This window comes from Enterobacter cloacae complex sp. 402C9 (assembly GCF_050030745.1).
Lineage (GTDB): Bacteria > Pseudomonadota > Gammaproteobacteria > Enterobacterales > Enterobacteriaceae > Enterobacter > Enterobacter intestinihominis.
This window is the reverse complement of sequence record NZ_JBLGUW010000001.1, coordinates 3,149,767-4,068,968: the sequence shown is the minus strand read 5'-3', so window position 1 is coordinate 4,068,968 and position 919,202 is coordinate 3,149,767. Positions and strand designations below refer to the sequence as shown.

The window sequence follows — 919,202 nt, the reverse complement described above, 5'->3', positions numbered from 1 at the left end:
GTTCAGTAGTTGGGTCAAAAGTTCCATTCAGTGTTCCTGGAAATCGGTTAACGTCACGCCTGTCATACGGGAAAACAGCACGGCGACATCGTTATGATTTCATTATGGTCGCTCGCGGACACAATGATGTGTGGCCAACACTGTTCCCTGTTAATTGGCTGGTTAGCAAGCACTAACTTACAAAATAACGAAGTGAATCCAATTGTAACAAAGCCCGACGTTCTGCGTCACAGAATTTGAGGGGAAACACGATTTTGGCGTAAGCCACGGAGGGGAGCGAGAGATTTTACAAAGGCTGACACTATAGAGGTTTTCTTACCCTGTCTGGCCGGAAGGCGCGGCGGTGCGCCTGCCAGCAGTTCAGGAGGTTATTTTGCGACATTGGTCGCGGTATCGAGGTGAACCACCGGATTATCAGCAAAAAGATAGCGGTCAGCGTTAAATTCAAAGTCATCACTCGTTTCATTAAAAAGCATCTGTTTAGTGTTCTCCAGATGCTGCCACATTGCCAGTTTCGCCGCATGCGGATCTTTACGAATCAGGGCCTTAAGAATCTGGTCGTGGTCGTCACACCAGTTGTCTACCGTGCGGGAATCAATGTGATCGTGCAGTTTCTTCCAGTACGGGTTGTGAACGCGCTGAGTCCACATTTTTTCAACGATTGCCGCCAGCGCCGTGTTTTGAGTCGCAAGGGCGACCTGGACGTGGAATTGCAGGTCCCATTCGGAATCGCGGAAACATTTTTCTTTACGCGCATGATCCTGGATTTCCATCAGCTTCATGATGTCCTGCTTGGTGACCTGCGTCGCTGCGAATTCTGCGATATTGCTTTCAATCAGCTGGCGAGCCTGGAGAAGCTCAAACGGACCGTAGCTGGCAAATTCCAGACTTTCGTCCGGCGTGGGGGAGTGTTTCGCCTGGCTGGAAATCACGTGAATACCGGAACCTTTGCGTACCTCAACATACCCTTCAACTTCCAGCATGATGATGGCTTCGCGGACCACCGTACGGCTGACGCTTTTTTCATCCGCAATAAAACGCTCAGCGGGAAGTTTATCACCGACAAGATAGACCCCTTGCTCGATGCGATCTTTCAGCTCGGCGGCAAGTTGTTGATATAAACGACGTGATTCGGTGATTTCCATATGCGCTCCAGGCAGGGTACGGCGAATGATTTGTTATACCACTTTTGCTTGCCACTCTCCAGATTTCGCCATTAAAAAAGCCGCCCGGAGGCGGCTTTTGCGACGTTTTTGCCGGGTGGCGCTACGCTTACCCGGCCTACGGTTTTATCGGGTGTTGTAGGCCGGGTAAGGCGAAGCCGCCACCCGCCACAACAAGCTAACTCTGCGTCGCCGGTCCCCCAAGGGACTCTTTCGCCAGTTCCTCGGCGGATTTACTCTTCAGCACCGTCCAGATTACCACCGCGCCCAGCAGGTCGAAGATGGCCAGTACCGCGAACAGCGGGCTGAAGCCGATGGTGTCTGCCAGCGCGCCGACCACGAGGGCGAACAGGGTACTTGCGGTCCAGGCGGCCATCCCGGTCAGACCGTTGGCGGTGGCAACTTCGTTACGACCAAACACGTCGGACGAGAGCGTAATCAGTGCGCCAGACAGAGACTGGTGAGCAAAGCCCCCGATACACAGCAGGGCGATAGCCACGTAAGGACTGGTGAACAGGCCAATCATGCCAGGGCCAATCATCAGCAGGGCGCCCATGGTGACCACCATCTTACGGGACACAATCAGGTTCACGCCAAACCAGCGCTGGAACAGCGGTGGCAGGTAGCCGCCGACGATACAGCCCAGGTCTGCAAACAGCATTGGCATCCAGGCGAACATCGCGATCTCTTTCAGGTTAAAGCCGTAGACTTTGAACATGAACAGCGGGATCCAGGCGTTGAACGTACCCCAGGCCGGTTCCGCCAGGAAGCGTGGCAGGGCGATACCCCAGAACTGACGGGTACCCAGGATCTGCCAGACGGACATTTTCTTGCCGTTGTCGGTCTGATGATGAGATTCCTGACCATTAATAATGTAGTCACGTTCTTCGGTAGACAGCTTTTTCTGATCGCGCGGGTGTTTATAGAAGATCAGCCACGCCATGGCCCAGGCAAAACTCAGCACACCGGAGATGATGAACGCCATTTGCCAGCTGTGCATCACAATCGCCCACACCACCAGTGGCGGAGCAATCATCGCCCCGATGGAGGAACCCACGTTGAAGTAACCGACAGCGATTGAACGTTCTTTTGCCGGGAACCATTCAGAGCTGGCTTTCAGACCCGCAGGGATCATCGCCGCTTCGGCAGCACCTACCGCACCACGCGCCAGCGCCAGCCCGCCCCAGCTGCCAGCCAGCGCCGTCGCCCCGCAGAAGACGGCCCATGCTACAGCGAAGAAGGCATAACCAATTTTTGTACCCAGAATATCAAGAACATAACCTGCAACAGGCTGCATTACGGTGTAAGCGGCAGAATACGCCGCAATGATGTAAGAGTATTGTTGTGTGGAGATATGTAACTCTTCCATCAACGTTGGCGCCGCTGCTGCCACGGTGTTACGTGTCAGGTAGCCCAGCACGGTGCCGAGCGTCACCAGTGCGATCATGTACCAACGTAACCCTTTAATTTTACGCATGTAAAACCTCATCGTTATGTTATTTCCGTGTCGGGACACGGCAACAACTCAACCGTTGCCGGGAGCTGTTCTGTAACGGGAGGGGCGTAACCGGGAACCTGTCCCGGAACGGCCCGAACCTTGCCATAAGTCATCGTGCTAAGTCGGCTTCCGTACCGTTAAATCCGATGTAACAAACACCGGTAATGCATTCCGTCGGCTTATAGTTTGCGACGGCGAAAAGATAACTTGTCATACAACTTTAAAAGGTGAGTGACATCACAAAAGAGTGAATCTTTGTAGGGATATTATGCGGCGTGCGCAAAGCCAGATCTGGCGCGGCCTGCAAGAAGGTTTACCCCTTTGAGGGTAATTTATTTGTCGACGTTTATTGATCTAACTCACGAAAAAAACGTCGGACTCTGGAAATTGGTGTGATAACTTTGCAGCATCTGAACATAAGCTTTCTGACGCTCCCGTAATGAGGAAGACGATAATGACACCGTTTATGACCGAAGATTTCCTGTTAGATACCGAATTTGCTCGCCGCCTGTACCACGACTACGCAAAAGACCAGCCGATTTTCGACTACCACTGCCATTTACCGCCGCAGCAGGTTGCCGAAAATTACCGTTTCAAAAACCTGTATGATATCTGGCTGAAGGGTGACCACTATAAGTGGCGCGCAATGCGCACCAACGGCGTGGCCGAGCGCCTGTGTACCGGCGACGCGACCGATCGCGAGAAGTTTGACGCCTGGGCCGCTACCGTTCCTCACACCATCGGTAACCCGTTATACCACTGGACGCACCTCGAACTGCGTCGTCCGTTTGGTATCACCGGCAAGCTGCTCTCTCCCGCCACGGCGGATGAAATCTGGGATCAGTGCAACGAACTGCTGGCGCAGGATAGCTTCTCGGCGCGCGGCATCATGCAGCAGATGAACGTGAAGATGGTGGGCACCACCGACGATCCGGTCGACTCTCTGGAACATCACGCGGTTGTCGCGAAGGACAGCACCTTTGACATCAAAGTGCTGCCAAGCTGGCGCCCGGATAAAGCCTTCAACATCGAGTTGCCGACCTTTAACGACTACATGGCGAAGCTGGCGGAAGTTTCGGATACCGACATTCGTCGCTTTGACGATCTGCAAACCGCGCTGACCAAACGTCTGGATCACTTTGCCGCACACGGCTGTAAAGTGTCTGACCACGCGCTGGACGTGGTGCTGTTCGCGGATTCCAGCGAAGCCGAGCTGGACAGCATCCTGGCGCGTCGTCTCTCCGGCGAAGCCCTGAGCGAGCGTGAAGTCGCCCAGTTTAAAACCGCGGTGCTGGTGTTCCTCGGTGCGGAATATGCCCGTCGCGGCTGGGTTCAGCAGTACCATATCGGCGCGCTGCGTAATAACAACCAGCGTCAGTTCAAACTGCTGGGCGCGGACGTGGGCTTCGACTCCATCAACGACCGCCCTCTGGCGGAAGAGCTGTCAAAACTGCTGAGCAAACAGAACGAGCAAAACCTGCTGCCAAAAACCATTCTCTACTGCCTGAACCCGCGCGATAACGAAGTACTGGGCACCATGATCGGCAACTTCCAGGGCGAAGGGATGCCGGGCAAGATGCAGTTCGGTTCCGGCTGGTGGTTTAACGATCAAAAAGACGGCATGGAGCGTCAGATGACACAGCTGGCGCAGCTCGGCCTGTTGAGCCGCTTCGTTGGCATGCTGACCGACAGCCGCAGTTTCCTCTCCTATACCCGCCATGAATATTTCCGCCGCATTCTGTGCCAGATGATTGGCCGCTGGGTGCACGCGGGCGAAGCGCCAGCGGATATCCAGCTGCTGGGCGAAATGGTGAGAAACATCTGTTTTAACAATGCGCGTGACTACTTCGCCATTGAACTGAACTAAGGCCGTTTGAGGTTGATATGCAATACATCAAAATCCATTCGCTGGATAACGTTGCCGTCGCGCTGGCAGATTTAGCCGAAGGGATGGAAGTGACCTTCGACAACCAGTCGGTGACGTTACGCCAGGCCATTGGACGTGGACATAAGTTTGCCCTGATCCCCATCGCGAAAGGGGAGAACGTGGTGAAGTACGGTTTGCCCATCGGTCATGCGCTGGCGGATATTGCGCCGGGTGAATACATTCATTCCCACAATACCCGCACCAATCTCAGCGATCTGGACGAGTACAGCTATCAACCTGACTTCCAGCCAGAAGAAGGACAGGCGGCCGATCGTGAGGTACAGATTTACCGCCGCGCCAGCGGCGAGGTGGGGATCCGCAATGAGCTGTGGATCCTCCCGACTGTCGGCTGCGTGAACGGGATCGCGCGTCAAATTCAGACGCGTTTCCTGAAAGAGACTAATGATGCTGAAGGCACCGACGGCGTGCATCTGTTCAGTCACACCTATGGATGCTCCCAGCTGGGTGACGACCACATCAATACCCGTACCATGCTGCAAAACATGGTGCGCCACCCGAACGCGGGCGCGGTGCTGGTGATCGGCCTCGGCTGCGAGAACAATCAGGTCGACGCCTTCCGCGACACGCTGGGCGAATTTGACCCTGAGCGCGTGCACTTTATGGTGTGTCAGCACCAGGACGACGAAGTGGAAGCGGGCGTTGAACAGCTGCATCAGCTGTACGAGGTGATGCGTCACGACAAGCGCGAGCCGGGCAAGCTGAGCGAACTGAAGTTTGGCCTGGAGTGCGGCGGATCTGATGGCCTTTCCGGTATTACCGCTAACCCAATGCTGGGTCGCTTCTCGGATTACGTGATTGCCAACGGCGGCACTACGGTGCTGACCGAAGTGCCGGAGATGTTCGGCGCAGAGCGCATTCTGATGAGCCACTGCCGCGACGAAGAGACCTTTGAGAAGACCGTCACCATGGTGAACGACTTCAAACAGTACTTCATCGCTCATAACCAGCCGATATACGAGAACCCCTCGCCGGGGAACAAGGCGGGCGGGATCACCACGCTTGAAGAGAAATCCCTCGGCTGCACCCAGAAAGCGGGCGCCAGCCAGGTGGTAGACGTGCTGCGCTACGGTGAGCGGCTGAAAAAGCACGGCCTGAACCTGCTCAGCGCACCGGGCAACGATGCGGTCGCCACCAGCGCGCTGGCGGGAGCGGGCTGTCATATGGTGCTGTTCAGTACCGGGCGCGGTACGCCGTACGGCGGGTTTGTGCCGACGGTGAAAATCGCCACTAACAGCGAACTGGCGGCGAAGAAAAAGCACTGGATCGACTTTGACGCGGGCCAGCTGATCCACGGCAAAGCGATGCCGCAGCTGCTGAGCGAATTCGTGGACACGATTGTGGAATTTGCCAGCGGCAGGCAGACCTGCAACGAGAAGAACGACTTCCGCGAGCTGGCGATCTTTAAGAGTGGTGTGACGCTTTAAGTCGGGTGCGGGCTGGTGCCCTCACCCCGGCCCTCTCCCACAGGGAGAGGGTGCAAACACTAAAAACGGCAACACATGTTGCCGTTTTGCATTTACCTTGTAGGCCCGGTAAGGCGTAGCCGCCACCGGGCTTTTCTTTTTAACTGCGCAGGGCGTTCTTCGCTAAACGCGCATCTTCCGCCTGACAGGCTGCGGCGGTAAACAGCACGTCGGTAGAGGAGTTCAGCGCGGTTTCGCAGGAATCCTGCAATACGCCGATAATGAAACCGACCGCGACAACCTGCATGGCAATCTCGTTCGGAATACCGAACATGTTACAGGCCAGCGGGATCAGCAGCAGAGAGCCGCCCGCCACGCCGGATGCGCCACAGGCACACAGCGATGCAACGACGCTCAGCAGCAGCGCGGTTGGCAGATCTACCGGAATACCCAGCGTATGCACCGCCGCCAGCGTCAGCACGGTGATGGTAATCGCCGCACCGGCCATGTTCACGGTTGCACCCAGGGGAATCGATACCGAATAGGTATCGCGGTCCAGGTTCAGCTTCTCCGCCAGCGCCATGTTCACCGGTATGTTCGCCGCTGAGCTGCGGGTGAAGAAGGCATACACGCCGCTCTCGCGCAGGCAGGTCAGCACCAGCGGATACGGGTTGCGGCGGATCTGCCAGAACACCAGCAGCGGGTTGATCACCAGCGCCACCAGCAGCATACAGCCGACCAGGACGACCAGCAGCTGCGCGTAGCCCCACAGTGCGTCGAAACCGGTGGTGGCCAGCGTCGAAGAAACCAGACCAAAGATACCGACTGGTGCAAAGCGAATCACCAGCTTCACCATGAAGGTCACTGCATTGGACAAATCGTTAACCAGGTTTTTCGTGGTCTCGTTGCCATGACGCAGCGCGAAGCCCAGACCAATCGCCCAGACCAGGATGCCAATGTAGTTTCCGTTCATCAGTGCGGTGATGGGGTTAGAGACCATGCTCATCAGCAGGCCGCGAAGGACTTCCACAATCCCGGACGGCGGGGTGATATCACCGGCCGCGCTGGTCAGGTGCAGCGTGGACGGGAACAGGAAGCTAAACACAACGGCCGTTAAGGCAGCAGAGAAGGTTCCCAGCAGATACAGGAACAGAATAGGGCGAATGTTGGTTTTTTGTCCGTGCTGGTGGTTGGCAATCGACGCCATCACCAGCATCAGCACCAGTACCGGGGCGACGGCCTTCAGTGCGCCAACGAAAAGGGTGCCGAGCAGTCCCGTCGCTTCCGCCGCAGGTTTTGACACCATCGCCAGCAGAATACCCAGTACCAACCCGACCAGAATTTGTTTTACAAGACTGCCCTGCGCCAGGCGCGCAAGCATGCCCTTAGATTGTGTGCTCATACGTTATTCCTGAGTGAAATTGCGTTCCATCCTGGATGTGCTCTAAGTCACATTTGTATCCGGATGTAAGTATTTGTTTGCCTGGTTGAGTATCAGGGAAAGCAGCGAAAGGCGGAAGCGTAAAATGCTGGATTTTACGTGTTGCGTCATGTTTTTTAACTATTGGTTAACGAAAGTGCCGGGTGGCGCTGCGCTTACCCGGCCTGCATTGCATTTCCCCCTCTCCCCGTGGGAGAGGGGTGGGGTGAGGGCATCAGCCCGCACCGAACGTTGCACTAAGCCTGCTGCTTCTTATCGTGCTGGCGGTTAACCCAGGTATTGATAATCAGCGTCACCAGCAGAATGCCAAACACCACGCCGAGCGAAATGGCGATCGGGATATGGTAGAAATCAACAATCAGCATCTTGATACCGATAAAGACCAGAATCACCGACAGACCGTACTTCAGCATTGAGAAGCGCTCTGCCGCGCCCGCCAGCAGGAAGTACATCGCACGCAGGCCGAGGATCGCGAACAGGTTCGAGGTCAGGACGATGAACGGGTCGGTAGTGACCGCGAAGATAGCCGGGATACTGTCCACCGCGAAAATCACGTCGCTCAGCTCGACCAGAATCAGCACCAGCAGCAGCGGGGTGGCGAACAGCAGGCCGTTCTTACGCACGAAGAAATGCTCGCTCTCGATCTTGTCCGTCATGCGCAGATGACCCCGGATCCACTTCACCAGCGGCTTATCACCGATACCGGTATCGTCTTCTTTCGCCAGCGCCATTTTGACCCCGGTGAACAGCAGGAACGCACCAAACACGTACAGCAGCCATTCGAACTGGGTAATCAGCCAGCTACCGGCGAAGATCATGATGGTACGCAGGATGATGGCGCCCAGCACGCCGTATACCAGCACGCGGCGTTGCAGGGCCGCAGGCACGGCGAAGTAACTGAACAGCATCAGCCAGACGAAGACGTTATCAACCGCCAGCGCTTTTTCAATCAGATAGCCGGTGAGGAAGGCGAGTGCCTGAGGATCGGCCACCGCGCGACCTTCGGTTGAGGCCAGATACCACCAGAAGGCGGCGCAGAAAAGAAGTGAGAGGGTAACCCATACCAGCGACCAGACGGCGGCTTGCTTAACGCTCATGCCGTGTTCGCCGCGACGACCCTGCAAAAAGAGGTCGATCGCCAGCATGATGAGCACGACAACCGCGAATCCGCCCCACAGCATTGGAGTGCCGACAGAATGCATACTATTTTCCTTACACATAAAAAAACAAAAACGGCTATGGTCAGAAGACGATAGCCGTTAGCTTTTTATGCATAGACCTCGCCTTCCGGCAAGGTCTCACTTACAACCACGAAGGTTGCCCGGCGACCGGATGCGGTTTTGCACGCATCGTAATGACGATCAACCGGCGAAGAAGTTACTCCCCTTTGCAGGTAACAAATTATGTCAGACCATCGATTTCGTCAATGGTCTGCACGATTTCATTACACAGCTTTACGCGACGGCTTCCACATTCACGCCGTCTGCGGGGAAGATTACGCCGGTCTGTCGGCGGATCTCCGTTTGCAGCTTCGCCGTGGTGCGGCTGATCGCCAGTCCCGGGTGGTTCACTTCGTTGTCTTCTACCAGACGGGCGAAGACCTCTGCCTCATAAAGCATAGTGTTAATATGCTGAGGCTGCGTCAGCTCCTGCGCTTTTCCGCCGCGCGGGACGATGCTGAGCTTCTGGCATTCGGAGATTTTTTCGATCACCAGCGAGCCGTCTTCGCCCTGAATTTCGCTTGGCAGCACGGAGTCGCTGACCTTCGAGTGCTGCAACGTCACGCTGAAATCACCGTAGTCCAGCACCACAACGCCGTGTGCATCCACGCCGCTCTCCAGCAGGCTGGCGGTGGCCGTCACGCCGTGTGGTTCCCCCCACAGCGCAACCGCAGAGGCCAGGCAGTAAAAACCGATATCCATAATCGAGCCATTCGAGAAGGCCGGGTTAAAGGTGTTCGGGTTTTCGCCGTCCAGATAGCGCTGGTAGCGCGAGGAATACTGGCAGTAGTTGATAAAGGCTTTACGCACTTTGCCAATTTTCGGCAGGGACTGCTGCAACAGCAGGAAGTTGGGCAGGCTGGCGGTTTTGAACGCTTCAAACAGCACCACCTGGTTTTCGCGGGCAAGCGCAATGGCGGCTTCCACTTCGTGGATATTCGACGCCAGCGGCTTCTCGCAGATCACATGCTTTTTATGGCTGAGGAACAGCTTCGTTTGCGGGAAGTGCAGAGCATTCGGGCTGGCGATATAGACCGCGTCAATGGCGTCGCTTTGCGCCATCTCATCGAGTGAGGTGAACAGATGTTCAACCAGGTAGTCATTCGCAAAACTTTGCGCCTGCTCAAGGCTGCGGGAATAGACTGCGGTGAGCTTATATTTGCCGGTTTCGTGGGCGGCGTCGACGAACTGGCGCGTGATCCAGTTCGTACCGATGACTGCGAAACGTATCATAAACGTTTACGTACTCCGTAGCAGGGAACCTAAAGCCACTGTAGCACGTCCTCATGACATTTCGCGTGCGCTACTGCGCATTACTCTTTAACGATAAATGCGTCAGCCACAAACGGGTATCAAACTCCAGCTGGTGGTACTGCGGCTCCATATGGCAGCACAGGGAATAGAACGCTTTGTCGTGATCTTTCTCTTTCAGGTGCGCCAGCTCGTGCACCACGATCATCCGCAGAAAGGCTTCCGGCGCATTGCGAAAGACGGTCGCGACGCGGATCTCCGCCTTAGCCTTCAGCTTGCCGCCCTGCACGCGGGAGATGGCGGTATGCAGGCCGAGCGCGTTTTTCAGCACGTGGATCTTGTTGTCGTACATCACCTTGTTGATAGGCGGGGCGCTCTTCAGATACTGGCTTTTCAGATCCTGCGTATACTGCCAGAGGGCTTTGTCAGTCGCGAAATCATGCGTGCCCGGGTAGCGTTTTTCCAGCACCGCGCCGAGCTTTCCCCCGGCGATCAGGTCGCGAACCTGGGTTAGTAAATGCTCCGGATAGCCCTGGAGATAAGTCAGCTGGTTCATCAAAACCCCAAAATAGTGTGAAAACGGGTATACTCACGCACCCTTTTCAGGGATACGCCAAATTTTACCATTCAGGAGGGCCGATGAGCCACTTAGACAACGGTTTCCGTTCACTCAACCTTAAACGTTTCCCGGAAACGGACGACGTGAACCCGCTTCAGGCGTGGGAAGCGGCGGATGAATATCTGCTGCAGCAGTTGGATGAGACTGAAATCCGCGGCCCGGTACTGATCCTGAATGACGCGTTTGGCGCGCTGGGCTGTGCGCTGGCGGAACATGCGCCTTACAGTATCGGCGATTCTTACTTAAGCGAGCTGGCGACGCGTGAAAACCTGCGTCACAACGATATCGACGAATCCAGCGTGAAGTTCCTCGACAGCACCGCGGACTACCCGCAGGCGCCAGGGGTGGTGCTGATTAAAGTGCCCAAAACCATGGCGCTGCTGGAGCAGCAACTGCGCGCGCTGCGTAAAGTCGTGACGCCAGAAACGCGCATCATCGCGGGCGCCAAGGCGCGTGATATTCACACCTCGACGCTGGAACTGTTCGAGAAAGTGCTCGGCCCGACCACTACGACGCTGGCCTGGAAAAAAGCGCGCCTGATCAACTGTACCTTCAGCGCGCCGGAACTGGCCGACGCGCCAGAGACCCTGAGCTGGAAGCTGGAAGGGACCGACTGGACCATCCACAACCACGCGAACGTCTTCTCCCGTACCGGTCTGGATATCGGCGCACGCTTCTTTATGGAACATCTCCCGGAAAACCTGGAAGGGGAGATTGTCGATCTCGGCTGCGGTAACGGCGTGATTGGCCTGACGCTGCTGGCGAAGAACCCGGAGGCCTGCGTGGTGTTCAGCGACGAATCGCCAATGGCGGTGGCTTCAAGCCGTCTGAACGTGGAAACCAATCTGCCGGAGGCGCTGGATCGCTGCGAGTTTATGATCAATAACGCGCTGTCCGGCGTAGAGCCTTTCCGCTTCAACGCGGTGTTTTGCAATCCTCCGTTCCACCAGAAGCACGCCCTGACGGATAACGTCGCGTGGGAGATGTTCCACCACGCGCGCCGCTGCCTGAAAATCAACGGCGAGCTGTACATCGTGGCGAACCGCCATCTGGACTACTTCCACAAGCTGAAGAAGATTTTCGGTAACTGCGTCACCATTGCGACAAACAACAAGTTTGTGGTGCTGAAGTCGGTGAAGCTGGGGCGTCGTCGATAAGATCGTTTTGCCTGGCGGCGTTTCGCTTGTACAGGCCTACGGTTTCAAATGCCCGGTGGCGCTTCGCTTACCGGGCCTACAATGGCCTCGGACCCGTAGGCCCGGTAAGCGAAGCGCCACCGGGCGATGCCGTTAAATACTCAGCGCCAGTTTTGTCCCCTGCGCAATCGCGCGCCGCGCATCCAGCTCCATCGCCACGTCGCACCCGCCAATCAAATGCACCGTTTTACCCGCTTCGCGCAGCGGATCGGCCAGATCGCGCTTTGGCTCCTGTCCGGCGCACAAAATCACATGATCCACGCGCAGCAGCTGCGGTTCACCACCGATCAGCACATGCAGCCCGTCGTCGTCGATCTTCTGGTAGTTCACCCCCGGGATCATCTTTACCCCGCGCGAGAGCAGGGTGGCGCGGTGGATCCAGCCTGTGGTTTTCCCCAGCCCTTCACCCGGCTTGCTGGCTTTACGCTGGAGCATCACGATCTGACGCGGGCTTTTCGGCAGTTGCGGACCTTCCGGGCGTAAACCGCCGGACTGACTGAGACTGGTATCAATGCCCCATTCCACGCAGAACTCAGCGATGTTCTGGCTGGTGGCTTCGCCCGGCTGGCTTAAATACATCGCGGTATCAAAACCGATCCCGCCGCAGCCGATGATCGCCACCTTCTCGCCAACTGGCGCTTTGTCGCGCAGCACGTCCAGATAGCTCAATACCTTCGGATGATCGATACCCTCGATCGCAGGGGTGCGCGGGGCGATCCCACTCGCGAGGATCACCTCGTCGAAACCAATCAGATCCGCCGCGCTGACAACCTGATTGAGCCGCAGATCGACGCCCGTCACCTCGATCATCCGGCGGTAATAGCGCAGCGTTTCATAGAACTCCTCTTTGCCGGGGATCTGTCTGGCGATAGTAAACTGCCCGCCGATTTCCGCCAGCGCATCAAACAGCGTCACGCTGTGCCCGCGGGAAGCGGCGTTCACCGCGAATGCCAGCCCCGCCGGACCAGCCCCCACTACGGCCAGACGCTTCTTGTTGACCGCCGGAACGATCGGCATTTTGGTTTCATGGCAGGCGCGGGGGTTCACCAGGCAGGAGGTGACCTTGCCGACGAAGATCTGATCCAGACACGCCTGGTTACAGCCGATACAGGTGTTGATCTCATCCGCACGGCCGCTTTGCGCTTTGGAGAGCAGTTCGGCATCCGCGAGGAACGGACGCGCCATCGACACCATATCGGCGTCGCCGCGGGAGATCACATCGTCCGCCACCTGCGGATCGTTAATGCGGTTAGTGGTCACCAGCGGAACGGAGACTTTGCCTTTCAGCTTGCGCGTTACCCAGCTGAACGCCGCACGCGGCACCGGCGTGGCGATGGTGGGGATGCGCGCTTCGTGCCAGCCAATCCCGGTGTTGATAATGGTGGCACCAGCGGCTTCAATCGCCTGCGCCAGCTGCACGGTTTCGTCGAAGGTGCCGCCGCCTTCCACCAGGTCGAGCATCGACAGGCGGAAGATGATAATAAAATCCGCACCGGCACGTTCACGCACCGCGCGCACCACCTCCACGGCAAAACGCATGCGGCGGGCATAGTCACCACCCCATTCGTCGTCGCGCTGGTTGGTACGTGCGGCGAGGAATTCGTTGATCAGGTAGCCTTCTGAGCCCATCACCTCCACCCCGTCGTAGCCCGCTTCCCGCGCCAGCGCGGCGCAGCGGGCGAAGTCCTCTATCAGCGCCAGGATCTCGTCATGGCTGAGGGCATGGGGAGTAAAGCGGTTAATCGGCGCCTGAATAGCCGAGGGGGCAACCAGGTTCGGCTGATAGCTGTAGCGCCCGGTATGCAGAATTTGCAGGGCGATTTTGCCGCCCTCGTTGTGAACCGCGTCGGTCACAATGCGGTGGTGCGGCAACTGTGTCGCATCGTTCAACACCGCGCCGCCCTCCATCGTCACCCCGGAAGGGGCAGGGGCTACGCCGCCGGTGACAATCAGCGCCACCCCGTGGCGCGCGCGCTCGGCATAGAAGGCTGCCAGACGTTCAGCCCCGTCCGGACGCTCCTCAAGCCCGGTGTGCATTGAGCCCATTAACACGCGGTTTTTGAGGGTAGTGAACCCCAGATCGAGAGGGGCGAATAACGACGGGTAGCGGCTCATAGTCTCTTCCAGTGTAAAATTATTGTTATGTGGTCGGATGAGTTACTAATTTAGCCAGCGGCGGCAGAAAGGTAAAAGCGGGATCGAATGATTGTGATAGATCTCAAAGAACTTCACCCCTCACCCCGGCCCTCTCGAGAGGGTGAAAGGCCGCACGGAGCAGTCCCCTCTCCCCTCTGGGGAGAGGGTTAGGGTGAGGGGCGTGTGTCGCGCATCAGGCCCGGCGCCTGCCACATCGAGGTTGTCAGCCCGCTGTCCACCAGCCCGAGCTGGTCCGCGTACACCGCCTGCCATTTCTGCATCATGCCGTCGTACAGCTCGCGGTGCGCCGGGTTTGGCGTGAACTCGCGGCTCCACTTCACCAGCCGCTCGCCCGTCGAGGCCATATCCGCGAACAGCCCCGCGCCAGCTCCTGCGGCAATGGCGCAGCCGAGCGCCGTTGCCTCTTTGACTTCTGGCACGCGCACCGGCAGGCCGGTGACGTCGCTTAAAATCTGGCTCCACAGGGCGCCCTTTGCGCCGCCGCCGGCAAACACCAGGCTCTCAAACGTCACGCCGGAAAAGTGAGAAATCTGCGCCAGGTTGCAGGCCGAGACGATCGCCGCGTTCTCTTCCAGCGCGCGGAACAGCGTCGCTTTGTTGCACTTTTCCGGGTCAATGGAGAGGTTAATAAACGACGGCGCGGCGTGGTACCACTGTTTGAAATGCATCGCGTCGGAGAAGATAGGCATCACCCCGTGGGAGCCCGGCGGGACGCGGCTCGCCATCTCTTCGAGCAGGGAGTAGGGGTCCATTCCCATGCGTTCGGCAATCAGCTTCTCTTCGGCGCAGAAGGCGTCGCGGAACCAGCGCATGGTCAGCCCGGTAAAGAAGCTGATCGACTCTGCCTGCGCCATGCCGGGGATAACGTGCGGGTTTACGCGGATGTTCATCTCAGGGTCGGTGCGCACCTGCGGCAGGTTCACCACCTGTTGCCAGAAGGTGCCGCCCAGCACCGCCGTTTGTCCGGCGCGCACCACGCCCAGCCCCAGACAGCCCAGCTGCACGTCGCCGCCGCCCATCACCACCGGGGTGCCCTCGCGCAGACCGCTCTGTTGTGCGGCTGCTTTGGTGATGGCCCCCAGTACGGTGCCGGTCTCTTTTACCGGGGAGAGGATATCGGCGCGCAGCCCGGCCATGTCGAGCAGCGCCGGACGCCAGTCGCGGGAGAAGAGATCCAGCATGCCCGTCGTGCCCGCATTGGACGGGTCCACCGCCAGCTCGCCGGAGAGCTTCGCCGCCAGCCAGTCGCTGATCATGGTGATGGTGGCGGCTTTACGATAAATATCCGGACGATGGTGCGCCAGCCACAGCAGGCGCGGCATGGCGCTGAGGGCAAGCGTCTGGCCGGAAACGTCATACACTTCGGATTCAAACCGGTAGTCGTGGATCTCTTTGAGTTCAGCTACCTCTCGGCTGGCGCGGGCGTCGACGTTGGCGCAGGCCCAGATAGCCTCGCCGTTGCGGTCGTACAGCACAATCCCTTCGCGCATCGAACAGCAGGCGACGGACTGAATATCCGCCGCGCTCAGGCGCGCGCGCTCCAGCGCCTGATGAATACACCGGCAGGCCAGCTGCCAGTTGGTGTCGAGGTCGAACTCCATCGAGCCCGGCACGTTCTCGACGCTCAGGTGTTTCCACTCGGCCTGGCCAACGGCAATCTGGTTGCCCTGCAAATCGAAAATAACGGCGCGAACGCTGCCTGTCCCTGCATCTAACGCTAAAAGGTAACTCATGAGCATGCCTCATTGTTAGCGCAGGGAGGGCTCTTAAATGGCCAGAGCCAGCACCGCGCGGGCTGTCGTCTCTTCCGTCACCAGGCCATTAATACGGCGGCCCTTCAGTGCGGCATAAATCGCATCGGCTTTCTCTTCCCCCCCGGCCACGCCTACGATGGTGGGCAGCTGTGCCAGTTCATCGAGCGTGACGCCCAGTAGTTCTTTGTGGATCTCCAGCTCCTCGACGCATTCCCCTTCGGCATTGAGGAAATAGCCAAGGATATCGCCGACCGCGCCCTTGCGGGCGTACATCAACTGTTCACCTTCGCTGATATAGCCGGAGCGCAGTATCGTCGCGTCACGGCGCTGGTTCACCGAGCCAATGCCGACCACCGCCACGTCAGCGGCGGTGGCGGCGAGGATCACGTCCCGCACGCTGGTTTCGCGCTTTAAGATCCCGGCGACTTCAGCGGATGACACGCGAAGCGGGGCAGGGATCATGCTGACGCTACAGGCCGCATCCAGCTGGCCGATACCGGTCATATACGGCCCCACGCCGCCGGAGAGCGTCACCAGGCGGATCTGCTGTGAGCTAATAAAGCCGCTCAGGTGTTGCAGGCTGCTCATGGTGGTTTCACCGAAGCCCACCGCTAACAGCTGGCCGGGCTCCAGCACGCCCATCAGCGACTGGGCCGCGCCAATGCCTAACCGCACGTTCATCGGCGGCGTATTCAGGGCGGGCATCACGCGCACCAGCTTCAGGCCAAATCGTTGTTGCAACTCGGTTTCCAGCGCCAGGCAGCCCTCGTAGCGGGAGTTTATCTGCACGCGGATCACCCCGGACTGACGGCCTTTCTCCAGCAGGCGGGAGATCTTCAGGCGCGGCAGCCCGAGCCGCTCGCCGATGTCGTTCTGGGTCAGCCCGTCGTGGTAGTAGCACCAGGCCACGCGCGCCACCAGCTCCTCTTCCGCCAGTGCCAGCCCGGCAAACCGTCCTTCTTCCGCAGTGCGTTTATCGCTCATAGTTGAACTCTTATAAAAATTTAGATCATATGTTCGTGATGGTGCGGCGTGAAAATGTGAGCCACGCGACAAAACGGATCTTTTCGATCCTTCCCGGTTTATCTGAATCTCAATCGATAAAACTGTGATCCCTGCACGGTTGTAAATATAGTTCACCGTCTACGCTTTTGAACATTATTAAATCTAAAAATCATTTGTTCAATAGCGGAGCGATGATGACACCACTTCTCGAGGCACGTGACATCTGCAAACAGTTCTCTGGCGTGCCTGTGTTAAAAGGCATTGATTTCACGCTGCTTGCTGGGCAGGTGCATGCGCTGATGGGCGGTAACGGCGCGGGAAAATCGACGTTGATGAAAATCATCGCCGGGGTTGAAACGCCGGATCGCGGTGAGCTTTCGGTTGCGGGCGAGTCTTTTGCACGGCTTACCCCGTCGCAGGCGCACCGGTTAGGCATTTATCTGGTGCCACAGGAGCCGCTGCTTTTCCCCAACCTGACGGTGCGGGAAAACATCCTGTTTCGTCTGCCGCGCGAACGAGATCGGGAAAAGCGGCTGGCGGAGAAACTCCAGCAGCTGCAATGTCAGCTTAATCTCGATGCCGCTGCCAGCACTCTGGAAGTCGCGGATCAGCAGATGGTGGAGATCCTGCGCGGGCTGATGCGCAACGCCAGAATTCTGATCCTCGACGAACCCACGGCATCGCTCACGCCGGGCGAGACCGAACGCCTGTTTCGCCAGATCCGCGCGCTGCAGGATCTCGGCGTTGGCATTGTTTTTATCTCGCACAAGCTGCCGGAAATTCGCATGCTTTCGAGCCACGTCTCGGTGATGCGCGACGGCGCGGTGGTGCTGAGCGGCGAAACCGCGCACTTTGACGATAACGCCCTGATCGCCGCCATGACGCCGGTCAGCCGGGAAAAGTCGCTAAGCGATACGCAAAAGCTGTGGCTGGCGCTGCCGGGTAACCGCCGAACCCAGGCGCAGGATTTCCCGGTGCTGCGGGTGGAGGATCTCACCGGGGAAGGGTTTATTGATCTCAGCCTTGAGATTTATGCCGGGGAGATTGTCGGTCTGGCCGGGCTGGTGGGGTCCGGGCGTACCGAGTTTGCCGAAACGCTTTACGGCCTGCGTCCGGTACGCGGCGGGCGAGTGTGGCTGGAGAACCAGGAGATCACCGCCGATCCGGTCAGTTCCCGTCTGGAAAAAGGGCTGGTTTATCTGCCGGAAGACAGGCAGGTGTCCGGCCTGTTTCTCGACGCGCCTGTCCGCTGGAACACGGTGGCGCTGAACGAGCCGTCGCTCTGGCAGCAGCGAAAGCGGGAGTCTGCGGTAGTGGAGCGTTACCACCGGGCGCTGGGGATCAAGCTCAACCATGCGGATCAAACCGTGCGCACGCTCTCCGGTGGTAATCAGCAGAAGGTGCTGCTGGCGCGCTGTCTTGAGGCCAATCCGCTGCTGCTGATCGTCGATGAACCGACGCGCGGCGTGGACGTATCGGCGCGCGCCGATATCTACCAGCTGCTGAAAAGCGTGGCGGCGCAGAACGTGGCAGTGCTGATGATCTCAAGCGATCTTGATGAGTTTCCCGGCCTCGCGGATCGGGTGCTGGTAATGCATCAGGGCGTGCTCAGCGGCGAACTGCCGCGCCAGGCCGTCAGTCTCGACCGGATGATGGCGCTGGCGTTTGGAGGGCAATCATGAAGATCTTACTGAAAAACCGCGAGCTGAGCGCGTTTCTCGCCATTCTGGCCCTGTTCGCCGTGCTGGTGGCGCTGAACCCGTCCTACCTTAGCTTACAGACCCTGGGGATGATCTTCGCCAGCTCGCAGATCCTGATCCTGCTGGCCATCGGCGCGGCGCTGGTGATGCTGACCCGTAATATCGACGTCTCCGTCGGCTCCACCGTCGGGCTGTCCGCCATTGCCGTCGGCGTGGCTCTCAACAGCGGCTACAGCCTGCCCGTTTCCATTCTCTTCGCGCTGACGATTGGCGCGCTGGCGGGGGCGTTCAACGGTTTTCTGGTGGTGGGGCTGCGCATTCCAGCGATTGTCGCCACCCTCGGCACGCTGGGGCTGTATCGCGGGGCGATGCTGCTCTGGACCGGCGGGAAGTGGATAGAAGGGCTGCCGCCGGGGCTGAAATCCCTCTCTGAGCCTGCCGCCGTCGGCATTTCGCCGCTCGGCATGCTGGTGTTGATTATTGCGGCCACAGGCGCGTGGACGCTGTCGCGCACCGCCTTTGGACGTAATTTTTACGCCGTGGGGGATAACCTCACCGCCGCGCGCCAGCTGGGCGTGGCGGTGAACCGCACCCGCATGATCGCCTTTACCCTCAACGGCATGCTGGCGGCCTGCGCCGGGATCGTCTTTGCCGCGCAGATAGGCTTTGTGCCCAACCAGACCGGCAGCGGGCTGGAGATGAAAGCCATCGCTGCCTGCGTGCTGGGGGGCATCTCGCTGCTGGGCGGCACCGGCACGCTGGTCGGTGCGTTCCTCGGCGCGTTCTTCCTCACCCAAATCGATACCGTGCTGGTGCTGTTCAGGCTCCCGGCGTGGTGGAATGACTTTATCGCCGGGTTGGTGCTGCTGGGCGTGCTGGTGCTCGACGGGCGTCTGCGTCAGGCACTGGCGCGGCATCAGCGGGCGCTGAAATACAGCCGTTTCCAGCCCGGTAACAAAGGGGGAAAGCACGTCACCCCGTTTCCCAAACGCAAAAAAGAGGTGGCGTGAATGAGGCTTAACTGGGAAAGCGCGCTGCTGATTTTACTGGTGCTGGAGATCCTGCTCTTCGGCGCCATCAACCCGCGCATGCTCGACATCAATATGCTGCTGTTCAGCACCAGCGACTTTATCTGCATTGGTATCGTGGCGCTACCGCTCACGCTGGTGATTATCAGCGGCGGGATCGACATCTCCCTCGGCTCAACCATCGGCCTGTGCGCTATCGCGCTGGGGGTGATGATGCAGGCAGGGTGGCCGATGGCGGTCGCCATCCCGCTGACGCTGCTGCTCGGCCTGCTGTGCGGACTGTTGAATGCGGCGCTGATCCACTACACCGGTATCAGCCCTTTAGTGATCACCCTCGGCACGCTCTACCTCTACGGCGGCGGGGCGCTGCTGCTCTCCGGCATGGCGGGCGCGACGGGCTACGAGGGGATCGGCGGCTTCCCGGACAGCTTCACGGCGTTCGCTAACCTGACGGTGTTGGGCCTGCCGATCCCGCTGGTGCTGTTCGCGGTGATTACCGCTTTCTTCTGGCTGATTACCCATCGCGGGCGCTTTGGTCGGCATCTGTTTTTAATTGGCCAGAATCCGCGCGCGGCGCGCTATGCGGCGCTGTCGGTGAACGGTATGCCGTATGCGCTGTACGGCCTGGTGGGCGTGGCCTCGGCGATTGCCGCGCTGGTGATGGTCTCCTATTTCGGCTCCGCGCGTTCGGATCTGGGGCGCGATTTACTGATGCCTGCGCTCACCGCCGCCGTGCTCGGCGGAGCGAATATCTACGGCGGCTCAGGTTCGGTTGTCGGTACGGCGCTGGCGGCGCTGCTGGTGGGGTACCTGCAACAGGGTTTACAGATGGTTGGTATCCCCAACCAGGTGTCGAGCGCGCTGTCAGGGGCGCTGCTGGTTGTGGTGGTGATGGGGCGTTCGCTGAGTCTGCACCGTGAATGGGTGCGTTCTCTCTTCAGAAAACTATCCGGAGCGTAAGATGAAAACAAAACTGCTCGTCCTGGCAATGGCCCTCAGCTTCGCTTCGGCGAAGGCGGCGGACCGCATTGCCTTTATCCCAAAACTGGTGGGTGTGGGATTCTTCACCAGCGGCGGCAACGGCGCGAAAGAGGCGGGGAAAGAACTTGGCGTGGACGTGACTTACGACGGCCCGACCGAGCCGAGCGTCTCCGGCCAGGTGCAACTGATCAATAACTTCGTCAACCAGGGCTATAACGCCATCATCGTCTCTGCCGTGTCGCCGGACGGTCTCTGCCCGGCGCTGAAGCGCGCGATGCAGCGCGGCGTGAAGGTCCTGACCTGGGATTCCGACACCAAACCGGAGTGCCGCAGCATTTACATCAACCAGGGCACGCCGGAACAGCTGGGCGGCCTGCTGGTGGAGATGGCAGGCAAGCAGGTCACCAAACCGAACGCGAAAGTGGCGTTCTTCTACTCCAGCCCCACCGTCACCGACCAGAACCAGTGGGTGAAAGAGGCGAAGGCCAAAATCGAGAAAGACCATCCCCAGTGGCAGGTCGTCACCACGCAGTTTGGCTATAACGACGCCACTAAATCCCTGCAAACCGCCGAGGGGATCTTAAAAGCCTATCCGGATCTGGATGCGATCATCGCCCCGGACGCCAACGCCCTGCCGGCGGCGGCACAGGCGGCGGAAAACCTGAAGCGGGAAGGGGTGGCGATTGTCGGCTTCAGCACGCCAAACGTGATGCGTCCGTACGTTGAGCGCGGCACGGTGAAAGCCTTCGGCCTGTGGGACGTGGTGCAGCAGGGCAAAATTGCAGTCAATGTCGCCGATCGTTTGCTGAAAAAAGGCGATCTTAACCCTGGCGACAGCGTGGAGGTGAAAGATATCGGGACGCTGAAGGTCGAGCCGAACAGCGTGCAGGGCTACCAGTATGAGGCGAAGGGCAACGGCATCGTGCTGCTGCCGGAGCGGGTGGTGTTCACCAAAGAGAACATCAACAAATACGATTTCTGACGGGGGAGCAAATGGCTGATTTAGACGACATCAAAGACGGCAAGGATTTTGGCATCGGTACGCCGCAGCAGAATGTGCCGTACACCCTGAAGGGCTGCGGTTCGCTCGACTGGGGCATGCAGTCCCGGCTTTCGCGCATTTTCAACCCGCAGAGCAACCGCACGGTGATGCTGGCCTTTGACCACGGTTACTTTCAGGGACCGACCACCGGCCTTGAGCGTATCGATCTCTCCATCGCGCCGCTGTTTGGCGAAACCGACGTGCTGATGTGTACCCGCGGCATCCTCAGGAGCCAGGTACCTGCCGCGACGAACAAACCGGTGGTGCTGCGCGCCTCCGGCGGTAACTCGATTCTGGGCGAGCTGTCTAACGAGTGCGTGGCGGTGGCGATGGAAGACGCGCTGCGCCTGAACGTCTGCGCGGTGGCGGCGCAGGTCTATATCGGAAGCCCGTTTGAACATCAGTCAATCAACAACATCATCAAGCTGGTGGATGCGGGGGCGCGTTACGGCATGCCGACGCTGGCGGTGACGGGCGTGGGTAAAGAGATGGCGCGCGACGCGCGCTATTTCTCGCTCGCCAGCCGCATCGCTGCCGAAATGGGGGCCCAGTTCGTCAAAACCTACTACGTGGACGAGGGCTTTGAAAAAGTGACCGCCAGCTGTCCGGTGCCGATTGTTATCGCGGGCGGCAAAAAGCTGCCGGAGCATGAGGCGCTTGAGATGTGCTGGCGGGCGATTGACCAGGGCGCGTCCGGCGTGGATATGGGGCGCAACATCTTCCAGTCCAGCGCGCCGCTCGCCATGCTGAAGGCGGTGAAGAAAGTGGTTCACGAGAACATGAGCGCCCGGGAGGCGTTCCAGTTCTGGCAGGAAGAGAAACAGGGAGAAGCAAAATGAACGTGACGCTGGTGGAAATCAACATCAAACCCGAGCGGGTGGATGAGTTTCTGGAGGTATTTCGCGCCAACCACGAGGGGGCGATCCAGGAGCCGGGAAACCTGCGCTTTGACGTCTTGCAGGACCCGAGGGTGAAAACCCGGTTCTTTATCTATGAGGCCTATAAAGACGAAGAGGCGGTGTTGGCGCATAAGCAAACGCCACACTATCTGGCGTGCGTGGACAAGCTCGAAGAGTTGATGTCAGAGCCGCGCAAAAAACGCTGCTTTGTGGGGTTGTTGCCGGAGTAGCGTTTTGCCCGGTGGCGCTGCGCTTACCGGGCATACGGGGGGATGGTGCGGTGTTTGCCCGGTGGCGCTGCGCTTACCGGGCCGACATCTGCAGTATGTTGTAGGCCGGGTAAGCGTAGCGCCACCCGGCGTTTTTTACGCCTCTTCCACGCTCATCCGCAGCGCCGCCAGCGCCTTACGCGCCGCCTTCAGCACCTGCTCACACTGCTCAATGGTGAGCGTCAACGGTGGCTCAATGCGGATGGTTTTCGAGTTGTTAAGCGTTCCCGCCACCAGTACCCGCTGGCGGAACATCTCGCTTGCAAAGCTATAACCGGTTTCGTTATCAACGAACTCAATCGCCATCAGCATCCCTTTCCCGCGTGCATCCTGTACCAAATCCGGGTATTCCCGGCCCAACTGACGGAAGCCGTCCAGCAGCATGTCGCCTTTCTGCTCCGCCTGCGCAGGCAGGTTTTGCTCCAGCAGCACGTTGATGGTGGCCAGCGCTGCCGCACAGGCCAGCGGGTTACCGCCAAAGGTGGTGGTATGTAAGAACGGGTTGTCGAATAGCACCGAGAAGACCTCCTCAGTGGCGGCCGTTGCGCCAATCGGCATCACGCCGCCGCCGAGCGCTTTCGCCAGGCATAAAATGTCTGGCTGAACGTTCTCATGCTCGCAGGCGAACATCCTGCCGGTACGCCCCATCCCGGTCTGCACTTCGTCGAAGATCAGCAGCGCGCCAAACTCATCGCACAGCTGACGCACGGCGGGCAGATAGCCCTGCGGCGGGAGGATCACGCCTCCTTCGCCCTGAATCGGCTCCAGGATCACCGCCGCCACGTCGTCGCCGGTTTTACGGCATTCACTCAGCATGGTGCGCATGGCGTTGATGTCGCCGAACGGTACGTGGCGGAAGCCCGGCAGCAGCGGCATAAACGGTTTGCGGAAGGTGGATTTGGCGGTCGCCGACAGTGCGCCCAGGGATTTCCCGTGGAACGCGCCGCTGGTGGCGATAAAGGTGAATTTCCCGCGCGGCGACTGGTACGCTTTGGCGAGTTTAATCGCCGCTTCGACCGATTCGGTGCCGCTGTTGCTGAAGAAGCTGTATTTCAGCTTACCGGGCGTTAAGGCTGCCAGCGTTTTCGCGAGCATGGCGCGAAGCGGATCGAGCAGTTCCTGGCTATGGAGAGGTTGTTTCGCAAGTTGATTCTGTACGGCGGAAACCACAACTGGATTACGGTGCCCCACGTTGAAAATACCAAAACCACCCAGGCAATCGATAAACTCCTGTCCCTGGGTATCGACAAGCGTATTCAGACTCCCCGCTTGCCACTCTACGGCTCCGTAATCCCCGCCGGCGGTAACAGATTTGCGATACTCCAGAAAACCAGGATTCACATGCTCTTTAAAGTAATCAATGACCTCACGGTTAAGTTGTTTCATCTCCTCATGATCAAGCGTTCGCTTTTCAATGAGATTCAGTGCGTGCGCGGTACAGGCAAGAGCCGAGGCGCTGGAAGGTAACCTGTTCAAAATATGCTCCCGGGGATCGCGTATCACATGATACTGAGTTAAGTATTGCAGGGATTACGCCACCTCAGATGCCTTAACAAAAATCGGGATAAACGCCAGGTGAAATCAGAGTTGCACAATATTTAATCATGCCATCGCGCGCCGCACGGGATAAGGGATAACGAGCCGGGGATGGGGTTTCGTCAATTGCACTGCTCCAGGGCAGGAAATGCGCCTTAAGTGTGCGCCGGGGGATCATGCTTTGTAGGTAGTTTCGTGTCGAAAGTATTTTAAATCAATTAATTAGAAAAGCGTACGAAAAGTGCGGTTTAACCGAGATTTGCGATCTCAATCATATTTAACAACTAAAGATAAATTTTTTATCGCCGAAAAAACATAAGCCACAAAATTAACATTCAAATAACCTGCAAGGGATGCTCACTATGTCCTCTCCTGACTATGTCACCCAGAATGAATATCCGCTGGACGATGACACCACGCTTATGTCGACCACCGACCTCCACAGCTACATGACCCACACTAACGACACCTTTGTGCAAGTGAGTGGCTTTACGCTTCAGGAGTTGCTCGGGCAGCCGCACAACATTGTGCGCCACCCCGATATGCCGAAAGCGGCTTTTGCCGACATGTGGTACACGCTGCAAAAGGGCGAGCCCTGGAGCGGGATTGTCAAAAACCGACGTAAAAATGGCGATCACTATTGGGTACGCGCCAATGCGGTACCAATGGTGCGTAACGGCCAGATGACGGGCTATATGTCCATTCGTACCCGCGCCACCGAGGACGAGATCGCCGCGGTGGAGCCGCTTTATAAGGCGCTCAATGAAGGACGTAGCAAAAAACGCATTCATAAAGGGCTGGTGGTGCGCAAAGGCTGGCTCGGCAAATTACCGGCGATGCCGCTGCGCTGGCGCGTGCGTAGCGTAATGGCGGTACTTTTTGCGGTGATGGCCGCAACGCTGGTTGCCAGTGCCGCAGGCTGGGCTTCGCTGGTGGCGGCAGCCGTGGTGATGCTGCTTGGCACCCTGGTGTTTGAGCAACAGATTGTCCGCCCGGTGGAAAACGTCGCAAGGCAGGCGCTCAGGGTCGCTACCGGCGAGCGTAACAGCGTGCAGCATCTTAACCGCAGCGATGAACTGGGGCTGATGCTGCGGGCCGTCGGACAACTGGGGCTGATGTGCCGCTGGCTTATCAACGACGTCTCCAGCCAGGTGGTGAGCGTGCGCGACGGCAGCGACAGGCTGGCGCAGGGCAATGAAGATCTCAACGACCGCACGCGCCAGACCGTGGCTAACGTGCAGCAGACTGTGGCAACAATGAACCAGATGGCGGCGTCGGTACAAAGTAACTCCGAGACCGCAGCCGAAGTCGACAAGCTGTCGATGGCTGCCAGCAGCGCGGCCACGCAGGGCGGCACCGTGATGCAGACCGTGGTGAAAACCATGGATGACATTGCCGACAGTACCCAGCGCATTGGCTCTATTACCTCGCTTATCAATGACATCGCCTTCCAGACCAATATTCTGGCGCTGAACGCCGCGGTTGAGGCGGCACGCGCGGGCGAACAGGGGAAAGGCTTTGCGGTGGTGGCGGGCGAAGTGCGTCATCTTGCCAGCCGCAGCGCGAACGCGGCTAACGATATTCGCAAGCTGATCGACGCCAGCGCCAGCAAAGTGCAGTCGGGCGCCGATCAGGTCCACGCCGCGGGACGTACCATGGATGATATTGTCGAGCAGGTGAAAAACGTCACGCAGCTTATCGCGCAGATCAGCCACTCCACCTCCGAGCAGGCGACAGGCCTGACAGAGCTGACCCGTGCCGTGGCAGAACTGGACAGCATTACGCAGAAAAATGCTGACCTGGTCGAAGAGAGCGCGCAGATTTCCGCGATGGTTAAGCACCGGGCCGGACGTCTTGAAGATGCGGTTACCGTGCTGCATTAAGAAATGCATGCTTCGATAAAGCCGTTTATTCCTCCGGGGTAAACGGCTTTTTTGTTTTTCAGAATAAGTTATGTTGTTAATGAAATATTAAGTAACTAAAAAAAGTACCCAATTTTTAATTGCTACGCCCCGGATTCATTGAAAGTGAGAAATAAAAAAACGATCAAAGTCATAAAGTTAGCGCGTTTCCTACCGATAACAGCGATCGTCTGAGAAATAATCACATCGATGGGGTAAATATGTTCATACATGACGTAAAGATCGGCACGAAATTATTTCTGGCGTTTGGATTATTTATTGTCCTGATGGTCGTCAGCGCAAGCTTGTCTCTGATGAGCCTGAATCGGGCAAACAATGGAATGCAAACCATTCTTACCAGCGACTATCCAACTACGGTAAAAGCGAACCAGTTAATCGACAACTTCCAGGAATTTATCAGCACGCAGCAGCTCATGCTGCTGGACGAACAGGGAACGTACACGACGCAATCAGAACAGCGTCTGAAGGCGATAAGCGAGCGCATCACCGCAATCCTGAGCGAGCTGGACAACGCTCTCAGGGATAAAAAATCCCAACAGGTGCTGGCGGACATCCACGGCGTACGCCAGCAATATCTTGACTCGCGCTACCGCATTTTGCAGTCCGTGCAGAATAACGACCGTGCGGGCGCGATAAACGAGATGATGACCAACACCCTGGACCTGCAACAGTCTTATAAAGCGAAAGTGCAGGCGCTGATTGCGATCCAGGATCATGAAATGCAGAGTGCGGGCGAGCAGGTGGAAGGCGATTTCCGCACTAATCGTCTGCTGCTGATCCTGATTACGCTTTTCAGCGTCGCGGCAGCCAGCCTGACTGGCTGGTTCATTGTGCGATCCATTACCCGCCCGCTGAACGACGCGGTGAATTTTGCGGAGGCCATCGCCGATGGCGATCTCACCGGCAGCATTACCTCGCACGGTAAAGATGAAACCGGACTGCTCCTCACCGCATTGATGGAGATGAAAACGCGCCTGCTGGAGATTGTGCAGCAGGTGCAAACCGGATCGGAAAACATCTCCAGCGCCGCCGCACAGATTGTCGCGGGCAACCAGGATCTGGCTGCCCGCACGGAGGAGCAGGCCAGTTCCGTTGAACAGACGGCCGCGTCGATGGAGCAGATTACCGCCACGGTGAAGAACACCGCGTCCCACACCGGAGAAGCGACGAACCTGTCTGCCGATGCGGCTGCCGTGGTCAAAAACAACGGCGAGATGATGAAGCAGGTCACCAGCAAGATGCGCCTGATTAACGAAACATCGAACAGGATGTCCGACATCATCGACCTGATCGACGCCATTGCCTTCCAGACCAACATTCTGGCGCTGAACGCGGCGGTCGAAGCGGCGCGCGCAGGTGAGCATGGTCGCGGCTTTGCGGTGGTGGCGGGCGAGGTACGCCAGCTCGCGCAGAAAAGTGCAACATCTGCGAGTGAGATCCGCCAGCTGATTGAAAGCTCCACAAGCCAGACGCAGGACGGCATGAACCTTGTGGAGAAAGCCAGCGGGCTTATCAACGGCATGGTCGGCAACGTGGAAGAGATGGACGTCATCCTGCGTGAAATTCGCCAGGCCAGCCATGAACAGACGGAAGGTATCTCGCAGATCAACAGCGCGATTGGCCTGATAGACGCCACCACCCAGCAGAACTCCGCGCTGGTGGAGGAGTCCGTTGCGGCGGCGGCATCCCTTAACGAACAGGCGATGCACCTGAAAGAGTTGGTCCGCGTGTTCCGCGTGAGCGACGGCGTGCTGGCTTAATCCAGCTGGGAGATCTCCAGTGCCGCGCGGTCAATCACGCCGATAATCTGTTTTAACTGCGCGTCGCTGAGTTCTCCCTGATTAACCTTCAGATCCAGAACCGCTTTGAAGTTATCCAGCGCCCGCTTCATCTGTGGGTTTTTGCGCAGCTGGAACCCGACGGAGCGCGCCTTGATACGCGTCTGGATCTGCTCCAGCTGTTCCCGATTGTCATCCAGCCATTGCTGCCCGGCGGCGTTAATCGCAATCCGCTTACGGCCGTTCTCTTCTTCGGTAATGGTGATCAGCGCCTGATCCTGCAAGTAATCCAGCGTCGGGTAGATCACGCCAGGGCTTGGCGTGTAATGTCCCTGCGTCAGGTTCTCGATCTCTTTAATCAGCTCATAACCATGGCTCGCGTTGCGGGTCAGGATATCCAGGATCACCAGCCGCAAATCACCATGGCCAAAAAATCGTGGCCGGCGTCCGCCGCCGTCGTGTTCGTGTCGCATGTTTCTTCCTCAATTTGATATATCTAAACTATATCTAAGATATATTCAGATGCAATCTAAAAGATCTTGATTTCTGAGTTAATAGCAATCATTATCATTAAAAATTCATTCCGATATATCGTATTCACCTGAGAAGGGCATCAACATGGCATCTACCCGTTACCCTCAACGTGTCCGCAATGACCTGCGTTTTCGTGAGCTGAACGTGATGCGCACTGAGCGAGTCAGCGCAGGATTTCAGCGCATTGTACTAGGCGGCGAGGCGCTGGAGGGCTTTAGCTCTCGCGGCTTTGACGACCATACCAAAGTCTTTTTCCCGGCACCGGGCACCCCTTTCGTGCCGCCTGTGGTGACCGATGAAGGCATCGACTGGGGCGACGGGGTGCGTCCGCAGGCGCGTGACTACACCCCGCTGTACGATGACGAAAAACACGAGCTGGCGCTCGATTTTTTCGTGCATGATGGCGGCATTGCCAGCAACTGGGCGGTAGAGGCGAAGGTGGGCGACAAGCTGACCATCGGCGGTCCGCGTGGTTCGCTGGTGGTGCCGGAAGATTACGCCTGGCAGTTGTACGTGTGCGACGAGTCGGGTATGCCCGCGCTGCGCCGCCGTTTAGAAAGCATCGCAAAACTGCCTGTTCCCCCGGCGATCCACGCCATCGTCACCGTGGGCGATGCGGCGTACCAGGACTATCTGGCGCACCTGAGCGGGTTCAACATCACCTGGGTTATCGGCCACAACGAGCAGGCGGTAGCCGACCATCTTGCAGCGCTGGCCGTGCCGGAAGAGGATTACTTTATCTGGCTGACCGGAGAGGGGAAGGTGGTGAAACGCCTGAGCCGTCAGTTTGAAACCGACGCAATTGACCCACAGCTGGTACGTGCCAGTGCGTACTGGCACGCCAAATAATCAGGCTGCGGGATCCAGCTGCGCTTCGCTCACCTGATGTTCGAGCGAGGCGCATACCTCTCTCAGCGCTTTCTCCTGCTGGGCAAAGTAGGCTTCCATATTGCTGAGCGACGAGACGAGCAGCCAGGACTCTTCCTTCTCCAGCTCTGCCAGCTCGTTCACCAGGATGTCGATTTGCTCACGCACCTGCGCCATTTTTTTGCGAATACGTTCCAGGTCGTTCAGCCTGTCGCTCGCCATCATCGGTTCAAACCCTTGTTGCAGACGGGCGACCAGCGAGCGAATGGCCTTCACGTCGCCGCGCTGTTTGGCCTGGTTGAGTTGCACCATCATCCTGTTGGCTTCCTCTTTTAAATCATCGGCAACCAGATCCGGGTGGCATAGCTTGCTCGCCTGACGCCAGAGCCGCTTCAGCTCGTTCCGATCCTCTTCAGAGAGATCCTTGCCTTTACGCAGGCGCACCTCGGCATCATGATGCTGTTCTCGATACTTTTTGTACTCTTCGTTGGCCTCATCGCGCGCCTGACGTGCTGGCTCTTCTTCACGCGTTAAACCGGTCTCCAGCTCCATCGCTTCGGCCAGTAGGTTGGCAATCAGATTACTTTGCTGCTGAAGATGCTTGCGCGCCTCTGCCGCCTGAACGGAATCCGCAGGCAGATCTCGCCAGCGCCGGGTGAGCGTTGTCAGAACCTCTACGGCCTGCGCCATATAGCCCTGGCAGCGGCGGTAATCCTCTTCCCGACGACGCGTCTCCGCCTGCTGACGACGCAGGTTAAGCTCCGCCAGCGTTTTACGCAGGGCGAGGATCTGCTGCATCAACGGCCCGAGGCGGGAGAGATAGAGATCGTTGAATTCATCAAGCTGCTGTACCCGGGCGTTACGGCGATCAATCAGATCGCGCAAGCGCTCTTCCAGAGCTTTCAGCTCCAGCTTGCTGGCCGCCAGCTGCGGGTCACGCCACGGGGTAACGGCGCGCTGGCTTTGCAGCCAGGCGGTGATAGCGCGAAGGGCTGCGGTGTAATTTTTCTGCTCAAGCGCCGCGACGATGGACAGGAGATTATCGTCAAAGGCTTCCTCTTTGAGACGTTTCAACTGGCTCCGGATGATGTCGTCATCTTCCAGCTCAATGGCATTTTTAATGATTTCTAGCCGTTTGATCGGTGTGCTCATGATGCCTTTCGCTCTGGCGCTTAAGTATTTGAGTTAAGGTTAGTTGTTGTAAAAGCTACTGGAAATAATACACACGGATGATGATCGGCGCGATGGGGGATTTCTTTAGAATTGTAGAGTGTGAAGATGGGCGCGTAACAGATGAAATGAGCAGGTTGCTTTTGATGATAAGCGCTAATCCGTTGAAATAAATAGCAATCGCTTTAAAACCAAGACCAGTCCCTACTTAAAATTACCAGGTAAAACGCGTATTCCTCCGAATAGTTTGCCCTTTCGGGAGTGCTTACGCTTCGTGTCACTGACTTTTCCTGACACTGGCAGACGATGGTTCGCCGTGCGGAATGCTTTTCCAAAGGAGTGTAGATGAAGATGAAAGCTATTGTAGTCGCCCTGCCGATCGCGATGATCCCGGCTACCGTTCTGGCGGCAAACAGAAAGAGCACTTAAGCGGTGAGCGTCTGTATGTCGACCGGGGCACTATTTCGATATGGGTAAGATCGACAGTGGATATAACAACTATGCGAACATGCGTGGCTTAAAGGATGAGCAGATGAAGGCGCATATTGTCTCTAACGAATTTACGCTGGGCATGCGTTACGTGTTTTAACCTGTTGTGAATATCACTGCTTTAAAGCAAGGCCAACACCGTGGGAGTGTGGGGCTGGCTTTTTTCTTGTGCGCATGTGGCATGTGGGGTTCCTGATTTCCATCAAAACCAACGATTATGTTTTACATAAAAATAGGTAACGATGATGATCCATGTCAGGGTAAGAATACCAAAATAGTCAGGGATTAAACGCGCAAAAAGATAAGCACCAGCAACGATGAGCGCTATAGGGATATAATAAATATATGATTGCAAAAACCATAATATTGCTCGTTTCATCTTTTTAATAACTCATATAAAGCATCGCCGATTATTTCCTCATTGTTGCCACCTGATTCAATTTGATAAATTATTTTTGTCATTTGCGGTTCAATAAGAAAGTAAAGCATCTCCAGATTCTGTTGGTACAATGCCTGGTAATATGCAGGGTCCTGAAATTTGAGCTTATTAGCTGCTAGCGCCGCCACCTGTGCTTTCGAATAGATTATAGCACCGTTAACATACATTGATGATAATGAATTAACCATTCTGATATGCGACTCGTGAAAATCGCCGCTACTGATTATCAGCTTTGCAATAGTTAAGGACAGCGCTAGTTTGCTAGATTTCTCAGCGTACTCATAAGCCTTATCGCCTAATTCCTTTTTAAGAAATGCAGCGAGATTGTTACTTTTTTGCTCTCCCAGTCTTTTGAGAGTTTTCTGAAAGTAAATCTCAACCATATCAAGAGCAACATCGTTTCGGTTATAGATTTCGGCAAGTGCTAATGTGAGACGGCGGTCTTCATTTATTAGCTCGCGACAGGTATTGCGGTAGTAATCGTCTGGTATCAGGCACGAACCATAGTTAATTATACGTTGTGTACCAAGCTTTAGATTTTCGATAGCACTCAAATTGGTAGCTTGTATTTCTCGCAATGCTTTGGTTAGCGCCAGGGCTAGATTCCTTTCTGATTGCAACTTCATTTTTGCATAGCCGTCTGCCATTGTAATTTCCCTTGTTGTAACATTACCCTGTCAATAATTGATCATCATTGTCATAAGGGGCAAGGAAGAAAATGAAAAAAAGCGGTAGAGTGGCAATTTATGTTCTAGTGGTGATTATTTTCTTTCTAACTATTCCAGAGATCGTCGTTCGTGTACTCACTCCGGAGCAGTTTGCTCGATTGGGTGATTTTACAAGCTTAGGTGGCTTGTTTAGTCATATCCTTTCTTTATTGATTTTCCTTGGCTTAGCTTCAATTCTGCTGGGCATACTCGCCATTTTTGTAACGAAAAAAATTTACCGCCATGTCACTCGATACAAAAGCTAATCTTCAAAACTGATCCACAAGGCGGCAGGTGAGGGGGGAGTTAAGTGTGTTCTGATCTGCGTCATACAATTGGGGTCTGGATCGAGATCGGGTTCAGTTAAGATGCCATGTAACGATAATGGAACACTGTCAGTTACATAGAAAAAGCCACTCGTTAGAGTGGCTTAATTATATGATTCTAAAGCTAAAATTTGGTGGCCCCTGCTGGACTTGAACCAGCGACCAAGCGATTATGAGTCGCCTGCTCTAACCACTGAGCTAAGGGGCCGTGGCGGTGAATTATAAAGTAACTCACCTCAGCAATCCAGCCATTCACACCTGCCTGCTGTTTTTATAAACAACGCATAATCAATCCTTTATACTTATCTTAAGATGCATAGACAGGAGTAGAGATGATCAATGATATTCTGGCCCCTGGCCTGCGGGTGGTGTTCTGCGGAATCAACCCGGGCAAGTCCTCGGCGCACACCGGTTTTCACTTTGCTCATCCGGGAAATCGCTTCTGGAAGGTGATCCACCAGGCCGGTTTTACCGACAAACAGCTTAAGCCGGAAGAAGAGCAGCAGCTGCTGGATACGCGCTGTGGCATCACCATGCTGGTCGAGCGTCCAACGGTGCAGGCGAGCGAAGTAAATCTGCATGAGCTGCGTACTGGCGGGCGGGAACTGGTGAAGAAGATTGAAGACTACCAGCCCGCGGCGCTGGCGATCCTCGGCAAGCAGGCCTACGAGCAGGCGTTCAGCCAGCGCGGTGCGAAGTGGGGTAAGCAGAACATTACCATTGGCGTAACGCAGGTTTGGGTGTTGCCGAATCCGAGCGGGCTGAACAGGGCGACGCTGGACAAGCTGGTGGAGGCGTATCGGGAACTTGATGAGGCGCTGGTGGTGAGGGGGCTTTAGCTCCTCTGCGGCCTGATGCCCTCACCCTGGTCCTCTCCCACAGGGAGAGGGAATAAACAAAAAAAAAGCTCCCGATTGGGAGCTTTTTGCTGTTTACATGGGTTAGTCGTCCAGGAAGCTACGCAGCACTTCAGAGCGGCTCGGATGGCGCAGCTTACGCAGCGCCTTCGCTTCGATCTGACGGATACGTTCGCGGGTCACGTCAAACTGTTTACCCACTTCTTCCAGCGTGTGGTCGGTGTTCATATCGATACCGAAACGCATACGCAGCACTTTCGCTTCACGGGCGGTCAGGCCAGCCAGCACGTCGTGCGTAGCGGCACGCAGGCTCTCGGTGGTGGCAGAGTCCAGCGGCAGCTCGAGGGTAGTATCCTCGATGAAATCACCCAGATGCGAATCTTCATCATCACCAATTGGTGTTTCCATGGAGATTGGCTCTTTAGCGATTTTCAGCACTTTACGGATCTTGTCTTCCGGCATCAGCATGCGTTCAGCCAGCTCTTCCGGCGTCGGCTCGCGACCCATCTCCTGCAACATCTGGCGAGAAATACGGTTGAGCTTGTTGATGGTCTCAATCATATGCACCGGAATACGGATGGTGCGCGCCTGGTCTGCGATAGAGCGGGTGATCGCCTGACGGATCCACCAGGTAGCATAGGTGGAGAACTTGTAACCACGACGGTATTCAAACTTATCTACCGCTTTCATCAGACCGATGTTGCCTTCCTGAATCAGATCCAGGAACTGCAGGCCACGGTTGGTGTATTTCTTGGCGATAGAGATAACCAGACGTAAGTTCGCTTCAACCATCTCTTTCTTCGCACGGCGGGCTTTTGCTTCACCGATGGACATACGACGGTTGATGTCTTTCACCTGCTCGATGGTCAGGCCGGTCTCTTCTTCAATCTGATGCAGCTTTTGCAGGCCGCGCTGTACGTCTTCTTTCACGTCGTGCAGCTTTTCAGACCACGGCTTGTTCATCGCGATAGCGGCGTTGAACCAGGTTTCGCTGGTTTCATTGCCGGTGAAGAGGGTGATGAAATTCTTCTTCGGCATTTTGCACTGTTCAACACACAGCTTCATGATGATACGTTCCTGGGTACGTACGCGATCCATCATCACGCGCATGCTGTTCACCAGGTAGTCGAACTGTTTTGGCACCAGGCGGAACTGTTTGAACACTTCCGACAGCTTCAGGATCTCTTCCTGAGCGGCAGCATGGCTGCGGCCTTTCGCTTTGATGGTGTCACGCGTCACTTCGTACTGAGTACGCAGCTCGGCAAACTTCTCGCGCGCCAGTTCAGGGTCGATGCTGTTGTCGTCGTCGCTGCTGTCGTCGTCTTCTTCTTCATCTTCGTCTTCGTCGTCATCCATCTCTTCCTGAGACAGCTCAGAACCGACGTGAGTGGCGGTTGGCGCCATATCTTCTTCAGCGTTCGGGTCGACAAAGCCAGTGATCAGATCGGACAGACGCGCTTCTTCCGCTTCAACGCGATCGTACTGCTCCAGCAGATAGGTAATCGCTTCCGGGTATTCGGCAACAGAGCACTGAACCTGGTTGATCCCGTCTTCGATGCGTTTTGCGATGTCAATTTCGCCTTCGCGGGTCAACAGTTCAACGGTACCCATTTCACGCATGTACATGCGGACCGGGTCAGTGGTACGCCCGATTTCAGATTCCACGCTGGACAGTACCTGTGCAGCAGCTTCTTCCGCATCTTCGTCAGTGTTGTTGGAGGTTTCAGCCAGCAACAGATCATCGGCATCCGGTGCTTCTTCCATCACCTGAATGCCCATGTCATTGATCATTTGGATGATATCTTCGATCTGATCTGAATCGACGATATCTTCCGGCAGATGGTCATTGACCTCGGCATAGGTCAGATAGCCTTGCTCCTTACCGCGTTGGACAAGAAGTTTCAGCTGTGACTGCGGGTTTTGCTCCATAAGACGGTATCCACACTTAATTCGTTTGATTGGTGTCGGCGATAGGGCTGCCAACCTTTAAAGCGAGGGCGTACTTATATTTTTGCCGCTGCCTCTCAGTGCGGCTGCCGGGGGCTTCCCGATCGATATTCGGCACTTAAGCCGTTAAATTTTTTATTTCTTCGCCAGTTCCTGGTTAATCATCCAGAGCTCCCGGCGTTCTTCGCTGCTTAAGCCATGGGTGCGCTCGCGAGCTATCAACTCTTCCTGGCGCAACTCAAGCATCGAATCAAACATATGGTTGAGTGAGTCGGTGAACGTTTTTTCTGCGATATCCTTATCTGCTATATCGTCCCACATCGACAGTTTTTCAAGGGTAGCGGCCTCTTTTGTGCCGCGATAATGCTCTAAAAGTTGTCCGGTGGTCAGACCTGGCTGCGACAAACAAGTGTTGACCAATTCTGAAAATAAGCCAAGTCCGGGCAATTTTTCGTGGTTCAAACCCGCCAGTGACGGCACTTGCGGAGCAAGTTCGGGGTTTTGCACCAGCAACCCTATCAGTATACGCATGGTTGTGCGTTTTAGCTGAGGCGCGGGGCGTACCGTGCCGTTTTCAGCCTGTTTAGGCATTAAACGTTCAAGCTGGCTGTCATCCAGAATGCCGAGCTTGTTGCCTAACTCCTGACGCAGATAGATGCGCAGCGTTTCGCCGGGCACCTGGCTGATTAACGGCAACGCCAGCGTGCTGAGCTGCGCGCGCCCGTCAGGGGTACTCAAATCCACCTGCGGCATCAGGCTGTTAAACAGAAACGTGGAGAGCGGCTGTGCCTGCTCCATCCGCGCTTCAAATGCCGCTTTGCCCTCTTTACGCACCAGCGTATCCGGGTCTTCACCGTCGGGCAGGAACATAAAGCGTAGCTGACGCCCGTCGGTCATATACGGCAACGCGGTTTCCAGCGCTCGCCAGGCGGCGTCGCGTCCTGCGCGGTCACCGTCGTAACAGCAAATCACGTTGTTGGTGACGCGGAACAGCAACTGGATATGGTCCGCCGTGGTGGACGTTCCCAGCGACGCAACGGCATAATTAATGTCGTACTGCGCCAGCGCAACAACATCCATATAGCCTTCGACGACCAGAAGACGCGGAGGTTCCGCATTATCCTGCTGTGCCTCATAAAGACCGTAAAGCTGGCGGCCCTTATGGAAAATATCGGTTTCCGGGGAGTTAAGGTATTTCGGCAGGGCATCACCCAGCACGCGACCACCAAAACCTATCACCCGGCCACGCTTGTCGCGGATCGGGAACATCACCCGTTCACGGAAGCGGTCGTAGCTTCGTCCCTGGTCGTTGGTGACCAGCATGCCTGCGTCGATGAGGGATTTACGATCTTCGCTATTGCCGCCAAAACGCTTTAACACGTTGTCCCAGCCGGGCGGGGCGTAACCAATAGCGAAACGCGCAATCACATCGTCACTCAGTCCGCGCTTGTTCAGATACTGACGCGCAGGCTCAGCCGCAGAGTGCTTAAGAGACTGTTGGTAAAACGAATTCAGGCCATCCATCAGTTGGTACAGCGTTTGCCGCTGATGGCGCTCGATCTGACTTGGCCCACTGCCCGCTTCATACGGCACTTCAAGGTTATGCATCGCCGCCAGCTCTTCGACGGTTTCAACGAACTCGAGCTTGTCGTAGTTCATCAAAAAATCGACGGCATTACCGTGTGCGCCACAGCCGAAGCAATGGTAGAACTGCTTTTCACCGTTTACGGTGAAAGAGGGGGTTTTTTCGTTATGGAACGGACAGCACGCATGGTAGTTCTTGCCCTGCTTTTTTAGCTTCACCCGCGCGTCGATGAGATCGACGATGTCGGTTCTGGCAAGCAGGTCATTGATGAAAACGCGTGGGATTCTTCCGGCCATATGCCCCAAAAATTTAAGCGACTTATAAACGAAAACAAGCCGCGCATTCCTTCCGGAAGCACGGCCTTACGACTACAACTCTGTCTGTCAATTGAGGGCTGTGGCCCTCAACAGATTAGTACAGACGAGTACGGCGTGCGTTTTCGCGAGCCAGTTTCTTCGCGTGACGTTTCACAGCGGAAGCTTTAGCGCGCTTACGTTCGGTCGTTGGTTTTTCATAAAACTCACGACGACGAACTTCAGCCAGAACACCTGCTTTCTCGCATGAACGTTTGAAGCGACGCAGTGCTACGTCGAACGGCTCGTTTTCACGTACTTTAATTACCGGCATGTAACTCTCACCTTTAATAAATTCGGTTTGCCGCTGGCATCAACGCCAGCTTATTTCAAAATGGTGCGGAATTTTACTGCAAATGCTGCTGCTTTGTAAAGCACCGATGCGATTTTGAAAGGGACTTTTATAAGGGGGAAGAGTATACACGAGGCTTCTTCCTGGGGCGAACAAAGTTTTACATCAACCCGCCCAGGCTCTACACTGCGCGGTATTGAAACGAGGTAAAACAAGTCATGCGTGTACTGGGTATTGAAACATCCTGCGATGAAACCGGCATCGCGATTTACGACGACGAAAAAGGGCTTCTGGCCAACCAACTGTATAGTCAGGTGAAATTGCACGCTGACTACGGCGGCGTCGTGCCTGAACTGGCCTCTCGTGACCACGTGCGTAAAACGGTTCCCCTGATTAAGGCGGCACTGAAAGAGGCCGGGTTAAGTGCAAAAGATATTGATGCCGTGGCCTATACTGCAGGACCGGGCCTGGTTGGCGCGCTGCTGGTCGGCGCAACGGTAGGGCGTTCGCTGGCCTTCGCGTGGGACGTTCCGGCCATTCCGGTTCACCATATGGAAGGACATCTTCTGGCTCCGATGCTGGAAGCCAATCCGCCAGCGTTCCCGTTTGTGGCGCTGCTGGTCTCCGGCGGTCATACGCAGCTGATTAGCGTAACGGGCATTGGCAAGTATGAGCTGCTGGGCGAATCGATCGACGACGCGGCCGGTGAAGCCTTCGACAAAACCGCCAAGCTGCTGGGCCTGGATTATCCTGGCGGCCCGATGCTGTCGAAAATGGCCGCGCAGGGAACGGAAGGGCGCTTTGTCTTCCCGCGTCCGATGACCGATCGTCCGGGGCTGGATTTTAGTTTCTCCGGTCTGAAAACCTTCGCGGCGAACACCATTCGCAATAACGACGACAGCGAGCAGACGCGTGCCGACATCGCCCGCGCGTTCGAAGATGCGGTGGTGGATACGCTGATGATCAAGTGCAAGCGTGCGCTGGATCAGACGGGCTTTAAGCGCCTGGTGATGGCCGGTGGCGTGAGCGCCAACCGTACGCTGCGCGCGAAGCTTGCCGAAATGATGCAAAAGCGTCGTGGGGAAGTGTTCTACGCGCGTCCGGAATTTTGTACCGATAACGGGGCGATGATCGCCTACGCCGGGATGGTGCGCCTGAACGCTAGCGCCACGGCTGACCTGAGCGTGTCCGTGCGTCCGCGCTGGCCGCTGGCGGAGCTGCCTGAGGCGTAAGTCTTTTGCCCGGTGGCGCTGCGCTTACCGGGTCTGCAAAAATCGTAGGCCGGGTCAGGCGAAGCCGCCACCCGGCAATAAACCGCACTACATCCGCAGCATCCCTTTCTCTTCCAGAAACGCAATGATCGTCGCCAGCCCGTCACCCGCTTTCAGGTTGGTAAAGGTCCACGGACGCTCGCCGCGCATGCGATTAGTGTCGCGCTCCATTACCTCCAGCGACGCCCCCACGTACGGCGCGAGGTCGGTTTTATTGATCACCAGAAAATCGGATTTGGTGATCCCCGGCCCGCCCTTGCGCGGGATTTTTTCCCCTTCGGCCACGTCGATCACGTAGATGGTGAGGTCCGCCAGCTCCGGGCTGAAGGTCGCGCTCAGGTTATCCCCGCCGCTTTCGACGAAGATCAGATCCAGATTGCCGAACTTCTCGCTCAAGGCTTCCACCGCCGCCAGGTTCATTGAGGCATCTTCGCGGATGGCGGTGTGCGGACAGCCGCCCGTTTCCACCCCTACGATGCGCTCTGGCTCAAGCGCACCCGCCTCGGTCAGGATGCGCTGATCCTCTTTGGTGTAGATATCGTTAGTCACCACCGCAAGATGATAGGTGTCGCGCATCGCCTTGCAGAGCGCTTCCAGCAGGGCGGTTTTGCCCGACCCTACCGGGCCGCCCACGCCAACGCGCAGGGGATGTTTGTAATCAGCCATATTGACTCCTCAGGAACGGAATAGTCGTGAATATTGGGTTTCGTGGCGTGCGGAGGCGATGGCGGACAGCGGCGTAGCTGCCCCCAGCGCGTCGTCGCCACGTAAAAATGCCTGTTCAAACCCGGCGGCAAAATGGTCGCTCAGGTCGATAATCAGCTGTTGTGCGGCCTGCTGCCCAAACGGCACCAGCTTGACGCCCGCCATCACCGCGCTCTCAATCCAGCTGTAGCCGAGGCTCAGCGCCAGCTCGCGCGCGCTAATGCCCCAGCGCACGCCGAGCCACGCCATACCGCCGAGCTGGCTCTGCATCAACAGCGGCAGCCATTCTGCCGGGCAGGCGGGTTCCCAGCTTTTAACCAGGCGCGTAAAGGCCGCGCCGCGGTTGCGTTCTTCCTCGCGCAGTTCGCGCGTTTCCCGACAGGCGAGCAGGTATGCCGTCCAGCGTTTTGCTGTCGCGACCTCCTGCTTCTCGCAGGCATGATACAGGCGGATAAACAGCGGCAGGTCGACGCAGAAAAAGCTCTGCTCCATCTGCTGGATCTGCCAGCGCCTGAAGGCCTCAGCGTCCGTGATCCACCCGGCCTCGACAGCCCACTCCAGCCCCTGTGACCAGGTAAACGAACCGACCGGCAGGCTACTGCTGGAGAGCTGCATCAGGCGCAGCCGCTGGCGGGCGTGCTCCATCAGCTCATCAGCGCCAGCAGGGCAGAGACGATCAGCCCGCCGCCGAAGGTTTTACGCAGGCCGTCGTGACGGCGCAGCAGCAGCCCTGCCGCGAAGCTGGCGCACAGCACCGTGGCACTGGCTAACATAAATCCGCTGGTAAAGAGCCAGAAGCTGTGGCCGGACATCTCCACGCCGTGCGCCCAGCCATGGAACATCGCCAGGGCTGGCACTGCCAGCAGCAGGCGATTTTCAGTCTTAAACATCATCACGCCGCAGACCGCCAGCGAGGCGATAATCAGCATCTCCATGCCGCTAAAGCCGCCGAGCAGGCTGCCCGCAACGGCGCCAGCCAGCATCATGCCGAGCGTTGCTAACGGCAGCAGCAGCTTGCGGCCGCTCAGGGCGGACAGCACGCCAGCCCCCGTCAGCATCAGCAGGTGATCCAGCCCGGTCAGCGGATGGAGAAAACCTGCCTGAAAGCTGTCGGTCCCGTGACCGGGATGGGCAAGCGCCGGAACGGAAAAGGCCAGCAGAAACAACGGCAAATACTTACGCATGATGAGTCCTTAATGTGAATGAGCGTGGGAGTGGCCATGGCTGTGGGCATCGCTGGTGTAAGCGCCCGCTTCCGGTTCAAAGGGCAGGCTGGCGAAGGTCACCTCCAGCCCGAACTGACGTAGCATGTCGTCGAGAACGTGATCGTGGTGGTAGCGCAGTTCGCCGGGCATGATTTGCAGCGGTACGTGGCGGTTGCCCAGGTGATAACAGGCGCGGGCGAGCAGGAACGGGTCGGCGCAGCGCACCACGGAAACCGACTCCGGGGCGGCGATCACTTCGATCACTTCGCTGCCGTCGTCGGTAGTCAGCAGGTCGCCCCCACGCAGCAGCAGGCCGCGCGGCAGCATTAGCCCGGCTTCGCGGCCGTCGTTCAGCGCCACGCGGGCGCGGCTTTTTACCCGCACGTCAATCGGCAGCGTAACGCTGGCGGTGACGGGGTGCGCGTGGTCCAGGCGTTGGGTTAAATAAATCATCATCACTCCTCAAAACAGAAAATAGCGTTGCGCCATCGGCAAAACTTCTGCCGGTTCGCTGGTGATCAATTCGCCGTCGACGCGAACCTCATAGGTTTGCGAGTCAACGGTGATATTCGGCTGTAAATCGTTGTGGATCATGTCGGCCTTTTTCACCGTCCGGCAGCCTTTCACCACCGCAGTGGCGCTTTGCAATCCGAGCCGCTGCGGAATGCCGCTGGCATCAGCGGCCTGCGAGACAAACGTCAGCCGCGTGGCGTGGCGTGCGGCACCAAGTGCACCAAACATCGGGCGGTAATGCACCGGCTGCGGCGTGGGGATCGAGGCGTTGATGTCGCCCATCGGCGCGCAGGCGATCATCCCGCCTTTGACGATGGTGGCCGGTTTGACGCCAAAGAAAGCGGGGGACCAGACCACCAGATCCGCCAGCTTGCCCGCCTCAATAGAACCGACCTCATGGGCGATGCCGTGGGTAAGAGCCGGATTAATGGTGTATTTGGCGACATAGCGCTTCACGCGGAAGTTGTCGTTCTCGCCTGTCTCTTCCGGCAGTGCGCCGCGCTGCACCTTCATGCGGTGCGCCACCTGCCAGGTGCGGATAATCACTTCCCCCACGCGGCCCATGGCCTGTGAATCTGACGAGGTGAGCGAGAACGCGCCGATATCGTGCAGCACGTCTTCGGCGGCGATGGTTTCCCGACGAATACGGGATTCCGCAAACGCCACGTCCTCGGCGATATCCGGGTCGAGATGGTGACAGACCATCAGCATGTCCAGGTGCTCGTCGATGGTATTCACCGTGTAGGGCAGCGTCGGGTTGGTGGAGGAGGGCAAAATATTCGGGTGCGCGCAGGCGGTGATGATATCCGGCGCATGGCCGCCGCCCGCCCCTTCGGTGTGGAAGGTGTGGATGGTGCGCCCGGCGATGGCGGCCAGCGTGTCTTCGACAAAACCGGACTCGTTCAGTGTGTCGCTGTGCAGCGCCACCTGAATATCCATCTCTTTAGCGACCTCCAGCGAGCAGTTGATTGCCGCAGGCGTCGCGCCCCAGTCTTCGTGGATCTTAAGCCCGATGGCGCCAGCCGCGATCTGCTCGCGCAGCGCGTCCGGGTTTGAACCGTTCCCTTTGCCCAGCAGGCCAATATTCACCGGCAGCGTATCGGCGGCCTGCAACATGCGGGCGATATACCACGGCCCCGGCGTGCAGGTGGTGGCATTTGTACCTGCCGCAGGGCCGGTGCCGCCGCCGATCATGGTGGTGACGCCGGAGACCAGCGCCTCTTCCGCCTGCTGCGGACAGATCCAGTGGATGTGGGTGTCGATCCCGCCAGCGGTGACGATCTTCCCTTCGGCGGCGATCACCTCCGTTGCCGCGCCAATCGGGATCGTCACGCCGGGCTGAATGTCCGGGTTTCCGGCTTTGCCGACGGCGAAGATCCGCCCATCTTTTATGCCAATATCCGCTTTCACAATCCCCCAGTGATCGACGATCAGCGCGTTGGTGAGCACCATATCCACGCAGTCGTCGGCGGTCATCTGCCCCTGTCCCATGCCGTCGCGGATCACTTTTCCGCCGCCGAATTTAACCTCTTCGCCGTAGATCGTGAGATCGTCCTCCACTTCGATCCACAGCTCGCTGTCGGCCAGCCGCACTTTATCCCCGGTAGTGGGGCCGAACATATCGGCATACGCCTGGCGTGAAATCTCAGCCATGTTTCACCTCGCCCATGACCTCGCCGCGAAAACCAAAAATGCGCTGCGCGCCCGTCACCTGCACCAGCGCCACTTCCCGCTTCTGGCCGGGCTCGAAGCGCACGGCAGTACCGGCCGGGATGTTGAGTCGGTAGCCTCGAGTGGCTTCGCGATCGAATTTCAACGCCGGGTTGACCTCGTAAAAGTGGTAATGCGAGCCGACCTGGATCGGCCTGTCGCCGTGGTTTTCCACGATCACACTTCGGGTTTCGCGCCCGACGTTGAGCGCAATGTTGCCGGACTGGATCCGGTATTCGCCTGGGATCATCACGCGCTCCTTACACGATCGGATTGTGGACGGTGACGAGCTTGGATCCATCCGGGAAGGTGGCTTCCACCTGGATATCCGTGATCATCTCCGGCACGCCCTCCATCACCTGATCGCGCGTCAGGACGTGGCGGCCGGCTTCCATCAGCGAGGCGACGGTTTCGCCATCGCGCGCGCCTTCCATAATAAAGGCGCTGATCAGCGCGACCGATTCCGGGTAGTTGAGCTTTACCCCGCGCGCGAGGCGGCGTTCGGCAACCAGCGCGGCGGTGAACAGCAACAGCTTGTCTTTTTCTCTGGGAGTCAGTTCCATAGCGTTTCTCTTATGTCTGCCAGATACGCGGCGAACAGGCGGTTTTGGGGGTTAAAAGCGGGCGAAGCGACTGCCAGATATCGCGCATCACCCGCTGGCAAATGAGGTTGTCGTGGGAGAGAAAACGCACCGACAGCAGGTCGTCGGTGAGCGTCGCCCCGCCAAAGTTTTCCAGCGGGGCGAGCCGCTCGCGCACTGTATCAAGATGTGCTTCCCGGGCCGGGTAGAACAGCAGCGTGCCGACCCACGAATGGTCTGCGACGGGCGACAGATCGCCATCGTTAAGATGCAGTCGCTCAATCAAACGCGGCTCGCCATCCACCCACACCTCAAGGCGGCTCTCCAGCGTGCCGTGGCTGAAGGATTCGTTTATCACCGGACGGCCCAGACAGTACAGCTCCCACGCCAGCAGCGTGCTGGTGGCCTTAAGGTGGAAGACGGAACGCAGCGCGGCGTTAGCGCCGGGGAAAATTATGGTGTCCTGCGGCAGCCACTCCAGCGTGGCCTCTTCGTCGAGGTAAAAATGCTGATTCAGACAGGCCTGCGGGCCGCTGCTGCGATAGAACTTGCTGGCGCCGGGCATGGTGATGAGGGCATGGCTTTTGGCGTCGAGCCGTACGGAAATATCCAGCGTATCCCCGCCCACAATCCCGCCTGGCGGATGCAGCAGGTAAAGGTGACAGGTTTCCCCTTCAGGATAAAACGGGCGCTGAACGGTGAGCGGCCCGGTGTGACGCGCGGAATGGAGGAGGGTTTTCTCAGGGGTATAACAAAACTGGAGGGCAAGCGTGGCCTGCCAGCCTTTGTATGAATTATCAGTGACCTGAGTTGCTAACATGGTGCTTCCATTTCCACACTATCGGGGTACGTTTCAGTATGCCCTGGCGGAAATGAAGGCTGTCATATGAGTCGCTTATGGATAAAAAAACCGGTTCATGTGAGCCGGTTTCAGTAATGTAGGCCGGGTAAGCGCAGCGTCACCCGGCAAGAAAGGCTAGCGATAATCCTCTGCATCCACATCATACCCCGACGGCTCCCAGCGGATCGCCAGCAGCGATACCAGGCCGATAAACGGCGCCAGCGCAATCACCCAGAACACAGCGGTATCCAGCGACGCGACCAGTAGCGGGAACAGAAACAGTGACAGCGTTGAACTGCTGCGCATCAGCGTCTGGTTAAGCCCCACGCCCACGCCGCGCAGCGAGGTCGGGTAGCTCAGAGAGGCAAACGTCATGGTATGCGCACCCGGACCAAAACCCTGGCCAAACAGGAACAGCGCCAGCATCGCGACGGCGACCACGCCTTCCGTGGCCCCGTCAGGGCGGCCAATCAGCGCCAGACCGAGCAGCGCCACCAGCTGGCAGGCGTAACCCGCCAGTGACATTCGCCACGCGCCGAAGCGCGGAACATAGCGCACTGCCAGCAGCCCGCCGACAAACGCAAACAGCAGGTTAAGCGCCAGCGAGATCAGAATGGTGGTCAGCATCGACTGCACAAAGAAGCTGGAAATGATCACCGGCAGGCCAAAGGCTACGGCGTTATAGGCGAACGAGGAGACAACCGATAGCAGCGTGGCGAGCGTGGTACGCCGCAGGTAGATACCGCTGAACAGATTCAGGTAGTTCGACCATTTTGCCTTATTGACCACCGGCGCGGGCTGGTCAAGCGCATTCTGCGGCACGTGGGCATTAATGTTGTACGACTGCCGCAGGATGGACGCCGCCTCTTTCAGATTGCCCTGATTCGCCGCCCAGACCGGGGATTCGCTCATATAGCGGCTGCGGATGGCGATAATCACCAGCGCGGGCACCGCGCCGAAGCCAAGGATCAGACGCCAGAGCCAGTCGCTGTGGCCTTCCGGCAGCACGGCGTAGAAGAAGAGCACCAGAAGATAAGAGATGCTGATGGCCGCATACCAGGTGGGGCACCACATTGCCACGCTGGAGGCTTTATTCCCCGGGCCTTTCAGCCTGGCGAACTCGCTGAGAAACGCCATCGCCACGGGAAGGTCGATCCCGACGCCAAGACCCATCACAAAGCGCGCGCCCGCCAGCACATATTCGTTCGGAGCCAGCGCACAGGCGATAGCGGCGACGACAAAGAACACCATGTCGGCCATAAAGACGCGGTAGCGCCCGATTTTATCCGTAAGATAGCCGCCAAGCAGCGCCCCGACAATGGCACCAAAGGTAATGGCTGAAGCCACCATGCCGGTACCAGCGGGCGTCAGGTTAAATTCGCGGGTGATGTCTTTGATGCCAAATGCCAGCGCGCCGAGATCGTAGGCATCGAGAAAAATTCCCCCGAGCGCGATACCGACCACGATGCGGGCATTGGCCCGGCCCTGAGAGCCGTCATTAACGAGACGTGAAACGTCCGATGCGCTGCGTACCCACTTGATGTCGCCATCCGGGGTGTTTCCTGCCGTTGGGAGGGGAGTTGTGTCTGTGATTTCTGCCATTTTCTTTTATGTGGTTGTGTTGTGTACCTAACAGTTACCACAGGCAGAAGGGGACAAAAATCACATTTGGTTATAAGGCATAACGAACGGTTTACTGAGCGTCTTTCTTTTTACGCTTGAGCTTCGTCCAGATTTTGGTTTCCTGGCGACGCCACAGGCGCTGAATGTTGTCATGATGACGCAGCAGGATCAGGCACGAGAGCATCGATACCGGGAAGGTAAACTGCGGTTTGAACCACCAGACATAAAACGGAGCGATCAGCGCGCTGACGATGGCGCCCAGCGATGAATAGCCGCTCAGCAGGATGGTCAGCAGCCAGGTGCCCGCCATCACGCCAGTGAGATCCCAGCCGATCGGCGCAATCGCGCCAAACGCGGTTGCAACGCCTTTACCGCCTTTAAAACCAAAGAAAACGGGCCAGATATGGCCGACGCAGGCGGCGATAGCAATCAGCCCCAGCCAGAAGGGTGTGACGCCCAGCGCATACGCACCCCAGACGGGGAGCATTCCTTTCAGAACATCAAAAATCAAAACCGCTACGGCTGCTCCCTTGCCGCCAATTCGTAGTACATTGGTCGCCCCCGGATTCCCGGAACCACTTTCACGCGGGTCAGGCAACCCGGCGATGCGGCAGACCAGAATGGCGCTGGAGATTGAGCCGCAAAGGTAGGCGAGGATAATCATTCCAGGCGCGATTGCACTCATAACGCTGTTCCGTTTTGAAAATGTATCTGTATTCTCAGCATCTGTGGATAATACGCATAATTCGCCGGAAGTGGTATCCGGTTTAGCCAAAAAGCAGGCAGGTCGTGATGGATATTGTATTTATAGAGCAACTTTCGGTAATCACCACAATTGGTGTTTACGACTGGGAACAGACCATCGAGCAGAAACTGGTGTTCGATATCGAAATGGGCTGGGATAACCGCAAGTCAGCAAAAAGCGATGATGTGAATGACTGTCTGAGCTACGCCGACATCAGTGAAGCGGTCATCGGCCACGTGGAAGGACAACGTTTTGCGCTGGTGGAACGCGTGGCGGAAGAGGTAGCGGACCTGCTACTGAGCAAATTTAACTCCCCGTGGGTGCGCATCAAACTAAGCAAGCCGGGCGCGGTGGCGCGCGCCGCCAACGTGGGCGTGATTATCGAGCGTGGCACAAATCTGAAAGGAAAAGATTTAACGTCATAATAGCTAAACCAATTTAGGTTATATCGGTCTTAAAGCTGTATCTTTCACGGTTGTCCGCGTGGGACACCGTTTTTTTATATCTTTTTAGGGGTTTATAGATGAGCGATATGCACTCGCTGCTGGTAGCGGCAATTCTGGGTGTGGTCGAAGGATTGACGGAGTTTTTGCCGGTGTCCAGTACGGGCCATATGATTATCGTTGGCCATCTCCTGGGCTTTGAAGGCGATACCGCAAAGACGTTTGAGGTGGTGATTCAGCTGGGCTCTATTCTGGCGGTGGTCGTCATGTTCTGGCGTCGTCTGTTTGGTCTGATCGGCATCCACTTCGGGCGTTTACCGCAGCGTGAAGGAGAGGGCAAGGGGCGCCTGACGCTGATTCATATTCTGCTGGGGATGATCCCGGCGGTGGTGCTGGGGCTGGTGTTCCACGACACCATAAAATCGCTTTTCAACCCGATTAACGTGATGTACGCGCTGGTTGTCGGCGGCTTCCTGCTGATTGCCGCCGAAGTGCTGAAGCCAAAAACTCCGCGTGCAGAAGGTCTGGACGATATGACGTATCGCCAGGCGTTTATGATTGGCTGCTTCCAGTGTCTGGCGCTGTGGCCGGGCTTCTCCCGTTCAGGGGCAACCATTTCCGGCGGGATGCTGATGGGCGTGAGCCGTTACGCGGCGTCTGAGTTCTCGTTCCTGCTGGCGGTACCGATGATGATGGGCGCCACCGCACTGGATCTCTACAAAAGCATCGGCTTCCTGACCGTAGGCGACATTCCGATGTTCGCCGTGGGCTTTATCACCGCCTTTATCGTGGCGCTGATTGCCATCAAAACCTTCCTGCAACTGATTAAGCGTATCTCGTTTATTCCGTTCGCGATCTACCGCTTTATCGTCGCGGCTGCCGTGTACGTGGTCTTCTTCTGATGACCGACCGCCCTCAGTCTTTCGGCTGAGGGCAACGTTTTTCCTTCCACGCCGCAACCGCATCAATCCGCCGTTTCGTCAGCTCTTCGCGGATCTCCGGGCCTTTAAACCCTGCCTCCACCACCTCTTTCGTTGGCACCGCGTTTGCGATTTCCCACGCCTCGCGCAGCAAACGACCCTGCGGATAATCGGACGCTTCAAACCCGGTACGGCCGCGCACGTCCGCTTCGCTGGTCAGCGCAATTTGCTCCACGCGCTGCGGCTTGCGCCAGGCGTCGATGTTATCGAACAGCCTGACGATGGTGGCGGGTTTCAGGATCGGAAAGGTGTGGATCAGGTCGTGGAACTCGGCGACCAGTTTTGCCAGATCGCGAATGTCATTCGGCACGCGCAGGCGCTGGCAAAGCCCTTCAACCAGCTTTACGCCAGCCGGACCGTGCCCGTGGTGGCGTGGCCACAACTCCTTTGGCGTTAAACCTTTGCCGAGGTCATGGCAGAGGGTGGAAAAGCGCACGTCCACTTCAGGGCTGAGCATAGCGGCCATGCTCAGCGTCATCAGGGTGTGAATGCCGGTATCAATTTCCGGGTGCCATTTCGCCGGGGCGGGCACGCCAAACAGCGCGTCTATTTCCGGGAACAGCACTTTCAGCGCCCCGCAGTCGCGCAGAACCTGGAAAAAGACCTGTGGGTTGCGGGTGGTCAGGGCGTTTTCGGTCTCTTTCCAGACGCGTTCTGGCGTCAGGTGTTCCAGCTCGCCCGCGTCGGTCATGGCCGTCATCAGCGCCATCGTCTCGTCGGCGATACGGAAGCTCAGATGGGCATAACGGGCGGCAAAACGCGCCACGCGCAGTACGCGAAGCGGATCTTCAGAAAAGGCGGGGGAAATATGGCGTAAAAGACGATCGCGCAGATCGTTCTGGCCGCCGTAGGCGTCGATGATATGTCCGTTTTCGTCCTGCGCCAGGGCGTTAATGGTGAGATCGCGGCGCATTAAGTCCTGCTCCAGCGTGACATCTGGCGCGGCATAGCAGGTGAAGCCGGTATAACCGGAACCCGATTTCCGTTCGGTACGCGCCAGGGCGTACTCTTCGCGGCTTTTCGGATGGAGGAACACAGGAAAATCGCGGCCTACCTGCTGGTAGCCCGCGTCAATCATCGCTTCGGGCGTGGCACCGACCACGACCCAATCTTTATCTTTGACCGGCAGACCTAATAACGCATCACGTACCGCACCACCGACCAGATAACTCTTCACGCCAACACTCCCGTTTTCTCTTTTCGCAAGATGATACGTAAGTGTGGCAGAGAAGACGAGTTAGTTCATCCAGCGGTCTTTACGTTTACGGCTTGGGATAAGGTGAGGAAGCACCAGACCCAGCACCAGACCGACACCCAGTACGCCGCCGCCATACATAAACCACTGCATGATGATGGTGCGTTGTTTGTCATCCAGCTGTAGATTAGCGGCGTTTACTTTCTTCTGTGCGACGATCAGCTCATTTTTCAGCTTCTGATTTTCGTCTTTCAGGCCGGCGATCACGCTGTCGCTTTGCGCCACTTTCTGCTGCATCTCTGCGGTGCGCTGGTTCCAGGTGCCGTCGATGTTGTTCAGCTTGTCAGTCAGGGTTTTCACCTGATTTTCCAGATCCGGCACGCGGGTGCGCAGGCTTGGCACCGTGCTCAGCTCTTTCAGCGGGATCCATGAGGTGCGACCAGAGCTGTCACGAACCTGACCGTAATTGGTGTCTGCATTGGTTTGCAGCAGAGTCACTTCCTCGCCGGCATTTACCGTACCCACGAGGCGATAATTGTCTCCAGGGCCGCTGCGTACCCAGGTATTCAGTTCATCAGAAACGTAACGTTTCTCTTCAGCGTGGACCGCGGTTGCGGCGCTAAAAGCGAGTAAAGTAAGTCCAATCAGGCGTAATTTAAGCATATCAGTCGTTATTTTCATAAAAAGTGGAACGATAGTAGTGGTATCAGTGTCGCTACGCAAAGGATTCATCATCAATCGGAATCATCTGTGTCATGATTTCCACCGCTTTAAACTTTTACGCCCGTCAAATTGCTCATTGCGTGGCAATTTGGCGCAAAATACTATGTACTGACAAACAAATGGCGAGGAAGTTCGCCTTCATCGACGCGTCTGTGACGCACGCAAAAGTACAAGGCTATGGCACAAGAGATCGAATTAAAGTTTATCGTCGAAAAAGACAGCGCTGACGCGCTCCGCCAGCATCTGAATACGCTGTCCGGCGAGCACCATGAACCCGTACAGCTGCTCAACATCTATTACGAAACGCCGGACAACTGGCTGCGCAACCATGATATGGGCCTGCGCATCCGGGGTGCGAACGGGCGCTACGAGATGACGATGAAAATCGCCGGTCGCGTGGTGGGCGGTTTACACCAGCGTCCGGAATACAATATCGACATCAGTAAGCCAGAACTTGAGCTGGATCGTTTTCCGGCGGAAGTGTGGCCGGAAGGGATGCTGCCCGCAACGCTGTCGGCAGAGGCGCAACCGCTGTTCAGCACCGATTTCTGGCGCGAGAAATGGCTGGTGACGGAAGGCAAGAGCCGCATTGAGATCGCGTTTGATCGGGGTGAAATTAAGGCTGATGAAGAGCAGGAGCCGATCTGCGAGCTGGAGCTTGAACTGCTGGAAGGCGAGGCGAGTGATGTGCTGAAGCTGGCGCACAAGCTGGTGAACCAGCCTGGCCTGCGTCAGGGCAGCCTGAGTAAAGCGGCACGCGGCTATCACCTGGCCGCCGGGAATGCGCCGCGCGTGCTGCGAGAAACCCCGATTCTGCGCGTTGTGCCGAAAGCCTCCGTTGAGCAGGGCATGGAAGCGGCGCTGGAGCTGGCGCTCTCTCAGTGGCAGTACCACGAGGAGCTGTGGGCGCGTAACGTGAAAAATGCCAAAAAACAGGTGCTGGCCGCTATGGGGCTGGTGCGTCATACCCTGACGCTCTTTGGCGGCATTGTACCGCGTAAAGCCAGCGCTCACTTACGTGATCTGCTCACTCAAACCGAAACGCTGATGCTTTCTGACGTGTCGGCACAAACGGCGATCTACAGCTCGCAAAACGCCAGCGCGAAACTGGCGTTGACCGAATTTCTGGTGACGCGCGGCTGGCGCATTTTCCTCGATGCGAAAGGGCAGACTAAAATCGCGGAAAACTTCAAACGTTTTGCGGATATCCACCTCTCCCGTCACGCGGCCGAGCTGCGAACCACCTTCGCGCATCCGCTGGGCGACCAGTATGGCGATCAGCTTCCCCGCCTGGCGCGTAACATCGACAGCATGTTGCTGCTGTCAGGTGCGTATGAGGGCGTGAAGGCGCAGGCCTGGCTGGAGAACTGGCAGGGGCTTAAGCATGCCATCGAGACCCGTCAGCAGATTGAGATCGAGCATTTCCGCAACGAGGCCATTTCGCAGGATCCGTACTGGCTGCACAGCGGAAAACGTTAATTCTGGCAAGGAACCCCTGATATGCCGCTTTCTTCGCAGTTACAGCAGCACTGGCAGACCGTTTGTGAACGCCTGCCTGAGTCGTTACCCGCGTCATCGTTAAGCGAGCAGGCGAAAAGCGTGCTCACGTTCAGTGATTTTGTGCAGGAGAGCGTCAGCGCTAACCCGGACTGGCTGGCAGCGCTGGAAAGCGCGCCGCCGCAGGCTGACGAGTGGCGGCATTATGCTGGCTGGCTGCAAACCGCGCTGGCAGAGGTGGCAGATGAACCCACGCTGATGCGCGTTCTGCGTCAGTTCCGCCGCCGGGTGATGGTACGCATTGCCTGGGCGCAGGCGCTGGAGCTGGTGAGTGAAGAGAGCACCTTGCAGCAGTTGAGCGAGCTGGCGCAGACGCTGATCGTCGCCGCGCGGGATTGGCTCTACGCCGCCTGCTGTAAAGAGTGGGGCACGCCGTGCAGCGAAGACGGGGTTCCGCAACCGCTGTTGATACTGGGGATGGGCAAGCTGGGCGGCTGCGAGCTCAATTTTTCCTCAGACATCGACCTGATTTTTGCCTGGCCGGAGAACGGCACCACGCGCGGCGGTCGTCGCGAGCTGGACAACGCCCAGTTCTTTACCCGCCTCGGCCAGCGGCTGATTAAGGCGCTGGATCAGCCCACCCAGGATGGTTTTGTCTACCGCGTGGACATGCGTCTGCGTCCGTTTGGCGACAGCGGGCCACTGGTGCTGAGCTTTGCCGCGCTGGAAGATTATTACCAGGAGCAGGGGCGCGACTGGGAGCGTTACGCGATGGTCAAAGCGCGGATCATGGGCGACAGCGACGATGCCTACGCCAACGAGCTGCGCGCCATGCTGCGCCCGTTCGTGTTCCGCCGCTACATTGACTTCAGCGTTATCCAGTCCCTGCGAAATATGAAAGGGATGATTGCCCGCGAGGTGCGTCGCCGTGGCCTGAAGGACAACATCAAGCTCGGCGCGGGCGGTATTCGTGAGATCGAATTTATCGTCCAGGTCTTCCAGCTGATACGCGGCGGGCGTGAACCTTCTCTGCAATCCCGCTCGCTGTTGCCGACGCTCAGCGCTATCGATCAGCTGCATCTGCTGCCGGAAGGCGACGCGCAAACGCTGCGTGACGCTTATCTCTTCCTGCGTCGTCTGGAAAATCTGCTGCAAAGTATCAACGACGAACAGACCCAGACGTTACCGGGCGATGAGCTGAACCGGGCGCGTCTGGCCTGGGGGATGCGGGTGGATGACTGGGCAGCGCTGACGGAACGGCTGGAAGCGCATATGGCGGGCGTGCGCCGCATCTTTAACGATCTGATCGGCGACGACGAAAGTGAATCGCAGGACGATGCGCTCTCCGAGCACTGGCGCGAACTGTGGCAGGACGCGCTTCAGGAAGATGACACCACGCCGGTGCTGGCGCACTTAAGCGACGATGCCCGCCATCGCGTGGTGGCGTTGATTGCTGATTTCCGTCTCGAACTGAACAAACGCGCCATTGGCCCGCGCGGTCGGCAGGTGCTGGATCATCTGATGCCGCATCTGCTGAGCGATGTCTGCTCCCGCGAGGATGCGCCGGTGCCGCTGTCGCGCATGATGCCGCTCCTGAGCGGGATCGTCACGCGTACCACCTACCTTGAACTGTTAAGTGAGTTTCCCGCCGCGCTGAAGCATCTGATTTCCCTTTGCGCCGCCTCCCCGATGGTGGCGAACAAGCTGGCGCGTTATCCGCTGCTGCTCGACGAACTGCTCGACCCGAATACGCTCTATCAGCCGACGGCGACGGATGCTTACCGCGACGAGCTGCGTCAGTATCTGCTGCGCGTGCCGGAAGAGGACGAAGAGCAACAGCTTGAGGCGCTGCGTCAGTTTAAGCAGGCACAGATGTTGCGCGTGGCGGCGGCAGATATCGCCGGTACCCTGCCGGTAATGAAAGTGAGCGATCACTTAACCTGGCTGGCGGAAGCGATCATCGACGCGGTGGTCCACCAGGCGTGGGTGCAGATGGTGGCCCGCTACGGGCAGCCGAAGCACCTAGCTGACCGTGAAGGCCGCGGTTTTGCGGTGGTGGGGTACGGCAAGCTGGGCGGCTGGGAGCTGGGCTACAGCTCCGATCTGGATCTGATTTTCCTCCACGACTGTCCGGTTGACGTGATGACCGACGGTGAGCGTGAAATCGACGGGCGGCAGTTCTACCTGCGCCTGGCCCAGCGCATCATGCACCTGTTCAGCACTCGCACCTCATCCGGCATTCTGTATGAAGTGGATGCGCGTCTGCGCCCGTCCGGCGCGGCAGGCATGCTGGTTACCTCCACGGAGGCTTTTGCCGACTATCAGAAGAACGAAGCCTGGACGTGGGAGCATCAGGCGCTGGTGCGCGCCCGCGTGGTGTACGGCGATCCGCAGCTCAAAACGCAGTTCGATGCGATCCGCAAGGCGGTCATGACGACCCCGCGCGATGGCTGTACGCTGCAAACCGAAGTGCGGGAAATGCGTGAGAAAATGCGCGCGCACCTTGGCAACAAACATCGCGATCGCTTTGATATCAAAGCTGATGAGGGCGGGATTACCGATATTGAGTTTATCACTCAGTATCTGGTGCTGTTGCACGCGCACGATAAGCCGAAGCTGACCCGCTGGTCGGATAACGTGCGCATACTGGAACTGCTGGCGCAGAACGACATTATGGATGAGCAGGAGGCGCAGGCATTAACCCGCGCCTACACCACGCTGCGTGATGAGTTGCACCATCTGGCCTTACAGGAACAGCCGGGCCATGTGGCGCTGGACGGTTTCACCGATGAACGCGCGCAGGTGACCACAAGCTGGCAGAAGTGGCTGGTGGAACCGTGCGTAACAAAACAAGTGTGATATTATCGCGCGCAAATTGTGAATCTTTCTGGAGTCAGGAATGAAAGTAACACTGCCAGAGTTTGAACGTGCTGGAGTTATGGTTGTCGGTGATGTGATGCTGGATCGCTACTGGTATGGGCCGACCAGCCGTATCTCTCCGGAAGCGCCGGTGCCGGTAGTTAAGGTCGACACCATTGAAGAGCGTCCAGGCGGCGCGGCAAACGTGGCGATGAACATAGCCTCGCTGGGCGCGCATTCGCGTCTGGTGGGCCTGACCGGCATTGACGATGCGGCGCGTGCCCTGAGTCAGTCGCTGGCGGACGTGAACGTGAAGTGCGACTTCGTTTCTGTTCCGACCCACCCAACCATCACCAAGCTTCGCATCCTGTCGCGTAACCAGCAGCTGATCCGCCTCGATTTCGAAGAAGGATTCGAAGGCGTTGATCCTGAGCCGCTACACGAGCGTATTAGCCAGGCGCTGGGTAATATCGGCGCGCTGGTGCTGTCTGATTATGCCAAAGGTGCGCTGGCGAGCGTGCAGACCATGATCCAGCTGGCGCGCAAAGCCAGCGTTCCGGTGCTGATCGACCCGAAAGGCACCGATTTCGAGCGCTATCGCGGCGCAACCCTGCTGACGCCCAACCTCTCTGAGTTCGAAGCGGTGGCGGGCAAGTGCAAAACTGAAGAAGAGCTGGTTGAGCGCGGCATGAAAATCATCGCTGATTTCGAGCTGTCTGCGCTGCTGGTGACCCGTTCCGAACAGGGCATGACGCTGCTGCAACCGGGCAAGGCGCCGCTGCATATGCCAACCCAGGCGCAGGAAGTGTACGACGTGACCGGTGCCGGTGATACGGTGATTGGCGTGCTGGCGGCGACGCTGGCGGCGGGGAACTCCCTGGAAGAAGCGTGCTACTTCGCGAATGCCGCGGCGGGCGTGGTCGTCGGTAAACTCGGAACCTCCACCGTTTCGCCAATCGAGCTGGAAAATGCGGTGCGTGGGCGTGCGGATACCGGCTTTGGCGTCATGACCGAAGACGAGCTGAAAGTGGCCGTTGCCGCCGCGCGCAAACGCGGTGAAAAAGTGGTGATGACGAACGGCGTGTTCGACATCCTGCATGCGGGTCATGTCTCGTATCTGGCGAATGCGCGCAAGCTGGGCGACCGCCTGATTGTGGCGGTCAACAGCGATGCCTCAACCAAACGACTGAAGGGTGAAACGCGTCCGGTGAACCCGCTGGAGCAGCGCATGATAGTGCTCGGCGCGCTGGAAGCGGTGGACTGGGTGGTCTCATTTGAAGAAGACACCCCGCAGCGCCTGATTGCCGGAATTCTGCCTGACCTGCTGGTGAAGGGCGGTGATTACAAACCAGAGCAAATCGCAGGTAGCGAAGAGGTCTGGGCGAATGGCGGTGAAGTGATGGTGCTCAACTTTGAGGACGGGTGTTCAACCACCAACATCATTAAGAAGATCCAGAAAGACAGTCAGTAAAAAACGGGCCAGTTGGCCCGTTTTTTTATGTCGGGTGGCGGCTGCGCCTTACCCGACCTACGCGTTCATGTAGGCCCGGTAAGGCGTAGCCGCCACCGGGCACAACAGGCCGCACTATGCCTGGTCGTCCACCGGTGGAATAGCTGGCGCTGGCTTCACCTCTTCCGGCGCATTGCGGCTCTCCAGCTCGCTCAGACGCTGTTCCAGCAGCGCCAGCTTCTCGCGGGTGCGCAGCAGCACCTGCGTCTGCACGTCAAACTCTTCGCGGCTGACTAAATCAAGGCGAACCAACTGTGCCTGCAACGTCTGGCGAATTTTCTTCTCAACGTCATCACCAAACTCACGAATACCTTTCGGCATGGACTCATGAACCTGACGCGCGATCTGCTCAATTTTCTTTGGGTCAATCATTGTCGTTTCCCTTGATGAAAAGGTGTTAGTGCCTATTGTAGCGCGTCATGCCGCGGGTTAAACAAAATTGTTTGAAGCTTATGCATTGCCCAGGGTAATCAATAGCGTTATAGTTATCTCGCTTATTCTCAGGGCGGGGCGAAATTCCCCACCGGCGGTAAATCAGCTTAACGCTGAAAGCCCGCGAGCGCTTTGGGTGAATTCTCAAAGGTCAGCAGATCCGGTGTAATTCCGGGGCCGACGGTTAGAGTCCGGATGGGAGAGAGTAACGATCCAGTCGGGCAAGGCCCGCTCACGTTATTTTTTTGCCGCTTGTACGGCGCTCCTAAGACTGCCCTGATTCTGGTAACCATAAAGTTAATGAGGTTTTTTTACCATGAATCAGACGCTACTTTCCTCTTTTGGCACTTCAACTCAACGTGTTGAACATGCACTGGATGCACTGCGCGAAGGCCGCGGTGTGATGGTGCTTGACGATGAAAACCGTGAAAACGAAGGCGACATGATTTTTGCCGCCGAGAACATGACCGTTGAGCAGATGGCGCTGACCATCCGTCACGGTAGCGGCATCGTATGCCTGTGCATCACCGAAGACCGTCGCCAGCAGCTTGATCTGCCGATGATGGTTGAAAACAACACAAGCGCCTTTGGTACCGGCTTCACCGTGACCATTGAAGCGGCACATGGCGTCACCACCGGGGTGTCGGCGGCTGACCGCCTGACTACCGTGCGTGCAGCGATTGCTGATGGTGCAAAACCCTCCGATCTGCACCGCCCTGGTCATGTCTTCCCGCTGCGCGCGCAGCCGGGCGGCGTGCTGACCCGTGGTGGTCATACCGAAGCGATCATCGATCTGGTGACGCTGGCTGGCTTCAAACCCGCAGGCGTGCTGTGCGAACTGACCAACGATGATGGCACCATGGCGCGCGCGCCGGAGTGCATCACCTTTGCGCGTCTGCACAATATGCCAGTGGTGACGATTGAAGATCTGGTTGAATACCGCCGGGCGCATGAGCGTAAAGCCAGCTGAACATGCTGATGTGAAAAAGCCGGGGAAACCCGGCTTTTTTGTTTCTAGTGGTAGTTAATTTTGAACAGTACCACGGTTTCAAACGGCCCGGACTGAATCGCTTTTCCTTCATCCCGCGAAAGTTCAGCCGTGTAGTTTTGCTCAAGATTCATCATATCGCCCGTAAAATCGGCGTATTCCTTGTACTGGTTGAATGTGTAAGGCTCCGTTCCGTTAAGAATACGCAGCTTTAACCCATTCCCTATCAGTACCGCGGTGTCGTCTGCGCTGAGCGTTTCGGTTGTGTAAAATGACGAGTCCATCTTAAATCCGTCCGAGCACTGGGCATCCTGCACTTTGGTGGTTCGAATTGAAAACGTGCGAATACGCTTCTGCTGATTCACAATGTCGCGCGCACTGAAGGTGCCGAAGTCGATCTCCTGATTCTCAGGGTAAATGCTAAACGTCGCCCCGCAATCCAGTACCGTAATGTTTTGCAGCCCGTTGATGTGATACTTCAGGTTCTTCGCGTCGGCCATCTGATTAACGCCACCCTTACCGTCAAATTGCACAACGATGTAATCGCTGAGCGAACTGACATAGCCATGCGGCGGCACAGCCTTTATTCTCACGAAAAGTCGTAATCGGGCGACGAACGTGCGCGAAATATGGATATCATCCGGATTACCAGAGCAAATGCGATTCTCCCAACCCATCTGGCGGATTTGAGCAGGGGTGTAAATAGTGATGTTATTGTTGTCCAGACACTGGCGGGTATCCACGCCGTTGGGCTGACCTGTAGCATCGTAATCTATACCTTCATAGGTGACGCCCAGCTCATAATAGGGATCAGTTGCGGTAGGATAAGGATTTACCCAGGCAAAGACATCTTCCGGCTTAAAATTGCTCGAGACGTTGTTGTCACACGTCACCGGAATCCTAATGTCATCAGACTCCCATATTTTTTGGCCAATTTGGGCGTTGCTGGGTATGGCAAAGGGGGAGATCGTTTTTGTCTCCTCGACGGAACCGCCAGAGCCACCCAGATAACAGTTAAGCGCCATCGCATCTTCCAAAGGCAGCGCTGAAAGCAGCAATGTAAGCAGGACACTAGCGAGCTTTCGCATCTTTATCGATTTTCCGTTCGGTAAGTTTACATTGCGCCGTTCCGGTGCACTGCACGTCGACTTTTTTCAGTGCACCGTAATCGTCGATATAGCCGATGCTGTAATAACTACCATGGTAATCGCCGGTAGACGCGGTTGCCGTGGCGAAAGGCGCAATCATCAGACTGTCAAAACCCGGCAGCATGGTTTTAGCATTTTTGCTCAGCCACGCCAGCGTGATGTAGTACGGCGTAGGGTTGTGGACCGTGAGCCCTTTCGCGTTGGCGGAAATTTCCATTCGCATTTCAGTCAGTTCGCCGGATTTTTTGCTAATCGCTTCTGGACGCCAGAACAGCTTAATTCGGCTCTGCATTGCTACCTGCATCACGCTGCGCTCCTCGCTGGCGCTGGTGTTTTTTGGCGGTACTTCACGCAGGTTGAAATAAAACAGCGATTCCCTGTCTCCTGGCAGCTGGCGAGTAGCGGCTTGTTTAACAATCCTTATCTGCGACGAGGTGCCCGCTTCGATACGTTGAATAAGGGGAAGCGCCATAAAGTGCGTATCTTCTTTTTGTCCCTTTTCATCTTCAATCCAGGAGAGCGCCAGATAAGGCAGCACCTTGCTCTGGTTGTCCACTTTCAGGCTGCTGGCCTTGTCGCTTTCTGGAAAAACAATGCGCGTGCGGTCCAGATTAATGGCTGCGTGGGTAGCAAATGCTGTGCTGGTTAGCATCAGGCACAGGCTTTTAAACGGCGTTAATTTCATGATGATTTCTTACTGACACGGCAGTATCAACTGCATACTGTTTTCTAAGTGAGAAGGTAACGAGAAGCGACACTGTTGGTTGTCGCCCCATGTCACGCGAAACTGCTGTTCTGGCTCAACGGCGGCCAGCCAGACGCGGCCTTCATCGGCCACCATCCCAACCTGCAAATTGCTTGCTTCCAGGCGAACAATCGCCCCGAGAGGTGGCGCTCCTGATGACATTCGCAGAACGCCTGTCACGTCCTTACCTGCGCGCGTGGCAATCTGACGATAACCAATGGCTCCCTCAGTCCAGGTTGAGGTCACGACGCGGTTGTCTACGTCCACGCCATCAGGGAGGTTGTTCAGATTGACCTGCACGCTGGAGGGAGAATAGCTGGAGAATGACGGTAAAACGCCGATGCCAAAACGGTTGGTCTCATCTCGCGACATGTTCAGCGGGATATTGCCTACCCCGTCGGTGCTGACCATCACACGAGGTTCATTACCGTAGCTTCGCCGGTGCAGCGCGGCGCCTTTCGCCGTTGAGGTGAAGGAACCACTCCAGCTCGCGCTGAGGGAGTTATATTCGTCAGCTTTATAGCTGCCTGAGAGATTGAGATCGCCGTACGTAGAATAATGCTGATAATTCCCGCTGACCTGCGCGCCGGAATCTGGCTTTCCGCTCTCCGCGCCTGCGGAAACGCCCCAGGTATTATTGCGATCCGACGTGTCATACCACGACACGTTATGACTCAGCGTGTCGCTGTTACGCAGGTCATAGTTAAGACGATGGTCGGGATCGAGCGGTACGCTGAGCGAGAGATAGAACTGAGTATCGTCACTTTCGTCTTCCTCATCGTAATGCGTTTTACTCCAGGACAGGGTTACGCCGAGGTTCTTCCAGCGGCCCATATCAAAGTTGTAGCCCGCCGTGATGCTGCCGGTCGTGGAAGGTGAATCATTCCACCATGTCTGACGCAGCATGTTGACGTACAGGTTCAGGGATAACGCTGAAATGTACTGGCTTGCCGTCACGCTCAGGGTTTGTTTCTCCGACTGGCGGTCACCGTCGTCATAATCAAGGTAGCGGGCGTAGCTCAAAAACTGGGGGTCTGAGTAGCGGTAGCTGGCAAGCGTAAGCTGACTGCCGGTGGTATCGAAACGCTTGCTGTAGTTAATGCGATAGCTGTAACCCGTCTGACTGCTCTGGTGTGGCAGCTGGCTGGTGGCCTGCGTGACGTCAAAAGAGAGCGCCCCCAGCCAGGCCATATTCTGGCCGATCCCGGCAGCGACGGAACGATAACCGTCGCCATCGGTCAGCGTGCCGCCATACAGGGAGGTGTGTGACAGCACGCCCCAGGAAAATTCGCCGCTCATGAAGGCGTTATCTTCGACGTCATGGGAGGCACCCTGGCGCGCTTTACCCGCCGCGAACTTGTAGCGAACCTGACCCTTGCGCGTTAAAAACGGCACGGACTCGGCAGAGACCTGGAAGGTGCTGACGCGGCCGTCCTCTTCCGTGACTTTGACGTCCAGCGTGCCCTGAACCGACTGGTTAAGATCCTGAATAACAAACGGGCCTGGTGGCACTTTACTTTGGTAAATCACGCGATCGGCAAGGCTTACGGTCACCGTGGCGTTGGTTTGCGCTATCCCGGTAATCTGCGGGGCATAGCCGCGCAGCGACCATGGCAGCATACGTTCTTCGCTGATTAGCGATGCGCCGGTATAGGTAAAGGCGTCAAAAATTGCGGACTGGAAATCCGTTTCACCCAGCGTCAGTTTCGCTCCGATTGAGGGCAGAGGGCGGAACATATATACGCGTGAAAAACGGCCATCCTGCTCTGAGCCTGCTTCAGTATCGCTTCGCGTGTACTGGTAATCGCTTCGCAGGCGCCACGCGCCCATGTTCGCACCGACGGTGCCATAGGTATTGGTGTTATTATTGCTGCTGCCGCTATTGGGCTGATAATGGCTGGCAAAAAGATTGTAATCCAGCAGTACGCCCGGCACGCCGTTGTCCCAGGTGGATGGCGGCATCCAGTCCACCGCACGGTATTGCAGCCATGCCTGGGGGATCGTCACATTCAGGGATTGGCTATCTTGCTCAAACGTAAATCTGATGTCTGGTCTGGCGGCGAAATCAACGCATCCCTCTTTTTCTGGCAAAGCGTGACGAACCTCATCCTGTAACGCAAATGTATCGGCCAGTTCGGGAGGAATACACACCTGAACCGCGTTATTTATTTCTCTCCAGCGAAGGAGCCAGCCATTTGCCAGCGGAATATCATTAACTGAAACCGTAACGAAATAGCTTCCCGGCGTAACCGATATTTGATCTTTAAAACGTGATAAATCGACGCTGCCGCGCTGATCTTTATCGATGGCGTTTATATTAAATTCAGTGGCAGAGGTAAGTCTCGTCATTAACAGGGATGCAATGATGATTATCCATTGTAATTTGTATGTCATCATCCTGTTACTCGAATATATAAAGGATGCCGACCGGCATGAATTACCAGTCGGCTAAAACTGTTACGTAACAGAATTATTTGTACAACAGGACGTAGTTAGCCGTGGCTTCAACCTGGCCTGCCGTCGCAGTTTTACCCGTGGGGACTTCCATAACCGCTTTGAAATGCAGCGTCTGGGTGGTTGATCCTGCCAGCAACTCAACCTCGTTGGATTCTCCCAGCGTGATAGCAGCCTCCGCATTATCCAGCAGACGTACACCCACGTTCTGCGCACCACTTGCATAGGTGTTACTCATCAGGCTGGTGTCTGTCGCGTCTGTCGCTGCGCTGGTGAAGGTCACATCCACTTTGGTAATTGGCGTGTCGGTTTCGTCTGCCGGATCGTCAAGCTGGCAGTTTTCCAGATTAATATCGACCGGAACCGGCGTGGATTTTTTGTTGGCGTTGATAACGGCCGTAGTCACTTCACCCAGATCGACTTCTTTATCAACGCTGTCTGGTGCGATGCTGCACGGTGCGTCAATAACAACACCTTTGAATTTGATTTTGCCAGAGCCTTGATCTTCAGCAAAAGCAGAACCCGACACAATGCCAGCCATAGCCGCTGCTAACAGTAATTTCTTACCCATATACATGGAAATATCCTTTTTCAGAGTGATTCATAATGTGAATATTAATTTCAGAATACTTGCAAAGTATACGGATTGGGGTGGGAATACGCGATTAACGTGACTTAAATATATTTGTAGGTGCTTTTAATTAATATTTTCAGGCTATCTTAAGAGACGCCTTTTTTTGAAATTCTAATGGGTTTATATTTGGTGAGTTATTATAGGGTAAATATATAGGATTGTTATTTTGAATAGTATAATGCCTCCGTATGAAACGGAGGCATTAATTCTTAACCAATACCTGCCGTTTGTAGCAGAACCAGACTCATCCCCATCACTGACATTCCACACAGCACGCCGTAGCTTGGGTTATTGTTGGGATCGATCTCTTTTGCCAGCGGCATCAGCTCATCGACAGAGAGCGCGACCATAATCCCGGCCACGGCAGCCATAATTGCAGCCATTACAACCGGGGATACGAGGCTACCGAGGATCAGCCACGCCAGCACGCCGCCGAGAATTTCAGCCATCCCGGAGATACCCGCCCAAAAGACAGCTGTACGTTTTGAACCCGTGGCGGCATAAACGGGCCCGGCAACGGCAAGTCCTTCAGGAATATTGTGCAAAGCAACGGCCAGCGCGACACCAAAACCCATTTCCAGGTTGCTGCTGGCCGTGACATAGGTGGCGATACCTTCCGGAAAGTTATGCAGGCTGATACCCAGCGTCAGCAGAATGGCCGTGCGTTTGATATTGCCAGGGATGGGGGCAACGCTTTTTTGCATTAGATCCTGCGGGTGCGCGTGAGGAAGGATACGGTCGAGTGCAAAATAACCCAGCAGGCCAATGATAAACATGCCATAGCCCAGAACAGGCGACATCCCTTCGGCGTGAAGCGCGGCGGGCAGCATCTCCATCAGCGAGATAAGCAGCATAATCCCGGCGGCGAAACCCAGCGAGAAGGCCAGCAGGCGATTAGAGGGTTTTTGACCGAGTACCCCAAGGAACGCACCGATAAAGGTCGCGGCGCCCGCAAGTAAGGTCAAAATCAAAGGTACTGACATGCATTCTCCTTAAGCGATATCTGGCATTCAAATTTCCTGATGATGATCTTCACGGTTATCTACGTTCATCTTCACCTGAATGCGCGTAATGTAGGCCCATCACTTTGTCACTTCCTCTAAGGATATCACCATGTCTCCTTCTCGTATGCCTGCACTGTTTTTAGGCCATGGCAGCCCCATGAACGTTCTGGAAGATAACGTCTATACCCGCGCCTGGTGTCAACTGGGTAAGACGTTACCGCGTCCGAAGGCAATTGTGGTGGTCTCTGCGCACTGGTTTACCCGGGGTACCGGCGTGACGGCCATGGAAGCGCCAAAAACGATCCATGATTTTGGCGGTTTTCCGCAGGCGCTATACGATACGCATTATCCGGCCCCCGGTTCGCCTGAGCTGGCGCAGCGGCTGGTGGATTTGGTGGCACCTTTCCCGGTCACCCTGGATAAAGAGGCCTGGGGCTTTGACCATGGCTCGTGGGGCGTGCTGATTAAGATGTATCCTGATGCGGATATCCCGATGGTGCAACTGAGTATCGACAGCACCAAACCGGCTGCCTGGCACATGGAGATGGGGCGTAAGCTGGCTTCGCTTCGTGATGAGGACATCATGCTGATTGCCAGTGGCAACGTGGTGCATAACCTGCGTACGGTACGCTGGCACGGTGAAAATACGCCGTACCCCTGGGCAGCGGCCTTTAATGACTATGTAAAAGACAACCTGACCTGGCAAGGGCCGGTCGAACGGCACCCTTTGGTGAACTATCTGGATCACGACGGCGGTTCGCTCTCTAACCCGACGCCGGAACACTTCTTGCCATTGCTGTATGTATTAGGCGCATGGGACGGTCAGGAGGTTATTACAACACCGGTCGACGGTATTGAGATGGGGAGCTTGAGTATGCTGTCGGTGCAGGTGGGGTAAAACATGCCCGGTGGCGCTGCGCTTACCGGGCCTGCGCTCAACATGTAGGCCGGGTAAGGCGAAGCCGCCACCCGGCAAGTCTTATTCAATAAAAATATGCGGGTAGAAACGCGACAGATCCTGCGTAATCAGCGCGCGATCTTCGCGAATACCAATCCCGGCAGGCTGATCGTTAATAAGCCAGCTGCCGATCAGCGTATAGCTGTCGCCAAACTTCGGCAGTTGATAAAACGCCTGGACGATCATCCCTTCCTCACCGTACGGCCCTTCAACCGCTTCCAGCGTTTTACCGTTTTCGATAATCGAGACGTTCGCGCCTTCACGAGAGAAGATTGGCTTAACGACGTATTTCTCCATTGGCGGGAAATCATCTTCGGCAAAGTAAGCAGGCAGCAGGTTCGGGTGGTTCGGGAACATCTCCCACAGCATCGGCAGCAGGGCTTTATTGGAGATAATGCTCTTCCAGGCTGGTTCCAGCCAGCGCACACCGGCGTCTTCCAGCTTGGTAGAAAACATTTCGCGCAGCATGTATTCCCACGGGTAGAGCTTGAACAGGTTGCTGATCACCTGATCCTGCGTGTCCGTAAACTGACCTTTTTCACCTAAACCGATCTCTTCGATATAGAGGAATTCCGTCGCCACTTCCGCTTCGGCTGCGCAGTCCTGCAAATACTGAACCGTACCGCGATCTTCTTCGGTATCGCGACAGCAGGCGAGGTGCAACAGGTTGAAACCGTGCTGTTCTCGCAGTTCGGCGAAACGCTCAATTAGTTTTTCCTGAAGGCTGTTGAACTGGTCGCTGCCTTCCGGCAAGTTTCCGGCATTCGCCTGATCTTCCAGCCAGATCCACTGGAAGAACGCGGCTTCGTACAGGGAGGTTGGCGTATCTGCGTTGTTTTCTAAAAGCTTCGGTTCACCCACGCCATCCCATGCCAAATCGAGGCGAGAGTAGAGCGAAGGCTGGTTCGTTTTCCAGGACTGACGAACAAAGCTCCAGGTGTGCTTCGGAATGCGGAATTTTGTCATCAGCTCATCGCTGTCGATGACTTTCTCTACCACCTTCAGGCACATCTGGTGCAGTTCTGCGGTCACCTCTTCAAGCTTTTCGACCTGCGCGAGCGTGAGCTTATAGTAAGCGTCTTCACACCAGTACGGCTCGCCGTACATGGTGTGAAAGTTGAAACCGTATTCGGTGGCTTTTTCGCGCCAGTCCGGGCGCTCGACAATACTGACTCGTTCCATGATCAGCCGCCCATTGAGCGAGTCGAAGAGCCGGTCGCACTACGCTGCATGGTGGTTTGTTTCGCCACAGACTCACCGAAGCCGCCACGGGTAATGGTGCTGGTAGTGGCTGGTTTCGGTGCCATCGCGGTTTTCGGTACGGTCATCGTACGGCCAGGCGTTGCCGCACCGTAACCCTTGCCGGTGGCATCGGTGTATTTACCGTACGCCGGGCTGTTTGGGTTTTTAGAACTAAACAGCGGTTGCTGCTGGTAGCCCGCGCCGCCGCTCATCAGACGGCCCATCATATAACCCGCCATCAGAGGCATCCAGAAGCTACCGCTGGACTGTGCCTGCGCCTGGTTTTCCGGCGCCATACCTGCCTGAGCAGGAGCCTGCTGGCACTGGCCTTCGCCGAATTCGGCTACACAGTCTTCGCGTGAGGCATATTTCGGCGCGGTACGTTCTGCCTCTTTCAGGGCGTTGTTATAGGCCGTCGTACACTCGGCGGCTTTACCGGTTGCGCTCGCACAATCGTCAGCGTTTTGATATAGCGACACCGTTTCGTCGCTTTGCTCGCAGCCTGCCAGCATAAAGACGGCGGTGACCGCCAGCGCGACAGGTGTCAGGTGGCGTGCGTTCCAGCTTTTGCGGAACGACGCGTGATTCATCGTTTTTGTCCGTTTCATATTTGTCTTCCAGGACCCAGGGGTATTAACGCTCAGGATAGAGGATGAGTGGTTGAAAATGAAGCGAAGAGGGGCGAAATCCGGGGGATCTTTACGTTGGCTTACGTTCGGGGGGGATTAATGTGCTCCCTCTCCCTGTGGGAGAGGGCTGGGGTGAGGGCATCAGGCCGCATTGGGCCTGATGACACACTTAGTTACGGAACGGATTCGTGCCGCTGCTCGCAGGTGAGGTGCTGCGCGCTGCCGCTGGCTGTGCAACCGGGGCGCTGCCGTTAGCGTTGAAGTTATCAACCGCGGCATCCTGCTCTGGATTTTCCGGCGCCACGCTGTCAGGCGACGTGGATACCGGTTTACCCAGCGTACTGTTCAGCATTTGCAGATCCTGCTCGTTCAGCGTACCCAGCGCCTGCTTGATGTTCAGCTGGTTAATCAGGTACTGGTAACGTGCGCTGGAGAGCTGCTGTTTCGCGTTATACAGTGTGGTCGTTGCGTCTAACACGTCAACGATGGTACGCGTACCGACGGAGTAGCCTGCTTCCATCGCGTCCAGAGAGCTTTGCGCAGAGACAACGGCCTGTTTGTAAGCGTTGATGCTACTGATAGAGGCATTGACGTTGTTAAAGGAAGAACGTACGGTCTGCACCACGTTGCGGTGCGCGCTTTCCAGCTGCTCGCTGGCACCCACAAAGTTGTATTGCGCCTGTTTCACCTGAGAGTTAACCATCCCGCCCTGGTACAGCGGCAGAGAGAAGCTAAGGCCCACTTTGTTCTGGCCAACGTTGCTGTCGTCATAGGCCTGAGACGTCGTTTTAGACCCGCTGTAGCTGGTATCCGATACGCCGGTAGAGGCGCTCAGGCTCAGGGTTGGCAGGTGACCATCCTGTGCAAGGCGGATCTGCTCGCGTGCCAGATCCTGGCTCAGGCGCGCCTGCAATAAGGTCAGGTTACGGTTTTCCGCTTCTTTCAGCAGAGCATTAACCGCCTGCGGTTTGTCCGTTTTGAAACTGTCCACGTTCAGAGAGGCCAGCTCAGGATAGTAGTTACCGGTGACCTGACGCAGTGCTTCCAGTGCGTTGTCGAGGTTGTTACGTGCGGTCACTTCGTTAGCCAGTACGGTATCGTACTGTGAACGGGCGTTCTGCACGTCCGTGATCGCGACCAGGCCTACGTTAAAACGCTGGGTGGTTTGATCTAACTGGCGGTAAATCGCCTGTTTCTGCGCTTCGGTATAGGAGAGCGCGTCAATCGCGCTCAGTACCTGGAAATAGGCGGTCGCGGTATTCAGGATCAGCGTCTGCTGATCGGTCTGATAGGTGACATCCTGAATGCCTGCGCTCTTTTCCTGCAAACTCAGTTCACGCCATTTGGACATGTCGAACAGGGTCTGTGTAAGCTGTAAAGAGGCGCTGGTGGCATTCGAGTCGATGCCATTGTTATCGCGAAAACCGTTAGTGTAGGTATAATCTGCACCTAAGCCTAACTGCGGCAGCAGTGGACTACGTGCTTCGTTAATCTTTTCAAACGCAGCATCACGATCGGCCGCTGATTTACGTAAATCAGGGTTGCCCAGACGTGCCTGCTGGTAGACCTGTAACAGGTTCTCTGCCTGGCTCATTGCACTGAAGCCCGTCAGGCTCAGGCCGATAAGGATGGGGAGCAATTTCTTCATTTGCATTCCTTGTTGTGAAGCAGTATTAGCGCTGATCTAATTAAAAATAATTGCCGATTCTAACAGAATCATCCACACCAAAAGGTTGGCGTAACGTGCCATCTGGCGGTAATTTGCTCCAATCTACCATATAGCCATACAAACGGCAGCCAAACAGCCTTGAAATTCACAATTTCATCACCATTGCTACCAGGACTCGACCGATGCAAAAACCAGAAAACGTGCCTGTCACCTTCGCCAAAAACGATGTAGAAATTATTGCACGAGAAACGCTTTATAGCGGTTTTTTTTCAATGGAACTTTACCGTTTCAGGCATCGCCTGTTTAACGGTGAAATGAGCGGTGAAATCGAACGCGAAATTTTTGAGCGCGGGCATGCGGCAGTCTTGCTACCCTTTGACCCAGTGCGTGATGAAGTCGTGCTGGTCGAGCAGGTCCGTATTGCGGCGTATGATACCAGCGAAACGCCGTGGTTGCTGGAGATGGTGGCCGGGATGATCGAGGAGGGTGAGTCGGTCGAAGACGTCGCTCGCCGCGAGGCGCTGGAAGAGGCAGGCCTGGCGATCGGTCGGACGAAACCGGTGTTGAGCTACCTGGCAAGTCCGGGGGGAACAACGGAACGCTCATCTATTATGGTGGGCGAAGTGGACGCCACGACAGCGAAAGGGATCCACGGTCTGGCAGATGAAAACGAAGATATTCGGGTTCATGTGGTGAGTCGGGAGCAGGCTTACCAATGGGTAGAAGAGGGTTTAATCGACAACGCAGCGTCTGTCATCGCCTTGCAATGGCTGCAACTGCATCATCAGAATTTACGAAACGAGTGGAAAAAATGAAGCGCTATACACCTGACTTCCCAGAAATGATGCGCCTGTGCGAAACCAATTTCGCCCAGCTGCGCCGCCTGCTGCCGCGAAACGACGCGCCCGGCGAAACGGTAAGCTATCAGGTGAGCAACGCGCAGTATCGGTTAACGATAACAGAATCAACGCGCTACACTACGCTGGTGGAGATTGAGCAAACGGCGCCGAGCATCAGCTACTGGAGCCTGCCGTCAATGACGGTACGTCTTTATCATGATGCGATGGTCGCTGAAGTGTGTTCAAGCCAGCAGATCTTTCGCTTCAAAGCGCGGTATGATTATCCGAATAAAAAGTTGCATCAACGCGACGAAAAGCATCAAATTAACCAGTTTTTAGCCGACTGGCTAAGATATTGTTTAGCACATGGAGCAATGGCGATTCCGGTTTGTTAGCGTCATAAACCTACCTAAGGACACCATTTGGAAAGCCTGTTGAACCTGACTGTTGCTGGTGGGGCGCCAGTCAGGATATTACAAATCACCGACACCCACCTTTTTGCCGAAAAGCATGAGACGCTTCTGGGCGTGAACACCTGGGAGAGTTATCAGGCGGTTCTTGACGCGATCCAAGCTGAAAAGCGGCCATGCGATCTGATCGTCGCGACAGGCGATCTGGCGCAGGATCAATCCTCCGCAGCCTATCAGCATTTCGCCGAAGGAATTGCGAGCTTTAGTGTGCCTTGCGTCTGGCTACCGGGCAATCACGATTTTCAGCCCGCCATGTACAGTTCGCTTCAGGAGGCGGGGATTTCGCCGGCAAAATGTGTCTTTACGGGGGACCAGTGGCAAATTCTGCTCCTCGACAGTCAGGTGTTTGGCGTTCCGCACGGTGAGTTGAGCGACTATCAGCTTGACTGGCTGGAGACAAAACTGGCCGCCGAACCGAATCGTAATACGCTGCTGTTACTGCATCATCATCCGCTGCCGGCGGGCTGTAGCTGGCTTGATCAGCACAGCTTACGCAACTCTGCGGCGCTGGATAGCGTGCTGGCGAAATTCCCGCGCGTGAAAAATTTGCTGTGTGGGCACATTCACCAGGAACAGGATCTCGACTGGAACGGTCGCCGCCTGCTCGCGACGCCGTCCACCTGCGTGCAGTTCAAGCCCCATTGCGCTAACTTCACGCTGGACACCATCGCACCGGGCTGGCGCTGGCTGGACCTGCATGCCGACGGCTCGCTGACCACCGAAGTGTGCCGTCTGACTGGCGCGCAGTTCCGCCCGGATACCGCTTCAGAAGGCTATTGATGTCGACGCTCCTCTATCTGCACGGGTTCAACAGTTCTCCGCGTTCCGCAAAGGCGACGCAGTTTCGCCAGTGGCTGAGCGAACATCATCCGCACGTGGAGATGATTATTCCGCAGCTGCCCCCTTATCCGGCGGATGCGGCAGAAATGCTGGAATCGATTGTGCTTGAACACGGCGGCGAATCGTTTGGCGTTGTCGGCTCGTCCCTCGGCGGCTACTACGCCACCTGGCTGTCGCAATGCTTTATGTTGCCCGCTGTCGTCGTTAACCCGGCGGTCCGGCCATTTGAGCTGTTAAGGGACTTTCTTGGCGAAAACGAGAACCCCTACACCGGCCAACAATATGTGCTAGAGTCACGCCATATTTACGATCTCAAAGTTATGCAGGTCGACCCGCTTGAAGCGCCCGATCTTATCTGGCTGCTGCAACAGACGGGGGATGAAGTGCTGGATTACCGCCAGGCAGTGGCGTATTACGCATCCTGCCGCCAGACTGTAGAAGAGGGCGGAAACCATGCTTTCACGGGCTTTGAAGATCATTTCACCCAGATTGTCGATTTTCTTGGACTGCACAGCCACTGACAATCAATGCGAATTGCTAGCTTAAATCATGACGCAAACCTATAACGCTGATGCCATTGAGGTACTCACCGGGCTTGAGCCGGTTCGCCGCCGCCCGGGGATGTACACCGATACGACGCGCCCAAACCACCTGGGCCAGGAAGTAATTGATAACAGTGTGGACGAAGCGCTGGCAGGTCATGCCAAACGCGTGGACGTTATCCTGCACGCCGATCAGTCGCTGGAAGTCATCGACGATGGCCGCGGCATGCCGGTGGATATTCACCCGGAAGAGGGGGTTCCTGCCGTTGAGCTGATCCTCTGCCGTCTGCATGCGGGCGGTAAGTTCTCCAACAAAAACTACCAGTTCTCTGGCGGCTTGCACGGCGTGGGGATCTCCGTGGTTAACGCCCTGTCAAAGCGCGTGGAAGTGAACGTCCGTCGCGACGGCCAGGTGTATAACATCGCGTTTGAAAACGGCGAAAAAGTGCAGGATTTGCAGGTCGTCGGGACGTGCGGTAAACGCAACACCGGCACCAGCGTCCATTTCTGGCCTGACGAAAGCTTCTTCGACAGCCCACGCTTTTCTGTTTCCCGCCTGACGCACCTGCTGAAAGCCAAAGCGGTGCTGTGCCCAGGCGTAGAAATCACCTTTAAAGATCACGTTAACAACACCGAACAGAGCTGGCGCTACGAAAAGGGTCTGAACGACTACCTGTGCGAAGCGGTTAACGGCCTGCCGACCCTGCCGGAAAAACCGTTCGTCGGGAATTTCGAAGGTGATACCGAGGCGGTGGACTGGGCGCTGCTGTGGCTACCTGAAGGCGGTGAGCTGCTGACGGAAAGCTACGTCAACCTGATCCCAACGCTGCTCGGTGGGACGCACGTCAACGGCCTGCGTCAGGGTCTGCTGGATGCGATGCGCGAGTTCTGCGAATACCGCAACATTCTGCCGCGCGGCGTGAAGCTTTCCGCAGAAGATATCTGGGACCGCTGCGCCTACGTGCTTTCCGTGAAAATGCAGGATCCGCAGTTTGCCGGTCAGACTAAAGAGCGCCTGTCGTCACGCCAGTGTGCGGCGTTTGTTTCCGGCGTGGTGAAAGATGCGTTTACCCTGTGGCTGAACCAGAACGTTCAGGCCGCAGAAATGCTGGCTGAAATGGCGATCTCCAGCGCCCAGCGTCGTCTGCGCGCGGCGAAGAAAGTGGTGCGTAAAAAACTGACCAGCGGCCCCGCGCTGCCGGGCAAGCTGGCGGACTGTACCGCCCAGGATCTCAACCGCACCGAGCTTTTCCTGGTGGAAGGGGACTCGGCGGGCGGATCGGCCAAGCAGGCGCGCGATCGTGAATATCAGGCGATCATGCCGCTCAAGGGTAAGATCCTGAATACCTGGGAGGTCTCTTCTGATGAAGTGCTGGCCTCGCAGGAAGTACACGATATCTCGGTGGCGATCGGCATCGATCCGGACAGCGACGATCTGAGCCAGCTGCGCTACGGCAAGATCTGCATTCTCGCGGATGCGGACTCCGATGGTCTGCACATCGCCACGCTGCTGTGCGCGCTGTTCGTGAAGCACTTCCGCGCGCTGGTGAAAAACGGTCACGTCCACGTGGCGCTGCCGCCGCTGTACCGTATCGACCTTGGCAAAGAAGTCTACTATGCGCTGACGGAAGAAGAGAAAGCGGGCGTGCTGGAACAGCTGAAGCGCAAGAAGGGCAAACCGAACGTGCAGCGCTTTAAAGGGCTGGGCGAGATGAACCCGATGCAGCTTCGCGAAACGACGTTGGATCCGAACACGCGCCGTCTGGTGCAGCTGACGATCAGCGACGAAGACGAACAGCAAACCAACGCCATGATGGATATGCTCCTTGCCAAGAAACGTTCGGAAGACCGACGTAACTGGCTGCAGGAGAAAGGCGATATGGCGGATATTGAGGCCTGATGCTGAAAAAGCCCTGCGATGCAGGGCTTTTTTTTGCCCGGTGGCGCTGCGCTTACCGGGCCTACGATCGATCCCCTCGCCCCTCTGGGGAGAGGGTTAGGGTGAGGGGAACGCCTCGCACTGACGTCAAAACTCCATCTTCACCGTAAACTGCACTTCACGCGGGTCGCCAATCTGGTTGCCCAGGTTGTTGGTCGCAATCGACGACGTGTAGTAGGTCTTATCAAACAGATTCTTCACGTTCACCTGTAGCGTCACCGGATATTGCAGCTTCATTTTGTACGCCGCAAATGCATCCGCCACGAAATAGCCCGGCAGATAATAATCCGCACCGTTAGTCGCTGAACGACGGCTCACGCCGTGCCCGCCGCCGCCAATTGTCAGCGTATTCCCGGCAAACGCATTGTGAATATCGTACGTCAGGAACAGGGAGCCGGTATGGCGCGGCACGTTCGGCAGCGGTTTGCCCGCGTAGTCCGGGTCTTCCAGCACCTTCGCATCGGTATAGCCGTAGCTGGCGATAATGTTGGTGTTCTCGGTCAGCGATCCGGCGAGATCCACTTCGACACCCTGCGAGCGCACGCGGCCCGCGGTTTTGGCGACGGTTTCATCACCGATGCTCTCGGTGTACAGCACGTTGCGCTTGTGGATATCAAACAGCGCGATGTTGGCGGTAATGCCGTCGAACAGGTCGAATTTAGCACCTATTTCATACGCGTTCGACGTTTCCGGCGGCAGGTCGCCGATGTAGCTCGCAATGGACGACTGCGGCATAAACGTCTGGGAATAGTTAGCAAACAGGGAGACTGCCGGCGTGAGCTTGTATACCAGGCCCAGCTTCGGCGTCCACTGGTCGTCGCGGCTGTCGGTGTTGACGTTAAACGGACGGCCTTTGCCCGCGTACTGTGTGTAATACTGGTAGCGCAGTCCGGCAACGGCGATCCATTTATCGGTCAGGTACAGCGCGTCCTGCGCGTAAGCGGAGTAGCTCTCCTGCTTGATGGTTTGATCGCTGTCGGATGCCGAGACGGTGGTGCACTTGCCGAGGCTGCCGTAGCTCGGGTTGTAAATATTGAAATCCTTAACGTTCTTACAACGGATCATGTCCGTACGCAGCAGATCGTAATTCTCATACGACACGCCGGTCAGGATCTCATTGTAAAAGCCCGCGATGTCCACGTTCCCCTGCAAATCTGCCCGCGTTGTGTGCATACGCTGGGTCGAACCCTGGGTCGCATCCACGCGGCGGGTCAGGTTGCCGGTTTTTGAATCGTAGGCCATCACGCGAGCCTGGTTATCGCTGTACTTATCCTGGCTGTAGCTGTAGTCGAACTTCGCGGTCCACTGGCTGTTAAGGCGATACTCCGCGTTAAGCTGAGCGAGGTCGGACTGACCGTCGGTCACGTTAAATGGCTCATCAAAGCGGGTTTTGCGATCGACGTCGACGGCCTTTTTGGTGTTGAGATCGAAGATCGTTCCGCGATCGAACGGCGTTTTATAGTCGCGATGCGAATAGAGCACGGTCACGGTGGCATCATCGCCGAACCAGGTCAAAGACGGGGCGATAAAGGTGCTGCGTTCGGTGCCGTAATTACGCCAGTAATCCTCGTCCTGATACTCCCCCGTCAGGCGATAGGCCAGACGCGTACCTTCAATCGGACCGGTGACGTCAAACTGTCCGGTACCGCCGCCAAAGCTGGTTGATGTGGCAGAAATCGAGCCGCCGAAGGTTTTCTCCGGGCGTTTGGTCACTACGTTAATCAGGCCGCCGGGGTCGAGAATACCGTAAAGGGTCGAGGCCGGGCCTTTTAGCACCTCCACGCGCTCGGTTGCGGCATTGAAGCTGCGCGGCAGCACGGTGCGCAGGCCGTTGGTCATGATCGAGCCGTCGCGGTTTGCGCCGAAGCCACGGCGCACGAAAGCATCCTGCGTGCCGCCCAGGGTGTTGGTCTGCACCACGTTGCTGACGTTATACAGCGCCTCGTCGAGCGTGGTCGCGTTTTGGTCTTCCAGCACTTCATCGCTGACGGTATTGACCACCTGCGGGATGTCCAGCATCGGCATGTTGGTAAGCGTGGCGGTGGAGGTGTTCAGGGGCTGATAGCCGCTGGTGGCGTCGGTGGAAGCGTAAGGGTCGGCAGTGACGGTAAGCGTCTCACCGTCTTTTGCTGCTGCGTGCACCAGAGGTGCCATGAACAGGAGTGAAAAGAGCGCGCGCCCTTTTACCCCGGCGAATGAAGGTGTGAACTTAGCCATTACATCTGTTTTCCCAAAATATCCTGCGATGAAATGCTCGCGGAAGAATGTGTGAGTCATTGCCCTTACGGTCTGTCCGTTAGCCTCTACGGCATCGGACTTGTAATTGAGAATCATTCAAGCATGAGGGAATGTAGTAGTAAATGGAATAAATAAAAATTTCGCTACAGAGGTTTCTCTCTGGCTAATACGCGTTGGTTTCTTGTTTAAGGCATTGAAAATAGTTGATAAAAATGAATTTTAATTTGTGCAGCGATGCTCAGTTATCCCTGGGGTTTACAGGGTGTATCTTCGCTTGACTACTACATGGCGCGGCGGCAAACTCACAAAAAAGAATGAGTTTTATTTTTATTTGTTGGTTTTTTTTCTTACGTTGGCGTTCACGTGGCTCACTACATCAAAAAGCCGGGACTGGTTCTTGAGAACCTCTCCGCGGGTTACCAGAAAAAAATCATCGTTGATGATATCTCCCTTGCGATCCCCCAGCAGAAAATGACTGTTCTGGTGGGCGCAAACGGCTGCGGAAAATCGACGCTGTTAAGTACCCTCGCGCGGCTGCTTCAGCCGCTCGGCGGCAGCGCGGTGCTGGACGGCAAAGCCATCCACTCGCAGCCAACCAAAGCGGTCGCCCGCCAGCTCGGGATCCTCCCGCAGTCTCCGCTGCTTCCAGAAGGGTTAACCGTATTTGAGCTGGTCTCGCGCGGACGTTTCCCCTGGCAGAACGTGATGCGCCAGTGGAGCGAAGAAGACGAGCGGGCCGTGGAGGAGGCGTTACGCCTGACCGGAACGGCAGAGTTTGCCCATCATCTGGTTGAAAGCCTGTCCGGCGGCCAGCGCCAGCGCTGCTGGATCGCCATGGTGCTGGCGCAGCAAACGCCCTACATCCTGCTGGATGAACCCACGACGTACCTCGATCTTCGCTACCAGGTGGAGATCCTCGAACTGCTGCACACGCTGACGCGCCGGCACGGGCGCACCGTGGTGGTGGTTCTGCACGATCTCAACTTCGCCGTGAACTACGGTGATTCGCTGGTCTTTTTACGTCAGGGAAAGGTTGAGGGGGTACTGCATGAGGGCGACGCCTGCACGCCGGAGCTGATCAAAGCGGTGTTTGATGTCGACGTGCATATGTCGGTTAACCCGCTGACCGGCAAGCCGTTCTTTATGCCGTTCCGTCAGGCTGACGACAAACCATGATGCGCACGTCTGTGGCCTTTATTCTCTTTACGCTGCTGCTTCTGGCAGGCGCGATTGCGCACCTGAGCATCGGGGCGCGCGTTATCGCCCCCCGGACGGTAGTAGACGCATTTTTCCACTTCGACCCGCGCAATTTTGAGCATAGCGTGATCGTCAGGCTGCGCTTGATGCGACTGTGCGCCGCCCTGGTGACGGGCGCGGCGCTCGGCGTCGCGGGCGTGCTGCTGCAGTCAGTGATCCGCAACCCGCTCGGCGAGCCGCATATCCTGGGGCTAAATGCAGGGGCGGCGCTGGCGGTGGTGCTGACGAGTGCCCTCGGGCTGTCGCTGCCGTTTGGCCGCCCTCTGATAGCCGCAGCTGGCGCCGCCGCGCTCTTTTTGCTGGTGCTAACGTTCTCCTCATCCGGGCGTACCGGTCTCACGCCGATGAAGGTCACGCTGTGCGGCGTGGCGATGTCGGCATTTGCCTCATCGATAACCGCCACGGTGTTGATTCTGGATGAACAGACGCTGCTGGCCATGCGGACCTGGCTTGCGGGGGATGTGGCGGGAGTCATCGGCGAGACGACCGCTAGCGCCGCGGGGGCCGCTGCCGTGGGTTTTGCGCTGGCGCTCTGGCTGTCGCCGTCGCTGAACATGCTGGCGCTGGGGGACAGAATGGCGCAGGGGCTTGGCGTGTCGCTGCTGAAAACGCGCCTGCTCGCGCTGCTGGCCATCGCCCTGCTGTGCGGCGCGGCGGTTTCAGTTGCCGGGCCGATCGGGTTTATCGGACTCGTGGTGCCGCAGCTGATTCGCCGTCTGGTATCGGTGGACCTGCGCGTGATGGTGCCGCTCTCAGCCCTCTGCGGGGCGCTGGTTCTGCTGATGGCGGATATCGCCGCCCGCACGCTGTTTACGCCGTATGAGCTGGCAACCGGCGTGATGACTGCGCTGGTCGGCGCGCCGGTCTTTATCCTTATGGCGTCAAGGATGTTCAAATGAACCGGGCTGGATTGAGGGCAGTACGATTTTCCTCCTTCTCGGCGCTGGTTCGCCCGAGGGCGCTGCTGTATCTGACCGTTTTAACCCTTGCCGTTTTACTGCTGCTAAGTTTTGGCCTGACGCACGGCTCGCTGCCCATTCCTGCTTCCGCCATCGGACGTGCGCTGTTTTATCCTGAACGTCTGACGGCGGATGCGCATTACATTGTGATGGATATCCGCCTGCCGCGCCTGCTGATGGCGGTGCTGTGCGGCGCGATGCTCGGCATGGCGGGGGCGGCCATGCAGTCCATTACCCGCAACGGCCTTGCTGACCCCGGTCTTATCGGCGTGAAAGAGGGCTGTAGCGCGGCGGTGCTGCTGCTGATTTTTCAGTTTCCGGGATTGGGGCCGTACTGGCGTCCACTTATCGGCATGGCCGGTGGGCTGCTGACCGCGCTGCTGGTAGTGGCGCTGGCGCGTGATATCTCGCGCCCGCGATTCATCCTGATCGGCATCGGCGTGTCATGGGCGTTTGCCGCCGCGATGGGGGTCTTTATGACGACCGCCGACGTGCGCGACGTCCAGACGGCGATGCTGTGGCTGGCGGGGAGTCTGCATGCGGCAAGCTGGACGCTGGTCAGCATCGCTGCTGCCTGGACAGTGCCGGCGTTTGCGCTGCTGCTCTTTACCGCGCGCGCCGCAGACGTAGCCTTGCTCGGCAACCACACTGCGACGGGGCTGGGCGTGCGGACTTCACGCCTCGCGCTGCTGCGCGTGTTTGCCCCCGTGGTGCTCACCGCGGCCTGCGTCTCCTGCGTGGGGAGTATCGGCTTTGTCGGGCTGATTGCCCCGCACATGGCGCGCCTGCTGCTGCGCGGAGGGCAAACGGCACTGCTGACGGGAAGTGCCGTACTGGGCGCGCTGCTGGTGCTGCTGGCGGATAACGTCGGGCGGCTGGCATTTCTCCCGTTGCAGCTGCCGGCGGGAATTGTCATTTCACTGATTGGCGGACCGTTTTTCCTGCTGCTGCTCTGGCAGCGTCGGGATCGATTTTAGGGGATAGAAATGCGCGTATTTTTTGCAATGCTGGTGCTGGTGGGATTTGCTGCAGGAGCCGCAGAGCCAACGCAGACGTTTACTGACGACCTGAACCGCAAAGTGGTGGTGCCGGTTAACCCGAAGCGGATTGTGTCCCTGCACGACCTGGATATCACCATTCCGCTGATCGAGCTTGGCGTACCGCCGGTTGCCAGCCATGGCCGTACCCGACCGGACGGCAGCCATTTTCTGCGCTCCAGCGGCATGCTGACGGGCATCGATTTTGATAATTCCGACATCACATTCATCGGCACCGCCGATATCGATATTGAAGCCATCGCCGCGGCGAAGCCGGATCTTATCATCACCGAGCCGACCCGCAACACGCCGGTCGAACAGCTGGAAAAAATTGCCCCGACGGTGAGTATCGATCACCTCGACGGCGGCGCGCCGGAGATCTACCGCAAGCTGGCGCAGCTTACCGGGACAGAGGCGCGGCTGAAGATTCTGGAGCGTCGCTATCAGGAGCAGATCGAGGCGCTAAAGGCGACCATCGATACGAGCAAACTGACCGTCTCGGTGATTCAGGCCAATCAGGGCAAAATCAACGCCATGCACAGCTACCACTCGCTTGGGCGCGTGCTGCGCGACGCAGGGTTCAGGTTCCCGCCGCTGATTGAGAGCATCCCGGAGGGCGGGCGCATCGACGTCAGCGCCGAGCGCCTGCCGGAGCTGGATGCTGATTTTGTCTTTGCAACCTGGCGCGGGGACACCGGCGGAAAACCGCAGGACGAGCTGGCGGCGATGGATGCGGTGATGCCGGGCTGGTGTCAGTTTCTCAACGCCTGCCGAACCGGGCATTACGTGCTCATCTCCCGCGAGGAAGCGATCTCAAATTCATTTGCCTCGCTGGGGCTGATGGCCGCGCAGGTGCAGTCGCAGATAGCGGGCCGTCCGCTGCCGGAGGCCGCACGATGATCCGAAAAATTGATGTCTACGGCGACCGCCTCCGCTCGCGGGCGCACCAGCTGACGCCGCGCCTGCTGCAGGTGGCGAGCTATATCAATGAAAATCGTGAAGCGGTTATGGAGCAGACGGCAATGGAGATTGCCGCTGTGCTACACACCTCGGACGCCACCGTGGTGCGTGCCATTCAGGCGCTTGGGTTTGGCGGGCTGCGGGATCTCAAGCAGACCCTGGAGCAGTGGTTTGGCCCGGTGGTCACCTCCAGCGAGAAGATGTCCACGACGGTAAACACGCTTACCAGCGACGTCGACGCGAGCATCGATTTTGTGCTGGAAGGCCATCAACACACCTGCGCGGTGTTGTCCGAACCGGGCAACCGCTACGCGATGGCGCAGGCGGTGTCGCTGCTGGCGCAGGCGAGACAGGTCGCTATTTTTGGCATTGGCGCATCCGGCATTCTGGCTGAGTACACCTCGCGACTGTTTAGCCGTATAGGCCTGCCTGCGATCCCGCTCAACCGCACCGGTATTGGCCTCGCCGAACAGCTGATTGCCCTACAGCGCGGTGACGTGCTGGTAATGATGGCGCAAAAATCCGCGCACCGGGAGGGACAGACCACGCTGCGCGAAGCGAAGCGCCTGGGTATTCCCACCATTTTGCTGACCAACGCCACGGACTCGCGCTTTAGCAAAGAGGCAAGCGTAGTGATCCACGTCCCGCGCGGCGGCGAGAAGGGCAAAATCCCGCTGCACGGCACGGTGCTGCTGTGCCTGGAGATGATTATTCTGTCCGTCGCCTCCACCGAGCCGCAGCGCACCATCAAGTCGATGAAGCGCATCAACGAGTTACACCGCGGATTAAAGCCGGGCAAGAAGAGCGGTTGATTTTCCCCCTCTCCCCGTGGGCTGAGGGATCCCCAGTAATTTTTTTATGCAGAAGCAATAAAGTTGCTTTCTAAATGACTGAGGGCTGTCAGCGATGCCCTGGTCCGGCTGTAAATCGCTGAGGCGTTTCCTGCAGGCCGGGGCGAGGCGCAGGGATGCGCCGAGAGGGCGGCTTTACAGGGACGTTGCCTCCGCCCGTACCCGATAAGCCGGAAGGAATAAGCCGAGGGCACCGCGAAGCGGCGATTTACCGCCGGGAGCCCGGGTCGCCAGGGTGGTGGCGACTGAGCCACCCTGGCACGTTCACCGGTCATGTCGTTACAGAGTAGCAAGGAACATAAAGTGAACGGAATGACCACCACCGCCGTATGTTCCCCTCACCCTAACCCTCTCCCCGGAGGGGCGAGGGGATTGCTCAGTGCTCGCATTAATTTGTGGGGAACCCTCAGCCCCGTGGGTGCGGGCGTCAAACCGCACGATGGTTCTTCCTGTACTGCAGCGGCGTCTCGCCAATCCCTTTTTTAAACGCGCTGATAAACCACGTCACGTCGGAAAAACCCGTCTGTGCGGCAATGTCACGCACGCTCGAATCAGTGTGGAGTAAACACTCACACGCCTTACGCAACCTTAGCGTATTCAGGTAGTCGTGAATTTTTTCGCCCGTTTCCGCATGGAATTTTCGCGATACGTAGCTGCGGGATTTTCCCAGCTCATTGGCCAGCGCATCCAGACGAAATTTCTCCTGATAATGCTCGTCGAGCCAAAACATCACCTGGCTGGCGATCCCCTGGCTGTTTCCCGGCTCGCCGTCGCGATCGTCGGGCAGCATCGCGAACAGGCCTATCAGCAGGCTGGCGATGCTCTCGCCGTTCATCGGCGGTTTATAGCAGCTAAACAGATGGTCGATATGGTGATGGAAGTGGGCTAAATCGGCGACCCACGCTTCGCCGCCACGGCGTGACAGCCGCTCCAGACGCTGCCGGGTCTGGGGAAAATCCCGCAGGATCTTCAGCACCGCGTGCTGGTCGAGATGAATAATGGTGCGGCGGTAAATTGCCTCCGCCTGTTCGTCCACCATGACCTTGTGCAGCGTAAAAGGCGGGAAGAAAAACAGCCGTCCGGGGCGCATGGTGTAGTGACGATTATCGACAATCGCCACCCCAAAGCCCTCTTCCACATAGAGGATCTCCAGACACTGGTGCCAGTGATGGTAGCGCACGGTATTGGCAAACAGGCGGCTGAACGAGGCCACGGTATCGTTCAGGGCGATCAGTTCCAGAAGATCGGATGTCGGCGTGTCGCGCATAGTGCAATAAAACTCAACTTTTTCCCGTCTGACCGTCTTTATAAACCACCTTTTTAAATTTTCTCAACTGGAGGTTTATTCATCGTTCATGCCTGTGACACGGCTAACATTTCTGCCCCTTGCGTATTCACTATGCTTTGCCGCAGTTGATTACGAGGGCGAACCGATGTGGGCGGCAAACAAAGAAAAATCAAATCCGTTGTCTTCACGCCAGGAGGTAGTGGCGTCGTTGAATGCACTTTTACAGGCGCTGGACACGCAATTTCCGGCGAACCGTTCACGATTCTCGCTGGGTGATACCTGCGCCCATTACACAGCGGATATTGCGCAGATGGAGGGACTTTCCCGCGCGCTGTGGGGGCTGTTTCCGCTGATGGCGTCCGGCGAAAGCACGCCGTTCAGCGAGAAGTACCTTACCGCCATCAAGATAGGTACCGACCCGCAAAGCACAGGCTACTGGGGCGAAACCGGCCCGTACGATCAGCGTCTGGTGGAGATGGCGGCCTACGGTCTGGGACTTGCTCTGCTGGGGGAGACGCTCACCGCGCGCTTTACCGGACGCGAGGTGATGAACCTGCACGCGTGGCTCAACCAAATCACCGACGCGCAGATGCCGGACAGCAACTGGAACTATTTTGCCATTATGGTTCAGCTCGGCTTTAAGCGCGCCGGGCTGCCGTACGACCAGGCCGCCATTGACCGTCGCTTTACGCTGATGGACGCCTACTACCTCGGCGACGGCTGGTACTCCGACGGTCCCGGCCGCCCGAAAGACTATTACATCTCCATGGCTTTCCATTTTTACGGCCTGATTTACGCTACCCTGAGTGACGACGAGGCGAGGGCAAAGGTGCTGCGCGAGCGCTCGCGTCTGTTCGCGGAAGACTTTATCTACTGGTCCGCCGCCGATGGTGCCTCGGTGCCGTTTGGCCGCAGCCTGACCTACCGCTTTGCCATGGTTGCCTTCTGGAGCGCGGTGGCTTTTTCTCAGCTGGACGTCTTCACCCCGGGTATCGTGAAGGGCATTGTGCTGCGGCATCTGCGCTGGTGGCAGCAGCAGTCGATTGTCGATCGCGACGGTATTCTTACCCTGGGGTTTGCGTATCCGAACCTGGCGATGTGCGAGGATTACAACTCCCCCGGTTCACCGTACTGGGCGCTGAAAACCTACCTGATCCTGGCGCTGCCGGAGGCGCATCCGTTCTGGCAGGCCGACGAGCAGCCGCTGCCCGCGCTTGCTGAAAAACATGTGATCCCGCATGCGCAGCAGATCCTGATGCATTCGAAAGCTTCGCAGCACGTCGTCATGCTCACCGCTGGTCAGCTGGAGCTGAATAACTACGTCAACACCGAAGCGAAATACACCAAATTTGCCTACTCCAGCCGCTTCGGATTCACCATTGAGCGCGGGCGTTTTGGCCTGAAGCATGCCGCCTGCGATTCCATGCTGCTGCTGGCGGACGAAGATGACTATTTCCGCGGTCGTCGCGAGTGCGAAGAGGTTCGGGTGGATGAACATTACATTTTCTCGCGCTGGTCGCCGTGGCGCGACGTGCAGATTGCGACCTGGCAGATCCCGTTCGGGGAGTGGCACCTGCGCCTGCACCGTATCAACAGCGCGCGCACTCTGCAAACCGTCGAGGGCGGCTTTGCGGTGATGAAAACCGCCCACCAGGTGCGCGATCGCGGTTGTTATCTGATGGCTGAAAACGGCAGCAGCGTCATTGTCGATCTTTCGCCGGTCATTCACCGCCAGCCAGACAGCATCGTCACGCCGCCGAACAGCAGCATTATGTTTGCGGAGTGCGCTTCCATTCCGTTGTTAAAGGCCGACCTCCCGCAAGGGGAAAGCTGGCTCTGTTGCGCCGTTCTGGCTGGCGGAAAACAGCCCGTTGCGGCGACGCCGCAGCTGAATATAACCCATAGCCGGGTCGTCATTAGCGAACCCGGAAGCGAACGTAAGCTGTCGTTCACATTATAAAAATCTGGCCCTACACGTCGGCGAGGATGATATGAAAAGCACATCGACAACTAACAGAACTGAATATTACAAAATCAGTAGCTTTATCTTTCTCTATTTCTTTACCTGGTCTGCCAGTATTGGACTGCTGGCGATCTGGCTTGGCCAGAAAGCCAATCTCAGCGGCTCGGTGATTGGAACCGTTTTTGCGGTGAACGGGATATTCTCCGTTATTCTTAAACCGATCTACGGCTATATTCTCGATAAGATCGGCATGAGCAAATACCTGCTCTATTTTGTGGTGATCATGTCGGCCCTGATGGCGCCGTTCTTTATTTACGTATACCAGCCGCTGTTAATGTCTAATACCTTGCTGGGGATTATTATCGGCGCGCTCTATTTAAGCTTTGCCTGGTACGCGGGTGTGGCGGCGTGCGAATCGTATTCCGACCGCTTTAGCCGTTTGAACGGCATGGAATTCGGGCAAATTCGCATGTGGGGTTCGCTCGGCTGGGCGGTGGCATCGTCCTTCTCCGGCCTGCTGTTTAACCTCTCACCGGCGTATAACTTTATTCTCGGCAGCGTGGCGTCGGTGGTGATGCTGATCGTCCTGCTGAGCCTGAAAGTGAACACTAACTCCATTCACGCGGGCGAGGTGCTGACGAAAGAGAAAATCGCCCCGTCAGACGTTTACGCCCTGCTGCGAAACCGTAAATTCTGGGCCTTCTGCCTGTACGTGGCGGGCGTGGCGTGGATGATGTTTATCGCCGAGCAGCAGTTCTCGCGCTATTTCGTCACCTTCTTCGATGATATTCATGAGGGCAACGCGGTATTCGGTTATCTCGGGACCGTGCAGTCGGGCATGGAATTTGTCATGTATATGGTGGTCCCGCTGTTTGTGAACTTTATTGGCGCCAAACGCGGGCTATTAATTGTCGGGCTGGTGGTCGGGGCGCGTCTGATTATTTCCGGCATGTGTGATTCTCACCTGTTAATTTCAGTGCTTAAGCCGCTGTACGGTCTGGAAATTTGTCTTCTGCTGGTGTCGGTATTTAAATATATCGCCGAGCATTTCGACAAGCGCGTCAATGCCACCATGTATTTACTCGGCTATCAGGCGATGCTCTACGTTGGCAACGTGGTGGTCTCTTCCCCTGCCGGCTATATGTATGACCGTATTGGCTTTGAGCACACCTATATCATCATGGGCGCAACGGCGCTGACCTTTACCCTTATTTCTGCTTTTACGTTATCCGCCTGTCAGAGCAAATGGCGCGGGGCTCGTGCGCTGAACGTAGCAGAAACGTCAACACGTTAAATTACGCCGTCAAAGAAGGAACCGAAATATGTTAAGTCGTATCAAAGAAGAACGTCTGCCTGTTATCGCTGCGCCCGTTGACTCCCGCGCATTCAGCGATGAACTGAATTCGGCGCGCAGCCACGTTCTGGACCTGATTAGCCGTCATTTAACGGAGTTCGGCGACAAATTCCCGGCGGAAACCTGCCAGAACGGTTTTTATCCGCTGACTGACAACGTGGAGTGGACCACCAGCTTCTGGACCGGGCAGCTGTGGCTGGCGTGGGAGATGAGCGGCGAGGAAAAATTCCGTGCGATGGCGGAAAAACACGTGCGCTCGTTTGGCCTGCGCATCGCCGGGCGCAACGACACCAACACCCACGATTTAGGCTTCCTTTACACGCTCTCCTGCGTAGCCGCGTGGCGGCTGACCGGAAACCGCGAGGCGCGCGGCTTCTCGCTGCTGGCGGCGGAAGCCCTGCTGGAACGCTTCCACGAGAAGGCGAAGATCATCCAGGCGTGGGGCGATCTCTCCGATCCGGACCAGGCCGGGCGGATGATCATCGACTGCAACATGAACCTGCCGCTGCTCTACTGGGCAACGGAGCAGACGGGCGATCCGCGCTTTGCCGACGCCGCAAAAGCGCACGTCATGCAGGCGGCGACGTACCTCATTCGTGACGATGCCTCCACCTTCCACACCTACTATATGGATGTAACAACCGGCGCACCGCGCTACGGCAACACCCAGCAGGGCTACGCCGACGACTCCTGCTGGTCACGCGGGCAGGCGTGGGGAATTTACGGCTTCCTGCTGAGCTATATCTATACCGGCGACGAGACGATGATCGCCCTGTCAAAACGGCTGGCGAACTACTTCCTCAATCGCCTGCCCGACGACTACGTCTGCCACTGGGATCTGGCGTTGGTGGGCACCGACGCGCTGCGTGATTCTTCCTCGGCGGCGATTGCGGTATGTGGGCTGCTGGAGCTGGTGAAACACCTGCCGGTCACGGATCCGGATCGCGAGCGCTATATGGAATGGGCTAAAGGCATTATGTCGTCACTGACGAAACACTATCTGATGGGGAGAGAAGAAAAGGGCAACGGGCTGCTTAAACACTCGGTTTACCACCTCGGGAGCAACAAAGGCGTGGATGAGTGCGCAAGCTGGGGAGATTACTTCTACGTTGAGGCGCTGGTGCGTTTCACCCGGAGCTGGAAACTGTACTGGTAACTGGCCGGGGGATTACCATCCAAGCACGTCTTTAATGACGCGCCGGTAGGGCGTATCAAGCTGGGCAGGCACGCGGCAAATATAGTCCCGCGCATGGCTGCGGGTCTCTCCGCTGAGGCCGTCGAGATAAGCGATGGCTTCGTCCACGGCAGGAACCCTGCCTTCCTGTGACGCGCTTCTCGGCGGGAGCCCGGTCCAGATGATCGCTTCAATACCTTTCTCCCTGGCCCATGTTGTCAGGATACCCGTGTCGCGTCCGGTGATTAGCAGCGAGCCAATACCATCGCAGCGATCCTCGGGAATGGCTTCGCGCTTACGCAAAGCGCGGCAGGCCACGCTCAACGTTGTGGCCTCCAGCCATGCCCAAAGCACCGGCACGGCAGGGGCATTCATACAGATGGCGGTCGCCAGTTCACCGCCATCGCTGACCCGACAGAACTCGACGGGCAAAGAAGGCCCGTCGGTCTGCCACTCACCGGCTACCGGTAACGCGCCGCTTTTCCAGATTAACGAACCCCAGCCAAGACAAGCTATTTTCATTCTGTTCCTCTGCGCGACGTGAACCGACTGTTTTAGACGTTATGCTTTAGGAATACGCAGCGTCTGGCCGGGATAGATTTTATCGGGGCTGGAGAGCATAGGGCGGTTAGCCTCAAAAATCTTGTTGTACTGGTTAGCATCGCCGTACACGGTTTTAGAGATCGCGCTCAGGGTATCGCCGGATTTCACCGTATAGTAAGTAGCTTCATCTTTGGCATCTGTCGCGGTGATGTTGTTCTCCACCTCGCTGACGCCTGCGATGTTGCCGACGGCGACCTGGATTTTTTCTTTCTGCTCCTGCGTCAGCCCGTCGCCCGTCACGCTGGCTTTGCCGTCGGTGACGTCAACCTGAACCTTATCGGAACCGGGAATGTTGAGTTTCTTGAGGTGCTCGGTGATTTTGTCGCTCTGACCCTTATGATCGGTCAGATTGTCCCACAGCTTTTCGCCTGCTTCTTTTACGAAATTAAAAAGACCCATTCCATCCTCCTGTTTAACATGAAGTCAGAATAAGCATAGCAGTTGAGTGTTAAGGTGATAAAAAAAGCCCGGTGGCGTTAACGCTTACCGGGCCTGGGAGGGAAGTTGTAGGCCGGGTAAACGCAGTGCTACCCGGCAAATTTCACAGAACTTAGACCCCTTGCTCCAGAATACGAATATGGGTTTCCAGAACGTCCCCTTTCACCGCGTCGCTCCACGCTTTCATATGCGCGGTCTGCAAATGCGCTTCAAGGTGCGCGACGGTTTCCCACTGCTCAACCATGATGATCGAGTCTGGCGCGGTCGCCTGGAAGCTTGCGCTGGTGGCGGCGTCCACCATTGGCGCGTAGCCGTGGCAGCCTTCTTCTTTCAGTACGGTCGGGATGATCTTTGCGAACTCATCCAGCACCGCCTGGCGGTGATGTTGGCCAGGACGCGTACGGATTTCAGCAATAACGGTAAGCATAATTAACTCCTTCTAATTCCAGGCTACCAGTTAAGCAAAAATTTCCGCGAGATGCTTGCGATATTCTGCGATATAGCGTGGGACGTCCGGCATTTTAATTACGTCATTGACGATAAAGGTCGGCAGCGGCTCCATAGCCAGGAACTGATTCGCCTTGTGGAATGGCAGATACGCGCCGTCTACGCCTACGCCTTCAAAGAACTGATCTTGCTCGGTGAACGCTTCAAGCGGGGCATTCCAGGTCAGGGAGAGCATGTATTTCTTGCCCTGCAACAGGCCGCCGGAACCGTATTTTTTAGACGCGTCTGAGCGGGTGCGGCCGTCGCTGGCATACAGCGAACCGTGACCTTCGGTAAACACATCGTCCATGTATTTTTTCACGGTCCACGGTGCGCCCATCCACCAGCCCGGCATCTGCCAGATAACCACGTCGGCCCACAGGAAGTTCTGCACTTCGGCCTTCACGTCGTAATCGCTGTCCGCGCGCACAACCTTAACATCATGTCCGGCGTCGCGCAGGAAACCATCCGCGACCTCGGTCAGGGTGTCATTGAGCTGGCCTTTAGAGTGCGCAAATTCTTTCGCGCCGTTGATAATCAGAATGTTGCTCATTATTTGTCCTCGATGCTGAGAGTATGCCAGGTATTCTACGCGCGAGGACGGAGCGGAAAAATAAGCAAAATGTGCAAAGTCTTTTGCGCTCAGCGCAATAATGGCTACCAGCTGACGGTCACCTCAAAGCCCCCTTCAGGCGCATTGCCCAGCGAGACGCGCATCCCGTGTAACGCCGCGATGCGCTTCACGATAGACAACCCCAGACCGCTGCCGGTGGCGTCCTGGCCCGGTGGACGATAAAAGCGCTCGCCGAGACGCGCCAGCGCATCGGTTGAAATGCCCGGGCCGTTGTCGCGCACGGTAAAGCTTTGGGTGTTCAGCGTCACGTCCACCACGCTGCCGCGCGGGCTGTAACGAACGGCGTTGTCCAGCAGGTTACGCGCCAGCAGGCTCAGCAATAGCGGCTGTCCGTGACGCATCACCTCGGGCGCGTTGACGTTGAGCCGAATATCAATGCCCGCCTGCTGCGCCGGATGCCAGATATCCAGCACCGCGGATTGCAGCAAATCGGCCATCATCACGGGTTCGACGTCATCAAGATTATCCAGTGAATCCAGGCGCGACAGGGTGAGAAGCTGATCCACCAGTCGGGAGGCGCGGTCGATGCCCGCATGCAATTGCCCCAGCGCTTTAGACTGCGCCCCGGGATCGTCAAGGGAAAGCTGCGCCACGTCGGTTTGCACCTTCAGCGCGGCCAGCGGGCTGCGCAACTCATGAGCGGCATCCGAGGTGAAGCGGCGCTCGCGGGCCATCATCTCCTGCGTACGGGCGAAAAGATGGTTAAGCGCATCAAGCAGCGGGCGAACCTCCGTCGGCACGCCGTGGGTGGGCAGCGTATCGGTCGCATCCGGCGAGCGTGAACGCAGGGTCTGCGCCAGGTTTTTCAGCGGTTTCAGTTCCCGGCTCAGCAGGACAATCAGCAACAGAAGCATTACGGGCAGCGCCACCAGCCACGGCGTCAGCTGTGAGCTGACCACATCCAGCGCCATATCCTGTCGGTACTCCCACTCCTGGCCAACCACCACGCGGTATTTCCCGTCCGGGGAGGTCAGCCACAGGAAACGCCATTCGTCGTTGTCATCCTGCAACCGACCGTCATCAAATCCGTCCCGGCGGTAGTGATAAGGTATGTCGCGCCCGTTCTCACCGTCGTTAAGCACCATGCTGCCGTCTGCGGTGAAGATTGCGAAGGCCAGCGCATCGTCGTCAAGATGGCCGTGTTTGGCTTTTTTCGGCACCTCGCGCATGCGTTCCGGGGCGCGGAGTTCGTCCACGTCCATCGTCAGCAGCCGTTTGGCAAACAGCATCTGCTGGGTATCGAACAGCTTATCGAGCTTGTCGGTCGTCTGGTGCCAGGCCACCACGCTTGCGGCAAACCAGGCCGCCAGGGACAGCAGCAAAAAGAGGAGCGTCAGGCGCAGCTTCAGGCTCAGGCGTTGGGTCAGTTTCATGCGTCACCCAGGGTATAACCGATGCCGTGCACGGTGCGGATAAATTCGCTGCCGAGCTTGCGGCGTAAATGATGAACGTGGACTTCGACGGCGTTGCTGGAGACGTCATCATCCCAGTTGTAGAGTTTCTCTTCGATGGCCTTGCGCGGCAGCACGCGGCCCGCGTTGCGCATCAGCAGTTCCAGCAGGGCGAACTCTTTGGGTTTGAGCACCAGCGTTTCGCCCGCCAGCGTGGCGACAAGACTTGCCGGATCGAGCGTGACCTTGCCGTGACGCAGCTCGCTGCGCGCCTGCCCGTGGCTGCGGCGCACCAGCGCTTCGAGGCGGGCTGCCACTTCAATCAGCGCGAACGGCTTACACAGGTAATCATCCGCCCCCAGGCGTAACCCTTCGACGCGCTGATTCAGCGCATCCCGCGCGGTGAGGATCAGCACCGGTTCGCTCTTACCGCTTTCGCGCCAGGCGCGCAGGATCTCAAGCCCGTCGATTTCCGGCAGCGTCAGGTCCAGCACCACGGCATCGTACGGCGCGGTGTACAGGGCCGCCTGCCCGGTTTTACCGTCGGTAAACCAGTCCACGTTAAAGCCCATTTTGCTTAAGCCCGCTTTGATGCCATCGCCGATGAGCTTGTCGTCTTCTACCAGTAAAATGCGCATATTTCCTCCTTGATGCCGTCAGTAAACCTTCTGCAAGCGCCTGCTGTACAGTAAAAATAAATAAATTTTCCCCTTAAGAAGTTGTTAAGGTTTACCCTGTTTAATGGATTGTGAAACGACATTAAAGGGAGAGATTAAGATGAAAAAATACGCTGCAATTGCTGCCATTATGATGATGACCACTGCCCCTGTTTTTGCTGCACAGGGTGGCTTCTCTGGCCCATCTGCGACACAGACCCAGACGCAAACCCAGCAGGGTGGCTTTGTCGATAATAACGCCAACCTCACTACCGCGGCTAAAGTCAAAGATATGAAGGACGACAGCTGGGTGAAGCTGCGCGGTAATATTACCGAGCGCCTGTCCGATGACCGTTACACCTTCCGCGATGAAAGCGGCACGGTGGTGGTGGAGATCGACCACAAGCGCTGGAACGGCGTGACGGTGACGCCACAGGATAAAGTCGAACTCCAGGGTAAAATCGATAAAGACTGGAACGAGTTTGAAATCGACGTGAAGCAGGTTATCAAGCTGAACAAATAACCCGGAAAGGGCCGCATGAGCGGCCCTTTTTCTTTGTGACTCAACTCGCCAGATGAGGTAGTATCTGCGGCAATATTGCCTGAAACCCATCGGTTTCTGAGTTGAGGAATCACACGTAATGAGCGATATGGCAGAGCGCCTCGCGCTACATGAATTCACGGAAAACGCCTACCTGAACTACTCCATGTACGTCATCATGGACAGGGCGTTGCCGTTTATCGGGGATGGCCTGAAGCCCGTTCAGCGCCGCATCGTCTATGCGATGTCCGAACTGGGGCTGAATGCGACCGCCAAGTTCAAGAAATCCGCCCGTACCGTCGGTGACGTGCTGGGGAAATACCATCCGCACGGTGACAGCGCCTGCTATGAAGCGATGGTGCTGATGGCCCAGCCGTTCTCTTACCGCTATCCGCTGGTGGATGGCCAGGGGAACTGGGGGGCGCCGGACGATCCGAAATCCTTCGCGGCGATGCGTTATACCGAATCCCGCCTGTCTAAATATGCCGAAGTGCTGTTGGGCGAGCTGGGGCAGGGTACGGTCGACTGGGTGCCAAACTTCGACGGTACGATGCAGGAGCCGAAAATGCTGCCTGCGCGTCTGCCGAACATCCTGCTGAACGGCACGACCGGTATCGCCGTGGGCATGGCGACGGACATTCCGCCGCACAACCTGCGTGAAGTGGCGAAAGCCGCCATCACCCTGATTGAGCAGCCAAAAACCTCGCTGGACGATTTGCTGGATATCGTGCAGGGGCCGGACTATCCGACCGAAGCCGAGATCATCACCTCGCGTGCTGAAATCCGTAAAATCTACCAGAACGGCCGCGGCTCCGTGCGCATGCGCGCGGTATGGACCAAAGAGGATGGCGCCGTGGTGATCACCGCGCTTCCGCACCAGGTCTCCGGCGCGAAGGTGCTGGAGCAGATTGCCTCCCAGATGCGCAATAAAAAGCTGCCGATGGTGGACGACCTGCGCGACGAATCGGACCACGAAAACCCGACCCGTCTGGTGATTGTGCCGCGTTCTAACCGCGTGGATATGGAGCAGGTGATGAACCACCTGTTCGCCACTACCGATCTGGAAAAAAGCTACCGCATCAACCTGAACATGATTGGTCTGGACGGTCGTCCGGCGGTGAAAAACCTGCTGGAGATCCTCACCGAATGGCTGGCCTTCCGCCGCGATACGGTGCGCCGCCGTCTGAACCATCGGCTGGAGAAAGTGCTTAAGCGCCTGCATATCCTCGAAGGTTTGCTGGTGGCGTTCCTCAACATTGACGAAGTGATTGAGATCATTCGTACCGAGGACGAACCTAAGCCAGCCCTGATGTCGCGCTTTGGCATCAGCGAAACTCAGGCTGAAGCGATCCTCGAACTGAAGCTGCGCCATCTCGCTAAGCTGGAAGAGATGAAGATCCGCGGCGAGCAGAACGAGCTGGAAAAAGAGCGCGATCAGCTTCAGGCGATTCTGGCGTCCGAGCGCAAGATGAACACCCTGCTGAAGAAAGAGTTGCAGGCCGATGCCGACGCCTTTGGCGACGACCGTCGTTCTCCGCTGCATGAGCGCGAAGAAGCGAAGGCGATGAACGAGCACGACATGCTGCCGTCCGAGCCGGTGACCATCGTGCTTTCCCAGAGCGGCTGGGTGCGTAGCGCCAAAGGCCACGATATCGACGCGCCGGGTCTGAGCTACAAATCCGGTGACAGCTTCAAGGCGGCGGTGAAGGGCAAGAGCAACCAGCCGGTGGCGTTTATCGACTCCACGGGCCGCAGCTACGCCATTGATCCGATCACGCTGCCATCCGCGCGCGGGCAGGGCGAACCGCTGACCGGCAAGCTGACGCTGCCGCCGGGCGCCACGGTTGACCATATGCTGATGGAAGCCGACGATCAAAAACTGCTGATGGCGTCTGATGCTGGCTACGGCTTTATCTGCACCTTTAACGATCTGGTGTCGCGTAACCGCGCCGGTAAAGCGCTGATCAGCCTGCCGGATAACGCCCACGTCATGCCGCCGCTGATCATCGAGAACGAAAGCGATATGCTGCTGGCGATCACCGCTGCCGGACGCATGCTGATGTTCCCGGTCAGCGATCTGCCGGAGCTGTCGAAAGGGAAGGGCAACAAGATCATCAGTATCCCGTCAGCGGAAGCGGCAAAAGGCGAAGATAGCCTGGCGCATCTCTTCCTGCTGCCGCCGCAGAGCACGCTGACCATTCATGTCGGCAAACGTAAGATCAAACTGCGTCCGGAAGAGTTGCAGAAGGTGGTTGGCGAGCGCGGACGTCGCGGCTCACTGATGCGTGGCCTGCAGCGCATTGACCGCGTGGAGATCGACTCGCCGGCGCGCAGCAAAGCGGACGACAGCGAAGAGTAACCTGTTTCATCCCCCCCTCTTTCCGGAGGGGGATTACCATAAAATTTCCCGTAAAAACGTTGTTAATTCGTGCGTTGCGATTAACAATACGCGCTCGTAATAAAGTCCTTACCTGGCCACAGGTGAAGTATAATTGTCAGCTGTCAGGGCTTCAGAGGTCGCTATGCTATACATTGTTCGTCTTATTCTTACCGTTATTTACTGCATTCTGGTCTGTATTTTCGGATCGATTTATTGCCTGTTCAGCCCGCGTAACCCAAAACATGTCGCGACGTTCGGGCACATGTTTGGTCGCCTTGCGCCATTGTTCGGCCTGAAGGTTGAAAAGCGTCTGCCTGAAGGGGCGGAGAATTTCGGTAACGCCATCTATATCGCTAACCATCAGAACAACTACGATATGGTGACGGCCTCAAATATTGTTATTCCGCCGACCGTAACCGTCGGGAAAAAGAGCCTGCTGTGGATCCCGCTTTTCGGCCAACTGTACTGGCTCACCGGTAACTTGCTGATTGACCGCAACAACCGTGCGAAAGCGCATGGCACCATTGCGGAAGTGGTGGATCAGTTTAAAAAGCGCCGGATCTCAATCTGGATGTTCCCGGAAGGGACGCGCAGCCGCGGTCGCGGCCTGCTGCCGTTCAAGACCGGCGCGTTTCATGCTGCAATTGCGGCAGGCGTTCCAATTATTCCCGTGTGCGTTTCCAATACATCGAATAAGATTAATCTTAACCGTCTGAAAAACGGACTGGTCATTGTCGAAATGCTACCGCCGGTGGATACCTCCAAATACGGTAAAGACCAGGTGCGCGAGCTGGCCACGCACTGCCGCGAGCTGATGGCTCAGCACATTGCACAGCTCGATAAAGAAGTTGCAGAGCGAGAAGCCGCCGGTAAGATTTAACCCGGTTTCGTTCAAGGGAAAACGAATTCCCGCGTTGTTAGTCGTTTCAGATGGAGCTTATATGTCACTCAGTCGGCGTCAGTTTATTCAGGCTTCGGGTATCGCCCTTTGTGCGGGTGCGATGCCGCGGACAGCCAGCGCCGCCGGGCAGCAACAGCCGCTGCCTATTCCGCCGTTGATTGAATCCCGTCGCGGACAGCCGCTATTCCTCACGCTTCAGCGTAGCCACTGGTCCTTTACCCAGGGAACGCGCGCGCAGGTATGGGGCATTAACGGACGCTACCTCGGGCCGACCATTCGCGTGTGGAATGGGGATGACGTCAAGCTCATCTACAGTAACCGGACGACGGAAAATGTCGCAATGACCGTCAGTGGGTTGCAGGTGCCGGGGCCGCTGATGGGCGGCGCGGCGCGCATGATGTCGCCGAATGCCGACTGGGCGCCCGTCCTCCCGATTCGTCAGAGCGCGGCGACATTGTGGTATCACGCCAACACCCCGAACCGCACCGCCCAGCAGGTCTATAACGGCCTGGCCGGGATGTGGCTGATTGAAGATGAGGTCAGTAAAACGCTGCCGATCCCGAATCACTACGGTGTTGATGATTTCCCGATCATTATTCAGGACAAGCGTCTGGATAACTTCGGTACGCCGGAGTACAGCGAGCCGGGCAGCGGTGGCTTTGTGGGCGATACGCTGCTGGTTAACGGCGCGCAAAGCCCGTATGTCGAAGTGTCTCGAGGCTGGGTGCGCCTGCGTCTGTTGAATGCCTCTAACTCGCGCCGCTACCTGCTGCAAATGAGCGACGGCCGCGCCCTGCATGTGATTTCAGGCGATCAGGGGTTATTACCTGCGCCGGTGTCGGTCAAACAGCTGGCGCTGGCGCCGGGCGAACGTCGTGAAATCCTCGTGGATATGACCAACGGGGATGAAGTGTCCGTGACCTGCGGCGAAGCGGCAAGCATTGTTGACCGCATTCGCGGCTTCTTTGAACCGTCGAGCGTTCTGGTCTCCACGCTGGTGCTGACGCTGCGCCCGACCGGCCTGTTGCCGCTGGTGACCGACAGTCTGCCGATGCGCCTGCTGCCGCAGGAAATTGTGACCGGCCCTGCAGTACGCAGTCGCGATATCAGCCTTGGCGACGATCCGGGCATCAACGGCGCGCTGTGGGACGTAAACCGTATTGATATCACCGCCCAGCAGGGAACCTGGGAGCGCTGGACCGTCCGCTCGGAGATGCCGCAGTCGTTCCATATTGAAGGGGTGTCATTCCTGATCCGCAACGTCAACGGGGCGATGCCGTTCCCGGAAGACAGGGGCTGGAAAGATACCGTTTGGGTGGATGGGCAGGTAGAACTGCTCGTCTACTATGGACAGCCGTCATGGCCGCACTTCCCGTTCCTGTTCCACAGCCAGACGCTGGAGATGATGGACAGGGGGTCGGTAGGGCAGATGCTGGTGAATCCGGCACCGTAAAACGAGTCGGGTGGCGGCTTCGCCTTACCCGACCTACAGGCCCGTAGGCCCGGTAAGCGTAGCGTCACCGGGCAATAAATACCCCTTCATTTCCCCCGATAAACCAGCGTATAATCCCGCTCCTTTTGTCTATTTTTTCTTCGGAAGCATTATGAGCGCAATTTCCCTGATCCAGCCGGATCGCGACCTCTTCTCCTGGCCCCAGTACTGGGCAGCCTGCTTTGGACCGGCGCCGTTCCTGCCGATGTCCCGGGAAGAGATGGATCAACTGGGCTGGGACAGCTGCGATATCATTCTGGTGACGGGTGATGCGTATGTCGATCACCCGAGCTTTGGCATGGCGATCTGCGGCCGTATGCTGGAAGCTCAGGGTTTCCGCGTGGGGATTATTTCTCAGCCTGACTGGAACAGCAAAGACGACTTTATGCGTCTGGGTAAACCTAACCTGTTCTTTGGCGTGACCGCGGGCAACATGGACTCGATGATCAACCGCTATACCGCGGACCGTAAGCTGCGTCATGACGACGCTTATACGGCAGATAACGTGGCGGGTAAACGTCCCGATCGCGCGACCCTCGTCTACACCCAGCGATGCAAAGAAGCATGGAAAGACGTGCCGGTGATCCTGGGCGGCATCGAGGCGAGCCTGCGCCGCACCGCGCACTACGACTACTGGTCTGACACCGTGCGCCGTTCGGTGCTGGTGGATTCGAAAGCCGACATGCTGATCTTCGGCAACGGCGAGCGTCCGCTGGTGGAAGTGGCGCATCGCCTGGCGCAGGGTGAAGCGGTCAGCGAGATCCGCGACGTGCGCAACACCGCGATCATGGTGAAAGAGGCGCTGCCGGGCTGGAGCGGGGTGGATTCCCGCATTATCGATATGCCGGGCAAAATCGACCCTATCCCGCATCCGTACGGTGACGATCTGCCGTGCGCGGATAACAAACCAGTTGAGCCGAAGAAAGCGGAAGCAAAGGCCGTGGTGGTGCAGCCGCCGCGTCCGAAGCCGTGGGAAAAGACCTATGTGCTACTGCCGTCATATGAGAAGGTCAAAGCTGACAAGGTGCTCTACGCACACGCCTCCCGTATTCTGCACCATGAAACCAACCCGGGCTGTGCCCGCGCGTTGATGCAAAAGCACGGCGAGCGTTATATCTGGGTTAACCCACCGGCGATCCCGCTCTCTACCGAAGAGATGGACAGCGTTTTTGCCCTGCCGTACAAGCGTGTGCCGCATCCGTCATATGGCAACAGCCGTATTCCGGCGTACGAGATGATCCGCTTCTCGGTCAACATCATGCGCGGCTGCTTCGGCGGGTGCTCCTTTACTCTTGTTTTTATGTATTTAGAGTTAAACTCTACTTTTCTATTTTTAGAATTCAAGCTATTCATCGTAATTGAGAGATATCCTTTTAATGTTCAGCAAGCCTGTTAAAAGCACTTTATCTGAACCGCGTTTTGCCTAAATCCTGCTCAATATATACTCTCCCTGAGTTCTGAAATCCTCAAATTCCCCAATCTTAAAGCATTGATACATAGATGATGTCAGATAATGCGCAATCATCTCACCGCCAATATGGATCCGTTCCGGGTGTGGGTATGTCGCCTGTATAGCCCTTTGTTCATTCATCATTACAGGAATTGTCTGCAACAAATCCCCATCCAAGATTTGGCACTCAGGTTTTACTCCTGTTCCGTATTGTAATTGCTCTGATTCGAAATCATGGACTGAGCGATAGGCGAACGAAACGATATTTCCTGTTTCCTCGCAAATTGCGAACTGATAAACACTGGTTGTCACCGTTGAAGAAGAGGGAATTGCATGGTCATGCTTGTATTGTTTCCACAGCCTCCTTAGACAGGCCGATGTATGATAATTGAGATTTTGTATACCTGATACGACCATTCTGGTTGATGCTTCAAGCAACCAGGTGTTAGAAAATCCACCTGCCCCCGTACCTGCTATGATGGTTCTTAGCTGGGGGATGTAACCTGCTTTGGAAACAAAAGATAACGGCTCCCCATTATCGGTGACGGCAAGGGTATCTGTTACAATCAGTGCTTGTGCTTCGTCTGTATAAAATATCAGTGATGACATATTTTCCTCATCCAGAAAAGACATTACATGAATCACAGAACAGGTCACTACAACCACGTGAAAGGGAGTCAGACCATTTTCCAGAGGTAAATATATTCTTGTGTTTGGACGCGTTGCGGTTCTCTGTAAAAAATATATAGCACAAACAAAAGTCCCCGCAGGGATAAATATAGTTATATGCGCTTTTTCTGCTGGCTTTTACAATTGAAAGTGACAGGTAAACGAAATGTGTTACAGGTTTCTTTTGCTTTTCGTTGGGTTCTGTATATGCGAATTTACCCTGTGTGTTATTTTTGCAATGGACTCAGGCTGTATTCAATCAATTAAGGTTTACTTCTGGCATTAAGATGTATCCGTTGCCTGTTTTTTAAGGGCACGGTTTGTGCCGGGAAATGAAAATCACATCTTAAGTTCTTCACTCAAAGGATTTGTGATGTTTATCACGTATGGTCCGGGTAACGTGTTGAGGTCAATGTATTGCATCGTGATGGTGTCGTTACATCTTTTACTTTCCTCCTGATTTGCATATTCACTCCCGGCAACCTGGTTGTTTGTTTTTTCTTCTTCCGGATTTATAGTGTAGGCATGAGGTGGCGTTTCAGGGCGACAGACTGTGAGGATAATCACTAACATTCATGCGCGTTATGGGCGTGTCAGCAAACTGGATGCAACAGAGCCGAAACTGAAATTTGAACCCGGATTTCTGTATGCTGAAATACCTTATATTAGCGGCATCCAGAATCGAAAACTGAGCCGATATGTACACTTTTATCTTATGGATAAAGCTATCCTGCAGGCCAGGGATTTAAAGCCTTTAGCCCGGGCATTTTTACGCTGGATAAGGTGGCTGGAGGATAACGGACTTGACCCTTTCACCCCGGGAACGTTGAAATACCAAAGCCCTACATATGGCTTCAGGGAGTATCTTCTGGGGGCCGTAAGGCAGGGGCGCATCGCCTCATCCACCGCGGCGGTGTACATCAGCGTTATCCGACGGTTTTACGTATTTCTGGGCAAGTGTGGTGAGCTGGCTGCCAGCTCATTTTTTACGTTGGTCGAAAAAGTCGTTGACGGGCGACGCAAGGTGATAAGTTCGGATCTTGCCATCAGGATAACCAGCACAACAAAAAGGACAATCAACCCACTGAATGATGCAGAGGTTCATATCCTGGATGAGGCACTGAAATCTGAGTCCGGGTTGTTCAGTTTAATGATTGTGCTGATGAAAAATTGTGGGCTACGGCTGGATGAAATGCTGACCCTGCCGTCGTCACTCTTTACTGAAGAGTACCTTGCCAGTGTCCCTGTATCTGAGTTGACCATCAGGGGGCTTCATATTGGTCCGAGATGCGGAGTTCATACGAAGTTTGGGATGACGCGAGAACTCTTCATCACCAGACGATTGTACGAGCAGGTTCTGGATTATCTGGCGGATGAGGAGTATGAAAAGAAGATCCAAAAATGGCGTGCACGACAGGGTGGGGAAGGGCGGCACGAGCCTTTATTTTTAATGGCAAACGGGAAACGGATGTCTGAAAAAGCCTTTTACTCCCGCTGGTACAGTTTTCGCCATCGCCTGGCCCGGTCTGCTCCGGGAAATGTGTTCAGACATAAACCCCATGATTTGCGGGCAACGTTTGCGACCCATTTTTTACGCTCGGCACTGAGTTGCTATCCCGATCAGGCCGCAAATGCGCTGGGTACAGTAAAATACTGGATGGGCCATAAAAGCGAAAATACGACGATGAAATACATCGTCTTTCTTCAGCAAAACCAGATTTCTGATGCAGTCGCCGGGGTCATGGACGCATTGATTGACGGTGCTGCAGGTCGCGATGGAGCCATATATGAGCCGGAGTGAAACGCAGATAACGTGGATGGCCGAAAATGTGCTGTCATGGGAGACGGTCAGCGGACACATCACTCAGCGGGATCTGAACCGATATTATTTACTTGACGTTTATCTTCAGGCTCATTTTTCAGATTATGTGTTGCTCCCCGGATGGTTTAGTGAACATTCGCATCTTGCCCGCCCTGAAAAACGCGATTTTATTGCCTCTCTGAAACGATTTCTTCTGTCTTACCGTCCCGCCGGAAGGTTAACCATTTTCCGTTATCTCAATATGTTTTTTATATGGCAGTCAGTCAATCAGTATGACTATGGCACGGCTGAAGGCGTTGAAATGTATATTAAACATCTCATGAACGATATTCGTCGGCGAAAAATTTCAGTCAGGATGGCAAGACACTACTTGTCCGTGGTCAACCGGTTTTTGCTTACGGGCGGGCAGATTCAGAGGCGGTATGAATATGAATTCTTACCGAAAGGAACGTATCAGCAGCAGGGAAGGGATAGCTATACCAGGAATGAACTTTCCGAGATCCTGAGGCAGTTGTCATCCATGAATGAGTTCCTTGCGGGATGTATCCGGGAGCATATCGCTAAATCGGAAAAAGGGGTGCGGCATTTCTCACCGTCTTTGCTGGCACCTGTTTATGAAGCGTATTTCCGGTATCCGGGAGAGAACGGGGTCAGCAGGGCAGAGATCATCATCAGGGACGTTCTGGAAAATTACTTTCTTACTTCTTTTTTTCTGTTCTGTTACCACACATGGGGAAACACCTCTCAGGTTCTGGGTCTGACGCGGGATGATATACATCTGGATGAAAAGGGTATCAGCACTGATTATGTTTATAAGGGGAGAGCGAATAAGTATATACGTCTGACGATAGGTAAATCGGAGTATGTGACCAAACGTGCGGGCTATTACTGGTTTCTGTCTTTTATCAGGCTCAGGGACGACATCGTTAACTATCTGGTTTCCGCAGATAACTTCCCTCCGGTACAGGCGCTGTTTCTGAGTGAGCCGCAGGTGAAATTCCGTAAGCTTTATTCTCTTAATCCCAGTCATCTGACTAAATTTTCTAACTCTGAGGGGGCGTGGGCCACGATGCGGCAGCTTAATCCCTCGCTTCCATCAATTACCGTTTCTGGCTTGCGCAAAACGTCTGAGCAGTATACGGACAGAACATTAAAGAATGGTCTGATTACGGCGGAAAAAGCACAGCATAACTGGGGCACTTACAGGCGGAATTATGCTGCAGGTAACCCACAGGGGGCGAAGGAAAACTTCAGTGCTGCACTTGATACGCTTATGAATCAGGGGATTGCGACACGTGCGTTATCCGAGCGGGTAAAAGTTGCTGATGAGCTGGGGATCGATCTGCGTGGAAGCGATGAGGGTGTGGATCTTTTATTGAATGGCCTGGGATGTCGATCGCAGGAGCCGCCTACAGATATTGAATTGCGCTTTATAAAAAAGCAAAAACGATTTGGCCGGACACCAAAGGCTTGTGCGGATTTTTCTCATTGTGTCGAATGTTCAAAAAGTTGCGTTGTGGAAACGCTGGAGTCTGTATGGCTCCTGCTGTCATTCAGGCATGCTATCGAGTATGGAAAACCGTTGTACATCGGTTCGGTCAATGCTGTGGAGCGTTATGAAACGTTACTCCTGAAGATTGATTTACGGCTTGGGCTGGTAGATGAGGCGATCCTGAAAAAAGCGCGCGTTAAACTTCAGCGAGAAGGTGTGGCTCCGGTATGGCAGATTTGAAGAAAAAAGAGGTAAGCCGTAGTCGAATGGCGGAGTTTCCTGCCGGAACGCCGCTTCGTTCAGGGGATGAGTTTCCGACTGAGGATATCATCTGTGAGGCACTAGAAAACAAAAGCTTTGAACGTCTGAATAACTGCCTGGTTATCGCCAGCTCAGATGAACATGATATGCGTTTTATCAATGAGGAGACGCTGAATATTTATTTCAGGGATGATGTCTGGACCAATCGCTATGTCAGAACCCATATTGGTGAAACGTTAAGAACCGTTAATTTTTCAGGCATACGGGATCCTGAACTGCGTCTTGAAGCCAAAATCATCTCAGCCAGCCTGCTCTGGATTGTCGGCAGGACCGCGAAGACGCAGTCCCTGATCCGGAAATGTGCAAACATTGTGGCGGGAGCCCGTATTATTGAGTCTATGGGGTATCGCAGTCTGTTTCAGCTTCGTTTTCCGCTTGTCCGGAATGCTTTCATTGTAAAGATGAAGGAGGAGGATGAGCACGGCAGGAAGCGTTCTGAAAGAACATTACGTAATTACTTTATGGACCTGGCGGATATCTCGCTGACAGGTCATACCCGTCTTCGAAAATACGGTTACTTTCCTGATATTAGCTTCGACAGTTACAACAGTGTGGATGATTCAAACCAGACATATTGTATGCCTTTCAGTCTTATGATGTCTGTCTGGGAAGGGCTGATTACTGAACTGGATGCTGAAATCAGTGATTTCGATTTTGACGGGTTTTCCCGGCTGTGCGCTATCATAAACGGTTTTTATGATTCGCCTTACTATACGTCGATGCTGGAAGCCCGTAAAAGAGGGACAGCAAAAAGCATACCGGATTACCGGGCCGCGTATTACTACAATATTGTTGCCGGGGAAATTCGGGCGCTTTTCGCGACACTTGGCCCCGGGATGCAGGGCTGGTTCTCGGTACATAAAAATAAGCGCTGGAGATCTGATTTTATTGGCGTTGATCACATAAAGCTGAACACCTGGCATTTTGAGCTGACGTTAAAAGTCATGAATGTGATACAGGCCATGTCGGGGATGAGACACAGCGAAGTGCTTGGCGTGATGCACGGTTCACTGATTTATGATGGTGATATCCTGGGACTTCGTTCGGTGTTGCATAAGTTCGCCCCGGAAGGTGGAAGTCACGAAGACTGGGTTGTTTGTCGCTATGTGGAAAAGCCTTTTCAGCATTTACGCAGAATTAATCAAATCATGACAGGCCTGGACGGGAAGACGCTGGACAATGTTCCATTGTCTTTAAATATCAGGTCGTGGTTCTCGGAGCAAAAACTCTCTTTTATGGGGACGCAGCGCCAGACTGAGTGGGCAAAGAAATTTGTGAAAAGACACCATCTGTTCATCCGACGTGACCATATTGATGAGTTCAGGCTTTTAAATCCAAACATACGTGATGATGAACGCGTTGCGATGGAGATTCGGGAGGGGGCTTTCTGGCCATTGCGAACCCATCAGTTTCGCCGTTCACTTGCTGTACACCTCAGGCGTCTTGATCTGATTTCTACTAATGATCTTATCCGGCAGTTTAAGCACTTAATCAGAGGCATGACGGAGTGGTATATGTCCGGTGCACTCAACGCTTCGCATTTTAGCCGGGCGATCCCTCAGGCATTCGCTGCCGAGATTGAAAGGGTTGATACCGAACTCTCAGCTTCCAGGGCTGTTTCTTATCAGCATGAAGGCCTGCTTTATGGCGAAGGCGGGAAGTTACTGATGTCCCAGAGAGGTGGGCACTTACATCAGATGACGTTTCCTACACTGAAAAAAGCGATGAGCATGGCTAAACGAGGCGGGCAAAAACTGGTATCTCTTGGAAACGGTTTTTATTGCATGAATGGCCATGACTGCGAGTTTAAGGCGGTTGTTCAGTCAGCGTCCTGCAATCCGGGATGTGAGAACATGCTGGCCGGAGCTGATTCTGTTCCCGTGTGGAAACGCAGGATGGCTCATTATGACAACCTTCTGGAGATTGCCGTGCGAAATAATGCTCCTCAGGCTGACAGGGATTTTCTGATGCTTGAGAGAGATTTTTATGCAGATGCTGTCCGCTTTTTTGAAAAGGATGAATAGAGCATGACGAACGAACAGTCGGGGGTTAAAAAAACACAGGCAAGAGCAGAGCAGGCCCTGAGGGAACTGATGTTATCAGGGGAGCGTATCAGCCAGTATGCTGTGGAAAAACGAGCGGGGCTGGCAAACGGCACCCTGAATTATAACTGTCCTGAGTACAGGCAGGTCAGGGAGGCTATCCGCAGTCTGAAAAAAACGTGCCAGGGCACCGCGCCGGTTGATGAGCAGGGCATTGAGCAGCAGATCAAGCTGAAAGAAAAGTATCGCCGTCAGAGAAATGAGCTGAGGGAAGAAATCAAAAAGATGATGGCTGAAAATGTAGAGCTGTTACATAACCTTATACTTTTACAGCAGTATGTCAGGGAGCTTGAACGCAACACCGGGAGGGAGAAAGGGGACGTCATTCCGTTCTCGGGTGGTGTCAGGGACTGAGGCTATACTGAACGGAAGGACGCGAGGTGAATCGCCACAGGTTTAACAGACACCTCAGAGTCATTTAAGATGACTTAAAGAGAGGTGCCCATGAGCGGTAAGCGTTATCCTGAAGAGTTTAAAATTGAAGCAGTCAAACAGGTTGTTGATCGCGGTTATTCTGTTGCCAGCGTTGCAACGCGTCTCGATATCACCACCCACAGCCTTTACGCCTGGATAAAGAACTACGGTCCGGATTCTTCCACTAATAAAGAACAGTCAGATGCTCAGGCCGAGATCCGCCGTCTTCAGAAAGAGCTGAAGCGGGTTACCGACGAACGGGACATATTAAAAAAAGCCGCGGCGTACTTCGCAAAGCTGTCCGACTGAGGTACGCCTTTATTCGTGACAACACCTATTGCTGGCCTGTTCGCCTGCTCTGTCGGGTGCTGGATGAACATCCCAGTGGTTTTTACGCCTGGCTTCAGCAGCCGCATTCACAACGCCATCAGGCAGACCTGAGACTGACAGGACAGATTAAACAGTTCTGGCTGGAATCGGGATGCGTCTATGGTTATCGCAAAATCCATCTGGATCTGCGGGACAGCGGGCAACAGTGCGGAGTGAACAGAGTCTGGCGACTGATGAAACGTGTCGGGATAAAGGCTCAGGTCGGATACCGGAGCCCGAGGGCATGTAAAGGCGAGGCCAGTATCGTGTCGCCCAACAAGCTCCAGCGACAGTTCAATCCGGATGCTCCGGATGAGCGTTGGGTAATCACAGCGTGGTTTCCTCAAACCCTCGCTGTGAATTAACTGAAATACTTCATTGAAGCTGTAACCAAACAGTTAACTGAAAGAATGAGCCCGCAGAGCATTGCACAGCGATGACACCATTTGTTGAGCTTCACCGTTTTCGCATACAACCGTCCGGAATTTGGAAAAGCACTGTCTTTTTGTACTGACCGATCATGATTAAGTGACACCTCTTCGAAAAAGAGAGCGCGATGAGCGATTAATATATGGCTCGAAAGACAATTATGTTGGGCTTTTATGACCGCTGTCAGAGGTATTATCTTACCCGGACGGCAACAGGGTCGGAATGTCATCAGCGGCACTGTAACAAGCTATCCGCCATCTTAAATATCTGCAGGTCCTTTCACCGAGTATGCACACCAACCGACAGAGTGATTTGACCCAAACTGGTGGATATTTTGCAAAACTATTAGCCTCTTATGACCGGTCTGCAGCCTGATATTGAGGAATTAGTGCGCTTTCATGGAATGCCTGCCGGGATCGCAAGTACGAACCCCCGGTACTGTTACACTGAATGTGCTCAGTCCTGTATCAGATTGTATTTTTCAGCAACTCAAGAACAACCCTTATTTTATCATTGTCACGTTTGTAGTACGTCCAGGGACCGATGCGCTGAGAAGTAACAAGTTGTGCCCGTTGAAGAGCTGAGAGGTAAAGAGAAACGGTAGACTGTGAGAGCCCGACCTTTTCCTGAATGATACTGACACACACACCGAACTCGTCCGCATCAGCATAAGGCTGATGGAAGTGTATTTTCGGTTCCTTGAGCATATGCAGAATTTTTCTTCTAACAGGGTTTCCCAGCGCCTTAATCACGTCATTCAAATCAATATCAGGCATAAACTCTGTCACTTGTCGCATTGAGGAATTGCAATGTTACGATACTTCTCTACGTTAAGCATCAGCTTTTGAAAAGCTGATGCTCATAAGAATGGTTAGCCAAAGGCGGGATAATCTGTGTAGCCTTTTGCCGTTCCACCATACATGGTTGTTGGATCGACCGGATTCAGTGGCCATTCATGATAAAGGCGCTGCGGTAAATCCGGATTAGCTATGAACGGGCGGCCAAATCCGATAATGTCTCCCCAGCCAGCACCGATAATCCGTTCGGCTTTTTCTTGCGTATATCGCCCGGCATACATAATTACACCGCTGAATAACTTACGGACTTCAGCTCTGAATGCTTCAGGCAATTCGGGAGCATCATCCCAGTCGGCTTCAGCAAGAGAAATATAGGCTATTCCGATTTCTTCAAGAATTTTAACGGCTTCGGTATAGGTTTCATGGGGATCATCTTCCACCAGGCCAAGATAGACCCTTACTTCATCCGTGGTCTGAAAGAGCGGAGCAAAACGGACTCCCACACGGTCTTTACCGACCACATCAGCGACAGCCTGCGTCACTTCGCGCAGAAACCGCAGCCGGTTATGTAATGAGCCACCATATTCATCCTCTCTTTTGTTGCTATGGGATGACATGAACTGGTTAACCAGGTATCCATTTGCACAGTGAATTTCCACACCGTCAAAACCGGCATCAAGGGCGTTCTGAGCTGCCCCGGCGTACATCCTGACAATCTCACTAATTTCCTCTTTTTCCAGTGCGCGGGGGCAGGAAGCGGTAGCCAGCGCCCCCTCTCCCGGCCCGGTTTCGATGAATACCTTAACGTTTTCCCCTGCCGGTATCGCCGACGGAGCGACAGGCGAGGCGTTACCTGGCTGCAGGGAGTTATGGGATACTCTTCCGACATGCCAGAGCTGGGCAAAAATGATGCCTTCTTTTTCATGCACTGCCCGCGTCACTTTCTTCCAGCCTTCCACTTGCCGTGAGCTGTAGATCCCCGGGGTCCACGCATAACCCTGCCCACGAGGTTCGATTTGTGTTCCTTCGGTCACCATAAACCCGGCACTGCTGCGCTGTGCGTAATATTCAGCCATCAGTTCGTTCGGAATATCACCCGGTTGTGAGCTCCGTGAGCGGGTTAAAGGCGGAAGTACAACACGATTCTTCAGGGTGTAGGGACCTAGTCTGGTGGGAGAGAACAGGTTTTTCGTCTTCATTACATATCCTGATATAGCGAATTTTCAATATCACTGAAACGCCATGTCTCAGCATTTACGACCTGGCATGTCGTCGTTCGGCCGATGTAGCCGCAGAACCACGACACTTTATTCCACATATTGAGATTTACCAATATCTAGATTTATAAAAATTATGATCGGATGAGCGGAACGGGGGGGTTGCCTGATGGCTCACAGAATCGGCATCATGAACCTAAATGGTTCTGATAATGTTATCGGAGATCCTGAACGGGAACGGTATGCGTCACGATTTTAATGACTATGTTGCATTCATGGCAGTAGCACAGGAGTGCAGTTTTTCACGGGCTGCTGTCCGCCTCGGGATCTCGGCATCCACGCTTTCACACACGATACGTCGTCTCGAGGAGCGCGTTGGCATGCCGTTACTTATGCGTACAACCAGGCGGGTGGCTGTCACCGAAGCCGGTAAACAATTATTACTGACGCTTGAACCCGGTCTTGCGCGCATTGAAGCGGGCGTGACAGCTCTTCAGAGACTGCGCCATACACCGGCTGGGCTGGTCAGACTTACGGTATCAGATCACATGATTCATGAATGTCTCTGGCCACGATTGTCACCGTTACTAAAAAAATATTCGGATATCAAGGTGGAAATGTCGCAGCAGAACGGTTTTGTCGACATTGTTGAGGGCAATTTTGATGCCGGAGTCCGAATTGGTGATGACATATTAAAGGATATGGTGGCCGTCCGAATCGCACCGGACATACGGTTTGTCGTCATTGGATCGTCCACCTATCTTGCAGAAAGAGGTCTGCCGCTACATCCCTCTCAGCTGGAAAAACATGACTGCATCAATATACGTCTGTCACCCACAGGCCCGCTGTATGGCTGGGAATTTGTCAGGCAGGGGGATATTGTGAAAAAAGTGGACGGGCAGCTTACTTTTTCAAGCATTTATCCAATGCTTCAGGCAGTAAAAGATGGCTACGGCCTGGCCTACCTGCCGGAGTCTTCTGCCCTGGCGGGGATTGAGGCGGGACACTATTGTCGGGTGCTTGAGGACTGGTCAGAGGCTTTTCCCGCCGACATGATAATTCCAATAATGTCCATTACAGGCTCCGGTAAAGATAATACCGACACCTTACATGAGAAAGGCAAAAGCAATATAACCTGCTGTGCTCCGGATTTTAAGAATGAGCGGTTTACGTAGCAGGATGAGCAGTTCGAACCAGAAATTTCGTTACTATTGCTAAAGTAAAACCTGATGACCTCTAATCGTAACGGAGACCAATATGACTTCACAACTGAACTGGCAGGCCCCGGCTATCAATCGCAAAAAAGTAGGTGACATGACTGTGACCATGCTGAGTGATGGCTATCTGGACGTATCTTTTGAGCTGCTGTCTGGTATTGACGGCTCACGTGCCGAGGATTTACTGCAGAAGCGCGGTGTGCCAGCAGTACCCCGTATTAATATCAACGTCTACGTTATCCAGACGCCTGAGCGAACCATCCTGATTGACAGTGGTGCCGGAGGTATCAATGGCTGGGGCGGTCGGCTTCAGGTAGCCCTGGCCGCGGCAGGCATTGACCCGCTTCAGATTGATACCCTTCTCCTGACTCACGCGCATCCTGACCATATCGGCGGGCTTGCAGGCCCCCTGCAGACTCCCGTTTTCCGCAATGTTCAGCAGTTGTTTGTGCATGAGAAAGAACTCGCTTTCTGGCGTGATGAAACCATTTCCGCTGGCGCGCCTGACGCATTCAAGCCGTTCTTTGAAGTAGCAAGGAACGCCTTCAGCGCTTATGACGACAAACTGGTGCCATTCCGCGAGGAAGCGATTTTACCAGGTATTCAGACTGTACCGCTGTTCGGCCATACGCCAGGACATACCGGTTATCTGCTGGGTGATGAAAAAGAGTCGCTGCTCATCTGGGGTGATATTGTTCACTTCCCGCACATTCAGGTTGCTCAGCCTGACGTTACTATCGCGTTCGACAGCGATCCTGCGGCGGCGGCGGCCATCCGTAGCAAAGTGCTTGACCGCGCAGCGAGCGATAACCTGGCTGTCAGTGGTATGCACTTCAACCTGCCTACTACCGGTAAGGTTATCCGTGAAGGTAACAGCTTCGCACTGAATTACGACCTGTGGTCACCCGCAGTCTGATCACCTTCCTTCCCGGTGCACACAATAGTGACCGGGAAGATCCCCTTTCATATCGCCCGACAAGAACCCACCTGCAATACTATGAATATCACTGCCTCACAAAAAAAATGGCTCATTACTCTTGCGCCCTGGCTTTTTGTATTCCTCTGGAGTCAGGGTTTGTCGCAGCCAAATTTACCGTGCAGTACAGCGCGCCGTTTCATCTTTTATTCCTGCGTGGCGCATTTTCCTGTCTGGTCCTTCTGCTGCTTACACTGGGGTTCAGGGCCCGTTTTCCGTCCGGCAGAGGAATGGTTCGCAACCTGATTGTCGGACTTTTCCTGCAGAGCTTCTTTCTGGGCGGATGCTTTTATGCCATCCATCGTGGCATGCCGTCAGGCATTGCGGCGCTCATCACCGGCCTGCAGCCGGTACTGACTGCAATACTGGTTTCACTCATGCACCGTCAGTCCCTGCATCCCCGGAAATGGCTGGGTATTGCGATTGGCTTTGCGGGCGTTTTCCTGGTGCTATCGCCAGGGCAGCATAGTTTTGCACTGGATCCTGTGGCTTTTGGGTCGGTCATGCTGGGGTTATTTGGCGTAACGATCGGAGCGCTTTATCAGCGCCGTGCTCAGGGAGATGGACATATCTTTGCGAACACGTTTTTACAGTACGTCACTTTGACAATATCGATGGGTGCAATTAGCCTGATGTTCGAATCTGCTCCGACGCAGTGGAGCTTATCATTTGCGCTGGGTCTGGGCTGGCTGGTTATTGGCGTATCGGTTCTGGCGATTATGTTGCTGATTTTTATGATACGAAGCGGTGAAGCAACCAAAGTCGCTACTTACTTTTACCTGGTTCCCATTCTCACGGCAGCTGAAGCGTGGTTGCTGTTTGGAGAGGCCATTACATTGCCTATGCTTGTGGGTATGGCAGTAACTATAATCGGCCTGATTTTTGTCATCCGGGAATAGACAACCGCACGCGTCGCTGTATGCTTTTGTATATGGCGACGTATAATAGCGGTCAAAGTCAAATTCCGGATGAATATGCAAACAGTCAGCTTTTCCGATTCTCCCGTTGATGATCTCCTCGCTGAGCTTCTTACCCTGGCACGCTCCCGTTTTCCACTTCCCTGCGATTGCCTTCGCGCAGAACAGACGCATCAGGTAAAGAAGTTCGAGGTGGAAGGTGCGACCCTTTCCTTCCCGCTGGAAGGAGAATTCCGGTATCGTGAAAATGAGAAATGGCACCGGGTGATCCCGGGCGAGATTATGGTCGTCCCGAATGCCCGTAGCATCGATATAGAATATGCCCCTTCAGAACAAAGTGGTGAGTTTGTCGCCCTGAGCGTGGTGCTCGCGGAGGAACAGCTTGAAGCAGCCAGGCTGTTACTTGCCGCACCACCACCACAGGACACCGGCAGCATCGCAGCCATTTCCGTATCAGCTCTTCTTTCACCCCTTAACCGCTGGACAGCCGCAATGCGGGAAGGGAAGCGTCCGCTTTCCCTGCACGCCATGGTTGAAGTGGTGCTCTGGCTTTATGGCATGGGATACCATGCTTTGCTGCGAGCCCGGCAGCCAAGTCTGGCCATGAAAATCCGTCAGATGGTAGCGGACAAACCGGCTCATCCCTGGAGTGCTGCTGAAATTGAAGATCTGACGGGACTCAGTGGCCCCACGCTTCGGCGCCACCTGGCCAGTGAGTCAACCAGCTTACGCTCAGTTATCGCCGATGCACGTATCGCGGAGGCTCTCCGCCTGCTGATGACATCGACGCTGCCGGTAAAAACGGTCGCGGGGCGGGTGGGTTACAATTCAGTATCGAGCTTCAGCAGGCAGTTTTCTGAACGCTATGGAATCGAACCTTCAGGGTTCCGCTGACTTCAGTTCGTTCAAGGTACACATTGCGTCCCTCGCACTTCAGTAACTTGCGTGGATCTTTCGAATATAACGGAAGATATTGGCCGGCATTGCGTGTAACCGGTTCAGGAGTTCTCATCGTGACGGGAGAGCTAAATCGGTACGGCTGTTGTTCTCAGCTATAAGAACAACTGAGTATCTGACCAGCTGTCTGGTGCTGGCAGCAGCATGCAGTGCAATCGGTCAGGCTCAAAGGAACTGACCTGATGTCAGGTTATAATTTCGGACACATCATAACCCCAGAAGGAGACAACTGTGGTTCATGTTTTCATTATCGGTGGTGCAGGCAAAATCGGCCAGCGTCTGTGCAGGATCCTTTCAGGAAGGGGGCATGCTGTTCGTGCCCTCTACCGTAAGCCAGAGCAGCAGGCATTGCTAGGCGAGCTGGGTGCTGAGCCCGTCAGTGGGAGCCTGACAGAGCTGGATGCAGCTGCGCTGGCGATGCACTTTGCAGGTAGTGATACAGTGGTGTTTACTGCCGGTGCCGGCGGTAAGGGGGGACAGGAGATGACCAATGCGGTCGACGGCGAAGGGCTGAAAAAGTCGGTAGCTGCCGCCCTCAGTGCCGGTGTGTCTCGCTTTCTGCTCGTTTCTGCATTCCCGGAGTCCGCACGGGGAGAAACCACTTCTGAATCATTCGAAAATTATATGCGTGTTAAAAAAATGGCCGATGTGGAACTAGCACAAAGCGAGCTTGACTGGGTGATCCTGCGCCCCGGCGCGCTGCAGGATAAGACTGGTACGGGTTATGTACGTGCCGGCCTGGCCATCCCGTATGGTAACGTGCCCCGTGATGACGTGGCGGCTACGCTGGCTGAACTCATTGAGCAACCTGCCGTCAGCCGCGTCATCATTGAGCTGACGTCTGGCGATGCTCCTGTCCGTGAAGCCATACAGAAGCTGGCGGGCCGATAAAAGGCAGCGCACGTACCAGCAGGCTGCAGGCCCCCAGGCGTTTACAATAAACTTTCCAGCCAGTCGGTAAACGCCCGTACTTTTCGGGAGAGATGGCGGTGCGGATACAGAAGTTACAGTTTGCGATTCGGGGACGGATTATCTGGCAGAACCTCTACCAACAGCCCGCGATCGAGATAAGGCTGCAAAAAAATATTCATGCCCTGTAGTATTCCCAGCCCCGCCAGGCCTGCTGCAATGTAGGCTTCTGAGTTATCCACGACAAGCCTGCCTGGAAGTTCAATTTCGGTGGAGCCCTCTGACGTCCCGAATGTCCAGGGCATAACTTGTCTGTTGCTGCTGTTAATCCAGTTGACGGCCTGATGCTGCTGCAACTCGTCCATTGTTTCCGGGGTGCCGTGTTGATCAAGATACGCAGGTCTGGCGCAGGTCGTCATTTTAACGGTTCCCACCTTCTTTGCGATATAGTCGCCATCGTCCAGCTCCCCTACCCTCAGTATGCAGTCCAGGCCATCATGCAGCATATTCCGTCGGCGGTCTGAGCTGCTCAGGATAATTTCAATTCCGGGATGCTGGCGATAAAAATCAGGCAGGTTGGGTATAACAAGTAAAGCCGCAAACGCGACAGGCATATCTATGAGCGAATAGCGGACGTCAAAATGATAGCGACAGGAAAGTTCTGCCATATTAAACATAACAACCCTTGGGCGCGCCGCCGCAGGCGCCCTCAGCACGTTTCTGCGGCCTCCCGCCTGTTTCCGGCACTTTCCTGCCCCAACCCCTGAAAAACGCCCCTGATGATTTCTGCGCGTCTGCATGGCTATGCAGTGAGATCTGCTCTCCACCGATTAGTGCATGCAGATTTTGGAAACGTCCAATTCTGGCACGAAGCGGTCACCCCGGCGGGGTGCAGTCCGCTGTCAGCGAAAACGGACATTGAGCCAATCAAATAATCTGTGCCAGAATTTGTCATTGAGGCTAGTACTTTCGAGTAGATCTATTTCCCGCCCGTACTCTTAAACTCATCTATCTCATCCTTCTACGACTTATTACCGGGAATATAAAACCCCGCCGAAGCGGGTTTGGTAATTTGAGTTTTTCTCAGGCGGCCATCTTTCTGCATTGTTCGGCGCAGTGATGACAAGCGCTTGAGCAATCCTGACAATGGTCATGTTCATGCTTTCCACACTCGTCACCGCACTTCTGACAAACATCAGCGCAAAGACGGCAAAGATCCTGGGCAGACCCGCTATTTAGTGTCATGAATTGAGCTGCAAGACGGCAGATATTTGCACACTGCATATCCAGTTTTATGCACTCGCGCATCATCTCCAGATTCTCTTCGTCGAGACACGAAGCCGCACAGTTATCACATGCCGTTGCACATAGATAACAGGCTTCGATGCATTTTTTGTATTCGTCTAACATAATTTCTCCTTAGCTAAGGTTACGTATTAAGCATGGAAGAGATAACTGATTATTCAAATTTTGAATTAGTTAATTACCTTTTCAGCATTTCATATCATTGATTCAAAGTGCATCTCTAGGGTTACCTAATTCACCTATGTCTACTTCTGGCACAATGCAGAAATGAGATAGATTTACTTTATCCGCTTCTCGCTCAAAGCTGTCCGTAATCCCTTGCCTGCTTAAAAAAACCGGATTAACGTGTGATGTTTTTACGTTTTCCAGGCAGCCTTCATCGGTAAGTACCTGTCTTACAGACTTCAATGCACTTAGTTAAGAAACATCCTAATCGTCCTTTCGCCGATCGCGAGATCTGTTATGGCAGCTAAACTCGATTGATACCCCAATCCGCGGGGCAGCATTTCCTTTCCGCACGCAAGAAGGAGAAGATCATGAAAGCAGTAATTTACAACGGTCCTTATGATGTAAAAGTAAAAGACGTACCGGATGCGAAAATTGTCCGCCCCACGGATGTACTCGTCCGCATCACCACCACCAACATTTGTGGGTCGGACTTGCACATGTATGAGGGCCGGACCAGCTTTGAACAGGGACGGATTCTGGGTCACGAAAACCTGGGTGAAGTGGTCGAAATTGGCTCAGGCGTTGAACGTATTAAGGTGGGCGACTATGTTTGTCTGCCGTTTAACGTGGGATGTGGTTTTTGCGAAAACTGTGAAAAAGGTCTGACCGGCTTTTGTCTCACTACCAATCCGGGTTCGGCAGGCGCAGCTTATGGTTTTGCTGAAATGGGTCCCTGGGAGGGGGGGCAGGCGGAACTGCTTCGGGTGCCATTTGCCGACTTTAACTGCCTTGTTCTTCCCCCTGATGCGGCAGAAAAAGAAGATGATTATGTGATGCTCTCTGACATTTTTCCTACCGGCTGGCATGCAACAGAACTTGCCGGATTGAAGCCTGGTGAAAGCGTGGCCATTTATGGCGCGGGGCCGGTCGGTTTGATGGCAGCTCATTCGGCGATCATTAAAGGTGCTTCACAGGTGTTTGTGGTTGATACGCACACAGACCGGTTGGCTCTGGCTGAAAAAATGGGGGCGACGGGCATCAATGCTACTGGCGATGAAGCTGTACAAAAAATTCTCGACCTGACGGATGGACGCGGTACGGATTGTGGCTGCGAATGTGTTGGCTATCAGTGCTGTAACAAACATGGCCATGAAGATAACTCTGTCACCATGAACAGTCTTGTTGCGTCGACGAAAGCAACCGGGGGAATTGGTGTGGTTGGCGTCTTTATTCCTCAGGATCCGGGGGCTGAATCGGAGCTTGCCAGAGAGGGTAAGATGCCATTTGATTTTGGGAGTTTCTGGTTTAAAGGACAGGCAATCCGTACCGGCCAGGCGAACGTTAAGGCCTATAACCGTCAGCTGTCTCGCCTCATCCATCACGATAAAGCCAGTCCGGGCAAAATAATTTCTCATCGTCTTTCGCTTGAAGAGGCTCCTGCCGGATATAAGCACTTCGATGAGCGGGATGAAGGATGGACGAAGGTTATCCTTAAGCCTTAAATAGAGTTATCCGGTATGAGAAAGCAAAAACCGGGAAAGAATGTATGACTTTTGACAGGGTGCAATAAAATATCCTGTCAGGGCGTTATTATTCATACTTTCAGCTGCCAGGCGCTTCCATATCCAGACTTGTTCCCTGATTTTGCCGACGAGATAGCAAAATTAATACATTCAGGAGGAGGCATCTGCGGTTGATCTGTTCCGTATTTATTAACGCCCTGTGCTGTAAGTATTGTCTGCCTCTACCACATAGCAGACATGTGCGCAGGAACGGTCCGCTATGAGCGAAAAGCGGACTTCCGGTCCTTGCGCAAACTCCCGTTCCGAGAAGTTGCAGTTCACAAATCACCTGTTAAAGAAGGTATGGTAGCCCACAGCATTAATTTTGCTTCCATCTTCAGTCAGACTGGCCGGTACCGGCTTCCGATAAGTTTCGTCGGCTGAGGCCCGCTAAAGTAGAGAGGTCAAAAAATAACCTTGACGTACAATAATTTTCGATATCCAAACTGACCCCTAATTAGGTGGACACCTGATGACTGACTTAAAATTTCTATCACGCCAGCGTTACACATCCGCAGTCGCATCTTGCGGGGTTCAGCGGGGTGTTGCAGGCGGACGTGCACGTGCGGACGCCCTCTGACACCACGACCGAAGCGCTGTGCCGTATCGGCGAGCTGTATGGCATCGAGGCGGGCATCCGGGGCAAAAGCGCGGCGGAACGGCTGGCCATTCGGCAGGAAAAAGCGGTACCGCTGCTGACCGCGCTGGAGGGCTGGCTGCGTGAAAAGCAGAAAACGCTGTCACGGCACTCGGAGCTGTCGAAGGCGTTCGCGTACGCGCTGAACCAGTGGGATGCGCTGAAATTATACCTGCGGGAGATTACTGATACAGAACACGCCGGGAATGTGCCGCCATTGACGCAATGACGACACAGCCCTTTTTAACCGTTCCGTGAGAGTTCCCTGGCAATATACTGTGCGGTACGGCTTTCTTTGACCTGCGATACCTGTTCGGGAGTTCCTGCGGCAACCAGGCGTCCTCCCTCATGTCCCGCTCCAGGACCGATGTCGATAACCTGGTCTGCCTGAGTAACCGCCCGCATATCGTGTTCAATCATTATCACCGTATTTTCTGCATCAACAAGCCGCTGCAGCTGCACAAGGAGGCGGTCGGCGTCTGAAGCATGCAGGCCGGTTGTCGGTTCATCTAGGATATACAACGTGTGGCCACGTTGGCTACGTTGTAGTTCGGTTGCCAGCTTGATCCTTTGCGCCTCCCCTCCGGATAACTCGGTTGCTGGTTGTCCCAGACGCAGGTAGCCCAGACCAATTTCACTCAGCAGACGGAGGGGACGAGCCACTGGTTCTTCAGTCGCAAAGAACTGACTGGCTTCATCCACCGTCATATGCAGGACCTCCGCGATATTTTTGTCCTGCCAGCAGATCCTGAGAGTATCCCGGTTATACCGCGCGCCATGGCAGGTCGGGCACGGTGCATACACGCTCGGCATAAACAACAGCTCCACGCTGACGAATCCTTCACCTTCACAGGTTGCACAGCGGCCTTTTGCCACATTGAAAGAGAATTGACCCGCATCGTAATGATGGAGTTTGGCGTCAGTCGTTCCGGCAAAGAGCTTACGAACAGGATCAAACAACCCGGTATATGTCGCCAGGTTTGAACGGGGGGTCCTGCCTATCGGTTTCTGGTCAACCTGAACCAGACGCTTTACCAGTCCGGTATCACCGGTCAGGGTACCGTACGTTTTCTCCGTTACGGATGGCCCCTCAGCGTCGCTGGCTTCGGAAAGCACGTCTTCTGGCTCACCGCCAAGTGAAGAAAGCACCAGTTCCGGTAAGGCCTGGGCAATCAGACTGGATTTACCGGAGCCAGAGACTCCCGTCACGGCTGTCAGCACACCCAGAGGAATATCAACATCGATCCACTTAAGATTGTGGCGATGGATCCCCTGCAGTTTCAGCCACCCGGATGGGATACGGGCAAAAGATTGTGGTGGCCGGACTTCATCAAATAAATAACGCGCGGTACGAGATTGGGTGACGGCTTTCAGATCTTCAGGAATACCACTGTAGAGAACATGTCCTCCCTGTTCACCAGCCGACGGTCCCACATCAACAAGCCATTGCGCCCGTCGCATCAGGTTAAGATCATGTTCAACGACAAACACCGAGTTGCCGGCATCACGAAGGTTCTCAAGCGCATCGTAAAGCGCTTTACTGTCTGAGGGGTGCAGACCCGCAGACGGTTCATCAAGAACATAGACCACACCAAACAGCATCGAACTGAGTTGCGTGGCAAGACGCAGTCGCTGAAGCTCTCCTGCAGATAGAGTTGGGGTTGCTCTGTCCAGCGTAAGATAACCCAGCCCCAGCTTCTGCAACTGATACAACCGGGCCATGACACCACCGGTCAGCCGTTGTGCCGCCAGTCGTTTCTCTTCCGATAACGCCGATGTCCGGCAGACATCGGCGTTATCGGAATGGACCGCTTTTCCGGATGCAGCACGCTCTGTCAGATCCCGACGGGTGATATCCCTGTCGGCATCTGCGCCGGCGTGGTGGGCACTGAAATCCCCCCGGGAGATTGGAAGGAGCAATTCCGCCAGCTGGTCTAAGGGCATCTGCATAAATTCACCAATGTCCACACCGGCAAAGGTGACGGACAATGATTCTGACTTCAGTCTTTTCCCGTGACAGACCGGACACAGCTTGCCTTCCATAAAACGGGAGACTCGTTTTCTCATCAACGCGCTTTGCGTGCTGGCGAAGGTATGTAGCACATAACGACGTGCCCCGGTGAAGGTCCCCATATAACCCGGCGTCATTTTTTTCCTGACGGCTTCGCGCGTATCTTCCGGACTCAGTCCCGGGAAAACCGGTACAGTGGGGGTGTCTTCGGTAAAAAGGATCCACTGACGGTCTTCCGCTGGCAGATTTTTCCAGGGAGTGTCGATGTCATACCCCAGCGTCACCAGAATATCCCGCAGATTCTGTCCGTGCCAGGCCGGGGGCCAGGAAGCAATAGCCTTTTCACGGATACTAAGTGAGGGATCGGGCACCATCAGTGTTTCAGTTACCTCATAGATATGGCCCAGACCATGGCAAGAAGGGCATGCCCCCTGCGGCGTGTTGGGAGAAAAATCCTCGGCATACAGCATCGGTTGTCCGGCAGGATAAGCGCCCGCCCGTGAGTACATCATTCGCACCAGACTGGATAAGGTGGTCACGCTGCCGACAGAGGAGCGCGCGTTACTGGCACCGCGTTGTTGCTGAAGCGCAACGGCTGGCGGCAGTCCGTCAATGGCATCCACATCCGGAACCCCGACCTGATCAATGAGGCGACGAGCGTAGGGGGCAACCGATTCAAAGTAGCGCCGTTGCGCCTCAGCATAAATGGTGCCAAAGGCCAGTGAAGACTTACCCGAGCCTGACACACCCGAAAAAACAACCAATGCGTTGCGCGGAATGGAAACATCCACCTCTTTAAGGTTGTTCTCGCGAGCACCGCGAATCACAACTGAATTGTTGTCGTCAGTCAGGATGGGATGATAACCGAAAAGTTTCTTTGCCATAGAATTTCCTGTGCTAGGTGTGTCCGCTCTTAATAAGGCCACCTCTTGTGACGGTATCTGGTGTGCCGGACCGCTCGATCAGAAAGCCCGTCGAAAAAAGCGTTTGTGTGACTGGAAACAGATTGCTGAAGCTGGGCCCGGTGGTACCATGTGGGACACCGCTGAAGTTTCAGCGGTACCCTGCGGATCCGCCTTCTGTATGAGAACTGGCTGGCGGCGTACCCGGGACCGGAGATTTGGCTCCCGTGATAATGCGGGCTCCCCGGTACGCGACGCTGTGGTTCCAGACCCAGCTGATGGCGACACTCAGGCGGTTTCGGGTACCAATTAAAAAATACAGATGAATAATGCACGTGATTTCATATGTCATTTCCTTTCATTACAGTTTTAGACCCCATCAGACATCTGCCTGGCAGAGTTAACGGAGATAGGAGCGGACTATCGAAATGGTGTCGTCGATTGACCTCTTCTGCGACTCATTTCGTTTGCCCGTATCGGGGAATTCCTCCCGAAGATAGCTTTCCAGAACAACCGCCATCAGGTCGTTAACGGCTCCCTGGACTGACCCCGCCCCGGTAGACGATCCTGCCCTATAGTTTGAGTATAGGAGGAGCGTATGGGCACACCACGATTTACACCTGAATTTAAGGAAGAAGCCGTCCGTCAGATAACGGAACGCGGTTATTCCGTCGCCTAAGTATCTGAGCGTCTGGGCGTCTCTGCACACCGCCTCTACAAGTGGCTACGGGCTATCAAACCTGATAACAGCGAGCAGCATGCCCGGGATTTACTGGAAGCTAAAAGCGAGATCCTGAAACTCCGGGCGCAGCTAAAACGCACCGAAGAAGAACGGGATATCCTGAAAAAGGCCGCGCGGTACTTTGCAAAGGAGCCCGACTGAAGTACCGCTTTATCAATGAGCACCGAACTGTATGGGGTGTGATGACGATGTGTCGGGTACTGAATGTCGCCCGGGCCGGGTTCTATGCGTGGCTGCATAACCCTGTCTCGGCGCGTGATAAAGATAACCAGCGCCTGCTGATGCTTATCCGCGACTCATATTCCCTGAGCGGAGGCGTATACGGTTACCGGCGGGTTCATGGCGATCTGAACGAAATCGGGGAAACCTGTGGTAGAAACCGGGTGGGTCGGATCATGCAACTGGACCGGATTAAAGCTGTGCGCGGCTATAAAGCGCCACGTCGTATCGCTGGCAGGCCTTCAGTCGTTGCTCCTAATCGCGTGCAGCGGCAGTTCACCGTTGTCCGGGCCACCCAGGTCTGGGTCACCGATATTACTTATAGTGTGCCCGGAGTTCAGGGCGGGCATGGATGCTTAAATGAACCGCGAGTCTGTCTGGAATATTGAACCGGTAACTCACGATGAGAAACCCAACAATCCCACCGGGTGTGACGGTGGAGAACCTGAGCGGCAGTGACCTGCGGCATGCCCGCAGGGTGATGTAACCCGCTGACAACGGGGATTGAGGCGAGATCACTAAGCCGAGATGATCCTCAAGGTTAAGTACTGAAAGGCTGAAGAACATGAACCCGTTAATCCGCCTCTGTGGGTTGAAAACGTCACCACGGCCTACGTGATCTGACAGGCCGTGCAGGAGGAACTGGCAGTGATACGTAAGCACTGCCGGTCGAAGGTGTTTTGACATGTATGCGAAACACCGGGGCAGCAGCGTCTATCACGCTTGCGATGCTGACTTCTGCCAACTTGCGGCAAGCAAGGATAAAGAGTGCGACGGGCAGCCTCCTCAGTATGCCTGAGTCCAGGCAGGTAAACCGGGGAAGGTCAGCGACGGATGTTAAGGGGGCATGGCTCCGATGACGCGCTGGCTGGCGGAGCTTCCGTAGTAGTCCGCGATGGGGAAAGCCCATTACATGGCGAAGGGAAGCAGTTTGAATGTGTTTGCGACGTGAATTAACTGACCTAACGAGGTGAAGACCTTTGATAATCAGCGAAATGCAACGCAAGCTTGCCACATGGGCAGCCACCGATCCGTCCCTACGGATTCAACGGCTGCTGCGTCTGATAACACAACCAGAATGGCTGGCTGAAGCGGCGCGGATCACGCTTTCATCAAAGGGGGCCCATACCCCCGGCGTTGATGGCGTGAACAAAACAATGCTACAGGCCAGACTGGCTGTTGAGCTGCAAATCCTCAGGGATGAATTACTCTCAGGCCACTACCAGCCCTTGCCCGCCAGACGGGTTTACATCCCTAAAAGCAACGGCAAACTGCGACCACTGGGTATCCCCGCGTTGCGGGATCGTATTGTTCAGCGGGCCATGCTGATGGCGATGGAGCCGATATGGGAGAGTGATTTTCATACGCTCTCATATGGCTTCCGGCCTGAGCGCAGTGTCCACCACGCGATCCGCACGGTGAAATTACAGCTCACAGACTGTGGTGAAACCCGGGGACGCTGGGTGATTGAAGGCGACCTGTCCAGTTACTTCGACACCGTACATCATCGACTGCTGATGAAGGCTGTACGCCGCAGGATCAGTGACGCACGTTTCATGACTCTGCTGTGGAAAACCATCAAGGCGGGACATATCGATGTCGGTCTCTTTCGGGCGGCCAGTGAAGGTGTACCACAGGGCGGTGTTATATCGCCGCTATTATCGAACATCATGCTGAATGAGTTCGATCAATACCTGCATGAGCGCTACCTGAGCGGGAAAGCCAGAAAAGATCGGTGGTACTGGAATAACAGTATCCAACGGGGCCGAAGTACGGCGGTCAGAGAAAACTGGCAGTGGAAACCCGCGGTGGCGTACTGCCGCTATGCCGATGATTTTGTCCTCATCGTCAAAGGCACCAAAGCACAGGCGGAAGCCATCAGGGAGGAGTGTCGGGGTGTGCTCGAAGGCAGTCTGAAACTCAGGCTGAACATGGATAAGACTAAAATCACCCATGTTAATGACGGCTTTATCTTTCTGGGGCACAGGATCATTCGCAAACGCAGTCGTTATGGCGAGATGCGAGTGGTCTCAACGATCCCGCAGGAGAAAGCCAGAAACTTCGCCGCATCGCTGACAGCACTGTTATCAGGCAACTACAGTGAAAGCAAAGTCGATATGGCTGAACAACTCAACCGAAAACTGAAAGGCTGGGCCATGTTCTATCAGTTCGTTGATTTTAAGGCCAAAGTCTTCAGTTATATCGACCGTGTCGTGTTCTGGAAGCTGGCTCACTGGCTGGCCCGCAAATACCGTACAGGTATCGCTTCCCTGATGAGGTGGTGGTGTAAATCACCGAAACCGGGTCAGAGCAAAACGTGGGTTTTATTTGGTAAAACCAATCACGGCAAGCTCAGCGGCGAAATACTGTACCGGTTGGTGGGGCAAGGCAAGAAGCTGTTCCGCTGGCGGCTACCCGAAGGTAATCCCTATCTGAGGACGGAGACCAGAAACACGTATACATCGCGCTTTACAGAAGTGGCAATGGCGTTCGCCAGCATTTAAATGGAGAGCCGGATGCGCTGAAAGGTGCACGTCCGGTTCGGGGAGGAGAGGCAGGGAAATAGTCCGACTACGCCCTGCCTCTTACTCTACTCCGCACCTGGCAGGGCTGGCTGTATCTGGCGGTGGTTATCGATCTCTTCGCCCGTAATGTGGTCGGCTGGTCGATGAAACCCACTCTCTCACGCGAACTGGCGCTCGACGCGCTGATGATGGCGGTCTGGCGCCGAAAACCAGACAGCGAGGTTATCGTACATAGCGATCAGGGCAGCCAGTACGGCAGTGACGACTGGCAGCGCTTCTACCGGGCCAATAACCTGGCGCCGAGCATGAGCCGGCGTGGCAACTGCTGGGATAATGCGGTGGCCGAATCGTTCTTCAGTTCGCTGAAAAAAGAACGGATCAGAAAACGCATATATAAAACCAGGGATCTGGCCCGGGCGGATCTTCGATTACATTGAAGTCTTCTATAACCGGTCCCGGCGCCACAGCCACCTCGGCGACGTCAGTCCGGAGGCCTTCGAACAGGCCTCGTCGTGAGGACAGGATTTGTCTACAGGCGTGGGGTCAGTCCAAACTATAGGGCAGGATCGTCTACCGGGGCGGGGTCAGTCCATCAACGGCTCGGAAGTGTCTAGATTATCCGTGGCGATTCAGGGGTGACTTTTGGGTATACCCGGTCAGATTTGGCTGCTTAGGGTTACCACTCTAGAATTTTCATCAAAAATGTCCGCGAAAAGCGGACATGTAAAATTTACAGCCTTCTATGTGCGCTATGAGATGTGAGCTGAACTCATAACGTACCGAATTAAATACCTTTTGCCGCAATCAAAACCGCAGGATGAATGTGTGGCTCTTCTGCCAGCAGAGCGGGTACGGTAGCGAATATTTGTTTAGCTGCTTCACCGGACATATGGAGTTCCCTTGAGTCTGTACTACTGAACAGATCTACAAGGAAAACCGTTTCAGGACTCGTTTCTGAGCGGATCACCAGCCAGTGAGTGGTGCCCTCTTCTGCATTAACATGAGGCAAAGCAGCGGCTATGCGCTCTGCTACTTCAGCGCCTTTTCCTTCTCTCGCTTTAAATGAAATCAGTCCTGCTGTTGTACTCATTGTTTCTTTCTCCAGTTGTAATAATCATGGCTTTCTTACGAGAATTATTGTATCAGGGTTAGGCAACATGGCACTGTGGCGAATCTGCCATTAAACCGGCATTTTTGGCCAATTACAGGACTGAGATGAAAAAGATAGTCATTATTGCTTCCCCGGGATGCCTTGCTTCAGGCTATACCGGGCTGGCTGATATGTTCTCTCTTGCCGGAAGAGCCATATCAGCTGCTCGCAAGGAGCCGTCACCCTTTAATATCATGACAGCAAGTCCGGACGGGCGGCCTGTGACCGACGGAAGCGGGCGGTTACTGACCGCCGATGCGGCACTGGCAGATATCAAATCATGCGATGCGGTTCTGATCCCCGGGTTTGTACCCGATGCATCAAACACACCGCCACAGCTCGGTAAGCTGGGCAGCATAGCGTCATGGATACGGCAACAGTACGTGCATGGCGCGCTGGCTTGTGGCTCGTGCAGCGGAGTGTTTATGCTGGGCGAGGCGGGGCTGCTCAACGGCAGAAAATGTACGACAACCTGGTGGCTGTACGATGAGCTCAAGCGCCGTTATCCCCGGGCAAACGCCATCTGGGGCAATGCTTTGACTGAGGATAACCGTATAGTTACGGCTGGCGGGCCGCTTTCATGGATTGATGTGGCCTTACACGTTGTGCGTCAGCTTGAGGGGACGGAGGCTGCGCGCATTGCAGCAGAATTTGCTGTAGTGGATACAACGCCTCTCGCAAGGGCTGTTTATATGCCCACCGCGCACCTCAGCCGGCCGGACAGTATTCTGCCCGGTGCAGAATTTTTTATAAGGCAGGAAGCATCAACGCTGCTTACCACAAGAGAGCTGTGCCGGCGCCTTGCCATTTCGGAGCGAACCTTTCACAGGCGTATAAAGGCGGAAACAGGCGAGTCACCGAAACAGTTTATCGACAGGATCAGGTGTGAAATGGCAAGGCTGGCACTTGAAACATCCGCTAAAACCATAAAGCAGATCGCAGCTGATGCAGGTTACGCGGATGAGGGCAGTTTCAGGAGGGTCTTCAGCCGGATGACCGGTATGAATCCGGCATTATACCGCCGTTGGGTGAAAGACCGTACCCGGGAATAATGCACAGTTGGACCGGGAGGTGTCCGCGCGGAATTGTGGGACGCCCTGACAGCACAGTGCTGCCTGGGCCGTGCTGTGTTAACTACTGAGGTCTTTTCCGTTCGTGGCGATGACTTTTTTATACCAGTGGAAGCTTTTCTTACGGGAGCGTTTTAGTGTTCCGTTCCCCATATCATCCTGGTCAACATGTATAAATCCGTACCGTTTGGACATCTGAGACGTGCTTGCGCTGATCATGTCTATAGGTGTAGCGACCTGCATTTGAAATAGGTACGACCTGCATTTACCGCTGATTATCAGCTCACATTAGCTGCAACCAGCGCAGCTCTCAAACCCACAATACCTGCAAATGAGCCTGCATTTATCCCTGTCGACCTGCATTCCATTTTCACAAACCCACATTAACTGAAAACACGTCAGGCATCCCAACGATATATCTGATTGGTGTTAATTTTGGAATTATATAATCCACACTATGCCATTAAATGGATGACTAGTTCCTGTTATCTTCTGTCCGTCCCCAATTACATAACAGGAATACACATGAACCAGACAATGACTGCTCTCGTACTCGAAAATTTCGGTGATGATAAATTTGCCCGTAAAGAACTCCCGGTGCCACAACCACAGGCTGGTCAGGTTCTGGTGCGTGTTCATGCCAGCGGTGTAAACCCGATTGATTATAAAATTCGTCTTGGAGAGGCTCCGTACGCCATGCCTCAGCTCCCTGCTGTGCAGGGTACTGATATGGCAGGGGAAGTGGTTGCTGTCGGTGAAGGCGTAACCCAGTTCCGTGTTGGAGATGAAGTCTACGGCCTGACCGATGGCGTTCGCGGCCTTCAGGGTTCACTGGCTGAGTTCATTGCTGCAGATGCAGACCTGCTTGCCATCAAACCACGTAACCTTTCCATGCGTGAAGCCGCAGCTCTGCCGTTAACGTTCCTCACGGCATGGTCTGGCCTTGTTGATAATGCCAATGTACAGGCTGGTCAACATGTGCTGGTACAGGGTGGCGCCGGTGGCGTAGGTAACATGGTTGTCCAGCTGGCAAATGCACTCGGTGCAAAAGTTGCTGCAACCGGATGTACGGCAAATCAGGAGCTGATTACAACGCTGGGCGCATTCCCGCTGGATTACACAAAGGTTTCCACGCAGGACATCATTGAGCAATGCACCGATGGTGAAGGCTTTGATATCGTTTACGATACGGTTGGTGGCCCTGTCCTCGACGCCTCACTTTCCATGACGCGCTATTACGGCCATATCACCAGCTGTGCTGCATTTGGTGACCATAACCTGGCTACGTCATCGCTGCGTTGTGCAACCCTGTCGGGTGTCTTTATTCTGCTGCCAATGCTCACAGGTGAACGTCGTGCTCATCACGGTGAAGTTCTGAAAACCGCCACCCGTCTGGTTGAAGAAGGCAAAATTCGTCCGGTCGTTGATGCTCGTCATTTCTCACTAGACCAGGCCATTGATGCCCACCACGCAGTTCAGGATGGTTCAGCTTCCATCAAGGTTGTGATTGATGTCATTTAACGGCCTGATGGCGAGAACCTGGCGCTTTAACTGCACCGGAGAAGCCGACGTCCTTGAACTCGAAAACCTGCCTGTTGCCTTACCGGCAGCAGGTGAGGTGCTGATTCAGATGAAAGCTATCGGTCTTAACCGGGCAGACACCATGTTCAGACGGGGTACTTATATCGAGAAGGCCGTATTTCCCTCTCGCCTTGGTTACGAAGGTGCTGGCGTGGTGCTGGCTACGGGCGAAGGTGTTAAGCAGTTCTCTCCTGGAGATAATGTTTCAGTGTTGCCTTCTGACAGCCTGGCGCGTTTTGGCACTTGCGCAGATAAGCTGCTGATCCCTGAAAGCTATCTGGTGCATAAACCTGACAGTCTGAGCTGGGAAGAAGCCTCATCAGTATGGATGCAATACCTTACCGCCTGGGGTGGGATCGTGCATGCCGGGGAATTGACAAAGGGTGCGTCCGTACTGGTCACTGCTGCATCAAGCAGTGTTGGCCTGGCTGCGGTTCAGATTGCAGAAGCTGCCGGAGCCAGAGTGATTGCCAGCACCCTGACGGTGGAGAAAAAGGAACGTCTGCTTGCCTTAGGTGTGAAAGATGTCATTGCCAGTGAAGATGAACCTGACCTCTATCAGGCGATTGTTTCGCGGTTGGGGGGTGAGCATCTTGATATCGTGTTTGATGCTGTTGGTGGACCTCAGATTGAACATATCGCACAGGCCATGTCCGCAAAAGGACGTATGGTCATGCATGGTGCGCTGAGTCCTGATGTAACGCCTTTTCCTCTGCGACTGGCATTACGCAAGAGTCTCACTATGCGGGGCTTCCTCTTTTTGGAAGTGTTGAATGATCCAGCCATTCGGGAAAAAGCAAAGCGTTTTATCCTGAGCTGCATGGGGGCCGGTTTTCTGAAGCCACAGATAGATAAATGCTTTAAATTTGAAGAGCTGCGGGAAGCACACCAGTATCTCGAATCAAATCAACAAATCGGAAAGATCATTGTCAGGGTTGATCCTGTCTGAATAAACCTGACCCCTTTTCGGGTCAGGTTTCCAGTTCACCCAGCACGTCTACAAGATAGTCAAACAGCGCTCTGATCCTCAATGGCGTTGGCCCACGCTGAGGGCGGTAAAGGTACAACCGCCAGACGGGTGACGTCTCCTCGGTGAGTATCTGAATAAGCTTGCCACTTTTAAGCCACGGCAGAACTAAAAATCCCGGCATATGCCCAAATCCAACACCGGCCAGAATAGCCTGGAACTCAGCCTCAAGATCATCGGCAATAAAGCGAGGTTTCGACGGGATGAAGCTGCGGCTTTCGGTAAATGTCCAGGGCCAATAGCGACCCGTCTTATGATCAAACAATGCCGTCAGAGGATAGGAATCCAGCTCAGCGATGCTGGCAGGCATTCCAACCTTATCAATCAGCTCAGGTGTACCGACAGGGTAAAAATGAATCTTTGCCAGTTCGCGCGCCACATACCGGTTGTCAGGCAAAAATCCAAAACGGATACCTATATCGATACGTTCATCGATAACATCGCTGTGCGAGTCGGTCAGCACACAGTCCACCACGATATCCGGGTACTGACGCGCAAATTCAGCCAGTGCAGGAACAACCAGTTTTCGGCCTAATACCGAAGACACAGTTAATCTCACCGTTCCCCCCATTTCATCAGTTTTATCCTTAACGCCTTTTGCTAACAGCAAATCAAGAGAGTCAACCGCCTGGCGCGCCTGTTTTGCAAGACGTTCTCCATCTGCAGTTATCTTTATTTGTCGGGTACTCCGGTAAAATAAAATTTCTCCTCGCTGCTCTTCAAGTTCCTTTACTGCCCGGGTTACTGCCTGGGGTGATATCCCCAGTAGCATCGCCGCTTCCTTAAAATTTCGTGATTCGGCAGCCATGCAAAAAATACGCAGCATCTCCAGCTTGTTTTGCATCGTAGCAGCTCCTTGAAGTTTCATGGTTCCATATTTAGGAATTCTGAAAGGTATTAATTTCCATTTATTATGCCACTTTGCGCTGCGATACTTAACCCCGTTCAGAAAGTAATCATTCATTTCAGAGGCTAATACGATGAATAATATCGATAAAAAGGTTGTCGTCATTACAGGTGCGAGCAGTGGACTGGGTGAAGCTACAGCCCTGAACCTGGCAAAAAAAGGCGCTATTCTGGTGTTGTCTGCTCGCCGCAAGGAGCGTCTCGACCAGCTGGCTGCCCGGATTATTGCTGATGGTGGCCAGGCTATTGCTGTTGAAGCTGATGTGACGCGTAAAGCAGATGTCCAGAATATTATCGACAAAGCCATTGAAGCTTTTGGCCGTGTTGACGTGATGGTGAATAACGCGGGTCTGATGTCGATAGCTCCACTCAGTCTTGCCAAAACCGACGAGTGGGATCGCATGATTGATATCAACATCAAAGGCGTTCTTTATGGTATTGCGGCAGCCCTTCCTGTTTTTGAAAAGCAGCAATCCGGTCATTTCATTAATCTGGCGTCGGTTGCAGGTATCAAGGTATTCAGCCCTGGCGGCACGGTGTATAGCGGAACCAAATTCGCGGTGAAGGCTATCTCTGAGGGTCTGCGTCATGAAGTGGGTGCGCATATTCGCACGACCACTATCTGTCCCGGAGCCATCGACAGTGAGCTGAAGCTGGGGAGTTCTGACCAGGATAGTTCAAACTTCGTCATCGACTTCTATAAACAAGCTATTCCTGCCGATTCGGTAGCAAGAGCGATTGCCTATGCCATCGAGCAACCTGCCGATGTTGATATCAACGAAATTGTTTTGCGCCCAACTAGTCAGGAATTCTAATTCCCCAAATCTGTAGCCACTCAGTGGTCATTTCCTGAATATTTATGTCATACCAGCCACTTCCGTGGATGAGCGGAAGTGGTCTGGTATGCATGTCATCATGATGTAACGAGTTTATTCCATGTTTTCAGCTAAACGTATTGTGTTAATTTCTGTTCTGGCTTTTATGAGTGCAAATGCCTTTGCTAAAACGGTCAGCGTGACTGATTCGCCGCTTGAAGGTGCAGAGGCAAAAGTGGCTCAACAGGCAGTCAGTGAAAATGCATCCTATAAAATCGTCAGTGCCTTGTATAAAAACCGCGTATACATGACAGCAGAACTCAGCAAGTAAATTCCTGAACTGAATCGCCACAGGTTTAACAGACACCTCAGAGTCATTTAAGATGACTTAAAGAGAGGTGCCCATGAGCGGTAAGCGTTATCCTGAAGAGTTTAAAATTGAAGCAGTCAAACAGGTTGTTGATCGTGGTTATTCTGTTTCCAGCGTTGCAACACGTCTCGATATCACCACCCACAGCCTTTACGCCTGGATAAAGAAGTACGGTCCGGATTCCTCCACTCATAAAGAACAGTCAGATGCTCAGGCCGAGATCCGCCGTCTCCAGAAAGAGCTGAAGCGGGTTACTGACGAACGGGACATATTAAAAAAAGCCGCGGCGTATTTCGCAAAACTGTCCGACTGAGGTACGCCTTTATCCGTGACAACGCCCGTTGCTGGCCTGCTCGCCTGCTCTGTCGGGTGCTGGATGTTCATCCCAGTGGCTTTTACGCATGGCTTCAGCAGCCGCATTCACAACGCCATCGGGCAGACCTGAGACTGACAGGACAGATTAAACAGTTCTGGCTGGAATCGGGATGCGTCTATGGTTATCGCAAGATCCATCTGGATCTGCGGGACAGCGGGCAACAGTGCGGAGTCAACAGAGTCTGGCGACTGATGAAACGTGTCGGGATAAAGGCTCAGGTCGGATACCGGAGCCCGCGGGCACGTAAAGGCGAGGCCAGTATTGTGTCGCCCAACAGGCTCCAGCGACAGTTCAATCCGGATGCTCCGGATGAGCGTTGGGTAACCGACATAACCTATATCAGGACCCACGAAGGCTGGCTGTATCTTGCTGTGGTTGTTGATCTGTTCTCACGCAAAATTATCGGCTGGCCCATGCAATCCCGGATGACAAAGGACATTGTCCCGAACGCACTGCTGATGGCTGTATAGCGGCGTAATCCCCAAAAACAGGTGCTGGTTCATTCGGATCAGTGCAGTCAGTACACAAGCCATGAGTGGCAGTCGTTCCTGAAATCACACGGACTGGAGGGCAGCATGAGCCGTCGCGGTAACTGCCACGATAATGCGGTTGCAGAAAGCTGTTTCCAGTTGTTGAAACGCGAACGGATAAAGAAAAAGATCTACGGAACGCGGGAGGAAGCCCGCAGCGATATTTTTGATTACATCGAAATGTTTTATAACAGTAAGCGTCGGCATGGTTCTAGCGATCAGATGTGACCGACAGAATATGAAAACCAGTATTATCAACGGCTCGGAAGTGTCTAGATTATCCGTGGCTATTCACCGGGGCAAACAGGCCGATCAGGAACGACATAAGAAAGTTCTGTATTACCGACAGGTCAAGAAACTGAGCATAAGAGAAACTGCTGAAGCCACCAGTTACAGTACATCTCAGGTCTGCAGGGTTCAGGCCCTGTTCAGGCCTGAAAATTAAGCACATTTTCTGAGGCTGGAAATCAACTCATGCTGACAGCCTGAGCCTGTTGGCATGGTAAGCAATGTGCTCACCAATAAAGCTGGAAATGAAATAATAGCTGTGGTCGTATCCAGTATGATATCGGAACGACGCATTGAGGTTCATCTCATTGCATACTCTCTCAAGGATTTTGGTGCGCAGTTGCTCTTCATAAAAGGCGTCACTCAGCCCCTGATCAATGAAGATTTCTGGTAATTTTTCACCCTGTAAAATGAGGCTGACTGGATCGTAGGCTTCCCACGTTTTTCTGTTTTCACCCAGGTAAGCGCTAAATGCCTGTTGCCCCCATGGCACCTGAGAAGGCGATACTATCGGGGAAAATGCTGATACGCTCACATATTCACCAGGATTTCGCAGAGCCAGCACCAGAGCACCCAGCCCTCCCATAGAATGACCGGATATAGATTTTCTTGCCGTTGCAGGAAAATGATTCATGACGACATCCGGAAGCTCTCTGAGAATATAGTCATACATCCTGTAATGAACATTCCACGGCTGTTCCGTCGCGTTCAGATAAAAACCGGCCCCCTGGCCAAGATCGTAACTGTCGGCATCCGGGACATTATTACCCCGGGGACTGGTATCCGGGACAACAACGATGACGTTATGCCGGGCTGCATAATGCTGCATACCTGATTTGGTGATGAAATTCTGCTCAGTACAGGTCAGGCCCGACAACCAGTATAGTACCGGCAGTTTTTCTGTTACTGCTTTGGGAGGAAGATACACACCGAAATTCATTTCACAATTAAGGGATTGTGAATAATGCCGGTACACGTTTTGCCAGCCGCCAGAGCTGGCATGCTGCTCAATGAGTTCCATCAGCCGTTATCTCATGGTTATTTCCCCTGACCGAAGCCAGGGGAAGTATCTTTAAATCCGGACGTCAGATAAACGTATACGCCGTGATTTTGTTACCCGCCGGATCCCGCAGGTAGGCAGCATAGGCCCCGGGAAGGTGACCACGCGGGCCAGGTTGACCTTCATCAGCTCCACCGGCGGCAAGGCCGGCAGCATGGAAAGCATCAACCTCTTCCGGGGTGGCAGCAGCGAAGCCGACAGTCACCCCGTTAGCGGAAGGTGCTTCACCGTTGCCCGGACGGGCAATGATAAATGCCGGCTTTTCGCGGCCATAGAGTACCCAGCCGTTGCCAAACGGGCCGAGGTTATTGATACCAAGCGTGCCCAGGACGACATCGTAAAATGCGGAGGATTTCTCGACATCGGCTGCGCCAATGAACACATGAGAAAAGATGCCGTCACCAGAAATTACCGGAGTTGTCATTTTCCACTTCCTTCAGTTTGAGTTGATTAAAATTCTGATGGGATCAGTAATGAATCACTGTCCGGATAGATTTGCCTTCATGCATAAGCTCGAAGGCGTCATTGATTTCATCCAGTGTCATCGTATGGGTTACAAATGGCTCAAGGTCAATATCCCCCTTCATGGCATCCTCGACCATACCGGGGAGCTGAGTGCGGCCTTTTACTCCGCCAAACGCGGAACCTTTCCATACGCGCCCGGTGACCAGCTGGAAAGGACGGGTGGAAATCTCCTGTCCGGCCCCTGCGACACCAATGACAACGGACTGCCCCCACCCACGGTGAGCACTTTCCAGCGCTGCACGCATGACGTTAACGTTACCGATACATTCAAAGGTATGGTCAATACCCCACTTGTTGATATCCAGCAGAACATCTTTAATCGGTTTGTCATAATCATTCGGGTTAATGCAGTCAGTGGCCCCGAACTGACGGGCCAGGTCAAATTTTGTCGGATTAGTATCGATAGCGATAATACGTCCCGCTTTTGCCTGACGGGCCCCCTGTACCGCAGCCAGACCAATTGCCCCCAGACCAAAAATGGCAACTGAATCGCCCGGCTGCACTTTAGCCGTGTTATGGACGGCGCCAATACCGGTAGTCACGCCACAACCCAACAGGCAGACGTGTTCATGGTTCGCCTCCGGGTTAATTTTTGCCAGAGAAACCTCGGCCACAACGGTGTATTCACTGAATGTGGAACATCCCATGTAGTGGTAAAGAGGCTGACCGTTGTATGAAAAGCGAGTGGTCCCGTCAGGCATCAGTCCTTTGCCCTGAGTCTCGCGAACCGATACACAGAGGTTCGTTTTACCGGACTGGCAGAATTCACACTCCCCGCATTCAGCGGTGTAGAGCGGAATAACATGGTCACCCGGCTTCACACTGGTGACGCCTTCACCAACTTCAACGACGATACCGGCTCCCTCGTGGCCGAGAACCACCGGGAAAACGCCCTCAGGGTCATTCCCTGAGAGGGTAAAGGCATCGGTATGGCAGACACCTGTGTGGGTGTTTTTAATCAGCACCTCGCCTTTTTTAGGCGGAGCAACATCAATTTCAACAATCTCCAGGGGCTTCCCTGGTGCAAATGCAACAGCGGCACGTGATTTCATACGTAATATATCCTCAATGTAATAATGGCCTCACCTATTTAAGATAGGCACGAACCAGCTCAATCGTATCGTCAACTGATTTACTGACTTCATGACTGTAGCTGTCATTCTGGTCAAAGGTTTCCCGTATGTGGCTCTCCAGCACCTCTGCCATCAGTCCGTTAGCGGCGCCCCGGACGGCGGCGATTTGCTGGAGAACGGAACGGCATTCAGCGCCACTTTCAAGTGCTCTTTCCAGAGCATCAATCTGACCCCGGATACGGCGAACCCGGGTTAGGACCTTTTTTTTCTCTTCAGGAGTACTGGGCATTGCTTACCTCACTGCTCTGTATTTCTTATACTATAGGGGAGTATTACATTAAGATCAACACATACCCCACTATAGTATAATAAATATATCAGAGCACCGGTAATGACTCCAACTTACTGATAGTGTTTTATGTTCAGATAATGCCCGATGACTTTGTCATGCAGCTCCACCGATTTTGAGAACGACAGTGACTTCCTGCCCAGCCTTGCCAGATGCTGCCTCAGATTCAGGTTATGCCGCTCAATGCGCTGCGTATATCGCTTGCTGATAACGTGCAGTTCTCCCTTCAGGCGTGATTCATAAAGCGGCCAGCCATCCGTCATCCATACCACGACCTCAAAGGCCGACAGCAGGCCCAGAAGACGCTCCAGCGTGACCAACGTGCGTTCACCGAATACGTGCGCCACAACCGTCCTCCGTATCCTGTCATACGCGTAAAACAACCAGCGCTGGCGTGATTTAGCGCCGACGTAACCCCACTGTTCGTCCATTTCCGCGCAAACAATGACGTCACTGCCCGGTTGTATGCGTGAGTTTACCGACTGCGGCCTGAGTTTTTTAAGTGTCGTAAAATCGTGTTGAGGCCAACGCCCATAATGCGTGCACTGGCGCGACATCCGACGCCATTCATGGCCATATCAATAATTTTCTGGTGTGTACCGGGCTGAGAGACGGTGTAAGTGAACTGTAGCTGCCATGTTTTACGGCAGTGAGAGCAGAGATAGCGCTGATGTCCGGCAGTACTTTTACCGTTACGCACCACGCCTTCAGTAGCTGAACAGGAGGGACAGCTGATAGAAACAGAAGCCACTGGAGCACCTCAAAAACACCATCATACACTAAATCAGTAAGTTGGCACCCTTACCCTGTATAGGTACTCTCTGTTTTTCGTGGCCTGCCTCGCCCACGAATTTCGCCAGTCATGACTTTGCTCCTGCATTTTATTAACGGAAAAGAATAAGTGATTTTGCGCGGAGGCTTCAATCAGTTTATCCCCGGCGGTGACGAGGTGGCCACCTATGCCGACTGGACAGGGGACTGACTATTGCCATAACGCCATCGCAGGTTGCTTCAGTAAACCTGCTAATCCCGTACAATGGCGAATTCGCTATATCCGCTTCTCGCACTTAGCTGCCATAAATCGGCCAGGCAATCACAGGTCATTTCTGTCTCGCAAAGAAGGTGCCGTTTCTGCTTTGCGTTGACACCCCTAAATATTAGAATTAAAAGGAGAGAGTTACTGGAAAAAGGCAGCGGAGGCAGTGACAATCGTGGCTTGAAGCCACTACTCGATGGATGCGGACATGTAGTTGGCGTCATTCGACAAAACTAGCAAACTTCTAATAGTCACCATTTCTCCCGTCTGGCGGGAGTGCTGTCAAATGCCCCCCTCATCTCTGTGTGGGAAATGAAGGGTGAAGGGGAAATAGATGACAGCGTTATTTCTACGCCCAGAATACTGAATACCTTGTACAGACGATCAATACTGGCGCTAGCAGGGTTTGCTTCCAGGCGGGCATAGGTTTGCTGCGTTACGCCAAGCCTCTCAGACACATCTTTTTGCGTGAAGCCCTTGATTTTGCGAAACCCGATTAGCACAGGTCTGAGCTGGTTCAGCGTTTTTATCGGGAACTGATTATTCATAAGTGACCTGCCTCGCAGACTGAGTAGGGAGTACCGCCCTGTAATACAGCAGGTAAGGTGTATTTTGTGTTATACAGACTATAGGCTGTAAAACCTTTATTGAAAAGATGCTGATGTTCCAGGGGCATGCCGAGCATGGACGATTTTCTGCGGGGCGGTATTTCGCTACGGGGGAGATTGCGTTCGGGCAATGTACCGGTGTAAAAAACGTCAATTTTTCAAAACCGCTGTTATCGGGATAAGCTGAAAACTCCGAAGGCAGACACAGCCACGAATAATGTCAGACTTAAACTCTGTAGCTGTCTTCTTTTGCCTGTAAATAACGTCTAGTTTGACTCTGATGAAGGCTGTACCAGGCAGAGAACATGTCACTCTCGGGGCCGGATGATAAAATGTGTTCAACTGGCTGGGCAGGGTAATAGCGAAGAACGTTCTCTGAAATTCGATTCAGCTCAGCGTAACGTGCGCTGTAGGTATGTATAATCCATTGCATCAATTTTGCATCCGTATTATTCGCAGATTACACACAAGAAGCTTAACAATGGCTGAAAGAGTGAGCAGGGATATGTAACAAAAACAAGGGCTTCAAGATGAACTGGATAAAACCGGAGCAGAGCAAGCCCTGTTCCGGTTTGTCAGGCTTTGGAATTTCTTCCAGGCCCCTGCAGCTAGTCACAACAAACACATTAATGTTTTCATTGCTTCAATTCAATATTATTGTGTGAAAGGGATTCCATCGAAATCGGCTTATGCATGCTTAAAACTAAACTGCCCCGGCTGCAGTCATTTGGTTGCTGTGGGCTCTGTACTGTGTCTAATAGTGAAAGAATCTTACGTTATAACGAAGGAAATTGCTGAATGACTCTACGATTGCAGACGGAATCACCCGCTGACCAGGATATGTTTAGAGGCAGCAGTCATGAAAAAGTTGCAGAGAATGTGGCTCAGATCATCAGGACACCTGATGTCAATATTATTGGTCTGGAAGGTGAGCTGGGTTCAGGTAAGTCAACAATATTGAAGTTCCTGCAGAAAAAGCTTAAAGATGATTTTACGTTCATTAACTTTGATGCAGAACGTTACCATCATGGCTCAACTAAAAAAGCGCTTATCGATGTCATCCACCACGGGGTCAGCCTACAATGTCCGGGCTCCCGGGATGTGTTGGATAAGTATAAAAATCTGGCTCTGGGTAACATCGTTGAATACGACAAGAGGGTCAGCAGCAGGCTAAGCTGGTTGACCGTCGTTTTTATTTTACTGTCATTGCTTTCCGTGCAGATGCTTCGTTATGTGCTAACAGACCTTAATCAATATTTTACTAACAAGGAGTCATTATTAGGGTGGCTTTTTTATGTTGAGGTGGCCGCGTTTCTTTCTCCTGCCATTATGGTCGCAGGACTGGCATGCCTGCAGAACATGGAATGGTACAGAAAGAAAGGGTATTCGAGTATTGGTGATTTGTTCAAACGCAACAGTACTGACAGGATTGAAGAGACTTGGCTAGTTAATAAGGAGGTCGGAGCTATTGAGCTGGCTGAAGCTCTGCAGGGATTTACCTCCAAAGAGGTCATTTCCCATGGAGATCGCTTCATCCTTATCATTGATAATCTGGACCGAATCAGTGCAGACAAAGTGAAAGAGCTCTGGAGTGATATGGAGCTTATTGCCGGAGCCACTCATGAACACTTCAGGATAGTGGTGCCCTATTCGGCAAGACAGGTTTCAGCCTCACTTTCTGTGGCGGGTTTCAGCGGGCGTGAGTTTATTGCAAAGCGGATTCCTGTAAGTTTTCAGGTTCCTCCTCTTATTTCGGCAGGATGGCAGGAAGCGTTAAGGCAGTACTGGAAAGAAACAGTAAATGAGGATGCAGGGATAGCGTGCCGGGAAGCAACGGTGTTGCTTGAGCGCTGGAAACCCTCTGAGTATCCTCGTATCACACCGCGATTAATGAAGAAGTTTGTTAATGATATTCATATTCTGAACCTTACCGTTCCTGCAACAGAAGATCATCGCCATATTCTTATTGCTCTCTACTTACTGGTGGTCAGATACGGGGAGCGAGATATTAAAGTATTACTTCGCGATCCCAAAGCTAGTCAGACCGAACCCGGTATTGCTCCGGATGATTTTGACGAGATGCTCTCGCTAACTTATCAACAAATATCCCGAATTTTTAATAACGATACAGAAAGATGGAGCGAATTTCTGATGAGCATCCACTATCAGTCCACGGTGGAGCTTGCCAGGAGCGAGTTGCTTGATACGCCTCTTAAAGACGCGATTGGTGCTATAAATATCCCACGGCTTGAAGAACTGACGGCCTTGTGGGGTTTCGCTGAAGCATGGCAGCGAGTGGCACCACATATTCAGATGCGAGACTGGCTGGTTTCTTATAGCCGGATGGATGAGAAGTGTCAGGCTCTCGCCGAACCGCAACTCAAAGTCGCAGTGCAAATGCTGAATCAGAGTTATGCTGTTTCACTCAGAGAAAAGAATGATGAAGGTTTCGTATTAAGTCTGCAGAAACTGATGGCTGACGGGCGGATAAGCCTAGAGCCTTTCGTCGAAAGGCAAATATCGTTTATTGTGAGTAAACTTGATGAAATTCAGGATTCAGAAAAATTGGAGGCTGAATCCACGCAGACGTTGCTGCAGGAAGCTGATTCATACTCTGTTCTGGCCGGTGAATCACTACTGAATAAAATGGAGAATTTTGTAGATGGCGTATTTTATGTGGAATACCTTGTCAATAATGAAGAGACCTTGTCAAACCTGAAAATTGGCACACTAGATATCGGAAATCACGGTCGGGAGGAGATGTTACGCTATGGAGCTGAGCAACCTCAGATAGACCTTTTTAATCCGGGAATTATCCGGCATATCAATATTGCATCGAAGGCGGTACAGAACGTAATTGGAAAGAATGATGGTACAGGTGGGGCTCAGGTTAGCTCTGCAATAATGACGCTTAAAAATCGTCAGGTTGTTGAGGACGTTATCCATTTCAGAAAAATTGTTCTGAGCCCGGACTGGAATAATAATGTTTTAAATCAATATTATCTTAATAATACGGCGACGAGGAATCTCTTCCCTGCGGAATTTGCTGCACAGGCTGTTGCTCACATGGTGCTCCATGGTAACTATGCCGGTATCGAGTCGTACAGTGAACATATTGGTGAGGAACGGTTTGACCTGGCTTTGGCTGCATATCTTCGTTATCTACGTACTGCCGAGAGTATCTTTATAGCACTTAAGGATAAAAATGTTCTGCCGTACATCAAAAATGCTGTTGGCAGGATTGTTGATTTAGGTCTTCTGGTGAATATACCTGTCCTGAGCTTTGTTAAAGGTCAGTATGACGTCATCAAAGAAGCTACAAATGCAACCTCTCTTTTAATATTTGTGCGAGAGCGTCAAAAAGCACTGTCAGAGAAAATAATTGAGTCTGATGTGAATGCTATGGGTCCAGTATTTCTCCATGACGTATATCAGTCAGGTGAGCAGTTTGATATTTTGAAGAAAAAGCTGAACGCCCTGGCATGTGGAGTATTTAGTTCTTCTGAAAGGCTTATTGAGTGTTTTACGGTTCTTCCTGTGAACATGCGCTTTATCCTTGAACAAATGCAACTTCAGGGGCAGCATATCCGGATGGAAGGTAGTGTGGGTATCTTTGCATCATGGTTCCGTGATGCAGAGCCAGACGTTGTCACAAATGCCGAGAACATTCATTTCCTGTGGTCTTGCCTCGACGATACCCAGAGAGAGACTGTACTTGATGAGTTGCACGATGTCTTACTTGAAAGACATATTCGTATTGACAGCCGTATTGCGATTATTACCCGTTTTCATAATGAGTTGTCGTTTATTGAACCTGAGAAGGCCGTTGAACGCAGGGCTATTGCGGCGCTGTTTAGCGCTTCTGTTGATAATGTATTATTGTCTCAATGGCTTGACCGTCAGACGTTTTCATTTTCATCATGGTCTCCGGAGGACGCCCGTACGGCAACGAGTTGTATAATGAATAACTCGGAGATTTTTCCTCTCATCTGCAGGAATTCACAGTATATTAAAAACAGAATGTTACCAGAGAAAGCGGACGTTACAGAAGATAGTGATACGTTTCCGGACTGAGTTCGTTCTTTAAATCCTATACCTGAAGACCACAGCGGTGGTCTTTGGGAGTTTTTTTATTGCCTGATATACATTAAGCATGTTATATCTTGCTAAGAAATAATCATTCAGAGATTAATCATAACTACTGAAGTTATGTTGTGTTCTTTTCTTTTAAAAATAAATTATTCAGATTTATTTTCTATTGATTTAATGAGGTAGGGAATGACAGAAAGTGCTTTGCTTTTGCGAGAGGCATTTAATGAATCGGTTAACTATATGACATGGTCTTTTTATTCACTGATAACTGCTTACGTTTCGATGGCTTTTTATGATAGAGTTGAGGTTAAGACCCGAATAAATAATTATCTGAATAAGTTACTTTTCGTGATTGCTATGTCCGTTTTTATCCCAAATATGTACTTTGTTTCAATGGTGTTCAGTCAGAAGTTAGGCACCGCAGCTGGCGTTGCGTCATTCATTATTGGGCTACTTTTCATGATGTTAAACTCGGCACCTGTAATTACTGGTATCGTACAGCAGCGCAAAGATTGAGTTTTATGAGTATAGTCAGTTGGGTTTTCATCTGTTTTATCAGACTTAGAAAAATGAAATCTTTCAATTCATTGATTTTAAACGCAAAAAAATTTCTAAATGATCAGAATTATAGGGTGCTCGCTCTGTTCGATCACCGAACACGAAGGTCGTATTATTCAGAGCCGTTCCGAAGAGTCGATTGTTAACGAGATCGAAGCGATTCGCGACACGGTCCCGGGCTTTACCGGCGTAATCTCCGATCTGGGTGGTCCAACGGCTAACATGTACATGCTGCGTTGCAAATCGCCGCGTGCTGAGCAGACCTGTCGTCGTCTCTCCTGCGTCTATCCGAGCATTTGCGAGCATATGGACACCAACCACGAGCCGACGATCAACCTTTACCGTCGCGCCCGTGACCTGAAAGGCATCAAGAAGATCCTGATCGCCTCCGGCGTGCGTTACGACATTGCGGTGGAAGATCCGCGCTACATCAAAGAGCTGGCGACGCACCACGTTGGCGGTTATCTGAAGATCGCCCCGGAGCACACCGAAGAGGGCCCGCTGTCCAAAATGATGAAGCCGGGCATGGGCAGCTATGACCGCTTTAAACAGCTGTTTGATACCTTTTCAAAACAGGCGGGGAAAGAGCAGTATCTGATCCCATACTTCATCTCCGCGCACCCCGGCACCCGTGATGAAGACATGGTGAACCTGGCGCTGTGGCTGAAGCAGCGTCGATTCCGTCTGGATCAGGTGCAGAACTTCTACCCGTCGCCGCTCGCTAACTCGACGACCATGTATTACACCGGCAAAAACCCGCTAAGTAAGATTGGCTATAAGAGTGAAGACGTGGTGGTGCCGAAAGGGGATAAACAGCGCCGTCTGCACAAAGCGCTGCTGCGCTATCACGACCCGAAAAACTGGCCGCTGATCCGTCAGGCGCTGGAAGAGATGGGGAAAAAGCACCTGATCGGCTCGCGTCGTGATTGCCTGGTGCCTGCGCCAACGCTGGAAGAGATGCGCGAAGCGCGCCGCCAGAACCGCAATACGCGCCCGGCGCTGACCAAGCACACGCCAATTGTGCATCAGCGTTCGAACGGTGGGGCTTCGGGGACGAAAAAAACGGGAAAACGTAAGATCGGATAACGATGATGCCCTCACCCCGGCCCTCTCCCACAGGGAGAGGGTGGAAAGCATTCCCTCTCCCTGTGGGAGAGGGTTAGGGTGAGGGGAAACTACCCGCCAAACTGATCCGGGTCCGGCCCAAGCCGCTTGCCCTGATCCAGCTTCGCAATCTCACCCAGCTCGTCTTTATCCAGGCGGAAATCCCAGACGTCGAAGTTCTCGGCGATACGCGATGGCGTGACCGATTTCGGGATCACCACCAGACCGCTATCCAAATGCCAGCGAATGACGATCTGCGCCGGCGTTTTGCCGTACTTATCCGCCAGTTCACGAATGATTTTCTGGTCAAACACCCCTTCGCCGCCCTGAGCCAGCGGGCTCCAGGATTCGGTCTGGATCTTGTGCGTGGCGTTCCACGAATGAAGCTGGCGCTGCTGCATCAGCGGGTGTAGCTCAATCTGGTTAATCACCGGCGCGACGCCCGTTTCATCAATCAGGCGTTGCAGGTGATGAACCTGGAAATTACAGACGCCGATGCTTTTAATCAGCCCCTCTTTTTGCAGCTCAATCATCCCTTTCCAGGCATCAACGTAATGGTCGATAGCCGGTACCGGCCAGTGCATGAGATAAAGATCGACGAAATCGAGCTGGAGTTTCTCCAGGCTCTCCTGCAACGCTTCGCGGGGACGCTTTTGATCGTCGTTCCACAGCTTGGTGGTGATGAATAACTCATCGCGGGGAATGCCAGCGCTGGCAAGCGCGGTCCCCACGCCGTCCTCGTTTTTATAGGCGGCGGCGGTATCGATGGATCGATAGCCGACTTCCAGGGCTTTATGAATGGCGGAGACGACCTCGTCGTTACCGGCTTTCCATACACCTAGCCCCAGCTGGGGCATCACGTTGCCGTCCTGTAGCTTGATTACGGTTTGGTTTGCCATTTTTCCTCCTTCAGGTGCTCATCGCCGGAGGGAACCTCCGACGATGTGATGTGCATTAAGTCTGGACGAAATGTCAAAAAACGAAAGTCAGGATCCTAAAAACGCTTAGCGTGCCGCTTCGTAAATACGACGGCTGACGTCCAGGGTGATGTCGCCGTGCTCGCCGATCTGCGTCATACCGTGTGCTTCCAGCTTCGCCAGCAGGGCAGGGATGGAGCTGCCGTCCAGGTCGTAGTCAGAGAGACGCGTTGGCACACCCAGGCTTTCAAAGAAGTGACGGGTGGCTTCAATCGCGGCATCAATACGCGCATCGTCGGAACCCTCGGTGATGTTCCAGACGCGTTCGGCGTACTGGAGCAGTTTGGCGCGTTTAGCGTCACGTTTTTCATTCCACAGCGCAGGCAGAACCACCGCCAGCGTCTGGGCGTGATCCAGGCCGTGCATCGCCGTCAGCTCGTGACCGAGCATATGGGTCGCCCAGTCCTGTGGCACGCCTGCACCGATAAGGCCATTCAGTGCCTGTGTTGCAGCCCACATCACGTTAGCACGCACGTCATAGTTTTCAGGTTCTTTCAGCGCTTTCGGACCTTCTTCAATCAGCGTCAGCAGAATGCCTTCCGCGAAACGATCCTGAATTTTGGCGTTCACCGGGTAAGTGACGTACTGCTCAACGGTGTGAACAAAGGCGTCGACCACGCCGTTCGCCACCTGACGCGCAGGCAGGGTATAGGTGTAAACCGGATCGAGGATCGCGAACACGGGCTGAACATGTTCGTTCATAAAGGCCTGCTTGTCACCGGTGGTTTTACGGGAGATGACCGCGCCTTTGTTGGACTCAGAGCCGGTGGCCGGCAGCGTCAGCACGGAGCCCATCGGGATCGCACTGCTGATGTCGCTGCCGCCCGTTTCCAGAATATGCCACGGGTCGATGCCGTCAGCGTAATGCGCTGCCGCCGCGATGAATTTGGTGCCGTCCAGCACGGAACCGCCGCCCACCGCCAGCAGGAAAGTGATCTGCTCCTCACGGGCGATTTTTACCGCGTTCATCAGCGTTTCATAAGACGGGTTAGGCTCGATACCGCCGAACTCGCGTACGTCCAGCCCTTCCAGAGCGCTGTAAACCTGATCCAGTACGCCGGTTTTTTTCACGCTGCCGCCGCCGTAGGTAATCAGGACGCGGGCGTCCGTCGGGATTTGCGCGCGCAGGTCAGCGATAGCGTCTTTACCAAACAGAATGCGGGTTGGGGTGTGAAGATTAAAGTTGTTCATGGCTTGTTCCCTGTAGTGGGTAAAAAATCGTGGTGGCGCAGAAGGCAACCTGATGCTGCACATTGTGGCGGGCAGGCGCTATCCTCTCAATGCACATTCCTGCCGATGTCTTGCCCATTTCTACAGCGCTCTGGAGAAACGGTAAGAAAATGCGCACACTGTCAGCGTCGGAAACCGTACCCGGAGTAACTGAAAATGAACCGTGATGCCATCTGCCGCCAGCTAACGTCGCAGATTAAAAGACTGATAGATAACGGAAATGATTCGGCTGAGCTGTTGCCGGATATCCGATTGCTCTACGGTACCCAGCCCGGAACGCGCACCCCGGTGATGTATCAGCCCGGCATCGTGTTTCTCTTTTCTGGCCATAAGATTGGCTATATCAATGAGCGCGTGTTCCGTTACGACACCAATGAATATCTGCTTCTGACTGTACCTTTACCCTTCGAATGTGAAACTTTCGCGACAGAGGAGGTACCGCTGGCCGGGATCCGCGTCAACGTCGACATTCTCCAGTTGCAGGAGTTGCTGATGGAGATTGGGGAGGACGAACTTTTCCGGCCGTCGATGGCGGCAAGCGGTATCAACTCCGCGACCCTATCGGAGGAAATTCTCTGCGCGATTGAACGCCTGTTAGACGTGATGGAAAGGCCTCTGGATGCGCGTATTCTCGGAAAGCAGATTATCCGAGAAATTCTTTACCATGTGCTGCTGGGACCGGGCGGCGGGGCGCTGCTGGCGCTGGTAAGCCGGCAAACGCACTTCAGCCTCATTAGTCGCGTGCTGAAGCGCATCGAGAGCCAGTACACGGAAAACCTCAGCGTTGATCAGCTGGCGGCGGAAGCCAATATGAGCGTCTCGGCGTTTCACCATAACTTTAAATCCGTCACCAGCACGTCGCCGTTGCAGTACCTCAAAACTTACCGTCTGCATAAGGCGCGGATGCTGATGATCCACGATGGCATGAAGGCCAGCGCCGCGGCGATGCGGGTCGGGTATGAAAGCGCGTCGCAGTTTAGTCGGGAGTTTAAGCGTTACTTCGGCGTCACGCCGGGGGAAGATGCGTCACGTATCAGAACCATGCAGGGAGCGTGAGGGGAAACGGAGGCCGGGTAAGCGGTAGCGCCACCCGGCTTTTATTTATGCGCTGCAATACTTTTTCTTGATCACCACCGCAATGGTCCCCACCAGCCCTGCAACCAGCAGGAAAATCGGCAGGATCATCAGGAAAGTCATTACCTGGTCTTCATGGCGCTTAACAAAGGGGATCATATTCAGCGCGTAGCCGAGCGTGGTGACCACGCCCACCCAGAGCAGAGCGCTCAGCCAGTTGAAGAACTGGAAGCGGCGGTTAGAGAGGCCTGAAATACCCGCCATGGTAGGCAACAGGGTGCGAACGAACGCCAGAAAACGCCCGGCAAGCAACGCCAGCAGGCCGTGACGGTCAAACATGCAGGTCGCGCGCTGATGATATTTATGCGGCAGCTGCGCCAGCCAGCCTTTCACCACGCGGGTGTTTCCAAGCCAGCGCCCTTGCAGGTAGCTCAGCCAACAGCCGAGACTGGCCGCAGAGGTGAGGATCACCATTGTTGGTGCGAAGTCCATCACGCCCTTGCCGATTAACGCCCCTGCGAGCAGGAGCAGGCTGTCACCGGGTAAAAATGAGGCTGGCAGTAATCCATTTTCCAGAAACAGCGTCGCGAACATCACGAAATAGACAATCCCGACGACATGTGGGTCCGCCAGCGCGGCAAAATCGTGTTGCCAGAGCGCCGTGATGATATTTTGAATAACAGCCATGGACTTTCCTGTGGAACAGCAGATATAACGCTATTGTACTCCCAATTTTGCCTGTCGGGGTTGATCGCAGGCGCATCTCATACAGACTTTTCTGCTTGCGGTGTTCAGAATAGCGTCCAGGGAGTACATGTCAGCCAGCACTTTACACGATGCGCTCAAATCCTGCCGATAAATCCGCAATTAAATCGTCCACATTTTCCAGCCCGATATGCAGGCGGATTAAGGTCCCCTCGAAGTCCACCTCGCCGCCCGGGCGCAGGGCCGCAATCTGCTCCGGCTGATTGGGCAGGATCAACGATTCAAACCCACCCCATGAATAGGCCATGCTGAAGAGGGTAAAGTTATCCAGATAGCTTGCCAGCTCGGCGTCATTCAGGCGCTTCTTAAGAACAAATGAGAACAACCCGCTGCTGCCCGTAAAGTCACGTTGCCAGTATTCGTGGCCCTTGCTGCCCGGCAGCGCCGGATGGTTAACGCGCTCCACCTGCGGATGCAGCGCCAGCCACTGTGCAATTTGCATGCTGCTTTCGTGATGCTGACGCAGACGCACGCCGAGCGTACGGATGCCCCGGCTGGTCATGTAGGCGGTATCGGCATCCACCATCTGGCCCATCAGGTAGGCGTTTTCACGCAATTGCTCCCAGCAGCGGGCATTAGATACCGCCGTACCGATCATGCCGTCTGAGTGGCCAATCAGGTATTTGGTCGCCGCCTGAATGGAGATATCGATGTCAAATTCCAGGGCTTTAAACAGCACACCTGCCGCCCAGGTGTTGTCGATCATGATGATCGCTTCCGGCGCTATGCTGCGCACCGCCTTCACGATGGCCGGGACATCATGCACTTCCATGGTGATGGAGCCGGGAGATTCCAGGAACACAACGCGCGTGTTGGGCTGAATAAGCCCGGCAATACCGGCCCCAATCAGCGGATCGAACCAGCTGGTAGTGACGCCGAGCTTGCTGAGTATTTTGGTGCAGAAGTCCTGGCTTGGCTCGTAGGCGGTATTGGTCATCAGGATGTGGTCACCCTGTTCAACAAACGCCAGAATGGTATTGGCGACCGCCGCCGCACCGCACGGGAACAGCGCGCAGCCCGCGCCGCCCTCCAGTTCGCACATGGCTTCCTGCAACGAGAAATGGGTTAACGTGCCACGGCGACCGTAAAACAGCCCGCCCTTCGCGCGATTACGCGTGGCGATTTTTTTATCTTCGACGGTATCAAACACCAGCGAGGAGGCACGCTGGATCACGCTGTTGACCGAGCCCTGGGTGTATTTTTTACTGCGTCCTGCCTGCACCAGCGTGGTCTCAAGCTGCTTTTTAGTCATGTTCGCTAACCCTAGTTTTATACGTCTGGACGTCCAGACTACCACGATTGTCAGGATGTGCATCCGGATGCTTATCGAATAAGCAGAAAATATTATCAAATATTCGCATAAGAAATTTTTACTGCGTAAGCGCAAGGAAAGTGAGCGAAAATTACGGCACTATGTAAATACTAATGAGAACTACTATCAATTCGACGACGTTTTGATATTATTACGTTCAGATTGTGTGATTTGCGTCCTGGAGATACAGAGTGGGTAATAATTTGATGCAGACGGATCTCTCCGTTTGGGGCATGTATCAACATGCTGACATCGTCGTTAAGGTTGTGATGATCGGCCTGATTCTGGCGTCCGTGATCACCTGGGCTATCTTCTTCAGCAAGAGCGCCGAACTTCTTTCACAAAAACGCCGCCTCAAGCGTGAGCAGAAGCAGCTGGCGGAAGCCCGCTCTCTGGATCAGGCTTCTGATATCACCTCATCCTTCCATGCGAAAAGCCTGACTACCCTGTTAGTGAACGAAGCGCAGAACGAGCTGGAACTCTCCGCAGGCAGTGAAGATAACGAAGGCATTAAAGAGCGTACCGGCTTCCGTCTGGAGCGTCGCGTTGCGGCCGTGGGTCGTCATATGGGCCGCGGTAACGGCTACCTGGCGACTATCGGCGCTATCTCCCCGTTCGTCGGCCTGTTCGGTACCGTCTGGGGCATCATGAACAGCTTTATCGGTATCGCCCAGACGCAGACCACTAACCTTGCGGTCGTCGCGCCGGGTATCGCAGAAGCGCTGCTGGCAACGGCTATCGGTCTGGTTGCCGCTATCCCTGCGGTAGTTATCTATAACATCTTCGCGCGCATGATTGGCAGTTACAAAGCCACACTGGGTGACGTTGCCGCGCAGGTTCTGCTGCTGCAAAGCCGCGATCTGGACCTGAACGCCAGCGCCGTTAAACCGGTGCATGCGGCGTCCAAACTGCGCGTAGGTTGATTGTATGGCAATGCGTCTTAATGAAAATCTGGACGATAACGGTGAAATGCATGAGATCAACGTGACGCCGTTTATCGACGTCATGCTGGTTCTGCTGATTATCTTTATGGTTGCCGCGCCGCTGGCGACGGTGGACGTGAAGGTGAATCTGCCAGCGTCCTCCAGCCAGCCGCAGCCGCGTCCGGAAAAGCCTGTCTACCTGTCCGTGAAGGCCGATAAGTCCATGTTCCTGGGCAACGATCCGGTGACGGATGCCTCGGTTATTCCGGCGCTGGACCAGCTGACCGGCGGCAAGAAAGACACCACCGTCTTCTTCCGCGCGGATAAAACCGTCGATTATGAAACCATGATGAAGGTAATGGACACGCTGCATCAGGCGGGATACCTGAAGATTGGCCTGGTCGGCGAAGAGAAAGCGGCCGCGAAGTAAAACGAAGGCGAAGCCGCCTTCCGTGCCGGGTGGCGGCTTCGCCTTACCCGGCCTACAATCTCAGGCTAGCGCCGCCGGGCGAACCACGTTGTCAGCAGTTAGAAGATGTTGTTGACGCCTCTTCATCGAGCGCCACGCAGGTGACGTTTGATGTGCGATAGTTGCCTTCCGAGAGTTTACGGGTCAGGCGCAGGGTGGCTGTCTCGCGTGCCAGCAGGTACTGATAGTTCGTCTCCAGTCGCCCAAGGATCTTCTCTTTAAGCTCAGGGCGCAGCTCAATAATGGCGTTCATCACCGCGCCGTAAATCTCCTCTTTGGCCTGCAAGGCATAAATTTCCCGACGGTTCTGCCATTTCAGGCGCACCAGCGTGGCCGGAATCGAAACCAAGTCCTGCGTTATTCGCGTCATCTCGTCATTTTTTATCTTTTTCAGGGCGTCAAGATTCTGCTTTAAGATAAATTCATCGCTTTTCTTATCATCTAAAGTCAAATAAACGTTATTACCGCTATCATCATTCACGTTAATCATCCCCCAGGTTATAAAAAATGGGATTGTTTTTTTCACGCGTAATTAAGTTAAGCCAAATTTCATTGCCAGCTTCATTTATTTGCTGTGTTTTCTCGGCCATTATTTGACTTAGAGCCTGGGCATCTATTTCCCCTTCGGCCTGTAAATCATTTAGCAGATGAACTAAAGCTTCAATCTTGATGGCACGAAATAACCGTTCTTTTAAATGACGATCGTGCTCTTCCAGCACCATATTACGGGATTTGCCGGTGCGTGAAACACCAATTAATATATCGGCTTCATAGTCGGAGAGTTTTCTTTTTCCTTGAGTGAAATTCGCCTCTTTATCTGCTTCCGTCGAAGGCTGTTCCACAGGCGTAATGTGGTACTTTGCCGGGACAAGATTGTCGGGCAGCATTTTAATTTCCTTTAATTTCAAAAGGGTGGGGTTGGAAAAAGGGTGAGATTCGTTGACAATATCATGAGGCAATTTTAAAATCAAAAAAAATGGAGCCTACCCATGAACAGCATTTTCTTCACGGTCGTAACGTTACTATTACTGACCGCTGGCGTGCTTTTATTGATGCAAGAGTTCAATAAAACGAAAGTGTCAAATGACGCCAGTGAACCACCGCAGCCTGAATTGATGTCCAAAGAGGAGGGGGAAGATCATTTCTCCGTCTTGATGAACGCCGTGACGCCAGTCTGGTACTGGCGGGTGAATCACGAATATATCGATTTTCTCCATGCGACAATTAAGCGAATGAAAATGGCCGAAATTAATGATACGCCCGGCCTGTTCGACGCGCAGCGCCGCTGTAGCGACCTTAATTCGGCGGTCTATAAATATTACGACAATATCAAAAAGCGCTGTCTGAATGGCGAGAAGGTGTCGTATTCCGATTTAGACGTATTAAATCTGCGCCAGTGTTTTCGCGAGTTTAGCCTGGAAGCCTACCCGGAACTGGTCGCACTGGTCTGGCCGGAGTATGCGCGTCCGGATGTGGATCCCAACGAGGTATAGTTGAGATATACTGAGCGCTGGTTTCGTTTGCAGACAGGATTTTATGGAACGCTTCTTTGAAAACGCAATGTATGCCTCTCGCTGGCTGCTCGCACCCGTCTATTTTGGTCTCTCTCTGGCGCTGGTCGCCCTGACGATCAAGTTCTTCCAGGAGATATTCCACGTCCTGCCAAACATTTTCTCCGTGGCAGAAGCCGATTTGATTCTGGTTCTGCTGTCGCTGGTGGATATGACGCTGGTAGGAGGATTACTGGTGATGGTGATGTTCTCCGGTTATGAGAATTTCGTCTCTCAGCTTGATATCGCCGAGCACAAAGAAAAGCTCAACTGGCTGGGGAAAATGGACGCCTCATCGCTGAAAAATAAAGTCGCGGCGTCGATTGTGGCGATTTCGTCTATTCACCTGTTACGTGTCTTTATGGATGCTAAAAACGTCCCGGATAATAAGCTGATGTGGTATGTGATTATCCACCTGACGTTTGTACTGTCGGCGTTTGTGATGGGATATCTGGATAAGATCAGTAAGAAATAAATTTTACAGCGCCCCTCACCCTGCCCTCTCCCCAGAGGCTGAGGGTTCCCCACAAATTAATGCGAGCACTGAGCAATCCCCTCGCCCCTCCGGGGAGAGGGTTAGGGTGAGGGGAATATACGGCGGTGGTGGTCATTCCGTTCACTTTATGTTCCTTACTACTCTGTAACGACATGACCGGTGAACGTGCCAGGGTGGCTCAGTCGCCACCACCCTGGCGACCCGGGCTCCCGGCGGTAAATCGCCGCTTCGCGGTGCCCTCGGCTTATTCCTTCCGGCTTATCGGGTACGGGCGGAGGCAACGTCCCTGTAAAGCCGCCCTCTCGGCGCATCCCTGCGCCTCGCCCCGGCCTGCAGGAAACGCCTCAGCGATTTACAGCCGGACCAGGGCATCGCTGACAGCCCTCAGTCATTTAGAAAGCAACTTTATTGCTTCTGCATAAAAAAATTACTGGGGATCCCTCAGCCCCAGAGGGGAGAGGGTGTTCAAGTTCCCTCTCCCCTCTGGGGAGAGGGTTAGGGTGAGGGGCGAAAGCATCGGACCGCACTATTTATTTATCCGACGACGCCTGCCACAAATTCAGCTCACCATCCGCCACGTGCTGGTCAATCCGCGTCAGTTCATCTTCGGTAAAGCACAGGTTATTCAGCGCCTGAACGTTCTCTTCCAGTTGCTCCGGGCGGCTCGCGCCGATCAGCACCGACGTTACACGTGTATCTTTCAACAGCCAGCTTAGCGCCATCTGCGCCATCGTCTGCCCGCGCGCGTGCGCCATCTCGTTCAGCAGACGAAGGCTGCTCAGGTTGGCTTCGGTCAGCATTTTCTCCGTCAGGCCGCGCACTTTTTTCCCTTCGCGCTGCATACGTGAACCGTCCGGAATACCGTTCAGGTATTTTCCGGTCAGCAGGCCCTGCGCCAGCGGGGTAAAGGCGATACAGCCCGTTCCGTTTTTCTCCAGCGCGTCCAGCAGACCAGTCTTGTCGACCCAGCGGTTAAGCAGGTTGTAAGACGGCTGGTGGATCAAAAGCGGGATCTTCCACTCGCGCAGCAATTCGGCCATCACCGTCGTGCGTTCCGTGGAGTAGGACGAAATGCCGACGTACAGCGCTTTTCCGCTCTGCACCGCGTGTGCCAACGCGGCGGCGGTCTCTTCCATCGGCGTGTTTTCGTCTACGCGGTGAGAATAGAAAATATCCACATACTCCACGCCCATGCGTTTCAGGCTCTGGTCGAGGCTGGCGAGCAGATACTTACGTGAACCACCCGAACCATACGGTCCTGGCCACATGTCGTAGCCCGCTTTGGTGGAGATGATCAGCTCGTCGCGATACCCGGCAAAATCTTCTCGCAGCAGGCGGCCAAAATTTTCTTCAGCGCTGCCTGGAGGGGGGCCGTAGTTGTTGGCAAGGTCAAAATGGGTAATGCCGAGATCGAAGGCCTTACGCAGCAGCGCGCGCTGGGAATCGAGCGCCTGAACGTGGCCAAAGCTGTGCCACAGACCCAGCGACAGCGCCGGTAAGCGCAGGCCGCTTTTGCCGCAGTATCGGTACTGCATGTTTTCGTATCGGCCGGTGTAAGGGTGCCAGGACATGATGTCTCCTTTCTTATCGGTGAATTTTCGAAACAGCGTTTTTATTCTAAGCTTATCAAATCATAAATCATGGAGATAAGCGATGACGCGCCTGACTGCCAAATATTTTCCGCAAGAGCTGCTTGATTACTATGACTATTACGCCCACGGTAAAATCAGCAAACGCGAATTTCTGAATCTCGCGGCGCGCTATGCCGCAGGCGGCGTAACGGCGCTGATGCTGTTTAATATGCTTAAACCCAACTACGCCCTCGCGGAGCAGGTTAAATTCACCGATCCCGATATTCTTCCGGAATACATCACTTATCCCTCGCCCAATGGTCACGGCGAAGTGCGCGGTTACCTGGTGAAGCCGGCCAAAGCCACCGCGAAAACGCCCGCGGTAGTGGTCGTGCATGAGAACCGGGGGCTGAATCCGTATATTGAAGACGTGGCACGACGCGTGGCGAAAGCGGGGTATATCGCGCTGGCTCCCGACGGCCTGAGCTCGGTGGGGGGATACCCCGGCAACGACGACGAAGGAAAGGTTTTGCAGCAGAAGGTCGACCCGACAAGGCTGATGAACGACTTTTTTGCCGCCATAGAGTTTATGAAAAATCATCCGGAAGCCACCGGTAAGGTGGGGATTACCGGTTTTTGCTATGGCGGCGGCGTATCGAATGCCGCCGCCGTAGCGTATCCGGAACTCGACTGTGCGGTGCCCTTCTATGGTCGTCAGCCTCGGGTGGAGGATGTGCCAAAAATTAGCGCGCCGCTCCTGCTTCATTATGCCGAGCTGGACAAAAATATTAACGAGGGCTGGCCTGCCTATGAAGCCGCGCTGAAATCAAATAATAAGGTTTATGAAGCGTATATCTACCCCGGCGTAAACCATGGATTTCACAACAATTCTACCCCACGCTATGACCAGCCCGCAGCCGAGCTGGCCTGGTCGAGAACGTTAAGCTGGTTTAAAAAATATCTGGAATGATAAGCCCTGCTTAAATAAATCATCACAAAGGGTTATCTTTTCCCCTGTCCCTGCCGATAACGAGGGTAGTACTCGCCTCTGGGCGAATTCACCCTCACGGCAAGGAATACTCAATGAAGATGCTTCGTAATTTCACCATCCGTTTCGTCATGCTGACGGTACTGGGGATCTTTTGTGTCATGTGGGCAGGCGTGGGGCTTTACAGCACCTGGTCTCTGTCTCGTGTTTCTGATGGTAATGACGTTGACCGCCAGCTGGTCAGGCAAATGACGGTGCTGAGCCAGGGCAACGATCAGTATTTCCGTTTCGTCACCCGCCTGAGCCGGGCGATGGAAGCTAAAGCAGCGGGCGGCACGCCGGACCTGGCTCCTGCTCAGCAGGCGCTGGATAACATGAGTAAAAAGCTGGCAGAGATGAAAGCTATCTCCCCGGGCCCGATGGATGAAAAGGTCTCTGCGCAGGTGATTTCCACCTGGCAGGCGCTGCTCGATCGGGGCGTTACGCCTCAGATGGTGCAGGCAAAGCAGGCGACGCTCGAAGGCTATCGTCAGCATGCCAACAATGTTACGCCGCCGCTAAGCCGCGCGTTTGGCGCCGCGGTTGAGAACTTTAACAATTCTGCGGTGAAGGCGCTCGACAGTACGCGCGTTGTGGTCGACAGCCTGACCAGCATGACCCGGACGGTGATTATCACCGCCACGATCGTGGGTCTGCTGATCCTGCTGTTCACCGACCGCTACCTGGTGGCGCTGCTGGTAAAACCGCTGGAGCGTATCCGTCAGCAGTTCCGCCAGATTGCGCAGGGCGATCTCAGCCAGCCGATTGAGCCCATTGGCCGCAACTGCGTGGGGCAACTGGTTCCGCTGCTGAGCGCCATGCAGGACAGCCTGCGGGAGGCGGTCAGCACGATTCGTTCCGGCAGCGAGAATATCTGGCGCGGGGCAACGGAGATCTCCAGCGGGAATAACGATCTCTCTTCGCGTACCGAAGAGCAGGCCGCTGCGCTGGAAGAGACCGCGGCCAGCATGGAACAGCTTACCGCAACGGTGAAGCTGAACGCCGAAAGCGCGCGCCAGGCCAGCCAGCTTGCGGATGTCGCCTCCAGTACGGCCAGCCGCGGCGGGTCGCTGGTAGACGATGTGGTCACGACCATGAGCGGCATTTCGGACAGCTCGAAGAAAATTGCTGAAATCACTACCGTTATCAACAGCATCGCCTTCCAGACCAATATTCTGGCGCTGAACGCCGCGGTGGAAGCGGCTCGGGCCGGGGAGCAGGGGCGCGGTTTTGCGGTCGTGGCGGGTGAGGTGCGTAATCTGGCCAGCCGCAGCGCGAATGCGGCAAAAGAGATCGAAGGGCTGATTGCGGATTCCGTTGCCCGCGTGGAGCAGGGGGCGCAGCTGGTGAACGATACCGGCACGACGATGGAAGCTATCCTGCGCGACGTGACGGAGGTGACCGTCATTATGAAGCAGATCGCCACCGCGTCAGAGGAGCAGAGCAAAGGTATTTCTCAGGTCGGCGTAGCCATCACGCAGATGGACGGCGTGACCCAGCAGAATGCCTCGCTGGTGGAGCAGGTTTCCGCCGCTGCGGCCGCACTGGAACGGCAGACCGAAGAACTCCAGCGCTCAGTGCAGAAGTTCCGTCTCTCCGCGTAACATCATCGCGTCAGGCCGTCTCTGGCGGCCTGACATTTATCGCTCTGAATAATCTGTGTCACCTGCGACAGCTGACCGATTTTCACTTCGCTTGCCCGCATAAATTTACTTTTGTCGATCAGCAGCAGCGACTGGCTGGCCCGGTTTAACAGCAGAGCCTTAAAGCCCGCGTTGTGCTCGGACGGATCCCAAAGGACGCCATGCTCATCAACCCCTTCACACGAGAAGATAAACAGATCGATCTCCAGCCCTTTAAGCTGCGTCACCAGCGCCGGATTAACATAGCAGCGATACTTACGCTCAAGCGTTCCGCCGGAGCAGATAAGCGTGATCCGCTCGCGCTTCGCCATCTCGTGGCAGACAGGCAGGCTATTGGTAAACACGGTGAGTTCGATATCCGGAAGCTGGCGCGCCAGATGAAAGCAGGTCGAGCTGGCGTCGAGGGCGATGGTCATCCCTTCGCTGATCCAGCCCAGCGCGTGTCGGGCAATATCGGCTTTGTCGGCATAATGGCTTTTCAGGCGTGCGCCAAAGGGTTCACCGCTGTCGCGGCTGTCCGGGTGAATCAGACGCGCACGCCCGTGCTGGCGCAGAAGTTTCCCCTGCTGCTGTAACGACTTCAGATCCCGGCGGATCGTCTCTTTGCTGACGGAGAGCTTTTCAGCCAGGGCATCGGTGGTCAGCCAGTCACTTTTACTCAGCAGGGTGATGATGCTCTGCTGTCGGGTCGCTTTTAGCGTCTGGTCTGACATTCGAGGATCCTTGCGCACGCGTGCTGACTCATTTTTCTCATCGCAAAAGATGGGCGGCGAACCGCCCGGTCATGGGTCAATCCTGACGTTTATCTTCCGTCTGGGTATCGAAGTCGCTCGCTGAATGGCGCTCATGCAGCTGCTCGTTCAGCTCGCCGTTGGTGCGGTTAACAATGCGCCCGCGTTTAACGGACGGGCGATTCGCCACATCTTTTGCCCAGCGCTGCACGTTGGTGTACTTCCCGGCGTCGAGGAATTCGGCGGCGTTGTAGACGCTGCCCAGCGCCACGCAGCCAAACCACGGCCAGATCGCCATATCGGCGATGGTATATTCCTCACCCGCTACATAACGACCGCGCCCCAGCTGCTTGTCCAGCACGTCGAACAGGCGTTTAGCCTCCATGGTGAAGCGATCGATAGCGTACTCAATCTTCACCGGCGCGTAGTTATAGAAGTGGCCAAAACCGCCGCCGAGGAACGGGGCCGCGCCCTGTAACCAGAACAGCCAGTTCAGGGTTTCCGTACGTCCAGCCGGATCTTTTGGCAGGAAGTGACCAAATTTCTCGGCCAGATAGAGCAGGATATTGCCGGATTCAAAGACGCGCGTCGGCGGGGTGGTGGAGTGGTCACGCAGTGCCGGGATCTTCGAGTTCGGGTTCACGTCGACAAAACCGCTGGAGAACTGATCGCCCTCACCGATGCGGATTAACCATGCGTCGTATTCCGCGCCCGTCACGCCCAGCGCCAGCAGCTCTTCCAGCATGATGGTAACTTTCTGTCCATTCGGTGTACCCAGAGAGTACAGCTGGAGCGGGTGCTCGCCCACAGGCAGCTCTTTCTCGTGCGTAGCGCCCGAGACGGGACGGTTGATATTGGCGAACGCGCCGCCGTTATTCTGTTTCCATTCCCACACTTTCGGTGGCTGATAGGTGTTATCTGACATGTTGGCCTGCCTTTTTGGTGTTGTGTTGAGGCAGTGTAGCAGGAGATAGGGGAACCGTTTAACGATGCGAGCGTAATGGGCAGGGCGGGTGTATGATAACGCCACCTCTGTCAGTTAATTACAACGTGCAGACGACGACAACCCCACAAAAAAATTGCCGCCTGCCTGTTTTAGGTTGGGCACATGCGTAAAGGAACGTTAAGCAGTGACGCACCCTTCGGGACGTTATTAGGTTATGCGCCGGGTGGCGTGGCGATTTACTCTTCAAATTACGGCAGTCTCGATCCGCGGCACTACCCGGAAGACGCGGAATTCCGCAGCTATATCGGCAACGAATACATGGGCCATAAATGGCAGTGCGTTGAGTTTGCGCGCCGTTTCCTGTTTCTCAACCACGGGTTTGTCTTTACCGACGTCGGGATGGCGTGGGAGATCTTCTCCCTGCGTTTTTTACGCCAGGTGGTGAATGACAACATCCTGCCGCTACAGGCCTTTGCTAATGGCTCAAAACGCGCGCCGCAGGCCGGTGCGCTGCTCATCTGGCAAAAGGGCGGTGAGTTTCAAGAGACCGGACACGTGGCCGTCATCACCCAGTTGCTGGACGACAAAGTGCGCATTGCCGAGCAGAACGTTATTCACTCTCCGCTGCCGATGGGGCAGCAGTGGACGCGCGAGCTGCGTCTGAGCGTTGAGAACGGTTGCTATACGCTTCATGATACGTTCAGCGATACCGAGATCCTTGGCTGGATGATCCAGACGGAGGAGACGGAACACAGTATTCCTCAGCCGGAGATCGACGGTGAGCTGCTGAAAATCAGCGGCGCGCGGTTGAAGAACAACCGTCAGTTCGACGGAAAATGGCTCAATGAAAACGACGCCCTGCAACAGGCGTACATTCGCGCGAACGGCCACGTTATTAACAACGATCCCTGCCAGTACTTCACCATTACCGAAAGTGCCGAGCAGGAGCTGATCAAAGCCACCAACGAACTGCACCTGATGTACCTTCATGCCACCGACAAGGTGCTGAAAGACGACAGCTTACTCGCGCTTTTCGACATCCCGAAAATTCTCTGGCCGCGTCTGCGCCTCTCGTGGCAGTGGCGTCGTCACCATATGATCACCGGTCGTATGGATTTCTGCATGGATGAGCGCGGCATTAAGGTTTACGAGTACAACGCGGACTCCGCCTCCTGCCATACCGAGGGCGGGCTGATTCTTGAAGAGTGGGTGAAAAACGGCTATCGCGGCACCGGCCACAATCCGGCGGAAGGGCTGCTGGAAGAGCTGACCGGCGCCTGGAAGCACAGCCACGCGCGGCCGTTCGTCCATATCATGCAGGACAACGATATCGAAGAGGATTACCACGCGCTCTTTATTCAGCGCTCGCTGATCCAGGCCGGGTTTGAAACCAAAATCCTGCATGGACTGGGCGCGCTGAGCTGGGATGCTGCCGGGCAACTGATTGATGATGAAGGCCGTCACGTCAACTGCGTATGGAAAACCTGGGCGTGGGAAACGGCGATCGAGCAGATCCGCGAGGTGAGCGAAACCGAGTACGCCGCCGTGCCCATCCGTACCGGTCACCCGCAAGGTGAAGTGCGCCTGATTGACGTCCTGCTGCGCCCGGAAGTGCTGGTCTTTGAACCGCTGTGGACGGTGATCCCAGGTAACAAGGCGATCCTGCCGGTGCTGTGGCAGCTGTTCCCGAACCACCGTTACCTGCTGGATACCGATTTTGAGGTGAATGCGCTGCTGAAACGGACAGGCTATGCCGTTAAACCGATAGCCGGACGCTGCGGGAGCAATATCGATCTGATCGGCGCCCAGGATCAACTGCTGGACCAGTCCAGCGGCAAGTTTGTTGACCGCAAAAATATCTACCAGCAGCTATGGTGCCTGCCAAAGGTTGACGGCAGATACATACAGGTCTGCACCTTTACCGTGGGCGGAAACTATGGCGGAACCTGTCTGCGTGGGGATGACTCGCTGGTGGTGAAGAAAGAGAGCGATATTGAACCGCTGATTGTGGTGAAGGATAAATAACGTCTCCCTGTTATAAAAAAGCCCCCGCAGGGTATGCTGCGGGGGCTTTTTATTATTCTTCTTCCTCGACCTGCTGCTCGCTGATCTTCAGATCAATGATGCGGCCGATCTGGTCATGATAGACCGTCAGCAGGTTGTACTGGCTCATCTCGGACATAATTTGCGGCGTGACGTTAAAACTTTGGGCAAGCTCGTCATGGCGCAACATTTGCGGATGACGCCGCCTCACATGCGCGCGGCGGCGATTGTACTGATACCACAGGATCAGCAGCCAGCCGTTGAGCGCGGCAATCAGCAGATAGACCAGTACTGTATTAAAAGAGGCGATAATCACGCTCCAGCGGTGATCGCTCGCCTCGGTTAACTGCATCCACAGCCTGGCATACAGGAAAAACAGGAATCCTCCCCAGGCTATCAGCGTTAATGCGGCATCGAAAAGACGCGGTGCCAGCCGATGTTCAGTCAAAATTAACGTATTCTCGTTCATTGAATGCTCCCTTTTCCCCGGTCCGGACTGATCCAGCGCGCGCGGGCGCGTTTACGTTTAAGCATGACTTTCGGAAATGCCACGAGGGTGGTAAACAGGCCAATCATCCAGTACACCATCGGGAACCAAATCACCCAGAACAGCGAGCCTGCCACTTTCCGCTCGTAGCGCCGCTCGATATACAAACTGACGAGGAATTGCAGCAGGCACATCACCCCCAGCAGCAGCCCGGTAAACGCCGGGGGAAACAGACTCGCAACGGCCAGATTCGCGGGAAGAGGGATAATATGGCTAAGAATGAACAACACCACGGTCGCTCCATAGGCAAACGCCCACAGCGTTGACAGCGCGTACTCGAGAAACAGGGGCCACATCCGATGATGCTCCCAGCGGGCCATTTTGCGCAGGTTAACCAGAAACACCTCTGCACCGCCCTGAGCCCAGCGCAGACGCTGTTTCCACAGCCCCTTGAGCGTCTCCGGCATCAGGATCCAGCACAGCGCCCGCGGCTCGAAAAAGATATCCCAGTGGCGCAGCTGAAGCTTCCAGCTTATGTCAATGTCCTCTGTGATCATATCCGGGCTCCAGTACCCGACATCCGCCAGCGCCTGTCGGCGAAAGGCGGCGATGACGCCGGAGACCGTAAAGACCCGGCCATAGATCCGCTGCGTTCGCTTGATAAGACCAATAATGGAAGAAAACTCGCCCACCTGAATACGACCAATCAGCGTTGAGCGCGTGCGAATACGCGGATTTCCGGTGACGGCCCCAACGTGGGGATACTGAATCAGCGGTGCCACCAGATACGCGGCCGTATCGCGATCGAGCAGGGCGTCGCCGTCAATGCAGACCAGCAGATCGCCCCGGGCCGCCGCCGCACCAGCCTTGAGCGCCACGGCTTTCCCCTGATTCTCCGCGAGATTAATCACCCGCAGGCGCGGCTGCTCCTGCGCCAGTTGATGCAGCACCTGCGCGGTATTGTCCGAAGAGCCGTCGTTGATGGCGATAACCTCAACATTCCAGTACCGCTGACCCAGCGCGGCGCTAATGGTCTCCCGTGCGTTGCGTTCCTCATTAAAGCAGGGAATAAGAATCGAGATTAACGGTTCATCGGCTAAGGCGGGCGCGGGTGTTGCGTTATCCCACGACCAGTGCCGTTCAAGCTGAAACCAGAAATAGAGGCCGCCGGTTACCCAGAGCACGGACATAAACAGCGGCCAGAAAAAGACAAAGTCCAGAATCAGTTCGCCGGTAAATAGCGCGGCTACGCCTAACGGCAACCCGAATACCAGACACAAAATAGAGAAGGCGATAATGCGATCAGTCATTGTCAGGATACCAGTACGAAGAAAATTCAGGCCTGATACGCGAAATATCAGGTTGGTTGTTGAGAAAGTCGTCGGGGTAATAACCGTAATTTTTGATGCCGTTCAGCTGGAGCACCTGCATCCACCCCACCAGACGTTCATCGGCTACGGCACGCTGCGGTTTCTGCGCCCAGTCCCTGGCCTGTAGCTCAAAAATCGTTTTATTCAGCGCGCCGGGGCGTGCGGCGACGGCGTTGACTAAACGCGTCAGCCAGGCATTGCTCTCTTCTGCCGGGACGGACTCCATCAGTGGCATTGCCATCGGCACCGTCCAGTCGTAGGCCGACAGAAAATCATCCAGATTTTGCGCAAACCACGCTTCGCTTTCGGGCTGCAGAATGGGGAGGGCGAACATATTGCGCGCGGTTTTGATCTGCGGGCCACGGATGTTTTTCACCGCCTGGCTCAGGGTGCGGGTAAAGCCGATAAGCTGCTGGCTCTTCTGCCGGGTCGTCTCCTGTCCGGCATCGTCAACGTCCGTCAGCACCGCGTCGTCATGGAACAAGATCCCGTTGAAGCTGGCATAGCGGGCCAGATCTTCATAGATCTCCGTCACCTGCTGGCGAACCTGCGCACTCCATGGGGAGAGCCGGATATAGGGCTCGGCGGCCACGGTCAACTCTCCCGTTTGGCGATCCCGGAGCTGCACGCGCGGCAGGGCTGGACTGAGATCGAAAGAGAGGACCGGCATCCACGCAAAGACTTTCACTCCCGCGCGGGTTTGTAGCTGCCAGGCGACAAAATTAAAAAGATCGGCCTGGACCGGAAGACGACGGTTGGGGAAATAGAGCGCGCCGATCCTGCCGTCGCCCCGCGGATCCGAAAACGCCTGGAGAAACACATGGCTGATTTTCATGTCGTAGACCCGCTGGACGAGTTTGTTGATGTTTTTCGTCTGCTGGGTCGGATCGGGATCGTAGACATAATCGAGATCAACATGCATGACGCGCACCGGGTCAAACTCCTGAACGCGGCTAACCGTGTTGGCAAAGGTTTTTATCGACGGATTTCCGGCAATCAGCAGGCGCGGGATGTTGCCGAGGTCGCGCACGTTTGCCAGCCCGTCCTCCAGGGTAAAGGCCAGCTGATAGCCCTGTTTCTGGGCGATAGCGAGCGATGTACCGTTGGCAGCCCCATAGGGCCACACCCAGGCACGCGGCGCTTTTCCCGTCACCTGGGTGATTTTTTCGGTGACTTTCCGTACGTCTGCGGCGATCCGCTGGTTGAAGTGTTCATCGGTTTCGTAATGCCCCGTCGCGTTATCGAAAAAACGGTTGGCGATAGCGGGTTCACGGCTTCCCTGCGGGTTGGCCGGGATGCCGTAATGCGAGGCCCAGGTATGCGAGCCGATTTCAACCAGCGGGGAGCGGCTGAGCTCGCGTACCATGTCCCATGTCGCGAACCGATCGCGGGGCGTCATCAGACCGCCGAAGTTAACTTTTTGATTTGCCGGCGTATCCACCCAACTGCCCACCGGCGCCCACAGCGCAGGAACGTTCCAGGCCTGAAGCAGGGGCCAGACCCGGGTGTAAAAACTGCTGTAGCCGTCGTCGAAGCTGAGCAAAACGGCTTTCGGCGGCAGCGCTTTTTTTCCTTCATGCGCATCCACAATGTCCTGCACGCTGATGGCGTGATAGCCGTTGTGCAAAAGCCAGCTTATCTGCTCGTTTAACGCGCTGGTGCGAACGGAGAGGTAGCGCTGATCGGCAGCATCATCTTCGACGTCGTGGTAGGCCAGGACCAGAAACTGATTCTCCGGCCAGGGTTTGCTGGCCTCCAGCTGCGGCCTCTCTTCAGGAGCCATAAAGGAGAGCGGCTGCGCGCAGAGACTCGCGCTGAGGCAGAGCCAGCCGATGACGATCAGGCTTACAGAAAAACGTGTATTCAGCATATTCATCCTTAAAAGCGTAAAGTCGCATCTAACGTGACGGAGAGATTGCTCTCGCGTTTGCCGTCGTAAGGGCGTTTATCCCAGTTCAGCATCACGCCAGTATCGACAACGTTGTTCCACTGAATGCGTTGCCCGTAACCCAGCAGGGTAATGGCGCCAGGCGACTGATTTTTCTGCCAGTAGCTGCCGCCGCCTGCCACGAACAGCTGGCTCCAGAGGGTGTCGTAGTGGCGGTACATCTCATGGTCAACGGACAGGGCTGCCGTCACGGACAGATCCCGTGCCGGGTTGTAATAGAGCGTATTCCGCAGGCTGTTTTTACTGGAGGCGATCCCCGGTTCGAGATCCAGCGTCAGGGTCGGGGTCTGCCAGAGACGCTCTTTCCCGGAGAGGGTGTATTCCTGACGGCGGTTGTGGTCTGAGAAGCGGCTGACGGCGGCGTTGAACTGGTATTCACGTCGCTCGTTTTGATACCAGCGCACCCCACCTTCACCCCGGTTGGCACTGATCCCATTGCGTAATGCCCGTAAGGGTGTCGCGCGTGATAAGCGCTCGAGGCTACCGCTGACCTGCCAGTTATCACTCAGGCTGTAGGTTGTTGAGAGCCGTGCACCCGGCCTGTTTGTGCCGTGATAGCGGTTGCTGGAGAGCTCGGCTTCGAGCGTGAGGTCACGTGGGCGCCACTCAACGCCGCCCAACAGGTGGCGGCTGATGCCTTTACCTTCGTCGAAATTCCCCTGTACATAGCGGGCGCCAGCAAATAGCCGCCAGTTATCTGCCACGGGTGGGCCATAGAGCGTGGCGTCCCAGCTCATGTCGTGGCTACCGCTGACGGGGTTATCTGAGTGCAATCCTTTACCCGCGTTCAGACGCAGCTCTGACATATGGTGGACCGCTCTGAGCCTGTCCAGGCGGCGGGCGCTGCGATCGGCGGGGGCGCGAGCAATTACGTCATCAGCCAGTAAATCCATCTGGCGCCACTCCTGAAGGTCCATTGCGACGTAAGCCTGCTGTTTTTCAAGCTCCAGATTCGTGGGTTCGAGCGCCTCTGCTTGTTTAAGCTTTTGCTCGGCCGCGCGCGGCAGGCCCCTGGCCTGAAGCAGGGCGGCATAATCAATTTGTAATCCCTGATTTCCCGGCGCCGTTGACGCCAGACGATACGACAGCTTTTCGGCCTCGGGCAGGGCGTTGGTCGCCAGCAAATAGTTAAGTTTGAGTGACTGTCCGGTGAGCCACCTATCGTTCGGCTGCGCGGTCGGGGATCCGAAATCGTAGCGGGTCCAGGGAACGCTGAGGGTCTCGCGCTCAACGTAGCGGCGGGCGGTTTGATACTGCCCCGTATCCAGCCAGGCGTAGAAAAGCGCATGCTCCTCATCCTGCGGATCGGAGGCGTAGTATGGATAGCGTTGTACAAGCGAGAAGGCGGCGACGGTGTTTTTCTCCTGCAAATATGCAGAGATCACCCAGCCGATGGCCCAGTCCGGCACCGGATGCTGTGCGGTCGTCAGCGCCTCATATTCGCTAATAACCTGCCGGTAATCACCCTGCGCATACAGCGCGCCAAGCCGATCGATACGGGCAAGGATGACGTCTTCAGCCGCCTGCGGTTCGTTTTGCCAGCGGGAAAGCAGGACGTGATAGCGATCTAATGCGTTTTGTGCCAGCCGCAGCCGCTCTTTCTCCGTTCTGCCAGGCACATCCGCCAGGCGTACCTTTTCAGCCGCGGCGTTACGCTCAAGGCGGCGACGCTCCGCGGGAGACATTGCTGCGCTTTGCGACAGCCAGAGTGCGGGCGTGCTTACCCGGTTATCCGTTAACGCATCGATCGTCTCGCGAAGAAGGGCGTTATTCCCTGGTGCGGCGTTTAGCGCGCGCATGTCCGCCAGCAGCCGGTCCCCGTTTTTTCCCTGGCGCATCCAGACATAGGAGAGCGTCTCAAGGTGCGCGGGAGAAGGATCGTCCTTAACCAACTGCCGGGCTTTCGAAAGCGCGAGGCGATCTCTGCGGGCATCGGCCAGGGTCTTAACATAGCCGATGCGGTAATCGTCGTTATCCGGCGCAAGGCTGAGCGCCTCTTTCCACAGCGATAAGGCGGATGGCCAGGCTTTTTGGTTTCTTCTGGACTGAGCGACAGCAGCGATGGCGCGAGCGGGAAGCGGCATATAAATACCATAACGCTGCCAGACTCGAATAACCTCATCATCGCGTCCTGCCCAGGAGGCTACCTGTAACCAGTCCGCAACCTGTCCAGGTGTTAAAGCATGCTGTTGCTCATAGCGCTGTAGGTAATCAAGAAACAGAGCGTAATTACCGTTACGTGCCTGTTGTATCTGATGCTCATAAACGGATTCATCAGCCTGAACCAGAACAGGAAAGAGTAAAAGCAGGAGCAATAATATTGTGGTGCGATAAAAGAATAACGTAGTGAAGCTAAGCGATCTTTCCATATCTATTTGCCATTTGTTTATCGTGAATCCATTGCATAACACGGCCGCCTTTTAACTCTGCGTTAAAGGGCATAAAGGAGAACATTAAATCTGAATGATGCTACGTTATGGGGTACTTACTTAAAGGTAATTATGCGCCCTCATCTCAGTGGTCTGATTGGGCTTAATGTACACCCGATGTGTTGGGGGATAAATAAGTTGAAAAGCGGCTGGGAGGTTTTGAGATAATTCTGGAAGAAGTAAGTTTTTTAGATAATTCAGTGCAGGATTGTTCTTTTTAACTGATTGATATTAAATGTTTTTTCTTTTGCTGTTTGCAGTTTTTTTATATTTGAAATGAAGTTCTGCTGAGTTAATTAAAGTACTTTCTGGTGCATGTTTGGGAAGTTTCATGACAAAAATTCTTAATGTTCAGAGAAGTGACTTTTCTGAAATTCTTTTTTATTTATAATTAACGCCAGGCATTGAGTGATAGTCTGCAAAAAGTCTAGCTCACCAATGTCATATTGAGGGATGATCAAAGCCAGAAAACATTTGCCGTTAATGTAAAGCGCTATAAACGAAAGCGTCCTTGTTTCTTAAAAGGCGGGCTTGCTTTAATCTAAAAGGGATGATTAGTGGCGACTTCAATAGTGTTAGTGACTCAGGATTGTTTTCTTGTCAGGGGGATGCGGCTATTTTTCCCGGATATAATTTGCCTCTGTTCGATAGACAGAAACATATTTGATACCGACGCAAATGAATATACTGTACTGATTGATAGCCGTACGCCGCTCCGTTTATATGATTACCTGATACGCCATCCGGCCAGAACGAGAAAAACGATCTGCTGCGTTATGCTGGATATGCGCCCTCGAGAGGAGGATCTGCACAGTATGAAGCTGTTTATGAACACGTCGCTTACGCCTCCGGATATGGCGTCGTTATTCAATCTGGTGCTTGATATGAAAGGCTGGCGTCTGACAACCAAATGGCTGCTTAACTTACGGCTGAGTAGACATGAAGCGATAATGCTCCGGTTGCTGAAGGCAGGGAGGTCAATGGAAGAGATTGCAGATAAGCTGAATATGTCGGTTAAAAGCCTCTATCGCAAGCGAACGGCGCTATCGGAGCGGTTAGGGGCAGGGAACTTCAACGAGGCGTGTTTGTTTATCTTCAAAAACAAACTGCTGGACGCGGCTGGGAACGATCCCTAGCTTCGTCAGAAGCCAAAAGCACAAACCCGCCACGAGGGCGGGTTCTTTTAATGGAAATAATTCAGAACGACCAGCGCAGATTGGCGTTAACAGAGTTGACGCGGGTATCCGCACCATATTGTCCCTGATAACCCACATCCAGCGTCGCAGCACGCGACAGCTGTACGCTCACGCCGATATCACCCACCATTACGTCCTCATCCACGGCTTGCCCCTGAGTAATGAACGCGTCGCTGCCCGCAAACGCCATGCGCGAAGAGGTATTCTTATCGCCATAAGCGTGCTGCCAGCCCAGCGAACCGTAGAGGTTAACGTTCTTCGGCAGCTCGGTCACACCGCGCACCCCGAGTGTGGAATAGAAGGTGTTCATCGTTTCGTTACGGACGCTCAGCGCAGCGGCACCGCCGTCTTCCCTGAAGCTGTCGGTATGCAGCCGGATGTACGATAAATTGACGAACGGCTCAATATTCCTGTCTGGCTGGCCGAAACGGTAGCCCGCTTCGGTAAACGCCAGCAGCGAGTTAGCGTCATAATCTGACTTCAGCCGATCCGAGAAGCCGCTGAAATCAACATTGCGCTCGCCCTCGATCTTGTGCCAGGTGTAACCCAGCGCGCCGCGAAGGGAGAACGCATCCTGTTGACCCGCCGCATACAGGCCAAGGTGATAGTTGTCGGTATCCGTTGAGGAGCGACGGCTGTCGACGTCGTAATCACCCCGGCTGTAGCCGAAGTAGCCGCCGATACGCACATTATGGTCCGCCAGCTTGCGATCTGCCCCCAGCAGGAAGCCGGTGGTGTTGCCGTCCAGCTTGCCCACGTTTCCGTCGCCGCTGTTTCGGCTCCAGGAGCTGAAGGTCTGGCCCCAGACGCCATTGTTTTGCGGCTCCGGCTGCTGCACCAGCGACATGGCTAACGGTGGGATCGGCAGGCTGTCGTTATCAAACGCGCGCTGCATACGCTGGTTTAACACGTTAAACACCTGCGTGCTGCCAGCGATCAGGTTGGACTGCATTGATGGATAAACTTCACCAGACAGCTGGTTGAACGCCTCGCGCGCTTCCGGCGCGCTCAGCAGAAGCAGCGAGTTATACAGCGCCAGCGACGGGCCGCTTTGCGTCAGCGTGGAGAGCGCGCCAGCGGTATTCCACTGGTTGCTGCTTTGGGCCACGGTCTGGAAAATGCCCGGCTTGCCGCTGCCCGGGTTTTCGCCGCCAGGATTCTCACCGCCCGGGTTTTCACCGCCAGGATTCTCACCGCCCGGGTTTTCACCTCCGGGGTTTTCACCGCCCGGGTTCTCGCCCCCAGGATTTTCGCCTCCGGTCTCTTTCTGCGCGATGGTCAGATCGACGGCGTTGGTGCTTTGCTCAAGCGCCACGTCCAGGAAGGCGGATTTGGAAATCGCTCCGGCGAACTCACCGTCAATTCCCCCGTCGGAGGTCAAAATGCGGTAGCTTTGGCCCGTTTTATAGCTGGTTTGCGGATCCAGCGCGGTGACCTGTACCTTAGCCCGATCGCTGATGGTGGTTTTGCCCGATACCAGTAGCTGGTCGCTGCGGCCATCTCCTGCGATATCGACGTCATAGAAGGATTCGCCGATAAAGTTCAGATAGCGTTTCAGCGTCAACGTACCGATATTGCCGTCGCCGGGCGAGATATGTCCGCCGGACAGGATCTCGGTCTGGCCCAGCGTCCCGTTGCCGCCCAGCGTGCCGCCGGACTTGATTGACGCGGCGCTGCTGTAACCCACCCCGTCGCTGACGTCTGAACCCGCCGTCGCATTGAGGATCAGCGTGCCGCCGTTCTCCGCGCTAAGGGTCTGGACGTCAAAGATATCGTCTTCTGGCTGGGTATTAATATTGCTGGCAATGATGACTTTACCGCCCCGCGCGGTTACGTTCGCCTTGAGTGCGGAAAGATCGCCGTTCAGCGTCGTTTGCCCGGAGGTGTTGATCACATCACCTTCACCGCTCATCGTGTTGCTGAAGATGTAATTTCCGTCGGTATGGTTGAAGTAGACATAGCTGCCGAACAGTCCGCCACGCAGGCTGATTGCCGTCTTCGCATCGAGGGTACCTGCGCCGCCCGCCGTGCCATGCGTTGGCTCAGTTAAACCCGTGCCGGTGTCCATATTGCCGCGGCTGCCGATGATGAGCGCACCCCGGTTCGAGCCGGAACCCGATGTCCCCACGATCAGCGCATTGCTGCCAGCGGAAAATGAACCGCCGTCAATCACAGACAGCACGCCATTGCCGTAATCGCCCACGCTCACGCTGCTGCCGCTGGTAAAGCGCGAGTCCTTGCCCGCAATAACCAATTCGGCGGTTTTCCCTGCGCCGGAGACGCCCGCCACCTGCACGCCGCCAACGTTAACCGCTCCGCCGTTCAGTACGTCCAGGTCGCCATAAAGCGTCAACGTACGGCCAACGTTCCACTGTGAGCCACTCCCCGTGACGGTGGCTTTCGGGCTCAGCGTGTCGGTTTCACCCGGCCCGGTACCATTCCCGATGCGCGCATCGTAGGCGGTATTGAGCGCCGCGCCGTCCTCAATTGCCAGCGTGGAGCGTGCGCCCAGATCGGTGCCTACGCTCAGAAAATTACTGGTCACGCGAGAGCCGGCACCCGTGGCGATAAGGTGGCTGTCGTAGCCCCGGGTGGTGCCGACAACGATCTCCTTTGCGCTCGCCAGCGCGCCCTCTTCGACTCGCAGGGTGCCGAGGCCAAGATTCAGGTCGCCGCGCAGGACGTACCGATCGTTCACCGCGTTAAGCTCAGCGTCTGGCCCACGGACCGTGACCACGCTTTCATAAATTTTGCCGTCGAACAGCCGACCGATATTGATGTTATAGGCGGTGATTTTGCCATTATCGATCAGCAGGTTTCCGCGTTGATTACGTCCAACATAAACATCTCCGGTGTAACCCAGCGTTTCGGTAATACGCGAGTCGCCATCAAAAAAGGCATCGGCTGCACGCGCGATATCGGCAGGTAAAAACAGTAACAGCGGCGCGGAAAATAGAGCGAGGTAAAGTCTGGAAAGCGGCGTCTTAACCGCTAAAGCATGCGATGTAGAGTTATTCACGGGCTATCTCCGTACTCATTAGCGTGATGTCTGGAAAATCGTTTTTATGAAAACTCAGATACGTCAGAAAATGTAAAAGGCGTTATTTATGTACGCCTTTTGATGCGGCGTTAATTATTTATGTGTGACAACAGGTGTACAGGTTGGCGCGCTTAGCGTCGGTGCGGATCCTAAAATCCCCGGCATCATCATTGATGAACAATCGAAAATACGCCCTTTTTCTGTCGTGGCGCGATAAGACAGTTTTTGTCCTCCCAGTGCGTCCGGCTGGGCGCCATTAACGTTGGTCACGGTTATTTCATCCGATGAGCCCAGTCCCAGCATTTTAGCGGTCTCTGCTTGCAGGAGTGGAATAGCCTGATCGGTTTTCAACGTGGAACAACCGGCTAGCATCAACGTAACGGTTAAAACGATTAGTGGTTTTTTCATAAATTATCCTTGATATCCAACCAGTTAATTTCACTGATTGTATTTATGTTTTCTTTTACCCAAATCAGCGAATAATATATTTCTCTTTCCTAATCGAAAAAACCCTCCTAAAGTAGGGTGGGTAGATAATAATTCATCTGTACTCTAAGATATGCGAAGGTAAAAGGAGGCTCCTTTGGGACAGAATTATGCGTTAGTCGTTGATGACCATCCATTGGTAGCAAGCGGCATCGCCAATTTTCTGATTACACATTGCCAGTTTAAACAGGCGTGTGTGGTGACGAATGAGGATGATTGCTACCGCCAAATTAGGGATCATGGCCCGCCACGTTTGCTGGTAATCGATTTTTGGCTCTCTTCCGGAACGGCCCTGAAATTACTCAAAGAAGTAAAACAACTTTACCCACAGGTACGACTCCTGGTGGTCAGCGGGGATGACAATAATGATATCTGGCGCAAAGTTAATGCCGCCGGGGGCCACGGTTTTGTATTGAAAAGCGAGCCACCTGAGATGTTCTCGCGGGCCGTTTTCGCACTCAGTGATAATCAGACCTGGTTTCCTGAGGGAAACGAAATTTCCGTTAAGGCAAATAATGAGAAGTTAAGTAAATTTAACTTAACGCCGCGACAAATAGACGTATTAAATATGATTATGCGCGGCCTGCCAAATAAACGAATCGCCGCACAGCTTTCAATTTCTGAGCCCACGGTCAAAGAACACATCAGCAATATATTGAAAAAGATAGGTGTTAACAGCCGGGTCGAAGCCATCACGCTTCTGCACGGCAAGCAGGAACCGTCGGAATGAGGTTTTTCCAGAGCTTACAAAACGAAGGTATCTCTGCTCCGGCGCAGATCCGTTTGCTAAACAACACCTTTCTGCGGCTGGTATTTAGCTTTAGTGCTGTGCCCTTTGTGGGTATTCCTTTCGCCATCTGGATTTATATGCTTGGGGACGACCTCGGCCCAACGATTATCTGGATAATTATTTATCTGCTATGTGCCGTGGCGATACGACTATTGCACCGACGCTATCAGCGTGAAGCGAAAGAAAACGGTGATAGGGACGTCCTGCGACGCTGGCTTCCGCGTATTAATAATATCGCCTTTATTCACGGGCTGGGCATTTCTTCGCTCTATTTAATTACTCCACAGACGCAGAATTTTGACTTTTTCCTGTTACTTAATATCAGCATCGCCGCTATCGTCGCCGCCAATGCGACGCATCTGACGCCGGTCATCAGCACCTTTACGCGTTTTTTCTTCGCCTCATGGGGGGTGCTGAACCTCGGTATTATCTGGCGGCTGGATGAGTTGATGTTCATCGTGCTCATGCTGAATCTGCTTTACGGCTTCGCAATTTACCGCCATGCGTTAACTTCCCATGCGTTCTTTATTCAGCAGGCACTGCTTGAGGAAAAAAGCTCACGCCTGGCGGAACAGTTTCGTCAGGCCAAAGAGGACGCGGAGCAGGCACTGCTGGATAAAAATCAGTTTCTGACCACCGCCAGCCACGATCTGCGCCAGCCCGTACACGCTATGGGCTTTCTGATCGAAGCCATCCTCCACCGAAACCGGGACGACAGCCTGACGCCACAGCTTCTTGACCTGCAGCAGAGCGTTCGCTCGGTACATTTAATGCTCAACTCTCTGCTCGATCTCAGCAAAATAGAATCCGGGAATGTCCTCTCTGCCCCGGCCAAAGTGGATATCGGTGCTCTGCTCGACTCGGTCATCACGCTGTTTCGCGAAGAGGCCAACAGCCGCGCGCTTAGGCTGTGCATCCGGCGGCCTAAACGCCGTATCTACGTGATGGGCGATTCGCTGCTGGTGCGACAGTCCCTGATTAACCTGATTCAAAACGCCCTTCGTTACACGCTCCAGGGCGGGGTGCTGGTCGCCATCCGACCGCGCGGTGACGAGTGTATGGTGGAGGTGTGGGACACGGGAGTCGGTATCGCCGATGAAGAGAAGGGCAAAATCTTCTCACCTTACTACCGCCCCGAGCTGGCATGGAAGATCGACAGCGCCGGACACGGGCTGGGACTGGCCGTAGTCGCCCGCTGTGCCAAGCTGATGAAGGTGAAATACGGGATGCAATCCATTGAAGGTAAAGGCTCACGCTTCTGGATGCGCTTTACCCAATACGTTGGTGAAGACATTGCGCCGGATATCCCGCCCGCCGCTGACAACACCGCCACGCCGGTACGCTATGCGCCCCTGCACGGTTCCTGCCTGGTCGTCGATGACGACCCGCTGGTGACGTCTGCCTGGGAGAGCCTGATGAGCGTCTGGGGAATCGACGTACGCTGTGCGGCCTCGGCTGAAGAAGCGTTTGCCATAATCGACGACGGCTTTACGCCGTTCGCCGTGCTGTGCGACCAGCGTCTGCGATCCGGCGAAAGCGGCTTCGATATCCTGAAAGCGCTTTTTGACCGTCTGCCGGATATGAGCGGCGCGATAGTTAGCGGCGAATTTAATTCACCGGTTCTGCTGGAGGCGGAGCAGGAAGGGTATCTGGTGCTCCGCAAGCCTCTGGAGCCAGCTAAACTGCATGCGCTGCTGGCGCAGTGGTCAGGGTGTCGTGGATATAAATAAGTTGAAGTCCTTTCGGTTCGGTGCCTTTTAAAGCGTTGTAATGACATCTGCGTTACGCGTGTTGTATACTTAATATCCATTGAACAGAGGAGGACAACACCATGCCAGCTGCAAACACTATGGCGGTGAAACGCGAAACCCTTAACCTGCGCATCAGGCCTGCCGAGCGGGATCTTATCGATCGGGCAGCGAAAGCGAGAGGGAAAAACCGTACTGACTTTGTGCTGGAAGCAGCCCGCGCAGCTGCGGAAGAGGCACTGATCGAACAACGCATCATAATGGCCGATCCAGAGGCTTATCAGGAATTTCTGACCCGTCTGGATCAGGCTCCAGCACCTAATGCCGCACTGCGTAAAACTATGCAGACCCTTGCGCCGTGGGAGCAGGAAAAATGATCTCTGCCCCAGTGCCCCTTCGAGCCGGGCATATTCTTACTCCATTTTGCTGTGGGGTAGATTCGATGGATAACTGGCTTAAGCAGCGGGCGATGAAAAATCAGGCCAGTGGTGCATCGCGTACATTTGTCTGTTGTGGCGGAGATTCTAACGTACTGGCTTATTACGCGCTGGCGTCCAGCGCGGTCACAACGAATACGGCACCCGGCCGCTTTCGTCGCAATATGCCCGATCCCATCCCTGTTGTAGTGCTGGGACGCCTGGCGGTAGATCAGTCTCTTCATGGGCAGGGCGTTGGTCGGGCGCTGGTACGCGACGCCGGGCTGCGGGTGATCCAGGTGGCGGAGAGCATCGGCATCCGCGGAATGCTGGTTCATGCCCTGTCGGATGAAGCGCGGGAATTTTATCTGCGGGTGGGGTTTGAGCCATCGCCGATGGATCCGATGATATTGATGGTGACGTTGGGGGATTTGGTGGCGAGTATTTAGCAGAGATATAGAACTCTTTCGTATTGAATGAAGAGCACTTCCAGTTCGTGCAGGCAACACCATGAATCAAAAGGTACTTCAAAAGGGACCAATGGGCTTTAAGATAACGCCCATTGGTGAAGCATGATATAAAACCGAAAAACGTAATTTATCACTCTGTTTTTTTTTTGCATGCCATACCAAAGTACAGCGGGTACAGGAGTTCTAAAATGTCTGCAGGCAATAAAATCGAGTATAATTAAACCTGCCTGTGTCGCACTTGACTCTTTAAAAATATTATATCTTTTGTTTTTACGTAGTTCATCCATTCTCTTCTTGTAATCATTCATATTATCCGGAAAAGCTATTGGTGCCTCGGTCTCACCAGTGAAGGATTGAGCTGGATGAAAGTAAAGGTGTCTATAAAGGTCATTCGTTGGGTGCCATAGCTGGGAGCATATATTTTTATATGAATCTTTTATTCCAGTTAATAATGCGGAATATCCTTCTTCTTTTTCCAGTATCACACACCATCCCATTAAAGTGGGGATAATCCAGGACATGTTTGTTGTTTTTTCTTTTAAATATGCATCATCGCTATTGCATTCCATGCTAATAAGATCGTCAATAGAATCTGTTGATATCGGATGTTCTCGTCCAATCCTGAGTACGTAGTCCAACCTCCAAATTAGTTCTCTAAGCCATTTTTCGACAGCATCCTTTCTCCCCATCAGCGAAAGAAATATTAATCCAAGAGCAATTTCAATGGCATTCTCATCAAGACGTGGCGAACCAGATGCGGGATTGTTTATAATTAACGCACACAAGCTATCGGCAACGATATCGGCATTATGAATCTGAAGCGCACCACCATTATTATCTTTCCTATGGGCGAGGAAAAAATTATTTAATCCGAGAGTTGCAAGTATACCAATTTGTTCAAATACAGTTATGTTGACCAGTGAACTTTCAGTTGAATATGAAGAAAGAATATATTTTCCATGGAAATATGGTTGAACTTTGGAAAAATATTCAGCTGAAATGTTAATGTAACTTTGCCATATAACTTCAAACGCAGGGAAGTATTTTTCTGGATCTTTTTCAAGATTGATGCGGTGCCATACCCATAGTAGACATCGTTCAGATACAAACAAAGCTTGCTTAGTGTTGCCATCCTGTATTGCCCAGTAAGCTAATATATTAGCCGCGAGATAGCAGGTGCGGATTGACTTCTCCAGTTCTACTTTATTGATCTCTTTAGTTTTTCTCCCCTCATCATCAAGCATCAGGATTCTTAGTAGTAACCGATGATAATCAATCCGTGAATAATCATTTTCACTAATCAATGATAGCGACTTTCTTAAATCGGTTCTGTCAATATCGTTAAATATATGCTCGTTTAACATGTATTTTTCGATAAAAGTGGAAAGCTTATCTGCTCCCCAGAAATCAAACTCATGGGGTTTATGATCATCAAGATATCCGGCCCAATTTTGATTTATCTCTTCTTTCATATCACCACTGGTGGATAAAATTATTTTCTTGGGCAGTTTTTCGTGTTTTGGTTGTAAATGATTTCTAAGGTAAACATCAAAAACTTCATTTAAACTTTGTCGTATGGACTGTGGCCCGGAATCCCATTCAGATCTACCAAGATCTTTTTGCTTAATTACAAATATAAATAGTTTTTTTTCCCCATCATCAGGATCTTTACCTATTGCAGCAATATCGACACCATATTGTCTTGTTCCCGTTTGTGTAGTAAATAAAGGGACGATACTCATTGATAATAATAAATTAGGCAATAGCCTGTCGAGTTCATTTCTCTCTTTCAATGTTCGAATATATTGAGAAATTAGTACTTTCATATTGTATCCTTTTTTGCTGTCTTGAACATTGCCAAGCGTAATTCATACCCAACATTGTCCATGACGTACCTTCGCGGAAGAGAATAGCTACTCGAAAATGGGTACAGATATGATGGTTCACTATAGCCAGTACCAAAGTTATCATTGTAATAAAAAGAGCCTATTCCTGCTTTTAGTTGTATGCGGGTAGCTATTTTAAATACAAGCGAATCTTCATTTATAGCCTCTTGGTTTTTGGTCATAACTTTATTCCGTTCTTTTTGAAAGGACAGTACATATGCTGAAGGTGGTTCGAATTCTTTTACTCTTGGATATATTTTTAGAGAGTTAAGATAGTCTTCCGTACGAACAAGTATTTCGTCATATATTTTTAATAAGCGATTTCTTTTGTTCCTGATTTTATTTTTGCATTCTCGTATTACATCAATAACATAGTTTGGATAATCAATGGCTATTTCATTTGATATGACAGATATTACAATTTTATCGGTTCTTTTATTTGCGTTATCAATATTCAGTAATGAAAGTATGGAAGACATTAAATGTTTCTCATTAGTAATATAACCCAAAGTTCTACGCACCAAAAAAATGAAATCTCTTTCAGTGAAATTATTAATAATGGGAAGGCTATAACTTAATGAATTACTACTATCATTAACCATTAAATATGTGGATAGTAATTGTGAAAACTCAGAGATTTCTGGAGTGTCATCTATAAGTGCCAATGTGAAAATCTCATTCATTAACTCAGTGGATTTTGTAGCATGATATAAAAAACTCTCTAATTCCTGAGATTTTCTTACTATAGAAGCATTCTTTATCATTACAAAGAGGCAGTTAATCAATAAATGATGTTTGGTTTCATCTTCAGTGAGTGATGATAAAATATGGAGTATTAACCCTCTGAGTTCGATATCATCTCCTGAGTTAATACAGATGATATTTATCCAGTCAGGAAAGTCAGCATGAGATTGTAACTTTTTAGCTGTTGCTATTTTTTGGCAAAGCAACGCTATTGCTTTTATATTTTTATCCTTGAGCAAATTAAGGATGACTTCACAAAATTCAGGTATTTTATCTACCGTATTTACGATTGCTTGTATAGCAGCATTGGAAATATCTGTAACCGGAGAAGCGATTTTTTCTTGGATGATTAATTTTATTTCATTGTTACGATATTCTATATTATTCACCTCAACATATCTGCCAAGTATCCACAAGGCTTGAGGAGACAAGATAACATCATTTTCTTCTATGTCAGCGAGCAAAATATCAATAGCTGATGTATAGTTTTCTTTTCTTAGTGAAAATAAGGCAATATTATAGAGGTGAAGAGTTTCTTTTTTTATATCTGAATGAAATTTATTAATTATCTTATAACATTCTTGAGGGTTATTGGCTAGTCGTTCTCCTAACAATGTAAATACTCCAGGATATTGATTGTATTTATTGTGAATGGTGGAGAAAAAATTAAACAAAGTATTTATATCTAGATGTTTAGAATGTTTTACAAATTGATCGGACAGAGACGTAACTTCATATTGGTTACGTTCAGATGCGAGCAGCATATGCCAAATATTGATTTTATCTTCATATAAACTGAGAAATATACCTGCGGTTGAACGATCATCACGCAAAGTCTTACCCCATATGCAAAAAGCAGTCTGAAGTATGATTTTCTCTGCATCAATGCAATCACTGTCTATTTCTGAGAAATAATGATGGGCAACATAATGATCTCTGTCTTCATAAGATGAAAAGATTAATTTACCGTCCTTTAGACAGTAGCCTTCAGATTTCTCTACGTTTAGAAATGAGAGCTCCTGTTCAGTGAGTTCATACTCCATTTCATCTGAGTTTGACAAAAAGAGTTTATAAGCAATATCTTGAACAAGATTATCCTTCATTATCATACCTCCAATAAAGGCAGGATTATGCCTGTAAAGTTTAACTCTATGCTTTATACCAGAAAAATGGGCTTGACCACCCTCATCAAATCAATGTCCGTGTTTTTTACCGTAAGCATAGTTATGTTTTGTATGCAGTGGAAGAGGAGAGACTTGGTTTAATGAACGGGCTGATACATAGAGAACTTGCTTCACCAGCTGTTTTTTTATTTTCTACGAGCTATCTTCCATAACCTCGCTTGCTGCTATTGGCTAATTACAGTATCTTTTACCCGCACCTGCAAAATCAGGTGTCGGGCTTGACCTCCTGAAAATTGTTACAGGCGACATATGACGCGCCAGCGTCTTTTTTATGTCGTACGCACGGCTATACCTCAATGGCGGGCCGGGCGGGGGCGTCGTAAGGCGCGCCGGTTTCCTGTAACGCCGGTAAGGTCAACCCTGCTCGGTTCCGCCACCCGTGAGATTGACCTCTCCAGTGACGGAAATATAAACGTTACAGGAGGATGCCACTATGGCTACTATCCCAACATCGATTCACCCTTTATTTACCGTTTCCTTCAATCACAAAACCGACTTCACGGAACTCGCGGACAACTGCGAGCGTTTTAGTGAAGCGCTGGTGGAGTGCCATGATCCTGTGCAGAAAATGGCGTTGTGCGGGCGGCTTTGTGCCTGTCTGGCCTTATTACAACCGACGTTGATGGAACCTGTGCCGGAGTTTTTAAAAGAGAGCCTGACGGTGGATGAAATACCATTGCATGTACCTGCTTTTGAAGTGGAAGCGGACCAGGTGGGGCATTACTGCCAGGTACTGACACAATTGATAGTGAGTGGGTCTCTGACGGTGGAAGCCGAAAGAGTCATCAGTGATTTACTGTATGAACTGGTGGGATATTACGCCGAAACGTTAAAAGCGCCGCGTTGGCTAAGAACAAAAGAAGGAAGCATTGAGCTGTTAGACTAGCCCAAAAGCAAAAACCCGCCTTTTGGGCGGGTTCTTTAAATAGTGGTGCCCGGACTCGGAATCGAACCAAGGACACGGGGATTTTCAATCCCCTGCTCTACCGACTGAGCTATCCGGGCAACGGGGCGCATTAAACCCGATCCTCCTTCCGGCGTCAACGAAATTTGTTGTTTTCGGTGCAGACTGCACACTCTCTCACCATTTCGTCGCAAACTTAAGCGAAAAAGTGCGTCCAGAGCGCGGAAAGCGGCATCGCGAGCAGCAGGGCAGGGAGCATGTTCACCACTGCAAACATCTTAATGCCACAGATGCGCAGCCCTGTCGCCAGCAGCAGCAGGCCGCCGACGGCGGTAAAGTCCGCCATCATCGCAGGCGTCGTCAGCGGCAGGATCAGCGTGGCGCAGGTGGCCAGCGCCAGCTGTATAAGCAGCATCGGTACACAAATCGCCGCCACGGCGATGCCGAGGGTGGTGGCAAAGATGGTGGCAGTAAAGAAATCCAGAAACGCTTTCGCAATCAGTATGCTGGGATCGCCGGTCATCCCTTCCTGCATCGAACCGAATATCCCCGTGCCGCTGGCGCAGAACAGAATAATGATCGCAACGTAGTTCTGAATAAACGACTCGTGCGTGCCGTGCTTTGCCTTGCCCGGTCGGGCAATCAGATTTTTGGCTTTGCCTACCGCGTGATTAATGCCTTTTTCCAGATAGCAAAACTCGCCGATCAGCGCGCCGAGCAGTGTCGCCAGTACCATCACCGGCAGGTTGGCGCATTTCACCACTAAAAGGATACCAATCCCTAACGACGCCAGGCCAAAAATGGAGGGCATAGAGACGCGAATACGCTCCGGTAGGCGCTGACTTAATACTGCCCCAAGTACACCGCCCAGCAATACGGCTCCCGCATTGATAAAGGGTCCAATCACCACGTCTAACTCCTGTTATTTAAGCATTGGCATTGCATGATTATGGCACGTCCGTCCCTGATTATGCTTAGCTTTGGGAGGCGTAACGCATACTGATTCCTTCTTGCACCTGAAAATAAAAGGTGACATGATTGCGCGAATTTTCTCCTTCCTGTCTCACCGTTCGGTGAGGGTATTTGCGCTTATGAAAACCATGAAAATTGCCGTCAGCCGTGAGCTGGTATCCAAAGTTTCTACGCATCGCGAAAAGGTTATGCTGGATAACACCGATTTCACCGATGTGGCGGCAGTCGTCATTACGGTTGTTGAAAGCTACAGCGGCATTCTTGCGTTGCTGAAGCGTACGGGCTTTCAGCTACCGGTATTTATGTTCTCAACAGAGCCAGGAGAGGTGCCAGAGGGTGTCACGGCGATCATCTCGGGTAAAGCACAGGAATTGCTGGAACTGGAATCTGCCGCCTGCCGGTATGAAGAGAACCTGCTGCCACCCTTTTTTGACACCCTGAGCCAGTATGTGGCGATGGGAAACAGCACCTTTGCCTGTCCGGGTCACCAGCACGGCGCCTTTTTCAAAAAACATCCCGCCGGGCGGCAGTTTTACGACTTCTTCGGTGAAAACGTGTTTCGTGCCGATATGTGCAATGCCGACGTGAAGCTCGGTGATTTGCTGATCCACGAAGGTTCTGCCAAGCACGCGCAAAAGTTCGCGGCGAAAGTGTTCAACGCGGATAAAACCTACTTCGTGCTGAACGGCACGTCGGCGGCCAATAAAGTGGTGACCAATGCGCTGCTGACCCGTGGCGATCTGGTGCTGTTCGATCGTAACAACCATAAGTCCAACCATCATGGGGCGCTGATCCAGGCCGGGGCAACGCCTGTCTATCTTGAGGCAGCCCGTAATCCGTTTGGTTTTATCGGCGGGATCGATGAACACTGCTTTGATGAGGCCTGGCTGCGGGAACTGATCCGTGACGTCGCGCCGCAGAAAGCCGCCGAGGCGCGCCCGTTCCGTCTGGCGATCATTCAGCTCGGCACCTACGACGGCACGATCTACAATGCCCGTCAGGTGATCGACAAGATCGGTCACCTTTGCGACTACATCCTCTTTGACTCCGCCTGGGTCGGCTACGAGCAATTTATCCCGATGATGGCGGAAACGTCTCCGCTTCTGCTGGAACTGAACGAGAACGATCCGGGAATTTTCGTGACCCAGTCGGTCCACAAACAGCAGGCCGGGTTCTCGCAAACCTCACAGATCCATAAAAAGGATAACCATATTCGCGGTCAGTCGCGCTTCTGCCCGCACAAGCGGCTGAACAATGCGTTCATGCTGCATGCCTCCACCAGCCCGTTTTACCCGCTGTTTGCGGCGCTGGACGTGAACGCCAAGATCCACGAGGGTGAGAGCGGACGCAGGTTGTGGGCTGAATGCGTCGAGCTGGGCATTGAAGCGCGCAAGGCCATCATCGCCAACTGCAATATGATCAAACCCTTTATCCCACCGGTGGTGGCGGGGCGGCCATGGCAGGATCACCCCACGCAGGCTATCGCCAGCGAGCGTCGCTTCTTTAGTTTTGAACCGGGTGCAAAATGGCACGGTTTTGAAGGCTATGCCCGCGAGCAGTATTTCGTCGATCCGTGCAAGCTGCTGCTGACCACGCCGGGCATTGATGCTGAAACAGGGCACTATACCGATTTCGGCATTCCGGCGACCATTCTCGCCCACTACCTGCGCGAAAACGGCATTGTGCCGGAGAAGTGCGATCTCAACTCCATCCTGTTCCTGCTGACGCCAGCCGAGAGCGCGGAGAAGCTAATGCAGCTGGTGGCGATGCTGGGGCAGTTTGAACAGCATATTGAAGACGATACGCCGCTCGTGGATGTGCTGCCGACCATCTATCAGAAATACCCGGTGCGTTACCGCGACTATACGATCCGTCAGCTGTGCCAGGAGATGCACGATCTCTACGTCAGCTTTAACGTGAAGGATTTACAGAAGGCGATGTTCCGCCAGGAGAGCCTGCCTGCCGTGGTGATGAACCCGCAGGATGCCAACCAGGAGTACATTCGCGGGAACGTCGAACTGGTGCGTATTCGTGACGCCGAAGGACGCATTGCCGCCGAAGGTGCGCTGCCATACCCGCCGGGCGTGCTGTGCGTGGTACCGGGGGAAGTCTGGGGTGGAGCAGTACAGCGCTACTTCCTGGCGCTGGAAGAGGGCATTAATATGCTGCCGGGTTTCTCGCCAGAGTTGCAGGGCGTTTACAGCGAGAAGGATGCCGACGGGATCAAGCGACTGTATGGGTACGTGTTAAAGTAGGGCCCCTCACCCTAACCCTCTCCCCAAAGGGGAGAGGGGATTGCACGGAGCCGTCTTTTCACCCTCGCCCCTTTGGGGAGAGGGCCGGGGTGAGGGGAGTTAAGTCGCACTACGCCGGTACATCCTTCTCGGATGCCCAATCTTCCCGTACAGCATCTCCACCGTCAGAAAACCCACCTCCACGCAGTGTTCCAGATAGCGCCGGGTGGTGGTTTTACTCAGGCCCGTCTCGCTCACCACCTCATCCACCGTAAAGCAGTGCGCCGCCTTGTTGTTAAACAGCGTTTGCACCCGCGCCAGCGTGTTCTCCTCTATCCCTTTGCTGCCGTTGTCCAGTCGATAATTTTTCGCCTGTAGCTGATAGAGTGAATCCACGTTCTGCTGGTCGACAATCTTCCAGACGCGCTGCTGTTCGGCAAACTGCACAAAACGTTCCAGCGACTGGCTCAGGCGCTTCCAGGAAACCGGCTTGAGGATGTAGTCGAACGCGCCGTTACGAATGGCCTGGCTACAGGTGTCCATATCGCTGGCGGCGGTGATGAAAATCACCGAGCAGTTGGCGCGGGTGAGCATCGGGTTGCTGATAAGGGTGATGCCTTTGCCGTCCGGCAGATAGTTATCCAGCAGCATCAGCTTCGGCTGTTTGCTCTCCAGTTGTACCTGCGCGTCGGCCAGTGACGCGGCAATCCCCACCAGCCTCAGGCGCGGATGTTTACCGATAAGCTCCGCGTGCAGTTGCGCCAGTTCGTTCTCGTCTTCAACAATCAGTACGTCGATAAGTTCATGTTGCATAGTCGGTATCTTCCAGTTCCTGTACGGGGTGCCGGACCGTTCCCGTGGCGGGAATAAACAGTGAGAAAATGGCACCGCGTGGGGTGTTATCGGCAACTTCAATTGCACCGCCAGCCTGCGTGACGTAGCTTTCAATCAGATACAGGCCAATACCGTGATCGCCGCGCGTTTTGGTAGTGATGCCGCGCTCAAAGATCCGGTCGCGGATCTCCGGTGTGATGCCGACGCCCTGGTCGGCGACTTCAATAATCAGTTCCTGCTCGTTCAACTTTATTAGCACGTCTACCGGGGCATGCGGGAGCGGGGCGCGCTGGGTCGCTTCGATGGCGTTATCCAGCAAGTTCCCGATGATCGAGACTAGTTCCGATTCGAGCAGCGGCAGGAAGGGTTTGTCCACCCGGCAGGCTGGATCGAAGCTCAGCTCAACGCCTTTTTCACGCGCGCGGGCGGCCTTTCCAAGCAGCAAACCGCACAGCGTCGGGGAGCTAAAGCGGGACGAGATAAAGTCCAGCAGCTCCTGAGCGTGTTCCGACTGCGCCTGTATATAGCGAATTGCCTCGTCATAACGGCCCATATGCAGCAGGCCGGACAGCGTGGTCATGCGGTTCAGCTGTTCATGGCGCATGATGCGCAGGTTATCAACATAGCGCTTCACCTGGCTGAGCTGGGCGCTGAGCGAGTCGATCTCGTTGCGATCGCGAAAGGTAATCACCCAGCCCTGCAACGCATCTTCCAGCATGATCCGCACCCGGCTGGCAATGACCGTGAGATCGTTAAAGCGACAGATCTCATCGTGGGTGTCTTTCGCAAGCATGGTTTGCGCGTTAAAGAACGGGACGGGCGCGATCACCTGGCTGATGAGTTGACCCCGCAGTTCGCGGGCGGGCTGGCGTAAGCCTAATAATTTACGCGCCGCCTGGTTAATCACCTCAATGCGGAGATCGTCGTCGATGGCAATCACCCCTTCATAAATGGATTCCATCATCGCCTTTTGCTGACGCACCAGCAGGCCGATTTCGCGCGGCTCCAGAGAGAATATCTGCTTCTTGATGCTGCGGGTGAAGAACCAGGAGAAAATAAACAGGGCGATAAGCAGCAGCACGGCGGCAATCAGGATATTAACCACCTTGCTGACGGTGATGGTGTCCAGATAGCTTGTGAGATAGCCTACCGAAACAATCCCTACCACCTGCCCGGCATCATTAAAAATGGGCGCTTTGCTGCGCAGCGAAATGCCTAACCCGCCCTTGCGGATGGTGATGGTGCTTTTGCCGTGTAATACCTCGTCGTTGTCTCCGCCAACCAGCGTTTTGCCTACCCGGTCGGCAAACACGGAATGGAAAAGATGCAGCCCTTTATTGTCACCAATCACAATAAAACTGGCGTCGCTGCGGGCGGCTATTTTCTGCATAAAGTCATGGATGCCCTGGATATCCTTTTGTTCGACTTCTTTTCGCAGAGAAGGAATAAGCGCAATTTCTTCGGCCTGTATTTTTGCGCGCGCGCTCATTTCCTGATAAAGCTGCCTGCCGACATCGACATAATAATATCCGCCCAGTAATGCGAACAGCACTGAGAAAAAGGCGACCAGCGAAATAAACAGCTTGATCTGAAACGATACTTTCATAACTATCACGCGAGATATCAACAGGTCGGCTGAATATATCATCTTTTAAGGCCAGGATGCCCGCTTTGCCGAAAACTTGTGATCCCTTGCACAGCGCAGCCTGTAAAAGATTTTTCCGAAAGTCTTATCCTCTTAAGGCTAAATGAATAAATGTTATTTCTTTGTTCAGTTAAGAAAAGAAACCATAAAAACCACGGTAATAAATAAGGCATAAATCACATTAAATAAAAGAAACCATTAAAACCATAGCGGCCATTAAAACTTCGCTTTTAATATGCCATTCCTCACATAAAGTAAGCCTTTGTGACTCTAAGCTGGACGCACAAAATAACTAAGGGGCTTATTATGAGCACAACTGACGATTCATTCTCTGTTACCCACGACCCGATTGATATTCAGCGGCCATCGCTCAAAGAGCGCTGGTGGCATATTATGGATACCTGGAAAATCGGCATTATTCCTCTGCCACTGTTCGTTCTGGCGGGCGCGCTGATTGCGATAGATTGCCTGGGCGGAAAACTGCCGAGCGACATCGTGGTCATGGTGGCCACGCTGGCCTTCTTCGGCTTTGCCTGCGGTGAGTTCGGCAAACGCCTGCCGATTGTCGGCAAGCTCGGCGCGGCGGCAATTTGCGCCACCTTTATCCCTTCCGCGTTGGTCTATTACGGCCTGCTGCCGGACGTGGTGGTCGAGTCCACGACCAAATTCTATAAATCCACCAATATTCTCTACCTCTATATCTGCTGCATTATCGTCGGCAGCATCATGAGCATGAACCGCACCGTGCTGATCCAGGGCTTCCTGCGCATCTTCTTCCCGATGCTGTGCGGTGAAATCGTCGGCATGATTGTCGGCATGGGCGTTGGACTGGCGCTGGGCCTCGAGCCGTTCCAGATCTTCTTCTTTATCATTCTGCCGATCATGGCGGGCGGCGTCGGGGAAGGGGCGATCCCGCTCTCTATCGGCTATGCCACCCTGCTGCACATGGATCAGGGCGTGGCGCTCGGCCGCGTGCTGCCGATGGTAATGCTCGGCGGCCTGACGGCGATCATCATCTCCGGTTGCCTCAACCAGCTCGGGAAACGCTACCCGCACCTGACCGGTGAAGGCCAGCTGATGCCTAACCGCGCCAACGCCGATGCCACCGTCTCTCAACCCGCGTTCTCCGGCAAAGCGGATGTGACCACCATCGCCTCCGGCGCGCTGCTGGCGGTGCTGCTGTACATGCTGGGCATGCTCGGTCACAAGCTGATTGGTTTGCCAGCGCCGGTGGGCATGTTGTTTATGGCGGTGCTGGTGAAGCTCTGTAATGGCGCCTCTCCGCGTCTGCTGGAGGGTTCTCAGGTGGTGTACAAATTCTTCCAGACCTCCGTGACCTACCCGATTCTCTTCGCCGTTGGCGTGGCGATTACCCCATGGCATGAACTGGTGGCGGCGTTCACCGTCAGCAACCTGCTGGTGATTATCAGCACCGTTTCCGCGCTGGTGGCAACCGGCTTCTTCGTTGGCAAAAAGATTGGTATGCACCCGATTGATGTCGCCATCGTCTCCTGCTGTCAGAGCGGGCAGGGCGGTACTGGTGACGTGGCGATCCTGACCGCAGGCAACCGCATGAGCCTGATGCCATTCGCCCAGATTGCTACCCGTATCGGCGGGGCGATTAACGTCTCTGTCTCACTGCTGATTCTGGGCAACTTCCTCGTTTAAGTTTTCAGGAAAGAACAATGAAACTCGCAAGCTTTTTATACCAGGGTAAACGCAGCTACGGCATCGTTCAGGCCGAGGGCGTGATTGATTTAGGCCGCCGCCTGGGCGACCGCTATGGCGACCTTAAAGCGCTGTTGCAAGGGAACGGGCTGGCGCAGGCCACCCGTTTTCTGAACGACGCGGTGGATGTACCGCTGAACGCCATCACCTTCTTACCGGTGATTGTCCAGCCGGAAAAAATTCTCTGCGTGGGCATGAACTATGCCGACAAGCGCAAGGAGTTTGATCAGCATAACCCGGCCCCGACCCTGTTTGTCCGCTTCCCGGATTCACAGACCGGCCACAACGAACCGGTGCTGAAGCCGCGCCACTCCAGCGAGTTCGACTACGAAGGCGAGCTGGCGGTGATCATCGGCAAAGGCGGGGAGAACATCAGCCGCGACGACGCCCTGCGCCACGTGGCGGGCTACAGCTGCTACATGGACGGCTCCGCCCGCGACTGGCAGCACACCTGGTTCACCGCCGGGAAAAACTGGCGGCAGACCGGGGCGTTCGGCCCGTGGATGGCGACGGCGGATGAGATCCCGGACCCGCACAGCCTGGCGATCCGCACCTGGCTGAACGGCCGCATGGTGCAGGAGGACAACACCAGCAGCATGATCCACAAGGTGGCGGAGCTGATCGAGTACATCAGCACCTTCACCCGTCTCAGCCCGGGCGACGTGATCATCACCGGCTCGCCTGGCGGGGTGGGTAAAAAGCGCAACCCGCCACTGTTTATGAAGGAGGGGGATCGCATTGAGGTGGAGATCGAACATATCGGTCATCTGAGCAACGTGATCGTGGAAGCGCCAGCCGTCGGGCTCGCGGCAGCGCACTGAGTAAGGCGGCAGCATGCAATCGCAACCCATTGATTTTCGCCACACCGTTGTGGCGAAACACCCGGAACGCTTAAGCCAGATCCGCTACCTGCTGGCAGACAGCGGCCTTGGCCTGGACAACGACATCACGCTGTTTGTTGAAGCCTGGTCCGGCGCGCAGCTGGTGGGTTGCGCCGGGCTTGCTGCCAACGTCATCAAGTGCGTCGCGGTCAACGAGCAGCTTCGTGGGGAAAACCTCAGCGCGCGTCTGCTGGCAGAGGTGGAAAATGCGGCGCTGGAGCGCGGCCATTTTCACCTCTTCCTCTGCACCCGTCCGTGTAATAAGGAGCGCTTTGGCCGCAGCGGTTTCTGGCCGGTTGCCCAGAGCGGGAACAACGCGGTGCTATTGGAGAACACTCCGCAAGGGATCGTGCGCTACTGCCGATCCCTGCGCGCTAGCCGCAAGTGTGGGGAGAAGATTGGTGCCATCGTGATGAATGCCAACCCATTCACCCTCGGTCACCGTCATCTGGTGGAGCAGGCGGCGGCGCAGTGCGATGCTCTGCATCTGTTCGTGGTGCGTGAAGACGCCTCGTTCTTCCCGTTCAGCGCGCGCCTTGAGATGGTGCGCGCAGGCGTGGCGCATCTGTCGAACGTGGTGGTGCATGAAGGCTCGCAGTACATCATCTCCCGCGCCACGTTTCCGGCCTACTTCCTGAAGGAGACCGGCAAAGTGCAGCAGGCGTGGAGCGAGATCGACGTGCTGATCTTCCGGGACTTTATCGCCCCGGCGCTGGGCATCACGCACCGTTTTATTGGTTCGGAACCGTTCTGCGATATCACCCGCCAGTACAACCAGACGCTGCACGACCTGCTGGCCTCGCACATCGACGTGGTGGAAATGCCGCGCATCAAAGCCACCGGCAACGCCATTTCGGCCTCGGAAGTGCGCCGTTTACTCAAGACACAGCAGTTTTCCCGGATCCGGGAGATTGTCCCGGACTCCACCTTCGCGCACCTCGAAGCACATTATCGTGCGAGTGCGGAAGTCGCATAACTATCAGGAATTTATCATGAATATTGTAAGGGAGGCGCTGGCCGGAACGCAGGAGTCCAGCGACCTGATGGTGAAAATCGCCCCCGCTCACGGTGAGCTGGAGATTGTCATCCACAGTGAAGTGATTAAGCAGTTTGGCGAGCAAATACGCCAGGTGGTCAACGACACATTGCGCGCCATGAACGTGCACCAGGGATTAATCATTATTGAAGACAAAGGGGCGCTGGACTGTGTGATCCGCGCCCGCCTGCAAAGCGCGCTTCTGCGTGCCGCCGATGAACAGGCCATCAACTGGGGGGCGCTGAAATGAGCAAACTCCGCCGCAGTATGCTGTTCCTGCCGGGCGCCAATGCCGCCATGCTCTCCACCGCCTTTATCTACCGCCCCGACTCCATCATGTTTGACCTTGAGGACGCCGTGGCCCTGCGCGAGAAAGACACCGCACGCATGCTGGTGTTCCACGCGTTGCAGCACCCGATGTATCAGGATATCGAAACCGTGGTGCGTATTAACCCGCTGAGCACGCCGTTTGGCCTGCTGGATCTGGAGGCCGCCGTGCGCGCGGGCGTAGACGTGATTCGCCTGCCAAAAACCGACACCCCGGACGATATCTACGAGCTGGAAGGCCACCTCGAGCGCATTGAGCAGGAGTGCGGGCGTGAAGTAGGTTCCACCCGCGTGATGGCGGCGATTGAATCGGCCATTGGCGTCATCAACGCCGTGGCGATTGCCCGCAGCTCCCCGCGCCTGATCGGCATCGCGCTGGCCGCCTTTGACTATGTGATGGACATGCAGACCGAGCGCGGCGACGGCACCGAGCTGTTCTACGCCCGCTGCGCCGTGCTGCACGCCGCCCGCGCTGCGGGCATCGACGCCTTCGACGTGGTGTGGTCAGACGTTAATGACGAAGCCGGGTTCCTGCGCGAGGTCGATCTGATCCGCAAGATGGGCTTTAACGGCAAATCGCTGATTAACCCGCGCCAGATTGACCTGCTGCACAACGCCTACGCCCCGACACGGGAAGAGGTGGAGCACGCCAAACGGGTGATTGAAGCGGCAGAAGAGGGCGAGCGTAACGGCCTGGGCGTGGTCTCGCTCAACGGCAAAATGGTGGATGCACCGATTATTAACCACGCGCAGGTGGTGCTGGAGCGCGCGGCGGCCTCCGGCGTGCGTCGGTAAGGATGACATAATGAATCAGACAGAACTTCTCCATGTGAATTTCCCCCATCTGCGGGATCTGAAGCCTTTTGATACCGCCCACAGCGCGACGCCGTGGCTGGCTGACAGCGAGGCGAAACACAACCGTAAGCTTTGCGCCTCCCTCGAAGAAGCCGTCATGCGCAGCGGCTTGCAGGACGGGATGACCATCTCTTTCCACCATGCCTTTCGCGAAGGCGACCGGGTGATCAACACCGTTGTGGCGCTGCTGGCGCGGATGGGTTTTAAAAATTTGACCCTGGCCTCCAGCTCGCTGATGACCTGCAACGACGCGCTGATCGAGCATATTCAAAACGGCGTGATCGCCCGAATTTATACCTCCGGTATGCGCGGCAGGCTGGCGGAGGCCATCTCCCACGGGCTGATGGACGAGCCGGTACAAATTCACTCCCACGGGGGGCGCGTGAAGCTGCTCCAGGATGGCGAGCTGAATATCGACGTGGCATTTCTCGGCGTGCCGTGCAGCGATGAGTTTGGCAACGCCAACGGCACGCAGGGCAAATCGTGTTGCGGTTCGCTGGGCTACGCCATGGTGGACGCACACTTTGCCCGTAAGGTGGTGCTGCTGACCGAAGAACTGGTGCCGTTCCCGAATATGCCCGCCAGCCTGGTGCAGGATCAGGTGGACTACATCGTGCAGGTGGAGAGCGTGGGCGACCCGGCGAAAATCAGCGTCGGTGCGGCGCGCGTCACCAGCAACCCGCGCGAGCTGATGATTGCCCGCTATGCGGCGGACGTGATTGAACACTCAGGCTATTTCAAACCAGGTTTCTCGATGCAGACCGGCTCCGGCGCGGCGGCTACAGCCTGCACCCGCTTTATGGAAGAGAAGATGGAGCGCAGCGGCGTGAAGGCGCGCTTCGCCCTTGGCGGTATCACCGGCAGCCTGGTGGATTTGCACGAGAAGGGGCTCATCGAAAAGCTGCTCGACACCCAGTGCTTTGACGGCCAGGCGGCGGCCTCGCTGGCGCGCAACCCGAACCACGTGGAGATCTCCACCAACGTCTACGCCAACCCCGGCAGCAAGGCGGCAAGCTGCGACCAGCTCGACGTGGTGATCCTCAGCGCGCTGGAAATCGACGTCGATTTTAACGTCAACGTCATCACCGGATCCGACGGCGTGATGCGCGGCGCATCCGGCGGGCACTGCGACGTGGCGTCGGCAGCCAACCTGACCATTGTGGTCGCGCCGCTGCTGCGAAGCCGCATCCCGACCGTTGTGAAGCGCGTTACCACGCGCCTCACGCCGGGGGAGAGCATTGACGTGCTGGTCACCGACCACGGTATTGCGGTCAACCCGGCGCGCCCGGAGATCCGCGAACGACTCATGGAAGCAGGCCTGAAGGTTGTAGATATCAACGCGCTCTATGAGCGGGCGATTTCCCTGACCGGCGTACCGAAACCGATTGAGTTCACCGACAAAATTGTCGGGGTGATCCGCTACCGCGACGGCAGCGTGATCGACACCGTTCGACAGGTAAAGGAGTGAATATGACAATTGCGACACCCGTGCGGACGGGTGTCAGCCTGGACGCGCTGCTGGCGGCGAAAGAGCGCCGCGCAGCCCGTCAGGCTGACTGGCTTACGCACCATCAACAACCGGTGATCTCCCTAACGCTGGTCACGCCCGGGCAAATCAAAGACAGCCTGCGCTATCGCAACACCATGGGCGTGGCGTTACAGATGTGCGACCAGCTGCTGTGGGAAAACCGCTGGCAGGTGCTGGACCGCCAGGTGCTCTGGCTACCCACCGGACCTGAAGCGCTGTGGTGCGTCGCGCATCCGGCGGCGGAAATTAAAGCGCACTGTGCTGAACTGGAGCAGACGCACCCGCTCGGCAGACTGTGGGATCTGGATGTGATCTGCCCTGAAAACGGCCACGTTGGCCGTCAGTCGTTGGGTTCACACCTCAGGCGCTGTCTGATTTGCGACGAGCCTGCCCACGCCTGTTCCCGTTCTCGGCACCATCCCGTTGAGCAGGTGGTTTCCCGCGTGGAGAAGATGATAGATGACTGGTTTGCTCGCGACTAAACCGCGCCCGGTTGATGTCCCTGCGCTTGCCGCAGAGGCGCTGTGGCAGGAGCTGGAGCTGACGCCCAAACCGGGGCTGGTGGACAGGCTCAATAACGGCTCCCATCGCGATATGGACCATACCTTATTCCTCCACAGCATTGCGGCGATTACGCCGTGGTTTGCCCGTTTTGCGGAACTGGGTGAAGCACATGCGGAAAAACCTGCTGGAGAGCAGCTACGGATTATCCGCCCAATGGGAATGGCCTGTGAGCAGGCGATGTACGCCGCCACGGGCGGGGTGAACACGCACAAGGGCGGGATTTTTGCCCTTGGTTTGCTCTGCTTCGCCGCCGGACGTGTGAAAAATATCTCTGCGGATAGCCTCTGTTGTGAGGTAAGTAACATCTGTCGTGGGCTGGTGGCGCGGGAACTGGGCGGGCGCAGCGGGCAGGCAACGGCGGGAGAGCGACAGTTTCAGCAGTACGGTTTAACCGGCGCGCGCGGTGAGGCAGAAAGCGGCTTCAGCACGGTGCGTAAGGCGCTGGCGCAGTGGAAGGGAAACACCCTTCATGACCTGTTATTGCGCCTGATGGCCATCAACCAGGACAGTAATCTCGTTTCGCGCGGCGGTATTGAAGGGCTGCGCTACGTCCAGGGTTATGTGCAGGAGCTGCTGGCGAACGGCTGGGATCAGGATGCGTTGCTTAGGATGGATAACGCGTTGATTGAACGAAACCTGAGTCCGGGCGGCAGCGCGGATTTGCTGTCGGTGGGGTGGGTGCTGTCTGGCATAAAATAGCCGGGTGGCGCTAACGCTTACCCGGCCTACGGTTTGCGGTTTGTAGGCCCGGTAAGGCGAAGCCGCCACCGGGCACAACAATCAATGCGCGATCGGCTGCGCACCGTGTGGTTCGCGTACGTGCTTGTACTTGAACAGCACGATGAACGCGAAGAACAGCACCAATGAGTACCCGGCGAAGATCAGCCACACTGGCTGCCAGTTGGTGATGCCGTTGGTGGTATACATCTCAACCACTTTACCGCTCACCACGCCGCCCAGAATACAGCCGAAGCCGTTGGTCATCATCAGGAACATGCCCTGCGCGCTGGCGCGAATTTCAGGTTTCACCTCTTTTTCTACAAACACCGAGCCGGAGATGTTGAAGAAGTCGAAGGCGCAGCCGTAAACAATCATCGACAGAACCAGCAGCACGGTGCCGAACGCGCTTGGGTCGCCGTAGGCGAACAGACCGAAGCGCAACATCCAGGCAGCGATACTGATCAGCATGACGTTCTTGATGCCGTAGCGGCTCAGGAAGAACGGGATGGTCAGAATGAACAGCGTCTCAGAGATCTGCGAGATGGACATCATCACCGACGCGTGTTCAACGATAAAGCTCCCGGCAAACAGCGGATCGTTATCGAAGCTGTGCAGGAAGGTATTACCGAACATGTTGGTGATTTGCAGTTCCGCGCCCAGCAGCATGGAGAAAATAAAGAAGATCGCCATGCGCTTGTTTTTGAACAGGGCGAAGGCGTCCAGGCCAAGCATGGTGCTCCAGCTCTGGTTTTTCTGCTGGTTAGAAACCGGAATGGTGGGCAGCGTCAGGGTGAACAGCGCCAGCAGCACGGAGAGCGCGGCACCAATATACAGCTGCATGTGGCTCAGCTCGAAGCCCGCGAAGCTCACGCCCCACATTGCCATGATAAAGCCGATGGTGCCCCAGATACGGATTGGCGGGAAGTCGGTGACGATATCCAGACCGGCAGATTTCAGGCGGTAGTAGGAGATGGTGTTGATCAGGCCAAGCGTTGGCATATACGCCAGCGAGTTAAGCAGGATCACCATAAACATCGCCCCCGGCGTGGTCACTTCGGCCGCCATAAACAGCGTCCCCGCACCCACCAGATGGCAAAGCATATACAGCCATTTCGCACTTAACCATTTATCCGCCACGATACCGAGCAGCGTTGGCATGAAAACAGCCGCAATACCCAGCGAGCTGTAGACGGCACCGATTGACGCACCATCGAACTTGAGCGTCACAAACATATAGGAGCCGAGTGTAGTCAGCCAGCTACCCCACAGGCAGAACTGCAGAAACGACAAGATTTTAAGCTGCAGCTTAAGGTTCATGTTACTTTCCTCACAAGTGAGCGGGAGATATGTTGTTATAGGAACATTCAGGGTTGTTATTTGATGCAATTCTATCAGTTGGCAACGATATGTTTTGTTACCTCCCGCAAAAAAATGCAATCCACATTAATTTGCAGTTTGGATTGTGATGCAAATAGCATTTTTGTATGGGTGGGATGAGATGGGTGCGGTCTGATGCCCCCTCACCCTAACCCTCTCCCCAAAGGGGAGAGGGAACTTGAACACCCTCTCCCCTTTGGGGAGAGGGCAGGGTGAGGGGTGGTGTTGGTTTCTAGCGGCGACGGTAGTTCTTCTGCGCCGTATTCACCTTATACAGATAGCGGCGGGATTCCGCAGACGGGTGGCGAGTGGTCAGCGTGGAGTACACGTCCCCCGGCGCCATGCTGTTGATGATGTTCGCGGCCTGAACTTTATCGTTCGAGAAGACGCGCAGGACGCTGCCCGCTCCGCCGTTGTAGGCGGTGATCACCGCATAGCGACGTGAAGTCGGGTTATCAATCCCGCCGAGATAAACATTGTTCAGCATCGCCAGATATGCGGTACCGGTATCAATGTTGCTTTGCGGGTCAAACAGGTAGCTGCGGCTCGGCGTACCGGATTTCCCCTGCGCGCGGAACACGTCTTTACCGGCGCTGTGCTGCACAACCTGCATCAGCCCCAGCGCGTCGGAACGGCTCACCGCATACGGGTTGAACGAGGATTCGGTCTGCATAATCGCCAGGATCAGCGACTCATCCACGCCATACTTACGCGACGCCTGACGCACCATGCCCAGATACTTATGCGCACGCTTGTCGAGGTGGTTCGGCACCAGGTTGATCGTAACGCTATAGATCACCTTCAGGCCATTGGTGCGGCTTTTCAGGCGCGTTTGCAGCAAATAGTCTGCGAAGTTCGTCGCGCGACCTTCCCAGCGAATCGGCTGACCGGTCTGGTCAACGACCTGCCCATACAGGAATGGCTCTTTGGAGATAGTAATGTCATCGGCATCAGAGTAGAGATCGATAGATCCCGGATCGTCGCCCATCAGCAGGGTTTTGATGATGGCCTGACGTAAATGCGCCGCAGGTTCAGTCCCCGCGATGGTTTCAATCGTAATCGTACCGTCATCGAAGTTGATGTGGCTACGGGTCTGATAGGCGTCGGTATACTTAACGTAGTCCTTCGGTCCGGCAATAAGAACTTCGTTAAATCCCCATATGTTCTCGATGTTATGGGCAAACTGCCCCATCAAAATGTCAAAACCGTTGGTGTCCTTAACCCAGGCTTCGTTATAGCTATCGCCCTTTTTGGAAGAACAAGACACAAGCAACGGCGCAACAAGTGCTAGCGCTAATAGTTTTTTCATCATTCCGGGAGTGCGTGTTGTGTTTGCTTTGAGGTTGCTGTTGCCGGGTGGCGCTGCGCTTACCCGGCCTACATAACCGTAGGCCCGTGCAAGCGCAGCGCCGCCGGGCAGCAGCCGCAGAGTATTATTTTTCCGGTGGCGTATAGCCTTCGATGTGGACGTCTTTACCCTCGAACAGGAAGTTCACCATCTCCTGCTCCAGCAGCTTGCGGTGTTCCGGGTTCATCATGCTGAGCTTTTTCTCGTTGATCAGCATGGTCTGTTTTTTCTGCCACTGTCCCCAGGCTTCTTTGGAGATCTCGTTGTAAATGCGTTTACCCAGGTCGCCCGGGTAGAGCTGGAAATCCTGGCCTTCAGCGTCGCGCTGCAGGAAAGTACAAAAAATGGTTCTGGCCATACTCATTCCTCTTTGTCTTGCCGATGCTAAACCATTGCACCGACACGTAATTGCTGTAACAGGCGCTCCACGGGAGCCGCCAGCCCGACTGATGGCGGTTGCGCTAAGTTATACCAGAGAGCGGTGCCTTCATCCATGCAGGAGGTGAATGAGGACACGGGAAGCCACATAGGCACAATATCCAGATGGAAATGGCTGAAGGTATGACGGAACGCGTTGAGTTGCGTCAGGGTATCGGCCGCAATGCCGCGCTGTTCAAGCCATGCCCGAAGCGAAGCTTCATCCTCAAACTGTGGGAAGCAGTATAGACTACCCCACAGGCCACTCGGCGGGCGCTGGGCGAGAAACACCTCGTCGCCATGCTGCATCAGCAGCATGTACCCGGTGCGTTCAGGCAGCGTCTGCTTCGGTTTTTTCCCCGGATACTGCGCCCAGGAGTGGTTCGCATAGGCCACGCAGAGGTTATTTACCGGGCAGAGTTCGCACTTCGGTTTTGAACGGGTGCAGACTATCGCGCCCAGATCCATCATCGCCTGGTTAAAACGCTCCACCCCTTTCGCCGGAGTGACCGCTTCACTGATCTCCCACAGGCGCTTCTCAACCTCTTTCTTGCCCGGCCAGCCTTCTACGGCGTAGCAGCGTGCCAGCACGCGCTTGACGTTGCCGTCGAGAATAGGGAAATGCTTGCCTAAAGACAGGGAAAGGATTGCGCCTGCGGTTGAACGCCCGACGCCGGGCAAATCCGCCACCTCGTCAAAGGTCTCCGGGAATTTACCGTTGTGGCGGGTGGCGACCTGCTGTGCGGCTTTGTGCAGGTTGCGCGCGCGGGCGTAATAGCCGAGGCCTGTCCACAGGTGCAGTACCTCGTCTAACGGCGCGTTGGCCAGATCGGTGATTGTCGGGAAGCGCGCCATAAAACGCTCGAAGTAAGGAATGACCGTCGCGACCTGCGTTTGTTGCAACATCACCTCGGAGAGCCATACTTTGTAAGGCGTTTTTTCAATTTGCCAGGGCAGGGTTTTACGCCCGTATTTGTCGTACCAGTCCAGCACCTGGGCTGAAAATTGAGAGGCTTGCATGGTCATCGATTCGCTTAATCAGGGAGGCAGATTGCAGCACAGCGTCAATCTGCTGTAAACCGGATCTTTCCCATGCTTGCATAGAAGCCTTAACTTTGGATAATGCCCGTTTCCCGTACACTCTCACAAGCAGACAACTCTTTTATGAAAAACGACGTCATTTCACCGGAATTTGATGAAAACGGTCGCCCGCTGCGCCGTATTCGCAGCTTTGTCCGCCGTCAGGGCCGCCTGACAAAAGGGCAGCAACACGCGCTGGATAACTACTGGCCGGTGATGGGCGTTGAGTTCAGCGAGCAGCCGCTCGACTTTACCGAGCTGTTTGGCCGCGATGCGCCAGTGACGCTGGAGATCGGTTTTGGCATGGGCTCCTCGCTGGTCACTATGGCGAAAGCGCGACCGGAGCAGAACTTCCTCGGTATTGAAGTGCACTCGCCAGGCGTCGGTGCGTGTCTGGCAACGGCCCATGAAGAGGGCGTTGAGAACCTGCGCGTTATGTGTCACGACGCGGTGGAAGTGCTGCACAAAATGATTCCTGACAATTCTTTGAACATGGTTCAGCTCTTTTTCCCTGACCCGTGGCACAAAGCGCGTCATAATAAACGCCGTATCGTTCAGGCGCCGTTTGCCGAGCTGGTGAAAAGTAAGCTTAAGCTGGGCGGCGTCTTCCACATGGCGACCGACTGGGAACCTTATGCGGAACACATGCTGGAAGTGATGTCGTCGCTGGACGGGTATAAAAACCAGTCTGAAAGCAACGACTACGTACCGCGTCCGGATTCACGTCCGGTGACAAAATTTGAACAGCGTGGCCATCGTCTTGGTCACGGCGTATGGGACTTAATGTTCGAGAGGGTGAAATAATGGCAAAGAATCGTAGCCGTCGTCTGCGTAAAAAGATGCACATCGAAGAATTCCAGGAAGTGGGTTTCTCCGTTGCCTGGCGTTTCCCGGAAGGCACCAGCGTTGAGCAGATCGATCAGGACGTTGATGCGTTCATCAACGAGGTGATCGAACCCAACAAGCTGGCCTTCGACGGTAGCGGCTATCTGGCGTGGGAAGGTCTGATTTGCACCCAGGAAGTGGGGAAATGCACCGAAGAACATCAGGCGCTGGTACGCAAATGGCTTGAAGACCACAAACTGGAAGATGTCCGCGTCAGCGAACTTTTCGACGTTTGGTGGGACTAATAAAGCAAGAACGGGGCCAGCATTAGCTGGCCCATTTTGTCTGAGGGAGTGTTGAAGATGCGTAAAACGTTGCTGGCGGTTGCTTTACTGGCAATCGGAACCACCGCCCATGCGGAGTATAAATGTAGCGTCACCCCGCGTGACGACGTGGTATTAAGCCCGCAAACCGTGCAGGTTAAGGGCGAGAATGGCAATCTGGTGATCACGCCGGATGGCAACGTGACGTTTAACGGCAAACAGCAAAACCTGACGGCCGCCCAGCGCGAGCAGGCGATGGACTACCAGGCCGAGTTGCGTACCGCGCTGCCATGGATAAACGATGGCGCGCTGACCCGCGTTGAGAAGGGCCGCGTGGCGCTGGATAAAATCATCACCAAAGAGGTGGGGGAGAGCAGCAATATGCGCACCCGCCTGACGAAGCTGGATAAACAGCTGAAAGAACAGATGAACCGCATTATTGAGACGCGCTCTGATGGCCTGACGTTCCACTATAAGGCGATCGATCAGGTGCGAGCCGACGGTCAGCAGCTGGTGAACCAGGCGATGGGCGGCATTCTCCAGGACAGCATCAACGAGATGGGCGCCAAAGCGGTGCTGAAAGGCGGCGGTAATCCGTTGCAGGGTGTACTGGGTAGCCTGGGCGGACTGCAAACCTCGATTCAGAACGAGTGGAAGAATCAGGAAGCCGATTTCCAGCAGTTCGGCAAAGACGTGTGTAAACGCGTGGTGTCCCTGGAAGACAGCCGGAAGGCGCTGGTGGGGACGCTGAAGTAATTTACTTCACCCCTCACCCTAACCCTCTCCCCAAAGGGGCGAGGGGATGGTTTGCGCCCTCTCCCTTTCAGGGAGAGGGCCGGGGTGAGGGTTGCAGCATTTGCAGTGTTTCAAGGATCTTTTCTAACACCACCTCTTCGTTATCCCAGAGTTCGTTGTTCCAGAAACGAATGACGTACCAGCCCTTTCGATTTAGCCAGAGCGTCCTTTGACGATCGTATTCCTGATTCTCATCATGTTGCCCGCCATCCAGCTCAACAGCCAGACGAGCCGCGCAGCAGGCGAAATCCAGAATGTAATTACCTACCGGATGCTGTCGACGAAATTTATAATTTTCGAAACGGCGGCTGCGCAGTAGATACCAAAGCCGTCTTTCTTCTTTTGTCAGCTCACGTCTGAGCTGTTTTGCATAAGAACGAGTAATTTCCATCCCCACACTCTGCCAGCCTTTCCCTCAACCAGCAGAACGGGATGTAAAATCCTGAATCAGCCTTCAGGATTTTCAGCGAGGAACAGCTCAAGAAGGGAGTTTAGGAACAGCTTACCGTGCTCGGTGATCTGCCAGTACTCATTACACTCGGTCAGATATCCCTGCGCCAACGCCTCGTCAATCTGCGGACGAATCACCGACTCTGACAACCCGGTGTAGAGCGCAAACTCCGCGCGCGGTGCGGCTTCCAGCAGACGGAAGCGGTTCATAAAGAACTCAAACGGCTTATCCACCGCCTCGACGTCATGCTGACGCTCCAGGTAGCGGCCTTCCATAAACCCGCGCGGATGACGCGTTTTGGCAGTACGCAGAATGCGCCCGTCCGGGAAGGTCACTTTGCCGTGTGCCCCGCAGCCAATCCCCAGATAATCACCAAAACGCCAGTAGTTCAGATTGTGCTGACACTGATAGCCCGGCTTCGCATACGCCGACGTTTCGTATTGCTGATATCCCGCCGCGGTCAAAAGCTGGTGGCCCTGCTCGAAGATATCCCACAGCGCGTCGTCGTCCGGCAGCACCGGCGGGCGCGAACCAAACAGGGTGTTCGGTTCAATGGTCAACTGATACCACGACAGATGCGGCGGGTTCAGTTCAATTGCCTGACGCAAATCGTCCAGCGCTTCTTCCAGCGACTGATCCGGCAGGCCGTGCATCAAATCGAGGTTAAAACTGCGCAGCCCAAGCCCCGTTGCCAGGTTCGCCGCGCGCTTTGCCTCTTCCGGGCCATGAATGCGCCCCAGACGCTTCAGCTTTGGCTCGCTAAAGCTCTGCACGCCGATGGAGATACGGTTCACGCCCGCGCGCTGATACTCGACAAAACGGTCGGCCTCAACGGTGCCCGGGTTGGCTTCCATCGTAATTTCAGCATCCGCTGCCAGGTTCAGGCGTGCGCGCACACCGTCCAGCAGCGTCTGCATCGCCGGGCCTGAAAGCAGGCTCGGCGTACCGCCACCAATAAAAATGGTCTTCACTTCACGTCCCTGTGCGTACGGTACATCGGCATCCAGATCGGCCAGCAGATGCGCGACGTAATCATCGTGCGGCACTTCGCCCTTCAGCGCGTGCGAGTTGAAATCGCAGTACGGGCATTTCTGCACGCACCATGGGATGTGAATATAAAGACTCAGAGGCGGCAAATTAGCCATTACGCAGTGCTTCCAGTAACAGTTTCAGGGCGCGTCCACGGTGGGAGATCGCGCTTTTCTCTTCGCGGGTGAGTTCCGCAGCGGTTTTGCCCTCGGTCGGGACAAAGAAAATCGGGTCGTAACCAAAGCCGCCGTTGCCCGCCGCTTCACGGGTGATCACGCCCGGCCAGCTGCCGTGACAGACAATCGGCGTGGGATCTTCCGCGTGACGCATGTAGACCAGCACGCAGTGGAACTGCGCGGTACGCTGTTCGTCAGGGACGTCGTTCAGGGCCACAAGCAGCTTTTCCAGGTTCTGCTGGTCGGTGGCGTCCACCCCGGAATAGCGGGCGGAGTAAATCCCCGGCGCACCGCCCAGAAAATCCACGGCCAGACCGGAGTCATCGGCAATCGCGGGCAGCCCGGTGATCTGCGCCGCATGGCGCGCTTTCAGAATGGCGTTTTCGATAAACGTCAGGCCGGTTTCTTCGGCGGAGTCCACGCCCAGCTCGGTCTGAGCCACCACGTCCAGCCCAAAATCATGTAATAGCGAGGCCAGCTCGCGCACTTTACCGGCGTTACCGGTGGCGAGAACAACTTTCTGCATGGTTTAGTCCTGTTTTGTCAGAGCCGCGACTTCCGTCGGGATAGATTGCGGGTTAAGGATTTTTACCTGTTTATGCCGGCCAAGTTCACCTTTCTCAATGATGACCTGGCTTTTAGCGACGCGAAACTGTTTTGCCAGATATTTAGTCAGATGCGCATTCGCCTGGCCGTCAACGGGCGGGGCAGTGATGGCGACTTTTAGCTCGTCGCCATGCAGCCCAACAATGCTGTCGCGGCTGGCTTTCGGCTGAATGTACAGCCGTAAAACCAGCCCGTCGGCGCAGGGGCTAACTGCACTCATAACGCCATCCACAGCCCCGGCAGCAGCATATTACCCGTCGCCTGTAACAGTTCCGCGATACCCATATTCAGCACGTACAGCAGCAAAACGAGAAGCATCGGGGAGAAGTCGATTCCGCCCATCGCAGGCAGCAGGCTACGGATCGGACGCAGCAATGGTTCAGTCAGCTGAATCAACGCGTACTCCACCGGGCTACGGCCCCGGCTTACCCAGCTCATAATCGCCATCACCAGCAGGACCCAGAAGATCAGCGAGCCGACGGTTTTAACCAGGATCAGAACGGCTGAAATCCAGATAATCGGCTGGAAAGTGATGACCATAAACAGCACGATCGCTTTGATAACGCTCAGAATAAACGCCATCAGCAGAGATGAACTGTCAATCGGCCCCATTGCCGGAATGATGCGGCGAAGCGGCCCCACAATGGGCTGCGTGATTTTCACGATAAATTGTGAGAATGGATTGTAAAAATCACAACGGGCCCACTGCATCCAGACGCGCAGTAGCAGCGCCATCGTATACAGTTCAATGACCGTTGAAAGCAGGAAAGTCAACGTCTTCATGGCGTTCCTCAGGTTTCCTTATTATTGGGTGTAATCGCGCGCACCGAAAATTGCTGTGCCGATGCGCACCATGGTGCTGCCTGCCGCGATGGCGGCTTCCATATCGTCCGACATGCCCAGAGAAAGCGTGTCTACCGTGTCATAGCGCGCTTTAAGCGCCTCAAATGCTACAGCCATTTGCTGTGCTACGGCAAACTGCCTTTCATAACTTGACTCTGGTGCCGGAATGGCCATCAGTCCGCGCAGGGTTAAGCGCGGCAACGCCGCCACGTCCGCCGCCAGCGCATCCAGTTCGCTCAGCGTAATGCCGGACTTGCTGTTTTCATCACTGATGTTGATTTGAATCAGCACGTTAAGCGCTGGCATCTCCATAGGGCGCTGGTCGCTCAAACGGGTAGCGATACGCAGACGATCGATGGTGTGACACCAGTCGAAGTGCTCTGCTACCAGACGGCTTTTGTTCGACTGTAGCGGACCGATAAAGTGCCACTGCAGGTCTGTATTTCCCCGCTCCCGGAAAGCGCGAATCTTATCTACGCCTTCCTGCACATAGTTTTCACCAAAGGCACGATGACCGGCGGCTATCGCTTCTGCGATGGCGCTCGCAGGCTTGGTCTTGCTGACTGCAAGCAACGTAATTTCTTCTGAAGCACGGCCGCAACGCGTTGCCGCGGCTGAGATTTTGTCCCGGACCTGTGCCAGGTTATGCGCAATGTCGTTCATTTTCCGAGGAGTTGTCTATGGATGTGGAAGAAATTGTGGCCCTTAGTGTAAAGCATAACGTCTCCGATCTACACCTGTGCAGTGATTCACCACCGCGCTGGCGCAGGTCAGGCCGTCTTGAACCTGCGCCGTTTCCGCCCCCCGATGTGGAGGCGTTATTAAAAGCGTGGCTCAACGACGAGCAGCAGGGTGCCTGGTGGGCAAACGGGCAGGTAGATTTTGCCGTTACCCTCACAGGCGGTCAGCGGCTGCGCGGCAGTGCGTTTAAGCATATGCACGGCGTTTCGATCGCGCTACGCCTGTTGCCGCTGACGTGTCCGCAGCTCTCTGCGCTAGGCGTGCCGCGCGCGATCCCGGAGCTTTTGTCCAATGACAATGGCCTGATTCTGGTCACCGGCGCCACCGGCAGCGGGAAATCGACCACCCTGGCCGCGATGGTCGATTTTCTCAATCACCATACGGACGGGCACATTCTGACCCTGGAAGATCCGGTGGAGTTTATGTACCAGAGTGAACGTTGCCTCATCCGGCAGCGGGAGATAGGCCAGCATAGCCCGTCCTTTGCCGAGGCCCTGCGCAGTGCGCTGCGTGAAGATCCGGATGTGATTCTGCTTGGTGAGCTGCGCGACAGCGAGACGATACGCCTGGCGTTGACGGCGGCTGAGACTGGCCATCTGGTGTTGGCCACGCTGCACACGCGCGGTGCGGCGCAGGCGATCGAGCGCCTGGTCGATACCTTCCCGGCGCAGGAGAAAGATCCGGTTCGTAATCAGCTGGCGGGAAGCCTGCGTGCGGTACTGGCGCAGAAGCTGCGTCAGGATGTCCAGGGCGGGCGGGTGGCGCTGTATGAGCTACTGGTGAATACGTCGGCGGCGGCAAACCTGATCCGCGAAGGCAAAACCTGGCAACTGCTGGGCATTATTCAAACGGGGCAGCAGGCGGGGATGCAGAACTTTGAGCAGAGTCTGGCGGAGCGACGGGCGCAGGGGCGGCTGTAGGCCCCGGCGCTCAGTAACCCTGTTCGAAATAGCTTTCGAGGATAATGACGGCTGAAGCTGAATCCACGCTGCCTTTGTTCAACGCCCGGAAGCCACCGTGCTCGAACAGGCCAGCGCGTGCCTCGACGGTGCTCAAACGTTCATCGTGCAGCTTAACGGAGACACCAAAGCGGCCATGAATTTTGTTCGCGAACTTGCGCGCGCGGGCGGTAAGCGGCTGCTCGGTGCCGTCCATGTTCAACGGCAGACCGACAATCACGTCGTCCGGCTGCCACTCTTTGAGCAAGCGCTCAATAAGGTTCCAGTCCGGCGTGCCGTCGTTAGCTTTCAGCGCTGTGAGCGGGCGGGCGGTGCCGGTGATCCGTTGACCCACAGCGACGCCGATGCTTTTGGTGCCGAAGTCAAAGGCGAGAAGGGTGCCGCTCATTACGCGTGCCCCGCAACGCCAGGCATGGTCAGAATATCAATGCCAATCAGTTTTGCCGCGTCACGCCAGCGATCGGCGATAGGGGTTTTAAACAGGATATTCATATCCGCAGGGGCCGTCAGCCAGGCGTTGTCCAGAATTTCTTGTTCCAGCTGCCCTTTTTCCCAGGAAGCGTAGCCGAGCGCAACCAGCACCTCAGAAGGCTGATTTGCCGTGCCCAGTGTTTCGAGCACATCGCGAGAGGTGGTGACGACGGTGTTATCGGAGATACGAATGCTGGACGAGAAAACCGGCGGGGTATGCAGGATAAAGCCACGATCTTCTGCAAGCGGTCCGCCGAGCATCACCGGTTTATCAAGACGGATTTCCGGCAGCCGCGCTTCAGCAGGGATTTTCAGCTTGTCCAGAATGCCTTCGACCTGAAGGTTTTCCAGCGGCTTATTGATGATAATCCCCATTGCGCCGTCTTCGTTGTATTCGCAAATATAGACCACGGCGCGGCGGAAAATCGGATCCTGGAGAGCAGGCATGGCAATAAGAAAGTGATGCTGTAAATTCATTGTCAGAGGTACTGTTTCCTGGTTTAAAAAGCGACAGCGCCCAGTATGGGGATAAACACAGGCGCTGTCACAGGTTATTTCTGTAAACGTTTTTCGATAGCGTCCATCAGCATTCCGGTGATCGAGATCGGGAATTCCGCTTCGATCTCACGAATGCAGGTCGGGCTGGTGACGTTCACTTCGGTCAGACGATCGCCGATGATATCGAGGCCAACGAAGATCAGGCCTTTGGCTTTCAGCGTAGGGCCGACGCGGCGGGCAATTTCCCAGTCGCTTTCGCTTAACGGACGCGGTTCGCCACGACCTCCGGCCGCCAGGTTGCCACGGGTTTCACCACCCTGCGGGATACGCGCCAGGCAGTAAGGCACCGGCTCGCCGTCTACAACCAGCACACGCTTGTCGCCGTCTTTAATGGCCGGCAGATAGTTTTGCGCCATGCAGTAGCGGGTCCCCAGCTCGGTCAGCGTTTCGGCAATCACGCCAATGTTCGGGTCGCCCTCTTTCACGCGGAAGATCGATGCGCCGCCCATGCCGTCCAGCGGCTTCATGATGATGTCGCCGTGCTTCTGCCAGAATTCTTTCAGCTGCGTTTTGCTGCGGGTGACCAGCGTTTCCGGCGTCAGGTCAGAGAACCATGCGGTATAGAGCTTCTCGTTGCAGTCGCGCAGGCTCTGCGGCTTGTTGACGATCAGCGTGCCTTTCTCTTCGGCACGTTCAAGGATATAGGTGGAGTAAATGTATTCGGTGTCGAACGGCGGATCTTTACGCATCAGGATGACGTTAAGGTCGGCCAGGGCAATATCCTGCTCGGTGCCGAATTCGTACCATTTTTCGTAGTTCTGCTCGACGTTAACGATGCGGGTACGTGCGCGGGCTTCACCGTTGATCAGGTACAGATCGTTCATCTCCATATAGTGGAGTTCATAGCCGCGACGCTGCGCTTCCAGCAGCATAGCGAAGCTGGAATCTTTCTTAATGTTAATGTTTGCGATGGGGTCCATCACGATGCCGAGCTTAATCATCTTCTTCTCCGGTTATGGGTCTTTGCTTCAACCCAGATCGCCAAATCGCACCTGTAGCGCGGTAATGGCGGTGAGTGCCGTTGTCTCAGTGCGCAGAACGCGAGGTCCCAACAGAATATCAGTAAACTGGTAACGCGCCGTCATGGCAATTTCGTCAGCCGACAGGCCGCCTTCCGGGCCAATCAGCAGGCGTACGCGCTCAACGGGCAGCGGCAGCGTATTGATGCTGGCGCTGGCGCGCGGATGAAGATTAAGCTTAAGCCCGCTTTCCTCTTCTGCACACCAGTCCTCCAGATCCATCGCCGGGCGGATCTCCGGGATGCGGTTGCGGCCACTCTGTTCACAGGCTGCAATGGCAATTTTCTGCCACTGCTGGATCTTTTTGTTCAGACGTTCCGCATCCAGTTTAACGCCGCAGCGCTCAGAAAAAAGTGGCGTAATGAGGCTTACACCCAGTTCAATGGATTTCTGAATGGTGAACTCCATCTTTTCCCCGCGCGACATCACCTGGCCAAGGTGAATGTGCAGCGGGGATTCCCGGTCGTCCACGTCGCCACGCAGCACCTTCACGTGCACGCTTTTTTTATCGGCGCGCGTAATTTCAGCGTCAAAAATCTGATTAGAGCCGTCAAAGAGCTGAATCGCCTGGCCTGCGCCCATGCGCAGCACGCGGCCTACGTGGTTTGCGGCATCATCAGACAGGGCGATTTCGCCGCCTGGGGTAATCAGTTCAGGGTGATAGATGCGAGGGATGCGCATAGTCAGAAATTCCATGTGTCATGCGATATAAGCGAATTGCCGTAGTGTAGGTTAGCTCTTTTGCGCCTGGCAAGCCCGCTGGACGTAAGGGTTGTGATTCCCCTGGACTTTGGCGATACGTTCGTCGCGCTGGCATTCCCAGTCCGTCACCGGGTAGAGCTTGTCCCAGGCATTGAAGAGTTGCGTCTGCTGGCGGGAAAGGTTGAGATCGTAGCGGTCACGCATATAGAAGTAAGTGCGGGCGATGCTGCCGCGCGCGCGGGCAGGCGGTTCGGCGAGTTTCTCTTTGAAATCGACCTTCATGGCGCACTGACCGTACTGGCCTTCGCCACCGTTCCACTGGCTGTACATGAAGTTTCCGCGGTCGCCATTGACTTCACCCACTGCGGGTTGCAGGTTGTGCATATCGCTTTCCATCTGGCGGTAGACCGGATCTTTTGCGCAATTTTTACGTCCACCGTCCTGCCAGCACTGGCGCTGGTGGCCAAACTGCCAGGCCGGAACAACGTGTTCCCATTCGATTCGGCTGGCGCGGTTCTCGTTCTTGCGCACCTTATAGCCGCAGGATCCCAGATCCACGACCCCTTTCTTACCCTGCCAGTTAATTTTACAGCCGCAGTAGAAATCACCCGGTACGTCGGCGTTAATCTTTACGCCTGCGGTTTTTGCCTGTGAGAAACTGTGAATACCGTCGGCCAGAGCATGGCCGGAGAGCGCCGTCGCCAGAAAAGCGACTGCGAGAGAAACATTACGGGACATCTTACACTCCGTGTCAAAACGAGCCCGCAACGTAACGAATGTTGTTCCCGTATGCAATCAGTCAGATCAGGAAAGTTCCTGAAAGTTCGAGCGATTATTCCGCCACCAGTGGTTCGCCGCACTTTACGCAGCGATAGGTAGCCTCGCCGCGCACCACGCGGTTGTGACGGCGGACGGTAAGCTGGTGCTGCTGGCACTGGCAGCGGTAGGGAAACGTATTGCGGCGTACCGATTCCAGCTCGAACTGGTGGGTGCGGCGAGCCGGAACGCCGAGCACCGCCTCCATCATCCATTTCCACTCTTTGCCGTGCGGCGCGACGCGGCCAAAGTGTTTCCACACCAGAAGGTGGGCCAGCTCGTGCGGCACCACTTCTTCGATAAACGCCTGCTGATTTTCCATCATCAACACCGGATTCAGGCGGATCTCATACGATTCCAGCCAGGCGGTGCCCGCCGCGGTGCCACGCTGCTGATAGACCAGCTTCGGTTCAGGATAATTGCGGCCGAGCTTCAGGTTGGCCTGGGCGAGTTTTTCCCGCAGGCTGCGCATAACGGCTTGCTGAATGGCGATGGGGAGACGGGGAGATTTCATAGGGGCAGAGCATAAAGCGGGAAGCGGGGAGGCGCAAGAGGCGCCTCCCCGCAGGAGGATCAGTCGTGTGCGCCGATTTCGCGCAGAGGACGACCTTTCAACAGGTTACGTTCAATGTGTTCCAGTGAAACATGTTTGGTTTCAGGAACCAGCCAGATCGTGAGAACAATAAAGAACAGGTTCAGACCGGCGTAGACCCAGAAGGTATTGGCATTACCCAGGGTATTGAGCATGGTCAGGAACGTTGCGCCGACGATCATGTTGGCAATCCAGTTGGTTGCGGTAGAGCAGGTGATACCAAAATCACGCCCTTTCAGCGGCTGGATCTCAGAACACAGTACCCAAATCAGCGGACCGGCGCTCATCGCAAACCCAATGATAAACATCAGCAGCATCGCCACGGCGAAGTACTGTGCCGTTGGGGAGTGAATGCCCATGTGCATCATGGTACCCAGCACGCCCATCCCGATGGCCATCACCAGGAAGCCCAGCGTCAGGGTTGGTTTACGCCCCCAGCGGTCCACCAGACCGATAGCGATAAAGGTCGCCAGCACGTTGGTCAGGCCGACGATCACGGTGCCCCACATCTGTTCGGTGGTGTTGGTGTAGCCCGCCAGTTCGAAGATTTTCGGCGCGTAATACATGATGACGTTCATCCCGGTGAACTGTTGCATGATCTGTAACAGCACACCGAGGAACACCGCGCGGCGGAAGTTGCTGTTCTCTTTGAACAGCGCCCAGCCGGACTGTTTGACCTTCAGGCTTTCGCGGATCTCTTCCAGCTCGTTTTTGGCTTCGGCGCTGGTATCACGCAGGCGTAAGAGCACGCGTTCGGCATCGTGGAAGCGGCGTTTGGCGGCGAACCAGCGCGGGCTGTCCGGCAGGAAGAAGACACCAATCAGCAGCAGAATGGCCGGAATGATGATGACGCCCAGCATCCAGCGCCATGCGCCGCTGTAGCTGAAGGCGGTATCGGAAAGATAAGCCCCCAGAATACCGATGGTGATCATCAGCTGGTACATGGAAATCATGCTGCCGCGGATTTTTTCCGGTGCGATTTCAGACAGGTACAGCGGGGCAGTATAAGACGCCACGCCCACTGCCAGACCGAGCAGCACGCGGGAGAGGATCAGCACTTCAACGTTAGGCGCAGCGGCAGAGAACAGTGAGCCGGCAACGAACAGGATCGCGCCGATCATCAGGCTCTTTTTACGCCCGAGCTTAAAGGAGAGCCAGCCGCTGCCGACCGCGCCGACGGCGGCACCGAACATCATGGAGCTGACCACCCATTCCTGAGTGTGTGCGCTAATCTGGAACTCATCGGTGATGAAAGGTAATGCACCGGCAATTACGCCAATATCCAGGCCAAAGAGTAATCCTGCCAGAGCGGCGAGGAAGCAGACGAAGAACGTCATTGCCTTATTGGACGTACGCCCCTGTTTATTATTGTCAGGCATTATGCCCTCCAGTTGGGTTATCAGTTTTTACGATATTAAGAGTAGGTGAGCGGCTCATAAAAATATGTGAGTCAAATCACAACGGTGTAATCGGTTACACTAGTTTGTAACCGTAAAAATAATTAAAGCTTTGAAAATATAGAGGTAAATTAATTGATATGCATCGCGTTTGCACAAATTTCAGACTTAACTGAAAGGGAATGTAACAGCAGAAGAAATGCGATCATGCAAAGAGAATATTCTGAAAGCGGGGTATAGAGAGTGAGGTGTAAACGGTTCCAAACATTGCCGGGTGGCGGCTGCGCCTTACCCGGCCTACAAAAATTCACTACCCGTAGGTCAGGTAAGGCATAGCCGCCACCCGACATAAAAAAGGCCAGCACAAAGGTTGGCCTGTTTAAGCTGCTGGCAGTCGATTATTTCAGACCGGCAGCATCACGCAGCAGGGCGGCTTTGTCGGTTTTTTCCCAAGGGAAATGTTCGCGACCAAAGTGACCGTACGCTGCGGTTTCCTGGTAGATTGGGTGCAGCAGATCCAGCATCTGAATCAGACCGTATGGACGCAGGTCGAAGAACTCACGCACCAGCAGGGTCAGCTGTTCAGAAGGCACTTTTTCAGTACCGAAGGTTTCCACCATGATGGAGGTTGGCTCAGCCACGCCGATGGCGTAGGAAACCTGAATTTCACAGCGGTCAGCCAGGCCCGCAGCAACGATGTTTTTCGCCACATAACGTGCAGCGTACGCCGCAGAACGGTCCACTTTAGACGGGTCTTTACCGGAGAACGCGCCGCCACCGTGGCGCGCCATGCCGCCGTAGGTATCTACGATGATTTTACGACCGGTCAGACCGCAGTCACCCATTGGGCCGCCGATAACGAAGCGTCCGGTTGGGTTGATGAAGAATTTGGTCGCAGAGCTCAGCCATTCAGTTGGCAGAACCGGCTTGATGATCTCTTCCATCACCGCTTCCTGCAGGGATTTCTGGTCAATCTCTTCAGCATGCTGCGTGGAAAGAACCACGGCATCAATGCCGACGATTTTCCCGTCGTCATACTGGAAGGTCACCTGGCTTTTCGCATCCGGACGCAGCCACGGCAGGGTGCCGTTTTTACGCACTTCAGCCTGACGCTGCACCAGACGGTGTGCGTAAGTCACCGGCGCTGGCATCAGCACGTCGGTTTCGTTGGTCGCGTAGCCGAACATCAGGCCCTGGTCGCCCGCGCCCTGTTCCAGCGGATCGGCACGGTCAACGCCCTGGTTGATGTCCGGGGACTGTTTGCCGATAGCGCTCAGTACGGCGCAGGAGTTGGCATCAAAGCCCATATCAGAATGTACATAACCGATCTCACGCACCGTGTTACGGGTGATCTCTTCGATATCAACCCATGCGCTGGTGGTGATCTCACCGCCAACCAGAACCATGCCGGTTTTGACATAGGTTTCACACGCTACGCGCGCCTTTGGATCCTGCGCGAGGATCGCATCCAGCACCGCATCGGAGATTTGGTCAGCAATTTTATCAGGATGTCCTTCTGATACGGACTCGGACGTAAACAGGTGTTTTGCCATGTTTTATTTCACCTAAAAGGAATTTGGTTAGCTCGAACTGCTGTGTGGAATAGCCAAAGGAGATAATTCTACCAAGGCCTGCAGGATTTTGACACTGGCAGTCTGAGTGTTAATCGGTATGGATGGATTAACATCTGGACGTCTATTTTAGGTCACTTCTTCACCCGATTTCCAGTTTTTTTTGACTCACCTCTCACTGCGTTGAAAACACGGCTGGAAATTTTTCCTGACGGCGCTGGCAACCTGCGCATTTTTGTTTTGCTTTTTAGCGACCTTCTCGGTATAAAACGCGGCGCGCGGCTCATATAAAATAAGCGCTCGATGAACACATCGTGTCGCCACTTCCAGCCGGGTTAAGCAGTGAACTTTTAGCTTTGGCTTGTGGTCCGTTTCAGCAGAGGCGGCCGTGGAGGTGATACGAGATAATGAACCATTGTTTTCCGCTCATTCAGCGCAGTCGTTCTGGCGCGCATTTGATTCCCACCCGCACTTCTGGTCTAAACACCTGCCGATGTTATACCCATCTCGGTGCTTCTCAGGATTCCAGAGCCGGTCACGCTTTGTGAAAACTGAACAAGGGCGCTCTTGTTAATACAGGAGTTTTCTCGTGGTTTCGCCGAACCTTGTCATACAGAGTTCGGATACGTGTTTTACAATGATATGAATAAGAAACCGGTCGCACGGTCTGGATTTCAGCATACTCTGCTGGGAAATGGAGCCGTTAATGGGTTGTTATCGCCGTATAACGCTGCGATAGTAGTCAACTGTTTTACACTTAATACAAAGAGTTGAGGTTCGCTATGTCTGACGACATGTCTTCGCTTTCGCCTTCGTCAGCAGGCGAACAGGGTGTACTACGTTCTATGCAGGAGGTTGCGATGAGCTCCCAGGAAGCCAGCAAGATGCTGCGCACTTACAATATTGCCTGGTGGGGCAATAACTACTACGACGTTAACGAGCTGGGCCACATCAGTGTCTGCCCGGATCCGGACGTCCCGGAAGCGCGCGTGGATCTCGCTAAGCTGGTGAAAGCCCGTGAAGCCCAGGGTCAGCGCTTGCCTGCACTGTTCTGCTTCCCGCAGATCCTGCAACATCGCCTGCGTTCTATTAACGCCGCGTTCAAACGCGCGCGGGAATCGTATGGTTATAACGGCGACTATTTCCTTGTTTACCCGATCAAGGTAAACCAGCACCGTCGCGTGATTGAGTCCCTGATCCACTCCGGCGAACCGCTGGGCCTGGAAGCTGGCTCCAAAGCGGAGCTGATGGCGGTTCTGGCGCACGCGGGCATGACCCGGTCGGTGATCGTCTGTAACGGCTATAAAGACCGCGAATACATTCGTCTGGCGCTGATTGGCGAGAAGATGGGCCACAAGGTCTATCTGGTGATCGAGAAGATGACCGAAATCGCGATCGTGCTGGAAGAGGCCGAGCGTCTGAACGTGATCCCACGGCTTGGCGTGCGTGCGCGACTGGCGTCGCAGGGTTCCGGTAAATGGCAGTCTTCCGGCGGTGAAAAATCCAAGTTCGGCCTCGCGGCGAACCAGGTGCTTCAGCTGGTGGAAATTCTGCGCGAGCGCGGTCGTCTGGACAGCATTCAGCTGCTGCACTTCCACCTTGGCTCGCAGATGGCCAACATTCGCGACATTGCCACCGGCGTGCGTGAATCGGCACGTTTCTACGTTGAGCTGCACAAGCTTGGCGTAAATATTCAGTGCTTTGACGTGGGCGGTGGCCTGGGCGTGGATTACGAAGGGACACGCTCGCAGTCTGACTGCTCGGTCAACTACGGCCTGAACGAATACGCCAACAACATTATCTGGGCGATTGGCGATGCCTGCGAAGAGCACGGCCTACCGCACCCGACGGTGATCACCGAATCCGGCCGCGCGGTCACTGCGCACCATACGGTGCTGGTCTCTAACATCATCGGCGTTGAGCGCAGCGAAATCACTGAAGCCACGCCTCCGGCAGACGATGCTCCACGTTCCCTGCAAAGCATGTGGGAAACCTGGCAGGAGATGCACGAGCCGGGCACGCGTCGTTCTCTGCGCGAATGGCTGCACGACAGCCAGATGGATCTGCACGACATTCACGTCGGTTATTCTTCAGGCACCTTTAGCCTGCAGGAACGCGCGTGGGCGGAGCAGCTCTATCTGAACATGTGCCATGAAGTGCAGAAGCAGCTCGATCCGAGCAACCGCGCACACCGTCCGATTATCGACGAGTTGCAGGAACGTATGGCGGACAAAATGTACGTCAACTTCTCCCTGTTCCAGTCGATGCCGGATGCCTGGGGTATCGACCAGTTGTTCCCGGTTCTGCCGCTGGAAGGGTTGAATCATGCGCCGGAACGCCGCGCGGTGCTGCTGGACATTACCTGTGACTCAGACGGCGCGATTGACCACTACGTCGACGGTGACGGTATCGCAACGACCATGCCAATGCCGGAGTACGATCCGGAGAACCCGCCAATGCTGGGCTTCTTTATGGTGGGTGCGTATCAGGAGATCCTCGGCAACATGCACAACCTGTTCGGTGATACCGAAGCGGTTGACGTGTTTGTCTTCCCTGACGGCAGCGTGGAGGTTGAGCTGTCCGACGAAGGGGACACCGTGGCGGATATGCTCGAATACGTTCAGCTGGATCCGAAAAAACTGCTCACCCAGTTCCGCGATCAGGTCAAAAACACCGGTCTGGACGATGCCTTGCAGCAGCAGTTCCTGGAAGAGTTTGAAGCGGGTCTGTACGGGTATACGTATCTGGAAGACGAGTAGTAAAACCTCCCTCTCCCGGTGGGAGAGGGTTGGGGTGAGGGCATCAGACCGCACGATGCCCTATACTCACTTGAACCCGTATGAATTAACGGCGATAATTCGCCCCACTATGCGATTTACGAATCAATCCCTTCCTCGTCGGGTTTAACGACGCGGAGGGGATTTTTTTTCATCTGTTTTTAATGTATCGACTTTATAAGAGGTCAGGACATGAGCACTTTAGGTCATCAGTACGATAATTCTCTGGTATCTAACGCGTTTGGTTTTTTACGCCTTCCGATGAACTTCCAGCCTTACGACAGCGATGCTGACTGGGTGATCACCGGCGTACCGTTCGACATGGCAACGTCCGGTCGTGCGGGTGGACGTCATGGCCCGGCGGCAATCCGTCAGGTTTCCACCAACCTGGCCTGGGAGCACAACCGCTTCCCGTGGAACTTCGACATGCGCGAGCGCCTGAACGTGGTGGACTGCGGTGATCTGGTGTACGCCTTCGGTGACGCGCGCGAAATGAGCGAAAAATTGCAGGCGCACGCCGAGAAGCTGCTGGCGGCCGGTAAACGCATGCTCTCCTTCGGCGGTGACCACTTCGTGACCCTGCCGCTGCTGCGCGCCCACGCGAAGCACTTCGGTAAAATGGCGCTGGTGCACTTTGACGCGCATACCGACACCTACGCAAACGGCTGCGAATTCGACCACGGCACCATGTTCTACACCGCGCCGAAAGAAGGCCTGATCGATCCGAACCACTCCGTGCAGATCGGCATCCGCACCGAGTTCGACAAAGACAACGGCTTCACCGTACTCGACGCGGGCCAGGTGAACGATCGCGGCGTGGACGATATTCTGGCTCAGGTTAAGCAGATCGTCGGCGATATGCCTGTCTACCTGACCTTCGACATTGACTGCCTGGATCCGGCATTTGCGCCGGGCACCGGTACGCCGGTGATCGGCGGCCTGACCTCAGATCGCGCCATCAAGCTGGTGCGCGGCCTGAAGGATCTGAACATTGTCGGGATGGACGTGGTGGAAGTGGCTCCGGCCTATGACCAGTCCGAGATCACCGCGCTGGCCGCGGCGACCCTGGCGCTGGAAATGCTCTACATCCAGGCGGCGAAAAAAGGCGAATAAGCCTTACGCGCTGATTGCTGCTGCGCGGTGCATGCGCAGCAGCAACATTCCCCAGGCCAGCGTGAAGGTGTAGACAAACCCCGGTTATTTCGCGGGCGATGACCATTCCCGTCAGCGAGCCTAACAAAGGCGAAACCGCGCAGACCGCGGCCCAAATCGCAATGCTGCTTAATAATCCCTGCCGATAATGAAGTTTGCTTTCAATAACCGGCGTTAATAATAGAGCGGAAAAACCATAACCCAGAAGAAAGCAGGTCATGAGTAGACCCTGTAACATTCTGTTTTCATTTAACTGAAAATGTTCGGCAAATTCCGGGTTTAAAATCATTACCGAGATATTTACCCGATCGACGTACGAAATAATAATGAGTAATAAAAGCGCAATCGTGCCTTGCCATCTTGCCGTCATCATGTCCGCCTTACGTTTTTTGTAACTTATATTTTTCATCAATGTGATTGTCACGGAGCTAAAATGATTCACCTGTGAAACTCATTGTTTATTAAAGATAAATTAAAAATCAGTTTCACCGATGAAACGCGAAAGATGTGACGTTAATTTATTTTTAAAGAGTAAAAAGAAAGGAAGTCAATATCTTTTATTCAAAATAAGAGACCATTAAAAAAACGTATTTCTCACGCTGTAATAATGAAAATTTCATATCGCTGCATTTTTTCGTGATCCCTTGCACACTTAGTTAATTAATTGCCGATCGATTAACAAATTCGTCACATTGTCGCTTGACGAAACATTCATCGCTTTTATATTGACCGTATTAAATAAGAAACAGAGTTTCATATATGAAACAAAAGCCTGGAGGATCGTGATGAGCTGGATAGGCGTATGTGACGCAGAACAAGTACAGGAAGATTTCCCTTTTAGCGGCAACGTCGACGGGAAAGAGATCGGCGTTTACCTGATCGACGGTGAATATTACGCGCTGGAAGACGTATGCCCCCACGCCTATGCCCTGCTGAGTCAGGGCTTCGTAGAAGACGGCAAGGTGGAATGCCCGCTGCACGAGGCGGTGTTCGACGTCAAAACCGGCCAGTGTCTGCACGGCCCCGGAGGACGCAACCTCAACCGTTACCCGGTTCGGGTCTTTGAAAACCAGATTCAGATTACCTTTGTTGAGGAGACCGTGGCATGAGCGACACGCTGAACTACAACCCGGCGCTGCCGGAAAGCCGCCAGTTTACCCCGCCGGCAGAGGGCGGTAATGGCGCCATTCACAAGCCGGGCGAGTACCAGAACCTGATCTGGCAGACCCGCAGCCGCGAGCCGGAAAGCTGGGAGGTGAAGCTGATTGCGACGCTGGAAGATCTCTTCGAGCAGGGCGTTGAAACCCTGCCGGAGCTGGTAAACGGGCTGAACGCGGTGCGCATGCACGACCAGCAGGGTGAGCCGTGGAGCGACGCCAGCTTCCAGGCATTCTTACAGGTTAACGGCTACTGAGGGCAAAGCGATGACGACGACCGTACAACACTATCTGGATAAAGGCCTGCGCGGCCTCTGGTATCCGGTGCTGGCGAGCTGGGAAGTGCAGTCTGCTCCTGTGGGCATCACCCGCCTGGGCGAGCAGATTGTGGTCTGGCGCAACAAAGACGGCCAGGTGCAGGCGCTGGAGGACCGCTGTCCGCACCGCGGCGCGCGCCTGTCGATGGGCTGGAACCTCGGCGACCGCATCGCCTGCTGGTATCACGGCGTAGAGGTGGCGGGCAACGGCGAGGTGAAAGACGTGCCCGCTGTGGATAAATGTCCGCTGGTCGGCCAGCAGTGCGTGCGCAGCTATAACGTGCAGGAGGCGCACGGCGCCATCTTCCTCTGGTTTGGCGTCACCGCGGATCAGCAGCCGGACGAACTGACCTTCCCGGATGAACTCGCCGACACGGACAGCTTCAGCAACTTCCTCTGCACCGCCGCGTGGAAATGCAATTACCAGTACGCGCTGGAAAACGTGATGGACCCGATGCACGGCACCTATCTGCACTCCTCCTCGCACTCAATGGCGGAAGGGGATCGCAAGGCCGACATGGTGCTCCAGCCGACCAAAACCGGCTTTATCTTTGAGAAGAAAGGGCAGAGCGGCGTCAACTTCGACTGGGTGGAGCTGGGCAACAGCGGCACCTGCTGGATGCGTCTCTCCATTCCGTACAAGAAGCGTTTCGGGCCGGGCGGCCACTTCTTTATCGTCGGCATGGTGGTGCCGGAAGATAACGACAACTGCCGCGTCTTCTTCTGGCGCATCCGCCGCGTGCAGGGCTGGCAGCGCGATATGTGGCGCTTCATGTACCGCAACCGGCTGGAAAAACTGCACTGGGAAGTGCTGGAGCAGGACCGCGTGGTGCTGGAGAGCCTGGCGCCAAACGCCCGCGATCATGAATACCTGTATCAGCACGACGTTGGCCTCTCGCGCCTGCGCCGCATGATGCAAAAGGCCGCCAAAGAGCAGCTGGCGATGCGTGAAGCACAGCAGGGGGCCGCCTGATGAACGGGCTGCTGAGCGGTAAGCGCATCGTCATAACCGGCGCCGCGCGCGGGCTGGGCTTTCACTTTTCCCAGGCCTGCGCGGAGCAGGGCGCGGCGGTGGTGATGTGCGACATCCTCAAAGGCGAGCTGGCCGAGAGCGCCCACCGGCTGAGCGAGCGGGGATATGCGATCGAATCGCACGTTATCGATCTGGCCGATCCGCAGTCCATTGAGCAGGTGTTCAGCGCGATTGGCGAGCAGGGGCTGATTGACGGCCTGGTGAACAACGCGGCGATGGCGACGGGCGTCGGCGGCAAAAATATGCTCGATTACGATCCGGATCTCTGGGATCGGGTGATGAGCGTCAACGTCAAAGGCACCTGGCTGGTAACGCGCGCCGCCGTACCGCTGCTACGCGAGGGGGCGGGCATCGTGAACGTCGCGTCCGACACCGCACTGTGGGGCGCTCCGCGCCTGATGGCCTACGTCGCCAGCAAGGGCGCCGTGATTGCCATGACCCGCTCAATGGCGCGCGAACTGGGTGAAAAGCGTATACGCATTAACGCCATCGCGCCGGGGCTAACCCGCGTCGAGGCGACGGAATATGTCCCCGCCGAACGGCATCAACTCTACGAAAACGGCCGTGCGTTAACGGGCGCGCAGCAGCCGGAAGACGTCACCGGCAGCGTGGTCTGGCTGTTAAGCGATCTGTCGCGGTTCATCACCGGACAGTTGATCCCGGTCAACGGCGGTTTTGTCTTTAACTAAGGTAGGGCAATGATGGCAAACGATCAGGAAGTGAAGTATCTGGTGCCGGGGCTGGAGCGCGGTTTACAGCTGCTGTTGGCCTTTGGCGAGCAGCATCGCGATCTGACCTTTGCCGAACTGCATCGGCTGGTGGATATGCCGAAGGCCACCGCCTATCGCGTGGTACAGACGCTGGAGTACATGGGATTTCTGGAGCGCAACACGCGCACCAATACCTTTTCGCTGGGCATGAACGTGCTGCGTCTTGGCTTTGAGTACATCGCCTCGCTGGACGTGGCGCAGGTCGGCCAGCCGGTGATCGAGCAATTGCGCGACGTGAGCCAGTGCAGCAGCCATCTGGCGATCCGCGACGGGCGCGACATTATCTATATCGCCCGCGTCAGCGCCGCCGGGTCGCGTATCAACCAGGTCAGCATTGGTACCCGTCTGCCGGTGCACTGCACCTCGCTGGGCCGCATGCTGTTGACCGATATTTCCCGCGCTGATTTCGAACAGCTGTTCCCGCATGAGCGCCTGCCGGGCAACACGCCGGGGCAGCTTCACGACCGCGAAGCCCTGTGGCAGATGGTGCAGCAGGACAAAGCCCGCGGGTATGTCATCGGCGAATCCTTCTTCCGCCACGGCATCTCTTCCATCGTCTACCCGGTGTATGACCGAAGCGGCCGCGTGGCGGCGGTGGTCAGCATTCTGGTGCCGTCGGAGGAGATCCCACTGAGCGACCGCGAGCGCCTGCAAAACGAGGTTCGCCTCGCGGCGGATAAAATTTCTGGCTTCTTAGGGTATCTGTCACAGGCCAGTTAAATCAGTGAGTTAACGTCAGGCGCTTGACTGCGTCGAGCATGTTTTACGCCCAATCTGGGCCAGATGAGGCAACGAACGATGAGTATAACCGGAATTGAAAAGCTGGAATTTGGTGTGGAAGACCTGACGCACTGCGCCAAATTTATGCGTGATTTTGGCCTGACGGGCGATGCCAGCGGCCAGCGTTTCACCACCCTGAGCGGCGCGCGCGTGGAGCTTAACCCGATCGACAGCCCCGACCTGCCGCCCGCGTTTGAAGCGGGTAACACTCTGCGCCGCATGACCTGGGCGGTTGCCAGCCAGTATGAGCTGGATGCGCTGCGCCCGAAGCTGGCGCAACAGCCAGGTTTTCGTGAAGTGGGCGACGCGCTGGAATGCCTGGATCCGAACGGCATGACGCTGCGCGTGCAGGTGACCCAGCAGACCGACGTGGAGCTTAACGTCGAGCCAATAAACCAGTGGGGCGACGCCCGCCGTATCGACACGCCCAGCCCGGTTTACGATCGCGCCCAGCCGATCAACGTGGGGCATGTGGTGTTCTTCGTGGAAGAGCTGGCGGCAGTGGAGAAATTCTACCGCGAGGTGCTCGGCTTCCAGGTCTCGGATCGCTATATCAACCGCGCCGTGTTCCTGCGCTGCGGGGCGCGTGGCGGCCATCACAACCTGTTCCTGCTGCAACTGCCGAACCGCAAGCGCGGCCTTAACCACGTGGCCTTCACCGTGCGCGACATCCACGAGGTGATCGGCGGCGGTATCGCGATGAATAAACATGACTGGAGCACCTTTATCGGGCCGGGCCGTCATCCGGTGTCGTCGGCGTACTTCTGGTACGTCAACAGCCCGACCGGCGGCGCGTTTGAGTATTACACCAACGACGACTACCTGACCGAAAACTGGCAGCCGCGCGAGCTGGAGCACTCCCTGGTCTCCTTTACCGAATGGGCGGTGGAGGGCGGGATTGACCACGACACGCGCCGTCAGCAGAAAAAGCCGGAGGCGGTATGACATCGCGCATTGTCATTATCGGCGGCGGCCAGGCGGGCGGCTGGGCGGCGAAAACCCTGCGTGACGAGGGCTTCGACGGCGAGATTTGCGTGGTGGCGGAAGAGGAATGGGATTTCTACGAGCGGCCGCCGCTGTCAAAAGCGTCTCTGCTGGAGCCGGACTCCGCGCTTCCGCGGCTGTTTAGCGAAGAAGCGCAGCAGGCACTGAACCTGATCTGGTACCGCCCGCTGCGTGCTGAATCAGTCGATCGTGAAGAGAAAATCGTGCGTTTAAGCAACGGCGAATGTCTTAGTTACAACATCCTTTTAATCGCTACCGGCGGGCGGGCGCGCCTGCCTTCGCAGGCGTGGGCCAGCCATCCGCAGGTTTATACCCTGCGCCACTGGCAGGACGCGCAGCGTCTGAAGGCGCGTCTGGCGGAAAGTCACAAACTGGCGATTATCGGCGGCGGCTGGATTGGCCTTGAGATTGCCGCTTCCGCGCGGAAAAGCGGCGTGGCGGTCACCCTGTTCGAGCAGCAGCCTGCGGTGTGCATGCGCTCGGTGAGCGGCGAGGTGTCGCAGCGCCTGGAGGCCATCCACCGCGAGCAGGGGGTGGAGATCCGTACCGGCTGCGGCGCGCTGGAGCTGGAGGACGACGGCGGACTGCCGGTCATCCACTGCGACGGCAACCGTGAAACCTTTGATGCGGTCGTGGTCGGGATCGGCGTCGATCTCAATCTGGAGCTGGCGCTTGATGCGGGGCTGAAAACCGGGCGCGGGATCGTGGTGGATGCCCAGGGACGCACCTCGGATCCATTCATCTTTGCCGCTGGCGATGTGGCCCAGCACCATCACTACGGCCTGTGCATCCAGTCCTGGGCCTTCGCCCAGAATCAGGCAGTGGCGACGGCGAAAGCGATGCTCAACCCCGATGCGCCAGGTTACGACGACGCGCCGTGGCTGTGGTCGGATCAATATCAGCACAATATTCAGATCCTCGGTATTCCGCAGCCGGAGAGTAAAACGATAGTGCGTGAAGATGCGCTGTTCTTCTCGCTGGATGAAAACGGGCGGCTGACGCAGCTGGTAGCGTTCAACGATGCGCGCACCGTCAAGCTGGCGAAGCGCTGGATGGCGGCGGGGCGGGATCTGTCGAACGTACCGCTTGCCGACCCGACATTTTCACTGATGTCACTGCGATAGCTAACCCGCACCCGTAGGGGGAGAGATGACCACACTAGAGACGAACACCGCGCCGGTTGAGGCGAGCGGTGAGGGGACCCGCACGCCCGAAAAAGCGGTGCGCTGGGCCATCCCGTTGTCGCTGCTGGCCTGCGTGCTGCTGGCGTTTTTCGACAAAATCAGCATCGCGGCGCTCTTTTCGGATACCCATTTCCAGCAGGCGATGGGCATTGATTTCGACACCACGCGCCTCGGCATATTGATGAGCGCCTTCCTGCTGAGCTACGGCTTTTCGTCGGTATTTTTGAGCGGTTTAGGCGACAAAATCGCGCCGCTGCGCCTGCTCACCGGGATGATGGCTGTGTGGTGCGTGCTGATGGTGGCGATGGGCTTTACCCATAACTACACGCTGATGATCGTCCTGCGCATCCTGCTGGGCGTGGCGGAAGGGCCGCTGTTCCCGCTGGCTTTCGCCATCGTGCGCCACAACTTCCCGCAGCATTTACAGGCGCGCGCCACCATGCTGTGGCTGCTGGGCACACCGGTAGGGGCAGCAATTGGCTTCCCGCTCTCCCTCTGGCTGCTGAACACCTTCGGCTGGCAGAGCACCTTCTTTGTCATGGCCATGCTTACCGTGCCGGTGCTTATCTTTGTACGCATCGGCCTGCGCGGGATCCGTCTGGAGGCTAAACCCGGCACTTCGCAGGCGTCTCAGGACGAGCGGCGCGCGGCGCGGCGCGAGCTGTTCGTCAGCCCGCATTTCTGGATCATCTGCATCTTTAACATCGCGTTCCTGACCTACCTGTGGGGCATCAACGGCTGGCTGCCGGGCTACCTGATCAAAGGCAAAGGCATCCACCTGGAGCATGCAGGCTGGCTGTCGTCGATGCCGTTCATCGCCATGCTGGCGGGCGAGGTGATTGGCGCGTGGCTCTCGGACAGGGTCGATAAGCGCGCGGCGGCCTGCTTTATCTCGATGGCGGGGGCGGCGGTGGGGCTGGCGGCGGTGATGCACCTCGATACCCCGCTCGCCGTCATCGCGGCGATGAGCTTCAGCACCTTTATGTGGGGCACCGGCGCGCCCAACATTTTCGCCCTGCTGGCGAAGGCCACCCATCCCCGGGTGAGCGCCACGGCGGGCGGCATTTTCAACGGGCTGGGAAACTTTGCAGGCGCGCTGTCGCCGGCGGTGATGGGCGCGCTTATCGCCTTCACCCACAGCATGGATTCCGGGCTGATTTTTCTGGCGGTGATGGCGGCGGTGGGCTGCGTCCTGTTACTGCCGCTGCTGAGACGTTACTGAGGAGAGTGTCATGACTGATTCAACCGTAACCCACAAAACGGGCATCAAACCTGACCATCTGACGATGGAAGAGTGGGTCGAGTCGCGCATCGCGCGCTTCGAAGGCCGTAAATACGACTGGAACGCGCTGAAGTTCCAGGCCGATTTTGACCCGAAATACCGCCGGGCGCAGATGCGCTACATCGGCACCGGCGCAACCGGCGTGGCGAACGACACCAATACCGTGCAGGCGGACCATTTTACCTTCTCCACCATGGTACTGCCGTCGAAGTGCGAAGGGCCGCTGCACCTGCACGACGACGTGGAAGAGGTGTTCTTCATGCTCAAGGGGCAGATCACGCTGATGATCCAGGACGGCGACAACTACACCGAAACCGTGCTGCGCGAGCGTGACCTGATCTCCGTCCCGCCGGGCATCTATCGCGGCCTGTTTAACCACGGGGAAGAAGAGGCGCTGATGTGCGTCATGCTGGGGACCAACAAGCCGGAAATCCCGACCTATCCGTCCGACCATCCGCTCTCGAAAGTGAAGCGGAACTAAGGGGGCGCCATGACGGGTTTTCGTGAACAGGGAAGCGGCATTCCGCTGATGCTACTACACGGGATCAGCTCTGGCGCTGCGTCCTGGCACAAGCAGATGGCGCTGAACGGTTTTCGCGTGCTGGCGTGGGACATGCCCGGTTATGGCGAAAGCCCGATGCTGGCCGTCGCGCGGGCAAACGCGGGGGATTACGCCGACGTGCTGGCGGCGATGCTGGATCGCGCCGGTGTCTGGCAGGCGGTGCTGGTGGGCCATTCCCTGGGGGCACTGGTCGCAAGTGCCTTTGCGGCGAAGTTCCCGGATCGCGTCATTCATCTTGTACTGGCCGACGCTGCGCAGGGCTACGGCAATGCCGCGCCGGAGCAGCGGGAGCAGGTCTGGCGCAACCGCGAGCAGCAGATGGCGTTGGGCGGCGAAATCCTCGCCCAGACCCGTGCCGCGAAGCTGCTGCGCCCCGGCGCGCGCGCGGAAGATATCGCCACCGTCGCGGCGGGCATGCGCACGCTGCGCCCGGAAGGCTACCTTGCCGCCGCGTGGATGCTGGCGAATGACGACATTCACGGCTGGCTTAAACGATACTCCGGCACGTTTGAAGTCTGGTGCGGCGAGCAGGACGCGATAACGCAGCCCGAACTGGTGCAGGGGCTGGCGCTGCGCTACGGCATGCCGTTTACCGCCATTCCGCAGGCCGGGCACGCCAGCTATCTCGATAACGACGTGTTTTTCAACCAACAGCTTTTACGCATTAACGAAGAGGTGCGCGATGAATGCACAAATTGACGGGCGCGTAGCGGTAGTCACCGGCGGTTCTTCTGGCATTGGCTTTGAAACGCTGCGCCTGCTGCTGGGTGAAGGGGCGAAAGTCGCCTTCTGCGGCCGTGACCCGGATCGGCTCGCCAGCGCCCATGCGACGCTGCAAAACGAATTCCCCCACGGGGAGATTTTCGCTTACCGCTGCGACGTGCTGAACGCCGACGAGGTTCAGGCCTTTGCGGATGCGGTGCAGGCGCGCTTTGGCGCGGCGGACCTGCTGATCAACAACGCCGGGCAGGGCTACGTGGCGCACTTCCATGACACCCCGCGCGAGGCGTGGCTGCACGAGGCAGAGCTGAAGCTGTTTGGCGTCATCAATCCGGTGCAGGCGTTTCAGCCGCTGCTGGAGCAGTCAGACATTGCCTCTGTTACCTGCGTCAACTCCCTGCTGGCGCTACAGCCGGAGGAGCACATGATCGCCACCTCCGCTGCTCGTGCCGCGCTGTTGAACATGACGCTCACGCTCTCGAAAGAGCTGGTGGGTAAAGGCATTCGCGTCAATTCCATTTTGCTCGGCATGGTGGAGTCCGGCCAGTGGCTGCGCCGCTTTGAAAACCGGGCGGACAAAAGCCAGAGCTGGCCGGAGTGGACGGCGGATATCGCGCGCAAGCGCGGCATTCCAATGGCGCGCCTCGGCAGGCCGCAGGAGCCCGCGCAGGCGCTGCTGTTCCTCGCCTCGCCGCTGGCCTCGTTTACCACCGGCGCCGCGCTGGACGTTTCCGGCGGCTTCTGCCGCCATCTGTAAGGACGCATCATGAAAAAGGTAATGTTGATTGGTTTTGGTGCCATGGCGCAGGCGGTGATTGAGCGCCTGCCCGCCGGTGTGGCTATCGGCTGGATCGTGGCGCGCGCATCTCACCATGCCGCCATTCACGACCAGTTTGGCGATGCGGTCGAGGCGCTGACGTCGCCGATGGCGTGCGCGCAAACGCCGGATCTGGTGCTGGAATGCGCCAGCCAGCAGGCGGTGGCCCAGTACGGGGAAGAGATCCTGCGTCGCGGCTGGCATCTGGCCGTCATTTCCACCGGCGCGCTGGCGGACAGCGCGCTGGAGCAGCGTCTGCTCGCCGCGGGCGGAAAACTGACTCTGCTTTCCGGTGCAGTGGCCGGTATCGACGGGCTGGCGGCAGCGAAAGAGGGTGGGCTTGAGCGCGTCACCTATCAGTCGCGCAAAAGCCCGGCCAGCTGGCGCGGCAGCTATGCCGAGCAGCTTATCGATCTGAATGCGGTGTCAGAGGCAGAGGTCTTTTTTGAAGGCAGCGCCCGCGAGGCGGCGCGGCTGTTCCCGGCGAACGCCAACGTAGCGGCGACCGTGGCGCTCGGCGGCGTCGGGATGGATGACACCCGCGTGCAGCTGATGGTTGACCCGGCAACGAAACGTAACACCCACACGCTGCACGTCGAAGGGCTGTTTGGCGAATTCCATCTGGAGCTGAGCGGACTGCCGCTGGCGTCTAACCCTAAAACCTCCACCCTGGCGGCACTGAGCGCGGTGCGCGCCTGCCGCGAGCTGGCCCTGAGCTGAGGAGTGACGATGGACGATCTGAAGATTTTTATCGGCGGCCAGTGGCGACACGGCGGAGGTAACCCGATGCAGAGCCACTTCCCGGCAGACGGGTCGATCAATGCGACGCTGAACGCCGCCAGTCTGGATGACCTGGAGGAGGCGGTAGACGCCGGAGAGCGCGCCTGGCGCGATCCCGCCTGGCGTAACAGCCTGCCGCACGTGCGGGCGAAGATCCTGCACAAGGTGGCGGATCTTATTGAATCCCGTGTGGATGAACTGGCGCAGATGCAGAGCCGGGATAACGGCAAGCCGCTGGCGGAAGCGTGCGGGCTGGTGATGAGCGCGGCGGGAACGGCGCGCTACTTTGCCGCCGCCTGCGAGCTGCTGGAAGGGGAACTTCCGACACCGCGCCAGCCGGATCTGCTGACGCTGAGCCGCTACGAGCCCCTTGGCGTGGTAGCGGCCATCACGCCGTGGAACTCGCCGATTGCCAGCGAAATGCAGAAGGTCGCACCGGCGATTGCCGCCGGGAACGCGGTGATCCTCAAGCCCGCCGAAGCCACGCCGCTGATGGCGCTGGAGTTGGCGCGGATTTTTGAACAGGCCGGGCTGCCCGCCGGGCTGCTGAGCGTGCTGCCGGGCAAAGGCTCGGTGATTGGTGATGCGCTGGCGCGTCATCCTCGCGTGCGCAAAATTTCCTTTACCGGCGGAACCACTACGGGCCGTCATCTGGCGCACGTGGCGGCGGAAAAACTGATCCCGGCCTCGCTGGAGTTGGGCGGCAAATCGCCGACTATCGTGCTGGAGGATGCCGATATCGAACAGGCGGCGCGCGGGATCTGCTACGGCATTTTCAGCTCGGCGGGGCAGGCGTGCATCGCCGGATCGCGGCTGTTTATCCACGAGAGTATTTATGCCCCGCTGATGGCGAGGCTGCTGGAATTAACTCGCGGGCTGCGCGTCGGGCATCCGTTTACCGACGGCGTCCATGTAGGACCGCTGATCGGCGAAAAACATCGCCAGAGCGTGATCGAGTACGTCGAACTGGCGAAGCGGGAAGGGGGCCGCGTGCTGTGCGGCGGCGAGATCCCCGCCGATCCCGCTCTGGCAAACGGCAGCTTTTTCCAGCCAACCATTATCGAAGGGCTACACAACAGCGCTCGCGCCTGTCAGGAGGAGATCTTCGGCCCGGTGCTGGTGGCGATGCCGTTTGGCGATGAAGCGGCGTTGATCAGCGAGGCGAACGACTCGGTTTACGGCCTGGCGGCGGGGATCTGGACGCGCGATTCCGGGCGCGCCCTGCGTCTCAGCGAGCAGCTGGAGGCAGGCACGGTGTGGATCAACACCTACAAAGTTTTTGCGATTTCGACCCCGTTCGGGGGCTTTAAAGAGAGCGGTCTGGGCCGCGAGAAGGGTATCCAGGGGCTGAAAGCCTGGATGCAACAAAAGAGCATTTATCTGGCGACGGGTAACAGCGTCAACCACTGGTGCGACTGAGAAAGGGTGAGCAATGAGCGAAATGATAACCGTCGGCGACGCCATCGCCAGAACGCTGGAGCAGTATCAGGTTGAGGCTATCTACGGCGTCATCTCCATTCACAACCTGCCGATAGCGGATGCGGTTGGGCAGCGGGGCAATATCCGCTTTGTACCCGCGCGCGGTGAAGCCGGTTCCGTCACCATGGCCGATGCTCACGGGCGCTTTTCCGGCCTCGGCGTGGCGCTGACCAGCACCGGCGCGGGGGCCGGGAACGCGGTAGGCGCGCTGGTGGAAGCGATGAATGCCTGCACGCCGCTGCTGCATTTAACCGGGCAGGTAGAGAAAGCCTGGCTGGACGCCGACACCGGGTTTATCCATGAAACCCGCGATCAGCTGACCTTCCTGAAGGCCAGCTCAAAACGGGCGTACCGTATCAGCAATGCGAATCAGGCGATAGCCATTCTGCATAAAGCCATCCAGGACGCGCAGACCCCACCGTGCGGACCGGTCTCGGTGGAAATCCCGATTGATATTCAGGGCGCCAAAATTCCGCTGTCGCTGGTAACCGCCCCGGTAAAACCGGCATCGGTTCCAGCCGTGGATACCGGGATGGTTGACGCGCTGTGGGCGCAGCTCAAACAGGCGAAACAGCCGCTGCTGTGGCTGGGCGGCGGGGCGCTGGGAAGCGCTGAGGCGGTGAAAAAACTGGCGGATGCGGGCATCACCGTGATTTCCAGCACCCACGCGCGCGGCGTGCTGCCGGACGACCACCGCGCCAGCCTGCGGGCGTTCCACAACTCGCCGTCGGTGGAGGCGCTCATTGCGCAGTGTGATTTTACGCTGGTCGCCGGTTCACGTCTGCGCAGCAACGAAACCCGCTCCTGGACGCTTGAGCTGCCGTCCCCGCGCGTGCAGATTGATATCGACCCGGCGGCGGCCAGCCGTAACTACCTGATGGATAGCACGTTGATAGCCGATTGTTCAGCGCTGCTTGGCGCGCTGGCTAAAAAAGTGCAGGGCCGCGAGTGGGGCAACGCCCAGTGGGATATGCAGGTGCAGCAGGCGGTCGGGCAAGCTGAGCATGGGCTGCGCGAGCAGTGCGGCGCCTATGCGAAGCTTAACGACGCCATAGAAAAAGCCCTGCCGAAAGACGGCCTGCTGGTGCGCGATATCACCGTGTCCGGCAGCCTGTGGGGTAGCCGCCTGTTCAGGGCTAACGGTCCGCTGCTGAACATTCACTCCCTCGCCGGGGCGATTGGTATGGGACTGCCGATGGCCATCGGCACCGCGATTGCCAACCCGCAGCGTAAGGTGGTGGGACTGGTGGGCGACGGCGGCCTGAGCCTCAATTTAGGCGAGCTGGCGACGCTGGCGCAGGAGAAAGCCAACGTGACGCTGCTCATCATGAACGACGGGGGCTACGGCGTAATGCGCGGTATTCAGGATAAATATTTTGGCGGGCGTCAGTATTATAACGAACTGCATACACCGGACTTTACCCTGCTGGCGCAGGCGATTGGCCTACAGGCCTGGAGCGTTGAGCGGGCTGAGGACTTTGATGCGGTGATGACGGAAGCGCTGGCGATGCCGGGGCCGTCGGTGGTGGAAGTGCGGATGGGGCAGATTGGCGCCCTGAAGTTTGCCGGGCCGCCACAGAAAACGCTGTACTGATTGAGCCTTGTTGCCCGGTAGCGCGGCGCGCACCGGGCCGAAGTTTTATTTAATTCCGTCTGCCGCCATGCGGTCACGGATATGCTGCGCGCGTTCAACGGAGGCCGGGTGATCGTCAAACATGGAGCTTTGACGGCCTTCCTCCAGTTTCGCCAGTTTTTCGAAGCTGGTGGCTAAACCCGATGGATTGATGCCGCGTTTGCGCAACAGATCGTAAGAGTAGTCATCCGCTTCCGACTCCTGACGCTGGGAGAACTGGGAGTTAACCAGTTTCTCACCCACGTCGCCCAGCTGCGACTGGGACAGGCTGCCGACAATGCCGCCCGCAGAGGCCGCCGCAGCACGCACGGCATTGGTGCCCAGCGCAACCTGCATCCCTTTCTTCACGTGACCGAGAGCAACGTGACCCATTTCATGGCCGATCACCGCTTCCACTTCGTTGTCGGTCATCATGTCCATCAGGCCGCTGTAAACGCGGATACAGCCGTTAGCCATCGCGAAGGCGTTGACGTCTTTCGCCATATACACCTTGTAGTTAACCGGCTGACCGTTAATGTTGTCGCCCAGCGCGGAAGCAATCTTGTTCAGACGCTGCGTGTAGGTGCTGTTTGCCGGGGCAAGCGTAGCTTTTCCATCCATATCCTTACAGGCCTCGTCGCTCAGCGCTTTCACCTGCGCATCGCTCAATGAGTAGGCCTGAAAAGCTTCTGCGCCTGAGGTCATCAGGCCGTTAGAATCCATATTCTGACAGCCGCTTAGCAGGAGCGTTGTTCCCACAGCCAGCCCAATTGCACGCATTCTCATGATGTTGCTTCCGTACTCGTTAATCTGAATTAATTCCGAAAAATGCACCGTCAACGAAGCCGGTGTCGGGCTAAGTATAAGGAATATCTACAGGGGCGGGCGAGTAGATTGCGCAACATGCGAGCATGATCCAGAGATTTCTTAAGCTGCAAAAGAATGGTCCATGTACATGCCCTGCGGCTTGGGTTACATTGTTGGCACTTTTTTCCGGCGTAGCCCAAAACGCGCTGTCGTCAAGGGCATGGCCTTTAACAGTCCGATCTGGAGTTAAAATGTCCTCACGTAAAGAGCTTGCTAATGCTATTCGTGCGCTGAGCATGGACGCAGTACAGAAAGCCAAATCCGGCCACCCGGGCGCCCCTATGGGCATGGCTGACATCGCCGAAGTCCTGTGGCGTGATTTCCTTAACCACAACCCGCAGAACCCGGCATGGGCAGACCGCGACCGTTTCGTGCTGTCTAACGGCCACGGCTCTATGCTGATCTACAGCCTGCTGCACCTCACTGGCTACGATCTGCCAATCGAAGAGCTGAAAAACTTCCGTCAGTTGCACTCCAAAACTCCAGGTCACCCGGAAGTGGGCTACACCGCTGGCGTTGAAACCACTACCGGTCCGCTGGGTCAGGGCATTGCGAATGCCGTGGGTATGGCGATTGCTGAGAAGACCCTGGCGGCACAGTTCAACCGTCCTGGCCACGACATCGTTGACCACTTCACCTATGCGTTCCTGGGCGACGGCTGCATGATGGAAGGCATTTCTCACGAAGTGTGCTCCCTGGCAGGCACCCTGAAGCTGGGTAAACTGGTTGCGTTCTACGACGACAACGGCATCTCCATCGACGGTCACGTTGAAGGCTGGTTCACTGACGACACCGCCGCACGTTTCGAAGCCTACGGCTGGCACGTTGTGCGCGGCGTTGATGGCCACGATGCTGACTCGATTAAACGTGCCGTAGAAGAAGCGCGCGCCGTGACCGACAAACCGTCCCTGCTGATGTGCAAAACCATCATCGGCTTCGGTTCTCCGAACAAAGCGGGCACTCACGACTCCCACGGCGCACCACTGGGCGACGCGGAAATCGCACTGACCCGTGAAGCGCTTGGCTGGAAACACCCTGCCTTCGAAATCCCATCTGAAATCTACGCGCAGTGGGATGCGAAAGAAGTGGGCCAGGCGAAAGAAGCAGCCTGGAACGAGAAGTTCGCGGCTTACGCGAAAGCCTTCCCACAGGAAGCGGCTGAATTCACCCGTCGTATGAAAGGCGACATGCCGTCTGACTTCGACGCGAAAGCGAACGAGTTCATTGCGAAGTTGCAGGCGAACCCGTCTAAAATCGCCAGCCGTAAAGCGTCTCAGAATGCGATCGAAGCGTTTGGTCCTCTGCTTCCAGAATTCCTCGGCGGTTCCGCTGACCTGGCGCCATCTAACCTGACCCTGTGGTCTGGCTCTAAGCCAATCAACGAAGACACTGCCGGTAACTACATCCATTATGGTGTACGTGAATTCGGTATGACCGCGATTGCCAACGGTATCGCTCTGCACGGTGGTTTCCTGCCGTACACCTCTACCTTCCTGATGTTCGTAGAGTATGCACGTAACGCCGTGCGTATGGCCGCGCTGATGAAACAGCGTCAGGTGATGGTCTACACCCACGACTCCATCGGTCTGGGCGAAGATGGTCCAACTCACCAGCCGGTAGAGCAGGTGGCTTCCCTGCGCGTGACCCCGAACATGAGCACATGGCGTCCATGTGACCAGGTTGAATCTGCGGTGGCGTGGAAATACGGCGTTGAGCGTCAGGACGGCCCGACTGCGCTGATCCTCTCCCGTCAGAACCTGGCGCAGCAGGAACGTACCCCAGAGCAGCTGGCAAACATCGCCCGCGGTGGTTACGTGCTGAAAGATTGCGCGGGCCAGCCTGAGCTGATCTTTATCGCGACCGGTTCTGAAGTTGAACTGGCCGTTGCCGCATGGGAAAAACTGACTGCTGAAGGCGTGAAAGCGCGCGTGGTTTCCATGCCGTCTACCGATGCGTTCGACAAGCAGGATGCCGCGTACCGCGAATCTGTACTGCCTAAAGCGGTCTCCGCTCGCGTGGCAGTGGAAGCGGGTATCGCTGATTACTGGTTCAAATACGTGGGTCTGAACGGCGCTATCGTCGGTATGACCACCTTCGGTGAATCTGCTCCGGCAGAGCTGCTGTTCGAAGAGTTCGGCTTCACCGTTGAGAACGTTGTCGCTAAAGCGAAAGAACTGCTGTAATTGCCGTTTTGCCCGGTGGCGCTAACGCTTACCGGGCCTACAAATGGCATAAAATGTAGGCCGGGTAAGCGTTAGCGCCACCCGGCTTTTTTGTATGCACGATTCCTCAGACATGTAACTGCTCTGTAAATTATTCCACCGAAAATGTGATGCAAGTCATATAGCTCGCTTATTCATCTGGACAGAGATTCCTTTTATTCCCCGATTCGCTTATTCTTGCTGAAGCGTTTCAGTCGATTAAATGTTCGACAATTGACCAATCAATCGCAGTTTGTGACAGCAAGGATTCCCCTTCGGGCGTCGCTGGATTACTCTTTCAGCCACCTCAAACTCAGGGATAGCTTTGCAGGAGATCTATGACCGTACGCGTAGCGATTAATGGCTTCGGTCGCATCGGGCGCAACGTGGTTCGTGCTTTATATGAATCCGGGCGTCGTGCGGAAATCACCGTGGTGGCAATCAATGAACTGGCGGATGCTGCGGGCATGGCGCATTTGTTGAAATATGACACCAGCCACGGTCGCTTTGCCTGGGACGTTCGCCAGGAAAGGGAACAGCTGCTCGTCGGTGACGATGCCATCCGCGTGCTGCATGAGAACAGTATTGAAGAACTGCCCTGGCGCGAACTGGGTGTGGATGTGGTGCTGGACTGTACCGGCGTGTACGGTAACCGTGAACATGGCGAAGCGCATCTGAATGCTGGCGCGAAAAAAGTGCTGTTCTCCCATCCCGGCAGTCACGACCTCGACGCCACCGTCGTGTTTGGTGTCAACCAGCACGAGCTGCAGGCTGAACACCGCATTGTCTCCAACGCCTCCTGTACCACCAACTGCATTATTCCGGTCATTAAACTGTTAGACGATGCGTATGGCATTGAATCCGGTACCGTGACCACGATTCACTCCGCCATGCATGATCAGCAGGTTATCGACGCCTACCATCCGGATTTACGACGCACTCGCGCGGCGAGCCAGTCCATCATTCCGGTGGATACGAAACTGGCTGCCGGGATCACGCGTATTTTCCCGCAGTTTAACGACCGTTTCGAAGCGATTGCCGTGCGCGTCCCGACGATAAACGTCACCGCAATCGATCTTAGCGTGACGGTGAAAAAACCGGTAAAAGCCTGTGAAGTCAACCTGTTGCTGCAAAAAGCGGCACAGGGAGCATTTCATGGTATAGTTGACTATACGGAATTACCGTTGGTCTCAGTAGATTTTAACCACGACCCGCACAGCGCCATCGTGGATGGCACGCAGACGCGAGTCAGTGGTGCGCACCTCATCAAGACGCTGGTCTGGTGTGATAACGAATGGGGCTTTGCTAACCGAATGCTCGACACCACGTTAGCCATGGCCGCAAAAGGTTTCAGGTAGAGCGCACCTTGCGCTTGCAAAACTTTAAGAATCAACGAGAGGATTCACCATGTCTGTAATTAAGATGACCGATCTGGATCTGGCAGGTAAACGCGTTTTCATCCGTGCCGATCTGAACGTACCGGTTAAAGATGGCAAAGTGACCAGCGACGCGCGTATCCGTGCATCTCTGCCAACCATTGAACTGGCTCTGAAGCAGGGCGCTAAAGTGATGGTCACCTCCCACCTGGGCCGTCCAACTGAAGGCGAGTACAACGAAGAGTTCTCTCTGCTGCCGGTTGTTAATTACCTGAAAGACAAACTGTCCAACCCGGTTCGCCTGGTGAAAGATTACCTGGACGGCGTGGAAGTTGCCGAAGGTGAGCTGGTTGTTCTGGAAAACGTTCGCTTCAACAAAGGCGAAAAGAAAGACGACGAAACCCTGTCCAAAAAATACGCTGCGCTGTGCGACGTATTCGTGATGGATGCATTCGGTACGGCCCACCGTGCGCAGGCTTCTACCCACGGTATCGGTAAATTCGCAGACGTCGCCTGTGCAGGTCCACTGCTGGCTGACGAACTGGAAGCGCTGGGTAAAGCACTGAAAGAACCTGCTCGTCCGATGGTCGCTATCGTTGGTGGTTCTAAAGTTTCTACCAAACTGACCGTTCTGGATTCTCTGTCCAAAATTGCTGACCAGCTGATCGTTGGCGGTGGTATCGCGAACACCTTCGTTGCTGCGCAAGGCCACAACGTGGGTAAATCCCTGTACGAAGCGGATCTGGTTGACGAAGCCAAACGTCTACTGAGCACCTGTGATATCCCGGTTCCAACTGACGTTCGCGTGGCGACCGAGTTCTCCGAAACTGCTACCGCAACCCTTAAATCTGTTAATGACATCAAAGATGAAGAGCAGATTCTGGACCTGGGCGACGTTTCTGCACAGAAACTGGCTGAAATCCTGAAAAACGCAAAAACTATCCTGTGGAACGGTCCTGTCGGCGTGTTCGAATTCCCGAACTTCCGCAAAGGGACTGAAATCGTGGCTAACGCTATCGCAGACAGCGAAGCGTTCTCTATCGCAGGCGGTGGTGACACCCTGGCAGCTATCGACCTGTTCGGTATCGCTGACAAGATCTCCTACATCTCCACTGGTGGCGGCGCATTCCTCGAATTCGTGGAAGGCAAAGTCCTGCCAGCAGTAGCAATGCTCGAAGAGCGCGCTAAGAAGTAAGCCATTCAGGGGCAGGGAAACCTGCCCAATTTTCAGCGCGCTTATCAGAGCTCGCACCTTTTCTAACGGCCGAAGATACAGGACTAAGCAACATGTCTAAAATTTTTGATTTCGTAAAACCTGGCGTTATCACTGGTGATGACGTACAGAAAGTGTTCCAGGTAGCTAAAGAAAACAACTTCGCTCTGCCAGCAGTTAACTGCGTAGGTACCGACTCCATCAACGCCGTACTGGAAACCGCTGCAAAAGTTAAAGCACCGGTTATCGTTCAGTTCTCTAACGGCGGCGCTGCGTTTATCGCAGGTAAAGGCGTGAAAACTGACGTTCCTCAGGGCGCTGCTATCCTGGGTGCTATCTCTGGCGCACATCATGTTCACCAGATGGCTGAGCACTACGGTGTTCCGGTTATCCTGCACACTGACCACTGCGCGAAAAAACTGCTGCCATGGATCGACGGTCTGCTGGACGCAGGTGAAAAACACTTCGCCGCAACCGGTAAGCCACTGTTCTCTTCTCACATGATCGACCTGTCCGAAGAGTCTCTGGAAGAAAACATCGAGATCTGCTCTAAGTACCTGGCGCGTATGTCCAAAATGGGCATGACCCTGGAAATCGAACTGGGTTGCACCGGCGGTGAAGAAGACGGTGTGGACAACAGCCACATGGACGCTTCTGCTCTGTACACTCAGCCAGAAGACGTTGATTACGCTTACACCGAGCTGAGCAAAATCAGCCCACGCTTCACCATCGCAGCATCCTTCGGTAACGTGCATGGCGTGTACAAGCCAGGTAACGTGGTTCTGACCCCGACCATCCTGCGTGATTCTCAGGAATATGTGTCTAAGAAACACAACCTGCCGCACAACAGCCTGAACTTCGTCTTCCACGGCGGTTCCGGTTCTTCTGCTCAGGAAATCAAAGATTCCGTAAGCTACGGCGTAGTGAAAATGAACATCGATACCGACACCCAGTGGGCAACCTGGGACGGTATCCTGCAATACTACAAAACCAACGAAGCTTACCTGCAAGGTCAGCTGGGCAACCCGAAAGGCGAAGACCAGCCGAACAAGAAATACTACGATCCACGCGTATGGCTGCGCGCTGCCCAGACTTCTATGATTACTCGTCTGGAGCAGGCTTTCAAAGAACTGAACGCGGTTGACGTTCTGTAATTTGAACTGCTGACAGCACATCAGAAGGCCCGCAAATGCGGGCCTTTTTTTATGCTTTTTCAATATCCTGCAATACCTGATTTTGTGATCTGTTTGGCATTACCCGCTCTTTTTGTTTACCCTTTACTGACCTGCCTGTCCCCTTAAGGGATAGATTTTGTGTTTTGGTTTAGCAAAAGGAAGAATAAATGGAACAACTTGATGTTGTAGACAGCATCAATCACGCGGGTAACTGGCTGGTGCGCAACCAGGCGCTACTGCTGAGCTACGCTGTGAATATTGTTGCCGCTATTGCCATCATCATTGTCGGGATGATCGTGGCGCGTATCGTATCGAACGCGGTCAACCGGGTGATGGTTGCACGTCACATTGACGCCACGGTCGCCGATTTCCTCTCCGCGCTGGTGCGTTACGGCATCATCGCCTTTACGCTGATTGCGGCGCTGGGGCGTGTCGGCGTGCAGACGGCATCCGTCATCGCTGTGCTCGGTGCTGCCGGTCTGGCCATTGGTCTGGCATTACAGGGTTCGTTGTCGAACCTGGCGGCGGGCGTACTGCTGGTAACCTTCCGTCCGTTCCGTTCCGGTGAATACGTGGATTTAGGCGGGATCGCGGGTACCGTGTTGCAGGTACAGATTTTCTCTACCACTCTGCGTACTGTCGACGGTCGTATTGTGGTGGTACCGAACGGGAAAATCATTGCCGGCAATATCATTAACTTCTCCCGCGAGCCGGTGCGTCGTAACGAGCTGATCATCAGCGTGGCGTACGATTCCGATATCGATCAGGTGAAGTCTCTGATTACCAACATCATTGCTTCAGATGACCGTATTCTGAAGGACCGCGAGCAGACCGTTCGTCTGAATGAACTGGGCGCATCATCCATTAATTTTGTGGTGCGCATCTGGAGCAAAAGCAGCGATCTGCAAAACGTATACTGGGATGTGCTGGAGCGCATTAAGCGTGACTTCGATGCCAACGGCATCAGCTTCCCGTACCCGCAGATGGATGTAAACGTCAAAAAAGTCAAAGAAGCAGAGTAACGTCTCCGTAGGCCCGGTAAGCATCAGCGACACCGGGCTTTTCTTTTATTAGCCTCGCTAATCCCCAATTAATATTATCCATTTCCTCTAATGTCGTTCCCGCAGTATAGTCTGCCCAAGGACAACTCTGCGAGAATTACGTTATGTTATCTTACTATTTTCAAGGGCTTGCGTTAGGTGCGGCCATGATCCTTCCCCTTGGTCCACAAAATGCGTTCGTGATGAATCAGGGCATCCGCCGTCAGTACCATCTGATGATTGCCTTGCTGTGCGCGGTGAGCGATCTGCTGCTGATTTGCGCCGGGATCTTTGGCGGCAGCGCCCTGTTGATGCAGTCGCCGTGGCTGCTGGCACTGGTTACCTGGGGCGGCGTAGCGTTTCTGCTGTGGTACGGGTTTGGCGCCCTGAAAACGGCCATGAGCAGCAATCTTGAGCTGGCGAGCGCCGAAGTGATGAAGCAAGGGCGCTGGAAGATTATCGTCACCATGCTCGCCGTGACATGGCTTAACCCGCACGTTTATCTTGATACGTTCGTGGTGCTCGGCAGCCTGGGTGGACAGCTGGACGTTGAGCCCAAACGCTGGTTTGCGCTCGGTACGGTCAGCGCCTCCTTCCTCTGGTTCTTTGGTCTTGCGATCCTGGCGGCATGGCTGGCGCCACGACTGCGTACCGCCAAAGCGCAGCGCATTATAAATACCCTGGTGGGGCTGGTGATGTGGTTTATTGCCTTCCAGCTGGCGAAAGAGGGCATTCATCACGTACAGGGATTGTTCAACTAAGCGTTGTCTTATGGACATCTGAACAAGACCCGCTAAGCTTGCTGGCATGAGCCCTGTTAACAGGGCACTCTTCGCAACATGGAGGAATGACAGTGAAGTTTAAGGTGATGGCCCTGGCGGCATTAGTAAGTTTAGGTGCGGTGTCGGTGCAGGCGAATGAACTGCCAAATGGCCCGCACATTGTCACTTCAGGTACGGCAAGCGTGGATGCGGTACCGGATGTTGCAACCCTGGCAATTGAAGTGAACGTGGCGGCGAAAGATGCTGCTTCCGCCAAGAAACAGGCAGACGATCGTGTTGCGCAATACCTCTCTTTCCTGGAACAGAACGGTGTCGCGAAAAAAGACATCAGCTCTGCGAACCTGCGTACTCAACCGGATTACGATTACCAGAACGGCAAAAGCATCCTGAAAGGCTATCGCGCCGTGCGTACTGTAGAAGTGACCGTGCGCCAGCTTGATAAGCTCAACGGATTGCTGGATGGTGCGCTGAAGGCAGGGCTGAACGAAATTCGTTCCGTCTCGCTGGGCGTTGCGCAACCGGAGAAGTATAAAGACGAAGCGCGTAAAGCGGCGATTGATGATGCCATTCATCAGGCACAGCAGCTGGCATCCGGCTTCAAGAGCAAGCTCGGTCCGGTTTACAGCGTGCGTTACCACGTTTCAAACTACCAGCCAAGCCCGATGGTGCGGATGATGAAAGCGGACGCCGCGCCGGTTTCTGCTCAGGAAACCTACGAGCAGCCAACCATTCAGTTCGACGATCAGGTTGATGTGGTGTTCCAGCTGGAGCCGACTGAAAAGCCAGCTCAGTAACCCGTAGGCCGGGTAAGGCGAAGCCGCCACCCGGCTTGTTTTTCAATCCTGTCTTAACACCTTATGCCCAAACGCCAGCAGCGCGTCGGTGACGTTGCGCATCATGCGGCTTTCCGGCGCAAAACGGTGCCAGTACAGCATCCGGCGCTGATACAGCCCCGGAGTTAAATCAATCAGCTCACCGCTTTTCAACTCTTTCTCAATCTGCAGATGCGGGATCATGCAGCAGGTGGTTCCCTGACGTGCAAGCTGCACAAAGGCTTCGGACGAGTTAACGATATGACACGGCACGCTGCCCGGCGGCAGATCGAAGTTTTGCTGCAGGAAGGCCTGATGCATATCGTCCAGATGGTCGAACGCGACGGCAGGGGCTTTTAGCAGCGCGGCGCGGGTCACACCGTTCGGGAAATAGCGCTCGGCAAAGGCTTTTGAACCGACGAAGAGGTAATCCAGCGCGCCCAACTGATCCACCAGACAGCTTGGCAGCGCCTGAGGCTGAATACTGACGGCACCAACCACTTCGCCGCGACGCAGACGTTCCTGGGTGCGGGTTTCATCTTCAACCTGGAGATTCAGGCGGATAGGGGAGTCGGCCAGCACCGGCGCAAGGGCCGGCAGCAGCCAGGTTGCCAGACTGTCGGCGTTCACCGCCAGCGACAGCAGCAGCGGCGTGGAGCCGGTCTGTTCATCGCCCAGCCACTCATCTTCCAGCAGTTCAACCTGACGTAGCAGGGCGAGGAGCTTTTGTCCTTGCTCCGTTGGACGCGGCGGTACGGTACGCACCAGCAGCGGCTGCCCGAACATGTTTTCAAGCTGTTTGATACGCTGTGATACGGCGGACTGGGTGATGCACAGCTTTTGCGCCGCGCGCTCAAAACCGCGTTCACGAATAACTGCATCAAGTGCCTGTAGTGTTCTGTAGTCCGGACGTTTCATTGCTCTGGCTGACTCCTTAATTTTGCTTAATCTGCACTATGACACAATTTTCCCTTCGTGGCAGACGAAATCCATTCGACGTGTTCTATAATGCGCCCTGAGTTTTCACACCACAGGCAAAACGATCATGACGCAGGATGAACTGAAAAAAGCAGTAGGATGGGCGGCTCTCCAGTACGTACAGCCGGGTACCATTGTCGGTGTTGGTACGGGATCGACGGCGGCGCACTTTATCGATGCGCTGGGCACGATGAAGGGGCAAATCGAGGGCGCGGTTTCGAGCTCCGATGCTTCCACGGAAAAGCTGAAAAGCCTCGGCATCACTGTTTTCGACCTCAACGAAGTGGACCGTCTGGGCATTTACGTTGATGGCGCGGATGAAATCAACGGCCACATGCAGATGATCAAAGGCGGTGGCGCGGCGCTGACCCGCGAAAAAATCATTGCCTCCGTGGCGGATAAGTTCATCTGCATCGCGGACGCCTCCAAGCAGGTCGACATTCTGGGGAGTTTCCCGCTGCCGGTCGAAGTGATCCCGATGGCGCGCAGTGCCGTGGCACGTCAACTGGTGAAGCTGGGTGGTCGTCCGGAATACCGTCAGGGTGTGGTGACCGACAACGGCAACGTGATCCTCGACGTTCACGGCCTTGAGATCCTCGATGCCATTGCGCTGGAAAATGCGATCAACGGCATTCCGGGCGTCGTTACCGTAGGGTTATTTGCCAACCGTGGCGCGGACGTGGCGCTGATCGGCACGGCTGACGGTGTAAAAACCATCGTAAAATGATCTGACGGGGGGAGCGCTCCCCCCGCTAAAAAATTTTGAAAAGCTAAATTCGGTGACTTGTGTCACGTTTTTCCGCCTCTTTTGCCGATCCTGCCGCGTTTGTAAATTTCCATAGCATTTTCCTCTGTCATTTTGCTCTGTATGACTTTTCTTCAGAGTGCCGACGCAAACGTTCATATTGCTGCAATAGTTTTTTTTGATATGTTGGCTGCACGGGATTTATATCCAGCACAACATCAGTTCAGATAAAAACAGGGTCGGGTAAATGGCAAAGGTATCACTGGAGAAAGACAAGATTAAATTCCTGCTGGTCGAGGGCGTGCATCAAAAAGCAATCGATAGCCTTCGCGCTGCAGGTTACACCAACATCGAATTTCACAAAGGCGCGCTGGATACTGAAGAGCTGAAAGCGTCCATCCGTGATGCCCATTTCATTGGCCTGCGATCCCGTACCCAACTGACTGAAGACGTTATTGCTGCGGCGGAAAAGCTGGTGGCGATTGGCTGTTTCTGTATCGGTACCAATCAGGTTGATCTGAATGCCGCCGCAAAACGCGGTATCCCGGTTTTTAACGCCCCGTTCTCCAACACCCGTTCCGTGGCGGAGCTGGTGATTGGCGAGCTGCTGCTACTCCTTCGCGGTATTCCGGAAGCTAACGCCAAAGCGCACCGCGGCGTGTGGAATAAACTGGCCGCGGGCTCCTACGAAGCGCGTGGTAAAAAACTCGGGATTATTGGTTACGGCCACATCGGTACGCAGCTCGGTATTCTGGCGGAATCCCTTGGCATGCACGTGTTTTTCTACGATATCGAAAACAAACTGCCGCTGGGTAACGCGACGCAGGTGCAGCATCTTTCTGACCTGCTGAACATGAGCGACGTGGTCAGCCTGCACGTGCCGGAAAATGCGTCCACAAAAAACATGATGGGAGCGGAAGAGCTGGCGCTGATGAAGCCGGGCTCACTGCTGATCAACGCCGCGCGCGGTACAGTGGTCGATATTCCTGCGCTGTGCGATGCGCTGAAGCGTAAGCATCTGGCGGGTGCGGCGATTGACGTGTTCCCGACGGAACCGGCCACCAACAGCGATCCGTTCACCTCTCCGCTGTGCGAGTTCGACAACGTGATCCTGACGCCGCACATCGGCGGTTCTACTCAGGAAGCGCAGGAGAATATCGGCCTGGAAGTGGCGGGCAAGCTGAGCAAATATTCCGACAACGGTTCAACGCTCTCTGCGGTGAACTTCCCGGAAGTGTCTCTGCCGCTACACGGCGGGCGTCGTCTGCTGCACATTCACGAAAACCGTCCGGGCGTGCTGACTGCTATCAACCAGATCTTTGCCGAACAGGGCGTCAACATTGCCGCGCAGTATCTGCAAACGAACGCGCAGATGGGTTATGTGGTGATTGATATTGAAGCGGATGAAGACATTGCCGAGAAAGCATTGCAGAGCATGAAGGCCATTCCGGGGACGATTCGCGCGCGTCTGCTGTACTGATAGTGCGGTCTGTGGTGTCGGGTGGCGCTTACGCTTACCCGACCTACAATGTTCGTGCGGTCTGTGTGTCGGGTGGCGCTCACGCTTACCCGACCTACAATGTTCGTGCGGTCTGTGTGTCGGGTGGCGCTCACGCTTACCCGACCTACAACGGTCGTGCGGTCTGTGTGTCGGGTGGCGCTTACGCTTACCCGACTTACAATGTTCGTGCGGTCTGTGTATCGGGTGGCGCTTACGCTTACCCGACCTACAAAGTTCGAGGATTTATGTAGGCCGGGTAAGGCGTAGCCGCCACCCGGCTTTGTTCTACCAGGTCCAGGTTTTACTGGGCGTCACCACCGCCGGTAACGGCACATCCCATTTCTCTACGGGTAATGCCTCCACGCCCTGACAATCATGCGCATAGCCCACCGGCTGCAATCCGTACTGCTGCCAGTTTTGTAGCGTTCTGTCGTAAAAACCACCGCCCATTCCCAGGCGCTGTCCCTGCTCGTCAAACGCCACCAGCGGCGTAATCAGCACATCCAGTTCAGATAGCGGCAGCACATCGCGCACGTCGAGTTTGGGTTCGGTGATTTTCAGACGATTCACCACCAGCTCGCTGTGCGGATGGTAGTGCAGAAACAGCAGATTGCCCCGGCTAAAGGGATGCAGCACCGGCAGATAAACTTTTTTCCCGGTGCGCCAGAGCTGGTCGATAAGCGGTTGGGTATCCAGCTCACCATCAAACGAAAGAAACAAGGCGACGGTGTTTGCCATCACCACAGGCGGATAGGCCATCATACGGGCGGCGGCCTGCTGGGCAAACTGTGCCTGTTGTTCGGCGCTTAAGGCACGACGACGCTGGCGAATGAGCTGACGGATATCCTGGCGTGAAGCAGAAACTTCAGGGAATTGAGTCATGGTAGTTGGTAGAAGAAGAGAGAGGGAATCTCCGAGATGCCGCCGCAGGCTGTAACCCTTGAACCCTTGGTTCAAGGTGAATGTGTCGTCATAGTTTTAAGGCTTCTCGGACGGACCGAGCATGCTCACCAACCATGGAGCGCCACATTCTTGTGGTATGAAATATCGGCTCAGGGGACTGGCCCGCTTGCAAACATCTCAGAGAAATTTTGTCTTCACAGTTACTCTACCATAGTCAACTGAGAAGTGTTATTCAAACTTTGGTCCCGGTCTTTCAGGACTGCGACCTTGATCAAGCAATGCCTGTTCAATGGTCTGCTGGAGCATTTTAATGCGCTGCTCCATGCTTGCCGCGTAATCGCGGGTCTTCGCTTTTTCCTGAGTCAGTTCATAGCTGATGTTCAACGCGGCGATGAAAACCAGCTGCTCAGTATTTGTGACTCTAGTGCGTTCTTTTAGATCTTGCAACCGCTGATTCAAATCGTCCGCAGCCTGATTCAAAGCATCCCTTTGTTCAGGCGGACAATTCACTCGCAGTGAACGGCCAAAAATCTGGAGATCGACGGGTTGTGCAGACATGCCACCTTCCTGCTGATTGACTGCGCTGCCTTCGCTTACTGCCCCGGGGGCTGCGAAGGGGCGACACTATAGCTACCCTGATGTGAAGATACAAGCCCTTTTCTGGTATCACCAGGGTCCAAAGTGGTAGCATATCATGAATATCCTCCCTTTGATGACGAATGCGTATGTCTATACAGAACGAAATGCCTGGTTACAAGGATTTAAACCAGTTACTGAACCAGCAGGGAGTCGGTCTAACCCCTGCCGAAATGCACGGTCTGATCAGCGGCATACTGTGCGGCGGAAACAGCGACAGCTCATGGCAGCCGCTGATCCACGACCTCACCAACGAAGGGCTGGCGTTTGGCCACGAACTGGCGGAAGCGCTACGTAAAATGCACGCCGCAACCAGCGATTCCCTGGAAGACGATGGCTTTCTTTTTCAGCTTTATCTGCCTGAAGGCGACGATGTCAGCGTCTTCGATCGCGCTGATGCGCTCGCGGGTTGGGTAAACCACTATCTGCTTGGCCTGGGCGTAACCCAGCCTAAACTGGATAAAGTGACCGGCGAAGCGGGTGAAGCGATCGACGATCTGCGTAACATCGCCCAGCTCGGCTACGATGAAGACGAAGACCAGGAAGAGCTGGAGATGTCTCTCGAAGAGATCATCGAGTACGTGCGCGTGGCGTCTCTGCTGTGCCACGACAACTTTACGCGCTCGCAGCCGACCGCGCCGGAAGTTCGCAAGCCAACATTACACTAAGAAAAATAACGCACAGGAGGGTGTCATGGTTATCTCCAGTCAAGAGTATTCTCGCCGTCGTCAGGCGCTGCTGGCAAAAATGCAGCCGGGAAGCGCTGCCCTGATTTTCGCCGCGCCGGAAGTGACGCGCAGCGCCGACAGCGAATACCCCTATCGCCAGAGCAGTGATTTCTGGTACTTCACCGGGTTTAACGAGCCGGAAGCGGTACTGGTGCTGATTAAAAGCAATGACACCCACAACCACAGCGTGATTTTCAACCGCGTGCGCGATCTGACTGCGGAAATCTGGTTTGGCCGCCGCTTAGGTCAGGAGGCGGCGCCGGGAAAACTGGGCGTGGATCGCGCGCTGGCCTACAGCGAAATCAACCAGCAGCTCTATCAACTGCTCAACGGCCTGGACGTGCTCTATCACGCGCAGGGTGAATACGCATATGCGGATGAGATTGTTTTCACTGCGCTGGATAAGCTGCGTAAAGGCTCACGTCAGAATTTGTCTGCACCCGCGACCCTGACAGACTGGAGACCGGTAGTGCACGAGATGCGCCTGTTTAAGTCTGAAGAAGAGCTGAACGTGATGCGCCGCGCGGGCGAAATCAGCGCCCTGGCGCATACCCGCGCCATGGAAAAGTGCCGTCCCGGTATGTTCGAGTACCAGCTTGAAGGGGAAATTCACCATGAATTTAACCGTCACGGCGCGCGCTTCCCGTCCTATAACACCATCGTAGGCGGCGGGGAAAACGGCTGCATTCTGCACTACACCGAAAACGAAAGTGCACTGCGCGACGGCGATCTGGTGCTGATTGACGCCGGCTGTGAATATCAGGGTTACGCGGGCGACATCACCCGTACCTTCCCGGTGAACGGTAAATTCACCCCAGCGCAGCGTGAAATCTATGACATCGTGCTTGAGTCTCTGGAGACCGCGCTGACGCTGTTCCGCCCTGGCACCTCCATCCAGGAGGTTACGGGCGAGGTGGTGCGCATCATGATTACCGGGCTGGTGAAGGTTGGCATTCTGAAAGGCGATGTGGACACCCTTATAACCGAAAACGCCCATCGCCCGTACTTTATGCACGGCCTGAGCCACTGGCTGGGGCTGGATGTGCATGACGTGGGGGCATACGGTCCGGAACGTTCGCGCGTGCTGGAGCCAGGCATGGTGCTGACCGTTGAGCCGGGGCTGTACATCGCGCCGGATGCCGACGTGCCGGAACAGTACCGCGGGATCGGCATTCGTATTGAAGATGACATCGTCATCACCGAAACCGGTAACGAAAACCTGACCGCGACCGTGGTGAAAAAAGCCGACGACATCGAGGCGCTGATGGCGGCGGCACGCGGATGAGCGTAATCATTGTTGGCGGAGGCATGACCGGCGCTACTCTGGCGTTGGCTATTTCGCAGTTAACCCAAGGCCAGCTTCCGGTGCATCTGGTTGAGGCGGTCGCGCCGCAGGCGGCCGATCATCCCGGTTTCGACGCCCGCGCTATCGCGCTGGCGCAGGGAACCTGTCAGCAGCTTGCGCGTATTGGGATCTGGCAGGCGATAGCGGATTGCGCAACGGCGATCGGCACCGTTCACGTCAGCGATCGCGGGCACGCCGGGTTCGTAACGCTGGATGCCCACGATTACCGGATCGAGGCGCTGGGGCAGGTTGTCGAGCTGCATGACGTAGGGCTGCGGCTGTTCCGTCTTTTACAGGACGCGCCTGGCGTCACGCTGCACTGTCCGGCGCGCGTCGCCAGCTTTAACCGCCGTGACGAAGCCGTCAGCGTGACGCTGGACAACGGCACCACGCTGGAGGGGGAACTGCTGGTGGCGGCGGATGGTTCACGCTCCGCGATCGCCACGCAGTGCGGCGTCGAATTGCGCTCTGAACCCTATGGGCAGGTGGCGGTCATCGCTAACGTCTCTACGGCTGGCGCGCATAACGGCAGGGCATTTGAGCGCTTCACGGAGCACGGCCCGCTGGCCATGCTGCCGATGTCGAACGGGCGCTGCTCGCTGGTGTGGTGCCATGCGCAGGACCGGGCCGATGAGGTTCTCTCCTGGTCCGACGAACGTTTTAGTTCCGAGCTGCAAAAAGCCTTCGGCTGGCGGCTTGGGCGTATCACCCAGGCCGGAAAACGCGTGGCCTATCCGCTCGCGCTGACGACCGCATCGCAGACTGTCTCCCATCGCGTCGCTCTGGTCGGCAACGCCGCGCAGACGCTGCACCCCATCGCCGGGCAAGGCTTTAACCTTGGCCTGCGCGACGTGATGAGCCTGGCTGAGCTACTGGCGCAGACGTGGAGCGAACAACAGGATTGTGGCGCATACTCAGTGCTGAGCCATTACCAGAAACGACGTCAGGCGGACAAAGCGGCGACCATTGGCGTTACCGACGGTTTAGTCCACCTGTTTGCCAATCGCTGGGCACCGCTGGTTGCGGGTCGCAACCTTGGGCTGATGGCGATGGAACTGTTCATTCCGGCACGTGACGTGCTGGCGCAGCGGACCCTGGGTTGGGTCGCGCGTTAAGGAGTAATCACCGTGCAAAATGTTGATGTCGCCATTGTCGGCGGCGGAATGGTAGGACTGGCGCTGGCCTGTGGTTTACAGGGCAGCGGCCTACGCGTGGCGGTGCTTGAGCAAAACGCGCCGCAGCCCGTGGCGCAGGATGCACCGCCGGAGCTGCGCGTCTCGGCGATCAATGCCGCCAGCGAAAAGCTACTGACGCACCTTGGCGTCTGGTCTGAAATCGTGGCGCTGCGTGCCAGCTGTTACCATGGCATGGAAGTGTGGGATAAAGACAGCTTCGGCCATATCGCGTTTGACGATGAAAGCATGGGCTACAGCCACCTTGGGCACATCGTTGAAAACGCGGTGATTCACCACGCGCTGTGGCAAAAAGCGCAGCAGTGCAGCGACGTCACGCTGATCGCACCGGCGAAACTTCAGCAGGTGGCGTGGGGCGAAAACGACGCGTTTATCACTCTTGAAAGCGGCGACATGCTGACCGCGCGGCTGGTAGTGGGTGCCGACGGCGCCAATTCCTGGCTGCGTAACAAAGCGGATATTCCGCTGACCTTCTGGGATTACCGTCATCACGCCCTGGTTGCCACAATCCGCACCGAAGAGCCGCATGGCGGCGTGGCGCGCCAGATTTTCCACAATGATGGCATTCTGGCCTTCCTGCCGCTTGCCGATCCGCATCTCTGCTCCATCGTCTGGTCTTTAGAGCCGGAGAAAGCACAGCAGATGCAGGAGGCGACGCCGGACGCCTTTAATCAGGCGCTATGCGTGGCGTTTGATAACCGTCTGGGCCTGTGCACGCTTGAAAGCGAACGCCAGGCGTTTCCGTTAACCGGTCGCTACGCGCGTCAGTTTGCGGCGCACCGTCTGGCGTTGGTGGGGGATGCGGCGCATACGATTCATCCGCTGGCCGGGCAGGGGGTGAACCTCGGCTTTATGGACGCGGCCGAGCTGGTTGAAGAGCTGCGTCGTCTGCATCGGGAAGGTAAAGATATTGGTCAGCATCTGTATCTGCGTCGCTACGAGCGCAGCCGCAAACACAGTGCGGCGATGATGCTGGCGGGTATGCAGGGCTTCCGCGAGCTATTTGCCGGAGCGAACCCGGCGAAAAAACTGCTGCGCGATATCGGCCTCAAACTGGCCGACACCCTTCCCGGCGTCAAACCGCAGCTTCTTCGTCAGGCAATGGGCCTTAACGATCTTCCCGACTGGTTACGTTAATCTCGATCCCCGTCACACTTTATTTTCCCGGCCTTCGCGCCGGGGAAATCTCCTCGTTTGAAATAATCTAATTTCACGTCATTTTTCGCATTAGAAAATCTAATCTTACAATTTTTATGTTACGGAAATTCGGCCCGTTTTTCCGCACGAAATATCACCTTCTGCTAAATCCTGTTAGCTCGATGTTAATTTTATGCGGGTTTAATCGCATTTTACCAGTGAATAACTCTGTAGGCTTTTCAGCGATTTTTGGTCATAAGCTAATGTGATGACCCGTTTTACCTTATGGTTAACCGCCGGTTTCGGTGGTAAGTTCAGGTAAAAGAGAACGTTTGCGTCGGCCCTCGATCGCGAGGTCGACACCGGGTTTCACGGTGAATTTTTCAACGAGGAAAAGATGGCTCAACAGACTCCTTTATACGAACAGCACGTGTTATGCGGCGCCCGCATGGTGGACTTCCACGGCTGGATGATGCCGCTGCACTACGGCTCGCAGATTGATGAGCACCACGCGGTGCGCACCGATGCCGGTATGTTCGACGTGTCTCATATGACGATTGTCGACCTGCGCGGAAGCCGCACCCGGGAGTTTTTGCGTTATCTGCTGGCAAACGACGTCGCCAAACTAAAAACGCCGGGCAAAGCGCTCTATACCGGCATGCTCAATGCCTCTGGCGGCGTGATTGACGACCTCATCGTCTACTACTTCACCGAAGATTTCTTCCGCCTCGTTGTAAACTCCGCCACCCGCGAAAAAGACCTCTCCTGGATTTCCCAACACGCTGAACCCTACGCCATCGACATCACCGTTCGTGACGATCTGTCGCTGATTGCGGTGCAGGGGCCAAACGCCCAGGCGAAAGCCGCGTCTCTGTTCAGCGACGAGCAGCGCAAAGCAACCGAAGGCATGAAGCCGTTCTTCGGCGTGCAGGCGGGGGATCTGTTTATCGCCACCACCGGCTACACCGGTGAAGCGGGCTACGAAATTGCAATGCCAAACGAAAAGGCCGCCGATTTCTGGCGTGCGCTGGTGGAGGCGGGTGTGAAGCCTGCGGGCCTGGGCGCGCGCGATACGCTGCGTCTGGAAGCGGGGATGAACCTCTACGGTCAGGAGATGGACGAAGGCGTCTCACCGCTGGCGGCCAACATGGGCTGGACCATCGCGTGGGAACCGGCTGACCGTGATTTTATTGGCCGTGAAGCGCTGGAGATGCAGCGCGAGAAGGGCACTGAACAGCTGGTTGGCCTGGTGATGAAAGAAAAAGGCGTTCTGCGCGGCGAGCTGCCGGTGCGCTTCACCGATGCCGATGGCAATCATCGCGAAGGCGTGATCACCAGCGGAACGTTCTCCCCGACGCTCGGCTACAGTATTGCACTGGCACGCGTGCCAGCGGGGATTGGCGAAACGGCGGTGGTGCAGATCCGCAACCGCGAAATGCCGGTCAACGTGACCAAACCGATTTTTGTTCGCGCCGGTAAGCCGGTCGCCTAACTATTTTTATCAGGAGAACTTCAATGAGCAATGTGCCAGCAGAACTGAAATACAGCAAAGAACACGAGTGGCTGCGCAAAGAGGCGGACGGCACTTACACCGTTGGGATCACCGAGCACGCGCAGGAACTGCTGGGCGACATGGTGTTTGTTGACCTGCCGGAAGTGGGCGCAACCGTGAGCGCAGGCGACGACTGTGCGGTGGCGGAATCCGTTAAAGCGGCCTCTGACATCTACTCTCCGGTGAGCGGTGAAATTGTTGCCGTGAACGACGCGCTAAGCGACTCCCCGGAGCTGGTGAACAGCGAGCCTTATGAAAGCGGCTGGATCTTTAAGATCAAAGCCAGCGACGAAGCGCAGGTTGCCGCGCTGCTGGATGCGACCGCGTACGAAGCACTACTGGAAGACGAATAACGTTGTGCCGGATGGCGCTGCGCTTATCCGGCCTACAGATCTACGTAGGCCCGGAAAGCGTTAGCGCCACCGGGCAACAGCGTTACAGATAATTACGATTCACTGCACGTTTCAGGAACCATCGCTCATGACACAGACTTTAAGCCAGCTTGAAAACCGTGGCGCCTTCATTGAACGTCACATTGGGCCGGATGCTCAGCAACAGCAGGAGATGCTGAAGACAGTTGGCGCGGATTCATTAAACGCACTGATCGGCCAGATCGTGCCAAAAGACATCCAGCTTGCCACGCCGCCGCAGGTAGGCGAGTCCACGACGGAGTTCGCCGCGCTGGCGGAGCTGAAGGCCATCGCCGGCCTTAACAAGCGCTATAAGTCTTATATCGGCATGGGCTACACCAACGTGCAATTACCGCCGGTGATCCTGCGTAATATGCTGGAAAATCCGGGCTGGTACACCGCTTACACCCCGTATCAGCCAGAAGTCTCCCAGGGCCGTCTGGAAGCGCTGCTGAACTTCCAGCAGGTGACGCTGGATCTGACCGGTATGGATATCGCCTCTGCCTCGCTGCTGGATGAAGCCACTGCCGCCGCTGAAGCGATGGCGATGGCGAAGCGCGTGAGCAAGCTGAAAAACGCCAACCGCTTCTTCGTCGCGGCGGACGTGCATCCCCAGACGCTGGACGTGGTGCGCACCCGTGCGGAAACCTTCGGCTTTGAGGTGATTGTCGACGACGCTGACAAAGTGCTGGATCACCAGGACGTCTTCGGCGTGCTGTTACAGCAGGTGGGCACCACCGGGGAAGTGCATGATTACAGCGCGCTGATCGCCGAGCTCAAATCCCGTAAGGTTATTGTTAGCGTCGCCGCTGATTTTATGGCGCTGGTGCTGCTGACGGCGCCAGGTAAACAGGGCGCGGATATTGTCTTCGGCTCAGCGCAACGCTTCGGCGTGCCGATGGGCTACGGCGGCCCGCACGCGGCGTTCTTTGGCGCGAAAGATGAATTTAAACGTTCCATGCCAGGCCGTATTATCGGCGTATCGAAAGATGCCGCCGGTAACACCGCGCTGCGCATGGCGATGCAGACCCGCGAGCAGCATATCCGCCGCGAGAAAGCGAACTCCAACATCTGTACCTCGCAGGTGCTGCTGGCTAACATTGCCAGCTTATACGCGGTGTTCCACGGTCCGGCTGGCCTGAAACGCATTGCCAGCCGCATCCACCGTCTGGCCGATATCCTGGCCTGCGGTCTGCAACAGAAAGGTCTCAGACTGCGTCATGAGCACTACTTCGACACCCTGTGCGTCGAGGTGGCAGACAAAGCGGCCGTGCTGGCGCGCGCCGAGGCAGCACAAATCAACCTGCGCAGCGACATTCACAATGCGGTCGGCATTACGCTGGACGAAAGCACCACCCGTGACGATATCCTGACCCTGTTCAACGTATTGCTGGGTGACGCACAGGGTCTGGACGTTGATACGCTCGACAAAGAGGTTGCGCTCGACAGCCGCTCCATTCAGGAAAGCATGCTGCGCGACGACGCGATCCTGACTCACCCGGTGTTCAACCGCTATCACAGCGAAACCGAGATGATGCGTTACATGCACTCTCTGGAACGTAAAGATCTGGCGCTGAACCAGGCGATGATCCCGCTGGGCTCCTGCACCATGAAGCTGAACGCCGCGGCTGAGATGATCCCAATCACCTGGCCTGAATTCTCCGAGCTGCACCCGTTCTGCCCGGCTGAGCAGGCGGAAGGTTATCACATGATGATCAACCAGCTCTCCGACTGGCTGGTGAAGCTGACCGGGTACGACGCGCTCTGCATGCAGCCGAACTCCGGTGCGCAGGGTGAATACGCCGGTCTGCTGGCGATCCGTCACTATCACGAAAGCCGCAACGAAGGCCACCGCGATATCTGTCTGATCCCAAGCTCTGCCCACGGCACCAACCCGGCCTCTGCCCAGATGGCAGGGATGGAAGTGGTGGTCGTGGCGTGCGACAAAAACGGCAACATCGATCTGGCCGACCTGCGCGCGAAAGCCGAGCAGGCAGGCGACAAACTCTCCTGCATCATGGTGACCTACCCGTCCACCCACGGCGTGTACGAAGAAACGATCCGTGAAGTGTGTGAAGTGGTGCATCAGTTCGGCGGCCAGGTTTACCTCGACGGCGCGAACATGAACGCCCAGGTGGGCATTACCTCTCCGGGCTTTATTGGCGCGGACGTGTCGCACCTGAACCTGCATAAAACGTTCTGCATTCCGCACGGCGGCGGCGGCCCGGGCATGGGCCCAATCGGCGTCAAAGCGCACCTGGCACCGTTTGTGCCAGGCCATAGCGTGGTGCAGATTGAAGGCATGCTGACCCGTCAGGGCGCGGTCTCCGCGGCACCGTTCGGCAGCGCCTCTATCCTGCCAATCAGCTGGATGTACATTCGCATGATGGGCGCGGAAGGGCTCAAGCAGGCCAGCCAGGTGGCGATCCTCAACGCCAACTACATCGCAACACGTCTGAAAGACGCCTATCCGGTGCTCTACACCGGCCGCGATGGTCGCGTGGCGCACGAATGCATCCTCGATATTCGTCCTCTGAAAGAAGAGACGGGCATCAGCGAGCTGGATATTGCCAAGCGTCTGATCGACTACGGCTTCCACGCGCCAACCATGTCCTTCCCGGTTGCAGGAACTCTGATGGTTGAGCCGACCGAGTCTGAAAGCAAGGTGGAGCTGGATCGCTTTATCGACGCGATGCTGGCGATCCGCAGCGAAATCGACCGCGTGAAAGGCGGGGAATGGACGCTGGAAGATAACCCCCTGGTTAACGCGCCGCATACCCAGAACGAACTGGTGGCAGAGTGGAACCACGGTTATACCCGCGAGCTGGCTGTCTTCCCGGCAGGTGTAGCAAACAAATACTGGCCAACCGTGAAACGTCTTGATGATGTTTACGGCGACCGTAACCTGTTCTGCTCCTGCGTGCCGATGAGCGAATACCAGTAACGTTGTTCCTGTAGTAACGTAGGCCGGGTAAGGCGAAGCCGCCACCCGGCTTTTTTATTGGGAGAAAAGAATGGCAATTGCATTGGTCACCGGCGCCAGCCGGGGTATTGGTAAAGCCACCGCGCTACAGCTGGCAAGCGAAGGCTACACCGTTGCGGTGAATTTTCATCACAACATCAAAGCCGCGACAGAGGTTATTAATCAGATCGTGGACGCGGGCGGTAAGGCCTTTGCCGTGCGCGCGGATATCAGCGATGAATCGCAGGTGATGGCGATGTTCGACAGCATCGATCGCGAAGGTGAGCCGCTCGCCGCGCTGGTGAACAACGCCGGGATTTTGTTTGAACAATCCTCCATCGAAAACCTCTCCGCTGAACGTATTAACCGCGTGCTGTCCACCAACGTCACTGGCTATTTTCTCTGCTGCCGTGAGGCGGTGAAACGCATGTCGCATAAACACGGCGGCAAGGGCGGCGCGATTGTGAATGTCTCCTCGGCGGCCTCACGACTGGGCGCTCCGGGGGAGTATGTGGATTATGCTGCCTCCAAAGGGGCCGTGGATTCCCTGACAACCGGCCTCGCGCTGGAGGTGGCGGCGCAGGGCATTCGCGTTAACTGCGTGCGGCCAGGCCTGATTTATACCGATATTCACGCCTCCGGCGGCGAGCCGGGGCGTGTGGATCGGGTGAAGTCGATGTTACCGATGCAGCGTGGCGGTCAGCCGGAGGAGGTCGCCCAGGCCATTACCTGGCTGCTGAGCGACAAAGCCTCCTATGTCACCGGTAGCTTCCTGGAGCTGGCTGGCGGGAAGTAACGCTACGACGCCAGCCACAGCCGCAGGCGCATTCCCCAGCCGCTGGTCCAGCCGGTGGTGATCGACTTCACTTCACCGTGAGAGATCACCACAAGCGTTGGCGTCACCTGAACGTCCCACTGACGCGCCAGTTCTCCGCTGGCGTCGTTGACCGTGGGCATCATCGCCTTCTTCTTTCTCATCCATGTTTCGAGCGTCGCGTTATCGCCCGAGCGCAGCGCAACCGACATCACGTTACCCCCGTCCGCGGCAATCGCCGCCACCGACGGCGTGGTGTAGCGGCAGACGCCGCACCATGTCGCCCAGACGTAGACCAGCAGCGGTCGCTCCTTACTCATGGCGATAAGATCGACGGGCTGACCGTCGAGGGTGTGCAGTGCCGTCGCGGAGAAATTCTGCGGCAGCGCGGGCTGGCGGAAATAGTCCACCGCCAGGCTCACGGCTACGCCAATCAGCAGCCACACGGCCAGCTCGCGCAGCAGGCGCGGAAGCTTACTTGCCACGGGCGTTCGCCAGCTGTTCTTTGACCAGCCCCTCCAGATCGTCATACGGGATTGCGCCCGCCACCATCTGGTCACCGATGATGGTCGCCGGGGTGCCCTGAATATTCAGCACCTGCGCCAGGATCAGGTTCATCTTTACGCTGTCCATAGTTTTATCATCGGTTTTAATGCTGTCCGTCCCGGTCTTCACCTGCGCGGCGGCGATGCTGGCGTCATCGTGATAGCCCTTTTTCATCATCAGCCGCTGGTGTAGTGCCCAGAATTGATCCGGCGCCTGCTGCCACGTTGAGAGCGCCGCTTTCGCGGCATTTACCGAGCTTTGTCCCTTGAACGGCAGCAGTTTGATGATGAGCTGCACGTCGGGATTATCGTGCACGATTTTCTCCAGCATTGGGTCGAACTGCTTGCAATACGGGCAGTTGTAGTCTGTGAAGGAGACGATGGTGAGCTTCGGCGATGTCGCTCCGGTTCGCGGGCTGTTGGGGTCGTTAAACAGCAGTTTTGCCAGCTGGTCGTTGGAAGCGTCATCTGACGGTGCGGCGAAACCGAACGTTGATAACGACAGCAGAAGTAAGGCAACAAAGGCTCTCATGTTATTTTCCTTTTGCATCGGACAGGGTGCTCAGCACCGCTTCGCGGCTTAACAACGCAGGCAGCACGTGGCCCTGAGGTAATCCCGGTCCGTAGATCTGGTTAAACGGCACGGCGGCGCTGCCGCGCGTGGTTAAAAACTGGCTGATGGTATCTGAGGGGCGGCTCCAGTCGCCGCGCAGGGCGACAACGTCCGGGGCGGAGAGCGCGACCTGCACGTCGTCGCGCAGCAGTACGTTGTATTTATTGGCTTTACAGGTCACGCACCAGTCGGCGGTCACGTCGACGAACACCCGTTTGTTCTCCGCCAGCGCGCGGACAATGGCCTGCTCGCTGAGCGGCTGCCAGTGAATACGATCGCGGCGGGAGCCCTCGCCGCCGGAGCCGGAAACAAACGCGACTCCCCCGGCCACCAGTACAGCTAATACCCCGGCGCGCAGTGCCGTTTGCCAGCGGTAGCGCCAGGCGGTGACCAGCAGCAGCGCAAGGATCAGTAGCACGCCCAGCGTAATGACCGGCAGGCTGCCAATGTGCACCGTCAGCAGGCTCAGCAGCCACAGCGATGAGCCGAGCATCATCATCCCCAGCACTACGCGTACAACGTTCATCCAGCGCCCCGGACGCGGCAACCGCTGGGCCAGCCCCGGCCAGGCCGCCACCAGCAGCCACGGCAGGCTCATGCCGATACCCATCGCCAGGAAGATCCCCCACAGCAGGGGAAGCGGTGCCGCCAGCGCGACCGAGACCGCCGTCCCCAGGAACGGCGCGGTGCAGGGTGTCGCCAGCAGCGTGGCAAACGCGCCTTGCCAGAAATGACCCGCAAGCCCGTTGCCGCCGCGCGTGGCGAGGAAGGTGCTGGCGCCGGAAGGGAGACGGATTTCAAACAACCCCAGCAGGCTGGCGCTGAAGAGCACCATTACCAGCGCCATCGCGGCAATAAACCACGGGTTCTGGAACTGGATCCCCCAGCCGAGCGCCTGATTGCCTAAACGTAATACCGTCATCATCAGCGCCAGTGCGAGGAACGAGATCACGATCCCGGCTACCGATGCAAGAAACTGTCGGCGTACCTGACCGCGCGCCTGCCGTTCGGTTTGCATCAGCGTGCCCAGCTTCATGGCCAGCACCGGCAGCACGCAGGGCATAACGTTGAGGATCAGGCCACCAGCCAGCGCCATCAGCAGCACCCAGCCTAACGGGAGCGTCGGCGCGGCGTTCCCCGGCTGAATGCTCAGGCTGGACTCCTGCGCCTGCCCGCTATCGGCCAGAACCAGCGACAGGGTTTTGCCGCTGAGGTTGGGCGCGGCCTCGCCCCAACTGTCCGTCACGGGCACGGTGGCGACCAGCGAATCACCGCGCACGGTGAGGGCCGGTTTGCCGAAATCAACATCATCCATACCGTCGATAAACAGCGACGGCGCCTGCCAGCCTGCGTCACGCTGCGCCGTTACGGTCAGCTTGCCGGGGGCATAGGTGGCGTTAAGCGTTGAGGTCAACCCGCCGCTGAGCGGAAGGGTGCCCATGGCCCGACTGAAATCGTAATCAAAACTGGCGCCTGCGGATGCGGTCATGTTCAGCGAAAACGAGTAATCGGTAAGAATACAGACGTTGCTACAGGTGGAGAGCGTCAGCACGCCGCTCAGGATCGTCGGGACGTCGCCCCGCAGAGTGAGGGGAAAGCTGACATCGCCGTAGTAGCCCTGCGTGGTGATTCCCGCGACGTCGAAACGCTGCGGCACAGGCCAGCGCCAGATCGCCTCGACGGGCTGATGCCATTTAATCGCGGGTGCGACGCCGCCTTCACCCGGCGAGCGCCAGTAGGTTTTCCAGCCTTTTTGCAGGGTGACGTCCAGCAGCAGGCGGGTTTCGCCAGTGCTTTCAGGTTGCGCACGCAGCCTGACGCTGGCGTGCTGATTATCGGCGGCGCGCAGCCAGCCGCTGTCGGCAGCCTGGCTGAGGGGCAGCCATAGCCAAAGCAGGCAGACCAGCAGTCGCCTGAATACAGTAAACATAAATTTTCTCCGTAAATGATGAATTAACCTGAAGTAACAGGCGAAGGCTCATTCACGGAAGACGCATAATCGCAGATGCACCCTTAACCGGGGCGGGGAGATAACGCGGGGAGGCCACTGCCGTTCGCGGCGCGGTGGACTGGCTGCCAGCAACGCCAGCAGCAGGGTGACGGCAATCAGGGCGCCTTCAAACAAAACAGGCGGGACCGACATCAGCGACTTGGCGCTTAGCTCACACGGGGTTACCGGTGCGTCGGCACGCTCCTGCCCCTGCTGGACAAACTGGCTCGTGGCGGTGACGTTCATGACAAGCGCGTGCATCCCGGCCATCCGCTGGGCGGTACATATCAGTACCACCAGGCAGGCCAGGGCTACAAGCAGGATAGCGTTGCGTTGTCGCTTAATCATGTTCGCCTCAAATATTCAGGATGCCTATATTATCGGGCGAACATATTTTGGCAACGCAAAAGCTGTAAAGAAGTGTCTGGAAGATAAGCAGTTTGCCCTCTCCGCTTGCAGAGAGGGCAAGCCATTACAGCGTTTCGCCGTTGCTGGCAATGACGGTTTTATACCACTCAAAGCTCTTCTTACGGGAGCGGGACATGTCACCGGTGCCGTCGTCGTGCTTGTTGACGTAGATAAAGCCGTAGCGCTTGCTGTACTGGCCGGTGGTGAAGGAGACGCAGTCGATGCAGCCCCACGGAGTGTAGCCCATCAGATCCACGCCGTCCCAGGTCACCGCCTTCATCATCTCTTCCACATGGGCGCGCAGGTAGTCGATGCGGTAGTCATCGTTGATGCTGCCGTCCTCTTCCACCTTGTCGTAGGCGCCGAAACCATTTTCCACGATAAACAGTGGCTTCTGGTAGCGCTCGTACAGTTCACACAGCGAATAACGCAGGCCCACAGGGTCAATCTGCCAGCCCCAGTCGGACGCCTTGACGTGTGGGTTCGGCACGCTGCCCTCGAAGCCGGAAATGGCGTCACCGGTGCCGCCTTCCGCTTTGACCGCGTTGGTCATGTAGTAGCTGAAACCTAAGTAATCGCAGGTGCCTTCACGCAGGATCTGCTGGTCGCCTGCTTCCATTTTGATGGAGAAGCCACGGCGTTCCCACTCGTTCAGCACGTAAGACGGGTAGTAGCCGCGCAGCTGTACGTCGGTAAAGACGTAGCGCTCGCGCATGGATTCCTGAGCAAACATGACATCTTCTGGCTTGCAGGAGTACGGATAGAGCGCCACCATCGCCAGCATGCAGCCGACTTTCATCTCCGGGTTAATGCGGCGGGCGGCTTTCACCGCCAACGCGCTGGCCACGAACTGGTGGTGCAGCACCTGGTACATGGTCTCTTCCGGGTTGTCGTGCTCGGTATAGACCACGCCAGAGCAGCAGTAGCCGAACAGCGGCTCACGCCAGTTGCGCTGGTTGTTGATTTCGTTGAAGGTCATCCAGTATTTGACCTTATTTTTGTAGCGCTCAAATACCACTTCCGAGAAGCGTACAAAGAAATCGACTACTTTACGGTTGGTCCATCCGCCGTATTCCTGAACGAGGTGCAGCGGCATTTCAAAGTGGGAGAGGGTGATCACCGGCTCGATGTTGTACTTCAGCAGTTCATCGAACATGTCGTCGTAAAACTTCAGCCCCTCTTCGTTTGGCTGAGTTTCGTCGCCTTTCGGGAAGATGCGCGTCCAGGCGATTGAGGTACGGAAACATTTGAAACCCATCTCGGCAAACAGCTTGATGTCTTCTTTGTAATGGCCGTAAAAGTCGACGGCTTCGTGGTTCGGGTAATATTTGCCTTCAATCACTTCCTGCGTGATTTCACGCGGAACGCCGTGTGCGCCGCCTGTGAGCACGTCGCAAATGCTTGGCCCTTTGCCGCCTTTGTTCCAGCCGCCTTCAACCTGGTGCGCCGCCACCGCGCCGCCCCATAAAAAATCTTTCGGTAAAGTGAGTTTTTTCATCTTTGCTATTCTCAATTCAGGACTTATTGATTTCGAGTCTAGCAAAGCGGAAATAAATGTCACGATATAACATTTTGCGGAAATTGTAATTTGTCACATCAAAAAAACAGGATGTTTTATTCTGTTAATTTCTTCGCCAGTTTCCGACCTAATGATTCCAGAATATAGATGACGGGAATTTGGGTGGTTATATCGTAAACGCCGCCTATGCGCGTTTGGGGGACATGCCAGGAGAGATTAAAGTCCGCCAGCTTCGCGAGACGAGAATGTTCGTGGCTGGTGACAGAGAGCACCTTGCAGCGATGCAGGCTGAACTGGCTGGCGAAGCGCAGGATTTCCTCGGTTTCTCCGGAGACGGAAAGTACAATGGCCAGCGCATTTTTAGCCATATCGTTAGTGACCGGGAAATAAGGATCGTCGATATGGTTGCTGAATTTCCCGATATTTGAAAAGAAACGTGCGCCATATTTTGCCAGCGATCCGGACGTGCCTGCGCCAACAAAAATAATTCGTTCAGATGATAAAATAATATCGACGGCTTTATCTAATAACGCATCGAACTCTTCGTTATTTACGCTTTTAAAGAAGCTGATAATTTCACTGGCACCAAAATTCGCCTGCTGGGGCTCGTTCTGCTCCAGATAGAGTTTAAAGCGCACCCGAAATTCCGAGTAGCCTTCGCAGTTGAGCTTTCGGCAGAAGCGCAGGATAGTAGTGGTAGAGACTCCCGCCGCATCCGCCAGCTCGCGGATGGTCATGTACATCACTTTGTCACGGTTCTTAATGACATAGTTGTAAACCATCATTTCCAGATTGTTGAGGCTGGCAATGGCGGAATGGCTGAACATACTCACAATGGCTAAACTCGCTGTCGGACACTATCCCTGAAGCATACCATGATGACGAAGGGTGAGAGACGGATTTATCTCCTTGATTACTCAGGTGTTAATGAAATCATTTACACCTGTGCGGTGGATTTATTTTGCATTATACTGATTTTTAAGGATAAATCTTGATTATGGATTTATTTTAGCTAACAGGTGTTCACTGGAATCATTCTCAGTTAGCATAGACTGGCGATGAATAATCATCTTTTGTTTTCCCGGAGTTAAGTATGGTGAGCAGACCATTAATCGCACAGGGATATTCGCTGGCTGAGGAAGTAGCCAACAGTATAAGCCATGGCATTGGCCTGGTGTTTGGGATTGCCGGCTTAGTATTGCTGTTGGTGCAGGCGGTAGATACCAACGCCAGCGCGATGGCCATTACCAGCTACAGCCTGTATGGCGGGAGTATGATCCTGCTTTTCCTTGCCTCAACGCTGTATCACGCTATTCCGCATCAACGGGCGAAGATATGGCTCAAGAAATTTGACCACTGCGCAATCTATCTTCTCATTGCAGGCACTTACACGCCATTTTTGCTGGTGGGGCTCAACTCACCGCTGTCGCGTGGCCTGATGATTGTAATCTGGAGCCTGGCGCTGCTGGGGATCCTGTTCAAGCTGACCATCGCGCACCGGTTCAAAGTGTTGTCGCTGGTCACCTATCTGACAATGGGCTGGCTGTCGCTGATTGTGGTGTATCAGTTAGCCATTAAGCTGGCGGTGGGGGGCGTGACGCTTCTGGCGGTGGGCGGAGTGATCTACTCGCTGGGCGTGATTTTCTACGTCTGCAAGCGTATCCCGTACAACCATGCCATCTGGCACGGCTTTGTGCTGGGCGGCAGCGTGTGCCACTTTCTGGCAATTTATCTGTATGTTGGTCAGGTGTAGTTTTTTTGTAAGGTGCGGTCTGATGCCCTCACCCCGACCCTCTCCCACAGGGCTGAGGGTTCCCCACAAATTAATGCGAGCACTGAGCAATCCCCTCGCCCCTCCGGGGAGAGGGTTAGGGTGAGGGGAACATACGGCGGTGGTGGTCATTCCGTTCACTTTATGTTCCTTGCTACTCTGTAACGACATGACCGGTGAACGTGCCAGGGTGGCTCAGTCGCCACCACCCTGGCGACCCGGGCTCCCGGCGGTAAATCGCCGCTTCGCGGTGCCCTCGGCTTATTCCTTCCGGCTTATCGGGTACGGGCGGAGGCAACGTCCCTGTAAAGCCGCCCTCTCGGCGCATCCCTGCGCCTCGCCCCGGCCTGCAGGAAACGCCTCAGCGATTTACAGCCGGACCAGGGCATCGCTGACAGCCCTCAGTCATTTAGAAAGCAACTTTATTGCTTCTGCATAAAAAAATTACTGGGGAACCCTCAGCCCACAGGGAGAGGGTGAATATCAACACCGGGCGATACAGCATCAATCTTCCAGTGAATACGGCAGCGGCTCAATGCTGAGCGTGTTTGCATCGTCCCGCACGCGGAACACGCTGTCGGGCTCCATGTCATTATTCATGACAACCTGCACCAGCAGGCGGCCATCATCGAGCTGGACGGCGGCTAACACGGTGCCGGTACGGCGCCAGTTTTCGCCCATCTTCATCTCGAGATCTTCACCCGCTTCCGGCACACGGCTGGCGTGACCAGCCAGCGTCCACAGGGCACGTTTGTTCGCGCCGCGGAATTTCGCACGCGCCACCATTTCCTGTCCGGTGTAGCAGCCCTTCTTAAAGCTGATACCACCCAGCGCCTGAATGTTTGTCGCCTGCGGGATAAACTGCGCGCTGTTTGCCGCGTCAATAACCGGCAGGCCCGCTTCGATGTTCAGCGCCAGCCACTGCTGGCTGTTGTTGAGCTGTGCTTCACCGCGCAGGGCGTCAGTGACGCGTTCCGCCGTTGCTTCGTCGGTTACCAGCAAGAAGCGCTCCGCAGGGTGTTCGAACCACAGAATGGAGGTTTCTCCCTCGCTGATCAGCTGTTTTCCGGCATCCGGTAGCTCGGCAAACAGGTTTTTCAGCGCTGCACGCGCCTGGAAACCCGCTACCCCCAGCAGAATGTGTTCATCGTCCGGGGCGATGATGACTTTAGAAAAGACCGCGTATTTTTTCAGCTCTTTAAGCTGGGCGTCACGCAGGCTGCGACGCTCAATGAAGGCGAATCCGTCCTGACGGCGGAACAGACGCAGGTTGCTCCACATTTTTCCTTTTGGATCGCAATGCGCGGCCAGCAGATGCTGGTGCTCAGTCAACTGCGCCACGTCCGCCGTGACCTGGCCTTGCAGGTATTTTTCGCTGTCCGCACCGGTCAGTGTCGCCAGTGCCCAGTCATCAAGAGTAATCAGCGTCAGCGGCAGACGCGCAGAGGCGGCGGGCTGGCGAGGAGAAAATGGTGTAAATGCCATAGTGATGTCCTGAATTGCTTAACGCTTTGATAATACCTAATGGTAAAAGAGACTGTATTCAATGCAAGCGCTTTCAGCAGGCCATTCGTGCCATTACGCGGTTATGCGTGGCGCTACGCAAAATAGTGTAATCCGCTGTCTTTATAAGGATTATTCAGGAAGCCTGCTCGAGGTTCGCAATATTCCAGTAAAGAAACGGTCAAAAACACGTTACACTAGCAGGTGTTCCCGAAGAGCAATAATGAATACCGAACGGGATACCGACTGTGCCAAACGTAATGCAGGAAACAGAACATGGATATTAACAACAAGGCCCGTATTCACTGGGCGTGCCGTCGCGGCATGCGTGAACTTGATATCTCCATCATGCCTTTCTTCGAGTATGAGTACGACAGCTTAAGCGATGACGATAAGCGCCTGTTTGTCCGTCTGCTTGAGTCCGACGATCCGGATTTATTCAACTGGCTGATGAATCACGGCAAGCCCGCCGACACCGAGTTGCAACGGATGGTGCAATTAATTCAAACACGGAATCAGGAACGTGGTCCTGTGGCAATCTGATCTTCGCGTCTCGTGGCGCTCACAGTGGATGTCCTTACTGCTCCACGGTCTGGTCGCGGCAATGGTGTTATTGGTGCCGTGGCCGCTAAGCTATACCCCTCTGTGGCTGCTTTTGCTGTCGTTTGTAGTGTTTGACAGCGTGCGCAGCCAGCGTCGAATCAACGCCCGTCAGGGTGAGATTAAGCTGCTGATGGATTCTCGCCTGCGCTGGCAGGGAAAAGAGTGGGAAATGATAGGGACGCCGTGGATGCTAAACACCGGGATGATGCTACGGCTGCGTCGGGTCGAGGACAATCGTCGCCAGCACCTGTGGCTGGCAGCAGACAGTATGGATCCTGCGGAGTGGCGAGATCTGCGCCGGTTGATCGTGCAACAGCCGACGCAGGAGTAAATCAGCTGAACTGCTCGGCCATCTCACCCAGAATCTGCTCGCACCAGCTCTGGAGGCGCTCGTCGCTAAGATCGTACTGGTTGGTTTCATCCAGCGCGAGCCCGACAAACAGCTGACCGTCGGCAATAATCGGTTTTTGACTGGTGAACTCATAGCCTTCCGTAGGCCAGTAGCCGATAAAGGTCGCGCCCTTTGGCGCCAGTTTGTCGTGCAGCATGCCGAGTGCGTCAAGGAACCACTCCCCGTAGCCCAACTGGTCGCCCATGCCGTACATCGCAATGATTTTGCCTTCAAAATTGACTGAATCGAGCTGATCCCAGATGGCTTCCCAGTCTTCCTGAATCTCACCAAAGTCCCAGGTAGGGATACCCAGAATCAGCACATCGTACTGCTCCATCAAGGCAACCGCGTCATCTTTCAGGTTATGCAACGTCACCAGTTCCGGGCCAATAATGTCGCGAATTTTCTCCGCCGCCATTTCGGTGTAGCAGGTGCTGGAACCATAGAACAGACCAATATTCATCGCGTAACTATCTCAATTCTTGCTATGACTTTGCGCGTAGTGTACCAGAAACCGATGGCAATCAGGCATAATGGCCAGATTGCAGAACCATAGGGGTTGATGTGGAAAAGGATCTCGCACTCATCGAACAGTTTCTCGACGCGCTGTGGCTGGAGAAAAACCTCGCTGAAAATACGCTTAGCGCCTATCGTCGGGATCTCACTCTGCTGGTCGAGTGGCTGGCGCACCGGGGGCTGACGCTTGAAAGCGCACAAAGCGATGACCTGCAAGGGTTACTGGCTGAGCGGATGGAAGGGGGGTACAAAGCCACCAGCTCCGCACGTCTGCTGAGCGCCATGCGCCGCCTGTTCCAGCACCTTTACCGCGAGAAGATCCGCGCGGATGATCCCAGCGCACTGCTGGCATCGCCTAAACTACCTCAGCGGCTGCCAAAAGATCTCAGCGAAGCGCAAGTTGAGAGATTATTACAGTCGCCCGCAGTTGACCTTCCGCTGGAGTTACGCGATAAAGCCATGCTTGAACTATTGTATGCCACGGGCTTGCGCGTTTCTGAGCTGGTGGGCCTGACGATGAGCGATATCAGCCTGCGTCAGGGCGTGGTGCGCGTTATCGGTAAAGGGAACAAAGAACGGCTGGTGCCGCTGGGTGAAGAGGCAGTCTACTGGCTGGAGACGTATCTGGAACACGGGCGTCCGTGGCTGCTGAACGGCGTCTCCATAGATGTATTATTCCCGAGCCAGCGCGCGCAGCAGATGACGCGACAAACGTTCTGGCATCGCATTAAACATTACGCCACACTGGCGGGTATTGACAGTGAGAAGCTGTCGCCGCACGTTTTGCGTCACGCCTTCGCGACGCATCTGTTAAACCACGGCGCGGATTTACGCGTGGTGCAGATGTTGCTTGGACACAGCGATCTTTCAACGACGCAAATATACACCCATGTCGCGACGGAACGCCTGCGGCAGCTACACCAACAGCACCACCCTCGCGCGTGAGTGCCGACGAATTGTTACAGGATCATATATGAAAAAGTCTTTAGCGCTGTTCACCCTGCTGGCAGCTTCGGTTTCCGGTTTTGCCCATGCGGATGATGCCGCCATTAAACAGTCTCTGACGAAACTCGGCGTCGCCAGCAGCGAGATCCAACCAGCGCCGGTGGCTGGCATGAAAACGGTGCTGACCAACAGCGGCGTGCTGTACGTGACCGAAGACGGAAAGCACATCATTCAGGGGCCGATGTACGACGTGAGCGGTGCGCAGCCGGTGAACGTCACCAACCAGCTACTGATGAAAAACCTGAATGCGCTCGAAAAAGAGATGATTGTCTACAAAGCGGCGCAGGAAAAGCACGTCATTACCGTCTTCACCGACATCACCTGCGGCTACTGCCACAAGCTGCATGAAGAGATGAAAGACTACAACGCGCTGGGCATTACCGTGCGTTACCTGGCCTTCCCACGCGCTGGCGTGCAGAGCCAGCCTGAGCAGGATATGAAAGCGATCTGGTGTGCGAAAGACCGCAACAAGGCCTTTGATGACGCGATGAACGGCAAAGGCGTGAAGCCCGCCTCCTGCGATATCGACATCGCTAACCATTACGCGCTGGGCGTACAGTTTGGCGTGAGCGGTACGCCAGCCATTGTGCTGAGCAACGGCTATGTGGTGCCGGGCTACCAGGGTCCAAAAGAGATGAAAGCGTTCCTCGACGAACACCAGAAACAGACGGGTGGTAAATAATTCGCGTGAAAGCCCCGATAAAACTGCGCCGCCGCGATGCGGTTGAAACCGCGGATTTACCAGATACGCTTCCGCTGCTGTTAAAGCGGTTGTACGCCAGCCGTGGCGTGCGTACGGCAAGCGATCTTGAGCGCAGCGTTAAAGGCATGCTGCCCTGGCAAGCGCTGAGTGGCATCGAAAAAGCGACTGAAATGCTCTACGACGCGTTCCGTGACGGGACGCGGATTGTCGTGGTGGGCGATTTCGATGCCGACGGCGCAACCAGTACCGCGCTGAGCGTACTCAGCCTGCGTGCGCTGGGCTGCGATAACGTGGCTTACCTGGTGCCGAACCGGTTTGAAGACGGCTACGGCCTCAGCCCGGAAGTGGTCGATCAGGCCCATGCCCGTGGTGCACAGATGATCATGACCGTGGATAACGGGATCTCTTCTCATGCGGGGGTCGATCATGCCCATGCGCTGGGGATCCCGGTACTGGTCACCGATCACCACCTGCCAGGAGAAACCCTGCCAGACGCTGAAGCCATCATTAACCCGAACCTGCGCGACTGCGATTTCCCGTCGAAATCGCTGGCCGGAGTAGGGGTGGCGTTTTATCTGATGCTGGCGTTACGCATGTTGCTGCGTGATAAGGGCTGGTTCGAATCGCGCGGGATTGCCGTGCCGAATCTTGCGGAGTATCTCGATCTGGTGGCGCTGGGAACCGTGGCGGACGTGGTGCCGCTCGATACCAATAACCGTATTCTCACCTGGCAGGGCTTGAGCCGCATTCGGGCGGGCAAATGCCGTCCGGGGATCAAGGCGCTGCTGGAAATTGCCAACCGCGATCCGCTGAAGCTTGCGGCAAGCGATTTGGGTTTTGCCCTCGGCCCGCGCCTGAACGCGGCGGGGCGGCTGGACGATATGTCGGTTGGCGTTGCGCTGCTCCTGTGCGACAACATCGGCGAAGCGCGCGTGCTGGCCAGTGAGCTGGACGCACTCAACCAGACCCGTAAAGAGATTGAGCAGGGGATGCAGGCCGAAGCGCTGACCCTGTGCGAAAAGCTGGAGCGCAGCGGCGATAACCTGCCGGGTGGGCTGGCGATGTATCACCCCGAATGGCACCAGGGCGTGGTGGGCATTCTGGCGTCGCGCATTAAAGAGCGTTTCCACCGCCCGGTGATCGCGTTCGCCCCCGCCGGGGACGGCACGCTGAAAGGCTCTGGTCGTTCCATTCAGGGGCTGCATATGCGCGATGCGCTGGAGCGTCTGGATACGCTGCATCCGGGGTTGATGATTAAGTTCGGCGGCCACGCGATGGCGGCAGGCCTGTCGCTGGAAGAGGCGAAGTTCGACGAGTTCCAGCGTCTGTTTGGCGAACTGGTCACCGAGTGGATCGATCCGTCTCTGTTGCAGGGTGAAGTGGTTTCTGACGGCGAGCTTTCTCCGGCTGAAATGACCATGGAGGTGGCGCAGATGCTGCGCGATGCCGGCCCGTGGGGGCAGATGTTCCCGGAGCCGCTTTTCGACGGACGTTTTCGTTTGCTGCAACAGCGCATCGTGGGCGAACGCCATCTCAAAGTGATGGTGGAACCGGTCGGCGGCGGGCCGCTGCTCGACGGCATCGCCTTTAACGTTGATACCTCCATCTGGCCGGACAACGGCGTGCGCGAGGTTGAGCTGGCCTATAAGCTGGATATTAACGAGTTCCGCGGTAACCGCACCCTTCAGATCATCATCGACAATATCTGGCCAATTTAGCGTCAGTAATCTCTATAAAAAAGGGCGTGGATTCGGTACAATCCCGCTCTTATCACCGCATTTTGACAAGCTCATAAAAGAAAACAGACCATGTTTGAAATTAATCCGGTAAAAAACCGCATTCAGGACCTCACGGAGCGCTCTGACGTTCTTAGGGGGTATCTTTGACTACGATGCCAAGAAAGAGCGTCTCGAAGAAGTAAACGCCGAGCTGGAACAGCCGGACGTCTGGAACGAACCTGAACGCGCGCAGGCGCTGGGTAAAGAACGTTCCTCCCTCGAAGCCATCGTAGATACGCTGGATCAAATGGCGCAGGGTCTGGAAGATGTTTCTGGGCTGCTGGAGCTGGCTGTCGAAGCCGACGACGAAGAAACCTTTAACGAAGCCGTGGCAGAGCTTGACGTGCTGGAAGAGAAGCTGGCGCAGCTGGAATTCCGTCGCATGTTCTCCGGCGAATACGACAGCGCTGACTGCTATCTCGATATTCAGGCAGGCTCTGGCGGTACCGAAGCGCAGGACTGGGCCAGCATGCTGATGCGCATGTACCTGCGCTGGGCTGAAGCGCGCGGTTTCAAAACCGAGATTATCGAAGAGTCCGAAGGTGAAGTGGCGGGCATCAAGTCCGTCACCATTAAGATTATTGGCGATTACGCCTACGGCTGGCTGCGTACTGAAACCGGCGTTCACCGCCTGGTGCGTAAGAGCCCGTTCGATTCCGGTGGCCGTCGCCACACCTCCTTCAGCTCCGCGTTTGTCTACCCGGAAGTGGATGAGGATATCGATATCGACATCAACCCGGCTGACCTGCGCATCGACGTGTACCGCGCATCCGGCGCGGGCGGTCAGCACGTTAACCGTACGGAATCTGCGGTGCGTATTACCCACATTCCAACCGGGCTGGTAACACAGTGCCAGAACGACCGTTCCCAGCATAAGAACAAAGACCAGGCCATGAAGCAGATGAAAGCGAAGCTTTATGAGCTGGAGATGCAGAAGAAAAATGCTGAGAAGCAGGCGATGGAAGACAACAAGTCCGACATCGGCTGGGGCAGCCAGATCCGTTCTTACGTCCTTGATGACTCCCGCATCAAAGACCTGCGTACCGGGGTTGAAACCCGTAACACGCAGGCGGTGCTGGACGGCAGCCTGGATCAATTTATCGAAGCAAGTTTGAAAGCAGGGTTATGAGGAACCAACATGTCTGAACAACAATCACAGGGCGCTGACGCGGTAGTCGATCTTAATAACGAACTGAAAACCCGCCGCGAGAAGCTGGCAGCGCTGCGCGAGCAGGGCGTGCCGTTCCCGAACGATTTTCGTCGTGACCACACCTCAGACCAACTGCACGCAGACTTCGACGGTAAAGAGAACGAAGAGCTTGAAGCGCTGAACGTTGAAGTGTCCGTGGCGGGCCGCATGATGACCCGTCGTATCATGGGTAAAGCCTCCTTCGTGACCTTACAGGACGTTGGCGGCCGCATTCAGCTGTATGTCTCTCGTGACGACCTGCCGGAAGGCATCTATAACGAGCAGTTCAAGAAGTGGGACCTGGGCGACATCCTGGGCGCTAAAGGTAAACTGTTCAAAACCAAGACCGGTGAACTGTCTATCCACTGCACCGAGCTGCGTCTGCTGACCAAAGCCCTGCGCCCGCTGCCGGACAAGTTCCACGGTTTGCAGGATCAGGAAGCGCGCTATCGTCAGCGCTACCTGGATCTCATCTCTAATGATGAATCCCGTAAGACCTTCAAAATTCGCTCCCAGATCATGGCCGGTATTCGCCAGTTCATGGTTAACCGCGACTTTATGGAAGTAGAAACCCCGATGATGCAGGTGATCCCAGGCGGTGCCTCTGCCCGTCCGTTCATCACCCATCACAACGCCCTGGACCTGGACATGTACCTGCGTATCGCGCCGGAACTGTACCTGAAGCGTCTGGTGGTCGGTGGTTTCGACCGCGTGTTCGAGATCAACCGTAACTTCCGTAACGAAGGTATTTCCGTACGTCATAACCCAGAGTTCACCATGATGGAACTCTATATGGCGTATGCGGATTACAAAGATCTGATCGAGCTGACCGAATCCCTGTTCCGCACCCTGGCGCAGGATATTCTGGGCACCACGCAGGTCCCTTACGGTGAAGAAGTGTTCGACTTCGGCAAGCCGTTCGAAAAACTGACCATGCGCGAAGCGATCAAGAAATACCGTCCGGAAACCAATATGGCGGATCTGGATAACTTCGACTCTGCGAAAGCGATCGCTGAAAGCATCGGTATTAAGGTTGAGAAGAGCTGGGGTCTGGGCCGTATCGTGACCGAGATCTTCGAAGAAGTGGCCGAAGCGCACCTGATTCAGCCGACCTTCATCACCGAATACCCGGCGGAAGTGTCTCCGCTGGCGCGTCGTAATGACGAGAACCCGGAAATCACTGACCGCTTCGAATTCTTCATCGGTGGCCGCGAAATCGGTAACGGCTTTAGCGAGCTGAACGATGCAGAAGATCAGGCGCAGCGTTTCCAGGATCAGGTTAACGCGAAAGCGGCAGGCGACGATGAAGCGATGTTCTTCGACGAAGACTACGTAACCGCGCTGGAGCACGGCCTGCCGCCGACGGCTGGCCTGGGTATTGGTATCGACCGTATGGTGATGCTGTTCACCAACAGCCACACCATCCGCGACGTGATCCTGTTCCCGGCGATGCGTCCGGTGAAATAAGCCGTTAAGACGTAAAAAAAGCCCCGTGCGTTTATCGCCGGGGCTTTTTTATTGCGCCGCAAAAGCGCTGAGTTTTTCGCGCGCAGTGTTCGCTTCCTGCACCATCCACGGACTAAATGCCCACGGTGTGGCGTCCAGCGCGCGGAAGAGCGCGTCCAGCTCCACCCACTGATACTCCATCACTTCGTCGCTATTGATTGCGAGGGTATTCGTTACGCGGGCGGCATAGACCGGGCAGATTTCGTTTTCAACGATCCCTGAAGGGTCGGCTTCACGGTAGCGGAACGCCGGGGCAACGGGAGTGATGTCTATGATTTCGGCCCCGACTTCAAAGCGGCAGCGGCGGATAATCGCCTGCTCTGTCGCTTCGTCGGCCTGTGGATGTCCGCAAACGGAGTTGGTCCACACGCCGGGCCAGGCTTTTTTACTTAAGGCGCGCCGGGTAATCAGACATTCTCCGTTAGCGTTAAACAGCCATGAAGAGAAGGCCAGGTGTAGCGGGGTGTGTGACGTGTGCGCGGCGTACTTCTCCTGAGTGCCAATCACCTTTCCCTGGTCATTTACCAAAATAACGTGTTCTTGAATACTCATTGATGCTCCAGTGCCATAATGCTTAATGGTTCAGCACCATCAGCGGAATTATTATACTGCATTCTTATGCAAACGGTTTGGCCCACAGAGCGGAAAAGGGCATGACCCGCATCAGTTTGGGCTGCTATCATAGTGCGCCATTCACGCTGACCGAGGAGCTGTTTTGTTTGCAGGAAGCCTGACGAGAAACCCGATCATTGCCGTTTTCTGCCTGACGCTGACGCTACTTGTAGCAGGATGCTCGGGGAGTAAATCTTCGGATATGGGCAGTTATTCCGGTGCCGTCTATACCGTTAAGCGCGGGGACACGCTCTACCGCATCTCACGTGCCACGGGGACCAGCGTGAAGGAGCTGGCGCGCCTGAATAATATCTCTCCACCGTATACCATTGAGATAGGGCAAAAGCTCAAGGTTAACGGCGGTTCCTCCTCAGGGAAAAAGTCCTCAACGCGTAAAACAGCCAAAGTGACGCCATCCTATCAGGTGCCTAAATCATCCTGGCCGCCGGTCGGTCAGCGCTGCTGGATCTGGCCTGCAAGCGGAAAAGTGGTTGCGCCGTACTCGCTCTCGGAAGGGGGCAATAAAGGTATTGATATCGCTGCCGCACGCGGCACGCCGGTTTACGCTTCAGGGGCCGGAAAGGTGGTCTATGTCGGTAACCAGCTTCGTGGATACGGTAACCTGATCATGATTAAGCATGGTGAGGACTACATTACGGCATATGCGCATAACGACACGATGTTGGTGAATAATGGCCAGAACGTGAAGGCGGGGCAGAAGATTGCGACCATGGGCAGTACCGGGACGGATACGGTGAAGCTGCATTTCCAGATTCGCTATAAGGCCACGGCCATCGATCCGCAGCGTTATCTTCCGGCGCAGGGCAGTAAACCGAAGTGCTAAGTGATTATTTAATCGCCACTTAGTGGGGTAAAGGCTTGTATGAAGAGGCGTAAGGTCTATAATGCCTTACGCACCTCAAAGCGGGCGTAGTTCAATGGTAGAACGAGAGCTTCCCAAGCTCTATACGAGGGTTCGATTCCCTTCGCCCGCTCCAGTCTCCTCATAAATCAAGAAGTTATATTTCATCAGTTAGTTACGTTGCTCTGCTTTAGCAGGTACAACTAAAACTACCCACTGTTCTATACCCGTACCTGTCGCGTGATAGGTCTGTGGTACAAGGGAACATATCCTCACGCTGGCGGTGGTTCCAGGTTCTTACCGCGATAGTACAACAACGAACAAAAAGCCGCATACCTGGCATAACTCCCGAACAGATTGAACACACGCATTTAAGCCCGATGTGTGGCCCTATGAGCCACGTAAACAGGTGAATAGTGGTAATGCCCCGGTAGCTACAGATCCGGCTCTGCCAGCGCTTTGCTCACGCTCCGAAAGGTACACGAGCACCCTGATAAGGTGTGATCCCCCTGACAATCTGATTTGGTCACTGGTGACTTTCGCAAAGCGAAACCAACTAGGTTGGCCTGTTGCAGTCGCTATGCTCCGCTTGTTGCTTCTACCACTAACGGGGCTTTATGGCTTCTATTGTCTGAAATCTGATACATTGCACAAACATCATGTGGATTACTGTAAAGTTCATCACTATGATTATGTGTGCCATTGCCAGTTAAGAAATGCGGAGAGGACAATATGGATGTTACTGATGAGGCTTTGTTGAGTTCTGGCTTTACACCATCGGATTTGAAGAAGATAAAGAACAACGTTGAAAGCTATGGTGGAACGTTGGGGAATGCAATCAGGGACCTGGCTAGGCGATTTATTCTTGCCGTGTGGGTTGTATCCGGTTGCCTTGCTGTATTCATTTTTCTTGTGATGTTCGGATCTGAGCAGAGTGTTTTCTCTGGTGCTATTGGCCTTTCTTGTGGCGCAGCGGTTGCAATTTTTATACAACCGCCTGTACTTGCTTATAAATCTTGGCGATTCTGTAGAGCGAACAAATCTTAATTAGTACTGTTATCAGTAGCCAGAAGATCAAAAATGACTTTCGCTTTGACACCATATCCAGCGATTTTCATCGTTAGCTTAGGCTTGCTCATTGTGTCAACTTTTCGGTAGTAATCACGCGGCAGCCAACGGAATAATCGCCAAGCTCCGGGTTTCCTTGCTAAGCCGAAGATACTATAGACACTCGCCCCTAGAGTCACCGTATTATAAAGAGCTAATCCACTTTTTGGGCTAAACCCCATAAATTGCGCGGTCTCCATTGCGCCATCAGCAAAAATTCCTTCCGATTTGGATTGTTCACCATAGCGAAGATGGCTTGCTTCTTTTGTTATACCGTTAATACCATCAACAAATAAAACTGCTCCTGCAAGAACTCCAACAGGGGTCATAGTGGACATCATAACCATCCCACCAAATAATGCTGCTCCAGATACCACTATATGGATTGCCGAAATCACGTATCCGACGATTTTATTGTTTTCCCTGACAAATTCGACCTTCGCGTAAAGCTGTGCGGCTCTGGTTCTTAACAGGCGTTCTTGTTCTTGCAGATTATCTGTTTCGGCACGCAGATTTTTGATGCATGCAATGCATTCTTCATCGGTTTTGGCCCGTCGTGCAGTTTCAAATTCTTTCTCTACGACCTGCCTTATCTCTTCGACAAACTTGATACGTGTTATCCCATCTTGCAAATAGAATGCTGATAGCCGATTTGCAGTTTCGACGAGTTTCCGGGCTTCCAGATTTACCATGGTATCTGACCATGTTCTGTTCCAGCCCCTGTTAAGCAACGCAATATCCATTAAAGACTCCTTTCCAAAATGTGTCTCGTCATTTTACGTGCAATAAGGTCGAAGACAACAGGAAATACTTACACAACCCGCCCCCGTAGGTGTCCCGTCTCTTTATCCTCCCAGTTTACATCCTCCTGCTTAAAATATCCCCGGCTCTATTATAGATCCGCTGAGTGGATCGGTTAGCTGCCTAATAATTTCACTGGATCTGCATGAAATATCCTGGTGTTATCACTGCGTTACACTACTTTGCTTGCGTTGCAATTTGCCTCGCTTTATTACAACAGGCGAAACGCTGTCTTCCTGTGCCTTTGCCGTAACACTGCTGACTTGCTGGCAACGGTTGAGCGGTTAACAGAACGGGGTGTAGTTGTTCAGTTCCACAAAGAGGATTTTAAGACCGGGAAGAACTCTCCAGCAGGTAATATGATGCTGACCGTACTGGCAGCAGTCGCACAGATGGAACGTGAAACGATGCTGGAGCGCCAGCGTGAAGGTTACGAAGCAGCAAAAGCCGCAGGCAGGATCACCGGACGGGGCAAAGGTCGCTCTATTGATCGTGAAGCCATTAAAGCAGAACTCGCAGCAGGTAAAACCATTCGTGCGATCGCAGAAAGCCACAACGTCAGCACCAGAACAGTCATGAACATTAAGGCCGAAGCCTGAACAATTCTAAAACATCCCCACTTTGACCTCGCTCCGGCGGGGTTTTTTATTGCCTGAAATCCACACCAGCGCGAGCACCACCACCAATAGCTCCGTATGCTCCACCAGAAACTCTACAGCTCGTCATCCCCCTCACAATTGTAAACTGACAGACCCATATCACAGCGTCCCGCTGATAGGCTCTCACAGGCCCAGAAATGGAGGGTTTTTCGTTGTTTTTGTACGAAAATTATTTATCTGTATAGAAGGGCGGATCGGTGATTGTGTTTAGCTGCGCCACAGATGGTAGTTCTGCCTAGGCCGCGCCATTACTGGCTTTGCTGCATGCACCACACTATAACGCCCATAGGTACAGACTTGTGTTTTGTACGTTCAGTGACCACTTCAGCATGATTAACTACGGATTATAGGCTATTTGAGGTGCATTTAATCTATTTTGTTCGCAGGATAGCCAGTGGCAAAGATCATCCACCTAATTTTTACAGAAAACCAGTATAGGATTGCCAATCTTCAGCCAGCGCGGAGAATGGTCGATACTTTCAGATGAAAGCGGGGGGGATAATCAATACTCGGAGCGGATCAGGTGTCTGGACCGCCTCAGGTGTTGCCGTTGATTGTGCCATTGAAGCATGACGCGGACATATCAAACCATGTCAAAAATTCCGACATAAACCACTGAAGGAAGGTAAGTGGCTTTCCTCTGTCAGAGGGTAGGGAGGTTTTAGCAAAGTTTGTACATGAATCAATACTAAGTGTTAATCAATACAAAGTACTTCTGACTTTCGCAAAGCGAAACCAACCATTGTCGTAATGTCCTTGCATCACCCAAATAATAAGAAAGTGGAGATGGAATCTGCCGAAAAGTTTCGGCTGGATTGCTGTAAAGTTCATCATTATGATTGCTTGCATAATCAGCGATTGGAAAAACACTTTTGGGAGATAAGGGACGAGACGATATGAAAGTGACTGATGAGGCTTTGTTACGTTCAGGGTTTACGCAGCCCGAATTGCAGAAGATAAAAAGCAATATTGAAAAATATGGAGGAACGCCTGGAGAGGCCATAAATGACCTCGCTAGACGATTTGTTACCCTGGCGGGGGTGGTGGCTGTGTGTACCTTTACCCTACTGCTACTTTTCGTCTTCAGCTCACCTGATAGAGCAGCTGCATGGGGGCTGGCGATGATCTTTGGGGTTGCCATTATGTCCTTCGCACAGCCGCCGGTAATTTCCTATAAATCCTGGCGTTATCGAAAAAATACAAAGGATTAACGGGTTCCATTTTCTGCTGTTAACAGGTCGAAAATCACTTTTGCTTTAACGCCATAACCGATAATCTTCATTGTTATCTTAAGAGTGCTTATTGTGCTGACATTGCGATAGTAATCGTGTGAAAACCAGCGGAATAATCTCCAGGCTCCAGTTTTCGAGCAAGTCCTACTTGGCTGCTGAATATACCTACAGGCTGGATAAAGAAAAGCTCACTGATTACTCTCTTGAACAGCAAGCCTCTATTTTAGCTGATTACTGGTTACTGCTGGTTTATGGGATTAGTAAGTGGTCTTATTATCAAAGGCCTGGGTGCATGGGGATGTACAGGGGCGTTAAACATGAAGTACAAAATGTTGCTGGGTGTTGTGTTCATCTTAACGGGATGCCCTGGGCCTGGTGATCGAATGGTAGATCGTGAATCTTCAATGGCATTAATCAAAGATAATCAAGTTTGTGTCGTGTCACCACTGGAACGGATCACTGCTATCCAAATTAACAGTGATAATAGCGACTCTCTTCACAAGATTTTTGATGACAAGCCCGTGTATGTTCAAAAGGGCGGGTGTCTTCCTGTGTTCGGATTTAAGTTTACACCTGGAGAGCGGTATAACTTCGCGTATGACGTCCAATCTGATAAATCAGGGTCACATTTAGTCACTGCTGTATTTTCTTATCCCAAAGAATAAGGGGCTGAACGCCCCATATTCTTAACGGCGTGTAAACGCCAACCTGATCCCTAATCCAATGAATGTTACACCAACAATTCTATCCAGTATTTTCTGCAACCTTCTGTTTTGCGAAACGGTTCCGGCTGCACTACCTGCAAGTACGGCGAACGTTAAATCAGTCATAAAAGCGATCAATGCGTAGGTCATTCCCAGGAGTAGAAAAGAAGCTGTCTGGTGCTCGCTTCCAGGCGCAACGAATTGAGGGAAAAAGGAGATGAAGAATAACAGTACCTTCGGGTTGGTTAAGGTAGTTATGAAACCTTTAGTAAGTAGACTCGTCAGAGTCGCTTTTGCCTTAACGCGTTCAGCTTCGTTGTGATTCGTGGTTTGCTTTGTCAGCGTTCCCCAAATCATCTTACTACCGAGATACACCAGATAAGCCGCACCGAGAGACTTAATGATGGTGAACATCATCGGAGATGCTGTTATCAACGCGGTTAATCCCACAGCGCTTGCAATTGCATGTGTGCAACTACCTAATGCTACACCAGCGGCAGAGATAATTCCCGCGCGTCTTCCATTAACCACGCTTTGACCTACCACGTAGGCTATATCAGGCCCAGGTGTAACGGAAAGGAGAAATACAGATAGGGCGAAAAGCCCAAAATGAGTTATGTCCAGCATAGCCATCTCCAGAAAAAAATTATGTACCTCCATGCTAACACTGAATTTTTATGCGTAAAGGGTGATTTTATATGCTTTTAGTCTGCTTTTGCTAAACAACGAATCACTCATGGCATAACACGCTAAGTTGCACATTTCCTGTACCCTGGATACCCTGAGATTAATCCTAATAACTCAAGGGTGAGTATGGCTAGCGGGAAGAGAAAGAATCAAAAGGAATCGTCTGAAGAAGAGTTAGATCGCCTGCTGGATGAGCTTGAACTCACACCGGAGCAACGGGAGTTTATCGAATCCATGCGAGAGGATAAGAGCGATCCCAGTAGTGAGTAACGCTTGTCTTAAGCCGAACGAGTACAAACGGCATTGTAAGAAATTCCTCACCCGGTGCATGCAGAATCACGGTGCCTTTGTTCCGGCTGTCGCTGGAGTGTCATAAATATAATTACGCGCGCGCATAATTTAAAATTAAACCCTCTTTCTTTTTACGTAATCAATCGCCCCTGTTATATCTGTCGGCAAATTTTTTATTTCCCGGATCGCAGATGAAAACACGACTCCTCCTGTGCGCTGGCTTATTAGCTGCCTCCAGTGCCCATGCCAGCGCCCTCTATTTTTATGAAGCTGGCACCGAAGATACCGCGCTTGCCGGAGCAGGGCAGGCGGCTCGTGCGCAGGATGCCTCTACAATTATGACCAACCCGGCTGGCATGACGCGCTTACCGGATCATATGGTCACCGGTGGGTTACAGGTTATGGATGGCTCCATCGACAACCAGCTGGATAACGATGCCCATCAAAGCCCCGGCGATGTGATGAAAACCATCCCGAATGCCAGCGCCTTTTATAGCCAGAAGGTGACCGATAATCTTTATGCCGGGGTCGGGCTTTATGGTAAGCCTGGGGATCGACTACGGCAGCTGGGCGGGCGACAGGCTAATTAAAAAGAGTACCATGGTAGCCATGACGCTCAGCCCCTCGCTGGCCTATAAGCTTAACGACCGTCTTTCGATTGGCGCGTCCGCCAACGTTAACTACGGTTACTTCTCGCTGACTCGCAGCGTTAACGATGATGACTACCGGCGACGCGATGAAGACCTGGCCATGAGCTATCGGCTTGGGCTGCTGATGCAGCTAACTGACCAGACCCGAGCCGGTATTACCTGGAACAGCGAAACGGACTACAGCTTCAATATTGACGGCAACGCGCGTCTACAGAACGGCACCTACGACCTGCCGGTGTCAGCACAAATCAGCGCGCCGCAGCAAATTATGCTCAGCCTTGTGCATGACATTAACCCGCAGTGGTCGGTTATGGGCGATCTCGGCTGGCAGGACTGGAGCCAGTTCGGCGCGCCGCAAATCGTCGTCGGGGACCAGCAGCTGAACAACGTCAGCCGCCTGAAGGACACGTGGCACGGTGCGGTGGGCGTGCAGTATCGTCCAACGCCTCAGTGGCGACTGAATGCCGGTGTGGCGTTCGACAGCTCGCCGTATGAAAGCCAGAGCGATGTGGCCTTAACCTTACCTACCGGCGATGAGTGGCGATTTGGTACGGGAGCCCAGTATCAGATCACCCCGGCCAGCAATATTGGTATTGCCGTGTCGTATCTTCATATGCAGTCGTCGCATGTGAAATCGCCGGTGGCGTTTGCCGGAAGTTACGACCATCCTTATCTTTGGTTTGCCAGCGTCAACTACAGCTATCAGTTTTGATCGGCTAACCGCTTAAAATATATGGTCTATAATGGCAGATACTGAATGTCAGAAGGTTGTACCATGCATATTTTACCGCCTGTTCGACCCGAAAAATCCATCGAACGACTGACCGCTATCCTTGAGCCGATAGCGGAGAAAGTGCACGTTGTTCCACGTAAGCGACTCACCTGGTTACGGAAGGGGAAACAGCAGATGTACCTCTTTCTGGAAGGGGAGCTGTCCCTGCTGCGGACATCGGATGGACTGGTGGTCGTGACCGTTTACGAGCCGCATTTGTTTGGTATTGCTGAGATGATCCAGCCTACGCAAGGCCATTTTCTCCGTGCGGAAAGGGAGTCGACCATTTTACGTCTCGATGCGGACAAGGCGGCCGAGTTATTCCGTGCCGAGGGCGTCTGGGAGGATGTCGCAGCGCTGCTCTCATACCATACGGCCTATTTGATATTCCGTGATGCGCAGGTACTCCAGCAGCGTACCTATTCCGTTATTCGTAACCACCTTCAGGAAATGATTTTGCTCCCGGAGGAGACGCGTTTGCGTACCACGATACTGGAATATATTCAGGATCGTACGCTGCTTTCTCGCAGTAGTATACTCAATGTATTATCCGCCCTTAAACAGGGAGAATATATCTCCTTTAAGCGCGGTGGGTATTTGCTTGAAGTCAGACACTTACCTGAATCATTCTAGGGGAAGTTTAAAATTAAACAGAAATGGAATTAACGAGGCTGTTAATTTTCTATATCGTTTGCTTTCTAAGTTTTATCTTTATTAAGTAAACGGTATATTTATGAAAAAGACAGTTCTCGCTTTGATTATGGTTAATGCGTTTACCGCCACTTCCGCGTTCGCCGCCGCTGATGCGGGCACCTGGTATGGCGGAGCGAAATTCGGCTGGTCACACTATTTTGATACCAATATGGGTTCAAAAGCGTTTGATAACAATAATTCCGACCACTTCGATTTTGACCATGATAATGTCGGTGGGGGTGTTTATACGGGTTACCAGATTACCCCATGGCTTGCGGTAGAAGGCGGTTATGATTATTTAGGCAACATGCAGATCAAGGGTCAGCATGGCGCAGGGGCGCAAATGAAGACGCAGGGTCTGCAAATGTCCCTGAAGGCCAGCTATGCCTTGACCAATGACTGGGATATCTACGGCCGTGCCGGTGCGATGGGCTATCGCGCTGAATCCGATGTAAGTGGTCACAATCGTTTTGAAACCGGTGTGCGCCCGCTTGCAGCTGTGGGTACTGAATACGCCTTCAATAAAAACTGGGCTGGCCGCCTGGAATATCAGTGGGTAAGCAATGTGGGTAATGCAAACCAGATCGGTGTGAGCAGCGACCTGAGTTCCGTCACCGCAGGGCTTAGCTATCGCTTTGGTCAGTACGACTGATGCATGTGATATGGCGATTAAGAAAAACCCGGCTGCTATGTTGCCGGGTTTTTTGTTGTCAGCTGGCGAATAACGGTTCAAGCATAATATGAATATTTTTCAGGCCCGTGACATTATTGTCTTTCAGGTATTGCTGATTAACCATATCTAACTGTTCCAGTTTGGTCAGCGAGGCGTAAACGCGTTGAACAGCGCTGTCCGCAACAAAAATTTCTTTTGCGGTAGTGTCCTGAAGATACTGTGATTTTACGCTGCGCGTTAAGTTATCGATCTGCTGTTTATTTTCCTGATAAAGAGACGCGATATGAGATATCTGTGCCTGCGGCGGTTTTTCCCCCGGTAATACCAGCGGAATTTGCAGATGATTAATCTTTTCAACGTTGTCTGGTGGTGGAGAGCTACATGCTGTTAATGTGCTCAGACTTAATATAGCGAAAAAGAACGGCAGGCTCTTCATCGAATTACTCCGGGGAAATAATTGGACTCAGCATTATCCCTGAAGGCCGCAGCGACGAAAGAATAAACTTATTTATTTATAAACGTTATTTCCATAGGTAAAAGAAAAGCCCGGTGATAGCCTCCTTTCCCCCCATGTACCGCCAGCGTGAATATGACGCCTCGAGGATGTATGAAATTTAAAACTCTCGTTAGTGCGATGGCCGTTGCTGGTCTGCTATTGGCCTCGTTGATCTCATTGCCTGTCCTGGCACAAAAGGAGGTGAAGGAAGCCACTGCCCATACGAAACAAATGAATGATGCACTTTATGGTCAACTGCCCTTCTTTGATAAAACCGATTTCCGAAATGCGCATAAAGGCTTTATTGCCCCGCTGCCACCTGCGGTGATTAAAGGTGAAAAAGGCGCCGTTATCTGGAATCCCCAGAAATACGCTTTTATCAAAGAAGGGCAAAAAGCGCCGGATACCGTCAACCCGAGCCTGTGGCGTCAGGCGCAGCTGAATAATATCGGCGGTCTGTTTGAAGTCACGGAAGGCGTCTACCAGATCCGCAACCTCGATCTGTCGAATATGACAATCATAGAGGGCAAAGAGGGGATCACGGTTATCGATCCGCTGGTGTCTGCGGAAACGGCTAAAGCGGGCATGGATATTTACGTTAAGCATCGCGGCAAACGTCCGGTTGTTGCCGTTATTTATACCCATAGTCACGTCGATCATTATGGCGGCGTGCGTGGCGTAATTGATGAAGCCGGGGTAATGTCCGGCAAAGTGAAAGTCTATGCGCCAGCCGGTTTTATGGAAGAGGCGGTATCGGAAAATATCATGGCCGGAAACGCCATGAGCCGCCGTGCCAGCTATATCCACGGAAACCTGCTGAAACCCGGTGTGAAGGGGCAGGTGGGGGCAGGTCTGGGGACTACCACCTCAGCCGGAACGGTCACGCTCATCGCGCCCACTCACTCTATTACCGAAGAGGAGCAGAAAGAGGTCATTGACGGTCTCACCTATGACTTTATGCTGACGCCGGAATCGGAAGCACCGTCTGAAATGCTCTGGTATGTGGAAGAGAAAAAGCTGATCGAAGCAGCAGAGAACGTCACTCACACCCTGCACAATACCTACTCGCTGCGCGGGGCGAAAATACACGATCCGCTGGCATGGTCAAAGTACATCAATAACGCCATCGATCGTTGGGGTGATAAAGCGGAAATCATTATCGCGCAGCACCACTGGCCCACGTGGGGTAACAAAAAAGTGGTGAAGTTGATGAAAAGCCAGCGTGATATCTACCGCTATATCAACGACCAGACGCTCAGACTGGCGAATAAGGGGCTGACGAGGGATGAAATAGCCGCAAATTTCGCCCTGCCCTACGGGCTGGCTAAATCCTGGGCAGGCCGTGGCTATTACGGCTCGGTAAGCAACAACGTCAAAGCCACCTATGTCTACTATCTTGGCTGGTTCGACGGCAATCCGGCGACGCTCGATGAACTGCCTCCGGTCGAGGCGGCGAAAAAGTATGTCGATTACATGGGCGGAGCCCGCGCGATCCTTGAAAAAGCCCGTGTCGATTATGCCCGGGGGAATTATCGCTGGGTGGCTCAGGTGGTCAGTAAAGTCGTTTTTGCCGATCCGAATAATAAGGCGGCGCGCGAACTGGAAGCCGATGCGTTTGAACAGCTGGGATACCATGCGGAGTCAGGGCCGTGGCGTAACGCCTACCTCACCGGTGCGCAAGAGTTGCGTAACGGCGTGAAGATAAAGCCGACGCCCAAAACCGCCAGCCCGGATGCGGTCCGTGCCATGTCGACTGAGATGATTTTTGACTACTTCGGCGTTCACCTTAACGGCGTCAGAGCGGCGAATGCCAGAGGCGTTTTTAACGTTGATTTAGGCCGCGAGGGCGGCAGGTATAAGCTGGAGCTGGAGAATGGCGTGCTAAACCATAGTGCCAATATCCAGGCAGAAGATCCGGATGCAACCATTACGCTCAGCCGCGAAACGCTGAACAAAATCATCCTTAAGGAAACCACGCTGAAAAAGGCGCAACAGGCAGGAGAGGTGACGATCGTCGGCAACGCCGCGAAGGTAGACGAAATGCTGCGCTGCATGGAGAGCTTCAGTTTCTGGTTTCCTGTCGTCACCCCTTAAATGTAAGAAAGGCTGCTTTCGCAGCCCTTTAGCATTCGCCTGCAACAATTTGCCGGGTGGCGGCTTCGCCTTACCCGGCCTACACTCTGCGCTGCGTGAGCGCTAGATGACGCCGTCGCCGCCGTCTGAACACCAGACCTGCCCGGAGGTGTATGAACACTCATCCGAGGCCAGAGTGACATACAGCGGTGCGATCTCCACGGGCTGTCCCGGGCGTCCCAGAGGGGTACTCTCGCCAAAATGTTTCACTTTTTCCTGTGGCTGCCCACCGCTGGGCTGGAGCACGGTCCAGTAAGGTCCGGGCGCTACCGCGTTCACGCGGATCCCTTTCGGACCCAGCTGTTTCGCCAGCGCTTTGGTAAACACCGCGAGACAGGCTTTGGTCTGCGCATAGTCAAGCAGTACGGCGCTCGGTTTTACCGCCTGTACAGATGAGGTGTTAATGATGGAAGCGGGAGCTTTCATGTGGCGCAACGCCGCCTTTGTGATCCAGAAAGGCGCATAGACGTTGGTTTTAAAGGTCGCGTCAAAATCTTCCGTGGTCAGTTCTTCCAGCGTCTCACGGTACTGCTGGCGGCCTGCGTTATTCACCAGGATGTCCAGCCCGCCCAGTTTTCCGACGGCCTGTTCCACCAGGTTCTGACAAAAAGTTTCGTCCCGCACATCGCCCGGAAGCGCGACGGCATTCCGTCCTTCCGCTTTAATCAGGGCGATCACTTCCGCAGCGTCTTCTTCCTCTTCCGGCAAATAGTTAATGGCGACATCTGCCCCTTCGCGGGCATAGGCAATGGCTACCGCGCGTCCGATGCCAGAATCGCCACCGGTAATTAGCGCCTTCTTACCGGTAAGCCGGCCATGCCCTTTGTAGCTTGTCTCGCCGTGATCGGGAACAGGGTCCATTTCAGAGGCCAGGCCCGGTGGCGTCTGGGGCTGCTCCGGGAAAGGTGGCGTTGGGTAAGCGTTCGTACGTTGTTCATTATCACTCATAGCTAACTCCTTGTTAGGGGTGAGATTTGATGGATAGTTACAGCGTTAACGCTTCGCTGAATTATTTTTGCAAGTGGCTGACCCGCACTACGGGTGGGGATGATTTTTTATCGAGCGAGCCGCTAATACTGATCATGTTGTCAGGTTCCACGGTTCTGTCGTCAAATACGGCTTTCGGGATAATAACGTCGATTTTCCCGGTTTTATCCTGGAATACGTATTTATCGCCATTGCCATCTATAAGATTGCCGCGCAATGAAATAGAGGCGCCATCATGCATCTCTTTTGCCTGAGTAATGGTCATAATGCGCGCATCATCGGTACCACGATAACCACTGTCCAGGGCATGCGGCGGTGGCGGCGCTTCACCCTTTTGTAACCCGCCGTTATTATCTGCCCATGCGGAAGGGATAATTAATATTAACAAGGCTGAAATCACTGATAATTTCATCTGATATCCTTCATTTTGGATGTCTTGACTTATTAAGTATTGTTGCTATTCCTTTATGTGGCAAATGTGATAAGTCTTAAAAGCATTTGCGTAGAAAAATCAAAAATTTCGGCAATTAAGCGAAACGGTGACAAAAGCCATGGAACCAAAAAATGAAAAAGTGCCTGGGATAAAAGAGAGTTATCGTTTACTGACGTTTGAGTATGCATTTCGTCAGGTGGGTTTTATTGTACTGTTAGGTATTATCGTGGCCGCATTAGCCGGCCTGTTTTCCAGCGGTGCGGTTAGCGACGTGGAGAAAACAAACGAAGCAAAATCCCTGAACCTGAGCTATGAGCGCTTCGGCCGCCGCCAGACCGAATCGCGGATGACGCTGACGTTTCCGGTGACGTCTGAGGGTAAATATATTCTCAGCCTGACCAGCGAAAGCAGCGACGTATATGAGCCGGGCAGCGTCTGGCCGCAGCCGGACAGCATGTATAGCCGGGGGAACACCCTGTTTCTCGTTTACGACAATCTGAAACAGAGCGATAAGTTCACCGTCCTGCTGTTCATCACGCCGACAAAAGCAGGGAAATGGACAAACAGCATCCGCGTAAACAACGGGCCAGATATCCGCTTCTGGCAGTTTATTTACCCCTAGGAGTCGAATATGGACATGGTTTTTCGTGCCCTGGCAATATACCTGTTTCTGGTGATCGTGTTTAAAGTCGCCGGACGGCGCGCCCTGCTGCAAATGACCAGCTTTGATCTTATTTTGCTCTTAATTATCAGTGAGGCGACGCAGCAGGCGCTACTGGGCGAAGATTTTTCCGTCACCGGTGCGATGATTACAATAACAACGCTGGTGGTGGTGGATATTATTTTTGGCCTGATTAAAAAATATTCTTCTTCTGTTGAGAATGTTCTTGATGGCACCCCGGTGATATTGGTAGAGAATGGTATTCCCATTGCGGATAAACTGAAAAAAGTCGATGTATCCTGCGATGATATATTGGTTTCAGCACGCCAGAATCACGGCATAACGGAATTAAAGGATATTAAGTACGCGATCCTTGAGCGTAACGGCCATATTTCAATTATTCCTGAAGAAAATTAACTAAGGGGCACATCCATGAGCAACCTTATTCACGATAATAATACGACCATCAGCGAGCTGACGAAAAAGCTTGCCACGACGCTCACAGAAAGAGGACTGCGTCTAACCACGGCGGAGTCCTGCACCGGCGGTAATCTCGCGGTTGCGCTTTGTGCCGAAGAGAACACGGCGGAATTTTATGACGTTGGCATGGTGGTGTTCAGCGATGCGGCGAAGGAGAGGATCCTCGGCGTGCGGCACGAAACGATTGAGCGCTTCACCGCCGTCAGTGAACAAACGGTTACTGAGATGGCCGCTAAAATTCGCGATATTGCCGAGGCGGATATTGGTGTTGCCATCAGCGGCTATGCGGGACCGGAAGGCGGAGACGATGGCACGGCAGCCGGTACGGTCTGCTTCGGCTGGAATATTCGCGGACAGACGGAAACCCGCACCGTGCTGTTTTCCGGTGAATGTCAGGATGTGGTGGAAAAAGCGGTGCGTTATTCGCTGTCTGAACTGATCGAAATACTCTCCGGATGGGATAACGTCTGAGACAAGGGGAAAGGCTATGGCTGTTATCGTTATTACCGGCGGTACGGCGGGCGTGGGGAAAGCCACGGCGCTGCACTTTGCTAAAGCGGGCTACGATCTAGGCATTATTGCCCGCGATGAGCAGAGCCTGCGCTCCACAGAAGAGGAGTTGCGCCGTTTCGGGATCAACGCGTGTGCCGTTCAGGCCGACGTGGCGGACAGCAAGGCGGTGACCGATGCTGCTAACGAAATTGAATACCGGCTTGGAGCCATCGATGTGTGGGTGAATAACGCCATGGGCGGGATGCTGGCGCCGTTTCGCACCATGTCCCCGGAGGAGTTTCGCCGCGTCACCGAGGTGACCTATCTGGGCTATGTTAACGGCACCCGCGCCGCGCTGGAGTTAATGACTACTCGCGATCGTGGAACGATTATTCAGGTTGGCTCCGCGCTGGCCTACCGTTCCATTCCCTTGCAGTCAGCCTACTGTGGGGCGAAAGCCGCGATCCGCGGATTTACCGATGCCGTACGCACCGAGCTGATGCATGAAAACAGCCGGGTGCAGATCGCAATGGTACAGATGCCGGGCCTCAATACGCCGCAGTTCGAGTGGGCGAGGAATAAATTTGCCTGGGCGATGCGCCCGGTTCCTCCCGTATTTCAGCCGGAAGTGGCCGCCAGCGCTATTTTTAAGGTGGCGCAGAAACCGGTGCGGGAGCTATGGGTGGGCAGCAGCACCGTCCAGTCGATTGTCGGGCAGTTTCTTTTCCCCGGTTTTCTGGACCGGCTGATGGTTAAAAAGGCCTGGGAAGGGCAGATGACCGATACGCTAAATGCGGATGACCGTCAGGACTATCTGGATCAGCCTGTTAACGACCTGCATAAAATCCACGGGCACTTCACCGACGAAGCAAAAGAGCGCGCCACCAGCGTTACCTCCGGCATGCCGGGGAAAGTGCTGCTCGGCTCCCTCGCCGTTACGGGCGCGATCGTGGCGCGTCTGCTGCTCTCGCGGAGACGATAATCAGCGCAGTGCGGTACGATCGGTCCAGAACCAGCGGTAGCCATAGCCGCTGAGGTTAAGCGCGACGGTTTTGCCGCATACCAGCGCGTCGTCGTAGCGTTTGTCCGCCAGGCATGCGGTCCAGGTCGCATGCCGGATCCCTCTGGCGGTAAAATTAACGGGCTTATCGCTGAAGTTAACGAAGGTCAGAATGCTGCGCGTGTCGGTTTCGTAATAGATCCCCAGTACCGCATCGTTGTCGATAGTAATAAGACGAAACGGCGCGACGCCGATCTCAGGAAACTCCGAGCGCGTATTGGCGATATCGATAATGCAGTGCAGGAGGGAGTTGCGGTGCAACAGCGAATCCGCCACGTTGATTTTTTGATAGCGGTACGGACCATGGTCAATCATTGGGGCGATAAAGGTTTTCGGGTCGGCATCTGAGAAACCGCCGCCCTGCGATCCGGCCCACTGCATCGGGGTGCGTACGGCGTAACGCTCCTCCAGATCTAAATCATCGCCCAATCCAATTTCATCCCCGTAGCGCATGACCGGTACGCCCGGCAGCGAAAACAAGACCGCATGGCAAAAGGCCAGCCGCTTTCGATCGCCCTTAAGCATCGGCGCCAGACGGCGGCGGATCCCTCGCTGATACACGCTCATCTCTTCATCAGGGGCGAAGGCATCAATGACGGTCTGCTTCGCTTTTTTGCCTATCCCTTCCAGATCCAGCTCATCATGATTGCGCAGCCAGTTGGCGAAGCAGCAGGAGTCCGGCGGCACGATCATCTTCTTCACTGCGTTGCGCAGCGGTCGTGCGCTCTTCTCTGCAAGGCTGACGTAAAAGTACTTATTGAGCCAGAAATTCAGCACCAGGTTGAGCCGGTCATTCTGACCAAAATAATCTTTGTAGGCGTCGACCTCCACGTCGACTTCGCCGAGCAGGATCGCGTCCGGATTGCGCTGTTCGATAAGACGGCGCAGATGCTCCAGGATCCACAGGCCGCGTTTTTCATCTCCACGCCCGGCCTGTTTTGTCAGGTGCGACGCTGCATCCAGGCGAAAGCCCGACACCCCGAGCTTTAGCCAGAAGATGATGATGTTCTCAACCTCCTTCAGCACCGCCGGGGAGGCCAGATTGAGATCCGGCTCGTGGTGATAAAACATATGCCGGTAGTATTGCCCCGCTTCGTCGTCCCATGTCCAGACGCTCTTTTCCACGCCGGGGAACATCGGTGGCGTATCGTCCTCGTCCGTGTCAGACCAGAGATAATAGTCACGGTAGGGTGACTGCGGGTTGCGGCGGGCCTGCTGAAACCAGGGATGCGCATCCGAGGTGTGCTGGATCAGCAGCTCAATAATGACCTTCATCCCCAGCTCCCGCGCCTGTTCAATAAAGGCGATGATATCGTTGAGCTTGCCGAAGCGGGGATCGACCTGCAAATGGTCGCTTACGTCATAGCCTTCATCGAGAAAAGGGGTGAGGTAAAACGGGGTGATCCAGATAACCGTCGCGCCCATCCGGCGGATGTAGCGCAACTTCGCGGCGATCCCGGCGATGTCGCCACAACCATCGCCGTTAAGATCGTAAAACAGGGCGGTATCAATCTGGTAAATAATGGCGCGTGTATGCCAGCCTGCCATAGCAATCCTTAGTGATAACCTTCGGTATCAGACACTTTGCCCCGGAAGACGTAGTAGCTCCAGGCGGTGTAAACCAGGATCACCGGGATGATTAACAGCGTGCCGATCAGCATAAACAGCTGGCTGGCAGGCGGCGCGGCGGCTTCCCACAGGGTGATGTGCGGCGGGATAATGTGTGGCCACAGGCTGATGCCCAGTCCGCTAAAGCCGAGGAAAATCAGGCCCAGCGTTAACAGGAACGGACGGGCATGGCTGTCGGGATTGCGCGTCAGCCGCCAGATCCACAGGCTGAATACCGCCACCAGAACCGGAACCGGCAGGAACCAGAAGAAGTTAGGCAGTGTAAACCAGCGCTCGGCGACAAACTGCCAGCCGAGCGGGGTCCAGATACTCACCACCGCAATAACGGCGATCAGTGCCAGCAGCACGTGCCGGGTCAGCTCACGCATCCGGTTTTGCAGCGCGCCTTCGCTTTTCATGATCAGCCATGTGGTAGCCAGCAGGGTATAGGCGACAATCAAACCCAGCCCGCAGAACAGGTTAAACGGGGTTAACCAGTCCAGCGAGGAGCCCACAAAGCGTCGCCCTTCCGCGTCAAAGCCGTTGATCATCGCGCCGACCACGATCCCCTGGCTGAAGGTTGCCAGCAGGGAACCGCCAGCAAAAGAATAGTCCCAGAATTTGCGGTGGGAAGGGGTCGCCTTAAAGCGAAACTCAAATGCCACGCCGCGGAAAATAAGCCCGATCAGCATGGCCGTGAGCGGGATGGTCAGGGCATCGATAATCACCGCGTAGGCCAGCGGAAACGCGCCGAACAACCCTGCGCCGCCGAGAACCAGCCAGGTTTCATTTCCGTCCCATACCGGAGCGACGCTGTTCACCATTACGTCGCGCTCTTTGGCATCGCCCACAAAGCTGAACAGCATGCCGATACCGAGATCGAAACCGTCCATGATGATGTACATCAGCGTGGCGAAGACAATAATGGCAAACCAGATGACCGGGATATCGACGCCCATCAGATCTTCTCCTCTTCCGGAACAGACTCGGCGGCGGACAGCGGACGGGCAGGGGTGCCCGACGTATTAGACGTTAGCGTGCCGACAGGCTGCGGCCCTTTTTTTATCAACCGGGCGAGATAAACATAACCCACGCCAAATACCGAACAGTAGACCACGATAAAGGCCAGCAGGCTGATGCTCATCTGCAACGTGCTGTGCAGAGACACCGCATCTATCGTGCGCAGATAGCCGTAGACGACCCACGGCTGGCGGCCCACTTCGGTGGTGACCCACCCGGCGAGCAGCGCAAGCAGTCCGGCTGGCCCCATGCACAGGGCAAACCAGTGGAATGGTCGCGAGTGATAGAGTCGGCGGCGATAGCGCAGCCAGACGCTCAGCACACCAAGCGTAATCATCAGCAGCCCCATGCCGACCATAATGCGGAAGGACCAGAAGACGATGAGCGAGTTCGGGCGGTCCTCTTTCGGGAAATCTTTCAGCGCCGGGACCTGTTTATCCAGGCTGTGCGTCAGGATCAGGCTGCCGAGCGCCGGAATTTCAAGCCCGTATTTGGTGCGCTCCTCCTCCATATCCGGTACGCCGAACAGCAGCAGCGGGGTAGCCTCGCCGGGCGGATTTTCCCAGTGGCCTTCAATCGCGGCGATTTTGGCAGGCTGATGCTCAAGCGTATTCAGGCCGTGCATATCCCCAACCACGGCCTGTATGGGCGCGACCAGCAGCGCCATCCACATGGCCATGGAGAACATTTTGCGAATAGCGGGCGTGTCGTTGCCGCGCAGCAGATGCCATGCCCCGGACGCGCCCACAAACAAGGCGCTGCACAGGAAGGCGGCGATGGACATATGGATCAGACGGTAAGGGAATGAGGGGTTAAAAATAATGGCCAGCCAGTCTTCGGGAATGACCTGACCGTTCTGAATACTGAAGCCCTGCGGGGTGTGCATCCAGCTGTTGGAGGCGAGGATCCAGAAGGTGGACATCAGCGTGCCCAGCGCCACCATGCAGGTGGCAAAGAAGTGCAGGCCGGGGCCGACCTTGTTCCAGCCGAACAACATCACGCCCAGGAAACCGGCTTCGAGGAAGAAGGCGGTTAAGACTTCATAAGTGAGCAGAGGGCCGGTTATGCTGCCTGCGAACTGGGAAAATCCGCTCCAGTTAGTCCCAAACTGGTAAGCCATTACCAGCCCGGAAACCACGCCCATACCAAAGTTAACGGCGAAAATTTTCAGCCAGAAATGGTAAAGCGAGCGCCAGACATCATTTTTTGTGCGAAGCCACATGCCCTCGAGAACCACCAGATAGCTCGCAAGCCCGATGGTGATTGCCGGAAAGAGAATATGGAAAGAGACGGTAAAGGCGAACTGTATCCTGGCCAGATGAAACGCATCAAGCTCGAACATGCTCCGTACCTCTGGAACTGATAGCCCACAAGGCATTGCCAGACAGCCTCAGGCTGCCTGGCAAAACCGGTTACGGTTTTTTCTTACCCGCGCCAAGCTCGGCACCGGTAAGCGGATCGGCTTTAGGATCGGATTTCGTACGTGCGCACATTGCTTTGACCAGCGTAGCCTGCTCTGTTGTGAGCGTTACGCTTGCGCCGCCGTCACCGCCATCGACCGCTGGCTGAGGAGATTCCACGTAGTCGAAGTGCTTGTCGCTGTTCCAGCTTCCGCGAACTTCTCCCCCCTCAGACATATTGTAGTACTTGTTGGTGTACTCTTCGATTGGCGGCAATTTACCCGGTGGGAAGTTGTTACGGATCGACTGGAGCGCCTTCTCAAACGAAAGCTGGTGTGCTGCCTCACGCGTCATTAAAAACGCCAGCGCATCTTTAACACCTGGATCGTCCGTTACGTTAATAAGCCGTTCGTAGATAATTTTGGCGCGCGCCTCGGCCGCAATGTTAGAGCGCAGATCCGCGGTGGGTTCGCCAATGGTATCCACGTACGCCGCCGTCCACGGTACGCCTGCGGAGTTAGTGAGCGGAGTACCGCCCCCGTAGAGCAGGGAAGTGATATGACTGTCATTGCCGTTTTCGGTCATGGACCGGTACAGCTCCGCTTCATTTTCAACGCCTTCCGCCAGTTCACCTTTCGCACCCTTATTAAGCATACCCACCAGGGTGCCGATAATTTCCAGGTGACTTAACTCCTCGGTCGCGATATCCATCAGCATATCTTTACGACCGGGATCGTCGTCGCTCAATCCTTGCGTAAAGTAACGACATGCCGCGGCAAGTTCGCCCTGTGGCCCGCCAAACTGCTCAAGCAGAAGATTAGCCAGACCCGGATTCGGTTCGGCTACGCGTACTGTGTATTGCAGCTGTTTTACGTGTCGAAACATAGTTTCTCCCTCTTCCGTTATTTTTTCGCTTCAACGCCGTCCGCGTCGGAGCGCAGCAGGAACTGTTCCGTCGTCTGTGGAATATGTTGAATCAGCCAGTCCGCCATCTGGCGCTCTTCTTCCAGAATGGATTCAATGGCTGGAATGGAGGCGGTATCGCCCGCTTGTTTGGCCGCGGCCAGCAGAGAGGTGTAGCAGGCAATTTCAAACTGCTCAAAAACGTAGCCGCTGATGGAGCCTTTAACAATTTCGTCGGAAGGGAACATGCCGCCAATGGACTGGCCGAGCGCCGCCATTTTGCTCATGGAATCTTTTATGACCGAACGGGAAATATTATTGCGGTCGAGAATTTCTTCCAGCACGGTAATTTGGTGTTTAGTTTCATTAACGTGTTGTTCAATTCGTGCACGTAAGTCGGGATAATTATCAATACGGCTGGCCATTGATTCCAGCATGGATTCGGCTTGTTTTTCCATCGCATGGGCATCGCGTAGCCAATCATGGTAGTGTTCTACATGATTCATAATTAACTCCTGTGATTTATTTTCTGGTTAATTGTTGGTGCTGATGCTCATCAAATTATTATTTATCCTTTCTGGGCTTTTTGATTAATATTGCCGACAGCCAGATCGGTTAATTTGAGATCGGTTTCTTTTTCTTCTTCCAGCGTTTCTGCAAGAAGTTTAACGGCTTTTTTATAGCCTAATTGTTCAGCCAGGGTGGCCAGGGTGCCGTAGCTGGCAATTTCGTAGTGCTCGACTTTCTGTGCGGCGGCAATTAATGCAGCGTCACGCACTTCGTTTTTCTCAGTGCTCTCAATAACTTCGTTGGCTTCTTCAATTAAGCCTTCCATTGCAACGCATTTCATGCGCTTCAGCTTGAGGCCGGATTCCTGCTCAATAATCTGATCGATACGTTCGATCTGTCCCTGCGTCTCCTCAAGGTGAGCCGTGAAGGCAGCGCTCAGCTTCTCGCTTGATGCGGCGCGGGCTAACTTGCTTAGCGCGCGGGTCAGCTGCTTCTCAGCGCTGTAGGTATCGGATAACAGGTGAATAAATACATCTTCAACAGTTTTCATATTCATATATTCGCTCCAGTGAAATAAAGGGAAGGTACTGCGAGCCGACAGGCCCGCAGCATGCTCTCGGTATATTTATAAGAGCTTTAAATAAGATCAGGAGTTATCAGATTTGCGGCCCCCGCCGTGACTGTTCTGTCCCCCTTTCTTACCCGCTTCAGATGCGCGTTGCGGATCGTTTTTGAAATTACCGCCGCTGTGCTGGCCGCCTTTACGTCCAGCTTCTGAAGCTTTTTCACGGTCTTGCGCGAAATTACCGGAACCACCACGATGTTGCTCTGCCATATATCAACCCTCATGTTGCGTTTATGTCAGGTGATACGATAAGTAATTCGTATCAGTTGTCGTTCAGAAATTAACATTAGTCGTTATGTGAGAAGAGTCAAATTTCCTGTCTGGGTTGTTTTGCGCCATTTCCAGAGATGCGCGGAAAATACCGCTTCGTTACGTTTTTTGAAAATTGGATGTAAATCCATTGCTTAAGGGTAAATAACTTGTGTCGTTAGGATTCCGCTTAGCTAATAATCTTAATATGAACGCGGCGGAAATGATTACAAGAATTGACGTAGCGCAAAAATATATCTTGCCGACCTGAGTCTTTATAATCGGAATAGTCTTAAGCGAGAAGTAAAATAACGAGCCGAAAACAGTGTATCCGATCGTCGTTTTGACGTGGTCAGGCGGATCGGGTGAGGGTATGCTGCATTTGTCACCACAATAATTACAGAGGCAATGTCATGGATCAGGAGCTACTGGATGCAGGGTACCGGGCCTATACCGGTGAGAAAATCGATGTCTACTTCAACACAGGGATCTGCAAACACTCGGGCAACTGCGTACGTGGCAGCGCGGCGCTGTTCGACCTGAAGCGTAAACCCTGGATCGCACCGGATGAAGTGGATGCAGAAACTGTTGCGCGCGTAATTGATACCTGCCCGAGCGGTGCGCTGAAGTACCGCCTAAAATAAGTGAGGAACCATGGATATTCTTGAAGGCCATAACAAGTTTTATGTCAACGACGCCGAAGGCAATCAGGTTGCGGAGATCGTCTTTGTCCCGACCGGCGAGCATCTGAGCATCATCGAGCACACCGATGTGGATCCGAGCCTGAAAGGGCAGGGTGTGGGTAAGCAGCTGGTGGCGAAGGTGGTAGAGAAGATGCGCGGGGAGAACCGTAAAATTATCCCGCTGTGTCCGTTTGCGAAGCATGAGTTTGATAATACGCGGGAGTATGACGATATTCGGGCGTAAAACAGATGCCCGGCATTGCGCCGGGCAGCACACTCAACCGACAAACATCACCGACACACACAGCACACCCACAATCAGCGTCAGCAGGTTACCGATGGAGCGGTACGGTTTTAACGACGGGATCAGGTACGTCGACAGCGTCGGCATGATGAACAGGATCATGGCGATAAGCGGACCGCTGATGGCGTAAATCATCGAGATCGCATTCGGGTTGATGCAGCAGACCGCAAAGGTAATCAGCGACACGCCGAGAATCGAAACCGCGCGGTTAAAGGCACGACTTTTCTTCACACCCACCTGATTCAGCGACGATTTCACAATTTCCGTTGCCCCTTCAATCACGCCAAAATAGGTGCCGAGGAACGATTTCGACATCGCTATAATTGCCACGATAATGCCGGAAATGCCCAGCCATGCCGGGGACGAAGGCATCATCGACAGCGCGGACAGGATCGTCACCCCTTCCTCTTTTGCCGCCACGATATAGGACGGTGGAATCGAAAGCAGGCAGCTGAACACAAAGAATAGCACGCTGAGGCAGATGATCAGGTACGCCACTTTCATGATTTTTTTGCATTTACCCATAGCCTCTTCACCGTATTTCTCGCGACGATCTACGGCGAAGGTCGAGATGATCGGGGTATGGCTAAAAGCGAAAACCATCACCGGGATCGATATCCACACCTGGTGCAGCGTATGCTGGTCGAAGGCCATCTGGCTGGTCAGCAGCGACGGCTGCCAGCTGCCCGTCAGATACAGCGAGACAAACAGGAAATAGGCGATCAGCGGAAAGACAAGGAAACCCATCACCTTAATGGTGATGTGCCGCCCCATCAGGAAGATCAGATTCAAAATCAGCACCACGCCAAAACTCACCAGCATCCGCACGCTGGTATCCACCGTCATCCGTTTCGCCAGCTGTTCTGTAAGTGAGTTGGTTATCGCCACCGCGTAAATCAGAACCACCACAAAGAAGGCCACGAAATAGAGCGTGGTGATGAGGTTGCCGATCTTTTTGCCGTAGTAATGGGAAACGGCACCGGTGATCCCTTCGTTGCCTTTCGCCTTCGACGACAGAATAAATTGCGCCAGCGCTTTATGCGGCCAGTAGGTTAAGGGATACGCCACAAGGGCGGTGATCAGCAGGACAATCGCGCCAGCAGAGCCGAGCTGAATGGGCAAGAACAGGGTTCCTGCGCCCACGGCAGTGCCGTAGAGGGCGAAACTCCAGAGAGTCTCTTCTTTTGACCAAATTTTCGACATTAGAGCAACGTATCAACTATAAAACGAACAAAAAGGAGTGCAATTTACCATAATTATGCGTTGAGGTCGCCGTTGCTTCGCTGGGGTTGGGCCGGAGAAGGTCTCCGGCCGGAAGGTCATTCGCTTGCCAGGGCGCGACGTTGCTGGCGGCGCTTGATAATTTTCTCCCGCAGGGTGTCATACGCCCAGTTGTAGAGCATGGTGTACGGCAGGAAGAACAGGAAGAAACCAATCTCCAGCGTGAAGGCCTGGAGCAGCGTCACGCCCAGCACGGCGGCAACGATGGTTACGCCAATCACAATAAAGCCGCATTCAAAACCCAGCGCATGCAGGGCGCGCACTTTTGCCGTGCGCTTCACCCGCTGAACGGGCCAGAAACGGTCGAAGCCAAAGTTATAGATAATGTTCCAGAGCATTGCCGTGGTCGCCAGAATAATAGTGAGCCCCCCCATTTCAACCACCGAGCGCTGCATTAGCCACGCGGCCGTAGGAGCGAGGATCGCCGTAGCAATACCTTCAAAACAGACGGCATGGAAGATCCGCTCCGGCAATTTACGTTGGAGTGCATCCTGATGTTGCATATTTACCTCATATAGACGCCAGTATGGGCGTTGATGCGGCCTATTCTTATCGCTTAAGGTGATATATAAAAGATGGTATCCATCGATAAAGCAGATACATCATGCGTTATTCTCCCGAAGCACTGACCGCGTTTGTTGAAACTGTCGCCGCAGGTTCGTTTTCAGCTGCGGCACGACGGCTGCGTAAAAGCCAGTCCACCATCAGCACCTCCATCGCCAACCTTGAAGCTGACCTTGGCTTTGAGCTGTTTGATCGCTCGGGCCGTCATCCGGTGTTAACCGCCCAGGGTGAACAGGTGCTGGGCTATGTCCAGTCAATCCTCGCCGCCAGCGCGCGCCTTGATGAGCTGGCCGTATCCTTAACAGCGCAAACGGAGGCGCGTTTTACCTTTGTTCTCTCCGATACGCTTAACCCGACCGTGCTGGAAGAGATGATGAGCCAGTTCGACCAGCGTTTTCCGCACACCGAATTCGAGTGTCTGATTGGGGAAGAGGAGGACGTGATCGATCTGCTGCAAAAGGAGCGGGCGCAAATTGGCCTGACGGAAGCACGCGACAGCTACCCGACCGATATTGGCGCGACCCGCCTGCCTATGCAGACGCGGATGGCTATTTACGTTTCTGCCGGACATCCTCTGGCAGGGCAACATGAGACGCAGGCGGACGAGCTGCATGGCTGGCGCGAGCTGCGGCTGAGTACCTATCTTGAACGGGAAGCGCCCCTTGCGCGCGGGCCGGTCTGGTCTGCGCCGAACTACCTGCTGCTGCTAAGCATGGCGGTACAGGGCTTTGGCTGGTGCGCGTTACCCTGCGCGCTGGTCGACGAATTTGCCGCATCGAAATCGCTGGTGCAGCTGAACGTGCCGGGTTGGCCGAGGTCGATTGCCATCGATCTGGTATGGAACAAAAGAACCCCGCCCGGCGTCGCCGGAAGCTGGCTGCGCCAGTACTTGCAGGACGCACGATAATCCTGTGACTAAACTCACTAATTTTAAACATTTGCGTCAATTGTTGATAACAATCCTCTACTATCGTCATGTCATTTTGCACAGAGGTCGTGATGAAAGATGTCGTTATAGTGGGTGCGTTACGTACGGCTATCGGCTGTTTTCAGGGAGCGCTTGCGCGTCACTCTGCGGTTGATCTCGGCAGCGTGGTGGTAAGAGCGCTGGTGGAACGCAGCGGGGTTGCCGCACATGAAATTGATGAGGTGATCCTCGGCCAGGTGCTGACCGCGGGCGCGGGACAAAACCCTGCGCGCCAGGCGGCGCTGAAGGGCGGCCTGCCTAATACCGTTTCGGCGATTACCATCAACGACGTCTGTGGTTCAGGTTTGAAAGCGCTCCACCTTGCGACGCAGGCCATCCAGTGCGGTGAAGCGGACGTGGTCATTGCCGGAGGGCAGGAAAACATGAGCCGCGCCCCGCATGTCCTGACCGACAGCCGGACCGGCGCGCAGCTCGGGAACAGTCAACTGCTTGACAGCCTGGTTCATGACGGGCTGTGGGACGCCTTCAACGACTACCATATGGGCGTAACGGCGGAAAACCTGGCGCGGGAATACGGCATCAGCCGCGAGCTTCAGGATGCGTATGCGCTTAGCTCGCAACAAAAAGCGCGTGCAGCGATCGACTCCGGCCGTTTTCGCGATGAAATTGTCCCGGTCAGTACCCAACGCCAGAACGGCGAAGCGCTCATCGTTGATACCGACGAGCAGCCGCGCACCGATGCCAGCGCAGAAGGGCTGGCAAAACTCGATCCGGCCTTCGAAACGCTCGGTTCTGTAACGGCAGGTAACGCATCATCCATTAACGACGGTGCGGCGGCGGTGATGATGATGAGTGAAAGCAAAGCCCAGGAGCTGGCGCTGCCGGTGCTGGCGCGCATCAAAGCGTTTGCCAGCGTGGGTGTTGATCCTGCGTTAATGGGGATCGCCCCGGTCTATGCCACGCGCCGCTGTCTTGAGCGGGCGGGCTGGCAGCTGAACGATGTAGATCTGATTGAAGTCAATGAAGCCTTTGCTGCACAGGCGATCTCGGTCGGGAAAATGCTGGAATGGGATCCGCTGCGGGTCAACGTCAACGGCGGTGCGATCGCGCTCGGTCATCCTATTGGCGCTTCCGGCTGCCGCATTCTGGTGTCGCTAGTCCACGAAATGAAAAAGCGTAACGCCCGAAAAGGGATCGCAACGCTCTGCATTGGCGGAGGGCAGGGGGTAGCCCTGGCTATCGAACGGTAATTTCCCCCTCTGCGGACATAAAAAAGCCTCCCTCGGGAGGTTTTTTTATGTCCGCAGAATCCTTTTTTAACACTTCTGCGTTCTTTCTTAAGCCCACAATAATTATTGCGCGGTGAATTATTCGCTTTGTGAAGTTCTTAGTGTGATCTCACGCCTGGAATTTATGCGTTATACGCCTTTTTTGTTGATGAGGTTCACGTCGATCTTTGCCAAAAAAAATGAAACAAATAATTTCGATCCTTGTCACTAAAATAACGGTACATAAAAAATAAACTCAAGTTTCATAAAAACGAAACGTTATTTTAATTGAGGGTTTTTTCATGTTTAAGAAATCTCTGCTCCTTGCTTCCCTTATTAGTGCCTCTTTTGCGGTTAGCGCCGTGACCGTCGATCTGCGTCACGAATATATTGACAGCGGCTCGAATGCCGACCGTGTTGCCGTCTCGCACCGCTTTGATAATGGCTTCGGTTTTTCAGTCGAGGCGAAGTGGAAATCAGGCGGGGACAAGGCAGATCAGCCATTCGCGGATGTAGTGGGGAACGGTCACGAAGATCAGATTAGCTGGCGCTGGAAAGCGACAGACAATATCGCCCTGACGCCTGCGTTTACGATTGAAAGCACAGACAGTCGTACCATTTATAAACCGAATCTGCATGTGCAATATAGTTTCGATAATGGCTTCTACGTGGCCGCGCGTTACCGTTATGAATATACCCGCTACCCGTCAAGCTCAAATAAGGACGATGATAAAGTTAACCGTGGTGATGCGTGGGTCGGTTGGGTATTAGGTGACTGGCGTACCGAGCTGAACTATGTTTACGCGAAAAGCTCTGAAGGCGTGGCCCGAAATAACAATAAAGATTATTCCAATGAATATAACGCCAAGCTCGCCTACAAATGGGATAAAAACTGGGCACCGTATGTTGAGGTGGGCAACGTGGGGGTTAAAGACACTGACGAACGCCAGACCCGTTTCCGTTTAGGCGTGGCGTACTCCTTCTGATAATCCAGCTTCTTCGCTAAAAACCGCCGGGTGGCGCTTCGCTTACCCGGCCTACACTTTCCTTCCACTCCGTCGTTTCGTATGCCGGATGGCGATGCGCTTACCCGGCCTACACTTTCCTTCCACTCCGTCGTTTCGTATGCCGGGTGGCCCTGCGCTTACCCGGCCTACACTTTCCTTCCACTCCGTCGTTTCGTATGCCGGATGGCGCTGCTGTATGACCGGATACATAGGTAACAGATCAGACCGGGAACATAGGTAACACTTTTCAGTCTATCCGGAGCACACTCTGGGTTTTTCGGTCGTAGTACGCAAGCGTTATTCCATTAAAGATGATGGCCTCCAGGCCATCATCTTGTTCTTCCAGCATGATGTACTCATCAGTCAGCGCTTCACTCAGGAACACCGTCCCCTTTTTCCCCATATAGAGTGTCCCCCTTGATTTCACCCTGTAGACCGTACCTCCTTCCGGATAAGCATATTCAGGAACCCTGCCATCCCAGTGCCGGCCTGAGGGTTGCCATACCGTTCCGGGCGTTGCACCCGCCAGGGCTTCATGCGGCCTTTCGTAGTTAAACTCTTCCCGGTAGCCACTGAACCACCGCTGTTGTTCTTCCATCGTCATAAATATGTTGCCCTGTTTTACTGCACTTTTCAGCGAACGATGCATTCGCTCATGACGGCCGTTTTCTTCCGGATGCCCCTTTCTGATGCGTTCCGGTCTGATGCCCAGCTTTATCAGCCAGACTGCAAGGCGACTTAACCCGGCGATACCTGTTCCTGCGAAAGGCTGACCATTATCCGTTCTCAGGACTTCCGGCAGACCGTACTCCAGGAACGCATCCGTCAGGCACTGCCTGACGAAGGGCTCGCTCTCCCGGTCTGCTCCCCGGCAGCTCAGAAGATACCGGCTGTGATTGTCGGTGAGGGTGAAGGGATGACAGTATTTCCGGCTCAGCAGCCTGAACTTGCCTTTAAAATCAGCGCTCCAGACCTGATTGTTCTCACTGATGATGGTCAGGGGCTGGCGATTGCCCGGGGTTCTGCGTTTTCGCTTTTTATCCGGAACCAGGCCTTCACGCTTGAGGATATCGCCGATAGTACTGGCAGCGGGGACGGTAAAATCGACGTGATGATTGAGCAGCCACATCCGCAGTTTTTTGGGGCCCCAGTCAGGGTGTTTTTGCCTCAGGGCCGTAAGCTGCCCGGCGATATCATCAGGAACTGTCCGGGAGTGGGAGTGCGGAGCACGCGACCGGTCAGAGAGAGATGACAGGTCAGAGGGGTCAAAACGCTGAAGCCATTTGTAACCGGTTTTTCGACTGATGCCGAAGAGACGGCAGAGGGCAGAAAAAGAATCCGTACCTGCATGGCAGGCACGGATGAAATCAAGGCGTTGCATAGGTCGCGTCTCAGTCCAGGGCATAGCGAGTCTCCTCTTCTATGCCAGTTATAACTGTTACCCATGTATCCGGTCTAAAGTGTTACCCATGTTTCCGGTTCATACCCTGCGCTTACCCGGCCTACACTTTCCTTCTACTCCGTCGTTTCGTATGCCGGATGGCGATGCGCTTACCCGGCTACACTTTCTCTCCAATCAGTCGTTTCGTAGGCCGGGTAAGCGTTAGCGCCACCCGGCAAAAAGCGTCGCAATCACCCAAAAAAAAGCCCTCCGAATCGGAGGGCAAGGCCAGTTACAGAAACACTAACTCATTCAGGCATGCAACATTTCAGGTTGCTCGGGGAGTTTCGCGATATAGAGGGCTGGTTTGCCGTCTTTATCGGAACTGTACAGCACCGCTTTTTCGTCCGGCGTGAAGGACGGATGCGGGTGGGTTACCTGGCGGCTGTTCGCCACCGTAGCCCAGGAAGTGTCATGACGGGCAATGCGGTAATAGGCTTTCTTCGCCACGTCAAAGGCATACAGATAAGGATCGTTATCAATGGTGTAGCCGCCGGTGTCTTTCACATCGACAGGCGTGCCGGAACCGTCGCCAACCAGCATGGTGCCGTCGACGTTGCTCATCAGGTGCGAACAGGCGGGCATGTTCATTACCGCTTCATTCACGCCGGTGTCCGGATTGAAGCGGGAGATGGTGCGCCCTTGCTGACCTTTCAGGTAAGAGACGTAGATCAGCGCGGACCCGTCCGGCACCCAAAATTCATGCGTGCAGCTTTCCCCTTCCGCGTGCGTTTTCACTTTCCGCACGTTGCTGCCATCTTCGTTGACCAGCCACATGCGGGCGTCAACCAGGTCGTGTGGCCCTTCATGACAGAAGGCCACGGTATTGTCATCGAACGGGCGATAAATCGGATGTCCCAGCCAGATCTTCTCGTCATGGATGGTGGTGCTTTCACCCGTTTTTAGATCAACGCGCAGCAGGCGGCAGTGCGGCCCTTTGTGGAAGAAGTCGTGGAAAATTTTCCAGTCGTTGAGTGGCGTCCAGTCACGTCTGGCAATCTCAATACCCACCAGTTTGGTGCAGTCGCTGTTCGCGACCCAGGTGCCGTAGCCAACCCACTCTTCCGGGACACGGTACACTTCGCGCTCTGCCAGCGTCTTTAAATCCACCTCAAGCAGGGTGCGATCGTTCTTCACATAGTAGAGGGATTGATCGTCCGGAGAGAGGAACCCGCCAAAGGTGTTATCGCCCGCGCCTTCGGTCAGCTGCACCGCTTCGGCGTTTTTCAGATCCAGCAGGTAATAGTTCCAGTGACCGTCGAACTCCCCGGCGAACAGCAGGTGGCTGCCATCGTTAAAGAAGCACTTCTGGTAAAAGTAGTTGCGATGACAGGTTACTTCCGGTGGGGTCAGGCGGGTAACTTCCACGCCTGTATCCGGATCGCGGCTGACCTCGTAGTTCAGCTTGACCCGCATACCTTTAGCCATAATGCACTCCTTTGAACGCGTAATATAGGTTGAAAACTAGGTGTTAAATTATCAAAACATCGTTTCATTGTGTGTGACTGACAGCGCAAATTCTCAGTTTCTTTAGCCAGATTGAGGGGCTTAAAGATTTATCGTGATCGAAACACCATTTCTGGCATAAACATACAGAAAAAATGAAACGTTGTTTTAAATGTAATTGAAAACCCCATGTACAGGGGATAATATGTGTTCATCACGAAAACGGAACATTGTTTCGTTATTCATCTTTGCCTTCGGGCACGATCAATTCTGGAGGTTTACGTGGACGTCAGACAAAGCATCCACAGTGCGCACGCAAAAACGCTGGATACTCAGGGGCTGCGCAGTGAGTTTTTAGTTGAGCAAGTGTTCGAAGCCGACAAGTACACCATGGTCTACAGCCATATTGACCGCATTATTGTGGGCGGGATTATGCCGGTGGCGAAAACCGTCTCCGTGGGCGGTGAAGTGGGCAAACAGCTGGGCGTGAGCTACTTCCTCGAACGCCGTGAACTGGGCGTGATTAACATTGGCGGGCCGGGCACCATAACCGTCGATGGCCAGTGCTACGAAATTGGTCACCGTGACGCGCTGTACGTCGGAAAAGGCGCGAAAGAAGTGGTGTTCGCCAGCATCGATGGCAGCAAACCGGCGAAGTTCTACTACAACTGCGCCCCGGCTCATACGACTTACCCAACCAAAAAAGTCACGCCAGCGGACGTTGCCCCGGTGACCCTTGGTGACAACCTCACCAGCAACCGCCGCACCATCAATAAATACTTCGTACCGGATGTGCTGGAAACTTGCCAGCTCAGCATGGGGCTGACCGAGCTTGCGCCGGGCAACCTGTGGAACACCATGCCGTGCCATACCCACGAGCGCCGCATGGAAGTCTATTTCTACTTCAACATGGATGAAGATGCCTGCGTGTTCCACATGATGGGACAGCCGCAGGAAACTCGCCATATCGTGATGCACAACGAGCAGGCGGTCATTTCGCCAAGCTGGTCCATCCACTCTGGCGTGGGAACGAAAGCTTATACCTTTATCTGGGGTATGGTCGGTGAAAACCAGGTCTTCGATGACATGGACCACGTCGCTGTTAAGGATCTGCGCTAGTCGCAGGCAGTTAAGCATACATCTGCCTGTTGGTGACAGGCGCTGAACGATTAAGGAACAAACATGATTCTGGATGCATTTTCTCTGCAGGGTAAAGTGGCTGTGGTTTCCGGGTGTGACACCGGGCTGGGGCAGGGTATGGCGTTAGGTCTGGCGGAAGCGGGCTGTGATATCGTCGGGATTAACATCGTAGAGCCAACGGAAACCATCGAGCGCGTCACCGCGCTGGGCCGTCGTTTCCTGAGCCTGACTGCGGACCTGCGCAAAATCGATGCGATCCCTGAACTGCTGGATCGCGCGGTGGCGGAGTTCGGGCATATCGATATTCTGGTCAACAATGCGGGCCTGATTCGCCGTGAAGATGCGATTAACTTCAGCGAAACGGACTGGGACGACGTGATGAACCTGAACATCAAGAGCGTGTTTTTTATGTCCCAGGCGGCTGCGAAGCACTTCATCGCGCAGGGGAAAGGCGGGAAGATCATCAATATTGCCTCCATGCTCTCTTTCCAGGGCGGCATCCGCGTACCGTCTTACACCGCATCGAAGAGCGCCGTGATGGGCGTGACCCGTCTGCTGGCGAACGAGTGGGCGCAGCACAATATCAACGTCAACGCGATTGCGCCGGGCTACATGGCCACCAACAATACCCAGCAGCTGCGTGCTGATGAAGAGCGCAGCGCGGCAATTCTGGAACGTATTCCAGCGGGTCGCTGGGGTCTGCCGAGCGATCTGATGGGCCCGGTTGTGTTCCTGGCTTCTCCGGCTTCGGATTACATTAACGGCTATACCGTCGCCGTTGACGGCGGCTGGCTGGCACGTTAATTCAGCCTTAATAAAGAACCTCTGCCCTCGGGTGGAGGTTTTTTTTGCGCCAAAATTGGCTTTATCCATATCCTTAAAGATGAAAAATCCATACTAAAAAGGAATAAATGACGGGTATCACACATTTATTGCTTAAATATTAACTAATTAATAAAAAATAAGGTTAAACCACCCTGATTTGAAATTGTAATGTCCATCACAGAACGGTATGTCGTAGCGAAATAATCCATATCTTCACCAGTTCCGACCTGACACTTTCTTCCGGTATCTCGTAATTTCACTTAACGAATTTCGCTGTTGAGGCAGGAAACTATGACATCTATAAATGACTCTACCCTTATGCCCGCTGCGCTGCGCGATACCCGACGCATGAACCAGTTTGTTTCTGTTGCGGCCGCCGTAGCCGGTCTACTGTTTGGTCTGGATATCGGCGTTATCGCTGGCGCACTGCCCTTTATTACCGACCACTTTACGTTAAGCAACCGCCTGCAAGAGTGGGTGGTAAGCAGCATGATGCTGGGCGCGGCCATCGGCGCGTTGTTTAACGGCTGGCTGTCGTTCCGTCTCGGGCGCAAATACAGCCTGATGGTTGGGGCGATCCTGTTCGTCGCAGGCTCCATCGGCTCCGCGTTTGCGACAAACATAGAAGTGCTGCTGCTTTCACGCGTGCTGCTTGGCGTAGCGGTGGGTATCGCGTCCTACACCGCGCCGCTTTATCTCTCTGAAATGGCAAGTGAGAACGTGCGAGGGAAGATGATCAGCATGTACCAGCTGATGGTGACGCTCGGTATCGTGCTGGCGTTTCTGTCGGATACGTACTTCAGCTACAGCGGCAACTGGCGGGCAATGCTTGGCGTGCTGGCGCTGCCTGCGCTGGTGCTGATTGTGTTAGTCATTTTCCTGCCGAACAGCCCGCGCTGGCTGGCGCAAAAAGGGCGTCACGTGGAGGCGGAAGAGGTGCTGCGCATGTTGCGCGACACGTCTGAAAAAGCGCGTGAAGAGCTGAACGAAATCCGCGAAAGCCTGAAGCTGAAGCAGGGCGGCTGGTCCCTGTTTAAGGCGAACCGCAACGTGCGCCGCGCGGTGTTCCTCGGCATGCTGTTACAGGCGATGCAGCAGTTTACGGGGATGAACATCATTATGTATTACGCCCCGCGCATTTTTAAAATGGCCGGTTTTACCACCACCGAACAGCAGATGATCGCCACGCTGGTGGTGGGGCTGACCTTTATGTTCGCCACCTTTATCGCGGTTTTCACCGTTGATAAGGCCGGACGTAAACCCGCCCTGAAAATTGGCTTTAGCGTGATGGCGCTCGGCACCTTAATCCTTGGCTACTGCCTGATGCAGTTCGATAACGGCACGGCGTCAAGCGGCCTCTCCTGGCTCTCCGTGGGCATGACCATGATGTGTATCGCCGGTTACGCGATGAGCGCCGCGCCGGTGGTGTGGATCCTGTGCTCTGAAATACAGCCGCTGAAATGCCGCGACTTTGGTATCACCTGTTCCACCACCACCAACTGGGTGTCGAACATGATCATTGGCGCGACCTTCCTGACGCTGCTGGATGCGATTGGCGCGGCAGGCACCTTCTGGCTCTATACGGTGCTGAACGTGGCGTTTATCGGTGTGACCTTCTGGCTGATCCCCGAAACCAAGGGCGTGACCCTGGAGCATATTGAACGCAAGCTGATGAGAGGGGAGAAACTACGTAATATCGGCGTGTAATGTAATTGCCCGGTGGCGCTTCGCTTACCGGGCCTACGATACCGTGTAGGCCCGGTAAGCGGCTTAGTGTTTACCGCATCGCACGTCTCAAAATACGCTCCGCCTGACGCTGGAAGTCAGCGGCCGTCTCTTCCACGGTTTTCTGGCCGTAGTCGATATACTGCAAAGAAGTACCGAACTGCGCCACAATCTGTGGGTCGTCAAAGTATGGCGAGACGGTGAGTTTCGCCGGCAGCGACTGCGCCAGACGCAGGCCTGCCACGGAAGGATCGTCCTCTTTAATGGTGCCGTCTTCAGTCAGATACTGCACCGCTACTTTGCTCAGCGGTACGCCACGCTCAAGGCCCAGCGTATCGACCCCTTCTTTGCTGTTGAGCAGGAAATTAATCAGCTTCGCCGCCGCTTCCGGGTTTTTGGTCGACTTACCAATCGACAGCATTTGCGCCGGTTTGAAGAACAGGCCCGCGTCGGTGGCGCCCGGCAGCATTGGGTAGCTGCCCAGCTCCAGTTTCGCCGGTGGCTTCAGGTTGTCGGAATATTTGTTGATGGTGGAGTTCCACATATAGGTGCCGCCCCATTCTCCCTGGATCCACGGCTTCATCTCATACATGTTGCTCTTACCAAACGAGGCATAGTATTTGGTGTCCGGCATGACGTGGCTGTCGATCAGCTTTTTGTAGGTCTGGAAGAACTCCACCCACTGTTCCTTTGTGTAGCTGAACTTTTTGGTTTTCTCATCCACCGCAGGAATGTTGTACTTCTGGATCATGTACGAATTCAGCAGCGCCAGCGTATCCTGGTGCTCGAGGATCACCGGGTAGTATTGCTTACCGAGCTTGCTCTCGAAGGTTTTACCGGCTGCCATCAGCTCGTCCCAGGTTTTCGGGTACGCAATACCCGCTTTTTTCCAGGTTTCGTCATTGAAGTAGAACACCCGCGCCGTCACCGAGATCGGAATGCCGTTCAGCTTGCCATCCACGGTGGTGGTTTGCAGCTCTTTGGGATCGAACTGCGACAGGTCGATCACCTCCTTCAACTTGTTCAGATCGTAGAAGCCGTCACCGGTTTTGGAGAAGATCGGCAGCCAGTTCCAGTTCGTCTGCATGACGTCCGGCTCGGTGCCGCCCGCAATCTGGGTGGTCAGACGGGAGAGGTGACCGTCCCAGCCGGTGTATTCCGCTTTCACGTTGATGTCCGGGTTCTGCTTATGGAACTCTTCCAGCGCTTTCAGAGTGACCTGGTGACGGCCATTGCCGCCCCACCAGGACATCCGTAAATCCACATTCTGCGCCATCGATGGCAAAGCGGTAAGGCCGAGGGTCGCGGAGATTGCTGCGCTTAAAAGCACGTTTTTCATTTTTATCACTCCATCAGAGAGAGAGGTTCTGTTCAGTTTTTGCGTCAAAAATATGACACTTGTTCATCTCAAACGTGAAATACACCTTACGATGAAGGCCCTTATCAATCATTGGCTTAGCTTCATCGGACGGGATTCGGGCGGTCAGTTCATAGTCCGCGACCTTCAGGTACACAAAGAATTCGTGGCCCATGTTCTCAACGCGCACCATCTCCCCGCTACAGCCGCCGTTCGGGAAGGGCTCATCAGAGAGCGACACAAATTCCGGACGCACGCCGAAGAAGATCTCCTGACCCGCGTAAGCGGCGACTTTCTCCTGCTTCTCCGCGTTCAGCGGCATGGTTTCATCACCAATGGCGATGTGCAGCTGTCCCGCTTTTTCGACCAGCACGCTTTTGCGTATATTCATCTCCGGCGCGCCGATAAAGCCCGCCACGAACATGTTCTTCGGCTTGTGGTAGAGGTTATCTGGCGTATCCACCTGCATGATGTGACCCAGCTTCATCACGCAGATGCGGTCGCCCATGGTCATCGCTTCGGTCTGGTCGTGCGTCACGTAAACGGTGGTCGCCGGTTTGCCCGAGGCCTTCAGCTGCTTGTGGAGGTCAGAGATACGGATACGCATCGAGGCGCGCAGTTTGGCGTCGAGGTTTGAAAGCGGCTCATCGAACAGGAACACATCCGGTTTTTTCACAATCGCACGGCCTACCGCCACGCGCTGCGCCTGGCCGCCGGAAAGCTGGCGCGGCAGGCGGTCGAGCAGCTCTTCAAGCTCAAGAATTTTAGCGGCTTCATTCACCTGGGACTCAATCTGATCTTTCGGCAGCTTGCTCAACTTGAGGCCAAAGGCCAGATTCTCGCGCACCGTCATGTGTGGATAGAGGGCGTAGTTCTGGAACACCATCGCAATCCCGCGCTCTTTCGGCGCGAGGTTGTTCACGATCTTGTCGCCGATACGTACCTCGCCGCCGCTGATGGTTTCCAGTCCCGCCAGCATGCGCAGAGTAGTGGATTTGGCGCAGCCGGATGGGCCGACGATCACCATGAATTCCCCTTCGGCGATTTTAAGATCGATAGCGTGTACCGCTTTAAAACCGTTGGAGTAGACCTTTTCCAGCTTGTTGAAAATAACTTCAGCCATGGTATTTCCCTCTTAACCTTTAATTCCGCTGCTGGTGACGCCCTGTACGAAGTAGCGCTGTGCCAGGAAGAAGACAATGATGGATGGCAGAATGGAGATGCTCGCCATTGCCAGAATTTCGTTCCACGGCGCCCCTTCGGTGACGTCGATGGACATTTTCAGCGCCAGTGCAATCGGGTATTTATCCACGCTATAGACATAAATCAGCGGCCCGATAAAGTCGTTCATGGACCACATGAACTGGAACAGGGCGACGGAGATAATGGCCGGTTTAAGGATCGGCACAACCACGTACCACAGCACCTGAAGGGAGTTACAGCCGTCAATCTGCGCCGCCTCTTCCATGTCACGCGGGACGCCGCGCAGGAACTGGATCAGCATGAAGACGAAGAACCCCTGGGTGGCGAAGGCCAGCGGCAGGTACAGCGGCATATAGCTGTTCAGCATGCCCATTTCACGGAACATCAGGTACTGCGGGATCAGCAGCACGGTGCTGGGTAGCAGCATGGTGGTAATGAGCGTGGCGAACCAGAACTTCTTCCACGGGATCTCGAAGCGGGCAAAGCCATACGCCACGATGGTGGAGGAGATAATGGTCAGGATCACTTTCGGGATCACATACTTAAAGGTGTTCAGCATGTAGTGGCCGAAGTTGTACTCGGTGCCGGTTTTCCAGCCGTTGATGAAGCCGTCCCAGGTGGCATGGGCAGGCCACAGGCTCAGGGTGGTGAAGATCTCGTGGTTCGGTTTGAACGACGCGGAGAACATCCACACCAGCGGGTAAAGCATCAGCAGGCCGACAAACAGCAGGATCGCATAGCGAACGGTGGCATTGATTTTCTCTCTGCGCAGCGTGCGGGCTACTTCGCGTTCGGCGATGCTTCTTGCCGTGGAGAGTTGTTGAATATCAGCCATTTTTGCCTCCTTTATCGGCGGAGTAGAACACCCAGTATTTCGACGACTTAAAGGCGATACCGGCGAAGACGGCCACCACCAGGAACAGGATCCACGCCAGCGCCGCGCCATAACCCATATCGAAATACTTAAACGCGGTGTCGTAGATGTAGAGCGAGAACAGGTAGGTCGAATAGGTCGGCCCGCCGCCGGTGATCACGTACGGCCCGGTAAATTCCTGGAACGCCTGCGTGGTCTGCATGATGAAGTTGAAGAAGATCACCGGCGTAATCAGCGGCACGGTCACCTTCATGAACATCTGCCATTTCGATGCGCCATCGATCATCGCCGCTTCATACTGGGACTGCGGTACGTTTTGCAGCGCGGCCAGGAAGATGACCATCGCGGAACCGAACTGCCAGACGCGCAGCAGGGTAACGGACATTAGCGCCAGTGACGGTTCACCCAGCCAGTTCACCGGGTCAAAACCAAATACGCCGATAAAGCTGTTCAGCAGGCCATCGATCGCAAATAAGGCGCGCCACAATACGGCAATGGCGACGGAACTGCCGAGGATCGACGGAATATAGTAGGCAGTACGGAAAAATCCGATGCCGCGTAATTTAAAGTTCAGGACAAAGGCAATCCCTAATGCGAAGGCGAGCTTTAACGGAATGGTTAAAAATACGTATGCAAAGGTCACGCCCATTGATTTCCAGAAGAGCGTGTCTTCGGTAAACATGTAGCGATAGTTTTCGATGCCGTTAAACACCGGCGGACTCATCAAATCGTAATCCGTAAAGCTGAGGAAAAATGATGAGACGAAGGGGAATGCCGTAAAGAGTATCAACCCGATGATGTAGGGTGATATCCATGCGAGCCCCAGCAGCTTGTTTTCATTCATACATACCTACCTGGCGATCAATGGTTTAAAACGGAATCTGCTTTGTTACATCTTCCCAGGCCAGCATCGCGCGGCATGAGAGCTGAGTTTTAGGGTGCAATATCTGGCGTCGGCTAAATATAAAATTGTTTTTTAACGCTTTTTTGCCTTCCTCTTTGCGCTAAATGCGTTGGGTTTCAAAAGAGCTGAACCACCGTTCTTGGATACTAAAACATCGTTTTATTTTATATTATTGCGATTTATTTCTGCGTCATGCGCTTAATGATGGAAATGTGATCAGCGTCGAAACGCTGTTTCAATATAGTGAGGGAGGTGGCATTTTTGCCTTTTCACGGACGTTCGTCGGGGCTGCGAGGAGGCGAGACGAAGCACAAGTGGAAACGGGAAAAACAATAGTCACGCAGCGTGGCTAACTACCAGATCTGATAGCAGGTCTGCAGATGTACCAATTCGGCATTCAGATAATTCTTACATTCTTGTATGATTTCTCAAACCGGAACCAACCAGGCAGAATTTCACTGCATCCTTAAAAGAAGAACAGTTATGTCAGCGATGGATTTCAAAAAACATACGGATCTCAATTTTCCTCACTATGCTCCCCCGGCGGTCAGCGCTAAAGAAATAGATCTTCTGGGTCTGCTGGACGTCCTGCTGGCAGCAAAAAAACGCATCATCACCATTGTCTTTGCATTTGCACTGGTCGGCCTGGCAATCGCCTTTCTGATACCGCAAAAATGGACCAGTAAAGCGGTCATTACGCCCGCGGAACAGACGCAGTGGAGTTCGCTGCGCCAGATGATGGTGGCGCTCCAGGTGCTTGATGTCGACGTGAATATTACCCGTGCGGATGTGTTTAATCTGTTTATCAAAAAGTTTCAGTCCCAGTCTCTGCTTGAAGAGTACATGAAGAGCTCACCTTACGTGATGGCTCAGCTCGATGGCGCTGAGGTTGACCCGCTGGAGCTGCACCGCGCGGTGGTCAATATCGCCGAAAAGATGAAGGCTATTGATAACACCCAGGAAAAAAATGCTGATAAAGCACCGTATCTCTCCTGGACGTTAAGCTTCACTGCCCCAACGGCAGAGGACGCGCAGAAAGTGTTAAATGGTTACATTCAGTACATTTCCCGCATCGTCGAGCAGGAGACCATGCAAAACATCCGCGATCAGCTGATCCTGAGAACCAAAACGGTTCAGCAGCAGCTGGAGCTGGATCGGGTTCGACTGACCAATATCCACAATACCAACCTGCAACGCCTTAACTACTCGCTGGAAGTGGCGAACGCGGCAGGGATCAAAAAGCCGGTTTACAGTAACGGACAGGCGGTGAAAGATGATCCGGATTACTCCGTCGCGCTCGGCGCGGACGGGATTGCGCAGAAATTGCAGATTGAAAAAAATCTGAAGGATGTTTCTGAGCTGAACGCAGATTTCCAGAACCGCGAATACTATCTGGCGCAGCTGCAAAAACTCTCCTTCGAAGACGTGAGCCTGGAGCCGTTCAAATACCAGCTCTCTCCTTCTATGCCGGTGAAAAAAGATGGCCCGGGCAAAGCACTGATCGTGCTGCTGGCGGGTATTCTGGGTGGGTTGTTCGCCTGTGGCAGCGTGCTGCTGCGCGAAGCAATGCGCTCCCGCAACCCGCTGCCGGAACAACTTCCTGAGCCGGTTACGGAATAACATGAAAAAAGGCGCTCTGATGAGCGCCTTTTTTTATTTCAGGAAATCCTCGCGTACCGGCGTAAAGGTATCCAGCAAGGTGCCGGGTTTGAGGCAAACGCAGCCGTGCATCACGTGCGGCTTTTTATAGAGAGTGTCGCCCGCCGTCACCACATGCTTTTCCTCGCCAATGGTGAACTCAAATTCCCCCGAGAGAACGTAGGTGAGCTGCTCATGCGGGTGGTTATGCAGCGGGCCAATCGCACCTTGCTCGAAATTCACTTCCACCGCCATCATCCTGCCATCGTGCGCCAGAATACGACGCGTCACGCCGTTGCCCAAATCCTCAAGCGTGGTCTCTTTATGGAAAATAAACATATTTTCGCCCTGTTATGTAATGAAACATTGTTTCATTTAACTTATCTCAGCCGCAGCGAAAAGAAAACGTTTAGCCAAATAACTGGAAAGGCGATCACAAGTTTGCTTCACTGGGTGAAACGTACAGGAGGAAAGATGAAAACGATCGGTCTGTTAGGGGGCATGAGCTGGGAATCAACGATCCCGTACTACCGCCTGATTAATGAAGGCGTCAAACAGCGTCTGGGCGGTCTGCATTCGGCCAGCCTGCTGCTGCACAGCGTGGATTTCCATGAAATAGAAGCCTGCCAGTCGAGCGGGGAGTGGGACAAAGCCGGGCAAATGCTGGCGGACGCCGCACTTGGCCTGGAGCGTGCGGGCGCGCAGGGTATTCTGCTGTGTACCAACACCATGCATAAGGTGGCGTCGCATATTGAAGACCGCTGTTCGCTGCCGTTCTTACATATCGCGGATGCCACCGGGCGTGCCATACGTGCCGCCGGCATGACGCGCGTGGCGCTGCTGGGGACGCGCTACACCATGGAGCAGGATTTTTACCGCGGGCGGCTGAGTAGCCAGTTCGGGATTGAAAGCCTGATCCCGGAGGAGGCAGACCGGGCGCGCATTAATCAGATTATTTTTGATGAACTGTGCCTCGGCACCTTCAGCGAAACTTCGCGCGCCTGGTACGTCAGCGTGATTGAGAAACTGGCGCAGCAGGGGGCGGAAGGGGTCATCTTTGGCTGTACCGAAATTGGCCTGCTGGTGCCGGCAGACCAAAGCCCGATACCGGTCTTTGATACCGCCGCCATCCATGCCGCGGATGCGGTGGAGTTTATGCTGTCATAAAGGTTTTTGCAGGTCAGGTAACCGAAGCGCCACCTGACGCGCGTGCGCAATCAGGTGTTCACTAAAGGCATCAACCAGCGCTGAGGTGGGCCGGTGCAGCGGGCGGATCAGGCTTACGGTAAAGGGAACGGAAACGCTAAAACGGCGCAGAACCACGCCGCTGCTGGCGTAGTCCATAGCCGTGAGCGGGTTCACCACCGAAATACCCACGCCCGCGCGCACCATCGCGCAAATTGATGCCGCACTGTGCGTTTCCATCACCATCCGCCGCTTCACCTGATGTTCGGCAAACAGGCCATCCAGAAGCTGTCGGTAGCTGTCGGTCTGCGACAGGCTGATATAGTTCTCACCGTGAAAATCTGCCGGGGTCAGAACTGCTTTGAAAGCAAGCGGGTGGCTGGCAGGCAGCACGCAGACCTCATCCAGCGAGAGCAGCTCCGTGCGTTCCGTTCCCGCTGGCGTGACGAGGGTTTCGGTCAGACCCAGATCGTGGCGCTGGGCCGAAAGCCACTCCTCCAGCAGCGGCGACTCCTGCGGCACGATGGTCAGGCTGACCTCCGGATAGCGGGCCAGAAACGGCTGTAGCAGTACCGGCAGGAACGACTGAGAAAAGACCGGCAGGCAGACGATGGACAGCTCGCCCTGGCGAAACTCCCTCAGGCTCTCCGCCGCGCTCACGATCCTATCCAGCCCGTACCAGGAGCGCTGAACCTCCTCAAAAAGACGTAAACCCTGCACAGTTGGATGCAGCCTGCCGCGGGTGCGTTCAAACAGCTTCAGCCCCAGCACTTTCTCAAAACGCGCCAGCTCGCGGCTGACCGTCGGCTGCGAGGTGTGCAGCATCTGCGCGGCTTCAGTGAGATTGCCGGTGGTCATCACCGCATGAAAAATCTCGATATGGCGTAGGTTAACGGCGGGCATAGGGCACCTGATGGCTGAGCGTGGTCCATATCATTTTTGCATAGACTCACGATAAAACGATATTTTTTATTCTCTTCAGGCTATGGCGTAATGATAAAAAACAGAATACCGGAGACGACCATGCAACGCCCGCTCAACCAGACCGAAACCGATTTAAACGCCGATAACCTGCTGCGCCTGCCTGCCGAATTCGGCTGTCCGGTGTGGGTCTACGATGCGCAGATTGTTCGCGAGAAAATCGCCGCGCTGCATCAGTTTGACGTGGTGCGTTTTGCGCAGAAGGCCTGCTCCAATATTCATATTCTGCGCATGATGCGCGAGCAGGGCGTGAAGGTTGACTCCGTATCGCTGGGTGAAATCGAACGTGCGCTGGCGGCCGGGTTTGATCCAAAGGCCGATAGCGACGCGATCGTCTTCACCGCTGACCTGATAGACGACGCCACGCTGGCGCGCGTGCACGAGCTGCAAATCCCGGTGAATGCCGGTTCGGTGGATATGCTGGAACAGCTTGGGCAGGTTTCCCCGGGCCATCGCGTCTGGCTGCGCATCAACCCGGGCTTTGGTCACGGTCACAGTCAGAAAACCAACACCGGGGGCGAAAACAGCAAGCACGGGATTTGGTATGCCGATATGCCTGCGGCGCTGGAGGTTTTACAACGTTATAACCTTAAGCTGGTGGGTATTCACATGCATATCGGATCCGGCGTGGATTATGGCCATCTTGAGCAGGTCTGTGGCGCGATGGTGCGTCAGGTTATCGATTTTGGCCAAGATCTGGAGGCGATCTCCGCCGGGGGAGGGCTTTCGATCCCTTACCGCGAAGGGGAGGAGGCGATCGACACGGATCACTATTACGGCCTGTGGAGCGCCGCGCGTGACAGCATCGCCGCTCATCTGGGCCATGCGGTGAAGCTGGAGATTGAGCCGGGTCGTTTCCTGGTCGCCGAAGCTGGCGTGCTGGTGGCGCAGGTGCGGAGCGTGAAGGAGATGGGAAGCCGTCACTTTGTGCTGATTGATGCTGGCTTCAACGACCTGATGCGCCCGTCCATGTACGGCAGCTATCATCACATCACCGCGCTTGCCGCCGATGGCCGCGATCTGGTCAACGCCCCGCGCATCGAGACCGTTGTTGCCGGCCCGCTGTGTGAATCCGGTGACGTCTTTACTCAGCAGGAAGGCGGGAAAGTCGAAACCCGTTCGCTGCCAGAGGTAAAACCGGGAGATTATCTGGTGCTGCATGATACCGGTGCATACGGGGCGTCTATGTCTTCGAACTACAATAGCCGTCCGCTGCTGCCGGAAGTGCTGTTTGATAATGGCGTGGCGCGGCTGATTCGCCGTCGCCAGACCATTCAGGAATTGCTGGCGTTAGAGCTGGTCTGATTAAACCAGGGCCCTGTTGTCACCGAATCGCGTAACACCAGCGTGCCGGTGAACGGTGGGATCGCTTCAACCGGCTGGTTTTTTGCCAGCCGGATCGCCTGGTCGATCGCCGTGACGATCATGTTGTCGATCGGCAAATACACCGACGACAGGGCAGGCTCCAGCCACTTTGCGCTGGGGGCATCGTCAAAACCAAACAGCGAAATATCCTGCGGGATCTTCAGCCCGGCCTGGTGTAATGCTTTGGAGGCGCCCAGGGCCATATCATCATTACAGGCAAACAGGGCGCTGAACGATGTCTTTTCCGCAATCAGCTCCTTGCACAGCTCGTAACCCCGCGTCATGCCTGCATCGCCGTATTTAATCCGCCGCTCATCGAGACGAATATCGTGCTTCTCCAGCGCCTTACGGTAGCCCATCAGCCGCGCTTTACCCGTTGGGGTGTGGATCGGGACGGTGATACAGGCGATCTCCCGATGGCCCTGGCTTATCAGGTAATCCACCGCTTTGAAGGCTGCGTCCTGCTGTTCAAAGAAGACGCAGCGATCCGCCGCCTGGCTCACTTCGCGGTTAATGATCACCAGCGGCGTCTGCACGCTGTTGATCAGCTTCAGGATCGTCTTTTCGCTCATGTAGCGCGTGTACAGCACGATGGCGTCGCACTTGCGGTCGGCGAGCATCTGCACCGCCAGTTCTTCCTGTTCAGGGGCATCGTGACCGTCGGTAACAATCAGCTGTTTACCGTGCGTTTCGGTCTGCCGTGACGCCTGCTGTAGCAAACGACCAAAGTAAAAACCGTCGAACGTCGAGACGACCAGACCGATGCTGTTGCTGGTCTGGTTAGCCAGCGAGCGCGCGAGAAAGTTCGGACGATAGCCCAGCTCCTCCATCGCGCGAAATACCTGCTGGCGCGTGCTCTCTTTAACCTGACCTGTGCCGTTCAGCACGCGCGAAACGGTGGCCTTCGACACGCCCGCACGCAGTGAGACATCCAGCATTGTTGCCATTCGAAATTCCTGTTTCCACGTAATGGTTTGCAGTTTAACACAGACCATCTGGCGCATAAGCGACGTGGGAAGGACAAAACCCCATAACGATCACGCTTTTCAGTAACGATCCTCGCCCGCGGAATAAATGCCTGCCATTGGTATACCAAAATGGTGATAAATCATAATCTGGAATACCTCTAACGGCGTTGGGAGCTTAATCACAGAACAAATCGCCTGTGGACGCTATTTTTGGCATACCAATAGTATCCGGCTGTACACCTTATTCAATAAAAGCCCTTTTACTGAGGTATTACCCTATGGCATTTCAGGAAAAACTGATCGACGCTCTGGGCAGTTTTGCCACTACCTTCAACAGCTATCGCTATATCCAGGCGATCAAGTCTGCGTTTATTACCTTAATGCCAGTCATCATTGTGGGGGCGTTCTCGGTATTGATCTCCAATATGGTGCTGGATCCGAAAAACGGTCTGGCGAGCTTTCAGTCGCTGTCGTTTCTCGCGGCCTTAAAGCCGATCACCAGCGCGCTCAACTACGCCACGCTGAACTTTCTCAACATCGGCGCGGTGTTTTTAATCGGCATTGAGCTGGGGCGTATTAACGGCATTAAGTCCCTGTTCCCCGGCCTGCTGGCGGTGATCTGCTTTATCTGCGTGACGCCGACCACGGTGGAAATGCTGGTGGACGGTGAGATGCACGTGGTGAAAGATGTGCTGCTGCGCCAGTTCTCAGATACCCGCAGCCTGTTCCTCGGTATGTTTATCGCCATCCTGTCGGTGGAGATCTACTGCTGGCTGGAAAACCGCAAGGGGCTGAAAATCAGGATGCCGGACACGGTGCCGCCGAACGTTGCCGCGTCGTTCTCTGCGCTGATCCCGGCCATTATCACCACCACCGCCATCGCCACCTTTGGCTTCGTGTTTCATCAGATTACCGGCATGTATCTCTACGACGCGGTATACCAGGTGGTGCAACAGCCGCTGGAGCGCGTGGTGCAAAGCCTGCCGGGGATCCTGCTGCTGATGTTTGTCGCCCAGCTGTTCTGGGTGATTGGTATTCACGGCAACCAGATGATCAAGCCGATCCGCGAGCCGCTGCTGCTGGGGGCAATCACCGTTAACATGAGCGCGTTCGAGCAGGGCAAAGAGGTGCCAAACATCATCACCATGCCGTTCTGGGACGTCTATATGAGCATCGGCGGCTCCGGCCTGACCATCGGCCTGCTGATAGCCGTCATGATTGCCACCAAACGTAAAGAGATGAAGGAGATAGCCAAGCTCTCCATCGGGCCGGGTATTTTTAATATCAATGAGCCGGTGATCTTCGGTATGCCAATCATGCTCAACCCGATCCTGGCTATCCCCTTCATCATCACGCCGCTGGTGACGGGCTCGATTGGCTACTTTGCCACCGTGACCGGATTTGCCGGGAAAGCCGTGGTAATGGTGCCCTGGACCACGCCGCCGCTGATCAACGCCTGGCTGTCAACGGCGGGCTCCATGGGGGCGGTCATCACCCAGTTTATCTGCATCGTGACCGCGGTGATTATCTATCTGCCGTTTGTGAAAATTGCTTCACGCCGCGCAGAGCAGGCCGCACTGCAACAAGCCACCGATAACGCATGAGGATACGATGAGCACAAAACAGATAGCCATACCGCAAGATTTTATTCTGGGCGCGGCGGCATCGGCCTGGCAGACCGAGGGCTGGAGCGGCAAAAAGCCGGGGCAGGATTCGTGGATCGATCTCTGGTACATGAACGATCGTCACGTCTGGCATAACGGCTATGGTCCGGCGGTGGCAACCGACTTTATCAATCGCTTCCGCGAAGATGTAGCGCTGATGAAGCAGGCGGGACTGACGCACTATCGCACCTCGATCAACTGGTCGCGCTTTTTAACCGACTATGAAAATGCGACGGTAGATGAAGAGTACGCCGCGTATTACGACGCGCTGTTCGATGAAATGCACCGTCAGGGCATTGAGCCGATGATCTGCCTGGAACACTACGAATTGCCGGGCGTGCTGCTGGAGACCTACGGCGGCTGGGCGTCAAAGCACGTCGTCGAGCTGTTCGTTCGCTATGCAGAAAAGGTATTTGAGCGCTTTCACGGCAAAGTCACCCGCTGGTTTACCTTCAACGAACCGATTGTGGTCCAGACGCGCGTCTACCTTGACGCGCTGCGCTGGCCCTATGAGCAGAGCACCAGCACCTGGATGCAGTGGAACCACCATAAGGTGCTGGCGACGGCGAAAGTGGTGAAGCTGTTTCGCGAGAAAGGGTATGACGGCACGGTGGGCTGTATTCTTAACCCGGAAGTGACCTATCCGCGCTCCCGCGCGCCGCATGACGTGCGAGCGGCAGAGATGTACGATCTGTTCTACAACCGCGTCTTTCTCGACCCGCTGGTGCACGGGCGCTATCCGCAGGCGCTCTTTACCCTGCTGGCGCAGCATCAGGTGCAGTGGGACTACACGGCTGACGAGCTGGCGCTGATTGCCGACAACACCGTCGATGAGCTGGGCATTAACCTCTATTACCCGCATCGCGTCAAAGCCCCGTCCCGCGCCTGGCACCCGGAGACGCCGTTCCATCCGGCGTACTACTACGAGCCGTTTGAGCTGCCCGGACGGCGTATGAACACCTCCCGCGGCTGGGAGATCTTTCCGCGCATTATTTACGACATGGCGATGCGGATTAAAAACGACTATCGCAACATTGACTGGTTTGTGGCGGAAAGCGGGATGGGCGTGGGGAACGAAGTGCAGTATCGCAATCGTGACGGTGTCATTGACGACACGTACCGCATCGCGTTTATCAGCGAACATCTCTACTACACGCTGCTGGCGCGGGAGGCGGGGGCGAACTGTCACGGTTATATGCTGTGGGCCTTCACCGACAATGTCTCCCCGATGAACGCGTTTAAAAACCGCTACGGGCTGATTGAGATCGACCTTGAAAATCAACGCGCACGGCGGGCAAAGAAATCAGCGTCCTGGTTCCGCCAGCTGCGCGATGAGCGTGTGCTGACGCTCAGGGTAGACGATGAATGGAAGTAAGCCTTCTGGTAAAATAGCGCACAAACTGGCCGGGAGGACGTCCGGCCCGCGCATTAACTGAAAAACACAGGTGAAAACGTGGATAAGGCTGTCATCCTGCCGGAAAAAAAACAGTACCAGGAGATTGGCGAGGATTTACGGGCGCAGATTATCCAGGGGCATTATCCCGTGGGATCGCGTCTGCCGCCGGAGCGCAACATCGCCGAGACGTATGGCGTCAGCCGCACTATCGTGCGCGAGGCGCTGCTGATGCTTGAGCTTCAGGGGACGGTGGATATTCGCCAGGGTTCTGGCGTGTACGTGATGCGCATTCCGGAAGAGCATGAAAACGAGGAAGAGCGTTTTCTGAACAGTGACGTTGGGCCGTTTGAAATTCTCCAGGCGCGTCAACTGCTTGAAAGCAACATCGCTGCCTTTGCCGCAAAAATGGCGACACGGGCGGACATCGACAACCTGCGCCGCATTATCGAGCAAGAGCAACGGGCGATTGCCGTCGACGATCGCAGCCAGGACAACAACAAAATGTTCCACCTGGTGCTGGCTGGGGCCACACAAAACCAGATGCTGCTGGCGACGGTTGAGAGCGTCTGGCATCACATGGACAGCAGTCCGCTGTGGCAGCAGTTCAATGGCCATATCGCCAGCCGCGCCTGGCGCCTGAAGTGGCTCGGAGACAGGCAAACCATTCTCGCTGCGCTCCGCCGCCGCGACGTGATGGGGGCGTGGCAGGCGATGTTCCAGCATCTTGAAAACGTCAAAAAGAGCCTGCTCGAGCTGTCAGACGAAGACGCGCCCGATTTTGACGGCTATCTCTTCGAATCGGTCCCTCTTTTCCAGGGGAAGCTGGTGTGAATATACTGCCGCTTCACGCTGCGCCGCAGTTTACACAGCAGGTGATCGACTGGATCTGGAACGCGTTTGGTGAAGGTATGCCGCGTGCCTTTTTCCAGAGCATTGTCGAGCACAGCCTGACGCCAGGCGAGTTACCGCTCACCTTTATTGCCGTTGAGGATGACCAGCTGCTGGGCACCGTTGGGTTGTGGCGTTGCGATTTAATTTCCCGGCAGGATCTTCATCCCTGGCTGGCTGCGCTGTATGTCGATGAAGCCGCGCGGGGAAACGGGCTGGCGGGAAAACTTCAGCAGCATGTTATCGGCTACGCGCGACGCGCCGGGTATCACGAGCTTCATCTCTGGTCTGCCTGCCGCGACTTCTACGAACGTTACGGCTGGCACTACATCGGTGATGCGCTGGAATACCCGGATAAAACCGTCCATCTCTATCGCTGTTCGCTCACGGCTTCCGCGGGCGATACCACCGAGTGACGGCGCACTAAGGTTGGGCTGAACAGGTGGGTAATTTCCGATGGCGGGCGATGCTCGGCCAGCGCTAACGCCAGTTCTGCCGCCTGCGTTGCCATGGTCACAATCGGGTAGCGCACGGTGGTCAGGCGAGGGCGCACGTAGCGCGACACCAGCACATCATCAAAGCCAATCAGCGAAATTTCTGCCGGGACGTCGATTCCGTTATCATTCAGCACGCCCATTGCGCCGGCGGCCATGGAGTCGTTATAGCTGGCCACGGCGGTGAAATTCCGCCCGCGGCCCAGCAGCTCGGTCATCGCCTGCTCGCCGCCACTCTCATCCGGTTCTCCGTACGCCACAAGACGATCGTTGCACGGCAGACCGGCTTCGCGCAGCGCGTCGTAATAGCCCTGAAGGCGATCTTCCGCATCGGAAATTGGGTGGTTGGAGCACAGATAACCAATTCGGGTATGGCCCTGCTGGATCAGGTGACGGGTTGCGAGCCATGCGCCGTAACGGTCGTCGAGCGCCACGCAGCGGGTTTCAAATCCGGGAATAATACGGTTGATAATCACCATCCCCGGCATCTGTTTCATCAGATGGATCAGCTCGGCGTCGGGGATCATTTTGGCATGGACCACCAGCGCCGCACAGCGATGACGGATCAACTGCTCAATGGCCTGGCGTTCTTTCTGTTCATTGTGGTAGCCATTACCAATCAGCAGGAAATTACCGGTGTGATAAGAAACTTGTTCTACGGCTTTGACCATCGCACCGAAAAACGGATCGGATACATCCCCGACCACCAGCCCGATGGTTTCTGTCGACTGTTGGGCAAGGGCGCGTGCGTTGGCGTTAGGGTGATAATTCAGGTTTTCCATGGCGTCCTGCACGGCCTGGCGTGATGCATCACTCGCTTTAGGGGAGTTGTTGATCACGCGGGAGACGGTCGCGACGGAAACACCGGCCAGACGAGCCACATCCTTAATTGTCGCCATTCAATACCTTCTTATAGGGGTAAGCGTTTACACACTAACTAGTGTTGCGGAAAAGCGGCGTGCATTCAAGGGGAGCGGGTGAGCGTCCTCTGCAAACGTGAAGCAGAACATCCCTCGCGGTGTAATCGTTACACGGCCAGTCATGTCTGAATAATGTCAATCTGAACCTTTAGTTACACTTTGCCTCAGGCTGTTGCGATTGTCCGTTGGCAACGATGCGTTGTGAATTGCTAGAGTCGAGATCCCAGAGGTATTGATAGGTGGAATCAACTTCGGTTGATTAACACGATTTACACCAACCTGCGTTTTACGCAGGTTTTTTTTTGCCTGTAAGTTCAACCTGTAACAGCAAAAGAGATTATTCACACCTGGTTGCACTTCGGCTCATTCCCTTGCGTTTTCCTGCTGGCGAAGCCTGTCGCCGGAGGCCACAATCAAGATCCCAGAGGTATTGATTGGTGAGAATTCCTGGTACGTTTTCGTACTCTTCACTTGCACCAACCTGCGCGGATGCGCAGGTTTTTTTTCGCCTCTGTTTTTGCTATCGCTCCCTCACTACTTCTCGTGTAATCTGCCACCATTTATACCTTTCACACTGGCTGGCAAAGGGAGTTGAAATGCTTTTTGGGTTCTTCCGCACACTGTTTCGTGTCCTGTTTCGCATTCGCGTGACTGGCGATACGCAGGCACTCTATGGCGAGCGTGTTCTTATCACACCGAATCACGTCTCTTTTCTTGATGGCGTATTGCTGGCGCTGTTTTTGCCCGTGCGGCCCGTCTTTGCGGTGTACAGCTCCATCAGTGAAAAATGGTACATGCGCTGGCTCAGGCCGCTGATTGATTTTGTCCCGCTCGACCCTACCAAACCGATGATGATTAAACATCTGGTGCGTCTGATTGGGCAGGGGCGTCCGGTGGTTATCTTCCCGGAAGGGCGGATTTCAGTGACGGGCTCCCTGATGAAAATTTACGACGGCGCCGGTTTTGTCGCGGCGAAGTCTCAGGCCACCGTCGTGCCGCTACGCATCGACGGGGCTGAGCTGACCTTTTTCAGCCGTCTGAAAGGGCTGGTGAAGCAGCGTCTGTTCCCGAAAATTACGCTGCATATATTACCGCCGACGTCACTGCCGATGCCCGAGGCGCCGCGCGCGCGTGACCGCCGTAAAATCGCCGGCGAAATGCTGCACCAGATTATGATGGAAGCGCGCATGGCCGTACGCCAGCGCGAAACGCTGTATGAATCGTTGCTGTCGGCGCAGTATCGCTACGGTGCGAAGAAAAACTGCATCGAAGACATCAACTTTACGCCGGATACCTACCGTAAGCTGTTGACCAAAACGCTGTTTGTCGGGCGTATCCTGGAAAAGTACAGCAAACAGGGCGAAAAGATCGGACTGATGCTGCCAAACGCGGGTATCAGCGCGGCGGTGATCTTTGGTGCCGTCTCCCGAGGCCGCATTCCGGCGATGATGAACTACACGGCGGGCGTGAAAGGGCTCTCCAGCGCGATTACCGCAGCACAAATCAACACCATCTTTACCTCCCGCCAGTTCCTGGACAAAGGCAAGCTGTGGCACCTGCCGGAACAGCTGACGCAGGTGCGCTGGGTGTTCCTGGAAGATCTGAAAGCAGACGTCACGACCGCCGACAAGCTGTGGATTTTCGCGCACCTGCTGATGCCGCGTCTGGCGCAGGTTAAGCAGCAGCCGGAGGATGATGCCATTATCCTCTTTACCTCCGGCTCTGAAGGCAACCCGAAAGGTGTGGTTCATAGCCACAAAAGCATTCTGGCAAACGTCGAACAGATTAAAACCATCGCTGACTTTACCGCCAACGATCGCTTTATGTCGGCGCTGCCGCTGTTCCACTCATTTGGTTTGACCGTGGGTCTCTTTACGCCGCTGCTGACCGGTGCCGAGGTGTTCCTCTACCCAAGCCCGCTGCACTACCGCATTGTGCCGGAGCTGGTTTATGACCGTAACTGCACGGTGCTGTTCGGGACGTCCACCTTCCTCGGAAACTACGCGCGCTTCGCCAACCCGTATGATTTCTTCCGCGTGCGCTACGTGGTGGCGGGGGCGGAAAAACTCCAGGACAGTACGCGCCAGATCTGGCAGGACAAGTTTGGCCTGCGGATTCTGGAAGGCTATGGCGTGACGGAGTGCGCGCCGGTGGTCTCCATCAACGTTCCGATGGCGGCAAAACCGGGAACGGTTGGCCGTATTCTGCCGGGGCTGGACGCGCGTCTGCTGGCGGTGCCGGGTATTGAAGACGGCGGACGTCTTCAGCTGAAAGGGCCGAACGTCATGAACGGCTATCTGCGTGTGGAAAACCCGGGCGTGCTTGAGGCGCCGACGGCCGAGAACGTCATTGGCGAGGTTGAAACGGGCTGGTACGACACGGGCGATATCGTGCGCTTCGACGATCAGGGCTTCGTGCAGATCCAGGGACGTGCAAAACGCTTCGCCAAGATCGCCGGGGAAATGGTCTCTCTTGAAATGGTCGAGACGCTGGCGACCGCAGTCTCGGCGGAGAAAATGCATGCGACCGTGGTGAAAAGTGATGCCAGTAAAGGCGAGGCGCTGGTGCTCTTTACTACTGACGGTGAACTGAAGCGTGATGCGCTTCTCAGGTATGCGCGCGAACATGGTATCCCCGAGCTGGCGGTCCCCCGCGATATTCGTTACCTCAAACAGTTACCGGTGCTGGGCAGCGGTAAACCCGATTTTGTGACCCTGAAGGGCATGGTTGAAGAGGCGGAACAGCATAATGCGTGAGTCAGTACACACTAACACTTCAATCTGGTCGAAAGGCATGATGGCGGTTATCGCCGCCCAGTTTCTTTCCGCGTTCGGCGATAACGCGTTGCTGTTTGCTACGCTGGCGTTGCTGAAAGCTGAGTTTTATCCCGACTGGAGCCAGCCGATCCTACAGATGGTGTTTGTGGGTGCTTACATTGTATTTGCGCCGTTTGTTGGCCAGGTGGCGGACAGCTTCCCCAAAGGTCGGGTCATGATGTTTGCCAACAGTCTTAAGCTTCTGGGCGCGGCAAGCATCTGCTTTGGTATCAACCCGTTTGTTGGCTACACGCTGGTAGGCATTGGCGCGGCAGCTTACTCCCCGGCGAAGTACGGCATTCTGGGTGAGCTCACCACCGGCGATAAGCTGGTGAAGGCCAACGGCCTGATGGAGTCCTCCACCATTGCGGCTATTCTCCTGGGTTCGGTGGCGGGAGGCGTACTGGCAGACTGGCACGTGCTCGCCGCGCTTGGCATCTGCGCACTGATGTACGGTGGCGCGGTGATCGCCAACCTGTTTATCCCCAAACTGGCCGTGGCGCGTCCGGGACAATCCTGGCGCTTCGGGCCAATGACCGGCAGCTTCTTCAACGCCTGCCGCGTACTGTGGCGTAACGGTGAAACACGCTTCTCGCTGATGGGCACCAGCATGTTCTGGGGGGCTGGCGTTACGCTGCGTTTCCTGCTGGTGCTGTGGGTGCCGGTGGCGCTGGGTATAACAGACAACGCCACGCCGACCTACCTGAATGCCATGGTCGCCGTCGGGATTGTGGTCGGGGCCGGGGCTGCGGCCAAACTGGTGACGCTCGAAACCGTTGCGCGCTGCATGCCTGCGGGGATCCTGATCGGCGTCGGCGTTCTGTTCTTCTCCCTGCAACATGCCATATTGCCTGCCTATGCCCTGTTGTTACTGATCGGCGTATTAGGCGGTTTCTTTGTGGTACCGCTCAACGCGCTTTTGCAGGAGCGCGGCAAGCAGACCGTCGGGGCTGGCAACGCCATTGCGGTGCAAAACCTTGGCGAAAACATGGCGATGCTGCTGATGCTGGGGATTTACTCGCTGGCGGTAAAAGCAGGTGCGCCGGTTGTGGCAATCGGGGTGGGGTTTGGCGCACTGTTTGCGCTGGCGATTACCGGGCTGTGGGTCTGGCAGCGTCGGCGGTGATATCTTTGCCGGGTGGCGGCTCCGCCTGACCCGGCCTACGTTTCGTGATGTTGGCGGATTTTGTAGGCCCGGTAAGGCAACGCCGCCACCGGGCAAATCGTCAACTTAAGGTGCCGGGTAAGTATAAACCTGATGCACCGCTTCAATCTCCGCTAAGACCTCTTCACTCAGGTTCAGGTGGAAACTCTCAATATTGGTTTTTAACTGATCCATTGTCGTTGCGCCGAGCAGGGTACTTGCCACAAACGGCTGACGACGCACGAAGGCCAGCGCCATCTGCGCCGGATCGAGTCCGTGACGCTTCGCGATATCCACATAGGCCGCCACGGCTTTTTGTGTCTGCTCGCCGCTATAGCGGGTGAAGCGGCTGAAAAGCGTGTTACGCGCGCCAGCCGGTTTCGCGCCGTTCAGGTATTTGCCCGTCAGGGTTCCGAAGCCCAGGCAAGAGTAGGCGAGCAGCTCCACCTCTTCGTACTGCGTCACTTCCGCGAGACCCACTTCATAACTGCGGTTCAGCAGGCTGTACGGGTTCTGGATGGTCACGATCCGCGGCAGATCGTGTTTATCGGCCAGATGCAGATAGCGCATTACGCCAAACGCCGTCTCGTTGGAAACGCCGATGTAGCGGATCTTACCCGCGCGCTGGCATTCCGTAAGCGCCTCCAGTGTTTCCAGCAGGGTGACGGCCGGAGCACTCTCGTTCCAGGTGTAGCCAAGCTTACCGAAGCAGTTCGTCGGACGCTGCGGCCAGTGCACCTGATAAAGATCGAGATAGTCGGTTTGCAGGCGCTTGAGGCTGGCATCCAGCGCAGCACGGATATTCTTGCGATCGAGGATCTGGTTAGGGCGGATCCCGGCATCGTTATTACGGGAAGGGCCGCTAACCTTAGAAGCGATGACCAGCTTTTCGCGATTGCCGCGTTTCGCCAGCCAGTTGCCGACATACGTTTCGGTAAGACCTTGAGTTTCCGGGCGGGGAGGAACTGGGTACATCTCCGCCACGTCAATCAGGTTAATGCCCTGGCTGACGGCGTAATCGAGTTGTGCATGGGCATCGGCTTCGCTGTTTTGTTCACCAAATGTCATGGTGCCTAACCCCAGCTGGCTGATCTCCAGAGCGCTATGGGGGATACGGTGATAATGCATAGCCGGTTTCCTTTTTTAGACATACAGACCGCGTCAGGAACCTCCCGACAAAGGAATATAAACATGGCAGAGGGAAGGCAAAAGGGGAAGGAAAAAATCAAAAAGGCCAGCAAGCTACTGACCTTTATCTGTTTAACGCTCGATGATCTGGGAGACTTCGTCGCGATTAATTTGCATTTGATTGCCTTCGCGATCGCGGTAACTCACCAGACCGGTATCGTCGTCGACTTCGGGTTTGCCATCGGTCAGGATCATACGACCATCTTTCGTTGACATGACATAGTCGCTGCTACAACCCGATACCGCAAACGCTAAACCGACTGCTGAGATAATTACTGCCCATTTTTTCATCGTTCTCATCCTCACCTGGCTCGTATCAAATCATAGTGTAGTAATAACCTGATATTACTACAGGTGAAAGGGGGGAAATCTTAAAAAGGAGGAGATTATGTTAGCCGGAGCGCAAAATTGGTAAAAAACTATGTTTTCAACAGGAAGTGTCGTGCCAGCAGTGCACCGGTGAAATTCTTTTTAAGATAGAAGCCGCGCGGCAGCGTCAGGATCGGTTCGCCCTGTGCACCTACCGCTTCAGTGAGCGCTTTGCTGTTGGCGGCTTTGGGACGGAGTTGCAGCACTTCGCCATGCCGGGCGGTGATCTGCTCAACCTGTCCCAGCACAATCATGTCCATCAGCTCTTCCCAGTCCTGGGAAAGCTGTCTTTCTTCTTCTTCATCCGGGCTCCAGAGCAGCGGGGCGCCAACGCGACGCTCTGCCAGCGGGATCTGCCTGTCACCCTCAACGGGTACCCACAACACCCGCTTCAGCTTATGCCTGACGTGGCTGGTTTCCCATGTCACTCCGCTATTACCCGTTAGCGGCGCAACGCAGACAAAGGTAGTTTCCAGTGGCCGCCCCAGGCTATCAATGGGGATCGTCTTCAGTTCCACCCCCAGCGCCGCAAAATCTTGCTCGGGTTTACTGCCCGCGCTTGCGCCCAGCCAACGTTCAAGCAACACGCCGATCCAGCCTTTATCGCGCTTCAGATCGTTGGGTATCGTCAACCCCGCCATCACGGCCAGCTCGCCCAGTGCATAGCCTGCCAGACGTTGTGCCTGCTGGAGCAACTGGGCTTCACTGACGGGAGGAGAGAGCAGTGGGGCGAGAGAATGCATGCTGACAACCTTTTGGTTAAAAAATGAACTGATATTTTATCCCTTGTGGATAGAGTTTACTTTTTTCTGAGTATATATTCCATGTGGATGATTTATATTATGTTTTTTAAGAATGTATCCCGTCGCGCCATGGCTAAAAAACAGGTTGTGCAATTCTGGTCACTGACAATAAACAGGATCTTACACCATGTTATCCACAGAAAAATGGGATAACTGCGAATAACCGCCACTACTGTCTCAATTTACAGCCTTGACGTGCGATGAAAATCGAATTTTCACATAAATTGTGCCTAACTTATTGGCACAATCTGTGGATAAAACCGACGCTGTTCGATCTTTCATCACCAGGAAGATCTTTGATGTGACGATCGTCACGTTAATCGCCTTTGATACCCTAAATTTACGTTTAACTAGATGAATTTAAATAATTTATTTTAAGTGATGAAAATTGCCGATTCGCCGGGCCACAAGGTTGTTCATCGGTAATTCCATACTTCTTCACAACTATATCCACAGAAAAGGTGAATAAAAATGGTCTCAGTCGCCCTCATCTGTTTATAACTCCTCACAAAATTGTGAGTTATTCAAATGTTATTAGGTTGCAGGCCTGTAAGAGAGTGGTTTACCGCCTCCCTGTAGTGTGAAACAATCATTCATATATCAGATTTAGTTTGGGGTAGTCCGGTGATTGATGACGATGGCTACCGCCCAAACGTAGGAATAGTAATTTGTAATCGTCAGGGCCAGGTGATGTGGGCCCGGCGATATGGTCAGCACTCCTGGCAGTTCCCGCAAGGCGGGATCAATCCTGGAGAGTCCCCAGAACAAGCGATGTACCGGGAGCTGTTTGAAGAGGTTGGTTTAAGCCGAAAAGATGTTCGCATCCTGGCTTCGACCCGCAACTGGTTGCGTTACAAGTTACCGAAACGTTTGGTGCGTTGGGACACAAAGCCGGTTTGTATCGGCCAGAAACAGAAGTGGTTTCTTTTGCAGTTGGTGGGCAACGATTCAGATATCAATATGCAAACCAGCAGCACGCCAGAGTTTGATGGCTGGCGCTGGGTAAGCTACTGGTATCCGGTTCGTCAGGTCGTGTCATTCAAGCGCGATGTATACCGTAGGGTGATGAAAGAGTTCGCAAGTGTCGTGATGCAGCTTCAGGAGACGACTCCGAAGCCACAGAGCGCACCTGCCTGGCGACGTAAAAGAGGTTAAGCTACGCAAATCATGCTCACCCGCTTGCGAGAAATAGTTGAAAAGGTCGCCAGTGCGCCTCGCCTCAACGAGGCGCTGAATATTCTGGTGACGGACATCTGTCTTGCGATGGAAACCGAGGTCTGTTCGGTCTACCTGGCCGACCATGACCGACGTTGCTACTACCTTATGGCAACCCGCGGATTAAAAAAACCACGGGGACGTACCGTCACGCTCGCGTTTGATGAAGGTATTGTTGGCCTGGTCGGGCGACTGGCGGAGCCAATCAACCTTGCCGATGCGCAAAAACACCCCAGCTTCAAATATATCCCTTCCGTCAAAGAAGAGCGTTTCCGCGCGTTTCTTGGCGTACCGATTATTCAGCGCCGCCAGCTGCTTGGCGTGCTTGTTGTTCAGCAGCGCGAGCTGCGCCAGTACGATGAAAGCGAGGAGTCCTTCCTCGTCACGCTGGCAACGCAGATGGCGGCGATCCTCTCTCAGTCCCAACTGACAGCCCTTTTTGGTCAGTATCGTCATACGCGTATTCGCGCGCTTCCGGCCTCGCCGGGGGTCGCTATTGCCGAAGGCTGGATGGATGCCACGCTCCCGCTGATGGAGCAGGTCTACGAAGCCTCTACGCTGGATGAGGCGCTTGAGCGCGAACGGCTCACCGCTGCGCTGGAAGAGGCGGCGAATGAGTTTCGTCGCTACAGCAAACGCTTTGCCGCTGGCGCGCAAAAAGAGACGGCGGCCATTTTCGATCTCTACTCACACCTGCTTTCCGATGCGCGTTTGCGTCGTGAGTTATTTGCCGAGGTCGATAAGGGGTCGGTGGCAGAGTGGGCGGTTAAAAAGGTCATTGAAAAATTTGCCGAGCAGTTTGCGGTACTGACTGACGGCTATCTGAAAGAGCGCGCCGGCGATTTACGCGCGCTTGGGCAACGTCTGCTGTTCCACCTCGATGATACTATTCAGGGGGCGAATGCCTGGCCGAACCGGTTTGTGCTGGTGGCCGATGAACTCTCGGCGACGACGCTGGCGGAATTACCGCAGGACAGGCTGGCGGGCGTGGTGGTGCGCGATGGCGCAGCTAACTCTCATGCCGCCATTATGGTGCGTGCGCTCGGTATTCCGACCGTGATGGGGGCGGATATTCAGCCCTCCGTACTGCATCGCCGCACGCTGGTGGTGGACGGATATCGCGGTGAGTTGCTGGTGGATCCTGAGCCGGTTCTTCTTCAGGAGTACCAGCGTCTTATCAGCGAAGAGAATGAATTAAGCAAGCTGGCGGAAGATGACGTCAACCTGCCCGCGCAGCTCAAGAGCGGTGAGCGGGTGAAGGTGATGCTCAACGCGGGATTAAGCCCCGAGCATGAAGAGAAGCTCGGCAGCCGCATCGATGGCATTGGTCTCTACCGCACCGAAATACCGTTCATGCTGCAAAGCGGCTTCCCGTCAGAAGAGGAGCAGGTTGCGCAGTATCAGGGCATGTTGCAGATGTTTAACGACAAACCCGTCACGTTGCGCACCCTCGACGTCGGCGCGGATAAGCAACTGCCCTATATGCCCATCAGTGAAGAGAATCCCTGCCTCGGCTGGCGTGGGATCCGCATTACCCTCGATCAGCCGGAAATTTTCCTTATCCAGGTTCGTGCGATGCTGCGTGCCAACGCGGCCACGGGGAATCTTAGCATTTTGCTGCCGATGGTCACCAGTATTGACGAGATCGACGAAGCGCGGCGGTTGATTGAACGTGCAGGGCGCGAAGTGGAAGAGATGATCGGCTACGCGATCCCTAAACCCCGTATTGGCGTGATGCTGGAAGTGCCTTCGATGGTCTTTATGTTACCGCAGCTGGCGACCCGCGTTGATTTTATCTCCGTTGGCACCAACGACTTAACGCAATACATTCTGGCGGTCGATCGCAACAATACGCGCGTGGCCAGTATCTACGACAGCCTGCATCCGGCGATGCTTCGTGCCCTGGCGATGATCGCCCGCGAAGCCGAGCAGCATAATATCGACCTGCGCCTGTGTGGTGAAATGGCCGGCGATCCGATGTGCGTGGCGATCCTGATTGGCCTCGGTTTCCGTCACCTGTCAATGAACGGACGTTCCGTTGCGCGTGTGAAATACCTGTTACGTCACATCGAACAAGATGAGGCGCATGAGCTGGCCGCGCGTAGCCTGGAAGCACAGCTGGCAGCCGAAGTGCGCCATCAGGTGGCGGCGTTTATGGAGCGACGCGGCATGGGCGGTTTGATCCGCGGCGGCCGCTGATCCCCACAAAATAATGACTGCTCGGACGACCCCCTCTCCCTTGAGGAAGAGGAATGGGGTGAGGGGGAACAGCGCGCATAAAACCCTATACACATCTTTTACATCTCAGGCGCATCCTCCGCGCCTGCCTTATGCTATGATTCGCAACTTTGGAGCACCTGCCAACGGCGGGAATGCAATTCAGCCGCTGTCCACTTTCAGCGGAATAACAACATCTTGTGGTGACAGATGAACAGTGGTTATCTGCATTTTCCGGAATTCGATCCGGTTATTTTCTCAATAGGACCTGTAGCGCTTCACTGGTACGGACTGATGTACCTGGTGGGCTTCGTCTTTGCCATGTGGCTTGCTGGTCGTCGCGCCAGTCGTCCGGGCAGCGGCTGGACGAAGAACGAAGTGGAAAACCTGCTTTATGCTGGCTTTCTTGGCGTATTCCTGGGCGGGCGCATCGGCTATGTCCTGTTCTACAACTTCCCGGTATTCCTGAACGACCCGCTCTATCTGTTCCGCGTCTGGGACGGCGGCATGTCCTTCCACGGCGGACTGATTGGTGTGATCCTCGTGATGGTGATCTTCGCCAAACGCACCAAACGTAACTTCTTCCAGGTGGCTGATTTTATTGCGCCATTAATCCCGTTTGGGCTGGGTGCAGGGCGTCTGGGCAACTTCATCAACGGTGAACTCTGGGGGCGTGTCGATCCGAGCGTGCCGTTTACCATGCTGTTCCCGGGCTCCCGCGCAGAGGATATCGCGCTGCTGCCTTCGCATCCTGAGTGGCAGTCCATTTTCGATACCTACGGCGTTCTGCCGCGTCATATGTCTCAGCTTTATGAGCTGGCGCTGGAAGGTGTGGTGCTGTTTATCATCCTGAATCTGTATATCCGCAAACCGCGCCCAATGGGGGCAGTATCTGGTCTGTTCCTGATTGGCTACGGCGCGTTTCGTATCATCGTCGAGTTCTTCCGCCAGCCGGATGCACAGTTTACCGGCGAGTGGGTACAGTACATCAGCATGGGGCAGATCCTCTCCATTCCGATGATTGTCGCGGGTGCCATTATGATGATTTGGGCGTATCGTCGTCGTCCACAGCAACAACTTTCCTGAGGAATCATGAAACAGTATCTTGAATTGATGAAAAAAGTGCTCGACGAGGGCACGCCGAAAAACGACCGCACCGGCACCGGTACGCTCTCCATTTTTGGCCACCAGATGCGCTTCAATCTGCAAGAAGGCTTCCCTCTGGTGACGACGAAGCGCTGCCATCTGCGCTCGATCATTCATGAACTGCTCTGGTTCCTGCAAGGCGATACCAACGTTGCTTATCTGCATGAAAACAATGTCTCCATCTGGGACGAGTGGGCAGATGAGAACGGCGACCTGGGGCCGGTTTACGGCAAGCAATGGCGCGCGTGGCCTACCCCGGACGGCCGCCATATCGACCAGATCACGACCGTCATGAACCAGCTGAAAAATGACCCGGACTCGCGCCGTATCATTGTTTCTGCCTGGAACGTGGGTGAACTGGATAAAATGGCGCTGGCGCCTTGCCACGCGTTTTTCCAGTTCTACGTGGCGGACGGCAAACTCTCCTGCCAGCTGTATCAACGCTCCTGCGACGTGTTCCTCGGCCTGCCGTTTAACATCGCCAGCTACGCGCTGTTAGTGCACATGATGGCGCAGCAGTGCGATCTTGAAGTGGGCGATTTTGTCTGGACGGGCGGTGATACCCACCTCTACAGCAATCATATGGAACAGACGCATCTCCAGCTGACGCGCGAACCGCGTGCATTGCCGAAGCTTGTGATCAAACGCAAACCGGACTCGATCTTCGATTACCGTTTTGATGACTTCGAGATTGAAGGCTACGACCCGCATCTTGGCATCAAAGCCCCTGTCGCCATCTGATACGGCGAATCCTGACACAACCGGTGCTCTTTAGCGCCGGTTTTTTTTCGCGCTCGTTTTGTTCTTCGAGCCTGTTTCCAGAGACGATGTAACGCGTTGCAACGGGTGAAAATCTCCGGAAAGCGGCTCGTAATGTTCTGGTTTAACGCTCGCGCCTTTTCTGCCATTTCGCCACACTCCCGCCATGAAAAACGAACATGGCTTTACGCTTATCGAAACCCTTTTCGCCATCTCGCTGGTTGTGATCCTCAGCGCGACGGGTCTTTATGGCTGGGACAGCTGGCAACAGCGGCAGCGGCTCTGGCAGACAGCCTGTCAGGTGCGGGATTACCTGGCGTTCTTGCGAAACGACGCAAATCGTCACAACAGCGAGCACAGGATTGCGCTTCACGCTGACGGGAATCAGGCCTGCCTTGTCAGCGCTGTGGTCCCGGGCTGCGACAGCGGCGACCCGTTCGTGATGAAACCGTTATGGCCGGAGGTCACGCTGAGCGACGTAACGCCTGCGCTGGGATTTTACGGCTTAAGGGATACCGCATGGGCCGGACATATTCGCGTGCAGAGCCGCGCCGGTGCGTGGTGGGTTATTGTCTCAAATGGCGGACGTATCAGGCTGTGTAATGCCGCAGGAGAAAGTCTATGCCAGTAAAACAAAAAGGGTTTTCCCTGCTGGAGGTCCTGATTGCGATGACGATAAGCAGTATTCTGTTACTCAGCACGTCACGTTTTTTACCGGGGCTACAGCGGGGTGTTTTACTGCAATCCGGGCAACGGGAGCTGGAAGATGAGGTGTGGCAACGCCTGCTTGCGATGGGTAAACAGCTCCAGCGAGCAGGATACTGTGCAGGGCATTGTCAGGGGCAAGGGTTAATTATCGGCAGGCAAGGGCGATGTGCAATTGTGCAATGGGATGCAAACAGCAACGGCCAGTGGGATAGCACCGCGTCAGAAAATGACAGCACGGGATTTCGGCTTGAGTCCGGAACGCTCGAAACGCTGCGGGGCGCGACATCCTGTGAAGGTAAGGGATGGGATAAGCTCACTGACCCGGATCGGGTCCTGATAGAGCAGTTTATGGTCACTAAAACCGATCGTGCTGGCTTTGCGCCGGTCATCAGTATCGAGCTGCGTGCCCGCCGCAAAGGTGAACTGACTGCACCCTTTTCGGCTCGCCACACCGTAACGGGGTTTAATCTGTGAATCGTCAGCGGGGCATGTCATCGCTGGCGCTGGTATTGCTATTGCTGGTGCTCGGCACGCTGATCCTCACCGGATTAAACCAGCAGTTGCAAACCTTTAGTACGTTGGTGAATGGCGAGAGTTTGTCTGTTCGCCAGCAGGCTGCCTTGCAATCTGCACTGGAGTGGGGACGCGTTCAGGACTGGGCTTTACGGCCAGAGGTTCAGTGCAAGCAGACACAAGGTCTGCGGGTCTGTGTAAGGCTGTTTGAGGCGCGTGTTTTGCTTATTGCCGGAAATGACGATCTGTTGCTATGGCGAGGCGGGGATATCGCGGAAGGACAAATACGCTTTTCTGCCCACGGCTGGAGCGACTTCTGCCCCCTTAAGGAAAGTGCGCTATGTCAGTTACCCTGAGCAGACAAAAAGGATTTAGCATGGTTGAGGTTTTGCTGGCAATGATGTTGCTGGTTGTGGTTGTGACGGCGTTATCCGGATATCATCGCGCGCTGGCAGCCCGGTATGCGGCGCTTAGCCAGTATCGCCAGCTATGGCATCATGCGTGGAATCAGTCGCAGATCTCAACATTAACGCTCCCGCCGGGCTGGCAGGTCAGTCGGGGGCAGACAACACAGTCCGGATGTGTCAGCATCACGGTCACACTTATTTCTCCTCTGGGGCGGCAGGGCGCGTTGACGCGTCTGCATTGCCCGGTTAGCCGCTAGTCGGGAGCGTTTATGCTAAGGGTTTACCACTCAAATCGTCTGGATGTGCTGGAAGCACTGATGGAGTATATCGTTGAGCAAGAGCGTCTTGACGATCCATTTGAGCCAGAAATGGTGCTGGTGCAGAGCACCGGTATGGCGCAGTGGCTACAAATGTCCCTTTCGCAGAAGTTTGGCATTGCGGCGAATATCGATTTTCCGCTGCCCGCGAGCTTTATCTGGGAGATGTTTGTTCGCGTCCTGCCGGATATTCCTGAGCAGAGTGCCTTCAACAAACAAAGCATGGCCTGGAAACTGATGACGCTGCTGCCGGACATGCTGGCGCATGATGAGTTCGCCATGCTGCGCCACTATCTGAATGACGACACCGACAAGCGCAAACTTTTTCAGCTGGCCTCACGCACTGCTGACCTCTATGACCAGTATCTGGTTTACCGCGCAGAATGGCTGATTCGCTGGGAAGCGGGAGAATTAGTCGATGGGTTACCGGAAGCGCAAATCTGGCAGGCGCCGCTCTGGAAAGCGCTGGTCGAGCATACCGGGCAGCTCGGTCAGCCTAAATGGCACCGTGCTAACTTGTACGATCGCTTTATCTCAACACTTGAGAACACCGCAGAACGGCCAGCCCGTTTGCCGTCACGCGTGTTCATTTGCGGTATCTCCGCGCTGCCGCCTGTCTACCTGAACGCGCTAAAAGCGCTCGGTAAGCACATTGATATCCATATCCTCTTTACCAACCCATGTCGGCACTATTGGGGAGATATTCAGGATCCGCGCTGGCTTTCACGGCTGGTCACCCGCCAGCGTAAACGCCTCTTTGAGGAACGCGCCGTGCCGCTGTTTAAAGACAGTGAAAACGCGGCGCAGCTTTTCGATGAAGAGGGGATTCAGAACCTGCCGAACCCGCTACTTGCCTCGTGGGGCAAGCTGGGGCGCGACTATATTTATCTGCTTTCAGATATCACCTCCTCGGGAGAGGGGGACGTGGACGCGTTTGCGGATATTACGCCGGACAGCCTGCTGCACAATATTCAGCTTGATATTCTGGATTTAGAAAACCGTGCCGTGGCCGGGATCACTGCCGAGGAGTTTGCGCGAAGCGATAAGAAGCGAAAACTGGATCCTGACGATCGCAGTATCGCGATCCACGTTTGCCACAGCCCACAGCGTGAAGTTGAAATTCTTCATGACCGCCTGTTGGCCATGTTGCAGGACGACCCAACCCTGACACCCCGCGATATCGTGGTGATGGTGGCGGATATCGACAGCTACAGCCCGTTTATTCAGGCTGTATTTGGCAGCGCAACGGGCGACCGCTATCTTCCCTACGCGATCTCTGACCGCCGTGCTCGTCAGTCACACCCGGCGCTACAGGCCTTTATCAGCCTGCTTTCGCTGCCTGATAGCCGGTTTATCTCTGAGGATGTGCTGGCATTACTGGATGTGCCTGTTCTGGCCGCACGCTTCAGCATTAACGAAGAGGGCTTGCGCTACCTGCGCCAGTGGGTCAACGAATCCGGCGTCCGCTGGGGAATCGACGATGATAACGTCCAGGAGTTTGAGCTGCCCGCGACTGGCCAGCATACCTGGCAGTTTGGCCTGACGCGTATGCTGCTGGGGTATGCGATGGAGAGCATCCACGGCGAATGGAATGACGTGCTGCCGTACGATGAGTCCAGTGGGTTAATTGCGGAACTGGTTGGTCACTTAGCCTCGCTGCTGATGCAGCTCAACCGCTGGCGCCGTGCATTGATGCAGCCCCGTCCACTCGAAGAGTGGCTGCCGATTTGCCGCGAAATGCTAAATGACTTCTTCCTGCCGGACAGCGAAACGGAAGCCGCCATGGCGCTTATCGAGAAGCAGTGGCAGGCCATCGTTGATGAGGGGGTTAATTCGCACTATCACGAGGCGGTTCCCCTTTCGCTTCTGCGTGATGAGCTGACGCAACGTCTCGATCAGGAGCGCATCAGCCAGCGCTTCCTTGCTGGGCCGGTGAATATCTGCACCCTGATGCCGATGCGTTCAATCCCGTTCAAAGTAGTCTGTCTGCTTGGCATGAACGACGGTATTTATCCACGTGCGCTGCCACCCCTGGGCTTTGATCTCATGAGCGCACAGCCGAAGCGGGGCGACCGCAGCCGCCGCGATGATGACCGTTATCTCTTCCTTGAGGCGCTGATGTCTGCGCAAAGCAGGCTTTATATCAGCTATATCGGCCGTTCAATTCAGGACAACAGCGAGCGTTTCCCGTCCGTGCTGGTGCAGGAGCTGGTGGACTACATCGGGCAGAGTCACTATCTGCCGGGCGATGAGGCCTGTAACTGCGACGAAAGCGAACGTCGGGTGAAAGCGCATATTACCTGTCACCATAGCCGTATGCCGTTTGATCCTGTCAATTACGTTCCTGATGAACTGCAAAGCTACGCCCGCGAGTGGCTTCCCGCTGCGAAGAACGCGGGCACACCGCAAACCGATTTCATTCAGGCGCTCGAACCGCGCGTCATAGACACCCTTACGTTTGAGCAGCTGCAGCGCTTTTGGGCCCATCCGGTTCGGGCTTTTTTCCAGCAACGCTTGCAGGTGAACTTCCGCTCGGAAGAGAGCGAAATCCCTGATGCGGAACCGTTTATTCTTGATGGACTGGAGCGTTTTAAGCTTAATTCCCAGCTTTTGAATGCGCTGGTTGACGAAGAAGACGCCAGTAAACTGTTCCGACGTTACAGGGCGTCGGGATTACTGCCGTATGGTGCGTTCGGCGAAATCGTCTGGGATGCCCAGTGTGAGGAGATGCAAGCGCTTGCTGACCGGGTTATCGCGTGTCGGCAACCGGCGAGCAGCATTGAAATTGATCTCGATTGTAACGGTATGCACCTCAGCGGCTGGCTCACGCACGTGCAGTCTGACGGGCTGCTACGCTGGCGCCCATCTATGCTCAGCGTTTCACATGGCCTGCAACTCTGGCTCGAACATCTTGTCTACAGTGCGAGTGGTCACGAAGGCGAAAGCCGGTTGTTTGTACGTAAGGACGGCGAGTGGCGCTTCCCGCCGATGGAGCCTGAGCAGGCGTTGACGTATCTGTCGCTTTATATTGAAGGTTATCGTCAGGGCATGAACAAGCCTCTGCTTTTGCTGCCTGAAAGTGGGGGGGCATGGATAAAAGCCTGTTACGACGCGCAGAATGATGCCATGTTAACGGATGAGGCTTCGCTCCAGAAAGCGCGCAGCAAGTTTTTGCAGGCCTACGAAGGGAACATGATGGTACGTGGCGAGGGCGACGATGTCTGGTATCAACGTTTATGGCGAACGCTGGAGCCAGAATATTTCGACATTATCACGGAAGAGGCGCAACGCTACCTGTTACCGTTGTTCAAATTTAAGCAGTCCTGAGTGCTGTATAAAAATTGCACAGCACGGGGTGTTCATTTATGATGCACCTCTTATCACGGACTGATGTACCCAAAGAAAGAGATGCTGGCGTGTCCAGCACGCACGTTGTTAATGATGTAGCCGTGATAAAGAGGTCGTAATGCCAGGCAGCACCTTGTTCAAAGCATTTGTTTTGTTTATCGCCCTTTGGGCTCCCGTCACTCAGGCCGATTCCGGTTGGCAACCTGTCCAGGAAACAATCCGTAAGAGCGATAAGGACACCCGTCAGTATCAGGCGATTCGTCTTGATAACGGGATGACCGTGCTGCTGGTTTCCGATCCTCAGGCGGTTAAATCGCTCTCCGCACTGGTTGTGCCGGTCGGATCGCTGGAAGATCCTGACGCCCATCCGGGACTGGCGCACTACCTTGAGCACATGACGCTGATGGGGTCTAAAAAATACCCACAGCCTGACAGCCTGTCCGAATTTCTGAAAATGCATGGCGGCAGCCACAACGCCAGCACTGCGCCGTATCGTACCGCGTTTTACCTGGAAGTGGAAAATGATGCGCTTGACGGGGCGGTGGACCGTCTGGCGGATGCCATCGCCGCACCGCTGCTGGATAAAAAATATGCTGACCGGGAACGCAACGCCGTAAACGCCGAACTTACGATGGCGCGCACGCGAGACGGTATGCGCATGGCGCAGGTTAGCGCTGAAACCATCAATCCGGCGCACCCGGGTTCGCGCTTCTCAGGCGGCAACCTTGAAACGCTGAGCGACAAGCCGGGTAGCCCGGTGCTCGATGCGCTGCATGCGTTTCGTGAAAAATACTATTCCGCCAATCTGATGAAAGCGGTTATCTACAGCAATAAACCGTTGCCGACGCTGGCAAAAATGGCTGCGCAGACCTATGGCAGGGTGCCAAATAAAAATATCGATCTGCCGCAGATTAACGTGCCGGTTGTCACGGACGCGCAAAAAGGCATTGTTATTCACTATGTGCCGGCCTTGCCGCGCAAGGTGTTACGCGTTGAATTCCGTATTGATAACAACACGGCGCAGTTCCGCAGCAAAACCGACGAGCTGGTGACTTATCTTATCGGTAACCGCAGCCCGGGTACGCTCTCCGACTGGCTGCAAAAGCAGGGGCTGGTGGAAGGTATTCGCGCTGACTCCGATCCCGTCGTAAACGGGAATAGCGGCGTGCTGGCCATCTCCGCGACGCTGACCGATAAAGGGCTGGCTCACCGTGACGACGTCGTTGCGGCCATTTTCAGTTATCTCTCTCTGCTGCGCGACAAAGGCGTCGATAAACGCTACTTCGACGAGCTGGCGCACGTGCTGGATCTCGATTTCCGCTATCCCTCTATTACGCGTGATATGGACTACGTCGAGTGGCTGGCAGATACCATGATCCGCGTGCCGGTGGAACATACGCTGGATGCGGTAAATATTGCCGATCAGTATGACGCCGGGGCGCTCAAAGCGCGTCTGGCGATGATGACTCCGCAGAATGCCCGCGTCTGGTATATCAGCCCGAACGAACCGCATAACAAAATGGCCTACTTCGTTGATGCCCCGTATCAGGTTGAAAAAATCAGCGAACAGACCTTCGCGGGCTGGCAGAAAAAGGCGGGGGAAATTGCGCTGAAGTTACCGGAGCTTAACCCCTACATCCCGGACGATTTCTCGCTGATCAAACCCGCAAAGGCCTATCCGCATCCGGAGCTGATTGTTGATGAGCCGACGCTGCGCGTGGTCTACACCCCAAGCCGCTATTTCGGCGACGAGCCAAAAGCGGATGTCAGCGTAGTGCTGCGTAATCCTAAAGCAATGGACAGCGCCAGAAACCAGGTGCTGTTTGCGCTTAACGATTATCTGGCCGGTATTGCCCTCGATCAGCTCAGCAACCAGGCTGCCGTTGGCGGTATCAGTTTCTCCACCAATGCCAATAACGGTCTGATGGTGAATGCCAACGGCTATACCCAGCGTTTGCCGCAGCTGTTCCAGGCGCTGCTGGACGGTTATTTCAGCTATACGCCTACGGAAGAACAGCTCGAGCAGGCTAAGTCCTGGTATGCCCAGATGATGGATTCTGCCGAGAAGGGTAAAGCCTACGATCAGGCGATTATGCCAGCACAGATGTTGTCCCAAATTCCTTATTTCCAGCGCGAAGATCGCCGCGCGTTATTGCCCTCAGTCACCTTAAAAGAGGTGCTGGCTTACCGTGATTCGCTGAAAACCAATACTCGTCCGGAGTTCCTGGTTGTAGGGAACATGAGCGAAGATCAGGCTAAAACGCTGGCACAAAACGTGCGTGCGCAACTGGGTTCAAAAGGCGATGAGTGGTGCCGTAACCAGGATGTGCTGGTAGAGAAAAAGCAGAATGCGATCTTCGAAAAAGCGGGAAGCAGCACGGATTCCGCGCTGGCCGCGGTGTTTGTCCCTGTCGGATATGACGAATTTACCAGCTCTGCCCAGAGTGCGGTGCTCGGTCAAATTATTCAGCCGTGGTTTTACAACCAGCTGCGCACCGAAGAGCAGCTGGGTTATGCGGTATTCGCTTTCTCGATGAATGTGGGCCGTCAGTGGGGGTTGGGCTTCCTTCTGCAAAGCAGCGACAAACAACCTGCTTACCTGTGGCAACGTTATCAGGCATTCTTCCCGCAGGCGGAAGCAAAACTGCGCGCCATGAAGCCGGAAGAGTTTGCCCAGATCCAGCAGGCGGTTATCGCCCAGGTGATGCAACCGCCGCAGACGCTGGGTGAAGAGGCCTCGCAGCTGAGCAAAGATTTTGATCGCGGTAATATGAAATTTGATTCGCGTGATAAAATAGTGGCCGAAATAAAACAGCTGACGCCACAAAAAGTTGCCGATTTCTTCCATCAGGCGGTAGTTAAACCGCAGGGTATGGCCATCCTGTCTCAGGTTTCTGGCAGCCAGAACGGGAAAACGGACTACGTAAAATCAAAAGAGTGGACCGTCTGGAAGAGCGTCAGCGCGCTGCAACAAACTATGCCCTGGAGTAAGAAAGAATGACCCATACCGCTGAGCCGCTTGATCCCCTAAGTTTACCTCTACAGGGTGAGCGACTGATTGAAGCCTCAGCGGGAACGGGAAAAACCTATACCATCGCCGCGCTCTATCTGCGTCTGCTGTTGGGGCTCGGCGGCAACGCCGCTTTTTCGCGCCCGTTAAGCGTGGAAGAGCTGCTGGTGGTAACCTTCACCGAAGCGGCCACTGCCGAGCTGCGTGGCCGTATTCGCAGCAACATTCATGAGCTGCGCATCGCCTGTCTGCGTCAGACGACGGATAACCCCCTCTACGCGTGCCTGCTGGACGAGATTGCGGATAAGCAACAGGCTGCGCAATGGCTGCTGCTGGCCGAACGGCAAATGGATGAAGCGTCCGTCTTCACCATTCACGGTTTTTGTCAGCGCATGCTGAGCCTGAATGCGTTTGAATCCGGCATGCTCTTTGAGCAGCAGCTTATTGAAGATGAATCCGAGCTTCGCTATCAGGCCTGTGCGGATTTCTGGCGTCGTCACTGTTATCCGTTGCAGCGCGACATTGCTGAAGCGGTTCACGCCCTGTGGAAAGGTCCGGAAGAGCTTCTTCGCGCCATCGACCGTTACCTGCAAGGCGAAGCGCCGGTCATTAAATCTCCTCCGCCTGCCGATGAAACGCTGGCCTCGCGCCATGAAAAGATCGTCGCCAAAATTACCGCGCTTAAGCAGAAGTGGAATGAGTCGGTTGGTGAAATTGATGCAATCATCGAAAACTCAGGCATCGACAGACGCAAGTTCAACCGTGGGAACCAGGGGAAGTGGATCGAAAAGATCAGCGCCTGGGCCCAGGAGGAGACGCGGGGTTACCAGCTTCCGGACGCACTGGAAAAATTTTCGCAGCGCTTTTTGACCGAGCGAACCAAAGCCGACGGTATTGTGCCTGAGCATCCCCTGTTTGTGGCGATTGAAGCGTTGCTTGCGGAGCCATTAACGCTCAATGACCTGATGATCACCCGCGCCATGACGGAGATCCGCCAGGCAGTCGCGCGCGAAAAACGTCGCCGGGGCGAGCTGGGGTTTGATGACATGCTGAGCCGCCTGGACGAAGCCCTGTCCAGCGAGAATGGTGAAGCGCTCGCCAGCGCGATCCGTACCCGTTTTCCGGTGGCGATGATTGACGAATTTCAGGACACCGACCCCCAGCAGTACCGCATTTTTCGCCGCATCTGGCGACAGCAGCCCGACACTGCCCTGCTGCTGATAGGCGACCCTAAACAGGCCATTTACGCCTTCCGTGGGGCAGATATCTTCACCTATATGAAAGCCCGTAGTGAGGTGGTCGCGCATTACACGTTAGATACCAACTGGCGCTCCGCTCCGGGGATGGTTGAGAGCGTCAATGCGCTGTTCAGCCGTATGGAGACGGCGTTTATGTTCAATGAAATCCCTTTCCTGCCGGTGAAATCCGCCCCAAAAAACGCATCCCTGCGCTTCGAAGTCAGCGGTGCGGTACAACCCGCCATGACCTTCTGGCTGCTTGAGGGGGAAGGCTATGGCGTTGCCGATTATCAGGCGGCGATGGCCCAGCACTGCGCCGCGCAAATCCGTGACTGGCTAAGCGCAGGCGCGCGCGGCGAGGCACTACTGTGGAAGGGGGAACAGGCATATCCTGTAAAGGCCTCTGATATTACCGTGCTGGTGCGCAGTCGTCAGGAAGCGGCGTTAATCCGCGATGCGCTAACGTTGCTGGATATTCCGTCAGTGTATCTCTCTAACCGCGACAGCGTGTTCGACACGCTGGAAGCCCAGGAAATGCTCTGGTTGCTTCAGGCGGTGCTGGCGCCGGAGCGCGAAAATACGCTTCGAAGCGCGCTGGCCAGTTCTATGCTGGGGTTGAACGCACGGGATATTGATGAACTCAACCATGACGAAAACGCATGGGATGCGGTGGTAGAAGAGTTTGTCCATTACCGTGAACGCTGGCAAAAGCGCGGCGTCATGGCGATGCTGCGCGAGCTGATGACACGGCGTCAGATTGCCGAAAATATGCTGGCGACATCCGGCGGTGAAAGGCGTCTGACCGATATTTTACACATCAGCGAACTGTTACAGGAAGCGGGTACCCAGCTTGAAAGTGAACATGCCCTTGTGCGCTGGCTGGCGCAGCAAATCGCGGATCCAAACAGTAACTCTTCAAGCCAGCAGATGCGTCTTGAGAGCGATAAGCATCTGGTGCAAATCGTCACCATTCACAAATCCAAAGGTCTCGAATATCCGCTGGTCTGGCTGCCTTTCATCGCGAACTACCGGGTTCAGGATCAGGCCTTTTACCATGACCGCGAGACTTTCGATGCGGTGCTCGATCTCAGCAAGGCGGAGACCAGCGTTGAACTGGCAGAAGCGGAGCGTCTGGCGGAGGATTTGCGCCTGCTTTACGTGGCGCTGACCCGTTCTGTCTGGCATTGCAGCCTGGGCGTCGCCCCGGTTTTCCGCCGTCGCGGGGAGAAAACAGGGGAAAGCGATTTCCATTTAAGCGCGTTAGGGCGGCTTATTCAGCGTGGCGAGCCGAAAGATGCGGCGGGGTTGCGCCTCTGCATTGAGTCGCTCTGCGGTGACGATATCGCGCTGCATATCCCGTCTCTGCCAGACAATAGCCGCTGGCAAATGGCGCAAGAGCCCGCGACCGACCTTAATGCGCGCCAGATCACGCGGGTGCTTGCCGACGACTGGCGCGTCACCAGCTATTCTGGCCTGCAACAGCACGGGCAAAGTATTGCGCTGGATCTCATGCCGAAGCTGGACGTGGATGCCGCAGGGGTGGGTGATATTCCGGTTGAACCGACGTTAACTCCGCATCAGTTCCCACGCGGCGCGTCGCCGGGCACCTTTTTGCACAGCCTCTTTGAAGAGCTTGATTTTACTCAGCCTGTCAGTGAGGAGTGGGTGCTGAAGATGCTACAGAGCGGGGGCTATGACGCGCACTGGCAGCCCGTTCTCACTGACTGGATCAACGCCATTTTGCAGGCACCGCTGACTGAGCAGGGCTTCGCTCTTCGTCAGCTAACGGCCAGAAATAAGCAGGTTGAGATGGAGTTTTATCTGCCTGTAGCAGGCCCGCTTAAGGCCGACGCGCTCGATGCGCTTATCCGTCAGTACGATCCGCTCTCAGCCGGTTGCCCGCCGCTGAACTTCCGTCAAGTGCAGGGCATGCTGAAAGGTTTTATCGACCTGGTCTTCCGTCACGAAGGACGGTACTACCTGCTGGATTACAAATCGAACTGGCTGGGCGAGAACAGCGAAGCCTATACCCAGCAGGCGATGGCGGCAGCCATGCAAATGCATCGCTACGATCTGCAATATCAGCTCTACACGCTAGCGCTGCACCGCTATTTGCGCCACCGTATTGCGGATTACCGCTACGACGATCATTTTGGTGGCGTCATCTACCTCTTCTTGCGCGGGGTCGACGCTGCCGATCCGCGCTCCGGGATCTTCAGCACCCGTCCGGATGCGGAATTGATTAATAAAATGGATAACCTGTTTGCAGCAAACACGGAGGAGATGGCATGACGATGCAGGACTTATTGCTGGAAGCGGTAGAGCAACGCGTGCTGCGTCAGCTGGATGTGCAGTTTGCCATGATGATTGCCGCTGACCAGCCCGCCGTGATGCTTGCCGCTGCCCTATTGAGTAAAGACGCCGGAGAGGGGCATGTGTGTCTGCCGCTCTCGCGTCTGGTTGTTGACGAGAAAATGCCGCCTGTCCTCCAGTCCTGCTTTGCGCTGCTGGGGGAGAGGGTGGACTGGCAGAAAATTTTGCGCGAATCGTCGGCCGTCGGGCCGGGAGAAAACCAGGCGCCGCTGATCCTGACGGGGGAGCGCTTATATCTGAACCGTCTGTGGCGAAACGAACTGACGGTAGCGCGTTTCTTTAGTGAGACCAACGCGCCGCTTCCCTGCGACGAAGCGCAGCTTCGCCAGACACTGGACAGGCTGTTTGACTCCGGTGAGCCTACAGACTGGCAGAAAGTGGCGGCGGCCGTCGCCCTGACGCGGCGGATTTCGGTGATTTCAGGTGGCCCGGGCACCGGGAAAACCACGACCGTCGCAAAGCTGCTGGCAGCCCTGATCCAGCTATCAGGCGAGCAGCGATGTCGTATTCGTCTGGCGGCACCCACCGGGAAAGCAGCGGCGCGACTGACCGAATCACTGGGCGGTGCGATGCAACAGCTGCCGCTCACTCAGGAGCAGCTTGCGCTTTTCCCGGGTGAAGCGAGTACCCTGCACCGTCTGCTCGGCGCGCAGCCGGGTAGCCAGCGGCTGCGCTACCATGCGGGTAATCCGCTGCATCTGGACGTGCTGGTGGTGGATGAAGCCTCCATGATTGACCTGACCATGATGTCGCGCCTGATCGATGCTCTGCCGCCGCATGCGCGCGTGGTTTTCCTGGGCGATCGCGACCAGCTCGCCTCCGTGGAAGCCGGGGCGGTACTGGGGGATATCTGTACCTACGCCAGCTACGGTTATACCGCCGCGCGGGCGCAGGAGCTTGCCCGCCTGACCGGCTGCTCGCTTGAACCCGATCACTCGCCGGTCGCAGGCGCACTGCGTGACAGCCTGTGCCTGCTGCAAAAAAGCTACCGTTTCGGTAGCGACTCCGGCATCGGCCAGCTGGCTGCGGCGGTCAACCGTGGCGATCGGCATGCCACGCGCACGGTGTTTGACGGCTCTTTCACTGACATTGAAAAGAAATCGCTGCAAAGCGGGGAAGAGTATCAGGCTATGCTTGAGGAGGCTCTCCATGGATACCAGCGTTTTCTGAGCTGCGTGCAGCAGCGCAGTCAGCCCGGGCAGGTCATTGCCGCATTTGGCGAATACCAGCTTCTGTGCGCATTGCGGGAAGGGCCGTTCGGCGTTGCGGGCCTGAACGACAGGCTGGAGCAGCTGCTCGTGCAGAAACGCAAAATTAACCGTCAGCAGCATTCGCGATGGTATGAAGGCCGGCCAGTGATGATCTCCCGCAACGACAGTACGCTGGGGCTGTTCAACGGGGATATCGGTATTGCGCTCGATCGCGGTAACGGTTTGCGCGTCTGGTTCCAGCTACCGGACGGCAGCGTGAAGTCCGTCCAGCCCAGCCGTCTGCCAGAGCATGAAACGGCATGGGCGATGACGGTACACAAGTCTCAGGGCTCAGAGTTCAACCATGCGGCGCTGATCCTGCCGACACAGCTTTCGCCGGTCGTAACCCGTGAGTTGGTCTACACCGCCGTTACCCGTGCGCGCCAGCGTCTGTCGCTGTATGCGGATGAGCGCGTGCTGGGTCAGGCGATTGCCACTCGCACCGAGCGCAGAAGCGGATTAAGCGCGATTTTTGAATCTGTCTGAGTAATCACCCTCTCCGACAGGAGAGGGTGATTGTTATCCCAGGTCCGCCATTAACACCTTCGAGCGGCGCTGGTAGTTGTACATCTCTTTCTTACTTTCCGGCAGAGAATCAATATCCACCGGCGTGAAGCCGCGCTCCTGGAACCAGTGAATGCTGCGCGTGGTGAGCACGAACAGCTTGCTCAGACCCATCTGGCGCGCCTGTGCCGCCACGCGTTCAAGCAGCAGTTCCCCCCGCGAGGAGCTACGGTAATCCGGGTGCACGGCAACGCACGCCATTTCGCCAATCTGCTCTTCCGGGAACGGATAAAGCGCCGCACAGGCAATGGTCAGGTTATCTCGCTGGATGATGGTGAACTTGTCGATCTCCATCTCCAGCTGCTCGCGGGAGCGGCGAACCAGAATGCCCTGTTGTTCCAGCGGACGGATCAGCTCCAGAATGCCGCCGATGTCATTGATGGTGGCACGGCGGATCTGCTCGGCGCTCTCCATTACGATCTGCGTACCGATCCCGTCCCGGGAGAACAGTTCCTGCAACAGCGCGCCGTCTTCCTGATAGCTGATCAGGTGGCTGCGGCGTACCCCGCTGCGGCACGCTTTGACGGCGCCGCGCAGAAAACGCACGGTACCGGAATAGTAATCGCCTTGTGCTTCCAGCGCTTCGACGCGCGCCTGGGCTTCATTCGGAAAAAGTTCTGGCACAATCACGCCCTCATCGTTCACGACACCCTGTGAGGAGCAAAAGCCGATCATTTTTTCCGCTTTCAGCTTGATGGCCAGCTGGGTGGCAATCTCTTCCGAGGTCAGATTAAAACTTTCACCCGTTACGGAAACGGCAACGGGTCCCATCAGGACGATCGCGCCATTGTCTAACTGGCGGTGAATGGCTTCTTCATCAATGCGCCGGATGCGGCCGCTGTGGCAGTAATCCACGCCATCGTCCACGCCGAGCGGCTGAGCGATGATAAAGTTGCCGCTCACCACGTTGATGTGCGCGCCCTGCAGCGGCGTATTACTCAGGCTCATCGACAGGCGGGCGGTGATATCGAGCTGCAACAGACCCGCCGCCTGTTTGACCAGTTCGAGGGTTTTCGCATCCGTCACGCGGGTATGTTTGTGGTAGATCGGCTCATGGTGATGGGCGGCCAGGTTGGCTTCGATTTGCGGACGTGCGCCATACACCACCACCAGACGGATGCCGAGGCTGTGCAGCAGGCCGATATCATTGACGATACTGGAAAAGTTCTCATGCTCAATGGCTTCGCCGCCAAGCATGATGACAAAGGTTTTCCCCCGATGGGTGTTGATATAGGGAACAGAATGGCGGAATCCCTGGACCAGTTCGGTTCTGCGTTCCTTAACCATGATACAACCCTTAATGAATGTTTATTCGTTATTTGTGTATTTTTATTCGATTGTGGCCGCGTGTGCAAGCCAAAATTTTCTGCGACACACAGAAAATAATAAGTAATCCGTGCGTTAACGTATGATTGTTTACCCTTTTATAGATGACAGTTTATGCGTCATTCGTTAAAGTTTTCGGTCAATTTGGGCGTTTTGTTCATCAATCAGATTTCTTGCTCGGGAGAAGCATGTCGGGATCCAATTCAGCAATAAGCCGCCGCCGCCTGTTAAAAGGGGCCGGGGCGATGTGGTTGCTTAGCGTCAGCCAGGTGGGTCTTGCCGCCACAAGCCAGGTAGTCGCGGTGCGCGTCTGGCCGTCGTCGACCTATACGCGCGTGACGGTCGAGTCCAACCGCGTGCTGAAATACAAACAATTTGCCCTCAGCAATCCTGAACGTGTGGTGGTTGATCTCGAAGGTGTGAATCTCAACTCCGTGCTTAAAGGCATGGCGGCGCAGATCCGTGGCGACGATCCTTTTATCAAATCGGCGCGTGTCGGGCAGTTCGATCCGCAAACCGTGCGCATGGTGTTTGAGCTGAAGCAGAACGTGAAACCGCAGCTCTTTGCCCTTGCGCCTGTTGCCGCCTTTAAGGAGCGCCTGGTAATGGATCTCTATCCGGCGAATGCAACGGATATTCAGGATCCGCTCCTGGCGTTACTTGAAGATTACAACAAAGGCGATCTCCAGCGGCAGGTCCCACCTGCGCAAAGTGGTCCTAAGCCGGGCAGGGCGGGGCGCGATCGTCCGATTGTGATCATGCTCGATCCAGGCCACGGCGGAGAAGATTCCGGCGCCGTTGGGAAATATCACACCCGCGAAAAAGATGTGGTGCTGCAAATTGCCCGTCGTCTGAAGGCGTTAATCGACAAAGAGGGCAATATGCGCGCCTACATGACGCGCAACGAAGATGTCTTTATCCCGCTGAAGGTCCGCGTGGCGAAAGCGCAGAAGCAGCGCGCGGATCTGTTTGTCTCTATTCATGCGGATGCCTTCACCAGCCGCCAGCCGAGCGGATCGTCGGTGTTTGCCCTGTCAACGAAAGGGGCGACCAGTACCGCCGCGAGATACCTGGCGGACACGCAGAACGCCTCGGATTTAATCGGTGGCGTGAGCAAAAGCGGGGATCGTTACGTCGACCATACGCTGTTTGATATGGTGCAGTCGCTGACCATAACCGACAGCCTGAAGTTTGGTAAAGCGGTACTGGGCAAGCTGGGCCGGGTCAACAAGCTGCACAAAAACAGCGTCGAGCAGGCCGGATTTGCGGTCCTGAAAGCGCCGGATATTCCGTCCATTCTGGTCGAAACGGCGTTTATCAGTAACGTGGAAGAGGAACGTAAGCTCAAGACGGCTAAATTCCAGCAGGAAGTGGCGGAGTCGATTCTGGCGGGTATTCGGGCCTATTTCTCAGACGGGGAAACGCTGGCGCGGCGGGGATAGGGTATTACGCCGGGTATCTCGCCCGGCACTTTCACAAACGGCAGATACAAAAAAACACCCTTAAGGGTGTTTATTGTTTTAAGAAGTGTTGGTTGCGGGGGCCGGATTTGAACCGACGACCTTCGGGTTATGAGCCCGACGAGCTACCAGGCTGCTCCACCCCGCGTCCGTCTTTCTACACTTGTAGAAACTTACTTCTTCAAATTTGATTGGTTGCGGGGGCCGGATTTGAACCGACGACCTTCGGGTTATGAGCCCGACGAGCTACCAGGCTGCTCCACCCCGCGTCCGTCTTTCTACAGTCGTAGAAGATACTTCATCAAATTTTAATTGGTTGCGGGGGCCGGATTTGAACCGACGACCTTCGGGTTATGAGCCCGACGAGCTACCAGGCTGCTCCACCCCGCGTCCGTGGAAGCGCACTATACTCGGATAGGTTTGTGATGCAACCCCTTTTTCGCATAATTCATTATTTTGTATGCAAAATGAACGGGAATAGCCACTTTGGACTATTTTTTGTCCAGAATTTGCCAAAGGGAAGGCGATCGCATTTCATTACCACGGTGGGTTTGTTATCTTCATCACGCGGAATTGGGCAACTAAAAGACGAGATATAATGAAAGGACGTTGGGTGAAGTATCTGATGACAGGCGCAATGGTAGCGATTCTTGCGGCCTGCTCTTCCAAACCGACCGATCGCGGTCAACAGTATAAAGACGGGAAGTTATCCCAGCCTTTCTCTTTAGTTAACCAGCCAGATGCCGTGGGTGCTCCAATCAATGCCGGGGATTTCTCCGAGCAGGTGTACCAGATCCGCAAAGCGTCGCCGCGCCTGTATGGCTCACAGAACAACGTTTATAGTGCAGTGCAGGACTGGCTGCGTGCTGGCGGTGATACGCGCAATATGCGCCAGTTTGGTATTGACGCGTGGCAGATGGAAGGGGCGGATAACTACGGTAACGTTCAGTTTACCGGCTACTACACCCCGGTTGTCCAGGCACGACACACGCGTCAGGGCGAATTCCAGTATCCGATTTACCGCATGCCGCCAAAACGCGGTCGTCTCCCGTCCCGCGCTGAAATCTATGCCGGTGCGCTTAGCGAAAATTACGTGCTGGCCTACAGCAACTCGCTGATGGATAACTTCATCATGGACGTGCAGGGCAGCGGCTATATTGATTTTGGCGACGGCTCGCCGCTGAACTTCTTTAGCTATGCCGGGAAAAACGGCCATGCCTATCGCAGCATCGGTAAGGTGCTCATCGACCGTGGTGAAGTGAAACGAGAAGATATGTCGATGCAGGCGATCCGCGAGTGGGGCGAAAAACACAGCGAAGCGGAAGTGCGTGAACTGCTTGAGCAGAATCCATCGTTTGTCTTCTTCAAACCGCAGAACTTTGCGCCGGTGAAAGGGGCGAGCGCCGTCCCGCTGATTGGCCGCGCTTCTGTGGCATCGGATCGTTCGATTATCCCGGCGGGTACCACGCTGCTGGCGGAAGTCCCTCTCCTCGACAACAACGGCAAATTCAACGGCAAGTATGAATTACGCCTGATGGTGGCGCTGGACGTGGGCGGGGCGATTAAAGGCCAGCACTTCGACATTTATCAGGGCATCGGCCCGGATGCCGGCCACCGTGCAGGCTGGTATAACCACTACGGGCGCGTGTGGGTGCTGAAGACAGCGCCGGGTACCGGGAACGTATTTAGCGGCTGAGTGTGGTATTCTGAGCGCAAGACGGATTACGGTTCAGGGTGAGGAATACCTCACCCTTTTTACATCTGAGGTTTTATGTCTGTGGTAATCAGCGATGCCTGGCGCCAGCGTTTCGGCGGCACGGCACGGTTATACGGTGAAAAAGCCCTGCAACTGTTCGCGGATGCGCATGTCTGCGTGGTGGGCATTGGTGGCGTGGGTTCGTGGGCGGCAGAAGCGCTGGCGAGAACCGGCATTGGCGCAATTACGTTGATTGATATGGATGACGTCTGCGTCACTAACACTAACCGTCAGATCCACGCCCTGCGTGATAACGTCGGTCTGGCGAAGTCCGAGGTGATGGCGGAGCGTATTCGTCTCATCAACCCGGAGTGCCGCGTAACGGTGATTGACGACTTTGTGACGGCAGATAACGTCGCGGAGTACATGAGCAAAGGCTACAGCTATGTGATTGACGCCATCGACAGCGTGCGGCCAAAAGCGGCGCTGATCGCTTACTGTCGTCGTTACAAGGTGCCGCTGGTGACAACGGGCGGCGCGGGTGGACAAATTGATCCGACGCAGATCCAGGTGGCAGATCTGGCGAAAACCATTCAGGATCCACTGGCCGCTAAGCTGCGCGAGCGCTTAAAAAGCGACTTCAACGTGGTGAAGAACAGTAAAGGCAAGCTGGGCGTGGACTGTGTGTTCTCGACAGAAGCGCTGGTTTATCCGCAGGCGGATGGTTCGGTCTGTGCAATGAAAAGCACAGCGGAAGGGCCAAAGCGGATGGATTGTGCCTCAGGGTTTGGAGCGGCCACCATGGTGACCGCCTCCTTCGGCTTTGTGGCGGTCTCTCACGCCCTGAAGAAGATGATGGCGAAGGCGGAACGTCAGGCCTGAGCCTGACGGGCGGCATCCAGCACCGCGTCGTTTAGCGCAATCAGTCCCTGACCGCGCGAGGCGCTAAGCTGCGTGCGAAGTCCCAGCTCATCAAACAGCGCCAGCGGAGAATGCACCAGCAGCTCTGCGGCGCTTTTCCCTTCGATTGCGGTCAACAGCACCGCCAGCAGACCGCGAACAATGCGTCCCTCGCTGTCGCCGAAGAAATGCAGTTTCTCACCGGATATGCTAAACCCAAGCCAGACGCGGTTCTCGCAGCCAGCTATCTCCTTCGCCTGTGATTTCAGTTCGTCTGACAGCGTGGGCAACTGTTTGCCCAGCAGGATCAGCTGACGATATTTATCTTCCCACTGCGTGAGCGGGACGAAGGTCTGTTTTAACGTCTCTTCAGTGATAACGGTGCCGAACGGATGCCCGGCTAAGGCTGAACTTGTCATTAATCCACCAGTAATTCCAGGGCGCGGTCGACGGCGGAAACCAGCGCGTCGACGTCACTTTTTGTGTTGTACGGTGCAAACGAGGCGCGCAGGGTACCGCTCACCCCCATGGCCGCCAGCAGCGGCTGGGCGCAGTGCTGTCCTGCGCGCAGGGCAATGCCGTATCCGGCAAGCAGCGTCACCATGTCGCTATGGTGTACGCCCGCAAAATCAAAGGCGAGCAGGCTGGAGTCCTGGACGCGGAACGAGCGAAACCCGGGGCGTTTCTTAAGCTCTTCTTCTGCCAGCGTCGCCAGGCCCCGGCTCCAGCTTTCAGCCTGAGCCACGTCCGTATCTGCGAGAAATTCGAGCGCTGCGCTCAGACCGATAACCCCTGCCACGTTCGGCGTACCGGCTTCCAGGCGGTAAGGCACTTCCTGCGTTTTGAAACCGTCGAAGGTGACTTCGGTAATCATCTTGCCGCCGCCGAGCCACGGCGTTATCCGGGCCAGCAGTTCAGGTTTGCCGTACAGCGCGCCGATACCGGTTGGCCCGTACAATTTATGCCCTGAGAAGGCGTAGAAGTCGATATCCAGCACCTGAACGTCAGCCGGAAAATGCACCACACCCTGCGCACCGTCGACCATTACCACCACGCCGCTGGCATGGGCAATCTCAATGGCGCGCGCCAGATCCGGACAGCCGCCGGTGACGTTGGACATCTGCCCCAGCGCCAGAATACGGCTGCGCGGCGTAATCAGCTCAGGCAGACGCGCCACGTCAGGCAGGAAGTCTGTACCCAACGGGAGTTTTACTACCCGTGCCCCGGTTTGTTCGGCCACCATCAGCCAGGGCACCAGGTTGGCGTGGTGTTCCGCCTCGCTGACGATGATCTCATCCCCGGGCTGCAACAGCGGACGCGCGTAACATTGCGCCACCATGTTAATGGCCTCGGTAGTGCCCCGCGTCCAGACGATGTTCTTACCGCTGTCAGCATTGATCAGGCGCGCGACCTGATCCCGTGCGGCTTCGTATTGCGCCGTTAAGCGCTGCGCGTCGGCATACTGGCTGCGGTGCACGTTCCCGGCGCTCAGGCTGTAAAACTGGCGGGTCGCCTCAATCACCGCCTGCGGCTTAAGGGCCGTGGCGGCGCTATCAAGATAAATGCCGGCATCGGCCAGCGCAGGAAACTGTGCGCGAAAATGCGCAGGACTGAAAGCGTTCATGGAATTCCTCATATCGATTCTACGATCGTCGCGCAAATTCATCGACAGGGCAAGGAAGTTGATATCTATCAGATTTGTCTGCTTATCCTGGCGAGTCTGAAAAAGCAGGTTATGCTAAATAGTGTTAGGCGGATGTTTTAGCCTGTTATAAATCGAGGTTTGAATAGCATTAATTGCTAAAGGAGAATAATCATGAAAAAGACAGCTGCAATCATTTCTGCCTGTGCGTTGACCTTTGCCCTGAGCGCATGTTCTGGAAATAACTACGTAATGCATACCAACGATGGTCGATCTATCGTCTCTGAAGGGAAACCGACAACCGATAATGATACCGGGATGATTTCATATAAAGATGCTAACGGGAACAAACAGCAGATCAATCGCAGTGACGTGAAAGAGATGAAGGAAATCGAGCATTAACAGTTAGATAAGCGAAAAAAAAGCACCGCAAGTTGGCGGTGCTACATTAATCACTATGGACAGACAGGGTAAATGTACAGGAAGTGAAAAATTGGTAGCGTTGCTACCGTGGTCTGAATCGCAGACCAATTGCAAACACAACAACACAACATCACAACCGTAAGCCAAAAGCCCTTCAGAACACGCATTCCAAAAAAAGCTTTTCGTTCCGGCTCAGGAAGTGCCGCCACTATAGGTATTTGCTGGTAGTTCCTCAACGGACAAATTATAATGGCTCAGATAAAAAAAACTAATAGGTTAAACGTTGTTTCCTATATGTTAAATCTCGTTAACATCTAAGCCAGATAACCATGTCCAAGCGATTGCCACCCCTAAATGCATTACGTGTTTTTGATGCAGCAGCACGCCACCTCAGCTTCACCCGCGCAGCCGATGAGCTTTTTGTGACACAGGCCGCAGTAAGTCATCAAATCAAGTCTCTGGAGGATTTTCTGGGGCTTAAGCTGTTCCGTCGCCGAAACCGTTCGTTGCTGTTGACCGAAGAAGGGCAGAGCTATTTTCAGGATATTAAAGAGATTTTCTCCCAGCTGACGGAAGCCACCCGTAAGCTTCAGGCACGGAGCGCAAAAGGCGCCCTGACTGTGAGTTTATTGCCCAGTTTTGCCATTCAGTGGCTGGTGCCGCGACTCTCAAGCTTTAACTCAACTTATCCGGGAATCGATGTCCGAATCCAGGCGGTGGACCGTCAGGAAGACAAGCTTGCAGACGATGTGGATGTGGCGATTTTTTACGGTCGCGGTAACTGGCCGGGCTTGCGTGTTGAAAAATTATACGCAGAATATCTGCTGCCGGTCTGTTCACCACTGCTGCTGACGGGGGAGAAAGCGCTCAAAACGCCCGCCGATCTGGCGCAACACACGCTTTTGCACGATGCGTCGCGTCGCGACTGGCAAACTTATACCCGCCAGTTAGGTCTTAATCATATAAACGTGCAGCAGGGGCCCATTTTTAGCCACAGCGCGATGGTGTTACAGGCTGCCATTCACGGGCAGGGCGTGGCATTAGCGAATAACGTCATGGCGCAGTCCGAAATTGAGGCAGGCCGTCTGGTTTGCCCATTTAACGATGTACTGGTCAGCAAGAATGCATTTTATCTGGTTTGTCATGACAGTCAGGCAGAACTGGGTAAAATAGCCGCTTTCCGGCAGTGGATACTGGCGAAAGCGGCAAGCGAGCAAGAAAAATTCCGCTTCAGGTATGAACAATAACGTTTGTGTGCCGGGCACGCATTAATTCAGGACTTAAATATGACCAGCCGATTCATGCTGATTTTCGCCGCGGTGAGTGGCTTTATTTTTGTAGCTCTGGGCGCGTTTGGCGCGCATGTCTTAAGCAAGTCTTTGGGCGTTGTGGAGATGGGCTGGATCCAGACCGGCCTTGAATATCAGGCGTTCCACACGCTGGCAATTTTTGGGCTGGCGGTGGCGATGCAGCGCCGTATCAGCATTTGGTTTTACTGGAGCAGCGTCTTTCTGGCGCTGGGTACCGTACTGTTCAGCGGCAGTCTCTACTGTCTGGCGCTGTCGCATTTACGCCTGTGGGCGTTTGTTACACCTGTCGGCGGCGTCAGCTTCCTGGCGGGTTGGGTTTTAATGTTTATCGGAGCTATCCGTCTGAAACGCAAGGGCGTTGTTCATGAATAAGGTTGTTTTATATTGTCGCCCGGGGTTTGAGAAAGAGTGCGCCGCGGAAATCACCGATAAAGCGGCGAAGCGTGAAGTCTTCGGATTCGCTCGCGTCAAAGAGAACGCGGGCTATGTGGTATTTGAATGCTATCAGCCTGATGATGCCGACAAGCTGGCGCGCGAACTGCCGTTCAGCTCGCTGATTTTCGCCCGTCAGATGTTTGTCGCGGGCGAACTGCTGAAAGATCTTCCGCCGGAAGATCGCATCACGCCGATTGTTGGCCTGTTGCAGGGCGTGGTGGAGAAGGGCGGCGATTTGCGCGTGGAAGTGGCTGACACCAATGAAAGCAAAGAGCTGATGAAGTTCTGCCGTAAGTTTACCGTGCCGCTCCGCGCGGCACTGCGTGATGCGGGAGTGCTGACAAACTACGAAACGCCAAAGCGTCCAGTCGTGCATATCTTCTTTATTGCGCCAGGATGTTGCTACACCGGCTACTCGTATACCACCAATAACTCGCCGTTCTTTATGGGGATCCCGCGTCTGCGCTTCCCGTCAGACGCGCCGAGCCGTTCAACCCTGAAGCTGGAAGAGGCGTTCCACGTCTTTATCCCGGCGGACGAGTGGGACGAACGTCTGGCAAACGGCATGTATGCCGTCGATCTTGGCGCGTGCCCCGGCGGCTGGACCTATCAGCTGGTGAAACGCAACATGTGGGTTTCGTCTGTGGATAACGGCCCGATGGCGCAAAGCCTGATGGACACCGGGCAGGTTACATGGCTGCGTGAAGATGGTTTCCGCTACCGTCCTACCCGTAACAACATCTCCTGGATGGTGTGCGACATGGTAGAAAAACCGGCGAAAGTCGCGGCGCTGATGGCCTCCTGGCTGGTGAACGGCTGGTGTCGTGAGACGATTTTCAACCTCAAGCTGCCGATGAAAAAGCGTTACGAAGAGGTGTCGCAGAACCTGGCTTATATTCAGCAGCAACTGGACGAACACGGGATTAACGCGGAAATCCAGGCGCGTCAGCTGTATCACGACCGTGAAGAAGTGACGGTGCATATCCGTCGCTGGTGGGCGGCCGTGGGTGGGCGTCGCGACGAGCGATAACGTTTGTAACGCCCGGTGGCGCTGCGCTTACCGGGCCTACAAAATCGTGTAGTTGTTTTAACGTTCTAACCTTAACTGCTGTAAATTCCCGTCCAGCTGTAAATCCGTCTGTAGCGTTGCGATTTCCCGGCAGATAAACGCCATCTCTTTATTCGCCTCCAGCTTCTTGCGCCATTTTTCCGGCACTTCCTCAAGCCTTGCGTAAATCCCTTCCAGATTCTGAAACTCCGTCAGCAGCTGTGCGGCACTTTTGGGTCCAATACCGGCGACACCCGGCACTCTGGAGCTGCTGATCCCCGCCAGCCCCCAGTAATCCGGCAATTGCTCAGGCGATACGCCAAACTCGCTGGCAATAAATGGCGCGTCCAGCCAGCGTTTCTGGAAGTAGTCGCGGATGCGGACCGTTGGAGAGAGCAGCTGGCAGTAGCCTTTGTCGGTTGAAACGATAGTCGCCTGATGCCCGGCGCTCGCGACTTTAACCGCCAGCGTTGCGGCTAAATCGTCAGCCTCATTACCGTGTGCGCCCCAGCACGGAACGCCGCGCTGTTCAAAGGCCGTGCGTATAACGGGCATTTCGGCGTGCAGATCGTCCGGCATCGGCGCACGCCCGGCTTTGTAGTCCGGCAGGCGCTGGTGCCGCCAGCCGGTATTGCGTGCTTCATCGTCGAATACGGCAACAGCGTGGGTGGGTTCGCTATGGCGAATGAGCTGCTCCAGCGCGTGTAAACAGGTGTCCTTGCAGGGGGGGCCCTGTACCGCGTGAATACGGCGAATCAGGTTAAGTGCATCGACGATAAGCAAATGAACGGCCACAGATAATCTCCCTTCTGTCTAATGGGGGAAGGGTAACACTGAGCGCAGCATGAAACTATGAACGGTGGGGAAAACAGGAAGAAGCCTCGCAAAACGAGGCTTCCTGAGAGGCTTAATCGCAGGTAACGATCTTCATCGCCAGGCCACCGCGGGAGGTTTCGCGGTATTTGGCGTTCATATCTTTACCGGTTTCGTACATGGTTTCGATAACCTTGTCGAGACACACGCGCGGTTCACTGGTGCGGCGCAGCGCCATACGGGCCGCGTTCACCGCTTTCACAGAGGCGATGGCGTTACGCTCGATGCATGGCACCTGGACCTGTCCGCCGACCGGATCGCAGGTCAGCCCCAGGTTATGTTCCATGCCGATTTCCGCCGCAATACAAACCTGCGCAGGACTTGCGCCCAGCAGTTCGGCCAGACCCGCCGCCGCCATAGAGCAGGCTACGCCCACTTCACCCTGACAGCCCACTTCCGCGCCGGAAATCGAGGCGTTCATCTTGTACAGTGAGCCAATCGCACTGGCGACCAGCATATACCGCGCGAGTGAGTTTGCATTCACTTCACGGATAAATTTGTCGTAATACGCCAGGACCGCCGGAACAATGCCGCACGCCCCGTTGGTTGGCGCGGTGACGACGCGGCCACCCGCGGCGTTCTCTTCGTTCACCGCCAGCGCGAACATGTTGATCCAGTCGACAACGGCCATCGGGTCGGTGGTGGTTTTGTCGGTGCTGACCAGCATGCGGCGCAGCGCAGCCGCACGACGTGGAACACGCAGTTTCCCCGGCAGCACGCCTTCGGTGGTGATCCCGCGCTCAATGCCGCTGCGCATCACTTCCCAGACGTTTGCGAAGTGCTGTTCCAGCTCCTCTTTGCTGTGCAGGGCCAGCTCGTTTTTCATCATCAGGCCGGAGAGAGAAAGGCCTGTCTCCTGGCAGTGACGCTGTAAATCGGCCGCGTTTTTGTACGGGTACGGCACCTCAACGGCGGAGCCGTTGGTTTGACCAAAATGGTCTTCGTCGACAATAAACCCGCCGCCGATGGAGTAATACGTCTGGCTGTAAACCGCTTTATCGCCGACCAGCGCGGTAATGCGCATGCCGTTTTCGTGCAGCGACAGGTTATCCGCATGGAAATTCATGCAGTGGTCAACCGGGAATTCAACCTCATGCTCGCCGTTGGCCAGCAGCAAACGACCGTGGGTGTTCACGTCCTGGATAAAGCCAGGAATGGAGTCAATATCAACGGTATCCGGCAGGTTACCCGCCAGCCCCATGATAATGGCAATATCGGTATGGTGGCCTTTACCGGTCAGGGAAAGGGAACCGTATACATCGACAACCACGCGGGTGATGTCGTGCAAAATGCCGCGTGCAATCAAGTCATCCGTGAATTGTTTACCGGCTTTCATTGGTCCGACGGTGTGAGAGCTGGAAGGACCAATACCGATTTTGAAGATATCGAATACGCTAATCATGATGCGTCCATTGCTTCAGTCAGAGGGGAGGAGTGCGCCATCCGAAGACGGCGCAGGAGGTATTAGCTGAACAGCGAGTAGAAAATAGCGGAGATGGCAATCAGACCCATCACAACAACGAACACGTTGCTGATATGGCCGCTGTATTTACGCATCGCTGGCACTTTCTGAATCGCGTACATCGGCATCAGGAACAGAATCATCGCGATAATCGGGCCGCCCAGGGTTTCAATCATGCCCAGAATGCTTGGGTTCAGGGTGGCTACCGCCCAGGTGGTCACCAGCATGAACAGCGCGGTGATTTTGTTCAGACGGTTGATTTCAATGCTCTTGCCTTTACCGCGCAGAGATTTAATCACCATACCGTTGAAGCCTTCACGTGCGCCCAGGTAGTGGCCCAGGAAGGATTTGGTGATGGCGATAATCGCGATGATCGGTGCCATCCACGCAATCAGCGGTGCGTTAAAGTGGTTTGCCAGGTAGGACAGAATAGAGATGTTCTGCTCTTTCGCCGCCGCCAGATCCGCCGGGGAAAGGCTCAGCACGCAGCTGAACACGAAGAACATAACTGTCAGTACCATCATGATGTGTGCGCGAGCCAGGATGCTGGAGCACTTCTTCTCTGCGCCATTGCCGTACTCTTCACGCTTCGCCACCGCGAAGGAGGAGATGATTGGCGAGTGGTTGAAGGAGAACACCATTACCGGGATCGCCAGCCACAGGGTCAGTAGCAGGCCGTTACCGGTTGCGGATGCGCTGCTCAGAGACAGAGTTTCCAGCGCAGCGCCGTTCCACTGTGGGATCAGGTACAGCGCCAGCACCATCAGGGCTGCAACAAACGGGAATACCAGCACGCTCATCGCTTTGACAATCATCTGCTCGCCAAAGCGCACGATGGTCATCATACCGACGATCAGGATCAGGGACAGGATCGCACGCGGCGGCGGGGTCATCTGCAGCTGGTGCATCATGAAGCTTTCAACGGTGTTGGTGATAGCAACGCTATACACCAGCAGAATCGGGTAAATCGCGAAGAAGTAGAGCAGGGTAATCAGCTTACCTGCGCCGACGCCGAAGTGTTCTTCAACGACTTCAGTAATGTCTTCGCCCGGGTTTTTACCGGACAGCACGAAGCGGGTCAGGCCGCGGTGTGCAAAGAAGGTCATCGGAAAGGCGATGATGGCCATGATGATCAGCGGGATCAGACCGCCGACACCTGCGTTGATAGGAAGGAACAGTACACCAGCGCCGATTGCCGTGCCGTACAGGCCAAGCATCCACATGGTATCCGTTTTGCGCCAACCGCTTCGGGATTCAATCGAAGCAACGGTGCTGGTTTGAGTGGTTTCCATCTGTATCTCCTGGAGGAAGCAAATTGTCAGGTTTTTAGTCAAATCCGATGAAAAAGTGCCTGACGGTAATATGAAATTCGTTCAGTGACGGTTTTTTAATAATTTTTGCCCGTAACTATTGGCGGGCGGAAAGATACATTCTCGTTATGAATCTATCAGTGATCGCGATCCCAAATGCAATAATCCACTTATGATGTGGGCATATTTAGACCATTTATCTGTTAAAAAAACATCAAAGAGGATTTACGGGCGCGAAGGCTACCATTAACGACATGTTTTCGAAAAGGCTGACCCGCGAGATAGGTGTCTTTCGCTGTAAAGAAATAGGATTTTAGGTTTTTCTGGCAGGTACTTTCGATTAAGGCTGATTATTTACGGTTTCAAAAACGAGGTAATCGTTTGCGCGGGCGCCAGATTTGTTAATAACATTGAAGATCGCTATGAATTACATCACTAATAAAAAAGCCGGATGACAATCCGGCTTGAGAGGAGGGAAAGGACGCTTTATTTGATGATTTCGTAACAGGGAATATAGGCAGAACCCGGAAGTTTCATGCGGTGCTGAGCCACAAAGCCCTGCAGCATGTCATCCATGCGGCGCATCATCTCCGGGTCACCGTGGATTTTATACGGCCCGAACTCCTCAATCGCGCGGATCCCCACCTCCTTCACGTTCCCCGCCACGATGCCAGAGAAGGCGCGACGCAGGTCAGCTGCCAGTACTTCCACCGGCTGATCCGGATAGAGTTTGAGGTTCGCCATGTTCTCATGCGACGGCTCGAAGGGGATCTGGAGATCCGGTGCGATACGGATGGACCAGTTAAAGCTGTAGGCATCCCCGGTATCACGACGGTTCTCTTTCACCAGCGGCATCGCTTTTTTCATCTGACGGGCCACTTCTGCGGCATCGTCAATAATAATGCGGTAGTGACGGCGCGCGTCTTCCCCCAGCGTATGCACGATAAACTCGTCCAGCACGCGGAAGTAGTCGGCGCTCTCTTTCGGGCCGGTCAGGATCAGCGGCAGAACCTGATTTTTGTTGGCCGGGTTCATCAGGATCCCGAGCAGATAAAGCAGTTCTTCCGCCGTACCTACGCCGCCCGGGAAGATGATAATGCCGTGCGCGATACGGACAAACGCCTCAAGACGTTTTTCGATATCCGGCATAATAATCAGTTCGTTAACCAGCGGGTTAGGCGGCTCAGCGGCGATGATCGACGGCTCGGTCATGCCGATAAAACGGCCTTCTTTATAGCGTTGCTGCGCGTGTCCTACTGCCGCGCCTTTCATCGGCGCTTCCATCGCGCCAGGACCGCAGCCGGTACAGATGTTCAGCTCGCGCAGGCCGAGCTGATTACCCACGCGGCGGGCGTACAGGTATTCGGTTTCGTTAATGGAGTGACCACCCCAGCAGACGACCATGTTCGGCGCTTCGCCAACGTGCAGGGCGCGGGCGTTACGCAGAATGGAGAAAACCAGGTTGGTGATATGAACGGAGCTTTCCAGATCGAGATGCTGGAAACGACCGGCGTTGCTGATCTGTCCGTTAACAAACAGGATGTCGCGCAGCACGGCAAAAAGGTTGGCCTGAAGTGAGCGAATAATACGCCCATCGACAAACGCCTCTTCCGGCGGGTTGATCACTTCCAGCTTCACCCCGCGCTCGCGGCGCAGCACATTGATATCAAAACTTTCGAAGCGGGACAGCAGCTCTTTACTGTTGTCGGTCAGGCTTCCGGAGTTCAGTACAGCAAGTGAACAGTTACGAAACAGTTGATACAGGTCGCTACTGGCGGTGCGTTTAAGCATGTCCACTTCCAGTTGCGACAACATATCCATAGAGCCAAGCGGGCTAATATGTGTAATCAAGTGAGCTCCTTATGGGACGATTATCGTCTTTCCCTGTTGATTACAATAGCCCTGGCTTATGACGTTTCACAACACTTCGGGCGGAATACCGCCCGCATATTGTGAAAATATTTATCTTACTGGCGCACCAGCCGTCCGGTGGCAGGCACAAAATCGGTATTGGTGCGCCATGGGTTAATGTCCAGGCCGCCGCGACGGGTATAGCGGGCATAAACGCTCAGCTTTTCGGGCTGGCAGAAACGCTGTATGTCATTGAAGATGCGTTCCACGCACTGCTCGTGGAATTCGTTGTGATGACGGAATGACACCAGGTAACGAAGCAGCTTTTCCCGGTCAATCTGCGGGCCGCGATACTGGATCTGTACCGAGCCCCAGTCCGGCTGATGGGTGATAAGGCAGTTGGATTTCAGCAGATGGCTGACCAGCGTTTCGTCGACCACTTTTCCGCCCGCCGCGTTTTCCAGATAGTCGGTGCTAAATTCGTAGCTCTCCACATCAATGTCCTGATCGTCGATGCAGGTGCCGTGGAAATGGGCGATGGGCTGACCTTCCAGCTCATGCAGACGGTATAACGAGACGGTTACGTTCCCCTGCGCGCACGCGCTTAAATCACGTTCAAGCGTCTGTTGTACCTCGTCCCAGCTGTTAAATTTGGTCTGGTTAAAGCTGTTGAGATAGAGCTTAAAGCTCTTGGATTCAACCAGGTTTACGCTGGCGTAATCCAGCTCGACATGGCCCACGGCCACCTGCGGCAGACCGCGCGCATTCAGCCAGGAGAGTTCGTACAGCGTCCAGATGTCGCCGCCGACGAACGGCAGCGCGTCGGCATGAAGGCCAAGCGGATCGCGGTTCAGGCTGCGCGGCACACCCTGAAGCAGGCTTGCGTCGTAGGTGTCGCGGTAATCGGTCGATTTACCCAGCGTTAAGCCCGTTAACGCCTGATGATTTTCGTAAGACATGTTTCATAGCCACTTTACAGGTACACTTAGGGGCTGAGTTTATCCTGTCTTACAAGAAGAGAGAAATCGGTGGATATCGAAACTGCAAATGCCCTGACGTCCTTCACGACCCGCTATTGCGATGCCTGGCATGAAAAGCGGGGGACGTGGCCGCAAAGTACTGACTTATATGGCGTGCCGTCACCGTGCATTATCGCTTCGCAGGATGATTACGTTATCTGGCAACCGAAACCGTTCACGGGCGAGCAGAATGTAAATGCGGTTGAACGCGCAATGGACATTGTGATACAACCTGCGCTTCATGCAATTTATACCACGCAGTTTGCCGGGGATATGACTGCATGTTTTGCAGGACAGCCGCTGACGCTGCTGCAAACCTGGAGCGAAGACGATCTTCAACGCGTTCAGGAAAACCTCATTGGTCACCTGGTCACGCAAAAACGCCTTAAGCTCTCCCCGACTCTCTTTATTGCGACGCTCGACAGTGAACTGGACGTCATTTCAGTCTGCAACCTGTCTGGCGAGGTCATTAAAGAGACGCTCGGCACCCGCAATCGCGACGTTCTCGCGCCTTCTCTTGCGGATTTTCTTACCCGACTTGAGCCGCTTCTGTAATCCATGATGCTACTGGACGTGTGAGAGATCTCTTACACGCACTGTGAGACATCGCCGAAACAATTAGCATTGTCTTAGGGATTTCAGATTAATATTAACTTCCCTTTCAACAGGTTAGCGATTTCCTGAAACGATTATACCCGTTTCGCCAGGCTTACCTTGCTCACAGGATGGGTTGTAAGACGAGGCAGAATAGCGGATTCTATCTGTGTCGACAGGATGCCGACGCGAGAAACGAACATCAGGATGATGGCGTTTCTCACCAGGAACACGTCAGGACGACGCCGCAGGAAGGCTTCAGGATGAAGCAAAGTGGATCACGCAGGATGCGTAAGGGACACCTCCAGGAAGGAGAACGTGAGCCGGTCAGGATGGTCGGTGGGTCAGGATGGCCAGGACGTTTCAGGACGAAACCTACACGTCAGGATGATGTGAGCAGGAAGCAAAAGGTAAAAGGATGAACAGGCCTTCGGGCATCAGGAAAAGTTGTCACGGATGAGCAGGGAGCACGTATTGTAGCTGGAATGCTGCGAAACGAACCGGGAGCACTGTTTTTACAGTGCTCCCTTTTTTTATTTCTGTCTTCCGCAATGCTATGCTTCGCGCCATTCCGTTTTTCAGTTGAGGTTACTATGACGCATCACGATAGCGTTCGTGCGCAGTTGCACGCCATCGAAGCCCTTATGCGCCAGCATCAGCTGTGGCAGGAAAGTGCGCCGCAGCCAGACGCGTTCGCCAGCACCCAGCCGTTTTGTCTGGATACGCTGTCTCCATTCGAATGGCTCCAGTGGGTATTAATTCCGCGCATGCACGCGCTGCTGGAAGGGGGACACGCGTTGCCCCAGGCGTTTGCCGTCTCTCCCTATTACGAAATGGCGCTGGAGGCGACTCACCCGGCGCGCGACGTTATGTTGGTTGAGCTGGAAAAGCTGGATACGCTTTTCGCCGGTGACGATGCATGACGCTTGAGATCCTGTATCAGGATGAGTGGCTGGTGGCGGTGAATAAACCGTCCGGCTGGCTGGTACACCGAAGCTGGCTCGATCGCGATGAGAAAGTGGTTGTTATGCAAACCGTGCGCGACCAAATCGGTCAGCACGTCTTTACTGCCCACCGTCTGGATCGGCCAACTTCTGGCGTTCTGCTGATGGGGCTTTCCAGTGAGGCCGGGCGCCTGCTGTCGCAGCAGTTTGAACAGCACCAGATCCAGAAGCGCTACCACGCCATTGTGCGCGGCTGGCTGACGGATTCCGCCACGCTGGATTATCCGCTGGTGGAGGAACTGGATAAAATCGCCGATAAATTTGCCCGCGAAGATAAAGGTCCGCAGCCTGCGGTGACCGACTATCGCGGTATGGCGACCACAGAACTGCCGGTGGCGACCAGCAAATTTCCCACTACGCGATACAGTCTGGTTGAGCTTTTGCCCAAAACGGGGCGCAAGCACCAGCTTCGCCGCCACCTTGCACATCTGCGCCACCCAATTATCGGCGACAGCAAGCACGGCGATCTGCGGCAGAACCGCAGCGCGGCAGAGCACTTTGGCTGTAACCGACTGATGCTGCACGCCAGCGAGCTAAGCCTGACGCACCCGTTTACCGGCGAACCGCTGACTATTCGCGCGGGGCTGGACGAGGTCTGGATGCAGGCGCTGTCACAGTTTGGCTGGCTAGGACAACTCCCCGAAAATGAAAGGGTTGAGTTTGCCGCAGGCAACGTTCAGGATGAACAGCAAGCGCAATAATTACGGGAGCAAAGCATGGCTGAAGTAGGTATTTTTGTCGGCACGATGTACGGCAACTCGCTGCTGGTTGCGGAGGAAGCAGAAGCAATCCTCGTCAATCAGGGCCATAAAGCAACGGTCTATGAAGACCCGGAGCTGGCGGACTGGGAAAAGTATAAAGATAAATACATTCTGGTGGTGACCTCCACCACCGGGCAGGGCGATCTCCCGGACAGCATCGTCCCGCTTTTCCAGGGCATTAAAGACCAGCTTGGCTATCAGCCAGATGTTCACTATGGCATCATCGCCCTCGGCGATAGCTCTTACGCCAATTTCTGCGGCGGCGGTAAGAAGTTCGACGCGCTGTTGCAGGAACAGCACGCTCAGCGGGTCGGCGAGATGTTACTGATTGATGCTGGCGAGCACCCCGAACCGGAAAGCGAGTCAAATCCCTGGGTTGAACATTGGGCCACGCTCCTGAACTAACCCTGTACTATACGAGCTGTAGGCCGGGTAGGGCGTAGCCGCCACCCGGCAACGAAGCTGCACCATATCCTCAATTCCGTGAAGTATCTTCCACCACTTTGGGCTTATGCCCCAAACCACGTTCCCCACGCCCGTCAATGTTGTGTTTCTGCACGGTGAGAGAACCGGTCACTCCTTCATATACTTTTCCCGTCACTATAAAACGGCTTCGGGCCGTACCAAAACCAAACACAAATCTCTCATTCTGATTACCCTACAGGTGCTGTACAGAATGAACCAGGCGAAAGCTATGTTTCAGGAGTGCAACAATGAGTACATTAAGCCACGCGGCGAGCAGCGCTGAGAAGCGCACCAACGCCCGATACTGGATAGTGGTGATGCTGTTTATCGTCACCTCTTTCAACTACGGCGACCGTGCCACGTTATCCATTGCCGGCTCTGAGATGGCAAAGGACATCGGACTTGATCCGGTGGGTATGGGTTATGTTTTCTCGGCATTTTCATGGGCCTACGTAATCGGCCAAATCCCTGGCGGCTGGCTGCTGGACCGCTTCGGCTCAAAACGGGTCTATTTCTGGTCCATTTTCATCTGGTCGATGTTTACCCTGTTACAGGGCTTCGTGGATATCTTCAGCGGCTTCGGCATTATCATTGCGCTCTTTACCCTCCGCTTCCTGGTGGGTTTAGCGGAAGCGCCATCTTTCCCGGGCAACAGCCGCATTGTGGCCGCCTGGTTCCCGGCGCAGGAGAGGGGAACGGCGGTAGCAATCTTTAACTCGGCGCAATACTTTGCGACGGTTATTTTCGCGCCAATTATGGGCTGGCTGACGCACGAAGTGGGCTGGTCGCACGTCTTCTTCTTCATGGGCGGGCTGGGGATCGTCATCAGCTTTATCTGGTTGAAAGTGATCCACGAACCAAACCAGCACCCGGGCGTGAACAAGAAAGAGCTGGACTACATTGCTGAAGGCGGGGCGCTGATCAACATGGATCAGAAAACCCAGAAAGCAAAAGTCCCGTTCAGCCAGAAATGGGGGCAGATCAAACAGCTCGTCGGCTCACGGATGATGATCGGTATCTATCTCGGCCAGTACTGCATTAACGCCTTAACCTACTTCTTCATCACCTGGTTCCCGGTTTACCTGGTGCAGGCGCGCGGGATGTCGATTCTGAAGGCGGGTTTTGTCGCCTCCGTGCCAGCCATCTGCGGCTTCGTGGGCGGGGTGCTCGGCGGGGTCATCTCCGACTGGCTGATGCGTCGCACCGGTTCGCTGAATATTGCGCGTAAAACGCCAATCGTGCTCGGCATGCTGCTCTCCATGACCATGGTGTTCTGTAACTACGTCAGCGCGGAGTGGATGATTATCGGCTTTATGGCGATGGCCTTCTTCGGTAAAGGCATCGGCGCGCTGGGCTGGGCGGTGATGGCAGATACCGCGCCGAAAGAGATCAGCGGCCTGAGCGGCGGTCTGTTCAACATGTTTGGCAACATTTCCGGCATTGTCACCCCAATCGCTATCGGTTACATCGTCGGCACCACCGGCTCCTTCAATGGTGCGCTGATTTATGTAGGCGTCCATGCGCTGGTGGCGGTACTCAGTTACCTGGTGCTGGTGGGGGACATCAAACGAATCGAACTGAAACCTGTTGGGGAGCGCGGATGATGACAACGCAATCAAGCCCGATCGTGACGGAGATGAAAGTCATCCCGGTGGCGGGTCAGGACAGCATGCTGCTCAACATTGGCGGCGCGCATAACGCCTGGTTCACCCGCAACATCGTGGTGCTGACCGACAGCGCAGGGAATATCGGCGTCGGGGAAGCGCCTGGCGGAGAGGTGATTTACCAGACGCTGGTCGACGCCATCCCGCAGGTGGTTGGGCAGGAGGTCGCCCGCCTGAACAAGGTGGTTCAGCGGGTGCATAAGGGCAACCAGTCGGCTGATTTTGATACCTTCGGCAAAGGCGCCTGGACGTTTGAACTGCGCGTTAACGCGGTGGCGGCGCTGGAGGCGGCTCTCCTTGATTTACTGGGCAAAGCGCTGAATGTGCCGGTCTGCGAACTGCTGGGGCCAGGCAAACAGCGTGATGCGGTAACGGTGCTGGGCTATCTGTTCTACGTTGGCGACCGGACGAAAACCGATCTGCCGTATCTGGAACGCTCGCCGGGCAGCCACGCGTGGTATCACCTGCGTCATCAGGAAGCGCTCTCTGGCGAGGCGGTGGTACGCCTGGCAGAGGCGGCGCAGGATCGCTACGGCTTTAAAGACTTCAAGCTGAAAGGCGGCGTTCTGCCGGGCGAACAGGAGATTGACAGCGTGCGCGCGTTGAAAAAACGCTTCCCGGAGGCACGCATCACCGTCGATCCGAACGGCGCCTGGCGGCTGGATGAAGCTATCGCGCTGTGCAAAGGACTGGGCGACGTGCTGACCTACGCGGAAGATCCGTGCGGCGCCGAGCAGGGCTTTTCTGGCCGCGAGGTGATGGCCGAATTCCGCCGCGCTACCGGGCTGCCGGTTGCGACCAACATGATCGCCACTAACTGGCGCGAAATGGGCCACGCGGTGATGCTGAATGCGGTGGACATACCGCTGGCTGATCCGCACTTCTGGACCCTTTCCGGCGCGGTGCACGTGGCGCAGCTGTGCGATGACTGGGGACTCACCTGGGGCTGCCACTCCAATAACCATTTCGACATTTCGCTGGCGATGTTTACCCACGTTGGCGCGGCGGCGCCGGGTAACCCGACCGCCATCGATACGCACTGGATCTGGCAGGAAGGCGAAGCGCGCCTGACCAAAAATCCACTTGAAATCAAAAACGGCACCATTGCCGTACCGGATACGCCGGGGCTGGGCGTGGAGCTTGACTGGGATCAGATCCACAAGGCGCATGAAGCGTATAAAAAACTGCCGGGCGGCGCGCGCAACGACGCAGGCCCGATGCAGTACCTTATCCCCGGCTGGACATTTGACCGTAAGCGCCCTGTATTTGGACGTCACTGAAAAAGGATCGAACGATGAGCACATTTTCTACCCCTGTAGTCACCTCCATGCAGATCATTCCTGTCGCGGGACATGACAGCATGCTGATGAACCTGAGCGGCGCCCATGCGCCGTTCTTCACCCGTAATATTGTGGTGATCAAGGACAACTCAGGGCATACCGGTGTCGGTGAAATCCCGGGCGGGGAGAAGATCCGTAAAACGCTGGAGGACGCCATTCCGCTGGTGGTGGGTAAAACGCTGGGCGAGTACAAAAATGTGCTGACCAGCGTGCGTACGACCTTTGCCGATCGTGATGCGGGTGGCCGTGGTCTGCAAACGTTTGATCTGCGTACCACTATCCATGTGGTCACGGGTATTGAAGCCGCGATGCTGGATCTGCTAGGCCAGCATCTGGGCGTCAATGTCGCCTCCCTGCTGGGCGACGGCCAACAGCGCAGCGAAGTGGAAATGCTCGGCTACCTGTTCTTTATCGGCAACCGCAAACTCACCCCGCTGCCGTACCAGAGCCAGCCGGACGAAAAATGCGACTGGTATCGTGTGCGTCACGATGAAGCGATGACCCCGGATGCGGTGGTGCGCCTGGCTGAAGCCGCGTATGAAAAATATGGCTTTAATGACTTCAAGCTGAAAGGCGGCGTACTGGCGGGTGAAGAAGAAGCTGAGGCGATTGCCGCGCTGGCGAAGCGCTTCCCGCAGGCGCGCGTCACGCTGGATCCGAACGGTGCCTGGTCCCTTGATGAGGCGATCAAAATCGGTAAGCAGCTCAAAGGCGTGCTGGCCTACGCGGAAGATCCGTGCGGCGCAGAGCAGGGGTTCTCTGGACGTGAAGTGATGGCGGAGTTCCGTCGCGCCACCGGGCTGCCAACCGCCACCAACATGATCGCGACCGACTGGCGCCAGATGGGGCACACGCTCTCGCTGCAATCGGTGGACATTCCGCTGGCAGACCCGCACTTCTGGACGATGCAGGGCTCGGTTCGCGTGGCGCAGATGTGCCATGAGTTCGGCCTGACCTGGGGCTCGCACTCCAACAACCACTTCGACATCTCGCTGGCGATGTTCACCCACGTAGCGGCTGCTGCGCCGGGCAACATTACCGCTATCGACACCCACTGGATCTGGCAGGAGGGCAATCAGCGCCTGACTAAACAGCCGTTTGAGATCAAGGGGGGGATGGTGCAGGTTCCAGCTACGCCGGGGCTGGGCGTTGAACTGGATATGGATCAGGTCATGAAAGCGCACGAGCTTTACCAGAAACACGGGCTGGGCGCACGTGATGATGCGCTGGCGATGCAGTACCTGATCCCAGAGTGGTCATTCGACAATAAACGTCCGTGCATGGTACGATAAGCCAACTGGGACCGCTCCCATGGGCGGTCCCTTACGTGGTGTATGCTTAACGTAACTAACATGCGTAAGGATGGCTTATGAAAATTGTTATCGCTCCGGACTCGTATAAGGAAAGCTTGAGCGCGCTGGAGGTGGCGACAGCGATAGAGGTCGGTTTTCGCGAAATTTTCCCCTCAGCGGAGTACGTCAAATTACCGGTTGCCGATGGCGGCGAAGGGACGGTGGAAGCGATGGTGGCAGCCACCCATGGGCGTCTTGTCCATGTTCCCGTTACCGGGCCTTTGGGAGAACACGTGGAAGGGTTTTTCGGGTTATCCGGAGACGGAAAAAGCGCGTTTATCGAGATGGCGGCCGCGAGCGGTCTGGAGCTTGTTGCTCCTGCAAAGCGTAACCCGTTAATCACCACCTCGTGGGGGACCGGGGAACTGATCCGTCATGCGCTGGATGCGGGCGTTAAGCATATCATTATTGGCATTGGAGGCAGCGCGACCAATGACGGTGGCGCAGGCATGGTGCAGGCGCTGGGCGTAAAACTGCTGGATGCGAAAGCACAGCCCGTTGGGCCGGGCGGCGGCGAACTGGCAAGCCTTGCGCATATCGATCTTAGTGGGCTGGATGAGCGGCTGGCAGACTGTCGAATTGAAGTGGCCTGCGATGTGACCAACCCCCTGATTGGCGAGACTGGCGCTTCTGCGGTATTCGGTCCGCAGAAAGGGGCGACGCCGGAGATGGTCAGGACGCTGGACAACGCGCTTGCGCATTACGCAAACATTATCGCCAGGGACCTGGACATTGACGTCTTAAACCTGGCGGGGGGCGGAGCAGCTGGCGGAATGGGGGCGGCGCTGTATGCATTTTGCGGGGCACAGCTTCGTCGGGGGATTGAGATTGTCACCGATGCCCTGCATCTCGATGAACAGGTCGCGGACGCCGATCTGGTGATCACGGGCGAAGGGCGTATCGACAGCCAGACGATCCACGGCAAAGTGCCCGTTGGCGTGGCGAGAGTCGCGAAACGCTATAACAAACCGGTTATCGGCATTGCCGGCAGCCTGACGGCGGATGTTGGCTTGGTGCACGAGCACGGACTGGATGCGGTATTCAGCGTGATTTACACCATCTGCTCGCTGGAGGATGCGCTGGAAAATGCGCAACAGAATGTACAGATGGCCGCAAGGAATATTGCGGCGGCCATAAAGGTGGGGCAGGGGATGTCGCGTTAACGTTCGTGCTCCTGTAGGCCCGGTAAGCGAAGCGCCACCGGGCTTTTGTCTTAGCTTCCCAACACCTTCATCGCTTCCCGCGTCACGTTGTCCATCTCGTCCAGCAGCTCCAGAAACTCCGGCTCAAGATCGGATTCTGGCGTACCCGCGCGGAGCTGCTGTTCAAGCAGCTGGCAGAGATTTTTCAACCGCGGCACGCCGCTGTAGCCGCAGCTACCGTGCAGTTTATGGATGGCCTCCAGCAGCCCTTCAGGGTTTTCGCCCACCAGCTGTTCTTCAACCTTGTTACGGATCTCAGGCAGGAAGTCCACCAGCATTTGCAGCATATCGCGGGCCAGATCGGCTTTGCCTGCTGCCTGGCGCAGCGCCAGTTGCCAGTCAAACGTGGCATTCTGGTTAACGCTGATTTCCGGCGATTCAGCAGAAATGGTGTACGTCCCGCCAATGTGACCCGGTTTGTAGCGCAGCAGCAGGCTGTGCAGCTTCTCTTCATCAATCGGTTTCGCCAGATAATCGTTCATGCCCGCACCCAGCAGTTTCTCTTTTTGTCCCGCCATCGCGTGCGCCGTCACGGCAATCACCGGCGTCTGCTGCTGGTGCGGAAGCTGACGAATTAATTCGCAGGCGCGGATGCCATCCATGCCCGGCATCTGAATATCCATCAGGATCAGGTCAAACTGCATCTGTTTGGCTTGTTCTACGGCTTCAGCGCCGCTGGTACACAGTTCAACGTGCTGAACCTGATCCTCAAGCAGCGCGCCAATCAGCTTAAGGTTTGCCGGGTTATCATCCACGGCCATCACCGTCATCGGCAGCTTATGTTCGTCGTTTTCCAGCGGCAGGGACTGATGCGTCAGACGGCAATATTCGGTCAACGCAGGTAACAGCCGTGTGGCGGTGAGGGGTTTCAGCAGACATGCCGCCGCCCCGTCGTTTTTAAGCTCTTCGGCGTTGATTTGGGCGTGGCACGGCAGAGCCAGCAGCAGGTAGTCCGTCATTGAGGCAGCCTTTGCCAGCCGTTCCTGCTGCATGGTCAGTTCTCCGGTAAATGTCACCGGAATCCCCAGCAAAAGAATATCGTAATGATCGTTCGCCAGCGCGGAGAAGGTCGGGCTGTAGACCACCTCCAGCGGCGTGCTGCTTAATACATCCAGCGTACACTGCGCCGCGGCGGCGTTCGGTTCCACATAGGCCAGACGCATCCCTTTCAGGCAGTCGGTGACCGGACCGTCGGTTTGCACGTTCGGATTAAGATCAAGATTGATATGGAACCAGAAGGTCGAGCCCCGGTTAGGCTGGCTGTGGAAGGAGATATCGCCTCCCATCTCTTTCACCAGCTTTTGGGTGATCACCAGACCCAGGCCCGTTCCGCCGTGACGACGGGAAATGCTCGCATCAGCCTGGCGGAACGCCTGGAACAGACGCGACTGATCGCGCTCCGGAATGCCGATGCCGGTATCCCGGATCTGAACTTCAATCTGGACCTTATTATTACTGAGCGCCCTTTTTTCGACCAGAATGTCGATGTTGCCGCTCTCGGTGAACTTAATCGCGTTGCCCACCAGATTGGTGATGACCTGTTGCAGGCGCAGCGGGTCGCCAATGACGTTATCCGGTACGTCATTTTTGATATTGAGCGTCAGTTCCAGCCCCTTATCATGCGAGGAGTGGGCGAGAAGCGTGACCACGTCATCCAGTGTGCTGCGCAGCGGGAAGGGGATACTCTCCAGAATCAACTTGCCCGCTTCCAGCTTCGAGAAGTCCAGTACGTCGTTAATAATGGTCAGCAGGTTGTTGGCTGAGCGTTCAATGGTATGCAGGTGGTCACGCTGGGTCGGGTTGAGCTCGCTTTTAAGCGTCAGACGGGTGAAGCCAATCACCCCGTTCAGCGGCGTGCGCAGCTCATGCGACATGTTTGCCAGGAACTCAGACTTAATACGGGCCGCCTCCTGAGCGCGTTTTTTCGCCAGATCCAGCTCCACGTTCTGGATCTCCATCTGCTCCAGCGTTTCGCGCAGGTCAGAGGTGGCCTGGTCAACGTTGTGCTGCATCTCTTCGTGATAAGCCGCCAGCGACATCGCCATTGAGTTGATGCCGTTTTTCAGCATATCCAGCTCGCCGAGCATGAAGCCTTCCACGCGGCTGTCCAGCTGACCCCGGCGGATCCGGTCAACGGTATTCACCATGTTACGGATAGGCCCCGTGACGTCGCGCATCAGCCGCCAGCCGAAGATCAACGCGATGCCGATACAGAACAGCATCATCACGCCGGAGATGAATATTTCTTTGTACTGCTGGAGCCGCACCGACTTGAGATCCAGCTCCAGCGCCACATATCCCAGCATATTATTGCTGGACTTCGCATCGGACTGGGCGGATTCGTCGGGTGAATAGCTTTCTGAGATAATCGGCGTGCGCAGGATCATGATATCGCCGCGCCGCAGGACCGTGAGATGACGCGGGAAAGGGGTACCTTCCGGGATTTTCAGCGACGTGGGATCCAGATGGAAATTCGAGGTGACGAAAAGACGGTTATGCTCATCGTAAACGGAAATGGCGCGCACAATCTCTGAATGACGGCGGTGCAGCACGCTGATTAACTGACCAATGGATTCACGGTTTTGCAGGTTCATACCGTACTCGCTGGAGACGGCCAGCGGTTCGATAATGCTGGCCCCGGCATCTTCAAGCTGTCTCTGCAAATCGTTATAGCGATGCACCACAAAGAAAATGCTCAGCAGCAAACCGATGAGAACGGTAGGAGCGAGGATCAAAATCATCATGCGCGCGCGCAGGCTGTAGTTGGTCATGGAGTTCCGTTATGGGACAATCAGGCTAATTATGTTTATTTGAGAACAATCTCGGCGATGGCGCAATTCTACTCTGCAAAACGACGCGTGACGACGCGTCAGATCATAACTGTTGAAGCCTCTGACCTCGATCCTTTTGGACAGGGGGTAGCGCGTCACAAGGGTAAGACACTGTTTATCACAGGTTTGCTGCCAGGAGAACGCGCAGATATTACGCTGACGGAAGACAAACGCCAGTATGCGCGCGGCCAGGTCAAGCGCCGTCTTAATGATAGCCCGGAGCGCGTGACGCCTCGCTGCCCCCATTTTGGCGTTTGCGGAGGCTGTCAGCAACAGCATGCCAGCACAGAATTACAGCAAAAAAGTAAAAGCAACGCGCTGGCCCGCCTGCTAAAACATGACGTCAGTGACATTGTTGCTGACCAGCCGTGGGGCTACCGTCGCCGCGCTCGCCTGAGTCTAAGCTACCAGCCAAAAACTGAAAGGCTGGAGATGGGGTTTCGCAAAGCCAGCTCCAGCGATATCGTCTCCATCACGCAATGCCCTGTTTTGGTGCCCCAACTTGAGGCACTGCTCCCGGCCGTGCACCACTGTCTTGCATCGCTGGATGGTGTGCGTTCGCTGGGCCATGTCGAACTGGTGCTGGCCAACGGCGGCCCGCTGATGGTGCTGCGCCACACCGCACCGCTGTCCAGGGCAGATCGCGAAAAACTGGAACGCTTTTCGCATTCTCATGAGCTTGCGCTTTTCCTCGCGCCGCAAAGCGAGATACTTGAGCAGGTTAGCGGAGACGCGCCCTGGTATGCGTCAGACGGGCTACGCTTAACGTTCAGCCCGCGGGATTTTATCCAGGTCAATGACGGCGTGAACCAGCAGATGGTGGCGAACGCGCTGGCGTGGCTTGACGTCCAGCCCACCGATCGGGTGCTCGATCTGTTCTGCGGTATGGGTAACTTTACCCTGCCGCTGGCCCGCAAAGCCGCAAGCGTGGTCGGGGTGGAAGGCGTTGAGGCGCTGGTGGCGAAAGGCCAGGAGAACGCCCAACAGAACGGCTTGCAAAATGTGACATTCTTTCATCAAAATCTTGAGGATGATGTTACTCAGCAACCGTGGGCTAAGCAGGGCTTTGATAAGATCCTGCTCGATCCGGCGCGCGCAGGTGCGCCGGGCGTGATGCAGCATATAATTAAACTCGCGCCTGAACGCGTGGTCTATGTTTCCTGTAACCCGGCGACGCTGGCCCGTGACAGCGAAGCATTATTGAGCGGGGGTTACCAGATTCGGCGTCTGGCAATGCTGGACATGTTCCCGCACACTGGACATCTGGAATCAATGGTGTTGTTCGAGCACATCTAATGAGTTTGGCTTGTCGACTTCGACAGGCCCTTGTCCCTAAAGGAGAGGACGATGGTTGCGGTAAGAAGTGCACATTTAAATAAAGCTGGTGAGTTTGACCCTCAAAAATGGATCGCAAGTCTGGGGATTTCCAGCCAGCAGTCGTGTGAACGCTTAACCGAAACCTGGGCCTATTGTTTACGCACAACGCAGGGGCATCCGGACGCTGAACTGCTGTTGTGGCGCGGCGTGGAGATGGTTGAAATTCTCTCCATGCTTAACATGGATATCGAAACGCTACAGGCCGCACTGCTGTTCCCACTGGCAGATGCTAACGTGGTGACGGAAGACGTGCTGCGTGAAAGCGTCGGCCAGTCCGTCGTGGCGCTCATCCACGGCGTGCGTGATATGGCCGCCATCCGTCAACTGAAAGCCGCGCAAACGGATTCTGTCTCTTCCGAGCAGGTGGATAACGTCCGCCGCATGCTGCTGGCGATGGTGGATGATTTTCGCTGCGTGGTGATCAAGCTGGCCGAACGGGTTGCCCATCTGCGCGAAGTGAAGGATGCGCCGGAAGACGAGCGCGTCCTGGCCGCCAAAGAGTGTACGAATATCTATGCGCCGCTGGCGAACCGTCTGGGTATCGGGCAACTGAAGTGGGAGCTGGAAGATTACTGCTTCCGCTATCTGCATCCGGCGGAATACAAACGCATTGCAAAATTGCTGCACGAACGCCGCATCGACCGCGAGCACTATATCGAGGAATTTGTCAGCGGGCTGCGCCAGTCGATGAAAGAGGAGAATGTGCGCGCCGAGGTCTACGGGCGTCCGAAGCACATCTACAGCATCTGGCGCAAAATGCAGAAGAAACACCTCGCCTTTGACGAGCTGTTTGACGTGCGCGCCGTGCGTATCGTGGCGGAGCGTCTCCAGGATTGCTACGCCGCGCTGGGGATAGTACATACTCACTTCCGCCATCTGCCGGATGAGTTCGATGACTACGTCGCGAACCCCAAACCGAATGGCTATCAGTCCATCCACACCGTGGTGCTTGGCCCCGGCGGCAAAACTGTGGAAATTCAGATCCGTACTAAACAGATGCACGAAGACGCCGAACTGGGCGTCGCCGCGCACTGGAAGTACAAAGAAGGCACTTCCGGCGGCGCGCGCTCCGGACACGAGGACCGTATCGCCTGGCTGCGTAAGCTGATTGCGTGGCAGGAGGAGATGGCCGACTCCGGCGAAATGCTCGACGAAGTGCGCAGTCAGGTCTTCGACGATCGCGTCTACGTCTTTACCCCGAAAGGGGATGTGGTTGATCTGCCGGCAGGATCTACGCCGCTCGATTTCGCCTACCACATTCACAGCGACGTGGGGCACCGTTGCATCGGGGCGAAGATCGGCGGACGTATCGTACCGTTTACCTACCAGCTACAGATGGGCGACCAGATTGAAATCATCACCCAGAAGCAGCCAAACCCAAGCCGCGACTGGCTGAATCCAAACCTCGGTTACGTGACCACCAGCCGCGGGCGCTCTAAAATTCACGCCTGGTTCCGCAAGCAGGATCGTGACAAGAATATCCTTGCCGGTCGTCAGATCCTTGACGACGAGCTGGAGCATATCGGGATAAACCTGAAAGAGGCGGAGAAGTTCCTGCTGCCGCGCTACAACTTCAACGAGCTCGACGAACTGTTAGCGGCGATTGGCGGCGGCGATATCCGCCTGAACCAGATGGTGAACTTCCTGCAAGCGCAGTTCAACAAGCCAAGCGCGGCAGAGCAGGATGCGGCAGCGCTGAAACAGCTCCAGCAGAAAACCTACGCTCCGCAGCAGCGCAGCAAGGACAATGGCCGCGTGGTGGTTGAAGGGGTGGGTAACCTCATGCACCATATTGCCCGCTGCTGCCAGCCGATACCGGGTGACGATATTGTCGGCTTTATCACCCAGGGGCGCGGGATCTCAATTCACCGCTCCGACTGTGATCAGCTTGCTGAGCTGCAATCGCATGCGCCGGAACGTATCGTGGAAGCCGTCTGGGGTGAAAGCTACTCCGCTGGCTACTCGCTGGTGGTGCGCGTCACTGCCAACGACCGCAGTGGCCTGCTGCGCGACATCACCACCATTCTCGCCAACGAGAAGGTCAACGTGCTGGGCGTTGCCAGCCGCAGCGATACCCGCGAGCAGCTTGCCACCATCGATATGACCATCGAAATCTATAACCTGCAGGTGCTGGGCCGGGTGCTCGGTAAACTGAACCAGGTGCCGGATGTGATTGACGCGCGTCGTCTGCACGGCGGCTGAACATCCTCTTCTGTAGGCCGGGTAAGGCAACGCCGCCACTCGGCATTTTGACATCAGGACAGAACTATGACTCAAATCGACCGCCTGCTTGGCATCATGAAACGCCTGCGCGACCCGGAAAACGGCTGCCCGTGGGATAAAGAGCAGACTTTCGCCACCATTGCGCCTTACACGCTGGAAGAAACCTACGAAGTGCTGGACGCGATTTCGCGCGAAGATTTCGACGACCTGCGCGGTGAGCTGGGCGACCTGCTGTTCCAGGTGGTGTTCTACGCACAGATGGCGCAGGAAGAGGGGCGCTTTAACTTTGACGACATCTGCGCCGCTATCAGCGACAAGCTGGAGCGCCGTCATCCGCATATCTTTGGCGATGCCTCCGCAGGCAACAGTGCGGAAGTGCTGGCGCGCTGGGAGCAGATCAAAAGCGCCGAACGCGCTGAAAAATCCCAGCACTCGGCGCTGGACGACATTCCCCTGAACCTTCCTGCGCTGATGCGCGCGCACAAAATTCAAAAGCGCTGCTCGGCGGTAGGGTTTGACTGGACCTCTCTCGGCCCGGTGCTGGAAAAAGTGCACGAAGAGATCGACGAGGTGATGCATGAAGCGCAGCAGGCCGTTGTGGATGAAGCAAAGCTGGAAGAGGAGATGGGCGATCTGCTGTTCGCGACCGTCAACCTTTCTCGCCACCTCGGTGTAAAAGCGGAAACCGCCCTGCAAAAAGCGAACATTAAATTCGAACGTCGCTTCCGCGAGGTTGAGCGCATTGTGGCCTCGCGCGGCCTGGAAATGAGCGGCATTGACCTCGAGGCGATGGAAGAAGTCTGGCAGGAAGTAAAACGCCAGGAACATGATCTCTAACGAAATTTTGCGATCAAGCGCAATTTGTGTGATTTTTTAAATGACAAGCGCTTGATTTGTGTCAAAAACATTTACCCAAAAGGGGCTATTTTCTCACTCCTTATGTTTGTCATGGCCTGGGAAGGAGACGGAGAATGAAAGTTTGTGGCGCTCGTCGTGTTCGGGTATACTACTTTCCCGTCCTGGTTATTCCATCGTTTCACCCTAACTTCTCAGGTTCAGCATGACAACGAACTATATTTTTGTGACCGGCGGGGTCGTATCCTCTCTGGGTAAAGGCATTGCCGCAGCCTCCCTCGCAGCCATTCTTGAAGCCCGTGGCCTCAATGTGACCATGATGAAACTGGATCCGTACATCAACGTCGATCCAGGCACCATGAGCCCAACCCAACACGGGGAAGTGTTCGTTACTGAAGACGGCGCTGAAACCGATCTGGATCTTGGCCACTACGAGCGTTTCATCCGTACCAAAATGACTCGTCGTAACAACTTTACGACTGGCCGTATCTACTCTGACGTTCTGCGTAAAGAGCGCCGTGGTGACTACCTGGGCGCGACCGTGCAGGTCATCCCACACATCACTAACGCCATCAAAGAGCGTGTCCTTGCCGGTGGCGAAGGGCATGACGTTGTGCTGGTTGAAATCGGCGGTACCGTAGGGGATATCGAATCCCTGCCGTTCCTCGAAGCGATTCGTCAGCTGGCGGTAGATATTGGTCGTGAGAACGCGCTGTTCATGCACCTGACGCTGGTGCCTTACATGGCGGCAGCAGGTGAAGTGAAAACCAAACCGACTCAGCACTCTGTTAAAGAGCTGCTCTCCATCGGTATTCAGCCTGATATCCTGGTTTGCCGTTCCGATCGCGCGATTCCGGCGAACGAACGCGCGAAAATTGCATTGTTCTGTAACGTGCCTGAAAAAGCCGTTATTTCAATGAAAGACGTCGATTCCATTTATAAAATCCCGGGCCTGTTGAAATCACAGGGTCTGGACGATTATATTTGTAAACGATTCAGCTTGAACTGTCCGGAAGCTAACCTGTCTGAATGGGAGCAGGTGATTTACGAAGAAGCCAATCCGGGCGGCGAAGTGACTATCGGTATGGTCGGCAAGTATATTGAACTGCCGGACGCCTATAAGTCAGTTATCGAGGCGCTGAAGCACGGTGGTCTGAAGAATCGCGTCTCCGTCAACATCAAGCTGATTGATTCGCAGGATGTTGAAACGCGCGGCGTCGAAATTCTCAAAGATCTGGATGCGATTCTCATCCCTGGCGGCTTCGGCTACCGTGGTGTTGAAGGCAAGATCGCCACTGCACGCTATGCGCGTGAAAACAATATTCCATACCTCGGCATCTGCCTGGGTATGCAGGTTGCGCTGATTGAATTTGCGCGCAACGTAGCGGGAATGGAAAACGCGAACTCTACGGAATTTGTGCCAGACTGTAAGTACCCTGTCGTGGCGCTGATTACGGAATGGCGCGACGAAGACGGTAACGTCGAAGTCCGTACCGAGAAGAGCGATCTGGGTGGCACCATGCGTCTTGGCGCACAGGCCTGCCAGCTGTCAGACGATAGCGTGGTTCGCAAGCTGTACGGCGAGCCGGTGATTACCGAGCGCCATCGTCACCGCTATGAAGTCAACAACATGTTGTTGAAACAAATTGAAGCTGCAGGTCTGCGTGTTGCAGGCCGCTCCGGGGATGATCAGTTAGTCGAGATCATCGAAGTGCCAAACCATCCGTGGTTCGTGGCCTGCCAATTCCACCCGGAATTTACTTCAACGCCGCGTGACGGGCATCCGCTGTTTGCAGGCTTCGTGAAAGCCGCCAGCGAGTACCAGAAGCGTCAGGCGAAGTAAAAAAAGTTAGAACGGCAACGCGTACCCCAGGTACGCGTTGTTTGTCTGGAGTTTTAGTTTAACTTGTACTGAGGAAAATCTAATGTCCAAAATCGTTAAAGTCATCGGTCGTGAAATCATCGACTCCCGTGGTAACCCGACCGTTGAAGCCGAAGTTCATCTGGAAGGTGGTTTCGTCGGTATGGCTGCTGCTCCATCAGGCGCATCTACAGGTTCCCGCGAAGCGCTGGAACTGCGTGATGGCGACAAATCCCGTTTCATGGGCAAAGGCGTACTGAAAGCGGTTGGCGCTGTTAACGGTCCTATTGCTCAGGCTATCGTTGGCAAAGATGCCAAAGATCAGGCTGGCATCGACAAGATCATGATCGATCTGGACGGTACTGAAAACAAATCTAACTTCGGTGCGAACGCAATCCTGGCAGTTTCCCTGGCGAACGCCAAAGCAGCAGCTGCTGCTAAAGGTATGCCACTGTTCGAGCACATCGCTGAACTGAACGGCACCCCAGGCAAATACTCCATGCCTGTACCAATGATGAACATCATCAACGGTGGTGAGCACGCAGACAACAACGTTGATATTCAGGAATTCATGATTCAGCCTGTTGGCGCGAAATCCCTGAAAGAAGCGGTGCGTATGGGTTCTGAAGTGTTCCACAACCTGGCTAAAGTTCTGAAAGCTAAAGGTATGAACACTGCTGTTGGTGACGAAGGTGGCTACGCGCCAAACCTGGGTTCTAACGCAGAAGCGCTGGCTGTTATCGCTGAAGCGGTTAAAGCAGCAGGCTACGAGCTGGGCAAAGACATCACCCTGGCGATGGACTGTGCAGCATCTGAATTCTACAAAGACGGTAAATACGTTCTGGCTGGCGAAGGCAACAAAGCGTTCACCTCCGAAGAGTTCACCCATTTCCTGGAAGACCTGACCAAACAGTACCCAATCGTTTCTATCGAAGACGGTCTGGACGAGTCTGACTGGGATGGTTTCGCATACCAGACCAAAGTACTGGGCGACAAAATCCAGCTGGTTGGTGACGATCTGTTCGTAACCAACACCAAGATCCTGAAAGAAGGCATCGAGAAAGGCATCGTTAACTCCATCCTGATCAAATTCAACCAGATCGGTTCTCTGACCGAAACGCTGGCTGCGATCAAAATGGCGAAAGACGCTGGCTACACCGCTGTTATCTCTCACCGTTCTGGCGAAACTGAAGACGCTACCATCGCTGACCTGGCTGTGGGTACCGCTGCTGGCCAGATCAAAACCGGTTCTATGAGCCGTTCTGACCGTGTTGCTAAATACAACCAGCTGATTCGTATCGAAGAAGCGCTGGGCGAAAAAGCACCTTACAACGGTCGTAAAGAGATCAAAGGCCAGGCATAAGCCTGAACTTTCGTTCTTATGAAAAAACCCGCTTCGGCGGGTTTTTTGTTTTCTATAGCAGAAGCGGCAGCGTGGCGCTGGCCGTTTGCTGGCTTACGTCACCGTAATGGCTGTCTACTGCAATAAGGGAAGTGGTAAGCAGTTCAACCAGCAGCATCACGCCAACCTTGGCATTGAGCGCACCCGCGCTCAGCGGTCCCTCGGGCTTGGCTGCAACCAGCTGTAAATCGCTCAGGGAGGCCAGCGGGCTGCGGGGTGTATTGCTGAGCGCCAGTACCTTAACGCCACGCTTGCGGGCGAGTTTCACCACGTGAAGCAGATCCCGTGTAGAGCCAGAACTTGAGATGGCCACCACCAGCGTCTCTTTTGAGAGCGTCGTCGCATTCATGGCGGCGCGATGCATATCGCTAAACAGCTGTGCAGGTTTGCCGAGTCGCAGCAGCTTGTAATGCAAATACTCTCCCAGAATCGCGCTGGCCGCCACCCCGTAAATTTGCACTGATTGCGCCTGATGCAGGGCCAGTGTCGCCTGTTCAAGCTGGGCCCGGTCGAGGAGTTTTGCGGTATCTTGCAGCGCCTGGACAGACTCATCCACCACGTTATCTATCGCATCTCCTGCCTGACGCTCTGGCAAACCCTGCTGAATATCCAGCGCAAGCGCCATTTTAAATTCGTTATATCCCTTACAGCCCAGCGTGCGGCAAAGGCGTGTGACGCTGGCCTCGCTGGTGCCGCTTTCACGCGCCAGCTCGGTGATCGTCAGGTAGAGCACCCTGGCAGGATCGTTGAGAACAAACTCCCCCAGTTTTTGTTGCGTTGGGCTGTACCCGGAAGCCTCCTGGCGTAGCTTCAGCAGCAGGTTTTCATGGTCCGACATGCTAGATCCTTAATGCGTTTCTCTGCCAACTAGTGTGGCGGAAAGCGGGGGAGAGATGCCAGTCATTTCGAAAAAGTATGATCGGCGTCCTGGTTTTTGGTGGTAATTTTCACAGTTAAAATTATATGTGGTAAAAATTTTCATCAACAACCAGGGGGATAATAAAATGATGCAAATGTTCAGCGGAGCGTCTTCCGGCGGATGGTTTGAAAAAGCGCAGCGCTTTGGCAAATCCTTTATGTTACCTATCGCCATACTGCCCGCAGCAGGTCTGTTGTTGGGGATCGGCGGGGCGCTATCGAATCCGAATACGCTTACCGCGTATCCATTTTTAGACGTTGGCTGGCTACAGGCCATCTTTACCATCATGAGCAGTGCAGGCTCGATTGTGTTCGCAAACCTGTCGGTACTGTTTGCTGTTGGGGTCGCCGTTGGGCTGGCAAAAAATGATAAAGGTACGGCAGGGCTGGCGGCATTACTCGCTTATCTGGTGATGAATGCCACTATCAATGCGCTGCTGATCCTGACCGGAAAACTGGCGCATGAGAACCCGGGCGCCGTAGGGCAGGGCATGACGCTGGGTATTCAGACGCTGGAAACGGGCGTGTTTGGTGGGGTCGTTATTGGGCTTGTGACCTGCGCACTGCATCATCGGTTTAATAAAATCGCGCTTCCGCAATTCCTTGGCTTTTTTGGCGGCTCACGCTTCGTACCCATTATCAGCTCACTGGCGGCGATACTCGTCGGCGCGCTGATGACCGTGGTCTGGCCGCATTTTCAGAAGCTGATCTTTGGCCTTGGCGGTCTGGTGGATGCCACCGGCTATCTGGGGACATTGCTGTACGGCTTCATCCTGCGCATGCTTGGCCCGTTTGGCCTGCACCACATCTTTTATCTGCCGTTCTGGACCACCGCGCTTGGCGGCAGTGAAATTGTTAACGGTCACCTGGTTGAGGGCACGCAGCGGATCTTCTTTGCTCAGCTCGCGGACCCGAACACCCAGCACTTCTATGAGGGCACGTCGCGCTTCATGTCCGGGCGCTTTATTACGATGATGTTTGGCCTGCTGGGCGCCTGCCTGGCGATGTACCACACGGCTAAACCCGAGAACAAGAAGCGCGTAGCCGGGCTGCTGCTGTCAGCGGCGTTAACCTCTTTCCTGACGGGCATTACCGAGCCCATCGAGTTCTCATTCCTGTTTATTGCGCCGGTGCTGTACGTCATTCATGCGCTGTTTGACGGGCTGGCGTTTATGCTCGCGCACATGCTGCATATCACCATCGGGCAAACTTTCTCCGGCGGGTTTATTGATTTCGTGCTGTTCGGCATTTTGCAGGGTGAAGCGAAAACTAACTGGATGTTCGTCCCGCTGGTAGGCGTACCGTGGTTCTTCCTTTACTACTGTACTTTCCGCTATCTGATTAAACGTTTTGATTTTGCCACGCCGGGCCGTGAAAAGGAGGCGTTGGCTGACGAGGCTACCCTGCCGCAAAGCGAGCGTGCCGCGGCGGTGGTCGCCGGATTGGGTGGAAGAGACAATCTGGATGACGTTGACTGCTGCGCCACGCGTCTTCGCGTCACGGTGAAAGACGGTAGCAAAGTCAATGAAGCAGCACTGAAAGCGACCGGCGCGCGCGGCGTTATCGTCCGCGGCAACGGTGTCCAGGTCATCTATGGCCCGCACGTCACCCTTATCAAAAACGAAGTGGAAGAGATCTTATCGTAATGAAAACTGTACTGGATAACCTGAAAGGAAAACTGGTCGTCTCCTGCCAGGCGCTGGAAAATGAACCGCTGCACAGCCCGTTTATTATGTCGCGAATGGCGCTGGCGGCAGCCCAGGGCGGTGCCGCTGCGATCCGCGCCAATAGCGTGGTGGATATCAAGGCTATCAAAGGGCTGGTCTCACTGCCGGTCATCGGCATCATCAAACGGGACTATCCGGATAGCGAGGTGTTTATCACCGCAACGCTCAAAGAAGTGGATGAGCTGATGGCGGTCGCCCCGGACATCGTTGCGCTGGATGCGACCGCCCGGAAACGGCCCGGTGGCGTATCGCTGGACATGCTGATCGCGCAGATCCGCACCCGTTACCCTTCGCTGCTGCTGATGGCGGATATTGCCACCGTGCAGGAGGCCGTGACCGCGCAGGCGCTGGGGTTTGATTGTGTCGGAACCACCCTTTACGGTTATACGGCAGAGACCGCGGGCCATTCGCTACCGGAAAATGACTGCGCGTTTTTGAAAGAGGTGCTGTCTGCCGTCACGATCCCCGTGATTGCCGAAGGTAACGTGGATACCCCCGATCGCGCGGCCAGGTGTCTGGAGTTGGGGGCGCATACGGTTGTCGTCGGCGGGGCGATCACCCGACCGCAGCAAATTACGGAACGGTTTATGGCGGCAATTGGCGCGCAAAGCACCGATGGAGCATGATCATCTGACGGGGATCTGCGATACTTATCGTTTATTCCCTTAACAGAGTTGACTATGCAGTACCCGATTAACGAGATGTTCCAGACCCTGCAAGGCGAGGGTTACTTTACCGGCGTTCCCGCTATCTTTATTCGTTTACAGGGATGTCCGGTTGGCTGCGCCTGGTGTGATACCAAACATACGTGGGATAAGCTCGCAGATCGGGAAGTGTCGCTGTTCAGCATTCTGGCGAAAACCAAAGAGAGCGATAAATGGGGCGCGGGCAGCGCGGAAGATCTGCTTGCCATTATTGGTCGTCAGGGCTGGACGGCGCGGCATGTGGTGATCACCGGCGGGGAACCCTGCATTCACGATTTGATGCCCCTCACCGAACTGCTCGAGAAGAACGGCTATAGCTGTCAGATCGAAACCAGCGGTACCCATGAAGTGCGCTGCTCCCATTCAACGTGGGTAACGGTTTCACCGAAAGTGAATATGCGTGGCGGTTATGACGTGTTGTCGCGGGCGCTTGAGCGTGCGGATGAGATCAAACATCCGGTGGGGCGCGTGCGTGACATCGAAGCGCTGGACGAACTGCTGGCGACGTTGACGGATGAGAAGCAGCGCGTGATCGCGCTACAGCCTATCAGCCAGAAAGACGATGCAACCCGTCTGTGCATTGAAACCTGTATCGCCCGCAACTGGCGCCTGTCGATGCAGACGCACAAATATCTGAACATTGCCTGATACTTGTGTGGCCCCGCTTAACGCGGGGCTTTTGTTGTTGGCAGTAAAGCCCAGGTCACGACTGCCGACCCAAGGCAAATCGCACTGTTGAACAGCAAGGCATACTGCGCGGCACTGGCCGTTCCCATCGGCAGCCATAGGGCGTATAGCGATGCGGTGACCGCGATCCCCATTGCGCCGCCCAGGGAACTGCCCATCTTATAGATCCCTGAAGCCACCCCCACTTTGTTTTCAGGGGCATTCATTACCGCCGTGTCCGTTGAGGGCGTGGCGTAACATCCGAGCCCCAGCCCGAATAAAATATTGCTCAGAAAGACGGTGACAATGTAGACCTCTTTGCTTAAGAAGGTGCATGAAATCAGCGTAATACCTGTTGCGGTCAGCAGCGGGCCGGTCATCATCGGCAGCCTGGCGCCATAGCGCTGAAGCAGTTTTTCACCCACCCGGATCATCGCCAGTACGGTAACCAGATACCCCAGCGTCATCATGCCGGTCTGTAGCGGTGACAGATGATGGCCTTGCTGCAACCAGATGCTGGCGATCATCATGGTGCCAATGCAGCCGTTGAGCAGGAAATTTGAGAATACCGAGGCGCTATAGGCACGGTTTTTAAACAGGGCGAAATCGATCAATGCCGCATCGCCCTTCCGCCGCCCGGTAACGACAAAGCACATCAGTGCAATCACGGCTCCACACAGTACAAGAAGCGATAAACTGCTGCTCCAGCCCCAGCTGTGTCCTTTGCTGATAAACAGATTGAACAGCACCAGCATAAGGACAAAACTCACCAGGCCGCTGATATCCAGCTTGTGTCGACACGCATCAGGGCTGCGGCTTTCCGGCGTGGCGCGGATAAGCAATAGCGCGACCAGAGCCACCACTATCGACAAAATAAAAATCCAGCGCCAGCCCAGCGTGGTGGCGATGGCGCCTCCCACAAACGAGCTCAGGCCACTCCCGCCCCATGAACCAATAACCCAGAAGCTGATTGCGCGCTGGCGTGCTTTCCCTTCATACCAGGTCTTAATCAGCGCCAGCGTGGCGGGCATGATGCAGGCCGCGGATAGCCCCTGTATCGCTCTTCCCAACAGAAACAGGACGGGCTCCCATGAAATGAACAGCAGACCGCTTCCGATCATGCTCAAAATCAGGCCTGTCATGGTCAGGCGCATGCGCCCAAACTTATCGGCAAACCCACCGCAGGCTACGACAAAACAGCCGCTAAACAACGCGCTCAGGCTGACGGCCAGCGTAAGGGTTTCGAGGGCAATGTCGAGGCTATTCTGCATGGCCGGAACCACGTTGATAACCGACTGGGCAAACAGCCAGAAGGTCAGAACGCTCATGACGATACCCGCCAGCAGCCGATCGTTACCGGCGTAGGCGGATGCGTCTGTCAGGGAAACGGTACTCATAATGCAGCCCTCCCGGGAAGGTGCGAATCAGCGCAGATAGTGTTCGGTCAGTGCGGCCCACAGCGCCGCGCCGGTGAGGAGAATAGTGTCGTTAAAGTCGTAGCCCGGGTTATGCACCATGCAGCGGTCAGGCTCATCGCCAGCGCCAAGGGTGAAATAACAGCCATTGGGATTTTTCTCGAGCATGAACGCAAAGTCCTCGCTGCCCATAAACGCATTCACCTCCGCGACGGAATCCTGACCGAACAGATCGGTGGCGACGCTGCGCACCATCTCATTGGCTTGCGGATTGTTTTTCAGTACCGGGCTGCCATTAATGTGTCGAATGGTAGCCGTGGCATTGAAACTTTCCGCCTGCGCAACGGCGATATCATGGATGCGCTGTAGCACGGTTTGCCGCACGCTTTCATCCAGCGTGCGCACGGTAAGTTTCATCAATACTTTGTCGTTGATGATGTTGGGGGCATGTCCAGCCTGAATGCTGCCTACGGTAACGACGGCAGGCTGAAAAGGGGTGATATTGCGCGAAACAATGGACTGCAAAGCGATAGTGATATGACAGGCAACCAGGGTGGCATCTACGGTATGTTCTGGCACCGCACCGTGACCCCCCACGCCGTTAACCTCAATATGAAGGGTGTCCGATGAGGCCATCATGGCGCCATCGCGCAGACCAATTTTTCCGACGGGCTGTGACGGCATATTGTGCAGACCAAAAATGTGGTCGCAGGGGAACAGGTCAAACAAACCGTCCTCTACCATAACGCGTCCGCCATACAGAAGTTCTTCCGCAGGCTGAAAAATAAGGTGCAGCGTGCCGTTAAAATTGCGGGTGCGTGCCAGGTACTCCGCTGCATACAGGAGCGTTGTGGTGTGGCCGTCATGACCGCAGCCGTGGAATTTACCCTCAACGGTACTGCTCCAGGCCTTGCCGCTGTTTTCCTGCATAGGCAGCGCATCCATGTCGGCGCGCAGACCCAGGCGTTTAGGCCCGTTACCCACCTTCAGCGTGCCGACCACACCGGTTTTCGCCAGGCCGCGATGAACCTCATATCCCCATTCCTCAAGCAACGCCGCAACGCGATCGCTCGTATTGTGCTCCTCAAAACCAATTTCAGGATGCTGATGAAAATAGCGACGTAATTCAGTGAACTGGGCTTCTTTGCCGCGCAGAGCTTCGATAATTGGATGTGTCATTTTTGTTATCCTTTTTATGCCAAACGGTGATAATTTCGAGTCTATGACGATCGCACTGCCAGAAAATGCATTTTTTTGTTGTAAAGCGACGGTTTTGTTTTGATTGTTTTTCATACAATTCCGTTATGACAAAAAAGAGCCGGTCATTATTTGTCTTTGATGAGGGGAAAGATGAATCAGCGGGGAGATGAATTTTGGGTGGAGATCCAGGACATTCGCCACTGCGTGGAGGATGAAGGCGATACGCTAACGTTGCTCTGGGTGCTGGAAGGGCGGGCTGAGCTGAATACCGATGTGGGACGTGACATCCTGGAGGCCAATACCCTTGCCATCATCAACCGTCATCGGCGCTGGCAGTTCACGAGCGAAACGGCAAATATCACCCTGCGCGTGTCCCTTTCCGGGCGCTGGGTGGTCCAGCTCTGCAATGATTTTTTTGTCCATGATTACGCTATACCGGCAGAAGCCGGAGGCGTCTGGCCCCAATGCGATGCGCTTCGCGATCTGCTGCGCCAGCTTCTTGTGGTCACCCTCATCAACGACCCACACCGCTACCGGCTGGAGGCGTACCGCTGGCTGAGCGAGATATTGCTGTTGCTGACCAGCCGCTTTCAGCAGCCCGCCCGGTTTTTGTCCCGTGAACTTTCCCCAGCGCACAGCAAACGCATTGCCCGGGTGATAGAGCGGATCAATGCCAGTTATTCTCGCCGTATTACGCTTGCGGAAATCGCCGCGAGTGAATATGTCTCTGAAGCCTGGCTCTCTCGTCTCTTTAGAAAGGAGGTGGGGATCAGTTTCATGCAGTACATCACCACCCTGCGGCTGGAAAAGGCGGCTGACGCGCTCCGTCTGACGAACCGACCGCTGCATCAGATTGCGCTTGAGCAGGGTTTCGCCAGCACGCGTATGATGACCGATCGGTTTCGGCGTGTTCACAATATGTCCCCGGGTGAGTTTCGTAAGTCCCGACGCCAGCACCCGGAGGCCACACGTGTTCGTACGGACAGGTGTGAGCAGCGCTATCCGGTGGCCATGGATAAGCTGTTTAGCCTGCTCAATGAACCGGTGGCGCGCGGCTGGGGAGCCTCCCCGCTTATCGATCGACCGCAGCAGGAGCAGACACTGGATCTTGAGCAGCTTAATCCTCTCTCCACCTCGCTGCGTCGTATGCGGGTGGTCATTACCCTGCGTGAGCTCGACGATTTACTGCGTGAGGACATTCGTCAGAATCTTGAAGCGATAAATGAGGCCATTCCCATAGAGGGAATTGATATCGCCGAACCTTTTCTCAGCAGCCGTCTGTTTGCCACCGGGTGGGATGACCCCCAGATGGCGGGCTACGCCTGCTGGTACAATCTGCATCAGCTCTTCACCTGGCTGGCAAAAAAGCAATGGACGGTGCTGCTGCACACCGGCGTAACGACCCGTCGCGATCTACTTGCCCGTTTTTTACAACGGTCGGTCAATCATTTTTCGCCCGAGATCACCGCGGGCTGGCACTTTGTCATGCACTGGTCAACACAGGCGAGTGAGGAGACCCGGGAGCAGGTCTGGCTGGCGCAGCAAAACGTCATACGCAACTATCTGCCACAGGCAAAGTTTGGTTTATGGCATCGATTTTCACCCGACAGCGCGGGCGTGAGCGACAATACCCTGTTCAGCTCAGCCATCCTGATGCAGGCCGATTTTCTTGCCTGTTCAGCCGATGCCAATGAACTTCTCGATCCTGCGCAGCGGGAGCCAGCCCAACTCTCTTCTACAGAAAATTATCCGGTACAGAAGATCCGCCAGATTATCGCCGCCCTTCGTCTGCGCAAATGTTCGCTTCCCGTCTGGCTTCTCTCCTGGAATACCCTCACCGGGAACACGCGGGCGACAAACGGCTGGTTTTTTCGTGGGGCGCTGCTGATGCAGAGCCTGCTCGGGCTATCGGAGCAGGTCTGGCTAGGGGGATTCTGGCTCAATTCGGGCCTTCAGGGTGAAGCTCGTGCGAACAATACCATCGATACCTCAAGCCTTGCGCTACAGTACAACCATGGTCTCCCACGGCCGGTTTATTGGGTACTCTGGCTCTGGCAACGCCTGCGGGGCGAGGTGCTGGTAAACGACGGGCGTGTTCTGCTCACGCGCCATCACAATGGTTACCAGTTGCTGCTGCGTAATGTGGTGGTTTTTAATCCGCTCCTTTCCAGTGAAGAAGCATTCATCCAGCGTTTTCGCCAGCAGTATCATTTACACCTGAAGGGCATGCGCGGTATTTGGCGAATTAAACGCCATCTTTTCGATCAGCATAACGGCGCGCTCTATCCGTTGCTTGAAGGGGTAGGCAGCGAAAGCGGCCCTGACGAAGAGATGTGGCGCTGGATAGCGCACAAAGCGCGTCCAACGCTTTCCCTGTACGATGAACGCATTGATGACGGCTGGCAACTGACAGAATCACTGGAGAGTAATGCGCTGGTGCTCTATGAGTTTACGCCGCTCGTGCCTCTTGAGGCCGAAACGGAGGAGATTCACTCACCGCGGTAGACGCAGCCTGCCGTGCAGGTCTCTTTGATCATCACCGCGCTTAGCAGCGGCACAAGCGGTTTCATCTGATCCCAAATCCATTTCGCCAGCACTTCGCTGGTCGGGTTTTCAAGGCCCGGAATATCATTCAGATAGTAGTGATCGAGACGATCGTAGGTCGGCTTAAACGCGGCCTTCAGTTCGGCAAAGTCCATGATCCAGCCCGTATGGGGATCGACTTCACCGGTGATTTCAAGACGCACCATAAACGAGTGTCCATGCAGGCGGCCACATTTGTGCCCGGCAGGAACGTGTGGAAGGTGGTGTGCGGCTTCGAAGGTGAAATCTTTAAACAGTGTGGTGGACATCATAGCTCTCAGGAATGCGGAAAAAACCGCCGCATAGTACCGGAAAGCACAATTTTTATCATTAACTAAAACGGCTCTGAACGGTCACCGCCTCGTATTCATGGTGTTTATCGACTTTTGTTGTTTTATTTCATATAGTTATTTAATCGCTTTTATCGTTAAGAACGATAACTAAAACAGGTTAGTCCATTTGGTTATTTATTATTTCCATCCCTTCTTTAATTGTTATTATCCCCGCCGTTAACCTTATCTTCAGTTTGGATTTATTCGCTTAAAGTCCGCTTTGCTACTGGAACATAACGACGCATGACAACACAGGCCCCACCTTCAAATTTGCTTCCCCTTAACCCGGAGCAACTGGCGCGCCTCCAGGCCGCGACTTCCGATTTTTCACCCACCCAGCTTGCCTGGGTCTCCGGCTATTTCTGGGGAATGCTGAACCAGCAGCCGGGTGCTGTGGCAGGCGTCCCGCCAACGGCCGTTGAAATTCCTGCCATCACGCTAATTAGCGCCTCGCAGACGGGCAACGCCCGTCGTGTGGCCGAAGCGCTGCGTGATGACCTGCTCGCCGCGAAGCTGAACGTTAACCTGGTCAACGCCGGGGATTATAAATTCAAACAGATCGCGTCAGAAAAACTGCTGGTGGTGGTGGCGTCAACGCAGGGGGAAGGTGAGCCTGCTGAAGAAGCCGTCGCGCTGCATAAGTTCCTGTTCTCGAAAAAAGCGCCAAAGCTCGAGGGCACCGCCTTTGCCGTCTTCGGCCTCGGTGATACGTCCTATGAATTTTTCTGCCAGTCCGGTAAAGATTTCGACAGCAAGCTGGCGGAGCTGGGCGCAGAGCGCCTGCTGGATCGCGTAGACGCTGACGTGGAATACCAGGCTGCCGCCGCCGAATGGCGGGCGCGTATCGTTGAGGTGCTGAAGGCCCGCGTCCCGAAAGAGACGCCAGCGCAGGCCGCCGTTACCGTAGCCGGCACCGTTAACGAAATCCACACCAGCCCTTACACGAAAGAGGCGCCGCTGACGGCGAGCCTGTCGGTAAACCAGAAAATCACGGGCCGTGATTCAGAAAAAGACGTGCGCCATATCGAAATCGATCTCGGTGATTCTGGCCTGCGTTACCAGCCTGGCGATGCGCTGGGCGTCTGGTATCAGAACGATCCGGCGCTGGTGAAAGAGCTGGTCGAGCTGCTGTGGCTGAAAGGCGATGAACCGGTTATCGTGGACGGCAAAACGCTCTCGATCTCCGAGGCGCTCCAGTGGCATTTCGAACTGACGGTGAACACCGCCAACATCGTTGAAAACTACGCCACCTTAACCCGCAGCGAATCGCTCCTTCCACTGGTCGGGGATAAGGCGAAGTTACAGCAATACGCGGCGACAACGCCGATTGTCGATATGGTGCGTTTCTCTCCGGCACAGCTGGATGCTGACGCGCTGGTCGGCCTGCTGCGTCCGCTGACCCCGCGCCTGTACTCCATCGCCTCCTCGCAGGCGGAAGTGGAAAACGAAGTCCACATCACCGTTGGCGTGGTGCGTTACGACATCGAAGGCCGCGCGCGCGCGGGTGGGGCGTCAGGCTTCCTGGCAGACCGCGTGGAAGAAGAGGGTGAAGTTCGCGTCTTTATCGAGCACAACGACAACTTCCGCCTGCCGGCGAACCCCGAAACGCCGGTGATTATGATTGGCCCGGGCACCGGTATTGCGCCATTCCGCGCCTTTATGCAGCAGCGTGCAGCAGACGACGCGCCGGGTAAAAACTGGCTGTTCTTCGGCAACCCGCACTTTACTGAAGATTTCCTCTACCAGGTTGAGTGGCAGCGCTACGTCAAAGAGGGCGTGCTGACCCGCATCGATCTGGCCTGGTCCCGCGATCAGAAAGAAAAAGTATACGTACAAGACAAACTGCGCGAACAGGGCGCAGAGCTGTGGCGCTGGATCAATGACGGCGCCCACATTTATGTCTGCGGCGACGCCAATCGCATGGCGAAAGACGTTGAGCAGGCACTGCTGGAAGTGATTGCCGAATTCGGCGGTATGGATGCCGAAACGGCGGATGAATTTTTAAGTGAGCTGCGCGTAGAGCGCCGTTATCAGCGAGATGTCTACTAATGAGCGAAAAACATCCTGGCCCACTGGTGGTCGAAGGCAAACTGACTGATGCCGAGCGCATGAAGGTAGAGAGCAACTACCTGCGCGGTACCATTGCCGAAGATTTAAATGACGGCCTGACCGGCGGTTTCAAAGGCGACAACTTCCTGCTGATCCGTTTCCACGGTATGTACCAACAGGACGACCGCGATATCCGCGCCGAGCGTGCCGAACAGAAGCTGGAGCCGCGTCACGCGATGCTGCTGCGCTGTCGTCTGCCGGGCGGGGTAATCACCACGAAACAGTGGCAGGCGATCGACAAGTTTGCCGGTGAAAACACAATCTACGGCAGCATTCGTCTGACCAACCGTCAGACCTTCCAGTTCCACGGCATTCTGAAGAAGAACGTCAAGCCGGTGCACCAGATGCTGCACTCCGTGGGTCTGGACGCGCTGGCGACTGCCAACGACATGAACCGTAACGTGCTCTGCACCTCGAACCCGTACGAATCTGAGCTGCACGCCGAAGCGTACGAGTGGGCGAAAAAAATCTCCGAACATCTGCTGCCACGTACCCGCGCCTATGCGGAGATCTGGCTCGATCAGGAGAAAGTCGCCACCACCGATGAAGAGCCGATCCTCGGTCAGACCTACCTGCCGCGTAAGTTTAAAACCACGGTGGTGATCCCGCCGCAGAACGATATCGACCTGCACGCCAACGACATGAACTTCGTGGCGATTGCCGAAAACGGCAAGCTGGTCGGCTTTAACCTGCTGGTGGGCGGCGGTTTGTCCATTGAGCACGGTAACAAGAAAACTTACGCCCGCACCGCGAGCGAGTTCGGCTTCCTGCCGCTGGAGCACACGCTGGCCGTGGCAGAGGCGGTGGTTACGACCCAGCGCGACTGGGGTAACCGTACCGATCGTAAAAACGCGAAAACCAAATATACCCTTGAGCGCGTAGGCGTCGAGACGTTCAAAGAAGAAGTGGAGCGTCGCGCGGGCATCAAGTTTGAGCCGATCCGCCCTTACGAATTCACCGGTCGCGGCGATCGCATCGGCTGGGTGAAAGGCATCGACAATAACTGGCACCTGACGCTGTTTATCGAAAACGGCCGTATTCTTGATTATCCGGGCCGTCCGCTGAAAACCGGCCTGCTGGAAATCGCAAAGATCCACAAAGGCGAGTTCCGTATTACCGCCAACCAGAACCTGATCGTCGCCAGCGTGCCGGAAAGCGATAAGGCGAGAATTGAAGAGCTGGCCCGCGAGCACGGGTTGATGAATGCGGTGAGCGCGCAGCGTGAAAACTCAATGGCCTGCGTGTCGTTCCCGACCTGTCCGCTGGCGATGGCCGAAGCCGAGCGATTCCTGCCGTCCTTCACTGATAAAGTGGAGGCGATTCTGGAAAAACACGGTATTCCGGACGAGCATATTGTTATGCGCGTGACGGGCTGTCCGAACGGCTGCGGCCGCGCGATGCTGGCCGAACTCGGTCTGGTAGGGAAAGCGCCGGGTCGCTATAACCTGCACCTGGGCGGTAACCGTATCGGGACACGTATTCCGCGTATGTTCCGCGAGAACATCACCGAGCCGGAAATTCTCGATTCGCTCGACGTGCTTATCGGACGCTGGGCGAAAGAGCGCGAAGCGGGTGAAGGCTTCGGCGACTTTACGGTACGTGCGGGTATCATTCGCCCGGTGCTCGATCCCGCTAGGGATTTCTGGGAGTAATCCATCCTTTGCCCGGTGGCGCTTCGCTTACCGGGCCTACGGGTTTTGTAGGCCGGGCAAACGCAGTGCCGCCCGGCGAAACAGGCAAACGAGGTTCTTATGTCCGTACTCGATCTAAACGCCCTTAATGACCTGCCAAAAGTTGAAAGCATTCTGGCCCTGGCAGAAACTAACGCCCAACTGGAAAAGCTCGACGCCGAAGGGCGCGTGGCGTGGGCGCTGGAAAACCTGCCGGGAGACTATGTGCTTTCGTCGAGCTTTGGCATTCAGGCGGCGGTCAGTCTGCATCTGGTGAATCAGATCCGTCCGGACATTCCGGTGATCCTCACCGATACCGGCTATCTGTTCCCGGAGACCTATCAGTTTATCGACGAGCTGACGGACAAGCTCAAGCTGAACCTGAAGGTTTATCGCGCAACCGAAAGCGCGGCCTGGCAGGAGGCGCGTTACGGCAAGCTGTGGGAGCAGGGCGTTGAGGGCATCGAGAAATACAATGAGATCAACAAGGTCGAGCCGATGAACCGCGCGCTGAAAGATCTTCATGCGCAGACGTGGTTTGCTGGGCTCCGCCGCGAGCAGTCCGGGAGCCGGGCAACGCTGCCGGTGCTGGCGGTGCAGCGTGGCGTGTTCAAAGTGCTGCCGATCATCGACTGGGATAACCGCACGGTGTACCAGTATCTGCAAAAGCACGGGCTGAAGTACCATCCGCTGTGGGATCAGGGCTACCTGTCGGTAGGCGACACCCATACCACGCGTAAATGGGAACCGGGAATGGCGGAAGAAGAGACGCGATTCTTTGGGCTGAAGCGCGAGTGCGGGCTGCACGAAGGGTAATGTTTTTTCGCCCGGTGGCGGCTACGCCTTACCGGGCCTACGTTTCGTGCCGTTGTAGGCCCGGTAAGCGCAGCGCCACCGGGCTTAATTGCATCAGGCTTTCCCCGCTTTCGCCAGCTCCTTCACCAGCGGCAGCATCACTTTCACGACATCCCGGCTGCGGTGCTCAATCCGCTGCGGCAGCGTTTTATCAATGTGCTGCTGGTTATCCAACCGCACGTCATGCCAGCTGGTCCCGTTTGGGAACGCCTTCGATTTAGCGCGCTGCTGATAGCCATCTTTTTTGCCCAGCGCCCAGTTAGTTGCCTCGACGTACAGCACCGGAATGCCCGCCTTATCAAACACTTCACCGTCATTACAGCAGCCCGTGCCTTTGGGATAATCGGGGTTACCGCCCGGATTTGTCGCGGCATAGACGCCATGCGTGCGGGCAAGCGCCAGCGCGCGGTCGCGGGTGAGTTTACGTACGCTGCTCGGCGTGCTCTGTCCGCTATTAAAATAGAGCTTATCTCCCACGATCAGATTATCGAGGTTAATCACCAGCAACGTATTTTTCTTCTCCTCAGCGGTCATGCGCTTAAGGAGATTCTCAGCGCCGAGTTTTCCTTCTTCTTCACCGCTGGTCGCAACAAAGCGAATGCTGTATTTCGTCGGAATATTCTTCAGGCGTTCGGCCAGCTCAAGCATCACGCCCAGCCCCGCCGCATTGTCATCCAGTCCCTGAAGCGTCAGCCCGCCGAGGTTATTATCGACATCGGCGTCGCTCATCGGCGTGTAGGTATCAAGGTGCGCCATAATAATAATCTGCTCAGCCGCCTTTCCTTCGTGCGCCGCAATGACCGTGCTGCCGGTTACGTTATGCCAGTTCTGCGTTTTATTGCGTGAGGTATAGATGTAGCGGCTGTGGAAAGCGCGAATGTCGCTCTCATAGCCCATATCCGCAAACTGCTGACGAATATAGTCTGCCGAGAGCATTTCGGCTGGGGTTCCGGTCATGCGGCCCGGAAAGACCGTCGCAATATGCCGCGCCTGCATACTGGCTATTTCACCGTAAGATTGATTTTTTGCCTGAGCCGGAAGGATAAAGCAAACGCCGAGCGCCAGGGCAACGAATCGGTGGCGCATTGCGGAAAACATAGTGAGTCCTTAAAAACAGAGCAAAATTTTAACCCGCATAGTATGAAACTGTGATCGGGTAGACACAATTTGAATTGCGCTTAAATGCCCGAAATTTCGCGTGTTAAGCACTTTTTGATATTTGCTTTTCCATGGCGTTATTCCATTGAGTAACTACTCATTCCAATTCGTAATTTCATTCGGTCTAAGCCGCCCCCTATAGTCCCTTTATTCCTGGTTGTTAGTGAGTTGTTGCCTGTGGACTATCTCCCCCTTTTTGCCGCCTTGAAAGACCGACCGGTACTGGTTGTCGGGACGGGTGAAATTGCCGATCGCAAAATCGCGTTCCTGCAACGCGCCGGGGCGCAGGTGCAGGTCGTTGCAGAGGCGGATTTTGAAGAGTCTCAGATCGACAGCGTGGTGCTGGTGATTGCGGCAACCGAAGATCGGGCGCTCAACCGCCGAATCTCCGACGCAGCTCAGGACCGTCACCGTCTGGTGAACGTGGTAGACGACCAGCCGCTGTGCTCGTTTATCTTCCCGTCGATTGTTGACCGCTCGCCGCTGCTGGTGGCGATCTCCTCCGGCGGCACCGCACCGGTGCTGGCGCGCGTGCTGCGGGAAAAAATCGAAGCGCTGCTGCCGACCAGCCTCGGGCGCATGGCGGAGAAGGCCAGCTACTGGCGCAACCACCTTAAAACGCGTCTGACCAGCGTGACGGAACGCCGTCGCTTCTGGGAGCGTGTGTTTCGCGGCCGCTTTGCCAGCCTGATGCATGCCGGTAACGAGACGGCGGCGCAACAAATTCTCGAAGACGAACTGGATAACCCCGGCAGTACGGGCGGGGAGATCATTCTGGTGGGCGCCGGGCCGGGCGATGCCGGGCTGCTCACGCTGCGTGGCCTCCAGGTTCTTCAGGATGCGGATGTCGTGTTCTACGACCATCTGGTCACCGACGGTATTCGCGAACTGATCCGCCGTGACGCGGAGCAAATCTGCGTTGGTAAACGTGCCGGCGAGCACTCCGTGCCGCAGCACGACACCAATCAAATGCTGATTGCCGCCGCGAAAGCGGGCAAGACCGTGGTGCGCCTGAAAGGGGGCGACCCGTTTATCTTCGGCCGTGGTGGCGAGGAGTTGCAGGCGGCAGCCGAAGCGGGCGTCCCGTTCCAGGTGGTCCCCGGCATTACGGCGGCGTCTGCCGTCACGGCCTACGCCGGTATTCCGCTGACCCATCGCGATTACGCCCAGAGCGTGACCTTTGTGACCGGGCATTATAAAGCCGACAGCACGCCGTTTGACTGGTCGCATCTCGCCCAGAGCCGACAAACGCTGGCGATTTATATGGGCACGATGAAAGCGGCAGACATCAGCGAACAGCTTATTCAGCACGGTCGCGATGCGGCGACGTCGGTAGCAGTGATCTCCCGCGGGACACGCGTCGATCAGCATGTCGCCATCGGCACTTTACAAGACCTTGCAACCCTGGCGAAAGACGCCCCGATGCCCGCCCTGATCGTGGTGGGAGAAGTGGTGCAGTTGCACAGCTCGCTCGCCTGGTTCCAACACACAACCGACACAGAAGGCTTCGGCGCTTCTGTTGTAAATTTGGCTTAAGGAACGGTTATGGACCAAAAACGACTTACTCACCTGCGGCAGCTCGAAGCGGAAAGTATCCACATTATCCGCGAAGTGGCCGCCGAGTTCTCTAACCCGGTGATGATGTACTCCATCGGTAAAGATTCCAGCGTCATGCTGCACCTGGCGCGTAAAGCCTTTTATCCGGGGACGCTGCCGTTCCCGCTGCTGCATGTGGATACCGGCTGGAAATTCCGCGAGATGTACGAGTTTCGTGACCGTACCGCCAAAGCCTACGGCTGCGAGCTGCTGGTGCACAAAAACCCGGAAGGGGTGGCGATGGGCATCAACCCGTTCGTGCACGGCAGCGCCAAGCATACCGATATCATGAAAACCGAAGGGCTGAAGCAGGCGCTGAATAAATACGGTTTTGATGCGGCCTTCGGCGGCGCGCGGCGTGACGAAGAGAAATCCCGCGCCAAAGAGCGTATCTACTCTTTCCGCGACCGCTTCCACCGCTGGGACCCGAAAAACCAGCGTCCGGAGCTGTGGCACAACTACAACGGCCAGATAAACAAGGGCGAAAGCATTCGCGTCTTCCCGCTCTCCAACTGGACCGAGCTGGATATCTGGCAGTACATCTATCTGGAAAATATTGAGATCGTTCCGCTGTATCTGGCAGCAGAGCGCCCGGTCCTGGAGCGCGACGGCATGCTGATGATGATCGACGACGATCGCATTGATTTACAGCCGGGTGAAGTGATCAAAAAACAGATGGTCCGTTTCCGTACTCTCGGCTGCTGGCCGTTGACCGGCGCGGTGGAATCCAGTGCGCAGACGCTGCCGGAGATCATCGAGGAGATGCTGGTGTCGACCACCAGTGAGCGACAGGGCCGCGTGATTGACCGCGACCAGGCAGGCTCCATGGAGCTGAAGAAACGTCAGGGTTATTTCTAAGGAGCCGCCATGAATACGACTATTGCCCAACAAATTGCCGATGAAGGCGGCGTAGAAGCTTATCTGCACGCCCAACAGTACAAAAGTCTGTTGCGTTTCCTGACCTGCGGCAGCGTTGATGACGGGAAAAGTACCCTGATTGGTCGTCTGCTGCACGACACGCGACAAATTTACGAAGATCAGCTCTCTTCCCTGCACAATGACAGTAAACGCCACGGCACCCAGGGCGAAAAACTCGACCTGGCGCTGCTGGTGGACGGCTTGCAGGCGGAGCGCGAGCAGGGCATTACCATTGATGTCGCCTATCGCTACTTCTCTACCGAAAAGCGCAAATTTATTATCGCCGACACCCCGGGGCATGAGCAGTACACCCGTAACATGGCGACCGGCGCCTCCACCTGTGACCTGGCGATCCTGCTGATGGACGCCCGTAAAGGCGTGCTGGATCAGACGCGTCGTCACAGCTTTATCTCTACGCTGCTGGGGATCAAACACCTGGTGGTGGCGGTGAACAAAATGGATCTGGTGGACTACAGCGAAGCGCGATTCGACGAGATCCGCCAGAGCTACCTGACCTTTGCTGAACAGCTGCCGGGCAACCTCGATATTCGCTTTGTGCCGCTGTCGGCGCTGGAAGGGGATAACGTCGCCTCTCAGAGCGCGAACATGCCGTGGTACAGCGGCCCGACGCTGCTGGAGGTGCTGGAAACCGTTGAAATTCAGCGCGTGGTTGAGACCCAGCCGATGCGCTTCCCGGTGCAGTACGTAAACCGTCCGAACCTCGATTTCCGCGGCTTCTCCGGCACCCTTGCGTCCGGCTCGGTCAACGTGGGCCAGCGTGTGAAGGTGCTGCCGTCCGGCGTGGAATCGACCATTGCCCGTATCGTCACCTTTGATGGCGATCTGGACGAAGCAGGGGCAGGTGAAGCGGTAACCCTGGTGCTAAAAGACGAGATTGACATCAGCCGCGGCGATCTGCTGGTCGACGCGCAGGAAACGCTGGCGGCGGTGCAGGGCGCATCCGTGGACGTGGTGTGGATGGCGGAACAGCCCCTGACCGCAGGCCAGAGCTATGACATTAAAATTGCCGGCAAGAAAACCCGCGCTCGCGTGGACGGCATTCAGTTCCAGGTGGACATCAACAACCTGACCCACCGTGACGTGAGCGAGCTGCCGCTGAATGGCATCGGTCTGGTGGATCTGACCTTCGACGAGCCGCTGGTGCTGGATCCGTATCAGCAGAATCCGGTGACGGGCGGGCTGATCTTTATCGACCGCCTGACCAACGTCACCGTCGGCGCCGGGATGGTCCGTGAACCAAACACGCAGGCTACCGTGGCCTCTGAGTTCAGCGCGTTTGAACTTGAGCTGAATGCGCTGGTGCGTAAACACTTCCCGCACTGGGGCGCACGCGATTTGCTGGGAGGCAAGTAATGGCTGCCCATGATGAGAACGTCGTCTGGCATCCTCATCCGGTCACCGTCGCCCAGCGCGAACAGCTCCACGGTCACCGTGGGGTTGTGCTGTGGTTTACCGGGCTGTCTGGCTCCGGTAAATCCACGGTGGCAGGCGCGCTGGAAGAGGCGCTGCATCAGCAGGGAGTGAGCACCTACCTGCTGGACGGCGACAACGTGCGTCACGGCCTGTGCAGCGATTTAGGGTTCAGCGATGAAGACCGTAAAGAGAACATTCGCCGGGTGGGAGAAGTCGCCAGCCTGATGGCGGATGCCGGGCTGGTGGTGCTGACGGCGTTTATCTCACCGCACCGCGCCGAACGTCAGATGGTGCGTGAGCGCGTGGGCCGGAATCGCTTCATTGAAGTGTTTGTGGATACGCCGCTAGCAATCTGCGAAGCGCGCGATCCGAAAGGGCTGTATAAAAAAGCCCGCGCGGGAGAGCTGCGAAACTTCACCGGTATTGACTCGGTTTACGAAGCGCCTGAATCCCCTGAGATTCATCTGGAAGGTCAACAATTGGTAACAAATTTAGTAAGCCAATTATTAGACCTGCTCAGACGGGACGATATTATCAGATCCTGAGACGGTATCGTTCGGGAGCTGTCTTCCCGAGCGATGAGTCACGGTCACAGGATTAGCTATGCGCAACAGTGAAAACTACATGATTACCACCGGGTCGGAACCGTTAACGACCGACGACGAGACGACCTGGTCCTTCCCTGGGGCGATTGTCGGCTTTGTGTCGTGGCTACTGGCGCTGGGTATCCCGTTCTTGATCTACGGTGGAAACACCCTCTTTTTCTTCCTCTATACCTGGCCTTTCTTCCTCGCGCTGATGCCCGTTGCGGTTGTGGTGGGCGTGGCGCTGCACTCCCTTTTCAACGGCAAGCTCCTGTATAGTACGCTCATCACTATCGCCACCGTTGTGGTCATCTTTGGCCTGCTGTTTTTATGGCTGATGGGCTAACTTACGGCATAATTAAAACCCCGCAGTAGAGTCCAGCGGAAAGTTATGGGATGATGATGCCGTTTTTTCAGGGGGCAGGATGGGTAAACTAACGCTGCTGTTGCTGGCTTTGCTGGTCTGGCTGCAATATTCGCTGTGGTTCGGCAAAAACGGACTGCACGACTACAGCCGGGTGAGCGATGACGTCGCGGCACAGCAGGCGACAAACGCCAAACTTAAAGCGCGTAACGATCAACTTTTTGCTGAAATTGATGACCTCAATGGCGGCCAGGAGGCGATTGAGGAGCGCGCACGCAATGAACTTAGTATGACTAAGCCGGGCGAAACGTTTTATCGCCTGGTTCCGGATGCGTCTAAACGCAATCAGGGCTCCGCACAAAACAATCGATAATCAGGCCCAGGATTACGACATGGCAGCAACTTTTTCGGACGTCTGTGCCGTGGTGCCGGCCGCAGGTTTTGGCCGGCGTATGCAGACAGAATGTCCTAAGCAGTATCTCTCAATTGGCGATAAAACGATCCTCGAGCACGCCGTGGCGGCGCTGCTGGCGCATGCCCGGGTGAAACGCGTTGTTATTGCCATCAGCCCCGGCGATGCACGTTTTGCGCAGCTCCCGCTGGCGAATCATCCTCAGATTACCGTCGTTGACGGCGGCGCAGAGCGGGCTGACTCCGTTCTGGCGGGCATTCAGGCTGCCGGGAACGCGCAGTGGGTGCTGGTGCACGATGCCGCGCGTCCCTGTCTGCATCACGACGATCTGTCGCGTCTGCTGGCCCTGAGTGAAACCAGTAAAGTGGGCGGCATTCTGGCCGCCCCGGTGCGTGACACCATGAAGCGTGCCGAACCGGGTAAACCGGCGATTGCCCACACCGTCGAGCGCGTCGATCTATGGCACGCGCTGACGCCACAATTTTTTCCCCGCGAATTACTCCACGACTGCTTAACGCGAGCGCTTAAAGAAGGTGCGACCATTACGGACGAAGCCTCGGCGCTGGAGTATTGCGGTTTCCACCCCACGCTTGTTGAAGGACGCGCTGATAATATAAAAGTGACGCGCCCGGAAGACTTACAGCTCGCGGAATTTTATCTTACCCGTACGACCCCTCAGGAGAAGGCATAATGCGTATTGGACACGGTTTTGATGTACACGCCTTTGGCGGCGTTGGCCCAATTATCATTGGCGGCGTGCGCATTCCTTACGAAAAAGGTCTGCTGGCGCATTCTGATGGCGACGTGGCGCTGCATGCGCTGACCGACGCGCTGCTGGGTGCCGCCGCGCTGGGCGACATTGGCAAACTGTTCCCGGACACCGATCCTGCTTTCAAAGGCGCAGACAGCCGCGAACTGCTGCGCGAAGCCTGGCGTCGTATTCAGGCCAAAGGCTACACCCTCGGCAACGTTGATGTGACGATCATTGCCCAGGCACCGAAGATGCTGCCGCATATCCCTCAGATGCGCGTGTTTATCGCTGAAGATCTGGGCTGCCATATGGACGACGTCAACGTCAAAGCGACCACCACGGAGAAGCTGGGCTTTACCGGTCGTGGCGAAGGCATTGCCTGTGAAGCCGTGGCGCTGCTGGTGAAGGCGGCCAAATGACGGATTTCGACAATCTGACGTATCTGCACGGTAAACCGCAGGGCAAGGGTCTGCTGAAAGCCAACCCTGAAGATTTCGTGGTAGTGGAAGATCTGGGTTTTGAGCCGGACGGCGAAGGCGAGCACATCCTGGTGCGCATTCTGAAAAACGGCTGCAACACCCGCTTCGTGGCGGACGCGCTGGCAAAATTCCTCAATATTCACGCCCGCGAAGTGAGCTTTGCCGGTCAAAAAGATAAACATGCCGTGACCGAACAGTGGCTTTGCGCCCGCGTGCCCGGCAATGCCATGCCCGATTTAAGCAAATTTGAGCTTGAGGGCTGTAAGGTACTGGAGTACGCCCGCCATAAACGCAAATTGCGTCTGGGCGCACTGAAAGGCAATGCCTTTACCCTGGTGTTGCGCGAAGTGACCGAACGCGAGGACGTTGAAAAACGCCTGAAGGCCATTAACGAACGCGGCGTACCAAACTATTTCGGCGCTCAGCGCTTTGGTATCGGTGGTAGCAACCTGCTGGGCGCGCTGCGCTGGGCGCAAAGCGGTGCACCGGTGCGCGATCGTAATAAACGCAGTTTTTGGTTGTCGGCGGCCCGCAGTGCGTTGTTTAATCAGATTGTGAGCGAGCGGCTGAAAAAACCGGACGCGAATCAAGTTGTTGTCGGCGATGCGCTACAATTAGCGGGACGCGGAAGCTGGTTTGTGGCAACGGCCGAAGAGATGGCCGATGTCCAGTCGCGCGTGGACGCTAAAACGCTGATGATTACCGCCGCCTTGCCGGGTTCAGGCGACTGGGGAACCCAGGGCGAGGCGCTGGCCGCTGAGCAGTCAGCGGTGGCGGATGCGCCAGAATTACAATCGTTGCTGGTGCGGGAAAAGGTCGAGGCGGCACGTCGTGCGATGCTCCTCTACCCGCAACAGCTGAGCTGGAACTGGTGGGATGACGTAACCGTCGAGTTACGCTTCTGGCTGCCGGCAGGTAGCTTTGCCACCAGTGTTGTCAGGGAACTTATCAACACGTCGGGTGATTATGCGAATATTGCTGAGTAACGATGACGGGATCCATGCGCCAGGTATTCAGACGCTGGCGCAACACCTCCGCGAATTTGCGGATGTGCAGGTCGTGGCTCCCGATCGTAACCGCAGTGGCGCGTCTAACTCATTGACGCTGGAGTCTTCACTCCGCACCTTTACCTTTGAGAATGGCGATATTGCCGTCCAGATGGGGACGCCGACCGACTGCGTGTTTCTGGGCGTGAACGCGCTGATGCGCCCGCGGCCGGACGTTGTGGTCTCCGGCATCAATGCGGGGCCAAATCTTGGCGATGATGTGATTTACTCCGGCACCGTGGCTGCGGCGATGGAAGGGCGTCACCTGGGGTTTCCGGCGCTGGCGGTCTCGTTAAACGGTCACACCCACTATGACACAGCCGCCGCGGTGACCTGCTCCATTCTCCGTGCGCTTGGCCGCGAGCCGCTGCGTACCGGACGTATCCTCAATATTAACGTGCCGGACCTCCCGCTGGACGAGATCAAAGGGATCCGCGTGACGCGCTGTGGCAGTCGCCATCCTGCCGATCAGGTTATTCCCCAGCAGGATCCGCGCGGCAATACCCTGTACTGGATCGGCCCGCCGGGAGATAAATGCGATGCCGGGCCAGACACCGACTTCGCTGCGGTGGATGAAGGGTACGTTTCCGTTACGCCGTTGCACGTAGATTTAACCGCTTATAGCGCGCATGATGTGGTGTCGGACTGGTTAGATCGGGTCGGAGTGAACGCGCAATGGTAAGTAAACGTGTACAAACTCTTCTGGAACAATTACGCGCACAGGGGATCGCCAACGAGCAGGTGCTGAACGCGCTTGCCCAGGTTCCCCGTGAGAAGTTTGTAGATGAGGCGTTTGAACACAAAGCGTGGGAAAACGTGGCGCTGCCCATTGGGCAAGGCCAGACGATTTCGCAGCCCTACATGGTGGCGCGTATGACGGAGCTTCTGGAGCTAACGCCAGAGTCCCGGGTGCTGGAAATTGGCACCGGTTCAGGGTATCAAACCGCGATCCTGGCTCACCTTGTGCACCATGTCTGTTCGGTGGAACGGATTAAAGGGTTGCAGTGGCAGGCGCGCCGTCGCCTGAAACAGCTTGATTTACATAATGTATCGACACGCCACGGCGATGGATGGCAGGGTTGGCAGGCTCGCGCCCCGTTTGACGCCATCATTGTCACGGCAGCGCCACCTGAAATCCCCACTGCGCTTCTTTCGCAGCTGGACGAGGGTGGCATTCTTGTATTGCCCGTCGGCGATGAGCAGCAGCTTTTGAAGCGCGTTCGTCGACGCGGCGGCGAGTTTATTATCGATACCGTGGAAGCCGTGCGCTTTGTGCCCCTGGTTAAGGGCGAACTGGCCTGAGACTCGGATTTTTCCAGGGTTATTAAGGCAAATTCAGCGTATGGTGTGGCGCGATAGATTCGTGCCATCACGGTTATTTTTAAGTCACTGGTAGTTAACACATTCCTGGGGGATAAATGAGCGCGGGAAGCCCAAAATTCACCATCAGCCGTGTTGCGGCATTATCACTGGTTTCGCTCTGGCTGGCAGGCTGTACAAGTTCAAATAACGCGCCTGCGCCCGTCAGTTCCGTTAATGGAACCAGCGGCTCGGGTAACACGTCCAGCGGAATGTTGATCACCCCTCCGCCTAAAATGGGCACCTCAACGGCGCAGCAAACTCCGCAGATCCAGCCGGTTCAGCGTCCAGTTACGCAGCCTACGCAGATTCAGGCAGTGGAACAGCCTGTTCAGACTGAAAATGGCCGCATAGTGTATAACCGTAAGTATGGGAACATTCCGAAAGGTAGCTATACCGGCGGCAGCACCTATACCGTGAAGCGCGGCGATACGCTGTTCTATATTGCCTGGATCACCGGGAACGATTTCCGCGATCTGGCACAGCGAAACAACGTCCAGGCCCCGTATGCTCTGGAAGTCGGGCAAACGCTTCAGGTTGGCAACGCGACGGGGACACCGCTTACACCAGGCAACACCGTTTCAGCGGCCGACGTAACTGCGCAAAATAACAGCGTTACTCCTGCACAAAAAACCACCACGGTGGTTGCTTCACAACCTGTAATTACGTATTCTGAGGATTCAGGTGATCAGAGTGCTAACAAAATGTTGCCGAATAATAAAGGTACTGCGACTGTTGTCACAGCACCGACTACGGCACCTGTGGTTAGCTCTACTGTACCGACTGCAAGCAGTCAGAATGCCAGCTCGTCAATCACCACCTGGCGCTGGCCAACTGACGGCAAGATTATCGAGAACTTCGCTACCTCTGAGGGGGGCAACAAAGGGATCGATATCGCAGGCAGTAAAGGACAGGCAATCATCGCGACCGCAGACGGACGCGTTGTCTATGCCGGTAACGCACTGCGCGGTTACGGTAATCTTATTATCATCAAACATAACGATGATTACCTGAGTGCCTACGCCCATAACGACACTATGCTGGTCCGGGAACAACAAGAAGTTAAGGCGGGGCAAAAAATCGCTACCATGGGTAGCACCGGAACCAGTTCTACACGCTTGCATTTTGAAATTCGTTACAAGGGGAAATCCGTAAACCCGCTGCAATATTTACCGCAGCGATAAATTGACGGGGCATGCCAGCCAGGGTGTCTCGTCCAGGGATCACGGGTAGGAGCCACCTTTATGAGTCAGAATACGCTGAAAGTTCATGATTTAAATGAAGACGCGGAATTTGATGAGAACGGATCAGAGGCTTTTGACGAAAAAGCCTTAGTAGAAGAGGAACCCAGTGATAACGATTTGGCTGAAGAAGAGCTGTTATCGCAGGGTGCCACACAGCGTGTGCTGGACGCGACTCAGCTTTACCTTGGGGAGATTGGTTACTCCCCACTGCTAACGGCCGAAGAAGAAGTCTATTTCGCACGTCGTGCTTTGCGTGGTGATGTTGCCTCGCGTCGTCGCATGATCGAAAGTAACCTGCGACTGGTCGTGAAAATTGCCCGCCGTTACGGCAATCGTGGTCTGGCTCTGCTGGATCTGATTGAAGAGGGCAACTTAGGTCTCATCCGCGCAGTTGAGAAGTTTGACCCGGAACGCGGGTTCCGTTTCTCAACCTACGCGACCTGGTGGATTCGTCAGACCATCGAACGGGCTATTATGAACCAGACCCGTACGATTCGACTGCCGATCCACATCGTCAAAGAGTTGAATGTTTATCTGCGTACCGCGCGCGAGTTGTCCCATAAACTGGACCACGAGCCAAGTGCGGAAGAGATTGCAGAGCAACTCGACAAACCGGTTGATGACGTAAGCCGTATGCTGCGTCTCAATGAGCGCATTACCTCGGTTGACACCCCGCTGGGTGGTGACTCCGAAAAAGCGCTGCTGGACATCCTGGCCGATGAAAAAGACAACGGCCCGGAAGACACCACGCAGGACGATGACATGAAACAGAGCATCGTCAAATGGCTGTTCGAACTGAACGCCAAACAGCGTGAAGTGCTGGCACGTCGTTTCGGTTTACTGGGGTATGAAGCTGCGACACTGGAAGATGTCGGCCGTGAGATTGGCCTGACCCGTGAACGTGTTCGTCAGATTCAGGTTGAAGGGCTACGCCGCCTGCGTGAAATCCTGCAAGGGCAAGGTCTGAATATCGAAGCGCTGTTCCGCGAGTAAGCAACCATTCGTCAGAAAAGGCCCGTCGTGAGACGGGCCTTTTTTATGCCTTACGATTGCGCCGTTTCGTGCAGCAAACGCCAGGTGATGTTATCCCCTTCCTGATTAAGCACCGCGGTTGACCAGCGCACGTTGACGGGCTGGCCAGGCCGGGTTTGCGTCTCCCGGTAATGGAGCACCGCGCCGTTGTCCCATGTCTGAAGCGTCGTTAGCGCATCAATGCCGATCCTGAGCCCGGGTCGGGTTCCCCGCTGCGCATATAAAAATTTGGCCAGAGCGTGATGATCTAAATGGGTGCCACTCGGTGGAACCATCAGAAAATCCGGACGAAAACGGGCGAGCAGGGTGTCCCGATCGCCTTCGCCTGCACCTAACCAGTTTTCAAGGGCGACGTGGATGTCGAGGATCTCTTGTTCGAAATGAGTCATGGTTGCTCCTGTTGCAGTTGCGCAAGTAACTGCGTGTTATTAAGACGGTAGACGTACAGTACGGGCAGCAGAGTGATAACTGCGGCAAAAATAAACATCCCGTGCCAGGCGGCCAGCGGCGTAAAATAAGCTTGCATGAAGCTCAGCGCCTGCGCCAGCAGCAGGGTACCCGCAAAAAAGCTCAACTGACGATTCAGATTCCATAGCGCACTGGCATCAGGCATATCTTCCCGCCGCGTTGTCAAAAACGCGCTGCTCTGAGCCGTACTGCTGCAAAGGCTTCCCCCCGCACCCATTAACGCAAACGCAACGGCAGGTAACAGCATAGCCGGGCCGACGTTGATTAAAAGCAGAATGCCCGTTGCCTGCAAAAGGCAACCGATGACCACCAGCGGCCGCGGGCCGATACGGTTGAAATAGCGTCCTGTCGCGGTGATAGCCAAAAACGATGCCACAGACCACGGCAGCATAAGCATGCCCGTTGCGGTGGGCGTCATATTGGCCTCGCTCTGAAGGTAATACATGCCCGTTACGTTCACGCCAATAAAGATGCCGGGTACGCATACATAGATAAGCATGGATAAGCGCAACAGCGGATCCGTCAGCAAAGACAGGTTTACTATTCTGGTGGTGTTTATCGGTGACGGTTCTGTTTTAAGCCACGCGCAGGCCAAAACAAAGGTGACAATGGCGACGGGCAGGGTGGCAAAAAATATCCAGCGCCAGCTGAATGTCTGAACCAGCATGCCGCCCACAGCCGGTGAGCAGGCGGGGGCAAGCAGCGCGACCAGCATCACCACCGAGGAGAGTCTGGCCCGCTCATGAGGCTTAAACTGTTGCCAGGTCAGCGCCTGACCAACCGGGATCAGTAAACCCCCTCCGGCGCCCTGCACGACGCGCCAGGCAATCAAACTTTCCAGCGAAGATGAGAGACCCGCCGCAACGGAGGCCGCGCTAAAGAGAAGCAGTGAGAGCAGAATAACGCGCTTCGGCCCGACGCGGCGCGTCAGAATACTGCTGAATGGGATGACTAACGTCAGCCCGGCAATGTATCCGTTACTTACCCAAGCAAGCGCGGAAGGTGTGGTATTGAATGCGTGAGCCATCGCCGGAAAGGCGACGCTGGCAATAAACATGTTTATCAAATCAAGGAAAAAGCCGAGCAGAAAGACGACGGCGATTTTGCTGCGATACGTCATGGAAGTTCCTCCGGTGAGGTGGCGTATCGTATCGGCCCGCGCGTTACGGATAAACGCGACAAAGGACGATATACTGTCAACATTATTTTGACAGTTAACCAGGCAAGCGATGCTTAATTTACAGCGTACGGCGATGTTTATCGCCGTAGCGGACACCGGCAGTTTCACCGCCGCGGCGGAGGCGATGGGGCTGACAAAAGCGGTGGTCAGCTTTCATATTCGTCAGCTTGAAGAGGAGATGGGCGTCACCCTGTTGCTGCGAACCACCCGACGCTTGACGCTGACCGAAGCGGGGAAGCTCTTTCATCAACGAAGCGTGATGCTGTTACGGGATGCAGAGCGATTGCAGGATGATGTTCGCGCCAACCACGCCGGGCTGACGGGAGAACTGCGGATCACCACCACGCCCGAGTATGGCTCGCAGGTGGTGGTGCCTTTGCTGGCTGAGTTTAGCCAGCTGCACCCTGATCTCCGCGTGCGGCATGTCTCGTCCTCTTTGCATGCCGATCTTATCGCCGAGCGCTTCGATGTCGCTATCCGGCTCGGCACGCTTGCAGATTCGCGCTACCACGCCGCGTTGATGACCTCCTTCACCATCCTGCCCGTGGCGACGCCATGCTGGCTGGCAAACCATCCGGTTGACTCGCTGGAGCAGCTGGCGGAAGCGGACTGGATCATTCACGAGCGTTTAACGTCGCCGCTGCGCTGGCAGGTGAGAGGCGTTGATCGGCATCCTGTTTCCTTTGAGATCAGAAAAGCGCCGCGCCTGTATGCAGACAGTGCCCAGGCGTTGATGGCTTTTGCCCTCGCGGGATGTGGCGTGGCGCTGTTGCCGGAGTGGCTAGTGCGTAACGCACTGGATACAGGGACGCTGGTCTCGCTGTTACCGGAGTACACGTTTGCTCAGCAGGGCATCTATGCTGTTTATCCCGATGCCCGGCATGTGCCCGCGAAAGTGCGAACATTTATTGATTTTATGCGCGTCAGGGTTACTTAACCCTGCATCATCTTTTTAATGAGCGCTGAAAATTGCTCTCGTTCCGCGCCGTTAAGGCGCCCTAAAAACGCCTCATCCACCTCATTTCCAATCGGTTTACTGCTCTCAAGCAGGGCCTCACCTTCGGCCGTCAGAAAGACAAACCGACGGCGTTTGTCCGCCGGATCGTGCTCGCGCCTGACCAGGCCGCGTGCTTCCATGCGGCTCAGCATTTCTGCCAGCGTCGCTTTGGTGCTCACCGCGACTTCAGTCAGGGCAACCTGCTCAATGCCAGGATTTTCAGCAATTGACCGCATCACCGCATATTGTGGTTTGGTCAGTTCGGGCAATGCGTGTTGCCACTGGGCGGTATGCTGTTGAAAAAGCTGACGTAGCAGGTGAAAAGCTTCTTGTCTTAACTCCATGGACACTCCGACGGAAAAATACTCCCTCTATGATAGCCGCTCTCGGGCTGAATTTTAACGCGAGAGTTTTTAGCGAATAGTGTGATCGTATGCGAACGATCTTGTCAGCAGCAGGATCGAGGCGTAGTTTAGTTAATATGTTCGTATACGAACAAACTAATTGAGGTGCTGAATGAGATTGATTGTGGGAATGACGGGCGCGACGGGTACGCCATTAGGCGTGGCGTTGTTGCAAGCGCTGCGGGAAATGCCGGAGGTGGAAACGCATCTGGTGATGTCGAAGTGGGCAAAAACCACGATTGAGCTGGAAACGCCCTTCACTGCGCATGACGTTGCCGCACTGGCGGATGTCGTCCATAGCCCGGCCGATCAGGCTGCCACCATCTCCTCCGGCTCGTTTCGCACCGACGGCATGATCGTCATTCCATGCAGCATGAAAACGCTGGCGGGTATCCGCGCGGGCTATGCCGAAGGGCTGGTAGGGCGTGCGGCAGACGTGGTGCTGAAAGAGGGACGCAAGCTGGTGCTGGTTCCGCGTGAGACGCCGCTCAGCACCATCCATCTTGAGAACATGCTTGCCCTTTCCCGCATGGGCGTGGCGATGGTGCCGCCTATGCCTGCGTACTACAACCACCCACAAACCGCCGATGACATAACCCAGCATATCGTGACCCGCGTTCTCGACCAGTTTGGTCTGGAGCATAAAAAAGCCCGACGCTGGGAAGGTTTGCAGGCAGCGAAACATTTTTCACAGGAGAATAAAGATGGCATTTGATGATTTGAGAAGCTTCTTGCAGGCGCTCGATGAGCAAGGGCAGCTGCTGAAAATTGAGGAAGAGGTAAACGCTGAGCCGGATTTAGCGGCCGCCGCCAACGCTACCGGACGCATTGGCGATGGTGCGCCTGCGCTGTGGTTCGATAATATTCGCGGCTTCACCGATGCCCGTGTGGTGATGAACACTATCGGCTCGTGGCAAAACCACGCTATTTCGATGGGGCTGCCAGCAAATACCCCGGTGAAAAAACAGATCGACGAGTTTATTCGTCGCTGGGACAAATTCCCCGTCTCGCCAGAGCGTCGTGCACATCCGGCCTGGGCGCAGAACACGGTGGACGGGGAAGACATCAACCTGTTCGACATTCTGCCGCTGTTCCGCCTGAACGACGGTGACGGGGGCTTTTATCTCGATAAAGCGTGCGTTGTCTCCCGCGATCCGCTCGACCCCGATCACTTCGGCAAGCAGAACGTCGGGATTTACCGTATGGAAGTGAAGGGCAAGCGTAAGCTCGGCCTGCAACCGGTGCCGATGCATGATATCGCGCTGCATCTGCATATGGCAGAAGAGCGCGGCGAAGACCTGCCTATTGCCATTACGCTGGGTAACGATCCGATCATCACCCTGATGGGCGCCACGCCGCTGAAATACGATCAATCCGAGTATGAGATGGCCGGTGCGCTACGCGAAAGCCCGTATCCGATTGCGACGGCTCCGCTGACCGGTTTCGATGTGCCGTGGGGGTCGGAAGTGATCCTCGAAGGGGTGATTGAAGGCCGAAAACGTGAAATTGAAGGGCCATTCGGTGAGTTTACCGGACACTACTCCGGCGGGCGCAACATGACGGTCGTGCGCATTGATAAAGTCTCTTACCGCACAAAACCCATTTTCGAATCTCTCTACCTGGGGATGCCGTGGACCGAGATTGATTATCTGATGGGGCCCGCTACCTGCGTGCCGCTCTATCAGCAGCTGAAGGCGGAATTTCCGGAAGTGCAGGCGGTAAACGCCATGTACACCCACGGCCTGCTGGCGATTATCTCCACCAAAAAACGATACGGCGGTTTTGCCCGTGCAGTCGGGCTCCGCGCCATGACCACGCCACACGGTCTGGGTTACGTGAAAATGGTGATTATGGTGGATGAGGACGTCGATCCGTTTAACCTGCCGCAGGTGATGTGGGCGCTGTCATCGAAGGTCAATCCGGCTGGCGATCTGGTGCAGCTACCGAATATGTCTGTGCTGGAGCTTGACCCCGGCTCCAGCCCGGCGGGGATCACTGACAAGCTGATCATTGATGCCACCACCCCTGTCGCTCCGGACAACCGTGGTCACTACAGCCAGCCGGTACAGGATCTCCCTGAAACCAAAGCCTGGGCCGAAAAACTGACCGCGATGCTGGCGGCACGTCAATAAGGAGGAAAAAATGATTTGTCCACGTTGTGCCGATGAACATATTGAGGTGATGGCAACATCACCGGTGAAAGGTGTCTGGACGGTATACCAGTGTCAGCACTGTCTGTATACCTGGCGCGATACCGAACCGCTGCGCCGTACCAGCCGTGAGCATTACCCGGAAGCGTTCCGCATGACGCAGAAGGATATTGATGAGGCACCGCAGGTGCCGACGATCCCGCCGCTGCTGTAATAAAAAACCCGGAGGCGGCTGTGCTTACCGGGCGTTAATATTGTGCGGTCTTTTGCCCGGTGGCGCTACGCTTACCGGGCCTACGGGTTTTGTAGGCCGGGTAAGGCGAAGCCGCCACCCGGCAAAAAAGACCGCAGAAAACTAAACCAGACTCTTCAACCGATAAATCCACTCCAGCGCCTGACGCGGCGTCAGCGAATCCGGATCGAGATTTTCCAGCGCTTCCACAGCCGGAGAGGTCTCTTCTGGCACCGCCAGCAGTGACATCTGCGTACCATCTATCTGCGTAGCTGCCGCATTCGGTGACAAACTTTCCAGCTCACGCAATTTCTGACGCGCGCGCTTAATCACCTCTTTCGGCACGCCCGCCAGCGCGGCGACGGCCAGGCCATAGCTCTTGCTTGCCGCGCCGTCCTGCACCGTGTGCATAAAGGCGATGGTGTCGCCGTGCTCAAGCGCATCAAGGTGCACGTTAGCCACGCCTTCCATTTTCTCTGGCAGCTGTGTCAGTTCGAAATAGTGCGTCGCGAACAGCGTCAGCGCCTTGATTTTATTCGCCAGACTTTCCGCGCACGCCCAGGCCAGGGACAGGCCGTCATAGGTGGAGGTACCGCGTCCTACTTCGTCCATCAACACCAGACTGTTCTCTGTCGCGTTATGCAGAATGTTGGCGGTTTCGGTCATCTCGACCATAAAGGTAGAGCGACCGCTCGCCAGATCGTCCGCCGCACCCACACGGGTGAAGATACGGTCGACAGGGCCAATCTCAACCTTCTGCGCCGGAACGTAGCTGCCGATGTAGGCGAGCAGCGCGATAAGGGCTGTCTGGCGCATATAGGTACTTTTACCGCCCATATTGGGGCCGGTAATGATCAGCATCCTTCGCTGCGGTGACAGGTTCAACGGGTTGGCAATAAACGGCTCGTTCAGCACCTGCTCAACCACCGGATGGCGACCTTCGGTAATGCGAATACCGGGTTTGTCAGTAAAGGTTGGACAGGTGTAGTTCAGCGTTTCGGCGCGCTCGGCCAGGTTTACCAGCACATCCAGCTCGGCCAGCGCAGCGGCGCTCATTTGAAGGTCAGCCAGATGCGGCATCAGGATGTCGAACAGCTCGTCATACAGCTGTTTCTCCAGCGCCAGCGCTTTACCTTTCGACGTGAGCACTTTGTCTTCGTACTCTTTCAGCTCGGGAATAATGTAGCGCTCGGCATTTTTCAGCGTCTGGCGGCGAACGTAGTGAATCGGTGCCAGGTGGCTCTGCCCACGACTGATCTGGATATAGTAACCGTGTACGGCGTTGTAGCCGACTTTCAGGGTGTCGAGCCCCAGACGTTCACGCTCGCGGATTTCCAGCTTATCCAGATAATCCGTCGCGCCATCGGCCAGCGCACGCCATTCGTCCAGCTCTTCGTTATAACCCGGAGCAATAACCCCGCCATCCCGCACCAGAACAGGCGGCGCATCAATGATGGCGCGTTCCAGCAGTTCGCGAAGCTCGGTAAATTCGCCCATGGTTTCGCGCAGCTTTTGCACTGGCGCGCTGTCGATCTCTCCCAGTTGAGCGCGCAGTTCCGGCAACTGCTGGAAAGCGTGACGCATACGGGCGAGATCGCGTGGACGCGCGGTACGCAATGCCAGGCGCGCCAGGATACGCTCAAGATCACCCACCTGACGCAGCACCGGCTGCAATTCGGTGTAACGATCCTGCAATGCGGCAATGGTTTGCTGACGGCCAATCAGCGTTTCGGTGTTGCGGATCGGCATATGCAGCCAGCGTTTGAGCATACGGCTGCCCATGGGGGTAACCGTGCTGTCAAGAACCGACGCCAGCGTATTTTCCATGCCGCCAGCGAGGTTCTGCGTGATCTCCAGGTTGCGGCGCGTGGCGGCATCCATGATGATGCTGTCCTGCTGACGCTCCATGGTAATTGAACGGATATGGGGCAGGGCGGTACGCTGCGTATCCTTCACGTACTGCAACAGGCAGCCTGCGGCACATAGCCCGCGCGGGGCATTTTCCACACCAAAGCCAATCAAATCGCGCGTGCCAAATTGCAGGTTCAGCTGCTGGCGCGCGGTATCAATTTCGAACTCCCACAGTGGACGACGACGCAGGCCGCGGCGACCTTCAATCAGCGCCATCTCGGCGAAATCCTCTGCATAAAGCAGTTCTGCCGGATTGGTGCGCTGCAGTTCAGCCGCCATGGTTTCACGGTCAGCCGGTTCACTCAGGCGAAAACGACCGGAGCTGATATCCAGCGTGGCGTAGCCAAATCCTTTACCGTCCTGCCAGATCGCCGCCAGCAGGTTATCCTGGCGCTCCTGAAGCAGGGCTTCATCGCTGATGGTTCCCGGCGTCACGATGCGTACGACCTTGCGCTCAACGGGGCCTTTCGACGTGGCCGGGTCGCCAATTTGTTCGCAGATAGCGACAGACTCGCCCTGGTTCACCAGCTTCGCCAGATAGTTTTCAACCGCGTGATGCGGGATACCCGCCATCGGGATGGGCTCGCCTGCCGACGCGCCACGTTTCGTCAGAGAAATGTCGAGCAGCTGAGACGCACGTTTCGCATCGTCATAAAAAAGCTCGTAAAAATCGCCCATACGGTAAAACAGCAGAATTTCCGGATGCTGTGCCTTCAGCTTCAGGTACTGCTGCATCATTGGCGTATGCGCGTCGAAATTGTCGATTGTGCTCATGGAGTTATGATATCCATTTCTTTGAAAATATTACGCTTTGAGCGGCTCAATGGCCGATTGTTCCTTCTATTGTCGCATGAAAAAAAGGTGCGGCGCAGAAAAAAGTCACGACTTTACGAGGCATCTTCCGCTATTAATTCAATGATGATTTTTCCGTGCTCGACGCCCACCCGAACCTGCGAGTTGGTGGTAAATCCCGCTTGTTCAAGCCAGTCGCCTTTCAGGCTTAGCGCTGCGTGTACGCTGTAGCGTTTTGGAATTTTCGTTTTACGGTCTTCATGACGTTTTCTGAAGTAACCCACTTTTAAGTGCCGATAGGGTTTGGCGATCGCGATCTGTTGCATAGGCTCTCCGGTGAATGCGGTTATTTACACCTGTATAAAATACCAGTAAAACGCAGCGAGGGGAGGGGTAATTCTGGAAGGACGCTTCAGAAAACGGAATGCAATAACTGAAAATGTGCGGATAAAAAGGTATTATAAATGCACTTTATTGTTGAGGACGACGTTATGTCCGGTAAACGTATTTCACGAGAAAAAAAGACGATCGCCAGAATGATCGCCCTGTACGAAAACAGGTGTCCACACGCCATAAAGAAAGAGGGGCACTATTCGGCGCTTAAGGCTTATGCCGATAAGCGGCTGGATAAATGCGTATTTGGTGAGGAAAAACCTGCCTGCAAACAGTGCCCGGTGCACTGTTATCAGCCCGCCCGACGGGCAGAGATGAAGCAGGTGATGCGCTGGGCAGGGCCACGTATGTTATGGCGTCATCCGATTCTGACCATCCGACATCTGATCGACGATCGTCGTCCGGTTCCTGAATTACCGGAAAAGTATCGGCCCAAAAAATAACCGGCTCAGCGCCGCAGTGGAAGACAAATCACGCTCAGGGCGACGGCGCGGCGCAGGCAGACAGAAAAAGAGCACCAAATATCCCAGCGCCAGCGCGGGAGCGATATGTACCCGCTGACGCTCGCCGCCGGAATGACGGGTTATTTCAGGCTCTCTTTATCGATTCCCAGACGCTTCATACGCGAGAGCAGGGTGGTACGCTTCAGCCCCAGCCGTTGCGCCGCACCTTTCGGTCCGGCTACCACGCCGTTGGTCTCCTTCAGCACTCGCATAATGAGCTGATATTCATCTTCTCCCTCTTTCGCAAGCTCGCTTGCGGCCACGGTCGTTTCAGAGAGAGTAACCTCTGGCAGGGAGAGCTGGAGCACGTTCCCGCGCGTCAGCAGGACCGCGCGCTCAATGACGTTTTCCAGCTCGCGCACGTTCCCCGGCCACTCCATTGCCGAAAGGGTGCGTAGCGTTTCGGCAGGAATACTGTCGATATTTCGCCCCATCCGGCGGGCAATCTTCGCGGTAAAGGCTTTCACCAGCAGCGGAATATCTTCCGGGCGTTCGCGCAGCGGCGGCAGGCAGATCGGGAAGACGTTCAGACGATAGTAAAGATCGCTGCGAAACTCGCGGTCGGCGACCATTTTTTTCAGATCGCGGTTGGTGGCGGCAATCAGACGCACGTCGGTCTGGATCAGCTTGTTGCTGCCGAGACGCTCGAACTCCTGCTCCTGCAAAACGCGCAGCAGCTTAGGCTGAAGCTCCAGCGGCATATCGCCCACTTCGTCGAGGAACAATGAGCTTTTATCCGCCAGTTCAAAACGGCCCAGCCGCTGGCTGCTGGCGCCGGTAAACGCGCCGCGCTCGTGGCCGAACAGGTCGCTTTCCAGTAAGCCCGCAGGCATCGCCGCGCAGTTCATCTTCACCATCCGGCGGCTGTTGCGGTTGCTCAGGTTGTGGATCGCCCGGGCAATCAGCTCTTTCCCTGTGCCGGTTTCACCGAGGATCAGCACCGTGCTGTCGCTCTGCGCCACCATCTCCACCTGCTTGAGGATGTTGTACATGGCATCGCTGCGTCCAATGATTTCGCCAAACTCGCTGTCCACATTGTTGAGCTGCTCGGTCAGCGCCAGGTTTTCGTCCACCAGCCGTTCTTTCAGACGGTGGATCTCCTGATAGGCGAGGGCGTTATCCAGCGCAATGGAGATACGTTCGGCGATCTGGCGCAGCAGCTTCAGGTTGGCGGTGGTAAATACGGCTTCATCGCACTGCGCCAGTTTAAGCACGCCGAGCATGGTGTTGCCGGACATCAGCGGCAGCAGGCACAGGGTCTGGATCTTGTTGCCCCAGGTGTTAAACAGCATCCGCTCGTAGGGCGCTACCGGATCCTGCTCGCTGAGGTTTAACAGCAGGATCTCTTTGCTTTTAAATACCCGTTCAGACAGGGTTCCCGCTTCGTCCACTTCGCTTTGCTCGTGCGCCGGGTTAGCTTCGTCGAGGTAGTGGGTGGAGTAGATGTTCAGCTTGCCCTTACGGTTGCCGCGCAGCGCAATGCTGATAGCATCGATCCTGAAATAGTGATGGATCTCTTTGGCGACTTCGCTCACCAGTTCGTCCATATCGAGACGCGACAGCACGGCATTGGTGATGGCGACCAGAATGCGGAAATTATCGCGCTCGCGGCTCAACAGGTCGTAATCCACGTTATTGGTGACGCGGCTTTGGATTTGCTCTGCCACGACGGCCACAATCTGCGTGAAGGTATGCAACCGCTCGTACTCCGCCTCGGTCCAGGGCTGGTCGTTATTACGGATAAACTCGCAGCCGCCAAAAATTTGCCCTTCCACCGCCAGCGGCAGCATGCTGTAGTGGCCGAACGGGTGGTAAAGGTTGCTCTCTGCCAGCTTCGGCCAGGCCTGGCGAAACTGGTCAAAATTGCAGTGCAGCGCTTCCGGGCGGGAGAGAATACGTCGCACCGGACCGTGGGCCAGAAACGTTTCATCTTCATATTCGAAGATTTTGCCGTTATCACGCGTTGAGAAATAGCTCGCGCGGTGGGTTGCGCTATGCCAGAGCACAATGGCGGCGCTGTCCGCCAGCGCTGATTGCCTGACCAGCCGCGTCAGGGCATCGCTCAGCGCGCCGAGGTCGGGCTGTTGTAAAAGTGTGCGCGTGATGTCAAACAGGCCCTGCTGTCCAAGATCGCTCATCGGTGTATACGGCATTATTGCTTTCCAATAGAAACTGGCAAAAAAGAGACATTCAGCGCTGACCGCTTTTGGTGCGGTCTAGCAAATTCGGGGTAACGGTTCAGCGTGCGGCAGATCCAGCGTGCGCTTCACGCCGTAAAGCCCGGTCAGGCGCACCCCTTTGCGCTCAACTACGTCGCCGATGATGGCCGCGTCTTTCCCTAAGGGATGTGCGCGCAGTTGTTCAAGTACGGCTTCCGCCGCCGTGCGTTCCACGCCGATCACCAGCTTACCTTCGTTGGCAAAGTTAAGCGGGTCTAGCCCTAATAGCTCGCACAGCCCGCGTACAGCAGGCTTAACGGGCAGGCCGCGCTCGGTCAGTTCAATTCCACAGCCGCTGCTTGCGGCAAATTCGTGTACGACGGCATTCACGCCGCCTCGCGTGGCGTCGCGCAGGGCTTTTACACCCGGCATGTCGCGCAGCGTCTGGATCAGCGGCGTGAGTACCGCGCAGTCACTGTGCAGCTCGCCATCCAGCCCTAAGCCTTCGCGCAGGTTCAGGATGGTTGCCCCGTGGCAGCCCAGCGTGCCGCTGACAATCAGCACGTCGCCTGCACAAAGCTGCTGCGCGCCCCAGTGAATGTCGGCGGGGATCGCCCCCATTCCGGCGGTGTTAATGAAGAGCTTATCCGCCGCGCCGCGCTGCACCACCTTGGTATCCCCGGTCACGATGGCGATCCCCGCCTCGCGGGCGGTGTGCGCCATGCTGTTGACCACCGCCGTGAGCGTTTCCATCGGTAACCCTTCTTCGAGGATAAACCCGCAGGAGAGGTAGCGGGGGATCGCGCCGCTGACGGCCACGTCGTTTGCCGTGCCGCAGACGGCGAGCTTGCCGATATCGCCGCCCGGGAAGAACAGCGGGTCAATCACGTAGCTGTCGGTAGAGAACGCCAGCCTGTCGCCGTGGGCGGTCAGGGCCGCGAGGTCAATACGCGCCTGATCTTCCTGCTCGGCGAGCCAGGGGTTGTTAAAGGCTTCCATGAACAGCCTGTTAATCAACTGCTGCATCGCCTGTCCACCGCTTCCGTGCGCCATTTCCACCGTGTTCATGCTTCACACTCCTGGTTGCGATAGTGATACCACGCGGCGCATGCCCCTTCGGAAGAGACCATCAGCGCGCCAAACGCGGTTTGCGGGTTACAGGCGTTGCCAAATAACGGGCAGTGATGAGGTTTGCATTTGCCGGTGAGTACGTCGCCACAGCGGGCGCGGGGATCGTCGCACACCTTCTGCGGCTGCGGGCGGAAATGCGCTTCGGCGTCGAAGGCGCGATACCCGGGCGTCAGGTGTACGCCGGATTCGGCAATCAGCCCCAGTCCGCGCCACTCGCTGTCGCCTTCGACGCTAAACACGTCGGCTATCGCCTGCTGTGCCCGTCTGTTACCTGCATCGGGCACCACGCGGCGATACTGATTTTCCACCACACTCAGGGCCGCTATTTTCTGCTCAACCAGCATGGTCACGCCTTGCAGTAGATCAAGTGGCTCGAAACCAGCCACCACTAACGGACGATTGTACTGTTCAGCGATAAAACCGTAGGCTTCTGTGCCGATCACCATGCTGACGTGTCCTGGTGCCAGGAAGGCGTCGATGCCGTTGTCCGGCGCTTCAAGCAGGCTACGCAGCGTGGGAATAAGCGTGATGTGCTGGCAGAAAAAGTAAAAGTTAGTGACGTTGCGGGCTTTCGCCTGCTGGAGAGTGATAGCGGTGGCGGGCATGGTGGTTTCAAAACCCAGCCCGAAAAAGACCACCTTACGCTCAGGATTAGCCATCGCCAGCGTAAGGGCATCCATCGGTGAGTAGACGATTCGCACGTCCGCGCCGCGCGCCTTCGCCTGGAGCAGCGAGCCATTTTTTCCCGGTACGCGCATGGCGTCGCCAAAGGTGCAAAAAATCACACCGGGGCGGCTGGCGATGTCGAGACAGCTGTCGATGCGCCCCATCGGCAGCACGCACACCGGGCAGCCGGGGCCGTGGATAAATTCGATGTTCTCCGGCAGCAGCTGGTCGAGGCCAAATTTAAAGATGGCGTGGGTGTGTCCGCCACACACCTCCATGATCCGCAGCGGTTTTTCTTTCGTGTAGTCCAGCAGGGACGCGCGGGTTTTCAGGCGATCGATAAGCTGCAACACCTGTTCAGGCGCGCGATATTCATCAACGTAACGCATGTGTTATCGTTCCTCACCATACAGCAGGGCACCCACGTCCGGCTCAACGTCGAACATATTCTGTAGCGCGTCCAGCGTGTCGCGTGCTTCTTCCTCATTAATCACGCTCATGGCAAACCCCACGTGGACCAGCACCCACTGGCCGAGACGCGATGCGCCGGTCTCATCGTGGCTGCCCACCAGCGTCAGATCGACATCGCGCAGGATGCCGCAGACCTCCACTTTGGCCTGATTGCCGTCGATCGAATGAATTTGTCCGGGGACGCCTATGCACATCGTTCGCTCTCCAGCCAGTTCAGCCAGGCATCCATCCCGTCGCCGCGCGTGGCGGAAACCAGCAGGATCTCAATGTCCGGGTTCACTTCCCGGGCGTAAGCCAGGCACTTATCCACGTCGAAATTCAGGTACGGCAGCAGGTCGACTTTGTTCAGCAGCATGAGGGAGGCGGCGGCAAACATATGTGGATACTTCAGCGGCTTGTCTTCCCCTTCGGTCACGGAGAGCACCGCCACTTTATGCCGCTCGCCGAGGTCGAAGCTTGCCGGGCAGACCAGGTTGCCGACGTTTTCAATAAACAGGATGCCGTTGTTCGCCAGCGGCAGGCGCGGGGCGGCGTCGGCAATCATCTGCGCGTCCAGGTGGCAGCCCTTGCCGGTGTTGACCTGAATCGCGGGCGTACCGGTTTCGCGGATGCGCGCCGCGTCGTTTACCGTTTGCTGATCGCCTTCGATAACGGCGCAGGAGACACGTTTATTCAGTCGTTTGAGGGTTTCGGTCAGCAGGGTGGTTTTACCGGAGCCGGGGCTGGAGACCAGGTTCAGTACCAGCTGTTGACGGGCGGCAAAGCGGGCGCGATTGCGGGCGGCGAGCTGGTTATTTTTGTCCAGCACGTTAATCTCCACCTCCAGCATCTCGCGCTGGCTGATGCCCGGCGCGTGGGTGCCCGCTTCGCCGTGGCCGTAATGCAGGTCGCCCGCGTCTGAACGCTGCGGCGCAAAGGTGATGCCGGTCAGTGCCGCCGCGGGACGCGGGGCAGGAGAAAAGGGTGCGGAGCGAAACGCGGAGTGGGGACGGTGTTCATCCCCTTCTATATACAGGTTGCCTTCAGCGCAACCGCAGGTACTACACATACATTACTCCTTCTCGATTTCGAGGCGTTGGATCTGCATACCGTCATCCGCCACGATGCGTAGCCCGCTGCTCTGGCACTGCGGACAGCGCTGTACCTTCGATGACAGCAGCGTGACGTACTGCTGACACTGCTCGCACCAGCACTCCGCCTGCTGCTCCTCGATATGCAGTGCGCAACCCTCCGCCAGCGTGCCGCGGCACACCAGCTCAAAACAGAAGGTGAGGGCGCTGGTCTCGACGCAGGAAAACGCCCCGACCTTCAGCCAGACGCCGGTCACGCGCTTCGCATGGTTCTGCACAGCCTGCTGTTCGATAAGTTCCAGTGCCCGCTGGCAGAGGGTGATTTCGTGCATGACGCCTCCTTAATGAATTGCCCCTTTAATGCAATAACAGTGCCAGCTTGATTTGCGTTACGGCGTGACGATGTCAACGCTGTCGAAATGACACGTCGACACCGCAGCGGTGACAGTGCGCATCTCTTTAAAATTCATTTAAATCAATAAATTAAAAACTGGCACGAAATCTGCTTAACAGCCGCTAACTCCATTAACCGGATACCTTTTATGACTATTTGGGAAATTAGCGAAAAAGCGGATTACATCGCGCAACGTCATCAGCAGCTTCAGGATCAGTGGCACCTCTACTGCAACTCTCTGATTCAGGGGATCACCCTGTCAAAAGCCCGTCTGCACCATGCCATGAGCTGCGCGGCGCAGGGGGATATGCGCTTTGTGTTGTTTGGTCACTTCACGATTTTTGTCACCCTGGCGGAGAGCTTCAACAGCCACACCATTGAGTATTACGTTGAGACAAAAGAGGGTGAAAAACAGTGTATTGCGAAAGCCCAACTGATGGCCGACGGCATGGTGGACGGTCACGTCAGCACCCGAGATCGCCAGCAGGTGCTGGAGCACTATCTGGAGAAAATCGCGCCGGTTTATAACGGCCTCTACGCTGCCGTTGAGCACGATCAGCCGATCAACCTGAAACAGCTGATCGACGGAAAATCCTCCGCGAACGTGGCCTGAAGAGCGAGTGTCGAGAAGTGTCGATAAGACAGTTTTTTTTCGTCAAAAATGACCATCACCAGAGGATGACCCGGTGAACCGTTTTGTAATTGCTGACTCGACGGTCTGTATTGGCTGTCGAACCTGTGAGGCGGCGTGCTCGGAAACGCACCGCCTGCACGGGCTACAGTCCATGCCGCGCCTGCGCGTCATGCGTAATGAGAAAGAGTCTGCCCCGCAGCTCTGTCACCACTGTGAAGACGCGCCATGCGCAGGCGTCTGTCCCGTCAATGCCATCACCCGCGTTGACGGCGCGGTACAGCTGAACGAAAGCCTGTGCGTGAGCTGCAAGCTGTGCGGCATCGCCTGTCCGTTCGGTGCCATTGAGTTTTCCGGCAGCCGTCCGCTGCATATTCCGGCGAATGCCAACACCCCGAAAGCGCCGCCTGCGCCACCGGCACCGGCACGCGTGAGCACGCTGCTGGACTGGGTGCCGGGCATTCGTGCCGTTGCGGTGAAGTGCGACCTGTGCAGCTTCGATGAACAAGGTCCGGCCTGCGTGCGCACCTGTCCGACCAAAGCGTTAATTCTGGTTAATATTCGCGACATCGCCCGCACCAGCAAACGCAAGCGCGAGCTGACCATCAATACTGACGTCGGCGATCTTTCGCTGCTGCGGGCGCTTAACGAGGGGGCGAAATGAACGCGATAGTTATGATGACCAGCGGCGTGGCCTGGTTTGCCGTCGCCGCTGTCCTGGCACTGCTCCTCTCCTTCCATAAAACGCTGAGCGGCTGGATCGCCGGTATCGGCGGAGCGGTCGGCAGCCTGATGACGCTGGCGGCGGGCGGCGCTGTCCTGATCGACGGCCAATCCGTCGACACCCTCATCCCGCTGATTCACCACGCCGTTGAGCTTACGCCGCTAAATGCCATCTGGCTGGTCACCTTTGGTCTGTGTGGGCTGTTTATCAGCCTGTTTAATATCGACTGGCACCGCCATCAGCACACCAACGCCAACGGCCTGCTGGTCAACCTGTTGATGGCCGCCGCGGTCTGCACCGTTGTCGCCAGCAACCTCGGCGCGCTGGTGGTGATGGCTGAAATCATGGCCCTGTGCGGCGTGTTCCTGACCGGATGCAGCGCCTCCGGCAAGCTGTGGTTTGCGCTCGGACGACTCGGCACGCTGCTGCTGGCGCTGGCCTGCTGGCTGGTGTGGCAGCGTTTCGGCACGCTGGACTTTGCCGTGCTTAACGGCCAGCCGCTGGGGAATGACGTCTGGCTGTTGGGCGTAATCGGTTTTGGCCTGCTGGCCGGGATTATCCCGCTGCACGGCTGGGTGCCGCAGGCGCATGCCAATGCCTCGGCCCCGGCTGCCGCGCTGTTCTCCACCGTGGTAATGAAGGTCGGTCTGTTCGGCATCCTGACGATAACCCTGACGGGCGGCCAGCCGCCGCTGTGGTGGGGCGTGGCGCTGCTGATTGCCGGGATGATCACCGCATTTGTCGGCGGGCTGTACGCCCTGATGGAGCATAACATCCAGCGCCTGCTGGCGTACCACACCCTGGAGAATATCGGCATCATCCTGCTCGGCATGGGCGCGGGTGTCAGCGGGCTGGCGCTCAACCAGCCGGCGCTGATTGCCGCCGGGTTTATTGGCGGTCTGTATCACCTTATCAACCACAGCCTGTTTAAAAGCACCCTGTTCCTCGGCGCGGGCAGCGTCTGGTTTCGCACCGGGCACCGCGATATTGAAAAGCTCGGCGGGATTGGCAAAAAAATGCCCGTCATTTCGCTGGCGATGCTGGTCGGGCTGATGGCGATGGCCGCGCTGCCGCCGCTGAACGGTTTTGCCGGGGAGTGGGTGATCTATCAATCCTTCTTCGCGCTCGGCCAGAGCGACGCGTTTATCGCGCGGCTGCTCGGCCCGCTGCTGGCGGTTGGGCTGGCGATTACCGGGGCGCTGGCGGTGATGTGTATGGCGAAGGTTTACGGCGTCACCTTCCTGGGCGCGCCGCGCACCCGCGAAGCGGAAAACGCCTGTTGCGCCCCGGTGCTGATGGCCACCAGCGTGGTCGCGCTGGCGCTGTGCTGTATCGCAGGTGGGGTTGCCGCGCCGTGGCTGCTGCCGCTTCTGGGCCACGCCATTCCGCTGCCGCTGGCTACGGCGCATACCGTCGTGTCCCAGCCGATGATGGCGCTGCTGCTGATTGCCGCGCCGCTCCTGCCGTTCGTGCTGATGCTGTTCTTCAGACGCGACCGTCTCGCCTCCCGCTCGCGCGGCGCGGCGTGGGCCTGCGGCTACGAACACGAGCAGTCGATGGTCATCACCGCCCACGGTTTCGCCATGCCGGTGAAGGAGAACTTCGCCGCCGTGCTGAAGCTGCGCCACTGGCTGAACCCGGTGGGCTGGGTGCCGGGCTGGCAGAGTGCCGCCGTGCCCGTGCTGTTCCGTCGCCTGGCGCTGATCGAGCTGGCGGTGCTGGTGGTGATTGTCATTTCACGAGGAGCCTGACATGAGTTTGTTACTGGAAATTCTTCAGGCGCTGGTGCTGTTTGCCGCCGCGCCGCTGCTGTCGGGCATCACGCGCGTGGCGCGCGCCCGGCTACACAACCGTCGCGGGCCTGGCGTGCTCCAGGAGTACCGCGATCTCTTCAAGCTGCTCTCCCGTCAGAGCGTCGCGCCGGATGCCGCAGGTTGGGTGTTCCGCCTGACGCCGTTCGTGATGGTCGGCGTGATGCTGACCATCGCCACCGCGCTGCCGGTAGTGACGGTGGGCTCGCCGCTGCCCGTGCTTGGCGATCTGATTGCGCTGATCTACCTCTTCGCCATCGCGCGTTTCTTCTTTGCGATTGCGGGCCTGGACACCGGCAGCCCGTTTACGGGTATCGGCGCCAGTCGTGAGGCGATGCTCGGCGTGCTGGTTGAGCCAATTCTGCTGCTGGGGCTGTGGGTCGCCGCGCAGGTTGCTGGCTCGACCCACATCAGTTTCATCACCGACACCGTTTACCACTGGCCGGTTTCACGTTCGCTCCCGCTGGTGCTGGCGCTCTGCGCCTGCGCGTTCGCCACCTTTATCGAGATGGGCAAGCTGCCGTTCGATCTCGCGGAAGCGGAGCAGGAATTGCAGGAGGGGCCACTCACCGAGTACAGCGGCTACGGCTTTGCGGTGCTGAAGTGGGGCATCAGCCTCAAGCAGCTGGTGGTGTTGCAGATGTTCGTCGGCGTTTTCTTCCCGTGGGGGCAGATGACGCACTTCTCTGCGGGCGGCCTGCTGCTGGCCGTTGTGGTGGCTGCGCTCAAGCTGCTTATCGGCGTGCTGGTAATTGCCCTGTTTGAAAACAGCATGGCGCGCCTGCGTTTTGTCGAAACGTCACGCATTACCTGGGCTGGTTTTGGTTTTGCATTTTTAGCGTTCGTCTCCTTGCTGGTGGCGTGATTAAAGAGAGTGTTTATGTCTGAAGAAAAGAAAGGTCAGCAGTATCTCGCCGCGTTGCATCAGGCTTTCCCGGGCGTGGTGCTGGAGGAGTCATGGCAAACCAAAGACCAGGTAACCGTCACCATTAAGGTGAACTACCTGCCGGAAGTGGTGGAGTTTCTTTACTACCAGCAGGGCGGCTGGCTGTCGGTGCTGTTCGGCAACGACGAGCGTCAGCTGTGCGGCAACTATGCGGTGTACTACGTGATGTCGATGGAGCAGGGCGAGAAGTGCTGGCTCACCGTGCGCGTCGAAGTTGACCCGGACAAGCCGGAGTACCCGTCCGTCACGCCGCGCGTACCCGCCGCCGTCTGGGGCGAGCGCGAAGTGCGCGACATGTACGGCCTGGTGCCGGTTGGTCTGCCTGACGAGCGTCGTCTGGTGCTGCCGGACGACTGGCCGGATGAACTCTATCCGCTGCGCAAGGACAGCATGGACTACCGCCAGCGTCCGGCCCCGACAACCGACAGCGAAACCTACGAGTTCATCAACGAGCTGGGCAGCAAGAAGAATAATGTGGTGCCGATCGGCCCGCTGCACGTCACCTCTGACGAACCGGGCCACTTCCGCCTGTTCGTCGACGGCGAAAACATTATCGACGCCGACTACCGCCTGTTCTACGTCCACCGCGGCATGGAGAAGCTGGCGGAGACCCGCATGGGCTACAACGAAGTCACGTTTCTTTCTGACCGCGTGTGCGGCATCTGCGGCTTTGCCCACAGCACCGCCTACACCACCTCGGTGGAGAACGGCATGGGGATCGTGGTGCCGGAACGCGCGCAGATGATCCGCGCCATTCTGCTGGAGGTGGAACGCCTGCACTCACACCTGCTGAACCTCGGCCTGGCCTGCCACTTCGTCGGCTTTGACTCCGGGTTTATGCAGTTCTTCCGCGTGCGTGAGGCATCAATGAAGATGGCGGAGATCCTCACCGGGGCGCGTAAAACCTACGGCCTGAACCTGATCGGCGGGATCCGCCGCGACCTGCTGAAAGATGACATGATCCAGACCCGCCAGCTGGCGCAGCAGATGCGCCGCGACGTGCAGGAGCTGGTGGACATGCTGCTCAGCACGCCAAACATTGAGCAGCGCACCGTCGGGATTGGTCGTCTTGACCCGGAAATCGCCCGCGACTTCAGCAACGTCGGTCCAATGGTGCGCGCCAGCGGCCACGCCCGCGACACCCGCGCCGATCACCCGTTCGTCGGCTACGGCCTGCTGCCGATGACCGTGCACAGCGAGCAGGGCTGCGACGTCATCTCCCGCCTGAAGGTGCGCATCAACGAGGTGTTTACTGCGCTGAACATGATCGACTACGGCCTCGATAACCTGCCGGGCGGCCCGCTGATGGTGGAAGGCTTCACCTACATTCCAAACCGCTTTGCCCTCGGATTCGCCGAAGCGCCGCGCGGGGATGACATTCACTGGAGCATGACCGGCGACAACCAGAAGCTCTACCGCTGGCGCTGCCGTGCGGCGACCTACGCCAACTGGCCAACCCTGCGCTACATGCTGCGCGGTAACACCGTCTCTGACGCGCCGCTGATCATCGGCAGCCTCGACCCGTGCTACTCCTGCACCGACCGCATGACCGTCGTGGACGTGCGCAAGAAGAAAAGCCAGGTGGTGCCGTACAAAGAGCTTGAGCGCTACAGCATCGAGCGTAAGAACTCGCCGCTGAAATAAGGACTCGTCATGTTTACCTTTATCAAAAAAGTGATCAAAACCGGCGCGCAGACCAGCAGTTATCCGCTGGAGCCGATGCCGGTGGATAAAAACTTTCGCGGCAAGCCGGAGCACAACCCGCAGCAGTGCATCGGCTGCGCGGCCTGCGTCAACGCCTGCCCGTCGAATGCCTTAACGGTGGAAACGGACCTGAAAACCGGCGAGCTGGCCTGGCAGTTTAACCTCGGGCGCTGCATCTTCTGCGGCCGCTGCGAGGAGGTCTGCCCGACGGTAGCCATTCGCCTGTCTCAGGAGTACGAGCTGGCGGTGTGGAAAAAAGAGGATTTCCTCCAGCAGTCGCGCTTTGCGCTGTGCAACTGCCGCGTCTGCAAGCGTCCGTTCGCCGTGCAAAAAGAGATCGACTACGCCATCGCGCTGCTGAAGCACAACGGCGACGTGCGTGCGGAGCATCACCGTGAAAGCTTCGAAACCTGCCCGGAGTGCAAACGTCAGAAATGCCTGCTGCCGTCTGACCGCATCGATTTAACCCGTCATATGAGAGAGGCCAGCTGATGGAAAACTTACTCGGCCCGCGCGACGCTAACGGCATTCCGGTGCCGCTGACGGTGGAGGAGTCCATCGCCAGCATGAAGGCGTCGTTGCTGAAAAAAATCAAACGCTCGGCCTACGTCTATCGCGTGGACTGCGGCGGCTGCAATGGCTGTGAGATCGAAATCTTCGCCACCCTGTCGCCGCTGTTTGACGCCGAACGCTTCGGCATCAAAGTGGTGCCGTCCCCGCGCCACGCGGATATCCTGCTGTTCACCGGCGCGGTCACCCGCGCGATGCGCTCGCCTGCGCTGCGCGCCTGGCAGTCTGCGCCGGATCCGAAAATCTGCATCTCCTACGGCGCCTGCGGCAACAGCGGCGGCATCTTCCACGATCTTTACTGCGTCTGGGGCGGCACCGACAAAATCGTGCCGGTGGACGTTTACATTCCGGGCTGCCCGCCGACGCCCGCCGCCACGCTGTACGGTTTTGCCATGGCGCTCGGCCTGCTGGAGCAGAAGATCCACGCCCGCGAGCCGGGCGAGCTGGACAACCAGCCAGCCACTCTCCTGCACCCGGATATGGTGCAGCCGCTGCGGGTGAAGATCGATCGCACGGCGCGCAGGCTGGCGGGTTACCGCTATGGCCGTCAGATTGCCGACGATTATCTGCGCCTGCTGAGCCAGGGCGACCATCAGGTGGCGCGCTGGCTGGAGGCCGAGAACGATCCGCGTCTCAATGAGATCGTGGCAAACCTGAACAGTATTGTGGATGAGGCGCGTATCCGATGAGTGAAACGGTGGTGTTCAGCCAGCTGAGCCGTAAGTTTATTGATGAGAACGATGCCACGCCGGATGCGGCGCAGCAGGTGGTCTATTACAGCCTGGCGATTGGGCACCACCTCGGGGTGATCGACTGCCTGGAGGCGGCGTTAAGCTGCCCGTGGCCCGAGTACCTGGCGTGGATCGCCACGCTGGAGGAGGGCAGCACGGCGCGGCGCAAAATGGAGGGCGTGCCGAAGTACGGCGAGATCGTTATCGACGCCAACCACATTGCGATGCTCGCCAACGCCTTTGACGCGGCGCTGAGCGTACAAACCCCGGCGCAGCAGGCGTGGAGCAAAACGCTGCTCGGCATGCTGCACGATATTCATCAGGAGAGCGCCATCTACCTGATGGTGAGGAGATTACGTGACTGACGTTTTACTGTGTGTCGGCAACAGCATGATGGGCGACGACGGCGCGGGCCCGCTGCTGGCGGAGATGTGCGCCGCGAACCCGCCGGGCAACTGGGTGGTGATTGACGGCGGCAGCGCGCCGGAAAACGACGTGGTGGCCATTCGCGAGCTGCGCCCGGACAGGTTGTTAATCGTCGATGCCACCGATATGGGGCTCAACCCCGGCGAGATCCGCCTGATTGACCCGGACGACATCGCCGAGATGTTTATGATGACCACCCACAACATGCCGCTGAACTACCTGGTGGATCAGATTAAAGACGACGTGGGTGAGGTGCTGTTTCTGGGCGTTCAGCCGGACATCGTCGGGTTTTATTATCCGATGACGCCGCCGGTGAAAGAGGCGGTGGACGTGGTGTATTCACGGCTTGCAGGGTGGGTTGGGGACGGGGGTTTTCAGCCCCTCACCCCGGCCCTCTCCCCAGAGGGGAGAGGGTGAAAACCGCATCGAGCAGTTTGTAGGCCGGGTAAGGCAACGCCGCCACCCGGCAAAACAGGCTACGCCAGATCCGCCCCGTTACTCGCAATCACCTTCTTATACCACCAGAACGATTTCTTGCGCTTGCGGTCCAGCGTGCCGTTCCCGGCGTCGTCGCGGTCGACGTAGACAAACCCGTAGCGCTTACTCATCTCCCCGGTTGAGGCCGAGACCAGGTCAATGCAGCCCCAGGTGGTGTAGCCCATCAGCGGGACGCCGTCCTCAATCGCGTCACCCATCGCACGGATATGCTCGCGCAGGTAGCTGATGCGGTAGTCGTCGTTGATCTCGCCGTTTTCATCAATGACGTCCTTCGCCCCGAGGCCGTTTTCCACCAGGAACAGCGGCTTCTGGTAGCGGTCATACATCATGTTCATGGTGATGCGCAGCCCGAGCGGGTCGATGCCCCAGCCCCACTCGCTCACCTGAATGTGCGGGTTGCGCAGGGACTTCACGATGTTCGCCGCGCTGGTGTTGCCCGCGTTCATATCCGCCGACGCGCAGCGCGAGGCGTAATAACTGAACGAGACAAAGTCGACAGTGTTTTTCAGCAGGTCGTCGTCGCCGGGGTCTTTCACAATCACCACCCCTTTCTCGCGGAACACGCGGGCGGAGTAGGCCGGATAGCTGCCGCGCGCCTGCACGTCGATAAAGAACAGGTTCTCGCGGTCTTTCTCCAGTGCCATCCACACGTCTTCCGGCTTGCAGGAGTAGGGGTAAAAATTGCCGCCCGCCAGCATGCAGCCGACCTGGTTTTCCGGGTTCACCTCGTGGGCGATTTTGGTCGCCAGCGCGCTCGCCACCAGCTCGTGGTGCGCGGCCTGGTATTTCACCTGGTCTTCGTTTTCCCCTTCCTCAAACACCAGCCCCGCGCCGGAGAACGGGCTGTGCAGCATGATGTTGATTTCGTTGAAGGTCAGCCAGTATTTCACCAGCCCGTTAAACGCCTCGAAGCAGGTGCGGGCGTAGCGGGCGAAGAAATCCACCATCTTACGGTTGCGCCAGGAGCCGTACTCCGTCACCAGGTACATCGGCACGTCGAAATGGCAGAGCGTCACCAGCGGCTCGATGTTGTACTTTTTGCACTCCTCGAACACCGCGCGGTAGAAGGCAATGCCCTCCTGATTTGGCAACGGTTCGTCGCCGTTCGGGTAGAGGCGGCTCCAGGCAATCGAGGTGCGGAACACCGTAAAGCCCATCTCCGCCATCAGGGCAATGTCTTCTTTGTAACGATGGTAAAAATCAATCGCCTCGTGGCTCGGGTAAAATTCGTCGTCACGCAACGAAAACCGTTTTTCCTTGCCGACTTTTACCGCCAGACGGTTTGCGCCGTGGGGGATCATATCAACCGTCGTCAGTCCTTTGCCGCCTTCACGGTAAGCCCCTTCACTCTGGTTGGCGGCAAGCGCGCCGCCCCATAAAAATCCTTGTGGAAAAACAGACATTCTTACCTCGCTTTCAGTTTATGCTTCTGCTGCTTTGTTCTGTACCGGTGCGGTTTGCAGGGCGCGTGCTTTTTCGGCTTCGTCTTCTACCGGGATATCTTCAAACCCTAACAGCAGGGTCAGCACGAACGACAGCACCACCGCCAGACCCATCACGCCAAACACCCAGACGATGGTCATCGGGTTGGCCGGGTCGAAGAACTGCACGCTGGTGAACAGCCCCGGCGCTGCCATGGAGTGGCTGGCAAGACCGGCCATGCCGGCCACCGCGCCGCAGATAAAGCCGCTGATCAGGCTCGCAATCAGCGGACGTTTCAGACGTACCGCCACGCCGTACAGGGCCGGTTCAGAGATCCCCGCCATGATGGCGGAGGCCGCAGCCGCCAGCGCCGTCTGGCGCAGCTCCGGGTTTTTCGTTTTCCACGCCACCGCCAGCGACGAACCGCCGAGCGACAGGTTGGCGCCGATTTCCGACGGCATCACCATCCCTTCTTTGCCCGTTTCGGCAATGGTCTGGATGATGGTCGGCGTAAACACGCGGTGCATCCCGGTCATCACCAGCAGCGGCCACAGCGCGCCCATAATGGCAACGGAGAGCCAGCCCAGATAGCCGTGAATGGTGTAGACCAGCGCGGAGATGGCGCTACCGATCCAGATCCCGAGCGGGCCAATCAGTACGATGGCGAGCGGGGCGGCAATCAGCACGATCAGCATCGGCTTGAGGAAGTTTTTGGTCACCGCCGGGGTGATGCGATCCACCCAGCGTTCGATATACGACAGGCACCAGGTCATCACCAGGGCCGGGATAACGGTATAGGTGTATTTCACCGCCGTCACCGGAATTAAGGCAAATTCTACATGCTCGCCCTGCGCCGCTTTCGCCATCAGCTCGATAAAGCTCGGGTGAACCAGTACGCCCGCAATGGCTATCGCCAGGGACATGTTGGTTTTGAACTTCACCGCTGCGGAAGCCGCCACCATCAGCGGCAGGAAGAAGAACGCGCCGTCGCCGATAACGGTCAGGATCGTCAGCGTCGGGTCACCTTTGCCCAGCACGCCGGTCATCTCAAGGATCATCGCCAGCAGCTTGACCATCGACCCGCCGATGATCGCCGGGATCAGCGGAGACATGGTGCCGATCAGCGCGTCGAGGATCCCGGCGCCAATCCGGCGCAGCGTAAGCTTCTGTGGACCTTCCGCTACGGCAGGTTGCAGGTTGGCGGGCAGCAGGCTCACCACTTCACGGTATGCCTGGGATACGGTGTTGCCGATGATCACCTGGCACTGGTTGTCGTTGCGCACCACGCCGAGCACGCCGCTGATGCTTTTCAGACGCGCGGCGTCGGTAAGGCTTTCGTCTTTCAGAACGAAGCGCAGGCGCGTCATGCAGTGGGTGACGGCGACGATGTTCTCTTTACCGCCCAGCGCGCTAACCACGTCATTTGCCAGCGCAGCGTAATTTTTTGCCATCGGATGTGATCCTGTTATCGTTGTGAGAAGTGTAGGAAACCGGTTTCACATAATCATCATGAGTTTCTTTTAATGAAACAAGACCACTTTTTATGCATTTTTTCGTTTCGTGATGACGATCACTCGTGGCCGTATAAAGCGTGATAACGCCGCTGCGACAATTTTTCTGCGGTGAAGTACACTGCGGCTCATCAGATTTGAATGGAATAACACTATGACCACGATGCTGGAAGTGGCGAAGCGGGCAGGCGTGTCGAAAGCGACGGTCTCCCGGGTGCTGTCGGGGAACGGTTACGTCAGCCAGGAGACGAAAGACCGCGTGTTTCAGGCCATCGAAGAGAGCGGGTATCGCCCCAATCTGCTGGCGCGAAACCTGGCGACCAAACGCACCCAGACCCTGGGGCTGGTGGTGACAAACACCCTGTACCATGGGGTCTACTTTAGCGAGTTGCTGTTTAACGCCGCGCGGATGACGGAAGAGAAGGGGCGTCAGCTGATCCTGGCGGACGGCAAGCACAGCGCCGAAGAGGAGCGCGAGGCGATCCAGTACCTGCTCGACATGCGCTGCGACGCGGTGATCATCTACCCGCGTTTTCTGAGCGTGGAAGCGCTGGACGAAATTATTGAGAAATGCGAGCAGCCGATTATGGTGCTCAACCGCCGTTTGCGGAAAAACAGCAGCCACAGCGTCTGGTCCGATCATAAAGCGTCGTGTCAGGACGCAGTATCGCAGTTGATCGCGAAAGGCCACCGGGAGATTGCGTTTATCACCGGTTCGCTGGATTCCCCCACCGGGGTGGAGCGTCTTTCTGGCTACAAGGACGCGCTGGCGCAGCACGGCATTGCCCTGCGTGACGCGCTGATCGCCGAAGGGAAGTGGAGCCCGGCCAGCGGCGCGGCGGCGGTCTCTCAGCTGCTCACCCGCGGCGAAACGTTTACCGCCCTGGTGGCGAGTAACGACGATATGGCGATTGGCGCCATCAGGCAGTTGCACGAGAGCGGCGTCGCCACGCCGGGCGCGGTGTCCGTCATCGGCTTTGACGACGTGGCAATCGCGCCCTATATCGTGCCGTCCCTCTCCAGCGTGCGTATTCCGGTAACGGAGATGATCCAGGAGACCATCAGCCGCCTGATCTTCATGCTCGACGGCGGTGAGTTTAAGCCTCAGCAAACTTTTTCCGGCGAGCTTATCCTGCGCGGCTCCGTCATTGACGGCCCGCATCGCTGACGTCGACATCTGTCATCGTCACAAATGACGATGACAGATCCTCTTCTTTTTTATTTATCTTCAAAATCAATGCATTAAATATTGGCACGGTTTATGAATAGCTTCGCGCATAACAGTTATGCCGGAGAAGCAGATGAACCGTTTTATTATGGCCGATGCCAGCAAATGCATTGGTTGCCGTACCTGTGAAGTGGCGTGCGTGGTTTCCCATCAGGCGGAGCAGGATTGCGCCTCCCTGACCCCCGATACCTTCCTGCCGCGCATCCACGTCATTAAAGGCGTGAATATTTCCACCGCCGCTATCTGTCGCCAGTGCGAAGACGCGCCGTGCGCCAACGTCTGTCCGAACGGGGCGATTAAGCGCGAGAAAGGCTTCGTGCATGTGATGCAGGAGCGCTGCATCGGGTGCAAAACCTGTGTGGTGGCGTGTCCGTATGGCGCGATGGAGGTGGTCGTTCGCCCGGTGGTGCGCAACAGCGGTATCGGGCTGAGTGTGCGCGCGGAGAAAGCCGAAGCCAATAAATGTGACCTCTGCTACCACCGCGACGCCGGTCCGGCGTGTATGGAAGCCTGTCCGACGCATGCGCTGGTCTGCGTCGATCGCGACAAGCTCGAACAGATGAGTGCCGAAAAACGCCGCCGTGCGGCGTTCGACACCTCGTCATCGCTGCTGTTTTAAGCTGCAATGCGCGTTAACGGCGTACAGCTTCGGGTGCGCGGCAAGGTGCAGGGGGTAGGATTTCGTCCCTTCGTCTGGCAGCTTGCACACCAGCTGGGGCTGGCGGGCGACGTGTGCAACGACGGAGAGGGTGTCCTGGTGCGTCTCGCGGGTAGTGGGGGTGACTTTACCGCGAGACTGCGCCAGGACTGCCCACCGCTGGCGCGCATCGATCGCGTTGAAACGCAGCCGTACAGCTGGAATACGCTGCCGGACGAGTTTGTCATCCGCCACAGCGAGAGTGGGGCGATGGATACGCAAATCGTCCCGGATGCCGCCACCTGTCCCGCGTGCCTGGCGGAGATGCGCGATCCGCGCGAGCGCCGTTATCGCTACCCGTTTATCAACTGCACCCACTGCGGGCCGCGGTTTACCATTATCCGCGCCATGCCCTATGACCGCCCGGCCACGTCAATGGCGCCATTCCCGCTCTGTGTGCCCTGTGAAACGGAGTACCGCAACCCGGCTGACCGGCGTTTTCACGCCCAGCCGGTGGCCTGCCCGGACTGCGGTCCGCAGCTGGAGTGGCAAGCCGGGGATGCTGCCACCACCCGCGAATCGGCGTTAAGCGCGGCGGTGGAGAGATTGAAAAACGGCGGGATTGTGGCGGTCAAAGGGCTGGGCGGATTTCACCTGGTCTGCGACGCGCTTAACCCACAGGCGATTCGGAAATTGCGGGCACGCAAGCAGCGCCCGACCAAGCCGCTGGCGGTGATGATCCCGCATGCGAACGATCTGCCGGAGGCCATCCAGACGCTGTTACGCTCACCCGCTGCGCCGATTGTGCTGACGCCAAAAGCCTGCCTTCCTGCGTTTCCTGAGGAGATTGCGCCGGGGCTGAATACAATTGGCGTGATGTTGCCTGCGAACCCGCTCCAGCATTTGCTGATGTTGGACTGCCAGCGCCCGCTGGTGATGACCTCCGGCAACCTCAGCGGCCATCCACCCGCCATAAGCAACCAGCAGGCGCTGGAAGAACTCAGTGACGTCGCTGACGGCTTCCTGCTGCACAACCGCGATATTCTTCAACGGATGGATGATTCAGTAATGGATCGGGAGGGCACGATGCTGCGTCGCGCACGCGGTTTTGTGCCGGATGCCATCACATTGCCCGCCGGATTCCGCGACATCCCGCCCATGTTATGCACCGGCGCGGAGATGAAAAATACCTTCTGCCTGGTACGTGGCAACCAGGCGGTGCTGAGCCAGCATTTTGGCGATCTGAGCGACGAGGGCGTAGAGGCGCAGTGGCGCAGTGCGCTCTCGACGATGCAGGACATCTACGCCTTCCAGCCAGAGCGCGTGGTGTGCGATGCCCATCCGGGATATCACGCCCGACAGTGGGCCCGGGCGCAGGCGCTGCCCGTTGAGACCGTGCTGCATCATCATGCGCATGCAGCAGCGTGTCTGGCGGAGAATGGCTGGCCGCTCGACGGCGGGGATGTTATTGCCCTGACGCTGGATGGGATCGGTATGGGTGAGAACGGCGCGATGTGGGGCGGCGAGTGCCTGCGGGTGAACTATCGCGACTGCGAACGGCTGGGCGGTCTGCCAGCCGTTGCGCTGCCGGGGGGCGATCTGGCGGCAAAACAGCCGTGGCGCAATTTGCTCGCCCACTGTCTGGCGTTCGTACCTGACTGGCAGCAGTACCCGGAAACAGAGGCGGTACAGCGTCAAAACTGGCCGCTGCTGACAACGGCAGTGTCGCGCGGTATCAATGCGCCGCGGGCCTCCTCCTGTGGTCGTCTGTTCGACGCCGTGGCCTGTGCGCTGGGCATTGAAACGCAACGCTATGAGAGCGAAGCCGCGTGCCGGCTGGAGGCGCTGGCCGAACGCTGTGCAGGGGTTGATCATCCGGTGACGCTCAAGACGGATAACCTTGCGCTGTTCTGGCAGCAGTGGCTGGCCTGGCGGGCGGAGCCCGGCGAGCGCGCCTGGGCCTTTCACGATGCGCTGGCAAAAGGGCTGAGCGAACTGGCGGCAACGCATGCGCGCCGACGGTCGCTCTCTACGGTGTGCTTCAGCGGAGGTGTCCTTCACAACCGCCTGCTACGCGCGCGCCTTCGTCATTACCTTTCTGATTTCACGCTTCTTTTTCCTTCGCGCCTGCCCGCAGGCGACGGAGCGATCTCCTTCGGGCAGGCGGTGGTTGCTGCCGCCCGATCATGTTCACAAAGGATTTAAAATGTTACGACTTTTACGCAATGAACCTCGTGCAGCGTGCCTGCTGCTGGCTCTGGTGATGGCTAACCTGCTGGCCTGGGGGCTGGCGTGGCACACCTTTAGCGGCAGTACGGCGCTGATGGCGGCCAGCCTGCTGGCCTGGTGTTACGGACTGCGTCATGCGGTGGATGCCGACCATATCGCCGCGATTGATACCGTGACGCGTAAGATGATGCAGCAGGGCAAGCGCCCGTCCGGCGTGGGCGCATGGTTTTCCCTCGGACACTCCACCATCGTGGTGCTGGCCTCCATTGCCATCGCCGCCACCGCCACGGCGTTTCAGAAAAATATGGAATGGTTCCACGAAACCGGCAGCCTGATTGGCACCGCCGTCTCCGCCACCTTCCTGCTGGCGATGGCGCTGGTGAATATGGTGATCCTGCGCGGCGTCTGGCGCAGTTTTCAGGCACTGAAACACGGCAGGCCCGTGCAGGGCGACATCACGCTGCCTGCCCAGGGTGGCGTCATGAACTGGCTGTTCGGCAAAACCTTCCGCCTCGTCAATAAAAGCTGGCAGATGTATCTGGTGGGCTTCCTGTTTGGCCTCGGCTTTGACACGGCCACCGAAATCGGCGTACTGGGGATCTCCGCCGCCAGCGCCTCCAGCGGGATGTCGGTGTGGTCGATCATGATCTTCCCGGCGCTCTTCGCCAGCGGCATGGCGCTGGTGGATACGCTCGATAACCTGCTGATGGTGGGTGCCTACGGCTGGGCATTCAACAAGCCGCAGCGCAAGCTGTACTACAACATGACCATCACCGGCACTTCGGTGGTGGTGGCGCTGTTTATCGGCGGGCTGGAAGCGCTGGGTCTGCTGATGGACAAGTTCTCCCTCAGCGGCGGCGTGTGGGATCTGATTGGTGCGGTGAACGATAACCTGGGCGACGCCGGGTTTGTGGTGGTCGGGCTGTTTGTCGCCTGCTGGCTGATCTCAATGGCGAACTACCGCTGGCGCGGTTATGACGCGCTGGTGGTGCGGTCCTGAACCACGCAGCCCTGTTTTTGCCCGGCGGCGCTACGCTTGCGCGGGCCTACAAGGTTTACCGTTATGGTGTTAAGTAGGCCGGGTAAGCGGAGCGCCACCCGGCATGACGAGGGTTAAGCTGGTAGCGATTTCAGCAGCGCGAAGGCCTCCTTCATTCTGTCTTCGCTGACGACAAAGGCGCGCATCTGACCGTCGGTATCGGTGCCGCGCGCCACCATGCCCTGAGGCGAAAGGACAATCTCCCAGTCCAGATCCTGACGCTGCGTTTCACCTGCGAGATGCAGCGGTAGTTCCGGCGTTTTTACCTTCACCAGCATGGCGGGTAATTTCACCGGGGCGTTGCCGCCGAGCAGGTTTTTCGCCAGGAACATGGCGCTTAACTGAATCGGTTGCAGGAACGGCAGCACCTGGCCGTTAATTTCCGCGCAGTCGCCCAGGGCATAAATGTCCGGCTGGGTGGTTTGCAGGTAGCTGTCTACCTTCACGCCGCGATTGATCTCTGCGCCTGCGCGGTGCGCCAGCGCGGTTTCCGGGCGCAGCCCCGTCGCCGCAATAACCACATCCACTTCCACCCTGCGGGTGCGGTCGAGCGTCGCACAAATGCCGGTTTCGGTTTTACTCAGGCTCTGCAACTGCGATTTCAGCAGCAGATGCACGCCCATGTCGGTCAGACGATGCTGTAAGCGACTGCTTACTTCTGCCGGCATCAGCGCTGACAGAATGCTGGCCGCGTGGTCAACCAGGGTGACGGATTTTCCCGCCCGGCAGAAGTCCATCGCCAGCTCGGTGCCAATCAGCCCGCCGCCGACAATCATCACCCGCATGGCGTCGCGTAACAGGGTCTCGCTGGCCTGATACTCCTGCTGACTGTTGAGCGTGACCATCAACTCGCGGCCCTCAACCGGCGGCACAAACGCAGATGCCCCCGTCGCCAGCACCAGCTTGTCGTACTGCCAGGTTTTATCTTTCGCGTTCACCACGTGGGCGTCGGCGTCGATATCGGTGACCCAGGTGTACGGAAACAGACGCAGATTAAATTGTTCTGCAAACTCCCCCGCCGTCTGGCGGGTGAGATCGTCGGCGCGCTGATTTTGGCTAATGACGTGGCTTAAATCAGGCTTGTTGTACTCATCCATGCTGTCGGCGGCGATCACTGTCAACGGCACGTTAGCATCCTGTTTGCGGATATTTTTCACCAGCTGGCGGGCGGCAAAGCCCGAGCCGATAATGACGATGCCGTGGCTCATTTTGCCTCCGTTGCCAGTTCATCAAAGACGTCTTTTCCGAGGGAACATTCCGGGCAGAGGAAGTTGTCCGGCACCTCGCTCCACGGTGTACCCGGCGCGACATCCTGCAACGGCTCGCCCAGCTCAGGATCGTAAATCCACTGGCAGACGCTGCACTGCATGCAGGGGCCGAGGTCGGCAGCGGCAGGAGCGGCTTCTGCTACGGCTTCCGGCGCAGCAGCCGCGGCGGGTGCGGTTTCCGGCAGCGGCGCAAGCGCCCACTGGCGGGCAATGTCGCGACCGTGCTGGCGACAGATTTCCAGCGCGTCGAGATCCGGACGCCATTTCGCCTTCAGGCTCAGGGACATCTCAAAACCGGCATCCTGTAAACGGGTGGAGAGACGGTCTACCGCGCCGCCGCTCCAGCCGTGTGAACCAAAGGCGCTGGCGCGTTTGTTACGGAAGCGCAGGCCGGTCATCTCTTCCACCAGTCCGGCAATTTTCGGCATCATCACGTTATTCATGGTGGAGGTACCCACCAGCACGCCTTTGGAGCGGAAGACGTTGGTCAATACCTCATTCTTATCGCTGCGCGCCACGTTGAAGATTTTCACTGCCACGTTCGGGTCCACTTCGTTGATGCCCTGGGCAATGGCGTCCGCCATCATGCGGGTGTTGTTGGACATGGTGTCGTAGAAGATGGTGATGCGGTCTTCCTGATAGTCCGCCGCCCACTTCAGGTACAGCTCGACGATCTGGGTAGGATTTTCACGCCATACCACGCCGTGGGAGGTAGCAATCATATCCACTGGCAGGTTGAAGCCGAGGATCTCGGTGATTTTTGGCGTGACCAGACGGCTGAACGGCGTCAGGATGTTGGCGTAGTAGCGCTGGCACTGTTCGAACAGCTCGGTCTGATCCACTTCGTCGTTGAACAGACGTTCGTCGCAGTAGTGCTGGCCGAAGGCGTCGTTGCTGAACAGCACCGCGTCACCGGTCATGTAGGTCATCATGCTGTCCGGCCAGTGCAGCATTGGGGTTTCCACGAAGATCAGCTGTTTGCCGTTGCCGATATCCAGCGTGTCGCCGGTTTTTACGGTGTGGAAGTTCCACTCTGGATGGTGGTGGTGGCCGTTGATGGAGTCAATGGCGTTGGTGGTGCAGTAGATCGGGGTATCCGGAATGTGGGACATCAGCTCGGTCAGCGCCCCGGCGTGATCCTCTTCCGCGTGGTTGATGATGATGTAGTCGATGTCATTCAAATCGATTTCGCTGCGCAGGTTCTGCACGAACTCGCGGCTGAATTTGTGATCGACGGTATCGATCAGGACGTTTTTACCTTCACGAATGAGATAGCTGTTGTAGCTGCTGCCGCGCAGCGTTTTGTATTCCGTCCCGTGAAAATCACGTACTTCCCAGTCACGTTGACCCACCCAATGAATGTTATTTTTAACCAGAATAGACATAGCAACCTCAACTTAATACGGCGTTTTCAAATAAGATGACTGTCATATATCAAGTTGCGTGCCAGTTTTTTAACTCATTGAAAATAATGTATTTATATTTTTATTCTCCCTAATGGGTAGTCATTTTGACTATCTTAAAAATTGTCAATATGACACTATGTGTTGTCAAAATGACAGTGAGGCAGCGATGAGCTTTTCCGTAGATGTGCTGGCGAAGATCGCCATAGAACTGCAAACCGGTATTGGTCATCAGGACCGCTTTCAGCGGCTGATCTCCACGTTGCGCCACGTGCTGGATTGCGATGCCTCGGCGCTGCTGCGTTACGAAGGGCGGCAGTTTATTCCGCTGGCTATCGACGGTCTGGCGAAGGACGTACTCGGGCGGCGCTTTACCCTGGAGGGTCACCCGCGTCTGGAAACCATCGCCCGTGCGGGTGATGTGGTGCGTTTCCCGGCAGACAGCGATCTGCCCGATCCGTACGACGGCCTGATCCCCGGCCAGGAGAGCCTGAAGGTTCACGCCTGTATCGGCCTGCCGCTGTTTGCCGGGCAGAACCTGATTGGCGCGTTAACCCTCGACGGCATGTCGCCGGATCAGTTCGATACCTTCAGCGACGAAGAGCTACGGCTGATTGCCGCGCTGGCGGCCGGGGCGCTGAACAACGCCCTGCTGATAGAACAGCTGGAGAGCCAGAATATTCTTCCGGGTAGCCCGACGGCGTTTGAGCAGGTGGCGCACACCGAAATGATCGGACTTTCGCCGGGCATGGCGCAGCTTAAAAAAGAGATTGAGATTGTCGCCGCGTCTGATTTGAACGTGCTGATCTTCGGGGAGACCGGCACCGGTAAAGAGCTGGTGGCAAAAGCGATCCACGAAGCCTCGCCCCGTGCGGTGAACCCGCTGGTGTATCTCAACTGCGCGGCGCTGCCGGAAAGCGTGGCGGAAAGCGAGCTGTTCGGACACGTCAAAGGGGCCTTTACCGGGGCGATCAGCAACCGCAGCGGCAAGTTCGAAATGGCTGATAACGGCACGCTGTTCCTCGATGAAATTGGCGAACTCTCCCTTTCGCTCCAGGCCAAACTGCTGCGGGTGTTGCAGTATGGCGATATTCAACGCGTGGGTGACGATCGCAGCTTACGCGTGGATGTGCGCGTGCTGGCGGCGACGAACCGCGATCTGCGCGAAGAGGTGCTGGCGGGCAATTTCCGCGCCGATCTGTTCCACCGTCTGAGCGTGTTCCCGCTCACGGTGCCGCCGCTGCGCGAGCGGGGCGATGATGTGGTGCTGCTGGCGGGCTTTTTCTGCGAACAGTGTCGGCTCAAAATGGGGCTTTCCCGCGTGGTGCTAAGCCCCGGCGCGAGGACGCACCTGCTGAGCTACGGCTGGCCGGGTAACGTGCGTGAACTGGAACATGCGATTCACCGCGCGGTGGTGCTGGCGCGGGCTACGCGTTCGGGGGATGAAGTGGTTATCCATGCGCGCCATTTCGCGCTGCATGAGGAAACGACGCCGTCCGTGAAGCCAGTGATACCTGAGAGCGTGAACGAAAACCTGCGCGAGGCGACGGATGCGTTCCAGCGTCAGATGATCACCCGCGCCCTGGAGCAGAATAACCGCAGCTGGGCGGCATGCGCGCGGGCGCTGGAGATGGACGTCGCCAACCTTCACAGGCTGGCGAAACGTCTGGGGCTTAAGGGTTAAATAATCCCCGCCTGGTAGAAGTCTTGCAGGTTGATCGCGCCGCACAGCCTGCCGTGCTCGTCCACCACCGGCGCAGCGGTGATTTTGCGCTTCATCAGCACCTCTTTGGCTTCAATGGCGCGGCTGTCGGCATTCAGCGTCAGCCCGCCCCGGGTCATTGCTTCGGATACCCGCGCCTCCAGCTTGCCGCCGCCCACCAGCCAGCGGCGCAGGTCGCCGTCGGTGAAGACGCCCTTCACCTGGCGGTCGTTGTCGCATACCGCAACCAGCCCCAGCCCGGTGCGGCTCAGCTCCAGCATGGCGTCCATCACGCTGGTGTCGAGTTTGACCTGAGGAATGGCATCGTCCGTGCGCATCAGATGGTGAACCTTGTTGAGCAGACGTGCCCCAAGCGCGCCAGCAGGATGGGAACGGGCGAAATCCTCTTCGTTAAAGCCGCGGGCCTGCATAACCGCCATCGCCAGCGCGTCGCCCATCATCAGCGTGTTGACGGTGCTGGAGGTCGGTGCCAGGTGCATCGGGCAGGCTTCGCGCTCAACGGAAATATCCAGCGTTGCTTTCGCGGCCAGCGCCAGCGGCGAACGGGATTTGCCGGTCATCGCTAACAGGGCCACCGATTTTTCTTGCAGGCGAGGGATGATGAGATCCAGCTCTTTGGCTGAACCGGAGTAGGAGATAAACAGCATCACGTCGCGGCTTTCGATCATCCCCAGATCGCCGTGTAGCGCTTCGGCAGGATGCACGAAGAACGCCGGAGTGCCGGTGCTGGCAAGCGTCGCGGCAATCTTCTTGCCGATATGACCGGATTTACCGATACCCGCCACGATCACTTTGCCCTCGCAGTGGATAATGGTGTTGGCTGCACGAACAAAATCCTCACCCAGACGCTCCGGCAGGCGGCTGGCTTCCTGTAGCTCCAGCAGCAGAGTCTGGCGGCCTGCGTTTAACAGAAAATCACTCATTTTTCTCTCCGGTTACGATCACGTCGATGCCCTTCGCTTCCAGCGCTTTTTTAAATGCCGGATCGATACCTGCGTCGGTAATCAGCTTATCGACGCTTTCAAGGCTACAGACAATGTTGGGGCTTTTACGGCCAAACTTCGACGAGTCCGCCATCAAAATCACTTCCCGCGCGGCGTTGCACATCGCTTTGCTGACGCTGAACACCTCGTTGAAGGTGGTCACGCCCGCGTTGAGGTCGATGCCGTCCGTGCCCATAAACAGCTTATCGAAGCTGAAGTGGTCGAAGGCATTCTCCGCCAGCTGCCCGTGAAACGACGCGGATTTTTTACGGAAGGTGCCACCGGGCATCAGGATGGTCTGCTCGCTGTCGAACTCTGACAGGGCATTGACGATGTGCAGGCTGTTGGTCATCACGGTGATGTTATTAAAGCGGCTGAGCAGCGGGATCATCTGCAGGACGGTACTGCCAGCGTCGAGGATGATGGAATCGCCGTCCTGGATAAATTTGACCGCGGCTTCGGCAATCAGCGCTTTCTGGTGCGTATTAATCAGCGTCTTGTGATCGATAGGCGGGTCGGCTTCGTCTTTATTGAGCACCACGCCGCCGTAGGTACGAATGACGGCGCCGGAGTTTTCGAGCAACACCAGGTCCTTGCGTATTGTCGTGCCGGTGGTGTCAAAGTAGTGGGCCAGATCCTCTACCGAGCACTTTCCCTGCTTTTGCAGATGCTCAAGTATGGCCGCCTGCCGCTGACGTGGTTTCATAGGCGCTTCGTTCCTTACGTTGCGAAATGATAATTCCGCAAGTTTATAACTTTCACAACGAAATTATCCATGTTTCAGATTAAGCGCTAATGATAGTGCATTCTGACAGAGTGAATCATGGGGGAAGATCACATCAGGTTGTAATTCATGCAGCAAAATGCCGTTGATCGCCTGGATTTTCACCGGGCGGGCAAAGACGGTCATGCCGCGCATGATGAGGGAATCGCAGACCTTATTGTTTTCATCCAGCGCAACAGCGACGACAACCCGCGGTTTGAAGCGTCCGCCGGAACGCCCGACGCCCACACGGCCTTTCTGGCACAGGGCGTCAAAGGCGCGGTTAAACTGATGGATTTGCCAGCCGCCAAACGCCATCTGGCAGATCCAGGCGAGGGCGGCGACGGTGATTAATGCGGTTACCATATCGGCTCCTTAATTGCCGGGTGGCGGCTGCGCCTTACCCGGCCTACGGGGGTTGTAGCCCCGGTAAGTGCAGCGCCACCGGGGATTAAACTCAGAACATCACCTGCCCACCGGTGACGTTAATCGACTGCCCGGTGCAGTACGAGGCTTTCGGGCTGGCGTAAAACAGCAGCATGTTCAGCACGTCCTGATAATCACACCCGCGCTTGAGCGGCACTTTGTCGATGTAGTACTGCTCCACTTCTTCAGCTTTGATGCCGAGCTTGGAGGCGTACTGCGGCAGCAAGGACTGGAACATCGGCGATTTCAACAGGTTACCCAGCATCAGCGAGTGAACGGTGATGCCGTATTCGGCCAGATCCAGCGCCAGAGACTGCGTCAGCCCCACGCCGCCAAACTTCGCCGCGCTGTAGCCGGAGTTGTGCTTGCTGCCCACTTTCCCGGATTTCGAGTTGATCTGAATGATGCGCCCCTGAATACCATCGCGGATCATCAGCCGGGAAAACTCACGGGCGCAGAGGAAATAGCCCACCAGATTCACCTGCAACGAGCGGTCAAAATCCCCCAGTTCGAAATCGCTGATAAAGGCCGCTTTCGCGATCCCCGCGCTGTAGACCAGCAGGTCGATACGCCCAAATATCTCATCTACGCCGCGGGCCAGCGCCACCACGCTCTGCTCGCTGGTGGCGTCGGCACCAAATCCGTACGCCATCCCTTCGCCAAACTCGGTGTTGATGGCGTCCGCCACGCGGGCGGCTTTTTCACTCTGAATGTCCACAACCGCCACGCGGTAACCCTCTGCGGCAAGCCCACGGCAGAGGAACTCGCCTAAGGTTTGTCCCCCACCAATGACAACGGCAACCTGACTCATGTGTTTCTCCTTAATTACGCAACAAATTTTAACGTACAGCCTGGTGTGACAGCCTGCGGAACCGGCCCCTCAACGTGAACCGTGCCGGGATACTCCGCCTGCGGTTGCCCGTCAAAACGCAGGGTGATGTGCCCCAGCTCGCGCAGGTTTTGTTCAGCGACGTCGCCGACGGCGGTAACGGCATAGCGCGCCTCGCCCAGCTCAAGCTGGCTCCCGGCCTTCAGCTCGCCGTTTAGCTCGCCGTGGCAGTGGATAAAGCAAAACTCTTCGATATCCGCAGGCGCCCCTTCGCGGAAGGTGATCAGCATCTGGTCGCTCAGCGCATCGGCCGCGCTCTGGCCGATGCGGGTAATGGTGGTCTGGTAAATCACGGTCATGGCAGGAACCTCTTATTGATAAATAAAGCCGGAGACAAACCAGGCAATCAGCACCGTGGGCGCGCCCGTCAGGAAGCGGCTCACCAGCACGGAGGGGACGCCCACGCGCACGGTGTCCTGACGTGCTTCCGCCAGCGACAGCCCGACGGGGATGAAGTCGCACGCCGCCTGAGCGTTAATGGCGAAAAGGGCTGGCAGAGCGAGGTGCGGGGGAATGTTGCCCAGACCAATCTGTACGCCAATCAGCACGCCGATGACCTGGGCAATCACCGCGCCCGGGCCGAGAAACGGCGACAGCAGCGGGAAGGAGCAGATCAGCGCCAGCGTCACCAGGCCGAGCGGGTGGCTGGCGAGCGGGGCGAGGCCGTGGGCAATCCAGTCGCCGAGGCCGGAGGCCATGATGATACCGATCAGCGCCGAGACGAACGCCATAAACGGCAGAATGGTTTTCAGCACCGTGTCGATGGTGTCGCGCCCGGACTGGAACAGCACCGCCACGGCGGACCCCATCCCCATCCCGACCTTCGCCAGCAGGCCATCGCTCTGCTCGGTGATTTTTTTGCTGGTGTCGTACTCGCGCGGGGCCGCTTTTTGCGGCGCGGATGTGCCATTCACCAGCGTGATGTTGTCCTCCTTCACCCCAGAGACATAAATATCCTCAAGGATGTACTGCGCCAGCGGGCCGGATTTCCCGGTGGAGTGAATATTTACCGTCGGAATGCGGCGCTTCGGATAGATGCCGCAGCGCAGCGTGCCGCCGCAGTCGATCACCGCCATGCCGATTTCCGCTTCCGGCGGTTCGCCTTCCTTGAAGCCGTCGACCGCTTCCCAGCCCGTCAGCTCGTGCAGCCTGTCGACGATCGCCGGGCGCGTGCCCGCGGTGATGTACACAATCTTTTTGCCTTCGGTGGCGTCGAACTCCAGCGGGCCGCCCCAGCCGCCCGTGCCTTTCTCAATGCGGATCCGGTTCATGCTGTGGCTCCTGAAAGATGGACTTTCTGTTCAAGCTGGATGCCCATTTTTTTCTCAAAAATGGCGGTGGTGAGATCCGTCACCCAGCCGCGGAAGAAGTTGGTGACCAGACCGACCAGCAGGTAGCTCACCGCCAGCGGGCCGAGCGGCAGGCCAAGCGTGGTAAGGCCGCTGGCGATCCCGAGATAAACGAACAGCTCGCCGGGGTTGATGTGCGGGAACAGGCCGTTCATGGAATGGCAGCTGTAGGAGGCGGCGGCGTAATAGCTCGGCTTGTACTTCTCTGGCATAAAGCGGCCGAGGCTTAAGGTCATCGGGTTGCAGAACACAAAGGTGCCGATGAAGGGCAGGATCAGGTAGCGGGACAGCGGGTTTCCGGCGCAGCGCTGGGCGAAGCGTTCAATACGCTGCTGGCCGATAAAGTTAATCAGCGCGTTCATGATTACCAGCAGGCTGATCAGCAGGGGCAGGATCCCGGTCACCATGCCGGTGAATACCTCGCCGCCTTTCTGAAAAAGCCCGATGAACCACTCGGCGCCGTGGGTGATGGTTTCTATCATTCTTCTCTCCTGTAGGGCGTTTGTTTTTGTCTGTTCGGGGCTAATAATAATCAAATTGAAAGCTTTTAAAGTGTTAATTAGATCTCACAATGAAAGAAAAATGGATTAATTTGAAAGATAATTGGTGGGGCGAATGATTTTCGATGGAAAAAAGCGCGGATTTGCGTTGGGGAGGTGTGTACCGCTTCCTTGAGGTGTTGCGGATGCTTTACCATACTGGGTTCTTACCGAACTCGTTAAATGGATGCCACATGTTCAAGCGTCGTTATGCAGCGCTGTTACCTGCGCTTATTCTCCTGTCCGCCTGTAGTAGCAAACCCAGGACTGAAGCTGTTCAACAAACGGCGGGCGCGCCTTCCGGCGGGTTCCTGCTTGAGCCGCAGCACAATATGATGCAGATGGGCGGCGACTTCGCGAATAACCCTGCGGCCGAACAGTTCATCGATAAAATGGTGAGCAAGCACGGTTTTGATCGCCAGCAGCTGCATGCCATTTTGTCTCAGGCGAAGCGTCTGGACTACGTGCTGCGCCTGATGGACAGGCAGGCGCCGACGGCCCAGGTGCCGACCGGGCCAAACGGGGCGTGGCTGCGCTATCGCAAACAGTTTATTACCCCGGACAACGTGCAAAATGGCGTGGTGTTCTGGAATCAGTATGAAGACGCCCTGAATCGTGCGTGGCAGGTCTATGGCGTGCCGCCGGAGATCATCGTCGGTATTATTGGGGTCGAGACTCGCTGGGGACGCATTATGGGTAAAACCCGCATCCTCGATGCGCTGGCGACGCTCTCCTTCAACTACCCGCGCCGCGCCGAGTATTTCTCCTCTGAACTGGAAACCTTCCTGCTGATGGCGCGAGACGAACAGGACGATCCGTTAGATCTGAAAGGGTCGTTCGCCGGTGCGATGGGCTACGGCCAGTTTATGCCGTCCTCCTATAAGCAGTACGCGGTAGATTTTAACGGGGATGGTCACATCAACCTGTGGGATCCCGAAGACGCCATTGGCAGCGTGGCCAACTACTTCAAAGCGCACGGCTGGACGCCGGGCGGCCAGGTGGCGGTACAGGCGAACGGCGAAGCGTTTGGTCTGGAAAACGGATTTAAAACCAAATACAGCGTGGCGCAGCTTGCAGCGGCAGGCTTAACGCCGTCGCAGCCGCTGGGCAATGTTGACCAGGTGAGTCTGCTGCGCCTGGATGTCGGAACCGGTTATCAGTACTGGTTCGGGCTGCCGAACTTCTACACCATTACCCGCTACAACCACAGCACGCACTATGCGATGGCGGTGTGGCAGCTGGGGCTGGCGGTGTCTCAGGCGCGTGTGCCGGCAGCGTCACCGTTTAGCCAGTAAGTTACCCCGACGGGTAGGCCGGGTAAGGCAACGCCGCCACCCGGCATGGCTGCCCGCACGGTGCGGCCTGATGCCCTCACCCTGACCCTCTCCCACGGGAGAGGGAAGTTTGCAGAAACATTTCGCCACACTCCCATTTTACTCCCGCCGTTTACATCTCAATCGCCTTTCATTATTGTTATGTTATAACATTATTGAATTGAGATATCCATGTCCCTGTTTTCTCTCTCATCCTCGCTTCGGCTGCTGCTGGCGCTGGTGCTCATTCTGTTTCTCGGCCTGGCCTTGCGCTGGGCGGTGGCGTTGCCATGATCGTGATGAACGACCTGGTGGCGGGTTACGATCGCCAGCCCGTTACGCGCGCACTGTCCGGCGTGATTGAACGCGGGAGCATGACCGCCATCGTCGGGGCCAACGGCTGCGGCAAATCCACGCTGCTGAAAACGCTCGCTGGCTTTCTTCCGCCCGTCAGCGGTACGTTTCGCTGGCAGGGGAGACGTCCGGTGGTGGGCTGGCTGGCGCAGCGTCACGCGCTGGAGGCGCAATTTCCTCTGACCGTGCAGGACGTGGTGAGCATGGGCTGCTGGCCAGAAATCTCGCTATTTGCCGGTTTTCGTCGGGATACCCGCATGCGCATTGCCGGCGCGCTTGAGCGCGTGGGGCTGGCGTCCATGGCGTTATCCACCATCGATGAACTCTCCGGCGGGCAATTCCAGCGCATGCTGTTTGCCCGCGTTTTAGTGCAGCAGGCACCGCTGGTGATGCTGGACGAACCCTTCACCGGCGTTGATGAAGCGACCTGCAACGTGCTGATGGATCTGATGCTGGAGATGTATATGCAGGGGCAGACCCTGCTGGCGGTTCTGCATGACAGCGAGCGCGTAGCACGTCACTTCCCGCAGACGTTACGTCTGGACGCTGATATTCCCCAATGGAAAACCGAGCGGGTGAGGGTGGCATGATCTGGCATACATTCTTCCAGCCGTTTATTGAGTACGGCTTTATGCGCCGTGCGCTGGTGGTTTGCCTGGCGCTCTCCGTCAGCACCACGGCGCTGGGCGTATTCCTTCAGCTGCGTCGGATGAGCCTGATGGGGGACGCCCTTTCTCATGCCATTTTGCCGGGTGTCGCGGTGGGCTATCTGCTCAGCGGTATGTCGCTGCTGGCAATGACTGTCGGCGGGTTTATTGCCGGGATCGCCGTTGCGCTGGTGGCCGGGCTGGTCAGCCGCCGCACGCCCCTTAAAGAGGATGCCAGCTTCGCGGGGTTTTACCTGGGTTCCCTGGCGCTGGGCGTCACGCTGGTGTCGCTGCGCGGTTCAAATGTCGATCTGCTTCATCTTCTGTTTGGCTCCATTCTCGCCGTGGATAGCGCGTCAGCCCTGTTCGTGACGGGCGTTTGCATGTTCACGCTCCTCACGCTGGCGATGTTTTATCGTGGGCTGGTCAGCGAAGCGTTCGATACCGCGTGGTTGCAGGTGAACGCGCGCTGGCTGCCCGGGATGTTACACGGTCTGTTTCTGGCGCTGCTGGTGCTCAACCTGGTGGCCGGTTTTCAGGTGCTCGGCACGTTGATGGCCGTCGGGCTGATGATGTTACCCGCCGTGGCGGCACGCTGCTGGGTGCGCACCCTGCCTGGGTTACTTCTGATGGCGGGTATCAGCGGTATTTTTTGCGCCTGGCTGGGCTTAAGCCTTTCCTGGGCAGTGAGTCTGCCCGCCGGGCCCTCCATTGTGCTGACCGCCAGCGCATTGTTCTTTATTTCCGTTTTATTTGGCACGCGCAGCAGGCTGGCGGATAGCCTGCGGGCGCTTTTTTAACGCAAGGGGAAACGATGAAACGTACAGGGTTAGCCGTGGCGCTCGCGCTCGGCATGATGACGCACGGCGTAATGGCGAAAACGCTTAATGTGGTGACCAGCTTTTCCATCCTGGGAGACATCACGCAGCAGGTTGGCGGCGATCGTGTGAAGGTGACGACGCTGGTGGGGCCGGACGGTGATCCCCATACTTTCGAACCCTCGCCCAAAGACAGCGCGGCGCTGAGTAAAGCCGACGTGGTGGTAGTCAATGGGCTGGGGCTGGAGGGCTGGCTCGATCGTCTGGTGAAAGCCTCCGGATTCAAAGGCCAGCTGGTGGTTGCTTCGGACGGCGTGAAAACGCACACGCTGGAAGAGGACGGTAAAACCGTGACCGATCCGCACGCGTGGAACAGCGCGGCGAACGGCGCGCTGTATGCGCAAAATATTCTCTCTGGGCTGGTGAAGGCCGATCCTGAAGATACGGCGGCGCTTGAAGCTACCGGTAAACCCTATATTGCGCAGCTCTCTCAGCTGGACGGTTGGGCTAAAAAGCGTTTCAGCGACATCCCACAGGCGAAGCGCAAAGTGCTGACCAGCCACGACGCCTTCGGCTATTTCAGCCGCGCCTACGGCGTGACGTTTATGGCGCCGCAGGGGCTGTCGTCTGAGAGTGAAGCCAGCGCGGCGCAGGTAGCGGAGATCATCAATCAGATTAAAGCTGACGGCGTGAAAACCTGGTTTATGGAAAACCAGCTTGATCCGCGCCTGGTGAAGCAGATTGCGACCGCCACGGGCGCCCAGCCGGGCGGTGAACTTTACCCGGAAGCGCTGTCCGCGAAGGGCGGCGTGGCGGACACCTACGTCAAGGCGTTTCGCCACAATGTGGATACCCTCGCTAACAGCATGAAATAAGCGTCTCTCTGGCCGGTGCGCCCGCATCGGCTTTTTTCTGAAGCCCCCTCGTAAAACCCGACGCGCATCCCCATATTTGATGAGAAAGTGCTATCTTGTGCTGCATGTTTTTCTAAGGCCTGGAGCGAGAATGACTGACCATGAATTGATGCAGCTAAGCGAAGTGGTGGGGCTGGCGCTGAAACAGCGCGGCGCGACTCTCACGACCGCAGAATCCTGCACCGGCGGCTGGGTGGCGAAAGCAATTACCGATATTGCTGGCAGTTCCGCCTGGTTTGAACGCGGCTTTGTGACCTACAGTAACGAGGCTAAAGCGCAGATGATTGGCGTGCGTGAAGCCACGCTTGAGCAGCATGGCGCGGTCAGCGAGCCGGTGGTGATCGAAATGGCGATTGGCGCGCTGAAAGAGGCGCGCGCAGATTACGCTATCTCCATCAGCGGTATCGCGGGGCCGGACGGCGGCAGCGACGTGAAGCCTGTCGGCACCGTCTGGTTTGGCTTTGCCACCTCAAAAGGTGAAGGGATCACCCGCCGGGAATGCTTCAGCGGCGATCGCGAAAGCGTGCGTCGTCAGGCAACGGAATACGCGTTAAAAACGCTCTGGCAACAATTTCTACAAAATACTTGATACTGTATGACTATACAGTATAATTGCCTCAACAGAACAGAAGTCCATGGTGAAGCGCAGTTGCTTCTCCCGGCATGACAGGAGTAATAATGGCTATCGACGAAAACAAACAGAAAGCGTTGGCGGCAGCACTGGGCCAGATCGAAAAACAATTCGGTAAAGGCTCCATCATGCGCCTGGGTGAAGACCGTTCCATGGACGTGGAAACTATCTCCACTGGTTCGCTTTCTCTTGATATCGCACTGGGCGCTGGCGGTTTGCCGATGGGCCGTATCGTAGAAATCTACGGTCCGGAATCCTCGGGTAAAACCACCCTGACGTTGCAGGTTGTTGCGGCGGCACAGCGCGAAGGTAAAACCTGTGCGTTTATCGATGCCGAGCACGCGCTGGACCCGGTCTATGCCCGTAAACTGGGCGTTGATATCGACAACCTGCTGTGCTCACAGCCGGACACCGGCGAGCAGGCCCTGGAAATTTGTGACGCGCTGGCGCGCTCAGGTGCGGTTGACGTGATCATCGTCGACTCCGTTGCGGCGCTGACGCCAAAAGCGGAAATTGAAGGTGAAATCGGTGACTCTCACATGGGCCTCGCGGCACGTATGATGAGCCAGGCGATGCGTAAGCTGGCGGGTAACCTGAAGCAGTCCAATACGCTGCTGATCTTCATCAACCAGATCCGTATGAAAATTGGTGTAATGTTCGGTAACCCGGAAACCACCACCGGCGGTAACGCTCTGAAATTCTACGCTTCTGTCCGTCTGGATATCCGCCGTATCGGCGCGGTGAAAGAGGGGGATAACGTCGTCGGTAGCGAAACCCGCGTGAAGGTTGTGAAGAACAAAATCGCAGCACCGTTCAAACAGGCTGAATTCCAGATCCTCTACGGCGAAGGTATCAACTTCCTCGGCGAGCTGGTTGACCTGGGCGTGAAAGAGAAGCTGATTGAAAAAGCGGGCGCATGGTACAGCTACAACGGTGACAAGATTGGTCAGGGTAAAGCGAATGCTATCTCCTGGCTGAAAGAGAACCCGGCGGCGGCGAAAGAGATTGAGAAGAAGGTGCGTGAACTCCTGCTGAGCAACCAGGACTCTAAACCTGATTTCGTGGTCGACGGCGCGGATGCTGAAGAAACCAACGAAGACTTTTAATCCTCTCGGATAAAAATGAAGGGCTGCTGATGCGGCCCTTTTTGCATTTCTGAATCGACAGGTTTTTTATGAGTGAACCGACATCACGCCGACCAGCCTACTCACGCTTGCTGGATCGGGCCGTGCGTATTCTTGCCGTGCGTGACCATAGCGAACAGGAGCTGCGGCGGAAACTGTCAGCGCCCGTCATGAGCAAAAACGGTCCGGAAGACATTGATGCCACCGCGGAAGATTATGACCGCGTGGTTGCCTGGTGCTACGAGCATCACTATCTGGATGACGGCCGTTTTGCCGCTCGCTTTCTTGCCAGCCGTGGTCGTAAAGGCTATGGGCCAGCGCGTATCCGCCAGGAGCTGAACCAGAAAGGTGTAGCCCGTGAATCGATTGAAAAAGCCATGCGCGAAAGTGAAATCGACTGGTGCGAACTGGCGCGTGAGCAGGCGGTACGAAAGTACGGTGAGCCGCTGCCGCGTGAATTTTCAGAAAAAGTTAAAATCCAGCGCTTTTTGCTCTACCGCGGCTTCCTGATGGAAGATATTCAGGATATCTGGCGTAATTTTAACGATTGAACGCATGCGGGATTTTACTTCCCACTAAAGAAAACTTATCTTATTCCCACTTTTTCCAGTAGCTGGTCCGTCCAACTGTTTACAGATACAGATCTGCTGCGACATTTCGTTAGCTTGATTTCAGGATAATTATGAGCAAGAGCACCGCTGAGATCCGTCAGGCGTTTCTCGATTTTTTCCATAGTAAGGGACACCAGGTTGTTGCCAGCAGCTCCCTGGTACCGAACAATGACCCGACTCTGCTGTTTACCAACGCCGGGATGAACCAGTTCAAGGATGTGTTCCTTGGTCTCGACAAGCGTAATTATTCCCGCGCCACAACCTCACAGCGTTGCGTGCGTGCGGGCGGTAAACACAACGATCTGGAAAACGTCGGTTACACCGCGCGCCACCACACTTTCTTCGAAATGCTGGGTAACTTCAGCTTCGGCGACTACTTCAAACACGACGCCATTCAATATGCGTGGGAACTGCTGACCGGTGAAAACTGGTTTAATCTGCCGAAAGAGCGTCTGTGGGTGACCGTGTATGAGACCGATGACGAAGCGTTCGACATCTGGGAAAAAGAAGTGGGTATCCCTCGCGAACGTATCATCCGTATCGGTGACAACAAAGGCGCGCCTTACGCGTCTGATAACTTCTGGCAGATGGGCGACACTGGCCCTTGCGGTCCGTGCACCGAGATCTTCTACGATCATGGTGACCACATCTGGGGCGGCCCTCCGGGAAGCGCGGAAGAAGATGGCGATCGCTACATTGAGATCTGGAACATTGTCTTCATGCAGTTCAACCGTCAGGCCGACGGCACCATGGAGCCGCTGCCAAAACCGTCCGTAGATACCGGTATGGGTCTTGAGCGTATCGCGGCCGTTCTGCAACACGTTAACTCCAACTATGAGATTGACCTGTTCAGCACCCTGATCAAAGCCGTTGCCGAAGTGACGGGCGCAACCGATCTGAACAACAAATCACTGCGCGTTATCGCAGACCATATTCGTTCTTGTGCGTTCCTGATTGCTGACGGCGTTATCCCGTCGAATGAAAACCGTGGCTATGTGCTGCGTCGTATCATTCGTCGTGCGATCCGTCATGGCAACATGCTGGGCGCGAAGGACACCTTCTTCTATAAACTCGTTGGGCCACTGATTGGCGTGATGGGCTCTGCCGGTGACGAGCTGAAACGCCAGCAGGCGCAGGTTGAACAGGTTCTGAAAACCGAAGAAGAGCAGTTTGCCCGTACGCTGGAGCGCGGACTGGCGCTGCTGGACGACGAGCTGGCGAAACTCAAGGGCGACACGCTGGATGGCGAAACCGCTTTCCGCCTGTACGACACCTACGGCTTCCCGGTTGACCTGACGGCGGACGTTTGCCGCGAGCGCAACATCAAAGTTGACGAAGCAGGCTTTGAAGCCGCAATGGAAGAGCAGCGTCGTCGTGCGCGTGAATCCAGCGGTTTTGGCGCGGACTACAACGCGATGATCCGCGTTGATAGCGCGTCTGAATTTAAAGGCTACGAAGAGCTGGCTCTGACCAGCAACGTGACCGCGCTGTTTGTTGACGGTAAAGCCGTAGACAGCATTAGCGCAGGTCAGGAAGCGGTTGTTATCCTGGATAAAACACCGTTCTATGCGGAATCCGGCGGCCAGGTTGGCGATAAAGGCGAACTGAAAGGCAATGGCTTCAGCTTCAGCGTAAGCGATACCCAGAAATACGGTCAGGCAATTGGTCACCAGGGCAAACTGGTTTCCGGTTCTCTGAAAGTGGGCGAGGGCGTTCAGGCCAACGTTGACGAAGCTCGCCGCGCGCGCATCCGTCTGAACCACTCGGCAACCCACCTGATGCACGCAGCCCTGCGCGAAGTGCTGGGTACGCACGTTGCACAGAAAGGTTCTCTGGTTAACGACAAAGTGCTGCGTTTCGACTTCTCGCATTTTGAAGCGATGAAGCCGTCTGAAATTCGTGCGGTGGAAGACCTGGTGAATGCCCAGATCCGCCGCAACCTGCCAATCGAAACCCACATCATGGATCTTGAGGCAGCGAAGAAGAAAGGTGCGATGGCGCTGTTTGGCGAGAAATATGACGACCGCGTTCGCGTGCTGAGCATGGGCGACTTCTCTACCGAACTGTGTGGCGGTACTCACGCATCACGCACCGGTGACATCGGCTTGTTCCGCATCGTTTCCGAGTCGGGTACGGCGGCAGGCGTGCGTCGTATTGAGGCGGTGACCGGGGAAGGTGCAATTGCCAGCCTGCATGCGCAGAGCGACCAGCTGCACGAGATCGCGCAGCTGCTGAAAGGCGATAGCCAGAACCTGGGCGAGAAAGTGCGTGTCGCGCTGGATCGTACCCGTCAGCTGGAAAAAGAACTCCAGCAGCTGAAAGAACAGGCTGCGGCGCAGGAGAGCGCAAACCTCTCCAGCAAAGCGGTAGACATTAAGGGCGTCAAACTGCTGGTCAGCGACCTGGCGGGCGTTGAGCCTAAGATGCTGCGTACCATGGTCGACGATCTGAAGAACCAGCTTGGTTCGACGGTTATCGTGCTGGCAACGGTCGCAGAGGGTAAGGTTTCTCTGATTGCGGGCGTCTCTAAGGATGTGACGGATCGTGTCAAAGCAGGGGAACTGATTGGCATGGTCGCCCAGCAGGTGGGTGGCAAAGGTGGCGGTCGTCCGGACATGGCGCAAGCCGGTGGTACGGATGCGGCGGCACTTCCCGCGGCATTAGCCAGCGTTGAAAGCTGGGTAAGCGCGAAACTGTAATAACTACAAAGCACAAGCAGACGCCATAGCGGTAACGTTATGGCGTCTTGCTCACTGCGCTATCGATAACGATAAAGTCAGGTTGAGTTTGTGTATATCGGCTAAACTTACGTTTAACAGAATGTGATGCCGTGACTGCTTACACTTTACGTGTTTGTCATCGCTTACTTTTTGGCGTTATATGATGGATAATGCCGGGATACAAGAGACCCGACTCTTTTAATCTTTCAAGGAGCAAAGAATGCTGATTCTGACTCGTCGAGTTGGTGAGACCCTCATGATTGGGGATGAGGTCACCGTGACAGTTTTAGGGGTAAAGGGTAACCAGGTACGTATTGGTGTTAACGCTCCTAAAGAAGTATCTGTCCACCGTGAAGAGATCTACCAGCGTATCCAGGCTGAAAAATCCCAGCAGTCCAGTTACTGATATTGTCGCGTCTCGCTGTCGGGCGAGACGCAACCCTCCCGCTATTTTTCCTGCATAAAGTTACCGTTCTATTTCAAACGCTTCGTTTTTGACCACTCTCATAATCTTATCTCATCCAAATGACGCGCTTCTCTCAACACAATTCTGTGAAGATGTCTGCAAAATCCGCTTATAAAACACTCTCTTTGCGGCTTTTACATGCGAATTGCGTGCGAATTGTGCAAACGAAAAAAGCATGTGGAAAATTGTTTGACTTATAAGTCCCAGAAAGTAATATATGCGCCACGCAGCGACGAGAAGCTCTTAACGAGTTGCTCGAAGCACTCGAAAGAGGCGTTGTGTGGTGAGGTGGCCGAGAGGCTGAAGGCGCTCCCCTGCTAAGGGAGTATGCGGTCAAAAGCTGCATCCGGGGTTCGAATCCCCGCCTCACCGCCATTTTGCATCCGTAGCTCAGCTGGATAGAGTACTCGGCTACGAACCGAGCGGTCGGAGGTTCGAATCCTCCCGGATGCACCATCTATTACTTCATATTGCTTTCGAAGTGATATGAATATCGAGCAGTACAGTAGTAAATCCCGATGCATCCGTAGCTCAGCTGGATAGAGTACTCGGCTACGAACCGAGCGGTCGGAGGTTCGAATCCTCCCGGATGCACCATTTTTTACTTCATATTGCTTTTGAAGTGATATGAGTATCGAGAAGTACAGCAGTAAATCCCGATGCATCCGTAGCTCAGCTGGATAGAGTACTCGGCTACGAACCGAGCGGTCGGAGGTTCGAATCCTCCCGGATGCACCATCTCTTCTTGTGATCCCCTTCGATGTTTAGTTCTTAATCACTCTCATTGTTATCACTTCGCAATCAGCGACAAAAATCCCCTTTTACGATAAAGTAATGCTTTGTTAATCGTTTAGCGAGAGCACGATGTACGCACAGTATGACGGTTTGATCTTCGACATGGACGGCACCCTCCTGGATACCGAACCCACGCATCGTCAGGCCTGGACCGAAGTCCTGGGCCGTTACGGTATGCGCTTCGATTTACAGGCGATGATTGCCCTCAACGGATCGCCCACCTGGCGTATCGCACAGGCCGTGATTGAGCTGAATCAGGCCGATCTCGACCCGCACCAGCTCGCGCGTGAAAAAACCGACGCGGTAAAAGCCATACTGTTAGACACCGTGCAGCCTTTACCACTCATTGACGTCGTCAAGGAGTGGCACGGCCGTCGTCCTATGTCTGTCGGTACGGGCAGCGAGAGCGCGATTGCTGAAGCGCTACTCAAACACCTTGGCCTGCGCCACTATTTTTCTGCCGTCGTTGCCGCCGATCATGTTAAACATCACAAACCCGCACCGGATACCTTCCTGCGCTGTGCAGAATTAATGGGTGTACCACCTGCAAAATGCGTGGTGTTTGAAGATGCTGATTTTGGCATTCAGGCCGCGCGTGATGCCGGAATGGCGGCGGTGGATGTTCGCTTACTGTGAGTGACGCGCTGTCACTCGCTTCATTATTCGCCAGCAGTTTTTTAAGCTCCACCCTCTTACCGGGGAATTCGGAAGTGGTGCTGGTGGCGATGCTGTTGTCCGGCGTGAGTCAGCCCTGGTTGCTGGTCTTAATAGCAACAATGGGTAATAGCCTTGGAGGGCTGACTAACGTTATTCTTGGACGTTTCTTTCCGCTACGCGAAAAATCTCGCTGGCAGGAAAAGGCAGTGGGCTGGCTAAAACGCTATGGCGCTGCCACGCTGTTATTAAGCTGGATGCCTGTAATAGGCGATTTACTGTGTCTGCTGGCGGGATGGATGCGCATCTCCTGGGGACCGGTGCTCTTTTTTTTGTGCCTTGGCAAGGCGTTACGCTATGTTTTACTGGCATGGGTAACACTACAGGGTATGACGTGGTGGCACTAATTGGTGGAATGAATTCGCGACCTTCAATCGTCAACCATTACAATTATGCTGAGTGACAATTTTTTGACAGGCGGGAGGTCAAATTGATCCCGGACGTATCACAGGCGCTGGCCTGGCTGGAAAATCACCCTCAGGCACTGAAGGGGATTCAGCGTGGGCTTGAGCGCGAAACGCTGCGCGTAAATGCGGATGGTAGCTTAGCGACTACGGGACACCCGAAGGCGTTAGGCTCGGCGCTGACACATAAATGGATCACAACCGATTTCGCCGAAGCGCTGCTGGAGTTCATTACGCCAGTAGACGGTGATATTGATCATATGCTGACGATCATGCGCGACGTGCATCGCTTCACCGCCCGCAACCTCGGCGACGAGCGTATGTGGCCGCTCAGCATGCCGTGCTATATCGAGCAGGGGCAGGAGATTGAGCTGGCTCAGTACGGCACCTCGAATATTGGACGGCTGAAAACGCTGTATCGCGAAGGACTGAAAAATCGCTACGGCGCACTGATGCAGACGATCTCTGGCGTGCACTACAATTTCTCTCTGCCGATGGCGTTCTGGCAGGCGAAGTGCGGTGAAACGGATAAAGAAGCGATCTCCGCGGGCTACTTCCGCCTGATCCGCAACTACTACCGTTTTGGCTGGGTTATTCCGTATCTGTTCGGCGCGTCCCCGGCTATCTGTTCATCGTTCCTGCAAGGGAAACCGACCACGCTGCCGTTCGAGAAGACCGAGTGTGGCATGTACTATCTGCCGTACGCGACCTCGCTGCGCCTGAGCGACCTTGGCTATACCAATAAGTCGCAAAGCAATCTCGGAATTACGTTTAACGATCTGCACGAATATGTGGCAGGCCTGAAGCGGGCGATAAAAACCCCGTCGGAAGAGTACGAAAAAATCGGCCTCGAAAAAGACGGCAAGCGCCTGCAAATTAACACCAACGTATTGCAGATTGAAAATGAACTGTATGCGCCGATTCGTCCGAAGCGCGTGACGCGCAGCGGTGAAACGCCGTCGGATGCGCTACAGCGCGGCGGGATCGAATACATTGAAGTGCGCTCGCTGGATATCAACCCGTTCTCACCGATTGGCGTTGACGAGCAGCAGGTTCGCTTCCTTGACCTGTTTATGGTCTGGTGCGTACTGGCGGATGCGCCGGAAATGAGTTCCGACGAACTGCTGTGTACTCGTGCCAACTGGAATCGCGTGATTCTGGAAGGGCGCAAGCCGGGTCTGACGTTAGGTATTGGCTGTGAAACGGCCCAGTTCCCACTGTCTAAGGTAGGGAAGGATCTGTTCCATGACCTGAAGCGCGTAGCCCAGACGCTGGATAGCGTGTACGGCGGCGAAGCTTACCAGAAGGTCTGCGACGAACTGGTTGAAAGCTTCGATAACCCGGAACTGACATTCTCAGCACGTATTCTGCGTTCTATGATTGAACAGGGAATTGGTGGCACAGGGCGTTCACTCTCAGCGGAGTACCGTGAGATGCTGATGCAGGAGCCGTTAGAGATCCTGAGCGAAGCGGATTTTGTGGCAGAGCGCGATGCGTCCGTTGTGCGTCAGAAAGAGGTCGAAGCGGCGGATACGGAGTCGTTTGAGGCGTTTCTGGCGAAGCAGGCCTGAACCAAAAGAAAAAGGCCACATCGCTGTGGCCAAAATATACATCTCTGAATTCAGGGATGATGATAACAAATGCGCGTCTTTCATATACTCAGACGCGCATTCTGTAGAAGAGTTCAGTTTATTTTAAAAAAAATCACTATCGGAGGTGACGTATGCCGTTATTAGATAGCTTTACTGTCGACCATACCCGTATGGAAGCACCAGCAGTCCGCGTGGCGAAGACCATGAACACGCCGCACGGCGACACGATCACCGTTTTCGACCTGCGCTTCTGCGTGCCGAATAAAGAAGTGATGCCAGAGAAAGGCATTCACACGCTGGAACACCTTTTCGCCGGATTCATGCGCGACCACCTGAACGGCAACGGCGTGGAGATCATCGATATCTCTCCGATGGGCTGCCGCACCGGTTTCTACATGAGCCTGATTGGTCAGCCTGAAGAGAAACGCGTCGCGGATGCGTGGAAAGCGGCCATGGAAGACGTGCTGAAGGTGAAAGAGCAGAACCAGATCCCAGAGCTGAACGTTTACCAGTGTGGCACTTACCAGATGCACTCTCTGGAAGAAGCTCAGGAGATTGCCCGCCATATCATCGAACGTGATGTTCGTGTAAACAGCAACGACGAGCTGGCCCTGCCAAAAGAAAAACTTCAGGAACTGCACATTTAGTATTGTGCCTGTGGATGCCCGGTGGCGCTTCGCTGACCGGGCCTACAATACTGATGACGACAACCACGGCCAGCTCCGCGCTGGCGACGCCGGTATCGCGATCGTTTTGCGGATGCACGCTGATACAGACGTCGCTGCGGCGGCTGAAGTAGTGGCAGAAATACTCGATCTGGTCGAAATAGACGTTCGGCGTGCTCACTTCGACGTAAGTCTGTCGAGAGCCAGCGCGTGGCGCGGGTGTGTTCAGCATGGTACGCTCCTGTTGTCTTTTCACTCTCGTGAATCAATTTCAGGCGCGCTGCTTTATTGGAACTGACAATCGCTGTCGCGTTTTGGACACGGTGCGGTGTTTTGCCGTATGGCGGCTACGCCTTATCCGGCCTACGTTCGTAGGCCCGGTAAGCGAAGCGCCACCGGGCAAACCGTGCACAGGGCTAGTGCGCTCCACCACCCCCGCTACCGGCACCAAACGGTGGTTTGGCAAACCACACCAGCCCCAGCAGGACGATGAAGATCCCCGCCGATATCCAGAAAATCTCGTTTGCCGAGATAATCAGCCCCTGGTTGGTGATCTGCTGGGCAAGCCAGCCGGACGCCTGCTGCTCCGTCATCCCCATCCCCTCAAGCTGGCTATACATCTGCTGAGCGTTAGGGTTGAACGGGTTCACCGCTTCGGTCAACTGGGCATGGTGCATCGCTTCCCGGTTGGTCCACAGCGTGGTGGTGATCGATGTCCCGATGGAGCCCGCCAGCGTACGGGTGAAGTTCGACAGGCTCGATGCCGCCGCCATCCGCTCAGGCGGCAAGCCCGAAAGCGTAATGGTGGTCAGTGGCATAAAGAAGCACGCCACAGCAAAGCCCTGAATAAACTGCGGCCACGCGGAGGCGCCAAAGTCCATTCCCGGTTCAAACGTATACGCGCGCCAGTAGAAGCACACGGCGTACATGATGAAGCTGAACGTCACCAGCCTGCGCATGTCGAGCTTATGGGCGAAACGGCCAATAATCGGCGACAGCAGAACCGGAATTAACCCCACCGGCGCGGAGGCCAGCCCCGCCCAGGTTGCGGTATAGCCGTACACCTCCTGCAACAGCTGCGGCAGCAGAACAATCGCGCCGAAGTAGAGCATATAGGCGAGGCTGATACAGAGGCAGCCGATGGTGAAGTTTCGCGATTTAAACAGCGAGAGGTCGACTATCGGATTTTCGTCCGTCAGCTCCCAGACAATCAGGAAGCTAATGGCAACCACGGCGACCACCGTCAGCACGATGATTTCCGTAGAGGCGAACCAGTCCAGCTCTTTGCCGCGGTCGAGCATGATTTGCAGGCTGCCGATGCCGACAACCAGCAGTGCCAGCCCGATGCCGTCGATCCGCCGCTGTTCGGTCCGCGTTTCGCGACCACGCAGAGACTGTAGCGTCATCAGCACCACCAGCGCACCGATGGGTACGTTGATGAAGAAGATCCAGCCCCAGTGATAGTTATCGCTGATATAGCCGCCGAGGATTGGCCCGCAAATTGGGGCGACAATCACCGTCATCGACCACAGCGCGAGCGCGATGGAGCGCTTGGCGGGCGGATAGTTGTTCAGCAGCAAACTCTGCGAAAGCGGAATCAACGGCCCGGCGACAATCCCCTGGATGACGCGGAAGAAAATCAGCATTGTCAGGCTGCTGGACATGCCGCAGGCCCAGGAGGCCAGCACGAACAGGATCGTCGACCAGAGGAACAGCTTCACTTCACCGACGCGCTTCGCCAGCCAGCCGGTGATGGGAATAGAGATGGCGTTCGCCACCCCGAATGAGGTAATGACCCAGGTCCCCTGGCTCAGCGATGAGCCAAGGTTCCCGGCGATCGTAGGGATCGCCACGTTTGCGATGGTGGAGTCCAGCACCTGCATGAATGTCGCCAGCGACAGCGCAATGGTCATAATGACCAGCTGCGCCCCCTCAAGCGGTTTTTGCGGCTTTTGCTGTTGCATAACGCTCACCTTCGGCTTAACCGGCGTTTGCCTTCACGATGTCATCGATCAGCTTATTGACCGGATCGAGGCTAATTTCACGGGCGTTACTTTCATAAGCTGGCGTGCTGCGCACCTGGCTTGCGAGGATCTGACCGTCGCGGTTGGCGGTATCGACCGTCACCAGCGTGGAAAGGCCAATTCGCAGCGGATGGTCTGCCAGCTGCTTAGGATCCAGCTCGATACGTACAGGCAAGCGCTGTACCACTTTGATCCAGTTGCCGGTGGCGTTCTGTGCAGGCAGCAGGCTGAACGCGCTGCCGGTCCCCATGTCCAGACCAACCACTTTACCGGTGTATTTCACGTCATCACCGTAGATATCGCTGACCACGGTTGCGGTCTGGCCGATACGCATATGCGCCAGCTGGGTCTCTTTGAAGTTCGCGTCCACCCACAGGTTGTTCGCCGGAACGACCGCCATCAGCGGCGTGGTGGTGCTAATTTGCGCACCCGGCTGCACGGAACGACGGGAAACGTAACCGGTCATCGGGCTGACGATTTTGGTACGTTGCAGGGCAAGCCATGCGTTACGCACTTCGGTCGCCGCCTGTTTCACCGCCGGCTGGTTTTCCAGAGAGGTGCCCAGCACCATCGCCTGGTTGGCGTTGTACTGTTGGATCGCCACGTCCAGCTGCGCCTGTGCGCTTGCCACCGCATCGCGTGCGTGCTGCAACTCTTCACGGCCAATCAGGTTGGCGGTGCCGAGAGGAACACGACGCTTGAGGTCGCTCTGCGCCTGGGCCAGGGCCGTTTTCTGCACGTCGATATTGGCCTGAAGCTGTTTGCTGTTGATCATCAGCTGGCGGGTCTGGCGAACGCTGGAGGCCAGCGCCGTCTGTGCTTTTTCAAACGCCTGTTGGGCGTCGGTCGGATCAAGCGTGACCAGCACATCCCCTTTTTTCACAAAGTCGGTGTTGTCAGCCCAGACTTTCGTCACGCTGCCTGACACCTGGGCCATGATTTGAACCTGATTCCCTGCCACGTATGCATCGTCTGTCTCTTCAACATGACGCAAGACTAAAAACCAATAGATCCCATATGCCACGGCAATAATAATAAAGAGCAAGGTCAGCAGAATAAGGGCGCTCTTACGTTTGCCCTTCTTGTTGACCGGTTGCTGCGGGGGGGTGTTCTCCGCATTTGCGCTCATTGTTGTTCTCCACGATCTTTTTATTTTCACATCGGCTGAGCCGACCTGTTGTCAGAAAGGCCAGCAGTTTCACGTGCTGGCCTGTCAGTTTTTCTTTTGCAATCTGGAATGTTGAGCGGATCGTCGCGTTAGCGCAGCGCCTCAAGAATGACGCCATCTTCATCCATCTGGTCCAGACGGGTGAGCAGCTTGCGAGTAATGTGCTCAAGCTGGTCGCGCTCGGCGGTGCTGAGGGCAGACCAAAGCTGGTGCAGGCAGTTATGCTGCGGTGGCAGCACTTCGCGCAGGAATTCGTGACCTTTCTCGGTCAGTTGCAGATGCAGGCAGCGGCGATCGTTATCGCTCTCACGGCGCTCTATCCAGCCGCGCTTCTCCAGCTCATCAGCAATACGGGTTGCATTGGTACGGGATGAACCCAGCGCGCAGCTCAGTTCAGACGGCTGAATGCTGTGGTTTTCCTGAGACTCAAGCGTAATCAACGCCATAAACAACGTCTCGTTAATCCCTTGCGCTTTCAGCATCTTGTTACGATTTTCCAGCAGCTTACCCTGCATGTGCATGCACAGGCGGGTCAGCAGGATCTCCTGATACGGGAAGTCCTCATGACGACTGGCGCGGAACTTAAGCATTTGTTCAATGGGCGTAAACGAACTATCCATTTTGGGCATAACCTCATTAATTACAGCCGATATAGTAACGATAGTGACAAATAATGTAAATGAATTATTTGTGCGGTTATATCCGCCAAACGTATGTCACCATCAGAAAGCGCCGGGTAAATCCGTGACCCGGTGAGCACAGAAAGTGTGGGGTGTGTACCCGCGAAAGAGGGGATGTGAGGACTGGGGTCTGAACTATTCATGCCGGTAGTAAATATGTCACCCACAGTAAAATTTCTGGGATAAATGATTACCGTTACCTTAACAGATGCAGGCCCCCTTTACACCCCAGGGGGCCCAAAGCAATGTAAAACTTAGTGAATTGCTTCCTGGCGGTGATAGCCGCGCCACCATACCAGCAGATTTATCGCCGCCACGATGGCGCCGATTGCGCACACGCCCGTCCAGCCCGCATGCTGCCAGGCGGAGGCTGAGATTAGCGAGCCCGCCGCGCCGCCGATAAAGTAGCTGGTCATGTACCCGGCCGTCAGACGGTTACGGGCGTCTGGTTTCACGCGGTAAATCACGGTCTGGTTGGTGATATGAACGCCCTGCACGGTGAGGTCGAGTACCAGAATACCGACAATTAGCGCCAGCACTGAGACGTGTCCGTACCAGATAGCCGCCCATGAGAGCAGGAGTAAAACCAGCCCTGCGGAGGTGGTCATATGAGATTTACCTTTGTCGGCCAGGCCACCCGCCGGGCGCGCGCCCAGTGCGCCAGCCGCGCCTGCCAGCCCGAACAGGCCAATCACGCCTTCTGAGTAGTTAAACGGCGGCGCGGCGAGCAGAAACGCCATCGACGTCCATAAGATGCTGAAGTTGGCGAAGGTGAGACACCCCAGAACGGCGCGTGTGCGCAGGAGTTTATCCCGGGTGAAGAGGCTGAAAACGGAGGCGAGGAGCTGCGGATAGTTCAGGTGATTCTCCTGCTTCACCTTTGGCAGGCCGCGCCACAGGGCCAGCGCCATGATAACCATCAGCACGCTTGCCACCCAGTAAACGGTGCGCCAGCCGCCGAGGCTCGCCAGCAGCCCGGCAACGGTTCGCGCCAGCAGGATGCCCAGCAGCAGGCCGCTCATAATAGTGCCAACCACTTTGCCGCGTTTTTCCGGGGAAGCCAACGTCGCCGCGAGGGGAACCAGAATTTGTGCCACCACCGAGAACAGCCCCGTCAGCGCGGTACCGATAATCATCATCGTTAACGACTGGCTGCTGGCGGTGATCAACATCCCGCCTGCGGCCAGCAGCGTCATGGAGACGATAAGCATCCGGCGCTCAAACATATCGCCTAATGGCACCAGGAACAGCAGCCCGGCCGCATAGCCGAGCTGCGCAGCGGTGACGATAAAGCCGGCGGAGCTGGCTGAAAGATCGAAAGCACGCGCGATAGTATCAAGCAGAGGTTGCGCGTAATAGTTGCTGGCGACGGCCAGTCCCGTTGCCACGGACATTAAAAGGATGAGTGCGGGGCTAAGCCCTTGAGTTGTTTTTGTCATTTGTTTCAGGAATCGTAAGTTAAGTGATTATTTTTCCGGAAACATAATAACCAATGATTGTGAATGTTGGGGGATTGTTACGTGGTGGATTGTGCGGTTTAGGTTGGGTGCGGTTTGATCCCCTCACCCTATCCCTCTCCCCAAAGGGGAGAGGGGATTTTATACACCCTCTCCCCTTTGGGGAGAGGGCAGGGTGAGGGGTAGTATTTTTACTTCTGCGCCTCAAGCGCCTCTTTCACCCAGCCATCGAACTGCTGCTGGTGGGCTTTGATCCAGCCATCCACGTGGCCTTTGATATCAGCTTCGGATGATTTACCCGCATGCATCATCGCGTTCTGGGCGTTAATGTCTGCCAGCGGCAGTTTCATCACCGAGAACAGCTTCGCCGCCGCCGGGTTTTTCTCGGCCCAGGCTTTGTTCGCCACGATATGCATGGTATTCACCGGGAAGCCATAGTTCATGCCGTTTGGCAGTTTGGTGTCGATATCTTTCTGCTCGCCCGGCAGGGAGGAGAAGGGCACCTGCAACCACACCACGTCTTTGCCCGGCTTCAGCACGTCGCTCACCCAGTACGGCGTCCAGGTGTAGTAGATCACCGGCTTGCCTTCTTTAAAGCGGGCGATGGTATCGGCCATCATCGCAGAGTAATTACCGTGGCTCACGTCGACGGTCTTCGCCAGATCGAAGGCTTTGTTCTGGTGGTTAATCACCGCTTCACAGCCCCAGCCCGGCGAGCAGCCCATCATGTCGGCTTTGCCGTCACCGTTGGTATCAAAGAGTTTGGCGATCTTCGGATCTTTCAGCTGTTCAATATTGGTGATGTGATACTTATCGGCGGTTTTCTTGTCGATCAAATATCCCTGCGCAGCGCCGGTCACAAAGGTGCCTTCGCGGTAGAATTTCTTGTCACCGCCTGCGGCGGCATACATATCGTCGTGCAGCGGCTGCCAGTTCACGGCGGTAAAGGTGGCATCGCCGGAGGCAATAGAGGTATAGCCCACGTTGTAATCCACTTCACTGGCGGTATTCACCGTATAGCCCAGTTTCTCCAGCGCACGGCTGACAATCTGGGTCTGGAAGGACTCTTCCGAAATGGTGCTCTGCACCGGTTGCACGGTAATGCCTTTGCCCGGCAGGTCAGCGGCAACTGCGCTGGTGGAGACAAGGGTCGCAAACGCTGTGGCAAAAAGTACGTTATGTCGCATCGTTGTTCCTTATTTTGTGAATGGGCGGGTGAGTAACCCGACAGGGCCGGTGGTATACCAGCGACGGTTGCCGCGACTGCGTGAATCACGACCGACAGCCTGGGTCAGGCGGTCAAGAATGATGGCGAGGATCACAATCCCGACGCCGCCGACGGTCGCCAGCCCCATATCGAGACGGCCAATGCCGCGCAGTACCATCTGACCTAACCCGCCAACGGCAATCATCGAGGCGATCACCACCATCGACAGCGCCAGCATCAGCGTCTGGTTAACACCTGCCATAATGGTCGGCATCGCCAGCGGAAGCTGAACCTTAAACAGCATCTGACGCGGGCTGGCGCCAAACGAGCGTGATGCCTCTATCAGATCCGCAGGCACCTGGTTAATGCCCAGAATGGTCAGGCGAATAATCGGCGGCAGGGCAAAGATAATGGTCACGACCACCCCCGGTACGTTACCGATGCCGAACAGCATCACGATAGGCACCAGGTAAACGAACGCTGGCGTGGTCTGCATCGCATCCAGCAGCGGGCGGATAATTTTTGCGGCCCGTGGGCTGCGCGCCAGCCAGATCCCCATCGGCAGGCCGATCGCCACGCAGAACAGCAGGGCGGTCAGCACCAGCGCCAGGGTGATCATCGCCTGAGACCACGCGCCAATCGCGCCGATGGCAATCAGGGAGATGAGCGTGGCGATCCCCATACCCGCGCTGCCGAACTGCCATGCGATCAGCGAGAACAGGATAATCGCCACCGGCGCGGGCATGCCCAGCATTAGCTGCTGGAAGCCGTTCAGGATGTAATCCACCGGGATACGGATCCCCTGGAACACCGGACGGAAGTGGGTAACGACCCAGTCGATCCCCTCCGTTACCCAGCTATCCAGCGGGATCAGCGTCTTGTGGAACGGATCCATAATATTGAAATGCTCTGGGGCAGGCGCCGGTGCGCTGTTGAGCCAGTCTGCCGCGCCGCCGCCATCGGCAGGCGCAGGCGTCGACCCCCACGCATCGGCAGATTGCGCCGCGCTGTCCGCTGCTTCAGTGGTGCCCCATGGGTTTGATTGATCAGCCATTGTTTGTCCCCTCGCGATCTAAAGCCTGTAGCAGCATCCGTTTTGAGATGATGCCAACGTACTGTTGTTCTTCACCGACAACCGGCACGGCGCACGGCGCCTGACCCACGTGAGAGAGCAACTCGCTGAGCGGCGTTTCGGCGTCCACGGCAAGCGGAGCGTCAATCAACGCCGCATCGATTCCCTGGTTTTCGCTCAGGGCGGTTTTCAGGGAGTCGATGGAGACAACGCCGACAAATTTATTGCCGCGTTCAACCAGATAACCGTATTCACGGTCTTCGTCCTGCAACAGCTTCAGCGCGGAGCGCGGACCAAAACCTGGCGTTTTTCGAATAATGCCGTTTGGTGTTCGACGGGCAATATCTTTCGCACTGAATACGTGGCTAATATCCACGCCGCGGAAGAAGGTGCGCACATAATCATTCGCCGGATTATTGAGAATTTCATCCGGTGTGCCGACCTGCACCACTTCACCATTTTGCATAATGGCGATACGGTCGCCAATACGCATGGCTTCATCCAGATCGTGAGAAATAAAAACAATGGTGCGCTGATGTTTGGCCTGTAATTTTACCAACTCATCCTGCATCTCGGTGCGAATTAAGGGATCGAGCGCCGAGAAGGCTTCGTCCATTAATAAAATATCCGGATTAATCGCTAATGCGCGCGCTAATCCTACGCGCTGACGCATACCGCCGGAGAGCTCATCCGGATACGCATGAGCATAATTTTCCAGCCCGACCTGACGCAGTGCATCAAGGGCTTTTTCCTGACGTTCCTGAGCGGGCGTGCCGGCTAACTCCATGCCAAAGGCGGTATTATCGAGTACCGTCATGTGCGGCATCAGTGCAAATGACTGAAACACCATCGCAATTTTCTTTCTGCGCACCTCGCGGAGTTCCGCGTCTGATATTCTGGCGATATCAACGCCGTCAATCAGCACCTGTCCGCGGGTGGGTTCAATCAGGCGATTGAGAAGGCGAACCATAGTGGATTTACCCGAACCGGATAATCCCATGATGACAAAAATCTCGCCTTCTTCAATGGCCAGACTGGCGTCTTTAACGCCAAGCGATAGCCCGGTTTTTTCCAGAATTTGCTCTTTCGAAAGGCCTTTCTCAATATATTTGAAAGCACGCTGCGGGTGCTCGCCAAATACTTTATAAAGATTTTTCACTTCTAATTTAATTGCCATGCAATAGAGAGTGTCCTGTTATTTGTTTATGTCGATATGATTACCATGGTAAATAGTTAACTGGCATTACCCTAACATACTCAGAATCTGAGACAACCCTGGGCCTGCCTGAGGTCGGAATTTTACCGCAAGCGAAACGGCTGAATTTCCCATGAATAAAGGGCTGAGGGCGCTTTGAATTTTTCTCAATTTTTTGCTACTGCATGGGAGAATTTCGCCTGAATCGGTGTGATTCAGGCGAATATGAAGGGGAAATTACAGTGTAGTACGTAGTGGAATATTCGGCTGGAAATAATGAAATGTAGAGTTAATTAATGAACGTTAATTCATTCATTAAAAATCCCAGTCCTCGTCTTGCGTCTCCACCGCTTTACCCATCACGTACGACGAGCCGGACCCGGAAAAGAAGTCGTGGTTTTCATCGGCGTTGGGCGACAGCGCCGCGAGGATCGCCGGGTTCACTTCCGCCATTTCCGGTGGGAATAACGCTTCGTAGCCCAGGTTCATCAGCGCCTTGTTGGCGTTGTAGCAGAGGAAGGCTTTTACGTCCTCTTCCCAGCCCGTTCCGGCGTACAGCTCCTCGGTATAGCTCAGCTCGTTGTCATACAGATCCATCAGTAAATCGAGGGCAAAACCTTTGAGTTCCTCGCGTTTTTCCGGGGTGACTTTCTCCAGTCCTTTCTGGTACTTATAGCCGATGTAATACCCGTGTACCGCTTCATCGCGGATGATGAGGCGAATCAAATCGGCGGTATTAGTGAGCTTGCCCCGGCTCGACCAGTACATGGGCAGCCAGAAGCCGGAATAGAAGAGAAAAGATTCCAGGAACACGCTGGCGATCTTCTTCTTCAGCGGCTCGTCGGCCCGGTAATATTCCAGCACCAGATCTGCCTTGCGCTGCAATGACGCGCTCTCTTCGCTCCAGGCGTAGGCCGCGTCCACGTCTCTGGTCTGGCACAGGGTGGAGAAAATCGAGCTGTAAGAGCGGGCATGGACCGCCTCCATAAAGCTGATATTCGACATTACCGCCTCTTCGTGCGGGGTCAGCGCATCACTCATCAGCGCGGGCGCACCCACGGTATTCTGAATGGTGTCCAGCAGCGTCAGGCCGGTAAAGACACGGATTGTCAGCTGCTGCTCGGCATGGCTCAGGGTTTGCCAGGCCGGAATATCGTTGGAGAGCGGCACCTTTTCCGGCAGCCAGAAGTTGCTGGTCAGGCGGTTCCAGACCTCCAGGTCTTTATCATCCTGAATTTTGTTCCAGTTAACGGCACTTACGCGTGACAGTTTCATCCTTTCTCCTTACAGCGCGCAGGACACGCAGCCTTCAATTTCGGTACCTTCCAGCGCGAGCTGGCGCAGGCGAATGTAGTACAGCGTTTTGATGCCTCTCTTCCAGGCGTAGATCTGCGCTTTATTGATATCCCGCGTGGTGGCGGTGTCCGGGAAGAAGAGCGTCAGCGACAGCCCCTGGTCCACATGTCTGGTCGCCTCGGCGTAGGTATCAATGATCTTTTCCGGGCCGATCTCATAGGCGTCCTGGTACAGAGCCAGATTCTCGTTAGTCATAAACGGGGCAGGGTAGTAGACGCGGCCGGTTTTGCCTTCCTTGCGGATTTCAATCTTCGACACGATCGGATGGATGCTCGACGTGGCATGATTTATATAGGAAATGGAACCGGTTGGCGGAACCGCCTGAAGGTTCTGGTTATAGATGCCGTAGTGCATCACATCCTCACGCAGCTGTTGCCACATCTCACGCGTCGGCAGGGTAATGCCGGCGCGGTCGAAAAGCGCGCGTACTTTTTCGGTTTTCGGCTGCCAGTCGCCTTCCAGATACTGGCTGAAATACTCTCCGCTGGCGTAGCGGGACTGCTCAAAGCCTGCGAACCGCTGGTTGCGTTCGCGCGCCAGCATCATCGAGGTATGCAGCGCATGCCAGGTGATGGTATAGAAATAAAGGTTGGTGAAATCCAGCCCTTCCGGGCTGCCGTAGGCGATACCCTCCCGCGCCAGATAGCCGTGCAGGTTCATCTGCCCAAGGCCGATGGCATGCGACGCGGCGTTGCCCGCCTCAATGGACGGTACGCTGCGGATGTGGCTCATGTCCGATACCGCCGTCAGCCCGCGAATGGCGGTCTCTACCGTGCGGCCAAAATCGGGGGAATCCATGGTGTGGGCAATATTCAGCGAACCGAGATTGCAGGAGATATCTTTGCCGATATCCGCGTAGTCGAGGTTCTCGTCGTAACTGGACGCGCTGTTGACCTGCAAAATCTCCGAGCACAGATTGCTCATGTTGATGCGCCCGGCAATCGGGTTGGCGCGGTTCACCGTATCCTCGTACATGATGTACGGGTACCCGGACTCAAACTGAATTTCGGCAAGCGTCTGGAAAAAGTCGCGGGCGTTAATGTATTTCTTACGAATGCGCTCGTCCGTCACCAGTTCGTCATAAAGTTCGCTGATGGCCACATCGCCAAAGGCTTTGCCGTAGATACGCTCGACGTCATACGGCGAGAAAAGCGCCATGTCGGCATTTTCTTTGGCCAGCTTAAACGTGATATCCGGGATCACCACGCCGAGCGACAGGGTTTTAATGCGGATCTTTTCGTCGGCGTTTTCACGTTTGGTATCCAGAAAACGCAGAATGTCCGGATGATGCGCGTGCAGATAAACCGCACCCGCGCCCTGACGTGCGCCAAGCTGGTTGGCGTATGAGAAGGCATCTTCCAGCATCTTCATCACCGGGATGACGCCGGAGGACTGGTTTTCGATGCGCTTGATCGGCGCGCCCGCTTCCCGCAGGTTCGAAAGCAGAAATGCCACGCCGCCGCCGCGTTTCGACAGCTGTAGCGCCGAATTCACCGCACGGCCAATCGACTCCATATTGTCTTCAATACGCAGTAGGAAGCAGGAGACCAGCTCGCCGCGCTGGGCTTTGCCGCAGTTAAGGAAGGTTGGCGTGGCAGGCTGGAAGCGGCCTGAGAGGATCTCCTCCGTCAGTCTTTCAGCCAGGGCTTCATCGCCCTGCGCCAGCGTCAGGGCTACCATCACCACCCGATCTTCAAAGCTTTCTAAATAGCGTTTGCCGTCGAAGGTTTTCAGGGTGTAGCTGGTGTAATACTTCCACGCGCCGAGAAACGTCTGGAAGCGAAAACCGCTGGCGTGCGCCCATTCAAACAATGCCACCGCGAAGGCGCGGTCGTAGCGGGTCAGGACGCGCTCTTCGTAATAACCCTCTTTTACCAGCCAGTCGAGACGTTCCTGCTGGCTGCCAAAGACGACGCTGTTCGGGCGTACATGAGCGGCAAAAAAGGCGTCCACCGCCTCACGATCTTTGCCAAACTGAATGCGCCCCTCCCGGTCATAGAGGTTTAGCATGGCGTTTAATGCATGGTAATCCGGCGTCGCCTGAATCACGCGCTCTGCGGTTGTCGTTGCCAAAATTCGTTCACTCCTTTACGCACGTTCTCTACGTCCTGCTGTGTCCCCATCAGTTCAAAACGATAGAGATACGGCACGCCGCATTTTTGAGAGATGACATCCCCGGCGCGGGCAAAGGCCTCGCCGAAGTTGCGATTGCCTGCCGCGATCACGCCGCGAATCAGCTGCCGGTTATGGGGGTCGTTCAGAAAGCGGATCACCTGACGAGGCACAGCCCCCGCGGTGCCGCCACCGCCATAGCTGGGCACTACCAGAATGTAGGGTTCGTCTACCTGAATACGCTCCCGCTCGTTCAGCGGAATGCGAATCGCGGGCAGCCCGAGACGCTCCATAAACCGAAGCGTGTTTTCCGAGCTGCTGGAAAAGTAGACCAGCCTGCTCATGCACTGACGCCCTGAGCGGCAAGGCGGTTGATCATGTCCGGACGAAAGCCAGACCAGCTGGTGTCGCCAGCAACCACGACCGGAAGCTGACGGAAACCCTGCGCCCGCAGGGTGTCTGCCGCGTCAGGCACCTGATCTATATTGACCATCTCAAATGCCACGCCGCGACTCTCCATCGCCCGTTTCGTGGCGTGGCACTGAACACAATCGTTACGAGTGTAAATAATAATGCTCATGATTCGTATTTCCATTTAGAATGAGAGAACGGCGCGAGTAAACGCGTCATGTTGTGTCTGTCTTGCTAAAGGGAATACTAGATGTAGTTGAGATAACTTTCAACCACACAAGATATGGGAAATTCAGATTGATAAGGCCCCAATGATGAGCCTGGCGGGGCAGGGCGAACTGCGCGGGTTTTTCAGGCTTTCAGGCAAAGAAAAGCCCCGGCGCCTGAGGCTACCGGGGCTGAAAACGCGTGCTTACTTACGCAGGCTAAGCAGGGCGCCGACAAAAATCCCGACTGCCGCGACCGTTCCCAGCGTACACAGCGGTTTTTCACGTACGAAGGTGGTGGCGCAGCTGGCCATATCGCAGGCCGCCTGAGTGGTACGTGAGCGGCCATTCATCCTTGCGCGCGTTTCACGCAGCAGAGACTGAGCCTTACGTTTCGCGGCATCTGCTTCGTCCTTCGCGTCAGAGCCCCAGGATTTCAATACGGCTTCCAGCGTGTCCGCTAATTGGCTGACATCGTTACGAATATCCTGGGTGTCGTCGTTAATATCGTTTCGGTTCGGTCTGTTAAACATACGATCCTCCATAATTTGTGTTCCCGTTTAGTTTAGTCCAGAAATGTAATATCTGAAGCGAGTCACGGCTTATCGGGCAGTTTATGGAATATTCTGAAAGCCCTGCTAATGCTGAATACTGTAAGGTTGCCCGGCAGGTATGATAATGAGGAAAAGATATGTATTTACGACCCGATGAGGTGGCGCGCGTTCTTGAAAAAGAAGGGTTCACCATGGATGAGGTAACATCAAAAGCGTACGGATATCGCCGTGGTGAGAATTATGTTTACGTCAATCGTGAAGCAAGAATGGGGCGTACTGCTCTCATTATTCACCCGACACTCAAAGACAGAAGCCTGTCATTTGCTGAGCCCGCCTCGGATATTAAAACCTGCGATCATTATCAGCAATTTCCGCTCTATTTAGGCGGCGAGACGCATGAACATTATGGTATTCCGCACGGTTTCAGCTCGCGTATGGCGCTGGAGCGTTTCCTGAAAGGGCTGTTTGGCGACGTACAATAAATCAGCGACTGGCATGAGCCAGTCGCCTTATCTTACGCTTTTGCCTGGCTATAAGGGCTGACTTTAAACAGGCGGCGGCAGTAGTCAAGGAAGTAACCGTACACCGCACCCATCAGCATAGATACCACGATATTTGAACTTACCGCGGCGGCGATTTGATGCCAGTCTGCGCCCACCGTCAGCAAAATAACCACATACACCGGGGACTGGAACGTCACGTAAGCCAGCACGTCCGCCAGGTTTTTTACCCAACCTGCCGGGCTAATACGCCGGGCGAAACGCATCACCGCATCGCGATACATTCCGTACGGCCAGGCAATCATGATATTCACCGGAATGGCCACCAGGCGCGATGAGAGGGACTGCTCAAAGGTCATTCCGGACAGGAAAATTTCAATCAGCATGTTTACGACGGAACAGTAAACGACCATCGCGAACGTATCCGCTACCGCATGGCGCAGGCGAGACTGCGGTGAGAACATGTCTGAACTCCTCGAACAGGACAAAAAAGTGGCGTTTTTACCTGCGGCGTTTAGTGCTTTAGGTTGGTTTGTTTTGAGTGTATAGCGTATCCCTCTGGCTTTTAACTAACAAGTAGTGATTAATTTTTATTTATGGGCGCTTTGTCCATAAAATTCTCTAAAGTTGGCTGTTTTTTGTGCGAGTCGTTATTTTCTTTCCCATTCACCGTTTTATTAAACGAAATCAAACTATTAGCTTATCTGAGCAAGCGTGTAACGTTTGTTATTCGGAGGATGCCGGGCGGTTTTTTGAACGGTATTAAACAGGGGTTTTTGACCAGGAGCAGGACGGAATATTACGCATTAAAACTGACAGGTAATTCGGGGTTATATTAACGGGATATTCTAAAACATTTACAATAATGTCAAAACGACAGAGTGGGTAGATATCAGAACAAAAATCAATTATTCTGTTGCCTGATTTATGTTATACACACGAAGAAAGGTTTCTCATTATTATGGCTTTAACGTTACAGAATCTTAATAATATCCGTACCCTCCGGGCGCTGGCGCGTGAATTATCCATGGATGTTCTGGAAGAAGTGCTGGAAAAAGTTCGGATTGTCACAGAAGAAAAACGCAGCGAGCAGGCTGAATTAGAGCGCCAGCGCGCTGAACAGCAGGATAAAATTAATGCTCTGCTGGAACTGATGAAGGCAGACGGTATTTCCCCGAGCGATCTGTTAGGCGGAGAACTGGCTCATGCGGGCCAGCCGGCTAAAAAACGTAAAGCGCGTGCGGCGAAATATCGTTTCATCGACGCGAACGGTGAAGAGAAAACGTGGACCGGTCAGGGACGTACGCCAAAGCCAATTGCGAACGCACTGGCAAACGGTAAATCGCTGGACGATTTCCTGATCTGATGATTATTCGGGCGGTGTATTCCGCCCGATTATTGACTTAGCAGACGCCAAAGTCACCTTCTTCGGAGTACAGAACTACGTCCGCCGCTTTCAGGTGATATTTCTCGCCCTGCTCATTGCTGGCCTGTACGGCCACAATGTTTTCACCATTCACTTCGAGCACTTTCAGTTTCGGACCGCCCTGACGCGGTTGGACATAATCACCGACAGAAAACATAGCACCTCCTCATCATTGTCACGATCTTCACCATAGCCCACGTCCGGGGCGGGGTACAGCCTAATCTTTCAGATACCCCTTATCAGGTACGTCGGTTCCACGGCATCACTTTCAGCAGTCGCGCCATACCGCAAAAACCTGTCACTCCGGCGAACAGCAGCCCGGCGCCCACAAAACCGCTTAGCAGGAAAAAGCCGCTGGAGACGCTGTAACCCAGCACCACGCCGCAGAGAATCAGCAGCCCGGCGGCGATCTGCACCTGACGCATCAGCGGAAGCGGCTGCGATTTATCTTCAACGGTCAGCAGCCCGGCCTGCTTCCAGCCCTGAATGCCTCCCTCAACCACAAAGGCGTTCGCAGGGGACGCTGCCCGGGCAAGACGAGCATCATTGTTTGCGGTTCTTGCGCCAGACTGACAGTGGAAAATCACCGTTTCTCCCGGCGCTGCGTTAAGCCCGCCGGGTAACGAATCCAGCGGAATGGAGTGCGCCGCTGGAATATGCTCGCGGGCATACTCGTCGGGGTCGCGAATATCGATAAGTTTGGCGCCTTCAGCAATAAGCGCGTTTGCCTGCTGCGGCGAAATAAGAGGAAGAGACATTGTGTTTCCTTACGGTCAATTTCAGAACAGTAGAGCATTTAAGGCAGGGTTTCAGCCAGTGTAAAGAGGGTAAAGGCAGGTAAAAGCGCGAGAGACGAATGGCAGTTACCCGTAAACTGGCTACGCTTAGAGAAGTGTCTTTTATAATTTTCAATTGGTTAGCTTGCACGGAGTTATTTATGGGTTTTTGGCGCGTTGTTTTTACGATTATTCTCCCGCCGCTGGGCGTGCTGCTTGGCAAGGGACTGGGCTGGGCGTTTATCCTGAACATCCTTCTGACCATCCTGGGTTACTTCCCGGGTCTTATCCACGCGTTTTGGGTTCAGACGAAAAGCTAGGTACGCCACAATAGATCACTGTAGATCCGGGTCAGCGCGCCCTCGGGGCCAAACTGCTGTTTGATCCAGCGCGTGACCTGACCGGTCGCCGCATGCTGCGTGGCAAGCAGCATGCGCGAGTCCTGGCGCGGATTATTGATTCGCCGCTTTACCAGCAGCCCGTCCTCCATCGCCTCACGCGTCATATACTCCGGTAAAAATCCAATACCCTCCCCCAGGATCTGACACTGACACTTGGTGTTAAAGTCCGGTACCAGAATCGCCTCCTGACCGTGAAGCAGCCAGCCGACCTTCTTGTTGATGGTATGTGCGGTGTCCTCGACCATGATATTGGGATACAGACGCAGCTGACTTTCGGAAATGGGCTCCGGGGCGAACGCCAGCGGATGCGTGGGCGCGATGGCAAATACCCAGCGGATCGCGCCTATCTCGGTGTAATCGATGCCACCGCCATCCAGCAGCGTATCCGGCGCGCCAATGGCGATGTTGGCCTGATTATTAATGATGGAATCCCAGACGCCGTTATACACCTCGGTCGTCACCGTGATTTGGCAGGTAGGAAACTGTTTTTTCAGCACCTGGAGCAAACGCGCGGTATGGCGTGGCGTATACAAAAGCTGATTAATGCAGATGCGCACCCGCGTCTCAATGCCCTGCGAAATGGTATCAATCCCGCGCTTGATGGCATGAAAGTCATTCAGCAGGTCGGTCGCTTTACGATAAAAATAAAAACCGGATTCGGTCAGCTCAATGCTGCGCGTGTTGCGTACAAACAGCACCACGTCCAGCCCGGTCTCCATACGTTTGATGGTATAACTGATGGCGGAAGTGGTCACGCCCAGCTCGGCAGCCGCTTTGCTAAAACTGTCAAAGCGTGCCGCGGTGGTGAAGGCCAGCAAATTCTCTTCGGTAAAGATGGAATTCATATTATGGCTCCTGGTTACCATCAGTTTTGAACATATTTTAACACCGGCGTTACATCATAGTTGATGTCGGTCACAGTTCTGGATTTTTACGTAGAGCCGCGCTGTGTAAGGCTTTTTCATTCATAAGGATAATGCACCCCGAGGCGCGTAAAAGCGGTAAACCATAAGAAAAAGGTTGCACAGACGCACGTTTTTGCCGGACTGTTGAATTTAACTCAACAATGAATTGCGTGTCGATGAATCATTTTTAAGCGGATTCTTTTATGACCAGGCTGTTGCTATTCTCAGGTCATCAGAAGTGAAACATAGGGAGTCTGAATATGTCTGCAACTGCACTGGTTACAGAATTTTTGCTGGCGGCAGAAGAGGGTAATATCGACGCGCTAAAAGCCTGCCTGGAAAAAGGCGTGGATATTAACGCGACCAACCGCCAGAAAAGAACCGCCATTATTATTGCCAGCCTGAAAAAGCATTACGCCTGTGTGGAATTTTTAATTGCCGCCGGGGCGGATATTGATAAACAGGACCAGACCTGTTTTAACCCCTTCCTGATCGGCTGCCTGACCAATGATTTAACCCTGCTGCGCATTGTCCTTCCGGCGGATCCGGATCTCGACCGTCTGACGCGCTTTGGCGGCGTGGGCATTACCCCTGCCAGTGAAAAAGGGCACGTTGAAATCGTGCGCGAGCTGCTGGAAAAAACCGACATTAATGTCAACCACACCAATTTTGTCGGCTGGACGCCGCTGCTGGAGGCCATCGTGTTAAACGACGGCGGCGCAAAGCAGCAGGAAATTGTGAAGCTGCTGCTGGATCACGGCGCGAATCCGCACATGACTGATAAATACGGCAAAACCCCGCTCGAACTGGCGCGGGAAAAAGGCTTCAACGCGATCGCAGACCTGCTGCTGGCGGCAGGCGCATAGCGCATTCGGTCAGCCTTCCCCTGGCTGGCCGTGAATCAAAAAACGCATTGTTACCGACGTGCATTTAGCACGACGGCGGCCCCCTTTTATCTTAAACAGGTGAAAATAATGCCAACCAAAATCGTCATAAAAAAGAATACGTATTTCGATTCGGTTTCCTTAATGTCGGTTTCCACCAAAGCCAATAAATTGCCGGGCGTCGAGCAGGCGTTTGTGGCGATGGCGACGGAAATGAACAAAGGGGTATTAAAAAACCTCGGGCTATTAACGCCGGAATTAGCGGACGCGAAAAACGGCGACCTGATGATCGTTATTAAAGGCGACGCGGCGAATGAGGAAACCCTTGCCGCCATTGAAGCGTTATTCACGCGTAAAGAGAGCGCTGGCTCCCATGAAGCACGCTACGCGACGATTGCCAGCGCCAAAACCCATCGTCCGGACAGCAACCTTGCGGTGATATCCGTCAACGGCACCTTCGCCGCCCGCGAAGCGCGCCAGGCGCTGGAAAACGATCTCAACGTGATGCTGTTTTCCGATAATGTGTCGCTCGACGACGAGCTGGCGCTGAAGCAGCTGGCGCATGACAAAGGATTGCTAATGATGGGGCCGGACTGCGGCACCGCCATTATCAACGGCGCGGGGCTATGCTTTGCCAACGCGGTACGTCGCGGGCCGATTGGCATCGTTGGCGCCTCCGGCACCGGTAGCCAGGAGTTGAGCGTGCGCATTCACGAGTTCGGCGGCGGCGTGTCGCAGCTGATCGGCACCGGCGGGCGCGATCTCAGCGAGAAGATTGGCGGCCTGATGATGCTCGACGCCATCGACATGCTGGAGGCGGACGACGCGACCCGGGTGATAGCGCTCATCTCCAAACCGCCTGCACCCGCGGTGGCAGAGAAGATGCTGGCCCGGGCACGCGCCTGCCGCAAACCTGTGGTTGTGTGCTTCCTGGGCCGCAACGAACCACCAGCCGATGAAGACGGCTTGCAGTTTGCTCGTGGCACCAAAGAGGCGGCCCTGAAAGCGGTGCTGCTTACCGGCATTAAAAAAGACTCCCTGGATTTACATCCGCTCAACTGGCCGCTGATCGAAGAGGTGCGCGCCCGCCTGACGCCGCGGCAGAAGTACATTCGCGGCCTGTTCTGCGGCGGCACCCTGTGCGACGAAGCGATGTTTGCCGCGCTGGAGAAGTTTGACGATGTTTACAGCAACATCCAGCCGGATCCGGCCAGGCGTCTGAAGGACATCAGCGTCAGCCAGGCCCACACCTTCCTTGATTTCGGTGACGACGATTTCACCAACGGCAAACCACACCCGATGATCGACCCGACCAACCGCATCAGCCGCCTGCTACAGGAGGCGCGCGATCCGCAGGTGGGCGTCATCGTGATGGACTTCGTGCTGGGCTTTGGCGCACACGAGGATCCGGTGGGGGTGATGATCGAGGCGATCAAAGAGGCACAGGCAATCGCGAAAGCCGACAACCGTCCGCTGGAAATTCTCGGCTACGTGCTCGGCACCGATCAGGATCCGCAGTCGCTGGCCCAGCAGTGCCAGCTGCTGACCGACGCAGGCGTCATCTGGGCCAGCAGCAGCACCAATACCGGATTACTGGCACGCGAATTTGTCTGCAAAGGGGAGAGAGCATAATGACGACCTTATTCAACCAACCGCTGAACGTGATTAACGTCGGGATTGCGATGTTCAGCGACGACCTCAAAAAACAGCACGTTCCCGTGACCCAGCTCGACTGGACGCCGCCGGGGCAGGGCAATATGCAGGTGGTGGACGCGCTGGATCGGCTGGCGGAAAAACCGCTGGCGGAGAAAATTGCTGCCGCGAACAACATTGCCCTTGAGCGCATTATTCAGTCCCATCCGGTGCTGGTGGGCTATGACCAGGCGATTAACGTGGTGCCGGGCATGACCCGCACCACCATTCTGCATGCCGGTCCGCCTGTTACCTGGGAAAACATGTGCGGGGCGATGAAGGGCGCGGTTACCGGCGCGCTGGTGTTTGAAGGGCTGGCGACGGATCTGGAGGACGCCGCAAGGCTGGCGGCTTCAGGGAAGATCACCTTCTCGCCGTGCCACGAGCACGACTGTGTGGGCTCTATGGCGGGCGTCACCTCCGCGTCGATGTTTATGCACATCGTTGAGAACAAAACCTACGGCAACCGCGCCTTCACCAACCTCAGCGAGCAGATGGCGAAGATCCTGCGCATGGGGGCCAACGATCAGAGCGTGATCGACCGCCTGAACTGGATGCGCGACGTGCTCGGCCCAATGCTGCGCGACGCGATGAAGATTATCGGCGAAATCGACCTGCGCCTGATGCTGGCCCAGGCGCTGCACATGGGCGACGAGTGCCACAACCGCAACAACGCGGGCACCACGCTGCTTATTCAGGCGCTGACGCCGGGGCTGATCCAGGCGGGCTATCCGGTGGCGCAGCAGCGTGAAGTGTTCGAGTTTGTCGCCAGCAGCGACTACTTCTCCGGTCCGACGTGGATGGCAATGTGTAAGGCCGCGCTGGATGCCGCCCACGGCATTGAGTACAGCACCGTCGTCACCACCATGGCGCGCAACGGCTACGAGTTCGGCCTGCGCGTCTCCGGCCTGCCGGGGCAGTGGTTCACCGGCCCGGCGCAGCAGGTGATCGGCCCGATGTTCGCGGGCTATAAGCCGGAAGACTCCGGGCTGGATATCGGCGACAGCGCGATTACCGAAACCTACGGCATCGGCGGCTTTGCGATGGCGACGGCACCGGCAATCGTGGCGCTGGTGGGCGGCACGGTGGAGGAAGCCATCGATTTCTCCCGCCAGATGCGCGAAATCACTCTCGGCGAAAACCCGAACGTCACCATTCCGCTGCTGTCGTTTATGGGCATCCCGTCCGCCATCGACATCACGAAGGTCGCGGGCAGCGGCATTCTGCCGGTCATTAATACCGCCATTGCCCATAAGGACGCCGGTATCGGCATGATTGGGGCGGGCATCGTTCACCCGCCGTTTAGCTGTTTTGAAAAGGCGCTGTTAACCTTCCGCGATCGCTACGTTCTATAAGGTATGCATCCATGAAAAACATGAAACTGGAGTGGAAAAGAGGTGACTGGGCAGCTTATTTCGGGTTGATGACCAACAACCTGACCAATTTGCTGACCATGATGGGGTTGCTCATTTTTGTCGTCGGCATCCCGAAGGAGATTGTTTATGGACGCATCGCGCCAGCCTTCGGGCTGGCGGTGCTGGTGGCGAGTCTTTGCTATACGTGGTTTGGCCTGCAAATGGCGCGCGCCACCGGACGAACGGACGTCACCGCGCTGCCGTCCGGCCCGAGCGCGCCGTCGATTTTTACCGTGACCTTCCTGGTCTTAATGCCGGTTTACCAGCAAACCGGCGATGCGGATTTCGCGATTCAGATTGGCCTGGTGTGGTGCTTTGTGGAAGCGATGATCCTCGCGGGCGGTTCCTTCCTGGGGGAAACCATCCGCAAGATGATCCCGCGTACCGTGCTGCTGTCGTGCCTGTCCGGTCTTGGCCTGCTCCTGCTGGCGATGAACCCGATGTTGCAGGCGTTCGAAGCGCCGACCGTGTCGTTTATCGTCCTGCTGCTGATCTTCATTAACTGGTTCGGTAAAAAGCCGATTTTCGCCCGCATCCCGACCGGCCTGCTGCTGTTGATTGCCGGTACTCTGCTTGCGTGGATCTCCGGCCTGCAAAGCCCGGATGCCATTAAAGCATCCATGTCATCCTTCGGCTTTAACCCGCCGGAAGTGCATGTGGACAGCTTTATGCAGGGGTTGCCGCATGCGCTGCCGTATCTGGCGTCCGCCGTACCGCTGGGGCTGGCGAACTACATCTTTGACCTGGAGAACATCGAAAGCGCCCATGCGGCGGGGGATGAATACCCGACCCGCAAGGTAATGCTGGCGAACGGTCTGGCCTCCATGCTCGGCTGCCTGATGGGCAATCCGTTCCCGGTCACGGTCTACGTCGGCCATCCTGGCTGGAAAGCGATGGGCGCCAGCATCGGCTACACCCTGGCGTCCGGCGTGACCATGTTCATCGTGCCGCTGTTCGGGCTGGGGGCCTTTATGCTCGCCATCATCCCGATGACCGCCATCGTGCCGATTCTGGTGTTTATCGGCGTCGTCACCGCCAACCAGGTGGTGAGGGAAACCCCGAAAGTGGAGGTGCCCGTCATCTTCATCTGCCTGTTCCCGTGGATCGCCAACTGGGCGCTGACCATGATGAACAGCGTGATGAGCGCGGCGGGGACCAGCGCGGCGAAAATTGGCACCGACGTGCTGCACAGCAAGGGGATCTACTACGAAGGCCTGATGCATCTCGGCAACGGCGCGCCGCTCGCCAGCATGCTCTGGGGCTGTATCGCCATCTTCGCCATCATCAACAAACCGCTGCGCGGGGCCGTCGCCGCCGCAGGAGGCGCGCTGCTGGCGCTGTTTGGCGTGATCCACGCCCCGGTGGTGGGCTTTGCCGAGGGCAGTTCCCTGATGTTCGTTACGGCCTACCTGATGATGGGCGGGATGTTTGTGGTGAAGCATGTTCTCGATATCTCTGTTAATCCCCCTCTCCCAGTGGGAGAGGGCCAGGGTGAGGGCGCCAGAACGCACCTTTTAAAGGAAACAAAATGAAAGAGCTAATGGTCGTTGCCATCGGCGGCAACAGCATTATCAAAGACAACGCCAGCCAGTCGATTGAGCATCAGGCGCAGGCGGTCAAAGCGGTGGCTGAGTCGGTGCTCGAAATGCTGGCCTCGGACTATGACATCGTGCTCACCCACGGCAATGGCCCGCAGGTGGGGCTGGATCTGCGCCGCGCCGAGATCGCCCACGAGCGGGAAGGGCTGCCGCTGACCCCGCTGGCAAACTGTGTGGCGGATACCCAGGGTGGGATCGGCTACCTGATCCAGCAGGCGCTCAACAACCGCCTGGCGGCGCGCGGGGAACAAAAAGCGGTTACGGTCGTCACCCAGGTGGAGGTGGATAAAAATGATCCTGGCTTTATGCACCCGACGAAACCCATCGGCGCGTTCTTCAGCGAGGCGCAGCGCGACGAACTGCAACTTGCGCACCCGGACTGGCATTTTGTCGAGGATTCAGGCCGGGGCTATCGCCGCGTGGTAGCTTCACCGCAGCCGCGGCGCATTGTCGAGGCGGACGCCATCAAGGCGCTGACGCAGAAAGGATTTGTGGTGATCGGCGCGGGCGGCGGAGGCATTCCTGTGGTGCGCAGTGACCAGGGCGATTATCAGAGCGTGGACGCGGTGATAGATAAAGATCTCTCCACCGCGCTGCTGGCGCGCGAGATCGGCGCCGACGTGCTGGTGATCACCACCGGCGTGGAGAAAGTGTGCGTGAACTTCGGCAAGCCGAACCAGCAGGCGCTGGATACCGTCAACGTGGCGCAGATGACGCGCTACAGGGATGAAGGCCACTTCCCGGCGGGCAGCATGCTGCCGAAAATCGTCGCTTCGCTGGAATTTTTACGCCATGGCGGCAGGCGCGTGATCATCACCTCGCCGGACTGCCTGCCCGCAGCGCTGCGCGGTGAAACGGGTACCCACATTGTTAACGAAGGAAGATAAGATGAGTGAGAATAAAAGCCGCCGCGAGTTTATTAGCCAGAGCGGTAAAATGGTTACCGCCTGCGCGCTGTTTGGCGCCACGGGTTCTGTCGCGTATGCTGCCGATTCTGCTAAGGCAACCTGCGAGACGGGTAAACCGATGAACATCACCGCAAAACATTACTATCTCGATAACGTGCTGCTGGAAGCCGGGTTTAACTTCGACGGCAGCGTGGTGACAAGTACCCGCACCGAGCTGAAAACGCTTGAGATAAAAGACGGGAAAATCGTCGCCCTGCGCGATAACAACAGCCACGCCGACGCGGCCCTGCCGCACTTCGATGCGGGCAAAAAGCTGATGCTCCCGGCGATGCGCGACATGCACATCCATCTGGACAAAACCTTCTATGGCGGCCCGTGGCGCTCCCTGAACCGTCCGGCGGGTACCACTATTCAGGACATGATCCGCCTGGAGCAGAAGCTGCTGCCGGAATCACAGCCTTACACGCAAGAACGCGCCGAAAAGCTGATCGACCTGATCCAGTCCAAAGGGTCCACCATCGCCCGCAGCCACTGCAACATAGAGCCGGTTTCCGGCCTGAAAAACCTGGAAAATTTGCAGGCGGTACTGGCGCGCCGTAAGCCAGGTTTTGACTGTGAAATCGTTGCCTTCCCGCAGCACGGTCTGCTGCTGTCGAATTCTGAAAAGCTGATGCGCGAGGCGATGCAGGCGGGGGCGCATTATGTGGGCGGGCTGGACCCAACCAGCGTCGACGGCGCGATGGAGAAATCCCTCGACACCATGTTCCAGATTGCGCTGGATTACAACAAAGGGGTGGATATTCACCTGCACGAAACCAGCCCGGCGGGCGTGGCGGCGGTGAACTACATGGTAGAAACCGTGGAGAAAACGCCGGCGCTGAAGGGGAAGCTGACCATCAGCCACGCCTTCGCGCTGGCGACGCTTAACGAACAGCAGGTGGATGAGATCGCCACCCGCATGGCGGCGCAGGAGGTGACCATCGCCTCCACCGTGCCAATTGGCACCCTGCACATGCCGCTGAAGCAGCTGCGTGAAAAAGGCGTGTTTGTCATGACCGGTACCGACAGCGTGATTGACCACTGGTCCCCGTACGGTCTGGGGGACATGCTGGAGAAAGCCAACCTCTACGCCCAGCTCTATATTCGCCCGAACGAACAGACGCTTTCGCGGGCGCTGGGCATCGCCACCGGCGACGTGCTGCCGCTGAACGACAAAGGTGAGCGCGTGTGGCCTAAAGCGCAGGACGACGCCAGCTTCGTGCTGGTGGATGCCTCCTGTTCCGCCGAGGCCGTGGCGCGTATCTCTCCGCGTACCGCGACGTTCCACAAGGGGAATCTGGTCTGGGGCACGGTCGCCTGACGCCACGTTGGGGTATCGCTACAGGTGATACCCCGACAATCGCAACTCACGGTCAATCCACTCGACGAACTGCTGGATCTTCCACGCGCGTTCGTTCATGTGCGGCATCACCAGATGGTGCGCGTTGATGGCGATACCCATTTCATCAGGCAGCACCTGCACCAGCGAGCCATCCTTCAGGTGATCGGTAGCCATCATTTTGCTCTCCAGAATAAACCCAAGCCCCATGCGCGCCGCTTCAAAGCTCATGTAGGAGCGGTCGAAGCTGAGGCTGAAATTAAGCCAGGGCCTGTCGATATTGTGCCAGGCGAACCATTTCTCCCAGTTCACCAGAGTGCTGGTGGACGAGATAAGCGATTGTTGCAGCAGATCGGCGGGCGTGCTGATGGGATGCTCTTCTGCATAGTCCGGCGAGGCTAATACCACCAGCGTGTCGTTTTTAATGGTCATCACCCGGTAGGCGTCCCAGTCCGGAATACCGTGACGGATATCAATGTCGATATTATCTCTGGCGAACTGTAGGTTCTCATAGGAGCAGGTGAGATTGATGGTGATATCAGGATATTCGGCGCGGAATCTGCCCAGACGGCGCAACAGCCAGGACAGCCCGAAGGTGGGGGAAGAGTGCACGCGAAGCACAGCATTGTCTTTTTCTTTCACGATTTGATCGGTGGCGCGCCCGATGGCGCTCATCGCCGCCGAGACCTCCCGCAGATATTTTTCTCCCGTCGGGGTGAGTTGAACCCCTTTGCCGCTGCGGATAAATAATTTCTTGCCCAGCCACGATTCCAGCGACGCGATCTGGTGGCTTACCGCCGAAGGCGTGACGTTGAGCTGTTCCGCCGCCTGATGGATGCTCAGGGCGTTAGCAACGGCGATAAACGCCTGCAAATTTCTGAGCGAGGGCAGCGATAATGTCTGGCGATCCTGCGCGGACATGGCCTACTCCTTACACGATAATTGATAAAAAACATAACATTGAGACTGCGAGCGGGCAATTTTATCCCGATGTTATTTTTTTGAGCTGTATCGCGAATCAAATTTATCTCAGCAATAAATGAGCTTTATTGAATGGCGTTTCATGGGTGAGCCGATATATTGACGTTGAACGCAATAATAAAACGACTCACGGTGTTCGAATAATGAGGTAAGTTATGTCTCGTATAGAACAAGCTGTCCCCTACATAAAGACTAAAAAAACCAATTACCGTTTCGTTGTGCTGGCATTAATTTTTATTGTTTATGCCATTAACTATGCTGACCGAACAAATATTGGTGCAGTACTGCCGTTTATCATTGACGAATTTCATATCAATAATTTCGAAGCCGGTGCCATCGCCAGCATGTTTTTTTTGGGATACGCCCTGAGCCAAATTCCTGCGGGCTTTTTTATTGCCAAAAAGGGAATTCGCGGCATGGTGGCACTGTCGATATTCGGCTTCTCTGCCTTTACCTGGCTGATGGGCACCGCAACCTCGGTTCTGGGCCTGAAGTGTATCCGCCTGGGGCTGGGGTTAACAGAGGGGCCGTGCCCGGTCGGGCTGGCCTCCACCATCAATAACTGGTTTCCGCCAAAGGAGAAGGCCACTGCCACGGGCGTCTACATCGCCGCCACCATGTTCGCGCCCATCCTCGTGCCGCCGCTGGCAGTGTGGATCGCCATGACCTGGGGCTGGCGCTGGGTCTTCTTCTCCTTTGCGATCCCCGGTCTGGTCATTGCCGTCCTGTGGTATCTGCTGGTACGCACCAAGCCGTCCGAGAGCGCATTCGTCTCGAAAGCGGAGCTGGAGACCATTACCGCCGGTCAGGAGACCCCGGACGCCAGACGGGAAAATATCGTGATTTCACCAGGCTTTGCACGCCTCGATCGGCTGATCCGCGTGCGGGAATTAGCCCCGGTAAGCACGGTGAAAGGGCTGTTTACCTCGAAGAATATTCTCGGCGACTGCCTGGCCTATTTTATGATGGTCAGCGTGCTGTACGGACTGTTGACGTGGATCCCGCTCTATCTGGTGAAAGAGAAAGGCTTTACGTTTATGAGCATGGGGCTGGTCGCCAGCATGCCGTGCATCGGTGGATTTATCGGTGCGATTTTTGGCGGCTACGTCTCCGACAAACTGCTCGGCCGCCGACGTAAACCGACCATGATGTTTACCGCCATCAGCACCGTTTTAATGATGGTTATTATGCTGAATATTCCGCAAAGCACCGTCGCGGTTTGCGTCGGGTTATTTTTTGTCGGCCTCTGTCTGAATATCGGCTGGCCCGCTTTTACGGCTTATGGAATGGCTGTTGCGGACAGTAAAACCTATCCGATTGCCGCGTCCATTATCAATAGCGGCGGTAATCTCGGCGGATTTGTTTCCCCGATGCTGGCAGGTTATCTGCTGGATAAAACAGGTAGTTTTAATTCCGTGTTTATTTATTTCGGTATTTGCGCAGCCATTGGCTTAATTATGATTATGCTGCTGGAAGAACCGAAATAAAACATTAAATCTCTCTTGTCCGAATGGAGTAAATGTATGCTACTGAAAAATAAAGTCGCCGTTATTACCGGCGCGGCTTCCGTACGCGGTTTGGGTTTCGCTACGGCGAAATTATATGCTGAACAGGGTGCGAAAGTGGTGATTATCGATTTAAACGCTGAAGCCAGCCGGGCTGCCGCCGCGAGCCTGGGCGACGAACATCTGGGCCTTGCGGCGAACGTCAGCAATGAATTACAGGTTAATGCCGCCATTGAGCAGGTGCTGGGGAAATACGGGCGCATCGATATTCTGGTGAATAACGCCGGCATAACTCAGCCGATCAAGCTGATGGATATCAAACGCGAAAATTACGATGCGGTGCTTGACGTCAGCCTGCGCGGCACGCTGCTAATGTCCCAGGCGGTTATTCCCACTATGCGCGCGCAAAAGTCGGGCAGCATCGTCTGCATTTCATCGGTATCGGCCCAGCGCGGCGGCGGCATCTTTGGCGGCCCACACTACAGCGCTGCAAAAGCGGGTGTGCTGGGGCTGGCAAAAGCCATGGCGCGTGAGCTGGGGCCCGACAATGTGCGCGTAAACTGCATCACGCCGGGTCTTATCCAGACGGACATTACCGCAGGCAAGCTGAGCGATGAGATGAAAACGTCCATTCTGGCGGGCATTCCGCTTAACCGCCTCGGAGACGCGCAGGATATTGCCCGCGCCGCGCTGTTCCTCGGCAGCGACCTCTCTTCTTACTCCACCGGTATCACGCTCGACGTGAACGGCGGGATGCTGATTCATTAAGGAGATACGACGATGACGGATACCACAGTTCAACAGGTTGCCGCCGCGGCCTGGCGCATTCGCCGCTACGCGCTGCGCATGGGCGAAGTGCAGGGGCAGGGCTACATCGGGCAGGCGCTGGGCTATGCCGATGTGCTGGCCACCGCGTTTGCCCACGGGATGAACCTTAAGCCGGGCGAGCCGGAGTGGGAGGGGCGTGACCGTTTTTTGCTCTCTCACGGCCACTACGCCATTGCCTGTTACGCCGCCCTGATTGAAGCGGGGATCGTTCCTGAAGATGAGCTGGAGACCTACGGCGCGGACGACAGCCGCCTGCCGATGTCCGGCATGGCAACCTACACGCCGGGCATGGAGATCTCCGGCGGTTCGCTGGGGCAGGGCTTAAGCATTGGCGTTGGCATGGCGCTGGGGCTGAAGCGCAAGCAGAGCGCGGCATGGGTCGTTAACTCCATGTCGGACGGCGAGCTGGACGAAGGGTCAACCTGGGAAGCTGCGATGTCGGCGGCACATCACGGCCTGTCGAACCTGATCGTGCTGGTGGACATTAACCGCCAGCAGGCGGATGGCAACTCGCACGCGATCCTCGGCTTTGAGCCGCTGGAAGATAAATGGACCTCCTTCGGCTGGTACGTGCAGCGCGTCAACGGCAACGATGTCCCTTCACTGGTAACGGCGTTTGATAACGCCAAACGCTACCCGGAAAACCAGCCGCGCGTCATTTTGTGCGACACGCTGATGGGCAAGGGCGTGCCGTTCCTCGAAAAGCGTGACAAGAACCATTTTATTCGCGTGGATGCTGACGAGTGGCAAAAGGCACTCGCTGTGCTGGATGCCAACAAACCTGAAGGAGTGCTGTAATGAGCCAGACCACGGAGAAAAAACCGCGTTTAACCACGTCGGCGATGATTGCCTCTATCGCGGAAGAGGGCCAGGAGACGCGAGCCGCACCGTTCGGCCAAGCGCTGGTGAAGCTGGCGGAACAGCGACCGGAGGTCGTAGGCATGACTGCGGATCTGTCGAAGTACACCGATCTGCATATTTTCGCTCAGGCCTACCCGGAACGCTTCTTTCAGATGGGCATGGCCGAGCAGTTGTTAATGGGGGCCGCGGGCGGCATGGCGAAAGAGGGTTTTATTCCTTTCGCCACCACCTATGCCGTCTTCGCCACCCGCCGCGCCTACGATTTTATCCATCAGGTGATTGCTGAAGAGCACCTGAACGTGAAGATCTGCGCGGCGCTGCCGGGGCTAACCACCGGTTACGGGCCGAGCCACCAGGCGACGGAAGATATTGCGATTATGCGCGGTATTCCGGGCATGACGATTATCGATCCCTGTGACGCAATCGACACCGAACAGGCGGTGCCGGCGATGGCAGCGCACGATGGCCCTGTCTATATGCGCCTGCTGCGCGGCAAGGTGCCGGTGGTGCTGGACCAGTACAACTACCAGTTTAAGATTGGCAAAGCTGCGCTGCTGGAAGAGGGGAACGATGTCCTGATCGTCGCCTCAGGCCTGATGACCATGCGTGCGCTGGAGGCGGCGAAGCAGCTGCGTAAGGATAACGTCAGCGTGGCGGTGCTGCACTCGCCCACCATTAAGCCGCTGGACGAAGAGACGATCCTGGCGCAGGCTGCGAAGCCGGGACGGCTGGTCATCGTGGCGGAAAACCACAGCAACGTAGGCGGGTTGTGCGAAGCCGTCGCGTCGCTGTTGATGCGCAACCGCGTGAACGTGGATTTCGATACCGTCGCGCTGCCGGACGCGTTCCTTGATGCGGGCGCGTTGCCCACCCTCCATGACCGCTACGGGATCTCAACCACAGCCATGGTGGAGAAAATCCGGCGCAGGCTGTGATTTATAAGACGGATACGTTGTCAACGGGCGAGGGGTGCTTTACCCTCGCCACTGTTGCGATAAAGGAGTCCGTTATGGCACAAAACATCTACGACAATCCGGCGTTTTTCGAAGGCTACGCCCAGCTTCCGCGCTCCGTGCAGGGGCTGGACGGCGCGCCGGAGTGGCCTGCGCTTAAGGCGATGCTGCCGGATTTAACCGGCACATCAGTTATCGATCTTGGGTGCGGCTACGGCTGGTTCTGCCGCGTGGCGCGCGAGCTGGGCGCTTGCGACGTCACGGGCGTCGATATCTCTGAAAAGATGCTCGCCCGCGCGGCAGAACTGACGGATGACACGCAGATCCACTATCAGCGTAGCGATCTGGAATCTCTTCAGCTTCGCGAAAACAGTCTCGATCTGGTCTACAGCTCGCTGGCGCTGCACTATCTGCCGGAACTGGACGCGTTATTCGCCAGGGTGCAGCGTGCGCTTAAACCCGGCGGCAGCCTGGTTTTCTCGATGGAGCACCCGATTTATACCTGCGCCACCCGTCAGGGCTGGCTCACCGACGACAACGGTGAGCGGTTCTGGGGCGTGAACCATTATCAGGACGAAGGCAAGCGCGTCAGCAACTGGCTGGCAGAGGGGGTAATCAAATACCACCGCACGCTGGGTACCACGCTTAACGCGCTGATCAAGGCCGGATTGACGATAAGCGAAGTCAATGAGTGGGGACCAACGCAGACGCAGGTTGACGCCTGGCCCGCGCTGGCCGAAGAGGCGGAACGCCCGATGCTGGTGCTGATCGCCGCCCGTAAGGCTTAATAGCCGACTTTATATACCCGCCCGCTCTGTACCCCTTCCACGCTGCGGCGGTAGGCCTGCGCAACGGTCGCAGCGGGAACGCTTTCAAAGCCCGGGAAGAAGCCATCATATGCTTCGACGGATTCCGTCAGCACCGTCGGGCTGATCAGGTTAATGCGGATCCCGCGCGGCAGTTCACAGGCCGCGGCGCGCACAAACCCTTCCAGCGCCGCGTTTACGGTGGTGGCATTGACGCCCTGAGCAATCGGTTCGTGCGCCACAATCCCGCTTATCAGCGTGATCGAGCCGCCTTCGTTCAGGAAGTGCTGGCCGGTCAGCGCCAGACGAACCTGCCCCAGTAGCTTATCCTGCAAGCCCCGGTTGAACTCGCCGTCGGTCATGGTTGCGAGCGGGCCGAAGTGTACCCCACCGCTGGCGGAGACAATCGCATCCACCGGGCCGATCTTTTCGAACAGCGCCTGTACGCTCGCCTGCGAGGTGATATCCACCTGATGCTCGCCCTGCGTGCGACCCACGCGGATCGTCTCGTGGCGTTGGCTTAACTCTTCTGTGACTGCACGACCGACCGTACCGCTGGCACCAATAATGACGATTTTCATAGCAGACTCCTTATGTTGTGAGTCTTCATTCTTTAATAAATAAAAACTCAGATAAACTGGGCTAACGTTAGAAGATTACTAACCAGAGGTTTGGAATATGGATAAGCTTCGCGGGATGGAGACGTTCATCGCGGTAGTGGAAAGCGGCAGCTTCACCGGCGCGGCGGCCCGGCTGGAGATGTCGGCGGTGATGGTCGGGAAGTATATTGCGCTGCTGGAATCGCAGCTCGGCACGCGGCTGCTGGAGCGCAACACCCGTCGCCAGAGCCTGACCGACGCCGGACGCGTTTATTTCGAAGAGGCCAGGCGCGTGCTGGAGCAGGTCTCGATTGCTGAAAACGCAGTTGAACGTCTGCGAGCCACGCCCGCCGGCACCCTGCGCGTAACGGCACCCACCTCGTTTGGCGGCTGCGTTATCGCGCCTCTGACGGCCACGTTTTTACAGCGCTACCCGCAAGTGCGCATCGAACTGGATCTCACCAACCGAATGGTGGATCTGGTGGAGGAAGGGGTCGATCTGGCCATTCGCATCGGGGAGATCCGAAATGAGGATCTGGTGGCGAAATACCTGTGTCCCTACAACATGACGATCTGCGCCGCGCCAGAATATCTGGCGCGTCACGGTACGCCGCAAACGCCAGCCGATCTGGTGGATCACTTGTGTCTGTCGCACACGGTATGGACGGCGCGTAACGAGTGGCGGCTGCCCGGTGTGGAAGGCGAGGTGTGCTGGAAGCGTGATGCCGTCTTACGATGCAATGACGGCTACGGCTTACGCATGGCGGCGCGAGCCGGGGCAGGACTATTGCTGCAACCGGAAGTGCTGGTGGCTGAAGAGCTGGCAAGCGGCAGGCTGGTTCGGGTTCTGGAAGCGTTTACGCCCACGCCGAGGCCGGTGCATTTATTGTGGCGCCAGGATTTGCGTCCGCTGCCTAAGCTAACGGAATTTATTGCCCATATTCTGCTAAGATTGGGCACAATATAAAAAAAGAAGGTAAGTAAAGAATGTCTGCAAACAAACTCGCCAGCAGCGCGCAGGGCCTGCAATCCTCTGCCATCCGTGAATTATTAAAACATAGCAAAATGGCAGGCGTGATTTCGCTGGGGGGCGGTATTCCAAACCCGGATCTGTTCGATCATGAAGGTTTAAAAATTGCCGCTGATGCCGTGCTGTCTCAGCATTTTGGCGAAGCGTTCCAGTACGGCCTGACGGAAGGCGTCCCGGGGCTGCGCGAAGAGATCCAACGCATCTGTGAAGGTCGCGGCATCGCCTGTAAAGCCGATGACGTGGTCATTACATCCGGCTCTCAACAGTCGCTTGACGTGCTGGCGCGTGCGTTAATTAACCCGGGCGATACGGTCGTCGTTGAGCGTCCGACCTACCTCGCCGCGTTGCAGGTCTTTGGCCTGGCACAGGCGAATTTTGAATCCGTCGGCACCGACGGCGACGGCATGAAAGTAGATGAACTTGAAGCGCTGGTGGCAACCAAAACCATCAAAGCGGTTTATATCGTGCCAACCTTTGGTAACCCGGGCGGCGTGACGCTCTCCGAGGCGCGTCGTAAACAGCTGGTGGAATTATCGAAGCGCTATGACTTCGTGATTATCGAAGACGATCCGTACAGCGAAATCAACTATACCGAGGAAGCGTTCCGCCCGCTGATTGCTCATGCCAAAGATATCGGCAATGAGGATAACGTGGTGTACACCTCCACCTTCTCTAAAATCCTCGCGCCGGGCACCCGCGTGGGCTGGGTGCTGGTGCCGGAGTGGCTGAAGCGTGCGGTGGTGAACCTCAAGCAAACCACCGATCTGCACACCAGCACGCTGTCGCAGCTGATGACGTACGAATATCTGAAAACCGGTCGTCTGGCGAATCAGATTAAAATGATCCGCGAAGCCTATCGCCAGAAATACCAGACCTTTGCCAGTGAACTGGAAGCGGAGCTGGGCGATGTGATGTCGTTCCACAAGCCAAAGGGCGGCATGTTCCTGTGGGCGAAAATGAATAACGGCATCAATACGACGAAATGGCTGGAAAAAACGTTGAGCAACGGCGTCGTGTTTGTGCCGGGTGAGTTCTTCTACTGCAACGAGCCGGACCACACCACGCTGCGCATGTCTTTCGTTACCCCAACGGATGAGCAGCTTAAAGAAGCGGTTCGACGTCTGAAAATTTCCCTGTAAGCGGATGCGCATAATGGCAGATGCCGTTATGCGCTGTTCCCGTGTAGGGTAAGGTTATTGCATGGCGTGGGCGAGGGTGCGGTCAAATGCATCGCCGTCTGGCACCTGTGTGACTTCATGGATCCGACAAATTTTCCCCTCGCGCAGCGTGGCAAACATATACACCTCTAATTCTGCCTGGCGACCATCCGGATATGTCACGGCCACTCTGTGCCGGTCTGCCACACATTCGTTATGGCAACATAACGCTTCCACGGTAAACGTAATCTCGCGGATCTGCGCACGCACATGGTTCAGGTGTTTCATAAATCCCTGATAATCAAGCATGTGACCGTCCGTAACCTGCTGGTAGTCGGGCGTAAACACCTCTGCCGGATCTACATTGCCATTGAATAAGCGGGTTAACAGACAGGCCATTTGCTCGCGCTGCGCGGTGTTGTCGGGCTGGTTTATCAGGGATGTAATGATGGTCATGTTAGCTCCTCGTGATGTTGAGCCGCTATTATCCTTGACAGCATAAGGCGTAGTTTCTGTAATAAGTCGAAGAATAACGATTTTCGGTCAAATTCATGCTGACAACTGAGAGGCTTGTTCATCCCGGCGGCTATCACACCCCGTGGCACAGCCATCATGCCGGCCAGCTCTGGCGCATTGCTGCGGGGCTGCTGTTGATTGAGACGCCGCTGGGGCGTTCGGTGGTACCCGCAAAACATATCGGCTGGATCCCGCCTGGTCAGCAGCACGCTGCCTTTTCGGAAAGTGCGATTGAAGGTTGCGCTGTCTATCTTGACCCTGCCCATTGTGAAGGGCTTCCGGAAGAGGCCACGCTTTTCGAGTCTGACGATTTTACCGATGCACTGTTTTCCCGTTTAAGCGTTGCCGGGAGTGAATACGATCCCCGAAAGCTCATCCTGCTGCTGGAGGAGTTGGCTCTGGCGTCTCAGGTCCGCTTTTATCTGCCCGTACCGACCGATCCCCGGCTGAAAAATGTGGTCAGGAAACTGCTGCAATCCGTCGATGATAATCAGACGGTGGAAAGCCATGCCAGCCGTGCCGGGATGAGCGTACGTACATTCAACCGGCGGTTTAGCGCGGAGACGGGGATGAACTTCGTCAACTGGCGCCAGCTGGCGCGCGTCATGCAGGCGATGGAGTGGCTGGCGGCGGGGAAGCCGGTGGGGTGGATTGCGCTCTCGTGCGGATACAGCAGCGTCAGCGCATTTATTGAAGTTTTCAGAACGTGGACCGGTAAAACGCCGGGGCAGTGGGCGATTAAAGAAGGCCCTTTTGCGCAAAGGTAATGCGCGTGGCCTCGTTGAGATCCAGCTCTCTTAACGATTCCGGATAAACCCAGGCGATCTCCTGAAACTCGTCGTTAAACGTAACATCCCGATTGGCGCTGATGCAGTCGAAGATCAGATAAATCATATAAATTTCCTCGGTGGTACCATCGGCGTAAGTTTTGACCCTGATGTCATCGCGAAAAGCCCAGGGCTTGACGTCGATAATGTCCAGCGCGTCGCCCAGCTCCTCACGGACTTCACGGCGCAGCGCCTGTTCCATGGTTTCGCCTGGTTCCATTCCACCACCGCAGAGTGCCCACTGACCGGGGAATACACCGCGATCGTCGGCCATTTTACATAGCAGGTAGGCTCCGTCATTCTGGATGATGGGGCAGACAATGGTTCGTTGGCGCATGATTTCTTCCTGAAAAATGAATTTGGGCTACTATAGCAGATTGGTGATGGAGATCATGTTAGGTGTGTTGGATCCTCATCACTCGGAACAGCGGTGTAGGCCGGGTAAGGCGAAGCCGCCACCCGGCGTTTGACTACCGCTCCCTCAGCGCCTCCTTCGCCCGGTTAAACGGCTTAATCAGATAATCCAGCACCGTTTTCTCCCCGGTCTTAATATCCACCGTCGCAATCATCCCCGGCACAATCGAAAAGTGCCTGCCCGCCTTGTTCACCAGATAATCCTGGCTGGTGCGAATGAATACACGGTAGTAGAACACCTCCGGCTTCGCTTCGTCCTGAATGGTGTCCGGCGAAATGGTCTCCACCACTCCGTGCAGCCCGCCGTAAATCGCGTAATCGTAGGCGGTGATTTTCACCAGCGCCTCCTGATTAGGATGGATAAAGGCGATATCCCGGGGCGAGAGGCGGGTTTCAATCAGCAGGTGATCGTCCACCGGCACAATCACCATTAACTCGCCGTTGGGCGGTATGACGCCGCCGATGGTGGTCACCTTGATGTTTTTCACGATCCCGCGCACCGGCGACTTCACCGTCAGGCGGGTAACGGAATCCTCGCGGCCTTTCAGGATCGCTGACACCATATCCACCTCGGCGTTGGCCTTAGACAGCGCTTCACGGGCCTGCACGTAATACTGGGAACGCACGTCGGTGAGCTTCAGCTCCAGGTCGCTTTTCTGCCGTTGCAGGCGCAGCACTTCCACGTGGCTGGCGGCACCGGTTTTCACCAGCCGTTGAGTGATCGCCAGTTCTTTATTGGCGAGCGCTAACGCGGAGCGGAGTTCACGCTGCGTATCCTCCAGCTGGGCGCGGCGAGAGTTGTAAAGCCGCGTTTCTGCGGCGGTCAGGTCGGTCCATTTCGCCAGGGAAGGCGGGAATTTCAGCGGGAGATCGTTCACCTCGGCGTACAGGCGCACGCTGGAGGCCAGCGACGCGCGGTAACGCGCCGCGCTTTCGCCGACGTTAGATTCCGAGCGGGTAGGATCCAGCCGCGCCAGCACCTGTCCGGCCTGCACCTGATCCCCTTCGTGTACGTTCAGCTCGGTGAGGATCCCCCCATCCAGCGACTGCAACACCTGCTCGCGTGAACTGGGGATCACTTTTCCGGTGCCGGTTGAGACTTCATCCAGCACCCCGAACCACGCCCAGACGCCGAGCACCACAAACATCAGCAGGGAGAAGAAAACGATGCGCCGGGCGCCGGTATAACCGCTCTCGGAGTCGAGCGCGTTATCCAGATCTTCTACTGCGGCAACGTCACGCTGATTGATTTTCATTATTCCACTCCCGTCCGGTTGCCTGCTGCTGTTGCTGCATACGGCTGTTGTTCAGCGCCTGCGCTTTTGGCGCGTCCATCACCAGCATGCCATCTTTGAGTACCACCACGCGCTACACCAGCTCCAGTACCGGCACGCGGTGGGTCGCGACAACCAGCGTGCGGTTGCCGAGCCACGCCCCGAGTCGTTGAATAAATTCCCGCTCGGTATGTTCATCAAGGGAGGCGGTCGGTTCATCCATCAGCACGATATTCGGGTCGCGCAGCAGCATCCGCGCCAGCAGAATAGACTGCCGCTGCCCGCCGGACAGCCCGACGCCGTTCTCCATAATCGGGTAATCCAGCCCCTTTGGCAGCTTCTGCACAAAGCTGGCCGCGCCGCACATCTCCAGCACCTCGAAGATCTCTTCATCGGTGGCGCGCGGCATGCCGAGCGTGATGTTCTCGCGCAGGGTGCCGTAAAACAGCCGGGCGTTCTGGGTCATAAAGCCGACGTTTCTCCGCACGTCAGCCACGTCCAGATGCGGCAGGCTGAGGTTGTCGAGCCGCAGTTCACCGCCCGCCAGATCCATCCCGCCCGCCATCGCCTGCAACAGGGTTGATTTGCCCGCGCCGTTGCGCCCGAGGATCGCCACTTTTTCGCCCGCTTTGATCTCCAGGCGGTTAATGCGCAGCGCCATGCGGGGATCTTCCGGGTGATAGCGGAACTGCGCCTGCTCGAAAAGATAGTGGCCGCGCAGCACGTCCTGGCGGATCGGCGTCTCTTCGCGCTGGTTCTCGGTCGGCAGCTGCATAATGCTGTCCAGCCCCTCTTTGGCCGCCTTCACCTGCTGCCAGCGGGCCAGCACGCCGCACAGCGTCGCCATCGGGGCGATCATCCGTGAGGCGAGCATCGAGGCGGCCACCACCGAACCTGTGGTTAAGGTGCCGTCGATCACCATCGGCGCGCCCACCACGATCACCCCGGCATAGACCAGACTCTGAATGGTCATCCCCCAGCTGATCAGGTTCTGCGTCAGTTCGCGGGTGCGCAGGCCGGATTCGGCGGTGATCTGGATATAGCTGTTCCACTGCTGCAAAAAGCGGTTCTCCGCCTGCATCAGCTTGATGTCCTCCAGCCCCTGCACGCTCTCCACCAGCACCGCGTTGCGCAGGGTAGATTCATGCGCCGACTGCTTCGCCAGCTCTGCCAGCTTCTTTTGCAGCAGCAGGCCAGGCAGGACCATAATCACCGCCGCCACCGGGGCGATCCACGCCAGCTGCGGGGCGATGATCGCCAGCACAATCACAAACAGGATAAAGAACGGCAGATCGACGATGGTGGAAATGGTGGAGGAGGTGACCATCTCGCGGATCTGCTCCAGCTCGCGCAACTGGGAGATAAAGCTGCCGGTGGAGCGCGGAATGGCGCTGTGGCGTAGCCGCAGCGCGTGGCCGAAGACCCGATCCGAGACGCGCATATCCGAGCGTTTGCCCAGCAGATCCATAATGTGCCCGCGCGCCACGCGCAGCACAAAACCAAACAGCGTGGCGATCAGTACCCCAATGGTCAGTACGTAGAGCGTCGGGTAGGACTGGGCGGGGATCACCCGGTCATACACCTGCATGGAAAAGACAATGCCGGAGAGGGAGAGCACGTTGATAAACAGCGCCGCCAGCATCACCCAGCTGTAAGGGCGAAGGTCGCGCATCACCAGCCGGTAGAGCCAGTCCGGGCGGTATTTTGAGATATAGGCGTCCACGCGGCTGTCCTTCAGCGCCGCCAGCGGACGCAGGGCGATGACGTGGCGGATGGCAGGCAGCATCGCGCTCATCGACAGGCGGTTGGTGTGCGTGTTGTCGTCGAAAAAGCTGACCTCAAGCGTATCCTCGCCGTCGAAATTGTCGATCACGCCGATTTTACCGTCGTTTAGCTCTACCACCACCGGCAGACGCCAGCTGTTGATGGCGTGCTGATCGGCCGTCAGCAGCTGGAACGTCAGCCCGGCTTCACGGGCGAGCTGCGTCAGCGCGGGCACCATCGGTTTGCCTTTCAGCCACGGTGCGCCCGCGATCAGCGAGCCTGGCGAGCAGGCAACGCGATAGCGCGTCGCCACATAGCCAAACGCCTGCGCCCACTGCTCCAGCGCCTCATCCGTCATGTTTTCACCCTGCGGAATATCGCGTTGCTTCATGGCTGGATCTCCACGGTCTGGATGGTGCGGTTTTCAAGATCGAACGCCTGACGTATGCGCCCGGTTTGGTAGAGACAGTTCAGCTGAAGCTGGCGGAGCTGTCCGGCGGTTTGCTGCTGGGTAAAGCGCGCCTGATACACCTCCTGCTCGGCGTTGAGCACGTCGAGCAGCGGGCGGGAACCAAGATCGAGATACTGTTGCTGATACAGCTCGCGGGTACGGGCGCTGAGCGCTTCCTGGCGGCCCTGGATCTGAAGCGTGCTCATCAGGCTCATCACCTGGCTGCGCGCTTCCAGCAGTTTTTGCCGCACCTCAAGACGGGTGCGCTGAATGGTGGACTGGGCCGATTCCACCGCGTGTCCGGCGGCGTTACGCCGGGCGGTGAGGCCGCCGCCCTGATAGAGCGGCATCTGCACTTTTACCCACGCGGAGTACTGGGTGCGGTCCCGCGTTTCGTTGCCTGAGTAGCGGTCGTTAAGATAGTGGCGGACTTCCGGCTCCAGCGAGACGGTAGGGGTCATCTGCGCGTTGGCATAGTCGAGATTGGCCTGCGCGACGTTGGCCTGCGCCCAGGCCGCTAAAACCGAGGGTACCAGGCGATCGTCCGGCTCGGCAATATCGCAGCTGCGGGCCAGACTTTGCGGAAATTCATTGCTGACCGCGTTCAGGCCGTCCCAGCCCAGCATGCTCATCAGCGTGGCGCGTGAGCTGTCGAGGCTGGCCTGATACTGCATCAGCTGCGCTCGCGCGCCTTCGATACGGGCATCGGTCTGCGCCACGTCAGAGAGCGACGTGGCGCCTTCGTCATTACGCAGCTTCGTCAGTGTGCCGATGGAGGTCAGGGCGTCCAGCTGTTCTTTAGCGGTCTCGACCATCTGCTGCCAGGTCTGCACCTGCACCATAGCGATGGCGGTATCGTGGGCGATAGTGTCGATGCTCACCAGCACGTTGGCCTGCTGCTGGGCGACGCCCGCGTTTTCGGCGCGCACCTGGCTTGCGACTTTGCCGAAGTCGTAAAGCATTTGCGAAAGAGAAAGCACCAGCGAGGGGGTAAAGCCATTATCGTCGCCGTCGTGGCTATAGCCGTTATCCATGCCGGCGTTAATTTGCGGATAATATTTCGATTTGGCGACGTCCACATTTTCGCTCTGCTGATAGAGTTTGCCGACGGCTTCACTGATGGCCGGATGCCAGGTCACGGCGCGGTTTACGGCTTCATCCAGCTGTAGCGTGCCGGGGGCGGCTTTGCTGGCTACGGGCGCCACGCGGCCATTTAAAGAGGGGAGTTCCTGCGTTTCGCTTAATTGTCCGGTATTAATCATCGCCGCAGGGTTTGCCGCGATAGCGGGCACAGATATCAGGCAGCACGAGAGCCACCAGTAAGGCATCTTCTTTCCCATGTCTTGTCCCTAATAAAAAAGTACTGCTTTTTTGTTTATGCCCGGGCGCTGTGCGCGCCCGGGTCATTTCTTGCAGGTGCTATCAGGTAATGATGTGTTGCTGGTTTACAAGCTCGTCGTAGGTGGTCTGAACGTTGTCCAGCGTAACGAGCGTAGATTTAGTGTAGGCGGCTCCCGTGCCGTCACGGTCGATGGAGATCACAGTATTGTTACCGCTTTGTGAAACAGAGACATAGTTCCCCAGCGTCGACGCGCTACCGTTCCAGCCCACCAGCAGATCGCCAATGTCGATCTTGTCTCCCTGCGACAGGGAGAAGTTCGTCCAGTGGTCACCCGTGCTGTTACCTGCGGTGGCGTTACCCGCCGTAGTGTTCAACACCTGATAAATCAGCGTGTCGCCGTAGGCCGTGCCGCTAATCACATCGTTATGTTCCGAACTGACAAATTTCGGTGCCATATTAATGGTCAGCGAGGCGGTATCCCGGGTGCCGTTGGCGTCGGTCAGGGTGTAGTTAAAGACCTCCTTGCTGGTGATGGTAGAGAACGATATCCCCGGGTTGAGTGTGTAGGTGTAACTGCCGTCTGCGGCAATCGCCAGCGTGCCGTAGTGGCCCGTGATGTTTACCTGCGTGCTGCCGGTGTAAGGATCCAGCGTGGTGGTTACGCCGTCGTAGCCGGTAATGCTGAGACGGGTATCCACCGAATGCAGCTGGTCCATCGCGCCCGCGGAGCCGGTGCCGTCGAAGATATTGCCGTCAACGGTGTGGGTGCCCGTGGCGTCAAACTGCGACAGGGAGTAGCTGGTCCCGGTGACGCTTGGGGTAACGGTGATATTTCCCACCCCCAGCGGTCCCATTCTGCCGGTATAGTTCAGCGTATAGGTTCCCGCTTCCAGATCGAGGCCCGTCAGGTTGATCGTCGCCCTGCCGCCCAGCAGCAGCCCGCCGTTAAATGAGCCGGATCTGAGGGTGGTGGTGCCGTTGGTCAGCGTCCAGTCGACCGTTAACCCGGTAAGGGTCAGCAGCGAGGCGACGTTAAACGACAGAACCACGTTATGCAGTGCAGTATTAGGATCCACCACGAAGGTCCCGCTCCCGCTGCCCTGGGTTGAGGCAAGCAACGCGGCGTTCCAGCTCGCCGACCCGACGGTGGTATCCGAGTATGCGGCGGTGCGGTGCACCGAGTTCACGTCCATCGCCGTGCTGACATCGTTCACCGCGTCCATTGGCTGCGCGGTCGGGGTGATGTTCAGCGATGCCGTGTCTTTCGAGCCGTTCGGCGCGGTGATGGTGTAGACGAAGGTATCTGGGGTGCTGATGCTGTCAGCGCCGACTCCGCTGTCCAGGGTGTAAGTGTACTCCCCGGCTGCGTTGATCCGCAGCGTACCGTACTCGCCGGTGATCTCCGTCAGGCCGCTGCTGTTCACCGCCACGCCGTTAACGTCGGAGACCACGGTACCTGCTGGCGCAATATCATCCGCCAGCACATCCCCGGTCGTGCTCTCGCTCACGCTTGCCACGCTGTAGACATGATCCTGCAAGACGTTCAGCGTGTAGGCCGTCAGCGCGGTGATCCCCGCCGCCGTATTGAGCAGGAACAGGTACTCGCCAGCGGGCAGGTTCAACGTCAGCTGCGGGGAGGTGCCGCCCAGCAGCGGCGCGCGCAGCCAGCCGGGTTCAACGCGCATCTGCTCGAAGGTCTGCGTCGCATTGTTGAACTTATAGATGTAGAGGTCGAACACCGAGGCCAGCGCGACGCCGCCCACGGAGGCCTGAACGGTCATGGTGCGGGTGGTGCCTTCTTCCACGTTATAGATGATCGGGTTGGCCAGATCGTCCAGCAGGTTCAGCCCCAGGGTATTGCCAAGGTTGATCCCCACCAGGGTAAAGCCGCCCTGCGACGAGGTGCCGTTGTTGATCGCCTCCACGGTGGTGTCGAAGGTCAGCGAGGCGGTATCGTCCACGGCCACGATCCCGCTGCTGGTAGTGCCTTCGCCCAGCGACAGAACCAGATTTGCCGAGGCGCTGGTGCCGTTATGGGTGATGGTGTAGGTAAAGTTCTCCGTGCGGCCAATGACGGCGGCGCTGGTGTTGGTCAGGTTATAGGTATAGCTGCCGTCCAGGTTGATGGTCAGCGTGCCGTATTGCCCCTGAATCACCGTGCCGTCAGCCGTAACGCTGGTGGTGGTGCCCTGGGCGTTGGTGACCGTAGTGACGGTGGTGCCCGCCGGGGCGTTGTCGCTGCCTGCGGTTGGATCCACGTCAGTGATGACGTTCCCGACAACGCTGGTCTCGCCGGACACGGTGCCTGCGCTGGTCTCTTTCACCGCCACATCGAGGCTGGTGTAAGAGCCAGTTGCCAGCAGGTTAGTGTTGTAGCTCAGGACGCGATACTGACCATTCGCCAGCCCGTTCAGGTTCAGCGACACCCCCGTCGCGCCGAGGGTCAACAGGTCAGCGAACTGCGGCTGTCCGGTATCGACCACGGTGGTCCAGGTGTTGTTGGCGGCGTCAAAGCGCTGTACCACCAGTTCAAGGGTATTGAGCAGGGAAAGAACGGCACCCGTGGCGTTGGCGTTCACGGCAATATCCGCACTGCCGCCGTTGCCGACGGTGAAACCTACCTGCGCGGTGTCGTTGCCGAGCAGCGTCAGCACGTTACCTAAGGCGCCTACCAGCAGGAAACCATAGTCGCTGTACTGCGAGTTGGTCACCGTGGCGGTGGTCGTGAGCGCCAGTTCTTCAGCGTTGGTGCTGGCAGAGAGCGGCACCACCGGCGCAAGGGCTGAGCCGGGCAGCGAAACGTTGCCTGCCGCATCGGTGGCGGTGATTTGCAGCGTCTGACCTTCCGTCTGTTTATTGAGGAAGGTGTAGCTCCAGGAGCCGTTGCTGTCTGCCGTGGCGGTGACCGTTGAGTTATCCGCCAGACGGATGGTGACGGTACTGCCCGCTTCGGCGCTACCGGTCAGTACGCTGCCGTCTGCGTTGAAGGTCCCGGTTGGAGCCGTTGGCGCAGTGAGATCGACAATCACCGTGGTCGAGGTGGAAATCGGGCTGGTGCCCGAGCCGTTGCTCGCCGTGGCGGTGAAGGCATGCGGGCCTTCACTCAGCACCGGCGTGGTGAAGCTCCAGTTGCCGCTGGCATTCGCGGTGACCGTGCCCATCAGCACCCCGTTGTTATAGAGGGTGATGGTCGTGTTCGGCTGCGCCGTGCCGCTCAGGGTTGGCGTGGTGTCATCGGTGGTATTCCCGTTGGTCAGGTTGCCCGTCACCGTGCCAACGTTATCGTCAATATTGGCGATAACAGGCGCGTTCGGGATTGTGGTGATCGGGGCAATCACGGAGGTGGTGATACCCGCGTTACCGGCCTTATCGGTAGCAAAGACGATCAGGGATTCACCGGCGGTCTGTGCAGGGGTGATGGTGGCGCTGAAGCTTCCGCTACCGTCCGCGACGGCCGTTCCAAGCACGGTTCCGGTGCTGCTGGTGATGGTGACGGTGCTTCCCGCTTCTGCTGTACCGGTGACCTGCGTCCCGTTGGTGATCACCGCCAGCCCGGTTGGGGCTGGTGGCGGCGTCAGGTCAACGTTAATCGTGATAATCGGTGAAGCCACGCTGGTATTGCCCGCGGCATCGGTGGCGGTTGCGGTGAAGTTATGCGCGCCTTCCGTCAGCGTGGTGCTGGTTTGCGGCAGCGTCCAGTTGCCGTTGGCATCGGCAGTGACGGTCCCCACCAGCGTCGTGCCGTCGTAAATACGTACGGTGGCATTGGCTTCTGCCGTACCGTTTAAGGTCGGACGGGTGTCGTTGGTTGGGTTGGTGCCAGTAACAGGTCCGGTGACGGTCCCCACATCATCCTCAATCGAGGTGATTGCCGGTACGACAGGGGCGGTGGCATCCACATTAATGGTGTAACCGCCGGTCTGCGCGCTGGCGTTGCCCACCGCGTCGGTAGCGGAGAAGGTCAGATTATGCGGCCCGTCAGTCAGCGGGGTGGAAGGCGTAAAGCTCCACGCGCCACCGGTGGCGACTGCGGTGCCAATCTGTACCCCATTATCAAAGATGGTGACCGTCGCGCCGGCTTCTGCCGTACCGGTGAGCGTTGGCCGCGCGTCGTTGGTTAACCCGCCGTTGGCGACAGGCGCAGCGGCGTTACCGACATCGTCGGTGATGCTGGTCAGCACCGGCAGCGCTGGCGGTGTGGTGTCAATGGTCAGGCTGAAGTCGGCGGACGACGTGCTGGTGTTACCCGCCTGATCCGTTGCTTCTGCGGTAAAGGTGTGTGACCCACTGTCCAGCGGCACGGTGATATCGACGGTCCAGTTGCCATCGGCATCGGCAGTACCGGTGCCCACCAGCGTGGTGCCCTCATAAATATTCACGGTGGCCAGCGGCTCGCTGGTCCCCACCAGACGCGGGAGAGGATCGTTGGTGGTCTGGCCGGAACCTATTGCCCCGGTGATGGTGCCAACGTCGTCAATCGCCTGGGTGATAACCGGCGCGACAGGCGCAGCCGTATCTACCACCAGCGTAAAGCCTGGTGAGGCAGGGCTGACGTTGCCCGCGGCATCGGTTACCGTGGCGGTCCAGGTGTGGCTGCCGTTTGCCAGCGTACCGGTGGTAAAGCTCCATACGCCGTTTGCGTCCGCCACGGCGGTACCCACTTCACGGCCACTTTCATAAATGGTGATGGTCGCGTTGGCCGCCGCGGTGCCGTTCAGCGTTGGCGTGGTGTCGTCTGTGCTTTGTCCCGAGGCGACCGGGCCCAGCACGGTACCAGCATCGTCAGTGGCCGGGGTAAAGACCGGTGCTTCGGGCACCGAGGTATCCACCGTCAGGTTGAACGGTGGTGAGGTGACCCCGGTATTGCCTGCGGCATCGGTGGCGTTGAAGGTAATAACGTGCGGCCCTTCGCCCAGTTCAGTGGTCGGCGTGAAGGTCCAGTTACCCTGGGCGTTGACGACCGCCGTGCCAATTTCCACATCATCGACAATAACGTGTACCGTTGCGCCCACTTCCCCCGTACCGTTGAAGGTTGGACGGGTGTCGTTCGTGGAGCCGTCGCTGGCGAGGGTTCCCGTTCCCGGGCTGACATCGTCTATTACCGTGGTAACCACCGGGGCCGCAGGCCCGGCGGTATCCACCGTAAAGGCGAACACTGGCGAGTTGGCGGAGACGTTTCCGACATCATCGCTGGCGTTAACGCGCAGGTTATACGTCCCGTCCGTCAGTACCGGATCCGGCGTAAAGGTCCAGTTGCCGCTGCCGTCGACCGTGGTGGTGCCAATCTCCACGCCGTTATTCAGCACGTGAATGATGGTACCCGCCTGGCCGGTGCCGCTGAGGGTTGGCGTGGTGTCATTGGTCACCTGCCCGGCGGTAAGCGGGCCGGTTGCGCCTCCCGGGGCGTTGTCGCTGACCGTAACGATCGTCGGCACCTGTGGCGCAGTCAGATCGATTTCGACGCTCCAGGCGTTGGACGGCTGGCTGACGTTGCCCTGCGGATCCGTCGCTCTGACAGTAAAGTCATGCGTCCCTTCGCCGAGGGCGGTTTCAGGGGTAAATGTCCAGGCACCGGTGCCGTCTGCTGCCACCGTACCAATTTGCGTAGCGCCATCAAAAATGGCGACGACGCTGTTCGGCTCGGCGCTACCGGTCAGGGTTGGCGTAGTGTCGTTGGTTGGATCGCCGCTTGGGACAGGCGTTGCCGCATTCCCTGCGTTATCCGTCACGCTGGTAATTACCGGCGTGGTGGAAACGGTGTCGACCACAATGGTGATCCCGGCCGACGGGGCGCTCTCATTGCCTGCCGGGTCGGTGGCGGTCACGGTCAGGGTGTGGCTGCCGTCGTCCAGCGCAGGCGGCGTGTAGCTCCAGGTGCCGGTCGGACCGACAACAACGGTGCCCAGCGGGTCGCCGTCATCGTACACCGTAATGGTGTCCCCGGCCGTGCCTGTTCCGGACAGGGTAGGACGGTTGTCGTTGGTGCTCTGCCCGTCAGCGATTGGGCCGATGACCGGGCCTACGTCATCGGTCACCGCACCGATGGCTGGTGCGGTCGGATCGGTGAGGTCGACGGTGACGGTCGCGATCGGCGACTGCCCGCTGGTCGCGCCGGTGCCGGTATTCGTGGCGGTGACGGCGAAGGTGTGTGGGCCTTCCGCGAGCGGCAGCAGCGGCGTGTAGCTCCAGTTGCCGTCTGTATCCGCAACAATTTCGGTCAGCGGAACCAGCGCCCCATCCAGATAAATGGTGATGACGCTACCCGGATCGGCGGTGCCGGTAAGGGTAGGCGTGGTGTCATTGGTGGTTTTATCTTTCACATCGCCAGTGACGGGATCGGCATCATCGTTGATTGCCGTAATCACCGGCACCGCTGGCAGAATAAGCGGGGAGTCCGGTACGTCAAAGGTGGTTGTCGGGCTTGCATTACCTGCGGCGTCCGTGGCGAACAGCGTCAGCGTCGCGGGATCCAGTTGGGCCGGGGAGAGGGCGATGGCGAAGGTGCCTCCCGTCGCGACACCGGTCCCGATGATATTGCCGCCGGCGTCACGCACCGTCACCGTGGTTCCATCATCTGCCGTACCGGTCAGCGGCGTGCCCTCTGCGGCAATGGTGATATTGGTTGGCGTTGCAGGAAGCAGCGTATCCACCGTCACGCTGAGATCGCCGGAGCTGGCGGAGGTATTCCCCGCCGCGTCACTTGCGGCAACCGAGAAGGTGTGCGGCCCTTCCGCAAGCGCGGGGTCGGCTGTCCAGGACCATGTCCCGTTCGGCTGAACCACCACGACCACCGGAGACGGCGTGCCATCAACAGAAACGGTTACGCTCGAACCCGGCTCGCCAATCCCGGTGAGGGTTGGGGTACCGTCGCGGGTGTAAAGCACGCTGTTAGTCAGTTGGCTGTCAGAGACGGCGTCAATTTGCGGCACGGTCGGTGCCTGCGTATCGACCGTCACGCTAAAGACCGGGCTGACCGGGCTCAGGTTACCCGCGTCGTCCACCGCGGCGACGGTGATATTCAGCGGACCATCGGTTTGTGTCGGCAGGGTGTATGACCACTCGCCATTGGCGATTTCAACGCGATCCACTTCCACGCCGTTGTTGTAGATAATCACCGTTTCGCCGGTCGTGCCGCCTCCGCCAATGACAGGTGTGTTATCGTTGGTTGAGCCTCCATTCTGAGCGCCGCCAATGGAACCGATGAGCGGGGTATCCGGGGCGAGGGTGTCGACCGTTATCGTGATACCGGTTGATGGCAGAGATTCATTGCCGGCTTCATCGGTGGCGGTCGCCGTGTATTGGTGCGTCCCTTCGCCAATGTTGCTCTCAGGACGCCAGCTCCAGTTACCGCTACCGTCCACCGTGACGCTGCCCACGGCCTGCGGCTCGCCTGTACCCACCTGGTCATAGATGGTAATGACGTCATTCGGCGTACCGGTGCCGCTCAGTACCGGGCGCGGATCGTTGGTGGTTCCGCCGTTGTCCACTGGCCCGGTGATCTGGCTTACGCTGTCTGTCACTGTCGGGATCCCCGGCTGGCCCGGCGCGTCGGTATCAATGGTAATGGTCACTGGCGTGGACGGTGCGCTTTCGTTCCCGGCGCTGTCCTGATTGGTCACCGTCAGGGAGAGATCGTAGGTGCCGTCAGGGAGCGGATCTTCCGGTGTCCAGCTCCAGTTACCGTCGCCATCGATCTCGGCTTCACCTATTTTGGTTGCGCCATCGTAAATGTTTACGGTATCTCCCGGCGTGCCCGAGCCGCTCAGGGTTGGTGTGGTATCGCGGGTGGTCTCCCCAGGATTCAGAGCCGTCCCCGGTGTGGCGCCGTCCGGGTTCACGGTGATCTCAGGAATATCCGGCGTTGCAGGCGCGGTCGTGTCGATCGCCAGCTCAAACGGTGGCGAGATGGTGGTATTACCCGCCTCATCCGTCGCGTGGACCGTCAGCGAATGCGGGCCGTCCGTCAGCGGCGTGGTTGGCGTAAAGCTCCAGCCGCCGCTACCGTCAAGCACGGCCGTGCCAAGCAGGGTGGTCCCGTCATAGATAGTGATGGTGGTGCCTTCCGGTGCGGTTCCCTGCAGCTGCGGCAGCGTGTCATCGGTAGTATCCCCGCTGTTAAGCGGAACCTGCACAGTGCCGATGTTATCGGAGACGGTGTCAAGGGTGGCCGCCGGTGGCGGAGTGGTATCGACGGTAAAGGTAAAGCCGGGTGATGATGCGCTGGTGTTGCCGGCCGCATCGCTCGCGACGACGGTGAACGTATGCTGCCCGTTCCCTAATGCGGTAGTGGGCGTGAAGGTCCATGCGCCGCCGTTGTTCACAATGGCAGTACCAATATCCTGTCCGTCCAGGCGGATCGTCACGGTGGAGCCCGGCTCGCCGGTACCGTTCAGCGTCGGGAGCGTGTCGTTGGTGATTTGGTTGTTGTCGAGCGGCCCCGTGCGGCCCGGTACGTCATCAATGACCTGCGTAATGGCTGGAGCGCCCGGCGCGGCGGTATCCACCGTGATGCTCCAGGTGTTCGATGTCCCGCTGAGGTTATTGTTGGCGTCAACCGCCGTCGCCGTCAGCACGTGCCCGCCGTCGGGAAGATCCGTTTCCAGCGTGATGGACCACTGGCCGTCAGGCCCAACCACCGCGGTGCCGATTTCAGTGGTGCCGCTGTAGAGGGTGATCGTCGTGCCGGGCTCGCCCGTTCCGTTGATGGTCGGGGTTTTGTCGTTGGTGAGACCGTTCTGGCTGACAGGACCGGTGACGTCGAGCGCATCATCCTCCACGCCTGTGATGACCGGGGTTTGTGCCGCGGTGATGTCCGGCGCGTCAAACGGCGCGGTCGGGCCGGTGTTTCCGGCGGTATCGGTGGCATCTGCGGTCAGGGCTTCGCCGTTGGCTTTCGGCGGGATCAGATCAACGCTGAAATTACCCTGATCGTCGGCGACCGCTTCCCCGACCTTAACGCCATTTTCACGAATGGTGACGGTGCTGCCCGGCTCGGCTGTACCGGTTACCGTGGTGCCGTCGGCAGAGATCACCACGTTTTCCGGTGCCAGCGGTGGCGTGCTGTCTGGCGCGTCGGCAAAGCCGGACGGACTGGTGTTGCCGCTGCCGTCGGTGGCCGTCACTGCAAGGGCTTCGCCGTTGGTCTGGGCTGGCGAAATCGGGATGGTAAAGGTGCCGTCCGGACCGGCGGTGGCCTGGCCGATGATCGTACCGTCCGGCGCTTTAATAATAATCGTGCTGTTTGGCTCGGCGGTTCCGCTGACGCTTGCCCCGTCTTCCGCCACCACCAGGTTACCCGGTGCGGCAGGCGCGGTGATGTCCGCTGCGTTAACCAGCGCCGGTGAACTCTGGTTGCCTGCGGCATCGGAGGCGACCACGGAGATGATCTCGCCGTTCACTTGTGCAGGGTTCAGGTTGGCGACGTAGTTGCCGTTGCTGTCGGCAGTGGCGGTCCCGATTTGCACCCCGGCGTTGTTGGTGATGACAATTTTACTGCCCGGCTCGGCAGTACCGGTGATTTGCGTGCCTGTCGAATTGAGCGTCGCCTCCGGCATGTCTGGCGGCGTAAGATCGACGGTAAAGTTGATCGGCTGAGACAGGCCGCTCTGGTTGCCTGCCGCATCGGTTTCGCGCAGGGTAATCGAATGTGCACCCTCTGCCAGCGGCGTTGTCGGCGTGATGCTCCAGGTACCGTTCGGCAGAACCGTTGTGCTGCCAATCGCAACGCCGTTATCGTAAACCGTAATCGTGCTGCCTGGTTCTCCTCGGCCCGTCAGGCGGGGCTGCGACTCGTCGGTAAACTGCCCGGCGGTAATCGTGCCTTTCAGCCCTCCGGTGTCATCGTTAACGATAAATCCTGTCGGCACCGGCGGGGTGGTGACATCCACCGTTACGGTAAAGGCCGGCGAGGCCGGACCGGTGTTACCGGCGATGTCGGTGGCGCGTACGGTAAGCTGGTGGCTGCCTTCGCTCAGGTTAACCGACGGCGTAAAGCTCCAGCTTCCGTTGCTGCCTACAACCGCTGTGCCAATGGCAATGCCGTTATCATAGATGGTGACCGTAGAGCCCGCTTCCGCCGTGCCGGTGAGCTGCGGGCGCGGATCGTTAGTGGTGCTTCCGCTTCCGAGCACGCCGGTATTGGGCGCAACGTCATCGGTCATACCGGTGATGGCCGGGGCACCTGGTGCGACAGTATCCACCACGAAGGTCACCGCCGTGGACGCCGGGCTGGTATTGCCTGCCGCATCGGTCGCGGTGGTGGTAATGGCGTGGTTTCCTTCAGACAGGTTGGTCGACGGGGTAAAGCTCCATTTCCCGGTAGCATCGGCCGTGGCGGTGCCGATCGGCTTGCCGTTGTCATAGAAGGTAATAACGGTGCCAGCTTCACTGATGCCGCTGAACGTCGGGCGTGCATCGTCCGTGCGTTGTCCGTTGCTCAGCGGGCCCGCTTCGGTGCCCACGTTATCATTGACGGTGACAATCTCGGGGGCAGCCGGCGCGGTTGAATCCGGTGCCGTGACCTGAACGCCCGGGCTGGTATTGCCGGACGGATCGGTGGCGGTGGCGGTGATCTGCTCCCCGTTGGTGAGCGGCGTGCCGAGATCGATAGTAAATTTCCCGTCGCTGCCAGCCTTGCCCGTTCCGATGGTGTTGCCATCGGCATCTTTCAGTGTCACGGTGCTGCCCGGCTCAGCCGTACCGGACACGGTTTTGCCGTCAGGCGAAACCTCCAGATTGGCAGGTGCATCCGGCGCGGTGAGATCCGGTGCTGTGACCTGACCACCCTGGCTGGTATTGCCGGACGGGTCGGTGGCCGTGGCGGTGATCTGCTCCCCGTTGGTGAGCGGCGTACCGAGATCGATAGTAAATTTGCCGTCGCTGCCGACCTTGCCCGTTCCAATGGTGTTGCCATCGGCATCTTTAAGGGTAATCGTGCTGCCCGGTTCAGCCGTACCTGTTACGGTTTTGCCGTCAGGTGAGACCTGAAGATTAGTGGGAGTATTCGGAGGCGTAGTATCAGGTTCGGAAGGATTTCCCGGATTACCGGGATTCGGGTTGTTGTTATCGTCATCTCCGCCACCTCCACCGCCGGTTCCCGCCGCAATAGCAATCCCACCTGCGGCGGCCAGGCCACCCAGCACCCAGGGCCACGCAGCGGCGCCACCAGCATCACTCCCTGACGCCGCCAGTAATGCATCGGTGGAGGCGATGGATTCATAGGTCGCGGCACCGGTTGGATCTTCAATCCACCACAGCGCTCCGTCACTCTCTTCAAGCACCAGCTGGCTTACGCCCTGCGCATCAGTGACGTAGAAATTCTTGAGAGTAATCACTTCGCCCGAATTGAGGGTAATCACCAGATCGTTTCCGCTGCGGGAGTAATCTGCGATGTTGGCTCGATCCACGTTAAGCTTAACGATTGAGGAGTGATCGAGTGTTATCTGTGTCCCTTCCGTGGTCGTTTCCACGCCAGTTAATTTAGATATAACAGATATTTGGCTCATACAGTTATTACTCCAGCAGAGTGATTGGTTACGGCGTGTCAAACAAAGCCATCGTTTCTGAAGGGATGAACGCGCTCCCGGCGAAAATACTGTTTAATAAACAGGATTTACCGTTACTTTCTTTAGCGCGACCGATGCCCGCCAGGATTAAAAGTGGCAACCTCAGGGCAAAGCTAATTATTTACACAGGAAATAGTTGTTTATTTATATGTTTGCGATTTATAAGCCTTATTATTTGTGCAGGTATTAAATTATTTCGTTATAAAAATGATATAGCTATAAATGTCTGAATAAGCAAATTAAGTGTTCGTAAACCCAATGCGGCTATTGCAGGGGAGATTAATTGATAGCGTGAATATATTTCGTTAGCTATGAGGGCGCGTGGATGAAGGGTTTTGGCGTAAAAGGTGCAACCCTTAAAACGGTGCTGGTGGGGCGATATTAATAATTATAATATGCGATAAATATCTAATTTTGGTTAGGTTTAATTGCTGCTTAATTGTAGTTTAAGTTAGGGTAAAATATCTGGTGTATGATATATTTAAAACTCTCTCATTTATAAAATATATTTTTACGGGCGGGTTAATTTCTGCTACCCAAAAAAATTACGTATTTTCTTCTCATGTTTAATAAATAAAAGGCCGCAAGCGTGGCCTTTCAGAGGCTATCGGTATTAGCCTAAAGAAATTATGCCGATTTCCACGAGGGCAGCTAATGTCAAAAGAATAAAGAGGATAACAACTATTGGTCTGTACATTTTTAAGGTTCCATCCTTGTGTGAAGTCCTGCCCATCGTGTCCGTTGTCATTTTCCATGGTAATGACGTGCTGTCGTTGATGCTCATCAAAGGGATGCAGTAGATTGAGGAAAATCTGCATTCAGGGTTGGAACCATTTAACGCAGTGTCGGCTGCGTGGCGGGGAACTGTCGCCACTGGCGGATGTGCTCGATCAGGGCTCTGAGCTTGGGGGCCATATTGTGGCGCTGGGGAAAATAGAGATAAAAACCAGGAAAAGATGGAAGAAACGCATCCAGTAAGGAAACCAGCTGTCCTGATTCAATGTACGGTGTGAAGGTATCCTCTGTGGCAAAGGTTATACCACCGCCGGCCAGCGCGAGGCTGAGCATAAGACGCAGATCGTTAGTGGTGATTTGTGGTTCAATTGCCACATCGAAAGGGACGCCTGCTTCCTCAAACTCCCAGCGATAGGGGGCAACGTCCGGGGAAGGGCGCCAGCCGATACACCGATGAGCGACCAGCTCACGGGGGTGCGTCGGTGCGCTGTGTGTCGCCAGATAGGAAGGTGAAGCCACCACCCGTTCACGCTGCTGGCCCGTAAGGGGAATAGCGATCATGTCTTTTTCGATAACTTCGCCCAGCCTCACCCCGGCGTCATAGCCCGCTGCCACGATATCGAATTCCTCATCTGACACGAAAACATCAAGCGATACCGCAGGATGCTCGGCCGTAAACGAGGCGAGCAGTGGGCCCGAAAGAAACGCTTCCGCAATTGAGGTGACAGCGATCCTGAGCTGTCCGCGCGGTATGCTGTCCGAGGTGACGTCGTCAAAGGCCGCCTCAATGTTGGCGATGGGCCCCAGCAACGATTTATGCAACTGTTCACCCGCTTCGGTGAGCCTTACCGAGCGCGTGGTGCGCATCACCAGCAGGGTCTGAAACCCATCTTCGAGACGTCTTATTCCCTGGCTGACAGCGGAACGGGTTATGCCCAGGCGCCCGGCGGCAGCGCTGAAGCTGCGTTCTTCGGCGACCGCCAGAAAAAGCGGTAACAAATTAAGATCGATTTTCATTGTTTAACATTGCTAACCAGTGAGTCCAGTAAAGGCAGGATACAAGAAACAATGGTCTGTATCTATGATTGCAGTGAACTCAACTGAAGGAGTAAAACATGAACAAAGTCATCTTAATTACCGGCGCCTCCAGCGGTATCGGAGAAGGTATCGCCAGAGAGCTCGGCAAGGCTGGCGCAAAAGTGTTCCTGGGTGCACGCAGGCTGGATCGCATCCACGCTCTGGCTGATGAAATCCGCAGCGCAGGTGGGGAGGCAGAGGCTCAGGTATTAGACGTTACCAGCCGCCAGTCGATGGCCGCCTTCGTTCAGGCAGCACGGGATAAGTGGGGCCGCATTGACGTACTTATTAACAACGCGGGCATTATGCCTCTCTCTCCCCTTTCGGCTGGCAAGCAGGATGAATGGGAGCGCACCATTGACGTAAATATCAAGGGCGTACTGTGGGGTATTGGTGCTGTTTTGCCGATTATGGAAGCCCAGAGCTCGGGGCAGATCGTCAATATAGGCTCGATTGGTGCCTTGTCCGTCGTGCCCACGGCCGCCGTCTATTGCGCGACCAAATTTGCGGTACGGGCCATTTCCGATGGTTTACGTCAGGAAAGTTCGAACATCCGTGTGTCCTGCGTCAACCCTGGGGTAGTGGAAAGCGAACTGGCCTCGACCATCACGCACGAAGAAACCATGGCGGTGATGGATGCGTACCGGGCTATTGCTCTCAAACCGGCTGATATCGCTCGCGCCGTGCGCCACATCATCGAGGCGCCTGAGAGTGTCGATACCACCGAAATCACCATCAGACCTACGGCCTCTGCAAACTAACGTAGCGGGTCAGGCACCAGCCTGACCCGCTTCACCCTCTTACCACGGCTGTTCGGTCGGCATAATAAACAGCTCTGCCACGTCCACATGTTCCGGTGCCTGCAATACGTAAAGAATCGAGTCGGCGATATCATCGGCTTTCAGGAACGTCATCTTCTCCTTCAGCTGTTCCATCTGTGCACGATAATTTTGGTCACTGATATGCTCGAATAATTCACTTTCAACGGCACCCGGCTGAAGCGAGGTGACGCGAATGTTGAACTGAGGGGCCAGCTCCATACGCAAAATATCCGAGAAGGCGGCAACCGCGTGCTTCGTCGCGCAGTATACGCCCAGTCCGGGAAACGTTTTACGCCCGGCGATCGACGAGGTATTGATGATATGACCCGAGCGCTGTGACTGCATAATCGGCAATACGGCCGCGACCGTGTTAAACAGGCCCTTTACGTTTACATCTACCATTCGATGCCACTCGTCAACACGGAGGCTGGCGATATCCGAAATCGGCATCAGCCCGGCGTTATTAAAGGCGATATCAATATGGCCATAGCGTTTGTGCAGTGCCTCCACCCCTTTATTAACTGAGGCCGGGTCAGTGACATCCAAGGCCAGCGCCATGGCTTCCCCGCCAGCAGCCTCAATTTCAGACACCAGCGCCTGAAGACGATCCAGACGGCGGGCGGCGAGACCTACCCTGACGCCCTGTTCCGCTAACTTTTTGGCCGTGGAGGCACCAATTCCGCTTGAAGCACCGGTGATGAGCGCGACTTTACCGTTGAGTTCCATAGTTGATCCTCTTGAGAGTTGATTTCAACGCTTCAGAAAGAATGTCTGAAGTACGGGTCAATAATGGATCTTTCTGGCAATCGCTTCGCGCGGGCTTTTGCTCAAACTGTCGGGCTTTTGCTGCGAACGGCATCGCTGCGATAGTGGGAGGGCGTCACGCCGTTATGCCTGAGGAATACGGCAGCAAAGTGGCTGGGGCTGGTGTATCCGACGTTCAGTGCAATATTGATAATGGAATCATTGCTTTCCGATAGCATGCGACGCGCCTCCTCCATGCGTAGCCGGATAAAGTAGTGAGAAGGGGAAAGTCCGGTTGACTGTTTAAAGGCGCGGCTAAAATGGTATTCGCTAAGATCGGTCAGTTCAGCCAGGCGTGCCAGGTCAAACGGCTGGGCTAACCCTTCACGCATTGCCGTGAAGACCCGGTGCAGCTTAAATGCCTGCAAGCCCCCGCGGTGTCGTTTCGCATGTGTGCCATAGGTGCGAATCAGATGTACTGCCAGCGCCTGCGCAATGCCCTGAATAAACGGGCCGCTGGGTGGATTTTGCAGATACAGCTCCTGACGTATCTGCTCCAGCAGGGCGGATAGCGTGTCGTCGCGCGCGCCGGAGACTTCCCGCAGTTCATACTCCTGCATCATAGCCACTCCCATATAAACATGCATAACGACGAAAGGCGTATCTGGCCCGGCGTGCCAGCGCATTTCAGTAGGAGAAGCCGCCGTTGTGAGAAAGAAATCGCCTGCGGTAACGCGGTTTGCTAACCACGGCTCACCGGGGGAACGCTCCTCAACGACGGCATTACCTGAGAGGATCCAGACGATAAAAGGCTCCGGCACTGCCGGAATAATGACGTTTTCCTGCACGTGTCTGCGCGCCAGAATTTGCACGAATACATCCCGGGAAGATTGCGCCCGATGTTCCCTGATCAGCTTGCCGGGAAGGTATTCTTCAAAGGTCTCTGCGGAAGTACGCTGCGTCATATTTATCGTTGCCTTTAGCTATGCCAGTTGCACCAGGTTCACCGCCGGAAGAGGCCCTCCGGGGAATTGTTGTAGCGTACCGCCAACCTCCAGGCTGCCTAAATCAATACTTGCGAAGCCCAGTTGACCGGCTAAGGCTGTTATTTCCGCCTTTGCGTCAGGATGGTCTCCGGAGATAAAGACGACACGACGGCCACCCGCCTGCGCCGGATCCTGAGCCAGCACCCCTGCAAGGAGAGTATTGAAGGCTTTAACGACGCGTGCACCCGGAGCCCACTGTGTCACCACCTGGCTTGAGTTTTTTCCGCCCAGTTCAGCCAGCGTGAAGCCTGGCAGTATGACCGGGTTGGTCGCGTCGATCAGGATACGCCCCTCCCAGTTGATGCCGCGTAACGCGGCCTCGGTTTTGTCCCAGTTTGTGCTGACAAAAACGATGTCGGCCTGGGCGGCCTGTTCTACGGTGCCAGCGTGAGCCCCGTGGCCCAGTTTCTCAACCACCGCAGTCAGGCTTTCCGGCCCGCGGCTGTTACTCAGAATAGCGTTCATGCCCGCTTTAACCAGTTGTTCTGCAAAGGCTTGCCCGATAGCGCCAGCGCCGATGATACCTACAGTAGTCGTTTTCATATTGTATTTCCTTCATTGAAGAGTAGTGAACATGCACTGAGAGTAGTAATCTTTGACCTATCTGAATAGCCTATATAATTAGATGGGATCCATCTGCTGGGGCGATACATGCTGGACGGTATGTCTGTTGATCAACTCCGCACCTTTATTGCTGCCGTTGATGAAGGGAGTTTTTCCGCCGCCGGTCGCAGGCTGCGGCGCGCGCAGTCGGTTGTCAGCGCGACGCTGGCAAACCTTGAGGCGCAGGTCGGGTTTCCATTATTCGATCGTACCGGGCGTTATCCGACGCTGACGGAGGCGGGCGTCGCCATGCTGGAAGCGGCGCGTCTTGCCACTGCCGGGATGGACGCCTTTAAGGCGAAGGCGCGCACCTTAGCCGAAGGTCTTGAGCCTGAACTGGCGGTGTCCGTCGACGTGATGTTTCCCGTAGCGCAGCTCACCGCTGCGGTGAAGGCGTTTCAGCAGGCATTTCCTGACACCCCGCTGCGTTTGTATGTGGAAGCGTTGGGGGCGGTGTTCCAGCCTTTACTGGACGGTCATTGCCGGGTGGCGATAACCGGATCGCTGCCGCATCTTCCGGCGGGATGCACCTCAGAATTCCTTCTCAGCGTGCCTGCGGTGGCCGTTGTCTCCCCTGAGCATCCGCTGGCGAACGCGTCCGGTCCGATCCTTCGTTCACTTTTACAGGAACACGTCCAGCTGGTGCTGACCGATCGCTCCTCTCTCACCGTGGGCCGAAGCTTTGGCGTCATGTCGTCAAAGACATGGCATTTAGCGGATATGGGCGCGAAGCACGCCTTCCTGCGTGCCGGACTGGGGTGGGGTTATATGCCGCTGCCAATGGTCGAGGAAGATCTCGCAGCGGGAAAACTGGTTACGCTGAACGTGCCGATGCAGCCCGACGTCGGGCCCGGTTTTTCCATGCAGGCGGTGCACCTGGAGGAACATCCGCCCGGCCCGGCCGGACGCTGGTTCGTTAACAGGCTGAAAATGCAGGCTGGCATGCCTCTCAACGAACGCAGCGGATCCGGCAAGTGAGCTCAACGGATAATTCAGGTTTTGTTGCTGTTGCATGTCTCCAGTATCGCACCGGCCCGACGGGCCGTGGCAGGCAGGATGTCGGCATCGGCTACGTAGCCATCGGGATCGAGACAGCGATTGTGTTCTCTCGCCTGTTGCAGGATCGCTTCATCCCAGTAGAGGCGCTTACGCTGATCGCCGCGGGTCGTCAGAATAAACTCCGTTTTGCCGTCAACCGCGCGGTAGCGACGCCAGCTGTTTGCCGGAACAGAGATCACCGAACGTTCCGGAGCGATAACGCTCACTTCTTCGCCCGCCTCGTTCCAGGTGACCTCCAGCTGGCCTTTAAAGACCATAATGACCTGAATATCCGGGCAGAGATGGCGGCCCACAACGTGATCCTCGGCGAGACGCAGCCATTCGACGGAAAAACCGTGCGGGCTCACGATAGCGGGAGCGGAATCCCGATCCTGTGAAATGCCGAAACCGATAACCGGCGCAATTTCGCCGCCGTGTCCTGGCAGCACCGAATCCAGCAGTCCCTGGGCTGACCAGCAGCGGTCATCGCCGGTTACCGCACGCTGGCGCATCTCCTCAACGCTGTAGTCACGCAGCCCGGCAATATATTCCTCTGACAGCGGCGTCAGCAGCGCGGCGGGGTCAGGCCGCGGGTCGCCGGTTTCCTGTGTGATGAGCATGTTGTCTTTACTCAAATACATTCCGTATTCGCTGGCTGCCGCCAGCACGGAAGGATGCCAGATGATGCCGCCCGTGTTGTCCCCGCCGAGCACCGTAAACACCATACCGCTGGTCTCTTCTTTACTGACGTTGGTGAAACCGCGGAAGATCCAGGTCGGTATTGAAAGGATAGTGGGTGCGCTAAATTCAGCTTCATGCTCGCCGTTGGCACCCCAGCGAAAACGCCATGTTCCTTCATGGATCAGGAACACCTCGGCGGTGAAATGCAGATGCAGATTATTCGTCACCCCTTTCGGCATAGCCGCCGCGCCAATGTTAAAGCCGTGCGGCTCGGGAATATTGACGACCTGCTCGCTGGACTGGGTTACACCCGGGCCGATGAAGGAATAGTTTTGTTTGAGATGCGAGCCGGGTAGCTTGCAATCAATAAAAGCAAGATTACAGGAAATCATGTCCTCGGGGGCGATTAACCGTGTTCGAGCCTGACTCTGGGTAAGATGGATGGTTTTCATTATTTCTCCTTTTAATAACCGGATGCACCGGTGGTAGGGATAGCGTTGCCGCGGGCGAGGGCAATGGTTTCACGCGAGGCGCGACCCAGTTGCATGACGTCGTTTGCAGGGGTAACAAACTGAAAACCCTGATCAATGCGCGCTGCGGCGGCCGCGCCGGAAGTGCAGAAAATTCCGGCAATCTTCTGCTGCTGGCGGCAGCAGTGAATCACCCGCTCAATAGCAGCAAGCATTTCGGGATGTTGCGATTCGGCGCTGGCGCTGCCGGTCAGCGTCAGTGAGAGATCGTTGGGGCCAATAAACACACCGTCCAGCCCTTCGGTATCAAGGATGGCGTCAAGATCAGCCAGCCCTTCGCGGGTTTCAATCATCGCCAGCGTCAGGATCTCGTTGTTAGCGTGCTGTGGATAATCACTGCCGCCGTAAAGTAGACCTCTGGCCGGACCAAAGGAGCGAACACCCAGCGGTGGATAGCGACAGGCAGCGACAAAACGGCGAGCCTGTTCCGCGCTGGAGATCATCGGGCAGATTACGCCGTAGGCTCCTGCGTCTAATACGCGCATGATTTGCGCCGGATCGTTATCTGCCACCCGCACCAGCGGCACGGCAGGCGTGGCCGATAGCGCCTGTAGCATTGACAGCGCGCTGGCAAAATCAATCATGCCGTGCTGCAAATCGACGGTGACGGCGTCGTAACCCTGATGGCCCATAATTTCCGCGCTATAACCGGACGGGATCGCCAGCCAGCCGTTTATGATGGGAGTATTTTCCAGAAATGCGGTCTTTAAACTGTTTTTGCGCACTGTATGCACTCCGTTATCCACTGACGCAGCAGCGGCGCGATCTCATCCGGGTTTTCCAGCGGAATAAAATGCCCGCCAGCCTCCACCGTATGTCTGGTCACGTTCGCGTTGCCTGCGGCCAGTAGCTGATGATGATGGGGCGTGCAGATAACGTCCTGCGCGCCGTTTAGAAGTAATGTGGGGCAGGAGAGGGCGTTAAACGCAGTCCGGTTGTCCTGTCGGTGAATGGCCATTTCCGTTTGCCCGGCAAAGGTCTCAATGCCGCACTCTTGCGCCATTCGGCAAATAGTCTCTTGCAGGATCCGATCGGACAGACGTGACGGGGCGACATAGCTCTGCCACAGCGAGGAGACCAGCCAGTCGGCCAGGCCCCGCGCCTGTGCGGTGCGTACCGCTTCCCGGCGTGAAGCGAGGGTGTCTGGCGCAACGGGCAACGGATTAACGGAAATCAGCGTCAGCCCGTTCACTCTTTCTGGCGCGTCGGCGGCCATTTGCAGCGCGACTATGGCACCGAGAGAAAACCCTGCCAGCAGAAAGCGCGGCGGCAGAACCTCTAATAACCGCCGTGACGCCTGCGGCGCGGACTCCGCACCCGTCAGCGTAATACAGGACACCGCTGCGACATTCAGCCGTTCAATAACGGGCTGCCAGAGCCGGGCGTTACAGAGCGTGCCACCAAGCAGCACCAGTGGCAGATCGGTATTGTCCAGAAGCGGATATTCCATTGCATCCCTCACGTAGCGGTCCAGCCGCCGTCAACCATCAGGGCACTGCCGGTGATCAGCCCGGCGGCATCTGAGGCGAGAAACACTACCGGGCCCATAATGTCCTCCAGCTTGCCTAACCGGCGCAGCTTGATGTTGTCCAGCACGTAGTGGCGGAACGCCGGATCGGCAAGCGCCGGGCGCGTCAGGTCGGTTTCAATGAAGGTCGGGCACAGCGTATTAACGCGGATCCCCGCATCGCCCAGCTCCAGCGCCATCGTTCGGGTTAACCCTTCAAGCGCGAATTTGGAGGCACAGTACACGCTACGCTCGGGGCCACCAACGTGTCCCATTTGCGATGAGATGTGAATAATCGACCCTCCCTTACCGCCCGCCCGCATTCTGCGCGCCACGCGCTGGCTGACAAAAAAGGTGGCGCGCAGGTTAAGCGCCATCACCGCATCGAAATTGTCCTCGTTCACCTCAAGAAACGGCTGGTGGCGGGCCAGCCCGGCACTGTTCACCAGAATGTCGGGAGCGGGCAATGTCGCCAGCACATGCTCCACCTCCTGAGCGTCGGTAATATCCAGCTCAAGCGGGTGAAATGCGAGCCTGTGTTCCGCTGCCAGACTTGCGGCATGCGCCAGCGCCTCGTGGCCCCGGGCGGCGATCCATACCTCTGCGCCCGCCTGTGCGAGGGCGACGGCGGCAGCGAAGCCAATCCCTCTTGACCCGCCGGTCACCAGCGCGCGTTTGCCGTGCAGGGTGAAAGAGGGCGTTTGCAAAAGCGTCATGGCTTACACCTTTTCCCTGACCGGGGCCGGTGTGGCGTAGGGAACCTCCGTCTGGCCATAACGGCGCACGCGAATATTGGCCTGCTCGGCATGTCCGGCGAACCCTTCCAGCAGCGACAGACGCGAACAATAGCTGCCGATTTCGGCGGTGGCTTCGTCGCTGAGGACTTTCTGGAAGGTGCAGGTTTTCATGAACTTGCCCACCCACAGGCCGCCGGTATAGCGTGCGGCTTTTTGCGTCGGCAGGGTGTGGTTGGTTCCGATCACCTTATCGCCGTAGGCCACGTTAGTACGCGGCCCAAGGAACAGCGCGCCGTAATTGGTCAGGTTAGCCAGGAACCAGTCGTCCCGGTCGGTCATCACCTGAACATGTTCGGAAGCGATACGATCTGCCTCCAGCAGCATCTCTTCGTAGCTGTCGCAGACGATGATTTCCCCGTAGTCCTGCCAGGACTGGCGGGCAATGTCGGCGGTAGGGAGCTTTTTCAGCAGCCGTTCCACTTCGCTGAGCGTCTCTTTGGCAAGCTGGAGCGAGTTCGTCAGCAGGATGGCAGGGGTGGTGACGCCGTGTTCGGCCTGGCCCAGCAGATCCGTGGCGCACATTTCCGCGTCAACGGTGTCATCGGCAATCACCAGCGTTTCCGTCGGACCGGCAAACAGATCGATACCTACCCGGCCGAAGAGCTGGCGTTTGGCCTCCGCGACGAAGGCGTTACCGGGGCCGACCAGCATGTCGACCGGTGCCAGCGAGTCCGTGCCCAGCGCCATGGCGCCTATCGCCTGAATGCCGCCAAGGGCATAGATTTCCGTTGCGCCAGCCATTTTTTGCGCCGCGACAATCGCCGGGGCGGGCTGACCGTTAAACGGCGGGGCACAGCTGATAATTCTTGAGCACCCCGCCACGCTGGCGGTGATAATCGACATGTGCGCGGAGGCGAGCAGGGGATATTTTCCGCCAGGCACGTAACATCCCACGGCGTTAATCGGAATATTTTTATGCCCGAGAATAACGCCGGGACGCGTTTCAATTTCCAGATCCCGCAGGCATTCTTTCTGCGCGCGGGCAAAATTCGCCACCTGCTGTTGGGCGAATTCAATATCCTGAATATCCTGGCGGCTTAACTGTTTTATGCAGCGGTCGATCTCCGCGGGGGTCAGACGATAATCCTGACGGTCATAACGATCGAATTTAATGGATAATTCGCGAATGGCTTTATTTCCACGTTTTTCAATATCTGCAAGTATTTGCTCAACCGTTTCTCTTATTTGCTGGTTGGCTTGCTGGCGCTCTTCGGTAGATTTACCGGTTTTTAATTTCCAGGACACACGCTTCTCCTTACCTTTTTTAGATGTCAGTTGTCCTCCCGGCAGACCGGGAAAGGGTGTTTACTTCTAAGTGGGTTATTGATCCGGCGCGGCGGCGTACGCACCGTTTTTTAATAATTGGGCTGAGGTTTGTGTTTTACGGGCATATACCCATCGAGCGGACAGCGGCGTGGCAATAGCGGCCACAACGGAAAGGGCGGCAATCAATATATAACCGGACGACAGGTTAATATGTTGCATCATTACGCCCATCATTACCGGCCCGACAAACATGCCGCAGGAATAAATGGTCTGGAATAGTCCCATTCGCGTGGATTGTTCATCAGACGAGGTATTCACTACGCTGAGCGACATAAATGCGGCAAAGGCCATACCGAACGAAAAACCTGCCAGCGCCTGCCACAGGTAAATGACGTACATATTGCTGGTAAAGGGAATGCCGAAGGTGGAGATCACCTGTAAAACGATGCCGAGCACGGCGGTTTTTACCAGCCCAAGGCGCTGATAAAACACCGAGCTGCACAGGGCGATGGCCAGCCCGTAAAACAGAAGGTGGATGTTTCCGAGCACCGCGAGGATCCCCGCCCGGGCGCCGAGCTGTTCGGCGTAGACGGGCGTCAGCGTGTCCCGGGTGGCGAAGGGCACCAGAATGACGACGGTCGCCAGGATGCCAATCAGCCAGACGGAACGGTCGGCCAGCTGCTGGCGCGCGCCGGTGATGCAGGCTTTAAGCGTGGGGGCCTGCACCGGGTCGTGCACGTCCTGAATGCGGGTCGTCAGGATCAGCGCCACCAGGGCGGAGATGCAGGAGACAAAAAAGGCGATGTTATTGGCAAAATAGTGAATCAGCACCGCGCCAATACAGTTGCCGAGAAACACGCCGATGGGCCCTGCCAGCGCCAGCAGCGCGACGGCGGCAGGGGCTTCGTTGCGACCGAAGTAACGCATGAACAGGATGTTGTACAGCACCCATGTCGCCGCCGTGACGCCGTCTGCCGCTTTCGCCAGATACAGCGTAATGGCATTGGGTTCAAGCCAGGCAATTGGCCAGGCGATAATTGGCAGCAGCAGGCCAATCTGGATGAAGATCCTGCGGCTTTTAACCACGTCGGAAATAATGCCTAACGGGAAGCGTATCAGAAGGGTTGCCAGCCCGGATGCGCCCATGATGATGCCCATGATCTGTGGCTCAATGCCCTGGTTGATCATCATGGGGGCCAGGAATGCATCAATGCTATGGATGCAGATAAAGAATAGGATGCTGATGATGAAAAAGAGCCGGGCTTCCCGACGGCGTAACAGTGCTTGAAACATGGTTTTGAACCTCTTAAGAATTAATGGGTTATAACCAGTCAGGGACGACGTTTACCGGTTCAATCCTTTGGGCGACTCCTGTTCTCTCCGGTACCATTGACGGTATGAAAACTCTTTGCATACGTATTCAAGATTTGAAGTTACGAAAAGGTTTCATGTTTGTAAAGTGATCTCGATCTTGTTGTGAGAATTTTAATTTTTTGTGTTGCATACGCATGCAAAGGTGGTGTAAGTATAAAAAACACCCACTTGCTGAGGCGTTTGAAGCACGCGCAAATGGGCAGGACGTTGATAAGGAATCAGGGGTAATGAAACGTAAGACTTTTGCAGCAGTCACATCCCAACAGGTCGCTCAACTGGCGGGGGTATCGCAATCTGCGGTGTCGCGAACGTTCACGCCGGGGGCCAGCATTTCACCGGCAACGCGTGAAAAAGTGCTGAAGGCGGCGCGCGAGTTGGGCTATCGCCCGAATGCGATCGCCCGTTCGCTCAACACGGCGCGTTCGCGCATTATCGGTGTCGTCATTTCTTACTTTGATAATCCCTTTTACTCGCAGGTGCTGGAGGCGCTTGCACAAAAGCTGGATACGCTGAACTATCACCTGCTGCTGTTCGTTGGCGACCGGGAAGGTAACGTTGACCGTATTTTTGACCAGATTATGCAGTACCGGGTGGATGGCATTGTGCTGGCCTCGGTGACGCTGTCGCTGGAGTTGTCCGAGGAGTGTCTTGCCGCCGGGATCCCGGTAGTGCTGTTTAACCGCAGCGAAGAGAGTGGCATGGCCTCCAGCGTCAACAGTAATAACGAAGCGGCCGCGCGGCAGATTGCCGAGTTTCTGCTGGCGGGGGAGCACAAGCGTTTTGCCTACGTGGGCGGCGTGGCGGATTCCCCGGTCAATATCGCCCGCCAGCACGGGTTCATCTCCACGCTGGAAGAACATGGCATCACCGATGTGCGGGTGGTGCACGGGAATTACGACGCTCAGCAAACCACCCGGGCGGCTTATACCCTGTTTTCGGCGTCGCCAGCGCCGGATGCGGTCTTTGTCGCCAACGATCATATGGCCGTCACGGTAATGGATGTGGCGCGCTATGAGTTTGGTTTGCGCATTCCGGAGGAGGTCTCCATTGTCGGGTATGACGACATCGGCCCTTCCGGCTGGCCCTCTTATGCGTTGACCTCGGCGTCGCAGCCGGTCGGCGCGATGGTAGATGCCACGGTGGAACTGTTAATGAAGCAAATTGACAGCGGAACCATAGAGCCTGAACAGATTACGGTGCCCGGTACGCTGGTGATACGCCACTCGGCGCGTCGCCCACGCAGCGGCGTTATCGAAACCAATGGTTTAACGCTATTCCAGTCTAAGGAGCCCACATGACCAGATTGCGGGGCTTCAGCCCTCAATTCGACTCTATCCAGCAGTTCATTTTGACGCTGACGCACGTGGTGTGGGAGCAGAAAGATATCGGCCAGCTGGCGGATTTTTACGCCACGCCGGTGGTTTTCACTACCCCCGAAAAACAGCTGCATGAGCTTTCCCAGTTTATGCGCCTGACGCTTGAGGCGATGCACAGCTTCCCGCAGCGAGCGGTGCTGACGGAGGATATTCTGTGCAGCCAGAACCCGGGGGACGAGTACTATGCGGCTCAGCGTACCGTAGCCCGCATTCAGCATCAGGGGGAGGGATTTTTTGGCCCGCCGACCGGGAAAAATGTCTGGGTCCGCACCTGGGCCGATCGCATCTGTGTTGATGGGGCCGTACGCCAGGAGTGGCTGCTTCAGGATCGTGCTGCGATTGTGGCGCAACTGGGGCTGGATATCCGCGAATTTGCCTTTAACCTGGCGACCATGCGCCAGCAGCTTGGCGTGGAGGCGGTCTCTGCCGAGACGCTGGATGCCCGCTGGGCGGGCGGGCCCGAGGGCGACGACGTAGAAGGGGCACTGGCAGGCGTCGTTGAGCGCTACTTAACCATGTGGGCGGGCGGTAACAGTGGCGTGGTGCCCGGTCTCTATCACCCGGCGGCGACGCTTTACGCGCCGGGTCATTGCCTCTGCACCGGTGAGCAGGAAATTGGCGCACAGCTTTCTGGCTACCGCGCTTCATTTGCCGACAGCGAAACGCAGCTCCATCATCTGATTGTGCGTAAAGATCCTAACGAGCCGATTCGGCTTTCCCTGCGCTGGTCGTTATTAACCTGGCATGACGGTTACGGCAAATTTGGTGCGCCAACCCGTAAACCCATATCAATTACCGGTATCAGCCAGCTTGAATTACGTGATGGTTTAATTTTCCGTGAATATCTGGGGATCGATGAATTAGCGATCTGGTCGCAAATAGTGAATTAACAGGGGCGGCAGCCCCCTTATTCTGGCTGCCGAAAATAATCGAGTTTAATTCACCCTCACTTACGGGTGCGGGTTCTTATTGTCTGAAAACAGAGCAGGAGTTTATATGTCTTCCACCGAAGCAACAAATAAAGCACCAGCCGTACCCGAAAAAAGCAGCGTGAAATCGCTGAAAGAGGAACCTGTATTACAGGTGGAACGTCGTGATTTTGTCGATCTGGTACCGGAAAAAAGACCGCGCGTGCAATCATTACGCGGCTTTGATGACTGCTATACCGATATTGTCGATTATATAGTTCGCTGCACCCATAAAATATGGGACGAGCGCGATGTCGGCTTAATTTATTCTCACTATACCCATAACTGCGTGCTGTATAACGCGCTGGGGACACTCTATAACCGTGAGCAGGTGGTACAGGATACGCTGCAACGCTTAATTGCCTTCCCGGAGCGGCGCGGCATGGCAACCCAGGTTATCTGGAACGGAAATGATGTTGACGGTTTTTATACCTCTCACCTGGTGACGGGAAGCGGGCGGCATACCCAGCACAGCCATTTAGGCAAGCCGACCAACCGCACCTTCGTTACCCGTACCGTGGCAGATTGCATGATCCACGAGAATAAAATTTACCGGGAGTGGGTAGTCAGCGACAACATGTCGTTAATGAAACAGCTTGGCCTGAATACCGATCAAATCGCATTTAATATGGCAAAGGAGCAGTTTGATAAAGGCTTCCGCGTGATGGACATCGGCGAAAATGGCCGCATGCTGGGACAATATCCGCCGGAGATGGAGTGCGATGTATCCATTGCACACACCGATACGGAAGAGCAGTGTCTACGCTGGCTGCACGAGATCTACAATCGTCGGATGTTCGGCAAAATCAAAGAGGTTTACGCCCCTAACGTGCAGTGGCATGGCCCGCTGATGAAAGAGCTGTACGGCACCGCGGCGGTAACCCATCAGACGCTGGCGCTGGTGGGGATGATCCCTGACGGCGCGTGGCTGCCGCAGCATATCTGTTCCAACCCGTGCGATGAAGGCGGCGTCAAAGTGGCGATTCGCTGGATCATCGAAGGGCATCACCTGGGTTACGGCGAACTGGGCAAGCCGACCGGAGAACGACTGTTCGTGATGGGCATGTCGCACTACCACATCGTCAACGGCAAAATTGTTGATGAATGGGTCGTGTATGACCACCTGGCGCTGCTGGCGCAAATCAAACTCGGCCAGATGGAGAACGCGTAAATGTTAAATCAGGTGAGCTGGATTAAGCGCCCGCAGGGGCAGGATGCGCAGGCCGATCGTTCCCTGACGGAGAAGGTCAGCGCCATTATCGAGCGCGTGAAAACCGAAGGCGATACGGCGCTAAGAGCCTTTTCGCAGCAGTTTGATAACGTCGTGCCGACGCACTTTGAGGTGAGCGAGCAGGAGATCGCCGAAGCACTGGAGGGGATGGATGCCCAGACGCGCCGCGACAGCGAGTTTGCGATTAATCAGGTGCGTCGTTTTGCGCAGGCGCAGCTGGCGACCATGCAGCCGCTGGAAGTTGAGACGCTGCCTGGCGTACATCTCGGTCACCGGATCATCCCGGTGCAGACGGTGGGCTGCTACGTGCCGGGTGGGCGTTACCCGATCCTCTCTGCGCCGGTGATGTCAATTGTCCCTGCGACGGTGGCGGGCTGCGAACAGATCATCGCCTGTCTGCCGCCGGGAGCGCATCCTGCGATGATCGCGGTTTGCCATCTGGCGGGCGCGCACCGCATTTTCAGGGTAGGTGGCGCGCAGGCCATTGCGGCCATGGCCTGGGGAACGGAGAGCATTCCATCGGTGGACAAAATCGTTGGGCCAGGCAACGCCTTCGTTAACGAAGCGAAACGCCAGGTGTTTGGTCGAGTCGGCATTGATGCCCTCGCCGGGCCGAGCGAGATTTTCACTATCGCTGACGACAGCGCCGATCCGCGCATTCTGGCCGCCGATATGCTGGCGCAGGCAGAACACGATATTCATACCCGCGTCGGGCTGGCGACAACCAGCCGGGATATCGCTGAGCGTACCCTGGCGGAGGTTGAGCGTCAGCTTGCCAGCCTGCCAACGGCCGCCACGGCGGGGGAGGCGTGGCGCCGGCAGGGTGAGATTGTGCTCTGCGAAGATGAAGCGCAGCTGATTGCGTTTGCTGACCATATGGCGACGGAGCATTTGCAGGTGCATACCCGCGATCCGCACGCGACGGCGGCGAAGATCCGCAACTATGGCTCGCTGTTTATTGGTCAGAACGCCAGCGTGGTGTTCTCTGATAAATGCTGCGGCACCAACCACACGTTACCGACGATGGCGGCGGCACGCTATACCGGCGGTCTGTGGGTTGGGGCGTACGTCAAAATCTGTACCCATCAGTGGATTGACGAGCAGGGTATCCCGGCAATCGCAGAACCGGCGATCCGCCAGAGCCGTACCGAGGGGATGCAGGGGCACCGACGGGCGGCGGAAATTCGTCTGCGTCCGCAGGACATTGATGCCATTACTACCGGCATGCGGGACTAAAACGTATCCCGGGCAGCCTTCTGCCCGGTTTTCATCACGAGGGAGCCTGAGACTATGAAGCGCCTGATACCGCCAGACGACTGCCCGGAGGAAATTGCCCACCGTCTCGACGTCATTCAGCAGCACCGGGCGCTCAACGCGATCCTCGGGGTTAACCCTGACGCCATGTCTCAGGCGGAACAGCATCAGCAGCAGCGTCGACGCGGGGAGCCGATCGGCCCCCTGCACGGCGTGCCGTTGATCGTCAAAGATAATATTGCCTGCGCACCGATGCCCATTACTCTTGGCTGCCGGGCGCTGGCCTCACTTAACGCGACGTCGGATGCGCTTGTTATACAGCGGTTGCGCAGGGCAGGAGCGATTATCCTCGCCAGAGCGAATATGTCCGAGTTTGCTTTTGACGTGCGCTCGCGAAGCTCGCTGGGGGGCGATGTGGCAAACCCGCTTCGCCCGTCACTCACCGCCGGAGGTTCCAGCGGAGGATGCGCCGCGGCGGTGGCGGCGGGGATGGCGGATGGCGCATTGGGTACCGATACCGGCGGCTCTATCCGCATTCCCTGTAGCTATACCGGGCTGGTGGGGCTACGGCCTGCTTTTCGCCGTTCACAGCTGGATGGCGTGGCGCCGCTCTCGCCCAGCAAAGATACCGTTGGGCCAATGGTACATAGCGTTGAAGATGCCGCCTTGCTGCATGCGGTGATCCATGGTTTGCCACCGGTTGCGCTTCCTGTGCGTTCGCTGAAAGGCGTTCGCTTTGGTGTGGTAACCGCGTTACAGGGAGAGGATGAGGTACAGCTGGAGGTCTGGCAGTCGGCGCTGCACTCGTTGCGTCGTGCCGGAGCAACGCTGGTGGAGGTATCATTACCTTTGCTGGACGACGTAAGTCAGGCGACATGCCTGAGCCTGTATGAATTTCGCGTGGCGATTGACGACTGGCTTAGCAAACAGCCTGGCGCTCCCTCCGGACTGACAAGCATTGTGGACTCCGGCGCTTACCTGCCAGAGTTTGCGCCGTTTCTACGTCAGATGCTGGCGAGTAGCACGCTGAAAACTCCGCTCTGGCTGGCGGGGCGTCGCTTTCAGCGCCTGTTGCGGCAGAACCTTTGCCAGGTGGCGGAGGTGCAGCGCATCGACGGATTTGTGTATCCCACCGCACAACGATTACCAGAAAGTATGGCGAAGATGCCGCCAGGCTGCGCGCCGGAACTGGCCGCCATCAGCGGCCTGCCAGCTATAACGTTGCCGTGCGGCGTAAGTCGTATCGGTCTGCCGGTGGGGATGGAGATGTTATCGGTGCAGGAGAATGAGACGGCGCTGATGGTGCTGGCGCTGGCGTGTGAGGGGGCGCTGGGCGAGAAGGGACAGATATAAAAAGCCCGCAGAGCTTGCGCCGTGCGGGCTTTCAGCACTTCATCGGATGACTCTGGTAATCACCGATGGAGGATTATTGGGCTGGTGGAGTCTGAATAAATTCATTAATAGGCTGTTTTTTGTTGATAATTTATAAATTCTACTTTCACGGGTATGCCAATGGCGATTTGTTGCAGTGTTTCCTGTGGTTAAGCAAACCTGTTTTTTGAATGGATCACATCAAGAAAAAGCTTTTTTGGATTTAACTGTTCACCCTTAAGTTATATTAGAAAGAAAAAGACCGGCTGTTGCTGGTCTGAGGTCGGTTAAGCCGTTACGGGTCTGCCTGTAGCTACTTCGAAGAAAGGGCAAGTCTGCGTACAGTCATCAGGAAATCGAATGGGGTTGAATCCCACAACTCAGGTGAGAAATCAAATCCATACCGGCTTTTGAATTGCTCATCCAGCCTGTCTCCGTAAAGCGCAAGGAAACAATCGACCTCTTCGGCTAACTCTTTTAACATCCAATCTGGGGCTGTTTTTTTATAGCGTTCAATAGTGCCCTCAATAGTATCCTCTCCCTCATTTATGAGGTCATGATCCTGATTGAAATAACCCTGAATCAGCTGATCAATATGATAGAAATTTTGCATAATCCACCTGTCCTATGGGGTCGGGAATGCTGTAAGGATATAGCGACAGAGCTGGTCATCCCTGTACTCGGAGTTTGGTTCAAAAGGCATTGAGTAGTTGCCTATTGCAGAACATCTTTTGCCGATGAACAAGAGGCGTGGCAAGCGGCATATGGGCACTGGATGCAAAAATGTAAAACTGGGGTTACTGAAGTTAGCGCTGGCCAAAGTTTTGCCGAGTGGACGTAATGTGGACATGGGCAAAAAAAGGGGTTACGTTTTCACGTAACCCCTTGTTTTATTTGGTGGGCTGGCGTCCTTGTAATTGGTGGGGGAGGTGGTTGAGTTTGTTGGAGATTTTTATTTTTTGCGGGGAAGGGAAGGCGCAAAAAGGGTGGCGATGATGTTGATATAGAAGGTTTTTTTGTATCTTGTTGATTTTTATGGTTATCTTAATGGTGCTGAAATTTATTGTATTGATTGATGCTTGGAATAGATGCAAAACGAACAGTCACAAAGTGTACGATAGGCACGAACAACAAACTATCTAAAAAAGAAGCATGAAGCTTGTTGTATTCTATCTTATACAAAGTTGGTACGCCTACCGTAATTCAGTTTAAAATGATAAAGGCTTGATAAAATGTAACTTTGAAATGAATTTAACTGAGTAATGGTGACTAAATGGACATTAATAGTAGAGAGTATGCTTTTGTTATATGGATGTTAATAATCATTGCTCTGCTTTGGTGTAAAAAGGATATTAGATATTCTTTTTATCAACTTATCAAAACATTTTTCCATAAACAAATTTTGACAGTATTAGGATTTGCGGTTGTTTGGACGTCTATTTGTATTGTGCTTTTTTATGAAATTGGTGTTTGGAGTACAGATAATCTTAAGACCACTTTGGTATGGGTAATTACATATGCTTTCGTAACAATCTTTGAAACACATAAAATAAAGAGCAGTAAGTATTATTTTAAATCACAAATCAAAGAAACGATTGGATTAAGTGCTCTACTTACATTTATTCTTGAACTACAAAGTTTTTCCTTTGCTATAGAGTTTATAATATACCCTATTATGCTTTTTTTAGGGTTGCTGGCTGTCGTAGCTAATACGAAAAAAGAAACAGAAAAAATCGGAGCGACGATAAAGGTAGTGCTAGGCGTTTTCGTTATATTTTATTTTGCCCATTCATTTTTTGTTTCAATTATGTCGCCTTCGGTAACGTTTTCTTGGGCTAATCTTACTGAACTTCTGACTCCAGTTTTATTATCATTTTCGTTTATGCCATTTATTTATATGCTTTACCTTTATCAAGCTTATGAAACTAAGTTATCAGGATTAAAAATATATTTTGACGATGAGGCTCTGTTTAATTATGCAAAAAAATTAGCGATTTGCTTCTTTAGAACAGATCTTGATGCTCTTAATCGCTGGGTAAGAAACATACATATTAATGAAATTAAGACGAAAGAAGGAATTAAGGCAAGTTTAAAAGACGTAAAGTTACGGAAAAAAATCGAATCTAATCCACCCGAAGTAGATAATAAATATGGGTGGTCACCATTCTTAGCCAAAGATTTTCTTGTTGGAAAAGGAGTTGACACCAATGATTATCATTTCAGTTTTGATACTTGGATATCATGTAGTCATATGATTGAGATTGGTAATGATGGTTTATTTCGTGATAATGTTGCATATTATTTATATGGAGATGAATATGCTGCTAAGAAACTCAAGTTAAGAGCTAATATAAATAATTCACCCATATCAAATTGTTCAAAAAATACCATTTCATTGCTTGCGGAAGAATTAATATCAAAAGCATTAGGGGATGATGACTTTAATATTAATGAGCTATTTAGTAAGATCCCAGTTATGATAAAGAAAGATAATCGCTATGTGTCTATTACCAAAGAGGATTTTGCAAGCCAGAATGGTGGGTATACTTTAGAAGTTGTTATAGAGATCGAGGGTTATTCTTCAAAAGATCACTAAATTACATTATGAATTGATGAGATTTTTTCAATGAACTCATTCTCAATTCATTTTATTCGTGATGGATGCAATGTAGGGCGATTATTGAAATTATAAAAAAGTTAAGAGAAATGGTTGCTATACTAGAAAAAAAGATTAAACGATCGGGTTTAAAATTGGCCAAATAAATGGCCATACCTGTGAAAGCATCGTTATGGCCCATACATTCGTATGGGCTTGGTTGATGTGCAAATAGTATAATGCATCGAATTAAAACGTACTATTTAGGCATGTCTTGTCTTATTTTATGTACCAACATTGTGTTTCTTGGAGTATTTAAAGTTAAAGCTTCTAAATTACTAAATATTTCATTGCTGAATATCTTTGAATTATTGGTGGTGACTTTTAATAATTTGAAAATCCATGGCAGCAACGCAATATAACCCGCTCCCGATAGTCCCTTATACTCCATTACTGCCCCTGCAACTACTGGGGCAAAACCTGACAAGTCTAAAATAGACAAGTTTTGCTTCCTCTTTTCAATTGCTTTAATATCTTTATTTAGAGAGTATATCTTAAAGCTTAATTCTTCAGGTGTCAGATGGGCATACTCTTGTAATATTTGTGGGATCATACGTCGACTGTATTTGCTTAAGATGTCATCTAACTCGAGAACATTCATGTCGTTATTAATAGTAAAAATATTTGATAGTAAAGTCTGTATCTCCATTTCTCGAAGTTCATTTTGTGATTGCTGAACTCCATTATATATGCCATTAAGGATTTTACAGGCATTTACCTCAGAATAACCTGTGTGCTCAAAGGGAAAGTGATGTGCCCCTAGCCCTAGTGAGAACTCAAGTGACATTGCGCTTGTCATTAGCTCAATACCATAATCGCGACCGCGTGATTTATATATTTGGGCTGCAAAGCTTGCCCCACAAAATTGACTAATACCCAATGCACCTCTTTGATTTATGCCATACTCAAAAAATGCTATATTTTCCGATAACGACTCTGCTAATATTTTAAGTGTATCGACTTTTGAATTGTAGCATTCTTTCAATAAGTTATATTGAGTGCTGCTATCAAATGCGAATCCAAATAATCCTGTTTTTTCTCTAATTGCTAATAATGTCGCGGCGGCTAATCTTCTTGAAAATAATACACATTCTGGATCAACAGACAGAACATCCGCCAAAAAATTTGAATCATACCGCTGGAGATTTTGGAATGCGACGAATTTTATACGTCCACGTCGAACTAACTCTAATAGCTCAATCTTGCTTATTTTAAAAATGTCATAAAAACTCTGACTATTGGGTGAATCTGCTAATGGAATTGCAATTATTACAGTGTCATACAGTGATATATATTCTCTTATGTTATTTCGTGGAAATACACTGGCATCGACAAAGCATCTGTTTTGACTCTTTCTGAATGAATCAATAAGACATTCATCCCTGGTTATAGTGACATCTGAAAAAATATTGGCTCTTTTTTCTGTCCAAAAGTCTTGATCCTCTTCATATTTCTCCAGGATTTCTTTAGGTTGATTATTCCTAAGGTATTGACTCGCAACTAATGTAAGATTTCCTTGTGTATTACTTTCCTTTTTTTGATGATTATAATCAGGTAGTTCATGGTCTGTTTTAATATTGTATTTATAACCATAAAAACCTAAGCTTTCACATATTAAAATGATTTCATCAATATCATTAGGAGTAAGTTCTTTATTGAAGGTAAATGTAAAACTGTTGTCGGACCACTTCATGTCAACATGAAAAGGGTGAAATTTAGATGGTATGGCTATGCTTATGTTACTACTAAATTCGAATGCGTTAAATGGTTGGCCAAATAAACTTACTTTTTCATATGTATTTCTAAGTTCTATTTTTATATAGTTGTCTTTTACTTCTTCTGTAAACGTTGGTCCCGGAACACCTGCGGTTTTAAATCTGTAGTTGTAAAGTTCTTGTATTTCATCTAACGTAGTATTAGATTCTTTGTAATTCTGTATTACAGCATAAATACTGTCTTCGTCATGAAATAAACCTAAGTGATTGAATTTATAGTTTTGAATTATAAATGCTTCATAGTTATTTTTTAAAACTTCAATCATTGACGGAGATGATTTTAAATATGAAATTTTCATGACACAATCCTGGTTTTAGATGAATCTTGGTATTTTAAACTCAAGTGTGGTGAAATGGAAACAGTACACATTATCAATTATATTTTTATTGTGCATTTAAAATTTTAAAGTAGTTATGAATTTTTACATACAAAAAGGAATGAAACATCTTGTATTAGTGAGATTCAATCAGTATACCCGTATACCTGCTCAATATATATCCCCCGCCCATCACTATGGCCCAGATCCGTTGAAGTTACCGCCAGCGCCTCTGTATGGCTCAGACCCTGCTCTTCGTAATAGCGGATCGCATCCTGCGCCCAGGCATAGCGCAGGGAGTGGGGAGAGTATTCGCCAGTCAGCCCGGCATCGCGGAGATGGTTGTGCCAGTAGTCCATCGCGGATTTCAGATCCGGTTTGTCAATCAGATGTCCGTCACGCTCCCCTGAAATCTCAAGCGCCTCTTTCACCGCCTGGCGAACGGCTTCCCGGTCAATCACCTGTGTCATCCGCGGTCGTCCCCCTTTGGTACCGAAGATCACCGACAGACGTTCAGCGCCTTTTTCCAGCTGTTTATCCCAGGTTTTCAGCGACTGGCAGCACTGTACTGCCTCTTGACCACGCAGGCCCATCACCCTCGCCAGTTGCAGGCTGACCGCGAGACCTGCGTCGGTTTGCCGGAGCCGTTCCACTACCTGCTGGTAAAGCGCATCCGGAATGGCCCGGTGCGTTCCGTCGCGGCTGGCACCGCTGATACCGAGTGATTTGTTGCTGATTAATTCTGACTGGCTGAGTTGTGTGCGTCCGGCTTCAACCAAAATAGAGCGCACCATCGCCATCTCATTCTGTAGCGTTCGCAGCGAAATACCCTGTTCCAGCCGTTCATGGATATATCCAGCGATGTGTCTGGCTTTGAGCTGGCTGGTGCTGGTGACCTGAATATTCTGCGCCAGCAGATGACGGGCAAAACGCTGCGCCATCTGTTCGCGGTCGTGGACAGTTTTGTGGCTGCCACCTGCGTGGTGCGCCTGTTTTTTCATATCCTGTGACAGTCGCGACATGCTGACTCCTCCGCCTGATGCGGTAGCAATATTTTCCGGCGCGTGGGGTATGCACGGCACTGAACATTGCGCCATGCTGAACAATACCGGTGCGCCGGAAGGCGAGAGTTGAGGTATGGTGGGGTACGGTACTGCACGGTGTGCAGGCCGCCTGCCTCAGCAGGGATGCCCCCGGATCGTCGTGATCCGCCTCCGGTACTGTTCATTCCTCCTTGTTATCTTTTTGACGCAGAAATGATGGCGTCAGAGGGTTAATACAACGATAAGCCTGATAAGACGGCGGCTGGCGCAGCGGTGTGCGTCGGCGTCACTTTGTTTTGCTTCGCCTCCAAAGTGACGCGCCGCCGTTTCAGACAACCTGTTTACTGGCGCAGAGATACGCTCCGTCTAAAGACGCGGTACCAACCTGCCTCTTGCTGGCACAGGTTATAGCAGCAACAACGACCGGACTGCGTCAGAGACGCCCCCGCCGTATTGTCCGGCTTGCGGGGTTAAGGGCTTGACCAGCCTGACATAGCAGCCAGGCACAGTCCTCTAAGGTCATGGCTGTCTCGGGTGCAGTCCCAGGACTGCGGCAGTTACCGTAAAAATAGCATTGTTGATGCAATGTTCAAGCTGATTTGATCCGCGTAATTCATTGATAATAAATAACTTTATTATCATGATGTAGTATGTGGTTTCATGAGCATCAGAAGATTGGGAAAATATTGTCCAGAGAATGCCGCGGCAGGAAGGATTCTTTTACATCTCAGATGAGGCTTTCATGGATAATTATCCAGAAATGCCGCCCGCTAAAGCGAGCCTTTGCGGGCGTAGATTTTAATTGTTCTGATGGTTCAAACCACGCTATCTCAGCCGTACCTAAAATACTTAAACGAACAGAATTGGGTATGCAGAATGATATAATGCACCATGCGGAATATTACTCTGATGCTGGACGCAGCTCCTCCGGATCCAGAAACGAAAAAACATGCCAGTTCTCTCAGGCAAGAAGAAAATCAGGAAGGGCTGGAGGCGCTAAACGAAGCGAACTGACAGCTTCGATCCCACACTTCTCTCCCTTACCCTTAAAGACCTTTAAAGGCCCTTTAGCGAGCTTTTGCGGGCGTGCATTATTCGAGCCAAAGTTGGCTGAAATCCGGCCATCCCAGCGTATTTAAATCCCGCCAGGTAAATGACTTCTCGGTCGCAAATTCCATCCAGTGATGCAGCAAAGGAATGACATATCGCTGGTGGGTCATCTCATGGAAAAAGGCTGCAATGGTGGCGAATGCCTGCTCATCGTCACTGTTCAGAATCGTCGGCAGCAGGGCGTTCAGGTTTTGTCGCTGGGTTTCAGGCAGCCGCGTAAACAGCGCGGTTGAAGCCAGCCATTCCAGAAATGCCGGAACCGAAAGGGTATCGAGCATAAAGTTGCTGAGCCAGATATCCGCGGGAGGGCGCGGCTGGCTGTTAAAGCGGTCAAATGCGTCGATCCGTATTTCGGCGCGAATATGCCAGCGCTCAAGCAGGCGGCGAATCGCCCCGGCAAGCTCCACCAGTTCCGGCTGCTGAAAGGTGCTGATGATAACCGGCTGACGCAGGTTAAACGGCGCGGTGATCCCGCCAAAATCCACCGGGCGGTGATTCCACTGCGGCAGCATGCCCTGAGCAACGGAGAGGATGCGCGCGTATTTGTCGGGAAGCTGCGTCTGGCTGAGAAGTTCGACAGGTTGCAGCAGGTAATTGATAAACCGTCTTCCGGCCTCATCCGCAAAGGCTCCGTCGCTGTCGAGCAGCACAAAACAGCACCCCTGCTCCAGACTACGCTCGTTGAGCGGGCGGTCATCCTGCGCCTCCTCACCCCGCAGCAGGGGAATAAAGCTCATGCTGATATGTTCCGGAGCCCAGGTGAAAATGGTGATCTCATCCAGTCCGGGGCGCGCCTGATGCCAGTGTTGATTGCGCCGCAAAACCATAAAGTTGTCGCTGTGCTCCTGCAGGTGGAAAGCGCCGGTACAGCGGATGTGTCCGTGCTGGTAATCAAACAGCATCGTCGGCTGGGTGGCGAGCAGGCAGTCGAGCCGTTTGACCGGATGGTGCGTTTCAATCACCAGATGCCAGGGGGCGTCAGCGGTGATGCTTTTTATTGGGCTGAAAAGCGGGGAGAACTGCGGGCTTTGGCTGGCGGCGAGCAGGCAGCGCTGAACGGCACTGGCATCCAGTTCGCTGCCATCGGCAAAGCGGGCGGTGGATTTCAGTCAGAACTCCCAGCGGGTAAAGTCGTCGTTGTGGGTCCAGTAGTGGGCGATATCGGGAACGATCCTGCCCTGAACGGCGTCATAGCGCGTCAGCCCGCTCAGGCACTGGCGCAGGAGATGGCGTTCGGTCCGCCGTAGGGGAACGAGCGGATTAAGCGGATCCAGATTGCGATAGTAGGGGATGCGTACCCGCGTTTCGCTGCTTTTATCCTGTACCCCAAAGCGCCACAGGCTCAGGCGATCCAGCAGATACTTGTCGTTGCCGATAAACCGCAGCACGTTGCCGTAATCCTGCTTCTCCAGCAGCTTATTGACGTTCTGGCTGAACAGCTTTTCCGGCGAGGTTAACAGATGGAGTCGTGAGCGCTTGCCGCGTCCGCGCTGCGGCTGCCAGTCGAGCCATTTTTCCTGATGCATCTTCTTCAGCGCAATCCGGCAATTACGCACTGAACAGCCGAAGATGGCGGCGATCTCCTGCATCTGTAATTCGTGCGTCTGACCTGCGCCGTAGCGAGCGTGCAGCCTGCGAAAATGTGCCTCGAAGATATTCATATGATGGCCTCCCGCCGAACGCGATTTCCTCTTTTATCCCTTTCTGACGGTTTGCGGCGTGATTGCCCTCATAAATTTTCCGGTTTTAAGCGAAAACCGGAAATAACTTTCGTCTTTGGTTGCTGTTTTTTTAATCATCTCGGGTTCGGATACTGAAGGTGTTCGGAGCAGAACCTGCTGTTGTGCGAATCCCTGTAATAAAGACGCGCTCAGGAGATCGAGATGAAAAGATTCAACCTTCTGCAAATGTTACAAAGCATCGGACGATCATTAATGATCCCCATTGCCATGCTGCCTGCCGCCGGTATTTTGCTGGCCTTCGGCGTCAGCTTTCAGGATCCCAATATTGTCGCCAGCCTGCCGTTTCTCGGTGCTGACTGGCTGGTTCACGTGCTGAAGCTGATGGCGGAAGCGGGCAGTGCGATTTTCGCTAACCTGCCGCTGCTGTTTGCGGTCGGCGTGGCGGTAGGGCTTAGTGACGATCAGGGGATTGCTGGGCTGTCGGCGATCGCCGGATTTCTGATTATGAACGTCACCATCGGCCAGTTTCTGGGGATCACGCCCGAGTCGGTGGCGCAGGTGCGTGACTACACGCTGGTGCTGGGCATCCCCTCGTTACAGACCGGCGTATTCGGCGGCATCATTATCGGGATTATCGCCGCCTGGCTGTATAAACGCTATTACCGCATCCAACTTCCTTCGTGGCTGGAGTTCTTCTCCGGCAAGCGCTTCGTGCCGATAGTGACCTCCTTCGCAGCGCTGTTTGTCGGGCTGGTGATGGCGGTGGTCTGGCCGCCGGTTCAGCATCTAATTAATGGCCTGTCGAATACCATGACGGTGCAGGGGCCGGGCGTGTCCGCCTTCCTGTTCGGCTTTGTCGAGCGACTGCTGATCCCGTTTGGTCTTAACCATGTCTGGTGGCCGACGTTCTGGTTGCAGTTCGGCGAGTACGTGAACAAGGCCGGGCAAGTGGTGCATGGCGACCAGCTCATCTTCTTTGCCCAGTTGAAAGACCAGGTGCCGATTACCGCCGGAACCTTTATGGCCGGGCTGACGCCCATCAAGATGTTCTGTATTCCGGCGATTGCGCTGGCGATCTACCGCTGCGCCAGCCCGGAAAACAAAGCGCGGGTGAAGGGCATTATGCTCTCTGGCGCGATCACCTCCATCGTCTGCGGCATCACCGAGCCGATTGAGTTCTCCTTCCTGTTTGTTGCGCCCGTGCTATATGGCATTCACGCCGTCCTGGCGGGGCTGGTGTTCCTGCTGATGGAGTGGTTCAGCGTGCACATCGGGCTCTCTTTCTCCGGCGGGCTTATCGACTATCTGTTCTTTGGCGTCCTGCCACGCGCGCCTCACTGGTACATGGTATTCCCGGTCGGGCTGGTGATGGGGGCGCTGTACTACGCCCTGTTTACCTTTGCTATTCGTCGCTGGAATTTGCTGACGCCGGGGCGTGAAGTCGAAGAAAGCACTGTGGCGCAGGAAAACGAACAGAATGACCTGGTGAGCGGCATCATTCTGGCCTATGGCGGGCTGGGAAATATGACCAGCATCGAAGCCTGCATGTCGCGTCTGCGCATTGACGTGACGGATAAGACACTCGTGGACAAAGCACTGCTGAAACAGCTTGGCGCGGCGGGCGTCGTCGAGGTCGGGAACAATATCCAGAGCGTATTTGGCATGAAATCCGATCGGCTGAAAGAGGCGATCCGCGCAGCTAACGCGTATACACAGGAGGAAAAATGAAACAGCTACACCACAGCGGCCTGCCGCTGTATCTCGATGACGACGGCGTGATGGCGCTGAAACCCCCGCTGAACTATCTCGGCTTTGGCCGCAAAAGCGCCGGGCAGATGGCGGTAGTCTTACCGGAGTTCACCGAAGTGCTATGCGATGAACCGGCTTACGATGTTTATCGCGGCTTGTGCTTTCCGGAGGATCAGGAACGGCTTGCCGCTGATCAGTATCAGTACGACATCACCATCATCATGCCGGGAACGATTGGCAAGGAGCGCAAGAAAACCAGCGGTCACTATCACGGCTATAACGATACGCGGCGCAACACCCATCCGGAAGTGTATGAAGTGATTAAGGGCACTGCGGCGTATATCCTGCAAAAGTCGCCGGATTTTGCCGTTGAGCCAAAAGATCTGCTGGTGGACGATCTTATCGTGGCGGTGGTGAAGGAAGGGCAGAGCATTATCGTGCCGCCGAATTACGGCCACTGCTCTATCAATATCGGCGACGGGCCGCTGGTATTCAGCAACCTGGCGTATAAACCCTGCGCGGTTCACTACGACACGGTGCAGTTTTACCACGGTATGGCCTGCTACATCGTGGAGGAGAACGGGCAGCTCTGCGTGCGCAAGAATCATTACTATCCGCATATTCCGCACATCAAATTCGCCACCGTAAAAGAGAACCCGCATCTTGGCATCACCTTCGATACGCCACTTTACCAGCGCTATCGCGCCGCGCCGGAACGTTTCCATTTTCTGGGGCATGTCGATAACTATGTCCGGGAAATCATGGGATGCTCGAGTATCAGGATGATTTATTCCCGCTCAGTCAGGAGGACGCATGATGGAAACGCAATTTGTTGCAGGCGTTGCCTGTACTGACCTGCATCAGGCGATGTCGCGGATTGATGGTGCCGCGCTGGCGAGTCTGGAGCAGGCCATCGCTGAGGCGAACGCGGTATTTGTTTTTGGCGCAGGGCGTTCGCTGTTAATGCTGAAAGCTTTTGCGATGCGCCTGATGCATATCGGCCTGAAGGTGCATGTTGTCGGCGATGTGGTCACGCCTGCGCTGCAAAAAGGCGACCTGCTGCTGCTGGCGAGTGCATCGGGCGAAACGGCTTCGCTGGTGAATGTGGCTGCGAAAGCGAAGCAACTGGGTGGCACCGTGGCCTTGCTGACCATTTTCCCCGAGTCCACGCTGGGGAAACTGGCGGATGTGGTGGTCAGGATCCCGGCCTATACCGACAAATTGCCGGATGGACCGGATAACGTGAAAGGCATTCTGCCCGGCGGCAGCCTGTTTGAAGAGGCGGTCATGGTGCTGGGCGATGCCATGATTGTGAATCTGGCGCAGTCGACGGGATATCGCTTAACCAAAGGTTTTGCGCTGCACGCCAACCTCGAATAGTCATTCGACACAAGGAAACCAACATGAAATTACAGCTTGCCCTGGACGAGTTAACCCTGCCTGAAGCGCTGGCATTTATTTATAAGGTGGTTGACGACGTTGATATTATTGAAGTGGGAACCCCCTTTCTTATTAGGGAAGGCGTGAACGCAATTAAAGCCATTAAAGAAAAATATCCGCATAAGGAAGTGCTGGCGGATGCGAAAATTATGGATGGCGGCCATTTTGAGTCGCAGCTGCTTTTCGACGCTGGGGCAGACTATGTCACGGTGTTAGGGGTGACCGATGTGCTGACAATCCAGTCCTGCATTCGCGCGGCAAAAGAGGCTGGAAAGCAGGTGGTGGTGGATATGATCTGCGTCGACGATCTGCCCGCGCGAGTCCGACTGCTGGAGGAGGCGGGGGCGGATATGCTGGCGGTACACACAGGCACCGACCAGCAGGCAGCAGGGCGCAAACCGATTGATGATTTGATAACGATGCTGAAGGCGCGCCGGAAAGCCCGGATTGCCGTGGCAGGCGGTATCAGCAGCCAGACGGTGAAGGACTATGCGCTGTTAGGCCCAGATGTGGTGATTGTAGGATCGGCGATCACGCATGCGGTGGATCCAGCTGTTGAGGCAAGGAAGATTTCACAGGTGTTGTTGCAGCATCATTGAGATTAGACGAAAAGGACGGTATCTGGCGCGACTGTGTGCCAGATGCAGAAATAACCAAAGATCATGCCTTCAGTCTGAATCGTGGATTCACTCCCTTCGCGCAGGTGGCTCGATTATTCATACGGATTTGATAAATACTCCATATGGATTTTATCACTGTCAAAGCCCCTATTTACTATGACGAAATCATTGTTCAGCGTAGGGGGCTTGGCGGAATCCTAGGCCATCTGCTGCATGCTTTTATCAAGGAACATGTCGAAGAGACGGTCGCTTACACGGCGGTAGCATAAGTATCACGAGGATACTGCCAATATCCAAATTCCGGGATAGACATCTCGGTTTAGTTACTGCAATTCATGCCAGTACCTAGGTCCAGATGTCCGGGAAAGGAAAGAGTTCAAATGTGTCAGGGCGTGAAGCTGACACCGACGAGACATAGTTTATGTTCGTTAGCAGGGAGTCGGTCAGCAGACTTTTTCTTGGATCCTCGGGTAGTTCATTTTATGTTTTGCATGCCCTTACTTGGCACAAAATCTTTTCCGGAGGTTCGGACTGACCGCACCCGCCGTAAAAACAGCATTTACAGCCTCAACCACACCCACGGTGCTCGCTATAGTGTGCTAGCTCAGTGTCTGCCATCACTGTTCTGCGACTGCAGAATTCATCTATCAGGAAATACAGATCATGCTGTTTAACTGGAAAGATCTTATCACACCCATTGTGACCGTCACTGCGGTCTGGCTCGGGGCCAAACTCGCGTTAAGTAATGATATGCGTAAAAATGTGCTAAAGCTCGAAACTACCAGGTTGGAGCGGTTGGCATTTGAGTGCGACAGCTGTGTGAACAATCTGCATATGAACTGCATGAGGATCTATAAAATTATTGAAGATTTGTCCGGGGAATATACCAAGAGAATCACCTTGGCTGAGGTTACCCAATGCCTGAAAAAATCAGCTGAAGCAGGAACAGTAATTGATACTGAAGCTGGACAACAATTTCAGAATACGCTGGAACTTCACCGTCAGGCCGACTTTGAAGAATGGAAAAGACTCATCCTTCCACTGCTACTACATATTAACAAGGTACTTGCCTCCCCATCGCTGGCCAACGATGACTGTACGAAAGAACTCAGCCGCCTTTACTGGAAGCCAGAGCAAGCAAAAAGCTACAATGAGGAGCTTGCCGTGCTGGCAGCCCCATTACCTAGCTATCGGCGACAGCTGTTTAAACGCATAGCCGATGATTACCAAGCATTACTGCACCCCGCACCGCTTAATATATGGGTGATTACACGTAAAACTTGCCACTCAATCCGAGATTTCTTTAAATACATCCCGTTAGCGTCGCGAAATAATATGCGTCAATGATATCACTTTTGCTGGCAGCGTTTCACTTATTGTCTACCTGTAATACGACGGTCCCTCATGGTTATTTCCCAAAGTATGATTCTGTCTGGCTAACATTTTTAATGTAGCACTTAGTTCACGTTTACGATGCAGGGACATAAATCATATGGATGATTGTAATGAACTTTATACATAAGCCACAAACAATTCATTCAGTACAAAATACTGAATCTTTAGATGTTCAGGAATTCAATGAGCTGATAACAGAGTTATCCAAACTGGGCTTTACGCATAGCTCAGAGGTTTCTGAATGTATAGTTAAGAATAATATCGGTAATAAGTATAAAAATATATCTGGGATTTTACAGATGACGAAATATAGCGATAAATATTTGTTCGATGGAGGTTTTCCTCCAGATGTTTATGGGCAGTTATGCCGAAAGCTGAAACTTAAAAATAAAGGTTTACAATCTCGCCGGGACGATTTACTCCATATAAAAGCATCAAGTAATCGGTGGTTGTTGATACGTTGATGAATAAGCCATAACAGCGAAATACTTATCGTCAGCACTGATCGTAACTGGCGGTCCGTACAGATAAAGCCGGACGGGCCGAACGTCCCCAGAGTACCAGGAGCGGGCCTTTAGCTTTAGTAATCTGCTCTATGATTAACATACAACTGCAGTATTGCTTTTGTGAGGATGAATTGCAGTTCCCTATACTTAATCGTGAAATAAATTAGTAAACTATGACCTGGATTTTTATTTAGAAAAGTGCTGGTAAATCGCTGTGGTGGCCCATCGAGCGGGCCACCACAGTTAAATAACTATCATAATGACTTATTTCTGGCTGAAGCTTTCTATGATTATTTTTGCTAAATTTTCTGGTTGTAACTGCCCAAATGATACTACATCTTTATTTTTAATTGTTTGTTTTAATTTTGCATAATCCTCTTGGTTAATAGCGTTTGCATCAGAAAAATAAGCATATCCCTCATCCATTTCTATATTGGTATAGGTAACCTTTGCGATGTGTTTTAACTCAAAATTAATATAGTCCGGGTGGTGGTTTTCCAGGATGCTCTTGGTTTTTGTTTTAATCTCAAGAAGTTTTCTGATGTTGTTTTCACCAATTCCGCTCGTCATTTCACCTTTGCCACCAGATTTGTGTGACATAACTGAAAAATAATCTAGATTATAAATCAAACTCTTTGATTGATGATTGAATGAATAATATATTGTTAGTATGCTATCAACGTCCGATGAGTAATTGTTAACCGCATACCCTTCGTTTGTGATTTTAATTTCATCAGTTCCTGTCGGTATAAAGTCTTTTGTATACAATTGGTCCTTTTCTAAAACGAATAGAGGCGAGTATTCCAATTTGGAAATTCTATTCTGCTTTTCACTTATAGTGTGGGTAAAATAAATTGTTGCTAAGGCTAATAATATTTGGGCGCAAGTGGCGATAATATTAAATTTACTAATGATTTTACTATTTTCTTCTTCCATACGAGAGTTCCACCTCTTTAAGTTAAATTTCAAGTATGCTCTGTGCATTTTTATAAATACGGACTATTAAACTTAGCAAAAATCCATCCACGACAGTTAGTTGTTTTCAATGTATTGCATGATAATCCATGCTTCATCAAGAAAGTCGTAGCGAGCTAAGTTCACATGATATTGAGACAAACTGCTACTATAGCTTGGGTGATTAAGGGACACGGCCTGGTTTTGATGGCTAATCAATTTATAAAAAATTCCCCGAGGGGCTGACAAAAAAGATTAAACTTCCGCTTTTCGCTCAAAGCTGACCATGCTTTCTAATAATGCTTGCGCTTTGTCGGGCTTGCTGGGTTAAGGGCCTTACCAATCAAAGCTACAGCCCTTAAAATTATGGCATTATGGGCGTTCAGGTTTGCCGCTCTCCAGGCTGCGATGTACTGCCTCGCAGATCCGGCTTACCGCCAGTCCGTCCACCGCGGTTACCGGATAGGGTGCTTTATGTCTGACGGCCCGCACAAAGTCATTGATGGGGTCGATACCAAAGCCGCTGGCAACGCCGTTGCGGTAGTTGACGAAATAGCTGTTAGGCGTGAGCGTCTTGTCCGGGGTGGTGATTTCCAGTCCCCGGTGTTGTGAGGTGCTGCGGATATACGTCGTCCCGCAGAGGATCTCAATGCGCCCGTCGTTATCCTTTGGAAAGCCCTCCGGTAGCATCCACGAATTCTCGACCACCCATGAACTGCCATCGGCCATCGTTAGCAGGCTCTGCACGCTGTCGTGGGTGTCTAACCCCCATATGTCCAGCAGTTGCTTCTGGCCCACCGCATACACCGATACCACTTCCTGGCCGGAGAGATGGCGCACCAGGTCGAAACAATGGGAACCCAGAAACCACACAGGGGAGCTTGCGCCCGCCCAGTTCAGCCACGCCGTCGGGACCGTTATCACGTCGTCCATGCTGATATGACCGCGCAGGATCTGCCCGGTTTCCGGCTTCTCCAGTTCAGCTTTGATGCGCATTACTGCCGGGTCCCAGCGTTTGTGGAAATCGACGCCGACCAGCAGGCCGCGCTGCTGCGCCAGCTCGACGATGAGCTCACACTCGCGTACCGAGGTGGCGAGCGGCTTTTCGGCCAGTACATGCTTGCCGTGGCGCAGGGCGGTGAGGATGGATTCAGTGTGGTACGGGTCAGGTGTCGCCACCGAGACCACGTCGATGGCTTCCTCCTGCAGCAGGACATCCAGCCGGGTGTAGCCCATAATGCCGTAGGCCATGGCAAGGTCGTCGCAGCGTTCTGTGTCGGTGTCGCAGATGGCGACCAGCACCGTGTCCGGGTTATGGCGGTACGCGTTCATATGGTGTCTGCCGTAGATACCTGCGCCGACCACGGCGGCTCTGATTTTGTTCATCGTTATGTCCTCAGAATAAGCCCAGGGAAAACAGCCAGCCGACTATTACCGCAAGCGGCCCGGTTAACTGACGTGAGAGCAGAAAGGCGGGGACACCTTTCGTGATGGTCTCCGGCTTTGCCTCCTGCATCGAAAGGCCCACCGGCACAAAGTCGCAGCCGACCTGCACGTTGATGGCAAACAGCGCGGGCAGGGCGAAGGTCGGGGAAATTGCACCCGCGCCAATCTGTGTGCCTATCATCACGCCAATCACCTGCGAGATGGCCGCGCCCGGCCCGAGCACCGGGGAGAGGAACGGAATGCCGCAGATGAGCGACAGCAGCACCAGTCCCCACAGCGAGTTCGCCAGCGGCGTCAGGGCGTGGGCAATCAGGCTGCCGAGCGCGGTTTCCTGCACCAGCGCAATCAACAGCGAGACAAAGGCCATAAACGGGATAACGTTGCGCAGGGAGACATCCACCGCCTCACGGCTGGCGGCGAACAGCAGGGCGATAACGTGGCCGACGGCGGTACCGGTCTGCTCGACCATGCGCACCAGCTTCTCCGCGCCGCGCGGTGGTGGTGGCGTGGTGATAACCCGTGGTGCAGCGACAGGCACGGATTCCGGTTCACCGTCCGGGGCTTCGGCGGTATCCACCAGAACCAGTTGCTCCGGGGTGACGCCGGAAACGTAGTTCTCTTCGGTAATAAACTGCGCCAGCGGCCCGGCGCGCCAGGTGGGCAGGACGTTGATGGTCGGGATGTCCTTCTGCGGATACAGGCCGCAGCGCAGGGACCCGGCGCAGTTAATCACCACGCACAGAATGTCGTTATCCGGCGGAATGTCTGAGAAGCCGTTGACGATTTCCGATTCAGTGAGTGCGCCAATTTCTATCGCAACCGGATGGATTTCCCGCCCGGTCAGCGACAGCACCTTTTTGCCGCTGCCAACGGGCAGCCACAGCCCCTTGCCGTAGCCGCCGGGACCGGGCGGAATGAGTACCGTGTTCATGGCCGCCCCTCCTCTATCACCAGGTTACCGTGCAGGTCATGCAGGTTTGGCACCGGGCCGGAGAGATGAACTGCGCCGACGTGGCAGGGATTCAGGTCGCCGTTGAACACCAGCGTCAGGTGGCCGAGTTCAGACAGCGCCTGCTGAGCCCCCTTGCCGACGGCCGTCACCAGATAATCGTGCCCCGCCAGCATCAGGCGGTCGCCGGGCATTATCATCAGGCTCTCTTCCCGGAACGACGGCTCCAGTGACAGGGAGTAATCGAGGCAGTCCTTCGGCCCGTTGCTGTCGAAGGTGATGAGCATTTTGTCGGTCAGGCCGTCGGCGACAAACAGCCCGATGGCAGTAATGTGTGCGCAGTAAATCATCATGGTGCGTTCCCCCGCTTGCTGAGCCGCAGAAACAGATACTCGGTGATAACCCCGCGTATCAGGCCAATCAGCATGGCGGCGGCGATATAGCGCAGCGCCAGCGAGGTAACGGGCAGGCCGAGTGCCTTAACCCCGGCAGCGACGCCGAGCCAGACGAACAGCTCCGACGGCACCACGTGGGGAAACAGGCTGGTGAGCGGATGGGCGGTAGTGCCGAGTGCATCTTCATAGCCGGGTTTACTCTTCTCAGGTAAGAGTTTGCCGAGGGTCAGTGCACCGGGGCTGCTCATAAAGAACCAGCCGAGCACCGGCAGCATGCCGTAGGTGAGGATGCGCGAGCGGCCGAGCAGGGCGGCAACCTTCTCCATCCGTACGGTGCCGACCAGCTTCATCAGGAAGTTGATGGCCAGCAGCAGACAGATGAGCATCGGGATTAGCCCGGTCATCATGTCGAGGAAGATTTTGCCTGCGGCCTGGAACAGGTGGATAAAACCTTCAGCCAGGGAGACCAGAAACATGGCGGCCTCCTGTACTCAGTGCGATGGTGCATGGTTGTGGTTCGGTGTGCATAAACAACTCTCCTGTCAGGTGTCGTTGGTTAATGCGTCCTGCCACTCACAGCGCGGGTCGTTATGTCCAGGAGTTATCGGTTGTTGTCATGGGGTGAAGCGGTTTACGGGGTTCACGTTTGTTACTGGAGTTGAGGTAACGGCCGGGCCAGATTTCTGACGGATGCACGTCGAGCGCGATAGCAATCAGCCACTCGCCTTTCGGCCACGGGCGGTTCAGGGCATTCGCCAGCGTTGACGAGGCCAGTCCGGCTTCTCGCGACAGTTTCGCCAGACTGGTATCGCGCTTGTGTAAAGCGGCAACGATGTCGGCGGGGTGCCAGTCTTTGGTTGTTGACTTTTTCATCGGTTTTCTCTTTTTAACCGTGATAAATCACGCAATTCTTGAATATTGCTCTAAATGTAATCAAAATTCAAGTAATACATGAATAGGTAAGGGAATGCCTGAAGATGGTTGCTGCCCAGAGTGGGATAATTCCTGCATGTTCAGGTGCAGGATTGCAATCGTGATTGGTAAAAGATTAAAGATTTCAAGAGTCAGGGCTGATCTGACGCAAGCGGAATTGGGTGTACTCGCAGGGCTGGATGAAGAATCCGCAAGCGCGCGTATCAGTTCGTATGAAAAGGAAGTCCATGCACCCGATTTCAAGCTTGTCTGTAAGCTGGCAGCAGCGCTTGATGTACCGGAAGCGTATTTTTATGCTGTTGACGATGATTTAGCTGAATTGATTCTTCAATATCATCGGTTTAAAAAGAGTAACCCCGGTCGCACTTTATTATTATCACCAAATAATTAGAAATGATCTGAAGTAAAATATTTGAGGGATCAGTATGTCAGGCAGAAAACAGCACTATATACCACAGTTATTCCTGCGCGGGTTTCTCATATGCCAGCAATCTGGGCAAACACACGTTTATCGCAGAGATAAAATGTTCATATCTAAAACTGATAGTGTGGCAGCACAAAGGGATTTTTACTCTAAGCCAGCAAATGATGCAAATAAAACTCTTGATGATAAAATGACGGATTATGAAGGTAGATTAGGGGAATTGCTTCGCATATTGCGGGAAAAAAACGTTGGTACTGATGTCGAGGCATCTATTGCTGCAGAAGTAATTGCACATTTAACACCTAGAAGTAAAAGCCTTCGTAGTATATTTGGCCATGGCACACAAAAACTTATCTCTGGCTTAGCTGATGTAATATCTGATAAAACGTTAATGATATCTCTGTTAGGGCTGGATGAACCTACAACAAATAAAAAATGGAGTGAACATATAGCATCTTCTTTCAATAGCAATCCGGAAATAGCTAAATCCTTGGGGGGGCTTTCGGAGGAAATTGGCATTCCAAAAGATTCGATAGAGCGAATGCTATTTATGAGTGCAAAAGAAAGTTTTTTAGGTGATGCAAATCCATTTTACTTTCAATTACAGCCCTTGTTCACTCAACTTCTCACTGGTATTGAGGATGCTATTAGTTATGGCCATAAAAAGGTACTTAATAATGGTGTTGTTGTAGAGGCTCGGAAGCAGTCTCTCGAATCATTATTATGGCGTATTTTCCCTGCCCCGCAAGAAGGGGCGATTATGCCAGATTGCATAGCTATTGGTTTTGATGAGGAAGAAGGTGTTTACCTTCCCTATATTATGGCCTCCTCTATCTCTACTGTCATCATGCCTCTTACTTCCGAGAAACTACTTGTTGGAGTTCGAGCGAGTAATATCAATGTTGACCTATCTGGATTCAACGATGATGCCTCGGAATGCAGTGATGAATTATTTATTGCTGCATCATCTGCTCATGAATATTTACGTAAAAATATTGGTGAGCGATGGAAAAATAGAATGGATAATCTTGTCCATGACACATTGGATACTCTATGTGAACATAAGGCCTATGATAATTTAAATGTTCCGGAAAGTATCTCTTGTCCTTCATTTAGCTATCAGATTACTATTAATGATGGGCTTAGTGATGATATTGAGAATATTAATGACATAGTTCAGGGGGTTGTGGCAAAACTAAGCCAATGGCTGGATCTTTCACGATTGGATGGAATTACATATGCATCTAATTTTGAAAAGGCACTTGAAGATATCGAACGTGGTTTTGATGGAAATGAAACTCCAGAAAGTGAAGCAGATTACCTTGCTCAAGGTGGTGCTGCTCTTTTAGTCAAGCGGGATGGAAAAATAAAAGTACGCATTGTCTTTCATCAAGATTATGCTCATGCTTTAGCTGGTGAAGATCTGCAAAATAGGGAAGTAGCTATTCATCTTCTTGTTTCATCATTATTTATTGTTCATACAATTAATCACTTTGAGTATGTACTTCCAGAATTCCTGCTGGAGCCCGTAATGATGAACAATCATCCAGCTGTTATGCATTGCGCTATGCGAAAGGCTCTGCGTGCCTATTATTATGCTTTTGCAAGTGCAGAATTTGGAGCCGAAGGATTATTAGAACAGGAGTTTTCACATTACGTAATTAGAGCCCTTGATTCGAATTTTTTTAAGATAGTTAGCGCAAAAGAAGAACATAAAATAGACAACAATCATTCAAAATTGTTTAGGACTGTGCATGCTGCAGTAGCTGATATTTTGATTGCTATGGCTCGATTAATCGGCCATTTACAGGGAATAAGTAAATCACCGTTACTAAACTCTGATACTGATGTAGGTGCAGCAATCGCCGCACGTGAACTTACTGGGTGGGTGGATGTGTTTGCACATGATCTTGAACGCTTCTGGAAGCAACCATCTTGGACAAGAGAGGACTTATATGCACTAAACGTTCATGTTGAACGCTTGTTGTGGCCTCATGGTATTTTCCTTTTTTCGTCAGAAAGTGAACAAGGGACGATGATTTTATCTGTATGACTCTATGAAAATAACTATTCACAGGACCATATCGTTTGTAACTAAACAAACTAATTAGTGGCTCTGGAAATTGATGTCTTTTTTATACGTTAGGAATCAATTTATATCGAGCTATTTGACCCTTTTAGAGCAAGCCCGTTCCCCCTTACTCTCCCTTCCTTTCAGCCTTTGCCTTTTCAGTCCCTTTTCGCCATTTTCATTCCTTCTGTTTTTGAGGTGGTACAGGTGGGACAAGTGGTACAACCGCGCCAGCCGTGGCTTTGCGCTGTACCATCTGAAAAATGCCAGTCGGAAAAGTGGGACAGATTTAGCAACGGCTGTCCTATCCTGTACCACTTTTTCTAAACCAAATTCTCTAAGGTGGGACGCTGTAACCCTCGCCAGCTCTGCGTGTACCACTTGTCCCACCCTGTACCACCTTTTTTTAAAACACGCGAGACTGCACTCAGATACTGAGGATGCGGGAGGTAAGCCGGTAAACCCTGATTTTGCCGATCTCCGGCAGGCGAACCTGCGACTGGTATTTCCCGTCGCTGCCGGGCTGCAGGCATTCTGCTTCCTGGCATAATCTGGCCGCTCTGGCAGGACTGAATCCCCGGCATATTTCCCGCCAGCCCTCCGGCAGGATGAAGAACAGTGTGTGTTCCTCGCCCGTCAGCGGATCTTTTTCCACCCGGCGAAAGCCTGCCATATTCAGCGGGCGGTCCGGGCCATCCCACGAGGCAAAGCGGCTGTACTGGTGTGCGGTGATGAACCGCTTGATCTGCGCCAGCACGCCTTCATCCTCCTGGTTAGCAATATGGCCGCGTTCGTTCAGCCAGGCGTGCAGGCAGATCTGCACCGCATCATACGCCGTGCCTTCCTGCCAGCCCGTGATACCCTGCAGCGTCGCCATCTCTCCGGCCACCGCCAGCAGCGCAAAGCGGGCCACGATGCGTTGCACCTGGTTTCCGGCGTTGTCCGGCATCAGGGCGGTCTGGTAGCGGCGAAGTAACTCTCTTGCCAGTGTGGTGCTGGCGTCCATGTCGTGGGTGAGGAAGGCCAGCCAGGCACGAAAGGCGGTGCCGTGAAAGCGGGCGACCCTGTCGCAGAGGGTATCGGCGAACTGCTGGCCGCTGGCAAAGCCGTGTACCTGCTCAAACGCGCCATGCTGCCCGGTATCGCTGGGGATTTGTACCATGCGCACGTCCATTCCGGCGTAGAGGCGCTCCCCGGCGCGTTCGGTGTGTTCCGCCAGCGACAGTTCCCCGGTGGAGAACAGCAACAGCGTCCAGTGCCTGCGGTTACGTACCTCGCCGTCGGTACGGGCGCGCCCCTTGCCCTGGCCGTTCGCCAGCATATAGGCAATCATCCCGGCTTCACGCGGGTCCACTTCGCGCAGTTCATCGAGCGGCAGCAGGGCATCGTTGTGGCGGCTGGCAATTCCTTCCAGCGCATTCCCGGTGGTCCGCCAGGAGTGCCAGTAATCCGTGCCGCCACAGACGGAAGCGGCCACCTTCATCACCGTGGTTTTGCCGTCGGTGGACTCACCGCGCAGATGAAAGCCTCCGCCGCCCGTTCCGGTCAGGCGCAGCAGCGGGGCGGCCAGTGCACAGCAGACGGCAAAGATCAGCCGTGAATTACCCGCACAGAGTGCGGCGACCTGCTCCTGCCATTCCGCCAGCGTACCGGATTGTGCAAAGCCGCCAGTCAGGTAGTGGCTGCCCTGAAGAATGACATTGCTGCCACCGGGACCGATAACTTCATCCGGCAGCACATACACGCCGTTGTGCCAGCCGGTTTTCTCCACGCAGGTGATCCTGCGTCCGGGGAGTGACCGCGAGATGTATTCGCATAACAGGCTGCGCAGGGCGGGGCGGGTGGAGATGTAGGTCAGGCCGTTTTCCAGTAGAATGCGCCGCAGCTCCTCGCCGTTGCCGCTGAGCATTGCCATCGGCATGGCCCAGCGCCGCAACTGCCCGGTGATGGTATGCCATTCCAGCAGTCGGCCATAGCTGCCGTCATGGCTGTCGCAGGTGATGGCGGTGACGTGCAGCGGGGAACAGATGCGCTGGGGCTGGACGTCGCTTTCCCCGTCGCGGCGTTCGGTGAGCTTGTCAAACCACAGCGCTTCTTCATCGAGGCGGAAGTGATCCGGCAGGATATCGGAAGGCCTTTCCTGTCGCAGGCGTTCAAGCTGCCCGGTCCAGTTCTCCAGTAACTCACCGTCAGGGCTCATCAGCCGGGCCATCTGCACACCCGCGTGCGCCAGTTTTACGGCGATTTTCAGCAACTCCTCTTCGCGGATATCGCCGGTGCGAAGTACCCGGACGTAAAGCGTGTCGGGCCTGATTATGGTCAGGTTGTCCAGATCGGCCAGTTCATCCGGGCCGAGTACTACCGGAGGAATATCATCTTCCCGGTCAGGATCTTTTCGCCAGTCGCGTGAGGTCTCCCATGCCAGGCTTCCGGCAAGGATCACCACTTCGAGCGTGCGGTCCGGAGACTGCTTACAGAGAAAAGGGGCGCGTTTCATGATGGGGTATCAGTCGGCTCATCCCTGAGCGTGGATTAACGGATGGCGGTGCGGCGCTGTTGCCACTGGCGGATTTCAGCGGCATCGAAGACCACCAGTCGGGAAGAGAGGTGGACGGGGCGGGGAAAGTCGGTGTCTTTAATCAGGCGGTAAACCGAAGATTCGCTCATCGCCAGAAACTGGACCACCTGCCGCATACGCACGTTACCGCTTTCGGGAAAAGCATCGTTACTGTCAACACGGGTTTTCATGATTGCACCTCACGGGAACAGAGTGTCGGAGCGGTTATAGCGCTGAACGGGAAGGGGAGGTATAGGTCCGGGTGAAAAAGTTAAGTCCGGATAGAAAATAATTAGTCCGGGAAGAATTTCTTTACCATCAAAACTGAAGGAGTAAGATTAATTTATTGAAAATAAATGGTTTTGATTCAGTTGAGCTCCGTCGAGATAAGATTTGCTATGGTTAACGAATGGCAACGCACGACCACAAACACTTCACAATAGCTGTTGCTATCTCACCGTCAGTCGTGGGCAAGGAGCGGTTGTTAGGGCTACAAGATGTGGTGATTAAGTGCATGTTATGGACTTCCTGATCACGATGCCTTCTAACTAGTCAGTCGCTGGCTTAGAATTAATTGATAACCAGGTGAGCAATCGTGTCTCTCGTGGAGTTTTTAAACGGGATGCCGACGGATTTAGCCCGCTTACTAACGCTGGAATGCTCCGGACAATGAAGCGGGAGATTCATCAGAGGGGAAATGACAAGTTCAGAATAACGTTGCGGGTTCCCCCCCGCGAAGCAGTTTTTGGGTCATCGTACCATGCCTGAATGCTTGACTCATCAAGCCGAAATGTCAGCGACCACGATTGACGAGTGCCTTGTTGTAGGTGCCCAATTTGTTGATTTTGAGCGTTTTTTTGCATGATATAACGCTACAAGACCGGAATGTGGTGATCTGATCCTGACATCTGCCAAAAGTTCGATTTATTCAACAAGGCCCTTTCCAGTTGTAATCTCATACAAAATTTCATCTTTTACTATATCAGTTATAAAAATCCCAGTATATCATTTGCCAAATGACATCTGTCTTATAAGGACATGCCATACCCGTGTCCGACATAATTGCTTGACTAAAATCTCAAAATTTATACTGAATAAATACTCTATCTTAAGGAAATTATCAGTGAAGGTATCTGATTGGATTCAACAAAACATTCAACACTCAGCACCACTTGAACCTGATACACTCGAGGTAGTATCCGACTTCACTCTTATGTGGTCAATTTTTGAGGCTTCAGAAGCTCATAATGTGAATGTTGTAGATCGGATTGGGGTTCTTTCAAAACGAGTCGCAAGGGAAATGCCAACAGATGCGATCGACTCCCAGTTAGCATATTGGTCTAAACGCTATATACACGAAAGCGGTGAACCAACAGAGCATTTCAATTACCTCTATTTTAGAGAAGCTTCGCAAATTGAGAAATCACTTGACGTACTGAAAAATAAAGAAACTTCTTTTGAAGATAAAATAGAAGTGTGTCTCTTAATTGTCTATAGGTATCGAAATAATTTATTTCACGGTATCAAGGACATCACGTTGTTAAATGATCAGGTAGAAAACCTTCGGAACGCAATTGAATTGCTACAAATAATTATGCCATATAGCGGGAGATACCTTTTTCTCGGAGCCTAATTAGCTATACGAAGCAGAGGAGTCTATTTCAATTATAATCTAAGTAGACTCACTTCCATAGATGCCTTGACTGGTCGATGGATTTCAGGATTTCGTTATGGATTCATTGGTCACCGGACGTAAGATAAAGCGCCTTATCTGCGTGGATGATTTTACGAAGAAGTGCCTGACGGTCATTATTGCCTTTCGGATTTCAGGCGTGCAGGTCATGCATTTTCTGGACAGTATTTCACAGTTTAAGTTGACCACTACAACATCAGGCTTGCGATGTGATGCTTTTTTGCAGCCACTACATGTCATTAAATGGCACGTATAGCGGTATTAGGTGCGGCCATTTAGAGGGATAATATTCATAATGTCTATATTGGCAAAATGGAATAGGTCTTTATTGACTCCGCAGAGTTAGAGAAATTACGCCTGTCAACACAAGTCATCTCGCCAATTAGATAATAATTGCCGCCAGCGTGTCCTTTTAGTTTTTTAAAAAAATCATTAGAAACTGTAAAATAAGTTCCGAGAGAGTTGCCTACACCTGCGTGATAAACTGGATACCACTGGTTGACCCAGTATCTCCAGGTTCCATTATGTATATTTCCGCCGAAATACTCTATGCGATAATCGCTTTGCCTAACGGAGTTAAAAGGTAAATCTCCTATGGAGTAGGTCGGTCGAAAATAACCTCTGATTAACCAGTCAATTTCCCATCTTCCAAAGGAGGAAGGCCAGTTCTTCTTTGCTAAAGGGAAAATCCCTTGCTCAGAATTTCGCATATAATCTATTGACTCAAAAATTGCCTTAGGATCGTCAATTTCAGAGTTTTGAAGTTTGACTAAAATAACCTTTAGATCAAGGCATATACCAGAGTGATTTCTTAGCACGGGGCCGTTGGCATAAAGTAACATTTCATCAGTAGAAGCGGAAAAATTTTCTAAATACCGTTCAAGTTCTTTCTGACCAGGCAAATGATCGTCTTTTTCTAAATCTTCTATTACGGGCCAATTGTATGGTGAGTCAGAAGGAGAAAGATTTACAGCAATAGAACCGAATGGTAAAACCTCTTGGGCATGTGCCAAACAAAGTTCGGCAGGTAAGGAGTGCTTTTGCATAGCATACGCTAATGTTCTGACAAAAGCAGATAAAATGGATACTTCTGCTCGCCATGAAAAACTACAGAAAATCTTGTCTTGAGGGTAAAATTGTTCACTTGCAAAGTTATGAGGTTTAAAAATATAACAAGCATGCGCGTTGTGGATTTGCTCCCATTCAAGGAAAAAATGCCTCAACAGTTGTATTTGGTATTCATTTTCGAGCTCATCGATAATGCCTATAAACCTCAATGCAAGGCCATTAGCATATTTTTTATATTTGTTCTTATTCGGTTCTAAGTCATCTGAAAATTCAGAGTAGAGAGCCGAAAAATCATTCCTTCTTTCAATATCTAAATCCAGAGAATATAGAATCTCATCAGAGATAAGAGAAGGGTGATGAATGCATTTGGTTATTTCTTCTTTAGTAAATGAGTGATCCTCGATAAGCAATAAAACAGATAGATAATCAATGACATCAACCTCATAGGGTTGTTTTTCCAGAAAACTCAGATACAAAGAACGAAATTCGATACTGGAGTCGTTTTGTAATAAAGCTGCTATCTGCTTCGCTGTTAGGAGCCTGGCGTATCTGTCGGGCCATTTGAAATGTAATAGAATTAGATGAAATGGAATGTTTTCGAATGATACAGGATCATCATACCAGTACAGTTTGGTCAAAGGAAGATGTGCAATATCGCCCTCAAGGCTAGTGACCATAATTTCAGTAATTTCGGTTGCCAGAGCGACCTGTCCAGCAGAGGCCAAATAAGTAACAAGGTGAGTGGAAGGAACTACTATATTCTCATCTCTCTGTAAGCTGGCAGAGTCTGGTGCCATCGTATCACGAAGAAGATTTTCCCATTGTTCGCTGTAAGTTTTTCCATATTCCTTTATGGCTTCTTTTGACCCTGATGAATAATAAGGACTCCAGCAGTTATTTAATTTTATATTTCTGACAGCCCATTTGTAAGCTGCTTTCCTGCCTTCGGTTTTTTTGCTCAACAAGAAAATATGGTGTAAACATCGATTCAGTTCATAGTCTGATTTACTTTGATTGTAATAGTCGCTGAAAGAAGTGATAATCGTGCGGGCGTGGCCTTTATCAACCCAATAACCTATCCAGTCCGAAATAAATCCTTCACAAATCTGGTATGAAACTAAATGTAAGGCTGCAATAAAATCATTAAGATTAGCAGGTGGTATGGTGGATACATCAGGACAATCTGTAACGACATCTTCGTTAGTGGAGGAATACTCTCTTGGTTGTGGGGGCATACCTCCAAGAGCTTTGCACTGCTCTTCGTAAATACCTTTCAGAACATCATTGTCTTTGCTTCTTTCATCTAATGCAGTCATTGCATCAAATGTTGTCATGCACCTAAGAAAAGAGTGCTCTGGCTGCGTAGTAAGTGGAAATGACTTTACGAAATTTTCAAAAATAAGATGTGTTCTATGCCAATTCTCTTCTGATAGATGATAGTCAAATTCGTCAACAAGGCGTTCTGGGTTGTGTTTCGCCAATAATTTTGTGAACAGGCCAGGAATATGTCGAATTTCTCGTTCTGAAAAATCAAATACATCAGTTGTAAAAGTTGCAACTCGTTTTAGCCAATCAGAAACTTGAGGGTAGTTGGAATCAGAGCATTCTTGTAACGCTTCAAAAACCTCATGTAAAGTAATGTCCTTTCTATGGCCATATCCGACTATATTGAATGCGGCACGCTCAAGAAACACTCTTGCTTCATTATACAGGCCTAAATTGGTTGCCAATTTTGCTAGGTCAAGGCTATCGTTGGCCAGCGTAGCAGTATCATCTCTGCGTAGTATTTCAGAATCAAAATACTTTTTAAACTCCTGAGCAATATACTCTTTAGGGAAATTGAAAATTGCATTTTTAGATGAAATATCAAAAAACACCCTAGAATCCCACCAATTGCTCATTGATAGTGTATCAAACTGATTTATGTCAATATTTGAAAATGCTTTTATAGAGTTGCATAAAATATTTAAGTGAATGGCAATTCTTATTAAGGATTTTCGAATGTTGAATAAGATAGCATCGATTTGATAACCCATCAATAATTTATCTGGTTGTTCTAATAAGTCAAATGATTCATACAAATTAGAAATTTCAAAATTGCGGCCTTCTTTTATATTTTTTGCAATTTTTGAGGCGGCATATTGGAATGTCGCCCAAGCATTATTGAGGAACCCCTTAATATCTGTGGGTGCAGTTAACTCCGGAGCATTAAATTCGGTTGATATTATTAAATTTACTATAAGATTTCTAAAAAAGTGCTCATAAAAAGGAAGGTGATGTGTGTGTTCGTACTCAACAGGGCATTCAATTTCCTTAAGTTGTTCTATTTCTATGTCGTTTCCAGCTAAAAACTGATAAAGCAGATATATGCTTGAATCAGTGCTATCAAATAAGGAGTTTTCCTCATTGAGAGTTACGCCTTCGATGCTTGCAGCCAAAACGACTTCGTCGCAGATTGCTGAAGCAATATCATCCGGAACGTCAAATAGAGATAAATCAACCAGTAAGTGTCTATGGCCATACTGAATGAGCAATTCGACAATTCGAGTGAAAGATGAAGCCTTGTCAATAAGTGTTTCATAGAAAGCATTTATAACAGCTAAGTCGGGATTACAATAGCTGGTTAGCGTATGAAGATAATCATCTACAAGGCTGTTCAATGTTTGATAATGATTAGAGTCATCTAGCCGAGCATAAAAGTGTACTCGACGAGAGATTTCTTTGATGCACGCATCTACTATTCTTTCATCTCTTCCTTGAAAATGCTTAGCAATAATAACAATTTCATTGTCCGGGATAATCCTTAGATTGTCCGCTCGCCAAAGAAGACCAAAATTATCGTGCGAGATGCTTAATGAGCAGTCCAGAAAATCGCTAAAATTCTGTATTTGAAACTCGGGCCCATTTAATAGCCTTGTTTTCAAAATTCGCAGTCTCAACAACTCAGAATATAGGTTTTGATCAAATGCGATACGTTCTGCAACACTGAATATATGTTCTATATGCTCTAGAGGATAACCATTGCAGAGAGATTGAACAAGCCAGTCCCTATCTACTCCTTGAAAAAGTGGGGTGAAATTCCCGAGGTTAGCTTCAATGATCCATTCCCAACCCCACCGCCAATACTCTGGAGCATGTGTATTGATCCAAATTTTAGAAATTCTATTTAACCTATCTCTTGATTGAACGAAGGATTCTTTGCGTCTTAGGTATACGAATAGGCTGCTATGAAAAGGATATATCCCACTTAGTCTTTGTTCAATGAGGTGTTGAATTTCTGAAAAGCTGGTTTGGAAAGTTAGGCTATCTTCAAAACAGTAACTGATGTGTGTTTTATCCGGCCATGAAAAATCTGCATTTGCTATAAGCAGAAGAATTTCTTTTGCTCCTTCAGATAGTGATACCCATAGATTCTCATAATATTCATGAATATCGCCATCAGGACAAGTTGGTAGTCGTTCCACATCATATTTACTGATATTTTTATCTGCTAACTGCAAACTGTTTAAAGAGTAAATAATATGAAGAGGATATCCATGTGAAATGTCGAGTAGAGCCTGTGAAATTTCTACTATTTTATTTTGTTTGTGATCTTTATTGCCTGCTACTTTTATTTCATTGTTCGATGCTATAAAGTCGAGTCTCGACTTTATAGCATCAAGCCCCATAGGTGGAATATCTATCCAGGCATGTTCTCTTGGAGCTGAACGTAATAGGGAATTGGGAAGATGCTCGTCGCTTATTGGTTGTGTTCCGAATAGCAAACAAACTTTTCCTTTAAAGGGGGTAATCCGGTTAACTAAATGTTCGAGTTGGCTAATATCCGATCTTTCACGATAAACATGATCTAATCCATCAATAATTATAACTAGAGTTTTGCCATTTTCTGCAGCTTTAATTACCGCCTTGCTTATCCAAGTCTCTAGATGTTGAGCATCAAGTTTATCGCTATCGAAGTCATTGGGATAAAGTGTTCTAATCTGGCTTTGTAGTGAATGAGCTGCATTATTAAAAGCAATTCTGTCGCCAATAAACTGAGGGGATAAGTAATAATGATGTCGGATAACAGGCGTTTTCGATTCTATTAGCTGGTCAGTTAAAAAGGATAGAAAAGTACTTTTCCCCATTCCGGGTAATCCTGATATAACATGGCAGCCAGGGATAGCTATAGCGTTAAGAATTTCATTATGAAATTCATCTGTTGGTGGTTTGTAGCCGCCAGGAATTTCAAAAAACTGAGAAATAGTTTTCTTGGAGCCGAGCGTTAAAATTTCATGTATATGCTTAAGGTAGATTTTGCCATCTGGTGCCGGTTCTCTTTTCCGTGAAGCCCAGCGCTCAACGGTTTTTAATAACTGAAGCCAACTTTCTTCATTTGCGTGGTCTGGTACAAGCGAGTCACGTAGGTGCAACTCTAAATCATCAATTTCCTTTTGGCTATGTTCGAAAATAAGAGTTTCGAAAAAAGCTATGGACTTCTCTTCACTACCAAGTTGAGCTAATATTTTTGATTTGACGTCTTCCGGAACGAGAGAGTAATCAATTTTTTTATCTATTAGGCAATTTGATAGAACTTGGTCAGGTATTCTATTTGTAATAAGCTTAGCAATCGCTATTGTGCTGGAGGAACCGAACTTCTCTATGTCTGCTGACCATTTTTCGATAAGGGATGTGCCCTTATCCTTCTTCTTGAGTAGCCAATCGAAATCTAAATGTAAATCGTCACGTTCAGAATCAATTGTAAATTTGACCTGATAGAGTTCATATTCTCCACTGGCTGTAAAGCAAATAACATCATCAAGGCTCTTAACATGCTCAAGCCCTTGATTGCCTTCTATGCTTATCCACTGGTACTTCTCTGGATCGTGAAACCAATTGATCAATGTGCGAATACACATAAGGTCTTGGTATGTGTATCCAACACGTGTTAATTGTGAGGGTTTAATTTTTGACGGTATCATCAAAATAACAATCCATATTTTACGATCGCAACTTACTTCAACCTACTACTGAAGTACTTAATTTTCAATCAATTTTATCGAATACGTAAAGGCGAAACAGACAAAATCCATACCTATGTCCGTTTTTGGCACACACATGTCTTAGGCAGTGCTAGGAAGGTAGCAATCAGCCCTAAGCTTATTTTTGGTTAATTTTGCTTCGATTTCAACTCACGCACTGCAGAATGCGGTAAGCAACGCCCATGAATTATTGAAGAATAATCTCGACCAGTATCATCAGTTATCCGGCAAATGCACTCGAAAAGTTCTTCTGGAGTTGAGTTCCCATACACCTTACCAGATCAGACATTGAGGGGTTCAACATGTCTTCTATTCTCCGTGTTGACGAAATTAGCATTAAAGAAACACTCTTTTGACAACGCGACTTTCTCAGCCCGCAGGGTACTCGTCTAAACCACTGAAAAGAATACACTACAGGTCACTGGCAATTAACGCGAGCCTCAAGCAGAAAGCAATTGATATGTCCTTACACGAAGCCGACTATACGTGTGAGGATTCAGAGCTTAATCGGTTCTCTATTACCCGACACTGGGAGGGCCTATCTACGTTCTCTTCTCCCTCCCCATCTTCAACACCTCATAAAACGTCCCACGCCCAATCCCATCAGACGGCAATCCCAGCTCCTGCGCCAGCGCCTTCAGCTTCCGAAGTATCCTATCCGAAGCCGGTTTATCAGACGTCCCATACCGTCCGTCAGTTTCCTCAACCAGAAGTTGAACCAGCAACCAGCAGAGTCGGGCAGTATTCTCCCGCGCTTTGTCGCGCTTATGCATCCCACGCAGGGAAGGTTGTGCTTAAGCCGTGAGATCTGGCAGCGCATCGTCGCCGAGTGTCTTCAGCCACTTGCGGCCACGGCTGTTACGCGACAGTTTCATCACCGCCTTCAGGCTGCGGTCTTTCACTTCTGGTGGCGTCAGTTCGTCATCTATAAGCCGCCAGGCTAGCGCGAACATCTCATCGGCATAGAACATGCGTTTGTTCGCCGGGGCGCTGACCATGCCTGTAGCTTTGATGGTGCGGCTGATGGCGTCGTGCAGGATTCGGTAATTCTCCTGATGTTCTTCCGGCAGGGCGTTTGCAGGTTGGGAAGCATCGAGGCCGAGAAGCAGAAGGGCGAGATGCCGCGCTTCCAGCAGCGGCATCTCACATTCCCGTTCAAACAGATTCTGACGAATGGGACTGATCACATTATTCTCCTTCCACGATCTGTAGCGGTTCTTCAGCACCGAGCAGCGCCTGCCGTCTGGCGGCATCAACGTAGTTTCCCCACCACTGCATGAGCGGTCGCCTTTGTTCCAGATAGTCGCTGCGGTTGTAGGCCGCTTCGATCTCGTCTTCTTTCTGGTGTGCCAGCGCAGACTCCAGGACTTCGCGGGGAAAATGACCTGCCCCCGCCGTTCTGGCGACGCTGCGCATGCCGTGGGCGACCAGCTCACCACCAAACCCCATACGTATAAGCGCGGCGTTGGCGGTCTGCTGGTGCATGTGTTCCAGTGGTTTACGAATACTGGGGAAGACCCACGGACGATGGCGGCTGACGGGCTCCATGATCTGAAGAACGCGCAGCGCCTGTTTGCTGAGTGGCACCGTGTGAGAACGGTTCATCTTCATAAAGGTGTCAGGGATCCGCCATTCCGCTTTTTTCATATCGATGTCGCACCAGCGGGCGCTGACGGCTTCGCCGGGGCGAACCCAGGTCAGTAGCTCCCATTCGATAAGGCAGCGTGTTTCCTTGCGGATAGATGCGTTCTGTAGCGCCAGCATTAACCTGCCCAACTCGCTGGGGTGGAGGGCGGGCATGTTCTGCTTTTTCGGTTTCTTAAAGCGGGCGACCAGGTTGTCAGCCGGATTGAACTCGATGAGCTCTTCGGAGATGGCAAAGCGGAAGATTTCATTGAGCCGTGAGATGACCCGCCGCAGCGTTTCGAGGATGCCCTGTTCTTCCAGCGGTGTGAGGTGTTCCTTGAGCATCTTCGGGCGGATCTCGGTGACGGGCGTATTGCCCAGAGAAGGGAAGACGTGCATCTCCAGCGAACGCCAGACATCTTTGGCGTGATCTTCGCTAAGATCGCTGGTCCGTTTCTTCTCTTTGAGCCACTGTTCCGCAACTTTTTCCAGCGTGCATTCATTCTGGAGTCGTTGCTCCTCTGCAACCTGCTCCAGATGGGCCTGCGGGTCGATGCCCTGCACGAGTAAACGCCGGTATTGCAACCTGAAATCTCGCGCCATGGCGAGGGTGACTACCGGGTAGGGGCCAATGCTGATTTTGGTCCGTTTTTTCAGCGCCGGGGGAGTGTATTCGAAGTACCAGATCTTTCTGCCGGATGGCTTAATCAACAAAGCCAGTCCGTCGCCATCGCGCAGCATATACTCGGTCTTCTGCGGCTTGGCGGCAGCGATCTCGGTATTGGTTAGGGATTTCAATACCTTAGGCATGTTTTTGCACCTTGTTTTTTTAGCGTTCTGGCAACGCGGTGCAAAACAAGATACATAATGCTCAAGATTCATACAGAGATCATGACCACACATGCAACAAAAAAGCCTGTAACTCGTTGAAGTTACAGGCTTTTTTAAGGTTCATGATGCATAATGAATGAATGTTTGGTGGAGCTGGCGGGAGTTGAACCCGCGTCCGAAATTTCTACATCCTCGGTACTACATGCTTAGTTTGTCTTTACATTCGCACGCCAGCTGCGGACAAACACGCCACTAACGAACTAGCCTGATTAGTTTTAACGCTTCAACCCCAGGCAGGGTTTCCACGCGATCTCTTTTGGGTTTGACCTCTCTTTGATCCCCGTCTTAAGAGCGGAAGCTAGGGAGAGAGGGCTCTTAGCAGGTTATTAAGCTGCTAAAGCGTAGTTTTCGTCGTTTGCGACTATTTTTTTGCGGCTTTTAACGAGGCAAACCGCCCCTCGGCATGCACCTTGGGTTTCGCAAATCCCGTCGAATCCAGAATCAGCCCCAATAGTGTTGAACTCAGTATACCAGATTTCTCGTCCTCGACACCAGCCCGAAACGCTAACTTATTGAATAGTACAATAAGTGCGCAGAATCAACGTCCTGCGTTTTTCATGATACGTGCTTTGTCGAGCTGCCACTCGCGTGCTTTCAGCTCAGTACGCTTGTCGTGCTGTTTCTTACCTTTCGCCACGCCGATTTTTACTTTGCACCAGGCGTTTTTCCAGTACAAAGAGAGCGCAACTACGGTGAAGCCTTCGCGGTTGATACGTCCGTAGAGGGATTCCAGTTCGCGCTTGTTCAGCAGCAGCTTACGGGTACGAGTAGGATCGCAGACGTAATGTGAAGAGGCGACGGTCAGCGGCGTAAAGTTCGCGCCGAACAGGAAGGCCTCACCGTCTTTCAGGATCACATAGCTGTCGCCGATGTTGGCTTTCCCGGCACGCAGCGATTTTACTTCCCAGCCCTGCAACGCAAGGCCGGCCTCGAATTCTTCTTCGATGAAATACTCGTGGCGAGCACGCTTGTTGAGCGCAATAGTCGCCGAACCAGGTTTATGTGCTTTTTTCTTCGTCATAAGTGTCGTAAAGCCGTCGGTAATCTGATTTTAAAAAGTCACCTCATTGCGTCCTGTGAGGTCTAACGCGCTATCTTAGCACGAGATAAGCCTTAGCGTTTTTTTAACAGGTGATAAATGTTATTATTTGTCTGTTGTGTGACCATGGAAAATGCTATGCCTCAGATTAGCCGTACTGCGCTTGTTCCCTACAGCGCGGAACAAATGTATCAGTTAGTGAACGACGTTCAGTCCTATCCGGAATTTATTCCGGGATGCACCGGTAGCCGGGTGCTGGAATCCGGCCCGACGCAGATGACTGCGGCCGTGGATGTCTCCAAAGCGGGGATCAGCAAAACGTTCACCACGCGCAATACCCTGACGAGCAATCAGAGTATTTTGATGCATCTGGTGGATGGTCCGTTTAAAAAACTGATGGGGGGGTGGAAGTTTACGCCGCTGAGCGCTGACGCCTGCCGCATTGAGTTTCATCTGGATTTTGAATTTACCAATAAGCTGATCGAACTGGCGTTTGGCCGTATCTTTAAAGAGCTGGCCTCGAATATGGTTCAGGCGTTCACCACCCGCGCCAAAGAGGTTTACAGTGTCGCATAAGATTGCTGTTGAGGTGGTGTATGCGCTGCCGGAGAAGCAGTATTTGCAGCGCGTGACGCTGGAAGAGGGTGCCATCGTTGAGGCGGCTATCCGGGCCTCAGGTATCCTTGAACTTCGCCGTGATATTGACCTGGCGAAGAATAAAGTCGGCATTTATAGCCGTCCGGTTAAGCTCGGTGATGTGCTGAAAGAGGGCGACAGGGTTGAAATCTATCGTCCGCTGATTGCCGACCCGAAAGAGTTGCGCCGTCAGCGAGCAGAGAAATCCGGTAAGTAGCCAAATAAACATACACAAAAAAGGTGCTCATTGAGCACCTTTTTGCGTTGCTGGCGCCTGATTATTTGGTCAGGGCAGGCTTGTTGTCGATGTTGGTCAGCACGCCGGCACTGCTGAAGGTCAGCGTCAGGGTTTGCTGGGTCACATCTTCATGGCCAGGCTGCTGGCGGAATACATAGAACCAGGTGTTTGTGCCGAACGGATCGGACATCATCGGGGTTCCCAGGGCATAAGCGACCTGCTGTTGTGTCATACCTACGCGGATTTTGGACACATCGTTAGGAGTAAGGTAGTTCCCCTGGTTGATATCAGGACGGTAAACCACTTTCTCCAGAGTGGAACAGCCTGCGGTCAACATCAGAAGAACCGCTGCGGCAGCGGTCAGCGTTTTACAGCGCATAGTGATTTGATTCCTTTTCGGGCCCGAGCAGTACGCGGCTCATATGTAATATGCCGATGATAATAGACCTTGCCCCACTTTGAAACTGGTCTGGCGGCGTTTTTATTGTTCTGTATGACCCTGAGATCCCGAAAAAGTTTATGCCGCCAGCAGTTCTTTCGCATTCGCGAGCGTATTACGGGTGACTTCACTGCCCCCCAGCAGGCGTGCCAGCTCCTGCAAGCGTGAGCGTTTATCCAGCGGTTTCATGTGCGTTTCCGTCATTTCGCCATCGGTTTCCTTGCTAACGATAAAGTGGTGATGACCACAGCCGGCGACCTGCGGCAGGTGAGTCACACACATAACCTGCGTCGATTCACCCAACTGACGCAGCAGTTTGCCGACAACGGCCGCGGTCGGGCCGCTGATACCCACATCCACTTCATCGAAAATCAACGCCGGGGTTTCCATTTTACGGGCGGTAATCACCTGAATGGCCAGGGCGATACGCGACAGTTCACCGCCAGAAGCCACTTTCGAAATCGCCTGTAAAGGCTGGCCCGGGTTGGTGGTGACGCGGAATTCTACGCGGTCTGCGCCTTCCGCCGTCAGGTGATGCTCTTCAAAGCGAACATCAATAGTGAACACCCCATGCGGCATCGCCAGCGTATGCATGCTGTCGGTAATATGCTGGCTAAGCTCCAGAGCATAGTGCTGTCGCACGTCGTGCAGCCGTTTCGCCGTTTCCAGCGCCTGCTGATGATGCAGATTAACCGCCAGAGACAAGGTTTCGAGGGAATCGGCCTGATCCTCCAGCTGCTGCTGTTCCTCCAGCAGAGACTGATAGTAATTCGGCAGCTCTTCCGGGGTAACGTGATGCTTACGCGCCAGTGAAATCTGACGGGAGATGCGTTGCTCAAGCTCGAACAGACGGTTCGGGTCGAGATCCAGACGTTCACAGTAGTGGCGCAGCTCATCCCCGGCTTCTGAAATCTGAATCGCGGCTTCTTCCAGCATTTCCAGTACGCCAGAAAGCTTATTGTCCATGCCGGTCAGTTCGGTCACAAGCTGACGCACGGTATACAGATGGCTCTGCAAATTCACGTCTTCGCCATCCGCCAGCATGTTCAGGGCATTCTGGCTGATGGAAAGCAGCTGACCGCTGTTGGCCAGACGCTTGTACTCCTCGTCGATTTGCTCAAATTCACCCGCCTGAGGGTTAAATTCGTTCAGCTCTTTCAACTGATATTCCAGCAGCTCGGCGCGCGCGGTACGCTCCTGGCTTTGCTGTTGATGCTGCGCAAGTTCGCGGCAGCTTTGATGCCACTGACGATAGTGCTCCGCCATGAGTTGAGTAAGCGCGTACTCACCCGCGTAGCCATCGAGCAGGGCTTTCTGCTGTTCGGGTTTGATTAGCTGCTGGTGCGCGTGCTGACCATGGATCTGGATGAGCAGCTGGCCCAGCTCGCGAAGCTGGGAAAGGGGAACCGCTGTACCATTGATAAAACCGCGGGAGCGGCCGTCACTGCTGATAACGCGACGAAGTAAACACTCACGTCCATCTTCCAGCTGGTTCGCTTCCAGCCAGCGCAGGGCGGCAGGCGTGTCTTTTAACGAGAAGCGGGCGCAGAGATCGGCACGGGCCGCACCTGTGCGCACCATATCACCCTCTGCACGACCCCCGAGGCACAAGCCGAGGGCATCAATGGCAATGGATTTACCTGCACCGGTTTCACCGGTAATCGCCGTCATTCCGCTATGGAAGTCGATCTCAAGCTCACGAACAATGGCAAAGTTGCTGATGGTCAGTTGTGCCAGCATAATTGTTTTCCTGTATGAAAAACCATAACTGTGTTTGTATACAGTATAAACTGGTTTTATATACAGTAAAGCGCTGGATGTAAAATCAGAACAATTTTTTTGACCAGCCGAGTTTTGAGCTTAATGTATTGAAATAACTGTAATCTTTTGGATGGATAAGGTTCAGGTGATAATCGCAACGGCGAATGAGGACATCTTCTCCTTCCTGAATGGGAAGCGCAATCTGGCTGTCGCAGCTGATCTCCAGGTCGCTGCGGCGATGTGAAAAACGCAGGCGGATGGTGCTGTCGCCGTTTATCACCAGCGGACGCGCCGAGAGCGTATGCGGGAACATCGGCACCAGGGTGATCGCATCCAGCGAGGGCGTCAGGATTGGGCCTCCGGCTGAAAGCGAGTAGGCAGTTGACCCCGTCGGGGTTGAAATAATCAGCCCGTCAGAGCGCTGCGAGAAAGCGAAGATTTCGTCGATATAGACTTCGAACTCGATCATGTGCGCCACTTTACCAGGGTGGAGAACCACCTCGTTAATAGCGGTGCTGATGCGCTTCTGGCAATCCTGCTGGCATACCTGGGCTTCAAGTAAAAACCGTTTTTCACTGATATAGTGACCTTCCAGCACGTCCGCCAGCTGCTGTTGCGCATTGTCCGGGTCGAGGTCGGTCAGGAAACCAAGATTGCCACGGTTAATACCAATAACCTTAATATCATAGCGAGCCAGCGTTCGCGCCGCGCCCAGCATATTGCCGTCGCCGCCGACCACCACGGCGAGATCCGCCTGCTGGCCAATTTCCGCCAGCGTGCCGGTTCTGACGCTTTTAAGCTGCAACTCCTGGGCGATCTGCTGCTCGACCATCACTTCATAGCCTTTACCACACAACCAGCGATACAACATTTCATGTGTCGTCAATGCGGTAGGGTGACGCGGATGGCCGACGATCCCAATACACCTGAAATGATTATTCATTTTCTGGAGGTCCTTGTGCCTGATGAATGATGACAATCTGCCTTGTTCCCTTGAATCCATGAAACTGATCCCCATAATAAGCGAAGTTAGCGAGATGAATGCAGAAAAACGCGGAGAAATTCATGAGTAGTAAAGAACAGAAAACGCCTGAGGGGCAAGCCCCTGAAGAAATTATCACGGAACAGCACGATGAAGTTGAGGCAGTAGAGCCAGACACGTCTGCTGAGCAGGTGGACCCGCGCGATGAAAAAATTGCCAATCTGGAAGCTCAGTTGGTAGAAGCGCAGAATCGCGAACGCGATGGCGTACTGCGTATCAAAGCGGAAATGGAAAACCTGCGCCGTCGTACCGAGCTGGACGTTGAAAAGGCGCACAAATTTGCGCTGGAGAAATTCGTCAACGAACTGCTTCCGGTGATCGACAGCCTGGATCGCGCGCTGGAAGTGGCGGATAAAGCTAATCCGGATAATGCGGCGATGATTGAAGGCATCGAGCTGACGCTGAAATCCATGCTGGATGTGGTGCGTAAGTTCGGTGTTGAAGTGATTGCCGATACGGATGTACCACTGGATCCAAACGTTCACCAGGCCATTGCGATGGTGGAATCCGAAGACGTTGCCGCGGGTAACGTGCTGGGCGTGATGCAGAAAGGGTATACCCTGAACGGTCGTACTATTCGCGCTGCGATGGTGACCGTGGCGAAAGCGAAAGCGTAATTTGCCGACCCGTAGTGCCGGGTGGCGGCTTCGCCTTACCCGGCCTACAACATTACTCGGCGATACTTTCGCGTAAAGGTTTAACGGGCAGGACCTTCACCTGCTTAATCATGTTGTCCTGAACGTCCAGAATATCAATATCATACTGCTCAATGCGCACGCGCGTGCCTGCCGCCGGGATCTCTTCCAGCGCTTCCAGGATCATTCCGTTCATCGTCCGCGCTTCGTCTTCCGGCAAATGCCAGTTAAACGCTTTATTGATTTCACGAATGTTGGCGCTGCCGTCGATAAGCACTGACCCGTCGTTTTGCGGGGTGACTTCTTCTGCAAGGGAAGGCGACATTGACGTGGTAAAGTCCCCGACAATCTCTTCCAGAATATCTTCGACCGTCACCAGCCCCTGTATGTCGCCGTATTCATCCACCACCAGACCGACTTTCTTCTTGTTTCGCTGGAACTTCACCAGCTGCGTGCTCAATGGGGTGCCTTCCGGCACGTAGTAAATTTCGTCGGCGGCGCGCAGCATCACCTCTTTGGTGAACTCGTTTTTCTCAGTCATCAGACGATAGGCCTCGCGCACACGCAGCATGCTGATGGCATCGTCGAGAGAATCGCGATAGAGGACGATACGCCCGTGCGGGGAGTGCGTCAGCTGGCGGACAATGGCCTTCCAGTCGTCGTTAATATCAATCCCGACGATTTCATTGCGCGGCACCATGATGTCGTCAACGCTGACCTTTTCCAGATCCAGCACCGACAGGAGCATGTCCTGATTGCGACGGGAGATCTGCGAGCGGGATTCGTTCACGATGGTACGCAGTTCGTCTTTGCTGAGCGCGCTACTGATGGTGACGTCTGCCTTTATACCAACCATGCGCATCAGCACCCGTGTCACCATATTCAGCAGCCAGACCAGCGGCATCATCAGAATAAGCAGCGGTGCTAACAGGAAGCTGCTCGGGTAGGCGACTTTTTCCGGGTAAAGCGCCGCGATGGTTTTGGGTAGCACTTCCGCAAACACCAGTACCACAAACGTGAGCACACCTGTGGCAATCGCCACGCCTGCATTGCCGTACAGACGCATCCCGACGATGGTGCCCAGTGCAGAGGCGAGAATATTGACCAGGTTGTTACCGATAAGCACCAGGCTAATCAGACGGTCCGGCTTACGCAGAAGCTTTTCGACACGACGCGCGGCACGGTTACCCTGCTTGGCGCGATGACGTAACCGGTAGCGGTTCAGCGTCATCATGCCGGTTTCAGAGCCAGAGAAATAAGCGGAGATGACCACCATGATGACCAGAATGACGATCAGCGTGGTGGTAGAGATGTGTTCCAGGGGGAACTCCTTTTGTTACTTAGCCAGCAAATTGCTGTATGAAGCGGCTACCAAAATAGGCAAGCGTGAGAATGCCCGCACCCGCAACGTTGAACCAGACCACGCGACGACCGCGCCAGCCTTCATGATAATGGCCCCATAACAGGACAATATAGACAAACCACGCGATGATGGAGAGGACCGCTTTATCGATATTCTCCACGCTGAACAGGTTCTTCATATAAAACAAGCCCGTGCACAGCGTCAGCGTCAGCAAAACCACGCCGACCTGGGTGATGTGGAACATCTTACGCTCAATCACCATCAGCGGCGGCATTTCATGGTTAAACGCCAGCTTTTTATTTTTCAGCTGGTAGTCGATCCAGGCGAGCTGCATGGCGTAAAGGGCGGCGATGATCAGCGTCGCGTAGGAGAATAGAGACAGGCCGATATGCACCAGCATCCCCGGCGTGGCTTCCAGATGGGTAATAAACTCATTGGGCATGAACGTGGCTAACGCCAGGTTGATCAGCGCAAAGGCGTAGACTATCGGCAGCAGCAGCCAGCCACGATTTTTAGACGCGACAATGGTCATGACCGTACAGATCATCAGGCTGACCAGCGAGCCGACGTTCAGCACGCTCAGATTTTGCACGCTGCCGTCGCCGGGAATGATGCGTGATTCCAGCGCAAACGCATGGCTAATCAGTGCGATCACTGCCGAAAGAATAGCCATGCGCCGCCAGCCGCTGTTTTTTTGCAGCAGGCCAGGAATGATCAGCGCGAGGCTGACAGAGTAGGCAACAAGGGCGATCAGTGCGAAAACAGGCATATAGGCGTCGACAGTTGTCTTAATAAGAAAGAGAAGCAGTATAACGTTACGTGACGCCTGCTCCAACCGTTGCATAACAACAAAGGCGCCTTCATGTTATACTCCGGCAAAATTCTGTGTATGTGTCGCCCAGGCGACCTAACGTTTCTACCCCAGGCGAGAGACAATGTTTGATAATTTAACCGATCGTTTGTCGCGCACGCTGCGCAACATCAGCGGCCGTGGACGCCTCACCGAAGAGAACATCAAGGAAACGCTGCGCGAAGTGCGCATGGCGCTGCTGGAAGCAGACGTTGCGTTGCCGGTCGTGCGTGATTTTATCAACCGCGTGAAAGAGAAAGCGGTTGGTCATGAAGTTAACAAGAGCCTGACTCCGGGTCAGGAGTTCGTCAAAATCGTCCGTAACGAGCTGGTTTCGGCGATGGGCGAAGAGAATCAGGTGCTTAACCTGGCGGCTCAGCCACCGGCCGTCGTGCTGATGGCGGGTCTGCAAGGTGCGGGTAAAACCACCAGCGTCGGTAAGCTGGGGAAATTCCTGCGCGAAAAGCACAAGAAAAAAGTGCTGGTGGTTTCGGCGGACGTGTATCGCCCGGCGGCGATCAAACAGCTGGAAACGCTGGCCGAGCAGGTTGGCGTAGACTTCTTCCCGTCCGACGTGGCGCAGAAGCCTGTTGACATCGTTAACGCAGCGCTGAAAGAGGCGAAGCTGAAATTCTACGACGTGCTGCTGGTGGATACCGCCGGTCGACTGCACGTTGACGAAGCGATGATGGACGAAATCAAGCAGGTTCATGCTTCTATCAATCCGGTAGAGACCCTGTTTGTTGTCGACGCCATGACCGGTCAGGATGCGGCAAACACCGCAAAAGCGTTTAACGAAGCCCTGCCGTTAACCGGCGTGGTGCTGACCAAAGTCGACGGTGACGCTCGCGGCGGTGCGGCGCTGTCTATTCGTCATATTACTGGTAAGCCAATTAAGTTCCTCGGCGTGGGCGAGAAAACCGAAGCGCTGGAGCCGTTCCACCCGGATCGTATTGCCTCCCGTATCCTCGGCATGGGCGACGTGCTGTCGCTGATCGAAGATATCGAAAGCAAGGTTGACCGCGCGCAGGTTGAAAAACTCGCCAGCAAGCTGAAAAAAGGTGACGGTTTCGATCTGACCGACTTCCTTGAGCAACTGCGTCAGATGAAAAACATGGGCGGTATGGCAAGCCTGATGGGTAAACTGCCGGGTATGGGGCAGATCCCGGACAACGTCAAATCCCAGATGGATGACAAAGTGCTGGTGCGTATGGAGGCAATCATCAACTCGATGACGCTGAAAGAGCGCGCGAAGCCAGAAATCATCAAAGGTTCCCGCAAGCGCCGTATCGCAGCCGGTTGCGGCATGCAGGTCCAGGACGTTAACCGCCTTCTGAAACAGTTCGACGACATGCAGCGCATGATGAAGAAAATGAAGAAAGGCGGCATGGCGAAGATGATGCGCGGCATGAAAGGCATGATGCCGCCCGGTTTTCCTGGGCGATAATCGCTTTTGAGATTGCTTTTTGCCCGAAAATGAGTAAAATTTTCGGGCTTTTAATATGACACCCGGGCTCCGTTCCTCGATGGGGCCCGGTTGTTTTATTCACACAAGAGGATGTTATGGTAACTATTCGTTTAGCACGTCACGGCGCTAAAAAGCGTCCGTTCTACCAGGTTGTTGTGACTGACAGCCGTAATGCACGCAACGGTCGCTTCATTGAGCGCGTTGGTTTCTTCAACCCACTGGCCTCTGGCGCAGAAGAAGAAACTCGTCTGGATCTGGATCGTATCGCTCACTGGGTTGGCCAGGGCGCTACTGTTTCCGATCGCGTTGCTACGCTGATCAAAGCAGCAAACAAAGCAGCTTAATCTGTCACGGTGGTCATGATGAGCAATAAAGCACCTGTTGAACCGATCGTATTGGGAAAAATGGGTTCTTGCTACGGTATCCGTGGTTGGCTCAGAGTGTTTTCCTCCACTGAAGACGCTGATAGCATTTTTGATTACCAGCCCTGGTTTATCCAGAAAGCCGGTAAGTGGGAAGAGGTCGAGCTGGAAAGCTGGCGTCACCACAATCAGGACATCATCATCAAGCTGAAAGGCATTGACGATCGAGATGCCGCGAATGCGCTGACTAATTGTGAAATTGTCGTGGATTCGTCGCAGTTGCCGCAACTGGAAGAGGGTGACTACTACTGGAAGGACCTTATGGGTTGCCAGGTAGTGACCACTGAAGGCTACAGCCTGGGGAAAGTCATCGACATGATGGAAACCGGGTCAAATGACGTTCTCGTCATTAAGGCAAACCTGAAAGATGCATTTGGCATCAAGGAGCGGTTGGTCCCGTTCCTCGATGGACAGGTTATCAAGAAAGTCGATCTCACTACTCAAACCATTGAAGTAGATTGGGATCCTGGTTTTTAAATTCTCCGGATAAACGGTAAAAGACGGCGCTATGTGGATTGGCATAATTAGCCTGTTTCCTGAAATGTTCCGCGCGATTACCGATTACGGGGTAACTGGCCGGGCAGTAAAGAATGGCCTGCTGAGCATCCAGAGCTGGAGTCCTCGTGACTTCACGCATGACCGGCACCGTACCGTGGACGATCGTCCTTACGGCGGCGGACCGGGGATGTTGATGATGGTGCAACCCTTACGGGACGCCATTCACACAGCAAAAGCCGCGGCAGGTGAAGGCGCGAAGGTGATTTATCTGTCACCTCAGGGACGCAAGCTTGATCAAGCGGGCGTGAGCGAACTGGCGACGAATCAAAAGCTGATTCTGGTCTGTGGTCGCTACGAAGGGATAGATGAGCGCGTAATTCAAACCGAGATTGACGAAGAATGGTCTATCGGCGATTACGTTCTCAGCGGTGGTGAGTTACCAGCAATGACGCTGATTGACTCCGTCGCCCGGTTTATTCCGGGGGTTCTGGGCCATGAAGCTTCGGCAACGGAAGATTCCTTTGCCGATGGATTGCTGGACTGTCCACACTATACTCGTCCTGAAGTGTTAGAAGGGATGGCAGTCCCGGCAGTGTTACTGTCTGGAAACCATGCCGAGATACGTCGCTGGCGTTTGAAGCAGTCGCTGGGCCGGACCTGGCTTAGAAGACCTGAACTTCTGGAAAACCTGGCTCTGACTGAAGAGCAAGCAAAGTTGCTGGCCGAGTTCAAAACCGAACATGCGCACCAGCAGCATGAACATGATGGGAAAGCGTAATACGCTCCCGAATATCAGTTTACCCAGGATAAGAGATTAAATTATGAGCAACATTATTAAGCAACTTGAACAAGAGCAGATGAAGCAGGACGTACCTTCCTTCCGTCCAGGTGACACCGTGGAAGTGAAAGTATGGGTTGTTGAAGGTTCCAAAAAACGTCTGCAGGCATTCGAGGGCGTGGTTATCGCTATTCGTAACCGCGGTCTGCACTCTGCATTCACTGTTCGTAAAATTTCCAACGGCGAAGGCGTTGAGCGTGTCTTCCAGACTCACTCTCCGGTAGTTGACAGCATTGCTGTTAAACGTCGTGGTGCTGTACGTAAAGCTAAACTGTACTACCTGCGTGAGCGTACTGGTAAGTCTGCTCGTATTAAAGAGCGTCTGAACTAAGATTCGCTTAAGCGACATCCTGTCAGAAAGGGCTGGCCGAAAGGCTGGCCCTTTTTTTATCCCATCGCAACTCTCGCGTTAACCCTTCCGTCATAAATCATTTACAATGTTCGCCTCTTGGGTGGAGGGTAAGTGGATAACGTACTGCATCAGCATAGCTGGAAACGCTCAGCGGCATTGACCGCGCTGTTTGCGATCCTGCTGATCGTCGTGGCGCCGCTGATCTCCGTCTCGCTGCAAAAAGATCCCATGAGCGCCATGCCGGGCATGCACCATGACATGAGCATGATGTCGATGGACGAGCATCATGGGGATATGCCGCATTCCATGCCAGTTGACCATGCGGAAGCCTGCGGCTACTGCGTGCTGTTAGCGCATGTGCCGGGCGTGATGCTGGCGCTTATCGTTCTGCTCAGCGTGGTGTTGCAGCGGCTGCGCATGAAGCCGCCTCGTCAGGCGGTCAGCCACTGGCACTTTTTCCCCTGGCTTTACCCCGATACCCGCGCGCCGCCGCGTCGGTCTGCTTTCTCCCTTTAAAACAAAATCACTCACTTTTTGCCTTAAAAAGGAAAAGTATGACTACCTGCACTCCGCGCGCGGCATGGGGAAACCTGCTGCGTCGCCTCCATTTCTATATCGGGCTGTTTGTTGGTCCGTTTATTTTCTTCGCAGCGCTGACCGGTACGCTGTATGTCGCCACGCCGCAGCTTGAAAATGCGCTGTACCATCATGCACTCCACACGGATGCCGTGGGTGAGGCGCAGCCTCTTGCTGCACAAATTGCCGCGGCCGAAAAGGCCGTAGAATCAGACCTGCGTCTGCATGCCGTTCGTCCGGGGCTGGAAGAGGGCGAAACGACCCGCGTGATGTTTGCCGACCCGGCGCTGGGTCCCTCCGAGCATCGGGCTATTTTTATTGATCCCGCCAGCCTTGAGGTTCGAGGGGATATGACCGTGTACGGCACCAGCGGGATTTTACCGCTGCGTCAGACTATCGATTATCTGCATACCTCGCTGATGCTGGGCAACCTCGGGCGCCTCTATAGCGAGTTAGCCGCCTCGTGGATGTGGGTTGCTGCCCTGGGCGGGATCGCGCTGTGGTTCTATACCCGACCGAAGCGCCGTATTAACAATCGTTTCCAGAATCGTCGTCGCCTGCATGTGATCTTAGGCTGGACGTTACTGGCGGGAATGCTGCTGTTCTCAGTCACCGGGTTAACCTGGTCACAATGGGCCGGTGGCAACGTCGATAAGCTGCGTGCAGAGATGAACTGGCTGACGCCGCAGGTAAACACCACCCTTTCCGGTGCACCGGAAATGATGGATGAACACGCCGAACATCGTGGTCATCACGGCGGAATGTCGATGCCTGAAATGCCTGTTGAACTGTCGCTTTTTGACAGCGTATTGCAGGCCGCCCGCCAGTCAGGAATTGATGCGAACAACGTTGAGATCCGTCCGGCAAGCAGGGTCGACCAGGCCTGGACGGTGACGGAAATCGATCGCCGCTGGCCGACGCAGGTTGATGCCGTTGCCGTGGACCCTCAATCTCTGAATGTGCTGGACAGGACTCGCTTTGGGGATTTCCCGCTGATGGCTAAACTCACCCGCTGGGGCGTGGATTTCCATATGGGAATCCTGTTTGGTCTGGCAAATCAGCTGCTGCTCATCGCGTTTGGCGTTGCGCTGTGCGTGCTGATTATCTGGGGATACCGGATGTGGTGGATGCGTCGTCCTGCGACGTCAGCCGCGAACCCGGTACAGACGCTCTGTCAAAGCTGGCTGGCATTGCCGCTGTGGGGAAGAGGAGTGACGTTCATGATAAGCCTCCTGCTGGGGCTGGCGTTGCCGGTAATGGGCGTCAGTCTGGCGGTATTTATCGTGATTGACTGGCTGCGCTGGCGAGCGGCTTCAGGCGTGTCGCTCGCCGGCACATCCGCTAAATAGCCTTAAGGCGTGCTGATAACTACCGCAACACGGCGGTTTTCAGCGCGCCCTTGCGCAGTACGGTTGCTGCTGAGAGGGTATTTTTTGCCTAAACCCCGCGTAGTGAGGTTGCTGCGCGGGATGTTCGCGCCCTTCGCCCAGGCATCCGCTACAACATTGGCACGTTTTAACGAAAGCGCTTCGTTGTAGCTCTCTTCGCCATAGTTATCCGTATGGCCGTCCATCCGGGCGTGATTCAGACCGGTTGCCGCCAGACGTGAGGCCATAGTCTGGATCTGCGTTTCACTTTCCGGACGCAGTCTGGCGTCATTTTTATCAAACAGGATCTTATCCGACAGGCCCAGGGACCAGTCGCCATTCAGTTCGTTAAAGCCGTAGGACTTCATGGCCGCGATTTGCTCTGGTGTGAATTTACCCTCCGGCGTCTGGCACCCGGACATAACCAGAGATGCCAGTAACAACGGCGCGAAGTATCGCTTCAACATATCGTCTTCCTTTCAGGGTGTTGTTTTCGAACGCTGGTTTTTGACCAGGTACATATTGCGATCGGCTTGCTCCAGTAATGCCTCGACGGAGGCATTTTCCCACGCCAGAGCAAAGCCAATGCTGAGTGACATTGATGCTGTGTGTCCGTTATGCAGATCAAACGGACGGATAAATTGCTGCGACAGCGCAGCGCAAATATATTCGACCTCACGCGCGGTGTGGACGCCATAAAGGATCATGGCAAACTCGTCGCCGCCAAGACGGTAAGACTGATGACGTTTTTCGCCAAATTCGACCATCCTTTTTGCGGCTTCGATCAGTACGCAGTCGCCCGCGGCATGGCCCCAGGTGTCGTTAATAAACTTGAAGTTATCACCGTCCAGGAAGAGCAGGGCAGAATTGGTCTTTGCCGAAGCGTCATTCATTAAGGCCGCAATGTTGTTGCGAAACGCGGCGCGGTTTGCAAGCCCCGTGAGCGGATCGTGCATGGCGGTACGCAACAGTTGAGCGTTTTTCGCCTGTAGCTTGAGCTGCCACTCTTCCATTTCATCCAGCAGGCTGTTGAAGTCTTCACCAAACTGGTGGAACTCTTCAATGCGGCCTTCCGTTACCCGGCGAGAGAAGTTGCGGTTGGTACGGACGTCATGCACAACGTCAGTGATGTTTTGCATTTCAACAACCATGCCATGATGTAGCGAGCGGGTGATGGTCAATGCGACGGCAGAGGCAAAAAGAATGCAGCCGGTGAGGACCGCAAATGAGAGCCAGATAAAGTGGCTAATCAGGCTGTCTCGTGCGGTCAGACGAATTTCGCCAATCACATTACCGTTATGTATGATGGGCTGTGCGACAGGAACAGGGAACAACCACCGGTTGACCAGCGCGCCCAGCGTGTCGGTATTATCCGCCGGGTTCCACGACCACCAGGCAAACCGTTTATGATGTGCATTAAGCACTTCCGCCACGGCAAATTGCCCCTGCTTGCCGAGGGTCGCCAGCGTTTCATTTGCCGCCACGGCATCGTTGAACACCAGAGAAGCCTCAAGGCTGTGGCTCATGGTGGCGCCGGTGAGTTCGAGGTTTTTTTGCGCGTATTGCTTTAATGTCACCACGGAAGCGAAACACAGCAGCAACCATATAAACGTCATCGTTATAATGACGCTTATCATGCTGATTCGCCGCAACGTTCTTTTAAACGTCGGACGCGGTGTTGGTGTGACTTCCTTATTCATGCTTCTTATTCCGTGCGAGCATTAATACATCCGGATTGACTCTTACGCCACTGCGCGTCAGCGCATCCAGATTTACGGAAAACCTGACCTTGTTGTGCTCTATTATCAGACAAAATGCGCTGCCAATAACGCATTCAGGATTTTGCTCTGACATTAATAGCAACGCCTGGCCCTGATATTGATTTATTATTTCCTGTTGTTTTGTCGGCGACTCGCTCCCGAAATAGAGGGCATCACACCTTGCTGCGAGTGCTTCCCGATCGCTATGCACAATGACAGGACTATAGGGCAACGGGTTATTTACATCTTCACTGCTGAGCGCCTGTCTGTAACGGGAAGAGGCATAAATACAGAGCTTAGGCTGGCCGGAAAGTGCTGGCCATCGGGTGTAGCTTACAATACCAGAAACAATCGAACGTACCGATTTATCCGTTTCCGTGAGCGAGCCAGCCCTTGCAGGGCTCACCAAAATGAACAGCATTAGCGCCAGGGGGAGGTGAAGCAAAGCGATCAAGAATGTATTTCTCATCAGAATCCGCCAAACCGCCCCGGAAATAGATGCCCTTATGAATTTCCGGCAGAATACCATTCTTTCTCAAAGCCGTCATTATGTCAGAAATATCCCTGTCTTGACCTAAGCTAAATCTTACAGGGCACGATATTCAAAGTAATTTAGGCAGGCTCAATTAAGTCTGCTGGAATTCATACTTTTATTCATTTTTTGTTGCCAGGATTTATGTAGCCACGCAACTTTCCCTCAATTCACCCGAGGATAATTAAGCTAACGGCCAGCGCCTGGATAGCGTCCCTGGTGTGAGCGTAGATTGGCATTAAAAGCGTATGTGTAATTTTAAGTTTACGTTTTTAACCTGTGATTTGGCATCTAAATGGCTACTGTAAAATAATCTGTACGTATTTTGGATTGAAATCTTTACTTGATGTGTTATCGTTGTGTCACCTCTTCGAGGAAAACCACTATCGCAAACGAGTTTTACAGGATCGCAATCATGCAAAAAGACGCGCTGAACAACGTACATATCACTGACGAACAGGTGTTAATCACCCCGGATCAACTGAAGGCGGAATTCCCGCTGAGCGTCGCGCAGGAAGCTCAGATTGAGCACTCTCGCCAGACCATTTCTGACATTATCGCAGGCCGCGATCCGCGCCTGCTGGTGGTATGTGGTCCTTGCTCCATTCACGATCCTGAAACCGCCATTGAGTACGCTCGTCGATTTAAAGCATTAGCGGAGGAGGTCAGCGATAGCCTCTATCTGGTGATGCGCGTCTATTTTGAAAAGCCACGTACAACGGTTGGCTGGAAAGGGTTGATTAACGATCCGCACATGGATGGCTCGTTTGATGTGGAAGCGGGCCTGAAGATTGCGCGTCGCCTGCTGGTGGAGCTGGTCAGCATGGGGCTGCCGCTGGCAACCGAAGCGCTGGATCCGAACAGCCCGCAGTACCTCGGCGATCTGTTTAGCTGGTCTGCGATTGGGGCGCGCACCACCGAGTCACAAACCCACCGCGAGATGGCGTCTGGCCTGTCTATGCCGGTTGGTTTTAAAAACGGTACCGACGGCAGCCTGGCCACGGCGATTAACGCCATGCGCGCCGCCGCCATGCCCCATCGTTTTGTCGGGATCAACCAGGCGGGCCAGGTATGCCTGCTGCAAACGCAGGGCAATCCGGACGGGCATGTGATCCTGCGCGGTGGTAAAGCGCCAAACTACAGCCCGGCGGATGTCGCGCAGTGTGAAAAAGAGATGGAACAGGCGGGACTGCGTCCGGCGCTGATGGTAGATTGCAGTCATGGTAATTCGAATAAAGATTACCGTCGCCAGCCTGCGGTTGCAGAATCTGTGATTGCACAGATTAAAGATGGTAACCGTTCAATTATCGGCCTGATGATTGAAAGTAATATTCATGAAGGCAATCAGTCATCGGAACAGCCGCGTAGCGCGATGAAGCCCGGCGTCTCGGTCACGGATGCTTGCATCAGCTGGGAAACCACTGATGCGCTACTGCGTGAGATCCACAAAGATTTGAACGGCCAGCTGGCGACGCGTCTGGCATAAGAGGATAGTTATGGTTGCTGAATTGACCGCATTACGCGATCAAATTGATGAAGTGGATAAGGCGTTGCTGGACCTGCTGGCGCGCCGCATGGCACTGGTTGCTGAGGTCGGCGAAGTTAAAAGCAAATACGGCCTGCCAATTTACGTTCCGGAGCGTGAGGCCTCTATGCTCGCCTCCCGCCGTAAAGAGGCACAGGCGCTGGGCGTTTCACCGGACTTAATTGAAGATGTCCTGCGTCGTGTGATGCGGGAATCCTATTCCAGCGAAAACGACAAGGGCTTCAAAACTCTCTGTCCGTCGCTGCGTCCGGTGGTGATTGTCGGTGGCGGCGGCCAGATGGGGCGTCTGTTTGAAAAAATGCTTACGCTTTCTGGCTATCAGGTGCGCATCCTGGAAAAAGAGGACTGGCCGCATGCGCCGGAACTCATGAAGGATGCCGGAATGGTTATCGTCAGCGTACCGATTCATGTGACGGAGCAGATTATCGCGAAACTTCCTCCGCTGCCGGAAGATTGCATTCTGGTGGATCTGGCGTCCGTTAAAAATGGCCCTCTACAGGCAATGCTGGCGGCGCACACCGGGCCCGTGCTTGGGTTACACCCGATGTTTGGCCCGGACAGCGGCAGCCTGGCGAAGCAGGTAGTGGTTTACTGCGACGGTCGTCAGCCGGAAGCGTATCAGTGGTTCCTGGAACAGATTCAGGTCTGGGGGGCACGTTTGCACCGTATCAGTGCGGTTGAGCACGATCAGAACATGGCGTTTATTCAGGCGCTGCGCCACTTTGCAACCTTCGCCTATGGTCTGCACCTGGCGGAAGAGAACGTTCAGCTTGAACAATTGCTGGCGCTTTCCTCGCCAATCTATCGTCTGGAGCTGGCGATGGTCGGGCGACTGTTTGCCCAGGATCCACAGCTTTACGCCGACATCATCATGTCGTCTGAAAATAACCTGGCGCTGATCAAGCGCTACTATCAGCGTTTTGGCGAAGCGATCACCTTGCTGGAACACGGCGATAAACAAGCGTTTATCGACAGTTTCCGTAAAGTGGAGCACTGGTTCGGTGATTACGCCACGCGATTCCAGAGTGAAAGCCGCACGCTGTTGCGCCAGGCAAATGACAGTCGCCAGTAATCTGATGATGTATATACTAAAAGCCAGCAATGCTGGCTTTTTTCATTTTGGGGAACTGTCATGGCTGAACCGCAGCTGCTGTTGAACTATACCGGGCATCTGCCCGAATGCCCGACGTGGAGTGCTGAAGAAAAGGCGCTCTACTGGGCGGATATTCTGGAAGGGGAGATTCATCGGTACCATCTGCCCACCGCGGAACACTCGGTGCTCTCATTCCATGAAGAAGTTGGGTGTTTTGCCCTGCGTGAACGCGGCGGATTTATCGTCGCGATGCGAAACGCCATCTGGCTGACCGATAAACACGGCCTGCTCCAGCGTAAGGTTTGCGATAACCCGTCCAACCCGCAGCTTGCACGCTTTAACGATGGAGGCACCGACCATCAGGGACGGTTTTATGCGGGCACGTTCTGGGGGCCGGGAGATTATAACGGCGCCATGTTGATGCGTATCGACAACGACCTGACACCGAAAGTGATCCAGTGCGATATTCAGGGGCATAACGGTTTAGCGTTTAGTCCTGACAAACGGTGGATGTTTACTTCTGATACGCCGAACGGTGTGATTTACCGTACGCCGCTTGATGAGCAGGGGGAACCCGGTAAGCGCGAAGAGTTTCGCCGTTTTAGTGAGGGAGACGGTATACCCGACGGAGCGGCAATGGATGAGGAAGGCTGCTACTGGAGCGCACTGTTTGACGGCTGGCGTATCGCACGGTTTTCACCGCAAGGCGTACAGCTGGAAGAATACCGGCTGCCGGTACGCTGCCCGACAATGGTCTGCTTTGGCGGCGACGATATGAAAACGCTGTTTATCACCACCACGCGGGAAAATATGGAGGCGGAGGAGCTGGCGAAATACCCACTTTCCGGTGCCATCTTCACCCTGCCTGTAAATGTGGCAGGGATGAAGAAAAGCCGCTTTATCGAACATTAAGCCGGATCGACCGGGACCACGTTTTCGCTCGGATAGCAGCCCAGTACTTTCATGGAGCGTGTGATCTCGCCCAGTTCGCGCAGGGCTTTCTGCATGGATGCAGACTCCAGGTTGGCCTGAACGTCGAGATAGAACATCTCTTCCCACGGGTTGCCATGTATTGGGCGGGATTCCAGCTTCGTCATGATCAGGTTGTGATTACGCAGCACCAGCAGCGCTTCAACCAGCGCACCCGCCTGCTGGCCGGTCGCCATCAGCAGGGTGGTTTTCGCCGGAACCTGGTCGGACACGTTGATGGCCTTGCGGGCAAGAACCACGAAACGGGTGATATTTTGCGTCTGGTTGGCCAGATTGCGTTCCAGCACCTGTAAGCCATACAGCGCGCCGCCCGCTTCGCTACCGAGTGCCGCGACGGCAGGAGAGTTTGCCTGCGCCACTTTTTCCATCGCCGCCGAGGTGCTTTCGGTGTACTCAATTTTCCAGTGCGGATAACGGTTCAGGAACTGGCTGCACTGCTGGAACGGCTGCGGGTGGCTGTACACCGTTTCGATCTGACTCAGATCGGTTGAGTCAGAGACCAGCACGCAGTGATCGATAGGAATAGTCAGCTCACCGACCAGCGACAGGCTGGTGTGCTGGAGCAGATCGTAAACATCGTTGATGGCGCCGGAACTGGTGTTCTCAATAGGCACCACGGCGTAATCTGCCTGGCCGGTTTCGACCTGGTTGAAGATGTCTGCAAATTTTGCACAACCGCTCTCAATGAACTCTTCGAAATGACGGGCTGCGTACTGGCGAGCCGCCAGGTGAGAATAAGAACCTTTCGGGCCGAGGAAAGCGATCCGAGCAGAGTGCGGGTTGGTTTTGTTCAGATGCTGCTGGAGCAGGGCCTGTTGCGTCAGAACGGAATCTTCAATGATGAGCTGGAACAGGCGGGTGATGTAGTGGGCATCAAGATGATGCGCTTTGCCGAGTTGTATCAACCGTTCCAGTAAATCACGCTCGCGATCGATATCGCGCACCGGCCGATGAGAATCCAGCTTGGCTTTGCCCACTTCAATGGCGAGCGCGCGGCGCTCTGCCAGCAGGGCCAGTAACTTTTCGTCGAGTGCACTGATTTTTACGCGTAAATCCAGGAGCGGGTTTTCCGGTGTCATAGTGTTGTCTGTCTCATTTTATCGTTATCAATAAAAAAGGCCTCCCGGTGTGGGAGGCCTTGTTGTTCGTCTTCGCATTCTTTATCACACGACGAAACGCCTCCCGGTCAGGGGAAGGTAAAAAAGAATGCGAAGAAAAACGGCGTCTGTTTCATTAGGTCATCCTGAAATTGATAGGGTTAAAGTACCTGTACTGTTTTGATCCTGTCAATAAAAAACGCGCCCGAAGGCGCGTTGTCGGTACACTCAATTTAAAGGATTACTCTTCTTCAACTTCTTCCGCGAAGCTGGCGTCTTTCACCGATGTTGTGGCGCGACGGGCTTCACCTTTGTGTTGCACTTTATTGAGCTGCCGTTCCAGCTTGTTGATCAAATCATTAATTGCGGTGTACATATCCTCGTGTTTAGCGCTGGCGACCAGATGGCCGTTTGGAGTATTGATAGTTGCATCAGCGACGAAACCCTGCGGCTCCTTGGACAGGATGATATGTGGATTAATCAAATGTGTTTGCCATTTATCCAGTTTGGCGAGACGGTCTGCGACGTGCTGGCGGATTGCCGGAGTAATTTCCATTTGTTTACTGGTAATGTTCATTGTCATAAATTTTACCTCTTGTCTTTCCGTCTTGGTGATTCCAGCATACCCGACCTAATGTCAAAATGTGTGATTTAGATCACGTTATTTTGTCGGTTTTTGTCAGGGAATCTTTTTTGTGAGGCAGGGCAGGAAGAGGTGAGATTTACCTTGTCGAAGCCAGCAATTGCGGTCATAGTTGACTGGATGTGTTGAAGCTAAACCGCTTCAGCGTAAGTCTGAAAGAATAAAAAAACGGCAGCCTGCGGGCTGCCGTTATGCGTTGTAGCGGTATCAGGTATTGCTGCTGTTCGCGGCAATGATTTTCGCCACTTTGTCAGCCTGAGCCGTCATCTGCATCTGGCGATACGCATTCTCCATCAGCTTCAGGCCATCACGCGTGGCCTGGGTATCCGGATAATCACGCAGCATGCCTTCTACACGGTTAACCACGGCAACCCATGCGCCACGGCGAGTGTAGTATTCCGCGACGGAGTACTCGTATTTCGCCAGACGATCTTTCAGGAACACCAGACGCTTAGTGGCATCGGTAATGTACTGGCTGTTCGGGTAGCTACGCACCAGTTTGGAGAAGTCATTGAAAGCATCACGCGCATGTTGCGGGTCACGGTCAGAACGATCCACCCCGAAGAAGCCCTGCAATGCACTGTCATCCAGCGCCATGTTAGTCAGGCCGCGCATGTACATCACGTAATCAATGTTAGGATGGGTAGGGTTCAGACGCATGAAACGATCGATCGTTGCCTGAGCCAGCGGCAGATCGGCATTTTTATAGTAGGCGTAAATCAGATCTAACTGTACCTGCTGTGAATACGGACCAAACGGATAGCGATTATCCAACGCTTCCAGTTGCGTTATCGCCTGTTTCCAGTTACCGTCCTGCAACTTTTGTTGTGCAGTCGCATAGATTTCATTCGGCGGATTGTCAGGGACCTGTTCATTCGAACCGGAGCAGCCCACCAAAGCCAGGCTCAACGTGGCCGCTGCCACCAGATATTTCATGCGCGTCATGACGTTTTGACTTTCCTCAAATGTTTGTCCGGGAGAAACTCAGTTCCTGCTCCCGATTAAGACCAGCTACAATAGCACACTATATTAAACGGCAAAGCCGTAAAACCCAACGTTAAACGAAGAAGCAGTTTATGGCACAACGAGTAGAACTCACCGCAACAGTCTCCGAAAATCAGCTCGGTCAACGCTTAGATCAGGCTTTGGCCGAATTGTTCCCTGATTATTCGCGTTCACGTATAAAAGAATGGATCCTTGACCAGCGCGTGCTGGTAAACGGCAAGATCTGGGACAAACCAAAAGAGAAAGTGTTTGGTGGGGAAGCTGTCGCCATCAATGCTGAAATCGAAGAGGAAGTCCGCTTCGAGCCGCAGGATATCCCGCTGGATATCGTCTACGAAGATGACGATATTCTGGTCATCAACAAACCGCGTGACTTTGTCGTCCATCCGGGCGCGGGTAATCCTGACGGTACGGTACTTAACGCACTCCTTCATTATTACCCGCCGATAGCTGACGTACCGCGTGCCGGTATCGTTCACCGTCTGGATAAAGACACCACGGGTCTGATGGTGGTGGCGAAGACGATCCCCGCCCAGACTCGACTGGTGGAATCTTTGCAGCTGCGCGAAATCACCCGTGAGTATGAAGCGGTGGCGATTGGTCATATGACCTCTGGCGGCACGGTGGAAGAGCCGATTAGTCGTCATCCAACCAAGCGTACGCATATGTCCGTGCACCCGATGGGTAAACCGGCGGTAACCCATTACCGCATCATGGAACATTTCCGTATTCATACGCGCCTGCGTCTGCGTCTGGAAACCGGGCGTACTCACCAGATCCGCGTGCACATGGCGCATATTACCCATCCGCTGGTGGGTGACCCTGTTTACGGCGGTCGTCCGCGTCCACCAAAGGGCGCATCGGATGAATTCATCTCCGTGCTGCGTAAATTCGATCGCCAGGCGCTGCATGCGACGATGCTACGTCTTTACCACCCAATCACCGGAATTCAGATGGAATGGCATGCGCCTATCCCACAGGATATGGTGGAACTTATCGACGCGATGCGCGCAGATTTCGAAGAACATAAGGATCACGTGGACTGGTTATGACCAAACTGATTGTCCCGGAGTGGCCGCTGCCTGAAGGCGTGGCCGCCTGTAGCTCGACCCGTATCGGTGGCGTGAGCCAGGGTGCGTGGGCGTCTTTGAACCTCGGTGCGCACTGTGGCGATAACCTGGAGCACGTCGAAGAGAACCGTAAACGTCTGTTTGCTGCGGGAAACCTTCCTTCAAAACCGGTCTGGCTTGAGCAGGTGCACGGTAAAGCGGTGCTGAAGCTTACGGGTGAGCCCTATGCGTCTAAACGCGCCGATGCTTCGTACAGCAATACGCCGGGAACGGTTTGCGCGGTGATGACCGCTGATTGCCTGCCGGTGTTGTTTTGTAACCGTGCCGGTACGGAGATTGCAGCAGCGCATGCGGGCTGGCGTGGCCTGTGTGAAGGCGTGCTGGAAGAGACCGTTGCCTGCTTCCAGGACGATTCTGCAAATCTCATCGCCTGGCTTGGCCCGGCGATTGGCCCGCAGGCATTTGAAGTGGGGCCTGAGGTTCGGCAAGCTTTTATGGAAAAAGATCCTCAGGCGGTTAATGCGTTTGTGGCATCCGGCGATAAATATCTGGCCGATATTTATCAGCTTGCCCGCCAGCGCCTTAATAATGTCGGCGTGACCCAGATCTTCGGCGGCGATCGCTGTACATTCACCGAAAAGGGTGATTTTTTCTCCTGGCGCCGTGACAAGACGACAGGCCGTATGGCAAGTTTCATTTGGCTGATATAACCTAAAGAATCAAGACGATCCGGTACGCGCCGTTTTCTTTTCACATAATTCAGGTTATTAACCTTGAATAATTGAGGGATGACCTCATTTAATCTCCAGTAGCAAATTTGACCTGTTATGGGAGGAGTTATGCGTCTGGATCGTCTTACTAATAAATTCCAGCTTGCTCTCGCCGATGCCCAGTCCCTCGCACTGGGGCACGACAACCAATTTATCGAACCTCTTCATTTAATGAGCGCCTTGCTGAATCAGGAAGGGGGATCGGTACGTCCTTTGTTAACGTCCGCTGGCATTAATGCTGGCCAGTTACGCACCGCCATCGATCAGGCGCTGAGTCGTTTACCGCAGGTAGAAGGTACTGGTGGCGACGTACAGCCGTCACAGGATCTGGTGCGTGTACTGAACCTTTGCGACAAGCTGGCGCAAAAACGTGGGGACAACTTTATTTCGTCAGAGCTGTTTGTTCTGGCGGCGCTTGAATCACGCGGTACCTTAACCGACCTGCTGAAATCCGCCGGTGCAACCACCGCTAATGTGACCCAGGCGATTGAGAAAATGCGCGGAGGTGAAAGCGTGAACGACCAGGGAGCCGAAGACCAACGTCAGGCTTTGAAAAAATTTACGGTCGATCTGACCGAACGTGCCGAGCAGGGCAAACTTGACCCGGTAATCGGTCGCGACGAAGAAATTCGCCGGACTATTCAGGTACTGCAACGCCGTACCAAAAACAACCCGGTGCTGATTGGTGAGCCTGGCGTCGGTAAAACCGCCATCGTTGAAGGGCTGGCGCAGCGTATCGTTAATGGTGAAGTGCCCGAAGGGCTGAAAGGCCGTCGCGTACTGGCGCTGGATATGGGCGCGCTGGTGGCCGGGGCGAAATACCGCGGTGAATTTGAAGAGCGTCTGAAAGGCGTGCTGAACGATCTGGCGAAACAGGAAGGCAACGTCATCCTGTTTATTGACGAACTGCACACTATGGTGGGGGCAGGTAAAGCTGACGGCGCAATGGATGCAGGGAACATGCTGAAACCTGCGCTGGCACGTGGTGAACTTCACTGCGTCGGTGCCACTACGCTGGACGAGTATCGTCAGTACATTGAAAAAGATGCCGCGCTGGAGCGACGCTTCCAGAAGGTGTTTGTCGCAGAACCAAGCGTTGAAGATACCATCGCGATTTTGCGTGGTCTGAAAGAGCGTTATGAGCTGCACCATCATGTGCAGATCACTGACCCGGCCATCGTTGCGGCGGCGACGCTTTCGCATCGTTACATTGCCGACCGGCAGTTGCCGGATAAAGCCATCGACCTTATCGATGAAGCGGCGTCCAGCATCCGTATGCAGATTGACTCGAAACCGGAAGAGCTGGACCGACTCGATCGCCGCATTATTCAGCTCAAGCTGGAACAGCAGGCATTGAACAAAGAGTCTGATGAAGCGAGTAAGAAACGCCTCGATATGCTCAACGAAGAGCTGGATGAGAAAGAGCGTCAGTATTCTGAGCTGGAAGAAGAGTGGAAAGCTGAGAAAGCCTCCCTCTCTGGCACCCAGACAATCAAGGCGGAGCTGGAGCAGGCGAAAATTGCCATTGAGCAGGCGCGTCGCGTAGGGGACCTGGCGCGGATGTCCGAGCTACAGTACGGCAAGATCCCTGAGCTGGAAAAACAGCTTGAGATCGCCACGCAGTCGGAAGGCAAAACCATGCGTCTGTTGCGTAATAAAGTGACGGACGCCGAGATAGCCGAAGTGCTGGCGCGCTGGACGGGGATTCCTGTAGCTCGCATGATGGAAAGTGAACGCGAAAAACTGCTGCGTATGGAGCAGGATCTGCATCAGCGCGTCATTGGCCAGAACGAAGCGGTCGAAGCGGTATCTAACGCCATTCGTCGTAGCCGTGCGGGGCTGTCCGATCCGAATCGACCCATCGGCTCGTTCCTGTTCCTGGGGCCAACCGGTGTCGGTAAAACCGAACTGTGTAAAGCGCTGGCTAACTTTATGTTCGACAGCGATGACGCGATGGTGCGTATCGATATGTCCGAGTTTATGGAGAAACACTCTGTCTCGCGTCTGGTCGGTGCGCCTCCGGGATATGTCGGTTATGAAGAGGGCGGTTACCTGACGGAAGCGGTTCGTCGTCGTCCTTATTCCGTCATCCTGCTGGATGAAGTGGAAAAGGCTCATCCTGACGTGTTTAACATTCTGTTGCAGGTGCTGGATGATGGACGCCTGACGGACGGGCAGGGAAGAACGGTCGATTTCCGTAACACGGTGGTGATCATGACCTCGAACCTGGGTTCCGATTTGATTCAGGAACGCTTCGGTGAGCTGGATTACAGCCATATGAAAGATCTGGTGCTGGGTGTGGTCAGCCAAAACTTCCGTCCGGAGTTCATCAACCGTATTGATGAAGTGGTCGTGTTCCATCCGCTGGGTGAGAAACACATTGCGTCGATTGCGCAGATCCAGTTGCAGCGTCTGTACAAGCGTCTGGAAGAGCGTGGGTATGAAATCCACATCTCGGATGATGCGCTGAAACTGCTGAGCGAGAATGGTTACGATCCTGTTTATGGCGCGCGTCCGTTAAAACGTGCAATCCAGCAGCAGATCGAAAACCCGCTGGCGCAGCAAATCCTTTCCGGGGAGCTGGTTCCGGGCAAAGTTATCCGTCTGGAAGCCAACGAAGACCGAATTGTGGCAGTGCAGTAAGTCACAAAACGCAAAAACGGGCCGCTTGCGGCTCGTTTTTGTTTAAAAACCAGGCAAGAATTAAGGTCTGAGATGTGTTTTGCCTGGAAAATGAGCAGTCAGTAAATAATTTTCACTTTGGACTTGCAGCCTCAGAAGAACTCCCTATAATGCGCCTCCACTGACACGGAACAACGGCACGCACGCCGCCGGGTCAGCAGAGAAAAGCAAAATAAACGCTTGACTCTGAAGCGGGAAAGCGTAATATGCACACCCCGCGCCGCAGCGAAAACGTAGCGGCACTGCTCTTTAACAATTTATCAGACAATCTGTGTGGGCACTCAAAGTGACATGGATTCTTAATGTCCTCGGACACTAAATGAATACCAAGTCTCAACGAGTGAACACGTAATTCATTACGAAGTTTAATTCACGAGCATCAAACTTAAATTGAAGAGTTTGATCATGGCTCAGATTGAACGCTGGCGGCAGGCCTAACACATGCAAGTCGAACGGTAACAGGAAGCAGCTTGCTGCTTCGCTGACGAGTGGCGGACGGGTGAGTAATGTCTGGGAAACTGCCTGATGGAGGGGGATAACTACTGGAAACGGTAGCTAATACCGCATAACGTCGCAAGACCAAAGAGGGGGACCTTCGGGCCTCTTGCCATCGGATGTGCCCAGATGGGATTAGCTAGTAGGTGGGGTAACGGCTCACCTAGGCGACGATCCCTAGCTGGTCTGAGAGGATGACCAGCCACACTGGAACTGAGACACGGTCCAGACTCCTACGGGAGGCAGCAGTGGGGAATATTGCACAATGGGCGCAAGCCTGATGCAGCCATGCCGCGTGTATGAAGAAGGCCTTCGGGTTGTAAAGTACTTTCAGCGGGGAGGAAGGCGACAGGGTTAATAACCCTGTCGATTGACGTTACCCGCAGAAGAAGCACCGGCTAACTCCGTGCCAGCAGCCGCGGTAATACGGAGGGTGCAAGCGTTAATCGGAATTACTGGGCGTAAAGCGCACGCAGGCGGTCTGTCAAGTCGGATGTGAAATCCCCGGGCTCAACCTGGGAACTGCATTCGAAACTGGCAGGCTAGAGTCTTGTAGAGGGGGGTAGAATTCCAGGTGTAGCGGTGAAATGCGTAGAGATCTGGAGGAATACCGGTGGCGAAGGCGGCCCCCTGGACAAAGACTGACGCTCAGGTGCGAAAGCGTGGGGAGCAAACAGGATTAGATACCCTGGTAGTCCACGCCGTAAACGATGTCGACTTGGAGGTTGTGCCCTTGAGGCGTGGCTTCCGGAGCTAACGCGTTAAGTCGACCGCCTGGGGAGTACGGCCGCAAGGTTAAAACTCAAATGAATTGACGGGGGCCCGCACAAGCGGTGGAGCATGTGGTTTAATTCGATGCAACGCGAAGAACCTTACCTACTCTTGACATCCAGAGAACTTAGCAGAGATGCTTTGGTGCCTTCGGGAACTCTGAGACAGGTGCTGCATGGCTGTCGTCAGCTCGTGTTGTGAAATGTTGGGTTAAGTCCCGCAACGAGCGCAACCCTTATCCTTTGTTGCCAGCGGTTAGGCCGGGAACTCAAAGGAGACTGCCAGTGATAAACTGGAGGAAGGTGGGGATGACGTCAAGTCATCATGGCCCTTACGAGTAGGGCTACACACGTGCTACAATGGCGCATACAAAGAGAAGCGACCTCGCGAGAGCAAGCGGACCTCATAAAGTGCGTCGTAGTCCGGATTGGAGTCTGCAACTCGACTCCATGAAGTCGGAATCGCTAGTAATCGTGGATCAGAATGCCACGGTGAATACGTTCCCGGGCCTTGTACACACCGCCCGTCACACCATGGGAGTGGGTTGCAAAAGAAGTAGGTAGCTTAACCTTCGGGAGGGCGCTTACCACTTTGTGATTCATGACTGGGGTGAAGTCGTAACAAGGTAACCGTAGGGGAACCTGCGGTTGGATCACCTCCTTACCTTAAAGAACCTGCCTTTGTAGTGCTCACACAGATTGTCTGATGAAAAGTAAATAGCAAGGCGTCTTGCGATTGAGACTGTACGTCCCCTTCGTCTAGAGGCCCAGGACACCGCCCTTTCACGGCGGTAACAGGGGTTCGAATCCCCTAGGGGACGCCACTTGCTGGTTCGTGAGTGAAAGTCACCTGCCGTCATATCTCAAAACTGACTTGCGAGTCATGTTTGAGATATTTGCTCTTTAAAAATCTGGATCAAGCTGAAAATTGAAACGACACACAGCTCATGTGTGTTCGAGTCTCTCAAATTTTCGCAATCAGAAGTGAAACATCTTCGGGTTGTGAGGTTAAGCGACTAAGCGTACACGGTGGATGCCCTGGCAGTCAGAGGCGATGAAGGACGTGCTAATCTGCGAAAAGCGCCGGCGAGGTGATATGAACCTTTGACCCGGCGATGTCCGAATGGGGAAACCCAGTGCAATCCGTTGCACTATCGTTAACTGAATACATAGGTTAACGAGGCGAACCGGGGGAACTGAAACATCTAAGTACCCCGAGGAAAAGAAATCAACCGAGATTCCCCCAGTAGCGGCGAGCGAACGGGGAGCAGCCCGGAGTCTGAATCAGCTTGTGTGTTAGTGGAACGGTCTGGAAAGTCCGACGGTACAGGGTGATAGTCCCGTACACGAAAGCACACTTGCTGTGAACTCGAAGAGTAGGGCGGGACACGTGGTATCCTGTCTGAATATGGGGGGACCATCCTCCAAGGCTAAATACTCCTGACTGACCGATAGTGAACCAGTACCGTGAGGGAAAGGCGAAAAGAACCCCGGCGAGGGGAGTGAAAAAGAACCTGAAACCGTGTACGTACAAGCAGTGGGAGCCTCTTTATGGGGTGACTGCGTACCTTTTGTATAATGGGTCAGCGACTTATATTCTGTAGCAAGGTTAACCGTATAGGGGAGCCGAAGGGAAACCGAGTCTTAACTGGGCGTTAAGTTGCAGGGTATAGACCCGAAACCCGGTGATCTAGCCATGGGCAGGTTGAAGGTTGGGTAACACTAACTGGAGGACCGAACCGACTAATGTTGAAAAATTAGCGGATGACCTGTGGCTGGGGGTGAAAGGCCAATCAAACCGGGAGATAGCTGGTTCTCCCCGAAAGCTATTTAGGTAGCGCCTCGTGAACTCATCTTCGGGGGTAGAGCACTGTTTCGGCTAGGGGGCCATCCCGGCTTACCAACCCGATGCAAACTACGAATACCGAAGAATGTTATCACGGGAGACACACGGCGGGTGCTAACGTCCGTCGTGAAGAGGGAAACAACCCAGACCGCCAGCTAAGGTCCCAAAGTCATGGTTAAGTGGGAAACGATGTGGGAAGGCACAGACAGCCAGGATGTTGGCTTAGAAGCAGCCATCATTTAAAGAAAGCGTAATAGCTCACTGGTCGAGTCGGCCTGCGCGGAAGATGTAACGGGGCTAAACCATGCACCGAAGCTGCGGCAGCGACACTATGTGTTGTTGGGTAGGGGAGCGTTCTGTAAGCCGTTGAAGGTGTCCTGTGAGGGGTGCTGGAGGTATCAGAAGTGCGAATGCTGACATAAGTAACGATAAAGCGGGTGAAAAGCCCGCTCGCCGGAAGACCAAGGGTTCCTGTCCAACGTTAATCGGGGCAGGGTGAGTCGACCCCTAAGGCGAGGCCGAAAGGCGTAGTCGATGGGAAACAGGTTAATATTCCTGTACTTGGTGTTACTGCGAAGGGGGGACGGAGAAGGCTATGTCAGCCGGGCGACGGTTGTCCCGGTTTAAGCATGTAGGCGGAGGTTCCAGGTAAATCCGGTACCTTGTTAACGCTGAGGTGTGATGACGAGGCACTACGGTGCTGAAGTGATAAATGCCCTGCTTCCAGGAAAAGCCTCTAAGCATCAGGTAACACGAAATCGTACCCCAAACCGACACAGGTGGTCAGGTAGAGAATACCAAGGCGCTTGAGAGAACTCGGGTGAAGGAACTAGGCAAAATGGTGCCGTAACTTCGGGAGAAGGCACGCTGATATGTAGGTGAAGTCCCTGCGGACGGAGCTGAAATCAGTCGAAGATACCAGCTGGCTGCAACTGTTTATTAAAAACACAGCACTGTGCAAACACGAAAGTGGACGTATACGGTGTGACGCCTGCCCGGTGCCGGAAGGTTAATTGATGGGGTTAGCGGCAACGCGAAGCTCTTGATCGAAGCCCCGGTAAACGGCGGCCGTAACTATAACGGTCCTAAGGTAGCGAAATTCCTTGTCGGGTAAGTTCCGACCTGCACGAATGGCGTAATGATGGCCAGGCTGTCTCCACCCGAGACTCAGTGAAATTGAACTCGCTGTGAAGATGCAGTGTACCCGCGGCAAGACGGAAAGACCCCGTGAACCTTTACTATAGCTTGACACTGAACACTGGTCCTTGATGTGTAGGATAGGTGGGAGGCTTTGAAGCGTGGACGCCAGTCTGCGTGGAGCCAACCTTGAAATACCACCCTTTAATGGCTGGTGTTCTAACGTAGACCCGTAATCCGGGTTGCGGACAGTGTCTGGTGGGTAGTTTGACTGGGGCGGTCTCCTCCCAAAGAGTAACGGAGGAGCACGAAGGTTGGCTAATCCTGGTCGGACATCAGGAGGTTAGTGCAATGGCATAAGCCAGCTTGACTGCGAGCGTGACGGCGCGAGCAGGTGCGAAAGCAGGTCATAGTGATCCGGTGGTTCTGAATGGAAGGGCCATCGCTCAACGGATAAAAGGTACTCCGGGGATAACAGGCTGATACCGCCCAAGAGTTCATATCGACGGCGGTGTTTGGCACCTCGATGTCGGCTCATCACATCCTGGGGCTGAAGTAGGTCCCAAGGGTATGGCTGTTCGCCATTTAAAGTGGTACGCGAGCTGGGTTTAGAACGTCGTGAGACAGTTCGGTCCCTATCTGCCGTGGGCGCTGGAGAATTGAGGGGGGCTGCTCCTAGTACGAGAGGACCGGAGTGGACGCATCACTGGTGTTCGGGTTGTCATGCCAATGGCACTGCCCGGTAGCTAAATGCGGAAGAGATAAGTGCTGAAAGCATCTAAGCACGAAACTTGCCCCGAGATGAGTTCTCCCTGAGACTTTAAGTCTCCTGAAGGAACGTTGAAGACGACGACGTTGATAGGTCGGGTGTGTAAGCGCAGCGATGCGTTGAGCTAACCGATACTAATGAACCGTGAGGCTTAACCTTACAACGCCGAAGCTGTTTCGGCGAAGAGACAGACACGATTTTCAGCCTGATACAGATTAACAGAATTTGCCTGGCGGCTTTAGCGCGGTGGTCCCACCTGACCCCATGCCGAACTCAGAAGTGAAACGCCGTAGCGCCGATGGTAGTGTGGGGTCTCCCCATGTGAGAGTAGGGAACTGCCAGGCATCAAACAGAAAGAACCCCGTACCGGAAGGTGCGGGGTTTTTTGCTTTGTGCGCGGAAAAACATGCCGGATGGCGGCTTCCCCTTATCCGGCCTACAATTGTTAAAACGATTTTAACAATGGTGCCGCTTTGACTCGTCCTTTTGATTACCAACAAGATTTTGCAAATATAAATTTTCGCGAACATCCCGAACGGTATCAGGTTGGCCGGGGTGAGCAGGGCGTATTGATGGTCGAGCCTTATAAAAGCGAAATCCTTCCACACTGGCGTTTTAAAAATTCTGAAGTCGCAGCGCGTTCGGCACAAGAGATATACGCTCTATTTGAAGAGTACCGCAGTAAAAACGATTTTGTAGGCATGGATATGGCGCGTAAATTCATACAAATGGGCTATACCCGCGCCCGGCGATACGCGAATCATAAGGGCGGTAAAAAGTATGATGCGGAACGACAAGTCAAACCCCTCGATCACGATCCAGTAAAAGCAGAAGCAGCCGCAGTCTTCAAAAAGTGGTGGGATAAAATTCGTGCAGACGAAGATTACTTGCAGCGAAAAAAGGCCCACCAGCAGTCCTGGGGATAATTACTGCGTCCGCTAATAATTAGATAGCTGATCGAGTTCACAAAACGCAATGAAACATATTGGAAACATTTTATTTACCTAACGATTCGTTTTAAATCCGGTTTTACTGTTTGTGGGCAAAGGCCCGCAATGTGAGACAGGGGATATTAAAATGACAGAAACCGTAGCCAGTGCAGATACGGATAACACCAATTTGGCAGGTAAGGATACTCGCCGTCGGGTTTGGGCAATCGTTGGGGCCTCATCAGGAAACCTTGTAGAGTGGTTTGACTTTTACGTCTATTCATTTTGTTCACTCTACTTTGCGCATATCTTTTTCCCGTCAGGGAACACCACAACTCAGCTTTTGCAAACCGCAGGCGTTTTTGCCGCCGGGTTCCTAATGCGCCCTATCGGTGGATGGCTATTTGGCAGGATCGCGGACAGGAAAGGGCGCAAGACATCCATGCTCATCTCTGTATGCATGATGTGCGTCGGCTCGCTGGTGATTGCCTGCCTGCCCGGTTATGAGACTATCGGAACATGGGCACCGGCGTTGTTGTTGCTGGCACGTCTGTTCCAGGGGCTATCGGTCGGTGGCGAATATGGCACCAGTGCGACATACATGAGCGAAGTGGCGGTTGAAGGGCGCAAAGGTTTCTATGCATCATTCCAGTATGTAACCCTCATTGGCGGACAGCTACTGGCGTTACTGGTTGTGGTGATCCTGCAACAAATCCTTAGCGATGAAGATTTGCGCGCCTGGGGCTGGCGCATCCCGTTTGCTATGGGCGCTGCCCTGGCGGTTGTCGCCCTGTGGCTACGCCGTCAGCTTGATGAAACCTCTCAACAGGAGGTCAGGGCGCTGAAAGAGGCGGGCTCGATGAAGGGGCTCTGGCGAAACCGCAAAGCATTTTTGATGGTGTTAGGTTTTACCGCCGCGGGCTCGCTAAGTTTCTATACCTTCACCACCTACATGCAAAAATATCTGGTTAACACCACGGGCATGCATGCAAACGTTGCGAGTGTCGTCATGACGGTGGCGTTACTCGTCTTTATGCTCATCCAGCCGATTGTCGGCGCGCTGTCGGACAAAATTGGTCGCCGTACCTCCATGCTGATCTTTGGCGGCATGCTAACCCTGGGTACCGTTCCGCTTTTGACGGCGCTACAGCATACAACCTCTCCGTATGCCGCTTTCGCTTTAATCATGGTGGCGCTCATTATTATCAGTTTTTACACGGCAATCAGCGGCATTTTGAAGGCGGAAATGTTTCCCGCACAGGTGAGGGCGCTGGGTGTAGGCCTGTCTTATGCGGTCGCGAATGCCCTGTTCGGCGGTTCGGCGGAGTATGTCGCGCTATCGCTTAAGTCGTGGGGCAGTGAAACGACCTTCTTCTGGTATGTCACCGTAATGGGAGCGCTGGCGTTTATTGTCTCGCTGATGCTGCATCGCAAAGGAAAAGGTATCCGCCTTTAATAATGCGCCATCTGCCAGACGGCGTAGCCGGTTGTTGCCCCGGCTACGTCCCAGGCAAAATCTTTCCAGCTCCAGCCACTTCCCGAGGGGCGGCTATCCCAAAGTTCTTTTGATGCCCCCAGGCTGATGGAGAACATCAGGCCTATTGTGGCACTTCGATCCCTGCTATAACCCTGGTGCAGCGCATACTCATTACCCGCAGCGGACATCATTGCAGACGCCAGAAAGTGCTGAGCTTTATCCTGACCCGACCAGTTATCATTAGCCATATGGCTGCAACCTGTCAGCAAAAGAGGGATTATCAGGCAAGGCGTACGCATTAACAGGCTCCATAAAAAAAGCCCCGTCGATGACAGGGCTCGTGTATTACAGAATGCGGCTGATGAGGCGATCGATACGGATCCGACGTAGACGGCGAATCAGCTTGCGAACTTTCACCGGGTAATCAGCGATGCTTTGCAGATCGCGATAATGACGAACCACTGTGGTATGCGTGCGTATAAGCTCCAGCTCACGATCGCGTTTCGCGGCTAACGCATGCTGAGGATCGTGAATAAGAATGGCGTTTTCCAAATCCAGACGCCAGGCGCGTGGGTTCAGGTTATTACCGGTCAGCAGCATCCACTCGTCATCAACCCACATTCCTTTGAGATGATAACTGTTATCTTCATCTTTCCAGAGGCGCACGACGAGCTGGTCCGTGTTCACATAGTACTGTAAACGGCTCAGAAAGCGGCGCAGGTTAATCTCATAGAGATAAGGCAGTGCGCCGATGATCTTGAAAGGCTGATCTTCCGGAATGAAAAAGTCGTTTGCCGTTTTATCCCCGACAATGATTTCCACCTTTTTACCATCACGCAGCAACTGAATGATATTACGCACCAGAACGGCGGGAAGGTTGAAGTACGGGGTGCAGATGGTGAGCTTATGCTCCGCGCACGGCATCAAATGGAAGATAGTCTTGTTCAGGAGGCTGGATTTACCCAGGCCTACCAGAGGCGTAACGGACAGTTCTTCATTATTGGCATCACCCTGGAAACGATAAACCGCATCGCGCAGCTCCTGGCGGAAGGAGCGAACGTCGTTTTTGATTTCCGGGCTTTTCGGGCGATGAGGATTGTCAAGACGGTGCACACCCCGGCCATGAACCAGGTTTTTATCAACCCAGTTGAACATGATGTCGGTCATCTGCGGATTACGGATAAGATGGTAGCGATCGTAACGGTATTTATCGAGCTGATGGAGATACACATCATTCAGACTGGCGCCGCTATAAAGGACGCTGTCATCAATGATAAATCCTTTAAAATGAAGAACGCCAAGCGCTTCACGGGTATTCACCGGTACGCCATATACCGGGATATCAATACCCGGATTTTCCTGGGCCATGCGGCAATACCAGTCAGCATTGGTATTCGAGGCAGCCGCACCAATACGGCCACGCTGAGCACGGTGCCAGTCAACCAGCACGCGAACATCCAGTTCCGGACGCTGACGTTTCGCTTCATAGAGCGCGTTCAGGATCGCACGCCCACCTTCATCTTGTTCAAGATAGAGCGCCACAATGCAAATACGTCGCGTAGCGCTGGCAATCTTTTCAAGAAGCGTCTCCCGGAAATGAGCGGGAGCATAAAAGAACTCTACATCATCAACTGACTGAGAAATCTTCGGTAGTTGAGCAAGGTGTTGTTGATGTTTATTACGCTTAAATTTTGACAACATCACAGTGCGTTTCTTCTCTGTTCATTGAAGGGTTGTCTGTACCAGGCAAACAACATAAGCGGACAATGATACCCCAGTGCCGGGAAAAGTGGGTAACATTTCCAGCAGCTTACTCTTGTTTATCCGTCGAAGTCAGGCTGAGGGACAAAGAGACAATGCCTTCATCCAGCTGGATATCAACGTCAAAACCGAGCTTCCGCGCCAGGGTCACCATACCCCGATTATTTGGCATAGTAATGCCATTGAGCCGTGACAATCCGTGATCGCGCGTATAACGAATGAGTTTTTCGAGCAGCCGTCTGCCCAAACCCAAACCTTTAAGATCGGAACGCACCAGTACGGCAAACTCCGCATCCACGTTATCCGGGTCGGAAATGGCACGCGTCACGCCGAGGATCTCTTCTCCCTCTGCGGAACGGCGGACTGCCACAATCGCCATTTCTCGATCGTAGTCGATCTGGGTCATATTGGCTAAATCGTCGTGGGTAAATTCATTAATTTCGCTGAAATAGCGATAGTACAAATCTTCTTTCGTCACCTGCGAGATGAACGCTCGCAGCAGCGGCTCGTCTTCCGGCAGGATAGGACGAAACAGTGCCCGCTCTCCATTTTTCATCTCCACCCACTCTTCCAGATGGAGAGGATAAGGACGAATGGCGAGACGGCTTTCCCGTTCACCGACAAATGGCGCAATTTCCAGCGTCACGTCGAGGGCAGTGAAGTCATTTCCGGAAGCGAGGAGCGGGTGGATGTCCAGGCGCTGGATCTCCGCACAGTCAACAATGAGGTTGGAGACCTTCACCAGAAACTGGCTTAACCCGGCGATATCAAGCGGCCTCAGAGCGCTTCTGCCGCGGATTTTTTTACTTTTGATGGCCTGAATAACCAAATAACGCGCCAGGTTCATGTTTAGAGGTGGAAGCGCGACAGCCGCTTGTTCTTCTGGCCGCCATTCAACGCCGCCTTCACCCAGCATAATGAGTGGACCAAAAACCGGATCGTGTTCGACGACCACGCGCAGCTCCTGCGCACCTGCTCGGTTAGCCATGCTCTGCACCAGCAGGCCGTGGATCCGGGCCTGTGGCCACGTCATTTTAACGCGATCGATAATGGCATCCGCGGCCTGTTGTACTTCTGTCGCGGTGCGCAGATACAGCATGACGCCCTGAACATCCGATTTGTGCGGAATATCGGGGGAGCGCAGCTTCAGCGCGACCGGATAGCCAATCTGCTCAGCGATATGTACCGCCTCAGCGCTGTCACCGGCAATCCAGGTCGGCAGTGTTTGCATCCCATAGCTGCCAAGAATGGGTTGCACTTCATGCGTATCAAGCGAAGTGGCGCCCTCTTCGATGGCCTGTTGCAATAAACTGTGTACGTCCACCGAATTTGCTGTGAGGTTGCCCGGTAGGGCAGGCGTTTCACGCAGCTGCTTCTGGTTGCGGCGGTACTCAACCATATGCATAAACGCGGTTATGGTGCCCTCTGGCGTACGGTAGGTTGGCAACCCGGATTCACTAAACAGACGTCGCGCTTCCTGCGAGGAGAACTCGCCGCACCAGTTGGTCAGCAGGGTGACGTATTTGCCGCGCGGATGGTTTCGGACAGCCTCAATCAGCGTTCGTGCACTTTCGCTGCCTGGCGCAACCGCGCTGGGCGAATGGATAATCATCAGCGCATCAAAGTCCTGGCTATCCAGCAAAATCGTGATCGCCTTAATGTAACGATCGCTGCTGGCATCATCGCGCAAATCGAGGGGATTATCGGGAACAACGCTTCCCGGTAACGCGTCCCGCAGGCGCTGGAGCGTCTCTTCACCCAGCGTGGCCAGCTTGCCGTTGCGTAGCCAGAGCTCGTCCAGCGCCAGGGCGGCGGGAGCGGCTCCGTTGCTGACAATCATCAGCTTTTCACCGCGCAGGGGACGCATGTGGCTCAACGTTTCGACGGCGGAAAAAAGCTCGTGCGTATCCTGTACCCGCAGTAAACCGGCGCGCTGGATCGCTGCATCCCATGCGGGATCCATCCCGGAATGGGATTGCAGCAGGCGCTGAGCCGCGGGGCTGCGCCCGCTTTTGATGACCAGAATCGGTTTATTACGCGATGCGCTACGCGATGCCGACACAAAACGACGGGCGTCACTCAGGTGTTCAAGGTAGAGCAGGATAGCGCTGGTTTTGCTGTCACGCGCCAGGAAATCCAGCAGCTCATCAACGTCAATGTCCAGGCTGTCGCCGAGGGCGATGAAATAGGAAAAGCCCATCTCACGCTGCTGCGCCCAGTCGAGGATGGTATTGGATACCGCTGCCGACTGTGAAATAAAGGCCAGTTTGCCTTTACGGATCGGAACCGGGGAAAAACTGGCATTCAGCCCTTGCCAGGGCGCAAGCAGACCGAGGCTATTTGGACCAAGAATGCGCATCTGGTAGCGGCTGGCGCAGGCCAGCAGTTCGGGCTGCTGTTCAGGAGGCGAGGAAAGAATAATGCAGGTTTTACAGCCTTTCTGACCGAGCGACTCAAGCAATTCGAGGTTTCGTTTCGCATGCGTACAGAGCACGGCGAGGTCGGGAACAAACGGTAAACTTTGCACGTCCGGCCATGCCAGCACCCCCTGTACCGCTTTATAAGCGGGCGTAACGGGCATGACCGGGCCGTTAAACCCGCCAGCCAGCAGGTTACGCATCATCAGATACCCTGCGCGGTCCGGTTTCATCGAGGCGCCAATAACGGCAATGGATTTCGGACGGAGTAGCGCTTCTAACCCTCTCTGGCTCATGCAGGCCTCCTGTGAATGCAAGCGACCTGATGATTTTAAACGCTTTCTGTCTCTGTTGCTGTGACGCTACCCTTATGAACGGTTTTTCCTGCCAGATAACGTTCGCGGAAGCAGGAGAAGTGGGAGCTTAATGCGCTGGCCGCCTGGGTATCGCCCGCCAGATCCAGTAGCGCAATGGCGACTTCAGCGGTGCAATATTGACCCTCGGCATGCGCTTCTCGTAAGCGATAGGCCGAAACGCGCGACAGATCGACGGAAATCACCGGCAGCGCATCAAGATAAGGGCTTTTGCGAAACATCTTTCTTGCTTCGGTCCAGGTGCCGTCGAGCATAATAAACAGCGGCGGCTTACCGGATGGTGGCGCCGTAAGCACCTGGCGTTGTTCGCCTGCATATGATGCCGGGAAAACGACCATGGGCTGATAGTCCGGGTTTGCCACCAGGTCAAGCAGAGCCTGAGGTGGCTCAGTGCGCGACCACTGAAACGCTGCGGTGTTGGGCAGAATATCGGCGATCAAACGCCCCGTGTTGCTGGGCTTCATCGGTTCGGTATCGAACATGACCAGACAAAAGCGGCTTTTCGCCTCGCTCGGTGTAAGCATTTCGCACAGACACACTTTCAGCGGTAAAAGGCAGCGCTGGCAGCGGCGAATACGATTGCCTCGGGCCAGAAAAGGGCGGGTTGCGCGCGCAAGGCGCTCGGCGCGTAATTGAAGTACAGCGTTATCAGTCATGGGCGAAAAGGCAGGAAAAACCCCATTTTCGCAGAGGAGAGAACGGGGCACAAGATGTGCCCCGTGAATGTTACAGGGATTCGTTTAACCAGCTGTCGAAAGGCGCCTTCGGTACTGCACCATTGAGCATGTCGATCACTTCCCCATTTTTGAAAATCATAATGGTTGGAATGCTGCGAATGCGAAAACGGGCGCTGAGTTCACGTTCCGCTTCGGTATTCACTTTAACAAAACGCATTTTCCCGCTGCGCTCTTCAGCCACGTCTTCGAAGATGGGCGCAAAGTTACGGCAGGGGCCGCACCACGGTGCCCAGAAATCGACCACAACCGGCAGATCGTCCTTGAGGAGTTTGTCCAGCGTAGCACCCGTCGCGTTAATAACATCGCCATCAAATAATTCGTGGCCACAACGCCCGCATTTCGCACCGTCATCCATCCGATCGTCCGGAATGCGGTTTAAAGCCTGACAGTTGGCACATACGGTATTCATAACTAACCTCTGATAGAGCCGTGGAACAACGGCAGAACGCCGATAATGTTTCTGATATGTTACATATTATCAGTGAGCCTGTATAAATCGACAACGCGTTTTATTCAATGGGAACAATAGTCACAGGCTTTTGTACGAAATTATGGCTATGAGCTTGCACATCGGGTAATCTGCGCGCTTCGCGCAGCGCTGGTGGAGAAAAGCATGAACGACGAAATGAAAAACAAAAGCGGCAAGGTCAAAGTGATGTATGTCCGCAGTGATGATGACTCTGATAAACGCACCCAAAATCCGCGTACCGGAAAAGGTGGCGGGCGTCCGGCGTCTTCTCGTGCAGACGGTGGCCGTCGCCCCGCCCGCGATGACAGAAATAACCGCGGCGATGACCGCAAACGTGATGATCGTAAGCGTGACGATCGCAAACGCGATGATTTTGTCCGCGACGGTGGATCGCCATGGCGTACCGTTTCGCGCGCGCCCGGTGAAGAAGCGACCGAAAAAGCCGATCACGGCGGTATCAGCGGAAAAAGCTTTATCGATCCGGAAGTGCTGCGTCGTCAGCGTGCGGAAGAAACCCGTGTATATGGCGAGAACGCCTGTCAGGCCCTGTTCCAGAGCCGCCCGGAGTGTATCGTTCGCGCATGGTTTATCCAGAGCGTGACCCCGCGCTTTAAAGAAGCGCTGCGCTGGATGGCGGCGAACCGTAAAGCCTACCACGTGGTTGACGATGCCGAGCTGACAAAAGCGTCCGGGACTGAACACCACGGCGGCGTCTGCTTCCTGATCAAAAAACGTAACGGCACCACCGTGCAGCAGTGGGTCAGCCAGGCGGATGCCGATGACTGTGTGCTGGCGCTGGAAGATGTGGGTAACCCGCATAACCTGGGCGCTATGATGCGTAGCTGCGCGCACTTTGGCGTGAAAGGCGTTCTGTTGCAGGATGCCGCGCTGCTGGAATCCGGTGCGGCAATCCGTACCGCGGAAGGCGGTGCTGAGCATGTTCAGCCGATCACCGGCGACAGCGTGCTGGAGGCCCTTGAGCAATTCCGTAACGCGGGCTACACCATTGTCACCACCTCAAGCCGTGCCGCTACGCCGCTGTTTAAAGCGACGTTGCCGCGCAAAATGGTGCTGGTGTTAGGTCAGGAGCGCGATGGTCTGTCTGATGCGGCACTCTCCAGCGCTGACATAAGCGTTTCTATCGACGGCACTGGCAACGTTGAAAGCCTGAACGTATCCGTTGCGACCGGCGTGCTGCTGGCGGAATGGTGGCGTCAGAACAAAGCATAAGCCTTTTATGTGCCGGGCCTGACCCGGCACATTCAAACCCTACTCACTCTCTGCCGGTAACACAGGCATCCAGTCAATCGGCTTTTCGCCACGCTTTTCCAGCCACTCATTCGTCAGAACAAAATGGTTACTGCCAAAGAAACCGCGATGCGCAGACAGCGGCGACGGGTGCGGTGCTTTCAGTACGTGATGGCGCTGACGATCGATAATCGCCCCTTTCTTTTGGGCATGTGAACCCCAGAGTAAAAACACGACGCCTTCACGATGCTCATTGATTAGGCTGATAACCTTATCGGTAAAGGTTTCCCATCCCAGACTGGCGTGGGAGTGTGCCTGACCCGCCCGGACGGTTAATACGGTATTCAGCAACAGCACGCCCTGGCGCGCCCAGCTTTCCAGATAACCGTGATTAGGGCGGGTGAAACCCGGAATCGTTCCTTCCAGCTCTTTATACATATTCAGCAGAGAAGGGGGAATGGCCACGCCCGGACGCACGGAAAATGCCAGTCCGTGAGCCTGCCCGGGACCATGGTACGGATCCTGCCCCAGTATAACCACCTTCACGTCGCTCAGTTCGGTGTAGCGAAAGGCGTTAAATACATCTTTCTGCGGTGGATAAATTGTCTGGCCGGCCTGCCGTTCAGCCGCAACGGTACTGAGGGTATTAATAAAATAGGGCTGCTGCTTCTCTTCTGCCAGCACGTCATGCCAGGTTAAAGGTGTTGTCATCTCGCTCTCCTGCGAATTTCATTCTCTGCCTAGCTTACCTGCTAATGCCTGGTGAGCAAAATTACCCGCGGAAAAGCGGCTAAGTGTCTCAATTTATGTTGAAAACCAGGCAGGGTAAGTTGAATTGGTAAATCATTAAAATTGATCTAAAACAAAAAATTCAGACCACACTCTTTATGTGGTTAGTGATTTTGTTGATTTAAATCAATAAATCACCCGGGTCTGAATGTTATATATACACACAACAAACAATGGTTTTACCAATTGGCCGCAAAAGGCCAGCATCAGTTAATGTAGCCTAAGGGAGGCAACACATGATTACAGGTATCCAGATTACTAAAGCTGCAAATGACGATCTGCTGAACTCTTTCTGGCTGCTGGACAGCGAGAAAAACGAAGCGCGCTGTGTAGTAGCGAAAGCAGGTTTTGCGGAAGACGAAATCGTTCCGGTGAGCAAACTGGGCGAAATTGAATACCGTGAAATTCCAATGCAAGTGCAACCAGAAGTGCGCGTGGAAGGTGGTCAGCACCTGAACGTTAACGTCCTGCGTCGTGAAACGCTGATGGATGCTGTTGAGAACCCAGAAAAATACCCGCAGCTGACCATCCGTGTGTCTGGCTATGCGGTGCGTTTCAACTCTCTGACTCCGGAACAGCAGCGCGACGTTATCGCCCGTACCTTTACTGAAAGCCTGTAAGGTTTCAGCTTCGGGGGTGGAATAAAAAAGCCGGGAATGTCCCGGCTTTTTTTTACTCTTCAGTTTTTGTCTCTGGCGCAGCAGAACTTGGCTTACGGCGCTTACCAATATTTTTGGTATCGCGGTGGCGCTGCTTCACGCGCGGCTTCTCTTTTTCTTTCTCTTTTCTCTCAGCACGTTTCGCGAGCGCTTTCTTGGACGGTTTACCCGTCATTTTTTCACTCGGCGCACGTGTCGTCGGACGAAGTTCGTCAATCACACGAGCTTTTAGCGGCTCATCAACGTAGCGGCCAATTTTTTGGAGCAGCAGATGGTCGTGCGCTTCTACCAGAGAAATAGCAATCCCTTTGCGGCCCGCACGGCCGGTACGACCAATACGGTGCAGGTAAGTATCACCGCTGCGCGGCATATCAAAGTTGATCACATGGCTCACGTCCGGGATGTCGATCCCGCGCGCGGCAACGTCGGTTGCAACCAGCACATTCACGCGACCATCGGTCAGGCGCTTAATCCCTTCGGTACGCTTAACCTGTGCCATTTCACCTTCGAGATAGCAGTTGTTGATGCCAGCGTTGCGCAGCATTTCTGCCAGCTCATGCACGCGCTCGCGTTTACGTACGAAGACGATGGTACGGGTTGCTTCTTCCTGCTTCAGCAGATGTTTCAGCAACTCAACCTTATGCTCAAGGTTATCTGCGCGGTAGTACCACTGGTGGATCTTCTTACGCTCACGCGTCGATGGCGTAGCGGACACTTCCACCGGATCTTCCAGCAGACGTTCGGCGAAATCTTTAATGGCATCCCCTTCAAGGGTTGCCGAGAACAGCATTGTCTGGTTACGCCAGCGCGTTTCACCCGCGATGTGTTCGATATCCTGGGCAAAGCCCATGTCCAGCATGCGGTCAGCTTCATCGAGAATCAGCGTTTCCACCGCCCGGCAGTCGAAGTTCTCTTCTTTTATGTATTGCAGCAGACGGCCTGTCGTCGCGACAACGATATCCTGGTTTTCGCTGAACACTTCGGCGTGGTTCATATACGCTACGCCGCCAGTGATGGTCGCGATATCCAGATGGGTGTTCGCCGCCAGCTCACGCGCGTGTTCGGCAACCTGCATCGCCAGTTCACGGGTCGGGGTCAGGATCAAAATGCGCGGCGGCCCTGATTTTTTACGCGGAAAATCGAGCAAATGCTGCAACACAGGCAGCAAGTAGGCTGCTGTCTTCCCCGTGCCGGTTGGCGCAGAACCGAGCACATCGCGGCCCTCAAGCGCAGGCGGAATGGCCGCGGCCTGAATGGCGGTCGGGCGTGTAAAGCCTTTACTCTCAAGAGCATTGAGCAGGCTTTCATCGAGTTCAAGTTCGGAAAAAGTCGTTACAGTCATGTTCTACCTCTGTGTGGGGCGCTGATTATAGACGTTACGGCTGTAATCTTCATCTGTTTGTATGGATATCGCTTTTCGACCACTTCGCTTTCCCCTATGCTACTCCAGTTTCACACAGAAGGTTGCCCTGACATGTCTCAACTCAAAGCGCAGTTGCGCCGCGATGGTTTTACGTTTAAACAATTTTTTGTGGCGCACGATCGTTGTGCAATGAAAGTCGGTACAGACGGTATTTTACTGGGTGCATGGGCCCCTGTCGCAGGTGTAAAACGCATTCTGGATATTGGTACGGGCAGCGGACTTCAGGCCCTGATGCTGGCGCAGCGTACCGAAGAACACGTCACTATCGACGCCGTTGAGCTTGATCCTCAGGCGGCCCAGCAGGCAAGCGAAAACGCTGCCGATTCTCCGTGGGCAGAACGGATCAGGGTGGAATGTGCCGATGTCCTGACCTGGGCACTGGAGCAGACTGCGCGTTACGATTTGATCGTCAGCAATCCGCCGTATTTCACGCCAGGTGTGGAGTGTGGAACGCCGGAACGCGAGCAGGCACGTTACACCGGCTCGCTCGATCACAAGGCGCTACTGACCAGCGCGGCGGAACTCATCTCGGAAGAGGGATTTTTCTGCGTGGTCTTGCCCGAAAGCACGGGTAACACCTTCATTGAGATCGCTCGGGATATCGGCTGGAGTTTGCGTCTTCGTACCGATATTTCGGATACGGAAGGTCGCTTACCGCACCGTGTGTTGCTGGCGCTCTCGCCGAAAGAGGGGGAGTGCTTTACCGACAGGATGGTTATTCGCGGGCCAGACCAGCGTTATTCCGAAGATTACACTGCCCTGACCCAGCCCTTTTATCTGTTTATGTGAACCTGCGGCGTCAACACCGACGGGCCGGACGTTTCCAGCGGGTCGGGATAGTCCAGCGTATAATGCAGGCCACGACTCTCTTTGCGCATCATCGCACAGCGTACAATCAGCTCGGCAACCTGCACAAGGTTGCGCAGCTCCAGCAGATTATTGGAAACGCGGAAGTTGGCGTAATATTCATCAATTTCCTGCTGCAACATCATGATGCGGCGTAACGCGCGTTCCAGACGCTTCGTTGTGCGTACAATCCCGACATAATCCCACATGAGAAGCCGCAGCTCGTGCCAGTTATGCTGGATAACCACCAGTTCGTCCGGGTTCTCTACCCGACTTTCATCCCATGCTGGCAGGTGCGTTGTTGGACGTGCATAGGGCATGCGTTTGGTTATATCTTCCGCAGCCGACCACCCATACACAAGACACTCCAGCAATGAGTTTGATGCCATGCGATTCGCACCATGCAGGCCGGTGTAACTGACCTCGCCGATCGCATACAAACCATCCACGTCGGTACGACCATGATCGTCAACCATCACCCCGCCACAGGTATAGTGGGCGGCAGGCACAATCGGCACCGGATCGCGGGTTAAATCGATACCCAGACTCCGCAGCTTTTCATAAATCATCGGGAAGTGCTGGCGAATAAAGTCTGCCGGTTTATGGCTAATGTCCAGATACATACAGTCCACGCCAAGCCGCTTCATCTCGTGGTCAATGGCGCGGGCCACGATATCCCGCGGGGCAAGTTCACCTCGGGGGTCGAAGTCCGGCATAAACCTGGAACCGTCCGGTCGCTTGAGATACGCGCCTTCGCCGCGCAACGCTTCAGTTAACAGGAAGTTACGTGCCTGCGGGTGGAACAGGGCGGTAGGATGGAACTGATTAAACTCCATATTCGCTACGCGGCAGCCTGCGCGCCAGGCCATGGCGATACCGTCTCCGGAGGCAATATCCGGGTTAGTCGTGTACTGGTAAACCTTGGAGGCGCCGCCGGTCGCTAGCACAACGGCTTTAGCCTGGCAGGTTTCCACCTTCTCTTTATTCCGATTCCACACCCATGCGCCGACAACACGGCGCGTGCCGGGCAGGCCAATTTTATCGGAAATAATCAGGTCGACGGCGTTACTGCGCTCCAGCACCCGAATATTGGGATGGCTGAGGGCTTTGCTGACCAGCGTGGTTTCAACCGCTTTTCCTGTTGCATCAGCAGCGTGCAGAATACGGCGATGGCTGTGCCCGCCTTCACGGGTCAGATGATAGCTCTCTTCACCATTAGGCTGAACCTGCGTATCAAACAGCACGCCCTGGTCGATAAGCCATTGCACGCAGTGGCGGGCATTGCTGGCGACAAACTCTGCGGCATGCTCATCCACGATCCCGGCACCGGCAATCAGAGTGTCTTCTACGTGTGAGGCAATGCTGTCCGTTTCATCAAACACGGCGGCAATACCGCCTTGTGCATAGAAGGTGGAACCTTCGCTCATCGGCCCTTTACTCAGCACGATTACGTTCTGATGTTCCGCCAGGCGCAGCGCGAGGGAGAGGCCAGCAGCACCGCTGCCGATAATCAGTACATCACAAAGGAGTTCAGGCGTTGTATTCATGATGTTTGTTTAATTTACTAAACATGGTCTGGGCAGAATAGCATTGTGATGCGAGTTATCGCACGTTTTTTTTGAAGCGTGTTGCAATGACTAAACGGACGACCGGAAGTTAAATCATCGCTAAATGACTGGAATTATTTTGCGAAGCAGATCGTTAGCTTCAGATTTTGTGGTGAAATAAAGCCTGTGTTGCGTTACTCTTCTGACGATAAAGTTAATGATTCTTGTCAGAAAGCGGGTGCGTATCGTGAACAGACTTATAATGAGAGAAAATGAACGGTCTGCGGCGCGATGAACAAAAACAAAGGCGTTACGGAACTTATTGAAGAACAGACGCTCTAATTCGGTGCTTGCTCAAAGTGCAATGTTGTTAGAGTGGCGTTTCGATAACGCGTGGAATTTGGTTTGGGGAGACATTACCTCGGATGAGCGAGCAGTTAACGGACCAGGTCCTGGTTGAACGGGTCCAGAAGGGAGATCAGAAAGCTTTTAACCTACTGGTGGTGCGCTACCAGCATAAGGTAGCGAGTCTGGTTTCCCGCTATGTACCGTCAGGCGATGTTCCTGATGTGGTACAAGAGTCTTTTATTAAGGCCTATCGCGCGCTGGATTCATTCCGGGGGGATAGTGCTTTTTATACCTGGCTGTATCGTATTGCAGTCAATACGGCTAAGAATTATTTGGTTGCTCAGGGGCGTCGTCCGCCTTCAAGTGATGTTGACGCTATCGATGCAGAAAACTTCGAAAGTGGCGGCGCGCTGAAAGAAATTTCGAACCCTGAGAACTTAATGTTGTCAGAAGAACTGAGACAAATCGTTTTTCGCACGATCGAGTCGCTCCCGGAAGATTTACGCATGGCAATTACGTTACGGGAGCTGGATGGCCTAAGCTATGAAGAGATAGCCGCCATCATGGATTGTCCGGTCGGCACGGTTCGTTCACGAATTTTCCGTGCGCGAGAAGCCATTGATAATAAAGTTCAACCGCTTATCAGGCGTTGACGATAGCGGGATACTGGAAAAGGTATTAGGCATGCAGAAAGAAAAACTTTCCGCTTTAATGGATGGTGAAATGCTGGATAGTGAGCTGCTCGATGAGTTGTCTCATTCTCCCGAAATGCAACAGACCTGGGAGAACTATCATCTTATCCGCGACACTCTGCGGGGTGATACCAGCGATGTTCTCCATTTCGATATCTCAGCACGCGTTATGGCGGCCATTGAGAACGAACCTGTTCATCAGACCACGCCGCTTATTCCTGAAGCGCAGCCTGCACCTCACCAATGGCAGAAAATGCCGTTCTGGCACAAGGTGCGTCCATGGGCCAGCCAGCTCACCCAGATGGGAGTCGCTGCGTGTGTATCGCTTGCAGTTATCGTTGGGGTCCAGCACTATAATACCCAGTCTGAAGCCAGTCAGCAGCCTGAAGCGCCAGTGTTCAATACGCTGCCGATGATGGGTAAAGCCAGTCCGGTTAGCCTGGGCGTACCGGCAGATGCCTCCGCAAGCGGCGGACAGCAACAGCAGGTACAGGAGCAGCGTCGTCGCATTAATGCGATGTTGCAGGATTACGAGTTGCAGCGTCGTCTGCACTCCGAGCAGCTTCAGTTTGAGCAGGCCCAAACCCAGCAGGCTGCTGTGCAGGTGCCAGGAAACCAAACTTTAGGAACGCAATCGCAGTAATGAAGCAACTTTGGTTCGCCATGTCTTTGATGGCGGGTAGCCTGTTCTTCTCTGCTAACGCCTCGGCTGATGTTTCATCCGGGGCGTTGTTGCAGCAAATGAATCTGGCCAGCCAGTCACTCAATTATGAGTTGGCATTTATTAGCATCAATAAGCAGGGTGTCGAATCGTTACGCTATCGCCACGCCCGCCTTGATAATCAGCCGCTCGCCCAGCTTTTACAGATGGATGGCCCGCGTCGGGAAGTGGTCCAGCGTGGGAACGAAATCAGTTATTTCGAGCCAGGCCTTGAGCCGTTTACGCTCAATGGTGACTACATCGTTGATTCCCTGCCATCGCTCATTTACACCGATTTTAAACGTCTCGCCCCCTACTATGATTTTATCTCGGTGGGGCGAACGCGTATTGCCGACAGGTTGTGCGAAGTGATCCGCGTAGTCGCGCGGGATGGGACACGTTACAGCTATATCGTCTGGATTGACGCAGAGACGAAGCTGCCGATGCGCGTTGATCTTCTCGATCGCGACGGTGAAACGCTGGAGCAGTTCCGCGTGATCTCCTTCGACGTGAACGGTCAGGTTGGCAACAGTATGCAGAATCTGGCCAAAGCCAGCCTACCGCCTTTGCTTTCCGTACCTGCCGGCGATTCTGTCAATTTCAACTGGGTACCTTCCTGGATCCCGCAAGGATTCAGCGAAGTATCCAGCAGCCGTCGCCAGCTGCCGACTATCGAAACACCGGTTGAGTCGCGCCTCTATTCCGATGGGCTATTTAGCTTCTCGGTGAATATCAATCGCGCTACGGCGAACAGTTCCGAACAGATGCTCCGTACCGGTCGCCGGACGGTTAGCACGACGGTACGCGATAATGCGGAAATTACCATTGTTGGTGAATTACCGCCGCCAACAGCAAAACGTATTTCAGACAGCATCAAATTCAGGGCTGCGCAATGATTAAAGAGTGGGCGACGGTCGTATCCTGGCAGGATGGCGTAGCGCTTGTCAGCTGTGACGTTAAAGCATCATGCAGCAGCTGCGCTTCGCGAGCCGGTTGCGGCAGCCGCGTATTGAATAAGCTGGGGCCGCAAACGTCGCACACTATTGCTGTGTCGAGCGATCAGCCGCTGGTGGCAGGGCAAAAAGTGGAGCTCGGCATCGCTGAAGGCAGCCTGCTCACTTCCGCCATACTGGTTTACCTTTCTCCGCTCGCCGGACTTTTCGTGATGGGCGGGGTTTTCCAGATGCTGTTCGGCACAGATTTGGCCGCCATGTGCGGTGCCGCATTGGGCGGTGTGGGCGGGTTCTGGCTTGCTAAAGGCGTTTCCCCAAGGCTTACCGCCCGGGAAGCCTGGCAGCCCGTCATTCTCAGCGTTGCACTGGCACCCGACCAACTTCGTGTTGAGACGCTCTCTTCTGAGGCCCGGTGATCTGCCGGGCTTTATTATTATTTAAATCGCAATAAAGTAAACGCCGTCTCTTCGCGCTATACCTGACTCTAAGTGCATTTCCAGCAGACGAGGTTGTAGTGTAGAATGCTGCGTTTTCGCACTGAAAAACGTCAGGCTAAGAACAGCGGCCTCCAGGAATTCGTAAGGCATAATTATTTAACTATATGAAGAACATACGTAACTTTTCGATCATTGCTCACATTGACCACGGTAAGTCGACGCTGTCTGACCGTATTATCCAGATTTGCGGTGGCCTGTCTGATCGTGAAATGGCAGCCCAGGTTCTGGACTCCATGGACCTGGAACGCGAACGCGGTATTACCATTAAAGCCCAGAGCGTGACGCTCGACTATAAGGCTTCCGATGGTGAAACCTACCAGCTGAACTTTATCGACACCCCAGGGCACGTTGACTTCTCTTATGAAGTGTCACGCTCGCTGGCGGCCTGCGAAGGCGCGCTGCTGGTGGTGGATGCCGGGCAGGGCGTAGAGGCCCAGACGCTGGCAAACTGCTATACCGCCATGGAAATGGATCTCGAAGTGGTGCCGGTTCTGAATAAAATCGACCTGCCAGCCGCCGATCCTGAGCGCGTAGCGGAAGAAATTGAAGACATCGTCGGTATCGATGCGACCGATGCAGTGCGCTGCTCGGCAAAAACCGGCGTAGGTGTTCCGGATGTACTGGAACGTCTGGTGCGTGACATTCCGCCGCCGGAAGGTGACCCGGATGCGCCGCTACAGGCGCTGATCATCGACTCCTGGTTTGATAACTACCTGGGCGTTGTCTCGCTGGTGCGTATTAAAAACGGTACCATGCGTAAAGGCGACAAAATCAAGGTCATGAGCACCGGGCAGGTCTACAACGCTGACCGCCTTGGCATCTTCACGCCAAAACAGGTTGACCGTACCGAACTGAAATGCGGCGAAGTGGGTTGGCTGGTCTGTGCAATTAAAGACATCCTCGGCGCGCCAGTGGGCGATACCCTGACCGGCGCACGTAACCCGGCAGATAAAGCGCTGCCAGGCTTCAAAAAGGTGAAACCGCAGGTTTATGCGGGTCTGTTCCCGGTCAGCTCCGACGATTACGAAAACTTCCGCGATGCGCTCGGAAAGCTGAGCCTCAACGATGCTTCCCTGTTCTATGAGCCAGAAAGCTCAACGGCGCTGGGCTTCGGCTTCCGCTGTGGCTTCCTCGGTCTGCTGCACATGGAGATCATTCAGGAACGTCTGGAGCGTGAATACGATCTGGATCTGATCACCACCGCCCCGACGGTTGTCTACGAAGTAGAAACCACGTCGAAAGAGGTCATCTACGTCGACAGCCCTTCCAAGCTCCCGCCGCTGAATAATATTCAGGAACTGCGCGAGCCTATCGCAGAGTGTCACATGCTGCTGCCGCAGGAGTTCCTCGGCAACGTGATCACCCTGTGTATTGAGAAGCGTGGCGTGCAGACCAACATGGTGTACCACGGTAACCAGGTGGCGCTGACCTATGAAATTCCGATGGCGGAAGTGGTGCTCGACTTCTTCGACCGTCTGAAGTCTACCTCCCGTGGCTATGCGTCACTGGACTACAACTTCAAACGCTTCCAGGCCTCGAACATGGTTCGCGTGGACGTGCTGATCAACGGCGAGCGAGTTGATGCCCTGGCGCTAATCACCCACAACGATAACGCACCGTACCGTGGTCGTGAGCTGGTTGAGAAGATGAAAGAGCTGATCCCGCGTCAGCAGTTTGACATTGCGATTCAGGCGGCCATTGGTAACCACATCATTGCCCGTTCAACCGTGAAGCAGCTGCGTAAAAACGTTCTGGCTAAGTGCTACGGCGGCGACGTCAGCCGTAAGAAAAAGCTGTTGCAGAAGCAGAAAGAAGGTAAGAAGCGTATGAAGCAGGTCGGTAACGTTGAGCTGCCGCAGGAAGCATTCCTTGCCATCCTTCATGTTGGTAAAGACGGAAACGGTAAATAACCTTAAGGAGTTGGCATGGCGAACATGTTTGCCCTGATCCTGGTCATCGCTACCCTGGTAACAGGTCTGTTATGGTGCCTGGATAAGTTTATCTTCGCCCCAAAACGCCGTGAACGTCAGGCTGCCGCGCAGGCAGCCACGGGCGATACGCTGGACGCGAAAACCCTGAAAAAAGTCGGCCCAAAACCGGGCTGGCTGGAAACAGGGGCATCGGTCTTCCCGGTGCTGGCGATTGTGCTGGTGGTGCGTTCATTTATCTATGAACCGTTCCAGATCCCGTCAGGATCGATGATGCCAACGCTGCTGATCGGTGATTTCATTCTGGTTGAGAAGTTTGCCTATGGCATCAAAGATCCGATCTACCAGAAAACGCTGATCGAAACGGGTCATCCGAAACGTGGCGACATCGTGGTGTTTAAATATCCGGAAGATCCACGGCTGGATTATATTAAACGCGCGGTAGGTCTGCCGGGCGATAAAGTAACCTACGATCCGATAGCGAAGGAAGTGAGGATTCAGCCAGGCTGTAGCTCTGGAACTGCATGTGAAAATGCGCTGCCAGTCACTTACTCCAACGTTGAGCCAGGTGATTTTGTGCAGACCTTCGCCCGCCGTAATGGCGGTGAAGCGACCAGCGGATTCTTCCAGGTGCCAAAAGGTGAAACCAAAGAGAACGGTATTCGTCTGGTTGAACGCAAAGAGACGCTGGGCGATGTCACTCACCGCATTCTGACCGTGCCAATCGCACAGGACCAGCTAGCAATGTACTACCAGCAGCCAGGCCAGCAGCTGGCGACCTGGATTGTGCCGCCGGGACACTACTTCATGATGGGTGACAACCGCGATAACTCTGCGGACAGCCGTTACTGGGGCTTTGTGCCGGAAGCGAATCTGGTCGGTAAAGCAACCGCTATCTGGATGAGTTTCGAGAAGCAGGAAGGCGAGTGGCCGACCGGCGTTCGCCTGAATCGTATTGGCGGAATTCATTAATTTTCGTCAAAAATAACACGTAGCGGCTTTTATTCGCCGCTACGTGAATTATTTCAGCGATAAATCTCTTTGAACTAACGACATCCCCTGTCGTTGCGTATAGAATATTCCCCCGAAGTTTAAGGTTGGCCCTGCAAGGGTGCCACGGCACACGAAACCGCGTTGGTTTTCTCAGGTCGGTTTCGTGTGCTGCATTTTTGACGCATTCATTTATTGGTATCGCATGAACCCCATCGTAATTAATCGGCTTCAACGGAAGCTGGGCTACACTTTTCATCATCAGGAGTTGTTGCAACAGGCATTAACCCATCGCAGTGCCAGCAGCAAACATAATGAGCGTCTCGAGTTTTTAGGCGACTCTATTTTAAGTTTCGTGATTGCAAATGCGCTTTATCATCGTTTTCCGCGTGTGGACGAAGGTGATATGAGCCGCATGCGTGCCACGCTGGTGCGCGGCAACACCCTCGCTGAAATCGCACGCGAGTTTGAGCTGGGTGAGTGTCTGCGTCTGGGGCCGGGTGAGCTGAAAAGTGGTGGGTTCCGTCGTGAATCCATTCTTGCCGATACGGTCGAGGCTTTAATCGGTGGCGTGTTCCTGGACAGCGATATCCAGACCGTAGAAAAGCTGATCCTGAACTGGTATCAGACCCGTCTGGACGAAATCAGCCCGGGCGATAAACAAAAAGATCCGAAAACGCGTCTGCAAGAATATTTGCAGGGTCGTCACCTCCCGCTGCCATCCTATCTGGTGGTGCAGGTACGTGGCGAAGCGCACGATCAGGAATTTACCATCCATTGCCAGGTCAGTGGCCTGAGTGAACCGGTGGTCGGCACGGGTTCAAGCCGTCGTAAGGCTGAACAGGCTGCCGCCGAACAGGCGTTAAAAATGCTGGAGCTGGAATGAGCGAAGAAAAAACGTATTGCGGATTTATTGCCATCGTCGGACGTCCGAACGTTGGTAAATCCACCCTGTTGAATAATCTGCTTGGACAGAAGATTTCCATTACCTCGCGTAAGGCGCAGACCACGCGTCACCGCATCGTCGGTATCCATACTGAAGGCGCTTATCAGGCGATCTACGTCGATACCCCGGGCCTGCACATGGAAGAGAAGCGTGCCATCAACCGTCTGATGAACAAGGCGGCGAGCAGCTCCATTGGCGATGTAGAGCTGGTGATTTTCGTTGTGGAAGGCACCCGCTGGACGCCGGACGACGAAATGGTCCTGAACAAGCTGCGTGACGGCAAAACGCCGGTGATCCTCGCGGTCAATAAAGTGGACAACGTGCAGGAAAAAGCCGATCTGCTGCCGCATCTGCAATGGTTGGGCAGCCAGATGAACTTCCTGGACATCGTCCCGCTGTCTGCGGAAACGGGTCTGAACGTCGATACCATCGCGGGCATCGTGCGTAAACATCTGCCGGAAGCGACTCATCACTTCCCGGAAGACTACATCACCGATCGCTCTCAGCGTTTTATGGCGTCTGAAATCATCCGTGAGAAGCTGATGCGTTTCCTGGGCGCTGAACTGCCGTACTCTGTGACGGTGGAGATCGAGCGTTTCCAGAGCAACGAGCGCGGCGGCTACGATATTAACGGTCTGATCCTCGTTGAGCGTGAAGGTCAGAAGAAGATGGTGATCGGCAATAAAGGTGCCAAGATCAAAACTATCGGAATCGAAGCCCGTAAAGACATGATGGACATGTTTGAAGCACCGGTTCACCTGGAACTGTGGGTGAAAGTGAAATCTGGCTGGGCCGATGATGAGCGTGCGCTGCGCAGCCTCGGTTACGGCGAAGATCAGTAACCTAAGACGACGAGGATATGGATGGATGGCAGCGCGCCTTTGTCCTGCATAGTCGTCCCTGGAGCGAAACCAGCCTGATGCTGGACGTCTTCACGGAAGAGTCCGGTCGCGTGCGCCTTGTTGCCAAAGGCGCACGTTCCAGACGTTCTAATCTGAAAGGTGCCTTGCAGCCTTTCACCCCGCTGCTGGTCCGCTTTGGCGGGCGAGGGGAAGTCAAAACCCTGCGCAGTGCTGAAGCCGTCTCCCTGGCGCTTCCTCTTTCTGGTATCACGCTCTACAGCGGTTTGTATGTCAACGAACTCATTTCACGGGTTCTTGAACATGAGACCCGCTTCTCTGAACTTTTCTTTGATTACCTGCACTGTATTCAGGCACTTGCTGGCGCAACCGGCACCCCTGAGCCTGTGCTGCGTCGTTTCGAACTGGCGCTGCTCGGGCACCTTGGTTACGGCGTTGATTTTCTCCACTGTGCGGGAAGCGGAGACGAGGTAGAAGACACCATGACCTATCGCTATCGTGAGGAAAAGGGCTTTATTGCCAGTGTCGTCGTTGATAACAGCACTTTTACCGGGCGCCAGCTCAGAGCACTGTATGAACGCGAGTTCCCGGACGCCGACACCCTGCGTGCGGCAAAACGCTTTACCCGAATCGCGCTCAAGCCGTATCTTGGGGGCAAACCTTTAAAGAGCCGCGAATTATTCAGGCAGTTTATGCCGAAACGCTAATGTTTTACCCCTCACCCCAGCCCTCTCCCGGAGGGAGAGGGAGAAGGTAAATGACCAAAAATACCGAGGATTGTCATGGCTGAATTACTGTTAGGCGTCAATATCGATCACATCGCCACGTTACGTAATGCACGCGGTACCGCGTATCCCGATCCGGTTCAGGCGGCATTTATCGCTGAGCAGGCTGGCGCCGACGGCATTACCGTCCACCTGCGTGAAGATCGTCGCCACATCACTGACCGCGACGTGCGCATCCTGCGTCAGACGCTGGATACCCGCATGAACCTGGAGATGGCGGTGACAGAAGAGATGCTGGCGATTGCCTGCGAGACTAAACCGCATTTCTGCTGCCTGGTGCCGGAAAAGCGTCAGGAAGTGACCACCGAAGGCGGTCTCGATGTGGCCGGGCAGCTCGACAAAATGCGCGATGCCTGCAAACGCCTGGCGGATGCCGGTATCCTGGTATCTTTATTTATCGACGCCGATTTCACCCAGATTAAAGCCGCTGCCGACGTGGGTGCGCCGTATATTGAAATTCACACCGGCTGCTATGCCGATGCCGAAAACGACGCAGCGCAGGCGAAAGAGCTGGAGCGAATCGCCAAAGCGGCAACCTACGCCGCGAGCCTGGGACTGAAGGTGAACGCCGGACACGGCCTGACCTATCACAACGTAAAAGCCATTGCTGCCCTGCCGGAAATGCATGAGCTGAACATTGGCCACGCCATTATTGGTCGTGCGGTGATGAGCGGCCTGAAAGAGGCGGTGTCCGAGATGAAGCGCCTGATGCTGGAAGCGCGTCAGTAATGGCTATTCTGGGCTTAGGCACCGACATCGTCGAAATAGCCCGCATTGAAGCGGTGATCGCCCGCAGCGGCGATCGCCTCGCAAGACGCGTGCTGAGCGATAACGAATGGGCTATCTGGGAGGCGCATCAACAGCCGGTGCGCTTTCTGGCAAAGCGCTTCGCGGTAAAAGAGGCGGCGGCGAAAGCGTTCGGCACGGGCATTCGTAACGGCCTGGCGTTTAACCAGTTTGAAGTGTTTAACGATGAGCTGGGTAAGCCACGTCTGCGTTTATGGGGCGAGGCGCTTAAGCTGGCGGAAAAGCTGGGCGTGGCGCATATGCACGTAACGCTTGCAGATGAACGCCACTATGCCTGTGCGACGGTGATTATTGAGAGTTAAATTTTGTCCGCATGGTGCATCAGGACAAACTTATCCCACAACTGTTCTTCGTTCTCGACGTGCGCCGGATCTTTTAAGATCGTATTGGGAATTGGGCACACCTTCTGGCAGGTCGGCGTTTCATAGTGGCCGATGCATTCGGTGCAGCGGTCGCTGTTAATCTCATAAATGCTGTCGCCCATCGAAATCGCCTGGTTCGGGCATTCGGGTTCGCACATATCGCAGTTGATGCATTTTTTGGTGATTAACAGCGCCATCAGGAAATTCTCAGAAACATCACAAACAGGGCGGGCATTATACGCTCATTCGTTGTTCAAACCAGTTTTTTTACCAGCTCTTCGCTGTGCCGAATACGTTCTGGCGCACGCTCCAGATCCTGCTGAACCAGCGCCATAAACAGCAGGTCCGTCAGCATCATCTGCGCACTCGTCGACGAAATCGCCGCGCTGCGAGTGGCCTGTTCCTCGGCAATGGTATACAGGCAGCGGGTTGCCCGTTGCTGGAGCGCATTCGGGCTAAATCCGGTAATCGCCAGAATTTTTCCCCCTACGCGCAGGGCTTCGTCGGTGGCCATATTAATTTCACGTCGCTCGCCGGAATAGGAGATGGCCAGCAGTAAATCGTCAGGATCCATGGCCTGCACGGTCGCCAGCAGCGCGTGCATATCCTGTTCAACGATGGCGTTATAGCCGATTTTTGTCAGCTTCCAGCCAAAGTTACGCGCAACCAGTCCGGAGGCGCCGATCCCGGTCAACACAATACGCCGCGCGTCGCGAAGCATGGCTACGCTTTCCAGCAGCTTCTCTTCCGTGTTTACATCCAGCGTGGCATGCATTGCCGCCACGTTCTCCTTGATCAGCTTTTCGCCCACCAGACGCATCGGATCGTCGCCACGGATCTGGTTATGCACCGGCATTGACTGCGGATTCGGGTTGCTCACCAGTGCTTCACTGATCGCCAGCTTTAGCGCCGGAAAGCCCTTATAGCCTATTTTCTGGGCGAATTTCACCACGCTCGACTGGCTCACCCCGGCTTCGCCTGCCAGCTGCTGGGAGCTGAGGTGTCGCGCGCGATCGGGCTGAGAAAGTAAAAAATCCGCCAGCTTTTTATCACTCTGGGCAAACCCTGCGTAGCGCTGACGAATACGAATTAAACAGTTCATACGGTCTCCTGGCGAAAATGTGATTACCCGCGCAAATACGAATTTTGCTCGCCTGAATGAATTTTATATTCCATTATAGTGCGTTTATTATGAATTAAAAATTCCAGAGGTAAATAACATGAATCTTGGCTCTCTTGTTTCTGAAACGCGTAACCCGCAAACCATGGATCTTGATGCACTGTCCACGCTGGAGCTGGTAAACCGCTTTAATCAACAGGATACCCTCGTCGCGCTGGCAGTCAAAGAGACATTGCCTGAGGTAGCAAAAGCCGTAGACGCCGCTGCCGACGCTCTCAAAGCAGGAGGACGCATTATTTATATGGGAGCGGGAACCAGCGGGCGCCTCGGGGTGCTGGATGCCTCAGAATGTCCGCCGACTTTTGGCGTTCCGCACGGGCTGGTCGTTGGCCTGATTGCCGGTGGCCCCGGCGCGCTGCTGAAAGCGGTAGAAGGGGCAGAAGACAATAAACAGCTTGGGGAAGATGATCTCAGGGCGCTAAACCTGACCGCGCAGGATCTGGTGGTCGGGCTGGCGGCTTCTGGTCGTACGCCGTACGTCATTGGTGGACTGGAATATGCCAGACAGACCGGGTGCACCACAGTGGCCATCTCCTGTAACCCGGGCTCGCCGATTGCGCAGGTGGCCGCCATTGCCATCTCTCCGGTCGTCGGGCCGGAAGCGCTCACCGGCTCCACACGGCTGAAGTCGGGTACCGCGCAGAAGCTGGTGCTCAATATGATCTCCACCGGCGCGATGGTGAAATTTGGCAAGGTCTACCAAAACCTGATGGTGGATATGCAGGCCACTAACATCAAGCTGGTGGACAGAGCGTGTCGCATGGTGATGGAAGCGACAGGCGCCAGTCGTGAAGAGGCGGAAAAGGTGCTTCAGCAGACCGATCACGATGTAAAACCCGCCATTCTGATGATATTAACCGGGCTGGATGCAGCCGCGGCCAGAGCCAGACTCGAAGCCCATCACGGGTTTTTACGGGCGGCATTAGAACACCAATAAGAGGCGTGTATGGACAAAACAGCAGCGCTCGCCAGCGACATCCTGCTCGGGATCGGTGGGGAAAAAAATATTCAGCGTCTTGAGAACTGTATGACGCGTGTTCGCGTCGAGGTGCATAACGACGAACAGCTTGATTTGACGCGCCTTAAGCAGCTTCCCGGCGTGAGCGGGTACGTTAAGCAGGGGCAACAGCACCAGTTGATTGTCGGTCCGGGCAAAGCGGCGCAGGTGGTAGATGCCATGCGCGCCCTGATGACGGGCGGTGAAACGGCTCCCGCCTTTGACGATGCGGAACGCACCAAAGCGCAGGCGAAAGCCAAATACAAAGCCCCTATGAGCGATGCGCTGCGCCAACTGGCTAACGTCTTTATTCCGCTGATCCCGGCGTTTATCGCGTCGGGGCTGATCACCGGGATTATCAATATTCTTAAGCGTCCGGATATTGTCGGGGATTTTGCCACGCAGTATCCGAACCTGCTGGGTATTCTGGCGATTTTCGGCAGCGCGGTGTTTGCCATCATGAACATTCTGGTGGGGGTGAACACGGCCAAAGTGTTTGGCGGCTCGCTGGCGATGGGCGGCGTTATGGCGGGTATCCTCTCCAGCCCGCAGCTGGCGCAGATTACGCTGTTTGGCGAGGCGCTTCAGCCTGGCCGCGGCGGGGTGATTGCCGTGCTGCTGGTGGTCATTCTGATGTGCTGGATCGAGAAAAAGCTGCGCGCGGTGCTGCCAGGCTCGATTGAGCTGATCCTCAACCCGCTGCTGACCACATTGATTACCGGGAGCGTGGCGATTGTGGCGCTGCAACCGTTAGGCGGCGCAATCTCTGAAGCCATCGCCCACGGCGCGTCTCTGGCTATCGATCGCGGTGGGTTATTGGTGGGGGCTGTGCTGTCCGGAACCTTCCTGCCGTTAGTGCTGACCGGTTTGCATCAGGGGCTAGTGCCGATTCACGTCGAACTGGTACAGGCGCACGGCTATAACGCCCTGCTGCCGATCCTGTCGATGGCGGGCGTTGGGCAGGTCGGCGCGGCCATCGCGGTGCTGATGAAAACCCGCAACGCACGTCTGAAAAAGGTCATTAAAGGGGCGTTGCCGGTCGGGTTGCTCGGTATCGGCGAGCCGCTGATTTTCGGCGTTACGCTGCCGCTGGGCAAGCCGTTCCTGGCCGCCTGTCTCGGTGGCGCGGTGGGCGGGGCGTTGATTAGCTACTGGAAAGTGGCGACCGTTATCACCTTCGGGATTTCCGGTTTACCGCTGGCATTAACCATCGTGACCGGAAAAGTGATGCTCTATCTGTTAGGCTATCTGGTAGCGGTGATCGCCGGGTTCCTGTTTACCTGGCTATTAGGATTCAACGACCCAGAGGAGTAAGGTTTGGCAAATCACGAGCGTCGCGTTGTCTTTTTTGATCTGGATGGAACGCTGCATCAGCAGGATATGTTCGGCACCTTTATGCGCTATCTGCTGCGGCGCCAGCCCCTTAACGCGTTGCTGGTATTGCCCCTTTTACCCGTTATTGGCATCGCGCTACTGGTGAAAGGCCGTTCAGCGCGCTGGCCGATGAGCCTGCTGCTCTGGGGATGCACGTTTGGTCATAGCGAAGCGCGTCTTAAGCAGCTTGAACAGGATTTTGCCCACTGGTTTCGCGGGCACGTCGCCGCGTTTCCCGTGGTCCAGGCGCGCCTGACCAGCTATCTCGACGCCAACGATGCCGATATCTGGCTGATTACCGGCTCCCCGCAGACGCTGGTAGAGCAGGTCTATTATGATACGCCCTGGCTGCCGCGCGTAAACCTTATCGCCACGCAGATCGCGCGCGGCTACGGCGGCTGGGTGCTTACCCTGCGCTGCCTCGGACATGAAAAAGTGGTGCAGCTGGAGAAACGCATCGGTACGCCGCTGCGTCTGTACAGCGGCTACAGCGACAGCAAGCAGGACAACCCGCTTCTCTATTTTTGCCAGCACCGCTGGCGCGTCACGCCTCTGGGCGAACTTCAGCAACTCGAATAGTCTTATCTGTACCGGCTGTGTATAATGCCGCCCGCTTTTCGACTGGAGTATCAGCCCTTGTCCAACCCTGAACACAATCATGAATACTGGATGCGCCACGCGCTGGCGCTGGCTCAGCGCGCGTGGGAAGAGGGCGAAGTTCCCGTGGGCGCGGTGCTGGTCCATAACAATCAGGTAATTGGTGAAGGGTGGAACCGTCCGATTGGCCGTCACGATCCTACCGCGCATGCTGAAATTATGGCGCTGCGTCAGGGCGGACTGGTGCTGCAAAACTATCGTCTGCTTGATACCACCCTGTACGTCACCCTTGAACCGTGCGTGATGTGCTCCGGGGCGATGGTGCATAGCCGAATCGGTACGCTGGTGTTTGGCGCGCGGGATGAAAAAACGGGCGCTGCTGGTTCACTGATGGACGTGCTTGGGCATCCGGGGATGAACCACCAGGTGAAAACTATCGGTGGGGTACTTGCACCAGAATGTTCGGGTCTGTTAAGTGACTTTTTTCGAATGCGTCGGCTGCAGAAAAAGCAACAAAAGGCAGAATTGAAACCGCAGGGTGATTAAGCTCGTCCGGTGCGACCACCGGATAGCTTTCAGCCAGCTGTTGCGCCTCGGCCGCCTCTTTTTCTTTCTCCAGCAGATATCCCACCAGGCTTATCTGATACTTACGAATATTTTCCACGTAGGCATACGCTTCATGCCCGCGCGCATAGCCGTACGTCAGCTTCTGGTACCACTGTTTCTGGCTAAGCAGCGGCAGGCGCTGTTTTACATCTGACCAGCTGTCCGGGTTACCTTTGGTTTTTGCCGTCAGCGTCCGCGCGTCGAGCATATGGGCATAACCCATGTTATAGGCGGCCAGCGCAAACCAGATCCGCTCCCCTTCAGGGACCGTCTCCGGCACTTTCGCCATCATATCCTGTAAATATTGCGCGCCGCCGCTGATGCTCTGTTCCGCATCGGTTCGATCGCTAATGCCGAGGCTCTGCGCGGTATTTTTGGTCAGCATCATCAACCCGCGCACGCCCGTGGGGGAGGTGGCCTGAGCATCCCAGTGCGATTCCTGGTAGGAAATTGCCGCCAGTAACTTCCAGTCAATCTCCTGAGCGTACTTCTCGAACAGCGGTTGCAGGTCCGGCAGCACGCTATCCACCGCGCGCAGGAAGGAGCGGGTGTCAACGTAATCAAAATCGTCACCGTGACCGAGATATTTCTCTTCCAGACGCGCCAGGGTGCCGTCTTCATTGATGGAATTAAAGAAATCGAGCATAGCCGCAGAGACGGTTTGATCGTCGTCTAACTGGGTAAACCAGGTTACCGGCTGTTCATCGGTCACATCCAGCGCCACGGCGATTTCAGGATGAACGCGCTGGAAAAGGCTGATCGCCACCGAATCAGCAATGGTATAGGCCAGCTTTTTATCTTTTACCTGCTCCAGCAATTCGGTAGTGCCGAGTTTAGGATCGACCGTCCAGCTGAGGTTCGGGTATTTTTTCTCTTTCAACGCCCGCAGATCGTCAATCACCACATGGCCCGGCGCAATGGTCAATTGCTGGTCGGTAATGTCGGCCAGTGAGCGCGGGCGCAAGCTACCCACACGATAAACCACCTGCTGCGACACAGAGTAATAGGTCGGGCCCGGCTGATAATTTTTGCTGCGTTCGCTGTTGTACACCAGACCTGCGGCGAGAATATCGGCACGGTCATGGTCTAAATCATCAAACAGCTGGTTGATGTTCTGCCGCACGGTGACTTTCAGCTTCACGCCCAGATAGTCCGCAAACAGCTGTGCCAGTTCGTAATCAAGACCAATGGTTTTACCGTTGATATCGTCGTATATAAGCGGAGAGGAGAGGGTACTGACGCGCAACTCCCCCCACTCCTGAATGGCGGCGATACGGTTTTCGGCTTTGCCGAACCAGGGGATAGACGGCCAGAGGGCCACTGCCAGCAGCAACGTAACAATGCCGATGAGCAGATAATTAATCTTTAATTTTTTCAATTAGTTAATTCTCTGCGACGCCGGTTGCCTCAGTGTGCTGTAGTCATGTTAAGAGTAGAGTTTGCCATTGATTGAGCGGCATTTTGCGCAAAGTAGCGCCAGTTGGCAACCAATTAGAGAGACAGGTCACATCTATTGTTAAACAAAAAGGATGATTTTATTTCGACGCAAACGGTTTCGTCGGCGCTCAGGATTCTCTATAATGACGCCCGTTTTCCCCCCCTTGCGCACACTGTAAGCGCCCCGGCGCTTCGAAGACGAGAGACTTATGATGGAAATTCTGCGTGGTTCGCCTGCACTGTCTGCCTTCCGTATTAATAAACTGCTGGCACGTTTTCAGGCGGCCGACCTTCCGGTAAGCAATATTTACGCTGAGTATGTCCATTTTGCTGACCTGAATGCCCCCCTGAATGCAGAGGAGCGCGTACAGCTGGAACGTCTGCTTAAATATGGCCCAAGCCTGAGCAGCCATACGCCGACCGGCAAATTAATCCTCGCCACGCCACGTCCTGGCACCATCTCCCCCTGGTCTTCCAAAGCCACCGACATCGCTCACAACTGCGGCCTGAGCCAGATTAACCGTCTGGAGCGCGGCGTGGCGTACTATGTGGAAGCGTCAACCCTGAGCGACGCGCAGTGGCAGGCCGTGACAGCGGAGCTGCACGACCGCATGATGGAGAGCGTGTTTGACTCTCTGGATGATGCGCAGAAACTGTTCTCCCACCATCAGCCTGCGCCGGTACAGAGCGTGGATCTGCTGGGGCAGGGGCGTCAGGCGCTGATCGACGCAAACCTGCGTCTTGGTCTGGCGCTCGCAGAAGATGAAATCGACTACCTTCAGGATGCATTCGTTAAGCTGAATCGCAACCCGAACGACATCGAACTGTATATGTTCGCGCAGGCCAACTCCGAGCACTGCCGCCACAAAATTTTCAACGCCGACTGGATTATCGACGGCGAACAGCAGCCGAAGTCGCTGTTCAAAATGATCAAAAACACCATGGAGCAAACCCCTGACCACGTGCTGTCTGCCTATAAAGACAACGCCGCGGTGATGGAAGGTTCCGAGGTGGGCCGCTTCTTCGCCGACCGCGAAGCAGGGCGCTATGACTTCCACCAGGAGCCTGCGCATATCCTGATGAAAGTGGAAACCCACAACCACCCGACGGCCATCTCTCCGTGGCCAGGTGCGGCGACCGGCTCCGGCGGTGAAATCCGTGACGAAGGTGCGACCGGTCGCGGCGCGAAACCAAAAGCGGGTCTGGTTGGTTTCTCCGTTTCCAACCTGCGTATCCCGGGCTTTGAACAGCCGTGGGAAGAAGATTTCGGCAAGCCAGAGCGCATTGTGACCGCGCTGGATATCATGACCGAAGGCCCGCTGGGCGGCGCGGCGTTCAACAATGAATTTGGTCGTCCGGCGCTGAACGGTTACTTCCGTACCTACGAAGAGAAAGTGGACAGCCACAACGGCGAAGAGCTGCGCGGCTACCACAAACCCATCATGCTGGCGGGCGGGATCGGCAACATTCGCGCCGATCACGTGCAAAAAGGTGAGATCGTCGTGGGCGCGAAGCTGATCGTGCTCGGCGGCCCGGCAATGAACATTGGTCTGGGCGGTGGTGCAGCCTCGTCTATGGCTTCCGGCCAGTCTGATGCGGATCTCGACTTCGCGTCCGTGCAGCGCGACAACCCGGAAATGGAGCGCCGCTGTCAGGAAGTGATCGACCGCTGCTGGCAGCTCGGCGATGCCAACCCGATTCTGTTCATCCACGACGTGGGCGCGGGTGGACTCTCTAACGCCATGCCGGAACTGGTGAGCGACGGCGGTCGCGGCGGGCGCTTCAACCTGCGCGATATCCTGAGCGATGAGCCAGGCATGAGCCCGCTGGAAATCTGGTGTAACGAATCCCAGGAGCGCTACGTGCTGGCGGTTGCTGCCGATCAGCTGCCGCTGTTTGACGAGCTGTGCCGCCGCGAGCGCGCGCCGTATGCCGTCATCGGTGAAGCTACCGAAGAGCAGCACCTGACTCTCAGTGATACCCATTTCGACAACCAGCCGATCGATCTGCCGCTCGACGTGCTTCTCGGCAAAACGCCGAAGATGACCCGCGACGTTACAACCCGCAAAGCGGCGGGTAAAGCGCTGGATCGTCAGGGCATTATTGTGGCGGAAGCGGTTAACCGCGTGCTGCACCTGCCTGCGGTGGCGGAGAAAACCTTCCTGGTCACCATCGGCGACCGTACCGTGACCGGTATGGTGTCACGCGATCAGATGGTCGGCCCGTGGCAGATCCCGGTCGCTAACTGCGCCGTGACCACCGCGAGCCTCGACAGCTACTACGGCGAAGCGATGGCGCTGGGTGAACGCACCCCGGTGGCTCTGCTGGACTTCGCCGCTTCTGCCCGTCTGGCGGTCGGTGAAGCGCTGACCAATATCGCCGCGACGCAGATTGGCGACATCAAACGCATCAAACTTTCCGCGAACTGGATGGCCGCTGCCGGTCACCCTGGCGAAGACGCGGGCCTGTACGAAGCGGTAAAAGCGGTGGGTGAAGAGCTGTGTCCTGCGCTCGGCCTGACCATTCCGGTGGGTAAAGACTCCATGTCGATGAAAACCCGCTGGCAGGAAGGCAGCGAGCAGCGCGAGATGACTTCGCCTCTGTCGCTGGTGATCACCGCGTTTGCGCGCGTGGAAGACGTGCGTCATACCGTTACGCCGCAGCTTTCCACTGAAGATAACGCCCTGCTGCTGATTGACCTCGGCAAAGGCCATAACGCGCTGGGTGCCACCGCGCTGGCACAGGTTTATCGCCAGCTCGGCGAAAAGCCAGCCGACGTGCGGGACGTCGCACAGTTGAAAGGCTTCTACGACGCAATTCAGGCGCTGGTGGCGCAGCGTAAGCTGCTTGCCTACCACGATCGTTCCGATGGCGGCCTGCTGGTGACGCTGGCAGAGATGGCCTTCACCGGCCACTGCGGCGTTGAAGCAAACATTGCAACGCTTGGCGAAGACCGCCTGGCGGCGCTGTTTAACGAAGAGCTTGGCGCGGTCATTCAGGTACGCGCCGCAGATCGCGACGCGGTGGAAGCGATTCTGGCGCAGCACGGTCTGGCAGACTGCGTGCACTATCTCGGTAAAGCGGTGCAGGGCGACCGTTTCGTGATTGAAGCCGACGGCCACCCGGTGTTCAGCGAAAGCCGCACCACGTTGCGTATGTGGTGGGCGGAAACCACCTGGCAGATGCAGCGCCTGCGTGACAACCCGGAATGTGCCGATCAGGAGCATAACGCGAAGGCGAACGACAACGATCCTGGCCTGAACGTGAAGCTCACCTTCGACATCAACGAAGACATTGCCGCGCCGTACATTGCGACCGGTGCGCGTCCGAAAGTGGCCGTGCTGCGCGAACAGGGCGTTAACTCCCACGTTGAGATGGCAGCGGCCTTCCACCGGGCGGGCTTTGACGCCATCGACGTCCACATGAGCGACCTGCTGGCAGGGCGTACCGGGCTGGATGATTTCCAGGCACTGGTAGCCTGCGGGGGGTTCTCCTACGGTGACGTGCTGGGCGCGGGCGAAGGCTGGGCGAAGTCCATCCTGTTCAACAGCCGCGTACGTGACGAGTTTGAAACCTTCTTCCACCGTCCGCAGACGCTGGCGCTGGGGGTGTGTAACGGCTGCCAGATGATGTCTAACCTGCGCGAGCTGATCCCGGGCAGCGAAGCCTGGCCGCGCTTTGTGCGTAACCAGTCTGACCGCTTTGAAGCGCGCTTCAGCCTGGTAGAAGTAACCCAAAGCCCGTCCCTGCTGTTGCAGGGGATGGTCGGTTCGCAGATGCCAATCGCGGTTTCGCACGGTGAAGGTCAGGTTGAAGTCCGTGATGCGGCGCACCTGGCTCAGCTTGAAAGCAAAGGACTGGTGGCGCTGCGCTTTGTTGATAACTTTGGCAAGGTCACCGAAACCTATCCGGCTAACCCGAACGGTTCGGCAAATGGCATTACCGCGGTCACCAGCGAAAGCGGTCGGGTGACGATTATGATGCCGCACCCGGAGCGTGTCTTCCGTACCGTGAGCAACTCCTGGCATCCGGAAAACTGGGGCGAGGACAGCCCGTGGATGCGCATTTTCCGCAACGCACGTAAACAACTAGGTTAAGTTTCTACGCCCTGACTGTAGGCCCGGTAAGCGCGAGCGCCACCGGGCTTTTTTGTCTCTGTCGCAAAATCGCGACAACTCTCTGGTCTGAGTGTCTCCAAAAGGAGACATTTAACCTGTTGATTTATATGCGGCAGGACAGGTTCCCGTTAAGGTGTTGCTTAATAGCGACACTTAGCCTGGAAATCATTCACGTAACAATCAATACGTTTTGATAATAAAAATATTACTAATCATAAGGATAGCATTAATTTTTGTAATCTGGCACGCGTGTTGCATAATAGTAACCAGTGGCTCATTCACCTTCTTATGTCAGCCCCTTCGGGACGTGCTACATAAACTTCGAATGACGCACAAAAAGGTGCCTGCCGTCCAACTACTGATTATTGCAATGCTTTATCAGGCCAGGGCGAAACGTCGAGTTAGGCACCGCCTTATTCCATGACAAAGCCGGGTTTTTACCCGGCTTTGTTGTATCTGAAGGGCAGACTCAGTTACGCTCTCCTCAAACCCGGATGAAGAGAGTAATGTGTTGAAACGCTGGCCCGCTTTCCCTCGCTCCCTGCGACAGCTCGTTATGATGGCCTTCCTGCTGATCCTGCTACCTTTGCTGGTTCTGGCCTGGCAGGCCTGGCAAAGCCTGAACGCGTTAAGTGCACAGGCGGCCCTGACTAACCGCACCACGCTTATTGATGCTCGCCGTAGCGAGGCGATGACCAACGCCGCGCTTGAGATGGAGCGTAGCTATCGCCAGTACTGCGTGCTGGACGATCGCACGCTGGAGAGGGTCTATCAGAACCAGCGTAAACGCTACAGCGAAATGCTGGACGCCCACGCCGGGGTGCTGCCAGATGACAAACTCTATCAGGCGCTGCGTCAGGATCTGAACGATCTGGCGCAGCTCCAGTGCAAAAACAGCGGTCCTGATGCCGCCGCCGCCGCCCGACTTGAAGCCTTCGCGAACGCCAATACGGAGATGGTTCAGTCCACCCGTACGGTTATCTTTTCCCGTGGTCAGCAGCTCCAGCAGGAGATTGCCGAGCGCGGCCAGTTCTTCGGCTGGCAGGCGCTGGTGCTGTTCCTCGTCAGCCTGGGGCTGGTGCTGCTCTTTACCCGCATGATCATCGGCCCCGTGAAGGGGATCCAGCGGATGATTAACCGCCTGGGGGAGGGTAAATCTCTCGGGGATACGGTCGTTTTTAAAGGCCCGCGCGAGCTGCGCTCGGTCGGTCAACGCATCATCTGGCTTTCAGAGCGCCTGGCGTGGCTGGAATCGCAGCGCCACCAGTTCCTGCGCCATATCTCACACGAACTCAAAACGCCGCTGGCCAGCATGCGTGAAGGTACGGAACTGCTGGCCGACGAAGTGGCGGGGCCGTTAACCCCTGAGCAAAAAGAGATCGTGGCGATTCTGGATGCCAGCAGCCGCAATTTACAAAAGCTTATTGAACAACTGCTGGATTATAACCGCAAGCTGGCGGATGGTGCAGTGGTGCTTGAAAGCGTTGAGATTGAACCGCTGGTGGACATGGTGATCTCCGCCCATAGCCTGCCAGCAAGAGCTAAAATGATGCATACCCAGGTGGAACTCAACGCGCCAGCCTGTCTTGCAGAACCGATGCTGTTAATGAGCGTACTGGATAATCTTTATTCCAATGCGGTGCACTATGGTACTGAATCCGGTACCATTTATATCAGAAGCAATAACAACGGTTCGCGGGTATTTATTGACGTAGCGAATACCGGAAGCCCGATTCCGGATGATGAAAAAACGATGATCTTTGAACCCTTCTTCCAGGGGAGTCATCAGCGAAAAGGTGCGGTAAAAGGAAGTGGTCTGGGGCTGAGTATTGCCCGCGACTGCATACGACGCATGCAGGGTGAGCTTAACATCGTGAGTGATGAACGCGCCGATGTCTGTTTTCGTATCGAACTGCCTCTTGAGCCGGAAAAATCAATGAAATGAATAACAACCTGGTGAGTATGTCACACGTCTTTTACCGCGCACTGCGCGCGGTGTTTTCCAGCAAAAATGTGCGCCTCAGCCTGCCCTGCTTACTGCTGGCAGGCTGTGTAACCCATGCACCGAAAAGTGCAATTAGCCACAAACAGGAAGATAAATGGCCGCAAAAACAGCTGGCTGATTTCCTTTCGACACGTTGCGATGATATCTGGAGCCTGTCGGGGCGTGATGTTGAATCCAATCCGCTGTTCTGGCTGCGCGGAATAGACTGCGCCCAGCGGCTGGCGCCCGCTGAGGCCCGTGCCCAGGCGGCGATGCTGGTGGACGATACCTGGCAGGACGCGTTTAAACGCGGGATCGTGATGGCGGATGCCAGAATCACGCCTGTCGAACGCCGCGCCAACGTGACGCGGCTGGATACTTACGTGATCAATATTCCCCCGCAGGTGCGCCCGGTCTATCAGCTCTGGCGGGACGGACAAACCCTGCAATTACAGCTGTCTGAAGAGCGTTTCCGCTACAGCAAATTGCAGCAGTCAAGCGACAGCGAGCTTGATGCGCTTCGCCAGCAGCAGGAGTCGCTGCGCGAGCAGCTGGAAACCACCACCCGCAAGCTCGAAAATCTGACCGATATCGAAAGACAGCTCTCGACGCGTAAGCCGGCAGGCAGCTATCTGCCCGATGGGTCGAAAGGCAACTCTGCCACGACGCCAGACAGTGAGATGCCGAAACAAGAGGATGTGAAGCCATGACAAGCCGTAAACCTGCCCATCTGTTACTGGTGGATGACGATCCCGGGCTGTTAAAGCTGCTGGGGATGCGTCTGGTCAGCGAAGGCTACAGCGTGGTCACCGCTGAAAGCGGGCAGGAGGGGCTGAAAGTGCTCAGCCGTGAGAAAATCGATCTGGTGATCAGCGATTTGCGCATGGATGAAATGGATGGCCTGCAACTGTTCACGGAGATCCAGAAGCAGCAGCCCGGGATGCCGGTGATTATCCTCACCGCTCACGGATCTATTCCTGATGCGGTGGCCGCGACGCAGCAGGGGGTATTCAGCTTCCTCACCAAACCGGTGGATAAAGACGCCCTCTATAAAGCGATCGACAGCGCCCTTGAGCACGCGGCGCCATCCGGCGACGACGCCTGGCGTGAATCCATCGTGACGCGTAGCCCTGTAATGCTGCGCCTGCTGGAACAGGCGCGGATGGTGGCGCAATCCGACGTTAGCGTGCTGATCAACGGCCAGAGCGGGACCGGGAAAGAGATCCTCGCCCAGGCGATCCACAACGCCAGCCCGCGCAGTAAAAATGCTTTTATTGCCATTAACTGTGGCGCGTTGCCGGAACAGCTGCTCGAATCAGAGCTCTTCGGCCATGCCCGCGGCGCCTTTACCGGCGCGGTGAGCAGCCGTGAAGGGCTGTTCCAGGCGGCTGAGGGCGGCACGCTGTTTCTTGATGAAATTGGCGATATGCCCGCGCCGCTGCAGGTCAAATTGCTGCGCGTGTTGCAGGAGCGGAAAGTACGTCCGCTCGGCAGCAACCGCGATATCGATATCAACGTGCGTATTATTTCCGCCACCCACCGTGATTTACCCAAGGTGATGGCGCGCAACGAGTTCCGCGAAGATCTCTACTATCGACTGAATGTCGTCAACCTGAAAATCCCGGCGCTGGCCGAGCGTGCGGAAGATATCCCGCTGCTGGCAAATCACCTTTTGCGCCAGGCCGCTGACCGCCACAAACCGTTTGTGCGCGCGTTCTCCACCGATGCGATGAAACGCCTGATGACCGCAAGCTGGCCGGGTAACGTACGCCAGCTGGTGAACGTGATTGAGCAGTGCGTGGCGCTGACGTCATCGCCGGTGATCAGCGATGCGCTGGTGGAGCAGGCGCTCGAGGGGGAAAACACGGCCTTACCGACGTTTGCGGAAGCGCGAAATCAGTTCGAGCTGAACTATCTGCGCAAGCTGCTGCAAATCACCAAAGGCAACGTGACCCACGCGGCGCGCATGGCCGGGCGTAACCGTACCGAGTTCTATAAATTGCTCTCACGCCACGAGCTGGAAGCGAACGATTTTAAAGAGTAATACCGCAAAATTCGCCTGAATATGATACTGTGAGCAACCGATTACGAGGCTGCTTACTGGCAAGAGTTTAAGGACCCACCATGAAAAAAATTGATGCGATTATTAAACCTTTCAAACTGGATGATGTACGTGAAGCGCTGGCAGAAGTAGGCATCACCGGGATGACCGTAACTGAAGTGAAAGGTTTTGGTCGTCAGAAGGGCCACACCGAGCTATACCGTGGCGCAGAGTACATGGTGGACTTTCTGCCGAAAGTGAAAATCGAGATCGTGGTGAGCGATGATATCGTCGATACCTGTGTGGATACCATCATCCGCACGGCGCAGACCGGTAAAATTGGCGACGGGAAAATCTTCGTCTTTGACGTGGCGCGCGTGATCCGTATCCGTACCGGCGAAGAAGACGACGCGGCGATTTAACATTCTTGCCGGGTGGCGCTGCGCTTACCCGGCCTACAGAACCCTTCGCAGGTCCGTGCAAGCGCAGCGCCGCCGGGCGATTACAGCACTTTATGCGGGCCGAAACATTCGTAATGAATGTTGTCTTTGTTCACGCCCAGGTCTACCAGCTGCTTCGCGGCATACTGCATAAACGCTACCGGCCCACACACGTAGAACTGCATCCCCGGTGCGCTAAACGCCCCTTCGTGCTGCCCTAAATTCATCAGGCCTTCGCTGTCAAAACGTGCCGCTGCGCGGTCAGCTTCCGTGGGTAAACGATACCAGGTATGCGCGGTAAAGTGTGGCAGACCCGCTCCGAGCGCTTTCACTTCATCTGCAAAGGCGTGCACATCACCGTTTTCGGCCGCGTGGAACCAGTTAACCTGCGCGCTGTGGTTTGATTTTGCCAGCGTATCCAGCATCGCCAGCATTGGCGTTTGACCAACACCTGCGGAAATCAGCGTCACCGGGGTACCCGATTCCACCGCCATAAAGAAATCACCCGCTGGCGCGGCCAGATGAACGATATCACCCACGCTGGCGACGTTATGCAGCCAGCTGGATACCTGACCGCCTTCCTCACGTTTAACCGCAATGCGATAGCCTTTGCCGTCTGGCTTGCGGGTCAGGGAGTACTGGCGAATCTCCTGGTGCGGGAAGCCTTCAGGCTTCAGCCAGACGCCCAGATACTGCCCCGGCTGGTAATCGGCAACTGGCTGGCCGTCCACCGGCTCAAACTCAAAGCTGGTGATCAGTGCGCTGCGCGGGGTTTTCTCAACGATGCGGAAAGCACGCGTGCCTTCCCAGCCGCCATTCTTGCTGGCGTTTTCGCTGTAGATCTGCGCTTCACGGTTGATGAACACGTTTGCCAGCACGCCGTATGCCTTACCCCAGGCATCCAGCACTTCCTGGCCCGGGCTGAACATTTCGTCCAGGGTTGCCAGCAGGTGACTGCCCACGATGTTGTACTGCTCAGGTTTGATCTGGAAGCTGGTGTGCTTCTGCGCGATTTTTTCCACCGCAGGCAGCAGAGCCGGCAGGTTTTCGATGTTGCTGGCATAGGCGGCAATAGCGTTAAACAGCGCTTCGCGCTGATCGCCGTTACGCTGGTTGCTCATGTTGAAAATCTCTTTGAGCTCCGGGTTATGCGCGAACATGCGATCGTAGAAATGAGCGGTCAGTTTAGGACCCGTTTCAACCAGCAGGGGGATTGTGGCCTTCACGGTAGCGATGGTTTGGGCGTCGAGCATAGCAGCCTCCTTCTGATGTTACTTTAATGATGTATTTTATATGCATCTTATAAAAATACCCCTGCAATGTAAATGGTTCTTTGCATCGTGAAAAATATGCATCACAAAGCTGAAAAGAAATCCGTTGAAAATGGCGAGAGCTTTATTGCTCAAACCCTTGCGTGGCGTGGAGGTAAACGTTTGCGTAAAATCGTTTGTCAAGACCTGTTATCGCAGAACTATTCAGTTATACTGTTGCCCGTCGTCCAACAGGACTGCCTTTTCAGGCCAAAAATTTACTTGTTAGCTGAGTCAGGAGATGCGGATGTTAAAGCGTGAAATGAACATTGCCGATTATGATGCCGAACTGTGGCAGGCTATGGAGCAGGAAAAAGTACGTCAGGAAGAGCACATCGAACTGATCGCCTCCGAAAACTACACCAGCCCGCGCGTGATGCAGGCGCAGGGTTCTCAGCTGACCAACAAATATGCTGAAGGTTACCCGGGCAAGCGCTACTACGGCGGTTGCGAATACGTTGATATCGTTGAGCAACTGGCGATTGACCGTGCGAAAGAACTCTTTGGCGCTGACTACGCGAACGTCCAGCCGCACTCTGGCTCTCAGGCTAACTTCGCTGTTTACACCGCGCTGTTGCAGCCGGGCGATACCGTTCTGGGTATGAACCTGGCGCAGGGCGGCCACCTGACTCACGGCTCTCCGGTTAACTTCTCTGGCAAACTGTACAACATCATCCCTTACGGTATTGATGAGTCCGGTAAAATTGACTACGAAGACATGGCGAAGCAGGCCAAAGAGCACAAGCCGAAGATGATCATCGGTGGCTTCTCTGCTTACTCCGGCATCGTTGACTGGGCAAAAATGCGTGAAATCGCTGACAGCATCGGCGCGTACCTGTTCGTCGACATGGCGCACGTTGCCGGTCTGATTGCCGCTGGCGTTTACCCGAACCCGGTTCCACATGCGCACGTTGTGACCACCACCACCCACAAAACCCTGGCGGGTCCACGCGGTGGCCTGATCCTGGCGAAAGGCGGTGACGAAGAGCTGTACAAAAAGCTGAACTCCGCCGTGTTCCCAAGCGCCCAGGGCGGCCCGCTGATGCACGTTATCGCCGCGAAAGCCGTCGCGCTGAAAGAAGCGATGGAGCCAGAGTTCAAGGTTTATCAGCAGCAGGTTGCTAAGAACGCCAAAGCGATGGTGGAAGTGTTCCTGAACCGCGGTTACAAAGTGGTGTCCGGTGGGACTGAAAACCACCTGTTCCTGCTGGATTTGGTCGATAAGAACCTGACCGGTAAAGAAGCTGACGCAGCCCTCGGCCGCGCCAACATCACCGTGAACAAAAACAGCGTGCCAAACGATCCGAAGAGCCCGTTCGTGACTTCCGGTATCCGTATCGGTTCTCCGGCCGTAACTCGCCGTGGCTTTAAAGAAGCGGAAGTGAAAGAGCTGGCGGGCTGGATGTGTGACGTTCTGGACAACATCAATGACGACGCGGTTATCGAGCGCGTTAAAGGTAAAGTGCTGGACATCTGCGCACGCTTCCCGGTGTACGCATAATTCTCTGCGTTGCAGAACTGAAAAAGGCCGCTCATGCGGCCTTTTTTTATGGGCTAACGTCGGTCGAGGGAGATGGCCCCCGGCCCGGTAATCGCCAGCAAAATAAAGGCGCCAGCGATACTCACATTTTTATAGAAGTTAATCATATTTGGCAGGACCGCATCGCCCGTCATATCCCAGTAGTGGTGTCCAATCACCGCCGTTCCCAGCGTATAGAAGACAAAGATCACCGCGAGGGGGCGGGTGAAAAAGCCCAGAACGATCAGAATCGCGGCGGGGATTTCCATTACCACCGCAATAATCGCGGCCAGCATGGGCATGGGGGCGCCGAGCGACGTCATGTACTGAACGGTGCCGCTAAACCCCGTCAGCTTGGGATAACCGAAAATAATAAACAGGACCACGATAGCAATGCGGGCAATTAAAAGCAGGAGAGAACGAGAGGATCCGAAATCGAAATAACGTAAGCTGTTCATGGCAAACGACCTCTTCAGGCGATGTCTTATAAACGTAATACAGTTTTACCGCTCTCGCCATACGGTGTACGGCTGGTGATGATGTTAATTTTTAGTTAATTTATAGCGCGCTAACGACTTGCTAAAGTCAGGGATTAACGCCAGACTATCGCCTCCATTTCGGGAGGGATTCATGGTCTTGCATTCCACGCGCTGGCTGGCGCTCAGCTATTTCACCTATTTCTTTAGTTACGGTATTTTTTTGCCTTTCTGGAGCGTCTGGCTCAAGGGAATTGGTCTGACGCCTGAGACCATCGGCATCCTGCTGGGCACGGGGCTGGTGGCACGTTTCCTGGGTAGCCTGCTGATAGCACCCCGCGTCAGCGATCCCTCTCTGTTGATTAAAGCGGTGCGAATTCTGGCCCTCCTGACGCTGGTCTTTGCGGCCTGCTTCTGGGTCAGCCACCAGTTTGCCTGGCTGATGGTGGTGATGGTTGGCTTTAATCTGTTCTTCTCCCCGCTGGTGCCGCTGACGGATGCCCTGGCGAACACCTGGCAAAAGCAGATCACCATGGACTATGGCCGCGTGCGCCTGTGGGGATCGATTGCCTTCGTGATTGGCTCTGCGCTGGTCGGGAAACTGGTCAGCCTCTATGACTATCGCGCCATTCTGGCCCTGTTAACGCTCGGCATCGCCTCGATGCTGCTCGGTATGTTGCTGCGTCCGTCGGTGATGCCGCAGGGCGAAAGCCGCCATCAGGAGAGCGCTGGCTGGCCCGCCTGGCGCTCGCTGGTGGCGCAAAGCTGGCGTTTCCTGGCCTGCGTCTGTCTGCTTCAGGGGGCGCATGCGGCCTATTACGGCTTCAGCGCCATCTACTGGCAGGGGGCGGGCTACTCGGCTTCTGCGGTAGGCTACCTGTGGTCGCTCGGCGTGGTAGCGGAGGTCATTATCTTCGCGCTGAGCCAAAAACTGTTCCGTCGTTTCGGGGCGCGTGACCTGCTGCTGCTTTCCGCCGTTTGCGGCGTAGCGCGCTGGGGCATCATGGGCTGGACGACGGATCTGCCGTGGCTGATTGTGGCGCAAATTCTGCACTGCGGAACCTTCACCGTCTGCCATTTGGCGGCAATGCGCTATATCGCGGCGCGAGAGGGTGGGGACGTTATTCGTCTTCAGGCAGTCTATTCAGCGGTGGCGATGGGCGGCAGTATTGCGGTGATGACCGTATTTGCCGGTTTCCTCTATCAGCACCTGGGCCACGGTGTGTTCTGGGTGATGGCGCTGGTCGCTTTACCGGCCATCGTCATCCGCCCTAAAGTCGCTGCTCGCACGTAACTAAGATTCGAGCATAACGCGAATATGTTCCTGCTGCTGCGTGTTCAGGGTCTCAACGGCATGAATGAGCGGCGGCGAGAACAGCGGCAGGGCGGTTGGATAAGGCGTAATAACCAGCGCCGCCTCGCGGGGGGCGCCCTCCTTCTTAAACGCTTCCAGGCTAAGATAACGAATATTGAGCGGCAGCAGCGTTAGCTCGCGAAGCTGCTGCTCAATTAACTCCTCGCAGGCTTTATCTTCCCCCGTTAACAGGACCACCTGTTTTTCATGAAGATCGGTTTCCTGCATCAGCCAGGCACCAAAAATCACCGCCACCAGAGCCATCTCTTCACCGGAGAATCGCAGGCCAAATTCGGCTTCCAGCTCAAACAGCGCCTCTTTAGTGGTGCGCAGCAGCCGGGGGTATAGACGGTGGATCTCTTCCGGCAGACTGTTGTCGATGCCGATGTCAAATAAGGAGCGGTCCAGCGCCTGAGCCAGATGAATATACAGCTGATCGGTCAGCCCTTGCTCATCGCTGAAGTTCATCCCGGTTTGCGCCCGGAAACGGGCAATCATACGCACGATGGCCCGACGCAGGCGCTGATCCTGCTGGTGTTTATCCAGTACCGGGTCGGGTGTGCGGAGCATCATAAACAGCAGCGCCAGGAACAGCTGTTCATCACTATGCGTTCCCTGCGGGACGCGCCGTTTCCAGTGACGGACAATTTCCTGCGCCGTAAAGTATTCCCCTCTCGATTGCGTCCAGCTGCGCTGAACGGGTGAAAACTCCGGCGTATTGCCCAGATGATGCTGAATAAGACAATATTGCAGATAAAGCTGTAAAAACTCTACGTCGCGGGACTCAAACTGGCGCTGAAGCTTGCGCGCGCAAAAGTTGATAAGCGCCCGAAGGTTCGCATCGTCATAAAGCGGGCGGGCAATGCCGTGCTGTTTGAGCGCGGTTTTTAAGGCAGGGGTAAACTGTTGGGCGACAAAATGTGGACACAGCCGAAGCGCCCTGCGCAGCCAGTGCAGCAGGCACAAACGCTGATTCAGGGCAGAGCCCTCAATACGGTAGCAACCGTCATGGTGCGTGACGATATCAAGCCGATGATAGCGCTGGATTTCATCGCGCGTCTCGGCTATATCTTGCCGTGCCAGGACGTCGTCCACGCCGTTGGCAGCGATTATGCTCTGTGCGGTGACGGCAGCATCGGGCAGGTAAAGCATCAAAAGCACCTGGCAACGGCGCTGCGAACTGGAAAGCACAGATGGAATTTCAAGCGTCGTCATCATCTGTCGGGTATCCAGTGTGAATGTTTGATAAGAATAGCTAAAGGATGGGCGCTGAAAAGCGCGCCGGCAGGCCTTTCATTCAGGATTGCTGGCGAACATCACAGAATTTTTGACGTGAGGAATTGATGCAAACAGTTAAACAAAGCGTGACAGCGTTATTTTTGGCGGTTATCACCTCCGCCGCCAGCGCACATCCTCACAGCTTTATCAGCCTGAAAACCGAACTGGTAACGGACGGCACACAGCTTAGCGGCCTGAAGATGCGCTGGACGATGGATGAAATCACCTCCGCCGACCTGCTGTACGATGCCGGAAACGCAAAGCCCGGCGACGAGATCTGGAAAAAGCTGGCGGCGGAAGTCATGGCCAACGTGCTGGGTCAGCACTACTTCACCGAGTTCTGGCACAACGGACAAAAGGTGAAATTTCTTAACCGTCCCACGGAGTACGGTATGACCCGCGACGGCCATCAGGCGGTGCTGACGTTTATCCTTCCGCTGGCGCACCCTCAGCCGCTGGCCGGGCAGAAGTACAGGTTTTCTACGTTTGACCCAACCTACTATGTCGATATGCATTACACCCAGGACAGCGACGTACAGTTGCCAGAAATATTGCAAAAAAGCTGCAAAATTGCCGTGCACACGCCGACGCCCAGTGAAGAGACGCTGAACTTTGCCGTTTCCCTTGATAAAGAAGATGCGCCTCCAGAAGACATGGAATTAGGAAAACAGTTTGCGCAGGAGGTGACGTTGCAATGTCAGTGATCTCCTCCCCCGTCAGTAAGCCGCGTCGCTGGCTGCACCTCTGGCCTCTGGCGCTCTTTTTGCTGTTAGCGTCTGGCGGCGCGCTCTGGCTGTGGCAGGCATGGCCGCAGGTGATGATGAAAAGTATCCTCTGGCAGCGGGAAGTTAATCAGCAGATGAGCGGGCTGCTGAAAGCCGTGGCGGAAAATCCGTCCAAAGCGGGCGGCTCTCTTCTGGCGTTCAGCTTTATCTATGGCGTGCTGCATGCCCTGGGGCCGGGGCACGGCAAAATCGTCATCACGACCTGGCTTGCCACCCATCCGTCGAAGCTGAAATCGAGTATCGGCCTGACGCTGGCTTCCTCGTTACTTCAGGGCGGTGTGGCAATTGCGCTGGTCGTGGTCGTCCTTTCGCTGCTACAGCTCCCGGCCCGCCAGCTGCATATGAGCAGCTTCTGGCTGGAGAAGGGAAGTTACGCGCTGGTAGGCTTACTGGGGCTGATTCTCTGCTGGCGGGCGCTGAAAAAATTGCGCGCGTTGCTGCAAAAACCAAAATTCAAAATCTTTACGCCGCATCACGTTCACCATAAAAACTGCGGGTGCGGGCATCAGCATCTGCCGACGCAGGAACAATTACAGAATGGTGACGACTGGCGTGCGCGCCTGATGATTGTTCTCTCAATGGGGATGCGTCCATGCTCGGGCGCAATCATGGTGCTGTTGTTCAGCAAAGTGATAGGTGTATTTGGCTGGGGCATGATCTCGGCGCTGGCGATGGCGGCGGGAACATCTCTGACTATCTCTTCGTTAGCCTTGCTGGTGCACAGCTTCCGTCAGCTGGCGGTAAAACTCAGCGGCAATAAAACGCCGGTATTGTGGCGACAGGTTGGCTGGACGACGCTTGCGCTGGCGGGCGGGGTGATTCTGCTGGTGGCTGCGGTCACGATGTGGATAAGTGCGGTGCCGGTGGGAAGGGGGTTGCGGCCTTTTTAGCCATACCTGAGGGGTTTGTAGGCCCGGTAAGCGTGGTGTATGACCGGATACATAGGTAACAGATCAGACCGGGAACATAGGTAACACTTTTCAGTCTATCCGGAGCACACTCTGGGTTTTTCGGTCGTAGTACGCAAGCGTTATTCCATTAAAGATGATGGCCTCCAGGCCATCATCTTGTTCTTCCAGCATGATGTACTCATCAGTCAGCGCTTCACTCAGGAACACCGTCCCCTTTTTCCCCATATAGAGTGTCCCCCTTGATTTCACCCTGTAGACCGTACCTCCTTCCGGATAAGCATATTCAGGAACCCTGCCATCCCAGTGCCGGCCTGAGGGTTGCCATACCGTTCCGGGCGTTGCACCCGCCAGGGCTTCATGCGGCCTTTCGTAGTTAAACTCTTCCCGGTAGCCACTGAACCACCGCTGTTGTTCTTCCATCGTCATAAATATGTTGCCCTGTTTTACTGCACTTTTCAGCGAACGATGCATTCGCTCATGACGGCCGTTTTCTTCCGGATGCCCCTTTCTGATGCGTTCCGGTCTGATGCCCAGCTTTATCAGCCAGACTGCAAGGCGACTTAACCCGGCGATACCTGTTCCTGCGAAAGGCTGACCATTATCCGTTCTCAGGACTTCCGGCAGACCGTACTCCAGGAACGCATCCGTCAGGCACTGCCTGACGAAGGGCTCGCTCTCCCGGTCTGCTCCCCGGCAGCTCAGAAGATACCGGCTGTGATTGTCGGTGAGGGTGAAGGGATGACAGTATTTCCGGCTCAGCAGCCTGAACTTGCCTTTAAAATCAGCGCTCCAGACCTGATTGTTCTCACTGATGATGGTCAGGGGCTGGCGATTGCCCGGGGTTCTGCGTTTTCGCTTTTTATCCGGAACCAGGCCTTCACGCTTGAGGATATCGCCGATAGTACTGGCAGCGGGGACGGTAAAATCGACGTGATGATTGAGCAGCCACATCCGCAGTTTTTTGGGGCCCCAGTCAGGGTGTTTTTGCCTCAGGGCCGTAAGCTGCCCGGCGATATCATCAGGAACTGTCCGGGAGTGGGAGTGCGGAGCACGCGACCGGTCAGAGAGAGATGACAGGTCAGAGGGGTCAAAACGCTGAAGCCATTTGTAACCGGTTTTTCGACTGATGCCGAAGAGACGGCAGAGGGCAGAAAAAGAATCCGTACCTGCATGGCAGGCACGGATGAAATCAAGGCGTTGCATAGGTCGCGTCTCAGTCCAGGGCATAGCGAGTCTCCTCTTCTATGCCAGTTATAACTGTTACCCATGTATCCGGTCTAAAGTGTTACCCATGTTTCCGGTTCATACCGTGGCGCCACCGGGCTTAACAGACTGGATTAACGCTTCAGCGCATCGCTCAGTTCTTCACGCATGTTTGCCAGCATGGCTTTAACAACGCGCGGGTTACCTGCAACGATGTTGCCGGTAGACATATAGTTATGGCCGCCGGTGAAGTCACAAACAATCGCGCCAGCTTCACGTGCGATCAGCTCGCCCGCCGCGAAGTCCCACGGCTTCAGTGACAGCTCAAAGTAACCGTCAACGCGGCCGGTCGCCACGTAGGCCAGATCCAGTGCAGCAGAGCCGGTGCGACGGAAGTCCGCGCATTCGGTGAACAGTTTGCCGAGGATATTCATATAAGTGGTTGCGTGCTGCTTCGCCTTGAACGGGAAGCCGGTCGCCAGAATCGTGCCGTCCAGATCGCGTGCATTGCTGCAGCGCAGACGGTAGCCGTTCAGCTGCGCGCCCTGACCGCGGGTCGCGGTGAACAGTTCGTTACGCATTGGATCGTAAACAACGGCGACTTCAGTACGGCCTTTGATGCGTACTGCGATAGACACAGAGAAGTGTGGCAGGCGCTTAACGAAGTTGGTGGTGCCATCCAGTGGATCGATAACCCATTGAACATCCTGATCGGTACCTTCATGTTCACCGCTTTCTTCGGTGATGATGGTGTGCTGCGGGTAAGATTTGCGGATCGTTTCGATAATAATCGCTTCGGCGGCTTTATCGACGTTAGTCACGAAATCATTGCTGCCTTTCTGGCTGGTTTCTACGGAGTCTGGGGTTTCGTAGTGTTTGGCAATTACATTACCCGCCTTGCGCGCTGCGCGCACGGCGATGGTCAGCATCGGATGCATCGGTCTCTCTCACTGGATGTTAAAGAACAGGAAAATCGGCGCAGAGTATAGCAGCGGGATCGGATTATGTCTCTCGTTTATGATAATATGCCCGAATATTCTTCAGACACTGAATCCAGACATCTAAAAATTATGCTGCAAAACATTCGAATCGTGCTGGTCGAAACATCGCACACCGGCAACATGGGCTCTGTGGCCCGCGCTATGAAAACCATGGGCTTAACGAACCTGTGGCTGGTTAATCCGCTGGTGAAACCAGACTCTCAGGCTATTGCGCTGGCGGCCGGCGCCAGCGACGTGATCGGGAATGCACAGATTGTGGACACCCTGGACGAAGCCCTGGCCGGTTGCAGTCTGGTGGTGGGGACCAGCGCGCGCTCCCGTACGCTGCCCTGGCCGATGCTGGACCCGCGCGAATGCGGCCTGAAAAGTATCTCAGAAGCGGAACAGGCGCCGGTTGCGCTGGTGTTTGGTCGTGAACGCGTTGGCCTGACCAACGAGGAACTACAGAAGTGTCACTACCACGTGGCGATTGCCGCAAACCCGGAATACAGCTCGCTGAACCTGGCGATGGCGGTGCAGGTGATTGCCTACGAAGTACGCATGGCATGGCTGGCGACGCAGGAGAAACCGGTCGAACCTAAAGAAGAGACGGCCTACCCGCTGGTGGACGATCTGGAGCGCTTCTACGGCCACCTGGAGCAGACGCTGCTCTCTACCGGCTTTATCCGTGAAGGCCATCCAGGGCAGGTGATGAACAAGCTGCGCCGTATGTTCACCCGGGCGCGCCCGGAAAGCCAGGAGCTGAACATCCTGCGCGGGATCCTGGCGTCGATTGAGCAGAAGAATAAAGAGTAGTGCCGTGTGTTCGCCGGGTGGCGCTTCGCTTACCCGGCCTACAAAGCCCGTAGGCCCGTGCAAGCGCAGCGCCGCCGGGCAAAAAATACGGCACAGAAGGTTAAATACCTGACTAAAACAGTCAAGTAAATAGTTGACCAATTTAGTCAGGAATGTCAGACTTGGCCCTGCTATGCAATACCCCCATTTTACAATAAAAAACCCCGGGCAGGGGCGAGTTTGAGGTTAAGTAAGACATGAGACTGACATCTAAAGGGCGTTATGCCGTGACCGCGATGCTGGACGTTGCGCTCAACTCCGAAGCGGGCCCGGTTCCGTTGGCTGATATTTCTGAACGACAGGGGATCTCCCTCTCTTATCTGGAACAGCTGTTCTCCAGACTGCGTAAAAATGGACTGGTGTCCAGCGTTCGTGGCCCGGGCGGCGGTTATCTGCTGGGTAAAGACGCGGGCAGTATTGCGGTTGGCGAAGTGATTAGCGCAGTTGACGAATCCGTTGACGCGACCCGTTGCCAGGGCAAAGGCGGCTGTCAGGGCGGCGATAAATGCCTGACCCACGCGCTGTGGCGCGATCTGAGCGACCGTCTGACCGGCTTCCTGAATAACATCACCCTGGGTGAGCTGGTTAATAACCAGGAAGTTCTGGATGTTTCTGGTCGTCAGCACAGTCAGGATTCACAACGCAGCACCCGCACGCAGGACGCCATCGACGTTAAACTGCGCGCGTAATTAAAAAGATAAGTATTCAGAATCAGGCCGGGGTGGTCACACCCCGCGTACTCGGTCGTACATCCAGCCGGTTGCCTGATTCCTTGCATTGAAGCGATGTACGGAGTTTATAGAGCAATGAAATTACCGATTTATCTCGACTACTCCGCAACCACGCCGGTGGACCCGCGTGTTGCCGAGAAAATGATGCAGTGTCTGACCCTGGACGGAAACTTTGGTAACCCAGCTTCCCGTTCACACCGTTTTGGCTGGCATGCTGAAGAGGCGGTTGATATCGCCCGTAATCAGATTGCTGACCTGGTCGGTGCCGACCCGCGTGAAATTGTTTTCACCTCCGGTGCGACCGAATCCGACAACCTGGCGATCAAAGGTGCAGCCAACTTTTATCAGAAAAAAGGCAAGCACATCATCACCAGCAAAACCGAACACAAAGCCGTGCTGGACACCTGCCGTCAGCTGGAGCGTGAAGGGTTCGAAGTGACTTACCTGGCGCCGCAGAGCAACGGGATCATCGACCTGAAAGAGCTCGAAGCGGCGATGCGTGATGACACCATTCTGGTTTCCATCATGCACGTTAACAACGAAATCGGTGTTGTGCAGGACATCGCCACCATCGGCGAAATGTGCCGTGCGCGCGGCATCATCTACCACGTGGATGCGACCCAGAGCGTGGGCAAACTGCCTATTGACCTGAGCCAGCTGAAAGTGGACCTGATGTCCTTCTCCGGTCACAAAATCTATGGCCCGAAAGGGATCGGCGCGCTGTACGTTCGTCGTAAGCCACGTATCCGCATCGAAGCACAGATGCACGGCGGCGGTCACGAGCGCGGCATGCGTTCCGGTACTTTGCCTGTTCACCAGATCGTGGGGATGGGCGAAGCGTATCGCATCGCGAAAGAAGAGATGGAAAGCGAGATGGCACGCCTGCGTACGCTGCGTAACCGTCTTTGGGACGGCGTGAAGGATATGGAAGAAGTCTATCTGAACGGCGATCTCGAGCAGGGCGCGCCGAACATCCTCAACGTCAGCTTCAACTATGTTGAAGGCGAGTCGCTGATCATGGCGCTGAAAGACCTGGCCGTTTCTTCCGGTTCTGCCTGTACGTCTGCAAGCCTGGAGCCATCCTACGTGCTGCGTGCGCTGGGCATGACTGACGAGCTGGCACACAGCTCTATCCGTTTCTCTTTAGGTCGTTTCACTACCGAAGAAGAGATTGACTACACCATCAAACTGGTTCGTAACTCCATCGGCCGTCTGCGCGACCTTTCTCCACTGTGGGAAATGTTCAAGCAGGGCGTGGATCTGAACAGCATTGAATGGTCACATCACTAATCGGTACATAAGGAGAATTCAATCATGGCATACAGCGAAAAAGTTATCGATCATTACGAGAACCCGCGCAACGTTGGCTCTTTTGACAACAGCGACGAATCTGTCGGTAGCGGTATGGTTGGCGCGCCAGCGTGTGGCGACGTGATGAAGTTGCAGATTAAAGTCAACAATGAAGGTATCATTGAAGACGCGCGCTTCAAGACCTACGGCTGCGGTTCTGCTATCGCCTCCAGCTCCCTGGTCACCGAGTGGGTGAAGGGCAAGTCTCTGGACGAAGCACAGGCAATCAAAAACACGGACATTGCTGAAGAACTCGAACTGCCGCCGGTGAAAATTCACTGTTCAATTCTGGCAGAAGACGCGATCAAAGCCGCCATTGCGGATTACAAAAGCAAACGTGAAGCAAAATAATTGAGGTTTGAGTATGTCGATTACCCTTAGCGACAGCGCTGCCGCGCGAGTAAGCTCTTTTCTGGCGAACCGTGGTAAAGGCTTTGGCCTGCGACTGGGCGTACGTACCTCCGGCTGTTCTGGTATGGCTTACGTACTGGAGTTTGTTGACGAACCGGCGTCTGATGACACCGTGTTTGAAGACAAGGGCGTGAAGGTGGTGGTCGATGGCAAAAGCCTGCAATTTCTCAACGGCACTCAGCTGGACTTTGTAAAAGAAGGCCTGAACGAAGGGTTCAAATTTACGAACCCGAACGTCAAAGACGAGTGTGGTTGCGGCGAAAGCTTCCACGTTTAACCGCGTTCCGCTGTTATACCGATTAATTCGTGTTGCAGAAAGGCGGCAAGCGAGTGAATCCCCGGGAGCTTACTTAAGTAAGTGACTGGGGTGAACGAGCGCAGACAACGCATCTGCAGCGCGAAGTAAGAAGGTATAACCCCACCGTGGCTGTGCTACGCGTGGGGTTTGTTCTAACAGGCTACCCCTGAGATTGTTATGGATTACTTCACTCTCTTCGGACTACCCGCTCGATACCCGATTGATCTCCAGGCGCTGACGATCCGTTTTCAGGATCTCCAGCGTCAGTACCATCCGGACAAATTCGCCAGCGGGACGCAGGCAGAGCAGCTGGCTGCGGTATCACACTCCGCGACCATCAACCAGGCCTGGCAGACGCTGCGCCATCCGCTGACGCGCGCAGAGTACCTGCTTTCACTCCACGGTTTCGACCTGGCGAGCGAACAGCACACCGTGCGCGACACCGCGTTTCTGATGGAACAGCTGGAGCTGCGTGAAGAGCTGGATGAGATTGAACAGGCCAAAGACGAAGCGCGTCTGGAAAGCTTTATCAAACGCGTGAAAGGCATGTTTGATACCCGCCATCAGCAGATGGTGGAGCAACTGAACAACGAGACCTGGGACGTGGCGGCAGATACTGTGCGCAAACTCCGTTTTCTCGATAAACTGCGAAGCAGTGCTGAACAACTCGAAGAAAAGCTGCTCGATTTTTAATTTCGGAAGCAATTATGGCCTTATTACAAATTAGTGAGCCTGGCTTAAGTGCCGCACCGCACCAGCGTCGTCTGGCGGTCGGTATTGATCTTGGCACCACCAATTCCCTCGTGGCGACCGTGCGTAGCGGCCAGGCGGAAACGCTGGCCGACGAGCAGGGCCGCCATCTGCTGCCTTCCGTGGTCCACTACCAGCAGCAGGGCCACGCGGTCGGCTATGACGCCCGCGCTAACGCCGCGCGCGATCCGGCCAACACCATCAGCTCTGTAAAGCGCATGATGGGCCGCTCGCTGGCCGACATTCAGACCCGTTACCCGCACCTGCCGTATCAGCTGCAGGCCAGTGAAAACGGCCTGCCGATGATCGCAACGGCGGCCGGTCTGCTGAACCCGATTCGTGTTTCTGCTGACATCCTTAAAGCGCTGGCGGCGCGTGCGACGGCGACGCTGGGCGGCGATCTGGACGGCGTAGTCATCACCGTTCCGGCCTATTTTGACGATGCACAGCGTCAGGGCACCAAAGACGCCGCGCGTCTGGCGGGCCTGCACGTGCTGCGCCTGCTGAACGAACCCACTGCTGCGGCGATTGCCTACGGCCTCGATTCCGGTCAGGAAGGGGTGATTGCGGTTTACGATCTCGGCGGCGGGACGTTTGATATCTCTATCCTGCGCTTAAGCCGCGGTGTGTTCGAAGTGCTGGCCACCGGCGGGGATTCCGCGCTCGGCGGCGATGACTTCGACCATCTGCTGGCGGACTACATCCGCGAGCAGGCGGGCATCAGCGATCGCAGCGATGCGCGCGTCCAGCGTGAACTGCTGGATGCGGCCATCGACGCCAAAATCGCCCTGAGCGATGCGCAGTCCGTCAGCGTGATCGTCGCAGGCTGGCAGGGTGAGATCACCCGCGACCAGTTCAGCGAACTGATTGCGCCTCTGGTTAAGCGTACCCTGCTGGCCTGCCGTCGCGCATTGAAAGATGCGGGCGTTGAGGCCAGCGAGGTGCTGGAAGTGGTCATGGTTGGCGGCTCAACCCGCGTGCCGCTGGTACGTGAGCGCGTAGGGGAATTCTTTGGCCGCACGCCGCTGACCTCTATCGACCCGGACAAAGTGGTTGCCGTGGGTGCCGCTATCCAGGCCGATATCCTGGTCGGCAACAAGCCGGACAGCGAAATGCTGCTGCTGGACGTCATCCCGCTGTCTCTGGGTTTAGAAACCATGGGCGGCCTGGTGGAGAAAGTCATTCCCCGTAACACCACCATTCCGGTGGCGCGCGCGCAGGAATTTACGACCTTCAAAGACGGCCAGACCGCGATGTCCATCCACGTGATGCAGGGCGAGCGCGAGCTGGTGCAGGACTGCCGCTCTCTGGCGCGCTTTGCGCTGCGAGGAATTCCGGCGCTGCCGGCGGGCGGGGCGCATATTCGCGTCACCTTCCAGGTAGATGCGGACGGTCTGCTGAGCGTGACGGCGATGGAAAAATCCACCGGCGTCGAATCGTCCATTCAGGTGAAGCCATCCTACGGCCTGACCGATGGCGAAATCGCCTCCATGATTCAGGACTCAATGAGCTACGCCGAGCAGGATGTGAAGGCGCGTATGCTGGCGGAACAAAAAGTGGAAGCCGCACGCGTGCTGGAAAGCCTGAACGGCGCGCTCGCTGCCGACGCCGCGCTGTTAAGCGCCGCTGAGCGCCAGGTGATTGACGAGGCTGCCGCGCGCTTAAGCGCCGTGGCCGAAGGCAATGACGCTGACGCAATAGAAGAAGCCATTAAAAACGTTGATAAACAAACCCAGGACTTCGCTGCTCGCCGCATGGACAAATCTGTCCGCGTCGCGCTGAAAGGCCAGTCCGTGGACGAGGTTTAATATGCCAAAGATTGTTATTTTGCCTCATGCGGACCTCTGTCCGGATGGCGCTGTTCTGGAAGCGAAGACCGGTGAAACCATTCTCGATGTAGCCCTGCGTGCAGGTATCGAAGTGGAACACGCCTGTGAAAAATCCTGTGCCTGTACCACCTGCCACTGCATCGTGCGTGAAGGTTTTGATTCTCTCGCCGAGAGCACCGAAGACGAAGACGACATGCTGGACAAAGCATGGGGTCTGGAGCCAGACAGCCGCTTAAGCTGCCAGGCCGCGGTGACCGATGAAGATCTGGTCGTGGAATTCCCACGCTACACCATCAACCACGCACGCGAGCATTAATATGGGACTGAAGTGGACAGACAGCCGTGAAATCGGCGAAGCGCTCTACGACGCGAACCCGGATCTCGATCCGAAGACCGTACGATTCACCGACATGCATCAGTGGATCTGCGATTTAGAGGATTTTGACGACGATCCAAACGCATCCAATGAAAAAATTCTGGAGGCGATTCTGTTAGTCTGGTTAGATGAAGCAGAGTAAATCACTTAACGGGCTGCCTTCAGGCGGCCCGTTTGCTAATAAGGACAAATAAAATGACCGAAGCGATGAAGATTACGCTCTCCACGCAGCCAGCCGACGCACGCTGGGGCGAGAAAGCCACCTGGAGCATCAATAACGACGGTATTACCCTGCACCTGACGGGTAACGATGATTTGGGCCTGATCCAGCGCGCCGCGCGTAAAATTGACGGCCTGGGCATTAAGCATGTCACTCTGGCTGGCGAAGGCTGGGACACAGACCGCAGCTGGGCTTTCTGGGCGGGTTACAAAGGGCCGAAAGGCACCCGTAAAATTGAGTGGGCGAACCTCGATGAAGCCGGTCAGAAAGAGCTGGAAAGCCGCCTGAAAATTATTGACTGGGTGCGCGACACCATCAACGCCCCGGCGGAAGAGTTGGGGCCTGAGCAGCTGGCGCAGCGCGCGGTTGACCTGCTGTGCGGCGTGGCGGACGACAAGATGTCCTACCGCATCACCAAAGGTGAAGACCTGCGCGAACAAAATTACATGGGTATCCACACCGTGGGTCGTGGCTCCGAGCGTCCTCCGGTCCTGCTGGCGCTGGATTACAACCCAACCGGCGATAAAGAAGCGCCGGTCTTTGCCTGTCTGGTCGGGAAAGGTATCACCTTCGATACCGGCGGTTACAGCCTGAAGCAGAGCGCGTTCATGGATTCCATGAAGTCCGACATGGGCGGCGCGGCGACCATTACCGGCGCGCTGGCGTTCGCCATCACCCGTGGTCTGAACAAGCGCGTGAAGCTCTACCTGTGCTGCGCGGATAACATGGTGAGTGGCAATGCCTTCAAGCTGGGCGACATCATTCGCTACCGCAACGGTAAAAATGTTGAGGTGATGAACACCGATGCCGAAGGCCGTCTGGTGCTGGCCGATGGCCTGATCGACGCCTCTGCGCAGAAGCCGGAGCTGATTATCGACATGGCGACCCTGACCGGCGCGGCGAAAACTGCCCTTGGCAACGATTACCATGCGCTGTTCAGCTTCGACGACAAGCTGGCCGCTCGCCTGCTGGCCAGCGCGGCGGCGGAAAACGAGCCGTTCTGGCGTCTGCCGCTGGCCGAGTTCCACCGCAGCCAGCTGCCGTCTAACTTCGCCGAGCTGAACAACACCGCGAGCGCGGCGTACCCGGCGGGAGCCAGCACAGCAGCAGGCTTCCTGTCTCACTTCGTTGAGAACTACCATGAAGGCTGGCTGCACATTGACTGCTCCGCTACCTACCGTAAAGCGGCGGTTGAGCAGTGGTCCGCAGGCGCAACCGGTCTGGGTGTGCGTACCGTGGCGAACCTGCTGACGGCTGAGTGATCTTTTTTGCCGGGTGGCGCTACGCTTACCCGGCCTACAAAACCCGTAGGCCCGTGCAAGCGTTGCGCCGCCGGGCAATTGTGAAGTAGCCAAACTATGTCAGAAACCAAAAACGAATTAGAAACCCTGCTGGAGCAGGCGGCGACCGAGCCCGCCCACCGTCCGGCCTTTTTCCGCACGCTGCTGGAATCCACCGTCTGGGTGCCGGGCACCGCAGCAGAAGGGGAGCAGGTTGTCGAAGACAGCGCCCTGGATCTGCTGCACTGGGAGAAAGACGACGGCACGTCGGTGATCCCGTTCTTTACCTCGCTCGAGGCCTTGCAGGAAGCGGTAGAAGACGAACAGGCGTTCGTGGTGATGCCGGTGCGCACGCTGTTCGAAATGACCCTGGGGCAGACGCTGTTCCTCAACGCCAAACTGCCGACAGGGAAAGAGTTCACTCCGCGTGAAATCAGCCATCTGATTGGTGACGAGGGCAACCCGCTCAGCACCCAGGAGGTGCTGGAAGGGGGCGAAACGCTGCTGCTGTCTGAAGTGGCCGAGCCGCCCGCGCAGACGATTGACTCCCTGACCACGCTGTTTAAAACCATCAAGCCGGTAAAACGCGCGTTCCTCTGCTCCATCAAAGAGAGCGCTGACGAAAAGCCTGTTCTGCTGATTGGAATTGAGGCCGACGGCGATGTTGACGAGATCATCCAGGCGGCGGGAAGCGTAGCGACCGACACGCTCCCGGGCGATGAGCCGATTGATATCTGTCAGGTGAAGAAAGGTGAGCAGGGCATCAGCCACTTTATTACCGAGCACATCACTCCGTTCTACGAGCGTCGCTGGGGCGGCTTCCTGCGCGATCTCAAGACCAACCGCATTATCTGATTACGGCGGGGTGACCTTCACCCCGTTGCTTCCAGCAACAGTAAATCCATCAGCAGCACCAGATTCGACTCAAACGACGTCACCCCTGCGGCTTCGGCGGCGAAATGTACCGCTTCGTCATAGAGGGCAAAATGCACGTCGGCCATACCTGCCAGCGTATTGGCCGACGCGCGGGTAAACGCGACGATCGTCATGCCGACGTTTTTGGCGATCCGCGCTTTATCCAGCACCTGCTCCGTTTCGCCGCTGCGCGAAACGGCAATAAATACCTGATAGCGTGCGGCGTTGCTGAGAAAAATATTCCGGCTGTCCCCCGGTCCGGAGATGAACGCGGTTTTTCCCAGCACCTGCAACTTCTTGGTCAGGTACTCGGCAAAAAGATATGAAAACCCGGCGCCGTAGAGAAAGAAGCTCTCTTTCTGGCGCAGCAGGCTGGCAAACTGCTGGCGTTTGTCCTGGGTAACCCACTGGAAGGTCTGCTGATAGTTGGCAATAAACCGGGCAAAAAGCGCGGGCATTTCTGCATGTTGCGCAGACTGTACGGTGATATGCGGCGTGTCAGAAAGCAGCTGCTTGCAGTGCCAGATAAACTCGCTAAATCCGCTGAAGCCCAGCTTCTGGCACAGCCGCATAATCGTCGCGGTGGAGACAAATGTCGCCAGCGCCAGCTCGCGCACCGTGATATTGCCCACCAGCAGCGGATGCTCAGTGAGGTGGGCGAGGACGCGATACTCCGCGCGGGTCAGTGACGACCCGCGTGTTAACAGCGTTGCCAGGCGGTTATCCATTATTTCGCCGGTTCTACCGGCAGATCGTCCCGTGCACCCCATTCACTCCAGGCGCCGTCATACAGCGTCACGTCATTCGCGCCAAGGGTTGCCAGCGCCAGGATCACCACGCAGGCCGTCACGCCGGAGCCGCAGCTGGCAATAACCGGACGATGCAAATCCACGCCCTGACGTTCAAAAATGGCACGCAATTCATCGGTGGTTTTCAGCTCGCCTTCAAACACCAGATCGCCCCATGGCACGTTCAGCGCCCCCGGGATATGTCCGCGCTTCAGCCCCGGACGCGGCTCATCCGCTTCAGCGTTGAAGCGCGGAGCAGGACGGGCATCGACGATTTGCGCCGTTTTTTCATGGCTCACGACCAGCACGTCGGTCAGGCGTTTCACCACGTGTGCGTCGAACGTGGCATCGAATTCGCCTTCCGGCAGCGTCACGTCGCCCTGCTGAAGCGGCAGCTCGTCGCGCTTCCAGCCCGCAAGCCCGCCCGCCAGAATCGACACTTTTTCCACGCCGAAGTTTCTCAGCATCCACCACGCCCGCGGGGCGGAGAAGAGGTTACCCTCATCGTAAACAACGAGGTGTTTGTCTTTGCTGATGCCGAGCTCGCGCATCGCCACGGAAAACGCTTCCGGACGAGGCAGCATGTGCGGCAGGGGAGAGGTGTGATCGGAGAGAGCTTCGATATCGAAAAAAACCGCGCCAGGCAGGTGCCCTGCGCGATATTCAGCGGGAACGTCACGATGCTCCTGGCCCGGAGGGGCCATGCGCGCGTCGATAATCTGAACTTCCGGGTCGTCGCCGTGCTCAATCAGCCAGTCGGCGGCGACAAAATATGAGGTGGACATGGTTGCCTCCATTCTTTTCCGTAAAAAAGGATTGTCGGTGTTTTTTCTGACACCGACAAGTTAACCACGTTCAACTCGCGAGCAAGCCCCTATTTTTTCACCGCTTCACCGTCCTGCCATGCCTTTTGCAGCGCTGGCCAGTAGTCGCGGTTGGCTTCGATCATCTCATCCAGAATCGCTTTCGCGTGCTCCATGGTCGGCACGGTGCGGTTCAGAGTAAACGCCTGCAACGCTTTCTCGTAGCTGCCTTCGATGGTTGCCTCCACCAGCAGCTGTTCAGAAGCGAGCTGCTGTTGCAGGAGCGTCTGGTGGAACAACGGCACCTGACCCACGCGGACAGGCTCCGGCCCTTCGGAGGTGATATAGGCAGGTACTTCCACCACCGCATCGTACGGCAGATTGGTAATCGCCCCGCGGTTTTCCACCATCACCAGATGACGCTGGCGCAGGTTGAATGCCAGCGAGCAGGCGACATCGACGATAAATTCGCCGTGAACACCTACGTGGAAGGCGTCCGGTAAGATCCCGCTGCGCTGGTACTCTTCGGCGGCGGCAAACAGCTTTTTCTCACGTCCGTTCATCACTTCGTTGGCACGGGTATAGTCCGGGTTCTGATGCTCCACAATCTGGTTCGGCATCAGGTAGTACTGTAGATACGGGTTCGGCAGGTACTCCGGGAAGTTATCCATAATCGGCTTGATGTTGCGCCAGGTTTTCACCCATGACGGATCCGAGTGCTGCGGGTCGGTTTTGGCCGCGTCTTCCGTCAGCAGGCCAAACTTCGCGATATGTTTACGCAGCTCCGGTAATTTGTCCTCGCCGTCCACCAGCACGCGGGTAAACCAGCCGAAGTGGTTGAGGCCAAAATAGTCCACCTCCAGTTTATGACGATCCACGCCCAGAATGGCGCCCATATTGCGCATCGCGGCGACAGGCATATCGCAGATGTTCAGCACGCGTGCGTTGGGGCGCAGGCGACGCACGCCCTCAGCGACAATCGCCGCCGGGTTGGAGTAGTTCACGATCCACGCTTTCTCGTGCGCGTAGCGTTCCACCCTATCGATCAGCTCTACCATCGGCAGGATCGTACGCAGGCCATATGCCAGCCCGCCGGGTCCGCAGGTTTCCTGACCGACCACTCCGTGGCGCAGCGGAATTTTTTCATCCTGCTCGCGCATTTTGTACTGTCCGACGCGCATCTGAGCAAAAACAAAATGCGCGCCGCTGAAGGCCATCTCCGGATCGCTGGTGACCGTGAATTTGATGCTCTGGCTGTGGTCGCGAATGACCTTTTCCACCACGGGCGCAATGGTGTTCTGGCGCGCCTCGTCGATGTCATACAGGCGAATCTCTGCCAGGGGGAAATCGTGCAGGCGTACCATCAGGCTTTTCACTATACCTGGCGTGTAGGTGCTGCCGCCGCCGGCAATCGACAGAATGAATGGGGGGGTTAACATCTTTAGCTCCTTTCAGAGAAACGTCTCAACGGCTTCTCGCATTTTTTTGACATGCAGCCCGTAGACCACCTGAACATTGTTACCTTGTTTGATAATCCCTTTCGCGCCGGTCGCTTTCAGGCGCGGTTCGTCGATGATGGCGACGTCCTTCACCGTGACGCGTAAGCGGGTGTAGCAGTTATCAACCACCTGAATGTTTTCCCGACCGCCCAGACCGACGACGATCGATTCGCCCAGCCCGTCGTTATTTCCCTTCGCCTGGTATTCCTGTTTGCTGTAGAGGCGCGTCTCCCGATCGTCATCTTCACGACCGGGCGTTTTCATGTTGAAACGCAGGATCAGGAAGCGGAACACCACGAAATAAAGGGCGAACATGATCAGCCCGACCACGATGTACATGGGCCAGTTGGACTTTTCCGTGCCGAGCGGCAGGTTGTAGAGGATAAAATCGATAATTCCGTTGGCGCCGATGGCGTGAACGCCAAACAGGGTGAACAGCATCATGCCAATGCCGGTCAGCACCGCATGCACCACGAACAACAGCGGGGCGACAAACAGGAAAGAGAACTCGATCGGCTCGGTTACGCCGACCAGCAGCGAGGTCAGCGCCGCCGGGATCAGAATGGCTTTCGCAATCGCTTTACGCTCTGGCTTCGCGGTCATGTACATCGCCAGCGCGGCGGCGGGAAGGCCGAACATCTTGCTGATGCCGCGAGCATCCCACACCACGGTGCTGCTGAGCTGCTTCACGTCCGGGCAGGCCATCTCGGCGAAGTAGATATTGCGCGCGCCCTGGTAAGCCGTACCGCACACCTCCTGCGTACCGCCCAGTTCGGTATACAGGAACGGCGTATAGACCAGATGATGCAGGCCCGTCGGCACCAGAATGCGTTCAAGGAAACCGTAGATCGCCACCCCAAACGGACCGGACCCTTTGATCGCCAGCGCCAGGGCGCTTATTCCATGCTGTGCGTACGGCCAGAGTTCGCTCATGACCACGCCGAGCAGCATAGAGACTGGCAACATCACAATCGCGACAAAGCAGTGGCCGGAGTATATCGCCATCGCGCCGTTAAACTGGACACCGGAATATTTGTTGTACAGATAACCGGAGAGCGCCCCGGTCAGGATCCCGGCGAAAACGCCCATCTCCAGCACCTGGACGCCCAGAACCATGCTTTGTCCGGCGGCTTTCATCTGCTCTGCAGGGGCCAGTTCTCCCTGAAGCTGTAACGTCACGTTCATGGCATTGATAAACACGATAAAAGTCACCAGCCCAATCAGCGCCGCGTAGCCTTTGTCTCGGGTTGCCAGGCCAATGGGGATCCCGACGGCAAACACCAGCGCCAGGTTGACCAGCACCGACACGGCAGATTTGGCGATCAGCTGGCCGACACTCTGGATCAGCGGATGGCCGAGAAACGGCAGGTACTCGGCCAGATTGCCGTTACCCAGCACATTCCCAAAGGCGATAAACAGACCGACGATAGGTAAGATAAGTACAGGTCCGTAAAGTGATTTTCCGAAATTTTGTAAGGCGTTCACGGCTCGTTTCATGGCTTTCTCTCTTATTGAACCGCGCACTCGGGGTGCGTCATGGTCATAAAACTAGCAGTCATGATGCGAGCTTATCCAGCTATCTTCTTGTTTTAAAAACAAATGACGCGAAAGGTAACATGTTACGTTACGCTGTGTGATCGCGGTTCCACCCTCGCATGCGAGCGCGATGCCATTCTGCGAGGCGCTTTCCAGATTATAAAATTGGACTTTTTGTATTAACGAAACTTGCGGATAATACTTATCCGGACGACGACCAACAGGCCCCTCAGGCCAGGGACATAGGATGAAACCGTTTCGCTTAGCTGCGATCTCTCTCGCGCTGCTCACCACCTTTACGCTTGCCGGCTGTGATAACAGCGATGACAAACCTCAGGCCGCTGCCCCCGCAGCGTCTACTACATCAGAACAGAAAACCCCGGCAAAACCGGATCCTGAAAAGCTGGCTAAGCTGGCCGCGCAGAGTCAGGGTAAGGCGTTGACGCTGCTGGATGCCTCTGAAGTGCAACTCGACGGTGCTGCGACACTGGTTCTGACCTTCTCTGTACCGCTGGATCCCAGCCAGGATTTTGCGAAAACGGTGCATGTGGTGGATAAAAAAAGTGGCAAAGTGGACGGCGCCTGGGAACTGGCCCCCAATCTGAAAGAGCTGCGCCTGCGCCATCTGGAGCCGAATCGTAATCTGGTCGTCACCGTCGAGCGTAATTTGCTGGCGCTGAACAAAGCGACATTCGGCATTGACTATGAAAAAGCGATCACCACCCGGGATGTTGAACCGACGGTCGGATTCGCCAGCCGCGGTTCGCTGCTGCCGGGTAAAGTGGTGGAAGGGTTGCCGGTGATGGCGCTCAACGTCAACAATGTGGACGTGAACTTCTACCGCGTTAAGCCGGAGTCGCTGGCCTCGTTTGTCAGCCAGTGGGAGTACCGTAACTCGCTGACCAACTGGGAATCTGACAACCTGCTGAAGATGGCGGAACTGGTCTACACCGGCCGTTTCGACCTCAACCCGGCGCGCAACACGCGTGAAAAACTGCTCCTGCCGCTCAAAGATATTAAGCCGCTCCAGCAGTCTGGCGTCTATATCGCCGTGATGAATCAGGCTGGTCACTATAACTACAGTAACGCCGCGACGCTCTTTACCTTAAGTGATATTGGGCTGTCCGTTCACCGTTATCATAACCGCCTGGACATCTTCACCCAGAGTCTTGAAAACGGTGCGGCGCAGTCAGGCGTGACCATTACCCTTCTGAACGATAAAGGACAGACCCTGGCCGAGGCGAACAGCGACGCCGATGGTCATGCGAAACTGGAAACCGATAAAGAAGCCGCGCTGATCCTGGCCAGTAAAGATGGACAGACCACGCTTCTTGACCTCAAACTTCCGGCGCTGGATCTGGCGGAGTTTGATATCGCCGGTAACCCGGGTTACAGCAAACAGTTCTTTATGTTTGGCCCGCGCGATCTCTATCGTCCGGGTGAAACGGTGATCCTTAACGGCCTGCTTCGCGACAGCGATGGCAAACCGCTTCCCGAGCAGCCGGTAAAACTTGACGTGCTGCGTCCGGACGGCCAGGTAGCGCGTACGGTCGTTGTGCAACCTGAGAACGGCCTTTATCGCTTCAACTATTCGCTTGATAGCGGCGCCCAGACCGGCATGTGGCATATTCGCGCGAATACGGGGGATAACCAGCAGCGCATGTGGGATTTCCACGTCGAAGATTTTATGCCTGAGCGTATGGCGCTGAATCTGACCGGGCAAAAAACGCCGGTTTCCCCGCAGGAGGATGTGGACTTTAACGTTGTGGGCTATTACCTGTATGGCGCGCCGGCTAACGGTAATTCTCTGCAAGGCCAGCTTTTCCTGCGTCCGCTACGTGACGCGGTGCCTGCACTGCCTGGCTTCCAGTTCGGTGATATTGCCGAGGAGAACCTGAGCCGCAGCCTGGATGAAGTGCAGCTTACGCTGGACGAACAGGGGCGCGGACAGGTTACCACCGAAAGCCAGTGGAAAGAGGTGCACTCGCCGCTGCAACTGATTTTGCAGGCCAGCCTGCTGGAATCAGGCGGGCGTCCGGTAACGCGACGCGCCGAGCAGGCTATCTGGCCTGCGGCTGAACTTCCGGGGATCCGCCCACAGTTCGCCAGCAAGGCCGTGTACGACTACCGCACCGATACCACCGTCAACCAGCCGATTGTCGACGAGAACGGCAACGCCAGCTTTGACATCGTCTATGCCGATGCCAGCGGGGCGAAAAAAGCGGTATCTGGTCTGCAGGTGCGTCTGGTCCGTGAGCGTCGCGACTACTTCTGGAACTGGTCCGAGAGCGAGGGCTGGCAGTCTCAGTTTGATCAAAAAGATCTCGTTGAGGGCGAGCAGGAACTTAACCTCAAGGCCGATGAAACCGGTAAAGTCACCTTCCCGGTGGAGTGGGGCTCATACCGTCTGGAAGTGAAAGCCCCTGATAACATGGTCAGCAGCGTGCGCTTCTGGGCGGGGTACAGCTGGCAGGATAACAGCGATGGCACGGGTGCTGCACGCCCGGATCGTGTGACGCTGAAACTGGACAAGCCATCCTATCAGCCAGGCGATACCATCAACCTGCATATTGCAGCGCCGGCCGCAGGCAAGGGCTATGCAATGATCGAATCCAGCGAAGGGCCACTGTGGTGGAAAGAGATCGACGTACCGGTTAACGGTCTGGATCTCGCCATTCCGGTGGATAAGGCCTGGAAACGTCACGATCTCTACCTCAGCACGCTGGTGGTTCGTCCTGGCGATAAATCTAAATCCGCCACGCCAAAACGCGCGGTTGGTCTGCTGCATCTGCCAATGGGGGACGAAAATCGTCGCCTGAGCATCGCACTTGATAACCCACAAAAAATGCGTCCGAACCAGACGCTTTCTGTGAAAGTGAAAGCCAGCGTAAAAGAGGGGGCTGTGCCACAGAAGGTGAACGTGCTGGTCTCGGCTGTTGATAGCGGCGTGCTGAACATTACCGACTACGTCACGCCGGATCCGTGGGAAGCTTTCTTCGGTCAGAAGCGCTATGGCGCGGACATCTATGATGTTTATGGCCAGGTGATTGAAGGTCAGGGACGTTTGGCCGCACTGCGCTTTGGCGGAGACGGCGATGAACTGAAACGCGGCGGTAAGCCACCGGTGAACCATGTCACCATTATTGCTCAGCAGGCGCAGCCGGTTAGGCTTGATGCCAACGGTGAAGGCACCATCACGCTGCCGATTGGCGATTTTAACGGCGAACTGCGTCTGATGGCGCAGGCCTGGACGGAAGACGATTTCGGCAGCAGCGAAAGCAAAATCATTGTGGCGGCTCCGATTATCACCGAGCTTAACACGCCGCGATTCCTCGCAAGTGGCGATACCTCTCGCCTGACGCTGGACCTGACCAACCTTACTGACCAGCCGCAAACCCTGAACATTGCGTTAACCGCAACCGGTAAGGTGTCGCTCGAAGGTGCTCAGCCAGAGCCGGTTAAGCTGCCGCCTGGCGCACGTAGCACTCTGTTTATTCCGGTGCGCGCGCTGGAAGGCTATGGCGATGGTGAAGTAACTGCTCAGGTGACGGGGCTTCAGCTCCCTGGTGAGACGTTTGCGCCGCAGCAGAAGAGCTGGAAAATTGGTGTACGCCCCGCATTCCCGGCGCAAACGGTGAATACGGGCACGATGCTGAACCCTGGCGAATCCTGGAGCGCGCCAGCACAGCATATCGACGGTTTCTCGCCTGCCACGCTACAGGGACAGCTGTTGCTCAGCGGTAAACCACCTTTGAACCTGGCGCGCTACATTCGTGAACTTCAGGCCTATCCATACGGATGTCTTGAGCAGACCACCAGCGGCCTGTTCCCGTCCCTCTACACCAACGCGGCACAGCTTACGGCGTTGGGCATTAAAGGCGACACCGACGATAAACGCCGTGCGGCCATTGATATCGGCATCTCCCGTCTGCTGCAAATGCAGCGTGACGATGGCGGTTTTGCCTTGTGGGATAAAAACGGCCCGGAAGAGTACTGGCTGACCGCCTATGTTACGGACTTCCTGGTGCGGGCAGGGGAGCAGGGTTACAGCGTGCCTGCCGAGGCGGTGAATAACGCCAACAGCCGACTGCTGCGCTATTTACAGGATCCGGGGATGATGTCCATCCGCTACAGCGACGACACCCAGGCCAGCAAATTTGCTGTCCAGGCGTATGCTTCGCTGGTGCTGGCTCGTCAGCAAAAAGCGCCGCTCGGTGCACTGCGTGAAATCTGGGAGCGTCACGCTCAGGCCGCTTCCGGGCTTCCGTTGATGCAGCTGGGCATGGCACTCAAACTGATGGGGGATACACCGCGCAGCCAGCAGGCGCTGGATCTGGCTCTCAAAACACCCCGTAACGACAGCCGAAACTGGATGGCGGATTACGGCAGCCAGCTGCGTGATAATGCCCTGATGCTCTCCCTGCTGGAAGAGTACAAGCTGCTGCCGGATGCGCAAAACAGGCTGTTGAACGCGTTATCTGAAGACGCGTTCAGCCAGCGCTGGCTGTCAACCCAGGAGAGCAATGCGCTGTTCCTGGCTGGACGTTCACTGCAAACCTTGTCAGGCGCGTGGCAGGCAACGACCACCCTCTCTGAACAGACCCAGAGCAGTGATAAAGCGCAGGTAGAAAACCTGAACGGCGACCAGCCTGGTGCCTTGCAGGTGACGAATACCGGCACGACGCCGCTGTGGGTACGACTGGACACTACTGGCTATCCGGAGTATGCGCCCCAGCCATCTTCTCACGTCTTGCAGATTGAACGTCATATCCTGGCGACAGACGGCAGCAGCAAGTCGCTCTCTTCACTTAAGAGCGGTGAGCTGGTTCTGGTGTGGCTGGAAGTGAAGGCCAGCCAGAACGTACCGGATGCGCTGGTGGTGGATCTGCTCCCGGCAGGTCTGGAGCTGGAAAACCAGAATCTGGCGAGCAGCAGCGCCAGCTTGCAGGACAGCGGCAGTGAAGTGCAAAACCTGCTGAATCAGATGCAACAGTCTGATATTCAGCACATGGAATTCCGCGACGATCGCTTTGTGGCCGCCGTGCCGGTCAATGAAGGTCAGCCGGTCACGCTGGTTTACCTGGCCCGTGCCGTTACGCCGGGAACCTATCAGGTGCCTGTTCCGATGGTCGAGTCCATGTACGTTCCGCAGTGGCGGGCAACGGGGTCGGCCAGTGGCCCGCTGATCGTTGTTCCGTAAGATGCAGATAGCACGCCTGATTCGCTCCCGCTGGCTGTGGCTTGCGGGAGCGCTTCTCTTTTCAGGGGGGCTGATTGTCGCCGCTGACCGCGTGTGGCCGTTGCCCCTGAAAGAGGTCAACCCTGCGCGAGTGGTCGTGGATGAGCAGGGTGTTCCGTTGTGGCGTTTTGCCGACAGCGAAGGCATCTGGCGCTATCCGGTTACCATTGAAGAGGTTTCCCCACGCTATCTTGAGGCGCTGATCCAGTATGAAGATCGCTGGTTCTGGGATCACCCTGGCGTCAATCCGCTTTCTGTACTGCGTGCCGCCTGGCAGGATCTCACCGCCGGGAGAGTGGTTTCTGGCGGGAGCACGCTTACCATGCAGGTGGCACGCCTGCTGGATCCGCATCCGCGTACCTTTGGCGGTAAAATTCGTCAGCTGTGGCGGGCGATGCAGCTGGAGTGGCATCTCTCCAAGCGTGAAATCCTGACGCTGTATCTCAACCGTGCCCCGTTTGGCGGCACGTTGCAGGGCGTGGGCGCGGCAAGCTGGACTTATCTTGGCAAACCGCCGTCTCAGCTGAGCTATTCCGACGCGGCGTTGCTGGCTGTACTGCCACAGGCACCCAGCCGTCTGCGCCCCGACCGCTGGCCGGAACGTGCCGAAGCGGCGCGGAACAAAGTGCTCGACCGCATGCTGACTCAGGGCGTCTGGTCTGAGAAGCAGGTGAAAGAGTCCCGTGAAGAGCCGGTCTGGCTGGCCCCCCGGCAGATGCCGCAGCTGGCGCCGCTCTTTTCCCGCATGATGTTGAGTAAAAGCCGCGACACAAAAATAGTCACCACGCTGGATGCAGCTTTGCAACGACAGCTTGAAGAGCTGGCAATGAACTGGAAATCGCGCCTGCCTGCCCGCAGTTCACTGGCGATGATCGTCGTGGATCATACATCCATGAAAGTGCGTGGCTGGGTAGGCTCGGTAGATATCAATGATGACAGTCGCTTTAGTCACGTGGATATGGTCAATGCGATCCGATCGCCGGGATCGGTCCTCAAGCCATTCATCTATGGCATGGCGCTGGACGATGGCCTGATCCATCCCGCTTCGTTATTACAGGATGTTCCAAGAAAAACGGGGGATTATCGCCCCGGCAACTTTGACAGCGGTTTCCATGGTCCGGTCAGCATGAGCGAAGCCCTGGTGCGTTCCCTCAACCTGCCTGCGGTGCAGGTGCTGGAAGCGTACGGCCCAAAACGTTTTGCAGGCATGCTGAGCAACGCGGGATTACCGCTCATACTCCCTGCGGGTGCGCAGCCCAACCTCTCCCTGATCCTGGGGGGCGCAGGGGCACGCCTGGCTGATATCGCTGCCGCCTACAGTGCCTTTGCGCGGCAGGGGCAGGCGGGCCGGTTGCGTTTACAGCCGGGCGATCCGCTGATCGAACGTCCGCTGCTGTCGCAGGGGGCGGCGTGGATCATTCGTCGCATTCTCGCCAGTGAAGCACAGCCCCTGCCGGACAGTGCGCTGCCCCAGGTTGCGCCGCTGGCGTGGAAAACGGGCACCAGCTATGGCTACCGGGATGCCTGGGCCATCGGGCTGAACGCCCGGTATGTCATTGGAATCTGGACCGGACGTCCGGACGGCACGCCCGTTGCCGGGCAGTTTGGTTTCGCCAGCGCAGTTCCGCTCCTGAATCAGGTCAATAACATGCTTCAGTCCCGCTCGATGGTGGATGAAGCCCGTCTGCGGCGCGATCCGCGTCCTGCAAGCGTAGGACGGGGCGTGATTTGCTGGCCGGGGGGCCAGTCCCTGCCTGAAGGGAACGAAAACTGTCGGCGTCGGCTGTCAACCTGGCTGCTGGAAGGCAGTGAACCGCCTACGCTGCTGCTGCCGGAACAAGAGGGTATTCGCGGGATCCGTTTCCCGGTCTGGCTGGATAAAGAAGGCAAACGCGTCGCAGCGGATTGTCCTGATGCGACAGAAAAAGTGCTGGATGTCTGGCCGCTGCCGCTGGAGCCCTGGCTGCCTGCTGCCGAAAAACGGGCTGCTCGTCTCCCCGCCCGTTCAGTGATTTGCCCTCCGCTGGATAACCATAATGCGGCGCCGCTGATGTTGTCAGGCGTCAGAGAAGGGGCGGTAATTAAACGTCTTCCGGGTGAGAAAAACATGACCCTGTTCGTTTCAACCAGCGGCGGGGAGGGGCAACGATGGTGGTTTTTGAATGGAGAACCGCTGGACGGACATCAGAAGAATTATTCACTGCAATTATATTTACCGGGTAAATATCAGTTAGTTGTATTAGATGAAACCGGACAAACGGCGACGGTCAATTTTGAGTTAGATCGCTAAGTGTTACTCCTCAAGAGTTAGCTTGATAATTATCAATATCCGTTCCTGAAAAAAAACGAGAATGCGTTTTTATTTTAAGGAACGAGCAATGGAAAAAAATAAACATCAGGGAGAGGGGACTATTCCCGCCATATCCCGGCGTCAGTTTATTCAGGCAGGATCGGCGCTCGCCGCTCTGCCTTTTGTCGTCAAAACCGGCAAAGTACAGGCACAGGGCGCGGCGGTTTCAGACACTACGCCTGAAGAAAAAGTGGTGCAAACCTGTAGTACGTTTGACTGCGGCGGCAAGTGTGATATTCGTGCTCACGTCAGTGAGGGCGTTGTGACCCGAATTTCTACGCGTCCGGATAACGCGTTGGATCCGCAAATGCCCGTAATGCGCGCCTGCGTGCGTGGCCGGGCTTATCGGAAATTTGTTTACCATCCCGATCGGCTGAAATACCCAATGAAACGTGTAGGGAAACGTGGCGAAGGAAAATTCGAGCGTATTACCTGGGATGAAGCCACCACCCTTATTGCGAATCAATTAAAAACTATTACGCAAAAATACGGTGCGGCTTCACGCTATGTTCATGTGGGCACCGCTGTGTCCGGCGGGACTTTTTCCGGCGATAAAATGGTTCGTCGTCTGCTCAACTTAACTGGCGGCTATCTCGAAAGCTATCACTCGGTCAGTATGGGTAACACGGCGGCAGCAACGCCGTATACCTATGGCACCGCTGCCAGCGGCAGCTCTCTTGACACGCTGCTGGACACCAAACTGGTCATCCTCTGGGGACATAACCCGACGGAAACGATCTTTGGTCACAGCAACCACTTCTACCAGAAGATGAAGCAAAACGGCACTCGCTTTATTGTTGTCGACCCTCGCTATTCCGATACGGTTTCCTCCCTGGCCGATCAGTGGATCCCGCTGCTTCCCACCACGGACAACGCCCTGATGGACGCGATGATGTATGTGATCGTCACGGAGAACCTGCACGATCGCGACTTTATTCAGCGCTACACCCTGGGCTTTGACGAAGACACTATGCCAGAAGGCGTTCCGGCCAATGAATCCCTGATGGCTTACCTGAGCGGCGCAAAAGATGGCGTGGCGAAAACGCCCGAGTGGGCAGAGAAAATCACCCACGTGCCTGCACAAACAATTCGGCAACTGGCGCGCGAGTACGCAACCACCAAACCCGCTGCGCTGATCCAGGGCTGGGGACCGCAGCGTCATAACTGCGGCGAGCGCACCGCGCGCGGCTCGACGTTGCTGGCTACGCTCACGGGTAACGTCGGGGTGAAAGGCGGTTGGGCAGCAGGCTATGGCGGCTGCGCAAACCGGAAATTTGCCGCCGGGCCAGAGATGCCGGACAACCCGGTCAAAGCCAAAATATCGGTGATGAACTGGGTGCAGGCCGCCGACGATGCCTCTCAGGTCACCGCGGACGTCGGCCTGAAGGATGCCGAAAAGCTGGACAGCAATATCCGCATCCTGTTCTCGCTGGCGGGAAATTATCTGGCTAACCAGAACCCGGATCTTCATCAGGCAACCCGTGTCCTGGAAGACGAGTCGAAAATCGAGTTTATCGTCGCAAGCGATCTGTTTATGACGCCGAGCGCCCGATACGCCGACCTTCTTTTGCCGGAAACCAGCTTTATGGAACGCTGGAATATCGGCGAAACCTGGGGCACGGCAAGCTATCTGATCCTGTCAGAAAAGCTCATTGAACCTGAATTTGAACGCCGTTCAGACTACGACTGGCTGCGGGAGGTCGCCGCTAAGCTTGGCGTCGAACCCGCGTTCAGTGAAGGGCGTGACGAAAAAGCGTGGATTGAGCACATCTGGGAGCAGACGCGTCTTTCCATGCCTGACGAAAACCTGCCGGACTTCGCGACGCTACAGAAGACGCGTCAGCACCTTTTCAAAAGCGCGCCGTTCGTCGCCTTTGAAGACAACATTCGCGATCCGCAGAATCATCCGTTCCCGACGCCGTCCGGAAAAATTGAGATCTTCTCGAAGCGTCTGTACGACATGCATCACCCGGAAATTCCGGCGCTGTCGCACTACGTGCCTGCCCATGAAGGGCCGGAAGACGCGCTGGCGAAACGCTTCCCGCTCCAGCTGATTACCTGGAAAGGAAAAAACCGCGCTAACTCCACCCAGTACGCCAACCCGTGGTTAATTGAGGCGCAGCAGCAAAAGCTGTGGATCAACCCGCAGGATGCGCAAAAACGCGGCATTGCGCAGGGAGATACCGTGCGTATTCATAACGCGCGCGGCATTTGCGAGATCCCGGCGGAGGTCACGCCGCGCATCATTCCAGGCGTTGTGGCCATGCAGGCGGGTGCCTGGTGGCAGCCGGACGAGCAGGGTATTGATAAGGGCGGCTGCGCGAACGTGCTCAGTTCCGCACGTATTACCGCGCTTGCGAAAGGGAATTCCCATCAAACCATGCTGGTGGAGGTAGCTAAAGCATGAGTCAGTTTAAACATTACGCACCGGTAAGCGACAAACAGCTGGGTTTTTATATCGACTCTTCTCGCTGCTCGGGCTGCAAAGCATGTCAGGTAGCGTGCAAAGATAAAAACAACCTTGAGGTCGGACGTCGTTTCCGTCGCGTGTACGAAGTTAATGGCGGGAGCTTTATCCCGACCGGGCAGGGCGGCGTCAGCAATAACGTTTTTGCCTACACGCTCTCTATCTCCTGTAACCACTGTGCCGACCCAATCTGCACCAAAAACTGTCCGACCACCGCGATGCATAAGCGTCCGGGGGACGGTATTGTGCGCGTAGATACTGATAAGTGCGTCGGCTGCGGCTACTGCGCGTGGTCATGCCCTTACGGCGCGCCACAGCTCAACGAGCAGACCGGGCAGATGTCCAAATGTGATTTCTGCGTGGATCTACAGGCGAAGGGGGAACAGCCTGTCTGTGTGGCAACCTGTCCTCTCGAAGCGATTAAATTCGGGCCGATTGATGAACTGCGGGCGAAGTATGGTGCGGTCTGTGATGTGAAAGGCTTGCCTGATTCCTCCATCACCAAACCGAACCTGGTGATCAAAGCGCATCAGGGCGCAGAGAAAGAGGGGAAACGTCATGCATGAGTTACCGCTGCTGATTTTTACGCTGTTCCTGCAAGGATCGGTTGGCGTTACGCTGTGGCTGGCCTTCGGAAGCACGCAACGCAGCGCGCTGCTGCCGGCTGCCGGAGCGTTTGTGCTGGCCAGCCTCGGTCTGCTCGCCTCCGCGTTGCACATGGGTTATCCACTTAATGCGTTCAACGCGCTGCGTCACGTATCCAGCTCCTGGCTGAGCCGTGAGATTATCTTTGCCAGTCTTTATCTTGCGGCACTTGGCCTCGCAACGCTGCTGATGTTTGTCAAAAAACCAGGCTGGAAGCCGCTGTTGGTTGTGGCAGGTCTTGTCGGGCTGGTGGATGTGTTCTGCATGGCGCAGATCTAGATGCATGCATCCGTGGTGACGTGGCATCACATTAATACCCTGGTGCTGTTTATCGGTTCGGTGGGAATTATCGGTTCAGCCTGCATGGCCGTTGGGGCACGTTCCCAGACTCGCGTGCGAACGGCGATTGTCATTATCACGCTGCTGGTGATTGCACGTCTGGTGATGCAGCCCGTCTGGCTGGCAGATATTACGGCTATGGACAACACCGTTGTGACGTTCCCACACGCACCGTTACAAATGCTGGAGCAACTGCGAACCGTGCATCTGCTGAGCTGGTGCGTTTCCGTTGCGGGTATGCTGTGCTTTGCTGCGGGCGGCTTAAAAGCGGCGCGAGGCACAATGCTGTTGGGCAGCGCCTTGCTGATTGTGGGTGAGCTGATGCTGCGCTTTGTTTTCTTCAGTATTGGCTGATGGGCGGATTAACCTTTGCCCCGGCGATGGACGTGACGCATGCGTGCGTCCGTCGTCGTTTTCGCCACTCTTCCTGCTGTGCCTGCGCGGACGTCTGTCCCGTGCAGGCTTTTTCTTTTACCGACACCGGCGTCTCGGTTGATGACAGCCGCTGTATTGAATGCGGTGATTGCCTGTTTGTCTGCCCCGCTGAAGCCATCACCGGCATCACGCCGCGAAAACGTTTTCTGTGTGGCGATACGCTTGTTGGGCCTTTTACTGACCGTGCGCCAGAGGTGAATGAGCTTCTGCTGTGGCACGCGCAGCACCACGTTCGTTTTATCAGTATCGACGCGGAGCAGAATCCTGACTGGTTGCTGGCGATTGCCCGGCTGAATCTGGCGCTTCGTCGACGTGGTGAAGCAGCGTGGGCGTTTAAACATATACCCGTCAACGAGGTAAATACCGCCCGGCGTGCGCTGATGCACGTTCCCCGTGAGGATGTCCGGGTCTGTTGCGTCGTGCCCGGTCAGCGTGAGCTGCGCAGGGCGTTTTCTGCGTTTAGCGAGGCAGAGATAACTCTCGATACCGAATCCTGCGTACTCTGCGGCGCGTGCTGGCGGAGTTGTACGGAAAACGCGATTCGGTTTGAGAACGCTGAACTGGTCGTGGAAACCGGACGCTGTACGGGGTGTGGCGGCTGCGAAGCGGTATGCCAGCATGTGGCGATAAACGTGACGCAAACAGACGGGACAGCGAAAAGCGTGACCATACCGGCATATGAAGCCGTTTGTTTGACGTGCCACCGGCATTTCTGGTCATTTAGTTCTGATGAAAAGCAGTGTCCGCTCTGTTTTCACCATCAGTACGGCATGCGAAATACGAGCTGTTGCTAATCTTCGTCTCATTTTAAAAAAATGTTATGCATAACCATAGGCAATGGCGCTATTGCTCTTTATAATCCGCGCCACACCATACTCAGGTATGCAAAAACAACAGAACATTTTACAGAGGTTATCAATGGCTATTGAACGTACTTTTTCCATCATCAAACCAAACGCGGTGGCAAAAAACGTTATTGGCAGCATCTTCGCTCGCTTTGAATCAGCAGGGTTTAAGATCGTTGGCACCAAAATGCTGCACCTGACCGTTGAACAGGCTCGCGGTTTCTACGCTGAGCACGAAGGTCGCCCATTCTTTGACGGTCTGGTCGAGTTCATGACTTCTGGCCCAATCGTGGTATCCGTACTGGAAGGCGAAAACGCGGTACAGCGTCACCGCGATCTGCTGGGTGCAACCAACCCGGACAACGCGCTGGCAGGTACTCTGCGCGCTGACTACGCAGACAGCTTCACCGAGAACGGCACCCACGGTTCCGACTCTGTTGAATCTGCTGCGCGCGAAATCGCGTTCTTCTTTGCAGAAGGCGAAGTGTGCCCGCGCACTCGCTAATAATTTCGTAAATGCCGCGTGCAAACGTGGCATCCCTGCGCCAGACTTTGTACAATGCAACGCCCCGGACGAGCAGACTGCTTACCGGGGCGTTTCTTTTCAACCCACCAAGGGCCACAACGTGTAACAACGAGGCCGGAAAAAATTATGTCTGAATTAGTGAATACCTCCGAAGTCGCCATTCCTGCGGTTCCCAATAAAAATGGAAAAATTAACCTGCTGGACCTGAACCGTCAGCAGATGCGCGAGTTCTTTAAAGAGATGGGCGAGAAGCCGTTTCGTGCCGATCAGGTCATGAAATGGATGTACCACTATTGCAGCGACAACTTTGATGACATGACGGACATCAACAAAGTACTGCGCAATAAGCTTAAAGAAGTGGCGGAAATCCGCGCACCGGAAGTGGTGGAAGAGCAGCGCTCTTCAGATGGCACCATCAAGTGGGCTATTGCCGTTGGCGATCAGCGCGTTGAAACCGTGTATATCCCGGAAGACGATCGCGCCACGCTGTGCGTCTCTTCTCAGGTGGGCTGTGCGCTGGAGTGCAAATTCTGCTCTACGGCGCAGCAGGGCTTTAACCGTAACCTGCGCGTGTCGGAAATTATCGGCCAGGTCTGGCGTGCGGCGAAAATTGTGGGCGCGGCGAAAGTCACCGGTACACGTCCAATCACCAACGTGGTGATGATGGGGATGGGTGAACCGCTGCTCAACCTGACCAACGTCGTTCCGGCGATGGAAATCATGCTCGACGATTTCGGCTTTGGTCTGTCCAAGCGCCGCGTTACGCTCTCTACTTCCGGCGTTGTGCCTGCGCTGGACAAACTGGGCGACATGATTGACGTTGCGCTGGCCATCTCCCTTCACGCGCCAAACGACGCCATCCGTGACGAAATTGTTCCGATCAACAAAAAGTACAATATCGAAACCTTCCTGGCTGGCGTGCGCCGTTACCTGGAGAAATCGAATGCTAACCAGGGCCGCGTGACCATTGAATACGTGATGCTGGATCATGTTAACGACGGTACCGAGCATGCACATGAGCTGGCTGAACTGCTGAAAGATACGCCATGTAAGATCAACCTGATCCCATGGAACCCGTTCCCGGGCGCGCCGTATGGCCGTAGCTCGAACAGCCGTATCGATCGCTTCTCAAAAGTGCTGATGGAGTATGGTTTCACCACCATCGTACGTAAAACGCGTGGCGACGATATCGACGCAGCCTGTGGTCAGCTGGCGGGTGACGTTATTGACCGCACGAAACGTACGCTGCGTAAGCGTATGCAGGGTGAGTCAATCGCGGTTAAAACCGTTTGATTATTATGCAGACACGGCGCATTTTTTGCGCCGTGAAGCATTAATTTACTGAATAACCAGCCACAATCATCACGACTGATTAATAATTACGGTGCGTTTCATACGACTTTCGGGCAGTATGTAACGACGTAACAACAGTTTAGCGTGAAGGCCTGCCAGCGCTGTCATCTGCGGCCCGACAGTCTTATACTGTTTGTTCCAGGTTAACTGACCTAAAGTTTCGCGGTGCGGGTGGCATTGTGACTCACCGGCACCTGAACCCTTATTTTCACGTACCAGTAGTTGTAGCGAATGAATACTGAAGCCACTCACGATCAAAATGCAGCACTCTCCACTGGCGTTCGTCTTCGCAACGCCCGTGAACAACTCGGACTCAGCCAGCAAGCCGTTGCAGAACGCCTGTGCCTGAAGGTTTCCACCGTTCGCGACATTGAAGAAGATAAGGCACCCGCCGATCTGGCTTCAACGTTTCTGCGCGGTTATATCCGTTCTTACGCCAAACTGGTTCATATCCCTGAAGACGAATTACTGCCGATGATGGAGAAGCAGGCGCCTGTGCGTGCGGCAAAAGTTGCGCCGATGCAGAGCTTCTCTCTGGGTAAACGTCGTAAAAAACGCGATGGCTGGCTGATGAGCTTTACCTGGCTGGTCCTGTTCGTGGTTGTCGGCCTGACGGGCGCATGGTGGTGGCAAAACCACAAAGCGCAACAGGAAGAGATCACCACCATGGCCGATCAGTCCTCCGCTGAGCTTAATCAGTCTGGTACTAACGGCGCGCAAAGCGTGCCGCTGAGCACCGAAGGGGCTGCGACCTCCAGCGAACCTCAGGCGGCAGCAAGCAGCACGCCTGCAACCGAGCCAGCGGCGACGCCAGAATCGACGGCGAATACCGCACCAGCCACCCAGGCCCAGGATCAGAACGCGGTCGTATCACCTTCTCAGGCCAATGTTGATACCGCCCCTGCGGCAACGGCACCGGCAGATAACACCGCGGCGTCACTGCCAACTGACCCGGCGGGTACGGCGGCACCTGCCGTTGACCCGAATGCGCTGGTGATGAATTTCACGGCTGATTGCTGGCTGGAAGTGACTGACGCGACAGGTAAAAAGCTGTTCAGCGGCCTGCAACGTAAAGATGGCACGTTAAATCTAACGGGCCAGGCACCTTACAAGCTTAAAATCGGCGCACCGGCAGCGGTACAGATCCAGTATCAAGGAAAACCTGTCGATCTGAGCCGCTTTATCAGAACTAACCAGGTTGCGCGTCTTACCGTTAATGCCGAACAATCAGCAGCACAGTAACAGACGGGCAATGCGGGAGATTTTACATGCATAACCAGGCTCCTATTCAACGTAGAAAATCGAAACGTATTTACGTTGGGAACGTGCCAATCGGCGATGGGGCGCCTATCGCCGTCCAGTCGATGACCAATACGCGTACTACGGATGTAGAAGCGACGGTTAATCAAATCAAAGCATTAGAACGCGTCGGCGCGGACATTGTTCGCGTCTCAGTGCCGACCATGGACGCCGCTGAGGCGTTCAAACTGATCAAGCAGCAGGTGAGCGTTCCGCTGGTTGCCGATATTCACTTCGATTACCGTATCGCGCTGAAAGTCGCTGAATACGGTGTCGATTGTCTGCGTATTAACCCAGGCAACATCGGCAACGAAGAGCGCATTCGCATGGTGGTTGACTGCGCCCGCGACAAAAACATTCCAATCCGTATCGGCGTAAACGCTGGCTCTCTGGAAAAAGATCTCCAGGAAAAGTATGGTGAGCCGACGCCACAGGCGCTGCTCGAATCCGCCATGCGTCACGTCGATCATCTGGATCGCCTTAACTTCGATCAGTTCAAAGTGAGCGTGAAAGCGTCTGACGTCTTCCTGGCCGTTGAATCGTATCGTCTGCTGGCAAAACAGATCGATCAGCCGCTGCACCTTGGCATCACCGAGGCGGGCGGTCTGCGCAGCGGTTCGGTAAAATCGGCAATTGGTCTCGGCCTGCTGCTCTCTGAAGGCATCGGTGACACGTTACGCGTCTCCCTGGCCGCCGATCCGGTGGAAGAGATCAAAGTCGGTTTCGACATCCTGAAATCACTGCGTATCCGCGCGCGTGGGATCAACTTCATTGCCTGCCCAACCTGTTCACGTCAGGAGTTTGACGTGATCGGCACCGTCAATGCCCTGGAGCAGCGTCTGGAAGACATCATCACCCCGATGGACGTTTCCATCATCGGCTGCGTGGTGAACGGTCCGGGTGAAGCGCTGGTGTCCACGCTGGGCGTTACCGGCGGTAACAAGAAAAGTGGTCTCTATGAAGATGGCGTTCGTAAAGATCGTCTGGATAATAGTGATATGATCGACCAGCTTGAAGCCCGCATTCGCGCAAAAGCGACGATGATGGACGAAGCGCAGCGCATCAGCGTTCAGCAGGTTGAAAAATAACGTGATGGGAAGCAGGCTGCTTCCCATGTATGATTGAACCCATTCTTTGGGTTCTTTTTTGTATATAGAAAGAGAATAAACGTGGCAAAAAACATTCAAGCCATCCGCGGCATGAACGATTATCTGCCTGGCGAAACCGCCATCTGGCAGCGCATTGAAGGCACACTGAAGCAGGTGCTCGGCAGCTACGGTTACAGCGAAATTCGTTTGCCGATTGTAGAGCAGACCCCGTTATTCAAACGCGCGATCGGCGAAGTAACCGACGTGGTTGAAAAAGAGATGTATACCTTTGAGGACCGCAACGGCGACAGCCTGACCCTGCGTCCTGAGGGGACGGCGGGTTGCGTACGCGCCGGCATCGAACATGGTCTCCTGTACAATCAGGAGCAGCGCCTGTGGTATATCGGCCCGATGTTCCGCCACGAACGTCCGCAAAAAGGCCGCTACCGTCAGTTCAACCAGCTTGGCGTGGAAGTGTTTGGTCTGCAAGGACCAGATATCGATGCCGAACTGATTATGCTGACTGCCCGCTGGTGGCGTGCGCTCGGTATTTCTGAGCACGTTTCCCTGGAGCTGAACTCTATCGGTTCTCTGGAAGCGCGTGCGAACTATCGCGATGCGCTGGTGGCGTTCCTGGAACAACACAAAGAGAAGCTCGACGAAGACTGTAAGCGTCGTATGTACAGCAACCCGCTGCGCGTACTCGATTCCAAAAATCCTGACGTACAGGCGCTGCTGAACGATGCGCCAGCGCTGGGTGACTACCTGGATGAGGATTCCCGCGAACACTTTGCTGGCCTGTGCAAGCTGCTTGAAGCGGCGGGCATTGCTTATACCGTTAACCAGCGTCTGGTGCGCGGTCTGGATTACTACAACCGCACCGTATTTGAGTGGGTCACCACCAGCCTCGGTTCGCAGGGCACCGTCTGTGCTGGCGGTCGTTATGACGGACTGGTCGAGCAACTGGGTGGTCGCGCAGCACCGGCTGTAGGCTTCGCGATGGGCCTTGAGCGACTTGTTTTGCTGGTTCAGGCAGTTAATCCGGAATTTAAAGCCGATCCTGTTGTCGATATATACCTGGTGGCCTCAGGTGCGGATACGCAGTCTGCGGCGATGCAGCTTGCCGAACGCGTGCGCGATGCGCTGCCGGACGTAAAGCTGATGACCAACCACGGCGGCGGCAACTTTAAAAAACAGTTTGCTCGTGCCGATAAGTGGGGCGCAAGTATTGCACTGGTGCTGGGTGAGTCCGAAGTGGCCAACGGCGAAGTGGTGGTTAAAGACCTGCGCTCTGGTGAACAAACTACGGTAACGCAGGATGGCGTTGCGGCGCACTTGCGCACTCTATTGGGCTAAGGAGAAGGACTGCGTGGAAATGTACGAGAACGAACACGACCAGGTTGATGCGGTTAAACGCTTCTTTGCTGAAAACGGCAAGGCACTGGTTGTAGGGGTTATTTTAGGTGTTGGTGCGCTGGTTGGCTGGCGTTACTGGAACAATCATCAGGCTGACTCTGCTCGCGGTTCATCCCTGAACTACGAAAACACCGTTAGCGCAATCCGTGCCGATCAGCCGCAAACGCTGACGGCTGCGGAGAAATTTGCCGCTGACAACAAAAACACCTACGGTGCGCTGGCTGCGCTGGAAGTGGCTCAGCAGTATGTTGATAAAAACGAACTGGACAAAGCCGCTGCGCAACTGTCTCAGGGGCTTGCTGCTGCCAGTGACGAAAATCTGAAAGCGGTGATCAATCTGCGCCTGGCACGTATTCAGGTTCAGCAGAAAAAAGCCGACGACGCGTTGAAAACGCTTGATACCATCAAAGGTGATGGCTTTGCCGCTATTGTCGCCGATCTTCGCGGTGAAGCACTGCTGAGTAAGGGTGATAAAGCGGGCGCGCGTAAAGCGTGGCAAGCTGGCGTGGATAGTAAAGCTTCACCTGCGCTGAGCGAAATGATGCAGATGAAAATAAATAATTTGTCCGTCTGAGAGGGACCCAATGCAATTGCGTAAATTACTTCTGCCAGGACTGCTTTCTGTTACGTTATTGAGTGGTTGTTCACTGTTCAGTGGCGAAGAAGACGTTGTCAAAATGTCCCCGCTGCCGACGGTTGAAAACCAGTTCACTCCGTCCACCGCCTGGGACACCTCCGTGGGTGATGGTATTGGCGATTTTTATTCCAACCTGCACCCGGCATTTGCTGACGGCGTGGTCTATGCGGCCGATCGCAAAGGCACCGTTAAAGCGCTGAACGCTGATGACGGAAAAGAAGTGTGGTCCATTAACCTGGCGGAAAAAGACGGCTGGTTCTCCCGTAAACCTGCGCTGCTTTCTGGCGGCCTGACCGTTGCCGGCGGTCACGTGTATGTGGGCAGCGAAAAAGCGCAGGTTTACGCGCTGAATGCCAGCGACGGTTCGGTTGCATGGCAGACCAGCGTTGCCGGTGAATCCTTGTCACGTCCGGTTGTCAGCGACGGCCTGGTGTTGATCCATACCAGCAACGGCCAGTTGCAGGCGCTGAACGAAGCCGATGGTCTGGTAAAATGGACGGTTAACCTGGATATGCCAGCGCTGTCTCTGCGTGGTGAATCTGCTCCGGCGACTGCATTTGGCGCCGCCATTGTGGGTGGTGACAACGGTCGTGTCAGCGCAGTACTGATGCAGCAGGGTCAGATGATCTGGCAGCAGCGTATTTCCCAGGCGACCGGTTCAACTGAAATCGACCGTCTGAGTGACGTGGACACCACGCCGGTCATCGTTGACGGTGTGGTTTACGCGCTGGCGTATAACGGCAACCTGACTGCGCTGGACCTGCGTAGCGGCCAGATCATGTGGAAACGTGAGCTGGGTTCCGTGAACGATTTCATTGTCGACGGCAACCGTATTTATATGGTGGATCAGAACGACCGTCTGCTGGCGCTGAGCACCGAAGGTGGCGTGACGCTGTGGACGCAGAGCGATCTGCTGCACCGTCTGCTGACCGCACCGGCACTGTATAACGGCAGCCTGGTGGTGGGCGACAGTGAAGGCTATATGCACTGGATCGATCCAGAGAATGGCCGCTTCGTGGCGCAGCAGAAAGTGGACGGCTCAGGCTTCCTGACCGACCCGGTTGTGGCTGACGGCAAACTGCTGATTCAGGCAAAAGACGGCACGCTGTACGCGATCACGCGTTAATTACACGGCGGTTGTAGTATACTAAACGGCTCCTGTTCACTCAGGAGCCGTTTTGACATTTTTAAAAACGCTGCGAAAGCGACGTTATTTTGAATTTTATGAGGCTTCAAACATGGTACCTGTGGTCGCGCTTGTCGGGCGCCCTAACGTTGGAAAATCCACTCTTTTTAACCGTTTAACACGCACCCGTGATGCGCTGGTTGCGGATTTCCCGGGGCTGACGCGTGACCGTAAGTACGGTCGTGCAGAGGTGGAAGGACGCGAGTTCATCTGTATCGATACCGGGGGTATTGACGGTACGGAAGACGGCGTAGAAACCCGCATGGCAGAGCAATCTCTGCTGGCTATCGAAGAAGCGGATGTGGTTCTGTTTATGGTGGATGCGCGTGCTGGCCTGATGCCCGCGGACTCCGCTATCGCTAAACATCTGCGTTCACGCGAAAAGCCAACCTTCCTGGTGGCGAACAAAACTGACGGTATCGATGCCGATCAGGCCGTTGCGGATTTCTGGTCTTTAGGTCTGGGTGATATTTATCCTATCGCGGCCTCGCATGGCCGTGGCGTCACCAGCCTGCTGGAAACCGTTCTGCTGCCGTGGGTTGATGAAGTAAACCCGCCGGAAGAGGTGGACGAAGACGCCGAATATTGGGCACAGTTTGAAGCCGGAGAGGAAGGCGAGGAAGAGCCGGAAGATGACTTCAACCCGCAGGATCTGCCGATTAAGCTGGCTATCGTTGGTCGCCCAAACGTAGGTAAGTCTACGCTTACTAACCGTATTCTGGGCGAAGAGCGCGTGGTGGTTTACGACATGCCAGGCACAACGCGTGACAGCATTTACATTCCAATGCAGCGCGATGAACGTGAGTACGTACTTATCGACACTGCAGGGGTGCGTAAGCGCGGGAAAATCACTGATGTAGTGGAAAAATTCTCGGTGATCAAAACCCTTCAGGCGATTGAAGACGCCAACGTGGTGCTGCTGGTTATTGACGCACGTGAAGGTATCTCCGATCAGGATCTCTCTCTGCTCGGCTTTATCCTTAATAGTGGGCGCTCACTGGTTATCGTCGTCAACAAGTGGGATGGCCTGAGCAATGAAGTACGCGAACAGGTGAAAGAGACGCTGGACTTCCGTCTGGGCTTTATCGACTTTGCCCGCGTTCACTTCATCTCTGCCCTGCACGGCAGCGGCGTAGGCAACCTGTTCGAATCCGTTCGTGAAGCCTATGACAGCTCTACCCGCCGCCAGAGCACGGCGATGCTGACCCGTATCATGAACATGGCAGCAGAAGATCACCAGCCGCCGCTGGTGCGTGGCCGTTGCGTGAAGCTGAAATATGCCCACGCCGGGGGGTATAACCCGCCTATCGTGGTGATCCACGGTAACCAGGTGAAAGACCTGCCGGACTCCTACAAACGCTACCTGATGAACTACTTCCGTAAGTCGCTGGACGTGATGGGTACGCCTATCCGTATTCAGTTCAAGGAAGGGGAAAACCCGTTTGCGAATAAACGTAATACCCTGACGCCGAACCAGATGCGTAAGCGTAAGCGTTTGATTAAGCACATTAAGAAAAGCAAATAATTCTTACCGAACTCACTAAAACCCGCGCCTGTCGCGGGTTTTTTTCGCTCATTCAAAAGGTCTGCCTTCCCTGTGTGATGTCAATCACTATTCGCTTTTAACCATGTTTATATCTAAGAAAGTAGACAATCGTCGAATTTTCATCTTAAAGTCCAGGGTTCGGTACTAGACAAAACTAGCGCCTGGTTATCAAATGGTTAACCAACATTTCGCCGCATGTAAAAAATCGATCGGATACGTAACCGTTCGGCGTACATGCTGGTGTTTACAAGCACGACACATACCTTTCGGGAGAATTATGCAATCCTCTGTTAATCAAAAAGAGAGCCGAACCTTCTTCGGCCATCCTTATCCGCTCGGTTCGCTGTTCTTCACCGAGATGTGGGAGCGTTTCTCGTTTTACGGTATTCGCCCGCTACTGATCCTGTTTATGGCCGCCACCGTGTATGACGGCGGAATGGGCCTGGCGCGTGAAAACGCCTCGGCGATTGTCGGCATCTTCGCGGGCACCATGTACCTCGCCGCACTGCCGGGCGGCTGGCTGGCGGATAACTGGCTCGGCCAGCAGCGGGCCGTCTGGTACGGTTCGATTTTGATTGCGCTCGGGCACCTGTCGATTGCCCTGTCGGCCATTATGGGCGACAACCTGTTCTTCATCGGCCTGATGTTCATCGTGCTCGGCTCCGGCCTGTTCAAGACCTGTATCTCGGTCATGGTCGGTACCCTCTACAAAAAGGGCGATGCGCGTCGTGACGGCGGTTTCTCGCTGTTCTATATGGGCATCAACATGGGCTCGTTCATTGCTCCTCTGATTTCCGGCTGGCTGATTAAAACCCACGGCTGGCACTGGGGCTTTGGTATCGGCGGTATCGGGATGCTGGTCGCCCTGATTATCTTCCGCGTGTTTGCCGTTCCGGCCATGAAGCGCTACGACAGCGAAGTCGGTCTGGACTCCACCTGGAACAGTCCAGTAGTGAAACGTAACGGCGTGGGTGCCTGGCTGCTGGCGCTGGCTGTGGGTGTTGCAATCATCGTCACGTTGATTGCCCAGGGCGTGATTGTGATTAATCCGGTCGCGGTGGCCAGCGTGCTGGTATATGTGATTGCCGCCTCCGTCGCGCTCTACTTCATCTACCTGTTCATCTTCGCCGGGCTGAATCGCAAAGAGCGCGCAAGGCTGCTGGTATGCTTTATTCTGCTGGTCTCCGCCGCGTTCTTCTGGTCCGCGTTCGAGCAGAAGCCAACCTCCTTCAACCTGTTCGCCAACGACTACACTAACCGCATGATCGGTGATTTTGAGATCCCGGCGGTGTGGTTCCAGTCGATTAATGCCCTGTTCATCATTCTGCTGGCACCGGTATTTAGCTGGGCATGGCCGAAGCTGGCGAGCAATAATATTCGCCCGAGCAGTATCACCAAGTTCGTGATCGGTATTTTGTGCGCGGCGGCGGGCTTCGGCCTGATGATGCTGGCGGCACAGAACGTGCTGAGCAATGGTGGAGCAGGGGTTTCTCCGTTCTGGCTGGTGGGCAGTATCCTGATGCTGACGCTCGGGGAACTGTGCCTGAGTCCGATTGGTCTGGCAACCATGACCCTGCTGGCGCCGGAAAGAATGCGCGGTCAGATGATGGGCCTGTGGTTCTGCGCCAGTGCGCTGGGTAACCTGGCTGCGGGCCTGATTGGTGGTCACGTGAAGGCCGACCAGCTGGATATGCTGCCGGACCTCTTTGCCCGTTGCTCCATCGCGCTGTTGATTTGTGCTGCGGTGCTGATCGTCCTCATTGTTCCGGTGCGTCGCATGCTGGAAAATGTGCAGACAAAACCGGCTACCGAAGCCTGATACTATTCAGCCTGCCGGGGCAGTTATCCAGCCCCGGCCCACCTCAACAGGAGAGAGCATGTCGATAACCTGTCCGGATTGCCACGCAGCGCTCGAGCCGCAAAACGGTATCGCGCACTGCGACAGCTGCAATAACGATATTCCCCTCGAAGCGCGCTGCCCTGACTGCCATCAACCGCTTCAGGTACTCAAGGCCTGCGGTGCGGTGGATTACTTTTGCCAGAACGGCCACGGTCTTATCTCTAAAAAACGCGTGGAGTTTGTTCGGGCTGAAGGTTAATCGCACACGCAGCCTTCACCTTTCTGCCACAGTTCCACCAGCGACTCGGGTGCTTCCTGCTCGGGTACCAGCACGATGATATCGGCGTAGTGCGCCTGATTTTGGCCGGTCCAGATAATCTGGATGCGGAAATAGCGCTGGTCACCTCTGCCGGGGGAAGAGGCTTGCCCGGGCGGCTGGCCGCGCGGGAAAGCCTGCTCCAGAATGCTCACCAGGCGCTGGCGCTGGGCCTCATTAAGCGAGGAGAGCGCAATGGTGCGCTGGCCGCTCAGCTTAGGGATAAAAGCGACGCCGCCTTCCCGGGCCAGCTCAACCACGGCGTCATCCGTCAGTTCCGGAACCTGCATTACAGCACTCCTACCTGTTCCCAGGCTTGTTTTATAGCCGCCCCAACGTCGCTACCGGAGCGTTTCTCGCCGTGCGCTATCGTCAGTTTTGCAAAGGCATCAAAATCCGCATCCTGCGCCAGGTTGCGATCGCAAACCGTGTCGTACCAGGCATAACCCGCTTTTTCCCAGGCGTAGCCACCGATCGCCGTTGCGGCCAGGTAAAACGCGCGGTTGGGGATACCGGAGTTAAGGTGTACGCCGCCGTTATCCTCGCGCGTTTTGATGAAATCTTTCATATGCCCGGGCTGCGGATCTTTACCGAGCAGCGGATCGTTATAGGCCGTGCCGGGTTCAGACATGGAGCGAAGCCCTTTCCCGTTGATGCCCTCCGCCAGCAGCCCTTCACCAATCAGCCAGTCTGCTTTATCGGCGGTTTGCTTAAGATGGTATTGCTTCACCAGCGAACCGAACACGTCGGATAACGACTCGTTCAGCGCGCCCGATTGTTCAAAGTAGATGAGTCCGGCTTCGGTCTCCGTCACGCCGTGGCTAAGCTCATGCGCTACCACGTCGATGGCAATGGTAAAGCGGTTGAAGATTTCCCCGTCGCCATCGCCAAAGACCATCTGCTGGCCGTTCCAGAAGGCGTTTTGATACTCACGGCCATAGTGCACGGTGCCGGTGAGGATCAGCCCTTTGTTATCGAGCGAATCGCGCTGATATTCCTTCCAGAAGAAATCATGGGTAATACCCAGATAATCGTACGCTTCATCCACCGCCACATCTCCGTTGGAGGGCTGGCCTTCATAGCGTACTTGGGTACCCGGCAGCTCCTGGGTCTGTTTCGCATCGTAGATGTCACGCTCAAGCTGACCGGCTTTATTCACATGCGGCGCGGCGGGTTTGCCCGGCATATGGGCCATCAGCGTCTGGACGTGGGTTAAGGTCTGACGGGCGCAGCGCTGCTGCGGCTCAGAACCGCTTTCGATAATACGGCGAAGAATATACGGAGGGATGACGCTATGTAGATGGGGCATGCTGCTCTCCTTATTAAAAAAGGCAATAGCAGCAGTATAGTTTGTAACCGGCGAAGATTTATCCGCTTTTACGCTGACGCGTTTTTTTCACCGGTTTGATCTCTTTCACTTCACTCTCGACCCAGCCGTCAGAAAGCCGGGTGGTGAGCACATCCCCTGCTTTAACCTGCTTCGTCTGCTTCAGCACATTGCCGTCCGTCGCGGTGGTCACGCTATAGCCGCGGGCCAACGTGGAGAGTGGGCTGACGGCTTCCAGATGGGTGACCGCATTGCCAAAACGCTCGCGGGTGGCGCTCATGCGTGAGCGGATATTTTCCGCGAGGCGGAACTCAAGCTGCTGGATACGCGTTTGTGCGCGATAAATCTTTGGCTGCGGATTCTGCTGGTTCAGACGCTGAGTCGTGCGCTGCTGGCGCGATATCGCTTTCTTAAGCTGGTTATCCAGCGCGAAGTTCATCCGCTGACGCAGACGCTCCAGTACGGTTTGCTGACGCGCCAGACGCAATTGCGGATGCTGCTGTTGCAGACGATGATGAAGCTGGGTAAAGCGGCGGGTACGGTTGGCGAGGAAGTAGTCCATCGCCATCTCCAGGCGCTGCTGCCCGTTCTGGATCTGGCGCAGTAGCTCCTGCTGATTACGGCTGACCACCTCTGCCGCCGCGGACGGCGTGGGCGCGCGTAAATCCGCGACAAAATCGGCTATCGTCACATCCGTTTCATGGCCGACGGCGCTCACCACAGGGATAAGGCTGGCAAAGATTGCCCGCGCCACGCGCTCGTCGTTAAAGCTCCACAGGTCTTCCAGCGAGCCGCCGCCGCGCCCGACGATCAGGACATCGCACTCCTGACGCGCATTCGCCAGCTCAATCGCGCGCACGATCTGCCCCGGCGCATCGTCACCCTGAACGGCAGTTGGGTAGATAATGACGGGCAGGGAAGGGTCACGGCGCTTCAGGACGTGCAAAATATCGTGCAGCGCCGCGCCGGTTTTCGAGGTGATAACTCCAATACAGTGGGCAGGTGAGGGCAGGGGCTTTTTAAACTGCTGGTCAAACAATCCCTCAGCCGAAAGCATGGCTTTTAACTGCTCGTACTTCTGCTGCAACAAGCCTTCACCAGCGGGCTGCATGCTCTCGACGATAATCTGATAATCGCCGCGCGGCTCATACAGGGTAATGTTGGCGCGAACCAGAACCTGCTGGCCATGCTGAGGGCGGAACGTCACGCGACGATTGCTGTTGCGGAACATCGCGCAGCGCACCTGAGCGGTGTCGTCTTTTAGCGTAAAGTACCAATGACCGGAAGCAGGCTGCGTGAAGTTAGAGATTTCACCGCTGATCCAGACCTGTCCCATTTCCTGCTCAAGCAGCAAACGCACCGTCTGATTAAGGCGGCTGACAGTATAAATTGAGGGGGATTGAGAGGATAACATGTGAGCGGGATCAAATTCTAAATCAGCAAGTTATTCAGTCGATAGTAACCTGCTGAGAGGCGATCGCAAGCATTTTTTTCAAAAAAGTGTAGATGCAATCGGTTACGCTCTGTATAATGCCACGGCAATATTTAACCACCCAGGTCAGAGATATTGCCCATGCTACGTATCGCTAAAGAAGCACTGACGTTTGACGACGTCCTCCTCGTTCCCGCTCATTCCACCGTTCTGCCGAATACTGCCGACCTCAGCACGCAGTTGACGAAAACCATTCGTCTGAACATTCCTATGCTCTCCGCAGCAATGGACACCGTGACTGAAGCGCGTCTGGCTATCGCTTTGGCACAGGAAGGCGGCATTGGCTTTATCCACAAAAACATGTCTATCGAGCGTCAGGCGGAAGAAGTTCGCCGCGTGAAGAAACATGAATCCGGTATCGTGTCCGATCCTCAGACCGTTCTGCCAACCACCACCCTGCACGAAGTGAAAGCGCTAACCGAGCGTAACGGCTTTGCAGGTTACCCGGTTGTGACCGAAGACAACGAGCTGGTGGGCATCATCACCGGTCGTGATGTGCGTTTCGTGACTGACCTGAACCAGCCTGTCAGCGTCTATATGACACCAAAAGAGCGCCTGGTGACCGTTCGCGAAGGCGAAACCCGCGACGTGGTGCTGGCGAAAATGCACGAAAAACGCGTTGAGAAAGCGCTGGTTGTGGATGCGAACTTCCACCTGCGTGGCATGATCACCGTTAAAGATTTCCAGAAAGCAGAACGTAAACCGAACGCCTGTAAAGACGAGCATGGCCGTCTGCGCGTCGGCGCTGCGGTTGGCGCGGGCGCAGGTAACGAAGAGCGCGTTGACGCGCTGGTTGCCGCGGGCGTTGACGTGCTGCTGATTGACTCCTCACATGGCCACTCCGAAGGCGTTCTGCAACGTATTCGTGAAACCCGTGCTAAATACCCGGATCTCCAGATCATCGGCGGTAACGTGGCTACGGGCGCAGGTGCTCGCGCACTGGCGGAAGCCGGTTGCAGCGCGGTGAAAGTGGGTATCGGCCCTGGCTCTATCTGTACTACCCGTATCGTCACCGGCGTGGGCGTTCCGCAGATCACCGCGGTGTCTGACGCGGTTGAAGCGCTGGAAGGCACCGGTATTCCGGTTATCGCGGACGGCGGTATCCGCTTCTCTGGCGACATCGCCAAAGCGATCGCCGCAGGTGCCGCAGCCGTGATGGTGGGCTCCATGCTGGCCGGTACCGAAGAATCCCCGGGCGAAATCGAACTCTACCAGGGCCGTTCTTATAAATCCTACCGCGGTATGGGCTCCCTGGGCGCGATGTCCAAAGGTTCCTCCGACCGTTACTTCCAGACCGATAACGCCGCTGACAAACTGGTACCGGAAGGCATCGAAGGCCGCGTGGCCTATAAAGGCCGTCTGAAAGAGATCATCCACCAGCAGATGGGCGGCCTGCGTTCCTGTATGGGGCTGACCGGCTGTGGTACCATTGACCTGCTGCGTACCAAAGCGGAATTCGTACGCATCAGCGGTGCGGGTATCCAGGAGAGCCACGTGCACGACGTGACGATCACCAAAGAGTCCCCGAACTACCGTCTGGGATCATGATTTTCTTCGCCCGACCTCGTGTCGGGCGATTTATTTAATCTGTTTCACTTGCCTCGGAATTAGCGTCAATGACGGAAAACATTCATAAACATCGCATCCTCATCCTCGATTTTGGTTCTCAGTACACTCAACTGGTGGCGCGTCGCGTGCGTGAGCTGGGCGTTTACTGTGAGCTGTGGGCGTGGGATGTCACGGAAGCACAGATTCGCGAGTTCAATCCAAGCGGCATCATTCTGTCCGGCGGCCCGGAGAGCACCACCGAAGAGAACAGCCCGCGCGCGCCGCAGTACGTATTCGAAGCGGGCGTACCGGTGTTCGGCGTGTGCTACGGCATGCAGACTATGGCGATGCAGCTGGGCGGCCACGTAGAAGGCTCTAACGAGCGTGAGTTCGGCTACGCGCAGGTAGAAGTCGTCACCGACAGCGCGCTGGTGCGCGGAATCGAAGACTCCCTGACCGCAGACGGCAAACCGCTGCTGGACGTGTGGATGAGCCACGGCGACAAAGTCACCGCTATCCCGTCGGACTTCGTGACTGTAGCCAGCACCGAAAGCTGCCCGTTCGCGATTATGGCGAACGAAGAAAAACGCTTCTACGGCGTGCAGTTCCACCCGGAAGTGACTCACACCCGTCAGGGTATGCGCATGCTGGAGCGCTTCGTGCGTGATATCTGCCAGTGTGAAGCCCTGTGGACCCCGGCAAAAATCATCGACGACGCCGTGGAGCGTATCCGCCAGCAGGTTGGTGATGACAAAGTGATCCTCGGCCTCTCCGGCGGCGTCGACTCCTCCGTGACCGCGATGCTGCTGCACCGCGCCATCGGCAAAAACCTGACCTGCGTCTTCGTGGACAACGGCCTGCTGCGTCTGAACGAAGCCCAGCAGGTCATGGACATGTTCGGCGACCACTTCGGTCTGAACATCGTTCACGTGGAAGGCGAGCAGCGCTTCCTGGACGCGCTGAAAGGCGAGAACGATCCGGAAGCGAAACGTAAAATCATCGGCCGCGTATTCGTGGAAGTGTTCGACGAAGAAGCGCTGAAGCTGGAAGACGTGAAATGGCTGGCGCAGGGCACTATCTACCCTGACGTGATCGAATCCGCCGCCTCCGCAACCGGTAAAGCACACGTCATCAAATCTCACCACAACGTGGGCGGCCTGCCGAAAGAGATGAAGATGGGCCTGGTTGAGCCGCTTCGCGAGCTGTTCAAAGACGAAGTGCGCAAGATTGGTCTGGAACTGGGTCTGCCGTACGACATGCTCTACCGTCACCCGTTCCCGGGCCCGGGCCTCGGCGTACGCGTGCTGGGCGAAGTGAAGAAAGAGTACTGCGACCTGCTGCGTCGTGCGGACGCGATCTTCATCGAAGAGCTGCACAAGGCTGACCTGTACAACAAGGTTAGCCAGGCGTTCACCGTGTTCCTGCCGGTTCGTTCTGTAGGCGTAATGGGCGATGGACGTAAGTACGACTGGGTTGTTTCCCTGCGTGCTGTGGAAACCATCGACTTCATGACCGCGCACTGGGCGCACCTGCCGTATGACTTCTTAGGCCGCGTGTCTAACCGCATCATCAACGAAGTGAACGGCATTTCCCGCGTGGTGTATGACATCAGCGGCAAGCCACCGGCGACGATCGAGTGGGAGTAAGCCCATAACCTTTCCTGCGAAGTTATAAGCAGGTAAGACTGATAAAACCCTCTGTTTACAGAGGGTTTTTCTTTTGTAACTGATATCCGAACGGGACGTGAATTATTGGCTCATCTGTCGGGATCCACGGCAGCCGATACTGCGTCGCCATGCCCCTGGCGCCTGACCATACTGACGCTTAAAGCTGCGGTTGAAGGACTGCTGAGAATCAAAGCCCAGCGCGATCGCCACGTTCAGAATCGGTTCATCGCTTTGGGCTAAGCGCTCAACCGATTTTTGCAGCTTTTGCGCGCGAATATATTCAGCGAGAGGGGAGCCGGTATGTTCTTTGAAGATCCGCTGGAGATGCCATTTCGAATAGCCGGCTCGCCTGGAGACGGTTTCAATGTCCAGGCGGCTATCAAGGTTGTTGTCGATCCAGTCGAGCAAATCGTGAATGAATGCACCCGTGTTCATCTTGCTTCCCCCTACGCCACGCATTAAAAGCATCTTTGTTTGTTGCACTTAAAGGTGGCCCGTTTTGATATTAATTGCAAGTTTTATTGTTACATTTAAATCCCTTCTCAAAACCCGTGATTTACCTTCGCCGCAAATAGCACATAAAGTGCAACAATTATTCTTGCACTTAATTAAGCGCCTTCCTACAATCGCCGCGATAGTGTATTCGCAACTGTTACAGTTTTGTGGCGATGAACGACACAAATGGCCTTAAGCCAGACCGGACAAAGGAAGTGGCGCGGCGCCTCCCGCTGCGTCTTGCCCGGCGGCTACAATAACCGGAATAAAAATAATGAGCCTGCAAAAAACCTGGGGTTACTTTCATCTGAGCGCGACGGGGGTGGTTTTACTCTCCGCGCTTCTCGTCGGGTGCGATGACAGCGTCGCGCAAAATGCCGCACCGCAAGCGCCCGTCGTCAGCGCAGCTGACGTGGTGGTGAAATCCATTAGCCAGTGGGACAGCTTTAACGGTCGCATTGAAGCGGTGGAAAGCGTTCAGCTGCGCCCACGCGTCTCCGGCTACATTGATAAAGTGAATTACACCGACGGCCAGGAGGTGAAAAAGGGCGAGGTGCTGTTCACGATTGATGACCGAACCTATCGCGCGGCGCTGGAACAGGCGCAGGCGAACCTGGCGAGAGCCAAAACGCAGGCCAGCCTGGCGCGAAGCGAGGCTAACCGTACCGATAAATTAGTCAATACCAACGTGGTATCCCGTGAAGAGTGGGAGCAGCGCCGTTCCGCTGCTACCCAGGCACAGGCCGATATTCGCGCGGCGCAGGCGGCGGTTGATGCCGCGCAGCTCAACCTCGACTTCACCAAAGTGACCGCGCCTATCGACGGTCGCGCCAGCCGGGCGCTGATCACCAGCGGTAACCTGGTGACTGCGGGTGACAGCGCCAGCGTGCTCACCACCCTGGTCTCACAGAAGACGGTTTACGTCTACTTCGATGTGGACGAGTCCACCTATCTTCACTATCAGAACCTGGCCCGCAGCGGGCAGGGGGCGTCCAGTCACCACACGGCGCTGCCAGTGGAGATTGGTCTGACGGGTGAGGAGGGCTATCCCCATCAGGGCAAAGTGGATTTCCTGGATAACCAGCTCACGCCGAGTACCGGTACAATCCGCATGCGCGCGCTGCTGGATAACTCACAGCGTCAGTTCACGCCGGGACTCTTCGCACGCGTGCGCCTGCCGGGCAGTGCGGAATTTAAAGCCACGCTTGTTGACGATAAGGCGGTGCTGACCGATCAGGATCGTAAGTATGTTTATGTCGTTGATAAAGACGGGAAAGCGCAGCGCCGCGATATTACGCCGGGGCGTCTGGCCGACGGTTTACGTATCGTACAGCAGGGGCTGAAACCCGGGGATAAAGTCATCGTCGATGGTTTACAAAAAGTGTTTATGCCGGGTATGCCGGTTAACGCGAAAACCGTTGCCATGACCGCCAGCGCCGCCCTCAACTGATCCCTTACCTGAGAACCCAATCCATGGACTTTTCCCGTTTTTTCATCGACAGGCCGATTTTTGCCGCCGTACTGTCGATTCTGATTTTTATCACAGGATTAATCGCCATCCCGCTGCTGCCGGTGAGCGAATATCCTGATGTCGTGCCGCCAAGCGTGCAGGTGCGCGCCGAGTACCCGGGCGCCAACCCGAAAGTGATTGCCGAAACCGTGGCGACGCCGCTGGAAGAGGCGATCAACGGCGTTGAAAACATGATGTACATGAAATCCGTCGCGGGCTCCGATGGCGTGCTGGTGACTACCGTCACCTTCCGTCCGGGTACCGACCCGGATCAGGCGCAGGTACAGGTGCAAAACCGCGTCGCACAGGCCGAGGCGCGTCTGCCGGAAGACGTTCGGCGTCTGGGCATTACGACTCAGAAACAGTCGCCAACGCTGACGCTGGTGGTGCATCTCTTTTCGCCTGGCGGTAAGTACGATTCACTGTATATGCGTAACTACGCCACGCTGAAGGTGAAGGACGAGCTGGCGCGTCTGCCCGGCGTGGGTCAGATCCAGATTTTCGGCTCGGGTGAATACGCGATGCGCGTCTGGCTGGATCCAAACAAGGTGGCGGCGCGCGGACTGACGGCCTCGGACGTGGTGACGGCGATGCAGGAGCAAAACGTACAGGTATCCGCCGGGCAGCTTGGCGCCGAGCCGCTGCCGAAAGAGAGCGATTTCCTGATCTCCATTAACGCCCAGGGCCGTCTGCATACCGAAGAAGAGTTTGGCAATATTGTCCTGAAAACAACGCAGGACGGTACGGTCGTCCGCCTGCGCGACGTGGCGCGTATCGAGATGGGTTCCGGCAGCTATGCGCTGCGCTCCCAGCTGAACAATAAAGACGCGGTCGGGATTGGTATCTTCCAGTCGCCGGGGGCAAACGCCATCGATCTGTCTAACGCGGTGCGCGCCAAAATGGACGAACTGTCCACGCGATTCCCGGACGATATGAAGTGGGCGGCACCTTACGACCCAACGGTATTTGTGCGCGACTCGATCCGTGCGGTTGTACAAACGCTGCTGGAAGCGGTGGTGCTGGTCGTGCTGGTGGTGATCCTGTTCCTGCAAACCTGGCGCGCGTCGATCATCCCGCTGATCGCGGTGCCGGTATCGGTCGTGGGTACCTTCAGCATTCTTTACCTGCTGGGCTTCTCGCTGAATACCCTGAGCCTGTTCGGGCTGGTGCTGGCCATCGGTATCGTGGTGGATGATGCCATCGTGGTGGTGGAGAACGTCGAGCGAAATATCGAAGAGGGGCTCGCCCCGCTTGCGGCGGCGCATCAGGCGATGCGTGAAGTGTCCGGGCCGATTATCGCCATTGCGCTGGTGCTGTGTGCAGTGTTTGTGCCGATGGCGTTCCTCTCTGGCGTGACCGGCCAGTTCTACAAACAGTTTGCGGTAACGATAGCCATTTCCACGGTGATCTCCGCGATCAACTCGCTGACGCTTTCTCCGGCGCTGGCCGCGCTGCTGTTGAAGCCGCATGGTGCCCCGAAAGATTTCCCGACCCGGCTTATCGATCGTCTGTTCGGCTGGATTTTCCGTCCGTTTAACCGCTTTTTCCATCGCAGCTCGACCGGCTATCAGGGACTGGTAGGGAAAACGCTTGGCCGACGCGGTGCAGTGTTTGCGGTTTATTTGCTGCTGCTTTGTGCCGCGGGTGTGATGTTTAAAGTCGTACCCGGCGGGTTTATTCCGACGCAGGATAAGCTGTACCTGATCGGCGGCGTGAAAATGCCGGAAGGCTCGTCGCTGGCGCGTACCGATGCGGTGATCCGCAAAATGAGCGAAATCGGGATGAATACCGAAGGCGTGGATTATGCGGTCGCGTTTCCTGGCCTGAACGCGCTCCAGTTCACCAATACGCCGAACACCGGAACGGTCTTCTTTGGCCTGAAGCCGTTCGACCAGCGTAAACATACTGCGGCGGAAATTAACGCGGAGATCAATGCGAAAATCGCGCAAATCCAGCAGGGCTTTGGCTTCTCGATTCTGCCGCCGCCGATTTTAGGGCTGGGTCAAGGGTCCGGTTATTCCCTGTATATTCAGGATCGTGCTGGTCTGGGCTATGGCGCGCTGCAAAACGCGGTGAACACCATGTCCGGGGCGATTATGCAGACGCCGGGTATGCATTTCCCCATCTCAACCTACCAGGCTAACGTTCCGCAGCTGGATGTGCAGGTTGACCGTGATAAAGCGAAAGCGCAGGGCGTATCGCTTACCGATCTTTTCGGCACGCTGCAAACCTATCTGGGCTCGTCATATGTAAACGACTTTAACCAGTTTGGACGGACCTGGCGCGTAATGGCACAGGCCGACGGGCAGTTCCGCGACAGCGTGGAAGATATCGCGAATTTACGCACACGCAATGACCAGGGCGAAATGGTGCCGATTGGCAGTATGGTGAAAATCACGACCACCTACGGGCCGGACCCGGTGATCCGCTACAATGGTTACCCGGCGGCGGATCTTATTGGTGATGCTGACCCGCGCGTGCTCTCTTCCGCGCAGGCGATGACGCAGCTGGACGCCATGTCTAAGCAGATCCTGCCGAACGGGATGAATATTGAATGGACGGACCTGAGTTTCCAGCAGGCCACCCAGGGCAATACGGCGCTGATCGTCTTCCCGGTCGCGGTGCTGCTGGCGTTCCTGGTGCTGGCGGCGCTGTATGAAAGCTGGACGCTGCCGCTGGCGGTGATCCTTATCGTGCCGATGACGATGCTCTCCGCGCTGTTCGGCGTCTGGCTGACCGGGGGCGATAACAACGTCTTCGTGCAGGTGGGGCTGGTCGTGCTGATGGGGCTGGCCTGTAAAAACGCGATACTTATCGTGGAGTTTGCCCGCGAGCTGGAAATTCAGGGCAAAGGCATCATGGAGGCTGCGCTGGAGGCGTGCCGCCTGCGTTTACGCCCGATTGTAATGACCTCTATCGCCTTTATTGCCGGGACCATTCCACTGATCCTTGGTCACGGGGCAGGGGCAGAAGTCCGCGGCGTCACCGGGATCACCGTCTTCTCCGGGATGCTGGGCGTAACGCTGTTTGGTCTGTTCCTGACGCCGGTCTTTTACGTGACGCTGCGTAAGTTCGTGACGCGCGGCAAAGCGGAAAGAGAGGTGTTGCCTGCGTAGGACGTAGCAGATAACAAAAAGCCGCCTTCATTGTGAAGGCGGCTTTTTTTCGCAATCCGTCAGGATTAAGGCGCTTTTTTATGCTGCGTACAGAGTTCCGGCACCGGATCGCACCCGCTGGTATCGGCTTTTTTCACCTCTTCCAGCCCGCTGGCGACGGTATGGCGCGCTAAAACCGCTAACGAAGCCTGCTCCGCTTCATCAGCGATTGATTTGAAGTACCAGCAGGCGTTGGCGCTGACCACACAGCGGGCCGGGACGTCAGGACGGGACGCCCACAGCTTTTTATCTTCAGTGACGGAAAGGTAGATATCACGCAGGGTGATCTCTTCAGCCGGGCGGCCAAGGTGAATAGAGCCGTTGCGGCCAAGCGTGGAGACGATAATGCCGTCGCGGGCGAGAGGAACCATTAATTTGCGGATAAAGCTCGGATTCGCTTCCAGGCCGTAAGCCAGGATTGCACTCGTCGAACGTTCACCCGATTGCTCCGCCATCGCTACGCTGAGAACCATCTGCAAAGCTGTCGGGAAGCGGTAATCTAACATTTTTCTGTCCTGGGTTGCGGTGAATCTTGTTCTTTTTGGCACCGCAGAGGTGAATAATCAGTAAGTAACAATATAACAAATACGGTAATTTTATTGAAGCAATCTGCGGCATACGTGAAGTAACGCTGCGCTGACACATGTCAGGACGTGTAGCGCCGGGTTTACGTTCATGCGAACGACGGATTCGGGAAATCAACGGTCACCATAAGACCACCTTCGGCTGACGTACTCAGATTGACCCTGCCGTTGTGTTGCTGCGTAACGGCTTTGACGATGGCAAGCCCCAGTCCACTCCCGCTTTGGGTCTGATTAGGATCGCGGAAAAATCTGTCGAACACGCGCTCCCGTAGTTCAATCGGGATACCGGGGCCCGCGTCTGAGACGCGCAGCTGAGGGCACTTATCACGCGATTGCAGTTGTACCTCAATGCGTCCACCCTCAGGGCTGTACTTCACGGCATTCTCAATTAAATTGTCGATCAGCGACACCAGACGTTCCCGAATGCCTGCGACATGGATTTCATCGTCGGCGAAGAATTCAAACTCAATCCCGCGTGCCGATGCCAGCGGCTCCAGTGCGGCCATTCGCTCCTGAATAAGCGTTGTCAGCGGCACAGGCTCCATTACCGTGTCGATGTGCGCTTCGCTGTTCTTCATCAGCAGAAGCTGATTGACGAGACGAGCAGCACGGCTATTGCTGCGAACAATGCCTGCAAGCAGCTCCTGCTGGCTTTCGCTGATGACCCAGGACTGCAGCGCCTCGACGTTGATTCGCATCGCGGCCAGCGGCGTACGCAGCTCGTGCGCGGCATCGGCAATAAACACCCTTTCCCTTTCGGCGCTTTCCCGCACCCTGGCGAGAAAGTCATTAATCGCGTCCACCGTCTGGCGCAGCTCCCTGTGCCTGGGAACGGCTTTTAAGGGAGAGAGATCGTCTGGCGTGCGCAATGAAATTTCATTCACTACCCTGTTCCAGGGGCGCATCGCGATGCGGATTGACAGCCACGCGGGAAACAGAAGAAAAGGGATGCATACCAGCAGCGGCATGACGTAATAGCCGCGCGAGTTCAGGTAGATAAAGAAATTCCAGCTGCCAGCCGGGGTGAAAAGGGTGACTTCAACGTCGGAGCGCGCGGATTTGAGCGTGCGGCTCGTCCAGGTGTGGTCTCCAGTCCGGACGCGCTGCATTTCCCCCAGGCGGCTATTTTTCACCTCCGTTGGCGCGCCACGCGAAGAAAAAATAATCTCATTATGCTTGCGAACGATCAGGTTGATAGCGAGCTCCGGATCTTCACCGCCGCCATAACCCTCCCGCAGCGCCTTGCTGAACGCGGCCAGCACCTCATTACGCGCCTGCGGCCTATCCTCCATGCTCTCAACCAGGGAAAAGAGGGTTTCGTAAGTCTCACTGCCCGTGAGTATTGGAGGGCTGCGCAGGTCCTCCAGCAAAATGAAGGTTAAAAAAAGACACCACAGTAACGTAAGCAGCAGCATCTGGGCGACCAGCATTCGCCTGACCAGCGTAGGGAGCCTGAGGCGGTACCAAAAATTACGCATCAGCCTGCCGCCTTCTGAACCGGTACGGTATCAATGACGTACCCTACGCCCCGCACCGTTCGCACAAAGCCATCGCCAATTTTTCGCCGCAGGTTACCCATATGCACGTCGAGCGCGTTGCTGAGATTTTCTTTCGTGCCGAATATCCTCTCTTCCAGATACCGCCGCGTAAGCACGCGATCGGCGCGCAGCATTAACGTTTCAAGCAGCGCATATTCGCTTGCCGTCAGCTCAACGTGGCGTGCGCTCACCGTTACGCGACGCGTCGGAATATGAAGCGACAAACCGCGAATTTCTATTGCCTCATTTTCAAAACCGTAACTGCGTCGCGCAAGGGCTCTCACGCGTGCCAGCAGCTCGGCGAGAACAAAAGGTTTGACCAGATAGTCGTCCGCGCCCGCGTCCAGCCCGCACAGGCGGTCCTGCAGCGTGCCTCGCGCCGTCAGGATAATGACGGGGATCCCCCGGAGCTGCTGACGCAGGCGCGTCATCAGGCTCATGCCATCGCCATCGGGCAGCCCCAGGTCGAGCAGGATAAGCTCCGGCACGCAGAGCTCAAGCTGATGCAGCGCATCCTCTTTTCGGCGTACCCATATGACATCAAATCCTTGATCTGCTAGGGCGATACGCACGCCATTGCCGAGATCCAGGTCGTCTTCAATTAGTAGAATTTTCACATTGGTAACTGTATCAACAGTGCATGAAGAACAGCTTAAGAAAAAAACGGTATCAGGAAATCATTTAGCTTTACATAACCAGCACGTGCTTCAGCGTTTCTTCATTTTCGGCTCATAAGAACCTTAGGGAGGGTATTCAGAATGAGCGCGCTGGCGTTTAACACCGCCTGAATCGTAACCATCTGAATCCAAAAGGGCTTCTTTAATGAGAAACTGCAAACTGCGTCACAGGTTCCCCCGTTCACTCATCGGTCGCAGCGTGAAAAGCATCCTGTCGGGGGCCGTCCTGGCGTTACTGGCTACCCCGGCGCTGGCGGCCGGGCAGCGCCAGGGCAACGTGTTAACCCTGGGGGGCGGCGTGGATGTTGCGCCACGCTATTCCGGTTCGGATAAGAGCCGCGTTACTGCGGCCCAGGTGGTTGATTACGCGATGGAAAATGGGTTCTTTATTAGCACTACCCGCGGGCTCGGCTACGGCAACCGCGTTGGCAACCTGGATTACAGCGCTGCGCTGAGCTATCGCGCAGGACGTAAGGATCGCGACGTAAGCAGCGATTCAATCGCCTCCGGCAGCGACTATCTGCGGGGGATGGGTGACGTCAAAGGCTCAGCCGTCGTTGTGCCGGGGCTGGGGTACAGGATAACTGACTGGCTTAACGTGCAGCTGCAGGCTGAGGTCCCGGTTTCGGAAAGAGACAACGGTGAGGCTGTGCACTTCGGCATTGCCAGCCCGCTCTACACCTCTCCTGAAAACTCGGTGACGCTGGCGCTGACCGGCAGCTGGGGATCCAGCAAGTACATGCAAACGTACTACGGGGTCAGCGCCGCCCAGTCGGCCGCATCGGGTTTTGCCCGAAATGATGCCGGATCGGGCATATACGCCTATTCGCTGAACCTGGACTGGACCCATAAGCTCACCTCCCGCTGGAGCCTGCTTGCCGCAGCTGGCGTTACGCAGCTGACGGGAGAGGCGGGCGATAGCCCCATTGTTCAGCGAAAAACGTCTCCTGTGGGAAGTTTGAAGGTGACGTATAGCTTCTGATGGTTCAGTGAGGGCGAAGGCGCGTTTGTGACAAAACCGCACATAACCCCGTTACAGGAGCCGCAAGTACATAAAGCCCGTAGGATGGCGTGGCCCGAAGTCGGACCGTTCATCATGCGGGCTTTTTTTATCACTGTTGACCCGATAACGCCTGTTCAATCGTACGGGTAACAACGTCCGGCTGGCTGACCATCGATACATGGCTTGCCGCAACCTCCGTGGTGTTGGCGTTGATTTTCTTCGCCATTGCGCGCTCAAGCTCAGGATTGATCATCCGGTCATTTTTGCTGACCACATACCAGCTCGGTTTGTCATGCCAGGCGGCATGCGCGACTTTCTCCCCAAACGCATTGGCCTTAATGGGGCTCTGCGTCGCGGCAATCACGCTGCGCTCAACGTCCTTCACGTCAGGGGCAAAATTCTCGCTGACCGCTTTTGTCGGCAGATATAAATACCCCTCTGCCGTTTTAGCGAGGCTGGCGCTCCCTGGCGGAGCAGGGAAGCTATTTGCCAGTTCTGCCGTCGACTGGCCGGAATCCGGCGCAAAAGCGGCAACGTAAACCAGAGACTTCACCCGCGCATTATTGCCCGCTTCGCTGATTACCGACCCGCCCCAGGAGTGCCCAACCAGCACAACGTCGCCATGAGCCCGGGCGATAGCACGCTGCGTGGCGGCGACATCATCTTTCAGAGACGTGAGCGGAAGTTGTACCGCAATGACCTCGGTATGGTGTTTTTGCAGCCGGGTAATCACCTTATTCCAACTGCTGCCGTCGGCAAACGCCCCGTGCACCAGCACCACGCTGGCTTTCGTCTCTGCCAGCGCGCTGGTGGAAACCGCCAGCAGCGCCGCTGTTAATACAGACAATGCTTTCATAACAGGCTCCTTAAAAGTGATGAACCGCCGCGTGGGGCGGTACGGTGAATTCAACGGTTTTATGGTCGATGGGCTTATGCGTCGGGTCGGCAACGATGATGGTTACCTTGTGTTTCCCGGCGGGCAGCCCGACCAGGATCACCGGCTCGCCGCTGGTATCAGCCCAGTGCCAGGGCGCGTCATCCACCACTACGTGAATATGGCCGATACGCGGAGTGACTTTCAGTGCGTCGGGTCCAAATACAGGTTCAATGCGCAGGTTTTCGACGCGGTACTGAATAAAGACCGCACCTTTACTCAGCGGTCCCGCCAGCGGTGGGTCGACGATCAGTTTTGCTGGCGGCTGGGGTTTTTCCTGCGGCGCTAGGGCGGCCGGGCCATTAACATCAGCGGCGCTCAGGCCATCCAACGGTGCGGCCAGTGCGCCAGCAAAGGACGTCAGCGCAAATACAGGAAGCAGGAAATATCGACGAATCATCTGTGTCTCTCCTCATCAGTTTATTATGGCGAGGGACACAGAAGACCATTTTTATGTATCGGGGATGTTTGCTTTTGCGGGCGTTTTGTACCGGTTTGTCAGCGTAGCGCTCGGGATACAGTGCGATACAGTTTGTTTGCCTGGGCTGCGCACGAGCGCCACTGCGAACCCCGCAATGACCAGCGTCAGTCCTGCGGAAACCCACATTCCGCCTGTTATACCCAGCGACTTATTCAGCCACGCATACGCAAACGGAGAGGCGGCTGCCATCAGTTGGCCTGGAATAAGCAGCAGCCCGGTGCGGCTGGCATAGCGCTCTGTACTAAACAGTTCCAGGGGTAGCGTCGCTTTGACGATAGTCACCAGCCCGTTAATGGCACCAAAGCCGAACACAAATCCGGCGGCACACCAGGCCAGCATGTCGCTGCTCAGTCCGATGAGAAAACAAAGCGGCATGGCGAGCGCAGTGAAAAGCGTCAGTTTTAGCGGAGTGATGCGCGCCCCTGCCAGCACCTCCATAAGGCGCGCACCGGTCTGCCCCATTCCCCACAGCATGCCGACGGCGACCGGCAGGCCGAAGCTGGCGATAAATTCGGGAAGGTGGGTAGAGGTGCCGTTAGAGACGAAGGTGATGAGAGCAATGAAGGTTGCATAAAGCCAGCCGTTACGCCTGTCATGAGGGGAGACCTGCGTACATGCTTTGGGCTTGACCGTAAAGCGCTGGCGCGGGAAGCGCCGAAGAAGCAGGGCACTGAGCAGACCGAACAGGGCGTAGATCTTCAGCGCATCCTGCCAACCCATCACGTTCAGTAAGGCGTCTCCCAGCGGCCAAAAGACAGCGGACGCCAGCCCGCCCGCCAGGGTGACACGAGAGATTGTCCTGCGTGCCTGCGGTCCGTATAGGTTCACAAGAGCAGAGAAAAGCGCATCATACAGCGACAGGCGCATCCCGATGCCGGTCAGCAACCAGGCGCCATACCAGCCTGAAAGTGTGGACGTAAAGGCCATTGACAGACAGCTTACGGCGATCAGCAAGGTCCCGCTCATTACCACCCTTTGTCCACCAAAACGCGCCAGCAGAGGAGCGACAAACGGCGAGACAATAGCCATAACCAGCATGGCCAGCGTCAGGCCGAGATAGATTTCGGGGGACGACCAGCTTCGGTCTGCTGTAATGGCATGAGCAAAGGTTCCCGGCATGTAAAAGGAGATCCCCCAGTTAATGAGCTGATTACATCCCGCAGTGAGCGCAAGACGGCGAGGGAGTGCAGGTGTTTCCATTATTTTTCATTCCGTTAGGCAGTTGTCCCGAGCATACAGGGCGCGGTATTGTGCTGGCAGAGCCGTATCCTTATTCACCGTATAAGAGAAACTTTGCATGACGACGCTCAATCTGGGACACCTCGCCACTTTTCGTCTGGTCGTTCAACGCGGCAGCTTTTCTGCGGCAGCAGATGTAATGGGTATTTCCCAGCCCGCCGTCAGCCTGCAAATACGCCAGCTAGAGCAGTTTCTTCAGACGCGGCTGATCGAACGTACGGGGCGTGGAATCAAAGCCACTGCTGCCGGTGAGGCGCTACGGGTGCACGGTGAACGTCTTGAACTGGCGGTTGAGGAGACAATTCCTTCGGTTAGCGCGTTCAATCAGGAAGTGAGCGGCACCATCACGCTCGGCACGGGCGCGACGGCCTGTATTCATCTGCTTCCAGCGCTGTTGCAGCAGCTTCGTGAGGAGTATCCCCTGTTACGGATCGGAGTGACGACGGGAAATACGCCGGATATCGTCAGGGCGATTGAGGAGAATCGGCTGGATATGGGGCTGGTCACGCTACCGGCGAGCGGTCGTACGTTGGCGATTATGCACGCGATGGAGGAAGAGTTTGTCTGGATTAGCGCGCAGGTTCAGCTGGAAGAAGGGGAGCAGTTTACGCCAGACTCTTTATACGCTCAGCCGCTCATTGCGTTTGAGTCGGGCAGCGGTACGCGAACGTTGATTGACGGCTGGTTTGAAGCCCGCGGACTAGCCGTCTCACCGGTTATGCAGCTTGGCAGTATTGAGGCCATCAAACGCATGGTACGTGCAGGGCTGGGCTACAGTATTGTGCCGCGAATGGCGGTAGAGCATGCCGACGACCGGGAGGGATTACGCGTTCAATCGTTAACGCCCGTTCTGCGCCGGCAACTGGCGATAGTGATGCGTCAGGATAAGATCCTCAGCAAAGGGATGACGGTGATTATTCGGCTGTTACAGCGTGAACATGGACGTTAGCGCTCGGGCGAATCCACTACAAGACCTGATTGCTGTGACTGAATTTTGTCCTGATGGTGATACCAGGCGCCAATGGAGGAATAAACAAAGCGGCCAAAGAAAAACAGGAAACTGATGAGCAGTATGATGCGGGTCATCCGGGTGTTAAATCGATGTCGTTTTCGCATACGCGTAGCCTGACTCACTTTCTTTTCCTGAGTATACCCTTTTGGGCGATACGGCTATTAAGGCACAGCCGCAAGTCGGGGTCAATTCAGCGAAATGTAAAATACCGTCAATGCTTACATTAATTTATGTTATTAAAAACAACGCTTTTATTTATCGCATTGATAATTACAGGAAAAATATTCAAATAAAACGTAAGAAATGTTTATTCAGATAAATTAATTTGATTTAGGTCAACGGCATCTCGTCGTTGATATTTAAAATCCCACCTCCACTGTGCTTGCCAGGAATTTTCCGGGCATCGTGTACGTCAGGTTGGATGCCTGTCTTCATTTACCCTCTGGAGCGCAAGGGTTGTAAACGAGCATCTATGAATATTCACCACATCCTGAAGCAAAATAAAGACCGCTGGTGGGCACTTCCTCTTATATTACCCGTCGTGTTACTCCCGGTGCTTAGTGTGGCTAATACCTTAACGCAGCTGGGCGACGGTATCGTTGCGCTCTATTATCTCCCGCTCTCCTTTCTGCTGACGCTGATGTTGTTCTTTGGCCTGGAAGCCCTTCCCGGAGTGGTGGTGTCGCTGTTTTTACGTTATTACCCGTCCGTTGGGTTGTTTGAAACCGTGACCGGCATTTTGCATTTTATCGTCCCCCTGGTGCTCAGCTGGGGCGGTTACCGCGTGTTTGCGCCCCGACGCAATATGACCGCTTACGGTGACATACGCCTGATGGGGCAACGTATCTTCTGGCAGGTGTTTTGCCCGGCAACGCTTTTTCTGGTGCTATTTCAGTTTGCGGTTTATCTCGGGGTCTATGAGAGCCGCCAGAGCCTTGCAGGATTGAATCCCCTCAATATTCGGACCCTTATTAACTATCAGGGGCTGCTGGTGAGCGGGCTGACGGGTGTGCCGCTAAGCTACCTGCTGATCCGCCTGATACGTCATCCGCGCTATATCAAGGGACTGATGTCCCAGCTCCGCACGCAAATAGACAAAAAGGTGACGGCCGTTGAGTTTGTGGTGTGGTTTTTAGCTCTGGGTGGGTTGCTGGCTATGCTGCTGCTGCCCATGAATGAAAACAGTTCCATTTTCAGCACCAACTACACTTTGTCACTGCTGATGCCCGTGATGCTCTGGGGGGCGATGCGCTTTGGCTACAAGCTAATGTCAATCATCTGGACGCCGGTCCTGCTGGTGTCGATTCACTTTTTTTATCACTACATTCCGGTGCAGGAGGGTTATGGCATTCAGCTGGCGATCACCTCATCCAGCTATCTGGTCTTTTCCTTCGTTGTGACGTATATGTCGATGCTGGCGACACGTCAGCGGACCATCAATATTCGCTCCCGCAGTCAGGCTTTTCTCGATCCGGTGGTGCATATGCCCAACCTGCGGGCGCTGTCGCGAGAGCTGGCCAGTAACCCCTGGTCGGCGCTCTGTTTACTGCGCGTGCCCGAGCTGGAAGTGCTGGGGCGTAATTACGGCGTACTGCTACGGATCCAGTATAAGCAGCAGCTGGCGCAATGGATAAATGGCACCCTTCAGCCAAAAGAGCAAGTCTATCACCTCACCGGATATGACATGGCGGTGCGACTGGAGGCGGAGTCGCATCAACAGCGCATTGAGACGCTGGACGAGCATATTAAGCAGTTTGTTTTTATCTGGGATGGTATGCCGGTGCAGCCTCAGGTTGGCGTGAGCTACTGCTATGTACGCTCACCCGTCAATCACCTCTATCTGGTGCTGGGGGAACTGGGCATCGTGGCTGACCTCTCCCTCTCAACGAATCACCCGGAAAATCTTCAGCAGCGCGGGGCTGTTCACTTGCAGCGTAGCCTGAAAGATAAGGTGGCGATGATGAGCCGTTTGCAGACAGCGCTGGAGCAGAATGCTTTTAGCCTGTTAGTTCAGCCTGTTCGCGGCCTGCGCGGCGATCATTACCACGAAGTGCTGCTGCGAATGCGTGATGATAACGGGGCGCTGATCTTTCCCGAGCAGTTCCTGCCCATAGCACAGGAGTTTGGTTTATCGTCGCGTGTCGATTTATGGGTACTGGAGCGTACGTTGAGTTTCCTGGCACAGCACCGCCAGCGTTTGCCGGGCCAGCGCTTTGCCATCAACCTCGCACCTTCAACCGTCTACCGGGCGCAGTTCCCGCTTGAAGTGAGCCGCCTGTTAGCCAGATATGCCGTTGAAGCATGGCAGCTGATCTTTGAAGTGACCGAAAGTAGCGCCTTTGGTCATGCGGATCTGGCGGCATCCACCCTCAGGCAATTGCAAAAAATGGGAATACGGATCGCCATTGATGATTTTGGCACCGGCTACGCCAGCTATGCGCGGTTAAAAAGCGTGGACGCCGACATTCTCAAAATCGACGGCGGCTTTATTCGCAATATTGTCAGCAACAGCCTGGATTACCAGATCGTGGCATCCATTTGCCATCTGGCCCGGATGAAGAAAATGCTGGTGGTGGCGGAATGTGTGGAAACAGAAGAGATACGTAGCGCGGTGCACGCGCTAGGTATCGATTATGTGCAGGGCTACTTGATTGGGTTGCCAGTTGAGCTTGATACGTTGCTCGAAACACAGCCTTCTCAGGAGAGCGCCTTAGCCGTTACGCTGCCGCCTCAGAACTCTCTTCTTCAATCTTCAACAGCCAGCCGGTGACCGCTTCCCAGTACTGCTGCTCTTTTTCCAGATCCAGCAGCACCAGCGCGTTCTGGCTAAACCAGTCGTGCGGGAAGCTCAGCGTCCAGTGATAGTCATCCGTTTTAAGCTTCAGTGTCGGCGGTGTGGTGGTCGCCTGCCGCTGATTATTGAGCAGCACGCCCAGGCGCAGAAGCTGAATGAGTGGCAGGAACTGCTTTTTCTTAAATAGCGTAAAGCGCGGCAGATCGTCGAGCTTGATGGCTTTGCGGTGATAGCGCACCAGCGTCGCCATCATGGTTTGCTGCTCCTGGTTGAAGCCAGGCAGATCGCTATTTTGCAGAATATAGGCTGAATGGCGATGCATTCCGCTGTGGTTTATGTTCAGCCCCACCTCATGCAGCATCGCGGCCCATTTTAACAGCGCGGCCAGCTGCGGATGCGCCAGCTTTGGATTCTGCTCCTCCCACTGCTCGTACATCTGAACCGTGGTTTCCAGCACCCGTTTCGCCTGTTCGCGGTCGATATTGTACTGGTTGGCAAGGCTCTGCGCGGTGCGGCTGCGAATATCCTGATGACGGAAACGGCCTTCCATCTCATACAGCACACCTTCGCGCAGGGCGCCGTCAGAGAGGCGCAGCTCTTTGATCGCCAGCGCGTCAAACACGCCGCAGAGGATCGCCAGCCCCGGTACGAACACCGCTTTACGCTCGTCGGACAAGCCCGGCAGACTCAGGGCGTCGAAGCTCTTGTGCTTAAGCACCTCTTCGGTGAGTTTCACCAGGCGCTCAGGCGTAATAAACCCGTCCTTTTCACCCATCGCCAGCAGCACTTCATGGGCCGCTTTAATCGACCCCGATGCGCCCAGCGCCACGTTCCAGCCCTGAATACGATACTGCCAGGCCAGATTTTCCAGTTTTTGCACGGCGGCCATGCGCGCGCGCTGGAAGTTTTCGCGGGTGATGACGCCGCCCGGAAAATACATTTGCGCGAAGCTGACGCAGCCCATACGGCGGCTTTCAACCAGACGCGGCTCGAAATCTTCGCCAATCACCAGTTCGGTTGAGCCTCCGCCGATATCAATCACCAGCTTGCGGCCTTTTTCCGGCTGCGTATGCTCCACGCCCATAAAAATCAGGCGCGCTTCTTCGTTACCAGAGATGATCTCAATCGGGTAGGGGATAACCTTTTCCGCGCGCTTAAGAAATTCCGGCGCGTTCAGCGCCTGGCGTAGCGTATGCGTCCCGACGATGCAAACGCTGGACGGCGAAAAGCCTTGCAGACGTTCTGCGAACAGCGACAGGCAGTTAAGCCCGCGCTCCATTGCCTCTTCGCTCAGCATGTTACGCGCGTCGAGCCCATCGGCCAGATGCACGCGCTGCTTCAGACGACCGATGATCTGCATCGCGCCATCCACCTCGCGGGCGATGACCATATGGAAACTGTTTGAGCCAAGATCGACCGCAGCGAACTCCTGCGGGCGTGGGGTATTATCGTTTATTGGCATAGGTTAATCGGGTTGCTCAAGTGATTTGATGTAATCGTAAATCGCCAGCTGCGACCGCACTTTACGGCGATTGCCGCGCGGTACATAGCGATTACTGAGTTCTTTGTCGATATAACGTGCTTTCACCGTATCGCTGAACAGGATCTCGATAATGTCCAGGATACGCTGCTTCAGGCGAGGATCCAGCAGCGGTGCCGCCACTTCAATACGGTAATCAATGTTACGCGTCATCCAGTCGGCGGACGAGAGGTATACGCGCTTATCACCGGCGTTATCGAAAATATAGACGCGATCGTGTTCAAGATAGCGATCCACAATGCTGATCACGCGGATGTTGTCGCTGATGCCTTCCAGTTCCGGAATGAGCGAGCACATGCCGCGAATGAGCAGATTTACCGGAACGCCGGAGCTGGAGGCCGCATACAGGCGATCCACCAGGCCTTTGTCCACCAGATTGTTGAGCTTCAGCGTGATGCCGGACGACAAGCCGTTCTGCGCATTGGCAATCTCTTTGTCGATCATATCGTACAGCAGGCGCCGTGAGTTCTGCGGTGACACCAGTAGATAATCGAAGCTCACCGGGCGGTACGGGTTCTCAATGAAGTTGAACACCCGACGCACTTCGTTGGTGATGCGGGCATCGGCAGTCAGCAGTGAATAGTCGGTGTAAATACGCGCGGTTTTCTCGTTAAAGTTCCCGGTACCGATATGGGCGTAGCGCACCACATCGTCGCCCTCTTTACGGGAGATCAGGAACAACTTGGCGTGAATTTTCAGCCCCGGCGCGGAGAAGATGACGTGCACGCCCGCTTCCGTCAGTCGGCGCGCCCAGTGGATGTTGGCCTCTTCGTCGAAGCGAGCCTGGAGCTCAACCACCACGGTCACTTTCTTGCCGTTGTGCGCTGCGTGGATCATCGCATCGATGATGCGGGAATCTTTCGCCACGCGATAAATGTTGATTTTAATCGCCAGCACGTTCGGATCGAACGAGGCCTGACGCAGCAATTCCAGCACGTGTTCAAAGGTGTGATACGGATAGTAGAGCAGCACATCCCGCTCGCGGATGGCATCGAACCCGTTGCGGAATTTATCGAACCAGATATGGCGCAGGCGCGGCAGCGGTTTGTTTACCAGATTGGCTTTGCCGACGTTCGGGAAGCCAATGAAATCTTTAAAGTTGTGGTAACGCCCACCGGGGATTATGGAGTCGTAGCGGGAGATGGTCAGCTTATCGCGCAGCATCTCCACCATCGCGTCCGGCATATCGCGCTGATAGACAAAACGCACCGGCTCTGCCGTCAGGCGCTGCTTGAGGCTGGAAGACATCAGCTCCATCAGGCTGGCCTCCATCTCATGCACCAGATCGTACTCGGCGTCACGGGTCATCTTCATCGAGTAGGCGTTGAGCGCGTCGTAATCGAAGAAACCTTTGAAGATATCGTCCAGACAGTAGCGCAGAATGTTATCCAGCAGGATCATCGGCTTACGTCGGCGCGGGGTTTCCGGCGGCAGATTTACAAAGCGCGGGACTTTATCAGACGGTATTTCCAGCAGCGCGTAGTTAATGGTCTCACCACGAATGATTTCTACCGCCAGATAGGTGTAATCATCTTTCAGGAACTGCACCAGATCGGTTTCACGGTTGATCAGAATCGGGGTGATATGCTGGCGCAGATAGTGTTTGAAATAGTGGCGCAGCCAGTTTTGCTGATTCGCGGAGAGCTGGCGTTCGTTGATCAGGAAGATTTGGTTGCGTGCCATTTCCAGCAGCAGCTCGTTATAGAGGCCATCAAATTCCTGATCGGCTTTCATGACGCGAGACTGGATTTTTCCAAGCAGATGCCGCGAGTGGGAGTTTAAGCCCTGTTCTTCGCTGATGATGATTCGGCGTTTTAGTTCGGCGAAGCGAACCTTGTAGAACTCATCCAGATTGTTGGAATAGATGCCTAAAAAACGCATACGCTCAATCAGCGGGTTACTTTTATCGGCCGCTTCCTGAAGTACACGTTCGTTGAATGCTAACCAGCTTAGCTCTTTCTCGATATATAACTTTTCCTGACCCATTACAGCTCACACTCCAGTTCAATCACAGGACGTGGTAAATCCGTCTCGTCCTTATTATGGCGAGCATTTCCACGATATGTCCAACAGTGCCAGAAAAGTATGACAGTTATTTTTTTTGTTGGGGAATTTAGAGGGTTGGAGAAGGGAATATCGGGTAATGCAATATGTAGGTCGGGTAAGCGCAGCGCCACCCGACAGAACAAACTACTCTTCAGCCGCATGACCCTGCGGGGGCAACTTTACGCCGTCCAGCCAGGCGGCACCGTCGCGCATCTCAAGACGGCCGTCAACAAACCAGCTTACCACCAGCGGATAAATGGCGTGTTCCTGAGCCTGTACGCGTTCCGTCACGTCGTCTTCGTTGTCACCGTCAAAGACCGGTACTTTTGCCTGCAAAATGACCGGACCGCCGTCCAGCTCGTCGGTAACGAAATGCACGGAGGTACCATGCTCCTCATCGCCGTTCTCCAGCACCTGACGATGGGTATGCAGGCCAGGATATTTCGGCAGAAGAGAAGGGTGGATATTCAGCAAACGTCCGTTGTAATGCGCGACGAAGGCGGGGCTCAGGATACGCATGTAGCCTGCCAGCACCACCACGTCAGGCGCGTAGGCGTCAATTTCCTGCACCAGCTCACGGTCAAAGGCTTCACGCCCGGCGAACTGGCTGGCTTCCAGCGCGTGCGCAGGAATGTTCGCTTCCCGCGCGCGCTCAAGGCCGAACGCATCGGCCTTGTTGCTGAATACTGCCCGAATGGTGCCATTGATTTTCTTCTGTTTGCAGGCGTCTATAATTGCCTGCAAATTGCTTCCGTTGCCGGAAATGAGCACCACGATGTTTTTCATTCAATGACCACACGCTGTTCGGAATCGGAAGCTTTAATCGTACCGATTTTCCACGCGTTTTCACCTTTTTCTGTCAGCAGCTTAACCGCTTTATCCGCTTCGCTGGCGGGCAGGGCGATAACCATGCCCACGCCGCAGTTAAAGGTGCGGTACATTTCATGCTCGCTCACGTTGCCTGCGGATTGCAGCCAGTTGAAGACGGGCGGCCACTGCCATGAGGAGGCGTCGATCACCGCCTGGGTATTGTCCGGCAGCACGCGCGGAATGTTTTCCCAGAAGCCGCCGCCGGTAAGGTGAGCGATGGCGTGCACCTCAACGTTCTCAATCAGCTCCAGCACGTTTTTGACGTAGATGCGGGTCGGGGCCAGCAGGTGATCGGCCAGCGGTTTGCCGTCCAGCTCGGTGGTCAGCGGGTCGCAACCGCTCACTTCGAGGATCTTACGCACCAGAGAGTAGCCGTTGGAGTGCGGACCGCTGGAGGCCAGCGCAACCAGCACATCGCCGTCAGCCACTTTGCTGCCGTCGATAATTTCTGATTTTTCTACCACGCCGACGCAGAAGCCTGCGACGTCATAATCTTCACCGTGATACATGCCTGGCATTTCAGCGGTTTCACCGCCGACCAGCGCACAGCCGGATTGCAGACAGCCTTCGGCGATACCGTTAATGACGCTGGCTGCGGTATCCACATCCAGCTTGCCGGTCGCGTAGTAATCCAGGAAGAACAGCGGCTCAGCGCCCTGTACCACCAGGTCGTTGACGCACATCGCCACCAGATCAATACCAATCGTATCGTGACGCTTAAGATCCATCGCCAGGCGCAGTTTTGTACCGACACCATCCGTACCCGAGACCAGCACAGGTTCACGATATTTTTGCGGCAGCGCGCACAGTGCGCCGAATCCACCCAGGCCACCCATCACTTCCGGGCGGCGGGTTTTTTTCACCACACCTTTGATTCGGTCAACCAGCGCATTACCTGCGTCAATATCAACACCGGCATCTTTGTAGCTGAGAGAAGTTTTGTTGGTCACGGCTTAAATCCCCACGCGATTGCATAGCTAGTAAGAAAAATCGGCGCAATTCTAACAGTCCAGGCAAACGTTTGCGAGCCTATTCTCGGCGCGGGGATCTTTTTTTCTGTGCGGACTGTCCAGGGCAACAAACTTGATTCCGTTCACGAAAATGAAACCGGTTTCGGCGATCTGCTTGCAACGGCTATCCCCTTTGCACATCATCAAAATGAAACCGGTTTCTGTAACTGTTTTTGCAGAAAATAACGCAGAATGAGGGAAAGCGAATGTCAGGATTTAAAGCAGGTTTTCTGTGGGGTGGGGCCGTTGCGGCGCACCAGCTTGAAGGCGGCTGGAAAGAGGGCGGCAAGGGCGTGAGCGTTGCCGATGTCATGACGGCAGGCGCCCACGGGGTACCGCGTGAAATCACCAACGGCGTGCTGGAGGGGAAAAATTACCCAAACCACGAAGCCATCGACTTTTACCACCGCTATAAAGAAGACATCAAACTCTTTGCCGAGATGGGGTTCAAATGCTTCCGCACCTCCATTGCCTGGACGCGTATCTTCCCGAAAGGCGACGAGCTGGAGCCGAACGAAGCGGGACTCAAATTCTATGACGATCTTTTCGACGAGTGCCTGAAGCACGGCATCGAGCCGGTGATCACGCTTTCCCACTTCGAGATGCCTTTCCACCTGGTAACGGAATACGGCGGCTGGCGTAACCGTAAGCTGATCGACTTCTTTGTCCGCTTCGCGAAGGTCGTTTTTGAGCGCTATCAGCATAAAGTGAAGTACTGGATGACCTTTAACGAGATCAATAACCAGGCCAACTTTCACGAAGACTTTGCGCCGTTTACCAACTCCGGGCTGAAATATGCCCCGGGAGAAGATCGCGAGCCGGTGATGTTCCAGGCGGCGCACTATGAGCTGGTGGCCAGCGCCCTGGCGGTGAAAGCGGGGCGTGAGATCAACCCGTCACTGCATATCGGCTGCATGATTGCCATGTGCCCCATCTATCCGCTGACCTGTGCCCCGGACGACATGATGATGGCGATGAACGCCATGCATCGCCGCTACTGGTTCACCGACGTTCACGTGCGCGGCAAGTATCCGCAGCATCTGCTCAACTACTTTGAACGTCGCGGCTTCGCGCTGGATATCACCGAAGAAGATAAAGTGGCGCTGACGCAAGGCTGCGTGGATTACATCGGGTTCAGCTACTACATGTCGTTCGCCACCAAAGCGACGGCGGATAATCCGACGCTGGATTATGACGAGAGCAAGAGCCTGGTTTCTAACCCGTACGTGCAGAAATCGGACTGGGGCTGGCAGATCGATCCTGTCGGGCTGCGCTACTCTCTGAACTGGTTCTGGGATCACTATCAGCTGCCGCTGTTTATTGTGGAAAACGGCTTTGGCGCGATCGACGTGCAGGAGAGCGACGGCACGGTGAACGACCAGTACCGCATCGACTACCTTTCCGCCCACATCCGCGAGATGAAAAAAGCGGTGGTGGAAGACGGCGTGGATCTGATGGGCTATACCCCGTGGGGCTGTATCGACCTGGTCTCTGCCGGCACAGGCGAGATGAAGAAACGCTACGGCTTTATCTTTGTCGATAAAGATAACGAAGGTAACGGCACGCTGAACCGCAGCAAGAAGAAATCGTTCGACTGGTATAAGCAGGTGATTGCGAGCAACGGCGATAACCTGTAATTGTCGGGTGGCGCTTATACTTACCCGACCTACACTACACGTAGGCCCGCGTAAGCGCAGCGCCACCGGGCAAGACCCCGCACCCAAACCGGAGCCCAGCCTCCGGCTTTTTTGTTTTTGATTGATGTACATCAAGCAACATGGGTATGGCGCAATCCGAAAAAAGCGGTATAATCCCGCGATTTTTTTGCGGATGCCACCTCAGAGGAGAAAGAGAATGAAGATTGTGGAAGTGAAACACCCACTCGTTAAACACAAGTTGGGCCTGATGCGTGAGCATGACATCAGCACGAAGCGTTTTCGCGAACTGGCTTCTGAAGTGGGTAGCCTGCTGACCTACGAAGCGACCTCTGATCTGGAAACGGAAAAAGTGACCATCGAAGGCTGGAACGGCCCGGTACAGGTTGAGCAGATCAAAGGTAAAAAAATTACCGTGGTGCCAATCCTGCGTGCGGGTCTGGGCATGATGGAAGGCGTGCTGGAGCACGTCCCAAGCGCGCGTATCAGCGTGGTAGGTATCTACCGTAACGAAGAGACGCTTGAGCCGGTCCCATACTTCCAGAAGCTGGTCTCTAACATTGATGAGCGTATGGCGCTGGTAGTTGACCCGATGCTGGCGACCGGTGGTTCGATGATCGCCACCATTGACCTGCTGAAACAAGCAGGCTGCAGCAGCATCAAAGTGCTGGTGCTGGTCGCGGCGCCGGAAGGTATCGCGGCGCTGGAAAAAGCGCACCCGGACGTTGAACTCTATACCGCGTCTGTCGACCAGGGACTGAACGAGCACGGGTACATTATCCCGGGGCTCGGCGATGCCGGCGATAAGATTTTTGGGACTAAATAATCGAATAACAATAAAGAAGCCGACTTTGATAGTCGGCTTTTTTTTGAATAAAAACCAACAATGACACTCAGAGGAAAACACTATGACGCGCCGTGCTATCGGGGTGAGTGAAAGACCGCCGCTTTTACAGACAATCCCGCTTAGTTTGCAGCACCTGTTCGCCATGTTTGGCGCAACCGTGCTGGTGCCAATCCTGTTTCACATTAACCCGGCTACCGTGCTGCTGTTTAACGGCATCGGTACGCTGCTTTACCTCTTCATCTGTAAAGGCAAAATCCCGGCCTATCTCGGGTCGAGCTTCGCGTTTATCTCCCCGGTACTGCTGTTGCTGCCGCTGGGTTACGAGGTCGCGCTGGGCGGCTTTATCATGTGCGGCGTGCTGTTCTGCCTGGTCTCCTTCATCGTGAAGAAAGCGGGTACCGGCTGGCTGGACGTGATGTTCCCGCCTGCGGCAATGGGGGCAATCGTTGCCGTCATCGGCCTGGAACTGGCGGGTGTGGCGGCGAACATGGCTGGGCTGCTGCCTGCGGACGGTCAGTCACCGGATTCTAAAACCATTATTATTTCGCTGGTGACGCTGGGCGTGACGGTTTTCGGTTCCGTCCTGTTCCGCGGCTTTATGGCGATTATCCCGATCCTGATCGGCGTGCTGGCGGGTTACGCGCTCTCCTTCGTGATGGGCGTTGTGGATACCACACCGATTGCCGAGGCACACTGGTTCGCGCTGCCGACTTTCTACACCCCACGCTTCGAATGGTTTGCTATCTTCACCATTCTGCCTGCTGCACTGGTGGTGATTGCTGAGCACGTTGGCCACCTGGTGGTGACGGCGAACATCGTGAAGCGTGACCTGATCCGCGACCCGGGCCTGCATCGCTCCATGTTTGCCAACGGTTTCTCCACCATCATCTCCGGTTTCTTCGGCTCCACGCCAAACACGACTTACGGGGAGAACATCGGCGTAATGGCGATCACCCGCGTCTACAGCACCTGGGTTATCGGCGGCGCGGCGATCATCGCTATTCTGCTCTCCTGCGTCGGCAAACTGGCGGCGGCGATCCAGATTATCCCGGTTCCGGTGATGGGCGGCGTTTCCCTGCTGCTTTACGGGGTGATCGGTGCGTCCGGTATTCGCGTGCTGATTGAATCCAAAGTGGATTACAGCAAGGCGCAGAACCTGATCCTGACCTCCGTTATCCTGATCATCGGCGTGAGCGGCGCGAAGGTGCACATCGGCGCGGCAGAGCTGAAGGGTATGGCGCTGGCGACCATCGTCGGCGTGGGTCTGAGCCTGATTTTCAAGCTGATCTCGGTCATTCGTCCGGAAGAAGAAATCCTGGACGCTGACGATAGCGAAAAAGCACCACATTGATCCTTTAACCGGGCGGATCGTCCGCCCGGTTCTCTCCTTGCTGGTTCCGTGTTAAACTCCATTCCGATTTTATGTAAGATCTCTGGTTGAGGTATTTCTGAACGGACCGGCACAGCTCTCTCTGCCACTTTATCTCCCTGACGACGAAACTTTCGCGAGTTTCTGGCCGGGTGATAACCCCTCTTTACTGGCTGCACTGCAAAACGTGCTGCGCCAGGAACACAGCGGATACATCTATATCTGGTCACGCGAAGGCGCGGGACGCAGCCACCTGCTGCATGCCGCCTGTGCGGAACTTTCGGCGCGCGGTGACGCGGTAGGCTATGTGCCGCTGGATAAACGCACCTGGTTTGTGCCTGAAGTGCTGGAGGGCATGGAACATCTCTCCCTGGTCTGCATCGATAATATTGAATGCGTGGCGGGAGACGAGCCGTGGGAAATGGCGATCTTTAACCTCTACAACCGCATTCTGGAGTCGGGCAAAACCCGGCTGCTGATCACCGGCGATCGTCCGCCGCGTCAGCTCAATCTGGGGCTGCCGGATCTGGCGTCTCGTCTGGACTGGGGGCAAATCTACAAGCTGCAACCGCTGTCGGATGAAGACAAACTCCAGGCACTTCAGTTGCGCGCCAGACTGCGCGGATTTGAACTGCCGGAAGACGTAGGGCGCTTCCTGCTCAAGCGTCTGGATCGGGAGATGCGCACGCTCTTTGATACGCTCGATCAGCTCGATCGCGCCTCCATCACCGCCCAGCGCAAGCTGACCATTCCGTTTGTGAAAGATATTCTTAAGCTGTAGTTATGCCGGGTGGCGGCTGCGCCTTACCCGGCCTACATATGGCACCCGTAGGCCCGGTAAGCGCAGCGCCACCGGGCTAAAGATCCCCCATCAGGTGCTCAACCAGCAGCGGAATCGGTCTTCCCGACGCCACGCTTCTGCCGTTCTCACGCCACAGCGCCGTCCCGCTGATATCCAGATGTGCCCATGGGATCGCCGGCGGACAGAAGTGATGCAGCAGCCACGCCGCCGAGGCGCTTATCGCCGCATTGTTAGTCGGCGTATTGCACAGATCGGCAATCGCGCTGTCGGTCTGCTTTTTCAGCCGTGCGTCCAGCGGCAGAGACCACACCTCGTCACCGCTCCGTTTACCTGCCTGCGTCAACGCGGCGCGCAGCGGTTCATCCTGGGTCATCAGCCCGCTCAGCTCATACCCCAGCGCTTTCACCACTGCGCCCGTCAAAGTCGCCATATCAATGATGTAGCGGGCCTGCGGGTACCGCTGGCTGGCCCAGGCAATGGCGTCAGCCAGCACCAGCCGGCCCTCGGCATCGGTATTATTGATTTCAACGGTGGTGCCGTTACAGGCTGTTGCCACCGTGCCGGGCTGCATGGCGTCGGGGCCGATGGCGTTTTCCGCCAGCGCCAGCACGCCCATGATGCGCACGGGTAATTTCAGCTCTGCAACGGTCAGCATCAGCCCCAGTACGTTGGCCGCGCCGCACATGTCATATTTCATGGTGTACATGCCCGCGCCTTCCTTCAGCCACAGGCCGCCGGTGTCAAAGGTAATGCCTTTTCCCACGTAGCAGCGCATCGGGCCGTCGTTGGCACCATCATAATGAATAGCCAGCAGACGCGGCGGGCAGGTCGCCCCTTTGCCAACGGCGTGCAGCAGTCCAAGACCCTGCTCAGCAATATCTTTTTCGTTCAGCACCTCGCAGCGCAGGGCAGTGCTGGCGGCACACAGTTTTTGCGCCTCTTCCACCACAAACTGCGGCGTGCAGCGGTCGGACGGCATATCCGCCAGACGTCGCGCCGCGATCATGCCGAGCGCAATGGCCTGCTGCTGGCGGAAGGTCGTCTCCAGCTTCGCCTGCTGTTCCGGCAGGCAGAGGGCAGTGATGCAGGTAAGACGCACCGCTTCGTTCGTCTTCTTCAGCTTCAGGTCACTGAGCCTGTGCGCCTGATTAAAGAGAAAACGCAGCACCTGCGCCAGCACCACATCGTCGATATCCGTCACGTCCAGCACGAGTTCGGCGCTGGCGGGGGCGGTAAGCAGCGGTCGCAGGGCGGTGAGCAACCCTTCGGTCAGGGCGTCATGCCATAGCGCGTCCGGCAACAGAGTAATGCGCGCAAACGGCGCGCAGCCAAAGCGAGCGTCCGCGACGGTGCTCTGCTGGCGCATTTCAGCGACAAGAGCGCTTTCCGGTAACAGGGAACTGTCAGCGCGCGCAATCAAATGGCTGTTCGGCTTCGCGTCTGAAAGCGCGTTGATAAACTGGTAAGTGATCATCATGATTCCTCAATCGGCGCGCGGATCCGTGCGGCATAGGCCTGCATCCACTCCTCATCTACCGCGTGATAGTGCGTTTTCTCCCGCAGGCGTTCAGTACGAAAAACGGTGAGGGGCTGGCGAGCCGTCGCCACCACGAACGAGAAGGTTTTTATGTTAGTCGCGGCGCCAAATTCGCCCTGGTTGTTCATGCACACCACGGAGAGATCGCCCGCGCGACCGAAGCGCGACATCAGCTTGTCTTCCAGTTCGAATACGACTGAATCCGCCGCCTGCTGCGGCGTCATCCCTTGCGCCATCCGGCGAACGATTTCGTAGCTGGTACAGCCCTTCATCAGGTCTTCACCGACGCCTGTGGCGGTGGCCGCGCCGGTTTCGCTGTCGCAGTAAAAGCCGGAGCCGATGATGGGTGAGTCACCGAGGCGACCACGTTTTTTCATAAACAGGCCACTGGTGGAGGTGGCGACGCTCATCGAACCCTGTTTATCAAGGCCAATGATGCCGACGGTGTCATGTCCGTCGTAGGGGCTTAACCCCTTATCCAGCGTTTCGCGGCAGCGCTTGCGGTAGTGCTGCATGGCGCGATCCGTGAGCATGGTTTTGTCGGCAAAGCCCTGGCTCAGCGCCCATTCGCGCGCGCCCTGGCCGACCAGCAGGCTGTTATAGCGTTGACGGCTGAGCGCGTGCGCCACGCGCACCGGGTTGGCGATATCCACCAGATTCCCCACGGCGCCGAACGCCAGCGTGTCGCCGTCCATATAGGCCGCGTCCAGCTCCACCTCGCCGTTTTCGGTCGGCAGGCCACCGTAGCCGACGGATTTATACAGCGGAAAGTCTTCCACGGCAGCGATGGCATCGACCACCGCCGAAGCGACCGGTTTTCCCGCCGCCAGGGCAGACGCGGATTCCGTTACCCCTTCAAGTGCCATTCGCCAGGTTGCGATAATTCCCCACATGCTTTACTCCTGTTTTGCAAGGGTGGTGTCGGGTTGTGTAGCAATAGTCAGCTCCGCGGCGCGGTACTGTTTATCCAGGATACGCATAAAAGGCAGGTACAGCATGGCGCCAATCAGCAGGTTGATCAGCTGCATCACGCTGCCGCTCAGGTGCCCGGTGACGATAAAGCCGCTGATAACCGGCGGCAGGGTCCAGGGAATAAACACCCCGGTGGTGACGGCGACCGCGCCAATTTTCATCGCCGCATACTGCACGGTGACCAGCACCAGCGGCACCAGATTAAACGGGATGAGCATGATCGGGTTCATGATCACCGGCAGGCCAAACAGGATCGGTTCGTTGATGTTAAACACCGAGGCACCCGCACCGAGGCGCGCCACCTCTCGCATGTTTTTGCTGCGGGCGAAAATCAGCATCGCTATCACCAGCGACAGCGTGGCGCCCGCGCCGCCCATCCAGATCATGTCAAAAAACTGTTCGGTGATGATGTTCGGCGGCGTCGTTCCCGCCTGAATCGCGGCGATGTTGTCGGTCTGGTTTTCCATCCACAGCGGGCGAATAATGCCGTTGATCATCGAACCGGAGTTAATGCCCACTGACCACAGAATGGTGATACTGAATACGGTCATCAGCGCACCGAAATAAGAGGTACCGTAGTGGCGCACCGGGGTGGCAACCACTTCATAAATAAACTGGTGGATGGTGTGGTAGTGGGTGTTTTCGAAGATGATGCGGATAATAAGCACCAGAATCATCACCAGCAGGGCCGGGATCAGCGCCGCGAACGACTCCTGTACCGCCGGTGGTACGCCGTCCGGCATTTTGATGACCAGCTTTTTGCGCTTCAGCCAGCAGAACAGTTCCGTCCACAGCAGGGAACCGATCATCGCCACAAACAACCCTTTGCTGCCAATCCACTCCACCGGCATCACGGTAATGCCGCCGTTTTCCGCCACTTTGATAAAGGGCGTCAGGATCAGGAAGGCGACCAGCGCCAGGATGCCGCAGGAGATGCGGTCCTCGCCATAGTGCTCAGCCAGGCGGTAGGCCACCAGGAAGCTGATAAACAGCGACATGGTTGAGAATACCGCGTTGAATGGAATCTCTATAATCGCACTCCAGCTCTCACCAAAGGCCTGAGACATAAACTGCTGATAGGCCTGATTCGGGAAGGAGGAGATCACCAGCAGGATGGAGCCGACGATGATAAACGGCATGAATGAAACGTAGGCCCCACGAATGGCCCCAAGATGACGCTGCTGGGCCGTTTTCGCCGCCAGCGGCATCAGTTTTGCTTCAAGAAATCCCAGAACATTGTTCATTGTGAACTCCGTACAAGATTGAGAGGTGTTGTTTATGTTATGTCTGTGGATTATCAGTGAAGCGCGGCGAGCGAAAGGTGAAATCGGTCACAAAGCATTCGCTGCTCTACTATAAATCTCATAAGATTAGTTTTGGAGAGAGACGCGATGGAAATCAAACTGCATGCTAACGCCACCACCACACCGCGTATCCGTCGCTATCTTCAGCAGTCAGATAAAAGCGACAGAGAGCTAGCTGTTGAACTGGGGATCTCGGTCACCACCGTCAGGCGCTGGCGCAACCGCGACCAGGTTTCGGATAACCACACAACGCCAAAAGTGATACACAAAGCATTGAGACAAGAGCAGGCGGCACTGATAAATGCCCTGCGGGATATCACTGGGGCACCGCTGGATGAACTGCTGCTGCTGGTGAATGACGGACTCGGGATCGCCGTTTCCCGCGCGACCCTGAACCGCTACCTCAAACCGGCTTCGGTAAGACAAAAGGGGGCGTCGTTGCAGGGCAAAAAGGCGCTGAAGGCCGGTATCATGCCGCAGAAGCTACTTCTGCATCATCAGCCGCTATCGCTGCATATGGACGACGGTGGGGAGCAACACCTGCTCTGGGCGCGTGAACCCGTCAGCGGCTGGTGCTACGCCCGGCTTTATGCCGGTGTCTCGCCGCAGTTGCTGACCCGCTGGACGAACGAGGTGCTGGCTGCCTGTCCGGCTGATATTCAATCTATTGAGACTTTTGGGCTAGAAGTGAACTTGCCGGAGCTTAACGTCATCGTAAAAGTGCATTCACAGTATTATCTTGCCCTTCAGGTCGCCGTGCCGTTACGTGAGATCATTCCGCGCGTGAATAGTGAACCGGCGGGAGAACTGTTGATCCAGTTGTGTGAATTTTTCAACCGGGGAAAAGCGCAGAAAAAGCTGGGGGAGAGTACGCCGCAGGCGTTTCTGGAAGCGCTGCGGCGTAACGATTAGACGATCCCGAGTACGTCTTCCGGTGGACGGCCGATACGCGCCTTGCCGTTCGCCACGACAATCGGGCGCTCAATCAGCTTAGGATTGTCGACCATCGCCTGAATCAGCCGATCTTCAGTGAGACTGGTATCGTTCAGATTGAGCGATTTATACAGATCTTCTTTCTGACGCATCAGCTCGCGTGCGCTGCCCATGTTCAGCATCTTCAGCAGCTGGCGGATCGTCTGCGCGTCCGGGGGCGTCTCCAGATACAACACCACTTCCGGCTCGATGCCGTTAGACTTCAGCAGATTCAGCGTCTCGCGGCTCTTGGAGCAGCGAGGGTTATGGTAAATTTTTACCGCGTCTGTCATGACTTCTCCTTTATTACATCTTCTCGTACGGCTTAAAGCGTTGTTGCAGGCCGCGCAGCTGGTCGATTCGCGCATCGTAGCGGGCCTGTTGCAGGCTGCCAAGCTTCACCTGTGAGCTGGCGCTGCTCAGCAGGGAAATGGCCTGATCGAGACGGCCCGCCAGCGCCAGACCTTCCGCACGCGCGGCCAGCTCCTGATCGCGGTTACCCAGTTGTCCCTGGGCCTGGGCGAGCAGCTCCCAGCCGTTCTGGTCATCTTTATTGTTAAAGGTGTAGCGGTTCAGAATGGTCACCGCCTCGCCGGGCTGGCCGCCCTGTAGGTAGGCGTTCGCCAGGTTAAGCTGCAATACCGGATTGTTGCGAATGTCTTTCGCCCCTTTCAGACGGTTGATCGCATCGGTCGCTTTTTTCTGCCCCAGATCGATATCGGTGGCGAGGTCGAGATACCACGGGTTGTCCGGCGCCGACGCCAGCAGCGGCTGTAGCGCTTTACGCGCTTCATCGTACTTGCTTGCTTCCATCGCCTGGAGTGCCTGGCCATACTGCGCGGCGTTCTTCTCGCGCACGTTGCCTTTCGCCAGCGCGTCCAGCAGATCGCTGGTGAGCTGATTACGTCCGGAGTTGTACATGCCAAGCGTTCTCACTTTGGCCATGTAGAAATCCTGCGAGGACTGCACGACGACCGGACGCATCTGGTTAGCACGGTTACGCGCATCCGAGAGACGGCTTTCCGGCAACGGGTGGGTCAACAGAATTTCAGGCGGGCGCGACGAGTAGCGTGCCTGGTCGAGCAGTTTTTCCAGGAAGCTCGGCATGGCCTGCGGGTCAAAGCCGGAACGCTGTAAAACCTGAATGCCGATGCGGTCTGCTTCCTGCTCGTTCTGCTGGGTAAAGCTGATCATCCCCTGACGCGTTCCCGCCAGCGTCCCGGTAAGCGCCGCCATCCCGGCCTGCGGGCTGGCCATCGCCAGCAGAATAGAGCCCAGCGCGCCCACCCAGGTCAGGGGGGCGTTACGCTTCTGATCTTCCATCGCACGCGCCAGATGGCGCTGGGTGACGTGCGAAATTTCGTGCGCCATGACGGACGCCAGCTGGCTTTCGTTATCGGAATAACGGAACAACGCCGAATGCAGCACCACGTTCCCGCCAAAGAAGGCGAAGGCGTTGATTTCGTCGTTATTGATTAAATAGAAGTGGAAGGGCGTTTTTACCGAGTCTGCGTGCGCCACCAGTCGCATCCCCAGACCGTTGATGTACTGCACCAGCAAAGGGTCGTTAATCAGCGGAGCACTGCCGCGCAGCTGGCGTACGTAATAATCACCCATCTGCATCTCCTGCCCGATGGAGAGCGTGCTTCCTGCCGTGGTGCCCATGTCCGGCAATGAATCGGACGAGTCAGCGAAAGCGGGCAACACCTGACCCACCGTCACGGCGGCAATCAGTGTCGCAACCAGTGTTTTTCTCAACTGCCTGAACATAACCACTGTCCTGTATGTTGGATGTGCTAATTTGACCGATGAACCCGCATAACGTTCATCTCCGCTGCTCTGCGAGTGTAGCCGTGTTAAGAGATGAAGAAAATCCCATTCATCAGGGTTTTGCGAAACCTGACAGTGAAACAAAAAGGAAAGTCTTTTTTGTGACAGTTAGATACAATTCACCGTCTCACTCCCGCCATTCGATTCAGGGAAGGGTTGTATGCTCGAAATGTTAATGCAGTGGTATCGGCGTCGGTTTAGCGATCCGGAAGCCATTGCTTTGCTGGTCATTCTGGTTGCCGGATTCGGTATCCTGTTCTTCTTTAGTGGCCTGTTGGCACCGCTTCTGGTGGCAATTGTGCTGGCGTATCTGCTGGAGTGGCCCACCGCGCGTCTGGAACATATCGGCTGTTCCCGTCGCTGGGCGACCAGCATTGTCCTGGTGCTGTTTGTCGGCATTCTGCTGCTGATGTCCTTCGTGGTGATGCCCATCGCCTGGCAACAGGGGATCTACCTGATCCGCGACATGCCCGGCATGCTGAATAAACTGTCTGATTTTGCCGCCACGCTGCCGCGCCGCTATCCTGCGCTGATGGACGCCGGGATCATCGATGCGATGGCCGAAAACATGCGCGCCCGCATCATGACCATGGGTGACTCGGTGGTGAAATACTCTCTGGCCTCGCTGGTGGGGTTGCTGACGCTGGCGGTTTACCTTGTTCTCGTGCCGCTAATGGTGTTTTTCCTGGTCAAAGATAAAGAGCAGATGCTGAATGCGGTGCGCCGCGTGCTGCCGCGCAATCGCGGTCTCGCAGGACAGGTCTGGCAGGAGATGAACCAGCAAATCACCAACTACATTCGCGGCAAAGTGCTGGAGATGATTGTGGTGGGCGTGGCGACCTGGATTGGCTTCGTGATTTTCGGGCTGAACTACTCGCTGCTGCTGGCGGTGCTGGTCGGATTCTCGGTTCTGATCCCGTATATCGGCGCGTTTGTTGTGACCATTCCGGTAGTCGGTGTGGCGCTGTTCCAGTTTGGTCTGGGTACGGAGTTCTGGAGCTGTTTCGCAGTATACCTGATTATTCAGGGACTGGACGGGAACCTGCTGGTACCGGTGCTGTTCTCAGAAGCAGTTAACCTGCATCCGCTGGTGATTATCCTGTCAGTGGTGATTTTCGGCGGGCTGTGGGGATTCTGGGGCGTGTTCTTCGCCATTCCGCTGGCGACGCTGATTAAAGCCGTGGTCCACGCGTGGCCGGATGTGCCGGCGGTGGAAGAGAAGTAGATTTAGTGCGGGCTGATGCCCTCACCCCAACCCTCTCCCAAAGGGCTGAGGGATCCCCAGTAATTTCTTTATGCATAAGCAATAAAGTTGCTTTCTAAATGACTGAGGGCTGTCAGCGATGCCCTGGTCCGGCTGTAAATCGCTGAGGCGTTTCCTGCAGGCCGGGGCGAGGCGCAGGGATGCGCCGAGAGGGCGGCTTTACAGGGACGTTGCCTCCGCCCGTACCCGATAAGCCGGAAGGAATAAGCCGAGGGCACCGCGAAGCGGCGATTTACCGCCGGGAGCCCGGGTCGCCAGGGTGGTGGCGACTGAGCCACCCTGGCACGTTCACCGGTCATGTCGTTACAGAGTAGCAAGGAACATAAAGTGAACGGAATGACCACCACCGCCGTATGTTCCCCTCACCCTAACCCTCTCCCCGGAGGGGCGAGGGGATTGCTCAGTGCTCGCATTAATTTGTGGGGAACCCTCAGCCCACGGGGAGAGGGGGCAAACACTAAAAACGGCAACCTGGGTTGCCGTTTTGCTGTTTATCAGGCGCTTTGTTTCAGCCAGTTCAACACCACGTCGTGGTGGTTGCTGGTTTTGAAATCATCAAACACGTGCTCAACTTTACCGTCAGCGTCAATCAGGAAGCTGATGCGGTGAATACCGTCGTACGTTTTGCCCATAAAGGACTTCTCACCCCAGACGCCAAACTGCTCGCAAACCTGGTGGTCTTCATCGGAAAGCAGCGTGAAGTTCAGCAGCTCTTTTTCCGCAAAACGTGACAGCTTCTCTGGTTTATCGGTGCTGATGCCCAGCACTTCCACACCGACCTTTTTCAACTCATCCATGTTGTCGCGTAAACCGCAGGCCTGTACGGTACAGCCCGGGGTCATGGCTTTCGGGTAGAAATAGACCAGAACACGCTGTCCCTGGAAGTCGGTCAAATTTACTTGCTCGCCGTCTTGATCCGGTAAGCTAAATTTCGGTGCGATATCACCGGCTTTCAGTGGGTTCATTACTCAACTCCATCCTGTTCGTGCTGCGAATAATCGACGACGCTTATACTGCCTTGCGCGTGTAATTCTGTACAGAGGGCTTTGAACGCTTGCTCGATATTTGACGCATCCTGCGAGGCAGGGCTGTGGGCGGTAATTTGAATAAACAGCGTCGGGATGGCGTTTTCATCGCCAGGCTGCGTGCGGGAAACCAGTTCGGCAATGTTCATCTGATGGCTGTCAAACAGCGCCGTAAAACGTTCAATCAGATGAGGTGAATCAGGCACTTCAACCTGTACCCAGACTGTGGCAGGCAGAGCCGGACGCGGGCGCGCGGTGGTGCGCTTCATCACAATCAGTAAATCCAGCTCTGCGCCTTTCAGCGGCAGGGTAGATTCGATGAGGGTAATGGCATTCCATGTTCCGGAAAGCAGCATGATGAACGTGAACTCTTCGCCAAGCATAGCCAGCCGGCTGTCTTCGATATTGCAGCCGCAGCTGCTCACGTGGCGAGTGATGGTATTCACGATACCCGGCCTGTCAGCACCCAGCGCAGTGATAACCAGGTAATGTTGTGATGAGGTTGTCAAACCTGTTCTTCCTTTGCGTGGTTAAGTCTTCCTAAGGAAAGCATAAAAAAAACATGCATACAACCGCCTGAGAGCCTCAGGTCGCTTGCTTTTATTACAGTTCCAAACGTAACATTGAGGCTCTTGTTCGCACAGAGGATGGCTCATGTTCACGGGAAGTATTGTCGCGCTTGTTACACCGATGGATGAAAAAGGTAATGTCTGCCGGTCAAGCATGAAGAAGCTCATTGATTACCATGTCGCCAATGGAACCTCGGCGATCGTTTCGGTAGGGACTACCGGTGAATCCGCCACGCTGAGCCACGAAGAGCACGGCGATGTTGTGATGCTGACCCTGGAACTGGCGGACGGGCGTATTCCGGTCATCGCGGGTACGGGCGCAAACGCAACGGCAGAGGCCATTAGCCTGACTCAGCGTTTTAACGACAGCGGCATTGTTGGCTGTCTGACGGTGACCCCTTACTACAACCGCCCAACTCAGGAAGGTTTGTTCCAGCATTTCAAAGCCATCGCTGAACATACTGACTTGCCACAAATTCTGTATAATGTGCCGTCCCGTACCGGTTGCGATATGCTGCCGGAAACCGTTGGCCGTCTCTCGAAAGTAAAAAATATTATCGGGATTAAAGAGGCGACAGGGAACTTAAGCCGCGTTCATCAGATCAAAGAGCTGGTTTCAGACGACTTTATCCTGTTGAGCGGTGATGATGCGACCGCACTGGACTTTATGCAGCTCGGTGGTAACGGCGTTATTTCCGTGACGGCGAACGTGGCGGCGCGTGATATGGCTGACATGTGCAAACTGGCCGCAGCCGGTCACTTTGATGAAGCTCGCGTGATTAATCAGCGTCTGATGCCGTTGCATAATAAATTATTTGTCGAACCCAATCCGATCCCAGTGAAATGGGCATGTAAGGAGTTGGGGCTTGTAGCAACCGACACGCTGCGTCTGCCAATGACACCGATTACCGACCATGGTCGTGAAATTGTCGCTGGCGCGCTGAAGCATGCCGGTTTGCTGTAAAGTTTAGGGAGATTTGATGGCTTATTCAGTACAGAAGTCGCGCCTGGCCAAGGTTGCGGGTGTTTCGCTTGTTATGCTCCTCGCTGCCTGTAGTTCAGACTCGCGCTACAAGCGCCAGGTGAGCGGTGATGAATCCTATCTGGATGCGCCGCCGCTTGCTGAACTTCACGCGCCTGCCGGCATGATCCTGCCGATCCAGAACGGTGATTATAATATTCCGGTTACCAACGGCAGCGGCCTGGTGGGTAAAGCGCTCGATATTCGTCCGCCAGCTCAGCCTCTGGCGCTGGTGAGTGGCGCGCGCACGCAGTTCACCGGTGATACAGCTTCTCTGCTGGTGGAAAGCGCACGCGGTACCACGCTGTGGCCGCAGGTTGTGAGCGTCATTCAGTCGAAAAACTATACGATTGATAAACGCGACGACGCCAGCCAGACCTTAACCACCGACTGGATTGAGTGGAACCGTCTCGATGAAGACCAGCAGTATCGTGGTCGTTATCAAGTCTCCGTTAAGCCGCAGGGTTATCAGCAGGCGGTTACCGTTAAGCTGTTGAATCTTGAGCAGGCAGGTAAACCGGTTGCCGATCCGTCCGCCATGCAGCGCTACAGTACCGAAATGCTGAACGTGATTGCAGCGGGTCTGGATAAGAACGCTGCTGATGCCGCAAACGCCGCGCAGAACCGTAACGGCTCAACGTTTGACGTGCAGAGCGGTGCAGACGATACCGGCCTGCCAATGCTGGTGGTGCGTGCGCCGTTTAACCAGACCTGGCAGCGTCTGCCAGCCACGCTGGAAAAAGTGGGCATGAAGGTGACCGACAGCACCCGTTCAACGGGCAGCATCACAGCGACCTATAAGCCGCTGTCTGAAAGTGCCTGGCAGGAGCTGGGGGCAAGCGATCCACAGCTGCCTTCCGGTGACTACAAAATCCAGGTCGGCGACCTCGATAACCGCAGCAGCCTGCAGTTTATCGATCCGAAAGGACACACGCTGACCCAGGCGCAGAACGATGCGCTGGTCGCTGCCTTCCAGGCCGCATTCAGCAAATAATAGTGAGGGCTGGTTAATCCAGCCCTTTTTATTTTCGTGCCACGCAAACGTGTGCGTGGCATAATATGGCCAGTTTTGAATACAAATCATCACACCAGGAGTAATGAAGATGCAGAAGCAAGCTGAGTTGTATCGTGGCAAAGCGAAAACCGTATACAGCACGGAAAACCCGGATCTGTTGGTGCTCGAATTCCGCAATGATACGTCAGCAGGAGACGGCGCACGCATTGAGCAGTTCGATCGTAAGGGCATGGTGAACAACAAGTTCAACCACTTCATTATGACCAAACTGGCCGAAGCCGGTATCCCGACTCAGATGGAAGCGTTGTTGTCCGATACGGAATGTCTGGTAAAAAAACTGGATATGGTGCCGGTTGAGTGCGTGATCCGTAACCGTGCCGCAGGCTCCCTGGTGAAGCGTCTGGGCATTGAAGAGGGTATCGAACTGAATCCACCGCTGTTCGATCTGTTCCTGAAAAACGACGCCATGCATGACCCGATGGTCAACGAATCCTACTGTGAAACCTTCGGCTGGGTAAGCAAAGAGAACCTGGCGCGCATGCAGGAACTGACCTACAAAGCCAACGACGTGCTGAAAAAGCTGTTTGATGACGCGGGCCTGATCCTGGTCGACTTCAAGCTGGAGTTCGGTCTGTACAAAGGCGAAGTGGTGCTGGGCGACGAGTTCTCTCCTGACGGCAGCCGCCTGTGGGACAAAGAGACGCTGGATAAAATGGACAAAGACCGTTTCCGCCAGAGTCTGGGTGGCGTGGTCGAAGCGTACGAAGCGGTTGCTCACCGTTTAGGCGTTAAGCTCGACTAAACTGCGCATTTGCCAAAGGATGTTGGCATCCTTTGGCGTCTTATCCTTGTTTACTATGGTAATCCTTTCATTAACCGCCTACGATCATAGCTATTATAAATGGAATAGTTCGAGGTGTTTATGCGCTGGCAAGGGCGTCGTGAAAGTGACAACGTAGAAGACAGACGCAGCAGTGGTGGCGGTGGTCCGTCTATGGGCGGGCCAGGTTTCCGGTTACCCAGCGGCAAGGGCGGTATTATTCTGCTGGTCGTCGTGCTGGTAGCGGGCTACTACGGTGTCGACCTGACCGGTTTGATGACCGGTGAAACCGGGCAACAGCAGCAGTATTCTCAGCGCTCCATCAGCCCGAATGAAGATGAAGCGGCGAAATTTACTTCCGTTATTCTCGCGACGACCGAAGATACCTGGGGTCAGCAGTTCGAGAAAATGGGGCGGACTTATCAGCCGCCAAAACTGGTGATGTACCGGGGAGCAACCCGCACGGGCTGCGGCACCGGGCAGTCCGTTATGGGGCCGTTCTACTGCCCGGCGGACAGCACCGTCTATATCGATCTCTCCTTCTATGACGACATGAAAAGCAAGCTGGGCGCCGACGGCGATTTTGCCCAGGGCTACGTGATCGCGCATGAAGTCGGCCACCATGTGCAGAAGCTCCTCGGCATTGAACCTAAAGTGCGTCAGATGCAGCAGAATGCGTCTCAGGCGGAGGTGAATCATCTCTCCGTACGCATGGAGCTTCAGGCCGACTGCTTCGCTGGCGTCTGGGGACACAGCATGCAGCAGCAGGGCGTGCTGGAAACAGGCGATCTGGAAGAGGCCCTGAATGCCGCACAGGCGATTGGTGACGATCGCTTGCAGCAGCAAAGCCAGGGGCGCGTTGTGCCGGACAGCTTTACCCATGGCACCTCAGAGCAGCGCTACAGCTGGTTTAAGCGTGGCTTTGACAGCGGCAACCCGTCGCAGTGTAATACCTTCGGCAAAGCTATGTGATGTTAGGGGTTGAACAGCTGGTTAACCAGCTTCAGCGTACCGGGCACCGCCGGCTGGTGGTGCTTAGCGGCGATGAAGCGTGGACGTTGAGCCAGGCGACCATCCTGCGCGATACGTTACCAGGAGACTGGCTGTGGCTGGAGGAAAACCCCTCTAAGGCCATCAGCGGCCTGCTGGGACGTGAATATCTGCACGCCGTTTTTGACGCGCGTCGCGGGTTTGACGTCTCGGCCTTCGCCGCCCTCAGCGGGACCCTGCGCGCCGGAAGCCTTCTGGTGCTGCTGGTGCCGCCGTTCTCCGTCTGGGCTAACAGGCCCGACGCGGATTCTCTACGCTGGAGCGACAGCGCCGAGCCGATCGCCACCCCGCACTTTGTTTACCATTTTTGCCGGACGCTGGCCGCCGATTCAGATGCTATCGTCTGGCATCAACATCGTCCGCTGTGCCTTCCCGTTGCGCCAGATTTACCCGCCTGGCAGCCCGCCAGCGGTGAACCGCAGCGCGAGCAGGCTGAGATCCTCGACGCGCTTCTGACCATGCCTGCTGGAGTGGCTGCCGTGACGGCCCCGCGCGGACGAGGAAAGTCCGCCCTGGCGGGCATGTTGCTCAACGGCATTCAGGGTAGTGCTGTAGTGACCGCACCGGCAAAAGGGGCGACGGATGTCATCGCGCGTTTCGCCGGGGAACATTTTCACTTTATGGCCCCGGATGCGCTGCTGGCCTCCACAACAGAAGCTGACTGGCTGATTGTCGATGAGGCGGCCGCCATCCCCGGCCCGCTGCTCGAGAAACTGACGATGCGCTTTCCCCGCGTGTTGTTGACCACTACGGTGCAGGGTTATGAAGGCACGGGCAGGGGATTCCTGCTGAAGTTCTGCGCCCGGTTCAGCGGTCTGCGGCGATATACCTTATCAACTCCTGTACGCTGGGCTGCCGGATGTCCTCTTGAGCGAATCGTGGCGAACGCGCTGCTGTTCGACGATGCGCTTATCGATCGCAAACCGGCAGGGGAGGTAAGTTTAACGTCGCTGGAGCCCGGGGTGTGGGAGAGCGATCCGGCGCGCGGGGCAGGCGTGTATGAACTGCTGTGTGCCGCGCACTACCGGACGTCCCCCCTCGATTTACGCCGGATGATGGACGCGCCGGGACAGCATTTTACCGTTGCTGAAACCGACTCAACCCTCGCCGGTGCTCTCTGGCTGGTGGAGGAGGGCGGCTTATCCCCAGAGCTTAGTCGCGCGGTGTGGGCGGGATTTCGTCGGCCGCGTGGAAATCTGGTGGCACAGTCGCTGGCGGCGCACGGCGGATCGCCTCTCGCGGCGACGCTGAAAGGCCGACGCGTCAGCCGTATTGCGGTTCATCCTCATCGCCAGCGGGAAGGCATCGGCCAGGGGCTGATCCGCAGTGCCAGCGGAGAAGATTATCTCTCGGTCAGCTTTGGCTATACCGACGAGCTGTGGCGTTTCTGGCGGCAGTGCGGGTTTGTGCTGGTGCGAATGGGCAGCCACCGGGAGGCCAGCAGCGGGTGCTATACGGCGATGGCGTTGCTGCCGCTGAGCGAGGCGGGGCATCAGCTCTGCGAAGAGGCGCATCAGCGTTTATGTCGTGATATGCGCGTCCTGTCGGCCTGGAATGGCGAAAAGATCCCGGTGATGGATGCATGGGAAGCTACCCTTAACAGTGACGACTGGCTGGAGCTGGCGGGGTTTGCCTTTGCGCACCGGGCGTTTTCAACCTCGGTTGCGGCGCTAACGCGATTGTTGTTAGCCGTGGATATGCCGCTCCCGGCGCTGCGTGGGAAAATGGAAGGGAATACGCACGATTTCGGGCGCAAAGCGTTGCTGGCGAAGCTACGCGAGGAAACCGCTCACGCGCTTGAAAGGCTTGATTACTCTCGTAGCCAGCGGCTGAAAGCCGACATTTTGCAATGGCAATTTTTTCAATGACTTCTTCAGTAAAGTGGCATGGTCATTACCCCGCAGAGGCGTAAAATCCTGCTTAACAATTAAGGAGATCGCCATGAAACATGACCATTTTGTTGTGCAAAGCCCGGATACACCTGCTAAACAGCTACTGCTTCTGTTTCATGGCGTGGGCGACAATGCCGTCAATATGGGACAGATTGGCAGCTGGTTTGCACCCGTTTTCCCACACGCGCTGATCGTCAGTATCGGCGGCGTGGAGCCCTGCGGTCCGGACGGGCGGCAGTGGTTTTCCGTCGAGGGCGTGACGGAGGAAAATCGTCAGGCACGTATTGATGCCGTTATGCCAGCCTTTATCAATACCGTGCGTTACTGGCAGCAGCAGAGCGGCGTAGGTGCCAATGCAACAGCGCTGATTGGCTTCTCTCAGGGCTCAATCATGTCGCTGGAAAGCGTAAAAGCGCAGCCCGGACTGGTGTCCCGCGTGATTGCCTTCAATGGGCGTTTTGCGACGTTACCGCAAAGCGCGACCACGCAGACCACGATCCATCTCATTCATGGGGGTGAAGACCGGGTAATTGAGCTTTCGCATGCGGTTGCGGCCCAGGACGCGCTGATGCGTGAAGGCGGGGATGTGACGCTGGATATCGTGGACGATCTGGGGCATGCCATTGACGATCGCAGCATGCAGTTCGCGCTCGATCATCTGCGTTATACCGTACCGAAGCACTACTTTGATGAAGCGCTCAGCGGCGGTAAGCCGAATGACGATGATATCGTCGAGTTTATGTGAGGTTTCCCCTCTCCCTAGGGAGAGGGGAAACAAAGCGATTACTTCTTCTGGTCCTTCTTCGGCCAGTCGTCTTCATCATCCCACTTGTCGTTAAAATCACGGTGCGGCGGAAGATCCGGTTTGTTGGCAAGGAACTTTTTGTGGTCAACGCGCTTGAGATCTTTAATCACGTTAAGCAGCACGCCTACCAGAAATACCAACACCAGAATCCACCAGTACTTTGAAAGCCAGTCCATTCGCTAATCCTCTTTAAGCACCCGTCAGGCGACGAGCTGCTCCATAATACGTTGATACATGCGGGCCAGCAGTTGTAAATCGGCAGCGTTCACGCATTCATTGATTTTGTGAATCGTCGCGTTAACCGGACCCAGTTCGACAACCTGTGCGCCCATGCGGGCAATAAAGCGTCCGTCAGATGTGCCGCCCGTTGTCAGCAGCTGTGGCTTAATTTCATTATAGTGCGCAATGGCGTTCACTACCGCATCCACCAGTTTACCGCGCTGCGTCAGGAACGGCTGGCCAGACAGCCACCAGTCGAGGGTATAGCGCAGCTGGTATTTTTCGAGCAGCGCAATCACGCGCGCTTTTATCATCTCGTCGGTCAGTTCGGTGCTGAAGCGGAAGTTAAACTGGACGAAGAGATCGCCGGGAATGACGTTGTTGCTGCCGGTGCCGGCCTTGATGTTGGCTATTTGCATGCTGGTTGGCGGGAAAAATTCGTTGCCTTTATCCCATTCAATGCCCACCAGTTCGTTCAGCATCGGCGCGGCGCGGTGTACCGGGTTATCCGCCAGGTGCGGATAGGCAACGTGGCCCTGCACGCCATGAATGGTCAAATTGCAGGTCAGGGATCCACGGCGGCCATTTTTCACCACATCGCCCACCACTTCGGTACTGGACGGTTCGCCCACCAGACAGTAGTCCAGACGTTCATTGCGCGCCATCAGCGCCTCAACGACCTTCACGGTGCCGTTGTGGGCGCTGGCTTCTTCATCGGAGGTAATCAAAAACGCAAGACGGTTTTTATGGTTCGGATGCTGGGCGACGAAACGCTCTGCCGCCACGACCATCGCAGCCAGGGAACCTTTCATATCCGCAGCGCCGCGTCCGAAAAGCATGCCGTCGCGGATGGTTGGCTCAAAAGGCGGGTTGATCCAGCGGTCTGCGTCGCCTGCGGGAACTACGTCGGTATGTCCGGCAAACGCCAGCGTCTCCCCCTGACCGCGCCATGCCCAGAAGTTCTGCGTATCGCCAAAATCCATGTGCTCGACGGTAAAACCGATGGCACGCAGGCGCTCAATCATTAATGCCTGACAACCTGCGTCGTCCGGGCTAAGGGAAGGACGGCGAATAAGCTGCTGAGTCAGCTCAATGACCGGGCATGACATAGACTACACCTCAACGAATAAATCTGAATAAAGGGTTTCACTGAAACCCAGCAGCATAGGCTGACCTGGCTTGCAGAGCAATGGGCGTTTGATGATTGCCGGCATTTCAAGCATCAGTTTGGCTGCGCTGTCGGCGTTGTTGATCGTGGCCCGGAGAGATTCATCCAGTTTTCGCCAGGTGGTCCCGCGGGTGTTCAGCAGCGCTTCCCAGCCCAGTTCATTGATGGCGGAATGGAGAAACGCAGGGTCAAGCCCGTCGGCACGGTAATCATGGAAGCGATAGTCGATGTTGTGTGCTTCCAGCCAGCGGCGGGCTTTTTTAATCGTATCGCAATTCTTAATGCCGTACATCACAACCATAGTGAATCCTTTTGTTCTTGTGTGGGTTAAATGTTCAATATTTTCGAAGATATATCCTTAAGTGGAATATAACATATTCGGAATTTTTCGTGATTTACAATTCTCCATAATTCAACGAACAGCTGTACGCTGAATAGTGTTCCATCTTTTAAGCATAGTTGTCCACTCTGTATAAATTGCCAATAAACTCAGGGGGAAATTAAAAATGCTGTCATTTTTCTGACTATTTCAAAATATTGCTGTGGGTCACATAAAATTTACCCGGCAACGCTCATAGTGATCCTAAACCTACTAGCACAGCGGGGCTCAATCACAGCAATCGGTTAAAGTGACTTCACAATGATGATACGTTTTCGTAGAATGCACATAATAATAAGAGAGGTTGTTATGATTGAACATGAACTGGGGAACTGGAAAGATTTTATCGAAGGCATGCTTCGTAAATGAATTTCCGGTAAGAAATGCAAGAGCACTTAATTAACTAAAATAACCATAGTGTGAAAGAATCACACAATAAAAAGGCGGCCTGTAAAGCCGCCTTTTTTTATTTCAACGGGTTATTCCGGCTTATCCTTCAGCGGGAAACGACGGCGTATCAGCACAAAGAACAGCGGTACGAAATAGATAGCCAGAATCGTCGCGGAAATCATTCCCCCCATAACGCCCGTTCCCACCGCGTGCTGGCTGCTGGAGCCTGCGCCGGAGCTGGTGGCCATCGGCAGGACGCCAAATACAAACGCCAGAGAAGTCATCAGGATCGGGCGCAGGCGCTGACGACAGGCGTGCAGCGTGGCGGCCATCAGTTCGTGACCTTTGGCATTCATCTCATTGGCAAATTCGACGATCAGAATGGCGTTTTTCGCCGACAATCCGATTACGGTGAGGAGTCCGACCTGGAAGTAGACATCGTTTTCCAGGCCACGCATCCAGGTTGCCAGCAGCGCGCCGATGACCCCGAGAGGCACCACCAGCATTACCGAGAACGGCACTGACCAGCTTTCATACAGCGCCGCCAGGCAGAGGAACACCACCAGCAGCGACAGGGCATACAGGGCAGGCGCCTGCGCGCCGGAAAGCCGTTCCTGGTAGGACATCGCCGTCCACTCCAGGCCAAAGCCGGTCGGTAACTGCTGAACCAGTTTTTCCATAATGTCCATTGCGGTACCGGTACTGACGCCAGGCGCGGCTTCACCGACAATCTCCAGCGCCGAATAGCCGTTGTAACGCTCCAGACGCGGCGAACCGGTCTCCCAGCGTGACGTCGCAAACGCCGAGAACGGCACCATGCCGCCGGTGTTATTGCGCACATACCAGCGGTTGATATCGTCCGGCAGCATGCGGTATTTGGCAGCAGACTGAACGTAGACCTTTTTCACGCGACCGCGATCCATAAAGTCATTCACGTAGCTTGAGCCCCATGCCGTTTGCAGGGTGTCGTTAATGTCGTCGATGGAGACGCCCAGCGCCTGCGCTTTACGCTGGTCAATATCCACCTGTAGCTGAGGGCTGTCATCCAGACCGTTATGACGAACGCGGGTAAGCTGCGGATCTTTCCCGGCCAGCTCGAGCAGTTTATCGCGAGCTGCCATCAACGCGTCATGCCCGGCACCCGCGTGATCCTGAAGCTCCATATCAAATCCGGCTGAGCTGCCCAGGCCACTGATAGCGGGCGGGCTGCTGGCGAAAACGCGCGCTTCCTTGATTTTGTTGAACGCTTTAGTTGCACGTTCAATGATGGCAAAGGAGGAGCCGCTATCGCTGTCGCGCTGGTCCCAGTCTTTCAGGCGCACAAACATACGCGCCACGTTCTGCCCGTTACCGCCAGGGCCAGAGCCGACGGTGGAGAAGACGGAGACCACGTTATCCTTCTCCTGAGTATGGAAGTAGTTCTCAACCTTCTGCACCACTTTCAGGGTCTGCTGCTGGGTCGAGCCGCTCGGTAACTGTACGGAGGTGATAAACATGCCGCGATCTTCCAGCGGCAGGAACGAGGTTGGCAGCCGCATGAATAATAAGACCATGCCGCCGAGCAGCAGGACATAAACCACCATCCAGCGCACGCTGCGGTGCAGTACTTTACCCACGCCCGCTTCATAGCGCGCCGCATTTCGGTTAAACATGCGGTTAAACCAGCCGAAGAAGCCTTTTTGACCGTGGTGTTCGCCCTTATGCAGCGGTTTGAGCAGCGTCGAGCACAGAGCAGGGGTAAGGATCATCGCCACCAGTACGGAGAGCACCATCGCAGAGACGATGGTGATCGAGAACTGGCGATAAATCGCGCCCGTAGTGCCGCCAAAAAACGCCATCGGGATAAATACCGCCGACAGCACCATGGCGATACCGACCAGCGCACCCTGAATTTGCCCCATCGATTTACGCGTGGCCTCGCGGGGCGAAAGCCCTTCCTCGCTCATGATGCGCTCGACGTTTTCCACCACCACGATGGCATCATCTACCAGCAGGCCGATGGCCAGCACCATGGCAAACATGGTCAGGGTGTTGATGCTGTAACCGAAGGCATACAGCACCGCAAAGGTTCCCAGCAACACCACCGGCACCGCAATGGTGGGGATCAGCGTGGCGCGGAAGTTTTGCAGGAACAGGTACATCACGAGGAACACCAGCGCGATAGCTTCGAGCAGGGTTTTCACCACATCTTCGATGGAGGCTTTTACGAATGAGGTGGTTTCGTAGGCGACTTTGTACTCCAGTCCGTGCGGGAAGTAATGCGACAGCTCATCCAGACGCTCTAATACCCGCTGCGCGGTCGCCATTTCGTTGGCACCGGAGGCCAGTTTCACCCCCAGGCCGGACGCGGCATTGCCGTTAAAGCGACTCAGGTAGTCATATTTTTCCGCCCCCATTTCCACTGTGGCGACATCCCCCAGACGCACTTCGGAACCATCCTGATTCACGCGCAGAGTAATATTGCGGAACTGTTCAGGCGTCTGGAGCAGCGACTGGGAGTTGATGGTGGCGTTAAGCGCCTGGTTATCCACGGACGGCGTACCACCGAGCTGCCCCACGGCAATCTGAGCGTTCTGCGATTCGATGGCGTCGGTGACATCTTTGGCGGTCATCTGCACGCTGTTCAGCTTGTTGGGATCCAGCCAGATACGCATGGAATACTGCGAGCCGTAGGCGTCGATATCACCCACGCCGTTGATACGGCTGAGCGGGTCCTGAATATTACTGGCGACGTAGTCCGCGATGTCCTGCTTATCCATCGAGCCATCGGTTGAAACAAACGCGATGGTCAAAATATTGGTGTCACCGGTCTTACGCACGGTCACCCCCTGGTTCTGCACCGCCTGAGGCAGTTTACGCAGGGCCGATTGCAGCTGGTTTTGCACCTGCTGCACCGCTTCGTCCGGATCCGTGCCCGCCGTAAAGCTCAGGGTTACCGTCGCCTGGCCCGTGGCGCTGCTCTGCGAGGACATGTACATCAGGTTATCAAGACCCGTCATGTTCTGCTCGATAACCTGCGTGACGGTATTTTCCAGCGTCTGTGCCGAGGCGCCAGGGTAGTTCGCCGTGATACGCACGTTAGGGGGGGCGAGGTCGGGGTATTGCTCAACAGGAAGGGAAGTAATCGCCAGGACACCCGTCAGACACAACAGGATTGCTAGCACCCAGGCAAAAATGGGGCGATCGATGAAAAAATTCGCCATTAAAATGTGACCTCGTTTTGCTGCACGTCATTATTGTTTATTGCCCGCCTAACTTTAGCGGTAAGGCCCAGGTCAAACGTGGAGAAATAAAGGAGATAATGTAAATTATCATGCGCTTTTTTCAGCGCGCCTTCTTTCTCGCTATTTTTCAGCCTGCGCCGCAGGTGTCCGGAACGTCACGCTGACCTGTGTACCGCCCTGTGGCGGCTGAGAAAAGTGTAATGTTCCGCCGAGCCGTCCCGCGCGTTCGCGCATGATATTCAGCCCGTAATGCCCCGGCGGTTCACTGGCGTCGCCGATACCAATACCGTTGTCACGGATCGTGACCGTGTGAGTACCGTCCGCGGTGGTGACGCAGCTGACCACAATCTCTCTGGCGTCGGCATGTTTAATCGCATTCAGCACTGCCTCACGCACAATCTGTAAGAGGTGCACCTGTTTTTGCGCGTCCAGCGCAAGCGATGAGAGACGGCAGTCGAGCACCAGCTTCGCGCTGGTCTGGCTTTGCAAACCGTCGAGAGACTCCTGTAGCGCGGCAGGAAGATTGGCGTGGTTGAGCGTCAGGCGGAAGGTGGTGAGCAGCTCGCGTAGCTGATGCCAGGCGTTATTCAGCTCGCGGGAGAAGTCCGTAATGATGGTCTGCGCCGGGGCATTGTCGCCCGGCACGGCATGCTTCAGCAGCGTAAGCTGAATACGCAAATAGGAGAGCACCTGCGCCAGCGAATCATGCAACTCGCGCGCGATGGTGGCGCGCTCTTCCATCAGCAGCAACTGCTGATAATGTTTTTGCGCCTGATTGAAATAGAGCCCCCGGCCCAGCATCGTCGCCACGCTTTCCATGAGCGGCAGCGGAACATCCCCGGTCGCGCTTTGCCAGCGCAGTTCGCCGTACAGGGTGTCCTGCATTAATACCGGTAAATTGTGCATTTTCTCACCCGGGGACTCCTGTCCTTCGTAAAGCTGCCAGTCGTCACTGGTGCGCAATTGCAGGTAATTCATCTGCGTATAGTCATGCACAATTTGCAAAATATGCCGGAAGCAGTGGCTGTCTATCTGCCCGGTATTCAACGCCTGTGAGCATTTGAACAGCATTTCAAGCTGCTGATGCGCTTCATTCAGGTGGCGGGTTTTTTCGGCAACGGAGTGCTCCAGGGAACGGTACAGGGTGTGTAATTCCGCCGACATATGGTTGAAGGCGCGGGAAAGCTGGCCCAGCTCGTTGGGAAGCATAATATCCGGCGCGGGGGTATCGAACTGCCCCTGTTCGATACGCTCGCTCGCTGCCACCAGATTATTCAGCGGCAGCACAACCTGACGGCGGATGCGCCGCAGGGTCATCACCGCCAGCAGCAGGATGCCCAGGCCGCCCGTCAGCGACATGAAAATCACCAGCTGTATCTTATGTTCGGTGTAGTGCTGTAGCGCCAGCACAAAGGCATCTATCCGGCCCACGAAATCCTCTATGTGGCTCTGATACCACCCGGTATCGCCGCTGGCGATACGCGTGTCCATCTCCTGCCAGCCAAGCTGCAACCGCTGGTAACGCTGTTTGACGTCCTCTGGCACATACCAGCGGTTGAGCTTCTGCAACGCAGGCGCGCTCAGCGTTTTCTGCCAGACCGCGCGGTGCTCTGCCAGTGACGGGCTGGCGCGCTGCATTTCGTAGCCCAGGCGGTAGCTCTGCATGCGCAGCGATCCGGCGATGTTAATCGCCTCGGCGTCGCGCTGGCTGCTGGCGAGTGTAACCAGCGCAATGGCGCTGATCAGAACGGACAAGACAATCATCGAAAAGAAAGCCCGAGCCAGGCTTCCCGATACGGGGCGTTTAACGGTCACTCATCAGCTTCCTGAATTAAATTGATCTGCCACAGGTTCACTGGAAATAGTTCGCCTTCCTGGGCATTTGAACATTGCGTCGCCATGCCACTGTGGGTAAATACGATAACAATATAAAGAATAAGGTTATTGAACCAAAAACAGGTGTTGTTATGAATCGTTTTATTATGGCCAACGCTCAACAGTGTATCGGTTGTCGCGCCTGCGAAGTTGCCTGTGTGATGGCGCACAACGGGGAGCAGCACGCGCTGAGCGAGCGCCATTTTCATCCCCGCATTACGGTCCTTACCTCTGGCTTGCGAAAAAGCCCAGTGACCTGCCACCACTGTGAAAATGCGCCCTGCGCGCAAAGCTGCCCGAACGGAGCCATCACGCAACACAGCGACAGCGTACAGGTCAATCAACAAAAATGCATTGGCTGTAAAGCCTGCGTGGTGGCCTGCCCGTTTGGCACGATGGACATGCTGATCACCCCGCTTGAAAACGACAGCGTAAAGGCCTCGGCGCACAAATGCGACCTCTGCCTGGAAAGGCCGCAAGGCCCGGCCTGCGTTGAAAACTGCCCGGCGGAGGTGCTTACGCTCGCCACCCCAGCCGTGCTGGATAAGCTGGTTAAACAGCGCCGACAGCGCAGCGCAAGGCTGGACGCGCTGCCGTGGCACAGCGAGGCGGTTCAATCAGCCCCTCCGCAAACCAAACGGCAACAGATGCAAAACACCCCGGCGCGCGGTGAGCCGGATAAGCTCAGCCCCGACGCGCGCGCCGGCCATTTTAACGAGATCTACTTGCCGTTTCGCCCGGAACAGGCGCAGCGCGAAGCATCCCGGTGCCTGAAATGTGGCGACCACAGCATTTGCGAGTGGACCTGCCCGCTGCATAACCATATTCCGCAGTGGATTGAGCGGATCAGGGCGGGGGATATCATCGGTGCGGCTGAGCTTTCTCACCAGACTAACTGTTTACCGGAAATTACCGGCCGCGTCTGTCCACAGGATCGATTATGTGAAGGCGCCTGCACCCTGCGGGATGCGTCAGGGGCGGTAACCATCGGTAATATCGAACGATATATCTCGGATCGGGCGCTGGCGATGGGCTGGACGCCGGACGTCAGCCACGTTACACCGGTCGGTAAGCGCGTCGCCATCATTGGTGCCGGTCCGGCAGGGCTGGCCTGTGCCGACGTACTGGTGCGCAGCGGCATCGGTGTGACGGTCTACGATCGCCATCCAGAAATCGGCGGATTACTGACCTTTGGTATTCCGGCCTTCAAGCTGGATAAATCCCTGTTAGCGCGGCGCAGAGAGATATTCAGCGCGATGGGTATCCGCTTCGAGCTGAACTGCGAGGTGGGAAAAGACGTGTCGATGGCCCAACTGCAAAACGACTACGATGCCCTGTTCATCGGCGTAGGGACCTATCGTTCCATGAAAGCAGGTATCCCTCATGAAGACGCGCCGGGTGTGTACGACGCGCTGCCGTTTTTAGTGGCAAATACGCGGAACGTGATGGGCCTTGATCCTGCCGCAGACGAGCCGTTTATTGACACGCAGGGGTTAAACGTGGTGGTGCTGGGCGGGGGCGATACGGCGATGGACTGCGTGCGCACCGCGCTGCGACATGGCGCGGCGAAAGTAACCTGCGCCTATCGGCGGGACGAGGCCAACATGCCGGGCTCAAAGAAAGAGGTTAAAAACGCGAAAGAAGAGGGCGCGGCGTTTGAATTTAATGTCCAGCCGGTTGAGATCACGCTGGATGACGACGGGAAGGTCAAGGGTATCCGGATGCTGCGCACCCGTCTGGGCGAGCCGGATGCGCAGGGGCGGCGTCGTCCTGTCCCGGTGGCGGGCAGTGAGTTTGTCATGCCAGCGGATGCGGTGATCATGGCGTTTGGGTTTAATCCGCACGCCATGCCGTGGCTTCAGGCGCAGGGCGTCGACACCGACGACTGGGGGCGCATCAGGGCCTCCGTGGAGAGCCGTTATCGCTACCAGACCTCGAATCCGCAGATTTTTGCTGGCGGTGATGCGGTACGTGGTGCGGATCTGGTGGTCACCGCGATGGCGGAAGGGCGCCATGCCGCGCAGGGGATCATGGACTGGCTTGGCGTGCCGCCGCGCAATATGCATTAACGCAGACGGGCGACAAAGCGGGCATCACGGCGTAGTATAAACAGACTCATTTTGCCGTGGAGCCCGTATGTCCCTGAACATTACCGTTATTAAAGACAAAATCCTTTCTGAAAATTACTTTGTCCTGCGTAACATCACTTACGATCTCACCCGTAAGAGCGGGGACGTCATTCGCCATAAACGCGAAGTCTACGACCGGGGCAATGGTGCAACCATTCTGCTGTATAACCGTGAAAAGCAAAGCGTGGTGCTGATCCGCCAGTTTCGCATCGCGACATGGGTCAATGGCAACGCGGACGGACGTCTGATTGAAACCTGTGCAGGTCTGCTGGACGACGATGAGCCGGAAGTGTGTATCCGCAAAGAAGCCATTGAAGAGACGGGCTTTGAGGTGGGGGCGGTGCAGAAAGTCTTTGAGCTGTTTATGTCCCCTGGCGGGGTTACCGAGCTGGTTCACTTCTTCATTGCGGAGTACACCGATGCCCAGCGCACGCACCGGGGCGGTGGCGTGGACGATGAAGACATTGAAGTGCTGGAAATGCCTTTCGCTCAGGCTGTCGACATGGTGAAAAGCGGCGAGATCCGCGACGGTAAAGCGGTGATCCTGTTGCAGTATCTGCAAACCAGCGGTTTGATGAATGCTGCGTCGGTAGCGTGATAAGTTGTATTTCAGATAAATCTATCCGATAAATCCGATTGAGCCAGCCCGCCCAGGGCACGAAGATACGCCCCAGATTGACCTATTCGTTTCCGGGGCTGTGCCGTTCATGCGCTACTGCGTTATTTTTCTCTTCTTCATTTGCGTGCTTCCCGCACCTTTGGTGTGGGCTGCGCCTGCGCAGCAGTCTTTTTCAGACTGGCAGGTGACCTGCAATAACCAGAATTTCTGCGTAGCGCGCAACACCGGCGAGCATCGCGGTCTGGTCATGACGCTGAGCCGCAGTGCGGGGGCAAAAACAGACGCCAGCCTGCGCATCGATCTCGGCGGTCTTTCGACGCCTCCGGTGAAAGAGCCTGACATTGCCCCGCGCCTGCTGCTCGACAATGTGCCGCTTCAGCTCACGTCGCAACACTGGCAGTTAACCCCCTGGCATCTTAAAACAGACGATACGGGCACCATCACCACGTTTCTGAAAACCATTCAGGAAGGGCAGGCGCTGACCCTGCGCGAGGGGAAGCAAACGATCTCTCTGGCCGGTCTGAAAGCGGCGCTGCTGTTTATTGATGCCCAGCAAAAACGCGTCGGAAGTGAAACGGCATGGATTAAAAAAGGGGATAGTCCACCGCTGAGCGTGCCGCCTGCGCCGGCATTAAAAAAGGTGGCAGTGGTGAACCCCACGCCAACGCCGCTGACGCATAACGAACTTAACGATCTGCTGGATTACGGTACCTGGCGCATGAACCACAGCCAGTGCTCCCTCGATCCGAACCGGCGTGAAGTGCGCGTGACCGCGTTGACCGATGACAAAGCGCTGATGATCATCAGCTGTGAGGCGGGGGCGTACAACACCGTCGATCTGGCGTGGCTGGTGTCGCGTAAAAAACCGTTTGCTGCCAGAAGCGTGAGATTGCGCCTGCCGTTTACCCCTTCCAGCCAGAGTAGCGACATGGAGCTGATGAATGCCAGCTTCGATGAAAAAACGCGCGAGCTGACCACGCTGGCACTGGGACGCGGGATTGGCGACTGTGGGATCCAGACCCGCTGGCGTTTTAACGGCCAGCGCTTCCGCCTGGTGCGCTACGCGGAAGAGCCAAGCTGCGATAACTGGAATGGGCCAGATGCCTGGCCCACGCTGTGGATCACAAGGTAGGGCTCTGTCGCTTACCGGGCCTACGTTTTAGCGATTTGTAGGCCCGGTAAGGCTTAGCCGCCACCGGGCACGAAGACTGCACTACAGCACGCTCAGCGCCTTCTCCACCACGTTCTCAACGGTAAAGCCGAAGTACGGGAACAGCTTATCGGCCGGGGCGGATTCACCGTAACCCTTCATGCCGACAATCGCCCCTTTCAGACCCACATATTTGTACCAGTAGTCGGCAATGCCAGCTTCAACCGCCACGCGCGCCGCGACGTTTGAAGGCAGCACCGATTCGCGGTATGCCTCATCCTGGGCATCAAAGATATCCGTTGAAGGCAGGGAAACCACGCGCACCGCGTGACCCTCGGCGGTCAGTTTCTCGGCCGCTTTTACCGTGATTTCCACCTCTGAACCGGTGGCAATCAGGATCACGTCCGGTTTACCGCCGCTGTCTTTCAGGATGTACCCGCCGCGGGCGATATTTTTCACCTGCTCCGGCGTGCGCTCAATCTGCGCCAGGTTCTGGCGCGACAGGATCAGCGCTGTGGGTCCGTTATGGCGCTCTACGGCCAGCTTCCAGCCCACAGCCGCTTCAACCTGATCGCACGGACGCCAGGTACTGAAGTTTGGCGTCAGGCGCAGGCTCGCCAGCTGCTCTACCGCCTGGTGCGTCGGCCCATCTTCACCCAGTCCGATGGAGTCGTGGGTATACACCATGATTTGCCGCGCCTTCATCAGGGCCGCCATACGCGCCGCGTTACGGGCATATTCGACAAACATCAGGAAGGTGGCGGTGTACGGCACGAAGCCGCCATGGTGGGCGATACCGTTGGCAATGGCGGTCATCCCGAACTCGCGCACGCCGTAGTGGATATAGTTTCCGGCAATGTCTTCCTTCAGGGATTTAGAGCCAGACCAGATGGTGAGGTTACTTGGCGCCAGATCCGCCGAGCCGCCCAGCAGTTCGGGCAGGACAGGGCCAATCGCGTTCAGGGTGTTTTGTGACGCCTTACGGGTGGCAATTTTCGCCGGGTTAGATTGCAGGTTTTCAATCAGCGCCTGAGTTTTCTCTTCCCAGTCTTCCGGCAGGCCACCGCTCATGCGGCGGTTAAATTCGGCCGCCAGCTCCGGATACGCTTTTTTGTAGGCAGCAAACTTCTCGTTCCAGGCCTGCTGCGCTTTTTCACCTGTTTCGCGAGCATCCCAGGCCCTGTAGATCTCTTTTGGGATCTCAAAGGCCGGGTGTTTCCAGCCCAGTTTCTGGCGGGTCAGCGCCACTTCCTCTTCACCCAGCGCCGCGCCGTGCGCCTCTTCTTTACCCGCTTTGTTCGGCGAGCCGAAGCCGATGGTGGTGCGGCAGACGATCAGGGACGGTTTGTCCTTCACGCTCTGCGCTTCCTGAATCGCTTTTTTCACCGCCTCAGGATCGTGACCGTCGATTTCGTGCACCACGTGCCAGTGATAGGCTTCAAAGCGTTTTGCCGTGTCGTCGGTAAACCAGCCCTCGGTTTCCCCGTCAATGGAGATACCGTTGTGATCGTAGAAGCCAATCAGCTTGCCCAGCCCCAGGGTGCCCGCCAGCGAGCAGACCTCGTGGGAGATCCCCTCCATCAGGCAGCCATCACCCATAAAGACATAGGTGTAGTGATCGACAATCTCGTGGTCGGGCTGGTTGAACTGCGCGGCCAGCGTACGCTCTGCAATCGCCAGGCCGACGGCATTCGCCAGCCCCTGGCCCAGCGGGCCGGTAGTGGTTTCAACACCCGGCGTATAGCCGATCTCCGGGTGGCCCGGCGTTTTGGAGTGCAGCTGGCGGAAGTTTTTTAACTCCTCAAGCGGCAGGTCGTAGCCGGAAAGGTGCAGCAGGCTGTAGAGCAGCATCGAGGCGTGACCGTTGGAGAGAATAAAACGGTCGCGATCGTACCAGGTCGGATCGGTCGGGTTGTGCTTCAGGAAGTCGTTCCACAGCACTTCGGCAATATCAGCCATACCCATGGGGGCGCCAGGGTGGCCGGAATTGGCTTTTTGTACGGCATCCATGCTGAGGGCGCGAATGGCGTTGGCGAGCTCTTTACGGGACATAGTTCACTCCGTGGCAAGGTTAAAGTTTGGCGGCGAGAAGATCTTCGAGTTTGCGCTGGTCGACGGCGAACTGGCGGATGCCATCTGCCAGTTTTTCCACGGCCATTGGATCCTGATTGTGCTCCCAGCGGAATTCCGCTTCGGTCATGGGTTTCGGTTTGGGCAGAACGGTAGAGGTCGGTACCAGCTTGCGGATCACCGTCTCTTCACTCTCCTGAAGCTTTTTCAGCAGGTCAGGAGAGATGGTCAGACGGTCACAGCCCGCGAGCGCCAGGATCTGCTCGGTGCGGCGGAAGCTGGCTCCCATCACGATGGTCTCGTAGCGATGCTGCTTGTAATAATCGTAGATATTACGCACCGATTTTACGCCAGGATCTTCTTCCACCACGTACGGATCCATTGGCTGTTTCGCCTGATACCAGTCGTAGATACGCCCGACAAACGGTGAAATCAGGAACACGCCCGCTTCGGCGCAGGCACGCGCCTGGGCGAAGGAGAACAGTAGCGTCAGGTTGCAGTGGATCCCCTCTTTCTCCAGCACTTCCGCCGCGCGGATGCCTTCCCAGGTAGACGCAAGCTTGATCAGAATGCGTGACTTATCGATCCCCTGCTCCTGGTAGAGTTCCACTATGCGGCGGGCCTTGTTAATGCTTTTTTCCTGGTCGAACGAGAGGCGGGCGTCCACTTCGGTAGAGACGCGTCCCGGTATGCTTTTAAGAATTTCCGCACCGATATTGACCGCCAGCTTGTCGCTGGCTTCGGCGACCTGCTGTTCCTGCGTTTTCCCGCGCTGTTTGCCGTAGGCAAGGGCGTCATCAATCAGATGACTAAAGTGCGCAAGACCGGCCGCCTTGAGCAGCAGAGAGGGATTGGTGGTCGCGTCTTCCGGCTGGTAGTGACGAATCGACTCGATGTCGCCGCTGTCTGCAACCACGGTGGTAAATTGTTTGATGCCGTCTAGCTGGTTCATAATTACTCCTTGGAAATAAAAGAGTTAGTCGAGTGCGTTAGTTCACACTTCTGAGAAAATCATGATGGACTTAACAAAAAAGCATAGCAGACGGGGGAGGCATTGCTTTCTGAGACGGGTAACATGGCTGTTATAAATTGATAACAATTTTTATTCTGCAATGGTGAGAGTTTGGCAGCCTTCAAAGTTTAGGAGCCTGCCTGCGGCGATACTATGCGGCACACCAGGGTGTGCATAGGAACGTCGACATCACCCTTTTTGACCGAAACGTGAAAGGAATAACAAGATGGATGATCAGTTAAAACAAAGCGCTCTCGATTTTCACGAGTTTCCTGTTCCGGGTAAAATCCAGGTATCCCCGACCAAACCGCTGGCGACCCAGCGCGATCTGGCGCTGGCCTACTCGCCGGGCGTGGCTGCTCCGTGCCTGGAAATCGAAAAAGATCCGCTGGCAGCGTACAAATACACCGCGCGCGGCAACCTGGTGGCCGTTATCTCTAACGGTACGGCGGTGCTGGGGTTAGGGAACATCGGTGCGCTGGCTGGTAAGCCGGTGATGGAAGGGAAGGGCGTTCTGTTTAAGAAATTTGCCGGTATCGACGTCTTCGATATCGAAGTGGACGAACTGGATCCGGATAAATTCATCAACGTGGTGGCGGCGCTGGAGCCGACCTTCGGCGGCATCAACCTGGAAGACATCAAAGCGCCGGAATGTTTCTATATCGAGCAGAAGCTGCGCGAGCGTATGAACATTCCCGTGTTCCATGACGACCAGCACGGCACGGCGATTATCAGTACCGCCGCCATTCTGAACGGCCTGCGCGTGGTAGAGAAAAATCTCTCCGACGTGCGCATGGTGGTCTCCGGCGCAGGCGCCGCGGCCATCGCCTGTATGAACCTGCTGGTGGCGCTGGGCATGCAGAAGCACAATATTGTGGTCTGCGACTCCAAGGGCGTGATCTACAAAGACCGCGAGCCAAACATGGCGGAAACCAAGGCGGCCTATGCGGTGGAAGACGACGGCAAGCGCACGCTTGAAGACGTGATTGACGGTGCTGACATTTTCCTCGGCTGTTCAGGCCCGAAAGTGCTGACCCAGGAGATGGTGCAGAAGATGGCGCGCGCGCCAATGATCCTGGCCCTGGCGAACCCGGAGCCGGAAATTCTGCCGCCGCTGGCGAAGGCGGTGCGTGAAGACGCTATCATCTGCACCGGACGTTCGGACTACCCGAACCAGGTGAACAACGTGCTCTGCTTCCCGTTCATCTTCCGCGGGGCGCTGGACGTCGGCGCTACGGCGATCAACGAAGAGATGAAGCTGGCTGCCGTTCATGCTATCGCAGAGCTGGCGCACGCCGAGCAGAGCGAAGTGGTGGCCTCCGCCTACGGCGATCAGGATCTGAGCTTCGGCCCCGACTACATCATCCCTAAACCATTTGACCCGCGTCTGATCGTGAAGATCGCGCCAGCGGTGGCCAAAGCGGCGATGGACTCCGGCGTGGCGACGCGGCCGATTGAAGATTTCGATGCCTACGTCGATAAACTCACCGAGTTCGTTTACAAAACCAACCTGTTTATGAAGCCGATCTTCTCCCAGGCGCGCGCCGACGCGAAGCGCGTGGTGCTGGCGGAAGGGGAAGAGGCGCGCGTGCTGCATGCCACGCAGGAGCTGATCACCTTAGGGCTGGCGAAACCGATCCTGATTGGTCGTCCGAGCGTGATCGAGATGCGTATTCAGAAGCTCGGCCTGCAAATTAAGCCGGGCGTGGACTTTGAGATCGTTAACAACGAATCCGATCCGCGCTTCAAAGAGTACTGGAACGAATACTATTCGATCATGAAGCGTCGCGGGATCACCCAGGAGCAGGCGCAGCGGGCGGTGATCAGCAACACCACGGTGATCGGCGCGATCATGGTTCATCGCGGTGAGGCGGATGCGCTGATCTGCGGCACCATCGGCGAGTACCATGAGCATTTCAGCGTGGTACAGGAGATCTTCGGCTATCGCGAGGGCGTCCATACTGCCGGCGCAATGAACGCGCTGCTGCTGCCAAGCGGTAACACCTTTATCGCCGATACCTACGTCAACGACGATCCCTCCCCGGACGAACTGGCGGAAATCACCGTGATGGCGGCGGAAACCGTGCGCCGCTTTGGTATCGAGCCGAAAGTGGCGCTGCTGTCGCACTCAAACTTCGGGTCATCCAAATCCGCGGCGGCGTGCAAAATGCGCCAGACGCTGGACCTGGTGCGAGCGCGCGCGCCGGAGCTGATGATCGACGGCGAGATGCACGGCGACGCCGCGCTGGTGGAGAGTATTCGTAATGAACGTATGCCGGACAGTCCGCTGAAAGGCTCGGCGAACGTGCTGATTATGCCGAACGTGGAAGCGGCGCGTATTAGCTATAACCTGCTGCGCGTGTCGAGTTCTGAAGGTGTGACCGTCGGGCCGGTACTGATGGGGGTGTCAAAACCGGTACATGTGTTAACGCCGATTGCCTCCGTGCGTCGTATCGTCAACATGGTGGCACTGGCGGTGGTTGAGGCGCAGACGCAGCCGCTGTAAGGGCGCGTTTGCTTACCCGACCTACGGATTGAGTAGGCCGGATAAGCGCAGCGCCATCCGGCAGTTAAATCCAGTCGCGTACTTTAAGGAACTCACTCAAGGCAGCCTCCGGGCTGCCTTCTTTTGGCGCGTAGCTGTATTCCCAGCGCACCAGCGGCGGCATCGACATCAGAATGGACTCCGTGCGCCCGCCGGTTTGCAGGCCAAACAGCGTCCCGCGATCCCATACCAGATTAAACTCCACGTAGCGCCCGCGGCGGTACAGCTGGAACTCACGCTCGCGAACGCCGTAGTCGGTGTTTTTGCGGCGTTCGACAATCGGCAGATAGGCGTCGGTAAAGCCTTCACCCACCGCGCGCATAAAGCTGAACGCGGTATCAAAATCCGGCGTGTTGAGATCGTCAAAGAACAGACCGCCGATGCCGCGCTGCTCGTCGCGGTGCTTCAGATAGAAATAGTCATCGCACCATTTTTTGTATTTCGGGTAAACGTCTTCGCCAAACGGCAGGCAGAGGTCGCGCGCGGTGGTGTGCCAGTGCACGGCGTCCTCTTCGAAGCCATAGTAAGGCGTTAAGTCGAAACCGCCGCCAAACCACCAGACCGGATCGGCTCCCGGTTTTTCCGCGATGAAAAAGCGCACGTTGGCGTGGCTGGTTGGCACAAACGGGTTATGCGGATGCACCACCAGCGATACGCCCATCGCCTCGAAGCTGCGGCCCGCCAGTTCAGGCCGATGCGCCGTGGCGGACGCTGGCATTGCATCACCGTGGACGTGGGAGAAGTTGACCCCGGCCTGTTCAAAAATACCGCCGTTACGCAGCACGCGGCTGCGCCCGCCGCCGCCCGCTTCGCGCTGCCAGGTGTCTTCATGGAATTCACCGCCGTCTGCGGCGGTCAGTTTCTGGCAAATCGCGTCCTGGAGCTGCATCAGGAAAGTTTTGACCAGCTGTGCATTCGGTTTCATCAACGTTTCCTGGAGTGCGCTTTTTGATTATCGAACCAGTTGAAATAACTGATGACCCCGGAGGCGATGGCGTTCGCGATCTTCTGACGAAACGCCTTAGTGCCGAGTAAACGCTCTTCTTCCGGGTTGGTAATGAACGAGGTTTCCACCAGCACGGACGGAATAGACGGTGACTTCAGCACCACAAACGCGGCCTGCTCGGTGCTTTTACTGTGCAGACGGTGCACGGGTTTAATCCGTTTGAGGATATGCGAGCCGAGCGTCAGGCTGTTTTTGATGGTATCGGTCTGCACGAGATCGAACAGAACCTGCTGTAACAGATGGTCTTTGTCGGTGGCTTTTTTCCCGGCCACTTCATCCGCCCGGTTTTCGCGATCGGAGAGGTATTTCGCCATGGCGCTACTGGCGCCACGGTTGGAGAGCGCAAATACCGAGGCGCCTGCGGCGGAAGGGTTTGTGAAGCCATCCGCGTGAATGGACATAAACAGGTCTGCGCCGTGCTTGTGGGCAATCTCCACGCGATCGTACAGCGGGATAAACGTGTCGCCCGTGCGCGTCAGGCGGGCGTCAATGCCGTTGCTGCGTAAAATTGCGCGCACATTTTTTGCAATTGCCAGCACGACGTGTTTTTCTTTCGAACCGTTTCGGCCAATGGCGCCGGTGTCGATCCCGCCGTGGCCTGGATCGAGCATGACCAGACGCTTTGCGCCGGCTTTTTTGGTTTTCGGCTTGCTGTGTCCGTTACTGGTTTTAAGCGTGCTCTCTTCTTTTGCCTGAGCCTGCTTTGCGATGCCCGTTAACGTTAAGGCCGCCAGCCCCGCTTTGAGAACCTGACGACGCGATGTGAGTGCTTTTAATGGTTTGAATGTGCTCATGCGGCCTGAATTGTAAAAATTGGGGTCCTGGTGTTATATCGTATCGTGTTTCCCGTTACGACAGTCCTTATTGAGAATTGTTTTACTTTTCATTTCAATACGTGACAAAGTGACATTATGCCAAATTTTGGCGAGTTTTTCCCCGGTTATTGGCTAAACGCCCTGTTCACGCCATAATCACTGTTTTTAAACCCGAAAAGGCGGTTAATACCATGGAGATACGCGTTTTTCGCCAGGAAGATTTCGAAGAGGTGATCACCCTTTGGGAGCGCTGCGATCTGCTGCGTCCGTGGAACGATCCGGAGATGGACATCGAACGGAAGGTGAATCACGACGTCAGTCTGTTTCTGGTCGCTGAGGTCAACGGCGAAGTAGTCGGGACAGTGATGGGCGGGTACGACGGCCACCGCGGCTCGGCCTACTATCTGGGCGTGCACCCGGAATACCGCGCGCGCGGCATCGCCAACGCGCTGCTTAACCGTCTGGAAAAGAAACTGATCGCCCGTGGCTGCCCGAAAATCCAGATTATGGTCCGGGAAGATAACGACGTGGTGCTGGGCATGTATGAACGTCTGGGCTACGAGCATGCGGATGTACTGACGCTGGGTAAGCGCCTGATCGAAGATGAAGAGTACTGAGTTCCACCCTGGCGACTACGACGTTCACGGTCGTCTGCGTCTGCCTTTTTTGTTCTGGTGCGTTCTGCTGTTGCAGGCCCGCACCTGGGTGCTGTTCGTGATGGCTGGCGCGTCGCGCGGGCAGGGCGATACGCTACTGAATCTCTTTTATCCCGATCATGATGCGTTCTGGCTGGGGTTACTGCCCGGTGTACCGGCGGTGCTGGCGTTTCTGTGCAGCGGACGGCGGCAAGCCATTCCGCGCTTCTGGCGCGCGCTTCGCTGGCTGCTGATCCTGGCGCAGTTTGTGCTTCTGGTCTGGCAACCCTTGCTCTGGCTGTACGGCGAGCCGCTTTCGGGTATCGGGATTGCACTGGTGGTGGCGGATATTGTCGCGCTGCTGTGGCTGGTCACGAATCCCCGTTTACGCGCCTGTTTTACGCAAGAGCCAGATTAAAACGGCACTTTTTGTCGATACTGCACTCCAACAAGCGTTGATTTACTACGTAAGGACGTCTCAATGAAATCGCTGCGTTTACTTTTATGCGCTCTCCCGCTGGCGTTAACCGGCTGTTCCACGCTCTCATCCATCAACTGGTCTGCGGCCTATCCGTGGAACTGGTTTGGCTCCTCAATGGAAGTGACCGAGCAGGGCGTGGGCAAAATCACCGCCTCGACGGCGCTGGATCAGGATGCCATTCAGGAGGCCATCGGCAGTGATTATCGCCTGCGCAGCGGCATGAAAACCGAGAACGGCAACATCGTGCGCTATTTCGAAGCGTTGAAAGATGACAAGGTGGCGATGGTCATCAACGGCGATAAAGGTACGGTCAACCGCATTGCGGTGATGGATGAAGAGATCCCGACCTCAGGTGGCGTGAAGGTAGGTACGCCGTTTGGCGAACTCTATCAGAAAGCGTTTGGCCACTGCGCCAGCGTGCCGTCGGATGACAGCGTGGCGGTCGAGTGTAAGGCCGACGGCAGCCAGCACATTAGCTATGTATTCAGCGGCACCTGGAATGGTCCGGAAGGGTTAATGCCGTCTGACGACACCCTGAAAAAGTGGAAAGTGAGCAAAATTATCTGGAAGCAGTAATTTGCGCCTGAGCAAGCCGCCTCGCTGAAATCCAGGTATAATAGCCGCCATCAATGCCACGCTGTCGTGGCATCTTTTTTTCAGGAGGAGCGATGTCTCAGGTTCAGAGTGGCATTTTGCCAGAACATTGCCGGGCGGCGATTTGGATTGAAGCCAACGTCAAAGGGGACGTGGATGCCCTGCGCGCGGCCAGCAAAGTTTTCGTTGATAAACTGGCCACCTTCCAGGCCAAATTCCCCGAAGCCCATCTGGGCGCGGTGGTCGCCTTTGGCAGCACCGTCTGGCGTCATCTGAGCGGCGGCGAAGGCGCAGAAGAGCTGAAAGACTTTATTCCTTATGGCAAAGGTCTTGCGCCCGCCACCCAGTATGACGTTCTGATCCATATCCTCTCCCTGCGTCACGACGTGAACTTTTCTGTCGCTCAGGCTGCGATTGAGGCCTTTGGTGACAGTATCGACGTGCAGGAAGAGATCCACGGTTTCCGCTGGGTGGAAGAGCGCGATTTGAGCGGCTTCGTCGACGGCACCGAAAACCCGGCCGGGGAAGAGACGCGTCGCGAGGTGGCTGTAATCAAGGATGGCGTGGACGCGGGCGGCAGCTATGTGTTCGTCCAGCGCTGGGAGCATAACCTCAGGCAGCTTAACCGCATGAGCGTGCATGACCAGGAGATGATGATTGGCCGTACCAAAGATGCCAATGAAGAGATTGACGGCGATGCGCGTCCGGTCACTTCCCACCTGTCCCGCGTTGACCTTAAAGAAGACGGTAAGGGGCTGAAGATTGTTCGCCAGAGCCTGCCGTACGGCACCGCGAGCGGTACGCACGGCCTGTACTTCTGCGCTTACTGCGCACGCCTCTACAACATCGAACAGCAGCTGCTGAGCATGTTTGGCGATACCGACGGTAAGCGTGACGCCATGCTGCGCTTCACCCGCCCGGTGACCGGCGGCTACTACTTTGCGCCGTCCGTTGAGCGCCTGCTGGCGTTGTAAATCGCTCTCTATTCGTAGGCCGGGTAAGCGTGAGCGCCACCCGGCAATATCTCCCGCACCTCTTATTCCCTTTTCTGCTTCTAAATCACCAAACGGTATATAAAACCGTTACTCCTTTAGACTCCGTTATAAATATTATGACTATTAGATAGTCATCACATTTATAAGGGTGCGCAATGGCCGTTACTGTACTGAAAAAAGGATCGCTGGCACTGGCAGGTTTACTGCTGGTGGCGCAGGCGCAGGCAACCGAGTTGCTGAACAGTTCTTATGATGTTTCGCGCGAGCTGTTTGCCGCCCTTAATCCCGCATTTGAACAGCAGTGGGCGAAAGAGAACAACGGCGACAAGCTGACCATCAAGCAGTCGCACGCTGGCTCATCTAAGCAGGCGCTGGCCATTTTGCAGGGGCTGAAAGCGGACGTGGTGACCTACAACCAGGTCACGGACGTGCAGATCCTGCACGACAAAGGCAAACTGATCCCGGCGAACTGGCAAAGCCGCCTGCCGAACAACAGTTCGCCATTTTACTCCACCATGGGCTTCCTGGTGCGCAAGGGCAACCCGAAGAACATCCACGACTGGAACGACCTGGTGCGTTCAGACGTAAAGCTGATCTTCCCGAATCCGAAAACCTCCGGCAACGCACGTTACACCTATCTGGCGGCGTGGGGCGCGGCGGACAAAGCTGACGGTAACGATAAAGCGAAAACCGAACAGTTTATGACCCAGTTCCTGAAAAACGTCGAGGTGTTTGATACCGGCGGTCGTGGCGCAACCACCACCTTCGCCGAGCGCGGGCTGGGCGACGTGCTGATCAGCTTTGAATCCGAAGTGAACAATATTCGTAAACAGTACGAAGCGCAGGGCTTCGAAGTGGTTATCCCGAAAACGAACATTCTGGCCGAGTTCCCGGTGGCGTGGGTGGATAAAAACGTTAAGGCTAACGGCACAGAAAAGGCGGCGAAAGCCTACCTGAACTATCTGTACAGCCCGCAGGCGCAAACCGTTATCACCGACTACTACTACCGTGTCAACAACCCGGACGTGATGAGCAAGCTGAAAGACAAATTCCCGCAGACCGAGCTGTTCCGCGTGGAAGATCATTTTGGCGCCTGGCCTGAGGTCATGAAAACGCATTTTGTCAGCGGCGGTGAGTTGGACAAACTGCTGGCAGCGGGGCGTAAGTAATGTTTGCAGTGTCCTCCAGACGTGTGCTGCCGGGCTTTACCTTAAGCCTCGGGACCAGCCTGCTGTTCGTCTGTCTGATTTTGTTATTACCGCTCAGCGCGCTGGTGATGCAGCTCGCTGAGATGAGCTGGTCCCAGTACTGGGAAGTGATTACTAACCCGCAGGTGGTGGCGGCCTACAAGGTCACCCTGCTGTCTGCGTTCGTGGCCTCGATTTTTAACGGCGTGTTTGGCCTGCTGATGGCGTGGATCTTAACTCGCTATCGCTTCCCGGGCCGCACCCTGCTCGACGCGCTGATGGATCTGCCGTTTGCCCTGCCGACGGCGGTTGCCGGTTTGACGCTGGCGTCGCTCTTCTCCGTGAACGGGTTTTACGGTGAGTGGCTGGCGAAGTTTGATATCAAAGTGACCTATACCTGGCTCGGTATCGCGGTGGCCATGGCCTTTACCAGCATCCCGTTTGTGGTACGCACCGTGCAGCCGGTGCTGGAAGAGTTAGGACCCGAATACGAAGAGGCCGCGGAAACGCTCGGCGCCACGCGCTGGCAGAGTTTTCGCAAGGTCGTACTGCCGGAACTCTCTCCGGCGTTGCTGGCGGGTATCGCGCTCTCCTTTACCCGCAGCCTCGGTGAGTTTGGCGCGGTCATTTTTATCGCCGGGAACATCGCGTGGAAAACCGAAGTAACCTCGCTGATGATTTTTGTCCGTTTGCAGGAGTTTGATTATCCGGCCGCGAGTGCGATTGCCTCGGTGATCCTTGCCGCGTCGCTGCTACTGCTGTTCTCGATTAACACTCTGCAAAGTCGCTTTGGTCGACGTGTGGTAGGTCACTGATGGCGGAAGTTACGCAATTGAAGCGCTATGACGCGCCCCGCATCAACTGGGGCAAATGGTTTCTGATTGGTACCGGCGTGCTGGTCTCCGCATTCATTCTCGTCGTGCCGATGGTGTACATCTTCGTTCAGGCCTTCAGCAAAGGGATTATGCCCGCGCTGCAAAACCTGGCCGATCCGGACATGCTCCACGCCATCTGGCTGACGGTCATGATTGCCCTGATCACCGTCCCGGTGAATCTGGTGTTTGGCGTATTGCTGGCCTGGCTGGTAACGCGCTTTAACTTCCCGGGGCGTCAGCTGCTGCTGACCCTGCTGGATATCCCGTTTGCGGTGTCACCGGTGGTGGCGGGTCTGGTTTATCTGCTCTTCTACGGTTCCAATGGCCCGCTGGGAGGCTGGCTGGATGAACACGACCTGCAGATCATGTTCGCCTGGCCGGGGATGGTGCTGGTGACCGTCTTTGTCACCTGTCCGTTCGTGGTACGCGAGCTGGTGCCGGTGATGCTCAGCCAGGGCAGCCATGAAGATGAAGCCGCGGTGCTGCTCGGCGCTTCCGGCTGGCAGATGTTCCGCCGCGTCACGCTGCCGAATATCCGCTGGGCACTGCTTTACGGCGTGGTGCTGACCAACGCCCGTGCGATCGGTGAGTTTGGCGCGGTGTCGGTAGTATCCGGCTCGATTCGCGGCGAAACCCTGTCGCTGCCGTTACAGATTGAATTACTGGAACAGGACTACAACACCGTCGGTTCCTTTACTGCCGCAGCGTTGCTGACGCTGATGGCGATTTTGACCCTGTTTTTGAAGAGTGTGGTGCAGTGGCGTTTAGAGAATCAGGAAAAACGTCAGCATCAGGAGGGAAATCATGAGCATTGAGATTGCCAATATTAAGAAGTCTTTTGGTCGCACCCAGGTGCTGAATGATATCTCGCTGGATATCCCTTCCGGACAAATGGTGGCGCTGCTGGGGCCGTCTGGCTCCGGTAAAACCACGCTGCTGCGTATTATCGCCGGGCTTGAGCACCAGACCAGCGGACATATCCGCTTCCACGGTACGGACGTAAGCCGTTTGCATGCCCGCGACCGTAAAGTGGGTTTTGTATTCCAGCACTACGCCCTGTTCCGCCACATGAAGGTATTCGACAACATCGCGTTTGGTCTGACCGTACTGCCGCGTCGTGAGCGTCCGAATGCGGCCGCCATCAAAGCGAAAGTGACCAAACTGCTGGAGATGGTGCAGCTGGCTCATCTGGCGGACCGCTTCCCGGCACAGCTTTCTGGCGGTCAGAAACAGCGCGTGGCGCTGGCGCGTGCGTTAGCCGTTGAACCGCAAATCCTGCTACTGGACGAACCGTTTGGCGCGCTGGATGCGCAGGTGCGAAAAGAGCTGCGCCGTTGGCTGCGTCAGCTGCATGAGGAACTCCAGTTCACCAGCGTTTTCGTGACCCACGATCAGGAAGAGGCGATGGAAGTGGCCGACCGCGTGGTGGTAATGAGTCAGGGCAACATTGAGCAGGTTGACGAGCCAGAGCAGCTCTGGCGTGAACCGGCGACCCGCTTTGTGCTGGAGTTTATGGGAGAAGTAAACCGCCTTCAGGGCACCATTCGCGGCGGTCAGTTCCACGTTGGCGCGCACCGCTGGCCGCTGGGGTATACCTCCGCGCATCAGGGGCCGGTGGATCTGTTCCTGCGTCCGTGGGAAGTGGACGTCAGCCGCCGTACCAGCCTGGATTCACCGCTTCCGGTGCAGGTGCTGGAAGCTAGCCCTAAAGGCCACTACACCCAATTAGTGGTACAGCCCCTGGGCTGGTACACCGAGCCGCTAACCGTAGTTATGCGTGACGACGAGCCGCCGCACCGGGGGGAACGCCTGTTTGTGGGGCTGCAACACGCGCGCATTTATCACGGGAACGAGCGCATCGAGACGCGCGAGGATATTGCTCTGGCGGAGTCAGCCTGATAGGTTATTGAGTATGTTTTTCGCCCGGTGGCGTGATGCTTACCGGGCTTTTTATTGAGTAAAAAACGTGAATACACTCGAACACACCATCGGCAACACCCCTCTGGTCAAACTTCAGCGCATGGGGTGTGACAACGGCAGCGAAATCTGGGTCAAACTTGAAGGCAATAACCCGGCGGGGTCGGTGAAAGACCGGGCGGCGCTGTCGATGATTGTTCAGGCCGAAAAGCGCGGCGAGATAAAGCCCGGCGATGTGCTGATCGAAGCCACCAGCGGTAACACCGGTATCGCACTGGCGATGATAGCCGCCCTGAAAGGCTATCGTATGAAGCTGCTGATGCCGGATAACATGAGCCAGGAGCGCCGTGCCGCCATGCGTGCCTACGGGGCCGAGCTGATTCTGGTGAGCAAAGAGCAGGGGATGGAAGGGGCGCGAGATTTAGCGTTAGCGATGGCGGAGCGCGGGGAAGGCAAGCTGCTCGACCAGTTTAATAACCCGGACAACCCGTACGCGCACTACTCCTCCACCGGCCCGGAAATCTGGCAGCAAACCGGCGGGCGCATCACCCACTTTGTCTCCAGCATGGGGACCACGGGCACGATCACCGGTGTGTCACGTTTTCTGCGCGAGCAGGAGCAGCCGGTGACGATTGTCGGCCTCCAGCCGGAAGAGGGAAGCAGTATTCCGGGCATTCGCCGCTGGCCCGCGGAGTATATGCCGGGCATCTTTAATGCGCAGCTTGTGGACCAGGTGCTGGATATTCATCAGCGCGAGGCGGAAAATACCATGCGTGAGCTGGCCGTGCGTGAAGGCATCTTCTGCGGCGTCAGTTCGGGTGGCGCGGTAGCGGGGGCGATTCGGGTGGCTAAGGCAAACCCGGGTGCAGTAGTGGTAGCGATTATTTGCGATCGCGGCGATCGCTACCTGTCGACCGGCGTCTTTGGTGAAGAGAGTTATTCGCAGGGGGCGGGGATTTAAGCGTCATGGAGATGATTTTATTCCGGGATAACACCCGGGCGCAGCAAACCGATATTGTCGCCGTTCAGTCGCAGGTGGTGTACGGCAGTGTGGGAAACAGCATCGCGGTGCCAAATATTCGCACCCATCGACTGAACGTTACCGCCGTGCCTACGGTGCTGTTCAGCAATACGCCTCACTACGACACCTTCTACGGCGGAGTGATCCCGGACGAGTGGTTCAGCGGCTACTTGAAGGCGCTGGAAGAGCGCGAGATCCTGCGCGAGCTAAAAGCGGTCACTACCGGCTATATGGGCAGCGCCAGCCAGATCGTGCTGCTGGCGCAGTGGCTGAAGGCGATCAAAGTTCAACATCCCGATCTGCTGGTGCTGGTCGACCCGGTAATCGGAGACATCGACAGCGGGATGTACGTGAAGCCGGATATTCCTGAAGCCTACCGTGAGCACCTGCTCCCGCTGGCCCAGGGCATTACGCCCAACGTGTTTGAGCTGGAAGTGCTGAGCGGCAAACCGTGCCGTACGCCGGAGAGCGCCATTGCCGCCGCGCAGGGGCTGCTGTCTGACACGCTTAAATGGGTGGCGATCACCAGCGCGCCAGTGGCTGACGATCCGCAAAATATCCACGTCGTGCTGGTGAGCGAGGAGGGCGTTACCGTAAGCGCACACCCGCGCGTTGAGACGGATCTGAAAGGGACGGGGGATCTGTTCTGTTCGGAGCTGGTGAGCGGTATCGTCGGCGGTAAAACCGTGGCCGACGCCATTCGCATGGCGGGCGACAGGGTGACTGACGTGATGATCTATACGCAGTCGAAAGGCTACGACGAGCTTATTCTGCCTGCATAAACAAAAATGGCGCCCGAAGGCGCCATTTTACCGTGCGGCAAGAATTACTTCTTGATGCGGATAACCGGGGTTTCACCCACGGTAACGCTGCCAGACAGTTTGATCAGCTCTTTGATTTCGTCCATGTTGGAGATAACAACCGGAGTCAGGGTAGACTTCGCTTTTTCTTCCAGCAGTGGCAGATCGAATTCAATTACAGGGTCGCCAACTTTAACACGCTGGCCTTCTTCCGCGATACGTTTGAAGCCTTCGCCTTTCAGTTCAACGGTGTCGATACCGAAGTGAACGAACAGTTCGATACCGCTATCGGATTCGATAGAGAACGCATGGTTGGTTTCAAAAATCTTACCAATGGTACCGTCAACTGGAGCAACCATTTTGTTGCCAGTTGGTTTGATAGCAATGCCATCACCAACGATTTTCTCAGCAAACACTACATCCGGCACGTCTTCGATATTGACGATCTCGCCGGAGAGCGGAGCAACAATCTCAATAGTTCCGGAGTCGCTATTGCTTTTGTCACCGAACAGTTTACTAAATAAACCCATTAGACTTATCTCCTAAGCAGTAATTTGGGCCGCATCTCGTGGATTAGCAGATTGTTTTTTCTTCAATGAACTTGTTAACCAGCGTCATTAACTCGTCCGTTGTCGGTTGAGCAAGAGCCTGCTCTGCTAATACCTTCGCATCTTCGAAGTTCGTGTTACGGATAATCTTCTTGATGCGCGGGATGGAAATGGCGCTCATAGAGAATTCGTCCAGACCCATACCCAGCAACAGAAGTGTAGCACGTTCGTCGCCTGCAAGCTCACCACACATGCCAGTCCATTTACCTTCTGCATGAGAAGCATCAATAACTTGCTTGATCAAATTCAGTACAGACGGCGACATTGGCTGGTAGAGATGTGAAATCATATCATTACCACGGTCAACTGCCAGGGTGTACTGCGTTAAATCATTGGTACCGATACTAAAGAAATCAACTTCTTTGGCTAAATGACGTGCAATGGTCGCGGCTGCGGGTGTTTCCACCATCACGCCGATCTCGATTGACTCGTCAAATGCTTTACCTTCGTCACGCAGTTCCTGCTTGTAGATTTCAATCTCTTTCTTCAGTGCACGCACTTCTTCAACAGAGATGATCATCGGGAACATGATGCGCAGCTTACCGAAAGCGGATGCACGCAGGATAGCGCGAACCTGGTCACGCAGGATCTCTTTGCGATCCATGGCGATACGTACGGCACGCCAGCCCAGGAACGGGTTCTCTTCTTTCGGGAAGTTCATGTACGGCAGCTCTTTGTCGCCACCGATATCCATGGTGCGGACGATAACGGCCTGCGAGCCGCACGCTTCCGCAACCGCTTTGTACGCTGCAAACTGCTCTTCTTCCGTTGGCAGGGCGTCGCGGTCCATGAACAGGAATTCAGTACGATACAGACCTACACCTTCCGCACCGTTGCGCTCAGCGCCGTCAACGTCACGTACGGTACCGATGTTAGCGCACACTTCAACCTGATGGCCGTCCAGCGTGATGGCTGGCAGATCTTTCAGTTTAGCGAGTTCCGCTTTCTCGGTAGCAACCTGCTCCTGAACGGAACGCAGCTGCTCGATCACATCGTTAGTTGGGTTGACGTAAACCACGTTGTTTACGGCATCTAGAATCAGATAGTCGTCGTTTTTCACCTGCGAGGTGACGCTACCGGTACCCACGATGGCTGGCAGCTCCAGAGAACGCGCCATGATAGAGGTGTGGGAGGTACGTCCACCTGCATCAGTAATGAAACCCAGCACCTTGTTCAGGTTCAGCTGTGCGGTTTCAGACGGGGTCAGGTCAGCGGCAACCAGGATGACTTCGTCCTGAATCGCGCTCAGATCGATGATGGCCAGACCCAGGATGTTGCGCAGCAGGCGCTTACCGATGTCACGTACGTCAGCCGCACGCTCTTTCAGGTATTCATCGTCCAGTTCTTCCAGGGCAGTTGCCTGACCTTCGATAACTTCATGCGCAGCCGCGTCGGCCGTCATGCCTTTATCTTTAATCAGGGCTATGATTTCCTGCTCCAGCTCCTCATCTTCGAGCAGCATAATGTGCCCTTCGAAGATGGCTTCTTTTTCTTCACCGAAAGTTTCGCCAGCTTTAGTTTTAATCGCTTCCAGTTGCGCAGATGCCTTGGCACGACCGCTCAGAAAACGTTCAACTTCCTGATCAACCTTGTCGGCAGAAATTTTTTTCCGGTCAATGACGATTTCGTCTTCTTTCAGCAGCAATGCTTTGCCGAAAGCGATACCCGGGGATGCTAAAATGCCTGAAATCATAACCCTACCTTACTTGTGACTGATATTGAAAAGAACCCGGTAAACTTACTCGAGTTCAGCCATCAGCTTAACCAGATGCTCAACTGCTTTCTGCTCGTCTTCACCTTCAGCGGAGATGGTAACAACGGTACCCTGAGTCAGACCCAGAGTTTGCAGCTTGAACAGGCTTTTTGCGCTAGCGCTTTTGCCGTTGGAAGTCACAGTGATTTCAGAAGTGAAGCCTTTCGCTTCTTTAACAAACTGAGCAGCAGGGCGGGTGTGCAGACCGTTCGGAGCGGTAATGGTAACTTCTTGCTGGAACATTGTATTTCCCCAACTTATAGGTTTAGTGTTGTGGAACTAAAGTCTAGCCTGGCGACTTAACTTTAGCCTGTATAGTTAGCGCTGACGTTTCAATCGTCATTAAACATTATGCAGTGAAAGCAAGACTTGAACCAAATCATAAAATCGATTCAGCAGCGCTATTTCGTCCACCGATTAATTTCGCGCATCAAAATAATTGCTGGTTTAAATACCAGACCCAACGGGGTGAAGCAATGCCAGGAGGGGTAAAACTTTGAAGCAGGCCACAAAAAAGCACCTGAAAAGGTGCTTTTTTACGCGTTTTTAACATACTGGCATCACTGTTGCAGTTCTTTCTCTGTGAACAGATCGGCAAACAGTGCTGTGCTTAAGTAACGCTCACCCGAAGACGGTAGGATAACCACAATATTCTTGTTGGTAAAGGTTTCGTCTTCCAGCAGTTTGAGAGCTGCAGCAACCGCCGCACCGGAAGAGATACCCGCCAGAATGCCTTCCTCGTCCATCAGGCGACGCGCCGTGGAGATGGCTTCTTCATTGGTGATGGCGACCACTTTATCGATCAGCTTCAGATCGAGGTTGCCTGGAATAAAGCCAGCGCCGATACCCTGGATTTTGTGCGGACCTGGTTTGATCTCTTCGCCTGCCAGCGCCTGAGCGATAACCGGCGAGTCGGTTGGCTCAACGGCAACGGTAATCAGATCTTTTTTACCTTTCGTGCCTTTAATATAGCGAGACACCCCGGTCAGCGTACCGCCGGTGCCTACGCCGGAGATAAACACATCAACCTGACCGTCGGTATCTTCCCAGATTTCCGGGCCGGTGGTTTTCTCATGAATTTCCGGGTTGGCCGGGTTGCTGAACTGCTGGAGCAGCAGATACTTTGCAGGATCGCTGGCGACGATTTCTTCGGCCTTCTGAATCGCGCCCTTCATGCCTTTCGCGCCTTCCGTGAGGACCAGATTCGCACCCAACGCTTTCAGCAGCTTACGGCGCTCAATGCTCATGGTTTCAGGCATAGTCAGCGTCAGCTTATAGCCGCGCGCCGCCGCAACATAGGCCAGGGCGATACCGGTATTGCCGCTGGTGGGTTCAACCAGCTCAACGCCAGGTTTCAGCACGCCACGCTTTTCAGCATCCCAAATCATATTCGCACCGATACGGCATTTAACGCTGAAGCTTGGGTTACGAGATTCCACCTTCGCCAGAATGCGTCCATTACCGATACGGTTCAGTCGAACCAGGGGCGTATGACCGATAGTCAGCGAGTTGTCTTCATAAATCTTACTCATGGCCTGTCCTTAACTGTATGAAATTGGGATACCGACCCAGCATACCTGTTGAACAGGTATGGGGAAGTAAGGAAATCGCATATCTATATGCTGCAAGGAAATAATGGGGATCAGTATGGAATAAGGGGCGGCATAAGCCACCCCTCTTTTACACATTTTTGCATTACTTCCATAACGCGTGCTTAGCACGGTAGCAGTCCACCCACATCGCCGTCGCGCCGCAAACGGCAACGGGCATGATGAACAGATTCAGGAAAGGGATCATGGTGAACAGGCTGGTAAGGGCACCAAACTGCATATTGGCAACCTTCTGAGTGCGCAGGGCAGTGCGCATCTCTTTAAACGGCACTTTGTGGTTATCGAACGGATAATCACAGTACTGGATAGCAAGCATCCAGGCGCTGAACAGGAACCACAGCACGGGTGCGACCGTCTGGCCGATCCCGGGTACAAAATAAAGGATGAGCAGCACAATCGCCCGCGGCAGGTACCACGCAAACTTCTGCCATTCGCGCTTCATGATGCGGGGGACATCTTTCACGATCCCCAGTACGCCCGTGTCAGGCGGCGCCGCACCGGTCAGGCGCGCTTCCAACTGTTCGGCCAGCAGACCGTTGAACGGCGCGGCTATCCAGTTAGCTATCGTCGAAAAGAAATAGCCGAAAACCAGCAGCACGGAGATAACCGCAATCGGCCAGAGCAGGTAGTCCAACCACTGTAACCAGTCCGGCACATAGCTCATCAGGGAAGGGATCCAGCTTTCCAGTCTGGTGAACAGCCACCAGAACGCGCCCCCCATCAGAATAATGTTGATCAGTAACGGCAAAACAACGAAGCGTCGAATGCCCGGCAGGGAGACCAGTTTCCAGCCCTGAGAAAAGTACCAGACCCCGCTACGTGGGGCAGAAGAAGATGTTGAAACCATACCAGGCTGTACTCCTTTTTACACAACCAGTGGAATTGCCCGCCTATATTATCCAGTTACGGGCCAATGACCAGTTCGGAAATGTTCGAAAAACCAGCAAAAAGCACGATTTAGTTCATCTTTATGCTGTGAATGCTCTGCATACACTTGCACTTGACGTAAACGGCAAATACTCTTAGTGAGTAAATGTTTGCCGTGGTGGCAAGGTGTTAGAACAACAGAGAATATAATGATGCAGGATTTGCGTCTGATATTAATCATTGTTGGCGCGATCGCCATAATCGCTTTACTGGTACATGGTTTCTGGACCAGCCGTAAAGAGCGTTCCTCTATGTTTCGCGATCGTCCACTGAAGCGCATGAAGTCCAGTCGCGAAGACGATGACGTTGAAGACGACATCGACGGTCTTGACGACGACGGTGTGGGTGAAGTTCGTGTTCATCGGGTCAATACTGCGCCCGGCGCAGCGCATGGAGAGCATGAAGCTCCCCGCGCTCCGCAGCACCAGTATCAACCACCGTATGCCTCTGCCCAGCCGCGCCAGCCAGCGCCGCCGCCAGTGGAAGAACCTGTTCGTCATCCGTCGCAGCAGCCTGTGCAACAGCAGCCCGTTGCGCCACAGCCTGTACAGCAGCAACCTGTGCAACAGCCTGCACAGCCAGTGCATCAGCCACAGCCAGTGCAACAGCCGCAGCCGGTAGAACAACCGCAGCCTGAATCTGCACCGCCTGCGCCACAGCCCGCTCCGCGCGTTGAGCCAGAGCCTGTTGTTGAGCCAGAACCGGTTGTTGAAAAGCCGCAGCGTAAAGAAGCGGTAATCATCATGAATGTGGCTGCTCATCATGGCACCCATCTGAACGGTGACGTGCTGCTCAACAGCATCCAACAGGCAGGCTTCAAGTTCGGCGACATGAATATTTTCCATCGCCACCTGAGTCCTGACGGCAGCGGTCCGGCGCTGTTCAGCCTGGCCAATATGGTCAATCCAGGCACGTTTGACCCGGAAATGACCGGTGATTTCGTCACGCCTGGGGTTACGATCTTTATGCAGGTGCCGTCCTACGGTGACGAGCTGCAAAACTTTAAGCTGATGCTACAGTCCGCTCAGCACATCGCCGACGAAGTGGGCGGTGTTGTGCTCGACGATCAGCGTCGTATGATGACGCCGCAGAAACTGCGCGAATATCAGGACCGCATCCGCGAAGTTAAGGAAGCTAACGCGTAATCGTCGCGTTTACTTCAACTCCTCCTCAACCCCCGCCTGTCGGGGGTTTTTCTCATTGATGGTGCGATATGGACTCAATCGAACAACAACTTACTGAACTGCGAACCACGCTTCGCCATCATGAATATCTCTATCATGTTATGGACGCACCGGAAGTGCCGGATGCGGAATATGACCGCCTGATGCGTGAACTGCGCGATCTGGAAGCGCAGCACCCGGAGCTGATTACGCCCGATTCCCCAACGCAGCGCGTCGGCGCGGAACCGCTGGGTGCTTTCAGCCAGGTGCGCCACGAAGTGCCGATGCTGTCGCTGGATAACGTGTTTGATGAAGAGAGTTTTCTGGCTTTCAACAAGCGCGTGCAGGATCGCCTGAAGAGCGTCGACAATCTGAGCTGGTGCTGCGAGCTAAAACTGGATGGTCTGGCCGTCAGCATTCTTTATGAGAACGGCGTGATGGTACGTGCCGCAACGCGCGGCGACGGCACCACCGGGGAAGACATCACCACCAATGTGCGCACCATTCGTGCGATCCCGCTGAAGCTGCGTGGCGATAACATTCCTGCGCGGCTGGAAGTGCGCGGGGAAGTTTTCCTTCCGCAGGCGGGGTTTGAGAAGATCAATGAAGAAGCGCGTCGTACCGGGGGTAAAGTGTTTGCAAACCCGCGTAACGCGGCGGCAGGTTCGCTGCGCCAGCTCGATCCGCGTATCACCGCGAAGCGACCGCTTACTTTCTTCTGCTACGGCGTCGGGATCCTGGAAGGCGGTGACCTTCCGGATACCCACCTGGGTCGTTTAATGCAGTTCAAAGAGTGGGGTTTGCCGGTAAGCAACCGCGTGCAGCTTTGCGACTCTCCAGAGGCGGTGCTGGCGTTCTATCACAAGGTGGAAGAAGATCGTCCCACGCTCGGGTTTGATATTGATGGCGTAGTGATCAAGGTTAACTCCCTGGCATTGCAGGAACAGTTGGGTTTTGTTGCCCGGGCGCCACGCTGGGCAGTGGCCTTTAAGTTCCCGGCGCAGGAGCAGATGACCTTCGTTCGCGACGTGGAATTTCAGGTAGGACGTACGGGTGCGATTACGCCTGTGGCGCGTCTGGAGCCTGTGCAGGTGGCTGGCGTGCTGGTCAGTAACGCTACGCTGCATAACGCCGATGAAATTGCCCGTCTGGGGCTGCGAATTGGTGACAAAGTGGTGATTCGCCGCGCGGGCGATGTGATCCCGCAGGTGGTTAACGTAGTGGAATCAGAACGTCCTGCCGATACCCGTGCCATCGAGTTTCCTGCCCATTGTCCGGTATGTGGTTCGGACGTTGAGCGCGTGGAAGGTGAAGCGGTAACGCGCTGTACGGGCGGGTTAATCTGCGGCGCGCAGCGTAAAGAGTCCCTGAAGCACTTTGTCTCCCGCCGGGCGATGGACGTCGACGGAATGGGTGACAAGATCATCGACCAGTTAGTTGAGAAAGAGTATGTCCATACGCCAGCGGACCTCTTTACCCTGACGGCAGGTAAGCTGACCGGTCTTGATCGTATGGGGCCGAAATCTGCCCAGAACGTGGTCAATGCGCTCGAGGCGGCCAAAAATACTACCTTTGCCCGTTTCCTTTACGCGCTCGGCATTCGTGAAGTCGGAGAGGCGACGGCGGCAGGGCTGGCGGCGTATTTCGGCACGCTGGAGGCTCTTGAGAAAGCCACCATCGACGAACTACAGAAAGTCCCTGACGTTGGTATAGTGGTCGCTACCCACGTCTTCAACTTCTTCGCCGAAGAGAGCAACCGTGAAGTGATCGGTAAATTACTGGAACAGGGCATTCACTGGCCCGCACCGGTAGTGGTTAATGCAGAAGAGATCGACAGCCCGTTTGCAGGTAAAACGGTGGTGCTGACCGGCAGTCTGAGCCAGCTCTCGCGTGATGACGCGAAAGCGCGCCTGGTGGCGCTTGGGGCAAAAGTGGCGGGAAGCGTGTCAAAGAAAACCGACCTGGTGATCGCCGGGGAAGCGGCCGGTTCGAAGCTGGCAAAAGCGCAGGAGCTCGGCATCGAGGTGATCGATGAAGCGGAAATGATGCGCCTTTTAGGAGAGTGATGTGGAAAAAGAGCAGCTCGTTGAGATCGCCAATACGGAGATGCCGTTCGGTAAATATAAGGGCCGCAGGCTGATTGATTTACCGGAAGAATATCTGCTGTGGTTTGCCCGTAAGGATGAGTTTCCTGCCGGGCGTCTTGGCGAGCTGATGGCTATCACATTACTGATCAAAACAGAGGGGCTGACCCAGCTGGTGCAGCCCCTGAAACATCCTTAAACTTTCGCGGCGCGGGTCTCTTCCTGCGCCAGCTTTTCAGTCTGTGCCTTGTAACGCCGCGCCAGTACCGCACACACCATCAGCTGGATCTGATGGAAAATCATCAGCGGCAGTACCATCATCCCAATGACCGACGTCGGGAACAGAATATTGGCCATCGGGATCCCGTTGGCCAGGCTCTTTTTCGATCCACAGAATACGATGGTGATTTCATCGGCCTTATTGAAGCCGCATTTGCGGGCCACAAAGACGTTAACCGCGATCACAATTGTCAGCAGAACAATGCTTACCACCACAATAAACAGCAGCGATCCTGCGCCCACCCTGTGCCAGATGCCGTTCACCACGGCTTCGCTGAAGGCCGTGTAAACCACCAGCAGAATGGAGCTTTGGTCCGTTTTCCCGATCCATTTTTTGTGTTTCGCCACAAACGCCCCAATCCAGGGGCGGGATAAGTGTCCGAGCACAAACGGCAGTAGCAGTTGCAGACAAATTTTACCCACCTGCTCCAGATTACCTTCTGCACCGTGCATGTTCATCAGCAGACCGACCAGCAGCGGTGAAACAAAGATCCCGAGCAGGCTGGAAGCCGAAGCAGAACAGACCGCCGCCGCGACGTTGCCGCCAGCCAGCGAGGTAAAGGCAATAGCAGACTGCACGGTGGCCGGCAAAATGCACAGATAAAGGAAACCGGTATAGAGTGCCGGATCGACATTCACCGGCGCCCACCAGGCAAACAGCACGCCCAGAACAGGGAAGAGGATAAAGGTGCTGCACATTACCCAGAGGTGCAGTCGCCAGTGGCTACCGCCTGCAATAATGGCTTCCCGGGAGAGTTTGGCGCCATGCATAAAGAACAACAGGGCAATGGCTGCCGTGGTCAGCCCTTCAATGACCGGAACGAAACCGCCCCGCGCCGGGAAGAACGAGGCCAGCAAGACGACACCAATCAGGGTCAGCGTAAACGGATCAAGGATACGAAAAAGTTTCATAATCACTCCTGAAAACAGATGCCGCTATTGTGCTTTCTTCCCTTTGAGAAATAAAATTGATTTATTGCATCCATTCATGAATTATACAGATGAATTATTCACTACGTCAGCTTCGTGTTTTCGTCACCGTCGCGCAGGCCCACAGCTTCAGTCGGGCAGGGGAGATGATTGGCCTCAGCCAGTCGGCGGTGAGCCATAGCGTGAAAGAGCTGGAAACTCAAACCGGCGTGAAACTGCTCGACCGCACTACGCGCGAAGTGGTGCTCACCGAAGCGGGACATCAGCTGGCAACGCGTCTTGAAAGGCTGCTGGATGAACTGAACAGTACGCTGAGAGACGTCGGACGGCTTGGACAACAGCTTTCCGGTACCGTGAGAGTGGCGGCGAGCCAGACGATTTCGGCGCATCTTATTCCCCAGTGCATCGCTGAAAGTAATCACCGCTATCCGGATATCGATTTTGTTTTGCACGACAGGCCGCAGCAGTGGGTACTGGAGAGTATTCGTCAGGGGGATGTGGATTTCGGGATTGTTATTGATCCCGGAGCGGTAAGCGACCTGGAATGTGAAGTGGTACTCTCGGAACCCTTTTTATTGCTCTGCCGCGATGATGATCCTCTGGCATCGCTGTCGCAGGTGGCCTGGCAAGCCTTACAGGGGGCAAACCTGGTGTTACAGGATTATGCATCAGGTAGCCGCCCGCTTATAGATGCCGCACTGGCCGCACAGGGCGTAAAGGCAACCATTGTGCAGGAGATTGGGCATCCTGCCACGCTCTTCCCCATGGTCGAAGCGGGGATTGGGATCAGCGTTCTGCCTGCGCTGGCGCTGCCACTGCCGCAGGGAAGTCGTTTAACGGTGAAGCGTTTCCTGCCCTGTATTGAACGCCAGCTGATGTTGGTACGCCGTAAAAACAGGTCTCTTTCCGGAGCGGCTCATGCCTGCTGGGATGTGGTGCGTATGCAGGCCATGCGTCTGATGGAGGCCCGCACGCGCGATCCACTTTTTAACGAAACCAATGATCAGATATAGATATCAATCTGATGTTCTGCGGAGGGTTTATTGACGCCTTCCGCCACGGCCTGACCGCTTTCCTGTTTTGGCATCGCCTCTTCTGCCTGCTGACGCTGCAATTGCGCCAGCTGTGCCTGCAACATAGCCAGCTGAGATTCGAGCAATTCTTGCTGCTTTTGCTTTTCTTCCGCTGTGGCATCACCCATGGCGACTTCTTTGAGTTGCTGAGTGACTTTCGTTATCTGTTTGGTCAGACGGGTGATCTGGGAAGCAATGTCGTTTCCGCCGGAGCTGTTATCTACGCTGCCGATTTCCATCGCCGACAGAGAAACGGGCTTAAGAGTTGTCATATTGAGATCCTTTTCGCCATAAAATAGAGGTATCGGCAAAGAAGGCGTGAGCTTGAGTAAAACAAGCGGTTTGGCTGCAATGGGGATGTGCTATATCGCAGATAGCAAAAAAGCGCCTTTAGGGCGCTTTTTTACATTGGTGGGTCGTGCAGGATTCGAACCTGCGACCAATTGATTAAAAGTCAACTGCTCTACCAACTGAGCTAACGACCCGAAATGGTGGGCGATGACGGGCTCGAACCGCCGACCCCCTCCGTGTAAAGGAGATGCTCTACCAACTGAGCTAATCGCCCATTTCGGAACTGCACGATAAGGTGAGAATGGTGGGCGATGACGGGCTCGAACCGCCGACCCCCTCCGTGTAAAGGAGATGCTCTACCAACTGAGCTAATCGCCCAATCTCAATTCTTATCTACACTGCGAGTCTACCGAAGTAGATGGTGGGTGATGACGGGCTCGAACCGCCGACCCCCTCCGTGTAAAGGAGATGCTCTACCAACTGAGCTAATCACCCCCGCTGTGTGGAGTCGCATTATAGGGAGAGTTGAAAATGAGTCAACGCATTTTCTAAAGTTTTTATTCGTTCGTCGTAAAATTAGTCAAAACGATCGCAAAACGGACTGTGGTGCATGATTTCTAAACAAAAACAGCAATCTCGAACCGGATAAAGTGATCGACATTGAGGAATCGGCCCACAGTGATAGAATATTGCCCATTGTTTTCTTCCCAGGATTTGCCGATTACCGGCATCTTTATAACGTAAGGCCATTTCATGAAAATCAAAACTCGCTTCGCGCCGAGCCCGACAGGCTATCTGCATGTCGGTGGTGCACGTACTGCTCTCTACTCCTGGCTTTTCGCACGCCACAACAAAGGTGAGTTTGTGCTGCGTATTGAAGACACCGACCTGGAGCGCTCAACGCCGGAAGCAATTGAAGCCATTATGGATGGGATGAACTGGCTGAATCTGGAGTGGGACGAAGGCCCATACTTCCAGACCAAACGTTTTGACCGCTATAACGCCGTAATTGACGAGATGCTGGTCGCAGGCACGGCCTATAAGTGCTACTGCTCAAGGGAGCGTCTGGATGCGCTGCGCGAAGAGCAAATGGCAAAAGGCGAAAAACCGCGTTATGACGGTCGTTGCCGTCATGACCACAGCGAGCATGCTGCTGATGAGCCTTGCGTAGTGCGTTTTGCTAACCCGCAGGATGGCTCTGTTATCTTTGATGACCAGATCCGTGGCCCGATCGAATTCAGCAACCAGGAGCTGGATGACCTCATCATTCGTCGTACTGACGGCTCGCCAACCTATAACTTCTGCGTGGTTGTGGACGACTGGGATATGGAAATCACTCACGTGATCCGTGGTGAAGACCATATCAATAACACCCCGCGTCAGATCAACATTCTTAAAGCGCTGAACGCGCCTGTACCGGTGTATGCGCACGTATCGATGATCAACGGTGACGACGGTAAAAAGCTGTCCAAACGTCATGGCGCGGTGAGCGTGATGCAGTACCGTGATGACGGCTATCTGCCGGAAGCGCTACTGAACTATCTGGTGCGTCTGGGCTGGGCTCATGGTGACCAGGAGATCTTCAGCCGCGAAGAGATGATCGAGCTTTTCTCTCTGAACTCGGTAAGCAAATCAGCCAGCGCGTTCAACACTGACAAACTGCTGTGGCTGAACCATCACTACATCAATACCATGCAGCCAAAGTATGTGGCGACTTATCTGCAATGGCACATTGAGCAGGCAAACATCGATACCCGTACGGGCCCTGAACTGGCGGATCTGGTGAAGCTGCTTGGCGAGCGTTGCAAAACGCTGAAAGAGATCGCCGAGAGCTGCCGCTACTTTTATGAAGAGTTTGACGCGTTCGACGCCGACGCGGCCAAGAAACACCTGCGTCCGGTTGCGCGTCAGCCGCTGGAAGTGGTGCGAGATAAACTCGAAGCCATTACCGAATGGACTGCAGAAAATGTTCACCACGCGATTCAGGCAACCGCTGATGAGTTGGAAATTGGCATGGGTAAAGTCGGTATGCCGCTGCGCGTTGCGGTGACGGGGGCAGGCCAGTCTCCGGCGCTGGACGTGACCGTTCATGCCATTGGCAAATCACGTAGCGTTGCGCGTATCAACAAGGCGCTGGGCTTTATTGCTGAGCGCGAAAGCCAGCAGTAATGCTCGTGAAATACAAATAACGGCAGGGTAACCTGCCGTTTTTTATGTCTGTTATTCAGCAATACCAAGACGCGTGAGAAAACCCTGCAAACCTTCGCGAGCGAGCAGCTTGTGCAAACGTTCCTGTTCGACAGTTGTCATGTTTTCCAGCGAGTCGATAATTTGTGGAAGCAGGCTGGATGAGGTCGCCACGCCATAGAGTGAAGGGCTTTCTGCCGCATGGTAAACAGCCCGACTGTTACGAATGGCGGGAAGGCTAATGATGTGCTCCTTAACGTGCGCATCAATACATATCACCCTCGCTCTTCCGCCTTTTACACCGTTGATACCCTCCGTTTTCCATCCTTTCTGTCGTATCCAGCGATTAACGGTTTGTCGGGCGACGCCCAGACTGTCCGCCAGCTCTTCCGTGGTCATTTTGCTGCGTAATCTTTTCATATTAGCGTTGGTCGCGAATCCCTAAGCGTTGTAACAATCCGGTAATCCCTTCCCGCAGTAACAGAGATGTCATCTGCTTTTGCTCATCCGGCGTCATTTCATTCGCCAGCGTCAGGAGCAGGGCGTGAAGCGAGCCTTCGTGGTACGCCTTTTCTGGCATTTCCGGCGACTCTGTTACCCTGCGTGCGCTGCGAATAAAGTCGCGCACTTTTTCATTGACGTGTACCAGACGCGCCTTGCCGCCCTGAACGCCTGGTTTTGGCGATGTAATCCAACCCTCTTTGCGTACCCATTTATTGATGGTCTGTCGGCTATAGCCAGTCAGCAGGGCTAACTCTTCTGGCGTCATTCGTTCCTTGATCATACAATTTCCTGAATATCTGTGGGGTTAATTAGTGGTTCATTTTATAGCACCGTTTTACGTGAAAACGTGACAAGCTTAACTCCTGGCTGCGAGCAGACTCGCAAAGTGATTCATTTGCATGATTTTTCGGCTGTTGAAAGGCTGAGGTTGAATTTGCCGTTGACACTGTGCGGCGGAATTCATATTATGCCGCCCGTCAACATGACAGCTTTACGATGGGGCTATAGCTCAACTGGGAGAGCGCCTGCATGGCATGCAGGAGGTCAGCGGTTCGATCCCGCTTAGCTCCACCAAACTCTGAACCCAACAGAGTACGGTAGGTAAAGTAACATGTGGGGCTATAGCTCAGCTGGGAGAGCGCTTGCATGGCATGCAAGAGGTCAGCGGTTCGATCCCGCTTAGCTCCACCAAAATTTAAACCCTCGTCGTCAGACGGGGGTTTTTTATATCTTGTAAAATATTTAGACTGTTTTTGTTGCAATTAACGTCATTTTCTATACCTCACCTCAATCCAAATCAATAAATAAGTCCATAAATAGACCTAAACTTGATTCGTCCAATTAATAAACCTATTATCGATCCGGTCAATAAGACGATGGTTAAATAGATTACCCGGATTAATGAATAGAAAAATTTACAATAATGTAAAAATATTTATGATTGCCCTGGCGCTAAGCCTGATTGCGATCCCCTTTTCCCGTTATATCTCTCCGCGCGCTATCGTTAACGAAAATGATGTTTATTTAGCGTGGCTGCCCTTAAGCGCCATGCTCGCCATCGTGTTGTTATTTGGACGACGGGCAATCATTCCTTTGTTGCTAAGTTTTAGTGTTACTAATGCTTATTACTTTGATTTAGCCCCGCTACAATCTATCGTTTTATTATGTTGTCAGACGTTTTCCGTCTTCGCCGCCTGTGGCGTTATCCGTTTGATGCTGGGCAAGCGCTGGCGCCACAGCATGCCGAATAAGTACATTGGTATACGTATTTTATGGCTCGGATTTATGGTGCCTGTGGGCATCAAATTATCGATGTATCTGGCGGGGTATTTATTTGATTTCCCGGTAACAATCTCCTCCTATTTCGGCGAAGGCTCTGCAATTTATAACGTTATCGATATTCAGAGTCTGATTTGCGCCGCCCTGATTTTCACCATGATGTTCTATTATCCATTAAGAATGATTATTAATCCTCGCTATGCCCGAACATTCTGGCGGCGAAGCGTGAAGCCCCTCTTTTGCAACAAAAAAGCGTTATTTATCGTTGTGTGGCTGATGCTGTTGGTCTCAATGATCGCTATTTTATGCGCACCTTTTGAGTCGCAGTTTATTGCGGGTTATTTGATGCCGACCGTTTTCATTCTTTTTACCCTGGGTATTGGTCGTTTGAGCTATGCGCTCATCTCTTTATTCTGGGCAGCCTCAGCGCTCATGTTGTTGACCTATAATTATAATTTTCTCAATGGCGTTGAATCGGGCCACTCGCTCTCCTTTATTCTGTCGGTACTCATCTCTTTCGCTATCTGCCTGCTTTACATGTCGCAGATCTATCAGAAAAGTGAATGGCTGAAACAGGGGTGGCAGGAGAGGGCGCTTACCGATCCGCTCACCGGTCTGCCTAACATTCGTGCGCTGGAAGTTTTTCTACAGCATCATCCTGAGGCCAAAGTCTGCTGCTTGCGTCTGGATAATCTGGAATTCCTGAGCCGTCACTACGGCATCCTCATGCGCGTGCACTGTAAAAAGATGATCACCGCGTCGCTGCAGCCGTTATTGCAAAAAGACGAGAAGCTCTTCCAGTTACCAGGCAGTGAACTGATGTTGGTCTTGCTGGGACCGGGCACGGCTGAACGTCTGCAATTTATGGTTGACCATCTGAACAGCCGTAAAATTATCTGGAACAAGACTGAGCTCGACATTGAGTTTGGTGCCTCCTGGGGGGAAGTGCCAAATGGAGAAAGCGTGCATCACACGCTGGGTCAGTTGAGCTGGCTGTCCGAGCAGTCCTGTTCCGGGCATAACGTCCTGGCGTTGACTAATAGTCTGGATGATGTTTCTGGTCATACGACGGACAGGGTGCTAATGCTGGCCCGTATAAAACGCGCCCTTGATATCGGTGGTCTCCATCTTTACGCGCAGCCAATACACAACGCGCGCGGAGAAGGGTACTTTGAAATCCTTTCGCGTCTTGAAAGTGATGGTGAGATCATCACCCCTGACCGCTTTATTCCGCTGATTGCTCAGTTCAACCTGAGCCACCGATTCGACCTGAACGTGGTGGAAAAATTGCTGATGTGGATGCGCAGTCATCCATCCGGACGGGCCGGAACGCGGTTCTCCGTTAATCTGATGCCGCTGACGCTGATGCAGAACGAGATTGCAGCTGAGATCATTGCGCTTTTTGAACGCTACGCCGTTGCACCGCAAGATATCGTCATTGAGATCACCGAGGAACAGGCTTTCTCTGACTCGGGAAGCAGCATCAACAATATCCAGCAGCTGCGGGATTATGGCTTCCGCATTGCTATCGATGACTTTGGTACCGGCTATGCTAACTTTGAGCGCCTGAAGCGACTGGAGGCCGATATCATTAAGATCGATGGCTGCTTCGTGAAAGATATCTGCACCGACAGCATGGATGCGATGATCGTGCAGTCCATTTGCAACATGGCAAAAACGAAATCGTTTTGTGTGGTGGCTGAATATGTGGAATCGGCTGAACAACGCGAGATGTTGCTGCGATACGGCGTTGATTATTTGCAGGGCTATTTGATTGGTAAACCACTGCCCCTGACGGCGCTGGAGACATAAAAAAACCGGGAGCGATGGCTCCCGGTTTTCATTGAGCGATATGGATTACAGCACCAATGCTGCGATAGAGGCAGACAGGACGCTCACCAGCGTTGAACCGTAAACCAGCTTCAGGCCAAAGCGAGAAACGACGTTACCTTGCTCTTCGTTCAGGCCTTTAATCGCACCAGCGATAATACCGATGGAAGAGAAGTTCGCGAAGGAGACCAGGAAGACGGACAGGATCCCTTCCGCACGCGGGGAGAGCGTGCTGGCAATCTTCTGAAGATCCATCATCGCCACGAATTCATTGGATACCAGTTTCGTTGCCATGATACTGCCCACCTGCAACGCTTCGTGAGCGGGCACACCCATTACCCAAGCGACGGGGTAGAAGATATAGCCCAGAATACCCTGGAACGAAATACCAAGTACGGCCGCAAACAGGGCGTTCAGCGCAGCGATCAGTGCGATAAAGCCAATCAGCATCGCGGCAACGATAATCGCAACCTTGAAACCCGCCAGAATGTATTCACCCAGCATTTCGAAGAAGCTCTGTCCCTCGTGCAGGTTTGACATCTGAATGTTCTCTTCGCTGGCATCCACGCGGTACGGGTTAATCAGCGAAAGAACAATAAAGGTGCTGAACATATTCAGAACCAGCGCTGCAACCACGTATTTAGGTTCCAGCATAGTCATATACGCGCCCACGATAGACATGGAAACGGTAGACATTGCTGTCGCCGCCATGGTGTACATGCGGTTACGGGACATCTTGCCGAGGATATCTTTATACGCAATGAAGTTCTCAGACTGACCCAGGATCAGCGAGCTGACTGCGTTAAAGGATTCCAGCTTGCCCATGCCATTAACTTTCGATAACAGGAAGCCGATTGCACGGATAACCACCGGCAGAACACGAATGTGCTGGAGGATCCCGATCAGGGCAGAGATGAAGACGATAGGGCAGAGCACTTTCAGGAAGAAGAAGGCCAAACCCTGATCGTTCATGTTGCCAAAGACAAAGTTAGTCCCGTCGTTGGCAAATCCGAGCAGTTTTTCGAACATTTCGGAGAAGCCTTTCACGAAGCCGAGGCCTACGTTGGAGTTCAGGAAGAACCACGCAAGTAAAACTTCAATGACCAGCAGCTGGACAACATAGCGAATACGAATATTTTTGCGGTCAGTGCTGACCAGCAATGCGAGTGCAGTAACGACAACGAGTGCCAGGACAAAATGAAGGACGCGGTCCATATTTGCTCCAAATATGAGGCAGGTTTAATTTCCGTGCACATTCTATGTAACAAGCACAAAGAAAACGAGATCAAGCCCACACTATAGTTACATCCTGTGACGAGTCTCAAAAATAGTGATCAACAATACATTTTTGTTATGTTAGGTAAATGAGTGAAAAGTTAAGTTTGTGTGCTACGCTTCACAAATGTCTGCGCATTTTCACATTCTGTGACCTTGCTCCACCTGCCTGTCCATTGTCCCTGGCTATCAGAGTAATCATGTTAACCATTACAAATGAACTTGATAATCATTCTCATTTTGATAGCATAAAACATAGCACAGGCTATATTTCCAGAGGCAGAAATGACGAATAGTCGCGTAGAGAGTAGCAGCGGCAGGGCGGCACGCAAGCTGCGGTTTGCATTAATGGGACCTGCATTCATTGCCGCGATTGGCTACATCGATCCGGGTAATTTTGCGACCAATATTCAGGCCGGGGCCAGTTTCGGCTATAAGCTGCTGTGGGTTGTGGTGTGGGCCAACCTGATGGCGATGCTGATTCAGATGCTTTCCGCGAAGTTGGGTATTGCCACCGGGAAAAACCTGGCGGAGCAAATCCGCGATCACTATCCGCGTCCGGCGGTATGGTTTTACTGGGTTCAGGCGGAAATTATCGCCATGGCCACCGATCTCGCCGAGTTTATCGGGGCGGCGATCGGCTTTAAGCTTATTCTGGGCGTCTCCCTGCTACAGGGCGCCGTGCTGACCGGTATCGCCACGTTCCTTATTTTGATGCTCCAGAGGCGGGGTCAAAAACCGCTGGAGAAAGTCATCGGCGGCCTGCTGCTGTTCGTCGCTGCCGCCTATATTGTTGAGCTGATTTTCTCCCAGCCGAATCTGGTGCAGTTGACGAAAGGGATGGTGATCCCGTCGTTACCCACCTCTGAAGCCGTATTTCTGGCCGCCGGGGTGCTGGGGGCGACCATTATGCCGCACGTAATTTATCTGCACTCTTCTTTAACCCAAAATCTGCACGGCGGGACGAGTAAAGAGCGCTACTCCGCCTCGAAATGGGATGTGGCAATTGCGATGACCATTGCCGGATTTGTGAATCTGGCGATGATGGCGACTGCCGCCGCCGCGTTTCACTTTAACGGGCATACCGGGGTTGCCGATCTCGACCAGGCGTACCTGACGCTGGAGCCGTTGCTGAGCCATGCCGCTGCCACTATTTTTGGTTTAAGCCTGGTTGCTGCGGGACTTTCCTCTACGGTTGTGGGGACACTGGCCGGGCAGGTGGTGATGCAGGGGTTCGTACGTTTCCATATTCCACTGTGGGTTCGCCGTTCGGTAACGATGCTGCCTTCCTTTATTGTAATTCTGATGGGGCTGGATCCGACCCGCATTCTGGTGATGAGTCAGGTGCTGCTGAGTTTCGGTATTGCGCTGGCGCTGGTGCCGCTACTGATATTCACCAGCAACAAATCGCTGATGGGCGATCTGGTGAATTCGACGTGGGTGAAACGCGCCGGGTGGGCCATTGTGGTCGTGGTGGTGGCGTTAAACATGTGGTTGCTGTTAGGCACAGCAGCAGGCCTGTAAAAGAAAAAGGAGCCGTGAGGCTCCTTTTAGCTGTTAATGGTGATGGCCGTGACCATGGCCTCTGCCTTTTCCGTGACCCCTGCCGCCACGGCGGTCGTCACGATCGTTCCAGCCTTCGCGGTAGCCGCGCTCGTAGGCCTTACGCTTATCCCAGCCACGGTGATAGCCGTTATCGTGTTTCCACCAGCGGTTTTTACGCCACTCATAATGTCGGTGCCAGTAGTCACGGTCGCGCCAGTAGCCACCGTCCCAGTATCTGCCGTAGTCATCACGATCGCCAATTTGTAATTTAATCGATGGCAACAGGGTGATTTCGCCCGCATTGGCGACCAGCGGGGCCGAAGCCAGTAGTACCGCTGCAAGAATCAGTGACCTGAACATACTCTTCTCCTTCACGATCGGGGCCGCTGTGCGACCTGTTAACGCAATTTTACGAGTTGGTAAACATTCGTTTCATCGCCTCAACTCCTAAATCATGAACGAGAGCACTTTTTGCTAAAAGTGTTTTTAATCTGAACTGGACAGGATCGCTTCTATCGTCTTCAGCTCTTCTGCGGAGAAATGACGATTTTCAAGCATGCCTGCAGCATCATCAATTTGTCCGGTTTTGCTTGCGCCGATGAGCACGGATGTCACCGCATCGTGGCGCAGGATCCAGGCCAGTGCCATTTGCGAAAGCTTTTGCCCCCGTTTTTCCGCCAGCGCATTCAGCTTGCGTACCTTTTCCAGCTTTTTGTCGGTGATCTGGTCCGGATTAAGGAACTTACTGCCGCTTGCTGCGCGAGAATCCGCCGGGATGCCGTTCAGATAGCGATCGGTCAACTGTCCGCCCGCCAGGGGAGAGAAGGGGATACATCCCACCCCATTTTGCTGCAACACGTCCAGCAACCCCTCTTCAGGCGCACGTTCAAACATGGAGTACTTCGGCTGGTGGATTAGACAGGGCGTGCCCAGATCCTCCAGTATTTCAATCGCCTGCCGCGCCAGTTCTGCCGGGTAGTTGGACAGGCCGATGTACAGCGCTTTGCCCTGGCGCACCACATGGTCAAGCGCTTTCATCGTTTCACGTAGCGGCGTTTGTGGATCGGGGCGGTGGTGATAGAAGATATCAACGTACTCCAGCCCCATACGCCTGAGGCTCTGGTCCAGGCTGGAAATCAGATATTTACGCGAGCCCCAGTCGCCGTAAGGCCCGTCCCACATGGTGTAGCCCGCTTTGGTGGAGATGATTAGCTCATCGCGCCAGGGCAGGAAATCCTCCTGCAGGATGCGCCCGAAGTTGCGTTCGGCTGAACCAGGAGGTGGGCCGTAATTATTAGCAAGGTCAAAATGTGTAATACCCAAATCGAAGGCGCGCTGTAAAAGTTGACGGCTGTTTTCGAGCAGCGTCGCGTCGCCAAAATTATGCCAAAGCCCCAGCGAGATGGCGGGAAGCTTGAGGCCGCTTTGTCCACAGCGGCGATATTGCATTGTCTGGTAACGATTTTTGTCAGGTTGATAACCCATGAGCGAGACCTCTGGCGCTGGAAAGAAAAATCAGTGTATGCGTTTACACTAACCTGAAGAAAATGAGCATAGCTCAGCTTTTTTCGTAAAGCATTCTTTCCAGCCCCTGATTGTCGCCAATTCTGGACACCCTTCACGCTTATTTAATACTCAGAGTGAGGTCAACGTCAGAAGGACACCTATAATATGCGTACCCCCTATTGCGTCGCCGATTACCTGCTGGACCGACTAACAGATTGCGGTGCCGATCATCTGTTTGGCGTGCCGGGCGACTATAACCTGCAGTTTCTCGACCATGTGATAGACAGCCCGGACATCTGCTGGGTGGGCTGTGCCAACGAGCTGAACGCGTCTTACGCCGCAGACGGCTATGCCCGCTGTAAGGGATTTGCCGCACTCCTGACGACTTTCGGCGTTGGGGAGTTAAGCGCCATGAACGGTGTGGCGGGCAGCTTTGCCGAACATGTCCCCGTGCTCCATATTGTGGGGGCTCCGGGTATGGCGGCGCAGCAGCGAGGAGAGTTACTGCACCACACCTTAGGCGACGGCGAGTTCCGCCATTTCTACCACATGAGCGAACCCATCACCGTTGCACAGGCGGTGCTTACCGAACAAAACGCCTGCTATGAAATTGACAGAGTCCTGACCACCATGCTGCGGGAGCGCCGTCCGGGCTACCTGATGCTGCCCGCCGATGTGGCGAAAAAAGCCGCTACGCCCCCTGTAAGCGCTCTCACTCTTAACTCCGCACCGGCCGATTCAGCCTGCATGCAAGCGTTCCGTGAGGCTGCCGAAAAGCGTTTGTCAACGAGCAAACGCACCGCGCTGTTAGCGGACTTCCTGGTGCTGCGCCACGGTTTGCGCGCGGCCCTTCAGACGTGGGTGAAAGAGGTGCCGATGGCACACGCCACCATGCTGATGGGCAAGGGCATTTTTGACGAACGACAGAGCGGTTTTTATGGCACCTACAGCGGATCGGCGAGCGCCGCGGCGGTCAAAGAGGCAATCGAGGGGGCTGATACGGTGCTGTGCATTGGCACGCGCTTTACCGATACGCTCACAGCCGGGTTTACCCACCAGCTGACGCCAGATCAGACGATAGAGGTTCAGCCCCACGCGTCCCGCGTCGGCGACGTCTGGTTTACGGGTATCCCGATGAGGGAGGCCATTGAAACGCTGACAGCGCTGTGTAAAACGCATGTGTGTGATACGCGAGCGCCATCTGATCACAGCAGCTCTTCTTTCCCCACTATCGAAGGGGCGCTGACTCAGGAGAGCTTCTGGCGTACCCTGCAAACGTTTATTCGCCCCGGAGACATTATTCTGGCTGATCAGGGGACGTCTGCTTTCGGCGCTATCGATTTGCGTTTACCGGCAGACGTGAACTTTATCGTCCAGCCGCTTTGGGGATCGATCGGCTACACGCTCGCGGCGGCGTTTGGCGCGCAAACAGCGTGTCCGAACCGACGCGTGATTGTCCTGACGGGTGACGGTGCCGCGCAGTTGACCATTCAGGAGCTGGGCTCGATGCTGCGCGACAAGCAGCGCCCGATTATTCTGGTGCTTAACAACGAGGGATACACGGTTGAGAGAGCCATCCACGGGCCGGAGCAGCGCTATAACGATATTGCCCTCTGGAACTGGACGCAGATCCCGCAGGCGCTGAGCCTGGCGCCAGAGGCAGAATGCTGGCGCGTCAGCGAAGCGGAAACACTGGCGGAGGTGCTGGATAAAGTAGCACACCACGAGCGACTATCGCTGATCGAGGTGATGCTGCCGAAAGCCGATATTCCGCCGCTGCTGAGCGCGCTGACCAAAGCGCTGGAGGCGCGCAATAACGCCTGATTACCTGTCGTTTCGCCATGCCATCAACATCGGTTTGCCCGCCAGCAGGAGCCAGGCGGGCAACATCACGATACAAAGGAGCGGCAGAAGCGTGGTATCCGGCACCACAACGGCCGCCATAAACAGACTCAGCCATGCATCGCGCGTTACCACCAGTACCAGCCCCAGAATGGAGCAGGAGACGGTAATCGCCGCAGGGACAGCGTCGACGTGCTCATGCAGCATCAGCCCCAGCGCGACGCCAACAAATACCGCCGGGAAGATCCGTCCTCCCCGGAAACCACAGGCTGCAGCGATCACCAGCGCCGCCAGTTTTACCAGCGCGAACAGCAGATAATCGGAGACGCTAAAGACCTGGCTGAAGGCCAGTTGCTGCATCTCGTCCAGACCCTTAAACAGCGTAACCGTCCCGCCGATAGCGCCTAAAACGCCCAGAATAAAACCGCCCATACCCAGAATCAGCACCGGATGCTTCAGCCTGTGCATCAGACGATGCAGGCGCGGAAGACACCACACTGCGATCATTCCCAGCGCAATGGCTATCGCGACGACGACGGCACCGCTGACAATATCGGTGAGTTGCATCTGGCCATAGTGGGGGATGGGGAGTGAAAAATGGGGATGGAAAAACAGGCTGGTCGTGAGGGCCCCTGCTGCGGCGGCCATCAATGGCGCAAAGAGTTTATCCCACAGCGGCACATCATTATTGTCGCTGCTGAGCGTTTGCGAAAAGATGAGCGCAGCCGCTATTGGGGTACCAAACAGTGCCCCGATGGTACCGGCGGAAGCCAGAATCGTCCAGTCCAGCGCGCCAACGCGCGAGAAAAGACGCGCTCCCAGAAAGACCGCCAGCGCGATATTAACCGCCATAATGGGATGTTCAGGCCCGAGACTTACGCCGCCCGCAAGACCGATAATCAGCGCGATAACAAGCCCCGGCAGAGCAGAGGGAGATACTGGCGCACCAATCAAGGGTTCCAGTGCCGGGTCCGGCCCGGCATGGCCCGGGCTATAGCGGATCACCAGACCTACGGCAATTCCGGTCAGGGTCAGCATCATCATGATCCACCCTGGCGAGTCAGTGCTGATGCCAAGTTTAACCGGCAGCGCGGTCCATAAAATCGTTTGCAGCACTGCCGCTACTTTCATGACGACGATGAGCACCAGGCTCGACGCTACGCCAATAATTAGCGCCGGGACAGCCAATAACAGCATGGTTCTGGCTCGCGGATGGAGCATGATGATTTCCTTGTACAAAACGGCTTAACGTTACTTTGCACAATCAGCATTGTGGCAATAGTGCAAAAGGTGCTGAAACGGTAAAGTTATTATGTGACGAAGATCGATAATCCATGGGCAGTCACCTTCTGGTCGTTGTTGTTATCACGCCTTGAATTTACAGTGTCCCAAAGATTTATTCTGACTTTAGCGGAGCAGTAGAAGAATGACAAAGTATGCTTTGGTAGGTGATGTAGGCGGCACCAACGCGCGCCTTGCCCTGTGCGATGTAAACAGCGGTGAAATTTCTCAGGCGAAAACCTATTCAGGGCTGGATTACCCAAGCCTGGAAGCGGTAGTTCGCGTCTATCTTGAAGAGCATAAAGTGAGCGTTGAAGACGGTTGTATCGCCATCGCCTGTCCGATCACCGGCGACTGGGTGGCGATGACCAACCACACGTGGGCCTTTTCAATTGCCGAAATGCGGAAAAACCTCGGCTTCTCGCACCTTGAAATTATCAACGATTTCACTGCGGTTTCCATGGCTATCCCAATGCTTAAACCTGAGCATCTGATTCAGTTCGGCGGTACGGCCCCGGTTGAAGGCAAACCCATTGCTGTTTACGGCGCCGGAACCGGTCTGGGGGTGGCGCACCTGGTCCACGTCGACAAACGCTGGGTGAGCCTGCCGGGTGAGGGCGGTCACGTGGATTTTGCGCCAAACAGCGAAGAAGAGGGCATTATTCTTGAGGAGCTACGCGCCGAAATTGGTCACGTGTCGGCCGAGCGCGTGCTTTCTGGCCCGGGTCTGGTGAACCTGTATCGGGCGATTGTAAAATCAGACGGACGTCTGCCGGAAAATCTGCAGCCTAAAGATGTGACCGAACGCGCGCTGGCCGACAGCTGTATTGACTGCCGTCGTGCTTTGTCGTTGTTCTGCGTCATTATGGGGCGTTTCGGCGGCAACCTGGCCCTGAATCTCGGCACCTTTGGCGGGGTCTATATTGCGGGCGGGATCGTGCCGCGCTTCCTCGATTTCTTTACCGCCTCCGGTTTCCGTGGTGGCTTTGAAGACAAAGGCCGCTTCAAAAGTTACGTGCAGGACATTCCGGTTTACCTGATTGTCCACGACAATCCGGGCTTGCTTGGCTCCGGGGCGCATCTGCGTCAGGTACTTGGCCAGATCCTCTGACAACCGTCTCCCTCTCCTGCGGGAGAGGGAACGCGCTACAGGTGCATGAGCTGGCGGAACGCTTTCACTCTGCTGCGGCTTACCGGCACCTGAAAATCCAGATCCTTCAGACGCAAAATATAGGTGTTATTAAACCAGGGTTCGATCTCGCGGATCTTGTTCAGGTTGACGCAGAACGAGCGGTGGCAGCGGAAGAAGTGCGCTGCCGGGAGTTTGTTGCAAAATTCGGTGATGTTCATCGCCATTACGTAGGCCTCACGCCGCGTATAGACAAACGTCATTTTTTCGTGCGCTTCAGCATAGTAAATATCGTCGACAGGCGTGACGATGATCCGTTCGTCCTTCACCAGATTAATGGTGTCGTTTTCACGCGCTACCGGACTGGCACTGGTGGGCAGCGACTGCTGCTGCCATGCGGCTTCCAGCTTATGCAGCATGCTGATAATACGCGACTCCTGATACGGCTTGAGAATATAGTCAAACGCCTCCAGCTCGAAGGCTTCCACGGCATGCTCTTTCCACGCGGTGACAAACACAATAAACGGCTTGTGGGCGAACTGATTGATATTTTGCGCCAGCAGAACGCCGTCCAGAGACGGAATATTAATATCGAGAAAAATCGCGTCGACCCGGTTATGCTGCAAAAATTTCAGCACGTCCAGACCATCCTCAAAACAGCCAACAATCTCCATCTGGCTGTGGGTTTTGATAAGCCAGCTCAACTCCTGCTGAGCCAGAATTTCATCTTCTACGATGATGACTTTCATCTGTTACTCCGGCCTACGGCAACAAGGATATGGGGGCATTAACGGGCGTTCGTTCGTTCGGGACATAAAAAGCAATCTCGGTGCCCGGCTCAAGGCGGTGAATGTGCAGCCCGTCACCGTACAGCAGCTTGACCCGGTGGTGTACGTTCAGCAGCCCGATTTTATTTCCCGGCATTTCGTTTGATTCGACGCGCTCGATCACTTTCGGATCGATGCCGTGTCCGGTATCGCGCACGGCGATTCGCACGCGGTTACCGCTTTCCGTCACGCTAATCGTGACCACGCCCTTTCCTTTACACGGCTGAATGCCGTGAACAATGGCGTTTTCCACCAGCGGCTGGATCAGCAGGCTTGGGATCACGCAGTTGACCTCTTCATCAATATCGTAAATGACCGTCAGCTTATCGCCAAAGCGTGCCTGCTCAATCGCGATGTAATCCTTGATTTGATACAGCTCTTTTTTGATGTCGATCTGCTCGTCGTCTTTTAACTCAATGTTGTAGCGCAGATAGCGCGACAGATTAAAAATCAGCTGCCGCGCGGTATCCGGATTAAGACGAATGGAAGAGGAGATAGCGTTCAGCGCGTTAAACAGGAAATGGGGATTGATCTTGCTTTGCAGGGCACGCAGCTCTGCCTTATTTGCCATCTCGCGCAACTGCTCCGCACGCGAAACTTCGAGTTGGGTGGAGATGATCTGCGACAGGCCAATCGCCATCTCCTGGAGCGAGGAGGTGATTTGGTGCGCATGGCAGTAGTAAATTTTCAGCGTCCCCGTGACCACGCCTTTTTCCCACAGCGGGATCACCAGCATTGAGTGGATCTCTGGCGTCCGGTGGGCTTCATCATTGTTTTTAATGATGATTTTTCCGTAGTTAATCGCCTGTCTGGTGGTCGGGCTGATGGTATCGTCGCTGTCGCGATAATTGTGCTCACCGACGCCAACATAGGCCAGCACGTGGTCAATATTGGTGATGGCGACCGCATCGGCGTGAATATCCCGGCGGATGATATCGCAAACCTGACGTAAAGATTCGGTGTTAACGTGTCGGAAAAGCGGCAGCGTTTTGTTGGCAATATCCAGTGCCAGCTTCGCCTGACGCGCGGCGCTGGCCTCTTTTTCGCCTTCCACGCTTTGCACCAGCAGCACGATAAAGCCTATACAGACGCTCCCGAGGATCATCGGAATACCGATCTTCGAGACGATATCCAGCCCCAGCGCAGTGGTCGGTGCCCAGACGACGACCAGGATCATGGTTAGCGTTTCGCAGACCATCCCCGCGATAATCCCCGCACGCCAGTGCTGTTTTTTTGGGATTTTGCGGTTAATCCAGCCGGAGAGTATCCCGGCAATAATGCTGGTGATAAAGCAGGGGACTGCCGTCACGCCGCCAATATCAATCAGGTATCGATGGGTGCCGGCGATAATGCCTGTGATAATCCCGACCCAGGGACCAAAGAGGATCCCGCCCGACATGACGGCGATGATGCGCACGTTCACCAGCGAGCCTTCTACCGGCACGCCGGACCAGGTGCTGAACAGGGCAAACATCGAAAAGATAAACGTAACGGCCAGCAGCTCTTTTGGCGAGTGGGCAGATTTATGCAACAGTTCGCGAAACAAACGGATGCGGATAAGGAAAAAGAGACAGATCAGCATTAATGCCGCGCGGTCGAACACCGCCAGGAGCATATTGAAGATTTCGTGCACGGTCAGGCCTGGGAAAACGGGAAAAATCTATGATAGAAAACATAGGGCCAGATGACCAGCTATCCATCAGATTTATCAAATGGGGAAAAACCATAATTCTCAAAGGGGATTGCTGGCTTTTGACTGAAAGTCGCTGCTTTTTCGTTTGGGGAGAAGCGTCAGGTAACGATACTGAAAATATTGTGTTAAATCGCAGCGCTTAAAACTGCCTGTTCACGATAAGAGTTCCGCTTTTCACTGCAATCGCATTCCCGTTTTAGCGCAATATATTGTTTTGCCGTTATCCCCCTCGACAGCGTCTTTTTCTTCAGGTTATTTTCTAAGCATGCCACACGGGTGGCAGCGTCGCTCGGACGGTCCGGGCGCTAACGTGACTCTGAGGAATCTATGGCTGAATTCAGTCCTGAACGCCGTTTTACGCGTATCGATCGTCTCCCCCCTTATGTTTTCAATATCACTGCTGAACTGAAAATGGCTGCACGTCGGCGCGGTGAAGACATTATCGATTTCAGTATGGGTAACCCTGACGGCCCAACGCCGCCGCATATCGTTGAGAAACTCTGCACAGTTGCCCAGCGTCCCGATACCCATGGGTATTCAACCTCACGCGGCATTCCACGCTTGCGTCGGGCGATCTCCCGCTGGTATCAGGATCGTTATCAGGTGGATATCGATCCTGAAAGCGAAGCGATTGTGACCATTGGCTCCAAAGAGGGGCTGGCCCACCTGATGCTGGCGACGCTCGATCACGGCGATACCGTCCTGGTGCCGAATCCGAGCTACCCAATTCATATTTATGGGGCGGTGATTGCTGGCGCGCAGGTGCGTTCTGTTCCACTGGTGGAAGGCGTCGACTTCTTCAACGAGCTGGAACGGGCGATTCGTGAAAGCTATCCGAAGCCGAAAATGATGATCCTCGGTTTCCCGTCCAACCCAACGGCACAATGCGTCGAACTCGAATTCTTTGAGAAAGTGGTCGCGCTGGCTAAGCGTTACGACGTGCTGGTGGTACACGATCTCGCCTATGCTGATATCGTTTATGATGGCTGGAAAGCGCCGTCAATTATGCAGGTACCGGGTGCCCGTGATGTGGCGGTTGAGTTTTTCACCCTGTCGAAAAGCTACAACATGGCGGGCTGGCGAATTGGATTTATGGTGGGAAACAAAACGCTGGTGAGCGCCCTGGCGCGTATTAAAAGTTACCATGACTATGGTACGTTTACGCCATTGCAGGTCGCGGCCATCGCGGCGCTGGAAGGGGATCAGCAGTGCGTGCTTGATATTGCCGCCCAGTACAAACGCCGCCGTGATGTGCTGGTAAAAGGGCTTCACGAAGCGGGCTGGATGGTTGAAATGCCTAAAGCTTCCATGTACGTCTGGGCGAAAATCCCCGAGCCGTATGCGGCGATGGGATCTCTGGAATTTGCCAAAAAACTGCTTCAGGACGCGAAGGTTTGCGTTTCTCCAGGCATTGGCTTTGGTGACTACGGTGACACGCATGTGCGTTTCGCGCTGATCGAAAACAGCGACCGTATCCGTCAGGCTGTGCGGGGGATTAAAAGCATGTTCCGCGCGGATGGCCTGCTTGCAGTTAAGAGCGTCGTGGAACAATCCGAGTCGTAACGGACACCAAAAAAACAGGCGCCAACGGCGCCTGTTTTTTTGACTGCATTTTCTTAACTAGATCATCAGAGCAAACGTTCCGGCCCAAACTAAAACAATAACCGAAATGCCCATAAAGAAATATTTCACGTTTCATCGCTCCGCGTATCTTCCGGTACGCATTAAAAAAACAGAGTCCAACTGAGTATAGAGAGTTGAAATCATGCGAAAGGGGAAATCGGAATTATCCCGTTACGTCGCTAACTTCAGCTCTGAATTCTGTGCTTTCCTGTCGCCAGACGGCGCTAATGTACGCCTAAATTTCAGGAGTGACAAGAGGCATTTTTTTAAATAATTTCCGATACTTACGAGTGTCGTGGAACGGCGACAGTTTGATTTCGGTACGCAATAAATGCCTGTTGAGCGACGGTCGAAAAAAGCCGTTACGCACTGCGATTACAGGTGCTTGAAAAGGTTAGTTTCTTAGCGAAACTAACCTTCGAAAGGGGTTAGATATAAAGTGAGGCTTCGCCCAGAGGGCGGGTTTTAAAGCGGCGGTGCATCCACAGATACTGCTCAGGTGCTCGCATAATCTCAAACTCAATCACCTTATTGATAAAGGTCGCGGCTTCACTCTCATCCTCAGGATAGTTCGCCATCTCCGGTGAGATATGCAGACGATAGCCTGACTTATCCGCTTTTCTGACCATGGTCACCGTTAACATCGAGGCGCCAGAGAGACGTGAAATCACAAAGGTACCGTTCGTCGTAGCGACATCTTTAACCGCAAAGAAAGGGGCAAAGCTGCTGCCTTTAGGGCCGTAGTCCTGGTCCGGGGCAAACCAGACGGCTTCACCTTTTTTCAGGGCGCCAACCATACCGCGCAGATTGTTACGGCTGATCATCGCCTTATTTGAACGCATGCGGCCCCGCGTTTGTACCCATTCCATCAGTGCGCTGTTATGCGGGCGATAGGTTGCCATCATCGGCTGACAAAGACCCATAACGCGGCCGCCCAGCTCAAGCGACATAAAATGCACACCCACAACCATCACGCCGCGTTTTTGCATCTGGGCATGTTTGAGGTTATCCAGACCTTCAACGTCAAACCATTTACGGACACGCTCGTCTGGCCAGAACCAGGCCATACCGGTTTCAAGCAGCGCCATACCGATAGATTTAAAGTTTTCAGCGATCAGCGTTTCACGCTGCTGCGCGTTGTAATGCGGAAAGCAAAGTTCAAGATTTTTTCGGGCAATGGACTCGCGACGCTTAAGAAAGTGACGCGATGCGCTGCCGAGCTTCGAACCCAGGAAGCGAATCACGGGATAAGGAAGCTGGACCAGCAGCCAAAGTACGCCAAGGCCGAACCATGTAAACCAGTAGCGCGGGTGTAGAAATGCCCGCTGAAATTTGGATTGAGACAAAATAGTGGAACCTTTGTAAAGCCTGTGAAGGTAGCGCAGACTTCGCGATACCACGTGCCATTGAGACCGTAGGACGAGGTCATGGTTGCAGGCTTTACCGTTCTTTACGACGTTGCCTGGCCATTGCTGACTTGGGTGGGCGGCTTAATGTAGCACCGTTATACATTATGAGCTATTACTCGTTTTTGCTTAAAAAAGCGGCAATTGCAAAGCGGATTGATAAATCAGGGATTATAGGGGGAAATTAAAAGTGTCCCTGCAGGAATCGAAAGTGTAAATAATTATATGATTTAAAAAAGAAAATTTATAGTTATTCATTTTTATTCCAACATTTATACCAACAAGTAGCTAAAGACATTTCAATTGTGTGTGGAAAGTCGCATAACTTGCATAAGTTGAGTAAGTCTGACAATTTTAACACTAACAGATTATGGATTTTTGTTGGAGTGTATACTTATGAAAAATTGGGCTCCAGAGCATACGAAAGAGATCAAGTTATGGCTGGATATTAGTACTTACCGCAAATTTGAAGACCTCTCATTGATACAGTTCTACCATGAGTTATGGGCTCGGAACTTGTTCTTTAAGGAATATCGAGAAGATTTCGAGAGCAAAGAACTTATGGTGTATTTCTCGAAAATATTCAGCGGTAATCCCTTTTTGATCGAAGAAGGGCAATTGGGATACATGGCTCCTGCCAACAAGCTCTTTCAACCGCCACATTTTTTTCTAACCACACTTGACCGACTCGCTGAAACGAGCATTATTGCAATGCAACGTGGAGGATTTGTTTGGCATGAAGGTGATAATTATTCTATAAACAGAGAGCTTCGGGAAGAATCATTATCAGATATTATGCCAGATCAGTTTTCAAGAACAGTTATGTTCGAAATTGATCTTGCGAGTGGTACAGACGAAGAAATCGCTGAGTCGCTTAAAACAGCTCTCCCTCAATGGCGTAAAGTGAAGGGTATCGATGAGAACCCATTAGAGTCAGTTCGCTTTGGATATGGAACGATCAAGAAGTTAATCAGCTATCGTGTAATTCCTATGCTGGACATATTGGTATGGGCTGCCGTTAAAAAAATTAGAGTTTCTGATGACAGATTATCCAGATTGTTATATACAGATAATGACGAAGAAAGCGAAGTAAGATTGCCTAATCAAATAAAAGATACCGACAGACCTTTAGCACTTAAAGCGTGTACGATTGCCTTTATCAGGCAGTTTAATCACTTCATAAATAAGAATAACCATCTAAAACAAATTAAAGTTAACGACGTCATAAAACTTACAGATTAAAACAGTATACTTCAACCGTAGTAGCATGATGTTAAAACCCTATACTATATATTGTATATTTGTTTTAATGCCATTGAGGGGTAAGGTTATAATAAAAATACAGCGTGTTTTTTTGCTATAGATAATGTTAGTTTGAGCGATAGTATTTTGTGTATACATACAAATGACATAAAAATTTTTCATTTTTTAAGTGAAAAATATGATTTATCGGGGGAGGTGCTGACATTTATTACCATCAAGCAATCACTTCTATGAAGTCAATTTTGGAGTTGTCAAATCTTAATGAATAAGATTAACGAAGATTATTGTAACTAAATGTTTGTTGTTCTGTGTTTTTAATGTAAACTCTTGCATTTGATAAAGAAAATCATTAATAAAGTAATGCTCTAAACATCACCAGGAAGGAAGACATATGAGCGAATCTATAAAAATACTAAATAACATTCGTACGCTTCGTGCTCAGGCGCGTGAGTTTTCTCTTGAAACTCTTGACGAAATGCTTGAGAAGCTGACTACTGTGGTAGAAGAGCGTCGGCAGGAATACGTTTCCTATCGCAAGGAGAGGGAAGAGCGTCAGGCCAAGCTTGAAGCTTTCCGCCTGCAACTCCTTGAGGATGGCATTGACCCGGCAGAGCTGCTCTCTGGTTTGAGTTCGTCCTCTAAACCAAAATCCAACCGTGAACCACGACCGGCTAAGTACAAATACATCGATGAAAACGGTGAACAGAAGACTTGGACTGGTCAAGGTCGCACTCCTAAAGCTATTGCCACAGCTATTGAGGCTGGGAAGGCTCTGGAAGATTTTGCGATCTAATCTTTAATAAGTAACTTTTAATAAAATAAGCCGTTAAAAAGTAGATTACTAAAAACGGCTTATATAGGAATAAATAATATTTCATAGGGTTATATAGGAAGTTTAAAACTCATCAGTTATATTTCTTTTAGGTTTTTTTGTTGTTTTTTATTAATGCCCAAAGGGGTAAGGTTGTTTTCCTTAAAGTCTCTGGTTAAATATTTTAAATGCTTTGGAGTTTAAACTTTTTCTTTAGTTAGTAAAGGGATGTTTTTAAAAATAGATGTTTTTGCTTAAGTTTTTCAAATCTGAGTTTGGATTGCATTGAAATGATTCTGGGGTATGTAGTATTTAAATTGGTGGAAACTCTCTTGACATTATTTTTAAAAATAGCACGATTTAAAATAACCAAACCTAAATTTTTAGTATCTCATTGGATAATAATTAGACCCCAGAAAGCCATTTTACTAAATGCAATTCAAGGCTGGTGTACACACGGTAGAATATATTATTATGGAGTTAGCAACATAATAGTCAACATATGATATAAACATAAAACCACACAAACTTTCATGAGAAAATAATGCCTACAATCTCGTCGTCTAAAGTACCATCCCCAAAGTCTTGGGATGAATTTGAAGAAATTACCTTATCGGCAGCCAAATTGCGTTGGAACTCTACTGATTTTTATCGTTATGGACGGCAGGGACAGAAACAGGACGGTGTTGATATCTGGGGATATGATGGTAAACGCCACATCGGAGTTCAATGCAAGAATACGACAGGCGAGCTGGGTTTGGCTGTTGTTGAAACTGAGATAGCGAATGCTGAAAAATTCATGCCAAAACTGGAGCATCTCTACATTGTCACGACGGCCCCAAGAGATGCGAAACTTCAAAAATCAGTAAGGGAAATCTCCCAGAAACGTAGCAAAGCTGGAGATTTCAGGATCGATGTGCTTTTCTGGGATGACATTTGCAATGATTTGGCAAAGGATGAAGATGTATTCTTCGGGCACTATCCTCAATTCAAGTCTGATGATAATCCGGGGAAAAAGCATGACATTGCATTATGGAGTGAACTCACGACGTTGCTTCGCTCTGATGGTGTGATTAGTTTCTTGGATCGTACAAACATGGCCGGGTTTTCGTTCCGTGAATCGCAGCTTGAACCGATTCGTGAATTTTATTTCGAGTGGAACAACCCGGAGCACGAGTTCATTACGCCTGAGTTAGAAAAAATTAATAAGGAACTTTGGTCAGAGGTTGATAGGTACTACAACCTTATTGCCAATGAAACCTTTCCAGCAAATAATCCACAATTCAGTACAGTACCCCCTGAATGGGAGTTTGAACAACCAGATAGGTTTTGGCGGGTTGTGAATGCGCTACATGATCACGCTGGGAAGATCGTAAAACTGCACGCAGAAGTTGTACGCATCGGGCGAGGGAAATTTTTGAATAGTGGTAATAAATAATTATTTGATAATCAGAAAAGTAAATGTAAGGGGACCGGATATGACTACCGAGAATCAGAGTAATACTATCTCTAGTATCGCAACTACATATGTTGATAGACCAGAATTAGAAGTTCTTCAAATTTATGACAGAAGGAACCCTGAACAGATATGGGGGACTGGTATTGTTGAAACTATTTATAATGATCCCAATACGGATTCCATACAGGATTATTATAACGAAGACAGGATTACGATTTATTTTGAACGTATAACTGGTAAGGAAAATTCCAAGTTCTATTTTACTGCTTCACATACATATAGAGATTTCCCAGATTCAAAAAAAGAAATAATTTCCCTTACAGGGGGGAGTGTTTCTATACATAACTCCCTATACAGAGGTCAGAGAATTGGTACTTGGATGATGAATGAAATAGTTAAATGGGCAAAGCAATGGCCAGATGCTAACATTTTGAAAATTACACTTGGAGAAGGAGATGCCTATGATGAAAACATGGAAAGAAGAAATAGATTTTATGAGCAGTTTGGTATCGAATTTAATTATCACGATGAATCGCGGAAGACAGGGGCCTCACGCTCCATGAAAGCACATAAGTTAAATACAGTAGACTTTTGGGATAAGAATAAAAATGGTAATATTATAGTTCAGAATTGCCGTGACTTTATGATTTCAGTAATTACTAAAAATGATAAATTACTAAAAGAAAATAATGAAATAACCATCAAGAATGAAAAATTAAAGAAGAAGATAAGTTTTTTTGAAAGTAACCCAATCAAAACAGGGATTAAACAAATTCTCGGACTTAATAACTATAGATAATTTTACTCCATTAATTGACTTCGATTTTTTATATGGTATGTAACATAGAATGCATAGAAGGAGATGTTATATGATACATATCAATTTTTCAAATTGTCAGGAAAAAATTCAACGATATTTAAATATATTCTATAAAGAACATAAAATCTTTGAGGATAGATACTTGTCTGAGGAACTCATTGTTTTATTAAATAGATGGTCAACAGATAAGAAGAAACGTGATTATTATACTATTTTAGATGAGATTTTATTTGATATTCCAGTTGAAAAACAGATAAATTTCATCGAGTATTGGAGTGAAACAATACCTAAGCTTTCTAACGATTACCATTACTCTGATCCGAGAGAAGAGGCGTATCAGTGGTCCTCAATGGTCAGAAAAGGTGAGATAATGGTCAAAAAAGCAATTGAATTAAAATTATTGAATACTATCGCTTGGCCTGAGCTAATGTCAGCAGCGGAAGATATATTGCCAGAGTTTGAAATTAATAAATTAGTAGAAAGGTATGATGGTTTGGTTCCTGTTTGGGCTCTATGGCATGTAGTTAAAGAATATACTAATTTTATTGAAGGGCGCTTGAGAGAAATGAAAGTGGAAAATCTAAAGTAAACAAGCGAAAATAATAATAAAACATGAGTTAAAAGAGAACAACATAAATATTTTTCTCTAGCAGCCCAAAAATATCAGTCAGCAATGAATGAACAATACGCATAAATAGCCAGAGCACTCAATTAATGCTACTTATACATAGTGCTAATATAGGTTTTACGGATTGTTTTGTTTGTTTCGATAGGTAGCTTCTTTAAATAATACAGGGAATTAATTGTATGTTTATCAGGTGGTTATAATCTATAGCTATAATAATTGTATTTAAAATCAATTAATTAAAAATGAATTTACAGATTATTCTTATTATTGTACTATTTTGATAACAATTCAATGAGGATAGTATGATGCAAAACCAAACGGAAGAAGCAAAAAGAATCTTAAAAACAGATGGTTACAGCGGATCTAACCCGGTGTTATCTAGACTGATGGAAGAAGTTAGAAATGAAAAAAACACAACGGTAGGTAGCCGTTATGATCGAGTCCATAATCGCCATAACCGTTAAATTTCTATGCTTGATACAATTTTAATCAAGACTGCCAGTAGGTGCAATTTGGATTGCACCTACTGCTATGTATATCGCGGGGCTGATACAAGCTGGCAGGATCAACCCTATAGGATGAATGATACCACGATAGAAAAAGTGGTGGAAAGGATTACGGAATATAGTCTTTTACAGGAAACTGGATTTGCCATAGTTTTACATGGAGGTGAACCTCTTCTTTTGGGGGAAAGAAGACTTGAGAGTTTATTGTCAGGTTTAAGGAGAGTTTTAAATCCTCAAAAATACCCGATAAGTATACAAACCAATGGTGTTTTGATAACTGTGAAAATTTTGAACTTATGTTCAAAATATAGAGTAAGCATTTCGGTTAGCATTGACGGCACAAGAAAAGCTAATGATATCGCGAGGTTTACACGTGGTGGTAACAGTAGTTTTGAGGATGTAATTAACGGAATTAAAAAATTAAGTTCACACCAAGACCACGCCTTCTTGTTTGCAGGGACATTATCAGTAATACAACCGAATATTCCTGCTGAGGATACATATCATTACCTGAAGAGTATAAACTCTCCAAGTATAGATTTTCTATTTCAGGATGGAAATTATGATAGGATGCCTTATGGAAAAAAAGATCTTCAAACTACTGAATACGGAGAGTGGTTAGCTAAAGTATTTGAACTCTATATGGAAGATAGCAATCCTGTTCCGATAAAAATACTGGATGATATTCTCAAGATTTATTTGGGTGGTTCTCCAATAAAAGAAGGGAAAGGAAATAATGAGTTTGGTATTTTGATAATTGAATCTGATGGAGAGATTAGAAAGAATGATACATTGAGAGCATCATTTGAAGGTGTCGATTTTTTCAAAGGACGTCCGTCTGTTCATAATACTTCATTAATGGATGTAGTAGAAAGTGAAGAATATATAATTTATACGAAATCATCTTCACCTTTATCAGCAGAATGCCAGTTGTGTGAATATAAAGATGTATGTGGTGGTGGAATGCCATTATATCGATGGAGTAAAACTAAGGGGTTTGATAATCCATCAATATATTGTGCGGATCATAAGATAGTGATTAGTACAGTTAAAAAATTCTTGCAGCGGTCTAAATTATTATGAGTATAAAGTGGGGGGGTATGTTAAAAAGTCTATGGAAGAGTGAGATAGAAATTTTCCCATTTAATCATTTCTTTTGTGATTCCTGTATTAGTTCTAATGTCACCGAGGATATTTTGGAATGGTTGATATCTACTAATTCCTGGAAAAGGGTTAATGAATATTTTTATGACCAATATGAATTTAGTTTATATGATGCGAATTTACCAGATGAGATTCTTTTCCTCAAGGAAGATTTTTTTTGTGATGAATTGAAAAGTTTTATAGAAAATAAATTTGATGTGGTTCTGAAAAATAAGGTGGATATTGTTGCTCATAAATTAATATCAGGCGACAAAATAAAAATTCATAATGATTTTATTGAAGGGCAAGAGTCACATCGCATTTTGTTTCATTTTAATAAAAACTGGAAAGAAGAAAATGGTGGCTATTTTATGATTTTTTCTAAGGATGAGCCGGAATCCTTAGAAAAAATAATTCCTCCACTTCATGGTTCAGTTCAAGGATTTGAGATATCACAGAACTCACATCATGCGGTTAGTCAGGTATACGATTTTGAAAGATATACTGTAATTTACTCATTTTACAGGAAGGGAAATGAAAATATCTGATTTTATATGTTCTCCTTTAGGTTGGAATGAAAGCTTACCATTTTATTTACGTGATAACTTTCTGTTATCACAAAATATAAACTCCGTAGATGATGTATGCGTAGTAGATCCCGGCAGTAAAATAATGGGGATTGATTATTTAGTACCTAAGTTTTTGGATGAAATGGAGAAGGTAGATTGGGAAAAAATGGGATTAACTTTCTGCGACAAAAAGGAATTTTCGTCATCAGAATATGAAAGGTTATTGTCCAAAATTGAGTCTTTATTATATTTTTCAAAAAACATGCATAGTTCGATAAAGGCGTTTGCAATTAACTTCCATCCATTATTATCTGAGTGTGAAGATTTTGATGTGAGTTTCAGTGATCCTTGCATACCATTCGATGTATTCACTAATGTCCCAAAATATGAAGAGAAATACGCTGCTGAAAGATTTGTTGAAGGGATTATTCATGAAACTCTGCATTTACAGTTAACAGCTATGGAGCATTTATTACCTTTGTTCCATGATAAATTGTTAACTTATAATGTATTTTCCCCCTGGAAAGGAGAGGGCCGAAATGAACGCGGTTTACTGCATGCAGTCTATGTTTTCTCAAATATTAAAAAGTTTTGGTTGAAGGTTCATGCGCAATCTAAAAATATAAATGACTTTGCAGTAAAAAGGATTAATGAAATTCAAAAGGAATTATCAACGGCAGGACATATACTAAAAAGCGATGCATTAACTCCTGAAGGTAGAATGCTTGCCTGCTTGTGTTTATTATAACCACTTAACTATGATGCAAGGTCATAATTAGAGGGGGGCTTTATTGTAATTAATAGTGTCAATGCTCAGGGTAAATATTATCAGTCTGTTTATGTTAATATTAAGAATGGAATGGATAATGACAAAATAGTAGTATGTTTAAAAACATGCAGTGCAGTATGATTTTTCAAAATTACTTGTTCGAGGAAAAGAAAAAATCTCCCTTTTTACTATACTTTATTCAGTTTAGGTACAACTTTGTCGAGTAGTTAACTTAGGGAAGGACAAGTTCTACAGCAGATTAAGAATAACTAACGGCAACTATAGTACTTATCAAAAGCTTCAAATGCCCTGGAGACTGCCCATGTTTGAGAAGTACTGATCTGCTCCCCTTAAACGAATGCAGCATGACGTTAGGAACTTCCGCTCTTTGCACTAAGTGGACAACCTCTTGGAACAGAAGGTCTGTAATGAGCGAGAAGAGGACTACATTTCGGATGGATCGATAGAGTGGGGGGCAAATCCCATACCTTCTTTTATGCGTTCAACATTAGCTCTAGATGTCAGCTTTTCTATTAAAGTAAATGCCACATTAATAGCTGTTGCCGGACTTTGAGACGTAATAATATTTCCGTCCACCACTATAGGGTGCTGAACAACATGGACTCCCATTTCTAGCAACTGAGCTTGACGTTTACTGCTCAGATGATACGTTGTGCCCGTTCTTCCTTGTAAAGCGCCACTCTTGGCAATTGCTAAAGCACCTACGCAAACAGAAGCAATAATCTTGTTTTTTGCGTTAAATTTTTGAATAAGCCTTAGAAGGCGCTCATCAAATGCATCTTCATAAAAGCCGGCCCGACTCATCCCCCCAGGAATGGCTATGGCGTCAAAGCCATCATCATCAATTTCATGTAGTTGATATTCTGGTTCGATAGTGAAATTCCAGGCGCATTTAACTTTTTGACGTAGACCAACTGTCACTAATCCTATGGGTTCTAATCCGTATGTTGTTGTCCAGCCAATAGTATCTGTGAATACACTAGCCTCATACTCTTCTAATCCTTGGCAAAGGAATAAGATAACTTTCTTCATCTTATGATGTCCATGGTAACTATATAAATTAACAGTAACGATAGCATAAACACTCTGCATTTTTAACCTGTTGTCGGCACGGGTTTAATCTACCACTTGAGAGACTATGGAGTGAATTTCCGCTTTTGGCACTTAGCAGACAGGTTCGGGGCAAGAAGTCGGTATGAGCGAGGAGTGGAAGTTGGCACTTTTGTGGAGTCAGTCCAGTTCCCACAAAAGTGATTACAGAAACAGCCGCAATTCAAGGGGCGGTATTTGCATTAAGTAACCACGAGGGGCGATAAGGATTAGTAAATGTCAACCTTTATGCTGAATTGAAATGTTTTTATTTATAATTGGCATTTTAGGCGAAAAAGATAGGTTTGCTTATGAATATTCATTGCATGTTAGGGATAATTATCTCCATTAGATAACATAATGTTTTAATTGCTCTAAATTCTATCAATATTAAAGCTAAGCCAGCGTTCTAACAATCCTGATTTGTTCAGAGGTACTGAGTGATCATTTAGTTTTTTACCTTCCAACGTACTTTTAGCAAAGTATGTACAATCAGCCTTGAAATGCACTGTAAGAGAATCAGGCTCGATAGCCATCAATCCAGCGTCAAAAAGACGATGCAAACAAGCAAGCAGAAGCACCCCATTAGAAGTGTTATTGTTCCCCGTTCCTACTGGCTCAATGTGAGCTGCTTCTAACGCTTCTCCGCTATTCGTAATAGCGCAACGATAACCAAAGTTAGCGGCTACACGTTCTTTAAAATCGTTCTGATTGGTACGGCTACGAACAATGCGATCAGCAAACAAAGCTTGCTCAATAGAATCAGCGAGGGTAACAGCGTAGGAGGAATCATTAGCAACAGATGCTAAATGTGCTTCTACAAGCGTTTCTATGGCCTCTGTAATGGTGTTTTCTTGTTCAGAGTCAGGGACAATAATCGCTTCTAGAGGACGTACAGGTGTTTCTAGAGGGGCTTTATAGGGCTTACAGACACTAAGAAAATCATGTATCTGTAATGCCGTCATATTCTCTTTAATTGCATCCCGTTTAAACGCTTTAACCATTGCAGCACTGTAACCTTTATCTGCAAACAACCTGATCCACTTGTCACTAAATGATTCTGGCGTTTTGGCAATAGGAACAGAAACAACTGGCTCTACTGGCTCAGTAGATAGCAATACAGGCGACTCAATGACTATATCCACAATATCAATAGGTGCTTCATTTTCTACAATTAACTTAGGTGTACTTACGCTAGTATGATGAACATCATTAGTATGATCTACAAATGCACCAAATGATTTAAAGTCAATTTTGCATTCAATACATGAAATAGGACGTCTTAAAAGTGCTGTGTCGAACCGTCTTTGTTCGACATTAGATAAATTGATCGCATCTTGCTTAACTTTTGCTATGTGCCAAGGATCAGATTTAATCGTCTCCTCATTAGGTAAAGTATTGGATTTAATAATTCGGTTTGTTCTGACAGCAGAAGGTTTTTTATCGTTATTTAGTTTATCTAGATTTGCACTCAAAATAATTGCTCTAGCTTTCTTAGCGGCTTGTTTTTTAGATAAACCAGATGCAATAAAATCTTGCATTAGCTTTGAATAAAGTTGAGGGTTATTTTTACGCTTTTGATTATCTAACTTGCGTTTTTGGTTGTATATTTCCATTTGTTCAGGAGTTAAAGCACCTCCCGTACTACGGATAGTACCAGATGTAGCTAACGGCTTCTTACCGTTCAAATTCCTTTTTACTTGCTCTTTGCTAACTCTAACTTTAGCTGTAGGAGCTTCTATACCGAAATCGTGATAGCACTCATTTTGAGTGCTGATCAGAACCTTTCTAACATCATCGGGAATAGGCTTACCTTCACGGCTTGCTCTTCCCCATGCTTTAATAGCTTCTAAGCGTGTCATTTTCATGCGAGTACCTGAAAAATTTGTAGATATGGGCAAGTATATAAACCATTCTTATCATTCGTCTATCCATGCGAAAGCAAGTACTGCAAGAACTGACGGAATGAAGGCAGGCATTACCGTCATACATTAATCCACATAGAAACGGCATAGGCGTTGTGTAAGTATCCCTGCAAAACAAACCATCATTTTAGAGGGCCTCTGACACTCCAACTTCCGCTCCTGGCACTAAGTGGACAATCTTTTGGAACAGAAGGTCTGTAATGAGCGAGAAGCAGACGTTCGTAATTGAGTCGCCATAGGTGTTGCTAGTAATGCCGTGTGTCAATCAACTGGGAACAGGTCACTTCTTCGTTACCCCCGATCTGGATTACAGAACTGCTGAATCCCCTAACCATCACTTCGCTTGTTCAGTGGTGACGTAATCTCTGAAACCCTTAAAGTCTAGAGAGAGACGATCACCCATTGTCTCAACTGCAAACTCTTGCTCAATCGGCGTGGCCAATTCACCGCCTAAAACACGCAAGCGAATGCGCATGCGTCCCGGACCTTCCGGCAAAACTGCAATGAGCTCCGAACTGGCCTGCTCCCCAGGCAATAGAGATCCTAAGGAAGGTGCGAACAAGTCCCTGATATGAGATCATGTTTGTCATCTGGAGCCATGGAACAGGGTTCATCATGAGTCATCAACTTACCTTCGCCGACAGTGAATTCAGCAGTAAGCGCCGTCAGACCAGAAAAGAGATTTTCTTGTCCCGCATGGAGCAGATTCTGCCATGGCAAAACATGGTGGAAGTCATCGAGCCGTTTTACCCCAAGGCTGGTAATGGCCGGCGACCTTATCCGCTGGAAACCATGCTACGCATTCACTGCATGCAGCATTGGTACAACCTGAGCGATGGCGCGATGGAAGATGCTCTGTACGAAATCGCCTCCATGCGTCTGTTTGCCCGGTTATCCCTGGATAGCGCCTTGCCTGACCGCACCACCATCATGAATTTCCGCCACCTGCTGGAGCAGCATCAACTGGCCCGCCAATTGTTCAAGACCATCAATCGCTGGCTGGCCGAAGCAGGCGTCATGATGACTCAAGGCACCTTGGTCGATGCCACCATCATTGAGGCACCCAGCTCGACCAAGAACAAAGAGCAGCAACGCGATCCGGAGATGCATCAGACCAAGAAAGGCAATCAATGGCACTTTGGCATGAAGGCCCACATTGGTGTCGATGCCAAGAGTGGCCTGACCCACAGCCTAGTCACCACCGCGGCCAACGAGCATGACCTCAATCAGCTGGGTAATCTGCTGCATGGAGAGGAGCAATTTGTCTCAGCCGATGCCGGCTACCAAGGGGCGCCACAGCGCGAGGAGCTGGCCGAGGTGGATGTGGACTGGCTGATCGCCGAGCGCCCCGGCAAGGTAAGAACCTTGAAACAGCATCCACGCAAGAACAAAACGGCCATCAACATCGAATACATGAAAGCCAGCATCCGGGCCAAGGTGGAGCACCCATTTCGCATCATCAAGCGACAGTTCGGCTTCGTGAAAGCCAGATACAAGGGGTTGCTGAAAAACGATAACCAACTGGCGATGTTATTCACGCTGGCCAACCTGTTTCGGGCGGACCAAATGATACGTCAGTGGGAGAGATCTCACTAAAAACTGGGGATAACGCCTTAAATGGCGAAGAAACGGTCTAAATAGGCTGATTCAAGGCATTTACGGGAGAAAAAATCGGCTCAAACATGAAGAAATGAAATGACTGAGTCAGCCGAGAAGAATTTCCCCGCTTATTCGCACCTTCCCTAAGCGAATGTGGCATTCTGGATTTTGGGCACCTTCGATTATCTCCAACTTGTTATCTCTATTAAACAATGGGCCGCCTTTAATGGTCCCGAAGTCGAGCGTATTTCGCGTTGGTTTTGGCTTTTCAGGCAAATCACTTACTGCGATTACATTCACATGGAAATCTGTTGTCTCAATGGTTAGTTCAACTTTAGCGTTGGACAACTGCACGCCAGACCGATTGAGAAGCACTAGTCTTAGCATAATAAGCGCTTTATTGATTCGCATATATTCTGCATACTCGCGGAAGAAATTCCTATTGTCCCTATAAATGCTTGAGACACTAGGCATGTCAAAAGGCCCAAGTGGTTTTGAGGGCCTTTCAAAGTCTGGAAACTCCTCAGTGAAATGAAGGTAAGTGTGGGTAAAGTTGAGGGGAAGAGTGTCATTATCAGGTGTCCGCAGGCAGAGCTCGATTTTCATCTCCGCACGACCATTGTCTTCATACCCCATCGCTATGGTTTCGACAGGTTCGGCTTCATCAGTGCTGCTTCCTCTTCGGACATAAACGACATTGCTTTTGAGTTTTCCGTAAGCACTCGTGAGATAAAACGGGCGCTTCTGTTTGGGGATCGAAATAATGCCGATGGTCTTGCCTTCATACAGGTGTTCCTCATAACTGAATGTAAGCTTCGGCTTCACCTTGCTGTTCACGAACTGCTGGATTCGAGAGTCATCAATGCTGTCATGGATTCCAACTACCTCCGCAGGATTGGGACGCTGATCTTTAAATCCCAATAGGATATATCCGGTGCCATCGCGCCAGGAATTAGCTATAGCAAGAATATCTTTAAGCAGTTCTGATTTATCGTTTTCAGAGCCATTGGTAAAGCGGTACTGTGCAGATTTGAAGTCAATATCAGTACCCTCGCTCTTATAGCGCAGCATATTTAATAAATTGTGCATTTTAGTTCTCATGCTTTGGTTTTATGAGCACATTATAAATAAATCGCCGTCTGAGTGTTAGGCATGCAGAACAGCGCTGACCTGCTCTCCGTTGAGCCACATCAACTGTTATTAACAACGTCTGCAATTGGCACTGAACGGACATAAACTATGTACTCAGGTCCGCGGTGAGCGGACATTTACTATTCATACTTGTTGAGCGCCACATCTTTTGAGTGTTCCGGTTGTCCGTACATCAGTGAGTACTCTTCCGGCGTGTTTGAGAGGCTCATTCCAGATCCGAATAGCGCCTCGCTCACCGTAAAAAACTCTTTATACTCTTTTCCTAAGGTGACCTTGGTGGTTCGCCAATGCTTTTTAACAAGGAGTTGTATTGATGCGGATCTGACGCATAAATCTTGTCCAACACGTAGTTTGCCACCTTGGAAATTTCTGGAATCTCCACAGGTTTGAATCCGCGATCAGGGATTGATTCGAGATGAGAAAACTCGTTGTTAAGTCTATTCACAAGAGCTATCGCTGTCGGATCCTCTTCGCCAAAGAATTTCTTGATACGTTCAAAGGCATCGTTCTTATCATCATGGTGCGGGAACTTAAAGAACAGAAATGCCTCAAGGAACTTGCGGAGGTTGTTACCGAATCCATAGTATGGTTCATGAGATTCATTCACTCCACCTTGATTACGGCACTTGTAGATCTGATGAAACAGGTAATTGAATTCAGTGATGTAGTCTCGCAGATATGAAGGCATCAGGGAAATCTGACTTGCCCCTCCATTTCGCTCAACGATGAAATGTTGGCATCCACCGTGATTCCTCTCATTAGGAAGTGATATTTTCTTTAGATATTTCAAGAAATCTAGGTTGTGGGTGGATATAAAAAGCTGCTTGTAGCGATAGCTGTTTGTTCCATCTGCATTCTTGATGGGTTTCGCAATCAGGCTTTCAATTAAGCTGAACATGAAGAAAATGTGATTTCCGTCTAGGCTGGAAATCGGGTCATCTATATAAATGATCAGATCCTTACCTTTGCTTTCTGGCTCTTCCAACTTGGCTATGAAGTAGCAGAAAGCAATAAGGCTGCATTCGCCTTCGCTCAAGTTGTAGGCAGATTTGCCATCTCTGGTGACTTCAAACTTAATCGAAGTATTCTCAACATTGTCTTTGGCTTCAAGCTCGATGCCGTCATGACCAAAGAAGTGGCTGAGCAACTCATTCACTCGCTCCGCACCCTTGCGTTCATCCTTCTGCTGACCCTGTAGACGGGTCACTTCGGTTTCTTGTTCAAGAATTTCGGCTTCAGCTTCGGTAAATGCAGTGCTGGCTGTGTCAGCTTCTGTCTTGAAACTGGCAATACGGGCTAATTCAGTATCGTAGGTGATGTCTGCTATAAAAGACGCCACATCGGTAAGCCGTAGAGATTCTCGTGCAGTGTTTTTATCGTTCTCCAGCGAAATTGTGCGGCCATTATTTTTCGCGATCAGATCATTGATGTCGCCCACGCATTGCTGAATTGCAGTCGGATCATGAATATAAACAGGTATGGGAACCTGCTGAAAAATGGCGTTCTTTCTCTTATCCAACGCCGCCTGCAGAGCTTTGAGGTCCTGCATATAGCCTTTCAGATGTTCAGCAAGTTTTATCTTGCTGGTTTCAAATAATATTTTTTCTTCTGCGTAGAATTTATCGCCAGTCAAAGTCAAGAAGTTAGGAATGGCTTGGATTTCGGTGGTGATAGAAGTCAGACACGAATCGATACTCGACTCCAGAGCCGAGGATTCCTTACTGAAGTGAGAGTCTAATACCTGCCAGATGTCATGAGGAAGATTCTGACGGCAGAATGCGCAAGTGTCTCGCTTATCTTTGTGTAGCGGTATACCTTCCTTCACCCATATCTGGAGAGCCGTCTCATTCAACAACTCCTGAATTGGCAGGGTTGGCTTAATCAATCTTGAAAGGAGTTCTTCAGCTACTATGCTTATTGATTCGATGTTGAGGTTTATCGATACGGTATCGGTAATATCAGGTAGGGCCTCTTGCTTCAAGAGATTGACCTTGGCTGCTTGTTCTTCGGTTGTCAGAGCTATGAAGCTGGTTTTTTTGACTGAGCCAATGTCTTTTTTGATGCTTTCTATGTTGTAGACAGCAGGGCCGTAGATGCGATTCTGTTTAATCTTATTGTTGGCATGAGAACGAAGTTTGCCCTCTAGAGCATCAGACGCAGTTTTATGATTGTCTTTCGTTCGATCTCGCTCTTTCTTTTTAGCTTCGAGCTCATGTCGGAGGCCTGCCTTCGATTCAACACTGCCTAGCCTAGTTTGGATTGCGGTAATGGCATCTTCGATTTCTTTATTCTTTTCACCAACGATAGCAAACGTCTTGATCTCGCCGTCGGTCTGATTGACCAAGAAGCTTAGGTTATCGCTCACAAAATCCCGGTTGTAGACCCGAACATCGTAGCCATGACCGGCAAGGCCTACCTGTGTCACATCACCTTTGTCACCACGAATAATGAAATTTGGGTCTACGTAGTTGTGTGGAATGCGCCCCGTTTCCAAAGCGCGGAAAATTCGCGAGAGTGTAGTTTTACCAGAGTAGTTCCGTCCGTAGAGGATGTTGAGCCTCTTGAAATTCTGGACGTTGTTGCCTGCATCCTTAAGGCTATTTTTCCAAATGAGGTCCGTAAAACTACCGAAACTACCGATGTCAACCTGACTAAACATGAACACTCCCCTAGCGCTGGCTATAGGTTGCCAATTTGCAATTGAAACAGATTGTTAATCTAGTCTACTCTGAGTTTAAGGAATGTTTGAATAGGTTATTGATACATTTGATGAATAATTTTATGAACTGAAATTCAACATCCATTAAATGCCCCTCAAAAAGTTCATAGCTTGATATTGGGTGATGAAGCTGGGACCTGCTCCCGCCTGGTTGAAGAACATAGAACGTTAGCAATGTCCGCTTCTGGCACACAGGAGAAGTTCATGGGGACGTACCGCCAATTGTGTCCTACGGTCACCCTATCACGGGTAGCTCAACTCTGCTGGCACTGTTCAGAACTGGGGAAGTTTAGGCAACGTGAAATTCCCCGACTCTGGGCAGCACCAACGTCGATAACCTCCGTCTCAGGAGCTTCACTCCTTTCTTTTCTCGAAGATTTGTATAGTAGCCCCATCGCAACGACAAGGGGAAAACAAAATGAACAATCAACCAACCCGTCTCATCCGTCTACCAGAAGTCATCGCTCGAACCGGTTACGGCAAGGCATGGATCTACCACCTGATCAGCAAAGGTCGCTTCCCGCAACCGGTCAAGATTGGACATCGCGCTATTGCCTTCGTTGAAAGTGAAGTCGAGGAATGGATTCAGTCTGTTATTGAAACAACCAGAAAAAATGTTGCCTGAGCGGGAGAGGGAAAATGAATATTGAATGCTTTGTAAGTGAGAATCATATGTGCAACCTTGGTGAGAGGTTGTTTAACGAGATTTTTGATCTTGATGCCATTGCTGAACTCGCTGATGACAAGTTTACTAGAGAAGCTGTTTATATGCTGAGCCAGTATCTTGTTGGAAACACGAGCGGACCATTTAAAGCAATCAATATGCTTGGCGCCAATGAGCAAATTAATATTTATGAGGTATGGATCTCAATTATTAAATCGGCTGATGAGTTAAGGATTTTATTCAAGGCAATACTTCGACATTGTATTGAATGAAATCATTAGTTGTAAAACAGATAAAAGTTTGTAGATATACCTAATAACTACCATAACCATTATAAGAGGTGTTTAATATGAAAGCTAAGAAAACCAAAGGCAACAAATCCAAAACCAGCAAACCCCAAATTATTACAATAAATAACAATAGCGTAATAAATGGAAAACTGATGTGTACTGTAATCATGAATGAAGACGATCTTAAAGCCTGTTTTGAGACACTTCCAAATAAATATGGAGAACCAATAGTAGGTGATTACAAGGGAGTATTGATGAGTTTTTTGTGCAATTCAATCTGGTATGGATTCGGTAATGCTATTGTTGATGTAGTTCTTGATGATGCTATTAGAGAGCAAGTCAAAAAACTTGAAGAACAAAATAAAATGTAAAAAATAAAAAAAATAACTACAAATATTTGACTTTTAAATTTACATAACATATCTGGAGTATCAGATTAACTATGGTTGTGGATGATATTATCTAAATCAGGTTAATAGAAAAGAAATTATATATAGTTATTATCAATGCGTAAAATAATTTGTGTTGCGGCATTAATAATAAGTGTCGTAGATATTTTAGTGTAAAAATTTTTGAAAACTAAAAAATAATATGTTAGAGATATATGAAATTGTAAATAACAGGAGGTTTAATGAAAAAGACAACTATAAATACATTTATTATGAGTGGTGGAGAAAGATATTGTCTTGTATTAGATAAAGGCAGCGGGATTCCCCTTTATTATCCTGCTTTATATATAACTACTCAAATCAGAAACAAAAGTGATTCAATATCAACAGTTGAGTTGGTGGCCGGTGCCATCTCATTATTCTGTAATTTCTTATCTGAAAGAGATATCAATATTGAGGAAAGAATTATTTCAGGAAAGTATCTGAGCATTAATGAAATAGATGCTTTAAGAGATTATAGTGAGAAGAAGACCCGGTTAAAAAAAATTCTTCCATATACTGTCAGGAAGAGGAATGTTGTAAACCGTGCAACCAAACACTTCAGATTAACCAATATAGCAAACTATTTGAGTTGGTTAAGTCAGATACTTAAACAGCAACAAGGAAGTATAAATGAATTCGTCGATAAGATTAGAGAGAGAAGACCAAAACTAAGAAGGCGCAGCCGTCAAGACCAACCAGAAAAATCTCTTGATGGAAACCAAATTAATCATTTATTAGAAGTCATAAAATGTGGAGCGGCATTTAATCCATTCGGTGAAAATCTTCAGATAAGAAACCGACTTATTATTCTGGTGCTTTATTCTTTGGGAATAAGGTCGGGAGAGCTTCTTAATATTCGTATATCGGATATTAACTTTAGTGATTCCAGTCTGGCTATCCGTCGTCGGGCTGATGATAAGAACGATCCACGAGTTAAACAACCATTGGTTAAGACGATGGAAAGAAAACTACCTCTATCTTCGGCATTGGCAAAAGAATTGCACAATTACATTACCAGTGTCCGTAGGAAGTTTAAGAATGCCAGAAAGCATGAGTACCTTTTCGTAACCCATAAGTCTGGCCCAACACAAGGTATGCCTTTATCGAGCATGGCTTACCATAAAGTTATCGATAGCATCAGAAATGTCATGCCTGAGCTTTGCAATCTTACGGGGCACAAACTCAGACATACCTGGAACTATGAATTCTCTAAAAAATTAGATGAGATGCCTGAGCGAGTAAGTGAGGCTGAACAAGAAAAAATGCGTTCTAATCTTATGGGATGGACTCCCGGTTCTGGAACTGCACAGATATATAACAAAAGATTTATTCAGGATAAATCACATAAAGTCGCAATAAAACTACAGGAAGATATTAATAAAAAAGGGGAGGTTGAATGAATTCAGTACATAAAGTGTTAATGAGTAAAGATCTTATCCCAGCTAAAATGGATGGGTATTATTTTTCACCACAAGAAGATGTATGGGTACTTGACAGAAACAATCAGATAAATAAAAAAGCAGTTACTGATGTTCTTAACGACAATTTAAAAGAAGGATATTTAAATACAATTGCACTATTTGCGAGGGATTATAGCGCAAGTTTTGCCTCCAGGATACATGGAGCATTTCTTGCTTTTATAAAGGAAGAGCAATGCGTATATGTCAGTAAAGCTTCAGTTTTAAATTTCAGAAGCAAAAAGCATGTTAAGGATGAATTATTATTTCGTCTGAGGATATTTATCACTAAATGGTACTCTCTTGGCTACAATGGAATAGCTTCGGAAGCTGTACAGATAATGAAAACATGGAAACTTGTTAACGGAAAGCCAGGTGATGTCGTTAAAAGAAAAGAACCCATACAAGGTCCTTTGACTGATATTGAATTGCAAGAATTTAACGAGGGAGCAATAAGAGCGTACGAGAAAAAAGAAATATCTCTTTTTATGTTAACTATGGCACTTATTATCAGCCACACAGGTCGTAGACCCTTGCAAGTAACTCAGATGAAGATAACAGATATCCTTAAGGTTTCAAAAGAAGATGGTGAAATTTATTATCTTTTAAATATACCACGAATTAAACAAGGCTTAGGATTCAGAGAAGAGTTTCGAACGTTCAGAATCACCAAAGATCTATATGAACTGGTTTGTAAACAAGCCAAAGATTCTTTGGCAATGCTGTCTGAATTTATGGGTAGACAACTTACTACTGAAGAGAGTAAAGATGTGCCACTTTTTATTTCAAAAAATAAAATCGGATTAATTGATAAAAGTGTTAGTTTAGACTTTTATTTAAAAACTGATGTATTGCATCATTATAGAGGGAAATTAACAGAGGTTTTGAAAGTTGTCATCAAGAAGGAAAATGTCTTCTCAGAAAGGACTGGGGAATCCTTACATATAAATGCCAGAAGGTTTCGTTATACGTTAGGAACACGAGCAGCAAGAGAAGGCTATGGAGAATTCATTATCGCAGAGCTACTTGATCACTCCACGATTAAGAGTGTAGGAGTCTATGTTCAGAATCATGTTGATAATGCTTATAAGATTGATAAAACTATGGGGCAGGCATTGACTGGAATATCATGCGTGTTCAGAGGTCAAGTAAAAAGAAAAGAAGATATTGAATATGACATAACTCCAGGTATAAAAATTAAAAATCATGATGGCGAAGACACTGGCAGTTGTAAGCAATGTTCCACATGTTCAGCTAATGTCCCCATTCCTTGTTATACATGTATGCATTTTACCCCCTGGCTGGATGGACCGCATGAAAAGGTTTATCAGTATTTGATTGGCGAAAGAGAACGAATATACAGCATAACTAACGACAGAATTGTAACGGAATCGCTCGACAGAACGATCATTGCTGTAAAGGAAGTAATTAATCACTGCAATATAATGCGAAGCTCACACAAGGGGAATAAATCCATATGACCGGTAGTAATGTATTACTCTTCAGGAAAAAGATTGATATAAACGCAGGGTTAAATCTGAAAGAGTTTATCCGATTTTGCAGATTCGATCTTACCGCTTTAGGGAGTGATTTTAACTGGGAGTCTTACGAGTGGAGAGGTGTCGCTGTTTTTACCAAAATAAATGTAAAACGTAAAGTAAAAACAGATAAAGAACAATTACTCGATGAGGAGTATATCGATTTTGCTAAAGCTTATATGAGATATCAGTCGGCTTTAACCAAAAGCAGATGGAAGCTGTCAGCTTCATTGGCCATATTAAAAGTTGTCGAACAAACATTACTGATGGTCAATAAAAATGCAAATATCACCGGGGTCAGCATACCTGTTCTTGATGAAGCCATCCAAACCATCAAGAGGCTTTACAAAGAACATCCGGCCTATGATTATGGGCAGGAACTTCAGAAATTTGTGAAGTTCCTTGGTGAAAATGGTCTACTGATCGCGGGTGTCCTTTCATGGGTCAGCCCAATAAAACCACCGGAACCTGTTAACCGTGTGTCTAAAAAAGCAGATGAAGCAAGGTTAAGTAAACTTCCGGATGAAACGGCTTTGAATGCTATGGCAGAGATCTTCTCATTACCTGATGAGGCGTTGAGTTGCCGGGATATTTTTACTACTTCAATTTTTGCGCTCCTGATGTGTGCTCCCAGTCGGATATCGGAGATTTTGGCACTTCCCTGTGATTGCGAGATTACGGAAACAGATTCTAACGGGGTGGAAAGGTATGGGCTAAGGTTTTACTCCCTCAAGGGTTATGGTGCGGACATTAAATGGATTCCAGACGTTATGGTTCCCGTTGCCAGGAGGGCAATAGAAAGGTTAAAGAAACTTTCAAAAAATGCCCGTGAATTTGCACAATGGGTAGAGGAGAATCCATCTACATTCTTCAGACGGGATAGCCTTCCTGAAACAGGAGAAAACGAAATATTAAAACCCTGGCAGATATGTGAAGGATTAGGATATAACCTTGAAAGAAAAAGTGGGAATGTAAAGTTTTTATCTGGAGTGAGTTTTTATAATAGCCAGAAAAATTACACCATGAACTCATTATGGGGAATTATCCTCTCCAGATTACCAGAAGGTTTTCCATGGTATGATAAAAATAAAGGCATAAAATACAGCAATGCACTTTGCCTGTTGAACATCCATCAACTGGAGAAAAGAAATGAAACTATCATTTACGAGTTACAGAAACCAACTAAAAATATTTTCATGATAGATATTTCTGAGAATAAGTATGAGGGGCTAAGGTTTGAAAACATATTTACCAGACATCGCTATATTGGCCCGGAAGGAAAAGCTCTGCATTTGAGAAGCCATCAGCCTCGTCATTTACTCAATACGATTGGACAGCGAAACGGGATGTCAGATCTCGACCTAGCGAAGTGGTCCGGGAGATCGCTGGTTACCCAAAACCCGGTTTACAACCACGTATCAGAAGATGAGATGCTCCGTAAGGCCGAGACACTGGATATCAGCACTATCGGCTCACAGGCCTTCATGATTGATTCAGTAGAGCCGAACCTACCTGTTACTCCGGGTATGATCAATCTCTGGGAACATGGTGCAGTGCATGCCACCGAGTTCGGCTACTGTGTTCATGACTATATGATGAGCCCCTGCGACAAGTTCAGGGATTGTATCAACTGTAACGAGCAAGTTTGTGTGAAAGGCGAAGAAGAGAAGCTCCAGCGGCTCAAGGAAAGGCGCAATATGACAGAAGGGCTTCTCTCCAGAGCCAGGGAGTCAATGACGGAAGAAGAACTGGGTGCTGACCGATGGGTTCAGCATCATGAACTGACCCTTACTCGATTGAATGAATTGATCGCAATCCTTTCAAATAACGAAATACCAGACGGTTCACGTATAAAACCCGGTGGGGAAAGTTTCACTCAGCTTGGGCGAGTATTAAATAAATTTGAAAATCTCGAAAATAATAGGAATGATAAATATATAGAGTAAAACAGGAGAAGCATATGGCAAAACATCTTAACCGAAATGATATAGATACAATCATAAATACAATAATTGTTTGGGATAGTGACAAAATTACATGGGATGAAATATGTAATGCTGTTGAACCATTAATCGGTAAAAAACCGACAAGACAATCTCTGAACATGAATAAAGATATTGTTGAAGCCTATCAGAACAGAAAGAAAGGTATCCGGGCTACGGATAATGAGGTCAGGAAACCTGCCAATCTGAAGATTGCTGCTGCGAGAATTGCAAATCTTGAGAAAAGAGTTCATCACCTCGAAGAACAGAATAAAAATTTAAAAGAACAGTTTGTGAAGTGGCAGTATAATGCTTATAAGCATGGAATGGAAGAACACCAGTTGAATGAAGATCTACCTACCATTGAGCGACATTGACTTGAGCAATCGGTACATCTGATAAAGTTAGTATAAATGTTGAGTTAATAGTTTTTGCCTATTGACAAATTAAATAAACTCGATAAGTTTATATATAGTCAGGATGACTATAACTATGTTTTGCAAGGATGCATTTTATGGACAAAATCAATATCAATCCAGAGTTTACTCTGGAAGAGCAACTTATCATTATTGTCGATAAGTATATCTCAAAAAGATACCATCCCGGAGATAAAAGTTTCTCATACCAGCTTTACTTAATTTTTGTAGGATACTATTTGAAGTATTTCTATCCTAAAGGAATTTATTCGAAATCGGATTGCAATATAGACAATGTGATGACCATGTTCAGTTCGGTATACAAAAGTTTGACGAGCAATCTACTACAACGATTAAATAACAAAGAAGGGGTTCTTAGGGAGCTAAACTCTCTCGTTAACTATATCGATAGCAATCAAGAAAAGGCAGAAGAAATCTATGCTACGGTGAGAGCACAATATGAAATGAAAATAATTGAGAAAGAGTTGACTCATGAGGTTCGCGTAAGAACCGTTAGGTTGTAGAAAAATAGCCCCTAAGTAGGGGCTAACAGAGAGTGTTTGGTAGCGGCTGTTACTGAACTTCTTTCCATACACCATCAGCTTTAACTAATTTAATTGGTTTTGTCTGTTTATTGTTGCTAATAGAAGCATCGACAATGCAGTTGTAAACATTATTTGCTTCTTCTGTACAACTAACTTTTTTCACATAATCGATTCTTAAAAGATCTTTTTCAGAAACTCTTGAATCAAAAGCTTTCATACTGGCATTGGTTTTATCTACAATACTTTTGAATGCATTGTAGATATCATCTTGACTTGGTTCACTATTACATGCGGTTAATAGAAAAGTAGAAAGAATGATTGTTAGCATAGCATATGCTTTCATGTTAAATCCCATTTGTTCTTAATGTTGGTGAGTGAAAACTGCTCTGTGTGCAAATTTTTTACGAATATATAATCTTGTAGAAATCATTAATGTTAACAGAATAACGATAGCTACTAAAAAACTTTGACTTATATAAAGTATGATGTAAGCAATGGCTAATAAAATAAATCCTATTAGTAAAGATAAACAAGGTGAAACTTCGCCATATTTGATGGTTGAATGACAGCCGGTACAAACACGGACACCAAACTGGCTCTCTTTGAAGCAGAACGGACACTTAATGGTTTTGTTATTCATATTAACTCCATTTTTACAATCGGTTCCTGATACTGCTATTGCTTAAAAATCATCAGGCTCTTTTCAGGGATTCTCGATGAATAATTATCTTTAGTAAAATCACTTGTACCGATCGATGTTTGAATCGTGATAGGTTTAGGCTATCATAACTAAATTATCGATCTGTAATAGCGATCAATTTATTGTTGACTTATCCTAAATCTACCACTTGCTAACTGATGTTGCAGTCGGGGTTAAGCGGTAAGTTATTGTCTATAAATGAATTTTTCTTTCTTTATGTAGAGGTCGGGTTGTATAGAGTTTTGAGAATCCAGGGAGGGGCTTGTGAAGAATGCTCACACTATAGCTTCGGAGAAGCTCTGCAAGCCTTCTAAGAAATGGAAGCCAGCCGATAAGCCTGAGATGCTTTTGCTGTTGTACTGCGTTTTTTTGAAGAATCTTTTCTACTATTTCTTTTCTTCTGTCTTCTCTGAGTCGCAGTTCGAGTTCAGCAATTTTTTCACTTATGCTTTCCATTGGAATATCCGTTGTTGCAACATCTTTTGAAGGAGCAGGAGCAGGAGCAGGAGCAGGAGCAGGAGCAGGAGCAGGAGCAGGAGCAGGGATAAGGATAGCTTCCTTTGTCGCTCGAAGAGCTTCTAAGTGGTCAGGGTTATAGCTAAGTTGTTTTTGAAGATTTACCCAAGAGTATGCCTTTCCAAGTTGAGATGCCTTGAAAGCTATATTGCGGTATTCGAATGAGAAGCCGTTCATCTTACCAGTAGAAGCAATGTTGGCCTTAAAGCCGACTTCTGAATCTTCGAGTCGCTTAACAAAAGTAAGAAGGTCGGGCTTATCAGTCATACTTTTATCAATGATCTGTTGAAGGGATTTCTTGGGGCAGGGAACACCAGTCCGTTCTGATAGCTTCTGTTCGTTACGAGAGATTCTTTTCCACTTCGGTTGCTTTGGTGCAATGGACGGTGCTGTCTTGGTCACTGTTAGATTATGAGTGATTTCAAGCTCACTGATTATGCGGGTACTTATAAGGTTCTCATTCCTGCCAAGGTAGAGCTTCGCACCGGCTATGTCGATTCTGCTGGCAATAATGTGTATATGCTGGCCTTCATCGTCATGTAAGACATAGCAACGGAGATGGGTATCACTGAACCCCATCGTATTCATGTAGTCATCTGCGATGCTGGACCACTGTTCAGCCGTTAGTGATTCACCATCAGGTAAGCGAAGCGAGTTGTGCCAAACCGGTTTCTGAACATCTGGCCGAAGTTGTTTTGTGCCATTGAATTCGGAAATCAGTTCAAGAGCAGAGCCACTTAACATGTTCCCGCCAATAACGATTGGATCACTTTTATGATGTGAACCTTGCTTCAATGCATATTGGACCACACCAGCGAAGCTCTTACCCCTCTTGATCTTCCGCATACCCTTCACGAGGGACACTCCAAATATCTGCATTAAGAAGATGTTGACGAAGTTCACTGATCTGTCTTCTGACTGCAAATAGTTCAGTATGGGTAAGCTGGCTATCTTTGCTCTTACCATCGATATGGATCGCAATTCGATTTAGTTTTTGTGATATGTCAGTTAAAGCTTTCCAGGCTTTGGTATTAATCGCAGGTATAACAGGAGGTAACTTTTGAAGGGAAGCCATACGAAGCCACTCTCCCTTTTTATAAGAGCCTCGCTTAATATTCAGGAGTTGCAGTTCTTCAACATTCAAACGGACACTGACACAATAGCTTCTTACGGCTTCTGAAGGTAATTTACTTTTATTAAAACTACCACGGCGGGAAATTTTGGATAGATCTATATTATCTGTATAATTTATCTTATGCATATAAACTCCATTTTATATGATATTAATTGGTAAGCATAATCCATATGCTTTATATATCACTTATATAATGAATGAGTTTTTTGTCAATCTATAGGCTTGATTGTTTTGATTTTCTTTTATTGTCTGACTGAAAGGAAGTAAGAAAAGCAAGAGCTTTATAGAACGGTGCAACCGCTTCTATAAATTAGCTCTTGCTTTTTTATAATATTTGACAATTTAGGATTCTAATGTATATTTTATTTAAAAAGAGGTTGGTTACATGAAAAAGAATTTTTTGTTCATTACTATGATCATATCCATGGTTACTACTTTTATTTTGTCCTTGGTGATTGTTCTGATTCCATCAAAGTTGATTGCAGTATTAATAATTTTTTTGTGTTCTTTAGTTTTGATTCTTGGCCGTTTTTATTATAAATGCTGAATAGTTGTTCAGTGGAAATTCTTAATGATTGATCTACAGTTATTTTAATTGGTGTCAGAGTTATTTTTATTTTTCCTTTTTGTTCCTTTTCTTCTTTTTTATTTCGAAGAGCGGAGATACATTCAGATGCACAAATTAACGCTTTCAAGTAAGTGCAGGTCAATATTATTACCCATGAAATTAAAAAAGGGTCTGTTTCTTGAAAAAAAGATGCGACTTTTTTTAAGAAATTAATTTCAATATTGTTTCCTGCATATGCTAAGGCTTTAATAGATGCGATTAGATAAAGTAAAGTATCATTAAATTCTTTAAGAAATTTAGCATTTCTCTTTGATAGATATTTGTAAGCAATGCATGCAAAAGTTAATGGTATCAAAGCAAGCGCATATAGAATAGGTTCTTTAATGGCGAGGAAAAGAATACATACGATGTAGAAAATAAAAATAATTATAGCGGTATATTTAGAGTTTCTAATCACATTAAGTATTTTGATCACTTTGCCCACAACAACATCCTTATTAGTTTGATTAAAGAGTTATTTAAGGTATTACGATTATTTTACCATAATACTTTAATACTTCTATTAAGTGAAAGATAAAGAAATTTTTTTTGGTAATGCTATGATTTTTAAGGGGTTATTTATTTTGTGGGTTTCTATGTGACCAGTATTCCAGGTTATCCAAATTAAAATATATCATACATTATAGTGTTAACTGGGTTTTTTCTTTATCTATCAGTATGTTACATTTTAATTGTTAGTTCAGAAATTTACCTTGACGTAAGAAGAATCTGGAAATAAATTATCTAATAGATTTTCATTGACATCAATTCATTCATTTCCGAATCCGATAAACCGAGGGAGTATTATGAATAACGAAAAATATATCGTGCGCATTGCTGATGAATCATTCAACTTTCAAGAATTTTCATTTGATGATAGTAAAATTACCGGTGCTGAAGTAGCAGATGCATTTGGTGCTCATCCTGTTGAAAATTATAGAATTTACCAACAAGTTAAAAACTTGGAACTTGAAGAGTTACGACCAATAGAAAAAGCTGACATATCGAACCTCACTGATTTTTATGTCATTCAAGGTGATGCTAGTTTCAATTTTATCGTTGATGGGCTAAATTTTGCTTGGCCAAAACCTATCAGGGGGGAAGGCATAAAAAAACTTATCAAAAAGGATTCTACTGATTTTGAACTTTTTTTAGATCGAAAGACAGAAAAAGATGAACTTATAGATGATGATCAGGTTGTAGACATAACTGATTCTGGGGTTGAGCATTTTTATACACAAAAAAAGAGTGTTATCTCTATTGAGATCATCGTAGAGGGTACTCCTCATTTATGGCACAAAAATGAGATAAGTTATGACGAAGTAGTTACTTTAGAAGTACCTGATTACGCGAGTCACCCTGAAATAACATACTCTGTAAAATATAAAAAAGGCCCCGGTATAAAACCAGAGGGGATTCTTACAAAAGGTGCAATTGTCAAAGTTAAAACTGGGATGGTGTTCAATGTTTCAGAAACTGGTCAGTCGTAACGAAGATTTAAAAAAGCTAGTTGACCGAGGTTATGCTCTAAGCTTTGATAGTGGTTATCTGGTTGTTAGAGATATACCTTATTTGGATTCAAATAAGCAACTTCAAACAGCAGCATTTATTTCGAAAATGATTTTCAAAGATGTTGAGACAGTTGCCCAAGATAATCATCAAGTTTTTTTCACTGGTAGTAGTCCATGTGATATTAACGGTTTATTAATTCAAAATCTTGGTGACTGCCCAGCTTCACTGGCATTGAGTGGAAAGGCCTCCGATCTGGTGGTTCAAAGACAATTCTCGAATAAGCCTATCAAAAAGAGTGCATTCGATGATTTTTATGAAAAAATTGAAAGTTATACGTCTATAATATCAGGCCCGGCTATGGAGTTATTTGATGTGACACCATACACGTATAATTTTCGTGATGATGTTAATCAAGATAGTGTTTTTAAAATTCAAGATACTTTAACTAGCAGGGCAGAGATATTAGAGCTTTCCAGTAAGTTCAATGATGAAATTATCGCGATAATTGGACTGGGTGGCACTGGTTCATACTTGCTTGATTTGATGGTCAAAACCCCAGTTAAAGAAATTAGATCTTTCGATTTTGATGATTTCCATATTCATAATGCTTTTAGATCTCCCGGAAGAATTGATTTAGTTGAGTTCCAACAAAAGAAAAGTAAGGTGTATCAGGATAGATATGATAATTTCAGAAAAGGACTTTTTTTCTTAACAAATAAAGTTGGAAACGATTCTCTTGATGAACTAAGTGGAGTTACTTTTGCATTTGTTTGTGTGGATAATGGTGAGTCAAGATCTGAAATTTTCGACGTGCTTACTCGCTTGGGGATACCTTTCATAGATGTTGGTATGGGGCTTACAAAAAAAAATGATGGTTTGAGTGGTATGGCTAGGGTCACGTACTACCCCGATAATGATATTCAAACCATTTTGGATAAGAAGCTTTCAGATCTATCTAAACCTAGGGACAACTTATATCGCACGAATATACAAATTGGTGAACTTAATGCTTTGAATGCATGCCTTGCTGTTATTAGATATAAACAGTATAAAGGGTTCTATTCTTCAGAAGAAAATATTTATCATTTGCTATTCAATATTTCAGATCTAAAAATAAACAGCGAGTCTATAGAATGAAAATTACGGCTATTAAACTCGTTCGTGTACAAAATATGCCAAAAGATTTAGTGCCTGGGGTTCTATATTATTCGGAGATGTATTGTACTGCCGCTCATCTTTGCGCATGTGGTTGCGGAGCCAAAATTAGAACTCCAATAGATATAAATGAATGGAGCTTAACAGATACAAACCTAGGACCGACATTAAACCCTTCAATTGGTAATTGGCAACAAAAGTGCAGATCTCATTATTTTATTCGGAGAGGTGAAATTATTTGGTGTGGAAGTTGGACAGACGAGCAAATTTCACGGGGAAGGGAAAAAGAGCAACAAGTCAGGTCGGAGTACTATGAGAAAAAATATGCTAAACAAGGAGTATTCAAAAAAGTTTGGTACTGGATTAAAAATAAGCTCGGAATCTAATATGTATGAAGTATTATTTATTTAAAGTGATAAAATAGGGGCGGAAGGTTATCGCCCCTTGCTATTAAATTGCAAACGTTTCTAATTTTTTACTTTCCTCTAGAGCCTTTGCTTTAGCTCTTGGAGTTTGCCTTGGCCTGTCCAGGTCTTCTCACTACCATCCTCGTCTAAATTCTTGTATTTAGCTGGGCGAGGTACTATCTGTGTTTTGGTTTTAGCTTTGCCTGTCCAGCTTTGCGGGTAGAGTTAAGCTCACTAGGAACAATGCCTTCTTCAAAGAGCTTTATCCAGTTTCGCCTGTCTATCCATAATCTCCTCGTGCTGAAATGCTTCTTATTTTTTCGGCTATATAAAACCATAACTATGACTGGCTGTTTTCAGCAAGAGTCTTATCATCTAAAGAATTTATTTTCGAAATTCTTTTTAACTCATTAAGATAATCAACCTCGTTTTCCAAGAACCAATGAAGAACTTTAGAGTTACCAAGTAATTTATTAATATATGACTGGATTATAACGAATTTCAACATATCTGAACCATACTCGGTTTGAAGCTTTTTTGTTTCTTCCGAAGTTGTTGCCATTTCCTGTTCCAGACGAAGTATGGTTTTTTTTATGTCCTTTTTATAGGGAGTGTTTTTCCCTTTATTTACTATCATCGATGTCGGTGTAGCATCCAAGATGCTCATTGCAAATTTTTTACTATAGTTATCAAAATTAATCATTGTACCGACTGCTTCAATTTGACGAATTGGCTTCATTTTCCTCAAAACATCAAATGTAGCCTTAGGTATAGGTTTATCAGAAAGTTTCGCAATTACACTTGGATCTATACCATTCATCACATTAGCTTTATCTTTTATAGCATCAATAGATATTCCCAAAGCAGCACTAAGTTTTTCAATTGAAACTTTTGCCAAGGACTTGATTATCATTCTATGTTCTTCAACTACATTTATATGATTGACTTGTTTGTTAGGAGTGAACGCATCATCTATGCTCGAAAGTATACATGGAGCTTTTTCTATGCCTAAATCTTTTAAAGCCTCAACCCTCAAATGGCCATCGAGTATCTTAATGGCATCTTTATCTTTGTCATAGAACACTATTATTGGTTCAATAATACCTAAGCTTTCAATTGAGGTAACTATTTGATGATATTTATGACTTAGCTTTACATTTTCTAACAATTCCTTTGAGGGAATTAGCTTGTTAGTTTCTAAATAAATAAAATTGTCCCCAAAACGTATCTGAATCATTTTGATGCCTCTTTGTTTATTGGATTGAGGATCTGAGATGGCAGTTCTGATAGATTCTCTTGTTCAAGTATATTTTGAAAGCTTTTATTCATCATTATGATGTTAAAAATCTCATTTACTATCAGCAAATTAGTTTTTATAAACTTAGAGTTGTTATAAACAGATTTATGTTCAGCGATACTATTTTCATAAAGCTCAATTAACTCCTCAGCAGTCATTCTTTTTGATGGTTTGTGATAATAAAACCCGGCTGCTTTTGCACCTTTATTCCCAATTGTTCGCTGATTTAGAATGTGTTTTATCTTTATAATGTCCCGGCTTTTAATTAATTTTTTATCATATGCTTCGGTAAGAATATCTTGTGCTTCTTCAGTTTCACATCTTGCAAATTGCACTGCAAGATACAGAGGCAAATTCCCCCGTTCGACTGCAGAGAGAAGTTTATGCTCTCCCTTATCAAGAAGCATATTTATACTGCTCACCCAGTTCGATGAATACCCAGTAATCTCACTTATTTCGGAGTCTGAAAGTCCTCTGATTTTCATATCTTTTATTACCTGTAACAACTCATTGGAACGTGGTCTCCTCCTTGCAATATTTTCAACTAAACTCATAACGTAAGCATCTTCTTCTGATACATCTCTTATAATTGCTGGAATAATGGTTTCACCTAATGCAACGAGAGCCTCTATTCTCCCTTGACCACAAATTAAAGCATATTTGAAATCGTCTTCATCAATCGCTCTCACGCTTATAGGCTTGCTTAATCCTCTTTTTTTTATGCTTTCCTTAATTTCTTCATGCACTACCTTATTTCTAGTTCGTGGGTTAAGGAATTTTATTTTTGCAATCTCAATTTGAATTATTGGGAATTCATTTGTTTCAGGCAGCATATAGTTCCCTCACTTTCATGCGAGTAATAATTTGTAGAAGTTTATCCAGATTATCAAATCTATAGAGATCTAATCGAATGTTGTTTTTTTCCGTCATGCACATTTTACTATATTCGTTTTCTATCTTTGGTATGATATAAAAATCAAGAGGCGAAATATTTTGTGAATCCATTCGTATAACAATTGTTATGTCTGCTTTCTGTGAGTTATCAAACCGGACCTTCCATCTAAGTTTACCTGATTTCATATGTATGCATTTAGTAATAAGGACGGAAATTAAAAGCTCATCATTGATGTAAAGCATTGGGGCATATTTATATTCGTCTATATAGCAGTTACTTTTTAAAATCCTCCCCTTAAAATCCTCAATTATACCTGAGTAAAATGATCTTAGTGCTTCATTTATTTGGAGATAGCTGTAATCATGTTCTGGCTTATAACCAATCAAAGTATATGCTCTTAAAAGACCACCAAATCGGGTTCTGTAAACAGAAGATGAAGGGCCTGTATCATCTTCATCAATGATAAATCCTGATAGTTTTCCATTAGATTCCAATTTTTGTTTTAGCTTTTCTAAAAGCTCTTCATTAGTCAAATGTATGGATCGGAGCTGAATTATATCTTGAGCTTTATTATATTTTTTCTTTGAAATAATGGGTTTATATGCTTTGTCACATCTAACCCATTCATGTTTGGGGTTTTTTACAAGTCTACTTTTTAGTTTAGATGAGGTTTTGTTATATATGTTGTTTCCAATATATTTTTCATTTGTCAAGATTTGATGTATTTTTGCACGAGTCCATAATGTTCCATTTTCTGCAGGTATATTCTGTTCATTTAATCTCTCAGCAATAATGAATTCTGGTACGTTATAATCTATAAAGAGATCATAGATTCTATTTACAATTTTTATCTCATTTTTGGGGCCCGGAATTAATATTACTCTATCTGTTTGAATACTCTTTCTTTTGCGGAAACTCAATATTTCTTTAGCTATGCCATTTTCATCTACTAAAAGACGTCTCAGCCCATAACCAGCCATGCCGCCTTGATGATAACCAAGCTTTATTAAATTTACTTGTCCTATAAATACCTTTTCTGATAAATTCCTGCTGTGATATGCAGCACTAGATCTTTTTATATTCAGTATTACAGAAGACTCTAAAGGGAAATCTTTAGTGGGTATAGGTTCAGAACAGTATATAAGGTCTACACCGTTTCTCTCAAATAGAAAGGAATAATATGCAGCTTCATCACTGTTTTGAAAACGACCAAAACGGCTCACATCATAAAATAATACAGCCTGTATATCTATTTTCTTTTGTTCTACATCACTAAGTAACTGCTGCAAAGAATGCCTGCCTACGATACTGACTCCGCTCTTACCTGCATCATCGTAGGTATAAGCGATTTCCATATTGTTCTTTTCAGCATAATCTTTGATGTATTCGGACTGATTATGTAAAGAATATTGCTGATGGTCGGTAGACATCCTCAAGTACTGTGCGACTCTAACTTTATGATTTTTATCATTTTCGCTAGCCATGCACGAAACCTCATGGATGATTAAATACAATGTAGAGTATAAAGTTGATCAATTTTTAATCAAATTCAACTCTTTTATCATCGATTAGAGCGAATTTGGTAAATCTTCGAGGTGTATGATAATCGAGAGGAGATGTGAATTATTTAGCTGATATGACCGACAGCTTTCGTTATGTGGACTCAAGGTCCCCATTTGTAAATGGCTATGCTTAGTCCACATAGGTTAATGGTGTGATTATTAATTCTTTAACTAAATCAAGATAGTTAACCCATCATGGGAGAGTTATGCGGCAATAACTTTGCATTTTTGAGACGAAACATAGTCACTCCACCATTGCATGAGAACCACCCGTTCAGTGAGATACTCTGCACGATTGTAGGCTGCAATTATTTCATCTTTCTTCGAGTGGGCAAGGGCGGCTTCTAAGACATCAGTCCTAAACTTGCCAGACTCCTCAGCAGCCGTTCTAGCAATGGATCGCATACCGTGAGCTACAAGCTCACCTCCGAAGCCCATACGGATTATGGCCGCATTGGCTGTTTGTTCATGCATGTGATTGAGTGGAGCTTTGATACTGGGGAAAACCCACTCTCTACGCCCGCTGATGGCTTTCATTGAATCCAAGACTCGCAAAGCTTCTTTGCTTAGTGTTTATGTTGCTTTTTAGCGTGCAAAAAATAGAGAGCTACTATACTAATTCATTTTCTTTATTCTCTGGGCGAATTCAAACGGTGTAATGTGTTCTTTTCTGTTGGCATCAAGGTAGTCAGCCCACCATTGTAACATGAGCTTTCTTTCTTCGAGATGTTCCGCTTTGTGGATATATGCTGCCCGAACCGAGTTTCGCTCTTGGTGGCTCATTTGACGTTCTACGGCGTCTCTTGACCATAACCCAGATTCAATTAATGCACTACAAGCCATAGTTCTAAAACCGTGACCACAAACTTCAGCCTTCGTGTCGTAACCCATGGTGCGAAGAGCCTTGTTAACAGTGTTTTCGCTGATTGGTTTGTCATCGCGACTAAAACCAATGAACATAAGATCCTTTTCTCCACTTATAACTTGGAGCCTTTTAAATAATACAACAGCCTGCTTACTTAGCGGCACAAGATGAGGGGTTTTCATTTTTGAGCCCCTATTTGAATACTTTACGCCCTCCAATTCTTGTCTTTCTGCAGGGATTGTCCATAAGTAGTTTTTGAAATTCACCTCTGACCAACGAGCGAATCTAAGTTCGCTTGAACGGATGAAAGTCAGTAGAGTTAATTGAACTGCTATTTGAGTGATACCTTTTCCTTTATAGGCATCAATCCGTTTGAGGAGCTCAGGAAGTTGTTCGAGGGGAAGGGCAGGACGGTGATTACTCTTGGCCGTGGTTACAGCGCCTGCGAGGTCGTAAGCTGGGTTTTGGTCAATCAAAGCATTGTGAACAGCATACCGCATGATGGCAGTGATTCTTTGTTGTAAACGGGCAGCAAGTTCAAGATGTCCAGTTTCCTCTGCTTTTTTCAGAGGAACAAGTAAATCACGAGTTTTAAGCTCAGTAATGTTCCGCTTACCGATAACAGGAAACACATGAGTGATCAGGCTGTTTAATACGGTAGTTCTGTGACTGTCTGACCAGGTTCTGTTGCTTGAGTGCCAGTCTCTGGCAACAGTTTCAAAAATGAGTAAGCCTTTCTCTTCAATCTTTTCTGTTTTTCGCTTTTCGCCAGGGTCAACATTTTTGGCAATGAGTTGTCTTGCTTCTTCTCTTCTACGACGAGCTTCTGCTAAAGACACTTCGGGATAAACACCAAGCGCCAACATTTTTTGCTTACCAGAAAAGCGATATTGAAGCCGCCAGTATTTTGAACCCGTAGGGTGAACCAGGAGATGCATACCATCCCCATCTGTTAACTTGACGGGCTTTTCAGTAGGTTTCGCATTTCTGACTTTTACCTCAGTTAGTGCCATTGTGACCTCCTGATGATGGTATCTGCATTATCGAACTTACAATACCAACAGTTATACCAACAAAACAAGCTGGATGTCCGTATATCCCAACAGTCCTTGATAGACCATGGTTAAAGTTTACTTCATTGAAATAATTGAGAAAAATAGACTTTGATATACTTCGGTAGACAGGGTTCTGGCGTCCCCTGCAGGAATCGAACCTGCAACTAGCCCTTAGGAGGGGCTCGTTATATCCATTTAACTAAGGGGACGAAGCGGCAAGAGTATAGCGTTATTTACACTTCTCGTTAAGCGCATTGCCGCCTGACTGGTCAAAGAGTCACCGTTCACGCCGATTTTTCGGCAGTTTTATCCTTTTTTTCCTGAGCCTTAAGTTCGGCTTTACGCTTGTTGGACATGTCGTTACGGATTTGCGCATGGCTCAGCAGTGCAAAGATAAAGGTTCCGCCACAAATGTTGCCTGCGAGAGTAGGCAGGGCGAACGGCCAGAAAAAGTCGCTCCAGTGGAGTGTGCCGTTAAATACCAGATAAAGGATTTCAACGGTCCCGACAACAATGTGCGTGGTATCGGCGAGTGCGATAAGCCAGGTCATCAGGATAATCACCACGATTTTCGCGCTGCCCGCTGACGGGAACATCCAGACCATAGTGGCGATGATCCAGCCGGAGATAATGGCATTAGAGAACATTTCAACCGGCGTATTTTTCATTACGTCCATGCCAATCTTCACGAATGCGTCGCGGGTCGGTTCATCAAAGATTGGCATATACTCGAAGGCCCAGGCTGCAACGCCCGTACCGATCAGGTTCCCCAGCAGCACGACGCTCCAGAGGCGCATCAGTAAACCAAAATTACCAAGGGTCGGATTTTGCATGACGGGCAGTACGGCAGTGACGGTGTTCTCCGTGAAAAGCTGCTGTCGCGCCATAATGACGATAATAAAGCCGAACGTGTAGCCTAAATTTTCCAGCAAAAAACCGCCCGGCACGCCTTCCAGCTGAACGTGAAATATACCTTTGGCGAGCAGAGAGGCGCCCATCGACAGACCGGCTGCGATGGCCGACCACAGCAGGGCCATTGCATCACGCTCCATCTCCTTTTCGCCATCCTGGCGAATATGCTCATGAATGGCCATGGCGCGCGACGGCAGGCGATCCTCATCGACTTCTATCTCTTCTCCCCGGTCTTTCTCCTCACTTTCAATCTCATGTTCCTCATTGTTCTCGCCAATTTTTTCTTCGTTAATATCTTTCATAACTGCTCCTTCGGGGTAATCGCTCATTTAAGCGTAGCGGCTTTTGGCGCCTTGCCCGTGGGGAAGCTCTTAAATTGCTGAAAATGGCAATAAAGGTGAGACATCTCTTTCAAAGCCAATATAAAATTGCCAGCGAAACGAATTCTTAAAGACAGGCTATGCTGAAATTAGCGTGATGACGCGAGCGGGTCGTCATTGTCCTCGTAGACATCGGTAAGCGTGCTGTTACAATCACTTGCACGTTTCAGGCGGAGCCTCACAGGCTCCGTCACAGATGGCATTCAACGATAGCCATATTGAACAGGGAGAAATATATGAAGCTTCGGCTGTCGGCGCTTGCGCTGGGCGTAACGATGCTTGTGGGCTGCGCCAGCTCTGGCGAGCAAACGGGACGCTCCGATCCTCTCGAAGGATTTAACCGTTCAATGTACAACTTTAACTATAATGTGCTGGATCCATATCTGGTTCGTCCGGTTGCCGTGGCATGGCGTGACTACGTTCCGCAGCCAGCGCGTAACGGGCTGAGCAACTTTACCAGTAACCTGGAAGAGCCAGCGGTGATGGTGAACTACTTCCTCCAGGGCGACCCGTATCAGGGGATGGTGCATTTCACCCGTTTCTTCCTGAACTCTCTGCTGGGTATGGGCGGCTTAATAGATGTCGCAGGCATGGCGAACCCGAAATTACAGCGTGAACAGCCGCATCGTTTCGGCAGCACACTGGGGCATTATGGCGTAGGTTATGGGCCGTATGTGCACCTGCCATTCTACGGCAGCTTTACCGTGCGTGATGATGGCGGTGATATGGTGGATACGCTGTATCCGGTGCTGTCATGGCTCACCTGGCCGCTGTCGATTGGTAAATGGACCGTGGAAGGGATTGAAACGCGTGCGCAACTGCTGGACTCTGACGGTCTGCTGCGTCAGTCTTCCGATCCGTACATCATGGTCCGCGAGGCCTATTTCCAGAACCATGACTTTATTGCCAACGGCGGTAAGCTGAAGCCGGAAGATAATCCGAACGCGAAAGCCATCGAGAACGAATTAAAAGATATCGATTCGGAATAAATAAAAAAGGTGAGCGATGCTCACCTTTTTTAATCGTGTTGGGATTAGAACGCGTAGTTGAAGTTGGTACCAAACAGCCAGGCTTTACCTTCAGAGGTAAACTCGTAAGGGCCTTCCTGGAAGGTCACTTTTTGTCCATGCATGTACGACACGCCCGCGTCGATAGAGGCATTCTCGTTGAACGCGTAGGTTGCCCCCGCACTTACCCAGAAACGGTCCTGATCCGGAATGGAGATAGAACGCTTATCTGCCGGTACCGGACTGTCATCAAATGCCACGCCGGTACGGAACGTCCAGTTGTCATCCATATAATAGGTCGTACCAAGTGCGATACGGTAAGCATCGTGGAAGCTTTCGTCTTTATAGAACAGCGTCTGGCCGTTGCTGCCGGTGGCTTTCAGCTCCTGGAACTGGCTCCAGCTGGTATACGCGAGGCTATAGTGAATAGCCCACTGCGGCGCAACGCGGTTATAACCTGACACTTCCCACATTTCTGGCAGATGCAGTGACAGTGAACCCGGTACGGTTTGATTCGAGGTACCCCATGGAATGGTGGTGCCTGCGCCCGGTACCATACCGTTGACTGGGCTCAGGATGCCGCTTTTGTAATCGCCATCGAAGTCAATCTTCACTTCTGAGCGGTAGGTCAGACCCCAGCGGTTGTTTTTATCCAGTTCATACAGGATACCGGCGTTCCAGCCGTAACCCCACTCGTCACCTTTCAGGCTGGCAATTTTATTGCTGTTTTTCGGCAGCGCAGCAGTTTGCTCCCCGGAATAACGCTCGATTTTTGCATCAGCGTAGACAGCATCAAAGCCCAGACCAAAGCTCCAGTTATCGTTCAGACGATATGCGCCGCTCAGGTTAAGGTTCAGGGTCGTCAGGTCGGTTTTACCGCCGTATTCCCCGGCCGGGTAGTTGTTATTGAACTCCGTTGCCAGGCCATAGTTAGAGGTGACAGAGGCACCCCAACCAAACTGTTCATTGATTGGCGCAACAAAGTGCAGGTTAGGCACCCACGCCGTTGGTGCAATGTTATCCGCCTTCAGATCTGCGCCGGTATACTGAGATTTGCCAGAAATGTTGACATCAGGATCGATGTAAACCGCACCGGCAGAGAAGGTAGGGCGATCAAACATCATGATAAGCGCCGGGTTACGGCTTGCGTTGCCTGCGTCATCGGCAATCGCACCTTCCCCGGAATACGCACGGCCAAGGCCAGAGGAAGAAAATTCGTTTAACTGGAAGCCCGCTGACCAGGCGGACGTTGAGACGATTGCCACTGCAACTGCTAAAGCAGTTTGTTTGAACAGGGTTTTCTGGCTCATGACCATAACCTCATTGAGTTATTTTTATTCAATAATTGTTACATACCGTAACAGGAGCGCGAAGTGTAGGGTCTGAGGTATGACATACAAATCAGACCAGTGGCGAGAGTATAGGTCTGACCAGCTGGGATGTTGCAAGTTTGTTTATTAATATTTTCAAACATGTTTCATGAAACGAGATCTGGTTGGCAAAATTGTGACCAGTACGATTCATCCGAAAAGGTGAATTTTGTTTTAGATCATTTTTTAGTGTGATATTGCTCACTTATCCGGTTTTGCGCCATTAACGGCTGGAGGGGGCTCGTCCGGGGGCGTAAAATAGTCGCATCGTGTTTATCTCGCGCGCTGCGCGAATACAGAGGAAATTGAGCTATGAGTAAATGCAGTGCTGATGAAACCCCGGTTTGCTGCTGTATGGATGTTGGCACCATTATGGACAACACCGATTGCACCGCCTCTTACAGCCGCGTATTCCCTAACCGCGCTGAAGCGGAAGAGACGCTGGCCGCGCTGAGCAAGCGTGCGCGTGAAGTCGAATCCGATCCATGTGAAATCAAATCTACCTTCACGGAAGTGGAAGGCGGCGTACAGCTGGATATCGACTTTGTGTTCGCCTGCGAGGCAGAAACGCTGATCTTCCAGCTGGGCCTGCGTTAATTCCTGCGGTCTGGTGCCCTCACCCCAACCCTCTCCCACGGGAGAGGGCGCAAACACTAAAAACGGTAACCCACGGGTTACCGTTTTGCTTTTACCTTGGGCATTTTCTTTTTCTTCTCTGTGCCTTAGCTCGCAATTTTTCGCTTCCCCGATTGGCTCAATGTAAAAAAATAGTTAAGACTATTATCAGGTCAGACCACTTAACGTGCGCGCAAAATTTTTTTACAGGGGAGTGTTATGAGTCAGGCATTACCGCTTATCACCCGACACGGTGACCGCATTGCCATTGTCAGCGGGTTACGTACGCCGTTTGCACGTCAGGCAACCGCGTTTCACGGTATACCGGCTGTCGATCTGGGAAAAATGGTGGTGGGGGAGATGCTGGCTCGCAGCGAGATCCCGCCAGAGGTTATTGAGCAACTGGTTTTCGGCCAGGTGGTACAGATGCCGGAAGCACCCAATATCGCGCGTGAAATCGTGCTGGGTACCGGCATGAATGTTCATACCGACGCCTACAGCGTCAGCCGCGCCTGCGCTACCAGTTTCCAGGCGGTGGCGAACGTGGCGGAAAGCCTGATGGCGGGGACCATTCGCGCGGGGATCGCCGGCGGCGCGGATTCCTCCTCCGTGCTGCCCATCGGCGTCAGCAAACAGCTGGCCCGCATCCTCGTGGATGCCAACAAAGCTCGCACTACCGGTGCAAAGCTTAAACTCTTCTCGCGTTTACGCCTGCGCGACCTCATGCCTGTGCCACCTGCCGTTGCTGAATACTCCACCGGCCTGCGCATGGGCGATACAGCCGAGCAGATGGCAAAAACCTATGGTATTACCCGCGAACAGCAGGATGCGCTGGCGCATCGCTCGCATCAGCTGGCAGCGAAAGCCTGGTCGGAGGGCAAACTGACCAACGAAGTGATGACCGCCTATGTACCGCCTTACCGGGAACCGCTCGCGGAAGATAACAACGTTCGCGGCACCTCAACCCTGGCAGATTACGCAAAACTGCGCCCGGCCTTTGACCGTAAACATGGCACCGTTACGGCGGCCAACAGTACGCCGCTGACGGACGGTGCCGCCGCCGTGATCCTGATGACGGAATCCCGGGCGAAAGAGCTGGGCATCACACCGCTGGGCTATTTGCGCAGCTATGCCTTTACCGCCATCGATGTCTGGCAGGACATGCTGCTCGGACCGGCCTGGTCCACGCCGCTGGCGCTGGAGCGCGCGGGGCTAACGCTCTCCGATCTCACGCTAATTGATATGCACGAAGCCTTTGCCGCACAAACGCTGGCAAACGTGCAGCTTATGGCGAGCGAACGTTTTGCCCGCGACGTGCTGGGCCGCGCACATGCCACAGGCGAAGTGGATCAAAGTAAATTCAATGTACTGGGTGGCTCCATTGCTTACGGTCATCCGTTTGCAGCGACCGGGGCGAGAATGATCACCCAGACGTTGCACGAACTGCGTCGCCGTGGCGGCGGCTTTGGTCTCGTCACCGCCTGTGCGGCGGGCGGCCTGGGCGCAGCAATGGTTCTGGAGGCTGAATAATGGAAACGACATCTGCATTTAACCTTGCTGTTCGCCTTGATAACGTGGCCGTTATCACCATTGATGTGCCCGACGAAAAAATGAATACCCTGAAGGCGGAGTTCGGCGTTCAGGTGCGTGCGATGCTCAGACAGATCCGCGAAAACAAAGCGATACGTGGCCTGGTATTTATCTCGGCAAAGCCGGATAACTTTATTGCCGGGGCCGATATCAACATGATTGCCCGGGCGACAAGCGCTCAGGAAGCAGAAGATCTGGCACGTCAGGGGCAGCAGGTGATGGCGGAGATCCATGCGCTGTCGATACCCGTTGTCGCTGCGATCCACGGGGCTTGCCTGGGCGGCGGGCTTGAGCTGGCGCTGGCCTGCCACAGTCGCATCTGTACCGACGATGCGAAAACCGTACTCGGACTGCCTGAAGTACAGCTTGGATTGCTGCCCGGTTCAGGTGGCACGCAGCGCTTGCCGCGGCTGGTGGGCGTCAGTACTGCGCTGGAGATGATTTTAACCGGTAAACAGCTGCGCGCCCGTCAGGCGTTAAAGGCGGGTCTGGTTGATGAGGTCGTTCCGCACGCAATCTTGCTTGAGGCTGCCGTTGAGCGGGCGCTGAAAGGTCGTCAGGCGAAACGCCCCCTGCCGGTGCGTGAGCGTATCCTCGCCGGGCCGCTGGGGCGCACGCTGCTGTTTAATATGGTGGGTAAAAAAACCGAGCAAAAAACCAGAGGGAATTATCCGGCAGCGACGCGCATTCTGAAGGTGATTGAAACCGGTTTATCGCAGGGCAGCAGCAGCGGTTATGCCGCGGAAGCGAAAGCGTTTGGCGAGCTGGCGATGACGCCGCAGTCGCAGGCGTTGCGCGGCATTTTCTTTGCCAGCACGGAGGTTAAAAAAGATCCGGGCAGTGAAGCTGAACCGGCTCCGCTGCGCGCCGTTGGGGTTCTGGGTGGTGGGCTGATGGGCGGCGGCATCGCGTTTGTCACCGCCAGCAAAGGCAAATTGCCCGTACGTATCAAAGATATCAATCCTCAGGGCATCAACCACGCGTTGCATTACAGCTGGCAGAACCTTGATCGCAAAGTGAAACGCCGCCATATCAAGGCCAGCGATCGCGATAAAACCCTCGCGATGATCACTGGCGCCACCGACTATAGTGGGTTTGCACACCGCGATCTGGTGATTGAAGCCGTGTTCGAAGATCTGGCCCTTAAGCAGCAAATAGTAGCGGACGTTGAACAGCATTGCGCGCCGCACACCATTTTCGCGTCAAACACCTCGTCTTTGCCGATCGGCGACATCGCGGCGAAAGCCATGCGCCCGGAGCAGGTGATAGGGCTGCACTATTTCAGTCCTGTCGAAAAAATGCCGCTGGTGGAGGTTATCCCTCATGCCACAACCAGCCCGCAAACTATTGCCACCGTGGTGAAGCTGGCGAAAAAACAGGGCAAAACTCCTGTTGTGGTCGCGGACAAAGCCGGCTTCTACGTCAACCGCATTCTGGCGCCGTATATTAACGAAGCGATGCGGTTGCTGACGGAAGGGGAGAAAATTGAGCACGTCGATGACGCCCTGGTGAAGTTTGGTTTCCCCGTCGGCCCAATCCAACTTTTGGATGAGGTAGGAATTGATACGGGGACTAAAATTATCCCTGTGCTGGAAGCGGCTTATGGCGATCGTTTTGCGCCGCCTGCAAACTTTGTTTCCGCAATTTTGAAGGACGATCGCAAAGGCAGAAAAAATGAACGCGGTTTCTATCTTTACGCCGCGAAAGGGCGTAAAAGCAAGAAACAGGTCGACCCTTCGGTTTATGCGCTTATTCCTGTCACGGGTCAGGGAAAACTGTCGGCGGTTCAGTGTGCTGAGCGCTGCGTGATGATGATGCTCAATGAAGCGGCGCGCTGCTTTGGTGAGCAGGTGATCAAAAGCGCGCGCGACGGCGACATCGGTGCCGTGTTTGGTATCGGTTTTCCGCCATTCCTTGGCGGCCCGTTCCGGTATATGGATACCCTCGGGGCGGGTGAAGTGGTTGCGATCCTGCAACGTCTGGCCTCGCAATACGGTCCACGGTTTACACCTTGTGACGAATTATTGCAGATGGCGGAACGGGGTCAGACATTCTGGCCCGCAAGGGAAACTGATTGCGTAAACTGAAGTCAAAGAAGGGTAAATCCTGAGGTGATGGAACCTGTTTTGGCGAAATTGTAAACAGAGATTGACTATACTTACGCCATTGAGGTAAAAAACAGCGTTTCATTCACCGAATGGATCAGGCACAATGCCCGGCCATCGGGTTTTCTACCTCAGAGCATTAATCGCGGGTAGTTAACGCCGGTGATTCTGGTTAACAAAAGCGGTGCAATATGCAAGTTTTTATCATGCGTCACGGCGACGCGGCACTCGATGCCGCCAGTGACTCAGTACGTCCTTTAACCGTCTGTGGCTGCGACGAATCCCGTCAGATGGCGACATGGCTTAAAGGTCAAAAAGTGGACATTGAACGCGTTCTGGTGAGTCCGTTCCTGCGGGCAGAACAGACGCTGGATGTGGTAGGGGAGTGTATGAACCTGCCATCCAGTGTGGATGTTCTCCCTGAACTCACGCCGTGTGGCGATGTTGGCCTTGTCAGTGCTTACCTTCAGGCGCTGTGCAACGAAGGTGTCGCTTCCGCACTGGTCATTTCCCACCTGCCGCTGGTCGGCTATCTGGTATCTGAGCTGTGCCCGGGCGAAACGCCACCAATGTTCACAACGTCCGCCATTGCCAACGTCACCCTCGACGAAACCGGCAAAGGGGTCTTTAACTGGCAAATGAGTCCGTGCAACCTGAAGATGGCTAAAGCTATCTGACGTGACGTGCGATATGGCGGGGTGCCGCGTGCCTCCCGCCATCCTGTCAGGGCAACTCTGGCGGCTGCCACTCCTCAACTTCAATCAACACCAGCAATGCGGCATCTCCGCCGTACTCTTTTGGTGCCTGATGAAAAGCCATCACGTGCGGATGCTGAGCCAGCCACAGCGGCGTCTGTTGTTTGAGAATATGTTTGCCGTGACCGTGCATCACGCAGGCGCAAAAAACATGCTCGCGTCGGCACGCCGCGATCAACGCCCCCAGCTCCTGCTTCGCCTGCATCTGGGTCAACCCATGCAGATCGAGGAACAGCTCCGGCGAGTAATCTCCCCGGCGTAATTTTTTCAGTTCAAAATGGCTGACGTCTTCGCGCACGTATTTCACCGCGCCCTGCGTATTTAGCAGCGGCTGAAACTCATCTGAAAAATAGTGGCTGTTATCGGCCTGCTCCTGAAGCAACCGTTTGACCGGAACCTCGCTGATTTTTTTACGCTGTGGGCGATGGACAATGGTGTCGTGCGTGATTTTACGCGTCCCGGTCATCAGCTGACGGAAGAGAGCCTGATCCTCCTCGCTGAGCGATGTTTTCTTTTTCATTCGTCATTCTCATCTCGTATTTCCGATAGTGTACCCGACTAAACGCATTTTTTAACCTCAAGCGACACGCGTCATTGCTGATTTATCGCCGTCTTCATGGCAAACTAGCCGCCGAAAATTATGCGAGCATGCCCTGGAGGAAAGAGTGGATAAAATTTTTGTCGATGAAGCAGTAAACGAGCTGCATACCATACAGGACATGTTGCGCTGGTCGGTTAGCCGCTTCAGCGCCGCCAATATCTGGTACGGACACGGCACCGATAACCCGTGGGATGAGGCCGTCCAGCTGGTGCTGCCGTCACTCTACCTGCCGCTGGATATTCCGGAAGACATGCGCACCGCGCGCCTGACCTCCAGTGAAAAACACCGCATCGTTGAGCGCGTGATCCGTCGCGTGAACGAGCGTATTCCGGTGGCTTACCTGACCAACAAAGCCTGGTTCTGCGGCCATGAGTTCTATGTTGATGAGCGTGTGCTGGTGCCGCGTTCGCCGATTGGCGAGCTGATCAACAACCACTTTGACGGCCTGATTAACCATCAGCCGCAGCACATACTTGATATGTGCACCGGCAGCGGCTGCATCGCGATTGCCTGCGCGTACGCCTTCCCGGAAGCGGAAGTGGACGCCGTCGATATCTCCACCGACGCGCTGGCCGTCACCGAACATAACATTGAAGAGCACGGCCTGATCCATCACGTCACGCCTATCCGCTCTGACCTGTTCCGCGACCTGCCGACGCTGCAATACGACCTGATCGTCACCAATCCACCGTACGTGGATGCCGAAGACATGTCCGATCTGCCGAACGAGTACCGTCACGAGCCGGAGCTGGGCCTGGCGTCAGGCTCTGACGGGCTGAAGCTGACCCGCCGCATCCTGGCCTGCGCGCCGGATTATCTGACCGACGATGGCGTTCTGATTTGTGAAGTGGGTAACAGCATGGTACATCTGATAGAGCAGTACCCGGATGTGCCGTTCACCTGGCTTGAGTTCGACAACGGCGGTGACGGCGTCTTTATGCTGACCAAAACGCAACTGCTTGATGCACGCGAATACTTCAGCATTTACAAAGATTAATCCAGCGGGCTTCGGCCCGTTTCACAACGCTCAAACACAAACAACAACATCGGAGCCGTGATGGCAGGAAACAGTATTGGACAGGTATTCCGTGTGACCACCTTTGGCGAGTCGCACGGTCTGGCACTGGGTTGTATCGTTGATGGCGTCCCGCCAGGCATCGAACTGACCGAAGCCGATTTACAGCATGACCTTGACCGTCGTCGTCCGGGTACCTCTCGCTACACCACGCAGCGTCGCGAGCCGGACCAGGTCAAAATTCTCTCCGGCGTTTTTGAAGGCCGTACCACCGGGACCAGCATTGGTCTGCTGATTGAAAACACCGATCAGCGCTCCCAGGACTACGGCGCGATTAAAGACGTCTTCCGTCCGGGCCACGCCGACTATACCTACGAACAAAAATATGGCTTTCGCGACTATCGCGGCGGCGGACGTTCTTCCGCGCGTGAAACCGCGATGCGCGTGGCGGCAGGTGCGATTGCCAAAAAATATCTCCAGCAGAAATTCGGCATCGTTATCCGCGGCTGTCTGACCCAGATGGGCGACATTCCGCTGGCAATCAAAGACTGGGATCAGGTAGAACTTAACCCGTTCTTCTGCGCCGATGCCGACAAGCTGGACGCGCTGGACGAGCTGATGCGTGGCCTGAAAAAAGAGGGCGACTCCATTGGTGCGAAAGTCACCGTGGTGGCCGACGGTGTGCCGGCTGGCTGGGGCGAGCCGGTATTTGACCGCCTCGACGCTGACATCGCCCACGCGCTGATGAGCATCAACGCGGTGAAAGGCGTTGAAATCGGCGACGGTTTTGACGTGGTTAAGCTTCGCGGCAGCCAGAACCGCGACGAAATCACGAAGGCGGGTTTCCAGAGCAACCATGCGGGCGGCATTCTGGGCGGCATCAGCAGCGGGCAGCAAATTATTGCCAATATCGCGCTGAAGCCAACGTCCAGCATTACCGTGCCGGGCCACACGATTAACCGTTCAGGCGATGAAGTAGAGATGATCACCAAAGGACGGCACGATCCATGCGTGGGGATCCGCGCGGTACCGATCGCAGAAGCGATGCTGGCGATCGTGCTGATGGATCACTTCCTGCGCCAGCGCGCGCAGAATGCGGATGTGTCGACCACCATTCCACGCTGGTAACTATGAAAAAAACCGCAATCGCTCTGCTGGCGCTGCTGGCCAGTGGAGCAAGCCTGGCCGCCACGCCGTGGCAGAAAATCACCCACCCGGTAGCGGGAAGCGCGCAGTCCATTGGCGCTTTCTCCAACGGGTGTATCGTCGGCGCGCAGGAACTTCCGCTGCTGTCGGACACCTATCAGGTGATGCGCACCGACCAGCGCCGTTACTTCGGCCATCCTGACCTGGTGCTGTTTATTCAGCGTCTTGGCAACCAGGTGCATAACCTGGGGCTGGGGACGATGCTGATTGGCGATATGGGGATGCCTGCAGGTGGTCGCTTCAACGGCGGTCACGCCAGCCACCAGACCGGACTGGATGTGGACATCTTCCTGCAACTGCCGAAAACGCGCTGGAGCTCAGCGCAGCTGCTGAAACCGCAGGCGCTGGATCTGGTCTCGGCCGACGGTAAACGGGTCGTGGCCTCGCGCTGGTCGCCGGAAATTTCCACCATGATTAAGCTGGCGGCAGAGGATAACGACGTCACACGGATCTTTGTTAACCCGGCCATCAAGCAGCAGCTTTGCCTGGATGCGGGAACGGATCGCGACTGGCTGCGTAAAGTGCGCCCGTGGTTCCAGCACCGGGCGCATATGCATGTTCGCCTGCGCTGCCCGGCGAACAGCCTGGAATGTGAAGATCAGCCGCTGCCACCGCCTGGCGATGGTTGCGGTTACGAACTGCAAAGCTGGTTTGAACCGGCCAAGCCTGGAACCTCTAAGCCTGAGAAGAAGACACCGCCTCCGTTGCCGCCTTCCTGCCAGGCGCTACTGGATGAGCATGTACTTTAATGGATAATTTCGTCGATCTGTTTATGGTGTCACCGCTGCTGCTGGCGGTGCTCTTTTTTGTTGCGATGTTAGCCGGATTTATCGATGCCCTGGCGGGCGGTGGCGGGTTGCTCACCGTTCCGGCGCTGCTGGCGGCAGGCATGAGCCCTGCCCAGGCGCTTGCCACCAACAAACTCCAGGCATGCGGCGGTTCGCTCTCCTCATCGCTCTACTTTGTTCGGCGCAAAGTGGTGAATCTCGCCGATCAGAAGCTCAATATCCTGATGACGTTTATTGGCTCGACGGCGGGCGCGCTGCTGGTCCAGCACGTACAGTCCGACATTCTGCGCCAGATCCTGCCGATTCTGGTTATCTGTATTGGCCTCTATTTCTTACTGATGCCAAAGCTCGGCGAGGAAGACCGGGCGCGGCGACTGCACGGCCTGCCGTTTGCGCTGATTGCCGGTGGCTGCGTCGGTTTTTACGACGGCTTCTTTGGTCCGGGAGCAGGCTCGTTTTACGCGCTGGCATTCGTGACGCTGGCCGGGTTCAACCTCGCCAAATCCACCGCCCACGCCAAAGTCCTCAACGCAACCTCCAACGTTGGCGGTCTGCTGCTGTTTATCATTGGCGGCAAGGTTATCTGGGCTACCGGATTTGTGATGATGGCGGGGCAGTTTTTGGGCGCGCGCGCAGGCTCGCGTCTGGTATTAAGCAAAGGGCAAAAGCTGATCCGCCCGATGATTGTTGTCGTCTCGGCGGTGATGAGCGCCAAACTTCTTTATGACAGCCATGGACAGGAGATCCTCACCTGGTTGGGGATGAACTAATGAACAGTACGCATAAATACGAACAGCTGATTGAGATCTTCGACAGCTGTTTTGCTGATGATTTTAATACCCGTCTGATTAAAGGCGACGACGAACCGATCTATCTTCCTGCTGATGACCAGGTTTCATACAACCGCATCGTCTTTGCCCACGGCTTTTACGCCAGCGGTTTGCACGAGATTTCGCACTGGTGCATCGCGGGGAAAGCGCGTCGCGAGCTGGTGGACTTTGGTTACTGGTACTGCCCGGACGGGCGCGACGCCGCCACCCAGGGGCAGTTCGAAGATGTGGAGGTGAAACCGCAGGCGCTGGAGTGGCTGTTCTGCGTGGCGGCGGGTTTCCCGTTCAACGTCAGCTGTGACAACCTTGAAGGCGACTTCGAGCCAGACCGTATCGTCTTCCAGCGCCGCGTGCATGCGCAGGTGATGGAATATCTTGAGAAAGGCATCCCGGAACGTCCGGCACGCCTGATCGAGGCTTTACAAAATTATTACCATACGCCGGAGATCACGGCGGAATGCTTCCCGTGGCCGGAAGATTTATAACAGAGGAAAGAAGATGATCGCAGAATTTGAATCACGCATTCTGGCGTTAATTGATGACATGGTGGAACACGCCAGCGATGATGAGCTGTTCGCCAGCGGTTATCTGCGTGGTCACCTGACGCTGGCGGTAGCCGCGCTGGAAGCAGGGGACGATCACTCTGCCGACGCCGTTCACGCGGAAGTTACTCGCAGCCTTGAAAAAGCCATTCTGGCCGGGGAACTGTCTCCACGCGACCAGTCTTTAGTGCTGGGCATGTGGGACAATTTGTTCCAGCAGGCTAAACGCTAAGTTGCCGCCTTCTCTTCCCTCTCCCTTTTGGGGAGAGGGCCAGGGTGAGGGCACCAGACCGCACCCTACTTAACCCTTTTCCCCTTCAGCAATTTCCGCACCCACAGTCGGTTCGGATTAAGCCCCGCGAGCGTTACCCTGTCCAGCGGAACCGGCTCATCGCTCATTTGCGCGGCTAGCACTTCAGCCAGCAATGGCGCGGAGCATAACCCCCGCGAGCCTAAGCCACCCAACATAAACAGTTCCGGATAAACGGGCGCACTTACCGCCGTTTCTTTGTTGTCTGCAAGATCCTGATAGACTTCAAGCGTGGCGTCATAGTCCGGCACGTTTCCCGCCATCGGCAGGTGATCGCGGGTCGCGCAGCGTACGCCGCAGCGCGCCTGACCCTCACTGACATCAACCTCTTTCGCCCACGACGCATTCGGGAAACAGTCGAGCAGGCGCTGGCGGTTTTGCTGCTGATCCGCTTCGCTGTACTGCATATCTGTTTCACCGCGATGATAGCTGGCACCGATGCAGTGATGGCCGTTGGACGGATTTTGCGGCGTCGCGTAGCCGTCGTAACACAGCACCTGACGCAGTTTGCTCAGTTCGGGCGCGGTCGGGATATGGCTCACCTGGCCGCCGACTGGATAAACCGGCAATGACGCTGTCTGCGTAAACTGAGTTATGTGATGTCCGTTGGCCAGCACAACGTTGGCATGCTGCGACGCTTTGCCGTCAGCGAAACGCAGTTCCCAGTGCGCAGTGCGGCTTAGCGATTGAACCTTATGGGCATAATGCACTGTCAACCCACGCGACTGCCCGAGGGCTATCGCCGCAGAAGTCAGTTCAGCCGGACACAGCCAGCCGCCGAGTGGATACTGAATTCCGCCGCAGCCGGTGTCGACGCCAGCGGTCTCAGCAACCTGCTGAGCCGTCACTGCATGGGCGATGGTTTCCGGCAGCCCCAGCGACAACATTTGGGTGATTTTCTGTTGGCTCTTCTCATCCCAGCCCAACTGCGTCACACCGCACCAGTCGTGGTCGAACGCAACCGGCAGGCTATCGTAAAGGCGACGAGCAAACGTAAACGCAGCCGGGAAGAACTGGAACAGTGCTGGATCGTGTGAACTTAATAAGGGATAAAGCGCGCCCTGACGGTTGCCTGATGCACCCATCGCCGGTGCCTCGTCAGCGCAGTAGAGCGTCACCTGCCAGCCACGGTGCAGCAGCGCCAGTGAGAGCAGGGCGCTGGCAATACCTCCGCCCACAATGGCGACCTCACGCGACGCACTGGGGCGGCGAGCAAACCAGGGTGCCTGTGCCGGGATCGCCAGATCCTGTTCCATCACCCCCACCAGCATGTCGCGTTTGCGGCCAAAGCCTTTGGTTTTCCGCATGGTAAACCCCGCCTCCTGCAACCCACGGCGGACAAAGCCCGCCGAGGTGAAGGTGGCAAGCGTCGCGCCCGGGCGTGCCAGACGTGCCATTGCGCTGAACAGGTGCGGACTCCACATGTCAGGGTTTTTGGCGGGCGCAAAACCGTCCAGGAACCAGGCGTCCACTTTCTGATGCATTGAGTCATCGAGCTTATCGGTCAGGTCGTTAATGTCGCCAAACCACAGGTCGAGCGTGACGCGTCCGTCGTCCAGAATCAGACGATGACAGCCGCCGATAGCCGGTGGCCACTGGGCCTGAAGCTGTTCCGCCCAGTGGGCAAGCTCCGGCCAGCGCTGATGGGCAAGCCGCAGATCGTGCGCGGTAAGCGGAAATTTTTCGAAACTGATGAAATGTAATCTTTGTAAGGTAGCCTCGGGGTGTGCAGCGCGAAACTGGTCGAAGGCCTGCCAGAGGGTCAAAAAATTCAGCCCGGTGCCGAAACCGCTCTCCGCGACGACAAACAGGCTGCGCGGATGCTCAGGGAAGCGGGTGCTGAGATGATTTCCTTCGAGGAAGACATAGCGCGTCTCTTCCAGTCCGTTATCATTAGAAAAGTAGACGTCATCAAAATCTCGGGAAACAGGTGTACCCTCAGCGTTGAATTCGAGGTTGGCAGGTTGTATGGCGTTTTGTTTCACGTAAGTTACTCGTCCGACAGGCAGTGGCACGATCTTAGCGATGTGAGCCCATCGGTGCAAATTTCCACAGAAAATCGCTGATCGGACTTGTTCGGCGTACAAGTGTACGCTATTGTGCGACTCGAAACTTTTTATAGTGCGACTTACAGAGGTATTGAATGAAACGTGCAGTGATTACTGGCCTGGGCATCGTTTCCAGCATCGGTAATAACCAGCAGGAAGTCCTGGCATCTCTGCGTGAAGGACGCTCCGGGATCACTTTCTCTGAAGAGTTTAAAGATTCTGGAATGCGTAGCCACGTATGGGGTAACGTTAAACTGGATACCACCGGTTTAATTGACCGTAAAGTGGTTCGTTTCATGAACGATGCCTCTATCTACGCCTATCTTTCCATGCAGGAAGCGATCAAGGATTCTGGTCTGAGCGAAGACGCTTACCAGAACAACCCACGCGTGGGCCTGATTGCAGGCTCCGGCGGTTCCTCTAAAGCTCAGGTGTTCGGTGCTGACGCCATGCGCAGCCCGCGCGGCCTGAAAGCGGTCGGTCCATATGTTGTGACCAAAGCCATGGGTTCAGCGGTTTCCGCGTGCCTGGCAACGCCGTTCAAAATCCACGGTGTGAACTACTCCATCAGCTCCGCATGTGCGACCTCCGCACACTGTATCGGTAATGCGGTTGAGCAGATCCAGCTGGGCAAACAGGACATCGTATTTGCTGGCGGCGGCGAAGAGCTGGGCTGGGAAATGGCCTGTGAGTTCGACGCGATGGGCGCACTGTCCACCAAATACAACGAAACGCCAGACAAAGCATCCCGTACCTATGATGCACACCGCGACGGTTTTGTTATCGCTGGCGGCGGCGGTATGGTTGTGGTTGAAGAGCTGGAACACGCGCTGGCGCGTGGCGCGCACATCTACGCTGAGATCGTGGGCTACGGCGCAACGTCTGACGGCGCTGACATGGTTGCTCCATCCGGCGAAGGCGCGGTGCGCTGCATGAAGATGGCGATGCACGGCGTTGATACCCCAATCGACTACCTGAACTCCCACGGCACCTCAACGCCGGTAGGTGACGTGAAAGAGCTGGGTGCGATCCGTGAAGTGTTCGGCGACAACAGTCCGGCTATCTCTGCAACCAAAGCCATGACCGGTCACTCTCTGGGTGCGGCGGGCGTGCAGGAAGCGATCTACTCTCTGCTGATGCTGGAAAACGGCTTTATCGCGCCAAGCATCAACATCGACGAGATGGACGAGCAGGCGGCAGGCCTGAACATCGTGACCGAAACCACCGAACGTGAGCTGACGACCGTTATGTCCAACAGCTTCGGTTTCGGCGGCACCAACGCCACGCTGGTGATGCGTAAGCTGAAAGCGTAAGCGTTTGAAGATATAGTAGAAGGGAGCCACGCGGCTCCCTTTTTTTATGCCTGAACACGGAGTTATGCATGACGGCTGTTACCCCTGAGAAGAGCGCTCCTTCCGGGAACCTTTCCCTTTTCCGCATCGCCTTTGCGGTGTTTCTGACCTACATGACCGTTGGTCTGCCGCTGCCGGTGATCCCCTTGTTCGTTCACCAGGAGCTGGGCTATGGCAACACCATGGTCGGTATTGCGGTGGGCATTCAGTTTTTAGCGACGGTTTTAACCCGGGGCTACGCCGGTCGCCTGGCGGATCAGCACGGCGCAAAACGCTCGGCGTTGCAGGGCATGTTTGCCTGCGGGCTGGCGGGGGGAGCCTGGCTGCTGGCGGCGCTGTTGCCGATAGATGCAGCGTATAAATTCGCGCTGCTGGTGGCAGGGCGCCTGATCCTCGGCTTTGGCGAAAGCCAGCTGCTGACCGGCACCCTGACCTGGGGAATGGGGCTGGTGGGACCTGCGCGTTCCGGAAAAGTGATGTCCTGGAACAGGATGGCGATTTACGGCGCGCTGGCGGCAGGCGCACCACTGGGGCTGCTGATCCACAGCCAGTTTGGTTTTGCGGTGCTGGCAGGCACCACCATGGTATTACCGCTGCTGGCGTGGGCGTTTAACGGTTCGGTGCGCAAGGTGCCCGCCCATAAAGGCGAGCGTCCTTCTCTGTGGAGCGTGGTGGGGCAAATCTGGCAACCGGGGCTTGGGCTGGCGCTTCAGGGAGTGGGCTTTGCGGTTATCGGTACCTTCGTCTCCCTCTATTTCATGAGCCGCGGCTGGGCGATGGCGGGCTTTACGCTGACGGCCTTTGGCGGCGCGTTTGTATTGATGCGCGTGCTGTTTGGCTGGATGCCGGATCGCTTTGGCGGCGTGAAGGTGGCGGTGGTGTCACTTGTCATTGAGACCGTGGGTCTGGTACTGCTCTGGCAGGCGCCGTCCGCATCCGTTGCGCTGCTGGGTGCGGCGTTAACCGGCTGCGGCTGCTCACTGATCTTCCCGGCGCTTGGCGTTGAAGTGGTGAAGCGCGTGGCTCCGCAGGTGCGCGGCACGGCGCTGGGCGGCTATGCGGCGTTTCAGGATATCTCTTACGGCATCACCGGGCCGCTGGCCGGGGTGTTAGCCACCTCGTTTGGCTACCCGTCCGTCTTCCTGGCCGGTGCGGTGTCAGCGGTGGTGGGGATTGTGGTGACGCTGGTGGCGTTTCGCAGGTCGTAGTTTTTTGCCGGGTGGCGGCTTCGCCTTACCCGGCCTACTATTCGAGCCGTTGTAGGCCCGGTAAGCGAAGCGCCACCGGGCAAATCCTCACGCAACCAGCCAGAAAATCGCCAGCGCAATCACCAACGCGATAAACATCAATCCCGGACGGGCAGAAAGCGTTTTGAATGTATCAACTACGGGGGCAAACAGCGGGTTGTAGATCGGCTGAATGTTTCTTACCTCCGGCACACCGCCTTCCCGCTCGGCGCGGCGAACGAAGATCTGATTCAGTAAATCCTGTACCTGCGCGGTGGTCAGCACGGTTTGCGGTGTCGCCTGCCAGCTCTGCTGGGCGTAATCCCGGATCATATCGAACTCGTGCGGTTCCAGCGGTTGTTTCAGTGCCGCCTGTACGCTGTGCAGGGTCGGAGCGCTCTGGGTGCTGAGCGTCTGACGCGCCTGGAGCCAGGTGACCAGATTGGTAAACTGTTTTGCCGGGATCATCTCGCCCGCTTTCACACCGGAAAGTTCCAGCATGGATTGCCAGATAAGCTTTGTCGGTTCGCCGGTGGCGGCAGCCAGCTTAGTGACCATCTGCTTGAGCGTATTATGCTCCGCAGGCTGCAATGGCCGCTCTGTAGACGGGCGCTGTTGCGGCTGCGGGATAGAAAGCTGATTGCTTTGCAGCAGGGTCAACACGGTTTTCAGCTGTTCCGGCGAAAGCTGGCTCAGGGCGGTATGACCGTACTGTTGACGGATAAAATCACTCACTGCCTGACGATTATTCCCCTGGCCCAACAGCTCGGTCAGCTGCGAGATAATCTGGCGGGTAGTATGTTGCTGCTGTGCGCTGGTAAGACGCTGGTTCAGGTTTTGTTCGGCGGCAGGGAAATGGCGCGACTGTAGCGGCGCATCGTTTCTTACGCCCAAATCGTGCTTAACGCCGGCCCATACCTCTGCGTTTTGCTGTGAGGTCAACGCAATAAGACGCGTGATAAGACGCTCCAGTACGGTGCGTTGCTGCGTGGAGAGCGGTTGTTCGCCTGGCGTGTTGGGCGTTACGGGGCCTTCACCCGGAGGGCGCGGAGGCGTACCTGAAATGGGCTGCATCGTCAAAAATCCTTAAAGTCAAACTCTGCGTAACCGGGCGGAGATATATGCCCGGCGGCGAGATTATGGCACACTTGGCAGGTTTACTTCCTCTCAAACAGGTACTCAGACGTGAAAATCCTCGTTGATGAAAATATGCCTTACGCCCGTGAGCTGTTCAGCCGCCTGGGTGAGGTTAAGGCTGTCCCTGGTCGCCCGATTCCGGTCAGCGAACTGGACGATGCAGACGCCCTGATGGTGCGCTCGGTGACCAAAGTAAATGAGGCGCTGCTCACCGGCAAAGGGGTTAAATTTGTCGGGACGGCAACGGCCGGGACCGATCATGTGGATGACCAGTGGCTTAAGCAGGCGGGGATTGGTTTTTCTGCGGCACCAGGCTGTAACGCCATTGCCGTCGTGGAATATGTATTCTCCTCGCTATTGATGCTGGCCGAGCGCGATGGTTTTGCGCTGAAAGACCGCACCGTCGGGATTGTGGGTGTGGGCAACGTGGGCGGACGTCTGCAAAAGCGTCTGGAAGCCTGGGGCATCCGCACTCTGCTGTGCGATCCGCCGCGTAAGGATAACGGCGATGAGGGCGATTTCCGCACGCTGGATGAGCTGGTCGACGAGTGCGACGTCATCACCTTCCATACGCCGCTCTTTAAAGAAGGGCCGTACAAGACTCTGCACCTGGCCGACGAAAAGCTGATCCGCCGTCTGAAGGCTGGCACTATTCTGATAAATGCCTGCCGGGGACCGGTGGTGGATAACGCGGCGCTGCTGACATGTCTCGACGAGGGACAAGATCTTAGCGTCGTACTGGACGTCTGGGAGCCAGAGCCGGATCTCAACGTCGCATTGCTGAATAAGGTGGACGTGGGTACCGCACATATCGCGGGTTATACCCTTGAAGGCAAAGCGCGTGGTACAACCCAGGTGTTTGAGGCTTACAGCGCCTTTATCGGCCATCCGCAGCAGGTCGCGCTGGATACGCTGCTGCCCGCCCCGGAATTTGGTCGCATTACCCTTCATGGACCGCTGGATGAGGCAACGCTGAAAAGACTGGTGCATTTGGTGTATGATGTGCGCCGCGATGACGCGCTGCTGCGTAAAGTGGCGGGTATTCCGGGTGAGTTTGACAAGCTGCGCAAAAATTACCTTGAGCGCCGCGAGTGGTCCTCCCTGTATGTGATGTGCGATGACGCCCCCGCGGCGGCGCTGTTGCATCAGCTGGGATTTAACGCCGTTCACCACCCGGCACGTTAATGTCTTCTTAATGCTCCCTGTCGGATATTCCGGCAGGGACGTTTTTTTATTTCTGGAGTAAACCACCATGTCTGAAGGCTGGAACATTGCCATTTTGGGTGCCACTGGCGCCGTGGGCGAAGCCCTGCTTGAAACCCTTGCTGAGCGTCAGTTCCCGGTGGGCGACATTTACGCGCTGGCGCGTACCGACAGCGCAGGAGAACATCTGCGTTTCGGCGGGAAATCCGTGATGGTGCAGGATGCCGCCGCGTTTGACTGGACACAGGCTCAGCTTGCGTTTTTTGCCGCAGGTGCGGAAGCCACGGCATCCTACATTGAAGAAGCGACCAATTCAGGCTGTCTGGTGATCGACCTGAGCGGCCTGTTCTCCCTGGAGCCGGATGTGCCGCTGGTGGTGCCGGACGTCAACCCGTTTGTGCTGGCTGACTACCGCAACCGCAATATCATTGCAGTACCGAACAGCCTCACCAGCCAGCTGCTGACCGCGCTGAAGCCGCTGATCGACGACGGTGGCCTGTCGCGTATTTCCGTGACCAGCCTGCTGTCAGCCTCCGCTAACGGCAAAAAAGCCGTAGACGCACTGGCAGGGCAGAGCGCGAAGCTGCTGAACGGTATCCCGATCGACGAAGATGATTTCTTTGGCCGCCAGCTGGCGTTCAACATGCTGCCGCTGCTGCCGGATCGTGAAGGTTCGGTGCGGGAAGAGCGTCGTATCGTCGATGAAGCACGCAAAATTCTGCAGGATGACGGTCTGATGATCTCCGCGAACGTCGTGCAGTCTCCGGTCTTTTACGGCCACGCGCAGATGGTCGGGTTTGAAGCCCTGCGTCCGCTGGCGGCTGAAGAAGCCCGCGACGCGTTTGGCCGCGGAGAGGACCTTGTCCTGTCCGAAGAGAGTGAATTCCCGACGCAGGTGGGCGACGCTACCGGCAGCGCGCATCTCTCTGTGGGCTGCGTGCGTAACGATTACGGTATGCCTGAGCAGGTGCAGTTCTGGTCCGTTGCCGACAACGTGCGTTTTGGCGGCGCGCTGATGGCGGTCAAAATCGCGGAAAAACTGGTGCAGGAGTATCTGTACTGATGTCAGATGTGGAACAAAAGCCGGTCCACAGAATTGCCCTCGGCATTGAATACGATGGCAGTAAATACTATGGCTGGCAGCGGCAGAATGAGGTGCGCAGCGTCCAGGAGAAGCTGGAGAAAGCGCTCTCTCAGGTGGCGAATGAACCGATAAGCGTCTTCTGTGCGGGCCGCACCGATGCCGGCGTTCACGGCACGGGGCAGGTGGTGCATTTTGACACCACCGCCGTGCGCAAAGACGCGGCCTGGACGCTGGGTGTAAATGCGAATTTGCCTGGTGACATTGCCGTGCGTTGGGTGAAAGCTGTGCCGGATGATTTTCACGCGCGTTTCAGCGCGACGGCGCGGCGCTACCGTTATGTCATCTACAACCAGCGCCTGCGTCCGGCGGTGTTAAGCCAGGGCGTGACGCATTTTTATGAACCGCTGGATGCAGAACGTATGCAGCGTGCGGCGCAGTGTCTGATTGGAGAGAATGATTTTACGTCGTTTCGTGCGGTGCAGTGTCAGTCCCGTACGCCGTGGCGTAACGTCATGCACATTAACGTCAGTCGTTATGGCGCGTATGTGGTGGTGGATATCAAAGCCAATGCCTTTGTACATCATATGGTGCGGAATATTGTAGGCAGCCTGATGGAAGTGGGCGCCGGACACCAGCCGGAGAGCTGGATTGCAGAACTGCTGGCAGCGAAGGACAGAACGCTTGCGGCAGCAACGGCGAAAGCGGAAGGTCTGTATCTGGTTTCGGTGGATTATCCGGACCGGTTCGACCTGCCAAAACCGCCAATGGGCCCGCTGTTTTTAGCGGACTAAACAAAGGCGCAATTAGGGCTTAGACAATATGGACGTAATACGTTTTCTGATTGATTTCATCCTGCACATTGATGTTCACCTGGCGGAGCTGGTCGCGCAGTACGGCGTCTGGGTATACGCCATTCTGTTCCTCATTCTGTTCTGTGAAACCGGCCTTGTAGTTACGCCGTTCCTGCCGGGAGATTCACTGCTGTTCGTGGCGGGCGCGTTATCCGCACTGCCAACGAATGACCTGAATGTCCATCTGATGGTCGTCCTGATGATCATCGCCGCGATTATTGGTGATGCGGTCAACTACACTATCGGGCGGGTGTTTGGCGAGCGGTTGTTCAGTAATCCGGACTCGAAGATTTTCCGCCGCAGTTATTTAGATAAGACCCATGCATTCTATGAGCGCCATGGCGGTAAAACCATTATCCTTGCCCGTTTTGTGCCTATTGTGCGCACATTTGCACCGTTTGTGGCGGGAATGGGTCACATGTCCTATCGTCATTTTGCCATGTACAACGTGGTGGGCGCGCTGCTGTGGGTACTGCTGTTTACCTATGCGGGCTACCTGTTTGGCGATCTGCCGGTGGTTCAGGAAAACCTTAAGTTACTGATTGTAGCGATTATTGTGCTTTCCGTTCTGCCGGGTGTGATCGAAATTATTCGTCACAAACGCGCGGCGGCAAAACAAGCGAAGTAAATGCACGCTGGCGGTTCGACCACTTTTTTATCCAAAGTTTCGGGCTGTTATGTTTTAATGTGCAACATTCATGGTCTGTTGGAGGCAAAAATGGCATTATTCGCCTCTTACAGCAAAACTGGCATACGACCAGGTTCAGGCAGAAAGGTTATCAATGAGCTGGATTGAACGAATTAAAAGCAACATTACCCCAACGCGTAAAGCGAGCATTCCTGAAGGGGTATGGACGAAGTGTGATAGCTGCGGCCAGGTTCTGTATCGCGCAGAGCTGGAACGCAATCTTGAGGTGTGTCCGAAGTGTGACCACCATATGCGTATGTCGGCGCGCAACCGCCTGCATAGCCTGCTGGACGAAGGTTCTCTGGTAGAACTGGGCAGCGAACTGGAGCCAAAAGATGTGCTTAAGTTCCGCGACTCCAAAAAATACAAAGATCGTCTGGCCTCTGCACAGAAAGAGACCGGCGAGAAAGACGCGCTGATCGTCATGAAAGGCACCCTGCATGAGATGCCGGTGGTTGCCGCCGCGTTTGAGTTCGCCTTTATGGGCGGCTCAATGGGCTCTGTGGTTGGTGCGCGTTTCGTGCGTGCCGTTGAGCAGGCGCTGGAAGACAACTGCCCGCTGATCTGCTTCTCCGCCTCCGGTGGCGCACGAATGCAGGAAGCGCTGTTGTCCCTGATGCAGATGGCGAAAACCTCTGCCGCGCTGGCGAAAATGCAGGAGCGCGGTCTGCCGTACATCTCGGTACTGACCGACCCAACCATGGGCGGCGTTTCTGCAAGCTTCGCGATGCTGGGCGACCTGAACATCGCTGAGCCAAAAGCGCTGATCGGCTTTGCCGGTCCTCGCGTTATCGAGCAGACCGTACGTGAGAAACTGCCGCCGGGCTTCCAGCGCAGTGAGTTCCTCATTGAGAAGGGTGCTATCGACATGATCGTCCGCCGCCCGGAGATGCGCCTCAAACTGGCAAGCGTCCTGGCGAAGCTGATGAATCTGCCGTCGCCGAGCCCGGACGAGCCGCGCGAAGGCGTGGTGGTACCGGATCAGGAACCCGAGGCCTGATAACTGAAAAGGGCAGGGCCAAATGGCGCTGCCCTTTTGCTTTCTAAACCGTTAATGACAACCGGGCATCATGGAAAATAAAAGCATTCCTCAAGCCACGTCGCCCCTGGCCGCGTGGCTTTCTTATCTGGAAAACCTGCACAGTAAAACTATCGACATGGGCCTTGAGCGCGTAAGCCAGGTTGCCGCGCGCCTTGACGTGCTGAAACCTGCGCCTTTCGTGTTTACCGTGGCCGGCACTAACGGTAAAGGCACCACCTGCCGCACGCTGGAATCTGTCCTGATGGCCGCCGGTTATAAGGTAGGCGTTTACAGCTCGCCGCACCTGGTGCGCTACACCGAGCGCGTGCGGGTGCAAAACACCGAGCTGGCCGAATCGGCCCATACGGCGTCGTTTGCCGCTATCGAAGCCGCGCGCGGCGATACCTCATTAACCTATTTCGAATACGGCACCCTGTCGGCGCTGTGGCTGTTTAAGCAGGCGCAACTGGACGTGGTGATCCTGGAAGTGGGTCTGGGTGGACGTCTGGATGCCACAAATATGGTAGATGCGGATGTCGCCGTCGTCACCAGCATCGCGCTGGATCACACCGACTGGCTGGGGCCCGACCGCGAAAGCATTGGCCGTGAGAAGGCCGGTATTTTCCGGGCCGATAAGCCTGCCGTGGTTGGCGAACCGGACATGCCACATACCATCGCTGAAGTGGCGAAAGAGAAGGGTGCTCGTCTGCTGCGTCGCGGCGTGGACTGGCAGTATGAGGTGCAGGACAACGGCTGGCGCTTTAGCGACGCACAGGGCGTACTGGAGAATCTGCCGCTGCCGCAGGTGCCACAGCCTAACGCGGCGACTGCGCTGGCAGCCCTGCGCGCCAGCGGATTAGCGGTAAGCGAGCAGGCAATCCGCGATGGCATTCAGAACGCACTGCTGCCGGGACGTTTTCAGATTGTGAGTGAGTCACCGCGTCTGATTCTGGATGTTGCACATAACCCGCATGCGGCGGCGTACCTCGCAGGACGTCTCAAATCGTTACCAAAAACCGGGCGCGTGCTGGCGGTTATCGGTATGCTTCATGATAAAGATATCGGCGGCACGCTGGCCTGCATGGAGAGTGTGGTCGATAGCTGGTATTGTGCTCCTCTGGAAGGGCCGCGCGGCGCGACTGCTGAGCAGTTGATGGAACATCTCGGCAAAGGCGAAATCTACAGCAGTGTGGTTTCGGCCTGGCGTGCCGCGATGGCGGAGGCTAAACCAGAAGATACCGTGCTGGTGTGTGGGTCATTCCACACGGTGGCACATGTCATGGAAGTGATGGACGCGGGGAGAACCGGTGGCGAGTAAGTTTCAGAACCGTTTAACAGGAACCATTGTGCTGGTCGCGCTCGGGGTGATTATTCTCCCGGGATTGCTCGACGGGCAGAAAAAGCATTACCAGGATGAATTTGCGGCCATTCCGCTGGTACCCAAACCGGGCGATCGCGACGAGCCCGATATGCTGCCAGCGGCAACGCAGGCGCTGCCAGCCCAGCCGCCTGAAGGCGCAGCGGAAGAGGTGCGCGCAGGTGATGCAGCCGCGCCGTCTCTTGACCCGTCGCGTCTGGCGACGAACAATAACATCGAGATTGATCCGGTGCCGGTAGAACAGCCTAAGCCTGTTGAGAAGCCGAAACCGGTGGAGAAGCCGCAGCCGAAACCGCAGCGGGATAAAGCGGCCGAGCAACTGGCAGCCGCTTCAGAAACGCCACCGCCGGCGAAACAGGACGCGGCCCCTACCGGCAAAGCCTATGTCGTTCAGCTCGGTGCATTGAAAAATGCAGATAAGGTCAATGAGATTGTGAGTAAACTGCGCGGCGCGGGATACCGTGTTTATACTTCACCCACCACGCCGGTACAGGGTAAAATTACCCGTATCCTCGTGGGGCCGGATGCGTCCAAAGATAAGCTGAAAGGGTCGCTTGGCGAACTGAAGCAGATCTCCGGGCTGAGCGGTGTGGTGATGAACTACAGCGCGAACTGATAAGGCTCCCCTCACCCCGGCCCTCTCCCCAAAGGGGAGAGGGTGCAAATAATTCCCTCTCCCCTTTGGGGAGAGGGTTAGGGTGAGGGGGAGAAAGCAGACGTCCACAGAGACGTCAGGCGGAGGGGCGTTGAGCATTTTTTCAGCGCCTTTTTTATTTACGCGTGGGAAGGAAATCCCTACGCAAACGTTTTCTTTTTCTGTTAGAATTCGCCCCGAACTGGATGACAGGGCGTTTAATCGTGGGACACATATGGTCTGGATTGATTACGCCATCATTGCGGTGATTGGTTTTTCCTGTCTGGTTAGCCTGATCCGTGGCTTTGTTCGTGAAGCGTTATCGCTGGTAACCTGGGGTTGTGCTTTCTTTGTTGCCAGTCATTACTACACTTACCTGTCTGTCTGGTTCACGGGCTTTGAAGATGAACTGGTCCGAAACGGAATCGCCATCGCGGTGCTGTTTATCGCGACGCTGATTGTCGGCGCTATCGTCAATTACGTGATAGGTCAGTTGGTCGAGAAAACCGGTCTGTCAGGAACGGACAGGGTGCTCGGCATCTGTTTCGGCGCGTTGCGAGGCGTGCTGATTGTGGCCGCGATCCTGTTCTTCCTGGATACCTTTACCGGGTTCTCCAAAAGTGAAGACTGGCAAAAATCGCAGCTCATTCCGGAGTTCAGCTTCATCATCAGATGGTTCTTTGACTATCTGCAAAGCTCGTCGAGTTTCTTGCCCAGGGCATAAACCCTGAGATGTGGCTTAACGAGGAAAAGACGAATGTGCGGTATTGTCGGTATCGCCGGTTTCATGCCGGTAAACCAGTCGATTTATGACGCGTTAACGGTGCTTCAGCACCGTGGGCAGGATGCTGCGGGTATCATCACCATTGATGCAAACAACTGCTTCCGTTTACGCAAGGCGAACGGCCTGGTAAACGATGTGTTTGAAGCCCGCCATATGCAGCGTCTGCAAGGTAATATGGGGATCGGTCACGTTCGTTATCCTACTGCTGGTAGTTCCAGCGCCTCTGAGGCTCAGCCTTTTTACGTTAACTCCCCGTATGGCATCACGCTTGCCCACAATGGCAATCTGACCAATGCCCACGAGCTGCGTAAAAAGCTGTTTGAAGAGAAACGTCGCCACATTAATACCACCTCTGATTCTGAAATCCTGCTCAATATCTTTGCCAGCGAGCTGGATAACTTCCGCCATTATCCGCTGGAAGCAGACAACATTTTTGCCGCCGTTGCCGCGACTAATCGCCAGATCCGTGGCGCGTACGCTTGCGTGGCGATGATTATCGGTCACGGCATGGTGGCCTTCCGCGATCCAAATGGCATTCGCCCGCTGGTGCTCGGCAAACGTGACCTCGGCGATGGCCGTTCCGAGTACATGGTTGCCTCCGAAAGCGTGGCGCTGGACACGCTGGGCTTCGAATTCCTGCGTGATGTCGCGCCAGGCGAAGCGGTCTACATCACCGAGAAGGGCCAGCTGTTTACCCGCCAGTGCGCCGACAATCCGGTGAGCAACCCGTGCCTGTTCGAATACGTTTACTTCGCGCGTCCGGACTCGTTCATCGACAAAATTTCCGTTTACAGCGCGCGCGTCAACATGGGGACGAAGCTGGGCGAGAAGATTGCCCGCGAGTGGGACGATCTCGACATCGACGTCGTGATCCCAATCCCTGAAACCTCCTGTGATATCGCGCTGGAAATTGCCCGTATTCTGGACAAGCCGTACCGTCAGGGCTTCGTGAAAAACCGCTACGTTGGCCGCACCTTTATCATGCCGGGCCAGCAGCTGCGTCGTAAGTCCGTACGTCGTAAGCTGAACGCTAACCGTGCCGAGTTCCGCGACAAGAACGTGCTGCTGGTGGACGACTCCATTGTGCGCGGCACGACGTCTGAGCAGATCATCGAGATGGCGCGTGAGGCCGGGGCGAAGAAAGTATATCTCGCCTCCGCAGCGCCGGAAATTCGCTTCCCGAACGTGTATGGCATTGATATGCCAACCGCTAATGAGCTGATTGCGCATGGCCGAGAAGTGGATGAGATTCGCCAGATCATCGGGGCCGATGGCCTGATTTTCCAGGATCTGAACGATCTGATCGATGCGGTGCGCGCCGAGAACCCGGATATTCAGCAGTTCGAATGCTCGGTATTCAATGGGATCTACGTGACAAAAGACGTAGACCAGCAGTATCTCGACTACCTTGATTCTCTGCGTAACGACGATGCGAAAGCCGTCCAGCTGCAAAACGATCTCGAAAGCTTAGAGATGCACAACGAAGGTTAATGCTCCGGCAAGTGAGGGGGCTCGCCCTCACTTGCAACTCCCCGTAAAATCCTGCACAGTCAGCCCTGAAATCAGCAAGGGCAAAAATCATGAAACGACTCATTGTAGGGATCAGCGGTGCCAGCGGCGCGATTTATGGCGTCCGGCTGTTACAGGTGCTGCGTGACGTTGCAGGCGTAGAAACCCATCTGGTGATGAGCCAGGCGGCGCGTCAGACCCTCTCTCTTGAAACCGATCTCTCTCTGCGCGACGTTCAGGCGCTGGCTGATGTTGTCCACGATGCCCGCGATATCGCCGCCAGCATCTCTTCGGGCTCGTTTAAAACGGCCGGCATGGTTATTTTGCCCTGTTCGATTAAAACCCTCTCCGGTATCGTAAACAGCTATACCGACACGCTGGTGACGCGTGCGGCGGACGTGGTGCTGAAAGAGCGTCGTCCTCTGGTGCTCTGCGTGCGGGAAACGCCGCTGCACCTGGGACATCTGCGTTTAATGACGCAGGCAGCCGAACTGGGAGCTGTGATAATGCCGCCGGTCCCCGCGTTCTATCATCGTCCGCAAACGCTGGACGATGTCATCAACCAGACCGTTAACCGCGTGCTGGATCAGTTCGATATAGACCTGCCGGAAGATCTCTTTACCCGCTGGCAGGGGGCGTGAGGCTGTGCACAAACAAGGTGCATGAAATGACTGTTTGCCCTGTTTCAGGGCAAAACTGCAACCGCGATCATATCCTCGACATTTAATTCGCTTTTTCCCTTTTTCTCTTTCCGGTTCGTTCGGCAGACCTGCTATCTTTCACCATTAAGGCAGTATCGCAACGTTTTATTAACATATTTAACGTCGTAGTTTTAATCCGACGACAATGTGGCATAAGACCTGCAAGAGCAGCCTGCAACACAACACACAACATAAACCATAATAAAATCACGGTTCTTGAGGGTAAATGTATGAAGAAGACGGTTCTGGCTCTGTCTTTGCTCGTGGGCTTGAGTGCAGCAGCAAGTAGCTATGCAGCGCTACCACAGACAGTTCGTATCGGTACAGACGCAACCTACGCGCCATTCTCCTCCAAGGATGCGAAAGGCGATTTCGTGGGGTTTGATATCGATCTGGGAAATGAGATGTGCAAACGCATGGAAGTGAAATGCACATGGGTGGGCAGTGACTTTGACGCGCTGATCCCGTCGCTGAAAGCCAAGAAAATCGACGCTATTATCTCTTCTCTCTCCATCACGGAAAAACGTCAGCAGGAGATCGCCTTCTCTGAGAAGCTCTACGCTGCCGATTCACGTCTGATTGCCGCGAAAGGTTCCCCAATCCAGCCGACCATCGACTCGCTGAAAGGTAAGCATGTTGGCGTGCTTCAGGGCTCAACCCAGGAAGGCTACGCGAACGCCAACTGGCGCGAGAAGGGCGTCGATGTGGTCGCCTACCAGAACCAGGATCTGATCTACTCTGACCTGGCGGCAGGCCGTCTGGATGCCGCGTTTCAGGATGAAGTCGCCGCGAGCGAAGGCTTCCTGAAGCAGCCTGCGGGTAAAGAGTACGCCTTTGCTGGCCCGTCAGTTAAAGATAAAAAATACTTTGGCGACGGCACCGGTATTGGCCTGCGTAAGGATGATACCGAGCTGAAAGCCGCCTTCGACAAAGCGTTTAACGAGCTGCGTAAAGACGGTACCTACGACAAACTGGCGAAGAAATACTTCGATTTTAACGTCTACGGTGATTAATGCCTGAACGGGATGCACTGATGTGGTGCATCTTTAGGGGAAGTGTTCCAATATGGTGCAAGCAATGCACCATATTGGACCGCCGTGTGCATAGTTAAGCATTTTAAATGCAAAAATTCCCGTTCAGAGGCATTAATCTTTGCCTGAGTGAGGGGATTAATGGCACATTAACGGCACCCCGTAGTCGTAAAATCTCGTATTTAGACAGTTTGTTGAGGACAGATATGAAAAAACTGGTGTTGTCACTTTCTCTGGTACTGGCCTTTTCCAGCGCCACCGCAGCATTCGCAGCCATTCCGCAGAAAATTCGTATTGGGACTGACCCAACCTACGCGCCTTTCGAATCGAAAAATGCGAAGGGGGAACTGGTCGGTTTTGACATCGATCTGGCTAACGAGCTGTGCAAACGCATTAAAGCGCAATGTACCTACGTTGAAAACCCGCTGGACGCGCTAATCCCGTCCCTGAAAGCGAAAAAAATTGACGTGATCATGTCCTCCCTGTCTATCACCGAAAAACGTCAGCAGGAGATTGCCTTCACGGACAAACTCTACGCGGCTGACTCACGTCTGGTGGTGGCGAAATCCTCTGACATTCAGCCAACCCTTGAATCTCTGAAGGGCAAACGCGTGGGCGTGTTGCAGGGTACGACGCAGGAAACCTACGGTAACGAGCACTGGGCGCCAAAGGGGATTGAAATTGTCTCTTACCAGGGTCAGGAAAACATCTACGCAGACCTGACGGCAGGCCGTATTGACGCGGCATTCCAGGATGAAGTGGCGGCAAGCGAAGGCTTCCTGAAACAGCCTGTGGGTAAAGATTACAAGTTTGGCGGTCCGTCCATTAAGGACGAAAAACTCTTTGGCGTTGGCACCGGTATGGGCCTGCGGAAAGAAGACAACGAACTGCGTGAAGCCCTGAACAAAGCGTTCGCCGAGATGCGCGCGGACGGCACCTACGACAAGCTGGCGAAAAAGTACTTCGATTTTAATGTTTACGGCGGCTAATCGCCCCGTCTGATAACGTGCGGCCCCTCCCGTTGCGGGAGGGGAAAAGACACGGTTCCACCACTCACGAGACGACAGGGCACGCGGTATGCTGTACGGATTTTCTGGCGTTATTTTACAGGGCGCGCTTGTCACCCTTGAGCTGGCTATCAGCTCCGTGGTGCTGGCGGTGCTGATAGGCCTGGCGGGCGCGGGGGCAAAGTTATCCGCCAACAGACCGCTGGCGCTGATATTTGAAGGCTATACCACGCTGATTCGCGGCGTGCCTGACCTGGTGCTGATGCTGCTGATCTTTTATGGCCTGCAAATCGCACTTAACGGCGTCACGGATGCCATCGGCATGGATCAGATCGATATCGACCCGATGGTGGCCGGTATTATTACCCTTGGTTTTATCTACGGTGCTTATTTCACTGAGACCTTTCGCGGCGCTTACATGGCCGTGCCGAAAGGGCACATTGAAGCGGCGACCGCCTACGGTTTTACCTCCTCACAAACGTTTCGCCGGATCATGTTCCCGGCCATGATGCGCTACGCGCTGCCGGGCATCGGTAACAACTGGCAGGTTATTCTCAAGGCAACGGCGCTGGTCTCCCTGCTGGGTCTGGAAGATGTGGTGAAGGCCACGCAGCTGGCGGGTAAAAGCACCTGGGAACCGTTCTATTTTGCGGTAGTCTGCGGCGTAATCTATCTGGTCTTTACGACCGTCTCCAATGGTGTGCTGCTTCTGCTCGAACGTCGCTACTCCGTGGGTGTGAAGAGGGCTGACCTGTGATTGAGATTATTCAGGAGTACTGGAAATCCCTGCTGTGGACGGATGGCTACCGCTTTACTGGCGTGGCGATCACGCTGTGGCTGCTGATCTCCTCGGTGGTCATGGGCGGCATTCTGGCGGTGTTTCTCGCCATTGGCCGCGTGTCGAACAATAAATTTATCCAGTTTCCGATCTGGCTGTTCACCTACGTGTTTCGCGGTACGCCGCTGTACGTGCAGCTGCTGGTGTTCTATTCCGGAATGTACACGCTGGAGATCGTGAAAGGCACCGAGATGCTGAACGCGTTCTTCCGCAGCGGTCTGAACTGTACGGTGCTGGCGCTGACCCTCAATACTTGCGCCTATACCACCGAGATCTTCGCCGGGGCCATCCGTTCTGTGCCGCACGGTGAGATCGAGGCGGCGCGCGCGTACGGCTTCTCGTCCGTGAAGCTCTACCGCTGTATTATTTTGCCTTCAGCGCTGCGCATTGCGCTGCCGGCGTACAGCAACGAAGTGATTTTAATGCTGCATTCGACGGCACTGGCGTTTACCGCCACGGTGCCGGATCTGTTAAAGATTGCCCGCGATATTAACTCTGCCACCTACCAGCCGTTTACGGCGTTTGGCATTGCGGCAGTGCTCTATTTGATCATTTCTTACGTCCTGATCAGTCTGTTCCGTAAGGCTGAAAAACGCTGGTTGCAGCATATAAAACCGTCGACGCACTGAGAATTTATGATGGCTGAGAACAAATTAAACGTAATTGATTTGCACAAGCGCTACGGCGAACATGAAGTGCTGAAAGGGGTGTCGCTGGAGGCTAACGCGGGCGACGTGATCAGTATTATCGGCTCATCAGGTTCGGGTAAAAGTACCTTCCTGCGCTGCATCAACTTCCTCGAAAAGCCGAGCGAAGGATCGATTGTGGTGAGCGGACAGAACATCAACATGGTCCGTGATAAAGACGGTCAGCTTAAAGTGGCGGATAAAAACCAGCTGCGCCTGCTGCGCACACGCCTGACCATGGTATTCCAGCACTTTAATCTCTGGAGCCACATGACGGTGCTGGAGAACGTGATGGAAGCGCCGGTTCAGGTGCTCGGCTTAAGCAAGCAGGAAGCCCGCGAGCGTGCGGTCAAATACCTGGCGAAAGTGGGTATCGACGAGCGGCAGCAGATCAAATATCCGGTGCACCTGTCAGGGGGACAGCAGCAGCGTGTTTCCATCGCCCGCGCGCTGGCGATGGAGCCGGAAGTATTACTGTTTGACGAACCGACTTCCGCGCTGGATCCTGAACTCGTTGGCGAAGTGCTGCGCATCATGCAGAAGCTGGCGGAAGAGGGCAAAACGATGGTGGTGGTGACGCACGAGATGGGCTTTGCCCGTAACGTTTCTAACCACGTTATCTTCCTGCATCAGGGCAAGATTGAGGAGCAGGGTCATCCGGACGAGGTGCTGGCGAACCCGCAAAGCCCGCGTTTGCAGCAGTTCCTGAAAGGCTCGTTGAAGTAGGTTTGGCCTTTCTCCCTCTCCCTGTGGGAGAGGGCCGGGGTGAGGGCATCATACCGCACCACACTCCAGCCGATACACCCAGTCGTCATACCGTACGCCGTTAATCTCGTACGCCTTCTCCAGTACCTGCGTGCGCACAAAACCTGCTTTCTCAAGAACCCGCACCGACCCAACGTTATCCGCCAGCACGTACGCGTTTATCGCCTTCACGCCCGTCTGGTTAAATGCATACTCACACACCGCGCGCAGCGCCTCGCTGGCAATGCCTTTTCCCTGCGCGTCAGGCACAACCGTGTAGCCAATATCCGCCTCTTCACGGTTCGCCGCACTGATTTGCAGGCCGATATCCCCGAGCGGCGTAACGTCGTTATGCAGACGGATCACAAAGACATGCTCCGCCATCAGGCGCGCGGCAAATACGCGGCGCGTCTCTTTTTCAGGCATGATAGCGGCCATATAGCGCATGATGTTGGGGTCTTCGCGCAGAGAGCGAAAGAACGCCCAGTCAGAAGGTTCGAAAGGGGTGAGGTGAAGCCGGGTTGTGGTGATGGTTGCCATAGTTACGCCATATCATCCAGAGATGGCGTATAACTCTAACATATTCACTGCACCACATCCCCCAGCGCCTCTTCCAGGTCATACCAGCGGAACGTAAATCCGGCCGCTTCCAGCCGTTTTGGCAGCGCGCGCTGGCCGCCCAGCACCAGCACCGAAGATTCGCCCATCAACAGCCGAATCGCCGTCGCAGGCACGCGCAGTACCGCCGGGCGATGCAGGGCATGACCCAGGGCGTGAGCAAACTGTTCATTACGTACGGGGTAGGGAGATACCATGTTAAACGGCCCGCGCAGGTCGTTATCCAGCAGCCAGAGAATACCGTTGACCATATCGTCGATATGGATCCACGCCAGATACTGACGACCGTTGCCGATGGGCCCGCCAAGCCCCATTTTAAACGGCGGCAACATTTTACCGAGAATACCGCCTTTCGGAGCAAGCACCACGCCGGTGCGCAGCAGGCAGACGCGGGTGTTATCGCTCTGCGCCCCGCAGGCGATGCGCTCCCACTGGGCGCAGAGTTTATGGGTAAACTCGTTGTGTGGCGGCTCTTCTTCGGTCACCACCACTTCACCGAGATCGCCATAGTAGCCTGTTGCAGAGCCGGAAATCAGCACCGAGGGCGGCATCTCGCTGTTACGAATCAGCTCAACCAGCCTTTCGGTCATGTTCCAGCGGCTGCTGCATAAACGCTGTTTTTGCTCTTCGGTCCAGCGTTTATCAGCGATAGGCTCGCCTGCGAGGTTGATGACGGCGTCAAAGCCGTTCAGATCCTGCCGTTCCGCCAGGCCTTTCCAGATCTCAACGCCGGTGCCCAGCACCTGGCGCGCTTTCTCCGGGCTGCGCGTGACCACGGTAATGTCGTGATGCAACGCCTGCAAACGTGGAATGAGATGGCGACCAATCAGCCCCGTACCGCCGGTGAGCAGGATCTTCATACAACCTCCAGGTTTACGCCTGGCGCTGCCAGCTTAACGTCATGGAGACGGAGTCGGCGTAGCGCAGGGCGTGAAGTTTATCGATCTCCACTTCAGCATAAGTGACCCAGTGGTGTTCGCGTGCGATGTCGAGCACATCCTGAGTTAATTTTTCCAGTAGCGCAAAACGGTTGTTCTCAACGTACTGGATGATGCTTTTGGTGATCGTGCGATAGTTCAGCGCGTCATTGATGTCTTCGCTGGCGCGCGCCTTGTCTGCCGGGTAATGGATCACGACATTCACCACGATATCCTGGCGATTCGCGATCTCCTCCTCTTTGATACCAATGAATGTGCGTAAGCGTAGGTTTTTTATACGAATAATAGCGTCATGCTGGGACATTGCAGGTCTTCTCCGTGTCAGTATTTTTACCTCATCATACATGAGGAGAACACCTGCACCCAACGGGGCACAGGCTCAAATCTGATGGATTTTTTGCATGGCGCGTTCGGTTGCCGGGCGGGTCCGGATGCGCTCAAACCAGTTGTTAACCGCCGGATAAGTGGCCAGGTCGATCCGGTGGCGTTCATGGGTGTTGATCCACGGCCAGCAGGCGATATCTGCGATGCTGTAATGCTCACCTCCCAGCCACGGTGATTTTTCCAGCCGACGGTTCAGGACCCCGTACAGGCGCTGGGTTTCGACCTGATATCGCTCAATGGCGTAAGGGATCGTCTGCGGCGCATAGGCGGTAAAGTGATGATTCTGCCCCAGCATCGGCCCCAGGCCGCTCGACTGCCAGAATAACCATTGCAGCGTGTGATGACGCTCGCGCAACTCCCCGCTCAGGAGCTTGCCGGTTTTCTCTGCCAGATAGAGCAAAATCTCTCCGGACTCAAACAGGCTTAACGGTTTGCCCCCGTCAGAAGGCAGGTTATCAATGATGGCCGGAATTTTATTGTTGGGCGAGATGGCCAGAAAAACGGGGCGGAACTGATCGCCTTTGCTGATATCCACGCGAATGATCCGGTAGTCCAGTTCGGCTTCTTCAAGAAAGAGGGTGATCTTATGGCCATTAGGGGTGGGGGCATAATAGAGATCTATCATTCTCAACTCCTGTCAGTGCGAATAGTGTTGCCATGAAAAATCAGTATAGGTGCTTGTTGTAAATCGTGAGTTTTCATCAAGTGACAGCGAGGCAAAGAGATTATATGTTGAGTGAAAACCGATCAGCCGATGAGGATGTTATGAGCCAGCCTGTAATAACGTTGTGGTCCGATGCGAACTTTTTTTCTCCTTATGTCATGAGCGTTTATGTGGCGCTGGCAGAAAAGGGGCTAACTTTTAGTCTGAAAACCGTTGACCTGGACAGCGGCGAACATCTGAAGCCTCAGTGGCAGGGCTACGCGCTCACCCGCCGTGTCCCTGTGCTGGAGATTGACGGTTTTGAGTTGAGTGAATCCTCAGCGATTGACGAGTACCTTGAAGACCGCTTTGCCCCACCAGAGTGGGAACGCATTTATCCTCACGATCTGCAAAAGCGCGCCCGCGTCCGCCAGATCCAGGCGTGGCTGCGTAGCGACCTGGTGCCGATTCGCACAGAACGCTCCACGGACGTGGTGTTCGCTGGCGTCAAAAAGCCCGCCCTCAGCGAGGAAGGCTTATCCAGCGCCCGGAAGCTGATTGATACCGCGTCATCGCTGCTGTCACAGGGTAACCCAAACCTGTTTGGCGAGTGGTGTATTGCCGACACCGATCTGGCGCTGATGCTCAATCGCCTGATCCTCAACGGCGATGACGTCCCACAGCTGCTGGTGGATTACGCCACCTTCCAGTGGCAACGCGCGTCGGTACAGCGCTATCTGGCACTCTCTGCTAAGCGCGCGGGCTGATAAGACGGGGCGCTTGAGGTATGATAGGGCAGTCTGTATTCCCGAGGAGTAACTGATGAAACTGATGTTTGCGTCGGATATTCATGGATCGCTGCCCGCGACCGAACGCGTGCTTTCTCTGTTCGTCCAAAGCGGGGCGCAATGGCTGGTGATCCTGGGCGATGTGTTAAACCACGGCCCACGCAATGCGTTGCCGGAAGGCTATGCTCCCGCGCAGGTGGCGGAAAAACTTAATCATTTTGCCTCGCGCATTATCGCCGTTCGCGGCAACTGCGACAGCGAAGTTGACCAGATGCTGCTGCAATTTCCCATCACCGCTCCCTGGCAACAAGTGTTGATGGAAAACAGCCGTTTGTTCCTGACCCACGGGCACCTGTTCGGCCCGGATAACCTGCCGTCACTCGCCGCTGGCGATGTCCTGGTTTATGGTCATACTCATATTCCGGTGGCGGAAAAACGCGGGGCGTTTTACCACTTTAACCCCGGGTCTGTCAGCATTCCTAAAGGCGGTAACCCGGCAAGCTACGGCATGTATGAAGACGGGACATTAAGCTTTATCGCACTTAATGATCAGCAAGTTATTGCGCAGATAGCGATTAATCCGTAAGTTACACCACAACTGCAAACGCGCCGAAAGAGCGCTTAGACGAGAAGGTTTCCCGATGGTGGAGCAGAATCATTTGGCAAGTACTGAGTGGGTTGACATTGTCAGCGAAGAGAATGAAGTGATCGCGCAGGCCAGCCGCGAACAAATGCGTGCGGAGCGTCTGCGTCACCGCGCGACTTACATCGTTGTTCATGACGGCATGGGCAAGATTCTGGTCCAGCGTCGCACCGACACCAAAGATTTTCTTCCTGGTATGCTGGATGCCACAGCGGGTGGCGTCGTGCAGGCCGATGAAGTATTGCTGGATTCCGCGCGTCGTGAAGCGGAAGAAGAGTTAGGTATCGCTGGCGTGCCGTTTGCCGAGCACGGACAGTTTTATTTCGAAGATGAGCATTGTCGCGTCTGGGGCGGGCTGTTTAGCTGCGTTTCCCACGGACCTTTCGCCTTGCAGGAAGAGGAAGTGAGCGAAGTGTGCTGGATGACGCCGGAAGAGATCACCGCGCGTTGCGACGAATTCACGCCGGATTCCCTTAAAGCACTGGCGCTGTGGATGACCCGCAACGCCAAAAACGAATCCGCTAAACCGGAAAATAAGGCGGAAAAAGAGGAAGAGGCTGAGTAAGCCTTAACAGCTTTCCCGCAGACACAGGCTGGACGCGATGGGTTTATGGTCGCGCCAGTCTCCGTCATTCAGACGTTCCAGTAACGCTTTCCCGGCTTCAATCCCAATCTTGCGATGCGGTACTGCCATCGTCGTCAGCGGCGGCTGACAGACGCGGCTGACGTCGCTGTCGCCAAAGCCCACGACCGCTAAATCGTCCGGCACCTTGATGCGCCGACGCTGGCACTCATACAGCGCGCCGCAGGCCAGTTCATCTGATACGCACACCAGCGCATCCAGCTCCGGCCACGCCAGCAGAAACTCCGGCAATTGTGCCGCACCGGTGGAGAAGTTCGGCGGCATGGCGGCATTAATCACTCTGTTTGGCGCCAGGTGGTGGCGCAGCATCGCCTTGTACCAGCCCTGCAAATGCTGCTGAAAAATCCACTGCTCCTGGTTAGCGCACAGCAGGCCGATATTCTGGTAGCCGCGCTGAATCACCATTTCGGTAAGTTCATACATGGCGGCGACGTTATCAATCCCGATATTCATATCAATAGGATCGGCACGCATTGCACCCATTTCCATCACCGGGATAGAGGCGTTTTTTAGCCAGTGTCGCACGGTATCGGAGTGCTCGACGCTGAGCAGTATCGCCGCGGCGATGTTCGAGGCCAGCAGCGTTTCAAGCAGTTTCTCTTCCTGTTCAAGACGATGCTGAGATTCCGCCAGCATAATCTGATATCCGGCTGGCTGGAGCACCTGCTGTAGCCCGGCGAACATCTCGGAACAGCCAGCTTCGGAAAGATTGGGTACTACCATCGCAATCGTCCATGACGATGCCGATGCCAGTGCGCTGGCGGCAAGATTGGGCATGTAACCCAGCTCCTGCACCGCGGCTTCAATTTTTTCACGCAGTTTATCGGAAACCTGTTCGGGCGTGCGGAGGGCACGGGAAACAGTCATCGTGCCTACGCCGGCAAGCTGCGCGACATCCGCGAGCGTTACTTTTCCGGTACTGCGCCGTTTTCGGGTTAAAGACATACATCTTCCTGCTGACAGGACGCGATTTAGTTTCATCCTTCATTTTACGTGACAGGCAGTATACGCCTTAAATCCCTTTTTTTGCTGTGATTTCGCACCAGGATAGCAATTTGATAGCGCTATCACAGTTCTGCATGTTAGTAGTTGGTAGCGCTATCTTTGTGATCGCGATCGCAGTCATTAATTGATGGGTTGAATAGAGTTTGCCCATGTCTGGTCTTTAGCGGGAGTGAAAAATGCTCAAAAAGTGGATATATGATACAACCATCATCCTACAGGATAGCGTTGAAAGCTGGCCCCAGGCGCTGGAACTGTGCGCGAAACCGCTGCTGGATTTGCAGGTCATTGCGCCGAAATATGTCACGGCTATCATTGCGCAGCATCACAGGTTAGGTCCCTACTATGTGCTGGCTCCTGGGCTGGCAATGCCACATGCGCGACCGGAAGAAGGGGCGAAAGGACTTGGCCTGTCATTATTAAAACTGAAACAGGGCGTCTCATTTGGTGCTGGTGAGTTTGACCCCGTCGATGTGATTGTGATGCTGGCGGCGCCGGACAAACATAGCCATATCGAAATGATCTCCGCCTTAGCAGAATTATTTTCCAGCGACGAAGATATGGCTGAATTACATCGGGCGAATACGCTGGAGGAGATAAAAACCGTCATCAATCGCTTCTGATTTAATTATTTAATCCGATTCATCTCAACATTACGCGTCAGCGTGATGGGGCGTACTCTACTCAAAAAAGGGGATAACAATGAAAATTATGGCTATTTGCGGCTCCGGCCTGGGCAGCAGTTTTATGGTCGAAATGAATATTAAAAAGGTGCTCAAAAAACTGGAAATTGAGGCAGAGGTTGAACACTCCGATCTCTCCTCGGCCACGCCGGGCGCGGCGGACCTGTTTGTAATGGCGAAAGACATTGCCGCCAGCGTGCCGGAAAGCCAGCTGGTGGTGATCAACAATATTATCGATATCAACGAACTCGAAGCGCAGCTGCGCGCCTGGTTCGAAAGACAATAATCCTGAAAAGGCGAGGTGGATATGTTTATCCTTGAAACGCTGAATTTCGTTGTTGATATTTTAAAAGTCCCTTCAGTCCTGGTCGGGTTAATTGCCCTGATTGGTCTGGTGGCGCAGAAAAAAGCCTTTTCAGATGTGGTAAAAGGCACAATTAAAACCATTCTCGGCTTTATTGTACTGGGCGGCGGCGCAACCGTGCTGGTGGGCTCTTTAAATCCGCTCGGCGGTATGTTTGAGCACGCCTTTAATATTCAGGGCATTATTCCCAACAATGAAGCTATTGTGTCGATTGCCCTGGAAAAATATGGTGCCTCCACCGCGCTCATTATGGCTTTCGGGATGGTGGCGAATATTATTGTCGCGCGCTTTACCCGCCTGAAGTACATCTTCCTGACCGGGCATCACACCTTCTACATGGCGTGCATGATTGGCGTGATCCTGACGGTCGCAGGCTTCGAAGGGGTAGGGCTGGTCTTCACCGGTTCGTTGATCCTCGGCCTGATTATGGCCTTCTTCCCGGCGATTGCGCAGCGCTATATGAAGCGTATTACCGGCAACGATGAGATCGCCTTCGGTCATTTCGGCACGCTGGGCTACGTGCTGTCCGGCTGGATTGGCAGCAAGGTCGGTAAAGGCTCGCGCTCCACCGAAGAGATGAACCTGCCGAAGAACCTCAGCTTCCTGCGCGACAGTTCGATCTCCATCTCACTGACCATGATGATTATCTACCTGATTATGGCGGTGAGCGCCGGGCGTGAGTACGTGGAGGCCACCTTCAGCGGCGGCCAGAACTACCTGGTGTACGCCATCATTATGGCCATCACCTTCGCGGCAGGCGTGTTTATCATCTTGCAGGGCGTGCGCCTGATTCTGGCGGAAATTGTCCCGGCCTTTACCGGCTTCTCGGAAAAACTGGTGCCCAATGCGCGGCCTGCGCTGGACTGCCCGGTGGTCTACCCGTATGCGCCAAACGCGGTGCTGATTGGCTTCCTGTTCAGCTTCCTCGGCGGGATTGTAGGCTTGTTCATCTGCGGTCAGTTTAGCTGGGTGCTGATCCTGCCGGGCGTCGTGCCGCATTTCTTCACCGGTGCAACGGCGGGCGTGTTTGGGAACGCCACCGGCGGACGTCGTGGGGCGATGATTGGCGCCTTTGCTAACGGCCTGCTGATCACCTTCCTGCCGGTCCTGCTGCTGCCTGTTCTGGGCGCGATTGGCTTTGCGAATACGACCTTCTCGGACGCCGACTTTGGCGCCGTCGGGATTGTGCTCGGCAACCTGGCGCGCTTCCTGTCGCCGCTTGCCATCACCGGACTGGTTGTTGTGTTGTTTGCGCTGCTGGTGGCCTACAACGTCTTCGCTAAAAACAAACCTGCCAGCGGTAACGCGCAGGAAAACCCCGGAGCCAAATCATGAATGAAAATGAAATAACCGAACTGGCGCGTCAGATCCGCCTTGAGACGCTGAAATCCCTGACGCAGCTGGGTTTTGGTCACTACGGCGGCAGCATGTCAGTCGTTGAAACACTGGCCGTTCTGTACGGCGCGGTAATGAAAATTGACCCGGCCGATCCGGACTGGCCAGAGCGCGATTACTTTGTGCTGTCGAAGGGACATGCGGGCCCGGCGCTGTACAGCACGCTGGCGATTAAGGGCTACTTCCCGATTGAAGAGCTGAGCACGCTAAACCAGAACGGAACGCGTCTGCCAAGCCACCCGGATCGCCTGAAAACACGCGGCGTGGATGCCACCACCGGATCGCTGGGTCAGGGGATCTCCATTGCAGGCGGCATGGCGCTGTCGCACAAGCTGGCAGAAAGGCCAAACCGGGTGTTTTGCATCGTTGGCGACGGGGAGCTGAACGAAGGGCAGTGCTGGGAAGCCTTCCAGTTTATTGCACACCATCGACTGAACAATCTGACGGTGTTCGTGGACTGGAACAAACAGCAGCTCGACGGCGAGCTGGACGAAATCATCAGCGCCTTCGATCTGGAAGGCAAATTCCGGGCCTTTGGTTTTGACGTGGTGACGGTGAAAGGGGACGACATTCCGGCGCTGCTGGAGGTGACCGCACCGATCCCTGCGACCGATGCGCGTCCGCGAGTGGTGATCCTCGACAGCATCAAAGGGCAGGGGGTGCCATACCTGGAACAGCTCAGCAACTCGCATCACCTGCGATTAACTGAGGAAAGCAAAGCGGCGCTCAACGAGACGATTCGCCAACTGGAGGCTTCACATGATTAAGGTTGCACCGACAGGACAGAAAGATTCGGTTGAGATGCGTAAGGTCTATGCGGGTTTTGTGGCAAAACAGATTGAGGCCGGGAGCGAGATTATTGCGCTCGAAGCGGATCTGATGAGTTCGATGGCGATGGACGGCGTAGCGCGTGATTATCCACAGCACGTCATCAACTGCGGCATTATGGAGGCCAACGTGATTGGGACGGCCGCCGGGCTGTCGCTCACCGGACGTAAGCCGTTCGTCCATACCTTTACCGCCTTTGCCAGCCGTCGCTGCTTCGACCAGCTGTTTATGTCCCTGGACTACCAGCGCAATAACGTGAAGGTGATTGCCTCGGATGCGGGCGTGACGGCCTGCCACAACGGCGGGACGCATATGTCGTTTGAGGATATGGGCATCGTGCGCGGTCTGGCGCATTCAGTGGTGCTGGAGGTGACCGATGCGGTGATGTTCGAAGATGTGCTGCGTCAGCTTATCGACCTGGAAGGCTTCTACTGGGTGCGGACCATCCGTAAACAGGCGCCGAGCGTCTATGCCCCGGGGTCAACCTTCACCATCGGCAAGGGCAACGTGCTGCGCGAGGGAACCGATATTACCCTGATTGCTAACGGCATTATGGTGGCGGAAGCGCTGGAGGCGGCGCGCCAGCTGGAGCAGGAGGGGGTAAGCGCAGCGGTCATCGACATGTTTACCCTGAAGCCCATCGATCGGATGCTGGTGAAAAATTATGCCGAGAAAACCAGGCGTATTGTGACCTGCGAAAACCACAGCATTCACAACGGGCTGGGGTCGGCGGTGGCGGAAGTGCTGGTGGAAACCTGTCCGGTGCCGATGCGGCGGGTTGGGGTGAAGGAGCGTTACGGTCAGGTAGGCACGCAGGACTTCCTGCAGAAGGAGTATGGCCTGACGGCACATGACATTGTGTCGGCGGCACGAGAGTTGCTGTAATAAAAAAGGCGACCGTTGAATGGTCGCCTTTTTTTGCCGGATGGCGCTTCGCTTATCCGGCCTACAAAACCCTGGGCCCGGTAAGCGCTAGCGCCACCGGGCTTTTTAGCTTACTGCTGCTGCGAAGACTGAATCGCCGTCAGCGCGATGGTGTAGACGATATCGTCAACCAGCGCACCACGAGACAGGTCGTTCACAGGCTTGCGCATACCTTGCAGCATTGGCCCGATGGAGATCAGGTCTGCTGAACGCTGTACCGCTTTATAGGTGGTGTTACCGGTGTTCAGATCCGGGAAGATGAACACGGTAGCGCGACCTGCAACCGGCGAGTTAGGCGCTTTAGATTTCGCAACGTCAGCCATTACCGCGGCATCGTACTGGAGCGGGCCGTCGATCATCAGATCCGGACGTTTTTCCTGCGCAATGCGGGTCGCTTCACGGACTTTCTCTACGTCGCTGCCTGCACCAGAGGTACCGGTGGAGTAGGAGAGCATCGCGACGCGCGGTTCGATACCGAAGGCAGTCGCGGAGTCCGCAGACTGGATTGCGATTTCTGCCAGCTGCTCTGCGGTTGGGTCCGGGTTGATCGCGCAGTCGCCATAAACGTAAACCTGTTCAGGCAGCAGCATGAAGAACACGGAGGAGACCAGAGAGCTGCCCGGTGCGGTTTTGATCAGCTGCAACGGTGGACGGATGGTGTTCGCGGTGGTGTGAACCGCACCGGAAACCAGGCCGTCAACTTCGTCCTGCTCCAGCATCAGCGTACCCAGCACGACGTTGTCTTCCAGCTGCTCGCGCGCAACGGCTTCGGTCATGCCCTTGTTCTTACGCAGCTCAACCAGGCGGGCAACGTAGCTTTCGCGAACCACTTCCGGGTCAACGATCTCAATGCCAGCGCCCAGCTCAACGCCCTGAGACGCCGCAACGCGGTTGATCTCATCCGGGTTACCCAGCAGCACACAGGTCGCGATACCGCGCTCTGCACAGATGGCCGCCGCTTTAACGGTACGTGGTTCGTCACCTTCTGGCAGAACCACGCGTTTGCCCGCTTTACGCGCCAGCTCGGTCAGCTGGTAACGGAAGGCTGGAGGAGACAGACGACGGCTGCGCTCGGACGTCGCCGTCAGGGATTCGATCCAGTCTGCGTTGATGTAGCCCGCAACGTATTCCTGAACTTTCTCGATACGCTCGTGGTCATCAACCGGCACTTCGAGGTTGAAGCTTTGCAGGCTCAGGGAGGTCTGCCAGGTGTTGGTGTTCACCATGAATACTGGCAGGCCAGTGGCGAACGCACGTTCGCACAGCTTGCTGACGCGCGGGTCCATCTCGTAGGCACCGGTCAGCAGGATCGCACCGATTTCCACGCCGTTCATCGCAGCCAGGCACGCTGCAACCAGCACGTCTGGACGGTCAGCAGAGGTCACCAGCAGGGAACCTGCGCGGAAGTGTTCCAGCATGTGCGGAATGCTGCGCGCGCAGAAGGTCACGGACTTCACACGGCGGGTGTTGATATCGCCTTCGTTAACGATGGTGGCATTCAGGTGACGCGCCATATCGATTGCACGGGTGGCAATCAGATCGAAGCTCCATGGCACCGCACCCAGCACCGGCAGTGGGCTGGAATCCTGCAGCTTAGCCGGGTCAACTTTGATGACTTTCGCTTTGGAAGAGTCGTCGAAGATTTCGGACAGGTCAGGACGCGTACGGCCCTGCTCATCAACCGGTGCGTTCAGCTTGTTAACAATCACGCCGGTGATGCTGGTGTTTTTTGCACCGCCGAAGCTGCTGCGCGTCAGTTCGATACGCTCTTTCAGCTGCTCTGGGGTGTCCGTGCCCTGAGACATCACGAAAACAATCTCTGCGTTCAGGGTTTTCGCGATTTCAAAGTTCAGAGACTGGGCAAACTGGTGTTTACGGGTCGGGACCAGGCCTTCAACCAGCACCACTTCAGCGTCCTGCGCGTTTGCGTGGTAGTTGGCGATGATCTCTTCCATCAGCACGTCTTTCTGGTTGCTGGAGAGCAGAGATTCAACGTGGCTCATCTTCAGCGGTTCAGCCGCTGGCAGATTGGAGTTCTTACGAACGATGGAGGTGGTCTGGTCTGGCGCATCGCCACCGGCACGTGGCTGGGCGATAGGCTTAAAGACGCTCAGACGAACGCCTTTGCGTTCCATAGCGCGGATCACGCCGAGGCTGACGCTGGTCAGGCCGACGCTGGTTCCGGTAGGGATCAGCATAATAGTACGGGACACGGTTTATCCTCTTTCGTTACCGCCGCGTTGGGCGGGCTACAAAACAGCACCGCCAGCATTGCTGGCGGTGTGGAATCAGGCAGTCAGGCGGCACGCGTCTTGCGCGATGACCAGCTCTTCGTTAGTTGGGATAACGATAGCCGGGCGGGTGCCTTCTTTGTTGATGAAGCCAGACTTGCCGAAGCGGGCAGCCAGGTTACGCTCGTGATCGACTTCGAAGCCCAGAACGCCCAGTTTGCCCAGGGACAGTTCACGTACCATTGCCGCGTTCTCACCGATACCGCCGGTGAAGATAACAGCATCCAGACGGCCTTCCATCAGCGCGGTGTAAGAACCGATGTACTTCGCCAGACGGTGGCAATAAACGTCCATTGCACGTTTAGCGTCAGCTTTTTCTGCGTAGTTGTCTTCAACGTAACGGCAGTCGCTGGTGACTTCGGTCAGACCCAGCAGGCCAGACTCTTTGGTCAGCATTTTGTTGATGTCGTCAACGCTCATGCCCAGGGTGTCGTGCAGGTGGAAGATGATCGCCGGGTCGATATCACCGGAACGGGTACCCATCACCAGACCTTCCAGCGGGGTCAGACCCATAGAGGTATCAACACACTTACCGTTGCGGATAGCAGAAACAGAACCACCGTTGCCCAGGTGGCAGGTGATAATGTTGACTTCTTCAACCGGCTTGTTCAGTACTTTTGCGGCTTCCTGAGTCACATAGAAGTGGCTGGTGCCGTGTGCGCCGTAGCGACGTACGCCGTGCTCTTTGTACAGGCTGTATGGCAGGGCATAGAGGTAAGACTCTTCCGGCATGGTCTGATGGAACGCGGTGTCAAACACGGCCACGTTTTTATCTTTCAGATTCGGGAAGGATTTCAGTGCTTCAGCGATACCGATCAGGTGAGCCGGGTTATGCAGCGGTGCGAAAGACGCAGAGTCTTTGATGCCCTGAATCACAGAGTCGTCGATTACCACGGAGCTGGTGTATTTTTCGCCGCCGTGGACGATACGGTGACCAATCGCAGTCAGCTGAGCAGACAGTTCTGGTTTTTGTGCCAGAATAGTGTTAACGATAAAGTTCAGCGCTTCACTGTGAGCGGCGCCTGCACCTAAAGCCGCTTCTTGTTTGCTGCCGTCCATCTTCCACTTGATACGTGCTTCAGGCAGATGGAAACATTCGGCCAAACCAGAGAGGTACTCATCACCGTTGAGCGCATCGATGATGGCGAATTTCAGTGAAGAGCTACCGCAGTTCAGAACCAGTACTAACTTACTCGACATGGAAGTACCTATAATTGATACGTGGCTAAAAAAACGTCAATGAGTCTAAAGCGTAACGCATGCTGACTCAGACATTTATGATTAACATCATGCCAAACGAACATTCTGGCAGGATGGAAGAAATACCTATGATTTTAAGCCATTTTGAACATTTTTCAGACAATGGCATAATATGCGATAATTTGACGAGTTAACGCTTCTCGTCTACGGCCTATAAGGCTGGCACAGGATACCCGATACGGGGTAGCGATGACAAAATATTTTGAACGTTGTCATAGCCTGTTGTGGTTTTGCACGAAAATTTTAATTTTTATATGTGAAGTTGAGGTACAGCCATGTCAACACCTGAAATCCCGTCCGTGAACTTTTTTAGTCTGTTTCGTCGGGGACAGCATTACGCAAAGACATGGCCGATGGAAAAGCGCCTCGCGCCCATGTTTATTGAAAATCGCACTATTCGCGCCACGCGCTATGCGATTCGCTTTATGCCCCCGATCGCTGTCTTTACTCTTTGCTGGCAAATTGCGCTGGGTGGACAGCTTGGACCTGCCGTCGCGACGGCGCTCTTTGCGTTAAGCCTGCCGATGCAGGGATTGTGGTGGTTAGGTAAACGTTCCGTCACGCCACTTCCGCCTTCTATTTTACACTGGTTTTATGAAGTGCGTGGAAAACTGGAGGAGGCCGGCCAGGCGCTCGCCCCGGTTGAAGGCAAGCCGGATTATCAGGCGCTGGCGGACACCCTCAAGCGCGCGTTTAAACAGCTTGATAAAACATTCCTCGATGACTTGTGATTGATCATCGAAACGACGACCAAAAGAAGGCACAGTAACAATCAGTTACCGTGTCTTTTTTTTACAGTGCAATGCGCTACAGGAGTCGAAAGATGGAAATGACCCATGCTCAACGTCTGATTTTGTCTAACCAGTACAAGATGATGACAATGCTTGATCCCGATAACGCTGCGCGCTACAGCCGCCTGCAAACCATTGTTGAACGTGGTTTTGGCTTGCAGATGCGCGAACTGGATCGCGAATTTGGCGAACTGAAAGAGGAAACCTGCCGTATCGTTATCGACATCATGGAGATGTACCATGCGCTGCATGTGTCCTGGACCAATCTGAAAGACCAGCAGTCCATTGATGAGCGCCGCGTAACGTTCCTGGGCTTTGATGCCGCGACGGAGGCGCGCTATCTGAGCTATGTGCGCTTTATGGTGAACACCGAAGGGCGCTACACTCATTTTGATGCGGGTACGCACGGCTTCAACGCCCAGACCCCAATGTGGGATAAGTATCAACGTATGCTGAGCGCGTGGCACGCCTGTCCGCGTCAGTACCATTTAAGCAGCAACGAAATTCAACAAATCATTAATGCCTGACGGAGGTGCGTGTGCAGTGTAAAGGTTTTCTGTTTGATCTGGACGGTACGCTGGTGGATTCGCTGCCGGTAGTGGAGCGTTCCTGGTGTCATTGGGCCGACAGGCACGGCATCGACCATCAGGATGTACTGAATTTCATCCATGGCAAACAGGCCATTACCTCATTGCGGCACTTCCTGGCGGGACGTTCTGAGGAAGAGATTCAGGCGGAGTTCAAATATCTGGAGCAGATTGAAGCTACCGACACTGAGGGCATCACCGCGCTGCCCGGTGCGCGCGAATTGCTTGAGCATCTGAATGAAGCGCAGATCCCGTGGGCTATCGTCACCTCCGGCTCGGTTCCTGTCGCGCATGCCCGCCATAAGGCGGCCGGTTTACCGACGCCGGACGTCTTCATTACCGCTGAGCGCGTAAAGCGCGGCAAGCCCGAACCGGATGCGTTTCTGCTCGGCGCTGAACTGCTCGGCCTTGCGCCAGCGGAGTGCGTGGTGGTGGAAGACGCGGCGGCAGGCGTGCTGGCCGGGCTGAACGCCGGAAGCCACGTCATTGCCGTTAACGTCCCGGCGGGGTCTCCCCGGCTGGAGGAGGCGGATTTTGTGCTTAATACTCTGACCGCCATCGACGTCTCGAAGGCATCAGACGGCGTTGTAACCGTCTCGCTAAAAATGTAATCCCATGATATAGCCCCGCATTACCGGGGCTTTTTTATGGCAGAATTGCTTCTCCTCCACTGACAAGGACATGTTGTGAACGGTGAACTGATTTGGGTCCTGAGCCTGCTGTTAATCGCCATCATTCTTTTTGCCACGGGCAAGGTGCGCATGGATGCCGTCGCCCTGTTTGTGATTGTCGCGTTCGTTCTGAGCGGTACCCTTTCCCTGCCGGAAGCCTTTTCCGGGTTTAGCGATCCCAACGTTATTTTGATTGCCGCCCTGTTTATTATTGGCGACGGGCTGGTACGCACCGGCGTGGCGACAATGATGGGGTCGTGGCTGGTTAAAGTGGCGGGCAGCAGCGAAACCAAAATGCTGATTTACCTGATGCTGACGGTCGCCGGACTGGGTGCGTTTATGAGCTCGACGGGGGTCGTGGCCATCTTTATTCCGGTTGTGCTTAGCGTCTGCATGAGGATGCAGATCTCCCCGTCGCGGCTGATGATGCCGTTGAGCTTTGCCGGGCTCATCAGCGGCATGATGACGCTGGTCGCGACGCCGCCGAACCTCGTCGTAAACAGCGAACTGATCCGTGAGGGGCTTGAGGGGTTTAGCTTTTTCAGCGTCACGCCGATCGGGCTGGTTGTACTGGTGATGGGCATTATCTATATGCTGTTGACCCGTTTCGCGCTGAAAGGGGAGAAGCAGGACAAAGCCAAAGAGGGCTGGAAGCGGCGAACTTTTCGCGATTTGATCAAAGAGTACCGTCTGACCGGGCGCGCCCGTCGGCTGGCTATCCGCCCCGGTTCGCCGATGATAGGCCAGCGGCTGGACGACCTTAAGCTACGCGAACGCTATGGCGCGAACGTCATCGGGGTTGAGCGCTGGCGTCGTTTTCGTCGGGTAATCGTTAACGTGAATGGGGTGTCAGAGTTTCGCGCGCGTGACGTCCTGCTGATTGATATGTCCACCGCGGACGTGGATCTGCGAGAGTTTTGTAGCGAGCAGCTGCTGGAGCCGATGGTGCTGCGCGGCGAGTATTTCTCCGACCGGGCGCTGGATGTGGGAATGGCCGAGGTGTCGCTGATCCCGGAATCGGAGTTATTGGGCAAAACCGTGCGCGAAATCGGCTTTCGTACCCGCTATGGCCTCAACGTGGTGGGCCTGAAGCGCGATGGCGTAGCCCTTGAAGGGGCGGTGGTGGATGAGCCGATCCTGCTGGGGGATATCTTCCTCGTGGTCGGCAACTGGAAACTGATTAGCCAGCTCGGGCAGAAAGGCCGCGATTTTGTGGTGCTGAATATGCCGATTGAAGAGAGCGACGCGTCACCGGCGCACAGTCAGGCGCCCCATGCGATTTTTTGCCTGGTGTTGATGGTCGCGTTGATGCTGACGGACGAGATCCCTAACCCGGTGGCGGCGATAATCGCCTGTCTGTTAATGGGCAAATTCCGCTGTATCGACGCCGAAAGCGCTTACAAAGCGATTCACTGGCCAAGCATCATTCTCATCGTTGGGATGATGCCCTTCGCCCTGGCGCTACAGAAAACCGGCGGGGTGGATTTGATCGTAAAAGGCTTAATGGACGCGGGCGGGGGATATGGTCCGTACCTGATGATGGTTTGCCTGTTCGTCATGTGCGCCACCATTGGTTTGTTCATCTCCAATACCGCAACGGCGGTGCTGATGGCGCCTATTGCGCTGGCGATGGCAAAATCGATGGGCGTTTCGCCCTATCCGTTTGCGATGGTGGTAGCGATGGCGGCGTCCGCGGCATTTATGACGCCGGTATCTTCCCCGGTCAATACCCTGGTGCTGGGGCCGGGAAACTATCGATTCAGCGATTTTGTAAAGCTGGGCGTGCCGTTCACCGTGCTGGTGATGCTGGTATGCGTGGTGCTGATTCCGGTGTTATTCCCGTTCTGAGAACATCGCCGGGTGGCGGCTACGCCTTACCCGGACTACGTGATTCGTAGGCCCTGCAAGCGCAGCGCCGCTGGGCGAAAAACTACAGCGGCGAATCCTTGCTAATCTCATCCAGCGACTTCGTGAAATTGGCGTGCCGTTCACCGTGCTGGTGATGCTGGTATGCGTGGTGCTGATTCCGGTGTTATTCCCGTTCTGAGAACATTGCCGGGTGGCGGCTACGCCTTACCCGGCCTACGTGATCCGTAGGCCCTGCAAGCGCAGCGCCGCTGGGCGAAAAACTACAGCGGCGAATCCTTGCTAATCTCATCCAGCGACTTCGTGAAGATTGGCGTGCCGTTCACCGTGCTGGTGATGCTGGTATGCGTGGTGCTGATTCCGGTGTTATTCCCGTTCTGAGAACATCGCCGGGTGGCGGCTACGCCTTACCCGGCCTACGTGATTCGTAGGCCCTGCAAGCGCAGCGCCGCTGGGCGAAAAACTACAGCGGTGAATCCTTGCTAATCTCATCCAGCGACTTCGTGAAATTGGCGTGCCGTTCACCGTGCTGGTGATGCTGGTATGCGTGGTGCTGATTCCGGTGTTATTCCCGTTCTGAGAACATCGCCGGGTGGCGGCTACGCCTTACCCGGCCTACGTGATTCGTAGGCCCTGCAAGCGCAGCGCCGCTGGGCGAAAAACTACAGCGGTGAATCCTTGCTAATCTCATCCAGCGACTTCGTGAAATTGGCGTGCCGTTCACCGTGCTGGTGATGCTGGTATGCGTGGTGCTGATTCCGGTGTTATTCCCGTTCTGAGAACATCGCCGGGTGGCGGCTACGCCTTACCCGGCCTACGTGATTCGTAGGCCCTGCAAGCGCAGCGCCGCTGGGCGAAAAACTACAGCGGTGAATCCTGACTGATCTCATCCAGCGACAAATGGAAGCTCGGCACAAACACCTGCATAAAGTAATCCATCTCTTCGCTACGGCGGGAGTCGAGCGTTTTCTCCAGGCGCGTTTTCGCCAGCAGGAACTCGTTATTCCCCGCGGATAACTCTTCCAGACATTTCAGGTAGGCGCACAGCGCATCGGCCTGCTTAACCAGGGATTTCTCCTCTTCCGTATACTGATGCTCGTCGATCAGTGGCCCGAAGATATCACGCAGCTCATCAGGCACCATATCGATCAGCTTCTGCTGGGCAATCTTCTCAATGGCCTTATATTCCTGGGCAATCTGCGAGTTGAAATATTTCACCGGCGTAGGCAGATCCCCGGTCAGCACTTCCGATGCATCGTGGTACAACGCCAGCAGGGCGATACGTTCGGCATTAACCTGCCCGTTGAATTTGCGGTTTTTAATCGCGGCCAGCGCATGAGCGACCATGGCAACCTGCAAACTGTGCTCAGACACATTTTCAGTGCGCACGTTGCGCATCAGCGGCCAGCGGTTGATGAGTTTCAGGCGGGAGAGGTGGGCAAAGAAATGACTCTGACTCATAGGTTACCTTATGTCTTCACTGCGACGGACTTCATTGTGCGGGGAGGGGAGGGAAGATGCAAATTTGCAGATGTTACAGGCCGGGTAAGCGCAGCGCCACCCGGCGGAAAGTCAGCGTTACTGATGGTACCCCGAGAGGAATCGCCCGAAGCGGCTGATGGCCATTTCGAGATCGTCTTCGCGCGGCAGGGTTACAATACGCACGTGATCCGGCCACGGCCAGTTAAACGCCGTCCCCTGAACCAGCAGCACTTTTTCCTGCAACAGGAAGTCGAGCACCATTTTCTGGTCGTCGTGAATATTGAAGCGCTTCGCGTCGATTTTCGGGAACATATACAGCGCGCCGTTAGGCTTCACGCAGGAGACGCCCGGAATATCATTAATTAATTCCCATGCACGGTTGCGTTGTTCATAGAGGCGGCCGCCTGGAACGATAAACTCGCTGATGCTTTGATAGCCCCCGAGTGCTGTCTGGATCGCATGTTGCGCCGGTACGTTGGCGCACAGACGCATGGATGCCAGCATCTCCAGCCCTTCAATGTAGCCTTTCGCATGTTTTTTCGGACCGTTCAGTACCATCCAGCCCTGACGGAAACCGGCAACGCGGTAAGTTTTAGACAGTCCGTTAAAGGTGACCGTCAGCAGATCGGGCGCCAGCGCGGCGATAGAGTGGTGCTGCGCCGCGTCGTACAGGATCTTGTCGTAAATCTCGTCGGCAAAGATGATCAGGTTGTGCAGGCGGGCGATCTCGACGATCTCCATCAGCAGCTCTTTTGAATAGACCGCGCCCGTCGGGTTATTCGGGTTAATGATCACGATTCCCCGGGTGCGCGGTGTTATTTTGGCGCGAATGTCATCCAGATCCGGGAACCAGTCAGACGATTCATCGCAAAGATAGTGCACCGCTTTACCGCTGGAGAGCGATACCGCAGCCGTCCACAGCGGATAGTCTGGAGCGGGAACCAGCATTTCATCGCCGCTGTTCAGGAGCGCCTGCATCGCCTGAACGATCAGCTCCGAGACACCGTTGCCAATGTAGATATCTTCAACGGTGACGTCGCGCATACCGCGAGCCTGATAGTGCTGCATAATGGCTTTACGGGCGGAATAAAGCCCTTTTGAATCGCAGTAGCCTTGTGCAGTGGGCAGGTTACGGATCACATCCACCAGGATCTCATCCGGCGCTTCAAAACCAAATGGCGCGGGGTTGCCGATGTTGAGTTTCAGAACCTTATTGCCTTCCTCTTCAAGGCGTTTTGCCTCTTTGAGTACCGGGCCACGGATGTCGTAACAGACGTTGTCGAGCTTGCTGGATTTTTCGATAGGGGACATGAACCTTTAACCTTTTCGCTATTATTGCAACTTCCTGCCGTGGAAGCAGCACGGAACAATGTACTCCCACCGCGCTTCGTTTTGAAGGGCGCACAGAAGAAGATTTTGTCCAACCAGGCAGCACTGCTGTGATTGCTTAATCTAATGATGGAGTGATTTTGCGCCTGAAATTACCGTGAAAACGCTTAATGTTGGGTTTTTTATGCTGAAAGTTTCACATAAATATTAATATTATTCTGATTTAAATAAAAAGACGATCCGGGCTGAAGCGTTAGTCCCCCTGAGTGACCATTCGTAAAACCTGAATGCTGAGATACAGTTTGCTCTATTAGCAAAGCCAGGTTAAAAGTTACTCATGTGAAATTAATGTTAAGTGTTATTAATGAATGGCCTGAATCTAAATTAAACTTTATTTATTATTAACGACGAAAATGCAACTTTCGTTAATTTTAATAAAAAGAGTGTAGTTGCTTATCATTGGCGTTAAATCCGTTATATTGCAATAAGACTTATAAATATAGTGGATTTGGGTTAAGATGTGTTTTGGGAATGCAGCGTAGCGATAGGCCTGTTACGTATATCAGCTTCTGCCTTCCTGTATTAATCGATTGTTATTGTTAAAGTAATCTCTGGCTGATTGGGTAAGTCACATCTTGCTACGCTGGCAACGCTGCGATATAGATGGCAGAAAACATGTCTTACTCTTAATGGAATTTACATCTACCTTCAGATAACGAAATATCCTGAACGCAAGAGAATAAAAATAACGTCATGAAACGTGATTTCTGACTGTTGATATACCAAAGTACAATAACTATCTGTCAGGCAGTCTGCCGGGCCGGGACGCGAGGGAAACTCTTCAGAAGGAATTGCTTAACTGTTACACACAGCTTCAACCCGGGCAGCTCCGCACGAGCAACCTGAAAGTGAAAAGATATGATAAATGCAAATCGTCCGATAATGAATCTCGACCTCGATCTGCTGAGAACGTTTGTTGCGGTCGCCGATCTCAACACTTTTGCAGCAGCTGCTGCCGCCGTTTGCCGTACCCAGTCCGCCGTGAGTCAGCAAATGCAGCGGCTGGAACAACTGGTTGGTAAAGAGCTTTTTGCGCGTCATGGACGTAATAAGCTTTTAACAGAACATGGTATTCAGCTTCTGGGTTATGCCAGAAAGATACTGCGCTTTAATGATGAAGCCTGTATGTCATTAATGTTTAGCAACCTTCAGGGAGTGTTAACATTAGGGGCGTCAGATGAATCAGCAGATACCATTTTGCCCTTCCTTCTCAACCGAATTAGCTCGGTTTATCCGAAGCTTGCCCTGGACGTTAGCGTTAAACGCAATGCCTTCATGGTTGAGATGCTGAAAGAAAACGAGGTTGACCTGGTGGTCACCACGCATCGACCTGGCCAGTATGACTGCCTGACGCTGCGTACTTCTCCTACGCACTGGTACTGTGCCGCGGAGTACGTATTGCAAAAAGGTGAGCCAATACCCCTGGTCCTGCTGGACGATCCTAGTCCGTTCCGCGATATGGTGCTGACTGCGCTCAACGAAGCCAGTATTCCGTGGCGCCTGGCGTACGTTGCGTCAACGTTGCCTGCGGTACGAGCGGCAGTGAAGGCCGGACTTGGCGTAACAGCCCGTCCGGTGGAGATGATGAGCCCCGATCTGCGTGTGCTGGGTCAATCTGAGGGACTCCCGTCGTTGCCGGATACGGAGTACCTGCTGTGCCATAATGCCGCCAGCAACAACGAGCTAGCGAAAGTGGTATTCGAGGCAATGGAAAACTACCACAATCCATGGCAGTACGCGCCTGTTACTCCGGAAGGAGGGGATGACTCCCTGATTGTGGAAAGGGATTTTGAGTGATCATTCCCCCAAAATTCTCGTAACAAAATGTAAGTGCAAAAAAGAGCCACTCGCATGATTTTTTCCTGCGAGTGGTTTTTTTTGCTATTCATAACCGCGAACGGAGCAGGGTTAAAGCAAATACCGCTTATTTATCAATGCAGAAAATGCTTTTGGTTAAGTTATAAACGATACCTCTTCTAACTTGCCTAATACCCCGCCGATGTTAAAAAAACAGGAAATATGTTGCTGTTTTTTTGATTGAATTAACAAAAGCGTGTCTCAGATCAAGAAAATACTCCCATTTGGGGGGAGGAATCGTTGGCAAATCCTGTCAAAATAGGAGGGTTATTTTTTTTACTTCCAAAACGGACACGATTCAACAAGATGCATTTGACGTAAAGTCATGTACCCACCAGGGTTAAAGGGCACCAAATGTTAATGAGAATCGCACGTTGTAATTTAATGTGAAGAAACCTTTGTTAAAGTTGACAAAAGGTTATAGAAAGGAGTAAAAAACCCCATCATTTTGCTGTCTATGTCTCATTTCTGACAGTTAGTGTAAGGTTATTTTGTTCCTCCCCATGAATCGATGTGATGCCCATCTGCCAGCAAGAGCAGTGTCGTCGGTATCACTTTTGATGAGTAAGCAATGAGTATGTCAACATCCACAGAAGTCATCGCTCATCACTGGGCATTCGCAATCTTTCTTATTGTAGCCATTGGCCTGTGCTGCCTGATGTTAGTCGGCGGCTGGTTCCTGGGCGGTCGCGCCCGCGCAAGGCACAAAAACACACCTTTCGAATCAGGTATTGATTCAGTAGGTACCGCTCGCTTACGCCTGTCTGCCAAGTTCTACCTGGTAGCCATGTTCTTCGTCATTTTCGACGTGGAAGCGCTTTACCTCTTCGCGTGGTCTACCTCCATTCGCGAAAGTGGTTGGGTGGGCTTTGTCGAGGCCGCAATTTTCATTTTAGTGTTACTGGCCGGTCTGGTTTATCTGGTGCGTATTGGCGCGCTGGACTGGACACCTGTGCGTTCACGCCGTGAACACATCAACCCGGAAAACAGTATCTCTAATCGTCAGCAGTAACAGCGAGGCAATAAGATGGATTATACGCTCACCCGCATAGATCCTAACGGTGAGAATGACCGTTACCCCCTGCAAAAACAGGAGATCGTAACCGACCCCCTGGAGCAAGAAGTCAACAAAAGCGTGTACATGGGCAAACTCGAACATGCCATGCACGATATGGTCAACTGGGGTCGTAAGAACTCCATCTGGCCATACAACTTTGGCCTTTCTTGCTGCTACGTTGAAATGGTGACGTCATTCACTGCGGTGCATGACGTTGCGCGTTTTGGGGCCGAGGTACTGCGTGCTTCTCCACGTCAGGCTGACCTGATGGTGGTGGCCGGGACCTGCTTTACCAAGATGGCACCGGTTATTCAGCGTCTTTATGACCAGATGCTGGAGCCAAAATGGGTAATCTCCATGGGCGCATGTGCAAACTCCGGCGGTATGTACGACATTTATTCCGTTGTGCAGGGCGTTGATAAGTTCATTCCGGTGGATGTGTACATCCCGGGCTGCCCGCCGCGTCCAGAGGCCTATATGCAGGCGCTGATGCTGCTGCAGGAGTCAATCGGTAAAGAACGCCGTCCGCTCTCCTGGGTTGTTGGCGATCAAGGTGTCTATCGCGCGAACATGCAGTCTGAGCGCGAGCGTAAACGTGGTGAACGTATTGCCGTCACCAACCTGCGTACGCCTGACGAAATTTAATTTGCGCCTGTGGGCCTGGAGAACACCTTCGCATATCACTACTCAAATAGCGCGAAGCCAGGCTTAACAGTCACCACGGACCATTTGCAATGGTGAACAATATGACCGACTTAACCGCGCAAGAAGCCGCCTGGCAGACCCGGGATCATCTCGATGACCCCGTCATTGGCGAACTGCGCAACCGTTTTGGGCCGGATGCCTTTACTGTTCAGGCCACCCGCACCGGGGTACCCGTTGTTTGGGTGAAGCGTGAGCAATTACTGGAAGTTGTCGATTTCCTCAAGAAATTGCCAAAACCTTACGTCATGCTGTTTGACTTACACGGCATGGATGAACGTCTGAGAACGCACCGCCAGGGTCTCCCTGCTGCGGATTTTTCCGTTTTCTACCACCTGATCTCAATAGACCGCAACACGGATATCATGCTCAAGGTGGCATTGTCTGAAAACGACATGCATCTTCCGACGATCACCAAACTTTTCCCGAACGCCAACTGGTACGAGCGTGAAACCTGGGAAATGTTCGGCATGACCTTCGACGGCCACCCGCATCTGACGCGCATTATGATGCCGCAGACCTGGACCGGCCACCCGCTGCGTAAAGACTACCCGGCACGCGCCACTGAATTCGACCCGTTTGAGCTGACCAAAGCCAAGCAGGATCTGGAGATGGAAGCGCTGACCTTCAAGCCGGAAGACTGGGGCATGAAGCGCGGCACCGAAAACGAGGACTTCATGTTCCTCAACCTCGGTCCAAACCACCCCTCTGCGCACGGTGCATTCCGTATTATCCTTCAGCTTGACGGCGAAGAAATTGTCGACTGCGTGCCTGACATCGGCTATCACCACCGTGGTGCCGAGAAGATGGGCGAGCGTCAGTCCTGGCACAGCTACATTCCGTATACCGACCGTATCGAATACCTCGGCGGCTGCGTAAACGAGATGCCATACGTGCTGGCTGTTGAGAAACTGGCAGGCATCACCGTCCCGGATCGCGTTAATGTGATTCGCGTGATGCTGTCTGAACTGTTCCGTATTAACAGCCACCTGCTGTACATCTCCACGTTCATTCAGGACGTCGGCGCGATGACGCCGGTCTTCTTCGCCTTTACCGACCGTCAGAAAATCTACGATCTGGTGGAAGCGATTACCGGTTTCCGTATGCACCCGGCCTGGTTCCGCATCGGCGGCGTGGCGCACGATCTGCCGCGCGGCTGGGACCGCCTGCTGCGTGAATTCCTCGACTGGATGCCGAAACGTCTGGCGTCTTACGAGAAAGCCGCGCTGCGTAACTCCATCCTGAAAGGCCGCTCCCAGGGCGTTGCCGCCTACGGCGCGAAAGAGGCGCTGGAGTGGGGGACCACAGGTGCTGGCCTGCGCGCAACCGGTATTGATTTCGACGTGCGTAAAGCCCGTCCTTACTCTGGCTACGAGAACTTCGACTTTGAAGTCCCGGTTGGCGGCGGCGTTTCCGACTGCTACACCCGCGTGATGCTGAAAGTGGAAGAGCTGCGCCAGAGCCTGCGCATCCTTGAGCAGTGCCTCAACAACATGCCGGAAGGCCCGTTCAAGGCGGATCACCCGCTGACGACGCCGCCACCGAAAGAGCGCACGCTGCAACATATCGAAACCCTGATCACCCACTTCTTGCAGGTTTCCTGGGGCCCGGTCATGCCGGCACAAGAATCCTTCCAGATGATTGAAGCGACCAAGGGTATCAACAGCTACTACCTCACCAGCGACGGAAGCACCATGAGCTACCGTACCCGCGTGCGTACGCCAAGCTTTGCGCACCTGCAGCAGATCCCGGCCGCTATTCGCGGCAGTCTGGTCTCCGACCTGATTGTGTATCTGGGTAGTATCGATTTTGTTATGTCAGATGTGGACCGCTAATTATGCACGAGAATCAACAACCACAAACCGAGGCTTTTGAGCTGAGTGAAGCAGAGCGTGCCGCCATTGAGCACGAGATGCACCACTACGAAGACCCGCGTGCGGCGTCCATTGAAGCGCTGAAAATCGTACAGAAACAGCGTGGTTGGGTGCCGGATGGGGCGATCTATGAGATCGCAAAAGTGCTGGGCATTCCGGCGAGTGACGTAGAAGGCGTAGCCACGTTCTACAGCCAGATCTTTCGTCAGCCAGTCGGCCGCCATGTGATCCGCTACTGTGACAGCGTTGTCTGCCACATTACCGGTTATCAGGGCATTCAGGCTGCGATTGAGAAGAAACTTAATATTAAGCCGGGCCAGACCACGTTCGACGGACGCTTTACCCTGCTGCCAACCTGCTGCCTGGGTAACTGCGACAAGGGACCGACCATGATGATTGATGAGGACACTCACAGCCATCTGACGCCGGAAGCGATTCCTGACCTGCTGGAGCAGTACAAATGAAAACTGTAATTCGTACTGCTGAGACGCATCCGCTGACCTGGCGTCTGCGCGATGACAAACAGCCGGTTTGGCTCGACGAATATCAGAGCAAAAACGGCTATGCCGGTGCGCGTAAAGCCCTCGGCGGCATGGCGCCAGACGACATCGTTAATGCGGTGAAAGAGTCTGGCCTGAAAGGGCGCGGCGGTGCGGGCTTCTCCACCGGTCTGAAGTGGAGCCTGATGCCGAAAGATGAATCCATGAACATCCGTTACCTGCTGTGTAACGCCGATGAAATGGAGCCGGGTACCTATAAAGACCGCCTGCTGATGGAACAGCTGCCGCACCTGCTGGTGGAAGGCATGCTGATCTCCGCGTTCGCGCTGAAAGCGTACCGTGGCTACATCTTCCTGCGCGGTGAATACATCGAAGCGGCTGAAAACCTGCGTCGCGCGATTGCCGAAGCCACTGAAGCCGGACTGCTGGGTAAAAACATCCTGGGCACCGGGTTTGACTTCGAGCTGTTCGTGCACACCGGTGCCGGGCGTTATATCTGTGGTGAAGAAACCGCGCTGATTAATTCCCTGGAAGGCCGCCGCGCGAACCCGCGCTCCAAGCCACCGTTCCCGGCAAGCTCCGGCGTGTGGGGTAAACCGACCTGTGTAAACAACGTCGAAACCCTGTGTAACGTTCCGGCTATCCTTGCGAACGGCGTGGAGTGGTATCAGGGCATCTCATCAAGTAAAGATGCCGGTACCAAGCTGATGGGCTTCTCCGGTCGCGTGAAGAATCCTGGCGTCTGGGAGCTGCCGTTCGGCACCACCGCACGTGAAATTCTTGAAGACTACGCCGGCGGCATGCGCGATGGCCTGAAATTCAAAGCCTGGCAGCCGGGTGGGGCAGGGACAGACTTCTTAACCGAAGCCCACCTTGACCTGCCAATGGAGTTCGAAAGCATTGGTAAAGCAGGCAGCCGTCTGGGTACCGCGCTGGCGATGGCCGTCGACCACGAGATCGGCATGGTATCCCTGGTGCGTAACCTGGAAGAGTTCTTCGCCCGCGAGTCCTGCGGCTGGTGTACACCATGCCGTGATGGTCTGCCGTGGAGCGTGAAGATCCTGCGTGCTATCGAACGTGGCGAAGGCCAGCCTGGCGATATCGAGACACTTGAGCAACTGTGTCGATTCTTAGGACCGGGTAAAACCTTCTGTGCCCACGCACCGGGCGCCGTCGAGCCGCTGCAAAGCGCGATTAAATATTTCCGCGACGAATTCGAAGCAGGCATCAAGCAGCCGTTCAGCAATACCCATTCGATCAATGGTATTCAGCCGAACCTGCTGAAAGCACGCTGGTAAAAACAGAATTTTGATTAACGCTCGGTTTCGGCCGAGCCAACTGGAAGCATGCTAATGGCTACGATTCATGTAGACGGCAAAGAATACGAAGTCAACGGGGCGGACAACCTGCTGGAAGCTTGTCTGTCTCTTGGCCTCGATATTCCGTACTTTTGCTGGCATCCGGCGCTGGGCAGCGTCGGTGCTTGCCGCCAGTGTGCGGTGAAGCAATATCAAAACGCGGAAGACACGCGTGGTCGACTGGTGATGTCCTGTATGACGCCAGCCACCGAAGGCACTTTTATTTCGATTGATGACGAAGAAGCCAAACAGTTCCGCGAAAGCGTAGTGGAGTGGTTGATGACCAACCACCCACACGACTGTCCGGTGTGTGAGGAGGGTGGTAACTGCCACCTTCAGGATATGACCGTCATGACCGGTCACAGCTTCCGTCGCTATCGCTTTACCAAACGTACCCACCGAAATCAGGATCTGGGGCCGTTCATCTCTCACGAAATGAACCGCTGCATCGCCTGCTACCGCTGCGTGCGTTACTACAAAGATTATGCAGACGGACAGGATCTGGGCGTGTATGGCGCGCATGACAACGTTTACTTCGGTCGTCCGGATGACGGTACGCTTGAAAGCGAATTCTCCGGTAACCTGGTAGAAATCTGCCCGACCGGCGTGTTCACGGATAAAACCCACTCCGAGCGTTACAACCGTAAATGGGACATGCAGTTTGCGCCAAGCATCTGCCAGCAGTGCTCCCTCGGCTGTAACACCAGCCCGGGTGAACGTTACGGTGAACTGCGTCGTATCGAAAACCGTTACAACGGTACCGTTAACCACTACTTCCTCTGCGATCGCGGTCGTTTTGGCTATGGCTATGTGAACCTGAAAGACCGTCCGCGTCAGCCGGTTCAGCGCCGTGGCGACGACGTCATTACCCTCAACGCTGAACAGGCGATGCAGGGCGCGGCAGATATTCTGCGCCAGTCGAAGAAAGTGATCGGCATCGGCTCCCCGCGCGCCAGCATCGAAAGCAACTTCGCACTGCGTGAGCTGGTTGGGGCGGAAAACTTCTATACCGGTATCGCCCATGGCGAGCAGGAACGTCTGCAACTGGTGCTGAAAGTACTGCGTGAAGGCGGTGTACACACGCCTGCGCTGCGCGAAATCGAATCCTATGATGCGGTTCTGGTGCTCGGGGAAGACCTGACGCAGACCGGCGCACGCGCGGCTCTGGCGGTTCGTCAGGCGGTGAAGGGTAAAGCACGTGAAATGGCAGCGGCGCAGAAAGTGGCTGACTGGCAGATTGCGGCGATCCTCAACATCGGCCAGCGCGCGAAGCATCCTCTGTTTGTGACTAACGTCGACAACACCCGTCTGGACGATATCGCCGCGTGGACCTACTGCGCACCGGTTGAAGATCAGGCGCGCCTCGGCTTTGCCATTGCCCACGCGCTGGACAGCAACTCGCCGGCCGTTGAACTGGATCGCGACCTGCAGAACAAGGTCGACGTGATTGTTCAGGCTCTGGCGGGGGCGAAGAAACCACTGATCATTTCCGGTACCAACGCCGGTAGCGCTGAAATCATTCAGGCCGCAGCGAACGTTGCCAAAGCCCTGAAGGGCCGTGGCGCTGACGTCGGTGTGACCATGATTGCCCGTGCGGTGAACAGCATCGGACTGGGCATGATTGGCGGCGGCTCGCTGGAAGAAGCGTTAAGCGAACTGGAATCCGGTTCTGCTGATGCGGTGGTAGTGCTGGAAAATGACCTGCATCGCCACGCTTCCGCCGCTCGCGTTGACGCCGCGCTCTCCAAAGCACCGCTGGTGATGGTTATCGACCATCAGCGCACCGCGATCATGGACAAAGCACACCTGGTGCTCTCTGCTGCAAGCTTCGCAGAAAGCGACGGGACGGTGATCAACAACGAAGGCCGCGCACAGCGCTTCTTCCAGGTTTATGACCCGGCCTACTACGACAGCAACACCGTGATGCTGGAAAGCTGGCGCTGGCTGCACTCTCTGCACAGCACCGTGCAGAGCCGTGAAGTGGATTGGACGCAGCTCGACCACGTTATCGACGCGGTTGTTGAGAAACTGCCTCAGCTGGCGGGCATTAAAGACGCCGCGCCTGACGCAAGCTTCCGTATTCGCGGCCAGAAACTGGCGCGTGAGCCGCACCGCTACAGCGGTCGTACTGCGATGCGTGCCAACATCAGCGTGCACGAACCGCGTCAGCCGCAGGATAAAGACACCATGTTCGCCTTCTCGATGGAAGGGAACAACCAGCCGTCTGCGCCGCGTTCGCAAATCCCGTTTGCATGGGCACCGGGCTGGAACTCCCCGCAGGCATGGAACAAATTCCAGGCTGAAGTGGGTGGTCATCTGCGCCACGGCGATCCGGGCGTGCGTCTGATTGAAGCCTCCGAAACCGATCTGGACTTCTTCTCTAACGTTCCGGAACGTTTCCAGGCTCAGGAAGGCCACTGGCGTATTGCGCCGTACTACCATCTGTTCGGTAGCGACGAAATGTCCCAGCGTTCTCCGGTATTCCAGCAGCGTATGCCGCAGCCGTACATCAAGCTCAACCCGGCGGATGCCGCGAAGCTTGGCGTTAACGCGGGTGCGAACATTGCCTTTAGCTACGACGGCCAGACAATCAGCCTGCCGCTGATTATTTCTGAAAGCCTGTCAGCAGGGCAGGTGGGTCTGCCGATGGGTATGCCTGGCATCGCGCCGGTCCTGGCGGGTGCGCATCTTGATAACCTTCAGGAGGCAAAAGCATGAGTTGGTTAACGCCGGATCTTATCGACATCCTGCTGAGCATTCTGAAAGCGGTCGTCATTCTGCTGGTGGTCGTCACCTGCGGCGCGTTCATGAGCTTTGGTGAACGTCGTCTGCTCGGTCTGTTCCAGAACCGTTACGGACCGAACCGCGTGGGCTGGGGTGGTTCACTCCAGCTGGTGGCGGACATGATCAAGATGTTCTTTAAAGAGGACTGGGTTCCGCGCTTCTCGGACCGCGTGATCTTTACGCTGGCGCCGATGATCGCCTTTACCTCGCTGCTGCTGGCGTTTGCTATCGTTCCCGTCAGCCCGACCTGGGTGGTGGCTGACCTGAACATCGGCATTCTGTTCTTCCTGATGATGGCAGGCCTCGCGGTGTACGCGGTGCTGTTCGCAGGCTGGTCCAGTAACAACAAATACTCGCTGCTGGGTGCGATGCGTGCTTCCGCGCAGACGCTGAGCTACGAAGTGTTCCTGGGGCTCTCCCTGATGGGCGTGGTGGCGCAGGCCGGTTCATTCAACATGACCGACATCGTCAACAACCAGGCCGACATCTGGAACGTTATCCCGCAGTTCTTTGGTTTTGTGACCTTTGCTATCGCGGGCGTGGCGGTGTGTCACCGTCACCCGTTTGACCAGCCAGAAGCCGAACAGGAACTGGCCGACGGTTACCACATTGAATATTCCGGTATGAAATTCGGTCTGTTCTTCGTGGGCGAGTACATCGGTATCGTCACCATTTCCGCGTTGATGGTAACGCTGTTCTTTGGTGGCTGGCATGGCCCGTTCTTACCGCCGTTCATCTGGTTCGCGCTGAAAACCGCGTTCTTCATGATGATGTTCATTTTGATTCGTGCGTCCTTACCGCGTCCGCGTTATGACCAGGTAATGTCCTTCGGCTGGAAAGTGTGCCTGCCGCTGACGCTCGTCAACTTGTTGGTAACGGCGGCTGTCATTCTCTGGCAGCAGCCATAAGGGGCTTTGAGATCATGACCTTAAAAGAATTACTCGTAGGCTTTGGCACCCAGGTACGCAGTATCTGGATGATCGGCCTGCACGCGTTTGCCAAACGCGAAACCCGGATGTATCCGGAAGAGCCGGTATATCTGCCGCCGCGCTACCGTGGCCGTATCGTGCTGACGCGCGACCCGGACGGTTCCGAGCGCTGCGTAGCCTGTAACCTGTGTGCGGTAGCGTGTCCGGTAGGCTGTATCTCTCTGCAGAAAGCCGAGACGGTAGACGGCCGCTGGTACCCTGAGTTCTTCCGCATCAACTTCTCACGCTGCATTTTCTGCGGTCTGTGTGAAGAAGCGTGCCCAACCACGGCGATTCAGCTGACTCCAGACTTCGAGCTGGGTGAGTACAAGCGTCAGGACCTGGTGTACGAGAAAGAGGATCTGCTGATTTCCGGTCCGGGCAAATACCCGGAATATAACTTCTACCGGATGGCGGGTATGGCAATCGACGGCAAAGATAAGGGCGAAGCAGAGAACGAAGCTAAGCCTATCGACGTCAAGAGCCTGTTACCGTAAGGAGAGGGCAATGGAATTCGCTTTTTATATCTGTGGCCTTATCGCCATCCTGGCTACGCTGCGAGTGATCACGCACACCAATCCGGTGCATGCGTTGCTGTATTTAATCATTTCGCTGCTGGCTATTTCCGGGGTGTTCTTTGCGCTGGGCGCGCATTTTGCCGGTGCGCTGGAAATTATCGTCTACGCGGGTGCCATTATGGTGCTGTTCGTGTTCGTGGTGATGATGCTCAACCTGGGCGGCTCTGAAATTGAGCAGGAACGTCAATGGTTAAAACCGCAGGTGTGGATTGGCCCGGCAATTTTGTCGGCCATCATGCTGGTGGTGATTGTTTACGCTATTCTGGGCGTTAACGACCAGGGCATTGACGGCACGCCAATCAGCGCCAAGGCTGTTGGTATTGCGCTGTTTGGTCCGTACGTTCTGGCGGTTGAACTGGCCTCTATGCTGCTGCTGGCGGGCCTGGTTGTTGCCTTCCACGTCGGTCGCGAAGAACGTGTTGGTGAGGTGCTGAGCAACCGCACTGATGACCGTGCGAAAAGAAAAACGGAGGAGCGCGCATGATCCCCTTAACACATGGACTGATCCTCGCTGCGATTTTGTTCGTTCTGGGCTTAACCGGTCTGGTTATCCGCCGCAATCTGCTGTTTATGCTGATCGGTCTGGAAATCATGATCAACGCTTCCGCGCTGGCCTTTGTGGTCGCCGGCAGCTACTGGGGCCAGGCCGACGGTCAGGTGATGTACATTCTCGCCATCAGCCTCGCGGCTGCCGAAGCGAGTATTGGCCTGGCGCTGTTGCTGCAGCTCCATCGTCGCCGCCAGAACCTGAACATCGATTCAGTAAGTGAGTTGCGTGGATGAACATGCTTGCCTTAACCATTATTTTTCCGCTGATTGGCTTCGTGCTGCTGGCATTTTCTCGCGGCCGCTGGTCTGAGAATCTGTCTGCCACCGTGGGCATTGGCTCAATCGGTCTGGCTGCGCTGGTGACAGCGTATGCGGGTATCGATTTCTTTAACAATGGACGTCAGGCCTACAGCGTGCCGCTGTGGAACTGGATGTCGGTCGGTAACTTCAACATCGGTTTCAACCTGGTGCTGGATGGTCTGTCTCTGACCATGCTCTCCGTGGTCACCGGCGTGGGCTTCCTGATCCACATGTTCGCCTCCTGGTATATGCGCGGTGAAGAGGGATACTCCCGCTTCTTCGCCTACACCAACCTGTTTATCGCCAGCATGGTGGTTCTGGTGCTGGCCGATAACCTGCTGCTGATGTATCTGGGCTGGGAAGGCGTGGGTCTGTGCTCTTACCTCCTGATCGGTTTCTACTACACCGATCCGAAGAATGGCGCAGCGGCCATGAAAGCGTTCGTCGTGACCCGCGTGGGTGACGTCTTCCTCGCTTTCGCGCTGTTCATTCTCTACAACGAACTGGGCACGCTGAACTTCCGCGAAATGGTGGAACTGGCGCCAGCGCACTTCGAAGCAGGCAACAACATGCTGTGGTGGGCAACGCTGATGCTGCTGGGTGGTGCTGTGGGTAAATCCGCACAGCTGCCGTTGCAGACATGGCTTGCCGACGCGATGGCGGGTCCAACCCCTGTCTCCGCGCTGATCCACGCCGCGACCATGGTCACCGCCGGTGTCTACCTGATTGCGCGTACCCATGGCCTGTTCCTGATGACCCCGGAAATTCTGCATCTGGTGGGTATCGTCGGTGCGGTTACGCTGGTGCTGGCAGGCTTTGCCGCACTGGTGCAGACCGACATCAAACGCGTTCTCGCGTACTCCACCATGAGCCAGATTGGTTACATGTTCCTGGCGCTGGGCGTGCAGGCGTGGGACGCAGCCATTTTCCACCTGATGACGCACGCGTTCTTTAAAGCGCTGCTGTTCCTCTCATCCGGTTCGGTGATCCTGGCCTGCCACCACGAGCAGAATATCTTCAAAATGGGCGGACTGCGTAAGTCCATCCCGCTGGTCTATGTCTGCTTCCTGGTAGGCGGCGCGGCGCTGGCGGCACTGCCGCTGATTACCGCAGGCTTCTTCAGTAAGGATGAAATCCTGGCGGGCGCCATGGCGAATGGTCATATCAATCTGATGGTTGCGGGTCTGGTCGGTGCGTTTATGACCTCCCTGTACACCTTCCGTATGATTTTCATCGTCTTCCACGGTAAAGAACAAATTCACGCCCACGCAGGGAAGGGGATTACCCACCACCTGCCGCTGATTGTGCTGCTGGTACTCTCCACCTTCGTTGGCGCGATGATTGTGCCACCGTTGCAGGGCGTACTGCCGGCAACAACCGAGCTTGAGCACGGTCGCGTTCTGACGCTTGAAATCACCTCCGGCGTTGTGGCTATCGCGGGCATCCTGATTGCCGCATGGCTGTGGCTGGGCAAACGCACGCTGGTGACTGCCGTTGCCAACAGCGCGCCGGGCCGTCTGCTGGGCACCTGGTGGTACAACGCATGGGGCTTCGACTGGCTGTACGACATGATCTTCGTGAAGCCGTTCCTGGGCATTGCGTGGCTGTTGAAGCGCGATCCGCTGAACAGCCTGATGAATATCCCGGCGATCCTCTCTCGCTTTGCAGGTAAAGGCCTGCTGTACAGCGAGAACGGCTATCTGCGCTGGTATGTGGCATCCATGAGCATCGGTGCGGTTGTCGTGCTGGCGCTGCTGATGGTGTTGCGATAGTGGTTTTTGCCCGGTGGCGCTGCGCTTACCGGGCCTACGAGACCGTAGGTCGGGTAAGCGTGAGCGTCACCCGACACCACAAACCGCACTAACACGTGAATTTTGTCGAATTCGTTGAAAATCGGTCCCTGAGGGACTTTAACAAGGAATAAAAATCGCCATGTTATTACCCTGGCTAATATTAATTCCCTTCATCGGCGGCTTCCTGTGCTGGCAGACTGAACGCTTTGGCGTGAAGATGCCGCGCTGGATCGCGCTGATCACCATGGGATTGACGCTCGCGCTTGGCCTGCAACTGTGGTTGCAGGGTGGCTACTCATTGACCCAGTCTGCGGGCCTTCCGCAGTGGCAGTCTGAGTTCATTCTGCCGTGGATCCCACGTTTCGGTATCACGATCCACCTTGCGATTGACGGTCTGTCGCTGCTGATGGTCGTGCTGACCGGTCTGCTCGGCGTTCTGGCGGTACTCTGCTCCTGGCGAGAAATCGAAAAATACCAGGGCTTCTTCCACCTCAACCTGATGTGGATCCTGGGCGGCGTTATCGGCGTGTTCCTGGCCATCGACATGTTCCTGTTCTTCTTCTTCTGGGAGATGATGCTGGTGCCGATGTACTTCCTGATCGCGCTGTGGGGCCACAAGGCATCCGACGGTAAAACGCGTATCACGGCGGCCACCAAGTTCTTCATCTACACCCAGGCGAGTGGTCTGGTGATGTTGATTGCCATCCTGGCGCTGGTGTTTGTGCATTACAACGCCACCGGCGTCTGGACCTTCAACTATGAAGATCTGCTGAAGACCCCGATGTCCCACGGTGTGGAATACCTGCTGATGCTCGGCTTCTTCATCGCCTTCGCGGTGAAAATGCCGGTGGTTCCGCTGCACGGCTGGCTGCCGGACGCGCACTCTCAGGCGCCAACGGCGGGTTCCGTTGACCTGGCGGGTATCTTGCTGAAAACGGCGGCCTACGGTCTGCTGCGTTTCTCCCTGCCGCTGTTCCCGAACGCCTCCGCAGAGTTTGCGCCGATTGCCATGTGGCTTGGCGTGATCGGTATCTTCTACGGTGCATGGATGGCCTTCACGCAGTACGACATCAAACGTCTGATTGCTTACACCTCCGTTTCCCACATGGGCTTCGTACTGATTGCCATCTACACTGGCAGCCAGCTGGCGTACCAGGGCGCGGTGATCCAGATGATTGCGCACGGTCTGTCCGCAGCCGGTCTCTTCATCCTATGCGGTCAGCTGTACGAACGTCTGCATACCCGCGACATGCGTATGATGGGCGGCCTGTGGGGCAAAATGAAATGGCTGCCTGCACTCTCCATGTTCTTCGCGGTTGCCACCCTGGGTATGCCAGGTACCGGTAACTTCGTTGGCGAATTTATGATTCTGTTCGGCAGCTTCAAAGTGGTTCCGATGATTACCGTCATCTCCACCTTTGGTCTGGTGTTCGCCTCCGTGTACTCGCTGGCGATGCTGCACCGCGCCTACTTCGGTAAAGCGAAGAGCGAAATTGCTGCTAAAGAACTGCCGGGGATGTCGCTGCGTGAGCTGTCCATCATCCTGCTGCTGGTCGTACTGCTGGTGCTGCTGGGCTTCTATCCGCAGCCGATTCTGGATACCTCGCACTCCGCGATGGGTAACATCCAGCAGTGGTTTGTTAATTCTGCTTCTACTACAAGGCCGTAATTCGCCATGACAATAACTCCACAACAACTGATCGCGCTGCTACCGCTGCTGATCGTCGGATTGACGGTGGTGGTTGTGATGCTCTCCATTGCGTGGCGACGCAATCACTTCCTGAATGCGACCCTGTCCGTTCTGGGTCTGAACGCTGCGTTAGTCTCCCTCTGGTTTGTTGGCCAGGCGGGCGCAATGGACGTCACGCCGCTGATGCGCGTTGACGGCTACGCCATGCTCTACACCGGTCTGGTGCTGCTGGCGAGCCTGGCAACCTGTACCTTTGCGTACCCGTGGCTCGAAGGGTACAACGACAACAAAGAAGAGTTTTACCTGCTGGTACTGATTGCCGCACTGGGCGGCATTCTGCTGGCGAACGCGAACCACATGGCCGCGCTGTTCCTCGGTATTGAGCTGATCTCACTGCCGCTGTTCGGCCTGATTGGTTACGCCTTCCGCCAGAAACGCTCACTGGAAGCGGCTATCAAGTACACCATCTTGTCCGCTGCTGCGTCGTCGTTCCTGCTGTTCGGTATCGCGCTGCTGTATGCACAGACGGGTAACCTCTCCTTCCTGGCGCTCGGCAAGAGCCTCGGCGACGGCATGATGCATGAGCCGCTGCTGCTGGCGGGTCTGGGCATGATGATTGTAGGCCTTGGCTTTAAACTCTCTCTGGTGCCGTTCCACCTGTGGACGCCAGACGTTTATCAGGGTGCGCCAGCGCCGGTCTCTACCTTCCTGGCGACGGCGAGTAAAATCGCTATCTTTGGCGTGGTCATGCGTCTGTTCCTGTACGCCCCGGTGGGTGACAGCGAAGCGGTTCGCGTGGTGCTGGGCATTATCGCGTTCGTTTCCATCATCTTCGGTAACCTGATGGCGCTGAGCCAGACCAACATTAAGCGTCTGCTGGGCTACTCCTCAATCTCCCATCTGGGCTACCTGCTGGTGGCGCTGATTGCGCTGCAAAGCGGTGAGATGTCGATGGAAACCGTGGGTGTGTATCTGGCCGGTTACCTGTTCAGCAGCCTCGGCGCGTTCGGCGTGGTGAGCCTGATGTCCAGCCCGTACCGTGGGCCGGATGCAGATTCCCTGTTCTCCTACCGTGGTCTGTTCTGGCACCGTCCGATTCTGTCTGCGGTAATGACCGTGATGATGCTCTCTCTGGCGGGTATCCCGATGACGCTGGGCTTTATCGGTAAGTTCTACGTGCTGGCCGTCGGTGTGCAGGCGGGTCTGTGGTGGCTGACTGCCGGTGTCGTTATCGGCTCCGCGATTGGTCTTTACTACTACCTGCGTGTGGCTGTGAGCCTGTACCTGAGCGCGCCTCAGCAGCTCAACCGTGATGCGCCGTCCAACTGGCAGTACAGCGCCGGGGGGATCGTGGTGCTGATCTCCGCGCTTCTGGTGCTAATCTTCGGTATCTATCCGCAGCCGCTGATTGAGATTGTGCAGCGCGCGATGCCGCTGATGTAAAAGCAAAAAACCCGCCTCGGCGGGTTTTTTATTGCCCAGCGGCGCTACGCTTGCAGGGCCTACAGGTCTTGTAGGTCGGGTAAGCGAAGCGCCACCCGACTAAGCTAACTGCTTCCTGCTTATTAGCGGCCCGTCAATCTTCTTCATCGAGCGGTCCAGCACCTCTTCAATCACCGACGACAGCTCATTCAGCTCAAACTTCGCCACATAGCCGTCAGCCTTCACTTTGCGTATATGATCTTCGTTCGCGTTGCCGGAAAGAGACGAGTGGATCACCACCGGAATATCTTTCAGTACCGGGTCAGTTTTGATTTTGCGCGTCAGCGTAAAGCCGTCCATCTCCGGCATTTCGAGGTCGGTTAATACCAGGGCAATCTTATCGGTAACGGGGACGCCCTCAGCCTGAGCCTGCGCGGCCAGCTGAGTGATTTTCTCCCATGCGTCTTTGCCGGTGATATGCAGCTGAGCCGGGATCTCCATTGCCTGCAATCCCTTCTCCAGCATTGAGCGCGCTACTTTCGAGTCTTCAGCAACAATCGCGACAGAGCCAGGCTTGATGTTGAATTTGGTGGTTTCCAGATGGGTGGCGTGCAGATCGTGGTTCGCCGGGGTGATGTCATACAGGATCTGCTCCACGTCGAGCACCATTGCCAGATCGTTGGTATCGGTCTTTTCGTCCAGACAGGCAATGCTGGTGATGTAGCGACCGCTGACGGCGGTTTCCGCGGCGTGCACCTGCTTCCAGTCGAGACGCATGATATTCTCCACCGATTCCACGGCAAACGCCTGCACGCTGCGGGCATATTCGGTGATCAGCAAAATGTTTAGCCCGGTGGCTGGCTTGCAGCCGGCGACGGCGGCCAGATCGATCACCGGGATCACCTGGTCGCGAATATTTACCATCCCCATCAGCGGAGACTTCATTCCCGCTGGTTTGGTGAAGGTCGGCATCGGCACAATTTCGCGCAGTTTGAACACGTTGATGCCGAACAGCTCGGATTTATTTTCGTTCAGAGAGGTGCCAAGACGGAACAGCAACAGTTCAAAACGGTTGGACTGGGTCAGGTTCGCCCTGTCATCAATATCTTTCTGGAAATTATCCATTCTACCCTCAAGAGAAATGCTGGCCTTTTAATCGTTATCGGCACCCTGAGGGAAAAATGAAGGACTAAACGCTGACCTGAGCAAAATCTTCCGCCAGCTCGCATGCCGGGAACACCTCCCGACACTCTGCCAGCAGGCTTTCACAGCCGCGGACGTCATAGCGTGAGCTGACGTGAGTGACAATCAGTTTCCGGACGCCAGCCTCGCGCGCCAGCTGCGCGGCCTGACGCGTTGAGCTGTGCCCCCGGCTGTTGGCTTTTTCTTCCATCGCCGCTTCCAGCGTTGCCTCATGCACCATCACATCCACACCCCCGGCAAGCCGGAGCGCCGAAGGGCAGGGGGCGGTATCCCCAAAAATAGCCAGTTTTTTGCCCGGCTGCGGCGGCGCAAGGTAATCCTGACCGTTGATGACGCGCCCGTCTTCCAGCGTGACGGTCTCGCCGTGCTTCAGACGCTGGAACAGCGGGCCAGGTTTCACCCCATCGGCCTGCAACGCGGCGGCGTTCAGCGCCCCGGGCTTGTCATGCTCCTCAACGCGATAGCCGTAGCATTCCACCGGATGGTTAAGCGGGTAAGCGCGCACCTGGTAATCTCCGTCGTCGAACACCAGACCTTCGCCGATCTCAACCACCTCCAGCGGATAGTCGGTCCACGAGCCGCTCAGGCGCAGCGTGGTCTCAACGAATGCCTGAATACCCGCAGGGCCATAAATGGTCAGCGGGTTAGCGTTACCGGCCATCGAACGGCTACACAGCAGGCCCGGCAGGCCAAACAGATGGTCGCCGTGCAGATGGGTGATAAATATTTTATCCACTTTCCCCGGGTGGTATGAGGTATGCAGCAACTGATGCTGCGTACCTTCGCCGCAGTCAAACAGCCACAGCCCGCCGCGGGTAGGATGCTTAAGATCCAGCAGAATAGCCGTCACGTTTCGTGAGCGGGTTGGCACGCCCGCGGACGTACCCAGAAAAATCAGTTCCATAACGCAATCAGCCCTTTGCCGAATGGGAAGGGGTTTAGTATAACGTGATGAACCCCAGGAAGGAGAAACACATGATCCAGTGGCAAGATCTACACCACAGCGAACTGACTATTCAGTCACTCTACGCCCTGCTCAAACTGCGCTGCGAAGTTTTTGTGGTTGAACAAACCTGCCCGTATCAGGATATCGACGGCGATGACCTGGTCGGCGAGAACCGGCACATCCTCGGCTGGCGCGATAACGAGCTGGTGGCGTATGCGAGGATTCTGAAAAGCGAAGAGGATTTTGACCCTGTCGTCATTGGCCGCGTCATTATCAGCGGAAGCGCGCGCGGTGAAAAGCTGGGCTATCAGCTGATGGAAAAAACGCTGGACGCATGCCTGAAACGGTGGCCAGACAAGGCGTTATACCTGGGTGCGCAGGCGCATTTGCAATCATTCTATGGCCATTTTGGTTTTACCCCAGTCACGGACATTTACGATGAAGATGGCATCCCACATATTGGTATGGCGCGCGAAGCGAAACAGGCGCAATAGCGAGACGTTGTCTATAGTTATCGGACTGGTGTACTAACATGGAGAAAAATATGTCATTTCAATCCTGGGATACCCGAGCAGACGACGATCTAACGCTGTTAAGCGAAACGCTGGAAGAAGTACTGCGCTCTTCAGGCGATCCTGCCGATCAGAAGTACATTGAGCTCAAAGCCCGCGCCGAGCAGGCGCTGCATGACGTGAAAAACCGCGTCAGCAACGCATCCGACAATTACTACTACCGCGCCAAACAGGCGGTTTATCGTGCCGACGATTATGTGCACGAAAAGCCGTGGCAGGGCATTGGGGTCGGTGCGGCCGTAGGGCTGGTGCTGGGCCTGCTGTTAGCCCGTCGTTAAGCCGGTAAACCCCTCCCTACACGTGGGTACTGCTATTTATCATCAGTACCCCGTATAATGTAAGGTTTTAACAGGGAGAGGTTCGCGTGCATTCGATTTCCATCGCGCTGGAACGCCTGCGCACTCAGCTTGCGCAAGCGTTACCCGCTACACCCGGTTTTCGCCATTTCGATGTCTCTTTCCCGTTAAACGACGCCTTCGATCCGCTGGCCTGGCTGGGTGTGCAGCGATGCTATCCCCAGTTTTACTGGCAACAGCGGAGCGGTGATGAAGAACTTGCCGCGCTCGGAAGCCTCGCCCATTTTGACTCTCTGGCCTCGGCCTCCCGGTTTTTGCACACCCATGACGTAGCCAATGATACCCGTATCTGCGGCCTGAACGCCTTCAACCCGGCACAGGGAAAGCTGTTTTTACCGCGCCTTCTCTGGCGACGGTCTGGCGGGGTCGCCACGCTGCGCCTGCAACTGTGGAGCGAAACGTCGCTGTGTGACGATGCCGGTGACGCACTGAAGTTTATTGATAACCTGCGCGACGCCGCGCCGATCCGCCCGTTGTCCGTGCAGATTGTGCAGGAAACCCATCATCCGGAAAAACCGGAATGGCTGGCGTTGATTCGTCAGGCGACGGATACCCTTGCTCGCGGCGATTTTGAGAAAGTGGTGCTCGCACGTGCTACAGACGTGTTGTGCCAGCAGCCCGTGAACGCCATCGCGCTAATGGCCGCCAGCCGCGCGCTAAACCTCAACTGCTATCATTTTTGTATGGTCTTTGACGCCAGCAACGCGTTCCTCGGCTCGACGCCCGAGCGACTGTGGCGGCGACGCGGCATGCTGCTGCGCACTGAAGCGCTGGCAGGCACCGTCGCCAGCCATTCTGACGATAAGCAGGCCCAGCGTCTGGGCGACTGGCTGATGAACGACGACAAAAATCAGCGGGAAAATATGCTGGTGGTGGAAGATATCTGCCAGCGTCTTCAGCACCATACCCGGACGCTGGAGATCCTCCCAGCGCAGGTGCTGCGTCTGCGCAAGGTGCAGCATTTACGCCGCTGTATCTGGACCGAACTCAAACAGTCTGATGACGAGCAGTGTCTGCATATTCTGCAACCGACGGCGGCGGTGGCCGGGCTGCCGCGTCAGGCAGCGCGAGAATTTATTGCGAAAGTGGAGCCGTTTGACCGGGAGTGGTACGCCGGAACGGCGGGCTATTTATCGCGCGATCAAAGCGAGTTCTGCGTGGCATTACGCTCCGCCCGCGTTCATGACGCCGCGCTGCGTCTTTATGCGGGGGCGGGCATCGTCAGCGGCTCCGATCCAGAGCAGGAGTGGCAGGAGATCGAAAATAAGGCCGCCGGGCTGCGTTCCCTCCTCCTGAGGGATTAATACTGATTCGTGCAATCCCGATTCATATCAAAATTCTGACTTTTTCTATTATTTATACTGTGTCGCATTCTTGATACTGGACAATCTCATGTCAGTAAGTTCTTTTAACCGACGCTGGGCGACGGTGATCCTTGAAGCCCTGACCCGCCATGGTGTCAGGCATGTGTGTATTGCTCCGGGCTCTCGCTCCACGCCGCTCACCCTTGCTGCGGCGGAAAACAGGGCTTTTATTCATCACACCCATTTTGACGAGCGTGGTCTCGGCCACCTGGCGCTCGGGCTGGCGAAAGTCAGCAAAGCGCCCGTGGCGGTGATAGTGACTTCCGGCACGGCGGTGGCAAACCTCTATCCGGCGCTGATTGAAGCGGGGTTAACCGGCGAAAAGCTGATTTTACTCACCGCCGATCGTCCTCCGGAACTTATTGACTGCGGCGCGAACCAGGCGATTCGTCAGCCTGGCATTTTTGCCTCGCATCCTTCACAGACGGTCTCGTTGCCGCGCCCCACCCAGGATATTCCCGCCAGCTGGCTGGTCTCAACTCTCGACCACGCCATGAACGCACTGCGCAGCGGCGGGCTGCACATTAACTGCCCGTTTGCCGAACCGCTGTACGGCGAAATGAACGAGACCGGCCTAGCCTGGCAACAGCAGCTGGGAGAATGGTGGGAGAGCGAAAAGCCCTGGCTGCGTGAGCAGACGCATCTGGAAAGCGCTAAGCAGCGCGACTGGTTCTTCTGGCGTCAGAAGCGCGGCGTGGTGCTTGCCGGGCGGATGAGCGCGGCGGAAGGCAGGCTGGCGGCGGAGTGGGCACAAACGCTTGGCTGGCCGCTGATTGGTGATGTGCTTTCCCAGACGGGCCAGCCGCTGCCCTGCGCTGACCTCTGGCTGGGGAACGCGAAAGCGGTCACCGAGCTGGCGCAGGCGCAAATTGTCGTCCAGCTGGGATCGAGTCTGACGGGCAAGCGACTGCTCCAGTGGCAGGCCACCTGTACCCCAGAAGAGTACTGGCTGGTGGATCCGCTCGAAGGACGCCTTGACCCGGCGCACCATCGCGGTCGCCGCCTGGTGAGCGATATTGACAGCTGGCTGGAATTGCATCCGGCGGAAAAACGCAAACCCTGGGCGGTGGAGATCCCGGCGCTGTCGCGTCAGGCGTGGGAACTCACCAAAGCGCAGTGCGAGGAGTTCAGTGAAGCCGGGCTGGCGCACCGTATCCGCAAATATCTTCCCGAGCAGGGGCAACTTTTTGTCGGTAACAGCCTGGTGGTGCGCCTGATTGACGCCTTTTCGCAGCTGCCCGCGGGTTATCCGGTATACAGCAACCGGGGCGCGAGCGGCATTGACGGGCTGATCTCCACCGCCGCTGGCGTACAGCGGGCCAGCGCAAAATCCACGCTGGCGATTGTGGGGGATCTCTCAGCCCTCTACGATCTCAACGCGCTGGCGCTCCTGCGTCAGGCGTCGGCTCCGTTCGTGCTGATTGTTGTTAACAATAACGGCGGACAGATTTTCTCCCTGCTGCCGACGCCGCAAAGCGAACGTGAGCGCTTCTATCTGATGCCGCAAAACGTGCAGTTCGAACACGCCGCCGCCATGTTCAGCCTGAAGTACCATCGCCCGGAAAACTGGGACGCGCTGGAGACGGCGCTGAACACCGCCTGGCGGCAGCCTGGCGCGACGCTGATTGAGCTGGTGGTAAACGATTCTGACGGCGCGCAGAAGCTGCAACATCTGCTGGCGCAGGTGAGTCACCTGTGATCCTCGCTGGCGTCACTCAGCCCGGAAAACCAGGCTACCCCTGGCTGGTTTTCCTGCACGGTTTTTCCGGCGACTGTCGTGAGTGGCAGACCGTTGGGGCGCCGCTGCATGACTACCCCAGACTCTACCTTGACCTGCCCGGGCACGGTGGTTCAGCGGATACGGGCGTGACGGGGTTTGCAGAGGTAAGTGAATTGCTCACGTATACCTTAATTAGTTACAACATACTAAATTACTGGCTGGTAGGGTACTCTCTCGGTGGCCGCATTGCGATGTTCCATGCCTGCCAGCATCCTGCGGGGTTAGACGGGGTGATTGTGGAAGGTGGACACCCTGGGCTGCAAGACGTCGAGGCGCGCCAGGCGCGGCTGACCTCGGACCGCCGCTGGGCGTCACGTTTTCGCAGTGAGCCGCTTGAAGCCGTCTTTGCCGACTGGTATCAACAGCCGGTCTTTACCTCCCTTACGAATGAACAGCGCAACGCGCTGATCGCGCTGCGTAGCCGGAACAACGGCCCGAGGCTGGCTGAGATGCTGGAAGCCACCTCGCTTGCCGTTCAGCCTGATTTACGTCCCGCGCTCACCGCGCGTGATTTTTCTTTCGACTATCTCTATGGCGAACGTGACGGGAAGTTTGCAGCCATCGCTGCTGAACTTAACGCCATGCGTCATGCTATCCCTCATGCCGGACACAACGCCCACCGGGACAACCCGGAAGCGGTTGCCGCGAGTCTGGCTCAGATACTGCGTTATCGAACAAAGGACACGCTATGATCTATCCTGATGAAAACATGCTTTACGCGCCGGTTGAATGGCAGGACTGCTCCGAAGGCTACACCGACATTCGCTACCACAAATCCACCGATGGTATCGCCAAAATCACCATCAATCGTCCACAGGTACGCAACGCGTTTCGTCCGCTGACCGTAAAAGAGATGATCCAGGCGCTGGCGGATGCCCGCTACGACGACAACATCGGCGTCATCGTCCTCACCGGGGAAGGGGAGAAAGCCTTTTGCTCGGGCGGCGATCAGAAAGTCCGCGGCGACTACGGCGGATACCAGGATGATGCCGGCACGCACCACCTGAACGTGCTGGATTTCCAGCGCCAGATCCGCACCTGTCCAAAACCGGTGGTTGCGATGGTGGCAGGTTATTCCATCGGCGGCGGTCACGTGCTGCACATGATGTGTGACCTGACTATCGCGGCGGAAAATGCCATTTTCGGTCAGACTGGCCCGAAAGTTGGCTCCTTCGACGGCGGCTGGGGGGCATCCTACATGGCGCGCATCGTCGGCCAGAAAAAAGCCCGCGAAATCTGGTTCCTGTGCCGTCAGTACAACGCCCAGGAAGCGCTGGACATGGGGTTGGTTAACACCGTGGTGCCGATCGCCGATCTGGAAAAAGAGACCGTGCGCTGGTGTCGCGAAATGCTGCAAAACAGCCCAATGGCGCTGCGCTGCCTGAAAGCGGCCCTCAACGCCGACTGTGACGGTCAGGCGGGACTTCAGGAGCTGGCGGGTAACGCCACCATGCTGTTCTATATGACCGAAGAGGGTCAGGAAGGGCGCAACGCGTTCAACGAAAAACGCCAGCCAGACTTCAGCAAATACAAACGGAACCCGTAATGCGTCGCGCGCAGGTTTACCGCTGGCAGATACCGATGGACGCGGGCGTGGTACTGCGTGAAAGGCGGTTAAAAACCCGTGATGGCTTTTTCGTGCATCTCCGGCAGGGCGAGCGGGAAGGGTGGGGCGAAATCGCCCCGCTTCCGGGCTTTAGCCTGGAAACGCTGGATGAGGCGCAGGCGGCGCTGATGGCCTGGACGCACGAATGGCGTGAGGGGGCAGATCCGTCGCTGCCGGGCGTTCCTTCTGTCGCGTTCGGCATCAGCTGCGCGCTGGCAGAGCTGGACGGCCGTTTGGCGGATGCGGCGAATTATCGCACCGCGCCGCTCTGTTCCGGCGATCCGGATGAACTTTTCGCGCTGCTCTCCGGGATGCCTGGCGAGAAGGTGGCGAAAATTAAGGTCGGCCTGTACGAAGCGGTGCGCGACGGAATGGTGGTTAACCTGTTACTGGAAGCCATTCCCGATCTGCACCTGCGCCTGGACGCCAACCGCGCCTGGACGCCGCTCAGGGCGCAGCAGTTTGCGAAGTACGTCAACCCGGCGTACCGCAACCGCATCGCGTTTCTCGAAGAGCCGTGCAAAACGCGCGACGACTCTCGCGCCTTCGCCCGGGAAACCGGCATTGCCATTGCCTGGGATGAGAGCCTGCGCGAAGTCGGTTTTACGTTTGTCGCCGAGCCGGGCGTCGGGGCCGTGGTCATTAAGCCAACGCTGACCGGCAGCCTCGACAAGGTGCGCGAGCAGGTTGCGGCGGCCCATGCCGCAGGGCTGACGGCGGTGATCAGTTCATCCATCGAATCCAGCCTCGGGCTGACGCAACTGGCGCGCATCGCTGCATGGTTAACGCCGGACACCGTTCCCGGTCTTGATACGCTAAACCTGATGCAGGCCCAGCTGATTCGCCAGTGGCCGGACAGCACCTTGCCGTGCCTCGATGTCGGGACGCTGGAGCCGCTGCAATGACTTTTACCGACTGGCCGTGGCGGCACTGGCGCTCCAGGAGTGCCGATACACCCGCGCTGCGTTTAGACGATATAACGCTCAACTGGTCACAGTTGGGCGAGCGTATCGATCGTCTGGCAGCCGGTTTTCAGTCTCAGGGTGTCAGGGACGGGGACGGCGTCATGCTGCTCGCCCACAACCATCCGCAGACCCTGCTGGCCTGGCTGGCGCTGCTTCAGTGCGGCGCCCGCATTTTGCCGGTGAACCCTCAGCTTCCCCGACCGCTGCTGGACGTCCTCCTGCCGCAGATGACCCTGCGCTTTGCGCTGGTGCTTAACGGTGAGTATGACGGTCTGCCTGGGCTGGTATTAAGAGAGGGCGAGGAGCAGGGCGGCGTGACGTGGCGGGCAGAACGGCTGGCCTCGATGACGCTCACCTCCGGCTCCACCGGCTTGCCAAAAGCGGCGGTGCACACCTGTGCCGCCCACCTTGCCAGCGCAAAAGGCGTGTTGTCGCTGATGCCTTATGGCGGTGATGACGACTGGCTGCTGTCCTTGCCGCTGTTTCACGTCTCCGGTCAGGGGATTTTGTGGCGCTGGTTGCAGGGCGGAGGCCGTCTCACCGTGCGTGAAAAACAGCCGCTGGAGCAGGCCCTGCAGGGCTGTACCCACGCCTCGCTGGTGCCGACGCAGCTGTGGCGGCTGCTCAATTCACACCATCCCGTTGCGCTGAAAGCCGTGCTGCTCGGCGGGGCGGAAATCCCCGTTGAGCTGACCGAACAGGCGCGCAAGCAGGGGATCCGCACGTTCTGCGGCTACGGTCTGACCGAGTTCGCCTCCACCGTCTGCGCCAAAGAGGCCGACGGCGCGCCGGACGTGGGCAGCGCGCTGCCGGGCAGAGACCTTCAGGTGGTGAACGGTGAAGTCTGGATCCGGGCGGAAAGCATGGCGGCGGGCTACTGGCGAGACGGCGCCTTACTGCCGCTTGTCAACGAGCAGGGCTGGTTCGCCACCCGCGATCGCGGAGAGTGGCATGACGGACGCCTGACCATTCTGGGCCGAATGGACAATCTCTTTTTCAGCGGCGGAGAAGGGATCCAGCCGGAAGCGCTGGAGCGCGTTATCGTCACACATCCGCAGGTAAGCCAGGTGTTTATCGTCCCGCTGGATGACGCCGAATACGGGCAACGCCCGGTGGCGGTAGTGGAATGTGAGCCGGGCACGGATATCACGCTGTTGCCGGAGTGGGTTCAGGGCAGGCTGGCGCGCTTTGAGCAGCCGGTACACTGGCTGGCGCTGCCGTCAGAACTGAAAAATGGCGGGATAAAGATCTCCCGCCAGGCGTTAAGGCAGTGGGTCAATGCCCTGTTGAGGGGCTAATCAGCCGATATCCGGCTGCGGTTTCTGCTGGCGTCGACGCATCCAGCGCAGCACCGGCGGCACGACAATCACCATGATCGCCATCGCCAGCAGGATCTTCGTCACGCTGCTCTCCCACAGGATCGCCATGTTGCCATTGCTGATGGAGAGGGCGCGGCGCAGGTTCTGCTCCAGCATTTCCCCCAATACAAACCCTAAAATCAGCGGCGACATCGGGAAGTGCATCTTGCGCAGAATGTAGCCCAGCACGCCGAGCAGCACCATTAACACCAGGTCGAAGGTGGTGCTGTGCACTGCGTACACCCCAACCGCAGAGACGGCGGCGATGGCCGGGACCAGGAACCACAGGGGAATGGTCAGCATGCGGGTGAACAGCCCGATCAGCGGGATGTTCATCACCAGCAGCATCACGTTGGCGATCAGCAGGGCGGCAATCAAACCCCAGACGATATCGGGCTGCTCGGTAAACATCGCCGGACCGGGAGTGATGTTATAGAGCGTCAGCGCGCCCATCATCACCGCGGTGGTGCCGGAGCCTGGCACGCCGAGGGTCAGCATCGGGATAAACGAGCCGCAGGCCGAGGCGTTATTCGCCGCCTCCGGCGCCGCCACGCCGCGGATATCGCCTTTACCGAAGCTGTCGCTGTTACCGCTCAGCTTTTTCTCGGTCATGTAGGTAATGGCGCTGGCGATAGTCGCCCCCGCGCCTGGCAGAATGCCGACGAAGAAACCGATCACCGCTGAACGCAGGGTGGCACCCACACACTGCGCACCCTCTTTGGCATTAAAGAGCATACGTCCGGTTTTACGCACCAGCGTCTGCCCGCTGCTGGTATGTTCCAGCATCAGTAAGATTTCTGAGACAGAGAACAGACCAATCACCACGACGATAAACTGCACGCCGTCGGAGAGATGAACGCTGTCGAAGGTAAAGCGATAAACCCCGGTGTTGGCATCCACGCCGACGGTGGCCAGACTGAGGCCAATCAACGCAGACAAAAACGACTTCAGCGGATTCTGCGCCATCATGCTGCCGAGACAGGCGATGGCGAATACCATCAGGGCAAAATACTCGGCCGGACCAAATGCCAGCGACCACTGGGCCAGCGCCGGGGCGAAGAGGATGATGCCGCCAATGGCGATCAGGGAGCCAAAGAACGAGCTGACGGCGGAAATAGAGAGCGCCACGCCGCCGCGTCCCTGCTGTGCCATCGGATAGCCATCCAGCGCGGTCATAATGGCGGCGGCATCGCCGGGAACGTTAAGCAGTATCGAGGAAATACGCCCCCCGTATTCGCAGCCGATATAAACCGTCGCCAGCAGGATCAACGCCGATTCCGCAGGCAGGTGCAGCGCAAAGGCCAGCGGCAGTAAAATCGCCACGCCGTTGATAGGCCCAAGGCCCGGCAGCAGGCCAACGATCGTCCCGACTAAACAGCCGATCAGGGCGATCACCAGGTTTTCCGGGGTCATCGCTACCGCGAACCCCTGAGAGAGATAGATCCAGGTATCCATAGCGTGCTCCGTTAGTTAAACCATGCGCCGAGCGGCAGGGTCACGTCCAGCAGGCGGTCGAAGGCGTACCAGAGTAAAATGCCCAGTACGACCCCGGAGATCCCCGCCGCAGGCAGCGAGGCGTTAAACAGTATGCCAATCACCATCGTCAGCAGGGCGGTGGCGATCGGGAAGCCGAGCCACTCAAAGCCCCACGCGTACATCAGCAGAACAATCACCATTACCAGCAGACGTTGCAGCGTGCGGCGTGGCGGCCACTCCACGGTGTCCGGATGGCGCAGCAGCAGGGCCACCGAACAGAGCAGCATCAGGCCGACAATGCCGACGGGAAAGGGGCGTGGCCCCACGGGTTCATAGCTGTATTCGCTGTGGATCTGCCAGGCGACGAACAGGCCGCCAATGCAGAGCAGCAGCCATATCCCTGCAAAAATGCGATCGCTCATAGCGCCTCCGGTTATTTCGCAAGACCAAAGGCTTTCGCCTGTTCGCGGTAGTCATTCACCTGTTTTTTCACATACTCGTCCAGCTGCTTGCCGTTCAGGTTGAACTCAAACAGCCCGCGCAGATCGCGCTGTTTTTTGAACTCCTCGGTTTGCTGAAGTTTTGCGAAGGTATCCACCCACCACTGGTACTCGGCGTCGGTCACTTTTGGCCCGACGAAGAAGCCACGGATGATCGGCCAGACCAGGTTATAACCCTGCTCTTTGGCGGTTGGGACGTCTGCCAGCTGGCCCGGCAGACGGTTTTCCGAGAAGACCGCCAGCACGCGGATCTTATCCCCGCTCAGGTAGGGCACCATTTCGCTGAGGTCGCCCGATACTGCCTGCACGTGATTGCCCATCAGCGCCGTCACCGGCTCACCGCCGCCTTCAAAGGCCACGTAACGCATTTTGTGCGGATCCACTTTGGCCTGCTGCGCCAGCAGCGCGGCTTTCATCCAGTCCTGGCTGCCGATAGAGGCGCCTGCGCCAATCACCACGCTGTTTGGATCTTTTTCCATGGCGGTCAGCAGATCTTTCAGGGATTTCCACGGGGAGTCGGCGCGAACGGCGATCATGCCGTAATCGGTGCCCACGGTGGCGAGCCAGCGCACGTCATTTACGTCATAACGACCAAATTTCCCCTGCGACAGGTTCAGTAGCGAGCCGCCGGAGAAGGCCACCACGGTGCCGGGTTCAGCAGGGCGCTGGGCGACGATGGCGTTATAGGCTACCGCGCCCACGCCGCCGGGCATGTAGGTGACGCGCATCGGTTTCTCAATGGCCTTCGTCTCCAGCAGGCTGACCTGAATCAGCTTACAGGTCAGGTCGAAGCCGCCGCCGGGTTTGGCCGGTGCGATACACTCGGTGCGGGACGGGGTGTCCTGCGCCTGGACGACAGAGGCACTCAACAGCAATGCGCTTGCAGCAAGGGTAGAAAGTAATTGTTTTTTCATCGTTTATCCTCACGCCGGAGAACCGGGAGTACGGGTACGGGTGTCTTTTTTCTGATTATGTGAACCACCTTGTAGCGGTTCCGTTGCGTGATTGTTAAAACATTAACCTTTCATTTCCCTTTCACTGCGACACCAACTTTACAGGATGTGATATGCGTCTCTTACTGGCGGAAGATAATCGTGAGCTGGCTCACTGGCTGGAGAAAGCGCTGGTACAAAACGGATTTGCCGTGGATTGCGTCAACGATGGACGGGCGGCCGATCACCTTTTACAGGGGGAAAACTATGCCGTCGCGATCCTTGATATCGGCATGCCCGGCTTCGACGGGCTGGAAGTGGTGCATCGTCTGAGAAAGCGCGGGCAGACGCTGCCGGTGCTGTTTCTCACCGCCCGCAGCAACGTGGCAGACAGGGTGAAAGGGCTGAATGCCGGGGCGGATGACTATCTGCCGAAGCCGTTCGAGCTGGAGGAGCTTGATGCCCGCCTGCGTGCGCTGCTGCGCCGCAGTGAAGGACGAACCCAGGAGCGCCAGCGGCTGGGAGAGCTGGAGTACGATGATGAAGGTTTTTTTCTGCTGCGCGATGAACCCCTTTCCCTCACGCCACGCGAACTCTCTTTGCTGAAGGTGCTGATGCACCGCCGGACCCGTCCCGTCTCCCGGCAACAGCTCTTCGACCAGGTGTTCAGCCTGAACGACGACGTCAGCCCCGAGAGTATCGATCTCTATATTCACCGCCTGCGTAAGAAGCTGACCGGCAGCGGCGTGCGGATCACCACCCTCCGGGGACTGGGCTACGTGCTGGAGTGCGGCGATGAAGTGGGTTAAGCCGCAGTCGCTTTACCTGCAACTTTTGCTTTTTCTGGGTTTGCCGCTGCTGCTGTTATGGGGGCTGTCAGCCTTTAACAGCTACGTTAGCGCGCTACAGGCGGCGACGCAGGCCTATGACCGTACGCTGTTATCCTCGGCGCGCACCGTGTCTGAGCGGCTGGTGGTGCACAAGGGCAAGCTGCTGGTGAACGTGCCCTGGGTCGTGCTCGACAGCTTTGAGCTGAACATGAACGATCGCCTCTACTACAAGGTGGTTGACCCTGACGGGCGGACGATCTCCGGCTATGACGATCTGCCAAATATGCCTCCCTCCACGTCGCGCACCACTCACTATCCGGCGCTGGCGTGGTTTTATCATACCGAGTATCGCGGGCAGGCGATCCGCGTGGCGAAGCTGCTCCAGCCGGTTAACGAAGATAACGTGTTCGGGATGGCGGAAATTTACGTCGCAGAAACGTTGCAGTCGCGGCGCTATCTGGCCACACAGCTGCTGTTTTCCTCACTCGTGTCGCAGGGGCTGCTGGTGCTGCTGACGCTGGTCCTGACCGCCTGGCTGCTGCGCCGCGTGCTGCGCCCAATGCGGCAACTCTCTTCGCTGATGGTGCGCCGTGAGCCCGGACTGCTGGCCCCGCTGCCGGAGCTGCTGCCCTGGTCGGAAACGCGGCTGCTGATTGTGGCGTTTAACCGTTACATCGACCGGTTGCGCGGCGTACTTTCGCGGCAGGAGCGCTTCAATGCCGATGCCTCACACCAGCTCAAAACGCCGCTGGCGGTGCTAAAAACGCAGGTATCCGTTGCTCTGACGCGTAACGATCCGGCGCTGTGGCAGGAGAGCTTACGGGCAATGAACGTTACGCTGGATAACACCATCGTGCTGACGGAAAGGCTGTTACAGCTTTCGGCGGTGAAGCGGAAAGAGCAGGGGGAGCGACAGTTTGCCCCTGTCGATCTGGTGCAGGTGGTGCAAAACTGCTGCTTTTCGCGGCTGGCACAGGCGCGCAGCAAGGGTATCGATCTCGGTTATGACGGCGTACAGCAGCCGGTAATGATTGAGGGGGATGACGTTTTGCTGGGCGAACTCTGCGCTAACCTGCTGGAGAATGCGATCAAATACACGCCGGAGCAGGGCATCGTGACGGTATACCTGCGCATGGATAACGATGCCGTTGAGCTGAGCGTGGAGGACAGCGGACCGGGTATTGCCGAAGACCAGATCTCCCAGGCCATGCTGCCGTTTCATCGGCTGGATAACGTGGGCGATGCCGCCGGGTCCGGCATTGGCCTGGCGCTGGCCAACGATATTGCCCGCCTGCACCGCAGCCATCTTCAGCTGATGCCCAGTGAAAATCTGGGCGGCCTGTGCGTAAAAATGCGTTTTTTATTGATGATATAAATACCGATATTATCAAATCGTTACAAACTAATTGCCCGATGTCCACTGAGCGCATTGATCCCACAGACAGTCAGGTTAAAATCTCGCGGTTTTTGGACATCTCTGAATATATTGTGCGGGATCACGACAATGAAAAAAGTGGCATTAATGGGCTTAGGCCTGATGTTTGTATCGGCAGCAGCCAACGCTATTTCCTTCAACGGCTCGGCGGGCGAAGATTATACCCACCTGGGCTTTGGTCTTGGCACGGATAGCGCAGGCCTGGCGATGACCGGCGGCTGGACGCATAACGACGACGATGGGGATGCGGCAAGCCTGGGGCTGGGCTTCAACGTACCTTTGGGTCCTTTCCTGGCGACCGTCGGCGGTAAAGGGATTTACACCAACCCGAACGACGGCGACGAAGGTTACGCGGCGGCAGTGGGCGGCGGTTTGCAGTGGAAAATCGGCGACAGCTTTGGCCTGTTCGGTGAGTACTACTACTCTCCGGATTCCCTCTCCAGCGGTATCGATAGCTATGAGGAAGCCAACGTGGGTGGACGCTGGACCATCATCCGTCCTGTCACCATCGAAGCGGGTTATCGTTATCTGAACCTGGCGGGTAAAGACGGCCACCGCGACAACGCGCTGGCAGATGGTCCCTACATCGGTGTGAGCGCAGGTTTCTAATCCTTTCGGCGCGGCGTTCAGTCGCGCCAGTTTCTCTCTTCCCCCGGTCTTCGATTGCGCTATAGTGTTTTGACCATTGAAATGGGAGAACATAATGATAAACGTGGAAATGTTATCCACTGGCGACGAAGTGCTGCATGGGCAAATCATTGATACCAATGCCGCCTGGCTCGCCGATCTCTTCTTTGAGCAAGGATTACCGTTAACGCGCCGCAACACCGTGGGTGATAATCTTGAGTCTCTGGTCAACGTTCTGCGCGAGCGCAGCGAACGCTGCGACGTGCTGATTGTGAACGGCGGGCTTGGGCCCACCAGCGATGATCTCAGCGCGCTGGCCGCCGCCACGGCCAGAGGTGAAGGCCTGGTCCTGCACGAGGCGTGGCTGGCACAGATGGAGCGATTTTTCTCCGAGCGTGGCCGCGTGATGGCCCCCAGCAACCGCAAGCAGGCTGAAATTCCCGCCAGCGCGGAACTGATTGATAACCCGGTCGGCACCGCCTGCGGATTTGCCGTTCAGCTGAACCGCTGCCTGATGTTCTTCACCCCGGGCGTGCCGTCGGAATTTAAAGTGATGGTCGAGCAGCAGATCCTGCCGCGCCTGCGCGCGCGCTTCACGCTGCCTGAACCGCCGCTGTGCCTGCGTCTGACCACCTTTGGCCGCTCGGAAAGCGACCTGGCCCAGAGCCTCGATCACCTGCAACTGCCTCCCGGCGTGTCGATGGGCTATCGCTCCTCCATGCCGATTATTGAACTGAAGCTGACCGGACCGGCGTCAGAGAAAGCCGCTATGCTGGCACTGTGGCCGGAAGTGCAGCGCGTCGCCGGGGAAAGCCTGATTTTCGAAGGAACGGAAGGGCTGCCGGCGCAGATCGCAGCGCATTTGCAGTCCCGCCAGCTGAGCGTGACGCTAAGCGAGCAGTTTACCGGTGGGCTTCTGGCGCTTCAGCTTACCCGGGCGGGTGCGCCGCTGCTGGCCAGTGAAGTGGTGCCGTTCCAGCAGGAGACGCTGGCGCAGACGGCGCGCTGGGCATCCGAGCGCAGAGTGAAGCATTTCGCCGGACTGGCGCTGTTTGTGGGCGGGCTGGATGAAGAGCATCTCAACTTCGCCCTGGCAACACCGGAAGGGACCCACGCCCTGCGGGTGAAGATGAGTATTACCCGCCACAGCCTGGCCGTGCGTCAGGAGGTGTGTGCGATGATGGCGCTGAACATGCTGCGCCGCTGGCTGAACGGGAAAGAGGTCGCCAGCGAGCACGGCTGGATCAACGTCGTGGAATCGCTGTTCGTAGAGTGAGGATGTGCCGGGGCAGTGTCCCCGGCAACGGTTACGCCAGTGCGTTTGCCAGCAAGGTAATGGGATGTTCACAGCGTTTGCTGGTGGACATCTCGATCTGCCACTTGCAGGTTTCACAGTCCGTCACCACGATATCTGCGCCGCTCTCTTCAATCTGCCGGAACAGCGGCGCGCCAATGGCCTGTGACGTTGGGTAGTTTTCACGCTTGAATCCGTAGGTGCCAGCGATGCCGCAGCAGCGTGAGTCCAGCACCGTCAGCTCCAGCCCCGGGATCAGCCGCAGCAGCTCCAGCGTATAGATCGACCAGCCCATCTTCTCCATATGACATGGCGTGTGATACACCACCTTCAACGGCAATTTGCCCAGCGGTAACGTCTGCCCGCTGTCCAGCTTGCGCCAGAGAAAACGGGTCGCCAGCTCAATGTGCTCGCGCAGGCCGGTGTTATCCACATCCAGCAGATGCGGATATTCATCGCGCAGCGTGAAGGTACAGGTTGACGACGTCGCCAGTACCGGTATCCCTTTGTCGACGATCGCCTCACGTAAAGAGGTGACGTTGCTTTTTGCCTGCCTGCGCGCTTTGTCGGTAAAACCGTTTGCAATCAGCGGAACGCCGCAGCACTTCTCTTTGCTCAGCAGCTGAACGCCCGTCCCCATGGCGTTCAGCACTTTCAGCAGGTCTTTTCCCAGCTGCGGATGGTTGTAGTTCACGTAGCAGCCGTGGAAGAAGGCAACCTGCTCAGCGAACTGCGCCTGTTCTGCCGCCACGGATTTATACCAGCGGCGGAAGGTGCCGTGAGAATATTTCGGCAGACTGCGGTGATGGTCGATTTTGAGCGTCGCATCCAGCAGCCTGTGCACCGGCTTCAGGGCGGTGGCGGCATTGACGACCGGCGCGAAAGGCGTCGAGAGGCTGCCCATCAGATCGGTGTGGCTTAGTATCGCGTCGCGCAGCGTCGGTTTTTGCGTACTGTAGCGGGCGCGGGCGCGCTGGATGATATCGCCTATTTTCACGTCCGACGGGCAGGCAACTTCGCAGCGTTTACAGTTGATACAGTATTTCAGCGCCTCGTCGTAGAGCGCGCCGTCCTTCAGGCGCAGACGCTCCCCGTCGGGGCCGGCCTGTTTCGGGCCGGGATAGCGCGGATCGACGCCGCTGACCGGGCAAACCGTGGTGCAGACCGTGCATTTGATACAGCTTTCAAATCGGGTGTCGTTCATTGTGCTCCCTCCCTGCGCTGGATAATCTGCTCCGCGACATGCAGCGCGGTGACGGCGCAGACGCCGCCACCGCAGCCCTGTGCCACGGGATCGTACCCGCCCAGAACCGAGCCGATGGCGTAAAGATTTTCAACCGGTTCCCCGCCCAGCTGCGGGCGCAGCTGGGTATCGACGATCACGCCGAACTGCTGCCAGGGCTGCGGGGTGAAGAAATCGCTTTGATACCAGTCCGCGCGGGAAGCGCTTTGCCGGACATCCAGCCCGAGAATTGCCTCACGCACGCCATCCCGGCTGCTCAGCAGACCGTTACTGAAGAAGCTGCCGCTTGCCAGCACCGTATAGCGTGCACGAAGCGGGATGTCGCCGTGGTTGCGGGTCCAGATTTCGCTTACCGCGCCCTCTGCCAGGGTGATTTTTTTCACCTCGTCGCCTGCCATCCAGACGCCACCCTGGGCGACAAACTGACGCTGAAGCTGGGTATGCAGACGAATGCCGGGTACGGAAGGGGGGAGCGTCGGCAGTAAACCGAGCGTACAGGGCAGGCGCGCCGAGAGCCAGCGCCAGAGCCGGTTGTCCGTTAAGCCAAAACAGGCGGGCATAAACAGGGCGTCGCAGGTCTCGCCGAGCGATTGAAGCGCCGCGTACAGCTGCGGCCAGTAGCGTTCATTATCCAGCAGGCGGGCAATGTTCATCGCACGAAACTCGCTGGGGTTTTCGCGCAGCACGTCGAGCTCGGGGAGATCAATCTCCGCCGTATCCACCTGAATGCCTTGCTGTCTGAGAGACGCGGCGGCAAGATGCGGCTGGAAATCGAGGAAACCGCTGATCCCTACCACGCGCACGCGCCCGGCAGCGATGGGGGCGACAGGCACCTCTTCCGGGCTAAGCCAGGCGGCGCGCAGAGTGCCGAGCGGCGTGACGCGCTGATGATTTTGCTCGGCGTCACCCTGCATGCGTGCGCCGCAGGCGGTCAGCAGGTGTTCGGTTTCGCAGGCAAAGCGGGCCATATTCTCTGCCCCCGTCAGGCGGTAGGGATGTTCAGGCGGCAGATCGGCGAACGATAGCGCGCCCAGTAAATCCAGCGAGCCGGAGGAGAAGTGCAGGGCACTTTGACCGCGAGTGACAATGGCGCAGCGCAGACCCCGCTGCGTCAGTTTGAGACCGCACAGCAGGCCCGCCAGCCCTCCACCCACAATCACGGTATCAAATTTCATGGTTGTGCTCCTTCTCCAGACCGCAAAGTCCCTGATAGACCCAGCGGGTAAACTCACTTTCGCGCAGGGCATCGCCCCAGGCGACGGGCTGAATGCCTTTCCAGCGCTCATTTAAAAAATCGCTGAGCTGGGCGAGCGACTGGGTTGAGGAGGTGGCATGAAAACGTTGCAGCAGCCCGGCGGCACGGCAGGCGCACAGCTCCCCCTGACAGGTGCCCATCCCGACTCGCGTGCGGCGGCGTAAATCAAGCAGGTTGTTCACCGTCAGGTTTTCCACGGCATATTGCACCTCGCCTGCGGTCACGGCTTCGCATTCGCACACCAGGCTGCGGCTGAGTCGCCCTTCACCAAGCCAGGTCGGGGTGCGGTCGCCGTGGCGGTAAATCGCCGAACCGCGAAGCGGGGCAGGAAGTGAAATGATTTTGTGCAGCGTTTTTTCTGTCGATTGCTGCGAGCCGGGCAGGGCCCGCTCCGCCGTCACGCACGGCGCGGTGTTACCGAGCTTACGGCAGACGGCATCGGTGGCCCACTCCGCCATCAGCCGGTAGGTCATCAGCTTGCCGCCGGTAATGGTGATAAACCCGTCCATGCCGTCGCGTTCGGCGTGATCGAGCAGCACGATGCCGCGGCTGACGTTACGCCCGCTCGGATCGTTGTCGCTGGCGACGAGGGGACGCACGCCCGCGTAGGCACGCAGAATACGCGTCTGCGCCATCACCGGGGCCAGCTTTTCCCCTTCGCGCAGCAGAATATCCACCTCTTCGGCGGTAACGCGGTTGTAATCAATTTCGCTGTAGTCCACATGCATTGAGGTCGTGCCGATCAACGAAATGGTGTCCCCCGGCACGAGGATGTCGGCGTCAGACGGTTTACGGCAGCGGTTGATGACATGGTTATTGATGCGATGGTCGAGGATCAGCAGCGAGCCTTTGGCCGGGAACATGCGGACGGATAAATCGGCGTATTCCGCGATGCGCTGGCCCCAGATCCCCGCCGCGTTGACCACGACGGTGGCATACAGCTCGCGGTGTTCATTGTACTGCGTATCACACACGCGCACCCCGCGTACGGTATTACCTTCACGAATAAGCCCGGTGACGTGATGCCCGGTCAGGATCTGTGCACCGTGTTCCCGCGCGTCGAGCATATTGGCGGCGGTCAGGCGGAAAGGATCAATGGTTCCGTCAGGCACTTTTACCGCGCCCAGTAACGCCGGGTTCACCGAGGGTTCCAGACGGCGCGCCTGCGCAGGATCGAGCGCCTCGGCCTGAATGCCTGCCGCCGTGCAGGCGGTAATAAAGGTTTGCTGAAAGCCGAGGTCATCCTCGGGAAGGGTGATAAAAAGGCCGTTGGTCGGTTCAACGCAGTGGCGGGCGATGCGCCTGAGGATCTGGTTTTCAGCAATACACTCGCGCGCGGACTCAGCGTCAGTGACCGCATAGCGGGCGCCGCTGTGCAACAGACCGTGGTTACGCCCTGTCGCGCCGGTGGCGATGTCGTGGCGCTCCAGAAGCGTGACGCTCAATCCCCGCAGGGCGCAGTCGCGTGCGATGCCGGCACCCGTCGCGCCACCGCCAATGATAATCACATCGCTGAAGCGTGGATCGTGAATAGTCATTGCCTTTCCTCTATGTTCGTTTTTTAGCATTTAGCCACATTGATCGTGTGGTTTGTTTGATTTCGAACATAAACGCGCGAAATTCGAAAGTGAAACGTGATTTCATGCGCTTTTTTGCGCATTCTGTCATATTTCTGTAACAATCTGTGCGTTGATTCACAGTAACATTCACCGTGATTTCTTAACATCGCCGCCTCTGTAGCCGGGCGCGAGATGCCCGGTCATTTTTTGAAAGGCCACGGAGGCTGTTATGCTCAGTATCTTTAAACCTGCGCCACACCGGGCGCGACTGCCAGAGGCAGAGATTGATCCTCTCTACCGCCGTCTGCGTTGGCAAATCTTCCTCGGGATCTTCTTCGGGTATGCGGCGTACTATCTGGTACGTAAAAACTTTGCGCTCGCCATGCCATACCTGGTGGAACAAGGCTTCTCCCGCGGCGATCTGGGCTTTGCGCTGTCGGGGATCTCCATCGCGTACGGTTTTTCGAAATTCATTATGGGGTCGGTGTCGGATCGCTCGAATCCGCGCGTGTTCCTGCCCGCCGGTCTGATCCTCGCGGCAGCGGTGATGCTGTTCATGGGCTTTGTGCCATGGGCGACCTCCAGCATTGCCGTCATGTTCGTACTGCTGTTCCTCTGCGGCTGGTTCCAGGGGATGGGGTGGCCGCCATGCGGACGTACCATGGTGCACTGGTGGTCACAGAAAGAGCGCGGTGGGATTGTATCGGTCTGGAACTGCGCGCATAACGTCGGGGGCGGGCTTCCGCCGCTGCTGTTCCTGCTGGGGATGGCCTGGTTCAACGACTGGCACGCGGCGCTCTATATGCCTGCCTTTGGCGCCATTCTGGTGGCGATTATCGCCTTCGCCCTGATGCGCGACACGCCGCAGTCCTGCGGCCTGCCGCCGATTGAAGAGTACAAAAACGACTACCCGGATGATTACAGCGAGAAGCACGAAGAAGAGCTGACCGCGAAACAGATCTTCATGAAGTATGTGCTGCCAAACAAGCTGCTGTGGTACATCGCGGTGGCGAACGTGTTTGTCTACCTGCTGCGCTACGGCATCCTCGACTGGTCCCCGACTTACCTGAAAGAGGTGAAGCACTTCGCGCTGGATAAATCCTCCTGGGCCTATTTCCTGTACGAATACGCCGGGATCCCGGGCACGCTGATCTGCGGCTGGATGTCGGACAAAGTGTTTAAGGGCAACCGTGGGGCGACGGGCGTGTTCTTTATGACGCTGGTGACCATCGCGACGGTCGTTTACTGGCTTAACCCGCCGGGTAATCCGGGTGTGGATATGGCCTGTATGATCGTAATCGGCTTCCTGATTTATGGTCCGGTTATGCTGATCGGCCTGCACGCGCTGGAGCTGGCGCCGAAGAAAGCGGCAGGCACGGCGGCAGGCTTTACCGGTCTGTTTGGCTACCTCGGCGGTTCAGTGGCGGCAAGTGCCATCGTCGGTTACACCGTCGATTTCTTCGGCTGGGACGGTGGCTTTATGGTGATGATTGGCGGCAGCGTGCTGGCGGTTCTGCTGTTGATCGTCGTGATGATTGGTGAAAAACGTCACCATGCCGAGGTGCTGGCGCGTCGTCAGTAAGGAGCATTGCGATGAAATTAACTCAGTTAGCGACAGGCCTGCTGCTGGCGGGCCTGATGACAGGCTCCGCGCTGGCGGCGGATAAAATCGTGATCGCCCACCGTGGCGCCAGCGGTTATCTGCCGGAGCATACGCTGCCGGCAAAAGCGATGGCCTATGCCCAGGGCGCGGATTATCTGGAGCAGGATCTGGTGATGACGAAGGACGACCAGCTGGTCGTTCTGCATGACCACTATCTTGACCGCGTGTCGGACGTGGCGGAGCGTTTCCCGGATCGTGCCCGTAAAGATGGCCGCTACTACGCCATCGACTTCACGCTGGCGGAGATCCGCTCGCTGAAGTTTACCGAGGGCTTCGAGATTGAAAACGGCAAGAAGGTGCAGGTCTATCCGGGGCGTTTCCCGATGGGCAAGTCTGACTTCCGTATTCACACCTTCGAAGAGGAGATCGAGTTTGTTCAGGGGCTGAACCACTCGACGGGCAAAAATATCGGTATCTACCCGGAAATCAAAGCGCCGTGGTTCCACCATCAGGAAGGAAAAGACATTGCCGCGAAGACTCTGGAGGTACTGAAAAAGTACGGCTACACCAGCAAGCAGGATAAGGTTTTCCTGCAATGTTTCGATGCCGCGGAACTGAAGCGCATCAAAACTGAGCTGGAGCCGAAGATGGGAATGGATCTCAATCTGGTGCAGCTGATTGCCTATACCGACTGGAATGAAACTCAGGAAAAACAGCCGGACGGGAAGTGGGTGAACTACAGCTACGACTGGATGTTTAAGCCGGGCGCGATGAAGCAGATTGCGCAGTACGCCGACGGCATCGGGCCGGATTACCACATGCTGGTGGCGGAAGGCTCAACGCCGGGCCACGTGAAGCTGACGGCGATGGTGAAAGAGGCGCATGCGAGCAAGATGCAGGTGCATCCGTATACCGTGCGTGCAGACCAGCTGCCGGAGTATGCGACGGACGTGGATCAGCTTTACGACGTGCTGTATAACCAGGCGGATGTGGACGGATTGTTTACGGATTTCCCGGATAAAGCGGTCGAATTCATTCACCGGAAGTAGGTTTTGTAGGTCGGGTAAGGCGAAGCCGCCACCCGACAATCAGGCTCTGCGGCCTGATGCCCTCACCCTAACCCTCTCCCCGGAGGGGCGAGGGGATTGCTCAGTGCTCGCATTAATTTGTGGGGAACCCTCAGCCCACCGGGAGAGGGGATAAGGACAACATCACATCTCGATCTCTATATCGCCTTTTGCCCGGCAGCAGCAGGGCAAAATTTCCCCTTCACTGATAAAGGCCAGCGGTTCGGTCAGCCAGTCTACCTGGCCTGCGACCAGACGGCAGCGGCAGGAGCCGCAGTAGCCTTCACGACACTGGTACTCGACTTCTACCTGATGTGCTTCAAGCGCCACCAGCAGAGAAGGGTGCTCTTCCTGGCACAACACCTCTGTACCCGAAAGGCTCAGCGTTACGCGGCTCATCAGAGCTGGAAATCGCTCAGGTCGTCGGTGTTGACTTCAGAATCAATCTGACCGACCAGGTAAGAACTCACTTCCACTTCCTGTGGCGCGACCTGCACGTTATCGGACACCAACCAGGTGTTGATCCACGGGATTGGGTTAGAGCGCGTCTGGAACGGCAGGTCGAGACCGACGGCCTGCATGCGGATATTGGTGATGTACTCAACGTACTGGCACAGAATGTCTTTGTTCAGGCCAATCATGGAGCCGTCGCGGAACAGGTAGTCTGCCCACTCTTTCTCCTGCTGGGCCGCCAGCACGAACAGGTCGTAGCATTCCTGTTTGCACTCTTCCGCAATTTCCGCCATCTCCGGATCGTCTGCACCGCTGCGCAGCAGGTTCAGCATATGCTGAGTCCCGGTCAGGTGCAGGGCTTCGTCACGGGCAATCAGACGGATAATTTTGGCGTTGCCTTCCATCAGTTTGCGCTCGGCAAACGCGAAGGAGCAGGCGAAGCTCACGTAGAAGCGGATCGCTTCCAGGGCGTTGACGCTCATCAGGCACAGATAGAGCTGCTTTTTCAGGGTCCGCAGGTTTACGGTGACGGTTTTACCGTTCACGTTGTGCGTACCATCGCCCAGCAGATGCCAGTAGCTGGTCATCTCGATCAGTTCGTCATAGTAGTGCGCAATGCCTTCGGCGCGCTTCTGGATCTGTTCGTTGGTGACGATATCATCAAACACCACCGCCGGATCGTTAACGATGTTGCGGATGATGTGGGTGTAAGAGCGGGAGTGGATCGTCTCGGAGAACGCCCAGGTCTCTACCCAGGTTTCCAGCTCAGGAATCGAGATCAGCGGCAGCAGCGCCACGTTCGGACTACGACCCTGAATGGAGTCCAGCAGCGTCTGGTATTTCAGGTTGCTGAGGAAGATGTGCTTTTCGTGTTCCGGCAGCGCCTGGAAATCGATACGGTCGCGGGAAACGTCAACTTCTTCCGGACGCCAGAAGAAGGAGAGTTGCTTTTCAATCAGCTTTTCGAAGATGTCATATTTTTGCTGATCGTAGCGTGCCACGTTGACCGGCTGGCCGAAGAACATCGGCTCTTTGAGCTGGTCGTTTTTCGTCTGTGAAAAGGTGGTATATGCCATTGCGGTGAGTCCTGTGGTGTTATTTCCCCTCACCCCGGCCCTCTCCCACAGGGAGAGGGGGAAAGAGTTCCCTCTCCCTGTGGGAGAGGGTTAGGGTGAGGGAATTTATTAGATCTTACATGCGCCGCTTTCGCAGCCATCGTCCTGAATTGACGGCGCCAGGTCGTCCTGGGCGTCTTCCGCACCATCACGGGTGTTGTGATAGTACAGCGTTTTCACGCCAAATTTGTAGGCGGTGAGCAGGTCTTTCAGCAGTTGCTGCATCGGAACCTTGCCTGACGGGAAGCGCGTCGGGTCGTAGTTGGTATTGGCAGAGATCGACTGGTCGATAAACTTCTGCATGATACCCACCAGTTGCAGGTAGCCATCGTTGTTTGGCATTTCCCACAGCAGCTCGTAGTTGTTGCCCAGCGTTTCGTAATCCGGTACCACCTGACGCAGCACGCCGTCTTTCGACGCTTTGATGCTGACGTGGCCGCGCGGTGGCTCAATACCGTTGGTGGCGTTGGAGATCTGCGAAGAGGTCTCGGACGGCATCAGGGCAGAGAGCGTGG

The 919,202-nt window shown here is 54.9% G+C and carries 819 protein-coding genes, 18 tRNA genes, 3 rRNA genes, 2 other RNA genes, 26 pseudogenes, 1 riboswitch and 1 other annotated feature (2 of these 870 only partly in view); of the genes and pseudogenes, 505 read left to right on the top strand and 363 right to left on the bottom strand.

Annotation, left to right across the window (positions count from 1 at the left end):
- From yqjA to ACQG1K_RS19335, 3 genes are all read right to left on the bottom strand, one after another.
- Positions 1-27, bottom strand: partial view of a DedA family general envelope maintenance protein YqjA gene (gene yqjA / locus ACQG1K_RS19345; protein WP_022649475.1) — the 5' portion only. It extends 636 nt beyond the left edge of the window; only the first 27 of its 663 coding nucleotides appear in the window; the start codon lies at positions 25-27; the stop codon falls past the left edge of the window.
- 341 nt (positions 28-368) lie between these two features.
- Positions 369-1,145 (bottom strand): transcriptional regulator ExuR, encoded by a 777-nt coding sequence (gene exuR / locus ACQG1K_RS19340; RefSeq protein WP_023298695.1) that lies wholly within the window; start codon positions 1,143-1,145, stop codon positions 369-371.
- Positions 1,146-1,341: 196 nt separating this feature from the next.
- A complete protein-coding gene (locus ACQG1K_RS19335; protein ID WP_022649474.1) occupies positions 1,342-2,640 on the bottom strand; it encodes an MFS transporter in 1,299 nt (432 codons plus the stop codon).
- Positions 2,641-3,115: 475 nt separating this feature from the next.
- Here ACQG1K_RS19335 and uxaC point away from each other — a divergent pair, with 475 nt between their 5' ends.
- The gene (uxaC, locus tag ACQG1K_RS19330) at positions 3,116-4,528 is read left to right on the top strand and encodes a glucuronate isomerase (RefSeq protein ID WP_367074969.1); all 1,413 of its coding nucleotides are present in this window, start codon (positions 3,116-3,118) and stop codon (positions 4,526-4,528) included.
- Positions 4,529-4,545: 17 nt separating this feature from the next.
- Positions 4,546-6,033 carry a UxaA family hydrolase gene (locus ACQG1K_RS19325; RefSeq protein ID WP_367074971.1) on the top strand — a complete coding sequence of 496 codons (1,488 nt, stop codon included), beginning with the start codon at positions 4,546-4,548 and terminating at the stop codon, positions 6,031-6,033.
- Between the two features lie 139 nt (positions 6,034-6,172).
- Here ACQG1K_RS19325 and sstT read toward each other — a convergent pair whose 3' ends face one another.
- The 4 genes from sstT to ACQG1K_RS19305 all read right to left on the bottom strand — a co-directional run bounded on the left by sstT (position 6,173) and on the right by ACQG1K_RS19305 (position 10,480).
- Positions 6,173-7,414 (bottom strand): serine/threonine transporter SstT, encoded by a 1,242-nt coding sequence (sstT, locus tag ACQG1K_RS19320; protein WP_367074973.1) that lies wholly within the window; start codon positions 7,412-7,414, stop codon positions 6,173-6,175.
- Between the two features lie 275 nt (positions 7,415-7,689).
- Complete coding sequence (locus ACQG1K_RS19315; RefSeq protein WP_022649470.1) at positions 7,690-8,655, bottom strand: TerC family protein; 966 nt, start codon at positions 8,653-8,655, stop codon at positions 7,690-7,692.
- 252 nt (positions 8,656-8,907) lie between these two features.
- On the bottom strand, positions 8,908-9,906 hold the full coding sequence (locus ACQG1K_RS19310; protein ID WP_022649469.1) for a Gfo/Idh/MocA family protein: 999 nt from the start codon (positions 9,904-9,906) through the stop codon (positions 8,908-8,910).
- A gap of 70 nt (positions 9,907-9,976) precedes the next feature.
- On the bottom strand, positions 9,977-10,480 hold the full coding sequence (locus ACQG1K_RS19305; RefSeq protein ID WP_045308019.1) for a M48 metallopeptidase family protein: 504 nt from the start codon (positions 10,478-10,480) through the stop codon (positions 9,977-9,979).
- 83 nt (positions 10,481-10,563) lie between these two features.
- Here ACQG1K_RS19305 and rlmG point away from each other — a divergent pair, with 83 nt between their 5' ends.
- Positions 10,564-11,700: a 23S rRNA (guanine(1835)-N(2))-methyltransferase RlmG gene (gene rlmG / locus ACQG1K_RS19300; protein WP_058677053.1), complete on the top strand. Its 1,137-nt coding sequence runs from the start codon at positions 10,564-10,566 to the stop codon at positions 11,698-11,700.
- A gap of 132 nt (positions 11,701-11,832) precedes the next feature.
- On the opposite strand, the gene ACQG1K_RS19295 is transcribed toward rlmG, so the two are convergent.
- The 3 genes from ACQG1K_RS19295 to lsrR form a co-directional block, all read right to left on the bottom strand.
- Entirely contained in the window at positions 11,833-13,854 is a 2,022-nt protein-coding gene (locus ACQG1K_RS19295) for an FAD-dependent oxidoreductase (RefSeq protein WP_426721047.1), read from the bottom strand.
- Between the two features lie 188 nt (positions 13,855-14,042).
- Entirely contained in the window at positions 14,043-15,629 is a 1,587-nt protein-coding gene (gene lsrK, locus ACQG1K_RS19290) for an autoinducer-2 kinase (protein WP_032626354.1), read from the bottom strand.
- A gap of 33 nt (positions 15,630-15,662) precedes the next feature.
- Complete coding sequence (lsrR, locus tag ACQG1K_RS19285; protein WP_022649464.1) at positions 15,663-16,634, bottom strand: transcriptional regulator LsrR; 972 nt, start codon at positions 16,632-16,634, stop codon at positions 15,663-15,665.
- Positions 16,635-16,849: 215 nt separating this feature from the next.
- Here lsrR and lsrA point away from each other — a divergent pair, with 215 nt between their 5' ends.
- From lsrA to lsrG, 6 genes are read left to right on the top strand one after another with little or no spacing between them, the layout of a single operon-like run.
- Complete coding sequence (gene lsrA / locus ACQG1K_RS19280) at positions 16,850-18,337, top strand: autoinducer 2 ABC transporter ATP-binding protein LsrA (protein ID WP_045308014.1); 1,488 nt, start codon at positions 16,850-16,852, stop codon at positions 18,335-18,337.
- A complete protein-coding gene (lsrC, locus tag ACQG1K_RS19275) occupies positions 18,334-19,365 on the top strand; it encodes an autoinducer 2 ABC transporter permease LsrC (protein ID WP_150312440.1) in 1,032 nt (343 codons plus the stop codon). The genes lsrA and lsrC overlap by 4 nt, the downstream gene beginning before the upstream one ends.
- Positions 19,366-20,343, top strand: a complete 978-nt coding sequence (gene lsrD, locus ACQG1K_RS19270) for an autoinducer 2 ABC transporter permease LsrD (protein ID WP_023298683.1) — start codon at positions 19,366-19,368, stop codon at positions 20,341-20,343.
- Between the two features lies 1 nt (position 20,344).
- Entirely contained in the window at positions 20,345-21,346 is a 1,002-nt protein-coding gene (gene lsrB / locus ACQG1K_RS19265; RefSeq protein WP_367074979.1) for an autoinducer 2 ABC transporter substrate-binding protein LsrB, read from the top strand.
- An 11-nt stretch (positions 21,347-21,357) separates the two neighbouring features.
- Positions 21,358-22,245, top strand: coding sequence for a 3-hydroxy-5-phosphonooxypentane-2,4-dione thiolase (gene lsrF / locus ACQG1K_RS19260; RefSeq protein WP_022649459.1), 888 nt, complete (start codon positions 21,358-21,360; stop codon positions 22,243-22,245).
- Positions 22,242-22,535 carry a (4S)-4-hydroxy-5-phosphonooxypentane-2,3-dione isomerase gene (lsrG, locus tag ACQG1K_RS19255; RefSeq protein ID WP_022649458.1) on the top strand — a complete coding sequence of 98 codons (294 nt, stop codon included), beginning with the start codon at positions 22,242-22,244 and terminating at the stop codon, positions 22,533-22,535. The genes lsrF and lsrG overlap by 4 nt, the downstream gene beginning before the upstream one ends.
- Positions 22,536-22,670: 135 nt before the next feature.
- Here the strand turns inward: lsrG and ygjG are convergent, their stop codons facing one another.
- On the bottom strand, positions 22,671-24,050 hold the full coding sequence (gene ygjG / locus ACQG1K_RS19250) for a putrescine aminotransferase (RefSeq protein ID WP_367074982.1): 1,380 nt from the start codon (positions 24,048-24,050) through the stop codon (positions 22,671-22,673).
- A gap of 422 nt (positions 24,051-24,472) precedes the next feature.
- Between ygjG and ACQG1K_RS19245 the strand changes: the two genes are divergently transcribed.
- Complete coding sequence (locus tag ACQG1K_RS19245) at positions 24,473-25,993, top strand: methyl-accepting chemotaxis protein (protein WP_063146541.1); 1,521 nt, start codon at positions 24,473-24,475, stop codon at positions 25,991-25,993.
- Between the two features lie 239 nt (positions 25,994-26,232).
- On the top strand, positions 26,233-27,792 hold the full coding sequence (locus ACQG1K_RS19240; protein ID WP_367074984.1) for a methyl-accepting chemotaxis protein: 1,560 nt from the start codon (positions 26,233-26,235) through the stop codon (positions 27,790-27,792).
- On the opposite strand, the gene ACQG1K_RS19235 is transcribed toward ACQG1K_RS19240, so the two are convergent.
- On the bottom strand, positions 27,789-28,283 hold the full coding sequence (locus tag ACQG1K_RS19235) for a PadR family transcriptional regulator (RefSeq protein ID WP_017382401.1): 495 nt from the start codon (positions 28,281-28,283) through the stop codon (positions 27,789-27,791). The genes ACQG1K_RS19240 and ACQG1K_RS19235 overlap by 4 nt on opposite strands.
- Before the next feature lie 145 nt (positions 28,284-28,428).
- Between ACQG1K_RS19235 and ACQG1K_RS19230 the strand changes: the two genes are divergently transcribed.
- On the top strand, positions 28,429-29,193 hold the full coding sequence (locus tag ACQG1K_RS19230; protein ID WP_032626343.1) for a siderophore-interacting protein: 765 nt from the start codon (positions 28,429-28,431) through the stop codon (positions 29,191-29,193).
- Here ACQG1K_RS19230 and ACQG1K_RS19225 read toward each other — a convergent pair whose 3' ends face one another.
- On the bottom strand, positions 29,194-30,363 hold the full coding sequence (locus tag ACQG1K_RS19225; protein WP_367074987.1) for a DNA repair protein: 1,170 nt from the start codon (positions 30,361-30,363) through the stop codon (positions 29,194-29,196). It abuts the gene before it with no gap.
- Positions 30,364-30,841: 478 nt separating this feature from the next.
- On the opposite strand from ACQG1K_RS19225, the pseudogene ACQG1K_RS19220 reads away from it, so the two are divergent.
- Positions 30,842-30,970: pseudogene (locus ACQG1K_RS19220) on the top strand (porin family protein); the annotation flags it as partial.
- Between the two features lie 275 nt (positions 30,971-31,245).
- Here ACQG1K_RS19220 and ACQG1K_RS19215 read toward each other — a convergent pair.
- A complete protein-coding gene (locus ACQG1K_RS19215; RefSeq protein WP_252066296.1) occupies positions 31,246-31,956 on the bottom strand; it encodes a hypothetical protein in 711 nt (236 codons plus the stop codon).
- Positions 31,957-32,027: 71 nt separating this feature from the next.
- Between ACQG1K_RS19215 and ACQG1K_RS19210 the strand changes: the two genes are divergently transcribed.
- On the top strand, positions 32,028-32,282 hold the full coding sequence (locus tag ACQG1K_RS19210; protein WP_252066295.1) for a hypothetical protein: 255 nt from the start codon (positions 32,028-32,030) through the stop codon (positions 32,280-32,282).
- 192 nt (positions 32,283-32,474) lie between these two features.
- Here ACQG1K_RS19210 and ACQG1K_RS19205 read toward each other — a convergent pair.
- A tRNA-Ile gene (locus tag ACQG1K_RS19205) sits at positions 32,475-32,550 on the bottom strand.
- Positions 32,551-32,674: 124 nt separating this feature from the next.
- Here ACQG1K_RS19205 and mug point away from each other — a divergent pair.
- Positions 32,675-33,181 (top strand): G/U mismatch-specific DNA glycosylase, encoded by a 507-nt coding sequence (gene mug / locus ACQG1K_RS19200; RefSeq protein ID WP_023298636.1) that lies wholly within the window; start codon positions 32,675-32,677, stop codon positions 33,179-33,181.
- Positions 33,182-33,283: 102 nt separating this feature from the next.
- On the opposite strand, the gene rpoD is transcribed toward mug, so the two are convergent.
- From rpoD to rpsU, 3 genes are all read right to left on the bottom strand, one after another.
- On the bottom strand, positions 33,284-35,128 hold the full coding sequence (gene rpoD / locus ACQG1K_RS19195) for an RNA polymerase sigma factor RpoD (protein WP_006812010.1): 1,845 nt from the start codon (positions 35,126-35,128) through the stop codon (positions 33,284-33,286).
- Positions 35,129-35,281: 153 nt separating this feature from the next.
- A complete protein-coding gene (gene dnaG / locus ACQG1K_RS19190; RefSeq protein WP_003862574.1) occupies positions 35,282-37,027 on the bottom strand; it encodes a DNA primase in 1,746 nt (581 codons plus the stop codon).
- 115 nt (positions 37,028-37,142) lie between these two features.
- On the bottom strand, positions 37,143-37,358 hold the full coding sequence (rpsU, locus tag ACQG1K_RS19185) for a 30S ribosomal protein S21 (protein ID WP_001144069.1): 216 nt from the start codon (positions 37,356-37,358) through the stop codon (positions 37,143-37,145).
- Between the two features lie 236 nt (positions 37,359-37,594).
- Between rpsU and tsaD the strand changes: the two genes are divergently transcribed.
- Complete coding sequence (gene tsaD, locus ACQG1K_RS19180) at positions 37,595-38,608, top strand: tRNA (adenosine(37)-N6)-threonylcarbamoyltransferase complex transferase subunit TsaD (RefSeq protein WP_367074990.1); 1,014 nt, start codon at positions 37,595-37,597, stop codon at positions 38,606-38,608.
- An 87-nt stretch (positions 38,609-38,695) separates the two neighbouring features.
- On the opposite strand, the gene ureG is transcribed toward tsaD, so the two are convergent.
- From ureG to plsY, 10 genes are all read right to left on the bottom strand, one after another.
- The gene (ureG, locus tag ACQG1K_RS19175) at positions 38,696-39,313 is read right to left on the bottom strand and encodes an urease accessory protein UreG (protein WP_023298635.1); all 618 of its coding nucleotides are present in this window, start codon (positions 39,311-39,313) and stop codon (positions 38,696-38,698) included.
- Positions 39,314-39,322: 9 nt separating this feature from the next.
- A complete protein-coding gene (locus ACQG1K_RS19170) occupies positions 39,323-39,997 on the bottom strand; it encodes an urease accessory protein UreF (RefSeq protein WP_126490507.1) in 675 nt (224 codons plus the stop codon).
- On the bottom strand, positions 39,997-40,536 hold the full coding sequence (locus ACQG1K_RS19165) for a HupE/UreJ family protein (RefSeq protein ID WP_003862561.1): 540 nt from the start codon (positions 40,534-40,536) through the stop codon (positions 39,997-39,999). Before ACQG1K_RS19165 ends, ACQG1K_RS19170 begins: the two co-directional genes overlap by 1 nt.
- A gap of 9 nt (positions 40,537-40,545) precedes the next feature.
- Positions 40,546-41,010 (bottom strand): urease accessory protein UreE, encoded by a 465-nt coding sequence (gene ureE, locus ACQG1K_RS19160; RefSeq protein ID WP_045308003.1) that lies wholly within the window; start codon positions 41,008-41,010, stop codon positions 40,546-40,548.
- 9 nt (positions 41,011-41,019) lie between these two features.
- Complete coding sequence (gene ureC / locus ACQG1K_RS19155) at positions 41,020-42,723, bottom strand: urease subunit alpha (RefSeq protein ID WP_367074993.1); 1,704 nt, start codon at positions 42,721-42,723, stop codon at positions 41,020-41,022.
- Positions 42,716-43,030, bottom strand: a complete 315-nt coding sequence (locus ACQG1K_RS19150) for an urease subunit beta (RefSeq protein ID WP_022649443.1) — start codon at positions 43,028-43,030, stop codon at positions 42,716-42,718. The genes ureC and ACQG1K_RS19150 overlap by 8 nt, the downstream gene beginning before the upstream one ends.
- 10 nt (positions 43,031-43,040) lie before the next feature.
- Complete coding sequence (locus ACQG1K_RS19145) at positions 43,041-43,343, bottom strand: urease subunit gamma (RefSeq protein ID WP_367074995.1); 303 nt, start codon at positions 43,341-43,343, stop codon at positions 43,041-43,043.
- A gap of 10 nt (positions 43,344-43,353) precedes the next feature.
- Positions 43,354-44,181 carry an urease accessory protein UreD gene (locus ACQG1K_RS19140; RefSeq protein WP_367074997.1) on the bottom strand — a complete coding sequence of 276 codons (828 nt, stop codon included), beginning with the start codon at positions 44,179-44,181 and terminating at the stop codon, positions 43,354-43,356.
- 156 nt (positions 44,182-44,337) lie between these two features.
- Positions 44,338-45,804, bottom strand: coding sequence for an MFS transporter (locus ACQG1K_RS19135; protein WP_426721051.1), 1,467 nt, complete (start codon positions 45,802-45,804; stop codon positions 44,338-44,340).
- Positions 45,805-45,895: 91 nt separating this feature from the next.
- Positions 45,896-46,510, bottom strand: coding sequence for a glycerol-3-phosphate 1-O-acyltransferase PlsY (gene plsY, locus ACQG1K_RS19130; RefSeq protein ID WP_022649440.1), 615 nt, complete (start codon positions 46,508-46,510; stop codon positions 45,896-45,898).
- A gap of 107 nt (positions 46,511-46,617) precedes the next feature.
- On the opposite strand from plsY, the gene folB reads away from it, so the two are divergent.
- Together folB and bacA are read left to right on the top strand one after the other, a co-directional pair.
- The gene (folB, locus tag ACQG1K_RS19125) at positions 46,618-46,995 is read left to right on the top strand and encodes a bifunctional dihydroneopterin aldolase/7,8-dihydroneopterin epimerase (protein WP_023306975.1); all 378 of its coding nucleotides are present in this window, start codon (positions 46,618-46,620) and stop codon (positions 46,993-46,995) included.
- Between the two features lie 98 nt (positions 46,996-47,093).
- Positions 47,094-47,915 carry an undecaprenyl-diphosphate phosphatase gene (bacA, locus tag ACQG1K_RS19120; RefSeq protein ID WP_003862545.1) on the top strand — a complete coding sequence of 274 codons (822 nt, stop codon included), beginning with the start codon at positions 47,094-47,096 and terminating at the stop codon, positions 47,913-47,915.
- A 13-nt stretch (positions 47,916-47,928) separates the two neighbouring features.
- On the opposite strand, the gene ACQG1K_RS19115 is transcribed toward bacA, so the two are convergent.
- Together ACQG1K_RS19115 and ACQG1K_RS19110 are read right to left on the bottom strand one after the other, a co-directional pair.
- On the bottom strand, positions 47,929-49,170 hold the full coding sequence (locus tag ACQG1K_RS19115; RefSeq protein ID WP_367075002.1) for a multifunctional CCA addition/repair protein: 1,242 nt from the start codon (positions 49,168-49,170) through the stop codon (positions 47,929-47,931).
- Between the two features lie 60 nt (positions 49,171-49,230).
- Positions 49,231-49,851 carry a TIGR04211 family SH3 domain-containing protein gene (locus ACQG1K_RS19110; protein WP_001303390.1) on the bottom strand — a complete coding sequence of 207 codons (621 nt, stop codon included), beginning with the start codon at positions 49,849-49,851 and terminating at the stop codon, positions 49,231-49,233.
- Between the two features lie 237 nt (positions 49,852-50,088).
- Here ACQG1K_RS19110 and ACQG1K_RS19105 point away from each other — a divergent pair, with 237 nt between their 5' ends.
- Genes ACQG1K_RS19105 through hldE form a run of 3 tightly spaced genes read left to right on the top strand, consistent with a single transcriptional unit; the run spans position 50,089 to position 55,738 of the window.
- Positions 50,089-51,390: an inorganic triphosphatase gene (locus ACQG1K_RS19105; RefSeq protein WP_367075005.1), complete on the top strand. Its 1,302-nt coding sequence runs from the start codon at positions 50,089-50,091 to the stop codon at positions 51,388-51,390.
- A 21-nt stretch (positions 51,391-51,411) separates the two neighbouring features.
- Positions 51,412-54,267 carry a bifunctional [glutamate--ammonia ligase]-adenylyl-L-tyrosine phosphorylase/[glutamate--ammonia-ligase] adenylyltransferase gene (gene glnE / locus ACQG1K_RS19100; RefSeq protein ID WP_367075007.1) on the top strand — a complete coding sequence of 952 codons (2,856 nt, stop codon included), beginning with the start codon at positions 51,412-51,414 and terminating at the stop codon, positions 54,265-54,267.
- A 40-nt stretch (positions 54,268-54,307) separates the two neighbouring features.
- The gene (gene hldE, locus ACQG1K_RS19095; RefSeq protein ID WP_367075009.1) at positions 54,308-55,738 is read left to right on the top strand and encodes a bifunctional D-glycero-beta-D-manno-heptose-7-phosphate kinase/D-glycero-beta-D-manno-heptose 1-phosphate adenylyltransferase HldE; all 1,431 of its coding nucleotides are present in this window, start codon (positions 54,308-54,310) and stop codon (positions 55,736-55,738) included.
- Between the two features lie 114 nt (positions 55,739-55,852).
- Here the strand turns inward: hldE and ubiK are convergent, their stop codons facing one another.
- The gene (gene ubiK / locus ACQG1K_RS19090; RefSeq protein ID WP_000566823.1) at positions 55,853-56,149 is read right to left on the bottom strand and encodes a ubiquinone biosynthesis accessory factor UbiK; all 297 of its coding nucleotides are present in this window, start codon (positions 56,147-56,149) and stop codon (positions 55,853-55,855) included.
- A gap of 120 nt (positions 56,150-56,269) precedes the next feature.
- A riboswitch (FMN riboswitch) is annotated at positions 56,270-56,420 on the top strand.
- Between the two features lie 105 nt (positions 56,421-56,525).
- Here ubiK and ribB point away from each other — a divergent pair.
- Entirely contained in the window at positions 56,526-57,179 is a 654-nt protein-coding gene (ribB, locus tag ACQG1K_RS19085; RefSeq protein ID WP_426721054.1) for a 3,4-dihydroxy-2-butanone-4-phosphate synthase, read from the top strand.
- A 44-nt stretch (positions 57,180-57,223) separates the two neighbouring features.
- Here the strand turns inward: ribB and ACQG1K_RS19080 are convergent, their stop codons facing one another.
- The 5 genes from ACQG1K_RS19080 to zupT form a co-directional block, all read right to left on the bottom strand.
- Positions 57,224-58,285 (bottom strand): type 1 fimbrial protein, encoded by a 1,062-nt coding sequence (locus ACQG1K_RS19080; protein ID WP_058646834.1) that lies wholly within the window; start codon positions 58,283-58,285, stop codon positions 57,224-57,226.
- Positions 58,269-59,030 (bottom strand): fimbrial biogenesis chaperone, encoded by a 762-nt coding sequence (locus tag ACQG1K_RS19075; protein ID WP_367075012.1) that lies wholly within the window; start codon positions 59,028-59,030, stop codon positions 58,269-58,271. The genes ACQG1K_RS19080 and ACQG1K_RS19075 overlap by 17 nt, the downstream gene beginning before the upstream one ends.
- Positions 59,031-59,039: 9 nt before the next feature.
- On the bottom strand, positions 59,040-61,484 hold the full coding sequence (locus ACQG1K_RS19070; protein ID WP_367075014.1) for a fimbria/pilus outer membrane usher protein: 2,445 nt from the start codon (positions 61,482-61,484) through the stop codon (positions 59,040-59,042).
- Between the two features lie 76 nt (positions 61,485-61,560).
- Positions 61,561-62,121 carry a fimbrial protein gene (locus ACQG1K_RS19065; RefSeq protein ID WP_022649431.1) on the bottom strand — a complete coding sequence of 187 codons (561 nt, stop codon included), beginning with the start codon at positions 62,119-62,121 and terminating at the stop codon, positions 61,561-61,563.
- Between the two features lie 266 nt (positions 62,122-62,387).
- Positions 62,388-63,161, bottom strand: a complete 774-nt coding sequence (gene zupT, locus ACQG1K_RS19060) for a zinc transporter ZupT (protein WP_022649430.1) — start codon at positions 63,159-63,161, stop codon at positions 62,388-62,390.
- A 130-nt stretch (positions 63,162-63,291) separates the two neighbouring features.
- Between zupT and ygiD the strand changes: the two genes are divergently transcribed.
- Entirely contained in the window at positions 63,292-64,080 is a 789-nt protein-coding gene (gene ygiD / locus ACQG1K_RS19055; protein WP_426721056.1) for a 4,5-DOPA dioxygenase extradiol, read from the top strand.
- A gap of 81 nt (positions 64,081-64,161) precedes the next feature.
- On the opposite strand, the gene ACQG1K_RS19050 is transcribed toward ygiD, so the two are convergent.
- The 3 genes from ACQG1K_RS19050 to tolC all read right to left on the bottom strand — a co-directional run bounded on the left by ACQG1K_RS19050 (position 64,162) and on the right by tolC (position 67,659).
- Complete coding sequence (locus tag ACQG1K_RS19050; RefSeq protein WP_022649428.1) at positions 64,162-65,322, bottom strand: glutathionylspermidine synthase family protein; 1,161 nt, start codon at positions 65,320-65,322, stop codon at positions 64,162-64,164.
- Between the two features lie 2 nt (positions 65,323-65,324).
- On the bottom strand, positions 65,325-65,990 hold the full coding sequence (locus ACQG1K_RS19045; protein ID WP_006811983.1) for a DUF1190 family protein: 666 nt from the start codon (positions 65,988-65,990) through the stop codon (positions 65,325-65,327).
- Positions 65,991-66,180: 190 nt separating this feature from the next.
- Complete coding sequence (tolC, locus tag ACQG1K_RS19040; protein WP_022649426.1) at positions 66,181-67,659, bottom strand: outer membrane channel protein TolC; 1,479 nt, start codon at positions 67,657-67,659, stop codon at positions 66,181-66,183.
- Positions 67,660-67,862: 203 nt separating this feature from the next.
- Between tolC and nudF the strand changes: the two genes are divergently transcribed.
- The 5 genes from nudF to parE are packed head-to-tail and all read left to right on the top strand — an operon-like array spanning position 67,863 to position 72,271.
- Positions 67,863-68,495 carry an ADP-ribose diphosphatase gene (gene nudF, locus ACQG1K_RS19035; RefSeq protein WP_367075019.1) on the top strand — a complete coding sequence of 211 codons (633 nt, stop codon included), beginning with the start codon at positions 67,863-67,865 and terminating at the stop codon, positions 68,493-68,495.
- Positions 68,492-68,914: a DUF1249 family protein gene (locus ACQG1K_RS19030; RefSeq protein ID WP_003862516.1), complete on the top strand. Its 423-nt coding sequence runs from the start codon at positions 68,492-68,494 to the stop codon at positions 68,912-68,914. Before nudF ends, ACQG1K_RS19030 begins: the two co-directional genes overlap by 4 nt.
- 27 nt (positions 68,915-68,941) lie before the next feature.
- Positions 68,942-69,769, top strand: a complete 828-nt coding sequence (gene cpdA / locus ACQG1K_RS19025) for a 3',5'-cyclic-AMP phosphodiesterase (protein WP_426721058.1) — start codon at positions 68,942-68,944, stop codon at positions 69,767-69,769.
- Positions 69,769-70,350, top strand: coding sequence for an esterase YqiA (gene yqiA, locus ACQG1K_RS19020; RefSeq protein ID WP_023306967.1), 582 nt, complete (start codon positions 69,769-69,771; stop codon positions 70,348-70,350). Before cpdA ends, yqiA begins: the two co-directional genes overlap by 1 nt.
- Before the next feature lie 28 nt (positions 70,351-70,378).
- Positions 70,379-72,271 (top strand): DNA topoisomerase IV subunit B, encoded by a 1,893-nt coding sequence (gene parE / locus ACQG1K_RS19015; protein WP_022649422.1) that lies wholly within the window; start codon positions 70,379-70,381, stop codon positions 72,269-72,271.
- A 126-nt stretch (positions 72,272-72,397) separates the two neighbouring features.
- On the opposite strand, the gene ACQG1K_RS19010 is transcribed toward parE, so the two are convergent.
- Positions 72,398-74,527, bottom strand: coding sequence for a TonB-dependent siderophore receptor (locus ACQG1K_RS19010; RefSeq protein ID WP_058646829.1), 2,130 nt, complete (start codon positions 74,525-74,527; stop codon positions 72,398-72,400).
- Between the two features lie 384 nt (positions 74,528-74,911).
- Here ACQG1K_RS19010 and ACQG1K_RS19005 point away from each other — a divergent pair, with 384 nt between their 5' ends.
- Genes ACQG1K_RS19005 through ACQG1K_RS18985 form a run of 5 tightly spaced genes read left to right on the top strand, consistent with a single transcriptional unit; the run spans position 74,912 to position 79,573 of the window.
- The gene (locus tag ACQG1K_RS19005) at positions 74,912-75,724 is read left to right on the top strand and encodes an ABC transporter ATP-binding protein (RefSeq protein WP_017384046.1); all 813 of its coding nucleotides are present in this window, start codon (positions 74,912-74,914) and stop codon (positions 75,722-75,724) included.
- Positions 75,721-76,704 (top strand): FecCD family ABC transporter permease, encoded by a 984-nt coding sequence (locus ACQG1K_RS19000; protein WP_022649420.1) that lies wholly within the window; start codon positions 75,721-75,723, stop codon positions 76,702-76,704. Before ACQG1K_RS19005 ends, ACQG1K_RS19000 begins: the two co-directional genes overlap by 4 nt.
- A complete protein-coding gene (locus tag ACQG1K_RS18995) occupies positions 76,701-77,741 on the top strand; it encodes a FecCD family ABC transporter permease (protein ID WP_038416737.1) in 1,041 nt (346 codons plus the stop codon). Before ACQG1K_RS19000 ends, ACQG1K_RS18995 begins: the two co-directional genes overlap by 4 nt.
- A gap of 9 nt (positions 77,742-77,750) precedes the next feature.
- Positions 77,751-78,701 carry an iron-siderophore ABC transporter substrate-binding protein gene (locus ACQG1K_RS18990; protein WP_023306962.1) on the top strand — a complete coding sequence of 317 codons (951 nt, stop codon included), beginning with the start codon at positions 77,751-77,753 and terminating at the stop codon, positions 78,699-78,701.
- Positions 78,698-79,573, top strand: coding sequence for a MurR/RpiR family transcriptional regulator (locus ACQG1K_RS18985; RefSeq protein ID WP_015571883.1), 876 nt, complete (start codon positions 78,698-78,700; stop codon positions 79,571-79,573). The genes ACQG1K_RS18990 and ACQG1K_RS18985 overlap by 4 nt, the downstream gene beginning before the upstream one ends.
- A gap of 466 nt (positions 79,574-80,039) precedes the next feature.
- Here ACQG1K_RS18985 and ACQG1K_RS18980 read toward each other — a convergent pair whose 3' ends face one another.
- Positions 80,040-80,879, bottom strand: a complete 840-nt coding sequence (locus tag ACQG1K_RS18980) for an AraC family transcriptional regulator (protein ID WP_022649417.1) — start codon at positions 80,877-80,879, stop codon at positions 80,040-80,042.
- Between the two features lie 166 nt (positions 80,880-81,045).
- Between ACQG1K_RS18980 and ACQG1K_RS18975 the strand changes: the two genes are divergently transcribed.
- The 3 genes from ACQG1K_RS18975 to ACQG1K_RS18965 are packed head-to-tail and all read left to right on the top strand — an operon-like array spanning position 81,046 to position 85,373.
- On the top strand, positions 81,046-82,860 hold the full coding sequence (locus ACQG1K_RS18975) for a DUF2264 domain-containing protein (protein ID WP_367076420.1): 1,815 nt from the start codon (positions 81,046-81,048) through the stop codon (positions 82,858-82,860).
- Positions 82,861-82,891: 31 nt separating this feature from the next.
- Positions 82,892-84,157, top strand: a complete 1,266-nt coding sequence (locus ACQG1K_RS18970; RefSeq protein ID WP_022649415.1) for an oligosaccharide MFS transporter — start codon at positions 82,892-82,894, stop codon at positions 84,155-84,157.
- A 28-nt stretch (positions 84,158-84,185) separates the two neighbouring features.
- Positions 84,186-85,373 (top strand): glycoside hydrolase family 88 protein, encoded by a 1,188-nt coding sequence (locus ACQG1K_RS18965; RefSeq protein WP_045622724.1) that lies wholly within the window; start codon positions 84,186-84,188, stop codon positions 85,371-85,373.
- Between the two features lie 12 nt (positions 85,374-85,385).
- On the opposite strand, the gene ACQG1K_RS18960 is transcribed toward ACQG1K_RS18965, so the two are convergent.
- From ACQG1K_RS18960 to qseB, 6 genes are all read right to left on the bottom strand, one after another.
- On the bottom strand, positions 85,386-85,913 hold the full coding sequence (locus ACQG1K_RS18960) for a hypothetical protein (RefSeq protein WP_367076422.1): 528 nt from the start codon (positions 85,911-85,913) through the stop codon (positions 85,386-85,388).
- Positions 85,914-85,952: 39 nt separating this feature from the next.
- Positions 85,953-86,393 (bottom strand): peptidoglycan-binding protein LysM, encoded by a 441-nt coding sequence (lysM, locus tag ACQG1K_RS18955; protein ID WP_022649412.1) that lies wholly within the window; start codon positions 86,391-86,393, stop codon positions 85,953-85,955.
- Positions 86,394-86,544: 151 nt separating this feature from the next.
- Positions 86,545-86,859: a putative quinol monooxygenase gene (locus ACQG1K_RS18950; RefSeq protein WP_003862506.1), complete on the bottom strand. Its 315-nt coding sequence runs from the start codon at positions 86,857-86,859 to the stop codon at positions 86,545-86,547.
- Positions 86,860-86,889: 30 nt separating this feature from the next.
- Positions 86,890-87,471, bottom strand: coding sequence for an NAD(P)H-dependent oxidoreductase (locus ACQG1K_RS18945; protein ID WP_022649411.1), 582 nt, complete (start codon positions 87,469-87,471; stop codon positions 86,890-86,892).
- Between the two features lie 104 nt (positions 87,472-87,575).
- A complete protein-coding gene (qseC, locus tag ACQG1K_RS18940; RefSeq protein ID WP_023306956.1) occupies positions 87,576-88,925 on the bottom strand; it encodes a quorum sensing histidine kinase QseC in 1,350 nt (449 codons plus the stop codon).
- Positions 88,922-89,581: a quorum sensing response regulator transcription factor QseB gene (gene qseB / locus ACQG1K_RS18935; RefSeq protein WP_367076425.1), complete on the bottom strand. Its 660-nt coding sequence runs from the start codon at positions 89,579-89,581 to the stop codon at positions 88,922-88,924. Before qseB ends, qseC begins: the two co-directional genes overlap by 4 nt.
- Before the next feature lie 139 nt (positions 89,582-89,720).
- Here qseB and ACQG1K_RS18930 point away from each other — a divergent pair, with 139 nt between their 5' ends.
- The 5 genes and pseudogenes from ACQG1K_RS18930 to ACQG1K_RS18910 form a co-directional block, all read left to right on the top strand.
- Positions 89,721-90,122, top strand: a complete 402-nt coding sequence (locus ACQG1K_RS18930) for a YgiW/YdeI family stress tolerance OB fold protein (RefSeq protein WP_022649408.1) — start codon at positions 89,721-89,723, stop codon at positions 90,120-90,122.
- Positions 90,123-90,240: 118 nt separating this feature from the next.
- Positions 90,241-92,499: a DNA topoisomerase IV subunit A gene (gene parC / locus ACQG1K_RS18925; protein WP_023298608.1), complete on the top strand. Its 2,259-nt coding sequence runs from the start codon at positions 90,241-90,243 to the stop codon at positions 92,497-92,499.
- A gap of 163 nt (positions 92,500-92,662) precedes the next feature.
- Positions 92,663-93,400 (top strand): 1-acylglycerol-3-phosphate O-acyltransferase, encoded by a 738-nt coding sequence (gene plsC, locus ACQG1K_RS18920; protein ID WP_022649406.1) that lies wholly within the window; start codon positions 92,663-92,665, stop codon positions 93,398-93,400.
- Between the two features lie 61 nt (positions 93,401-93,461).
- The gene (ftsP, locus tag ACQG1K_RS18915; RefSeq protein ID WP_023298607.1) at positions 93,462-94,874 is read left to right on the top strand and encodes a cell division protein FtsP; all 1,413 of its coding nucleotides are present in this window, start codon (positions 93,462-93,464) and stop codon (positions 94,872-94,874) included.
- A 151-nt stretch (positions 94,875-95,025) separates the two neighbouring features.
- Positions 95,026-96,201 (top strand): annotated as a pseudogene (locus ACQG1K_RS18910) (YgiQ family radical SAM protein); the annotation flags it as partial.
- A 135-nt stretch (positions 96,202-96,336) separates the two neighbouring features.
- Here the strand turns inward: ACQG1K_RS18910 and ACQG1K_RS18905 are convergent.
- A complete protein-coding gene (locus ACQG1K_RS18905; protein ID WP_012477419.1) occupies positions 96,337-96,972 on the bottom strand; it encodes a hypothetical protein in 636 nt (211 codons plus the stop codon).
- Between the two features lie 399 nt (positions 96,973-97,371).
- Entirely contained in the window at positions 97,372-97,605 is a 234-nt protein-coding gene (locus tag ACQG1K_RS18900; RefSeq protein WP_012477417.1) for a hypothetical protein, read from the bottom strand.
- Between ACQG1K_RS18900 and ACQG1K_RS18895 the strand changes: the two genes are divergently transcribed.
- The 5 genes and pseudogenes from ACQG1K_RS18895 to ACQG1K_RS18875 all read left to right on the top strand — a co-directional run.
- Positions 97,586-98,833: a tyrosine-type recombinase/integrase gene (locus ACQG1K_RS18895; protein WP_007897923.1), complete on the top strand. Its 1,248-nt coding sequence runs from the start codon at positions 97,586-97,588 to the stop codon at positions 98,831-98,833. The two genes, ACQG1K_RS18900 and ACQG1K_RS18895, sit on opposite strands and share 20 nt — an antisense overlap.
- Positions 98,820-100,586: a hypothetical protein gene (locus ACQG1K_RS18890; protein WP_032607906.1), complete on the top strand. Its 1,767-nt coding sequence runs from the start codon at positions 98,820-98,822 to the stop codon at positions 100,584-100,586. Before ACQG1K_RS18895 ends, ACQG1K_RS18890 begins: the two co-directional genes overlap by 14 nt.
- Complete coding sequence (locus ACQG1K_RS18885) at positions 100,574-102,691, top strand: hypothetical protein (protein WP_017384059.1); 2,118 nt, start codon at positions 100,574-100,576, stop codon at positions 102,689-102,691. Before ACQG1K_RS18890 ends, ACQG1K_RS18885 begins: the two co-directional genes overlap by 13 nt.
- Positions 102,692-102,694: 3 nt before the next feature.
- Entirely contained in the window at positions 102,695-103,123 is a 429-nt protein-coding gene (locus ACQG1K_RS18880; protein ID WP_017384060.1) for a hypothetical protein, read from the top strand.
- Between the two features lie 90 nt (positions 103,124-103,213).
- A pseudogene (locus ACQG1K_RS18875) lies at positions 103,214-103,902 on the top strand (IS3 family transposase); the annotation flags it as partial.
- Positions 103,903-104,448: 546 nt separating this feature from the next.
- Here ACQG1K_RS18875 and ACQG1K_RS18870 read toward each other — a convergent pair.
- Entirely contained in the window at positions 104,449-104,757 is a 309-nt protein-coding gene (locus ACQG1K_RS18870; protein ID WP_032415288.1) for an ArsR/SmtB family transcription factor, read from the bottom strand.
- Positions 104,758-104,852: 95 nt separating this feature from the next.
- A complete protein-coding gene (locus tag ACQG1K_RS18865; RefSeq protein WP_017384063.1) occupies positions 104,853-105,977 on the bottom strand; it encodes an alkene reductase in 1,125 nt (374 codons plus the stop codon).
- Positions 105,978-106,237: 260 nt separating this feature from the next.
- On the opposite strand from ACQG1K_RS18865, the gene ACQG1K_RS18860 reads away from it, so the two are divergent.
- From ACQG1K_RS18860 to ACQG1K_RS18840, 5 genes are all read left to right on the top strand, one after another.
- On the top strand, positions 106,238-107,170 hold the full coding sequence (locus ACQG1K_RS18860; RefSeq protein ID WP_158287950.1) for a LysR family transcriptional regulator: 933 nt from the start codon (positions 106,238-106,240) through the stop codon (positions 107,168-107,170).
- A gap of 82 nt (positions 107,171-107,252) precedes the next feature.
- Complete coding sequence (locus tag ACQG1K_RS18855; RefSeq protein WP_017384065.1) at positions 107,253-108,128, top strand: MBL fold metallo-hydrolase; 876 nt, start codon at positions 107,253-107,255, stop codon at positions 108,126-108,128.
- Positions 108,110-109,087 carry a DMT family transporter gene (locus tag ACQG1K_RS18850; protein WP_200473156.1) on the top strand — a complete coding sequence of 326 codons (978 nt, stop codon included), beginning with the start codon at positions 108,110-108,112 and terminating at the stop codon, positions 109,085-109,087. The genes ACQG1K_RS18855 and ACQG1K_RS18850 overlap by 19 nt, the downstream gene beginning before the upstream one ends.
- Positions 109,088-109,162: 75 nt before the next feature.
- Positions 109,163-109,999 carry a helix-turn-helix transcriptional regulator gene (locus ACQG1K_RS18845; RefSeq protein ID WP_017384067.1) on the top strand — a complete coding sequence of 279 codons (837 nt, stop codon included), beginning with the start codon at positions 109,163-109,165 and terminating at the stop codon, positions 109,997-109,999.
- Positions 110,000-110,293: 294 nt separating this feature from the next.
- Positions 110,294-110,953 carry an SDR family oxidoreductase gene (locus tag ACQG1K_RS18840; RefSeq protein ID WP_007897903.1) on the top strand — a complete coding sequence of 220 codons (660 nt, stop codon included), beginning with the start codon at positions 110,294-110,296 and terminating at the stop codon, positions 110,951-110,953.
- Positions 110,954-110,994: 41 nt separating this feature from the next.
- Here ACQG1K_RS18840 and ACQG1K_RS18835 read toward each other — a convergent pair.
- Both ACQG1K_RS18835 and ACQG1K_RS18830 read right to left on the bottom strand, forming a co-directional pair.
- Positions 110,995-111,591 (bottom strand): annotated as a pseudogene (locus ACQG1K_RS18835) (LysR substrate-binding domain-containing protein); the annotation flags it as partial.
- A gap of 463 nt (positions 111,592-112,054) precedes the next feature.
- Positions 112,055-112,381, bottom strand: coding sequence for a four-helix bundle copper-binding protein (locus tag ACQG1K_RS18830; protein ID WP_022649401.1), 327 nt, complete (start codon positions 112,379-112,381; stop codon positions 112,055-112,057).
- Positions 112,382-112,812: 431 nt separating this feature from the next.
- Here ACQG1K_RS18830 and ACQG1K_RS18825 point away from each other — a divergent pair, with 431 nt between their 5' ends.
- Complete coding sequence (locus tag ACQG1K_RS18825) at positions 112,813-113,946, top strand: glutathione-independent formaldehyde dehydrogenase (protein WP_017384068.1); 1,134 nt, start codon at positions 112,813-112,815, stop codon at positions 113,944-113,946.
- 569 nt (positions 113,947-114,515) lie between these two features.
- Positions 114,516-114,815: pseudogene (locus tag ACQG1K_RS18820) on the top strand (IS66 family transposase); the annotation flags it as partial.
- A gap of 71 nt (positions 114,816-114,886) precedes the next feature.
- Here the strand turns inward: ACQG1K_RS18820 and ACQG1K_RS18815 are convergent.
- Complete coding sequence (locus tag ACQG1K_RS18815; protein WP_012561117.1) at positions 114,887-117,538, bottom strand: excinuclease ABC subunit UvrA; 2,652 nt, start codon at positions 117,536-117,538, stop codon at positions 114,887-114,889.
- A gap of 616 nt (positions 117,539-118,154) precedes the next feature.
- Here ACQG1K_RS18815 and ACQG1K_RS18810 point away from each other — a divergent pair.
- From ACQG1K_RS18810 to ACQG1K_RS18800, 3 genes and pseudogenes are all read left to right on the top strand, one after another.
- Positions 118,155-118,840, top strand: a pseudogene (locus tag ACQG1K_RS18810) (IS3 family transposase); the annotation flags it as partial.
- Between the two features lie 672 nt (positions 118,841-119,512).
- Entirely contained in the window at positions 119,513-121,021 is a 1,509-nt protein-coding gene (ltrA, locus tag ACQG1K_RS18805) for a group II intron reverse transcriptase/maturase (protein ID WP_001189111.1), read from the top strand.
- An 80-nt stretch (positions 121,022-121,101) separates the two neighbouring features.
- Positions 121,102-121,558 (top strand): annotated as a pseudogene (locus ACQG1K_RS18800) (IS3 family transposase); the annotation flags it as partial.
- Positions 121,559-121,826: 268 nt separating this feature from the next.
- On the opposite strand, the gene ACQG1K_RS18795 reads toward ACQG1K_RS18800, so the two are convergent.
- Entirely contained in the window at positions 121,827-122,132 is a 306-nt protein-coding gene (locus ACQG1K_RS18795) for a putative quinol monooxygenase (protein ID WP_023328886.1), read from the bottom strand.
- A gap of 125 nt (positions 122,133-122,257) precedes the next feature.
- On the opposite strand from ACQG1K_RS18795, the gene ACQG1K_RS18790 reads away from it, so the two are divergent.
- On the top strand, positions 122,258-123,244 hold the full coding sequence (locus tag ACQG1K_RS18790) for a GlxA family transcriptional regulator (protein WP_047720110.1): 987 nt from the start codon (positions 122,258-122,260) through the stop codon (positions 123,242-123,244).
- A 78-nt stretch (positions 123,245-123,322) separates the two neighbouring features.
- Here the strand turns inward: ACQG1K_RS18790 and ACQG1K_RS18785 are convergent.
- Positions 123,323-123,490, bottom strand: a pseudogene (locus ACQG1K_RS18785) (family 1 glycosylhydrolase); the annotation flags it as partial.
- Between the two features lie 297 nt (positions 123,491-123,787).
- On the opposite strand from ACQG1K_RS18785, the gene ACQG1K_RS18780 reads away from it, so the two are divergent.
- Both ACQG1K_RS18780 and ACQG1K_RS18775 read left to right on the top strand, forming a co-directional pair.
- On the top strand, positions 123,788-124,783 hold the full coding sequence (locus ACQG1K_RS18780; RefSeq protein ID WP_426721078.1) for a zinc-dependent alcohol dehydrogenase family protein: 996 nt from the start codon (positions 123,788-123,790) through the stop codon (positions 124,781-124,783).
- Positions 124,773-125,792: a zinc-dependent alcohol dehydrogenase family protein gene (locus ACQG1K_RS18775; RefSeq protein WP_032669228.1), complete on the top strand. Its 1,020-nt coding sequence runs from the start codon at positions 124,773-124,775 to the stop codon at positions 125,790-125,792. Before ACQG1K_RS18780 ends, ACQG1K_RS18775 begins: the two co-directional genes overlap by 11 nt.
- Positions 125,793-125,814: 22 nt before the next feature.
- On the opposite strand, the gene ACQG1K_RS18770 is transcribed toward ACQG1K_RS18775, so the two are convergent.
- Entirely contained in the window at positions 125,815-126,714 is a 900-nt protein-coding gene (locus ACQG1K_RS18770; protein WP_032669229.1) for a LysR family transcriptional regulator, read from the bottom strand.
- Positions 126,715-126,850: 136 nt separating this feature from the next.
- Here ACQG1K_RS18770 and ACQG1K_RS18765 point away from each other — a divergent pair, with 136 nt between their 5' ends.
- The 4 genes and pseudogenes from ACQG1K_RS18765 to ACQG1K_RS18750 form a co-directional block, all read left to right on the top strand.
- Complete coding sequence (locus ACQG1K_RS18765) at positions 126,851-127,591, top strand: SDR family oxidoreductase (protein WP_032669230.1); 741 nt, start codon at positions 126,851-126,853, stop codon at positions 127,589-127,591.
- Positions 127,592-127,712: 121 nt separating this feature from the next.
- A complete protein-coding gene (locus ACQG1K_RS18760) occupies positions 127,713-127,922 on the top strand; it encodes a hypothetical protein (protein ID WP_047720105.1) in 210 nt (69 codons plus the stop codon).
- 73 nt (positions 127,923-127,995) lie between these two features.
- Positions 127,996-129,095, top strand: a pseudogene (locus ACQG1K_RS18755) (IS3 family transposase).
- A gap of 64 nt (positions 129,096-129,159) precedes the next feature.
- A pseudogene (locus tag ACQG1K_RS18750) lies at positions 129,160-129,312 on the top strand (recombinase family protein); the annotation flags it as partial.
- 27 nt (positions 129,313-129,339) lie between these two features.
- Here ACQG1K_RS18750 and fghA read toward each other — a convergent pair.
- The 6 genes from fghA to ACQG1K_RS18720 form a co-directional block, all read right to left on the bottom strand.
- The gene (fghA, locus tag ACQG1K_RS18745) at positions 129,340-130,176 is read right to left on the bottom strand and encodes an S-formylglutathione hydrolase (protein WP_012561110.1); all 837 of its coding nucleotides are present in this window, start codon (positions 130,174-130,176) and stop codon (positions 129,340-129,342) included.
- Positions 130,177-130,240: 64 nt separating this feature from the next.
- Positions 130,241-130,639, bottom strand: a complete 399-nt coding sequence (locus tag ACQG1K_RS18740) for a VOC family protein (protein WP_012561111.1) — start codon at positions 130,637-130,639, stop codon at positions 130,241-130,243.
- 43 nt (positions 130,640-130,682) lie between these two features.
- Positions 130,683-131,792 carry an S-(hydroxymethyl)glutathione dehydrogenase gene (frmA, locus tag ACQG1K_RS18735; RefSeq protein ID WP_017384070.1) on the bottom strand — a complete coding sequence of 370 codons (1,110 nt, stop codon included), beginning with the start codon at positions 131,790-131,792 and terminating at the stop codon, positions 130,683-130,685.
- A 34-nt stretch (positions 131,793-131,826) separates the two neighbouring features.
- Positions 131,827-132,102 (bottom strand): formaldehyde-responsive transcriptional repressor FrmR, encoded by a 276-nt coding sequence (frmR, locus tag ACQG1K_RS18730; protein ID WP_017384071.1) that lies wholly within the window; start codon positions 132,100-132,102, stop codon positions 131,827-131,829.
- Between the two features lie 113 nt (positions 132,103-132,215).
- A protein-coding gene (locus ACQG1K_RS18725) for an IS1 family transposase (RefSeq protein ID WP_223195083.1) occupies positions 132,216-132,913 on the bottom strand; the annotation gives its coding sequence in 2 pieces (ribosomal slippage) (positions 132,216-132,664 and positions 132,664-132,913; 699 coding nt in all).
- A 536-nt stretch (positions 132,914-133,449) separates the two neighbouring features.
- Positions 133,450-133,746 carry a helix-turn-helix transcriptional regulator gene (locus ACQG1K_RS18720; protein ID WP_017384073.1) on the bottom strand — a complete coding sequence of 99 codons (297 nt, stop codon included), beginning with the start codon at positions 133,744-133,746 and terminating at the stop codon, positions 133,450-133,452.
- A gap of 858 nt (positions 133,747-134,604) precedes the next feature.
- On the opposite strand from ACQG1K_RS18720, the gene ACQG1K_RS18715 reads away from it, so the two are divergent.
- The 3 genes and pseudogenes from ACQG1K_RS18715 to ACQG1K_RS18705 form a co-directional block, all read left to right on the top strand.
- Entirely contained in the window at positions 134,605-137,880 is a 3,276-nt protein-coding gene (locus ACQG1K_RS18715; RefSeq protein ID WP_023314849.1) for a P-loop NTPase fold protein, read from the top strand.
- Positions 137,881-138,084: 204 nt separating this feature from the next.
- Positions 138,085-138,414 carry a hypothetical protein gene (locus tag ACQG1K_RS18710; protein ID WP_000140246.1) on the top strand — a complete coding sequence of 110 codons (330 nt, stop codon included), beginning with the start codon at positions 138,085-138,087 and terminating at the stop codon, positions 138,412-138,414.
- Between the two features lie 114 nt (positions 138,415-138,528).
- Positions 138,529-139,542, top strand: a pseudogene (locus ACQG1K_RS18705) (radical SAM protein); the annotation flags it as partial.
- 89 nt (positions 139,543-139,631) lie between these two features.
- Here ACQG1K_RS18705 and dkgA read toward each other — a convergent pair.
- Both dkgA and yqhD read right to left on the bottom strand, forming a co-directional pair.
- Positions 139,632-140,459: a 2,5-didehydrogluconate reductase DkgA gene (gene dkgA, locus ACQG1K_RS18700; RefSeq protein ID WP_023306942.1), complete on the bottom strand. Its 828-nt coding sequence runs from the start codon at positions 140,457-140,459 to the stop codon at positions 139,632-139,634.
- Between the two features lie 105 nt (positions 140,460-140,564).
- Positions 140,565-141,728, bottom strand: coding sequence for an alcohol dehydrogenase (yqhD, locus tag ACQG1K_RS18695; protein WP_063853964.1), 1,164 nt, complete (start codon positions 141,726-141,728; stop codon positions 140,565-140,567).
- A 195-nt stretch (positions 141,729-141,923) separates the two neighbouring features.
- On the opposite strand from yqhD, the gene ACQG1K_RS18690 reads away from it, so the two are divergent.
- The gene (locus ACQG1K_RS18690) at positions 141,924-142,823 is read left to right on the top strand and encodes an AraC family transcriptional regulator (protein WP_017382749.1); all 900 of its coding nucleotides are present in this window, start codon (positions 141,924-141,926) and stop codon (positions 142,821-142,823) included.
- Positions 142,824-142,868: 45 nt separating this feature from the next.
- Here ACQG1K_RS18690 and yghB read toward each other — a convergent pair whose 3' ends face one another.
- Positions 142,869-143,528, bottom strand: coding sequence for a DedA family general envelope maintenance protein YghB (gene yghB / locus ACQG1K_RS18685; RefSeq protein WP_015571869.1), 660 nt, complete (start codon positions 143,526-143,528; stop codon positions 142,869-142,871).
- A 142-nt stretch (positions 143,529-143,670) separates the two neighbouring features.
- Positions 143,671-144,858, bottom strand: a complete 1,188-nt coding sequence (metC, locus tag ACQG1K_RS18680) for a cystathionine beta-lyase (RefSeq protein WP_023330189.1) — start codon at positions 144,856-144,858, stop codon at positions 143,671-143,673.
- Between the two features lie 251 nt (positions 144,859-145,109).
- On the opposite strand from metC, the gene exbB reads away from it, so the two are divergent.
- Together exbB and exbD are read left to right on the top strand one after the other, a co-directional pair.
- On the top strand, positions 145,110-145,841 hold the full coding sequence (exbB, locus tag ACQG1K_RS18675) for a tol-pal system-associated acyl-CoA thioesterase (protein WP_023298602.1): 732 nt from the start codon (positions 145,110-145,112) through the stop codon (positions 145,839-145,841).
- A 4-nt stretch (positions 145,842-145,845) separates the two neighbouring features.
- Positions 145,846-146,271, top strand: a complete 426-nt coding sequence (gene exbD / locus ACQG1K_RS18670; protein ID WP_023298601.1) for a TonB system transport protein ExbD — start codon at positions 145,846-145,848, stop codon at positions 146,269-146,271.
- A 91-nt stretch (positions 146,272-146,362) separates the two neighbouring features.
- Here the strand turns inward: exbD and ACQG1K_RS18665 are convergent, their stop codons facing one another.
- Positions 146,363-146,800, bottom strand: coding sequence for a hypothetical protein (locus ACQG1K_RS18665; RefSeq protein WP_023298600.1), 438 nt, complete (start codon positions 146,798-146,800; stop codon positions 146,363-146,365).
- Positions 146,793-147,197: a hypothetical protein gene (locus tag ACQG1K_RS18660; RefSeq protein WP_023298599.1), complete on the bottom strand. Its 405-nt coding sequence runs from the start codon at positions 147,195-147,197 to the stop codon at positions 146,793-146,795. The genes ACQG1K_RS18665 and ACQG1K_RS18660 overlap by 8 nt, the downstream gene beginning before the upstream one ends.
- 102 nt (positions 147,198-147,299) lie before the next feature.
- Here ACQG1K_RS18660 and ACQG1K_RS18655 point away from each other — a divergent pair, with 102 nt between their 5' ends.
- Both ACQG1K_RS18655 and ACQG1K_RS18650 read left to right on the top strand, forming a co-directional pair.
- Positions 147,300-147,803, top strand: coding sequence for an ESA_00282 family adhesion-associated protein (locus ACQG1K_RS18655; RefSeq protein ID WP_023298598.1), 504 nt, complete (start codon positions 147,300-147,302; stop codon positions 147,801-147,803).
- 43 nt (positions 147,804-147,846) lie between these two features.
- Positions 147,847-148,335, top strand: a complete 489-nt coding sequence (locus ACQG1K_RS18650; protein WP_006811956.1) for a TIGR00645 family protein — start codon at positions 147,847-147,849, stop codon at positions 148,333-148,335.
- Between the two features lie 551 nt (positions 148,336-148,886).
- Here ACQG1K_RS18650 and ACQG1K_RS18645 read toward each other — a convergent pair.
- On the bottom strand, positions 148,887-149,927 hold the full coding sequence (locus ACQG1K_RS18645) for an aldo/keto reductase (protein WP_063147393.1): 1,041 nt from the start codon (positions 149,925-149,927) through the stop codon (positions 148,887-148,889).
- 82 nt (positions 149,928-150,009) lie between these two features.
- On the opposite strand from ACQG1K_RS18645, the gene yghX reads away from it, so the two are divergent.
- Positions 150,010-150,897 (top strand): YghX family hydrolase, encoded by an 888-nt coding sequence (gene yghX / locus ACQG1K_RS18640; protein WP_367076226.1) that lies wholly within the window; start codon positions 150,010-150,012, stop codon positions 150,895-150,897.
- 113 nt (positions 150,898-151,010) lie between these two features.
- Positions 151,011-152,558: a methyl-accepting chemotaxis protein gene (locus ACQG1K_RS18635; protein WP_022649391.1), complete on the top strand. Its 1,548-nt coding sequence runs from the start codon at positions 151,011-151,013 to the stop codon at positions 152,556-152,558.
- 2 nt (positions 152,559-152,560) lie between these two features.
- Here the strand turns inward: ACQG1K_RS18635 and fucR are convergent, their stop codons facing one another.
- Entirely contained in the window at positions 152,561-153,310 is a 750-nt protein-coding gene (gene fucR / locus ACQG1K_RS18630) for an L-fucose operon activator (RefSeq protein WP_023298593.1), read from the bottom strand.
- Between the two features lie 76 nt (positions 153,311-153,386).
- Entirely contained in the window at positions 153,387-154,253 is an 867-nt protein-coding gene (gene yghU / locus ACQG1K_RS18625) for a glutathione-dependent disulfide-bond oxidoreductase (protein ID WP_367076224.1), read from the bottom strand.
- A gap of 183 nt (positions 154,254-154,436) precedes the next feature.
- Here yghU and gss point away from each other — a divergent pair, with 183 nt between their 5' ends.
- Positions 154,437-156,299, top strand: a complete 1,863-nt coding sequence (gene gss / locus ACQG1K_RS18620) for a bifunctional glutathionylspermidine amidase/synthase (RefSeq protein WP_367076222.1) — start codon at positions 154,437-154,439, stop codon at positions 156,297-156,299.
- A 52-nt stretch (positions 156,300-156,351) separates the two neighbouring features.
- Here the strand turns inward: gss and pgaD are convergent, their stop codons facing one another.
- From pgaD to pgaA, 4 genes are read right to left on the bottom strand one after another with little or no spacing between them, the layout of a single operon-like run.
- On the bottom strand, positions 156,352-156,786 hold the full coding sequence (gene pgaD, locus ACQG1K_RS18615) for a poly-beta-1,6-N-acetyl-D-glucosamine biosynthesis protein PgaD (RefSeq protein WP_126291765.1): 435 nt from the start codon (positions 156,784-156,786) through the stop codon (positions 156,352-156,354).
- Positions 156,783-158,114, bottom strand: a complete 1,332-nt coding sequence (gene pgaC, locus ACQG1K_RS18610) for a poly-beta-1,6-N-acetyl-D-glucosamine synthase (protein ID WP_367076220.1) — start codon at positions 158,112-158,114, stop codon at positions 156,783-156,785. The genes pgaD and pgaC overlap by 4 nt, the downstream gene beginning before the upstream one ends.
- The gene (pgaB, locus tag ACQG1K_RS18605; protein WP_367076218.1) at positions 158,107-160,044 is read right to left on the bottom strand and encodes a poly-beta-1,6-N-acetyl-D-glucosamine N-deacetylase PgaB; all 1,938 of its coding nucleotides are present in this window, start codon (positions 160,042-160,044) and stop codon (positions 158,107-158,109) included. Before pgaB ends, pgaC begins: the two co-directional genes overlap by 8 nt.
- Before the next feature lie 8 nt (positions 160,045-160,052).
- Positions 160,053-162,491, bottom strand: coding sequence for a poly-beta-1,6 N-acetyl-D-glucosamine export porin PgaA (gene pgaA, locus ACQG1K_RS18600; RefSeq protein ID WP_367076216.1), 2,439 nt, complete (start codon positions 162,489-162,491; stop codon positions 160,053-160,055).
- Positions 162,492-163,159: 668 nt separating this feature from the next.
- On the opposite strand from pgaA, the gene ACQG1K_RS18595 reads away from it, so the two are divergent.
- Positions 163,160-163,687 carry a helix-turn-helix transcriptional regulator gene (locus ACQG1K_RS18595; protein WP_045308383.1) on the top strand — a complete coding sequence of 176 codons (528 nt, stop codon included), beginning with the start codon at positions 163,160-163,162 and terminating at the stop codon, positions 163,685-163,687.
- A gap of 61 nt (positions 163,688-163,748) precedes the next feature.
- Here the strand turns inward: ACQG1K_RS18595 and ACQG1K_RS18590 are convergent, their stop codons facing one another.
- Both ACQG1K_RS18590 and ACQG1K_RS18585 read right to left on the bottom strand, forming a co-directional pair.
- Positions 163,749-166,766 (bottom strand): autotransporter domain-containing protein, encoded by a 3,018-nt coding sequence (locus ACQG1K_RS18590; protein ID WP_426720761.1) that lies wholly within the window; start codon positions 166,764-166,766, stop codon positions 163,749-163,751.
- A gap of 114 nt (positions 166,767-166,880) precedes the next feature.
- Positions 166,881-167,195 (bottom strand): lipoprotein, encoded by a 315-nt coding sequence (locus ACQG1K_RS18585; protein ID WP_003862457.1) that lies wholly within the window; start codon positions 167,193-167,195, stop codon positions 166,881-166,883.
- A gap of 175 nt (positions 167,196-167,370) precedes the next feature.
- Here ACQG1K_RS18585 and ACQG1K_RS18580 point away from each other — a divergent pair, with 175 nt between their 5' ends.
- The 4 genes from ACQG1K_RS18580 to ACQG1K_RS18565 all read left to right on the top strand — a co-directional run bounded on the left by ACQG1K_RS18580 (position 167,371) and on the right by ACQG1K_RS18565 (position 170,676).
- Entirely contained in the window at positions 167,371-168,003 is a 633-nt protein-coding gene (locus ACQG1K_RS18580; protein ID WP_063163587.1) for a LuxR C-terminal-related transcriptional regulator, read from the top strand.
- On the top strand, positions 168,000-169,793 hold the full coding sequence (locus ACQG1K_RS18575) for a hybrid sensor histidine kinase/response regulator (protein WP_022649380.1): 1,794 nt from the start codon (positions 168,000-168,002) through the stop codon (positions 169,791-169,793). The genes ACQG1K_RS18580 and ACQG1K_RS18575 overlap by 4 nt, the downstream gene beginning before the upstream one ends.
- A 101-nt stretch (positions 169,794-169,894) precedes the next feature.
- On the top strand, positions 169,895-170,188 hold the full coding sequence (locus ACQG1K_RS18570; RefSeq protein ID WP_022649379.1) for a DUF1778 domain-containing protein: 294 nt from the start codon (positions 169,895-169,897) through the stop codon (positions 170,186-170,188).
- Complete coding sequence (locus ACQG1K_RS18565; RefSeq protein WP_063850055.1) at positions 170,185-170,676, top strand: GNAT family N-acetyltransferase; 492 nt, start codon at positions 170,185-170,187, stop codon at positions 170,674-170,676. The genes ACQG1K_RS18570 and ACQG1K_RS18565 overlap by 4 nt, the downstream gene beginning before the upstream one ends.
- Before the next feature lie 98 nt (positions 170,677-170,774).
- Here ACQG1K_RS18565 and ACQG1K_RS18560 read toward each other — a convergent pair whose 3' ends face one another.
- Together ACQG1K_RS18560 and ACQG1K_RS18555 are read right to left on the bottom strand one after the other, a co-directional pair.
- Positions 170,775-172,523 (bottom strand): hypothetical protein, encoded by a 1,749-nt coding sequence (locus ACQG1K_RS18560; RefSeq protein WP_367076211.1) that lies wholly within the window; start codon positions 172,521-172,523, stop codon positions 170,775-170,777.
- Entirely contained in the window at positions 172,520-174,430 is a 1,911-nt protein-coding gene (locus tag ACQG1K_RS18555; protein ID WP_022649376.1) for a hypothetical protein, read from the bottom strand. Before ACQG1K_RS18555 ends, ACQG1K_RS18560 begins: the two co-directional genes overlap by 4 nt.
- Positions 174,431-174,944: 514 nt before the next feature.
- Here ACQG1K_RS18555 and ACQG1K_RS18550 point away from each other — a divergent pair.
- Positions 174,945-175,397, top strand: a complete 453-nt coding sequence (locus ACQG1K_RS18550; protein WP_022649375.1) for a hypothetical protein — start codon at positions 174,945-174,947, stop codon at positions 175,395-175,397.
- Between the two features lie 43 nt (positions 175,398-175,440).
- On the opposite strand, the gene ACQG1K_RS18545 is transcribed toward ACQG1K_RS18550, so the two are convergent.
- Together ACQG1K_RS18545 and ACQG1K_RS18540 are read right to left on the bottom strand one after the other, a co-directional pair.
- Positions 175,441-175,516 (bottom strand) — tRNA-Phe (locus ACQG1K_RS18545).
- Positions 175,517-175,611: 95 nt separating this feature from the next.
- Positions 175,612-176,325: a DUF554 domain-containing protein gene (locus ACQG1K_RS18540; RefSeq protein WP_003862452.1), complete on the bottom strand. Its 714-nt coding sequence runs from the start codon at positions 176,323-176,325 to the stop codon at positions 175,612-175,614.
- A 181-nt stretch (positions 176,326-176,506) separates the two neighbouring features.
- Between ACQG1K_RS18540 and ACQG1K_RS18535 the strand changes: the two genes are divergently transcribed.
- The gene (locus tag ACQG1K_RS18535) at positions 176,507-178,642 is read left to right on the top strand and encodes an ornithine decarboxylase (protein ID WP_022649374.1); all 2,136 of its coding nucleotides are present in this window, start codon (positions 176,507-176,509) and stop codon (positions 178,640-178,642) included.
- A 99-nt stretch (positions 178,643-178,741) separates the two neighbouring features.
- Here ACQG1K_RS18535 and ACQG1K_RS18530 read toward each other — a convergent pair whose 3' ends face one another.
- Both ACQG1K_RS18530 and ACQG1K_RS18525 read right to left on the bottom strand, forming a co-directional pair.
- Positions 178,742-179,434, bottom strand: a complete 693-nt coding sequence (locus tag ACQG1K_RS18530) for a response regulator (RefSeq protein WP_022649373.1) — start codon at positions 179,432-179,434, stop codon at positions 178,742-178,744.
- Positions 179,424-181,061, bottom strand: a complete 1,638-nt coding sequence (locus ACQG1K_RS18525) for an ATP-binding protein (protein WP_022649372.1) — start codon at positions 181,059-181,061, stop codon at positions 179,424-179,426. Before ACQG1K_RS18525 ends, ACQG1K_RS18530 begins: the two co-directional genes overlap by 11 nt.
- A 345-nt stretch (positions 181,062-181,406) precedes the next feature.
- On the opposite strand from ACQG1K_RS18525, the gene ACQG1K_RS18520 reads away from it, so the two are divergent.
- The 8 genes from ACQG1K_RS18520 to citG are packed head-to-tail and all read left to right on the top strand — an operon-like array spanning position 181,407 to position 188,718.
- Positions 181,407-182,768: a 2-hydroxycarboxylate transporter family protein gene (locus ACQG1K_RS18520; RefSeq protein WP_022649371.1), complete on the top strand. Its 1,362-nt coding sequence runs from the start codon at positions 181,407-181,409 to the stop codon at positions 182,766-182,768.
- A 17-nt stretch (positions 182,769-182,785) separates the two neighbouring features.
- Entirely contained in the window at positions 182,786-183,649 is an 864-nt protein-coding gene (locus tag ACQG1K_RS18515) for a fumarylacetoacetate hydrolase family protein (RefSeq protein ID WP_015571851.1), read from the top strand.
- Positions 183,650-183,662: 13 nt separating this feature from the next.
- Entirely contained in the window at positions 183,663-184,685 is a 1,023-nt protein-coding gene (citC, locus tag ACQG1K_RS18510) for a [citrate (pro-3S)-lyase] ligase (protein WP_367076208.1), read from the top strand.
- A 16-nt stretch (positions 184,686-184,701) separates the two neighbouring features.
- A complete protein-coding gene (gene citD / locus ACQG1K_RS18505; protein WP_017382935.1) occupies positions 184,702-184,995 on the top strand; it encodes a citrate lyase acyl carrier protein in 294 nt (97 codons plus the stop codon).
- Positions 184,992-185,867: a citrate (pro-3S)-lyase subunit beta gene (citE, locus tag ACQG1K_RS18500; RefSeq protein WP_032626185.1), complete on the top strand. Its 876-nt coding sequence runs from the start codon at positions 184,992-184,994 to the stop codon at positions 185,865-185,867. The genes citD and citE overlap by 4 nt, the downstream gene beginning before the upstream one ends.
- Before the next feature lie 10 nt (positions 185,868-185,877).
- Positions 185,878-187,395, top strand: coding sequence for a citrate lyase subunit alpha (gene citF / locus ACQG1K_RS18495; RefSeq protein ID WP_023298575.1), 1,518 nt, complete (start codon positions 185,878-185,880; stop codon positions 187,393-187,395).
- A gap of 2 nt (positions 187,396-187,397) precedes the next feature.
- On the top strand, positions 187,398-187,937 hold the full coding sequence (gene citX / locus ACQG1K_RS18490) for a citrate lyase holo-[acyl-carrier protein] synthase (protein ID WP_022649366.1): 540 nt from the start codon (positions 187,398-187,400) through the stop codon (positions 187,935-187,937).
- The gene (citG, locus tag ACQG1K_RS18485) at positions 187,915-188,718 is read left to right on the top strand and encodes a triphosphoribosyl-dephospho-CoA synthase CitG (RefSeq protein ID WP_367076206.1); all 804 of its coding nucleotides are present in this window, start codon (positions 187,915-187,917) and stop codon (positions 188,716-188,718) included. The genes citX and citG overlap by 23 nt, the downstream gene beginning before the upstream one ends.
- Before the next feature lie 81 nt (positions 188,719-188,799).
- Here the strand turns inward: citG and ACQG1K_RS18480 are convergent, their stop codons facing one another.
- The 4 genes from ACQG1K_RS18480 to mutY all read right to left on the bottom strand — a co-directional run bounded on the left by ACQG1K_RS18480 (position 188,800) and on the right by mutY (position 192,901).
- Entirely contained in the window at positions 188,800-190,056 is a 1,257-nt protein-coding gene (locus tag ACQG1K_RS18480; protein ID WP_022649364.1) for a nucleoside permease, read from the bottom strand.
- 292 nt (positions 190,057-190,348) lie between these two features.
- Positions 190,349-191,425 (bottom strand): membrane-bound lytic murein transglycosylase MltC, encoded by a 1,077-nt coding sequence (mltC, locus tag ACQG1K_RS18475; RefSeq protein WP_032621902.1) that lies wholly within the window; start codon positions 191,423-191,425, stop codon positions 190,349-190,351.
- 124 nt (positions 191,426-191,549) lie between these two features.
- Entirely contained in the window at positions 191,550-191,822 is a 273-nt protein-coding gene (locus tag ACQG1K_RS18470) for an oxidative damage protection protein (protein ID WP_003862425.1), read from the bottom strand.
- A 26-nt stretch (positions 191,823-191,848) separates the two neighbouring features.
- Positions 191,849-192,901, bottom strand: a complete 1,053-nt coding sequence (gene mutY, locus ACQG1K_RS18465; RefSeq protein WP_367076204.1) for an A/G-specific adenine glycosylase — start codon at positions 192,899-192,901, stop codon at positions 191,849-191,851.
- A 144-nt stretch (positions 192,902-193,045) separates the two neighbouring features.
- Here mutY and trmB point away from each other — a divergent pair, with 144 nt between their 5' ends.
- The 3 genes from trmB to ACQG1K_RS18450 are packed head-to-tail and all read left to right on the top strand — an operon-like array spanning position 193,046 to position 194,865.
- The gene (gene trmB / locus ACQG1K_RS18460; RefSeq protein WP_367076202.1) at positions 193,046-193,765 is read left to right on the top strand and encodes a tRNA (guanosine(46)-N7)-methyltransferase TrmB; all 720 of its coding nucleotides are present in this window, start codon (positions 193,046-193,048) and stop codon (positions 193,763-193,765) included.
- Complete coding sequence (locus ACQG1K_RS18455) at positions 193,765-194,091, top strand: YggL family protein (protein ID WP_003862421.1); 327 nt, start codon at positions 193,765-193,767, stop codon at positions 194,089-194,091. Before trmB ends, ACQG1K_RS18455 begins: the two co-directional genes overlap by 1 nt.
- A gap of 57 nt (positions 194,092-194,148) precedes the next feature.
- Entirely contained in the window at positions 194,149-194,865 is a 717-nt protein-coding gene (locus ACQG1K_RS18450) for a DUF2884 domain-containing protein (RefSeq protein ID WP_022649360.1), read from the top strand.
- 67 nt (positions 194,866-194,932) lie between these two features.
- On the opposite strand, the gene ACQG1K_RS18445 is transcribed toward ACQG1K_RS18450, so the two are convergent.
- The 6 genes from ACQG1K_RS18445 to ACQG1K_RS18420 are packed head-to-tail and all read right to left on the bottom strand — an operon-like array spanning position 194,933 to position 198,672.
- Positions 194,933-195,295 (bottom strand): endonuclease domain-containing protein, encoded by a 363-nt coding sequence (locus tag ACQG1K_RS18445; RefSeq protein ID WP_023306916.1) that lies wholly within the window; start codon positions 195,293-195,295, stop codon positions 194,933-194,935.
- Positions 195,296-195,351: 56 nt separating this feature from the next.
- The gene (hemW, locus tag ACQG1K_RS18440; protein ID WP_038416710.1) at positions 195,352-196,500 is read right to left on the bottom strand and encodes a radical SAM family heme chaperone HemW; all 1,149 of its coding nucleotides are present in this window, start codon (positions 196,498-196,500) and stop codon (positions 195,352-195,354) included.
- Entirely contained in the window at positions 196,493-197,086 is a 594-nt protein-coding gene (locus tag ACQG1K_RS18435) for an XTP/dITP diphosphatase (protein ID WP_022649357.1), read from the bottom strand. The genes hemW and ACQG1K_RS18435 overlap by 8 nt, the downstream gene beginning before the upstream one ends.
- 3 nt (positions 197,087-197,089) lie before the next feature.
- On the bottom strand, positions 197,090-197,386 hold the full coding sequence (yggU, locus tag ACQG1K_RS18430; RefSeq protein ID WP_022649356.1) for a DUF167 family protein YggU: 297 nt from the start codon (positions 197,384-197,386) through the stop codon (positions 197,090-197,092).
- Positions 197,383-197,949, bottom strand: coding sequence for a YggT family protein (locus ACQG1K_RS18425; protein ID WP_003860024.1), 567 nt, complete (start codon positions 197,947-197,949; stop codon positions 197,383-197,385). The genes yggU and ACQG1K_RS18425 overlap by 4 nt, the downstream gene beginning before the upstream one ends.
- 21 nt (positions 197,950-197,970) lie before the next feature.
- Positions 197,971-198,672, bottom strand: a complete 702-nt coding sequence (locus tag ACQG1K_RS18420; RefSeq protein ID WP_023298569.1) for a YggS family pyridoxal phosphate-dependent enzyme — start codon at positions 198,670-198,672, stop codon at positions 197,971-197,973.
- Between the two features lie 17 nt (positions 198,673-198,689).
- Between ACQG1K_RS18420 and ACQG1K_RS18415 the strand changes: the two genes are divergently transcribed.
- Positions 198,690-199,670, top strand: coding sequence for a type IV pilus twitching motility protein PilT (locus ACQG1K_RS18415; protein ID WP_367076199.1), 981 nt, complete (start codon positions 198,690-198,692; stop codon positions 199,668-199,670).
- A gap of 10 nt (positions 199,671-199,680) precedes the next feature.
- On the opposite strand, the gene ruvX is transcribed toward ACQG1K_RS18415, so the two are convergent.
- The 8 genes from ruvX to metK form a co-directional block, all read right to left on the bottom strand.
- The gene (gene ruvX, locus ACQG1K_RS18410; protein ID WP_006811925.1) at positions 199,681-200,097 is read right to left on the bottom strand and encodes a Holliday junction resolvase RuvX; all 417 of its coding nucleotides are present in this window, start codon (positions 200,095-200,097) and stop codon (positions 199,681-199,683) included.
- A complete protein-coding gene (locus ACQG1K_RS18405; protein ID WP_022649353.1) occupies positions 200,097-200,657 on the bottom strand; it encodes a YqgE/AlgH family protein in 561 nt (186 codons plus the stop codon). The genes ruvX and ACQG1K_RS18405 overlap by 1 nt, the downstream gene beginning before the upstream one ends.
- 74 nt (positions 200,658-200,731) lie before the next feature.
- Positions 200,732-201,679: a glutathione synthase gene (gshB, locus tag ACQG1K_RS18400; protein ID WP_003860032.1), complete on the bottom strand. Its 948-nt coding sequence runs from the start codon at positions 201,677-201,679 to the stop codon at positions 200,732-200,734.
- Between the two features lie 27 nt (positions 201,680-201,706).
- Positions 201,707-202,438 (bottom strand): 16S rRNA (uracil(1498)-N(3))-methyltransferase, encoded by a 732-nt coding sequence (rsmE, locus tag ACQG1K_RS18395; RefSeq protein ID WP_003860033.1) that lies wholly within the window; start codon positions 202,436-202,438, stop codon positions 201,707-201,709.
- 51 nt (positions 202,439-202,489) lie between these two features.
- A complete protein-coding gene (gene endA, locus ACQG1K_RS18390) occupies positions 202,490-203,197 on the bottom strand; it encodes a deoxyribonuclease I (protein ID WP_022649352.1) in 708 nt (235 codons plus the stop codon).
- A 94-nt stretch (positions 203,198-203,291) separates the two neighbouring features.
- The gene (locus ACQG1K_RS18385) at positions 203,292-203,789 is read right to left on the bottom strand and encodes a SprT family zinc-dependent metalloprotease (RefSeq protein WP_032626162.1); all 498 of its coding nucleotides are present in this window, start codon (positions 203,787-203,789) and stop codon (positions 203,292-203,294) included.
- Between the two features lie 59 nt (positions 203,790-203,848).
- Entirely contained in the window at positions 203,849-205,246 is a 1,398-nt protein-coding gene (gene galP / locus ACQG1K_RS18380; RefSeq protein WP_367076197.1) for a galactose/proton symporter, read from the bottom strand.
- Between the two features lie 416 nt (positions 205,247-205,662).
- Positions 205,663-206,817: a methionine adenosyltransferase gene (metK, locus tag ACQG1K_RS18375; RefSeq protein WP_003860037.1), complete on the bottom strand. Its 1,155-nt coding sequence runs from the start codon at positions 206,815-206,817 to the stop codon at positions 205,663-205,665.
- A gap of 425 nt (positions 206,818-207,242) precedes the next feature.
- Here metK and ACQG1K_RS18370 point away from each other — a divergent pair, with 425 nt between their 5' ends.
- The 4 genes from ACQG1K_RS18370 (at position 207,243) to speB (ending at position 210,725) form a co-directional block, all read left to right on the top strand.
- Positions 207,243-207,383, top strand: a complete 141-nt coding sequence (locus tag ACQG1K_RS18370) for a hypothetical protein (protein ID WP_418251239.1) — start codon at positions 207,243-207,245, stop codon at positions 207,381-207,383.
- A gap of 94 nt (positions 207,384-207,477) precedes the next feature.
- Positions 207,478-207,609 carry an acid stress response protein YqgB gene (gene yqgB, locus ACQG1K_RS18365; RefSeq protein WP_057979949.1) on the top strand — a complete coding sequence of 44 codons (132 nt, stop codon included), beginning with the start codon at positions 207,478-207,480 and terminating at the stop codon, positions 207,607-207,609.
- 8 nt (positions 207,610-207,617) lie between these two features.
- The gene (gene speA, locus ACQG1K_RS18360; RefSeq protein ID WP_022649348.1) at positions 207,618-209,594 is read left to right on the top strand and encodes a biosynthetic arginine decarboxylase; all 1,977 of its coding nucleotides are present in this window, start codon (positions 207,618-207,620) and stop codon (positions 209,592-209,594) included.
- Between the two features lie 210 nt (positions 209,595-209,804).
- Positions 209,805-210,725 carry an agmatinase gene (speB, locus tag ACQG1K_RS18355; protein ID WP_017382921.1) on the top strand — a complete coding sequence of 307 codons (921 nt, stop codon included), beginning with the start codon at positions 209,805-209,807 and terminating at the stop codon, positions 210,723-210,725.
- 76 nt (positions 210,726-210,801) lie between these two features.
- Here the strand turns inward: speB and ACQG1K_RS18350 are convergent.
- Positions 210,802-211,134: pseudogene (locus tag ACQG1K_RS18350) on the bottom strand (MFS transporter); the annotation flags it as partial.
- A gap of 415 nt (positions 211,135-211,549) precedes the next feature.
- Between ACQG1K_RS18350 and ACQG1K_RS18345 the strand changes: the two are divergent.
- The 14 genes from ACQG1K_RS18345 to ACQG1K_RS18280 all read left to right on the top strand — a co-directional run bounded on the left by ACQG1K_RS18345 (position 211,550) and on the right by ACQG1K_RS18280 (position 224,244).
- A complete protein-coding gene (locus tag ACQG1K_RS18345) occupies positions 211,550-211,873 on the top strand; it encodes a Rieske (2Fe-2S) protein (RefSeq protein WP_003860044.1) in 324 nt (107 codons plus the stop codon).
- Positions 211,870-212,178: a recombinase-like helix-turn-helix domain-containing protein gene (locus ACQG1K_RS18340; RefSeq protein ID WP_032626155.1), complete on the top strand. Its 309-nt coding sequence runs from the start codon at positions 211,870-211,872 to the stop codon at positions 212,176-212,178. Before ACQG1K_RS18345 ends, ACQG1K_RS18340 begins: the two co-directional genes overlap by 4 nt.
- A gap of 10 nt (positions 212,179-212,188) precedes the next feature.
- A complete protein-coding gene (locus tag ACQG1K_RS18335) occupies positions 212,189-213,211 on the top strand; it encodes an aromatic ring-hydroxylating oxygenase subunit alpha (protein ID WP_003860047.1) in 1,023 nt (340 codons plus the stop codon).
- Positions 213,211-213,960, top strand: coding sequence for an SDR family oxidoreductase (locus tag ACQG1K_RS18330; RefSeq protein ID WP_038416707.1), 750 nt, complete (start codon positions 213,211-213,213; stop codon positions 213,958-213,960). The genes ACQG1K_RS18335 and ACQG1K_RS18330 overlap by 1 nt, the downstream gene beginning before the upstream one ends.
- Before the next feature lie 12 nt (positions 213,961-213,972).
- On the top strand, positions 213,973-214,761 hold the full coding sequence (locus ACQG1K_RS18325) for an IclR family transcriptional regulator (protein ID WP_032671673.1): 789 nt from the start codon (positions 213,973-213,975) through the stop codon (positions 214,759-214,761).
- 78 nt (positions 214,762-214,839) lie between these two features.
- On the top strand, positions 214,840-215,766 hold the full coding sequence (locus tag ACQG1K_RS18320; protein WP_192970437.1) for a VOC family protein: 927 nt from the start codon (positions 214,840-214,842) through the stop codon (positions 215,764-215,766).
- A complete protein-coding gene (locus tag ACQG1K_RS18315; RefSeq protein WP_367076195.1) occupies positions 215,763-216,950 on the top strand; it encodes an NAD(P)/FAD-dependent oxidoreductase in 1,188 nt (395 codons plus the stop codon). The genes ACQG1K_RS18320 and ACQG1K_RS18315 overlap by 4 nt, the downstream gene beginning before the upstream one ends.
- Before the next feature lie 25 nt (positions 216,951-216,975).
- The gene (locus ACQG1K_RS18310) at positions 216,976-218,232 is read left to right on the top strand and encodes an MFS transporter (protein WP_022649340.1); all 1,257 of its coding nucleotides are present in this window, start codon (positions 216,976-216,978) and stop codon (positions 218,230-218,232) included.
- A 10-nt stretch (positions 218,233-218,242) separates the two neighbouring features.
- Entirely contained in the window at positions 218,243-218,773 is a 531-nt protein-coding gene (locus tag ACQG1K_RS18305; protein ID WP_022649339.1) for a cupin domain-containing protein, read from the top strand.
- A 9-nt stretch (positions 218,774-218,782) separates the two neighbouring features.
- The gene (locus ACQG1K_RS18300; RefSeq protein ID WP_058646123.1) at positions 218,783-219,553 is read left to right on the top strand and encodes an alpha/beta fold hydrolase; all 771 of its coding nucleotides are present in this window, start codon (positions 218,783-218,785) and stop codon (positions 219,551-219,553) included.
- Positions 219,537-220,331, top strand: a complete 795-nt coding sequence (locus ACQG1K_RS18295) for an SDR family oxidoreductase (RefSeq protein ID WP_367076192.1) — start codon at positions 219,537-219,539, stop codon at positions 220,329-220,331. Before ACQG1K_RS18300 ends, ACQG1K_RS18295 begins: the two co-directional genes overlap by 17 nt.
- 9 nt (positions 220,332-220,340) lie before the next feature.
- Complete coding sequence (locus tag ACQG1K_RS18290) at positions 220,341-221,111, top strand: aspartate dehydrogenase (protein WP_032626138.1); 771 nt, start codon at positions 220,341-220,343, stop codon at positions 221,109-221,111.
- Positions 221,112-221,120: 9 nt separating this feature from the next.
- A complete protein-coding gene (locus ACQG1K_RS18285) occupies positions 221,121-222,590 on the top strand; it encodes an aldehyde dehydrogenase (RefSeq protein WP_199008904.1) in 1,470 nt (489 codons plus the stop codon).
- A gap of 13 nt (positions 222,591-222,603) precedes the next feature.
- Entirely contained in the window at positions 222,604-224,244 is a 1,641-nt protein-coding gene (locus ACQG1K_RS18280) for a thiamine pyrophosphate-binding protein (protein ID WP_367076191.1), read from the top strand.
- A gap of 45 nt (positions 224,245-224,289) precedes the next feature.
- Here ACQG1K_RS18280 and ACQG1K_RS18275 read toward each other — a convergent pair whose 3' ends face one another.
- On the bottom strand, positions 224,290-225,048 hold the full coding sequence (locus ACQG1K_RS18275; protein WP_161177541.1) for a M48 family metallopeptidase: 759 nt from the start codon (positions 225,046-225,048) through the stop codon (positions 224,290-224,292).
- 272 nt (positions 225,049-225,320) lie between these two features.
- Here ACQG1K_RS18275 and tkt (ACQG1K_RS18270) point away from each other — a divergent pair, with 272 nt between their 5' ends.
- The 7 genes from tkt (ACQG1K_RS18270) to ACQG1K_RS18240 all read left to right on the top strand — a co-directional run bounded on the left by tkt (ACQG1K_RS18270) (position 225,321) and on the right by ACQG1K_RS18240 (position 233,710).
- Positions 225,321-227,312, top strand: coding sequence for a transketolase (gene tkt / locus ACQG1K_RS18270; protein ID WP_022649333.1), 1,992 nt, complete (start codon positions 225,321-225,323; stop codon positions 227,310-227,312).
- A 356-nt stretch (positions 227,313-227,668) separates the two neighbouring features.
- The gene (epd, locus tag ACQG1K_RS18265) at positions 227,669-228,688 is read left to right on the top strand and encodes an erythrose-4-phosphate dehydrogenase (RefSeq protein WP_367076189.1); all 1,020 of its coding nucleotides are present in this window, start codon (positions 227,669-227,671) and stop codon (positions 228,686-228,688) included.
- A 49-nt stretch (positions 228,689-228,737) separates the two neighbouring features.
- Entirely contained in the window at positions 228,738-229,901 is a 1,164-nt protein-coding gene (pgk, locus tag ACQG1K_RS18260; RefSeq protein ID WP_023298554.1) for a phosphoglycerate kinase, read from the top strand.
- A gap of 92 nt (positions 229,902-229,993) precedes the next feature.
- Complete coding sequence (gene fbaA, locus ACQG1K_RS18255) at positions 229,994-231,073, top strand: class II fructose-bisphosphate aldolase (protein WP_017692704.1); 1,080 nt, start codon at positions 229,994-229,996, stop codon at positions 231,071-231,073.
- Between the two features lie 188 nt (positions 231,074-231,261).
- A complete protein-coding gene (locus ACQG1K_RS18250; protein ID WP_022649325.1) occupies positions 231,262-232,116 on the top strand; it encodes a small-conductance mechanosensitive channel MscS in 855 nt (284 codons plus the stop codon).
- Positions 232,117-232,259: 143 nt separating this feature from the next.
- Positions 232,260-232,895 (top strand): arginine exporter ArgO, encoded by a 636-nt coding sequence (gene argO, locus ACQG1K_RS18245; protein ID WP_003860085.1) that lies wholly within the window; start codon positions 232,260-232,262, stop codon positions 232,893-232,895.
- 92 nt (positions 232,896-232,987) lie between these two features.
- On the top strand, positions 232,988-233,710 hold the full coding sequence (locus tag ACQG1K_RS18240; RefSeq protein WP_022649323.1) for an oxidative stress defense protein: 723 nt from the start codon (positions 232,988-232,990) through the stop codon (positions 233,708-233,710).
- Between the two features lie 42 nt (positions 233,711-233,752).
- Here the strand turns inward: ACQG1K_RS18240 and argP are convergent, their stop codons facing one another.
- Entirely contained in the window at positions 233,753-234,646 is an 894-nt protein-coding gene (gene argP / locus ACQG1K_RS18235; protein WP_003860089.1) for a DNA-binding transcriptional regulator ArgP, read from the bottom strand.
- A gap of 127 nt (positions 234,647-234,773) precedes the next feature.
- On the opposite strand from argP, the gene rpiA reads away from it, so the two are divergent.
- From rpiA to ACQG1K_RS18220, 3 genes are all read left to right on the top strand, one after another.
- Positions 234,774-235,433 carry a ribose-5-phosphate isomerase RpiA gene (gene rpiA / locus ACQG1K_RS18230; protein ID WP_022649322.1) on the top strand — a complete coding sequence of 220 codons (660 nt, stop codon included), beginning with the start codon at positions 234,774-234,776 and terminating at the stop codon, positions 235,431-235,433.
- A 265-nt stretch (positions 235,434-235,698) separates the two neighbouring features.
- The gene (gene serA, locus ACQG1K_RS18225) at positions 235,699-236,931 is read left to right on the top strand and encodes a phosphoglycerate dehydrogenase (protein WP_108367778.1); all 1,233 of its coding nucleotides are present in this window, start codon (positions 235,699-235,701) and stop codon (positions 236,929-236,931) included.
- Positions 236,932-236,933: 2 nt separating this feature from the next.
- Positions 236,934-237,203: a hypothetical protein gene (locus ACQG1K_RS18220; RefSeq protein WP_426759438.1), complete on the top strand. Its 270-nt coding sequence runs from the start codon at positions 236,934-236,936 to the stop codon at positions 237,201-237,203.
- Between the two features lie 34 nt (positions 237,204-237,237).
- Here ACQG1K_RS18220 and ACQG1K_RS18215 read toward each other — a convergent pair whose 3' ends face one another.
- From ACQG1K_RS18215 to zapA, 3 genes are all read right to left on the bottom strand, one after another.
- Positions 237,238-237,834: a 5-formyltetrahydrofolate cyclo-ligase gene (locus ACQG1K_RS18215; RefSeq protein WP_367076610.1), complete on the bottom strand. Its 597-nt coding sequence runs from the start codon at positions 237,832-237,834 to the stop codon at positions 237,238-237,240.
- A 24-nt stretch (positions 237,835-237,858) separates the two neighbouring features.
- Positions 237,859-238,042: non-coding RNA, 6S RNA (gene ssrS, locus ACQG1K_RS18210), on the bottom strand.
- Between the two features lie 41 nt (positions 238,043-238,083).
- Complete coding sequence (zapA, locus tag ACQG1K_RS18205) at positions 238,084-238,413, bottom strand: cell division protein ZapA (RefSeq protein WP_003860096.1); 330 nt, start codon at positions 238,411-238,413, stop codon at positions 238,084-238,086.
- A gap of 167 nt (positions 238,414-238,580) precedes the next feature.
- On the opposite strand from zapA, the gene ACQG1K_RS18200 reads away from it, so the two are divergent.
- The 8 genes from ACQG1K_RS18200 (at position 238,581) to ACQG1K_RS18165 (ending at position 248,614) form a co-directional block, all read left to right on the top strand.
- Positions 238,581-239,159: a YecA family protein gene (locus tag ACQG1K_RS18200; RefSeq protein ID WP_003860099.1), complete on the top strand. Its 579-nt coding sequence runs from the start codon at positions 238,581-238,583 to the stop codon at positions 239,157-239,159.
- A gap of 31 nt (positions 239,160-239,190) precedes the next feature.
- The gene (pepP, locus tag ACQG1K_RS18195) at positions 239,191-240,504 is read left to right on the top strand and encodes a Xaa-Pro aminopeptidase (protein WP_087878253.1); all 1,314 of its coding nucleotides are present in this window, start codon (positions 239,191-239,193) and stop codon (positions 240,502-240,504) included.
- Positions 240,501-241,679, top strand: a complete 1,179-nt coding sequence (gene ubiH / locus ACQG1K_RS18190) for a 2-octaprenyl-6-methoxyphenyl hydroxylase (RefSeq protein WP_063841971.1) — start codon at positions 240,501-240,503, stop codon at positions 241,677-241,679. Before pepP ends, ubiH begins: the two co-directional genes overlap by 4 nt.
- 12 nt (positions 241,680-241,691) lie before the next feature.
- Complete coding sequence (gene ubiI / locus ACQG1K_RS18185; protein ID WP_022649317.1) at positions 241,692-242,894, top strand: FAD-dependent 2-octaprenylphenol hydroxylase; 1,203 nt, start codon at positions 241,692-241,694, stop codon at positions 242,892-242,894.
- A 397-nt stretch (positions 242,895-243,291) separates the two neighbouring features.
- Entirely contained in the window at positions 243,292-244,386 is a 1,095-nt protein-coding gene (gene gcvT / locus ACQG1K_RS18180) for a glycine cleavage system aminomethyltransferase GcvT (protein ID WP_003860107.1), read from the top strand.
- A gap of 23 nt (positions 244,387-244,409) precedes the next feature.
- Positions 244,410-244,799, top strand: coding sequence for a glycine cleavage system protein GcvH (gene gcvH, locus ACQG1K_RS18175; RefSeq protein WP_367076607.1), 390 nt, complete (start codon positions 244,410-244,412; stop codon positions 244,797-244,799).
- Positions 244,800-244,926: 127 nt separating this feature from the next.
- Positions 244,927-247,800 carry an aminomethyl-transferring glycine dehydrogenase gene (gene gcvP / locus ACQG1K_RS18170; protein ID WP_045308801.1) on the top strand — a complete coding sequence of 958 codons (2,874 nt, stop codon included), beginning with the start codon at positions 244,927-244,929 and terminating at the stop codon, positions 247,798-247,800.
- Between the two features lie 70 nt (positions 247,801-247,870).
- Positions 247,871-248,614 (top strand): SDR family oxidoreductase, encoded by a 744-nt coding sequence (locus ACQG1K_RS18165; protein WP_023306889.1) that lies wholly within the window; start codon positions 247,871-247,873, stop codon positions 248,612-248,614.
- A gap of 2 nt (positions 248,615-248,616) precedes the next feature.
- Here ACQG1K_RS18165 and ACQG1K_RS18160 read toward each other — a convergent pair whose 3' ends face one another.
- From ACQG1K_RS18160 to ACQG1K_RS18135, 6 genes are all read right to left on the bottom strand, one after another.
- Complete coding sequence (locus tag ACQG1K_RS18160) at positions 248,617-249,117, bottom strand: protein disulfide oxidoreductase (RefSeq protein ID WP_032626112.1); 501 nt, start codon at positions 249,115-249,117, stop codon at positions 248,617-248,619.
- The gene (locus ACQG1K_RS18155; RefSeq protein ID WP_022649312.1) at positions 249,107-249,709 is read right to left on the bottom strand and encodes a DsbA family protein; all 603 of its coding nucleotides are present in this window, start codon (positions 249,707-249,709) and stop codon (positions 249,107-249,109) included. The genes ACQG1K_RS18160 and ACQG1K_RS18155 overlap by 11 nt, the downstream gene beginning before the upstream one ends.
- 1 nt (position 249,710) lies before the next feature.
- On the bottom strand, positions 249,711-251,720 hold the full coding sequence (locus tag ACQG1K_RS18150) for a protein-disulfide reductase DsbD family protein (RefSeq protein WP_367076605.1): 2,010 nt from the start codon (positions 251,718-251,720) through the stop codon (positions 249,711-249,713).
- Between the two features lie 48 nt (positions 251,721-251,768).
- The gene (locus ACQG1K_RS18145; RefSeq protein ID WP_426720771.1) at positions 251,769-252,128 is read right to left on the bottom strand and encodes a copper resistance protein; all 360 of its coding nucleotides are present in this window, start codon (positions 252,126-252,128) and stop codon (positions 251,769-251,771) included.
- Positions 252,129-252,252: 124 nt separating this feature from the next.
- Positions 252,253-253,686 (bottom strand): 6-phospho-beta-glucosidase BglA, encoded by a 1,434-nt coding sequence (gene bglA, locus ACQG1K_RS18140; RefSeq protein ID WP_063201521.1) that lies wholly within the window; start codon positions 253,684-253,686, stop codon positions 252,253-252,255.
- Between the two features lie 116 nt (positions 253,687-253,802).
- On the bottom strand, positions 253,803-254,534 hold the full coding sequence (locus tag ACQG1K_RS18135; RefSeq protein WP_022649308.1) for a MurR/RpiR family transcriptional regulator: 732 nt from the start codon (positions 254,532-254,534) through the stop codon (positions 253,803-253,805).
- Positions 254,535-254,800: 266 nt separating this feature from the next.
- Here ACQG1K_RS18135 and trhA point away from each other — a divergent pair, with 266 nt between their 5' ends.
- Positions 254,801-255,460, top strand: a complete 660-nt coding sequence (trhA, locus tag ACQG1K_RS18130) for a PAQR family membrane homeostasis protein TrhA (RefSeq protein WP_063201518.1) — start codon at positions 254,801-254,803, stop codon at positions 255,458-255,460.
- Positions 255,461-255,982: 522 nt separating this feature from the next.
- Here trhA and ygfZ read toward each other — a convergent pair.
- Positions 255,983-256,963, bottom strand: coding sequence for a tRNA-modifying protein YgfZ (gene ygfZ / locus ACQG1K_RS18125; RefSeq protein ID WP_063202190.1), 981 nt, complete (start codon positions 256,961-256,963; stop codon positions 255,983-255,985).
- A gap of 294 nt (positions 256,964-257,257) precedes the next feature.
- On the opposite strand from ygfZ, the gene sdhE reads away from it, so the two are divergent.
- Both sdhE and ACQG1K_RS18115 read left to right on the top strand, forming a co-directional pair.
- Positions 257,258-257,524, top strand: a complete 267-nt coding sequence (gene sdhE, locus ACQG1K_RS18120; protein WP_003863437.1) for an FAD assembly factor SdhE — start codon at positions 257,258-257,260, stop codon at positions 257,522-257,524.
- Complete coding sequence (locus ACQG1K_RS18115) at positions 257,505-257,915, top strand: protein YgfX (protein ID WP_022649305.1); 411 nt, start codon at positions 257,505-257,507, stop codon at positions 257,913-257,915. The genes sdhE and ACQG1K_RS18115 overlap by 20 nt, the downstream gene beginning before the upstream one ends.
- A gap of 1 nt (position 257,916) precedes the next feature.
- Here the strand turns inward: ACQG1K_RS18115 and fldB are convergent, their stop codons facing one another.
- Complete coding sequence (gene fldB, locus ACQG1K_RS18110; protein ID WP_015571793.1) at positions 257,917-258,438, bottom strand: flavodoxin FldB; 522 nt, start codon at positions 258,436-258,438, stop codon at positions 257,917-257,919.
- Between the two features lie 101 nt (positions 258,439-258,539).
- On the opposite strand from fldB, the gene xerD reads away from it, so the two are divergent.
- The 5 genes from xerD (at position 258,540) to lysS (ending at position 264,633) form a co-directional block, all read left to right on the top strand.
- Positions 258,540-259,436 carry a site-specific tyrosine recombinase XerD gene (gene xerD, locus ACQG1K_RS18105; RefSeq protein ID WP_003863442.1) on the top strand — a complete coding sequence of 299 codons (897 nt, stop codon included), beginning with the start codon at positions 258,540-258,542 and terminating at the stop codon, positions 259,434-259,436.
- A gap of 28 nt (positions 259,437-259,464) precedes the next feature.
- Complete coding sequence (gene dsbC / locus ACQG1K_RS18100) at positions 259,465-260,178, top strand: bifunctional protein-disulfide isomerase/oxidoreductase DsbC (RefSeq protein ID WP_022649304.1); 714 nt, start codon at positions 259,465-259,467, stop codon at positions 260,176-260,178.
- 5 nt (positions 260,179-260,183) lie between these two features.
- The gene (gene recJ / locus ACQG1K_RS18095) at positions 260,184-261,917 is read left to right on the top strand and encodes a single-stranded-DNA-specific exonuclease RecJ (protein ID WP_063202181.1); all 1,734 of its coding nucleotides are present in this window, start codon (positions 260,184-260,186) and stop codon (positions 261,915-261,917) included.
- 90 nt (positions 261,918-262,007) lie between these two features.
- Positions 262,008-263,106 (top strand): peptide chain release factor 2 gene (gene prfB / locus ACQG1K_RS18090; RefSeq protein ID WP_096147815.1). Its coding sequence is split into 2 segments (ribosomal slippage): positions 262,008-262,082 and positions 262,084-263,106, totalling 1,098 coding nucleotides; the frame shifts between segments, so codons are not numbered across the junction.
- Positions 263,107-263,115: 9 nt separating this feature from the next.
- Positions 263,116-264,633 carry a lysine--tRNA ligase gene (gene lysS, locus ACQG1K_RS18085; protein WP_022649302.1) on the top strand — a complete coding sequence of 506 codons (1,518 nt, stop codon included), beginning with the start codon at positions 263,116-263,118 and terminating at the stop codon, positions 264,631-264,633.
- A 48-nt stretch (positions 264,634-264,681) separates the two neighbouring features.
- On the opposite strand, the gene idi is transcribed toward lysS, so the two are convergent.
- A complete protein-coding gene (gene idi / locus ACQG1K_RS18080; RefSeq protein WP_023298540.1) occupies positions 264,682-265,224 on the bottom strand; it encodes an isopentenyl-diphosphate Delta-isomerase in 543 nt (180 codons plus the stop codon).
- 163 nt (positions 265,225-265,387) lie between these two features.
- Between idi and actS the strand changes: the two genes are divergently transcribed.
- The 3 genes from actS (at position 265,388) to ACQG1K_RS18065 (ending at position 267,193) form a co-directional block, all read left to right on the top strand.
- Positions 265,388-266,128, top strand: a complete 741-nt coding sequence (gene actS / locus ACQG1K_RS18075) for an amidase activator ActS (protein WP_038416673.1) — start codon at positions 265,388-265,390, stop codon at positions 266,126-266,128.
- 80 nt (positions 266,129-266,208) lie between these two features.
- Positions 266,209-266,282, top strand: a tRNA-Gly gene (locus tag ACQG1K_RS18070).
- Positions 266,283-266,878: 596 nt separating this feature from the next.
- Complete coding sequence (locus tag ACQG1K_RS18065) at positions 266,879-267,193, top strand: hypothetical protein (protein WP_367076456.1); 315 nt, start codon at positions 266,879-266,881, stop codon at positions 267,191-267,193.
- Here the strand turns inward: ACQG1K_RS18065 and ACQG1K_RS18060 are convergent.
- Positions 267,190-267,996: a DUF4225 domain-containing protein gene (locus tag ACQG1K_RS18060; protein WP_023306876.1), complete on the bottom strand. Its 807-nt coding sequence runs from the start codon at positions 267,994-267,996 to the stop codon at positions 267,190-267,192. The two genes, ACQG1K_RS18065 and ACQG1K_RS18060, sit on opposite strands and share 4 nt — an antisense overlap.
- Before the next feature lie 240 nt (positions 267,997-268,236).
- Here ACQG1K_RS18060 and ACQG1K_RS18055 point away from each other — a divergent pair, with 240 nt between their 5' ends.
- A complete protein-coding gene (locus tag ACQG1K_RS18055) occupies positions 268,237-268,653 on the top strand; it encodes a recombinase family protein (RefSeq protein ID WP_226863006.1) in 417 nt (138 codons plus the stop codon).
- A 956-nt stretch (positions 268,654-269,609) separates the two neighbouring features.
- On the top strand, positions 269,610-269,924 hold the full coding sequence (locus ACQG1K_RS18050) for a hypothetical protein (protein ID WP_022649281.1): 315 nt from the start codon (positions 269,610-269,612) through the stop codon (positions 269,922-269,924).
- Here ACQG1K_RS18050 and ACQG1K_RS18045 read toward each other — a convergent pair.
- Positions 269,921-270,079: pseudogene (locus ACQG1K_RS18045) on the bottom strand (DUF4225 domain-containing protein); the annotation flags it as partial. The gene ACQG1K_RS18050 and the pseudogene ACQG1K_RS18045 sit on opposite strands and share 4 nt — an antisense overlap.
- Before the next feature lie 17 nt (positions 270,080-270,096).
- Here ACQG1K_RS18045 and ACQG1K_RS18040 point away from each other — a divergent pair.
- Both ACQG1K_RS18040 and ACQG1K_RS18035 read left to right on the top strand, forming a co-directional pair.
- Positions 270,097-270,324: pseudogene (locus ACQG1K_RS18040) on the top strand (hypothetical protein); the annotation flags it as partial.
- The gene (locus tag ACQG1K_RS18035) at positions 270,263-270,610 is read left to right on the top strand and encodes a putative T6SS immunity periplasmic lipoprotein (RefSeq protein WP_367076454.1); all 348 of its coding nucleotides are present in this window, start codon (positions 270,263-270,265) and stop codon (positions 270,608-270,610) included. The pseudogene ACQG1K_RS18040 and the gene ACQG1K_RS18035, both read left to right, overlap by 62 nt.
- Before the next feature lie 21 nt (positions 270,611-270,631).
- Here the strand turns inward: ACQG1K_RS18035 and ACQG1K_RS18030 are convergent, their stop codons facing one another.
- Entirely contained in the window at positions 270,632-271,276 is a 645-nt protein-coding gene (locus ACQG1K_RS18030) for a LysE family translocator (RefSeq protein ID WP_367076452.1), read from the bottom strand.
- A 542-nt stretch (positions 271,277-271,818) separates the two neighbouring features.
- On the opposite strand from ACQG1K_RS18030, the pseudogene ACQG1K_RS18025 reads away from it, so the two are divergent.
- From ACQG1K_RS18025 to ACQG1K_RS18015, 3 genes and pseudogenes are all read left to right on the top strand, one after another.
- Positions 271,819-272,989: pseudogene (locus ACQG1K_RS18025) on the top strand (OmpP1/FadL family transporter).
- A 63-nt stretch (positions 272,990-273,052) separates the two neighbouring features.
- Positions 273,053-273,682 carry a winged helix-turn-helix transcriptional regulator gene (locus tag ACQG1K_RS18020; RefSeq protein WP_022649277.1) on the top strand — a complete coding sequence of 210 codons (630 nt, stop codon included), beginning with the start codon at positions 273,053-273,055 and terminating at the stop codon, positions 273,680-273,682.
- Positions 273,683-273,782: 100 nt separating this feature from the next.
- Positions 273,783-274,394 carry an outer membrane beta-barrel protein gene (locus tag ACQG1K_RS18015; protein WP_022649276.1) on the top strand — a complete coding sequence of 204 codons (612 nt, stop codon included), beginning with the start codon at positions 273,783-273,785 and terminating at the stop codon, positions 274,392-274,394.
- 58 nt (positions 274,395-274,452) lie between these two features.
- Here ACQG1K_RS18015 and ACQG1K_RS18010 read toward each other — a convergent pair whose 3' ends face one another.
- Positions 274,453-274,851 (bottom strand): hypothetical protein, encoded by a 399-nt coding sequence (locus tag ACQG1K_RS18010; RefSeq protein ID WP_367076447.1) that lies wholly within the window; start codon positions 274,849-274,851, stop codon positions 274,453-274,455.
- 171 nt (positions 274,852-275,022) lie between these two features.
- On the opposite strand from ACQG1K_RS18010, the gene ACQG1K_RS18005 reads away from it, so the two are divergent.
- On the top strand, positions 275,023-277,005 hold the full coding sequence (locus tag ACQG1K_RS18005) for an alkyl/aryl-sulfatase (protein ID WP_367076445.1): 1,983 nt from the start codon (positions 275,023-275,025) through the stop codon (positions 277,003-277,005).
- Between the two features lie 102 nt (positions 277,006-277,107).
- Here the strand turns inward: ACQG1K_RS18005 and ACQG1K_RS18000 are convergent, their stop codons facing one another.
- Both ACQG1K_RS18000 and ACQG1K_RS17995 read right to left on the bottom strand, forming a co-directional pair.
- Positions 277,108-277,992, bottom strand: coding sequence for an SDR family oxidoreductase (locus ACQG1K_RS18000; protein ID WP_022649272.1), 885 nt, complete (start codon positions 277,990-277,992; stop codon positions 277,108-277,110).
- A 61-nt stretch (positions 277,993-278,053) separates the two neighbouring features.
- Positions 278,054-278,443: a YdeI family stress tolerance OB fold protein gene (locus ACQG1K_RS17995; RefSeq protein ID WP_022649271.1), complete on the bottom strand. Its 390-nt coding sequence runs from the start codon at positions 278,441-278,443 to the stop codon at positions 278,054-278,056.
- A gap of 139 nt (positions 278,444-278,582) precedes the next feature.
- Here ACQG1K_RS17995 and ACQG1K_RS17990 point away from each other — a divergent pair, with 139 nt between their 5' ends.
- From ACQG1K_RS17990 to ACQG1K_RS17975, 4 genes are read left to right on the top strand one after another with little or no spacing between them, the layout of a single operon-like run.
- Positions 278,583-279,086: a hypothetical protein gene (locus ACQG1K_RS17990; RefSeq protein WP_023298530.1), complete on the top strand. Its 504-nt coding sequence runs from the start codon at positions 278,583-278,585 to the stop codon at positions 279,084-279,086.
- 9 nt (positions 279,087-279,095) lie between these two features.
- Entirely contained in the window at positions 279,096-279,542 is a 447-nt protein-coding gene (locus ACQG1K_RS17985) for a DUF421 domain-containing protein (protein WP_022649269.1), read from the top strand.
- A 15-nt stretch (positions 279,543-279,557) separates the two neighbouring features.
- Complete coding sequence (locus tag ACQG1K_RS17980; protein WP_022649268.1) at positions 279,558-280,076, top strand: 2-oxo-tetronate isomerase; 519 nt, start codon at positions 279,558-279,560, stop codon at positions 280,074-280,076.
- Positions 280,077-280,092: 16 nt separating this feature from the next.
- Complete coding sequence (locus ACQG1K_RS17975; protein ID WP_367076442.1) at positions 280,093-281,079, top strand: SDR family oxidoreductase; 987 nt, start codon at positions 280,093-280,095, stop codon at positions 281,077-281,079.
- On the opposite strand, the gene ACQG1K_RS17970 is transcribed toward ACQG1K_RS17975, so the two are convergent.
- The 7 genes from ACQG1K_RS17970 to ACQG1K_RS17940 all read right to left on the bottom strand — a co-directional run bounded on the left by ACQG1K_RS17970 (position 281,080) and on the right by ACQG1K_RS17940 (position 287,433).
- Complete coding sequence (locus ACQG1K_RS17970; protein WP_367076440.1) at positions 281,080-282,705, bottom strand: alpha-amylase family protein; 1,626 nt, start codon at positions 282,703-282,705, stop codon at positions 281,080-281,082.
- A gap of 8 nt (positions 282,706-282,713) precedes the next feature.
- Positions 282,714-283,724 (bottom strand): cytochrome d ubiquinol oxidase subunit II, encoded by a 1,011-nt coding sequence (gene cydB / locus ACQG1K_RS17965; protein ID WP_367076438.1) that lies wholly within the window; start codon positions 283,722-283,724, stop codon positions 282,714-282,716.
- Positions 283,724-285,127 (bottom strand): cytochrome ubiquinol oxidase subunit I, encoded by a 1,404-nt coding sequence (locus tag ACQG1K_RS17960; protein ID WP_003862857.1) that lies wholly within the window; start codon positions 285,125-285,127, stop codon positions 283,724-283,726. Before ACQG1K_RS17960 ends, cydB begins: the two co-directional genes overlap by 1 nt.
- Before the next feature lie 70 nt (positions 285,128-285,197).
- On the bottom strand, positions 285,198-286,070 hold the full coding sequence (locus ACQG1K_RS17955; RefSeq protein ID WP_022649263.1) for a manganese catalase family protein: 873 nt from the start codon (positions 286,068-286,070) through the stop codon (positions 285,198-285,200).
- Between the two features lie 17 nt (positions 286,071-286,087).
- On the bottom strand, positions 286,088-286,594 hold the full coding sequence (locus ACQG1K_RS17950) for a ferritin-like domain-containing protein (protein WP_022649262.1): 507 nt from the start codon (positions 286,592-286,594) through the stop codon (positions 286,088-286,090).
- Between the two features lie 62 nt (positions 286,595-286,656).
- A complete protein-coding gene (locus ACQG1K_RS17945) occupies positions 286,657-287,154 on the bottom strand; it encodes a ferritin-like domain-containing protein (protein ID WP_003862851.1) in 498 nt (165 codons plus the stop codon).
- Between the two features lie 90 nt (positions 287,155-287,244).
- Positions 287,245-287,433 carry a general stress protein gene (locus ACQG1K_RS17940; RefSeq protein ID WP_022649261.1) on the bottom strand — a complete coding sequence of 63 codons (189 nt, stop codon included), beginning with the start codon at positions 287,431-287,433 and terminating at the stop codon, positions 287,245-287,247.
- Positions 287,434-287,885: 452 nt separating this feature from the next.
- Here ACQG1K_RS17940 and yjdI point away from each other — a divergent pair, with 452 nt between their 5' ends.
- Together yjdI and ACQG1K_RS17930 are read left to right on the top strand one after the other, a co-directional pair.
- Positions 287,886-288,116, top strand: a complete 231-nt coding sequence (gene yjdI / locus ACQG1K_RS17935) for a 4Fe-4S mono-cluster protein YjdI (protein WP_022649260.1) — start codon at positions 287,886-287,888, stop codon at positions 288,114-288,116.
- Positions 288,117-288,126: 10 nt separating this feature from the next.
- On the top strand, positions 288,127-288,399 hold the full coding sequence (locus ACQG1K_RS17930) for a GNAT family N-acetyltransferase (RefSeq protein ID WP_006811846.1): 273 nt from the start codon (positions 288,127-288,129) through the stop codon (positions 288,397-288,399).
- Between the two features lie 33 nt (positions 288,400-288,432).
- On the opposite strand, the gene ACQG1K_RS17925 is transcribed toward ACQG1K_RS17930, so the two are convergent.
- On the bottom strand, positions 288,433-289,662 hold the full coding sequence (locus ACQG1K_RS17925; RefSeq protein ID WP_367076434.1) for an amino acid permease: 1,230 nt from the start codon (positions 289,660-289,662) through the stop codon (positions 288,433-288,435).
- Positions 289,663-289,778: 116 nt separating this feature from the next.
- Positions 289,779-290,243, bottom strand: a complete 465-nt coding sequence (locus ACQG1K_RS17920) for a multidrug/biocide efflux PACE transporter (protein ID WP_022651793.1) — start codon at positions 290,241-290,243, stop codon at positions 289,779-289,781.
- 101 nt (positions 290,244-290,344) lie between these two features.
- On the opposite strand from ACQG1K_RS17920, the gene ACQG1K_RS17915 reads away from it, so the two are divergent.
- From ACQG1K_RS17915 to ACQG1K_RS17905, 3 genes are all read left to right on the top strand, one after another.
- The gene (locus tag ACQG1K_RS17915; RefSeq protein ID WP_161177531.1) at positions 290,345-291,211 is read left to right on the top strand and encodes a LysR family transcriptional regulator; all 867 of its coding nucleotides are present in this window, start codon (positions 290,345-290,347) and stop codon (positions 291,209-291,211) included.
- Positions 291,212-291,303: 92 nt separating this feature from the next.
- A complete protein-coding gene (locus ACQG1K_RS17910; protein ID WP_022649256.1) occupies positions 291,304-292,482 on the top strand; it encodes an acetyl-CoA C-acetyltransferase in 1,179 nt (392 codons plus the stop codon).
- Between the two features lie 320 nt (positions 292,483-292,802).
- Complete coding sequence (locus ACQG1K_RS17905; RefSeq protein ID WP_022649255.1) at positions 292,803-293,486, top strand: oligogalacturonate-specific porin KdgM family protein; 684 nt, start codon at positions 292,803-292,805, stop codon at positions 293,484-293,486.
- 268 nt (positions 293,487-293,754) lie between these two features.
- On the opposite strand, the gene ACQG1K_RS17900 is transcribed toward ACQG1K_RS17905, so the two are convergent.
- Positions 293,755-294,912 carry a DDE-type integrase/transposase/recombinase gene (locus tag ACQG1K_RS17900; protein ID WP_023305267.1) on the bottom strand — a complete coding sequence of 386 codons (1,158 nt, stop codon included), beginning with the start codon at positions 294,910-294,912 and terminating at the stop codon, positions 293,755-293,757.
- 288 nt (positions 294,913-295,200) lie between these two features.
- Positions 295,201-296,376 (bottom strand): oligogalacturonate lyase family protein, encoded by a 1,176-nt coding sequence (locus ACQG1K_RS17895; protein ID WP_022649254.1) that lies wholly within the window; start codon positions 296,374-296,376, stop codon positions 295,201-295,203.
- A 300-nt stretch (positions 296,377-296,676) separates the two neighbouring features.
- Between ACQG1K_RS17895 and kduI the strand changes: the two genes are divergently transcribed.
- The 3 genes from kduI (at position 296,677) to araE (ending at position 300,066) form a co-directional block, all read left to right on the top strand.
- On the top strand, positions 296,677-297,513 hold the full coding sequence (gene kduI / locus ACQG1K_RS17890; RefSeq protein ID WP_017382863.1) for a 5-dehydro-4-deoxy-D-glucuronate isomerase: 837 nt from the start codon (positions 296,677-296,679) through the stop codon (positions 297,511-297,513).
- A gap of 63 nt (positions 297,514-297,576) precedes the next feature.
- Entirely contained in the window at positions 297,577-298,338 is a 762-nt protein-coding gene (gene kduD / locus ACQG1K_RS17885) for a 2-dehydro-3-deoxy-D-gluconate 5-dehydrogenase KduD (RefSeq protein ID WP_003862835.1), read from the top strand.
- A gap of 312 nt (positions 298,339-298,650) precedes the next feature.
- Complete coding sequence (gene araE, locus ACQG1K_RS17880) at positions 298,651-300,066, top strand: arabinose-proton symporter AraE (RefSeq protein WP_022649253.1); 1,416 nt, start codon at positions 298,651-298,653, stop codon at positions 300,064-300,066.
- A 70-nt stretch (positions 300,067-300,136) separates the two neighbouring features.
- On the opposite strand, the gene ACQG1K_RS17875 is transcribed toward araE, so the two are convergent.
- Genes ACQG1K_RS17875 through ACQG1K_RS17860 form a run of 4 tightly spaced genes read right to left on the bottom strand, consistent with a single transcriptional unit; the run spans position 300,137 to position 304,362 of the window.
- A complete protein-coding gene (locus ACQG1K_RS17875; protein WP_228338408.1) occupies positions 300,137-301,423 on the bottom strand; it encodes an ABC transporter substrate-binding protein in 1,287 nt (428 codons plus the stop codon).
- 13 nt (positions 301,424-301,436) lie between these two features.
- Positions 301,437-302,564: an ABC transporter ATP-binding protein gene (locus ACQG1K_RS17870; RefSeq protein ID WP_228338409.1), complete on the bottom strand. Its 1,128-nt coding sequence runs from the start codon at positions 302,562-302,564 to the stop codon at positions 301,437-301,439.
- A gap of 12 nt (positions 302,565-302,576) precedes the next feature.
- Positions 302,577-303,479 (bottom strand): carbohydrate ABC transporter permease, encoded by a 903-nt coding sequence (locus tag ACQG1K_RS17865; RefSeq protein WP_022649251.1) that lies wholly within the window; start codon positions 303,477-303,479, stop codon positions 302,577-302,579.
- Positions 303,472-304,362, bottom strand: coding sequence for a carbohydrate ABC transporter permease (locus ACQG1K_RS17860; protein ID WP_003862825.1), 891 nt, complete (start codon positions 304,360-304,362; stop codon positions 303,472-303,474). The genes ACQG1K_RS17865 and ACQG1K_RS17860 overlap by 8 nt, the downstream gene beginning before the upstream one ends.
- Positions 304,363-304,905: 543 nt before the next feature.
- On the opposite strand from ACQG1K_RS17860, the gene wzz(fepE) reads away from it, so the two are divergent.
- Positions 304,906-306,042, top strand: coding sequence for an LPS O-antigen length regulator Wzz(fepE) (gene wzz(fepE), locus ACQG1K_RS17855; protein ID WP_063849467.1), 1,137 nt, complete (start codon positions 304,906-304,908; stop codon positions 306,040-306,042).
- A gap of 33 nt (positions 306,043-306,075) precedes the next feature.
- Here the strand turns inward: wzz(fepE) and ACQG1K_RS17850 are convergent, their stop codons facing one another.
- A complete protein-coding gene (locus tag ACQG1K_RS17850; RefSeq protein WP_022649249.1) occupies positions 306,076-306,399 on the bottom strand; it encodes a cupin domain-containing protein in 324 nt (107 codons plus the stop codon).
- Between the two features lie 135 nt (positions 306,400-306,534).
- Here ACQG1K_RS17850 and ACQG1K_RS17845 point away from each other — a divergent pair, with 135 nt between their 5' ends.
- Positions 306,535-307,227: an aspartate/glutamate racemase gene (locus tag ACQG1K_RS17845; protein WP_062933179.1), complete on the top strand. Its 693-nt coding sequence runs from the start codon at positions 306,535-306,537 to the stop codon at positions 307,225-307,227.
- Here ACQG1K_RS17845 and ACQG1K_RS17840 read toward each other — a convergent pair.
- Entirely contained in the window at positions 307,222-308,148 is a 927-nt protein-coding gene (locus tag ACQG1K_RS17840) for a LysR family transcriptional regulator (RefSeq protein ID WP_367075790.1), read from the bottom strand. The two genes, ACQG1K_RS17845 and ACQG1K_RS17840, sit on opposite strands and share 6 nt — an antisense overlap.
- Positions 308,149-308,268: 120 nt before the next feature.
- Here ACQG1K_RS17840 and lysA point away from each other — a divergent pair, with 120 nt between their 5' ends.
- Positions 308,269-309,531, top strand: a complete 1,263-nt coding sequence (lysA, locus tag ACQG1K_RS17835) for a diaminopimelate decarboxylase (protein ID WP_426720773.1) — start codon at positions 308,269-308,271, stop codon at positions 309,529-309,531.
- Here the strand turns inward: lysA and ACQG1K_RS17830 are convergent.
- On the bottom strand, positions 309,501-310,538 hold the full coding sequence (locus tag ACQG1K_RS17830; RefSeq protein WP_367075788.1) for a LacI family DNA-binding transcriptional regulator: 1,038 nt from the start codon (positions 310,536-310,538) through the stop codon (positions 309,501-309,503). The genes lysA and ACQG1K_RS17830 overlap by 31 nt on opposite strands.
- 299 nt (positions 310,539-310,837) lie before the next feature.
- Here ACQG1K_RS17830 and ACQG1K_RS17825 point away from each other — a divergent pair, with 299 nt between their 5' ends.
- The 4 genes from ACQG1K_RS17825 (at position 310,838) to ACQG1K_RS17810 (ending at position 314,923) form a co-directional block, all read left to right on the top strand.
- Positions 310,838-312,163, top strand: a complete 1,326-nt coding sequence (locus tag ACQG1K_RS17825; RefSeq protein WP_003862812.1) for a PTS sugar transporter subunit IIC — start codon at positions 310,838-310,840, stop codon at positions 312,161-312,163.
- Positions 312,164-312,170: 7 nt separating this feature from the next.
- Entirely contained in the window at positions 312,171-313,598 is a 1,428-nt protein-coding gene (locus ACQG1K_RS17820; RefSeq protein ID WP_367075787.1) for a glycoside hydrolase family 1 protein, read from the top strand.
- A gap of 78 nt (positions 313,599-313,676) precedes the next feature.
- Complete coding sequence (locus ACQG1K_RS17815; protein ID WP_022649243.1) at positions 313,677-314,450, top strand: GntR family transcriptional regulator; 774 nt, start codon at positions 313,677-313,679, stop codon at positions 314,448-314,450.
- The gene (locus ACQG1K_RS17810) at positions 314,447-314,923 is read left to right on the top strand and encodes a GNAT family N-acetyltransferase (protein WP_023306858.1); all 477 of its coding nucleotides are present in this window, start codon (positions 314,447-314,449) and stop codon (positions 314,921-314,923) included. Before ACQG1K_RS17815 ends, ACQG1K_RS17810 begins: the two co-directional genes overlap by 4 nt.
- Here ACQG1K_RS17810 and galR read toward each other — a convergent pair.
- A complete protein-coding gene (gene galR / locus ACQG1K_RS17805; protein ID WP_367075785.1) occupies positions 314,878-315,900 on the bottom strand; it encodes an HTH-type transcriptional regulator GalR in 1,023 nt (340 codons plus the stop codon). The two genes, ACQG1K_RS17810 and galR, sit on opposite strands and share 46 nt — an antisense overlap.
- A 617-nt stretch (positions 315,901-316,517) precedes the next feature.
- Here galR and aas point away from each other — a divergent pair.
- Both aas and lplT read left to right on the top strand, forming a co-directional pair.
- On the top strand, positions 316,518-318,677 hold the full coding sequence (gene aas / locus ACQG1K_RS17800; RefSeq protein ID WP_063152110.1) for a bifunctional acyl-ACP--phospholipid O-acyltransferase/long-chain-fatty-acid--ACP ligase: 2,160 nt from the start codon (positions 316,518-316,520) through the stop codon (positions 318,675-318,677).
- Positions 318,670-319,863, top strand: a complete 1,194-nt coding sequence (lplT, locus tag ACQG1K_RS17795; RefSeq protein WP_022649240.1) for a lysophospholipid transporter LplT — start codon at positions 318,670-318,672, stop codon at positions 319,861-319,863. Before aas ends, lplT begins: the two co-directional genes overlap by 8 nt.
- A gap of 105 nt (positions 319,864-319,968) precedes the next feature.
- Here the strand turns inward: lplT and ACQG1K_RS17790 are convergent, their stop codons facing one another.
- The 3 genes from ACQG1K_RS17790 to mutH all read right to left on the bottom strand — a co-directional run bounded on the left by ACQG1K_RS17790 (position 319,969) and on the right by mutH (position 322,181).
- Complete coding sequence (locus tag ACQG1K_RS17790) at positions 319,969-321,009, bottom strand: NADP(H)-dependent aldo-keto reductase (protein ID WP_015571754.1); 1,041 nt, start codon at positions 321,007-321,009, stop codon at positions 319,969-319,971.
- 132 nt (positions 321,010-321,141) lie between these two features.
- Positions 321,142-321,360: a YgdI/YgdR family lipoprotein gene (locus ACQG1K_RS17785; RefSeq protein WP_003862794.1), complete on the bottom strand. Its 219-nt coding sequence runs from the start codon at positions 321,358-321,360 to the stop codon at positions 321,142-321,144.
- Between the two features lie 128 nt (positions 321,361-321,488).
- Complete coding sequence (gene mutH / locus ACQG1K_RS17780; protein WP_022649239.1) at positions 321,489-322,181, bottom strand: DNA mismatch repair endonuclease MutH; 693 nt, start codon at positions 322,179-322,181, stop codon at positions 321,489-321,491.
- A gap of 684 nt (positions 322,182-322,865) precedes the next feature.
- Here mutH and rppH point away from each other — a divergent pair.
- From rppH to recD, 12 genes are all read left to right on the top strand, one after another.
- Positions 322,866-323,396 carry an RNA pyrophosphohydrolase gene (rppH, locus tag ACQG1K_RS17775; protein ID WP_032622373.1) on the top strand — a complete coding sequence of 177 codons (531 nt, stop codon included), beginning with the start codon at positions 322,866-322,868 and terminating at the stop codon, positions 323,394-323,396.
- 12 nt (positions 323,397-323,408) lie between these two features.
- On the top strand, positions 323,409-325,655 hold the full coding sequence (ptsP, locus tag ACQG1K_RS17770; RefSeq protein WP_023306854.1) for a phosphoenolpyruvate--protein phosphotransferase: 2,247 nt from the start codon (positions 323,409-323,411) through the stop codon (positions 325,653-325,655).
- 228 nt (positions 325,656-325,883) lie between these two features.
- A complete protein-coding gene (gene lgt / locus ACQG1K_RS17765) occupies positions 325,884-326,759 on the top strand; it encodes a prolipoprotein diacylglyceryl transferase (RefSeq protein ID WP_022649236.1) in 876 nt (291 codons plus the stop codon).
- 6 nt (positions 326,760-326,765) lie between these two features.
- Positions 326,766-327,560 (top strand): thymidylate synthase, encoded by a 795-nt coding sequence (gene thyA / locus ACQG1K_RS17760; RefSeq protein ID WP_367075781.1) that lies wholly within the window; start codon positions 326,766-326,768, stop codon positions 327,558-327,560.
- 184 nt (positions 327,561-327,744) lie between these two features.
- Entirely contained in the window at positions 327,745-328,209 is a 465-nt protein-coding gene (locus tag ACQG1K_RS17755) for a prepilin peptidase-dependent protein (RefSeq protein ID WP_032626041.1), read from the top strand.
- Positions 328,200-328,760 carry a prepilin peptidase-dependent protein gene (locus tag ACQG1K_RS17750; protein WP_032626039.1) on the top strand — a complete coding sequence of 187 codons (561 nt, stop codon included), beginning with the start codon at positions 328,200-328,202 and terminating at the stop codon, positions 328,758-328,760. The genes ACQG1K_RS17755 and ACQG1K_RS17750 overlap by 10 nt, the downstream gene beginning before the upstream one ends.
- Entirely contained in the window at positions 328,757-329,155 is a 399-nt protein-coding gene (locus ACQG1K_RS17745) for a DUF2509 family protein (RefSeq protein ID WP_367075779.1), read from the top strand. The genes ACQG1K_RS17750 and ACQG1K_RS17745 overlap by 4 nt, the downstream gene beginning before the upstream one ends.
- Positions 329,140-329,463 carry a prepilin-type N-terminal cleavage/methylation domain-containing protein gene (locus ACQG1K_RS17740; RefSeq protein WP_023298509.1) on the top strand — a complete coding sequence of 108 codons (324 nt, stop codon included), beginning with the start codon at positions 329,140-329,142 and terminating at the stop codon, positions 329,461-329,463. The genes ACQG1K_RS17745 and ACQG1K_RS17740 overlap by 16 nt, the downstream gene beginning before the upstream one ends.
- A gap of 12 nt (positions 329,464-329,475) precedes the next feature.
- Positions 329,476-332,850 (top strand): exodeoxyribonuclease V subunit gamma, encoded by a 3,375-nt coding sequence (gene recC, locus ACQG1K_RS17735; protein WP_426720774.1) that lies wholly within the window; start codon positions 329,476-329,478, stop codon positions 332,848-332,850.
- A 139-nt stretch (positions 332,851-332,989) separates the two neighbouring features.
- Complete coding sequence (ptrA, locus tag ACQG1K_RS17730) at positions 332,990-335,872, top strand: pitrilysin (protein WP_126315146.1); 2,883 nt, start codon at positions 332,990-332,992, stop codon at positions 335,870-335,872.
- Complete coding sequence (gene recB / locus ACQG1K_RS17725) at positions 335,869-339,411, top strand: exodeoxyribonuclease V subunit beta (protein WP_367075775.1); 3,543 nt, start codon at positions 335,869-335,871, stop codon at positions 339,409-339,411. The genes ptrA and recB overlap by 4 nt, the downstream gene beginning before the upstream one ends.
- Positions 339,408-341,228: an exodeoxyribonuclease V subunit alpha gene (gene recD, locus ACQG1K_RS17720; RefSeq protein WP_058646258.1), complete on the top strand. Its 1,821-nt coding sequence runs from the start codon at positions 339,408-339,410 to the stop codon at positions 341,226-341,228. The genes recB and recD overlap by 4 nt, the downstream gene beginning before the upstream one ends.
- 33 nt (positions 341,229-341,261) lie before the next feature.
- Here recD and argA read toward each other — a convergent pair whose 3' ends face one another.
- The gene (gene argA / locus ACQG1K_RS17715; RefSeq protein ID WP_022649227.1) at positions 341,262-342,593 is read right to left on the bottom strand and encodes an amino-acid N-acetyltransferase; all 1,332 of its coding nucleotides are present in this window, start codon (positions 342,591-342,593) and stop codon (positions 341,262-341,264) included.
- A 227-nt stretch (positions 342,594-342,820) separates the two neighbouring features.
- On the opposite strand from argA, the gene amiC reads away from it, so the two are divergent.
- A complete protein-coding gene (gene amiC, locus ACQG1K_RS17710) occupies positions 342,821-344,074 on the top strand; it encodes an N-acetylmuramoyl-L-alanine amidase AmiC (RefSeq protein ID WP_367075773.1) in 1,254 nt (417 codons plus the stop codon).
- A gap of 89 nt (positions 344,075-344,163) precedes the next feature.
- Here the strand turns inward: amiC and ACQG1K_RS17705 are convergent.
- The 3 genes from ACQG1K_RS17705 to ACQG1K_RS17695 form a co-directional block, all read right to left on the bottom strand.
- A tRNA-Met gene (locus ACQG1K_RS17705) sits at positions 344,164-344,240 on the bottom strand.
- A gap of 44 nt (positions 344,241-344,284) precedes the next feature.
- A tRNA-Met gene (locus ACQG1K_RS17700) sits at positions 344,285-344,361 on the bottom strand.
- 44 nt (positions 344,362-344,405) lie between these two features.
- Positions 344,406-344,482 (bottom strand) — tRNA-Met (locus ACQG1K_RS17695).
- Positions 344,483-344,690: 208 nt separating this feature from the next.
- Between ACQG1K_RS17695 and mltA the strand changes: the two genes are divergently transcribed.
- Both mltA and tcdA read left to right on the top strand, forming a co-directional pair.
- Positions 344,691-345,788 carry a murein transglycosylase A gene (gene mltA, locus ACQG1K_RS17690; protein WP_022649225.1) on the top strand — a complete coding sequence of 366 codons (1,098 nt, stop codon included), beginning with the start codon at positions 344,691-344,693 and terminating at the stop codon, positions 345,786-345,788.
- Positions 345,789-345,863: 75 nt separating this feature from the next.
- On the top strand, positions 345,864-346,670 hold the full coding sequence (gene tcdA, locus ACQG1K_RS17685; protein ID WP_006811804.1) for a tRNA cyclic N6-threonylcarbamoyladenosine(37) synthase TcdA: 807 nt from the start codon (positions 345,864-345,866) through the stop codon (positions 346,668-346,670).
- On the opposite strand, the gene csdE is transcribed toward tcdA, so the two are convergent.
- Both csdE and csdA read right to left on the bottom strand, forming a co-directional pair.
- Positions 346,661-347,107, bottom strand: a complete 447-nt coding sequence (csdE, locus tag ACQG1K_RS17680; RefSeq protein WP_023298505.1) for a cysteine desulfurase sulfur acceptor subunit CsdE — start codon at positions 347,105-347,107, stop codon at positions 346,661-346,663. The two genes, tcdA and csdE, sit on opposite strands and share 10 nt — an antisense overlap.
- Positions 347,107-348,312, bottom strand: a complete 1,206-nt coding sequence (csdA, locus tag ACQG1K_RS17675; protein WP_426720775.1) for a cysteine desulfurase CsdA — start codon at positions 348,310-348,312, stop codon at positions 347,107-347,109. The genes csdE and csdA overlap by 1 nt, the downstream gene beginning before the upstream one ends.
- A gap of 192 nt (positions 348,313-348,504) precedes the next feature.
- Here csdA and ACQG1K_RS17670 point away from each other — a divergent pair, with 192 nt between their 5' ends.
- The 4 genes from ACQG1K_RS17670 to rlmM all read left to right on the top strand — a co-directional run bounded on the left by ACQG1K_RS17670 (position 348,505) and on the right by rlmM (position 351,528).
- Positions 348,505-348,732: a YgdI/YgdR family lipoprotein gene (locus tag ACQG1K_RS17670; protein WP_015571738.1), complete on the top strand. Its 228-nt coding sequence runs from the start codon at positions 348,505-348,507 to the stop codon at positions 348,730-348,732.
- A 350-nt stretch (positions 348,733-349,082) separates the two neighbouring features.
- Positions 349,083-350,000 carry a glycine cleavage system transcriptional regulator GcvA gene (gene gcvA, locus ACQG1K_RS17665; protein WP_022649222.1) on the top strand — a complete coding sequence of 306 codons (918 nt, stop codon included), beginning with the start codon at positions 349,083-349,085 and terminating at the stop codon, positions 349,998-350,000.
- Positions 350,001-350,039: 39 nt separating this feature from the next.
- Complete coding sequence (locus ACQG1K_RS17660; RefSeq protein WP_003862756.1) at positions 350,040-350,435, top strand: DUF423 domain-containing protein; 396 nt, start codon at positions 350,040-350,042, stop codon at positions 350,433-350,435.
- The gene (rlmM, locus tag ACQG1K_RS17655) at positions 350,428-351,528 is read left to right on the top strand and encodes a 23S rRNA (cytidine(2498)-2'-O)-methyltransferase RlmM (protein WP_022649221.1); all 1,101 of its coding nucleotides are present in this window, start codon (positions 350,428-350,430) and stop codon (positions 351,526-351,528) included. The genes ACQG1K_RS17660 and rlmM overlap by 8 nt, the downstream gene beginning before the upstream one ends.
- Before the next feature lie 57 nt (positions 351,529-351,585).
- Here rlmM and xni read toward each other — a convergent pair whose 3' ends face one another.
- From xni to queF, 5 genes are all read right to left on the bottom strand, one after another.
- The gene (gene xni / locus ACQG1K_RS17650; protein WP_367075769.1) at positions 351,586-352,341 is read right to left on the bottom strand and encodes a flap endonuclease Xni; all 756 of its coding nucleotides are present in this window, start codon (positions 352,339-352,341) and stop codon (positions 351,586-351,588) included.
- A 112-nt stretch (positions 352,342-352,453) separates the two neighbouring features.
- Positions 352,454-353,821, bottom strand: a complete 1,368-nt coding sequence (locus ACQG1K_RS17645) for an L-serine ammonia-lyase (RefSeq protein ID WP_022649219.1) — start codon at positions 353,819-353,821, stop codon at positions 352,454-352,456.
- A gap of 62 nt (positions 353,822-353,883) precedes the next feature.
- Entirely contained in the window at positions 353,884-355,173 is a 1,290-nt protein-coding gene (locus ACQG1K_RS17640) for an HAAAP family serine/threonine permease (protein WP_022649218.1), read from the bottom strand.
- Positions 355,174-355,677: 504 nt separating this feature from the next.
- A complete protein-coding gene (ppnN, locus tag ACQG1K_RS17635; RefSeq protein ID WP_023298502.1) occupies positions 355,678-357,042 on the bottom strand; it encodes a nucleotide 5'-monophosphate nucleosidase PpnN in 1,365 nt (454 codons plus the stop codon).
- A gap of 116 nt (positions 357,043-357,158) precedes the next feature.
- Entirely contained in the window at positions 357,159-358,001 is an 843-nt protein-coding gene (queF, locus tag ACQG1K_RS17630) for an NADPH-dependent 7-cyano-7-deazaguanine reductase QueF (protein WP_023298501.1), read from the bottom strand.
- Between the two features lie 69 nt (positions 358,002-358,070).
- Between queF and syd the strand changes: the two genes are divergently transcribed.
- A complete protein-coding gene (gene syd / locus ACQG1K_RS17625) occupies positions 358,071-358,616 on the top strand; it encodes a SecY-interacting protein (RefSeq protein WP_022649215.1) in 546 nt (181 codons plus the stop codon).
- 134 nt (positions 358,617-358,750) lie between these two features.
- On the opposite strand, the gene ACQG1K_RS17620 is transcribed toward syd, so the two are convergent.
- A complete protein-coding gene (locus ACQG1K_RS17620) occupies positions 358,751-358,927 on the bottom strand; it encodes a hypothetical protein (RefSeq protein WP_367075766.1) in 177 nt (58 codons plus the stop codon).
- Between the two features lie 321 nt (positions 358,928-359,248).
- On the opposite strand from ACQG1K_RS17620, the gene ACQG1K_RS17615 reads away from it, so the two are divergent.
- The 7 genes from ACQG1K_RS17615 to ACQG1K_RS17585 all read left to right on the top strand — a co-directional run bounded on the left by ACQG1K_RS17615 (position 359,249) and on the right by ACQG1K_RS17585 (position 366,404).
- Positions 359,249-359,578, top strand: a complete 330-nt coding sequence (locus ACQG1K_RS17615; protein ID WP_022649214.1) for a YqcC family protein — start codon at positions 359,249-359,251, stop codon at positions 359,576-359,578.
- Positions 359,575-360,360: a tRNA pseudouridine(65) synthase TruC gene (gene truC / locus ACQG1K_RS17610; RefSeq protein ID WP_023298500.1), complete on the top strand. Its 786-nt coding sequence runs from the start codon at positions 359,575-359,577 to the stop codon at positions 360,358-360,360. Before ACQG1K_RS17615 ends, truC begins: the two co-directional genes overlap by 4 nt.
- A 15-nt stretch (positions 360,361-360,375) precedes the next feature.
- A complete protein-coding gene (locus ACQG1K_RS17605; RefSeq protein ID WP_045308738.1) occupies positions 360,376-360,825 on the top strand; it encodes a flavodoxin in 450 nt (149 codons plus the stop codon).
- Between the two features lie 308 nt (positions 360,826-361,133).
- Entirely contained in the window at positions 361,134-362,489 is a 1,356-nt protein-coding gene (gudP, locus tag ACQG1K_RS17600) for a galactarate/glucarate/glycerate transporter GudP (protein WP_003862734.1), read from the top strand.
- Positions 362,489-363,829, top strand: coding sequence for an enolase C-terminal domain-like protein (locus tag ACQG1K_RS17595; RefSeq protein WP_367075794.1), 1,341 nt, complete (start codon positions 362,489-362,491; stop codon positions 363,827-363,829). Before gudP ends, ACQG1K_RS17595 begins: the two co-directional genes overlap by 1 nt.
- A gap of 14 nt (positions 363,830-363,843) precedes the next feature.
- Positions 363,844-365,181: a glucarate dehydratase gene (gene gudD / locus ACQG1K_RS17590; protein ID WP_023298497.1), complete on the top strand. Its 1,338-nt coding sequence runs from the start codon at positions 363,844-363,846 to the stop codon at positions 365,179-365,181.
- Between the two features lie 77 nt (positions 365,182-365,258).
- Entirely contained in the window at positions 365,259-366,404 is a 1,146-nt protein-coding gene (locus ACQG1K_RS17585) for a glycerate kinase (protein WP_367075763.1), read from the top strand.
- 50 nt (positions 366,405-366,454) lie between these two features.
- Here the strand turns inward: ACQG1K_RS17585 and barA are convergent, their stop codons facing one another.
- Positions 366,455-369,214 carry a two-component sensor histidine kinase BarA gene (gene barA, locus ACQG1K_RS17580; protein ID WP_367075761.1) on the bottom strand — a complete coding sequence of 920 codons (2,760 nt, stop codon included), beginning with the start codon at positions 369,212-369,214 and terminating at the stop codon, positions 366,455-366,457.
- Between the two features lie 57 nt (positions 369,215-369,271).
- Between barA and rlmD the strand changes: the two genes are divergently transcribed.
- From rlmD to eno, 5 genes are all read left to right on the top strand, one after another.
- The gene (gene rlmD, locus ACQG1K_RS17575; protein ID WP_022649205.1) at positions 369,272-370,570 is read left to right on the top strand and encodes a 23S rRNA (uracil(1939)-C(5))-methyltransferase RlmD; all 1,299 of its coding nucleotides are present in this window, start codon (positions 369,272-369,274) and stop codon (positions 370,568-370,570) included.
- Between the two features lie 51 nt (positions 370,571-370,621).
- Positions 370,622-372,853, top strand: a complete 2,232-nt coding sequence (gene relA, locus ACQG1K_RS17570; RefSeq protein ID WP_022649204.1) for a GTP diphosphokinase — start codon at positions 370,622-370,624, stop codon at positions 372,851-372,853.
- Positions 372,854-372,919: 66 nt separating this feature from the next.
- Positions 372,920-373,711 (top strand): nucleoside triphosphate pyrophosphohydrolase, encoded by a 792-nt coding sequence (gene mazG / locus ACQG1K_RS17565; RefSeq protein WP_022649203.1) that lies wholly within the window; start codon positions 372,920-372,922, stop codon positions 373,709-373,711.
- Between the two features lie 223 nt (positions 373,712-373,934).
- The gene (gene pyrG / locus ACQG1K_RS17560; protein WP_022649202.1) at positions 373,935-375,572 is read left to right on the top strand and encodes a glutamine hydrolyzing CTP synthase; all 1,638 of its coding nucleotides are present in this window, start codon (positions 373,935-373,937) and stop codon (positions 375,570-375,572) included.
- 82 nt (positions 375,573-375,654) lie between these two features.
- A complete protein-coding gene (gene eno, locus ACQG1K_RS17555; RefSeq protein ID WP_022649201.1) occupies positions 375,655-376,953 on the top strand; it encodes a phosphopyruvate hydratase in 1,299 nt (432 codons plus the stop codon).
- Positions 376,954-377,005: 52 nt separating this feature from the next.
- Here the strand turns inward: eno and ACQG1K_RS17550 are convergent, their stop codons facing one another.
- The gene (locus ACQG1K_RS17550) at positions 377,006-377,830 is read right to left on the bottom strand and encodes a MurR/RpiR family transcriptional regulator (protein ID WP_015571725.1); all 825 of its coding nucleotides are present in this window, start codon (positions 377,828-377,830) and stop codon (positions 377,006-377,008) included.
- Positions 377,831-377,996: 166 nt separating this feature from the next.
- Here ACQG1K_RS17550 and ACQG1K_RS17545 point away from each other — a divergent pair, with 166 nt between their 5' ends.
- Genes ACQG1K_RS17545 through queE form a run of 3 tightly spaced genes read left to right on the top strand, consistent with a single transcriptional unit; the run spans position 377,997 to position 380,989 of the window.
- Complete coding sequence (locus tag ACQG1K_RS17545) at positions 377,997-379,556, top strand: maltose/glucose-specific PTS transporter subunit IIC (RefSeq protein ID WP_023298493.1); 1,560 nt, start codon at positions 377,997-377,999, stop codon at positions 379,554-379,556.
- A complete protein-coding gene (locus ACQG1K_RS17540) occupies positions 379,556-380,263 on the top strand; it encodes an N-acetylmannosamine-6-phosphate 2-epimerase (protein ID WP_023298492.1) in 708 nt (235 codons plus the stop codon). The genes ACQG1K_RS17545 and ACQG1K_RS17540 overlap by 1 nt, the downstream gene beginning before the upstream one ends.
- 54 nt (positions 380,264-380,317) lie before the next feature.
- On the top strand, positions 380,318-380,989 hold the full coding sequence (queE, locus tag ACQG1K_RS17535) for a 7-carboxy-7-deazaguanine synthase QueE (RefSeq protein WP_367075758.1): 672 nt from the start codon (positions 380,318-380,320) through the stop codon (positions 380,987-380,989).
- Between the two features lie 17 nt (positions 380,990-381,006).
- Here the strand turns inward: queE and ACQG1K_RS17530 are convergent, their stop codons facing one another.
- Positions 381,007-382,404: an MFS transporter gene (locus ACQG1K_RS17530; RefSeq protein ID WP_032626005.1), complete on the bottom strand. Its 1,398-nt coding sequence runs from the start codon at positions 382,402-382,404 to the stop codon at positions 381,007-381,009.
- A gap of 27 nt (positions 382,405-382,431) precedes the next feature.
- Positions 382,432-383,601 carry a M20 aminoacylase family protein gene (locus tag ACQG1K_RS17525; RefSeq protein WP_022649197.1) on the bottom strand — a complete coding sequence of 390 codons (1,170 nt, stop codon included), beginning with the start codon at positions 383,599-383,601 and terminating at the stop codon, positions 382,432-382,434.
- Between the two features lie 171 nt (positions 383,602-383,772).
- Here ACQG1K_RS17525 and ACQG1K_RS17520 point away from each other — a divergent pair, with 171 nt between their 5' ends.
- Positions 383,773-386,127 (top strand): helix-turn-helix domain-containing protein, encoded by a 2,355-nt coding sequence (locus tag ACQG1K_RS17520; RefSeq protein WP_367075756.1) that lies wholly within the window; start codon positions 383,773-383,775, stop codon positions 386,125-386,127.
- Here ACQG1K_RS17520 and queD read toward each other — a convergent pair.
- Complete coding sequence (gene queD / locus ACQG1K_RS17515) at positions 386,112-386,477, bottom strand: 6-carboxytetrahydropterin synthase QueD (RefSeq protein WP_006811776.1); 366 nt, start codon at positions 386,475-386,477, stop codon at positions 386,112-386,114. The two genes, ACQG1K_RS17520 and queD, sit on opposite strands and share 16 nt — an antisense overlap.
- A 303-nt stretch (positions 386,478-386,780) precedes the next feature.
- Here queD and cysJ point away from each other — a divergent pair, with 303 nt between their 5' ends.
- The 3 genes from cysJ (at position 386,781) to cysH (ending at position 391,132) form a co-directional block, all read left to right on the top strand.
- On the top strand, positions 386,781-388,586 hold the full coding sequence (gene cysJ / locus ACQG1K_RS17510) for an NADPH-dependent assimilatory sulfite reductase flavoprotein subunit (RefSeq protein WP_284097952.1): 1,806 nt from the start codon (positions 386,781-386,783) through the stop codon (positions 388,584-388,586).
- Positions 388,586-390,298, top strand: coding sequence for an assimilatory sulfite reductase (NADPH) hemoprotein subunit (gene cysI / locus ACQG1K_RS17505; protein ID WP_023306833.1), 1,713 nt, complete (start codon positions 388,586-388,588; stop codon positions 390,296-390,298). Before cysJ ends, cysI begins: the two co-directional genes overlap by 1 nt.
- A 99-nt stretch (positions 390,299-390,397) precedes the next feature.
- Positions 390,398-391,132, top strand: coding sequence for a phosphoadenosine phosphosulfate reductase (cysH, locus tag ACQG1K_RS17500; protein WP_046618663.1), 735 nt, complete (start codon positions 390,398-390,400; stop codon positions 391,130-391,132).
- A 93-nt stretch (positions 391,133-391,225) separates the two neighbouring features.
- On the opposite strand, the gene ACQG1K_RS17495 is transcribed toward cysH, so the two are convergent.
- Positions 391,226-392,269 carry an aminopeptidase gene (locus ACQG1K_RS17495; RefSeq protein ID WP_023298484.1) on the bottom strand — a complete coding sequence of 348 codons (1,044 nt, stop codon included), beginning with the start codon at positions 392,267-392,269 and terminating at the stop codon, positions 391,226-391,228.
- A gap of 237 nt (positions 392,270-392,506) precedes the next feature.
- On the opposite strand from ACQG1K_RS17495, the gene cysG reads away from it, so the two are divergent.
- From cysG to ACQG1K_RS17440, 11 genes are all read left to right on the top strand, one after another.
- Entirely contained in the window at positions 392,507-393,865 is a 1,359-nt protein-coding gene (cysG, locus tag ACQG1K_RS17490) for a siroheme synthase CysG (protein ID WP_367075754.1), read from the top strand.
- A gap of 9 nt (positions 393,866-393,874) precedes the next feature.
- Positions 393,875-394,783 carry a sulfate adenylyltransferase subunit CysD gene (gene cysD, locus ACQG1K_RS17485; protein WP_006811770.1) on the top strand — a complete coding sequence of 303 codons (909 nt, stop codon included), beginning with the start codon at positions 393,875-393,877 and terminating at the stop codon, positions 394,781-394,783.
- A gap of 9 nt (positions 394,784-394,792) precedes the next feature.
- Positions 394,793-396,217 carry a sulfate adenylyltransferase subunit CysN gene (cysN, locus tag ACQG1K_RS17480; RefSeq protein ID WP_023306831.1) on the top strand — a complete coding sequence of 475 codons (1,425 nt, stop codon included), beginning with the start codon at positions 394,793-394,795 and terminating at the stop codon, positions 396,215-396,217.
- Positions 396,217-396,822: an adenylyl-sulfate kinase gene (cysC, locus tag ACQG1K_RS17475; RefSeq protein ID WP_022649188.1), complete on the top strand. Its 606-nt coding sequence runs from the start codon at positions 396,217-396,219 to the stop codon at positions 396,820-396,822. The genes cysN and cysC overlap by 1 nt, the downstream gene beginning before the upstream one ends.
- Before the next feature lie 58 nt (positions 396,823-396,880).
- Entirely contained in the window at positions 396,881-397,207 is a 327-nt protein-coding gene (locus ACQG1K_RS17470) for a DUF3561 family protein (RefSeq protein WP_006811767.1), read from the top strand.
- Positions 397,208-397,286: 79 nt separating this feature from the next.
- Positions 397,287-397,598, top strand: coding sequence for a cell division protein FtsB (ftsB, locus tag ACQG1K_RS17465; RefSeq protein ID WP_003862095.1), 312 nt, complete (start codon positions 397,287-397,289; stop codon positions 397,596-397,598).
- Between the two features lie 19 nt (positions 397,599-397,617).
- The gene (gene ispD / locus ACQG1K_RS17460) at positions 397,618-398,328 is read left to right on the top strand and encodes a 2-C-methyl-D-erythritol 4-phosphate cytidylyltransferase (RefSeq protein WP_000741569.1); all 711 of its coding nucleotides are present in this window, start codon (positions 397,618-397,620) and stop codon (positions 398,326-398,328) included.
- On the top strand, positions 398,328-398,807 hold the full coding sequence (gene ispF / locus ACQG1K_RS17455) for a 2-C-methyl-D-erythritol 2,4-cyclodiphosphate synthase (protein WP_003862097.1): 480 nt from the start codon (positions 398,328-398,330) through the stop codon (positions 398,805-398,807). Before ispD ends, ispF begins: the two co-directional genes overlap by 1 nt.
- A complete protein-coding gene (truD, locus tag ACQG1K_RS17450) occupies positions 398,804-399,853 on the top strand; it encodes a tRNA pseudouridine(13) synthase TruD (protein ID WP_023298481.1) in 1,050 nt (349 codons plus the stop codon). The genes ispF and truD overlap by 4 nt, the downstream gene beginning before the upstream one ends.
- Positions 399,834-400,595, top strand: coding sequence for a 5'/3'-nucleotidase SurE (gene surE / locus ACQG1K_RS17445; protein WP_367075748.1), 762 nt, complete (start codon positions 399,834-399,836; stop codon positions 400,593-400,595). The genes truD and surE overlap by 20 nt, the downstream gene beginning before the upstream one ends.
- Positions 400,589-401,215, top strand: a complete 627-nt coding sequence (locus ACQG1K_RS17440) for a protein-L-isoaspartate(D-aspartate) O-methyltransferase (protein WP_022649184.1) — start codon at positions 400,589-400,591, stop codon at positions 401,213-401,215. Before surE ends, ACQG1K_RS17440 begins: the two co-directional genes overlap by 7 nt.
- Positions 401,216-401,309: 94 nt before the next feature.
- Here the strand turns inward: ACQG1K_RS17440 and ACQG1K_RS17435 are convergent, their stop codons facing one another.
- Positions 401,310-401,441 carry a peptidase gene (locus ACQG1K_RS17435; protein ID WP_306173474.1) on the bottom strand — a complete coding sequence of 44 codons (132 nt, stop codon included), beginning with the start codon at positions 401,439-401,441 and terminating at the stop codon, positions 401,310-401,312.
- On the opposite strand from ACQG1K_RS17435, the gene nlpD reads away from it, so the two are divergent.
- Together nlpD and rpoS are read left to right on the top strand one after the other, a co-directional pair.
- Positions 401,383-402,456, top strand: coding sequence for a murein hydrolase activator NlpD (gene nlpD, locus ACQG1K_RS17430; RefSeq protein WP_306307778.1), 1,074 nt, complete (start codon positions 401,383-401,385; stop codon positions 402,454-402,456). The genes ACQG1K_RS17435 and nlpD overlap by 59 nt on opposite strands.
- A gap of 60 nt (positions 402,457-402,516) precedes the next feature.
- Complete coding sequence (gene rpoS / locus ACQG1K_RS17425; protein WP_022649182.1) at positions 402,517-403,509, top strand: RNA polymerase sigma factor RpoS; 993 nt, start codon at positions 402,517-402,519, stop codon at positions 403,507-403,509.
- A 50-nt stretch (positions 403,510-403,559) separates the two neighbouring features.
- Here the strand turns inward: rpoS and ACQG1K_RS17420 are convergent, their stop codons facing one another.
- Positions 403,560-403,937: a DUF4440 domain-containing protein gene (locus tag ACQG1K_RS17420; RefSeq protein ID WP_045308747.1), complete on the bottom strand. Its 378-nt coding sequence runs from the start codon at positions 403,935-403,937 to the stop codon at positions 403,560-403,562.
- Positions 403,934-405,136, bottom strand: coding sequence for an MFS transporter (locus ACQG1K_RS17415; protein ID WP_275062394.1), 1,203 nt, complete (start codon positions 405,134-405,136; stop codon positions 403,934-403,936). The genes ACQG1K_RS17420 and ACQG1K_RS17415 overlap by 4 nt, the downstream gene beginning before the upstream one ends.
- Positions 405,137-405,245: 109 nt before the next feature.
- Between ACQG1K_RS17415 and ACQG1K_RS17410 the strand changes: the two genes are divergently transcribed.
- Positions 405,246-406,133, top strand: coding sequence for a LysR family transcriptional regulator (locus ACQG1K_RS17410; protein WP_367075745.1), 888 nt, complete (start codon positions 405,246-405,248; stop codon positions 406,131-406,133).
- On the opposite strand, the gene ACQG1K_RS17405 is transcribed toward ACQG1K_RS17410, so the two are convergent.
- Positions 406,130-406,537, bottom strand: a complete 408-nt coding sequence (locus ACQG1K_RS17405; RefSeq protein ID WP_022651767.1) for a MarR family winged helix-turn-helix transcriptional regulator — start codon at positions 406,535-406,537, stop codon at positions 406,130-406,132. The genes ACQG1K_RS17410 and ACQG1K_RS17405 overlap by 4 nt on opposite strands.
- Positions 406,538-406,709: 172 nt before the next feature.
- On the opposite strand from ACQG1K_RS17405, the gene ACQG1K_RS17400 reads away from it, so the two are divergent.
- The 3 genes from ACQG1K_RS17400 to ACQG1K_RS17390 are packed head-to-tail and all read left to right on the top strand — an operon-like array spanning position 406,710 to position 408,961.
- On the top strand, positions 406,710-407,312 hold the full coding sequence (locus ACQG1K_RS17400) for a non-oxidative hydroxyarylic acid decarboxylases subunit B (protein ID WP_367075743.1): 603 nt from the start codon (positions 406,710-406,712) through the stop codon (positions 407,310-407,312).
- Positions 407,302-408,729 (top strand): non-oxidative hydroxyarylic acid decarboxylases subunit C, encoded by a 1,428-nt coding sequence (locus ACQG1K_RS17395; protein ID WP_367075741.1) that lies wholly within the window; start codon positions 407,302-407,304, stop codon positions 408,727-408,729. Before ACQG1K_RS17400 ends, ACQG1K_RS17395 begins: the two co-directional genes overlap by 11 nt.
- A gap of 10 nt (positions 408,730-408,739) precedes the next feature.
- On the top strand, positions 408,740-408,961 hold the full coding sequence (locus ACQG1K_RS17390; protein ID WP_003862116.1) for a non-oxidative hydroxyarylic acid decarboxylases subunit D: 222 nt from the start codon (positions 408,740-408,742) through the stop codon (positions 408,959-408,961).
- 141 nt (positions 408,962-409,102) lie between these two features.
- Here ACQG1K_RS17390 and mutS read toward each other — a convergent pair whose 3' ends face one another.
- Both mutS and ACQG1K_RS17380 read right to left on the bottom strand, forming a co-directional pair.
- Positions 409,103-411,664 (bottom strand): DNA mismatch repair protein MutS, encoded by a 2,562-nt coding sequence (gene mutS, locus ACQG1K_RS17385; protein ID WP_022649176.1) that lies wholly within the window; start codon positions 411,662-411,664, stop codon positions 409,103-409,105.
- A gap of 113 nt (positions 411,665-411,777) precedes the next feature.
- The gene (locus tag ACQG1K_RS17380) at positions 411,778-412,008 is read right to left on the bottom strand and encodes a SymE family type I addiction module toxin (protein ID WP_022649175.1); all 231 of its coding nucleotides are present in this window, start codon (positions 412,006-412,008) and stop codon (positions 411,778-411,780) included.
- A 165-nt stretch (positions 412,009-412,173) separates the two neighbouring features.
- Here ACQG1K_RS17380 and ACQG1K_RS17375 point away from each other — a divergent pair, with 165 nt between their 5' ends.
- The gene (locus ACQG1K_RS17375; RefSeq protein WP_074134664.1) at positions 412,174-412,518 is read left to right on the top strand and encodes a nitrous oxide-stimulated promoter family protein; all 345 of its coding nucleotides are present in this window, start codon (positions 412,174-412,176) and stop codon (positions 412,516-412,518) included.
- Between the two features lie 140 nt (positions 412,519-412,658).
- Here ACQG1K_RS17375 and flhA read toward each other — a convergent pair whose 3' ends face one another.
- The 6 genes from flhA to hypA all read right to left on the bottom strand — a co-directional run bounded on the left by flhA (position 412,659) and on the right by hypA (position 418,407).
- Positions 412,659-414,731, bottom strand: coding sequence for a formate hydrogenlyase transcriptional activator FlhA (gene flhA / locus ACQG1K_RS17370; RefSeq protein ID WP_023330179.1), 2,073 nt, complete (start codon positions 414,729-414,731; stop codon positions 412,659-412,661).
- A gap of 63 nt (positions 414,732-414,794) precedes the next feature.
- The gene (gene hypE / locus ACQG1K_RS17365) at positions 414,795-415,805 is read right to left on the bottom strand and encodes a hydrogenase expression/formation protein HypE (RefSeq protein WP_023298473.1); all 1,011 of its coding nucleotides are present in this window, start codon (positions 415,803-415,805) and stop codon (positions 414,795-414,797) included.
- A complete protein-coding gene (gene hypD, locus ACQG1K_RS17360; RefSeq protein WP_367075739.1) occupies positions 415,802-416,923 on the bottom strand; it encodes a hydrogenase formation protein HypD in 1,122 nt (373 codons plus the stop codon). Before hypD ends, hypE begins: the two co-directional genes overlap by 4 nt.
- Positions 416,924-416,926: 3 nt before the next feature.
- On the bottom strand, positions 416,927-417,199 hold the full coding sequence (locus ACQG1K_RS17355; protein WP_003862132.1) for a HypC/HybG/HupF family hydrogenase formation chaperone: 273 nt from the start codon (positions 417,197-417,199) through the stop codon (positions 416,927-416,929).
- On the bottom strand, positions 417,190-418,053 hold the full coding sequence (hypB, locus tag ACQG1K_RS17350; protein WP_023298470.1) for a hydrogenase nickel incorporation protein HypB: 864 nt from the start codon (positions 418,051-418,053) through the stop codon (positions 417,190-417,192). The genes ACQG1K_RS17355 and hypB overlap by 10 nt, the downstream gene beginning before the upstream one ends.
- Before the next feature lie 3 nt (positions 418,054-418,056).
- A complete protein-coding gene (hypA, locus tag ACQG1K_RS17345) occupies positions 418,057-418,407 on the bottom strand; it encodes a hydrogenase maturation nickel metallochaperone HypA (protein WP_022649168.1) in 351 nt (116 codons plus the stop codon).
- Positions 418,408-418,617: 210 nt separating this feature from the next.
- Between hypA and hycA the strand changes: the two genes are divergently transcribed.
- From hycA to hycI, 9 genes are all read left to right on the top strand, one after another.
- Positions 418,618-419,082: a formate hydrogenlyase regulator HycA gene (gene hycA, locus ACQG1K_RS17340; protein ID WP_022649167.1), complete on the top strand. Its 465-nt coding sequence runs from the start codon at positions 418,618-418,620 to the stop codon at positions 419,080-419,082.
- A gap of 73 nt (positions 419,083-419,155) precedes the next feature.
- Positions 419,156-419,764 (top strand): 4Fe-4S dicluster domain-containing protein, encoded by a 609-nt coding sequence (locus ACQG1K_RS17335; RefSeq protein ID WP_022649166.1) that lies wholly within the window; start codon positions 419,156-419,158, stop codon positions 419,762-419,764.
- On the top strand, positions 419,761-421,575 hold the full coding sequence (hycC, locus tag ACQG1K_RS17330) for a formate hydrogenlyase subunit 3 (RefSeq protein WP_336196345.1): 1,815 nt from the start codon (positions 419,761-419,763) through the stop codon (positions 421,573-421,575). Before ACQG1K_RS17335 ends, hycC begins: the two co-directional genes overlap by 4 nt.
- Before the next feature lies 1 nt (position 421,576).
- Positions 421,577-422,500, top strand: coding sequence for a respiratory chain complex I subunit 1 family protein (locus tag ACQG1K_RS17325; RefSeq protein WP_367075736.1), 924 nt, complete (start codon positions 421,577-421,579; stop codon positions 422,498-422,500).
- A gap of 15 nt (positions 422,501-422,515) precedes the next feature.
- Entirely contained in the window at positions 422,516-424,225 is a 1,710-nt protein-coding gene (gene hycE, locus ACQG1K_RS17320; RefSeq protein ID WP_023298468.1) for a formate hydrogenlyase subunit HycE, read from the top strand.
- Between the two features lie 9 nt (positions 424,226-424,234).
- Positions 424,235-424,777 (top strand): formate hydrogenlyase complex iron-sulfur subunit, encoded by a 543-nt coding sequence (locus ACQG1K_RS17315; RefSeq protein WP_022649162.1) that lies wholly within the window; start codon positions 424,235-424,237, stop codon positions 424,775-424,777.
- Positions 424,777-425,544, top strand: coding sequence for an NADH-quinone oxidoreductase subunit B family protein (locus ACQG1K_RS17310; protein WP_022649161.1), 768 nt, complete (start codon positions 424,777-424,779; stop codon positions 425,542-425,544). Before ACQG1K_RS17315 ends, ACQG1K_RS17310 begins: the two co-directional genes overlap by 1 nt.
- Positions 425,541-425,951 (top strand): formate hydrogenlyase maturation HycH family protein, encoded by a 411-nt coding sequence (locus ACQG1K_RS17305; protein ID WP_046618624.1) that lies wholly within the window; start codon positions 425,541-425,543, stop codon positions 425,949-425,951. Before ACQG1K_RS17310 ends, ACQG1K_RS17305 begins: the two co-directional genes overlap by 4 nt.
- A complete protein-coding gene (gene hycI, locus ACQG1K_RS17300) occupies positions 425,944-426,429 on the top strand; it encodes a hydrogenase maturation peptidase HycI (RefSeq protein ID WP_046618622.1) in 486 nt (161 codons plus the stop codon). Before ACQG1K_RS17305 ends, hycI begins: the two co-directional genes overlap by 8 nt.
- 59 nt (positions 426,430-426,488) lie before the next feature.
- Here hycI and ACQG1K_RS17295 read toward each other — a convergent pair whose 3' ends face one another.
- Both ACQG1K_RS17295 and ascF read right to left on the bottom strand, forming a co-directional pair.
- Positions 426,489-427,913, bottom strand: coding sequence for a 6-phospho-beta-glucosidase (locus ACQG1K_RS17295; protein WP_367075734.1), 1,425 nt, complete (start codon positions 427,911-427,913; stop codon positions 426,489-426,491).
- Positions 427,914-427,931: 18 nt separating this feature from the next.
- Positions 427,932-429,383, bottom strand: a complete 1,452-nt coding sequence (ascF, locus tag ACQG1K_RS17290; RefSeq protein ID WP_022649157.1) for a PTS cellobiose/arbutin/salicin transporter subunit IIBC — start codon at positions 429,381-429,383, stop codon at positions 427,932-427,934.
- A gap of 214 nt (positions 429,384-429,597) precedes the next feature.
- On the opposite strand from ascF, the gene ACQG1K_RS17285 reads away from it, so the two are divergent.
- From ACQG1K_RS17285 to ACQG1K_RS17270, 4 genes are all read left to right on the top strand, one after another.
- Complete coding sequence (locus ACQG1K_RS17285) at positions 429,598-430,611, top strand: LacI family DNA-binding transcriptional regulator (RefSeq protein WP_038416589.1); 1,014 nt, start codon at positions 429,598-429,600, stop codon at positions 430,609-430,611.
- A gap of 133 nt (positions 430,612-430,744) precedes the next feature.
- Positions 430,745-431,290 carry an electron transport protein HydN gene (hydN, locus tag ACQG1K_RS17280; RefSeq protein WP_017382793.1) on the top strand — a complete coding sequence of 182 codons (546 nt, stop codon included), beginning with the start codon at positions 430,745-430,747 and terminating at the stop codon, positions 431,288-431,290.
- 6 nt (positions 431,291-431,296) lie between these two features.
- Positions 431,297-433,513 carry a carbamoyltransferase HypF gene (gene hypF / locus ACQG1K_RS17275; RefSeq protein WP_367075732.1) on the top strand — a complete coding sequence of 739 codons (2,217 nt, stop codon included), beginning with the start codon at positions 431,297-431,299 and terminating at the stop codon, positions 433,511-433,513.
- Between the two features lies 1 nt (position 433,514).
- Entirely contained in the window at positions 433,515-434,537 is a 1,023-nt protein-coding gene (locus tag ACQG1K_RS17270) for a HoxN/HupN/NixA family nickel/cobalt transporter (protein WP_022649154.1), read from the top strand.
- Positions 434,538-434,650: 113 nt separating this feature from the next.
- Here the strand turns inward: ACQG1K_RS17270 and norW are convergent, their stop codons facing one another.
- On the bottom strand, positions 434,651-435,784 hold the full coding sequence (gene norW / locus ACQG1K_RS17265) for an NADH:flavorubredoxin reductase NorW (protein ID WP_367075730.1): 1,134 nt from the start codon (positions 435,782-435,784) through the stop codon (positions 434,651-434,653).
- On the bottom strand, positions 435,781-437,229 hold the full coding sequence (norV, locus tag ACQG1K_RS17260; RefSeq protein ID WP_022649152.1) for an anaerobic nitric oxide reductase flavorubredoxin: 1,449 nt from the start codon (positions 437,227-437,229) through the stop codon (positions 435,781-435,783). The genes norW and norV overlap by 4 nt, the downstream gene beginning before the upstream one ends.
- A gap of 187 nt (positions 437,230-437,416) precedes the next feature.
- On the opposite strand from norV, the gene norR reads away from it, so the two are divergent.
- Complete coding sequence (gene norR / locus ACQG1K_RS17255) at positions 437,417-438,931, top strand: nitric oxide reductase transcriptional regulator NorR (RefSeq protein WP_023298459.1); 1,515 nt, start codon at positions 437,417-437,419, stop codon at positions 438,929-438,931.
- Here norR and gutQ read toward each other — a convergent pair.
- The 7 genes from gutQ to srlA (ACQG1K_RS17220) all read right to left on the bottom strand — a co-directional run bounded on the left by gutQ (position 438,928) and on the right by srlA (ACQG1K_RS17220) (position 443,862).
- Positions 438,928-439,893 carry an arabinose-5-phosphate isomerase GutQ gene (gene gutQ, locus ACQG1K_RS17250; RefSeq protein ID WP_023298458.1) on the bottom strand — a complete coding sequence of 322 codons (966 nt, stop codon included), beginning with the start codon at positions 439,891-439,893 and terminating at the stop codon, positions 438,928-438,930. The genes norR and gutQ overlap by 4 nt on opposite strands.
- Positions 439,886-440,659, bottom strand: a complete 774-nt coding sequence (gene srlR, locus ACQG1K_RS17245; protein WP_015571676.1) for a glucitol operon DNA-binding transcriptional repressor SrlR — start codon at positions 440,657-440,659, stop codon at positions 439,886-439,888. Before srlR ends, gutQ begins: the two co-directional genes overlap by 8 nt.
- Positions 440,660-440,722: 63 nt before the next feature.
- Positions 440,723-441,082: a transcriptional regulator GutM gene (gutM, locus tag ACQG1K_RS17240; RefSeq protein ID WP_058646234.1), complete on the bottom strand. Its 360-nt coding sequence runs from the start codon at positions 441,080-441,082 to the stop codon at positions 440,723-440,725.
- Positions 441,083-441,173: 91 nt separating this feature from the next.
- Positions 441,174-441,953, bottom strand: a complete 780-nt coding sequence (gene srlD / locus ACQG1K_RS17235) for a sorbitol-6-phosphate dehydrogenase (protein WP_023306810.1) — start codon at positions 441,951-441,953, stop codon at positions 441,174-441,176.
- A gap of 14 nt (positions 441,954-441,967) precedes the next feature.
- Positions 441,968-442,330 carry a PTS glucitol/sorbitol transporter subunit IIA gene (srlB, locus tag ACQG1K_RS17230; protein ID WP_022649147.1) on the bottom strand — a complete coding sequence of 121 codons (363 nt, stop codon included), beginning with the start codon at positions 442,328-442,330 and terminating at the stop codon, positions 441,968-441,970.
- Between the two features lie 12 nt (positions 442,331-442,342).
- The gene (srlE, locus tag ACQG1K_RS17225; RefSeq protein ID WP_367075728.1) at positions 442,343-443,302 is read right to left on the bottom strand and encodes a PTS glucitol/sorbitol transporter subunit IIB; all 960 of its coding nucleotides are present in this window, start codon (positions 443,300-443,302) and stop codon (positions 442,343-442,345) included.
- A complete protein-coding gene (gene srlA, locus ACQG1K_RS17220; protein WP_003862164.1) occupies positions 443,299-443,862 on the bottom strand; it encodes a PTS glucitol/sorbitol transporter subunit IIC in 564 nt (187 codons plus the stop codon). The genes srlE (ACQG1K_RS17225) and srlA (ACQG1K_RS17220) overlap by 4 nt, the downstream gene beginning before the upstream one ends.
- 251 nt (positions 443,863-444,113) lie before the next feature.
- On the opposite strand from srlA (ACQG1K_RS17220), the gene mltB reads away from it, so the two are divergent.
- From mltB to luxS, 17 genes are all read left to right on the top strand, one after another.
- Positions 444,114-445,214: a lytic murein transglycosylase B gene (gene mltB / locus ACQG1K_RS17215; RefSeq protein ID WP_022649145.1), complete on the top strand. Its 1,101-nt coding sequence runs from the start codon at positions 444,114-444,116 to the stop codon at positions 445,212-445,214.
- Between the two features lie 308 nt (positions 445,215-445,522).
- Positions 445,523-446,176, top strand: a complete 654-nt coding sequence (locus ACQG1K_RS17210) for a metal ABC transporter ATP-binding protein (protein WP_063146452.1) — start codon at positions 445,523-445,525, stop codon at positions 446,174-446,176.
- Positions 446,173-447,033 carry a metal ABC transporter permease gene (locus tag ACQG1K_RS17205; protein WP_022649142.1) on the top strand — a complete coding sequence of 287 codons (861 nt, stop codon included), beginning with the start codon at positions 446,173-446,175 and terminating at the stop codon, positions 447,031-447,033. Before ACQG1K_RS17210 ends, ACQG1K_RS17205 begins: the two co-directional genes overlap by 4 nt.
- Positions 447,034-447,047: 14 nt before the next feature.
- Complete coding sequence (locus ACQG1K_RS17200) at positions 447,048-447,926, top strand: metal ABC transporter substrate-binding protein (RefSeq protein WP_022649141.1); 879 nt, start codon at positions 447,048-447,050, stop codon at positions 447,924-447,926.
- A gap of 130 nt (positions 447,927-448,056) precedes the next feature.
- Positions 448,057-448,554 (top strand): nicotinamide-nucleotide amidase, encoded by a 498-nt coding sequence (gene pncC, locus ACQG1K_RS17195; protein WP_003862172.1) that lies wholly within the window; start codon positions 448,057-448,059, stop codon positions 448,552-448,554.
- Positions 448,555-448,643: 89 nt separating this feature from the next.
- Positions 448,644-449,702 (top strand): recombinase RecA, encoded by a 1,059-nt coding sequence (gene recA, locus ACQG1K_RS17190; RefSeq protein ID WP_022649140.1) that lies wholly within the window; start codon positions 448,644-448,646, stop codon positions 449,700-449,702.
- 68 nt (positions 449,703-449,770) lie between these two features.
- Positions 449,771-450,271 carry a recombination regulator RecX gene (gene recX / locus ACQG1K_RS17185; RefSeq protein ID WP_367075724.1) on the top strand — a complete coding sequence of 167 codons (501 nt, stop codon included), beginning with the start codon at positions 449,771-449,773 and terminating at the stop codon, positions 450,269-450,271.
- A gap of 131 nt (positions 450,272-450,402) precedes the next feature.
- Positions 450,403-453,030, top strand: a complete 2,628-nt coding sequence (alaS, locus tag ACQG1K_RS17180) for an alanine--tRNA ligase (RefSeq protein WP_032676479.1) — start codon at positions 450,403-450,405, stop codon at positions 453,028-453,030.
- 241 nt (positions 453,031-453,271) lie between these two features.
- Positions 453,272-453,457: a carbon storage regulator CsrA gene (gene csrA / locus ACQG1K_RS17175; RefSeq protein WP_000906486.1), complete on the top strand. Its 186-nt coding sequence runs from the start codon at positions 453,272-453,274 to the stop codon at positions 453,455-453,457.
- A gap of 342 nt (positions 453,458-453,799) precedes the next feature.
- Positions 453,800-453,892: transfer RNA gene (locus ACQG1K_RS17170), tRNA-Ser, on the top strand.
- A 4-nt stretch (positions 453,893-453,896) separates the two neighbouring features.
- Positions 453,897-453,973, top strand: a tRNA-Arg gene (locus tag ACQG1K_RS17165).
- Between the two features lie 64 nt (positions 453,974-454,037).
- Positions 454,038-454,114: transfer RNA gene (locus ACQG1K_RS17160), tRNA-Arg, on the top strand.
- A gap of 64 nt (positions 454,115-454,178) precedes the next feature.
- Positions 454,179-454,255 (top strand) — tRNA-Arg (locus ACQG1K_RS17155).
- A 126-nt stretch (positions 454,256-454,381) separates the two neighbouring features.
- Complete coding sequence (gene yqaB / locus ACQG1K_RS17150) at positions 454,382-454,948, top strand: fructose-1-phosphate/6-phosphogluconate phosphatase (RefSeq protein ID WP_022649138.1); 567 nt, start codon at positions 454,382-454,384, stop codon at positions 454,946-454,948.
- The gene (locus ACQG1K_RS17145) at positions 454,945-455,373 is read left to right on the top strand and encodes a YqaA family protein (RefSeq protein WP_017692791.1); all 429 of its coding nucleotides are present in this window, start codon (positions 454,945-454,947) and stop codon (positions 455,371-455,373) included. The genes yqaB and ACQG1K_RS17145 overlap by 4 nt, the downstream gene beginning before the upstream one ends.
- Positions 455,374-455,456: 83 nt before the next feature.
- Positions 455,457-457,001: a glutamate--cysteine ligase gene (gshA, locus tag ACQG1K_RS17140; RefSeq protein WP_058676734.1), complete on the top strand. Its 1,545-nt coding sequence runs from the start codon at positions 455,457-455,459 to the stop codon at positions 456,999-457,001.
- Between the two features lie 152 nt (positions 457,002-457,153).
- Positions 457,154-457,669 carry an S-ribosylhomocysteine lyase gene (gene luxS / locus ACQG1K_RS17135; RefSeq protein ID WP_003862180.1) on the top strand — a complete coding sequence of 172 codons (516 nt, stop codon included), beginning with the start codon at positions 457,154-457,156 and terminating at the stop codon, positions 457,667-457,669.
- 61 nt (positions 457,670-457,730) lie between these two features.
- Here the strand turns inward: luxS and ACQG1K_RS17130 are convergent.
- The 13 genes and pseudogenes from ACQG1K_RS17130 to ACQG1K_RS17070 all read right to left on the bottom strand — a co-directional run.
- A pseudogene (locus tag ACQG1K_RS17130) lies at positions 457,731-457,874 on the bottom strand (hypothetical protein); the annotation flags it as partial.
- Between the two features lie 229 nt (positions 457,875-458,103).
- Positions 458,104-459,651 (bottom strand): multidrug efflux MFS transporter permease subunit EmrB, encoded by a 1,548-nt coding sequence (gene emrB / locus ACQG1K_RS17125; RefSeq protein WP_022649134.1) that lies wholly within the window; start codon positions 459,649-459,651, stop codon positions 458,104-458,106.
- A 16-nt stretch (positions 459,652-459,667) separates the two neighbouring features.
- Positions 459,668-460,840 (bottom strand): multidrug efflux MFS transporter periplasmic adaptor subunit EmrA, encoded by a 1,173-nt coding sequence (gene emrA, locus ACQG1K_RS17120; RefSeq protein ID WP_022649133.1) that lies wholly within the window; start codon positions 460,838-460,840, stop codon positions 459,668-459,670.
- A gap of 128 nt (positions 460,841-460,968) precedes the next feature.
- A complete protein-coding gene (gene emrR / locus ACQG1K_RS17115; RefSeq protein WP_017694792.1) occupies positions 460,969-461,499 on the bottom strand; it encodes a multidrug efflux transporter EmrAB transcriptional repressor EmrR in 531 nt (176 codons plus the stop codon).
- 314 nt (positions 461,500-461,813) lie between these two features.
- On the bottom strand, positions 461,814-462,998 hold the full coding sequence (locus ACQG1K_RS17110; protein ID WP_017692795.1) for an MFS transporter: 1,185 nt from the start codon (positions 462,996-462,998) through the stop codon (positions 461,814-461,816).
- A 209-nt stretch (positions 462,999-463,207) separates the two neighbouring features.
- Entirely contained in the window at positions 463,208-464,203 is a 996-nt protein-coding gene (gene proX, locus ACQG1K_RS17105; RefSeq protein ID WP_017382774.1) for a glycine betaine/L-proline ABC transporter substrate-binding protein ProX, read from the bottom strand.
- A 9-nt stretch (positions 464,204-464,212) separates the two neighbouring features.
- Entirely contained in the window at positions 464,213-465,277 is a 1,065-nt protein-coding gene (gene proW, locus ACQG1K_RS17100) for a glycine betaine/L-proline ABC transporter permease ProW (RefSeq protein WP_022649132.1), read from the bottom strand.
- Positions 465,270-466,472 carry a glycine betaine/L-proline ABC transporter ATP-binding protein ProV gene (proV, locus tag ACQG1K_RS17095; RefSeq protein ID WP_022649131.1) on the bottom strand — a complete coding sequence of 401 codons (1,203 nt, stop codon included), beginning with the start codon at positions 466,470-466,472 and terminating at the stop codon, positions 465,270-465,272. The genes proW and proV overlap by 8 nt, the downstream gene beginning before the upstream one ends.
- Positions 466,473-466,805: 333 nt before the next feature.
- A complete protein-coding gene (nrdF, locus tag ACQG1K_RS17090; RefSeq protein ID WP_022649130.1) occupies positions 466,806-467,765 on the bottom strand; it encodes a class 1b ribonucleoside-diphosphate reductase subunit beta in 960 nt (319 codons plus the stop codon).
- Between the two features lie 9 nt (positions 467,766-467,774).
- Positions 467,775-469,919: a class 1b ribonucleoside-diphosphate reductase subunit alpha gene (nrdE, locus tag ACQG1K_RS17085; protein ID WP_058676731.1), complete on the bottom strand. Its 2,145-nt coding sequence runs from the start codon at positions 469,917-469,919 to the stop codon at positions 467,775-467,777.
- Positions 469,892-470,302 (bottom strand): class Ib ribonucleoside-diphosphate reductase assembly flavoprotein NrdI, encoded by a 411-nt coding sequence (gene nrdI / locus ACQG1K_RS17080; RefSeq protein ID WP_022649128.1) that lies wholly within the window; start codon positions 470,300-470,302, stop codon positions 469,892-469,894. Before nrdI ends, nrdE begins: the two co-directional genes overlap by 28 nt.
- Positions 470,299-470,538, bottom strand: a complete 240-nt coding sequence (gene nrdH / locus ACQG1K_RS17075) for a glutaredoxin-like protein NrdH (RefSeq protein WP_017382770.1) — start codon at positions 470,536-470,538, stop codon at positions 470,299-470,301. The genes nrdI and nrdH overlap by 4 nt, the downstream gene beginning before the upstream one ends.
- Positions 470,539-470,781: 243 nt before the next feature.
- Positions 470,782-471,108 (bottom strand): DUF883 domain-containing protein, encoded by a 327-nt coding sequence (locus tag ACQG1K_RS17070; protein WP_017382769.1) that lies wholly within the window; start codon positions 471,106-471,108, stop codon positions 470,782-470,784.
- 158 nt (positions 471,109-471,266) lie between these two features.
- Between ACQG1K_RS17070 and ACQG1K_RS17065 the strand changes: the two genes are divergently transcribed.
- Positions 471,267-471,611: a DUF2002 family protein gene (locus tag ACQG1K_RS17065; protein WP_006811693.1), complete on the top strand. Its 345-nt coding sequence runs from the start codon at positions 471,267-471,269 to the stop codon at positions 471,609-471,611.
- 32 nt (positions 471,612-471,643) lie between these two features.
- Here ACQG1K_RS17065 and alaE read toward each other — a convergent pair whose 3' ends face one another.
- Entirely contained in the window at positions 471,644-472,093 is a 450-nt protein-coding gene (gene alaE, locus ACQG1K_RS17060) for an L-alanine exporter AlaE (protein WP_022649127.1), read from the bottom strand.
- Positions 472,094-472,590: 497 nt separating this feature from the next.
- Between alaE and stpA the strand changes: the two genes are divergently transcribed.
- Positions 472,591-472,995: a DNA-binding protein StpA gene (gene stpA / locus ACQG1K_RS17055; protein WP_022649126.1), complete on the top strand. Its 405-nt coding sequence runs from the start codon at positions 472,591-472,593 to the stop codon at positions 472,993-472,995.
- A gap of 37 nt (positions 472,996-473,032) precedes the next feature.
- On the opposite strand, the gene ACQG1K_RS17050 is transcribed toward stpA, so the two are convergent.
- Both ACQG1K_RS17050 and ACQG1K_RS17045 read right to left on the bottom strand, forming a co-directional pair.
- A complete protein-coding gene (locus ACQG1K_RS17050) occupies positions 473,033-473,212 on the bottom strand; it encodes a hypothetical protein (protein ID WP_006811690.1) in 180 nt (59 codons plus the stop codon).
- An 82-nt stretch (positions 473,213-473,294) separates the two neighbouring features.
- Positions 473,295-473,813 carry a rhodanese family protein gene (locus ACQG1K_RS17045; RefSeq protein ID WP_022649125.1) on the bottom strand — a complete coding sequence of 173 codons (519 nt, stop codon included), beginning with the start codon at positions 473,811-473,813 and terminating at the stop codon, positions 473,295-473,297.
- 179 nt (positions 473,814-473,992) lie between these two features.
- On the opposite strand from ACQG1K_RS17045, the gene ACQG1K_RS17040 reads away from it, so the two are divergent.
- A complete protein-coding gene (locus ACQG1K_RS17040) occupies positions 473,993-474,151 on the top strand; it encodes a YqaE/Pmp3 family membrane protein (protein ID WP_003862203.1) in 159 nt (52 codons plus the stop codon).
- Here the strand turns inward: ACQG1K_RS17040 and ACQG1K_RS17035 are convergent.
- Positions 474,148-475,077: a LysR substrate-binding domain-containing protein gene (locus ACQG1K_RS17035; protein ID WP_367075954.1), complete on the bottom strand. Its 930-nt coding sequence runs from the start codon at positions 475,075-475,077 to the stop codon at positions 474,148-474,150. The genes ACQG1K_RS17040 and ACQG1K_RS17035 overlap by 4 nt on opposite strands.
- A 320-nt stretch (positions 475,078-475,397) precedes the next feature.
- Between ACQG1K_RS17035 and ACQG1K_RS17030 the strand changes: the two genes are divergently transcribed.
- The 6 genes from ACQG1K_RS17030 to ACQG1K_RS17005 all read left to right on the top strand — a co-directional run bounded on the left by ACQG1K_RS17030 (position 475,398) and on the right by ACQG1K_RS17005 (position 482,994).
- Positions 475,398-476,003, top strand: coding sequence for an ankyrin repeat domain-containing protein (locus tag ACQG1K_RS17030; protein ID WP_022649123.1), 606 nt, complete (start codon positions 475,398-475,400; stop codon positions 476,001-476,003).
- Positions 476,004-476,111: 108 nt separating this feature from the next.
- Positions 476,112-477,653 carry an acyl-CoA synthetase FdrA gene (gene fdrA, locus ACQG1K_RS17025; RefSeq protein ID WP_367075952.1) on the top strand — a complete coding sequence of 514 codons (1,542 nt, stop codon included), beginning with the start codon at positions 476,112-476,114 and terminating at the stop codon, positions 477,651-477,653.
- The gene (locus ACQG1K_RS17020; RefSeq protein ID WP_023298441.1) at positions 477,653-479,068 is read left to right on the top strand and encodes a DUF1116 domain-containing protein; all 1,416 of its coding nucleotides are present in this window, start codon (positions 477,653-477,655) and stop codon (positions 479,066-479,068) included. Before fdrA ends, ACQG1K_RS17020 begins: the two co-directional genes overlap by 1 nt.
- Positions 479,069-479,079: 11 nt before the next feature.
- Entirely contained in the window at positions 479,080-480,660 is a 1,581-nt protein-coding gene (locus ACQG1K_RS17015) for a hypothetical protein (protein WP_022649120.1), read from the top strand.
- Positions 480,657-481,613, top strand: coding sequence for a carbamate kinase family protein (locus ACQG1K_RS17010; RefSeq protein ID WP_023306797.1), 957 nt, complete (start codon positions 480,657-480,659; stop codon positions 481,611-481,613). The genes ACQG1K_RS17015 and ACQG1K_RS17010 overlap by 4 nt, the downstream gene beginning before the upstream one ends.
- Position 481,614: 1 nt before the next feature.
- Positions 481,615-482,994 carry an amidohydrolase family protein gene (locus ACQG1K_RS17005; RefSeq protein WP_367075949.1) on the top strand — a complete coding sequence of 460 codons (1,380 nt, stop codon included), beginning with the start codon at positions 481,615-481,617 and terminating at the stop codon, positions 482,992-482,994.
- An 18-nt stretch (positions 482,995-483,012) separates the two neighbouring features.
- Here the strand turns inward: ACQG1K_RS17005 and ACQG1K_RS17000 are convergent, their stop codons facing one another.
- Entirely contained in the window at positions 483,013-483,933 is a 921-nt protein-coding gene (locus tag ACQG1K_RS17000) for a LysR substrate-binding domain-containing protein (RefSeq protein WP_023323646.1), read from the bottom strand.
- A 215-nt stretch (positions 483,934-484,148) separates the two neighbouring features.
- Here ACQG1K_RS17000 and ACQG1K_RS16995 point away from each other — a divergent pair, with 215 nt between their 5' ends.
- The 5 genes from ACQG1K_RS16995 (at position 484,149) to ACQG1K_RS16975 (ending at position 488,928) form a co-directional block, all read left to right on the top strand.
- A complete protein-coding gene (locus ACQG1K_RS16995; protein WP_041908551.1) occupies positions 484,149-485,480 on the top strand; it encodes an MFS transporter in 1,332 nt (443 codons plus the stop codon).
- A 36-nt stretch (positions 485,481-485,516) separates the two neighbouring features.
- Complete coding sequence (locus ACQG1K_RS16990) at positions 485,517-486,266, top strand: SDR family NAD(P)-dependent oxidoreductase (protein ID WP_003862216.1); 750 nt, start codon at positions 485,517-485,519, stop codon at positions 486,264-486,266.
- Positions 486,267-486,278: 12 nt separating this feature from the next.
- A complete protein-coding gene (locus ACQG1K_RS16985; RefSeq protein ID WP_192970059.1) occupies positions 486,279-487,124 on the top strand; it encodes a transketolase in 846 nt (281 codons plus the stop codon).
- The gene (locus ACQG1K_RS16980; RefSeq protein ID WP_063146927.1) at positions 487,124-488,122 is read left to right on the top strand and encodes a transketolase family protein; all 999 of its coding nucleotides are present in this window, start codon (positions 487,124-487,126) and stop codon (positions 488,120-488,122) included. Before ACQG1K_RS16985 ends, ACQG1K_RS16980 begins: the two co-directional genes overlap by 1 nt.
- A 74-nt stretch (positions 488,123-488,196) precedes the next feature.
- Positions 488,197-488,928 carry a class I SAM-dependent methyltransferase gene (locus ACQG1K_RS16975; protein ID WP_023306795.1) on the top strand — a complete coding sequence of 244 codons (732 nt, stop codon included), beginning with the start codon at positions 488,197-488,199 and terminating at the stop codon, positions 488,926-488,928.
- On the opposite strand, the gene ACQG1K_RS16970 is transcribed toward ACQG1K_RS16975, so the two are convergent.
- The gene (locus ACQG1K_RS16970; RefSeq protein ID WP_023298436.1) at positions 488,925-489,527 is read right to left on the bottom strand and encodes a short chain dehydrogenase; all 603 of its coding nucleotides are present in this window, start codon (positions 489,525-489,527) and stop codon (positions 488,925-488,927) included. The genes ACQG1K_RS16975 and ACQG1K_RS16970 overlap by 4 nt on opposite strands.
- A 97-nt stretch (positions 489,528-489,624) precedes the next feature.
- On the opposite strand from ACQG1K_RS16970, the gene ACQG1K_RS16965 reads away from it, so the two are divergent.
- Both ACQG1K_RS16965 and ACQG1K_RS16960 read left to right on the top strand, forming a co-directional pair.
- Complete coding sequence (locus ACQG1K_RS16965; RefSeq protein ID WP_367075946.1) at positions 489,625-490,512, top strand: LysR substrate-binding domain-containing protein; 888 nt, start codon at positions 489,625-489,627, stop codon at positions 490,510-490,512.
- Between the two features lie 20 nt (positions 490,513-490,532).
- A complete protein-coding gene (locus ACQG1K_RS16960) occupies positions 490,533-491,714 on the top strand; it encodes a PLP-dependent aminotransferase family protein (RefSeq protein ID WP_022649114.1) in 1,182 nt (393 codons plus the stop codon).
- A gap of 54 nt (positions 491,715-491,768) precedes the next feature.
- On the opposite strand, the gene ACQG1K_RS16955 is transcribed toward ACQG1K_RS16960, so the two are convergent.
- Positions 491,769-492,188 carry a nuclear transport factor 2 family protein gene (locus ACQG1K_RS16955; protein WP_367075943.1) on the bottom strand — a complete coding sequence of 140 codons (420 nt, stop codon included), beginning with the start codon at positions 492,186-492,188 and terminating at the stop codon, positions 491,769-491,771.
- 95 nt (positions 492,189-492,283) lie between these two features.
- Here ACQG1K_RS16955 and ACQG1K_RS16950 point away from each other — a divergent pair, with 95 nt between their 5' ends.
- Positions 492,284-493,015 carry a helix-turn-helix domain-containing protein gene (locus tag ACQG1K_RS16950; protein WP_367075942.1) on the top strand — a complete coding sequence of 244 codons (732 nt, stop codon included), beginning with the start codon at positions 492,284-492,286 and terminating at the stop codon, positions 493,013-493,015.
- Here ACQG1K_RS16950 and nudI read toward each other — a convergent pair.
- From nudI to ACQG1K_RS16920, 6 genes and pseudogenes are all read right to left on the bottom strand, one after another.
- On the bottom strand, positions 492,987-493,412 hold the full coding sequence (gene nudI, locus ACQG1K_RS16945; RefSeq protein WP_022649111.1) for a nucleoside triphosphatase NudI: 426 nt from the start codon (positions 493,410-493,412) through the stop codon (positions 492,987-492,989). The genes ACQG1K_RS16950 and nudI overlap by 29 nt on opposite strands.
- A gap of 133 nt (positions 493,413-493,545) precedes the next feature.
- Entirely contained in the window at positions 493,546-494,745 is a 1,200-nt protein-coding gene (locus ACQG1K_RS16940) for an HlyD family efflux transporter periplasmic adaptor subunit (protein WP_426720776.1), read from the bottom strand.
- Positions 494,726-496,918, bottom strand: a pseudogene (locus ACQG1K_RS16935) (type I secretion system permease/ATPase). Before ACQG1K_RS16935 ends, ACQG1K_RS16940 begins: the two are co-directional and overlap by 20 nt.
- Positions 496,915-498,318, bottom strand: a complete 1,404-nt coding sequence (locus ACQG1K_RS16930; RefSeq protein ID WP_426720777.1) for a TolC family outer membrane protein — start codon at positions 498,316-498,318, stop codon at positions 496,915-496,917. Before ACQG1K_RS16930 ends, ACQG1K_RS16935 begins: the two are co-directional and overlap by 4 nt.
- Before the next feature lie 82 nt (positions 498,319-498,400).
- Positions 498,401-509,824 (bottom strand): BapA/Bap/LapF family large adhesin, encoded by an 11,424-nt coding sequence (locus ACQG1K_RS16925; RefSeq protein ID WP_426720778.1) that lies wholly within the window; start codon positions 509,822-509,824, stop codon positions 498,401-498,403.
- An 894-nt stretch (positions 509,825-510,718) separates the two neighbouring features.
- Positions 510,719-511,636, bottom strand: a complete 918-nt coding sequence (locus ACQG1K_RS16920) for a LysR family transcriptional regulator (protein WP_367075941.1) — start codon at positions 511,634-511,636, stop codon at positions 510,719-510,721.
- Between the two features lie 98 nt (positions 511,637-511,734).
- Between ACQG1K_RS16920 and ACQG1K_RS16915 the strand changes: the two genes are divergently transcribed.
- Entirely contained in the window at positions 511,735-512,457 is a 723-nt protein-coding gene (locus ACQG1K_RS16915; RefSeq protein ID WP_367075939.1) for an SDR family oxidoreductase, read from the top strand.
- A gap of 39 nt (positions 512,458-512,496) precedes the next feature.
- On the opposite strand, the gene ACQG1K_RS16910 is transcribed toward ACQG1K_RS16915, so the two are convergent.
- From ACQG1K_RS16910 to ACQG1K_RS16900, 3 genes are all read right to left on the bottom strand, one after another.
- The gene (locus ACQG1K_RS16910; protein WP_126502722.1) at positions 512,497-513,243 is read right to left on the bottom strand and encodes an SDR family oxidoreductase; all 747 of its coding nucleotides are present in this window, start codon (positions 513,241-513,243) and stop codon (positions 512,497-512,499) included.
- A 101-nt stretch (positions 513,244-513,344) separates the two neighbouring features.
- Complete coding sequence (locus ACQG1K_RS16905; protein WP_022649103.1) at positions 513,345-514,226, bottom strand: helix-turn-helix domain-containing protein; 882 nt, start codon at positions 514,224-514,226, stop codon at positions 513,345-513,347.
- Between the two features lie 18 nt (positions 514,227-514,244).
- Positions 514,245-514,850 carry an NADPH-dependent F420 reductase gene (locus ACQG1K_RS16900; RefSeq protein ID WP_063147478.1) on the bottom strand — a complete coding sequence of 202 codons (606 nt, stop codon included), beginning with the start codon at positions 514,848-514,850 and terminating at the stop codon, positions 514,245-514,247.
- Positions 514,851-514,958: 108 nt separating this feature from the next.
- Here ACQG1K_RS16900 and ACQG1K_RS16895 point away from each other — a divergent pair, with 108 nt between their 5' ends.
- The gene (locus tag ACQG1K_RS16895; RefSeq protein ID WP_367075937.1) at positions 514,959-515,888 is read left to right on the top strand and encodes a LysR family transcriptional regulator; all 930 of its coding nucleotides are present in this window, start codon (positions 514,959-514,961) and stop codon (positions 515,886-515,888) included.
- A 14-nt stretch (positions 515,889-515,902) separates the two neighbouring features.
- Here the strand turns inward: ACQG1K_RS16895 and ACQG1K_RS16890 are convergent, their stop codons facing one another.
- From ACQG1K_RS16890 to ACQG1K_RS16865, 6 genes are all read right to left on the bottom strand, one after another.
- Entirely contained in the window at positions 515,903-517,081 is a 1,179-nt protein-coding gene (locus ACQG1K_RS16890) for a hypothetical protein (RefSeq protein ID WP_022649100.1), read from the bottom strand.
- Positions 517,082-517,092: 11 nt separating this feature from the next.
- Positions 517,093-517,884, bottom strand: coding sequence for an HpcH/HpaI aldolase family protein (locus ACQG1K_RS16885; RefSeq protein ID WP_367075935.1), 792 nt, complete (start codon positions 517,882-517,884; stop codon positions 517,093-517,095).
- Positions 517,866-518,609, bottom strand: coding sequence for an alpha/beta fold hydrolase (locus tag ACQG1K_RS16880; protein WP_155025204.1), 744 nt, complete (start codon positions 518,607-518,609; stop codon positions 517,866-517,868). The genes ACQG1K_RS16885 and ACQG1K_RS16880 overlap by 19 nt, the downstream gene beginning before the upstream one ends.
- A gap of 8 nt (positions 518,610-518,617) precedes the next feature.
- On the bottom strand, positions 518,618-519,382 hold the full coding sequence (locus ACQG1K_RS16875) for an SDR family NAD(P)-dependent oxidoreductase (protein ID WP_367075931.1): 765 nt from the start codon (positions 519,380-519,382) through the stop codon (positions 518,618-518,620).
- Between the two features lie 3 nt (positions 519,383-519,385).
- Positions 519,386-520,708 carry a histidinol dehydrogenase gene (gene hisD, locus ACQG1K_RS16870; protein ID WP_320684359.1) on the bottom strand — a complete coding sequence of 441 codons (1,323 nt, stop codon included), beginning with the start codon at positions 520,706-520,708 and terminating at the stop codon, positions 519,386-519,388.
- Between the two features lie 75 nt (positions 520,709-520,783).
- Positions 520,784-522,022 (bottom strand): MFS transporter, encoded by a 1,239-nt coding sequence (locus tag ACQG1K_RS16865; RefSeq protein ID WP_022649095.1) that lies wholly within the window; start codon positions 522,020-522,022, stop codon positions 520,784-520,786.
- Positions 522,023-522,330: 308 nt separating this feature from the next.
- On the opposite strand from ACQG1K_RS16865, the gene ACQG1K_RS16860 reads away from it, so the two are divergent.
- The 5 genes from ACQG1K_RS16860 to ACQG1K_RS16840 all read left to right on the top strand — a co-directional run bounded on the left by ACQG1K_RS16860 (position 522,331) and on the right by ACQG1K_RS16840 (position 528,285).
- Positions 522,331-523,401 (top strand): LacI family DNA-binding transcriptional regulator, encoded by a 1,071-nt coding sequence (locus tag ACQG1K_RS16860; protein ID WP_367075929.1) that lies wholly within the window; start codon positions 522,331-522,333, stop codon positions 523,399-523,401.
- Positions 523,398-524,369, top strand: a complete 972-nt coding sequence (locus ACQG1K_RS16855) for a nuclear transport factor 2 family protein (RefSeq protein ID WP_022649093.1) — start codon at positions 523,398-523,400, stop codon at positions 524,367-524,369. The genes ACQG1K_RS16860 and ACQG1K_RS16855 overlap by 4 nt, the downstream gene beginning before the upstream one ends.
- Positions 524,370-524,475: 106 nt before the next feature.
- Complete coding sequence (locus tag ACQG1K_RS16850; protein WP_367075927.1) at positions 524,476-525,618, top strand: ester cyclase; 1,143 nt, start codon at positions 524,476-524,478, stop codon at positions 525,616-525,618.
- Entirely contained in the window at positions 525,619-526,914 is a 1,296-nt protein-coding gene (gene hisD / locus ACQG1K_RS16845; RefSeq protein WP_063853154.1) for a histidinol dehydrogenase, read from the top strand.
- A gap of 54 nt (positions 526,915-526,968) precedes the next feature.
- Positions 526,969-528,285, top strand: a complete 1,317-nt coding sequence (locus ACQG1K_RS16840) for an amidase family protein (RefSeq protein WP_426720779.1) — start codon at positions 526,969-526,971, stop codon at positions 528,283-528,285.
- Between the two features lie 331 nt (positions 528,286-528,616).
- On the opposite strand, the gene ACQG1K_RS16835 is transcribed toward ACQG1K_RS16840, so the two are convergent.
- Complete coding sequence (locus ACQG1K_RS16835) at positions 528,617-528,916, bottom strand: contact-dependent growth inhibition system immunity protein (RefSeq protein WP_058646207.1); 300 nt, start codon at positions 528,914-528,916, stop codon at positions 528,617-528,619.
- Between the two features lie 699 nt (positions 528,917-529,615).
- Here ACQG1K_RS16835 and ACQG1K_RS16830 point away from each other — a divergent pair.
- Positions 529,616-530,899 (top strand): hypothetical protein, encoded by a 1,284-nt coding sequence (locus ACQG1K_RS16830; protein WP_205921622.1) that lies wholly within the window; start codon positions 529,616-529,618, stop codon positions 530,897-530,899.
- A gap of 259 nt (positions 530,900-531,158) precedes the next feature.
- Here ACQG1K_RS16830 and ACQG1K_RS16825 read toward each other — a convergent pair whose 3' ends face one another.
- From ACQG1K_RS16825 to ACQG1K_RS16815, 3 genes and pseudogenes are all read right to left on the bottom strand, one after another.
- Positions 531,159-533,033: a hypothetical protein gene (locus tag ACQG1K_RS16825; protein ID WP_426720780.1), complete on the bottom strand. Its 1,875-nt coding sequence runs from the start codon at positions 533,031-533,033 to the stop codon at positions 531,159-531,161.
- Between the two features lie 164 nt (positions 533,034-533,197).
- The gene (locus ACQG1K_RS16820; RefSeq protein WP_426720781.1) at positions 533,198-534,073 is read right to left on the bottom strand and encodes an integrase domain-containing protein; all 876 of its coding nucleotides are present in this window, start codon (positions 534,071-534,073) and stop codon (positions 533,198-533,200) included.
- Between the two features lie 1,112 nt (positions 534,074-535,185).
- Positions 535,186-536,865 (bottom strand): annotated as a pseudogene (locus tag ACQG1K_RS16815) (SgrR family transcriptional regulator).
- A gap of 222 nt (positions 536,866-537,087) precedes the next feature.
- Here ACQG1K_RS16815 and ptsG point away from each other — a divergent pair.
- From ptsG to ACQG1K_RS16785, 6 genes and pseudogenes are all read left to right on the top strand, one after another.
- Complete coding sequence (gene ptsG / locus ACQG1K_RS16810) at positions 537,088-538,614, top strand: glucose-specific PTS transporter subunit IIBC (protein ID WP_367075919.1); 1,527 nt, start codon at positions 537,088-537,090, stop codon at positions 538,612-538,614.
- Positions 538,611-539,452: pseudogene (locus ACQG1K_RS16805) on the top strand (glucose-6-phosphate isomerase family protein). Before ptsG ends, ACQG1K_RS16805 begins: the two are co-directional and overlap by 4 nt.
- Positions 539,452-540,015: a 6-phospho-3-hexuloisomerase gene (gene hxlB / locus ACQG1K_RS16800; RefSeq protein ID WP_163389657.1), complete on the top strand. Its 564-nt coding sequence runs from the start codon at positions 539,452-539,454 to the stop codon at positions 540,013-540,015. Before ACQG1K_RS16805 ends, hxlB begins: the two are co-directional and overlap by 1 nt.
- Positions 540,016-540,038: 23 nt before the next feature.
- Entirely contained in the window at positions 540,039-540,674 is a 636-nt protein-coding gene (gene hxlA / locus ACQG1K_RS16795) for a 3-hexulose-6-phosphate synthase (protein ID WP_367075917.1), read from the top strand.
- A gap of 684 nt (positions 540,675-541,358) precedes the next feature.
- Positions 541,359-542,042 carry a hypothetical protein gene (locus tag ACQG1K_RS16790; RefSeq protein WP_367075915.1) on the top strand — a complete coding sequence of 228 codons (684 nt, stop codon included), beginning with the start codon at positions 541,359-541,361 and terminating at the stop codon, positions 542,040-542,042.
- A gap of 158 nt (positions 542,043-542,200) precedes the next feature.
- Positions 542,201-542,554 carry a hypothetical protein gene (locus ACQG1K_RS16785; RefSeq protein WP_367075913.1) on the top strand — a complete coding sequence of 118 codons (354 nt, stop codon included), beginning with the start codon at positions 542,201-542,203 and terminating at the stop codon, positions 542,552-542,554.
- Between the two features lie 306 nt (positions 542,555-542,860).
- Here ACQG1K_RS16785 and ACQG1K_RS16780 read toward each other — a convergent pair whose 3' ends face one another.
- The 6 genes from ACQG1K_RS16780 to ACQG1K_RS16755 form a co-directional block, all read right to left on the bottom strand.
- Complete coding sequence (locus tag ACQG1K_RS16780) at positions 542,861-543,532, bottom strand: hypothetical protein (RefSeq protein WP_367075911.1); 672 nt, start codon at positions 543,530-543,532, stop codon at positions 542,861-542,863.
- A gap of 390 nt (positions 543,533-543,922) precedes the next feature.
- Positions 543,923-544,936 carry a Gfo/Idh/MocA family protein gene (locus ACQG1K_RS16775; protein ID WP_367075910.1) on the bottom strand — a complete coding sequence of 338 codons (1,014 nt, stop codon included), beginning with the start codon at positions 544,934-544,936 and terminating at the stop codon, positions 543,923-543,925.
- A gap of 10 nt (positions 544,937-544,946) precedes the next feature.
- Positions 544,947-545,927, bottom strand: coding sequence for a PTS glucitol/sorbitol transporter subunit IIB (gene srlE, locus ACQG1K_RS16770; protein ID WP_367075908.1), 981 nt, complete (start codon positions 545,925-545,927; stop codon positions 544,947-544,949).
- Positions 545,924-546,298, bottom strand: a complete 375-nt coding sequence (locus ACQG1K_RS16765) for a PTS glucitol/sorbitol transporter subunit IIA (protein ID WP_367075906.1) — start codon at positions 546,296-546,298, stop codon at positions 545,924-545,926. The genes srlE (ACQG1K_RS16770) and ACQG1K_RS16765 overlap by 4 nt, the downstream gene beginning before the upstream one ends.
- On the bottom strand, positions 546,295-546,816 hold the full coding sequence (gene srlA / locus ACQG1K_RS16760; RefSeq protein ID WP_367075905.1) for a PTS glucitol/sorbitol transporter subunit IIC: 522 nt from the start codon (positions 546,814-546,816) through the stop codon (positions 546,295-546,297). The genes ACQG1K_RS16765 and srlA (ACQG1K_RS16760) overlap by 4 nt, the downstream gene beginning before the upstream one ends.
- Positions 546,817-546,928: 112 nt before the next feature.
- Positions 546,929-547,213, bottom strand: a complete 285-nt coding sequence (locus ACQG1K_RS16755; RefSeq protein ID WP_367075903.1) for a helix-turn-helix domain-containing protein — start codon at positions 547,211-547,213, stop codon at positions 546,929-546,931.
- Between the two features lie 94 nt (positions 547,214-547,307).
- On the opposite strand from ACQG1K_RS16755, the gene ACQG1K_RS16750 reads away from it, so the two are divergent.
- On the top strand, positions 547,308-547,664 hold the full coding sequence (locus ACQG1K_RS16750) for a helix-turn-helix domain-containing protein (RefSeq protein WP_367075902.1): 357 nt from the start codon (positions 547,308-547,310) through the stop codon (positions 547,662-547,664).
- Positions 547,665-547,698: 34 nt separating this feature from the next.
- Complete coding sequence (locus ACQG1K_RS16745) at positions 547,699-549,750, top strand: DUF4238 domain-containing protein (protein WP_367075900.1); 2,052 nt, start codon at positions 547,699-547,701, stop codon at positions 549,748-549,750.
- Between the two features lie 445 nt (positions 549,751-550,195).
- On the opposite strand, the gene ACQG1K_RS16740 is transcribed toward ACQG1K_RS16745, so the two are convergent.
- From ACQG1K_RS16740 to ACQG1K_RS16730, 3 genes and pseudogenes are all read right to left on the bottom strand, one after another.
- Complete coding sequence (locus ACQG1K_RS16740; protein ID WP_367075898.1) at positions 550,196-552,265, bottom strand: DUF927 domain-containing protein; 2,070 nt, start codon at positions 552,263-552,265, stop codon at positions 550,196-550,198.
- Between the two features lie 35 nt (positions 552,266-552,300).
- The gene (locus ACQG1K_RS16735; RefSeq protein WP_032453753.1) at positions 552,301-552,516 is read right to left on the bottom strand and encodes an AlpA family transcriptional regulator; all 216 of its coding nucleotides are present in this window, start codon (positions 552,514-552,516) and stop codon (positions 552,301-552,303) included.
- Positions 552,517-552,898: 382 nt separating this feature from the next.
- A pseudogene (locus ACQG1K_RS16730) lies at positions 552,899-553,225 on the bottom strand (hypothetical protein); the annotation flags it as partial.
- A gap of 223 nt (positions 553,226-553,448) precedes the next feature.
- Between ACQG1K_RS16730 and ACQG1K_RS16725 the strand changes: the two are divergent.
- Positions 553,449-553,958, top strand: coding sequence for a hypothetical protein (locus tag ACQG1K_RS16725; RefSeq protein WP_367075896.1), 510 nt, complete (start codon positions 553,449-553,451; stop codon positions 553,956-553,958).
- Between the two features lie 88 nt (positions 553,959-554,046).
- Positions 554,047-554,199: pseudogene (locus ACQG1K_RS16720) on the top strand (IS3 family transposase); the annotation flags it as partial.
- Between the two features lie 118 nt (positions 554,200-554,317).
- Here the strand turns inward: ACQG1K_RS16720 and ACQG1K_RS16715 are convergent.
- The 5 genes and pseudogenes from ACQG1K_RS16715 to smpB all read right to left on the bottom strand — a co-directional run bounded on the left by ACQG1K_RS16715 (position 554,318) and on the right by smpB (position 563,645).
- A complete protein-coding gene (locus tag ACQG1K_RS16715; RefSeq protein ID WP_426720993.1) occupies positions 554,318-560,047 on the bottom strand; it encodes an ATP-binding protein in 5,730 nt (1,909 codons plus the stop codon).
- Positions 560,048-560,649: 602 nt separating this feature from the next.
- A pseudogene (locus ACQG1K_RS16710) lies at positions 560,650-561,294 on the bottom strand (hypothetical protein).
- Position 561,295: 1 nt separating this feature from the next.
- Positions 561,296-562,543 (bottom strand): integrase domain-containing protein, encoded by a 1,248-nt coding sequence (locus tag ACQG1K_RS16705; RefSeq protein ID WP_426720782.1) that lies wholly within the window; start codon positions 562,541-562,543, stop codon positions 561,296-561,298.
- 166 nt (positions 562,544-562,709) lie between these two features.
- Positions 562,710-563,073: a transfer-messenger RNA gene (gene ssrA, locus ACQG1K_RS16700) on the bottom strand.
- A gap of 89 nt (positions 563,074-563,162) precedes the next feature.
- Positions 563,163-563,645 carry an SsrA-binding protein SmpB gene (smpB, locus tag ACQG1K_RS16695; RefSeq protein ID WP_426720783.1) on the bottom strand — a complete coding sequence of 161 codons (483 nt, stop codon included), beginning with the start codon at positions 563,643-563,645 and terminating at the stop codon, positions 563,163-563,165.
- A 156-nt stretch (positions 563,646-563,801) separates the two neighbouring features.
- Here smpB and ACQG1K_RS16690 point away from each other — a divergent pair, with 156 nt between their 5' ends.
- Together ACQG1K_RS16690 and ACQG1K_RS16685 are read left to right on the top strand one after the other, a co-directional pair.
- Entirely contained in the window at positions 563,802-564,239 is a 438-nt protein-coding gene (locus ACQG1K_RS16690; protein WP_003863117.1) for a type II toxin-antitoxin system RatA family toxin, read from the top strand.
- The gene (locus ACQG1K_RS16685) at positions 564,229-564,516 is read left to right on the top strand and encodes an RnfH family protein (protein ID WP_367075892.1); all 288 of its coding nucleotides are present in this window, start codon (positions 564,229-564,231) and stop codon (positions 564,514-564,516) included. The genes ACQG1K_RS16690 and ACQG1K_RS16685 overlap by 11 nt, the downstream gene beginning before the upstream one ends.
- Before the next feature lie 61 nt (positions 564,517-564,577).
- Here ACQG1K_RS16685 and bamE read toward each other — a convergent pair whose 3' ends face one another.
- The 3 genes from bamE to nadK form a co-directional block, all read right to left on the bottom strand.
- Positions 564,578-564,916 (bottom strand): outer membrane protein assembly factor BamE, encoded by a 339-nt coding sequence (gene bamE, locus ACQG1K_RS16680; RefSeq protein WP_003863121.1) that lies wholly within the window; start codon positions 564,914-564,916, stop codon positions 564,578-564,580.
- A 138-nt stretch (positions 564,917-565,054) separates the two neighbouring features.
- Positions 565,055-566,716, bottom strand: a complete 1,662-nt coding sequence (gene recN, locus ACQG1K_RS16675) for a DNA repair protein RecN (RefSeq protein WP_069596833.1) — start codon at positions 566,714-566,716, stop codon at positions 565,055-565,057.
- A gap of 85 nt (positions 566,717-566,801) precedes the next feature.
- Complete coding sequence (gene nadK / locus ACQG1K_RS16670; RefSeq protein WP_022649070.1) at positions 566,802-567,680, bottom strand: NAD(+) kinase; 879 nt, start codon at positions 567,678-567,680, stop codon at positions 566,802-566,804.
- A gap of 122 nt (positions 567,681-567,802) precedes the next feature.
- Between nadK and grpE the strand changes: the two genes are divergently transcribed.
- The gene (gene grpE, locus ACQG1K_RS16665) at positions 567,803-568,396 is read left to right on the top strand and encodes a nucleotide exchange factor GrpE (protein WP_003863126.1); all 594 of its coding nucleotides are present in this window, start codon (positions 567,803-567,805) and stop codon (positions 568,394-568,396) included.
- Positions 568,397-568,448: 52 nt separating this feature from the next.
- Here grpE and ACQG1K_RS16660 read toward each other — a convergent pair whose 3' ends face one another.
- Both ACQG1K_RS16660 and ACQG1K_RS16655 read right to left on the bottom strand, forming a co-directional pair.
- Complete coding sequence (locus tag ACQG1K_RS16660) at positions 568,449-569,735, bottom strand: HlyC/CorC family transporter (RefSeq protein ID WP_026094274.1); 1,287 nt, start codon at positions 569,733-569,735, stop codon at positions 568,449-568,451.
- A gap of 19 nt (positions 569,736-569,754) precedes the next feature.
- The gene (locus ACQG1K_RS16655; protein ID WP_014832951.1) at positions 569,755-570,546 is read right to left on the bottom strand and encodes a cytochrome C assembly family protein; all 792 of its coding nucleotides are present in this window, start codon (positions 570,544-570,546) and stop codon (positions 569,755-569,757) included.
- Positions 570,547-570,712: 166 nt separating this feature from the next.
- On the opposite strand from ACQG1K_RS16655, the gene ffh reads away from it, so the two are divergent.
- The 7 genes from ffh (at position 570,713) to ACQG1K_RS16620 (ending at position 576,130) form a co-directional block, all read left to right on the top strand.
- A complete protein-coding gene (gene ffh, locus ACQG1K_RS16650) occupies positions 570,713-572,074 on the top strand; it encodes a signal recognition particle protein (RefSeq protein WP_367075889.1) in 1,362 nt (453 codons plus the stop codon).
- A gap of 116 nt (positions 572,075-572,190) precedes the next feature.
- Entirely contained in the window at positions 572,191-572,439 is a 249-nt protein-coding gene (gene rpsP / locus ACQG1K_RS16645; protein WP_022649067.1) for a 30S ribosomal protein S16, read from the top strand.
- 15 nt (positions 572,440-572,454) lie between these two features.
- Positions 572,455-572,994 carry a ribosome maturation factor RimM gene (gene rimM, locus ACQG1K_RS16640; RefSeq protein ID WP_003863136.1) on the top strand — a complete coding sequence of 180 codons (540 nt, stop codon included), beginning with the start codon at positions 572,455-572,457 and terminating at the stop codon, positions 572,992-572,994.
- A 31-nt stretch (positions 572,995-573,025) separates the two neighbouring features.
- A complete protein-coding gene (gene trmD / locus ACQG1K_RS16635; RefSeq protein ID WP_276350336.1) occupies positions 573,026-573,793 on the top strand; it encodes a tRNA (guanosine(37)-N1)-methyltransferase TrmD in 768 nt (255 codons plus the stop codon).
- Between the two features lie 43 nt (positions 573,794-573,836).
- A complete protein-coding gene (gene rplS / locus ACQG1K_RS16630; RefSeq protein WP_002914145.1) occupies positions 573,837-574,184 on the top strand; it encodes a 50S ribosomal protein L19 in 348 nt (115 codons plus the stop codon).
- A gap of 132 nt (positions 574,185-574,316) precedes the next feature.
- Complete coding sequence (locus ACQG1K_RS16625; RefSeq protein WP_367075886.1) at positions 574,317-574,721, top strand: DUF2946 domain-containing protein; 405 nt, start codon at positions 574,317-574,319, stop codon at positions 574,719-574,721.
- A gap of 38 nt (positions 574,722-574,759) precedes the next feature.
- A complete protein-coding gene (locus ACQG1K_RS16620; RefSeq protein WP_045623183.1) occupies positions 574,760-576,130 on the top strand; it encodes a PepSY-associated TM helix domain-containing protein in 1,371 nt (456 codons plus the stop codon).
- Positions 576,131-576,132: 2 nt separating this feature from the next.
- Here ACQG1K_RS16620 and ACQG1K_RS16615 read toward each other — a convergent pair whose 3' ends face one another.
- The 3 genes from ACQG1K_RS16615 to ACQG1K_RS16605 are packed head-to-tail and all read right to left on the bottom strand — an operon-like array spanning position 576,133 to position 578,377.
- Positions 576,133-576,615: an OmpA family protein gene (locus ACQG1K_RS16615; protein ID WP_023298405.1), complete on the bottom strand. Its 483-nt coding sequence runs from the start codon at positions 576,613-576,615 to the stop codon at positions 576,133-576,135.
- A gap of 12 nt (positions 576,616-576,627) precedes the next feature.
- Positions 576,628-577,848, bottom strand: a complete 1,221-nt coding sequence (dgcN, locus tag ACQG1K_RS16610; RefSeq protein ID WP_032625633.1) for a diguanylate cyclase DgcN — start codon at positions 577,846-577,848, stop codon at positions 576,628-576,630.
- A complete protein-coding gene (locus ACQG1K_RS16605) occupies positions 577,841-578,377 on the bottom strand; it encodes a YfiR family protein (RefSeq protein ID WP_367075883.1) in 537 nt (178 codons plus the stop codon). Before ACQG1K_RS16605 ends, dgcN begins: the two co-directional genes overlap by 8 nt.
- 478 nt (positions 578,378-578,855) lie before the next feature.
- Between ACQG1K_RS16605 and aroF the strand changes: the two genes are divergently transcribed.
- Genes aroF through ACQG1K_RS16590 form a run of 3 tightly spaced genes read left to right on the top strand, consistent with a single transcriptional unit; the run spans position 578,856 to position 581,991 of the window.
- Positions 578,856-579,926, top strand: a complete 1,071-nt coding sequence (gene aroF / locus ACQG1K_RS16600) for a 3-deoxy-7-phosphoheptulonate synthase AroF (protein WP_006811632.1) — start codon at positions 578,856-578,858, stop codon at positions 579,924-579,926.
- Positions 579,927-579,936: 10 nt separating this feature from the next.
- Positions 579,937-581,058, top strand: coding sequence for a bifunctional chorismate mutase/prephenate dehydrogenase (tyrA, locus tag ACQG1K_RS16595; protein ID WP_022649060.1), 1,122 nt, complete (start codon positions 579,937-579,939; stop codon positions 581,056-581,058).
- Positions 581,059-581,118: 60 nt separating this feature from the next.
- Positions 581,119-581,991 (top strand): SMP-30/gluconolactonase/LRE family protein, encoded by an 873-nt coding sequence (locus tag ACQG1K_RS16590; RefSeq protein ID WP_063148614.1) that lies wholly within the window; start codon positions 581,119-581,121, stop codon positions 581,989-581,991.
- Here the strand turns inward: ACQG1K_RS16590 and pheA are convergent.
- From pheA to bamD, 4 genes are all read right to left on the bottom strand, one after another.
- On the bottom strand, positions 581,988-583,148 hold the full coding sequence (pheA, locus tag ACQG1K_RS16585; RefSeq protein WP_367075881.1) for a bifunctional chorismate mutase/prephenate dehydratase: 1,161 nt from the start codon (positions 583,146-583,148) through the stop codon (positions 581,988-581,990). The genes ACQG1K_RS16590 and pheA overlap by 4 nt on opposite strands.
- Positions 583,149-583,178: 30 nt before the next feature.
- Positions 583,179-583,304: a sequence feature (Phe leader region), on the bottom strand.
- Positions 583,256-583,303 carry a pheA operon leader peptide PheL gene (gene pheL / locus ACQG1K_RS16580; protein ID WP_100229775.1) on the bottom strand — a complete coding sequence of 16 codons (48 nt, stop codon included), beginning with the start codon at positions 583,301-583,303 and terminating at the stop codon, positions 583,256-583,258. Its footprint overlaps the feature before it by 48 nt.
- A 103-nt stretch (positions 583,305-583,407) precedes the next feature.
- A complete protein-coding gene (gene raiA, locus ACQG1K_RS16575; RefSeq protein ID WP_006811628.1) occupies positions 583,408-583,749 on the bottom strand; it encodes a ribosome-associated translation inhibitor RaiA in 342 nt (113 codons plus the stop codon).
- A 267-nt stretch (positions 583,750-584,016) separates the two neighbouring features.
- Positions 584,017-584,754 carry an outer membrane protein assembly factor BamD gene (gene bamD / locus ACQG1K_RS16570; protein ID WP_003863164.1) on the bottom strand — a complete coding sequence of 246 codons (738 nt, stop codon included), beginning with the start codon at positions 584,752-584,754 and terminating at the stop codon, positions 584,017-584,019.
- A gap of 131 nt (positions 584,755-584,885) precedes the next feature.
- Between bamD and rluD the strand changes: the two genes are divergently transcribed.
- The 9 genes from rluD (at position 584,886) to ACQG1K_RS16525 (ending at position 596,738) form a co-directional block, all read left to right on the top strand.
- On the top strand, positions 584,886-585,866 hold the full coding sequence (rluD, locus tag ACQG1K_RS16565) for a 23S rRNA pseudouridine(1911/1915/1917) synthase RluD (RefSeq protein ID WP_022649057.1): 981 nt from the start codon (positions 584,886-584,888) through the stop codon (positions 585,864-585,866).
- Positions 585,863-586,594 (top strand): purine nucleoside phosphorylase YfiH, encoded by a 732-nt coding sequence (yfiH, locus tag ACQG1K_RS16560; protein ID WP_023298396.1) that lies wholly within the window; start codon positions 585,863-585,865, stop codon positions 586,592-586,594. Before rluD ends, yfiH begins: the two co-directional genes overlap by 4 nt.
- 129 nt (positions 586,595-586,723) lie before the next feature.
- Positions 586,724-589,297 (top strand): ATP-dependent chaperone ClpB, encoded by a 2,574-nt coding sequence (gene clpB / locus ACQG1K_RS16555; RefSeq protein ID WP_045308384.1) that lies wholly within the window; start codon positions 586,724-586,726, stop codon positions 589,295-589,297.
- Positions 589,298-589,723: 426 nt separating this feature from the next.
- Positions 589,724-591,265: ribosomal RNA gene (locus ACQG1K_RS16550) — 16S ribosomal RNA — on the top strand.
- Positions 591,266-591,349: 84 nt separating this feature from the next.
- Positions 591,350-591,425 (top strand) — tRNA-Glu (locus ACQG1K_RS16545).
- A gap of 182 nt (positions 591,426-591,607) precedes the next feature.
- Positions 591,608-594,512: ribosomal RNA gene (locus ACQG1K_RS16540) — 23S ribosomal RNA — on the top strand.
- 69 nt (positions 594,513-594,581) lie between these two features.
- A 5S ribosomal RNA gene (gene rrf / locus ACQG1K_RS16535) occupies positions 594,582-594,697 on the top strand.
- The 16S, 23S and 5S rRNA genes sit together here with 1 tRNA gene alongside, the layout of an rRNA operon.
- Before the next feature lie 129 nt (positions 594,698-594,826).
- Entirely contained in the window at positions 594,827-595,279 is a 453-nt protein-coding gene (locus ACQG1K_RS16530; protein ID WP_032622345.1) for a DUF4385 domain-containing protein, read from the top strand.
- Positions 595,280-595,430: 151 nt separating this feature from the next.
- Complete coding sequence (locus ACQG1K_RS16525; RefSeq protein ID WP_038416531.1) at positions 595,431-596,738, top strand: MFS transporter; 1,308 nt, start codon at positions 595,431-595,433, stop codon at positions 596,736-596,738.
- Here ACQG1K_RS16525 and ACQG1K_RS16520 read toward each other — a convergent pair.
- The 5 genes from ACQG1K_RS16520 to trxC form a co-directional block, all read right to left on the bottom strand.
- Positions 596,735-597,058 (bottom strand): YfiM family lipoprotein, encoded by a 324-nt coding sequence (locus ACQG1K_RS16520; RefSeq protein ID WP_022649053.1) that lies wholly within the window; start codon positions 597,056-597,058, stop codon positions 596,735-596,737. The two genes, ACQG1K_RS16525 and ACQG1K_RS16520, sit on opposite strands and share 4 nt — an antisense overlap.
- Positions 597,059-597,104: 46 nt before the next feature.
- Positions 597,105-598,460: a CDP-diacylglycerol--serine O-phosphatidyltransferase gene (gene pssA / locus ACQG1K_RS16515; RefSeq protein ID WP_367076483.1), complete on the bottom strand. Its 1,356-nt coding sequence runs from the start codon at positions 598,458-598,460 to the stop codon at positions 597,105-597,107.
- A 109-nt stretch (positions 598,461-598,569) separates the two neighbouring features.
- The gene (locus ACQG1K_RS16510) at positions 598,570-601,233 is read right to left on the bottom strand and encodes a bifunctional acetate--CoA ligase family protein/GNAT family N-acetyltransferase (RefSeq protein WP_367076465.1); all 2,664 of its coding nucleotides are present in this window, start codon (positions 601,231-601,233) and stop codon (positions 598,570-598,572) included.
- 35 nt (positions 601,234-601,268) lie between these two features.
- Entirely contained in the window at positions 601,269-601,967 is a 699-nt protein-coding gene (gene tapT / locus ACQG1K_RS16505) for a tRNA-uridine aminocarboxypropyltransferase (RefSeq protein WP_367076467.1), read from the bottom strand.
- A 70-nt stretch (positions 601,968-602,037) separates the two neighbouring features.
- On the bottom strand, positions 602,038-602,457 hold the full coding sequence (trxC, locus tag ACQG1K_RS16500) for a thioredoxin TrxC (protein ID WP_003860733.1): 420 nt from the start codon (positions 602,455-602,457) through the stop codon (positions 602,038-602,040).
- Between the two features lie 204 nt (positions 602,458-602,661).
- On the opposite strand from trxC, the gene ACQG1K_RS16495 reads away from it, so the two are divergent.
- On the top strand, positions 602,662-603,747 hold the full coding sequence (locus tag ACQG1K_RS16495; RefSeq protein ID WP_367076468.1) for a tRNA/rRNA methyltransferase: 1,086 nt from the start codon (positions 602,662-602,664) through the stop codon (positions 603,745-603,747).
- Between the two features lie 39 nt (positions 603,748-603,786).
- On the opposite strand, the gene ung is transcribed toward ACQG1K_RS16495, so the two are convergent.
- Complete coding sequence (ung, locus tag ACQG1K_RS16490; protein ID WP_003860729.1) at positions 603,787-604,476, bottom strand: uracil-DNA glycosylase; 690 nt, start codon at positions 604,474-604,476, stop codon at positions 603,787-603,789.
- Positions 604,477-604,790: 314 nt separating this feature from the next.
- Between ung and grcA the strand changes: the two genes are divergently transcribed.
- Complete coding sequence (grcA, locus tag ACQG1K_RS16485; RefSeq protein ID WP_022649048.1) at positions 604,791-605,174, top strand: autonomous glycyl radical cofactor GrcA; 384 nt, start codon at positions 604,791-604,793, stop codon at positions 605,172-605,174.
- A 52-nt stretch (positions 605,175-605,226) separates the two neighbouring features.
- Here grcA and srmB read toward each other — a convergent pair whose 3' ends face one another.
- Positions 605,227-606,555, bottom strand: a complete 1,329-nt coding sequence (srmB, locus tag ACQG1K_RS16480) for an ATP-dependent RNA helicase SrmB (RefSeq protein WP_022649047.1) — start codon at positions 606,553-606,555, stop codon at positions 605,227-605,229.
- Positions 606,556-606,687: 132 nt separating this feature from the next.
- Between srmB and trmN the strand changes: the two genes are divergently transcribed.
- Positions 606,688-607,425 carry a tRNA(1)(Val) (adenine(37)-N(6))-methyltransferase TrmN gene (gene trmN, locus ACQG1K_RS16475; protein ID WP_023300739.1) on the top strand — a complete coding sequence of 246 codons (738 nt, stop codon included), beginning with the start codon at positions 606,688-606,690 and terminating at the stop codon, positions 607,423-607,425.
- Here trmN and nadB read toward each other — a convergent pair.
- Positions 607,410-609,029: an L-aspartate oxidase gene (gene nadB / locus ACQG1K_RS16470; RefSeq protein ID WP_367076472.1), complete on the bottom strand. Its 1,620-nt coding sequence runs from the start codon at positions 609,027-609,029 to the stop codon at positions 607,410-607,412. The genes trmN and nadB overlap by 16 nt on opposite strands.
- A gap of 425 nt (positions 609,030-609,454) precedes the next feature.
- On the opposite strand from nadB, the gene rpoE reads away from it, so the two are divergent.
- The 11 genes from rpoE to acpS all read left to right on the top strand — a co-directional run bounded on the left by rpoE (position 609,455) and on the right by acpS (position 618,837).
- The gene (rpoE, locus tag ACQG1K_RS16465; protein ID WP_006176728.1) at positions 609,455-610,030 is read left to right on the top strand and encodes an RNA polymerase sigma factor RpoE; all 576 of its coding nucleotides are present in this window, start codon (positions 609,455-609,457) and stop codon (positions 610,028-610,030) included.
- Positions 610,031-610,061: 31 nt separating this feature from the next.
- Positions 610,062-610,712 (top strand): anti-sigma-E factor RseA, encoded by a 651-nt coding sequence (gene rseA, locus ACQG1K_RS16460; protein ID WP_022649044.1) that lies wholly within the window; start codon positions 610,062-610,064, stop codon positions 610,710-610,712.
- A complete protein-coding gene (gene rseB, locus ACQG1K_RS16455) occupies positions 610,712-611,665 on the top strand; it encodes a sigma-E factor regulatory protein RseB (protein WP_022649043.1) in 954 nt (317 codons plus the stop codon). The genes rseA and rseB overlap by 1 nt, the downstream gene beginning before the upstream one ends.
- Entirely contained in the window at positions 611,662-612,138 is a 477-nt protein-coding gene (gene rseC, locus ACQG1K_RS16450) for a SoxR-reducing system protein RseC (protein WP_022649042.1), read from the top strand. The genes rseB and rseC overlap by 4 nt, the downstream gene beginning before the upstream one ends.
- Before the next feature lie 185 nt (positions 612,139-612,323).
- The gene (gene lepA, locus ACQG1K_RS16445; protein ID WP_022649041.1) at positions 612,324-614,129 is read left to right on the top strand and encodes a translation elongation factor 4; all 1,806 of its coding nucleotides are present in this window, start codon (positions 612,324-612,326) and stop codon (positions 614,127-614,129) included.
- 15 nt (positions 614,130-614,144) lie between these two features.
- Positions 614,145-615,119: a signal peptidase I gene (lepB, locus tag ACQG1K_RS16440; RefSeq protein ID WP_022649040.1), complete on the top strand. Its 975-nt coding sequence runs from the start codon at positions 614,145-614,147 to the stop codon at positions 615,117-615,119.
- A 223-nt stretch (positions 615,120-615,342) separates the two neighbouring features.
- Positions 615,343-616,023 (top strand): ribonuclease III, encoded by a 681-nt coding sequence (rnc, locus tag ACQG1K_RS16435; protein WP_003860711.1) that lies wholly within the window; start codon positions 615,343-615,345, stop codon positions 616,021-616,023.
- Entirely contained in the window at positions 616,020-616,925 is a 906-nt protein-coding gene (era, locus tag ACQG1K_RS16430; RefSeq protein WP_022649038.1) for a GTPase Era, read from the top strand. The genes rnc and era overlap by 4 nt, the downstream gene beginning before the upstream one ends.
- A 17-nt stretch (positions 616,926-616,942) precedes the next feature.
- Entirely contained in the window at positions 616,943-617,650 is a 708-nt protein-coding gene (gene recO, locus ACQG1K_RS16425) for a DNA repair protein RecO (RefSeq protein WP_015572142.1), read from the top strand.
- A 75-nt stretch (positions 617,651-617,725) separates the two neighbouring features.
- On the top strand, positions 617,726-618,457 hold the full coding sequence (pdxJ, locus tag ACQG1K_RS16420) for a pyridoxine 5'-phosphate synthase (RefSeq protein WP_015572143.1): 732 nt from the start codon (positions 617,726-617,728) through the stop codon (positions 618,455-618,457).
- Positions 618,457-618,837 (top strand): holo-ACP synthase, encoded by a 381-nt coding sequence (gene acpS, locus ACQG1K_RS16415; protein WP_015572144.1) that lies wholly within the window; start codon positions 618,457-618,459, stop codon positions 618,835-618,837. The genes pdxJ and acpS overlap by 1 nt, the downstream gene beginning before the upstream one ends.
- Here acpS and ACQG1K_RS16410 read toward each other — a convergent pair.
- A complete protein-coding gene (locus ACQG1K_RS16410) occupies positions 618,834-619,094 on the bottom strand; it encodes a YfhL family 4Fe-4S dicluster ferredoxin (protein ID WP_023300734.1) in 261 nt (86 codons plus the stop codon). The two genes, acpS and ACQG1K_RS16410, sit on opposite strands and share 4 nt — an antisense overlap.
- Before the next feature lie 56 nt (positions 619,095-619,150).
- Complete coding sequence (locus ACQG1K_RS16405) at positions 619,151-619,999, bottom strand: MurR/RpiR family transcriptional regulator (RefSeq protein ID WP_023300733.1); 849 nt, start codon at positions 619,997-619,999, stop codon at positions 619,151-619,153.
- A 118-nt stretch (positions 620,000-620,117) separates the two neighbouring features.
- Between ACQG1K_RS16405 and murQ the strand changes: the two genes are divergently transcribed.
- The 4 genes from murQ to tadA are packed head-to-tail and all read left to right on the top strand — an operon-like array spanning position 620,118 to position 623,591.
- Positions 620,118-621,014: an N-acetylmuramic acid 6-phosphate etherase gene (gene murQ, locus ACQG1K_RS16400; RefSeq protein ID WP_023306721.1), complete on the top strand. Its 897-nt coding sequence runs from the start codon at positions 620,118-620,120 to the stop codon at positions 621,012-621,014.
- Positions 621,015-621,023: 9 nt separating this feature from the next.
- Positions 621,024-622,388, top strand: a complete 1,365-nt coding sequence (locus tag ACQG1K_RS16395; protein WP_023306720.1) for a PTS transporter subunit EIIC — start codon at positions 621,024-621,026, stop codon at positions 622,386-622,388.
- Between the two features lie 3 nt (positions 622,389-622,391).
- Entirely contained in the window at positions 622,392-623,027 is a 636-nt protein-coding gene (gene yfhb / locus ACQG1K_RS16390; RefSeq protein ID WP_022649033.1) for a phosphatidylglycerophosphatase C, read from the top strand.
- A gap of 24 nt (positions 623,028-623,051) precedes the next feature.
- On the top strand, positions 623,052-623,591 hold the full coding sequence (gene tadA / locus ACQG1K_RS16385) for a tRNA adenosine(34) deaminase TadA (protein WP_023300729.1): 540 nt from the start codon (positions 623,052-623,054) through the stop codon (positions 623,589-623,591).
- On the opposite strand, the gene mltF is transcribed toward tadA, so the two are convergent.
- Positions 623,479-625,029, bottom strand: a complete 1,551-nt coding sequence (mltF, locus tag ACQG1K_RS16380) for a membrane-bound lytic murein transglycosylase MltF (protein ID WP_367076478.1) — start codon at positions 625,027-625,029, stop codon at positions 623,479-623,481. The genes tadA and mltF overlap by 113 nt on opposite strands.
- 268 nt (positions 625,030-625,297) lie before the next feature.
- On the opposite strand from mltF, the gene purL reads away from it, so the two are divergent.
- The 5 genes from purL (at position 625,298) to glnB (ending at position 633,653) form a co-directional block, all read left to right on the top strand.
- Positions 625,298-629,185: a phosphoribosylformylglycinamidine synthase gene (purL, locus tag ACQG1K_RS16375; protein WP_048966847.1), complete on the top strand. Its 3,888-nt coding sequence runs from the start codon at positions 625,298-625,300 to the stop codon at positions 629,183-629,185.
- Between the two features lie 532 nt (positions 629,186-629,717).
- Positions 629,718-631,151: a two component system sensor histidine kinase QseE/GlrK gene (gene qseE, locus ACQG1K_RS16370; protein WP_032622390.1), complete on the top strand. Its 1,434-nt coding sequence runs from the start codon at positions 629,718-629,720 to the stop codon at positions 631,149-631,151.
- On the top strand, positions 631,148-631,900 hold the full coding sequence (gene qseG / locus ACQG1K_RS16365; protein ID WP_023300725.1) for a two-component system QseEF-associated lipoprotein QseG: 753 nt from the start codon (positions 631,148-631,150) through the stop codon (positions 631,898-631,900). Before qseE ends, qseG begins: the two co-directional genes overlap by 4 nt.
- Positions 631,897-633,234 carry a two-component system response regulator GlrR gene (gene glrR, locus ACQG1K_RS16360; RefSeq protein WP_015572150.1) on the top strand — a complete coding sequence of 446 codons (1,338 nt, stop codon included), beginning with the start codon at positions 631,897-631,899 and terminating at the stop codon, positions 633,232-633,234. The genes qseG and glrR overlap by 4 nt, the downstream gene beginning before the upstream one ends.
- 80 nt (positions 633,235-633,314) lie before the next feature.
- A complete protein-coding gene (gene glnB, locus ACQG1K_RS16355) occupies positions 633,315-633,653 on the top strand; it encodes a nitrogen regulatory protein P-II (RefSeq protein ID WP_003860685.1) in 339 nt (112 codons plus the stop codon).
- 80 nt (positions 633,654-633,733) lie between these two features.
- On the opposite strand, the gene hmpA is transcribed toward glnB, so the two are convergent.
- Positions 633,734-634,924: an NO-inducible flavohemoprotein gene (hmpA, locus tag ACQG1K_RS16350; protein ID WP_032623756.1), complete on the bottom strand. Its 1,191-nt coding sequence runs from the start codon at positions 634,922-634,924 to the stop codon at positions 633,734-633,736.
- Between the two features lie 304 nt (positions 634,925-635,228).
- On the opposite strand from hmpA, the gene glyA reads away from it, so the two are divergent.
- The gene (gene glyA / locus ACQG1K_RS16345; protein ID WP_003860678.1) at positions 635,229-636,482 is read left to right on the top strand and encodes a serine hydroxymethyltransferase; all 1,254 of its coding nucleotides are present in this window, start codon (positions 635,229-635,231) and stop codon (positions 636,480-636,482) included.
- 53 nt (positions 636,483-636,535) lie between these two features.
- Here the strand turns inward: glyA and ACQG1K_RS16340 are convergent, their stop codons facing one another.
- On the bottom strand, positions 636,536-636,958 hold the full coding sequence (locus ACQG1K_RS16340) for a DoxX family protein (RefSeq protein WP_038416512.1): 423 nt from the start codon (positions 636,956-636,958) through the stop codon (positions 636,536-636,538).
- A 172-nt stretch (positions 636,959-637,130) separates the two neighbouring features.
- Between ACQG1K_RS16340 and ACQG1K_RS16335 the strand changes: the two genes are divergently transcribed.
- Positions 637,131-638,270 carry a 3-phenylpropionate MFS transporter gene (locus tag ACQG1K_RS16335; RefSeq protein WP_063853376.1) on the top strand — a complete coding sequence of 380 codons (1,140 nt, stop codon included), beginning with the start codon at positions 637,131-637,133 and terminating at the stop codon, positions 638,268-638,270.
- Here the strand turns inward: ACQG1K_RS16335 and csiE are convergent, their stop codons facing one another.
- Positions 638,271-639,548, bottom strand: a complete 1,278-nt coding sequence (gene csiE / locus ACQG1K_RS16330) for a stationary phase inducible protein CsiE (RefSeq protein WP_199159961.1) — start codon at positions 639,546-639,548, stop codon at positions 638,271-638,273. It abuts the gene before it with no gap.
- 125 nt (positions 639,549-639,673) lie between these two features.
- Here csiE and ACQG1K_RS16325 point away from each other — a divergent pair, with 125 nt between their 5' ends.
- Positions 639,674-640,312, top strand: coding sequence for a DUF1007 family protein (locus ACQG1K_RS16325; RefSeq protein WP_126291925.1), 639 nt, complete (start codon positions 639,674-639,676; stop codon positions 640,310-640,312).
- A complete protein-coding gene (locus tag ACQG1K_RS16320) occupies positions 640,303-641,283 on the top strand; it encodes a nickel/cobalt transporter (RefSeq protein WP_165716256.1) in 981 nt (326 codons plus the stop codon). Before ACQG1K_RS16325 ends, ACQG1K_RS16320 begins: the two co-directional genes overlap by 10 nt.
- A 90-nt stretch (positions 641,284-641,373) precedes the next feature.
- Here the strand turns inward: ACQG1K_RS16320 and ACQG1K_RS16315 are convergent, their stop codons facing one another.
- Entirely contained in the window at positions 641,374-642,531 is a 1,158-nt protein-coding gene (locus tag ACQG1K_RS16315) for a DDE-type integrase/transposase/recombinase (protein ID WP_023305267.1), read from the bottom strand.
- A 110-nt stretch (positions 642,532-642,641) separates the two neighbouring features.
- On the bottom strand, positions 642,642-643,445 hold the full coding sequence (gene suhB, locus ACQG1K_RS16310; RefSeq protein ID WP_022649020.1) for an inositol-1-monophosphatase: 804 nt from the start codon (positions 643,443-643,445) through the stop codon (positions 642,642-642,644).
- Positions 643,446-643,577: 132 nt separating this feature from the next.
- Here suhB and trmJ point away from each other — a divergent pair, with 132 nt between their 5' ends.
- The 11 genes from trmJ to sseB all read left to right on the top strand — a co-directional run bounded on the left by trmJ (position 643,578) and on the right by sseB (position 652,442).
- On the top strand, positions 643,578-644,303 hold the full coding sequence (gene trmJ, locus ACQG1K_RS16305; protein ID WP_015572157.1) for a tRNA (cytosine(32)/uridine(32)-2'-O)-methyltransferase TrmJ: 726 nt from the start codon (positions 643,578-643,580) through the stop codon (positions 644,301-644,303).
- A gap of 236 nt (positions 644,304-644,539) precedes the next feature.
- A complete protein-coding gene (gene iscR / locus ACQG1K_RS16300) occupies positions 644,540-645,031 on the top strand; it encodes a Fe-S cluster assembly transcriptional regulator IscR (protein ID WP_003860665.1) in 492 nt (163 codons plus the stop codon).
- Between the two features lie 117 nt (positions 645,032-645,148).
- Entirely contained in the window at positions 645,149-646,363 is a 1,215-nt protein-coding gene (iscS, locus tag ACQG1K_RS16295) for a cysteine desulfurase (RefSeq protein ID WP_006176692.1), read from the top strand.
- Between the two features lie 24 nt (positions 646,364-646,387).
- A complete protein-coding gene (gene iscU, locus ACQG1K_RS16290) occupies positions 646,388-646,774 on the top strand; it encodes a Fe-S cluster assembly scaffold IscU (protein ID WP_003860661.1) in 387 nt (128 codons plus the stop codon).
- Positions 646,775-646,787: 13 nt separating this feature from the next.
- Positions 646,788-647,111, top strand: coding sequence for an iron-sulfur cluster assembly protein IscA (iscA, locus tag ACQG1K_RS16285; protein ID WP_003860659.1), 324 nt, complete (start codon positions 646,788-646,790; stop codon positions 647,109-647,111).
- Between the two features lie 198 nt (positions 647,112-647,309).
- Entirely contained in the window at positions 647,310-647,825 is a 516-nt protein-coding gene (hscB, locus tag ACQG1K_RS16280) for a co-chaperone HscB (RefSeq protein ID WP_367075134.1), read from the top strand.
- A gap of 14 nt (positions 647,826-647,839) precedes the next feature.
- A complete protein-coding gene (gene hscA, locus ACQG1K_RS16275; RefSeq protein ID WP_180243063.1) occupies positions 647,840-649,690 on the top strand; it encodes a Fe-S protein assembly chaperone HscA in 1,851 nt (616 codons plus the stop codon).
- A gap of 1 nt (position 649,691) precedes the next feature.
- Positions 649,692-650,027, top strand: a complete 336-nt coding sequence (gene fdx / locus ACQG1K_RS16270; RefSeq protein ID WP_003860652.1) for an ISC system 2Fe-2S type ferredoxin — start codon at positions 649,692-649,694, stop codon at positions 650,025-650,027.
- A 1-nt stretch (position 650,028) separates the two neighbouring features.
- Positions 650,029-650,229, top strand: a complete 201-nt coding sequence (gene iscX, locus ACQG1K_RS16265) for a Fe-S cluster assembly protein IscX (protein ID WP_003860650.1) — start codon at positions 650,029-650,031, stop codon at positions 650,227-650,229.
- A gap of 53 nt (positions 650,230-650,282) precedes the next feature.
- Complete coding sequence (gene pepB, locus ACQG1K_RS16260; protein WP_022649015.1) at positions 650,283-651,569, top strand: aminopeptidase PepB; 1,287 nt, start codon at positions 650,283-650,285, stop codon at positions 651,567-651,569.
- A gap of 96 nt (positions 651,570-651,665) precedes the next feature.
- A complete protein-coding gene (sseB, locus tag ACQG1K_RS16255; protein ID WP_367075131.1) occupies positions 651,666-652,442 on the top strand; it encodes an enhanced serine sensitivity protein SseB in 777 nt (258 codons plus the stop codon).
- Positions 652,443-652,459: 17 nt separating this feature from the next.
- Here sseB and ACQG1K_RS16250 read toward each other — a convergent pair whose 3' ends face one another.
- From ACQG1K_RS16250 to ACQG1K_RS16235, 4 genes are all read right to left on the bottom strand, one after another.
- A complete protein-coding gene (locus tag ACQG1K_RS16250) occupies positions 652,460-653,230 on the bottom strand; it encodes a MurR/RpiR family transcriptional regulator (RefSeq protein WP_023306706.1) in 771 nt (256 codons plus the stop codon).
- On the bottom strand, positions 653,230-654,075 hold the full coding sequence (sseA, locus tag ACQG1K_RS16245; protein ID WP_045621495.1) for a 3-mercaptopyruvate sulfurtransferase: 846 nt from the start codon (positions 654,073-654,075) through the stop codon (positions 653,230-653,232). The genes ACQG1K_RS16250 and sseA overlap by 1 nt, the downstream gene beginning before the upstream one ends.
- An 89-nt stretch (positions 654,076-654,164) precedes the next feature.
- Complete coding sequence (locus tag ACQG1K_RS16240; protein WP_367075129.1) at positions 654,165-655,532, bottom strand: 6-phospho-alpha-glucosidase; 1,368 nt, start codon at positions 655,530-655,532, stop codon at positions 654,165-654,167.
- Positions 655,533-655,544: 12 nt separating this feature from the next.
- Positions 655,545-657,089, bottom strand: a complete 1,545-nt coding sequence (locus ACQG1K_RS16235) for a PTS transporter subunit EIIC (protein WP_038416508.1) — start codon at positions 657,087-657,089, stop codon at positions 655,545-655,547.
- Between the two features lie 286 nt (positions 657,090-657,375).
- Here ACQG1K_RS16235 and ACQG1K_RS16230 point away from each other — a divergent pair, with 286 nt between their 5' ends.
- The 16 genes and pseudogenes from ACQG1K_RS16230 (at position 657,376) to ACQG1K_RS16155 (ending at position 680,598) form a co-directional block, all read left to right on the top strand.
- Positions 657,376-662,328: an alpha-2-macroglobulin family protein gene (locus ACQG1K_RS16230; protein WP_367075127.1), complete on the top strand. Its 4,953-nt coding sequence runs from the start codon at positions 657,376-657,378 to the stop codon at positions 662,326-662,328.
- Between the two features lies 1 nt (position 662,329).
- Complete coding sequence (gene pbpC / locus ACQG1K_RS16225; protein ID WP_367075125.1) at positions 662,330-664,657, top strand: peptidoglycan glycosyltransferase PbpC; 2,328 nt, start codon at positions 662,330-662,332, stop codon at positions 664,655-664,657.
- Between the two features lie 88 nt (positions 664,658-664,745).
- Positions 664,746-667,124 (top strand): DMSO/selenate family reductase complex A subunit, encoded by a 2,379-nt coding sequence (locus ACQG1K_RS16220; protein WP_367075123.1) that lies wholly within the window; start codon positions 664,746-664,748, stop codon positions 667,122-667,124.
- Positions 667,121-667,750, top strand: coding sequence for a DMSO/selenate family reductase complex B subunit (locus ACQG1K_RS16215; RefSeq protein ID WP_022649006.1), 630 nt, complete (start codon positions 667,121-667,123; stop codon positions 667,748-667,750). Before ACQG1K_RS16220 ends, ACQG1K_RS16215 begins: the two co-directional genes overlap by 4 nt.
- Positions 667,743-668,522, top strand: a pseudogene (locus ACQG1K_RS16210) (dimethyl sulfoxide reductase anchor subunit family protein). The gene ACQG1K_RS16215 and the pseudogene ACQG1K_RS16210 overlap by 8 nt, the downstream one beginning before the upstream one ends.
- Entirely contained in the window at positions 668,522-669,397 is an 876-nt protein-coding gene (locus ACQG1K_RS16205; protein WP_367075120.1) for a 4Fe-4S binding protein, read from the top strand. Before ACQG1K_RS16210 ends, ACQG1K_RS16205 begins: the two are co-directional and overlap by 1 nt.
- Before the next feature lie 124 nt (positions 669,398-669,521).
- Entirely contained in the window at positions 669,522-669,953 is a 432-nt protein-coding gene (gene ndk / locus ACQG1K_RS16200; protein WP_003860625.1) for a nucleoside-diphosphate kinase, read from the top strand.
- 147 nt (positions 669,954-670,100) lie between these two features.
- The gene (locus tag ACQG1K_RS16195; protein WP_003860623.1) at positions 670,101-671,267 is read left to right on the top strand and encodes a bifunctional tRNA (adenosine(37)-C2)-methyltransferase TrmG/ribosomal RNA large subunit methyltransferase RlmN; all 1,167 of its coding nucleotides are present in this window, start codon (positions 670,101-670,103) and stop codon (positions 671,265-671,267) included.
- Between the two features lie 291 nt (positions 671,268-671,558).
- Positions 671,559-672,569 carry a cytoskeleton protein RodZ gene (rodZ, locus tag ACQG1K_RS16190; protein WP_058676985.1) on the top strand — a complete coding sequence of 337 codons (1,011 nt, stop codon included), beginning with the start codon at positions 671,559-671,561 and terminating at the stop codon, positions 672,567-672,569.
- A 26-nt stretch (positions 672,570-672,595) separates the two neighbouring features.
- Positions 672,596-673,714, top strand: coding sequence for a flavodoxin-dependent (E)-4-hydroxy-3-methylbut-2-enyl-diphosphate synthase (gene ispG / locus ACQG1K_RS16185; protein ID WP_003860619.1), 1,119 nt, complete (start codon positions 672,596-672,598; stop codon positions 673,712-673,714).
- An 81-nt stretch (positions 673,715-673,795) separates the two neighbouring features.
- The gene (gene hisS, locus ACQG1K_RS16180) at positions 673,796-675,070 is read left to right on the top strand and encodes a histidine--tRNA ligase (RefSeq protein ID WP_022649001.1); all 1,275 of its coding nucleotides are present in this window, start codon (positions 673,796-673,798) and stop codon (positions 675,068-675,070) included.
- A gap of 13 nt (positions 675,071-675,083) precedes the next feature.
- Positions 675,084-675,704 (top strand): YfgM family protein, encoded by a 621-nt coding sequence (locus ACQG1K_RS16175; protein WP_032622338.1) that lies wholly within the window; start codon positions 675,084-675,086, stop codon positions 675,702-675,704.
- Positions 675,705-675,714: 10 nt separating this feature from the next.
- Positions 675,715-676,893, top strand: a complete 1,179-nt coding sequence (gene bamB / locus ACQG1K_RS16170; protein ID WP_022648999.1) for an outer membrane protein assembly factor BamB — start codon at positions 675,715-675,717, stop codon at positions 676,891-676,893.
- Between the two features lie 112 nt (positions 676,894-677,005).
- Positions 677,006-678,478, top strand: coding sequence for a ribosome biogenesis GTPase Der (der, locus tag ACQG1K_RS16165; RefSeq protein ID WP_426720784.1), 1,473 nt, complete (start codon positions 677,006-677,008; stop codon positions 678,476-678,478).
- 298 nt (positions 678,479-678,776) lie between these two features.
- Entirely contained in the window at positions 678,777-680,318 is a 1,542-nt protein-coding gene (locus ACQG1K_RS16160) for a peptide MFS transporter (protein ID WP_023306697.1), read from the top strand.
- 58 nt (positions 680,319-680,376) lie between these two features.
- The gene (locus tag ACQG1K_RS16155) at positions 680,377-680,598 is read left to right on the top strand and encodes a zinc ribbon domain-containing protein (protein WP_023300707.1); all 222 of its coding nucleotides are present in this window, start codon (positions 680,377-680,379) and stop codon (positions 680,596-680,598) included.
- Here the strand turns inward: ACQG1K_RS16155 and ACQG1K_RS16150 are convergent.
- The 3 genes from ACQG1K_RS16150 to xseA are packed head-to-tail and all read right to left on the bottom strand — an operon-like array spanning position 680,595 to position 683,396.
- On the bottom strand, positions 680,595-680,945 hold the full coding sequence (locus ACQG1K_RS16150) for a protealysin inhibitor emfourin (RefSeq protein WP_023300706.1): 351 nt from the start codon (positions 680,943-680,945) through the stop codon (positions 680,595-680,597). The genes ACQG1K_RS16155 and ACQG1K_RS16150 overlap by 4 nt on opposite strands.
- The gene (locus ACQG1K_RS16145; RefSeq protein WP_023306696.1) at positions 680,945-681,964 is read right to left on the bottom strand and encodes a M4 family metallopeptidase; all 1,020 of its coding nucleotides are present in this window, start codon (positions 681,962-681,964) and stop codon (positions 680,945-680,947) included. Before ACQG1K_RS16145 ends, ACQG1K_RS16150 begins: the two co-directional genes overlap by 1 nt.
- Before the next feature lie 58 nt (positions 681,965-682,022).
- Entirely contained in the window at positions 682,023-683,396 is a 1,374-nt protein-coding gene (gene xseA, locus ACQG1K_RS16140) for an exodeoxyribonuclease VII large subunit (RefSeq protein WP_367075115.1), read from the bottom strand.
- Positions 683,397-683,555: 159 nt separating this feature from the next.
- Between xseA and guaB the strand changes: the two genes are divergently transcribed.
- Positions 683,556-685,022, top strand: a complete 1,467-nt coding sequence (gene guaB, locus ACQG1K_RS16135; RefSeq protein ID WP_003860601.1) for an IMP dehydrogenase — start codon at positions 683,556-683,558, stop codon at positions 685,020-685,022.
- A gap of 68 nt (positions 685,023-685,090) precedes the next feature.
- On the top strand, positions 685,091-686,668 hold the full coding sequence (guaA, locus tag ACQG1K_RS16130; protein ID WP_006811514.1) for a glutamine-hydrolyzing GMP synthase: 1,578 nt from the start codon (positions 685,091-685,093) through the stop codon (positions 686,666-686,668).
- Between the two features lie 102 nt (positions 686,669-686,770).
- On the opposite strand, the gene ACQG1K_RS16125 is transcribed toward guaA, so the two are convergent.
- Positions 686,771-687,124: a helix-turn-helix domain-containing protein gene (locus ACQG1K_RS16125; protein WP_006811509.1), complete on the bottom strand. Its 354-nt coding sequence runs from the start codon at positions 687,122-687,124 to the stop codon at positions 686,771-686,773.
- Positions 687,125-687,458: 334 nt separating this feature from the next.
- Between ACQG1K_RS16125 and ACQG1K_RS16120 the strand changes: the two genes are divergently transcribed.
- The gene (locus ACQG1K_RS16120; RefSeq protein ID WP_045308556.1) at positions 687,459-688,634 is read left to right on the top strand and encodes an efflux RND transporter periplasmic adaptor subunit; all 1,176 of its coding nucleotides are present in this window, start codon (positions 687,459-687,461) and stop codon (positions 688,632-688,634) included.
- 23 nt (positions 688,635-688,657) lie between these two features.
- Entirely contained in the window at positions 688,658-691,810 is a 3,153-nt protein-coding gene (oqxB, locus tag ACQG1K_RS16115) for a multidrug efflux RND transporter permease subunit OqxB (protein WP_023300700.1), read from the top strand.
- A 65-nt stretch (positions 691,811-691,875) separates the two neighbouring features.
- Here the strand turns inward: oqxB and ACQG1K_RS16110 are convergent, their stop codons facing one another.
- From ACQG1K_RS16110 to ACQG1K_RS16100, 3 genes are all read right to left on the bottom strand, one after another.
- Entirely contained in the window at positions 691,876-692,355 is a 480-nt protein-coding gene (locus ACQG1K_RS16110; RefSeq protein ID WP_367075111.1) for an RrF2 family transcriptional regulator, read from the bottom strand.
- Between the two features lie 167 nt (positions 692,356-692,522).
- Entirely contained in the window at positions 692,523-693,911 is a 1,389-nt protein-coding gene (locus ACQG1K_RS16105; protein ID WP_367075109.1) for a sensor histidine kinase, read from the bottom strand.
- Entirely contained in the window at positions 693,911-694,588 is a 678-nt protein-coding gene (locus ACQG1K_RS16100; protein WP_046618996.1) for a response regulator, read from the bottom strand. Before ACQG1K_RS16100 ends, ACQG1K_RS16105 begins: the two co-directional genes overlap by 1 nt.
- Before the next feature lie 205 nt (positions 694,589-694,793).
- Here ACQG1K_RS16100 and ACQG1K_RS16095 point away from each other — a divergent pair, with 205 nt between their 5' ends.
- On the top strand, positions 694,794-695,630 hold the full coding sequence (locus ACQG1K_RS16095; protein WP_367075107.1) for a MipA/OmpV family protein: 837 nt from the start codon (positions 694,794-694,796) through the stop codon (positions 695,628-695,630).
- Positions 695,631-695,760: 130 nt separating this feature from the next.
- Here ACQG1K_RS16095 and ACQG1K_RS16090 read toward each other — a convergent pair whose 3' ends face one another.
- From ACQG1K_RS16090 to ACQG1K_RS16080, 3 genes are read right to left on the bottom strand one after another with little or no spacing between them, the layout of a single operon-like run.
- The gene (locus ACQG1K_RS16090) at positions 695,761-696,507 is read right to left on the bottom strand and encodes an alpha/beta fold hydrolase (protein ID WP_063148297.1); all 747 of its coding nucleotides are present in this window, start codon (positions 696,505-696,507) and stop codon (positions 695,761-695,763) included.
- Between the two features lie 10 nt (positions 696,508-696,517).
- On the bottom strand, positions 696,518-696,985 hold the full coding sequence (locus ACQG1K_RS16085) for a DUF6130 family protein (protein WP_032623794.1): 468 nt from the start codon (positions 696,983-696,985) through the stop codon (positions 696,518-696,520).
- Positions 696,986-697,036: 51 nt separating this feature from the next.
- Positions 697,037-698,266: an MFS transporter gene (locus ACQG1K_RS16080; protein ID WP_063200939.1), complete on the bottom strand. Its 1,230-nt coding sequence runs from the start codon at positions 698,264-698,266 to the stop codon at positions 697,037-697,039.
- A gap of 97 nt (positions 698,267-698,363) precedes the next feature.
- Here ACQG1K_RS16080 and ACQG1K_RS16075 point away from each other — a divergent pair, with 97 nt between their 5' ends.
- Positions 698,364-699,254 (top strand): LysR family transcriptional regulator, encoded by an 891-nt coding sequence (locus ACQG1K_RS16075; RefSeq protein ID WP_063200937.1) that lies wholly within the window; start codon positions 698,364-698,366, stop codon positions 699,252-699,254.
- On the opposite strand, the gene ACQG1K_RS16070 is transcribed toward ACQG1K_RS16075, so the two are convergent.
- Positions 699,251-699,421, bottom strand: coding sequence for a YfgG family protein (locus tag ACQG1K_RS16070; protein WP_017383512.1), 171 nt, complete (start codon positions 699,419-699,421; stop codon positions 699,251-699,253). The genes ACQG1K_RS16075 and ACQG1K_RS16070 overlap by 4 nt on opposite strands.
- A gap of 368 nt (positions 699,422-699,789) precedes the next feature.
- Here ACQG1K_RS16070 and ACQG1K_RS16065 point away from each other — a divergent pair, with 368 nt between their 5' ends.
- Positions 699,790-702,087: an EAL domain-containing protein gene (locus ACQG1K_RS16065; protein ID WP_050595053.1), complete on the top strand. Its 2,298-nt coding sequence runs from the start codon at positions 699,790-699,792 to the stop codon at positions 702,085-702,087.
- Here the strand turns inward: ACQG1K_RS16065 and ppx are convergent.
- The 4 genes from ppx to purM all read right to left on the bottom strand — a co-directional run bounded on the left by ppx (position 702,035) and on the right by purM (position 707,517).
- Positions 702,035-703,573: an exopolyphosphatase gene (ppx, locus tag ACQG1K_RS16060; protein WP_003860570.1), complete on the bottom strand. Its 1,539-nt coding sequence runs from the start codon at positions 703,571-703,573 to the stop codon at positions 702,035-702,037. The two genes, ACQG1K_RS16065 and ppx, sit on opposite strands and share 53 nt — an antisense overlap.
- A 3-nt stretch (positions 703,574-703,576) precedes the next feature.
- Entirely contained in the window at positions 703,577-705,637 is a 2,061-nt protein-coding gene (gene ppk1, locus ACQG1K_RS16055; RefSeq protein WP_006811494.1) for a polyphosphate kinase 1, read from the bottom strand.
- Positions 705,638-705,841: 204 nt separating this feature from the next.
- A complete protein-coding gene (gene purN, locus ACQG1K_RS16050) occupies positions 705,842-706,483 on the bottom strand; it encodes a phosphoribosylglycinamide formyltransferase (RefSeq protein ID WP_023300681.1) in 642 nt (213 codons plus the stop codon).
- Positions 706,480-707,517, bottom strand: coding sequence for a phosphoribosylformylglycinamidine cyclo-ligase (gene purM / locus ACQG1K_RS16045; RefSeq protein ID WP_022648981.1), 1,038 nt, complete (start codon positions 707,515-707,517; stop codon positions 706,480-706,482). Before purM ends, purN begins: the two co-directional genes overlap by 4 nt.
- 266 nt (positions 707,518-707,783) lie before the next feature.
- On the opposite strand from purM, the gene ACQG1K_RS16040 reads away from it, so the two are divergent.
- From ACQG1K_RS16040 to ACQG1K_RS16025, 4 genes are all read left to right on the top strand, one after another.
- Positions 707,784-709,214 carry a 6-phospho-beta-glucosidase gene (locus ACQG1K_RS16040; RefSeq protein WP_045308563.1) on the top strand — a complete coding sequence of 477 codons (1,431 nt, stop codon included), beginning with the start codon at positions 707,784-707,786 and terminating at the stop codon, positions 709,212-709,214.
- A gap of 217 nt (positions 709,215-709,431) precedes the next feature.
- Positions 709,432-710,058: a uracil phosphoribosyltransferase gene (gene upp, locus ACQG1K_RS16035; protein WP_022648979.1), complete on the top strand. Its 627-nt coding sequence runs from the start codon at positions 709,432-709,434 to the stop codon at positions 710,056-710,058.
- A gap of 82 nt (positions 710,059-710,140) precedes the next feature.
- Complete coding sequence (uraA, locus tag ACQG1K_RS16030; RefSeq protein ID WP_022648978.1) at positions 710,141-711,430, top strand: uracil permease; 1,290 nt, start codon at positions 710,141-710,143, stop codon at positions 711,428-711,430.
- Between the two features lie 97 nt (positions 711,431-711,527).
- Positions 711,528-712,229, top strand: a complete 702-nt coding sequence (locus ACQG1K_RS16025) for a DnaA inactivator Hda (RefSeq protein WP_211482948.1) — start codon at positions 711,528-711,530, stop codon at positions 712,227-712,229.
- 76 nt (positions 712,230-712,305) lie between these two features.
- On the opposite strand, the gene ACQG1K_RS16020 is transcribed toward ACQG1K_RS16025, so the two are convergent.
- Genes ACQG1K_RS16020 through celB form a run of 3 tightly spaced genes read right to left on the bottom strand, consistent with a single transcriptional unit; the run spans position 712,306 to position 716,003 of the window.
- The gene (locus tag ACQG1K_RS16020) at positions 712,306-713,724 is read right to left on the bottom strand and encodes a leucyl aminopeptidase family protein (protein ID WP_367075139.1); all 1,419 of its coding nucleotides are present in this window, start codon (positions 713,722-713,724) and stop codon (positions 712,306-712,308) included.
- Entirely contained in the window at positions 713,724-714,680 is a 957-nt protein-coding gene (locus tag ACQG1K_RS16015) for a N(4)-(beta-N-acetylglucosaminyl)-L-asparaginase (protein WP_367075102.1), read from the bottom strand. Before ACQG1K_RS16015 ends, ACQG1K_RS16020 begins: the two co-directional genes overlap by 1 nt.
- A 3-nt stretch (positions 714,681-714,683) precedes the next feature.
- Positions 714,684-716,003 (bottom strand): PTS cellobiose transporter subunit IIC, encoded by a 1,320-nt coding sequence (gene celB, locus ACQG1K_RS16010; protein WP_367075100.1) that lies wholly within the window; start codon positions 716,001-716,003, stop codon positions 714,684-714,686.
- 147 nt (positions 716,004-716,150) lie between these two features.
- Here celB and ACQG1K_RS16005 point away from each other — a divergent pair, with 147 nt between their 5' ends.
- On the top strand, positions 716,151-716,975 hold the full coding sequence (locus tag ACQG1K_RS16005) for a homeodomain-like domain protein (RefSeq protein ID WP_046619004.1): 825 nt from the start codon (positions 716,151-716,153) through the stop codon (positions 716,973-716,975).
- Here the strand turns inward: ACQG1K_RS16005 and arsC are convergent.
- Together arsC and bepA are read right to left on the bottom strand one after the other, a co-directional pair.
- Positions 716,972-717,328 carry an arsenate reductase (glutaredoxin) gene (arsC, locus tag ACQG1K_RS16000; RefSeq protein WP_046619005.1) on the bottom strand — a complete coding sequence of 119 codons (357 nt, stop codon included), beginning with the start codon at positions 717,326-717,328 and terminating at the stop codon, positions 716,972-716,974. The two genes, ACQG1K_RS16005 and arsC, sit on opposite strands and share 4 nt — an antisense overlap.
- A gap of 13 nt (positions 717,329-717,341) precedes the next feature.
- Positions 717,342-718,805 (bottom strand): beta-barrel assembly-enhancing protease, encoded by a 1,464-nt coding sequence (gene bepA / locus ACQG1K_RS15995; protein WP_003860547.1) that lies wholly within the window; start codon positions 718,803-718,805, stop codon positions 717,342-717,344.
- 220 nt (positions 718,806-719,025) lie between these two features.
- Here bepA and ACQG1K_RS15990 point away from each other — a divergent pair, with 220 nt between their 5' ends.
- Positions 719,026-720,090 carry an AI-2E family transporter gene (locus ACQG1K_RS15990; protein ID WP_003860546.1) on the top strand — a complete coding sequence of 355 codons (1,065 nt, stop codon included), beginning with the start codon at positions 719,026-719,028 and terminating at the stop codon, positions 720,088-720,090.
- 533 nt (positions 720,091-720,623) lie between these two features.
- On the opposite strand, the gene bcp is transcribed toward ACQG1K_RS15990, so the two are convergent.
- Positions 720,624-721,094 carry a thioredoxin-dependent thiol peroxidase gene (gene bcp, locus ACQG1K_RS15985; protein ID WP_022648972.1) on the bottom strand — a complete coding sequence of 157 codons (471 nt, stop codon included), beginning with the start codon at positions 721,092-721,094 and terminating at the stop codon, positions 720,624-720,626.
- Positions 721,094-721,663, bottom strand: a complete 570-nt coding sequence (locus tag ACQG1K_RS15980) for a glycine cleavage system transcriptional repressor (RefSeq protein ID WP_000213743.1) — start codon at positions 721,661-721,663, stop codon at positions 721,094-721,096. Before ACQG1K_RS15980 ends, bcp begins: the two co-directional genes overlap by 1 nt.
- A 145-nt stretch (positions 721,664-721,808) precedes the next feature.
- On the opposite strand from ACQG1K_RS15980, the gene dapA reads away from it, so the two are divergent.
- The 6 genes from dapA (at position 721,809) to ypfH (ending at position 728,266) form a co-directional block, all read left to right on the top strand.
- Entirely contained in the window at positions 721,809-722,687 is an 879-nt protein-coding gene (gene dapA / locus ACQG1K_RS15975) for a 4-hydroxy-tetrahydrodipicolinate synthase (RefSeq protein WP_003860542.1), read from the top strand.
- 16 nt (positions 722,688-722,703) lie between these two features.
- Positions 722,704-723,738: an outer membrane protein assembly factor BamC gene (bamC, locus tag ACQG1K_RS15970; RefSeq protein WP_022648971.1), complete on the top strand. Its 1,035-nt coding sequence runs from the start codon at positions 722,704-722,706 to the stop codon at positions 723,736-723,738.
- A 109-nt stretch (positions 723,739-723,847) separates the two neighbouring features.
- Positions 723,848-724,561 (top strand): phosphoribosylaminoimidazolesuccinocarboxamide synthase, encoded by a 714-nt coding sequence (gene purC, locus ACQG1K_RS15965; RefSeq protein WP_001171626.1) that lies wholly within the window; start codon positions 723,848-723,850, stop codon positions 724,559-724,561.
- 120 nt (positions 724,562-724,681) lie between these two features.
- Entirely contained in the window at positions 724,682-725,551 is an 870-nt protein-coding gene (gene ypfJ, locus ACQG1K_RS15960) for a KPN_02809 family neutral zinc metallopeptidase (RefSeq protein WP_022648970.1), read from the top strand.
- Positions 725,551-727,497 carry a tRNA(Met) cytidine acetyltransferase TmcA gene (locus ACQG1K_RS15955; protein WP_063849929.1) on the top strand — a complete coding sequence of 649 codons (1,947 nt, stop codon included), beginning with the start codon at positions 725,551-725,553 and terminating at the stop codon, positions 727,495-727,497. The genes ypfJ and ACQG1K_RS15955 overlap by 1 nt, the downstream gene beginning before the upstream one ends.
- A gap of 73 nt (positions 727,498-727,570) precedes the next feature.
- The gene (gene ypfH / locus ACQG1K_RS15950; RefSeq protein WP_038416485.1) at positions 727,571-728,266 is read left to right on the top strand and encodes an esterase; all 696 of its coding nucleotides are present in this window, start codon (positions 727,571-727,573) and stop codon (positions 728,264-728,266) included.
- A gap of 38 nt (positions 728,267-728,304) precedes the next feature.
- Here the strand turns inward: ypfH and ACQG1K_RS15945 are convergent, their stop codons facing one another.
- Genes ACQG1K_RS15945 through ACQG1K_RS15935 form a run of 3 tightly spaced genes read right to left on the bottom strand, consistent with a single transcriptional unit; the run spans position 728,305 to position 730,014 of the window.
- Positions 728,305-728,502, bottom strand: a complete 198-nt coding sequence (locus ACQG1K_RS15945) for a YpfN family protein (protein WP_000383991.1) — start codon at positions 728,500-728,502, stop codon at positions 728,305-728,307.
- A gap of 24 nt (positions 728,503-728,526) precedes the next feature.
- Positions 728,527-729,654, bottom strand: coding sequence for a succinyl-diaminopimelate desuccinylase (gene dapE, locus ACQG1K_RS15940; RefSeq protein ID WP_017383496.1), 1,128 nt, complete (start codon positions 729,652-729,654; stop codon positions 728,527-728,529).
- Positions 729,655-729,657: 3 nt separating this feature from the next.
- Complete coding sequence (locus ACQG1K_RS15935; RefSeq protein ID WP_045309148.1) at positions 729,658-730,014, bottom strand: ArsC family reductase; 357 nt, start codon at positions 730,012-730,014, stop codon at positions 729,658-729,660.
- 387 nt (positions 730,015-730,401) lie between these two features.
- Here ACQG1K_RS15935 and ypfM point away from each other — a divergent pair, with 387 nt between their 5' ends.
- Positions 730,402-730,461 carry a protein YpfM gene (gene ypfM / locus ACQG1K_RS15930; RefSeq protein ID WP_100181659.1) on the top strand — a complete coding sequence of 20 codons (60 nt, stop codon included), beginning with the start codon at positions 730,402-730,404 and terminating at the stop codon, positions 730,459-730,461.
- A gap of 110 nt (positions 730,462-730,571) precedes the next feature.
- Here the strand turns inward: ypfM and acrD are convergent, their stop codons facing one another.
- Positions 730,572-733,685 (bottom strand): multidrug efflux RND transporter permease AcrD, encoded by a 3,114-nt coding sequence (gene acrD / locus ACQG1K_RS15925; protein ID WP_367075093.1) that lies wholly within the window; start codon positions 733,683-733,685, stop codon positions 730,572-730,574.
- 141 nt (positions 733,686-733,826) lie between these two features.
- Complete coding sequence (gene narQ, locus ACQG1K_RS15920; protein ID WP_023300669.1) at positions 733,827-735,521, bottom strand: nitrate/nitrite two-component system sensor histidine kinase NarQ; 1,695 nt, start codon at positions 735,519-735,521, stop codon at positions 733,827-733,829.
- A gap of 152 nt (positions 735,522-735,673) precedes the next feature.
- Between narQ and aegA the strand changes: the two genes are divergently transcribed.
- From aegA to ACQG1K_RS15905, 3 genes are all read left to right on the top strand, one after another.
- On the top strand, positions 735,674-737,650 hold the full coding sequence (gene aegA / locus ACQG1K_RS15915) for a formate-dependent uric acid utilization protein AegA (RefSeq protein ID WP_163347441.1): 1,977 nt from the start codon (positions 735,674-735,676) through the stop codon (positions 737,648-737,650).
- A gap of 67 nt (positions 737,651-737,717) precedes the next feature.
- Positions 737,718-738,308: a GDP-mannose pyrophosphatase NudK gene (gene nudK, locus ACQG1K_RS15910; RefSeq protein ID WP_022648962.1), complete on the top strand. Its 591-nt coding sequence runs from the start codon at positions 737,718-737,720 to the stop codon at positions 738,306-738,308.
- Positions 738,309-738,417: 109 nt separating this feature from the next.
- The gene (locus ACQG1K_RS15905; protein ID WP_154051476.1) at positions 738,418-739,461 is read left to right on the top strand and encodes a DUF1176 domain-containing protein; all 1,044 of its coding nucleotides are present in this window, start codon (positions 738,418-738,420) and stop codon (positions 739,459-739,461) included.
- A gap of 81 nt (positions 739,462-739,542) precedes the next feature.
- Here ACQG1K_RS15905 and tkt (ACQG1K_RS15900) read toward each other — a convergent pair whose 3' ends face one another.
- Both tkt (ACQG1K_RS15900) and tal read right to left on the bottom strand, forming a co-directional pair.
- Entirely contained in the window at positions 739,543-741,531 is a 1,989-nt protein-coding gene (gene tkt, locus ACQG1K_RS15900) for a transketolase (RefSeq protein WP_022648960.1), read from the bottom strand.
- A 19-nt stretch (positions 741,532-741,550) separates the two neighbouring features.
- A complete protein-coding gene (tal, locus tag ACQG1K_RS15895) occupies positions 741,551-742,501 on the bottom strand; it encodes a transaldolase (protein ID WP_022648959.1) in 951 nt (316 codons plus the stop codon).
- 286 nt (positions 742,502-742,787) lie between these two features.
- Between tal and maeB the strand changes: the two genes are divergently transcribed.
- A complete protein-coding gene (gene maeB, locus ACQG1K_RS15890; protein ID WP_022648958.1) occupies positions 742,788-745,067 on the top strand; it encodes an NADP-dependent oxaloacetate-decarboxylating malate dehydrogenase in 2,280 nt (759 codons plus the stop codon).
- A 64-nt stretch (positions 745,068-745,131) separates the two neighbouring features.
- Here maeB and hemF read toward each other — a convergent pair whose 3' ends face one another.
- Together hemF and amiA are read right to left on the bottom strand one after the other, a co-directional pair.
- Entirely contained in the window at positions 745,132-746,031 is a 900-nt protein-coding gene (gene hemF / locus ACQG1K_RS15885; RefSeq protein WP_367075089.1) for an oxygen-dependent coproporphyrinogen oxidase, read from the bottom strand.
- Positions 746,031-746,906, bottom strand: a complete 876-nt coding sequence (gene amiA / locus ACQG1K_RS15880; protein ID WP_023314619.1) for an N-acetylmuramoyl-L-alanine amidase AmiA — start codon at positions 746,904-746,906, stop codon at positions 746,031-746,033. The genes hemF and amiA overlap by 1 nt, the downstream gene beginning before the upstream one ends.
- A gap of 212 nt (positions 746,907-747,118) precedes the next feature.
- On the opposite strand from amiA, the gene ACQG1K_RS15875 reads away from it, so the two are divergent.
- From ACQG1K_RS15875 to pdxK, 10 genes are all read left to right on the top strand, one after another.
- Positions 747,119-747,544, top strand: coding sequence for a GNAT family acetyltransferase (locus ACQG1K_RS15875; protein ID WP_003861292.1), 426 nt, complete (start codon positions 747,119-747,121; stop codon positions 747,542-747,544).
- Positions 747,531-747,980: a DUF2919 domain-containing protein gene (locus tag ACQG1K_RS15870; protein WP_023306669.1), complete on the top strand. Its 450-nt coding sequence runs from the start codon at positions 747,531-747,533 to the stop codon at positions 747,978-747,980. The genes ACQG1K_RS15875 and ACQG1K_RS15870 overlap by 14 nt, the downstream gene beginning before the upstream one ends.
- A gap of 63 nt (positions 747,981-748,043) precedes the next feature.
- Positions 748,044-748,619, top strand: coding sequence for an RpoE-regulated lipoprotein (locus ACQG1K_RS15865; protein WP_058677701.1), 576 nt, complete (start codon positions 748,044-748,046; stop codon positions 748,617-748,619).
- Between the two features lie 92 nt (positions 748,620-748,711).
- Entirely contained in the window at positions 748,712-749,611 is a 900-nt protein-coding gene (locus ACQG1K_RS15860) for a Dyp-type peroxidase (RefSeq protein WP_022648953.1), read from the top strand.
- Between the two features lie 176 nt (positions 749,612-749,787).
- Complete coding sequence (locus ACQG1K_RS15855) at positions 749,788-750,801, top strand: sulfate ABC transporter substrate-binding protein (protein WP_022648952.1); 1,014 nt, start codon at positions 749,788-749,790, stop codon at positions 750,799-750,801.
- Positions 750,801-751,634, top strand: a complete 834-nt coding sequence (cysT, locus tag ACQG1K_RS15850; RefSeq protein ID WP_022648951.1) for a sulfate/thiosulfate ABC transporter permease CysT — start codon at positions 750,801-750,803, stop codon at positions 751,632-751,634. Before ACQG1K_RS15855 ends, cysT begins: the two co-directional genes overlap by 1 nt.
- On the top strand, positions 751,634-752,509 hold the full coding sequence (cysW, locus tag ACQG1K_RS15845) for a sulfate/thiosulfate ABC transporter permease CysW (RefSeq protein ID WP_003861305.1): 876 nt from the start codon (positions 751,634-751,636) through the stop codon (positions 752,507-752,509). Before cysT ends, cysW begins: the two co-directional genes overlap by 1 nt.
- On the top strand, positions 752,499-753,593 hold the full coding sequence (gene cysA, locus ACQG1K_RS15840; RefSeq protein WP_367075084.1) for a sulfate/thiosulfate ABC transporter ATP-binding protein CysA: 1,095 nt from the start codon (positions 752,499-752,501) through the stop codon (positions 753,591-753,593). Before cysW ends, cysA begins: the two co-directional genes overlap by 11 nt.
- Before the next feature lie 67 nt (positions 753,594-753,660).
- Positions 753,661-754,572, top strand: coding sequence for a cysteine synthase CysM (gene cysM, locus ACQG1K_RS15835; protein ID WP_367075082.1), 912 nt, complete (start codon positions 753,661-753,663; stop codon positions 754,570-754,572).
- A 5-nt stretch (positions 754,573-754,577) separates the two neighbouring features.
- Positions 754,578-755,414, top strand: coding sequence for a pyridoxine/pyridoxal/pyridoxamine kinase (gene pdxK / locus ACQG1K_RS15830; RefSeq protein WP_022648947.1), 837 nt, complete (start codon positions 754,578-754,580; stop codon positions 755,412-755,414).
- A gap of 44 nt (positions 755,415-755,458) precedes the next feature.
- Here the strand turns inward: pdxK and crr are convergent, their stop codons facing one another.
- The 5 genes from crr to cysZ form a co-directional block, all read right to left on the bottom strand.
- Positions 755,459-755,962: a PTS glucose transporter subunit IIA gene (gene crr, locus ACQG1K_RS15825; RefSeq protein WP_022648946.1), complete on the bottom strand. Its 504-nt coding sequence runs from the start codon at positions 755,960-755,962 to the stop codon at positions 755,459-755,461.
- A 43-nt stretch (positions 755,963-756,005) separates the two neighbouring features.
- Entirely contained in the window at positions 756,006-757,733 is a 1,728-nt protein-coding gene (gene ptsI, locus ACQG1K_RS15820; RefSeq protein ID WP_022648945.1) for a phosphoenolpyruvate-protein phosphotransferase PtsI, read from the bottom strand.
- A 45-nt stretch (positions 757,734-757,778) separates the two neighbouring features.
- Positions 757,779-758,036 (bottom strand): phosphocarrier protein Hpr, encoded by a 258-nt coding sequence (ptsH, locus tag ACQG1K_RS15815; protein ID WP_000487600.1) that lies wholly within the window; start codon positions 758,034-758,036, stop codon positions 757,779-757,781.
- Between the two features lie 317 nt (positions 758,037-758,353).
- On the bottom strand, positions 758,354-759,325 hold the full coding sequence (gene cysK, locus ACQG1K_RS15810) for a cysteine synthase A (RefSeq protein ID WP_006811453.1): 972 nt from the start codon (positions 759,323-759,325) through the stop codon (positions 758,354-758,356).
- A 163-nt stretch (positions 759,326-759,488) separates the two neighbouring features.
- Positions 759,489-760,250 (bottom strand): sulfate transporter CysZ, encoded by a 762-nt coding sequence (gene cysZ, locus ACQG1K_RS15805; RefSeq protein ID WP_022648944.1) that lies wholly within the window; start codon positions 760,248-760,250, stop codon positions 759,489-759,491.
- A gap of 229 nt (positions 760,251-760,479) precedes the next feature.
- On the opposite strand from cysZ, the gene zipA reads away from it, so the two are divergent.
- From zipA to ACQG1K_RS15790, 3 genes are all read left to right on the top strand, one after another.
- Positions 760,480-761,475: a cell division protein ZipA gene (zipA, locus tag ACQG1K_RS15800; RefSeq protein ID WP_022648943.1), complete on the top strand. Its 996-nt coding sequence runs from the start codon at positions 760,480-760,482 to the stop codon at positions 761,473-761,475.
- Positions 761,476-761,543: 68 nt separating this feature from the next.
- Positions 761,544-763,559, top strand: a complete 2,016-nt coding sequence (gene ligA, locus ACQG1K_RS15795; protein ID WP_063198952.1) for an NAD-dependent DNA ligase LigA — start codon at positions 761,544-761,546, stop codon at positions 763,557-763,559.
- 1 nt (position 763,560) lies between these two features.
- The gene (locus tag ACQG1K_RS15790; protein WP_367075078.1) at positions 763,561-763,776 is read left to right on the top strand and encodes a DUF3820 family protein; all 216 of its coding nucleotides are present in this window, start codon (positions 763,561-763,563) and stop codon (positions 763,774-763,776) included.
- Here ACQG1K_RS15790 and ACQG1K_RS15785 read toward each other — a convergent pair.
- A complete protein-coding gene (locus ACQG1K_RS15785; protein ID WP_022648941.1) occupies positions 763,773-764,768 on the bottom strand; it encodes a bile acid:sodium symporter family protein in 996 nt (331 codons plus the stop codon). The two genes, ACQG1K_RS15790 and ACQG1K_RS15785, sit on opposite strands and share 4 nt — an antisense overlap.
- 89 nt (positions 764,769-764,857) lie before the next feature.
- Between ACQG1K_RS15785 and ACQG1K_RS15780 the strand changes: the two genes are divergently transcribed.
- The gene (locus ACQG1K_RS15780; RefSeq protein WP_193543921.1) at positions 764,858-765,799 is read left to right on the top strand and encodes a LysR family transcriptional regulator; all 942 of its coding nucleotides are present in this window, start codon (positions 764,858-764,860) and stop codon (positions 765,797-765,799) included.
- On the opposite strand, the gene ACQG1K_RS15775 is transcribed toward ACQG1K_RS15780, so the two are convergent.
- The 5 genes from ACQG1K_RS15775 to ACQG1K_RS15755 all read right to left on the bottom strand — a co-directional run bounded on the left by ACQG1K_RS15775 (position 765,790) and on the right by ACQG1K_RS15755 (position 766,645).
- Positions 765,790-766,131, bottom strand: coding sequence for a FlxA-like family protein (locus tag ACQG1K_RS15775; RefSeq protein ID WP_022648939.1), 342 nt, complete (start codon positions 766,129-766,131; stop codon positions 765,790-765,792). The two genes, ACQG1K_RS15780 and ACQG1K_RS15775, sit on opposite strands and share 10 nt — an antisense overlap.
- A gap of 137 nt (positions 766,132-766,268) precedes the next feature.
- Positions 766,269-766,344: transfer RNA gene (locus tag ACQG1K_RS15770), tRNA-Lys, on the bottom strand.
- A gap of 4 nt (positions 766,345-766,348) precedes the next feature.
- Positions 766,349-766,424 (bottom strand) — tRNA-Val (locus ACQG1K_RS15765).
- 28 nt (positions 766,425-766,452) lie between these two features.
- Positions 766,453-766,528: transfer RNA gene (locus ACQG1K_RS15760), tRNA-Val, on the bottom strand.
- 41 nt (positions 766,529-766,569) lie between these two features.
- Positions 766,570-766,645 (bottom strand) — tRNA-Val (locus tag ACQG1K_RS15755).
- A 258-nt stretch (positions 766,646-766,903) separates the two neighbouring features.
- Between ACQG1K_RS15755 and gltX the strand changes: the two genes are divergently transcribed.
- The gene (gene gltX, locus ACQG1K_RS15750; RefSeq protein WP_367075075.1) at positions 766,904-768,319 is read left to right on the top strand and encodes a glutamate--tRNA ligase; all 1,416 of its coding nucleotides are present in this window, start codon (positions 766,904-766,906) and stop codon (positions 768,317-768,319) included.
- A 51-nt stretch (positions 768,320-768,370) separates the two neighbouring features.
- Here the strand turns inward: gltX and ACQG1K_RS15745 are convergent, their stop codons facing one another.
- A complete protein-coding gene (locus ACQG1K_RS15745; RefSeq protein WP_045621165.1) occupies positions 768,371-768,757 on the bottom strand; it encodes a YfeC-like transcriptional regulator in 387 nt (128 codons plus the stop codon).
- Position 768,758: 1 nt separating this feature from the next.
- On the bottom strand, positions 768,759-769,121 hold the full coding sequence (locus tag ACQG1K_RS15740) for a YfeC-like transcriptional regulator (protein WP_022648936.1): 363 nt from the start codon (positions 769,119-769,121) through the stop codon (positions 768,759-768,761).
- Positions 769,122-769,338: 217 nt separating this feature from the next.
- Between ACQG1K_RS15740 and ACQG1K_RS15735 the strand changes: the two genes are divergently transcribed.
- The 3 genes from ACQG1K_RS15735 (at position 769,339) to ACQG1K_RS15725 (ending at position 771,931) form a co-directional block, all read left to right on the top strand.
- Positions 769,339-769,414, top strand: a tRNA-Ala gene (locus ACQG1K_RS15735).
- A 41-nt stretch (positions 769,415-769,455) separates the two neighbouring features.
- Positions 769,456-769,531 (top strand) — tRNA-Ala (locus ACQG1K_RS15730).
- Between the two features lie 210 nt (positions 769,532-769,741).
- Positions 769,742-771,931, top strand: coding sequence for an EAL domain-containing protein (locus tag ACQG1K_RS15725; protein ID WP_155024726.1), 2,190 nt, complete (start codon positions 769,742-769,744; stop codon positions 771,929-771,931).
- 45 nt (positions 771,932-771,976) lie between these two features.
- Here the strand turns inward: ACQG1K_RS15725 and nupC are convergent, their stop codons facing one another.
- Positions 771,977-773,164: a nucleoside permease NupC gene (gene nupC, locus ACQG1K_RS15720; RefSeq protein ID WP_022648934.1), complete on the bottom strand. Its 1,188-nt coding sequence runs from the start codon at positions 773,162-773,164 to the stop codon at positions 771,977-771,979.
- Positions 773,165-773,509: 345 nt separating this feature from the next.
- Between nupC and ACQG1K_RS15715 the strand changes: the two genes are divergently transcribed.
- Positions 773,510-774,748 carry an Nramp family divalent metal transporter gene (locus tag ACQG1K_RS15715; RefSeq protein ID WP_032623830.1) on the top strand — a complete coding sequence of 413 codons (1,239 nt, stop codon included), beginning with the start codon at positions 773,510-773,512 and terminating at the stop codon, positions 774,746-774,748.
- A 33-nt stretch (positions 774,749-774,781) separates the two neighbouring features.
- Here ACQG1K_RS15715 and ypeC read toward each other — a convergent pair whose 3' ends face one another.
- Both ypeC and mgrA read right to left on the bottom strand, forming a co-directional pair.
- Positions 774,782-775,129, bottom strand: coding sequence for a DUF2502 domain-containing protein YpeC (gene ypeC / locus ACQG1K_RS15710; protein ID WP_022648932.1), 348 nt, complete (start codon positions 775,127-775,129; stop codon positions 774,782-774,784).
- A gap of 126 nt (positions 775,130-775,255) precedes the next feature.
- A complete protein-coding gene (mgrA, locus tag ACQG1K_RS15705; RefSeq protein ID WP_046619041.1) occupies positions 775,256-776,254 on the bottom strand; it encodes an L-glyceraldehyde 3-phosphate reductase in 999 nt (332 codons plus the stop codon).
- 186 nt (positions 776,255-776,440) lie between these two features.
- Between mgrA and ipdC the strand changes: the two genes are divergently transcribed.
- The gene (ipdC, locus tag ACQG1K_RS15700; RefSeq protein ID WP_038416470.1) at positions 776,441-778,099 is read left to right on the top strand and encodes an indolepyruvate decarboxylase; all 1,659 of its coding nucleotides are present in this window, start codon (positions 776,441-776,443) and stop codon (positions 778,097-778,099) included.
- Here the strand turns inward: ipdC and ACQG1K_RS15695 are convergent, their stop codons facing one another.
- Entirely contained in the window at positions 778,100-779,338 is a 1,239-nt protein-coding gene (locus ACQG1K_RS15695) for an ion channel protein (protein ID WP_367075072.1), read from the bottom strand.
- Positions 779,339-779,543: 205 nt separating this feature from the next.
- Here ACQG1K_RS15695 and glk point away from each other — a divergent pair, with 205 nt between their 5' ends.
- The gene (glk, locus tag ACQG1K_RS15690) at positions 779,544-780,509 is read left to right on the top strand and encodes a glucokinase (RefSeq protein WP_022648928.1); all 966 of its coding nucleotides are present in this window, start codon (positions 779,544-779,546) and stop codon (positions 780,507-780,509) included.
- A 35-nt stretch (positions 780,510-780,544) separates the two neighbouring features.
- Here the strand turns inward: glk and ACQG1K_RS15685 are convergent, their stop codons facing one another.
- Entirely contained in the window at positions 780,545-781,276 is a 732-nt protein-coding gene (locus tag ACQG1K_RS15685) for a LytR/AlgR family response regulator transcription factor (RefSeq protein ID WP_032623833.1), read from the bottom strand.
- Between the two features lie 13 nt (positions 781,277-781,289).
- Positions 781,290-782,987, bottom strand: coding sequence for a sensor histidine kinase (locus ACQG1K_RS15680; RefSeq protein WP_367075069.1), 1,698 nt, complete (start codon positions 782,985-782,987; stop codon positions 781,290-781,292).
- Positions 782,988-783,374: 387 nt separating this feature from the next.
- On the opposite strand from ACQG1K_RS15680, the gene alaC reads away from it, so the two are divergent.
- The gene (gene alaC, locus ACQG1K_RS15675; RefSeq protein WP_048965698.1) at positions 783,375-784,610 is read left to right on the top strand and encodes an alanine transaminase; all 1,236 of its coding nucleotides are present in this window, start codon (positions 783,375-783,377) and stop codon (positions 784,608-784,610) included.
- 57 nt (positions 784,611-784,667) lie between these two features.
- On the opposite strand, the gene ypdK is transcribed toward alaC, so the two are convergent.
- Together ypdK and lpxP are read right to left on the bottom strand one after the other, a co-directional pair.
- Positions 784,668-784,739: a membrane protein YpdK gene (gene ypdK, locus ACQG1K_RS15670; protein ID WP_099458937.1), complete on the bottom strand. Its 72-nt coding sequence runs from the start codon at positions 784,737-784,739 to the stop codon at positions 784,668-784,670.
- A 359-nt stretch (positions 784,740-785,098) separates the two neighbouring features.
- Positions 785,099-786,019, bottom strand: coding sequence for a kdo(2)-lipid IV(A) palmitoleoyltransferase (gene lpxP, locus ACQG1K_RS15665; RefSeq protein WP_168713920.1), 921 nt, complete (start codon positions 786,017-786,019; stop codon positions 785,099-785,101).
- Positions 786,020-786,472: 453 nt separating this feature from the next.
- Between lpxP and ACQG1K_RS15660 the strand changes: the two genes are divergently transcribed.
- The 9 genes from ACQG1K_RS15660 to ACQG1K_RS15620 all read left to right on the top strand — a co-directional run bounded on the left by ACQG1K_RS15660 (position 786,473) and on the right by ACQG1K_RS15620 (position 794,023).
- Positions 786,473-787,318, top strand: coding sequence for a DUF6387 family protein (locus ACQG1K_RS15660; protein ID WP_000800350.1), 846 nt, complete (start codon positions 786,473-786,475; stop codon positions 787,316-787,318).
- A gap of 412 nt (positions 787,319-787,730) precedes the next feature.
- Positions 787,731-788,132: an H-NS family nucleoid-associated regulatory protein gene (locus tag ACQG1K_RS15655; RefSeq protein WP_057102462.1), complete on the top strand. Its 402-nt coding sequence runs from the start codon at positions 787,731-787,733 to the stop codon at positions 788,130-788,132.
- Positions 788,133-788,694: 562 nt separating this feature from the next.
- Positions 788,695-789,588 (top strand): hypothetical protein, encoded by an 894-nt coding sequence (locus ACQG1K_RS15650; protein ID WP_057102463.1) that lies wholly within the window; start codon positions 788,695-788,697, stop codon positions 789,586-789,588.
- Positions 789,589-789,628: 40 nt separating this feature from the next.
- Positions 789,629-790,408 carry a GNAT family N-acetyltransferase gene (locus ACQG1K_RS15645; protein WP_060616363.1) on the top strand — a complete coding sequence of 260 codons (780 nt, stop codon included), beginning with the start codon at positions 789,629-789,631 and terminating at the stop codon, positions 790,406-790,408.
- 70 nt (positions 790,409-790,478) lie between these two features.
- Positions 790,479-791,018, top strand: coding sequence for a hypothetical protein (locus ACQG1K_RS15640; RefSeq protein WP_060616027.1), 540 nt, complete (start codon positions 790,479-790,481; stop codon positions 791,016-791,018).
- A 341-nt stretch (positions 791,019-791,359) separates the two neighbouring features.
- Positions 791,360-791,521 carry a YhhA family cyclophane-containing RiPP gene (yhhA, locus tag ACQG1K_RS15635; RefSeq protein ID WP_001593559.1) on the top strand — a complete coding sequence of 54 codons (162 nt, stop codon included), beginning with the start codon at positions 791,360-791,362 and terminating at the stop codon, positions 791,519-791,521.
- Positions 791,522-791,527: 6 nt separating this feature from the next.
- Positions 791,528-792,646 carry a cyclophane-forming radical SAM/SPASM peptide maturase YhhB gene (gene yhhB / locus ACQG1K_RS15630; RefSeq protein ID WP_057102454.1) on the top strand — a complete coding sequence of 373 codons (1,119 nt, stop codon included), beginning with the start codon at positions 791,528-791,530 and terminating at the stop codon, positions 792,644-792,646.
- Positions 792,647-792,663: 17 nt separating this feature from the next.
- Entirely contained in the window at positions 792,664-793,254 is a 591-nt protein-coding gene (gene yhhC, locus ACQG1K_RS15625; protein ID WP_057102458.1) for a cyclophane-containing peptide 2OG-Fe(II) oxygenase YhhC, read from the top strand.
- Positions 793,241-794,023: an aKG-HExxH-type peptide beta-hydroxylase gene (locus ACQG1K_RS15620; protein ID WP_060616026.1), complete on the top strand. Its 783-nt coding sequence runs from the start codon at positions 793,241-793,243 to the stop codon at positions 794,021-794,023. The genes yhhC and ACQG1K_RS15620 overlap by 14 nt, the downstream gene beginning before the upstream one ends.
- A gap of 465 nt (positions 794,024-794,488) precedes the next feature.
- Here the strand turns inward: ACQG1K_RS15620 and ACQG1K_RS15615 are convergent, their stop codons facing one another.
- Together ACQG1K_RS15615 and ACQG1K_RS15610 are read right to left on the bottom strand one after the other, a co-directional pair.
- Positions 794,489-795,097, bottom strand: a complete 609-nt coding sequence (locus ACQG1K_RS15615) for a DJ-1/PfpI family protein (protein ID WP_057102459.1) — start codon at positions 795,095-795,097, stop codon at positions 794,489-794,491.
- Between the two features lie 431 nt (positions 795,098-795,528).
- Complete coding sequence (locus tag ACQG1K_RS15610) at positions 795,529-797,022, bottom strand: HNH endonuclease signature motif containing protein (protein WP_367075065.1); 1,494 nt, start codon at positions 797,020-797,022, stop codon at positions 795,529-795,531.
- Between the two features lie 672 nt (positions 797,023-797,694).
- Between ACQG1K_RS15610 and ACQG1K_RS15605 the strand changes: the two genes are divergently transcribed.
- Complete coding sequence (locus ACQG1K_RS15605; protein WP_000019402.1) at positions 797,695-798,675, top strand: IS5-like element IS5 family transposase; 981 nt, start codon at positions 797,695-797,697, stop codon at positions 798,673-798,675.
- A gap of 108 nt (positions 798,676-798,783) precedes the next feature.
- On the opposite strand, the gene ACQG1K_RS15600 is transcribed toward ACQG1K_RS15605, so the two are convergent.
- The gene (locus ACQG1K_RS15600) at positions 798,784-799,767 is read right to left on the bottom strand and encodes an AlbA family DNA-binding domain-containing protein (protein WP_426760330.1); all 984 of its coding nucleotides are present in this window, start codon (positions 799,765-799,767) and stop codon (positions 798,784-798,786) included.
- A gap of 325 nt (positions 799,768-800,092) precedes the next feature.
- Complete coding sequence (locus tag ACQG1K_RS15595) at positions 800,093-802,489, bottom strand: AAA family ATPase (RefSeq protein WP_057102467.1); 2,397 nt, start codon at positions 802,487-802,489, stop codon at positions 800,093-800,095.
- Positions 802,490-802,967: 478 nt separating this feature from the next.
- Here ACQG1K_RS15595 and ACQG1K_RS15590 point away from each other — a divergent pair, with 478 nt between their 5' ends.
- From ACQG1K_RS15590 to ACQG1K_RS15555, 8 genes are all read left to right on the top strand, one after another.
- A complete protein-coding gene (locus ACQG1K_RS15590) occupies positions 802,968-803,174 on the top strand; it encodes a helix-turn-helix transcriptional regulator (protein ID WP_057102466.1) in 207 nt (68 codons plus the stop codon).
- A gap of 14 nt (positions 803,175-803,188) precedes the next feature.
- Positions 803,189-803,485, top strand: a complete 297-nt coding sequence (locus tag ACQG1K_RS15585) for a hypothetical protein (protein WP_057102465.1) — start codon at positions 803,189-803,191, stop codon at positions 803,483-803,485.
- Positions 803,486-803,562: 77 nt separating this feature from the next.
- Entirely contained in the window at positions 803,563-803,874 is a 312-nt protein-coding gene (locus ACQG1K_RS15580; protein WP_057102494.1) for a hypothetical protein, read from the top strand.
- A gap of 260 nt (positions 803,875-804,134) precedes the next feature.
- Complete coding sequence (locus ACQG1K_RS15575; RefSeq protein WP_000753912.1) at positions 804,135-805,334, top strand: tyrosine-type recombinase/integrase; 1,200 nt, start codon at positions 804,135-804,137, stop codon at positions 805,332-805,334.
- The gene (locus ACQG1K_RS15570) at positions 805,331-806,872 is read left to right on the top strand and encodes a site-specific integrase (RefSeq protein WP_367075062.1); all 1,542 of its coding nucleotides are present in this window, start codon (positions 805,331-805,333) and stop codon (positions 806,870-806,872) included. The genes ACQG1K_RS15575 and ACQG1K_RS15570 overlap by 4 nt, the downstream gene beginning before the upstream one ends.
- On the top strand, positions 806,869-808,875 hold the full coding sequence (locus ACQG1K_RS15565; RefSeq protein WP_367075060.1) for an integrase: 2,007 nt from the start codon (positions 806,869-806,871) through the stop codon (positions 808,873-808,875). The genes ACQG1K_RS15570 and ACQG1K_RS15565 overlap by 4 nt, the downstream gene beginning before the upstream one ends.
- A 14-nt stretch (positions 808,876-808,889) precedes the next feature.
- Entirely contained in the window at positions 808,890-809,288 is a 399-nt protein-coding gene (locus ACQG1K_RS15560) for a hypothetical protein (RefSeq protein ID WP_001062148.1), read from the top strand.
- A 137-nt stretch (positions 809,289-809,425) separates the two neighbouring features.
- Complete coding sequence (locus ACQG1K_RS15555) at positions 809,426-809,851, top strand: hypothetical protein (RefSeq protein WP_367075058.1); 426 nt, start codon at positions 809,426-809,428, stop codon at positions 809,849-809,851.
- A gap of 49 nt (positions 809,852-809,900) precedes the next feature.
- Here the strand turns inward: ACQG1K_RS15555 and ACQG1K_RS15550 are convergent, their stop codons facing one another.
- From ACQG1K_RS15550 to ACQG1K_RS15530, 5 genes are all read right to left on the bottom strand, one after another.
- Positions 809,901-810,215, bottom strand: a complete 315-nt coding sequence (locus ACQG1K_RS15550; RefSeq protein ID WP_086532251.1) for a cell wall-binding protein — start codon at positions 810,213-810,215, stop codon at positions 809,901-809,903.
- 18 nt (positions 810,216-810,233) lie between these two features.
- Positions 810,234-810,512, bottom strand: a complete 279-nt coding sequence (locus tag ACQG1K_RS15545; protein ID WP_086532252.1) for a hypothetical protein — start codon at positions 810,510-810,512, stop codon at positions 810,234-810,236.
- A gap of 252 nt (positions 810,513-810,764) precedes the next feature.
- The gene (locus ACQG1K_RS15540; protein ID WP_367075137.1) at positions 810,765-811,943 is read right to left on the bottom strand and encodes a relaxase/mobilization nuclease domain-containing protein; all 1,179 of its coding nucleotides are present in this window, start codon (positions 811,941-811,943) and stop codon (positions 810,765-810,767) included.
- Positions 811,912-812,349 (bottom strand): hypothetical protein, encoded by a 438-nt coding sequence (locus ACQG1K_RS15535; protein ID WP_086532253.1) that lies wholly within the window; start codon positions 812,347-812,349, stop codon positions 811,912-811,914. Before ACQG1K_RS15535 ends, ACQG1K_RS15540 begins: the two co-directional genes overlap by 32 nt.
- A gap of 311 nt (positions 812,350-812,660) precedes the next feature.
- Entirely contained in the window at positions 812,661-813,275 is a 615-nt protein-coding gene (locus tag ACQG1K_RS15530) for a hypothetical protein (protein WP_305757143.1), read from the bottom strand.
- A 361-nt stretch (positions 813,276-813,636) separates the two neighbouring features.
- Between ACQG1K_RS15530 and ACQG1K_RS15525 the strand changes: the two genes are divergently transcribed.
- From ACQG1K_RS15525 to ACQG1K_RS15515, 3 genes are read left to right on the top strand one after another with little or no spacing between them, the layout of a single operon-like run.
- Positions 813,637-814,320 carry a multiubiquitin domain-containing protein gene (locus ACQG1K_RS15525; protein ID WP_086532254.1) on the top strand — a complete coding sequence of 228 codons (684 nt, stop codon included), beginning with the start codon at positions 813,637-813,639 and terminating at the stop codon, positions 814,318-814,320.
- Positions 814,295-815,479 (top strand): ThiF family adenylyltransferase, encoded by a 1,185-nt coding sequence (locus tag ACQG1K_RS15520; protein WP_086532255.1) that lies wholly within the window; start codon positions 814,295-814,297, stop codon positions 815,477-815,479. The genes ACQG1K_RS15525 and ACQG1K_RS15520 overlap by 26 nt, the downstream gene beginning before the upstream one ends.
- Positions 815,476-815,883: a DUF6527 family protein gene (locus tag ACQG1K_RS15515; RefSeq protein WP_086532256.1), complete on the top strand. Its 408-nt coding sequence runs from the start codon at positions 815,476-815,478 to the stop codon at positions 815,881-815,883. The genes ACQG1K_RS15520 and ACQG1K_RS15515 overlap by 4 nt, the downstream gene beginning before the upstream one ends.
- A 361-nt stretch (positions 815,884-816,244) precedes the next feature.
- Here ACQG1K_RS15515 and ACQG1K_RS15510 read toward each other — a convergent pair whose 3' ends face one another.
- The 7 genes and pseudogenes from ACQG1K_RS15510 to ACQG1K_RS15480 all read right to left on the bottom strand — a co-directional run bounded on the left by ACQG1K_RS15510 (position 816,245) and on the right by ACQG1K_RS15480 (position 822,792).
- Positions 816,245-817,141: a ParB/RepB/Spo0J family partition protein gene (locus ACQG1K_RS15510; RefSeq protein ID WP_086532257.1), complete on the bottom strand. Its 897-nt coding sequence runs from the start codon at positions 817,139-817,141 to the stop codon at positions 816,245-816,247.
- A complete protein-coding gene (locus ACQG1K_RS15505) occupies positions 817,138-818,034 on the bottom strand; it encodes a ParB/RepB/Spo0J family partition protein (protein WP_047728655.1) in 897 nt (298 codons plus the stop codon). The genes ACQG1K_RS15510 and ACQG1K_RS15505 overlap by 4 nt, the downstream gene beginning before the upstream one ends.
- Positions 818,024-819,580 carry a recombinase family protein gene (locus tag ACQG1K_RS15500; RefSeq protein ID WP_057101412.1) on the bottom strand — a complete coding sequence of 519 codons (1,557 nt, stop codon included), beginning with the start codon at positions 819,578-819,580 and terminating at the stop codon, positions 818,024-818,026. Before ACQG1K_RS15500 ends, ACQG1K_RS15505 begins: the two co-directional genes overlap by 11 nt.
- 282 nt (positions 819,581-819,862) lie before the next feature.
- Positions 819,863-820,228 (bottom strand): annotated as a pseudogene (locus ACQG1K_RS15495) (integrase); the annotation flags it as partial.
- A gap of 45 nt (positions 820,229-820,273) precedes the next feature.
- Positions 820,274-821,536: a tyrosine-type recombinase/integrase gene (locus ACQG1K_RS15490; RefSeq protein WP_086532258.1), complete on the bottom strand. Its 1,263-nt coding sequence runs from the start codon at positions 821,534-821,536 to the stop codon at positions 820,274-820,276.
- A 176-nt stretch (positions 821,537-821,712) separates the two neighbouring features.
- A tRNA-Arg gene (locus ACQG1K_RS15485) sits at positions 821,713-821,787 on the bottom strand.
- 75 nt (positions 821,788-821,862) lie between these two features.
- Positions 821,863-822,792, bottom strand: a complete 930-nt coding sequence (locus tag ACQG1K_RS15480) for a formate/nitrite transporter family protein (protein ID WP_022648872.1) — start codon at positions 822,790-822,792, stop codon at positions 821,863-821,865.
- A 314-nt stretch (positions 822,793-823,106) separates the two neighbouring features.
- Between ACQG1K_RS15480 and mlaA the strand changes: the two genes are divergently transcribed.
- The gene (mlaA, locus tag ACQG1K_RS15475; RefSeq protein ID WP_022648871.1) at positions 823,107-823,859 is read left to right on the top strand and encodes a phospholipid-binding lipoprotein MlaA; all 753 of its coding nucleotides are present in this window, start codon (positions 823,107-823,109) and stop codon (positions 823,857-823,859) included.
- Positions 823,860-823,903: 44 nt separating this feature from the next.
- Here mlaA and fadL read toward each other — a convergent pair whose 3' ends face one another.
- The gene (gene fadL, locus ACQG1K_RS15470; RefSeq protein WP_022648870.1) at positions 823,904-825,187 is read right to left on the bottom strand and encodes a long-chain fatty acid transporter FadL; all 1,284 of its coding nucleotides are present in this window, start codon (positions 825,185-825,187) and stop codon (positions 823,904-823,906) included.
- 372 nt (positions 825,188-825,559) lie between these two features.
- Here fadL and ACQG1K_RS15465 point away from each other — a divergent pair, with 372 nt between their 5' ends.
- The 4 genes from ACQG1K_RS15465 to sixA all read left to right on the top strand — a co-directional run bounded on the left by ACQG1K_RS15465 (position 825,560) and on the right by sixA (position 830,234).
- Complete coding sequence (locus tag ACQG1K_RS15465) at positions 825,560-825,844, top strand: YfcZ/YiiS family protein (RefSeq protein WP_022648869.1); 285 nt, start codon at positions 825,560-825,562, stop codon at positions 825,842-825,844.
- 237 nt (positions 825,845-826,081) lie between these two features.
- Positions 826,082-827,392, top strand: a complete 1,311-nt coding sequence (fadI, locus tag ACQG1K_RS15460) for an acetyl-CoA C-acyltransferase FadI (protein ID WP_022648868.1) — start codon at positions 826,082-826,084, stop codon at positions 827,390-827,392.
- Entirely contained in the window at positions 827,392-829,539 is a 2,148-nt protein-coding gene (gene fadJ / locus ACQG1K_RS15455) for a fatty acid oxidation complex subunit alpha FadJ (RefSeq protein ID WP_426720817.1), read from the top strand. Before fadI ends, fadJ begins: the two co-directional genes overlap by 1 nt.
- A 209-nt stretch (positions 829,540-829,748) precedes the next feature.
- A complete protein-coding gene (sixA, locus tag ACQG1K_RS15450) occupies positions 829,749-830,234 on the top strand; it encodes a phosphohistidine phosphatase SixA (protein ID WP_003861375.1) in 486 nt (161 codons plus the stop codon).
- A 46-nt stretch (positions 830,235-830,280) separates the two neighbouring features.
- On the opposite strand, the gene smrB is transcribed toward sixA, so the two are convergent.
- Positions 830,281-830,832 carry an endonuclease SmrB gene (gene smrB / locus ACQG1K_RS15445; RefSeq protein ID WP_022648866.1) on the bottom strand — a complete coding sequence of 184 codons (552 nt, stop codon included), beginning with the start codon at positions 830,830-830,832 and terminating at the stop codon, positions 830,281-830,283.
- 145 nt (positions 830,833-830,977) lie between these two features.
- Here smrB and prmB point away from each other — a divergent pair, with 145 nt between their 5' ends.
- Genes prmB through ACQG1K_RS15415 form a run of 6 tightly spaced genes read left to right on the top strand, consistent with a single transcriptional unit; the run spans position 830,978 to position 835,526 of the window.
- On the top strand, positions 830,978-831,910 hold the full coding sequence (gene prmB, locus ACQG1K_RS15440; RefSeq protein WP_022648865.1) for a 50S ribosomal protein L3 N(5)-glutamine methyltransferase: 933 nt from the start codon (positions 830,978-830,980) through the stop codon (positions 831,908-831,910).
- A 60-nt stretch (positions 831,911-831,970) separates the two neighbouring features.
- A complete protein-coding gene (aroC, locus tag ACQG1K_RS15435; protein ID WP_022648864.1) occupies positions 831,971-833,056 on the top strand; it encodes a chorismate synthase in 1,086 nt (361 codons plus the stop codon).
- Between the two features lie 2 nt (positions 833,057-833,058).
- Positions 833,059-833,883: a penicillin-insensitive murein endopeptidase gene (mepA, locus tag ACQG1K_RS15430; protein ID WP_154051467.1), complete on the top strand. Its 825-nt coding sequence runs from the start codon at positions 833,059-833,061 to the stop codon at positions 833,881-833,883.
- A complete protein-coding gene (locus ACQG1K_RS15425; protein WP_022648863.1) occupies positions 833,883-834,692 on the top strand; it encodes a sulfite exporter TauE/SafE family protein in 810 nt (269 codons plus the stop codon). Before mepA ends, ACQG1K_RS15425 begins: the two co-directional genes overlap by 1 nt.
- Positions 834,692-835,237: an elongation factor P hydroxylase gene (locus tag ACQG1K_RS15420; protein ID WP_023300646.1), complete on the top strand. Its 546-nt coding sequence runs from the start codon at positions 834,692-834,694 to the stop codon at positions 835,235-835,237. Before ACQG1K_RS15425 ends, ACQG1K_RS15420 begins: the two co-directional genes overlap by 1 nt.
- A 13-nt stretch (positions 835,238-835,250) precedes the next feature.
- Positions 835,251-835,526, top strand: a complete 276-nt coding sequence (locus ACQG1K_RS15415) for a YfcL family protein (RefSeq protein WP_022648861.1) — start codon at positions 835,251-835,253, stop codon at positions 835,524-835,526.
- Positions 835,527-835,591: 65 nt separating this feature from the next.
- On the opposite strand, the gene mnmC is transcribed toward ACQG1K_RS15415, so the two are convergent.
- Positions 835,592-837,589 (bottom strand): bifunctional tRNA (5-methylaminomethyl-2-thiouridine)(34)-methyltransferase MnmD/FAD-dependent 5-carboxymethylaminomethyl-2-thiouridine(34) oxidoreductase MnmC, encoded by a 1,998-nt coding sequence (mnmC, locus tag ACQG1K_RS15410; protein WP_045308685.1) that lies wholly within the window; start codon positions 837,587-837,589, stop codon positions 835,592-835,594.
- A gap of 158 nt (positions 837,590-837,747) precedes the next feature.
- Between mnmC and fabB the strand changes: the two genes are divergently transcribed.
- Both fabB and ACQG1K_RS15400 read left to right on the top strand, forming a co-directional pair.
- Positions 837,748-838,965: a beta-ketoacyl-ACP synthase I gene (gene fabB, locus ACQG1K_RS15405; RefSeq protein ID WP_022648859.1), complete on the top strand. Its 1,218-nt coding sequence runs from the start codon at positions 837,748-837,750 to the stop codon at positions 838,963-838,965.
- A gap of 68 nt (positions 838,966-839,033) precedes the next feature.
- Entirely contained in the window at positions 839,034-840,212 is a 1,179-nt protein-coding gene (locus tag ACQG1K_RS15400) for an MFS transporter (protein WP_367075047.1), read from the top strand.
- An 87-nt stretch (positions 840,213-840,299) separates the two neighbouring features.
- Here the strand turns inward: ACQG1K_RS15400 and flk are convergent, their stop codons facing one another.
- Positions 840,300-841,304 (bottom strand): flagella biosynthesis regulator Flk, encoded by a 1,005-nt coding sequence (gene flk / locus ACQG1K_RS15395; protein WP_367075045.1) that lies wholly within the window; start codon positions 841,302-841,304, stop codon positions 840,300-840,302.
- 111 nt (positions 841,305-841,415) lie between these two features.
- Between flk and pdxB the strand changes: the two genes are divergently transcribed.
- The 15 genes from pdxB (at position 841,416) to hisP (ending at position 855,508) form a co-directional block, all read left to right on the top strand.
- Complete coding sequence (pdxB, locus tag ACQG1K_RS15390) at positions 841,416-842,552, top strand: 4-phosphoerythronate dehydrogenase PdxB (RefSeq protein ID WP_023306650.1); 1,137 nt, start codon at positions 841,416-841,418, stop codon at positions 842,550-842,552.
- Between the two features lie 67 nt (positions 842,553-842,619).
- Complete coding sequence (locus tag ACQG1K_RS15385) at positions 842,620-843,633, top strand: aspartate-semialdehyde dehydrogenase (RefSeq protein ID WP_023306649.1); 1,014 nt, start codon at positions 842,620-842,622, stop codon at positions 843,631-843,633.
- Positions 843,633-844,445 (top strand): tRNA pseudouridine(38-40) synthase TruA, encoded by an 813-nt coding sequence (gene truA, locus ACQG1K_RS15380; RefSeq protein ID WP_001286071.1) that lies wholly within the window; start codon positions 843,633-843,635, stop codon positions 844,443-844,445. The genes ACQG1K_RS15385 and truA overlap by 1 nt, the downstream gene beginning before the upstream one ends.
- 28 nt (positions 844,446-844,473) lie before the next feature.
- Positions 844,474-845,133: a DedA family protein gene (locus ACQG1K_RS15375; protein WP_006811410.1), complete on the top strand. Its 660-nt coding sequence runs from the start codon at positions 844,474-844,476 to the stop codon at positions 845,131-845,133.
- Positions 845,134-845,287: 154 nt separating this feature from the next.
- The gene (gene accD / locus ACQG1K_RS15370) at positions 845,288-846,193 is read left to right on the top strand and encodes an acetyl-CoA carboxylase, carboxyltransferase subunit beta (protein ID WP_367075042.1); all 906 of its coding nucleotides are present in this window, start codon (positions 845,288-845,290) and stop codon (positions 846,191-846,193) included.
- Positions 846,194-846,263: 70 nt separating this feature from the next.
- On the top strand, positions 846,264-847,532 hold the full coding sequence (gene folC / locus ACQG1K_RS15365) for a bifunctional tetrahydrofolate synthase/dihydrofolate synthase (protein ID WP_063138125.1): 1,269 nt from the start codon (positions 846,264-846,266) through the stop codon (positions 847,530-847,532).
- Positions 847,522-848,208: a cell division protein DedD gene (gene dedD, locus ACQG1K_RS15360; protein WP_023300639.1), complete on the top strand. Its 687-nt coding sequence runs from the start codon at positions 847,522-847,524 to the stop codon at positions 848,206-848,208. The genes folC and dedD overlap by 11 nt, the downstream gene beginning before the upstream one ends.
- Positions 848,209-848,461: 253 nt before the next feature.
- A complete protein-coding gene (gene cvpA, locus ACQG1K_RS15355) occupies positions 848,462-848,950 on the top strand; it encodes a colicin V production protein (RefSeq protein WP_000262116.1) in 489 nt (162 codons plus the stop codon).
- Between the two features lie 33 nt (positions 848,951-848,983).
- Positions 848,984-850,501 carry an amidophosphoribosyltransferase gene (purF, locus tag ACQG1K_RS15350; RefSeq protein ID WP_008502595.1) on the top strand — a complete coding sequence of 506 codons (1,518 nt, stop codon included), beginning with the start codon at positions 848,984-848,986 and terminating at the stop codon, positions 850,499-850,501.
- An 89-nt stretch (positions 850,502-850,590) separates the two neighbouring features.
- Positions 850,591-851,160, top strand: a complete 570-nt coding sequence (locus ACQG1K_RS15345) for a UbiX family flavin prenyltransferase (protein WP_015572254.1) — start codon at positions 850,591-850,593, stop codon at positions 851,158-851,160.
- Positions 851,161-851,450: 290 nt separating this feature from the next.
- Positions 851,451-852,233 (top strand): lysine/arginine/ornithine ABC transporter substrate-binding protein ArgT, encoded by a 783-nt coding sequence (gene argT / locus ACQG1K_RS15340; protein WP_015572255.1) that lies wholly within the window; start codon positions 851,451-851,453, stop codon positions 852,231-852,233.
- A gap of 224 nt (positions 852,234-852,457) precedes the next feature.
- Complete coding sequence (gene hisJ / locus ACQG1K_RS15335) at positions 852,458-853,240, top strand: histidine ABC transporter substrate-binding protein HisJ (RefSeq protein WP_003861421.1); 783 nt, start codon at positions 852,458-852,460, stop codon at positions 853,238-853,240.
- Between the two features lie 88 nt (positions 853,241-853,328).
- Positions 853,329-854,015, top strand: a complete 687-nt coding sequence (locus tag ACQG1K_RS15330; RefSeq protein ID WP_006811404.1) for a histidine ABC transporter permease HisQ — start codon at positions 853,329-853,331, stop codon at positions 854,013-854,015.
- The gene (locus tag ACQG1K_RS15325) at positions 854,012-854,725 is read left to right on the top strand and encodes an ABC transporter permease (RefSeq protein WP_003861424.1); all 714 of its coding nucleotides are present in this window, start codon (positions 854,012-854,014) and stop codon (positions 854,723-854,725) included. Before ACQG1K_RS15330 ends, ACQG1K_RS15325 begins: the two co-directional genes overlap by 4 nt.
- Positions 854,726-854,734: 9 nt before the next feature.
- Entirely contained in the window at positions 854,735-855,508 is a 774-nt protein-coding gene (hisP, locus tag ACQG1K_RS15320; protein WP_003861426.1) for a histidine ABC transporter ATP-binding protein HisP, read from the top strand.
- 48 nt (positions 855,509-855,556) lie between these two features.
- Here hisP and ACQG1K_RS15315 read toward each other — a convergent pair whose 3' ends face one another.
- From ACQG1K_RS15315 to yfcG, 4 genes are all read right to left on the bottom strand, one after another.
- A complete protein-coding gene (locus ACQG1K_RS15315; RefSeq protein ID WP_038416458.1) occupies positions 855,557-856,066 on the bottom strand; it encodes a GNAT family N-acetyltransferase in 510 nt (169 codons plus the stop codon).
- 44 nt (positions 856,067-856,110) lie between these two features.
- Positions 856,111-857,004 (bottom strand): TIGR01777 family oxidoreductase, encoded by an 894-nt coding sequence (locus tag ACQG1K_RS15310; RefSeq protein ID WP_023300635.1) that lies wholly within the window; start codon positions 857,002-857,004, stop codon positions 856,111-856,113.
- Positions 857,005-857,017: 13 nt separating this feature from the next.
- Positions 857,018-857,386: a dihydroneopterin triphosphate 2'-epimerase gene (gene folX, locus ACQG1K_RS15305; protein WP_003861432.1), complete on the bottom strand. Its 369-nt coding sequence runs from the start codon at positions 857,384-857,386 to the stop codon at positions 857,018-857,020.
- Positions 857,387-857,461: 75 nt separating this feature from the next.
- Positions 857,462-858,091: a GSH-dependent disulfide bond oxidoreductase gene (yfcG, locus tag ACQG1K_RS15300; protein ID WP_022648841.1), complete on the bottom strand. Its 630-nt coding sequence runs from the start codon at positions 858,089-858,091 to the stop codon at positions 857,462-857,464.
- Positions 858,092-858,231: 140 nt separating this feature from the next.
- Between yfcG and yfcF the strand changes: the two genes are divergently transcribed.
- Genes yfcF through yfcD form a run of 3 tightly spaced genes read left to right on the top strand, consistent with a single transcriptional unit; the run spans position 858,232 to position 860,105 of the window.
- Complete coding sequence (yfcF, locus tag ACQG1K_RS15295) at positions 858,232-858,876, top strand: glutathione transferase (RefSeq protein ID WP_180243031.1); 645 nt, start codon at positions 858,232-858,234, stop codon at positions 858,874-858,876.
- 55 nt (positions 858,877-858,931) lie between these two features.
- Entirely contained in the window at positions 858,932-859,483 is a 552-nt protein-coding gene (gene yfcE, locus ACQG1K_RS15290) for a phosphodiesterase (protein ID WP_323633486.1), read from the top strand.
- 55 nt (positions 859,484-859,538) lie between these two features.
- Positions 859,539-860,105, top strand: coding sequence for an NUDIX hydrolase YfcD (yfcD, locus tag ACQG1K_RS15285; RefSeq protein WP_006811396.1), 567 nt, complete (start codon positions 859,539-859,541; stop codon positions 860,103-860,105).
- A gap of 3 nt (positions 860,106-860,108) precedes the next feature.
- Here yfcD and ACQG1K_RS15280 read toward each other — a convergent pair whose 3' ends face one another.
- Positions 860,109-861,128, bottom strand: a complete 1,020-nt coding sequence (locus ACQG1K_RS15280; RefSeq protein ID WP_003861441.1) for a LacI family DNA-binding transcriptional regulator — start codon at positions 861,126-861,128, stop codon at positions 860,109-860,111.
- Positions 861,129-861,364: 236 nt separating this feature from the next.
- On the opposite strand from ACQG1K_RS15280, the gene ACQG1K_RS15275 reads away from it, so the two are divergent.
- The 5 genes from ACQG1K_RS15275 (at position 861,365) to ACQG1K_RS15255 (ending at position 865,340) form a co-directional block, all read left to right on the top strand.
- Positions 861,365-861,808 carry a PTS sugar transporter subunit IIA gene (locus ACQG1K_RS15275; protein WP_367075033.1) on the top strand — a complete coding sequence of 148 codons (444 nt, stop codon included), beginning with the start codon at positions 861,365-861,367 and terminating at the stop codon, positions 861,806-861,808.
- Between the two features lie 79 nt (positions 861,809-861,887).
- Entirely contained in the window at positions 861,888-862,154 is a 267-nt protein-coding gene (locus tag ACQG1K_RS15270; RefSeq protein ID WP_426760329.1) for a PTS sugar transporter subunit IIB, read from the top strand.
- A 21-nt stretch (positions 862,155-862,175) separates the two neighbouring features.
- Positions 862,176-863,567, top strand: a complete 1,392-nt coding sequence (locus ACQG1K_RS15265; RefSeq protein ID WP_017383437.1) for a PTS ascorbate transporter subunit IIC — start codon at positions 862,176-862,178, stop codon at positions 863,565-863,567.
- On the top strand, positions 863,564-864,394 hold the full coding sequence (locus ACQG1K_RS15260; protein ID WP_023300630.1) for a transketolase: 831 nt from the start codon (positions 863,564-863,566) through the stop codon (positions 864,392-864,394). The genes ACQG1K_RS15265 and ACQG1K_RS15260 overlap by 4 nt, the downstream gene beginning before the upstream one ends.
- Positions 864,387-865,340 carry a transketolase family protein gene (locus ACQG1K_RS15255; protein WP_023306640.1) on the top strand — a complete coding sequence of 318 codons (954 nt, stop codon included), beginning with the start codon at positions 864,387-864,389 and terminating at the stop codon, positions 865,338-865,340. The genes ACQG1K_RS15260 and ACQG1K_RS15255 overlap by 8 nt, the downstream gene beginning before the upstream one ends.
- A gap of 110 nt (positions 865,341-865,450) precedes the next feature.
- Here ACQG1K_RS15255 and pta read toward each other — a convergent pair whose 3' ends face one another.
- Both pta and ackA read right to left on the bottom strand, forming a co-directional pair.
- Entirely contained in the window at positions 865,451-867,592 is a 2,142-nt protein-coding gene (pta, locus tag ACQG1K_RS15250) for a phosphate acetyltransferase (RefSeq protein WP_022648836.1), read from the bottom strand.
- Positions 867,593-867,667: 75 nt separating this feature from the next.
- Positions 867,668-868,870, bottom strand: a complete 1,203-nt coding sequence (ackA, locus tag ACQG1K_RS15245; protein ID WP_367075030.1) for an acetate kinase — start codon at positions 868,868-868,870, stop codon at positions 867,668-867,670.
- A gap of 335 nt (positions 868,871-869,205) precedes the next feature.
- Between ackA and yfbV the strand changes: the two genes are divergently transcribed.
- The 6 genes and pseudogenes from yfbV to ACQG1K_RS15215 form a co-directional block, all read left to right on the top strand.
- Positions 869,206-869,661, top strand: a complete 456-nt coding sequence (gene yfbV / locus ACQG1K_RS15240; RefSeq protein ID WP_003861459.1) for a terminus macrodomain insulation protein YfbV — start codon at positions 869,206-869,208, stop codon at positions 869,659-869,661.
- A gap of 92 nt (positions 869,662-869,753) precedes the next feature.
- Positions 869,754-870,248: a YfbU family protein gene (locus tag ACQG1K_RS15235; protein ID WP_008502874.1), complete on the top strand. Its 495-nt coding sequence runs from the start codon at positions 869,754-869,756 to the stop codon at positions 870,246-870,248.
- An 11-nt stretch (positions 870,249-870,259) separates the two neighbouring features.
- On the top strand, positions 870,260-870,919 hold the full coding sequence (locus ACQG1K_RS15230; protein ID WP_023300628.1) for a sugar phosphatase: 660 nt from the start codon (positions 870,260-870,262) through the stop codon (positions 870,917-870,919).
- Positions 870,920-870,994: 75 nt separating this feature from the next.
- Positions 870,995-872,827, top strand: coding sequence for an SLC13 family permease (locus ACQG1K_RS15225; RefSeq protein ID WP_022648833.1), 1,833 nt, complete (start codon positions 870,995-870,997; stop codon positions 872,825-872,827).
- A gap of 306 nt (positions 872,828-873,133) precedes the next feature.
- Positions 873,134-873,226: pseudogene (locus tag ACQG1K_RS15220) on the top strand (hypothetical protein); the annotation flags it as partial.
- 323 nt (positions 873,227-873,549) lie between these two features.
- Positions 873,550-873,624, top strand: a pseudogene (locus ACQG1K_RS15215) (hypothetical protein); the annotation flags it as partial.
- Between the two features lie 82 nt (positions 873,625-873,706).
- Here ACQG1K_RS15215 and yfbR read toward each other — a convergent pair.
- Both yfbR and alaA read right to left on the bottom strand, forming a co-directional pair.
- Positions 873,707-874,306 (bottom strand): 5'-deoxynucleotidase, encoded by a 600-nt coding sequence (gene yfbR, locus ACQG1K_RS15210; RefSeq protein ID WP_022648832.1) that lies wholly within the window; start codon positions 874,304-874,306, stop codon positions 873,707-873,709.
- 117 nt (positions 874,307-874,423) lie between these two features.
- Positions 874,424-875,638, bottom strand: a complete 1,215-nt coding sequence (alaA, locus tag ACQG1K_RS15205) for an alanine transaminase AlaA (protein WP_022648831.1) — start codon at positions 875,636-875,638, stop codon at positions 874,424-874,426.
- A gap of 936 nt (positions 875,639-876,574) precedes the next feature.
- Here alaA and lrhA point away from each other — a divergent pair.
- The 14 genes from lrhA (at position 876,575) to nuoN (ending at position 893,169) form a co-directional block, all read left to right on the top strand.
- Positions 876,575-877,513: a transcriptional regulator LrhA gene (lrhA, locus tag ACQG1K_RS15200; protein ID WP_032622483.1), complete on the top strand. Its 939-nt coding sequence runs from the start codon at positions 876,575-876,577 to the stop codon at positions 877,511-877,513.
- A 631-nt stretch (positions 877,514-878,144) separates the two neighbouring features.
- The gene (nuoA, locus tag ACQG1K_RS15195) at positions 878,145-878,585 is read left to right on the top strand and encodes an NADH-quinone oxidoreductase subunit NuoA (RefSeq protein WP_003861475.1); all 441 of its coding nucleotides are present in this window, start codon (positions 878,145-878,147) and stop codon (positions 878,583-878,585) included.
- A 15-nt stretch (positions 878,586-878,600) separates the two neighbouring features.
- Positions 878,601-879,275 carry an NADH-quinone oxidoreductase subunit NuoB gene (gene nuoB / locus ACQG1K_RS15190; protein ID WP_003861482.1) on the top strand — a complete coding sequence of 225 codons (675 nt, stop codon included), beginning with the start codon at positions 878,601-878,603 and terminating at the stop codon, positions 879,273-879,275.
- Positions 879,276-879,364: 89 nt separating this feature from the next.
- Entirely contained in the window at positions 879,365-881,167 is a 1,803-nt protein-coding gene (gene nuoC, locus ACQG1K_RS15185; protein WP_003861484.1) for an NADH-quinone oxidoreductase subunit C/D, read from the top strand.
- 2 nt (positions 881,168-881,169) lie between these two features.
- Positions 881,170-881,670 (top strand): NADH-quinone oxidoreductase subunit NuoE, encoded by a 501-nt coding sequence (gene nuoE, locus ACQG1K_RS15180; protein WP_006176513.1) that lies wholly within the window; start codon positions 881,170-881,172, stop codon positions 881,668-881,670.
- Complete coding sequence (gene nuoF, locus ACQG1K_RS15175; RefSeq protein ID WP_003861487.1) at positions 881,667-883,004, top strand: NADH-quinone oxidoreductase subunit NuoF; 1,338 nt, start codon at positions 881,667-881,669, stop codon at positions 883,002-883,004. Before nuoE ends, nuoF begins: the two co-directional genes overlap by 4 nt.
- A 54-nt stretch (positions 883,005-883,058) precedes the next feature.
- Entirely contained in the window at positions 883,059-885,782 is a 2,724-nt protein-coding gene (gene nuoG, locus ACQG1K_RS15170) for an NADH-quinone oxidoreductase subunit NuoG (RefSeq protein WP_126315040.1), read from the top strand.
- On the top strand, positions 885,779-886,756 hold the full coding sequence (gene nuoH, locus ACQG1K_RS15165; protein ID WP_022648828.1) for an NADH-quinone oxidoreductase subunit NuoH: 978 nt from the start codon (positions 885,779-885,781) through the stop codon (positions 886,754-886,756). The genes nuoG and nuoH overlap by 4 nt, the downstream gene beginning before the upstream one ends.
- Before the next feature lie 14 nt (positions 886,757-886,770).
- Entirely contained in the window at positions 886,771-887,313 is a 543-nt protein-coding gene (gene nuoI / locus ACQG1K_RS15160; protein WP_003861491.1) for an NADH-quinone oxidoreductase subunit NuoI, read from the top strand.
- A 10-nt stretch (positions 887,314-887,323) separates the two neighbouring features.
- Positions 887,324-887,878 carry an NADH-quinone oxidoreductase subunit J gene (gene nuoJ / locus ACQG1K_RS15155; protein WP_006176507.1) on the top strand — a complete coding sequence of 185 codons (555 nt, stop codon included), beginning with the start codon at positions 887,324-887,326 and terminating at the stop codon, positions 887,876-887,878.
- Positions 887,875-888,177 (top strand): NADH-quinone oxidoreductase subunit NuoK, encoded by a 303-nt coding sequence (gene nuoK / locus ACQG1K_RS15150; RefSeq protein WP_006176506.1) that lies wholly within the window; start codon positions 887,875-887,877, stop codon positions 888,175-888,177. The genes nuoJ and nuoK overlap by 4 nt, the downstream gene beginning before the upstream one ends.
- The gene (gene nuoL / locus ACQG1K_RS15145) at positions 888,174-890,015 is read left to right on the top strand and encodes an NADH-quinone oxidoreductase subunit L (RefSeq protein WP_022648827.1); all 1,842 of its coding nucleotides are present in this window, start codon (positions 888,174-888,176) and stop codon (positions 890,013-890,015) included. Before nuoK ends, nuoL begins: the two co-directional genes overlap by 4 nt.
- Positions 890,016-890,175: 160 nt before the next feature.
- Entirely contained in the window at positions 890,176-891,705 is a 1,530-nt protein-coding gene (gene nuoM, locus ACQG1K_RS15140) for an NADH-quinone oxidoreductase subunit M (RefSeq protein ID WP_023300624.1), read from the top strand.
- Positions 891,706-891,711: 6 nt separating this feature from the next.
- Positions 891,712-893,169 carry an NADH-quinone oxidoreductase subunit NuoN gene (gene nuoN, locus ACQG1K_RS15135; protein WP_022648825.1) on the top strand — a complete coding sequence of 486 codons (1,458 nt, stop codon included), beginning with the start codon at positions 891,712-891,714 and terminating at the stop codon, positions 893,167-893,169.
- A gap of 99 nt (positions 893,170-893,268) precedes the next feature.
- Here the strand turns inward: nuoN and ACQG1K_RS15130 are convergent, their stop codons facing one another.
- Together ACQG1K_RS15130 and rbn are read right to left on the bottom strand one after the other, a co-directional pair.
- Complete coding sequence (locus tag ACQG1K_RS15130; protein ID WP_022648824.1) at positions 893,269-894,273, bottom strand: chemotaxis protein; 1,005 nt, start codon at positions 894,271-894,273, stop codon at positions 893,269-893,271.
- Positions 894,274-894,337: 64 nt separating this feature from the next.
- Positions 894,338-895,255, bottom strand: coding sequence for a ribonuclease BN (gene rbn / locus ACQG1K_RS15125; RefSeq protein ID WP_022648823.1), 918 nt, complete (start codon positions 895,253-895,255; stop codon positions 894,338-894,340).
- A gap of 71 nt (positions 895,256-895,326) precedes the next feature.
- Here rbn and ACQG1K_RS15120 point away from each other — a divergent pair, with 71 nt between their 5' ends.
- From ACQG1K_RS15120 to menE, 8 genes are all read left to right on the top strand, one after another.
- A complete protein-coding gene (locus tag ACQG1K_RS15120; RefSeq protein WP_023300622.1) occupies positions 895,327-895,791 on the top strand; it encodes a GNAT family N-acetyltransferase in 465 nt (154 codons plus the stop codon).
- A gap of 50 nt (positions 895,792-895,841) precedes the next feature.
- Complete coding sequence (gene elaB / locus ACQG1K_RS15115) at positions 895,842-896,147, top strand: stress response protein ElaB (RefSeq protein WP_022648821.1); 306 nt, start codon at positions 895,842-895,844, stop codon at positions 896,145-896,147.
- Positions 896,148-896,233: 86 nt separating this feature from the next.
- Entirely contained in the window at positions 896,234-897,529 is a 1,296-nt protein-coding gene (gene menF, locus ACQG1K_RS15110) for an isochorismate synthase MenF (protein WP_367076149.1), read from the top strand.
- Positions 897,530-897,617: 88 nt separating this feature from the next.
- Positions 897,618-899,288, top strand: a complete 1,671-nt coding sequence (menD, locus tag ACQG1K_RS15105) for a 2-succinyl-5-enolpyruvyl-6-hydroxy-3-cyclohexene-1-carboxylic-acid synthase (RefSeq protein ID WP_367076147.1) — start codon at positions 897,618-897,620, stop codon at positions 899,286-899,288.
- Positions 899,285-900,061, top strand: coding sequence for a 2-succinyl-6-hydroxy-2,4-cyclohexadiene-1-carboxylate synthase (menH, locus tag ACQG1K_RS15100; RefSeq protein WP_367076146.1), 777 nt, complete (start codon positions 899,285-899,287; stop codon positions 900,059-900,061). Before menD ends, menH begins: the two co-directional genes overlap by 4 nt.
- On the top strand, positions 900,058-900,915 hold the full coding sequence (gene menB, locus ACQG1K_RS15095; RefSeq protein ID WP_014832749.1) for a 1,4-dihydroxy-2-naphthoyl-CoA synthase: 858 nt from the start codon (positions 900,058-900,060) through the stop codon (positions 900,913-900,915). Before menH ends, menB begins: the two co-directional genes overlap by 4 nt.
- Entirely contained in the window at positions 900,915-901,880 is a 966-nt protein-coding gene (gene menC, locus ACQG1K_RS15090; protein ID WP_367076144.1) for an o-succinylbenzoate synthase, read from the top strand. The genes menB and menC overlap by 1 nt, the downstream gene beginning before the upstream one ends.
- A complete protein-coding gene (gene menE / locus ACQG1K_RS15085) occupies positions 901,877-903,238 on the top strand; it encodes an o-succinylbenzoate--CoA ligase (RefSeq protein WP_022648815.1) in 1,362 nt (453 codons plus the stop codon). The genes menC and menE overlap by 4 nt, the downstream gene beginning before the upstream one ends.
- Here the strand turns inward: menE and ACQG1K_RS15080 are convergent, their stop codons facing one another.
- Genes ACQG1K_RS15080 through ACQG1K_RS15070 form a run of 3 tightly spaced genes read right to left on the bottom strand, consistent with a single transcriptional unit; the run spans position 903,239 to position 906,188 of the window.
- Complete coding sequence (locus ACQG1K_RS15080; RefSeq protein ID WP_367076142.1) at positions 903,239-904,753, bottom strand: tripartite tricarboxylate transporter permease; 1,515 nt, start codon at positions 904,751-904,753, stop codon at positions 903,239-903,241.
- Positions 904,754-904,764: 11 nt separating this feature from the next.
- Positions 904,765-905,196, bottom strand: a complete 432-nt coding sequence (locus ACQG1K_RS15075) for a tripartite tricarboxylate transporter TctB family protein (protein WP_022648813.1) — start codon at positions 905,194-905,196, stop codon at positions 904,765-904,767.
- Between the two features lie 11 nt (positions 905,197-905,207).
- The gene (locus ACQG1K_RS15070) at positions 905,208-906,188 is read right to left on the bottom strand and encodes a Bug family tripartite tricarboxylate transporter substrate binding protein (RefSeq protein WP_022648812.1); all 981 of its coding nucleotides are present in this window, start codon (positions 906,186-906,188) and stop codon (positions 905,208-905,210) included.
- A 152-nt stretch (positions 906,189-906,340) separates the two neighbouring features.
- Between ACQG1K_RS15070 and tctD the strand changes: the two genes are divergently transcribed.
- The 4 genes from tctD (at position 906,341) to ACQG1K_RS15050 (ending at position 910,374) form a co-directional block, all read left to right on the top strand.
- Positions 906,341-907,015, top strand: coding sequence for a transcriptional regulator TctD (gene tctD, locus ACQG1K_RS15065; protein WP_017693014.1), 675 nt, complete (start codon positions 906,341-906,343; stop codon positions 907,013-907,015).
- Complete coding sequence (locus ACQG1K_RS15060) at positions 907,002-908,411, top strand: sensor histidine kinase (RefSeq protein WP_023306632.1); 1,410 nt, start codon at positions 907,002-907,004, stop codon at positions 908,409-908,411. The genes tctD and ACQG1K_RS15060 overlap by 14 nt, the downstream gene beginning before the upstream one ends.
- Before the next feature lie 129 nt (positions 908,412-908,540).
- Entirely contained in the window at positions 908,541-909,080 is a 540-nt protein-coding gene (locus ACQG1K_RS15055) for a YfaZ family outer membrane protein (RefSeq protein WP_022648809.1), read from the top strand.
- A 94-nt stretch (positions 909,081-909,174) separates the two neighbouring features.
- Complete coding sequence (locus ACQG1K_RS15050; protein WP_023300615.1) at positions 909,175-910,374, top strand: nicotinamide mononucleotide deamidase-related protein YfaY; 1,200 nt, start codon at positions 909,175-909,177, stop codon at positions 910,372-910,374.
- Between the two features lie 31 nt (positions 910,375-910,405).
- On the opposite strand, the gene glpC is transcribed toward ACQG1K_RS15050, so the two are convergent.
- The 3 genes from glpC to glpA are packed head-to-tail and all read right to left on the bottom strand — an operon-like array spanning position 910,406 to position 914,428.
- Positions 910,406-911,596 carry an anaerobic glycerol-3-phosphate dehydrogenase subunit GlpC gene (gene glpC / locus ACQG1K_RS15045; protein ID WP_126291636.1) on the bottom strand — a complete coding sequence of 397 codons (1,191 nt, stop codon included), beginning with the start codon at positions 911,594-911,596 and terminating at the stop codon, positions 910,406-910,408.
- Positions 911,593-912,810, bottom strand: a complete 1,218-nt coding sequence (gene glpB / locus ACQG1K_RS15040; protein WP_426720819.1) for a glycerol-3-phosphate dehydrogenase subunit GlpB — start codon at positions 912,808-912,810, stop codon at positions 911,593-911,595. The genes glpC and glpB overlap by 4 nt, the downstream gene beginning before the upstream one ends.
- Entirely contained in the window at positions 912,800-914,428 is a 1,629-nt protein-coding gene (glpA, locus tag ACQG1K_RS15035) for an anaerobic glycerol-3-phosphate dehydrogenase subunit A (protein ID WP_367076136.1), read from the bottom strand. Before glpA ends, glpB begins: the two co-directional genes overlap by 11 nt.
- A 250-nt stretch (positions 914,429-914,678) precedes the next feature.
- Here glpA and glpT point away from each other — a divergent pair, with 250 nt between their 5' ends.
- Both glpT and glpQ read left to right on the top strand, forming a co-directional pair.
- Positions 914,679-916,031: a glycerol-3-phosphate transporter gene (gene glpT / locus ACQG1K_RS15030; RefSeq protein WP_022648804.1), complete on the top strand. Its 1,353-nt coding sequence runs from the start codon at positions 914,679-914,681 to the stop codon at positions 916,029-916,031.
- Positions 916,032-916,042: 11 nt separating this feature from the next.
- A complete protein-coding gene (glpQ, locus tag ACQG1K_RS15025) occupies positions 916,043-917,101 on the top strand; it encodes a glycerophosphodiester phosphodiesterase (protein ID WP_367076134.1) in 1,059 nt (352 codons plus the stop codon).
- A 162-nt stretch (positions 917,102-917,263) separates the two neighbouring features.
- On the opposite strand, the gene yfaE is transcribed toward glpQ, so the two are convergent.
- The 3 genes from yfaE to nrdA all read right to left on the bottom strand — a co-directional run.
- Positions 917,264-917,518: a class I ribonucleotide reductase maintenance protein YfaE gene (gene yfaE, locus ACQG1K_RS15020; protein WP_003859419.1), complete on the bottom strand. Its 255-nt coding sequence runs from the start codon at positions 917,516-917,518 to the stop codon at positions 917,264-917,266.
- Positions 917,518-918,648 carry a class Ia ribonucleoside-diphosphate reductase subunit beta gene (gene nrdB / locus ACQG1K_RS15015; protein WP_367076132.1) on the bottom strand — a complete coding sequence of 377 codons (1,131 nt, stop codon included), beginning with the start codon at positions 918,646-918,648 and terminating at the stop codon, positions 917,518-917,520. Before nrdB ends, yfaE begins: the two co-directional genes overlap by 1 nt.
- A gap of 108 nt (positions 918,649-918,756) precedes the next feature.
- A protein-coding gene (nrdA, locus tag ACQG1K_RS15010; RefSeq protein WP_367076131.1) for a class 1a ribonucleoside-diphosphate reductase subunit alpha crosses the window boundary here: on the bottom strand, positions 918,757-919,202 show its final stretch. It continues 1,840 nt past the right edge of the window; 446 of the gene's 2,286 nt are visible here — the last part of the coding sequence; its start codon lies off the right edge, out of view — the gene reads right to left on this strand; the stop codon is at positions 918,757-918,759.

Coding starts and splice junctions, on each gene's coding strand:
- exuR (WP_023298695.1), bottom strand. CDS start 1,145: ATGGAAATCACCGAATCACGTCGTTTATATCAACAACTTGCCGCCGAG.
- ACQG1K_RS19335 (WP_022649474.1), bottom strand. CDS start 2,640: ATGCGTAAAATTAAAGGGTTACGTTGGTACATGATCGCACTGGTGACG.
- uxaC (WP_367074969.1), top strand. CDS start 3,116: ATGACACCGTTTATGACCGAAGATTTCCTGTTAGATACCGAATTTGCT.
- ACQG1K_RS19325 (WP_367074971.1), top strand. CDS start 4,546: ATGCAATACATCAAAATCCATTCGCTGGATAACGTTGCCGTCGCGCTG.
- sstT (WP_367074973.1), bottom strand. CDS start 7,414: ATGAGCACACAATCTAAGGGCATGCTTGCGCGCCTGGCGCAGGGCAGT.
- ACQG1K_RS19315 (WP_022649470.1), bottom strand. CDS start 8,655: ATGCATTCTGTCGGCACTCCAATGCTGTGGGGCGGATTCGCGGTTGTC.
- ACQG1K_RS19310 (WP_022649469.1), bottom strand. CDS start 9,906: ATGATACGTTTCGCAGTCATCGGTACGAACTGGATCACGCGCCAGTTC.
- ACQG1K_RS19305 (WP_045308019.1), bottom strand. CDS start 10,480: ATGAACCAGCTGACTTATCTCCAGGGCTATCCGGAGCATTTACTAACC.
- rlmG (WP_058677053.1), top strand. CDS start 10,564: ATGAGCCACTTAGACAACGGTTTCCGTTCACTCAACCTTAAACGTTTC.
- ACQG1K_RS19295 (WP_426721047.1), bottom strand. CDS start 13,854: ATGAGCCGCTACCCGTCGTTATTCGCCCCTCTCGATCTGGGGTTCACT.
- lsrK (WP_032626354.1), bottom strand. CDS start 15,629: ATGAGTTACCTTTTAGCGTTAGATGCAGGGACAGGCAGCGTTCGCGCC.
- lsrR (WP_022649464.1), bottom strand. CDS start 16,634: ATGAGCGATAAACGCACTGCGGAAGAAGGACGGTTTGCCGGGCTGGCA.
- lsrA (WP_045308014.1), top strand. CDS start 16,850: ATGACACCACTTCTCGAGGCACGTGACATCTGCAAACAGTTCTCTGGC.
- lsrC (WP_150312440.1), top strand. CDS start 18,334: ATGAAGATCTTACTGAAAAACCGCGAGCTGAGCGCGTTTCTCGCCATT.
- lsrD (WP_023298683.1), top strand. CDS start 19,366: ATGAGGCTTAACTGGGAAAGCGCGCTGCTGATTTTACTGGTGCTGGAG.
- lsrB (WP_367074979.1), top strand. CDS start 20,345: ATGAAAACAAAACTGCTCGTCCTGGCAATGGCCCTCAGCTTCGCTTCG.
- lsrF (WP_022649459.1), top strand. CDS start 21,358: ATGGCTGATTTAGACGACATCAAAGACGGCAAGGATTTTGGCATCGGT.
- lsrG (WP_022649458.1), top strand. CDS start 22,242: ATGAACGTGACGCTGGTGGAAATCAACATCAAACCCGAGCGGGTGGAT.
- ACQG1K_RS19245 (WP_063146541.1), top strand. CDS start 24,473: ATGTCCTCTCCTGACTATGTCACCCAGAATGAATATCCGCTGGACGAT.
- ACQG1K_RS19240 (WP_367074984.1), top strand. CDS start 26,233: ATGTTCATACATGACGTAAAGATCGGCACGAAATTATTTCTGGCGTTT.
- ACQG1K_RS19235 (WP_017382401.1), bottom strand. CDS start 28,283: ATGCGACACGAACACGACGGCGGCGGACGCCGGCCACGATTTTTTGGC.
- ACQG1K_RS19230 (WP_032626343.1), top strand. CDS start 28,429: ATGGCATCTACCCGTTACCCTCAACGTGTCCGCAATGACCTGCGTTTT.
- ACQG1K_RS19225 (WP_367074987.1), bottom strand. CDS start 30,363: ATGAGCACACCGATCAAACGGCTAGAAATCATTAAAAATGCCATTGAG.
- ACQG1K_RS19215 (WP_252066296.1), bottom strand. CDS start 31,956: ATGGCAGACGGCTATGCAAAAATGAAGTTGCAATCAGAAAGGAATCTA.
- ACQG1K_RS19210 (WP_252066295.1), top strand. CDS start 32,028: ATGAAAAAAAGCGGTAGAGTGGCAATTTATGTTCTAGTGGTGATTATT.
- mug (WP_023298636.1), top strand. CDS start 32,675: ATGATCAATGATATTCTGGCCCCTGGCCTGCGGGTGGTGTTCTGCGGA.
- rpoD (WP_006812010.1), bottom strand. CDS start 35,128: ATGGAGCAAAACCCGCAGTCACAGCTGAAACTTCTTGTCCAACGCGGT.
- dnaG (WP_003862574.1), bottom strand. CDS start 37,027: ATGGCCGGAAGAATCCCACGCGTTTTCATCAATGACCTGCTTGCCAGA.
- rpsU (WP_001144069.1), bottom strand. CDS start 37,358: ATGCCGGTAATTAAAGTACGTGAAAACGAGCCGTTCGACGTAGCACTG.
- tsaD (WP_367074990.1), top strand. CDS start 37,595: ATGCGTGTACTGGGTATTGAAACATCCTGCGATGAAACCGGCATCGCG.
- ureG (WP_023298635.1), bottom strand. CDS start 39,313: ATGGCTGATTACAAACATCCCCTGCGCGTTGGCGTGGGCGGCCCGGTA.
- ACQG1K_RS19170 (WP_126490507.1), bottom strand. CDS start 39,997: ATGGAGCACGCCCGCCAGCGGCTGCGCCTGATGCAGCTCTCCAGCAGT.
- ACQG1K_RS19165 (WP_003862561.1), bottom strand. CDS start 40,536: ATGCGTAAGTATTTGCCGTTGTTTCTGCTGGCCTTTTCCGTTCCGGCG.
- ureE (WP_045308003.1), bottom strand. CDS start 41,010: ATGATTTATTTAACCCAACGCCTGGACCACGCGCACCCCGTCACCGCC.
- ureC (WP_367074993.1), bottom strand. CDS start 42,723: ATGGCTGAGATTTCACGCCAGGCGTATGCCGATATGTTCGGCCCCACT.
- ACQG1K_RS19150 (WP_022649443.1), bottom strand. CDS start 43,030: ATGATCCCAGGCGAATACCGGATCCAGTCCGGCAACATTGCGCTCAAC.
- ACQG1K_RS19145 (WP_367074995.1), bottom strand. CDS start 43,343: ATGGAACTGACTCCCAGAGAAAAAGACAAGCTGTTGCTGTTCACCGCC.
- ACQG1K_RS19140 (WP_367074997.1), bottom strand. CDS start 44,181: ATGTTAGCAACTCAGGTCACTGATAATTCATACAAAGGCTGGCAGGCC.
- ACQG1K_RS19135 (WP_426721051.1), bottom strand. CDS start 45,804: ATGGCAGAAATCACAGACACAACTCCCCTCCCAACGGCAGGAAACACC.
- plsY (WP_022649440.1), bottom strand. CDS start 46,510: ATGAGTGCAATCGCGCCTGGAATGATTATCCTCGCCTACCTTTGCGGC.
- folB (WP_023306975.1), top strand. CDS start 46,618: ATGGATATTGTATTTATAGAGCAACTTTCGGTAATCACCACAATTGGT.
- bacA (WP_003862545.1), top strand. CDS start 47,094: ATGAGCGATATGCACTCGCTGCTGGTAGCGGCAATTCTGGGTGTGGTC.
- ACQG1K_RS19110 (WP_001303390.1), bottom strand. CDS start 49,851: ATGCTTAAATTACGCCTGATTGGACTTACTTTACTCGCTTTTAGCGCC.
- ACQG1K_RS19105 (WP_367075005.1), top strand. CDS start 50,089: ATGGCACAAGAGATCGAATTAAAGTTTATCGTCGAAAAAGACAGCGCT.
- glnE (WP_367075007.1), top strand. CDS start 51,412: ATGCCGCTTTCTTCGCAGTTACAGCAGCACTGGCAGACCGTTTGTGAA.
- hldE (WP_367075009.1), top strand. CDS start 54,308: ATGAAAGTAACACTGCCAGAGTTTGAACGTGCTGGAGTTATGGTTGTC.
- ubiK (WP_000566823.1), bottom strand. CDS start 56,149: ATGATTGACCCAAAGAAAATTGAGCAGATCGCGCGTCAGGTTCATGAG.
- ribB (WP_426721054.1), top strand. CDS start 56,526: ATGAATCAGACGCTACTTTCCTCTTTTGGCACTTCAACTCAACGTGTT.
- ACQG1K_RS19080 (WP_058646834.1), bottom strand. CDS start 58,285: ATGCGAAAGCTCGCTAGTGTCCTGCTTACATTGCTGCTTTCAGCGCTG.
- ACQG1K_RS19075 (WP_367075012.1), bottom strand. CDS start 59,030: ATGAAATTAACGCCGTTTAAAAGCCTGTGCCTGATGCTAACCAGCACA.
- ACQG1K_RS19070 (WP_367075014.1), bottom strand. CDS start 61,484: ATGACATACAAATTACAATGGATAATCATCATTGCATCCCTGTTAATG.
- ACQG1K_RS19065 (WP_022649431.1), bottom strand. CDS start 62,121: ATGTATATGGGTAAGAAATTACTGTTAGCAGCGGCTATGGCTGGCATT.
- zupT (WP_022649430.1), bottom strand. CDS start 63,161: ATGTCAGTACCTTTGATTTTGACCTTACTTGCGGGCGCCGCGACCTTT.
- ygiD (WP_426721056.1), top strand. CDS start 63,292: ATGTCTCCTTCTCGTATGCCTGCACTGTTTTTAGGCCATGGCAGCCCC.
- ACQG1K_RS19050 (WP_022649428.1), bottom strand. CDS start 65,322: ATGGAACGAGTCAGTATTGTCGAGCGCCCGGACTGGCGCGAAAAAGCC.
- ACQG1K_RS19045 (WP_006811983.1), bottom strand. CDS start 65,990: ATGAAACGGACAAAAACGATGAATCACGCGTCGTTCCGCAAAAGCTGG.
- tolC (WP_022649426.1), bottom strand. CDS start 67,659: ATGAAGAAATTGCTCCCCATCCTTATCGGCCTGAGCCTGACGGGCTTC.
- nudF (WP_367075019.1), top strand. CDS start 67,863: ATGCAAAAACCAGAAAACGTGCCTGTCACCTTCGCCAAAAACGATGTA.
- ACQG1K_RS19030 (WP_003862516.1), top strand. CDS start 68,492: ATGAAGCGCTATACACCTGACTTCCCAGAAATGATGCGCCTGTGCGAA.
- yqiA (WP_023306967.1), top strand. CDS start 69,769: ATGTCGACGCTCCTCTATCTGCACGGGTTCAACAGTTCTCCGCGTTCC.
- parE (WP_022649422.1), top strand. CDS start 70,379: ATGACGCAAACCTATAACGCTGATGCCATTGAGGTACTCACCGGGCTT.
- ACQG1K_RS19010 (WP_058646829.1), bottom strand. CDS start 74,527: ATGGCTAAGTTCACACCTTCATTCGCCGGGGTAAAAGGGCGCGCGCTC.
- ACQG1K_RS19000 (WP_022649420.1), top strand. CDS start 75,721: ATGATGCGCACGTCTGTGGCCTTTATTCTCTTTACGCTGCTGCTTCTG.
- ACQG1K_RS18995 (WP_038416737.1), top strand. CDS start 76,701: ATGAACCGGGCTGGATTGAGGGCAGTACGATTTTCCTCCTTCTCGGCG.
- ACQG1K_RS18990 (WP_023306962.1), top strand. CDS start 77,751: ATGCGCGTATTTTTTGCAATGCTGGTGCTGGTGGGATTTGCTGCAGGA.
- ACQG1K_RS18985 (WP_015571883.1), top strand. CDS start 78,698: ATGATCCGAAAAATTGATGTCTACGGCGACCGCCTCCGCTCGCGGGCG.
- ACQG1K_RS18980 (WP_022649417.1), bottom strand. CDS start 80,879: ATGCGCGACACGCCGACATCCGATCTTCTGGAACTGATCGCCCTGAAC.
- ACQG1K_RS18975 (WP_367076420.1), top strand. CDS start 81,046: ATGTGGGCGGCAAACAAAGAAAAATCAAATCCGTTGTCTTCACGCCAG.
- ACQG1K_RS18970 (WP_022649415.1), top strand. CDS start 82,892: ATGAAAAGCACATCGACAACTAACAGAACTGAATATTACAAAATCAGT.
- ACQG1K_RS18965 (WP_045622724.1), top strand. CDS start 84,186: ATGTTAAGTCGTATCAAAGAAGAACGTCTGCCTGTTATCGCTGCGCCC.
- ACQG1K_RS18960 (WP_367076422.1), bottom strand. CDS start 85,913: ATGAAAATAGCTTGTCTTGGCTGGGGTTCGTTAATCTGGAAAAGCGGC.
- lysM (WP_022649412.1), bottom strand. CDS start 86,393: ATGGGTCTTTTTAATTTCGTAAAAGAAGCAGGCGAAAAGCTGTGGGAC.
- ACQG1K_RS18950 (WP_003862506.1), bottom strand. CDS start 86,859: ATGCTTACCGTTATTGCTGAAATCCGTACGCGTCCTGGCCAACATCAC.
- ACQG1K_RS18945 (WP_022649411.1), bottom strand. CDS start 87,471: ATGAGCAACATTCTGATTATCAACGGCGCGAAAGAATTTGCGCACTCT.
- qseC (WP_023306956.1), bottom strand. CDS start 88,925: ATGAAACTGACCCAACGCCTGAGCCTGAAGCTGCGCCTGACGCTCCTC.
- qseB (WP_367076425.1), bottom strand. CDS start 89,581: ATGCGCATTTTACTGGTAGAAGACGACAAGCTCATCGGCGATGGCATC.
- ACQG1K_RS18930 (WP_022649408.1), top strand. CDS start 89,721: ATGAAAAAATACGCTGCAATTGCTGCCATTATGATGATGACCACTGCC.
- parC (WP_023298608.1), top strand. CDS start 90,241: ATGAGCGATATGGCAGAGCGCCTCGCGCTACATGAATTCACGGAAAAC.
- plsC (WP_022649406.1), top strand. CDS start 92,663: ATGCTATACATTGTTCGTCTTATTCTTACCGTTATTTACTGCATTCTG.
- ftsP (WP_023298607.1), top strand. CDS start 93,462: ATGTCACTCAGTCGGCGTCAGTTTATTCAGGCTTCGGGTATCGCCCTT.
- ACQG1K_RS18905 (WP_012477419.1), bottom strand. CDS start 96,972: ATGTCATCACTGATATTTTATACAGACGAAGCACAAGCACTGATTGTA.
- ACQG1K_RS18900 (WP_012477417.1), bottom strand. CDS start 97,605: ATGTTAGTGATTATCCTCACAGTCTGTCGCCCTGAAACGCCACCTCAT.
- ACQG1K_RS18890 (WP_032607906.1), top strand. CDS start 98,820: ATGAGCCGGAGTGAAACGCAGATAACGTGGATGGCCGAAAATGTGCTG.
- ACQG1K_RS18885 (WP_017384059.1), top strand. CDS start 100,574: ATGGCAGATTTGAAGAAAAAAGAGGTAAGCCGTAGTCGAATGGCGGAG.
- ACQG1K_RS18880 (WP_017384060.1), top strand. CDS start 102,695: ATGACGAACGAACAGTCGGGGGTTAAAAAAACACAGGCAAGAGCAGAG.
- ACQG1K_RS18870 (WP_032415288.1), bottom strand. CDS start 104,757: ATGCCTGATATTGATTTGAATGACGTGATTAAGGCGCTGGGAAACCCT.
- ACQG1K_RS18865 (WP_017384063.1), bottom strand. CDS start 105,977: ATGAAGACGAAAAACCTGTTCTCTCCCACCAGACTAGGTCCCTACACC.
- ACQG1K_RS18860 (WP_158287950.1), top strand. CDS start 106,238: ATGCGTCACGATTTTAATGACTATGTTGCATTCATGGCAGTAGCACAG.
- ACQG1K_RS18855 (WP_017384065.1), top strand. CDS start 107,253: ATGACTTCACAACTGAACTGGCAGGCCCCGGCTATCAATCGCAAAAAA.
- ACQG1K_RS18845 (WP_017384067.1), top strand. CDS start 109,163: ATGCAAACAGTCAGCTTTTCCGATTCTCCCGTTGATGATCTCCTCGCT.
- ACQG1K_RS18830 (WP_022649401.1), bottom strand. CDS start 112,381: ATGTTAGACGAATACAAAAAATGCATCGAAGCCTGTTATCTATGTGCA.
- ACQG1K_RS18825 (WP_017384068.1), top strand. CDS start 112,813: ATGAAAGCAGTAATTTACAACGGTCCTTATGATGTAAAAGTAAAAGAC.
- ACQG1K_RS18815 (WP_012561117.1), bottom strand. CDS start 117,538: ATGGCAAAGAAACTTTTCGGTTATCATCCCATCCTGACTGACGACAAC.
- ltrA (WP_001189111.1), top strand. CDS start 119,513: ATGCAACGCAAGCTTGCCACATGGGCAGCCACCGATCCGTCCCTACGG.
- ACQG1K_RS18795 (WP_023328886.1), bottom strand. CDS start 122,132: ATGAGTACAACAGCAGGACTGATTTCATTTAAAGCGAGAGAAGGAAAA.
- ACQG1K_RS18790 (WP_047720110.1), top strand. CDS start 122,258: ATGAAAAAGATAGTCATTATTGCTTCCCCGGGATGCCTTGCTTCAGGC.
- ACQG1K_RS18780 (WP_426721078.1), top strand. CDS start 123,788: ATGAACCAGACAATGACTGCTCTCGTACTCGAAAATTTCGGTGATGAT.
- ACQG1K_RS18775 (WP_032669228.1), top strand. CDS start 124,773: ATGTCATTTAACGGCCTGATGGCGAGAACCTGGCGCTTTAACTGCACC.
- ACQG1K_RS18770 (WP_032669229.1), bottom strand. CDS start 126,714: ATGCAAAACAAGCTGGAGATGCTGCGTATTTTTTGCATGGCTGCCGAA.
- ACQG1K_RS18765 (WP_032669230.1), top strand. CDS start 126,851: ATGAATAATATCGATAAAAAGGTTGTCGTCATTACAGGTGCGAGCAGT.
- ACQG1K_RS18760 (WP_047720105.1), top strand. CDS start 127,713: ATGTTTTCAGCTAAACGTATTGTGTTAATTTCTGTTCTGGCTTTTATG.
- fghA (WP_012561110.1), bottom strand. CDS start 130,176: ATGGAACTCATTGAGCAGCATGCCAGCTCTGGCGGCTGGCAAAACGTG.
- ACQG1K_RS18740 (WP_012561111.1), bottom strand. CDS start 130,639: ATGACAACTCCGGTAATTTCTGGTGACGGCATCTTTTCTCATGTGTTC.
- frmA (WP_017384070.1), bottom strand. CDS start 131,792: ATGAAATCACGTGCCGCTGTTGCATTTGCACCAGGGAAGCCCCTGGAG.
- frmR (WP_017384071.1), bottom strand. CDS start 132,102: ATGCCCAGTACTCCTGAAGAGAAAAAAAAGGTCCTAACCCGGGTTCGC.
- ACQG1K_RS18720 (WP_017384073.1), bottom strand. CDS start 133,746: ATGAATAATCAGTTCCCGATAAAAACGCTGAACCAGCTCAGACCTGTG.
- ACQG1K_RS18715 (WP_023314849.1), top strand. CDS start 134,605: ATGACTCTACGATTGCAGACGGAATCACCCGCTGACCAGGATATGTTT.
- ACQG1K_RS18710 (WP_000140246.1), top strand. CDS start 138,085: ATGACAGAAAGTGCTTTGCTTTTGCGAGAGGCATTTAATGAATCGGTT.
- dkgA (WP_023306942.1), bottom strand. CDS start 140,459: ATGGCAAACCAAACCGTAATCAAGCTACAGGACGGCAACGTGATGCCC.
- yqhD (WP_063853964.1), bottom strand. CDS start 141,728: ATGAACAACTTTAATCTTCACACCCCAACCCGCATTCTGTTTGGTAAA.
- ACQG1K_RS18690 (WP_017382749.1), top strand. CDS start 141,924: ATGAACCGTGATGCCATCTGCCGCCAGCTAACGTCGCAGATTAAAAGA.
- yghB (WP_015571869.1), bottom strand. CDS start 143,528: ATGGCTGTTATTCAAAATATCATCACGGCGCTCTGGCAACACGATTTT.
- metC (WP_023330189.1), bottom strand. CDS start 144,858: ATGACTAAAAAGCAGCTTGAGACCACGCTGGTGCAGGCAGGACGCAGT.
- exbD (WP_023298601.1), top strand. CDS start 145,846: ATGGCAATGCGTCTTAATGAAAATCTGGACGATAACGGTGAAATGCAT.
- ACQG1K_RS18665 (WP_023298600.1), bottom strand. CDS start 146,800: ATGATTAACGTGAATGATGATAGCGGTAATAACGTTTATTTGACTTTA.
- ACQG1K_RS18660 (WP_023298599.1), bottom strand. CDS start 147,197: ATGCTGCCCGACAATCTTGTCCCGGCAAAGTACCACATTACGCCTGTG.
- ACQG1K_RS18655 (WP_023298598.1), top strand. CDS start 147,300: ATGAACAGCATTTTCTTCACGGTCGTAACGTTACTATTACTGACCGCT.
- ACQG1K_RS18650 (WP_006811956.1), top strand. CDS start 147,847: ATGGAACGCTTCTTTGAAAACGCAATGTATGCCTCTCGCTGGCTGCTC.
- ACQG1K_RS18645 (WP_063147393.1), bottom strand. CDS start 149,927: ATGTCCTGGCACCCTTACACCGGCCGATACGAAAACATGCAGTACCGA.
- yghX (WP_367076226.1), top strand. CDS start 150,010: ATGACGCGCCTGACTGCCAAATATTTTCCGCAAGAGCTGCTTGATTAC.
- ACQG1K_RS18635 (WP_022649391.1), top strand. CDS start 151,011: ATGAAGATGCTTCGTAATTTCACCATCCGTTTCGTCATGCTGACGGTA.
- fucR (WP_023298593.1), bottom strand. CDS start 153,310: ATGTCAGACCAGACGCTAAAAGCGACCCGACAGCAGAGCATCATCACC.
- yghU (WP_367076224.1), bottom strand. CDS start 154,253: ATGTCAGATAACACCTATCAGCCACCGAAAGTGTGGGAATGGAAACAG.
- gss (WP_367076222.1), top strand. CDS start 154,437: ATGCGTAAAGGAACGTTAAGCAGTGACGCACCCTTCGGGACGTTATTA.
- pgaD (WP_126291765.1), bottom strand. CDS start 156,786: ATGAACGAGAATACGTTAATTTTGACTGAACATCGGCTGGCACCGCGT.
- pgaC (WP_367076220.1), bottom strand. CDS start 158,114: ATGACTGATCGCATTATCGCCTTCTCTATTTTGTGTCTGGTATTCGGG.
- pgaB (WP_367076218.1), bottom strand. CDS start 160,044: ATGCTGAATACACGTTTTTCTGTAAGCCTGATCGTCATCGGCTGGCTC.
- pgaA (WP_367076216.1), bottom strand. CDS start 162,491: ATGGAAAGATCGCTTAGCTTCACTACGTTATTCTTTTATCGCACCACA.
- ACQG1K_RS18595 (WP_045308383.1), top strand. CDS start 163,160: ATGCGGCTATTTTTCCCGGATATAATTTGCCTCTGTTCGATAGACAGA.
- ACQG1K_RS18585 (WP_003862457.1), bottom strand. CDS start 167,195: ATGAAAAAACCACTAATCGTTTTAACCGTTACGTTGATGCTAGCCGGT.
- ACQG1K_RS18575 (WP_022649380.1), top strand. CDS start 168,000: ATGAGGTTTTTCCAGAGCTTACAAAACGAAGGTATCTCTGCTCCGGCG.
- ACQG1K_RS18570 (WP_022649379.1), top strand. CDS start 169,895: ATGCCAGCTGCAAACACTATGGCGGTGAAACGCGAAACCCTTAACCTG.
- ACQG1K_RS18565 (WP_063850055.1), top strand. CDS start 170,185: ATGATCTCTGCCCCAGTGCCCCTTCGAGCCGGGCATATTCTTACTCCA.
- ACQG1K_RS18560 (WP_367076211.1), bottom strand. CDS start 172,523: ATGAAAGTACTAATTTCTCAATATATTCGAACATTGAAAGAGAGAAAT.
- ACQG1K_RS18555 (WP_022649376.1), bottom strand. CDS start 174,430: ATGAAGGATAATCTTGTTCAAGATATTGCTTATAAACTCTTTTTGTCA.
- ACQG1K_RS18550 (WP_022649375.1), top strand. CDS start 174,945: ATGGCTACTATCCCAACATCGATTCACCCTTTATTTACCGTTTCCTTC.
- ACQG1K_RS18535 (WP_022649374.1), top strand. CDS start 176,507: ATGAAAACCATGAAAATTGCCGTCAGCCGTGAGCTGGTATCCAAAGTT.
- ACQG1K_RS18530 (WP_022649373.1), bottom strand. CDS start 179,434: ATGCAACATGAACTTATCGACGTACTGATTGTTGAAGACGAGAACGAA.
- ACQG1K_RS18525 (WP_022649372.1), bottom strand. CDS start 181,061: ATGAAAGTATCGTTTCAGATCAAGCTGTTTATTTCGCTGGTCGCCTTT.
- ACQG1K_RS18520 (WP_022649371.1), top strand. CDS start 181,407: ATGAGCACAACTGACGATTCATTCTCTGTTACCCACGACCCGATTGAT.
- ACQG1K_RS18515 (WP_015571851.1), top strand. CDS start 182,786: ATGAAACTCGCAAGCTTTTTATACCAGGGTAAACGCAGCTACGGCATC.
- citC (WP_367076208.1), top strand. CDS start 183,663: ATGCAATCGCAACCCATTGATTTTCGCCACACCGTTGTGGCGAAACAC.
- citD (WP_017382935.1), top strand. CDS start 184,702: ATGAATATTGTAAGGGAGGCGCTGGCCGGAACGCAGGAGTCCAGCGAC.
- citE (WP_032626185.1), top strand. CDS start 184,992: ATGAGCAAACTCCGCCGCAGTATGCTGTTCCTGCCGGGCGCCAATGCC.
- citF (WP_023298575.1), top strand. CDS start 185,878: ATGAATCAGACAGAACTTCTCCATGTGAATTTCCCCCATCTGCGGGAT.
- citX (WP_022649366.1), top strand. CDS start 187,398: ATGACAATTGCGACACCCGTGCGGACGGGTGTCAGCCTGGACGCGCTG.
- citG (WP_367076206.1), top strand. CDS start 187,915: ATGACTGGTTTGCTCGCGACTAAACCGCGCCCGGTTGATGTCCCTGCG.
- ACQG1K_RS18480 (WP_022649364.1), bottom strand. CDS start 190,056: ATGAACCTTAAGCTGCAGCTTAAAATCTTGTCGTTTCTGCAGTTCTGC.
- mltC (WP_032621902.1), bottom strand. CDS start 191,425: ATGAAAAAACTATTAGCGCTAGCACTTGTTGCGCCGTTGCTTGTGTCT.
- ACQG1K_RS18470 (WP_003862425.1), bottom strand. CDS start 191,822: ATGGCCAGAACCATTTTTTGTACTTTCCTGCAGCGCGACGCTGAAGGC.
- mutY (WP_367076204.1), bottom strand. CDS start 192,901: ATGCAAGCCTCTCAATTTTCAGCCCAGGTGCTGGACTGGTACGACAAA.
- trmB (WP_367076202.1), top strand. CDS start 193,046: ATGAAAAACGACGTCATTTCACCGGAATTTGATGAAAACGGTCGCCCG.
- ACQG1K_RS18455 (WP_003862421.1), top strand. CDS start 193,765: ATGGCAAAGAATCGTAGCCGTCGTCTGCGTAAAAAGATGCACATCGAA.
- ACQG1K_RS18450 (WP_022649360.1), top strand. CDS start 194,149: ATGCGTAAAACGTTGCTGGCGGTTGCTTTACTGGCAATCGGAACCACC.
- ACQG1K_RS18445 (WP_023306916.1), bottom strand. CDS start 195,295: ATGGAAATTACTCGTTCTTATGCAAAACAGCTCAGACGTGAGCTGACA.
- hemW (WP_038416710.1), bottom strand. CDS start 196,500: ATGGCTAATTTGCCGCCTCTGAGTCTTTATATTCACATCCCATGGTGC.
- ACQG1K_RS18435 (WP_022649357.1), bottom strand. CDS start 197,086: ATGCAGAAAGTTGTTCTCGCCACCGGTAACGCCGGTAAAGTGCGCGAG.
- yggU (WP_022649356.1), bottom strand. CDS start 197,386: ATGAGTGCAGTTAGCCCCTGCGCCGACGGGCTGGTTTTACGGCTGTAC.
- ACQG1K_RS18425 (WP_003860024.1), bottom strand. CDS start 197,949: ATGAAGACGTTGACTTTCCTGCTTTCAACGGTCATTGAACTGTATACG.
- ACQG1K_RS18420 (WP_023298569.1), bottom strand. CDS start 198,672: ATGAACGACATTGCGCATAACCTGGCACAGGTCCGGGACAAAATCTCA.
- ACQG1K_RS18415 (WP_367076199.1), top strand. CDS start 198,690: ATGGATGTGGAAGAAATTGTGGCCCTTAGTGTAAAGCATAACGTCTCC.
- ruvX (WP_006811925.1), bottom strand. CDS start 200,097: ATGAGCGGCACCCTTCTCGCCTTTGACTTCGGCACCAAAAGCATCGGC.
- ACQG1K_RS18405 (WP_022649353.1), bottom strand. CDS start 200,657: ATGAATTTACAGCATCACTTTCTTATTGCCATGCCTGCTCTCCAGGAT.
- gshB (WP_003860032.1), bottom strand. CDS start 201,679: ATGATTAAGCTCGGCATCGTGATGGACCCCATCGCAAACATTAACATT.
- rsmE (WP_003860033.1), bottom strand. CDS start 202,438: ATGCGCATCCCTCGCATCTATCACCCTGAACTGATTACCCCAGGCGGC.
- endA (WP_022649352.1), bottom strand. CDS start 203,197: ATGTCCCGTAATGTTTCTCTCGCAGTCGCTTTTCTGGCGACGGCGCTC.
- ACQG1K_RS18385 (WP_032626162.1), bottom strand. CDS start 203,789: ATGAAATCTCCCCGTCTCCCCATCGCCATTCAGCAAGCCGTTATGCGC.
- galP (WP_367076197.1), bottom strand. CDS start 205,246: ATGCCTGACAATAATAAACAGGGGCGTACGTCCAATAAGGCAATGACG.
- metK (WP_003860037.1), bottom strand. CDS start 206,817: ATGGCAAAACACCTGTTTACGTCCGAGTCCGTATCAGAAGGACATCCT.
- ACQG1K_RS18370 (WP_418251239.1), top strand. CDS start 207,243: ATGAACCATTGTTTTCCGCTCATTCAGCGCAGTCGTTCTGGCGCGCAT.
- yqgB (WP_057979949.1), top strand. CDS start 207,478: ATGAATAAGAAACCGGTCGCACGGTCTGGATTTCAGCATACTCTGCTG.
- speA (WP_022649348.1), top strand. CDS start 207,618: ATGTCTGACGACATGTCTTCGCTTTCGCCTTCGTCAGCAGGCGAACAG.
- speB (WP_017382921.1), top strand. CDS start 209,805: ATGAGCACTTTAGGTCATCAGTACGATAATTCTCTGGTATCTAACGCG.
- ACQG1K_RS18345 (WP_003860044.1), top strand. CDS start 211,550: ATGAGCTGGATAGGCGTATGTGACGCAGAACAAGTACAGGAAGATTTC.
- ACQG1K_RS18340 (WP_032626155.1), top strand. CDS start 211,870: ATGAGCGACACGCTGAACTACAACCCGGCGCTGCCGGAAAGCCGCCAG.
- ACQG1K_RS18335 (WP_003860047.1), top strand. CDS start 212,189: ATGACGACGACCGTACAACACTATCTGGATAAAGGCCTGCGCGGCCTC.
- ACQG1K_RS18330 (WP_038416707.1), top strand. CDS start 213,211: ATGAACGGGCTGCTGAGCGGTAAGCGCATCGTCATAACCGGCGCCGCG.
- ACQG1K_RS18325 (WP_032671673.1), top strand. CDS start 213,973: ATGGCAAACGATCAGGAAGTGAAGTATCTGGTGCCGGGGCTGGAGCGC.
- ACQG1K_RS18320 (WP_192970437.1), top strand. CDS start 214,840: ATGAGTATAACCGGAATTGAAAAGCTGGAATTTGGTGTGGAAGACCTG.
- ACQG1K_RS18315 (WP_367076195.1), top strand. CDS start 215,763: ATGACATCGCGCATTGTCATTATCGGCGGCGGCCAGGCGGGCGGCTGG.
- ACQG1K_RS18310 (WP_022649340.1), top strand. CDS start 216,976: ATGACCACACTAGAGACGAACACCGCGCCGGTTGAGGCGAGCGGTGAG.
- ACQG1K_RS18305 (WP_022649339.1), top strand. CDS start 218,243: ATGACTGATTCAACCGTAACCCACAAAACGGGCATCAAACCTGACCAT.
- ACQG1K_RS18300 (WP_058646123.1), top strand. CDS start 218,783: ATGACGGGTTTTCGTGAACAGGGAAGCGGCATTCCGCTGATGCTACTA.
- ACQG1K_RS18295 (WP_367076192.1), top strand. CDS start 219,537: ATGAATGCACAAATTGACGGGCGCGTAGCGGTAGTCACCGGCGGTTCT.
- ACQG1K_RS18290 (WP_032626138.1), top strand. CDS start 220,341: ATGAAAAAGGTAATGTTGATTGGTTTTGGTGCCATGGCGCAGGCGGTG.
- ACQG1K_RS18285 (WP_199008904.1), top strand. CDS start 221,121: ATGGACGATCTGAAGATTTTTATCGGCGGCCAGTGGCGACACGGCGGA.
- ACQG1K_RS18280 (WP_367076191.1), top strand. CDS start 222,604: ATGAGCGAAATGATAACCGTCGGCGACGCCATCGCCAGAACGCTGGAG.
- ACQG1K_RS18275 (WP_161177541.1), bottom strand. CDS start 225,048: ATGAGAATGCGTGCAATTGGGCTGGCTGTGGGAACAACGCTCCTGCTA.
- tkt (WP_022649333.1), top strand. CDS start 225,321: ATGTCCTCACGTAAAGAGCTTGCTAATGCTATTCGTGCGCTGAGCATG.
- epd (WP_367076189.1), top strand. CDS start 227,669: ATGACCGTACGCGTAGCGATTAATGGCTTCGGTCGCATCGGGCGCAAC.
- pgk (WP_023298554.1), top strand. CDS start 228,738: ATGTCTGTAATTAAGATGACCGATCTGGATCTGGCAGGTAAACGCGTT.
- fbaA (WP_017692704.1), top strand. CDS start 229,994: ATGTCTAAAATTTTTGATTTCGTAAAACCTGGCGTTATCACTGGTGAT.
- ACQG1K_RS18250 (WP_022649325.1), top strand. CDS start 231,262: ATGGAACAACTTGATGTTGTAGACAGCATCAATCACGCGGGTAACTGG.
- argO (WP_003860085.1), top strand. CDS start 232,260: ATGTTATCTTACTATTTTCAAGGGCTTGCGTTAGGTGCGGCCATGATC.
- argP (WP_003860089.1), bottom strand. CDS start 234,646: ATGAAACGTCCGGACTACAGAACACTACAGGCACTTGATGCAGTTATT.
- rpiA (WP_022649322.1), top strand. CDS start 234,774: ATGACGCAGGATGAACTGAAAAAAGCAGTAGGATGGGCGGCTCTCCAG.
- serA (WP_108367778.1), top strand. CDS start 235,699: ATGGCAAAGGTATCACTGGAGAAAGACAAGATTAAATTCCTGCTGGTC.
- ACQG1K_RS18215 (WP_367076610.1), bottom strand. CDS start 237,834: ATGACTCAATTCCCTGAAGTTTCTGCTTCACGCCAGGATATCCGTCAG.
- zapA (WP_003860096.1), bottom strand. CDS start 238,413: ATGTCTGCACAACCCGTCGATCTCCAGATTTTTGGCCGTTCACTGCGA.
- ACQG1K_RS18200 (WP_003860099.1), top strand. CDS start 238,581: ATGTCTATACAGAACGAAATGCCTGGTTACAAGGATTTAAACCAGTTA.
- ubiH (WP_063841971.1), top strand. CDS start 240,501: ATGAGCGTAATCATTGTTGGCGGAGGCATGACCGGCGCTACTCTGGCG.
- gcvT (WP_003860107.1), top strand. CDS start 243,292: ATGGCTCAACAGACTCCTTTATACGAACAGCACGTGTTATGCGGCGCC.
- gcvH (WP_367076607.1), top strand. CDS start 244,410: ATGAGCAATGTGCCAGCAGAACTGAAATACAGCAAAGAACACGAGTGG.
- gcvP (WP_045308801.1), top strand. CDS start 244,927: ATGACACAGACTTTAAGCCAGCTTGAAAACCGTGGCGCCTTCATTGAA.
- ACQG1K_RS18165 (WP_023306889.1), top strand. CDS start 247,871: ATGGCAATTGCATTGGTCACCGGCGCCAGCCGGGGTATTGGTAAAGCC.
- ACQG1K_RS18155 (WP_022649312.1), bottom strand. CDS start 249,709: ATGAGAGCCTTTGTTGCCTTACTTCTGCTGTCGTTATCAACGTTCGGT.
- ACQG1K_RS18150 (WP_367076605.1), bottom strand. CDS start 251,720: ATGTTTACTGTATTCAGGCGACTGCTGGTCTGCCTGCTTTGGCTATGG.
- ACQG1K_RS18145 (WP_426720771.1), bottom strand. CDS start 252,128: ATGATTAAGCGACAACGCAACGCTATCCTGCTTGTAGCCCTGGCCTGC.
- bglA (WP_063201521.1), bottom strand. CDS start 253,686: ATGAAAAAACTCACTTTACCGAAAGATTTTTTATGGGGCGGCGCGGTG.
- ACQG1K_RS18135 (WP_022649308.1), bottom strand. CDS start 254,534: ATGTTCAGCCATTCCGCCATTGCCAGCCTCAACAATCTGGAAATGATG.
- trhA (WP_063201518.1), top strand. CDS start 254,801: ATGGTGAGCAGACCATTAATCGCACAGGGATATTCGCTGGCTGAGGAA.
- ygfZ (WP_063202190.1), bottom strand. CDS start 256,963: ATGGCATTTACACCATTTTCTCCTCGCCAGCCCGCCGCCTCTGCGCGT.
- sdhE (WP_003863437.1), top strand. CDS start 257,258: ATGGATATTAACAACAAGGCCCGTATTCACTGGGCGTGCCGTCGCGGC.
- fldB (WP_015571793.1), bottom strand. CDS start 258,438: ATGAATATTGGTCTGTTCTATGGTTCCAGCACCTGCTACACCGAAATG.
- dsbC (WP_022649304.1), top strand. CDS start 259,465: ATGAAAAAGTCTTTAGCGCTGTTCACCCTGCTGGCAGCTTCGGTTTCC.
- lysS (WP_022649302.1), top strand. CDS start 263,116: ATGTCTGAACAACAATCACAGGGCGCTGACGCGGTAGTCGATCTTAAT.
- idi (WP_023298540.1), bottom strand. CDS start 265,224: ATGAGTATTCAAGAACACGTTATTTTGGTAAATGACCAGGGAAAGGTG.
- ACQG1K_RS18065 (WP_367076456.1), top strand. CDS start 266,879: ATGGATGTTACTGATGAGGCTTTGTTGAGTTCTGGCTTTACACCATCG.
- ACQG1K_RS18060 (WP_023306876.1), bottom strand. CDS start 267,996: ATGGATATTGCGTTGCTTAACAGGGGCTGGAACAGAACATGGTCAGAT.
- ACQG1K_RS18050 (WP_022649281.1), top strand. CDS start 269,610: ATGAAAGTGACTGATGAGGCTTTGTTACGTTCAGGGTTTACGCAGCCC.
- ACQG1K_RS18035 (WP_367076454.1), top strand. CDS start 270,263: ATGAAGTACAAAATGTTGCTGGGTGTTGTGTTCATCTTAACGGGATGC.
- ACQG1K_RS18030 (WP_367076452.1), bottom strand. CDS start 271,276: ATGCTGGACATAACTCATTTTGGGCTTTTCGCCCTATCTGTATTTCTC.
- ACQG1K_RS18020 (WP_022649277.1), top strand. CDS start 273,053: ATGCATATTTTACCGCCTGTTCGACCCGAAAAATCCATCGAACGACTG.
- ACQG1K_RS18015 (WP_022649276.1), top strand. CDS start 273,783: ATGAAAAAGACAGTTCTCGCTTTGATTATGGTTAATGCGTTTACCGCC.
- ACQG1K_RS18010 (WP_367076447.1), bottom strand. CDS start 274,851: ATGAAGAGCCTGCCGTTCTTTTTCGCTATATTAAGTCTGAGCACATTA.
- ACQG1K_RS18005 (WP_367076445.1), top strand. CDS start 275,023: ATGAAATTTAAAACTCTCGTTAGTGCGATGGCCGTTGCTGGTCTGCTA.
- ACQG1K_RS18000 (WP_022649272.1), bottom strand. CDS start 277,992: ATGAGTGATAATGAACAACGTACGAACGCTTACCCAACGCCACCTTTC.
- ACQG1K_RS17995 (WP_022649271.1), bottom strand. CDS start 278,443: ATGAAATTATCAGTGATTTCAGCCTTGTTAATATTAATTATCCCTTCC.
- ACQG1K_RS17990 (WP_023298530.1), top strand. CDS start 278,583: ATGGAACCAAAAAATGAAAAAGTGCCTGGGATAAAAGAGAGTTATCGT.
- ACQG1K_RS17985 (WP_022649269.1), top strand. CDS start 279,096: ATGGACATGGTTTTTCGTGCCCTGGCAATATACCTGTTTCTGGTGATC.
- ACQG1K_RS17980 (WP_022649268.1), top strand. CDS start 279,558: ATGAGCAACCTTATTCACGATAATAATACGACCATCAGCGAGCTGACG.
- ACQG1K_RS17975 (WP_367076442.1), top strand. CDS start 280,093: ATGGCTGTTATCGTTATTACCGGCGGTACGGCGGGCGTGGGGAAAGCC.
- ACQG1K_RS17970 (WP_367076440.1), bottom strand. CDS start 282,705: ATGGCAGGCTGGCATACACGCGCCATTATTTACCAGATTGATACCGCC.
- cydB (WP_367076438.1), bottom strand. CDS start 283,724: ATGGGCGTCGATATCCCGGTCATCTGGTTTGCCATTATTGTCTTCGCC.
- ACQG1K_RS17960 (WP_003862857.1), bottom strand. CDS start 285,127: ATGTTCGAGCTTGATGCGTTTCATCTGGCCAGGATACAGTTCGCCTTT.
- ACQG1K_RS17955 (WP_022649263.1), bottom strand. CDS start 286,070: ATGTTTCGACACGTAAAACAGCTGCAATACACAGTACGCGTAGCCGAA.
- ACQG1K_RS17950 (WP_022649262.1), bottom strand. CDS start 286,594: ATGAATCATGTAGAACACTACCATGATTGGCTACGCGATGCCCATGCG.
- ACQG1K_RS17945 (WP_003862851.1), bottom strand. CDS start 287,154: ATGAATATGAAAACTGTTGAAGATGTATTTATTCACCTGTTATCCGAT.
- ACQG1K_RS17940 (WP_022649261.1), bottom strand. CDS start 287,433: ATGGCAGAGCAACATCGTGGTGGTTCCGGTAATTTCGCGCAAGACCGT.
- yjdI (WP_022649260.1), top strand. CDS start 287,886: ATGGATCAGGAGCTACTGGATGCAGGGTACCGGGCCTATACCGGTGAG.
- ACQG1K_RS17930 (WP_006811846.1), top strand. CDS start 288,127: ATGGATATTCTTGAAGGCCATAACAAGTTTTATGTCAACGACGCCGAA.
- ACQG1K_RS17925 (WP_367076434.1), bottom strand. CDS start 289,662: ATGTCGAAAATTTGGTCAAAAGAAGAGACTCTCTGGAGTTTCGCCCTC.
- ACQG1K_RS17920 (WP_022651793.1), bottom strand. CDS start 290,243: ATGCAACATCAGGATGCACTCCAACGTAAATTGCCGGAGCGGATCTTC.
- ACQG1K_RS17915 (WP_161177531.1), top strand. CDS start 290,345: ATGCGTTATTCTCCCGAAGCACTGACCGCGTTTGTTGAAACTGTCGCC.
- ACQG1K_RS17910 (WP_022649256.1), top strand. CDS start 291,304: ATGAAAGATGTCGTTATAGTGGGTGCGTTACGTACGGCTATCGGCTGT.
- ACQG1K_RS17905 (WP_022649255.1), top strand. CDS start 292,803: ATGTTTAAGAAATCTCTGCTCCTTGCTTCCCTTATTAGTGCCTCTTTT.
- ACQG1K_RS17900 (WP_023305267.1), bottom strand. CDS start 294,912: ATGCCCTGGACTGAGACGCGACCTATGCAACGCCTTGATTTCATCCGT.
- ACQG1K_RS17895 (WP_022649254.1), bottom strand. CDS start 296,376: ATGGCTAAAGGTATGCGGGTCAAGCTGAACTACGAGGTCAGCCGCGAT.
- kduD (WP_003862835.1), top strand. CDS start 297,577: ATGATTCTGGATGCATTTTCTCTGCAGGGTAAAGTGGCTGTGGTTTCC.
- araE (WP_022649253.1), top strand. CDS start 298,651: ATGACATCTATAAATGACTCTACCCTTATGCCCGCTGCGCTGCGCGAT.
- ACQG1K_RS17875 (WP_228338408.1), bottom strand. CDS start 301,423: ATGAAAAACGTGCTTTTAAGCGCAGCAATCTCCGCGACCCTCGGCCTT.
- ACQG1K_RS17870 (WP_228338409.1), bottom strand. CDS start 302,564: ATGGCTGAAGTTATTTTCAACAAGCTGGAAAAGGTCTACTCCAACGGT.
- ACQG1K_RS17865 (WP_022649251.1), bottom strand. CDS start 303,479: ATGGCTGATATTCAACAACTCTCCACGGCAAGAAGCATCGCCGAACGC.
- ACQG1K_RS17860 (WP_003862825.1), bottom strand. CDS start 304,362: ATGAATGAAAACAAGCTGCTGGGGCTCGCATGGATATCACCCTACATC.
- ACQG1K_RS17850 (WP_022649249.1), bottom strand. CDS start 306,399: ATGTTTATTTTCCATAAAGAGACCACGCTTGAGGATTTGGGCAACGGC.
- ACQG1K_RS17845 (WP_062933179.1), top strand. CDS start 306,535: ATGAAAACGATCGGTCTGTTAGGGGGCATGAGCTGGGAATCAACGATC.
- ACQG1K_RS17840 (WP_367075790.1), bottom strand. CDS start 308,148: ATGCCCGCCGTTAACCTACGCCATATCGAGATTTTTCATGCGGTGATG.
- lysA (WP_426720773.1), top strand. CDS start 308,269: ATGCAACGCCCGCTCAACCAGACCGAAACCGATTTAAACGCCGATAAC.
- ACQG1K_RS17830 (WP_367075788.1), bottom strand. CDS start 310,538: ATGGCAACAATGCTGGATGTCTCACTGCGTGCGGGCGTGTCGAAGGCC.
- ACQG1K_RS17825 (WP_003862812.1), top strand. CDS start 310,838: ATGGCATTTCAGGAAAAACTGATCGACGCTCTGGGCAGTTTTGCCACT.
- ACQG1K_RS17820 (WP_367075787.1), top strand. CDS start 312,171: ATGAGCACAAAACAGATAGCCATACCGCAAGATTTTATTCTGGGCGCG.
- galR (WP_367075785.1), bottom strand. CDS start 315,900: ATGGCGACAATTAAGGATGTGGCTCGTCTGGCCGGTGTTTCCGTCGCG.
- aas (WP_063152110.1), top strand. CDS start 316,518: ATGCTTTTTGGGTTCTTCCGCACACTGTTTCGTGTCCTGTTTCGCATT.
- lplT (WP_022649240.1), top strand. CDS start 318,670: ATGCGTGAGTCAGTACACACTAACACTTCAATCTGGTCGAAAGGCATG.
- ACQG1K_RS17790 (WP_015571754.1), bottom strand. CDS start 321,009: ATGCATTATCACCGTATCCCCCATAGCGCTCTGGAGATCAGCCAGCTG.
- ACQG1K_RS17785 (WP_003862794.1), bottom strand. CDS start 321,360: ATGAAAAAATGGGCAGTAATTATCTCAGCAGTCGGTTTAGCGTTTGCG.
- mutH (WP_022649239.1), bottom strand. CDS start 322,181: ATGCATTCTCTCGCCCCACTGCTCTCTCCTCCCGTCAGTGAAGCCCAG.
- ptsP (WP_023306854.1), top strand. CDS start 323,409: ATGCTCACCCGCTTGCGAGAAATAGTTGAAAAGGTCGCCAGTGCGCCT.
- lgt (WP_022649236.1), top strand. CDS start 325,884: ATGAACAGTGGTTATCTGCATTTTCCGGAATTCGATCCGGTTATTTTC.
- thyA (WP_367075781.1), top strand. CDS start 326,766: ATGAAACAGTATCTTGAATTGATGAAAAAAGTGCTCGACGAGGGCACG.
- ACQG1K_RS17755 (WP_032626041.1), top strand. CDS start 327,745: ATGAAAAACGAACATGGCTTTACGCTTATCGAAACCCTTTTCGCCATC.
- ACQG1K_RS17750 (WP_032626039.1), top strand. CDS start 328,200: ATGCCAGTAAAACAAAAAGGGTTTTCCCTGCTGGAGGTCCTGATTGCG.
- ACQG1K_RS17740 (WP_023298509.1), top strand. CDS start 329,140: ATGTCAGTTACCCTGAGCAGACAAAAAGGATTTAGCATGGTTGAGGTT.
- recC (WP_426720774.1), top strand. CDS start 329,476: ATGCTAAGGGTTTACCACTCAAATCGTCTGGATGTGCTGGAAGCACTG.
- ptrA (WP_126315146.1), top strand. CDS start 332,990: ATGCCAGGCAGCACCTTGTTCAAAGCATTTGTTTTGTTTATCGCCCTT.
- recB (WP_367075775.1), top strand. CDS start 335,869: ATGACCCATACCGCTGAGCCGCTTGATCCCCTAAGTTTACCTCTACAG.
- recD (WP_058646258.1), top strand. CDS start 339,408: ATGACGATGCAGGACTTATTGCTGGAAGCGGTAGAGCAACGCGTGCTG.
- argA (WP_022649227.1), bottom strand. CDS start 342,593: ATGGTTAAGGAACGCAGAACCGAACTGGTCCAGGGATTCCGCCATTCT.
- amiC (WP_367075773.1), top strand. CDS start 342,821: ATGTCGGGATCCAATTCAGCAATAAGCCGCCGCCGCCTGTTAAAAGGG.
- mltA (WP_022649225.1), top strand. CDS start 344,691: ATGAAAGGACGTTGGGTGAAGTATCTGATGACAGGCGCAATGGTAGCG.
- tcdA (WP_006811804.1), top strand. CDS start 345,864: ATGTCTGTGGTAATCAGCGATGCCTGGCGCCAGCGTTTCGGCGGCACG.
- csdE (WP_023298505.1), bottom strand. CDS start 347,107: ATGACAAGTTCAGCCTTAGCCGGGCATCCGTTCGGCACCGTTATCACT.
- csdA (WP_426720775.1), bottom strand. CDS start 348,312: ATGAACGCTTTCAGTCCTGCGCATTTTCGCGCACAGTTTCCTGCGCTG.
- ACQG1K_RS17670 (WP_015571738.1), top strand. CDS start 348,505: ATGAAAAAGACAGCTGCAATCATTTCTGCCTGTGCGTTGACCTTTGCC.
- gcvA (WP_022649222.1), top strand. CDS start 349,083: ATGTCCAAGCGATTGCCACCCCTAAATGCATTACGTGTTTTTGATGCA.
- ACQG1K_RS17660 (WP_003862756.1), top strand. CDS start 350,040: ATGACCAGCCGATTCATGCTGATTTTCGCCGCGGTGAGTGGCTTTATT.
- rlmM (WP_022649221.1), top strand. CDS start 350,428: ATGAATAAGGTTGTTTTATATTGTCGCCCGGGGTTTGAGAAAGAGTGC.
- ACQG1K_RS17645 (WP_022649219.1), bottom strand. CDS start 353,821: ATGATTAGCGTATTCGATATCTTCAAAATCGGTATTGGTCCTTCCAGC.
- ACQG1K_RS17640 (WP_022649218.1), bottom strand. CDS start 355,173: ATGGAAACCACTCAAACCAGCACCGTTGCTTCGATTGAATCCCGAAGC.
- queF (WP_023298501.1), bottom strand. CDS start 358,001: ATGTCTTACGAAAATCATCAGGCGTTAACGGGCTTAACGCTGGGTAAA.
- ACQG1K_RS17615 (WP_022649214.1), top strand. CDS start 359,249: ATGACGCATCACGATAGCGTTCGTGCGCAGTTGCACGCCATCGAAGCC.
- truC (WP_023298500.1), top strand. CDS start 359,575: ATGACGCTTGAGATCCTGTATCAGGATGAGTGGCTGGTGGCGGTGAAT.
- ACQG1K_RS17605 (WP_045308738.1), top strand. CDS start 360,376: ATGGCTGAAGTAGGTATTTTTGTCGGCACGATGTACGGCAACTCGCTG.
- gudP (WP_003862734.1), top strand. CDS start 361,134: ATGAGTACATTAAGCCACGCGGCGAGCAGCGCTGAGAAGCGCACCAAC.
- ACQG1K_RS17595 (WP_367075794.1), top strand. CDS start 362,489: ATGACAACGCAATCAAGCCCGATCGTGACGGAGATGAAAGTCATCCCG.
- gudD (WP_023298497.1), top strand. CDS start 363,844: ATGAGCACATTTTCTACCCCTGTAGTCACCTCCATGCAGATCATTCCT.
- ACQG1K_RS17585 (WP_367075763.1), top strand. CDS start 365,259: ATGAAAATTGTTATCGCTCCGGACTCGTATAAGGAAAGCTTGAGCGCG.
- barA (WP_367075761.1), bottom strand. CDS start 369,214: ATGACCAACTACAGCCTGCGCGCGCGCATGATGATTTTGATCCTCGCT.
- rlmD (WP_022649205.1), top strand. CDS start 369,272: ATGGCGCAATTCTACTCTGCAAAACGACGCGTGACGACGCGTCAGATC.
- relA (WP_022649204.1), top strand. CDS start 370,622: ATGGTTGCGGTAAGAAGTGCACATTTAAATAAAGCTGGTGAGTTTGAC.
- mazG (WP_022649203.1), top strand. CDS start 372,920: ATGACTCAAATCGACCGCCTGCTTGGCATCATGAAACGCCTGCGCGAC.
- pyrG (WP_022649202.1), top strand. CDS start 373,935: ATGACAACGAACTATATTTTTGTGACCGGCGGGGTCGTATCCTCTCTG.
- eno (WP_022649201.1), top strand. CDS start 375,655: ATGTCCAAAATCGTTAAAGTCATCGGTCGTGAAATCATCGACTCCCGT.
- ACQG1K_RS17550 (WP_015571725.1), bottom strand. CDS start 377,830: ATGTCGGACCATGAAAACCTGCTGCTGAAGCTACGCCAGGAGGCTTCC.
- ACQG1K_RS17545 (WP_023298493.1), top strand. CDS start 377,997: ATGATGCAAATGTTCAGCGGAGCGTCTTCCGGCGGATGGTTTGAAAAA.
- ACQG1K_RS17540 (WP_023298492.1), top strand. CDS start 379,556: ATGAAAACTGTACTGGATAACCTGAAAGGAAAACTGGTCGTCTCCTGC.
- queE (WP_367075758.1), top strand. CDS start 380,318: ATGCAGTACCCGATTAACGAGATGTTCCAGACCCTGCAAGGCGAGGGT.
- ACQG1K_RS17530 (WP_032626005.1), bottom strand. CDS start 382,404: ATGAGTACCGTTTCCCTGACAGACGCATCCGCCTACGCCGGTAACGAT.
- ACQG1K_RS17525 (WP_022649197.1), bottom strand. CDS start 383,601: ATGACACATCCAATTATCGAAGCTCTGCGCGGCAAAGAAGCCCAGTTC.
- ACQG1K_RS17520 (WP_367075756.1), top strand. CDS start 383,773: ATGAATCAGCGGGGAGATGAATTTTGGGTGGAGATCCAGGACATTCGC.
- queD (WP_006811776.1), bottom strand. CDS start 386,477: ATGATGTCCACCACACTGTTTAAAGATTTCACCTTCGAAGCCGCACAC.
- cysJ (WP_284097952.1), top strand. CDS start 386,781: ATGACAACACAGGCCCCACCTTCAAATTTGCTTCCCCTTAACCCGGAG.
- cysI (WP_023306833.1), top strand. CDS start 388,586: ATGAGCGAAAAACATCCTGGCCCACTGGTGGTCGAAGGCAAACTGACT.
- cysH (WP_046618663.1), top strand. CDS start 390,398: ATGTCCGTACTCGATCTAAACGCCCTTAATGACCTGCCAAAAGTTGAA.
- ACQG1K_RS17495 (WP_023298484.1), bottom strand. CDS start 392,269: ATGTTTTCCGCAATGCGCCACCGATTCGTTGCCCTGGCGCTCGGCGTT.
- cysD (WP_006811770.1), top strand. CDS start 393,875: ATGGACCAAAAACGACTTACTCACCTGCGGCAGCTCGAAGCGGAAAGT.
- cysN (WP_023306831.1), top strand. CDS start 394,793: ATGAATACGACTATTGCCCAACAAATTGCCGATGAAGGCGGCGTAGAA.
- cysC (WP_022649188.1), top strand. CDS start 396,217: ATGGCTGCCCATGATGAGAACGTCGTCTGGCATCCTCATCCGGTCACC.
- ACQG1K_RS17470 (WP_006811767.1), top strand. CDS start 396,881: ATGCGCAACAGTGAAAACTACATGATTACCACCGGGTCGGAACCGTTA.
- ftsB (WP_003862095.1), top strand. CDS start 397,287: ATGGGTAAACTAACGCTGCTGTTGCTGGCTTTGCTGGTCTGGCTGCAA.
- ispD (WP_000741569.1), top strand. CDS start 397,618: ATGGCAGCAACTTTTTCGGACGTCTGTGCCGTGGTGCCGGCCGCAGGT.
- ispF (WP_003862097.1), top strand. CDS start 398,328: ATGCGTATTGGACACGGTTTTGATGTACACGCCTTTGGCGGCGTTGGC.
- truD (WP_023298481.1), top strand. CDS start 398,804: ATGACGGATTTCGACAATCTGACGTATCTGCACGGTAAACCGCAGGGC.
- surE (WP_367075748.1), top strand. CDS start 399,834: ATGCGAATATTGCTGAGTAACGATGACGGGATCCATGCGCCAGGTATT.
- ACQG1K_RS17440 (WP_022649184.1), top strand. CDS start 400,589: ATGGTAAGTAAACGTGTACAAACTCTTCTGGAACAATTACGCGCACAG.
- rpoS (WP_022649182.1), top strand. CDS start 402,517: ATGAGTCAGAATACGCTGAAAGTTCATGATTTAAATGAAGACGCGGAA.
- ACQG1K_RS17420 (WP_045308747.1), bottom strand. CDS start 403,937: ATGACTCATTTCGAACAAGAGATCCTCGACATCCACGTCGCCCTTGAA.
- ACQG1K_RS17415 (WP_275062394.1), bottom strand. CDS start 405,136: ATGACGTATCGCAGCAAAATCGCCGTCGTCTTTCTGCTCGGCTTTTTC.
- ACQG1K_RS17410 (WP_367075745.1), top strand. CDS start 405,246: ATGCTTAATTTACAGCGTACGGCGATGTTTATCGCCGTAGCGGACACC.
- ACQG1K_RS17405 (WP_022651767.1), bottom strand. CDS start 406,537: ATGGAGTTAAGACAAGAAGCTTTTCACCTGCTACGTCAGCTTTTTCAA.
- ACQG1K_RS17400 (WP_367075743.1), top strand. CDS start 406,710: ATGAGATTGATTGTGGGAATGACGGGCGCGACGGGTACGCCATTAGGC.
- ACQG1K_RS17395 (WP_367075741.1), top strand. CDS start 407,302: ATGGCATTTGATGATTTGAGAAGCTTCTTGCAGGCGCTCGATGAGCAA.
- ACQG1K_RS17390 (WP_003862116.1), top strand. CDS start 408,740: ATGATTTGTCCACGTTGTGCCGATGAACATATTGAGGTGATGGCAACA.
- mutS (WP_022649176.1), bottom strand. CDS start 411,664: ATGAGCACAATCGACAATTTCGACGCGCATACGCCAATGATGCAGCAG.
- ACQG1K_RS17380 (WP_022649175.1), bottom strand. CDS start 412,008: ATGCAACAGATCGCGATCGCCAAACCCTATCGGCACTTAAAAGTGGGT.
- ACQG1K_RS17375 (WP_074134664.1), top strand. CDS start 412,174: ATGTCCGGTAAACGTATTTCACGAGAAAAAAAGACGATCGCCAGAATG.
- flhA (WP_023330179.1), bottom strand. CDS start 414,731: ATGCCGTATACACCGATGAGCGATCTTGGACAGCAGGGCCTGTTTGAC.
- hypE (WP_023298473.1), bottom strand. CDS start 415,805: ATGAACACGGTGGAAATGGCGCACGGAAGCGGTGGACAGGCGATGCAG.
- hypD (WP_367075739.1), bottom strand. CDS start 416,923: ATGCGTTACGTTGATGAATATCGCGCGCCTGAACAGGTGTTGCAGCTT.
- ACQG1K_RS17355 (WP_003862132.1), bottom strand. CDS start 417,199: ATGTGCATAGGCGTCCCCGGACAAATTCATTCGATCGACGGCAATCAG.
- hypB (WP_023298470.1), bottom strand. CDS start 418,053: ATGTGTAGTACCTGCGGTTGCGCTGAAGGCAACCTGTATATAGAAGGG.
- hypA (WP_022649168.1), bottom strand. CDS start 418,407: ATGCACGAAATCACCCTCTGCCAGCGGGCACTGGAACTTATCGAACAG.
- hycA (WP_022649167.1), top strand. CDS start 418,618: ATGACTATTTGGGAAATTAGCGAAAAAGCGGATTACATCGCGCAACGT.
- hycC (WP_336196345.1), top strand. CDS start 419,761: ATGAACGCGATAGTTATGATGACCAGCGGCGTGGCCTGGTTTGCCGTC.
- ACQG1K_RS17325 (WP_367075736.1), top strand. CDS start 421,577: ATGAGTTTGTTACTGGAAATTCTTCAGGCGCTGGTGCTGTTTGCCGCC.
- hycE (WP_023298468.1), top strand. CDS start 422,516: ATGTCTGAAGAAAAGAAAGGTCAGCAGTATCTCGCCGCGTTGCATCAG.
- ACQG1K_RS17315 (WP_022649162.1), top strand. CDS start 424,235: ATGTTTACCTTTATCAAAAAAGTGATCAAAACCGGCGCGCAGACCAGC.
- ACQG1K_RS17310 (WP_022649161.1), top strand. CDS start 424,777: ATGGAAAACTTACTCGGCCCGCGCGACGCTAACGGCATTCCGGTGCCG.
- ACQG1K_RS17305 (WP_046618624.1), top strand. CDS start 425,541: ATGAGTGAAACGGTGGTGTTCAGCCAGCTGAGCCGTAAGTTTATTGAT.
- ACQG1K_RS17295 (WP_367075734.1), bottom strand. CDS start 427,913: ATGTCTGTTTTTCCACAAGGATTTTTATGGGGCGGCGCGCTTGCCGCC.
- ascF (WP_022649157.1), bottom strand. CDS start 429,383: ATGGCAAAAAATTACGCTGCGCTGGCAAATGACGTGGTTAGCGCGCTG.
- ACQG1K_RS17285 (WP_038416589.1), top strand. CDS start 429,598: ATGACCACGATGCTGGAAGTGGCGAAGCGGGCAGGCGTGTCGAAAGCG.
- hydN (WP_017382793.1), top strand. CDS start 430,745: ATGAACCGTTTTATTATGGCCGATGCCAGCAAATGCATTGGTTGCCGT.
- hypF (WP_367075732.1), top strand. CDS start 431,297: ATGCGCGTTAACGGCGTACAGCTTCGGGTGCGCGGCAAGGTGCAGGGG.
- ACQG1K_RS17270 (WP_022649154.1), top strand. CDS start 433,515: ATGTTACGACTTTTACGCAATGAACCTCGTGCAGCGTGCCTGCTGCTG.
- norW (WP_367075730.1), bottom strand. CDS start 435,784: ATGAGCCACGGCATCGTCATTATCGGCTCGGGCTTTGCCGCCCGCCAG.
- norV (WP_022649152.1), bottom strand. CDS start 437,229: ATGTCTATTCTGGTTAAAAATAACATTCATTGGGTGGGTCAACGTGAC.
- norR (WP_023298459.1), top strand. CDS start 437,417: ATGAGCTTTTCCGTAGATGTGCTGGCGAAGATCGCCATAGAACTGCAA.
- gutQ (WP_023298458.1), bottom strand. CDS start 439,893: ATGAGTGATTTTCTGTTAAACGCAGGCCGCCAGACTCTGCTGCTGGAG.
- srlR (WP_015571676.1), bottom strand. CDS start 440,659: ATGAAACCACGTCAGCGGCAGGCGGCCATACTTGAGCATCTGCAAAAG.
- gutM (WP_058646234.1), bottom strand. CDS start 441,082: ATGGTAACCGCATTAATCACCGTCGCCGCCCTCGCCTGGATCTGCCAG.
- srlD (WP_023306810.1), bottom strand. CDS start 441,953: ATGAGTCAGGTTGCCGTTGTCATTGGTGGGGGACAAACCTTAGGCGAG.
- srlB (WP_022649147.1), bottom strand. CDS start 442,330: ATGACCGTGATTTACCAGACCACCATTACCCGCATCGGCCAGAGCGCG.
- srlE (WP_367075728.1), bottom strand. CDS start 443,302: ATGAACCGGATCCGCATTGAGAAAGGCACGGGCGGCTGGGGCGGCCCG.
- srlA (WP_003862164.1), bottom strand. CDS start 443,862: ATGATAGAAACCATCACCCACGGCGCCGAGTGGTTCATCGGGCTTTTT.
- mltB (WP_022649145.1), top strand. CDS start 444,114: ATGTTCAAGCGTCGTTATGCAGCGCTGTTACCTGCGCTTATTCTCCTG.
- ACQG1K_RS17210 (WP_063146452.1), top strand. CDS start 445,523: ATGATCGTGATGAACGACCTGGTGGCGGGTTACGATCGCCAGCCCGTT.
- ACQG1K_RS17205 (WP_022649142.1), top strand. CDS start 446,173: ATGATCTGGCATACATTCTTCCAGCCGTTTATTGAGTACGGCTTTATG.
- ACQG1K_RS17200 (WP_022649141.1), top strand. CDS start 447,048: ATGAAACGTACAGGGTTAGCCGTGGCGCTCGCGCTCGGCATGATGACG.
- pncC (WP_003862172.1), top strand. CDS start 448,057: ATGACTGACCATGAATTGATGCAGCTAAGCGAAGTGGTGGGGCTGGCG.
- recA (WP_022649140.1), top strand. CDS start 448,644: ATGGCTATCGACGAAAACAAACAGAAAGCGTTGGCGGCAGCACTGGGC.
- recX (WP_367075724.1), top strand. CDS start 449,771: ATGAGTGAACCGACATCACGCCGACCAGCCTACTCACGCTTGCTGGAT.
- alaS (WP_032676479.1), top strand. CDS start 450,403: ATGAGCAAGAGCACCGCTGAGATCCGTCAGGCGTTTCTCGATTTTTTC.
- csrA (WP_000906486.1), top strand. CDS start 453,272: ATGCTGATTCTGACTCGTCGAGTTGGTGAGACCCTCATGATTGGGGAT.
- yqaB (WP_022649138.1), top strand. CDS start 454,382: ATGTACGCACAGTATGACGGTTTGATCTTCGACATGGACGGCACCCTC.
- luxS (WP_003862180.1), top strand. CDS start 457,154: ATGCCGTTATTAGATAGCTTTACTGTCGACCATACCCGTATGGAAGCA.
- emrB (WP_022649134.1), bottom strand. CDS start 459,651: ATGCAACAGCAAAAGCCGCAAAAACCGCTTGAGGGGGCGCAGCTGGTC.
- emrA (WP_022649133.1), bottom strand. CDS start 460,840: ATGAGCGCAAATGCGGAGAACACCCCCCCGCAGCAACCGGTCAACAAG.
- emrR (WP_017694792.1), bottom strand. CDS start 461,499: ATGGATAGTTCGTTTACGCCCATTGAACAAATGCTTAAGTTCCGCGCC.
- ACQG1K_RS17110 (WP_017692795.1), bottom strand. CDS start 462,998: ATGACAAAAACAACTCAAGGGCTTAGCCCCGCACTCATCCTTTTAATG.
- proX (WP_017382774.1), bottom strand. CDS start 464,203: ATGCGACATAACGTACTTTTTGCCACAGCGTTTGCGACCCTTGTCTCC.
- proW (WP_022649132.1), bottom strand. CDS start 465,277: ATGGCTGATCAATCAAACCCATGGGGCACCACTGAAGCAGCGGACAGC.
- proV (WP_022649131.1), bottom strand. CDS start 466,472: ATGGCAATTAAATTAGAAGTGAAAAATCTTTATAAAGTATTTGGCGAG.
- nrdF (WP_022649130.1), bottom strand. CDS start 467,765: ATGAAACTGTCACGCGTAAGTGCCGTTAACTGGAACAAAATTCAGGAT.
- nrdI (WP_022649128.1), bottom strand. CDS start 470,302: ATGAGCAGGCTGGTCTACTTTTCCAGCAGCTCGGAAAACACGCTTCGG.
- nrdH (WP_017382770.1), bottom strand. CDS start 470,538: ATGAGCATTATTATTTACACTCGTAACGATTGTGTTCAGTGCCACGCC.
- ACQG1K_RS17070 (WP_017382769.1), bottom strand. CDS start 471,108: ATGTTTAACAGACCGAACCGAAACGATATTAACGACGACACCCAGGAT.
- ACQG1K_RS17065 (WP_006811693.1), top strand. CDS start 471,267: ATGTATTTACGACCCGATGAGGTGGCGCGCGTTCTTGAAAAAGAAGGG.
- alaE (WP_022649127.1), bottom strand. CDS start 472,093: ATGTTCTCACCGCAGTCTCGCCTGCGCCATGCGGTAGCGGATACGTTC.
- stpA (WP_022649126.1), top strand. CDS start 472,591: ATGGCTTTAACGTTACAGAATCTTAATAATATCCGTACCCTCCGGGCG.
- ACQG1K_RS17050 (WP_006811690.1), bottom strand. CDS start 473,212: ATGTTTTCTGTCGGTGATTATGTCCAACCGCGTCAGGGCGGTCCGAAA.
- ACQG1K_RS17045 (WP_022649125.1), bottom strand. CDS start 473,813: ATGTCTCTTCCTCTTATTTCGCCGCAGCAGGCAAACGCGCTTATTGCT.
- ACQG1K_RS17040 (WP_003862203.1), top strand. CDS start 473,993: ATGGGTTTTTGGCGCGTTGTTTTTACGATTATTCTCCCGCCGCTGGGC.
- ACQG1K_RS17035 (WP_367075954.1), bottom strand. CDS start 475,077: ATGAATTCCATCTTTACCGAAGAGAATTTGCTGGCCTTCACCACCGCG.
- ACQG1K_RS17030 (WP_022649123.1), top strand. CDS start 475,398: ATGTCTGCAACTGCACTGGTTACAGAATTTTTGCTGGCGGCAGAAGAG.
- fdrA (WP_367075952.1), top strand. CDS start 476,112: ATGCCAACCAAAATCGTCATAAAAAAGAATACGTATTTCGATTCGGTT.
- ACQG1K_RS17020 (WP_023298441.1), top strand. CDS start 477,653: ATGACGACCTTATTCAACCAACCGCTGAACGTGATTAACGTCGGGATT.
- ACQG1K_RS17015 (WP_022649120.1), top strand. CDS start 479,080: ATGAAAAACATGAAACTGGAGTGGAAAAGAGGTGACTGGGCAGCTTAT.
- ACQG1K_RS17010 (WP_023306797.1), top strand. CDS start 480,657: ATGAAAGAGCTAATGGTCGTTGCCATCGGCGGCAACAGCATTATCAAA.
- ACQG1K_RS17005 (WP_367075949.1), top strand. CDS start 481,615: ATGAGTGAGAATAAAAGCCGCCGCGAGTTTATTAGCCAGAGCGGTAAA.
- ACQG1K_RS17000 (WP_023323646.1), bottom strand. CDS start 483,933: ATGTCCGCGCAGGATCGCCAGACATTATCGCTGCCCTCGCTCAGAAAT.
- ACQG1K_RS16995 (WP_041908551.1), top strand. CDS start 484,149: ATGTCTCGTATAGAACAAGCTGTCCCCTACATAAAGACTAAAAAAACC.
- ACQG1K_RS16990 (WP_003862216.1), top strand. CDS start 485,517: ATGCTACTGAAAAATAAAGTCGCCGTTATTACCGGCGCGGCTTCCGTA.
- ACQG1K_RS16985 (WP_192970059.1), top strand. CDS start 486,279: ATGACGGATACCACAGTTCAACAGGTTGCCGCCGCGGCCTGGCGCATT.
- ACQG1K_RS16980 (WP_063146927.1), top strand. CDS start 487,124: ATGAGCCAGACCACGGAGAAAAAACCGCGTTTAACCACGTCGGCGATG.
- ACQG1K_RS16975 (WP_023306795.1), top strand. CDS start 488,197: ATGGCACAAAACATCTACGACAATCCGGCGTTTTTCGAAGGCTACGCC.
- ACQG1K_RS16970 (WP_023298436.1), bottom strand. CDS start 489,527: ATGAAAATCGTCATTATTGGTGCCAGCGGTACGGTCGGTCGTGCAGTC.
- ACQG1K_RS16965 (WP_367075946.1), top strand. CDS start 489,625: ATGGATAAGCTTCGCGGGATGGAGACGTTCATCGCGGTAGTGGAAAGC.
- ACQG1K_RS16960 (WP_022649114.1), top strand. CDS start 490,533: ATGTCTGCAAACAAACTCGCCAGCAGCGCGCAGGGCCTGCAATCCTCT.
- ACQG1K_RS16955 (WP_367075943.1), bottom strand. CDS start 492,188: ATGACCATCATTACATCCCTGATAAACCAGCCCGACAACACCGCGCAG.
- ACQG1K_RS16950 (WP_367075942.1), top strand. CDS start 492,284: ATGCTGACAACTGAGAGGCTTGTTCATCCCGGCGGCTATCACACCCCG.
- nudI (WP_022649111.1), bottom strand. CDS start 493,412: ATGCGCCAACGAACCATTGTCTGCCCCATCATCCAGAATGACGGAGCC.
- ACQG1K_RS16940 (WP_426720776.1), bottom strand. CDS start 494,745: ATGAAAATCAATCAGCGTGACGTTGCCGCAGTAGAAGATCTGGATAAC.
- ACQG1K_RS16930 (WP_426720777.1), bottom strand. CDS start 498,318: ATGGGAAAGAAGATGCCTTACTGGTGGCTCTCGTGCTGCCTGATATCT.
- ACQG1K_RS16925 (WP_426720778.1), bottom strand. CDS start 509,824: ATGAGCCAAATATCTGTTATATCTAAATTAACTGGCGTGGAAACGACC.
- ACQG1K_RS16920 (WP_367075941.1), bottom strand. CDS start 511,636: ATGAAAATCGATCTTAATTTGTTACCGCTTTTTCTGGCGGTCGCCGAA.
- ACQG1K_RS16915 (WP_367075939.1), top strand. CDS start 511,735: ATGAACAAAGTCATCTTAATTACCGGCGCCTCCAGCGGTATCGGAGAA.
- ACQG1K_RS16910 (WP_126502722.1), bottom strand. CDS start 513,243: ATGGAACTCAACGGTAAAGTCGCGCTCATCACCGGTGCTTCAAGCGGA.
- ACQG1K_RS16905 (WP_022649103.1), bottom strand. CDS start 514,226: ATGACGCAGCGTACTTCCGCAGAGACCTTTGAAGAATACCTTCCCGGC.
- ACQG1K_RS16900 (WP_063147478.1), bottom strand. CDS start 514,850: ATGAAAACGACTACTGTAGGTATCATCGGCGCTGGCGCTATCGGGCAA.
- ACQG1K_RS16895 (WP_367075937.1), top strand. CDS start 514,959: ATGCTGGACGGTATGTCTGTTGATCAACTCCGCACCTTTATTGCTGCC.
- ACQG1K_RS16890 (WP_022649100.1), bottom strand. CDS start 517,081: ATGAAAACCATCCATCTTACCCAGAGTCAGGCTCGAACACGGTTAATC.
- ACQG1K_RS16880 (WP_155025204.1), bottom strand. CDS start 518,609: ATGGAATATCCGCTTCTGGACAATACCGATCTGCCACTGGTGCTGCTT.
- ACQG1K_RS16875 (WP_367075931.1), bottom strand. CDS start 519,382: ATGACGCTTTTGCAAACGCCCTCTTTCACCCTGCACGGCAAACGCGCG.
- ACQG1K_RS16865 (WP_022649095.1), bottom strand. CDS start 522,022: ATGTTTCAAGCACTGTTACGCCGTCGGGAAGCCCGGCTCTTTTTCATC.
- ACQG1K_RS16860 (WP_367075929.1), top strand. CDS start 522,331: ATGAAACGTAAGACTTTTGCAGCAGTCACATCCCAACAGGTCGCTCAA.
- ACQG1K_RS16855 (WP_022649093.1), top strand. CDS start 523,398: ATGACCAGATTGCGGGGCTTCAGCCCTCAATTCGACTCTATCCAGCAG.
- ACQG1K_RS16850 (WP_367075927.1), top strand. CDS start 524,476: ATGTCTTCCACCGAAGCAACAAATAAAGCACCAGCCGTACCCGAAAAA.
- hisD (WP_063853154.1), top strand. CDS start 525,619: ATGTTAAATCAGGTGAGCTGGATTAAGCGCCCGCAGGGGCAGGATGCG.
- ACQG1K_RS16840 (WP_426720779.1), top strand. CDS start 526,969: ATGAAGCGCCTGATACCGCCAGACGACTGCCCGGAGGAAATTGCCCAC.
- ACQG1K_RS16835 (WP_058646207.1), bottom strand. CDS start 528,916: ATGCAAAATTTCTATCATATTGATCAGCTGATTCAGGGTTATTTCAAT.
- ACQG1K_RS16830 (WP_205921622.1), top strand. CDS start 529,616: ATGTTAATAATCATTGCTCTGCTTTGGTGTAAAAAGGATATTAGATAT.
- ACQG1K_RS16825 (WP_426720780.1), bottom strand. CDS start 533,033: ATGAAAATTTCATATTTAAAATCATCTCCGTCAATGATTGAAGTTTTA.
- ACQG1K_RS16820 (WP_426720781.1), bottom strand. CDS start 534,073: ATGTCGCGACTGTCACAGGATATGAAAAAACAGGCGCACCACGCAGGT.
- ptsG (WP_367075919.1), top strand. CDS start 537,088: ATGAAAAGATTCAACCTTCTGCAAATGTTACAAAGCATCGGACGATCA.
- hxlB (WP_163389657.1), top strand. CDS start 539,452: ATGGAAACGCAATTTGTTGCAGGCGTTGCCTGTACTGACCTGCATCAG.
- hxlA (WP_367075917.1), top strand. CDS start 540,039: ATGAAATTACAGCTTGCCCTGGACGAGTTAACCCTGCCTGAAGCGCTG.
- ACQG1K_RS16790 (WP_367075915.1), top strand. CDS start 541,359: ATGCTGTTTAACTGGAAAGATCTTATCACACCCATTGTGACCGTCACT.
- ACQG1K_RS16785 (WP_367075913.1), top strand. CDS start 542,201: ATGAACTTTATACATAAGCCACAAACAATTCATTCAGTACAAAATACT.
- ACQG1K_RS16780 (WP_367075911.1), bottom strand. CDS start 543,532: ATGGAAGAAGAAAATAGTAAAATCATTAGTAAATTTAATATTATCGCC.
- ACQG1K_RS16775 (WP_367075910.1), bottom strand. CDS start 544,936: ATGAACAAAATCAGAGCCGCCGTGGTCGGCGCAGGTATCTACGGCAGA.
- srlE (WP_367075908.1), bottom strand. CDS start 545,927: ATGAACACGGTACTCATTCCGCCCGGTCCCGGCGGCTACGGCAAGGGG.
- ACQG1K_RS16765 (WP_367075906.1), bottom strand. CDS start 546,298: ATGATGATTTACTGCGCACACATTACTGCCATCGGGCTGTTTGTCGCC.
- srlA (WP_367075905.1), bottom strand. CDS start 546,816: ATGTTTCTGGTCTCCCTGGCTGAAGGTTTTATCCACCTGTTCCAGGCC.
- ACQG1K_RS16755 (WP_367075903.1), bottom strand. CDS start 547,213: ATGAAAAAGTCAACAACCAAAGACTGGCACCCCGCCGACATCGTTGCC.
- ACQG1K_RS16750 (WP_367075902.1), top strand. CDS start 547,308: ATGCCTGAAGATGGTTGCTGCCCAGAGTGGGATAATTCCTGCATGTTC.
- ACQG1K_RS16745 (WP_367075900.1), top strand. CDS start 547,699: ATGTCAGGCAGAAAACAGCACTATATACCACAGTTATTCCTGCGCGGG.
- ACQG1K_RS16740 (WP_367075898.1), bottom strand. CDS start 552,265: ATGAAACGCGCCCCTTTTCTCTGTAAGCAGTCTCCGGACCGCACGCTC.
- ACQG1K_RS16735 (WP_032453753.1), bottom strand. CDS start 552,516: ATGAAAACCCGTGTTGACAGTAACGATGCTTTTCCCGAAAGCGGTAAC.
- ACQG1K_RS16715 (WP_426720993.1), bottom strand. CDS start 560,047: ATGATACCGTCAAAAATTAAACCCTCACAATTAACACGTGTTGGATAC.
- ACQG1K_RS16705 (WP_426720782.1), bottom strand. CDS start 562,543: ATGCCTAAGGTATTGAAATCCCTAACCAATACCGAGATCGCTGCCGCC.
- smpB (WP_426720783.1), bottom strand. CDS start 563,645: ATGACGAAGAAAAAAGCACATAAACCTGGTTCGGCGACTATTGCGCTC.
- ACQG1K_RS16690 (WP_003863117.1), top strand. CDS start 563,802: ATGCCTCAGATTAGCCGTACTGCGCTTGTTCCCTACAGCGCGGAACAA.
- bamE (WP_003863121.1), bottom strand. CDS start 564,916: ATGCGCTGTAAAACGCTGACCGCTGCCGCAGCGGTTCTTCTGATGTTG.
- recN (WP_069596833.1), bottom strand. CDS start 566,716: ATGCTGGCACAACTGACCATCAGCAACTTTGCCATTGTTCGTGAGCTT.
- nadK (WP_022649070.1), bottom strand. CDS start 567,680: ATGAATAATCATTTCAGGTGTATTGGGATCGTCGGCCATCCGCGTCAC.
- grpE (WP_003863126.1), top strand. CDS start 567,803: ATGAGTAGTAAAGAACAGAAAACGCCTGAGGGGCAAGCCCCTGAAGAA.
- ACQG1K_RS16655 (WP_014832951.1), bottom strand. CDS start 570,546: ATGCCTGTTTTCGCACTGATCGCCCTTGTTGCCTACTCTGTCAGCCTC.
- ffh (WP_367075889.1), top strand. CDS start 570,713: ATGTTTGATAATTTAACCGATCGTTTGTCGCGCACGCTGCGCAACATC.
- rpsP (WP_022649067.1), top strand. CDS start 572,191: ATGGTAACTATTCGTTTAGCACGTCACGGCGCTAAAAAGCGTCCGTTC.
- rimM (WP_003863136.1), top strand. CDS start 572,455: ATGATGAGCAATAAAGCACCTGTTGAACCGATCGTATTGGGAAAAATG.
- trmD (WP_276350336.1), top strand. CDS start 573,026: ATGTGGATTGGCATAATTAGCCTGTTTCCTGAAATGTTCCGCGCGATT.
- rplS (WP_002914145.1), top strand. CDS start 573,837: ATGAGCAACATTATTAAGCAACTTGAACAAGAGCAGATGAAGCAGGAC.
- ACQG1K_RS16620 (WP_045623183.1), top strand. CDS start 574,760: ATGACTACCTGCACTCCGCGCGCGGCATGGGGAAACCTGCTGCGTCGC.
- ACQG1K_RS16615 (WP_023298405.1), bottom strand. CDS start 576,615: ATGTTGAAGCGATACTTCGCGCCGTTGTTACTGGCATCTCTGGTTATG.
- dgcN (WP_032625633.1), bottom strand. CDS start 577,848: ATGAATAAGGAAGTCACACCAACACCGCGTCCGACGTTTAAAAGAACG.
- ACQG1K_RS16605 (WP_367075883.1), bottom strand. CDS start 578,377: ATGAGAAATACATTCTTGATCGCTTTGCTTCACCTCCCCCTGGCGCTA.
- aroF (WP_006811632.1), top strand. CDS start 578,856: ATGCAAAAAGACGCGCTGAACAACGTACATATCACTGACGAACAGGTG.
- tyrA (WP_022649060.1), top strand. CDS start 579,937: ATGGTTGCTGAATTGACCGCATTACGCGATCAAATTGATGAAGTGGAT.
- ACQG1K_RS16590 (WP_063148614.1), top strand. CDS start 581,119: ATGGCTGAACCGCAGCTGCTGTTGAACTATACCGGGCATCTGCCCGAA.
- pheA (WP_367075881.1), bottom strand. CDS start 583,148: ATGACACCGGAAAACCCGCTCCTGGATTTACGCGTAAAAATCAGTGCA.
- raiA (WP_006811628.1), bottom strand. CDS start 583,749: ATGACAATGAACATTACCAGTAAACAAATGGAAATTACTCCGGCAATC.
- bamD (WP_003863164.1), bottom strand. CDS start 584,754: ATGACGCGCATGAAATATCTGGTGGCAGCGGCCACGTTGAGCCTGGCT.
- rluD (WP_022649057.1), top strand. CDS start 584,886: ATGGCACAACGAGTAGAACTCACCGCAACAGTCTCCGAAAATCAGCTC.
- yfiH (WP_023298396.1), top strand. CDS start 585,863: ATGACCAAACTGATTGTCCCGGAGTGGCCGCTGCCTGAAGGCGTGGCC.
- clpB (WP_045308384.1), top strand. CDS start 586,724: ATGCGTCTGGATCGTCTTACTAATAAATTCCAGCTTGCTCTCGCCGAT.
- ACQG1K_RS16525 (WP_038416531.1), top strand. CDS start 595,431: ATGACAGAAACCGTAGCCAGTGCAGATACGGATAACACCAATTTGGCA.
- ACQG1K_RS16520 (WP_022649053.1), bottom strand. CDS start 597,058: ATGCGTACGCCTTGCCTGATAATCCCTCTTTTGCTGACAGGTTGCAGC.
- pssA (WP_367076483.1), bottom strand. CDS start 598,460: ATGTTGTCAAAATTTAAGCGTAATAAACATCAACAACACCTTGCTCAA.
- ACQG1K_RS16510 (WP_367076465.1), bottom strand. CDS start 601,233: ATGAGCCAGAGAGGGTTAGAAGCGCTACTCCGTCCGAAATCCATTGCC.
- tapT (WP_367076467.1), bottom strand. CDS start 601,967: ATGACTGATAACGCTGTACTTCAATTACGCGCCGAGCGCCTTGCGCGC.
- trxC (WP_003860733.1), bottom strand. CDS start 602,457: ATGAATACCGTATGTGCCAACTGTCAGGCTTTAAACCGCATTCCGGAC.
- ACQG1K_RS16495 (WP_367076468.1), top strand. CDS start 602,662: ATGAACGACGAAATGAAAAACAAAAGCGGCAAGGTCAAAGTGATGTAT.
- ung (WP_003860729.1), bottom strand. CDS start 604,476: ATGACAACACCTTTAACCTGGCATGACGTGCTGGCAGAAGAGAAGCAG.
- grcA (WP_022649048.1), top strand. CDS start 604,791: ATGATTACAGGTATCCAGATTACTAAAGCTGCAAATGACGATCTGCTG.
- srmB (WP_022649047.1), bottom strand. CDS start 606,555: ATGACTGTAACGACTTTTTCCGAACTTGAACTCGATGAAAGCCTGCTC.
- trmN (WP_023300739.1), top strand. CDS start 606,688: ATGTCTCAACTCAAAGCGCAGTTGCGCCGCGATGGTTTTACGTTTAAA.
- nadB (WP_367076472.1), bottom strand. CDS start 609,029: ATGAATACAACGCCTGAACTCCTTTGTGATGTACTGATTATCGGCAGC.
- rpoE (WP_006176728.1), top strand. CDS start 609,455: ATGAGCGAGCAGTTAACGGACCAGGTCCTGGTTGAACGGGTCCAGAAG.
- rseA (WP_022649044.1), top strand. CDS start 610,062: ATGCAGAAAGAAAAACTTTCCGCTTTAATGGATGGTGAAATGCTGGAT.
- rseB (WP_022649043.1), top strand. CDS start 610,712: ATGAAGCAACTTTGGTTCGCCATGTCTTTGATGGCGGGTAGCCTGTTC.
- rseC (WP_022649042.1), top strand. CDS start 611,662: ATGATTAAAGAGTGGGCGACGGTCGTATCCTGGCAGGATGGCGTAGCG.
- lepA (WP_022649041.1), top strand. CDS start 612,324: ATGAAGAACATACGTAACTTTTCGATCATTGCTCACATTGACCACGGT.
- lepB (WP_022649040.1), top strand. CDS start 614,145: ATGGCGAACATGTTTGCCCTGATCCTGGTCATCGCTACCCTGGTAACA.
- rnc (WP_003860711.1), top strand. CDS start 615,343: ATGAACCCCATCGTAATTAATCGGCTTCAACGGAAGCTGGGCTACACT.
- era (WP_022649038.1), top strand. CDS start 616,020: ATGAGCGAAGAAAAAACGTATTGCGGATTTATTGCCATCGTCGGACGT.
- recO (WP_015572142.1), top strand. CDS start 616,943: ATGGATGGATGGCAGCGCGCCTTTGTCCTGCATAGTCGTCCCTGGAGC.
- pdxJ (WP_015572143.1), top strand. CDS start 617,726: ATGGCTGAATTACTGTTAGGCGTCAATATCGATCACATCGCCACGTTA.
- acpS (WP_015572144.1), top strand. CDS start 618,457: ATGGCTATTCTGGGCTTAGGCACCGACATCGTCGAAATAGCCCGCATT.
- ACQG1K_RS16410 (WP_023300734.1), bottom strand. CDS start 619,094: ATGGCGCTGTTAATCACCAAAAAATGCATCAACTGCGATATGTGCGAA.
- ACQG1K_RS16405 (WP_023300733.1), bottom strand. CDS start 619,999: ATGAACTGTTTAATTCGTATTCGTCAGCGCTACGCAGGGTTTGCCCAG.
- murQ (WP_023306721.1), top strand. CDS start 620,118: ATGAATCTTGGCTCTCTTGTTTCTGAAACGCGTAACCCGCAAACCATG.
- ACQG1K_RS16395 (WP_023306720.1), top strand. CDS start 621,024: ATGGACAAAACAGCAGCGCTCGCCAGCGACATCCTGCTCGGGATCGGT.
- tadA (WP_023300729.1), top strand. CDS start 623,052: ATGCCGCCCGCTTTTCGACTGGAGTATCAGCCCTTGTCCAACCCTGAA.
- purL (WP_048966847.1), top strand. CDS start 625,298: ATGATGGAAATTCTGCGTGGTTCGCCTGCACTGTCTGCCTTCCGTATT.
- qseG (WP_023300725.1), top strand. CDS start 631,148: ATGAATAACAACCTGGTGAGTATGTCACACGTCTTTTACCGCGCACTG.
- glrR (WP_015572150.1), top strand. CDS start 631,897: ATGACAAGCCGTAAACCTGCCCATCTGTTACTGGTGGATGACGATCCC.
- glnB (WP_003860685.1), top strand. CDS start 633,315: ATGAAAAAAATTGATGCGATTATTAAACCTTTCAAACTGGATGATGTA.
- hmpA (WP_032623756.1), bottom strand. CDS start 634,924: ATGCTCGACGCCCAAACCATCGCTACCGTGAAGGCCACAATCCCCCTG.
- glyA (WP_003860678.1), top strand. CDS start 635,229: ATGTTAAAGCGTGAAATGAACATTGCCGATTATGATGCCGAACTGTGG.
- ACQG1K_RS16340 (WP_038416512.1), bottom strand. CDS start 636,958: ATGAACAGCTTACGTTATTTCGATTTCGGATCCTCTCGTTCTCTCCTG.
- ACQG1K_RS16335 (WP_063853376.1), top strand. CDS start 637,131: ATGGTCTTGCATTCCACGCGCTGGCTGGCGCTCAGCTATTTCACCTAT.
- csiE (WP_199159961.1), bottom strand. CDS start 639,548: ATGATGACGACGCTTGAAATTCCATCTGTGCTTTCCAGTTCGCAGCGC.
- ACQG1K_RS16325 (WP_126291925.1), top strand. CDS start 639,674: ATGCAAACAGTTAAACAAAGCGTGACAGCGTTATTTTTGGCGGTTATC.
- ACQG1K_RS16320 (WP_165716256.1), top strand. CDS start 640,303: ATGTCAGTGATCTCCTCCCCCGTCAGTAAGCCGCGTCGCTGGCTGCAC.
- ACQG1K_RS16315 (WP_023305267.1), bottom strand. CDS start 642,531: ATGCCCTGGACTGAGACGCGACCTATGCAACGCCTTGATTTCATCCGT.
- suhB (WP_022649020.1), bottom strand. CDS start 643,445: ATGCATCCGATGCTGACCATCGCCGTGCGCGCAGCGCGCAAGGCGGGT.
- trmJ (WP_015572157.1), top strand. CDS start 643,578: ATGCTGCAAAACATTCGAATCGTGCTGGTCGAAACATCGCACACCGGC.
- iscR (WP_003860665.1), top strand. CDS start 644,540: ATGAGACTGACATCTAAAGGGCGTTATGCCGTGACCGCGATGCTGGAC.
- iscS (WP_006176692.1), top strand. CDS start 645,149: ATGAAATTACCGATTTATCTCGACTACTCCGCAACCACGCCGGTGGAC.
- iscU (WP_003860661.1), top strand. CDS start 646,388: ATGGCATACAGCGAAAAAGTTATCGATCATTACGAGAACCCGCGCAAC.
- iscA (WP_003860659.1), top strand. CDS start 646,788: ATGTCGATTACCCTTAGCGACAGCGCTGCCGCGCGAGTAAGCTCTTTT.
- hscB (WP_367075134.1), top strand. CDS start 647,310: ATGGATTACTTCACTCTCTTCGGACTACCCGCTCGATACCCGATTGAT.
- hscA (WP_180243063.1), top strand. CDS start 647,840: ATGGCCTTATTACAAATTAGTGAGCCTGGCTTAAGTGCCGCACCGCAC.
- fdx (WP_003860652.1), top strand. CDS start 649,692: ATGCCAAAGATTGTTATTTTGCCTCATGCGGACCTCTGTCCGGATGGC.
- iscX (WP_003860650.1), top strand. CDS start 650,029: ATGGGACTGAAGTGGACAGACAGCCGTGAAATCGGCGAAGCGCTCTAC.
- pepB (WP_022649015.1), top strand. CDS start 650,283: ATGACCGAAGCGATGAAGATTACGCTCTCCACGCAGCCAGCCGACGCA.
- sseB (WP_367075131.1), top strand. CDS start 651,666: ATGTCAGAAACCAAAAACGAATTAGAAACCCTGCTGGAGCAGGCGGCG.
- ACQG1K_RS16250 (WP_023306706.1), bottom strand. CDS start 653,230: ATGGATAACCGCCTGGCAACGCTGTTAACACGCGGGTCGTCACTGACC.
- sseA (WP_045621495.1), bottom strand. CDS start 654,075: ATGTCCACCTCATATTTTGTCGCCGCCGACTGGCTGATTGAGCACGGC.
- ACQG1K_RS16240 (WP_367075129.1), bottom strand. CDS start 655,532: ATGTTAACCCCCCCATTCATTCTGTCGATTGCCGGCGGCGGCAGCACC.
- ACQG1K_RS16235 (WP_038416508.1), bottom strand. CDS start 657,089: ATGAAACGAGCCGTGAACGCCTTACAAAATTTCGGAAAATCACTTTAC.
- ACQG1K_RS16230 (WP_367075127.1), top strand. CDS start 657,376: ATGAAACCGTTTCGCTTAGCTGCGATCTCTCTCGCGCTGCTCACCACC.
- pbpC (WP_367075125.1), top strand. CDS start 662,330: ATGCAGATAGCACGCCTGATTCGCTCCCGCTGGCTGTGGCTTGCGGGA.
- ACQG1K_RS16220 (WP_367075123.1), top strand. CDS start 664,746: ATGGAAAAAAATAAACATCAGGGAGAGGGGACTATTCCCGCCATATCC.
- ACQG1K_RS16215 (WP_022649006.1), top strand. CDS start 667,121: ATGAGTCAGTTTAAACATTACGCACCGGTAAGCGACAAACAGCTGGGT.
- ACQG1K_RS16205 (WP_367075120.1), top strand. CDS start 668,522: ATGGGCGGATTAACCTTTGCCCCGGCGATGGACGTGACGCATGCGTGC.
- ndk (WP_003860625.1), top strand. CDS start 669,522: ATGGCTATTGAACGTACTTTTTCCATCATCAAACCAAACGCGGTGGCA.
- ACQG1K_RS16195 (WP_003860623.1), top strand. CDS start 670,101: ATGTCTGAATTAGTGAATACCTCCGAAGTCGCCATTCCTGCGGTTCCC.
- rodZ (WP_058676985.1), top strand. CDS start 671,559: ATGAATACTGAAGCCACTCACGATCAAAATGCAGCACTCTCCACTGGC.
- ispG (WP_003860619.1), top strand. CDS start 672,596: ATGCATAACCAGGCTCCTATTCAACGTAGAAAATCGAAACGTATTTAC.
- bamB (WP_022648999.1), top strand. CDS start 675,715: ATGCAATTGCGTAAATTACTTCTGCCAGGACTGCTTTCTGTTACGTTA.
- der (WP_426720784.1), top strand. CDS start 677,006: ATGGTACCTGTGGTCGCGCTTGTCGGGCGCCCTAACGTTGGAAAATCC.
- ACQG1K_RS16160 (WP_023306697.1), top strand. CDS start 678,777: ATGCAATCCTCTGTTAATCAAAAAGAGAGCCGAACCTTCTTCGGCCAT.
- ACQG1K_RS16155 (WP_023300707.1), top strand. CDS start 680,377: ATGTCGATAACCTGTCCGGATTGCCACGCAGCGCTCGAGCCGCAAAAC.
- ACQG1K_RS16150 (WP_023300706.1), bottom strand. CDS start 680,945: ATGCAGGTTCCGGAACTGACGGATGACGCCGTGGTTGAGCTGGCCCGG.
- ACQG1K_RS16145 (WP_023306696.1), bottom strand. CDS start 681,964: ATGCCCCATCTACATAGCGTCATCCCTCCGTATATTCTTCGCCGTATT.
- xseA (WP_367075115.1), bottom strand. CDS start 683,396: ATGTTATCCTCTCAATCCCCCTCAATTTATACTGTCAGCCGCCTTAAT.
- guaB (WP_003860601.1), top strand. CDS start 683,556: ATGCTACGTATCGCTAAAGAAGCACTGACGTTTGACGACGTCCTCCTC.
- guaA (WP_006811514.1), top strand. CDS start 685,091: ATGACGGAAAACATTCATAAACATCGCATCCTCATCCTCGATTTTGGT.
- ACQG1K_RS16125 (WP_006811509.1), bottom strand. CDS start 687,124: ATGAACACGGGTGCATTCATTCACGATTTGCTCGACTGGATCGACAAC.
- ACQG1K_RS16120 (WP_045308556.1), top strand. CDS start 687,459: ATGAGCCTGCAAAAAACCTGGGGTTACTTTCATCTGAGCGCGACGGGG.
- oqxB (WP_023300700.1), top strand. CDS start 688,658: ATGGACTTTTCCCGTTTTTTCATCGACAGGCCGATTTTTGCCGCCGTA.
- ACQG1K_RS16110 (WP_367075111.1), bottom strand. CDS start 692,355: ATGTTAGATTACCGCTTCCCGACAGCTTTGCAGATGGTTCTCAGCGTA.
- ACQG1K_RS16105 (WP_367075109.1), bottom strand. CDS start 693,911: ATGCGTAATTTTTGGTACCGCCTCAGGCTCCCTACGCTGGTCAGGCGA.
- ACQG1K_RS16095 (WP_367075107.1), top strand. CDS start 694,794: ATGAGAAACTGCAAACTGCGTCACAGGTTCCCCCGTTCACTCATCGGT.
- ACQG1K_RS16090 (WP_063148297.1), bottom strand. CDS start 696,507: ATGAAAGCATTGTCTGTATTAACAGCGGCGCTGCTGGCGGTTTCCACC.
- ACQG1K_RS16085 (WP_032623794.1), bottom strand. CDS start 696,985: ATGATTCGTCGATATTTCCTGCTTCCTGTATTTGCGCTGACGTCCTTT.
- ACQG1K_RS16080 (WP_063200939.1), bottom strand. CDS start 698,266: ATGGAAACACCTGCACTCCCTCGCCGTCTTGCGCTCACTGCGGGATGT.
- ACQG1K_RS16075 (WP_063200937.1), top strand. CDS start 698,364: ATGACGACGCTCAATCTGGGACACCTCGCCACTTTTCGTCTGGTCGTT.
- ACQG1K_RS16070 (WP_017383512.1), bottom strand. CDS start 699,421: ATGCGAAAACGACATCGATTTAACACCCGGATGACCCGCATCATACTG.
- ACQG1K_RS16065 (WP_050595053.1), top strand. CDS start 699,790: ATGAATATTCACCACATCCTGAAGCAAAATAAAGACCGCTGGTGGGCA.
- ppx (WP_003860570.1), bottom strand. CDS start 703,573: ATGCCAATAAACGATAATACCCCACGCCCGCAGGAGTTCGCTGCGGTC.
- ppk1 (WP_006811494.1), bottom strand. CDS start 705,637: ATGGGTCAGGAAAAGTTATATATCGAGAAAGAGCTAAGCTGGTTAGCA.
- purN (WP_023300681.1), bottom strand. CDS start 706,483: ATGAAAAACATCGTGGTGCTCATTTCCGGCAACGGAAGCAATTTGCAG.
- ACQG1K_RS16040 (WP_045308563.1), top strand. CDS start 707,784: ATGTCAGGATTTAAAGCAGGTTTTCTGTGGGGTGGGGCCGTTGCGGCG.
- upp (WP_022648979.1), top strand. CDS start 709,432: ATGAAGATTGTGGAAGTGAAACACCCACTCGTTAAACACAAGTTGGGC.
- uraA (WP_022648978.1), top strand. CDS start 710,141: ATGACGCGCCGTGCTATCGGGGTGAGTGAAAGACCGCCGCTTTTACAG.
- ACQG1K_RS16020 (WP_367075139.1), bottom strand. CDS start 713,724: ATGATCACTTACCAGTTTATCAACGCGCTTTCAGACGCGAAGCCGAAC.
- ACQG1K_RS16015 (WP_367075102.1), bottom strand. CDS start 714,680: ATGTGGGGAATTATCGCAACCTGGCGAATGGCACTTGAAGGGGTAACG.
- celB (WP_367075100.1), bottom strand. CDS start 716,003: ATGAACAATGTTCTGGGATTTCTTGAAGCAAAACTGATGCCGCTGGCG.
- ACQG1K_RS16005 (WP_046619004.1), top strand. CDS start 716,151: ATGGAAATCAAACTGCATGCTAACGCCACCACCACACCGCGTATCCGT.
- arsC (WP_046619005.1), bottom strand. CDS start 717,328: ATGACAGACGCGGTAAAAATTTACCATAACCCTCGCTGCTCCAAGAGC.
- bepA (WP_003860547.1), bottom strand. CDS start 718,805: ATGTTCAGGCAGTTGAGAAAAACACTGGTTGCGACACTGATTGCCGCC.
- ACQG1K_RS15990 (WP_003860546.1), top strand. CDS start 719,026: ATGCTCGAAATGTTAATGCAGTGGTATCGGCGTCGGTTTAGCGATCCG.
- bcp (WP_022648972.1), bottom strand. CDS start 721,094: ATGAACCCACTGAAAGCCGGTGATATCGCACCGAAATTTAGCTTACCG.
- dapA (WP_003860542.1), top strand. CDS start 721,809: ATGTTCACGGGAAGTATTGTCGCGCTTGTTACACCGATGGATGAAAAA.
- bamC (WP_022648971.1), top strand. CDS start 722,704: ATGGCTTATTCAGTACAGAAGTCGCGCCTGGCCAAGGTTGCGGGTGTT.
- purC (WP_001171626.1), top strand. CDS start 723,848: ATGCAGAAGCAAGCTGAGTTGTATCGTGGCAAAGCGAAAACCGTATAC.
- ypfJ (WP_022648970.1), top strand. CDS start 724,682: ATGCGCTGGCAAGGGCGTCGTGAAAGTGACAACGTAGAAGACAGACGC.
- ACQG1K_RS15955 (WP_063849929.1), top strand. CDS start 725,551: ATGTTAGGGGTTGAACAGCTGGTTAACCAGCTTCAGCGTACCGGGCAC.
- ypfH (WP_038416485.1), top strand. CDS start 727,571: ATGAAACATGACCATTTTGTTGTGCAAAGCCCGGATACACCTGCTAAA.
- ACQG1K_RS15945 (WP_000383991.1), bottom strand. CDS start 728,502: ATGGACTGGCTTTCAAAGTACTGGTGGATTCTGGTGTTGGTATTTCTG.
- dapE (WP_017383496.1), bottom strand. CDS start 729,654: ATGTCATGCCCGGTCATTGAGCTGACTCAGCAGCTTATTCGCCGTCCT.
- ACQG1K_RS15935 (WP_045309148.1), bottom strand. CDS start 730,014: ATGGTTGTGATGTACGGCATTAAGAATTGCGATACGATTAAAAAAGCC.
- acrD (WP_367075093.1), bottom strand. CDS start 733,685: ATGGCGAATTTTTTCATCGATCGCCCCATTTTTGCCTGGGTGCTAGCA.
- aegA (WP_163347441.1), top strand. CDS start 735,674: ATGAATCGTTTTATTATGGCCAACGCTCAACAGTGTATCGGTTGTCGC.
- nudK (WP_022648962.1), top strand. CDS start 737,718: ATGTCCCTGAACATTACCGTTATTAAAGACAAAATCCTTTCTGAAAAT.
- ACQG1K_RS15905 (WP_154051476.1), top strand. CDS start 738,418: ATGCGCTACTGCGTTATTTTTCTCTTCTTCATTTGCGTGCTTCCCGCA.
- tkt (WP_022648960.1), bottom strand. CDS start 741,531: ATGTCCCGTAAAGAGCTCGCCAACGCCATTCGCGCCCTCAGCATGGAT.
- tal (WP_022648959.1), bottom strand. CDS start 742,501: ATGAACCAGCTAGACGGCATCAAACAATTTACCACCGTGGTTGCAGAC.
- maeB (WP_022648958.1), top strand. CDS start 742,788: ATGGATGATCAGTTAAAACAAAGCGCTCTCGATTTTCACGAGTTTCCT.
- hemF (WP_367075089.1), bottom strand. CDS start 746,031: ATGAAACCGAATGCACAGCTGGTCAAAACTTTCCTGATGCAGCTCCAG.
- amiA (WP_023314619.1), bottom strand. CDS start 746,906: ATGAGCACATTCAAACCATTAAAAGCACTCACATCGCGTCGTCAGGTT.
- ACQG1K_RS15875 (WP_003861292.1), top strand. CDS start 747,119: ATGGAGATACGCGTTTTTCGCCAGGAAGATTTCGAAGAGGTGATCACC.
- ACQG1K_RS15870 (WP_023306669.1), top strand. CDS start 747,531: ATGAAGAGTACTGAGTTCCACCCTGGCGACTACGACGTTCACGGTCGT.
- ACQG1K_RS15865 (WP_058677701.1), top strand. CDS start 748,044: ATGAAATCGCTGCGTTTACTTTTATGCGCTCTCCCGCTGGCGTTAACC.
- ACQG1K_RS15860 (WP_022648953.1), top strand. CDS start 748,712: ATGTCTCAGGTTCAGAGTGGCATTTTGCCAGAACATTGCCGGGCGGCG.
- ACQG1K_RS15855 (WP_022648952.1), top strand. CDS start 749,788: ATGGCCGTTACTGTACTGAAAAAAGGATCGCTGGCACTGGCAGGTTTA.
- cysT (WP_022648951.1), top strand. CDS start 750,801: ATGTTTGCAGTGTCCTCCAGACGTGTGCTGCCGGGCTTTACCTTAAGC.
- cysW (WP_003861305.1), top strand. CDS start 751,634: ATGGCGGAAGTTACGCAATTGAAGCGCTATGACGCGCCCCGCATCAAC.
- cysA (WP_367075084.1), top strand. CDS start 752,499: ATGAGCATTGAGATTGCCAATATTAAGAAGTCTTTTGGTCGCACCCAG.
- pdxK (WP_022648947.1), top strand. CDS start 754,578: ATGGAGATGATTTTATTCCGGGATAACACCCGGGCGCAGCAAACCGAT.
- crr (WP_022648946.1), bottom strand. CDS start 755,962: ATGGGTTTATTTAGTAAACTGTTCGGTGACAAAAGCAATAGCGACTCC.
- ptsI (WP_022648945.1), bottom strand. CDS start 757,733: ATGATTTCAGGCATTTTAGCATCCCCGGGTATCGCTTTCGGCAAAGCA.
- ptsH (WP_000487600.1), bottom strand. CDS start 758,036: ATGTTCCAGCAAGAAGTTACCATTACCGCTCCGAACGGTCTGCACACC.
- cysK (WP_006811453.1), bottom strand. CDS start 759,325: ATGAGTAAGATTTATGAAGACAACTCGCTGACTATCGGTCATACGCCC.
- cysZ (WP_022648944.1), bottom strand. CDS start 760,250: ATGGTTTCAACATCTTCTTCTGCCCCACGTAGCGGGGTCTGGTACTTT.
- zipA (WP_022648943.1), top strand. CDS start 760,480: ATGATGCAGGATTTGCGTCTGATATTAATCATTGTTGGCGCGATCGCC.
- ligA (WP_063198952.1), top strand. CDS start 761,544: ATGGACTCAATCGAACAACAACTTACTGAACTGCGAACCACGCTTCGC.
- ACQG1K_RS15785 (WP_022648941.1), bottom strand. CDS start 764,768: ATGAAACTTTTTCGTATCCTTGATCCGTTTACGCTGACCCTGATTGGT.
- ACQG1K_RS15780 (WP_193543921.1), top strand. CDS start 764,858: ATGAATTATTCACTACGTCAGCTTCGTGTTTTCGTCACCGTCGCGCAG.
- ACQG1K_RS15775 (WP_022648939.1), bottom strand. CDS start 766,131: ATGACAACTCTTAAGCCCGTTTCTCTGTCGGCGATGGAAATCGGCAGC.
- gltX (WP_367075075.1), top strand. CDS start 766,904: ATGAAAATCAAAACTCGCTTCGCGCCGAGCCCGACAGGCTATCTGCAT.
- ACQG1K_RS15745 (WP_045621165.1), bottom strand. CDS start 768,757: ATGAAAAGATTACGCAGCAAAATGACCACGGAAGAGCTGGCGGACAGT.
- ACQG1K_RS15740 (WP_022648936.1), bottom strand. CDS start 769,121: ATGATCAAGGAACGAATGACGCCAGAAGAGTTAGCCCTGCTGACTGGC.
- ACQG1K_RS15725 (WP_155024726.1), top strand. CDS start 769,742: ATGAATAGAAAAATTTACAATAATGTAAAAATATTTATGATTGCCCTG.
- nupC (WP_022648934.1), bottom strand. CDS start 773,164: ATGGACCGCGTCCTTCATTTTGTCCTGGCACTCGTTGTCGTTACTGCA.
- ACQG1K_RS15715 (WP_032623830.1), top strand. CDS start 773,510: ATGACGAATAGTCGCGTAGAGAGTAGCAGCGGCAGGGCGGCACGCAAG.
- ypeC (WP_022648932.1), bottom strand. CDS start 775,129: ATGTTCAGGTCACTGATTCTTGCAGCGGTACTACTGGCTTCGGCCCCG.
- mgrA (WP_046619041.1), bottom strand. CDS start 776,254: ATGGGTTATCAACCTGACAAAAATCGTTACCAGACAATGCAATATCGC.
- ipdC (WP_038416470.1), top strand. CDS start 776,441: ATGCGTACCCCCTATTGCGTCGCCGATTACCTGCTGGACCGACTAACA.
- ACQG1K_RS15695 (WP_367075072.1), bottom strand. CDS start 779,338: ATGCTCCATCCGCGAGCCAGAACCATGCTGTTATTGGCTGTCCCGGCG.
- glk (WP_022648928.1), top strand. CDS start 779,544: ATGACAAAGTATGCTTTGGTAGGTGATGTAGGCGGCACCAACGCGCGC.
- ACQG1K_RS15685 (WP_032623833.1), bottom strand. CDS start 781,276: ATGAAAGTCATCATCGTAGAAGATGAAATTCTGGCTCAGCAGGAGTTG.
- alaC (WP_048965698.1), top strand. CDS start 783,375: ATGGCTGAATTCAGTCCTGAACGCCGTTTTACGCGTATCGATCGTCTC.
- ACQG1K_RS15660 (WP_000800350.1), top strand. CDS start 786,473: ATGAAAAATTGGGCTCCAGAGCATACGAAAGAGATCAAGTTATGGCTG.
- ACQG1K_RS15655 (WP_057102462.1), top strand. CDS start 787,731: ATGAGCGAATCTATAAAAATACTAAATAACATTCGTACGCTTCGTGCT.
- ACQG1K_RS15650 (WP_057102463.1), top strand. CDS start 788,695: ATGCCTACAATCTCGTCGTCTAAAGTACCATCCCCAAAGTCTTGGGAT.
- ACQG1K_RS15645 (WP_060616363.1), top strand. CDS start 789,629: ATGACTACCGAGAATCAGAGTAATACTATCTCTAGTATCGCAACTACA.
- ACQG1K_RS15640 (WP_060616027.1), top strand. CDS start 790,479: ATGATACATATCAATTTTTCAAATTGTCAGGAAAAAATTCAACGATAT.
- yhhA (WP_001593559.1), top strand. CDS start 791,360: ATGATGCAAAACCAAACGGAAGAAGCAAAAAGAATCTTAAAAACAGAT.
- yhhB (WP_057102454.1), top strand. CDS start 791,528: ATGCTTGATACAATTTTAATCAAGACTGCCAGTAGGTGCAATTTGGAT.
- yhhC (WP_057102458.1), top strand. CDS start 792,664: ATGTTAAAAAGTCTATGGAAGAGTGAGATAGAAATTTTCCCATTTAAT.
- ACQG1K_RS15620 (WP_060616026.1), top strand. CDS start 793,241: ATGAAAATATCTGATTTTATATGTTCTCCTTTAGGTTGGAATGAAAGC.
- ACQG1K_RS15615 (WP_057102459.1), bottom strand. CDS start 795,097: ATGAAGAAAGTTATCTTATTCCTTTGCCAAGGATTAGAAGAGTATGAG.
- ACQG1K_RS15610 (WP_367075065.1), bottom strand. CDS start 797,022: ATGAAAATGACACGCTTAGAAGCTATTAAAGCATGGGGAAGAGCAAGC.
- ACQG1K_RS15605 (WP_000019402.1), top strand. CDS start 797,695: ATGAGTCATCAACTTACCTTCGCCGACAGTGAATTCAGCAGTAAGCGC.
- ACQG1K_RS15600 (WP_426760330.1), bottom strand. CDS start 799,767: ATGCACAATTTATTAAATATGCTGCGCTATAAGAGCGAGGGTACTGAT.
- ACQG1K_RS15595 (WP_057102467.1), bottom strand. CDS start 802,489: ATGTTTAGTCAGGTTGACATCGGTAGTTTCGGTAGTTTTACGGACCTC.
- ACQG1K_RS15590 (WP_057102466.1), top strand. CDS start 802,968: ATGAACAATCAACCAACCCGTCTCATCCGTCTACCAGAAGTCATCGCT.
- ACQG1K_RS15585 (WP_057102465.1), top strand. CDS start 803,189: ATGAATATTGAATGCTTTGTAAGTGAGAATCATATGTGCAACCTTGGT.
- ACQG1K_RS15580 (WP_057102494.1), top strand. CDS start 803,563: ATGAAAGCTAAGAAAACCAAAGGCAACAAATCCAAAACCAGCAAACCC.
- ACQG1K_RS15575 (WP_000753912.1), top strand. CDS start 804,135: ATGAAAAAGACAACTATAAATACATTTATTATGAGTGGTGGAGAAAGA.
- ACQG1K_RS15570 (WP_367075062.1), top strand. CDS start 805,331: ATGAATTCAGTACATAAAGTGTTAATGAGTAAAGATCTTATCCCAGCT.
- ACQG1K_RS15565 (WP_367075060.1), top strand. CDS start 806,869: ATGACCGGTAGTAATGTATTACTCTTCAGGAAAAAGATTGATATAAAC.
- ACQG1K_RS15560 (WP_001062148.1), top strand. CDS start 808,890: ATGGCAAAACATCTTAACCGAAATGATATAGATACAATCATAAATACA.
- ACQG1K_RS15555 (WP_367075058.1), top strand. CDS start 809,426: ATGGACAAAATCAATATCAATCCAGAGTTTACTCTGGAAGAGCAACTT.
- ACQG1K_RS15550 (WP_086532251.1), bottom strand. CDS start 810,215: ATGAAAGCATATGCTATGCTAACAATCATTCTTTCTACTTTTCTATTA.
- ACQG1K_RS15545 (WP_086532252.1), bottom strand. CDS start 810,512: ATGAATAACAAAACCATTAAGTGTCCGTTCTGCTTCAAAGAGAGCCAG.
- ACQG1K_RS15535 (WP_086532253.1), bottom strand. CDS start 812,349: ATGCATAAGATAAATTATACAGATAATATAGATCTATCCAAAATTTCC.
- ACQG1K_RS15525 (WP_086532254.1), top strand. CDS start 813,637: ATGAATAACGAAAAATATATCGTGCGCATTGCTGATGAATCATTCAAC.
- ACQG1K_RS15520 (WP_086532255.1), top strand. CDS start 814,295: ATGTTTCAGAAACTGGTCAGTCGTAACGAAGATTTAAAAAAGCTAGTT.
- ACQG1K_RS15515 (WP_086532256.1), top strand. CDS start 815,476: ATGAAAATTACGGCTATTAAACTCGTTCGTGTACAAAATATGCCAAAA.
- ACQG1K_RS15510 (WP_086532257.1), bottom strand. CDS start 817,141: ATGATTCAGATACGTTTTGGGGACAATTTTATTTATTTAGAAACTAAC.
- ACQG1K_RS15505 (WP_047728655.1), bottom strand. CDS start 818,034: ATGCTGCCTGAAACAAATGAATTCCCAATAATTCAAATTGAGATTGCA.
- ACQG1K_RS15500 (WP_057101412.1), bottom strand. CDS start 819,580: ATGGCTAGCGAAAATGATAAAAATCATAAAGTTAGAGTCGCACAGTAC.
- ACQG1K_RS15490 (WP_086532258.1), bottom strand. CDS start 821,536: ATGGCACTAACTGAGGTAAAAGTCAGAAATGCGAAACCTACTGAAAAG.
- ACQG1K_RS15480 (WP_022648872.1), bottom strand. CDS start 822,792: ATGAAAGATATTAACGAAGAAAAAATTGGCGAGAACAATGAGGAACAT.
- mlaA (WP_022648871.1), top strand. CDS start 823,107: ATGAAGCTTCGGCTGTCGGCGCTTGCGCTGGGCGTAACGATGCTTGTG.
- fadL (WP_022648870.1), bottom strand. CDS start 825,187: ATGAGCCAGAAAACCCTGTTCAAACAAACTGCTTTAGCAGTTGCAGTG.
- ACQG1K_RS15465 (WP_022648869.1), top strand. CDS start 825,560: ATGAGTAAATGCAGTGCTGATGAAACCCCGGTTTGCTGCTGTATGGAT.
- fadI (WP_022648868.1), top strand. CDS start 826,082: ATGAGTCAGGCATTACCGCTTATCACCCGACACGGTGACCGCATTGCC.
- fadJ (WP_426720817.1), top strand. CDS start 827,392: ATGGAAACGACATCTGCATTTAACCTTGCTGTTCGCCTTGATAACGTG.
- sixA (WP_003861375.1), top strand. CDS start 829,749: ATGCAAGTTTTTATCATGCGTCACGGCGACGCGGCACTCGATGCCGCC.
- smrB (WP_022648866.1), bottom strand. CDS start 830,832: ATGAAAAAGAAAACATCGCTCAGCGAGGAGGATCAGGCTCTCTTCCGT.
- aroC (WP_022648864.1), top strand. CDS start 831,971: ATGGCAGGAAACAGTATTGGACAGGTATTCCGTGTGACCACCTTTGGC.
- mepA (WP_154051467.1), top strand. CDS start 833,059: ATGAAAAAAACCGCAATCGCTCTGCTGGCGCTGCTGGCCAGTGGAGCA.
- ACQG1K_RS15425 (WP_022648863.1), top strand. CDS start 833,883: ATGGATAATTTCGTCGATCTGTTTATGGTGTCACCGCTGCTGCTGGCG.
- ACQG1K_RS15420 (WP_023300646.1), top strand. CDS start 834,692: ATGAACAGTACGCATAAATACGAACAGCTGATTGAGATCTTCGACAGC.
- ACQG1K_RS15415 (WP_022648861.1), top strand. CDS start 835,251: ATGATCGCAGAATTTGAATCACGCATTCTGGCGTTAATTGATGACATG.
- fabB (WP_022648859.1), top strand. CDS start 837,748: ATGAAACGTGCAGTGATTACTGGCCTGGGCATCGTTTCCAGCATCGGT.
- ACQG1K_RS15400 (WP_367075047.1), top strand. CDS start 839,034: ATGACGGCTGTTACCCCTGAGAAGAGCGCTCCTTCCGGGAACCTTTCC.
- flk (WP_367075045.1), bottom strand. CDS start 841,304: ATGCAGCCCATTTCAGGTACGCCTCCGCGCCCTCCGGGTGAAGGCCCC.
- ACQG1K_RS15385 (WP_023306649.1), top strand. CDS start 842,620: ATGTCTGAAGGCTGGAACATTGCCATTTTGGGTGCCACTGGCGCCGTG.
- truA (WP_001286071.1), top strand. CDS start 843,633: ATGTCAGATGTGGAACAAAAGCCGGTCCACAGAATTGCCCTCGGCATT.
- ACQG1K_RS15375 (WP_006811410.1), top strand. CDS start 844,474: ATGGACGTAATACGTTTTCTGATTGATTTCATCCTGCACATTGATGTT.
- accD (WP_367075042.1), top strand. CDS start 845,288: ATGAGCTGGATTGAACGAATTAAAAGCAACATTACCCCAACGCGTAAA.
- folC (WP_063138125.1), top strand. CDS start 846,264: ATGGAAAATAAAAGCATTCCTCAAGCCACGTCGCCCCTGGCCGCGTGG.
- cvpA (WP_000262116.1), top strand. CDS start 848,462: ATGGTCTGGATTGATTACGCCATCATTGCGGTGATTGGTTTTTCCTGT.
- purF (WP_008502595.1), top strand. CDS start 848,984: ATGTGCGGTATTGTCGGTATCGCCGGTTTCATGCCGGTAAACCAGTCG.
- ACQG1K_RS15345 (WP_015572254.1), top strand. CDS start 850,591: ATGAAACGACTCATTGTAGGGATCAGCGGTGCCAGCGGCGCGATTTAT.
- argT (WP_015572255.1), top strand. CDS start 851,451: ATGAAGAAGACGGTTCTGGCTCTGTCTTTGCTCGTGGGCTTGAGTGCA.
- hisJ (WP_003861421.1), top strand. CDS start 852,458: ATGAAAAAACTGGTGTTGTCACTTTCTCTGGTACTGGCCTTTTCCAGC.
- ACQG1K_RS15330 (WP_006811404.1), top strand. CDS start 853,329: ATGCTGTACGGATTTTCTGGCGTTATTTTACAGGGCGCGCTTGTCACC.
- hisP (WP_003861426.1), top strand. CDS start 854,735: ATGGCTGAGAACAAATTAAACGTAATTGATTTGCACAAGCGCTACGGC.
- ACQG1K_RS15315 (WP_038416458.1), bottom strand. CDS start 856,066: ATGGCAACCATCACCACAACCCGGCTTCACCTCACCCCTTTCGAACCT.
- ACQG1K_RS15310 (WP_023300635.1), bottom strand. CDS start 857,004: ATGAAGATCCTGCTCACCGGCGGTACGGGGCTGATTGGTCGCCATCTC.
- folX (WP_003861432.1), bottom strand. CDS start 857,386: ATGTCCCAGCATGACGCTATTATTCGTATAAAAAACCTACGCTTACGC.
- yfcG (WP_022648841.1), bottom strand. CDS start 858,091: ATGATAGATCTCTATTATGCCCCCACCCCTAATGGCCATAAGATCACC.
- yfcF (WP_180243031.1), top strand. CDS start 858,232: ATGAGCCAGCCTGTAATAACGTTGTGGTCCGATGCGAACTTTTTTTCT.
- yfcE (WP_323633486.1), top strand. CDS start 858,932: ATGAAACTGATGTTTGCGTCGGATATTCATGGATCGCTGCCCGCGACC.
- yfcD (WP_006811396.1), top strand. CDS start 859,539: ATGGTGGAGCAGAATCATTTGGCAAGTACTGAGTGGGTTGACATTGTC.
- ACQG1K_RS15280 (WP_003861441.1), bottom strand. CDS start 861,128: ATGTCTTTAACCCGAAAACGGCGCAGTACCGGAAAAGTAACGCTCGCG.
- ACQG1K_RS15275 (WP_367075033.1), top strand. CDS start 861,365: ATGCTCAAAAAGTGGATATATGATACAACCATCATCCTACAGGATAGC.
- ACQG1K_RS15270 (WP_426760329.1), top strand. CDS start 861,888: ATGAAAATTATGGCTATTTGCGGCTCCGGCCTGGGCAGCAGTTTTATG.
- ACQG1K_RS15265 (WP_017383437.1), top strand. CDS start 862,176: ATGTTTATCCTTGAAACGCTGAATTTCGTTGTTGATATTTTAAAAGTC.
- ACQG1K_RS15260 (WP_023300630.1), top strand. CDS start 863,564: ATGAATGAAAATGAAATAACCGAACTGGCGCGTCAGATCCGCCTTGAG.
- ACQG1K_RS15255 (WP_023306640.1), top strand. CDS start 864,387: ATGATTAAGGTTGCACCGACAGGACAGAAAGATTCGGTTGAGATGCGT.
- ackA (WP_367075030.1), bottom strand. CDS start 868,870: ATGTCGAGTAAGTTAGTACTGGTTCTGAACTGCGGTAGCTCTTCACTG.
- yfbV (WP_003861459.1), top strand. CDS start 869,206: ATGTCAACACCTGAAATCCCGTCCGTGAACTTTTTTAGTCTGTTTCGT.
- ACQG1K_RS15235 (WP_008502874.1), top strand. CDS start 869,754: ATGGAAATGACCCATGCTCAACGTCTGATTTTGTCTAACCAGTACAAG.
- yfbR (WP_022648832.1), bottom strand. CDS start 874,306: ATGAGTCAGAGTCATTTCTTTGCCCACCTCTCCCGCCTGAAACTCATC.
- alaA (WP_022648831.1), bottom strand. CDS start 875,638: ATGTCCCCTATCGAAAAATCCAGCAAGCTCGACAACGTCTGTTACGAC.
- lrhA (WP_032622483.1), top strand. CDS start 876,575: ATGATAAATGCAAATCGTCCGATAATGAATCTCGACCTCGATCTGCTG.
- nuoA (WP_003861475.1), top strand. CDS start 878,145: ATGAGTATGTCAACATCCACAGAAGTCATCGCTCATCACTGGGCATTC.
- nuoB (WP_003861482.1), top strand. CDS start 878,601: ATGGATTATACGCTCACCCGCATAGATCCTAACGGTGAGAATGACCGT.
- nuoC (WP_003861484.1), top strand. CDS start 879,365: ATGGTGAACAATATGACCGACTTAACCGCGCAAGAAGCCGCCTGGCAG.
- nuoE (WP_006176513.1), top strand. CDS start 881,170: ATGCACGAGAATCAACAACCACAAACCGAGGCTTTTGAGCTGAGTGAA.
- nuoF (WP_003861487.1), top strand. CDS start 881,667: ATGAAAACTGTAATTCGTACTGCTGAGACGCATCCGCTGACCTGGCGT.
- nuoG (WP_126315040.1), top strand. CDS start 883,059: ATGGCTACGATTCATGTAGACGGCAAAGAATACGAAGTCAACGGGGCG.
- nuoH (WP_022648828.1), top strand. CDS start 885,779: ATGAGTTGGTTAACGCCGGATCTTATCGACATCCTGCTGAGCATTCTG.
- nuoI (WP_003861491.1), top strand. CDS start 886,771: ATGACCTTAAAAGAATTACTCGTAGGCTTTGGCACCCAGGTACGCAGT.
- nuoJ (WP_006176507.1), top strand. CDS start 887,324: ATGGAATTCGCTTTTTATATCTGTGGCCTTATCGCCATCCTGGCTACG.
- nuoK (WP_006176506.1), top strand. CDS start 887,875: ATGATCCCCTTAACACATGGACTGATCCTCGCTGCGATTTTGTTCGTT.
- nuoL (WP_022648827.1), top strand. CDS start 888,174: ATGAACATGCTTGCCTTAACCATTATTTTTCCGCTGATTGGCTTCGTG.
- nuoM (WP_023300624.1), top strand. CDS start 890,176: ATGTTATTACCCTGGCTAATATTAATTCCCTTCATCGGCGGCTTCCTG.
- nuoN (WP_022648825.1), top strand. CDS start 891,712: ATGACAATAACTCCACAACAACTGATCGCGCTGCTACCGCTGCTGATC.
- ACQG1K_RS15130 (WP_022648824.1), bottom strand. CDS start 894,273: ATGGATAATTTCCAGAAAGATATTGATGACAGGGCGAACCTGACCCAG.
- rbn (WP_022648823.1), bottom strand. CDS start 895,255: ATGGAACTGATTTTTCTGGGTACGTCCGCGGGCGTGCCAACCCGCTCA.
- ACQG1K_RS15120 (WP_023300622.1), top strand. CDS start 895,327: ATGATCCAGTGGCAAGATCTACACCACAGCGAACTGACTATTCAGTCA.
- elaB (WP_022648821.1), top strand. CDS start 895,842: ATGTCATTTCAATCCTGGGATACCCGAGCAGACGACGATCTAACGCTG.
- menD (WP_367076147.1), top strand. CDS start 897,618: ATGTCAGTAAGTTCTTTTAACCGACGCTGGGCGACGGTGATCCTTGAA.
- menB (WP_014832749.1), top strand. CDS start 900,058: ATGATCTATCCTGATGAAAACATGCTTTACGCGCCGGTTGAATGGCAG.
- menC (WP_367076144.1), top strand. CDS start 900,915: ATGCGTCGCGCGCAGGTTTACCGCTGGCAGATACCGATGGACGCGGGC.
- menE (WP_022648815.1), top strand. CDS start 901,877: ATGACTTTTACCGACTGGCCGTGGCGGCACTGGCGCTCCAGGAGTGCC.
- ACQG1K_RS15080 (WP_367076142.1), bottom strand. CDS start 904,753: ATGGATACCTGGATCTATCTCTCTCAGGGGTTCGCGGTAGCGATGACC.
- ACQG1K_RS15075 (WP_022648813.1), bottom strand. CDS start 905,196: ATGAGCGATCGCATTTTTGCAGGGATATGGCTGCTGCTCTGCATTGGC.
- ACQG1K_RS15070 (WP_022648812.1), bottom strand. CDS start 906,188: ATGAAAAAACAATTACTTTCTACCCTTGCTGCAAGCGCATTGCTGTTG.
- tctD (WP_017693014.1), top strand. CDS start 906,341: ATGCGTCTCTTACTGGCGGAAGATAATCGTGAGCTGGCTCACTGGCTG.
- ACQG1K_RS15060 (WP_023306632.1), top strand. CDS start 907,002: ATGAAGTGGGTTAAGCCGCAGTCGCTTTACCTGCAACTTTTGCTTTTT.
- ACQG1K_RS15055 (WP_022648809.1), top strand. CDS start 908,541: ATGAAAAAAGTGGCATTAATGGGCTTAGGCCTGATGTTTGTATCGGCA.
- ACQG1K_RS15050 (WP_023300615.1), top strand. CDS start 909,175: ATGATAAACGTGGAAATGTTATCCACTGGCGACGAAGTGCTGCATGGG.
- glpC (WP_126291636.1), bottom strand. CDS start 911,596: ATGAACGACACCCGATTTGAAAGCTGTATCAAATGCACGGTCTGCACC.
- glpB (WP_426720819.1), bottom strand. CDS start 912,810: ATGAAATTTGATACCGTGATTGTGGGTGGAGGGCTGGCGGGCCTGCTG.
- glpA (WP_367076136.1), bottom strand. CDS start 914,428: ATGACTATTCACGATCCACGCTTCAGCGATGTGATTATCATTGGCGGT.
- glpT (WP_022648804.1), top strand. CDS start 914,679: ATGCTCAGTATCTTTAAACCTGCGCCACACCGGGCGCGACTGCCAGAG.
- glpQ (WP_367076134.1), top strand. CDS start 916,043: ATGAAATTAACTCAGTTAGCGACAGGCCTGCTGCTGGCGGGCCTGATG.
- yfaE (WP_003859419.1), bottom strand. CDS start 917,518: ATGAGCCGCGTAACGCTGAGCCTTTCGGGTACAGAGGTGTTGTGCCAG.
- nrdB (WP_367076132.1), bottom strand. CDS start 918,648: ATGGCATATACCACCTTTTCACAGACGAAAAACGACCAGCTCAAAGAG.